Annotated in this window: 830 protein-coding genes, 14 tRNA genes, 1 other RNA gene, 11 pseudogenes and 2 riboswitches (1 of these 858 cut by a window edge); of the genes and pseudogenes, 312 read left to right on the top strand and 544 right to left on the bottom strand. The window is 68.8% G+C overall.

Going from position 1 to position 922746, the window contains the following annotated elements:
* Window positions 1-190: 190 nt before the first annotated feature.
* Together ABLG96_RS09285 and ABLG96_RS09280 are read left to right on the top strand one after the other, a co-directional pair.
* On the top strand, window positions 191-637 hold the full coding sequence (locus ABLG96_RS09285) for an NUDIX domain-containing protein (protein WP_353651051.1): 447 nt from the start codon (window positions 191-193) through the stop codon (window positions 635-637).
* Window positions 638-693: 56 nt separating this feature from the next.
* Window positions 694-1176 (top strand): GNAT family N-acetyltransferase, encoded by a 483-nt coding sequence (locus ABLG96_RS09280; RefSeq protein WP_353651050.1) that lies wholly within the window; start codon window positions 694-696, stop codon window positions 1174-1176.
* A gap of 30 nt (window positions 1177-1206) precedes the next feature.
* Here ABLG96_RS09280 and ABLG96_RS09275 read toward each other — a convergent pair whose 3' ends face one another.
* The 9 genes from ABLG96_RS09275 to ABLG96_RS09235 form a co-directional block, all read right to left on the bottom strand.
* Entirely contained in the window at window positions 1207-2049 is an 843-nt protein-coding gene (locus ABLG96_RS09275; RefSeq protein ID WP_353651049.1) for a hypothetical protein, read from the bottom strand.
* 219 nt (window positions 2050-2268) lie between these two features.
* Entirely contained in the window at window positions 2269-3150 is an 882-nt protein-coding gene (mutM, locus tag ABLG96_RS09270) for a bifunctional DNA-formamidopyrimidine glycosylase/DNA-(apurinic or apyrimidinic site) lyase (protein ID WP_353651448.1), read from the bottom strand.
* Window position 3151: 1 nt separating this feature from the next.
* Window positions 3152-3922 (bottom strand): ribonuclease III, encoded by a 771-nt coding sequence (gene rnc, locus ABLG96_RS09265; protein ID WP_353651048.1) that lies wholly within the window; start codon window positions 3920-3922, stop codon window positions 3152-3154.
* Between the two features lie 17 nt (window positions 3923-3939).
* Complete coding sequence (gene rpmF / locus ABLG96_RS09260) at window positions 3940-4119, bottom strand: 50S ribosomal protein L32 (protein ID WP_353651047.1); 180 nt, start codon at window positions 4117-4119, stop codon at window positions 3940-3942.
* Window positions 4120-4220: 101 nt separating this feature from the next.
* Window positions 4221-4814 carry a YceD family protein gene (locus ABLG96_RS09255; RefSeq protein ID WP_353651046.1) on the bottom strand — a complete coding sequence of 198 codons (594 nt, stop codon included), beginning with the start codon at window positions 4812-4814 and terminating at the stop codon, window positions 4221-4223.
* A 79-nt stretch (window positions 4815-4893) separates the two neighbouring features.
* The gene (locus tag ABLG96_RS09250; protein WP_353651045.1) at window positions 4894-5625 is read right to left on the bottom strand and encodes a DivIVA domain-containing protein; all 732 of its coding nucleotides are present in this window, start codon (window positions 5623-5625) and stop codon (window positions 4894-4896) included.
* A gap of 117 nt (window positions 5626-5742) precedes the next feature.
* Window positions 5743-6222, bottom strand: coding sequence for a pantetheine-phosphate adenylyltransferase (coaD, locus tag ABLG96_RS09245; RefSeq protein WP_353651044.1), 480 nt, complete (start codon window positions 6220-6222; stop codon window positions 5743-5745).
* Complete coding sequence (gene rsmD, locus ABLG96_RS09240; RefSeq protein ID WP_353651043.1) at window positions 6219-6782, bottom strand: 16S rRNA (guanine(966)-N(2))-methyltransferase RsmD; 564 nt, start codon at window positions 6780-6782, stop codon at window positions 6219-6221. Before rsmD ends, coaD begins: the two co-directional genes overlap by 4 nt.
* 43 nt (window positions 6783-6825) lie before the next feature.
* Complete coding sequence (locus ABLG96_RS09235; protein ID WP_353651042.1) at window positions 6826-10212, bottom strand: pyruvate carboxylase; 3387 nt, start codon at window positions 10210-10212, stop codon at window positions 6826-6828.
* A gap of 250 nt (window positions 10213-10462) precedes the next feature.
* Here ABLG96_RS09235 and ABLG96_RS09230 point away from each other — a divergent pair, with 250 nt between their 5' ends.
* Together ABLG96_RS09230 and ABLG96_RS09225 are read left to right on the top strand one after the other, a co-directional pair.
* Window positions 10463-10894, top strand: a complete 432-nt coding sequence (locus tag ABLG96_RS09230; protein ID WP_353651041.1) for an SRPBCC domain-containing protein — start codon at window positions 10463-10465, stop codon at window positions 10892-10894.
* Complete coding sequence (locus ABLG96_RS09225) at window positions 10884-11213, top strand: metalloregulator ArsR/SmtB family transcription factor (protein WP_353651040.1); 330 nt, start codon at window positions 10884-10886, stop codon at window positions 11211-11213. Before ABLG96_RS09230 ends, ABLG96_RS09225 begins: the two co-directional genes overlap by 11 nt.
* A gap of 63 nt (window positions 11214-11276) precedes the next feature.
* Here ABLG96_RS09225 and ABLG96_RS09220 read toward each other — a convergent pair whose 3' ends face one another.
* From ABLG96_RS09220 to ABLG96_RS09195, 6 genes are all read right to left on the bottom strand, one after another.
* Window positions 11277-12761, bottom strand: a complete 1485-nt coding sequence (locus ABLG96_RS09220; RefSeq protein ID WP_353651039.1) for an FGGY-family carbohydrate kinase — start codon at window positions 12759-12761, stop codon at window positions 11277-11279.
* Between the two features lie 365 nt (window positions 12762-13126).
* A complete protein-coding gene (locus ABLG96_RS09215) occupies window positions 13127-14509 on the bottom strand; it encodes a hypothetical protein (RefSeq protein ID WP_353651038.1) in 1383 nt (460 codons plus the stop codon).
* Window positions 14506-15081 carry a sigma-70 family RNA polymerase sigma factor gene (locus ABLG96_RS09210; protein ID WP_353651037.1) on the bottom strand — a complete coding sequence of 192 codons (576 nt, stop codon included), beginning with the start codon at window positions 15079-15081 and terminating at the stop codon, window positions 14506-14508. The genes ABLG96_RS09215 and ABLG96_RS09210 overlap by 4 nt, the downstream gene beginning before the upstream one ends.
* A 447-nt stretch (window positions 15082-15528) precedes the next feature.
* Entirely contained in the window at window positions 15529-17799 is a 2271-nt protein-coding gene (recG, locus tag ABLG96_RS09205; protein ID WP_353651447.1) for an ATP-dependent DNA helicase RecG, read from the bottom strand.
* 26 nt (window positions 17800-17825) lie between these two features.
* Window positions 17826-18740, bottom strand: coding sequence for a hypothetical protein (locus ABLG96_RS09200; protein WP_353651036.1), 915 nt, complete (start codon window positions 18738-18740; stop codon window positions 17826-17828).
* A 278-nt stretch (window positions 18741-19018) separates the two neighbouring features.
* A complete protein-coding gene (locus tag ABLG96_RS09195; RefSeq protein WP_353651035.1) occupies window positions 19019-20371 on the bottom strand; it encodes a family 1 glycosylhydrolase in 1353 nt (450 codons plus the stop codon).
* Between the two features lie 117 nt (window positions 20372-20488).
* On the opposite strand from ABLG96_RS09195, the gene ABLG96_RS09190 reads away from it, so the two are divergent.
* Window positions 20489-23710 carry a BTAD domain-containing putative transcriptional regulator gene (locus ABLG96_RS09190; RefSeq protein WP_353651034.1) on the top strand — a complete coding sequence of 1074 codons (3222 nt, stop codon included), beginning with the start codon at window positions 20489-20491 and terminating at the stop codon, window positions 23708-23710.
* A gap of 11 nt (window positions 23711-23721) precedes the next feature.
* Here the strand turns inward: ABLG96_RS09190 and ABLG96_RS09185 are convergent, their stop codons facing one another.
* Together ABLG96_RS09185 and ABLG96_RS09180 are read right to left on the bottom strand one after the other, a co-directional pair.
* Window positions 23722-24564: an ABC transporter permease gene (locus ABLG96_RS09185; protein WP_353651033.1), complete on the bottom strand. Its 843-nt coding sequence runs from the start codon at window positions 24562-24564 to the stop codon at window positions 23722-23724.
* A 55-nt stretch (window positions 24565-24619) separates the two neighbouring features.
* A complete protein-coding gene (locus ABLG96_RS09180; protein WP_353651446.1) occupies window positions 24620-25609 on the bottom strand; it encodes an ATP-binding cassette domain-containing protein in 990 nt (329 codons plus the stop codon).
* Between the two features lie 208 nt (window positions 25610-25817).
* On the opposite strand from ABLG96_RS09180, the gene ABLG96_RS09175 reads away from it, so the two are divergent.
* The gene (locus ABLG96_RS09175) at window positions 25818-26582 is read left to right on the top strand and encodes an isocitrate lyase/phosphoenolpyruvate mutase family protein (RefSeq protein ID WP_353651032.1); all 765 of its coding nucleotides are present in this window, start codon (window positions 25818-25820) and stop codon (window positions 26580-26582) included.
* Between the two features lie 244 nt (window positions 26583-26826).
* Complete coding sequence (rpmB, locus tag ABLG96_RS09170; RefSeq protein ID WP_353651031.1) at window positions 26827-27018, top strand: 50S ribosomal protein L28; 192 nt, start codon at window positions 26827-26829, stop codon at window positions 27016-27018.
* A 141-nt stretch (window positions 27019-27159) separates the two neighbouring features.
* Here the strand turns inward: rpmB and ABLG96_RS09165 are convergent, their stop codons facing one another.
* The 4 genes from ABLG96_RS09165 to ABLG96_RS09150 all read right to left on the bottom strand — a co-directional run bounded on the left by ABLG96_RS09165 (window position 27160) and on the right by ABLG96_RS09150 (window position 30470).
* On the bottom strand, window positions 27160-27423 hold the full coding sequence (locus tag ABLG96_RS09165; RefSeq protein ID WP_353651030.1) for a hypothetical protein: 264 nt from the start codon (window positions 27421-27423) through the stop codon (window positions 27160-27162).
* Window positions 27424-27583: 160 nt separating this feature from the next.
* A complete protein-coding gene (locus ABLG96_RS09160; RefSeq protein ID WP_353651029.1) occupies window positions 27584-28693 on the bottom strand; it encodes a branched-chain amino acid aminotransferase in 1110 nt (369 codons plus the stop codon).
* Between the two features lie 60 nt (window positions 28694-28753).
* The gene (gene gcvT / locus ABLG96_RS09155) at window positions 28754-29875 is read right to left on the bottom strand and encodes a glycine cleavage system aminomethyltransferase GcvT (RefSeq protein WP_353651028.1); all 1122 of its coding nucleotides are present in this window, start codon (window positions 29873-29875) and stop codon (window positions 28754-28756) included.
* Between the two features lie 85 nt (window positions 29876-29960).
* Window positions 29961-30470: an SRPBCC family protein gene (locus tag ABLG96_RS09150; protein WP_353651027.1), complete on the bottom strand. Its 510-nt coding sequence runs from the start codon at window positions 30468-30470 to the stop codon at window positions 29961-29963.
* A gap of 164 nt (window positions 30471-30634) precedes the next feature.
* Here ABLG96_RS09150 and ABLG96_RS09145 point away from each other — a divergent pair, with 164 nt between their 5' ends.
* Complete coding sequence (locus ABLG96_RS09145) at window positions 30635-32125, top strand: leucyl aminopeptidase (RefSeq protein ID WP_353651026.1); 1491 nt, start codon at window positions 30635-30637, stop codon at window positions 32123-32125.
* 414 nt (window positions 32126-32539) lie between these two features.
* Here the strand turns inward: ABLG96_RS09145 and ABLG96_RS09140 are convergent, their stop codons facing one another.
* From ABLG96_RS09140 to ABLG96_RS09130, 3 genes are all read right to left on the bottom strand, one after another.
* The gene (locus ABLG96_RS09140) at window positions 32540-33970 is read right to left on the bottom strand and encodes a glucose-6-phosphate dehydrogenase (RefSeq protein ID WP_353651025.1); all 1431 of its coding nucleotides are present in this window, start codon (window positions 33968-33970) and stop codon (window positions 32540-32542) included.
* Between the two features lie 109 nt (window positions 33971-34079).
* Window positions 34080-34475, bottom strand: a complete 396-nt coding sequence (locus ABLG96_RS09135; RefSeq protein ID WP_353651024.1) for a DUF2256 and DUF3253 domain-containing protein — start codon at window positions 34473-34475, stop codon at window positions 34080-34082.
* 38 nt (window positions 34476-34513) lie between these two features.
* On the bottom strand, window positions 34514-34858 hold the full coding sequence (locus tag ABLG96_RS09130) for an oxidoreductase (protein WP_353651023.1): 345 nt from the start codon (window positions 34856-34858) through the stop codon (window positions 34514-34516).
* 158 nt (window positions 34859-35016) lie between these two features.
* Between ABLG96_RS09130 and ABLG96_RS09125 the strand changes: the two genes are divergently transcribed.
* From ABLG96_RS09125 to sucB, 3 genes are all read left to right on the top strand, one after another.
* Entirely contained in the window at window positions 35017-35322 is a 306-nt protein-coding gene (locus tag ABLG96_RS09125) for a DUF1905 domain-containing protein (RefSeq protein WP_353651445.1), read from the top strand.
* A gap of 199 nt (window positions 35323-35521) precedes the next feature.
* Window positions 35522-36898, top strand: a complete 1377-nt coding sequence (gene lpdA, locus ABLG96_RS09120; RefSeq protein WP_353651022.1) for a dihydrolipoyl dehydrogenase — start codon at window positions 35522-35524, stop codon at window positions 36896-36898.
* A 145-nt stretch (window positions 36899-37043) separates the two neighbouring features.
* A complete protein-coding gene (gene sucB, locus ABLG96_RS09115) occupies window positions 37044-38975 on the top strand; it encodes a 2-oxoglutarate dehydrogenase, E2 component, dihydrolipoamide succinyltransferase (protein ID WP_353651021.1) in 1932 nt (643 codons plus the stop codon).
* A 142-nt stretch (window positions 38976-39117) separates the two neighbouring features.
* Here the strand turns inward: sucB and ABLG96_RS09110 are convergent, their stop codons facing one another.
* Genes ABLG96_RS09110 through recO form a run of 5 tightly spaced genes read right to left on the bottom strand, consistent with a single transcriptional unit; the run spans window position 39118 to window position 43228 of the window.
* Window positions 39118-39576, bottom strand: coding sequence for a YdeI/OmpD-associated family protein (locus ABLG96_RS09110; protein ID WP_353651020.1), 459 nt, complete (start codon window positions 39574-39576; stop codon window positions 39118-39120).
* Window positions 39577-39617: 41 nt separating this feature from the next.
* A complete protein-coding gene (locus tag ABLG96_RS09105; RefSeq protein ID WP_353651019.1) occupies window positions 39618-40529 on the bottom strand; it encodes a TIGR03943 family protein in 912 nt (303 codons plus the stop codon).
* Window positions 40530-40542: 13 nt separating this feature from the next.
* Window positions 40543-41571, bottom strand: a complete 1029-nt coding sequence (locus ABLG96_RS09100; protein ID WP_353651018.1) for a permease — start codon at window positions 41569-41571, stop codon at window positions 40543-40545.
* Window positions 41568-42404 (bottom strand): isoprenyl transferase, encoded by an 837-nt coding sequence (locus ABLG96_RS09095; RefSeq protein ID WP_353651017.1) that lies wholly within the window; start codon window positions 42402-42404, stop codon window positions 41568-41570. Before ABLG96_RS09095 ends, ABLG96_RS09100 begins: the two co-directional genes overlap by 4 nt.
* Window positions 42401-43228: a DNA repair protein RecO gene (gene recO / locus ABLG96_RS09090; RefSeq protein WP_353651016.1), complete on the bottom strand. Its 828-nt coding sequence runs from the start codon at window positions 43226-43228 to the stop codon at window positions 42401-42403. The genes ABLG96_RS09095 and recO overlap by 4 nt, the downstream gene beginning before the upstream one ends.
* A gap of 223 nt (window positions 43229-43451) precedes the next feature.
* Between recO and ABLG96_RS09085 the strand changes: the two genes are divergently transcribed.
* Window positions 43452-44282: a hypothetical protein gene (locus tag ABLG96_RS09085; RefSeq protein ID WP_353651015.1), complete on the top strand. Its 831-nt coding sequence runs from the start codon at window positions 43452-43454 to the stop codon at window positions 44280-44282.
* Between the two features lie 130 nt (window positions 44283-44412).
* Window positions 44413-44919: a GNAT family N-acetyltransferase gene (locus ABLG96_RS09080; protein ID WP_353651014.1), complete on the top strand. Its 507-nt coding sequence runs from the start codon at window positions 44413-44415 to the stop codon at window positions 44917-44919.
* Here ABLG96_RS09080 and ABLG96_RS09075 read toward each other — a convergent pair.
* The gene (locus ABLG96_RS09075) at window positions 44910-45581 is read right to left on the bottom strand and encodes an adenylyl-sulfate kinase (protein WP_353651013.1); all 672 of its coding nucleotides are present in this window, start codon (window positions 45579-45581) and stop codon (window positions 44910-44912) included. The genes ABLG96_RS09080 and ABLG96_RS09075 overlap by 10 nt on opposite strands.
* Here ABLG96_RS09075 and ABLG96_RS09070 point away from each other — a divergent pair.
* Window positions 45580-46653 (top strand): LLM class flavin-dependent oxidoreductase, encoded by a 1074-nt coding sequence (locus ABLG96_RS09070; RefSeq protein ID WP_353651444.1) that lies wholly within the window; start codon window positions 45580-45582, stop codon window positions 46651-46653. The genes ABLG96_RS09075 and ABLG96_RS09070 overlap by 2 nt on opposite strands.
* 132 nt (window positions 46654-46785) lie before the next feature.
* Window positions 46786-47388 (top strand): hypothetical protein, encoded by a 603-nt coding sequence (locus tag ABLG96_RS09065; RefSeq protein WP_353651012.1) that lies wholly within the window; start codon window positions 46786-46788, stop codon window positions 47386-47388.
* Between the two features lie 92 nt (window positions 47389-47480).
* Here ABLG96_RS09065 and clpX read toward each other — a convergent pair whose 3' ends face one another.
* The 5 genes from clpX to ABLG96_RS09040 form a co-directional block, all read right to left on the bottom strand.
* The gene (clpX, locus tag ABLG96_RS09060; protein ID WP_353651011.1) at window positions 47481-48752 is read right to left on the bottom strand and encodes an ATP-dependent Clp protease ATP-binding subunit ClpX; all 1272 of its coding nucleotides are present in this window, start codon (window positions 48750-48752) and stop codon (window positions 47481-47483) included.
* Window positions 48753-48931: 179 nt separating this feature from the next.
* Window positions 48932-49591, bottom strand: coding sequence for an ATP-dependent Clp protease proteolytic subunit (locus ABLG96_RS09055; RefSeq protein ID WP_353651010.1), 660 nt, complete (start codon window positions 49589-49591; stop codon window positions 48932-48934).
* 33 nt (window positions 49592-49624) lie between these two features.
* On the bottom strand, window positions 49625-50242 hold the full coding sequence (locus ABLG96_RS09050) for an ATP-dependent Clp protease proteolytic subunit (protein ID WP_353651443.1): 618 nt from the start codon (window positions 50240-50242) through the stop codon (window positions 49625-49627).
* A 350-nt stretch (window positions 50243-50592) separates the two neighbouring features.
* Window positions 50593-52056, bottom strand: coding sequence for a trigger factor (gene tig / locus ABLG96_RS09045; protein WP_353651009.1), 1464 nt, complete (start codon window positions 52054-52056; stop codon window positions 50593-50595).
* Between the two features lie 126 nt (window positions 52057-52182).
* Window positions 52183-52253 (bottom strand) — tRNA-Gly (locus tag ABLG96_RS09040).
* Window positions 52254-52410: 157 nt separating this feature from the next.
* Here ABLG96_RS09040 and ABLG96_RS09035 point away from each other — a divergent pair.
* A tRNA-Pro gene (locus tag ABLG96_RS09035) sits at window positions 52411-52484 on the top strand.
* Window positions 52485-52591: 107 nt separating this feature from the next.
* Here ABLG96_RS09035 and ABLG96_RS09030 read toward each other — a convergent pair.
* The 4 genes from ABLG96_RS09030 to ABLG96_RS09015 form a co-directional block, all read right to left on the bottom strand.
* Window positions 52592-53611 (bottom strand): LacI family DNA-binding transcriptional regulator, encoded by a 1020-nt coding sequence (locus tag ABLG96_RS09030; protein ID WP_353651008.1) that lies wholly within the window; start codon window positions 53609-53611, stop codon window positions 52592-52594.
* Between the two features lie 79 nt (window positions 53612-53690).
* Window positions 53691-54620 carry a carbohydrate ABC transporter permease gene (locus ABLG96_RS09025; protein ID WP_353651007.1) on the bottom strand — a complete coding sequence of 310 codons (930 nt, stop codon included), beginning with the start codon at window positions 54618-54620 and terminating at the stop codon, window positions 53691-53693.
* Complete coding sequence (locus ABLG96_RS09020; protein WP_353651006.1) at window positions 54617-55816, bottom strand: sugar ABC transporter permease; 1200 nt, start codon at window positions 55814-55816, stop codon at window positions 54617-54619. The genes ABLG96_RS09025 and ABLG96_RS09020 overlap by 4 nt, the downstream gene beginning before the upstream one ends.
* Window positions 55817-55983: 167 nt before the next feature.
* The gene (locus ABLG96_RS09015) at window positions 55984-57555 is read right to left on the bottom strand and encodes an ABC transporter substrate-binding protein (RefSeq protein ID WP_353651005.1); all 1572 of its coding nucleotides are present in this window, start codon (window positions 57553-57555) and stop codon (window positions 55984-55986) included.
* A gap of 310 nt (window positions 57556-57865) precedes the next feature.
* Between ABLG96_RS09015 and ABLG96_RS09010 the strand changes: the two genes are divergently transcribed.
* The 3 genes from ABLG96_RS09010 to ABLG96_RS09000 all read left to right on the top strand — a co-directional run bounded on the left by ABLG96_RS09010 (window position 57866) and on the right by ABLG96_RS09000 (window position 61086).
* Window positions 57866-59089, top strand: a complete 1224-nt coding sequence (locus ABLG96_RS09010; protein WP_353651004.1) for a benzoate/H(+) symporter BenE family transporter — start codon at window positions 57866-57868, stop codon at window positions 59087-59089.
* Between the two features lie 24 nt (window positions 59090-59113).
* Entirely contained in the window at window positions 59114-60373 is a 1260-nt protein-coding gene (locus ABLG96_RS09005) for a pyrophosphate--fructose-6-phosphate 1-phosphotransferase (protein WP_353651003.1), read from the top strand.
* A gap of 320 nt (window positions 60374-60693) precedes the next feature.
* The gene (locus ABLG96_RS09000; protein WP_353651002.1) at window positions 60694-61086 is read left to right on the top strand and encodes a hypothetical protein; all 393 of its coding nucleotides are present in this window, start codon (window positions 60694-60696) and stop codon (window positions 61084-61086) included.
* Between the two features lie 117 nt (window positions 61087-61203).
* Here ABLG96_RS09000 and ABLG96_RS08995 read toward each other — a convergent pair whose 3' ends face one another.
* The 3 genes from ABLG96_RS08995 to ABLG96_RS08985 all read right to left on the bottom strand — a co-directional run bounded on the left by ABLG96_RS08995 (window position 61204) and on the right by ABLG96_RS08985 (window position 63086).
* On the bottom strand, window positions 61204-61677 hold the full coding sequence (locus tag ABLG96_RS08995) for a ribose-5-phosphate isomerase (RefSeq protein WP_353651001.1): 474 nt from the start codon (window positions 61675-61677) through the stop codon (window positions 61204-61206).
* A 52-nt stretch (window positions 61678-61729) separates the two neighbouring features.
* The gene (locus tag ABLG96_RS08990; protein ID WP_353651000.1) at window positions 61730-62278 is read right to left on the bottom strand and encodes a universal stress protein; all 549 of its coding nucleotides are present in this window, start codon (window positions 62276-62278) and stop codon (window positions 61730-61732) included.
* Between the two features lie 145 nt (window positions 62279-62423).
* Window positions 62424-63086 (bottom strand): disulfide bond formation protein DsbA, encoded by a 663-nt coding sequence (locus tag ABLG96_RS08985; protein WP_353650999.1) that lies wholly within the window; start codon window positions 63084-63086, stop codon window positions 62424-62426.
* A gap of 129 nt (window positions 63087-63215) precedes the next feature.
* Between ABLG96_RS08985 and pepN the strand changes: the two genes are divergently transcribed.
* Window positions 63216-65786: an aminopeptidase N gene (gene pepN / locus ABLG96_RS08980; RefSeq protein ID WP_353650998.1), complete on the top strand. Its 2571-nt coding sequence runs from the start codon at window positions 63216-63218 to the stop codon at window positions 65784-65786.
* A gap of 186 nt (window positions 65787-65972) precedes the next feature.
* On the opposite strand, the gene ABLG96_RS08975 is transcribed toward pepN, so the two are convergent.
* Window positions 65973-66440, bottom strand: a complete 468-nt coding sequence (locus ABLG96_RS08975; RefSeq protein ID WP_353650997.1) for a DUF5130 family protein — start codon at window positions 66438-66440, stop codon at window positions 65973-65975.
* A gap of 410 nt (window positions 66441-66850) precedes the next feature.
* On the opposite strand from ABLG96_RS08975, the gene ABLG96_RS08970 reads away from it, so the two are divergent.
* From ABLG96_RS08970 to ABLG96_RS08960, 3 genes are all read left to right on the top strand, one after another.
* Window positions 66851-67834 (top strand): mechanosensitive ion channel family protein, encoded by a 984-nt coding sequence (locus tag ABLG96_RS08970; RefSeq protein WP_353650996.1) that lies wholly within the window; start codon window positions 66851-66853, stop codon window positions 67832-67834.
* A gap of 59 nt (window positions 67835-67893) precedes the next feature.
* The gene (locus ABLG96_RS08965) at window positions 67894-68319 is read left to right on the top strand and encodes a globin (protein ID WP_353651442.1); all 426 of its coding nucleotides are present in this window, start codon (window positions 67894-67896) and stop codon (window positions 68317-68319) included.
* Window positions 68320-68454: 135 nt separating this feature from the next.
* The gene (locus ABLG96_RS08960; protein WP_353651441.1) at window positions 68455-70149 is read left to right on the top strand and encodes a glycoside hydrolase family 13 protein; all 1695 of its coding nucleotides are present in this window, start codon (window positions 68455-68457) and stop codon (window positions 70147-70149) included.
* A gap of 37 nt (window positions 70150-70186) precedes the next feature.
* Here ABLG96_RS08960 and ABLG96_RS08955 read toward each other — a convergent pair whose 3' ends face one another.
* The 8 genes from ABLG96_RS08955 to ABLG96_RS08920 form a co-directional block, all read right to left on the bottom strand.
* Entirely contained in the window at window positions 70187-70816 is a 630-nt protein-coding gene (locus ABLG96_RS08955; protein ID WP_353650995.1) for a hypothetical protein, read from the bottom strand.
* The gene (locus ABLG96_RS08950; RefSeq protein WP_353650994.1) at window positions 70813-71286 is read right to left on the bottom strand and encodes a thioesterase family protein; all 474 of its coding nucleotides are present in this window, start codon (window positions 71284-71286) and stop codon (window positions 70813-70815) included. The genes ABLG96_RS08955 and ABLG96_RS08950 overlap by 4 nt, the downstream gene beginning before the upstream one ends.
* 65 nt (window positions 71287-71351) lie before the next feature.
* Window positions 71352-76316, bottom strand: a complete 4965-nt coding sequence (locus tag ABLG96_RS08945) for an NAD-glutamate dehydrogenase (protein ID WP_353650993.1) — start codon at window positions 76314-76316, stop codon at window positions 71352-71354.
* A 153-nt stretch (window positions 76317-76469) separates the two neighbouring features.
* Window positions 76470-76934: a hypothetical protein gene (locus ABLG96_RS08940; RefSeq protein ID WP_353650992.1), complete on the bottom strand. Its 465-nt coding sequence runs from the start codon at window positions 76932-76934 to the stop codon at window positions 76470-76472.
* Between the two features lie 58 nt (window positions 76935-76992).
* A complete protein-coding gene (gene ettA / locus ABLG96_RS08935) occupies window positions 76993-78675 on the bottom strand; it encodes an energy-dependent translational throttle protein EttA (protein WP_353650991.1) in 1683 nt (560 codons plus the stop codon).
* 187 nt (window positions 78676-78862) lie between these two features.
* Window positions 78863-79456, bottom strand: a complete 594-nt coding sequence (locus ABLG96_RS08930; RefSeq protein ID WP_353650990.1) for a hypothetical protein — start codon at window positions 79454-79456, stop codon at window positions 78863-78865.
* Window positions 79457-79543: 87 nt separating this feature from the next.
* A complete protein-coding gene (locus ABLG96_RS08925; RefSeq protein WP_353650989.1) occupies window positions 79544-80026 on the bottom strand; it encodes a single-stranded DNA-binding protein in 483 nt (160 codons plus the stop codon).
* Between the two features lie 198 nt (window positions 80027-80224).
* Entirely contained in the window at window positions 80225-82339 is a 2115-nt protein-coding gene (locus ABLG96_RS08920; protein WP_353650988.1) for a cytochrome c oxidase assembly protein, read from the bottom strand.
* 165 nt (window positions 82340-82504) lie between these two features.
* On the opposite strand from ABLG96_RS08920, the gene ABLG96_RS08915 reads away from it, so the two are divergent.
* The 3 genes from ABLG96_RS08915 to ABLG96_RS08905 all read left to right on the top strand — a co-directional run bounded on the left by ABLG96_RS08915 (window position 82505) and on the right by ABLG96_RS08905 (window position 84351).
* Window positions 82505-82578 (top strand) — tRNA-Arg (locus ABLG96_RS08915).
* 221 nt (window positions 82579-82799) lie between these two features.
* On the top strand, window positions 82800-83567 hold the full coding sequence (locus tag ABLG96_RS08910; protein WP_353650987.1) for an SDR family oxidoreductase: 768 nt from the start codon (window positions 82800-82802) through the stop codon (window positions 83565-83567).
* Between the two features lie 43 nt (window positions 83568-83610).
* Complete coding sequence (locus ABLG96_RS08905; protein ID WP_353650986.1) at window positions 83611-84351, top strand: SDR family oxidoreductase; 741 nt, start codon at window positions 83611-83613, stop codon at window positions 84349-84351.
* A gap of 53 nt (window positions 84352-84404) precedes the next feature.
* Here the strand turns inward: ABLG96_RS08905 and ABLG96_RS08900 are convergent, their stop codons facing one another.
* Window positions 84405-85613, bottom strand: coding sequence for an MFS transporter (locus tag ABLG96_RS08900; RefSeq protein WP_353650985.1), 1209 nt, complete (start codon window positions 85611-85613; stop codon window positions 84405-84407).
* Between the two features lie 431 nt (window positions 85614-86044).
* Here ABLG96_RS08900 and ABLG96_RS08895 point away from each other — a divergent pair, with 431 nt between their 5' ends.
* From ABLG96_RS08895 to ABLG96_RS08880, 4 genes are all read left to right on the top strand, one after another.
* Window positions 86045-87247 (top strand): acetyl-CoA C-acyltransferase, encoded by a 1203-nt coding sequence (locus tag ABLG96_RS08895; protein WP_353650984.1) that lies wholly within the window; start codon window positions 86045-86047, stop codon window positions 87245-87247.
* 83 nt (window positions 87248-87330) lie between these two features.
* On the top strand, window positions 87331-88176 hold the full coding sequence (locus ABLG96_RS08890; RefSeq protein ID WP_353651440.1) for a 3-hydroxyacyl-CoA dehydrogenase family protein: 846 nt from the start codon (window positions 87331-87333) through the stop codon (window positions 88174-88176).
* A gap of 59 nt (window positions 88177-88235) precedes the next feature.
* Entirely contained in the window at window positions 88236-90299 is a 2064-nt protein-coding gene (gene paaZ / locus ABLG96_RS08885) for a phenylacetic acid degradation bifunctional protein PaaZ (RefSeq protein WP_353650983.1), read from the top strand.
* Window positions 90300-90705: 406 nt separating this feature from the next.
* Complete coding sequence (locus ABLG96_RS08880) at window positions 90706-91803, top strand: hypothetical protein (RefSeq protein WP_353650982.1); 1098 nt, start codon at window positions 90706-90708, stop codon at window positions 91801-91803.
* A 647-nt stretch (window positions 91804-92450) separates the two neighbouring features.
* Here ABLG96_RS08880 and ABLG96_RS08875 read toward each other — a convergent pair.
* The 3 genes from ABLG96_RS08875 to paaI all read right to left on the bottom strand — a co-directional run bounded on the left by ABLG96_RS08875 (window position 92451) and on the right by paaI (window position 94953).
* Window positions 92451-93116 carry a TetR/AcrR family transcriptional regulator gene (locus tag ABLG96_RS08875; protein ID WP_353650981.1) on the bottom strand — a complete coding sequence of 222 codons (666 nt, stop codon included), beginning with the start codon at window positions 93114-93116 and terminating at the stop codon, window positions 92451-92453.
* Window positions 93117-93121: 5 nt separating this feature from the next.
* Window positions 93122-94465 carry a phenylacetate--CoA ligase PaaK gene (paaK, locus tag ABLG96_RS08870; protein ID WP_353650980.1) on the bottom strand — a complete coding sequence of 448 codons (1344 nt, stop codon included), beginning with the start codon at window positions 94463-94465 and terminating at the stop codon, window positions 93122-93124.
* A gap of 104 nt (window positions 94466-94569) precedes the next feature.
* Window positions 94570-94953: a hydroxyphenylacetyl-CoA thioesterase PaaI gene (gene paaI, locus ABLG96_RS08865; RefSeq protein WP_353651439.1), complete on the bottom strand. Its 384-nt coding sequence runs from the start codon at window positions 94951-94953 to the stop codon at window positions 94570-94572.
* 332 nt (window positions 94954-95285) lie between these two features.
* Between paaI and paaA the strand changes: the two genes are divergently transcribed.
* The 6 genes from paaA (at window position 95286) to ABLG96_RS08835 (ending at window position 100953) form a co-directional block, all read left to right on the top strand.
* The gene (paaA, locus tag ABLG96_RS08860) at window positions 95286-96284 is read left to right on the top strand and encodes a 1,2-phenylacetyl-CoA epoxidase subunit PaaA (protein WP_353651438.1); all 999 of its coding nucleotides are present in this window, start codon (window positions 95286-95288) and stop codon (window positions 96282-96284) included.
* Complete coding sequence (gene paaB / locus ABLG96_RS08855) at window positions 96281-96601, top strand: 1,2-phenylacetyl-CoA epoxidase subunit PaaB (RefSeq protein WP_353650979.1); 321 nt, start codon at window positions 96281-96283, stop codon at window positions 96599-96601. The genes paaA and paaB overlap by 4 nt, the downstream gene beginning before the upstream one ends.
* Window positions 96598-97395: a 1,2-phenylacetyl-CoA epoxidase subunit PaaC gene (paaC, locus tag ABLG96_RS08850; protein ID WP_353650978.1), complete on the top strand. Its 798-nt coding sequence runs from the start codon at window positions 96598-96600 to the stop codon at window positions 97393-97395. The genes paaB and paaC overlap by 4 nt, the downstream gene beginning before the upstream one ends.
* Window positions 97396-97400: 5 nt before the next feature.
* Complete coding sequence (gene paaD, locus ABLG96_RS08845; RefSeq protein ID WP_353650977.1) at window positions 97401-98042, top strand: 1,2-phenylacetyl-CoA epoxidase subunit PaaD; 642 nt, start codon at window positions 97401-97403, stop codon at window positions 98040-98042.
* Window positions 98043-98113: 71 nt separating this feature from the next.
* The gene (gene paaE / locus ABLG96_RS08840; RefSeq protein ID WP_353650976.1) at window positions 98114-99250 is read left to right on the top strand and encodes a 1,2-phenylacetyl-CoA epoxidase subunit PaaE; all 1137 of its coding nucleotides are present in this window, start codon (window positions 98114-98116) and stop codon (window positions 99248-99250) included.
* Window positions 99251-99612: 362 nt separating this feature from the next.
* The gene (locus tag ABLG96_RS08835) at window positions 99613-100953 is read left to right on the top strand and encodes a DUF222 domain-containing protein (protein WP_353650975.1); all 1341 of its coding nucleotides are present in this window, start codon (window positions 99613-99615) and stop codon (window positions 100951-100953) included.
* Window positions 100954-101205: 252 nt separating this feature from the next.
* Here ABLG96_RS08835 and ABLG96_RS08830 read toward each other — a convergent pair whose 3' ends face one another.
* Window positions 101206-102006 carry a hypothetical protein gene (locus ABLG96_RS08830; protein ID WP_353650974.1) on the bottom strand — a complete coding sequence of 267 codons (801 nt, stop codon included), beginning with the start codon at window positions 102004-102006 and terminating at the stop codon, window positions 101206-101208.
* 130 nt (window positions 102007-102136) lie between these two features.
* Window positions 102137-103933 (bottom strand): helicase HerA-like domain-containing protein, encoded by a 1797-nt coding sequence (locus ABLG96_RS08825; protein WP_353650973.1) that lies wholly within the window; start codon window positions 103931-103933, stop codon window positions 102137-102139.
* A 188-nt stretch (window positions 103934-104121) separates the two neighbouring features.
* Between ABLG96_RS08825 and ABLG96_RS08820 the strand changes: the two genes are divergently transcribed.
* On the top strand, window positions 104122-104475 hold the full coding sequence (locus ABLG96_RS08820; RefSeq protein WP_353650972.1) for a hypothetical protein: 354 nt from the start codon (window positions 104122-104124) through the stop codon (window positions 104473-104475).
* A gap of 208 nt (window positions 104476-104683) precedes the next feature.
* Here ABLG96_RS08820 and ABLG96_RS08815 read toward each other — a convergent pair whose 3' ends face one another.
* The 11 genes from ABLG96_RS08815 to trpS (ABLG96_RS08765) all read right to left on the bottom strand — a co-directional run bounded on the left by ABLG96_RS08815 (window position 104684) and on the right by trpS (ABLG96_RS08765) (window position 110721).
* The gene (locus tag ABLG96_RS08815) at window positions 104684-104905 is read right to left on the bottom strand and encodes a hypothetical protein (protein WP_353650971.1); all 222 of its coding nucleotides are present in this window, start codon (window positions 104903-104905) and stop codon (window positions 104684-104686) included.
* Window positions 104902-105099 carry a hypothetical protein gene (locus tag ABLG96_RS08810; RefSeq protein WP_353650970.1) on the bottom strand — a complete coding sequence of 66 codons (198 nt, stop codon included), beginning with the start codon at window positions 105097-105099 and terminating at the stop codon, window positions 104902-104904. Before ABLG96_RS08810 ends, ABLG96_RS08815 begins: the two co-directional genes overlap by 4 nt.
* Entirely contained in the window at window positions 105092-105337 is a 246-nt protein-coding gene (locus ABLG96_RS08805) for a DUF3263 domain-containing protein (protein ID WP_353650969.1), read from the bottom strand. The genes ABLG96_RS08810 and ABLG96_RS08805 overlap by 8 nt, the downstream gene beginning before the upstream one ends.
* On the bottom strand, window positions 105334-105840 hold the full coding sequence (locus tag ABLG96_RS08800; RefSeq protein ID WP_353650968.1) for a hypothetical protein: 507 nt from the start codon (window positions 105838-105840) through the stop codon (window positions 105334-105336). The genes ABLG96_RS08805 and ABLG96_RS08800 overlap by 4 nt, the downstream gene beginning before the upstream one ends.
* A gap of 29 nt (window positions 105841-105869) precedes the next feature.
* Complete coding sequence (locus ABLG96_RS08795; protein ID WP_353650967.1) at window positions 105870-106325, bottom strand: ImmA/IrrE family metallo-endopeptidase; 456 nt, start codon at window positions 106323-106325, stop codon at window positions 105870-105872.
* 200 nt (window positions 106326-106525) lie between these two features.
* Window positions 106526-106753, bottom strand: a complete 228-nt coding sequence (locus tag ABLG96_RS08790) for a hypothetical protein (protein WP_353650966.1) — start codon at window positions 106751-106753, stop codon at window positions 106526-106528.
* Window positions 106754-106789: 36 nt separating this feature from the next.
* Window positions 106790-107308 carry a hypothetical protein gene (locus ABLG96_RS08785; protein WP_353650965.1) on the bottom strand — a complete coding sequence of 173 codons (519 nt, stop codon included), beginning with the start codon at window positions 107306-107308 and terminating at the stop codon, window positions 106790-106792.
* Between the two features lie 124 nt (window positions 107309-107432).
* Window positions 107433-108737, bottom strand: a complete 1305-nt coding sequence (locus tag ABLG96_RS08780) for a site-specific integrase (protein WP_353650964.1) — start codon at window positions 108735-108737, stop codon at window positions 107433-107435.
* A 34-nt stretch (window positions 108738-108771) separates the two neighbouring features.
* A tRNA-His gene (locus ABLG96_RS08775) sits at window positions 108772-108847 on the bottom strand.
* A gap of 65 nt (window positions 108848-108912) precedes the next feature.
* Complete coding sequence (gene orn, locus ABLG96_RS08770) at window positions 108913-109548, bottom strand: oligoribonuclease (RefSeq protein ID WP_353650963.1); 636 nt, start codon at window positions 109546-109548, stop codon at window positions 108913-108915.
* A 72-nt stretch (window positions 109549-109620) separates the two neighbouring features.
* Complete coding sequence (trpS, locus tag ABLG96_RS08765; protein ID WP_353650962.1) at window positions 109621-110721, bottom strand: tryptophan--tRNA ligase; 1101 nt, start codon at window positions 110719-110721, stop codon at window positions 109621-109623.
* A gap of 414 nt (window positions 110722-111135) precedes the next feature.
* Here trpS (ABLG96_RS08765) and ABLG96_RS08760 point away from each other — a divergent pair.
* Window positions 111136-111208, top strand: a tRNA-Lys gene (locus ABLG96_RS08760).
* Between the two features lie 71 nt (window positions 111209-111279).
* On the opposite strand, the gene ABLG96_RS08755 is transcribed toward ABLG96_RS08760, so the two are convergent.
* The 15 genes and pseudogenes from ABLG96_RS08755 to ABLG96_RS08685 form a co-directional block, all read right to left on the bottom strand.
* Complete coding sequence (locus tag ABLG96_RS08755; protein WP_353650961.1) at window positions 111280-112296, bottom strand: alpha-L-glutamate ligase; 1017 nt, start codon at window positions 112294-112296, stop codon at window positions 111280-111282.
* Window positions 112293-112450, bottom strand: a pseudogene (locus tag ABLG96_RS08750) (amidohydrolase); the annotation flags it as partial. The gene ABLG96_RS08755 and the pseudogene ABLG96_RS08750, both read right to left, overlap by 4 nt.
* A gap of 174 nt (window positions 112451-112624) precedes the next feature.
* Window positions 112625-113119, bottom strand: coding sequence for a carbonic anhydrase (locus ABLG96_RS08745; protein ID WP_353650960.1), 495 nt, complete (start codon window positions 113117-113119; stop codon window positions 112625-112627).
* A gap of 67 nt (window positions 113120-113186) precedes the next feature.
* Entirely contained in the window at window positions 113187-113591 is a 405-nt protein-coding gene (locus ABLG96_RS08740; protein WP_353650959.1) for a rhodanese-like domain-containing protein, read from the bottom strand.
* Complete coding sequence (locus tag ABLG96_RS08735; RefSeq protein ID WP_353650958.1) at window positions 113588-114475, bottom strand: DUF1684 domain-containing protein; 888 nt, start codon at window positions 114473-114475, stop codon at window positions 113588-113590. Before ABLG96_RS08735 ends, ABLG96_RS08740 begins: the two co-directional genes overlap by 4 nt.
* Complete coding sequence (locus ABLG96_RS08730) at window positions 114472-116394, bottom strand: FAD/NAD(P)-binding protein (RefSeq protein ID WP_353650957.1); 1923 nt, start codon at window positions 116392-116394, stop codon at window positions 114472-114474. Before ABLG96_RS08730 ends, ABLG96_RS08735 begins: the two co-directional genes overlap by 4 nt.
* A 66-nt stretch (window positions 116395-116460) precedes the next feature.
* Window positions 116461-117792, bottom strand: a complete 1332-nt coding sequence (locus ABLG96_RS08725; RefSeq protein WP_353651437.1) for an NtaA/DmoA family FMN-dependent monooxygenase — start codon at window positions 117790-117792, stop codon at window positions 116461-116463.
* An 86-nt stretch (window positions 117793-117878) separates the two neighbouring features.
* Window positions 117879-119018: an LLM class flavin-dependent oxidoreductase gene (locus ABLG96_RS08720; protein WP_353650956.1), complete on the bottom strand. Its 1140-nt coding sequence runs from the start codon at window positions 119016-119018 to the stop codon at window positions 117879-117881.
* Window positions 119015-120133, bottom strand: a complete 1119-nt coding sequence (gene ssuE / locus ABLG96_RS08715) for an NADPH-dependent FMN reductase (RefSeq protein ID WP_353650955.1) — start codon at window positions 120131-120133, stop codon at window positions 119015-119017. The genes ABLG96_RS08720 and ssuE overlap by 4 nt, the downstream gene beginning before the upstream one ends.
* Before the next feature lie 125 nt (window positions 120134-120258).
* Entirely contained in the window at window positions 120259-121380 is a 1122-nt protein-coding gene (locus ABLG96_RS08710; protein ID WP_353650954.1) for an FAD-dependent oxidoreductase, read from the bottom strand.
* A 6-nt stretch (window positions 121381-121386) separates the two neighbouring features.
* Entirely contained in the window at window positions 121387-122472 is a 1086-nt protein-coding gene (locus ABLG96_RS08705; RefSeq protein ID WP_353650953.1) for a transporter substrate-binding domain-containing protein, read from the bottom strand.
* Entirely contained in the window at window positions 122472-123539 is a 1068-nt protein-coding gene (locus ABLG96_RS08700) for an ABC transporter substrate-binding protein (RefSeq protein ID WP_353650952.1), read from the bottom strand. The genes ABLG96_RS08705 and ABLG96_RS08700 overlap by 1 nt, the downstream gene beginning before the upstream one ends.
* A 134-nt stretch (window positions 123540-123673) precedes the next feature.
* On the bottom strand, window positions 123674-124459 hold the full coding sequence (locus ABLG96_RS08695; protein ID WP_353650951.1) for an amino acid ABC transporter ATP-binding protein: 786 nt from the start codon (window positions 124457-124459) through the stop codon (window positions 123674-123676).
* Entirely contained in the window at window positions 124456-125430 is a 975-nt protein-coding gene (locus ABLG96_RS08690) for an amino acid ABC transporter permease (protein WP_353651436.1), read from the bottom strand. The genes ABLG96_RS08695 and ABLG96_RS08690 overlap by 4 nt, the downstream gene beginning before the upstream one ends.
* Before the next feature lie 290 nt (window positions 125431-125720).
* Entirely contained in the window at window positions 125721-125795 is a 75-nt protein-coding gene (locus ABLG96_RS08685) for a putative leader peptide (RefSeq protein WP_353651435.1), read from the bottom strand.
* Between the two features lie 87 nt (window positions 125796-125882).
* A riboswitch (SAM riboswitch) is annotated at window positions 125883-125997 on the bottom strand.
* A 97-nt stretch (window positions 125998-126094) separates the two neighbouring features.
* On the opposite strand from ABLG96_RS08685, the gene ABLG96_RS08680 reads away from it, so the two are divergent.
* Entirely contained in the window at window positions 126095-127357 is a 1263-nt protein-coding gene (locus ABLG96_RS08680; protein ID WP_353650950.1) for an MBL fold metallo-hydrolase, read from the top strand.
* 184 nt (window positions 127358-127541) lie between these two features.
* On the top strand, window positions 127542-128273 hold the full coding sequence (locus tag ABLG96_RS08675; RefSeq protein WP_353650949.1) for a phospholipase A2: 732 nt from the start codon (window positions 127542-127544) through the stop codon (window positions 128271-128273).
* 20 nt (window positions 128274-128293) lie between these two features.
* On the opposite strand, the gene ABLG96_RS08670 is transcribed toward ABLG96_RS08675, so the two are convergent.
* Window positions 128294-129730: an Ig-like domain-containing protein gene (locus tag ABLG96_RS08670; RefSeq protein WP_353650948.1), complete on the bottom strand. Its 1437-nt coding sequence runs from the start codon at window positions 129728-129730 to the stop codon at window positions 128294-128296.
* 112 nt (window positions 129731-129842) lie between these two features.
* Complete coding sequence (locus tag ABLG96_RS08665; protein ID WP_353650947.1) at window positions 129843-130064, bottom strand: DUF3618 domain-containing protein; 222 nt, start codon at window positions 130062-130064, stop codon at window positions 129843-129845.
* Between the two features lie 61 nt (window positions 130065-130125).
* Between ABLG96_RS08665 and ABLG96_RS08660 the strand changes: the two genes are divergently transcribed.
* The 4 genes from ABLG96_RS08660 to ABLG96_RS08645 all read left to right on the top strand — a co-directional run bounded on the left by ABLG96_RS08660 (window position 130126) and on the right by ABLG96_RS08645 (window position 135393).
* Window positions 130126-130617: a peroxiredoxin gene (locus ABLG96_RS08660; protein WP_353650946.1), complete on the top strand. Its 492-nt coding sequence runs from the start codon at window positions 130126-130128 to the stop codon at window positions 130615-130617.
* Window positions 130618-130654: 37 nt separating this feature from the next.
* Window positions 130655-130731: transfer RNA gene (locus tag ABLG96_RS08655), tRNA-Leu, on the top strand.
* Window positions 130732-131035: 304 nt separating this feature from the next.
* Window positions 131036-132202 carry a hypothetical protein gene (locus ABLG96_RS08650; RefSeq protein WP_353650945.1) on the top strand — a complete coding sequence of 389 codons (1167 nt, stop codon included), beginning with the start codon at window positions 131036-131038 and terminating at the stop codon, window positions 132200-132202.
* Between the two features lie 83 nt (window positions 132203-132285).
* On the top strand, window positions 132286-135393 hold the full coding sequence (locus ABLG96_RS08645) for a glycoside hydrolase family 2 TIM barrel-domain containing protein (protein WP_353650944.1): 3108 nt from the start codon (window positions 132286-132288) through the stop codon (window positions 135391-135393).
* 54 nt (window positions 135394-135447) lie between these two features.
* On the opposite strand, the gene rdgB is transcribed toward ABLG96_RS08645, so the two are convergent.
* The 7 genes from rdgB to clpS all read right to left on the bottom strand — a co-directional run bounded on the left by rdgB (window position 135448) and on the right by clpS (window position 140250).
* On the bottom strand, window positions 135448-136059 hold the full coding sequence (gene rdgB / locus ABLG96_RS08640) for an RdgB/HAM1 family non-canonical purine NTP pyrophosphatase (RefSeq protein ID WP_353650943.1): 612 nt from the start codon (window positions 136057-136059) through the stop codon (window positions 135448-135450).
* The gene (gene rph / locus ABLG96_RS08635) at window positions 136059-136826 is read right to left on the bottom strand and encodes a ribonuclease PH (RefSeq protein WP_353651434.1); all 768 of its coding nucleotides are present in this window, start codon (window positions 136824-136826) and stop codon (window positions 136059-136061) included. Before rph ends, rdgB begins: the two co-directional genes overlap by 1 nt.
* A gap of 29 nt (window positions 136827-136855) precedes the next feature.
* Complete coding sequence (gene murI / locus ABLG96_RS08630; protein WP_353650942.1) at window positions 136856-137680, bottom strand: glutamate racemase; 825 nt, start codon at window positions 137678-137680, stop codon at window positions 136856-136858.
* Complete coding sequence (locus ABLG96_RS08625) at window positions 137681-138433, bottom strand: rhomboid family intramembrane serine protease (RefSeq protein WP_353650941.1); 753 nt, start codon at window positions 138431-138433, stop codon at window positions 137681-137683.
* Window positions 138434-138518: 85 nt separating this feature from the next.
* Window positions 138519-139385: an aminoglycoside phosphotransferase family protein gene (locus ABLG96_RS08620; RefSeq protein WP_353650940.1), complete on the bottom strand. Its 867-nt coding sequence runs from the start codon at window positions 139383-139385 to the stop codon at window positions 138519-138521.
* 34 nt (window positions 139386-139419) lie between these two features.
* Window positions 139420-139959, bottom strand: coding sequence for a DUF2017 domain-containing protein (locus ABLG96_RS08615; protein ID WP_353650939.1), 540 nt, complete (start codon window positions 139957-139959; stop codon window positions 139420-139422).
* 3 nt (window positions 139960-139962) lie between these two features.
* Window positions 139963-140250, bottom strand: coding sequence for an ATP-dependent Clp protease adapter ClpS (gene clpS / locus ABLG96_RS08610; RefSeq protein ID WP_353650938.1), 288 nt, complete (start codon window positions 140248-140250; stop codon window positions 139963-139965).
* Between the two features lie 345 nt (window positions 140251-140595).
* Here clpS and ABLG96_RS08605 point away from each other — a divergent pair, with 345 nt between their 5' ends.
* Both ABLG96_RS08605 and ABLG96_RS08600 read left to right on the top strand, forming a co-directional pair.
* Window positions 140596-141897, top strand: a complete 1302-nt coding sequence (locus tag ABLG96_RS08605; RefSeq protein ID WP_353650937.1) for a nicotinate phosphoribosyltransferase — start codon at window positions 140596-140598, stop codon at window positions 141895-141897.
* A gap of 42 nt (window positions 141898-141939) precedes the next feature.
* Complete coding sequence (locus tag ABLG96_RS08600; protein WP_353650936.1) at window positions 141940-142569, top strand: isochorismatase family protein; 630 nt, start codon at window positions 141940-141942, stop codon at window positions 142567-142569.
* A gap of 12 nt (window positions 142570-142581) precedes the next feature.
* Here ABLG96_RS08600 and ABLG96_RS08595 read toward each other — a convergent pair whose 3' ends face one another.
* The 5 genes from ABLG96_RS08595 to ctaD all read right to left on the bottom strand — a co-directional run bounded on the left by ABLG96_RS08595 (window position 142582) and on the right by ctaD (window position 150215).
* Window positions 142582-144726 carry an alpha/beta fold hydrolase gene (locus ABLG96_RS08595; protein WP_353650935.1) on the bottom strand — a complete coding sequence of 715 codons (2145 nt, stop codon included), beginning with the start codon at window positions 144724-144726 and terminating at the stop codon, window positions 142582-142584.
* Between the two features lie 77 nt (window positions 144727-144803).
* Window positions 144804-145628 (bottom strand): peptidyl-tRNA hydrolase, encoded by an 825-nt coding sequence (locus ABLG96_RS08590; protein ID WP_353650934.1) that lies wholly within the window; start codon window positions 145626-145628, stop codon window positions 144804-144806.
* On the bottom strand, window positions 145625-146884 hold the full coding sequence (locus tag ABLG96_RS08585) for an MFS transporter (RefSeq protein WP_353650933.1): 1260 nt from the start codon (window positions 146882-146884) through the stop codon (window positions 145625-145627). Before ABLG96_RS08585 ends, ABLG96_RS08590 begins: the two co-directional genes overlap by 4 nt.
* Window positions 146885-147157: 273 nt before the next feature.
* Window positions 147158-148369: a phosphoserine phosphatase SerB gene (gene serB / locus ABLG96_RS08580; RefSeq protein ID WP_353650932.1), complete on the bottom strand. Its 1212-nt coding sequence runs from the start codon at window positions 148367-148369 to the stop codon at window positions 147158-147160.
* Between the two features lie 97 nt (window positions 148370-148466).
* Window positions 148467-150215, bottom strand: a complete 1749-nt coding sequence (gene ctaD, locus ABLG96_RS08575; RefSeq protein WP_353650931.1) for a cytochrome c oxidase subunit I — start codon at window positions 150213-150215, stop codon at window positions 148467-148469.
* Window positions 150216-150519: 304 nt separating this feature from the next.
* On the opposite strand from ctaD, the gene ABLG96_RS08570 reads away from it, so the two are divergent.
* A complete protein-coding gene (locus ABLG96_RS08570; RefSeq protein WP_353650930.1) occupies window positions 150520-152181 on the top strand; it encodes an amidase family protein in 1662 nt (553 codons plus the stop codon).
* A 36-nt stretch (window positions 152182-152217) separates the two neighbouring features.
* Here the strand turns inward: ABLG96_RS08570 and ABLG96_RS08565 are convergent, their stop codons facing one another.
* The 3 genes from ABLG96_RS08565 to ABLG96_RS08555 all read right to left on the bottom strand — a co-directional run bounded on the left by ABLG96_RS08565 (window position 152218) and on the right by ABLG96_RS08555 (window position 154877).
* The gene (locus ABLG96_RS08565) at window positions 152218-154029 is read right to left on the bottom strand and encodes a gamma-glutamyltransferase (protein WP_353650929.1); all 1812 of its coding nucleotides are present in this window, start codon (window positions 154027-154029) and stop codon (window positions 152218-152220) included.
* Window positions 154030-154093: 64 nt separating this feature from the next.
* Window positions 154094-154423: a DUF202 domain-containing protein gene (locus ABLG96_RS08560; RefSeq protein WP_353650928.1), complete on the bottom strand. Its 330-nt coding sequence runs from the start codon at window positions 154421-154423 to the stop codon at window positions 154094-154096.
* Window positions 154424-154433: 10 nt separating this feature from the next.
* The gene (locus tag ABLG96_RS08555; protein WP_353650927.1) at window positions 154434-154877 is read right to left on the bottom strand and encodes a DUF202 domain-containing protein; all 444 of its coding nucleotides are present in this window, start codon (window positions 154875-154877) and stop codon (window positions 154434-154436) included.
* A gap of 162 nt (window positions 154878-155039) precedes the next feature.
* On the opposite strand from ABLG96_RS08555, the gene ABLG96_RS08550 reads away from it, so the two are divergent.
* Both ABLG96_RS08550 and ABLG96_RS08545 read left to right on the top strand, forming a co-directional pair.
* A complete protein-coding gene (locus ABLG96_RS08550) occupies window positions 155040-155993 on the top strand; it encodes a hypothetical protein (RefSeq protein WP_353650926.1) in 954 nt (317 codons plus the stop codon).
* 290 nt (window positions 155994-156283) lie between these two features.
* Window positions 156284-157255: an NlpC/P60 family protein gene (locus tag ABLG96_RS08545; protein ID WP_353650925.1), complete on the top strand. Its 972-nt coding sequence runs from the start codon at window positions 156284-156286 to the stop codon at window positions 157253-157255.
* A 72-nt stretch (window positions 157256-157327) separates the two neighbouring features.
* Here ABLG96_RS08545 and ABLG96_RS08540 read toward each other — a convergent pair whose 3' ends face one another.
* The 3 genes from ABLG96_RS08540 to ABLG96_RS08530 all read right to left on the bottom strand — a co-directional run bounded on the left by ABLG96_RS08540 (window position 157328) and on the right by ABLG96_RS08530 (window position 159802).
* Entirely contained in the window at window positions 157328-157810 is a 483-nt protein-coding gene (locus tag ABLG96_RS08540; protein ID WP_353650924.1) for an HNH endonuclease, read from the bottom strand.
* A 256-nt stretch (window positions 157811-158066) separates the two neighbouring features.
* Complete coding sequence (locus tag ABLG96_RS08535) at window positions 158067-158699, bottom strand: FMN-binding negative transcriptional regulator (RefSeq protein ID WP_353650923.1); 633 nt, start codon at window positions 158697-158699, stop codon at window positions 158067-158069.
* Between the two features lie 83 nt (window positions 158700-158782).
* Window positions 158783-159802 carry an LLM class flavin-dependent oxidoreductase gene (locus ABLG96_RS08530; protein WP_353651433.1) on the bottom strand — a complete coding sequence of 340 codons (1020 nt, stop codon included), beginning with the start codon at window positions 159800-159802 and terminating at the stop codon, window positions 158783-158785.
* Between the two features lie 60 nt (window positions 159803-159862).
* Here ABLG96_RS08530 and ABLG96_RS08525 point away from each other — a divergent pair, with 60 nt between their 5' ends.
* Window positions 159863-160648 (top strand): crotonase/enoyl-CoA hydratase family protein, encoded by a 786-nt coding sequence (locus ABLG96_RS08525; RefSeq protein WP_353650922.1) that lies wholly within the window; start codon window positions 159863-159865, stop codon window positions 160646-160648.
* Between the two features lie 220 nt (window positions 160649-160868).
* Window positions 160869-162146: an Nramp family divalent metal transporter gene (locus ABLG96_RS08520; protein WP_353650921.1), complete on the top strand. Its 1278-nt coding sequence runs from the start codon at window positions 160869-160871 to the stop codon at window positions 162144-162146.
* A 25-nt stretch (window positions 162147-162171) separates the two neighbouring features.
* On the opposite strand, the gene ABLG96_RS08515 is transcribed toward ABLG96_RS08520, so the two are convergent.
* Complete coding sequence (locus ABLG96_RS08515) at window positions 162172-162498, bottom strand: AzlD domain-containing protein (protein WP_353650920.1); 327 nt, start codon at window positions 162496-162498, stop codon at window positions 162172-162174.
* Window positions 162495-163202 (bottom strand): AzlC family ABC transporter permease, encoded by a 708-nt coding sequence (locus tag ABLG96_RS08510; protein ID WP_353650919.1) that lies wholly within the window; start codon window positions 163200-163202, stop codon window positions 162495-162497. The genes ABLG96_RS08515 and ABLG96_RS08510 overlap by 4 nt, the downstream gene beginning before the upstream one ends.
* A gap of 89 nt (window positions 163203-163291) precedes the next feature.
* On the opposite strand from ABLG96_RS08510, the gene ABLG96_RS08505 reads away from it, so the two are divergent.
* On the top strand, window positions 163292-163852 hold the full coding sequence (locus ABLG96_RS08505) for an XRE family transcriptional regulator (RefSeq protein WP_353650918.1): 561 nt from the start codon (window positions 163292-163294) through the stop codon (window positions 163850-163852).
* A 42-nt stretch (window positions 163853-163894) separates the two neighbouring features.
* The gene (locus ABLG96_RS08500) at window positions 163895-164758 is read left to right on the top strand and encodes an EamA family transporter (RefSeq protein WP_353650917.1); all 864 of its coding nucleotides are present in this window, start codon (window positions 163895-163897) and stop codon (window positions 164756-164758) included.
* Window positions 164759-164936: 178 nt separating this feature from the next.
* On the opposite strand, the gene ABLG96_RS08495 is transcribed toward ABLG96_RS08500, so the two are convergent.
* The 4 genes from ABLG96_RS08495 to ABLG96_RS08480 form a co-directional block, all read right to left on the bottom strand.
* Window positions 164937-165012, bottom strand: a tRNA-Ala gene (locus ABLG96_RS08495).
* Window positions 165013-165267: 255 nt separating this feature from the next.
* On the bottom strand, window positions 165268-166692 hold the full coding sequence (argG, locus tag ABLG96_RS08490; protein ID WP_353650916.1) for an argininosuccinate synthase: 1425 nt from the start codon (window positions 166690-166692) through the stop codon (window positions 165268-165270).
* A gap of 54 nt (window positions 166693-166746) precedes the next feature.
* Window positions 166747-167667 (bottom strand): thioredoxin domain-containing protein, encoded by a 921-nt coding sequence (locus ABLG96_RS08485; protein ID WP_353650915.1) that lies wholly within the window; start codon window positions 167665-167667, stop codon window positions 166747-166749.
* 77 nt (window positions 167668-167744) lie between these two features.
* On the bottom strand, window positions 167745-168302 hold the full coding sequence (locus ABLG96_RS08480; RefSeq protein ID WP_353650914.1) for a MauE/DoxX family redox-associated membrane protein: 558 nt from the start codon (window positions 168300-168302) through the stop codon (window positions 167745-167747).
* 63 nt (window positions 168303-168365) lie between these two features.
* On the opposite strand from ABLG96_RS08480, the gene ABLG96_RS08475 reads away from it, so the two are divergent.
* On the top strand, window positions 168366-168980 hold the full coding sequence (locus tag ABLG96_RS08475; protein WP_353650913.1) for a hypothetical protein: 615 nt from the start codon (window positions 168366-168368) through the stop codon (window positions 168978-168980).
* Between the two features lie 52 nt (window positions 168981-169032).
* Here ABLG96_RS08475 and ABLG96_RS08470 read toward each other — a convergent pair whose 3' ends face one another.
* A complete protein-coding gene (locus ABLG96_RS08470) occupies window positions 169033-170127 on the bottom strand; it encodes an FKBP-type peptidyl-prolyl cis-trans isomerase (RefSeq protein ID WP_353650912.1) in 1095 nt (364 codons plus the stop codon).
* Window positions 170128-170263: 136 nt separating this feature from the next.
* Here ABLG96_RS08470 and ABLG96_RS08465 point away from each other — a divergent pair, with 136 nt between their 5' ends.
* The 3 genes from ABLG96_RS08465 to ABLG96_RS08455 all read left to right on the top strand — a co-directional run bounded on the left by ABLG96_RS08465 (window position 170264) and on the right by ABLG96_RS08455 (window position 173742).
* The gene (locus tag ABLG96_RS08465; RefSeq protein WP_353650911.1) at window positions 170264-171556 is read left to right on the top strand and encodes a CBS domain-containing protein; all 1293 of its coding nucleotides are present in this window, start codon (window positions 170264-170266) and stop codon (window positions 171554-171556) included.
* A gap of 139 nt (window positions 171557-171695) precedes the next feature.
* Window positions 171696-172307 carry a DUF1003 domain-containing protein gene (locus tag ABLG96_RS08460; protein ID WP_353650910.1) on the top strand — a complete coding sequence of 204 codons (612 nt, stop codon included), beginning with the start codon at window positions 171696-171698 and terminating at the stop codon, window positions 172305-172307.
* 370 nt (window positions 172308-172677) lie between these two features.
* Window positions 172678-173742: a PQQ-dependent sugar dehydrogenase gene (locus ABLG96_RS08455; RefSeq protein WP_353650909.1), complete on the top strand. Its 1065-nt coding sequence runs from the start codon at window positions 172678-172680 to the stop codon at window positions 173740-173742.
* Window positions 173743-173829: 87 nt separating this feature from the next.
* On the opposite strand, the gene ABLG96_RS08450 is transcribed toward ABLG96_RS08455, so the two are convergent.
* Window positions 173830-174723 (bottom strand): hypothetical protein, encoded by an 894-nt coding sequence (locus tag ABLG96_RS08450; protein WP_353650908.1) that lies wholly within the window; start codon window positions 174721-174723, stop codon window positions 173830-173832.
* Between the two features lie 105 nt (window positions 174724-174828).
* Between ABLG96_RS08450 and ABLG96_RS08445 the strand changes: the two genes are divergently transcribed.
* Together ABLG96_RS08445 and ABLG96_RS08440 are read left to right on the top strand one after the other, a co-directional pair.
* Entirely contained in the window at window positions 174829-176265 is a 1437-nt protein-coding gene (locus ABLG96_RS08445) for a hypothetical protein (protein ID WP_353650907.1), read from the top strand.
* A gap of 232 nt (window positions 176266-176497) precedes the next feature.
* Window positions 176498-177070 carry a sigma-70 family RNA polymerase sigma factor gene (locus tag ABLG96_RS08440; RefSeq protein WP_353650906.1) on the top strand — a complete coding sequence of 191 codons (573 nt, stop codon included), beginning with the start codon at window positions 176498-176500 and terminating at the stop codon, window positions 177068-177070.
* 207 nt (window positions 177071-177277) lie between these two features.
* Here the strand turns inward: ABLG96_RS08440 and ABLG96_RS08435 are convergent, their stop codons facing one another.
* Window positions 177278-178183, bottom strand: coding sequence for a zinc-binding dehydrogenase (locus ABLG96_RS08435; protein ID WP_353650905.1), 906 nt, complete (start codon window positions 178181-178183; stop codon window positions 177278-177280).
* Between the two features lie 157 nt (window positions 178184-178340).
* Here ABLG96_RS08435 and ABLG96_RS08430 point away from each other — a divergent pair, with 157 nt between their 5' ends.
* The 5 genes from ABLG96_RS08430 (at window position 178341) to ABLG96_RS08410 (ending at window position 184579) form a co-directional block, all read left to right on the top strand.
* The gene (locus tag ABLG96_RS08430; RefSeq protein ID WP_353650904.1) at window positions 178341-178778 is read left to right on the top strand and encodes a helix-turn-helix domain-containing protein; all 438 of its coding nucleotides are present in this window, start codon (window positions 178341-178343) and stop codon (window positions 178776-178778) included.
* 297 nt (window positions 178779-179075) lie between these two features.
* Window positions 179076-179897 (top strand): arginase family protein, encoded by an 822-nt coding sequence (locus ABLG96_RS08425; protein ID WP_353650903.1) that lies wholly within the window; start codon window positions 179076-179078, stop codon window positions 179895-179897.
* Between the two features lie 249 nt (window positions 179898-180146).
* Window positions 180147-180212: riboswitch (guanidine-III (ykkC-III) riboswitch) on the top strand.
* Between the two features lie 11 nt (window positions 180213-180223).
* Window positions 180224-180538 carry an SMR family transporter gene (locus ABLG96_RS08420; RefSeq protein WP_353650902.1) on the top strand — a complete coding sequence of 105 codons (315 nt, stop codon included), beginning with the start codon at window positions 180224-180226 and terminating at the stop codon, window positions 180536-180538.
* Between the two features lie 89 nt (window positions 180539-180627).
* Window positions 180628-181458, top strand: coding sequence for a DinB family protein (locus ABLG96_RS08415; protein WP_353650901.1), 831 nt, complete (start codon window positions 180628-180630; stop codon window positions 181456-181458).
* Window positions 181459-181591: 133 nt separating this feature from the next.
* The gene (locus tag ABLG96_RS08410; RefSeq protein ID WP_353650900.1) at window positions 181592-184579 is read left to right on the top strand and encodes a PKD domain-containing protein; all 2988 of its coding nucleotides are present in this window, start codon (window positions 181592-181594) and stop codon (window positions 184577-184579) included.
* Here ABLG96_RS08410 and ABLG96_RS08405 read toward each other — a convergent pair.
* A complete protein-coding gene (locus ABLG96_RS08405; RefSeq protein WP_353650899.1) occupies window positions 184500-185795 on the bottom strand; it encodes a sugar phosphate nucleotidyltransferase in 1296 nt (431 codons plus the stop codon). The genes ABLG96_RS08410 and ABLG96_RS08405 overlap by 80 nt on opposite strands.
* A 111-nt stretch (window positions 185796-185906) precedes the next feature.
* Between ABLG96_RS08405 and ABLG96_RS08400 the strand changes: the two genes are divergently transcribed.
* The 4 genes from ABLG96_RS08400 (at window position 185907) to ABLG96_RS08385 (ending at window position 188530) form a co-directional block, all read left to right on the top strand.
* The gene (locus ABLG96_RS08400) at window positions 185907-186671 is read left to right on the top strand and encodes a hypothetical protein (protein WP_353650898.1); all 765 of its coding nucleotides are present in this window, start codon (window positions 185907-185909) and stop codon (window positions 186669-186671) included.
* 152 nt (window positions 186672-186823) lie between these two features.
* Window positions 186824-187543 (top strand): hypothetical protein, encoded by a 720-nt coding sequence (locus tag ABLG96_RS08395; RefSeq protein ID WP_353650897.1) that lies wholly within the window; start codon window positions 186824-186826, stop codon window positions 187541-187543.
* Between the two features lie 211 nt (window positions 187544-187754).
* Complete coding sequence (locus ABLG96_RS08390; protein ID WP_353650896.1) at window positions 187755-188117, top strand: hypothetical protein; 363 nt, start codon at window positions 187755-187757, stop codon at window positions 188115-188117.
* Between the two features lie 284 nt (window positions 188118-188401).
* Complete coding sequence (locus ABLG96_RS08385) at window positions 188402-188530, top strand: hypothetical protein (RefSeq protein ID WP_353650895.1); 129 nt, start codon at window positions 188402-188404, stop codon at window positions 188528-188530.
* An 82-nt stretch (window positions 188531-188612) separates the two neighbouring features.
* On the opposite strand, the gene ABLG96_RS08380 is transcribed toward ABLG96_RS08385, so the two are convergent.
* On the bottom strand, window positions 188613-189344 hold the full coding sequence (locus ABLG96_RS08380; RefSeq protein WP_353650894.1) for a GAF and ANTAR domain-containing protein: 732 nt from the start codon (window positions 189342-189344) through the stop codon (window positions 188613-188615).
* 170 nt (window positions 189345-189514) lie between these two features.
* On the opposite strand from ABLG96_RS08380, the gene ABLG96_RS08375 reads away from it, so the two are divergent.
* Both ABLG96_RS08375 and ABLG96_RS08370 read left to right on the top strand, forming a co-directional pair.
* Window positions 189515-190105: a helix-turn-helix domain-containing protein gene (locus tag ABLG96_RS08375; protein ID WP_353650893.1), complete on the top strand. Its 591-nt coding sequence runs from the start codon at window positions 189515-189517 to the stop codon at window positions 190103-190105.
* The gene (locus tag ABLG96_RS08370; protein ID WP_353650892.1) at window positions 190102-191304 is read left to right on the top strand and encodes an MFS transporter; all 1203 of its coding nucleotides are present in this window, start codon (window positions 190102-190104) and stop codon (window positions 191302-191304) included. The genes ABLG96_RS08375 and ABLG96_RS08370 overlap by 4 nt, the downstream gene beginning before the upstream one ends.
* A gap of 63 nt (window positions 191305-191367) precedes the next feature.
* Here the strand turns inward: ABLG96_RS08370 and ABLG96_RS08365 are convergent, their stop codons facing one another.
* Both ABLG96_RS08365 and ABLG96_RS08360 read right to left on the bottom strand, forming a co-directional pair.
* The gene (locus ABLG96_RS08365) at window positions 191368-192120 is read right to left on the bottom strand and encodes a hypothetical protein (RefSeq protein ID WP_353650891.1); all 753 of its coding nucleotides are present in this window, start codon (window positions 192118-192120) and stop codon (window positions 191368-191370) included.
* Entirely contained in the window at window positions 192117-192617 is a 501-nt protein-coding gene (locus tag ABLG96_RS08360) for a sigma-70 family RNA polymerase sigma factor (RefSeq protein WP_353650890.1), read from the bottom strand. Before ABLG96_RS08360 ends, ABLG96_RS08365 begins: the two co-directional genes overlap by 4 nt.
* A 144-nt stretch (window positions 192618-192761) precedes the next feature.
* Between ABLG96_RS08360 and ABLG96_RS08355 the strand changes: the two genes are divergently transcribed.
* Complete coding sequence (locus ABLG96_RS08355; RefSeq protein WP_353650889.1) at window positions 192762-193373, top strand: hypothetical protein; 612 nt, start codon at window positions 192762-192764, stop codon at window positions 193371-193373.
* A gap of 129 nt (window positions 193374-193502) precedes the next feature.
* Here the strand turns inward: ABLG96_RS08355 and ABLG96_RS08350 are convergent, their stop codons facing one another.
* The 3 genes from ABLG96_RS08350 to ABLG96_RS08340 form a co-directional block, all read right to left on the bottom strand.
* A complete protein-coding gene (locus tag ABLG96_RS08350; protein ID WP_353650888.1) occupies window positions 193503-194030 on the bottom strand; it encodes a 2'-5' RNA ligase family protein in 528 nt (175 codons plus the stop codon).
* Window positions 194031-194321: 291 nt separating this feature from the next.
* Entirely contained in the window at window positions 194322-195149 is an 828-nt protein-coding gene (locus ABLG96_RS08345) for an oxidoreductase (RefSeq protein ID WP_353651432.1), read from the bottom strand.
* Between the two features lie 198 nt (window positions 195150-195347).
* Window positions 195348-195683 (bottom strand): histidine phosphatase family protein, encoded by a 336-nt coding sequence (locus tag ABLG96_RS08340; RefSeq protein WP_353651431.1) that lies wholly within the window; start codon window positions 195681-195683, stop codon window positions 195348-195350.
* A 108-nt stretch (window positions 195684-195791) separates the two neighbouring features.
* On the opposite strand from ABLG96_RS08340, the gene ABLG96_RS08335 reads away from it, so the two are divergent.
* Both ABLG96_RS08335 and ABLG96_RS08330 read left to right on the top strand, forming a co-directional pair.
* Window positions 195792-196292 carry a sigma-70 family RNA polymerase sigma factor gene (locus ABLG96_RS08335; protein WP_353650887.1) on the top strand — a complete coding sequence of 167 codons (501 nt, stop codon included), beginning with the start codon at window positions 195792-195794 and terminating at the stop codon, window positions 196290-196292.
* Window positions 196293-196305: 13 nt separating this feature from the next.
* Complete coding sequence (locus ABLG96_RS08330) at window positions 196306-198324, top strand: hypothetical protein (protein WP_353650886.1); 2019 nt, start codon at window positions 196306-196308, stop codon at window positions 198322-198324.
* Window positions 198325-198551: 227 nt separating this feature from the next.
* Here the strand turns inward: ABLG96_RS08330 and ssrA are convergent.
* The 3 genes from ssrA to smpB form a co-directional block, all read right to left on the bottom strand.
* Window positions 198552-198924: a transfer-messenger RNA gene (gene ssrA / locus ABLG96_RS08325) on the bottom strand.
* A 178-nt stretch (window positions 198925-199102) separates the two neighbouring features.
* Window positions 199103-200032 (bottom strand): hypothetical protein, encoded by a 930-nt coding sequence (locus ABLG96_RS08320; protein ID WP_353650885.1) that lies wholly within the window; start codon window positions 200030-200032, stop codon window positions 199103-199105.
* Between the two features lie 58 nt (window positions 200033-200090).
* Window positions 200091-200642 (bottom strand): SsrA-binding protein SmpB, encoded by a 552-nt coding sequence (smpB, locus tag ABLG96_RS08315; RefSeq protein ID WP_353650884.1) that lies wholly within the window; start codon window positions 200640-200642, stop codon window positions 200091-200093.
* Between the two features lie 146 nt (window positions 200643-200788).
* Between smpB and ABLG96_RS08310 the strand changes: the two genes are divergently transcribed.
* The 3 genes from ABLG96_RS08310 (at window position 200789) to ABLG96_RS08300 (ending at window position 203102) form a co-directional block, all read left to right on the top strand.
* Window positions 200789-201100 (top strand): hypothetical protein, encoded by a 312-nt coding sequence (locus tag ABLG96_RS08310; protein WP_353650883.1) that lies wholly within the window; start codon window positions 200789-200791, stop codon window positions 201098-201100.
* 75 nt (window positions 201101-201175) lie between these two features.
* Window positions 201176-201748 (top strand): CopG family transcriptional regulator, encoded by a 573-nt coding sequence (locus ABLG96_RS08305; protein WP_353650882.1) that lies wholly within the window; start codon window positions 201176-201178, stop codon window positions 201746-201748.
* The gene (locus tag ABLG96_RS08300) at window positions 201738-203102 is read left to right on the top strand and encodes an MFS transporter (protein ID WP_353650881.1); all 1365 of its coding nucleotides are present in this window, start codon (window positions 201738-201740) and stop codon (window positions 203100-203102) included. The genes ABLG96_RS08305 and ABLG96_RS08300 overlap by 11 nt, the downstream gene beginning before the upstream one ends.
* Before the next feature lie 34 nt (window positions 203103-203136).
* Here ABLG96_RS08300 and ftsX read toward each other — a convergent pair whose 3' ends face one another.
* The 11 genes from ftsX to ABLG96_RS08245 form a co-directional block, all read right to left on the bottom strand.
* A complete protein-coding gene (gene ftsX, locus ABLG96_RS08295; protein ID WP_353650880.1) occupies window positions 203137-204036 on the bottom strand; it encodes a permease-like cell division protein FtsX in 900 nt (299 codons plus the stop codon).
* Between the two features lie 105 nt (window positions 204037-204141).
* Window positions 204142-204831, bottom strand: coding sequence for a cell division ATP-binding protein FtsE (gene ftsE / locus ABLG96_RS08290; protein ID WP_353650879.1), 690 nt, complete (start codon window positions 204829-204831; stop codon window positions 204142-204144).
* Between the two features lie 40 nt (window positions 204832-204871).
* Window positions 204872-205675, bottom strand: a complete 804-nt coding sequence (gene hisN, locus ABLG96_RS08285; protein ID WP_353650878.1) for a histidinol-phosphatase — start codon at window positions 205673-205675, stop codon at window positions 204872-204874.
* A gap of 3 nt (window positions 205676-205678) precedes the next feature.
* A complete protein-coding gene (locus ABLG96_RS08280) occupies window positions 205679-206317 on the bottom strand; it encodes a class I SAM-dependent methyltransferase (protein WP_353650877.1) in 639 nt (212 codons plus the stop codon).
* 115 nt (window positions 206318-206432) lie between these two features.
* On the bottom strand, window positions 206433-208313 hold the full coding sequence (locus ABLG96_RS08275) for a hypothetical protein (protein ID WP_353650876.1): 1881 nt from the start codon (window positions 208311-208313) through the stop codon (window positions 206433-206435).
* 52 nt (window positions 208314-208365) lie between these two features.
* On the bottom strand, window positions 208366-209364 hold the full coding sequence (locus ABLG96_RS08270) for an NAD(P)-dependent oxidoreductase (RefSeq protein ID WP_353650875.1): 999 nt from the start codon (window positions 209362-209364) through the stop codon (window positions 208366-208368).
* Complete coding sequence (locus ABLG96_RS08265; protein WP_353650874.1) at window positions 209361-210458, bottom strand: glycosyltransferase; 1098 nt, start codon at window positions 210456-210458, stop codon at window positions 209361-209363. Before ABLG96_RS08265 ends, ABLG96_RS08270 begins: the two co-directional genes overlap by 4 nt.
* A 126-nt stretch (window positions 210459-210584) precedes the next feature.
* Window positions 210585-212663, bottom strand: coding sequence for a hypothetical protein (locus ABLG96_RS08260; RefSeq protein ID WP_353650873.1), 2079 nt, complete (start codon window positions 212661-212663; stop codon window positions 210585-210587).
* Window positions 212660-214636, bottom strand: a complete 1977-nt coding sequence (locus tag ABLG96_RS08255) for a hypothetical protein (RefSeq protein ID WP_353650872.1) — start codon at window positions 214634-214636, stop codon at window positions 212660-212662. Before ABLG96_RS08255 ends, ABLG96_RS08260 begins: the two co-directional genes overlap by 4 nt.
* Entirely contained in the window at window positions 214629-215576 is a 948-nt protein-coding gene (locus ABLG96_RS08250; RefSeq protein WP_353650871.1) for a glycosyltransferase family A protein, read from the bottom strand. Before ABLG96_RS08250 ends, ABLG96_RS08255 begins: the two co-directional genes overlap by 8 nt.
* Window positions 215573-216064, bottom strand: coding sequence for a GtrA family protein (locus ABLG96_RS08245; RefSeq protein ID WP_353650870.1), 492 nt, complete (start codon window positions 216062-216064; stop codon window positions 215573-215575). Before ABLG96_RS08245 ends, ABLG96_RS08250 begins: the two co-directional genes overlap by 4 nt.
* 608 nt (window positions 216065-216672) lie before the next feature.
* Between ABLG96_RS08245 and ABLG96_RS08240 the strand changes: the two genes are divergently transcribed.
* The 6 genes and pseudogenes from ABLG96_RS08240 to ABLG96_RS08215 all read left to right on the top strand — a co-directional run.
* The gene (locus ABLG96_RS08240) at window positions 216673-217935 is read left to right on the top strand and encodes an ATPase, T2SS/T4P/T4SS family (RefSeq protein ID WP_353650869.1); all 1263 of its coding nucleotides are present in this window, start codon (window positions 216673-216675) and stop codon (window positions 217933-217935) included.
* A gap of 345 nt (window positions 217936-218280) precedes the next feature.
* Window positions 218281-218706 (top strand): transposase, encoded by a 426-nt coding sequence (locus ABLG96_RS08235; protein ID WP_353650867.1) that lies wholly within the window; start codon window positions 218281-218283, stop codon window positions 218704-218706.
* On the top strand, window positions 218703-219290 hold the full coding sequence (locus ABLG96_RS08230; protein WP_353650868.1) for a DDE-type integrase/transposase/recombinase: 588 nt from the start codon (window positions 218703-218705) through the stop codon (window positions 219288-219290). Before ABLG96_RS08235 ends, ABLG96_RS08230 begins: the two co-directional genes overlap by 4 nt.
* 56 nt (window positions 219291-219346) lie before the next feature.
* Window positions 219347-219772 carry a transposase gene (locus ABLG96_RS08225; RefSeq protein WP_353650867.1) on the top strand — a complete coding sequence of 142 codons (426 nt, stop codon included), beginning with the start codon at window positions 219347-219349 and terminating at the stop codon, window positions 219770-219772.
* Window positions 219769-220767, top strand: coding sequence for a DDE-type integrase/transposase/recombinase (locus ABLG96_RS08220; protein ID WP_353650866.1), 999 nt, complete (start codon window positions 219769-219771; stop codon window positions 220765-220767). The genes ABLG96_RS08225 and ABLG96_RS08220 overlap by 4 nt, the downstream gene beginning before the upstream one ends.
* Window positions 220768-220817: 50 nt before the next feature.
* Window positions 220818-221243 (top strand): annotated as a pseudogene (locus tag ABLG96_RS08215) (integrase core domain-containing protein); the annotation flags it as partial.
* A gap of 655 nt (window positions 221244-221898) precedes the next feature.
* Here the strand turns inward: ABLG96_RS08215 and ABLG96_RS08210 are convergent.
* From ABLG96_RS08210 to ABLG96_RS08180, 7 genes are all read right to left on the bottom strand, one after another.
* Window positions 221899-223929 carry a PQQ-binding-like beta-propeller repeat protein gene (locus ABLG96_RS08210; protein WP_353650865.1) on the bottom strand — a complete coding sequence of 677 codons (2031 nt, stop codon included), beginning with the start codon at window positions 223927-223929 and terminating at the stop codon, window positions 221899-221901.
* 1022 nt (window positions 223930-224951) lie between these two features.
* Window positions 224952-225707: an SDR family oxidoreductase gene (locus ABLG96_RS08205; RefSeq protein ID WP_353650864.1), complete on the bottom strand. Its 756-nt coding sequence runs from the start codon at window positions 225705-225707 to the stop codon at window positions 224952-224954.
* The gene (locus ABLG96_RS08200; protein WP_353650863.1) at window positions 225704-226402 is read right to left on the bottom strand and encodes a nucleoside/nucleotide kinase family protein; all 699 of its coding nucleotides are present in this window, start codon (window positions 226400-226402) and stop codon (window positions 225704-225706) included. Before ABLG96_RS08200 ends, ABLG96_RS08205 begins: the two co-directional genes overlap by 4 nt.
* An 81-nt stretch (window positions 226403-226483) precedes the next feature.
* Window positions 226484-227212 carry an SDR family oxidoreductase gene (locus tag ABLG96_RS08195; protein WP_353650862.1) on the bottom strand — a complete coding sequence of 243 codons (729 nt, stop codon included), beginning with the start codon at window positions 227210-227212 and terminating at the stop codon, window positions 226484-226486.
* Window positions 227213-227281: 69 nt separating this feature from the next.
* The gene (locus ABLG96_RS08190) at window positions 227282-228292 is read right to left on the bottom strand and encodes a LacI family DNA-binding transcriptional regulator (RefSeq protein ID WP_353650861.1); all 1011 of its coding nucleotides are present in this window, start codon (window positions 228290-228292) and stop codon (window positions 227282-227284) included.
* Between the two features lie 172 nt (window positions 228293-228464).
* Window positions 228465-229349 (bottom strand): tagatose-bisphosphate aldolase, encoded by an 885-nt coding sequence (locus ABLG96_RS08185; RefSeq protein ID WP_353650860.1) that lies wholly within the window; start codon window positions 229347-229349, stop codon window positions 228465-228467.
* 74 nt (window positions 229350-229423) lie between these two features.
* Window positions 229424-230758 carry an FGGY family carbohydrate kinase gene (locus ABLG96_RS08180; RefSeq protein ID WP_353650859.1) on the bottom strand — a complete coding sequence of 445 codons (1335 nt, stop codon included), beginning with the start codon at window positions 230756-230758 and terminating at the stop codon, window positions 229424-229426.
* 847 nt (window positions 230759-231605) lie between these two features.
* Here ABLG96_RS08180 and ABLG96_RS08175 point away from each other — a divergent pair.
* The 4 genes from ABLG96_RS08175 to ABLG96_RS08160 all read left to right on the top strand — a co-directional run bounded on the left by ABLG96_RS08175 (window position 231606) and on the right by ABLG96_RS08160 (window position 236352).
* A complete protein-coding gene (locus tag ABLG96_RS08175; protein WP_353651430.1) occupies window positions 231606-232829 on the top strand; it encodes a sugar ABC transporter substrate-binding protein in 1224 nt (407 codons plus the stop codon).
* Window positions 232830-232976: 147 nt separating this feature from the next.
* Entirely contained in the window at window positions 232977-233936 is a 960-nt protein-coding gene (locus ABLG96_RS08170) for a sugar ABC transporter permease (protein ID WP_353650858.1), read from the top strand.
* Window positions 233933-234832, top strand: coding sequence for a carbohydrate ABC transporter permease (locus ABLG96_RS08165; RefSeq protein WP_353650509.1), 900 nt, complete (start codon window positions 233933-233935; stop codon window positions 234830-234832). The genes ABLG96_RS08170 and ABLG96_RS08165 overlap by 4 nt, the downstream gene beginning before the upstream one ends.
* Window positions 234829-236352 carry a mannitol dehydrogenase family protein gene (locus ABLG96_RS08160; RefSeq protein ID WP_353650857.1) on the top strand — a complete coding sequence of 508 codons (1524 nt, stop codon included), beginning with the start codon at window positions 234829-234831 and terminating at the stop codon, window positions 236350-236352. Before ABLG96_RS08165 ends, ABLG96_RS08160 begins: the two co-directional genes overlap by 4 nt.
* Window positions 236353-237013: 661 nt before the next feature.
* Here the strand turns inward: ABLG96_RS08160 and ABLG96_RS08155 are convergent.
* The 4 genes from ABLG96_RS08155 to ABLG96_RS08140 form a co-directional block, all read right to left on the bottom strand.
* Entirely contained in the window at window positions 237014-237421 is a 408-nt protein-coding gene (locus tag ABLG96_RS08155; protein WP_353650856.1) for a hypothetical protein, read from the bottom strand.
* A gap of 395 nt (window positions 237422-237816) precedes the next feature.
* Complete coding sequence (locus ABLG96_RS08150; protein ID WP_353650855.1) at window positions 237817-238476, bottom strand: hypothetical protein; 660 nt, start codon at window positions 238474-238476, stop codon at window positions 237817-237819.
* 220 nt (window positions 238477-238696) lie between these two features.
* The gene (locus tag ABLG96_RS08145; RefSeq protein WP_353650854.1) at window positions 238697-239407 is read right to left on the bottom strand and encodes a hypothetical protein; all 711 of its coding nucleotides are present in this window, start codon (window positions 239405-239407) and stop codon (window positions 238697-238699) included.
* A 375-nt stretch (window positions 239408-239782) separates the two neighbouring features.
* On the bottom strand, window positions 239783-240346 hold the full coding sequence (locus ABLG96_RS08140; RefSeq protein ID WP_353650853.1) for a hypothetical protein: 564 nt from the start codon (window positions 240344-240346) through the stop codon (window positions 239783-239785).
* Window positions 240347-240661: 315 nt separating this feature from the next.
* Here ABLG96_RS08140 and ABLG96_RS08135 point away from each other — a divergent pair, with 315 nt between their 5' ends.
* On the top strand, window positions 240662-241951 hold the full coding sequence (locus ABLG96_RS08135) for an IS256 family transposase (protein ID WP_353650837.1): 1290 nt from the start codon (window positions 240662-240664) through the stop codon (window positions 241949-241951).
* Here the strand turns inward: ABLG96_RS08135 and ABLG96_RS08130 are convergent.
* A complete protein-coding gene (locus ABLG96_RS08130; RefSeq protein WP_353650852.1) occupies window positions 241925-242563 on the bottom strand; it encodes a DUF4037 domain-containing protein in 639 nt (212 codons plus the stop codon). The two genes, ABLG96_RS08135 and ABLG96_RS08130, sit on opposite strands and share 27 nt — an antisense overlap.
* Before the next feature lie 36 nt (window positions 242564-242599).
* Window positions 242600-243199 carry an HAD family phosphatase gene (locus tag ABLG96_RS08125; protein WP_353650851.1) on the bottom strand — a complete coding sequence of 200 codons (600 nt, stop codon included), beginning with the start codon at window positions 243197-243199 and terminating at the stop codon, window positions 242600-242602.
* 219 nt (window positions 243200-243418) lie between these two features.
* Between ABLG96_RS08125 and ABLG96_RS08120 the strand changes: the two genes are divergently transcribed.
* Window positions 243419-243685, top strand: a complete 267-nt coding sequence (locus ABLG96_RS08120) for a GNAT family N-acetyltransferase (protein WP_353651429.1) — start codon at window positions 243419-243421, stop codon at window positions 243683-243685.
* On the opposite strand, the gene ABLG96_RS08115 is transcribed toward ABLG96_RS08120, so the two are convergent.
* Window positions 243659-244948 carry an IS256 family transposase gene (locus ABLG96_RS08115; RefSeq protein ID WP_353650837.1) on the bottom strand — a complete coding sequence of 430 codons (1290 nt, stop codon included), beginning with the start codon at window positions 244946-244948 and terminating at the stop codon, window positions 243659-243661. The genes ABLG96_RS08120 and ABLG96_RS08115 overlap by 27 nt on opposite strands.
* Window positions 244949-245764: 816 nt before the next feature.
* Between ABLG96_RS08115 and ABLG96_RS08110 the strand changes: the two genes are divergently transcribed.
* Window positions 245765-246064 carry a hypothetical protein gene (locus ABLG96_RS08110; RefSeq protein WP_353650850.1) on the top strand — a complete coding sequence of 100 codons (300 nt, stop codon included), beginning with the start codon at window positions 245765-245767 and terminating at the stop codon, window positions 246062-246064.
* 198 nt (window positions 246065-246262) lie between these two features.
* On the opposite strand, the gene ABLG96_RS08105 is transcribed toward ABLG96_RS08110, so the two are convergent.
* The 3 genes and pseudogenes from ABLG96_RS08105 to ABLG96_RS08095 all read right to left on the bottom strand — a co-directional run bounded on the left by ABLG96_RS08105 (window position 246263) and on the right by ABLG96_RS08095 (window position 247550).
* On the bottom strand, window positions 246263-246556 hold the full coding sequence (locus ABLG96_RS08105) for a DUF1330 domain-containing protein (RefSeq protein ID WP_353650849.1): 294 nt from the start codon (window positions 246554-246556) through the stop codon (window positions 246263-246265).
* Between the two features lie 264 nt (window positions 246557-246820).
* Window positions 246821-247200: pseudogene (locus ABLG96_RS08100) on the bottom strand (DUF1330 domain-containing protein).
* Complete coding sequence (locus ABLG96_RS08095) at window positions 247197-247550, bottom strand: nuclear transport factor 2 family protein (protein WP_353650848.1); 354 nt, start codon at window positions 247548-247550, stop codon at window positions 247197-247199. The pseudogene ABLG96_RS08100 and the gene ABLG96_RS08095 overlap by 4 nt, the downstream one beginning before the upstream one ends.
* Window positions 247551-247673: 123 nt before the next feature.
* On the opposite strand from ABLG96_RS08095, the gene ABLG96_RS08090 reads away from it, so the two are divergent.
* Window positions 247674-248459, top strand: a complete 786-nt coding sequence (locus ABLG96_RS08090; RefSeq protein ID WP_353650847.1) for a helix-turn-helix transcriptional regulator — start codon at window positions 247674-247676, stop codon at window positions 248457-248459.
* Between the two features lie 212 nt (window positions 248460-248671).
* Window positions 248672-249001: an epoxide hydrolase N-terminal domain-containing protein gene (locus ABLG96_RS08085; protein ID WP_353651428.1), complete on the top strand. Its 330-nt coding sequence runs from the start codon at window positions 248672-248674 to the stop codon at window positions 248999-249001.
* 135 nt (window positions 249002-249136) lie between these two features.
* On the opposite strand, the gene ABLG96_RS08080 is transcribed toward ABLG96_RS08085, so the two are convergent.
* On the bottom strand, window positions 249137-250141 hold the full coding sequence (locus tag ABLG96_RS08080; protein WP_353650846.1) for a substrate-binding domain-containing protein: 1005 nt from the start codon (window positions 250139-250141) through the stop codon (window positions 249137-249139).
* Window positions 250142-250274: 133 nt separating this feature from the next.
* Between ABLG96_RS08080 and ABLG96_RS08075 the strand changes: the two genes are divergently transcribed.
* From ABLG96_RS08075 to ABLG96_RS08050, 6 genes are all read left to right on the top strand, one after another.
* Window positions 250275-251657, top strand: coding sequence for an extracellular solute-binding protein (locus tag ABLG96_RS08075; protein ID WP_353650845.1), 1383 nt, complete (start codon window positions 250275-250277; stop codon window positions 251655-251657).
* Between the two features lie 29 nt (window positions 251658-251686).
* The gene (locus tag ABLG96_RS08070) at window positions 251687-252604 is read left to right on the top strand and encodes a sugar ABC transporter permease (protein WP_353650844.1); all 918 of its coding nucleotides are present in this window, start codon (window positions 251687-251689) and stop codon (window positions 252602-252604) included.
* A 6-nt stretch (window positions 252605-252610) separates the two neighbouring features.
* A complete protein-coding gene (locus tag ABLG96_RS08065; protein WP_353650843.1) occupies window positions 252611-253522 on the top strand; it encodes a carbohydrate ABC transporter permease in 912 nt (303 codons plus the stop codon).
* A gap of 36 nt (window positions 253523-253558) precedes the next feature.
* Entirely contained in the window at window positions 253559-255586 is a 2028-nt protein-coding gene (locus ABLG96_RS08060; RefSeq protein WP_353650842.1) for a glycoside hydrolase family 2 TIM barrel-domain containing protein, read from the top strand.
* A gap of 927 nt (window positions 255587-256513) precedes the next feature.
* Window positions 256514-257752 (top strand): MFS transporter, encoded by a 1239-nt coding sequence (locus tag ABLG96_RS08055; RefSeq protein WP_353650841.1) that lies wholly within the window; start codon window positions 256514-256516, stop codon window positions 257750-257752.
* Entirely contained in the window at window positions 257749-258552 is an 804-nt protein-coding gene (locus tag ABLG96_RS08050) for a MerR family transcriptional regulator (RefSeq protein WP_353650840.1), read from the top strand. The genes ABLG96_RS08055 and ABLG96_RS08050 overlap by 4 nt, the downstream gene beginning before the upstream one ends.
* Window positions 258553-258564: 12 nt before the next feature.
* On the opposite strand, the gene ABLG96_RS08045 is transcribed toward ABLG96_RS08050, so the two are convergent.
* Window positions 258565-259344: an IS3 family transposase gene (locus ABLG96_RS08045; protein ID WP_353650839.1), complete on the bottom strand. Its 780-nt coding sequence runs from the start codon at window positions 259342-259344 to the stop codon at window positions 258565-258567.
* Between the two features lie 376 nt (window positions 259345-259720).
* Between ABLG96_RS08045 and ABLG96_RS08040 the strand changes: the two genes are divergently transcribed.
* The gene (locus ABLG96_RS08040; RefSeq protein WP_353649592.1) at window positions 259721-260881 is read left to right on the top strand and encodes an ISAs1 family transposase; all 1161 of its coding nucleotides are present in this window, start codon (window positions 259721-259723) and stop codon (window positions 260879-260881) included.
* A 133-nt stretch (window positions 260882-261014) separates the two neighbouring features.
* Here the strand turns inward: ABLG96_RS08040 and ABLG96_RS08035 are convergent, their stop codons facing one another.
* The 6 genes from ABLG96_RS08035 to ABLG96_RS08010 all read right to left on the bottom strand — a co-directional run bounded on the left by ABLG96_RS08035 (window position 261015) and on the right by ABLG96_RS08010 (window position 267976).
* Window positions 261015-262346, bottom strand: a complete 1332-nt coding sequence (locus tag ABLG96_RS08035; RefSeq protein WP_353650838.1) for an alpha/beta hydrolase — start codon at window positions 262344-262346, stop codon at window positions 261015-261017.
* 429 nt (window positions 262347-262775) lie between these two features.
* Window positions 262776-264065, bottom strand: a complete 1290-nt coding sequence (locus tag ABLG96_RS08030) for an IS256 family transposase (RefSeq protein ID WP_353650837.1) — start codon at window positions 264063-264065, stop codon at window positions 262776-262778.
* Window positions 264066-264754: 689 nt separating this feature from the next.
* Entirely contained in the window at window positions 264755-265327 is a 573-nt protein-coding gene (locus ABLG96_RS08025; RefSeq protein WP_353650836.1) for a hypothetical protein, read from the bottom strand.
* Between the two features lie 209 nt (window positions 265328-265536).
* On the bottom strand, window positions 265537-266028 hold the full coding sequence (locus ABLG96_RS08020) for an FBP domain-containing protein (protein ID WP_353650835.1): 492 nt from the start codon (window positions 266026-266028) through the stop codon (window positions 265537-265539).
* Between the two features lie 197 nt (window positions 266029-266225).
* Complete coding sequence (locus ABLG96_RS08015) at window positions 266226-266828, bottom strand: response regulator transcription factor (protein WP_353650834.1); 603 nt, start codon at window positions 266826-266828, stop codon at window positions 266226-266228.
* Entirely contained in the window at window positions 266825-267976 is a 1152-nt protein-coding gene (locus ABLG96_RS08010; RefSeq protein WP_353650833.1) for a histidine kinase, read from the bottom strand. Before ABLG96_RS08010 ends, ABLG96_RS08015 begins: the two co-directional genes overlap by 4 nt.
* Window positions 267977-268156: 180 nt before the next feature.
* Here ABLG96_RS08010 and ABLG96_RS08005 point away from each other — a divergent pair, with 180 nt between their 5' ends.
* Both ABLG96_RS08005 and ABLG96_RS08000 read left to right on the top strand, forming a co-directional pair.
* Window positions 268157-269041, top strand: a complete 885-nt coding sequence (locus tag ABLG96_RS08005; protein ID WP_353650832.1) for an ABC transporter ATP-binding protein — start codon at window positions 268157-268159, stop codon at window positions 269039-269041.
* 58 nt (window positions 269042-269099) lie between these two features.
* Complete coding sequence (locus tag ABLG96_RS08000) at window positions 269100-269819, top strand: ABC transporter permease (protein ID WP_353650831.1); 720 nt, start codon at window positions 269100-269102, stop codon at window positions 269817-269819.
* 41 nt (window positions 269820-269860) lie between these two features.
* Here the strand turns inward: ABLG96_RS08000 and ABLG96_RS07995 are convergent, their stop codons facing one another.
* Window positions 269861-270115: a hypothetical protein gene (locus ABLG96_RS07995; protein ID WP_353651636.1), complete on the bottom strand. Its 255-nt coding sequence runs from the start codon at window positions 270113-270115 to the stop codon at window positions 269861-269863.
* Between the two features lie 22 nt (window positions 270116-270137).
* Between ABLG96_RS07995 and ABLG96_RS07990 the strand changes: the two genes are divergently transcribed.
* The 7 genes and pseudogenes from ABLG96_RS07990 to ABLG96_RS07960 all read left to right on the top strand — a co-directional run bounded on the left by ABLG96_RS07990 (window position 270138) and on the right by ABLG96_RS07960 (window position 275499).
* A complete protein-coding gene (locus tag ABLG96_RS07990; protein ID WP_353651427.1) occupies window positions 270138-271517 on the top strand; it encodes an alpha/beta hydrolase in 1380 nt (459 codons plus the stop codon).
* A gap of 269 nt (window positions 271518-271786) precedes the next feature.
* Entirely contained in the window at window positions 271787-272710 is a 924-nt protein-coding gene (locus tag ABLG96_RS07985; RefSeq protein WP_353650830.1) for an ATP-binding cassette domain-containing protein, read from the top strand.
* The gene (locus tag ABLG96_RS07980; RefSeq protein ID WP_353650829.1) at window positions 272707-273543 is read left to right on the top strand and encodes an ABC transporter permease; all 837 of its coding nucleotides are present in this window, start codon (window positions 272707-272709) and stop codon (window positions 273541-273543) included. The genes ABLG96_RS07985 and ABLG96_RS07980 overlap by 4 nt, the downstream gene beginning before the upstream one ends.
* A 43-nt stretch (window positions 273544-273586) precedes the next feature.
* Window positions 273587-274033: pseudogene (locus ABLG96_RS07975) on the top strand (NAD(P)H-binding protein); the annotation flags it as partial.
* 38 nt (window positions 274034-274071) lie between these two features.
* Window positions 274072-274392, top strand: a complete 321-nt coding sequence (locus ABLG96_RS07970) for an NAD(P)H-binding protein (RefSeq protein ID WP_353651426.1) — start codon at window positions 274072-274074, stop codon at window positions 274390-274392.
* A 10-nt stretch (window positions 274393-274402) separates the two neighbouring features.
* Window positions 274403-274807, top strand: a complete 405-nt coding sequence (locus ABLG96_RS07965; protein WP_353651425.1) for a RidA family protein — start codon at window positions 274403-274405, stop codon at window positions 274805-274807.
* 80 nt (window positions 274808-274887) lie between these two features.
* Window positions 274888-275499: a GPP34 family phosphoprotein gene (locus tag ABLG96_RS07960; RefSeq protein WP_353650828.1), complete on the top strand. Its 612-nt coding sequence runs from the start codon at window positions 274888-274890 to the stop codon at window positions 275497-275499.
* A gap of 302 nt (window positions 275500-275801) precedes the next feature.
* Here the strand turns inward: ABLG96_RS07960 and ABLG96_RS07955 are convergent, their stop codons facing one another.
* Window positions 275802-276401 carry a TetR/AcrR family transcriptional regulator gene (locus ABLG96_RS07955; protein ID WP_353650827.1) on the bottom strand — a complete coding sequence of 200 codons (600 nt, stop codon included), beginning with the start codon at window positions 276399-276401 and terminating at the stop codon, window positions 275802-275804.
* A gap of 114 nt (window positions 276402-276515) precedes the next feature.
* On the opposite strand from ABLG96_RS07955, the gene ABLG96_RS07950 reads away from it, so the two are divergent.
* Together ABLG96_RS07950 and ABLG96_RS07945 are read left to right on the top strand one after the other, a co-directional pair.
* Window positions 276516-276803 (top strand): hypothetical protein, encoded by a 288-nt coding sequence (locus ABLG96_RS07950; RefSeq protein WP_353650826.1) that lies wholly within the window; start codon window positions 276516-276518, stop codon window positions 276801-276803.
* A 197-nt stretch (window positions 276804-277000) separates the two neighbouring features.
* Window positions 277001-278755, top strand: a complete 1755-nt coding sequence (locus ABLG96_RS07945; protein WP_353650825.1) for a CocE/NonD family hydrolase — start codon at window positions 277001-277003, stop codon at window positions 278753-278755.
* Window positions 278756-278823: 68 nt separating this feature from the next.
* Here ABLG96_RS07945 and ABLG96_RS07940 read toward each other — a convergent pair whose 3' ends face one another.
* Window positions 278824-279408, bottom strand: coding sequence for a TetR/AcrR family transcriptional regulator (locus tag ABLG96_RS07940; protein ID WP_353650824.1), 585 nt, complete (start codon window positions 279406-279408; stop codon window positions 278824-278826).
* Between the two features lie 80 nt (window positions 279409-279488).
* Between ABLG96_RS07940 and ABLG96_RS07935 the strand changes: the two genes are divergently transcribed.
* The 4 genes and pseudogenes from ABLG96_RS07935 to ABLG96_RS07920 all read left to right on the top strand — a co-directional run bounded on the left by ABLG96_RS07935 (window position 279489) and on the right by ABLG96_RS07920 (window position 282232).
* Window positions 279489-280268 (top strand): SDR family oxidoreductase, encoded by a 780-nt coding sequence (locus tag ABLG96_RS07935; RefSeq protein ID WP_353650823.1) that lies wholly within the window; start codon window positions 279489-279491, stop codon window positions 280266-280268.
* 249 nt (window positions 280269-280517) lie between these two features.
* A pseudogene (locus ABLG96_RS07930) lies at window positions 280518-280754 on the top strand (CpaF family protein); the annotation flags it as partial.
* 453 nt (window positions 280755-281207) lie between these two features.
* The gene (locus ABLG96_RS07925; RefSeq protein ID WP_353650822.1) at window positions 281208-281561 is read left to right on the top strand and encodes a zf-HC2 domain-containing protein; all 354 of its coding nucleotides are present in this window, start codon (window positions 281208-281210) and stop codon (window positions 281559-281561) included.
* Window positions 281558-282232: a haloacid dehalogenase type II gene (locus tag ABLG96_RS07920; protein WP_353650821.1), complete on the top strand. Its 675-nt coding sequence runs from the start codon at window positions 281558-281560 to the stop codon at window positions 282230-282232. Before ABLG96_RS07925 ends, ABLG96_RS07920 begins: the two co-directional genes overlap by 4 nt.
* A 377-nt stretch (window positions 282233-282609) precedes the next feature.
* Here ABLG96_RS07920 and ABLG96_RS07915 read toward each other — a convergent pair whose 3' ends face one another.
* Window positions 282610-283269, bottom strand: coding sequence for a helix-turn-helix domain-containing protein (locus ABLG96_RS07915; RefSeq protein WP_353650820.1), 660 nt, complete (start codon window positions 283267-283269; stop codon window positions 282610-282612).
* A 120-nt stretch (window positions 283270-283389) separates the two neighbouring features.
* On the opposite strand from ABLG96_RS07915, the gene ABLG96_RS07910 reads away from it, so the two are divergent.
* From ABLG96_RS07910 to ABLG96_RS07900, 3 genes are all read left to right on the top strand, one after another.
* Complete coding sequence (locus tag ABLG96_RS07910; RefSeq protein WP_353650819.1) at window positions 283390-284208, top strand: alpha/beta hydrolase; 819 nt, start codon at window positions 283390-283392, stop codon at window positions 284206-284208.
* Entirely contained in the window at window positions 284205-284960 is a 756-nt protein-coding gene (locus tag ABLG96_RS07905) for a DUF899 family protein (RefSeq protein WP_353650818.1), read from the top strand. Before ABLG96_RS07910 ends, ABLG96_RS07905 begins: the two co-directional genes overlap by 4 nt.
* Before the next feature lie 191 nt (window positions 284961-285151).
* On the top strand, window positions 285152-285487 hold the full coding sequence (locus ABLG96_RS07900) for a cupin domain-containing protein (protein WP_353650817.1): 336 nt from the start codon (window positions 285152-285154) through the stop codon (window positions 285485-285487).
* A gap of 136 nt (window positions 285488-285623) precedes the next feature.
* On the opposite strand, the gene ABLG96_RS07895 is transcribed toward ABLG96_RS07900, so the two are convergent.
* Window positions 285624-286217 (bottom strand): hypothetical protein, encoded by a 594-nt coding sequence (locus ABLG96_RS07895; protein ID WP_353650816.1) that lies wholly within the window; start codon window positions 286215-286217, stop codon window positions 285624-285626.
* A gap of 464 nt (window positions 286218-286681) precedes the next feature.
* Between ABLG96_RS07895 and ABLG96_RS07890 the strand changes: the two genes are divergently transcribed.
* From ABLG96_RS07890 to ABLG96_RS07880, 3 genes are all read left to right on the top strand, one after another.
* Window positions 286682-287185, top strand: a complete 504-nt coding sequence (locus ABLG96_RS07890; protein ID WP_353650815.1) for a hypothetical protein — start codon at window positions 286682-286684, stop codon at window positions 287183-287185.
* Window positions 287186-287342: 157 nt separating this feature from the next.
* A complete protein-coding gene (locus tag ABLG96_RS07885) occupies window positions 287343-287789 on the top strand; it encodes an RNA polymerase sigma factor (RefSeq protein ID WP_353650814.1) in 447 nt (148 codons plus the stop codon).
* A gap of 1 nt (window position 287790) precedes the next feature.
* Window positions 287791-288885: a hypothetical protein gene (locus ABLG96_RS07880; protein ID WP_353650813.1), complete on the top strand. Its 1095-nt coding sequence runs from the start codon at window positions 287791-287793 to the stop codon at window positions 288883-288885.
* An 820-nt stretch (window positions 288886-289705) separates the two neighbouring features.
* Here the strand turns inward: ABLG96_RS07880 and ABLG96_RS07875 are convergent.
* The gene (locus tag ABLG96_RS07875) at window positions 289706-290971 is read right to left on the bottom strand and encodes an alpha/beta hydrolase (protein ID WP_353650812.1); all 1266 of its coding nucleotides are present in this window, start codon (window positions 290969-290971) and stop codon (window positions 289706-289708) included.
* A gap of 373 nt (window positions 290972-291344) precedes the next feature.
* On the opposite strand from ABLG96_RS07875, the gene ABLG96_RS07870 reads away from it, so the two are divergent.
* From ABLG96_RS07870 to ABLG96_RS07855, 4 genes are all read left to right on the top strand, one after another.
* The gene (locus ABLG96_RS07870) at window positions 291345-292232 is read left to right on the top strand and encodes a class I SAM-dependent methyltransferase (protein WP_353650811.1); all 888 of its coding nucleotides are present in this window, start codon (window positions 291345-291347) and stop codon (window positions 292230-292232) included.
* A gap of 139 nt (window positions 292233-292371) precedes the next feature.
* Entirely contained in the window at window positions 292372-292776 is a 405-nt protein-coding gene (locus ABLG96_RS07865) for a VOC family protein (protein WP_353650810.1), read from the top strand.
* Complete coding sequence (locus tag ABLG96_RS07860; RefSeq protein ID WP_353650809.1) at window positions 292773-293054, top strand: helix-turn-helix domain-containing protein; 282 nt, start codon at window positions 292773-292775, stop codon at window positions 293052-293054. Before ABLG96_RS07865 ends, ABLG96_RS07860 begins: the two co-directional genes overlap by 4 nt.
* Window positions 293055-293377: 323 nt before the next feature.
* Entirely contained in the window at window positions 293378-293599 is a 222-nt protein-coding gene (locus ABLG96_RS07855) for a hypothetical protein (protein WP_353650808.1), read from the top strand.
* Window positions 293600-293788: 189 nt separating this feature from the next.
* Here ABLG96_RS07855 and ABLG96_RS07850 read toward each other — a convergent pair whose 3' ends face one another.
* The 9 genes from ABLG96_RS07850 to nhaA form a co-directional block, all read right to left on the bottom strand.
* Window positions 293789-294406, bottom strand: coding sequence for an MBL fold metallo-hydrolase (locus ABLG96_RS07850; RefSeq protein ID WP_353650807.1), 618 nt, complete (start codon window positions 294404-294406; stop codon window positions 293789-293791).
* A complete protein-coding gene (locus ABLG96_RS07845; protein WP_353650806.1) occupies window positions 294403-295398 on the bottom strand; it encodes an RNA polymerase subunit sigma-70 in 996 nt (331 codons plus the stop codon). The genes ABLG96_RS07850 and ABLG96_RS07845 overlap by 4 nt, the downstream gene beginning before the upstream one ends.
* A gap of 329 nt (window positions 295399-295727) precedes the next feature.
* The gene (locus ABLG96_RS07840) at window positions 295728-296327 is read right to left on the bottom strand and encodes a cysteine hydrolase family protein (protein WP_353650805.1); all 600 of its coding nucleotides are present in this window, start codon (window positions 296325-296327) and stop codon (window positions 295728-295730) included.
* 76 nt (window positions 296328-296403) lie between these two features.
* Window positions 296404-297369 carry a nucleoside hydrolase gene (locus ABLG96_RS07835; RefSeq protein WP_353650804.1) on the bottom strand — a complete coding sequence of 322 codons (966 nt, stop codon included), beginning with the start codon at window positions 297367-297369 and terminating at the stop codon, window positions 296404-296406.
* Entirely contained in the window at window positions 297366-297908 is a 543-nt protein-coding gene (locus tag ABLG96_RS07830; protein ID WP_353650803.1) for a DUF4240 domain-containing protein, read from the bottom strand. The genes ABLG96_RS07835 and ABLG96_RS07830 overlap by 4 nt, the downstream gene beginning before the upstream one ends.
* Window positions 297909-297912: 4 nt before the next feature.
* Complete coding sequence (gene dhaM, locus ABLG96_RS07825) at window positions 297913-300408, bottom strand: dihydroxyacetone kinase phosphoryl donor subunit DhaM (RefSeq protein ID WP_353650802.1); 2496 nt, start codon at window positions 300406-300408, stop codon at window positions 297913-297915.
* 6 nt (window positions 300409-300414) lie between these two features.
* Window positions 300415-301050 carry a dihydroxyacetone kinase subunit DhaL gene (gene dhaL, locus ABLG96_RS07820; RefSeq protein WP_353650801.1) on the bottom strand — a complete coding sequence of 212 codons (636 nt, stop codon included), beginning with the start codon at window positions 301048-301050 and terminating at the stop codon, window positions 300415-300417.
* Between the two features lie 8 nt (window positions 301051-301058).
* On the bottom strand, window positions 301059-302060 hold the full coding sequence (gene dhaK / locus ABLG96_RS07815; protein WP_353650800.1) for a dihydroxyacetone kinase subunit DhaK: 1002 nt from the start codon (window positions 302058-302060) through the stop codon (window positions 301059-301061).
* A gap of 195 nt (window positions 302061-302255) precedes the next feature.
* Window positions 302256-303560 carry a Na+/H+ antiporter NhaA gene (gene nhaA / locus ABLG96_RS07810; RefSeq protein ID WP_353650799.1) on the bottom strand — a complete coding sequence of 435 codons (1305 nt, stop codon included), beginning with the start codon at window positions 303558-303560 and terminating at the stop codon, window positions 302256-302258.
* 419 nt (window positions 303561-303979) lie between these two features.
* Here nhaA and ABLG96_RS07805 point away from each other — a divergent pair, with 419 nt between their 5' ends.
* The 7 genes from ABLG96_RS07805 (at window position 303980) to ABLG96_RS07775 (ending at window position 308500) form a co-directional block, all read left to right on the top strand.
* A complete protein-coding gene (locus tag ABLG96_RS07805; RefSeq protein ID WP_353650798.1) occupies window positions 303980-304861 on the top strand; it encodes a phage tail protein in 882 nt (293 codons plus the stop codon).
* 144 nt (window positions 304862-305005) lie between these two features.
* Window positions 305006-305860: a type II secretion system F family protein gene (locus ABLG96_RS07800; protein ID WP_353650797.1), complete on the top strand. Its 855-nt coding sequence runs from the start codon at window positions 305006-305008 to the stop codon at window positions 305858-305860.
* Window positions 305857-306792, top strand: a complete 936-nt coding sequence (locus ABLG96_RS07795) for a type II secretion system F family protein (RefSeq protein ID WP_353650796.1) — start codon at window positions 305857-305859, stop codon at window positions 306790-306792. The genes ABLG96_RS07800 and ABLG96_RS07795 overlap by 4 nt, the downstream gene beginning before the upstream one ends.
* A gap of 145 nt (window positions 306793-306937) precedes the next feature.
* A complete protein-coding gene (locus ABLG96_RS07790; protein WP_353650795.1) occupies window positions 306938-307189 on the top strand; it encodes a hypothetical protein in 252 nt (83 codons plus the stop codon).
* A gap of 50 nt (window positions 307190-307239) precedes the next feature.
* Window positions 307240-307587 carry a TadE/TadG family type IV pilus assembly protein gene (locus tag ABLG96_RS07785; protein ID WP_353650794.1) on the top strand — a complete coding sequence of 116 codons (348 nt, stop codon included), beginning with the start codon at window positions 307240-307242 and terminating at the stop codon, window positions 307585-307587.
* On the top strand, window positions 307587-308102 hold the full coding sequence (locus ABLG96_RS07780) for a hypothetical protein (RefSeq protein WP_353650793.1): 516 nt from the start codon (window positions 307587-307589) through the stop codon (window positions 308100-308102). Before ABLG96_RS07785 ends, ABLG96_RS07780 begins: the two co-directional genes overlap by 1 nt.
* Window positions 308099-308500, top strand: a complete 402-nt coding sequence (locus tag ABLG96_RS07775) for a pilus assembly protein TadG-related protein (RefSeq protein WP_353650792.1) — start codon at window positions 308099-308101, stop codon at window positions 308498-308500. Before ABLG96_RS07780 ends, ABLG96_RS07775 begins: the two co-directional genes overlap by 4 nt.
* A 155-nt stretch (window positions 308501-308655) precedes the next feature.
* On the opposite strand, the gene ABLG96_RS07770 is transcribed toward ABLG96_RS07775, so the two are convergent.
* Complete coding sequence (locus tag ABLG96_RS07770) at window positions 308656-309579, bottom strand: ribokinase (RefSeq protein WP_353650791.1); 924 nt, start codon at window positions 309577-309579, stop codon at window positions 308656-308658.
* A 132-nt stretch (window positions 309580-309711) separates the two neighbouring features.
* Between ABLG96_RS07770 and prfB the strand changes: the two genes are divergently transcribed.
* On the top strand, window positions 309712-310785 hold the full coding sequence (gene prfB, locus ABLG96_RS07765; RefSeq protein WP_353651424.1) for a peptide chain release factor 2: 1074 nt from the start codon (window positions 309712-309714) through the stop codon (window positions 310783-310785).
* A gap of 133 nt (window positions 310786-310918) precedes the next feature.
* On the opposite strand, the gene ABLG96_RS07760 is transcribed toward prfB, so the two are convergent.
* Window positions 310919-311197, bottom strand: a complete 279-nt coding sequence (locus ABLG96_RS07760; RefSeq protein WP_353650790.1) for a GlsB/YeaQ/YmgE family stress response membrane protein — start codon at window positions 311195-311197, stop codon at window positions 310919-310921.
* 127 nt (window positions 311198-311324) lie between these two features.
* On the opposite strand from ABLG96_RS07760, the gene ABLG96_RS07755 reads away from it, so the two are divergent.
* Complete coding sequence (locus ABLG96_RS07755) at window positions 311325-311990, top strand: response regulator transcription factor (RefSeq protein WP_353650789.1); 666 nt, start codon at window positions 311325-311327, stop codon at window positions 311988-311990.
* 522 nt (window positions 311991-312512) lie between these two features.
* Here the strand turns inward: ABLG96_RS07755 and ABLG96_RS07750 are convergent.
* From ABLG96_RS07750 to ABLG96_RS07705, 10 genes are all read right to left on the bottom strand, one after another.
* The gene (locus tag ABLG96_RS07750) at window positions 312513-313808 is read right to left on the bottom strand and encodes a hypothetical protein (RefSeq protein ID WP_353650788.1); all 1296 of its coding nucleotides are present in this window, start codon (window positions 313806-313808) and stop codon (window positions 312513-312515) included.
* Window positions 313809-313975: 167 nt separating this feature from the next.
* Entirely contained in the window at window positions 313976-314521 is a 546-nt protein-coding gene (locus ABLG96_RS07745; protein WP_353650787.1) for a SigE family RNA polymerase sigma factor, read from the bottom strand.
* A gap of 268 nt (window positions 314522-314789) precedes the next feature.
* A complete protein-coding gene (locus tag ABLG96_RS07740) occupies window positions 314790-315704 on the bottom strand; it encodes a BadF/BadG/BcrA/BcrD ATPase family protein (RefSeq protein WP_353650786.1) in 915 nt (304 codons plus the stop codon).
* A 14-nt stretch (window positions 315705-315718) separates the two neighbouring features.
* A complete protein-coding gene (locus ABLG96_RS07735) occupies window positions 315719-316618 on the bottom strand; it encodes a carbohydrate ABC transporter permease (RefSeq protein WP_353650785.1) in 900 nt (299 codons plus the stop codon).
* On the bottom strand, window positions 316615-317514 hold the full coding sequence (locus ABLG96_RS07730) for a sugar ABC transporter permease (RefSeq protein WP_353650784.1): 900 nt from the start codon (window positions 317512-317514) through the stop codon (window positions 316615-316617). The genes ABLG96_RS07735 and ABLG96_RS07730 overlap by 4 nt, the downstream gene beginning before the upstream one ends.
* Window positions 317515-317615: 101 nt before the next feature.
* Window positions 317616-318929 carry an extracellular solute-binding protein gene (locus tag ABLG96_RS07725; RefSeq protein WP_353650783.1) on the bottom strand — a complete coding sequence of 438 codons (1314 nt, stop codon included), beginning with the start codon at window positions 318927-318929 and terminating at the stop codon, window positions 317616-317618.
* Between the two features lie 103 nt (window positions 318930-319032).
* Window positions 319033-320028, bottom strand: a complete 996-nt coding sequence (gene murQ, locus ABLG96_RS07720; protein ID WP_353650782.1) for an N-acetylmuramic acid 6-phosphate etherase — start codon at window positions 320026-320028, stop codon at window positions 319033-319035.
* Window positions 320029-320139: 111 nt separating this feature from the next.
* Complete coding sequence (locus tag ABLG96_RS07715; RefSeq protein WP_353650781.1) at window positions 320140-321090, bottom strand: MurR/RpiR family transcriptional regulator; 951 nt, start codon at window positions 321088-321090, stop codon at window positions 320140-320142.
* 244 nt (window positions 321091-321334) lie between these two features.
* Window positions 321335-321411 (bottom strand) — tRNA-Met (locus tag ABLG96_RS07710).
* Between the two features lie 59 nt (window positions 321412-321470).
* Window positions 321471-324389 (bottom strand): UPF0182 family protein, encoded by a 2919-nt coding sequence (locus ABLG96_RS07705; protein WP_353650780.1) that lies wholly within the window; start codon window positions 324387-324389, stop codon window positions 321471-321473.
* A gap of 220 nt (window positions 324390-324609) precedes the next feature.
* Here ABLG96_RS07705 and ABLG96_RS07700 point away from each other — a divergent pair, with 220 nt between their 5' ends.
* Entirely contained in the window at window positions 324610-325125 is a 516-nt protein-coding gene (locus ABLG96_RS07700; RefSeq protein WP_353650779.1) for a PPA1309 family protein, read from the top strand.
* Window positions 325126-325140: 15 nt separating this feature from the next.
* Here ABLG96_RS07700 and ABLG96_RS07695 read toward each other — a convergent pair whose 3' ends face one another.
* Complete coding sequence (locus ABLG96_RS07695) at window positions 325141-326223, bottom strand: PDZ domain-containing protein (protein WP_353650778.1); 1083 nt, start codon at window positions 326221-326223, stop codon at window positions 325141-325143.
* A 114-nt stretch (window positions 326224-326337) separates the two neighbouring features.
* On the opposite strand from ABLG96_RS07695, the gene ABLG96_RS07690 reads away from it, so the two are divergent.
* Window positions 326338-327759 carry a zinc-dependent metalloprotease gene (locus tag ABLG96_RS07690; RefSeq protein WP_353650777.1) on the top strand — a complete coding sequence of 474 codons (1422 nt, stop codon included), beginning with the start codon at window positions 326338-326340 and terminating at the stop codon, window positions 327757-327759.
* 64 nt (window positions 327760-327823) lie between these two features.
* Here ABLG96_RS07690 and mgrA read toward each other — a convergent pair whose 3' ends face one another.
* Window positions 327824-328864, bottom strand: coding sequence for an L-glyceraldehyde 3-phosphate reductase (mgrA, locus tag ABLG96_RS07685; protein ID WP_353650776.1), 1041 nt, complete (start codon window positions 328862-328864; stop codon window positions 327824-327826).
* Window positions 328865-329043: 179 nt separating this feature from the next.
* Between mgrA and ABLG96_RS07680 the strand changes: the two genes are divergently transcribed.
* From ABLG96_RS07680 to ABLG96_RS07670, 3 genes are all read left to right on the top strand, one after another.
* On the top strand, window positions 329044-329193 hold the full coding sequence (locus ABLG96_RS07680; RefSeq protein ID WP_187091641.1) for a DUF5679 domain-containing protein: 150 nt from the start codon (window positions 329044-329046) through the stop codon (window positions 329191-329193).
* 249 nt (window positions 329194-329442) lie between these two features.
* Window positions 329443-330516 carry a hypothetical protein gene (locus ABLG96_RS07675; protein ID WP_353650775.1) on the top strand — a complete coding sequence of 358 codons (1074 nt, stop codon included), beginning with the start codon at window positions 329443-329445 and terminating at the stop codon, window positions 330514-330516.
* A 62-nt stretch (window positions 330517-330578) separates the two neighbouring features.
* Window positions 330579-331886 carry an AarF/ABC1/UbiB kinase family protein gene (locus tag ABLG96_RS07670; protein ID WP_353650774.1) on the top strand — a complete coding sequence of 436 codons (1308 nt, stop codon included), beginning with the start codon at window positions 330579-330581 and terminating at the stop codon, window positions 331884-331886.
* Window positions 331887-331926: 40 nt separating this feature from the next.
* Here ABLG96_RS07670 and ABLG96_RS07665 read toward each other — a convergent pair whose 3' ends face one another.
* The 15 genes from ABLG96_RS07665 to ABLG96_RS07595 all read right to left on the bottom strand — a co-directional run bounded on the left by ABLG96_RS07665 (window position 331927) and on the right by ABLG96_RS07595 (window position 346755).
* Window positions 331927-332118: a hypothetical protein gene (locus ABLG96_RS07665; RefSeq protein ID WP_353650773.1), complete on the bottom strand. Its 192-nt coding sequence runs from the start codon at window positions 332116-332118 to the stop codon at window positions 331927-331929.
* Window positions 332119-332233: 115 nt separating this feature from the next.
* Window positions 332234-332368 carry a hypothetical protein gene (locus ABLG96_RS07660; RefSeq protein ID WP_353650772.1) on the bottom strand — a complete coding sequence of 45 codons (135 nt, stop codon included), beginning with the start codon at window positions 332366-332368 and terminating at the stop codon, window positions 332234-332236.
* A gap of 152 nt (window positions 332369-332520) precedes the next feature.
* Window positions 332521-332862 carry a WhiB family transcriptional regulator gene (locus ABLG96_RS07655; protein WP_353650771.1) on the bottom strand — a complete coding sequence of 114 codons (342 nt, stop codon included), beginning with the start codon at window positions 332860-332862 and terminating at the stop codon, window positions 332521-332523.
* 91 nt (window positions 332863-332953) lie between these two features.
* Window positions 332954-333151 carry a hypothetical protein gene (locus ABLG96_RS07650; RefSeq protein ID WP_353650770.1) on the bottom strand — a complete coding sequence of 66 codons (198 nt, stop codon included), beginning with the start codon at window positions 333149-333151 and terminating at the stop codon, window positions 332954-332956.
* Between the two features lie 275 nt (window positions 333152-333426).
* Window positions 333427-335457, bottom strand: coding sequence for an ATP-dependent DNA helicase UvrD2 (locus tag ABLG96_RS07645; protein WP_353650769.1), 2031 nt, complete (start codon window positions 335455-335457; stop codon window positions 333427-333429).
* A gap of 96 nt (window positions 335458-335553) precedes the next feature.
* Window positions 335554-336429, bottom strand: a complete 876-nt coding sequence (gene nudC / locus ABLG96_RS07640) for an NAD(+) diphosphatase (RefSeq protein WP_353650768.1) — start codon at window positions 336427-336429, stop codon at window positions 335554-335556.
* Between the two features lie 77 nt (window positions 336430-336506).
* Window positions 336507-337919 carry a pitrilysin family protein gene (locus ABLG96_RS07635; RefSeq protein ID WP_353650767.1) on the bottom strand — a complete coding sequence of 471 codons (1413 nt, stop codon included), beginning with the start codon at window positions 337917-337919 and terminating at the stop codon, window positions 336507-336509.
* Window positions 337916-339250 carry a pitrilysin family protein gene (locus tag ABLG96_RS07630; RefSeq protein WP_353650766.1) on the bottom strand — a complete coding sequence of 445 codons (1335 nt, stop codon included), beginning with the start codon at window positions 339248-339250 and terminating at the stop codon, window positions 337916-337918. The genes ABLG96_RS07635 and ABLG96_RS07630 overlap by 4 nt, the downstream gene beginning before the upstream one ends.
* 25 nt (window positions 339251-339275) lie before the next feature.
* Window positions 339276-340766, bottom strand: a complete 1491-nt coding sequence (locus ABLG96_RS07625; protein WP_353650765.1) for a M20/M25/M40 family metallo-hydrolase — start codon at window positions 340764-340766, stop codon at window positions 339276-339278.
* Window positions 340767-340833: 67 nt separating this feature from the next.
* Window positions 340834-341895 carry an SIS domain-containing protein gene (locus ABLG96_RS07620; RefSeq protein ID WP_353650764.1) on the bottom strand — a complete coding sequence of 354 codons (1062 nt, stop codon included), beginning with the start codon at window positions 341893-341895 and terminating at the stop codon, window positions 340834-340836.
* 95 nt (window positions 341896-341990) lie between these two features.
* A complete protein-coding gene (gene era, locus ABLG96_RS07615; protein ID WP_353650763.1) occupies window positions 341991-342923 on the bottom strand; it encodes a GTPase Era in 933 nt (310 codons plus the stop codon).
* Window positions 342920-344515, bottom strand: coding sequence for a hemolysin family protein (locus ABLG96_RS07610; RefSeq protein ID WP_353650762.1), 1596 nt, complete (start codon window positions 344513-344515; stop codon window positions 342920-342922). The genes era and ABLG96_RS07610 overlap by 4 nt, the downstream gene beginning before the upstream one ends.
* 9 nt (window positions 344516-344524) lie before the next feature.
* Entirely contained in the window at window positions 344525-345010 is a 486-nt protein-coding gene (gene ybeY, locus ABLG96_RS07605) for an rRNA maturation RNase YbeY (protein WP_353650761.1), read from the bottom strand.
* Complete coding sequence (locus ABLG96_RS07600; RefSeq protein ID WP_353651423.1) at window positions 345007-346011, bottom strand: PhoH family protein; 1005 nt, start codon at window positions 346009-346011, stop codon at window positions 345007-345009. Before ABLG96_RS07600 ends, ybeY begins: the two co-directional genes overlap by 4 nt.
* Before the next feature lie 387 nt (window positions 346012-346398).
* Window positions 346399-346755, bottom strand: coding sequence for an HIT domain-containing protein (locus tag ABLG96_RS07595; protein ID WP_353650760.1), 357 nt, complete (start codon window positions 346753-346755; stop codon window positions 346399-346401).
* A 211-nt stretch (window positions 346756-346966) separates the two neighbouring features.
* Between ABLG96_RS07595 and ABLG96_RS07590 the strand changes: the two genes are divergently transcribed.
* The gene (locus ABLG96_RS07590) at window positions 346967-348535 is read left to right on the top strand and encodes an OFA family MFS transporter (RefSeq protein ID WP_353650759.1); all 1569 of its coding nucleotides are present in this window, start codon (window positions 346967-346969) and stop codon (window positions 348533-348535) included.
* 24 nt (window positions 348536-348559) lie between these two features.
* Here the strand turns inward: ABLG96_RS07590 and ABLG96_RS07585 are convergent, their stop codons facing one another.
* From ABLG96_RS07585 to hrcA, 3 genes are all read right to left on the bottom strand, one after another.
* Window positions 348560-349300: a 16S rRNA (uracil(1498)-N(3))-methyltransferase gene (locus ABLG96_RS07585; RefSeq protein ID WP_353650758.1), complete on the bottom strand. Its 741-nt coding sequence runs from the start codon at window positions 349298-349300 to the stop codon at window positions 348560-348562.
* Between the two features lie 118 nt (window positions 349301-349418).
* Window positions 349419-350576 carry a molecular chaperone DnaJ gene (gene dnaJ / locus ABLG96_RS07580; RefSeq protein WP_353651422.1) on the bottom strand — a complete coding sequence of 386 codons (1158 nt, stop codon included), beginning with the start codon at window positions 350574-350576 and terminating at the stop codon, window positions 349419-349421.
* A gap of 91 nt (window positions 350577-350667) precedes the next feature.
* Entirely contained in the window at window positions 350668-351699 is a 1032-nt protein-coding gene (gene hrcA, locus ABLG96_RS07575) for a heat-inducible transcriptional repressor HrcA (protein WP_353650757.1), read from the bottom strand.
* Window positions 351700-351892: 193 nt separating this feature from the next.
* Between hrcA and ABLG96_RS07570 the strand changes: the two genes are divergently transcribed.
* Window positions 351893-352216 (top strand): type II toxin-antitoxin system VapB family antitoxin, encoded by a 324-nt coding sequence (locus ABLG96_RS07570; protein ID WP_353650756.1) that lies wholly within the window; start codon window positions 351893-351895, stop codon window positions 352214-352216.
* 9 nt (window positions 352217-352225) lie between these two features.
* On the opposite strand, the gene hemW is transcribed toward ABLG96_RS07570, so the two are convergent.
* Genes hemW through ABLG96_RS07555 form a run of 3 tightly spaced genes read right to left on the bottom strand, consistent with a single transcriptional unit; the run spans window position 352226 to window position 356470 of the window.
* The gene (gene hemW / locus ABLG96_RS07565) at window positions 352226-353488 is read right to left on the bottom strand and encodes a radical SAM family heme chaperone HemW (RefSeq protein ID WP_353650755.1); all 1263 of its coding nucleotides are present in this window, start codon (window positions 353486-353488) and stop codon (window positions 352226-352228) included.
* Window positions 353489-353517: 29 nt separating this feature from the next.
* Window positions 353518-355839 (bottom strand): MMPL family transporter, encoded by a 2322-nt coding sequence (locus ABLG96_RS07560; RefSeq protein WP_353650754.1) that lies wholly within the window; start codon window positions 355837-355839, stop codon window positions 353518-353520.
* Between the two features lie 37 nt (window positions 355840-355876).
* Window positions 355877-356470 (bottom strand): TetR/AcrR family transcriptional regulator, encoded by a 594-nt coding sequence (locus tag ABLG96_RS07555; protein WP_353650753.1) that lies wholly within the window; start codon window positions 356468-356470, stop codon window positions 355877-355879.
* Between the two features lie 144 nt (window positions 356471-356614).
* On the opposite strand from ABLG96_RS07555, the gene ABLG96_RS07550 reads away from it, so the two are divergent.
* Window positions 356615-357421: an enoyl-CoA hydratase-related protein gene (locus tag ABLG96_RS07550; RefSeq protein WP_353650752.1), complete on the top strand. Its 807-nt coding sequence runs from the start codon at window positions 356615-356617 to the stop codon at window positions 357419-357421.
* Window positions 357422-357538: 117 nt separating this feature from the next.
* Here ABLG96_RS07550 and ABLG96_RS07545 read toward each other — a convergent pair whose 3' ends face one another.
* Complete coding sequence (locus ABLG96_RS07545; RefSeq protein ID WP_353650751.1) at window positions 357539-357778, bottom strand: hypothetical protein; 240 nt, start codon at window positions 357776-357778, stop codon at window positions 357539-357541.
* 54 nt (window positions 357779-357832) lie between these two features.
* On the opposite strand from ABLG96_RS07545, the gene ABLG96_RS07540 reads away from it, so the two are divergent.
* Both ABLG96_RS07540 and ABLG96_RS07535 read left to right on the top strand, forming a co-directional pair.
* Window positions 357833-358870, top strand: a complete 1038-nt coding sequence (locus tag ABLG96_RS07540; RefSeq protein WP_353650750.1) for a zinc-dependent alcohol dehydrogenase family protein — start codon at window positions 357833-357835, stop codon at window positions 358868-358870.
* 46 nt (window positions 358871-358916) lie between these two features.
* On the top strand, window positions 358917-359447 hold the full coding sequence (locus tag ABLG96_RS07535; RefSeq protein WP_353650749.1) for a DinB family protein: 531 nt from the start codon (window positions 358917-358919) through the stop codon (window positions 359445-359447).
* Between the two features lie 64 nt (window positions 359448-359511).
* Here ABLG96_RS07535 and ABLG96_RS07530 read toward each other — a convergent pair whose 3' ends face one another.
* Window positions 359512-360051 carry a DinB family protein gene (locus ABLG96_RS07530; protein WP_353650748.1) on the bottom strand — a complete coding sequence of 180 codons (540 nt, stop codon included), beginning with the start codon at window positions 360049-360051 and terminating at the stop codon, window positions 359512-359514.
* A 186-nt stretch (window positions 360052-360237) separates the two neighbouring features.
* On the opposite strand from ABLG96_RS07530, the gene ABLG96_RS07525 reads away from it, so the two are divergent.
* Together ABLG96_RS07525 and ABLG96_RS07520 are read left to right on the top strand one after the other, a co-directional pair.
* The gene (locus ABLG96_RS07525) at window positions 360238-360837 is read left to right on the top strand and encodes a maleylpyruvate isomerase family mycothiol-dependent enzyme (protein ID WP_353650747.1); all 600 of its coding nucleotides are present in this window, start codon (window positions 360238-360240) and stop codon (window positions 360835-360837) included.
* A gap of 451 nt (window positions 360838-361288) precedes the next feature.
* Window positions 361289-362794: a DUF222 domain-containing protein gene (locus ABLG96_RS07520; RefSeq protein WP_353650746.1), complete on the top strand. Its 1506-nt coding sequence runs from the start codon at window positions 361289-361291 to the stop codon at window positions 362792-362794.
* On the opposite strand, the gene ABLG96_RS07515 is transcribed toward ABLG96_RS07520, so the two are convergent.
* The 4 genes from ABLG96_RS07515 to ABLG96_RS07500 all read right to left on the bottom strand — a co-directional run bounded on the left by ABLG96_RS07515 (window position 362778) and on the right by ABLG96_RS07500 (window position 368135).
* Window positions 362778-363218, bottom strand: coding sequence for a VOC family protein (locus tag ABLG96_RS07515; RefSeq protein WP_353650745.1), 441 nt, complete (start codon window positions 363216-363218; stop codon window positions 362778-362780). The two genes, ABLG96_RS07520 and ABLG96_RS07515, sit on opposite strands and share 17 nt — an antisense overlap.
* Entirely contained in the window at window positions 363211-364209 is a 999-nt protein-coding gene (locus tag ABLG96_RS07510) for an META domain-containing protein (protein WP_353650744.1), read from the bottom strand. The genes ABLG96_RS07515 and ABLG96_RS07510 overlap by 8 nt, the downstream gene beginning before the upstream one ends.
* A gap of 538 nt (window positions 364210-364747) precedes the next feature.
* Window positions 364748-366628 (bottom strand): translation elongation factor 4, encoded by a 1881-nt coding sequence (gene lepA / locus ABLG96_RS07505; RefSeq protein ID WP_353651421.1) that lies wholly within the window; start codon window positions 366626-366628, stop codon window positions 364748-364750.
* 139 nt (window positions 366629-366767) lie between these two features.
* Window positions 366768-368135, bottom strand: coding sequence for an MFS transporter (locus ABLG96_RS07500; protein ID WP_353650743.1), 1368 nt, complete (start codon window positions 368133-368135; stop codon window positions 366768-366770).
* 157 nt (window positions 368136-368292) lie between these two features.
* Between ABLG96_RS07500 and ABLG96_RS07495 the strand changes: the two genes are divergently transcribed.
* The 5 genes from ABLG96_RS07495 to rpsT all read left to right on the top strand — a co-directional run bounded on the left by ABLG96_RS07495 (window position 368293) and on the right by rpsT (window position 372797).
* Window positions 368293-369144: a LysR substrate-binding domain-containing protein gene (locus tag ABLG96_RS07495; RefSeq protein ID WP_353650742.1), complete on the top strand. Its 852-nt coding sequence runs from the start codon at window positions 368293-368295 to the stop codon at window positions 369142-369144.
* 147 nt (window positions 369145-369291) lie between these two features.
* Window positions 369292-370005, top strand: a complete 714-nt coding sequence (locus ABLG96_RS07490; RefSeq protein WP_353650741.1) for a peptidoglycan-binding domain-containing protein — start codon at window positions 369292-369294, stop codon at window positions 370003-370005.
* Between the two features lie 101 nt (window positions 370006-370106).
* Complete coding sequence (locus ABLG96_RS07485; RefSeq protein ID WP_353650740.1) at window positions 370107-371279, top strand: amidohydrolase; 1173 nt, start codon at window positions 370107-370109, stop codon at window positions 371277-371279.
* A 396-nt stretch (window positions 371280-371675) separates the two neighbouring features.
* Window positions 371676-372374, top strand: a complete 699-nt coding sequence (locus tag ABLG96_RS07480) for a hypothetical protein (protein WP_353650739.1) — start codon at window positions 371676-371678, stop codon at window positions 372372-372374.
* A 162-nt stretch (window positions 372375-372536) separates the two neighbouring features.
* Complete coding sequence (gene rpsT, locus ABLG96_RS07475) at window positions 372537-372797, top strand: 30S ribosomal protein S20 (protein ID WP_353650738.1); 261 nt, start codon at window positions 372537-372539, stop codon at window positions 372795-372797.
* Between the two features lie 90 nt (window positions 372798-372887).
* On the opposite strand, the gene holA is transcribed toward rpsT, so the two are convergent.
* Both holA and ABLG96_RS07465 read right to left on the bottom strand, forming a co-directional pair.
* Window positions 372888-373847, bottom strand: a complete 960-nt coding sequence (gene holA, locus ABLG96_RS07470) for a DNA polymerase III subunit delta (protein WP_353650737.1) — start codon at window positions 373845-373847, stop codon at window positions 372888-372890.
* A 70-nt stretch (window positions 373848-373917) separates the two neighbouring features.
* Window positions 373918-375177: a glutamyl-tRNA reductase gene (locus tag ABLG96_RS07465; protein ID WP_353651420.1), complete on the bottom strand. Its 1260-nt coding sequence runs from the start codon at window positions 375175-375177 to the stop codon at window positions 373918-373920.
* 163 nt (window positions 375178-375340) lie between these two features.
* Between ABLG96_RS07465 and hemE the strand changes: the two genes are divergently transcribed.
* The 8 genes from hemE (at window position 375341) to hemL (ending at window position 384003) form a co-directional block, all read left to right on the top strand.
* Window positions 375341-376384, top strand: coding sequence for a uroporphyrinogen decarboxylase (hemE, locus tag ABLG96_RS07460; protein ID WP_353651419.1), 1044 nt, complete (start codon window positions 375341-375343; stop codon window positions 376382-376384).
* Window positions 376381-377745 carry an FAD-dependent oxidoreductase gene (locus ABLG96_RS07455; protein WP_353650736.1) on the top strand — a complete coding sequence of 455 codons (1365 nt, stop codon included), beginning with the start codon at window positions 376381-376383 and terminating at the stop codon, window positions 377743-377745. The genes hemE and ABLG96_RS07455 overlap by 4 nt, the downstream gene beginning before the upstream one ends.
* A 122-nt stretch (window positions 377746-377867) precedes the next feature.
* Complete coding sequence (gene hemQ, locus ABLG96_RS07450) at window positions 377868-378623, top strand: hydrogen peroxide-dependent heme synthase (RefSeq protein WP_353650735.1); 756 nt, start codon at window positions 377868-377870, stop codon at window positions 378621-378623.
* A complete protein-coding gene (locus tag ABLG96_RS07445; RefSeq protein ID WP_353650734.1) occupies window positions 378620-379819 on the top strand; it encodes a ferrochelatase in 1200 nt (399 codons plus the stop codon). Before hemQ ends, ABLG96_RS07445 begins: the two co-directional genes overlap by 4 nt.
* Entirely contained in the window at window positions 379816-380769 is a 954-nt protein-coding gene (hemC, locus tag ABLG96_RS07440; protein WP_353650733.1) for a hydroxymethylbilane synthase, read from the top strand. The genes ABLG96_RS07445 and hemC overlap by 4 nt, the downstream gene beginning before the upstream one ends.
* On the top strand, window positions 380766-381653 hold the full coding sequence (locus ABLG96_RS07435; protein ID WP_353650732.1) for a uroporphyrinogen-III synthase: 888 nt from the start codon (window positions 380766-380768) through the stop codon (window positions 381651-381653). The genes hemC and ABLG96_RS07435 overlap by 4 nt, the downstream gene beginning before the upstream one ends.
* Window positions 381650-382666 (top strand): porphobilinogen synthase, encoded by a 1017-nt coding sequence (gene hemB / locus ABLG96_RS07430; RefSeq protein ID WP_353650731.1) that lies wholly within the window; start codon window positions 381650-381652, stop codon window positions 382664-382666. Before ABLG96_RS07435 ends, hemB begins: the two co-directional genes overlap by 4 nt.
* A gap of 29 nt (window positions 382667-382695) precedes the next feature.
* Window positions 382696-384003, top strand: coding sequence for a glutamate-1-semialdehyde 2,1-aminomutase (hemL, locus tag ABLG96_RS07425; RefSeq protein ID WP_353650730.1), 1308 nt, complete (start codon window positions 382696-382698; stop codon window positions 384001-384003).
* A 5-nt stretch (window positions 384004-384008) separates the two neighbouring features.
* Here the strand turns inward: hemL and ABLG96_RS07420 are convergent, their stop codons facing one another.
* From ABLG96_RS07420 to ABLG96_RS07365, 12 genes are all read right to left on the bottom strand, one after another.
* A complete protein-coding gene (locus ABLG96_RS07420) occupies window positions 384009-386477 on the bottom strand; it encodes a ComEC/Rec2 family competence protein (RefSeq protein ID WP_353650729.1) in 2469 nt (822 codons plus the stop codon).
* Entirely contained in the window at window positions 386474-387499 is a 1026-nt protein-coding gene (locus ABLG96_RS07415) for a helix-hairpin-helix domain-containing protein (RefSeq protein ID WP_353650728.1), read from the bottom strand. The genes ABLG96_RS07420 and ABLG96_RS07415 overlap by 4 nt, the downstream gene beginning before the upstream one ends.
* A 108-nt stretch (window positions 387500-387607) precedes the next feature.
* Window positions 387608-388261 (bottom strand): histidine phosphatase family protein, encoded by a 654-nt coding sequence (locus tag ABLG96_RS07410; protein WP_353650727.1) that lies wholly within the window; start codon window positions 388259-388261, stop codon window positions 387608-387610.
* On the bottom strand, window positions 388258-388707 hold the full coding sequence (gene rsfS, locus ABLG96_RS07405) for a ribosome silencing factor (RefSeq protein ID WP_353650726.1): 450 nt from the start codon (window positions 388705-388707) through the stop codon (window positions 388258-388260). Before rsfS ends, ABLG96_RS07410 begins: the two co-directional genes overlap by 4 nt.
* A complete protein-coding gene (gene nadD, locus ABLG96_RS07400) occupies window positions 388704-389375 on the bottom strand; it encodes a nicotinate-nucleotide adenylyltransferase (protein ID WP_353650725.1) in 672 nt (223 codons plus the stop codon). The genes rsfS and nadD overlap by 4 nt, the downstream gene beginning before the upstream one ends.
* Window positions 389372-390667 carry a glutamate-5-semialdehyde dehydrogenase gene (locus ABLG96_RS07395; protein WP_353650724.1) on the bottom strand — a complete coding sequence of 432 codons (1296 nt, stop codon included), beginning with the start codon at window positions 390665-390667 and terminating at the stop codon, window positions 389372-389374. The genes nadD and ABLG96_RS07395 overlap by 4 nt, the downstream gene beginning before the upstream one ends.
* Window positions 390664-391863: a glutamate 5-kinase gene (gene proB, locus ABLG96_RS07390; protein WP_353650723.1), complete on the bottom strand. Its 1200-nt coding sequence runs from the start codon at window positions 391861-391863 to the stop codon at window positions 390664-390666. Before proB ends, ABLG96_RS07395 begins: the two co-directional genes overlap by 4 nt.
* Complete coding sequence (gene obgE, locus ABLG96_RS07385) at window positions 391850-393517, bottom strand: GTPase ObgE (protein WP_353651418.1); 1668 nt, start codon at window positions 393515-393517, stop codon at window positions 391850-391852. The genes proB and obgE overlap by 14 nt, the downstream gene beginning before the upstream one ends.
* A 100-nt stretch (window positions 393518-393617) precedes the next feature.
* The gene (rpmA, locus tag ABLG96_RS07380) at window positions 393618-393890 is read right to left on the bottom strand and encodes a 50S ribosomal protein L27 (protein WP_353650722.1); all 273 of its coding nucleotides are present in this window, start codon (window positions 393888-393890) and stop codon (window positions 393618-393620) included.
* A gap of 33 nt (window positions 393891-393923) precedes the next feature.
* Window positions 393924-394235, bottom strand: coding sequence for a 50S ribosomal protein L21 (rplU, locus tag ABLG96_RS07375; protein WP_353650721.1), 312 nt, complete (start codon window positions 394233-394235; stop codon window positions 393924-393926).
* A 269-nt stretch (window positions 394236-394504) separates the two neighbouring features.
* Window positions 394505-397756 carry a translation initiation factor IF-2 N-terminal domain-containing protein gene (locus tag ABLG96_RS07370; RefSeq protein ID WP_353650720.1) on the bottom strand — a complete coding sequence of 1084 codons (3252 nt, stop codon included), beginning with the start codon at window positions 397754-397756 and terminating at the stop codon, window positions 394505-394507.
* Between the two features lie 202 nt (window positions 397757-397958).
* Window positions 397959-398948, bottom strand: a complete 990-nt coding sequence (locus tag ABLG96_RS07365; RefSeq protein ID WP_353650719.1) for an EamA family transporter — start codon at window positions 398946-398948, stop codon at window positions 397959-397961.
* Between the two features lie 72 nt (window positions 398949-399020).
* On the opposite strand from ABLG96_RS07365, the gene ABLG96_RS07360 reads away from it, so the two are divergent.
* Complete coding sequence (locus ABLG96_RS07360) at window positions 399021-399986, top strand: LysR family transcriptional regulator (protein ID WP_353650718.1); 966 nt, start codon at window positions 399021-399023, stop codon at window positions 399984-399986.
* Window positions 399976-400365 (top strand): DUF393 domain-containing protein, encoded by a 390-nt coding sequence (locus ABLG96_RS07355; RefSeq protein WP_353650717.1) that lies wholly within the window; start codon window positions 399976-399978, stop codon window positions 400363-400365. The genes ABLG96_RS07360 and ABLG96_RS07355 overlap by 11 nt, the downstream gene beginning before the upstream one ends.
* Here ABLG96_RS07355 and ABLG96_RS07350 read toward each other — a convergent pair.
* The 6 genes from ABLG96_RS07350 to ABLG96_RS07325 form a co-directional block, all read right to left on the bottom strand.
* Window positions 400329-401732, bottom strand: a complete 1404-nt coding sequence (locus ABLG96_RS07350) for an MFS transporter (RefSeq protein WP_353650716.1) — start codon at window positions 401730-401732, stop codon at window positions 400329-400331. The two genes, ABLG96_RS07355 and ABLG96_RS07350, sit on opposite strands and share 37 nt — an antisense overlap.
* 71 nt (window positions 401733-401803) lie before the next feature.
* Window positions 401804-402646 carry an ABC transporter permease gene (locus ABLG96_RS07345; RefSeq protein WP_353650715.1) on the bottom strand — a complete coding sequence of 281 codons (843 nt, stop codon included), beginning with the start codon at window positions 402644-402646 and terminating at the stop codon, window positions 401804-401806.
* Window positions 402646-403506 carry an ABC transporter permease gene (locus ABLG96_RS07340; protein WP_353650714.1) on the bottom strand — a complete coding sequence of 287 codons (861 nt, stop codon included), beginning with the start codon at window positions 403504-403506 and terminating at the stop codon, window positions 402646-402648. The genes ABLG96_RS07345 and ABLG96_RS07340 overlap by 1 nt, the downstream gene beginning before the upstream one ends.
* A complete protein-coding gene (locus ABLG96_RS07335) occupies window positions 403503-404435 on the bottom strand; it encodes an ABC transporter ATP-binding protein (protein WP_353651417.1) in 933 nt (310 codons plus the stop codon). The genes ABLG96_RS07340 and ABLG96_RS07335 overlap by 4 nt, the downstream gene beginning before the upstream one ends.
* Window positions 404436-404591: 156 nt before the next feature.
* Window positions 404592-405374, bottom strand: coding sequence for a sigma-70 family RNA polymerase sigma factor (locus ABLG96_RS07330; RefSeq protein WP_353650713.1), 783 nt, complete (start codon window positions 405372-405374; stop codon window positions 404592-404594).
* A 161-nt stretch (window positions 405375-405535) separates the two neighbouring features.
* Window positions 405536-406126, bottom strand: coding sequence for a TetR family transcriptional regulator (locus ABLG96_RS07325; RefSeq protein WP_353650712.1), 591 nt, complete (start codon window positions 406124-406126; stop codon window positions 405536-405538).
* A 172-nt stretch (window positions 406127-406298) separates the two neighbouring features.
* On the opposite strand from ABLG96_RS07325, the gene ABLG96_RS07320 reads away from it, so the two are divergent.
* Complete coding sequence (locus ABLG96_RS07320) at window positions 406299-407489, top strand: FAD-dependent monooxygenase (protein WP_353650711.1); 1191 nt, start codon at window positions 406299-406301, stop codon at window positions 407487-407489.
* Between the two features lie 14 nt (window positions 407490-407503).
* Here the strand turns inward: ABLG96_RS07320 and ABLG96_RS07315 are convergent, their stop codons facing one another.
* From ABLG96_RS07315 to ABLG96_RS07280, 8 genes are all read right to left on the bottom strand, one after another.
* Window positions 407504-408442: an RNA polymerase sigma-70 factor gene (locus ABLG96_RS07315; protein ID WP_353650710.1), complete on the bottom strand. Its 939-nt coding sequence runs from the start codon at window positions 408440-408442 to the stop codon at window positions 407504-407506.
* Entirely contained in the window at window positions 408439-409059 is a 621-nt protein-coding gene (locus tag ABLG96_RS07310) for a carboxymuconolactone decarboxylase family protein (RefSeq protein ID WP_353650709.1), read from the bottom strand. The genes ABLG96_RS07315 and ABLG96_RS07310 overlap by 4 nt, the downstream gene beginning before the upstream one ends.
* A gap of 355 nt (window positions 409060-409414) precedes the next feature.
* On the bottom strand, window positions 409415-412276 hold the full coding sequence (locus ABLG96_RS07305; RefSeq protein ID WP_353650708.1) for an AAA family ATPase: 2862 nt from the start codon (window positions 412274-412276) through the stop codon (window positions 409415-409417).
* Window positions 412277-412346: 70 nt separating this feature from the next.
* A complete protein-coding gene (locus ABLG96_RS07300) occupies window positions 412347-412940 on the bottom strand; it encodes a GNAT family N-acetyltransferase (RefSeq protein ID WP_353650707.1) in 594 nt (197 codons plus the stop codon).
* On the bottom strand, window positions 412937-413359 hold the full coding sequence (gene ndk, locus ABLG96_RS07295; protein WP_353650706.1) for a nucleoside-diphosphate kinase: 423 nt from the start codon (window positions 413357-413359) through the stop codon (window positions 412937-412939). The genes ABLG96_RS07300 and ndk overlap by 4 nt, the downstream gene beginning before the upstream one ends.
* A 95-nt stretch (window positions 413360-413454) precedes the next feature.
* Window positions 413455-413916, bottom strand: coding sequence for a DUF4233 domain-containing protein (locus ABLG96_RS07290; RefSeq protein ID WP_353650705.1), 462 nt, complete (start codon window positions 413914-413916; stop codon window positions 413455-413457).
* Window positions 413913-415376, bottom strand: coding sequence for a folylpolyglutamate synthase/dihydrofolate synthase family protein (locus tag ABLG96_RS07285; protein ID WP_353650704.1), 1464 nt, complete (start codon window positions 415374-415376; stop codon window positions 413913-413915). Before ABLG96_RS07285 ends, ABLG96_RS07290 begins: the two co-directional genes overlap by 4 nt.
* The gene (locus ABLG96_RS07280; protein ID WP_353650703.1) at window positions 415373-418048 is read right to left on the bottom strand and encodes a valine--tRNA ligase; all 2676 of its coding nucleotides are present in this window, start codon (window positions 418046-418048) and stop codon (window positions 415373-415375) included. The genes ABLG96_RS07285 and ABLG96_RS07280 overlap by 4 nt, the downstream gene beginning before the upstream one ends.
* A gap of 86 nt (window positions 418049-418134) precedes the next feature.
* Here ABLG96_RS07280 and dut point away from each other — a divergent pair, with 86 nt between their 5' ends.
* Window positions 418135-418674: a dUTP diphosphatase gene (gene dut, locus ABLG96_RS07275; RefSeq protein ID WP_353650702.1), complete on the top strand. Its 540-nt coding sequence runs from the start codon at window positions 418135-418137 to the stop codon at window positions 418672-418674.
* A 140-nt stretch (window positions 418675-418814) separates the two neighbouring features.
* Here dut and ABLG96_RS07270 read toward each other — a convergent pair whose 3' ends face one another.
* Both ABLG96_RS07270 and ABLG96_RS07265 read right to left on the bottom strand, forming a co-directional pair.
* A complete protein-coding gene (locus ABLG96_RS07270) occupies window positions 418815-419402 on the bottom strand; it encodes a WHG domain-containing protein (protein ID WP_353650701.1) in 588 nt (195 codons plus the stop codon).
* Window positions 419395-420231, bottom strand: a complete 837-nt coding sequence (locus ABLG96_RS07265; RefSeq protein ID WP_353650700.1) for an alpha/beta hydrolase — start codon at window positions 420229-420231, stop codon at window positions 419395-419397. Before ABLG96_RS07265 ends, ABLG96_RS07270 begins: the two co-directional genes overlap by 8 nt.
* A gap of 113 nt (window positions 420232-420344) precedes the next feature.
* Here ABLG96_RS07265 and ABLG96_RS07260 point away from each other — a divergent pair, with 113 nt between their 5' ends.
* Both ABLG96_RS07260 and ABLG96_RS07255 read left to right on the top strand, forming a co-directional pair.
* A complete protein-coding gene (locus ABLG96_RS07260) occupies window positions 420345-421967 on the top strand; it encodes an amidohydrolase (protein WP_353650699.1) in 1623 nt (540 codons plus the stop codon).
* Between the two features lie 129 nt (window positions 421968-422096).
* Window positions 422097-422282 carry a CsbD family protein gene (locus ABLG96_RS07255; RefSeq protein WP_353650698.1) on the top strand — a complete coding sequence of 62 codons (186 nt, stop codon included), beginning with the start codon at window positions 422097-422099 and terminating at the stop codon, window positions 422280-422282.
* A gap of 92 nt (window positions 422283-422374) precedes the next feature.
* On the opposite strand, the gene ABLG96_RS07250 is transcribed toward ABLG96_RS07255, so the two are convergent.
* Window positions 422375-423574, bottom strand: a complete 1200-nt coding sequence (locus ABLG96_RS07250) for an acyl-CoA dehydrogenase family protein (RefSeq protein ID WP_353650697.1) — start codon at window positions 423572-423574, stop codon at window positions 422375-422377.
* A gap of 196 nt (window positions 423575-423770) precedes the next feature.
* On the opposite strand from ABLG96_RS07250, the gene ABLG96_RS07245 reads away from it, so the two are divergent.
* Window positions 423771-424838, top strand: coding sequence for a nicotinate-nucleotide--dimethylbenzimidazole phosphoribosyltransferase (locus ABLG96_RS07245; protein WP_353650696.1), 1068 nt, complete (start codon window positions 423771-423773; stop codon window positions 424836-424838).
* Window positions 424839-424850: 12 nt separating this feature from the next.
* On the opposite strand, the gene ABLG96_RS07240 is transcribed toward ABLG96_RS07245, so the two are convergent.
* Entirely contained in the window at window positions 424851-425522 is a 672-nt protein-coding gene (locus tag ABLG96_RS07240; RefSeq protein ID WP_353650695.1) for a uracil-DNA glycosylase, read from the bottom strand.
* A 69-nt stretch (window positions 425523-425591) separates the two neighbouring features.
* Window positions 425592-426599 carry a thiamine-phosphate kinase gene (locus tag ABLG96_RS07235; RefSeq protein WP_353650694.1) on the bottom strand — a complete coding sequence of 336 codons (1008 nt, stop codon included), beginning with the start codon at window positions 426597-426599 and terminating at the stop codon, window positions 425592-425594.
* 230 nt (window positions 426600-426829) lie between these two features.
* On the opposite strand from ABLG96_RS07235, the gene ABLG96_RS07230 reads away from it, so the two are divergent.
* Together ABLG96_RS07230 and ABLG96_RS07225 are read left to right on the top strand one after the other, a co-directional pair.
* Complete coding sequence (locus ABLG96_RS07230) at window positions 426830-427063, top strand: Lrp/AsnC ligand binding domain-containing protein (RefSeq protein ID WP_353650693.1); 234 nt, start codon at window positions 426830-426832, stop codon at window positions 427061-427063.
* 69 nt (window positions 427064-427132) lie between these two features.
* A complete protein-coding gene (locus ABLG96_RS07225; RefSeq protein ID WP_353650692.1) occupies window positions 427133-427786 on the top strand; it encodes a DUF3515 domain-containing protein in 654 nt (217 codons plus the stop codon).
* Between the two features lie 263 nt (window positions 427787-428049).
* Here ABLG96_RS07225 and ABLG96_RS07220 read toward each other — a convergent pair whose 3' ends face one another.
* The 3 genes from ABLG96_RS07220 to ABLG96_RS07210 all read right to left on the bottom strand — a co-directional run bounded on the left by ABLG96_RS07220 (window position 428050) and on the right by ABLG96_RS07210 (window position 431087).
* On the bottom strand, window positions 428050-429198 hold the full coding sequence (locus ABLG96_RS07220; RefSeq protein WP_353650691.1) for a D-alanine--D-alanine ligase family protein: 1149 nt from the start codon (window positions 429196-429198) through the stop codon (window positions 428050-428052).
* Window positions 429199-429273: 75 nt separating this feature from the next.
* Complete coding sequence (locus ABLG96_RS07215; RefSeq protein ID WP_353650690.1) at window positions 429274-430293, bottom strand: NAD(P)H-dependent glycerol-3-phosphate dehydrogenase; 1020 nt, start codon at window positions 430291-430293, stop codon at window positions 429274-429276.
* The gene (locus ABLG96_RS07210; protein ID WP_353650689.1) at window positions 430290-431087 is read right to left on the bottom strand and encodes a lysophospholipid acyltransferase family protein; all 798 of its coding nucleotides are present in this window, start codon (window positions 431085-431087) and stop codon (window positions 430290-430292) included. The genes ABLG96_RS07215 and ABLG96_RS07210 overlap by 4 nt, the downstream gene beginning before the upstream one ends.
* A gap of 153 nt (window positions 431088-431240) precedes the next feature.
* On the opposite strand from ABLG96_RS07210, the gene ABLG96_RS07205 reads away from it, so the two are divergent.
* Together ABLG96_RS07205 and ABLG96_RS07200 are read left to right on the top strand one after the other, a co-directional pair.
* Entirely contained in the window at window positions 431241-433526 is a 2286-nt protein-coding gene (locus tag ABLG96_RS07205; RefSeq protein ID WP_353650688.1) for an RNA degradosome polyphosphate kinase, read from the top strand.
* A 5-nt stretch (window positions 433527-433531) separates the two neighbouring features.
* Window positions 433532-434452, top strand: coding sequence for an NUDIX hydrolase (locus ABLG96_RS07200; RefSeq protein ID WP_353650687.1), 921 nt, complete (start codon window positions 433532-433534; stop codon window positions 434450-434452).
* An 85-nt stretch (window positions 434453-434537) separates the two neighbouring features.
* Here ABLG96_RS07200 and ABLG96_RS07195 read toward each other — a convergent pair whose 3' ends face one another.
* The 3 genes from ABLG96_RS07195 to leuC all read right to left on the bottom strand — a co-directional run bounded on the left by ABLG96_RS07195 (window position 434538) and on the right by leuC (window position 437891).
* Window positions 434538-435422: an HU family DNA-binding protein gene (locus ABLG96_RS07195; RefSeq protein ID WP_353650686.1), complete on the bottom strand. Its 885-nt coding sequence runs from the start codon at window positions 435420-435422 to the stop codon at window positions 434538-434540.
* Between the two features lie 369 nt (window positions 435423-435791).
* On the bottom strand, window positions 435792-436385 hold the full coding sequence (gene leuD, locus ABLG96_RS07190) for a 3-isopropylmalate dehydratase small subunit (protein WP_353650685.1): 594 nt from the start codon (window positions 436383-436385) through the stop codon (window positions 435792-435794).
* 81 nt (window positions 436386-436466) lie between these two features.
* A complete protein-coding gene (leuC, locus tag ABLG96_RS07185) occupies window positions 436467-437891 on the bottom strand; it encodes a 3-isopropylmalate dehydratase large subunit (protein ID WP_353650684.1) in 1425 nt (474 codons plus the stop codon).
* A 174-nt stretch (window positions 437892-438065) separates the two neighbouring features.
* Between leuC and ABLG96_RS07180 the strand changes: the two genes are divergently transcribed.
* Window positions 438066-438767, top strand: coding sequence for an IclR family transcriptional regulator (locus ABLG96_RS07180; RefSeq protein ID WP_353650683.1), 702 nt, complete (start codon window positions 438066-438068; stop codon window positions 438765-438767).
* 191 nt (window positions 438768-438958) lie between these two features.
* Here the strand turns inward: ABLG96_RS07180 and ABLG96_RS07175 are convergent.
* The 7 genes from ABLG96_RS07175 to serA form a co-directional block, all read right to left on the bottom strand.
* A tRNA-Glu gene (locus ABLG96_RS07175) sits at window positions 438959-439034 on the bottom strand.
* Window positions 439035-439105: 71 nt separating this feature from the next.
* Window positions 439106-439177: transfer RNA gene (locus ABLG96_RS07170), tRNA-Gln, on the bottom strand.
* Window positions 439178-439266: 89 nt separating this feature from the next.
* Window positions 439267-440079: a fumarylacetoacetate hydrolase family protein gene (locus ABLG96_RS07165; RefSeq protein ID WP_353650682.1), complete on the bottom strand. Its 813-nt coding sequence runs from the start codon at window positions 440077-440079 to the stop codon at window positions 439267-439269.
* Between the two features lie 34 nt (window positions 440080-440113).
* Window positions 440114-441880, bottom strand: coding sequence for a citramalate synthase (gene cimA, locus ABLG96_RS07160; protein ID WP_353650681.1), 1767 nt, complete (start codon window positions 441878-441880; stop codon window positions 440114-440116).
* 13 nt (window positions 441881-441893) lie between these two features.
* Window positions 441894-442916: a 3-isopropylmalate dehydrogenase gene (locus tag ABLG96_RS07155; protein WP_353650680.1), complete on the bottom strand. Its 1023-nt coding sequence runs from the start codon at window positions 442914-442916 to the stop codon at window positions 441894-441896.
* Between the two features lie 261 nt (window positions 442917-443177).
* The gene (locus ABLG96_RS07150) at window positions 443178-446468 is read right to left on the bottom strand and encodes a S8 family serine peptidase (protein ID WP_353650679.1); all 3291 of its coding nucleotides are present in this window, start codon (window positions 446466-446468) and stop codon (window positions 443178-443180) included.
* Window positions 446469-446952: 484 nt separating this feature from the next.
* A complete protein-coding gene (gene serA, locus ABLG96_RS07145) occupies window positions 446953-448545 on the bottom strand; it encodes a phosphoglycerate dehydrogenase (RefSeq protein ID WP_353650678.1) in 1593 nt (530 codons plus the stop codon).
* A 293-nt stretch (window positions 448546-448838) separates the two neighbouring features.
* Here serA and ABLG96_RS07140 point away from each other — a divergent pair, with 293 nt between their 5' ends.
* Window positions 448839-449429 carry a hypothetical protein gene (locus ABLG96_RS07140; RefSeq protein ID WP_353650677.1) on the top strand — a complete coding sequence of 197 codons (591 nt, stop codon included), beginning with the start codon at window positions 448839-448841 and terminating at the stop codon, window positions 449427-449429.
* 84 nt (window positions 449430-449513) lie between these two features.
* Here the strand turns inward: ABLG96_RS07140 and ilvC are convergent, their stop codons facing one another.
* The 3 genes from ilvC to ABLG96_RS07125 all read right to left on the bottom strand — a co-directional run bounded on the left by ilvC (window position 449514) and on the right by ABLG96_RS07125 (window position 453122).
* On the bottom strand, window positions 449514-450542 hold the full coding sequence (ilvC, locus tag ABLG96_RS07135; RefSeq protein WP_353650676.1) for a ketol-acid reductoisomerase: 1029 nt from the start codon (window positions 450540-450542) through the stop codon (window positions 449514-449516).
* 179 nt (window positions 450543-450721) lie between these two features.
* Window positions 450722-451234: an acetolactate synthase small subunit gene (gene ilvN / locus ABLG96_RS07130; RefSeq protein WP_353650675.1), complete on the bottom strand. Its 513-nt coding sequence runs from the start codon at window positions 451232-451234 to the stop codon at window positions 450722-450724.
* A gap of 10 nt (window positions 451235-451244) precedes the next feature.
* Entirely contained in the window at window positions 451245-453122 is a 1878-nt protein-coding gene (locus tag ABLG96_RS07125) for an acetolactate synthase large subunit (RefSeq protein WP_353650674.1), read from the bottom strand.
* A gap of 411 nt (window positions 453123-453533) precedes the next feature.
* On the opposite strand from ABLG96_RS07125, the gene ABLG96_RS07120 reads away from it, so the two are divergent.
* The 3 genes from ABLG96_RS07120 to ABLG96_RS07110 all read left to right on the top strand — a co-directional run bounded on the left by ABLG96_RS07120 (window position 453534) and on the right by ABLG96_RS07110 (window position 457618).
* The gene (locus ABLG96_RS07120; RefSeq protein WP_353650673.1) at window positions 453534-454031 is read left to right on the top strand and encodes a PH domain-containing protein; all 498 of its coding nucleotides are present in this window, start codon (window positions 453534-453536) and stop codon (window positions 454029-454031) included.
* Window positions 454032-454073: 42 nt separating this feature from the next.
* On the top strand, window positions 454074-455924 hold the full coding sequence (ilvD, locus tag ABLG96_RS07115) for a dihydroxy-acid dehydratase (RefSeq protein WP_353650672.1): 1851 nt from the start codon (window positions 454074-454076) through the stop codon (window positions 455922-455924).
* A 266-nt stretch (window positions 455925-456190) separates the two neighbouring features.
* Window positions 456191-457618, top strand: coding sequence for an FAD-dependent oxidoreductase (locus ABLG96_RS07110; RefSeq protein WP_353650671.1), 1428 nt, complete (start codon window positions 456191-456193; stop codon window positions 457616-457618).
* A 168-nt stretch (window positions 457619-457786) separates the two neighbouring features.
* Here the strand turns inward: ABLG96_RS07110 and ABLG96_RS07105 are convergent, their stop codons facing one another.
* The 8 genes from ABLG96_RS07105 to ABLG96_RS07070 form a co-directional block, all read right to left on the bottom strand.
* Window positions 457787-459337, bottom strand: coding sequence for an RDD family protein (locus ABLG96_RS07105; RefSeq protein ID WP_353650670.1), 1551 nt, complete (start codon window positions 459335-459337; stop codon window positions 457787-457789).
* The gene (locus tag ABLG96_RS07100; protein WP_353650669.1) at window positions 459334-461640 is read right to left on the bottom strand and encodes a transglutaminaseTgpA domain-containing protein; all 2307 of its coding nucleotides are present in this window, start codon (window positions 461638-461640) and stop codon (window positions 459334-459336) included. Before ABLG96_RS07100 ends, ABLG96_RS07105 begins: the two co-directional genes overlap by 4 nt.
* A gap of 245 nt (window positions 461641-461885) precedes the next feature.
* Window positions 461886-463307 carry a DUF58 domain-containing protein gene (locus ABLG96_RS07095; protein WP_353650668.1) on the bottom strand — a complete coding sequence of 474 codons (1422 nt, stop codon included), beginning with the start codon at window positions 463305-463307 and terminating at the stop codon, window positions 461886-461888.
* A gap of 11 nt (window positions 463308-463318) precedes the next feature.
* The gene (locus ABLG96_RS07090; RefSeq protein WP_353650667.1) at window positions 463319-464287 is read right to left on the bottom strand and encodes a MoxR family ATPase; all 969 of its coding nucleotides are present in this window, start codon (window positions 464285-464287) and stop codon (window positions 463319-463321) included.
* A gap of 34 nt (window positions 464288-464321) precedes the next feature.
* Window positions 464322-471113, bottom strand: a complete 6792-nt coding sequence (locus ABLG96_RS07085; protein WP_353650666.1) for a fibronectin type III domain-containing protein — start codon at window positions 471111-471113, stop codon at window positions 464322-464324.
* 174 nt (window positions 471114-471287) lie between these two features.
* Window positions 471288-471968, bottom strand: coding sequence for a hypothetical protein (locus tag ABLG96_RS07080; protein ID WP_353651416.1), 681 nt, complete (start codon window positions 471966-471968; stop codon window positions 471288-471290).
* A gap of 109 nt (window positions 471969-472077) precedes the next feature.
* Complete coding sequence (locus tag ABLG96_RS07075; RefSeq protein ID WP_353650665.1) at window positions 472078-472602, bottom strand: helix-turn-helix transcriptional regulator; 525 nt, start codon at window positions 472600-472602, stop codon at window positions 472078-472080.
* A 122-nt stretch (window positions 472603-472724) separates the two neighbouring features.
* Complete coding sequence (locus ABLG96_RS07070; RefSeq protein WP_353650664.1) at window positions 472725-474206, bottom strand: ice-binding family protein; 1482 nt, start codon at window positions 474204-474206, stop codon at window positions 472725-472727.
* Between the two features lie 933 nt (window positions 474207-475139).
* Here ABLG96_RS07070 and ABLG96_RS07065 point away from each other — a divergent pair.
* The 5 genes and pseudogenes from ABLG96_RS07065 (at window position 475140) to ABLG96_RS07045 (ending at window position 477395) form a co-directional block, all read left to right on the top strand.
* Window positions 475140-475358 carry a hypothetical protein gene (locus tag ABLG96_RS07065; protein ID WP_353650663.1) on the top strand — a complete coding sequence of 73 codons (219 nt, stop codon included), beginning with the start codon at window positions 475140-475142 and terminating at the stop codon, window positions 475356-475358.
* Complete coding sequence (locus tag ABLG96_RS07060; protein ID WP_353650662.1) at window positions 475355-475480, top strand: hypothetical protein; 126 nt, start codon at window positions 475355-475357, stop codon at window positions 475478-475480. The genes ABLG96_RS07065 and ABLG96_RS07060 overlap by 4 nt, the downstream gene beginning before the upstream one ends.
* 73 nt (window positions 475481-475553) lie before the next feature.
* Window positions 475554-476020 (top strand): annotated as a pseudogene (locus tag ABLG96_RS07055) (ice-binding family protein).
* Window positions 476021-476076: 56 nt separating this feature from the next.
* Window positions 476077-476472 (top strand): annotated as a pseudogene (locus ABLG96_RS07050) (GAF domain-containing protein); the annotation flags it as partial.
* Between the two features lie 164 nt (window positions 476473-476636).
* On the top strand, window positions 476637-477395 hold the full coding sequence (locus ABLG96_RS07045; protein ID WP_353650661.1) for an EAL domain-containing protein: 759 nt from the start codon (window positions 476637-476639) through the stop codon (window positions 477393-477395).
* On the opposite strand, the gene ABLG96_RS07040 is transcribed toward ABLG96_RS07045, so the two are convergent.
* The 4 genes from ABLG96_RS07040 to ABLG96_RS07025 form a co-directional block, all read right to left on the bottom strand.
* Window positions 477376-478920 (bottom strand): serine/threonine-protein kinase, encoded by a 1545-nt coding sequence (locus ABLG96_RS07040; RefSeq protein WP_353650660.1) that lies wholly within the window; start codon window positions 478918-478920, stop codon window positions 477376-477378. The two genes, ABLG96_RS07045 and ABLG96_RS07040, sit on opposite strands and share 20 nt — an antisense overlap.
* 37 nt (window positions 478921-478957) lie before the next feature.
* A complete protein-coding gene (locus tag ABLG96_RS07035) occupies window positions 478958-481306 on the bottom strand; it encodes an FHA domain-containing protein (RefSeq protein WP_353650659.1) in 2349 nt (782 codons plus the stop codon).
* Entirely contained in the window at window positions 481303-482121 is an 819-nt protein-coding gene (locus ABLG96_RS07030; protein WP_353650658.1) for a protein phosphatase 2C domain-containing protein, read from the bottom strand. The genes ABLG96_RS07035 and ABLG96_RS07030 overlap by 4 nt, the downstream gene beginning before the upstream one ends.
* Window positions 482122-482420: 299 nt before the next feature.
* Complete coding sequence (locus ABLG96_RS07025) at window positions 482421-482630, bottom strand: DUF5302 domain-containing protein (protein ID WP_353650657.1); 210 nt, start codon at window positions 482628-482630, stop codon at window positions 482421-482423.
* Window positions 482631-482885: 255 nt separating this feature from the next.
* Between ABLG96_RS07025 and ABLG96_RS07020 the strand changes: the two genes are divergently transcribed.
* Window positions 482886-484373 carry a gamma-aminobutyraldehyde dehydrogenase gene (locus ABLG96_RS07020; RefSeq protein ID WP_353650656.1) on the top strand — a complete coding sequence of 496 codons (1488 nt, stop codon included), beginning with the start codon at window positions 482886-482888 and terminating at the stop codon, window positions 484371-484373.
* A 7-nt stretch (window positions 484374-484380) separates the two neighbouring features.
* Here the strand turns inward: ABLG96_RS07020 and ABLG96_RS07015 are convergent, their stop codons facing one another.
* A complete protein-coding gene (locus tag ABLG96_RS07015; protein WP_353650655.1) occupies window positions 484381-486114 on the bottom strand; it encodes a glycosyltransferase family 39 protein in 1734 nt (577 codons plus the stop codon).
* Between the two features lie 160 nt (window positions 486115-486274).
* Between ABLG96_RS07015 and ABLG96_RS07010 the strand changes: the two genes are divergently transcribed.
* Together ABLG96_RS07010 and ABLG96_RS07005 are read left to right on the top strand one after the other, a co-directional pair.
* The gene (locus ABLG96_RS07010) at window positions 486275-487414 is read left to right on the top strand and encodes a DUF4349 domain-containing protein (protein ID WP_353650654.1); all 1140 of its coding nucleotides are present in this window, start codon (window positions 486275-486277) and stop codon (window positions 487412-487414) included.
* Between the two features lie 89 nt (window positions 487415-487503).
* Window positions 487504-488778, top strand: coding sequence for a primosomal protein (locus tag ABLG96_RS07005; protein ID WP_353650653.1), 1275 nt, complete (start codon window positions 487504-487506; stop codon window positions 488776-488778).
* A gap of 226 nt (window positions 488779-489004) precedes the next feature.
* Here ABLG96_RS07005 and ABLG96_RS07000 read toward each other — a convergent pair whose 3' ends face one another.
* The 8 genes from ABLG96_RS07000 to ABLG96_RS06965 all read right to left on the bottom strand — a co-directional run bounded on the left by ABLG96_RS07000 (window position 489005) and on the right by ABLG96_RS06965 (window position 498347).
* Window positions 489005-490087 carry an adenosine deaminase gene (locus ABLG96_RS07000; protein WP_353650652.1) on the bottom strand — a complete coding sequence of 361 codons (1083 nt, stop codon included), beginning with the start codon at window positions 490085-490087 and terminating at the stop codon, window positions 489005-489007.
* A gap of 55 nt (window positions 490088-490142) precedes the next feature.
* Window positions 490143-491204, bottom strand: a complete 1062-nt coding sequence (locus ABLG96_RS06995) for an endonuclease/exonuclease/phosphatase family protein (RefSeq protein WP_353650651.1) — start codon at window positions 491202-491204, stop codon at window positions 490143-490145.
* A 16-nt stretch (window positions 491205-491220) separates the two neighbouring features.
* On the bottom strand, window positions 491221-492543 hold the full coding sequence (locus ABLG96_RS06990) for a thymidine phosphorylase (RefSeq protein WP_353650650.1): 1323 nt from the start codon (window positions 492541-492543) through the stop codon (window positions 491221-491223).
* An 85-nt stretch (window positions 492544-492628) separates the two neighbouring features.
* Window positions 492629-493048: a cytidine deaminase gene (locus ABLG96_RS06985; RefSeq protein WP_353650649.1), complete on the bottom strand. Its 420-nt coding sequence runs from the start codon at window positions 493046-493048 to the stop codon at window positions 492629-492631.
* Window positions 493048-494334 carry an ABC transporter permease gene (locus tag ABLG96_RS06980; protein WP_353650648.1) on the bottom strand — a complete coding sequence of 429 codons (1287 nt, stop codon included), beginning with the start codon at window positions 494332-494334 and terminating at the stop codon, window positions 493048-493050. The genes ABLG96_RS06985 and ABLG96_RS06980 overlap by 1 nt, the downstream gene beginning before the upstream one ends.
* Window positions 494331-495536 carry an ABC transporter permease gene (locus ABLG96_RS06975; protein WP_353650647.1) on the bottom strand — a complete coding sequence of 402 codons (1206 nt, stop codon included), beginning with the start codon at window positions 495534-495536 and terminating at the stop codon, window positions 494331-494333. Before ABLG96_RS06975 ends, ABLG96_RS06980 begins: the two co-directional genes overlap by 4 nt.
* Window positions 495533-497167: an ABC transporter ATP-binding protein gene (locus ABLG96_RS06970; RefSeq protein WP_353650646.1), complete on the bottom strand. Its 1635-nt coding sequence runs from the start codon at window positions 497165-497167 to the stop codon at window positions 495533-495535. The genes ABLG96_RS06975 and ABLG96_RS06970 overlap by 4 nt, the downstream gene beginning before the upstream one ends.
* Window positions 497168-497393: 226 nt before the next feature.
* A complete protein-coding gene (locus ABLG96_RS06965) occupies window positions 497394-498347 on the bottom strand; it encodes a BMP family ABC transporter substrate-binding protein (protein ID WP_353650645.1) in 954 nt (317 codons plus the stop codon).
* A 19-nt stretch (window positions 498348-498366) separates the two neighbouring features.
* Here ABLG96_RS06965 and ABLG96_RS06960 point away from each other — a divergent pair, with 19 nt between their 5' ends.
* From ABLG96_RS06960 to ABLG96_RS06945, 4 genes are all read left to right on the top strand, one after another.
* Window positions 498367-498801, top strand: coding sequence for a hypothetical protein (locus ABLG96_RS06960; protein WP_353650644.1), 435 nt, complete (start codon window positions 498367-498369; stop codon window positions 498799-498801).
* Between the two features lie 165 nt (window positions 498802-498966).
* Window positions 498967-499398 (top strand): hypothetical protein, encoded by a 432-nt coding sequence (locus ABLG96_RS06955; RefSeq protein ID WP_353650643.1) that lies wholly within the window; start codon window positions 498967-498969, stop codon window positions 499396-499398.
* Window positions 499395-499823, top strand: a complete 429-nt coding sequence (locus ABLG96_RS06950; protein ID WP_353650642.1) for a hypothetical protein — start codon at window positions 499395-499397, stop codon at window positions 499821-499823. Before ABLG96_RS06955 ends, ABLG96_RS06950 begins: the two co-directional genes overlap by 4 nt.
* A gap of 76 nt (window positions 499824-499899) precedes the next feature.
* Window positions 499900-501336, top strand: coding sequence for a penicillin-binding protein (locus tag ABLG96_RS06945; RefSeq protein WP_353650641.1), 1437 nt, complete (start codon window positions 499900-499902; stop codon window positions 501334-501336).
* 122 nt (window positions 501337-501458) lie between these two features.
* Here the strand turns inward: ABLG96_RS06945 and ABLG96_RS06940 are convergent, their stop codons facing one another.
* The 3 genes from ABLG96_RS06940 to ABLG96_RS06930 form a co-directional block, all read right to left on the bottom strand.
* Window positions 501459-502586, bottom strand: coding sequence for a YhjD/YihY/BrkB family envelope integrity protein (locus tag ABLG96_RS06940; protein ID WP_353650640.1), 1128 nt, complete (start codon window positions 502584-502586; stop codon window positions 501459-501461).
* A 24-nt stretch (window positions 502587-502610) separates the two neighbouring features.
* The gene (trpS, locus tag ABLG96_RS06935) at window positions 502611-503591 is read right to left on the bottom strand and encodes a tryptophan--tRNA ligase (RefSeq protein ID WP_353651415.1); all 981 of its coding nucleotides are present in this window, start codon (window positions 503589-503591) and stop codon (window positions 502611-502613) included.
* Between the two features lie 133 nt (window positions 503592-503724).
* The gene (locus tag ABLG96_RS06930; RefSeq protein WP_353650639.1) at window positions 503725-504675 is read right to left on the bottom strand and encodes a thioredoxin domain-containing protein; all 951 of its coding nucleotides are present in this window, start codon (window positions 504673-504675) and stop codon (window positions 503725-503727) included.
* A 95-nt stretch (window positions 504676-504770) separates the two neighbouring features.
* On the opposite strand from ABLG96_RS06930, the gene ABLG96_RS06925 reads away from it, so the two are divergent.
* Complete coding sequence (locus ABLG96_RS06925) at window positions 504771-505316, top strand: MerR family transcriptional regulator (RefSeq protein ID WP_353650638.1); 546 nt, start codon at window positions 504771-504773, stop codon at window positions 505314-505316.
* Window positions 505317-505553: 237 nt separating this feature from the next.
* Here the strand turns inward: ABLG96_RS06925 and ABLG96_RS06920 are convergent, their stop codons facing one another.
* Window positions 505554-506771, bottom strand: coding sequence for an NADP-dependent isocitrate dehydrogenase (locus ABLG96_RS06920; protein WP_353650637.1), 1218 nt, complete (start codon window positions 506769-506771; stop codon window positions 505554-505556).
* A 124-nt stretch (window positions 506772-506895) separates the two neighbouring features.
* On the opposite strand from ABLG96_RS06920, the gene ABLG96_RS06915 reads away from it, so the two are divergent.
* Complete coding sequence (locus ABLG96_RS06915; protein WP_353650636.1) at window positions 506896-507669, top strand: maleylpyruvate isomerase N-terminal domain-containing protein; 774 nt, start codon at window positions 506896-506898, stop codon at window positions 507667-507669.
* Window positions 507670-507672: 3 nt separating this feature from the next.
* Here ABLG96_RS06915 and ABLG96_RS06910 read toward each other — a convergent pair whose 3' ends face one another.
* The 10 genes from ABLG96_RS06910 to ABLG96_RS06865 all read right to left on the bottom strand — a co-directional run bounded on the left by ABLG96_RS06910 (window position 507673) and on the right by ABLG96_RS06865 (window position 517751).
* Complete coding sequence (locus ABLG96_RS06910; protein WP_353650635.1) at window positions 507673-507933, bottom strand: DUF3017 domain-containing protein; 261 nt, start codon at window positions 507931-507933, stop codon at window positions 507673-507675.
* Window positions 507934-507949: 16 nt separating this feature from the next.
* Window positions 507950-508795, bottom strand: a complete 846-nt coding sequence (locus ABLG96_RS06905; RefSeq protein ID WP_353650634.1) for a bifunctional methylenetetrahydrofolate dehydrogenase/methenyltetrahydrofolate cyclohydrolase — start codon at window positions 508793-508795, stop codon at window positions 507950-507952.
* Window positions 508796-508845: 50 nt separating this feature from the next.
* Window positions 508846-509466, bottom strand: a complete 621-nt coding sequence (locus ABLG96_RS06900) for a pentapeptide repeat-containing protein (protein WP_353650633.1) — start codon at window positions 509464-509466, stop codon at window positions 508846-508848.
* A 31-nt stretch (window positions 509467-509497) separates the two neighbouring features.
* Window positions 509498-511117, bottom strand: a complete 1620-nt coding sequence (purH, locus tag ABLG96_RS06895; protein WP_353650632.1) for a bifunctional phosphoribosylaminoimidazolecarboxamide formyltransferase/IMP cyclohydrolase — start codon at window positions 511115-511117, stop codon at window positions 509498-509500.
* Window positions 511114-511704: a phosphoribosylglycinamide formyltransferase gene (gene purN / locus ABLG96_RS06890; protein ID WP_353651414.1), complete on the bottom strand. Its 591-nt coding sequence runs from the start codon at window positions 511702-511704 to the stop codon at window positions 511114-511116. Before purN ends, purH begins: the two co-directional genes overlap by 4 nt.
* A 171-nt stretch (window positions 511705-511875) precedes the next feature.
* The gene (locus tag ABLG96_RS06885; protein ID WP_353650631.1) at window positions 511876-513579 is read right to left on the bottom strand and encodes a DUF6350 family protein; all 1704 of its coding nucleotides are present in this window, start codon (window positions 513577-513579) and stop codon (window positions 511876-511878) included.
* Window positions 513580-513671: 92 nt separating this feature from the next.
* On the bottom strand, window positions 513672-514763 hold the full coding sequence (locus ABLG96_RS06880) for a DUF5336 domain-containing protein (protein ID WP_353650630.1): 1092 nt from the start codon (window positions 514761-514763) through the stop codon (window positions 513672-513674).
* A gap of 406 nt (window positions 514764-515169) precedes the next feature.
* Entirely contained in the window at window positions 515170-516072 is a 903-nt protein-coding gene (gene sucD / locus ABLG96_RS06875; RefSeq protein ID WP_353650629.1) for a succinate--CoA ligase subunit alpha, read from the bottom strand.
* A gap of 14 nt (window positions 516073-516086) precedes the next feature.
* Window positions 516087-517253: an ADP-forming succinate--CoA ligase subunit beta gene (sucC, locus tag ABLG96_RS06870; protein ID WP_353650628.1), complete on the bottom strand. Its 1167-nt coding sequence runs from the start codon at window positions 517251-517253 to the stop codon at window positions 516087-516089.
* Between the two features lie 195 nt (window positions 517254-517448).
* Complete coding sequence (locus ABLG96_RS06865) at window positions 517449-517751, bottom strand: WXG100 family type VII secretion target (RefSeq protein ID WP_353650627.1); 303 nt, start codon at window positions 517749-517751, stop codon at window positions 517449-517451.
* Between the two features lie 685 nt (window positions 517752-518436).
* On the opposite strand from ABLG96_RS06865, the gene ABLG96_RS06860 reads away from it, so the two are divergent.
* The 3 genes from ABLG96_RS06860 to ABLG96_RS06850 all read left to right on the top strand — a co-directional run bounded on the left by ABLG96_RS06860 (window position 518437) and on the right by ABLG96_RS06850 (window position 521279).
* Window positions 518437-519462 carry a pentapeptide repeat-containing protein gene (locus tag ABLG96_RS06860; protein ID WP_353651413.1) on the top strand — a complete coding sequence of 342 codons (1026 nt, stop codon included), beginning with the start codon at window positions 518437-518439 and terminating at the stop codon, window positions 519460-519462.
* Window positions 519463-520342: 880 nt separating this feature from the next.
* Window positions 520343-520702: a hypothetical protein gene (locus ABLG96_RS06855; protein ID WP_353650626.1), complete on the top strand. Its 360-nt coding sequence runs from the start codon at window positions 520343-520345 to the stop codon at window positions 520700-520702.
* On the top strand, window positions 520695-521279 hold the full coding sequence (locus tag ABLG96_RS06850) for a hypothetical protein (RefSeq protein ID WP_353650625.1): 585 nt from the start codon (window positions 520695-520697) through the stop codon (window positions 521277-521279). Before ABLG96_RS06855 ends, ABLG96_RS06850 begins: the two co-directional genes overlap by 8 nt.
* Here ABLG96_RS06850 and ABLG96_RS06845 read toward each other — a convergent pair.
* The gene (locus ABLG96_RS06845) at window positions 521236-522585 is read right to left on the bottom strand and encodes an MFS transporter (RefSeq protein ID WP_353651412.1); all 1350 of its coding nucleotides are present in this window, start codon (window positions 522583-522585) and stop codon (window positions 521236-521238) included. The genes ABLG96_RS06850 and ABLG96_RS06845 overlap by 44 nt on opposite strands.
* 160 nt (window positions 522586-522745) lie before the next feature.
* On the opposite strand from ABLG96_RS06845, the gene ABLG96_RS06840 reads away from it, so the two are divergent.
* Window positions 522746-523855, top strand: a complete 1110-nt coding sequence (locus tag ABLG96_RS06840) for a helix-turn-helix domain-containing protein (protein ID WP_353650624.1) — start codon at window positions 522746-522748, stop codon at window positions 523853-523855.
* A 209-nt stretch (window positions 523856-524064) separates the two neighbouring features.
* A complete protein-coding gene (locus tag ABLG96_RS06835) occupies window positions 524065-525366 on the top strand; it encodes a peptidase C39 family protein (RefSeq protein WP_353650623.1) in 1302 nt (433 codons plus the stop codon).
* Window positions 525367-525474: 108 nt separating this feature from the next.
* Here ABLG96_RS06835 and ABLG96_RS06830 read toward each other — a convergent pair whose 3' ends face one another.
* Window positions 525475-528060, bottom strand: coding sequence for a UvrD-helicase domain-containing protein (locus tag ABLG96_RS06830; protein WP_353650622.1), 2586 nt, complete (start codon window positions 528058-528060; stop codon window positions 525475-525477).
* Window positions 528061-528195: 135 nt separating this feature from the next.
* Here ABLG96_RS06830 and ABLG96_RS06825 point away from each other — a divergent pair, with 135 nt between their 5' ends.
* Entirely contained in the window at window positions 528196-528924 is a 729-nt protein-coding gene (locus tag ABLG96_RS06825) for a hypothetical protein (RefSeq protein ID WP_353650621.1), read from the top strand.
* A 325-nt stretch (window positions 528925-529249) separates the two neighbouring features.
* Entirely contained in the window at window positions 529250-529567 is a 318-nt protein-coding gene (locus tag ABLG96_RS06820) for a chorismate mutase (RefSeq protein ID WP_353650620.1), read from the top strand.
* A 40-nt stretch (window positions 529568-529607) separates the two neighbouring features.
* Here ABLG96_RS06820 and ABLG96_RS06815 read toward each other — a convergent pair whose 3' ends face one another.
* On the bottom strand, window positions 529608-530282 hold the full coding sequence (locus ABLG96_RS06815; RefSeq protein ID WP_353651411.1) for a response regulator transcription factor: 675 nt from the start codon (window positions 530280-530282) through the stop codon (window positions 529608-529610).
* A gap of 142 nt (window positions 530283-530424) precedes the next feature.
* Window positions 530425-531837: a PspC domain-containing protein gene (locus tag ABLG96_RS06810; RefSeq protein ID WP_353650619.1), complete on the bottom strand. Its 1413-nt coding sequence runs from the start codon at window positions 531835-531837 to the stop codon at window positions 530425-530427.
* A 112-nt stretch (window positions 531838-531949) separates the two neighbouring features.
* Here ABLG96_RS06810 and ABLG96_RS06805 point away from each other — a divergent pair, with 112 nt between their 5' ends.
* Window positions 531950-533614: a PspC domain-containing protein gene (locus tag ABLG96_RS06805; RefSeq protein WP_353650618.1), complete on the top strand. Its 1665-nt coding sequence runs from the start codon at window positions 531950-531952 to the stop codon at window positions 533612-533614.
* On the opposite strand, the gene ABLG96_RS06800 is transcribed toward ABLG96_RS06805, so the two are convergent.
* Window positions 533601-534308, bottom strand: a complete 708-nt coding sequence (locus ABLG96_RS06800) for an NTP transferase domain-containing protein (RefSeq protein WP_353650617.1) — start codon at window positions 534306-534308, stop codon at window positions 533601-533603. The two genes, ABLG96_RS06805 and ABLG96_RS06800, sit on opposite strands and share 14 nt — an antisense overlap.
* 69 nt (window positions 534309-534377) lie before the next feature.
* On the opposite strand from ABLG96_RS06800, the gene fdhD reads away from it, so the two are divergent.
* The 3 genes from fdhD to ABLG96_RS06785 all read left to right on the top strand — a co-directional run bounded on the left by fdhD (window position 534378) and on the right by ABLG96_RS06785 (window position 537200).
* Window positions 534378-535235: a formate dehydrogenase accessory sulfurtransferase FdhD gene (fdhD, locus tag ABLG96_RS06795; protein WP_353650616.1), complete on the top strand. Its 858-nt coding sequence runs from the start codon at window positions 534378-534380 to the stop codon at window positions 535233-535235.
* A gap of 140 nt (window positions 535236-535375) precedes the next feature.
* Window positions 535376-535804, top strand: a complete 429-nt coding sequence (locus tag ABLG96_RS06790) for a VOC family protein (RefSeq protein WP_353650615.1) — start codon at window positions 535376-535378, stop codon at window positions 535802-535804.
* Window positions 535805-535928: 124 nt separating this feature from the next.
* Complete coding sequence (locus tag ABLG96_RS06785) at window positions 535929-537200, top strand: DUF222 domain-containing protein (protein WP_353650614.1); 1272 nt, start codon at window positions 535929-535931, stop codon at window positions 537198-537200.
* Between the two features lie 93 nt (window positions 537201-537293).
* On the opposite strand, the gene guaA is transcribed toward ABLG96_RS06785, so the two are convergent.
* Complete coding sequence (guaA, locus tag ABLG96_RS06780) at window positions 537294-539003, bottom strand: glutamine-hydrolyzing GMP synthase (protein ID WP_353650613.1); 1710 nt, start codon at window positions 539001-539003, stop codon at window positions 537294-537296.
* A gap of 436 nt (window positions 539004-539439) precedes the next feature.
* Between guaA and ABLG96_RS06775 the strand changes: the two genes are divergently transcribed.
* Genes ABLG96_RS06775 through ABLG96_RS06765 form a run of 3 tightly spaced genes read left to right on the top strand, consistent with a single transcriptional unit; the run spans window position 539440 to window position 540886 of the window.
* On the top strand, window positions 539440-540234 hold the full coding sequence (locus ABLG96_RS06775; RefSeq protein WP_353650612.1) for a hypothetical protein: 795 nt from the start codon (window positions 539440-539442) through the stop codon (window positions 540232-540234).
* Entirely contained in the window at window positions 540231-540617 is a 387-nt protein-coding gene (locus ABLG96_RS06770) for a GntR family transcriptional regulator (protein ID WP_353650611.1), read from the top strand. Before ABLG96_RS06775 ends, ABLG96_RS06770 begins: the two co-directional genes overlap by 4 nt.
* Window positions 540614-540886 carry a DUF4031 domain-containing protein gene (locus ABLG96_RS06765; protein ID WP_353650610.1) on the top strand — a complete coding sequence of 91 codons (273 nt, stop codon included), beginning with the start codon at window positions 540614-540616 and terminating at the stop codon, window positions 540884-540886. The genes ABLG96_RS06770 and ABLG96_RS06765 overlap by 4 nt, the downstream gene beginning before the upstream one ends.
* A gap of 16 nt (window positions 540887-540902) precedes the next feature.
* On the opposite strand, the gene ABLG96_RS06760 is transcribed toward ABLG96_RS06765, so the two are convergent.
* On the bottom strand, window positions 540903-541301 hold the full coding sequence (locus tag ABLG96_RS06760; RefSeq protein ID WP_353650609.1) for a VOC family protein: 399 nt from the start codon (window positions 541299-541301) through the stop codon (window positions 540903-540905).
* A gap of 247 nt (window positions 541302-541548) precedes the next feature.
* On the opposite strand from ABLG96_RS06760, the gene ABLG96_RS06755 reads away from it, so the two are divergent.
* Entirely contained in the window at window positions 541549-542391 is an 843-nt protein-coding gene (locus ABLG96_RS06755; RefSeq protein ID WP_353650608.1) for a C39 family peptidase, read from the top strand.
* Between the two features lie 133 nt (window positions 542392-542524).
* Here the strand turns inward: ABLG96_RS06755 and nagA are convergent, their stop codons facing one another.
* The 7 genes from nagA to ABLG96_RS06720 all read right to left on the bottom strand — a co-directional run bounded on the left by nagA (window position 542525) and on the right by ABLG96_RS06720 (window position 550923).
* Window positions 542525-543736, bottom strand: a complete 1212-nt coding sequence (gene nagA / locus ABLG96_RS06750; protein ID WP_353650607.1) for an N-acetylglucosamine-6-phosphate deacetylase — start codon at window positions 543734-543736, stop codon at window positions 542525-542527.
* The gene (locus tag ABLG96_RS06745) at window positions 543736-544689 is read right to left on the bottom strand and encodes an ROK family protein (protein WP_353650606.1); all 954 of its coding nucleotides are present in this window, start codon (window positions 544687-544689) and stop codon (window positions 543736-543738) included. The genes nagA and ABLG96_RS06745 overlap by 1 nt, the downstream gene beginning before the upstream one ends.
* Before the next feature lie 61 nt (window positions 544690-544750).
* Window positions 544751-545878 carry a GuaB3 family IMP dehydrogenase-related protein gene (locus ABLG96_RS06740; RefSeq protein ID WP_353650605.1) on the bottom strand — a complete coding sequence of 376 codons (1128 nt, stop codon included), beginning with the start codon at window positions 545876-545878 and terminating at the stop codon, window positions 544751-544753.
* A gap of 103 nt (window positions 545879-545981) precedes the next feature.
* Window positions 545982-547673 (bottom strand): IMP dehydrogenase, encoded by a 1692-nt coding sequence (gene guaB, locus ABLG96_RS06735; protein ID WP_353650604.1) that lies wholly within the window; start codon window positions 547671-547673, stop codon window positions 545982-545984.
* A gap of 106 nt (window positions 547674-547779) precedes the next feature.
* The gene (locus ABLG96_RS06730) at window positions 547780-549474 is read right to left on the bottom strand and encodes a hypothetical protein (protein ID WP_353650603.1); all 1695 of its coding nucleotides are present in this window, start codon (window positions 549472-549474) and stop codon (window positions 547780-547782) included.
* Window positions 549471-550229 (bottom strand): RNA polymerase sigma factor ShbA, encoded by a 759-nt coding sequence (gene shbA / locus ABLG96_RS06725; RefSeq protein WP_353650602.1) that lies wholly within the window; start codon window positions 550227-550229, stop codon window positions 549471-549473. The genes ABLG96_RS06730 and shbA overlap by 4 nt, the downstream gene beginning before the upstream one ends.
* Window positions 550230-550323: 94 nt before the next feature.
* Complete coding sequence (locus ABLG96_RS06720; RefSeq protein ID WP_353650601.1) at window positions 550324-550923, bottom strand: response regulator transcription factor; 600 nt, start codon at window positions 550921-550923, stop codon at window positions 550324-550326.
* 468 nt (window positions 550924-551391) lie between these two features.
* Here ABLG96_RS06720 and ABLG96_RS06715 point away from each other — a divergent pair, with 468 nt between their 5' ends.
* Entirely contained in the window at window positions 551392-551670 is a 279-nt protein-coding gene (locus tag ABLG96_RS06715) for a WhiB family transcriptional regulator (RefSeq protein ID WP_353650600.1), read from the top strand.
* Window positions 551671-551802: 132 nt separating this feature from the next.
* On the opposite strand, the gene groL is transcribed toward ABLG96_RS06715, so the two are convergent.
* From groL to tsaB, 6 genes are all read right to left on the bottom strand, one after another.
* Window positions 551803-553416: a chaperonin GroEL gene (gene groL / locus ABLG96_RS06710; protein WP_353650599.1), complete on the bottom strand. Its 1614-nt coding sequence runs from the start codon at window positions 553414-553416 to the stop codon at window positions 551803-551805.
* A gap of 214 nt (window positions 553417-553630) precedes the next feature.
* Complete coding sequence (groES, locus tag ABLG96_RS06705) at window positions 553631-553930, bottom strand: co-chaperone GroES (RefSeq protein ID WP_353650598.1); 300 nt, start codon at window positions 553928-553930, stop codon at window positions 553631-553633.
* 219 nt (window positions 553931-554149) lie between these two features.
* The gene (locus tag ABLG96_RS06700; protein WP_353650597.1) at window positions 554150-554653 is read right to left on the bottom strand and encodes a hypothetical protein; all 504 of its coding nucleotides are present in this window, start codon (window positions 554651-554653) and stop codon (window positions 554150-554152) included.
* On the bottom strand, window positions 554650-555789 hold the full coding sequence (gene tsaD, locus ABLG96_RS06695; protein WP_353650596.1) for a tRNA (adenosine(37)-N6)-threonylcarbamoyltransferase complex transferase subunit TsaD: 1140 nt from the start codon (window positions 555787-555789) through the stop codon (window positions 554650-554652). Before tsaD ends, ABLG96_RS06700 begins: the two co-directional genes overlap by 4 nt.
* Window positions 555786-556304 (bottom strand): ribosomal protein S18-alanine N-acetyltransferase, encoded by a 519-nt coding sequence (gene rimI, locus ABLG96_RS06690; protein WP_353650595.1) that lies wholly within the window; start codon window positions 556302-556304, stop codon window positions 555786-555788. Before rimI ends, tsaD begins: the two co-directional genes overlap by 4 nt.
* On the bottom strand, window positions 556301-557239 hold the full coding sequence (gene tsaB / locus ABLG96_RS06685) for a tRNA (adenosine(37)-N6)-threonylcarbamoyltransferase complex dimerization subunit type 1 TsaB (RefSeq protein WP_353650594.1): 939 nt from the start codon (window positions 557237-557239) through the stop codon (window positions 556301-556303). Before tsaB ends, rimI begins: the two co-directional genes overlap by 4 nt.
* Before the next feature lie 75 nt (window positions 557240-557314).
* On the opposite strand from tsaB, the gene ABLG96_RS06680 reads away from it, so the two are divergent.
* A complete protein-coding gene (locus ABLG96_RS06680; protein ID WP_353651410.1) occupies window positions 557315-558466 on the top strand; it encodes a LacI family DNA-binding transcriptional regulator in 1152 nt (383 codons plus the stop codon).
* Here ABLG96_RS06680 and tsaE read toward each other — a convergent pair.
* The 6 genes from tsaE to ABLG96_RS06650 all read right to left on the bottom strand — a co-directional run bounded on the left by tsaE (window position 558452) and on the right by ABLG96_RS06650 (window position 564003).
* Window positions 558452-558937 (bottom strand): tRNA (adenosine(37)-N6)-threonylcarbamoyltransferase complex ATPase subunit type 1 TsaE, encoded by a 486-nt coding sequence (gene tsaE, locus ABLG96_RS06675; protein WP_353650593.1) that lies wholly within the window; start codon window positions 558935-558937, stop codon window positions 558452-558454. The genes ABLG96_RS06680 and tsaE overlap by 15 nt on opposite strands.
* The gene (locus ABLG96_RS06670) at window positions 558934-560151 is read right to left on the bottom strand and encodes an alpha/beta hydrolase (protein ID WP_353650592.1); all 1218 of its coding nucleotides are present in this window, start codon (window positions 560149-560151) and stop codon (window positions 558934-558936) included. Before ABLG96_RS06670 ends, tsaE begins: the two co-directional genes overlap by 4 nt.
* On the bottom strand, window positions 560148-561341 hold the full coding sequence (gene alr / locus ABLG96_RS06665) for an alanine racemase (RefSeq protein ID WP_353650591.1): 1194 nt from the start codon (window positions 561339-561341) through the stop codon (window positions 560148-560150). The genes ABLG96_RS06670 and alr overlap by 4 nt, the downstream gene beginning before the upstream one ends.
* A 64-nt stretch (window positions 561342-561405) precedes the next feature.
* Window positions 561406-562857, bottom strand: coding sequence for an NAD(P)H-hydrate dehydratase (locus ABLG96_RS06660; RefSeq protein WP_353650590.1), 1452 nt, complete (start codon window positions 562855-562857; stop codon window positions 561406-561408).
* 73 nt (window positions 562858-562930) lie between these two features.
* The gene (locus ABLG96_RS06655) at window positions 562931-563320 is read right to left on the bottom strand and encodes a holo-ACP synthase (protein ID WP_353651409.1); all 390 of its coding nucleotides are present in this window, start codon (window positions 563318-563320) and stop codon (window positions 562931-562933) included.
* Window positions 563321-563469: 149 nt separating this feature from the next.
* A complete protein-coding gene (locus ABLG96_RS06650) occupies window positions 563470-564003 on the bottom strand; it encodes a hypothetical protein (RefSeq protein WP_353650589.1) in 534 nt (177 codons plus the stop codon).
* Between the two features lie 403 nt (window positions 564004-564406).
* Here ABLG96_RS06650 and ABLG96_RS06645 point away from each other — a divergent pair, with 403 nt between their 5' ends.
* Window positions 564407-564535 carry a hypothetical protein gene (locus tag ABLG96_RS06645; RefSeq protein ID WP_353650588.1) on the top strand — a complete coding sequence of 43 codons (129 nt, stop codon included), beginning with the start codon at window positions 564407-564409 and terminating at the stop codon, window positions 564533-564535.
* A 489-nt stretch (window positions 564536-565024) separates the two neighbouring features.
* Window positions 565025-565678 carry a hypothetical protein gene (locus ABLG96_RS06640; RefSeq protein WP_353650587.1) on the top strand — a complete coding sequence of 218 codons (654 nt, stop codon included), beginning with the start codon at window positions 565025-565027 and terminating at the stop codon, window positions 565676-565678.
* Between the two features lie 24 nt (window positions 565679-565702).
* Here ABLG96_RS06640 and ABLG96_RS06635 read toward each other — a convergent pair whose 3' ends face one another.
* From ABLG96_RS06635 to ABLG96_RS06625, 3 genes are all read right to left on the bottom strand, one after another.
* Window positions 565703-566359 carry a hypothetical protein gene (locus ABLG96_RS06635; protein ID WP_353650586.1) on the bottom strand — a complete coding sequence of 219 codons (657 nt, stop codon included), beginning with the start codon at window positions 566357-566359 and terminating at the stop codon, window positions 565703-565705.
* Between the two features lie 213 nt (window positions 566360-566572).
* Window positions 566573-568438: a glutamine--fructose-6-phosphate transaminase (isomerizing) gene (gene glmS, locus ABLG96_RS06630; protein WP_353650585.1), complete on the bottom strand. Its 1866-nt coding sequence runs from the start codon at window positions 568436-568438 to the stop codon at window positions 566573-566575.
* Between the two features lie 192 nt (window positions 568439-568630).
* Complete coding sequence (locus tag ABLG96_RS06625; RefSeq protein ID WP_353650584.1) at window positions 568631-570319, bottom strand: AAA family ATPase; 1689 nt, start codon at window positions 570317-570319, stop codon at window positions 568631-568633.
* Window positions 570320-570450: 131 nt separating this feature from the next.
* On the opposite strand from ABLG96_RS06625, the gene ABLG96_RS06620 reads away from it, so the two are divergent.
* Window positions 570451-571266 (top strand): alpha/beta hydrolase, encoded by an 816-nt coding sequence (locus ABLG96_RS06620; RefSeq protein WP_353650583.1) that lies wholly within the window; start codon window positions 570451-570453, stop codon window positions 571264-571266.
* Window positions 571267-571306: 40 nt separating this feature from the next.
* Here the strand turns inward: ABLG96_RS06620 and glmM are convergent, their stop codons facing one another.
* From glmM to ABLG96_RS06600, 4 genes are all read right to left on the bottom strand, one after another.
* Entirely contained in the window at window positions 571307-572704 is a 1398-nt protein-coding gene (gene glmM / locus ABLG96_RS06615; protein WP_353650582.1) for a phosphoglucosamine mutase, read from the bottom strand.
* A 20-nt stretch (window positions 572705-572724) separates the two neighbouring features.
* Window positions 572725-573393 (bottom strand): 30S ribosomal protein S9, encoded by a 669-nt coding sequence (gene rpsI / locus ABLG96_RS06610; protein WP_353650581.1) that lies wholly within the window; start codon window positions 573391-573393, stop codon window positions 572725-572727.
* Complete coding sequence (gene rplM / locus ABLG96_RS06605) at window positions 573390-573833, bottom strand: 50S ribosomal protein L13 (protein WP_353650580.1); 444 nt, start codon at window positions 573831-573833, stop codon at window positions 573390-573392. Before rplM ends, rpsI begins: the two co-directional genes overlap by 4 nt.
* Before the next feature lie 313 nt (window positions 573834-574146).
* A complete protein-coding gene (locus ABLG96_RS06600; protein ID WP_353650579.1) occupies window positions 574147-575115 on the bottom strand; it encodes a hypothetical protein in 969 nt (322 codons plus the stop codon).
* A 28-nt stretch (window positions 575116-575143) separates the two neighbouring features.
* Between ABLG96_RS06600 and ABLG96_RS06595 the strand changes: the two genes are divergently transcribed.
* Window positions 575144-575566 carry a hypothetical protein gene (locus ABLG96_RS06595; protein WP_353650578.1) on the top strand — a complete coding sequence of 141 codons (423 nt, stop codon included), beginning with the start codon at window positions 575144-575146 and terminating at the stop codon, window positions 575564-575566.
* Window positions 575567-575677: 111 nt separating this feature from the next.
* On the opposite strand, the gene truA is transcribed toward ABLG96_RS06595, so the two are convergent.
* The 9 genes from truA to ABLG96_RS06550 form a co-directional block, all read right to left on the bottom strand.
* On the bottom strand, window positions 575678-576652 hold the full coding sequence (gene truA, locus ABLG96_RS06590; RefSeq protein ID WP_353650577.1) for a tRNA pseudouridine(38-40) synthase TruA: 975 nt from the start codon (window positions 576650-576652) through the stop codon (window positions 575678-575680).
* A gap of 130 nt (window positions 576653-576782) precedes the next feature.
* A complete protein-coding gene (rplQ, locus tag ABLG96_RS06585) occupies window positions 576783-577598 on the bottom strand; it encodes a 50S ribosomal protein L17 (protein ID WP_353650576.1) in 816 nt (271 codons plus the stop codon).
* A gap of 105 nt (window positions 577599-577703) precedes the next feature.
* The gene (locus ABLG96_RS06580) at window positions 577704-578747 is read right to left on the bottom strand and encodes a DNA-directed RNA polymerase subunit alpha (RefSeq protein WP_353650575.1); all 1044 of its coding nucleotides are present in this window, start codon (window positions 578745-578747) and stop codon (window positions 577704-577706) included.
* 169 nt (window positions 578748-578916) lie between these two features.
* Entirely contained in the window at window positions 578917-579522 is a 606-nt protein-coding gene (rpsD, locus tag ABLG96_RS06575) for a 30S ribosomal protein S4 (protein ID WP_353650574.1), read from the bottom strand.
* Between the two features lie 23 nt (window positions 579523-579545).
* Window positions 579546-579950, bottom strand: coding sequence for a 30S ribosomal protein S11 (gene rpsK / locus ABLG96_RS06570; RefSeq protein WP_353650573.1), 405 nt, complete (start codon window positions 579948-579950; stop codon window positions 579546-579548).
* A 6-nt stretch (window positions 579951-579956) separates the two neighbouring features.
* The gene (rpsM, locus tag ABLG96_RS06565; RefSeq protein ID WP_353650572.1) at window positions 579957-580334 is read right to left on the bottom strand and encodes a 30S ribosomal protein S13; all 378 of its coding nucleotides are present in this window, start codon (window positions 580332-580334) and stop codon (window positions 579957-579959) included.
* A gap of 256 nt (window positions 580335-580590) precedes the next feature.
* On the bottom strand, window positions 580591-580704 hold the full coding sequence (gene rpmJ, locus ABLG96_RS06560) for a 50S ribosomal protein L36 (protein ID WP_353650571.1): 114 nt from the start codon (window positions 580702-580704) through the stop codon (window positions 580591-580593).
* 42 nt (window positions 580705-580746) lie between these two features.
* Entirely contained in the window at window positions 580747-580968 is a 222-nt protein-coding gene (gene infA, locus ABLG96_RS06555) for a translation initiation factor IF-1 (protein WP_353650570.1), read from the bottom strand.
* A 486-nt stretch (window positions 580969-581454) separates the two neighbouring features.
* Window positions 581455-582924 carry an NCS2 family permease gene (locus tag ABLG96_RS06550; protein ID WP_353650569.1) on the bottom strand — a complete coding sequence of 490 codons (1470 nt, stop codon included), beginning with the start codon at window positions 582922-582924 and terminating at the stop codon, window positions 581455-581457.
* A 175-nt stretch (window positions 582925-583099) separates the two neighbouring features.
* Between ABLG96_RS06550 and ABLG96_RS06545 the strand changes: the two genes are divergently transcribed.
* Window positions 583100-584032 carry a phosphatase PAP2 family protein gene (locus ABLG96_RS06545; RefSeq protein WP_353650568.1) on the top strand — a complete coding sequence of 311 codons (933 nt, stop codon included), beginning with the start codon at window positions 583100-583102 and terminating at the stop codon, window positions 584030-584032.
* Window positions 584033-584056: 24 nt separating this feature from the next.
* Here ABLG96_RS06545 and ABLG96_RS06540 read toward each other — a convergent pair whose 3' ends face one another.
* The 3 genes from ABLG96_RS06540 to ABLG96_RS06530 all read right to left on the bottom strand — a co-directional run bounded on the left by ABLG96_RS06540 (window position 584057) and on the right by ABLG96_RS06530 (window position 587352).
* Complete coding sequence (locus ABLG96_RS06540; protein WP_353651408.1) at window positions 584057-585214, bottom strand: sugar ABC transporter permease; 1158 nt, start codon at window positions 585212-585214, stop codon at window positions 584057-584059.
* Window positions 585215-585324: 110 nt separating this feature from the next.
* Window positions 585325-586128 (bottom strand): ATP-binding cassette domain-containing protein, encoded by an 804-nt coding sequence (locus ABLG96_RS06535; protein ID WP_353650567.1) that lies wholly within the window; start codon window positions 586126-586128, stop codon window positions 585325-585327.
* Between the two features lie 30 nt (window positions 586129-586158).
* Complete coding sequence (locus tag ABLG96_RS06530) at window positions 586159-587352, bottom strand: substrate-binding domain-containing protein (RefSeq protein ID WP_353650566.1); 1194 nt, start codon at window positions 587350-587352, stop codon at window positions 586159-586161.
* A 137-nt stretch (window positions 587353-587489) separates the two neighbouring features.
* Between ABLG96_RS06530 and ABLG96_RS06525 the strand changes: the two genes are divergently transcribed.
* Window positions 587490-588683, top strand: coding sequence for an ROK family transcriptional regulator (locus tag ABLG96_RS06525; RefSeq protein ID WP_353650565.1), 1194 nt, complete (start codon window positions 587490-587492; stop codon window positions 588681-588683).
* A gap of 85 nt (window positions 588684-588768) precedes the next feature.
* Here the strand turns inward: ABLG96_RS06525 and ABLG96_RS06520 are convergent, their stop codons facing one another.
* The gene (locus tag ABLG96_RS06520) at window positions 588769-589038 is read right to left on the bottom strand and encodes a DUF3072 domain-containing protein (protein ID WP_353650564.1); all 270 of its coding nucleotides are present in this window, start codon (window positions 589036-589038) and stop codon (window positions 588769-588771) included.
* A gap of 173 nt (window positions 589039-589211) precedes the next feature.
* Between ABLG96_RS06520 and ABLG96_RS06515 the strand changes: the two genes are divergently transcribed.
* Together ABLG96_RS06515 and ABLG96_RS06510 are read left to right on the top strand one after the other, a co-directional pair.
* On the top strand, window positions 589212-589658 hold the full coding sequence (locus ABLG96_RS06515) for a PA2169 family four-helix-bundle protein (protein WP_353650563.1): 447 nt from the start codon (window positions 589212-589214) through the stop codon (window positions 589656-589658).
* 137 nt (window positions 589659-589795) lie between these two features.
* Window positions 589796-590401 carry a GNAT family N-acetyltransferase gene (locus ABLG96_RS06510; protein WP_353650562.1) on the top strand — a complete coding sequence of 202 codons (606 nt, stop codon included), beginning with the start codon at window positions 589796-589798 and terminating at the stop codon, window positions 590399-590401.
* Window positions 590402-590405: 4 nt separating this feature from the next.
* Here ABLG96_RS06510 and ABLG96_RS06505 read toward each other — a convergent pair whose 3' ends face one another.
* Both ABLG96_RS06505 and ABLG96_RS06500 read right to left on the bottom strand, forming a co-directional pair.
* Window positions 590406-591989, bottom strand: coding sequence for an SPFH domain-containing protein (locus ABLG96_RS06505; protein ID WP_353650561.1), 1584 nt, complete (start codon window positions 591987-591989; stop codon window positions 590406-590408).
* Between the two features lie 29 nt (window positions 591990-592018).
* Window positions 592019-592552: a hypothetical protein gene (locus ABLG96_RS06500; protein ID WP_353650560.1), complete on the bottom strand. Its 534-nt coding sequence runs from the start codon at window positions 592550-592552 to the stop codon at window positions 592019-592021.
* Between the two features lie 186 nt (window positions 592553-592738).
* Here ABLG96_RS06500 and ABLG96_RS06495 point away from each other — a divergent pair, with 186 nt between their 5' ends.
* From ABLG96_RS06495 to ABLG96_RS06480, 4 genes are all read left to right on the top strand, one after another.
* Window positions 592739-593533 (top strand): serine hydrolase, encoded by a 795-nt coding sequence (locus tag ABLG96_RS06495; RefSeq protein WP_353650559.1) that lies wholly within the window; start codon window positions 592739-592741, stop codon window positions 593531-593533.
* A 69-nt stretch (window positions 593534-593602) separates the two neighbouring features.
* A complete protein-coding gene (gene pta, locus ABLG96_RS06490; RefSeq protein WP_353650558.1) occupies window positions 593603-595693 on the top strand; it encodes a phosphate acetyltransferase in 2091 nt (696 codons plus the stop codon).
* Complete coding sequence (locus ABLG96_RS06485; RefSeq protein ID WP_353650557.1) at window positions 595690-596871, top strand: acetate kinase; 1182 nt, start codon at window positions 595690-595692, stop codon at window positions 596869-596871. Before pta ends, ABLG96_RS06485 begins: the two co-directional genes overlap by 4 nt.
* The gene (locus ABLG96_RS06480; RefSeq protein WP_353650556.1) at window positions 596868-597692 is read left to right on the top strand and encodes a class I SAM-dependent methyltransferase; all 825 of its coding nucleotides are present in this window, start codon (window positions 596868-596870) and stop codon (window positions 597690-597692) included. The genes ABLG96_RS06485 and ABLG96_RS06480 overlap by 4 nt, the downstream gene beginning before the upstream one ends.
* Here ABLG96_RS06480 and ABLG96_RS06475 read toward each other — a convergent pair.
* The 4 genes from ABLG96_RS06475 to ABLG96_RS06460 all read right to left on the bottom strand — a co-directional run bounded on the left by ABLG96_RS06475 (window position 597685) and on the right by ABLG96_RS06460 (window position 600830).
* A complete protein-coding gene (locus ABLG96_RS06475; protein WP_353651407.1) occupies window positions 597685-598542 on the bottom strand; it encodes an aminoglycoside phosphotransferase family protein in 858 nt (285 codons plus the stop codon). The two genes, ABLG96_RS06480 and ABLG96_RS06475, sit on opposite strands and share 8 nt — an antisense overlap.
* Window positions 598543-598686: 144 nt before the next feature.
* Window positions 598687-599157 carry a hemerythrin domain-containing protein gene (locus tag ABLG96_RS06470; RefSeq protein ID WP_353650555.1) on the bottom strand — a complete coding sequence of 157 codons (471 nt, stop codon included), beginning with the start codon at window positions 599155-599157 and terminating at the stop codon, window positions 598687-598689.
* A 32-nt stretch (window positions 599158-599189) separates the two neighbouring features.
* Entirely contained in the window at window positions 599190-600443 is a 1254-nt protein-coding gene (locus tag ABLG96_RS06465) for a globin domain-containing protein (RefSeq protein WP_353650554.1), read from the bottom strand.
* A 198-nt stretch (window positions 600444-600641) separates the two neighbouring features.
* Window positions 600642-600830 (bottom strand): hypothetical protein, encoded by a 189-nt coding sequence (locus ABLG96_RS06460; RefSeq protein ID WP_353651635.1) that lies wholly within the window; start codon window positions 600828-600830, stop codon window positions 600642-600644.
* On the opposite strand from ABLG96_RS06460, the gene ABLG96_RS06455 reads away from it, so the two are divergent.
* From ABLG96_RS06455 to ABLG96_RS06445, 3 genes are all read left to right on the top strand, one after another.
* Window positions 600814-601038, top strand: coding sequence for a hypothetical protein (locus ABLG96_RS06455; protein WP_353650553.1), 225 nt, complete (start codon window positions 600814-600816; stop codon window positions 601036-601038). The two genes, ABLG96_RS06460 and ABLG96_RS06455, sit on opposite strands and share 17 nt — an antisense overlap.
* A 73-nt stretch (window positions 601039-601111) precedes the next feature.
* Window positions 601112-602611, top strand: a complete 1500-nt coding sequence (locus tag ABLG96_RS06450; RefSeq protein ID WP_353650552.1) for a serine hydrolase domain-containing protein — start codon at window positions 601112-601114, stop codon at window positions 602609-602611.
* Between the two features lie 130 nt (window positions 602612-602741).
* Window positions 602742-603641 (top strand): DUF559 domain-containing protein, encoded by a 900-nt coding sequence (locus ABLG96_RS06445; RefSeq protein ID WP_353650551.1) that lies wholly within the window; start codon window positions 602742-602744, stop codon window positions 603639-603641.
* 103 nt (window positions 603642-603744) lie between these two features.
* Here the strand turns inward: ABLG96_RS06445 and map are convergent, their stop codons facing one another.
* The 23 genes from map to ABLG96_RS06330 form a co-directional block, all read right to left on the bottom strand.
* A complete protein-coding gene (gene map / locus ABLG96_RS06440; protein WP_353651406.1) occupies window positions 603745-604587 on the bottom strand; it encodes a type I methionyl aminopeptidase in 843 nt (280 codons plus the stop codon).
* Between the two features lie 13 nt (window positions 604588-604600).
* The gene (locus tag ABLG96_RS06435; protein ID WP_353650550.1) at window positions 604601-605155 is read right to left on the bottom strand and encodes an adenylate kinase; all 555 of its coding nucleotides are present in this window, start codon (window positions 605153-605155) and stop codon (window positions 604601-604603) included.
* Window positions 605152-606489: a preprotein translocase subunit SecY gene (secY, locus tag ABLG96_RS06430; RefSeq protein WP_353650549.1), complete on the bottom strand. Its 1338-nt coding sequence runs from the start codon at window positions 606487-606489 to the stop codon at window positions 605152-605154. The genes ABLG96_RS06435 and secY overlap by 4 nt, the downstream gene beginning before the upstream one ends.
* A gap of 262 nt (window positions 606490-606751) precedes the next feature.
* A complete protein-coding gene (gene rplO / locus ABLG96_RS06425) occupies window positions 606752-607195 on the bottom strand; it encodes a 50S ribosomal protein L15 (RefSeq protein WP_353650548.1) in 444 nt (147 codons plus the stop codon).
* Window positions 607196-607197: 2 nt separating this feature from the next.
* On the bottom strand, window positions 607198-607383 hold the full coding sequence (gene rpmD, locus ABLG96_RS06420; protein ID WP_353650547.1) for a 50S ribosomal protein L30: 186 nt from the start codon (window positions 607381-607383) through the stop codon (window positions 607198-607200).
* 1 nt (window position 607384) lies between these two features.
* Window positions 607385-608026 (bottom strand): 30S ribosomal protein S5, encoded by a 642-nt coding sequence (gene rpsE / locus ABLG96_RS06415; RefSeq protein ID WP_353650546.1) that lies wholly within the window; start codon window positions 608024-608026, stop codon window positions 607385-607387.
* Window positions 608027-608074: 48 nt separating this feature from the next.
* The gene (gene rplR, locus ABLG96_RS06410) at window positions 608075-608443 is read right to left on the bottom strand and encodes a 50S ribosomal protein L18 (protein ID WP_353651405.1); all 369 of its coding nucleotides are present in this window, start codon (window positions 608441-608443) and stop codon (window positions 608075-608077) included.
* A 2-nt stretch (window positions 608444-608445) separates the two neighbouring features.
* Complete coding sequence (gene rplF / locus ABLG96_RS06405) at window positions 608446-608982, bottom strand: 50S ribosomal protein L6 (RefSeq protein WP_353650545.1); 537 nt, start codon at window positions 608980-608982, stop codon at window positions 608446-608448.
* A 30-nt stretch (window positions 608983-609012) separates the two neighbouring features.
* A complete protein-coding gene (rpsH, locus tag ABLG96_RS06400; protein ID WP_353650544.1) occupies window positions 609013-609411 on the bottom strand; it encodes a 30S ribosomal protein S8 in 399 nt (132 codons plus the stop codon).
* Window positions 609412-609534: 123 nt separating this feature from the next.
* A complete protein-coding gene (locus ABLG96_RS06395; protein ID WP_353650543.1) occupies window positions 609535-609720 on the bottom strand; it encodes a type Z 30S ribosomal protein S14 in 186 nt (61 codons plus the stop codon).
* 4 nt (window positions 609721-609724) lie between these two features.
* Window positions 609725-610294, bottom strand: a complete 570-nt coding sequence (rplE, locus tag ABLG96_RS06390; RefSeq protein WP_353650542.1) for a 50S ribosomal protein L5 — start codon at window positions 610292-610294, stop codon at window positions 609725-609727.
* The gene (gene rplX / locus ABLG96_RS06385) at window positions 610294-610608 is read right to left on the bottom strand and encodes a 50S ribosomal protein L24 (protein WP_353651404.1); all 315 of its coding nucleotides are present in this window, start codon (window positions 610606-610608) and stop codon (window positions 610294-610296) included. Before rplX ends, rplE begins: the two co-directional genes overlap by 1 nt.
* A gap of 8 nt (window positions 610609-610616) precedes the next feature.
* Window positions 610617-610985 (bottom strand): 50S ribosomal protein L14, encoded by a 369-nt coding sequence (rplN, locus tag ABLG96_RS06380; RefSeq protein ID WP_353650541.1) that lies wholly within the window; start codon window positions 610983-610985, stop codon window positions 610617-610619.
* Window positions 610986-611339: 354 nt separating this feature from the next.
* Window positions 611340-612275 (bottom strand): pseudouridine synthase, encoded by a 936-nt coding sequence (locus ABLG96_RS06375; RefSeq protein ID WP_353650540.1) that lies wholly within the window; start codon window positions 612273-612275, stop codon window positions 611340-611342.
* 9 nt (window positions 612276-612284) lie between these two features.
* Window positions 612285-613091 carry a CbiX/SirB N-terminal domain-containing protein gene (locus ABLG96_RS06370; RefSeq protein ID WP_353650539.1) on the bottom strand — a complete coding sequence of 269 codons (807 nt, stop codon included), beginning with the start codon at window positions 613089-613091 and terminating at the stop codon, window positions 612285-612287.
* Complete coding sequence (locus ABLG96_RS06365) at window positions 613088-614182, bottom strand: uroporphyrinogen-III synthase (protein WP_353651403.1); 1095 nt, start codon at window positions 614180-614182, stop codon at window positions 613088-613090. The genes ABLG96_RS06370 and ABLG96_RS06365 overlap by 4 nt, the downstream gene beginning before the upstream one ends.
* 29 nt (window positions 614183-614211) lie before the next feature.
* Complete coding sequence (gene cobA, locus ABLG96_RS06360; RefSeq protein ID WP_353650538.1) at window positions 614212-615456, bottom strand: uroporphyrinogen-III C-methyltransferase; 1245 nt, start codon at window positions 615454-615456, stop codon at window positions 614212-614214.
* Entirely contained in the window at window positions 615453-615899 is a 447-nt protein-coding gene (gene nirD / locus ABLG96_RS06355; RefSeq protein ID WP_353650537.1) for a nitrite reductase small subunit NirD, read from the bottom strand. The genes cobA and nirD overlap by 4 nt, the downstream gene beginning before the upstream one ends.
* The gene (gene nirB, locus ABLG96_RS06350) at window positions 615896-618454 is read right to left on the bottom strand and encodes a nitrite reductase large subunit NirB (RefSeq protein ID WP_353651402.1); all 2559 of its coding nucleotides are present in this window, start codon (window positions 618452-618454) and stop codon (window positions 615896-615898) included. The genes nirD and nirB overlap by 4 nt, the downstream gene beginning before the upstream one ends.
* Window positions 618455-618498: 44 nt before the next feature.
* The gene (locus ABLG96_RS06345; RefSeq protein WP_353650536.1) at window positions 618499-620088 is read right to left on the bottom strand and encodes an FAD-dependent oxidoreductase; all 1590 of its coding nucleotides are present in this window, start codon (window positions 620086-620088) and stop codon (window positions 618499-618501) included.
* Window positions 620089-620236: 148 nt separating this feature from the next.
* On the bottom strand, window positions 620237-622468 hold the full coding sequence (locus ABLG96_RS06340) for a molybdopterin oxidoreductase family protein (RefSeq protein ID WP_353650535.1): 2232 nt from the start codon (window positions 622466-622468) through the stop codon (window positions 620237-620239).
* Between the two features lie 8 nt (window positions 622469-622476).
* Window positions 622477-623889, bottom strand: a complete 1413-nt coding sequence (locus ABLG96_RS06335) for a nitrate/nitrite transporter (RefSeq protein WP_353651401.1) — start codon at window positions 623887-623889, stop codon at window positions 622477-622479.
* Between the two features lie 185 nt (window positions 623890-624074).
* Entirely contained in the window at window positions 624075-624560 is a 486-nt protein-coding gene (locus ABLG96_RS06330; protein ID WP_353650534.1) for a glutathione peroxidase, read from the bottom strand.
* 110 nt (window positions 624561-624670) lie between these two features.
* On the opposite strand from ABLG96_RS06330, the gene ABLG96_RS06325 reads away from it, so the two are divergent.
* Complete coding sequence (locus ABLG96_RS06325) at window positions 624671-625279, top strand: hypothetical protein (RefSeq protein WP_353650533.1); 609 nt, start codon at window positions 624671-624673, stop codon at window positions 625277-625279.
* Window positions 625280-625286: 7 nt separating this feature from the next.
* On the opposite strand, the gene ABLG96_RS06320 is transcribed toward ABLG96_RS06325, so the two are convergent.
* Entirely contained in the window at window positions 625287-626186 is a 900-nt protein-coding gene (locus tag ABLG96_RS06320; protein WP_353650532.1) for an oxygenase MpaB family protein, read from the bottom strand.
* 116 nt (window positions 626187-626302) lie between these two features.
* On the opposite strand from ABLG96_RS06320, the gene ABLG96_RS06315 reads away from it, so the two are divergent.
* The gene (locus ABLG96_RS06315) at window positions 626303-627070 is read left to right on the top strand and encodes a DUF998 domain-containing protein (protein WP_353650531.1); all 768 of its coding nucleotides are present in this window, start codon (window positions 626303-626305) and stop codon (window positions 627068-627070) included.
* Between the two features lie 37 nt (window positions 627071-627107).
* Here the strand turns inward: ABLG96_RS06315 and ABLG96_RS06310 are convergent, their stop codons facing one another.
* The 13 genes from ABLG96_RS06310 to ABLG96_RS06250 form a co-directional block, all read right to left on the bottom strand.
* Complete coding sequence (locus tag ABLG96_RS06310; protein WP_353650530.1) at window positions 627108-628127, bottom strand: aldose epimerase family protein; 1020 nt, start codon at window positions 628125-628127, stop codon at window positions 627108-627110.
* 237 nt (window positions 628128-628364) lie between these two features.
* Window positions 628365-628676, bottom strand: coding sequence for a 30S ribosomal protein S17 (gene rpsQ / locus ABLG96_RS06305; RefSeq protein ID WP_353650529.1), 312 nt, complete (start codon window positions 628674-628676; stop codon window positions 628365-628367).
* Window positions 628673-628912 carry a 50S ribosomal protein L29 gene (rpmC, locus tag ABLG96_RS06300; RefSeq protein ID WP_353651400.1) on the bottom strand — a complete coding sequence of 80 codons (240 nt, stop codon included), beginning with the start codon at window positions 628910-628912 and terminating at the stop codon, window positions 628673-628675. Before rpmC ends, rpsQ begins: the two co-directional genes overlap by 4 nt.
* A gap of 143 nt (window positions 628913-629055) precedes the next feature.
* Entirely contained in the window at window positions 629056-629472 is a 417-nt protein-coding gene (gene rplP, locus ABLG96_RS06295) for a 50S ribosomal protein L16 (RefSeq protein ID WP_353650528.1), read from the bottom strand.
* 5 nt (window positions 629473-629477) lie between these two features.
* Window positions 629478-630320 (bottom strand): 30S ribosomal protein S3, encoded by an 843-nt coding sequence (gene rpsC, locus ABLG96_RS06290; RefSeq protein ID WP_353650527.1) that lies wholly within the window; start codon window positions 630318-630320, stop codon window positions 629478-629480.
* Window positions 630320-630763: a 50S ribosomal protein L22 gene (gene rplV / locus ABLG96_RS06285; RefSeq protein WP_353650526.1), complete on the bottom strand. Its 444-nt coding sequence runs from the start codon at window positions 630761-630763 to the stop codon at window positions 630320-630322. The genes rpsC and rplV overlap by 1 nt, the downstream gene beginning before the upstream one ends.
* A 40-nt stretch (window positions 630764-630803) precedes the next feature.
* The gene (rpsS, locus tag ABLG96_RS06280) at window positions 630804-631085 is read right to left on the bottom strand and encodes a 30S ribosomal protein S19 (protein ID WP_353650525.1); all 282 of its coding nucleotides are present in this window, start codon (window positions 631083-631085) and stop codon (window positions 630804-630806) included.
* Window positions 631086-631087: 2 nt separating this feature from the next.
* Window positions 631088-631927 carry a 50S ribosomal protein L2 gene (gene rplB / locus ABLG96_RS06275; protein ID WP_353650524.1) on the bottom strand — a complete coding sequence of 280 codons (840 nt, stop codon included), beginning with the start codon at window positions 631925-631927 and terminating at the stop codon, window positions 631088-631090.
* Between the two features lie 23 nt (window positions 631928-631950).
* Complete coding sequence (rplW, locus tag ABLG96_RS06270; RefSeq protein WP_353650523.1) at window positions 631951-632244, bottom strand: 50S ribosomal protein L23; 294 nt, start codon at window positions 632242-632244, stop codon at window positions 631951-631953.
* The gene (gene rplD / locus ABLG96_RS06265; RefSeq protein WP_353650522.1) at window positions 632241-632924 is read right to left on the bottom strand and encodes a 50S ribosomal protein L4; all 684 of its coding nucleotides are present in this window, start codon (window positions 632922-632924) and stop codon (window positions 632241-632243) included. Before rplD ends, rplW begins: the two co-directional genes overlap by 4 nt.
* On the bottom strand, window positions 632924-633592 hold the full coding sequence (gene rplC / locus ABLG96_RS06260) for a 50S ribosomal protein L3 (protein WP_353650521.1): 669 nt from the start codon (window positions 633590-633592) through the stop codon (window positions 632924-632926). The genes rplD and rplC overlap by 1 nt, the downstream gene beginning before the upstream one ends.
* Before the next feature lie 86 nt (window positions 633593-633678).
* On the bottom strand, window positions 633679-633984 hold the full coding sequence (gene rpsJ, locus ABLG96_RS06255) for a 30S ribosomal protein S10 (protein ID WP_003938093.1): 306 nt from the start codon (window positions 633982-633984) through the stop codon (window positions 633679-633681).
* A gap of 506 nt (window positions 633985-634490) precedes the next feature.
* On the bottom strand, window positions 634491-635804 hold the full coding sequence (locus tag ABLG96_RS06250; protein WP_353650520.1) for a ferredoxin reductase family protein: 1314 nt from the start codon (window positions 635802-635804) through the stop codon (window positions 634491-634493).
* A 255-nt stretch (window positions 635805-636059) separates the two neighbouring features.
* Between ABLG96_RS06250 and ABLG96_RS06245 the strand changes: the two genes are divergently transcribed.
* Both ABLG96_RS06245 and ABLG96_RS06240 read left to right on the top strand, forming a co-directional pair.
* Window positions 636060-636737, top strand: a complete 678-nt coding sequence (locus tag ABLG96_RS06245) for a gluconokinase (protein WP_353651399.1) — start codon at window positions 636060-636062, stop codon at window positions 636735-636737.
* On the top strand, window positions 636734-638242 hold the full coding sequence (locus ABLG96_RS06240) for a gluconate:H+ symporter (RefSeq protein ID WP_353650519.1): 1509 nt from the start codon (window positions 636734-636736) through the stop codon (window positions 638240-638242). Before ABLG96_RS06245 ends, ABLG96_RS06240 begins: the two co-directional genes overlap by 4 nt.
* 94 nt (window positions 638243-638336) lie before the next feature.
* Here ABLG96_RS06240 and ABLG96_RS06235 read toward each other — a convergent pair whose 3' ends face one another.
* The gene (locus ABLG96_RS06235; protein ID WP_353650518.1) at window positions 638337-640403 is read right to left on the bottom strand and encodes a glycosyltransferase; all 2067 of its coding nucleotides are present in this window, start codon (window positions 640401-640403) and stop codon (window positions 638337-638339) included.
* A 262-nt stretch (window positions 640404-640665) separates the two neighbouring features.
* Between ABLG96_RS06235 and ABLG96_RS06230 the strand changes: the two genes are divergently transcribed.
* A complete protein-coding gene (locus tag ABLG96_RS06230) occupies window positions 640666-641646 on the top strand; it encodes a hypothetical protein (protein ID WP_353650517.1) in 981 nt (326 codons plus the stop codon).
* 189 nt (window positions 641647-641835) lie between these two features.
* On the opposite strand, the gene tuf is transcribed toward ABLG96_RS06230, so the two are convergent.
* The 4 genes from tuf to rpsL all read right to left on the bottom strand — a co-directional run bounded on the left by tuf (window position 641836) and on the right by rpsL (window position 646313).
* Window positions 641836-643026 carry an elongation factor Tu gene (gene tuf, locus ABLG96_RS06225; protein ID WP_353650516.1) on the bottom strand — a complete coding sequence of 397 codons (1191 nt, stop codon included), beginning with the start codon at window positions 643024-643026 and terminating at the stop codon, window positions 641836-641838.
* A 277-nt stretch (window positions 643027-643303) separates the two neighbouring features.
* Window positions 643304-645406 (bottom strand): elongation factor G, encoded by a 2103-nt coding sequence (fusA, locus tag ABLG96_RS06220; protein ID WP_353651398.1) that lies wholly within the window; start codon window positions 645404-645406, stop codon window positions 643304-643306.
* Window positions 645407-645466: 60 nt separating this feature from the next.
* A complete protein-coding gene (gene rpsG, locus ABLG96_RS06215; protein ID WP_353650515.1) occupies window positions 645467-645937 on the bottom strand; it encodes a 30S ribosomal protein S7 in 471 nt (156 codons plus the stop codon).
* Between the two features lies 1 nt (window position 645938).
* Window positions 645939-646313 (bottom strand): 30S ribosomal protein S12, encoded by a 375-nt coding sequence (rpsL, locus tag ABLG96_RS06210; RefSeq protein ID WP_353650514.1) that lies wholly within the window; start codon window positions 646311-646313, stop codon window positions 645939-645941.
* A gap of 436 nt (window positions 646314-646749) precedes the next feature.
* On the opposite strand from rpsL, the gene ABLG96_RS06205 reads away from it, so the two are divergent.
* The 6 genes from ABLG96_RS06205 to ABLG96_RS06180 all read left to right on the top strand — a co-directional run bounded on the left by ABLG96_RS06205 (window position 646750) and on the right by ABLG96_RS06180 (window position 654014).
* Window positions 646750-647685, top strand: coding sequence for a peptidase inhibitor family I36 protein (locus ABLG96_RS06205; protein ID WP_353650513.1), 936 nt, complete (start codon window positions 646750-646752; stop codon window positions 647683-647685).
* 317 nt (window positions 647686-648002) lie between these two features.
* On the top strand, window positions 648003-648773 hold the full coding sequence (locus tag ABLG96_RS06200) for a DeoR/GlpR family DNA-binding transcription regulator (protein ID WP_353650512.1): 771 nt from the start codon (window positions 648003-648005) through the stop codon (window positions 648771-648773).
* A 109-nt stretch (window positions 648774-648882) separates the two neighbouring features.
* Window positions 648883-650442, top strand: a complete 1560-nt coding sequence (locus tag ABLG96_RS06195; RefSeq protein WP_353650511.1) for a sugar ABC transporter substrate-binding protein — start codon at window positions 648883-648885, stop codon at window positions 650440-650442.
* A gap of 181 nt (window positions 650443-650623) precedes the next feature.
* A complete protein-coding gene (locus ABLG96_RS06190) occupies window positions 650624-651610 on the top strand; it encodes a sugar ABC transporter permease (RefSeq protein ID WP_353650510.1) in 987 nt (328 codons plus the stop codon).
* Window positions 651607-652506, top strand: coding sequence for a carbohydrate ABC transporter permease (locus ABLG96_RS06185; protein ID WP_353650509.1), 900 nt, complete (start codon window positions 651607-651609; stop codon window positions 652504-652506). Before ABLG96_RS06190 ends, ABLG96_RS06185 begins: the two co-directional genes overlap by 4 nt.
* Window positions 652503-654014, top strand: a complete 1512-nt coding sequence (locus ABLG96_RS06180) for a mannitol dehydrogenase family protein (RefSeq protein WP_353650508.1) — start codon at window positions 652503-652505, stop codon at window positions 654012-654014. Before ABLG96_RS06185 ends, ABLG96_RS06180 begins: the two co-directional genes overlap by 4 nt.
* A 12-nt stretch (window positions 654015-654026) precedes the next feature.
* Here ABLG96_RS06180 and ABLG96_RS06175 read toward each other — a convergent pair whose 3' ends face one another.
* On the bottom strand, window positions 654027-655391 hold the full coding sequence (locus ABLG96_RS06175) for a DUF222 domain-containing protein (RefSeq protein WP_353650507.1): 1365 nt from the start codon (window positions 655389-655391) through the stop codon (window positions 654027-654029).
* A 206-nt stretch (window positions 655392-655597) separates the two neighbouring features.
* Between ABLG96_RS06175 and ABLG96_RS06170 the strand changes: the two genes are divergently transcribed.
* Together ABLG96_RS06170 and ABLG96_RS06165 are read left to right on the top strand one after the other, a co-directional pair.
* The gene (locus ABLG96_RS06170) at window positions 655598-656110 is read left to right on the top strand and encodes a sigma-70 family RNA polymerase sigma factor (protein ID WP_353650506.1); all 513 of its coding nucleotides are present in this window, start codon (window positions 655598-655600) and stop codon (window positions 656108-656110) included.
* Window positions 656107-657183, top strand: coding sequence for a hypothetical protein (locus tag ABLG96_RS06165; RefSeq protein ID WP_353650505.1), 1077 nt, complete (start codon window positions 656107-656109; stop codon window positions 657181-657183). The genes ABLG96_RS06170 and ABLG96_RS06165 overlap by 4 nt, the downstream gene beginning before the upstream one ends.
* Window positions 657184-657267: 84 nt before the next feature.
* Here ABLG96_RS06165 and ABLG96_RS06160 read toward each other — a convergent pair whose 3' ends face one another.
* Window positions 657268-658140: a hypothetical protein gene (locus tag ABLG96_RS06160; RefSeq protein ID WP_353650504.1), complete on the bottom strand. Its 873-nt coding sequence runs from the start codon at window positions 658138-658140 to the stop codon at window positions 657268-657270.
* A gap of 130 nt (window positions 658141-658270) precedes the next feature.
* On the opposite strand from ABLG96_RS06160, the gene ABLG96_RS06155 reads away from it, so the two are divergent.
* Both ABLG96_RS06155 and ABLG96_RS06150 read left to right on the top strand, forming a co-directional pair.
* Window positions 658271-658747, top strand: a complete 477-nt coding sequence (locus ABLG96_RS06155) for a hypothetical protein (RefSeq protein ID WP_353650503.1) — start codon at window positions 658271-658273, stop codon at window positions 658745-658747.
* A 79-nt stretch (window positions 658748-658826) separates the two neighbouring features.
* The gene (locus ABLG96_RS06150) at window positions 658827-660641 is read left to right on the top strand and encodes a lysine--tRNA ligase (protein WP_353650502.1); all 1815 of its coding nucleotides are present in this window, start codon (window positions 658827-658829) and stop codon (window positions 660639-660641) included.
* Here the strand turns inward: ABLG96_RS06150 and ABLG96_RS06145 are convergent.
* Window positions 660619-662298, bottom strand: a complete 1680-nt coding sequence (locus ABLG96_RS06145; RefSeq protein ID WP_353650501.1) for a CocE/NonD family hydrolase — start codon at window positions 662296-662298, stop codon at window positions 660619-660621. The genes ABLG96_RS06150 and ABLG96_RS06145 overlap by 23 nt on opposite strands.
* 117 nt (window positions 662299-662415) lie before the next feature.
* Between ABLG96_RS06145 and ABLG96_RS06140 the strand changes: the two genes are divergently transcribed.
* On the top strand, window positions 662416-662631 hold the full coding sequence (locus ABLG96_RS06140) for a hypothetical protein (protein ID WP_353650500.1): 216 nt from the start codon (window positions 662416-662418) through the stop codon (window positions 662629-662631).
* Here the strand turns inward: ABLG96_RS06140 and ABLG96_RS06135 are convergent.
* From ABLG96_RS06135 to ABLG96_RS06125, 3 genes are all read right to left on the bottom strand, one after another.
* Complete coding sequence (locus ABLG96_RS06135; RefSeq protein ID WP_353650499.1) at window positions 662622-666539, bottom strand: DNA-directed RNA polymerase subunit beta'; 3918 nt, start codon at window positions 666537-666539, stop codon at window positions 662622-662624. The two genes, ABLG96_RS06140 and ABLG96_RS06135, sit on opposite strands and share 10 nt — an antisense overlap.
* A gap of 107 nt (window positions 666540-666646) precedes the next feature.
* Complete coding sequence (locus ABLG96_RS06130) at window positions 666647-670111, bottom strand: DNA-directed RNA polymerase subunit beta (protein WP_353650498.1); 3465 nt, start codon at window positions 670109-670111, stop codon at window positions 666647-666649.
* A 418-nt stretch (window positions 670112-670529) separates the two neighbouring features.
* Window positions 670530-670895, bottom strand: a complete 366-nt coding sequence (locus ABLG96_RS06125) for a VOC family protein (protein WP_353650497.1) — start codon at window positions 670893-670895, stop codon at window positions 670530-670532.
* A gap of 128 nt (window positions 670896-671023) precedes the next feature.
* On the opposite strand from ABLG96_RS06125, the gene ABLG96_RS06120 reads away from it, so the two are divergent.
* Window positions 671024-672400: an FAD-linked oxidase C-terminal domain-containing protein gene (locus ABLG96_RS06120; protein ID WP_353650496.1), complete on the top strand. Its 1377-nt coding sequence runs from the start codon at window positions 671024-671026 to the stop codon at window positions 672398-672400.
* 15 nt (window positions 672401-672415) lie between these two features.
* On the opposite strand, the gene ABLG96_RS06115 is transcribed toward ABLG96_RS06120, so the two are convergent.
* The 19 genes from ABLG96_RS06115 to ABLG96_RS06025 form a co-directional block, all read right to left on the bottom strand.
* On the bottom strand, window positions 672416-672811 hold the full coding sequence (locus tag ABLG96_RS06115) for a hypothetical protein (protein WP_353650495.1): 396 nt from the start codon (window positions 672809-672811) through the stop codon (window positions 672416-672418).
* 22 nt (window positions 672812-672833) lie between these two features.
* Entirely contained in the window at window positions 672834-673223 is a 390-nt protein-coding gene (locus tag ABLG96_RS06110) for a DUF3054 domain-containing protein (protein ID WP_353650494.1), read from the bottom strand.
* 144 nt (window positions 673224-673367) lie between these two features.
* The gene (gene rplL, locus ABLG96_RS06105; protein ID WP_353650493.1) at window positions 673368-673754 is read right to left on the bottom strand and encodes a 50S ribosomal protein L7/L12; all 387 of its coding nucleotides are present in this window, start codon (window positions 673752-673754) and stop codon (window positions 673368-673370) included.
* A 96-nt stretch (window positions 673755-673850) separates the two neighbouring features.
* Complete coding sequence (rplJ, locus tag ABLG96_RS06100) at window positions 673851-674486, bottom strand: 50S ribosomal protein L10 (protein ID WP_353650492.1); 636 nt, start codon at window positions 674484-674486, stop codon at window positions 673851-673853.
* Between the two features lie 354 nt (window positions 674487-674840).
* Window positions 674841-676247: a DUF1501 domain-containing protein gene (locus ABLG96_RS06095; RefSeq protein WP_353650491.1), complete on the bottom strand. Its 1407-nt coding sequence runs from the start codon at window positions 676245-676247 to the stop codon at window positions 674841-674843.
* Window positions 676244-678079 (bottom strand): DUF1800 family protein, encoded by a 1836-nt coding sequence (locus tag ABLG96_RS06090; protein WP_353650490.1) that lies wholly within the window; start codon window positions 678077-678079, stop codon window positions 676244-676246. The genes ABLG96_RS06095 and ABLG96_RS06090 overlap by 4 nt, the downstream gene beginning before the upstream one ends.
* A gap of 340 nt (window positions 678080-678419) precedes the next feature.
* A complete protein-coding gene (locus ABLG96_RS06085; protein ID WP_353650489.1) occupies window positions 678420-679376 on the bottom strand; it encodes a hypothetical protein in 957 nt (318 codons plus the stop codon).
* 169 nt (window positions 679377-679545) lie between these two features.
* A complete protein-coding gene (rplA, locus tag ABLG96_RS06080; protein ID WP_353650488.1) occupies window positions 679546-680274 on the bottom strand; it encodes a 50S ribosomal protein L1 in 729 nt (242 codons plus the stop codon).
* Between the two features lie 94 nt (window positions 680275-680368).
* Window positions 680369-680806 carry a 50S ribosomal protein L11 gene (rplK, locus tag ABLG96_RS06075; protein WP_353650487.1) on the bottom strand — a complete coding sequence of 146 codons (438 nt, stop codon included), beginning with the start codon at window positions 680804-680806 and terminating at the stop codon, window positions 680369-680371.
* A 68-nt stretch (window positions 680807-680874) separates the two neighbouring features.
* Window positions 680875-681726: a transcription termination/antitermination protein NusG gene (gene nusG / locus ABLG96_RS06070; protein WP_353650486.1), complete on the bottom strand. Its 852-nt coding sequence runs from the start codon at window positions 681724-681726 to the stop codon at window positions 680875-680877.
* An 87-nt stretch (window positions 681727-681813) separates the two neighbouring features.
* Window positions 681814-682407, bottom strand: a complete 594-nt coding sequence (gene secE, locus ABLG96_RS06065) for a preprotein translocase subunit SecE (RefSeq protein WP_353650485.1) — start codon at window positions 682405-682407, stop codon at window positions 681814-681816.
* Window positions 682408-682525: 118 nt separating this feature from the next.
* Window positions 682526-682598, bottom strand: a tRNA-Trp gene (locus ABLG96_RS06060).
* A 233-nt stretch (window positions 682599-682831) separates the two neighbouring features.
* Complete coding sequence (locus ABLG96_RS06055) at window positions 682832-684190, bottom strand: MFS transporter (RefSeq protein ID WP_353650484.1); 1359 nt, start codon at window positions 684188-684190, stop codon at window positions 682832-682834.
* 161 nt (window positions 684191-684351) lie between these two features.
* A complete protein-coding gene (locus ABLG96_RS06050) occupies window positions 684352-684774 on the bottom strand; it encodes a MaoC/PaaZ C-terminal domain-containing protein (protein ID WP_353650483.1) in 423 nt (140 codons plus the stop codon).
* Complete coding sequence (locus ABLG96_RS06045; RefSeq protein ID WP_353650482.1) at window positions 684771-685214, bottom strand: MaoC family dehydratase N-terminal domain-containing protein; 444 nt, start codon at window positions 685212-685214, stop codon at window positions 684771-684773. The genes ABLG96_RS06050 and ABLG96_RS06045 overlap by 4 nt, the downstream gene beginning before the upstream one ends.
* Window positions 685215-685230: 16 nt before the next feature.
* A complete protein-coding gene (gene rpmG, locus ABLG96_RS06040; protein WP_353650481.1) occupies window positions 685231-685395 on the bottom strand; it encodes a 50S ribosomal protein L33 in 165 nt (54 codons plus the stop codon).
* A gap of 96 nt (window positions 685396-685491) precedes the next feature.
* Window positions 685492-685567: transfer RNA gene (locus tag ABLG96_RS06035), tRNA-Met, on the bottom strand.
* Between the two features lie 86 nt (window positions 685568-685653).
* Window positions 685654-685726, bottom strand: a tRNA-Thr gene (locus ABLG96_RS06030).
* A 194-nt stretch (window positions 685727-685920) separates the two neighbouring features.
* Window positions 685921-686002, bottom strand: a tRNA-Tyr gene (locus ABLG96_RS06025).
* Between the two features lie 166 nt (window positions 686003-686168).
* On the opposite strand from ABLG96_RS06025, the gene ABLG96_RS06020 reads away from it, so the two are divergent.
* Window positions 686169-686660 carry a YajQ family cyclic di-GMP-binding protein gene (locus ABLG96_RS06020; RefSeq protein WP_353650480.1) on the top strand — a complete coding sequence of 164 codons (492 nt, stop codon included), beginning with the start codon at window positions 686169-686171 and terminating at the stop codon, window positions 686658-686660.
* Between the two features lie 252 nt (window positions 686661-686912).
* Here the strand turns inward: ABLG96_RS06020 and ddaH are convergent, their stop codons facing one another.
* Entirely contained in the window at window positions 686913-687746 is an 834-nt protein-coding gene (ddaH, locus tag ABLG96_RS06015) for a dimethylargininase (RefSeq protein WP_353651397.1), read from the bottom strand.
* A 107-nt stretch (window positions 687747-687853) separates the two neighbouring features.
* Here ddaH and ABLG96_RS06010 point away from each other — a divergent pair, with 107 nt between their 5' ends.
* The gene (locus ABLG96_RS06010) at window positions 687854-688309 is read left to right on the top strand and encodes an Lrp/AsnC family transcriptional regulator (RefSeq protein ID WP_353651396.1); all 456 of its coding nucleotides are present in this window, start codon (window positions 687854-687856) and stop codon (window positions 688307-688309) included.
* Between the two features lie 102 nt (window positions 688310-688411).
* Window positions 688412-688768 (top strand): hypothetical protein, encoded by a 357-nt coding sequence (locus tag ABLG96_RS06005; protein WP_353650479.1) that lies wholly within the window; start codon window positions 688412-688414, stop codon window positions 688766-688768.
* Between the two features lie 194 nt (window positions 688769-688962).
* Here the strand turns inward: ABLG96_RS06005 and ABLG96_RS06000 are convergent, their stop codons facing one another.
* The 3 genes from ABLG96_RS06000 to ABLG96_RS05990 form a co-directional block, all read right to left on the bottom strand.
* Window positions 688963-689769, bottom strand: coding sequence for an ABC transporter permease (locus tag ABLG96_RS06000; protein WP_353650478.1), 807 nt, complete (start codon window positions 689767-689769; stop codon window positions 688963-688965).
* On the bottom strand, window positions 689766-690626 hold the full coding sequence (locus ABLG96_RS05995; RefSeq protein ID WP_353650477.1) for an ABC transporter ATP-binding protein: 861 nt from the start codon (window positions 690624-690626) through the stop codon (window positions 689766-689768). The genes ABLG96_RS06000 and ABLG96_RS05995 overlap by 4 nt, the downstream gene beginning before the upstream one ends.
* An 82-nt stretch (window positions 690627-690708) precedes the next feature.
* Complete coding sequence (locus ABLG96_RS05990; protein WP_353650476.1) at window positions 690709-692130, bottom strand: MFS transporter; 1422 nt, start codon at window positions 692128-692130, stop codon at window positions 690709-690711.
* A gap of 39 nt (window positions 692131-692169) precedes the next feature.
* On the opposite strand from ABLG96_RS05990, the gene ABLG96_RS05985 reads away from it, so the two are divergent.
* Window positions 692170-692802 (top strand): helix-turn-helix domain-containing protein, encoded by a 633-nt coding sequence (locus ABLG96_RS05985; RefSeq protein ID WP_353650475.1) that lies wholly within the window; start codon window positions 692170-692172, stop codon window positions 692800-692802.
* Between the two features lie 40 nt (window positions 692803-692842).
* Here the strand turns inward: ABLG96_RS05985 and ABLG96_RS05980 are convergent, their stop codons facing one another.
* The 3 genes from ABLG96_RS05980 to ABLG96_RS05970 form a co-directional block, all read right to left on the bottom strand.
* Window positions 692843-693232 (bottom strand): DUF1330 domain-containing protein, encoded by a 390-nt coding sequence (locus ABLG96_RS05980; protein WP_353650474.1) that lies wholly within the window; start codon window positions 693230-693232, stop codon window positions 692843-692845.
* Window positions 693229-693657, bottom strand: coding sequence for a hypothetical protein (locus ABLG96_RS05975; protein WP_353650473.1), 429 nt, complete (start codon window positions 693655-693657; stop codon window positions 693229-693231). The genes ABLG96_RS05980 and ABLG96_RS05975 overlap by 4 nt, the downstream gene beginning before the upstream one ends.
* A gap of 104 nt (window positions 693658-693761) precedes the next feature.
* Window positions 693762-694544, bottom strand: coding sequence for a helix-turn-helix transcriptional regulator (locus tag ABLG96_RS05970; RefSeq protein ID WP_353650472.1), 783 nt, complete (start codon window positions 694542-694544; stop codon window positions 693762-693764).
* Window positions 694545-694625: 81 nt separating this feature from the next.
* Between ABLG96_RS05970 and ABLG96_RS05965 the strand changes: the two genes are divergently transcribed.
* A complete protein-coding gene (locus tag ABLG96_RS05965; RefSeq protein ID WP_353650471.1) occupies window positions 694626-695267 on the top strand; it encodes an ATP-binding protein in 642 nt (213 codons plus the stop codon).
* On the opposite strand, the gene efeB is transcribed toward ABLG96_RS05965, so the two are convergent.
* From efeB to ABLG96_RS05940, 5 genes are all read right to left on the bottom strand, one after another.
* The gene (gene efeB, locus ABLG96_RS05960) at window positions 695268-696638 is read right to left on the bottom strand and encodes an iron uptake transporter deferrochelatase/peroxidase subunit (protein ID WP_353650470.1); all 1371 of its coding nucleotides are present in this window, start codon (window positions 696636-696638) and stop codon (window positions 695268-695270) included.
* Window positions 696639-696677: 39 nt separating this feature from the next.
* Window positions 696678-697967, bottom strand: coding sequence for an iron uptake system protein EfeO (efeO, locus tag ABLG96_RS05955; protein ID WP_353650469.1), 1290 nt, complete (start codon window positions 697965-697967; stop codon window positions 696678-696680).
* Entirely contained in the window at window positions 697964-699721 is a 1758-nt protein-coding gene (gene efeU, locus ABLG96_RS05950; RefSeq protein ID WP_353650468.1) for an iron uptake transporter permease EfeU, read from the bottom strand. Before efeU ends, efeO begins: the two co-directional genes overlap by 4 nt.
* A 384-nt stretch (window positions 699722-700105) precedes the next feature.
* Window positions 700106-701308: a GNAT family N-acetyltransferase gene (locus ABLG96_RS05945; protein WP_353650467.1), complete on the bottom strand. Its 1203-nt coding sequence runs from the start codon at window positions 701306-701308 to the stop codon at window positions 700106-700108.
* Window positions 701305-701694 (bottom strand): cupin domain-containing protein, encoded by a 390-nt coding sequence (locus tag ABLG96_RS05940; RefSeq protein WP_353650466.1) that lies wholly within the window; start codon window positions 701692-701694, stop codon window positions 701305-701307. The genes ABLG96_RS05945 and ABLG96_RS05940 overlap by 4 nt, the downstream gene beginning before the upstream one ends.
* 23 nt (window positions 701695-701717) lie before the next feature.
* Between ABLG96_RS05940 and ABLG96_RS05935 the strand changes: the two genes are divergently transcribed.
* On the top strand, window positions 701718-702260 hold the full coding sequence (locus ABLG96_RS05935; protein WP_353650465.1) for a hypothetical protein: 543 nt from the start codon (window positions 701718-701720) through the stop codon (window positions 702258-702260).
* A 28-nt stretch (window positions 702261-702288) separates the two neighbouring features.
* On the opposite strand, the gene ABLG96_RS05930 is transcribed toward ABLG96_RS05935, so the two are convergent.
* From ABLG96_RS05930 to ABLG96_RS05900, 7 genes are all read right to left on the bottom strand, one after another.
* Entirely contained in the window at window positions 702289-702498 is a 210-nt protein-coding gene (locus tag ABLG96_RS05930) for a hypothetical protein (RefSeq protein WP_353650464.1), read from the bottom strand.
* Window positions 702491-703012: a MarR family transcriptional regulator gene (locus ABLG96_RS05925; RefSeq protein ID WP_353650463.1), complete on the bottom strand. Its 522-nt coding sequence runs from the start codon at window positions 703010-703012 to the stop codon at window positions 702491-702493. The genes ABLG96_RS05930 and ABLG96_RS05925 overlap by 8 nt, the downstream gene beginning before the upstream one ends.
* A 60-nt stretch (window positions 703013-703072) precedes the next feature.
* Entirely contained in the window at window positions 703073-703528 is a 456-nt protein-coding gene (locus ABLG96_RS05920; protein ID WP_353650462.1) for a SufE family protein, read from the bottom strand.
* Between the two features lie 13 nt (window positions 703529-703541).
* Complete coding sequence (locus ABLG96_RS05915; RefSeq protein ID WP_353650461.1) at window positions 703542-704459, bottom strand: sulfurtransferase; 918 nt, start codon at window positions 704457-704459, stop codon at window positions 703542-703544.
* Between the two features lie 62 nt (window positions 704460-704521).
* Entirely contained in the window at window positions 704522-705478 is a 957-nt protein-coding gene (gene rarD / locus ABLG96_RS05910; RefSeq protein WP_353650460.1) for an EamA family transporter RarD, read from the bottom strand.
* A 98-nt stretch (window positions 705479-705576) separates the two neighbouring features.
* Window positions 705577-706380, bottom strand: a complete 804-nt coding sequence (locus ABLG96_RS05905) for an SGNH/GDSL hydrolase family protein (RefSeq protein WP_353650459.1) — start codon at window positions 706378-706380, stop codon at window positions 705577-705579.
* 233 nt (window positions 706381-706613) lie between these two features.
* On the bottom strand, window positions 706614-707609 hold the full coding sequence (locus tag ABLG96_RS05900; protein WP_353650458.1) for a polyprenyl synthetase family protein: 996 nt from the start codon (window positions 707607-707609) through the stop codon (window positions 706614-706616).
* A 131-nt stretch (window positions 707610-707740) separates the two neighbouring features.
* Here ABLG96_RS05900 and ABLG96_RS05895 point away from each other — a divergent pair, with 131 nt between their 5' ends.
* A complete protein-coding gene (locus ABLG96_RS05895; protein ID WP_353650457.1) occupies window positions 707741-707944 on the top strand; it encodes a ribbon-helix-helix protein, CopG family in 204 nt (67 codons plus the stop codon).
* On the top strand, window positions 707941-708321 hold the full coding sequence (locus tag ABLG96_RS05890; RefSeq protein ID WP_353650456.1) for a type II toxin-antitoxin system death-on-curing family toxin: 381 nt from the start codon (window positions 707941-707943) through the stop codon (window positions 708319-708321). Before ABLG96_RS05895 ends, ABLG96_RS05890 begins: the two co-directional genes overlap by 4 nt.
* A 21-nt stretch (window positions 708322-708342) precedes the next feature.
* Here ABLG96_RS05890 and nuoN read toward each other — a convergent pair whose 3' ends face one another.
* From nuoN to ABLG96_RS05810, 16 genes are all read right to left on the bottom strand, one after another.
* Entirely contained in the window at window positions 708343-709941 is a 1599-nt protein-coding gene (nuoN, locus tag ABLG96_RS05885) for an NADH-quinone oxidoreductase subunit NuoN (protein WP_353650455.1), read from the bottom strand.
* Window positions 709938-711683, bottom strand: a complete 1746-nt coding sequence (locus tag ABLG96_RS05880; RefSeq protein ID WP_353651395.1) for an NADH-quinone oxidoreductase subunit M — start codon at window positions 711681-711683, stop codon at window positions 709938-709940. Before ABLG96_RS05880 ends, nuoN begins: the two co-directional genes overlap by 4 nt.
* Before the next feature lie 32 nt (window positions 711684-711715).
* On the bottom strand, window positions 711716-713638 hold the full coding sequence (gene nuoL / locus ABLG96_RS05875; protein WP_353650454.1) for an NADH-quinone oxidoreductase subunit L: 1923 nt from the start codon (window positions 713636-713638) through the stop codon (window positions 711716-711718).
* A gap of 13 nt (window positions 713639-713651) precedes the next feature.
* Window positions 713652-713951, bottom strand: a complete 300-nt coding sequence (nuoK, locus tag ABLG96_RS05870) for an NADH-quinone oxidoreductase subunit NuoK (protein WP_353650453.1) — start codon at window positions 713949-713951, stop codon at window positions 713652-713654.
* Window positions 713948-714838, bottom strand: a complete 891-nt coding sequence (locus tag ABLG96_RS05865; protein WP_353650452.1) for an NADH-quinone oxidoreductase subunit J — start codon at window positions 714836-714838, stop codon at window positions 713948-713950. The genes nuoK and ABLG96_RS05865 overlap by 4 nt, the downstream gene beginning before the upstream one ends.
* Complete coding sequence (nuoI, locus tag ABLG96_RS05860) at window positions 714835-715446, bottom strand: NADH-quinone oxidoreductase subunit NuoI (RefSeq protein ID WP_353650451.1); 612 nt, start codon at window positions 715444-715446, stop codon at window positions 714835-714837. The genes ABLG96_RS05865 and nuoI overlap by 4 nt, the downstream gene beginning before the upstream one ends.
* Window position 715447: 1 nt before the next feature.
* Window positions 715448-716893: an NADH-quinone oxidoreductase subunit NuoH gene (gene nuoH / locus ABLG96_RS05855; RefSeq protein WP_353650450.1), complete on the bottom strand. Its 1446-nt coding sequence runs from the start codon at window positions 716891-716893 to the stop codon at window positions 715448-715450.
* Complete coding sequence (locus ABLG96_RS05850) at window positions 716890-719376, bottom strand: NADH-quinone oxidoreductase subunit G (RefSeq protein WP_353650449.1); 2487 nt, start codon at window positions 719374-719376, stop codon at window positions 716890-716892. Before ABLG96_RS05850 ends, nuoH begins: the two co-directional genes overlap by 4 nt.
* The gene (nuoF, locus tag ABLG96_RS05845; RefSeq protein ID WP_353651394.1) at window positions 719376-720659 is read right to left on the bottom strand and encodes an NADH-quinone oxidoreductase subunit NuoF; all 1284 of its coding nucleotides are present in this window, start codon (window positions 720657-720659) and stop codon (window positions 719376-719378) included. The genes ABLG96_RS05850 and nuoF overlap by 1 nt, the downstream gene beginning before the upstream one ends.
* 76 nt (window positions 720660-720735) lie before the next feature.
* On the bottom strand, window positions 720736-721434 hold the full coding sequence (gene nuoE / locus ABLG96_RS05840; RefSeq protein ID WP_353651393.1) for an NADH-quinone oxidoreductase subunit NuoE: 699 nt from the start codon (window positions 721432-721434) through the stop codon (window positions 720736-720738).
* Between the two features lie 113 nt (window positions 721435-721547).
* The gene (locus ABLG96_RS05835; RefSeq protein ID WP_353651392.1) at window positions 721548-722846 is read right to left on the bottom strand and encodes an NADH-quinone oxidoreductase subunit D; all 1299 of its coding nucleotides are present in this window, start codon (window positions 722844-722846) and stop codon (window positions 721548-721550) included.
* Window positions 722847-722920: 74 nt separating this feature from the next.
* On the bottom strand, window positions 722921-723784 hold the full coding sequence (locus ABLG96_RS05830) for an NADH-quinone oxidoreductase subunit C (RefSeq protein ID WP_353650448.1): 864 nt from the start codon (window positions 723782-723784) through the stop codon (window positions 722921-722923).
* Window positions 723781-724383 (bottom strand): NADH-quinone oxidoreductase subunit B family protein, encoded by a 603-nt coding sequence (locus tag ABLG96_RS05825; protein WP_353650447.1) that lies wholly within the window; start codon window positions 724381-724383, stop codon window positions 723781-723783. Before ABLG96_RS05825 ends, ABLG96_RS05830 begins: the two co-directional genes overlap by 4 nt.
* A 128-nt stretch (window positions 724384-724511) precedes the next feature.
* Complete coding sequence (locus ABLG96_RS05820) at window positions 724512-724880, bottom strand: NADH-quinone oxidoreductase subunit A (RefSeq protein WP_353650446.1); 369 nt, start codon at window positions 724878-724880, stop codon at window positions 724512-724514.
* A gap of 14 nt (window positions 724881-724894) precedes the next feature.
* Window positions 724895-726172, bottom strand: a complete 1278-nt coding sequence (locus ABLG96_RS05815; protein WP_353650445.1) for a geranylgeranyl reductase family protein — start codon at window positions 726170-726172, stop codon at window positions 724895-724897.
* Window positions 726173-726406: 234 nt separating this feature from the next.
* A complete protein-coding gene (locus ABLG96_RS05810; protein WP_353650444.1) occupies window positions 726407-727096 on the bottom strand; it encodes a demethylmenaquinone methyltransferase in 690 nt (229 codons plus the stop codon).
* Between ABLG96_RS05810 and ABLG96_RS05805 the strand changes: the two genes are divergently transcribed.
* Window positions 727095-728225 carry an inositol monophosphatase gene (locus tag ABLG96_RS05805; protein WP_353650443.1) on the top strand — a complete coding sequence of 377 codons (1131 nt, stop codon included), beginning with the start codon at window positions 727095-727097 and terminating at the stop codon, window positions 728223-728225. The two genes, ABLG96_RS05810 and ABLG96_RS05805, sit on opposite strands and share 2 nt — an antisense overlap.
* Here the strand turns inward: ABLG96_RS05805 and ABLG96_RS05800 are convergent.
* Window positions 728193-728669 carry a DUF3592 domain-containing protein gene (locus tag ABLG96_RS05800; RefSeq protein WP_353650442.1) on the bottom strand — a complete coding sequence of 159 codons (477 nt, stop codon included), beginning with the start codon at window positions 728667-728669 and terminating at the stop codon, window positions 728193-728195. The genes ABLG96_RS05805 and ABLG96_RS05800 overlap by 33 nt on opposite strands.
* Before the next feature lie 93 nt (window positions 728670-728762).
* On the opposite strand from ABLG96_RS05800, the gene ABLG96_RS05795 reads away from it, so the two are divergent.
* Window positions 728763-729968, top strand: a complete 1206-nt coding sequence (locus ABLG96_RS05795; protein WP_353650441.1) for a chorismate-binding protein — start codon at window positions 728763-728765, stop codon at window positions 729966-729968.
* Between the two features lie 99 nt (window positions 729969-730067).
* On the opposite strand, the gene ABLG96_RS05790 is transcribed toward ABLG96_RS05795, so the two are convergent.
* Both ABLG96_RS05790 and ABLG96_RS05785 read right to left on the bottom strand, forming a co-directional pair.
* Complete coding sequence (locus ABLG96_RS05790) at window positions 730068-730649, bottom strand: dihydrofolate reductase family protein (protein WP_353650440.1); 582 nt, start codon at window positions 730647-730649, stop codon at window positions 730068-730070.
* A gap of 206 nt (window positions 730650-730855) precedes the next feature.
* On the bottom strand, window positions 730856-731500 hold the full coding sequence (locus ABLG96_RS05785; RefSeq protein ID WP_353650439.1) for an isochorismatase family protein: 645 nt from the start codon (window positions 731498-731500) through the stop codon (window positions 730856-730858).
* A 121-nt stretch (window positions 731501-731621) separates the two neighbouring features.
* Here ABLG96_RS05785 and ABLG96_RS05780 point away from each other — a divergent pair, with 121 nt between their 5' ends.
* Window positions 731622-732569, top strand: coding sequence for a helix-turn-helix domain-containing protein (locus ABLG96_RS05780; protein WP_353650438.1), 948 nt, complete (start codon window positions 731622-731624; stop codon window positions 732567-732569).
* 73 nt (window positions 732570-732642) lie between these two features.
* Window positions 732643-733557 carry an aminoglycoside phosphotransferase family protein gene (locus ABLG96_RS05775; RefSeq protein WP_353650437.1) on the top strand — a complete coding sequence of 305 codons (915 nt, stop codon included), beginning with the start codon at window positions 732643-732645 and terminating at the stop codon, window positions 733555-733557.
* Between the two features lie 63 nt (window positions 733558-733620).
* Here ABLG96_RS05775 and menD read toward each other — a convergent pair whose 3' ends face one another.
* The 4 genes from menD to ABLG96_RS05755 form a co-directional block, all read right to left on the bottom strand.
* Window positions 733621-735324 (bottom strand): 2-succinyl-5-enolpyruvyl-6-hydroxy-3-cyclohexene-1-carboxylic-acid synthase, encoded by a 1704-nt coding sequence (gene menD, locus ABLG96_RS05770; protein WP_353650436.1) that lies wholly within the window; start codon window positions 735322-735324, stop codon window positions 733621-733623.
* Window positions 735321-736349: an o-succinylbenzoate synthase gene (locus ABLG96_RS05765; protein WP_353650435.1), complete on the bottom strand. Its 1029-nt coding sequence runs from the start codon at window positions 736347-736349 to the stop codon at window positions 735321-735323. Before ABLG96_RS05765 ends, menD begins: the two co-directional genes overlap by 4 nt.
* Window positions 736346-737470 carry an ATP-binding protein gene (locus ABLG96_RS05760; protein ID WP_353650434.1) on the bottom strand — a complete coding sequence of 375 codons (1125 nt, stop codon included), beginning with the start codon at window positions 737468-737470 and terminating at the stop codon, window positions 736346-736348. The genes ABLG96_RS05765 and ABLG96_RS05760 overlap by 4 nt, the downstream gene beginning before the upstream one ends.
* Window positions 737471-737676: 206 nt before the next feature.
* Window positions 737677-738048, bottom strand: coding sequence for a cupin domain-containing protein (locus ABLG96_RS05755; protein WP_353650433.1), 372 nt, complete (start codon window positions 738046-738048; stop codon window positions 737677-737679).
* Window positions 738049-738126: 78 nt separating this feature from the next.
* Here ABLG96_RS05755 and ABLG96_RS05750 point away from each other — a divergent pair, with 78 nt between their 5' ends.
* Together ABLG96_RS05750 and ABLG96_RS05745 are read left to right on the top strand one after the other, a co-directional pair.
* A complete protein-coding gene (locus ABLG96_RS05750) occupies window positions 738127-738570 on the top strand; it encodes a MarR family winged helix-turn-helix transcriptional regulator (RefSeq protein WP_353650432.1) in 444 nt (147 codons plus the stop codon).
* 182 nt (window positions 738571-738752) lie between these two features.
* Window positions 738753-739736 (top strand): aldo/keto reductase, encoded by a 984-nt coding sequence (locus tag ABLG96_RS05745; RefSeq protein ID WP_353650431.1) that lies wholly within the window; start codon window positions 738753-738755, stop codon window positions 739734-739736.
* A gap of 399 nt (window positions 739737-740135) precedes the next feature.
* Here the strand turns inward: ABLG96_RS05745 and ABLG96_RS05740 are convergent, their stop codons facing one another.
* The gene (locus ABLG96_RS05740; protein ID WP_353650430.1) at window positions 740136-741044 is read right to left on the bottom strand and encodes a MurR/RpiR family transcriptional regulator; all 909 of its coding nucleotides are present in this window, start codon (window positions 741042-741044) and stop codon (window positions 740136-740138) included.
* 115 nt (window positions 741045-741159) lie between these two features.
* Between ABLG96_RS05740 and ABLG96_RS05735 the strand changes: the two genes are divergently transcribed.
* The 3 genes from ABLG96_RS05735 (at window position 741160) to ABLG96_RS05725 (ending at window position 744400) form a co-directional block, all read left to right on the top strand.
* Window positions 741160-742551, top strand: coding sequence for an MFS transporter (locus ABLG96_RS05735; protein ID WP_353650429.1), 1392 nt, complete (start codon window positions 741160-741162; stop codon window positions 742549-742551).
* The gene (locus tag ABLG96_RS05730; protein WP_353650428.1) at window positions 742551-743042 is read left to right on the top strand and encodes a GAF domain-containing protein; all 492 of its coding nucleotides are present in this window, start codon (window positions 742551-742553) and stop codon (window positions 743040-743042) included. Before ABLG96_RS05735 ends, ABLG96_RS05730 begins: the two co-directional genes overlap by 1 nt.
* Window positions 743043-743131: 89 nt before the next feature.
* On the top strand, window positions 743132-744400 hold the full coding sequence (locus ABLG96_RS05725) for an amidohydrolase family protein (protein ID WP_353650427.1): 1269 nt from the start codon (window positions 743132-743134) through the stop codon (window positions 744398-744400).
* A 72-nt stretch (window positions 744401-744472) separates the two neighbouring features.
* Here the strand turns inward: ABLG96_RS05725 and ABLG96_RS05720 are convergent, their stop codons facing one another.
* The 4 genes from ABLG96_RS05720 to recC form a co-directional block, all read right to left on the bottom strand.
* Entirely contained in the window at window positions 744473-745642 is a 1170-nt protein-coding gene (locus tag ABLG96_RS05720; RefSeq protein WP_353650426.1) for an RtcB family protein, read from the bottom strand.
* Window positions 745643-746051: 409 nt separating this feature from the next.
* Window positions 746052-748103, bottom strand: coding sequence for an exodeoxyribonuclease V subunit alpha (gene recD / locus ABLG96_RS05715; protein WP_353650425.1), 2052 nt, complete (start codon window positions 748101-748103; stop codon window positions 746052-746054).
* Window positions 748100-751690, bottom strand: coding sequence for a UvrD-helicase domain-containing protein (locus ABLG96_RS05710; protein ID WP_353650424.1), 3591 nt, complete (start codon window positions 751688-751690; stop codon window positions 748100-748102). Before ABLG96_RS05710 ends, recD begins: the two co-directional genes overlap by 4 nt.
* Complete coding sequence (recC, locus tag ABLG96_RS05705) at window positions 751687-755229, bottom strand: exodeoxyribonuclease V subunit gamma (protein ID WP_353650423.1); 3543 nt, start codon at window positions 755227-755229, stop codon at window positions 751687-751689. Before recC ends, ABLG96_RS05710 begins: the two co-directional genes overlap by 4 nt.
* A gap of 79 nt (window positions 755230-755308) precedes the next feature.
* On the opposite strand from recC, the gene ABLG96_RS05700 reads away from it, so the two are divergent.
* The 4 genes from ABLG96_RS05700 to ABLG96_RS05685 all read left to right on the top strand — a co-directional run bounded on the left by ABLG96_RS05700 (window position 755309) and on the right by ABLG96_RS05685 (window position 760830).
* Entirely contained in the window at window positions 755309-756277 is a 969-nt protein-coding gene (locus tag ABLG96_RS05700) for a 1,4-dihydroxy-2-naphthoyl-CoA synthase (RefSeq protein WP_353650422.1), read from the top strand.
* A 16-nt stretch (window positions 756278-756293) separates the two neighbouring features.
* Entirely contained in the window at window positions 756294-757487 is a 1194-nt protein-coding gene (gene menE, locus ABLG96_RS05695) for an o-succinylbenzoate--CoA ligase (RefSeq protein WP_353650421.1), read from the top strand.
* Between the two features lie 16 nt (window positions 757488-757503).
* Window positions 757504-758385, top strand: a complete 882-nt coding sequence (locus tag ABLG96_RS05690; RefSeq protein ID WP_353650420.1) for a 1,4-dihydroxy-2-naphthoate polyprenyltransferase — start codon at window positions 757504-757506, stop codon at window positions 758383-758385.
* A gap of 228 nt (window positions 758386-758613) precedes the next feature.
* The gene (locus tag ABLG96_RS05685) at window positions 758614-760830 is read left to right on the top strand and encodes a hypothetical protein (RefSeq protein ID WP_353650419.1); all 2217 of its coding nucleotides are present in this window, start codon (window positions 758614-758616) and stop codon (window positions 760828-760830) included.
* A gap of 28 nt (window positions 760831-760858) precedes the next feature.
* On the opposite strand, the gene ABLG96_RS05680 is transcribed toward ABLG96_RS05685, so the two are convergent.
* The gene (locus ABLG96_RS05680; RefSeq protein WP_353650418.1) at window positions 760859-762382 is read right to left on the bottom strand and encodes a pyridoxal-dependent decarboxylase; all 1524 of its coding nucleotides are present in this window, start codon (window positions 762380-762382) and stop codon (window positions 760859-760861) included.
* Between the two features lie 59 nt (window positions 762383-762441).
* The gene (locus ABLG96_RS05675) at window positions 762442-762927 is read right to left on the bottom strand and encodes a methyltransferase (protein WP_353650417.1); all 486 of its coding nucleotides are present in this window, start codon (window positions 762925-762927) and stop codon (window positions 762442-762444) included.
* 84 nt (window positions 762928-763011) lie between these two features.
* Between ABLG96_RS05675 and ABLG96_RS05670 the strand changes: the two genes are divergently transcribed.
* The gene (locus ABLG96_RS05670; RefSeq protein WP_353650416.1) at window positions 763012-765090 is read left to right on the top strand and encodes a prolyl oligopeptidase family serine peptidase; all 2079 of its coding nucleotides are present in this window, start codon (window positions 763012-763014) and stop codon (window positions 765088-765090) included.
* Between the two features lie 22 nt (window positions 765091-765112).
* Here ABLG96_RS05670 and ABLG96_RS05665 read toward each other — a convergent pair whose 3' ends face one another.
* On the bottom strand, window positions 765113-765880 hold the full coding sequence (locus ABLG96_RS05665; protein ID WP_353650415.1) for a class I SAM-dependent methyltransferase: 768 nt from the start codon (window positions 765878-765880) through the stop codon (window positions 765113-765115).
* A 130-nt stretch (window positions 765881-766010) separates the two neighbouring features.
* Window positions 766011-766184 (bottom strand): hypothetical protein, encoded by a 174-nt coding sequence (locus ABLG96_RS05660; protein WP_353650414.1) that lies wholly within the window; start codon window positions 766182-766184, stop codon window positions 766011-766013.
* A 264-nt stretch (window positions 766185-766448) separates the two neighbouring features.
* Here ABLG96_RS05660 and ABLG96_RS05655 point away from each other — a divergent pair, with 264 nt between their 5' ends.
* From ABLG96_RS05655 to ABLG96_RS05645, 3 genes are all read left to right on the top strand, one after another.
* Complete coding sequence (locus ABLG96_RS05655; protein WP_353650413.1) at window positions 766449-767312, top strand: helix-turn-helix domain-containing protein; 864 nt, start codon at window positions 766449-766451, stop codon at window positions 767310-767312.
* Window positions 767309-767740 carry a VOC family protein gene (locus tag ABLG96_RS05650; protein WP_353650412.1) on the top strand — a complete coding sequence of 144 codons (432 nt, stop codon included), beginning with the start codon at window positions 767309-767311 and terminating at the stop codon, window positions 767738-767740. The genes ABLG96_RS05655 and ABLG96_RS05650 overlap by 4 nt, the downstream gene beginning before the upstream one ends.
* 116 nt (window positions 767741-767856) lie before the next feature.
* Complete coding sequence (locus ABLG96_RS05645) at window positions 767857-768567, top strand: class I SAM-dependent methyltransferase (protein WP_353650411.1); 711 nt, start codon at window positions 767857-767859, stop codon at window positions 768565-768567.
* Window positions 768568-769266: 699 nt separating this feature from the next.
* On the opposite strand, the gene ABLG96_RS05640 is transcribed toward ABLG96_RS05645, so the two are convergent.
* From ABLG96_RS05640 to ABLG96_RS05630, 3 genes are read right to left on the bottom strand one after another with little or no spacing between them, the layout of a single operon-like run.
* Window positions 769267-770361, bottom strand: a complete 1095-nt coding sequence (locus ABLG96_RS05640) for a PLP-dependent cysteine synthase family protein (RefSeq protein ID WP_353650410.1) — start codon at window positions 770359-770361, stop codon at window positions 769267-769269.
* Window positions 770358-770879, bottom strand: coding sequence for a DUF4229 domain-containing protein (locus tag ABLG96_RS05635; protein ID WP_353650409.1), 522 nt, complete (start codon window positions 770877-770879; stop codon window positions 770358-770360). Before ABLG96_RS05635 ends, ABLG96_RS05640 begins: the two co-directional genes overlap by 4 nt.
* Before the next feature lie 4 nt (window positions 770880-770883).
* On the bottom strand, window positions 770884-771396 hold the full coding sequence (locus ABLG96_RS05630; RefSeq protein WP_353650408.1) for an Lrp/AsnC family transcriptional regulator: 513 nt from the start codon (window positions 771394-771396) through the stop codon (window positions 770884-770886).
* Window positions 771397-771743: 347 nt separating this feature from the next.
* Here ABLG96_RS05630 and ABLG96_RS05625 point away from each other — a divergent pair, with 347 nt between their 5' ends.
* Together ABLG96_RS05625 and ABLG96_RS05620 are read left to right on the top strand one after the other, a co-directional pair.
* Complete coding sequence (locus tag ABLG96_RS05625; RefSeq protein WP_353650407.1) at window positions 771744-772010, top strand: BldC family transcriptional regulator; 267 nt, start codon at window positions 771744-771746, stop codon at window positions 772008-772010.
* A 134-nt stretch (window positions 772011-772144) separates the two neighbouring features.
* Window positions 772145-772402 carry a hypothetical protein gene (locus tag ABLG96_RS05620; RefSeq protein ID WP_353650406.1) on the top strand — a complete coding sequence of 86 codons (258 nt, stop codon included), beginning with the start codon at window positions 772145-772147 and terminating at the stop codon, window positions 772400-772402.
* A 117-nt stretch (window positions 772403-772519) separates the two neighbouring features.
* On the opposite strand, the gene ccsB is transcribed toward ABLG96_RS05620, so the two are convergent.
* The 10 genes from ccsB to ABLG96_RS05570 all read right to left on the bottom strand — a co-directional run bounded on the left by ccsB (window position 772520) and on the right by ABLG96_RS05570 (window position 781370).
* Entirely contained in the window at window positions 772520-773590 is a 1071-nt protein-coding gene (ccsB, locus tag ABLG96_RS05615) for a c-type cytochrome biogenesis protein CcsB (protein ID WP_353650405.1), read from the bottom strand.
* A complete protein-coding gene (locus ABLG96_RS05610; RefSeq protein ID WP_353650404.1) occupies window positions 773590-775305 on the bottom strand; it encodes a cytochrome c biogenesis protein ResB in 1716 nt (571 codons plus the stop codon). The genes ccsB and ABLG96_RS05610 overlap by 1 nt, the downstream gene beginning before the upstream one ends.
* A 14-nt stretch (window positions 775306-775319) precedes the next feature.
* Window positions 775320-776111 carry a cytochrome c biogenesis CcdA family protein gene (locus tag ABLG96_RS05605; RefSeq protein WP_353650403.1) on the bottom strand — a complete coding sequence of 264 codons (792 nt, stop codon included), beginning with the start codon at window positions 776109-776111 and terminating at the stop codon, window positions 775320-775322.
* Window positions 776108-776713 (bottom strand): TlpA disulfide reductase family protein, encoded by a 606-nt coding sequence (locus ABLG96_RS05600; RefSeq protein ID WP_353650402.1) that lies wholly within the window; start codon window positions 776711-776713, stop codon window positions 776108-776110. Before ABLG96_RS05600 ends, ABLG96_RS05605 begins: the two co-directional genes overlap by 4 nt.
* On the bottom strand, window positions 776710-777408 hold the full coding sequence (locus tag ABLG96_RS05595; protein WP_353650401.1) for a histidine phosphatase family protein: 699 nt from the start codon (window positions 777406-777408) through the stop codon (window positions 776710-776712). The genes ABLG96_RS05600 and ABLG96_RS05595 overlap by 4 nt, the downstream gene beginning before the upstream one ends.
* A 4-nt stretch (window positions 777409-777412) precedes the next feature.
* Window positions 777413-777766: a hypothetical protein gene (locus tag ABLG96_RS05590; protein ID WP_353650400.1), complete on the bottom strand. Its 354-nt coding sequence runs from the start codon at window positions 777764-777766 to the stop codon at window positions 777413-777415.
* Window positions 777767-777768: 2 nt separating this feature from the next.
* Window positions 777769-778431, bottom strand: a complete 663-nt coding sequence (locus ABLG96_RS05585; RefSeq protein ID WP_353650399.1) for a hypothetical protein — start codon at window positions 778429-778431, stop codon at window positions 777769-777771.
* Window positions 778432-778549: 118 nt separating this feature from the next.
* Window positions 778550-780076, bottom strand: coding sequence for a uroporphyrinogen-III synthase (locus ABLG96_RS05580; RefSeq protein WP_353650398.1), 1527 nt, complete (start codon window positions 780074-780076; stop codon window positions 778550-778552).
* A 103-nt stretch (window positions 780077-780179) separates the two neighbouring features.
* Window positions 780180-780890: a redox-sensing transcriptional repressor Rex gene (locus ABLG96_RS05575; RefSeq protein WP_353650397.1), complete on the bottom strand. Its 711-nt coding sequence runs from the start codon at window positions 780888-780890 to the stop codon at window positions 780180-780182.
* A 156-nt stretch (window positions 780891-781046) separates the two neighbouring features.
* On the bottom strand, window positions 781047-781370 hold the full coding sequence (locus tag ABLG96_RS05570) for a glutaredoxin family protein (protein WP_353650396.1): 324 nt from the start codon (window positions 781368-781370) through the stop codon (window positions 781047-781049).
* A gap of 64 nt (window positions 781371-781434) precedes the next feature.
* Here ABLG96_RS05570 and ABLG96_RS05565 point away from each other — a divergent pair, with 64 nt between their 5' ends.
* Both ABLG96_RS05565 and ABLG96_RS05560 read left to right on the top strand, forming a co-directional pair.
* On the top strand, window positions 781435-782691 hold the full coding sequence (locus ABLG96_RS05565) for an MFS transporter (RefSeq protein ID WP_353650395.1): 1257 nt from the start codon (window positions 781435-781437) through the stop codon (window positions 782689-782691).
* Between the two features lie 171 nt (window positions 782692-782862).
* The gene (locus tag ABLG96_RS05560; protein ID WP_353650394.1) at window positions 782863-783894 is read left to right on the top strand and encodes an aldo/keto reductase; all 1032 of its coding nucleotides are present in this window, start codon (window positions 782863-782865) and stop codon (window positions 783892-783894) included.
* Window positions 783895-784012: 118 nt separating this feature from the next.
* Here ABLG96_RS05560 and pdxT read toward each other — a convergent pair whose 3' ends face one another.
* Both pdxT and pdxS read right to left on the bottom strand, forming a co-directional pair.
* Window positions 784013-784654, bottom strand: coding sequence for a pyridoxal 5'-phosphate synthase glutaminase subunit PdxT (gene pdxT, locus ABLG96_RS05555; RefSeq protein ID WP_353650393.1), 642 nt, complete (start codon window positions 784652-784654; stop codon window positions 784013-784015).
* Window positions 784651-785598, bottom strand: a complete 948-nt coding sequence (gene pdxS, locus ABLG96_RS05550; RefSeq protein ID WP_353650392.1) for a pyridoxal 5'-phosphate synthase lyase subunit PdxS — start codon at window positions 785596-785598, stop codon at window positions 784651-784653. Before pdxS ends, pdxT begins: the two co-directional genes overlap by 4 nt.
* Window positions 785599-785687: 89 nt before the next feature.
* Here pdxS and ABLG96_RS05545 point away from each other — a divergent pair, with 89 nt between their 5' ends.
* Complete coding sequence (locus ABLG96_RS05545) at window positions 785688-787205, top strand: PLP-dependent aminotransferase family protein (RefSeq protein ID WP_353650391.1); 1518 nt, start codon at window positions 785688-785690, stop codon at window positions 787203-787205.
* A gap of 10 nt (window positions 787206-787215) precedes the next feature.
* Window positions 787216-788913, top strand: coding sequence for a sodium:proton antiporter (locus tag ABLG96_RS05540; RefSeq protein WP_353650390.1), 1698 nt, complete (start codon window positions 787216-787218; stop codon window positions 788911-788913).
* A 56-nt stretch (window positions 788914-788969) separates the two neighbouring features.
* Here ABLG96_RS05540 and ABLG96_RS05535 read toward each other — a convergent pair whose 3' ends face one another.
* The gene (locus tag ABLG96_RS05535) at window positions 788970-790877 is read right to left on the bottom strand and encodes a class I adenylate-forming enzyme family protein (protein WP_353650389.1); all 1908 of its coding nucleotides are present in this window, start codon (window positions 790875-790877) and stop codon (window positions 788970-788972) included.
* Window positions 790878-791043: 166 nt separating this feature from the next.
* Here ABLG96_RS05535 and ABLG96_RS05530 point away from each other — a divergent pair, with 166 nt between their 5' ends.
* Window positions 791044-791928 (top strand): HAD-IB family hydrolase, encoded by an 885-nt coding sequence (locus tag ABLG96_RS05530; protein WP_353650388.1) that lies wholly within the window; start codon window positions 791044-791046, stop codon window positions 791926-791928.
* Window positions 791929-792050: 122 nt separating this feature from the next.
* Here ABLG96_RS05530 and ABLG96_RS05525 read toward each other — a convergent pair whose 3' ends face one another.
* The 8 genes from ABLG96_RS05525 to proC form a co-directional block, all read right to left on the bottom strand.
* Window positions 792051-792860, bottom strand: coding sequence for an LLM class flavin-dependent oxidoreductase (locus tag ABLG96_RS05525; protein ID WP_353650387.1), 810 nt, complete (start codon window positions 792858-792860; stop codon window positions 792051-792053).
* 22 nt (window positions 792861-792882) lie between these two features.
* Entirely contained in the window at window positions 792883-793752 is an 870-nt protein-coding gene (locus ABLG96_RS05520; protein ID WP_353650386.1) for a methyltransferase domain-containing protein, read from the bottom strand.
* A gap of 182 nt (window positions 793753-793934) precedes the next feature.
* Window positions 793935-794663 carry a DUF2071 domain-containing protein gene (locus tag ABLG96_RS05515; protein ID WP_353650385.1) on the bottom strand — a complete coding sequence of 243 codons (729 nt, stop codon included), beginning with the start codon at window positions 794661-794663 and terminating at the stop codon, window positions 793935-793937.
* Window positions 794663-795556 carry a lysophospholipid acyltransferase family protein gene (locus tag ABLG96_RS05510; RefSeq protein ID WP_353651391.1) on the bottom strand — a complete coding sequence of 298 codons (894 nt, stop codon included), beginning with the start codon at window positions 795554-795556 and terminating at the stop codon, window positions 794663-794665. The genes ABLG96_RS05515 and ABLG96_RS05510 overlap by 1 nt, the downstream gene beginning before the upstream one ends.
* Window positions 795557-795579: 23 nt before the next feature.
* Window positions 795580-796710 (bottom strand): NAD-dependent epimerase/dehydratase family protein, encoded by a 1131-nt coding sequence (locus tag ABLG96_RS05505; RefSeq protein WP_353650384.1) that lies wholly within the window; start codon window positions 796708-796710, stop codon window positions 795580-795582.
* 297 nt (window positions 796711-797007) lie between these two features.
* On the bottom strand, window positions 797008-797109 hold the full coding sequence (locus ABLG96_RS05500) for an AURKAIP1/COX24 domain-containing protein (RefSeq protein WP_353650383.1): 102 nt from the start codon (window positions 797107-797109) through the stop codon (window positions 797008-797010).
* A 172-nt stretch (window positions 797110-797281) separates the two neighbouring features.
* Entirely contained in the window at window positions 797282-797455 is a 174-nt protein-coding gene (locus tag ABLG96_RS05495) for a helix-turn-helix domain-containing protein (protein WP_353650382.1), read from the bottom strand.
* Window positions 797456-797792: 337 nt separating this feature from the next.
* Window positions 797793-798638, bottom strand: a complete 846-nt coding sequence (proC, locus tag ABLG96_RS05490; RefSeq protein ID WP_353650381.1) for a pyrroline-5-carboxylate reductase — start codon at window positions 798636-798638, stop codon at window positions 797793-797795.
* A gap of 28 nt (window positions 798639-798666) precedes the next feature.
* Here proC and ABLG96_RS05485 point away from each other — a divergent pair, with 28 nt between their 5' ends.
* Complete coding sequence (locus ABLG96_RS05485; RefSeq protein ID WP_353650380.1) at window positions 798667-799959, top strand: MFS transporter; 1293 nt, start codon at window positions 798667-798669, stop codon at window positions 799957-799959.
* Between the two features lie 50 nt (window positions 799960-800009).
* Here the strand turns inward: ABLG96_RS05485 and ABLG96_RS05480 are convergent, their stop codons facing one another.
* A complete protein-coding gene (locus ABLG96_RS05480) occupies window positions 800010-801056 on the bottom strand; it encodes a sigma-70 family RNA polymerase sigma factor (RefSeq protein WP_353650379.1) in 1047 nt (348 codons plus the stop codon).
* A gap of 73 nt (window positions 801057-801129) precedes the next feature.
* On the opposite strand from ABLG96_RS05480, the gene ABLG96_RS05475 reads away from it, so the two are divergent.
* The gene (locus tag ABLG96_RS05475) at window positions 801130-801771 is read left to right on the top strand and encodes a DinB family protein (protein WP_353650378.1); all 642 of its coding nucleotides are present in this window, start codon (window positions 801130-801132) and stop codon (window positions 801769-801771) included.
* Window positions 801768-802046, top strand: coding sequence for a DUF1905 domain-containing protein (locus tag ABLG96_RS05470; protein ID WP_353650377.1), 279 nt, complete (start codon window positions 801768-801770; stop codon window positions 802044-802046). The genes ABLG96_RS05475 and ABLG96_RS05470 overlap by 4 nt, the downstream gene beginning before the upstream one ends.
* A gap of 27 nt (window positions 802047-802073) precedes the next feature.
* Here the strand turns inward: ABLG96_RS05470 and ABLG96_RS05465 are convergent, their stop codons facing one another.
* The 3 genes from ABLG96_RS05465 to ABLG96_RS05455 form a co-directional block, all read right to left on the bottom strand.
* Window positions 802074-802562 (bottom strand): hypothetical protein, encoded by a 489-nt coding sequence (locus ABLG96_RS05465; RefSeq protein WP_353650376.1) that lies wholly within the window; start codon window positions 802560-802562, stop codon window positions 802074-802076.
* 104 nt (window positions 802563-802666) lie between these two features.
* On the bottom strand, window positions 802667-803815 hold the full coding sequence (ispD, locus tag ABLG96_RS05460) for a 2-C-methyl-D-erythritol 4-phosphate cytidylyltransferase (protein WP_353650375.1): 1149 nt from the start codon (window positions 803813-803815) through the stop codon (window positions 802667-802669).
* A 32-nt stretch (window positions 803816-803847) separates the two neighbouring features.
* Window positions 803848-804330 (bottom strand): CarD family transcriptional regulator, encoded by a 483-nt coding sequence (locus tag ABLG96_RS05455; RefSeq protein WP_353650374.1) that lies wholly within the window; start codon window positions 804328-804330, stop codon window positions 803848-803850.
* Window positions 804331-804696: 366 nt separating this feature from the next.
* Here ABLG96_RS05455 and ABLG96_RS05450 point away from each other — a divergent pair, with 366 nt between their 5' ends.
* From ABLG96_RS05450 to disA, 5 genes are all read left to right on the top strand, one after another.
* Complete coding sequence (locus tag ABLG96_RS05450) at window positions 804697-805461, top strand: copper chaperone PCu(A)C (RefSeq protein ID WP_353650373.1); 765 nt, start codon at window positions 804697-804699, stop codon at window positions 805459-805461.
* A gap of 343 nt (window positions 805462-805804) precedes the next feature.
* Window positions 805805-812131 carry a GH92 family glycosyl hydrolase gene (locus tag ABLG96_RS05445; protein ID WP_353650372.1) on the top strand — a complete coding sequence of 2109 codons (6327 nt, stop codon included), beginning with the start codon at window positions 805805-805807 and terminating at the stop codon, window positions 812129-812131.
* A gap of 53 nt (window positions 812132-812184) precedes the next feature.
* The gene (locus tag ABLG96_RS05440) at window positions 812185-816312 is read left to right on the top strand and encodes a GH92 family glycosyl hydrolase (RefSeq protein ID WP_353650371.1); all 4128 of its coding nucleotides are present in this window, start codon (window positions 812185-812187) and stop codon (window positions 816310-816312) included.
* A gap of 111 nt (window positions 816313-816423) precedes the next feature.
* Complete coding sequence (radA, locus tag ABLG96_RS05435; protein ID WP_353650370.1) at window positions 816424-817833, top strand: DNA repair protein RadA; 1410 nt, start codon at window positions 816424-816426, stop codon at window positions 817831-817833.
* A 61-nt stretch (window positions 817834-817894) separates the two neighbouring features.
* Complete coding sequence (gene disA / locus ABLG96_RS05430; protein WP_353650369.1) at window positions 817895-818965, top strand: DNA integrity scanning diadenylate cyclase DisA; 1071 nt, start codon at window positions 817895-817897, stop codon at window positions 818963-818965.
* 256 nt (window positions 818966-819221) lie between these two features.
* Here the strand turns inward: disA and fdhA are convergent, their stop codons facing one another.
* Together fdhA and ABLG96_RS05420 are read right to left on the bottom strand one after the other, a co-directional pair.
* Complete coding sequence (gene fdhA / locus ABLG96_RS05425) at window positions 819222-820436, bottom strand: formaldehyde dehydrogenase, glutathione-independent (RefSeq protein ID WP_353650368.1); 1215 nt, start codon at window positions 820434-820436, stop codon at window positions 819222-819224.
* Between the two features lie 252 nt (window positions 820437-820688).
* Entirely contained in the window at window positions 820689-821078 is a 390-nt protein-coding gene (locus ABLG96_RS05420) for a hypothetical protein (RefSeq protein WP_353650367.1), read from the bottom strand.
* Window positions 821079-821115: 37 nt separating this feature from the next.
* Here ABLG96_RS05420 and ABLG96_RS05415 point away from each other — a divergent pair, with 37 nt between their 5' ends.
* From ABLG96_RS05415 to ABLG96_RS05405, 3 genes are all read left to right on the top strand, one after another.
* Complete coding sequence (locus ABLG96_RS05415) at window positions 821116-821688, top strand: hypothetical protein (RefSeq protein ID WP_353650366.1); 573 nt, start codon at window positions 821116-821118, stop codon at window positions 821686-821688.
* A gap of 129 nt (window positions 821689-821817) precedes the next feature.
* Entirely contained in the window at window positions 821818-822696 is an 879-nt protein-coding gene (locus tag ABLG96_RS05410; protein ID WP_353650365.1) for an A/G-specific adenine glycosylase, read from the top strand.
* Between the two features lie 134 nt (window positions 822697-822830).
* Window positions 822831-823628: an SGNH/GDSL hydrolase family protein gene (locus tag ABLG96_RS05405; protein ID WP_353650364.1), complete on the top strand. Its 798-nt coding sequence runs from the start codon at window positions 822831-822833 to the stop codon at window positions 823626-823628.
* Window positions 823629-823987: 359 nt separating this feature from the next.
* Here the strand turns inward: ABLG96_RS05405 and ABLG96_RS05400 are convergent, their stop codons facing one another.
* The 8 genes from ABLG96_RS05400 to ABLG96_RS05365 form a co-directional block, all read right to left on the bottom strand.
* On the bottom strand, window positions 823988-826552 hold the full coding sequence (locus ABLG96_RS05400; protein WP_353650363.1) for an ATP-dependent Clp protease ATP-binding subunit: 2565 nt from the start codon (window positions 826550-826552) through the stop codon (window positions 823988-823990).
* 313 nt (window positions 826553-826865) lie between these two features.
* On the bottom strand, window positions 826866-827159 hold the full coding sequence (locus ABLG96_RS05395; protein ID WP_353650362.1) for a hypothetical protein: 294 nt from the start codon (window positions 827157-827159) through the stop codon (window positions 826866-826868).
* The gene (locus ABLG96_RS05390) at window positions 827156-828718 is read right to left on the bottom strand and encodes a radical SAM protein (RefSeq protein ID WP_353651390.1); all 1563 of its coding nucleotides are present in this window, start codon (window positions 828716-828718) and stop codon (window positions 827156-827158) included. The genes ABLG96_RS05395 and ABLG96_RS05390 overlap by 4 nt, the downstream gene beginning before the upstream one ends.
* A 35-nt stretch (window positions 828719-828753) precedes the next feature.
* Window positions 828754-829017, bottom strand: a complete 264-nt coding sequence (locus ABLG96_RS05385; RefSeq protein ID WP_353650361.1) for a hypothetical protein — start codon at window positions 829015-829017, stop codon at window positions 828754-828756.
* Between the two features lie 26 nt (window positions 829018-829043).
* Complete coding sequence (locus ABLG96_RS05380; RefSeq protein ID WP_353650360.1) at window positions 829044-829286, bottom strand: hypothetical protein; 243 nt, start codon at window positions 829284-829286, stop codon at window positions 829044-829046.
* 188 nt (window positions 829287-829474) lie between these two features.
* Window positions 829475-830275 carry a prolipoprotein diacylglyceryl transferase family protein gene (locus ABLG96_RS05375; RefSeq protein WP_353650359.1) on the bottom strand — a complete coding sequence of 267 codons (801 nt, stop codon included), beginning with the start codon at window positions 830273-830275 and terminating at the stop codon, window positions 829475-829477.
* A gap of 138 nt (window positions 830276-830413) precedes the next feature.
* Window positions 830414-830764 (bottom strand): Lsr2 family protein, encoded by a 351-nt coding sequence (locus ABLG96_RS05370; protein ID WP_353650358.1) that lies wholly within the window; start codon window positions 830762-830764, stop codon window positions 830414-830416.
* A gap of 155 nt (window positions 830765-830919) precedes the next feature.
* A complete protein-coding gene (locus tag ABLG96_RS05365) occupies window positions 830920-832257 on the bottom strand; it encodes an NlpC/P60 family protein (protein WP_353650357.1) in 1338 nt (445 codons plus the stop codon).
* Between the two features lie 28 nt (window positions 832258-832285).
* On the opposite strand from ABLG96_RS05365, the gene ABLG96_RS05360 reads away from it, so the two are divergent.
* The 3 genes from ABLG96_RS05360 to ABLG96_RS05350 all read left to right on the top strand — a co-directional run bounded on the left by ABLG96_RS05360 (window position 832286) and on the right by ABLG96_RS05350 (window position 836263).
* Window positions 832286-833602, top strand: coding sequence for a hypothetical protein (locus tag ABLG96_RS05360; RefSeq protein WP_353650356.1), 1317 nt, complete (start codon window positions 832286-832288; stop codon window positions 833600-833602).
* 967 nt (window positions 833603-834569) lie between these two features.
* Window positions 834570-835349 (top strand): class I SAM-dependent methyltransferase, encoded by a 780-nt coding sequence (locus ABLG96_RS05355; protein WP_353650355.1) that lies wholly within the window; start codon window positions 834570-834572, stop codon window positions 835347-835349.
* A 14-nt stretch (window positions 835350-835363) separates the two neighbouring features.
* Entirely contained in the window at window positions 835364-836263 is a 900-nt protein-coding gene (locus ABLG96_RS05350) for a 3-methyladenine DNA glycosylase (protein WP_353650354.1), read from the top strand.
* 98 nt (window positions 836264-836361) lie between these two features.
* Here ABLG96_RS05350 and ABLG96_RS05345 read toward each other — a convergent pair whose 3' ends face one another.
* The 4 genes from ABLG96_RS05345 to ABLG96_RS05330 form a co-directional block, all read right to left on the bottom strand.
* Window positions 836362-836598 (bottom strand): hypothetical protein, encoded by a 237-nt coding sequence (locus tag ABLG96_RS05345; protein ID WP_353650353.1) that lies wholly within the window; start codon window positions 836596-836598, stop codon window positions 836362-836364.
* 203 nt (window positions 836599-836801) lie between these two features.
* A complete protein-coding gene (locus tag ABLG96_RS05340; RefSeq protein WP_353650352.1) occupies window positions 836802-840152 on the bottom strand; it encodes a Swt1 family HEPN domain-containing protein in 3351 nt (1116 codons plus the stop codon).
* A gap of 1 nt (window position 840153) precedes the next feature.
* Window positions 840154-841989, bottom strand: coding sequence for a DUF262 domain-containing protein (locus tag ABLG96_RS05335; protein WP_353650351.1), 1836 nt, complete (start codon window positions 841987-841989; stop codon window positions 840154-840156).
* Window positions 841990-842000: 11 nt separating this feature from the next.
* The gene (locus ABLG96_RS05330; RefSeq protein ID WP_353650350.1) at window positions 842001-844784 is read right to left on the bottom strand and encodes a DUF1156 domain-containing protein; all 2784 of its coding nucleotides are present in this window, start codon (window positions 844782-844784) and stop codon (window positions 842001-842003) included.
* 413 nt (window positions 844785-845197) lie between these two features.
* Between ABLG96_RS05330 and ABLG96_RS05325 the strand changes: the two genes are divergently transcribed.
* Window positions 845198-847069 (top strand): DUF222 domain-containing protein, encoded by a 1872-nt coding sequence (locus ABLG96_RS05325; RefSeq protein ID WP_353650349.1) that lies wholly within the window; start codon window positions 845198-845200, stop codon window positions 847067-847069.
* A gap of 12 nt (window positions 847070-847081) precedes the next feature.
* On the opposite strand, the gene ABLG96_RS05320 is transcribed toward ABLG96_RS05325, so the two are convergent.
* Entirely contained in the window at window positions 847082-850534 is a 3453-nt protein-coding gene (locus ABLG96_RS05320; RefSeq protein WP_353650348.1) for a helicase-related protein, read from the bottom strand.
* Window positions 850535-850634: 100 nt separating this feature from the next.
* Here ABLG96_RS05320 and ABLG96_RS05315 point away from each other — a divergent pair, with 100 nt between their 5' ends.
* On the top strand, window positions 850635-850919 hold the full coding sequence (locus ABLG96_RS05315; protein WP_353650347.1) for a helix-turn-helix transcriptional regulator: 285 nt from the start codon (window positions 850635-850637) through the stop codon (window positions 850917-850919).
* On the opposite strand, the gene ABLG96_RS05310 is transcribed toward ABLG96_RS05315, so the two are convergent.
* From ABLG96_RS05310 to hpt, 9 genes and pseudogenes are all read right to left on the bottom strand, one after another.
* The gene (locus ABLG96_RS05310) at window positions 850800-851258 is read right to left on the bottom strand and encodes a pentapeptide repeat-containing protein (protein WP_353651389.1); all 459 of its coding nucleotides are present in this window, start codon (window positions 851256-851258) and stop codon (window positions 850800-850802) included. The genes ABLG96_RS05315 and ABLG96_RS05310 overlap by 120 nt on opposite strands.
* A gap of 1189 nt (window positions 851259-852447) precedes the next feature.
* Window positions 852448-852756 (bottom strand): annotated as a pseudogene (locus ABLG96_RS05305) (DUF6779 domain-containing protein); the annotation flags it as partial.
* A 134-nt stretch (window positions 852757-852890) separates the two neighbouring features.
* Entirely contained in the window at window positions 852891-853433 is a 543-nt protein-coding gene (locus tag ABLG96_RS05300; protein ID WP_353650346.1) for a DUF3180 domain-containing protein, read from the bottom strand.
* Window positions 853430-853918 carry a 2-amino-4-hydroxy-6-hydroxymethyldihydropteridine diphosphokinase gene (gene folK, locus ABLG96_RS05295; protein WP_353650345.1) on the bottom strand — a complete coding sequence of 163 codons (489 nt, stop codon included), beginning with the start codon at window positions 853916-853918 and terminating at the stop codon, window positions 853430-853432. Before folK ends, ABLG96_RS05300 begins: the two co-directional genes overlap by 4 nt.
* Complete coding sequence (folB, locus tag ABLG96_RS05290; RefSeq protein ID WP_353650344.1) at window positions 853915-854337, bottom strand: dihydroneopterin aldolase; 423 nt, start codon at window positions 854335-854337, stop codon at window positions 853915-853917. The genes folK and folB overlap by 4 nt, the downstream gene beginning before the upstream one ends.
* Window positions 854330-855274, bottom strand: coding sequence for a dihydropteroate synthase (gene folP / locus ABLG96_RS05285; RefSeq protein ID WP_353650343.1), 945 nt, complete (start codon window positions 855272-855274; stop codon window positions 854330-854332). Before folP ends, folB begins: the two co-directional genes overlap by 8 nt.
* Window positions 855271-855903 carry a GTP cyclohydrolase I FolE gene (folE, locus tag ABLG96_RS05280; RefSeq protein WP_353651388.1) on the bottom strand — a complete coding sequence of 211 codons (633 nt, stop codon included), beginning with the start codon at window positions 855901-855903 and terminating at the stop codon, window positions 855271-855273. Before folE ends, folP begins: the two co-directional genes overlap by 4 nt.
* Before the next feature lie 2 nt (window positions 855904-855905).
* Window positions 855906-858302, bottom strand: a complete 2397-nt coding sequence (gene ftsH / locus ABLG96_RS05275) for an ATP-dependent zinc metalloprotease FtsH (protein ID WP_353650342.1) — start codon at window positions 858300-858302, stop codon at window positions 855906-855908.
* Window positions 858303-858570: 268 nt separating this feature from the next.
* Entirely contained in the window at window positions 858571-859149 is a 579-nt protein-coding gene (gene hpt, locus ABLG96_RS05270; RefSeq protein WP_353651387.1) for a hypoxanthine phosphoribosyltransferase, read from the bottom strand.
* A 285-nt stretch (window positions 859150-859434) separates the two neighbouring features.
* Between hpt and ABLG96_RS05265 the strand changes: the two genes are divergently transcribed.
* The gene (locus ABLG96_RS05265; protein ID WP_353650341.1) at window positions 859435-860271 is read left to right on the top strand and encodes a hypothetical protein; all 837 of its coding nucleotides are present in this window, start codon (window positions 859435-859437) and stop codon (window positions 860269-860271) included.
* Between the two features lie 10 nt (window positions 860272-860281).
* Here the strand turns inward: ABLG96_RS05265 and tilS are convergent, their stop codons facing one another.
* Genes tilS through dacB form a run of 3 tightly spaced genes read right to left on the bottom strand, consistent with a single transcriptional unit; the run spans window position 860282 to window position 863711 of the window.
* Complete coding sequence (tilS, locus tag ABLG96_RS05260; RefSeq protein ID WP_353650340.1) at window positions 860282-861241, bottom strand: tRNA lysidine(34) synthetase TilS; 960 nt, start codon at window positions 861239-861241, stop codon at window positions 860282-860284.
* Window positions 861238-862254: a zinc-dependent metalloprotease gene (locus tag ABLG96_RS05255; RefSeq protein ID WP_353650339.1), complete on the bottom strand. Its 1017-nt coding sequence runs from the start codon at window positions 862252-862254 to the stop codon at window positions 861238-861240. Before ABLG96_RS05255 ends, tilS begins: the two co-directional genes overlap by 4 nt.
* Window positions 862251-863711 carry a D-alanyl-D-alanine carboxypeptidase/D-alanyl-D-alanine-endopeptidase gene (gene dacB, locus ABLG96_RS05250; protein ID WP_353650338.1) on the bottom strand — a complete coding sequence of 487 codons (1461 nt, stop codon included), beginning with the start codon at window positions 863709-863711 and terminating at the stop codon, window positions 862251-862253. The genes ABLG96_RS05255 and dacB overlap by 4 nt, the downstream gene beginning before the upstream one ends.
* A 291-nt stretch (window positions 863712-864002) precedes the next feature.
* On the opposite strand from dacB, the gene ABLG96_RS05245 reads away from it, so the two are divergent.
* Entirely contained in the window at window positions 864003-864593 is a 591-nt protein-coding gene (locus tag ABLG96_RS05245) for an inorganic diphosphatase (protein ID WP_353650337.1), read from the top strand.
* Window positions 864594-864645: 52 nt separating this feature from the next.
* On the opposite strand, the gene ABLG96_RS05240 is transcribed toward ABLG96_RS05245, so the two are convergent.
* Genes ABLG96_RS05240 through ABLG96_RS05230 form a run of 3 tightly spaced genes read right to left on the bottom strand, consistent with a single transcriptional unit; the run spans window position 864646 to window position 866409 of the window.
* Window positions 864646-864963, bottom strand: coding sequence for a DUF2516 family protein (locus ABLG96_RS05240; protein WP_353650336.1), 318 nt, complete (start codon window positions 864961-864963; stop codon window positions 864646-864648).
* A gap of 31 nt (window positions 864964-864994) precedes the next feature.
* The gene (locus ABLG96_RS05235; RefSeq protein WP_353650335.1) at window positions 864995-865930 is read right to left on the bottom strand and encodes a hypothetical protein; all 936 of its coding nucleotides are present in this window, start codon (window positions 865928-865930) and stop codon (window positions 864995-864997) included.
* An 11-nt stretch (window positions 865931-865941) separates the two neighbouring features.
* Window positions 865942-866409: a helix-turn-helix domain-containing protein gene (locus tag ABLG96_RS05230; RefSeq protein WP_353650334.1), complete on the bottom strand. Its 468-nt coding sequence runs from the start codon at window positions 866407-866409 to the stop codon at window positions 865942-865944.
* A 208-nt stretch (window positions 866410-866617) separates the two neighbouring features.
* Here ABLG96_RS05230 and ABLG96_RS05225 point away from each other — a divergent pair, with 208 nt between their 5' ends.
* Window positions 866618-866911: a hypothetical protein gene (locus ABLG96_RS05225; RefSeq protein WP_353650333.1), complete on the top strand. Its 294-nt coding sequence runs from the start codon at window positions 866618-866620 to the stop codon at window positions 866909-866911.
* 74 nt (window positions 866912-866985) lie between these two features.
* Here the strand turns inward: ABLG96_RS05225 and ABLG96_RS05220 are convergent, their stop codons facing one another.
* A complete protein-coding gene (locus ABLG96_RS05220; RefSeq protein ID WP_353650332.1) occupies window positions 866986-867990 on the bottom strand; it encodes an LD-carboxypeptidase in 1005 nt (334 codons plus the stop codon).
* A gap of 222 nt (window positions 867991-868212) precedes the next feature.
* Between ABLG96_RS05220 and ABLG96_RS05215 the strand changes: the two genes are divergently transcribed.
* From ABLG96_RS05215 to ABLG96_RS05200, 4 genes and pseudogenes are all read left to right on the top strand, one after another.
* Window positions 868213-869541, top strand: coding sequence for a M20/M25/M40 family metallo-hydrolase (locus tag ABLG96_RS05215; RefSeq protein WP_353650331.1), 1329 nt, complete (start codon window positions 868213-868215; stop codon window positions 869539-869541).
* Window positions 869542-869609: 68 nt separating this feature from the next.
* On the top strand, window positions 869610-870842 hold the full coding sequence (locus ABLG96_RS05210; RefSeq protein ID WP_353650330.1) for an amidohydrolase family protein: 1233 nt from the start codon (window positions 869610-869612) through the stop codon (window positions 870840-870842).
* A gap of 285 nt (window positions 870843-871127) precedes the next feature.
* Window positions 871128-871535 (top strand): annotated as a pseudogene (locus ABLG96_RS05205) (hypothetical protein); the annotation flags it as partial.
* Window positions 871536-871844: a hypothetical protein gene (locus ABLG96_RS05200; RefSeq protein ID WP_353651634.1), complete on the top strand. Its 309-nt coding sequence runs from the start codon at window positions 871536-871538 to the stop codon at window positions 871842-871844.
* Window positions 871845-871875: 31 nt separating this feature from the next.
* On the opposite strand, the gene ABLG96_RS05195 is transcribed toward ABLG96_RS05200, so the two are convergent.
* From ABLG96_RS05195 to ABLG96_RS05175, 5 genes are all read right to left on the bottom strand, one after another.
* Window positions 871876-872694 (bottom strand): alpha/beta hydrolase, encoded by an 819-nt coding sequence (locus ABLG96_RS05195; protein ID WP_353650329.1) that lies wholly within the window; start codon window positions 872692-872694, stop codon window positions 871876-871878.
* Window positions 872695-872944: 250 nt separating this feature from the next.
* Window positions 872945-873295, bottom strand: coding sequence for a DUF6527 family protein (locus tag ABLG96_RS05190; protein ID WP_353651386.1), 351 nt, complete (start codon window positions 873293-873295; stop codon window positions 872945-872947).
* Window positions 873296-873339: 44 nt separating this feature from the next.
* Window positions 873340-874380 (bottom strand): DUF6791 domain-containing protein, encoded by a 1041-nt coding sequence (locus ABLG96_RS05185; RefSeq protein WP_353651385.1) that lies wholly within the window; start codon window positions 874378-874380, stop codon window positions 873340-873342.
* Between the two features lie 35 nt (window positions 874381-874415).
* Window positions 874416-875489 (bottom strand): IS630 family transposase, encoded by a 1074-nt coding sequence (locus ABLG96_RS05180; protein ID WP_353648229.1) that lies wholly within the window; start codon window positions 875487-875489, stop codon window positions 874416-874418.
* A 112-nt stretch (window positions 875490-875601) separates the two neighbouring features.
* A complete protein-coding gene (locus ABLG96_RS05175; protein ID WP_353650328.1) occupies window positions 875602-875868 on the bottom strand; it encodes a multiubiquitin domain-containing protein in 267 nt (88 codons plus the stop codon).
* 138 nt (window positions 875869-876006) lie between these two features.
* On the opposite strand from ABLG96_RS05175, the gene ABLG96_RS05170 reads away from it, so the two are divergent.
* The 3 genes and pseudogenes from ABLG96_RS05170 to ABLG96_RS05160 all read left to right on the top strand — a co-directional run bounded on the left by ABLG96_RS05170 (window position 876007) and on the right by ABLG96_RS05160 (window position 878506).
* Window positions 876007-876384: a helix-turn-helix domain-containing protein gene (locus ABLG96_RS05170; protein WP_353650327.1), complete on the top strand. Its 378-nt coding sequence runs from the start codon at window positions 876007-876009 to the stop codon at window positions 876382-876384.
* Window positions 876381-876965 (top strand): ImmA/IrrE family metallo-endopeptidase, encoded by a 585-nt coding sequence (locus ABLG96_RS05165; protein ID WP_353650326.1) that lies wholly within the window; start codon window positions 876381-876383, stop codon window positions 876963-876965. Before ABLG96_RS05170 ends, ABLG96_RS05165 begins: the two co-directional genes overlap by 4 nt.
* Window positions 876966-877085: 120 nt before the next feature.
* A pseudogene (locus ABLG96_RS05160) lies at window positions 877086-878506 on the top strand (IS3 family transposase).
* Between the two features lie 331 nt (window positions 878507-878837).
* Here the strand turns inward: ABLG96_RS05160 and ABLG96_RS05155 are convergent.
* From ABLG96_RS05155 to ABLG96_RS05140, 4 genes and pseudogenes are all read right to left on the bottom strand, one after another.
* Window positions 878838-879302 (bottom strand): DUF4304 domain-containing protein, encoded by a 465-nt coding sequence (locus ABLG96_RS05155; protein ID WP_353650325.1) that lies wholly within the window; start codon window positions 879300-879302, stop codon window positions 878838-878840.
* Complete coding sequence (locus tag ABLG96_RS05150; RefSeq protein ID WP_353650324.1) at window positions 879299-887305, bottom strand: RHS repeat-associated core domain-containing protein; 8007 nt, start codon at window positions 887303-887305, stop codon at window positions 879299-879301. Before ABLG96_RS05150 ends, ABLG96_RS05155 begins: the two co-directional genes overlap by 4 nt.
* Before the next feature lie 542 nt (window positions 887306-887847).
* Window positions 887848-888042 (bottom strand): annotated as a pseudogene (locus ABLG96_RS05145) (DUF4913 domain-containing protein); the annotation flags it as partial.
* 890 nt (window positions 888043-888932) lie between these two features.
* Window positions 888933-890234, bottom strand: a complete 1302-nt coding sequence (locus ABLG96_RS05140) for a DUF445 domain-containing protein (protein WP_353650323.1) — start codon at window positions 890232-890234, stop codon at window positions 888933-888935.
* A gap of 30 nt (window positions 890235-890264) precedes the next feature.
* On the opposite strand from ABLG96_RS05140, the gene ABLG96_RS05135 reads away from it, so the two are divergent.
* From ABLG96_RS05135 to ABLG96_RS05120, 4 genes are read left to right on the top strand one after another with little or no spacing between them, the layout of a single operon-like run.
* Window positions 890265-891461, top strand: a complete 1197-nt coding sequence (locus tag ABLG96_RS05135) for a pyridoxal phosphate-dependent aminotransferase (RefSeq protein WP_353650322.1) — start codon at window positions 890265-890267, stop codon at window positions 891459-891461.
* The gene (locus tag ABLG96_RS05130; protein ID WP_353650321.1) at window positions 891458-892642 is read left to right on the top strand and encodes a dipeptidase; all 1185 of its coding nucleotides are present in this window, start codon (window positions 891458-891460) and stop codon (window positions 892640-892642) included. Before ABLG96_RS05135 ends, ABLG96_RS05130 begins: the two co-directional genes overlap by 4 nt.
* A 49-nt stretch (window positions 892643-892691) precedes the next feature.
* Window positions 892692-894140, top strand: a complete 1449-nt coding sequence (locus ABLG96_RS05125) for a hypothetical protein (protein WP_353650320.1) — start codon at window positions 892692-892694, stop codon at window positions 894138-894140.
* On the top strand, window positions 894140-895060 hold the full coding sequence (locus ABLG96_RS05120) for a tetratricopeptide repeat protein (protein WP_353650319.1): 921 nt from the start codon (window positions 894140-894142) through the stop codon (window positions 895058-895060). Before ABLG96_RS05125 ends, ABLG96_RS05120 begins: the two co-directional genes overlap by 1 nt.
* A 9-nt stretch (window positions 895061-895069) precedes the next feature.
* Here the strand turns inward: ABLG96_RS05120 and ABLG96_RS05115 are convergent, their stop codons facing one another.
* The 3 genes from ABLG96_RS05115 to ABLG96_RS05105 form a co-directional block, all read right to left on the bottom strand.
* Window positions 895070-895306: a hypothetical protein gene (locus ABLG96_RS05115; RefSeq protein ID WP_353650318.1), complete on the bottom strand. Its 237-nt coding sequence runs from the start codon at window positions 895304-895306 to the stop codon at window positions 895070-895072.
* Window positions 895307-895443: 137 nt separating this feature from the next.
* On the bottom strand, window positions 895444-896415 hold the full coding sequence (locus ABLG96_RS05110) for a DNA-formamidopyrimidine glycosylase family protein (RefSeq protein WP_353650317.1): 972 nt from the start codon (window positions 896413-896415) through the stop codon (window positions 895444-895446).
* A gap of 99 nt (window positions 896416-896514) precedes the next feature.
* Window positions 896515-901413 carry an ATP-dependent helicase gene (locus tag ABLG96_RS05105; protein ID WP_353650316.1) on the bottom strand — a complete coding sequence of 1633 codons (4899 nt, stop codon included), beginning with the start codon at window positions 901411-901413 and terminating at the stop codon, window positions 896515-896517.
* Window positions 901414-901557: 144 nt separating this feature from the next.
* Between ABLG96_RS05105 and ABLG96_RS05100 the strand changes: the two genes are divergently transcribed.
* A complete protein-coding gene (locus ABLG96_RS05100; RefSeq protein WP_353650315.1) occupies window positions 901558-902445 on the top strand; it encodes a hypothetical protein in 888 nt (295 codons plus the stop codon).
* Window positions 902446-902474: 29 nt separating this feature from the next.
* Here the strand turns inward: ABLG96_RS05100 and ABLG96_RS05095 are convergent, their stop codons facing one another.
* A complete protein-coding gene (locus ABLG96_RS05095; RefSeq protein WP_353650314.1) occupies window positions 902475-903503 on the bottom strand; it encodes a LacI family DNA-binding transcriptional regulator in 1029 nt (342 codons plus the stop codon).
* Between the two features lie 193 nt (window positions 903504-903696).
* On the opposite strand from ABLG96_RS05095, the gene ABLG96_RS05090 reads away from it, so the two are divergent.
* The 6 genes from ABLG96_RS05090 to ABLG96_RS05065 all read left to right on the top strand — a co-directional run bounded on the left by ABLG96_RS05090 (window position 903697) and on the right by ABLG96_RS05065 (window position 911955).
* Window positions 903697-905205 carry an alpha-N-arabinofuranosidase gene (locus ABLG96_RS05090; RefSeq protein WP_353650313.1) on the top strand — a complete coding sequence of 503 codons (1509 nt, stop codon included), beginning with the start codon at window positions 903697-903699 and terminating at the stop codon, window positions 905203-905205.
* 54 nt (window positions 905206-905259) lie between these two features.
* Entirely contained in the window at window positions 905260-906660 is a 1401-nt protein-coding gene (locus tag ABLG96_RS05085) for an ABC transporter substrate-binding protein (protein ID WP_353650312.1), read from the top strand.
* Window positions 906661-906664: 4 nt separating this feature from the next.
* Entirely contained in the window at window positions 906665-907648 is a 984-nt protein-coding gene (locus ABLG96_RS05080; protein WP_353650311.1) for a sugar ABC transporter permease, read from the top strand.
* A complete protein-coding gene (locus tag ABLG96_RS05075) occupies window positions 907645-908571 on the top strand; it encodes a carbohydrate ABC transporter permease (protein WP_353650310.1) in 927 nt (308 codons plus the stop codon). Before ABLG96_RS05080 ends, ABLG96_RS05075 begins: the two co-directional genes overlap by 4 nt.
* Before the next feature lie 205 nt (window positions 908572-908776).
* Window positions 908777-910930 carry a family 43 glycosylhydrolase gene (locus ABLG96_RS05070; protein WP_353650309.1) on the top strand — a complete coding sequence of 718 codons (2154 nt, stop codon included), beginning with the start codon at window positions 908777-908779 and terminating at the stop codon, window positions 910928-910930.
* 134 nt (window positions 910931-911064) lie between these two features.
* Window positions 911065-911955, top strand: coding sequence for a glycoside hydrolase family 43 protein (locus ABLG96_RS05065; RefSeq protein WP_353650308.1), 891 nt, complete (start codon window positions 911065-911067; stop codon window positions 911953-911955).
* 107 nt (window positions 911956-912062) lie between these two features.
* Here the strand turns inward: ABLG96_RS05065 and ABLG96_RS05060 are convergent, their stop codons facing one another.
* The gene (locus ABLG96_RS05060; protein ID WP_353650307.1) at window positions 912063-912572 is read right to left on the bottom strand and encodes a helix-turn-helix domain-containing protein; all 510 of its coding nucleotides are present in this window, start codon (window positions 912570-912572) and stop codon (window positions 912063-912065) included.
* Window positions 912573-912640: 68 nt separating this feature from the next.
* Between ABLG96_RS05060 and ABLG96_RS05055 the strand changes: the two genes are divergently transcribed.
* Window positions 912641-913414, top strand: a complete 774-nt coding sequence (locus ABLG96_RS05055; RefSeq protein ID WP_353650306.1) for a methyltransferase domain-containing protein — start codon at window positions 912641-912643, stop codon at window positions 913412-913414.
* 79 nt (window positions 913415-913493) lie between these two features.
* Here ABLG96_RS05055 and ABLG96_RS05050 read toward each other — a convergent pair whose 3' ends face one another.
* Window positions 913494-914009 (bottom strand): DUF3995 domain-containing protein, encoded by a 516-nt coding sequence (locus tag ABLG96_RS05050; protein ID WP_353650305.1) that lies wholly within the window; start codon window positions 914007-914009, stop codon window positions 913494-913496.
* Window positions 914010-914067: 58 nt separating this feature from the next.
* Here ABLG96_RS05050 and ABLG96_RS05045 point away from each other — a divergent pair, with 58 nt between their 5' ends.
* The 6 genes from ABLG96_RS05045 (at window position 914068) to ABLG96_RS05020 (ending at window position 921862) form a co-directional block, all read left to right on the top strand.
* Entirely contained in the window at window positions 914068-914829 is a 762-nt protein-coding gene (locus tag ABLG96_RS05045; RefSeq protein ID WP_353650304.1) for a GntR family transcriptional regulator, read from the top strand.
* Between the two features lie 45 nt (window positions 914830-914874).
* The gene (gene rfbB / locus ABLG96_RS05040) at window positions 914875-915870 is read left to right on the top strand and encodes a dTDP-glucose 4,6-dehydratase (RefSeq protein WP_353650303.1); all 996 of its coding nucleotides are present in this window, start codon (window positions 914875-914877) and stop codon (window positions 915868-915870) included.
* A gap of 278 nt (window positions 915871-916148) precedes the next feature.
* On the top strand, window positions 916149-917198 hold the full coding sequence (locus tag ABLG96_RS05035) for a hypothetical protein (protein WP_353650302.1): 1050 nt from the start codon (window positions 916149-916151) through the stop codon (window positions 917196-917198).
* A gap of 112 nt (window positions 917199-917310) precedes the next feature.
* The gene (locus ABLG96_RS05030; protein WP_353650301.1) at window positions 917311-917898 is read left to right on the top strand and encodes a TetR/AcrR family transcriptional regulator; all 588 of its coding nucleotides are present in this window, start codon (window positions 917311-917313) and stop codon (window positions 917896-917898) included.
* A gap of 161 nt (window positions 917899-918059) precedes the next feature.
* The gene (locus ABLG96_RS05025; RefSeq protein WP_353650300.1) at window positions 918060-919793 is read left to right on the top strand and encodes an ABC transporter ATP-binding protein; all 1734 of its coding nucleotides are present in this window, start codon (window positions 918060-918062) and stop codon (window positions 919791-919793) included.
* Window positions 919790-921862: an ABC transporter ATP-binding protein gene (locus tag ABLG96_RS05020; protein WP_353650299.1), complete on the top strand. Its 2073-nt coding sequence runs from the start codon at window positions 919790-919792 to the stop codon at window positions 921860-921862. The genes ABLG96_RS05025 and ABLG96_RS05020 overlap by 4 nt, the downstream gene beginning before the upstream one ends.
* On the opposite strand, the gene ABLG96_RS05015 is transcribed toward ABLG96_RS05020, so the two are convergent.
* A complete protein-coding gene (locus ABLG96_RS05015; RefSeq protein WP_353650298.1) occupies window positions 921849-922406 on the bottom strand; it encodes a YetF domain-containing protein in 558 nt (185 codons plus the stop codon). The genes ABLG96_RS05020 and ABLG96_RS05015 overlap by 14 nt on opposite strands.
* A 237-nt stretch (window positions 922407-922643) precedes the next feature.
* A protein-coding gene (locus tag ABLG96_RS05010; RefSeq protein WP_353650297.1) for an enoyl-CoA hydratase/isomerase family protein crosses the window boundary here: on the bottom strand, window positions 922644-922746 show its end. Its footprint extends 914 nt past the window's final position; the window shows 103 of its 1017 coding nt (coding positions 915-1017); the start codon falls outside the window, past its right edge — the gene reads right to left on this strand; its stop codon occupies window positions 922644-922646.

Genomic DNA, 922746 nt, shown 5'->3' with positions numbered 1-922746 from the left:
TCGATGATCGTCGTTGCGGGTTCAGTTGTACGAGAAGGCAAGGCCCCGGCGATGCGGGCATCGCGATCCGTGGAAGCTCCACGGATGCCATCCATTGCGTGGGGTCGCGCCGTGTCGGTGGATCAGAACGGCGGCGCAGATCGGCATGACCCACCTGCCTGTCGCGAACAGGATGCGAGAGACTGGCCGCATGGCTGCCATCCGTCGACGCACCGCGCGCGTCATCCCGGTCAGCCCGGCCGGGCGAGTCCTCATGGTGCTGGGGCACGATCCGCTCTATCCGGACGCTCCGTACTGGTTCACGATCGGCGGCGGGCTCGAACCGGGTGAAAGTGAGAAACAGGCGGCCAGACGCGAACTGTGGGAGGAGACGGGTATCGACCGACCCGCCGCGGACCTGGGTGAGCCGTTCCTTCGAGACGAACACAGCTACGTCTACAACGGGGTGGAGGTGCACGCGAACTCCGTCTTCTTCGCGCTCGCCCTCCACGAAGATGTCGACGTCCGGCCGCCCGCACCCAGTCCGGGCGAGATCATCACCGACGGTCGCTGGTGGTACCCGGAGGCGCTCACCCGAGAGCCCCTGTCGAATCCGGATCTGCCCGAGATCGTTGCCCGCGCAGTCGGTTCGCTGTGACCGGAAGTTCCCGGAACGCGCTCCTCAACAGTTGGATACCCGCCTACTCTCGGCGTGTGTCTGCACCCCCTGAATTCGAAGTCCGTCTCGCGCGTGACGACGAGCTGGATCGGGTCGTGCAGCTGCGGTGGCAGTGGGCACTGGAGGTCGGCGAACCAACGGGTGACGAGGAGGCGTTCGTGCGCCTCGCAGGTCAGTGGGCACGCGAACACCGCTCGACCCATCTGCCCCACATCGCCGTGACCCCCGGTGGTTCGCTGCTGGGCATGGCCTGGTTGGCACTGACCGCGCGGGTCGCCAGTGCCAGCAACATCGACCGGTGCTCGGGCGACCTGCAGTCGTGCTTCATCCTGCCGGAGCTCCGCGGCATCGGCATCGGCGGCGCCCTGGTGCGAGCGGTGCTCGCCACCGCACATGCCCGCGGCGCCGAACACGTCACCGTCCACGCGTCGCCAGATTCGGTGAACCTGTACGCGCGCAATGGTTTTCGAGCGAGTGGTCAGTTCTTGTGGGCGGACACGACCGAGCGAGACCACTGAGCGCTGGGATGCCCGTCGGAGTCGCGACGATCAGTGCCCTGCGGGCCGTTGGGTGTGTGCGGCCGCCTTGCGGTTGGCGGCGGCAAGGTCGTCCTGGGTGATGAGCCGCACCTCGGCCGCGCGACGACCGACGGCGAAGCGGACGTTCTGCGAGCGGCCGACAGTCTGGGTGAACGGATCGTCGGCCGGGCCGAAAGCCAGCCGCGAGATGATCTTGATCGCATCGTCCACCCGCTGGGGCCGCACCAGGTTCCAGGCGTAGCGGTTCCATTCGTTGACCCGCTCGAAGATCTCGCGATTGGACGGCGGTCGCGGGTAGTCGTCCTGACCCACCAGCCACGGCTCGGCCAGTGCCAACGCCACGAACCACTCGCGTCCGAACCGCTCCAGGGTGGGGGCCGCAGTCGTGTGGTCGGAATCCGGGTCCGCAAGCACCGAACCGGTGTCGGGAACGTCCGCCTCGTCGTCGACGGCGACCTGCTGGACGTCCAGGTCCAGATCGAGGTCGGTGAAGCCGCCGCGGGAATCGACCGCTCCGCGCAGCAGCGTCAGCTGGTTCTCGCCCTCGTCCAACAGCGCCGTCATCCCGCGGGACAGCGTCACCCGGCGCGCTCCGGCGGGGGCGTCGAACAACGACGACAGCCGCGCCTCGCCCGCTCCGGCGAACCGCAGCCGGACGACCTCCTGCCCGACGTCGATCAGCAGGGCGGTGCGAGAGGTGTGCTCGGCAGCGCCGTCGAGTCCGACGAACGTGCAGCTCAGGTCGGGACCGGACGGCGGGTCCGACTGCGGTGCGCGCCCGACCACCACCATGTCGCCGGAGCCGGCAACGACCGGTGAGATGGCGCGGCCGGTCAATCTCACCCTCAGCATGGCCTCAGCATAGGAGGCAGGTGCCCGCCCGGCCGGGCGGACCGGTGGGTCGACTCAGAACCGACCGTGCGGTCCGCTGACCTGGGCCGCACCCGACCGTACGGTCCGCGAACGAGGGGCGTAACCGACCGTACGGTCCGCGAACGGGGGGCATAACCGACCGTACGGTCCGCGAACGTGGGCCGTAAACGACCGTACGGTCCGCGAACGGGGTGGCGGTCAGTCGGCGAGGCCGCGCGGCCGGCGCTGGCAGCGCGGGCAGCGGAAGGACGAGCGGTTCATGAAGGCCTCGCGGATGATCGTCGCCCCGCAGCGGCGGCACGGCAGGCCGGCCTGGCCGTAGGCGTCCAGTGATCGATCGAAGTAGCCGGACTCGCCGTTCACGTTGACGTACAACGCATCGAAGCTGGTGCCGCCGACGGCCAGCGCGTCGTCCATCACCGTCGTCGCCGCTTCCAGCACGGCGCGCACCGATGCCACGGTCATCGAACGGGTCGGCCGGCGGAAGTGCACCTTCGCCCGCCAGAGCGACTCATCGGCGTAGATGTTGCCGATCCCGGAGACGACGGTCTGATCGAGCAGCGCACGCTTGATCTCGGTCCGCTTCGCCCGGACCGTGCGGATCGCCGCGCCCAGGTCGAACTCGGGATCCATCGGGTCGCGGGCGATGTGCGCGATCTCGTGCGGCAACTCGGCGCCACCATGCGCGAACGCCAACCCGCCGAACGTCCGCTGGTCCAGGAAGTCGAGCTCGGGGCCGTCGTCGGCGAAGTGGAACCGGACCCGCAGGTGCGGGTGGAACTCAGGGCCGGCAGCAGTCGCCGTCGCGCCCTCGGATCCCGCGCCGACCCGGAACTGGCCGCTCATGCCCAGGTGGGCGAGCACGGCGTCACCCTCATCGAGCACGAACCACAGGTACTTGCCGCGTCGAGAAACACCCTCAATGGTGCGGCCGGCCAGGATGGCCTCGAAATCGGAGCGACCACCGGGGTGCCGCCGCACCGCGCGGTCGGAGAACACTTCGACCTGCGCGATGGTGCGTCCGACGGCGTGCTGGGCCAGACCGCGGCGGACGACCTCGACCTCGGGAAGTTCGGGCACTTCAGTGGCCGGCGACCGGCGTCTGGCCGATGTCACCCGCGATGACGTCCTGCGGCTGCAGATCCTGCAGCGAGGTGTAGGCGATCGAGGCCGCCTGCTGCTCGGCCTCCTTCTTGGTGCGACCGGCGCCCTCACCGACCACCTCGGCGGCGACCAGGACCTCGGCCGCGAAGCTCTTGGCGTGGTCGGGACCGTCATCGGTGACCTGGTAGACGGGAACCCCGAGGCCTCGGGCGGCGGCCAGCTCCTGCAGGGACGTCTTCCAGTCGAGCCCCGCACCGAGCAGTGGAGCTGCGGTGATCAGCCCCTCGAACAGCCGGTGCACCACCTCGCGGCTGGTCTCCAGACCGAACTGCAGGTAGACCGCGCCGAGCGTCGCCTCGACCCCGTCGGCCAGGATCGAGGGTTTGTCGCGACCACCGGTGAGTTCCTCGCCGTTGCCCAGCCGGATCAGCGATCCGAGATCGATCTCGCGGGCGACCCCGGCCAACGCGTGCATGTTCACGATCGACGCCCGCAGCTTGGCAAGCTGACCCTCGGGGAGGGTCGGGTGTTGCAGGTACAGCCGCTCGGTGATGACGATGCCGAGGACCGAATCGCCGAGGAACTCGAGCCGCTCGTTGGTGGGGAGGCCACCGTTCTCGTACGCGTACGAGCGGTGGGTGAGCGCCAACACAGCGAGCTCGACGTCGAGTTCGACGCCGAGCGCGGTGGACAGCTGTGTGGCGGATGCGGTGTCGTCCTGTGGGTTCCGACGTGCCGCACTGCTCATGTGGGTGACAACCCGCGTCAGACCTCGACGACCTGGCGGCCGTCGTACTGACCGCAGGTGGGGCACACCTGGTGCGGCGGCTTCAGCTCACCACAGGCGCGGTTGCCACAGGCAGCCAGCGTCGGGACGGTGGTCTTCCACTGCGACCGGCGGGCACGGGTGTTGCTGCGGGACATCTTCCGCTTCGGAACAGCCACGACTACTTCTCCTTCAGTTGATGAACTGGGCAGCTGAATCGCTCAGCGCCCGGTGAATCCGGATGGTGTGAGGACCGCACGGAACCAGGACGATCGAGATCTCAGGATTCCGCGCTGGGCCCCGGCGAACCGGGTTCCACGGGGCCGTCCGAACCGAACTTCTCGGCCAGCGCAGCCCAGCGCGCGTCCATTATCGCATGCGCATGACCCTGCTCGAGGTCATCGAGCCGCTCACCGCACTCCACGCACAGCCCGGCGCAGTCCGGACGGCACAACGGCACCAGTGGCAACGCCAGGGTGATCTCGTCCCGGATCAGCGGCTCGATGTCGATCAGGTCGTCCTGGACCCGCGGCAGCTCGTCCTCGTCGGTGGTCTCCGCAGTCGCCGAACCCGGGTACGCGTAGAGCTCCCGCAGGTCGACGTCCAGGTCCAGGGAGACCTCACGCAGGCACCGAGCACACTCGCCGTCCGCGACGGCGGAGGCGGTACCGGAGACCAGCACGCCCTCGACCACCGACTCCAGGCGCAGATCGGCATCGATGATCTCGCCCTTGACGACGGCGATCACCTCGGTGCCGACCTTTTCGTCGACGGGGAGTTCGAGCTGCAGTGTCTTCAGCGAACCGGGCCGTCTCCCCACCGACCGGGTGTCGATCACCCACGGTGAACGATGATCCAGCGACGGCGTACGCATCTGCTCCTGCTCCCCACTCGAATGTCTGCTCCCGGCCGGGCCGGGCAACCTCTCCAGGGTAGACGCTGGCAGTCCGTGCTCAGTCGCGGAAGTCGGCCACTGCGCCGGACCGCAGTGAGGTACGGCCGCGACCGACGGTGCGCAAGGTCTTGGTGAGGATCTCCTCCAAAGCTGCCAGCCGGGAGTCGACATAACTGTCGCACTCGGCTCGCATCCGCTCGGCCTCGTCGTTCGCTGCGTCCAGGATGTCCGCGGACTCGAGCCGGGCGGCCTGCACGACATCCGACTGCGACACCAACCTGGCCTGCTCGGCCTGCCCGTCGGCGACGCTCCGTTCGTAGGCGGCGCGGCCGGCGGCAACCAGCCGGTCCTGCTCGAGATGGCCGCGTTCGATCAGCGATGTGTGCTGGTCCTGGCCGGAGGCGATCGCCCGTTCGGCGTCGTCGTGGGCCCGCTTCAGTACCGCCTCGGCGCGCGCCCCAGCCTCGTCGACCATGCGCTGGGCCTGCGACTTGGCACCGGCGACCGTGGCCCCCGCCTCGGCTCGGGCCGCCTCCACCAACCGCTTGGCCTCGGCAGCGGCGCCGCCGACCGTGGACTCCGCCGACTGGCGTGCGCCTTCGAGCATCTGGTCCCGGTGGTCCAGCACGTCCTGCGCATCGTCCATCTCACCCGGCAGTGCGTCGCGGACGTCGTCCAGCAGGTCGAGCACGTCGCCACGAGGCACCACGCACGACGCCGTCATCGGCACGCCGCGGGCTTCCTCCACGATGGTGACCAACTGGTCGAGTGCCTCGAATACCCGGTACACGTCTTGTCCTTCCCTCCGGCGCGCGCCACCCGTCGCACACTTCTGAGGGTCGAGTCTGTCAGGACAGATCCTCCGGACGGGTGAGGCTCACCGCCGGTGCCCAGCCGGAGAGCATGCTCAGTCGGCGAGCTTGGCGCGCAGCGCGCGGTCGACCTCGGCCGGCAGGTACGCGCTCACGTCGCCGCCGTACCGGGCGACCTGCTTCACCAGCGACGAGGAGATGTAGGAGTACTCGGCGCTGGTGGGCAGGAAGAGCGTCTCGATGCCGGTCAGGCCGGAGTTCATCTGCGCCATCTGCAGCTCGTAGTCGAAGTCGGTGACCGCCCGCAGCCCCTTGACGATCGCCGAAATGCCCTTGTCGCGGCAGTAGTCGACGAGCAGACCGCGGAAGGAGTCGAGGGTGACGTTCGGCCATCTGGCGGTGGTCTCGGCCAGCAGCGCCAACCGCTCGGGGACCTCGAACATGCCGTCCTTCGAGGGGTTGACCAGCACTGCGACGGTCACCGCGTCGAAGAGGCCCGCGGCCCGGCCGATCACGTCCAGATGACCGAGCGTCGGCGGGTCGAACGACCCCGGACAGACCACGTGCCTGCTCATGGCAGGCGACCGTAGCAGAGCAGGGTGTCGCCGTAGCGTTTCGTCCGCCGCTCCTGGATGGGTGGCGGCCACACCAGCGCGGCGGACCGACTCCCCCGCTCCACCACCACGTCGGCGCCCGGTGTCGCGAGCGGGACCAGAGCGGCGAGCACCTCGGCGAGGTCGGCGTCGGGCAGACCGTAGGGCGGGTCGGCGACGACGACGTCGAAGCGCGACCCCGTCCCCCGGGCCGCAAGGCGTCGCAACACCACGGCGACGTCTCCCGCAAGCACTTCCACCGAAGAGACCTTCAGCTCGGACACGTTGTGCCGCAACGTCTCCAGGGCAGCTTTGTCACGTTCGACGGCAACCAGGCTCGCGGCGCCGCGGCTCAGCAGTTCCAGACCCAGGGCGCCCGACCCGGCGTACAGATCGAGCACGGCGGCGCCCTCCAACGAGCCGGTGGCCTGCAGTGCATTACCCAGCGCGGCCCTGATCTTCTCCGCCGTCGGCCGGGTCACCGAGCCGGTCGGCGTGCGCAGGGTCCGGCCGCCGAAAGCGCCGCCGACGATCCGGGTCACCGGCGATTCCCGGCCGTGCCACCGGATGCAGCCGTCGCGCGAGTCACGACGGCTCCAGCACCAGCACCAGGTCGCCACCCTCCACCTGCTGGACGGCCGAGATGGCCCTGCGGGTGACGGTGCCGGCCCGCGGAGCGGTGATCGAGGCCTCCATCTTCATCGCCTCGATGGTGGCCACCGTCTGACCGGCGGTCACCGCATCGCCTTCGTCCACCACCAACGTCACCACCCCGGAGAACGGCGCGGCGACGTGCCCGGGATCCGCGGAGTCGGCCCGTTCGGCGGCCGGAATCTCGGAGGTCACGCTGCGATCGCGCACCTGCAGCGGGCGCAGCTGACCGTTGAGCAACGTGACGACCGACCGCATCCCGCGTTCGTCGGCATCCCCGATCGCCTCCAGCCTGACGAGCAACTGCACCCCCTGCTCCAGGGTGATCGTGTGTTCAACGCCGCGCCGGAGGCCGTACAGGTAGTCGGCTGTGGCGAGCACGGAGACGTCGCCGAAGTCCCGACGGATCCCTTCGAACTCGCGGGTCGGCCCGGCGAACAGCAAGCGGTTCAACGTCTTCCGTGGGGCGTCGGCCAGCGCGCTCGCATCCTCCTCGGTCAGCTCTGCGGCGGCCGGCGTGTGCTGCCGACCGGCCAATGCCTTGCTGCGGAATGGTTCCGGCCAGCCACCGGGTGGATCGCCGAGCTCGCCGCTGAGGAATCCGATCACCGAATCGGGGATGTCGAAGGAGCCCGGATCGGCTTCGAACGCCGCCGGGTCCACGCCGGCCCCGACCAGGTGCAGGGCGAGATCACCGACGACCTTGGACGACGGGGTCACCTTGACCAACCGGCCGAGCATCGCGTCCGCCGCTGCGTAGGTGTCCTCGATCGCCTCGAACCGCTGCCCGAGACCGAGCGCGATCGCCTGCTGCCGCAGGTTCGACAGCTGACCACCGGGAATCTCGTGCCGGTACACCCGACCGGTCGGGGCGGCGAGCCCGGACTCGAAGGGCCGGTAGGCGGCGCGCACCGCCTCCCAGTACGGCTCGAGGTCGTTCACCGCCTGCAGCGACAGGCCGGTGGCCCGGTCGGTGTGGTCGGTGGCCGCCACCAGCGCGGACATCGGGGGCTGCGAGGTGGTGCCCGCCATCGGCGCCGATGCCACGTCCACCGCGTCCACCCCGGCGTCGATGGCCGCGAGGTAGGTGGCCAGCTGTCCGCCGGCGGTGTCGTGGCTGTGCAGGTGCACCGGCAGGTCGAACCGCTGCCGCAGCGCGGTGATCAGGGTGCGCGCGGCCGGTGCCCGCAGCAGACCGGCCATGTCCTTGACCGCCAACACGTGTGCTCCGGCCTCGACGATCTGCTCGGCCAGCCGCAGGTAGTAGTCGAGTGTGTACAGCGTCTCGGCCGGGTTCGACAGGTCGCCGGTGTAGCACAGTGCGACCTCGGCGATCGGCGTGCCGGCGGCCCGGACGGCGTCGATCGCGGGGCGCATCTGTTCCACGTCGTTGAGGGCGTCGAAGATCCGGAAGATGTCGATCCCCGACCGGCTCACTTCCGCCACGAACGCATCGGTGACGGCGGTCGGATACGGCGTGTAGCCGACGGTGTTCCGCCCGCGCAGCAACATCTGCAGCGCGATGTTGGGGATGGCAGCCCGCATCCGGTCGAGACGTTCCCACGGATCCTCGGCCAGGAACCGCAGCGCAACGTCGTACGTCGCGCCGCCCCACGCCTCCACGGACAGCAGCTGCGGCGTGATCCTGGCGACCGCCGGGGCGACGGCGATCAGGTCGCGGGTGCGTACCCGGGTGGCCAGCAACGACTGGTGCGCATCACGGAAGGTGGTGTCGGTGACGCCGACCGCGGGGGCCGCGCGCAACTCCGCGGCGAACGCCTCCGGCCCGAGGGCCAGCAGCCGTTGCCGACTGCCGTCCGGCGCCGGGGCGTCGGCATCGAAGCGGGGCAGCTTGTCGCGTGGCTCCGAGATCTGCGTCGGGGGCTTGCCGTAGGGCTGGTTGACGGTGACGTCGGCCAGGAAGTTCAGCAGCCGGGTGCCGCGGTCGGCGGAGGTCCGCGAGGTCAGCAGCTGGGGATGGGTCTCGATGTACGACGTGGTGACGCCGCCGCGGGCGAAGTCCGGATCGTCGAGCAGTGCCTGCAGGAACGGAATGTTGGTGGCCACGCCGCGCACCCGGAACTCGGCCAACGCGCGACGCGCTCTGGTGACTGCCGCGTCCCAGGTGCGGCCCCGACAGGTGAGCTTCACCAGCAGCGAGTCGAAGTGTGCGCTGACCTCGGCGCCGGCGTGCACGGTCCCACCGTCCACCCGCACCCCTGCACCGCCGGGCGAGCGGTAGGTGGTGATGGTTCCGGTGTCGGGGCGGAATCCGTTGGCCGGATCCTCGGTGGTGATCCTGCACTGCAGGGCAGCGCCACGGATCTGCACGGTGTCCTGCGACAGCCCGAGATCCTCCAACGTCTCCCCCGCGGCGATCCGGATCTGCGAGGAGACCAGGTCGACGTCGGTGATCTCCTCGGTGACGGTGTGCTCCACCTGGATCCGCGGGTTCATCTCGATGAACATGTGCCGGCCCTGCTCGTCGAGCAGGAACTCGACGGTGCCGGCGTTGACGTAGCCGATCTGCCGGGCGAAGGTGACGGCGTCAGCACAGATCCGCTGCCTGATCTCCTCGGACAGCCCGACCGCCGGCGCCACCTCGACGACCTTCTGGTGTCGGCGCTGCACCGAGCAGTCCCGCTCGAACAGGTGCATCACGGTGCCGGCGGCGTCGGCCAGGATCTGCACCTCGATGTGCCGGGGTTCGATGACCGCCCGCTCGATGAACACGGTGTCGTCGCCGAAGGCCGACTCCGCCTCCCGCATCGCGGTGGCCAGCGCCTCCGGGAGCTCGCCGCGGGTGTCGACCCGACGCATCCCGCGCCCGCCGCCGCCGGCGACCGCCTTCACGAACACCGGATATCCGACCTCATCGGCGCCGGCGATCAGCGCATCGACGTCCGAGGACGGTGCGGTCGACTCCAGCACCGGCAGGCCCGCAGCCTTGGCGGCAGCCACCGCGCGGGCCTTGTTGCCGGCGAGCTCGAGGACCGCTGCAGGTGGGCCGATGAACGTGATCCCGGCCGCCGCGCAGGCCAGCGCGAGGTCCGGGTTCTCGGACAGGAAGCCGTAGCCCGGGTAGATGGCATCGGCGCCGGCCTCGACGGCGGTGCGCACCACCTCATCGACGTCCAGGTAGGCGCGGACCGGGTGGCCCTCCTTGCCGATCCGGTACGACTCGTCCGCCTTCTGCCGGTGCAGGGAGTTGCGGTCCTCGTTCGGATAGATCGCCACCGTCTGGACGCCCAGCTCGTACGCGGCACGGAAAGCACGGATGGCGATCTCGCCGCGGTTGGCGACCAGGATCTTCGAGAACATCGACACTCCGGGGTTCTGGGGCCGGGCGGCTCGCGTCCCGCGCGGGGACGACAAGCTGCCGGTCTCGCTGCGGATCAGTGCGTTGGGTCAACCTATCGGCAGCCGCCGGTCGCGGCTCGAGCGGTGCACCCACCTCCCGCTGATCGAGCGACGAGGAACGAGGAGTCGAGATCCGAAGATGCCCCTTGTGGCAACCGGTCAGTTGCTATAGCGTTGCAACCGTACAGTTGCTACCAACGAGGAGGACGACATGGCATTCCCTGATCAGATCGAGCGGACGATGGACATCGCACGACCGGTGTCCGATGTCTGGGCAGCGCTCACCACGGCGGACGGGCTCAGCTCCTGGTTCGGCCAGCAGGCGACCATCGACCTGCGGGTCGGCGGCGAGCTCACGATGAGTTGGGACGACGGTCCGACGATCGAGCTGCGCGTCGAGCGGGTGGACGAACCGACCGCTTTCGGATTCACCTGGCCCATCGACGGTCTACCGAACGGCGACCCGCGGCGCACCTACGTCGAGTTCACGCTCGAACCGGTACACACCGGGACCCGGGTGCACCTGCGGGAGAGCGGATTCGCGCAGCTCGACGACGAGCTGTACGCGCAGGCGTTCGAATCCCACTCGGGCGGCTGGACGAGCGAGCTGGGCGAGCTGGTGGCACATCTCGATGCCGCCTGAACCCGAAGTGATTGCGGTGCAGGTCTTCTCCGCACTCGCCGACCCCACCCGCCGGGCGCTGCTCGCCGAACTCACGGCGGGCGGGCCGGCGACCGCGACCGACCTGGCGGAGCGGTTGCCGATCACCCGGCAGGGCATCGCCAAGCACCTCACGCTGCTCGCCGAGGCCGGCCTGGTGGTGCCCGAACCGGGCGAGGCGCGCCGGATCCGCTACCGCCTGAACACGGCGCCGATGCAGGTGGCGCAGCAGTACCTCGCAGCGATGGCCCATGACTGGGACGACCGGCTGGCCGCACTGCGCAGTCACCTGGAGGGCTGAGCATCCCGTCGGGCTCGGCGGCGTCCGGCCGACAACCGGCCCCGCTCCCGCTCGCACTCCGGGTCAGGACTGGCGTGCTGCCAGCGCGTGGGCGATGTCCCTGGTGGATTCGTAGAGGCAGCGGTACAGCTCGAATCCGCTCGCGTAGAGCTCGTGGTGTGCGAGATCTGGCTCGACGGTGCGTGCGACCGGGTTCCAGTCGTCCATCCGGACGTCGGTGACGGCACCGGCGGCGAGGAACGCCATTCCGTAGCTGGCGCCGACGGAGGTCCGTCTGAGTTCCTGCGGGACACCGGTGACGTCGGAGACGATCTGCGTCCACAGCTCGCCCTGGGTGCCGCCGCCGACCGCCACCACCCGGTCGATGCGCCCACCGGCCGCTCGGAAGAACTCGATGTTGTGGCGCACCCCGTACGCGGTCGCCTCCAGGGCAGCCCGGTACACATCACCGCGGGTGTGCGAGACCGTCAGACCGGCGATCACGCCGCGGGCGTCCGGGTCGTTGACCGGAGTCCGCTCGCCGGCGAAGTACGGCAGCATCAGCAGACCGTCTGCCCCGGCGGGTGACTCCGCGGCCTCGGCGAGCAATGTCGGATAGTCGGGCGATCCGTACAGCTCGCGCAGCCACCCGGTGATCGCGCCGCTGGTCGCCATCCCGCCGGCCAGGTTGCGGGTACCGGCGAATGCGCCGACGGTTCCCCACAGGGTCGGATGGCTGGCCGCCTCGGCGACGGTGTTGATCATGAACATGGTGGTGCCGTACATCAGCATCAGGTCGCCCACCCGATGGGCGTCGACGCTGATCGCCTCCGCCCAGGCGTCGATCGTGCCGCAGACGACCGGAATGTCCTGCGGCAGGCCGGTTTCCGCGGCGGCATCGGCCGAGACGCTGCCGACGACCTCGTCGGAGAACGCCAGCTCCGGGCGTTCGATCTGGGGGCAGATCTCGTCCCACCACTGCTCGTTCCAGACCTCGCGGGCGGTGTCGTAGAGCGGGGTCGACTGACTGGCCGACTGGTGATCCAGCACGTAGCGGCCGGTCAGTCTGCGGACCAGGTAGGAGCTGGGCATGTACAGCCGTCGGGCGGCCCCGAACACCTCAGGTTCAACGCCTGCGACCCAGCGGATCTTCGGGCCGACCGCCTGCGAGGAGAGCATGGAGCCGCCCAGCCGGAAGATCTCCTCGGCACCCAGCGCGGCGTCGAGCTGCTCGATCTGGGCGCCGGCCCGGCTGTCGACGCCGTACAGGATCCCGGGCCGCAGCAGCGCATCGTGCTCGTCGGCGAGCAGCAGGCACGGTCCCATCCCGGAGGCGCCGACCGCGACGACCTCGGCGCCGTCGGCCGCTGCCAGCAGTTCCCGGGTGATGGAGACGAACTCCTGCCACCAGATCGTCCCGTCCATCTCGACGTGGCCGGGCCTCGGCCGGTCGACGCGGTGTTCACGGGTGGCGGACGCGATCACGGCACCCGCGAGGTCGACCAGCACCCCCTTGCTGCTCGACGTGCCGATGTCGACACCGACCACGACCTGACGGGGTGCGCTCATGCTGTTTCCTCTCGACGCTGAGACCGATGCGGTTTCTCCTGCAGGTGCCCGCGCGAGAAATCGTTTACTCGGTGGAGTGCATGGAACCAGAGCCGACCCGGGCGATCAAGCCGCCTCATGGACCGGACCTGCCTGGGTCTGGTGACGGAGGACGGCCGCGCGCTCACGATGTGTGCAGGAGCTCCTGCGGAAATGCTCGGCGAGGGGCCATTTTGCGGCAGCCACAGTGTGGATCCATCGATCACCGACCCTGTTCTTGTCACCCAGTTCGCCTGATCAGCGGCTCCATCGCCGACCGGATGAAGTTCGGTGCGACGGGGTCTCACCTCGCTGCGCTCGCTCGACCACCGGAATTTCTGATCGGGTCAGCTGCTGGGCAGCAGCGGGATCGCCGCCCAGTGCACGCCGTCGGTCGACGTGCGCCCTGGCGAGGTCGCGCCGGAGGTGTGCTCGAGGAAACCCCACGACGTCCGCTCCCGAAAACTCCCGGCGGCACAGCCGGCGCCGAGCTCTGTGGCGGTGCCGCCAGCATCGATCCGGTAGGACCGGTCGAGCTCGGTGCACAGCTGCAGGGAGCCCGCGCCGCCGATGGCCGCCCCGATCTGGGTGCGTGGTTCCATGCGGGCGGCCGCGGTCCAGACCGGACGCCAGACCCGACCGCCGTCCGCCGACCGGTGGATCGCCAGCAGGCCGTTCTTGACGTCGTCATCCGGGTGTTGGCCGATGACCTCCAGCCAGACGACTGACGGACCGGCGAACACCAACTGGTACCCGAACACCGGGCGGCTCGGCTTCGTCGCAACCGTGCTCAGCGACCAGCTCCGCCCAGAATCCGGCGTCGGACCGGCCACGATCGAGCTGCCGCGAGTGCCGACCAGCCACCATCGACCATCGGGTCCGGGCACCACGGCGGACGGGGTGACGCCGGCGGGTGCGGCGAGCGTGGTCCAGCTGCCGTCCTGCAGATCGACGACGATGCCGGGGCGCGAGCAGCCCAGATCCTCCGACACTGCCACGCACTCCACCGTCGGACGGCTGCCGGTGGGGATGGACGTGACCGGTCGCCGTGGGGCCGTCTTCGACCAGGTGCGACTGCCGTCGGCGGAGAACCAGGAGGGGTGCTGGCGATCGCCGGTGGCGAAGCGGATCAGCACGCGCTCCGCCGAGAGAGACACGATGTCGGCACCCCAGCCCTTGTCGGTGGTGCTGTCCGGGATGGGGCTGGTCATCGCTGTCCAGGGCTGCGGCGCCGTGGCGTCGAAGCGCCACACGCCGTACCGGCACCGGGCGGCGCTCTTGCTGGGGTCGTCGCACTGCTGGCTGACCGCGAACCCGTGCTGCGAGTCGCTGAGGCTCAGGCCGATTACCACCGGAATCGGCGAGGCCGGAGGGGGCGACGCCGGTGGGATCGAGACCGACGACGCGGCCGCCGGAGACGGCAGGCTGCTGGGCACCGCAGTGGTGCGGATCGGTGTCTGCGGTCCGGCGGGACCTCGGTCATCGGCCCGCAGCGACCCGACCAGCGGCACCACGACAATCGTGGCGCAGACGGCAGCCACCGCCGCGACCGTGGCGACCGCTCGGCGGCGGGTCGTCCTGGCACGCACGAGGATGGTCGCGAGCGGTGGCGGCGAGACGGTCAACTCGCGGCGGGCCCGGTCCCAGCGTTCGCGACCCGCCGGGTCGCCCACCTCGGGTGCACCGTTCTCATCAGCGGCGCCGGGGCGCCGTTCGCCTGGCTCGATCATCGGGGTTCTCCGTCCTGGGATGCGCCGGTGGTGCCGCGGTCATCGAACCGGGACCCTTCGGGAGTGTCGGCGAGCAATGCGGCCAGTGCGGTGCGACCACGCGCGAGTCGCGACTTCACCGTGCCGAGCGGCACACCGAGCCGCGCCGCGATCTCGTCCATCGGCAGATCGGCGAGGTGGAACATCACGAGCACCTGCCGCTGGTCGGCGGGGACCCGTGCCAGCGCGTCGACCAGGTCCAACCGGGACGGGACGAACTCGGCAGGGTTGACCGCGGCCCGAATGCGGCCCTGACGGCTGCGCAGCTCCTCGTCGTGATCGTCCGAAGATCGACTGGTGAACAGCCGACTCCGCCGGAACCGACGACGCGCGGCGTTGAGCGCGACGGTGGTCAGCCAAGCTTCGCGGTTGTCGACCCCGGCGAGCGTGCTCCGCTTCGCGTAGCCGCGGGCGAACGCGTCCTGTACCGCCTCCTCTGCATCGCCGAGGTTTCCGGTGAGGCCGAACACGATGAGCACCAGGCGGCTGTAGGACGTCCGGTACAGCTCGTCGAACCAGCCGCTGTCGGACACCCCACCCACCTTCCCGGACCAGCGTCCACTCTCGGGCCGACCGACGTCGGCGGCGTCGGAGACCACGGTCATCACGGCGCTACGGCCGTCGCGCGTCGAGTCGTCATGCCCCCACGAGTCACGACGCCACCAAAAGGTTCCGACCGACGGGATCTCGACTCGCTCGTTCCTCGCTCGCTCGATCGGCGCAGGAGTGGAAGGTTCTCGATGCGCTCATCGCCATGAGCTCACTGGCGCGACTATCGATGGGGTGACAGGATCTCGTCGCGCTCCTTGGTCGCTCGCTCGATCGCCGAAGATTTGCGGAGCAACCAGGTTTCGGGCCGGGGATGAGGGGCGACGCGGAGCCCTCTGCAGCGTCGGACGCGCCGGCGAGCGTGCGAGCCGGCGCGTCCGCGCGAAGCCTGCGGAGCGGCGCTGCTCATCCCCGGCCCCGCACAGTCCTGCCTACGCCTTATCGAGGTACGCCTGACCCTGCTCGTCGATGACGTCCTGGGCCATGGCCAGCAGTCGGGGGAACTTCGAGAAGCCCGGGTCGCCGGCGACGAGGGCCTGGGCGTCGTCCCGAGCGTCCTCGACCACCTCGCGGTCGGTGCGCAGCGAGAGCAGCTTGAGCGACGAGGTGCGACCGGCCTGCGAGGTGCCGAGGACGTTGCCCTCCTGCCGGAGCTCGAGGTCGCGGTCGGCGAGGGCGAAGCCATCGCTGATCTGCGCCACCGCATCCAGCCGCACCCGGGACGGCGACGCCTCCGGGGCTTCGGTGACCAGCAGGCACACTCCCGGCGCGCTCCCCCGGCCGACCCGGCCGCGCAGTTGGTGCAGCTGCGACAGCCCGAACCGCTCGGCGTCCATCACCACCATCATCGTCGCGTTGGGTACATCGACGCCGACCTCGATCACCGTGGTCGAGACCAGCACGTCGATGTCGCCGGCGGCGAACGACTGCATGACCTCGTCCTTCTCCGCCGGCGGCAACCGGCCGTGCAGCCGGGCGAGCCGAAGGCCTTGCAGCGGCCCGGATTCCAGCAACGTCGCGACCTGGTCGACCGACAGCGGTGGCCGTCGCGCGGTGGTCTCCTCGGGTTCCGAGTCCCAGTCGTCCGGTTCCCCGAGCTCCTCGTCGTCGGCACTGCGCGCCCTGCTCCGGCCGGGTTCATCGTCGCCGATCTTCGGGCACACCACGTAGGCCTGGTGGCCGGCGGCGACCTCCTCCCGGATGCGCAGCCAGGCCCGCTCCAACCACGCGGGCCGCTCGGCAGCCGGGACGACGGTCGTGGAGATCGGCGATCGCCCGCGCGGCAGTTCCGACAGGGTCGAGGTCTCCAGATCGCCGTAGACGGTCATCGCCACGGTGCGCGGGATCGGCGTGGCCGTCATCACCAGGACGTGCGGCGGTGAGCCCTCGGGTCCCTTGCTGCGCAACGCATCGCGCTGCTCGACGCCGAACCGGTGCTGCTCGTCGATCACCACGAGTCCGAGTTCGGCGAAGAACACCCCGTCGCTCAGCAGCGCGTGCGTCCCTACGGTGATGCCGGCCTGTCCGGACGCGATGTCCAGCAGTGCCGACCGGCGGGCCCCGGTCGCCATCGATCCGGTGAGCAGGGTGATCCGGGTGGCGCGTGAGTCGGATCCGAGTTCGCCTCCGGCCCCGAGCGGTCCGAGCACGGACCGCAGGGAGCGGGCATGTTGCGCCGCCAGCACTTCGGTCGGCGCGAGCATCACGGCCTGCCGACCGGAGTCGATCACCTGCAGCATCGCGCGCAGCGCCACCACGGTCTTGCCGGAGCCGACCTCGCCCTGCAGCAACCGGTTCATCGGGTGGATGGTGGCCAGGTCGGTGGCGATCTGTTCACCGACCTCGTGCTGCCCCTGCGTCAACTCGAACGGCAGCGCCGAGTCGAAGGCCGCGAGCAGTCCGTCGTCGATCCGCGGGCACGGTTCGGCCGGGAAACTGCGCGCCTCCTCCCGTCTCCGTGCGAGGACCAACTGGATCGCCAACGCCTCGTCGTACTTCAGCCGCGCGCGGGCGTGATCGAGCTCGGCGCGACTGCCGGGTCGGTGGATGTGTCGCAGAGCAGCGCCGAGACCGACCAGGCCACGGGTGGCGAGGAGCTCGTCAGGGACCGGGTCCTGGATGGGCCCGAGCAGGTCGAGCACCACCCGCACACTGTTCTGGATCACCGACTGGGTCAGCCCCTCCACCAGGGCGTAGATCGGGATGATGCCGCCGGCGAACTGTTCGACCACCTCGATCGCCGTCTTCGCCTCGGCCGGATCGGCGATGGAGTCCAGCGTGTCGGGCGTCGACACAACGGCCCACTGCGGTGACGACAACTGCAGCTCGCCGCGGAAGTCCTTGACCGTCCCGGAGAACATCGCCTCGGTCCCCGGTCTGAGCACCTTCGCGATGTGGAACTGGTTGAAGAAGGCGCAGGTGAGCTGCTTCCGGCCGTCGCCGATCGTCACCGTCGTCACCAACTTGAGGCCGCCGCGGCGCCCGCCGCGCCCGCTGCCGGGTTGCAGGGAGCGGTCGTGGACCTTCACGACCTTGGCCCAGACCGTTGCCTTCTCCCCCACCACCAGAGCACTGAGGTCGGTGAGCTGCCCCCGTTCGGAGTACTTGCGTGGGTAGTACCGCAGCAGGTCGCCGACGGTCTCGACACCGATCTTCTCGACGAGCACCTTGCCCGGCTTCCCGGTGATGCCCGCATCGCGCAGCGGCGAGGCGAGGGTCAGCGGGCCGGTCACGGCATCGTCCCGTCCAACGGCGGCTCGGTGCTGTCGATCGTCAGCCCGAAAGGGGTGGCGATCGCATAGATCTCGCTCACCACCACACCGGGGTGCACCGTGTGCACGTGGTAGTCGCGGACGTCCTCCACCGCGCTGGGCCGGCACTCGACTGCCGTGCCGTGGGCGGCCAGGGTGACGGCGATGCGCTGGTGCACCGCGGCCGGGCCGTCGACGGTGAAGCGCACCTCGGCGAGGAACCTGCGGGGTCGACAAGCGCTCCGCTCGTCCTGGTCGGACGGCACCCTGTCCCACCCGGTGGCCGGCGCGACCACGTCGCGGAGGGCCCCGAGGATGCCCTGGAGGATGCTCCGCAACCGTCGGTCGTCGTCGGCCTCGGTGGTTCCGGCAGAACCGTGGCCGACCACGCGCTCGGGTGTCGGGTCGCTCATGAGCATCGCCTGCACCGTGTCGTCGACCGCCCGGACCACCTGGTCGAGATCGGCTCCCTCGCCGGACATGTCGGCGGCGGCGAGCCCGACCCGGTCGGCGAGGTCCACCGCACCGAAGCGTGCTGCGACAGGCCAACTGAACCGCAGTTGTGCGGCCCCGGTCACCAGCCCGGCCACCAACGAGGTCGGTTCGCGATCGGCGCCGGTCGCGGCGATCCCGGCCGCGATGCCCACCAGATACCCGTACAGGGCGACCGACACCGCGTCCTGCTCCGGCTCGAGCGCACCGTCACCGGCGTCGAGGTCCTGTTCGAAGGTGGTCAGATCCTCCCCCAGCACCGCCGCCCGCACCGCCGAGAAGCCCGTCCCCACGGCGGCCCGCTGCTGCGCGGTCAGCTGACGCAGCAGAACGGTGGGGCGGTCGGGCTCCAGCACCCGGGCAGCCCACTGCGCGATCAGCTCGACATCGACAGCGCTCACGACACCATCCTGCCGTCCCGGACCGACAGCAGTGACGGGGCCGTCCACAACCCGATGGGCCGAACGTCCGGTCGGGGTGTTGCCCGGCCATTGCGCGGTCGCGATCTGCTGGTTGCACCAGCCGGAGTCGCGACGACCACCGGGATGGCCGTCACCGTTGCGACCCCGACGTCACCAGCGGCGGACCGGACGAGCACATGTGCCGCTGCTCGGACGCCGGAGGCGGCCACAGCACGGACGAAGGCCCTGGCCGCCCGGCTCTCAGGTGCGGGCCGGCGTCATCCACCCGGGGCGTCGATATCTCCGGAGGCCCTCTCGTCCACACCCGTCCCCGGGTCGGTGCGGCTGCGGACCAGCTCCCGGTAGTGCTGAAGAACAGGACGCGGCGTGGCCGTCCCGGTCTGCGGATCCACCGCGATCAGGCCGGACGGTCTCGTCATCCCGTCCCCGAACTCCCAGCCGTCCGTGAGATGGCCGTAGGCAAAGCTCTCGACCGGTACCCCTTGCCGGACAGCACTTTCGGTCGCCTCCAGGTGCTCACGAAGGTGACGGGCGCGTCGCTCGTCCTCCCCGGGACCGGTGAAGGAGGCACCGACTTCGACGCGGATCGGCGGCACCAGCGCATGGCGCCGGTGCAGCATCACCAGTGAGCGGTGCAGGTCGTCGGCCCGGACCGGCCAGCCGGCTGCGGTCAGCTCGACGTCGTCCGGCTCGACCATGCTGAACGGCACCGATGAGTTGTCCTGGGCAGCCGCGATCGTCCGGCCGAACTCGAAGCGCACGCCGTAGAAGTCCAGCGGGGCCGAGATCACCGCTGCGTCCTCCGGCGCCGCCGCGTCCAGGGCCGCACCGGGGAGATGGTCGAAGGCCGCCGGGTAGTGGCCGTCGAGCACAGCGCCGGCCACCAGCTCGTTGTGAAAGCTGTCGTACCAGGCCGCGGCGGTCCGATCCGCGTCGGAGGGTGTCGCTGGATCGGCCACCGTGTGGTCGGCCAGCGGCCCCACCCGCACTTCTCGACCGGCGGCGGTACGGATCGCGTCGACGGCGGTGCCGTGACCCAACAGTGCGTGGTGCAGGGCGGTGAAAGCGCCGCCCAGCAAAACGATTCCTGGTGCATCGACCCCGAATCCGTAGCCGTGGAAGGCCGTTCCGAACGGATCGACCATCGTGACCCACCGGCTGACGCGATCACCCAGCCGCCCGGCGACGTCCGCCGCGTACTCCCCGAACAACGCCGAGGTGTCACGCTCCAACCACCCACCGCCCAACATCAACTCCAGCGGCAGGTCACCGTGGTGCAGGGTGAGCACCGGCTCGATCCCGGCGCCCAGCAGCAGATCGACCCACCGCTCGTAGGAGTCCAGGGCGGCCTGTTCGGTGTGCACCCCGTCCGGCCGGACCCTGGCCCAGTTGACGCCGAACCGGAACTCGCGCACGCCGAGCTCCTGCACGGGCGGCAGCAGCGTCTCGATCCGTTGCGCCGGAGCGGATCGGGGGCCGGTCCCGTCCGCGGTCCGTCCCGCTGCAGCAAAGGTGTCCCACACGGTGTCGGCGCGGGGAGCCTCCCCTGCCCCGTCCGCACCGTCCACCGACAGCGCTGTGGAGGCGACACCGAACATGAGACCTGCCATCGGGCGGTACCTCCTGCAGCTCGACCCGTGATGCTTCCACGGACAGCATCCATCATGACCGTCCGCGGCCGCCGCTCACCGCACCCCGGACCCGTGCGAGCTGACTACGCTGCGGGGGTGTCCGTTCGCCTGCAGTTGCTCGGCCGGCCCGCGTTCGACGGGCAGCCACTGCCCCCGGGACGCGGCACCGAGTTGATCGCTGCTCTGGTCGGCGCCGGCGACCGCGGCCTGTCGGACTCCGCGCTGATCGACACGCTGTGGGGTGACGAGCTCCCCGAGCATCCCCGCAAATCGTTGCAGATTCTCGTCTCCCGGGTGCGGTCACAGGTCGGCGACATCGTCGTCCGCAGCGGCCCCGGCTACCGCTGCGGCCTCGCCCCGGACGAGATCGACGTGCCTGCCGCGACCGCCGCAGCGCACTCTGCGACGAGCGCGTTGAGCGCCGGCGACCCGGCGGCCGCGGTGACCCACGCACGGCGGGTCCTGGAGCTCTGGCAGCACGCCGACACCAGCGGTGCAGGCGCGGGCGTGCTGGCCGACCTGATCATCGATCGGGTGATCGATCATCAACGGGCACAACGGATCCTGGGCATCGCGACCGCCCGACTCGGCGATCACGCCGCCGCTGCTCCGGCGCTCGCCGCGGCGGCCGGGACCGATCCGTGGGACCAGGAGGTCCGGGTGGAGATCATCCGCGGGATCGCCGCAGGGGCCGGAACTGCTGCCGCCCTCGATCACCTGGAGGAGTTCCGCAGGAAGCTGCGGGACGAGCTCGGACTGGATCCGGATGCATCCTTGACCCTGCTGCAGACCACTCTGCTGCGCGCCGATCAACCCACCACCCGCACCGGTGTCCGCCACCCGACGTCCGGGCTGCTGGGCCGGGACGACGACGTCCGCGAGCTGCTCTCCCTGCTGGGACGTCGACGGCTCGTGTCGGTGGTCGGCCCCGGCGGATTGGGCAAGACCACCCTGGCCCACCTGGTCGGATCGGCGGTGGACGCTTCCACCGTGGTGTTCGTGCCGCTGGCGGGCATCAGCGGTCCGGCGGCGACGATCACCGAGATCAGCACCGTGCTCGGCGTCTGGGAAGCGCGGCCCGCGCAGCTGGCCAGGCTGCGCGCCGGCCAACAGGGATCGATCCCGGGCGCCGTCGCCGCTCTCGGGCAGGGCGCCGTGCTCATCCTGGACAACTGCGAACACCTGCTCGACGACGCCGCGGCCACCGTGACCGACCTGTTGGCCGCATCGGCCGACCTGCGAATCCTCGTCACCAGTCGAGCACCCCTGCAGCTCCCGGGCGAAGCCGTGCATCTACTGCCCGAACTGGACCGGGCGACCTCGGTCGAGCTGTTCACCCGGCGTGCGGTCGACGCGGGACATCCGGTGCTGGACTGGACCGACCTCGAACACGCTGCAGTCGACCGGTTGTGCGCCCGACTCGACGGTCTCCCGCTCGCCATCGAACTGGCCGCGGCCCGCACCAGGGTGCTGTCGGTCGTGCAGATCGACCGCCGGTTGGACGACCGGTTCGCGTTGCTGCGCGGCGGATCCCGGACGGCGCCGGAACGCCATCGCACCCTCGAGGCGGTCATCGACTGGAGCTGGCAGCTGCTGGACGGCCCGCAGCGGGAGGCACTGCGCATCCTGTCGGGTTTCGCGGACGGTGTCGGTCTGGACGCAGCGGAGTCCGTGCTCGCCGACCTGCTGCCGGAGTCGGACACACTCGACGTGATCGAGCAACTCGTCGCCCAGTCCATGGTCGTCGGGCCGGGCCGGCGGGAGGTGTCCAGGCTGCGCGTCCTGGAGACGGTGCGGGAGTTCGCCCTGGGCCGGATGGACGGTTTGCCGCTCGTCGAAATCCGGGCCGCGATCGTGCGGTGGGCGGCCGCCGGCTGCGACCGGGCGGCCGAGCTCTACGGTCCAGAGCCGTTCGCGATCATCGACTGGGTGCGCGAGGAGCAGGACAATCTGGTCGCGGCGCTGCGCTGGGCCGTCGAGGCCGACGACGTGGCAGCGGTCCAGCGGATCTTCCTGGTGCTGTCCAGCCTCTGGTTGATCGAATCCGCCTACACCCGGGCCGGATCGTTCACCGATCCGGTGTTCGAGGTGGTGCGTCGGGCGCTGCCCGATCTGCGGGACCTCGACGACGAGGACGAGCGGCGACTGCGCGCCGTGCTGATGATGATCGCCCTGTCGTCGATGCTGTCGCCCGGCCGTACCGGTGTCCGGGCGACCGTCGCATTGCGGCGTCGACCCGCACCTGCCGTCGCCGACCAACTGGACGCGTTGACCATCGTGCTGGCGCGATCCGGCGAGTTCCGCCGCTTCGAGGGGACCGAGGCGGATCTGGCGCTGGCCGGCGGTAACCCGTATGTCGTGACCGCCGCCGCTCTGCTCGCCGGTCAGTGGTGGGAGAACCTGGGCGACATCCAGCGCACCCTGCAGGTCACCGAGCTGTCGGTCCGGGTGATCCCCCGGGACGCCAGCCCCTGGCTCGCTGCGATGGCCAGGGCGAGGCTCGGCGAGGTGCTGATGCAGACCGGCAGGTTCCAGGAGGCGAGCCTGCACCTGCGGGATGTGCAACCGATGCTCGCCCGGATCGGCGCCTGGGGTGATGTCTGGCAGGCGAAGTTCGGCATCGCACTGGGACATCTGCATGCCGGCGAGCTGGAACTGGCGCAGGCCGTGATGGCGGGGGAGGCCACGAACCTCACGGACGAGCTGGGGGCGCTGCAGCCGCTGGTGACGGCGACCCGTGCCGAGCTCCTGCTCGCCGGGGGTGACCTCAGCGGCGGGCTCGAGCAGTGGCGGCAGGCCACCCGCGAGGCGCTGGTGCGCGAGGACCAGATGGGCGAGTCCGGGCTGGAACCGTGGACGCTGTCGATGGAGGCCCTGTGTGTCATCGCGCACGTGCGTCACGACGCCCGCTCGGAGATCACGGAGCAGGCTGATCAGCTCTGCCACAAGCTCTTCCGGATCATCGACCAGCCGCCGAAGGTCGGTGCGGCGCCGCTCTTCGGCGGCCTGGACATCCCCGTCACCGGAGCGGTGACCCGCGCAGTCGGGTTGTGGCTGCTGCCACTGGATCCCGATCGCGCCGTGCAGCTGCTCGCACTGGCCGAGCGACTCTCGCCCAGCCGGACCTGGCCGCAGCTCTCACCGGAGCGGGCGGAACAGGACGCACGGGCAACGGCCGGCGCGCTCTTCGACGAGGCCAGGCGCGCTTCGGCGGACTTCTCCCCCGAGCAGGCGGTCCAAGCCGTACGCACGATGCTCCCCGCGCAGTGGAGGCGCGCAGGGAGCATCGCGGAGGCGGCCGAGTCCTCGGGAGGCTGATGGCTCGGGCGTCAGAGCTGACGCCGATAGCTGCGCAGAGCCAGCGGGGCGAAGATCCCCACGACGATGACGCAGCCCAACAGCGCCCAGCCGACCTGACCGGTGATCCGGCCGTCGTTGGCCAGGTCGCGGGTGGCAGAGACGATGTGCGACACCGGGTTCACGTTGACGAACGCCTTGAGCCAGCCGGGCAGCGAGTCGGCCGGCACGAAGGCGTTGGACAGGAAGGTGAGCGGGAACAGGATCATCATCGACACCCCGGACAGTCCTTGGGCCGACTTCATCACGGTGCCGAGAAAAGTGAAGATCCAGGCAAGCGACCAGGCGGAGACGATGATCAGCGCGCACGCGCCGAGGACCCCCCAGAACCCGCCGCCGGGGCGGTACCCCATGGCGAAACCGGTGGCGAAGGTGAGCACCGTCGCGATGACGTAGCGCACCGAGTCCGCCAGCACCGGCCCCGCGAGCGGCGCGATCCTGGACATCGGGAGCGACTTGAACCGGTCGAAGACTCCCTTGTCCATGTCGTCGCGCAGGGTGACGCCGGTGGCCATGCAGGTGGTCAGTGCCGTCTGGACGAGAATGCCGGGGATCAGCAGCGGCAGGTAGGCGCTGACGCCACCCGCGATCGCGCCGCCGAAGATGAAGCCGAACATGGCGGTGAACAGCAGCGGCTGGATCGCGACATCGATGAACTGCTCGGGGTTGCGCCGCATCTTGATCAAGGTTCGGCCGGCCATCAGCCAGGTCTGACGGACGGTCTCCCGCAGGCCGACGTGGCTTGGCAGGTGGGCGGGAGGCTGGGTGGTGCGGGCCGGTGCGGCGTCTGCCGCGCGGGTGTCGGTGATCGTCATGATGACTCCTGGGAAGGCTGCAGGGAGGATGGGTTGTGGTGTGGCGGGATGACGATCAGGCCGCCGGCTGGGCGGCGCCGGCGTCGTCGTCGTGGGTGGGCTCGCCGGTCAGTGCCAGGAAGACCTCGTCCAACGTGGGTTCCTGGACCTTGATCTCGGAGACCTCGATCCCCCTGTCGCGCAAGGCGATCAACGCGGTGACGGTCTCGTCCGACGTCCGCAGCGGGACCACCAACCTGGCGGACTCGGGTGATCTGGTCGCGGCCCGGTCCAACGTGACCGAGACGATGCCGACGGCCTCGTCGATGCGATCGGCATCGGTGATGCCCACCGCGAGCGTTGACGATCCGATGGACGACTTCAGTTCGGACGACGTGCCTTCGGCCACCTTCCGGCCGCGATCGATGACGGCGATCCGGTCGGCCAGCTGATCGGCCTCGTCCAGGTACTGGGTCGTGAGCAGGATCGTGGAGCCCTGACGGACCAGATCCCGGATGGTGTCCCACATCTGCCCGCGGGTCCGCGGGTCCAGACCGGTGGTCGGCTCGTCGAGGAAGATCAGCGGTGGTCGGGAGATCAGGCTCGCCGCCAGGTCGAGCCTGCGACGCATCCCGCCGGAGAACTGCGACAACGGGCGGTCGGCGGCCTCGGTCAACCCGAAGCGCTCGAGAAGATCCAGTGCGGTGACGGACGCCTGCTTGCCGGACTGGCCGTGGATCCGCGCGAACAGCCGCAAGTTCTCCCGGCCACTCAGCTTCTCGTCGACCGACGCGTACTGCCCGGTGACGCCGATCAGCTGCCGCACGATGTGGCCCTCGGTGGCGACGTCGTGCCCGAAGATCGTCGCCGTGCCGGCGTCGATGCGCAGCAGGGTGGCGAGCATCCGGATGGTGGTGGTCTTGCCGGCGCCGTTCGGTCCGAGCACACCGAAGACCTGGCCGGCGGGCACCTGCAGGTCGATCCCGTCGACCGCGCGGACGCCCTTGAACTGCTTGACCAGGCCGTGCGCGTCGACGGCCAGGGCTGACGTGGTCGAGGATTTCATCATGGGACTCCTGAACTGAGGAAGGTGAGCTGCCCGTGACCGGGCGCGTCGGCGTGGCGCTGCCGACTCCCATCAGCTTCATCCGAGGGAGTTTCACCACGGTTTCGTCATGGCGATCGCCGGTTTCACCGCTCCGGCTGGACGCTCCGACGTCCGGAGTTCCGAAGCTGCGCGGAACATCCGGTCGGCAGGCTCGGTTGTGACGGGCATGACCGACCACACCCCCACCGCCCTGGCCGCTTGCGCCGATGTGCTGCTCGCCCTGCACCGTCCCGGGGATCCGGTGGTCCTGCCGACCGTGTGGGATGCCTGGTCCGCAGCGCTGTCCGCGGAGGCCGGATTCGCAGGCCTGACCGTCGGCAGCCATCCGGTCGCCGACTCGATCGGCCGCGCCGACAACGAGGGCATGACGTTCGAGGAGCTGCTCACCCGGCTGCGGCAGATCATCCCGGCCGTCGACATCCCGGTCTCGGTGGACATTGAATCCGGCTACGGACAGGAACCCGCCCGGCTCATCGAGGGCCTGCTGGAGGTGGGCGCCGTCGGGCTGAACCTCGAGGACACCGTCCACTCCCAGGGTGGCCGGCGCCGGGATCCGCAGGAGCACGCCGATCTCGTCGGCGCCCTCCGCGCCGCCGCCGACGCGTCCGGCGTGCACGTGGTGATCAACGCCCGCACCGATGTGCTGCTGCGGGTGGAGACCACCCCGGAGCGGGTCGCCGATGCGATCGACCGACTGGACCGCGCCGCGAAGGCCGGCGCCGATGTGCTCTACCCGGTCGGTGTGCACCCGGACGACATCTGGCAGCAGTTGGTCTCCGCGCTACCCCTGCCGCTCAACGGCATCGCCCACCCCGGTGACGACGACCTGGCGCACTTCAGGGCCATCGGGGTCGGCCGGGTCAGCTTCGGACCGCGGTTGCAGGGCGCACTCGCCGACCACGCCCGGTCTCTGTTAGGCGCCTGGCGCTGAACCGTCGCCTGGCCGCAGCTGGTCACGGCAGTTTGTACTGATCAACGCGCTCCGGGTATCGTGAGGGGGTTGCCCGACATCGACCGGGTCAGCTGGCATGTCAGCTGATGTCACCGTCGGGCTCTTCTGTTGCTCCCGATCCGGTGGAGCTGCAGGTCAGCGGTACCGAAGATCCGAACATTCAATCGACAACGCGATCGCGCGAGCAAGACCCGCGAACGCCTGGAAGTGGGAGTGAGCCGAGATGGCTGCCGTGTGTGACGTGTGTGGCAAGGGCCCGGGCTTCGGGATGAGTGTGTCGCACTCGCACCGGCGGACGCATCGCCGGTGGAACCCGAACATCCAGTCGGTGCGTGCGCTGATCGCCCCCGGCACGGTGCGCAAGGTCAACGCCTGCACCTCGTGCCTCAAGGCCGGCAAGGTCACCCGCGGCTGATCCAGCCGCACACCGGCCCGCCTCTGCCGGCATTTCTTCTCCGGCACCTTCCGCGGCGTAGGAGAGTCGATCAGGCAGTGATCCCGCTGGGATCGCTGCCTTTTCGCATGTCCGGGGCGGGTTCCGGAGAATGCCCAGCAGTCATCGAATGCTGACGACCGCCATCCGCACGTCACCGGCGGCACGACCGTCGGCGTCCACCGCTGCAGACACCGGTGCCAGCACCCGCGGTCCGATCACCGGTTCGGCCAGCATCACCCGATGCAGGTGGAGCAGGCGCCCTGCGATTGCCACCCGAACGGGCAGCACGGTCGCCTCACCCTCGTCGCGTGCCGGGCCACCGATTCGGAGGTCCGCGATCGTCGCCGGTTCCACGGTCACCGCCGCATCGAGCGTGTCGGACACGTTCTGGGCCTGGGGACCGCCGTCCCCGTCAGCAGCGCGCCGGGCTGATCCAGGAAGACCGTGTCGGCAGCCGGCCGGCGAGCGTCTCGAGCTTGCCGGGCGACGTCGTCGTGCGGTGGATGGTGGCCATCGGCAGTTCCCTGGGTGCGGTGTGGCGCGATCAGTCGGCGAGGGTGACGCGCCAGCTGTGCGCGTCGGGAGCGGTGCCGTTCTGGATGCCGACCAGGGCATCACGCAGCCGGGTGGTGACCTCCCCGGTGACGCCGCCGTTGATGGCGAACTGGCCGCCGTCGTACTTGACGCCGCCCACCGGGGTGAGCACGGCGGCGGTCCCGCAGCCGAACACCTCGGTCATCTCGCCGGCGTCGATCGTCTTCTCCCACTCGTCCGTGGAGATCCGCCGCTCGGTGGCGGTGAAGCCGAGATCACGTGCGACCTGCAGCACCGAGTCGCGGGTGATACCGGGCAGCAGGGATCCGTTGAGCTCGGGTGTGACGATCTCGACCTGACCGTCGGGCGTACCGAAGACGAAGCACAAGTTGTTGGTGCCCATCTCCTCGATCCACCTGCGCTCGACGGCATCCAGCCAGACGACCTGGTCGCACCCCTTGGTGGCGGCGTCGGCCTGGGCGATCAGCGAAGCCGCGTAGTTGCCGCCGGTCTTGACGGCCCCGGTTCCGCCGGGGGCCGCCCGGACGTACTCGGTCGACAGCCACACGGTCACGGATTCCTTGCCGCCCTTGAAGTAACTGCCGGCCGGTGAGGCGATCAGGCAGTAGGTGACCTTCGACGACGGCCGCACCCCGAGACCGACCTCGGAGGCGAACATGAAGGGGCGCAGGTACAACGACTGGCCGGGGGCGGAGGGCACCCACCGCTTGTCGGCGGTCACCAGCTCGCGCAGAGACTGCAGGAACAGCTCCTCGGGCAGCTCCGGCATCGCGAGCCGGGTGGCCGAGGAGTTGAGCCGTGCGGAGTTCCGCTCCGGCCGGAAGCCGGCAACGCTGCCGTCGGGCTGGCGGTACGCCTTCAGCCCCTCGAAGATCTCCTGGCCGTAGTGCAGCACCATCATCGCGGGATCGATCGTGAACGGTTGGTACGGAACCAGCCGTGCGTCGTGCCAGCCCTGCTGGGCGTCCCACTCGATGAGCACCATGTGGTCGGTGAAGTGGACACCGAAACCGGGCGCCCGGAAGATCTCCGCGAGCCGCTCGTCGGTGACGGGTGACGGGTTCGCTTCACGACGGAACTGCACGGCCTGATCAGTCATGACGCCACGATATCGCGAATAGTAGGACGTCCTAGCGTCGGGTTCGCCGCACGACGACCGTCAGCGGACGTGCGACTCCACGAAGGGCGGCGCCTGCACCTGCACGCGGAGCGGACGACCGCGGACGTCGACGATCAGCTCGTCGCCGTCCTGGATCCCCGCAGCGGTGTCGATCAATGCCAACGCGATCCCCTTGCCGAGGGTGGGCGAGTGCGTACCGGAGGTGATCTCGCCGAGCGCGCGCCCGTCGGGGCCCTTGACCTGTTGGTGGGCCCGGGGGATGCCGCGGTCCAGGGCGACGAGACCGCGCAGTGTCCTGGTCGGTCCGGCGGTCTTCTCGGCGATCAGGGCGTCCCGGCCGAAGAATGCGTCCTTCTTCCAGCCGACCGCCCAGCCGGCCCGGGCCTGGACCGGGGTGATCTCGGTCGACAGGTCCTGACCGTGCAGCGGGTAGCCCATCTCGGTCCGCAGGGTGTCCCTGGCACCGAGCCCAGCGGCGCGACCACCCAGGGGCGCAGCAGCGACCAGCAGCGCGTCCCACAGCGGCCGGGCGACGTCCCACGCCGGAAGCAACTCATAACCCCGCTCGCCGGTGTAGCCGGTGCGGCAGACGCGCACCGGGAGACCCTCGTAGGTGGCGTCCTGCCACGACATGTAACCCAGCTCGGTCGGCAGCCCGACCGCGGACAGGACCGCCGCCGACTGCGGACCCTGGACGGCGATCACGCCGTACTCACGGTGCCGGTCGAGCACCTCGACATCTTCGGGCGCGACCCCCTGCAGGGCAGCGACGACCTTCGCGGTGTTGGCGGCGTTCGGCACCAGGAAGACCTCGTCATCCGAGACGAGGTAGGCGATGAGATCGTCGGTCACTCCCCCGGTCCCGGTGCAGCACAAGGTGTACTGAGCCTGACCCGGCCCGATCTTCCGCAGATCGGCCGAGAGCGTCGCGTTGACGAACGCGGCAGCACCCGGCCCGGTGACGGTGGCCTTGCCCAGATGCGAGACGTCGAAGATACCGACCGCTTCGCGGACCGCGGTGTGTTCGGCGATGACGCCACCGCCCTGGTACTGGATGGGCATCTCCCAGCCACCGAACGGCGCCATCGTCGCGCCCAGCGCGACGTGGGACGCGTGCAGGGGCGAGTGCAGGAGTGCGAGCGGTTCGGACGCTGGGGACATGGCGCCCACCGTATCGCCCGCGCAGTCCGACATGCACGGTTCAGCCGACCCGCCGCCGCGGCGATCCCGGCACGCCGGATGACGCTCAGCCCTCGAAGACCGCCTTCAACCGCTTCAGCGTCGAGGCGATGTTCCGTCGCTGGAAGTCGGCGAACGAGCTTCCGCCGGTGGCGATCCGGTCGAACACGGCGGCGAGCGCGTCCGGCCAGCGACGGTCGTCCGTCCAGACCTCGACGACCCGGGTGCCGCCGGTGGGGTCCGCGTCGAAGCGGTACTCCCAACTGGCGATCGACGCGTTCAAGCGCGGCGTGCGCAGGCCGATCCGGTGGACCCGGAAGGCGAATCGACGGCCCGGATCCGCGGCGGTCACGGTGCACCGCGTCACCCAGGTCGCCCTGCCGCGCCGATTCGTGCCGACGAACGACGTCCCGACCACCGTGCCGGTCGGCGATCCCGCATCATGACCGTCGACGACGGCGCCCTGGTTCTCCGGGCTCCACGAACCCATCGCCGTCGGATCACTGATCCGGTCGTACAGCTCCTGGGGCTCGGCGGCAATGACGATCGAGTCGGAGACGCTCAGCGTGCGGGGCATCGTTCGAACGTACGCGGCGCGCCGTGGACGGACGGCCGTCCTGTGCGCCGGACGCTGCGCCGGTCGCACCACCACCTGCGGCGGACGGGACTATCGTCGTGCCGGACCACCCGCTCGTCCCAGAGATCGAGCAGCAGCCGACCACCACCCCAGGAGACGCGCCCGTGCCGAGCAGCACCACCACCCTCTCGTTGACCACCTCCGCCCCTGCCGGGATCAAAGCCGATGCCCTGATCGTCGGCGTGCACGCCAGCGCCGAAGGGCCGCTGCTGACCCACGAACCGACCCCCGAGTCGCCGTGGCAGGCGATCACCGATGCCGCCGCCCTGGCCGGACTCACCGGTCGCCCGGGCGACGTCGCGACACTGCCGGGCGGCGACCTGGTCGCTGCGGATCGGCTGGTCCTGGTCGGCCTCGGCGAGGTGGAGAAGCTGACCCCGGAACGAGTTCGACGAGCTGCGGGGGTGGCTGCCAGGGCGGTGGCAGGACTGCGCACGGTGGCAACCACGCTGTCGGCGGTCGACCTGACGGCGACCGCCGAGGGTCTGCTGTTGGGCTCCTACCAGTTCGAGGCCTACAAGGGTGCGAGGAAGGCCGCGGTGCGGACCGTCCGGCTCGTCGTCCCGAGCGCGGCCAAGGCAGCGAAGGACGAGCTGCAGCGCGCGGTCGTCACCGCCGAAAGTGTCCTGCTGGCAAGGGACCTGGTGAACACCGCCCCGAACGATCTGTTCCCCGCGTCGTTCGCAGAGCGGGCCCGTGCCGCCGCCGAGACGGCCGGGCTCAAGGTGCAGGTGCTCGACGAGAAGGCGTTGGCCAAGGGCGGCTACGGCGGCATCCTCGCGGTCGGCTCCGGTTCCGTCCGGCCGCCGCGCCTGGTGCGGATCAGCTATGCGCCGCGCGGGGCCAGGACCTCGGTCGCCTTGGTGGGCAAGGGCATCACCTTCGATTCGGGCGGCATCTCCATCAAGCCGGGGCCCGGTATGCCGGACATGACCTCCGACATGGCCGGCGCCGCCGCCGTGGTGGCCACGGTGATCGGTGCCGCGGCGCTCGGCCTGCCGATCGCGGTGACCGCCACCGTCCCGCTCGCCGAGAACCTGCCCTCCGGGAGCGCCTACCGACCGGGCGACGTCATCACCCACTACGCCCCGCGCGGTCAGCAGGCGACGACCTCGCACATCCTCAACACCGACGCCGAGGGTCGCATCGTGCTGGCCGACGCGATCGTCCGGGCCTGTGAGGACGGGCCGGACTACCTGTTGGAGACCGCCACCCTGACCGGCGCCCAGCTGGTCGCGCTCGGCGACCGCACGATGGGCGTGATGGGAACCGACGAACTCCGTGACCGGGTCGCCGAGCTGGCGCGGGAGTGCGGCGAGGACGGTTGGGCGATGCCGTTGCCGGAACACCTGCGCGAGGGGCTGGACTCCTACCTCGCTGATCTGCAGAACATCTCGAACAACCGCTACGGCGGAATGCTGGTAGCCGGTCACTACCTCGGCCACTTCGTCGCCGACGGCGTGCAGTGGGCTCATCTGGACGTGGCCGGGCCGGCGTTCAACGGCGGCGCGACCTACGGCTACACCACCCAGGGTGGTACCGGGGTTCCGGTCCGCACGCTGCTCGCGACGCTGGCCGATCTCGCCGCACGGTGAGCTGATCCCTCGGGAGTACCCCGAAAACGCACGGAGCCGCCGGACTGATGTCCGGCGGCTCCGTGCATTGTCGACCGCGGCGTTGGTGAACCTGGGTCCACGAACACTCTTGTCGGCGACGGCCCTGCCAGTGCGCCTCTCGGCACGTGGCCGCTCGTAGCGGCGAAAGGGGTGGTACCCGGGGCATGTCCAGGGCCGCCGACCTGATCAACGACCGGATGCCGGAAATGATTCCCGGAGGCGCGGATCCGAGTCGTACCGACCATGACCACCGCGAACGTCGGGTCCCAGCGACCGTCAGGTCCGCGAACGTGGCGACCAAACGACCGACAGGTCCGCGAACGTGGCGACCAAACGACCGTCACGACCGCGAACGTGGCGACCAAACGACCGTCAGGTCCGCGAACTTCGGGGTCAGGTCCAGCTGTCGGGTCCGGCACTGCCGGCCGGGTAGTCGTCCATCGGGACCTCGCCGGCCTGCCACGCCCGCAGCACCGGCTCGATGATCTCCCAGCAGCGGACTGCGGCGTCCTCGCGGACCGAGAACAGCGGATCGTCGTTCAGCACACCTGCCAGCACCGCACCGTACGGGTCGAGCTGTCCGCTGGGGGGCGGGCCGGACATCTCCAGCTTCGCCACCCGCACCGGGTTGTCGGCCGAGGTGATCGGCAGTTCGAGGCTCGCGTCGCCGTCCTTGAGCGGAATGCGCAGCACCGACGGCGCCGTCTGCTCGCCCAGCCCGTCGATGGTCTGCTCCGGCACGCGGAACTCGACCCTGATCTCCTGACGTGGATCTCCGATGGCCTTGCCCGAGCGCAGCAGGATGGGAACGCCGCGCCACCGGTCGGTGTCCACGGCGACCTGGATGACCGCAAGGGTCTCGGTGTCGTTGTCCTTCTCGACGCCGTCCTCCTCGAGATAGCCGGGAACCTGCTTGCCCTCGACCTCGCCGGCGACGTACCGCCCCCGCCGGGTCGAGGCCTGCGGGTCGTCGCCCGCAATCGTCGTGGCAGCCAGCACTTCGCTGATGCGGTCGCGGAACGCGGTCGGCTCCAGCAGATCAGGCCGTTCCATCGTGATCAGGGCGAGCACCTGCAGCAGATGGCTCTGGATCATGTCGACCAGGGCGCCGGCGCCGTCGTAGTACTGCGCCCGACCCTCCAGGGCCAGCGTCTCGTCATAGACGATCTCGACGGAGTTGATGTGCTCGCTGCTCCAGACCGGACCCAGCAGACCGCTGGCGAAGCGCAGTCCGAGCAGGCCACGTACCTGGGAGCGGGTCAGGAAGTGGTCCGTGCGATGCACCCGATCCTCGGGGACCAGTGCATGCACCTTCTCGGTGAGTGCCGCAGCGGATCGGGCGTCGGTACCGAACGGTTTCTCGAAGGCCAGCACGGTGTCCGCCGGGAGATCGACGTCTTCGAGCGCACCCACGATGTCGTCGACCACCGCCGGTGGCAGGGCGAAATACAGCACCGGGGTGCGGCCGTCGGCGGCGTCCAGCAGATCCCGTAGATGCTGCGGTTCGGTGGGGTCGCCCTGGAGGTACCTCGTCGAGCGGAGTACATCGTCGATCGCTGCCGGGTGGGCATCCTGTTCGTCATCAGCCAGCAACGACGCGGAGACCTTGTCCCGCCACTCGTCGTCGGAGACCTCGCTCCGGCCGGTGCCGATCAACCTGACGGACGGGGCCGACTCGGTGCGCAGCAGCGTCCCCAGACCGGGTACCAGCAGACGTTCGAACAGGTCGCCGGACGCGCCGAACACGATCAGCGCCGTTCCACCGTCCTGGCCGGTCCCCTGGGCACTGTCGCGGCGCTCGCGCGGGTGCTGCTCGGCTGCCAATGTTCTCCACTTTCGCTGGTGTGGTTCGCGGACTCGACGGTCCGCGCCGCGCGGGCGGGACCGTCCGTCCCATGCCCAACGGGCCGGCGGGCGACACCCGGCCGGCGGATCAGGACGTGGCCGGGTTGCCCGGATCGTCGGTCGACCGCAACCGGATGGGGCCTCTGGCAGTCGACGGATCGACCACCTTCCCGCGCTGGACGATCTCGATCCGTCCCTGCGCCACCAGTCGACGAGCAGCCTGCCGGCTGGGCTCCATCAGGTCCCGCCAGGCGTCGCCGCCGACCGCGCGCGCCGCCTCGCTCGGGCAGATGGTGGCGTCGTGTTTCCGTTGCGCCAGCAGGTCCAGGATGGACCGCTCGAGGTCGGCATCGACGCTCGTCGGACGGCGGATGCGGCACCTCTGCGAGCAGTACTTGACCTCGTCCCAGCTGTCGGCCCATTTCTTGCGCCAGGTGATCCGGCGACCACAGGTCGCGCACGTCTTCTCTCCTGCGACCGGCACCATTTCGACGGTAGTCCTCGCCGCAGCGAGCACCCGGTTCAGTCGCCGACGGCCTCGCCGCGCTCCTGACGCTGCCGCAGGATGGTCTGTCTGCGCGAGAAGTCGCGCATGCGCTGCGGATAGCCGACCACGGTCGCGTCGTAGATCGGGATGCCGTGTTTCCGCGCGAACTGCTTGGCCGCCTCGGGCGAGGGAGTCCGGCGACGGATGAACTCGCCGTCGTGCGCGATCAGCACGACGGTGTTCTCGGTGAAGGCGGTCTTCGGTTCGACGTAGGCCTCGACCCCGCGGTGCGCGAGCAACCACTCGGTGAGCGCGTCTGTGCTCTGCCGTCGCTCGGACGTCGACTGCGACGACTTCTTCCTGCGTGCAAACCACCCCATGACGGACATCCTGCCGTACGGGCCCGGCGGAACCGGCTGATCGAGGCAATTGCCGCGAGCGCGTCGCAGGGCAGTCGGGTCGCTCACTGGGCCGCAACCGCCGGGGCCGCCGGCCGGTGTCGTGGTGGCCGGTCAGAATGTCGACCATGCACGCATCGCTGAGCGCGACATTCACCGCGCCGCTGTGGAAATGGGATGCCCGCGTCGAGGAGGGCTGGTTCCTGGTTTCCCTCCCGCAGGACCTCTCGGACCACATCCGCGACCTGACCGCCGGCGGGCCGCGCCGTGGGTTCGGGTCGGTGAGGGTGACGGTGCTCGTGGGCAGCAGTCGCTGGCGGACCTCGATCTTCCCCGGCAAGGACGATGCGCCGTACGTGCTGCCGATCAAGAAGGCCGTGTACCTGCGTGAGGGTATCGAACTGGGCGACCCCGTCACCGTGCACCTCGACGTCCTCGACGGCTGAGCAACGGGTGTCGGACGAGACCGTTGCGGGCACCGGATCAGCGTTGCGCGAACGCACCGGAGCCGGACGTGCTGCTCTGCGGCGCCAATGACAAGATGGAGGGTGCTCTCGGCGAACGGACCCACCCGGTCCTCGCCGAGCGCCCTGCCGACACCCACGGCATCACCGCCCCACCACCGCAAGGAGCGCATCGAACACCATGACGGACACGAACGTCGACCTGATCGTCCTGGGCGGTGGCACCGCCGGCTACGCCGCTGCCATCCGCGCCTCGGAACTCGGCTCGAAGGTGGTGCTGATCGAGAAGGACAAGCTCGGCGGGACCTGTCTGCACCGCGGCTGCATCCCCACCAAGACGCTGCTGCACTCGGCCGAGGTCGCCGACGAGGCCAAGCATGCGGCCGGCGTCGGCCTCAAGGTCACCTACGACGGCGTCGACATCGCCGGCCTGCACAAGTACAAGGACGACATCGTCACCCGGCACTGGAAGGGCCTGCAGGGGATCATCAAGTCCCACGGCATCCAGGTCGTCGAGGGCACCGGGACCTTCGTGGGACCCAACTCCGTCAAGGTCGGCGACGACACCTACACCGCGACGAACGTCGTGCTGGCCACCGGCTCCTACTCGCGCAGCCTGCCCGGTCTGGAGATCGAGGGCCGGGTCATCACCAGCGAACAGGCCCTCGGACTGCAGTGGATCCCGGAGAAGGCCATCGTGCTGGGCGGCGGCGTGATCGGCGTCGAGTTCGCCTCCATCTGGGCCTCTCTCGGCGCCGAGGTGACGATCGTCGAGGGTCTCCCCTCGCTCGTCCCGGCCGAGGACCCGTGGATCGCCAAGCAGCTGGAGCGCGCCTTCCGCAAACGCAAGATCGCGTTCAAGACCGGCGCCCGGTTCTCCGGCGTCACCCAGGACGACTCGGGCGTCACCGTCACCCTGGAGAGCGGCGACGAGCTGAAGGCCGATCTGCTGCTGGTGGCCGTCGGTCGTGGCGCGGCCACCGCCGGGTGCGGCTTCGAGGAGGCCGGCATCACGATGGACCGCGGCTTCGTCATCACCGACGAGCGACTGCACACCAACCTGCCGAACGTGTACGCCATCGGCGACATCGTCCCCGGCCTGCAGCTGGCGCATCGCGGCTTCCAGCAGGGCATCTTCGTCGCTGAGGAGATCGCCGGGATGAACCCGGTCGTCATCCCCGACCGCAACGTTCCGAAGATCACCTACTGCGATCCGCAGATCGCCTCCGTCGGATACACCGAGGCCGGTGCCGTCGAGGCCTTCGGCAAGGACGCGGTCGAGACCTATACCTACAACCTGGGCGGCAACGGCAAGTCCGACATCCTGCAGACCGCCGGTGGCATCAAGGTCGTCCGCGAGAAGGACGGCCCCGTGCTCGGCATCCACATGATCGGTGGCCGGATCGGCGAGTTGCTCGGCGAGGCCCAGCTGATCGTCAACTGGGAAGCCCACCCGGAGGACGTCGCACCGCTGCTGCACGGTCACCCCACCCAGTACGAGGCCCTGGGCGAGTCGATGCTCGCGATGGCCGGCAAGCCGTTGCACGCCGGTCACTGAGACCCGGCCGCCTAACCCTCAGCAGCACAGCTCGTCAGCAGCACAGCTCGTCAGCAGCACAGCTCGTCAGCAGCACAGCTCGTCAGCAGCCCAGCTCGTCAGCAGCACAGACTCATCAGCAGCACCGACCAGGGAGAACAGATACATGTCGCAGTCCGTGCAGATGCCGGCCCTCGGCGAGAGCGTCACCGAGGGCACCGTCACCCGTTGGCTCAAGGCGGAGGGGGACACCGTCGAGGTCGACGAGCCCTTGCTGGAGGTCTCGACCGACAAGGTCGACACCGAGATCCCGTCTCCCATCTCGGGCGTCCTGGAGAAGATCCTCGTCGCCGAGGACGAGACCGTAGCCGTCGGCGCCGACCTGGCGATCATCGGTGACGGCAGCGGTTCTGCTGGTGGCGAGACATCGGAAGGGTCGGACGGGGATTCCGCCGACTCAGCGGCGGAGCCGGCACAGACCGACGACGCGGCCGAGCAGGCCGAGCCCGAACCCGAGGCAGCTCCCGCGGAGCAGGCAGCTCCGGCCGAGGCGCCCAGCACGGAGTCCGAGGCTCCTGCCGAGAAGCCGACGGCCGATGTGAAGCCGTCCGGTGGTTCCGGTACCCCGGTGACGCTGCCCGCGATGGGTGAGTCGGTCACCGAGGGCACCGTCACCCGCTGGCTCAAGCAGGTCGGTGACGAGGTCGCGGTCGACGAGCCGCTGCTCGAGGTGTCCACCGACAAGGTCGACACCGAGGTGCCGTCGCCCGTCGCCGGCACCCTGCTGGAGATCACGGTCCAGGAGGACGACACGGTCGAGGTCGGCGGCCAGCTGGCCATCATCGGGTCCGCGGGAGCGGCACCTGCCGAGAAGTCCGAGCCCGAGCCCCAGCCCGAACCCGAACCTGCCCCGGAGCCCGCTCCCGAACTGAAGCCCGAGCCGGCCGCCGCACCCGCACCACCGGCATCGGCGCCGACTGTGGATTCCGGCGGAGCCGGATCGTCCTATGCGGGCCCCGCAGCCGAGGACGAGACCATTCAGGACGTCGAACCCACCGCACCGCCCGCTCCCCCGGCAGCCCCGGTCGCGTCGCCGGCCGCCAGCCCCACCCAGTCGCTGGCGCCCAAGGACACCGGCGGCTCGTACGTGACCCCGGTGATCCGCAAGTTGGCGCACGACAACGACGTCGATCTGTCGAGCATCACCGGCACCGGCGTCGGCGGGCGGATCCGTCGGGAGGACGTCGTCAAGGCGGCCCAGGCGGCGAAGGAGTCCGCGGCAGCACCCGCCGCGGCCGCCCCGGCAGCTCCGGCACCCGCAGCCGACGCGCCGGCCGGGTCGTCCGTCCCGAAGCCCGACGAGGCGGCCAGCGCCTTGATCGGAACCACCCAGAAGACGCCGCGGATCCGACAGGCGATCGCCAAGAACATGGTGGCCGCGCTGCAGACCGCCGCGCAGCTCACCTCGGTGATCGAGGTGGACGTCACGAAGGTGGCCGCGCTGCGTGCCAGGGCGAAGTCGGGCTTCGAGGCACGCGAGGGCGTCAAGCTGACGTTCCTGCCGTTCTTCGTGAAGGCCGGCATCGAGGCCGCCAAGGCCTTCCCGGTGGTGAACTCCAGCCTGTCCGAGGACCTCAAGGAGCTCACGTACCACGGACACGTCAACATGGGCATCGCCGTCGACACCCCGCGTGGGCTGATCGTGCCGGTGATCAAGAACGCCGACGATCTGAACCTGGCCGGGATTGCGCGCAAGATCGGCGATCTGGCCGCGCGCACCCGCAACAACAAGATCGGCCCGGACGAGCTGTCCGGCGGCACGTTCACCGTCACCAACACCGGCAGTGTCGGGACCCTGTTCGACACGGCGATCTTCACCCCGCCGCAGTCGGCGATCCTCATCACCGGAGCCATCGTCAAGCGTCCCGTGGTGATCAAGGACGTCGATGGCAACGACGCGATCGCGATCCGCTCGATGGCCTACCTGGCACTGTCGTACGACCACCGCAACGTGGACGGCGCCGATGCTGCCCGCTTCCTGCAGGCAGTCAAGAAGCGCATCGAGGGCGCCGAGTTCGAGGGCGACCTCGGGCTGTGAGTCGGGCGCCCCGCTGAGCCGACGTCAGTGTCGCGGGTCGAGCGGGCGCCGAGGTTGTCGCTGGTGTTGAGCGCTCGCGCTGGCAACAAGGACGTCCTTGTTGCCAGCGGATGCCCGCATCGCCAGCGGGAACGCGTGCGGGTCAACCGGCGAGATCGGCAGCGATCTTCGCGACACGCCGCTCGCGGGTGGCGGCCGCCTTGGCCGACTCCACCGCCATGACGTGCGCCTTGCGAGCGCTGGGTGCCAGCCTCTCCCAGGCCGCCTGCGCGCTGGGTGCCGCGGCCAGGGCGGCTGCCAGGTCGGCCGGCAGTTGGACGGTCCGCGGCACGGCGTCCAGGGTCAGTTCGACCGTGATCGGATCACCACCGGCCAGTCCGGTGGCCGCCCGCTTCTCGGAGGAGAACGAGATCAGATACTTCCCACCCATCGACGCGACGGTGCTGGAGTAGCTGAAGTCGGTCACCGACGGGCCGGAGACCGTCACGCTGACCGCCGGCCGCTTGCCCCCACCCAACTCCGCCAGCAAGTCGGGCGGCACCTCGATCCCGGTGTTGTTGCCCGAACTCAACAGTTCGGTCTCGTAACGCACTCCGGCCATTCCGGTCTCCCTTCGTCGATGAACGGCGCCGTACTCCAGAGTCAGTGCTCGTACGGGTCGGTCGGCTGCTGGACCTGCTCGATCGATCGCACCTCGACGACCGGTACATAGTTGTTGGCCTCGGTGGCGGTGCCCTCCTGCGCGGTGACGACAGCGGCCACCCACGAGTTCACCGGGAACGGCGCCGAACCGTCGACATGGATCCGGGTCGGGTTCGCGTCGGCTGCGCAGCAGTTGATCGCCATCCGGGCGATCGTGTAGCCAGCGGTGTAGCCGTCGCCGGCCGGCGAGATGAATCCGACGACGGTCACCGGGGTGGTGGCCACCGAGTTGGTGCCGTCGTACAGCGCGCGCATCACGAGGTCCTTGACCCCGATCACCGGGTTCGGCCCGGCGGGCAGCGGATCGAACGGGATGGTCCGGCGACCGACGCTCGATCCGCTGCCGGCACTGCCGCTGCCGTCGTTCGGGGCGTAGCCGTCCGCGGCGGTCTTCTTGATCGGGGTCGGAGCCTGCCCGACCAGACCCTGCGCTCCAGCGCTCCGGGCGACCGCGTCTGCTCCCAACGCGGCCGGTGAGACGACCACCAGCATCAGGATCGGGGCGAGAATCATCCAGGCCGCCCGCGACCTGTCGTGCTGGTGGCCGTGTGCGTCGTGGGCTCCCCGGTCGGCTCTGTCACTGTCGGCTCTGTCACGGTCGGCACTGTCACTGTCGCCGTGATGACCGGCGTCGGCACCGGCCCGACCTGCGGCCGCCCTGTCCCGGCGGACCTCTCCGCGCACCACGGTCACCAGCGAGACGATGCCGATGCCCACCAGGATGATCCCGGCCGCCATCAGCAGCGGCCCGAACCCGGGACGGACGTAGGAGGTGAACTTCCCGGAGACAGTGATACCGATGAGCAGGCCACCCAACAGGCCGACCACCACGGACTGGGCTTCCTTGTTCATCCGACGTGCTCGTTCATACGAGGCTCCCTCCCCAGAAGACCAGGCCGACCCCGAGTCCGACGGTGACGGCGACCAGCATCGTCAGCGGTGCGAACCGGACGGCGAACCGGCGTCCGAACGTGCCTGCCTGCAGGGCGGCGAGCTTGACATCGACCGCGGGTCCGACCGTCAGGAAGACCAGCTTGCCGACCATCGGGATGGTGCTGAAGGAGGCGACGACGAATGCGTCCGCCTCGCTGCACAGCGCCAGCATGAAGGCCAGGACGGCCATCAGCACCACCGACAGCGCCAATGATGAACCCACGTGCTCCATCCAGACGTTCGGCACGAAGACCTTGAACGACGCGGCGACGATGGCACCCAGCACCAGGAATCCGGCCGCTTGGGTGAAGTCGGCCCGAACGGTCGACAGGAAGACCCCGAACCCGCGGGCATCCTGCCCCTCGGGCGCGAGACTGCGGCGGGGAGTCAGCCATTCCGGCTTCCCGATGCGCTCCCAGATCAACCCGACGATCACCGCCGTCGCGAGGCCGGCGATGAGACGCGCCCACACCATCCGTAGGTCGGAACTGAAGGCCACGGCGGTGGCCACCAGCACCACCGGGTTGATGGCGGGCGCGGAAAGCAGGAAGGCGAGCGCCGCCGACGGGCGGACGCCGCGATCCATCAGACGGTTCGCGATCGGGATCGATCCGCACTCGCAGCCGGGCAGCAGTGCCCCGGCGGCTCCGGCCACCGGGACGGCCAGTCCGGCCCGCTCCGGGAGGATCTTCTTGAACAACGACGCCGGCACGAACGCGGCGATCGCCCCGGACACCACCGTCCCCAGCACCAGGAACGGCACCGCCTGGACGCAGATGGAGACGAACGTCGTCGCCCAGGTGCCCATCCCGGGTGCAGCGAACAGGTCAGCGAGCGGGCCGCGGAAGACGATCCCGACGAGCAGCAGCGCGCCGAGGATCTCGACCGAGCCCGGCCGGTAGCGCCGACGGCGGGTGGCGACGGCGGGCTCGGTCACCTTCGTGGAGTGCGTGAGGCTCATCGGGTCCCCCCGTCGGGTTCGTCGCTCGACGCCCAGGCCGGGTCCTGCGCCGGCTGCGAGATCGCCCCGCCGAACCTGCGGTCGCGGGCGGCGTAGATCTCGCAGGCCCGCCACAGCTCGCGCCGGTCGAAGTCGGGGAACAGGGTGTCCAGGAAGACCATCTCGGCGTACGCCGATTCCCAGAGCAGGAAATTGCTGGTGCGCTGCTCGCCGGAGGAGCGGATGAACAGGTCGACGTCCGGCATGTCCGGGGCGTAGAGGTATTTCGCGAACAACTTCTCATCCACCTTCCGGGCGTCGATCAACCCGGCCGCCGCGTCCTGGGCGATCGCCCGCGCCGCGTCGGCGATCTCCGCCCGGCCGCCGTAGTTGACGCACATCGTCAACGTCAGGACGTCGTTGTCGGCCGTGAGTTGCTCGGCGGCCCGCAGTTCGTGCAACACGCTGCGCCACAGCCGCGGCTTGCGGCCTGCCCACCGGACCCGGACGCCCCAGTCGTTCATCTCCACCCGGCGGCGACGGATGGTGTCGCGGTTGAAGCCCATCAGGAAGCGCACCTCGGCTGCCGAGCGCACCCAGTTCTCGGTGGAGAACACGTACGCGGACAGGTGCCGGACCCCCAGCTCGATACAGCCGGCGACGACGTCCATCAGCTGCGCTTCTCCGGCCTGGTGGCCGGCGGTGCGGGGCAGCCCGCGGGCATTCGCCCAACGACCGTTGCCGTCCATCACCAGCGCGACGTGCCGCGGAACCAGGTCCGCGGGAATGGCCGGCGGCCGGACGCCGCTGGGATGCGGTGGTGGTGCCTGGTAGCGCTGCGCCTGGAACGTCATCGGGGGAAGGTCACCTCGAGCTGGGAGGTTTCATCGGGGACGCCAGGTGCGGGCGGAACGGTTGCCGGCGGAAGCAGCACCCTGGTCACCGGCTCGATGCGGTCCACCAGCGGCAGCGATCGCAGCCCGCGTTCCAGGTGGTATTGCACCAGCGCAGCCACCAGCCCGGAGGCCTCCCGGCGGTGAGAAGTGGGGGTGTCGTCCGCGGTCGCCCAATCACCTTCGGCAAGGGCCACCATCAGCGCCATTGACACCGGCGACGGACGCGCCGCCCCGACCGAGCGGCAATCGGGGCACAGCAGACCCCCGGCTGCGATGTGGAACGCCGCATGCGGTCCGGGGGTGCTGCACCGTGCGCATTCCCGCAGCGCAGGCGCCCATCCGGCCAGCGCCATCGCCCGCAGCAGGAACGCATCCAGTGCCAGCGACGGATCCCGGCCGGCCTCGGTCAGCGCTCGGAGCGCGGCGACCAGCAGCAGGTAGAGCCGCAGGCTCGGCTCGCGCTCCTCTGCCGTCAGACGTTCGGCGGTCTCGGCCATCGCCACCGCACTGGTGTAGCGCCGGTAGTCGGCACCGATGGAGCCACCGAAGGCGTCGATCGATTCCGCCTGGGTGACGATGTCGAGATTCCGGCCGGCGTAGAGCTGCAGGTCGACGTGGCTGAACGGTTCCAGCCGCGACCCGAACTTCGACCTCGTCCTGCGGACGCCCTTCGCCACCGCCCGGACCCGCCCGTGGGTACGGGTGAGCACGGTGACGATGCGGTCGGCCTCACCGAGCTTCGTCACCCGCAGCACGACACCCGAGTCGCGGTAGGTGGGCATGAAGACCATCGTGCCACCGTGCACCGACGACGCGGCCGCACCGCACCGCGGCCCCGGGCCGCTCACCCGCAGGTACCGAGGGAACCGCAGGCCCGGTCCGCTGGTCGGACGGACATCGCTGGTCGGCAACGCACCCGCCGACCCGTCGGCCTGATCTGTTCGCACGACAGCCCCGGGCACTACCGTGCAGCAAGCCGACCGCCACGACAGACGGAGACGACCGATGACCGTTCCCCCGCCGCAGGACCGACCCGCGCAGTGGTCCCAGGACCACCCTGAGCAGCAGTGGCCGGCGGGGCCCGCTCCGCAGCAGTGGTCGCAAGGGGCCGCAGGACCGTCCTGGAATGCTGGTGGACAGCAGATATCCCAGGCTCTCCAGCAACCCGCCCCCACCCGGACGTCGCGGACCCGGCACACCCTTTTCGGGGCACTGGTCGGCATGCTCGTGGCTGCTGTGGTCGTCGGCGGTCTCGCGCTGGCCGGCATCGTTCGATTCGGCTCGGACTCCTCGACCACGGCAGCCGACACCCGCGCGGTCGACCTTCCGGAGAGCCTGAGCGCTCTGACCGACGTGGTGAGCGTGACGAAGGCCAGGAACAACGCGGCCGGCGCAGGTGTGGGTGATCGGTACGCACGCAGCTACGCCCGGACAGCGGAGCTCTACCGCACCGCTTTCAGCGGGGCAGGAGCCGGCGTCCGGACCTACACGAACACCGGTCTGGAGTTCTTCCTCACCGTCGTCGCGGTCCGAGCCGAGTCGTCCGGGCTCGTCACCAATCCGCAGGCCGATCCCGCAGATCTGGGAGTGGTGGCGCAACCGAACATCTTCGACCTGGTCGTCGACGGTGACGTGCAGTGTCTGCAGACGGTGACCCAGGTGGTGACGAAGGGCAAACAGGTGCAGGACGACGACTTGTTGACCACCGTGTGCCGCACCACAGCAGCGGGCCTGACCGTCTATGTCTTCGGCGGTGGCGGAAACCCCGGCACCCCGGGCAAGGAGCGGATGGTCGACCTGGCCCGAGCGGTGCGTGGCGCAGTCGTGGGATCGTGACCTGACCGACGTCCGGCACCATCGCGGGTACGACTAGCCTTCAGGGCGGTGACAGCAGCGGGTCGTCCGTCGTCGGGGCGACGACCCTGGTGATGCTGCTCCACTCCCGACCGACACCGACAGGGGTGCCATGGTTTCGCAGGGGACAGTTCGTGCAGCACGTCCGGAGGACGCCGAGGCATTCGCGGCCTGTCATCTGGAGTGCTGGCGCGAGGCGTACGACGGGCTCTGGGGACCGGAGCGTCTGGCCGAGGTCGACGTCGCGGAGATGGCCCAGGAACGTCGCGAACAGATCGAGGCGGGCTCCGCAACGAACGTGCTCGCGGAGCTGAACGGCGAGGTGATCGGCGTCGCCATCTCCGGACCGTCGCGCGACGAGAATCCGCAGGTGCCGGAGGAGGTCTACGCGATCTACATCCGTCAGGAGCACTACGGCAGCGGCCTTGCCGATGATCTGCTGCAGGCCACGATCGGCGACCGCCCCGCCACGCTGTGGGTCTACCGGGACAATCCGCGCGCGGCCGCCTTCTACATGCACCGGGGATTCATCCAGGACGGAGCCGAGCGGCAGGACTCCGAGGGCATCCTGCAGGTGCGGATGATCAGGCGCACCCCGTTCGACGCGTCTCAGGCCTGACGCAGGTACCGCACGAACCGCTCGACCTGGGCGGCAGATGTCAATCGCACGCACCTCGGGCCGGCGACGCCGGAAGCCGCCTCGGCCTCTCGGGCAGCCGCGTGATACTTCCCGCGGTTCGTCCAGGCCCACAGCAGGATGTTCTCCTGAGGGTCGAGGGACAGCAGGTTGCGCCACTGCTCCGTGTTGCCGTTCCAGAGCTCCCGGCCCGACGCCATCCGGACGAAGGTGCGGCGGGTGAGGCGGAGCAGCACCCGCCAGGTCCCCAGGTCCAGGGCGATCCGGAGCTCGCAGTGCTCACCCACCGAGGTGCCGAGCACGGAGTGATAGTTCCCGTCGATGATCCAGCCGTCCTGGGCGAGCTCGTGGTTGACCTGACGGACCATCACGTCCCGGTCGACCGGGGTCCAGTTCGCCTGGTGGTACAGCCCGTCGAGCTCCAGGTGACGGAGTCCGAGCGCACGGGCCAGTCGTGCGGCCAGCGTCGACTTCCCGGCGCCGGAGGACCCGGTGATCCAGATCTTGGTGGGCTTCCCAGGGATGACGGGAACGATGGGCACGAGGATCGAGCGTAGCGCCGTCGACGGAGCCCGCCAGCCGCCGGCCGCCGCTGGGTGCGGGAAGAACCAGCCCGGGTACCCGGTTGCTCCTGGAGTGAGCATCGACCAGCAGTCCCCCGCCGTGCGTGATCAGATCCGAGCCCCCCGAGGGGGTTCAGCGCCCGCGGTCGTCTCGATCCTCGATCTTGCCGGGGTCGGAGCGGGCCAGACTCCCTCCGCGGCGTTGCAGGACACGACCGCCGCCGCGCAGTTGGCCGAGCGTCTCGGCTACCACCGCTTCTGGGTCGCCGAACACCACGGCATGCCGGCGGTCGCCTCTTCCGCGCCCCCCGTGCTGCTGGCGCATCTTGCGGCGAAGACGGAGCGCATCCGGCTCGGTTCGGGAGGCGTCATGCTCCCCAACCACGCGCCGCTGGTGGTCGCCGAACAGTTCGGCACGCTCGCCGCACTGCATCCCGGCCGAATCGATCTCGGCCTCGGACGAGCGCCGGGAACCGATCAGCTGACCACCTTCGCGCTGCGTCGCCGCTCCGACCCGGGTGACGACTTCCCCGACCGACTCGCCGAGCTCCGGCACTTCCTGCGTCAGGATTTCCCGACCGATCATCCGTTCGCCGCGATCAAGGCGACCCCGATGACGGACGTCCCGGTCTGGCTGCTCGGGTCCTCCGACTTCTCGGCCCGGCTGGCGGCGAAACTCGGCCTGCCGTTCGCCTTCGCCCATCACTTCGCCGGAGCCGGCGGCAACACCGAGTACGCCCTGCAGATCTATCGCGATACCTTCCGGCCGTCCGATGTGCTGGACGCACCGTGGTCGATGATCGGCGTCAACGCCCTGGCAGCGGACACCGAGGAGCAGGCGTTCTACGAGGCGCGAGCCGGCGCCCTGTCGATGCTGCTGTTGCGATCGGGTCGGCTGCAGGCGATGCCGACCGCTGAGCAGGCGGCGGAGTACCCGTACTCGCCCGCCGAGCAGGATCTGGTGGACGCCATGTCCGCCACGGACGAGATCGGTACCGCGGAGCAGGTCGCCGGTGGCATCACGGCGCTGGTCGAGCGGTTCGGGGTCGACGAGGTGATGGTGTCGACCCGCGCGCACGGCGCGGCGGTCCGCCGGCACTCGCTCGAGCTCCTGGCGACCACCTGGGGGCTCACGGACAGCGAGCCGCGCTGACTGGTCCCGAGTGCCAGGCCGGTATCGCACCGCAGCGGGGTCCGCGGATGAGATGCTGTGGGCCAGATCGTCCGCGCAGCAGCACGACAACGATCCAGGCCACCGCCGATCGGCCACCAACCGGGAGACCCGATGAAGAACAGATTCGTACTGGCGTCGCTGACCGCGATCGCCCTCACCGCACTCTCCGCCTGCGGGAGTACCGTGCAGGGCTCCGCTGTCGGTGGAGTGGGTGTCGGCCAGACCAGCGCCGGCCCGATCGCGCCGTCCGACATCTCGACGGGTGCGAAACCCACCGCCGCCGACACGAGCGGCACAGAGACCACCCCGGCAGAGACCACCCCGGCCGAGACCACCCCGGCAGAGACCACCCCGGCAGAGACCACCCCGGCAGAGACCACCGGTGAGTCCACGGCCGGAGAGACCACGCGCAGCACCGGCAGCGTCGACCTCGACACGTGCAAGGCCGTGACGGACTTCGCGACGGCGTTCGCCACGATGTTGCAGAAGATCCAGAGCGGTCCGATCACGCAGCAGGACGTCGACGGGGTTTTCACCGACAAGGTCCAGGCGGCACTGCCGGAGTCCGCCCAGGCGAACTACACGAAGCTCAAGGAGCTCTCCGACAAGCTGGTGGGCAAGTCGCTGACGGAGCTCGCGGACGTCGCGACCGAGCTCACGGATGCCGCCAACGACCTGCAGGACATCATCAAGTCGGCCTGCGGCGTCGGCTGACCCCGGCGCTCCGCAACGCCACGCTCCACGAGAACGGCGGCCCGTCCCCGAGGGGATGGGCCGCCGTTCTGCAGTGGTACGGGAACCGAGGCTCAGGCGCTCTTCTCCCGCGGTGTCCGCTTGGGCGGGCGCGGGACGATGGTCGGGAGCACGTTCGACCGGACGGTCTCCTCGGTGACGACCACCCGCTCAACGTCGTCGCGACCGGGCACCTCGTACATCGCCGACATCAGGACCTCTTCCAGGATGGCGCGCAGACCGCGGGCTCCGGTCCCCCGCAGGATCGCCTCATCGGCAACGGCCGCCAGGGATTCGGGCTCGAACTCCAGCTTCACGCCGTCCATCTCGAAGAGCCGCTTGTACTGCTTCGTCAACGCGTCCCGCGGATCGCTGAGGATCGAGACCAGGGACTCCTTGTCCAGGTGGGTCACCGACGCGACCACCGGCAGGCGACCGATGAACTCGGGGATCAGTCCGAACTTGATGAGGTCTTCCGGCATGACGTCGGAGAAGATGTCCGACGCGTCGATGTCGTACTTGCTGCGCACCTCGCCGGTGAAACCGAGTCCACGCCTGCCGACCCGCTCGCCGATGATCTTCTCCAGCCCGGCGAACGCGCCGGCCACGATGAAAAGCACGTTCGTCGTGTCGATCTGGATGAATTCCTGGTGCGGGTGTTTGCGTCCGCCTTGCGGCGGGACGGAGGCCTGGGTGCCCTCGAGGATCTTCAGCAGCGCCTGCTGGACACCCTCGCCCGAGACGTCCCTGGTGATCGACGGGTTCTCCGACTTGCGGGCGATCTTGTCGACCTCGTCGATGTAGATGATGCCCGTCTCGGCCCGCTTGACGTCGTAGTCGGCGGCCTGGATCAACTTCAACAGGATGTTCTCGACGTCCTCGCCGACATAGCCGGCTTCCGTCAGCGCGGTGGCATCGGCGATCGCGAACGGGACGTTGAGCATCTTCGCGAGCGTCTGCGCCAGATACGTCTTTCCGCAGCCGGTCGGGCCGAGCATGAGGATGTTGGACTTCGCGAGTTCCACCGGCTCCGGGCCGCGATCGGGACCGGCCTGGATGCGCTTGTAGTGGTTGTAGACCGCAACGGCGAGCATCTTCTTCGCCGTCTCCTGCCCGATGACGTACTCGTCGAGGTACTCGCGGATGGCGGTCGGCTTCGGGAGCTCGTCGAGCTTCACCTCGCCGGTCTCGGCCAGCTCTTCCTCGATGATCTCGTTGCAGAGATCGATGCACTCGTCGCAGATGTAGACACCAGGTCCCGCAATGAGCTTGCGGACCTGCTTCTGGCTCTTCCCGCAGAACGAACACTTGAGCAGGTCGCCGCCGCTGTCACCGATGCGTGCCATGGGACCTCTCGTTCACTGGTGGTGGATCAACACCCGCCGTGCGCAGGGCTGTCCCTGCGGACGACGGTCGGCCCAGCTTATCCGGCGCGGCCGACGATGTGCAGCGCAAATCCGGCGCGTCCCGCTCCGAGCAGCTCGGATCGTGCGCTGCTGCGGGACGGGAACGCGCCGAAGGTGGTTCAGCTGTCGATCTTGCGGTACGGCAGGACGTCGTCGATGAGGCCGTACTCCTTGGCCTCAGCGGCCGTGAGGATCTTGTCGCGGTCGATGTCGAGCCGGACCTCCTCCGCCGACTTCGAGGAGTGCCGCGCGAGCAGTTCCTCGAGGGTGTTGCGCATCCGCTGGATCTCCTTGGCCTGGATCTCCAGATCGGAGACCTGACCGTAGACACCTTCGGTGGCCGGTTGGTGGATCAGGATCCGCGAGTTCGGCAGTGCCATCCGCTTGCCGGGGCTGCCCGCGGCGAGCAGCACGGCGGCGGCGGAGGCCGCCTGACCGAGGCAGACCGTTCGCACGTGCGGGCGGACGAACTGCATCGTGTCGTAGATCGCGGTCATCGAGGTGAAGGAGCCACCGGGCGAGTTGATGTACATGATGATCTCGCGGTCCGGATCAGTGGACTCCAGCGTGAGCAGCTGGGCCATGACGTCGTTGGCGGAGGCATCGTCGATCTGCACACCGAGGAAGATGATGCGCTCCTCGAAGAGCTTGTTGTACGGGTTGGATTCCTTGACGCCGTAGCTGGTGCGCTCGACGAAGGAGGGCAGGATGTAGCGCGACTGCGGGAGGCCAAGGGCCCGGCCGTGCGCAGCACCCGTGGGATATCCGTTGGTGTTCATGGTGTTCCTCGTGGCTGGAAGGGGCGCTGGCGATCAGTTCTCGGTCGGGGCCTCTGAGGCCCGACTGACCACCCGGTCGATGAAGCCGTACTCCAGTGCCTCGGCCGCGGTGAACCAGCGGTCGCGGTCGGAATCGGCGACGATCCGCTCGACCGGCTGGCCGGTGTGATGGGCGATCAGCTCGGCCATCTCGCGCTTGGACTGGTTGAGCATGTCGGCCTGGATCGCGATGTCGGCGGCGGTACCGCCGACGCCCGCGGACGGCTGGTGCATGAGGATGCGGGCATGCGGCAACGCCGACCGCTTGCCCGGAGTCCCTGCGGTGAGCAGGAACTGACCCATCGACGCCGCCAGGCCCATCGCGGTGGTGGCGACGTCGGGCTGGATGAGCTGCATGGTGTCGTAGATCGCCATGCCGGCGGTGACGCTGCCGCCGGGTGAGTTGATGTAGAAGGTGATGTCCTTCTCGTGGTCCTCGGCGGCCAGCAGGAGCAGCTGGCTGACGATCTCGTTGGCGTTGTTGTCACGCACCTCGGAGCCCAGCAGGATGATCCGCTCGCGCAACAGGCGCTCGGAGACGGAGTCGGACAGATTGAGACCTGGCGTTCCGCGCATCACGGCGGGAAGTACCTCGGGGGCGGCCTGCTCGATGCGGGCCAGAGGATGACGGTTGGTCACTGAGGCTCCTTGCTGATCTCGGGTACTGCATTCGGTGTGCTGGTTCGGTACCGGCTGAGGCTTCGCCGGGACCGTCGTGGACGGCCTTGGCGATGGGTCCTCGTTCCTCACGACAGTAACCACGCCGATGCCCGGGCCATGCCCGAGGGTGGCACTGTTCGCTCACGGCGTGAGTTGCCCCGTCATCCTGGCCCGGCCCTGGTGAGGTCCGAGCACGGCGGTCGATCCCCGGGCCAGCATTGAGACAGATCAGGGCCCGGACAGGGATCCGGCGCCGTGCGGCACCTCGTCCTGCTGTCCGGACCCGGATCCGTCGTACTGCGTCAGCTCTTGTCGAGCGAGGTGTTCTCGTCGGCCTCGCTGTCGGCTGCATCGGCGGTGTCGGTCTCGGTGTCGGCGTCCACCGTCACGATCCCGTCCTCGTCGACCTCGACACCGGACTCGTCGTCGCGCTCGTCCTCGACGTCCTCGACGCCGAACAGCTCGTCGATGTCGAGGGCGTTGCCGGAGGCGTCGGTGATCGTCGCCTGGGACACAGCGACGGCCAGGGCCTTGCCGCGACGCACGTCGGCGAAGATCGAGCCGAGCTGGTTGGCCTCCTGCAGACGCTGGAAGTACTCGTCGGGCGACAGGCCGAAGCGCTGCGCGTTGTACAGGATCCGCTGGGTGAACTCCTCCTGGCTGACACCGACCTCGGTGACCTCGGCCAGTTTGTCGAGCAGCAGCTGCGTCTTGACGGCTTCGACGGAGGCCTCGCGGATCTCCTCGTCGAACTCCTCGCGGGTCTTGCCCTCTGACTCGATGTGCGCCGTGAGCGCTTCCTCGTTGTGGTCGAAGGAGTGCACTGCGTCATGTGCGCGCGCCTCGATCTCGGCTTCGAGCACCATCGAAGGCACCGGGATCTCGGTGATCGCGACGAGGGCCTCGAGAACCTTGTCGCGGGCATCCGCACCCTGGCTCATCTTCCGGACGCGGGTGATGCGTTCGCGCAGGTCGGCGCGCATCTCGTCGACGTTGTCGAACTCGCTGGCCAGCTGGGCGAACTCGTCGTCCACCTCGGGCAGTTCGCGCTCGGAGACCTTCTTGACGGTGACGGTGACATCGGCGTCCTGGCCGTCGTACTCGCCGGCGACCAGCTTGGTGGTGAAGGTCGTGCTGTCCCCCGCCGACAGGCCGGTGACAGCCTCGTCGATCCCCTCGACCAGGTCGCCGGTACCGACCGTGTACGACAGGTCGTCGGCGGACGCGTCGGCGATCTCGGCGCCGTCGACGGCTGCTCGCAGGTCGATGGAGATCAGGTCGCCGTCCGCGGCTGCACGCTCGACCGGACGGTTCGCTGCGAACCGTTCGCGCAGCGCGGTGACCTGCTCTTCGACGTCGTCATCGGTGATCGAGATGTCGTCGACAGTCACGGTGATCTCGTTGATCGCCGGCAGCGTGATCTCCGGCCGCACGTCGACCTCGGCGGTGAACTCGAGCGTCACCTTGTCCTCGAGCTTGGTCACCTCGATGTCCGGCTGACCGAGGGGGGTGAGGTTGTTGGCCTCGACGGCCTCGCCGTACTTGGTCGGGATCGCGTCGTTCACGACCTCGGACAGGATCGCGCCGCGACCGATGCGGGATTCCAGGATCTTCGGCGGGACCTTGCCCTTGCGGAAGCCGGGGATGTTCACCTGCCCGGCCATCGCCTTGTAGGCGGCGTCGAACTGCGGATCGAGCTCCGAGAACGGCACCTCCACGGTCAACTTCACCCTGGTGGGGTTCAGGTGCTCGACGCTGCTCTTCACGCTGATGTCTCCTCGGGGGGATGCGATGTGCCTGTGTCGCCCGCCGTCGTGCGGCAGGCCTGTGGTGCTCGCGCACCGCGACGCCACGCTCGGGTCCGGGCGGGCCGGGCTCGAGATGACGGTCGGAGCGGATGACGGGTATCGAACCCGCGTCATCAGTTTGGAAAACTGAGGCTCTACCATTGAGCTACATCCGCGTTGCTCTCCGCAGCGGGGTGGTCCGCATTGGAAGTGCCCGACCATCTTAGCCCGACTCGGCACGCCACCATGCCGCGCGGGTCGAGCGGGACAGCCCAGCCGGGCGGGCGGTGCAAGCCGACCCGCAGGTCAGTACAGCAACACGCAGTGCGGTATCGGGGTGTGGCGCAGGTTGGTAGCGCGTCCGCTTTGGGAGCGGAAGGTCGCAGGTTCAAATCCTGTCACCCCGACGAAACGATGGGCCCGGGCCGCCAGGTCCGGGGCCCATCGTCGTCCCCACGGTGATCGAGCGACCGAGGGACGAGTAGAGACGAGATTCGTCAGATCGCGACCTGTCTCAGTGGCGGACGCCGGTCCGGTGGGTGCGGTTCGACGCACCGGCAGGGATGGACGGCGGCGCAGTCGTACTACGGACCGCGAGCGTGACGGGCGTCAGGACCGACTCGGTCGCCGCTCCGGCCAGGGCATCCATCAGCAGCCGCACGGCGATCGCACCCTGTTCCCGGACCGGCTGGACGACGGTGGTCAGGCCGAACACCCTCGACATCTCGTGGCCGTCCACACCGACCACCGAAATGTCCTCGGGAACCCGGACGCCGAGCAACCGCAGCCGGTGGATCAGGCCCATCGCGATCTCGTCGCTGACGGCCACCACGGCGGTCGGTCGGTCGGCGCGCGCGCACAGTGCTTCGGCCGACGCCTCACCGCCGGCCACCGACAGTTCACAGCTGATGACGTCGCCGGAGTCCATCGTCAGCCCCGCCTGCCCCATGACCTCCAGCAGACCCCGATGTCGCACCTGGGCGACCGGCAGGATGCGCGGGCTCACCGTCTCCATGCCCACGTACCCGATCCGGCGATGTCCGAGGGCAATCAGGTGCCGCCCGGCGAGCCGGCCGACCTCCCCGTCGTCGATGGCAACGGTCACCAGGTCCGGCGGGGTGGCGCCGACCAGCACCACCTTCGGCGGTTGGGCGAGCGCGGAGGCCTGGTGGGCGAGCTCCGGGAGACAGAGCACCACCAGGCCGTCGACCCGTTTCGTCATGGTGCTGAGTTTGGCGGCGCTCACCTGCTGGTCGGTGTCCGTCCCGAACAGCAACATGTCGAAACCACTCGGCGACACGACCGAGTTCACCCCGTCGATCAGGGCGGTGAAGTACCAGCGGGTCACCCAGGGTGCGATCACGCCGATGGTGTTCGTGCGCCCGCTCGACAGGGAAGAAGCGGCCGGCGACGCGGAATACCCGAGTCGCGCAGCCGCTTCCTGCACCTGTGTCCGGGTCGCGTCGGACACTCCCGGGAGGCCTCTCAGCGCACGGGACACCGTTGCCGGGGAGACCCGCGCGGCTCGTGCCACATCGAGAATCCCTGTCACGACCGGCCTCTCACTTGTTGTCGCTCCGATGCGACTGCCACTGCAGCGTCCAGCGGGTGGCTCAGCCCTTGACGGACCCGGCGAGCAGACCACGGACGAAGAATCTCTGCAGGGAGAGGAACACCGCCAGCGGTACCAGCATGGCCAGGATCGCGGCCGGCGGGAGGATGGTGCTGCCGCCCGAACCGAACTGAGTCGTCAGGCCCTGGATGCCCTGGGTGATCGGCGCCGTGTTCTCCCCGGAGAAGGTGAGCGCGACCAACAGGTCGTTCCACACCCAGAGGAACTGGAAGATCGCGAACGAAGCGATCGCCGGCACCAGCAGCGGGAGCAGCACCTTCAGGAAGATCTTGACGTGCCCGGCGCCGTCGACGCGGGCCGCCTCGATCAGCGACGGTGGGATCTCCTTCATGAAGTTGTGCAGCAGGAAGATCGCCAGCGGGAGACCGAAGATGGTGTGCGACAACCAGATCGACCAGAACGAGTTGGTCAGGCCGACCTTCACGTAGACCGTCAAGAGCGGCAGCAGTGCCACCTGGATCGGCACGACCTGCATCACGAACACGGCGATGAACAGGATGTTCTTGCCGCGGAACGGGATCCAGGCGAACGCGTACGCGGCCAACAGCGCCAGGGTGATCGGGATGAACACCGCGGGCAGCGTGATGACGACCGAGTTGATGATGAAGTCGTACAACGGCGTGCCCCCGTTGCCGCTCCACGCCGTGCCGTAGTTCCCCAGCGTGAAAGAGGTACTGCCGTTCCAGAAGTTCCAGAACCCGGACTGCTGGGGGGCCGGATCCGAGCGGGTGGAGTTGATCAGCAGACCGAAGGTCGGCACCGTCCAGAGGATCGCGATCAGGATCGCGAGCCCGGAAGCCCAGGGGGAGCTGAGCTTGGTCTTGGCGTCGGACGCGCGCTGCTGCGCCTTGAGCTTGCGGGCGCTGAGCTGCAGCTCGGGCGCAGGCACGGGGGCCACGACGGCGGTCATCGGTTCTCCTCGGCTTTCTTCATCTGGCGGACGTTGAAGATGATCACCGGGGTCACGATGATGAAGATGACGACGGCGAACGCCCCGGCCAGACCGTTCTGCCGGACGACCAGCGCGTTGTAGAACGCGTTGGCCAGGATGTTGTTCTTGGGCAGGTTGCCGCCCATCACGTTGACGATGTCGAACGTCTTGAGCGACGCGATGGCCACCGTGGTGAGCACCACCACGACCGTCGGACGGATGCTGGGCAGCATCACCGAGAAGAACAGCCGGGGGCCGGTGGCCCCGTCGATGCGGGCCGCCTCGATGATGTCGTCCGGCACAGCCTTGAGCGCTGCCGACAGCACCGTCATGGCGAACCCGGTCTGGATCCAGACCATCACGATGATCAGCGCGAAGGTACCCAGCGGCGCCTTGGTGATCCAGTTCTGCGGCGTCCCACCGACCAGGTGGACGAGCGCGTTGGCCAGGCCGATCTGATCCTTGCCGGACGGAGCCGGCGCCAGGTACACGTAGCGCCAGATGATGCCGGAGGCGACCATCGAGATGGCGGTCGGCAGGAAGATCAGGCTCTTGGCCACCGCCTCGAAACGGGTTCGATCGACCAGCACCGCATAGAGCAGGCCGAACGCGACCGCGAACAGCGGCACCAGGAAGATCCAGAGCACCGAGTTGATCAGTACCTGGGTGTTCTGGCCGGTGAAGACCTTGGCGTAGTTGTCGAGGCCGACGAAACCATTGGCGGCACCGGCGTCGTCGAACTTCTGGAACGACTGGATGACCGTCTTGATTCCCGACCACAGCAGGCCGATCGACAGGAAGATGACGACCGGGCCGAGGAAGCCGGCCAGCACCACGCCGGTGGGGATCTTGGGCCGGTCGATCAGCCACAGGATGAGGCCCATGATGGCCAGGAACAGCGCGATGGCGACCACCATCACCAGCAGCTTCTGACCCAGGGTGGTCGGCTGGAACAACATCCGAGAGATCCAGCCAGGATTCTTGGCGTTGTCGTACAGGATCGGTGAGGATCCCTGCTTGAGCGGCGACCAACCCAGCCAGATGCCGCCGACGATGACGAGCCCGATGATCCCCCAGATCAGCGGGGCCCCCCAGCTGGTTTCCTTGGTCTTGTTGGCCGGCCGCGGGGCGCGGCCTTGCACCGGGCTCGGGGCCCGGTCCTGAACTTCCGTCACCGCTCACTCTTCTCCACGGCGACCGCCTGTTCGGCGACCGACCGCTAGCCAGGACTCGACGGGGTGGTAGTGGCGGGGTCGGGAGCATGCTCCCGACCCCGCCACCGTCCTACGAACTGCGTGTGGGGCGAGCCCCACCTACTGCACGTACTCCCGGTACTGCTGGATCAGCTCGTCGGCCACGCTCCGTCGATGGCCGCGAGGGTGTCCGCGTCCTCGGTGCCCGTGAGCCATGCCGTCAGGGCCTGCCACTCGGCACCGGAGCCGACAGCTGCCGGCATCAGGTCGGAGGCGTCGAAGCGGGAGACCGCTGCCGGGTCCTGCAGGATGCTGACCGACAGCTTGTTGATCGCGCCCTGGACGTTCGCGACGTCGAGACCCTTGTTGGCCGAGACGCGCGAGGCGATCGCCTTGGACTGGTTGTTGGCCCAGTGGGCGGTCGACAGGTAGTACTGGAATGCCTGCACCTCGGGACGGCTGGCGAAGGCAGCGGTGAACTCGCCGCCGACCTCGACCGGAGTCCCGAACTTGTCGCTCATCGTCGGCAGGTAGAAGGCGTAGATGTCACCGTTCTCCGAGATGTCGGGGTTGTCCTTCCAGTTCGATGCGTAGAAGCTGGCCTGCTGCATCATGTAGCACTGCTGCGACTGGATCGGGAACCCTGCATCGGCGAAGTTGGTGGTCGCGATCGAGGAGACGTCGCCGATACCGGCGTTGACGTACTTCTCGTTCTTCCAGATGGCGCCGACCTTGGCCAGCGAGTCCGCGATCATCGGATCGGCGAACTTCACGTCGTGCTTGACCCACTGGTCGTAGACGTCGGGTCCGTTGTTGCGGAGCACGACCTCCTCGAGCCAGTCGGTGGCGGTCCAGCCGGTGGCGTTCCCGGACTCGACGCCGGCACACCACGGCTTGACACCGTCGGCGTCAGCAGCAATCTTGTCGGAGAGCGCGACCATGTCGTCCCACGTCGTCGGGACGGTGTATCCCTTGGCCGCGAACATCTTCGGCGAGTACCAGACCAGCGACTTGATGTTGGCGCCGAGCGGTGCGGCGTAGAACGTGTCCTTGACCGAGCCGTTGACCTTCCAGCCCGCGTCCCAGTACTTGGTGACGTTGTCGACGACCTGCGACGGCGGAGCAACGACCTTGCCGGTCGCGACCAGCGAGGCGAGCAGGCCCGGCTGCGGTACGAAGGCGATGTCGGAGGGGTTGCCGGCCTGGGCCTTCTGCACGACCTGCTTCTCGAAGTTCTTGTCGCCGGTGTAGGCGACGGTGGCTCCGGTGCAGTCGGTGAAATCGGCCCAGGACTTCTGCAAACCAGTCTGCTCGGCGCCGACGATCGAGGAGTAGACGGAGACCGACTTGCCCTTGATGTCACCGAAGGACTTGGCGGTGTCGCACCAGGTGGCGTCATCGCTCTCGACGGGGGCGGCTCCTGAGCTGGAGCCGCTCTCGCTGCCAGACGGCTTCGAGCTGGAGGGCTCAGAGCCCGAGGTTTCCGAGCTCGAGGTTTCCGAGCTCGAGGTCTCCGAGCCCGAGGTCTCCGAGGTGCTGCTCTCCGACGAGCTGGGCGAGGCGGACGAGCTGCTGTCCGAGGTCGGCGCGGCCGTGGACGGAGCGGGGGTGTTGCTGGCGGCGGGCGGCGTAGTGCTGCTGCCGCAGGCGCTGAGGACGAGCGCGGCGGTGGCAGCGGCCCCCACCAGCGCCAGTGCGCGACGGTGTCGAATCATGGGCATGGAGCCTCTCTGGGACGTCGTTGTTCCGGTCCTGCACAGTTCCGGCACTGCACACCGGGGTGCCTGTGAACCACTTCACAGCGCACCCCTGTACGAAAACGTTTTCAACGCGCTTTTGCAAGCCCTCGGGCCTCGAATGGGGTAACGATTCCGTAACCCTGCCGTCACACGCTTTCGGAGCGTCGCGAAGAGATCGATCTCTGAGTGCGGATCGGACGGGTGCTTGCACGTTCGGGCGCTGCCCGGAACGGCACACATCGGGCAGCGGGGCGGCTGCAGCAGCCGTACGACGTTCTGTCACCCTCTGGGAATGGCCAGCACTCCGCGCCCCGCCGTCGACTCCACGCCAACCGGCTCGGGCCTGACGACCGCGATCACCGCGGGGGTGGTCACCGCTGTCGTCGGCTTCACCAGTTCCTTCGCCGTCGTGCTCGCCGGCCTGCGCGCCGTCGGTGCCACCTCGGCGCAGGCGAGTTCGGGTCTGCTGGCGCTCTCGATCGCGATGGGAATCGGATCGGCGGTCTTCTCCCGGCGGTTCCGGATGCCGATCACGATGGCGTGGTCGACGCCAGGGGCAGCGCTGCTCGCCGGCGCCGCGACCCCGGCGCTGGGCTTCCGCGGAGCAGTGGGCGCGTTCGTGGTCGCCGCCGTACTGGTGATCGCCTGTGGCGCGATCCGGCCGTTGGGAGGGCTGATCGCCCGGATCCCGCTGGCGTTGGCGAACGCGATGCTCGCCGGCGTACTGCTCACACTCTGCGTCGCCCCGTTCCGGGCGGCGGTTGCCTCCCCGGGAGCGATCCTTCCGGTGATCGCCGTCTGGTTGCTGCTGGTCAGGTTCGCGCCCCGCTGGGCAGTTCCCGGAGCGCTCGCGGCGGCTGTCGTGGTGATGGTCGTCTCCGGGGCGTTCGCCCACCTGCCGGCGGGGTCGCTGACCCCGGTGGTCGAGATCGTCACGCCTGCCTGGGATCCGGTGGCGATCCTTGCGCTGGGTGTGCCGCTGTTCCTGGTCACCATGACGAGCCAGAACATCCCTGGGATCGCAGTGCTGAAGTCGTTCGGGTACCAGGCCCCGGTTGCACCCGTGCTGCTCTACACCGGCGCGACGTCGGTCGGAACGGCGTTCCTGGGTGGGCACACGATCAACTTCGCAGCGATCTCCGCGGCGTTGGCTGCGGGTCCGCAGGCTCACCCGGATCCGTCCCGCCGGTGGGTCGCCGGGGTTGCTGCCGGGGTGGTCTACACCGCGTTCGGTCCGTTGGCGGCCGGGATCACTGCCGCCGCCGGCGCGGCGCCGGCGGGGCTGATGGAGACCATCGCGGGCCTGGCGCTGATCGGCGCCTTCGCCGGTGCTGCCCGCTCGGCGCTGGGCGACGTCGACCACCGGGACGCCGCTGCGGTGGCGTTCCTCATCGGCGCCTCCGGTATCACCGTCGCCGGCATCGGCCCGGCTTTCTGGGCCCTGCTCGGGGGCGGCCTGTACCTGGCCGTCACCCGGGGTCGACTCCCCCGCACGCGGTCCGACGGAACCGGGTGATCGCAGCCGTTTAGGCTGGGCCCCATGCCTGATTCGCAGTCCGCTGCCCAGACCTCAGCACGTCCCGTCCGCAGGGTCGCCCTGCTCACCGCCGGTGGCTACGCGCCCTGTCTGTCGTCCGCGGTCGGCGGCCTGATCGAGCGCTACTCCGAGATCGCCCCGGACGTCGAGATCATCGCGTACAAGCACGGCTACCAGGGACTGCTGTCCGGCGACAGTGTCACCGTCACCCCCGAGGTGCGGGCACGGGCCGGTGTGTTGCATTCGTTCGGCGGGTCCCCGCTCGGCAACTCCCGGGTGAAGCTCACCAACGTCAAGGATCTGGTGAAGCGCGGGCTGGTCGCCGAGGGTGACGATCCGCTCGCGGTGGCCGCCGGCCGGCTGACCGAGGACGGTGTCGACGTGCTGCACACCATCGGCGGTGACGACACCAACACCACCGCGGCCGATCTGGCGAAGTTCCTGCACTCGGGCGGCTACGAGCTGACCGTTGTCGGGCTCCCCAAGACGATCGACAACGATGTGATCCCGATCCGGCAGTCGCTCGGCGCCTGGACCGCGGCCGAGGAGGGCGCGAAGTTCTCGCGGAACGTGTTGGCAGAACACAATGTCGGTGGCCGGATGCTCATCGTGCACGAGGTGATGGGCAGGCACTGCGGCTGGCTGACCGCTGCCACTGCGGCCGAGTACCGCACCTGGCTGGACAGCCAGGAATGGTTGCCCGCCATCGGATTGTCCCGCGAAGCGTGGGACGTGCACGCGGTCTACGTGCCCGAGGCCCGATTCGACATCGAGTCCGAAGCCGCCCGCCTGAGTGAGGTGATGGACACCGTCGGCAACGTCACGATCTTCCTGTCCGAGGGTGCGGGCGTTGACACGATCGTCTCCGAGCTCGAGAACTCCGGCGCCGAAGTGCGCCGGGATGCATTCGGGCACGTCCGGCTGGACGAGATCAACCCCGGTGCCTGGTTCGCGAAGCAGTTCGCGGAGAAGTTGGGTGCCGAGAAGGTGTTGGTGCAGAAGTCCGGCTACTACGCGCGCTCGGCGCCGGCGAACACCGAAGACCTGCGGCTCATCAAGTCGATGACCGACCTGGCCGTCGAGTGCGCGCTGCGCGGCGAGTCCGGGGTGATCGGGCACGACGAGGAACAGGGAGATCGCCTGCGCGCCATCGAGTTCGAGCGGATCAAGGGCGGCAAGGCCTTCGACCTGTCGGCGCCGTGGTTCACCGCGATGCTGGACGACATCGGCCAGGGGCCCGCGGTCGCGGCTGCCAGCCACTGAGTGCGGAAGCGACTGTGACCGGCTCCGGTTCGGACGGACCGTCGGGAGACGGACTGCCCGCGGGCCAACTGCCCGCGGGCGACTCCACTCCCGACCAGGGGCACCGGGTTCGTCGGCGCCGCCGGGCCGCCAGTCGACCTGCCGGTCCACCGATCGCCGGCCTGGACCGGCAGGGGCCGACACCCGACCCGGAACACTTGTCGATGACCGCTGCGGCACCCGAGCCGGCAGCAGAGGCAGCCGATCCAACAGCAGCGTCCGACCCAACAGCAGCGTCCGACCCAACAGCAGCGTCCGACTCAACAGCAGCGTCCGACCCGGTGGCGAGGGCGGATCGGCGGCGGGACAAGAAGCGCCGCAACCGTTCCGAGCGACTGGCCGCGGAGTCCGCGGCGAAAGTCGCGGAAACGAAGGTCGCCGGTGCGAAACTTTCCCCCGAGCCGCCGCGGGGACGTCGGCCGTCGAGTGAACGTGGTCTGCACGGGTTGGAGGGCAACCGCTCCACCCAAGTCCCCTCCGCGGAGGCCATGCGCGCCCGCGACTGGGCTGCTCCCGGCCCCGCGGACCTGGCGGCGGCCGAGGCCGAGCTGGTGATCGTGCGCAGGCACTACCGTCCGCCGGAGCCCCTTCCCACGAAAGGCACCACGACTCCCGGTCAGGAGAGTCGGACCAGGTCCCGTCCCGCAGTGGACGGAACCCGGCGGGGCGACTGACATCCCCGGCTCCGAACGACTGCTCCGGCGGCGTGAGGAGATCCGGCAGCGTCCGGCAGCGTCAGGCGACCCAGCAGTGTCGGGCAGCCCAGCAGTGTCGGGCGAGATCCAGCAGCGTCAGGAGATCGGGATGTCCTGGTCCTGCGGGTCTGCCTCGTAGGCGGCAACCAGGCCGATCCGACGCACGTGCCGCGGATCGCCGGAGAACGCGGTACGCACGAACGTCAGCACCAGTTCCGTCGCAGTCTGCTCGTCGTGCATCCGGGCGCCGATCGAGATGACGTTCGCGTCGTTGTGCTCGCGCGCGAGCTGCGCGGTCTCGACCGACCAGGCCAGCGCTGCACGGACTCCGGCGACCTTGTTGGCGGCGATCTGCTCACCGTTGCCGCTGCCGCCGATCACCACGCCGAGGCTGCCGGGGTCGGCGACCACGTCACGGCCGGTCTGCAGGCAGAACGGGGGGTAGTCGTCCTGGGGGTCGTACTGGCGCGGGCCCGTGTCGATCACCTCGTGACCGGCCTCCGCCAGGGCGGCCAGCAGATGGGTCTTCAGTTCGAAGCCGGCATGGTCCGAGCCGATGTGCACGCGCATCCCGCGATTGTTCCATGTCCCCGTTGCTCGATGTCCCGGCGGCCACTGCGGCTCAGGGAACCACCAGCACCGGCCACTGGCCCGCCGACACCATCGCTCGCGACACCGAGCCGGACGCGATGCGGTGCAGCAGTTCGGCAAAACCGGTGTGTCGTTTGCCCACCACCACGCAGGCCGCGTCACGTTCGCGGGCGATCCGCGCCAGCTCACTGCCCGCGTCACCGAGCGTGGTCATCAGCTCCCACCGCACCCCGGACAGATCATGCGAGGCCTGCAGCGCCTTGACCAGCTCGCGCTCCAACTCGTCCTGGATCTGCTCGCCCAGGACCGTCTCCTCGGGCACCGGCAGGTAACCCTCGATCACCGGCAGACTGCGGCGGCGCACGTGCACCAACAGCAGCGGGCGCTCCAGAGCCAAGGAGAGGAACACAGCCGCCCGCAACGGTCGTCCGCAGGTGGTGGCCTCGTCGACCCCGACGATCACCGGACCGCTGGCGAGGTCGGGAGGCACCGGGAGCCCGGCCGACGTGCGCAGACCCTCGGGGAACGGAGGCGGCTGCTCCCCGCCTGCCGTGGCATCGCTGCCTGTGCTCTTCGACATCCGAACTCCTCCCACACCGCTGGACGAGCGAACGATAGCCGTCTTCGCCGGCCGGCGGTGCGCCCGAGTCGACACGGCGCGCGCAGCCGTACCTCCGAGCAGCCCAGCCGTACCTCCGAGCAGCCCAGCCGTACCTCAGAGAAGGTCAGTCGAACTGCGGATCCTCCGTACGGGAGCGCTTGATCTCGAAGAAGTACGGGAACGACGCGATCGCGACCGTACCGTCCCACAGCTTCCCGGCCTCCTCGCCGCGTGGGATCCGGGTGATGACCGGGCCGAAGAAGGCGGTCTCGCCGAAATGGATGGTGGGCGTGCCCACCTCGTCACCGACCGGGTCCATACCGCGGTGGTGGCTGGCCTTGAGCTCCTCGTCGAAGTCCGTGGAGCTCGCAGCGTCGATCAGCTCGGCCGGCAGACCGACTTCGGCGAGCGCCTCCGCGATCAACGGCAGGTAGTTGCGCTCGCCGGTCTCCTCGGTGCGTCCCTCGTCGTGGATCTTCGTCCCGATCGCGGTGTAGAAGGGCAGCAGGTGCTCGGCGCCGTGCTGCTGCTGGATGGCGATGGCGACCCGGACCGGGCCCCAGGCCTTCGTCATCATGTCCCGGTAGCTGTCGGAAAGGTCGCGACCGTCGTTGAGCACGGCCAGGCTCATCACCCGGAAGTCGACGTCCACCGCGCGCACCTTCTGGACCTCCAGGATCCACCGAGAGGTGACCCAGGCGAAGGGACAGATGGGGTCGAAGTAGAAGGTCGCGGTCTGCCGGTCGGTGCCGCTGGTGGGAGCTTCCTGGTCGATCTGGGTGGTCATCCGGTCCTCTTCTGTGGTCGCAGCTCGGGCGGCAGGCGACCGCGATGTCAGCGCGCAGTACCCGCCTCATCCCTGCCAACCCGTACGGAGACTAGGTTTGTTCCCGGATCGTCACGCGAAAGGACATACATGAGCAGCCACACCGGAGTGGGCCACCAGCCTCCGAACCTCACGCGCCGAGAGGCGGCGGATCGCTCCGCCCTCATCGGCGTACAGCACTACCGTCTCGAGATCGACCTCACCGACGGAGCGGGCGCGCCGGGCGAGAAGACGTTCGCCACCCGCAGCACGGTCACGTTCACCTCCACGCCAGGGGCAACGACCCATGTCGACTTCGTCGGTGACGGAATCCGTACCGCGACCCTGAACGGTCGCGCGTTGGACATCTCCGGTTGGAGCAACTCCGCCGGGCTCGCGCTCCCGGACCTGGCCACGGACAACACGCTCGAGATCGATGCCGTCGGGCTCTACACCAACACCGGCGAGGGACTGCACCGCTTCGTCGACCCGGTCGACTCCTCCGCCTATCTGTACTCGCAGTTCGAGACCGCTGACGCGAAGCGGATGTACGCCTGCTTCGATCAGCCCGACCTCAAGGCCACCTTCTCCGTCGGTGTGCTGGCTCCGGTGGGCTGGGAGGTCGTCACCGGCGGTGCGACCGCGTCGATCGAGGACGATCCCACCGGCGGCCGGCGGCACGAGTTCCTCACCACCGAACCGATGAGCACCTACATCACCGCGCTGGTGGCCGGGCCGTACCACGTCGTCCACGACCATCACGACGGCATCGACCTCGGCATCTTCTGTCGGAGCAGCCTCGCGCAGTACCTGGACGCCGACCGGTTGTTCACCGAGACCAAGCAGGGTTTCGACTTCTTCCACTCCGCGTTCGGTGTCCGCTACCCGTTCGGCAAGTACGACCAGCTCTTCGTGCCCGAGTTCAACGCCGGCGCGATGGAGAACGCCGGTGCGGTCACCTTCCGCGAGGAGTACGTCTTCAGGTCCAAGGTGACGCGCTACCACTACGAGCGGCGCTGCGAGACGATCCTGCACGAGATGGCGCACATGTGGTTCGGCGATCTCGTCACCATGAAGTGGTGGGACGACCTGTGGCTCAACGAGTCCTTCGCCACCTGGGCGTCGGTCGTTGCCCAGAACGCGGCCACCGAGTACGACAGCGTCTGGACCACCTTCGCCAACGTCGAGAAGTCGTGGGCGTACGTGCAGGACCAGCTGCCCTCGACGCACCCGATCGCTGCCGACATGGTCGATCTGCAGGCCGTCGAGGTCAACTTCGACGGCATCACCTATGCCAAGGGCGCCTCGGTGCTCAAGCAGCTGGCCGCGTACGTCGGGTACGACGAATTCCTGGCCGGTCTCCGGACATACTTCGCCGCCCATGCCTTCGGCAACGCCACGCTGGCCGATCTGCTGGCAGCGCTGGAGGAGACCTCCGGCCGGGACCTGTCGTCGTGGTCGGACGCCTGGCTGACGACCACCGGGCTGAACACCCTCTCGGCCGATTTCGACGTCGACTCCGCCGGTCGATTCACCCGCTTCGCGATCCGCCAGGAGGGTGCAGCACCCGGCGCCGGTGAGCTTCGGCCGCATCGGTTGGGCGTCGGTGTCTACGCGGATCAGGATGGAAAGTTGGTGCGGCGCAAGGCGATCGAGCTCGACGTTGTGGGTGAGCTCACCGACGTCCCCGAGCTGGTCGGCGAGCACCGCGGCGAGCTGGTGCTCGTCAACGACGAGGACCTCACGTACTGCAAACTGCGTCTGGATCCCGATTCGCTGCGGGTCGCGGTCGAGCGCATCGGCGACTTCCAGGATTCACTCCCCCGCACGCTCATCTGGTCGGCGGTCTGGGAGATGACCCGCGACGCGCTGCTGCCGGCCCGTGATTTCATCCAGCTCGCCCTGCGGGGGCTGCCGTCGGAGACCGAGATCGGTGTCCTGCAACGCGTTCTGCAACAGATCGCCGCAGCGCTGGGTTCCTATGCCGACCCCGCGTGGGCGGAAACCAAGGGATACCCCGACACCGAGGCTGCCCTGCTGGCTCTCACCCGCGATGCGGCTTCCGGCAGCGACGCGCAGCTGGCCCTGGTCAGTGCGCTGGCCTCGACCCGGCTCAGCCCCGACACCCTTGCGGTGATCGCCGGCTGGCGGGACGGCTCCGCACCGTTGCCCGGCCTCGCGGTCGACACCGACATGTCGTGGACCCTGCTGGCCCCTCAGGTCGCCCACGGGCGGGCCGGCGCGGACGAGATCGCCGCTGCCCGGACCGAGGACTCCACCGCGTCCGGTGAGCGGCGGGCGATGGGGCTCACTGCTCTGCTGCCGGACGGCAAGGCGGACGTCTGGGACCGGTTGGTCAACGACGACGGTCTGGCGAATGCCTTGCAGGACGCGGTGATCGGCGGTTTCGTCCATCCTTCGCAGGTCGCCCTGCTGGGGCCGTTCGTCGAGCCGTTCTTCGACCAGATCGCCGACGTCTGGGAGCGACGCTCCTCCGAAGTGGCCCAGAAGGTCGCCAACGGGCTGTTCCCGCGATGGGCGATCTCGCCGGCCACCATCGACCGGGCACTCGCCTGGGAGCAGGGTGAGCACCCCGCGTCCCTGAAACGGCTGGTGTCGGAAGGTCGAGCCGGCCTGCAGCGAGCGTTCGCTGCGCGTCAGGCGGACGCTGCCGCCGGCTGATCGACGCTGGTCGAGCGAACGGAGTGCGTCGATACCCTGTTGATCCACAACGGGGTCTCGACTCCTTCGCCGCTCGACCACCGTACTTTCGGCCAGGACCGGCGCACCCTACCTCGCTCTACCACCGTACTTTTCGCTGATCGAGCAAGCGAGGGACGAGCGCGTCGAGATCCCCTCGACGCCCGACTACCAGCCGGAGCGCTCCGGGAGCGTTCCGGCCTGGTCGGCGAGCGTCCGCACGCCGTTCACCAAAGCACCGATGAGATCACCCTCGGAGGCCGCGGCGATCGTGGAGAGTGCGGCCAGCCGCGCGCTGCGGTCGGAGATCCGACGCGCGGACTCCTCGCCGGTGACGATCTCCACCACCCGTTGTCCGGGCGACACGGCGAGCACCACCGCGACCGGGGACTCGGCACCGAGGGCAGTGATCAGGGAATCGGCGGACGCGCGGGTGTCGACGCCGAGATCTCCCAGATAGACCGAGAAACGCAGGCCGGTCGTCAACTCCGCAGCGTGGATCACCTCGTCCAGCAGGTTGAGCTGTGATGCGTCGAGGCCGGTGGCCGAGGCCCCGACGGGACCGACGGACGGCGCCTTCCAGGGTGCGACAGTCTGGGAGGACTGCTCGGGGACGGCTACCTCACCATGAGCCACGAGCTCCACCTCTCTTCGCGCCTGCCGCGGCAGCTTCACTCGGGATCTGCACCGCGGTCTCTCCTGCCCACCACTGGGGGGCATGGTCCCACGGCTCACCCGGGCGGTACCTGACCCGCTCGGCCGACCGGCCGGGCAGCAAGGTCAGGGCTGCGATCGACCCGTAGATGACCGCGGGGATTCCGACGAAGACCGCAAGAACCTCGAGGACGTTCACAGTGGACAACGGTATCCGACGCGGCGACCGGATCGGGCGAGGGGTCACGCCCGCGTCACCCGATACCGTGGACATCGGCGAGCGCACCGGACGCGCGCGGCGGACCGATGCCATGACGGCGGGTTCGCCGCGACCACACCCGGTCCCGTCGGTACCCCCCAGCTGTGATCCCGTCCACGAGGAAAGGGCCCGTGTGCCTGTGCAGATCGTCCCCGACTGTGCTGCCGATGTCGGCAGCTGGTGCGAGCGCATCTTCTCCGGCACCGGAGTGAGCTGGCTGGCGGAGAATGCTGCCGGGATCGTCCAGGCCGCCGGACGCATCCTGCTGATCATCGTGCTGGCTCTGCTGGCGAGGTGGATCGGCAAGCGCGCCATCGGTCGGGCCACCCGGGCGAAGGAGGAGAGCTCGACGCCGCGATTCCTGCGGCCGCTCAAGGCGCGTGCCGATGTGATGGTGCTCGGCTCGCAGGGGGTGGCGCGGCGCACCCAGCGGGCCGGCTCCATCGGATCGCTGCTGATCTCGATCCTGTCGTTCACCATCTGGACGGTGGCGATCATCCTGATCCTGGCCGAGGTCGGGATCAACGTGGCTCCGCTGCTGGCGAGCGCCGGCATCGCCGGTGTTGCCCTGGGCTTCGGTGCCCAGAACCTGGTCAAGGACTTCCTGTCGGGCATCTCGATGCTGCTGGAGGACCAGTACGGGGTGGGCGACGTCGTCGATCTCGGCCAGGCCAGCGGGACGGTGGTCGCGGTCAATCTCCGGACGACCACCGTCCGCGGGGTCGACGGCACCCTCTGGCACGTCCGCAACGGGGAGGTGCTGCGCGTCGGCAATTCCAGCCAGGGCGAGTCGGTGCTCAACATCGATCTTCCGCTGAGCTACCGGGCCGACGCTGCGAAAGCCGGCGACATCGCCCTCGCCAGGGCGGCCACCGTCGCCCAGGACGAGGAGTTCGCCGACGTCATCATCTCGCCGCCGGAGATGCAGGGCGTGGTGTCGATGACGTCGGGAGCTGTCATCATCCGGCTCACCACCACCGTCCGGGCGGGATCGCAGTGGGCTTTCGGGCGCGCCGTCCGTGGTGCGATCAAGGAAGCGTTCGACTCCGAGGGAATCCAGTCGCCGGCCGCGGACCTCCGCGGATTCCCGGCGGACGATGCAGGAAGCGGGATCTGATGAGCACTCCCGACCAGGCACGACAGCAGGCGGACCAGCTCGCTGCCCCGCCCGGCGCCATGCCGATCTCGTTGACCACCGCGCCGACCGAGGGCGGCCCCGCGAGCAGCGAGCAGACCTTCTGGTCCGAGGTCGGTGGTCACCCGACCTTCGAGCTGTTGGTGCGCCGGTTCTACGAACAGGTCGCCGAGGATCCGATCCTCCGGCCGATGTATCCGGAGGAGGATCTCGGACCGGCGCAGGTTCGTCTGCGGATGTTCCTGGAGCAGTACTGGGGCGGGCCGCGCACGTATTCGCAGTTGCGCGGCCACCCTCGGCTGCGGATGCGGCACGCGCCGTTCGTCATCGGGCCCGCCGAACGCGACGCGTGGTTGCGGGCGATGGGCAGCGCCGTCGAGTCCGTCGAACTGACCACCGAGCAGCGTGACCGGCTGTGGGCGTACCTGGTGATGGCCGCCGACAGCATGGTGAACTCCGCCGGCTGACCGGACGGTCCACCCCGTCCAGCCAGCCCACGCAGCCCACCGGGATTGGCCGGGTTCGTGTGGCCGGTGGCAGGATGACCAGTCGTGACGACTCCCGAGAGCGCCCTGCAGGATGGGCAGACCCCGCAGCAGACCGTGCACCAGGGCAGTGACTCCTGGTGGACGACCGCCGTCGGCTATCAGGTGTACATCCGTTCCTTCGCCGACTCGGACGGCGACGGCGTCGGTGATCTGCGCGGTATCACCGAGCACCTGGGGTACCTGGAGCTGATCGGCATCCAGGTGGTCTGGATCACGCCGTTCTACCGCTCCCCGATGGCCGATGCCGGCTACGACGTGTCCGATCCCCGCGAGGTCGATCCGGCGTTCGGCACCCTCCAGGACTTCGACGAGCTCATCGCCGAGGCCCACGGCCGCGGCCTCAAGGTGATTGTCGACGTCGTGCCCAACCACACCTCCGAGCAACACCGCTGGTTCCGGGACGCGCTGCCGACCGCGCCGGGATCTCCGGAACGTGCCAGGTACCTGTTCCGCGACGGTGCAGGCGACGGCGGGGACGCTCCCCCCAACAACTGGGCCTCGGTCTTCGGCGGACCCGCCTGGCACCGGGTACCGGGACCGGACGGCGCGCCGGGTCAGTGGTACCTGCACATCTTCGCGCCGGAACAGCCGGACCTGGACTGGACGAATGCCGAGGTCGCCGACGACCTGCACGCCACCCTGCGCTTCTGGCTCGATCGTGGGGCGGACGGGTTCCGGATCGATGTCGCCCACGGTATGGCCAAGCCGCCGGGTCTGCCCGACGCTCCCGAGGATTCCGCTGCAGCGTTCGATCAGGTGCAGGCAGCGGCCGACTCCGCTGCTGCCGACTCCGCTGCTGCCGATCACGCGGCCGCCGGTTCCGATGCCGAGCCCGGCCACGGAGTCGTGCCGAGCACTGTCGACGAGGACCCGCGATTCGACGACGACGGCGTGCACGAGATCCACCGCGGTATCCGCAAGGTCGTCGACGAGTACCCGGACGCGGTCACCGTCGGTGAGGTCTGGGTGTCCGAGCCCGAGCGTTTCGCTGCGTACCTGCGTCCCGACGAGCTGCACCAGGCGTTCGACTTCTCGCTGATCGAGTCCGAGTTCACCGCAGCTGCTCTGCAGCAGGCCATCGAGAAGACGCTCACCAGTGCCGCCTCCGTCGGGGCATCCCCCGTCTGGACGCTCTCGAACCATGACGTCGCCCGCCCTGTGACCCGGTTCGGTGGCGGGGAACGTGGGCTGCTGCGGGCCAGGGCACTATTGCTGCTGGAGCTCGCCCTGCCGGGCTCGGTCTATCTGTACAACGGCGAGGAGCTCGGCCTGCCGGACGTCGAGGTGCCGGACGATCGGCTGCAGGATCCGACCTGGGAACGGTCCGGGCACACCGAACGGGGCCGGGACGCCATCCGGTTGCCGATGCCCTGGGAGGGACAGGAACCGCCGTTCGGTTTCTCGAGTGGGCCGTCGACCTGGTTGCCGTCACCGCAGGAGTACGCGCCACTGACCGTCGAACGGCAGCTGGACGACCCGCACTCGACGCTGAACCTGGTGCGGGCAGCGATCGAACTGCGTGCCGAGCATCCGGCGTTCTCCGGCTCGACCGTGTCCTGGTACGGCGCACCCGAAGGCTGCTTCGCATTCCGGCGCGATCCGGGCGGCTTGGCCGGCGTGCTGAACGCCGGTGACGGTCCGGTGCCACTTCCACCGGGTGAGATCCTGCTGACCTCGACCCCGCTGGTCGACGGCCTGCTGCCGGTGGATTCCTCGGCATTGTTCCTCGCCTCGGCGCCGACGGACTGACTTCGGCGCTGCCGGCGCGACGGGATGAGGATGGTGCTCAGAACAGCAGTGGCAGCAACGCGTGCCGCCTCCGCAGCACCGAGCCGAAGCGGGCATCGAGCCGCAGCCAGGCGTCGGTGGCGCTGACCTTCACCGGTTCGTCCGCGACCAGCGGTGCAAATCCCATGCCGGACAACGCGAGCAGGACGCGCATCGGGATGAACACCCGCATCCCGTTGCCGCTCACCGTCATCGCCTCCGAATCCAGCAACGCGGTCGAGGCTCCGCCGGCCGGACCCGGATTGTTCTTCGCCTGCTCGACACCCCGGTCGGCGATCTCCCCCAGGACCATCGCCGGCACGGTGTCGACGGCGATGAAGCCGCCGGGCGGTGGTAGCTGCGCCCGCCACTGGCTGTCGATCACCGTGCCGGGGTCGACCTCGGCGCCGGTCTGCACGGCGAGCGCAGTGAGCAGGTTCCCGGCGTGCACGGTGACGTCGGAGGGTTCGATCCGTCCACGGATCGCGCGCATCACCAGGGTGTCGAAAGGCGTGGTGGCCCACAGCCGTACCAGCTCGTTGTCCAGCCGGATCCGCACCGGCCCGAGCGGATCCCACCGGGCCACCCGGCCGGCGAAGGCGGCGGCATCATCGCGGTCGGCGGTGCTCTCGGGGGCCAGGACGCTCACGGCGTGGCCGATCCCCGGGCTGCGGAGCGGACGCCGACAGCGCCGACCGGCTCGGCGGGGATGAACCGTCCCAGGTAGGCGCGCTCGGTGGCGTCCAGTCGCCGGGGCCGAGCAGTCTGCGGGTCGATCGGCACCAGGGAGGAGGACCCGGTCACGACCAGTTCCGCGCCCTGGTGCACGAGATAGTCGACGGTGAAGGACGCGGCACCGAGCGCTGTCACCCCCATGGACACACTGACCGGTCCCGGGAAGGTGATCGGCCGTCGGTAGTCGATCCGGATGCCGGCCACGACCACCCCTCTGGACAACCCCTCGGTCCCACGGTCCACCGCATCGACGAACATCCAGTCGACCCTCGCCTCCTCGAGGAGGGTCAGCGTCCGGGTGTTGTTGACGTGGCCGAACAGGTCGAGGTCCGACCATCGAACGCCGACCTCGACGACGTACCGCCCGTCCGACTCGCGGCCCATGTCGCTCCCTCGTGATGATCCTGCCGTGTGCTGCAGCTGGTGGTGCCGGCCCGTGCCGGCGTCCGTCAACGAACCATGGAGCGGAACTCCCTGGCCGCCACCGACAGTGCCGCCAGGTCGCCCTGACCCGAACCCGCGATCTCGGTCAGGGTGATCCTGGCGCGGGCCAGTCGGGACGCGTTCTGGAGTTCCCACTGATCGATCTTGGCGGCCGTGTCCTGCGCTGATGTGCTGCCGGCCAACACGTCTGCGGTCAGCAGGCGCATCGAACGGTACAGATCATCCCGCACCGACTGACGGGCCAGGGCATGCCACCGGTCACCGCGCTCCAACTCCGTCACTGCCGTCAGCAGCCGGTCGAAGTCGAGGTGGGCGGACAGCGCGTAGTACACCGCTGCGGCCTCCGCCGGCTCCCGGGCGGTGGCTTCGGCGACGTCGACGATGTCCAACAGGCTGAAGGAGTACAGGCTGTGGGCGACCCGCCCCGCCAGCTCGAGCGGCGCCCCCAGCTCGACGAGCTGCTCGCTGTCCCGGGTGACGTTGTCCGCCTCGACGCCCTGCAACAGCTCGGGCATCCGATTCGCAAGATCCGCGGCTGCCGCCACGTACCGCTGGGTCTCCGCGCGGACGTCCAGCGGCTGCGGGCGGTTCGACAGGAACCACCTGGATGCCCTGTCGAGCAGGCGCCGCGACGACAGCAGCAGCGCGTCCTTGGCCGGTGCCGGTACCCGCGGGGACAGGCCGGAGATCTCCTGCCACAGCGCAGGCAGGCCGAAGACGGTACTGGTGACGGCATAGGCGCGGACGCCATCGGTGATGGCTGCGGCCGTCTCCTCCTGGATCCGGAACAGATAGCTGATGCCGCCGCCGTTGACCACTTCGTTCGCCGCGATGGTGGTGACGATCTCCCGACGCAGCGGATGCTGCTGGATCGCGTCGGACCAGCCGGTGCGCATGGCGGACGGGAAATAGCCGGCGAGCCCCGCGGTGAAGGCGGCATCGTCTGCCAGACCGCCGCCGAGGATCTCGGTGGCGGCCTGCGACTTGACGTACGCGACCAGCACGCTGAGCTCGGGTGAGGTCAGACCGAGCCCCGTGGCGATCCGCTCGTCGATGGTCTCGTCGCTGGGGAGGAACTCGAGCTCCCGGTTCAGCGAACCCGCCGACACCAGCGCACGGATCAACCGCTGGTGCACCGAGAGCATCAGCGAAGCATGGGATCTGGAAACGCCGAGCAGCTCGTTCTGGGCGATGTTGTCGGCCAGCACCAGGGCGGCGACCTCGTCCGTCATCGAGGCCAGCAGCTCGTTCCGCTCCGGCAAGGTGAGCCGCCCGGCCGCCACCTCCGGTGCCAGCGCGATCTTGATGTTGACCTCGTGGTCGGAGGTGTCGACGCCCGCCGAGTTGTCGATGGCATCGGTGTTGATCCGGCCCCCGAGCTGGGCGAACTGGATCCGCCCGAGCTGGGTGATGCCCAGGTTGCCGCCTTCCCCGATCACCCGGGCCCGCACCTGGTCGGCATCCACTCGGACCGGGTCGTTGGCCTTGTCCCCCACCATCGCCTGGGTCTCAGAGGACGCCTTCACGTACGTGCCGATGCCGCCGTTCCACAGCAGATCGACCGGGGCCTGCAGGATGGCCCTGATCAGCGCGACAGGGCTCAATTCGGTCACGGCGTCGTCGAGGCCGAGCGCTGCCCGCACTTCACGGCTCACCGGGATGCTCTTCGCGGTCCGCGGGAACACCCCCCCACCTGCCGAGATCAACTCCGTGTCGTAGTCCGCCCACGAGGACCGGGGCTTCTCGAACAGTCTGCGGCGCTCGGCGAAACCGGTGCCGTGGTCCGGGTCCGGGTCGACGAAGATGTGCCGGTGGTCGAAGGCGGCGACCAGCCGGATGTGGTCGGACAGCAGCATGCCGTTGCCGAAGACGTCACCGGACATGTCGCCGACACCGACGGCCGTGAACTCCTGCGTCTGGGTGTCGAGCCCGAGGTCGGTGAAGTGGTGCTTCACCGATTCCCAGGCCCCCCTGGCGGTGATGCCCATGCCCTTGTGGTCGTAGCCGGCGCTGCCACCGGAGGCGAACGCATCGCCCAACCAGAAGCCGCGCTCCACCGCGAGGGCGTTGGCGATGTCCGAGAAGGTGGCGGTGCCCTTGTCGGCGGCCACCACGAGGTAGGGATCGTCGCCGTCGTGTCGAACGACGCTCTCCGGCGGCACGATCCGGCCCTCGACACGGTTGTCGGTCACGTCGAGCAGGGCACCGATGAACTCCTGGTAGCAGGCGATCCCGGTGGCCTGCTGCGCGTCCCGGTCACGTTGCGGGTCGCCGGTGGCCGGTACCGGTTGGCGCACGACGAACCCGCCCTTGGCCCCGACGGGCACGATCACCGCGTTCTTGACCTCCTGGGCCTTGACCAATCCTAGGATCTCGGTCCGGAAGTCCTCGGGGCGGTCCGACCACCGCAGGCCACCGCGGGCGACGTCCCCGAACCGCAGGTGCACGCCTTCGACGCTCGGTGAGTAGACCCAGACCTCGTGCGCGGGCACGGGTTTCGGTACGTCGGGGATCCTGCTGGGCACCAGCTTGAATGCCAGCGTGCCCTCTGAGCCGGCGCGGTAGGCGTTCGTGCGATCGGTGGCCAGGATGACACTGCGGACGCTGCGCAGGATGCGGTCGGCATCCAGGCTGGCGACCGAGTCGAGTTCGGCGTCGAACCGGGCGGTCAGCTCCTGCTCGCGCTGCGCACGCTCGGAGTCCTCGAGTCCCAGCTCGGGGTCGAACCGGGTGCTGAACAGCTCCGCCAGGTCGGCTGCCAGCGTGCCGTACTGGCTGAGCACCTGCTGGATGTAGGTCTGGGTGTAGGGCGTACCGATCTGCTGCAGGTAGTGCGAGTAGGCCCGCAGTACGGCGATCTGACGCCAGTCGAGACCCGAACCCAGGATGAGCCGGTTGAAGCCATCGGTCTCCGACCACCCCCGCCAGGCCGCCACGAAGGCGTCGATGAACCGACGCCGAGCATGCAGCTGGTCGGCCTCGTCCGGCAGATCGGCGGGGCCGAATGCCAGCCCGAAATCGTAGATGCGGCAGGACGTTCCATCGCTGCGCCGGACCGTGTACGGGTGCTCGTCCACCACTTCGGCACCCATCGACTGCAGCACCGGGAAGACCTGGGACAGACTGATCGCCCGGCCCGCGACGAAGAGCTTGAGTCGCCGATCGACCCGCACCCGTGCATGCAGTGCTCCCCGGGAAGCGCGGCCCTGGCGGTCGGCCGCCGCGTCGGTGCCCCCGGTGCCGTCGCTGCCGTCGGTGCCGTCGGTGTCGTCTTCGGGGCCGGGCACGGAGATGGTCAGCGCCAGATCCTCCGGACCGTCCAGCGCATCCAGGATTCCCAGGTCGGTGACGGCGTCCTGGGCGCGGTAGTTCTCCTTGTAGGCCTCGTCGAACGCCGTGGAGTAGCGGGCGAGAACGTCCGCGGTGTCCAGGACGTCGTCGGTACCGGAGACCGCGGCGAGCAGGTCGTCCTCCCAACTGCGCAGCACGTCCCGGAGCCGCGAAGTCAGCACGTCCAGATCCACCTCCTCGGCGGCCCGGTACTGAACCGGATCGGCCTCGGTCTGGACGACGAACTGGGCGACCGCGAGCTCTGCCTGCCCGACGCGCGCGCCGTATCGGATGTCGGTGCCGTGCAACGTCTCCAGCAACACGTCCTGCATCCGTAGCCGGTTGCCCGTCGTCCACCGGTCCCGCGCGAGGAACACCAGCACGGTGACGAACCGGCCGCGGGGGTCGTGCTGCAGGTACACCCGAAGTCGCCGACGGGAGGAGCCGTGCAGCACGTCGGCGCAGAGCGCGGCGACCTGGTCGGGGTCGGCCCAGAACAGCTCGGCCCGCGGATACCCGGAGAGCAGGTCGATGGCGCGTTGCCCGGTGAACGATTCCGCCGAGGCACCGAGTTCGTGCAGCACGGTCGCCAGCGTCCGGCGCAGCACCGGGACGGACGCGAGATCCGCGGCGACCGCCCGGGGTTGCAGCACGCCCACCACTCGCCAGCGATCGCCGGTCGGGGTCCGCAGCACCAGGCACAACGGGGTCGCCGCGGAGTTCAGGACGGATGCTCTGCCTGCCTGGGTGATGGCGATGGTGGTCGCGTCCGCGCCCGAGTCGGTGACGCTCAGATCAACGACCGCGGACGAGTTCGGCCCGGCGGGGCGCAGCACACCCAGGCTCTCCGCGGCGCTCTCACCGTCGGTGCGGTGTTCCTCCCGGACCCCGAGGAAGACCATGTTGTCGTCTGCGAGCCAGTCCAGCAGGTCGGCCACCTCTGCGGCGTCCAACTGACCACCGACGACCTCGGCGGGGCCGGCGGCGTCGCCCGGGGATGCCGGTCCCGACTCGGATCCGTCGATCGCGCCGGCGCTGACCAGGTCGGCGATCTCGTGCACGGCGGCAGTCATCGCGCCGGAGTCCTGGACGATGGCGCGCACGTCGGCGAGGGCGGCCGCGATCTGCTCCTCGATCGCTTCGGCCCGCTCGGCATCAGCGAGTCGGTCGATCAGTACGTGCATCCATGATTCGCGGACGAACCCCTCGCCGGCGCCGCTCAGACCGCGCGCCCACGGACCGTGCGCACCCCCGATGACGTCCTGCAGGAGACCGTCGTCCGCCCGCCGGACCACCAGGATCGGATGTTGGACACGGAACACCCGGACCCCGGCCGCCGTGAGCGTCCCGACGACTGCTTCGACGAGGTGCGGCATGTCGTCGTTGACGATGTCCACGACGGTGACGTTCTGAGCGTCCTCGGAGCGGGTGCGCGGATTGAACACGCGGACCGCACACTCGCCGGGGCGTCGGTTGCGGGCGAGGCGGATGTGGGTGTCGACGATGGCGCCTGCCTCGTCGGCGGATTCCGGCAGGTCCTCCTGCGGGAGGTGGCGGAAGTACTCCTCGATCAACGCCGCCCGCCCTGGTTCGGCGGCAGCCGCATCGGCGATCGCAGGCGGAAGCGCGGGTGAGATCATTTCACTGCTCCTGAGGTACGGCTCCTGGGTTGCGGTGCGCCGTTGCACCATTCCGTGGCCGCGATCGAGCCTAGTCAACAGCGGGCCCGCACCGAGTGAGCCACTGCTGCGTGCGGCGTCACATCGAGCCTGCCGGACGGGCCCTCCGCGGCATCAGTCGAGGCCGTGGTGTTCCATCACCTCGAGGGCGGATTCCGCGGCGTCTGCCGCCTCCACCCGGACGTCCTCCTCGGCATCACGCTCACAGTGTTCAGCGGTGCTCAGGATCTGCGCCAACAGCGCCCGGCAACCCAGCACGGTGTCCGGGTCGTCGGCGGCGACCACACCGTCGGCGGCCTCGGTGATCTGACCGAGGAAGTAGAGCAGCTCCACCTTGGTGGCGCCGTCCGACACCAGATCGGCCAGCAGCAGATCGCTGACGTACTGCGCGACGTCAGCGCTCACCGGCCAGGCCCGGCCGCCGGGCGCGATCGCCGCGTCCAGGTGCTCGGTCGCGGCCTGACGGGCAGCTGGGGACCGGCCGGAAAGTGCAGCCAGGTGGACTGCGGTGTCGTCCGCAGGCCCCAGCGCATGACAGCGACCGTCGAGAGCGGGGAGCTGCGGTGGGTTCGGCGCCATCAGCCGATCCACTCCTTCCGGCGGCCGTCCACCGCTGTCGTCACCGATCAGTCGCGGTTCAGTCGCGGGTCAGCCGGCGGTGTGTCACCCGGTGCGGCTTGGCCGCGTCGGCGCCCAGCCGGCTGATCTTGTTGGCCTCGTAGTCGGAGAAGTTGCCCTCGAAGAAGAACCACTTCGACGGGTCGTCGTCGGTGCCCTCCCAGGCCAGGATGTGGGTGCAGGTCCGATCCAGGAACCAGCGATCGTGGGAGATCACCACTGCGCAGCCGGGGAACTGCTCGAGTGCGTTCTCCAGCGACGACAGCGTCTCGACGTCGAGGTCGTTGGTCGGCTCGTCGAGCAGGATCAGGTTGCCGCCCTCCTTGAGGGTCAGCGCGAGGTTCAGTCGGTTGCGCTCACCGCCGGACAGGATCCCGGCCATCTTCTGCTGGTCGGGGCCCTTGAAGCCGAACGCCGACACGTAGGCGCGCGAAGGCATCTCGACCTGGCCGACCTTGATGTGGTCGAGTCCGTCGGACACCACTTCCCAGAGGTTCTTCTTCGGGTCGATGCCGCCGCGGTTCTGGTCGACATAGCTGAGCTTCACCGTGTCACCGACCTTCACCGAGCCGGCATCCGGCTGCTCCAGCCCGACGATCGTCTTGAACAGGGTGGTCTTGCCGACCCCGTTCGGACCGATCACGCCGACGATGCCGTTGCGCGGCAAGGTGAACGACAGCCCGTCGATCAGCACCCGGTCGCCGAAGCCCTTCCGCAGCTTGTCGACCTCCACGACGATCGAGCCCAGCCGGGGACCCGCCGGGATCTGGATCTCCTCGAAGTCGAGCTTCCTGGTGCGCTCGGCCTCGACGGCCATCTCCTCGTACCGGGCCAACCGGGACTTCGACTTGGCCTGGCGGGCTTTCGCGCCGGAACGCACCCAGGCCAGCTCGTCGGCAAGCCGCTTGGCCAGCTTCTGGTCCTTGCGACCCTGGACGGCGAGTCGCTCGCCCTTCTTCTCCAGGTAGGTGGAGTAGTTGCCCTCGTAGGGGATCAGGCGGCCGCGGTCGATCTCGGCGATCCACTGCGCGACGTTGTCCAGGAAGTAGCGATCGTGGGTGACGGCAAGGACGGCGCCCGCGTAGCCGGCCAGGAACTGCTCGAGCCACAACACGGATTCGGCATCGAGGTGGTTGGTGGGCTCGTCGAGCAGCAGCAGGTCAGGGGCGGACAACAGCAGCCGGCACAGAGCGACCCGGCGGCGTTCACCACCGGAGAGGATCGCCACCGAGGCGTCCGGCGGCGGACAGCGCAGGGCATCCATGGCCTGGTCGAGCTGGGAGTCGAGGTCCCACGCGTTCGCATGGTCGATCTCCTCCTGCAGCTTGCCCATCTCCTCCATCAGCGCGTCGAAGTCGGCGTCGGGCTCGCCCATCTCCAGACCGATGGCCTCGAACCGCTCCTTCTTGGCATAGATCTCGCCGAAGGCCTCCTGCACGTTCTCCAGCACGGTCTTGTCGTCGTCCAGCACCGGCTCCTGCATGAGGATGCCGACGCTGTATCCGGGGGTGATGTACGCCTCGCCGTTCGACGGCTGGTCCAGACCGGCCATGATCTTCAGGATCGTCGACTTACCGGCACCGTTGGGTCCCACGACACCGATCTTGGCGCCCGGGAAGAACGACATGGTGACGTCATCGAGGATGACCTTGTCGCCCACGGCTTTGCGTGCGCGCTTCATGGTGTAGATGAATTCGGCCACTGGCCTTCGTGCTCCGTCCGGATGTACTGCGTGCTTCGGTCCGACCGACAGTCTGCCTCATCGGGCCGCCCGGTCGCCGCCGCACCGTCCTGGGGGCAGCCGTGCGCAGGCCACCAGCCGCGCACCCGCTAGGGCCGCCGCGACCCGGTCAGCTGTACCGGTCCGCAACCCCGATCAGCCGGTCAGGTCAGCTGAGCACCAGAGACTCGACGATCTGCTGGTAGTTCGATGGCGGGCTCCCCAGCTCCGCGCCCGTCACGACCTGCTGGATCTGGACCAGCCGTTGACCGCTCAGCACCATCCGGAAGTAGACGGCGAGGTTGACCCCGTCCCGGCTGGACCCGATCCGCCCGTCGCGACCCTCGTCAGCGCCGATGGTGATCGGTGCCGACGACAGCACAGTGCCGCCGATGTTGCCGGCCGCCCCGTTCACCGCCCCGTCCAGGTCCACCGGAACGCCGTTCGGATAGGTGGTCACCGCAACGGAGATCGCGGCGTCCTTGCTGACGACCGTGTAGAACACGAGCTGCTGGTCGCCGGCCGCTGTGGAGACCGTCCTGGTGGTCTGGTCGGGCTCGCCGGGCAACAGCACGGAGAAGTCCGGACCGGTGAACGTGGACAGGGTCTTCTCCGCCTGCGGAATGTCCTGGGGCGTGACGGTGCTGGTGCACCCGGTGAGCAGTCCCAGCATGGCGAGCACCAGCGCCACCGCGACGCGCCCGGTCGACCCCGAGGTCCGCACACGATGCGGGCTGGTCTCACGGCGTGCGGCGTCGGTCATGCTCCGCACAGTAGCGACCGGAAGGAGCGACCCGAAGCGGGCCGCACCGCCGTCCGGGCACCGGGCGCAGCGCCGTCACATCCCGGGTCAGAACGGCGCACCCGCGGGAACCGGTTCGGCGCGCGGGTCGAGGATCCCGTCGTGATCGAGGCCGTCGGCGTGCGAGGCCTCCGTATCCAGATCGCCGATCCCGGACCGGGCCACCGCCGCCGCCGACTTGGCGAAAGCGGCGGTCCCCCGGTTCAGGTCGTGAGCGACCAACTCGGCGATCAGCTGGACGCTCTTGCGCTTGGCACCTTCCCGATCGACCCAGCGGTTCTCCTCGAGCCGGCCGTGGACGATCACCGGATCGCCGAGGTGGACACTGCCGGCAACGTTGCGGGCGAGCTCGCCCCAGCACGTGACCTCCGTGCCGGTCGCTTCCCGCTCCACCCAGGTCTGGCTGTTCCGATCGAAGTACCGGCTGTTGATCAGGACGCGGAACTTGGTCCGTTGCGCGTTGCCGTCGCCGTGGGTCTCCACCGGCGTGGCCACATGACCGATCACCCACGCTGTTGCCTGCTGACGCATGGCTTTCTCCTTCTGTTCGAGGTCCGGATCTCGAGCGTCCTGCCCGGTCCGGTTCGCTCCAGCATCGAAGACATCAGGCAGCTCCCGCCGAGCCGACCTGGATCCTGTGGACAGCTTCGACTCTGTGGACAACCGGCACTGCCGCGCTGCTCGTTGTCGGCGGGATGTGCCCGTAGTGCGGCCCGACCGGGAGTCGTCCTACTGGTCGGTGTCCGGATGCGTCCCGGACGGCTGGGTGGCGCCGCTGGATCCGGAGGACCCCGATGGACTGGCCCGCCCCGAGGTGCCCGACGGCCCCGACTGCCGGGCGTGCCCCGACGGTCCGCTGCGTCTCGGGCCCTGCCGGGCATCGACCTCCCGGAAAGCCAGTTCGGCCAGCATCGCGTTGTAGGCGTCCAGGTCCTCGTCTGCTTTCGAGTCGCCCAGCTTGTCGCTGCGCCGCGCCTCGCGGGCATCGCCGGCCGCCCACTGCGACATCAGCGCGATCACCACGATGATGATCGGGATCTCCGTTGCGCCCCAGGCGATCGCGCCGCCGAGCCGCTGGTCGGAGATCAGATCTCCCACCCAGGGCAACGCGAGGTCACGGTAGTAGTCCGGGTCGACGGAGGTGCGGTTGTTCATCATAGCCAGCCCGAAGAACGCGTGGAACGGCAAGGCAGCCAACAACAATCCCAGCTTCGCCATGTACGGCAGCCGTCGCGGTGAGCTGTCCACTCCGATGATCACCCAGTAGTAGAGGTAGCCCACCCCCAGGAAGTGCACCTCCATCACCAGGTGCCCGAAGTGGCCGGCCATCAGGAAGGCGAAGATCCCGGTGAAGTAGACCGCGTAGAACGATCCGATGAACAGCGCCAGCACGATCAGCGGGTGGGTGACGAACCGGGTGACCGGGCTGTGCATCGCCCGCACCACGAGTTCGCGCATCCCGGGTGCGGCAGGTGCCCGGGACGCGGGCAACACCCGCAACAGCAGGGTCACCGGTCCACCGAGCACGAGCAGGATCGGCGCGATCATGCCCAGCGCCATGTGACTGATCATGTGGATGGAGAACTGGGCGACCCCGTACCGGCCGATGCCCGACGACGTGGCGACGAGCACGGTCAGCCAACCGAGCGACCAGCACACCGTCCGGTTGGTGGCCCAGGCGATGCCTCTGCGCCGCAACCGGAACACGCCGTAGAGGTACAGCCCGACTGCCACCAGGGAGAGGGTGCCCAGGATGAGGTCGAACCGCCACGCGCTGACCAGGTTCCAGAACGCCGGCGGGCCGGGCAGCGAGTAGCCGAGCGTCTCGGTCAGGTTGTCCGGGACGGCTCCCGAGGGCGGCGGACTGGCAGTACGTCCGAGCGCGACGGCGACGCCGACGGTGGCAGCCATCACGGCGATCTCGACGGTCGCCAATCGCACGATTGCCGAGCGGCTGCCGGCGACCAACCGTGGGATGGTGCGTCGGCGGTGCCAGTAGCCGGCGGCGCCGAGCAGCACGATCAGCAGGGTCTTGATGACCACGAGCCGGCCGTAGTCAGTGCCGAACACGTCACTGAAGGCACTGAACCGCACCCACGCGTTGAGCAGGCCCGACAGTCCGACGGCGATGAAGGACACCAGCGCGAGCAGCGAGTAGCGCCGGACGATCACGCCGAGATGTTCGACCCGCTGCCGCAGCAGTCCGAGAACGGCGACCAGGCCACCGACCCAGATCGAAATGCCGACCAGGTGGTAGATCATCGAATCACTGGCGAGGTCGTGGTCCCCGGACTGGGCGGCATGCCCGGAGACGGCGATCGGGATCAGGCCCAGCAGCGCCGGCGCGAGCACGAGCGCAGCTCCTCCTGGACGCAGTACCACTCGTGCGAGGATCGCCACCAGGACAGCGGCGAGCGCTGCCCACGCGGGGGCGCGGACGTTCTCCAGCGCCTGCAGCCCGAAGGTGATCTGGTCCGCGCTCAGCGAGGTGCTGAGCGGCTTGCCGGCCGCGTCCGACACCGTGAGTGGCACCAGTGCGAGCGCCGCCGCTGTCCAGACCATCGCGCACAGTGAGGCCGCCCGCACGGCCCGGTAGCCACCCACGTCCAGCACGCCGTCACGGCGCGGCGGCACCAGGAAGACTGCCGCGACGAGCCACCCGATGGTCAGCGCGGCCGACAGGTCGAACACCGACTTCACGAGGGCCAGGCCCCACTCGGTGACGTCACCGGCCGACGGCAGACCGAGGGTGGCGCGCGGGCTGACGATCGTCGTCAGCCCGATGGACACGCACACGGCGATGGTGACGGCAGCGACGACCACCCCGGTGGTCCGCCAACGCACGGGAGCGACCGATGTCGTCCTGGTCCGGGATCGCCTGCCAACCACCTGCTCTGCCACATCCCCAGCGTATCGACCGGAGCGCGGCACCCTCGCGTGCGCGAGCGCAGAGCGGACCCGGTGGATGCGAGATCACACCTCGGCCCAGGATCTAGGATCGACGATCAGGCGCTCGTAGCTCAGCTGGATAGAGCAGGGGACTTCTAATCCTCAGGTCGCAGGTTCGAACCCTGCCGGGCGCACTCCCCGCCGACCGACCGTTGCGGTGCGGTCAAGCGAGTCCGGCCCCGTCGACGAGGGGGCGGAGACGAAGTTCCGGGCATCGAGACATCGACGCATTCGCTGCTGCGCCGGGTGGGTGCTCGCTGCCTCCGTCTCGGCCGTCCTACCCGGAGCTCAGGTGTGGCCGGGCCTGCCGCACACCTGACGGACCAGCGCAGCAACGCCTCTCTACGATGGGCACATGTTCGACGATCTGAACGGCCGGCACGCTGTGGTGACCGGTGGCGCACGAGGTCTCGGTTACCAGATGGCGACTGCGCTGGCCCGGATGGGCTGCTCCGTTTCCTTGCTCGACATCCTCGATGACGTCACCGTCAGTGCCGAGCGGCTGTCCGCCGAGTTCGGTGTGGCGGCCACCGGGATCCACTGCGACGTCACCGACGCCGACTCGGTGGCGAAGGCGATGGACGTAGCCGCGGCGGCCAACGGCACACCAGGGGTCCTCATCAACAGCGCCGGCATCGCCGTGCACGGCGACTCCGTCGACGTCACCCCGCACGACTGGCGGCGGGTGATCGACATCGACCTCAACGGCCTGTTCTTCACCTCGCAGGCATTCGCCCGCGTCGTGTTCGCGGCGGGCGGGCAGGCCTCCGTGATCAACGTCGCCTCGATGTCCGCGTTCGTGGTGAACATCCCGCAACGCCAGGCGTCCTACAACGCGGCCAAGGCGGGCGTCGAACAGCTCACGCGTTCGCTGGCGGTCGAGTGGATCGACCGTGGGATCCGCGTCAACGCCATCTCCCCCGGCTACTTCGCCTCCGACCTGACGAAGCAGTTCCTGGACGTCAACGCAGAGCTGGGCGAGTTCTGGGTGTCGCGGATCCCGGCCGGCCGGATGGGCCGACCGGACGATCTGGACGGGATCGCCGTCTTCCTGGCCTCCGACGCCTCCCGGTACGTTGTCGGCGAGTGCATCGTCATCGACGGCGGCTACAGCATCGTCTGAGCGCAAGTCCCGGACGTCGAGACCCATGCGAGAGCGAGATCCCATGAGCAGCAGTGCTTCTGCACCGTTCTCCGGCAAGGTCGCCGCGATCACCGGCGGCGGATCGGGCATCGGACTCGCGCTGGCACAATCGATCGCCCGGGGCGGCGGCTCCGTGCTGCTGGCCGGTCGCTCTCTCGACAAGCTGCGTACGGCGGCAGCCACGCTCCGCGGTCCCGTCGAGGTGCTCACCCTGGACGTGTCCGACCCGGGTTCTGGAAAGACGCTGGTAGCCACGGCGATCGAGCGGTTCGCTCAGCTCGACATCGTCGTGGCCAATGCGGGTGTCTACCTGCCGGGTGATGTGCGGGAGATCGATCCGGTGGCTGCCGATGCGCTGGTGCGCTCCAACGTGAGCGGGGTGATCGCCACTGTCGCCGCCGCCGCTGCACACCTCGCTGCTCAGGGAACGGGCGACATCCTGGTCACCAGTTCGGTGTCCGGGCATCAGGCGATCCACTGGGAGCCAGTGTATTCGGCGTCGAAGCATGCCGTGCAGGCCTTCGTCCGCGGGGTGCGTCGGCAGCTGGTGGGATCCGGGGTACGGATCGGTGCAGTCGCACCGGGGGTCGTGCTCAACGACCTGTGGAACGCCACCGACGAGCGTCAACGTGAGGCGGATGTGGCTGCCGGGCTGGGGATGTACTCCGAGGACGTGGCCGAGGCGATGGTCTTCATGCTGACCCGTCCGCGGCACGTGCAGATCCGTGACCTGGTGATCCTGCCGGTCAACCAGGAGATCTGAACCCTCCGGGACGCCCGTGCGGAGCGACCACCGCACCGATCGGTGAGCGGAGATCAGGAGGCTCGCTCCGGCCGCGCGCGGGTCTCGTCCTGCGCGGCCAGCCGTGCGACCCGCAGGCCCGGCACCGCGCTCGCAGCGATGAGAGCGATGCACACCAGCACGGCCAGCGGCAGGCTCGCCCAGGCCGCGACCGATCCGACCAACAGCGCGCCGATCGCCGTGCCGAGGTCGAAGGAGGCGTTCCAGACTGCGCTCGCCCTGGCGCGCTGCTCACCCGCGATCGCAAACCCGATGAGCAGGGTGAGGTTCTGCACCGCGCCGTATCCGCACCCGAAGATGAACGCTCCGAGCACCACGAGAACGTCTCCGGTCAGCCCGGCAGAGGTGGCTCCGCAGGCCACCACTGCCAGACCGATCACGTTGCCGACGATCCCCCAGCCCAGCAAGGAGCGGGTACCGCGACGATCGGCCATCAGCCCGACCGCCCATCTCACCAGGGCCGCGGTGATGCCGAAGGCGACCAGCGCCCAGGCAGCCGACGCCCCAGGACGTTGGACGGGCAGGATCGTCAGGATCCCGCCACCGGCCAGCGTCGAGGTGAGCAGCACCGCGGTGACGGATGCCAGACCCGGCACGCCGCGTCCGGTTTGCTGCTGCACGGTGGTCGACGGGACCGCGGTTTCGACCGTGTCACCGATGTCCTCGGCCGACGCGTCCTTCACGGCCGGTGGCCGCGGCCGCCCGGCCAACTGCCGGACGAACGGCAGGGCGAGGAGCGGCGCGATCCCCAACCAGGCCACCCACTCGAATCCGCCGGCCTCGGTCAGCGCCAGACCGACCGGCACCATCACCAGCTGGGGGACGGCGATCGCCAACCCGTACAGGCCGATGGCCGCGCCGTGTCGTTCACGCGGGGAGACCTCGGTCGCCACCAGCGGCAGCGTCACCGTCAGGATCGCGAAACCGAGTCCGCGAACGACCGACACCGCGAGCAACGGGGTGATCCCGGTACCCAACAAAAGAGCCGGGGTGGGCGCGCCCAGAGCGATGAGACCGACGCACATCACCGGGCCGGTCCCGAAGCGTCGCAACAGCATCGGCACCGTCAGTTGACACACCACGGTGGACACGAGCATGACCGAGGTCGCGAGTCCGGCGAGGGCTTCGGACGCACCCCGACCCACGGCATAGACCGGGAGCGAGGAGAGCGTCACGAAGAAGCTCAGGAAGCCGAGCGCCGCCAGAATCACGATGGATCGCATGGCGGGGATGCCGAGCAGGGAACGCGGCGGTCCCGGGAGGGATTCGCCTGTGGAGGCAGGGGTGGAGGGGGGACGTTCCAGGGTCACGCTGAAGCCTTCGATCGGCTCCCGAACGGGAGCATGTGCCCCGGCAGGCTCGGTGGTCCGAGGTATCGGGGCTGGTCGTCGATGCCGGCCGTTCCACTGGAAAGCACGCTGACGGCTGCGTCGACCCCCCCCCAGAGTACCCAACCCCGGACTTCCCGCCGACCCGAACACCGCACTCCCGGTCACCGATGCGGCACCACCGCCTTCCGCGCGTTGACACACTGATCAGTGGATGACAGATTGAATTACCGACCACATGGTCGGTAAATAGCGGTGACCGAGGCCCCTGCGCACCGCCTGGAACAGGTCGACGAGCCGGGCGCCGATGGAGCAGAGGAGCTCGCGTGGCGCAGGCATTCCTGGTGGGCGGGGTCCGCACGCCGATCGGTCGGTACGGCGGAATGCTGTCGACCGTCCGCCCCGACGACCTCTCCGCGCACGTCCTGCGGGCGCTCGTGCAGCGCACGGGGATCGACCCGTCGTGCATCGACGAGGTCGTCTGGGGTGCGGCCAACCAGGCGGGCGAGGACAACCGCAACGTCGCCCGGATGGCCACCCTGCTGGCCGGGCTCCCGGACACCGTCCCCGGCTTCACCGTCAACCGGCTGTGCGCTTCCGGACTCACTGCTGTCTCCACCGCCGCCGCGATGGTCGCCTCCGAGCAGGCCGACGTGGTGATCGCCGGTGGGGTGGAATCGATGACCCGGGCGCCGTGGGTGCTCGCCAAGCCCGAGACCGCGTTCGCCCGGCCCGGCGAGATCGTCGACACCTCGATCGGCTGGCGTTTCACCAACCCGGCGCTCGTTCCACTCGACGGTGGTGAGGCAACGGCCTCCATGCCGGAGACCGCGGAGAAGGTGGCCCGCGTCGAGGGGATCTCCCGGGCCGACTCGGACGCCTTTGCTGCCCGCTCCCACGATCGCGCGCTCGCGGCGATCGCCGGCGGCCGGTTCGCCGACGAGATCGCCCCGCTGACCATCCGCACCCGCAAGGGAGAGACAGTCTTCGACACCGATGAGGGGCCGCGCCCCGGATCCACCGTGGAGGTGCTGGCCGGGTTGCGACCGGTGGTCACCGGCGGCTCGGTGGTGACTGCCGGCAATGCTTCCTCGCTCAACGACGGTGCCGCGGCAGTCCTGGTCGCCAGCGAGCGGGCGATCGAGCGCTTCGGGCTGATGCCGCGAGCCAGGGTTGCCGCATCGGCAGCCGTCGGGGTCGCCCCATCGGTGATGGGCATGGGACCGATCCCCGCCACCCGCAAGGTGTTGGACCGGGTCGGATGGAGCGTGGACGAGCTCGGATCGATCGAGTTGAACGAGGCGTTCGCGCCCCAGGCGCTGGCCTGCGTCCGCGGTCTGGGTCTCGACCCGGAGGTCGTGAACAACGACGGTGGGGCGATCGCGTTGGGGCATCCACTGGGCTGCTCCGGTACGCGCATCCTCGTCACCCTGCTGGGCCGGATGGAGCGCGAGCAGACCCGTCGCGGGTTGGCCACGCTGTGTGTCGGCGTCGGCCAGGGTGCCGCGATGCTGGTGGAGGCGCTGTGAACGACACACCGATCGACCCGGACGCACTCGACCCCGAGGCCCAGGCCTACGAGCTGGTGGAGGCCGCGCGTAGTGAACGGGGCCTGCCCCTGGCGGTGGGTGTTGTCGGCGGCGGCCGGATGGGCAGCGGGATCGCGCACGCGTTCCTGATCGGTGGATCGCTGGTCCGGATCGTCGAGGCCGACGCGGCTGCCGGGGATCGGGCACGCGCCGCGGTCGAGAAGGCAGTGCGCGCCAGTGCTGAGCGGGGAAACTTGGTCGCGGGGGCGAAGGAGGCAATCGGACGCCTCCAGATCGTCCGCACGCCGGCAGATCTCAGAGCCGCCGACCTCGTCGTCGAGGCCGTGCCGGAGGAGCCGGAGATCAAACATGCTGTGCTGACAGCGATCTCGGCTGCGGTCCGGCCGGATGCTGTGGTGGCCACCAACACCTCTTCGCTGTCCGTCACCGATCTGGCCACAGCGATCACCGGCCCTGAGCGCTTCCTGGGAATGCACTTCTTCAATCCGGTGCCCGCCTCGAAGCTGATCGAGGTGGTCGTCGGGCAGCAGACGGATCCGGCTGTCCTCGAGCAGGCCCAGAAGTGGGTGGCAGGCCTGGGCAAGACGGCGGTCACCGTCACCGACTCCCCCGGCTTCGCCTCCTCCCGCCTGGGCGTGGCGATCGGCCTGGAAGCGATCAGGATGCTGCAGGACGGCGTCGGCTCGGCGCAGGACATCGACACAGCGATGACGCTCGGCTACGGGCACCCGATGGGCCCGTTGAAGCTGACCGACCTGGTCGGCCTCGACGTCCGGCTCGGGATCGCCGAGTATCTGCACCGCATGCTCGGAGAGCGTTTTACTCCACCACAGTTGTTGCGGGACAAGGTGGAACGCGGCGAACTCGGCCGCAAGACCGGCCAGGGTTTCTACCGCTGGGACGACTGACCGCCAGCACTCCGCGCCACCCTCGTTCACGGACACCAGCAACTTCAGGAGGATCACCGATGATCACCACCGACACCGCGGAAACAGCACTCGGCAGTTTCGTCGCCGACAGCTGGGTGATCGCCGGCGGCGACCGCACCCCGATCCTCGATGCCGTGACCGGCGATGTCGTCACCTCGATCGCTGCCGGTGAACTCGACACCGCGCTGATGGTCGACCACGCACGCCTCGTCGGCCACCGCGCGTTGGCTCGGATGACGTTCCACCAGCGCGCCCTGGTGCTGAAGGAACTCGCGCTGCACCTGCAATCGATCAAGGACAACTTGTATCCCTTGTCGTACCGGACGGGCGCCACCCACGCCGATTCATGGGTCGACGTGGACGGCGGGATCGGCGTGCTGTTCGCCTACGGCTCCCGCGGGCGGCGGGACATGCCCAACGACACGCTCTACCTCGACGGCCCCGCCGAACCGTTGTCGAAGCACGGATCCTTCGTAGGACAGCACGTGTATTCCTCGTTGCCCGGCGTGGCCGTGCAGATCAACGCATTCAACTTCCCGGTCTGGGGGATGCTCGAGAAGTTCGCTCCGGCGTTCCTGGCCGGAGTACCGACGATCGTGAAACCGGCCAGCCCGACCGCGTACCTGGCAGAAGCGACCGTCCGAGCGATCATTGCCTCGAAGATCCTGCCGCCCGGCACATTGCAGCTGCTCACCGGCGGCGCCCGCGGCATCATGGACCACCTCGACGAACGGGACCTGGTGGCCTTCACCGGTTCCGCGGGCACAGCACGGACGTTGCGTTCGGATCCCGCGGTCCTGCAACGCGGCACCCGGTTGACCTCCGAGGCCGACTCGCTGAACTGCTCTATCCTGGCCCCGGACGCCGGCCCCGACACCCCCGAGTTCGAGCTGTACGTCAAGGCTCTGGTTGCCGAGATGACGTCGAAGGCCGGTCAGAAATGCACCGCCATCCGGCGCGCGCTCGTCCCGCAGGCGTTGGTGGCGCCAGTGATCGACGGGGTCCGTGAGCGGATCGCGGCCAAGGTGCGGATCGGTGCGCCGGGCGCCGAGGGCGTGACGATGGGCGCACTCGTCTCCCGCGCGCAGCGCAGCGAGGTGCTGGCGCGGATCGAAGAACTGCGCGCGGACGGCGCCGAGCTGGTGGTGGGCGATCCGCACTCCTTCGACGTCCTGGGAGCCGACCCGGGAGCCGGGGCATTTCTGCCGCCCATGCTGTTGCACGCCAACGCCTCTGCGCGGGCCCCGCACGACGTCGAGGCCTTCGGTCCGGTCTCGACCTTGATGGCGTACGACGATCTGGACGAGGCGATCGAGCTCGCCTCGCGGGGTCGTGGATCCTTGGTCGCTTCGGTGATCACGCACGATCCGGACACCGCCCGGCAGCTGGTACGGGGGCTCGCACCGTGGCACGGCCGCATCCTTCTGCTGGACCGCGACGACGCGAAGGAGTCCACCGGCCACGGTTCACCGCTGCCGATGTTGGTGCACGGCGGGCCAGGCAGGGCCGGCGGCGGTGAGGAGATGGGCGGCATCCGCGGGGTGCTCCACCACATGCAGCGCTCCGCCCTGCAGGGCTCCCCCGCCCTGTTGACAGCCGTCACCGATCGGTTCGTCGTCGGAGCGCCGCGCTTGGATGCGGATACCGAGGGGTGGGAGCATCCGTTCCGCAAGCCGTTGTCGCGCCTGCGGATCGGCGACACAGTCGTCGGCGGTCCACGGACGGTGACCCTGGCCGACATCGAGGCGTTCGCACACTCGACGGGTGATCTGTTCTACGCCCACATGGACGAGGACGCAGCGGCCGCCAACCCGTTCTTCGGTGGTCGGGTGGCGCACGGCTATCTGTTGCTCAGCTGGGCCGCCGGGTTGTTCGTCCAGCCGGATCCCGGTCCGGTGCTGGCCAACACCGGTCTGGAGGACCTCCGCTTCCGCACTCCGGTGAAGGCGGACGATTCGATCACCGTGACGCTCACCGCCGGCCAGATCACCCCGCGGGAGACCGACAGCTACGGCGAGGTCCGCTGGAACACCACCATCACCAACCAGCGGGACGAGATCGTCGCCACCTACACGGTGCTGACGATGGTCGAGAAGGACTGATCGCCGGGATCAGGCTGACGACCGTCGGCCCCGGACTCATCAACGACGAACGGCGCGCTCTCAAGCTGACGGCGTGTTGACACCAAATGGTGACAAGGCACACACTGGACGGCCAGCACTTCACACCGCTCTGGGAGCACACATGGTCGACAGACGATCACTGTCCGCGGTTCGAGTCATCCGTACGTCGCTGGTCGCGATCCTCCTCACCCTCCCGGCCGGGCTCGCTTCCGCTGGCGGACAACGATTCGGGGTTTCGACCGACGTGCGCGCCCCAGTTGTTCTCGCTCAACGAACTCCGACCACCGCGGGCGTTACTTGTAGGGACGGCTCGATCTTACGATGCCCGCCCCTCCAACCTGCGAACGCTGCACATTCTGCGCCTTCGGTTGCCCTAATTATTCGTGTGACCGGAAGCGTCGATCTGCCCGAACTCACGTCCGCGGAAGCTGAAGATGCAGTTCGCTTTGCTGAGCAGCACCAGCTGGATCCCATCGGTGAGACACTGAGGGCGCGCGGAATGAACCAATTTGCGGCCTTGTCCAGCTCGCTCCAGGACAGGTATCCGGGAATTTATGTGGACGCAGCGTGGGTGCCGAAGCCTGAGCTGAACGAATCAAAAGCCTGGATCTCTTTCACGTCCGCCCCTCCGTCTGCTCTCATTGCAGAAATTGCCGCTACTGGTATCCCGGTAGACCTCCAGGTCCTGGGTGTTCCCAGTCGACTGGAGCGGCTGCGAGCGACGGCACTGGTTCACTTCGAGGCAACGTCGCAGTTGGGCACGACCGACATCTCCACAACGGCAGATTCTGCCACTGGGGTTCTGACGTTGACCACTTCCTCAATCAGTCTACAGCGTTCTGAGGCGTTAGAAATCTCGCTGACAAAGGCGTTGGCGACAAACGGACTGAATGCATTCACAGTGCATGTTGTGATTGTCAATCAACCAGTCGCCATTCTACAGCGCGGGGGACTCAGGATCGGCGGTTGCACCGGAGCATTCAGCGTGAGAAAGGTGTCCGTTTATGGGATTTCAACAGCGGCGCACTGCGGAACACAGGCGTCCACGTACGACAGCCGGCCGATCACCTTCCAGCAAAGCGCAAGCCCCGGCGCCGACGTTGCTTGGTACAAGTTCAACAGCGGCACGGCGACCAGCAAGTTCCAGTATCGGAGGAATCTTTATCGCGACGTAACAGCTGCAATAAATCCGGTCAAGGGTCAGACTGCTTGCGTCTTCGGCTTTGGCACAGCAGACACCGGCAGCCCATCGGGCCTCTGTAGCACTGTGGAGGTTGTCGATTCTTGCACCGCGTCGCAATGCTACGCGATCATTGCGAGGGAGAAGGTCACGAAGGAGGGTGATAGCGGCGGGCCATGGTATTTCGGTACGGAGGCCAAAGGAGTTCATAACGGAGAAACCATCTACTCGGGTGCGTACCGAAGCTTCTTCGCACGAATTAGCACATTGAACGGACTCGGCCTGTACGTCCTTACTCAATGAACAAGTTCAGCGGACGATATCGGTATTATTCAAAGGGCGACCGCACGAGCATTCGGGTTCTGTACGTCGCCGCAATTCTCGTGGTCTGTGCGACGCTGACCGGTTGCGATGAGCCCGCACGACCGAAGGCAGCCAGCACACCACCTCCGACGCAGTCATTACCTGTAGCTGCAACCATGACGTCGGCTCAGACCACCGCGACCACCGCGACCACCGCGACCACCGCGACCACCGCGACCACCGCGACCACCGCGACCACCGCGACCACCGCGACCACCGCGACCACCGCGACCACCGCGACCACCGTAATCCTCCCGACTTTCGTTCGCAGATCTGAGGGATTGACCTTGCAGGCGCTGGCAACCGGTGTTCTCACCAAGGGGTCCGATGGGTGTCTGCGAATTGGGCGTGAGGGGCCGGTCGCGGTCTGGCTGGCAGGCAATTCAGCGATCACCGACGGATCAGGAGTGGTACGGGTGCTGCGCTACGGGTACGAAGTGGCTAGGACCGGCAATTACGTCTTCGCTACTGGGGGTGTGGAGGCGCCGACGCCACCTGGATGTCACACAGCGGCGGGCACCTTCAACGTTTATGAAATCCGGGTGGGTTCGCCAGGTTCCTCAGAAACAGTTGGTTGATTTCGGAGCTCATCGTTCGTCCCCTGGTTGATGATGTTGCGCGCGGATGCCGTCGAACACCAAGTGCGACAGCGTGTCTGCGACCTGCTCGGGACTGATGCCGCGACCTGGCCGGTACCATTCGGTCAGCGAGTTGACGGCGCCGAAGATCAGCCGGGTGAGCACCTGCGGATCCAGGTCCGCATCGAGCTGCCCGTCGTCCTGGGCGGCGTGCACGATCTCGGAGAACCGGGTGTCGATCCGCCGGCGGCGCAGCAGCGCCGACCGCTCGACGTCGGAGTTCCCGCGCACCCGTAGCAGCAGGGTGACGAACGGGAGGTCTTCGACCAGAACTTCCACCGACCGCCGCACCGCACTCTCGAGCCGGTCGATCGGCGCCTGCTCCTTGCTCAGGGCAGCATCCTCGACCACCGACTCCAACTTCTCGAGCGCCCGGTCCAGGGCTCGCCCGAGCAGTTGCTTCTTCCCCGAGACGTGGTGGTAGATCGAGCTCTTGGACAGTCCGAGCGCGCCGGCCAGGTCGTCCATGGTGGTGCCCTCGTACCCGCGCTGGGTGAACACGGTGACCGCCACCGCCAGCAGTTGTTCGGCGTCGTACCCGGGCCGTCCCCGGCGTCGCGCCCCACCCGGCGCAGCAGGGGGCGACGATGCTGCGGAGGATGCCGAAGGAGTCACGGGATTCAGCTTCGCAGATCGTAGATGCGGCGCAGCTTCCCGGCCGAGCGTTCCAGGCTGGCGTGGTCGACCACCTGCACCGCGGCGGTCACCCCGATCCGCTCCTTGATCTCGTGCGCCACCGCGCGGGCCGCGCTGTCCCGGTCGGTGTGGCCCGCCTCCGCCTCCACCTTGACCGTCATCTCGTCCATCCGGCCGCTCCGGCTGAGCTCGAGCTGGAAGTGCGGGCTCAGCCCGGGCTGAGCGAGCACGATCTCCTCGATCTGCGTCGGGAACACGTTCACGCCCCGCAGGATGATCATGTCGTCAGTACGCCCGCTGATCCGGTCGATCCTGCGCATCGGTCGCGCGACACCCGGCAGCAATCTGGTCAGATCCTTGGTGCGGTAGCGGATCACCGGCATCGCCTGCTTGGTGAGCGAGGTGAACACCAACTCCCCCAGCTCCCCGTCGGGCAGCGGAACTCCGGTGATCGGATCGAGGATCTCCGGATAGAAGTGGTCCTCCCAGATCGTCGGGCCGTCCTTGGTCTCGATGCATTCGCAGCCCACCCCCGGCCCGATCACCTCCGACAGCCCGTAGATGTCCAGGGCATGGATACCGGCGCTGGTCTCCAGCTCCTGACGCATCGCCTCCGTCCACGGTTCGGCGCCGAAGACACCGATCCGCATCGAGCTCTCCCGCGGGTCGAGCCCGGCGTCCCGCATCGCGTCGATGATCGTGAGCATGTAGGTCGGGGTGCAAAGGATCACGTCGGGACGGAAGTCACCGATCAGCTGCACCTGCCGGGCGGTCATCCCGCCGGAGATCGGGATGACGGTGCAGCCCAGGGTCTCTGCCGCCGCGTGCGCGCCCAGTCCCCCGGTGAACAGCCCGTAGCCGTAGGCGTTGTGCACCAGGTCTGCCGGACGCACGCCCGCGGCCCGCAACGACCTGGCACCGACGGCGGCCCACATCTCCAGATCCTGCCGGGTGTACCCGACCACGGTGGGCCGTCCGGTCGTCCCTGAGGAGGCGTGGATCCTGGAAACCTGCTCCCGGGGCACGGCGAACATCCCGAACGGATAGTTCTGCCGCAGGTCCTCTTTGCTCGTCATCGGCAGCCCGGCGAGATCCGCGAGCTCCGTGACATCCGACGGATCGATCCCGGCATCGTCGAAGGCTGCGCGGTAGTGCGCCACCCCGGTGTAGGCGTGACGAACGGTCTGCGCGAGCCGCTCCGTCTGCAGCGCGGTCAGCTCGTCCCGACTCATCCGCTCGGCCGCGTCCAGGGTTGCCGGATCGGGTGCCAGGGTGGGGTCGACCACCGGTGTACGTGCGGCCGGGGCGCTCTGCGCGTCGGTGCTCATGGACGTCCTTGTCTGAGGAGGCGGGTCGGCACGGTCATCGGGGCGGCACGGTCATCGGGGCGGCACGGTCATCGGGACTGTAGGGGTCATCGGGACTGCAGGGGTCATCGGGACGGCAGCGTGCGCGAGCGGCCGCGGAACTCGGCGACCACCTGCTCGCCGTCGGGATCGCGGCGGGTGACGGTCACGTCGTAGATGCCCGATCTACCGCGTTCGGAGCGCCGGGTCGCCCGGGCGATGAGTACGTCCCCCGGCCGGTTCGCGGCCAGGAAGGTGATGTCGGCACCGGCAGCCACCGTGACGCCGCAAGAATCGTTGCAGGCACAGGCGAATGCGGTGTCGGCGAGCAGGAAGACGAAGCCGCCGTGGGTGATCCCGTGGCCGTTGGCCATGTCGTCGCGCACGGTCATGGTGACTTCCGCGGTGCCGTCGCCGATCGCGGTCACCCGGACCCCTGCCGATGCGCTCGCCAGATCACGATCCATCATCGCGGCGGCGACGGTGTGGTCGGACCCACTGCTCGGAGCCGGGCCGGCGGTCCCGGGAACCACCTGGGGCTGCTGCTCGACGGAGCTCACCTGCTCACACCCTTCGTCCTGGACCCACCGGGCCACCTCGACCGGGTCGGCATGGGATTACCGACGGTTCGATCGGTAATCGAGGCCCCATCGGACCAGTCGAACCGACCCAGGTCAACCCCCGATTGCTTGACCGGGCTGGACCACCCCCGGTACATTACCGAACAAATAGTCGGTAATTCCGCAGGTCGCCTCCGGCGACGCCGGGACCGACCAGACGAGGAGGATCGATGACGCAGGTCATGGCTCCCGACAACACGTCACCCGCACCGGACGACACGCTGGCGACGTTCCAACGCGTCCTCGACGAGGACGGGCGCATCGAGCCCCGCGACGCGATGCCCGAGGACTACCGCCGCTCGCTGATCCGGCAGATCTCGCAGCACGCGCACTCGGAGATCATCGGCATGCAGCCGGAGGGCAACTGGATCTCCAGGGCGCCCTCGCTGGCCCGCAAGGCGATCTTGATGGCCAAGGTCCAGGACGAGGCCGGCCACGGGCTGTACCTGTACTCGGCCGCCGAGACCCTCGGCGCTTCCCGCAAGGAGATGACGGAAGCTCTGATTGCGGGCCGGGCGCGCTACTCCTCGATCTTCAACTACCCCACCGTGAGCTGGGCCGACATGGGCGCCATCGGCTGGTTGGTGGACGGTGCCGCGATCTGCAATCAGGTCCCGCTGTGTCGCGCGTCGTACGGGCCGTATGCCCGCGCGATGATCCGCATCTGCAAGGAGGAATCGTTCCACCAGCGGCAGGGTTTCGAGATCCTGTTGACGCTGTCGCGGGGAACCCCCGAGCAGCATCGGATGGCGCAGGACGCCGTCGATCGCTGGTACGCCCCCTCGTTGATGATGTTCGGCCCGCCTGACACCGATTCGCCGAACTCGGCGAAGTCAATGGCGTGGAACATCAAGCGCTTCTCCAACGACGACCTGCGGCAGCGCTTCGTGGACATGCTCGTCCCACAGGTGGCAGCGCTCGGGTTGACGCTGCCCGATCCGGATCTGCGCTGGAACGAAGAGCGGGGTCACCACGACTTCGGTGATCTCGACTGGTCGGAGTTCCAGGCGGTGCTCCGCGGCGAGGGCCAGTGCAACGCCCAGCGGGTCGAGCACCGCAAGGCTGCCCACGAGGAAGGCTCGTGGGTCCGTGAGGCCGCTGTCGTGCACGCGGCCAAGAAGGCTGCGGGAACCACTGTCGCGCAACGCCGTACGGCCGAGGCATTCCGGGCGAGCGCGTGAGCGAGCCCGCCGCCGACGTCGGTGCGAACCGCACCGAACGCGAGTGGCCGCTGTGGGAGGTCTTCGTGAGGCCGAATCGCGGCCTCTCCCATGTGCACGCGGGATCGTTGCACGCGCCGGACACCGAGATCGCCCTGCAGAATGCGCGCGACCTCTACACCCGACGCGGTGAGGGCGTCTCGATCTGGGTGGTGGCCTCCACCGACATCCACGCCTCCTCACCGGACGAGAAGGACTCGCTGTTCACCCCGGCGAACGACAAGGTCTACCGGCACCCGACGTTCTACACCGCCAGTGACGGGGTGCCGCACCTGTGACCGGGACCGCCGCATTCCACACCGACGCCGCATCGGTCGCCACCGCCGACCGTGGCGCGGTCGCGGAGTATGCGCTCCGACTCGGTGACGACGCGCTGATCGCCGCGCAGCGGTGGGGTGAATGGATCTCCCGCGCACCCGAGCTGGAAGAGGATGTCGCCCTCGGCAACATCGGGTTGGACGAACTGGGCCAGGCTCGTTCTCTCCTGAGCTTCGCCGGTTCGATCCTGGGGCGGACCGAGGACGAGCTCGCCTACTTCCGCAGCGACCAGGAGTTCCGATGCTGTCATCTGGTGGCCCTGGCCCGCGGCGACTTCGCCGATGCCATCGCCCGGCTGACCGTCTTCGCGGCCTACCAGCTCGAGCTGTACTCGGCACTCCTGTCGTCCTCCGAGCCCACCATCGCAGCGATCGCCGCCAAGGCGGTCAAGGAAGTCCGCTACCACCTCGACCACGGCGCCAGCTGGACAGTGCGACTCGGTGACGGGACCCAGGAGTCCAGGATCCGGATGACAGCAGCCCTCGACCGGCTGTGGCCGTACGTCGCTGAACTGTTCGACACCGACGACCTCGAACAGCAACTCGTCGCTGCCGGCGTGGCCGTCGACAGCTCCACCCTGCAAGACCCGGCGGTCGGGCGCATCACCGCGATCCTCGCCGAGGCCGGTCTACAGCTGCCGTCTGCCCCGCGGGTGCGTGGGGGTGGTCGGCTCGGTCGCCCGAGCGAGCACCTGGGGTTCCTGCTCGCCGAGATGCAGGTGCTCGCCCGACAACATCCCGGCGCGACCTGGTGATGTCGGTGCCCACCACATCATCCGAACCACACCGTGACACCGAGCTGCCCGATGTCACCGCACTGGCAAAGCTCGGCATCGGATCTGCTGCGCTGCACGGTTTGTCGGACGTACATGCGCCGGCAGTAGGTCGCGACCATCCCTGGATCGTGCGGGCCTCGGACGAGCGTAGCCGCGACGCCGCCGTGATCGCCGGGTCGATCGTGGATCCGGAGATCCCGGTGCTGACGGTGGCCGATCTCGGGGTGCTGCGCCGGGTCCGGGTCGAGGACGACAACAGCGTGGACGTCGACATCACCCCGACCTACTCCGGCTGCCCCGCGGTGGCCGCGATGACCACCGACATCAGGCGCGCGCTGGTCGTGCACGGGTATTCCGTGGTGCGCGTGCACACCGTCCTGTCGCCGGCGTGGAGCACCGACGACATGACCGATGTCGCCCGGGACATGCTGCAGCGCTTCGGGATCGCCCCTCCGGGACCGGCGATGCATGCGGGTCCTGTCGGACTCACGCTGGCGGTCCGCTGCCCGCACTGCGGATCCACCCGGACCACGGAGAGCGGCCGTTTTGGCTCCACCTCGTGCAAGTCGATGTGGACCTGCACCGAGTGCCGGGAGCCGTTCGACCACTTCAAGACCCTGCACTGATCTGACGCTGCACCACACCGAACCCGACCGAACGCCTGCCGAGCGGGCCCGCACCGACCGAGAGACAACACATGACGAGCAGCACCGGAGGGAACGCCGGAGCCGAGGGCGCCACGTTGCAGGTGCCGCGTCGCCGGCTGCGCTTCCACCCCCTCACCGTGGGTGTGGTCAACCGGCTGACCGCCGAGGCCGTCGAGGTCGTCTTCTCGGTTCCGGCGGAGCTGACGGACGAGTACGACTTCCTTCCCGGGCAGCACGTCGCCGTTCGCCACCAGCACGACGGAGTCGAGATCCGGCGGAGCTACTCCCTGTGCGCCGCACCGGGAAACGGCGAACTACACATCGCTGTCAAGACCGAGCCCGGCGGTGTCTACTCAACGTACGCCAACAGCCTTCTGAAGGTGGGTGACGTAGTCGAGGTGATGACGCCGCAGGGCTCCTTCACCTCCCGACTCGCCGCAGGGTCGCACGCCCACGTGGCCGCCGTCGCCGCCGGATCGGGGATCACACCGGTGATGGCGCTCGCGGCCGGTGTGCTGGCCGGATCGACGCAGAGCACGTTCACGCTCGTCTACTCCAGTCGCAGCGCTGAGCAGGTGATGTTCGTCGATGCCCTGGCTGATCTGAAGGACCGGTATCCGTCCCGCTTCGTCGTGCACCACGTGTTGTCGCGTGAGCTGCGGCAGTCGCCCGTCCACTCCGGTCGACTGGACGCTGAGCGGCTGGACGTCGTGCTCGACAGGCTGCTGCCGCCCTCGACGGTCGACGAGTGGTTCCTCTGCGGGCCGGTCGATCTGGTGCAGGCGGTCCGCGCTGCCCTGATGTCCCGCGGGACGGACCCGTCGCTCATCCACGTGGAACTGTTCGCGACCGGCGACGAGGTCCGCGGACCGCGGACGCCGATCGAGACCAGGGCGTCGGGGCCGCAGGTGGAGATCACCGTGACCCTCGATGGGCGGACGTCCAGCATCACCACCCCCCAGGGCGGTGGGGAGTGCATCCTGGACGCCGCACTGCGCTCTCGCTCGGACGTGCCCTTCGCCTGCGCCGGCGGAGTGTGCGGCACCTGCCGCGCCAAGCTGCGCAGCGGCACCGTGGAGATGGCCACCAACTACGCACTGGAGCCGGAGGAGCTGGCAGCCGGATACATCCTGACCTGCCAGGCGGAGCCGACGTCCGCAGCCGTGACGGTCGACTACGACGGCTGACGTACGAGTGTCGGCGCGCCCTGGGGTGGTGCCTGACCGGCCTCACGACGGTCCCTTCTGCCCCTCGTCGCGCGACCAACGGATCCCGCCGGTGATCGAGCAAGCGACAAAGGAGCGCGACGAGATCCCGTTGCTGCACCGAAGTTCTCGACTCGTCCGTCGCTCGACCACCGCACCCTTCGGTGATCGAACAAGCGACGAAGGAGCGCGACGAGATCCCGTCACGCCACGCCCGGGTAGGCATCGACCTCGGCGACCGCTATCGGTTCAGGCGAAATCGTGACCGGATCGTGACCACAACTGTTGCCCCACAACCATTTCAGAAACCTCGACTGTCGGACCCCCTGAGTAACGTATCCCCTATGAACAGCACTGGTGGAGCGAGCGTCGCGGACATCCGCGAACACGCCGCTGCGCTGAGCGCCGGGCTGAAAACACTGCACACCAACATCTTCCAATGCCCCACCGGCGAACTAGGTGACTTCCTGAGTGAGCTCGCCAAACTCCGCGCGCTGGCCGGCGCTGCCAGTGTGATCGTCACCGCAGACGCCGAGGGTCGCGGGGTCATCGAAGCGTCCCAGTCGGCCTCGACCCGCGGCTGGATTGCCGAACACGGCTGGCACTCCCGCCGGGAGGCGACCACCATCGCCAAAGCCACCCACATCCTGCGCCGCCCCGAACTCGCCGAAATCACCGACTCGATCCGCACCGCCGACCTCGACCTGTCGACCGCCGTCGTCGTGCAGGGCGAGTACGACAAACTTGCACCCGAGCTGCTGCTCGGCGCCCACCCCATCGTGCTGAAGCAGCTCGTGAACCACGGCGCCGAGTACGGACCCCGCGGCGTCAGAGAACTCCGGCAGTGGATCCTCGCGCACCACGGGAAGCCCGACGAGTTCGCCGACTTCCAGGACCACTGCCGCCGCCACATCTCCCTGTCATCGCCCACCGAGACGTCGACCGGGCTGCACGAATACCGACTTGTCGTCGACAACGAAGGCCTCAGTGTTCTCGAAGCCGCCATCCAGACCCTGTCCGCGCCGCGACCCGACCGAGATACCCGGGAGCGGGACAGCCGGCCCACCGACCGACGCCGCGGCGAAGCCCTCATCGAAGCCCTCCGCCGATCCGTCCTCGCCCAAGGCCAAGGAGTCACCGCAGCGGCGACCGCAACCGTCAACGTCACGATGCACTTGGATGATCTGCAGCAACGCACCGGCGCCGCCACCTGCACCGGAACCATCGCTGACGGCACCCTCCTCGCCCCCGACACCGCCCGCAAACTCGCCTGCGACGCCGGGATCATCCCCACAGTCCTCGGCGCCGACGGAGCGATCCTGGACTGCGGCACCCAACAGCGGCTGTTCACCCTCGCTCAGAAACGGGTGCTGTGGGCCCGTGATCGGCACTGCACCTTCCCCGGCTGCGACATCCCCGCACAGTGGTGCGACGCCCACCACCTCGTTCACTGGGTCGACGGCGGGCCCACCGACCTCGACAACGGTGCACTGCTCTGCCCGGCCCACCACACCATCGTCCACCGCGACGAACTGAACGGCGAAGTCACTGCAGGACAGGTCGTCTGGGACCGCAGACCAGGCTCCTACCGACCGACCCGACGATCCGAGCCACCCCGCAGGTCGGGCCCGAGCGCGGAGCGACCATCACGACAACGCGGAGCGCCCGTGCCCCTACGAACGTGAGTCCCGGAACGATGATGTCGACGGCGGGAATGCGACAGCCCTCCGTCGGGTGACGGGATCTCGACTCGCTCGTTCCTCGCTCGCTCGATCAGCGGCCGGAGGGTACGCGCCCGTGCACGCGCGCGATCTCGTCTCGTTGGTCGCTCGATCACTGCACACACCGGTCGAGCAAGGGAGGAACGACCGCGTCGAGGACCCCGTCATGAACCGATCGAGATCTCGACTCACTCCGTTCGCTCGATCACCTCAACGTCAGAAGTCGCCGCCGAAATCGCCACCGAAATCGGCGCTCCCGCCGCCATCGCCGAAGTCGCTACCGCCGTCGCCCCAGCCGTCCCCACCATCACCGGCGCTATCGCCGTACTCACCACCGCCGTCGCCGCCGTCGGCTGCGACCCCGTCCTGATACCCGTCGCCGTAGCTGCCATCACTCCAGCCGCCGCCGATTCCCGCCATGCCGGCGAACAGCGTGGTCGCGACCAGGTAGGTTCCGACGCCCCAGGCCCCTGCGACCAGGGCCGGCTTCCACCACGGTTCGGAGTACCAGCCGCGAGGCACCGGGCGTCCGGCGACCATGCCGCCCGGGTAGTAGTGCCGGGTCCGGTCGCTCGCGGCGGGCGATGCCTCGAAGTCGCGGCCCTCGACGTCGACCCTGCGATCCTCGGTGACCGCACCGGCCTGGGCCTGACCGGGGATCGGCGGAATCTCGGGGCCGGGATCGAGACCGAGTGTCGAACGGGCCGCTCGGACGTAATACAGACCCTCGTTGGCAGTCTGCTGCGCGAGCTGCGCCTGACGGGCGGTGCTCGCCTGCTCGATCTGTGCTCCGGCCGCGTTGAACCGCTCGGAGGCATCGCTCAGCGCCTGGCGCGCAGCCTCGTTGTCCTTGGCGTCCAGGCTCAGCACCTGCCCACCCAGCCGATCGATCCACCGACGCGCCTCGGCCTTGGCGTCCTCGAGCGATGCGGCCTTGGCCTTGCCACCGGTTCGCGAGAAATAGATCCCGACGATCACCAGTACGGCGATCAGCGCCACGATCAACAGCGTGTCCATCAGACCTCCCAGGGTCTTGCGTGCTCTTGTCCGTCCCAACGAACTTCGTTGGAGCGGTGTTCCGGAAACCGCGTGTTCAACAAGGGTGAGGGCGGTGCCGATCTGCCCGGAGGATCACCCGCCCGCCACCTCAGCGGCGGCGTCTCCGCGTTCCGAACACGTTGCGGCCCAACGTTCCTCCGATGGCGGTGCCCAACGACCGCAGGAACGACTTGCCAGCGGTGGATCCGATCAATCCGCCCAGCATTCCGCCGAGACCGCCGCCCTCCGACTGCGGCTCTGCGCGCGGCACCGTACGTGGCGTCGGAGCCGGCTCCGACGGGACCGGCGCGCTGGTCGGCGTGAACTCGGATGCCGGCCCCTGCGGCTGGAACTGGGACGGATCGCTGGGCAGGGTCGGCCAGTCCGGGTTGGGCGGTGCGATCGGCGTACCCGATCCCGGCATCGTCTGCGCGCTGTCCGACAGCCGCTGGGTGAGTTTCTCGTACGCCGATTCGCGGTCGAGGGCCTGGGCGTACTTCGGTTGCAGCGTCGACGCGCTGATGACGCCGGCAACCACGTTCGCAGCAGAGGGCGCCATCAGGGAGCGCGGCGCCCGGACCCGGGTCCAGGCGACGGGCGTTGGCGCACCCTTCTCGCTGAGGACCGTCACGATGGCCTCACCGGTACCCAGCGAGGTGAGCGCAGTCTCCAGGTCGTAGTCCTCGCTGCGCGGGTAGGTCCGCACCGTCCTGGACAGTGCCTGCTGATCGTTCGGGGTGAATGCCCGCAGCGCGTGCTGGATCCGTGCGCCCAACTGCGAGAGCACCGACTCCGGGATGTCGGTCGGTAGCTGGCTGCAGAAGAAGACGCCGACGCCCTTCGACCGGATCAGTTTGACGGTCTGCTCGACCGCCTGCAGGAAAGCCTTGGAGGCATCGGCGAACAACAGGTGCGACTCGTCGAACATGAAGACGAGCTTCGGACGGTCGATGTCACCGACCTCGTCGAGGTGCTCGAACAACTCCGACAGCAGCCACATGATGAACGTCGAGTACAGCGCCGGCTTGCTCTGCAGCTCCGTGACCTCGAGCAGCGAGATGATGCCGCGACCCTGCGGATCCGTGCGCAACAGGTCGCCGACCTCGAACTCGGGTTCGCCGAAGAACTGGTCGCCGCCCTGGGCCTCGAGGTTGGTGATGGCGCGCAGGATGACGCCTGCGGTGGCGGACGAGACGCCACCGAGTTCCTTGAGGTCGGCCTTGCCCTCAGCGCTGGTGAGGTGGGCGATGACCGCGCGCAGATCCTTGATGTCCAGCAGCGGCAGGTCCTTCGTGTCGGCCCAGTGGAAGATCAGACCGAGGGTGGATTCCTGGGTGTCGTTGAGGTCCAACACCTTCGACAGCAGGATGGGGCCGAACGAATCGATCGTGGCGCGCACCGGCACGCCGTTCCCCTGACCCGCCAGGGTCAGGAACTCCGTCGGGAAGCTGGACGCCTGCCACGTGTCGCCGGTGTCCAGGGCCCGGGCGACGATGCGGTCATCGGGCGCGCCGGCGGTCGCCAGGCCGGACAGGTCACCCTTGATGTCCGGCATCATCACCGGTACTCCGGCGGCCGAGAGCTGTTCGGCGATCAACTGCAGGCTCTTGGTCTTTCCGGTCCCGGTGGCGCCGGCCACCAGGCCGTGCCGATTGAACATCGCCAGTGGGATCCGCACCAGTGCCGTCGGATCGCACACCTCACCGACAACCACCGAGCCGAGCGTGACGCAGGGCGACGTCGTGTCGTAGCCGTGGGCGATCCTCTGAGTGGCCTCGGACGTGCGGGCCGGCGGAGCCCCCGCATCCGCACCCGCGGGGTGCGCTGCCGGGGCGTCCCGAGCAACCGGCGCTGCGGCGGCACCGGCAGACGGATCAGCGGACGTGCTGGGCTGCTCGTCGACCATGCCTGCAGCGTAGTCAACCCGCGCCGAGCGGTCGCGGTGAGTCCGGAGCAGCCCGTCGCACCGCCCGGACCGATTCCTCCGATGTTTCCCGGCGTTGCGTGCAGCCGGTCAAGTGACGTATCAGGTACTTTCTTCCCACGGGGACAGCAGCCGCATCATTCATGATCCGGCCCATCACAAGCATCGTCATGGCGAATCGCAAGTACTCGGCCTCGCAGCGCGCTCAAGCAACCGAGCTGATACTCACCCATCACCGGCCCGCCACCCTGGTCGCCCGCGACATGAGCGTTGGCGTCTCCACTGTTCACCGATGGGTCAGCGACGCGTTGGCAGCCGGCTCAGAATGGGAGACGGGCGCTGCCCCGACACGTCCAGCGGGACCGTCCCGTGAGTTCCTCGAACTCCAGATCCGGGATGCCCACCTTCGACTCGGACAGCTGGAGGCGCAGCTCGAGCGGCTTCGTCTCGGGCGCGAGCGGGTCGCCGACGCTGCGCCGGTGACGGCGCGAACCCACCTGCCGGGTCAGAACATCGGCTGCTGAGGACCAGAACGAGAAGAGCCCCGACGCACGCAGCGTCGGGGCTCTCCTTCTGGGGTGGATGACGGGACTTGAACCCGTACAAGTGAGCGCGTCTAGGTCTCTGACCAGGCGTTATTGTCCGTGATCACTCGGATTCGAACGTCTCCGAACGTGCTCGATCTGGGTTCTTGTTGACAGTATCAACAGACCCTCGCGCCCATCTCGGGCCTCAGAACCGGTTCCGGCGCTGCCGCTCACCGTGGGCGTCGTTGGCCATCCCAGCGATCGACGCGATGACGAGCACCATGAACACCCCGGCAATGACCCAGCCGCCCGTCCCCGGGAACAGGGCGGGCGACACAGCAACCATGGCCGCGCTCGCCGAGGCCAGCAATATGTACGCCCACCGCGGCAGTGGAATCGGCCGACGCCACCACGGCGCACGGTTCATGAGCTTTCACCAGCTCGAGTGGCTGCAGCACGGCGCGTGGTCGCGACCAGCCCGACGACGTTGACCACGAAGAGGAGTGAACCCAGAACAATCCCGAGGGTGTCACCGACGAAGATGATGAACGCGAGGCCGCAGAGCGCCCCAGCCAGCTGACTCACCTGCTGGACACGAATCCAGAAACCCGTTTCACCCACGGCGCGACACCGCCGAACGCTCAGTCAACCGGCTACGCTGCTGCTCCAAGATCCGCCGCATCCGGGCCGCTGTGGCCGGGTGTGACGCCACCGCTGTCGGGTCCAGCAGCGCCTCACGGAGCAGCTGGTAGTACCGCGTCGCCGACAGACCCAGCTCGTCCGCGATCGGCTGCTCCTTCGCCCCTGCGTGCACCCACGCCCGAGACTCGAACTCCAGGACCTCGACGGGCGCAGTCATCCCGAGGTCACCACCGCGCGGTTCGCGATCTGCGACTTCCATTGCTGCACCCACGGGTGATCAGGGCACAGTTTCATCGTCACCTGCAGGTCGACGACGTGTTGCGCCCAGGTAGCTTCTGGAGTTGTCGCCCAGTCCTTCGCGGGGTCAGATCGCGACCCAGCTTTGGTCTCGCCGCAGCTCGGATAGGTGTATCCCAGGATGCTTCCGCCGGATTCGTTGGCGCCGCTCTGGCCGGTGCGGGCCAAGGCAATTGCCGCAATCTGATCATCGGTGAAGGGTTCCGAGACCTCGTAGTCGAACGACTTTCCATCACCTGATGAGCACTCGTCAGATGTTCCCTTGGTCCAGATCTCGTGGTAGTCGGTCGTTGTCACGTCTGCGCCATCCACCTTGCACGTGATCTGGTAGTTGCTGGCTGCAGCGGTCGCGCTTGCCGTCGGCTGCGATGCCGTGGGTTCGGTGCTGCCACCGCAGCCAACCAGGGCCAGGGCAGCGGCCACCATTCCGACCAGAGACTTCCTGACGTGCTTCATGCAATCCCCATCTCGTCGTTGAAATACCGGTCCCACTGCTGCTCCGACTCCCGGTGGCGCTCCACCGCGCGGCGCAGCAACCCTCGCTCGGCTGGGTGCAGGTGCTCCAGACGCACCTGCAGCACCGGCTCGGTGACCCACAGAATGTCAGCCTGCTCGGCTGGCTGCTGGGACCATCGGAAAACTGACTCCAGATCCGTGATCCGGATGAGCCGGCGGGACGCGAGCTTGGCCGCGGCGAGCTCGAGCATTGGGTCGTCGCCGCACTCGTGGCCGAGGTCGATGTGTGCAAGCTCGTGGCAGATCGCGCACCGTCGCTCCACCTGGCTGAGTGTGGTGTCCATCCAGATCTGTTCTCGACCGTCGGTCACCGCGGCCAGCTGCTCCGGCAGTGGTGTCCAGGTCAGGATGATGTGCGGTCGTCGGCGTAGGTCCCCCCATGGGTGATGCATGTCCCGCACCCTGCCAGCGGCCACCGACACCGAACGTCAGGCCAGGTCAGGTGACTGCGGGGGCCTCGAATGGCTCGCCCGAGAGCTCGTCGAGGAGGGCGTCCAGATCGTTCTCGAAAGCGAACCGCCCGGTCTTCTTCAACCCGGCAAGCTGATCGAATCTGTCATGGCGGCACGCTAACACCGCGCTCGGACCCCCGTCAGTGGTTCCGGCGTCGTCCTGTTCTTCGTCGGCTGCAGATGCACTCCGCGGTGCCGTCGGCGAGCATGGCCAGTGCACGCCGAGCTATGGCATCCGCTGGGTCATGGGTGTGTTGACCGCGGGAGGCTTCACCGAGCGCGGCCGCCCAGCACACACCGGTGTGCCCGGGTGGCGTGGTCGCATAGGCCCCGTCGTTCTGGCCGAACTTCGGCGGGCGGTTCTCCATTCACGCACCATAGGTAAGCACAACGACAATGCCTCGCTACGTGCGCGCTACATCTGCCATCAGGCTCGGTATGAAGTTGGCCAGTGCTCTGTGCTCTGATGACGTGACGCCAGGGCGACCCGGGATTGTCACGATGCTCGGGGTACCTGCGTAGTGCAGTCGAACGGTCACTCGAGCAGCTTCCGGAGCCGTATCAATGAGGTCCATACCGCCATCGATGTCCACTCGATCGAGAGAAGATCTCGACACCACCTGGACGCCGACCTCGGGATGCCGACCGTCCCCTTGGCTCACACCGGCATGAACCAGCAGACCTGTGTTGGTGAACACGGCGACGAAACCTGACAGCGGAGCCGTGTAGACGTCCAGACCGTTCACCACGTACTCGATATCGCCGACGTCGGCGATCGCTACGGAGACGTTGGAGAGCAAACTGTCAACCCACGGAGGAACATCGAACCCCCTGCCCCACCACCGAGTTTCCGTGCCTTGCAACCGTTTCGTGATCGCGAAGCCGACTGTCGCGATCGACGCACCGCGATCTTCCTCACTCATCGCTGCCTCGGCGTCGTGACGATCGTCGGGTCGGTCATGTGGAGATCCTCCTGGTGGGACGTTGCGTGTGGTGCCGGACTGTAGTCGTAATGAGGGCCGAACGCCTGGTGTGCGCGGCGCGACATCAGCCGGAGAGAGCAGCTGCGATCGCTGCGGATGCTGCGCGCTGCTGGCCGGGCAACAGGTGGCTGTAACGGTCGGCGGTGGTGGTGATGCTCTCGTGTCCGAGGCGGCGCTGCACGGTGAGCAGGTCGACGCCGGCGGCGATGAGCCATGACGCATGGGAGTGCCGGAGGTCGTGGATCCGCGGGGTCACCTGCACGGCGCGGTCGCCGTACTTCTCGACGTCCTGGGCGCGGCGCACGGCCGGCAGCCACACGCGGGTCCGCTCGTGCGAGGGGTTCAGCATCGAACCCGTACGCGTGGTGAACAGCAGATCCTCTGCACCCTTCCCTACGGTGAGCTCACGCAGCTGCTCGGCCAGGTCGACGGGGATGCTGATGGTCCGCCGGAACCGGCGGGTCTTCGTCGGGCCGATGTACGAGCGGCTGTTCTCGTCCCGCTTGAGCGCTCGCATGATCGAGATCGACGGGTCGTCCGACCGGAGGTTCAGGTCACGCGGCCGCATCGCCCCAACCTCACCCCATCGCATACCGGTGTTGATCAGCGTCCGGAACAGCGGTCGGTAGAACGAATACACCCCGACGCCGAGCTCGCCGTCGATGATCTGCCACTCCGTCGGGGTCAGGAACACCATCTCCTGCGACTCGTGCTCGGAGCGGCGCGGCAGACGGACGCCCTTGCAGGGGTTCGCGGCCAGGTGCCTGCGGTCGACGGCTGCGGCGATCGCCGACGACAGCAGCCCGTGGACGTTGGCGATCGTCTTGACAGACAGCAACAGCGGCCCCTCGTTGCGCTCGTCGGGCGCCGGGCCGCGCTTGCTGGCCAGCTTCGCCAGCCACTCCCCGACGCGGTCCTTCGTGATTGCCGAGACCGGCACATGCCCGAGGTACGGGGTGATGTGATTCAACGCGTCGCGGCGGCAGTCCGCCTTCGTTCGAGCCGACACCGAGGGCAGCGTAGCGATGTGCTTCTCGACGACGGTGCTCACGGCGGGCGACCGCTTGTCGATCGCGCGGAGCATCTCGCCGGCCACCGCGGCGTCGCCGTCGTTGGCCTCGAGCATCCGCTTGAAGTTCAGCGCTGCCTGTTTGTCACCGGGGAACGCCATCGAGGTCTGCTTGCCGTCCTCGCGCCACAGGACCGCGTAAACGGCGACCCCGTCGCGCGTGCGGATTCGCTCTCGGATGGATGGCATTTCGACCCCGGATCCGGCTACTGTCGAGGGTCTGGGATCACCCTCTGACCTGCCTGTATGTGTTGTCAGGAAGGCGACTTGTATCAATAGAATCGCCGTTCCTGACAACACTTCCGCTGGTCATAACCTCTGACCAGCCACTACGTGGGGTGGATGACGGGACTTGAACCCGCGACCACCGGCACCACAAGCCGGGGCTCTACCAACTGAGCTACACCCACCATGCCCGGTCTGCAGATCTCCGGGACCCGACAATCCTAACCGATCGATCCACCGCCTCCGAACGTCACGCGGGACGGTGCTCCTCGTGCAGGTCCGGAGCACCGACCACCTGCACACCCGCAGCGATCTGCGTCGCCTGTTCGACGGACGGGCCAGGTGCAGCCGCGAACGCGGTCGCCCGGTAGTAGGCCAGCTCCCGGATCGACTCGATGATGTCCGCCAACGCCCGGTGCGCCATCCCCTTGGGCGGCTGGGAGGCATAGACCGCCGGGAACCAGCGGCGGCACAGTTCCTTGATGGTCGACACGTCCACCATCCGGTAGTGCAGGTACTCGTCGAGTTCCGGCATGTCCCGGGTCAGGAAACCACGGTCGGTGGCGATCGAGTTTCCGGCCAGCAGCGCAGACTTCGGTTGCGGCACATACTCTTTGATGTAGTCCAACACCTGCTGCTGAGCCTGCTCGATGGTCACCGTCGATGCCCGCACCGCGTCGGTGAGGCGGGACTTGGCGTGCATCTCCACGACGACCGGCGGCATGTTCGCCAGCTGTTCCTCCTCGGCATGGATCACCAGATCGACACCCTCGCCGAGGACATTGAGGTCCTCGTCGGTGACGAGCGCAGCGATCTCGATGAGGGCGTCGGCCCGCAGGTCGAGGCCAGTCATCTCACAGTCGATCCAGACCAGTCGGTTGTTCACGCTCGTGACCCTATCCGGCGCGCCGGATACCGGGATCCTGCGCCGGCATCGGGATCCGGCGGGCGCTGCACCTCAGTAGTCCATCTGCATCACCGTGCGCACGGTCGCCAGCCGCTCGTCTGCCGTCAGCCGGGCAGCGCCGGCACCCACGCGCAACACGGCGCTCAGCTGCCCGGGGTCGGCGATGAGGTCCGCACGGCGCGTGCGGAGCGGCCTGAGCAGCTCGTTGATCCCCTCAGCGGTGCGCTGCTTCAGCGCCGCCGCTCCCCCGTTGCCGATCTCCTCTGCGATCAGCCGCGGATCAGACCCCTCACAGGCCGCGGCCAGGTCCAGCAGCGACGACACTCCGGGTCTGCGCAGTGGTGCGTAGGTGATGTACCGCTCGGAATCGGTCGCCGCACGGCGCACCGACGCGAGGGTCTCGTCGTCGCTCGCGCCGAGCGGGATCGTGTTGCCCCGCGACTTGGACATCTTGTGGCCATCGGTCCCCAGCAGCCGCGGGGTGGGCGACAGCAACGCCCGCGGCTCGGTGAACACCTCGCCGTAGCGATCGTTGAAGCGCCGGGCGATCGTCCTGGCCAGCTCGAGGTGGGGCACCTGGTCGCCCCCGACCGGGACCAGATCGGTGCCGCAGAACAGGATGTCCGCCGCCTGGTGCACCGGATACGTCAGCAGCAGGCCGGACAGTGGCCGCGACGACTGTGCCAGCTCCTCCTTGACGGTCGGGTTCCGGCGCAGCTCGGCGTCCGACACCAGCGACAGGAACGGCAGCATCAGCTGGTGCAGGGCGGCGACGGCACTGTGCGCGAAGATGGTGGACTTCGTCGGGTCGACCCCGCACGCCAGATAGTCGGCGACCAGGCCGAGGACTCGCTCGCGCAGCGGACCGACGCCGTCCCGATCGGTGATCACCTGGTAGTCGGCGATGACGATGATCAGCTCCGCACCGGCGTCCTGCAGCGCGACCCGGTTGCGCAGCGTGCCGAAGTAGTGGCCCAGGTGCAGCTCGCCGGTCGGCCGGTCGCCGGTGAGCACCCGGGCAGCGCGGCCGTGGACGGAAGCGATCGCCGCGTCGAGTTCGTCGGCCTGCGGACGGCCGACACCTCCGTCCGGGCGGCGCCGCTGGGCGGCGGAGGGTCGGTGGTCGAGCGTGATGCTGGAGGGAATGGTCATGGGTGGCTCCTGGGTTCGGAGCCGCTGCCTCACGACCATCGTCATCCCGCTCGGTGTGCAGGAACGACGAAACCCGGCCGCGAGGAGCGGCCGGGTCGTGGGGGTACGACTGCACGGACCGCCGTCAGGCGGTCCACCACTAGCACGGCTGGACGGTCGTGTGCATGCCGATCACCCTAGCGCCCCATCCGGAGACTGGACCCCGGGGCAGGGGACCCAGCCGCTCACGCCGCCGCCGAGGTGCGTCCGGGGTGTGTCCGGGGAGTGCGACCCCCTCGACCCGACCAGGTGCCCTGAAGGCCGCATCCAGGATGTCGGCGCGTCGGCGACGTCAGTGGCGAGATGTTCAGCGACACCCGCGGTGAGCTGAGGATTTTCAACCCGGGCCCACTGCCGTGTAGTCTTGTTCGGTACGCGCTTCTAGCTCAACTGGCAGAGCAGCTGACTCTTAATCAGCGGGTTCGGGGTTCGAGTCCCTGGAGGCGCACGCACAGAACGGCCCCCGATCCTCACGGATCAGGGGCCGTTTCTCGTCCCCGGTCGGAGTTGGGCTCGGGCTCAGCGGGAATCGGCCAGCAGGCCGCCGAGGTACCGAGCGATCGCTGCCGGCCCGGACGCCTGGATAGTCGACTCGACCGCCGCGTTGTAATTGGTGTTCGTGTTCACGTCGTAGGTGACGATCCGACCGTCCGCCGCCTGGATCAATTCGATGCCGGCGATCTCGATGCTTGCGGCCCGCAGGAACGAGCGGTAGGCCGCTAGCGGCAGGTCATCGATGTCGGACCGGGCCAGGAAGATCTGCTCCCCCGGCTCGGGAGCGCGCTGCGCCCCGGGCGGTATCACCGGGCGGCCGTCGGGTCCGATCGCGCAGGCGTCCGCCGGACACAACTGGAAACCGCCGGCGACAGTATCGGCGCGGATCGCATAGACGAACTCCCCACCGACGAACTCGCACCGGGTGATCGTGCCGTCCGCCGGCGGTACGTACTCCTGGATCAGCGTGATGCCGTCGACCGGTTCCTCGAAATCCGCGGACGCCAGATGGTCGCGTAACCCGTCGAGGTCGTCGAACCGGTTGACCCCCAGCCCCTTCCCACCCTGGTTGTGCTTGATCAGGAACGGGGCCGCCGGGTCGTCGGCAGCACTGATGAACCGCTCGGCGGCGGCCGCCAGCCGATCGCTGCCGATCACCGCAACGGTGCGCGGGGTGTCGATGCCGTGCGCCTGGAGGGCAGCGAGTTGGGCGATCTTGCTGACCTCCAGCTCGATGACCGCCCGACCGTTCACGGTGCGACGACCCGCCGCCTCCAGCCACGACAGCACCGACCGGGTGTGGTCCTTCGCGAGTGCGTTGCCCCGGGTGTGGCTGGACGCGGAGAACCGGGACCAGAACACTCCCTCCGGCGGGGCCTGCGCCAGGTCGATGACGCCGCCGGCAAGCCGCCATTCGATGAGGGGGACACCGGCAGCGGCGAAGGCAGCTGCAAACGGCGGGATCCACTCCGGGTTCTCGTGCAGCACGTACACCGCGGGCCGGTCGGACACCGGCAGCTCGTCAGGAGGGAAGGTGGTCATCCGAAGTAGCCTTCCACCTCGAGCGGCCCACCCTGGGCAGCGAGTCGTCGTGGACTGCCTGCCGTAGATCCGGATCGACCAGGTAGTCCAGTGCTGTGCGCGCCAGCCCGAGTGCGCCGTCCCGTACCGCGGCATCGCCGGCCGGACCGCCGGCCACGCCGGAGTCGACCAGCGTGACGAATCCGGCAACCAGACATCCGACCCGTGTGCCGCCCTGCGCCCGCCCTCCGGCCGTCCGGGGAGCGGTCGACCTCGGGTTCCCGGTGCCGGCCGACGCCGTGATCGTGTTCGAGTCCACGAGCTGATCGGGCCGCCCGGCCCGTGCTGCTCAGGCCGCGTCGACTTCGGCCAACCGACCGGTGGCGACGTCGAAGACGAATCCGCGGATGGAATCGGTGTGCGGGACGAACGGGCTGTTCTTGATCCGGGCGATCGACTGGCGCACATCGGCATCCAGATCGCTGAAGGCCTCGGCCGACCAGGCCGGCTTGACCCCGACCTCGTCCGCGATGCCTGCCTTGAACGCGTCGTCGGTGAAGGTGAGCATCCCGCAGTCGGTGTGGTGCACCAAGATGATCTCGCGGGTGCCGAGCAGCCGTTGGCTGATGGCCAAGGAGCGGATCTCGTCCTCGGTGATCACCCCGCCCGCGTTGCGGATCACGTGAGCCTCACCCTCCTGGATGCCCAGGACGCGCGCAACGTCCAACCGTGCATCCATGCAGGCCACCACGGCCACGCCCTTGGACGGCGGCAACGGCAGCGGTCCGCTGAAGTTCTCGGCATAGGTGCTGTTGTTCGCCAGGTACTCGTCGGTGATGGTCATGACTCGCCTTTCTGGAGCGGACACCGGGCCGATCGGCCCGATGAGGAGGAACCGGGTGCTGTTCTGGTCAGGATGCGGCCGGCGCGATGACCGGGAGTCCGGCGTCACGCCACCCGGGGAAGCCGCCATCGACATGGACCACGTTGCTGAACCCGCGGCGGATCAGTTCCGCGGCAACAGGTCCGGAGCCGCGCACCGAACCGCAGATCACCACGACAGGATGATCGGTACCGGTCACCAACGAATCCGGGGAGGCGGGATCGAAGGAACCGTCGAGCGCGTAGCGATCGACGATCGACGCGCCCGGCAGGAGGCCGTCCTTCGTCCGGCCGGCATCGCTGCGGACATCGATCACCGCCGCACCCTGCTCGATCCGGCGCGCCGCCTCCTGTGGGGTGACCAGCGGAGCGAGCGCGCCGGCCTCCGCCAGGTCGAGGTCTGTCGCTGGGGCGGTTGTCCGCGGATCTGTCATCGGGATGTCCTGACCGGTGCGAGCTCCCCGGCGGTCACGGCGACCGGGATGACATTTCCCGGGACCGGCGCCGGACACGTCCCGAAATCGCTGAAGGAGAACGGCATGTTGAGGGCGCGGTTGAAGTCGATGGTGACCTGCCCTGCCGTGTCCGGAGCGGAGGCGAACACCACCCGCCAGCGTGCCGTGTCGACACCGTTGGTCGTGTCGTGGAACAGGATCGACCAGCCACCATCCGCGCCGGCCGTGGCCGCCAGCTGGACGTCGGAACCGTCGGGCAGCTCGACGATCACATCGGCATCGAGCCGGGCCTGTTGGCGCAGATCGCTCCTGGCGGTGTCGACGTCGACCACCTCGGGCTCGCTGCGGGGCTTGACGGTGGCCGGTCGCCTCCACACCGGGTCGAGCGGGTAGGTGGGGACCCCGGGGAACTCCGTCCGGGCGCTCGCGTGCGGGTCGCGGATCCGGATCGCGTACCGCCCGCCGCGGCGCGCCAGCTCGATCTGCCGCTCGCCCCACCGCAGCCAGCGCAACGAGCCCTGCTCGTCGACGACCGCTTCGTGAACACCTGCCTCGTGGACGCCTGACTCGTGAGCACCCGTCTCGTGGATACCGTCCGACGAGCTGTCGGAGCCCTCCCAGAGCTGTAGCCCGTCCCCGGCGGCGAAGCTCCCCCGGGCACCGGTCGGGTCGGCCTGCCAGCGACCGGGAAGCCCCTCCAGCGCAGCGGGAGTGGCGGGCAGCCAGTGGAATCCGGTGAGCGAGAGCCAACCGTGCTGCTCCTGCAGGACACGTTCCCGGTCGGCGTGCCACTGGGCCCACTCCGACACGGGGTAGGCCGGACCGGCGGCAGTTCCGCGGTGCAGGTCGGAATCGATGCTCATGCTGTTCTCCTGAGGTCGGTGGCGGTGCGCTGCCGACCTTCGGCCGCGCACAGATCGGTGAGGATGGTCCGAGCGACGGCGTCGTTCTGCCGGAGGCCCGGTGCGTTGAAGTGGGGCCGGGAGAAGCCGGACGAACCGGCTGAGCCGGAAACCGACGGACCGAGCAGGAACCGCCGGGAGTGCACGGACCCGTCCGCGCGGATGGCACGGGAACGTGTGTCCGCCAACAATTGGCCGCCACCGAGTGCAGCACCGTCGTCGGACACCAGATCCTCCGCGGCGAGCTCGCCGTCGGCCAGCAGTCCGACGATCACCGGATCGGTGGCGGCCCTGATGTCGGGCTTCGGCACCCACGCATCGATGAGGACCGATCCGCGGACCTCCGCCTCCGACGCGCTGCCGCGCCCCACGAACGCGCCGTCACGTATCTCGACGGTCCAGTCGGGACCGGCCGGCCGGACGATCCCGGCAGCCATCAACGCGCGCAGCTCACGAAGCCGGCGGGGCGGTGGCCCGCTGGCCAGGAACGAGAACAGGCCGTGGAACTCACCTTCGATCGCCGTGATCCGGTCCACGGCCGAGACCCGGCCACTCGTGATGGCCCAGGCGAGCACGCCGTACACCCCCAGCAGCGCATCGAAGACAGCGCGATCAGCAGAGAACTGCGGGTCGGCCCGCCGGGCCAGATCGTCAGCGATGTACGCATCGATCACCCCCGTCAGCTCGTCCGGAGACCGGAGGTGCAGCCCGGCCAACGGACGATCGACCCGGTCGATCTCGAACCGGTCGGCCGGTGCGGGCACCGCACGGCGGGCAAGCGCGATGAAGTCGTCAGTGAGCACGTCCGCACCGTCCAGCACGCGCTCGAAAACGTCCCAGGGCAGCGTCACCCGGTCTGGATGCGCCGCGAACAGCCGCCGGTAGTGGGCACCGGTGAGCTCCTTCACGATCAGCGGGCGCAGCACGGTGCGGAAGTCGAAAGGACCGTCGCCGAGTTCCGTCAACAGCCGGACCGTGAAGTACACCGGTGGGGTGGGTACTGCGTCGGCGATCGAGTAGCCGAGCTTGGAGTGATAGGGGACGCCTCTTCGGGATCCGATGTGCAGCACCGGTTCCCGCCCCGACGGGAGGTACGCCAGGGCGCCGTCCGGCCGCTCGGTGAACACCCCACCACGCCCTTCACCGAGCAGGGCCATCAGGTCGATGAATGCCAGGCCCATTCCCCTGACCAGCACGGCCGCACCGGGTTTGACACCACTGAGATCCAGATCCGCGGTGTAGGCGGGCGGGTGGTACTGCAGTCCGGCGGCCTCGGCCGCGACGATGGTCGTCGCCTCCGTGGGACCGGGCCGGCGGTCGAAGTAGCCCTGTGCCAGCACGACGCTCCGCGCGGCGATGGCCGATCCGTCATCCAGGATCACCACCTGGCGAGCACCTGGCTCGGTGATCGAGATCGCCTGTGCCGCATGGACGACGACCTGCACCCTGGACGGCAGCGAGGCGAGCACCTCATCGAAGACCCAACCGAGGTAGCAGCCCTGGATCTCCCGCGGCACGAAATCCTGCGGTCCGAAACGATCCACGTGATGCCCCAGCCCGCTCTCGCGAAGCGCGGCCCGCCCCGGACCTCTCAGCCAGGCGTCCAGCGCAGGTCCCGGCACGATCGGGCCGACGCACTCGACGGACGCGTCGGTGAAGATGGTGACGTCCGCGGCGGTCGAGTTCATCCACAGCAGAGCCGATTGCGCCGTTCGCCAGATGCGACCGCCGCCCGGCGGATGCGGGTCCACCACATGGATGCTCAGCGAGCTGCCCTCCGGCACGAGTTCGTCGGCATTCGCGGCGATCCGTTCCAACAGCGACGTGGTGCGCGGCCCTCCACCGACGAACACCAGGTCAGCGGGCAGCCGCTGCGTCATCGGATCTCCCTCCGGGGAACTGGATTCGGGCTCGGTCACCGCTGCCCGGCGGACGGCCACGGCGGGTCAGGCCGCACCGCTGGCCGAGACCGACGGCCGGTCGAGACCCAGGTGGTCCCGCAGGGTGGTCCCGGGGTACTCGGTGCGGAACACCCCCCGCTCGCGCAGGATCGGTACGACGCGATCGACGACGTCGTCCAGACCGCCCGGAGTCAGGTGGGGGACGAGGATGTAGCCGTCAGCTGCATCGGCCTGGACGAACTCGTCGAGCTGCGTCGCAACCGTCTCGGGCGAGCCGATGAACGACTGCCGTCCTTGCTGGGCGACGACCGTCTCACGCAGGCTCCAGCCGTTCTCAGCGGCAGCAGCACGCCACTGTGCCGCGGTGGCAACAGGATCGGTGAAACCGACCCGACCGCGCACCACGCCACTGCCGACCACCGGATCCTCGTCCGGCAGCGGTCCGTCCGGGTCGCGATCGGTCAGGTCGATTCCCCACAGCAACTCCGACAACGCGATGGCGGTGGCTCCGGAGACCTGCTGTGATCGGATGAAGGCCGCCTTCTCCTCCGCCTCCGCATCTGTGTCGGCGACCACCACGGTCACGCCCGGCATGATCTTCAGCGAGTCGGGGGTGCGGCCGTGAGCGGCGAGCCGTCCCTTGACGTCCGCGTAGAAGGCCTGGCCCGCTTCCAGGGTGCCGTGCCGGGTGAAGATGACATCTGCTGCTGCGGCCGCGAAGTCGCGCCCCTCGGCAGAATCGCCTGCCTGGATGACGACGGGTTGGCCCTGCGGCGAGCGCGGGATCCCGAAAGCCCCGGTGATGTCGAACTGCGGTCCGTGGTGGGCGAATGATCCGGCGCCGGCTCGGGAGAAGTGTCCCGTCCGCTGGTCCGCGATGACGTCCCCGTCGGTCCAGGAGTCCCACAGTTCTCGGCTGGTGGACACGAACTCCTGCGCTCGCCGGTAGCGGTCGGCGTGGTCGAGATATCCGCCCCGTCGGAAGTTCTCGCCGGTGAACGCATCGGAGGAGGTGACGACGTTCCAGGCAGCCCGACCACCCGAGAGGTGATCGAGGCTGGCGAACCGCCTGGCCAGCTCGTAGGGCTCGTTGAAGGTGGCATTGACGGTCGCCGCCAGCCCGAGATGGGTGGTGACCCCGGCCAGCGCGCTGAGGACCGTGATCGACTCGGGTCGACCGACGACGTCCAGGTCGTGGATGAGCCCCTTCACCTCGCGCAGCCGCAGACCCTCGGCCAGGAAGAAGAAGTCGAAGGTGCCCCGCTCGGCGGTCTCGGCGAGCGCCCGGAACGAGGCGAAGTCGATCTGCGACGCCGACCGCGGGTCGGCCCAGACGGTGGTGTTGTTGACACCGGGGAAGTGCGCAGCGAGGTGGATCTGCTTGCGCGGCTTGCCATGTGTGCTCACAGGGAGAGTGCTCACAGGGACAGTGCTCACATGGACAGTGCTCACAGGGACAGTGCTCACAGGGACAGTGCTCCTTCTCGCCCGGCGGCGAAGACATTGACGGGTCGCGTCAGACCCAGACGGTCGCGGAAGGTGGTCGGGCCGGTCGGCGCCGGCGGCAGGAGACCGCCGGCGCGGAGTGCTGGGATGAGCTGGGCGGTGATCTGCGGCAGGTCCGCGGCGATCACCCACGGTCGCAGGTGGATCCCGTCGACGCCGCCGGCCCACCCGGCGATGCGCTCGGTGATCGCCTCGAGCGAGCCCACTAGGTCGGGTGGGCCCGACCGCGTGCGACCCTGCAGTCGGTCGATCCGGGTGGCAGCGGTCTCCTCGGGCAGGTCGAACACCACGCTCGCGTCGATGAGCACCCGCACCTGGTCGAAGTCGCGACCGAGTTCCGCAACGGCGGCAGCCAGCGCGACCCGGCGGGCGGCAAAATCTGCGCCCGCCGGGACGAGCACCACGTCTGCCCGGGCGGCAACGCGGAGCACGACGGGGTCGGTCAAGACGGTGTCGGACAAGGACACCACGGTGACCGGATGTCCTTGCGGTGAACGGGGAACGATCGACGGACCCTTGACCGAGAAGGTGCTGCCGACGTGGTCGACGTAGTGCAGCTTGTCGCGGTCGATGAACCGGCCGGTGGCGACGTCCCGGATCTCGGCGTCGTCCTCCCAGGAGTCCCACAGCAGGCGGGCGACGTCGATCACCTCGCCCGCTTCCTGCCACAGCGCCTCGGGCGCGGCAGTGCCGCGCCGTCCGATGGCAGCGGCCTCCCCCGCGCCGAGGGACACGGTGGGTTGCCACCCGGCCCGACCGAGCGAGGCGAAGTCGACGCTCGCGACGGCAGCCTGGAGGTGGAACGGCTCGGTGTGGGTGGTGGTGACGGTCGGGACCAGCCCGATCCGGTCGGTGACCGGAGCGACGGCCGCGAGCTGGGTGACGGCGTCCAGCAGCGGCACCGACGACCCGGAGGCGTCGACTGCCAGCGAGTCCGGCACCGTCACGAAGTCGACACCGGCGGCTTCGACGGTCTGCACCTCGAGACGGAGCCGCTGCGGATCCAGCAGCGACCGGGGGTCGACGGCGCTCTCCCGCCACGCCGCAGGGTGGTCCCCCGCGCGATCGAGCGCGACGGCGGTGATCAAGGTACTCATCGCACGACTCCGGTCAGGACGGTGTCGACGGAATCGACTGCTGGGACAGGGTTCGGCAGGGTTCCGCCGATCTGAAGGGCCTTCACGAACGGCAACGGTCCGATGCTCTCTGGGTCGGCCTGTACGTCGAACTGGGGTGCGTAGCCGGACGCCAGGTACAGGTCACGAGCCTCCGGCTGGCGTGGGCCCGTGGTGAGGTAGATCCGGCCGTATCCGAGGTCCACGGCCAGCAGTTCGAGCTCGGCCATCACCCGGCGGGCCAGACCCTGACGGCGATGCCGGTTCGAGGTCCAGACCCGCTTCACTTCTGCGGTCTCGTCGTCCTTGCGCCGGATGGCGCCGCCGGCGACCGGCTGACCGTCGATCGTCAGGACCACGAAGCCACCCCGGTTCGCCGGGTCGAAGTCGCTCTGCGGGACTTCGACGAGCAGGGTGTTGGGGTTGTCCATGCCGTACCGGGTGCCGTACTCCACCTTGAGGTCGGCCAGCAGCGGGTCCAGCAGCGGATCGGGGTGCGAGACCCTGCTCACCTCCAGCCGGTCGTGATCGATGACAGTCGGAGCGACCGGCGCCGGTACCCCCGTCGACCGCGCCAGGTGACCGAGGAATGCATCGGTCACCTCGAACAGTGGGGCGGATGCCTTGGCGTCCAACAGCACTCCCCCGCCCGGGAACAGTTGGACGTGCTCACTCAGTACGAACCAGCCCTGCCCGATGTGCTCCGGCCCCATGCTGGCCAGCACCGGACGCAACGCGTAATCGACCGCCAGCACGTGCGCCGGGGACCCGCCGGTGACGATCGGCAGCACACTCTTACCGCGGAAGGCGAACTGCGGCAACAGGTCGAGGAACGACTTGAGCAATCCGCTGTAGGCCGCCTTGAACACCGGCGAGCCGATGACGATCGCATCGGCGGCGTCCACCGCGCGGACAGCTGCGGCGATCTCGGGTCGGGTGACGTCGGCCGCGAGCAGCGGACCGGCCGGCAGATCCCGTAGCCGGACCTGCTGCACCTCGTGCCCACCGACCTGGAAGCGGCGCACCAGATGGCTCAACACGCCATCGGTGCGGGAGACGGCCGACGGGCTTCCGGAGATCACCAGGATTCGACTCATGTTCTTGATCACTGTCCTTGCAGGGTGTGCGGGATTGGTGCTCGGGCTTGCATGGCGCATCGCGGGGCTGAGCGCCTGGCCGCGACGGTGCGGCGGGTGAGGGACGTCCTCCGGGTCAGCAACGGTCATCGGCGTGTTGTTCCCCGGGCGGGGACCCGGAACCGGTTCAGCGCGAACAGCGGGTTTGCGGGTTTCGAATCGAGCACGAGCTCGGCGACCAGGTCACCCAGAGCAGGCCCGAACTTGAACCCGTGACCGGAGAACCCGCCCGCGACCGTGACCTGCCCGACCCGGTCGATCACGAAATCGTGGTCGGGAGTCGTCGAGTACAAACAGCTGACGGGTCTGGCTGTTCTGGAATCGACACCCGGGATCCAATGCCGCACATGGTCGACCAGCCGGTCGAGCAGCGCCGGGTCGGCAGCGGTCCTGACATCCGGGTCGATCTCAGGACCTGTGCCGTGCTCGCCCACCTTGACACCGTCCGGTGAATCAAGACCGTAGATCCCCGGACCCCTGTAGCCGGCGCCCGGGTGGTGGATGAAACTGGGCCACTCGGTGCCCCGTCCGCGGTCCACCCTGGCGAAATGCGCCGGTTGTTCCTGGGTGGTCCGGATCGGCGGATAGTCGAGATGGGGACCGACGAGCGCGCTCGTCCAGGCCCCTGCTGCGACCACCACCTGGTCGGCCTCCAGCAGGCCGCCATCCGTCCGGACCCGCACCCCGGTCGGATCCGTCTCGATCGACAGCACCCGGCGCTCACGCTGCACCTGCGCGCCGCGGTTGGTGGCGGCGGCCTGCAGGGTGGCGACCGCACGGTCGGCGTGCACCCGACCGGCCGCGGCGTGCCACAGCACCTGGGTGTCGAACCGCAGCCCCGGCCAGCGCTTACCGGCCTCGGCCGGATCGAGGAAGTGGGACGGAACGGACTCGGAATCCAGCGCATCTGCCAGCGGCTGCAGCGCATCCGGATCACCGTGGTCGACAGCCCCGGTCAACTCCAACACGCGCTCGCCGCCCAGATCCTGCAGGGTCTCCCACCCCCGCAGGGCCTGGGCCGCCAGGCGCACGTAGTGCACATTTGAGTAGGCATGACGGTAGATGCGCGAGGAACCGTGCGACGCACCCTTGTCATGGCCCGCGCCGAACCGATCGACGAGCACGACCTCCGCGCCCCGTTCGGCCAGCCGCCAGGCGGCAGCCGAACCGGCCACGCCGGCTCCGACCACCACTACCCGCGTCCTCATCTCAGCTCACCCGGTCGTCTTCGGCTTGGGAAGCCCTGGCGGGTTGATCTCGGCCTTGCTCACAGCCTCGGCACCGAGTCCCCAGCGGTTCAGCACCTCGGTGTAGGAGCCATCGGCGATCGCCGAATCGATCGCCGCGGCAAGGGCTTTCACCAGACCGTTGTCCTTCTTCGTCATCACCGCGACCTTGCCGTCGATCGGGAACGAGGACGAGACGGTGCCGACGATCTCGGTCTGTCCGACCGTGGCGACGTGGTAGGTCGCGGTCGGGTTGGGTCCGAGGTACAGGTCGATCCGCCCGGAGGACAGTGCCAGGTAGTAGTCGGTGGCCGATTGGTAGTACTTGATCTCGACCGGCGCCAGCCCTGCCTTGCGATTCTCTTCGTCCCAGTTCAGGACGATGCCCTCCTGCAACGTTCCGGAGCCGACGGCCACCTTCTTGCCGGCGATGTCGGCGGCACCGTTGACCGTCAGCCCCGATCCCTTCTTCGCCTCGAACGCGTGCAGTCCCAGGCGGTAGGTGTCGAAGTCATACTTCTCCTTGCGCTCCTGCGACACCCCGACGTTGGACACCGCGACCTGATACTCGCCGGAGTCGGTGCCGAGCAAGATGTTCTCCCACGAGGTGACCTGCAGATCCGTTGTCAGACCGAGCTTGTCACCGATCAGGTGAGCGATGTCCACCTCGACCCCGATCGGGGTCGTGTTGTCGTCGGCGGTGAAACCCAGCGGCGGCAGGCCACCTCCTGCGAAACCGCCTGCGACGACGAGCTTCCCGCTCTTGCGAACGTCTTCCGGCAGCAGTGCGACGGCAGCCGGGTCGGCCGCCGCGCTGACCCGGTGTTGGTCCGGTGAGGTGTTGAAGCTCGCCGGAATGCTGACCGCCGCAACGCCGCTGCGGGACGGCTGCGACACCGCAGCCGCGACCGGCGAGACGGCGGAGTTCCCGCTCGGATCGGCGCACCCGGTCAGGATGACGGCCGACGCGACTGCGCCGGCGATCAGCGTACGGCGTCGACGAGCGACGCCACCGAAAACGCTGTGGGAGAGAGTGCTCCCGCGGGCAGGCCTGGACAGGGCGTGGCGACTCATCAGGACTCCGTCTTGGGCAGGCCCGGCGGGTTGATCTCGGACTTCGCCACGGATTCGTTGGTGAGGTTCCAGCGCGCGAGAACTTCGCCGTAGCTACCGTTCTTGATCGTCTCATTGATGGCAGCAGCAAAGGCCGCGGCCAGACCGTTGCCCTCCTTGGTGAGCACGGCGATCTCGCCCTGCAGGCCCGCGCCGGCGCCGGAGAAGGTCCCGGCGATCTCGGTCTCACCGGTCGAGGCGACGTGGAACGCTGCGCTCGGGTTGGGACCGAAGTAGGCGTCCAGCCGACCGGAGGCGATGGCCAGGTAGTAGTCGGAGGCGTTCTGGTAGTACTTGATCGCGATCGGCTCGAGCCCCGCAGCTGTGTTCTCTGCGCTCCAGTCGACCAGGATCTTCTCCTGGTTCGTGCCCGAGCCCACACCCACCGACTTACCGGCGAGATCCTTGGCGCCGGTGACCTTCAGGCCGGATCCGGCCTTCACCTCGACAGCCAGGTTGTCGTTGCGATAGGTGGCGAAGTCGTACTTCTCCTTGCGCTCCTGCGTCACGGTCACGTTGCCGATGAACGCGTCGGCGTTGCCGGCGTCGATGGCCACGAAGTTCTGGGCCCAATCGGCCGACTTGAGCTCCACCTCGAGGCCGAGCACGTCCGCGAACAGGTAAGCGAGATCCACCTCGGAACCGATCACCGTGGCGTCGTCGTCGGCATAGAACCGCAACGGCGGCGTGCTGCCGGCGAATCCGGTGATGACGATGGTGCCTTTCTCGCGGATCGACGCGGGGACGAGTGCGGCGATCGCCGCAACCTCGGGAGTGGTGATCCGGTTCTGGTCAGGGCCCAGGTTGATGGACGGCGCCGCGCCTTCCGCACCCGTCGAGGCTCCGGCAGAGGACGATCCTGCTGCCGAGGTGCCGATCGAGGATACGGGGGCGGACGATCCGGCGGCGGCCGGCTCCGGCTGGGCGGCGGGTTCGACGGCGGTCGAGGTGCCGCAGGCGCCGAGGGTGAACGCGGTCAGCGCGAGGGCGGCGGCGAAACTCTTGCGGTGGCGGGTGAGCCGGAACATGGGGTGTCCTTGGAATGTCGGGGGTCGGGATGTCTGAGTTCCGGAAGTCTGTGGTCGAGAAGTCTGTGGTCGAGAAGTCACTGGTCGAGAAGTCAAGGGATGGAAGGGGATTCGGGAGGTGAGGGGGGAACGCATCACAGCACCTTGGAGATGAAGGCCCGGGTGCGCTCGTGCTGCGGGTTGTCGATCACGGCGGACGGAGTGCCGGACTCGATGATCCGGCCCTCGTCGATGAACACGACGGTGTCGGCCACCTGGCGGGCGAATCCGATCTCGTGGGTGACCACCACGAGGGTCGTACCGCTCCTGGCGAGATCGACGATCACGTCGAGCACCTCGCCGACCAGCTCCGGGTCGAGTGCACTCGTCGGCTCGTCGAAGAGGATCAACTTCGGTTGCAGCGCCAGTGCTCTGGCGATCGCCACCCGCTGCTGCTGACCACCGGACAGGCGGCGCGGATAGTCGTGCGCCTTCTCGCGCACACCGACCCGCTCGAGCAGCTCGAGCGCCAGTGCCTCCACCTCGGAACGTTTGCGCCTTTGGGCGGAGATCGGCGCTTCTACCACGTTCTCCAGGACCGTCAGATGCCCGAAGAGATTGAAGTTCTGGAAGACGAACCCGATCTCCGAACGCTGCTCGAGAATCTCCTTCTCCCGCAGCTCGTACAGCCGGCCACGGCGTGGTTTGTACCCGATGAGCGAACCGTCGACGCTGATCGATCCCGAGTCGAGCTTCTCGAGATGGTTGATCGAACGCAGCAGGGTCGACTTGCCCGACCCCGACGGCCCGAGGATGACCGTCACGGACCCGGCGGGGATGTCCAGGTCGATGCCGCGCAACACTTCCAGATCGCCGAAAGCCTTGTGCACGCTGCGAATCTCGACCATGGGCCTGGTCGACGAGTCGACGGCGGCGGTCATCGGGCATCGCCCGCGGGTGCGACCGGACGGGTACCGGTGCGACTCGGCGGATGGGCGGCTGCTCGCCGTACCCGAGCCCAACCGCGGGTGATCCGCTGCAACGGTGTGGGCGGCAGGGTGCGACTTGCACCCTTGGCATAGTGCCGCTCGACGTAGTACTGCACCACCGACAGGATGGTCGTCAGGATGATGTACCAGACCGTGGCCACCATCAACAGCGGGACGACACGACCGTTGCGGCCGTAGATCACCTGGGCCTGGTAGAACAGCTCGGGGATCGCCATCACCGACACGATGGAGGTGCCCTTGAACAACGAGATCACCTCGTTGGCGGCGTTCGGCAGGATCGAGCGCATCGCCTGCGGCAGTACGATGCGGCGGAACTGCCGTAGACGCGGGATACCCAGTGCTGCAGCGGCTTCCAACTGTCCGGCATCGACAGACACGATCCCGCCGCGGATGATCTCCGCCGCGTACGCGGCCTGGTGCAGCGCCAATCCGAGGACCGCAGCACCGAGCGGGCCGAACAGGTCGTTGGTGTTCACACTGAAGAAGCCCGGCCCGAAGGGCACTCCGAACTGCAGGGTCTGGTACAGGTACGCGATGTTGAACCAGAACAGCAGCTGCACGATCAGTGGGATCGACCGGAACGCCCAGACGTACCCCCACGAGATGACCTGCAGGAAGGGTGATTTCGACAGTCGCATGGCAGCGATCACCACGCCGAGCCCGAATCCGAGGAGCGTGCCGTAGACGGTCAGCTTGATGGTGGTCCACAGCGCGGCCAGGATGGATTCGGCAGCGAAGTACTTGGCGAAGGTCTCCCAGTCCCAGCCGGGATTCGTGGCCAGGCCGTGCACGAACTGGGCGAGCAGCACCAGCACGACGGCCACCCCCACCCACCGCCAGGGATGACGGACCGGCACGACTCGAGGCTCGTCCAGCGACGTGCTCGCTGTCGGGGGGACCACCGCCTTGCTCAAGGACACTGCTGGTGGAGCGGGGGGTGGAGCAGGTGGAGCGGACTCGGCGCCCGGCCGGAGCGCGGGTGGCAGGGTGGGAGAAGTGGTCACGAGGATCCTCGGAAGTGTTGTCTAAAGGACGATCTCCGCTCGATGCGGGTCAATCGTTCTGGCGCGCAGCGCATCTCGATTTGCCTGGAAGGACAGGTCCATCCGACGGTCGGTGCGGCGCTGCGGTGATGGAGATCAGAGGGCGGAGCCTCTACCGGCTGATGGCCCCTGTTCGGTCGGGGGAAACGTCAGCGGGCGGCGAAGGTGCTGCGACACAGTGCGCTGGACAGACGACCGAGATCGACGTGTCGACGCGAGACCATCGGGGTGCGCGGCTGTACCGAGCACACACGTGTCTCGCGGTTCACTCCACTCATTGCTGACCCATCGTCAGAAGCAGCCGGAAAGGCCGCTCGCGCTTGCGGAAACCTTGATCGGGTGCCGCCAGGTCTTCATCCGGAGCACCCCACCGCGGAGGAGGGTTGCCGTCCAGCTAGCCGGAGCTGATCGCTGGAACTCATGACCTGACCGAAGACTAGGACACACGGCCCTGGGGGGCAAGCAGATCGGCACCATCGACACAGTGGCGCACGCCACTTTCCCGCGAAGGCACACTGGATGGATGAGCTCCTCCCCCCGATCCCGGCAGGTCCTGGCTGTCGCCCTCGCCTCCGTCGTGGCGGTCCCCGTCGCCGTCCTGCTCCCCCGTGCCAGGGCCGCCTTCAGAGGGCTGCCGCAGGCGCTCGGCGCATCCACCCGGGCCGTGCTGAGTTCTCTTCCGTCCGACAGCGCCGCCCCGGCTGACGAACGACGCTACGAGTCCGATCACCACAGCGGTCGCAGCTTCCACAACCGGCAGCGCAGCCACACGCTGACCCCTGCCGACGTCCCGCGGCTCCTGCGATCGTTCCGTGGGCGTGGGCCCGTCGGGTCGCCGATCGGTCCGGTCCAGGTCGTCACCCCCGAGATCCGCGACCGCACCCAAGGTCTTGCCGTCACCTGGCTCGGCCACGCGAGTGCGCTGGTGGAGATCGACGGGACCAGGATCCTGTTCGACCCGGTGGTGGAATCACGGGTCTCGCCCTCAGCGCAGATCGGTCCACGGCGACTGCATCGCGCGCCGCTCACCGCGGCCGAGCTCCCAGCCGTCGACGCCGTCGTCATTTCGCACGATCACTACGACCACCTGGAGAGCAGCACGATCCGTGACCTGGCCCAGCGGACCGCGTGCCGGTTCATCGTCCCGCTGGGAATCGGCTCCCACCTCCGCCGGTGGGGCGTTCCCGCCGACCGGATCGACGAGTTGGACTGGGATGCAGCAGTCCGCGTCGGCGGGGTGACGCTCACCTGCACCGAGGCCAGGCATTTCTCGGGCCGCTTCGTGCGCCGCGATGCCACCCTGTGGTCGTCGTGGGCAGTCGCCGGTCCCCGGCACCGGGTGTTCTTCGGAGGCGACACCGGCTACACGCCGTCGTTCGGTCGGACCGGGGCCCTGTTCGGCCCGTTCGACCTGACCATCCTGCCGATCGGCGCGTACCACCCCGCCTGGCAGGACATCCACATGAACCCGGAAGAGGCGCTCCGCGCCCACGGTGACCTCGGAGGCACTGCTCTGCTGCCGATCCACTGGGCGACGTTCGACCTGGCGCTGCACTCCTGGGACGAGCCGATCGAGCGTCTCCTCCGGGGCGCGGCAGAGTCTCCCGAGGCGACAGGCCGTGGACCGGTGGTGATCGGCACCCCGCGTCCAGGTCAACGTTGGGACCTGACCGACGACGTGCCCCGGGACGACTGGTGGCGTGCCGTCGCTCCGGCCGGCGGAGCGCACTCCCGGCCGTCCACGATCGCTGATCCGGCTGACGACACCGCACGACCCGGACGCTGAACGGTCGTTGCGCCTCTGGCGAGAGGGTCCTGACCCACATCCAGACCGCGATCCTCCGGCCATGACGACCGCCGGGACCGCGAACCCTCGGCTGAGGCGACCGTCAGGACCGCGAACCCTCGACTGAGGCGACCGTCAGGACCGCGAACCCCGGGATCGGCCTCTCGTCTGGCAATCTGGAGCAGTGAGGCGAGTCGGGGTCGGTCTGTTGGCGTTGCTGGCCGCCTTCTGGTGGTGCGGCATGGACAGCTCCGTCGATAGTGCGCCGGGTGATGTCGGGGCGACGGTCATGCTGACCGCGATCACCACCGGTGATTTCGACCGTGCCCGCCCGGCCACGGTGGTCCCGACCGCCTGGTCCGCCACGATGGGGTACCGGCCGATCCTGCTGCCGGGTCCGCGGGGCGAGACGATGCTGGCCAAACCGACCGGCGACTGCTCCTCCTTCACCGGCCAGACCGGCTACGACTTCACCCCGGTCTGCAAGGAGCACGACCTCGCCTACGACGTGGTCCGCTATGCAGCGCGGGTCGGCAACCCGCTGCCTGCGAACGGGCGGCAGGCGGCGGACGACATGTTCGACCGCGATCTGCACGCGCGCTGCGACGAGCTGGGCGTCACCGGCTGGAGCAAGATCATGTGCAACACCTACGCGTCCGGGTTCGCCCTGGGTGTCCGGATGAACTCCTGGCGGCAGGGATATCGCTCGCCCGACCCGGAGAGCACGACCCGTTGGTGGGCGATGCTGTTGATGGCACTGACGCTGATGTACCTGCCGCGGGCGGTCAGGTCCGTGCGCGCCCCCGAACGGATGCTCCCGTCCGATCCCTTCGGCCTGACTCGGAAAGGCACCGGCGCGCTGCCGACCACGGTCCCTCGGGAACCGTTGACCGTGGGTGGAGCCGGGCCGCGCTGAAGAGCTCCTGGGCGGACCGGTCAGTCGAGCGCTGACAACGTCTTCCAGGTCTCCCAGGAGATCGCATAGTCGAAGATGTCTCCGTCACTGGGACCGAGTTTGATGGCGGTACCGGTGATCTCCACCGGATCGCCCAGCATTGCCGTCCGGTAGTACGCCCCGGCATTCGCCAGCGACAGATTGATGCAGCCGTGGGTGACGTTCGTGTTTCCCTGCGCCGAGGTGCTGTCCGGGTTCGCGTGGATGAACTCCCCGTTGTTGGAGATCCGCACCGCCCAGCGCTCGAGCAGGTTCACGTAGCCGTACTTCGGGTTCGACATCCGCACGGATGCCTTCATGTCGTTGATGACGTGGATTCCGGAGCGGGTCGTCAGGTCGGGATTGCCGTTGCCCTGGCCGTAGGAAGCCGGGTAGGTCGCGACCGTCTTGCCGTCCTGCTGCACGATCATCTGGTGCGAGCCGACGTCGGCCTTCACGACCTGGTTGCGGCCGATGGTGAAATCACTCGTGAGGTCGGACTTGCCGTACGACCCGTCGGCGAACTCCAGGCCGTAGACGTTCGCCTCGACGTGCACCTTCGTCCCCTCCGGCCAATACCCCTCCGGCCGGTAGTCCAGGCCCCAGGTACCGCCGTCGTGCTGGATCCAGCCCCACCGTCCGTCCACCTCGGGCGTGGTGGTGATCTTGATGTTCTTCTCGACCAGTGCCCGGTCTTCGGGTTCGACCGCGAACTTCACCACCACCGGCATGGCAACGCCGACCTCAGCCCCGTCGGTCGGCGAGATCGTGGTGCGCACCTCCGTCTTCGGGGTGACGACGGTGTAGGTGGAGTTGACCTCCACGGCCTTGCCGTCGGTACCGGTCGCCTCGCCGGTGAGCGTGTACGACTCGCCGTAGCCCAGCACCTCGTCGGTCTTCCAGGTGATCCGGTCCGTCGAGAACGTTGCCTTGACCTCGTAACCGGTCTGCGCGTTCTTCAGGGACAACGTCGTCAGGGTGCCCTTGTCGACGGACACCATGATCGGGTCGGACGGTGAGATGCTCTTGGACCCGACTGCCGGGGACGACGTCACCTCGGCGACCGGTGGGGTGGCGGTCGGCGTCGTGGGAGTGGTCGGCACGGCAGAGGAAGACTGCTGGGGCTGCGACGAGGAGGGGGCGTCGGAGGACGCTGCCGGCCCCGAGGGATCCGGGACACCCGAGCCGGCGGCGGTCGTCTGCGCAGCGGTGGTGGCGGTCGAGCCACCCGTCGGTCCGGCGGTCGTCTGCGCAGTGGTGGTGGCGGTCGAGCCACCCGTCGGTCCGGCGGTCGTCTGCGCAGCGGTGGTGGCGGTCGAGCCACCCGTCGGTCCGGCGGTACTTCCGCTCTCGGCTGCTCCGGTCACCGAAGTGCATCCGGACAGCACGATCAGCACCCCGGCCAGCGGGATCAGGACACGTCGAAGACGGCGACTCATGCAGCGAACTCCCTCGGCCCCGTCGGGGGCAGTCAGTCACGCGCCGGCAAAAGCTTCACGGCGCTCGGACAGTGGCCTCGCACGGAGACCTCTTCCTGCGAGGGTACGCAGCTCAGCGGAAGATGCGCCGCACGACGAGTGCGACGACCAGCACACCGACCCCGATCAGCGGGAACTTGACCTTCGGATCGGCCAACGTGGCCCGCAGGGTCTGCTTGGTGCGCTCGGCGACGTTCTTCGGGTTCGTGCGATCGGTGATCTCGTCGACGGCCACGCCCAGAGCATCACGGGCGCGCTCGATCTCTGCCTGGATCGTCTTGACGTCGCGTGCCATTCGCTCTCCTCAGTCATCGTGGTCCGCACCTCACCGGCGTTCCGCTCGCTAGCCTAGACGCATGTCCGCAGACTCCCCCGCCGCCGGTCAGGTACCCGCTGTCGGCGATCTCGCACCCGCCTTCTCGCTGACGAACAGCCTCGGCGAGCAGGTGTCGCTCGCCGATTTCGCCGGTCGGTCCGTGATCGTGTTCTGCTACCCGGCGGCCGGAACCCCTGGTTGTACGACCGAGGCCTGCGAGTTCTCCGCCGCCGGCCCGACCCTGGACACCGCCGGGTACACGGTGATCGGCATCTCCCCCGACTCGCCCGCGAAGCTCGCCGGTTTCGCTGCGGACTCGTCGCTCGACCTGATCCTGCTGTCCGACCCGGACAAGGCGGTGCTGCGCTCCTTCGGCGCCTACGGCGAGAAGAAGAACTACGGGAAACTCGTCCAGGGCGTCATTCGCTCGACCTTCGTCATCGGCCCGGACGGCCGGATCGAACAGGCCCTGCGCAACGTCAAGGCCACCGGTCACGTCGCCAGGGTGCTCGCCGGCCTCGGCCTCGGCTGATCCTCCCCTGGCAGTGCCCGGCCAGTAGGATCGCTGCGGGGCCGTAGCCCAATTGGCAGAGGCACACGGTTTAGGTCCGTGCCAGCGCGGGTTCGACTCCCGTCGGCCCCACCACCGCCATCTGGCGCCGGTCGCCGCAGATCCGGGACAACACGCCGTCCCGAAGGGCCCGAATGGAGGGTCAGGGCCCTCCGCTCCTCGTTAGCCTGATCATGCGCTGCATCCCCATCAGTGGATCCCGGCCAGTTGGCCTTCGAACACCGCAGACCGTGCCCGCCCCAGACCCACGACCGCCCGAGGTGACCAGATGTCCGGACCCGACCAACCAGCACCGCCGTACCAACCAGCACAGCCGCACCAACCAGCACAGCCGCACCAGCCAGCACAGCCGCACCAGCCCAACCGCCAGCAGGACGGCGTGGAAGCCGACGAGTCGGAGACCACCGTCGTCGACGCGCGGTCGTTGGGCGCCGACGAGTCCGGTCAGCCGCCTGCCGGCGACGTCCCACAGGCGTGGTCCAGCTCTGCCGACGAGAGCGTGCCGACCACCGCGACCCCGTATCCCCGCGCGTATCGCCAGGTCGACGAGGACGATCCCACCGACGCGCCGCTCGATGACACCCCGGGCACCTTCGGCGGGGCCTCTGCTCCGGAGTCCGCCGGCGAGCGCGGTTCCTCGCCGTACGACGCCAGGTCCACAGCAGCCATCCCGGCCGTCCCCCCGGCCGCACCGCAGGCCCCGTCGGCCCCCGACGACCAGACGTCGGCCACGCCCGCGGCCGACGACGATCAGCACCAGGACCTCCTCCCCTCTTCCGGTCCCGCACAGCATTCGAGCGCCCAGGAGCCAGCCTCCACGGGGGGCCCGGAAGCCACCGCCGCGTACCAGCCGTTCCAGTCGACTGCACAACCGGCGGTGGCGCCGTTCCCGGCCCCCACAGCCGACAGCGCAGCGGACGACGCGACCAGAGCCCTCCCGAAGAGCGACCTCGGAAAGGACCCGTTCGCTCGGCCCTACCCGCCCGCCGCGGAACCGCTGGCGCAGCCCGAATACATCCCACCACCGCCCCAGCCCGCGGCCCCGGACGAACGGGACACGTTCATCGGGCAGCCTGCCCGGCCCGACGAGCCCGATCTGCTGCCGGAGAAGCGTCGGGTCTGGCAGAACCTGCTCGGGGCGCTGATCGGCCTGGTGCTGGTGCTCGGTCCGATCGTCGGATTCGCGCTGCTGGCCGGGACTCCGGACTCGTTGTTCGACGCGGCCGTCGCGCGCCGTTTCCTGCTGCTCGGAATCATCGCGGTGGCCGCTGTCCCGGCCCTGCTGGCCGGCTGGGCGCCGGCGACCGCCTGGCTGCCCGGCGGGATCCTTGCCGTCGTCGGAGCGATCGCATTCCTGAGCAACTCCTTCACCGTCCGGTTGCGCAGCTGGTCGAAGAGCCTGCTCGACACGGAGGTGGCCGGCTCCTTCCTGGCCCAGTACGCCGTCGTGATCGGGCTGGTCCTGCTGTTCGCCGGGCTCGGCGCTGCCTGGGCGCGGAGCTCCGGCGCGGACTCGATGATCAGGCGCATCCCCACCCGCGGTTGAGCTGAGCCGTCCCCCGGTCCGACGCACACCTCCGGGCCGGGGTGCGGGAGTGAGGCCGCACGCGGTCGTGGCATCCTCTGGAGGTGTTCCAGAGCCCCGGCTACCTCACTGATCCCACCCCCGGCCACGGGCGGCAGTTGCCGCCGCGATCCTGGTTGTCCTCGGACGCCCCTCGACTGTCCTTGAACGGTGACTGGGCGTTCCGGTTGTCGCCCACCGCCGCGGGGACGGACCATCCCGCTGTCTCGCCGGCGGACAGCTCGACGGACGGCGCGACGGACGGCGCGTTCGCGGCTCCGGGCTTCGACGACAGCGACTGGGACTCACTTCCGGTGCCCTCGCACTGGGTGCTGCACGGCGAGGGCAGCTACGGCCGGCCCTGGTACACCAACGTGCAGTACCCCTTCCCGATTGATCCGCCGTTCGTCCCCGACGCCAACCCGACCGGTGATCACCGGCGGTCGATCGACGTGCCGCAGGAGTGGGCGGACGCCGGTCGGATCGTGCTGCGGTTCGACGGCGCCGAATCGATGATCCGGGTGTGGGTCAACGGATCCGAGGTCGGTGTCGCGACCGGGAGCAGGCTGGCCACCGAGTTCGATGTGACGGAGCAGATCCGGTGCGGCGACAGCAATGTGGTCGCCGTGCGGGTGCACCAGTGGTCTGCAGCGAGCTATCTGGAGGACCAGGACCAGTGGTGGATGCCCGGCATCTTCCGCGACGTCACGCTCCTGGCGCGGCCGACCTCGGGCATCGATGACGTCTGGCTCCGCACCACGTACGCGACTGACGGCAGCGGCACCATCGATCCCGAGATCACTGCTGCGGCAACGGCATTCCCCGTCACGGTGTCGGTCCCCGAGCTCGGAGTGGACGTCACCTTCGGTGAACCCGCTGCGGTGACGACGATCCCGATCGCCGCCGTCGGACCCTGGTCGGCCGAGGTGCCGCGACGCTACGCGGCGACGGTGTCCAACGCGGCCGAGACGATCTCGCTCCAGCTGGGCTTCCGGACCGTGGAGATCGTCGGTGACCAGTTGCTCGCGAACGGTCGCCGGCTGGTGTTCCACGGCGTCAACCGGCACGAGACGCACCCGGAGCGTGGCCGGGTGTTCGACGAGGTGTGGGCCAGGCAGGATCTGGCTCAGATGAAGCGGCACAACGTGAACGCCATCCGGACCAGCCACTACCCGCCGCATCCCCGGCTGCTGGATCTCGCCGACGAGCTCGGACTGTGGGTCGTGCTGGAGTGCGACTACGAGACCCACGGATTCGAGCACATCGGTGCGGAGACGTCCGCGGACGTCCGGCCGGGATGGATCGGCAACCCGAGCGATGACCCGCAGTGGCGCGCTGCCCTGCTCGACCGGATCCGACGTACCGTCGAGCGCGACAAGAACCACCCGAGCATCGCCATCTGGTCGTTGGGCAACGAGGCCGGAACAGGGTCGAACCTGGCCGCGATGGCTGCCTGGGTCCACGATCGCGATCCGTCGCGCCCGGTGCACTACGAGGGTGACTACACCGGCGAGTACACCGACATCTATTCGCGGATGTACGCCACCGTGCTCGAGGTGCAGTCGATCGGCGGTGACGACCCGGCTGCGGCGACCCCGCTGATGGGGTGCAACGCTGCGCAGGCCGTCCGGCAGCGGAGCAAGCCGTTCCTGCTGTGCGAGTACGTCCATGCGATGGGCAACGGCCCGGGAGCCATCGACGACTACGAGGATCTCGTCCACCGTTTCCCCCGACTGCACGGCGGATTCGTCTGGGAGTGGCGCGACCACGGCATCCTGACCACCACCGCCGACGGGACGCCGTTCTACGCGTACGGAGGTGACTTCGACGAGCCGGTCCACGACGGCAACTTCGTGATGGACGGTCTGGTGCTCAGCGACGACACCCCCAGTCCCGGTCTGCACGAATGGGCCGCGGTCGTCCAGCCGCTGCAGTTCTCGCTCGACGCCGGCCGGCTGACCGTCCGGAATCTCAGACACACCGCGGACACCGGCGATCTGACGCTGCGGTGGCGGCGGGAGGTCGACGGACGCGCGGGGCAGGACGCCGTCGGTGAGCTCACGCTGCTCGTCGAGGCCGGGGTCGACGGTTCGGTCGACCTGCCGGCAGAGGCGTTGCTCGTCGGCGATGCCGGCGAGACCTGGTTGTCCGTCGAAGCGGCCACCGCTGCGGAAAGTGCCTGGGCCGAGGCCGGGCACGTCGTCGCGCGAGCGCAGTTCGACCTCTCACCCGCCCGCAGCGCACTCTCCCGGCAGGCTGCGGCAAGCCTGCTCACCTCGGCCGTTCCGCAGAGTCTGGTGATCGGTACCGCGACCTTCACCTCCGGGGAGCTGGTCTCGCTGGGCGGGCTGCCGGTCAGCGGACCGCTGCTGGAGCTCTGGCGTGCGCCCACCGACAACGACGAGGGCGATGACCGCGGCAGCCTGGAACTCGGCCCGCCGGGACCGCTCGGGCTCGGAGTGCCTGGCCCGTCCAGCGCCACCCGCTGGCGCGCAGTCGGTCTCGACCGGATCACCCACCGGTGCGAGAGCATCGAGCATGCGGACGGAGTGCTGCGGATCGTCAGCCGGTCGGCGGCCGCCGACCGCGCTGAGTGGGTCAGGACCACCGCGACCTGGTCGAAGCAGGACGGCGCCACTCGACTGGACCTGAACATCGAACCGTCGGCCGACTGGCGGGTCACCTGGCCACGGGTCGGCGTCAGCTGGCAGTTGCCGTCGGAGATCTCAGCGGCTCACTGGTTCGGCCTCGGGCCCGGCGAGTGGTACCCGGACAGCGTCCGTGCCACTCGGGTCGGTCGCTTCGACGCCACCCTGCAGGAGCTGGCGACCGAGTACGCCAGGCCGCAGGAGACGGGTCATCGCGCCGGATTGCGTGAACTCGTGCTGCTCGCAGGCGACACGCCGACCCTGACGATCACTGCGCTCCCGGGGGGCTGCGGGAGCAGGCCGGGATTCACCCTCAGCCGGTGGACGGCCGAAGAGCTGACTGCGGCAGCGCACCCGCACGAGCTGCCGACGCCGAGCTCGACCTGGCTGACCATCGACGCCGCAGTGCACGGTCTGGGCTCCCGCGCCTGCGGGCCGGATGTCTGGCCGACCGCCCAGCTGCACCCGCAATCACATCGGCTGTCGCTGCTGTTCTCCGCGGTCGAGGCGGCCGCGGACCGGTGACGTGGTGCGCCGGCCGCCGCGTCGGGGACCTGCACAGCGAGCGGGTGGCGCAGGTCAGCTGCTGAGCAGCTCCAGCAGCGCGGGCAGGATCGCAGCGGTGGCCAGCCCGCGATGGGACAGTGCATCCTTCTCCGAGGCGGCGAGCTGCGCGCTGCTGCGGCCGTCGGCATCGTCCGGGCGGAACAGCGGGTCGTAACCGAACCCGTTGTCGCCCAACTGTTCCCGCAGAATCACCCCGCGCCAGCGACCGAGCTCGACGATGGTCGACCCGCCCGGTACGGCCAGCGCGAGCGCACACACGAACTCCGCGCCGCGGCGCTCGTCGGGTGTGTCCCGGAGCTGCGCGAGCAGCAGTGCGTTGTTGGCCTCGTCGTCGCCGTGGGTGCCGGCCCAGCGAGCCGAGAGCACCCCTGGCATCCCGCTCAGCGCGTCGACCGCGAGCCCGGAATCATCGGCGAGGGACATCTCCCCGGTCTCCCGCGCAGCCTGCTCGGCCTTGGCGACGGCGTTCTCGGCGAACGTCGCACCGGTCTCCGGCTCCTCCGGGAACGCGGGGACGTCGGCGAGACCGACAACGGTGGCCCGGTCGCCCAGGATGCGCTGCAGCTCAGCGAGTTTCTTGGTGTTGCGAGTGGCCAGCACGACCCGGCGCGGGCGGCGGCCCATCAGAGCGCGTCCGGCCCGGCGAACTCGACGGTCTCACCGACCGGGGTGGCCAGCGCCCGCGTCTGCCAGCGCGTCAGGCGATCGATCCCCGCCAGCGCCGAGTCCAGCATCGCATCCAGGGTGCGGCGGGAGAAGGTCGCGTTCTCGGCGGTGCCCTGGACCTCGACGAGCGTGCCGGTCTCGGTGGCAACGATGTTCATGTCGACCTCGGCGCGCGAATCCTCCTCGTACGGCAGATCGAGGCGCACCTTCCCGCCGACGACGCCGACGCTCACGGCGGCGATCTGACAGGAGAGCGGCCGCGGATCCGACAACGCGTTGCGACTTCGCAGGAACTCGACGGCATCGGCCAGCGCGACATACGCGCCGGTGATCGCCGCAGTGCGGGTGCCGCCGTCCGCCTGCAGCACGTCGCAGTCGAGGGCGATGGTGTTCTCTCCCAGCGCCGACAGATCGACGCAGGCGCGCAGTGAGCGGCCGATCAGCCGGGAGATCTCGTGGGTCCGGCCCCCGACCCTGCCCTTCACCGATTCGCGGTCATTGCGGTCGTGGGTGGCGGACGGCAGCATCGCGTACTCGGCAGTCAGCCAGCCCTGGCCGGAACCCTTGCGCCAGCGCGGCACCCCCTGGGTGACCGATGCGGCGCAGAGCACCTTGGTCCCGCCGAACTCGACCAACACCGAACCGGCCGGGTGCTGCTGGAATCCTCGGGTGAACCGGATCGGGCGCAACTCGTCGTCGGCGCGGCCGTCGGCGCGGGAGGCGATCGGCGCGGTGTCTGCTGGATGCTGGGTCGTCATGGCTGGGAGCCTATGGGCACCACGTCGGACCCGAGGAATCGGCGGGCCAGTGCCGTGAACGGTCCCGGTGCGCCGGTCGCCAGGAACTCGTGCTCCGGGACGGCGTCCGGCGGCGACAGCAGGTCGAGATCGCTCAACGCTGCCGCGAGGTCGATCGCCGTCTCCAGCGCGCTGGAGACCAGGGTGACCTGCGGCCCGAGCACCTGCTGCAGGACGTCGACGAGCAACGGATAGTGGGTGCAGCCCAGGATCAGGGTGTCGATCTCCGCCCGTTGCAACGGGTCGAGGTAGGCCTGCGCAAGCCCGGTGACCTGCCGGCCGCTGGTCAACCCGCGCTCGACGAAGTCGACGAAGCTGGGGCAGGCCTGCTGGACGACGTGCAGCTCGTCGCCGCCGGGGAGGGCGGCGACCGTACGCGGATAGGCACCGGAGTCGACGGTGGCGACGGTGGCGATCACCCCGATCCGTCCCGAGCGGGTGACCCGGGCAGCGGTGCGGGCGGCCGGTGTGATCACCTCGAGCACCGGAACCCGATACTGCGCCACCGCCTGGGCGTGGGCGCCGGCAGCAGCCGCGGTGTTGCAGGCGATCACGATCGCCTTGCATCCCGCCAGCACCAACGACTCGATCACGGAGCCGGTGAGCCGGCGGATCTGCTCGTCCGGCAACGGACCGTAGGGGGCGTTCGCGGTGTCGCCGACGTACCGGATGCTCTCCTGCGGCAAAAGATCCATCACCGCACGCACCACCGTCAGGCCACCCACCCCGGAGTCGAGGATGCCGATCGGCGCACGCCGGTCTGGTCGCTGCGAGGCGTCCACTCAGGCGCTGACGGCGGCGCGGCGCGGGCCGTCCGCCCTGGCCACCAGGAAGGCGGCGAGCACGCCGCCGATCGCCCCGAACAGGTGTGCCTGCCAGGAGATCCCGGAGTAGCCCAGGAAGTCCTTGACGCCGGCGCCGATGATGCCGCTCCACAGCGTGCCGCCCCAGAGCACCAGCAGCACCAGACCGACCAGGATCTGACCGATGTTGCGGGTGAAGATGCCGCGGGCCACCAGGTACGCGAGCCAGCCGAAGACGACCCCGGAGGCGCCGATCGTCAGCGAGTTCGTCGCCCCGATGACCCAGACACCGATCCCGGAGACCAGCCAGACCAGCACCGTGACGACGACGAACTGCCGCACCCCGCCGGCGAACAGCAGCAGACCGAAGATGACCAGCGGAACGGCGTTGCCCAACAGGTGCGCCCAGTTGGCGTGCAACAGCGGAGCGAACAGGATGCCGTCCAGCCCGCCGACGGAGCGCGGGATGATGCCGAACTTGTCGTTGAGGTGCCAGCCGGCGGCGAGCGAGTTGAAGATCTGCACCACGATCATCAGCCCGAGCAGCACCCCGATCGTGACGAGCGCGGGCCGCAGCTTGACGGGTGCGAGCGACCGCTTCTTCGCCGGGGCGTTCGAGGTGCCGCGGCCGCCGTCGGTGATGCCGGGGATGTTCGGGACGGCGAGCTGCGGGATGCCGTAGTCCGCCGGGACGTCACGGCCGGCGGTGGACGGGCCAGTGGGCTCTGTCATGACCCCAGAGTACGGAGCAGAGGGCTGTCGGCGACCGTTTCGCACCCTGATTCGACCCTGATTGCGAGGGTGCGGCGCCGGACCGTCAGCCCTGCATCGCCTTGACGATGCCGATCGCGGTGGTCACCTCGTCGGTGGACGCCGCTCCGCGGGCGGCGGCCGCGGCAATCCGGGCGCTGGTGCGGACCACGGTGAAGGCGCGAGCCCGCGCTGCGTCGAGCCCGGCGACGTCGCAGATCACCTCGATCCGCAGTCGCAGGTGTGCCCGGAGCCGGTACGCCCTGGCCGCTTCTGCGTCGCGGTCCCAGACTGCGGCGGCGACTGCGTAAGCCGGATCGCCGGCAAGAGCGAGGCCGGAGGTGGCGAGGTGCGGCTCACGGTGGGCTGCGACCACCGTACGGAAGTCGAGCGCAGTGGGTACCACCCGGTCCGGGGTGTCGTCATCGGCCAACGAACGGGCGTGGGCGACCGCCTCCTCGAGGAGTCGCCGCGGCAGCACGTCGGAGGCTCGGTGCAGCTCTGCCTGCATCGGTTCCAGCAGCGACGCGACGGTCCGGAGCTGGGCGGGCGCCGGCACCGCGAGCCTGCAGAGCAACCCGCCGAGCACCTCGCAGCCCTCGATCAGATCCACCGAGCTCAGGTCGGTGCCGGGGACGGGGTCCTCCACCAGCACAGCGACCCTGGCCGGGTCGGCGGCGAGCAACCGCACAGCTCCGGCGCCGGCCCAGCGACGCAGCACGATGTGCTCGGTGGAGTCGGGGGCAGCAGCCGATGGGTCTGCGTGCCGCAGCACTGCGGCGCCGGCCTGACCCGTCACCCCGCGGCGTTGGACCCGCAGCGCCACCGCACTCCCGTCGTGGGCGATGCGGCTGCGAGGGCTCAACTCCCAGTCGTGAAGCAGGGACCGGGTCACCTCGTCGAGCTCGTCGGTGTTCAGGTGGTCGGTGCTCATCCACGTGTATTCGCGGGAGTCGCTGCGGCGCAGGTCATTCCATCGAGGCGACGACCAGCGAGTCGAGCACCATGGTGAGCCACTGGTAGGTGTTCCACATCGTGTGGATCGCATCGTCCCCGTCAGCCAGCGCCGCGGGTTCCTCGTCGTCGTTCAGCCCGATCCGCTCGGCGATCGCCAGCCTCACGTCGTTGAGCGCGGTCATCCAGGCCACCGTCTGTTGCTCGTCCAGCCGAACGGTTCCGCCCCCGCGAGGGAGCGAATCCAGCAGCGTCACCGCCGCGGAGTCCTTGGCGGCGATCAGCGCCGGCTCGTGCAGCTGCCGGAGACCCGCGGCCAGCTCGGCGTCGGAGGCGTGGAAATCGGGCAGCAGCCGTCGGACCGCGGCATCCTGGGGTGCCTCTGCGGTGCCCATGGCCATTCCGGTCAGATCGGCCAGCGGATCGACGGAGTGCTCCGCGCGGCGTTCGGCCAGCAGTGAGCGCACCTGGTCGACGAGATCGCCGAGCACCGACGCCTCCACCGAGCTCAGCTGGCCGGTGAGGCGACCGAACCTCTTCCTGAACCGGTGCACGCGTCAGACGTCCTGTTGCATCGTCGCCCACAGGCCGGCGGCCTGCAGCGTTGCCACGGTGGTCTCCATCTTCTCGCGGGTTCCGGTGGAGACGGAGGCACGCCCGACGGTGTGCACGTCCATCATCAGCTTCTCCGCGACCGCTCGGGGATGACCGAGGTCGCGCATGAAGACCAAGGTCACGTAGGACATCAGGTTGACCGGGTCGTTCCACACGATCGTGACCCAGGGATGGTCGGCGTCGACCGCCTCTTGCTGGTCGCGCTCGAGGATCGGGCTCGCGCTGGACACCCGTCCAGTCTCTCATGAGCTCGGGTGGCCGCCAGCGGGACCCGATCCAGCTCGGCGCATTCCAGTCTGTCGTCCGGTGCCCGATTCGGGCGTTTCGGCGACAATCCGGAATGCGGCTGGGGGTGGCCTGCACCAGTTGCCGTCAGCGGGGCCCGATCCAGCTCGGCGCATTCCAGTCTGTCGTCCGGTGCCCGATTCGGGCGTTTCGGCGACACTCTGGAATGCGGCTGAGAGGTGGCCTGAACCGGTTGCCGTCAGCGGGACCTGGACCGGCTCGGCGCATTCCAGTCTGTCGTCAGTGACCGCAGTCCTCGGCCTGATCTGGCGGCCCCCTATCGTGAACGGATGACTCAGTTCCCGGGATCCTCCGGCTCGACGGCGTTGTTCACCGATCACTACGAGCTGACGATGCTGCAGGCGGCGATCGCCGACGGCACCGCGACGAGGCACTGCACCTTCGAGGTGTTCGCCCGGCGGCTCCCCCAGGGCCGCCGGTACGGGATCGTCGCCGGCACCGGACGGTTGCTCGACGCGATCGAGCACTTCCGGTTCAACGACATCGAACTCGAGCGACTGGTGCCGATCCTGGACGAGGCGACGGTGCAGTTCCTGGCCGACTACTCCTTCGACGGCGACATCGACGGCTACCCCGAGGGCGAGTTCTACTTCCCGGCCAGTCCGATCCTCAGCGTCACCGGGTCGTTCGCGTCCGCAGTGATCCTGGAGACGTTGGCCCTGTCGATCCTCAACCACGACAGCGCGATCGCCTCGGCGGCCGCCCGGATGTCCTCCGCCGCAGGCGACCGCACGCTCATCGAGATGGGATCCCGTCGTACGCACGAGGAATCGGCGGTGGCTGCCGCCCGGGCTGCCTACCTTGCCGGGTTCCACGCCAGCTCCAACCTGGAAGCCGGCCGCCGACACGGCATCCCCACCGGCGGTACGGCTGCGCACGCCTTCACCCTCCTGCACGACACCGAGGCCCAGGCGTTCGCCTCGCAGGTGGCCGCGCTGGGTGTCGGCACCACGTTGTTGGTCGACACCTACGACATCACCCGCGGGATCGAGACAGCCATCGAGGTGGCCGGCACCTCGTTGGGCGCCGTCCGCATCGACTCCGGCGATCTCGGCGTGCTGGCGCGCGCAGCCCGCGACCAGCTCGATGCGCTCGGCGCAACGCAGACCAGGATCGTGCTGTCCGGGGATCTCGACGAGTACGCCATCGCGGCGCTCCGGGCCGAACCGGTGGACACCTACGGGGTGGGGACGTCCCTCGTGACCGGCTCCGGTGCGCCCACCGCCGGGATGGTCTACAAGCTGGTCGAGGTCGACGGGCGCCCGGTGGAGAAGCGCAGCGAGAACAAGGCATCGCACGGCGGGCGCAAGTCGGCGTTCCGACGGCATCGCTCCACCGGCACCGCGACCGAGGAGGTCGTCCACCTCGCGGTCGACGCCCAGGAACTGGGCGACCACGATCGCGTGCTCCCCGTTCCGCTGGTCAGGGGCGGCGAACGGGTGCCGGGGCTGCCCGAGCTGGCCGCGTCCCGCGCCGATCTGCTCGCCCGTCGGGTCAGCCTGCCGTGGGAGGGCCTGAAGCTCTCGATCGGCGAGCCGGCCATCCCGACGACCCTGCTGCTGTCGAGCTGACGACAGCCGTGCGTACCCGCCACCGACCCGGAAGGCCTTGAGGTGACCGATCAGTACCAGCCGTCCACCGCCCTGATCGTCGTCGACCTGCAGCGCGATTTCGCCGACCCGTCCGGATCGCTGTACGTCCGCGGCGGTGCCGAACTTGCAGCGCCGATCGCCCAGGAGATCGCCGCCGCCCAGGAGGCCGGCGCGCTCGTCGTCTTCACCCAGGACTGGCATCCCGAGCACACCCCACACTTCGAGCAGGACGGCGGGATCTGGCCGGTGCACTGCGTCCACGACACTCGGGGCGCCGAGCTGGTAGGAGGCCTGCTCCCAGATGGCACCGAACCGACCGATCATCCGGAAACGCTGGTGCGCAAGGGGTCCGGCTCCGAGGACGGCTACTCGGCGTTCTCAGTGATCGATCTCGATACCCAGCAGACCAGGGGCACCGAGCTGTCGGTGATGCTGGACGAGAACGGCATCATGGACGTCGTGGTCGTCGGACTGGCCGGCGACTGGTGTGTGGCGGCGACCGCCGTCGACGGCGTCCGGCTCGGCTACTCGGTGACGGTCCCGCTGGTGCTGACCCGATTCGTGGAACTCGAGAACGGCGACACCGACGCCGCGATCGAGCGGATGCGGACGGCCGGCGTCACCCTGGTGGGCGACGCGGTCCGCGCCTGACCGCGATCCGCGTCAGCGCGCCAGCTCGCGCCGCAGGAAGTCGATCTGCAGCCGCAGCAGGTTCTCCGCGACGATCTCCTGCGGCGTCATGTGGGTCACGCCGGTCAGCGGCAACACCGCATGCGGGCGGCCGGCGGCGAGCAGCGCGCTGGAGAGCCGAAGCGTGTGCGCCACCACGACGTTGTCGTCCACCATGCCGTGCAGGATCAGCAGCGCGGGGGGTCGCTCCCCCGCTGCCGGCGGCCGGGAGGCCAACTCCAGCAGGGAGTTCCGCCGGTAGACCTCCGGTTGCTGCGCCGGGTGTCCCAGGTAGCGCTCCGTGTAGAAGGTGTCGTAGAGCTCCCAGTCGGTGACCGGCGCACCGGCGACCGCCGCCCGGAACCGGTCCGGTCGCTTCAGCACCGCCAGCGCCGACAGGTACCCGCCGTACGACCATCCGAGGATCCCCACCCGGGCCGGGTCGACGTCGTCCGGGAAATGCTCGATCACCCCGTCCAGGGCATCGACCTGGTCCTGCAGCGTGACGGCAGCGAACTCGTCCCGCACCGCCTTCTCCCAGCGAGGCCCGCGACCGGGAGTCCCCCGACCGTCCGCCACCACCACACAGAACCCCTGATCGGCCAGGTACTGCGCCTGCAGGAACCCGCGGCGCGAGCGGACCGCGAGCTGACCGTGTGGGCCGCCGTAGGGCGCCATCAGCACCGGCAGCGGTTCCGATCCGGCCTGGTGACCGGTCGGGAACAGCACTGCGGTGACGATCTCCCGCTCGCCGGTCCGCAGCCAGTGCGGGTTCGGCAGGACGTCGACACTCGCCCCTCGACGCGCCAGGGCACCGACCTGCACACCGTCGTCCAGCACGGTGGCGGTCACCCCGTCGGCCTCCAACGATCCGCCGGCCACCACCACGGTGTTCCCGCCCCGAACACCTGACGCCGCAGTGCCTTCGGAGAAGGCCGTGACGCTGCCGTCCCACCCGATCTCCAGCACCTCGACCGCCGACGGATCGGCGCCGCTCGCTGCGACCAGCACGCCGCTGTCCGCGACGTCGAGCACCGCACGCACCTGTATCCCCGCGGGGCCGAAACCGACGCCGTCCAGCGCAAGGGTGCGGGTGTCGGTCTCCGCGTCGTCGCTCACCGTCAGTAGTCCGCGGGCAGTGGCGGTCGGCACTCCGCCCACCAGCTCGATCCACCGGCCGTCCGCCGGTTCGGCCACTACCCGGACGGTGCGGGAGGGGAGGTCCACCGCCAGGATCCTGGCGCTGCGTTGGTCGCGGCTCATCACCTGCAGCACTGCACCCGCAGACGCCCAGGACACCGTGGTGAGGTACGGCAGAAGCGTTGTGTCCCAGGGGATCTCCCACTTCTCGCCGTCCAGCCCCAGATACCAGAGGGTGACCAGCGCGTCGTCGCTGCCGGCCACCGGGTAGCGGTGCGGACGCGGCGCCGCCGCGGGATCTGCTGGGTCGGCCAGTTGCCAGACGGGGACCGGCGACTCGTCGTACCGTTCCACCAGCAGGCCGGTGCCGTCCGGCGCCCACCAGAATCCGCGGCTGCGGTCCATCTCCTCGGCGGCCACGAACTCTGCCTGACCCCAGACGGTGTCCTCTGGATGTTCGCCGTCGGGCTCGGCCAGCGCGCGGTCGCCGGCGCCGTCGACGCCGACGACGCGCAGCGCACCGCCGGCCGCGTAGGCGACGAACCGTCCGGTGGGGTCGATCCTGGGATCGATCGCCGCGCCGACCTGCTCCGGTCGCGGCAGCTCCCGCGTGATCCCGGTGGCCAGGTCGCACGCCCAGATCGCCCCGGACAGTCCGAACACCACCTGGGCCCCGAGCTCGTCGACCGTGTACGCGGTGATGCCGCCGCCGGTCTCCCGGGATCGTTCGCGACGGGCGCGTTCCTCCGCGGAGAGCTCCTCCGGACCGTCGGCCAGCTGGGCGGGATCCACCAGCACGCTCTCGGTCCGGGCGGCCACGTCGAACCGGTGCAGCTTGCCGAGGCCGTCGTAGGGCCCGTCGGTGCGGACGAACAGCACGCTCGAGCCGTCGGCGGTCACACTGATCGTCCGCGGCTCACCGAGGGTGAACCTCCGGGTCCTGGCGTACTGACGAGGGAAGGACAGGGACTCCTGGACGCTGGGGTGCGGTTCGCTCACACCAGCGATGGTGCCAGGGATCGCACGACGACCGCGACCGCGGTGCCCGCCCAGCAGGACCATCGGGAAAGGAACGATCAGCGCGGGGCGCGGGCGATCACGGTGACGGTACCGGCCGGGATCTCGGTGAACCCGGCATCCCGCACTCCCAGCAGCCGCTCCGTGCGCCACGCCGCGGCCGGGTCGTCCAGTGCCGCAGACAGTGTCGCCCACTCGGCGGGAGTCGCCGACGTCACCGCGCTGGGGCACCCGGCTGCCGCCCAGTCGGCGAGCGTTGCGTCATCGTCCGCGGCCATCAGCGCGGCCTCGATCATGCCGGCGTGGCCCGTCTGCGCCATCTGTTTGCCGGCGGTCATCGGCGGTTGCTCGGGCACCCACAGCCGCAGGACAGGCTCGTTCCCGGACCGGGCAGGAGGTGGATCCCACGGCAGATCCGTTCCTCCGACCTGCAACTTCGAGACCCGCTTGTCGAGCTCGGAGGCCGGTCCGGGCAGCAGTACCCGCACCTCGGTCACGCAGCCCGCATCCTCCGCTCCCTGGTCCGACAGCGTCAGCCCTGGCAACGCGGCGGTCGCCTCCCACTGCGCGCCGCGGGCTCGACGGGTGACCTTGCGGATGTGGGCGACGCAGTACTGCCGGACCGGTTCGAACCACTCACCGCCGGGTTCGCTGCGCTCGTCCAGACAGAGCAGGGCGGCACCGGCGGCCGCCAACTCGAGAGCCCGGTGCCGGCTCACGGTTGCGTCGCGTTCCAAGCGCAGGACCAGCTGGAGGGCCCTGATGTCGTGAGCGGCCTCGTCGCGGTCGACGAGAACTTCCTGCTCCGACATCCCCCACCACGCCGCGTACCGCGCGGCGACCGGCCGCAGAGCCTCAGCAGTCGGCTCGGCGGGTGGCGTCACGGCCGCTGCACCGGCATGACCGGCGAGTCCGTGGGATCCGGGGCGGCATCGAGGGCGGTCCGCTCCCGTGCGGCGGGTGCGACCACTGCGGCAACAGCGATCAGCACGAGCACGAGCACGAGCGCACCGAGCAGCCCGACGTGTTCGCCGAGCAGCCCGATCCCGGGCGGCCCGACCAGGAAGGCGAGGTAGCCGATGGTGGCAACGGCGCTCACCCTGGCCGCGGCCTGTCGCGGATCGTCCGCGGCCGCCGACATGCCGACCGGGAAGCCGAGCGAGGCGCCGAGTCCCCAGAGCATGGTACCGACGATCGCGACCGGGACGCTGTCGATGAAGATCACCATGCTGAGTCCGATGACGCCCATCAGGGCCGAGACCCGGAGCACCGGGACCCGGCCGAACCGATCCAGGACCTTGACCCCGGCGATCCGGCCGACGGTCATCGCCGTCACGAAGATGCCGAACACCACGGCGCCGGTGGCGTTGGTGGTCCCGCGCTCGTCGACCATCGCCAGCGCCAGCCAGTCGCCGGCGCTGCCCTCGGCGAATGCCATCCCGAGCACGATCAGCCCGATCAGCAGGGTGGTGGGCTGCTTCCACACCGACAGCCGCTCACGCCAGCCCTGCTCCGGCTCGGCACCCTCGGTCGCATCCAGCGTGCCCCGCTCGTCCAGGATCCTCGGCAGCGCCCACACCAGCGCGCCGAACCCGACCAGCACGATCAATCCCAGATGCCACGCGACCGGCAGATGGATGCGTTCCATCAGCGCGCCGATGCCGGCGCCTGCCATGGTCCCGAAGGAGAAGAACGCATGGAACAACGGCATGATCGTCCGGCCGGCACGACGCTCGTTCGCCGCTCCGGAGAGGTTCATCGCCACGTCGCTGCTGCTCATGCCGACCCCGAAGACGATGAGTCCCAACAGGATCAGCCAGTAGGCGGGCACCAGTGTCCCGAGACCGGCGACCAGCATGCCGAGCAGCATCACCGTGCCACCGGTCGCCATCGTCCGCCGGGCGCCGAGCGCCGCGATCACGTGGCTGGACAGCAGCAGGCCGGCGATGGAGCCGATGGACAGCCCGCCGATCAGCAACCCCATCTGCAGCGTGGTCGCTCCCAACAGGTCGCGCACCCTGGGCAGCCTGGCCATCCAGCTGGCAACGGTGATCCCGCACACGAAGAAGATGGCGAACACGCCGAGGGTCCAGCGACGCACGCCGGGGTCGGTGGACGGTGCGGTCCGGGTGGTGGTCATGAACATCCCCTCACGGTGGTGCTTGTGCGGTGATCGAGCGAACCGTCTGCTTCGACGACGATCGCGCGAACGCGCCCTCACGGTGATCGAGCGAACGCAGCGGTCTTACGGTGATCGAACGTACAGCGGTCTTACGGTGATCGAACGAACACAACGGTCTTGCGGTGATCGAGCGCACGCAGCGGTCTTGCGGTGATCGAGCGAGCGCAGTGAGTCGAGATCCACTATATCGGTCAAGAAGGCCCGTCGGACCACCCGTCCACCGGACCCGCGTCAGCCGAGCGGGATCCGCGCTGCCATCGTCCCATCGGCAGTGTCGGCCGCCTCGATGTCGGCCCGGCTGATCCCGAGGATGAACAACACCGGGTCCAGGAACGGTTGGTTGACCGCGGTGTCCGCATGCTCGGCGACGACAGGCTTGGCGTTGAAGGCGATCCCCAGGCCCGCGGTGGAGAGCATGTCGATGTCGTTCGCCCCGTCCCCCACCGCGACCGTCTGGTCCAGCGGGATGCCGAACTCCTCGGCGAACCGGCGCAGGGCCACGGCCTTGCCGGCCCGGTCGACGATCTCCCCGACCAGCTGACCGGTGAGCCGGCCGCCCACCACCTCGAGGGTGTTGGCGGCGATGAAGTCCAGCCCCAGCTCGTCCACCAGCCCTCCGGCGACCTGGGTGAATCCACCGGAAACGATCCCACAGCGGTATCCCAGTCGCTTGAGCGTGCGGATCGTGGTGCGGGCTCCGGGGGTGAGCTCCAGCGACGCCGCGACCTCGGCCAGCACCGATTCCGGCAGCCCGGCCAGCATCGCCACCCTGGCCCGCAACGATGCGGCGAAGTCCAGTTCGCCGCGCATCGCCGCCGCGGTGATCGCCTCCACCTCGCCGCGGGCACCGGTGTGCTCGGCGAGCATCTCGATCACCTCGCCGGTGATCAGGGTGGAGTCGACGTCGAAGACGATGAGCCGTTTCGAGCGCCGCTCCAGGCCACTGGCCTGCACGGCGATGTCTGCGCCGACGTCCCGACCGACCGAGGCGACCGCAGCCCGTAGGTCCGAGTCGGCCGGCGCGCTGACGCTGAGTTCCAGGCCGGTCACCGGATAGTCGGCGACCCGCGTGATGGTGTCGATGTTGACGCCGAGCTCGCCGAAGCGTCGGGCCAGCTCGCCGATGGCCGACGCCTGCAGCGGTCGTCCCATCACCAGCACCGTGTGGGTCGCCGGCACCCGACCGCCGGGTTCGGGAGTCTCCTGGGACCGCCGGACGCGTACCTGCATGCCGATCTCGTCCATCGTGTCCTCGACCTGTTCGGTGAGCTCACGTGCGTCTGCGTCGGCCACCGACAGCTGGACCCCGAGGGTCAACCAGCCACGGATCACCACCTGCTCGACGTCCAGCAGCTCCACCGGACGCTGGGACAGAACCGCGAACAGCGCGCCCGTGACGCCCGGCTTGTCCGGTCCGGTGACGGTGATGAGCACGGCTGTCATGGGGCAGGCAGTCCTGTTCGGGGAGGGTCGCAGGCATCCGACCGGCAACGAGACCGCGACAGCACATCGACGTGCGATGTTCTGCCGCGGATCCGAATCAGCCGGACTTCGGTTGTTCCGGAATCTTCAGGTGGTCGCTCGACTCGAGGTCGTTGAGCGCCTTCCAGTTGCGGTGCGGGTGCGCCTCGGTCCGCATCCGCTCCATCATGTGCGGATGGTGCAGCTCGAAGGCGGGACGCTCGGACCGGATACGGGGCAGCGAGGTGAAGTTGTGCCGCGGCGGCGGGGAGCTGGTCGCCCACTCCAGGGAGTTGCCGTAGCCCCACGGATCGTCCGCCGTGGTGATCTCGCCGTGCCGCCATGACTTGATGACGTTCCAGATGAAGGGCAACGTCGAGAACCCGAGGATGAACGCGCCGATCGAGGAGATCATGTTGAGCGTGGTGAAACCGTCGGTCGGTTGGTAGTCCGCGTACCGACGCGGCATGCCCATGTTGCCCAGCCAGTGCTGCACGAGGAACGTCAGGTGGAACCCGACGAACGTCGTCCAGAAGTGCAGCTTGCCCAGCCGCTCGTCCAGGAACCTGCCGGTCATCTTCGGGAACCAGAAATAGATACCCGAGAATGTCGCGAACACGATGGTGCCGAACAGCACGTAGTGGAAGTGCGCGACGACGAAGTACGAGTCGGAGACGTGGAAGTCCAGCGACGGAGCGGCCAGGATGACGCCGGTCAGGCCGCCGAACAGGAACGTCACCAGGAAGCCGCACGCCCAGAGCATGGGTGTTTCGAACGACAGTTGGCCGCGCCAGAGCGTGCCGATCCAGTTGATGAACTTGAGGCCGGTCGGCACCGCGATCAGGAACGTCATGAAGCTGAAGAACGGCAGCAGCACCGCACCGGTGGCGAACATGTGGTGCGCCCACACCGCGACGGACAGGGCGGCGATGGACAGCGTCGCGTAGACCAGCCCGCGGTAGCCGAAGATCGGCTTCCTGGCGAACACCGGGAACACCTCGGAGACGATCCCGAAGAACGGCAACGCGATGATGTAGACCTCGGGATGTCCGAAGAACCAGAACAGGTGTTGCCACAGGATGGCTCCGCCGTTGGCCGGATCGAAGACGTGCGCCCCGAAGTGTCTGTCCGCCGCGAGACCCAACAGGCCGGCGGTGAGGATCGGAAAGGCGATGAGCACCAGGATCGACGTCACCAGGATGTTCCAGGTGAAGATCGGCAGCCGCCACATCGTCATGCCGGGACAGCGCAGGCAGATGACGGTGGTGATCATGTTGACGGCACCCAGGATGGTGCCGAGCCCGGACACGGCCAGGCCCATGATCCACAGATCGCCGCCGACCTGCGGTGAGTTCTGGATGCCGGACAGCGGCGGATAGGCGGTCCAGCCGAACGCTGCCGCACCACCGGGGGTGAGGAAGCCCATCATCGCGATGATGCCGCCGAACAGGAACAGCCAGTACGAGAAGGCATTCAGTCGGGGGAACGCGACGTCGGGAGCGCCGATCTGCAGAGGCAGCACGAAGTTGGCGAAGCCGAAGACGATCGGGGTCGCGTAGAACAGCAGCATGATCGTGCCGTGCATGGTGAACAGCTGGTTGTACTGCTCGGGCGAGAGGAACTGCATGCCCGGCCTGGCCAGTTCGGCGCGCATGATCAGCGCCATCACGCCGCCGATCATGAAGAACGTGAACGCCGTCGCGATGTACATGACGCCGAGGACCTTGGGGTCCGTCGTCTGGAAGAACTTGAGGAACTTCGACCCCCGGGCCGGGCGTAGCACCGGGTAGGCACGTGCCACCGTGGGACGAGGGGCGACGGCTGTCACGAAATGCCTCCAGCTGGGGGTTCGACCGCGCTGCCGATCCGTCGGCTCACGCCGGGGACCGCCGGACCGGTACCTGTCGCACCGAGCCGCCGCCGCGCAGTTCCTGTCGGGGAGCTGTGTGGACCACCCCAGCGTAGTCCGACATGCCGTAGAACTCCGCCCCCGGGGCGGTGTTTCCACCTCACCTGTGGTCGGTGCGCGGCCGTCCGATCGTGCTGCGGCGGTGGCCCTGCCGGTGTGCGAGCGGCCGCCGATGCCCTGAACAGCGGATGCGCTCCCGAGGCCACCTCCCTACGCTCGGGCCATGGAACAGACTCCCCTGACCCGCCGGACCGACGACGCCAACGCAGACTCCGTTGACCGCCGGATCGATCGCCGCACGGTGCTGGGCGCCGGGGTGACCGCCACGATCGCCGCCGCCGGGATGCTGGTCCCCGGCGGGGAAGCCGCCGCGGCTCCGGACGCGGCCGATCACTCGCGCCGCCCGCAGCCGATCCCGCCGGGCGAGCTGGATGCACTGACCATCCCGGAGATCCAGCGACGGTTCCGGTCGCGGAGGCTGACCGCTGTCGCTCTCACCCACGCCTACCTGCAGCGGATCGAGAGCGTGGACCCGCTGGTGGGAGCGGTGATCCTGGTGAATCCCGCGGCACCGCACCAGGCGGCAGAGAGCGACCGTCGCCGGGCCTGCGGCCGGTCACTGGGTGCCCTCGACGGGATCCCGGTGCTGCTCAAGGACAACATCGACACGGCATTCCTGCAGACCACGGCCGGGTCTCGGGCCCTGCTGGGGATGCCGCCGGTGCACGATGCGTTCATCGTGACGCAGTTGCGCCGGGCCGGAGCGGTGATCCTCGGGAAGGCGAACCTGTCGGAATGGGCGAACTTCCGGGCCGACTTCGCGACCGGCGGCTGGTCGGGGGTCGGGGGCCAGACCAACAATCCGTACGTTCTGGACCGGAACCCGTCCGGTTCATCGTCCGGTCCGGCCGCCGGCGTCGCTGCCGCACTGGCCCAGGTGGCCGTCGGCACCGAGACCAACGGCTCCATCGTCTCGCCGTCCGGACAGTGCGGCGTGGTGGGCATGAAGCCGACGCTCGGCATCGCCTCCCGCACCGGCATCGTCCCGATCAGCGTGGAGCAGGACACCGCAGGTCCGATCGCGCGGCACGTGGTCGATGCGGCCATCGTGCTGGCCGCCCTCCGCGGCGCCGACCGGCGGGACACCCCCACCCTGCACGTCCCACGTTCACTGCCGCGCGACCTCGCCGGGGCGCTTGACGGCGCCTCGTTGCGCGACCGCCGGATCGGCGTCTGGCGACAGGCCGGGATCGACGCGGGCACCGACCGGGTGGTGCAGCACGCCGTCGACGTGTTGACGAGCTCCGGTGCGACGGTGATCGAGGTGGAGGTGGATGCCGGCGAGTCCGGGAACCTGTCGTTCACCGCGCTCAAGAGCGAGTTCGTCCGCGACCTGGAGGCCTACCTGCGCACCCGCCCGCGCCAGGAGCGGACCCTGCAGCAGCTGGTCGACTTCAACGCGGCCGACCCGGTCGAGCTCAGCAGATTCGACCAGAACCTGTTCCTCACCTGCCTGGCGGCGCCCCCGGCGGGCGCGAAGTCGATCGTCGCCGCCCGCAAGCAGGCCAAGGCGCTCGCCCGCGCGGCGTTGGACGGGTTGCTGCACACCCACCGCCTGGACGCGGTGATGGCGCCCAGCAACTCGCCCGCCTGGCGGACCACCTACGGCACCGGTGACGACTTCAAGATCGGCAGTTCCGGGGCCGCAGCAGTGGCCGGTTACCCGGACCTGTCAGTCCCGGCCGGGTATGTGGGCGCGCTGCCGGTGGGCGTCAACTTCATCGGTGGACGGTGGCAGGACGCGAAGATCTTGCAGATCGGCGCAGCCTTCGAGGCCGCCGCCCGGGCCAGGACGGCACCCCGGTTCCTGCCGAGCATCGGCTGAGCCTTGGCTCGCCTCCTGGTCACCCGCCGGGGCCGGTCAGCGCCCGGCGGCGTAGCCCTGCATTCCGCGCGGGTTGGCGGCGGCCCGTAGCACCCGGCCGTCCGCCGACCTCGACACCGCACTCATCCGGCCGAGCGACCACGGCCCGGATCGGACGACGTCGTGCCCCCGGCTCTCCAGGTCCTGCAGCACGTCCTCGCCGACCCTGTCCTCGATCACGATCTGGCCGGGGAAAGCCTCCCGTGGGTGGAACGAGCTCGGGAAGTGCGTCGAGTGGAACGCGGGAGCGTCGATCGCTTCCTGCAGGTTCATCCCGCCCAGCACGTGGTTCAGCAGGAACCCGACCTGCCACTGGTCCTGCTGATCGCCGCCAGGGGTGCCGAAGGCGAGTCGCCGCCCGTCCCGGTGTGCGGCGAGGCTGGGGCTGAGCGTGCTGCGCGGGCGCCGACCGGGGGTCAGGGTGGTCGGCAGATCCGGCTCGAGGGTCGTCATCTGCAGGCGGGTACCGAGCGGGAAGCCGAGCGCCGGGATGAGCGGGGACGACTGCAGCCAACCTCCGCTGGGAGTGCCAGCGACCATGGTGCCGAAGGAGTCGACGACGCTCACGTGGCAGGTGTCGCCGCGGTTCTCGCCGGTCCGCGAGACGGTCGGGTCTCCCCCGGTGCCCGCAGCAGCGCCGGCGTTCCCCGGACCACCGCGAGCCCGCTCCCAGTCGGGGAGCCTCGCCACCCGACCGTCGGGCGAGCCCGGACGCAGCTCGCGGGATGCCTGCGCGGAGATCAACGCGCGGCGCTGGGCGGAGTAGTCCTCCGACAACAGTGTCGTCAGCGGTGTCGCTGCCGGATCGCCCGGTGCACTGTCGCCGTACCAGGCATCACGATCGGCGAAGGCGAGCTTGGCTGCCTCGGTGATCAGATGGATCCAGTCGGCGCCGCCGGGCGGGCAGGCGCCGGCCCCGAGGCCGAGACCGTCGACGAGTCGGAGCTGTTGCAGCAGCACCGGTCCCTGCGACCACGGACCGGCCTTGGCCACGGTCCAGCCCTCGAAGCCGACGGAGACGGCATCCTCGTACGGGACCTGCAGAGCGGCCAGGTCATCGGCGGTGAGCAGTCCGCTGTAGCGTCCGCCGGAGCCGTCCGCCTGCTCCGTCCGGCAGAACGCGTCGAGCGCCTCCGCCACGAATCCCGTTGTCCAGCAGTCGATCGCAGCGTCGATGGCCGCCTCGCGGGACTTCCCCGCTGCCGCCTCCAGCATCCGCCGGTAGGTCTGCGCCTGCTGCTCGTTCGTCAGCATCGCACCGACCGGTGGCGGTGCGCCCTCGCGGAGATACTGCGCCGCGGAGCCGCTCCAGGACTCCTCGAACAGGGTGGCGACCGTACCGATCGTGCGGCGGATCGCCGGCAGTACCGGGAAACCCGTTGACGCATAGTGGATCGCCGGGGCCAGGACGTCCTCGACGGTGCGAGTTCCGTGATCACGCAGCAGGGTGAGCCAGGCGACGGTCGCAGCGGGCACGGCAGCGGCCGCGACCCCGGCGCCGGGCACCAGACTCAACCCGCGGTCGAGCATCGCCCGCACGGTGGCCGCGGCGGGGGCCGCACCCTGTCCGGCCAACACCCTGGGCAGCGCGTCGGCGGCGGCGAACAGCAGCGTCATGTCGCCGCCGGGTCCGTTCAGGTGCGGCTCGACGACCTGAAGGGTGAATCCGGCCGCAACGGCAGCGTCGATGGCGGTCCCGCCCGTTTCGAGCATCGACATGCCCACCGCAGAGGCGAGGTAGTGGGTCGAGGCGACCATGCCGAAGCTGCCGGTGAGCTCGGGCCTGGTGGTGAATCCGGGAGACGTCATTCCCCCAGTCCTACCGCATCGGGCGTTCCGGCTCCCTCCGGAGCTCGCCCGGTCCGAGATTTGATCAGGTCCAGACGGCCCAGAGCGCAGTGGCTGCGGGGAGCACCACCAGGGCCCCCAGCACGAGGGTCGAATGGCGGGGGACGATCGGCCGGCCGGCGGCCAGGGCGGCGCGCACCCGCAGGTAGCGACGTCCGCCGTAGACCCAGTAGGCCACCGCGAGCAGCAGCGTGAGCAGCGCCGGGATGCGCAGCAGCAGCGACAGCTCCGGCCTCGTCGGGTGGAGTTCGAGTACGCCCACGACAGCAAGCGACAGGGCTGTCCGCGACCACGCCAGCCGGGTCCGCTCGGCCTGCAGACCGGGGTCCTGGACCGCTGCAGTGGACTCGGTCACCGTCGGCCCGTCATCGCGAGGGTGCACCGATGATGAGCACCACCAGCACCGCGAGCGCGACCAGGGTGATCCCGATCGCGAGGATCGCCGTCATCGGCGTCGGGCGCAGCGCGGTCCCGAGCCGCATCGCCTTCTCGTTGAGGAACCAGCGACGGTGACTCAGGCCGGCCAGCGCAACGGCGAGCAGCACCAGCACGGTGCCCAGGGTGATCCGCACCCAGCGATCCCCGAGGGTCGCGGTCAGCTGGACGACGGCGACCCCACCGGCGACCAGGGCCAGCGAGGTCCTGATCCACGCCAGGAAGGTGCGCTCGTTGGCGAGGGTGAAGCGATAGTCGGGGTCGGTGCCGATCTCGGACAACCGTGGACGTCGACCGTCCGCCACGTCAGGCGACGGGCTTCCCGGTGCCTGGCCGGGATCGGGCGGCCGGTCCTCTCTGGGCGTCTGGCTCACCGGCCAACGGTAGCCCGCGGCCCCATCCCAGCGGCGGCCCAGGCGCCACCCGAGCGGTCCGGCGCTGATCCGCGCAGACTCGGGCGGCGGGAGCCGGGGAAAGGGGAACGTTCCGGCACCGCACCCATTGCCCGGTCGCACCAGGGTGTCGACAGTGGATCCATGACAGCACCCGCCCGTCCCGGATTCCTCGGGTCCGACGTCGAAGCCCAGCAGCGGTTCGACAGCTGTCTGACCACAGCTGCGCAGTCGTTCACCTCGGTCCGGACCCGGATCAGCAAGCAACTCGCGGGCCTGGAGTGGTACGGCACCGACGGTACGAGCTTCCGTCAGCTGTGGGAGAGCTCCTGTGCCCCTGCGCTGCAACGGATCTCGGAGGCCATGACGACGGCTGCGGGCGCTGTCTCGCGGCAGCGCGAGCAGCAGGAGAAGGCGAGCCGGGCGTCGGGTGACATCGTAGTGCTCGGTGCGAGCAGTCCGGTCGGCGCCGCCGACGCTCCGGCATCCGCAGGCGGCGGGGGCACGGCGGCGGCGCCCCCCGCAGATCCAGCGACATTGGCCACTCCTGCGTCGTCGACCACGGGTGGGCCGGTGGCGCTGCAGGTGCCGTTCTACAGCCAATTGGTCGCCGGGAACGGCTTCACCCCGGGCAACACAGCCTGCTTCAAGGCCTCGAAGGCGATGGCCGCCCAACTCGGCGCCGAAGTGCTCGGACCCGACCAGCGGATCCAGGTCGCTGCCGGGGAGCACAGCGACGGATCGGTCCGACCCGACGCCGCCCAGGCCGCGGCCGGCCGCAGCTATCTCGACCAGCAGCTCGACTCCGGCAGGCCGGTGGTGGTCGGGGTCAGCCACAAGGGTGCCTACAACGGCAACGTCGACGGCATCACCGATCACTTCGTGATCGTCACCGGCCGCGGCACGGATGTCGACGGTGGGACCTACTACACCTTCAACGACCCCGCGACCAGCCATGCCTCGAAGGGGTCCGACGCGAACGTGGCCAACCGCTTCCAGGTCGGCGAGAACGGGGTGCTGGTCTCCACGGGAGCCACGGCCCGCGGATCCGTGGTGGATCGGCACATCGAGGTCTCGATGGTCCGGCGAAATCGCTGAGCCTGCCGGGTTGCTCCAGACCGGGCGATCACGCGGAGTGGCCGCCAGCCTCAGTACCCTCCCGGAAGATGAAACGGGATCGGCGTGCCGCGCACGACACGATGACGCAGCGCGACTGCCGCCACCACCGGTGGACCTTGCTTGACGTATCACTCGTACCACCGGTCACAATCGTCACGTTCGGTACCGCATCCGGCGTGTCACCGTGACTTGAGGAGTGCGCTGTGCGTATGGCAATCAACAGCAGGACGCGTATCCGGCGCGGCAGTTCCCGGACGCGCATCCATGTCTTGGGCAGCGCTTTCCTTGTCGTGCTGCTGGGGCTCTCGGTGCCGGGAACGGCTGCCGCTGCGCCGACAGTGCCGGCGGGTCCCGCCGCGCCGGGGCCCGGCATCCCCGGCAACGCACGGGTGCTGGATGACGCGCCGGTCGACGGCGACGCCTCGCTGCGCACCCGACTGCTCACCGGGGGCGCCAGGACCGCGGCCCTCAACCCGACGGTCGTGTACACGCCCCTGGCGGCAGTCGCGACGAAGGCGATCTGGGGCACCACCCAGTACGTCAGCTACCTGTGGGGTGGTGGACACGGCGGTACACCGCCCACCAGCCCGGATCGCACCGACTGCTCGGGCTTCACCCGGTGGGCCTACTGGACCACCCTCGGATACGACATCAGTGGCGACTCCAGCGAGGGTATGCGCACGTCGGGGCAGTTCACCAGGACGACCACCCCGCAACCCGGCGACGTGGTGTTCTTCGGCAACGGCGGCCAGCCGCCGTCGTACCACATCGCGATCTACATCGGTCGGGATGCCCAGGGCAACCGGATGATCGCCGAGAACTCCAGCAGCAAGGTGGAGGCCCACGTCAGTTCCCTGGAGACGCCCTACAGGTTGCAGAACACTCTCGGTTTCTACCATCTGACCGCGGTGAAGTTCGTGAGTCCGCTGACCCCGACCCGGATCAACGGAGCGTCCTTTCCTGCCGCCGCTGCGGCCGGACAGAGGACCACGATCGGCGGCCTGCTGTGGTCGGCGAAGGATCAGAAGCCGATTCCCGGCGCCGAGGTGCTGCTCAACGAGCAACAGGCGAACGGCAGCTGGAAGACGCTGCAGCGCAGCACCACTGCCGCCACCGGCAGGTACGCCTTCACGCTGCTGGGCACCGGAGTCCTGCGCCGACTCCAGGTGCACTACACCGGTAACAAGTACCCGTTCCAGTCGATGCGGTCGGCGGTGTTCTACCAGCGCGGGACGAGCTGAGCCGGCAGGAGCCTCACCGGCGACCCGCACCAACCGGATCCGTCGGGACCCGCGAACGTGCAGGTGGCAGCCTCAGGCAACGCCCAGCGCGCGCCAGACCCGCTGCTGGTCCGAGTCGTCCGGGACCAACGGCCGCGGGATCCACAGCAGCCGCATCCCGGCTTCGACCGGTGTCCGGTCGGCCTTGCGGTTGTTGCACGGCCGGCAAGCGGTGATCAGGTTGTCCCAGGTGTTCTGACCTCCACGGCACTGCGGCATGATGTGGTCGATCGTGTCACCGAACCCCCCGCAGTACCCGCAGGTCCGGCCGTCCCGCAGCTTGACCTGGGGGAACGTCGGACGCCGCTCACGGGTGGTGCGGTGGTCGACGTGCCGGTAGGTGCGCAACCTGATGATGGTGGGGAACGGGATCACCAGGTGCTGCGAGTGGATGAGCTGGGTCGGGTGCGACTCGACCGCTTCCGCCTCGTCGGTGACGACGAGCACCACCGCGCGCTGCCAGTCGATCCGGGACAGCACTTGGTAGGACGCATTCACGAGCAGGACGTCGTTCAAGATCAGACACTCCTTCCGCTGGTGGCGGCACCGCTGACCACAGCATTACCGATGACGGACCTCCTTGTCCGCAAACACGGCTCAGGGAACTCCGAGATTTCTCCGCGCCGACATTCTGCGGTCACCCATCGGCGCCGCCGCACGGCCGGTCGACGCTACTCGGGCCGCCCGGTCCGGGTCGCCGGGATTTCCCGTGGTCGCGATCGCCGCCGCGTCGACGGGTCGCCGGGATCGGTTGCCGCGCAGTAAATCCGGGTCAGATGTCGCGGTGCAACGCAGCCCTCATCAGCTGCCCGACCGAGGCGTCGACCGGACCGGTCGATGCCTCGAGACCGCGGACGACACCTTCGCGATCGGCGGCCGACCGGTTCTGGCTCAGCTTCGCCTTGGCCTCGATCTTCTCGACGTGGATCTCGACGCCGACGATTCCGCGCAGCTGACCCGCCACGAACGGCTCAGGTGCGTCGGTCACCGACCAGGGATCGGATCGCCCGGTCTCGTGCTGTTCGGTGAGTCGGGTGACCGCGGTGCGCAGCCAGTCGGGGTCGTGGTGCACGATTGCGGTACCGCTCAGGTGGACGGCCGAGTAGTTCCAGGTCGGCACCACCTTGCCGTGCTCGGCCTTGGTGGCGTACCAGGACGGCGAGACGTAGGCCTGCGAACCGCCGCAGATCAGCAGGGCCGGCGCACCGGCGGTGATGCCGCGCCAGTGTGGGTTGGCCTTCGCCAGGTGGGCGATCACCGTGTCACCGTGCCAGATGATCGGCAGCAGGGTGGCCACCGGGCGGCCGTCGGGATCGACGGTGACGAGTTCGGCAGTGCCCCACGCACGCACCAGCGCGCGGATCTCGTGCTCGTCGTCGACCCGGTTGAACGGTGGGCTGTACACGCTCCGAGCGTAACGCCAAGTGCCCCCGGCGCCGAAGAGCGACGGGGGCACGTCGGTGGTCGTCCTGCGGGAGGACCGGGTGATCAGCGCCAGCCGAGCGCCGGGGCCACGTGGGTCAGCAACGACTCCAACAGGTGTGCGTTGTAGTCGACGCCGAGCTGGTTCGGGACGGTCAGCAGGAGCGTGTCGGCCGCGGCGATGGCCTCGTCCTGCGCGAGCTCGCGAATCAGTTGGTCCGGTTCACCCGCGTAGGTCTTGCCGAAGCGGGCGCTGCCGCCGTCGAGGTGGCCGACCTGGTCCTGGCTCCGCGTCTCGGCGCCGAAATAAGCCCGGTCCTGGTCGTTCACGATCGGGAAGATGCTGCGGCTCACCGACACCCGAGGTTCGCGAGGATGTCCGGCCGCAGCCCAGGCCTTGCGGAAGCGCAGGATCTGCTCGGCCTGCAGCTCGTGGAAAGGCACGCCGGTGTCTTCCGTGAGCAGGGTGCTGCTCATCAGGTTCATCCCCTGCTGGGCAGTCCACTCGGCCGTCGCCCTGGACCCCGCGCCCCACCAGATCCGGTCGCGCAGGCCCTCGGAGTGCGGCTCGATGCGCAGCAGACCCGGCGGGTTCGGGAACATCGGGCGCGGACTGGGTTCGGCGAAGCCGCCGCCCTGCAACACCTTCAAGAAGACTTCGGTGTGGTTCCTGGCCATCTCTGCCTGATCGCTGCCCTGAGCGGGCTCGTAGCCGAAGTACCGGAAACCATCGATCACCTGCTCCGGTGATCCTCGGCTGATCCCGAGCTGGAGCCTGCCGCCGGAGATCAGGTCAGCCGCACCGGCGTCCTCCGCCATGTACATCGGGTTCTCGTAGCGCATGTCGATGACGCCGGTACCGATCTCGATCTTCTTCGTCCGAGCGCCGATCGCCGCGAGCAGCGGGAACGGGCTGGCCAGCTGACGAGCGAAGTGGTGCACCCGGTAGTAGGCGCCGTCGACGCCGAGCTCCTCCGCAGCCACCGCCAGCTCGATCGACTGCAGCAGCGAATCGGACGCAGTGCGCACCTGCGAGTGCGGTGACGGCGTCCAGTGTCCGAAGTTCAGGAATCCGATGTTCTTCACAAATGCTTCAACGTTCATCCATTCGCTTTGTTCCCCCGCGAAGTCGGGGATGATCGGCTCATGAGCGACGAAGTGTTGTACGAGACCCGTGATCACACAGCGATCCTGACCCTCAACCGTCCGCAGGCGTTGAACTCGGTCAACCAGGCCCTGGCGACGGCCGTGGGCGAGGCGGTCGAACGCGCCGCCTCCGACGAGCAGGTCCGGGTCGTGGTGTTGACCGGCTCGGGTGACCGGGCGTTCTGCGCCGGGATGGACCTCAAGGCGTTTGCCGCCGGCGAGAACGCAGCACCCGATGGGCACCCCGAGTGGGGATTCGGCGGATTCACCCGACACCGCATCGACAAACCGACGATCGCGGCGGTCAACGGGGCGGCCTTCGGCGGCGGCGCCGAGTTGGTATTGGCCTGCGACCTGGCCATCGCTGGACGGTCGGCCCGGATCGCCTTTCCGGAGGTGACCCGCGGCCTCGTCGCCGGGGCCGGCGGGGTGGTCCGGCTGCAGCGACAGATCCCGCGCAAACTGGCTCTGGAAGCGCTCCTCACCGGGGCGCCGATGACCGCGGACAGGGCGCTGGACCTGGGTCTGCTGAACCGGGTCGTCGACGACGACGCAGTGCTCACCGAAGCCCTCGCGCTCGCTGCTGTCATCGCCGCGAACGCACCGCTCGCCGTGCAGGCGACCAAGGCGTTCGTCCGCGACTCCGACCGCTTCGGCTCCGACTGGGACGACGACGTCTGGCAGCAGAACGAGGCAACGGTGATGCCGATCTTCACCACCGAGGACGCCCGCGAGGGTGCCGTCGCGTTCGCCGAGAAGCGCCGGCCGGTGTGGCGCGGCCGCTGACTCCCGCCGCAGACCGAGCAGCGCCGACGCCGATCGAGCGACTCCCGACGCTGATCGAGCGAACGAAGTGAGTCGAGATCCCGACCCCTCACGTCGCTGCCATCACCGCCGTTTGAGACCCTCGGGCAGATTTCCACCGTCCAGCAGCCATCCCCTCGCCCGTCGGCGACGTATCTTCTCCTGAGGCTTATTTTCGGCGCACCGAACTTCGGGAGGCAGCGTGTCCGCGAGTGATCTCCCGACGACCACCACCGAGCAGCCGAGCGCCCTGGCCGTCCTGCGGGCCAGCGGGCGCCGGCGCACCCTCGCCAAGCTGCTGGGTCCGGCGTTCGTCGCCGCTGTCGCGTACATCGATCCCGGCAACTTCGCCACGAACTTCACCGCCGGAGCGCGCTACGGCTACCTGCTGGTCTGGGTCATCGTCGCGGCGAACGTGATCGCGATGTTGGTGCAGTACCTGTCGGCGAAGATCGGTATCGCCACCGGCAAGGATCTGCCCGAGTTGTGCCGTGAACACTTCCGCCGGCCGGTGACCATCGGCCTGTGGTTCCAGGCCGAACTCGTCGCGATGGCCACCGATCTCGCCGAGTTCGTCGGCGCCGCAGTAGGTCTCAACCTGTTGTTCGGCATCCCACTGCTGCCCGCCGGGTTGATCACTGCGGTCGTCGCCTTCGGCATCCTTGCGCTCCAGGAGCGGGGCCACCGACGGTTCGAGCTGGCGATCATCGCGCTGCTCGCAATCGTGACCTTCGGCTTCCTCTACGACCTGATCCTGGTCGGCACCTCGCCGGCGGGTGCGGTGGCCGGTCTCGTGCCGCGCCTCGCGGGTCCGGACAGCGTGCTGCTCGCTGCGGGCATCGTCGGCGCCACAGTGATGCCGCACGTCGTCTACCTGCACTCCGCACTCACCAAGAGCCGGATACCCGCTCGCGACACCGGCGAACGACGAAGCCTGCTGCGCTACGCCGGGGTGGACGTGACCCTGGCGCTGGGCGTCGCGGGTCTGATCAACCTGAGCATGGTGCTGATCGCTGCACATCTGTTCCATCGCAACGGCCGCACCGACACCGACACGATCGAGGCGGTCCACGCCGGCCTCGGCCAGTACATCGGTGGCGGCGCCGCGCTGGCGTTCGCCGTCGCGCTGCTCGCGTCCGGCTTGTCGTCCTCGAGCGTCGGCACCTATGCCGGGCAGGTGGTGATGCAGGGATTCCTCCGCAGACGGGTTCCGCTGTTCCTGCGCCGGGCGGTCACCATGCTCCCGGCACTGGTCGTCCTCGCCGCTGGAGTGGAGACGACGACCGCACTGGTCGTCTCGCAGGTGATCCTCTCCTTCGGCATCCCGTTCGCCCTGACCCCGCTGGTGCTGCTCACCCGGAGACGGGATGTGATGGGGCCCTTCGTGAACAGGCATCTCACGACCGTCGTCGCGAGCGTGGTGGTCGCCCTGATCATCGGCCTCAACATCTACCTGCTGGCCGTCACGTTCTTCCCCTGATCTGCGGTTCCCTGATCGGCCGGGCTCACGCAACCCCGCACCAGCGCAGCCCGGCCGTCACCCCCGCCGCCGCCAGCACGACGACCACGAACGGCGCTCGCCGCCAGGCCAACACCCCTCCGACCGCGACCCCGGTCACCCTGGAGGCACCGGAGAACGCCTGGCCATCGAAGATCGTGGCGGTGGCCACCAGTGCCATCAGCAGGATCACCGAAGCAGCCGTGAGGCCCTGCAGCACCTGCGGCGACAGGGTGATCCTGGACCGCAACGTCACCCCGGCGAACCGGAATCCGAACGTTCCGAGCGCCAGCACGGCGATCGAGATCCACAGCGCAGTCGGTGCGAGCGTCATCCGTGCGCTCGTTCCGGTCGGGTTCGCAGGGCCAGCGGCAGCGCAGCCAGCGACAGCAGCACGGGTAGTCCGGCGGGCAGCACGAGCGCGGTGGCCAGAGCGATCAGCCCGCCGACCACGGCCGCGGTGCGGGTGGCCGCCTGCCGCAGCGACGGCAGCAGGATCGCCAGCAGCACCGCTGGGAAGGCCGCGTCCAGGCCGAGGGTGTCCGTGTCCGGAACGTACGACCCGCCGAACGCGCCGGCCAGCACACCGATGTTCCAGCACACGAAGATTCCCACCCCGGACCCCCAGAACGCCCGCCTGCGCTGTGCCGGATCAGCCTGTGCCAGCGCGAAGGCGGTGGATTCGTCGGTGAGCACGTGGCTGCCGATCACCCGTCGGATCAGGCTGTTCCCGATGACGTCGCCCACCGCCAGCCCGAACGGGAAGTGCCGGACATTGATCAACAAACCCGCCAGCACCGCGGCGATCGGGTTGCTCATCGCCAACGCGACGAACAGGAACTGGGACGCTCCTGCGAAGACCACCAGCGAGAGCACGACCGGCACCCAGATGCCGAACCCGTTCCCGACGCTGATCGCGCCGAACGAGGCTCCGACGAGGGCGTCGGCGAGGCAGATCAACGCAATGTTCCTGCCCAGACCGTCGGCCGGGCCTACGGGCCCCGTCGAGTCGTGCCGGGTTCGCCATATCGAACGCATGTTTTGTATGATGAACGCCTCGGCGGCCGCTCGTCAAGGCGAACGGTCGTACGACCCCTCGACCACGCTGCTCACCCCCGGAGGCCTGGATGTCCGGACCGACCAAGGCGCCGCTCGCCGCGATCGCTGCCTCCCTGCGCCGGGAACGGGAGCGGGCCGGACTGTCGCTGGGCGAACTGGGGCGTCGAGCCGGAATCGCGAAATCGACTGTCTCGCAGCTGGAATCGGGGTCAGGCAACCCCAGCATCGAAACGCTGTGGGCATTGTGCACCGCGATCGGGATCCCGTTCTCCCGGATCGTCGAGCCACCCCGCGCCAGCGTCCGGCTGATCCGGTCCGGGGACGGGCCCAGTGTCGCTTCGGCGACCGCCGCGTATGCCGCCACGCTGTTGTCGGCCTCTCCCCCGAACGCCCGACGCGATGTGTACCTGGTCGCTGCGGAGCCCGGTCCCGGACGACATTCCGCGCCGCACGAGCCGGGGGTGGTGGAACACGTCATCCTCAGTCGTGGTCGTGCGCTCGTCGGCCCCGCTGACGACCCGGTCGAGATCGGTCCCGGCGACTACCTGTCCTACCCCGGCGACGAGCCGCACGTCTTCACCGCACTGCGGGCACACACTTTCGCGGTGCTGGTGTCCGAGCATGTCTGACCCCGTGCTCGTCTCCAGGCCCACCAGGCGGCTCGGGTCGCTGTGACCGGTTCAGCACTCGTCCTGATCCTCATCGCAGCGCTCTTCCACGCAGTCTGGAACATCGCCGCGAAGCGCGTGCAGGGCGACGGGTACAGCTTCGTCTGGTGGTACAACGCGTTCTCCGCGGTGATCTGGCTGCCCATCGGGCTCGTCGTGCTCGCCCAGGCGGGCTGGCCGTGGTCATGGGGGCTGTTGGTCGGGCCCCTGGTCTCGGCGGTCCTGCACATCGGCTATGCCCTGACGCTGCAGACCGGCTACGACCGGGCTGATCTGTCCGTCGTCTATCCGGTCGCGCGCGGTACCGGTCCGCTGCTGACCATGGCCTACGCACTGCTCGTGCTCGGCGAGCGACCGGGCTGGATCGCGGCGCTGGGCGGCCTGACCGTGATCGCCGGCGTGGCCGTGGTCGCCACCGGACGAAGCGCGGGACACCGCAGTCGTGCCGTCGCCGGACTGAGGTACGGAGCCGCCACCGGACTGATGATCGCGGCGTACACGTTGTGGGACAACCATTCGGTGACGTCGCTCGCGCTCGCGCCGATCACCTACTTCTCCCTCGGATCGGCGTGGCAGACGCTGATCCTCAGCCCCGGTCTGCACCGCCAGGCCGTGCGTCCGCTGCAGGTGCTGCGTCGCTGGTGGCGTGAGGTGGCGGTGGTTGCCGTGCTCTCGCCCGCCGCCTACATCCTGGTGCTGCAGGCGATGCGGACCACCCCGGTCGCGCTCGTTGCGCCCGTCCGCGAGTCCAGCATCGTGATCGGATCACTGTTGGCGTGGTGGCTGTTCCACGAGCCGCGACCGCTCCGCAAGCTGGTGGGAGCCGTGATCGTGCTGGCGGGGATCGCACTGATCGCGACGTCCTGACGTCTCGGGATACGCATCAGGACGGGGACACTACTGCTGTCCCGGTCCTGATGCGTTGGTGGAGCTGAGGGGATCCCTTTCGGCTCGCTGGCGCTCACCGAATGGGGCCGCCTTCAAGTCGCTGTGCCCGATAACGAATCAGGACCGGGACGATACTGCCGTCCCGGTCCTGGTTCGTTGGTGGAGCTGAGGGGACTCGAACCCCTGACCCTCACACTGCCAGTGTGATGCGCTACCAGCTGCGCCACAGCCCCATGCTCAACTGCTGGACAAGGTTATCAAGGACCCGTCGCCGGTTCCTAATCGGCCGGGGTCGATGCTGTCTGCGCAGGTCAGCGTCACGAAAGCCAGTCACTGCCGGTCGCTGGCCGAAAGGGCAACTGCTGGCAAGAAGGACGTCCTCAATGCCAGCGACAGCACCTGTGACCAGCAACAACAAGAATCCAGACCGGTCGTGACCTGACGGGATCTCGACGCGCTCGTTCCTCGTTTGCGCGATCACCGGAAGATCAGTCGGCGCCGAACTCCATCGCGGCCCGCTCGGTGGCCCCGTCAACGCCCTCGTCGGGCTGCGAGGAGGAGTTGAGCTCGGCGATGGCTGCCGAGGCGCCCTGCTCGAGGCGGCCCACCAGGGTCTGCTCGGCGTCCAGCTGACCGAGCGATGCGTAGTACTCGAGCTTGGCGCGCGAATCAGCGATGTCGAGGTTGCGCATCGTCAGCTGACCGATCCGGTCGGTCGGCCCGAAGGCGGCGTCCTCGACACGTTCCATCGAGAGCTTCTCCGGGTGGTAGCTCAGCATCGGACCCTGGGTGTCGAGGATCGAGTAGTCCCAGCCGCGCCGCAGGCGGAGCGTCACCGAGCCGGTGACCGCCGAACCCACCCAGCGCTGCAGCGACTCCCGGAGCATCAGCGACTGCGGATCCAGCCACCGTCCCTCGTACAACAACCGGCCGAGCCGGCGCCCCTCGGAGTGGTACGTGGCCAGGGTGTCCTCGTTGTGGATCGCGTTGACCAGGCGCTCGTAGGCGGTGTGCAGCAGGGCAAGTGCCGGGGCCTCGTAGATCCCGCGGGACTTCGCCTCGATGATGCGGTTCTCGATCTGGTCGGTCATCCCCAGGCCGTGCCGGCCGCCGATCTTGTTGGCCTCGTCCACCAGATCGACCGGGCTGCCAAAGGTCTCGCCGTTGATGCTCACCGGCCGGCCGCGCTCGAATCCGATCGTCACCACCTCGGGCTCGATCTCGACCGACGGATCCCAGTGCGCGACTCCCATGATGGGCTGGACGATCTCGATCGACTCGTTCAGGAACTCGAGCGTCTTGGCCTCGTGGGTGGCACCCCAGATGTTGGCGTCCGTCGAGTAGGCCTTCTCCTGCGAGGCGCGGTAGGGCAGGTCGCGGGCCGTCAGCCACTGCGACATCTCGGTCCGCCCGCCGAGCTCGGCGACGAATGCCTCGTCCAGCCACGGTTTGTAGATCCGCAGCCGCGGGTTGGCGAGCAGCCCGTAGCGGTAGAACCGCTCGATGTCGTTGCCCTTGTACGTAGACCCGTCGCCCCAGATCGCCACGTCGTCGTCCAGCATCGCTCGCACCAGCAACGTGCCGGTGACGGCCCGTCCCAGCGGTGTGGTGTTGAAGTACGGGAGACCACCGGAGCGGATGTGGAATGCGCCGCAGGCGAGGGCGACCAGGCCCTCCTCCACCAGGGCAGCGCGACAGTCGACGATCCGGGCGATGCCGGCGCCGTACTGCTCGGCGCGGCCCGGCACGCCGGCCAGATCGGGTTCGTCGTACTGGCCGAGGTCTGCGGTGTACGCGCAAGGCACGGCACCGTGTTCCCTCATCCAGGCGACGGCCACCGAAGTGTCCAGTCCACCGGAGAACGCGATGCCGACCTTCTCGCCGGCGGGCAGGGATGTGAGTACTTTCGACACGACCAGCAGCCTATCGGCCGGGAGACAGCCGTTCGGCGGCCCCCGGTGACACGGTCAGGCCGTCAGCGTGGTCAGCCAGTCCGGGGAGTTCAGGGCCAGCGGCTTGTTGTCGTGCAGCACGGTCGGTGTTGCCCACTGTTCGCCGACCGCAGCCTGGATCGCTGTCTGGCTGGTCTTCGCGTTGGCAGCGGCAGCCTCGACGTACTTGCCCGCAGCGATGGAGGCGACCACGGCGTCCGGTACGCCTGCGGTCTTCGCCACCTCGCCGAGCTGGGCATTGCTCAGGTCGGAGCCGCTGTTCTCCTTCGGCTGGGTCCCCTCCGCGAACAGCGCGGTGTGGAACTTGAGGAACAGTCCCGGCTGGCTGCCGGCCTCGGTGGCCACCGCCAGCAGCGCAGCAGCGCCGCGGGTCGAGTAGTCACCGGAGGACGAGGCGCGGTTGAGGAAGTTCAGCATGTGTAAGCGGACGCCCAGCTTTCCCTCGTCGGCGAGCTGGGCCATCTGCTGCCCGAACTGGTGCTCGAACGATCCGCAGGCCGGGCACATCGCGTCCTCGAAGACGTCGATGCTCGTCTGGGGAGTTCCGGCGGAGATGGTGATGACGCCATCGGCGACGGTGGCGATCGAGGCCTTCGAGTCGCCGTAGCCGTCGGCCGGAACGGCAGTGTTTTTCTTGTTCAGGACGAGGCCGACGATGATCACCGCGACGATCACCACGATCGCGACGCCGCCGATCATCAGCTGCGTGCGATTCGATCCACCGGAGTTGCGGGCGGCGGCCACCGACTGCCGGCCGGCCTTCGACTGCGGCGCCCGGGGCCCGCTCGACGTCGCTGAGGACGGTCGGGACCCTGTCGAGCCGGCGGCGCCGGACGGCCGTTTCTGCGCCGGCGTCCTGCTCGGATTCGGCCTGGGTGCCCGGCTCTTCGCCACGTGCTCGTCCTCCTGGTGCGGGGTGCGATGCCGGAGCGGCATCCCCTCCACTATGCCTGGGCGTTTCGCCGCAGCGCGCTCGGCGGACTGCGGGCCAGGGTGACGACGCGCACGAACTGTCAGCGGCCGGACCGCCGGACACCGTGGCTGAAGCTGGTGTCGTCCACGTCCTGCTCGTCTTCGACGTCATCGAAGTCCTGGTTCCGGCGGGCCAGCGCGTCGATCGACAGCCAGGTTCGTGGCCGGATCACGAGCCAGACAGCGAGCACCAGGAAACCGGTGTCGCGCAAGATCTCTGCGGTGTAAGCAGTGGCACCAGCGGATACCTGGCCGCCACCACCGAAGCACCCGCAGTCGATGCTCAGCCCGCGGGCCGCGGCCGAGATCACCCCAGCGATGAACACCAGCAGCAGCAGACCACTGGCCAGCGCGGCATACCGGGTCACCATCCCGAGCAGCAGCAACAGCCCGAGCGCGATCTCGAGGTACGGCAGTACCGCGGCGACCGACCGCGCCAGGCCGTCCGGCAGCACCTGGTATCCCTGCACAGCGACCAACGTCTGACGCGGGTCTGCGGCCTTCGCGAAACCGGAGAGGAACCAGACGGCCGTCAGGCCGAGCCTGGCTGCAGTGCCGATCAGGTCGAACAGCAACCGGGAACGGACAGGGTGTTGCATGCTCCAACGGTAACGAATCCACCCGGACTCCCCCGCGACACCACCAGAGAGGCCGGATCACCCGTGACCGACCAGACCCCACCCCCACCAGAATCCGAGGCGACCAGCGACGGACCAGGATCGAATGATCTCGTCGCACTGCGTCAGCAGCTGGCGTCGGACCGTAAGGAGATCCGCCGACTGGAAGCGCGGGTGAACGCCCAGGGCGACGTCCGGGGCGCCGGGATCGAGCTGATGCTGGGTGCTGGAGCCACACTCGCTGCCCTGCTGATGTTCATCGGCCTCTTGATGAAGGTGTTCATCCCGGTGTCGGGGGACGACAGGTCGCTGACGTTGTTCCAGGTGCTGGACCCGGAGTACGAACCCGATCTACTGGACTCCGATGGTTCCTGGGACACCGGTCCCGGCTGGTACATCCCCATCGTCATGGTGCTGATCTGCGTCGTGTTGATCCTCTCCGTCTCCCTTGCCGGCGGCTCCGCTCCGCAGTCACGGCCGCGGGCGCTCGTCACCGTCACCGAGGTGTTCTGCTGGTGTTTGGCGATCGGGTGCTTGCTCGGCTTCGCCACGCTCGCCAACAGCCGGAAGATAGTCGCGGTACCCGGTGGGCTGGTGACGATCCTCATCGGAGCGGTGCTGGCCGTCCTCACGTGTCGGCTGGCACGGGCCCGGGCATGACCGTGCCCCCGCCGCGATGCTGACGGGGGCACGGCACGTGACGGACGGTTGATCAGCCCTTGGCGACGATGTCGACGACCGCGGCCAGCGCGGGGGTCCCGCCTCCGCTGCCGGTGGAGTCGGCGGTCGCCGGGACCAGCAGCAGAACGCGGCTACCGATGTTCAAGCCAACCAGCTTCTCGAACGGGCTGCCCGCCTGCAGCGGGATCGACTGCAGCCCGGTGCGGGACTCCTCGTCGGGCGTGGTGGCGTTGGCGACCGGCCAGGTGCCCTGCTTCTGGGTGCCGTCCCAGGTCACCAGCTCGTACTGGGCCAGCATGTTCTCGCCGGCGATCAGCTTCGGGCCGGTACCGGTGGCCAACACGATGGCCCTGGCCGTGGTCGGTGCCGCCTGGCCCTTCGGGATGGTGATGGTCGGCCGCTCGCCGAGCTTGCCCGCCACCTGCGGAATCCCCGTCGGAAGGGTCGGCACGGGCTTGGCGTCGACCTCCCCTCCGCGGTCGGACGGGATGGTGTCGACGATGTCGACGACGAAGACGATGGTGTCGGTGCCCTTGATCCCGGCGCCGCTGTTGCCGGTCGAGCCGTAGCCATCAGCAGGCGGCAGGCTGATCAGCACGCGGCTGCCGATCTTCAGCCCGACCAGGGTGGTGTCCCAACCGGGCACGACCTTCCCGGCGCCGATCTGGAAGGTGCTGGGGGCCTTGCGGTCGTAGGAGTTGTCGAAGGCCTTGTCCGCACCCCACACCACACCGAGGTAGCTGGCGGACAGGAAATCGCCGGACTTGACGACGGCGCCGGTGCCCTCGGTGAGGATCTCCCGCTGCAAGGAGTTGGGCGCAGGAGTCTTCGGGAAGGTGATCACGGGCTTGTCACCGAACCCACCGGTGGCGGTCGGCATCAGGTCCTTCGCGACCGCCGGCGCGATCGTGGTCGCGGGGGGAACCTCGGGACCTGGGTTCGGGGCCGCTGCCGAGGACGACGGCGACGAGGACCCGTCTGATGAGGAGGCCGAACCCGAGGTGGACGAACCGGAGCTGGTGGCGTCGCCGCTGGTGGCCGGAGACCCGGAGTCGCCGCCCCCACATCCGGCGAGCAGAACGGCAAGGGCAACGGAGCCGGCGAGTGCGGCGGCGCGGACGCGCATGAGCAGTTCAATCCTCCGGGACGGACGGTCAGGTCGGGCCGGGACAGCCGAGTGCGAACCATCGCGGTCCCCACCGGCTCCCAGCCCACGCCACCCTACGCATTTTTCCTGAGCCCGCTGGTCATACGCTGGTCGTATGGCCCCCACCCCCCGCGTCTTCGTCGCGCGCCTCACCGGGCTACCGGTGCTCGGTCCCGGTGGCGAGTCGATCGGCCGGATGCGCGACGTGGTGGTCGCACTGCGGGTCGACCGGCAGCCGCCACGAGTACTGGGGATCGTGGTGGAGCTACCCACTCGCCGGCGGATCTTCGTCCCGATGGGCCGGGTCTCGACCATCGAGACGCATGCCATCACCCTGTCGACGGCCCAGGTCAGCATCCGTGCCTTCGAGCAACGCCCCATCGAGCTGCTGGTCCAGGGCCAGTTGGTGGGAGCGAAGGTGCGGGTCGCCACCACCCAGGACGCAGTGATGATCGTCGACGCGGCGATGGAACAGAGCCGCACCCGCGATTGGGGCATCACCCGACTCGCCCTGCGCGAACGAGGGCGCCTCGCCCGCCGGGCCGCTGTGCAGGTCGTCGGGTGGGCGGACGTCCGCGGCAACGAGGTCACCACCCTGCTCGCCGGCGGCAACATCGGAACCCAGGAGATGCTGCTCAACTTCGAGGGCCTGCGGGCGGCGGACGCCGCGACGGCGTTGCGCGAGATGCCCCCGGCCCGGCGGTACGAGCTGGCCGATGCCCTTCCGGACGAGCGGCTCGCCGACGTCCTGGAGGAGCTGCCCGAGGACGACCAGAAGGACCTGTTGACCCATCTCGACGAGGATCGCGCCGCCGACATCCTGGAGGCGATGAACCCGGATGACGCCGCCGACCTGCTCTTCGAGCTGGCACCCCGGGTGCAGGCTCGGTTGCTGGAGCTGATGGAGCCGGAGGAATCGGCGCCCGTCCGCCGCCTGATGCAGTACTCCTCGCACACGGCCGGCGGTCTGATGACGCCGGAGCCGATCATCCTGACTCCCGATGCCACCGTCGCAGAAGCGTTGGCGCGCATCAGGTCTCCCGAACACACTCCCGCTCTGTCCTCGATGGTGTTCGTGGTGCGAGCACCCCAGTCGACACCCACCGGACGGTATTTGGGGTGCGTGCACACCCAGCGGCTGCTCCGCGAACCCCCGTTCGAACTGGTGGCCGGCGTGCTGGACACCGACATGGCCCGACTCTCGGCCGAAGCGTCGCTCGCCGAGATCACCCGGTTCTTCGCCACCTACAACCTCGTCTGCGCACCCGTCCTGGACGATGCGGACCACCTGCTCGGCGCCGTCACTGTCGACGACGTGCTCGACCACCTGCTCCCGGACAACTGGCGCGAACAGGGGCTGAACGACATGCTCAGCGAGGACGACGCATCGCTGACCGAGCAACACTGACCCGCTTCTCCTGCATCACTGCCACGTCGCGCAGTACCGGATCACGCTGCACGCCCACTCGCCCCGCATCCCCGCCCGCATCTCCTGCCCGCCCAGCCGCCCGCGTCTCCTACCCGCCCAGCCGCCCCGAGGGGGAATCATGACCAAGCCGACATCGCGCAACTCGCTGAGCGACCCGTACGTCAAGACGTCGTTCGTTCCCAGACTCGGCATCAACGGCGACAGTTTCGGTCGATTCTCCGAGAGCACGGCCCGGTACATGGGCACGTCGAAGTTCATCCTGCAGATGTCGGTCTTCGTCATCGCGTGGTTCGTCTGGAACATCAGCGTGCCCACCGACCTGCGCTTCGATCCGTACCCGTTCCAGTTCATGACCCTGGCGCTGAGCCTGCAGGCCTCCTACGCTGCGCCACTGATCCTGCTGGCACAGAACCGACAGGACCACCGCGACCGGATCTCGATGGACGAGGACCGGGCGCGCGCCGCCCAGACGAAAGCGGACACCGAGTACCTGGCCCGCGAACTGGCGGCGCTGCGGATGAAGGTCGGCGACGTCACCACCCGCGACTACCTGCGCAGCGAGATGGACCGGCTCCGTGGCGATCTGGCTGAACTGACCGAGGCTCTGCGCACCGCGCAGGTCATCGCGCCCGCAGCCGACAAGGGACGTTCAGGCGATCGTTCGAAGCCCAAGAAGAAACGACCGGCGGAATCGACGTCGAGCCGGCGCACCCCGACCGAGGGTCAGTAGTTCCACTGCCACCCGGAGCCGGAGCCGGGCGGGTTGTCGAGGTACAGCGTCCCGTGCAGGTCCTCGGTGTCCAGCACGATCCAGTGTCGGCGCACGCCGAGCCCGACAGCACGATCCCGCTCGCTACCAGCGCGTGTCCGGCCGGACCGATCCCCCGCCGGGCCGCCCGGCGTCCGGTCGACAGTGGTCGAATCCTCACGATCCCCCCTGCTGTTGCGGATCGGGTCAGTGGATCACGGGCCGGACGCGGAGGGTCGCAACGGTTCGTCCCGCGTGCCGGGATCCGGTTGCACAAGCCGCCTCGAGCCCGTAGACCGATCACCGCGCGATGACGTAGCGTCACCAGGACCGAACCTGCTGGAGGTCAACGATGCCGTCACTCCCCCGTCTTGCAGCCGTCGCCGCCGCCGTCCTGATGAGCACCACGGTGACCGTCGGATCGTCTGCTGCGGCAACTGATCCGGCCCGTGCCACCAGCGCGGTGCTCGCCGCAGCTTCGTCGGACGTAGCGACCGGTCTCCAGGTGCCCTGGGCCATGGTCCCGCTCGCCGACGGAGCCGCTCTGGTCACCGAGCGGAACACCGGGCGGATCTACCGCGTGAAGCCCGGAACACCCAAACAGCTCTACACAACGGTACCGGGCGTGGTCGCCTCCGGCGAGGGTGGCCTGCTCGGAATCGCTCTCTCCCAAGGGTTTCCGAAGGACCGGCGGTACTTCGTCTACTACACGACGGCACACGACAACCGGGTCGCCATGATGCTCGCCGGCAGCACTGCTGCACCCCGGCCGATCGTCACCACCATCCGCAAAGCCGGCAACCACAACGGCGGCGGACTGTTGGTGATGGGCAACGACCTCTACATCGGCACCGGTGACGCCGGCGACACGACCCTGCCGCAGTACTCCTCGTCGCTCAACGGAAAAGTGCTCCGGGTGCGGTACGACGGCACGCCTTCGGCCGGAAACCGTTGGGGGAAGGTCTTCACGATGGGCCACCGCAACGTCCAGGGCCTCACTCCGGCGCCCGACGGCAGGACGGTCTACGCGACCGAGCTGGGTCAGAACGACCAGGACGAGGTGAACTGGATCCGGTCGGGTGGCCTGAACTACGGCTGGCCGAGCTGCGAGGGTCGCTGCACCGACCCCAGGTACACCAACCCGATCCAGACCTGGCTGACGTCGGAGGCCTCGCCGTCCGGCATCAGCTCGGTCGGATCCGGCAGCGCGAGGACGTACTACGTCGGCGCCCTGCGCGGCACGCGGCTGTGGAAGATGAAGATCGTCGACAACCGGGTCGTCAGCCGGCAGAGCATCGTGCAGGGAACCTTCGGTCGGATCCGCGCCGTGATGGGCCGCACCGACGGATCGCTCTGGATCACCACCAGCAACAACGACGGCGCGGACCGCGTGATTCGGTTCGCTCCTGCCCCCTGAGTCGGGTTCCCTGAACCGGGTTCTGCCCGCGCGGGTGTTCCACTCGATCGCCGGGGTACGCAGCCTGGTGCAGTGACCGGCCCGACTTCACCGGTCCTCGGATGCCTCGACCTGCCGGTGGGCCTGCTCAGCGCGCGACACCTCCGCCTCGGCAGCGTGCAGATCGTCCCGAGCGCCGGTGAGTCGACGCTCGAGGTCCTCCAGCGCGCGACCGAGCCGGTCACGCTCGTCCTGCAGATCACTCACCGAGTCCGCCGACCGGGCGCGAGCACGTTCCGCGGTCCGGACGGCGGCGCTCGCGTCCCGCACCGCACGCAAGTGACGCTTCCGTTCCGTCGCCGGTGCCGATGCAGGTGCGGGAGCCGCGGACGCGCGGTCCGGCGCTGAACGGGTGTTCTTCCGCGGCGCAGCCGGTGCCCCCTGCTGCTGGGGCGAGTGGGAACGGATAGCCAGTTCGGGGAGGCTTTCGGCATCGTCCGGATCGGGAAGCTCGACCAGCACCCCGGTGAACAGCTGCTCGGCTGTCGAGGGGTCGGTCAGGACTCCTCGCACGGCTGCCTCCACGACTTCTGCGGCGGCGGGCGGGATCGTCGTCCCGGACGCAGCCGCGAGCTCGGCCGCGCGTTCCAGCACGTCGATCACCAGGATCCGCTGCGCCGCAGCGAGTGTGCGCAGCTCCGCACGCTCCCCTGCGGTCACCGCGGCGGCGATCTCGGCGGCGAGCTCCAGCAGCTCCGGAGCCGTCCGGCCGTCCTCGGCCAGCAGGTTGACGACCCAGGCGGGGGTGGTCGGTTTGCGCAGCGCCGCAACAGCTCGCGCCGCCTCCTTGTCTCCCGCGGCGCGCACGGCTGCCACGAGATTCTTCCGGCGGACGACGAACTCAGCGGGTGGGCCGGTGTACAGCTCACCCAACTGAGCCCGGGTGAGGACGCCGGACAGGGTCCCGGCCTGCCCGGCCGACTCCTCGTGGGTGCCGTCCATCTCGCCCTCCCTGCTGCGCATCGACGCGCCGCCGTGCGGCCTCCAGTGCATCACGGAAGGTGCGGCGCCCGCTGCCCGACACCGACCGTGGTGCACCATGATCGGATGAGCAGCAACGAAGCATCGGTCGAACTGGATGCGGAGCTGCTGAGCAGATGGCACCGGTTCCGCGGAACTCACCACCCGTTCACCATCCCCGGCCACCAGGGCCTGGCCGGCCGATTGGATGCGACGCTCGGCGCGCTGCTCGACTCCGATGTTCCGCTGTACGGCGGTCTCGATTCGGTCAAGCTCTCCGCGGATCGACTGGCTGCTGCCGAACGACGCGCCGCCGACGCCTGGGGCGCCGACTGGGCGCGCTTCTCCACCGGCGGCTCAACCCATGGCAACCAGGCGATGACGCTCGCCGTCGGCAAGCCGGGCGACACGGTCCTCGTCGCCCGCACCGCGCACCGTTCGACGCTGCTCGGCCTGGTCCTGGCCGGGCTGACGCCGGTGTGGTTGCCGGTGAGCACCGACGCGCGCTGGGGTACCCCCGCCGGCGTCGAAGCCGGTGCCCTGCAGGATGCTCTCGAGGTGCACTCGCCGGTAGCGGTGTTCCTCACCGAGCCGGCCTATCTGGGAGTGACCTCCGATCTGCCCACCTTGATCGCCCTGTCGCACCGGAGCGAGGTGCCGGTGATCGTCGATCAGGCCCGGGGCGCCCATTTCGGTTGGGCCGCAGGCTATCCGGAGCAGGCCGTCAAGCTCGGCGCCGATGCCGTGGTGATGAGCGCCCACAAGACCCTGCCCGCCTACAGTCAGGCCTGCCTCATCGTCGCCCGGACCACCCGACTGGACCGCGATCGGCTGGACCGCGCTGTCGATGCGTGCCACACCACCAGCCCTGCGGGTTCCATCCTGGCGTCGATCGATGCGTCTCGAGCGCTGCTGGAGTCCCGTGGGGCAATGCTCCTGGGGCAGCTTGCCGAGCGCGTCCGTGCGGCTCGGACCCGGCTCCGGGCGCTGTCGGGGGTGCAGGTTCCCGGTCCGGAGGATTTCCCGGTCGGACGATTCGATCCCGCGAAGCTGGTGGTGATCGTTGCGGGCGCCGGAGTGGACGGCATCGCGGTCGAGCAGGATCTGCTGCGCGACGGGATCCCGGTCGAGCTGGCCGATCGCGACATGCTCGTGCCGATCGTGACGATGGTGGACACCGCAGCCGATCTGGAACCCCTGCTCGGTGCCCTGGAGCGGTCGATCCGCGCGCACACGACCGGCGCCGCTCGGCCCGTTCGTGCCGCTCCGCTGCCGGACACCGATCAGGCGCTCACGCCCAGGGAGGCATTCTTCGCCGATCAGATCGCGGTGCCGGCGGCAGCGGCGGCGGGCCGGGTGTGTGCCGAGGTGGTTGCGCCCTATCCACCCGGCGTGCCGGTCCTGATGCCCGGCGAGGTGATCACGACGGAGATCGTGCACTGGTTGCAGACGCTGGCGCGGCGCGGCACCCGTGTCGCCTATGCAGCCGACCCGATACTGCAGACCTTTCGCATCGTGAAGTAGGAAACAACCGAGAGTGACCCGATGTCTGGTGTGTCCGTCTTTCGATGGCATCCGTCCGCATTTTCCGGTACTCGAACACCTACGGTGAACATCGACCCGTTGATGACGCGGCGACGTCATTTTGTGGAGACGAATGTCCACCCCCAATGGCGTGCCGCGGCCGCATCGCCCTCTAGGCTCTACACATGACGAGGCGCGGGCGCAGTCGAGGGAACCCCTAGTGCACAACGAGATGACGGTCGTTCGCATCGACGCGAAAGACGTCCGGCGCCTGGACGATCTGCTGGTGGCGGTGGGCAAACACGATCGCGCCGCTTTCGTCGAGCTCTACCGCATCAGCATCACCAGAATCCGCGGGAGAATCCGACGGACCGTCATCGATTGGGTGCAGACCGAGGACATCGCCCAGGATTTCTACTTCGAGATCTGGCAGACCGCGTACCGATTCGACCCCGCACAGTCCCCGGCCATCGCCTGGATGTTGCGCCTGGCCCATGCACGAGCCGTCGATCGGGTCCGACGACTGGAGACCTCCAAGCGACGCGAGAGCGGACCAGCGGACAGATCAGGTGAAGCCGCACGGGACCTGTTCGCCGAGAGCGACGACCGCGACGATGCGGCGCAACGGATCCATGCCGGGCTGCCCCAGCTGTCGGTGTTGCAGCGCCAGGCGCTGCGCCTGGTCTATCTCGAGGGGAACACCAACGCTACAGCGGCGCAGACCCTCGGAATCACCTCGGCAGCGTTCAAATCCCGGCTGCGGGACGGGGTCGTCGCACTGCGGCACCTGCTCACCGCCGTCTGAGAACGGGCCCGCCTCGACGCCATCCGCTGCGGCGCAGGGAACTACCGCGCACGGGATCTGCAGCGTCGGGACGGCCGCCGGTTGCACCAGGTGGCCGGCGGGGGCGTCCCGCACCGAGAACGGATGGTCGCCGGCGAAGGGCGCTGTGAGCAACAGCAGGTCTTCCGCGGCGCAGCGGGCCGGTCAGGCCGGACCGGGGCGCCCGGATCAGGGCCGCAACACGATCCGGCCCCGGACCGCTCCCTGTTCGAGCAGTCGATGGGCGTCGGCGGCATCCCGCAGCGGGAACTCCCGGGCGATGCGCGCCGGGAGCACGCCGTCCGCGGTGCGCCGCAACGCAGCGGCGAGACCGTCCGCGTCCGCGGTCACGAACACGTCGGAGCTGGTGATCCCGCGAACGGCCTCGACCGGCGCAGCCGGTGAGAGACCCACGTAGCGTCCGCGGTCAGCCACCACCGCGAGCGCCGCCTCCCGCAGGCCGGCGGCGTCCACCACGGCGGCGACCTGCTCGGACAGCGCGGACAGGTCGGTGACCAGCCGGGCTCCCGCACCCTCGACAAAGGCGCTGTCCGACTCCCGGGCCAGCCCGATGACGGACCATCCTCGGTCCGCAGCTGAGCTGAGCGCGTAGCCGCCGACTCCCCCAGCGGCCCCGGTCACCACCAGCGTCCCGCCGGCCTCTCCCAAGCTCTCGACGGCCTGGTCGGCGGTGAGCGCATTCAACGGAACAGTCGCCGCCGCTACGAGTTCCAGCGTTTCCGGAACCCCGGCAACAGCGGTGACCGGCACCACCACCGACTCGGCGTAGGCACCCAGGGCCCGATCGACCCCGGCGGCCAGAGCGGCCACCCTCCGCCCGACCCATGCTGGGTCGACGTCGGCGCCTACCGCGGTGACGATGCCGGCAACATCCCAGCCGAGCCCGGTGTGCTCGGGCTGATGCACCCAGCCGAAGTCGTGGTAGATCCCGCCACGGGTCTGCAGGTCGACCGGATTGACGGCTGCGGCCGCGACCTGGATCAGCACCTCTCCGGCACCGGGGACGGGCACATCCACCTCGATGAGCTCGATCTGTTCGGGGCCACCAGGAGTGGTGAACACTGCTGCGATCATGGTGGGACTCTCCTGTTGTTCGCGCCACCCTCTTGTCGGGCGGTCTGTCAGGGTCCACACTGGGCCGACACCCTCTCCGATGGGAAGTAGGCACCTTGAAGTGCGTAGGGCACCCGAAGGAGAGTGGCCTGATCAGCTCATTCTCGAGGAGGAGATCGTGACCAGCACCCCCACAGCGGCAGTCAGCGTCACCGGTCGACGGACGACAGGCGCCGCCGCGCGGCGACGCGCCGAACGGGTTGCCTACGACGCCTATCTCGCCCAGTGCGCGAGTCGACAACTGCTCGATCGCATCTCGGACAAGTGGGTCACCCTCGTGCTGTGCGCGCTCGACGAGGACGGACCTTCGCGGTACTCCGCGCTGGCGCGGCGGATCGCCGGTGTCAGCCAGAAGATGCTGACCCAGACGCTGCGCTCGCTGGAGCGGGACGGTCTCGTCGACCGCGCCGTTGAGCCGACCGTCCCGGTGACCGTCGAGTACACCCTGACCACGCTCGGGGCGTCCCTGGTCGACGTCGTGCACTCGTTCAAGCAGTGGGCGGAGCACCACGTCCCGCAGATCGTCGAAGCCCGCGCTGTCTACGACCTGAGGTGACGCCCGGTCGGCTCGGCGCACACCGATCGGCGGCGGGACCCGCGAGCCCCGAACCTGGCGTGGACTCCAGCATCACCGGTGTGAACGCGGAACAGATCCGGGTGCGGAGCGATGCGTTCACCCATCGCACGGACACCGATCGATCAGATCGCTGATCGGGCCCCGATCCACACCGGTGATGGGGCCTGCAGGAGCTGAGCTGGAGCGGTGAGCAGATCGCCGCGGGCGCCGCCAAGTTCCCACGGGGTCCACCCTCGCTCTGCAGGACGTCCGGGCCGAGTGTGCGAACATCTCCCGATGGGGACCACCACCTTCGCCGTGACCGTGTTCCGGGGCCGGGTCGGAGACCACAATGACCGCGCGATGGCCGGGTCGGAGGTGGTCGGCGCGGCAGTCGCAGAGCACCTCGGACTCGTGCCGGTGACCGTCGGCGTACCGGCACCGGCACTCGGTACGGGTTGGCAGGACGAGCTCGACGCCGCTCGAGCCGACCTCACCGCCATGGCCGCCCGGTACGAGGAAGTCCTTGGTGCCCACCACGTTCCGGTCACCGCGCTGACCCGGTGCGCGGTCGCGTTGGCCACCCTCCCCCGGGTTGCCGCGCACCGGCCGGATGCTGTCGTGGTCTGGTTCGACGCCCATGCCGACATCAACACCCCCGACGACACCACCACCGGCTATCTGGGTGGACTCGCCCTGTCCGGCCCGATGGGCTGGTGGGACACCGGTCTGGGCGGCGGCCTCGGGTCCGATCAGGTCATCCTCGTCGGCACCCGTGACCTGGACCCGGCCGAGCAGCGACGGGTCGACGACGGGACCGTCGCTCTGGTCGCGCCGGGCGCCGATCTTCCCGACCGCCTCCGAGCAGCGGTGGCCGGCCGGCCGGTGTACGTACACCTCGACTGCGATGTCCTGGAACCGGGCACGGTCCCGACCGACTACCACGTCCCCGACGGTCTCACCCTCGATGATCTGCACCCAGCCGTCCTCGTGCTCGCCGAGTCGGAGCTCGTCGGGCTCGAGATCGCCGAGTTCGAGACGGCCCAGCAGCCGGGGGAAGAGGCCGTCGCCGCGGCCGCGCTGCTCCAGGCGCTGCGACCCCTGCTCATCCCCGTCTGAGCGAGATGCGGGCCATCGGCCCGCTTCCTGAGGAGACGAGCAACGAGGCTCACCGCGCCGGCATCACCTGCGGCACGAAGCTCCTGCGGAACGGCATCTGGTTCAGCCACACCGTCTGCACGATGCCCGGCGACTCGGGGCCGCCATCGTCGCCGGTAACACCCTGGTCGGCAACGGGAGTCGGTGGTGGCGTTGATCACCACCGGGCGTCAGGGGTTGGGTTCGTGCACGAACCTTGCGAGCATGGGGGCAGAGCCGCCAGGGCGGCTCCCGGACGAGGGTGCCGTACCCGGTGTGCGACAAGACGGCCACGACGGAGCGTTGTGATGTCCTGGATCATTCTCGTCATCTCCGGTGTGCTGGAAGCTGTCTGGGCCACGGCCCTGGGCAGATCGGCTGGGTTCTCGCGGCTCACACCGACGGTCGTCTTCGGGGTGGCGCTCGTACTCAGCATGGTCGGGCTGGCTGTGGCCATGAAGCAATTACCGGTGGGCACCGCCTACGCCGTATGGGTGGGGATCGGCGCGGCGCTCACCGTCACCTACGCGATGATCACCGGCACCGAGTCCGCGTCGCTGCTCAAGGTCGTGTTGCTGGTCGTCATCGTGGGCGCGGTCGTCGGCCTCAAACTCGCACACTGAAACCCCCGGGGTTCGGTGTATCCCGGACGCAGGTCATCCGGGATGGGTCCTACTGTCGTCCTCGTCCGCCGACGATCCAGGGAGTACCGATGACCCCACCCGAGTTCATCCACACCGATCTGACCGGGGCTCGTTTCGAGCGTGTTCCGTTACGGCAGACCAGATTCCGGGCGGTTGACTTCTCCGGCTCCGTGATGCGAGCAGTGAGCCTGGAGGGTGTCGACATCGACGGCGACATCGGAGGATTGAAGATCAACGGCGTGCCCATCGCGCCGCTCGTCGACGCGGAGCTACGGCGACGCCAGCCGGCGCGGGCGTACTGGAATGCCACCGATCCCGTGGACCTGCGTGCGGCCTGGGGTTCGCTGCAGGGCACCTGGGAGGAGCTGGACCGGCGGGTGCTGGGGATGCCGGCAGGCACGGCGGACGTCTCGGTCGACGACGAGTGGTCCTACACCCAGACCCTGCGTCATCTCGTGTGCGCCACCGACACCTGGTTCACCGCCCCGTTGCGCGGACCGGCGGGCTTCCACCCGTGGGGTCTTCCGTTCACCGACATGGCGCAATTCGTTCCCGAGGGCACTGATTTCGGGCTCGACCCGGCCGCGACACCCAGCTGGGCCGAGGTGCTCGAGGTCCGCGCAGAGCGGGTCGGACTCGTCGGTGCGTTCCTCGCCGAGGCCGATGCCGAGCAGTTGGCCCGGGAGGTACCTGCACCTCCGTGGGCGGACAGCGGGCAGATCACGCTGCTGCAGGGGATCCAGGTGATCATCGAGGAGGAGTGCGAACACCAGCGATTCGCTGAACGGGATCTGAACCGCATCGAGGACGGTGCGAGCCCGACACCGTCGCCGCCGCACGCCGTCACCTCGCAGTGGACCGGTAGCGCTGGGTACGCGCCTGAACGTCCGAACGGCTGATACCCGACGGAAACTTCCTTCCAGAGGTCGCTCCCGGTACAAGGTTCCGCGCCTCTGCGCTGGTCAGGACCCTATTCGGGTGTCACACTCTGCTGGCCAACTGGTGTGAGCCCGATCCGGCAGAAGAGGTCCCATGAGCGCACCCATCCGCCGTCGACGCGCCCCGGCCGCGCTGTTGGCCGCGATCACCACTGCGGCGACCGTCCTGCTCGGTGGACCGGTTGCTGCCGCCCCACCGTTGACGCCCGTCCTGGTCGGCCCGACCGACGGAGGCACGACCTCGAGCACCGCACCGACCCTGTCGGTCACCGCCACCGACCCGGACGGCGGCGCTGTGCCCGTGCGCTTCGAGGGACGCAAGCTGGGCGCGACCACGCCGGCACCCGGTACCGGGGACCCGTTCACCCTCGTCGCGTTGCCCGACACCCAGAACTACACCTACGGAGACCGGCAGGCGACGATTCCGCAGCAGACCGAGTGGATCGCGAGCACCCGTACGGCCCTGAAAACCGCGTTCGTGGTGCAACTCGGCGACCTGGTCAGCGACTGGTTCAATCCCCAACAGTGGCAGTACATCTCGGACGGTCTGCGGGTGCTCGACAACGCCGGGATCCCGAACTCCGTCGTGCCAGGCAACCACGATTTCGACAACGTCGCGCAGGACGTCGGTCCGTACGACACCTGGTTCCCGGTGTCCCGCTACGCGAATGCGAGCTGGAACGGTCCCGCGGCCCGCTACGGCGGGTTCCTGGGGCAGAACCAGTTCGGCGCGGACGCAGTCGACCGGCGCAACATGGACAACTACTCGTTGTTCACCGCCGGTGGCCGCGACTTCCTGGTGCTGAACCTGGAGTGGGAGGCCCCGCAGTACGCGCTCGACTGGGCACACCGGGTGCTGACCGCCTACCCGGACCGGCTCGCCATCATGGTGACCCACAGCTTCGTGACGGTCGCCGGTGGTCGGCGGACCACGGCCGAGCGGACCGGAGGGACCCCCACCGCAACGCTCTGGAGCGATTTCGTCGCCCAACACTGCTCGATCCGAGTTGTCCTCAGCGGGCACGAGCACAGCGGTGACGCCGGCGAGGCCCGTCGCACGGACACGAACTCCTGCGGCAATCCGGTGCCCCAGATCCTCACCGACTACCAGTCGAGGGCCAACGGGGGCGACGGCTGGCTGCGGTACTACACCTTCGACCCGGCCGCCAACACCATGCAGGCGACCACCTATTCACCGAAGCTCGGGACGTACGAGACCGACGCCGACTCAGCCTTCACCCTGCCGCTGGACCTCGGCACCAGCACCCCAGCACCGTTCACCACCATCGGGACGACGAGCGTCACCAGCGAACAGACCGCTTCGGTGCGCTGGACGGGTCTGGACCCGGACACCCGGTACGAGTGGCGGGCGGTCGCGGGCGCCACGGGCGAGACGGCCACCTCGCCGGTCTGGACCCTGCGAACCCCCGCCGCCGTCGGCGGGGTGAACGACACCTTCACCCGAGCCCTCACCGGCGGCTGGGGCAGCGCCGACACCGGGCAGCGGTGGTCGACGGTCACCGCCTCCGCGTTCTCCGTGGACGGCACCCGCGGGCGGTTCAGCGTGCCGGCCGGCAACTCCCGGCGGGCCCAGCTCGACGAGGTGTCGCTACGGGACGTGCTCGTCAGCACCGACGTCGCCGTCACCCCCGCGCCCACCGGCTCCGGCGTGTACTTCAGCCTGCAGGGACGATCGGTGAGCGGCGGGCAGTACCGGGCCAAACTCCGCTTCGTGGCCGGTGGCGCCGTAACGATCGGCCTCATCAAGGTGATCGGCGGGGTCGAGACCGCGCTCTCACCGGAACGGCCGGTCGGCACCGTGTCAGCCGGCGCACCGGTCAACGTCCAGCTGGAACTCACCGGGAGTGCCCCCACGGCCCTGCGGGCAAAGGCGTGGCCCTCGACCACGTCCGAGCCGACCGGGTGGACGGCCACGGGTACCGACAGCACGGCGGCACTGCAGGGTCCGGGAGCGGTCGGACTCGAAACCTACGTCTCGAGCAGCGCGACTGCACCGGTCACCGTCGCGATGGACCGGTTCTTCGCGACCGACACCGCCACCCCACCCCCCGTCAACCAACGACCCACCGCAGTGATCCGCACCCCCACCATCACCGAACGCACCGTCACCCTCACCGCAGCCGACTCCACCGACCCCGACGGCACCATCACCGGCTGGGCCTGGAACTTCGGCGACGGAACCACCGCCACCGGCCAGAACACCAACCACACCTACACCGCCGACGGCAACTACCCGATCACCCTCACCGTCACCGACAACCAAGGCGCCACCGACACCGCCACCCGCACCGTCACCGTCGCCGCCACCCCACCCCCCATGACGGATCTCGCCGCAGACACCTTTTCCCGCACTGTGTCCCGTGCCTGGGGAACCGCGACGACCGGTGGCAGCTGGAAACGCCATCGGCTCACCCGACCGGTTCTCCGTCACCGCAGGGGTCGGCCGTCAGACCACCCCGGCCGGGCAGGGCGCCGACGCCACCCTGCCTGCCGTGCAGACGAAGTCGGCAGAGCTGCGGGTCGCGATCAGCTGGGATCGACCGGCTTCCGAGGCACGCCTCTACAGCACGGTGGTCGTCCGTGGAGCGGCGTCGGGCAGCTACCGGGCGACGCTGAACATCGAGCCGACGGGAGTGCCGCGGATCTCGTTGGTCCGTCGGGTCGGTTCGACAGACACCACTCTGAAGGTCGCCGACGTGCCGGGCACCACGATGAAACCCGGTGCCTGGTACCAGCTCTCGGTGCGAGCCACCCCTGGTGCCGGAGGTACCACCGTGCTCAGCGCGAAGGCCTGGCCGCGCGGCGGCACGGAACCGGCTGCCGCCCAGGTCAGCGCCACCGACGGGACCGCAGGCCTGCAGCCAGCAGGATGGGTCGGCGTGGGCAGCTACCGCTCCTCCGGTGCGAGTGTCGCGGTGACGACGTCGTTCGACGACCTGCGGGTGACGCCCGTCGCCTGACAGGCCCCGGCCGGAGTGTGGTCAGGCGGTGGTGCCCGGTTCCAGGCGGGCACCGGGACCGATGGCGACGCCGCGGCCGACGGTGCTGTCACGACCGATGAGGACGATGTCGTCGTCGCGCGGGGTCCGACGCCCACTGGGACCTCCGACGCTCGCGCGGCCCAGCACCTGCACGCGCTCGTCGAGGATCGCGGTGTCGATGCTCGCACCGGGGTGCACCTCGACCCCGTCGAACAACACGGCGTTCCGCACGGTCGCGCCGCGGTGCACGATCACGTCCGATCCGAGGACGCTGTTCACGACCTCGCCGGAGATCCGGCAGCCGGCACCGATCTGGGTGTCGACCACGGTCGCCCCTGCTGTGATGCGGGCCGGCAGCCGGTGCGGTGCGCTGGTGAGGACCGGCCGGTCCGGATGGTCGAAGACATCGATCCGGCCGGCGATCAGATCGCGGTGGGCAGCCAGGTAGGCCTCCGGCCGGCCGACGTCCTGCCAGTACCCGCCGATGTCGAGGGCGAACACCTTGCCGCGTCGCACGAATGCCGGCAGCAGGTGCTCGCCGAAGTCGCCCAGACCGGAATCGGCTTCGGACTCGACGTCGTCGCCACCGTCGGCGGCTGCCGCGCTCAACCCGACGCGCAGCTCCCCGAGCACCTGCAGCAGCACTGCCGTGTCGTAGACGAAGATCTCGGTGGCCACGGTGGTGCCCTGCGGCTTGGCCGGCTTGTAGTCGAAGCCCGTGACGCGACCCCGGTTGTCGACGGTCACCACGGCGTTCTGGGCGGCCTCCCGCTTGGACACCTTCGCGGTCACCAGGGTGCACTCGGCACCGTGCTCCCGGTGTCGGTCCAGGACCGCCGCCAGGTCGGCGGAGAAGACGTGGTCGGCGCTCATCACCACCAGTTGGTCGGGACCGAACTGCTCGATCTGGTCGGCCAGCCGCAACAGGTTGTCCGCATTTCCGCGGGAGAAGCCTGTCTCGGTCGAGGAGCCGGCGCCCTGCTCCGGTACCACCCGCCGAAAGCCACCGCGGGTGCGATCCAGATCCCAGGGCCGCCCACCGGCCAGGTACGGGTCGAGCGAGCCGGCCTGGTACTGCACCCCGACCCAGACATCTGCGATGTCGGCTGCTGCCAGGCTGGACAGCGCGAAGTCGATCAGATGGAACCCACCGGCGAACGGCAGCGCTGGCTTGGCCCGCTCCCGGGTCAGCACGTCCATCCGACTGCCCTGGCCGCCGGCCTGCACCAGGGCGAGTACGCGATCCGCTCGGCGGGAGCGGGCGGGCGTGCTGCGGGACCGATCACGATGCGTCATGGCCGTCCAGTGCCCAGGAGCGACCGGCACGAGACATTGCGGGAGCTGCGGGGTCTCACGCCTCGCGCGGTCTGTGGTCACCCCACGCGGCCGGTACCGCATCATGGGCGCATGCACGATCCGCTGGAAGGCCTGACCGACGACGGCTTCATCCGCACTGGCGTGAGCCTGGACCGCATTCCGCGTGCGTTCTCGCCGATCCTGGCTGACCTGCTCCGCGAGTTCGAGGATCACCAGGAACCGTCCTGGGAGCTACACCTGTACGGGTCGGTGGCCACCGGCGTTGCCCGGGTCGGTCTCGCGGACGTGGATCTGGTGCTGATCAACGGTCCCCGGACCTGGGCCGACGAGGTGAGCGCTCGACTGTCCCGCCGCCATGCGCAGCTCTGTCGCGGCGTCGAGATCGGGGTGGCTCAGACCTCCGACTACGTCGGGGCGAGTGACATGTCCTACGGCAACAGGGTCTTCCTGCAGCACTACTGCGTCTCACTGGCCGGTCCCGATGCCGTCCGGGCACGGCGGCCGTTCGCCGGTGACCGGCGGGCCGCACGCGGGTTCAACGGCGACATCGCCGCGGAGTTGGCCCGGTGGCGGAGCGGCGATGCGACCGCGCGCCGCATCTCGCGCAAGACGTTGCTGGCAGCGTCCGGCATCACCAGCGTCCGTACCGGCACCTGGACCACCGATCGGACCATCGCGGCGCACGCGTGGATCGACCAACAGCCGGCAGATCGGGACGGCGTCGAGCAGCTGCAGTGGCACGCCGACCACAGCGAGGACGTGCCGGCCGAGCGGATCCGCGCAATGTTGGCCCCCGATGGTGTGGTGGCAGCCATCGTGGACAGCTTCACCGCCGAGATCGGGATCTGGGTCTGATCGCAACACTGGTCCGTGCACCGGAGGCGGTCTCGGGTCCTGTAACTGGGCACTCCTGATTGGTTAACGGCGAAGTCTTGACGGGTTGAACAAAGCAGGTCTAGCGTCTGTGTCACTGGCGTCTGCGACGTATATTTCACAGGGTTGTCGCCATGAAGCTGCTCGTTTTCACTAAGACCTGCGTCGTGATCGCTGTGATGTGCGCCGCGGGATTCTCGGCGTTAGTGGAGGCGGGGCCGCCACCGGTTGGCCTGCCTCTATCGGTAAGTGCCACGGATGAATGCCCGGACCCGCTCGCAATATTCAAGGAAGACTACTTGAACGGTGAAACGGGAGAATATTCGGACAAACCGACAACCGGATCTGCCAAAATTTCTCATTTTCGAGCACAAGAGGGTGACGACTTCCAATATATTTCGCTACCGGAAGGTTTTGATGCTTCCTCGGCCTCGAACAAGACGCTGGAGAACTTCGCAATTCCTGCCAGGCCGGTCGAGGAGCAGGACCTGAATATTACCCCAAGTCGCGCCGAGTTCCGATGGCAGTCAACAGCAAACAATATCGCGATGCTCGTGACGATTCCCTCTGCGGGCGGCCAACCTGCATCCGCTTTCTATCACGGTGTGACCGCCGAATGGATTCATGAGAGGCCGACGTCAGCGCTTGGCGGCTTGTTCCAACTGCAACACTACGGAGTCGCGGGCTGGGCAGATGCGCGAGCGTACCGGGCTGGGCAACCCGCGGCCTGTGCGAATCAGTTGCCACCTAACTTCGTCTCGATGGTCAGCGCGAATGGCACGCTTGCCGAAGTAGACGGTCACTGGCTGAGCACTACGGGAGACTTCCGCTCACGGTGGCGATCATGTACGTGAGCATTGCTCGGGCCGTCAGAAGGCGTTCCAGTTCGTCGCGGAAGAATGAACTCACGCGTATCGGGACACGTGCGATCCTGGCTTCCGTCACAGTGATTGGGTTTGCTACTTCAGGGGCATCCTGCAGTCCGCACACGCAGCCAGCAATTATTGTCTCCAGCTCGTCGAGCAGCACATGAGAATCCGAGCGCGACATGGAGTCGCTGTCGGAATGCTTGCATTCGTCGCGTTTTTGTACAGCGGCGGACTCTCCGGAGCGCCATCATCTCCCGACGCAAATGGCTGCGCATCAGTGGTGACTGTCAAATACATCGACGGCACCGGCAAATCCGTGCCGGGTCCGGGGCCAGCCATCGGACAGATCCGCTACTACGGCGCACCCTACGAAGGGACGTCCTCGATCGTTGCACCTGTCGATTTCGTGCCGACGCTCGCTACTGACGGTGAGTTAGCAAGCTTTGGCTACCCGCCGCGTCCCAGGAGCGGTGACGGCAAAGCAGTCTGGGAGAAGACCTGGGGCCGCAGCCGTTATATTGATCCTGGGGAGATGTGTTCGACCGGGAGGCACAACTGAGTTCGACTGGCCGCTACCGGCGGATCAAATGGACCGCCGCGCCGCCCGCCCCTCCCCACCGGGGTCGTGCGCGCGGGAGCACTGGATCGGCCCGTCAAATCGCCTTGCCCCCGTCTGGGAAAACGCCCAAACGCACACGGTTGGTCGTCATGCCGACCACATGCGCGGGAGGTACGACACGGATCCGCGCCTCAACCCGCGATCGGGGCAGGCACGCTGCGCTGTCATGGATCGATGAACACCACCCGCTGCAGCGTCGGCGAGCGATGGGACCGAGTGACCCGATGACCGGCAACCGCAACGTCAACGTCAACGTCGCGATCTTCCTGGTCATCACCGGCTGCCGCAGTGCAGGCGCCCCACGTGTCCTCGGCGCATTCACCCGCGGCGCACGGCTAGGCGGAGCATCATGAGGGAACACGCTCCCGAGCCGCGGACCGCCGAGCGTGCAGGCCCCCGTCGTCGAACAAGGTGCGACGGGGGCCGCACCCCACCTCACTCCTCGGGTGCGGCCAGTTTTCTGGGCAGCTCGCCCGCCGCGATGATCCGGTCTGCGATCACGAACAGCTTCGTGTTGCCCTGCTGCGAGAGCCGCAGCAGCAGCGCCCAGGCCTCGTCGCTGCCGAACCTGAACTGGTGCATGAGGATTCCCTGCGCCTGACCGACCCGATGCCGGGCGTCGACCGCCTTCCACAGATGCGCATCGTGACGGGAGCGGGCCAGCTCGATCGAGACGATCGTGGCGACGGCTCTCGCCTTCTCCACGTCGTCGCTGGAGAAGTTCTGCGGCTCGGTGCTGAACAGGTTCAGCGCACCCAGGGTGGTGCCGCTGGCATACAGCTGCACGCTGATCAGCCCGCGCAGTCCGATCTGTGCGACCAGCGGACCCCAGTGCGGCCAGCGCGGATCGTCTCGCAAATCGTTGGCGGCCAGGATGCCCTGCTGGAACACCTCGTCGATGTACGGACCTTCGCGCATCTCGAACTGTGACGCGTCCGCAGCCGCTGCGCGTTCGTCCGTCGCGGCCCTGGTGCGGAACTGCGTGGCGTCCACCCGTTCGGTGATGCTCACGGCGTCGGCAAGGCCCAGTTCCACCAGGGTGGCTGCCGCTGCCTGCACCCGGTCGTCCGCATCCTGCACATCACGCGATCTGGCCATCAGCTCTGCCGACAGCTCTGCTGGGTTCAACTCCACCTGCACGTACCCCCGTTCGCTCCAGGTGCCCACCGGCCGTTTCTGACCGACGTCGGTCGTCGACGAGCCTAGGGCAGAATGCCGCGACCGCCTGACGGCGCACTCCTGTCACTGCCGAGTGTTCGCCCGTTTCTGAAGCGTTGACTTGACAATTGGGCCGACGGGACAGATCGTGAAGGCCTCCCTTCAGACAGGACGCCGTCGTGATCGCTGGAGCACCCCCTCCCCGGGCCGTAGTCGGCACGGCGGCGCTGGCGGCGTTGGCCGTGCCCGCCAGGTTCGCCCTGTTGAGTCATCTGCTGGCCGGCGGTCCGCGGACCGCCAGCCAGTGCGCGGACGTGGTGGGCGAATCCGCCTCCAACTGTTCGTGGCATCTGCGCGCGCTGGCCACCGTCGGGCTGGTCGAACGCGCGACGCCGCCGGCGGGAACGGACGCCCGCACCCGGCTGTGGCAAGCCGCCGCGGTCGGCTTCGAGTTCGGCGACGAGTCCGGACCGGCCGCTGCAGTCGCGCGTCGGGTGATCGAAGGGCTCAGCACGGAGCACGAGGACCACCTGCATCGGCGCTATCTGTCCCGGGAAGCGGATCTCCCGACGCCATGGGTCGACGTCGCCGCGAGCAACAGCTATGCGTTGCGAGTGACTCCGGGGGAGCTCACGGCACTCATCGCCGAGATCGACGCACTGATCCGGCCGTTCGTGACACCGATCCGGACGGACCTGCCTGCTGGGAGCGAGGTCGCGCACCTGACCCTCAGAGCGTTCCTGCACCCCGACCTCGCGCCCGAACGGTGAGCCGACCGGGAGTGCTGGGTCGGCCTGGTGTCACCCGGCTGCTGTCGGAGACCGGCGACTGGATGTTGTTCATCGCGCTGCCGGTGTTCGTGCTGCAGCTGACAGGATCAACGCTGGTGACCGCCACCGTGTTCGTCCTGGAACTGGTGCCGACCGTGCTGCTCGGACCGCTCGCCGGCGCGCTCGTTGACCGTTGGCACCCGTGGCGTCTGATGACGTCCGTCGTGGTAGCCCAGGCGATGATGCTGCTGCCCCTGCTGCTGGTCCGATCTGCGGAGCAGCTGTGGATCGTCTACCTGGTGGTGCTCGTCGAGTCGGTGCTCGGCACCGTCGTGGAGCCTGCGCGATCGACGACCGCGGCGCGCCTGGTGACGTCCGACGACCTACCAAGCGTCAACCAACTCTTCGGCGTGCTCTCGAGCGCGGCGCGATTGGTCGGCGGCCCGATCGGCGGGTTGCTGCTCGGACTGACCGGGCTGCCCGGAGTGCTGATCGGTGATGCCGCAACGTTTCTCGGCGCAGCGGCGCTCCTGGTGACCGGCTGGCGTTCGCGCACCGGAGCTCCGGCCACGCTTCCGCCGACCTCCCTCGTGCGCGACTGGGCAGAGGGTCTGAGGATCGTGGCGCGCTCCCGGGTGTTGCGACGCAGCCTGGTCGTGACCGGACTGATGGGCCTGGCCCAGGGGTGCTTCGTGGTGTTGTTCGTGTTCTTCGTCGTCCGGGACCTCGGAGGCGATGCCGCCGATGTCGGTGTGCTGCGCGGAGTGCAGGCGATCGGCGCCATCGTCGGAGGGATCCTGCTCGGGCGGGTGGTGCGCCGGATATCCGCAGAACGCTTGGTGGGCCACGCGCTGCTGTTCTTCGGGGTGCTGTCGCTCGCCACCTGGAACGCCCCGTTGGTGACGACGGCGTTCGGTGTCTACGTCGGGCTGTTCATCACCGCGGGCGCGCCGGCGATCGCCGGCCTGACCGGACTGTTGACCGTGCTGCAGCGTTCCGCACCCGAGCATGCCACGGGGCGGGTACTCAGCGCGTTCTTCGCCGTGTCCGGTGGTTTCCAGGCCGCGGGGATGCTGATCGCCGGCCTGGTCGGCACCGGCGTAGGGCTGACGATCGCGCTGCAGGTCCAGGGCTGCCTGTACCTGACCGCGGGGCTGCTGGCTTTTCGGCTGCGGGGACTCGTCGGTGCGCACTCCTGATCGGAGCGATCGCCGGCGCGAGTGGGCCGACGGAATCCTGGTGCGGCAGACAGCACAGGGGCATCAGGGACCGACCAAGATCTGCACGAGCTTGCTCACAGCCTCCAGGCCGCCGGCCACCCACACGATCAGCGTCGCAGTGTACGTGCCGATCCCGTTTGGTTCGAACTGCTTGCTTCCGCACTGCCCCACCGGCGGTACACCTTCGGCCCGGGTCGAGCCACCCGAAACGACCTCCACGACGGGATCCACGGTCGACTTTGGGCCGGACAGGATCGCGACGATCTCGCCCGACCCGTCCTCGAGTACCACCGTCGACGTCAGCACGCCTTCGAGCTGCGTCCGGGAGTGATTCTGCAGCGTGATGCCGAGCATCGAATTCCGGTCGGAGTACATCGTTTGCGGCCACGTCACGGATGTCTCGATCGGGGTGTCGATGGCGACGGGGGTCCAATGCCCACCGCAGATGTTGGACGAGCTGCCAGGCAGCCTCGAATCGGTCTGCGGCTCCGTCAGGCTTGACGCTTCGCCCGAGTAGGCGGCGCTGGACGGCCCCGAGCTGTGCCCGGACGTCACGACGGTGGGCGCGGCGACGTCGGCCCGGTCGCCGCGGAACAAAACCGTGGACGCGACCGCCAGCGCCACCACCGACGCAGCGATCCCGATCGCGGCAGCCCACCGGCTGCGCCGCCGCCGATTCCGCCGCGGTGCGGGCGCCTGCAGCTCCCGCAGCCGCGCCTCGAGATCCGCCGAGAGCGCGCCCGAGTCACGGCGCGCGCGCACTTCGTCGATCACAGTCCGGTCGTCGGTGGTCATGACGCGGTCCCTTCGCTGGCGGGTTCGATGATGTCGGAGAGAGCACGCAGACCGTCGTGGGCGACGCGGCGCACGGACCCCGCGGGCATGCCGAGGATGACCGCAAGGTCAGCTGCCGACAGGTCGAGTTGGTACCTCAGGACGAGTACCTGCCTGGTGCGCTCGGGCAGCAGGTGCAGCACCGCGCTCAGGTCCAACCGCGAAGCCACCCGGTCGTTCGCCGGCTCTTCGCGGTCCGGGGTGACGAAGGTGTGCCTGTGCGCGGCCTCGACGCGCAGATGGCGGCCCTGGTCGCGGAACCGGTTGACCATGGACCGCCGGGCATAAGCGACCTTGTCGCCGGTGATGCGGTCCCACCGCGGCAGCAGGGTGGACATGGTGTCGAACACCAGATCGTCCGCCGCGTGCGCACCGACGAGATCCCGCGCGGATCCCATCAGCCGGCGCGCCACCTCCAGATAGCTCGGATCGGCCTGCCCGGCGGGATCCTCCCCCACGTCAACCACGGTGATCCCCATATCTCTCTACACGTCCTGCGGCCGGGGAACGTTCGCGAATGCCGACGTGCCTGGGCTTCTCTGCACGGATCCGGACCACCGTCGACAGCTGGAACGACAGCCCGCCGAACTACCCTGGGCACTGTGGATCACGAGGAGAGCAGCCGCCTCTACGGTCCATGGACGCCACGAACCCCTGCCGACGTTGCAGCCCTGCTGAGCGGTTACCCGGGCAGCTGGTGGATCGCCGGCGGTTGGGCGATCGAGGAGTTCACCGGCGTCCCACGCCCGCACGGTGACATCGATCCCAGCATCCCGAGGTCCGAGACACCGTTGCTGCGCGATCACGTCAGAGGTCGCATCGATGTCTGGGCCGCGGACAGCGGCACTCTCCGACCCCTCGTCGGCGACGACGACACGATCCCGGAGATGTGCGGGAACCTGTGGCTGCGTCCCGGCGGCGCCGATCCGTGGGAGTACGACGTGATCCTGATGGGCACCGTCTCCGGCCGCTGGGAGTACAAGCGGCACCACCAGATCACCCTCCCGCTGACCGACATCCTCTGGCGGCGCGATGGCATCGACTATCTGCGCCCTGAGATCCAACTGCTGCACAAGGCTCCAGGGCTGCGTCCGAAGGATCAGCAGGACTTCGACGCGTGCCTACCGCTGCTGGACTCCGATGCCAGGACTTGGCTGCGCAGCGCACTGGAGACCGCCCATCCTGGGCACCCGTGGGCGAAGCAGCTGTGCTGACATCAACCCTCGACGGCGGCAGGTCGCCCCGGAGGAGGGCCGCTCAGGCTAGCGCTGGCCTTCGCCGGACACGATCCGGCAGCGGCAGTTCCAGCGCTGCGCTGAACCGAACGGAGCCGAGTCTCCGGCCTACAGCTCCCAGGTGATCCTGGCGTTGCTGTCCCAGCGTCGACAGGCGGTGAACGTGCCCGTGCGCTCCGCTGCGATGTCTTCCATCTCGGCGAGTGCGGCGATCACCTGTGGCAGCTGCTCGGTGCGCACCCCACGAGCCAACGTGAGGTGCGGCGTCCACGCCCCGGGCGCCATCCGGGCGCCCTGCCCTTCGAGTCCCGCCAAGCACCGGGAGACACCGCTGTGCAGACCCAGCAGCGCATCGCTCGCGATCACCGCCCTGGCCACCACATGTCGGCGGCCCGGGAACCAGATCACTCCGCCCACCTGCATCTGCATCGGCAGTGCCTGCGCGACCCGAGCGCTCACCGCGTCGTCCACGGCGGTGGAAATGGAGTCGGCGACGGCGAGCGTCACATGCGGCCAGTTCGTCAGCGACCCGTGCTTGACCTGACTCGGCAGGCCGGCTTGCTCCAGCGCGCGCCACTGCGTCCAGATCCAGTCGTCGATCGACTCGTCAGCCAGCAGTTCGATCGACTGGACCATGTCGTGATCCTCCTTTCTGCAGGTGTTTCTCGTACAGGCAGTAGAGGCCGTCCTGGCCCACGGGTAGGAAGCCGTGCTCCAGGTACCGGCGTTCTGCACCCGGATTCCCCGGCACCGTCCTCATCGGTGATCACACCACTCGTGGGCAGACAATCGATCCACAGCTGCAGGTTCCGGTCGATGGCGGCGGTCCAGGCTGCGAGGCTGTCCGGCTCGATCGTCTGGATGTACGACCGTTCGAAGCGCAGGAGCTGCGGCAGGTCGCCGGTGCGCATGCTGCGGAGCGCCATGTCAGTCGAAATCGGTGCTACGGCTGACGGTTTCCCAGGTGTCGAGGTCTCCGCGGAGAGCATCGAGCGCGGTTCGGACGGCGTCGGACGCGTCGTTGCCGAGCATCAGAAGATAGGGGGCAGCGGCGGATTCCACGACATCGACGAGCGCTACCGCAGCTCTGGTCGGATCTCCGGGCTGGGTGCCGTGCGCGGTGTCGTTCTCCTTGCGGCGCTTGCCGGCGGTGTCTGCGTAGTCGGCGATGGGCGTCGCAGCCTGGGTGAGGGACCGGCCGGCGAAGTCCGTCCGGAAGCCGCCGGGCTCCACCGTCATGGCGGTGATGCCCAGGGGCGCAAGCTCTTTGCGCAAGGACAGCGTCAACGCTTCGACCGCGGCCTTGGCTGCCGCGTAGTACCCGGAGCCCTCCGGGCAGATGCGGGCACCGATGGATGACAGGTTCACGACCGTGCCCGACCGCTGGGCCCGCATGCCGGGCAGTACAGCCTTCACCATGCTGACGGTGCCGAAGACGTGGGTGTCGAACAACTGCCGCACGGCTCCGTCCTCACCTTCTTCCACCGCCGCGCGATACCCGTAGCCGGCGTTGTTGACCAGGACGTCGATGGAGCCGAAGTGCTCCGTCGCGGCGGACACCGCCGCGGCGACCTGTCCCTCGTCGGTGACGTCCAGGCTCAGTGGCAGCGCGGAGTCCGGGTAGGAGTCGGCGAGATCCTGCACCGTCGTCAGATCCCGCGCCGTGACGGCGACCTGATGGCCGCGCTGCAGGGCCTCCAGCGCGAACGCGCGGCCGAGTCCGGTCGAACAGCCGGTGATGAACCACGTGCCCATGCTCATGTCTCCTGACGGTCGAGTGCCCGGGGCCCAATACCTGCCCCACAGCTGCCTGTCATCCACCGTAGGCGGTTCCGCTGCTGGCGAGCAGATGCTCCCGCTCGCCCGAACGACAGGACCTGTCCTGCACCGCCTGCCGGCGGGCATGGCCGTGCAGACTCTCCCGTCGGGCGGCACCCCGACCGGTGCCGGTGGTCAAGGCTGCATACCGCTGCTCTGACACCCAAGACCGTCACATGGATGGCATGGCGACCGCTGCCGACCGGCGGTATCCGCGCCGCACGACTTCTCCCGTAGGTCGCTGTCCGAGCGGACCTCCACCCCGAGACGTCCGGCGATGATGTCAGCAGTTGTCCGCGCCCGCACCAGGGCGGACGAGCGGACCTCAACGGACGCACCGGTGGGGATACGAGCGGCCAGGCTCCGTGCAATGGCGTCCGCCTGCGTCCCGCCGCGAGCAGTCAACTCGGAGTCGAACCAGCCCCCGACGACGCGATCGACGTGGTGTGTCGCCTCCGGATGGGTGACCACGTAGATGTTCTGCACCCGTAGAGAATCGCGAACTCAGGCCTCCGCCGGCGACCCGATGCAACAGATGGGACGGATACTGCGTCCTTGGCCGATGAGGGGGTGTGCATCGTGATCGATCAGGTGGTGGCCATGTTGGTCAGTCGTGGCACCGCGCTGACCGCGTTCGGGCACCAGCTCACCCACAGCTCCACGGAAGCACAGGATCTGCTCCAGGAGGCCGTCACCCGGATCCTGTCCAGCCGACGCCGCTCGAACGCGCACGTCGATGACATCGAGGCCTACACCCGGACGGTGATGGTGCGGACCCTGATCGACGCGCACCGACGCGATCACGGCCTCGACAAGCGCACCGACCGGCTGGACGAGACCCCGGACCTCCCGGATCGCATCACCGGATTCGACGACAGCATCGTCGATCGCGACGAGCTGTGGGAGGCGATCGGGCAGCTCCCCGCCCGACAACGCACTGTCCTGGTGCTGCGCTACTACCAGGGCGCCAGCGACGTCCAGATCGCTGCGGACCTCGACTGCCCCGCCGGCACGGTCCGCAGTCTCGCCAGCCGCGCCCTCGCCACCCTGCGCGAGCGCCTGTCCAGCACAGCCTTGTGATCCGGGAGCCACCATGACCGACGAGAAGTTCTCCACCGGAGAAGACCACCAGCTGGGCGTCGAGATCGCTGCAGCGATGCGCGATCACGAGCAGTCCGCAGCGGTCGACGGGATCATCGCCGCTGTGACGTCCGGGACGGATCGCTCGCGTCGCCGGGGCTCGATCAAGGCACATCGTCAGGGGTCCGCGGTGTGGCTCGCAGCGGCCGCGGTCGTGCTGCTGGCCGGCGTGACGGGGCTGGTCGTGGCAGGGACCTCCCACCGCGCAACGGTTCCGCCAGTGACACCTCCGTCTCCCCCCGTGGCCACCGCACTCACGGCTTCGGTGGTGCAGCCCGGGGACCGGGTGGTCGCCGAGGGTCTCGGCGGAATCGTCACCGCCGGGGAGGACGCCTTCGAGCTGTGCAGCCTGTTCACCGGCGCCGCCACCTCACAGTCGCCGAACCCGTCCGACTCCGGGGACCGACCGGGCTTCGGCTGCGAAGCGTTGGGAGCGATCAAGATCGCGACCGTGAAGCCCTACCGTCCGTTCGGGTTCGCAGCCGACCAGCATCGGTCCGTCCGGGTGACGGGGACCTACAACGCCGACGGCAGCATCACCGTGGACCAGGTCGTCACGGCACCGGGCGGACCGCGTCCCGAGGACTCGTCCATGACGACGCCCTGCCCGACGCCCGACGGGGGCTGGCGGCTGCGGGACGGCGATGTCGGGGCGCTCAACACGTTTCTGAACCAGCACACCGACGAGTACCTCTCCCGCGGCACCTCACCCGAGGACAAGGACTACAACGTCATCACGGTCGGGACCGTGAGTACGGACCTCGTCGCGACGCGAACCGAACTGGAGACGATCTACGGCGCGCCCGTGTGTGTCTACCGCGCAACGCATTCCAAGAAGCAGCTCGAGGCCGCCACCAGCACCGCCGAATCGGTGCTCAGATCGCACCAGGAGGACCTGTACACGGGGCCGACGAACTCCGTCGACTCGTCGCTGCCGCTGGCGGGAGACTCGGACACCTCGGTCGGCTACACCCGGATCATCACCCCGGCACTCGCGGAGCAGTTGGCACCGCTCAGCGAGTTCATCACGTTCGTTCCCTTCATCAGGCCGTTACACGATCAGCCGCAGTCCGAGCCCACCAGCTCGGACATGACACCCACCCCCACCACTGCTCAGATTTCGGAGGGTGCGCCTGCGACCGGAGCGGTGGAATCCGTGAAGGGTGGCTTCGCCGACCCCGACGAGGTCGCAACACCGATGATCACCGATTGGAGCGGGGGTCCCGTCACCCAACCCACCGTGTCCGCGGCCTGGTTGCGGACGAGGGATCGGCTCGTCGTGACGACGTTCGGGAGCGGATCGTGTCCCCGACAGATCCAGCAGGTGCGGCTGATCGGCCCGCAGGAGATCGATCTGACGATCATCGACACCCAGAATGAGCCGCTCGTCTCCGCGACGCCGGGACAGTCGTCGGACTCTGGGACGTACAGCTACCCGCGGACGTGCACCCGGGACATCAGTCCGCACACGATGATCGTCCGGCCTCCGGCGGGAACGAGTCCTGACAAGGTGCTGGTGATCCACTGCCTCGGCTCACCCATCACCCTCCCGGCGCGCACCGGCACCACCGCTGCCGGCACGTCGACCTCCGCGCCGCCCACCTCTGCCGCACACACCTCTACCACGCCCTCCTCTGCTCCATCCGCCTCCGCTTTGCCAACCTTCGTTCTACCGACCTTCGTTCATCAACCTGGCGCAATGACGCCCGAGGCACGGTCGATCGGCATTCTGACGAGGGGCTCGGACGGGTGCTTGTACCTCGGAGTCGACGGGCCGGTAGCCATCTGGCCTCAGGGGTACTCGGGCGCCGTCGAGCGATCTGGGGTCGTCCGTGTGCTGGACCGAGGGTCCGAGGTCGTCCGCACCGGACAGACGGTGGATGCGATTGGAGGGTCCTTCGACCCGGTCCCCGACGGGTGCTCATCCTGGGCCGGCACCTTCCGGGTGTACCTCGCGACGGTGACGGGCTAGCCCGGGAAGCCTGCTCCCGGTGAGCCGTGTGCGCTGCGACGGCAAGTCGGAAGAAGGGGACTCGTTGTGGACCTGCCTCGGCAGGAGACCGAGCCGAGGCTGCGCCCCTGACGCCGGCGGGAGCCCACCGGTGATGCGCAGCGTCAGCCCGGCCGTGGGTCTCGATCACGATGCATGCAGACACGAAAGAGCGGGACCCCGGTACCGCTGGGGCCCCGCTCTTTCGTCCGTGGAGGCGGCGGGAATCGAACCCGCGTCCAACGGTGTGTTGTGAGTCCTTCTCCGGGCGCAGTCCGCTACGTCTCTACTCGACCCCACCGATCGCGCGAACAAGTCGGTGTGACGGGCCCAGTCACTGTTTGATGTCCTACTTCAGTCCGTGACCGGCTGGAGCAGTGATCCTCCTTGTCGGCGCCAGCATCCGGGACGGAGGAACTCCCGGGCTGACGGAGTCGCTACTCGCTCAGGCGGCGAGGGCGAACTCGCGCTGACTGTTGTCGGCGCTTGATTTTTTTGCAACGGATGGTTAACGAGATCATCGTTGCCTTCCTCGGCCCGCTTCTCCTCACTCGACAGCCGCTGTCGAGACCAATCGCCCCCGAGGGGGTACTGCTTTCACACAACGTCCCCACTCTACCCAAGGATGCCGACAGCGTCAGCCGAGTTGCGGTCCACCGAGGATCTGGGCGCTCACCGACCCGGAGCACAGGTCATTGCGGGCGAGGAAAGCATCGCGTCCAGCTCCCGTTCGCCACCCGCGCCGCCACTCGCATCTGCCTCACGGAATGTCCAGCGGCAGGCAGGCGACCGCGGGCGGGAACACCATGAGGTCGAGCTTCGACTTCCTGGTCGGGAAACGGAACCAGGCGGAGTAGGACATCCCGGGACCGGCGTGCCAGCCGGGTTTCGCGGCCGACTTCTGGACGGCGGCCTTCGCCGCCTCGGCGGCGGTCCCGGTCAGGATCGTGCAGTTGTTCGTCAACTTCGCGGTCGGCGGCCAGACGGGCGGGGCGAGGTCCTCGGGAATCCCCGAGTTCAGGCCGTAGTTCCCCGTCACACCGATCCGATCCAGCCCCAACGGCACACCGTGACGGAGGTGGGTGAGTGCGTCGAACCATTCGGTGACGGCAGTGCGGGCCCGTTGCTGATCAGCGGGCAAACCCTGGGTGCCGTCATCGATGCCGAATCCGTTCACGTGCAGGGCCCAGGTCCGCGCACCGCTGCTGTCGAACCGCTCGATCAACCCTTCGGTTGCGTCGTACACCCCGGCCTCACCCACCTCGGCGCGCTCGAAGGTCGCGAACTGTAGCTCGAGGCGCCGCAGAGCACACGGGCTGAACTTCGCGCCGGTGAAGGGCAACAACTTCTCAGGTCCGCTGCGGCGGGACTCGGCGGCGACCGCGACGGCCCCGTCCCGGTAGAGCACGGTGACCGGCGACAGGATCTGGCCCCAGGTGGAGAAGAACCGGACTGTCACCATCGGTTCGGACCGCGCGGTCGGCACTCCGGCGGACCCGTCAGCAACCAGGTCGCAGGGCATCACGGTCGCTGGAGTGGTGACCGCGTTCGAACCCGACACGGATTCAGGAACGGTGGTGGCCGGGGGTGCCGACTTGGTCGATGACGCTGGAACGTCCGCCAGTGTCGGCGCGGTCGACGCGCAGCCGGACACCAGCAACGCACTCACCAGCACGACCGACCCGGACATCGCCGCACGTCTCATACCGTGAAGACGGAGTCGATCCCTCCGATGGTTGTCCGCCGGATCACTCCGAGCGAATGGCCATTCCCTTGGCGCGACGGCCGGAATAGCGCTCCAGCTCCCGGTCGGCGTCCCGGGCGGCGAGGGTGTGCCGCTTGTCGTACTCCTTCTTGCCGCGGGCCAGCGCGATCTGGACCTTCACCTTGCCGTCGAGGAAGTACAGCTGCAGCGGGATCAAGGCGATACCGCCGCTGGCTTCGCGCAGCTTGTTGGCGAGCTTGGTGATCTCCAGCCGGTGCAGCAGCAGCTTGCGGGCGCGGCGCGGGACGTGGTTCGTCCAGGATCCTTCGGCGTACTCGGCGATGTGCACGCCGCGCAGCCACACCTCGTCCTCGGAGATGGTGGCGTACCCGTCGATGAGGGACGCGCGGCCGGCTCGCAGCGACTTGACCTCGGTGCCGGTGAGCGAGATGCCCGCCTCGTAGACGTCCATGATCTCGTAGTCGTGCCGCGCCTTCTTGTTGGAGGCGATCAACGACTTGCCGGTCGGGGGGATGACGGGTTTCTTGCCGGGCTTCTTCCCGGTGGGGACGGTGACTGCGGTGTTCTTGACCATGACCGGTCAAGGTTACCGTCCGTCCGCACCGCCGATCGAGCGAGCGAGGAGACGAAGGGATTGCCGCCCGAATCGGGTGACGGGATCTCGACTCCTGCGTCGCTCGATCACCGGGAGATGTCGGCACCGGCCAGCATGATGACCACATGACCGATGAGCCGGAGCACACGTCGGACGGTCACTTCGTGATCATCAAGGGCCGACGGTGGCGAGCGACGGACCCCGAGCTGCCCACGGATGTCGATGAGGTGCTGCGCCACGAGTTGATGAGGGCCCGTCGGGCGGTGGGCACCGCGTTGAAGGCCGATGACGCCGCAGCCGAGAAGGCTGCCCGAGCCCGGGTGCAGCGGACCAAGGTGGCGCTCGGCGAGCGCGGGACACCGTGGTGGGAGCAGTCCACGGACGAGCGCCGGGAGCGGTGGACGGGCCTGGTCCAGGAGCTGCGGCGCGAGGCGTGACGGGATCTTTACTCCTGCGTCCCTCGACCACCGAAAAGGGTGGTCCCGGCGAGGGCGTTGAGATAGATTGCTAGCATGCAAGCACCTGAGCCGAAGTCGCAGTTCAACATCTACCTCCCGGCCGAGCTGGTGCGGGCGATCAAACACCGGGCGATCGACCAGGGTTCGTCGCTGTCCGCGCTGGTGGAGGACGTCATGCGCCGCCACCTGGACGGCCCCGCCGAAACGCTGCCGGCCGAGTCTGCACAGGTCGCGGCGAGCGGAGAGCTCGTCGTCATGCCTGTCTGGTACCCGCGCGACATGCAGGCCGCCGAGCATCTCCTCCGCACCCTCGGGCTGCAGCAGCGGATCGCCTCCGAATCCGGGAACTGGCGCGACTTCACCGCTGCCGGCGGCGGCCTGGTGGCTCTGCACGCCGATTCCGACGCCGACTCGAGCGCCGCCCCAGCGCGTCCCCGTACCGAGCTGTCGTTCGAGTACCGCGGCGACCTTGACGCCCTCGCCGAGCGGCTCGAGCTCGCCGGGTTCGAGGGCGTGATCATCGACGAGGCCTACAACCGGACGTTGCGCGTCACCACCCCCGACGGCTGGACGCTCTGGATCAACGCCGCCCAGCAGGACCTGCATGGATTTCGCCGTGCCGACTGAGAGGGTGCCCGTCGGGAAACCGACATTGCGGTCGGTGTTGCAGGGACGTCGCGGCGCATTCCTGGGCGCTCTGCTGCTGGCGGAGTTCGCCGCCGCGATGCAGGGCATCGCCTACAGCACCGTGCTCCCTGTCATCGCCGCCGAGCTGGACGGCTTCGCGCTGTTCGGGGCAACTCTCGCCGCAGGGGCCGTCGCCGCGGTGCTGATGCTGTCGTTCGCTCCGGGGATCCTGCGACGGATCCGCCCGCAGCGAGTACTGCTCACAGCGACCGTGCTCTACCTGGCCGGCGCACTGACCGCCGCGCTCGCCCCGTCGATGATGTGGGTGCTGCTGGGCACCGTCATCCGCGGCACCGCCGCTGGACTCTTCGGTGGGTTCGGGATGGGCGCGATCGGCGCCCTCTTCGACGAGCGCGAGCGGCCACGGGTCTTCGGCCTCTTCGCGCTGATCTGGTTGCTGCCCTCAGTCGTCGGTCCCCCGCTCAACGCCCTGATCGCGGAGTCGCTCGGCTGGCGCTGGGCCGTTGGATGGCCCGCCGTACTCGTCGTCGTCGCCCGACTGCTGATGGGGTTGACCATCTCTACCGTCCCGTGGGAGCGCGGGTCGGGACATCGGGTGGCAGTGGGCTTCGGGCTCGCGGTCGCTGCTTCGTTGGCGGTCGGCGCATGGGGATCGACGGTCGCCGGGGTGGCCGGATCGATCGCGCTGGTGGTCGGCGTCGTCTGCGGAGGTATCGCGATCGCGGGCTACCTCGTGCGCGGGCTGCCGGCCGCGCGTCGGACGGTCATCGCCTTCGCGCTGCTGTGCGCCACCTATTTCGGCGCCACCGAATTGCTGTCGCTGACCATCGTGCAGGGACTGGGATCCTCGGTGCTGGTGGCCTCCGTCGCGGTCACCGGCGGGTTGCTCGCCTGGTCGCTGGTCGGGCTGCGGCCACGACCCGATGCCCGCCCCGACCCGGCCGTGGTGGGACCGGTACTCGTGCTCGCCGGGGTCGGCGCGGTGATCGGTGGCCTGGCCGCCGGCGGTGGGTTCGGGGTCGTGCTGGTGATCGTGGGGGCGGTATTCGCCGGAGCGGGGATGGGCGCGGCCTATCCCCTGCTGAGCTCCGAGCCGTTCACGACGAGCGCCCCGACCAGCACGGCCGGCAGCATGATCGCCTTCGCCGAGACCTCGGCGACCGCGTGGTCGGCGCTGGTCGCCGGCGGCTCCTACTCGGCGCTGCACGGCGGCGGCTGGCGGCCGGCCGCGGCCCTGCAGATCGGGTACGGCGTGCTGGCGCTGCTCGGGATCGCGACGGTGATCGTGTCGGCGCGGCGGCGGGACGCGACAATCGGAACCGTCGAGTCCTGACGGTGGTCTCGACTCCTTCGTCGCTCGACCAGCGTCAGGTGCGGACGTAGGCGCGCAGCGTGACGTAGGCGGAGATCGCGGCCAGCACGACACTGGAGCCCACCAGGATCGGGATGACGAACGCGAAGTCCTCACCCGTCAGCTGCGGGAGCACACCGCTGGCGAAGACGGCGCCGAGCGACTTCTTGAGGAAGAACGTGTCGAAGGCGAACAGTCCGCCGACAGCCAGGGCCGCGCCCACCAGCGCTGCGACCACCGCCTCGATGACGAAGGGCAGCTGGGTTCTCCATCGGCTCGCACCGACCAAGCGCATGATCGCGGTCTCGGTGCGTCTGGTGAAGGCGGCGATCTGCACCATGTTGCTGATCAGCAACAGCGCGGCGATCGCCTGCACCAGGGCGATCCAGAGCGCGAACGACCGGATCGTGTCCAGGAAGGTGAAGACCCGGTTGAGGAAGTCGCGTTGGTCGCTGACCGACTTGACCCCTGGGGCCTTGGAATAGCTGTCGATCACGGCGCCGAAGTTGGCCGGGTCCTTCACCCGAACCCGCAGGTAGGCGGACAGCGCGTCCTTGCGGACGATCTGCAGCATCTCCTGCTGTCCGGCGAACAGTTCTTGGTACTCCTGGAACGAGTCCGCCTGGCTGTGGAACTCCACCGATTCGACGAGCGGGTTCTCCTGGATCTGGGTACGCAGGGTGGCGCAGCCGGCCGCACAGTTGATGTCCTTGGCCGACAGCGCGTCGTCCAGGTAGATGTTCAACTGCAGCTTGTCGCCGTAGAGCTCCTGGGCGTGGCCCGTCATCCGCGCCACCAACAGGCCGCCGCCGAGCAGACCCAACGAGATCGCGGTGGTGAGGATCATCGCGATCGTCATGGTGATGTTGCGCCGCAGGCCTGTCATGGCCTCGCTGAGCACGAATCCGGCTCGCATGTGTTCCTCTCGGACAGCCGGCTCGCGGGGAACCGGTGGTGCTGTGGGGCGGATGCTGCTCTGGTCGGTGGTGCGGTGGTGCGGGTGCTCGGTCTGCGGTCGGGGTCAGCGGCCGACGCCGTAGACGCCCCGGTCCTCGTCGCGGACGATCTTGCCCAACTGCAGCTCGATCACCCGGCGGCGCATCGAGTCGACGATGGTGTTGTCGTGGGTGGCCATCAGCACGGTGGTGCCGGTGCGGTTGATCCGCTCCAGCAGCAACATGATGTCGGCGCTGGTGTCGGGGTCGAGGTTGCCGGTGGGTTCGTCGGCCAACAGCAACAGCGGCCGGTTGACGAACGCTCTGGCGATCGCGACCCGCTGCTGCTCGCCGCCGGACAGTTCGTTCGGCATCCGGTTCGCCTTGCCCTCCAGACCGACCAGCTCCAGCACCTCGGGAACGGTGCGGCGGATCATCGCCCGGGGACGGCCGAGCACCTCGAGCGCGAACCCGACGTTCTGGGCGACGGTCTTGTTGCTGAGCAACCGGAAGTCCTGGAACACGCATCCCAGCCGGCGGCGATGGGAGGCGACCTTCGCCCGCCGCAGCGAACGGAGGTCGCTGCCGGCCACGGTGATGTCCCCCCGGTCGATGCCCTCCTCGCGCAGCAGCAGACGCAGCAGCGTCGACTTGCCGGAACCGGACGGGCCGATGACGAAGGCGAACTCACCCTTGTCGATGTCGACCGTGACGTCGTCGAGAGCGGGGCGGGTCGAGGTCTTGTAGCTCTTGGAGACGTGCGACAGGTGGATCACGAGAGCCGACTGTACCGGCGCCTCCGTTGTCTCCGGGTGATCAGCGGTCGGTGTCGGGACAGAGCGTCCGCAGCACTTCGGGGTGCAGCAGGCCGTTGGTGGCCACCGCGCTGGCGATCGTGAGGTCTGCCGCGCGACCGTCGACACCGGTGAACGAGCCGCCCGCCTCGGTGACGATCGGCACCAGCGCGGCGAGATCCCACAGGCTCAGTTCGGGCTCGGCCGCGATGTCGGCGGCGCCCTCGGCGACGAGCAGATAGGAATAGAAATCGCCGTAGCCGCGGCTGCGCCAGCACCGTTCGAGCAGCTCGCCGAAGCCCGCCCCGCGCCCCGCGGCCTGCCATTCCGGCAGGTCCGAGTAGGCCAGGGAGGCATCCGGGACCGCAGCGATCGCCGAGACCCGCAGCGGCCGCGGCGGCTGCTCCCGGAAGGAGCCGAACGCGCCACCGCCACGTTGTGCCCACCACCGGCGGGCCAGCGCCGGTGCGCTCACCACCCCGACGACGAACTCACCGTCGTCGACGAGGGCGATGAGGGTGGCCCAGATCGGTACGCCGCGGACGAAGTTCTTCGTGCCGTCGATCGGATCGACGATCCACCGCCGGCGCGCGTCGGGTCGGGAGTCGCCGAACTCCTCACCCAGCACGCTGTCGGCGGGGTAGGCCTGCGCCAACCGCGCGCGCACCGCCCGCTCGACGGCCAGGTCGGCGTCGCTGACCGGAGTCAGATCGGGCTTGCTCTCCACCCGCAGATCGACGGCCAGGAACCGGTCGAGGCTGATGGCATCGGCGAGGTCCGCGAGTTCCAGCGCCACTGCGAGCTCCGTCGCATACCGACCGGGCACTGTTCAGCCCCCTGCGGCCGGCGGCACCTGGGCGATGTGGTTGAACTCGTTGTAGATGAACAACTTTCCGGTCCACCGGGGGAACGGGAAGGAGTACTGCCGCAGCGGGTTCAGCCCCAGATCTCGATCGAGTTCGGTGAGCGCCCGCTGGTCGGTGAACACCAGGTGCGTCGGATCGGAGGCGTAGCCGCGCTCCTGCGGAGTGATGAAGACGACGCGGCCGCCCGGTCGCACCAGCGGCAGGTACTGCTGCATCACCTCCCGCGCCTGCGACGTCGTCAGGTGCTCGATGAGGTGCGCGGCAAGGATCGCGTCGAAGGAGGCGGGTGCGCTCAGCTCCGGATCGGCGAAGAACTCCTCGGTCGTGTACGCCCGGCAGCCGCGCTCGCGGGCCGCGGCGATCAGGTGCGGGTTGTGGTCGACACCCACCGCCCCCGCCGGCAGGTGCTCGAGGTTGCGGCCGTTCCCGCAGCCGACGTCCAGCACCCGACCCAGACCCATCCGGCGGATGTTCCAGCGGTAGGGCCGTTGGACGTCCAGGACCTTCTTCCACCGCTTGTTCTGCAGGCGGTTCAACCGGTCCGCGTAGTTCTCGCCGGAAGTGGTGACGTCGGTCTCGGGGGCGTGCTGATCGTCGGACATGAGTGCTCATCCTGCCAGCCGTCGCCGCCGATCCGGCATCCGACCGAAGGGCGCGGCTGACCAATCCGGTATGCCGCCGGCCGAGCACCCGGCGAGCACCAGCGATCCAGCGATCTCAGCCCGCGCCCTGGGTGATCTCGAGCGATCGCGCGTGACGCTGCTCCGGTGACGTCGACAGTGCTACCTTCGCCAGCTCGTTGGACATCGGGAACCAGGCCCAGCGGCCGTCGTTGCTGATCCGTTCCGGGGCCCCCAGGCTCGGGGTCAGCCGGGCGATCCAGCCGTCTCCGGAATCCTGGAAGGCGAGCCGGTCGACGATGATGCCGGAGAATCCGACGGTGGCCAGATCAGACAGGAAGTTGGCGGTGGGGAGCTCCTCCACCGTCGCCGGCCATTCCGTCTGCGGTCGGCCTTTGATCCCGCCGCCGGAGAACCGCAGGGTCTTCGTGTGCATGATCGCGCGGAGCTGGTCGCTCTCGGTCGTGCCGTTGATGTACCAGCCCTCGGGATAGCCGCGGAAGGGCAGCTGGTACACCGCAGCACCGGCCGGTAGGGACGCCTCCACTCCTGCATAGAACTGCTCGTCGGAGGCGAACGAGGCGGCGATGCTCGGGTCTGGCACCGCACGGTCAAGGGACTGGTCGGCAACGCCGACGACCAACGTCACCCCCGCCAGGACGAACACGATCTGCCGCACGCTCGGTCGCGGCAACGCGGACAGCGATCGCCGCCAGCGCACCGCGACGTTCTCCATCGCGAGCCCGAACGCGGCCAGGGCGAGCAGCGCGATGACGATCGACATCCGGTTCCAGCCGCGCATGGCGTCGCTGGCCATCGACACCAGCAACCCGAAGCCACCGGCAGTGGCGATCAACGTCGCCAGGATCGTCAGGCCCGCCAGCTGGCCAAGGGTGTCGCGGCGCGAACCCACGCGCACCGAACTCCCCCGGGCGCGCATCATCCGGCCGAGTCCGACGCCGAGCAGCAGGACGAACCCGACGGTCGCGATGAACCCGAGCGTCGGGTACTCGGCCTGGGGCGGGTAGCGGCCGGTGAACCAGTTGCGCAGCTCCGCGAACTCCGGGATCGGGTGGTCGGTCGCCGGCAGCATCATCGCCAGGATCCGCAGCGCGTAGTACTGCGCGTCGTCGACCCCACGCGGAAAGGCTGCCGCATTCGAGCCGTACGTCCTGGCGTACAGGATGTCCGGCAGCAGGGCGAGCGCGAACCACACCACGCTGACGATCCCGGCGACGACGGCGCCGCCGAACCGGGACCACGACCGGTGGCCGGCGAGTGCGACGAGCGCTGCGACGGCGAGCAGCAGGACGACGAAGACCGCGTAGTAGACGCCGCTGTAGATCAGCAGCGCCAGGATGAGCACCGTTCCGGCGCCGCGGCCGGTGAGTGCGGACCGCACCCGTGCGAGTACCCCGGCGCCGGTCGGAATCCGTCGACCCCACAGCGGCTGCCCACGGACCACCCGCAGCACCAGCACCATCGCGGCCGGGATCATGTAGTAGCCGGACAGGAACAGGTGGGTCTCGTTGCGCTCCCAGTGGTACGGGCTCACGGAGTACAGCACCGCGATGATCACGGCCATCACGCCGCTGAGGCCGCAGACCCGCAGGAACCACAGTGCGGTCAGCGACACCAGCAGGAACGTCAGCAGGTAGTAGAGGTTGAACGCCGACACCCAGTCACCGCCGGTCACCCAACCCAGGATCTTCGCCGACACCAGGTGCAGATCGTCGGAGAACGGGAAGTCGTGGTAGTGCTGGCCGTAGGGGAAGCCGAGCCGCGGCTGGTTCTCGTACCACCCGGTCTCGATGGTCGTGACGAAGTGCGCCATCGACCCCTGGGCGTCGTAGGAGTAGTAGAACGGCGCCGACCAGTTCGCCCGCCAGAGGCGCATCATCACGCTGACGCAGACGGCGGTGAGCGCGCTGACCGCGACGTACAACCGCAGGTCCGTCGTCCGCCACCAGCGCCGCATCCTGTTCCCCCGGTGTTCCGTTCGTGGTGCTCCTGCGCTGAGCCGTCTGCCGTCAGTCGGCATGCTGTACCGACCGCAGCAGGTCCTCGGCGGTGGCGGCGACGCCGGCCGGGAGGGACGTCATGGGCCGCGCATCCAATTCGATCCACACGATCGAGCGCACCCGCAGATCGCTCGCCTGCCCCTTGGCCGCATCGGCGGAGCCCAGCACCACCCTCGGTGACCGCTTGAAGACCCGGCGGAACTCCCCGATCAACGCTCCGATGGTGGTGGCCTGCTGGGAGCCGAAGATCTTCACCACCGGGTTCCCGGCGATGCCCACCGCACCGGCCGCCCCGTCCAGAGCGGCGCGGACCATGTCGGCGCAGTCCTCGACGAACAGGTAGTCGCGGATGGTGTCCAGCGGCGCCCACATGGTGATGGCGGTGCGGTTCAGATGCGCAAGCGCGAGGTGCGAGATCAGGCCCTGGGGTTTGGCCAGGTTCTGACCCGGCCCGTACAGGTTGGTGATGCGGCCGACGACGGTCGGGACGCCGGTGCGGTCGGCGAACCCCCTGGCACACTCCTCGGCCGCGAGCTTCGCGCGTCCGTAGTCCGACCGGGGGGCCACCGGATGGGTCTCGGTGAAGGGCGGCGATTCCGAACCGGCGTAGACCCCGCCGGCCGAGGACGCCACGAACGCGGCTCCGGTCGCAGCATCGACACCGCGGGCGTCGATCTCGTCGGCGAGCGTGTCCAGGATGACCTGCAGTTGCGCGACCTCCTGCAGCAGCGCATCGGCGCTGGTGCCGGTGACCCCGGCCCCGGCACACCAGACGAACCGCCAGCGCAGTCCCCCGGCGGCCGCCCGACCGATCAGCTCACCGGCAGCCCGCCGGAGCACCTGCCCGGCGCTCGCCGGGTCGGACCACGGAGTGTGCACGGTGAAGACGTCGCCGCCGTGCGCGGTCAGGCAGCGGACCAGGGAGCTACCGAGCAGGCCATGGGCCCCGACCACCCAGGTGATCATCGGGGAGGTACCGGCGTCCCGGTCGAGGGGGCGGTCCGTCACCGGCCGATCCTGTGCAGGTCCGGCTGGACGTCGGACGTCGTGACGCCGGAGTTCGTGTCACCGGGGTCCCGCATGACGGGCGGCGGCCCGATCGGCCGCGGTCGTCGGCCCAACGGGCCGTGCGCCGGGTCGGAGACGATCAGGTACAGCGGACGACCCATCGCCATGTTGACGCTGACGCCGATGTACTCCGCGATCACCCCGAGGGAGAACAGGATCGCCCCACTGGACAGCAGCAGCGCGACCATCAGCGACGGCCAGCCGCTGGGCAGGTCGACGGAGAAGAAGACCTTCGCGACGAAGAGATACACCGCCAGTCCGACGCCCAGGACGGCGAAGAAGGCCCCCGTGAGGCTGACCATGCGCAGCGCCCTGGTCCCGCTGGAGACGGCCATACGCCAGAAGTGGGAGAACAGCGAGCGGTAGTTGTAACCGGACGGTCGGGCACTGTCCGGTCGGAGTTCCACCGGACAGGTGGTGATGCGACCGGCCACCCACGTCATCGCCACGTCGAGGTAGGCGCCGGCGCCGGCATAGGCGGCCACGCTGCGTCCGACCTCGCCGAGCACCAACCGGAAGCTGTTGAACTCCCTGGCGGTCTTGGACCCTGCCGACATCGCAATGATCCGCTTGGCGATCCGGGACGAGAGGTTGCGGGTGAAGGAATGCGGCAGCGCCGTCAGCGGCCGGGCGTAGACCAGATCCGCCTGCTCGGCCATCGCTACGTCCAGCATGCGCGGGATCGCGGCGGGGTCGTGCTGGCCGTCCTCGTCCATGGTGACGATCCAGTCGCCGCCGGTGGAGGCCATCCCGGCCAACGTGGTGGGGTGCTGGCCGAAGTTCCTGCTCAGCCACACGTTCTTGATGAACGAGAACTCCTGTGCCAGCGTGCGCATGACCTGCGCGGAGTCGTCAGGACCGCGGTCGTACACGAGTACCACCTCGGCGATCCTGGCCTCGTGCCCGTCCGAGGTGGTGAAGCCTTCGGTGAACGGCAGGATCTCGCCGATCACGCCGCGCAGGGTTTCAGCGCCCTGGTACACGGGGATCACCACGGACAGCGCATGAGGCCGGGATTTGCGCGGCTCCGTCATGCGGCGATCCTATCCGGGCGCCGGTCGCCGCGGATCGTGGATGATGCAGCAGCGCCCGGCGAGCCGTCGGACTCCGGATGATCCCGCGAGCACCGAGGGACGAGATCCCGTCCCTCGGGGATCTGCTCATCCGGCGCCGTGGGTGATCCGTAGCGAGCGGGCGTGCCGCTGCTCGGGGGTCATCCGGGCGGCCGCCTCGGACCCGACCGCGCCGAGCGGGAAGAAGACGAACCGGCCGTCGTCGCTGACCACGGTCGGCTGCCCGAGCGGCCCCACCAGTGGTGCCGTCAGCGAGGCTCCGTCGTCAAGAGTGGCCCTACGGTCGACGATCACCCCGCTGAAGCCGACGACCGCGATGTCGCCGAGGAACTCGCCGGTCGGCAGGGCGACCACCTCGGCGAGCCAGTCGGTCTGCGGACGCCCCTTGATGCCTGCCCCGGAGAACCGCAGCTGCCGGGTGTGCAGCAGGCCCCGGAGCTGATCGCTCTCGGTGGTGTCGTTGATGGCACTGCTCTCCGGATACGGCCGGTACGGGAGCTGGAACACTGCAGCCCCGGCCGGCAGCGAACCCTCGACCCTGGCGAAGAAGGCCGCATCGCTCCGGAAGGACGCCACCGTCCCGGGGGTCTGGACAGCCAACCGCAGCGACTGGTCCGCGACGCCGATCAGCAGGGTGAGGGTCGACAGCAGGAGCACGCAGCTGCGCACCGAGCTGCTGCCGAAGGAACCGCCGCGCACGGAACGGCCGCGCGGCGGTGGACTGTCCCGCACCCGCCGCCGGGCCGCCGTCCTCCTGCGGAGCTTCGCCGCCCACGATTCCAGCGCCAGTCCGAATCCGGCCTGCGCCAGCAGCGTGATGACGATGATCATCCGGTACCAGGCCCGCATCGCCGGGGTGACGATCGAGATCGCGAGTCCCAGGCCCCCGGTGGTGGCGATCAGGGTGGCGACCAGCGCGAGCCCGGCCAGTGCGCCGAGGGTGTCTGCTCGCGATCCCGGCCTGACCGGGCGCTGGGATGCGCGCATCATCCGCGCGAGTCCGATACCCAGCAGGACGAGGAAACCGATCGCGCCGATGAGCCCGAGCGAGGCGTAACCCCCGGACGGTGGGTACCGGTCGGTGAACCACACCCGTAGTTGACCCAGCACCGGGATCGGATGGTCCTGTGCGGGCAGCAGCATGCCGAGGATGTGCAGTGCATAGCGCTGCGCGTCGCCGGTACCGCGGGCCAGCGCAGCGCCGTTGGAGCCGTGCGTCCTGGCGTACAGCAGGTCCGGTAACTGGGCCGCCGCGAACCAGATGAGACCCACCACCCCGACCGACACCGCGCCACCGAAGCGCGACCACGAACGGTGGCCGGCGAGGGAGACCGGGGCGGCCACAGCCAGCAGGATCAGTACGAAGACGGCGTAGTACACGCCGCTGGAGACCAAGAGCCCAAGGATGACGACCGTCCCGGCGCCGCGCCCGGTCAGCACGGACCGGACCCGCGCCACCGTGCCGTCTGTGGTGCGCGTCCGGCGTCCCCAGAGCGGCTCACCGCGCACCACCCGCAGCACGAGCACCATCGCCACCGGCAGCAGGTAGATGCCGGACAGGAACAGGTGACCCTCGTTGCGCTGCAGGTGATACGGCGCGGCCGCGAACAGGACGGCCATCACGACTGCGGTGGGCCCGCTGAGTCGGCACTGCCGCAGGAACCACACGGCGCCGGCCGCCGCGAGCGGAAAGGTCAGCACGAAGTAGCCGTTGAACGCCACCGCCCAGTTGCCGCCGGTGACCCACCCCATGACCTTCGCCATCACCAGGTGCAGATCGTCCGAGAACGGGAAGTCGTGGTAGTGCTGGCCGTACGGAAAACCGAGCCGCGGTTGGAACTCGTACCAGCCGGTCTCGATGGTGGTGACGAAGTGCGCAGCCGAGCCCTGCGCGTCGGACGCGTACTGGAACGGCACGCCCCAGTCCGCGCGCCACAGCCGCAGCATCACGAACGCGCTCGCACAGCTCAGCAGCACCGCGTACCCGTACAGCCGGGCTTCGGAAGCGAACCGGCCGCGATGTACACCGGACCCGACAGGGCGGGCGGGCACGGCGGGGCGGTCGACGGGCGCGGGGCGGTCGACGGGCGCGGGGCGGTCGACGGGCGCGGGGCGGTCGACGAGCACGGGGCGATGCGGGCGCTGGACGCCGTCGGCCGCGGTCACGACGTTGCCCCGTGGGTGATCTCGGCCGTGTGCCTCGCGCGCTGCTGCGGTGTCATCGAGCTCTCGACGCCGGCCAGCACCGTGTCGAGCGACAGGTACGCGAAGCGGCCGTCGACGCTGGTAACCGTCGGTTGCCGGAGGGTGGGCTCCAGTCGTCGGAGCAGCGAAGCGCCCCGATCGGGCACGGCCAGCCGATCGATGACGATGCCGCTGTAGCCGACGATCGCGATGTCGGTGAGAAAATCAGCGGTCGGGAGAGCAACCACTTCGGCGGGCCAGTCGGTCTGCGGCCGTCCCTTGATCCCGCCGGCGGAGAACCGCAGCGACCTGGTGTGCAACAGCCCGCGCAGTTGATCACTCTCGGTCGTGCCGTCGATCAGCTCGCCCTCCGGGTACGCCCGGAACGGCAACTGGAACACCGCGGCACCGGCCGGCAGCGACGCCTCGACCTCGACGAAGAACGACTCGTCGCTCTCGAACGACGCGACCGTCGAGGGTTGCTGGACGGCCGAGGGCAGCGACTGGTCCGCGCCCCCCACCAACAGCGTCAGCACCGACAGCACCAACACGATCCGCTGCACCGGCATCGGGGGTCGTCCGGGAGCGTGTCGACGTCCGGGCTCCGCCCACCGCCGCCGGAGCCGCACCGCGACTGCCTCGAGCGTCAGCCCGAACCCCGCCAGCGCGAGCAGGGCGATCACGATCACCATCCGATTCCAGGCACGCATCGCCGGGGTGATCATCGAGACCACCAGGCCCAGGCCGCCGGTGGTCGCGACCAGGGTGGCGATCAGCGACAGACCCGCCAGCGCGCCGAAGGCCTCGAGCCTCGATCCCGGCCGGACCGGCCCCGCCGACGTGCGCATCATCCGGCCGAGGCCGACGCCCAGCAGGAGGAGGAATCCGATCGTCCCGACGAGTCCGAGGGCCGGCCATTCCGCGTCCGGCGGGTACCGCGCCACGAACCATTTTCGCAGCGCGGCCAGCTCCGGGATCGGGTGGTCCGGGGAGGGCATCAGCATGCCGAAGATGCGCAGCCCGAGGAACTGTGGGCCGTCCCCGCCGCGAGAGAAGGCGTCGCCGTCGGAGCCGTACTTCCAGGCATGGAGGAGGTCGGGCAACAGCGCCATCCCGAACCATCCGACACCGACGATCCCGGCCATCACGGCACCGCGGAACCTGGACCACGAGCGATGGCCGGCCACGGCGACCAACGCGGCGACGGCCAGCAGCAGCAGGACGAAGACGGCGTAGTAGACGCCGCTGGTGACCAGCAGTCCCAGGATGACGACGGTGCCGGCGCCCCGCCCGGTGAGCACGGACCGCACACGAGCGACCGCGCCGGTATCGGGACGGGGGCGGGGGCGTGTCCCCCACAGCGGCTGGCCGCGGACCACCCGCAGCACCAGCACCATGGCGACCGGGATCAGGTAGTAGCCGGACAGGAACAGATGGGCCTCGTTGCGCTGCAGGTGATACGGGGCGACGGAGTACAGCACCGCGAGGACGACGGTGGTGGGTCCGGTGAGCCTGCACTGCCGCAGGAACCACACCGCCCCGGCGGCAGCCAACGGAAACGTCAGCAGGTAGTAGCCGTTGAATGCGGCGACCCAGTGCCCGCCGGTGACCCACCCGAGGACCTTGGCGAACACCAGGTGCAGATCGTCCGAGAAGGGGAAGTCGTGGTAGTGCTGGCCGTAGGGGAAACCCAGCCGCGGCTGGCTCTCGTACCAGCCGGTCTCCAGGGTGGTGACGAAATGCGCCGCCGAACCCAGCGCATCGCCCTGGTAGACGAACGGCACCCGCCAGTCGACCCGCCACAGTCGCATCATCACAGCAACACCCGCGCCGCTCACGACCACCGCCAACAGGTACAACCGGACGTCGGTTGCGGCTCGTCGGCCGCGCGCTCGGAGGGTCGTGCCGATGGCCGGAGATCGCTCCGGCGCGGGGGCGACTGCGGACTCAGCCACCCGTGGGTTCTGTCGAACGGTTGCTCCGAGCGCCATCGGGCGGATCGGGGCGAGTCCCCGTGGGCGGCGCAGCCTGGGTGTGGGCATCGGGGGCGATCCTCACTACGCCGGGACGCCGCCGCAGTCGCAGCGCCTGGTAGACCGCGCGGCGGGCGACGGCCATCCCGGTCGCTCTGACGTCGCCGACCCACCGGTCGCGGCGGGAGAGCAGACCCGGTTGCTCGGCCCCGATGGATCGGTGGAATCCTCGCGCGTGGGCCGCCTGCTCCTTCGCCAGCGCAACGCTCCACTGGCCGTGGCTGATCCGGAAGGTGGCCAACGTCCTGCGCAGAGCCACCAGGTCCCCGAAGCGGAGCACCGCCGAGAACGTCGCCTGATCGAGCAGGTACGGGGAGCGATCGTCCCAGCTGCCGGCCAGCCGCAGCGCCTCCGTCCGCACCAGCGAGCACGCGGGTTCGCCGAACACGTTGGACCCGACCACCACGGTGCGCCTGCGTGCGACGTCACCGGGGACCAACCCGTCCATGCCCTGCAGACCTCTGCCCCGCACCACGATCCGGTCGTCGGCGTCGACGATGTTGCGCAGCGAGCTGACCAGCACGGCGCTGGGATGGGCGTCCATCGCCGCCACCTGCTCCTGCAGCGCCGTTGGCGCGAGCAGGTCGTCTGCGCAGACCAGCTTCAGCAATTCGCCGGACGCCAGCGCGGTCACCGCCCGCCAGTTCGCCGGGGCGCCGCCTCCCTGCGGCACCTGCGACAGTCGCACCCGCGGGTCGGACGTGAACTGCTGCAGCAGATCCCAGGTGCCGTCGGTGGAGGAGTGGTCGGAGATCAACAGTTCGAAGTCGTCGTACGTCTGCTCGATCACCGACCGGACGGTTGCCTCCACGTAGTCGGCGTTGTTGTACGACGGGATCACCACGGACACACGGGGTGTCACGCGACCTCCTCGGGGGTGGGTTCGACAGCGGGCCGGCGGAAGGAGAAGTCACGGTGACCGAACCAGCTGAACACGACCGTCACGGCGGCGATGATCAGTTGGGAGGCCAGCACGGGGAGCCCTGCGACCTCGACCAGTAGCGGCAGCATCGCCGCGTTGAAGGCCAACGCACCGAGGTTGATCAGTTCGAACCGACCCAGGTCCCGCCAGAGGTGCCCGCGGACCCGGAAGACGAAGGTCCGGTAGAGCACGAAGGCGCACAGCACCGAGGCCACGTGGGCGCAGGCCAGGACGGCCATGTACCCGAACCGTGCCTCGACTAGATGCTGGAACAGGATGAACCACAGCGCGCCGACCACCGTGTTGGTGCCGCCCACCAGCAGGAACGCGATCCGTTGGTCGCGGACGAGGCGGAACAGCGGGCCGAGGCCACCGCGCATTCCGGCAGGGGGCGCAGGTGTGCCCGCCACCGGCTCCTGCGATGCCATTCCTGTCCTCACCGTCCCGCCGGGGCTGTCACCCCGTCGGAGCTGTTGCCGTTCGCTGCTGTCGTCATCCTGAAGGATCCGATCCCCACCCCGGTACCGGCACTGCAGACGGACCGCCGGCCCCACAATATCCCGCAGCCGGTGGGGACCGGTCCGGACGACACCCCCCCGACGTTCGCGGTCCCCACGGTCGCTTGCCACCGACGTTCGCGGTCGCCACGGTCGCTTGCCACCGACGTTCGCGGTCCCCACGGTCGCTCACCACCGACGTTCGCAGTCCCACGGTCGCTCACCACCGACGTTCGCAGTCCCCACGGTCGCTCACCACCGGCTTTCACGGTCCCCACGGCACCGTCATCCCCGACTCCTTCCCACCGCCGCGCTGTACGGCTCGCGCCCGTCCTGCGCGACTGACGTGGGAACGGCCGCGCGTCACCGGAACCCGCAGGACGTGCTGCAGGAATGCTCGACGAACGGCCGCTCTCCGACACCCGCTCGTCAGCCACACCCCGGTCGCTCATGCGGGCTGTCCACACCTTCGTCGATCAGCGCGCCGAGGTCGTCGCCGTCGGCTACCGTTCCGGCAGACGGATGACGGGGGGACCGGAATGGCGGGGGCGAAGACTGCGCTGGAGCACATCCTGGACGAGGTCCGGGAGCTGATCCGGCGACGCGGGATGGACCCGGTCGCCGACCGACGGGCAGCGCGACTGCTGGTCGACGAGGTGATCAACCACTACGAGGAACGGGTGGCGACCAGTTCAATCCCGCCGCTGTTGGACCGGACGGGTGTCGCTCGGTACGTCTTCGACCTGCTGGCCGGTTTCGGTGCGCTGCAACGGTTCCTGGACGATCCGACGATCGAGGAGATCTGGGTCAACGAACCGGGCCGGGTGTTCGTCGCGCGGGACGGTGTCTCCGAGCTGACGACCGTGGTGCTGACCGCAGGAGAGATCCGCGACCTGGTGGAGCGGATGCTGAAGCCGTCCGGTCGCCGGCTGGACCTGTCGATGCCGTTCGTCGATGCACTGATGCCGGACGGCAGTCGGTTGCATGCCGTCATCCCGGACATCACCCGCGAACACCTCTCGCTCAACATCCGCAAGTTCGTGGTGGCGGCCAACGGCCTCGAGGATCTGGTCTCCCGCGGTTCGCTGACCCCGCACGCCGCGCACTTCCTCGAAGCGGCCGTCGCGGCCGGGTTGAACATCATCGTGGCCGGCGGCACCCAGGCCGGCAAGACGACCCTGCTCAACACGCTGATCAACTCGATTCCGGCACGCGAGCGGGTGGTGACCTGCGAGGAGGTCTTCGAGCTCCGCCCGCACCTGCCGGACGTGGTCGCGATGCAGACCCGGCAACCCAACCTGGAGGGGCACGGCGAGATCCGGCTGCGGAGGCTGGTGAAGGAAGCGTTGCGGATGCGGCCGAGCCGGATCATCGTCGGCGAGGTGCGTCAGGAAGAAGCGTTGGACTTGTTGGTGGCTCTGAACTCCGGGTTACCGGGAATGTGTTCGGTACACGCCAACTCAGCCCGCGAGGCCGTCGTCAAGCTCTGCACGTTGCCGTTGCTCGCGGGCGAGAACGTGACCGCCGCGTTCGTCGTGCCGACCGTCGCAGCATCGATCGACCTGGTGGTGCAGATCGGGATGGAGCACGACGGATCCCGACGCATCCGCGAGATCGTCGCACTGCCCGGGCGGGTCGAATCAGGTGTCGTCGAGACCGCGGACATATTCACCAGCGTCGACGGGAAACTTGTTCGGGCCCAGGGCTATCCCCCGCACCCAGACCGGTTCGAGCGCGCCGGCTACGACCTACCCGGTCTGCTCGCGGGCACCAAGACCGGAACCGGTCGGCACCAGGGCTGAGCCACCCGGTCCGCATCCGGCTCGAGCCGCGATCGTGCCTGGCTCGAGCGAAAGCCGCGTTCGCGCTGCATCTCGCGAAACGCGAGCGTTTCCCCTGCGGGTCCGAGTCAGTGGCGATGCCGTGCCCGGCATGATCCTGGCCGGCAGGGTGTGGGCGAGTCGGCAGACGCGCAGAGGCGAGGACTTGACCGCCCGCAGACCTGCTGCCCTGCCTGCAATTTCGTGGAAGACGGGTCACCGCAGTGATCGACAAGGCAATGCCGGAGCCCTACCTGCCAGGCTTGAGTGAGACATCCGGAAGTCCCCCGGGGTGCAACGCTGTAGGGCGTGACAGGAGACAAACAAGTGACCAACAGTGTGCAGGACCCCACCGGCCTTGACGGGGCGGTGGAGGAGGTGTCGAACCCGGCGGCGAAACCGCTCCGACGGTCGTTCACAGCAGAGTTCCGGGCCCGAGTGGTCGCCGAGTACGAGTCGGCCCCGCACGGTGAGAAAGCCGCGGTGCTCAGGCGTGAGGGTTTGTACCAATCGCAGGTCCGGGAGTGGCGCGCCGAGCGTGACGCCGGCGCGGCCGGCTTGATCCCGAAACGCAGTTCCCACCGGTCGCCGCAGAAATCGTCGGAAGCGGATCGGCTGCGCTCCGAGAATGTTCGATTGACCAGAGAATTGGCGAAGTCTCAGGCGGTGGTGGAAATAATGGGAAAACTGCAAGGGCTCTTGGAAACCATCTCCGAGAGCACGGACACGCCGCCGCCACCGACGACGCGATGAGCGCGACGTTCACCGAGCTCCACGCCGCGCAGGTCACCACGAAGGCGGCGTGCGCTTTGATCGGTCGACCGCGGGCCAGCCACTACCGGCAGCGGGCCGACCCGATCCTCGGGCCGAAACAGGCCCGCCGGGTGCCCGACAACGGTCAGGTACTGACCGCCCAGGAGCGGGCAGCGGTGCTCACCCTGATCAACACGAAGCCGTACGCGGATCTAGCGATCGGGCAGATCTGGGCCCGGGAACTGGACGAAGGCCGGTACCTGTGCTCGATGTCCAGCATGTACCGGATCGCCCGCAACGCCGGCCAGACCCGTGAACGGCGCAGGCAGGCAACACATCCACCGAAAGTGAAACCGGAGCTCATGGCCGATGCGCCGTCACAGGTGTGGTCGTGGGACATCACGAAACTCCGCGGACCGGCTAAAGGAACCTTCTACCACTTGTACGTGCTGATCGATATCTACTCCCGCTACAACCCGGGCTGGTTGGTGTCGACCTGCGAGGAATCGAATCTGGCCGCCGATTTCATCGCCGACGCGATCGGCCGCAACGGCACCGCCCCCCTACCTGCCAGGCTTGAGTGAGACATCCGGAAGTCCCCCGGGGTGCAACGCTGTAGGGCGTGACAGGAGACAAACAAGTGACCAACAGTGTGCAGGACCCCACCGGCCTTGACGGGGCGGTGGAGGAGGTGTCGAACCCGGCGGCGAAACCGCTCCGACGGTCGTTCACAGCAGAGTTCCGGGCCCGAGTGGTCGCCGAGTACGAGTCGGCCCCGCACGGTGAGAAAGCCGCGGTGCTCAGGCGTGAGGGTTTGTACCAATCGCAGGTCCGGGAGTGGCGCGCCGAGCGTGACGCCGGCGCGGCCGGCTTGATCCCGAAACGCAGTTCCCACCGGTCGCCGCAGAAATCGTCGGAAGCGGATCGGCTGCGCTCCGAGAATGTTCGATTGACCAGAGAATTGGCGAAGTCTCAGGCGGTGGTGGAAATAATGGGAAAACTGCAAGGGCTCTTGGAAACCATCTCCGAGAGCACGGACACGCCGCCGCCACCGACGACGCGATGAGCGCGACGTTCACCGAGCTCCACGCCGCGCAGGTCACCACGAAGGCGGCGTGCGCTTTGATCGGTCGACCGCGGGCCAGCCACTACCGGCAGCGGGCCGACCCGATCCTCGGGCCGAAACAGGCCCGCCGGGTGCCCGACAACGGTCAGGTACTGACCGCCCAGGAGCGGGCAGCGGTGCTCACCCTGATCAACACGAAGCCGTACGCGGATCTAGCGATCGGGCAGATCTGGGCCCGGGAACTGGACGAAGGCCGGTACCTGTGCTCGATGTCCAGCATGTACCGGATCGCCCGCAACGCCGGCCAGACCCGTGAACGGCGCAGGCAGGCAACACATCCACCGGAAGTGAAACCGGAGCTCATGGCCGATGCGCCGTCACAGGTGTGGTCGTGGGACATCACGAAACTCCGCGGACCGGCTAAAGGAACCTTCTACCACTTGTACGTGCTGATCGATATCTACTCCCGCTACAACCCGGGCTGGTTGGTGTCGACCTGCGAGGAATCGAATCTGGCCGCCGATTTCATCGCCGACGCGATCGGCCGCAACGGCACCGCCCCGCACAGCGTCCACGCCGACCGAGGCACCTCCATGACATCCAAGCCGGTGTCGATGCTGCTCACCGACCTCGGGGTCACCCGATCCCATTCCCGCCCACACGTGTCCAACGACAACCCGTACTCCGAAGCGCAGTACCGAACCCTGAAATACTTGCCCGACTTTCCCGACCACTTCGAATCGTTGGAACACGCCAAGCAGTTCTGCACCGAGTTCTTTCACCAATACAACTACATCCACCGGCATTCCGGTATCGGCTGGCACACCCCATCATCGGTGCACTTCGGCACCGCCGACGCGATCGACGACGCCCGTCAAACCACCCTCACCACCGCCTACCACGCCACCCCCGCACGGTTCGGCCGACGACCCCACCCACCCCGACGACCGGAGAAGTCCTGGATCAACCAGCCCCCACCAGAACCACCGAAATGAACTCACACCCCCGTGTCTCACTTGACTTGACAGACAGCGCCCCGCACAGCGTCCACGCCGACCGAGGCACCTCCATGACATCCAAGCCGGTGTCGATGCTGCTCACCGACCTCGGGGTCACCCGATCCCATTCCCGCCCACACGTGTCCAACGACAACCCGTACTCCGAAGCGCAGTACCGAACCCTGAAATACTTGCCCGACTTTCCCGACCACTTCGAATCGTTGGAACACGCCAAGCAGTTCTGCACCGAGTTCTTTCACCAATACAACTACATCCACCGGCATTCCGGTATCGGCTGGCACACCCCATCATCGGTGCACTTCGGCACCGCCGACGCGATCGACGACGCCCGTCAAACCACCCTCACCACCGCCTACCACGCCACCCCCGCACGGTTCGGCCGACGACCCCACCCACCCCGACGACCGGAGAAGTCCTGGATCAACCAGCCCCCACCAGAACCACCGAAATGAACTCACACCCCCGTGTCTCACTTGACTTGACAGACAGCGGAGCGACCACTCGTCGGCGCGTTCTCCGATCTGGCAGCCTTCTTGCGATCGGACTCTGGGGATCAACTCATTCGATCACCCCAGATCGACGAACACGGGCACCTGTTCCCGCAACGAACCGACGAGCAGGTTCAGTCGCTCCTCAGCGGGATCGGTCACCTGATCACCTTCCAGACCAGGGGTTGATTCGACAGCGGAAATCACTATCAGTGGGCGGCCATCGAGATCGGCTGACCTCGATGCGCGATCGCCGACGATCTGCCGGCATCGTGCCGACGGCCTACCCGGTCAGGCGGACGCCTCGTCGGTCGGCGAAGGGGAGAGTGGTTGCATGGAAGCACCGATGATCCGCGGCGCGGCACACCCAGACGCCGCATCGGCAGTACTGCACTCACTGGACCAGTTGCAGTTCCCGCAAGGAGACGACGAAGAACAACTCGTCCAAGAGGTACACGACCGCATTCGTACGCTTTCCCGGAGCTCATTTTACTGACAGTCACCGTCGGATGGCAGCTAGGCGCATCCCCGGAACCCGCCTCTGGTGGGCTCTCCCGGCACGACTCGGGACATTTCTGCCACTGCTGAGTCCGCTCGTCGGTTTCCGACAAACAGGTTGTTAGGAGATCCGTCGGATAGTGGTGAGCTCCGTCGTTCCGTCGCCGGCGAAGTCACCTGCGACTGCGACATCTGCCGGCAGTCCGGCTGCGACGGTGTAGGCGACGGTCTTGTTGTCGTTCGAGAGCAGGTAGGTGTTGCCGTGCTTGAGGCCGATAGTGTCTGTTCCGTCGCCGTTCCAGTCGCCGATCACGGGTGTGTCGGTGGGTGAGCCGAAACGGAAGCTTCCCAGATATCGGAGGTAGTAGACGTTGCCGCGTTTGTAGCCCATGTCGGTTCGGCCGTCCCCGTTCCAGTCGCCGACGAACGGCAGGTCTCCGGTCCGTCCGTATTGGATGGTGGTGTCGCGCGCTCCGCTGTTGGTGAGAGTGTCGCGCAGCTGGAACACGCCGGCCTTCCAGAGTCCCACCGTGGAACGACCATCGCCGTTCCAGTCTCCGACCACAGGCGTGGCTCCAGGACTCGACCAGGTCACGATCGTGTCCGGCGTCCCTGACTGGTTCTGCGCGAAGAACTTTCCGCCGCGATAGCCGCCCGGAGTATCGCGACCGTCGCCGTTCCAGTCGCCGGTCCAGGGTCTGTCTGTCGGAGTGCCATAGCGGAACGGAGTGCCGCCACTGGGTGTCCAGATAGGTGGGCTCAACGTGGGTGCAGACGGCGGTGCAGCTGACGGAAGGGACACGGTCACCATCTTGTTGTCCCATCTCAGATGGAGACGACCGTTACCGACGATGATGCCTGTGGGCCTGTCCGATCCATCTGCGCCCGCTGACGGGATGATCGCGCCCGTCAGCGGTACGCAGTCCGTGCAGACCGCTGTCGCATACACCGTCACGACCTCTGCGCGGGGGACCTCTTCATTGCCTACTGAGGACTCAGCCAGCAGCTGCGTGCCCGACAAGACCAGCTCGCTCTGGCGGGGAATCCACCCGGACCACCTCAGGGCTCCCGTGAACAAATCCCAGCCGTACACACGGTCTTTGTACAGCTCGGGTTCCCCGCGTGCGAAGAACGTCGTAGCGTTCGTTCCCACCGCGAAGAGCTCAATCGGACCTGTTGCATTCTGTCCAGGGCTGTACATGATCGGTTCGCTCACCCACTCGGGCTGGCAGATCCGTGGAGCATCAGGTCCGAGACAAGCCTTGGTGTTCCAGCGGTACACGTACCTACCGGCAATCGCCCAAATGGAACCTGACCGGGCAGTCAAACCACGCAAGAACCCTCCGCCGCTCCCCTGCCACAGGACCTTGCCCGTCCGCAGGGAGAGAACAACAGGGGTTCGCAGACCGATGTCCCTCGAGAGAGCGGCACCGACCACCACGGTCGATCCATCGATCGTTGCTTGGCCGAGGAACAGGCCGGCGGTTCTCCACATCAGGCGGCCATCCGACAGCCGAAAGGCCCGGACACTGCCATCGAAGTAGGTCCCCAACAGTAGACCTCCTGCGGTGACAAGATTGGTTCCGTACGGCGAACCATTGACATCTGTGGGTGTGCTCCACCTGGTGCGACCGGAGGTGAGGTCGAGCGCCATCACGCCGGTCGTGCTGCCAACTCCCGTGCGGTAGCCCCGGATGTACAGCGACGACCCCACGGCAGTCATCGACTGGACGCCGCCGCTGAACTCCCATCGACGCTGCCCGGTGGCCGCATCGACTGCGACCATCCCGTCACCACCGCGAAAGATCAGCAACTCGCCGGCCGCCAACCACTCCTCCTGCGACTGAATGAACCCGTCGTCAGATCGCCACAACTCGCTGACCGCTGCAACGTTCCCTACCGTGATCGGCCGCTCGACCGCGTTCCATCTCGACCCGTCCGACCGACCGTTCGGTGTCGCCCAATCGCCCGAGCCAACGAATCGCACGCCCGGCACTGGAGAAGCAGCCGAGCCGCTCGTCGCCGCAACAACCGTCGGGGCCACAACCCGTTGCTGCGGTGAGAACGCGGCGCCGACCGGAGCTGATGCCCCGGAAACGAGCGACGCAGCTGACACCGTCAAAGCAAGCGCTAGGACCGCGCTGCCGACCAAGTGCCTGCTGGACAGAAACCGCCGGTTGATGAGATGCACAACGCCCCCTGAATGCGCCGTCCTGGTCAGGCGCCTGGACCGGCAACCGCCGGATACATGATTCATACCCGATCGATAAGCTCGGATGAGTAGATCAACAACGACAACCTGCTTGAGCTCGGGCAAGTGCACCCCTACGAGTGAACACGCGGCGTCACAGCCGGGGCTATCCACGCACACTAAGTGAGCCGCCCTGGCCCGTCCGGAGGTTCCGGCCGCTGGGGACCAGAGAGCCCGACTAAGACGCGGTACCTGCCAGGGATCACGCGAGCGCGGAGCGGCGATCGTGGCATCACCCCGCCGCGATCATCGGCGGTAGTCGACGGCACGACGCCGCGTGAGGAGTCGGCCACACAGCCCGCTTCCCCCGAGTGGGCCTCATGTCGCGTACTGCAAACCAGGACCATCGAACTACCCAAGACGTCCCTTCGTGGTTGCAAAACCACCGTCTCCCTACCTGACCTGCGGCGGAGGCCCCGGTCCGGTGCCCGCTTCCCGTCAGCCAGGCGCTCGTTGCAAGCTTTCATTCCGCGAATCTCCCTCACTGCCGGGTGGTCACCTCGATCGCTACGCGGCGCCGTCTCGATTGACGTGCGGGCGGCGATCATCCCGCTCCTCAAACTGTCACACGAGAGCGACAGATCATCGGTTGAGACCCCGCGGACACTGCCGCAGTGTGGGCCGAGACATCGCTGCGCGTAACGCCGCCGTTGTCAGACGGCCTCCTGAACGCGCCAGCACAGCAGTCACCAATCCGAGCAGCAGACCCAACTCAAGACAATGCGTGGACGGCCCCGGTCTTCGCCGCTGACACCATGGCGAGGACCGAGGACATGGTGTTCAAAGAGAGCGGGTTCATCTCTGGATACCACAACGGGCACCGTCCCGATCCAGATCCCGACAAGCCTCGCGATGGTGTGCGGCGTTCCGTCCCTGGCTCTGAGAACCAGTCAGCTCGTGCAGATCGACGCATCACGCGCAGATCACCATGCGAGATAGCCTCCGTCGACGGCCAGGTCGGTGGCGGTGATGTAAGCGGCGGCGTCACTGAGCAGGAACATGATCGGTGCGGCAATTTCGCCAACCTCGGCCATCCGGCCGAGCGGGGTGTGCGCGGCGAATTCCGCGTTCATCTCTGGCGGGTTGTTCGCGGTGAGAGCGGTGCGGACATAGCCGGGGCTGATGGAGTTCACGCGAACTCGATCTTCCACCCACTCGACACCCAATGCTTTGGATACTTGGATGACGCCGGCTTTGGCTGCGGAGTACGCGGCGTGCGCGGGTGCGCCGCGGTTGATGATGTGACCGGACATCGAGGCAACATTGACGATCGAGCCACCCTGCTCGCGCATGGCCAGGTGTTCGGCCTGACAGCAGTAGAAAAGTCCCGTCAGGTCAATGTCCAGAACCCGGGACCAGTCCTGCGTCGAGACCTGCTCCGATGGACCTACGCTGTCGACGCCTGCGCAGTTGACTGCGTATCGAACGCGACCGATCGTGGCGGCCTTGTCCAGAGCGGTGAACACATCATCGCGGCGGCGCACGTCCACAGGGAGGAAGTAACCAGGCACGCCTGCGTCCTGTGTGATCGACAGGAACTCGGAACCGTCGGCCTCGCTCGTGTCGATACACACCACGCCCACTCGCTCTCGCGTGAGCATGCGAATCACGGCCAACCCGATTCCGCGGGCGCCCCCCGTTACGACGGCCAGCGTGCCGGTTTCCAGTTCCGCGATCATCCGATGACCCTTTCATTCGATGCCAATACCGGGACGCGGACGATTCGTGTTGCGCGGTGGCGTGTTCCGCTGACGATCGCCGCGTTGGCGCCATCCGAGCCCTGCGACCGTTCGGCGGCCTCCTCGACGCTGCGGCCATGGCTGATGTGCCTGGCGACGAGACGCTGGATGCGGGTGTCTTCGTCCGGGTCGACATACCAGCATTGATCCAACAACGCTCGGACGGGCCGCCAATCCGGCTGATCAGCGAGTAGATAATTGCCTTCGGTGATGACCAGGGGTGTATTGCTGAACACAGGTACCGCCGATCCGATCGATTTCTCCGCCGCCCGCTCGAACCGTGGTGCATAGACGATGGGCTCGAGCTGATCCTGCAGGCGTCGGAGCAGCGTTACGTATCCGGCAGCGTCGAAGGTGTCGGATGCTCCTTTGCGTGCGTACCGGCCCATTCTGATGAGCTCGGGATCATCCAGATGAAACCCATCCATGCTGACCAGAACAGCATCCTGACCGAGCGCGATCACCAGGAAGTCGGCCAGGGTTGATTTCCCTGACCCGGGAGGCCCGGTGATGCCCAGGATGCGTCGTTCGCCGGGCACGACAAGGGCCCGGGCCGCATCGACAAGATCTGCCAGCTCGTCGAAGTCCGCTCTTGGGACAACAGGGTTCGATGGGACAGGGTGTTCGCTGGTCATGGAGCTGTCTCCCGGTGGCGGTCGTACTTCGTGTGGTCGGAAGCGGGTCGCTCGGATACCGCCTCGGGGCGCGAAGCGGCATCAGCGGCTGGTGTAACCGCCGTCGATGGGAAGGCTGACGCCGGTGATCATCGAGGCGGCGTCGCTGAGCAGGAAAACGATCGGTCCGGCGATATCGTCCTCGGTGGCCCAGCGGTGCAGCGGCATGGCATCCAGGAACGGCTTCTCGATCTCGGGTCGACCCCAGTAGGACGCCGACATCTGGGTCATGACGACCGTCGGGTTCACGCTGTTGACCCGGATGTCATGCGGACCGAGTTCAAGGGCGCTGACCCTGGTGATGCTGTCGAGCGCCGCTTTCGATGCTGCGTAGGAGACGTGCCCGGGGAGGGCGACGAGTGCTGCCTGGCTGGACACGTTGACGATCGATCCGCCGTTGCCGGCAGCGATCAGCGTCCGGGAGGCGTACTTGATGACCAGCAGCGCGCCGCGGGTGTTCACGGTCACCGCCTCGTCGAAGACTGAGATGTCGGTGTCCTGGGGGCCGGCGATCTCGCCGCCGAAACCGGCACAGTTGACCACGCCCCACAGGTCCACGCCATCGAGGGCGTCGCGGATGCTGTCCTCGCTCGTCAGGTCGAACGCCAGCGCTGCGGTGCCGGTGGATGCGACGATGTCCTCCAGCGATTCCGCGGTGCGGCCGCCGGCGATCACCGTGGCCCCCTTGTCCTTCAGCTGTCGGACGACGGCGCCACCGATGCCGCCTCCGGCGCCGGTGACCAAGATCGTGCGACCTTCAAACTCGCTCATTTGACTCAGGCCTTTCCAGGAATCGATCCGGCCCAGTTGGGACGCGGAGGGTGCGGCACGGTGTCCGCTTCAGGTGCAGGGCTCGCCCGCGGGGTTCTGTGGGGTGGCACAGCATGAGCGCCGGCGTCTCAGTCCGACCGGCAGCACAGTCCGTCGCCGGAAGCGGCGGGCGGGGTGGTCCAGTCGATCGAAGACCCGTTCGGCTGCCAGTCGGCCGATCTTGTGCGGGTCCTGGTCGATGACGGTCACTGATGGGGTGACGACATCAGCCATCGGGAAGTCGCCGAAGCCGACCACCGCGAGGCCGAGGTTCTCGATGGCCGGCAGCAGGACCATCGTGCATCGTGCGTTCGAGGAGAAGATCGCCGTCGGCGGGTCAGGCAGGGCGAGCAACCTGGTGACAGCCTCACGGGCTTCGGCGCGGTCGTTGACGCCCGGGACGATCAGATCCTCATCGGGTTCGATCCCGGAGCGGCCAAGTTCAGCGCAATAGCCCTCGACTCGTTTGATGGTCGTCAAGAACACCGGGTGATCCCCCAAGAATGCGATCCGGCGATGTCCGTGCTCGAGCAGATGCCGCGTGGCCAGAACGGCGCCGCCCTCGTCATCGTCGGAGATGCTGTCAGCCGCCAACTGACTTGGCTGTCGGTCGACGAACACCAGGGGGACCTTGCCCGACCATGCCCGCAGGTAGGATTGGTCCGGGCCGATCGGGGTCATGATCAACCCGCTTAGCCCACGCTTCAGCAGACCTTCGACCATCGACGGTTCGGCAGAGACGTCACCGCCGAGACTGGTGACCAGGGTCTGCATGCCGCGTTCATTGGCCGAGATCTGAACCGCCTGGGTGATCGCGGCGAAGAACGGGTCGATGATGTCCGGGATGGCGACCCCGATGACGGATGCGCGTCCTGCGCGCAGCGCGGCCGGCAGATCACTTGGCACGTAATTCATTTCACGCAGGATCGCCTGGACGCGTTCACGAGTGGGTCGCAGCACGTGCGGATCACCGTTGAACACCCGGGAGACGGTCTTGACGCTGACCCCGGCGGCCGCCGCTACCTCGCGCATCGTGCTCATCGTTGACGGTCCTAGTGACAGTGATCGTTCGAGCGGACGCTCGAGCTGTGCGTGTATGACTTCCCGGAGGTTACCGCGCACCGGGTGACCAGGGCTCCGGGGCGGGACACCCGTGTCACCGGATCTGCGGTGCGCAAAGACGCCGTGGGCGGTGCAATCCACGGCCCGGGTGTCAGGAGTTGACAGCGTCGTTGAGTTCGCGAAGGCGTGGACGTGCCCGGTTGGTGAGGAGGTCCCGGCGGGTGCTGGCTGACGTCGAGAGGCTGTCCTTCCACAGGGAGCGCCCGGCCATGGCGCCGGCGGCTCCGTGAGCGATGGCTGTCCGGACCTGCTGGATGAAGGTCGCGTGGTCGACACCGGCTGACAGAACAGCCCACGGCACGCCTGCGGCGGCTTCGGTTACCGCGGCGCAGAGCTCGGCGGAGCCCGGGTACTGCAGCTTCAGCAGTTTGGCGCCGCAGGCCACGGCCAGGCGGGCCCCTTCGACGACCAGACCCCCGAAGGCTGCTTGGTAGTGCTCATCCGTCTCGCCCTCAAGCTCGTAGGTGAGCAGCTCGACGATTAGCAGAATGCCTTCGGCCTCGCAGGCCTCGACCAGGTCGCGGATGTCCTGTGCGACTCGGGAGTCCTCGTCCTGACGGTCCGGTCGGGTGTACCACAGCATCTTGGCAACGTCGCCACCGAGATCGCGAACGGTGCGCGGGGTGACCCCATCGACGAACTTGGTGTACTGCAACCCGTCTTGGGTTTCGAAGCCGGAAGCGTCCAATCCGACGACCAGCGCAGTGTCTCGGCTCAGGACGCCGTCATCCACGATCGCGGGGAGTGCGACTTCGGGGTCAAGAAGGATCGCTGGGGCGTTGTTGGCCAAGTATTCCACCAGGTCCGCCTTGGCCGCTGCGAGCTGCGTGACATCGATGTCCTTGGGGTCTTCTTCCGGCCCGGCCATGGCGGCCCTCATGCCGTTTCGCTGATCGGCCGCGACGATCAGGATGCGGCCTTGCTCGTTCGAGATTGCTTGCAAGGCACGACGTTCCAACGTGTTGAGAGCGTTCATGGGTGCTCCTTCGGTAGAGGCCGGATGGCCAGATGGGTCGGACTGACGCCGGGCGGCGGTCTGATGACAGCTGCTCAGACCAGGGGTTGATCGGTCAGGAGACGCGCGGCGATCTGCGCGGCCCCGAAAGCTGTTTCCTGCTGGCGCTGCGAGATCGACAGAGATGGCAGCACCCGGCTACGAGCACGCTGGACGCTCTTCATGTCCGCCCAGCCGCCGGTGAGGGTGGACGAGTTCGCAGCCGGCAGTTCTTGGTCTATCGCCGAGATGAGCCTGGTGATCTCGGCGTTGCTGTGCCGCAGCACCGCACCGAACAGTTCTGCCGGATTGACGTCATCTGTCTGCAGCTCGAGTTTCAGCACCCCATCGTCGTTGCGGGCGCCGCTTACCGCGATTCCGCCCTCGGGGAGCGTTCCCTCCAACGGCAACGCCATCACCTCATCGTCCAACGTGCCGCGGCTGGCGCGGTCACGGACACCGGTCAGCTGCAGCGCTCGCCTCAGCAGCAGACCGCTCTTGCATCCGGCCACCAGGACGCGCTTGCCGGGGACGATGTGCCGCACCTCGTTGATGAGCATCGACGCCAGGCGCGCGCGGGCCTCGTAGCCAAGCGGTCTGTCCAACACTCGTAGCAGAACCTCGGCTGTGCCGAGAGAGACGTAGTAGTGGTCATCGGGTATCGGACCTGAGGATTCAGCGGCGACGAGATGGTCGTGGCCGGCCACCGTGATCGCAGCGCCAGCGAACCGCTCGGGAAGCCACACCCCGGCCGTGCCCAGGTGCTCTCCGGAAGCGACCAGTGGCGGCAGGAAGTCATCATCGACGCCGAGATGGTCTGCCATTGCGCGCCATGCCAGGCCGGTGTCCTGATCCAGAAGTCCGGTTCGAGAAGCCAGCGAATACTCACTGACGGCACGAGCGCCCAGGGCTGTGGCGACGAACTCCGGCAGGTTGAGCCATCGCAGGCCGGCCAGGTCGACACCGCCGTCGCGCAGGAGCGCGATTTTCGCCACCGTAACCTGGGTGCCCAGCGGAAGCCCGGTCCGGCCAGCGAACTGTGTGCGAACCGGGGCCGGAAAAGCTGCCACCTGAGCCGCACCTCGCGGATCGAACCACGCAAAGGCCGGAGCGACGGGCTGCCCCTGAGGATCGACCAAGAAACCGCTCTCCCCCATACCGGAGATGCCGATCGCACCCACCGGTGGGCTGTGCAGGGCGTCCAGCCTGTGCGCCGCAGCTGTCATGAGAGTGTTCACCGAACTCAGCAACCGGTCCACCGGCAAATCAGCTGCCCCATGCGCGCCCAGCAGCCAAGGCGTGGCCACCTGCTCTGAAACCAGCTCTGTGCCGCCCTCATCGGTGATCAGGAGCTTGAAGGCAGTACTGCCCAGGTCGATGCCGGCACGCAACGGAGCAGAGGTCGACACCGCTCCCCCTCTCAACGTTGATCCGAAGAACCCGATACGTCCGGCAAGGAACGATCACCCCGACATGACACGCGTGTCTTACAGCTGCATCATTGGGTCGACGTACCGCGATTGTCAACTGCGACAACGAGGCACCGCCCGAAACGCTCTGGCCGCGTCTCCGCGCGGCCCGCCCGTCTGCTGCCGTCATGACCAGTGACGGGCGTTGCGAGTTCGTTACGATGACACCCGTGACATGGTCGGCCCGGATGCTTTACAGTCAGCCACGAAGTCACTGGGAAGTTGCACGACCGGGTATGACAGCGACTCAACTGGCTCTGGTATCGCCGTCTCGCGGCCGGCGACCGTGAGTCGACGAGGCAAGTTCGGACTGCTCCGAGGTCGATGTCATCTGGCGTACCACGTCAACGACAGCCTCACCGCAGCAACCATCGCGCCACATCCGCGATGAGCGTCCCGTGCCGCGTCGGTCCGCTCTCGCGGAGCTGACCGACAACCACCTCAATCGTCACCCCCACCACCCTCGAAGGGAAACGCAACGATGCGTTCAACACGCAAGACCCTGGCCGTCGGTCTGACCGCTCTGGTCGCCGTCGGCTTGTCCGCCTGCGGAAGCGACTCGGGCGACGCAGCAGGAACCACCTCCGCTACCGCGGCCGCCGCCAGCAGCACCGGCAATGGTTTCGCAGTCTCCACTCCTGCGTCTACCTCCGCAGCCACCGGTTCCGCTACCGGTGGTTCCAGCTCGACCCCGAGCAGCTCCAGCGGCTCCACCGATGCAGGCCCCACCAAGAACCCGGCGACCGACGGCAAGACCATCAATGTGCTGATGGTCGCCAACCCGCAGATGACCGACCTGCAGAAGCTGACCGAGGCGAACTTCACCGCCAAGACCGGCATCAAGGTGAACTACACGGTGCTGCCGGAGAACGACATGCGCGCCAAGGCAGACATCGAGTTCAAGAACCAGGCCGGCCAGTACGACGTCGCGACCTTGTCGAACTTCGAGATTCCGATCTGGTCGAAGAACGGCTGGCTGGCCGATCTGACCGACTACTCCAAGAACGACACCGCGTTCAACCAGAGCGACATCTTCCCCGCGTTCAACCAGTCGCTGTCCAACGACGGCAAACTGTACGGCGAGCCGTTCTACGGCGAGTCGTCGTTCCTGATGTACCGCAAGGATGTCTTCGCGGACAAGGGCGTCAAGCTGTCGGACAACCCGACCTGGGATGAGGTCGCTGCAGCGGCTGCGAAGGTCGACGGTGCGCAGTCCGGCATGAAGGGCATCTGCCTGCGCGGTCTGCCCGGCTGGGGTCAGCTCGGCGGACCGCTGACCACCGTGATCAACACCTTCGGTGGCGCGTGGTTCGACAAGGACTGGAACGCATTGCTGACCGATCCGAAGACCGTGGCGGCCGTCAACTTCTACGTCAAGCTCCTCAAGGAACACGGCCAGGTCAGCCCGTCCCAGGCCGGTTTCACCGAGTGCCTCAACGACTTCGTCCAGTCCAAGGTAGCCATGTGGTACGACGCGACGTCGGCTGCCGGCTCGGTGGAGTCCGCGGACTCGCCGGTCGCCGGGAAGGTCGGCTACGTGCAGGCTCCCGTCAAGGAGACCAAGTCCTCGGGATGGCTGTACACCTGGTCGTGGGGCATGGAGCAGGCTTCCAAGAACAAGGACGCTGCCTGGCAGTTCATCTCGTGGGCGTCCTCCGCCCAGTACGAGCAGCTCGTCGGCGAGGATTTGGGATGGCCCCGGGTTCCGTCGGGCAAGCGCATCTCCACGTACAGCAACCCTGACTACGTCAAGGCCGCGGGCGCGTTCTCGGGTCCGACCCTGACGGCGCTGCAGAACGCCGACCCGGCCAACCCGGGCGTGCAGGCGCGTCCCACTGTCGGTATTCAGTTCGTCGACATTCCCGAGTTCACTGCACTCGGCGACGACGTGACCGCCTCACTGGCGCAAGTCATCGCTGGGAACGGCACTGTGGAGCAGGCTCTTGCTGCTGCGCAGAAGAAGGCTCAGGACGTCGGCGACGAGTACAAGTAGCTAGCTGACGCTTGCTATTTGTTTGTCCACCAACGAATCGCGAACACTCCATTAACCTCGCTGACACGAGTTGCAGCGGCGGGGCCCGAAACCCTGGGCTCCGCCGCTGCTGTCTTTCCGAGCATCAGAATCCGGAGCCAACCCGTCATGACCACAACCCTGCAGCGTCCTGCCGAGACGTCGAAGAAGGTGGCCGCCGAGGTCAATCGCCGCGCCAAGCGCGAGGGTTGGGTCCGCCGGGCGCCGCTGTTGCCCGGCCTGCTGTTCACCGTGATCGTCACCCAGCTGCCGTTCATCGTGACGATCCTGCTGTCGTTCCGCCGCTGGGACGGTGACCGGCCCAGGATCTCCGGCTGGACATTGCGCAACTACGAGCAGGTGTTCAAGGACGAGGCGATCCTCTCTGCGTTGTGGCACACGGTGGTGCTGACGGTGTCGGTGGTGTTGATCTCGCTCGTGTTCGGACTCTGCATCGCGCTGTTGCTGAATCGGAAGTTCCGTGGCAGGGGCGCCGTCCGGACGATGATGATCGCCCCGTTCCTCATCGTGCCGGTCGCCGCCGCGACGTTCTTCCGCTACGGCGTCTTCGACGCCAGCAACGGCCTGCTCGCCGGGATCCTCACCTCGGTGAAACGTCTGTTCAACCCGGATGCGGCCGCTGCCACCATCTCGATCGCCTCGTCGCACCCGATGCTGACGGTGATCATCACGCTGGTGTGGCAGTGGACGCCGTTCATGACGCTGATCCTGCTGGCCGGACTGCAGTCCCGTCCCGGCGACATCCTGGAGGCCGCCGCCGTCGACGGCGCGACGCCGTGGCAGGTGTTCCGCAATCTGACGCTGCCGCACATGCAGCAGTACTTGGAGCTCGCCGGTCTGCTCGGCGCGATCTACATCATCCAGAACTTCGACGCGGTGTTCACCCTGACACCACTCAACCCGCAGACCCAGAACCTGCCGTACCTGATCTTCCGGACCATCCAGGCCGACAGCGACTACGGCCTCGCCTCAGCGCAGGGAGTCGTCGTCGTGGTCCTGACCATCATCGTGGCGACCTTCGCCCTGCGCACCGTGTCCAGCCTGTTCAAGGAGGAGAACGCGCGATGACCACCACCGTTCCTGCTGCCGGCAGCGCCACCGCCGCCCACCGCCCTACCCCTGCCGGGGCGCCGCGCAGCACCAAGGTGGGCGCGTCCCTGCTCACCGTCCTCACCTGGGTGATCGGGCTGATCTTCGTCGCCCCGCTGTTCTTCATGCTGCTGGTGAGCTTCCACAAGAACCAGACGGCCACCCTCAACACCCCCGGCCTGTTCGAGCCGCTGTCGCTTGAGGGCTACCAGGCGTTCTTCGGCTCCAAGACCGGCCAGAGCACCTGGCCGTACATCATCAACTCGGTGATGGCCTCGGTGATCTCGACCGCGATCGTGGTGATCGTCGCGATCCCCACCGCCTATGCGCTGTCGGTGAAGCCTGTCCGCAAATGGACCGACGTGATGTTCTTCTTCCTGTCGACCAAGTTCCTGCCGATCGCCGCGGCGCTGGTGCCGCTGTTCGTCATCGCCAAGAGCATCGGCATGCTGAACAACATCTGGTTCCTGGTGATCCTGTACGCCGGGATGAACCTGCCCATCGCGGTCTGGATGATGCGCTCGTTCCTGGCCGACATCCCGCCTGCCCTGTTCGAGGCAGCCTCGCTCGACGGCGCCGGCCTGATGAAGACCCTGACCAGGGTGGTCGCGCCGATCGCGGCACCCGGCATCGCCGCGACGTCCCTGATCTGCTTCATCTTCTCCTGGAACGAACTGCTGCTGGCACAGCTGCTCACCTCCAGCATCGACGCCCAGACCCTGCCGACATTCCTGCCGAGCCTGTTCGATCCGCGGAACCCGTTCCTGGCCACCATGTCGGCGGCCTCGATCTGCATCTCGCTGCCGGTGCTGATCGCCGGGTTCGCCGCCCAGGACAAGCTCGTCCAAGGGCTGTCACTCGGAGCCGTCAAGTGACGACATCGACTGCTCTCGCCCTGGGATCGGCAGCGCTGCAGCAGATCTCCGGGTCCGTCCGTACTCCTACCTACGACCGCACCGCCGTGACCGTCGGCATCGTGCACTTCGGGGTCGGCGGGTTCCACCGCGCCCACCAGGCCATGTACACCGACGCCCTGCTCGCCGCCGGTGAGCGTGACTGGGGGATCTGCGGGGTCGGTGTGATGCCCGCAGACCGCCGGATGCAGCAGGCGCTGGATGCCCAGGACGGTCTCTACACGCTGGTGACGAAGTCGCCCGATGGCGCCCTGGACGCCCAGGTGATCGGGTCGATCGTGCAGTACCTGTACGCGCCGGACGACCCGGAGGCGGTCCTGGAGCTGCTGGCCGCACCCAGCACCAGGATTGTCTCGCTCACCGTCACCGAGGGCGGCTACTCCATCAACCAGGTCACCGGCGACTTCGACCCGGCACCACCGGCGATCGCCGCCGATCTGCAGCCGGAAGCCGTGCCCGGCACCGTGTTCGGCCTGATCACCGAGGGGCTGCGGCGACGACGCGAGCGCGGGATCGAACCGTTCACCGTGCTTTCGTGCGACAACCTGCAGGGCAACGGCGACCTGGCTGCGCGGGCATTCACCGAGTTCGCGACCTTGAAGGACGCCGAGCTCGGCAGGTGGGTCGGCAACTGTGTCAGCTTCCCGAACTGCATGGTCGACCGCATCACCCCGGTGACGACCGACGAGGACCGCGCGATGGTCGCCGAGAAGTTCGGCATCACCGACGCCTGGCCCGTCGTGTGCGAACCGTTCACCCAGTGGGTGCTGCAGGACGACTTCCCCGCCGGCCGGCCGGCGTGGGACACCGTCGGCGCCCAGGTCGTCGACCACGTCGAACCGTACGAGCTGATGAAGCTCCGCCTGCTCAACGCCTCCCACCAGGGCATCGCCTACCTGGGTCACCTAGCCGGGTACCGCCTGGTGCACGACGCCGCCCAGGATCCGGCGATGCGGCGGTTCCTGTTGGCGTACATGCAGGACGAGGCGACGCCCACCCTGGCGCCGGTGCCCGGGATCGACCTGGATGCCTACCGCCACGAGCTGATCGAACGGTTCTCCAACGCCCACGTGCGGGACACCGTCGCCCGGCTGGCCGCCGAGTCCAGCGACCGGATCCCCAAATGGCTCGTGCCGGTCATCCGCGAGAACATCGCGGCCGCACGGCCCGTCCCGCTGTCCGCCGCGATCTGTGCGGCCTGGGCACGCTACGCCGAAGGCACCGACGAACAGGGCACACCGATCGAGATCGTCGACCGGATCGCCGACGAACGTCACGCCGCCGCCCTCGCCCAGCTCCAGGACGGTGGGGATCAGCTGGCCTTCGTCCGCAACCGGGACCTGTTCGGTGATCTCGCCGAACAACCCCTGTTCACCGAGCCCTACCTCGCCGCGCTCGACCTCCTTCACAGCCGGGGCGCGGCTGCGCTCCTGCTGGAGCTCATCAACACCGTCGGACCGCAGGGTCACCAGTCTGTCTAGTTGTTGAGATGAGCTTGCGCTGACTCCCGGATGCTGTTCCGGCGCGTCCTGTCGTCGCCCGAGAGGTCACCACCATTCGCGCCGTCTCCACGGGGGCCATCGGGTGTCAACTACCCAAGACGTCTCTTGGTGGCTGCAAATCTGCCTTCTCCCTAGCGGACCTGCGGCAGAACCATCCAACAAGTCGCCCGAACCCCGCCCGCAACCCCCTCGAGTCGTCCATCGCTCGAGTGTCCACCAACGACCGATTCAAGCCTGTACCGCGGTCTGCCCACCCACCCCGCTCCCCGTCTCAAGTAAGACACCCTCGATGAGACAAGCCCCCGACCACTTTGTTGAGACTGCGCTGGTCGGGGGTTCGCCGGCGCGAAAGCGAGCTGGGTGAGGTCTCGGCGAAGGAACGTCAGATGAGACCGCCAGATGCGGTGAACGTCAGTAGTGGACGGCGATCCTGGTGGCCTAGATCCCGTCGTAGTCGTGACCTGCGATAAAGGTGGCCCACCGGCCAGATAGACGTACAAAACCCAGAGCAGGCGGCGATGGCCGAAATGGCGGGCCACCCTGGTGCTCGAGCAGGCGTTGTGGCGGTCGAACCTTCAAATGCGACGAAGGCTGGCTTTGGGTCACCGCAGACTGTGCCGGACCGAACAGCGTGATGAGCTCAGTTGATCGGTGCCAGTTCGATCGGCCGACCGAGTCCCCGAACGGTCAGGGTTTTGTCCGCGCTCGCGCTTGCCGGCGGTATGACCACCATCGTGTACGGCCGCAAATCGCGAGTGCACGCCCGCGGATACGTGACGGAGTTGGCCGCCGCGCCAGACGTTGCAGGCGTCAATGGCTCAACGCCGGTGTCGACGACTGTCAGGTAGATCTCTTGGGGACCGGTGAGTTCGACGCGCTGTATCGCTCGCGGGCACGACCCGCTGCCGAATGTGGTCACGACGAGTCGGTCAGCCGTTCTACTCCACGCAGCAGACGCCGTCGTGCCGTTGATGTCGCCGCTCCAATCAGTGATCACCGGCGAAGCCACCTCATTCGCTTTCGCGAACCCACCCGACACCGACGCCACCGAACCAATGTCTGGACCTGTTGATGCTCGGACCGTCGCAGCAGTCGAGATGCGAGTCGCAGAGACTGCAGCAGAGCCCGCACCAGCGGGAGATGTGCCGGCGGCTGCCCGCTCCCCCGTACTGGTGCCGACGCAGCCCGCAACGACAATCGCGACCGTCGTCAGTGACGCCAAGAGCACGCTGCGGGCAAGCCCGACATGGCGCCTTCCGACCTGCTGATTCATTTGCTTCCGCTCCGCGGTTGGGTGGGCTGGACCGTTTGTGTACTGGACGTAATCAGTGCGGCACTCGGTTGCACTTCACGTCGGCCGACGTCACCCATATCGATCCAGCGCTGCTCCCTGCTGATCCCTTCACCGTTCTAGTTTGGTTGCTGCGCTGCGGAACCAAATCTTCATCCCCTCAAGCTTTGCTCGATGTAAGCCCTGATGGCGTCTGTTCCGCGTAGCCCGCCGGTGTCTGTCCACATGTCGCGCAGCTCGGACGGGTCCGAACCCAGAACCCGCGTGGCGCCCCTCGGGGCGGCAGCCCCGACAACGCAGGCCATGTCGAAACAGCTGGCCGTTGCTCCTGGCGGCTGTCGCCCGGCAGGCGTGGCGAACAGGAAAAAATACGTCTGATCCGGCAGCGCAACCTGCGAGAGGATGCAATCAGCGGAAGGGGCTCGAGCCAGCCCAAACTTGTACTGCCGCCCGTTTGCGCTGGCCACCGTGACAAGTGTCCGCGCACCGCCTCGGATCCGCGTCGGATCCGCTCCGCGCGGCTCTACAACTTCAGCAGCGATGATCTTGCCCTCGACGACGAACTCGGCACGCCCGACGGCTTCGCGCAAAGACGTTGGAGGATCGGCCTCGTCGACAGCGACCGTTCCTGCGCCGTGCACTCGCCAGAAGGGGTTCCCGATCGAGTCCGGCTTGCCGTCGTCATCGGAGGTGCCGAGCCCCTCGGATGCGGGCCACGACGGGCAAGCCGGCGAGGAGGCAGTCGACGAAGTGACTGACGTCTGCGTCGACGCACTGCTTGCATTCGACGCCGCGGACGTCGCAGTGGCCATCTGGGGCGTTGCAGTACGGGCCGGGGAGGGGCTGCAGCCTGCGCTGACGACGAGCAGCGCCACCAACAGGGTCAGCGACGACAGCCTGCAGAGACAGGATGCAGTAGCTCGCATCATTGCCTGGTCTCGTTCTCTGGTCACGGCGGGGCGGGGACGGTTTACGGTTGCGAACCCGGTGCTGCGAAGCCTTCTTCACCATTCAGACGTAGGTCAACTAGCTTCATCTCGTCGACCGCGTCGTGACTTCACGCTGCGTGTTGTTGTCCAGATTGATGTATCTCGAATCGACAATCTTGCCAGCCGAGTTCTTCGCAGTGACGGTGAGGCCAGCATTTTGAGGTCCACGGGTGTTACGGCTAGAAGGTGCGTAGTACCCGGGGCCCGGCGAGTACAGGAATGCGAAACCCTTCCATCCATGGACCAGCGGCACCAGCGTCACGGTGACCGGCAGAGGGTTCTCAGAGAGCGAGAGGACGACCGTCGCGGCGGAGCTGTCGACGGCGCCTGCGAGCCAGTAATAGCTGCCTCCGGTACTCACCAATCTGTCCTGCACCAGGCTGAACAGGTACGCCAAGGAGCCGGTTGTGGAACCGCCCGACCCGCTCTGCGACCCGCCTACGCTCTTGACCCCGAAGGATCCGCAGAGGCGGGCGGTGGGCGGCGCTCCGCCTACAAAGTGCAGCTTGGCGGAAGCGCCGTCGCCGTAAGTTGCCAGCGGCGCATCCACACCTGCGTCAGAGCTGTCCTGACATCTGTCTGCTGAGCGTGCCGATGACGCAGTGGTTGCAGTTGAAGACGGCACGGTTCCAGTCTGAGCTGTGGAGTCGGCCGGCGTGGTGACGCCAGGAAGGGGTGAACCGGTCGGTTCCGCCGTCCCGGGTGTGCACGAGCTGACACTGAATACGACGACCGCCGAGATGAGCACGGTCATCAGACCCCGGGTACGGCCAGGTCTTGAAGTGACGTTCACATTCTCCACCTTGCGCTTGAGTCCATTGCCCGCGCTAGGGAGACGGGATCACCAGGGGCAAGCGTTGCCTGATGCATCGAGAAATTCGTAGGAGTCACCCTCAAGACCAGTACCGGTTGAGGATCGCCTGTTGAGACCCCCGATGCGGGACATTTCAGCGGTCTGAGGCACACCTCGTTGCGACGGACGAGAGCCCCGCGTCTGACGTTGTCGGTCAGTCCACCTGGGAGCAGCCCGTCACCAGATCTAGTGGCGGGATCGGATCGGCGCCTGCCGACGAATGCGGGTCCCGCGGTCATCAACGCAGCCACGGGCTCGGACTCCAGCGAGAGTGGTTCAGATGCAACTGCACGTCTCGGGATGCGGCCAGCGGAGCAACCGCTCCGGGGGAGCCATGTCGGTCGTCGGCCACAGCTGGATCCGGTACTGGTCGGAGAATGCCTTTTCGTCCAGTTCCTCGTCCCAGGGTGGACGAAGCAAGCCGCGTCCACTGATCCGGGCTCGATACCGTCCGGCCGGCACGGGGATGTCGACGCCCTCGACCGTCGGCGAGACCCAGGTGACGCCGCGCTCTCCTGCGATCAGGGAAGCCTCGAACGCTTCATCCCAGCCGCCGAGATCCTTAGGGGGCTCCGAGTCCCACAACTGTGCCTGAAGCGGGACACCGAACGCGTCCCGGTGTGGAAGGACAAATACCGTCGAATCCTTGCCCGAGGCGATTCCCGGATCGAACGCGTGGCCGAGCAGATCGACCATGTCGTCCATCTCTTCGCCGGGCGAGTCGCTGTCTCCCCAAGCCGGCATCAGGTACACCTGCCCGTACTCCAGGTAGACGGAGAAATTCCATGCAGTTGTGGAAGGCACGATTGTCAGTGTCCGCTCGGTGTGCGAACGCGTCAAAGGGCAGGTGCGCGCCGTAGGCGCCGCCAACTTCCGCGGTGGCATCGGACTGAGCGTCACTCTCGGGAGCCAAGGAACCGATCACAGCCTTCATCCTGCGAGTGCTCACCACCAGTTCTCTCGTTCCACCGCAAGGGCTCTGCAGCTGCTCGCACGGAGCTTGCAGCGCACGAGCATCTGATGAGCAATGATCGGAACCTGTGGATGGCCCTCGGCGGGGTGACGCGAAGGAGCGCACCTTCCCGAGGATGATCTGAAGCCCAAACAAGTCTGATCAGAGCCGGCGTTGGCGCGCTGGTTCGGGAAGGTACGCCCATGCTCAAGGTAGTCCACGAGGAGAACGAGACCAACGCTCATGGCCCGGTCGGTGTTGGCGGGTCGCTGCTGGATGAGGTGGTCCGGGACGGGGCGCGGGCGATGCTCGCGGCCGCGTTGCAGGCCGAGGTCGCCGCCTACATCGACGCGTTCGCCGATCAGCTCGACCAGGACGGCCACCGGCTGGTGGTCCGCAACGGGTACCACGCCGCTCGGGAGGTGACCACGGCGGCGGGCGCGGTGCCGGTACGGGCGCCGCGGGTCAACGACAAGCGCACCGATGCAGCCACCGGTGAGCGGGCCCGGTTCTCCTCAGCGATCCTGCCGGCCTGGGCGCGGAAGTCTCCGAAGGTGGCCGAGGTGCTGCCGCTGCTGTACCTGCACGGGCTCTCGAGCAGCGACTTCGGGCCCGCGTTGGAGCAGTTCCTCGGCTCGGGTGCGGGGCTCTCGGCCCCGACGATCACCCGGCTGACGACGCAGTGGCAAGACGAGGCACGCTCGTTCAGCCAGCGGTCGCTGGCGGGCACCGACTACGTGTACATGTGGGTCGACGGGATCCACCTGAAGGTCCGCCTGACCCAGGACAAGGTGTGCCTGCTGGTGATGATCGGGGTCCGCGCCGACGGCACCAAGGAGCTCATCGCCCTCGCCGATGGTCACCGCGAGTCATCCGAGTCGTGGGCCGATCTGCTGCGCGACTGCAAACGCCGCGGGATGAGCCCGCCGGTGCTTGCCGCTGGTGACGGGGCGCTCGGGTTCTGGAAAGCCGTCCGGGAGGTGTTCCCCGCAACCCGGGAGCAGCGTTGCTGGTTCCACAAGATCGCCAACGTGCTCAACTGCCTACCGAAGTCGGCCCAGCCCGGCGCGAAGGCCGCCCTGGCGCAGATCTGGCAGGCCGAAGACAAAGACCACGCCGCCAAGGCCGCCAAGGCGTTCGCGGCCGAGTACGGCACGAAGTGGCCCAAGGCGGCCACGAAGATCACCGAGGACCTGGACGTGCTGCTCGCGTTCTTCGACTACCCGGCCGAGCACTGGATCCACCTACGCACCACGAACCCGATCGAGTCGACCTTCGCCACCGTCAGGTTGCGTCAACGCGTCACCAAGGGCCCCGGCTCGCGGGCTGCCGGCATCGCGATGGCGTTCAAGCTGATCGAGTCAGCCCAAGCCCGGTGGCGCGCCGTGAACGCACCTCACCTGGTCGCGCTCGTCCGGGCCGGTGCCACATTCGAGAAAGGCAAACTCGTCGAACGACCCGACGACTCAAACGACGAACGCCTCGTCTCGTGACACACCAATCCACAGGTCTTGACTATTCCTCAGCCACTTGCTGTACGGGGCCCAGGGTCGCTCCAGCAGGAACGTCAGCCGGATCAGATCTCGCACCAGGCGGCCTGCCAGGACTTGGCTCCCCAGCTCGTCGCCCCTCGACCCGGTTCGCCCGATGAAGGCCTCTTCCTGGGAGATCCGTAGCCAGGATGCCGCCAATACGTAGCGCCAGACGTCGTCCGGGTACCAGGCCAGGGCGCCCCGACGTTGGGTCAGCAGAGCATCCGGATCGTGGAACACCTCTCCCGCAACCAGGGTCGCCAGCCGCTGGGTTGGGGTGGTGAGCCAGTCACGCAACGTTCCTGGCAGCGCCGGATCCCAGCCGAGACGTTTCCGAAAGAACTGAGGCGCCGTGGCGACCTCGATCTGGTGCTGCGGCTCCCCGGAACGATCAGCGTCGAAGTAGTGGACTCGAGACCCGCCGAACATCTCAGGGAGCGCCGCAGCTGCCAACAGGTGGACCACCTTCGGGACATCGGTCTCCGAGCTCACGAGCACCTGCACACGTGGCCCGTAGTCGTGGTCGGTCGACACCTGATCGTCGAACCCCAATATCTCCGATCCGTCGCCCAATCGCCGGACGATCGTTCAGAGGTGAGGTGTTGCCGATCAGAGAACGCCTCGCGTTACTCCAGCAGCGAGGAGGGCACGACGCAGTCCCGGAAGATCTCGGTAGTGGTGGGTGTGCATGCCTAACGACTGCGCGGCAACGAGATTGCGCGGCGAGTCATCGGTGAAGAAGACCTCGGAAGGCGGGAGTCCCAGGTCGGCGATGACATGCTCGAACACCCGCTGATCCGGCTTGATGAACCCGATCGACGCCGAATTGAACACCCGATCGACGCGCTCACTCACACCGAGGCTTGCCAATTCCTGCGGGATCGTATCGGTGCCGTTGGTCAACACAGCGCACAGAAGACCCGCCGCTCGCAGGTCGCCGACAAGATCGAGCAACTCCCAGTCGACTCGAGCCTGCTGAGAGCCCCAGTCGTCCGCTGCCGCGGGATTCCCGATCCGCCGACCGATGCGCCGGATCCATTCGGCCCTGGTGATGCGACCGGTCGTCGCCTCCGCCAGGTCAGGCTCGGCGAACGCCTCGCGACCCAACAGTCCAAGGTCCAGGGTGTGACGCCGCTCGATCTCGCCGCCGATCTCAGTGTCGAAGCGTCGGATGACTCCGTCGAGGTCGAGCACGACAGCCCTGATCATGCACGCCATCCTCTCCGCCACCTACCGACGGAGCAACTCACCACCCAGCGGTCGATCCGCCAGCCGGCGGACTGACAGGCGACCGCTGACCGCTACGCGTATGTCCCACAGCGCCTTGGTCGCGCACAGAGACCGTCTCAGATGCCGATCTTCGGTTGAGACGACCCAGATGGTCTGACGGGCATTTGCTGCGATGATTTCGGTGTGCCTTCACTCGTCATGCCGACTGTCGCGCCGGGGTCCCTGTCGAGCACGGACCAGCCGACCCTCGTCACCGGGGCGGTCCTGTTGCGTCCTTGGGTCAGGGACGACGTTCCCGCTCTGGTCTCGGCGTACCAGGAGCCTGAGATCCAGCGGTGGCACGCACGGTCGATGACCTACCAGGAGGCAGAACACTGGGTAGCTGACGCCCGGGCAGCGTGGTCCACGAGGAATAGTCAAGACCTGTGGATTGGTGTGTCACGAGACGAGGCGTTCGTCGTTTGAGTCGTCGGGTCGTTCGACGAGTTTGCCTTTCTCGAATGTGGCACCGGCCCGGACGAGCGCGACCAGGTGAGGTGCGTTCACGGCGCGCCACCGGGCTTGGGCTGACTCGATCAGCTTGAACGCCATCGCGATGCCGGCAGCCCGCGAGCCGGGGCCCTTGGTGACGCGTTGACGCAACCTGACGGTGGCGAAGGTCGACTCGATCGGGTTCGTGGTGCGTAGGTGGATCCAGTGCTCGGCCGGGTAGTCGAAGAACGCGAGCAGCACGTCCAGGTCCTCGGTGATCTTCGTGGCCGCCTTGGGCCACTTCGTGCCGTACTCGGCCGCGAACGCCTTGGCGGCCTTGGCGGCGTGGTCTTTGTCTTCGGCCTGCCAGATCTGCGCCAGGGCGGCCTTCGCGCCGGGCTGGGCCGACTTCGGTAGGCAGTTGAGCACGTTGGCGATCTTGTGGAACCAGCAACGCTGCTCCCGGGTTGCGGGGAACACCTCCCGGACGGCTTTCCAGAACCCGAGCGCCCCGTCACCAGCGGCAAGCACCGGCGGGCTCATCCCGCGGCGTTTGCAGTCGCGCAGCAGATCGGCCCACGACTCGGATGACTCGCGGTGACCATCGGCGAGGGCGATGAGCTCCTTGGTGCCGTCGGCGCGGACCCCGATCATCACCAGCAGGCACACCTTGTCCTGGGTCAGGCGGACCTTCAGGTGGATCCCGTCGACCCACATGTACACGTAGTCGGTGCCCGCCAGCGACCGCTGGCTGAACGAGCGTGCCTCGTCTTGCCACTGCGTCGTCAGCCGGGTGATCGTCGGGGCCGAGAGCCCCGCACCCGAGCCGAGGAACTGCTCCAACGCGGGCCCGAAGTCGCTGCTCGAGAGCCCGTGCAGGTACAGCAGCGGCAGCACCTCGGCCACCTTCGGAGACTTCCGCGCCCAGGCCGGCAGGATCGCTGAGGAGAACCGGGCCCGCTCACCGGTGGCTGCATCGGTGCGCTTGTCGTTGACCCGCGGCGCCCGTACCGGCACCGCGCCCGCCGCCGTGGTCACCTCCCGAGCGGCGTGGTACCCGTTGCGGACCACCAGCCGGTGGCCGTCCTGGTCGAGCTGATCGGCGAACGCGTCGATGTAGGCGGCGACCTCGGCCTGCAACGCGGCCGCGAGCATCGCCCGCGCCCCGTCCCGGACCACCTCATCCAGCAGCGACCCGCCAACACCGACCGGGCCATGAGCGTTGGTCTCGTTCTCCTCGTGGACTACCTTGAGCATGGGCGTACCTTCCCGAACCAGCGCGCCAACGCCGGCTCTGATCAGACTTGTTTGGGCTTCAGATCATCCTCGGGAAGGTGCGCTCCTTCGCGTCACCCCGCCGAGGGCCATCCACAGGTTCCGATCATTGCTCCAAGTGGCTCGGCACAGCGTTCAAACAACTTGCGTTGGCCAACGCCGTGGGCCCGCATCTTGACGAGGCCCTGCGCGCCGGCTCGTGGCGCAGGCGAGAACAGGCACTGTGCTCCGCGCAAAGAGAGCTCGGGATCGCCACCAATGGTCTCGGTCTCGCCAGATCAGTAAATCCGGAGCCGAGGCAGTTTCATGACCGGGACATCAGAGTCTTCGGAGGAGATCGCTTCACTGAGGCCCTCCTCGAAGTCGTCGCCGATCCGGATGTGTGTGGCCTCATCGAGCGAGTGGGCTCACGGTCGAGTGACATCAACGCTCCGGCTGCACTACCTGGAGCCATCGATCAGACTGTCGACTCGGTGGACGTTCTCACCACTCCGGATCGGTGCCGCAGCGCGGCGGCCGTTCTCGGGTTTCCGAACTGACAGCCCATGGCGGAACGGCCCAGCACTGCGCACCGCACGCTGCGACCCCCACATCGCCACCGGGACCACGAACGGGAAGACGGCGCCGAGCGCGCCACCCGCTGCAAGCCCCCACCGTCTCTGGTAGGGATCCTCAGATGAGACGGGAAGCCGCCAACGATGACGGCATGGCTCCTTCTTATCTTGCAGGCCCCTCCCCACGCCTGGTGCCGTCGCAGCACAGGAGCGCCGCCCCTAGCTGCGCGTGTGGACCGAGCTGATGGTCGTCAACTACCCAAGACGTCTCTTCGTCGTGCCGACCGTCGCAGCATCGATCGACCTGGTGGTGCAGATCGGGATGGAGCACGACGGATCCCGACGCATCCGCGAGATCGTCGCACTGCCCGGGCGGGTCGAATCAGGTGTCGTCGAGGCCGCGGACATATTCACCAGCGTCGACGGGAAACTCGTTCGGGCCCAGGGCTATCCCCCGCACCCAGACCGGTTCGAGCGCGCCGGCTACGACCTACCCGGCCTGCTCGCGGGCACCCGGACCGGAACCGGTCGGCACCAGGGCTGACCCACCCGGTTCGCATCCGGCTCGAGCTCCGATCGTGCTTGGGTCGGGCGAAGGCCCGTTCTCGCTCCAGCTTGCGACACGCGTCGGCTCCCGTGCAGGTCCGAGTCAGTGGCAATGTTGAGGCAATCGTCGCGGACCCGTCCCCGGAGAGCGCTCGACGCCGACCAGCTGAACCAACCAGGGGGTCGCGGCGCTCGGTCAGTCAGTGCCTTCGACGATGCGGAAATCGCGCTCGACGCCGTCGGAGAGGATGCTCAGCGCCTCTTGGTAGGTCGCACTCTCGCGCGCCGCGACGGCCTGCTCGATGCTGTCGAACTCGATCAGGACGGTGCGCTCGGCGATTCCGGCGTCATGCGCCACGACCCGACCGCCACGGACCAAGGTTTGACCGCCCCCGGCCTTGACGGCGGGAGCAGCCAGTTTGTTGTAAGCAGCGAGCTTCTCAGGGTCTGAAATGGTGCGATAGGCGCTGATCCAATAGCCCTTGGGCACGGAACCTCCAGTGTGGGATGACAGTGCATGTCGTCGTCGATGAGGAATGCCGGCCGGAGACCAGTGCCAGGCAAGTCCGGGACAGAACGCGGCGCAGCGGTCAGATCGGCCGCAGGGGACCGTGCGCGCTGCCGCGGCCTGACACCTTGGAGCAACGACGCACATTCGACTTCGGGGTGCTCAGATCGGCACTGTCCATGTCGCGCATCATCAGGAAAGAGCGCAGTCGGTATACCTTTGCCTCGATCTGGGTGTCCGGTTCCATCACCGGGCTGCGCGTCCGGAGCGCGGGCCGGGCTGTACCAAGCACTCCTGGCCCAGGATGTCGGTGGCCCGGTGGCTTGCGTCCACCCCGACGAACAGTGCGATGGTGCTGATGCTGTGCCGGGACCGCAGCGGCGCAATCCGGCAGTAGCCGTCTGATTCGTACCAGAGCCGCGCACCGTCAGGATCGGGAAGGAAATCACCACGAGATCAGACGACCATGATCCTTCCCGAACATCCGGCCGTGCACCGTGAATGAGGAACCGGGCGCCGAACGGGGCCAGGGTGCTGTCGATGGCCTCCAGGTACGCGGTGATCTCCGGGCCGGGATCCACCTCGCTCAGCACGCCGACGGCGTAGCTGTGGGTCGGCGCCGTCACTGGGCCGGAACCCGGTCGAGGAAGCCCAGCACCGATTCGACCCGGCCGTCGTCCGCGGTGGTCACCACGTCGAACCCCTCGATGACGGGCTCCCCACCGGCCGGCCCGAGGCCCCATGCGAAGCGGGTCAGGTGGTGGTGGTGATCGGACTGCCCGATCTGGTGGAAGGCGAGGTCCGGAAACTGTTGTCGCACAGCGCTGATCGTCGCTGACAGACCGTCGTGGCCGGCCACGTCGGCCATCGGGTCGACGTACCGGACGGTCGGGGTGAATGTCTCCTCGACGAGTCGGCTGCGTTCGGCCGGCTCGGCGTTCCAGCAGGCGAGGTAGCGGGTGGCGATGTCAGTCATGGTGGGTACTCCGATGATCGGTGAGTTCGGTGAACACCTCCGAGCTTCGGCGAGCACCCGGCTGCGTGTCGATGACCTGTGGGGTCATGGAGCGGCGACCCGACGGTGGCTAAGGTCGGCGTCGTGACCCAGACGATGAGGGATCAGCCCATTGGTCAGCTGTTGCGGGACTGGCGGGTCCGGCGGCGACTGAGTCAGCTGGAGTTGTCGGTGCGGGTGGAAGTGTCCACCAGACATCTGTCGTACATCGAGACGGGGCGGTCGCGTCCGTCGCCGGAGATGATCAGCAGGCTCACCGAGCAACTGGACCTGCCGTTGCGGGAACGCAACGCAGCATTGTTGGCGGGCGGCTACGCCCCGGCGCACGACGAGCGGGATCTCGATCATCCCGATCTGGTACGGGTGGCTGATGCCCTCCGCGGCGTGCTGGATGCCCATCGACCCTTCCCGGCTGTCCTGCTCGACAGGTGGTGGGACATCGTCGATGCGAACGACGCCGTCGACGTCCTCACAGCGGGCTGCGACCCCGCGCTGCTGCAGCCCCCCGTCAATGCCCTCCGACTTTCGCTGCACCCGGCCGGGCTGACACGTCGGATGATCGATCCCGGCCCGTGGCGTGCACACTTGCTCGAGCAGCTGGCCAGCCGCGTGGAGAGCACCGGCGACCCCCGCCTGGTGCAGCTGCAGGACGAAGTCCTGTCCTGGCCGGGAACACGCGATCTCGCCTCGCCTCCCGCGCACCAGGTCGTCGTGCCGCTGCGGCTACGGCACGGCGACCACGAACTCTCACTGTTCAGCCTCACCTCACGGGTCTCGACAGCCGAGGACGTCACCGTCGACGAGCTGACCGTGGAGACGTTCCACCCCGCGGATGCGCGGACCGCCCAGGTGCTGACCCAGGGGACCTGAACGGGCTCTGCACCGTGCGCCGGATCAGCTGTCCTGCAGCACTTCTGTCGGATTCGGACGCAGGTGCCAGACATCTTCCCCGTCGCCGTGCGTGACCCCGGACGGCACGAACCCTTGCTTGTACCACCGGGTGGTGTTCCCACTACCGGTCGAGCGCAGTGACGCGCGTCGCTTGGTGCGTGACGTGTTGAAGATGGTGCGCTGACAATGGCATCAGTGGGATCCGCATTGTCGATGGATCCGGACGCCGTGTCAGAGGACCTCACCGCTCGCATCCACGACGTGCACCGCATCGGTCTACCTCGGGCGGACGAGTGGACGCTGTCGAAATGGGTTATTTCGACGGCCTGATCCGGACCTGGGCGCAGACCTATGACTGGCGGAGTGTCGAGGCGCGCATCAGAGCGCTGCCCTGGGTTCACACGGCCGGGCACGACGTCCCATCAGCAGTCCAGCCGCCGGCGAACCAACGGGCGCTCGATCTGACACTAGGTCTCTCCTCCTCAAACGGGACGAAGAGGACCAGGCTGAATGAGTGCTGACCTGCCGGTCGCTGCATGCCGTCGATCCTGCCAAACAGAACCAGCGGCTGCTCTCATGAGGCTGAGGTGAGGCCAGCGGTTCAGAGCAAGTCCGCCTGCCGCAGGGCGAGCGCAAGGGTTAGCCGACTTGGAGTTTCAAGAGCTCTCCCGCGCCAGCACGCGGTGCGGGGCGATGACTTCCTGGGCAGCAGTGTCGGGATCGTCGATCCGGGCGGCGATGCGCCGGACCGCCTGCTCGGCGATGAACGCGGTGTCCAGAGACACCGTGCTGAGGGCAGGCCGGGCGAAGCGGCCTTCTTCGATGTCGTCGACGCCGATCACGGCGATGTCGTCCGGAACGGAGCGGCCCGCATCAAAGATCGCTCTGATCGCGCCGATCGCGAGCAAGTCGGAGTAGCAGAAGATCGCGTCGAGCTCGGGGTGAGCAGCGAGCAGTTCTCCAGCAGCGGTGTAGCCGTCAGCACGGCCGTAGCGGGGGGCTGATCTGATCAGGTCGGCGGTCGCGCCCAGATCTGCTTCTTGCATCGCACGGACGAATCCCTCGGTGCGCTGCAACGGAGTGGTGTAGCCCAGCTTGGGCTGGGCACCGATGGCGGCGATCCTGGTCCTGCCGGAATCCAGCAGATGTCGGGTGGCGTCGAATGCTGCTTGAACGTTGTCGACGGCGACGTGGTCGAAGCGGCCATCGAAGCTGTGTTCCCCGAGCAGCACCAGCGGATGCGTCGATGCGGATCTGATTCCGTCCAGCTCCTCCTGGGTCGCCAGCGGTGCGAACAGCATGCCGTCGACCAGCATGCTCGGGTCACCCGCTCGCAGCAGTGCCCGTTCCCGGTCGTGATCGTGGCCGGTCTGGTCGATCATCACCCGGTACCCCTGCTCCCCCGCGGCCACGATCACATCCCGGGCGAGTTGGCTGAAGTAGGGCACGTCGATCTCGGGGACCACGAGCATCAACAGGCCGGTACGACCGGTGCGTAGGGTCCGTGCTACGGGGTTCGGGCGGTAGTCCAGCTCGGCGATGGCCTTCTCGACCCGCTCCCGCATGCGCGGGCTCACATGCTGGAAGCCGGTCACCACATTGGACACCGATCGCACGGACACCCGTGCGCGATCGGCAACGTCGCGGAGCGTCGTAGCCATCGAGTCTCCCCTGGTCGAAATTCCTCCCAGTCTAGCCTTTGCAACGTCGGCAAGCTGAGCTATGGTTTGCCTACGTTGCAAACGCGTTGGTAGGTCGTCCCCGATCCGACGAGCGCACACACAAAGGAGTGTCATGCACCTGAATTCACGGCGACGGCGCCACGCGTCCCGCCTTCTGAGCCTGGGTCTTGCCGGCATGGTGGCGATTGCCGTGACTGCCTGCGCGCCAGGTGGCGACACCGGTTCATCCTCTGGTTCTGCTGGGGCGGCGCCCACCGCACTGCAAGCGCCGGACAAGACGTCGCCGAAGGGCGAGATCACCATCTGGGACCGCTCCGGAGACCTGTACAAGGTGTTCGATTCGGTGATCGCGGACTTCAACAAGAAGTACCCGGACATCAAGGTCAACCACCAGGCCGTCGACATCGACGCCAAGCTGCAGAACACGCTCATCACCGGCACCGACGTCCCGGACGGGGTGTTCCTCGACGACGCCAAGGTCGGCGGCTACGCCGACTATCTCTGGAACCTCAGTGATGTGCTGAAGCCCTACCAGGCGGACATCGCTCCCCAGAAGGTGGCGGTCAACACCGTCAACGGCGGGATCTACGGCGTCCCGTTCGATCTCGATCCGGGTCTGCTTTTCTACAACGCCACCGCCCTCAAGGCCGCCGGCATCGACCCGGGACAGATCAAGACTTACGACGACTTGACCGCAGCGGCCAAGAAGTACCAGCAGTACAAGCCCGGCTCCAAGCCCATCCACCTCGAACAGAGTGCGTTCCTCGGCCAGCTGCAACTGGAGATGTTCGCCAGTCAGCTCGGCACCAGCCTGGCCGACGACAAGGGTGAGCTGCGGCTGAATTCGCCCGAGTACACCCAGATCCTCACCTGGCTCGACACTGTGCAGAAGCAGGGCCTGGGCACCCGCGCGGAATACCTGAGTCCCTCCGACATCGGCGCACTCGATTCCGGTGAACAGGTCTTCTACCCCTGGGCGATCTGGTTCGACTTCGCCCCGCAGCAGCAGCTCACCAAGACCAAGGGCGACTGGCGCGCGATGCCCCTGCCCGCCTGGAAGGACGGCGGCGCTCGCAGCGGTGCGATGGGCGGATCATCCTTCGTGCTGCCGAAGGCCGGCAAGAACTCTCAGCTGGCGTGGCTGTTCTACGAGTTCATGATGTTCGACGAGGCCGGCTACACCGCCGTCTACGGGCCCAACGACGTCTACCCCGGCGGCCTCAACACCTCCATCCCGGCCTACCAGCCGGCAGCGAACCCGGACAAGGCGCTGTTCAAGCCGATCAAGGAGATGGGCAACCAGGACCTGTGGGCCACGGCTGTCGAGGCGGGTGAGCAGATTCCCGCGGGAGCTCCCATTCCGTCGTGGTGGGCCGGGGCCGTCGACTACCTCGGCAACAACATCCAGAAGATGCTGGACGGAACGATGACACCGCAGCAGGTCATCGACACATCCGCCAAGGACATCCAGGCCAACCTCATCGACCGCAAGTAGCAGCGGCAGCTGCGGAATCCTCAAGACTCATGAGCTCCCTGACTGCCCCCCGGGTCCGCGTCGCCACCACACGGACCCGGGGTGGCCACCACACCCGAAAAGCACTGGCCCCGTATCTGTTCACGGCGCCGTTCGTGCTGGTCTTCCTCGGCTTCAGCGTCTACCCGCTGCTGTTCACGCTCCAGCTGAGCTTCACCAACTGGCACGGAGTGGGGGCCGCTGAGTTCATCGGCCTGGACAACTACACCTACCTGCTCGGCAACGCCGCGTTCTGGGCGTCATTGGGCAACTCCGGTGTTCTGTGGCTCCTCATCGTGCCAGTGCAGATCGCGTTGGCCGTCGTCATCGCCGTCCTGCTGAACAACGCCAAGCTTCGCCTCCGCAGCTTCTACCGCATAGCGTTCATCGTGCCGTTCGTGACACCCCTGGTCGCCGTGGCGCAGATCTGGATCGTGCTGTTCGACCAGAACTACGGCGCCGTCAACGATCTGCTCGGGCTGCTCGGGCTGCCGAACATCGGCTGGTTGGTCAGCACCGGCTGGGCCAAACCGACCCTCGCGCTGCTGTTCCTGTGGAAGACCACTGGTTTCATCGTCATCATCACGTTGTCCGGGTTGCAGGCCATTGACACGAACGTCTACGAGGCCGCGGACATCGACGGGGCAAGTCGCAGCCGGCAACTGTGGAGCATCACCGTGCCGCTGCTGCGCCGCACCCTGATGTTCGCGGTCGTGCTGCAGACGCTGGCGGTGTTCCAGATGTTCGCCGAACCGTTCGTCGTCACCAAGGGCGGCCCTTACGGATCGACCACCACGGCAGGTCTGTACCTGTACAACCACATCACCCGAGCCGACCTCGGCACCGGCGCCGCCAACTCGTTCCTGCTCGTCGTCCTGGTGATGATCCTGTCGCTGGGATTCGTACGGCTGCTCCGGGCGAAGGACTGACCCGCCATGACCTCCACCGTCCCCACGGCCACCAAGGCAGCGGCCCCCGCAACCGCCCCCTGCGCCACCGGACCCCGGTCGAAACCGCTCATCGTCCAGAACGTCTTCCTGCTGCTGATGACGGTCGGATTCCTGTTCCCCGTCGTCTGGGCGCTGCTGTCGGCGTTCAAGCCGGCGGCCGACATCATTCGTGACCCTCTGGGTTTCAACCCCGGCACGTTCACCCTGGACAACTTCACCGGCATGCTGCGCGACGTCCCCATCGGTACCGGGTTCCTGAACACCGGCATCGTGCTGCTCATCAAGGGCAGCCTCACACTGTTCTTCGCGCCGCTGGCCGGATACGCCTTTGCCAAGTACCGATTCCGTGGCAAGAACCTGATCTTCGGGGCCGTGCTGTTGACCCTGATGCTCCCGACCATCGTGCTGATCATCCCGCTGCTGCTGGAGATGAAGCAGCTCGGCTGGATCAACACCTACCAGGCGCTGATACTGCCCGGATCCGTGGATGCGTTCGCGATCTTCTGGATGCGTCAGGTCATCTCCTCCGTGCCCGACGAACTGCTGGACGCCTCCAGGGTCGACGGCTGCGGTGAGTTCGCCATCTTTTGGCGCGTGGTGCTGCCCATCATCAGACCCGGCCTGGCCGGCCTCGCCGTCCTGACGATCATGAACATCTACAACGACTTCGTCTGGCCCGTCGTCGCCGCCAGTTCCAGCAAGATGGCCACCTTGCAGGTCGTGCTGTCGACACTGGCGCAGAACATCAGTGGCAACAAGGTCGGCGCTGATTACGCCACTGTCACCGGCGAGCTCCTCGCCGCCAGTTCGCTGGCCCTCGTCCCTCTCCTCATCCTGTTCATCGCCCTGCAGAAGCAGTTCATCGCCGGCATCCTCGCCGGCAGCGTCAAGGGCTGAATCCCTGTGCATCGTCTTCCGAAAGGACCACCTGCCGTGCCCATTCCCAGGCCGGAATACCCCCGCCCCGACTTCGACCGCTCCTACCGGTGGCTGTCTCTGAACGGCACCTGGGAGTTCAGCCCCACCGGCGGCGAACCGACCAGCATCGTCGTCCCCTTCGCGTGGGAGACGGCAGCCTCCACCGTCCGCCGCACCTGGCTTGAGCAGGCCGCCTACCATCGCGTCGTCGTCGCACCGTCGGAATGGCGAGACAGGCGCATCCTGCTTCACTTCGGTGCCGTCCACCACCGCGCCACCGTCTATCTCGACGGGGAGCTCGTCGGCACTCACACCGGCGGCTACACCTCCTTCTCCTTCGACGTCACCGACGTGCTCCGGCTGGGCGCCCCGGCTGAGTTGACCGTGGAGGTCGACGCACCCGCAGACAAACGCTTCATCCCCCACGGCAAGCAAAGGTCCATCCCCCGCAACGACTTCGACGGGTGCTCCTTCACCCCCAGCTCCGGCATCTGGCAGAGCGTCTGGCTCGAAAGCCCTGGACGCACCTACATCCGATCCGCATCCATTCGCGGTGACTCGCTCACCGGATTCGACATCACCGGCGTACTCACCGGTGACGCGCCCGCGGAAGCTGTGGTGTTCGCCCAAGTCGATGGGCACATCATCGCCTTGACCGCTGACCGGGCAGGACACTTCGCCGGCCGCATCGAACTGGATCAGCCGCGCCTGTGGTCACCCGACGATCCGCACCTCTACACCGTGCAATTCACCGTCGGCGAAGGCGCAGCAGCTGATCGTGTCCTGGCCACCGCGGGGCTGCGGCACATCGAGACCCGCGGTGAGCAGCTGTACCTGAACGGGCAGCGGCTCTACATCCGCGGCGTGCTCGACCAGGGCTACTGGCCCGAAACCGGCATCACCGCACCCGATGAGCAAGCTCTCGTCCGGGACCTCGAACTCGCCCGGGAATTCGGATTCAACCTCTCGCGCAAGCACATCAAGTTCGAGGAACCCCGCTGGCTGCACCACGCCGACCGGCTCGGCATGCTCGTCTGGGCCGAACCACCAGGCCCCAGCCGCTACACCCCGGCATCCGCCGCCGCAGTGGAAGCCATGATCCCCGAGATGGTCGAACGCGACGGCAACCATCCCAGCATCATCGTATGGGGCCTGTACAACGAGGAATGGGGTCTCGATTGGGACATCCCCGGCAGCCACGAACGCGCCGCAGCAGCCGCCCACGCCTACGACACCCTCCACCAACTCGATGACACCCGACCCATCGTGGAGAACTCCGGCTGGGCACACATCAAGACGGATCTTGTCGACTGGCACTACTACGACGTCGACCCCCAGAAATGGGCCAACAACCTGACCGCTCTCGCCTCCGGCGAAGCCGAGAGCTTCGAGGTGCTCCTGGGACCCGACTTCGCCGTCGACAAATCCCTCTACGGCAACGACACCTTCCCCCGCAGCGGCGTTCCCATCCTCAACAGCGAGTTCGGTGCCGGGTTCACCAGCCTGGAACGGGCGTGGCACATCCGTTGGCAGACACAGGAAATGCGCCGACACGACCGGTTCGCGGGCTACGTCTACACCGAACTGACCGACGTCGAACACGAGATGGCCGGCATCGTCGATGCGGATCGCCGCCCCAAGGACCTGGGCGGTCTCGATCCGGCCACCACCAACGCCGACACCGTCATCATCATGGATGTCATCCCCGCAGCGGCCGGAGCCGACATCCCTGTTCCCACCGGACCCCTTGAGCTGGACATCAGGATCTCCCACCACGGGCCCACCCCACTGAGCGGTGTGTTGTGCGCGGCGTGGGGGCCAGCTGGCTCACCACTGCCACCTCGCGAAGCCGACAAGAGCGCGCCGCTACCGCACCCGGTGCGGCCATTCCAGGTCAGTGGGCCCATCCAGGTCGTCGTGCCTGCTCCGAGTGGCCCCGCCCGTCTGCACATCTGGCTCCAGGACAGCAACACCCGGACGTTCCTGGACGCAGGCGTGATCGAGCCACCCAACCGGCGCGGCGGGAGACCTACCCCTAGGTGAGTATGAGATCTTCGGTCTCGAAAGTCATTGGCCCACTTGTCGTCTGCCGTCGTAACCGGTGCCGGACGGCTCAACATTCGCATGCCGTGCCGAGCGCCATCTCTCTGCACATGCCACGAGACCGTGGTAGGGCGATGGGGCAGTCGACAGAACCGCGGCACGACTTTGTGTTGGACGGTCGCGAGGTGCTCGTCATCCAGAACAACCGCGAAGGGAGGCCGGGACGGAGATAGCTGACAGCGTGAGTGACCGGTCCAACAACTTCGCCACACCGCATTGCGAGCTGGGCTCGCTTCGCCACGGACGGAGGCAGCTCGTTCCAGCGGGCGAGTCGCTGCGCCAGGTGTGCCGTCACTCCCCGCTCCACGAAGCGGCCAGCCACCTACCATCAGTTCGTGGACCAGACCCATCTAGTGAAGACCCGCCAGTCGTCAACTATCCAATACGTCTGTTTCTGGTTGAAAACCTGCCTTCACCCCTAGCTGACGTGCCGTGATGGGCCCGGTCGGGCGCCCTTTACATGCTGCTGGGTTCCCGGTGCCGGCGCTCATGCCGCAAGTGTCCACCAGTCCCGACGCCCTGCGCCGCGTCGGCTTACTGCACGGCTGATTCCTCAACCAGCGACCAACACCGGCTCCACCCGAGCCTCACTTCGATACCCAGGTCCGGGTCAGCGAGATGCCGTCAGCTGCCGCGACGGGGACAGATTCGTAGTGGCCCGCGCATGCTGCACCCGGCGTGCCGTCGATTGCGGCACGGGAACCAGCCACCTCAGATGTCACCCGTCCGTGCAGCAGACCCAATCATCGTTCTGACCGCTTCGAGGACGTGAAGTACGCGGCTGGGCCAATCGCGGATGGTTCAATCGCGGCTCAGTGCTGACCGTGGGCTTGAGCCCGACGCAGCGTCATAGTTTCTGCTGTACACATGGCCAAAAAAATCACCACCTCCACAGTCTTCCTCACCTCGTACGGGCTCTCAATGCTCGGTAACTCCATAGCAGCGGTGGTGCTGCCGCTCGTGGTGCTCCTGACTACCGGCAGTGCGCTCGACGCGGGCCTGGTGGCCGCAGCTACGGTGCTGCCGGCTGTTCTGGCGGGGGTGTTCATGGGCGGGGTGGTCGACCGGGTTCATCGACGCTCCGTCTCGATCGCGGCCGATCTGATCTCTGCCGCCGCCATCGCAGCGCTGCCGTTGGTCGATCAGATCTGCGGGCTGTCGCTCGGATGGTTCGTGCTGTTCGGGATCATCGGGTCGTTCGGCGACGTTCCCGGTCTGACAGCGCGCGAGGCGCTGCTGCCCGACGTGGCACGGCACGAGGGCAGGAACGTCGGCCGGTTGGTCGCGTTGAGGGAGAGTACCGGCGCGCTGGTGATGCTGGTCGGCCCAGCCATGGCTGCGGGGTTGGTGGTCATTGTGGGCGGGTCCGGCGCCCTGTGGGTCACGGCCGGCACGTCCTGCCTGGCTGCCTCGGTGACGCTTCTACTGCCGCGGGAGGTCGGCAAGATCTCGGGCGAACAACGGGGCGGCTCGCCACGTGAGGCGTTGGCGCACTTGCGTGAGGGCTGGTCGCTGTTGTTCCGCCGCAGTCCATTCCTGTTGAGCACCACCATCCTCAACCTGGCGCTGGTCACGGTTCTCACCGCGATCCAGGGGTTGCTGCTCCCGGTGTACTTCACCGAGCAGGGCCAGGAGGCCCGGCTCGGGTTGGTCCTGAGCGCGCTGGCTGCCGGCTTGCTCGTCGGGTCGGCTCTCTACGCGGCGGTAGGCGCGTCGATCAGTCGTCGCACCTGGCTGGTCACTGGGCTTCTGGTCTCTGTAGCCGGGATCACGACGATCTGCCTGCTACCGCCGCTGTGGTGGATTCTGGGCGGCGCCGTCGTACTGGGTCTGACCGGCGGAGTGGTGAGCACCGTGATCGGTGTGCTGATGACGGAGCGGATCCCCGATCAGCTGCGCGGGCGTGTCACCGGCACGCAGAACGCCATCGTGACCGCTGCACCGTCCCTCGGTGTGCTCGGCGCCGCGCTGGCCGTCGAACACGCCTCGCTCGGCACAGCCGGCATCCTGATACTGGCAGTCTGGGTCGTGACCGTCGTGGCTGCCGTCCTCGTGCCGTCCCTGCGCGACCTCGAACCGCAGGAGCTGGAGACAGTGGTGAAATGAACGCCATGCGCAGCAAGGAGATTGCCGAGCTCGCGGGGGTCTCGGTACGGACCCTGCGGCACTATCACCAGATCGGGATCCTGCCCGAGCCCCACCGGGGCTCGAACAACTACCGCCACTACACCCTCGCGAACGTAGGAACCCTGCTTCGGATCAGGCGACTGGTTGCGCTCGGCGTGACCCTCGACCAGGTCCCGGCATTCCTCGACGACGAGGTCGAGCGCAGCGATGTCCTGCTCGACGAATTGGATCGCGGACTCGCGGCCCGGATCGCCGAGCTGCGGGACCAGCGCGCAGTCATCGCACAGCTGCGTGCGCAGCAACACCGGCCCGACCTCCCGCGCGGTCTCGACACGCTCGCCGCCCTCGTCGGCGCTGCCGGGAGCAACCTCGCCGATCTCGAACGCGATGCGTTCCTCGTCGTCGCGGGCCTCACCGGTGACACCCATGAATCCGACCTGTTGTCACTCAGCGCGGCACTGCAGAGGGCCGACCGGGCCGGCGCACTGAGCTCCGTTGCCCATCGCTACAAGGATCTGGAACCGGATACGTCCGCTGCCGAGGTCGTCTCGGTCGTCGATGAACTCCTGACACTGCTCGGGAACCACCTGGTCGACTTCCTCACCAGCAGCAGCGGCCAGAAGATTCGACGGGCCGCCGCCCGGAAGGTGCTGGAGATCCACAGCGACCCGCGCCTCAGCACCGCTCAAGCTGCGGTGCTGCGAGTTTTCGGGGACCGCCTCCAGGCGCTCATCGATGACGACCCGGATGCCGGACGAGCCACCGAACCCGGCCGCTGACAACGGAAGTCATCAGCGCCGGGCTCCACCGCCGCGCGAGTTCACCTGTGGGTCGATCAGTGCTTCGGCTGCGCTGCTTTCCGGGGGCAGCAGCGGATCTGGGGTTGACCCCGTTTCGTGGACATCGATCCATGCGGCTTTGACGGCCGCGTTGATGTGACGGGTTTCGAACTCTACGGGGCTGATCTGGCCGAGCGCTGAGTGCCGCCGGCGACGGTTGTAGATGTCCTCGATCCAGGTGGTCACAGCCCAGATCGCATCCCGGCGGGTCGTGAACTGGTGCCTTCGGTACAACTCCGTCTTCAGCGACGACCAGACTGATTCCTGCTGCGCGTTGTCCCAGCAGACCCCTGTCCGTCCGACGGACAACCGAACATCCACTTCCTTCGCCACCCGATGCAGCTGATCGGATGTGCACTGGCAGCCGCGGTCGGCGTGGAAGGTCGTCCTGAACGTCGACCCGGTCGCCGGATCCCGGAACATCACCACACGACGCATCGCCGACTCCACGACATCGGTGTGCAAGCGATCGGCGAAGGCGTACCTCAGCACCCGGCGTGAGCAGCCGTCGCGGACCGCGCACAGATACAACCAGCCCTCACTCGTGGCCAGATACGTGATGTCCGAGGTCCACACCCTGTTCGGCTCACCGCGGTCGAAGTGGCGCTCCACGAGGTCTGGGATGGTGTGCGGCACCTCATCGGCGATCGCGGTCACCGGCACCCACGGCCCCGGGCTGATACGCCGAATCCCGTTGCTGCGCGCCAACTTCGAAACCGTCCTGCGTGACACGGTCTCACTACCCAGCAGCTGTTGACGGAACCGATCTCCCGGGCCACCTCCGCATTCCGGCGGCCCGAATCGATCACCAGATGAGCAGCTTCCGTGCGGTACTGCGGGTGGCGACGACGTCCCACCGAGCACCGAGACCAGTACGACTTCCTCTTGGCACCCCGACACGCATCCTCCCAGGCCAGAGTTACCTGACCATCAGGATGTCCACCGAACGGGGTCAACCCCAGGGCCCCGGCAAAGTCGTTCTGTGATTTCTTGACCTGCGGTTATGGGTCCGCGACACGCCGGTCGGGTGGTTGTGGCGGGTGGGCGTGGCCTTCGTGGTGACCTGAAGGTCTCTAGCCGCCCAGTTCACCGCGAAGGACCACGCCCGATGCCATCATCACCCATGTTCGCTGCCGTCGATCCCTTCGACGAGTACGAGTTGTTGGATGTTCCCGCGGCACCTGCGGCGTTGATGGCGGTGTTCGACTCGGTTCCTGACCCGCGCAGTGCACGCGGGATACGGCACCGGCTGTCAGTGATCCTGGCGGTCGCTGCGTGCGCTGTCGTGACGGGTGCCCGCTCGTTCGCCGCGGTCGCGGAATGGGTGGCGGCAACATCGCCCGGGCTGCTCGCCAGGGTCGGTGTCAGTGATGGGCCGCCGTCGGAATCGACGATCCGCCGCACGCTGCAACAGCTGCACGGTGACGGTCTGGATCGGCTGCTCGGGGCATGGGCGCAGCTGCGGGAACCAGCTAGCCGGGGACGGCGGGTGATCGCGATCGACGGTAAATCGGTGCGCGGCTCAGCGACCCCCGACCGGCGTTGCCGACATCTGCTCGCGGCGCTGGGACACGGATCCAGGATGGTGTTGGGACAACTCGATGTGGCAGTGAAGACCAATGAGATCCCCTTGTTCGCAACGCTTCTGGACAGCATCGATCTGCTCGGTGTGTTGGTCACCGCGGATGCGTTGCACTGCCAGGCCGAGCACGCCCGCTACCTGATCGAGCAGCGCGGCGCGCACTACCTGTTCACCGTGAAAGGCAACCAGCCGAAGCTGCGGGCGCAGCTCGCCGCGCTGCCCTGGACAGGCGTGAACATCGGAGCGACCCAACACGACCGAGGCCACGGACGGATCGAGAAACGATCCATCAAAGTCGTCACGGTGAAGGCCGGGATCCTGTTCCCACACGCCGCGCAAGCCATCCAGATCATCCGCCGGCGTCGCTTGATCAACAGCAAGAAGTGGCGCAGCGAAACTGTGTACGCGGTCACGTCGCTGCCCGCCGAACAAGCCCAGCCCACCCAACTTGCCGGATGGTTGAAAGGTCACTGGGGCATCGAGAACAGCCTGCACTGGGTACGGGATGTCACCTTCAGCGAAGACCACTCCCAGACCCGCACCGCAGCCGGTCCTCAGGTCATGGCCACCCTGCGGAACCTGGCCATCAACCTGCTCCGCCTCGCCGGTGCCACCAACATCGCAGCCGCACTCAGACACCAAGCACGACAACCGATCCGACCCCTCAAACTACTCCTGACCAGCTGAAACACGACTTTGCCGGAGCCCTGGGGTCAACCCCACTACATCGCCAGATCATTGCCGGAGTCCGGCGGGCGCAGACCCCGACTCCACCATGGATTGTGATTAGCCGAATTATGGACCTTTCGATAACTATGGCTCAGAGTGCACAGCGGGTAGCTAAGTCTGGCAGTTTGAGGTTTACCAAATAATTCGCAACGATGTCATCAATGCACGGGTTGCCCGCGATCGTTGCGCCGTGCTGCTCGCCGTCGACGGTGAGCAAACGCGCGCCCAGTGTGTCCGCAAGGGCGATACCGCCCTCGTGGGGAGTGAGCCCGTCACCCGTCACGGAGACGACGAGCGTCTCGGGCAGGCCATCGATATTGGTGGCGTATGGAAAATCGAGAGTCGAGGCCGTAGACCACCCTTCGCAACCGTAGTGTGTCTTGACGTCGATTCCCGGATCCAAGAAGGGAGCCACCTCATTGGTCTCGTTCACCAAGTTTGTTGCCTCGTCAACTGTCAGCTGTCGTTCATCCAGGCAGTTGATCGCCAGCGTTGCCTCGGCCGCGTTGGTATAGGCGCCCGCGGCTGAGCGCGTATTGTAGGCATCTCGCAATGCCAGGAGCATGTCGACGTTTCCCTTCTTGAAGGCGGCCAAAGATGCGATGACAGCTGGCCAGGCCTCCTGGGCATAGAGCCCGACGATGACACCTTGAATGGCTGTGTAGAACGTCACCGTCCTTCCATCGGAGGCTCGCATCGGCGTCTTGACGAGCGGCCGGAGTAACTTCTGCAAGGCTGGCGTAGCCTGAGCGGGGTTGTCGCCGAGAGGACATTCGGGTTCATGCGCACAGAACTTGGCGAGTTGCTCGAATGAACGCTGCAGGCCCCCGAACAGCTGCAATTGCCGTTGCTTGAGGTCTTTGCGTGGGTCTTCCGCGCCGTCAAGCACCAAAGCCCTTACCCTGCCCGGGAACATTTCTGCGTAGATGGCGCCGAGCCGCGTGCCGTAGCTCACCCCGAGGAACGAAAGCTTGTCGTCGCCGAGCGCGGCACGCAGAACATCAAGGTCACGAGCAGCATCCTTGGTGCCGAAGTGCGCGAGCGCCTCGGCGCCTCCCGAACCGGCTGCACACTGCTGCAGCATCGTCCGCGCGGTTTCTGCCGTCCAGGTGAGTGCGCCCGCCGGGATTCCCGAGACGATTGGGTCATCGTCGCGTTGTTTGTCGGTATAGCAATCGATGGTGGGCCGGGACTCGCCGACGCCTCTCGGATCCAGCCCGATCAGGTCGAATCGCTCACGTGCTGAATTGTTCCCCCAAGCCTGAGCGACCTGAACAGCAAACTCAGTTCCGGCTCCACCGGGCCCTCCAGGATTGACCACGAGTGAACCAATGGGGTCGCTCCCCGTTGCCACTACACGAAGCACACCGAGCTCGATCACTGTGCCGGCGGGGTTCGCGTAGTCGAGCGGGACTTTCAGCATCGCGCATTCAGACGCAACCTTCGTCGGGTCCGCGACGCCCGGTTCGCAACCTGTGAAGTCGAGTGTCTGCGCTGTGAATTTCGCGAGCTCCGCATCTGCGCCGGCAGAAGCTGCCCCATGGCTTGATTGGGTACCAGCAGTATGGCCGGTCGCGCTGGTGGCCTCGGCTGCTGGTGTCGCTCCGCTGCACCCTGCCAGCAACACTGTCAGACTCACCAGGGGCGCGATTCCGCGAAGTATGCGTTTCCGTTGGATTTCATTTGGCATGCTGACCAGTTCACTTGTTTCTGCCTTCGACCGGCAGTGCCGCTGTGTCACACGGACGCATGACACTGCGTCACTCCCGCCCGGCCGTGGTTGACGGCTCTTCCGGCTTGGCAGCGGCATGGCTGCCGCCGGAGGAATAGTCAAGACCTGTGGATTGGTGTGTCACGAGACGAGGCGTTCGTCGTTTGAGTCGTCGGGTCGTTCGACGAGTTTGCCTTTCTCGAATGTGGCACCGGCCCGGACGAGCGCGACCAGGTGAGGTGCGTTCACGGCGCGCCACCGGGCTTGGGCTGACTCGATCAGCTTGAACGCCATCGCGATGCCGGCAGCCCGCGAGCCGGGGCCCTTGGTGACGCGTTGACGCAACCTGACGGTGGCGAAGGTCGACTCGATCGGGTTCGTGGTGCGTAGGTGGATCCAGTGCTCGGCCGGGTAGTCGAAGAACGCGAGCAGCACGTCCAGGTCCTCGGTGATCTTCGTGGCCGCCTTGGGCCACTTCGTGCCGTACTCGGCCGCGAACGCCTTGGCGGCCTTGGCGGCGTGGTCTTTGTCTTCGGCCTGCCAGATCTGCGCCAGGGCGGCCTTCGCGCCGGGCTGGGCCGACTTCGGTAGGCAGTTGAGCACGTTGGCGATCTTGTGGAACCAGCAACGCTGCTCCCGGGTTGCGGGGAACACCTCCCGGACGGCTTTCCAGAACCCGAGCGCCCCGTCACCAGCGGCAAGCACCGGCGGGCTCATCCCGCGGCGTTTGCAGTCGCGCAGCAGATCGGCCCACGACTCGGATGACTCGCGGTGACCATCGGCGAGGGCGATGAGCTCCTTGGTGCCGTCGGCGCGGACCCCGATCATCACCAGCAGGCACACCTTGTCCTGGGTCAGGCGGACCTTCAGGTGGATCCCGTCGACCCACATGTACACGTAGTCGGTGCCCGCCAGCGACCGCTGGCTGAACGAGCGTGCCTCGTCTTGCCACTGCGTCGTCAGCCGGGTGATCGTCGGGGCCGAGAGCCCCGCACCCGAGCCGAGGAACTGCTCCAACGCGGGCCCGAAGTCGCTGCTCGAGAGCCCGTGCAGGTACAGCAGCGGCAGCACCTCGGCCACCTTCGGAGACTTCCGCGCCCAGGCCGGCAGGATCGCTGAGGAGAACCGGGCCCGCTCACCGGTGGCTGCATCGGTGCGCTTGTCGTTGACCCGCGGCGCCCGTACCGGCACCGCGCCCGCCGCCGTGGTCACCTCCCGAGCGGCGTGGTACCCGTTGCGGACCACCAGCCGGTGGCCGTCCTGGTCGAGCTGATCGGCGAACGCGTCGATGTAGGCGGCGACCTCGGCCTGCAACGCGGCCGCGAGCATCGCCCGCGCCCCGTCCCGGACCACCTCATCCAGCAGCGACCCGCCAACACCGACCGGGCCATGAGCGTTGGTCTCGTTCTCCTCGTGGACTACCTTGAGCATGGGCGTACCTTCCCGAACCAGCGCGCCAACGCCGGCTCTGATCAGACTTGTTTGGGCTTCAGATCATCCTCGGGAAGGTGCGCTCCTTCGCGTCACCCCGCCGAGGGCCATCCACAGGTTCCGATCATTGCTCCTGCCGCCGCCGTGATGCGTGTCGGTGACTGCTTCTTGCCTCGCTCTTGAGGACTGCGGGTTCGTGACGTATCCAGAGCACAGACGCGAACCACGTCTGATCACAGTTCACCTTGGCCTCGGTGGACTCGTCGTGGGCGATTTCCAGGCCGGGTCCGGTGGCAGGCGTCAGGTGCGCTTATTCACCGCTGTGGGGTGGGCGGTTCGGTGGTCGGCATGCCGGGTTCGCTCACGTCGGACGAAAAGTTGGTGGTCACCCGACCTCGGGGACGTGGGGGACGTCCCGGCCATCTTGAAACTATCGTGCTCCAGGCAAACTTGGACGTGCACGAATCGGTTCTCAGAGCGGCGGAGCCGATGAATGAGATGGGCCTGCGCCCGCCGAGGCCTTTCGCTCAAGCCGAGGGATCAGGAGTGGCTCGTTCCGACGCGCGTCCGTCCAGTAGAAGAAGGAGGACCCAGCCTCCCGCCGCCAACGAACCTACCCTTGAGATAATATTCACTGCCGTCATTCCCTTTATCTGATGCCCACGCGAAGTGCTCTCGAGTCCCGGAGATCAGGTTCCGGCGCTGTCGAGCCAGCTGTGGCGCAGCCTGAGCCCCCGTTCCAGAGCACCGGCAGCAGCCCCCAGGCCGAGGGCGAAGTTGAGCCACCAGGGAAGATGAACAGGCGACTCAATGGTCCCGATCTTTTCGGCGACCAGCGGTATCGCGGAGAGCGGCCCGACGAGCTGGAAGATCAGCAGGATCACACCGATGATGAGCAGGGTCATCGACAACATCCCGATCATCCGGCTCAGGCCAGGGTGCTCACGACCGAAGTGGGATCGCTTGCCCTCGGCAGATCTGGGGTCCGGAGTGAGTTGTAGTTCTCGGCCGCCGATTTCTACATAGTGGCACCGTTTCAAGCCGTAGCGGCTGGTCGCAACTTCGATGGTGCCGCCATGAACGGGAAACCTGGCCGGGAGTTTGGACTGCGCCACGTGCGTGCCACCGAGATACACATGGGCGATCATGGCGCGGCCTGTGCCCGGATCACGCTTGCGCTTGCGCGGAATATCGACTGCGTAGTCCGCCCATCCGGTGTTGTCGTCCGGCATCCTGAGATGGAACAGCGCGCGGGTCGGCATCTGCCACCAGCGGAATCCTCTGAGGGCGCGACCATCCCCAGGCTTGATGCGCTTCGTTACCTGACTCTCCCGCCATCTCTTGAACAAGTTCTTGCCTCCTCCGGGGAACGGATAGCTTCTTGCTCGGTCCAAAAAACTCTGCCGACGCCTACGACGACAGCGGCACCGCGTGTAGGGTCGCGCAGCACATCCACAGCTGTGCATTCTGCTCAGGAATTACCGATCCTCATCACAAACCGGTTCAGCCGCTCCTGTAGTCGGAGGATCTGTTCGACCGGGTCCTGAGTGTCTTTGACTCGTGTCGCAAGCGGTGGCTTCTTCAACCCTCGCAAATAGAGTGAGCACTGCAGATCGGTGCACAAGAATATGCCGGCGGTATTCCCCAGACGCCCGGCAGCGCCAGCAAGTGGCGCCACCATCAAGGTGACATTACCGCCTGGATGCGTTGTCAAACATACGTTGCACATTGAGGCCTTACGGGTCGCCGACGAACCTGATCGCAGCACGATCCCGACGGGAGCTCCATCGATCGCGGTCACGATGTAGTGACGATGAGACGATTGTGGATCTGCCCAACCCAGGAAATCGAGATCGTCCCAAGGTGTGGATTCCAGATCGGCCGGCAGCCTGAGGCGTTTCGATTCGCCCTTCGAGCAATTGACGAACGACGAGCGAATCTGCTCAACGGTCAAAGAATTCATGTCTCTTGTCCCAGTCTTCCATCACGTCGGCTTGCACCGGTGTGCATCGATTAAATTGCCCGAGCAAAGGTGGATGATGATGACCCGAATGCACTGTCCTCGGTGTGCGGCGCAGTCGGTGTTCTGGACGGCATGCGACCCCAGATCGGTGAGCCCTGACCACTGAGTCCCACGACGGCGAACTGTGAGCCGCCGACTCAGAGCCAGTCGTGTTCACGTGCATAACGCGCGGCCTCGTGCCGGGTCCGGGTCTGTGTCTTCTGCATCGCGGTGGACAGGTAGTTGCGGACGGTCCCCTCTGCCAGGTGCAGCTGGATGGCAATGTCGCTCGCCGAGAACCCTTCGCCGGTCACCCTGAGCACGTCGAGCTCCCGGTCGGTGAGCGGGCAGTCGTCGACGAGCGCCAGGGCGGAAACGTCGGGATCGATCCAGCGTCTTCCACTGTGCAGAGTCCGGATGACGTGGGTGATGTGAGCGGGGTCGGCAGACTTGCTGACGAACCCCTGCACTCCGAGCTTCAGCGCCTTACGCAGCACACCGGGCTTGGCGTGGCGGGTGAGCATCAGAATCACCTGGTCCGGCAGGTCACGTCGGATCGCGGCTACGGCACCGAGCCCGTCGACACCGGGCATCTCCAGGTCGATGACGAGCACATCGGGCCGGCACCGCATGGTGGCCTCGACGGCCCCCGCGCCTTCCGCTGCTTCGGCGAGCACGGTGATTTCTCCCTCCAGGGGGAGCAACGCTGCCAGCGCCGTCCGCAGCAGTGCCTCGTCGTCGGCCAGCACGACGGTGATCACCGGGCCCGTCCGCTGCTCGGGACGGTGTCCGCGGGCGCGCGGGGGAAGGACGCTGCGGTGCGGAACTTCCCGTGCCCCTGCGTCACCGTCATCTCGCCGCAGTTGCCGGCCACTCGTTCACGGAGCGCAGCGAGCCCACGCAACTCGGGCAGCTGAGTTTCTTGGGCTCCGTCGTTGACGATGATGATCCCCGACTCCGACAGGCTGATCCGCACGTGGGTGGCCTGTGCGTGCCGCAGGATGTTGGTGGTCGTCTCTCGGAGCACCTGACCGAGCCACTCCCCCGCCCGCGCATCGATCTCGACGGATTCGCGGTCGACATCCACGCGAATGCCGGCGGCCTCGAAGAGGTTCTTCGCATTCTCCAGCTCAGCGGAGAGGTTGAGTCGCCGTTGGGCGTGGGCGAGGTCCTTGGTCTGGTTGATCGTGTCGCCGACCAGGGTGTAGACCTCGCGCAGTTCGCTCTCCACCCGCCCGATGTCGCTGTGCAGAAGTTTCTGCGCCAGCGCGATCTTGAGCTTCACCACGTGCAGGGTGTGGCCCTGGATATCGTGCAGGTCACTGGCAAAGCGGATGCGCTCCCTGGCCACGGCGAGCTCTGCCTCGCGGGCCCTGGCAACCTCGAGATCGGCGACGACGTCGTAGAACCGCTTGTTGGGAAACATCAATCCGGCCACGACAGCGACGATTCCCGCCGGGAGGACCACATAGGGAAGCAGCACATCGGACAGGGCGTCCGGTGTCACCATCGCCCGCGCCAGTCCTGTCGCGGCGACGAAGGCGACCAGTCCTGTCGCGGCCAGCGCCCGATGGCGCGGCAACTCGGGGACCATCAGGGTTCCCACCATCATGATGCCGAAGAACGCCGTGGTGCTGCCTGCCATCAGCGCGCCGTACACCCACACCGCTGCGGCGACGAGCAGACAAGCGGGCGCGACCCGCTGCAATTGTCCCGCTGTCCAGCGTTCGAAGGCGACCACTCCTGCCACGACGCCCAGCCCGAGAATGGCGCCCTGCCCCCAGGAGTGGGCATCGACAGCCACCGCCACCAGACCACCGATGACCACGGCAGGCAGCATCATGACGAGATTGAGCCTGCGCAACCGCGCCTGCGGCTGCACCTCGGAGTGATCGGAAATCTCGGGCATGGCGTGTCACTCTCCTGAGGATCGGATCTGCATCGGACGGGGCGGTCAGAGCCTCAGTATCCGGGGGGTGCTCCTGCGGCACCAGTGACACTGCGTCATACACCCGTCGCAGGAATGTCACGGTGGAGTGCTGACGTAGCCCCACTGCCGGGAACCGGTCCGCGCCGATGGGATTGGTCGATGACCACCACACCCGTGATTGACGTCGAACGTCTCAACATCCGGTACGGCGAATTCCATGCCGTCAAGGATCTGTCCCTCCAGGTGCAGCCCGGCGAACTCTACGCACTGCTCGGTACCAACGGTGCGGGCAAGACCTCGACCCTGGAGACCATCGAGGGACACCGCGTCGCCACCTCAGGCACGGTGCGGGTCTTCGGACAGGATCCCACCGACCGCAGAGCTGTCCGTCGAAAGATGGGAATCATGCTGCAGGAGAGTGGATTCGCGCCGGATCTCACTGTGAAGGAATCGATCGGTCTCATCGGCAGCCTCAGCGGCCGGACGGACACCGTCGGCCGCGTTCTGGGCATCATCGACCTGACCCGCAAAGCCGGCACGAAGGTCGCGCAGCTCTCCGGTGGCGAGAAGCGAAGGCTGGATTTCGCCACCGCCGTGTACGGCACCCCGGAGCTGGTGTTCCTGGACGAGCCGACTACCGGCCTGGACATCCAGGCCCGTGACGACCTGTGGAGAGCAGTGGAGAAGCTGCGCGAGCGCGGATCCACGATCGTCCTCACCACGCACTACCTCGAGGAAGCGCAACAGCGGGCCGATCGCATCGGACTGATGCACGACGGTGTGTTCCACCGGGAGGGGACCGTCAACGAGTTGACGCAGACCCTGCCCGCCGCCATCCATTTCACCCTGCCGCCCACGGCGCCGACCCCGCCCCTGCAGGCCACCCGCGGTCCCGACGGAAAGACCCTCGTCGAGACCTTCGATCTGCAACGGGACCTGTACACGTTGCTCTGCTGGGCGCAGGAGCACACCGTGGACCTGCCCGACCTCAGCGCGGGTCCCACCGGACTCGATGACGTGTTCCGAGCCATCGGCACCCACTGACACATCCCGGGACATCCCGGCCCCACCCCACGGAACCGTCCGAGAAAGGGACTTTCCCATGCTGTCCATCGCTCGCAGTGAACTGATCCAGCTCTTCCGCAATCGCGCGGTGTTCCTCACCGGCCTCGTGATGCCCCTGGCCATCAGTGCCTTCTTCCTCTACCAGCACGAGCTGTTCACCAAGATCGGCAGCCTCGGGTACATCGCTGCCGTCGTCATGTTCACCATCGCTGCGTTCGGGCTCTACTCGACCGCAGTCACCACGCTCGCCTCCCGTCGCCAGAACCTGTTCCTCAAACGGCTGCGCTCCACCGCTGCGAGCGACAGCGGAATCCTGGCCGGACTGGTCCTGCCGCTCTCGGTCATCGCGCTGGTCCAGATCGGTGTGATCCTCACCGTGCTGGGCGTGGTGACCGGTGGACCGGCCAACATCCCGCTGCTGGTCGTGGGAGTCATCGCCACGGTCGCGATGATGCTCGCCCTCGCGCTGGCCACAGCCGGCCTCACGAATTCGCCTGAGCACGCCCAGGTGACGACCCTGCCCATCACCCTGGGCGTGATCGCCGTGGCGAGCTACGTGGGGATCGCGGGCACCGAGGACCTGGCGCTGCTCAAGCGTCTGCTGCCGGGTGGCGCGGCGACCGAACTGGTCTCCAAAGCCTGGAACGGTGGCGCGCCGCTCGGCGAATCGCTGCTGTTGCTCCTGCCAACCCTGGCGTGGGTCCTGGTGGCGGTCGCCTTGGCGGGTCGGATGTTCCGTTGGGAACCACGTCGCTGAGCTCCGTCGAGAAATTCACCACCCGCACACACTCCAATAGATCAACTCCTAAGGCCCATCATGAACAAGAAGATTTTCGCCACCATTCCCGTTGCTCTCTCGCTGGCGATACTGGCCTCGTGCACCTCAACAGGCGCGTCGACGCCGGAATCCGTGGCCACCTCGCCGTCGTCGACCGCGCCAGAATCCGTGGCCACCTCGTCGTCGCCTGCCCCGGACTCCGTGGCCACCTCGTCGCCGCCTGCCCCGGAATCCGCGTCCCCGCCGGAATCCACCCCCAGCTCGGACACCGCCACCGCGACGACGGCAGCACCGAGCCTGAAGTGGGAGAAGTGTCCTGCAGACGTGAAGGACAAAAGTCTGCAGTGCTCGACTCTCGATGTTCCGTTGGACTACCGCAATCCTGGCGGCCGGACGATCAAGATCGCCATCTCGAAGTTGGCCAGCACGAATCCGGACCAGCGTCACGGCGTGCTGCTCACCAACTCCGGGGGTCCGGGTGGCGCGGGGTTGGCTTTCCCTGCCGGGCTGCGGAAATTGGGGCTTCCGAAGAGCGTGCTGGACACCTACGACGTCATCGGGATCGACCCGCGGGGCGTCGGTCACAGCACGCCGGTCACCTGTGACCTGGACCCGGCGCAGACATTCAGCAACATCCCGCCCTATGCGCGCAACGCCGCCGATGTCGCCAGCGACGCCAAGGCCGCAGCTGAAATCGCCAAGGCGTGCGGATCCTCGTCGTCGGCGTCGGTGCTGCCATACATCACCACCGCGAACACGGCGCGCGACCTGGACCGCGTTCGGGAAGCATTGGGCGAGAACAAAGTGTCCTACTTCGGACACTCCTACGGTAGCTATCTCGGAGCGGTGTTCACGACCATGTTCCCGGATCGCAGCGACCGGATCCTGATCGACAGCGTCACCGGGCCGCACGGGTGGGACGCTGAATTCTCGCGGATGGTCGGCCAGGGTTTCCAGGACAGGTTTCCCGACTTCGCAGCGTTCGCCGCCGCACACCCCGAATACGGCCTCGGCCGGACACCGGAACAGGTCAGGGCGACGTACCTCGACATCGCGGCGAAACTGGACGCGAAGCCGAGCTTGCAGGGCGTAGACGGCAGGTTGTTCCGCCAGCTCTCGTTCGCCAAGATTTACTACGACAGCGAGTTCCCGGCGCTGGCCGATATCTGGCAGGCACTCGACGCAGGGAAGAAGCTGCCGGTGCCGCCCGCTGCCGACGCACCAACCGCAACCACCGACGTGCCGGCGGACAACTACCTCGCCAGCCAGATGCACGTGATCTGCAACGACTCCGCCTGGCCGGAGTCGGTGGCCGGCTACCAGCGCAACGTCGCCGCCGACCGGAAGCGCTACCCGCTGTTCGGCGCGGCCGCGGCCAACATCACGCCGTGTGCGTTCTGGCCGTCCGAACCGATCGAGCCACAGGTGACCATCACCGATGAAGGTCCGTCGAACGTACTCATGGTGCAGAACCTCCGCGACCCGGCCACGCCGCTCGCCGGGGCTCTGAACATGCGGAAAGCCCTCGGCGACCGAGCCAGGATGGTGACCGCCGATCAGGGCGGACACCTGGGTTACCTGATCCTGGACAACCAATGCGCCAACAGCATCGCCACGAAGTTCCTCCTCACCGGGCAGCGTCCGGCCAACGACGTCGCCTGTGGGAAGGGCAAGTAGGCATCCTCCCGTGCCGCCTCGGCCCCCGTAGGCAGCGCCTGCTCGCGGGGACCCGATGTGGCACAAGAACTCACCACGCATTCCGCTGACCAACCGCAGTGCTGCTGATCACTCCGGCCAGGTTTGCGTGTACCGCGACGGCCGAGTGTCTCCTCAACCGCAGCACCGTTCACCGTCACGGAGGGGTTACCCACTCCCCTCCCCGCGACGGAGATCAGTTAAACCAGTGGGCCTCAGGGGCCCGAATCCATTCCCCCAAGGAGCAGTTGATGATCGAAGTCGAGAATTTGAAGAAGCAGTACGGCGACACCCTCGCGGTGGACGATCTGACGTTCACCGTGCCCAGCGGGACGGTGACCGGGTTCCTGGGCCCGAACGGTTCCGGCAAGTCCACCACGATGCGGATGATCGCCGGACTGGACGCCCCCACCGCCGGCTCCATCCGGGTCAACGGCAGCACCTTCCGGTCGGCACAGGCACCGATGGCCGAGTTGGGGATCCTGCTCGAGGCCACCGCCGTCCACCGGGGCCGGTCGGCCCGCAACCACCTGATCGCACTGGCGCAGACCAACGGCATCGGCCGCCGGCGGGTCGACGACGTCATCGACATCGTCGGCCTGACCGGGGTCGCCGCCCAGCGCGTCGGCGGGTTCTCCCTCGGCATGGGTCAACGACTGGGCGTCGCCGTCGCCCTACTGGGTGACCCGAAGGTCGTCATGCTGGACGAACCCGTCAACGGGCTCGACCCTGAGGGTGTGCTGTGGATCCGCACCATGCTCAAATCCCTAGCCGCCGAGGGACGCACCGTCTTCGTCTCGTCGCACCTGATGAGCGAGATGGCCCTGACGGCAACACGTCTGGTCATCATCGGCCGGGGCAGGCTGATCGCCGACACCAGCGTCACCGAGTTCGTCGCCCGCTCCTCCCACCAGTCGGTCATCGTCCGAACTCCGGAGGCCACCCAACTACGTGAGCACCTGCTCGGCCCGCACATCACAGTGACCAGCGCAGAACCGAACCTCCTGCAGGTGCAGGGCCTCACCGCAGAACAGATCGGCACGATCGCCTGGCGGTCGCACCTGCCGATCTTCGAACTGACCGCCCAACAGGCATCCCTGGAAGAAGCATTCATGGAACTCACCCACGACTCTGTCGAGTACCGCGCCACCGACGTGGCTCAGGTGTCGGCATGAGCACCCACACCCCCACCCGACCGGACCGGCCGAGGACCCCGCCGACGGGCCAGCGGACCTCCCAGCTTCGGGTCATCGCCTCGGAATGGACAAAGTTCCGCAGCCTCAGATCCACGATCTGGACCCTGTTGATCGCGGCCGTCCTGACGATCGGCGCCGGAGTGCTCTTCTCCGCGGCCGTCCCTGGCCAATACAAGTCCGTGAGCGAAGCCGAACGGTACGGCTTCGACGCCACCGACACGAGCCTCTACGGGATCCTGTTCTGCCAACTGGCCCTGGGAATCCTCGGGGTGATGCTGATGTCCGCCGAATACAGCAGCGGCATGATCCGCTCCACGCTCGCCGTCATCCCCGCGCGGCTGCCCGTGCTGTGGGCCAAACTGGCCGTCTTCGCCGGCGTGACGTTCCTGCTGACCCTGATCGCCGGCCTCGTCGCTTTCCTCGCCGGTCAGGCAATGATGAGCAGCGACAACCTGGGTGTCAGCCTGTCCGCACCCGGCGCAGTGGGCAAGATCGTCGGCGCAGCGCTGTACGTCACCCTGGCCGGGCTGATCGGCGTCGCGCTGGGATCGCTACTGCGCAACACCGCCGCCGGCATCTCCACCTACGTCGCCGTGTTCGTCATGGTCCCCCTCGTCGCCCAGGCCCTGCCCGCGTCCATCGGTGACCATTTCCTGCAGTACCTGCCTTCCAACGCCGGCGGCGCGATGTTCGGCGGAGCCGACGGTGTCACCAACGCGCTGTCCCCGTTGACCGGGTTCCTGGTCCTGACCGCGTTCACGGCCGTCCTCGTCGGGGGTGCGGCATGGCGGCTCAAGGCCCGCGACGCGTGAGCGGGACGGGGGGTGACCGTTCCGATCCAGCAGTGCCGCCCGCGTGCGAAACGCACTGGTGGGGATCCGCATCCGGCGGGGTCGCAGCCAGCCGGTTGCTCATCCCGCGAGAATCGGCGCCGCTCGCACGCAGAGTGCTCACCAGGCGTCGCCGACTGGACGCACGGCGGGGAACGCGTTCGATGGAACCGGGCACACGGTGAACGTCTTCATCATCGGGATCAGCGGCCAGATCGGCGACCTCCTGGCGCAGAAGTTGAGAGCCAAGGGTGCGACCGTCCGGGGCCTCGTTCGCCAAGTCGACCAACAGATTCGGCTCTCCCTGCGGGGCATCCACACCGAGCTCGGTGATCTCGCGCGCCTGACCGCCACGGAGCTCGCATCGATGCTCAAGGATGTCGACGCGATCGTCTTCACCGCAGGCTCGAACGGCGGCGATGAGGAAACCACCAGAAGCATCGACCGAGACGGTCTCGCGACAGCGATCGCGGCGGCGAAGCGTTCCGGTGTCAAGCGTTTCACCCTGGTATCGGTCTTTCCCGAGTCCTGGCGGGAGCGGAACCTCGATGCGGCGGTCGAGTACTACTTCGCCCTGAAAAGAAAGCGGACGTCGCGCTCAGCCGCAGCGGTCTGGACTGGGTCATCCTGCGTCCGTCCCTGCTGGTCGACGGTCCACCGGCGGGTACAGTATCCCTGGGACCCGCTGAACTGCACAGCCAGATCACCCGCGACGACGTCGCGCAGACCCTGCTCGGCCTACTCCACGAACCCCGCATCGGCAGGCAGATCCTCGAGCTCACCACCGGCTCGACCCCCATTCAAGAGTCCATCCGAGCGAACGTCCGTTGAAGGAGAGAGCATGACAGTACGACTGATCAATCCCGACCCGCAGGTGATCGTCGCGTTCGGCCACCATGTTGCCGTCGCGACCGGGAGTCGCCAGGTGCACATCGGCGGCCAGGTCGCCTGGGACCCCAATGGACAGCTCGTTGCCCCAGGAGATCTCGCAGGGCAGGTGGCACAGGTGTACCGCAACATTGCATCATCGCTCGAGGCCGCCGGAGCCACGTTCTCCGACGTCGTGCGGATCACCTGGTACGCAGCGGGATGGCAACCGGAGATGTTCGACGCCTTCAACGCCGGAGTCGGACAAGCAGCACAGGAGTTCGACATCACGACTCCCCCGGCATCGCTCATCGGCGTCCAGATGCTCTTCCAACCCGAGATCCTCATCGAGGCTGAGGTGACCGCAGTCCTGCCTTGACGCACCGAACCCATTGCCCACCAGAGAACTTCGCTCCGTAACGACCCCGAGCGACACGCAGTACGAAGACGAAAAGCACAATGAACGAGCCGAACCTGTTGATCGTCGAGGACCTCCTGCTACTCCTGCTCGACGACGAGACCGGGACGATCGCCGGCGAGGGAACGCTGCACTACGCGCTGGGCGGAGCAGTGATCGCCGAACTGGCACTGGCAGGCCATGTCCGGACAGCGGAGCAAACGGTGTTCCACGGCCTGAAGGTCAGTGCGGTCAGCGAAGCACACGTCAGCGACCCGCTGCTGCGCAGAGCTTACGAGAAGATTGCCGAACGACCGCGCGGCATACAAACGCTCCTACTCGAGATCGGTGCTGACTTGCGGTCGATCGTGCTCGACCGGCTCTTGCACCGCGGAGTGCTCCGCCGCGAGACCAGGAAGTGGTTGAAGATCTTCACCACCAGCCGCCTGCCGACGAACGCCCCGCTCCACGAAGCTGCAATGTTGGAAGCGGTTCGCGCCGTCCTCGAGGACGGCGCGGAACCGGAGAACGCCCGGGAAGCAACGCTGGTCGCGCTCCTGTCCGCGACCGGCACGCTCCCGCAGTTCCACCCGGGCAATCTCCTGGTCCGGCAGAGTCTTCGTCCGTGGCAAGGAACTCGAGAGTGCCTGTTGGGCAGCCCGAGCCGTCGGTGACGCCCTGACGCGTACCGACGCGGCCAATTCCCTGGCAGGTTCCAGCGCTGTAGCGGCCGCACTGAAAGCAGAACGCTGACCGTGCAGTCCCAGGCGGACGCGCCGACGGCGGCTTCGGATCCACCGTCGGATGAAAGAGGTCAGCGACTCATCCAGCAGGTGGCCACGTCACCTCGGCTCTACCTCGCCAGGCTTGTACTTGCTACCGCCGGCGACCCCTTGCCACCGGTGCGAGCAAGGCGATACTTGTTGCAGCAGCGGCTGTCGCAGGCTCCGAGACTTTCGCGGAACGGGTCGGCTTCCTATGGCTGCGGCACGGTGCGGATTCCTCGGAATGCTATGTCCAGGGCATCGTCGACCTGCCCGGGTTCGGACGGTCGGGTGTGCAGCAGCAGGCGGAAGTACATGGCGCCGAAGAGCATGTCGATGAGCGCGTCGGGGTCGGCGTCCGCGCGCAGTTCGCCGTTGCGCTGTGCGCGAGTGATCCGTTCGTGCCAAGCGGTGTGGGCCGGTTCGATGACCTTCGCAAGGTGCGCGCGGGAGAGGTCGGGATCGGATTGGGCCGCGGAGAGCAACCCTTGGATGACCGGACCGATCTGGGTTGAGCTGATCATTCGCGTGACTCCGCCCATGTGGTGGCGCAGATCCTCCACTATGTCACCCGTGTCCTGGTAATCGACCACTGTGGCGAGGCTTTCATCCAATGCCTCGAGCGCAACGGCACCCTTGGATGACCACCAACGGTAGATCGTCTGTTTCCCGACACCGGCGCGTTTGGCGATCGCCTCGATCGAGACGTGGTCGTAGCCGAGCTCGCTGATCAGCGAGGTCGCTGCGTCAAGAATGGCGCGACGACAGCGTTCGTTACGCCGAGTGGGGTCGGGCGGCGCGGGAGTTGACATGACCCCATCGTACAACGCCACGAGACGAGACGAGCCGTCTTGACGGGAGACGAGACGGCTCGTATCGTCAGAGGTGCGTACCGGACCGGGTTCGTATCCGACAGGAGCCCCACGATGGCCACGATCGCCCGCGGTGACCCCCTCACACGCTTGCCGGGGAAAGTGCCCGCCGCCGCGCGATTCTCGATCCGTCGGACTGCGAGCCTGATCCGCAGGAACGCACTCCTGCTCTCCCGGAACAGACTCGCGATCCTTTGTGTGGTGCTGATGCCTGTCCTGCCGCTCGCCCTGCTTTTCACCGGTGAACGTGGCTCACCGGCCGTCGGCGCCGTTGTCATCATCATCATGTTCCAGGTCATCGCACTGATTCCGATCCAGTACACAGGATCCGGGACGGAGTGAGTGTCGAACCGGGGGCGCCCTGCTAGTGCCTGCGGCGGTGGAGGTCCCGCCTTCCCCGCGGTCCCCGCGGTCCCCTGCGCGACATGACCCCACTCACGCGGTGCGGGGTCGAGAGTGCCCGTACGGCCGGGTGCCGTCTGACATCCACATCGATCTTCGCCGATCCTCGGCGTCCCCCACACCCTCAGGAGAACCACATGAACCGATCGAGAACGGCACTCTGGGCCGCACCAGTCCTAATGGCCACCTGCGCACTGACGGGCGCCGCTGCCGCAGGCGCTGCAGGACCAGCGGTACCGACGTCGGGAGCCGTCGCCAGTGACGTCATCGCAGTCACCCACGCACAGAACGACCGGGTTCCCGAAGGCGCCTCCTGGACCCAGCACTACTTCCCGTCTTCGGATGGTTCCGACACCGAACTGCATGCCGACGTGCTGCTGCCGGAGGGACTGGTGAAGGGCGAGAAGGTTCCCGTCATCCTGTCCGTCGGCTCGTACTACGGCCACGCCGGCCAGAACTATCCGGAGGGGTTCACCCACACCGGTCCCTCCGACCGTTTCTCCGACCTGATCGAGGATGCAGACCTGTTCGCCCGCGGGTACGCCCTCGTCATGGTCGATTCGCGCGGCTTCGGCGGGTCCAGTGGATGTCTGGAGCTCGCCGGTCGCGGACAGCAGGCCGACGTCCGGGCGGCGATCGACTGGTCCGCCGACCAGCGGTGGTCCACCGGCTCAGTGGGGATGTACGGAAAATCCTACGACGCCATCACCGGCCTGGTCGGCAACAATCTGGACCAGGACGCGCTCAAAGCCGTCGTCGCCCAGGAACCCATCTGGGACGTGTCCCGGAACTTCCGATCGAACGGCGTGCCCCGCACGACCATCGTCGAGGTTCCCAACGTCTACAACGCCAGCGCCGCGAGCCCGCAGATGCCGGACGACGAACCTCGATACCTGGCCAACGCCGGCTACGAGCTCACACACCCGGAATGTCTGCAGAAGAACTCGGTGGATGCCAGGACAAGTGATCCGCAGTCCGAGTACTGGCGCAGTCAGGACCTCTCTCGGCAGGCGAAGGGCAGCGACACTCCGCTCTTCGTGACCCAAGGATTCATCGAGTGGAACACCGAAGCCGAAGGGATGCAGGAATTCCTCGCTAATCACCAAGGCCCGGAGCGCGGGTGGCTCGGGCAGTGGGACCACGTGCGGGGCAACGACCGCACCCCGGACGGGCAGCTCGAGATGGGCCGCGAGGGCTGGTTCGCCGAGGTCATGTCCTTCTACGACCAGTACCTCAAGGGCATCGCACCGACGAGCGAGTATCCGGCGTACTCCATCCAGGACAGCACCGGAACCTGGCGGGCCCAGGACACCTGGCCGGCAGCGGATTCCCGGGTCACCCTTCCCGTCGGCCGTGGCTCCTACCTCGACGACGGCCGCGAGAGCGGGACCGACTCCAAGAACAGCTTCATCACACGTTCCGAGCCGCTGGACAAGGCAACTCGGATCACCGGCACCCCGCGGATCTCGCTGAACGCCGTCGGTCAGGGCAACGTGATGGTCAAGCTGCACGACGTCGCCCCGGACGGCACCGCCGTCATCTTCGACGAGCAGGTTTCCCTGCTGAGCTCGGGCCGGACCAACTTCGATCTCAGGTCGACCGACTGGACCCTGGCCGCCGGGCACTCCCTCGCCGTGGAGATCGGCACCATCACTCCGGACCCCTTCCCGCTGTCGGCCGAATTCGGGCCGGGTAACGGCTGGCTGGGCACGCCGTCACAGAAGCGGATCACCGTCACCCGTGCACAGCTCCGCGTCGCACTGGACAACCCCGCAGACGACACCCCCACCGCCGGCGGACGCTCCCCGTACCTGGACGTCTACCTGGCGCAGAAGACGGGAGAACTGCCCACCGGCACCGCCACCGTCACCATCCCGGCCAGCACCGGGTGATCCGTGGCGCCTCGGCCACCAAGGCCGAGGCGCCACCATCACCACCAACCGACGGCATCGTGTCGAGGTCAGGCAACGGGCACCGGCAGGCTATCGATCGCAGCGTCGGCGATGCGATTTCTCATCTCGACGCTGACCCCTGCTTTCGCGAGCGCCTCAAGTCCGCGATGTGTACTCACGATCAGCCCGCCCAGCAGCTCAGCGTCGGCGGCTGGGTCGAGGCGTCCAGCACGCTGAGCCTGCTCGACCACCTGTCGGCAGCTGTCGATCAGGCTTTCGAACGCCGCGAGCGACCGGGTCACAATGGTGTCGTTCTCCCAGGCCAGTTCAGCCGTGCCCTTGGCCAGCAGACAGCCAAGTCGATCCGTGTCGTCCTGAGAAGGCTGCAGCCAGGTGCGAAGGCGATCGAGTGCGAGGGTTTCAGGGCCTTCGAGTAGGTCGGCGACGCTCCTCTCAGCTGTCGTGCAGTAGGCGTCGAACACTCGCTCGAACAGGGCCTCCTTGTCGCCGAACGCACCGTAGAGGCTGCCCTTGCTGAGCCCTGTAGCAGTAGACAGATCGTCGACTGAGGTCCCGTGGAAGCCGGTCTCGTTGAACCGCCGGTAGACGGAAACGAGGACATCTTGTTCCTTGAACTTGCGTGGTCGCGCCATGCTGACAAAGCTACCTCGTTCTGAACCGCCGGTCCATAATTTCTGGACGTCCGGTCCAAAACTGCGTTATGCTGGACCGTATGTTCAGAACCCTAGCTCCAGCAGACAGAACCGAATTCGCCGGAAAACGCGCAATCGTCACGGGAGGCTCTCGCGGAATCGGGGCCGCCGTCGTACAACGGCTGCTCGACGGCGGCGCCAACGTCGTCGCGACGGCACGGACCGCCACCGACGAGACGCCAAAGAGTGCCACCTTCATCGCAGGAGACATCAGCACGCTGGCGGGCGCGCAGGAGTTCGCCTCGGCAGCGCTCGCCGAACTCGGCGGCGCCGACATCGTGATCAACAACGCTGGCGCGGCCCGCACCCATCTCGGTGGCATCACGTCCATCCCCGACGAGGAATGGCTCGACGCCCTCGCCCTGAACTTCATGTCCGCGGTGCGGGTGACCAACGCGCTGCTGCCTGCGCTCCATGAGGCCGGGGCGGGCAGCGCGATCGTCAACATCTCATCCATGACGGCGCTCACTCCTACGCCGCCGATGGCCCACTACGGCGCTGCGAAGGCCGCCCTCAACGCCTACAGCAAAGCGCTCGCATTCGAACTCGCCCCCGCCGGGATTCGCGTCACCACGGTCTCTCCCGGCAACGTGCTGACTCCGGGCGCGGACGCTATCCGCCAGGATTTCGCCGACGCAGCAGGCGTCCCGTTGGCCGAGATCACCGCCAACATTCCGCTCGGTCGGCCCGGAGACCCGCGGGACATCGCCGAGGCAGTTGCGTTCCTCGCATCGGACCGAGCTCAGTGGGTCAGCGGGGTGAATTTGAGCATCGACGGCGGCGAACTCCCCGTCGTCTAACCGCAAACCAAGACGCATAGCGGTTGAGAGCCAACTGAGGGCGATGACCTCGTCTTCCGACTCGCCGGGCGCAGGCAGGCAATCGCGTCCCTTGATCGCCGACTCCAATCGTTCTGCGAGCGGCCGTCTCCCAACGACTACGCACGCAGATCAGGGCGCTCGCCCCCTGCCCCGCCCTGATCTGCGCAGCGACATCACCGCGCGGTACGCTGGAAATGCGCCTCCGTCGCTATCTACCCAAGACGTCTGTTCGTCGTGCCTACCGTCGCAGCATCGATCGACCTGGTGGTGCAGATCGGGATGGAGCACGACGGATCCCGACGCATCCGCGAGATCGTGGCGCTGCCCGGCCGCGTCGAGGCCGGCGTCGTCGAGACGGCCGACATCTTCACCACGATCGACGGTCGACTCGTTCGGGCCCAGGGCTATCCCCCGCACCCCGACCGATTCGAGCGCGCCGGCTACGACCTACCCGGCCTGCTCGCGGGCACCCGGACCGGAACCGGTCGGCACCAGGGCAGATCCACCCCGTCCGCAACCGGCTCGAGCTGCGCCCGGACACGGCACCCGGATCGAAACGAAGGCCGCGTTCGCACTCCACCCCGCGACCCGCGAGGGTTCCCTGCAAGTCCGGGAGTCAGTGGCCATGTCGTGTCCGGCATGATCCTGGGCTGCCGGGTGTGGGCGCTGGGCGAGCCGGCAGACGTCGCACAGAGGCTAGTGACCATGACCGCCCGCAACCTTGCGACCCTGCCCGGGTTCCACCCTCGGTCCAGGATCGATTGATGCCGATGACTCAGCTAGCTGATGCGGACCTAGAGTGTCGTCGAGCACTGCTGGCGGCGGATCGAGTCGCCACCGGTTCCCTACCCCAAGGGAGGGCGATGTGAAAATGTTGACGTCCGGCTGACCCGGTCTGAGCGCTATCGGGCCGCCAGAGTGCTGCAGAGCTACCTGGACGGGGAGGTCGACGACCGGACCGCGGCGATCGTGAACTCCCACTTGGAATTCTGCCGGCGTTGCGGCCTTGAGGCCAGCACCCACCGGGCGATCAAGACGGTCATCGCCTCCATCGGACCGGGCGAGGTCGACGCGGCCGCCGTCAGCCTACTGCGGGCGTTCGTCTCCGACCTGGAGGCTCCGGAGGACGGCCGTGACCGGCGAGCGGCGTCCCGAGACACGTCGGTCCGCAACCCGAACGTCCGTACCCACTCGCCGAAACGGGTGAGGGCCCGACAGATGTCCGCCCCGCCTCGGCTCGGCTCTGCAACCGAAAGGATTGATCCCCAATGACCGTTCGACCGTTGGTTGTGGTGTTCGATGTCAACGAGACCCTGTCGGACCTGGGCCCGATGGGTGGCCGCTTCACCGAGGTGGGCGCGCCGCCGGAGCTGTCGCGGGTGTGGTTCGCCGGGGTGTTGCGGGACGGGTTCGCACTGACCGCCGTCGGAGCGTGTGAGCCATTCGCGATGCTGGCCGCCGATAGTCTCCGGACGGTGCTGCACGGGGTCCCGCTGAACCGGGATGTGGACGCCGCCGTCGACCACGTCATGGGTGGGTTCGCCGAGCTGCGTGTACATCCGGACGTGCCGGACGGGATCCGCGCACTCCGCGCCGCGGGCCACCGGCTGGTCACGTTGACCAACGGCGCCGTTCAGGTCGCCGACCGGTTGTTGACCGGTGCCGGAGTGCGGGACGAGTTCGAAAGGCTGCTCTCGGTGGACGATGCCGGCGTGTGGAAGCCGGCCGAAGGGGCGTACGCATACGCGGCGCGGACGTGCGGGGTGGAGCCCGCGGAGATGCTGCTCGTCGCGGTGCACCCGTGGGACATCGATGGTGCTCGGCGCGCCGGGTTGCAGGCGGCCTGGGTCAACCGCACGGGGACGCCGTACCCGAGCTGTTTCACCGCTCCGACGATGACCGTGTCGGGGCTGGACGACCTCGCCCGCCGGATCAGGACCTGAGGTCCCTCGGGCCGGGGAATGCAGCTACCGGGTACCGGGTCGAACAGCAACCCTTCATCGATCTGCCTGGCCCCGATCCACGATCGGCACTGTTCGTTGTCGATCTCGAGTGACTCGCCTCACCTGAGTGGGCCGTACCGGTCGGCGCAGGCTGCAACCGGCACGTACCTGACGGGTCCAAGGCTCAACACGGTGCGGCAGCGACCCGACAGGGAGGAGGGGTGCTGCGCGCGACCGGATTGGGGCCCACGTCAGCTCAGGCGGGCTGATCCGCTGGCGGATCGCTGCACGGTGTGCGACGAGATCCGTTGTTCGGTCGGTGAGGCAAGCAGCGATCTCGGTGCTGACTTCGGTCATCCTGATCACCCGAGGCCTGCTCAACCCAACCGCGTGTCTCGGGCGTGACGGGAGTCTTCAGCGGTAGCGGCAATGCGGGTGCGGAAAGTGTCGATGAGGACCGCAATCGTGGCCTCGTCGCCGCTCGTGACAGCCCCGCTCGCGCTGAGAGGTAGCCCGGCAAACAGCACCTGAGCCCAGGTGCTGGAGTCACAGCGCACCACGGCCGGCGCGTCAGCGAGCGGCCCGCGCTCACCCCTGAAGGCGGACCTGCTCCACTCGATCCCATACGTGTGCTCACCGCCGGACGCAACCCGGTCGTCAGTCAGACGCAGTTCGAGCCGCACGGGCGCGCTCGGGGCGGTGCCGGCGGCCAGGGTGATCATCGCCTGTACGGCGGCGTCGGGGGTGAGGCCGCCTTCGGTGCTGCGCACGGGTGAGGACTGAGCCCACCTGCCGAGCTCACGCAGGATCGGCGCGAGTGTGAGCGCCCAGTCCGTCAGCGCGTAGGCGTGCAACGCGGCGGGGTCCAACTCGTCCTTCTGACAGATCAGTCCGGACTGCGACAACTCGCGCAGGCGGCTGGTCAATACGGCAGGCGTGATACCACGCACTGACTCGAGCAGGGCGCCGAACCTCTTGGGGCCCAACATCAGCTCACGCAGGATCGGGTAGGACCACCGCCCGCCGATCAGTTCCATCGCGTGGGCAGTGGCGCAGGCGTCACCCAGCTCCGCATAAGTGGCCCTGGCCATCAGCACGTCTCCTCAGGTACGGTCTCCGTTGAACTATGAAAACCATACTACCGAGAGGAGGGTGGCATGAGTGGTGAAGTGTCCCGGACATCGGTGTCGGCCGATGGCTCCCGGATCGCATGGACGCAGCAAGGTGAGGGCCCCGCGATCGTCATGGTCGGCGGTGTTATGTCGTCGCGGTCACGCCCGCAACAGCCTGGGCTGGCCAGCGCCCTGTCGAGTCACTACCGCGTCCTGTCCTACGACCGCCGGGGCACCGGCGAATCCCGAACCGAGCAGCCCTACTCGGTGGAGCGGGAATTCGAGGATCTGAACTGCATGCTCGGTCTCGTCGGCCCGGGCGCCTCGGTCTACGGGTTCTCCTCAGGCGCCACGCTTGCACTCCTGGCCGCGGACGCGGGTGTGGGTGGCTCACAGCTGCTGCTGATCGAGCCACCGCTGGTATCCGATCCCGACCTGGGACCGCTGGAGGAGGCCGAACGCAGGCTGCACACAGATCGAGCCACGGCCCGCGAGTGGTTCGACGTGGAGATCACCGGCATCCCCGCGGAGATCCGAGCCCAGTTCTCGCCCCTCACCGACGAGGACATCGAGAACGCGTCCACGATGCTGCATGAGCTGAGGTTCTTGCCGGGCACCACGGCACGACAATTCGCTGCGCTACGGACGCCTGCCCTGCTCATGGCCAGCGATCACACCGCGCCCAATCTGCTCGACTGGGCTCGCGAGCTCGGCGACGCCCTGCCCGACGTCGACCTGCGCATCCTTCCGGGCCAATGGCACGGCATCGCCGACGACGTGATCGTCGAGACGATCGATGACTTCCTGGAGTCCCGCACGACGAGCAGGACAGCGGGACGAACGACACCGCAGGCAACGCGATGACCTCCCGCCGGCTGCCGCTCGAACCCGTGCTCGCGCGCGTGCTGCCACCGATCGCTGACCGCGGTACATGGCAGAGCGAGCTGGATACGCTGCTGATCCGCGAAAAGGCGCACACCCGTGAGGGTGACGCGATCGCCGCTGCACGTCGCCGACTCCCCATGGTCGCAGTACCCGCGACCACGACAGTCGTCGGCGCCGCCGGAGAGATCCCCATCCTCGACGCGTTCGAAGGACGCCGGATGCTCATCGCGTACTTCCACATGTGGCACGACGGCCAACCCTGGCCGGACCAGTGCGAAGGATGCACATTCTGTGCCTCACAGATGCAGCGACCCGAATACCTGCACTCGCGCGACATCACGCTCGCCATCTTCAGCGAGGGAACCTACGAGGAGAGCAGTCCTTACGCCGAATTCCTCGGCCACATCACACCCTGGTACTCCGCCCGCGAATCCCCTGAACTCATCGCCGGCCGCCACTTCGGATTCCATGCCTGTTACCTACGCGACGACGACGGCGGAGTCTACGAGACGTATTGGACGACAGGACGAGGCGCAGAAACCCAGCTGTGGAGCTACGGGCTGATGGATCTCACCGCGTTCGGCCGACAGGAACCCTGGGAGGACAGCCCTGACGGCTGGCCGCGTCTACCCCGGGGCCAACACCAGTGGCGGACCGACGGAAGGCCAACGGCGCACTGGGCCGTCATCGACGCCGGCTCTGTCTCGCCCGAGGCGCCTGGGCGCCCCTGAGACCTCCGGTGGGCAGACCCACGGCAGGACGGGTCGCTCAATGGGTGCAGCGACGGATCACGAGGTGGTCCATCTCGATGACCAGATCCAGGTGGCTCGTCGCAGTGAGCGGTGAACGTCCCAATGGAGCCTGGTGGACGATCTAAGCTCAGCTGCTGACATTCTGGCCGCCGGATCTTGACGGAGACAACATGCTGAAGATGTCCCTCACCGCGCTGGCGCGTCACCAGCTGGAGCTTGCCCACCGCGCGTCCAGTGGCCGTAGCGCATCCACGGTGTTCGGCGGGCACGAGCATCAACTCCGACAGACCCTGATTGCGTTGGCCGCGGGTCAAGCGATGAGTGAGCACGAGAATCCCGGCGAAGCCACGCTGCAGGTTCTCGTCGGCCGAGTACGCCTCATGGCCGGCAAGGACTCCTGGGTCGGTTTGCCCGGGGATCTGCTGATCATTCCGGATTCTCGTCACAGCTTGGAAGCATTGGATGCCGCCGCTGTACTGCTGACGGTGGTGAAGCGGACGTCGTAATCCCCCGGCCCGGATCCTTCAGGCGAGGATGACCCGGTGTCCGACATCCCGGTTTCTCGAACGAAGAGCTGTGCCGGATGCGGCTGCTCGAAGCGGTAGCTGTTCTCATCTGGCTTCGGAGGACTTTCGACGAGCATCACGACCGGCCGGCGCAGCTGGCCGGCTCGTCGTCGGATTCCGACACGGCCCGGATGATCGGAGTCGTAGTCACCTCGACGATCCGAGGGGTGCCGTCGACGAGGGTGTTGACCCGGAAGTCGGAGAGCTGCAGACCGGCGCCCTTGCCCATGGCGAGGCACATCTGCTCGACCGTCCACTCGGCTCGCAGGTAGTGCCAGCGGCCGGGCGCGATCGTGACATCAGGGGCGAACGTGCGCTCCTGCCAATTCACGGCGCCACCACGGGCGTCCTCGGGCTCGGTCGCTGTCGTCACGATCAGACGACCGGGATCGCTCGAGCCACGCACCGTCACCGGGTACTCACTCTCGTTGGTGACGATCATCAGGATCGTCATCGGCTCACCCTTGCGCATCGGGACGGTACGGCTGTACTCCTCGAAGTCGTCGGCAGTCACCCGGACGGCCGCCTCGTCCCGCGGGTCGGGGAAGAAGATCCCGGACAACGAGCCATTCGGATCCAGGACGTTCGCGGCGGCGATCGCACGGGAACGGTTGTGCGCCAACACATACCAGGTGGTCGCACCCGCCAGCAGGATCACGACGACAATCACCGCAGCCCACACGCGACGCCGGCTCCGCCTCGGGGGCGCGGCCGATGCCGGCGCGCCAGTGTCTTGCTCGATGGCCGTGGTCATCTGAACCCCCTGTGCGATGGTGCAGACATGCTCGCATGAGTGGATCAACAAGGATGCCGTTCAGGAAGATGTGTTCCTCGGCAGATCCAACGCGGCGGCAGCCGGCCGGGCGACGGAATGAGCGCCATCTGGCCAGGTCCGCTGACCGCCGGTCGGGAGAACTGCTCGCGGCCAACACTTCTGGGACCTCACTCAGAGCTCCATCGAGATGTTCCTCAAGCAACCCCCGGAACGTCGAATCGACGACCGCCTACCTCCGCAGATCGATTCTCAACGCTCACCTCCGACAGCGTGGCAGGAACAGCGCCCTGGCTGCAGCGCACCGGCTCATCCGACCCGCCCAGCGCATCGCACCCGAACCCACGCCCTCCCCCGAACTCGTGCTCGATCCACCGACCGCAGTCATCTACTCGGAAGGTGAGCACGGCACCCCCTCGGACGAGTTCCGTGCCCTCGGTCTGAACGTGGCGAACGCCCTGCAGAAGAACGAGCTCCCAGCGCCTTCCGCATTACAGGATCCGTCGTCACAGCAGCCCAACCTCATGGCCGGTCTCATGGAGATCTACGGCGGAAAACCCGTCAGGGTGGCCGAGTACATGGAGTCATCCATCAGGGAGTTCCCCTTCGCCGCAGTCGATTACACCGTCGGCTGCGCCTCAGGTGAAGACGTGCGCTGCAGTCTTCGATTCAATTACGTCGACGGGGAGCTGGTCCTGTTTCCCCTCCAGCAGGAAGACATGTCGATTTCTGCCTCGGAACTCACCGACGGCGCAACCCCTGGCTCCACCGTCACCGCAGCCCCCGACATCCCCTCCCCGGCTGCGGCTCCATCGACTGAAGTGGCCCCGCCTGAAATGATGCGTTACCCGAGCTGCCTTCGCTGAGCGCGGCTCGATCGACGTGACGGGCTTGCTGTCTGTGGTGGACCGGCACGACGATCCTGGCGGTCGTGAACATTCGGGGACGCCGGCGCGTCTGAGTTGTGTGAGCGAAACGGGGCAGGTGGTGGATCCACACGCACTGGTCGCTGCGGTCCCGCAAATGTACCGCCTCGCCCTGGCCATGACCGGTAACAGCCACGTCGCTGAGGACATCAGCCACGACCTGCTCCTCAAGCTGTGGAGCGCGCAACCCGCGACCGAGCTGACGTGGCCCTACATTCGTGCCGCCGTCGCGAACGCCGTGTACGACCAGCACCGCCGTTCCACCGACCGGCTCCGAATCCTGCGCACGAACGCCGACGAACTCGGATCGGCCAGTGACCCCACCACGGACCGCGACATCGAAGCGAGCATCGATGTGCAACGCGCACTCGCTCGGCTGCCCGGCACCCACCGACTGGTGATCGTGCTGCACTACCTCGAGGATCTGCCGTTCCATGAAGTGGCCGCGATCCTGCAGCGGCCGCCTGGGACGATCCGGCGCATCGGACGCGAAGCAGTCGGGCAACTCACCCGCGACCTCACCCCCACGGAACGGGAGAACTGAGATGACCAGTCAGCACGATCTGCAGCTGGCCGTCCGAGAGGCCTACGACCACTCCCCCATCCCCGAAAGCCTCACCGCCGCCGCCCGGGCACTCCTGAACAGCGACGGAACGAGCACCCAGACCAGCGCAGCCGAGCCCAAGCCCATCGTCGTTCGTGCACCGACACTGCGGGCGTCCAGGAAGCGAGCGGTGCTTGCTGCCTCGCTGATCGCCGCAGCGGTCGCCGCGGTCGCGATCCTGACCACCAACGTGACCGGATCGCGCAGCGACCGGGACGCCGCGCCCACCGGGGTCACACAGCCACCGGCTACGAGTGCACCACCCACCAGCACCCGTACCAGCAATCCCTCGGCCGGCGACACCCAGCCAGCGAACACCCTGGCGTCGGACATGGATCTGTTGCGCGCCATTGCCACCGGTGTGATCGTCCAACCCGATGCGGGGCCACCCACGGACAGCTCCACAGTGGTCGGCGCACTGAATTGGTCCTACACCCGCAGCCGCTCGGTCCCCGCCCCCATCACGGACGTCATCGCCTGGTACCAGACCAACGTGCCGACGGCCAGCGCCCCGCAACCACTCACGCTGATCGATTCCACGCTGTACCCAGCCGGAACAACCCCGGAACTCGCCGCCGCCCGGGACACCTTCGTGCAACCCCAGGTCGCCATCCGGTTCAGCGAGGTGAACATCGACACCACCAGAGTTGACGTGATTGCCACCGGCTACCACCGAGACGTACATCCGAAGGAAGCCTTCATCCCCGCCGCGCAGATCACCCGCACCGAGCTGAACTGGAAGCCCAACGACCCCAGGGAGGCGAAGACCCGCACCATCGACAAGGCCGCTGCGGACGAGCTCATCGACTACCTCAACCGGGCCCCGCTGAAGCCTGCACTGACCTACTCCGGCACCACCGGCGGCGCGACCTTCAACATCACCTTCACCGCCACAGACGGGCACACCTACACCGCCCATTGGGACTCAGACTTCGGCGGCGCAGGCGTCGCCCTCGACCTCGGCGCCGCCGGATCGCAACTCGTCGACCCCGACAAGGGCTTCTACGATCTCCTGCGCGAACTGTCCAGGGGCTGATCCCACCGCAAAAGCCCAGTGCGCCAGTGCTATCCGCCCTGAAACGGCGGTTGCCCCAGCTGGACGAGCACTCGAAGCCGCCCGGCGTCAAGGGGTCAGTAGTGGCGCAGCATCGACAGCGACGATGCACCATCGGTCAGGTGCAATCCGGGTCTGCTGCACGCTTCGCAGGCACCGCCGTGCTCGGTGACCCCGGTATTCGTCATGGCAGGTGAGGCACGCTGGCGGCATGAGCAGGAAGGGCAAGCACACGTCGTTCGCCGACATGGTGCGAGACGTCGAGTCCTCGCCTCGCACTGCGATGCAACCCCGACCGGGTTCTACGGGGACGTCATTGTCGACACCGATGGGTGCGTGTTCGAACTCGGGCGGGCAGACATCACTGCCGACCAGGGGTGCCGGCGACCACCGCTTCATTCCGGTCTTGGATGACTACGGCACTTTGAATGTCGACATAGTTGCAGCACTCCGAAGTGGCGCCGCCGACCAGATCGCCGCCGGTGAGCTGGACGGCGCCGCCCCGCCTCTTGCGGCGCCTGTCCGGCTGGAGTGCGGTAACGCGTTCGGTACCGGGCCGGGCTGCCGACGTGGTCGCGGCTGCGCATGAGCGTGGCGTCAACCTGGGCCCGACCACCAGGTGGCCCATTGCAGCGGCGACCGCTGGCGCACCTGAATTCGGATTCAGGTGCATCAGCGGTCGCCTCCGGCTAGGACGAACCCGGGGACGCACACGCCGTGACAGTCGCCCGATCAGGCGCGTCGTGGGCGTCCGCCAAGTCCTGCGAGTTCGAGACCGGGAATACGGGTAGGTGAAGATCGCTCACCGGTGTGCGCGGCGCCGGAACAGCACGGCCGCAGCCGCAAGGATCGACAACATACCGGTGGTCAGCAGGACGGCCCGCCCGGTGTCACCGGCAGGGCCCTGCGCGGCGGTACTGCCGCCTCCGGTGTTCGGGGCGCCGACGGGCATCGCCCAGCCACCGAAGTCGTGCTTGGCGAGCCATCCCGCGACGTCGGAAGAGAACAGATCCGCAGTGCGATGCAGCGCCACAGCGTGGCCGGTCAACGGGATGGTGACAGCAGTGACGTCGGTGCTGCCGGTCAGCAGCCCAGCCTGTTTGTCGGCGGTGACGGGATAGATCGCGTCGGCGCCACCGATCAACACGAGAGTCGGAACGCTGATCTTCGACAGGTTCTTCAGGTTGGTGGCTGCGGCCGTCTTGTACGACAGCACGTCGCCGCAGGGGTCGCGGCTCCGCAGGCCGGCGGTCGCGTCGACGACGGACGGATCCGCGTTGTTGACGTAGAAGTGCGCTTCGATGAATTTCTCCGGGGTCTGCGCGCCGAAGTAGACGTAACCCTCAGGGCCGGTGGTGCCGTCCTGTTTCTGGCCGCCCGCTTGGCACTCCTGGGTGGCTACGGCCAGTGCGCCCTTGGCTGCGGGACTCACGTCGGTGTCGGAGTACGACAACACCATCAACCCATCGATGTCGCCGAAGCTGTACGCCTCAGCCTGCGCGATCAGGCCGCCGACCGAGTGTCCTGCCAGCACGACCTGCCGGAACTTCGGGCTCTGGATCCCGTCGACGGTGTAGGAACCGGCCCGCAGCTGCTGCACGATCTGGTGGGCGATGTCCGCCCGGGACCCGAAACAGATGTCCTTGCCGGCAGGTTTGCCGCTGCTGCCGTAGCCGAGACGGTCGATGGTGACGGTGGTGTGACCTGACATCGCCTGGCTCTCGGCGAAGTTGTAGCCGGGCACCGCGTCGAAATTCCCGAAGAACTCCCCGTAACTCAGACCGTGCAGCAACACGGTGACAGCCTGCGGATCGGTGAACGACTGGACCGGCGCGGTGATGTGACCCCGCACCGTGTACGTCTTGCCGTCCGCCGCGCACTCGATGGCGGAACGGTTGACGTTCTGCACGGTGAACGACACCCCGAACTGGCGAACGGTGTCGTTGCTCGAGACGGTGTCTCCCGGAGAGGCCGACGCGGAGACACTGGTGGCCAGGATGGTCAGGGGCACCGCTGCCGCAACGAGCGCGGACCGGGCCAATCGACGGATGGATGGGCGAGTGATCATGAGTCCTCCGACGCGGCGCGTGAGCACAAGCCGCGATTGGTTCGGAAAGGGCCGTTGGCTGGACCCTCCGCATGCAGCCACGTCTTGCAACGCTGCCACTCCGGAAGTTCGAAACTGAACCCATCACGGATGGGCCTGTCGAGCAACACATCGACCCGGCCCAGGATCTGCACACCCTCGGGGTCGACCTGGTCGTACCACACCAAGGAATCGACGGCCTTGAAGAGCCCGAGTTCCACCGGTCCAACTCCCCGAAGTGGCGGAGGAGCTTTCGGCGGATGGCCCAATCCGTTGCGAATGTCCGTCGGCACCTTGAGAAAGTGCGAGCCATGATCTCGGCGCTCTGCATCGCGACCTATGGGACAGTGAGCGGATGCCGGCGGCCGAACAGGAGCGTTTCGAAAGCTTCGTGCGCTCCTCCGACCAGTCGATGTGGTCGACAGCGGCGCTGATCATGGGGATCCGCGGCTTCGGCTCCCCCGAGGCGCGGGCGGCGGCCGCGGAGGTGCTTCGGATCCTGGACCTCGAGACGTCCTCCGATCTCGGGCCCCTGGATCCCGACGTCGTGGCCTCACAAGCGACCGCATCCATGATTCAGGTCGCTGCACTCCTCGGGGGCGAGGAGCAGCTGTGGGCGAGCCAGTCCGACGAGGCCCTGCTCGCGCAGGGGAGAGCCAGCGCCCAAGGAGCCGCACAGTTGGCACGGCAAGGCCTGATGCTGCCGGGGTTGGCGGAAGCCTTGGGCATCGTTGACCATCCGCGGGTGCTCGATGTCGGCACCGGCGTCGGGGCGATGGCGGTGTTCTGGGCTGAGCAGTACCCGCACATCGCGGTGGTAGGCATCGACGTCCTCCCCCGAGTGCTCGCGCTGGCTGCGGCCAACGTGAGCGCGAGCACGGCCGGGGGCCGAGTCATCCTTCGGGAGCAGGACGTCAGCACGTTGGATGAAACGGACACGTACGCGTTCGCTTGGATGCCCGCACCGTTCATCCCCGAGCAAGCCCTTCGCGAGGGCGTCCGGAGAGTCGTCGACGCGTTGGTCCCCGGCGGCTGGTTGACGCTGGGGCACGGCAAGTTCTCGGGTGACCCCCTTGAGGACGCACTGAACCGCTTCAAGACCATCTCCTACGGGGGAACGGCCCTGGACAACGACCAGGCAAGTCAGCTTCTACTCAACGGCGGACTCAGCGAGATCACTTCCGCCCCGACTCCGCCGGGCTTCCCTGCCTTCACCATTGGACGAAAGGCCGTCAAGGGCTGACCTCGGATGATGCTCACAGGCGTTGGCCTCTCTGCGTCTCGGGACCTGCCCGGAAACGCAAGCTCTCCGACGACACGGTCTGGCCGGAGGAAGGGCCGGAAACTTGACGATCCGCTTGTATTTTGCAAGTGTTGACCGCATGAGCCTCTTCATCACCTGTCCGGTCGAGAGCGTCGAGCGTGCGACCGCCTTCTACAACGCTCTCGGCTGGACCCTCAACACCGAGATGTCAGATCACAACGTGTCGTGCTTCGCGATCGGACCCGAGCAGCACGTCATGCTCGGCAGCCGCGAGATGTACGCGAGCGTCGGCGGAGTCGAGGAGCTGGTCGGCGGACCCCACACCCCCTCGAAGGTCACGGTCTCCTTCGATCTCGGCAGCCGTGAGGCGGTCGACGAGCTCGTCGAGCAAGCCGGCGCCGCCGGCGGCCGGATCGGTGACACCGACGACTACCCCTTCATGTACCAGCGTCAGTTCGATGACCCCGACGGATACCACTACTCGCCGTTCTGGATGAAGCCGGACGCCGATCCGACCACGTGAGTGACCTCGCCGCGGCCCTGGACGTCGTGGGAGCACGGTGGGCTCTGCTCATCGTGGAGCGGCTGCTCGACGGGCCGCAGCGCTACGGCGATCTGCAGCGCAATCTCCGAGTGCCGACGAACATGCTCGCAACGCGCCTGCGTGAGCTCGAGGCGGCCGGCGTGCTGTCCCGGCTGCCCTTGCGGCACAACACCCGGGCCTACGCGCTGACCGATCGCGGTTTCGCTCTGCGTGAGGCGATCGTCGCGCTCGGACGATGGGGCGAGGAGAACGAGTAGGTGCGCCGTGCTCGCGCGGCGCGCGAAGCCTGTGCTGACAGGGCGTCTCAACAACCCAACGCCTACTGACGACAAGGGTCGGTCCAGCGCATCCAGGTCGCAGCCGGCAGTATCACGTCCGCGACGCTCGCAGGTGGTAGCCGATGTCGTCGATCATCGTGGCTCCCTTGCTGAATGAGCACCCGACTGGGACTCGGAACGATTCAGACAGCTACGCGCTCTCCCCGCGGCAAGAGACATCCGAGTACGTGATCGGTCGCTACTCCCTGTTGTTGGGGGCAGCAGCTGCAGTTTCCCTCGTCGTCGAAAGGGCGCGTGGAATCATGCCTTGGACGTCTGTCATCGTCGCGGTCCTCGCGTGGGTCGGGGTCGTCCTCGGCAAGTTCGTGGGGGCGGGCGCGGGGACGTACCCGTGGCTGATCCCGGCGGCTGCTGTGGTCGCTCTGGTAGCCGTCGCTGTGCCGGGGGCGCACCGAAACGCTTCCGCCTGCACCGCCAGCGTCCTGGCCCTCGTGACCGGGATCGGACTGCTGGGACTCGCCTGACAACCCGACCCCCGCCAGCGCTGAGAGGGATCCTTGCCCGTAGCGGTCGACTCGTTCGGGCCCAGTCGAGCTCGAATCCGATGCCGTTGTACCGGTGGGCCCGCTGCTGCAGCTGGGTCGATGGACCGTCCCGATCGGGTTGTTCCTCCTCGACCTGGCAGCGGCAGGAGGCCCATCACCTTCCACCGGCTACTCACGGTCGGTGCGCGGACGCCACGGGTCGTGTGTGTGCGTGAGCCAGACCGATTCGGGCTGCAGCGCCACGATCAGGCGCTGCCCGTCGGTGCGTGGCTCGTCGAGTTCGCCGAACCAGACCGTCGCATCGCCGCCGATGACGATCGGTGGGCCGCCGGTGTTGATGACAACGATCTGAGTGCCGGGCGTGTGACCGGGCGCAGGCAGAAGCTGCACCCCGGGCAGCAGTTCGAACTCGCCGTCGACCGGTATGTACTGCGCGCCGGGAGCGTCGACCCAATCGCGGATCGTGTAGTCGTCCAGGGTCAGGGCGTCGTCGAGCTCCCGGCGCTGCACATAGATCGGCGTGCCGGCGAACAGATGGTTGTTGCCGCAGTGGTCGAAGTGCAGATGGGTGTTGACCACGAGGTCGATGCTGCCGAGATCGATGCCCCAGTCGTGGGGCGGACGAGGTCGCGGGTCGAGGTCGACGGTCAACGGATGCAGCTCCCTGATGCCCGTGTCGATGAGCACCCGCGCATCGGGATGGTCGATGACATGGGCGTACACCGGCATGCGCTCGCCCCCGATGCCGAGATCCGCGACGAGCACGGGTGTGACGGTGATGCTCATGACGTCTCCACTGTCCCTACTGACTGCACCGTGTCGAGGGTCATCGGCAGGCCGAAGTGCGGGAGAACGGAGCGGTCGAAGTTGACGACGTCGGCGACCGCGCCGTCCCGGAACCGCAGACTTTCGAGCGTCAGGGCGGCGTAGTCGGAACCACCCGGAAGACGCACGTAGACGGCCACGGCGGGCTGACCGTTCGCGCGGGTCTTGACGCAGCGCACGCTGCCGAACGCGTCGGAACCGAAGCCGCCCTCGGCCCAGCACGTCACGACAGCCTCCTTCCCGACCCACATACCCGGCTCGGGCGGCATCGAGAACCGCGCGTCCTCGTGCAGCAGCGCGGCCAACCCCTCGAGATCGACACGTTCGGTGCAGTCGACGTACCGCGCCAGGAGGGCCTGCTCGACCGCGGTCGCGTCGGCGCGCCAGTCCCCGCGGTCCTCCGGCAGCGCGTGCCGCAACCCCCCGCGAGCGCGCTGCAGAGCGGAATTGACCGACGCCACCGTCGTCTCGAGCAGGACCGCAGTGTCCCTCGCGGAACACCCCAACACCTCGCGCAGGACCAGCACGGCACGAGGAAGCGGCGCAAGGTGTTGGATCGCGGCGATGAATGCGAGCTCGACCGTCTCGCGGCTCAACGCGACGTCCTCCGGTCCCTCCCGATGATCGGGCAGCTGCGCGAGCAGGTCGTCCGGATAGGGCTGCAGCCACGCGACCTCCCCGTCCGCAGACGGACGCCGGGGTCGCTTGTCCAGTGCGTCCAGGCACGCATTGGTCGCGATGCGGTACAGCCAGGCGCGGACGGACGCCCGCCCCGCATAGGTCTCGCGGCGGCGCCACGCGCGCAGGAACGCCTCCTGCACCAGGTCCTCCGCGTCGTCGAACGATCCGAGCAGGCGGTAGCAGTGCACGTGCAGTTCGCGGCGGTGCGGCTCGACGCGGGCGCCGAAGCTGCGCTCGTCGAGTGTGGTCAGGTCGTCGGTATCGATGTTCATGTCCTATATGACGGCACACACATGGGGAACTCATCATCGCGCGTCGAGCAGGCAGCATCACTCGAGTCGTGCGTCCGATCGCGGACGAGCCCGCGCCGGCGGGAACCGAACGTCCATGCTGGTGCAGGTGCACGTTCGCTGCGGCCCCGGCTGGATCGGACGCACTTCTTCGGACTGGGATCCTAGGTCTCTCCCGGTGATGGACCAAGACCGCTTGCAGAGCATCCTCGCCTTCGGCCTCGCCGTGGTGGTGCATCTCGCGGTGGTGATTGTTCGGCTCAAGGCAGCCGAATCCAGCTTCCCGGCCCGCGTGACCGATCAACACTTCCTCAGCCGGTGCCGTCCGAGCGGGGCCGGACGAGCTCCGCAGACGTGGCAATGGTCGCGAACCCACCGGCCGCCAGGTTGAGCGCGGTGGTGAGCATGAGTTCGGTCGCGGTCCGGGTGATCCGCTCGCCGTCCGGCAACGTGGTCGTCATGTCGAAGGTGCGGGTGGCGTCCAGCGCGACGGTGACGAGATAGCCGAGGTTCCCGGCCATCCGAGCAGTGGTCTCGACGCACATGTTCGTCTGGATCCCGCAGAGCACCAGCTCGGCGATCTCGCGCTCCTGCAGCCAGGCATGCAGATCCGGATCACCGTAGAACGCCGAGTTCACCGACTTGGTGACGAACAGCTCGGCCGCACCCTCGTCCAGGAACGACTGCAACCTGTTGCCCTCGGAGCCGGTGAACAACGGCGAATCCACGTGGACGGAGTCGTGGCGTACCAGCACCACAGGACCGCGGTCCTGGGCGCGCCAGCAGCTCACCAGGGCCTCGATGTTCGACTCGGCCTGCGGGTTCACGCTCGGCCCCCAGAACCGGGTGTCGGAGAATCCGTCCTGGACGTCGATGACGATGAGGGCGCACGGCGCCGCGGGGAGTGTCATGGTTCCATCACAGTCGGCCACTGCGGTGGCCACCAGCGTGCCGACCGACAGCAACCGACAAGATCCGGCCGCACCCTCATTCGCAGCGCGCGAGGGCGGCGATCACCAGATCCCAGAACCGATCTGCGTCCACCGATTGCGCGACGGCGGTGCGCAGCTCGGCGCCGCCGCGGCCGTAGAAGTCGCAGACCGTCATGCCCGTGGTGTGGGTGCCGGCGAGCTCGACCTCGACATGCGCGGGACGGGTGGTGAGCAGGTCCGGATCGATCACTGCGGCGACCGTCACGGGGTCGTGCACCGGCGGTGCGGTGAAGCGGTACTCGTGGGCGTACGCAGCGGTGTAGAACTCCAACATCGCCTCCACCATCCGCGCCGACGTCGTGTCCACCGCGCGGATCCGTTGCCGCACAGCAGGAGTGGCCGGCACCTGGTGCGTGGTGTCGATGCCGACCATCGTCACCGACCACGGAGCGGCGAAGACCGCCTGGGCCGCTTCGGGGTCGACGGCGATGTTGAACTCGGCGGCGGCCGTGATGTTGCCGAATCCGTCGCCACCACCCATCAGCACCACCTCTCGCACCCGCTCGACGATGGCCGGTTGCTTGCGGATCGCCAGCGCGATGTTGGTGAGCGGTGCCGTCGGCACCAGCGTGATGGAGCCGGGCTCGTGTGCCATCACCAGGTCGATGATCAGGTCGACCGCATGCCGATCATCAAGCGGCACAGTGGGTTCCGGCAGCACCGGCCCGTCGAGGCCGCTCTCGCCGTGGATGTGTGCGGCGACGAACGGCTGCCGGACCAGCGGTCCGCCGCAGCCGGCGGCGATCGGGACCCCGGATATTCCGGCGAAGGTGGCGATGATCCGCGCGTTGCGGGTGACCTTCTCGATCGTCTGGTTGCCGGCGACCGTGGTGATCGCCAGCAGCTCGATGTTCGGGTCGCCGTGCGCCAACAGGATGGCGATCGCGTCGTCATGCCCGGGATCGCAGTCGATGATGATCTTCCGCGGCGCCGGGTGCGCCACTGTCCCGACCGCGGTCATGCCCACCCGTCGGCGTTGCTGCCGGTGGTGTGATCGAGCTCGGTCCGGTGGGTCCAGTCGGACCCGGTCCGCTGGGCGAAGGCTGCGGGCGCGACGTACAACAGCTCCTCGGCGCCGAGATCCCAGGTCCCGGCCATCGCCGACGGATCGTCGGCGACCCGCTGCCAGGTCTCGCGCCCGGCCACCACCACCGCGAGACGGGCGTAGAGGAAGACCTCCTTGGACAGCGGGAACGCGGGACTGTCGGGACCGTCCGCGGTGTCGCGGATCGGCTGCGCCATCCGGTCCCGCGAGTCGAGTGCGTACAGCGCCGTCGCGAGGTGGTCGGCGAAAGAACAGATGGCGGCGCTGCGGAGTTGGGCCAGCGTCTCGATCAGCGCGGCGAAGCCCTCGGGCTCGGCGCGGCCGCCCAGCTCGGCGACATACTGCCAGAACTGTTCCGGAGTGAGTCGGGTGGCCGGATCGGTGGCACCGAGTTCGTCCCCGGAGCCGGCAGCAGAGTCGTCGGCGGGCTTCTCGGACGGGACGGTCGCTGTCATGGCGTCATTCTTCCGCATCCGGGGCCTCGCCCGCAGCCACCCCCGCGGGCCCACCCAAGGTCTCCCGGAGCAATGCCTTGATCTGCGGGATCCGGGCTGGGGCCATCGACAGCTCGCCGACCCCGAGCCGCACCAGGTCGACCGCGAATGCGTCCATGCCGGCCATCTCGCCGCAGACCGCCACCGGAATGTGAGCCGCTGCCGCTGCCGCGCACAGCTGCTCGAGCAGTCGGCGGATGGCGATCGATCCCGGGTCGAGCAGATCGGCCACCCCTGGTTCGGTCCGGTCGGCCGCCATCGTGTAGCTGGTCAGGTCGTTGGAGCCGACCGAGAAGAAGTCCACCAGGCCCGCGAATCCGTCCGCGGCCAGCGCCGCCGCCGGGACCTCGACCATGATCCCGACCTGTTCCGGCACGGCGAACTCCAGACGGTCCGCGCGCAGCGAATCGACCGCCGACGCGACCGCTTCCCGCCACTGCTTGGCCTCGTGCGGCACGGTGACCATCGGCGCCATCACCGAGACGTGGTGTCCGAAGGACGCCCGACAGATCGCCCGCAGCTGGGTGCGCAGGATCTCCGGGTTCTCCAGCAGGAAACGCAGACCCCTGACCCCGAGGAAGCCGTTGCGTCTGGCATCGACGTCCAGCGTGGCCAGCGGTTTGTCGCCGCCCACGTCGAGGGCCCGGATCACGACGGGCCGGTCACCCATCGGATGCAGGATCTCGACGAGGTTCGCCGTCTGCAGGTCCTCGTCGGGATACTCGTCCCGATCGAGCACCAGCAGCTCGGTCCGCAGCAGCCCGATACCGTCAGCACCGTTGTCGACCGCCGCGATCGCATCCGCCACCGATCCCACGTTGGCGGCCACCAGGACCTCGCGACCCCCGGCCAGCACGACCGGTCGACGGGCCTCACCGCGCAGCCGCTCGGCGACCGCTGCCTGCTCGGCGATGGATGAAACTATCTCCTCCCGCTGCTCGCGCGGCGGATCCACCAGCACCGTCCCGGTGTCGCCGTCGACGACGAGGGTGGTTCCGGTGGCCACCGACTGCAGGACGTCGCCGGAGCGGATCACCATGGGCAGACCGAGGCCGCGAGCGACGATCACGGCATGGGCGGTCGTCGAGCCGGTGGCCAGCACCGCGGCGACGGCGCCCCGCCCGACGAGCTCCGGGATCTCGGCCGGCCCCAACTCGCCGGCCAGCACCACTGCTCCGCGGAGGTCGTCGGGGATCCGGTCCAGGTGCACACCGAGCTCGCCCAGGACGGCGACGCCCGCCTCCCGCAGATCGATCCCCCTGGACGCGATCAGCTCGTCGTCACTGGCCTCCAACTCGCGGGAGATCTGGACGACGGTGTCCCACCAGGCGGCGGGAGCGCCGCGTTCCAGCTTCTGTTCGGTGAGCGCCCGGAGTTTCGGATCGGCCACCAGCGCCGCGTGTGCTTGGCCGAACTCACCTTGTCCGGCAAGGGTTTTGGCCGCCGCTGCGATCGCTGAGTCGAGCCGGTGCTCCTCGATGTCCCGGTCCCTGCCGGTCCGCGGCGCAGGATCGGCCGTGGCCGGGAGCGTCTCCGGCAGTGCATCCAGCCGCGCGAGCGGGCCGATCGCCCGGCCCGGTGATCCCGCCGTCGCGGTCACCACTCCGTCCACCATCCGAGCGGACGGTTCGGGTCGGGTCACCACCGTGGCCGCACGATGATGGGCGATCTCGCCGAACCCGCCGCGGACCAGCTTCACCAGCCGGCCCAGCACCAGGATCGCGTCCGGCCCCCAGACGTTGATCCTGACGTCGTCGCCGCCCCGTACAGCCAGGCCCACCACCCCGAGCACCGAGCGCAGATCCACGGCGGGGCCACCGGGACGCCCGATCCGGACCGTTGCGGAGGTACCGGCGAGCGACCTGGCCAGTTCCGCGGCCGGGCGGGCGTGCAGTCCCAGCGGGTTGACGACTTCGACGTCTGCCGAGTCCGGGATCCCGGCGGGAATGTCCGCGTCGTCCTGGTCCGCACCGAACCCGCCGGACGGAACACTTGAGCCCCCGGCAACTTCCTCTCCGGCACCCTCGTCACCGGCAGCGACCTGCTCCACCGCCGCGGCGCCGTCGGGTCCTGCGCCGAAGGATCCGATCGCCGAGCGGGCCGAAGCCGCGACCGCCGCCCGGTCGCCCGCACCCTCGGCGGTCACTGCAGCAGCGATGGTTCCCTCGACGAGCGGAGCGTCGATCACGGTGATCCGGTCGGCATCCTGCGGGTCGAGGAACTCCACCGCCGTCTCGGTCGTCAGCACGGCCGACCCGAGGTCGTACAGCACCACCGTTCCGTCCGGATTGTCGGCGCGCTGCAAGGCATCCGAGATCAGCTCGAACGATGTCCCCAGACCGCCGTCGTCGCCACCGCCGGCCGCCAGGATCGTGACCGACGGCGCCATCTGCGCAGCCAGCTCAGCGACCCCACGCGCCAACGCCGCACTGTGCGAGACCAGGACGAGGGCGACGGTCATCTCGTCTCAGCTGCCGTTGGCTGCCGCTGCCAGTGCCCGCAAGAGATAGGCGACGCTCTGCGCGCCGGGGTCGACATGCCCGATGGACCGTTCGCCCAGATAGGAAGCACGGCCCTTGCGAGCCTGCAGCGGCTTGGTGTCCAGGGCGCCCTGTTCGGCAGCTGCCGCTGCGGCGGCGAGCACCGCAGACACGTCCTGGCCGTCGGCGGCGGCCGCGGCGGCCGCCTCGACCGCTGGGCTCAGTGCGTCGACCATGGTCTTGTCCTGGGCCTCGGCCTTGCCCCTGGCCACCACACCGCCGCGGGCGGCCGCAAGCACCGAGGCGATGGTGGCGGAGTCGAGCTCGGCCGCGTCTCCGGCGGCCGTCGCGGCCCGCAGGAACCCGGTCCCGAACAGCGGGCCCGAGGCACCCCCGACGGTGGAGATCAACGACGTGGCCACCAGCTTGAGCACCTCTCCCGGGGTACCCGGGTGCTCGCTGTCCAGCTTCGCCGAGACGGCTGCGAAGCCTCTGGCCAGGTTCTCCCCGTGATCACCGTCGCCGATCTCCCGGTCCAGCGCTGTCAGCTCCGCGCGCCGCTCCGCGATCACCGCAGCGGCCGCCCGCACGGCGGCGATGGTTGATTCGGTCGTACAGCTCATCGGTCTCCTCACACTCCCCAACGCAGTGCAGCGGTCTGCACCGGCGCGTCCCACAGCTCGGTCATCTCATCGTCCAACTGCAACAGCGTGATCGACATGCCCTGCATCTCGAGCGACGTGATGTAGTTGCCCACCAGTGACCTGTCCACCTCGATCCCCCTGCCCGCCAAGAACTTCCGTGCCGAATTGTAGGCGAGGTAGAGCTCGATCTGCGGGGTGCCGCCCAACCCGTTGACGAACAACAGTGTGCTGCTGCCCGCGGTGAACGGCAGGTCGTCGACGATCGCGGTGAGCATGATCGACACCAGATCGTCGGCGGGGGCCAGCTTCATCTTCTCCCGACCTGGTTCGCCGTGGATGCCCACCCCCATCTCGATCTCGTCGTCGCCCAGGCTGAAGGACGGTTCACCGGAGTGCGGGACGGTGCACGGTGCCAGCGCGAGACCCATCGACCGCACACCGTCACTGACCCGTTGGGCGATGGCCGCCACTGCAGCCAGGTCGTCGCCCCTGGCCGCCGCGGCTCCCGCGATCTTCTCCACCAGCACCGTTCCGCCGACCCCGCGACGTCCGGCTGTCCAGGTCGAGTCCTTGACCGCGACGTCGTCGGCGACCAGCACGGTCTGCACCGCGATCCCCTCCGCGTCGGCGAGCTCGGCCGCGGTCTCGAAGTTCAGTACGTCGCCGGTGTAGTTCTTGACGATCAGCAGTACTCCCGCGCCGCCGTCGACCGCCCGGGCAGCGGCAGTCACCTGGTCGGGTGTCGGCGAGGTGAAGACCGGGCCGGGCACCGCGGCGTCGAGCATGCCGGCACCGACGAACCCGCCGTGCAGGGGCTCGTGGCCGGACCCGCCGCCGGAGACGAGGGCCACCTTGTCGGCCACCGGGGCGTCGGCGCGGGTGATGAAGTCGGGCGCGTACGACACCGAGATCAGCTCAGGGTGCGCAGCTGCCATCCCCTGCAGGGCCTCGGTGACGACGGTGGACGGATCGTTGATGATCTTCTTCACGCTGACTGTCCTGTTCCGAGAGCTCCGGCTGGGAGCACCTCTGAGGGGTACCGCACGACGGTGGACGGCCGGCCCGCGGGTCGCCTGAGGATGATCTTGCCCGGATCCCGTCCCGACGACCAGAGGAGGGTCCCGGTAGCTCACCGGATCCACTGGATCGCACCGTTCGCCCTTGCACCGGCTCGCGACGAGTCGTCAGGATCGCTGCTGGTAGACGTCGGGAATCCCGTCGCCGTCGTCGTCCCGCTGCTCCTGCTCGGCCAGCAGCCGGTACCGCCGGCTCCGGCGGAACAGCACGACCGAGGCCACGAGCGCGGACAGCACCGTTCCCACGAGCACGGCGGTCTTCACCGCCTCGCCGGCAACGGGGTCGCCCACGAAGGCGAGCTCGCCGATCAGCAGGGACACCGTGAAGCCGATCCCGCCGAGCATCGACATGCCCAGCACGTCCCACCAGGACAGGTATCCGGGGAGCCGGCTGCGCGTCAGCTTCCCGACCAGGTAGGTGGTGAGCATGATGCCGATCGGCTTGCCGAGCACCAGTCCGAGGACCACCCCGATGGCGATCGGATCGGACAGGGTGCGTCCGAGTTGCTCGGCGCCGCCGATCGGAACGCCTGCCGCGAAGAAGGCGAACACCGGCACCGCGAGCCCGGCAGACAACGGGCGCAGCCGGTGTTCGAAGTGCTCGGCGAGCCCGGGTCCGGCGTCCGGCCCACCGGCAGCCTCGCTGCGCAGCACCGGCACGGTGAAGGCCAACAGGACCCCCGCGACCGTGGCATGCACCCCGGACGCGTGGACCAACGCCCAGGCGGTGACCGCGAGTGGGATCAGCAGGTACCAACTGCGGACCCGCCGTTGCACGAGAACGCCGAAGGCCGCGATCGGCAGCATCGCCATGGCCAGGTACGCCAGGTGCAGTTCTGCGGTGAAGAAGACCGCGATGATGGTGATCGCCAACAGGTCGTCCACCACCGCCAGCGTGAGCAGGAAGGTACGCAGCGCGGTGGGCAGCTGCCTGCCGACGACCGCCAGCACGGCCAGGGCGAAGGCGATGTCGGTCGCCGTGGCGATCGCCCAACCCTGCGGGCGACCACCCGGCAGGACCGCGTTGACGACGAGGTAGGTCGCGATGGGCAGCAGCATGCCGCCGATCGCGGCAGCGACCGGTGTGAGCGCACGACGGACGGTGCGGAGATCTCCCGCGACGAACTCACGCTTGAGCTCCAGCCCGGCGACGAAGAAGAACAACGCCAGCAGGCCGTCCGCCGCCCAGGTGCCCAGCGACAGGTCGAGGTGCAGGGCGGAGGGGCCGATCACCGTGTCCCGCAGCGCGGCGTAGCTCGCGGCCAGCGGGGAGTTGATCCAGACCAGCGCGATCACCGCACCGAGCAGCAGCAGGACGCCTCCGACCGTCTCGCTCCGGAGAAGCGTGGCGATACGGCCGGCCTCCGGCCAGCTCCCGCGGTCGAACAGGGTGAAGCCGGATCGCTCCTGCATGCTGGGTCCCCACTGGGTCGACGGGCCGGACGGACACTCGGTGTCCATCGTCGCCGATCAGGATCCGAGCGGAGCGCTCGCCTCGATCGACGCGGTCCCGTGCCGACCAGTCTTCCCGGCACACCCTGTTGATCATAGCAACTCACCGTAACGACAATCCACTGGACCGCACGAGTGAACACAGGCCCAGAAACTACTCGAATCGGACTGGAGGCCCTCTCCATCATGCGGGGATCGCGCTAGCCTGATGCATCGCCACCAGCACCGTTGCTGGTGGCGTGCTGGATCCGGAGGTCGGCCGACCGACGATCCTGCAAGAAGTGAATACTCGCTCGTCGGAGCGACGGCTTGACACCCACAGTGATCGATGATGCCCTTCGGGCACTTCCACGTTCCCTCGGACGAGTGAGGACCAGCACATGAGAGCCGAGCCGACTGCGCTGCCGTTCCTGCGTCGTCGCGAGCGGAACCTGGCTTCCCACCACCTTCCCTGGCCCAGGGGCGCGGCCACCGGAACTCCGACGCCACCCCTGGACATCGGCGCCGGCCTGCAGGTCCGCGCGGCCAGCGTGTACGACCGCTCCGTGTTGCGCACCATCTCGATCGAAGGGCGTGCGGTCGAGTTCAACGGTCTGCCGCCCGAGCTCGCCAGCACACTGCTCGGCATGCAGTACGTCGCCGCCGTACGACACCGGGCCCTCTGCTGGCCGCGGGCGACCGATCATGTGATCGACCACCACCACGTTCCGGCGGGTGTCGTCACCACGCTGGTGACGAGGTCCGAGTTCCGACTCATCGACATCGGTCTGCTCCCCGGGTTCCGCGGCCAGGGACATGCGGTGGCCGTCATCCGGGCGATCGCCCAGAGCGCCGCTGAGCGCGGTCTCCCTCTGCACTACCGCGCACGGACGTCGTTCATGACGGCGTCGCTGATCCGCCGGCTCGGTGCCGAGATCGTCGCCGAGGGCGCCAGCTACCTGGAGTTGCGGCACCCGCTGACCGGAGTTGCCGAGCGCAGCCCGCTCCCGTCGCCGGCCAGATCCCCCGAGGACGCCGACGTCTCGCCCTTCCTCGGTGAGATCCGCCAGTGGCACCAGGGGGACCCGCCACCGGGTTGGCAGTGGTGCGACGGCAGTCGGCTCTCCGTCACCGATCATCGCGAGCTGTTCGACCTGCTGGGTAACGCGTTCGGCGGGAACGGTGTCGACACCTTCCGCATCCCGTCGCTGTCCGGCACCCATCCGCTGCACGGCGCATTCGTCATCGCCGTCGATCCCGAGCGTGACCGCGCCCTGTCCTGACCACTCGTTCGAGGGGTTGTCCACACCGGAGGTGCGCACACCGGGCCGGACCCGCCGGGATGCGCTAGTTTTCCCTGCAAGGGACCTCACTGCGCCGCGGAAGGGTGCCCGGAGTCCTGTCAGCGCCGGGCGTGGGGGTTGGTCGTGGGGGCATTCATCGGGCTGTGTGCCGGGATCGGGCTGTTGCTCGTCTGGCACGGATTCGCCGTGCCCACCCTCCCCCGGTCGTCGAAACCCTTCGCCGCGCGGACCAAGGACCAGCTCGACGAGGCCGGGTTGACCGGAGTCTCTCCGCTGCAGCTGTACGTGGGACAAATTCTCGCCGCCCTGGTCGTCGCGACGCTCACCCTCGTCGTCACCAGGTCCATCGCGGTGTCGGTGGTGTTCGCCATCTTCGGTGCGACCGTTCCCCGGCTGCTGGTGAACCGGCTCCGGCGGCGCCGCCAGGCCGATCTGCGCGAGCTGTGGCCCGAGGTGGTCGACAACCTGACCTCTGGCGTGCGGGCGGGTCTGTCCCTCCCGGAGGCGTTGAGCGCCATCGGTTCCCGAGGCCCCGAGGGCATCCGCGAGCCGTTCCGACGGTTCGGCAGCGACTACCGCACGACCGGTCGCTTCAACGACGCCCTCGATCGGCTCAAGAGCGCGCTCGCCGATCCGATCGGCGATCGGGTGTGCGAATCGCTGCGGGTGGCCCGCGAGGTCGGTGGCACCGATCTGGGCCGGCTGCTGGTGACGCTCTCTGCGTTCCTGCGGGAGGAGCAACGCACCAGGGCGGAGCTGCTGGCCAGGCAGAGCTGGTCCGTCAACGCTGCCAGGCTCGCCGTCTGCGCACCGTGGCTGGTGCTGGTCCTGTTGGCCACCCAGAGCACCACCCTGCGCGCCTACGACAGCGCTGTCGGCGGCATCCTGCTCGCCGGCGCCGCCGTCCTCACCGTCGTGGCCTATCGGTTGATGTTGCGGATCGGGCGATTGCCGGAAGAGCGGCGGGTGATGCGATGAATACGCCCATGGTGATCGGCGGCCTGCTCGGCGCGCTTGCCGCCACCGCACTCCTGACGCTGGTGTTCTCGCTCCCGCCGCTGCGCCGACGAGCGCTCGCGGATCGGGTAGCTCCGTTCCTGCAGGATGCGGAGATGCCGTCGAAACTGTTGCAGCGCAACATTTCCGGCGGATCACTGTTCACCCGGCTCGGCGGGCCCCTGTTGCGGGACCTGGTCGGTTTCCTGGACCGTTTGCTGGGTGGCCAGGCGTCGGTCCGACGACGCCTCGAGTCGCTGAACCGGCACGCCACTGTCGAGCAGTTCCGGATCGAGCAGGTGCTCTGGGGCGCAGGGGCGGCCGCGCTCGGACTCGGCCTGGGCGCAGTGGGCCTGCTGATCGGCAAGGTGAACCTGCTGATGGTGCTGGTCTTCGTGATCGGATTCGCGATCGCCGGGGTGCTCGGCCGCGACTGGTGGCTGACCCAGGCGGTTGCCAAGCGCGATGCCGCGGTGTTGGCCGAGTTCCCGGTGATCGCCGAGATGCTGGCCCTGGCGGTGACCGCGGGCGAGGGTCCGATCGGCGCAATCGATCGGATCACCCGGTTGGCCAAGGGTCCGTTGATCGAACAGCTGGCCGCACTGCTGGCCGAGACCCGTTCCGGCACACCCTTCCTCGAGGCCGTCACCGCGCTCCGGGACCGCACCGACCTACCGCCGCTGGCCCGATTCCTGGACGGCATGGCGGTGGCGATCGAACGCGGAACCCCGCTGGCCGACGTCCTGCGGGCGCAGGCGGCAGACGTCCGGGCACTCGGCAAACGCCAGCTGATGGAGACCGGCGGCAAGAAGGAGATCGCGATGATGGTGCCGGTGGTGTTCCTGGTCCTGCCGCTGACGATCGTGCTGGCCTTCTACCCGGGCCTGGTCGCCATCACGGAAGTGGCGCGGTGAGGAATGGACACTTCGCCCGGAAGTGCCGCCTCGCACCGTCATTCGGCCTGTGCGCGCACGCACCCCGCTACCTCGAATCCCACCACCACGAAACCCACCACCACGAAACCCACCACCACGAAACCCACCACGAGAGAGGAATCCGATGATGGAGAAATGGGCCACCCACGGGTTGGCATTCACCCTGACGATGCTGACTGCCCTGACCAGGCAGTTCGGCGAGCCGGAGCCGGAGGGACGGGAGGGCAGCGATCGCGGCGACGTCCCCGGGTGGGTGATGATCACCGTGATGACAGCAATCGTCGTCGTCGCGCTCGTCAGCATCTTCGGCAAGGAGGTGCAGGACGCGATCACCAAGGCGTTCAGCAGCGTCGGAGACTCCAAGATCGGCAAGTAGGCGGCGCCGAGCGTACGCAGCGGATCCCGGACCGGGACAGCGGCTCAGCGGTGGCCGAGTTCGCGATGGTCATCGTGCTGCTGATGATCCTGTTCCTGTCCCTGGTGTCGGTGGGGTTGTGGATGTACACCCGCACCGTTGCCACCGCAGCAGCCGCCGACGCTGCCCGCTACGTCGCCAACGCCGACATTCCGCCGGCCTCCGCCGCGGCCAAGGTGCGGGAGCTGCTGGGTGACGGGATCGTCGGCTCCACCGGCGAGCAGCTGAGCTGCACCGCCGTCGCCGACGGCGACCTGGTCGGGGTCACCTGCACGCTGCCCGCGCCGGGGATCGTCTCCCTGCTGGACGGTGTGCTGCCCACCATCACGGTCACCGGCCACAGCGTCCGGGAGCGCTGATGGACCGGCTGAGGTCCGTGTTCGGCCCGCCCGACGACGATCGCTGCGCCCCTCCGGCCGATCGCGCTCGGAGGGACAGCGGGCGGGCCATCCTGGAAGTCATCTTCGGCGCTGTTCTGCTGCTGATCCCGACCGTTTACATCCTGATCACCGTGTTCAAGTTCCAGGCCGCCACGTTCGCAGTCACCCAGGCCGCCAGGGACGTGGGCCGGGTCATCAGCATCAACTTCCCCTCCGGCAGCCTGTCGCAGGCACAGCAGGTGGCCGAGGTGGCCCTGGCGGACCAACAGCTGTCGGCGCGCAACGTGGTCATCCGGTTCACCGAGCCGGGTGCGTCGTGCGACGCCGGGTCGACCACCCTGCCGCCGCTGCGGGCCGGCTCCCGCTTCGATGTCTGCGTGACGACGGTCGTCGACCTGCCCGGTCTCCCCAGCGTCATCGGAGGCAGCAGAAACACCGTCACCGGGGTCTACTCGCTCGCCATCAACGAGTTCGTCGAAGGCGCCCAGGGATGACGGCCCGACCCCGGGTGACTGGCGATCGCGGTTCGATCACCCCGCTCATCATCGGCATGGTGCTGTGCCTGTTGCTGCTGGGATTTGGCGTCATCGCCATGGGGTCGGTGGTGCTGGCCAAGCGAAGCCTGCAGAACGCCTGCGACTCGACCGCCGACTACGTGACCGGCTCGACGACGCAGACCGACATCACTTCCGCTGCCGACGGATACTTCGACCAGCAGGCCAGTGCGGAGTTGCAGCGCCGGGTCCCCGCCGCCACCGTGTCGACAGGGACGCAGAACGCCTCCCTGATCGCCGTCTGCGCCGTGCAGGCACCGATCGCACTGGGCGGGCTGTTCGGCTCGCCGACGGTGTCGCTGCAGGTCCGCTCGGTCAGCCAGCTCCGCCGCGACTGATTGCCGCGCTCGCGGACCCCACGGTCGCCAACCACCCATGTTCGCGGACCCCACGGTCGCCAACCACCCATGTTCGCGGACCCCACGGTCGCCAACCACCCATGTTCGCGGACCCCACGGTCGCCAACCACCCACCTCCGCGGACCCCACGGTCGTCAGGACGCTCCCGCGACCGCAGCGTCGATGTCCGACCTGCGCGGCATGCCCTCTGCGGCGCCCTCCCGGGAAGCGGCCAGCGAGGCCGCCCGCACAGCGATCCGAGCGGCGTCCTGCACCGAGGTCCCCTCGGCGATCGCCCCTGCCAACACCCCGCAGAAGCAGTCGCCGGCGCCCGTCGTGTCGGCCACCGTGATCTTCGGGGCCGGGATGTAGAGGACGTCGTCGTCGGTGATCACCATCGCTCCGGCGGCGCCGCGGGTGACGATCACCGTCCTGGTCCCGGTGATCGACCTGGCGGCACGGACGATCTGGTCGGGCTCGGCGACGTCGTCGGCGCCCGCGAGGTGGGCCAGCATCGCGAGCTCGATCTCGTTGGCCACCAACACATCCGTGGCGCCCAGCAGGGTCTCCGGCAGCGATCGGGCCGGGGCGCTGTTGAGGATGCGGGTACCGCCGGCGAGTTCGAAGGTGGCCGCGACCGTCTCCAGCGGGATCTCCAACTGGCACAGCACGACGGCCGCAGACCGAACTGCCTCTGCTGCCGCGTCGATGTCGGCAGGCGTCACCTGCAAGTTCGCCCCGGAGCTCACGATGATCCGGTTCTCGCCGGAGGGTTCCAGCACGATCAGCGCCAGCCCCGTCCCCGCGTCGTCGCTGGTGCCGAGCAGTTCCGTGTCGATGCCCTCGTCGGCGAACACGCGGCGGATCTTCGCACCACCGGCGTCGTCCCCGAGTCTGCCCAGCATTCCCACGTCCGCCCCGAAGCGGGCGGCGGCGATGGCCTGGTTGGAGCCCTTTCCGCCCAGGCCCCAGTCGTGCGGACCGCCGAGCACCGTTTCGCCCGCTGCCGGGACCGTGGGAGTGCGCAGGCGCAGATCCTCATTGAGACTGCCGACGACCAGGACGCGGGATGAATTCACACCTGGGGTCTAACACATCGGGGGCGCGGGTCGGGGCAGGCCTCGGGACCCGTCCCTCGCATCGTCCCTGGCGAACGTCGTGGACCGCGCCGGGTAGCCTGGGATGTTGTGAATCCCGACGTTGCAGTGCAGATGGATCAGCTGGCCGCCACGATGACAACCATCGAGGCGGTGGTCGACGTCGGATCGCTGAAGGTGAAGATCACAGACCTCTCCGAGCAGGCGAGTTCGCCCGACCTGTGGAACGACCAGGAGAAGGCCCAGGCGGTGACGTCCGCGCTCTCCTACGCCCAGACCGAGGTCCGGCGGATCGAGGAACTGCGCCAGCGGATCGAGGACCTACCGGTGCTCTTCGAGCTGGCGGAGGACGACGCCGACACGCTCGTGGAGGCCGAGGCCGAGCTGAAGTCGGTGCACGCCGCGGTGGAGGCGATGGAGGTCCGCACGCTGCTGTCGGGTGAGTACGACCAGCGCGAGGCACTCGTGACGATCCGCTCCGAGGCCGGCGGGATCGACGCCGCGGACTTCGCCGAGATGCTGCTCCGGATGTACAGCCGGTGGGCCGAGCGCCACCACTACCCGACCGAGATCTACGACACCTCGTACGCGGAGGAGGCCGGCATCAAGTCGGCCACCTTCCAGGTGAAGGTGCCCTACGCCTACGGAACGCTGTCCGTGGAGCAGGGCACCCACCGCCTGGTGCGCATCTCCCCCTTCGACAACCAGGGCAGGCGGCAGACGTCGTTCGCCGGTGTCGAGGTGGTCCCGGTGGTGGAGACGAGCGACCACGTCGAGATCGACGACAAGGACCTGCGGGTCGACGTCTACCGCTCCTCCGGGCCCGGTGGCCAGGGCGTCAACACCACCGACTCGGCCGTGCGACTCACCCACCTGCCGACCGGCATCGTCGTGTCCTGCCAGAACGAGCGCAGCCAGCTGCAGAACAAGGCCTCGGCGATGACTGTCCTGCAGGCGAAGATCCTGGAGCGCCGCCGCCAGGAGGAGAAGGCGACGATGGATGCGCTCAAGGACACCGGCAACTCCTGGGGCAACCAGATGCGCTCCTACGTGCTGCACCCGTACCAGATGGTCAAGGACCTGCGCACCGAGTTCGAGGTCGGCAACCCCTCCGCCGTGTTCGACGGCGACATCGACGGTTTCATCGAGGCCGGCATCCGCTGGCGGCGCTCGGCGGACACCGAGTAGCCCTTCCGCACGACGCGAAACGGCCCCTCGTCCCACGTTCCCGCCGGACTGCTGCGGGGAATGCGGATCGAGGGGCCGTTCCAAGTCACGGGACGCTGGCCTTGGACGGCGGCCAGCGGACCTGGAAGGACGGTCAGCGGCTGACGCGGCTCCGGTTGCCCACGCGGGTGTAGATCAGCAGCGCGATGACAGCGCCGATGATCGAACCGATGAGGCCGGCGGGCTGGAAGAAGCCGTCCTGGGCGTCCTTGTGGAAGATCAGGTAGCCCAGGAATCCGCCGATGAACGAGCCGACGATTCCGAGCACGATGGTCATCGCGATGCTGATGTTCTGCTTGCCGGGGACGAGCAGGCGAGCGAGAGCGCCCGCGATGAGTCCGACGACGATGAGGGTGACGATGAGTCCGAGCATGAGTGCTCCTTGGTTCGAGGCACCGGTCCGGTGCGTGACGGTGGCTGACAGCTCGTCGGCCCTATCCATGAACAATGGCACCCCTAGGGCTGGTGCAGTACACCCCTAAGGGGGTTAACGTGGAACCATGACCTCCGCGAAGCTGCCGATCCTCATCGCACTGATCGACGACTACGACGTGGTGCTCACCGGGGTCGCGAGCATGCTCGACCGCTACCGCGACCGGGTGCTGGTGTCCGAGATCGACGCGAACAAGCCCCTCGAGGACACTGTCGACATCGCGTTGTACGACTCGTTCGCCCAGCCCGAGGCCGATCACGAAGAGATCGAGGTCCTGGTCCGCAGTGAGCGGGCGCGGAAGGTCGTGGTCTACACCTGGAACTTCGCACCCGGTCTCATCGAGACCGCACGGGACAAGGGTGCCGACGGCTATCTGTCCAAGACTCTGCCCGCCGCAGCCCTGGTGGCGGCGCTCGAGGCGGTGCATGCAGGCGAGACGGTGTTCAACGATCCGCCGGGACGCGCCCGTTCCTCACCCGCCCTCGACTGGCCCGGTCGGCTGCACGGCATCACCGACCGCGAGGCAGAGATCCTCGCCCTCATCACCCAGGGCAAGAGCAACGCCGAGGTGGCGAAGCTGACCTACCTGAGCCCGAACACGGTGAAGTCCTACATCCGCAGCGTCTACCGCAAGATCGAGGTGGAGAGCCGGACGCAGGCCGTGCTCTGGGGCGTTGAACACGGCTTCTCCCCCGACCACCACCGCATCGACCACTGGCGCGGCGGCCCCTGATCCCTCACTGATCGAGCGACGCAGGAGACGAGATCCCGCGGCCACACAGTGCTTGAGCGAGCGACGGAGGAGCCAGTCGAGATCCCGTCACTGGTTCAGACCCGGTGACGAGAATATGGACCTCGACCGCCGAAACCGCAGGCGCCCCTGCGCAAATGCCGCTCGAGGGCCACATCCTGGTCACTCAGCATCTCGCCCCCAGTTCACCGCGGATCGCGGGAATCACAAAAAACGGACCAGGTCGTCGGCGTGCGCCCATCCTCGGCGATCGAGCGAGCGACGAAGGAGCGAGTCGAGATCCCGTCACTGGTTCAGACCCGGTGACGAGAAAATGGACCTCGACCGCCGAAACCCCAGGCGCCCCTGCGCAAATGCCGCTCGAGGGCCACATCCTGGTCACTCGCACCGCGCCCGTGATCGAGTGAGCACCGGCGAGCCGAGATCCCGTCGCTCGACCAGCCGCTGCCCAGTTCTCCGGTTGTCGAGCAGCGAGGCACGAGCGTGACGAGACCGCGGAACGGCTCAGCCCGTGCTGCTGGTTGCAGCGCTCGGCGGCAGCGCGGAAGCGTTGAAGGTGATCTCGTAGCCGGCCGCCTGCAGCACGACCCCACCCCGATTGACAAACCACCACTTGTCCCGCGCCTGCAGGGCGACCATGAACTCCTTCTGCCCCGCCGGTGTCGGCTCGCACAATCGGCCATTCTGACTGAGCGCTACGGTCGTTGGAGCTCCACTCGACATCAAGGCTGCACTCGTACCGATCCAATTGCATCCGTCGTAGCCCTGCATGCCGGTCCGTGAGAGTTGCAGACGCATCGCCTGCTCCGGGTCCACCGGCCGAGAGATGGCGATCGGCTCACTGTTCGTGAGAATCTTGGTGACGTACCAGGTCTTCGAGCCGAGCAGCCGCGCCACATCCTGCCGGGACGGCGCAGCGACGATGAGCTGCGTCGATGGTGTCGAGTCGAAGGTCACCTCGTATATGCCCGCTCGAAGCACCAGATCGCCACCCATCATTGACCATGATTTCGACCCCTCCTGCAGAGCCGCATAGAACTCCGACTGACCTCCTGGGGGTGGTGAGCATTCCGTGCCGGCGTAACTCAATTGTGCGGGGACGGACGAGTTGCTGGTGACAATGGAAACGTCAGCGCCGATCCAGCCGCACCCGTCGTACGCCTCGATGCTGTTTCCTACGATTCGCAGCCGCATGGCTTGCTCGGCTGAAAGTGGTTTCGCGAGGTCCACTGCTTGACCATTCGTGAAGATCGCTGCCGCGTACCAGGTCGAGGTTCCGATGAAATCGACAACGTCCTGCTCGGACGACAACACAGTCGCGCTCGACGGGGGTCGGGCTGTCCGATCCTTGCTGAAGCTGATCTCGATGCTCCCGGAGGTCAGCACCAGCAGACCCCGGTCAAGGACCCAGGATTTGGGCCCGGACTTCAGCGCATCGTAGAACTCCTTGGACCCGACCGGATCCGGCCCGCAGGAATTGGCCGTCACGGTCAGGGCAACGGTGTTGGAGGGTGCACTCTCTAGCAGGGCTCTTGCGGCGTTGAACCAGTGACACCCGTCGTAGCCGCTCAGGCCATTGCCATCGAGCTTGATGCGCATGGAATCCTCGGCAGGCTGCGGCGCGCTCAAAGCCAAGCTCTTCCCCTGCGCGACGATGGCGACCCCGTACCAGGTGTCGCCCCCCAGGACGTCCTCCACATCGTCGACCGGCGTGACACCGGTTGATGCCGTAACAACCCCGTTCCCAGGCCCCGGCGGAGCGGACTCAGGGGCACGGATCAGCGGTACCGCGAGCAACACGGCAGCAGCAGCCAGACCCGCACCACCGACCGCGATCCAGCCGCGGACCGTCGTGCGACGGCGCACACGCATTCCCTCGACAGCTGCGGACACCCTGGCGCGCAACGTGTCCGACGCCTCTGCGCCGTCGACCGAGTCGCTCATCAGCTCGCGCAGCCGTTGCTCATTCATGGCCTCGACTCCTCGTCGCCGGAGATCTGCAGATATTCGCCGAGGGTCTGCGGCGCCGCCGCGCGCAGCGCCGCCAGTCCGTCGTGCAGCTGCGATCGCACCGTGCCCACCGAGATGCCCAGCACCTCGGCGATCTGCGCTCCGGTCAGGTCCTCGAAGAACCGGAGCACCACCACCGCGCGTTGCCGCGGCGGGAGCGCCTCGAGCGCCGAGAACAGGTCAGCCCGCAGCATCGCGCGCTCGTGCGAATCGGCAGTGGCACTCTCCGGCACCCGGTCGGTGGGTCGTTCGTCCACGACGGATCGGCGGCGAACGGTCGACAGGAACTCCCGCAGCACCGCCTGCCGCACGTACGGCAGCGGCGCGCCGCGGATCGACGACCACCGAGGCAGACACTTCGAGACGGCCGTCATCACCAGATCTTCGGCACTTGCGCTGTTGCCCGTCAACAGCAAGGCGACGCGGACCAGCCGGTCGAGGGAGGCAGCGAAGAACTCTGCGGGCTCGACGGGATCGTCGACCGGCATCACGTGCTCTGCCACTTCCTGCACCCCCGCCCGTCGGCCCATACCCACTCTGACGCATGGCGGCCCGGAAACGTTGGTAACCGGCCGCTCATCGAGCGAACGGCCTCAGTGCAGGCCACAAGGATTGGCATGTCGCGTAGAGAGCCCCGTGATGATCCGGACCGGTCTCGACTCCTTCGTCGCTCGACCGCCGAGACAGCCGCCCGACCACCGAACAGCCGCCCGACCGGCGCAGGTGAAGACGCTCCGGTCTCGTCTCCTGCGTCGCTCGAACAGCGTGCGATCAGCCCAGCATCAGATAGGGCGCGAACGCCGCCGGCGACTCCCCCACCGCCACCGCCTCCGCGAGCAGCACGGCGCCGTCGAGCGAACCGCCCACCGGCGGAGTCAACCGGCGCCCGGCCGCGGCCACAGCAGCCTCGAAGGGCTCACGCACTGCGGCCGACGACAACAGCCCGCCAGTCCAGCTGAGCACCGCGTCATCCGGCAGCGGCTCGGACGCGGCCAGCAGCGTCGCAGCCAGCAGACCACCCGCCTCGGCGCACAGCGTTGCCGCGAGCGGATCCTCATCGACCAGCGCAGTCACTCGTGGAGCGAACGCACCCAGCAGGGCTGGGGCGTCATCACGGGTCATCACCTGACGGGACCAGGCCATCACCGGACCGAAGTGCTCCTGCGCTGCCGACAGCAACGCACCGGTCGGGTGCCCCAGATCGACCGCGACCAACAGTCGTCGCAGGGTCTCGCAACCGAGCCAGGCGGCAGAGCCCCTGTCCCCCAACACATGTCCCCAGCCGTCCACCCGCCGATGCGCGCCGGCGAAGTCGGTGCCGAAACCGATCGCGCCGGTGCCGACCGCGATCACCGCACCCGGCCGTACCGCGCCCAGCGCCCCGACCAGGGACGAGACCGCGTCAGCACAGAGCACCGAACGCGCAGCGCCGAGGCCGACCACCGCGGCCAGCATCTCGTCGGGGTCGGCGAGCGTGGTGAACGACCGCGCAGCAAAGGTCAGCGCGTCGATCCGCTCATCAGCAGGCAGGAATCCGCGCACCGTCTCCACCAACGCGGGCAAGGAGACCCCACCGCTGCCGATTCGGATGCCGGGAGCGGACCGCACCCCGTCGCGGACATCGTCGCGGACCACGACGCAGCGCAGCCCCGAACCGCCAACGTCCACCCCGACAACGATGCTCATCGCACGTCAGCGGATCACTTGCTCATCCCCGCAGTCAAGCCGGCGACGATCTGCTTGGTGGCCAGCAGGAACAGCACGATCAGCGGGAGAGTGGTGATCACCAGACCGGCGAAGATGGCGGAGTAGTTCGCGGAGTTCTCCGCGAAGAAGCTCGTCAGCCCGACCGGCAGCGGGTACTTGTCCGAGTCTCGCAGCAGCACCAGCGGGAACAGGAAGTCGTTCCAGATCGGCACGAAGCGGAACACTGCCACCGTCACCACCGCCGGACGCACCAGCGGCAGCATGATCTTCACGAACGTCTGCCAGGCGTTGGCCCCGTCGATCTGCGCGGCTTCCTCCAGCTCCGCCGGCAGCTGGCGGAAGAACGTCGAGAGCACGAAGATCGAGAACGGTACCCCCGACGCCCCGTAGAGCAGCACCAGGCCGAACAGGCTGTTGATCAGACCGAGCGAGTCGAACAGGTAGAAGATCGGCAGGATCGCCAGATGGATCGGCATCATCAGGCCGGACAGGAACAGGCCCTCGATCACCCGGATCACCTTGGATCTGCTGCGGGCCAACGCATACGAGGCCATCGTTGCGACAACGGTCGACAACAGCACCGCACCGACCGTGATGATCACCGAATTGACGAAGTACTGTGCCATGCTGCCGTCGGTCCAGGCGGTCCGATAGCTCGAGGCGTTCGGCGGGAAGGGTGCGCCGAGCGGGTTCGTCACCAGATCCCGGTTGGTGCGGAAGGAGTTCCACACCATCAGCAGCAGCGGGATCAACGCGATGATCGCGTAGGTCCAGAGCGCCGTGCTGCCGATCCGGCCGCCGACCGGCGGGGTGATCGACCGTCGGTGCCGCGACTGCCGGGGATCCGGCGGGGTCGGTGCCGACGGGGTCGGACGGTCGAGGGTCGCGGTCATGACATCACCCTCCGCTCCACCCTGCGCAGCGCCCAGGTCGCCAGCAGCGCACCCCCGAAGATCAGCACGAACAACAGCGCAGCCATCGCCGATGAGGTGCCGATCCGGTTCGGATCACCCGACTCGAAGGCGGTGCGGTAGAACACCAGGGAGATGAAATCGGTGGCTCCGGCCGGACTTCCGGTGGATCCACCAACCGCGTACGGCAGCGCGAAGGCCTCCATCGCGAAGATGAACGTCAACACGCTGACGGTGCCGATCGCTGGGGTGAGCAGGGGCAGCAGGATGCGCCGGAAGGTCATCCAGTTGCTCGCTCCGTCCATCCGGGCCGCCTCCGACAGCTCTTCGGGGATGCCACCGAGTGCTGCGCCGTAGAGCAGCACCGGGAACCCGATCCACTGCCAGACGCTGATCGCGATCACCGCCCAGATCGCGAGGTCCGGATCGCCCAGCCACGGCAGTGCCAGCCCGTCGAGTCCGATCCCCTTCAGAGCAGCATTGACGGGTCCGAACGCCGGCGACAGCAGCAACGTCCACAGATAGCCGATGACGATCGGGCTGACCAGGTAGGGGATCGCGTACAGCACCTGCAGCGCACGTCGGGTGCTGCTGCGTCTGAACAACAGGAACGCGATCCCGAGGCCGACGGTGTTCTGGATGAGCATCGTGCCCAGGAAGAACAAGACGTTGTGCAGCAGGGCGATCGGGACCGTGGAGACGAACGGCTCAGCGGTGAACAACGTGCTGAAGTTGCCGAGTCCGACGAAGCCGCCACGCTTCGTGCCGCCCCACTCGAAGAGCGAGTACGACAACGCGGTGAACATCGGATACAGGATGAACACGCCGAACAGCGCCAGTGCGGGCAGCACGAACAACAACGCCGTACGCAGCGGCATCCCGGATCCCGCGCGGCCCCGGCGTCCCCCGGTGGCTCCGACGGCAGCGCGGCGGACGGACAGCGTCGGAGGCTCCGCGTCCGTCCGGGTCAGACCCGCGGTCACTTGGTCGGCTTGAACCAGGCCGAGATACCGGTCTGCAGATCAGCGGACACCGTCGCGGCGTCCTTCTCGCCGAGCAACAGACTCTGCATGCCCTTGCCGAACACCTCACCGCCGCTGGGCGTGCCGTACCGGAAGTCGGCCAGCAGCAGGTACGGGGTGGGCGCCGCCTGGTAGTTGTCGGCCATCTGCTTGAGCAGCGGATCCGTGTAGGTGACGCCAGGAACCGCGGACAGCTGCTTGATCTCGTCGGCCACCATCTGGCCGAACTCCGGGGTCGCCATCCACTTCACCAACCCGAGCGAGGCGTCCTGTTTCGACGACTTGGTGTTCACGCCGAACGCGCCGTCGGCGTACCCGGGGGTGACGGCGCCGGCGGTCGGTGAGCCGTCCGGTGCCGGGACCTCGAACACACCCATCTTGAGGTCGGGGTTCTGCTTCTGGAAGTAGCCCAGCTCGAACGATCCGCCGGGGAACATCGCAGCGGTGCCGCCGGTGAACATCGCCTGGGCATCGGTGTACGCGACAGCAGTCGGGCTCTCCGGCATGTACTGCTCGAGCTTCTTGACGTCGTCGACCGACGCGACCCAGTCGGGGTCCCCGAAGGTCTTCGCGCCGCTCAGCACCGCCATCTGGAACGCGCTGCCACCGAACCGCGGGGTGGCCAACACCTGGTGCAGGATCGGCAGCGTCCAGTCGTCCTTGGCGCCCACCGCCAGCGGGGTCACGTCGGCCGCCTTCAACTTGTCCAGATCTGCGGTGAACTCGGCCCAGGTGGTGGGCGGAGCGCTGATCCCAGCCTTCGTGAACAGCTCCTGGTTGTAGTACATCTGCAGTGTCTGCACGGCCAGTGGGACGGCATAGATCTTGCCGTCGTCCTTGCCCTGCACGCTCTTGACGACGTTCGCGTCGAACTTCGACAGGTCCACCTTGCCGTCGAGATCGACGAGCGAGCCCGAGGCCACCGTCGGCTGCAGCTGACCGTAGCTGCGCACCTGGGCGACATCCGGGCCGTCGGCGCCCGCCAGACCGGTGGCCAGGATGGTGTTGTACTCGGTGCTCTTGAACGGCTTGAAGTCGACGGTGACGCCCGGATGCGCCTTCTCGTACACGTCGAAGATCTTCTGGTAGGCGTCCTTGTCCTCCACCCGCCACGACCACACCGTGATGGTGGCCGGGTCGGACGAGGAGCCGGCAGCGGCGGTCGAGCCCGAACCGGCGGTGTCGGGATCGCTGGACGGCGCACACCCGGCCACCAGCACTGCACTCGCGCCGACGGCCACCAGGCCGACGACACCTCGGGTCATCTTCATCGGGTGTCCTTCGCTCGTCGTTCGGCTGGCTCTCATGGTGCGGCTGGCTCTCATGGTGCGGCGGTGTCTCATCGTGCGCGGTGTCTCATCGTCGGGCGGTGTCTCATCGTGCAGGGGTGCCTGACGGTGCGGCGGGTCTGATCATCGTGCGGGCCGGTCCCCCTGCTCGGTCGCTCGACCGGCGGCCGGTTCGGGGCCTGGCTGCTTCCGCCAACGCGGCGGCAACCACCCCGTCGTGCCGCGCCAGCAGGTCGCGGGCGGTCTGGACGTCGATTCCGGCCAGCAGGTGCACCAGCGCCGGTTTGAGCTCGCCATCGGACATCGCCAGGGCGTCCCGGGCGACCTCGTCCGAGACTCCGGTGGCCTGCTGCAGGATGCGGACGACCCGACCTCGCAGCTTCGCGTTCGTCGCGAGCATGTCGACCATCAGGTTCGACCACGTCCGACCGAGCTTGATCATCAATGCGGTCGAGAAGGCGTTCAGCAGCAGCTTCTGCGCCGTCCCCGCCTTCATCCGGGTGGACCCGGTGATCACTTCGGGGCCGGTGTCCGCGGCCAGCAGGTAGTCGGCCGACGAAGCGAGCTCGGCCTGCGGATGGGAGGTGATCAGGGCCGTCAGAGCGCCGACCTCACGCGCCACCGCGAGGGCGCCACCGACGAACGGGGTCCGGCCGGAGGCGGTCAGGCCGATGGCGATGTCCTGCTCACGCAGGGCGGAGGCCTCGCTGCGGCCCAATTCGACGCTGTCCTCGACGTTCTCGGCCGCGGTGATCAGCGCACTGGCGCCACCGGCGTGGTGGGCGATCACCAGACCCGGCGGAACATTGAAGGTCGGGAGCAGTTCGGCGGCGTCGATGACGGCCAGTCGTCCGGAGGTACCGGCCCCGAAGTAGTGCACCCGGCCTCCGGCGCGCATTCGCTGCACGGCTTCGTCGACGAGCCCGGCCAGCTGCGGCAGGGCAGCTGCGACGGCACCGGCAACCTGGGCATCCTGGTCGTTGATCAGCTGGACGACCTCGAGTGTCGACATCTTGTCGATCTCCAGGGAGGCAGGGAGTCGTTCCTCCGTCGGCGCGCTCACCGAGACGTCATCTGGCATAGGGAGAAGTTACTTTCCAACGACGCTCAGGTCAACGCGGTGAAGAAATTACCGAGGAGTATGCACCGAGCTGGTACCACTCGGCTGCTGGACCGGCACCGTCGTGCGGACTCAGGACTGGTGGTGGGATGCCACCGACTCCCTGGTCTCGGCGATGGCCTCCAGGACCCGATCGATGTCCTGCTGGGCAACTGCGATGTACAGACAGTCGACCACGGTCAGCGCGGCAATCCGGCTCGCGGTCGCACCCGACCGGAGCTTGGTCTCGCGGGCCGCGGTGGTGAGCGTGATGTCGACCGCCTTGGCGAGCGCGGACATCGGGAAGTTGGTGATCGCGATCGTGGTGGCCCCGCGCTGCCGGGCGGCTCGCATCACCTCGACCGTCTCGGTGGTCGTTCCGCTGTGCGAGATCCCGATCGCCACGTCTCCGGTACCGAGCAGGGTGACGCCGGTCAGGGCGACGTGGGGGTCCGCGGTGGCCGAGACGTGGATGCCGATGCGGTAGAGCTTCTGCTGCAGGTCGCCGCCCACCAGGTTGCTCGCCGCGATGCCGTAGATCTCCACCCGACCGGCTGCGGCGACCGCCTGCGCCGCCGCGGTCAGCGCACCGCGATCCAGTTGACCTGCTGTCTCCTCCACCGCCGAGGAGTCGATGTAGGCGATCTTGGCGATGATGTCGTCGATCGAGTCGTCGGCACTGATGTCGGACGCCGGGGCCTTGCGGATCCGCTGGGGCGCCGACTCCTCGGCCAGCGCCAGCCGGAGCGACGGGTAGCCCGGCAGACCGAGCCGACGACAGAAGCGCAGGACGGTGGTCTCCGACGTGCTGGCCGCGGTAGCGAGTTCACTGATGGTCAGATTCGCCGCCGCCCGCGGGTTGTGCAGCACCTTCTCGGCCACCCGGTCCTCGGCCGGCGAGAGCGTCGGCCGGAGCCCCCGCAGTCGCACGAGCAACGAGTGCTCCATGCCATCCGCTGGCTCGGCCGGCGCGGACTTGGCCACCTTGCGCGACCGGGCAGCACTGCCGGCGGGATTCTTCTGCGTGGATCGCGTGCGCACCATGGTCATACCGTAGTCATCCAGCGGATACTTTTCGCAGAGAACCGGCACCGCGGCACGGAATGTCGCCAGCTCAGGGCAGGTCCGGCTCGATCGACACCGGAGTTCCGGCCCGAACGGTCACCGCGTCCCCGAACCCGTCCCGAGGGGCCGACGACGGAAGTGGCGGCGGTCACCGGTCGGGAGTGCCAAACCCGGGAACGACAGAACCGCCACCCGATCCGGGCGGCGGTTCTGTCACTTCACATGGTAGCGGGGACAGGATTCGAACCTGCGACCTCTGGGTTATGAGCCCAGCGAGCTACCGAGCTGCTCCACCCCGCGTCGTATCTCCACTGTATCAAGTCCTTGCAGCAGAACCCAAATCGTGGAGACACCCGGCATCAGCCGGTGCTGCTGCTCGGCGCCGAGGTGATCGGTGTCGAGGACGGAAGACCGCTGGAGGTGACTCCGAGGTAGGCCGTCACTGCGGCCTCGAGCCGCTTGTTGGCGGCGCCGATCAGTTCCTGGTCCCCGGTCTTCTTGGCCAGTTCGAGGTTCAGATAGGCGGCCTGCAGCGCAGCGCGGGCACCCGCTTCGTTCGACGGCGGTACGACGGATCCGCTCGTGACCGACGGCTGACCACCCGACTGCGTGCTCGATGGCGCGCCGCTCGACGGCGACCCGTCCGGGTTCGTCCCCGAGGTGTCCGGCGGCTGGGCCTTCACCAGTGCCTCGGCCAGTGTCGAGCCGACACCGACCAGACCGCGGTACCAGACAAGCACCCTGTTCAGCTGGGGGAACTGCGCCGTGGAAGCGCCGCCCTGGATGTAGAACGGCTCCACGTACAGCAGACCGTTGTTCACCGGAAGCGTGAGCAGATTTCCGAACAGCACCTTGGTGCCACCTGGCTGTTGGGACAGGGTGACCAACTGACTGATCTCCTGAGTGGTCCGGAAGTAGTTCTGGACCTGAGCAGGGCCGGGCGTCTGGGTGTTCGTGGGTAGCTGCAGCACGGTGATCTTGCCGTAGGTCTCCGGGTCCGAGGACGCAGCCATGTAGGAAGCCATGAACTCCCGGGCAAAGCCGGTCATGACGCTCGTGAGCGCAAACCCCGACGACCCTTCGCCGGGCAGCTTGACCTGCAAGTAGTAGGGCGGCTGCGCCAGGGTCGTGTCGCTGGTCGGATCGCCCGGCACCTTCCAGAAGCCCGAGTTGTTGAAGAAACTCACGGGATCACTCACGTTGTACTTGGTGATCAATCCACGCTGGACTTCGAAGAGGTCCTCCGGATACCGGAAGTGCGCTCGCAGATCTGGCGAGATGTCGCTCTGCGGTTTGACGATCCCCGGGAAGACCCCTTTCCACGCCTCGAGCAGCGGGTCCGCGTCGTCCACCTGGTAGAGGGTGACCGTTCCGTCGTAGGCGTCGACCGTCGCCTTCACCGAGTTGCGGATGTAGGAGATCGGCTTGTTCACCTGCGCCTCGGCGCCTCGACTCTGCGACGAGTTCGTGGTCGCGTCGCCGAGCAGGACGTTCTGCGAGTACGGATAGTTCTCGGCCGTGGTGTAGGCATCGACGATCCAGACGATCCGTCCGTCCACGACCGCCGGGTACGGCTTGGTGTCGGTGGTCAGGAACGGTGCGGCCTTCTCCACCCGGGTGCGGGGGTCCCGGTTGTACAGGATCTTCGAATTGTCGTTGATGCCGGAGGAGAACAGGAAGTTCATCTCGCTGTAGTTGGTGGCGAAGACCAAACGCTGGAACAGGTTTCCGAGCGAGACACCACCAGAGCCCTGGTATGTGTAGGTGCTGCTGTCCGTCTCGAGTTCCCTGGCGGGATCGCCGGCCGCCGAGCCCACGATGGAGTAGTCGGTGGTCAACTGGCCGTAGTAGATCCGGGGTTCGGAGATCGGCACGAAGCCAGCCGGCTTGGAGACCTCGGAGATCCTGTAGTTCGGTACACCGTTCACGACCTCGTTGGCGGGCGCCGCGACGAACCCGTCACCGTGGGTGTACACCAGGTGTCGCTGGATCCAGTCCTGCTGGTTGGCAGACAGACCGGCGGTGTTGAGCTCGCGCAGAGCCACCAGGAAGTCGCCGGTCTTGCCGCCGATCGTGTAGCGATCGACGGACAGCTGCGAAGCGAAGCCGTACCAGTTCTTGAGTTGCTGGTTCTGGGTGAAGGTCGGGGACAGGATGTTCGGATCGAGCAGCCGGGCGTTCGGCACCGTGTCGGTGTCTTTGACGATGTCGGTCTTGTCGCCCGCAGTCTCGCCCTGGTAGGGGACGTAGGTCACCTTGTCGTCACCGATCCCGAACGCCGTCCGGGTGGCATCGAGGTTCTTGCTGATGTACGCGGGCTCGCGGGTGTTGGCGTTGGGCTTGACGACGACCTGCTGCAGGATCAGCGGCCACAGGCCACCGATCAGCACGCTGGAGAGCACCAGCAACGCGACCGCGAGGGCCGGCAGCTTCACCGAACGCAGGATCGCGCCGACGATGAAGCCGACCGCGCAGATGGCCGCGATCACCATCAGGATGATCTTGGCCGGCAGCACCGCATTGACGTCCGTGTAGCTTGCGCCGGTGAAGATGGCGCTGCGGTCGGAGAACAGCAGGTTGTACCGATCGAACCAGTACTGCACCGCCTTGATCAGCACGAAGAAACCGACCAGCAGCGACAGCTGCAGCGTGGCCGCCGAGGTCACCTTGCGACCGGCGCCCTGGGTGCGCAGCCCGCCGAAGAGGTACTGCACGACGGCGACGATCACCGCACAGATCGCGGTGATGACGAACAGCCAGCCCAGCACCATCTGGATCAGCGGTAGCCGGAAGACGTAGAAACCGATGTCGTGCCCGAACTGCGGGTCCGCCTTGCCGAAGTTCCCGCCGTGCAGGAACAGCTGCACGGTCTGCCAGTTGCCCTGCGCCGAGATTCCGCTGATCAGCCCGATCAGTACCGCTGCGACGATCGCGATCAGCCGGGGACGGGAGGAGATGATGATGCGGTACGGAGCCAGCGGATCCTGCTCGTTCGTCGACGGCACGAAGACCGGACGCGAACGGTAGGCGACCACCATCGCCCCCAGCACCAGGCCGGCCGCGACAGCGCCGACGACGAGGAACAGCACGATCCTCGTCAGCGCCTGGGTGGTGAAGACCTCTCGGAAGCCGACCTCACCGAACCACAGGAAGTCGACGTAGACGCTCACGAACTGGAACCACAGAATGGCCAACACGACCAAGGCGACGATTGCTGTCAAGACCCGCTTCGCACGTCTGGACATCGTCGGGATACCCATACCTGGACGCATGCCCACGCTGAAAGCTCCTCATGTCGCACTCCGGTCCGCCACCGCCACCGGGCGCGGATCGACCGGCGCGGCCACAGCCGGTCATGCTGACAACTCTACGGACGCCGCCGAGGTTCCCCGACCGGGCGCCGGAGGTTCCACGACCGTGAGCCAGCGGTTCCACGACCGTGCGCCCCGGTCGTGACACCACCCCGGCAGTGGGCGGAGACGTGCGACGATCTCCGGGATGAACGACTCCCCCGCAGCCGCCGATTTCCTCGAGAATCCCGACCTCGCCGCCGCCGTCGCCGAGGTCGAGGCCTTTGCCGGTGAGGCCGGCTGGGACCAACCGCCGCGGCTGTTCGCGTTGGTCCCCACCGGTGAGCTGCTCGCGGCCGACCCGAGCCTGGCCGGCCAGCTGGATCCGGCGTCCAGGTTCACCCCGATCGCCCAGGACGAGTTCCTGGCCGGCGACCTGCAGGAGTCGCTGGCCGGCATCGGCTGGCCGGAGGCGGTGGCCGGCTGCGTGCTCGTCCGCGAGATCCTCGTCCTGCCGCCGGACGCGGCGGCGTCGGTCGGCGACGACCCCGATGCCGCAGCGGTGCACCCGGACCGGGTCGAGGCACGCCTCGCGGCCGGTGTGCTGCGGGGTGCGAGCGGCGGCGCCTGTCTGATGCGGCTGCGGACCGAGTCTGCCGAGCTGCTGCGGGGTGCCGACCTGGCGCCCGGCCTGGTGCAGGCGCTGGCCGGGACATTCGACTGACGGCCCCGCCGCGGCTCAGCAGCCGGTGGTCGGCCCGCCGGCGGCGATCTGCTGCAGGGCGGTCATCGCGTCATCGACGGTGGACACCTTCACCAGGGTGAGACCGGCGGGGATGTCCGTCACGGCCTCGGAACAGTTCGCCGCGGGCACCAGGAAGAACTGGGCGCCCTGGTCGCGGGCTGCGATCAGCTTGAGGGTGATCCCGCCGATCGGCCCGACCGCGCTGGGCTTCGTCGGATCGGTGGTGTCCGGGTTGATGGTGCCGGTGCCCGCGATGAAATGGCCGGAGGCGAGATCGCCGGCGGTCAGCTTGTCGATGATGCCGAGGGTGAACATCAGTCCTGCGCTGGGTCCACCGATCCGGTCCAGTGAGATGGAGATGGTGAAGTCGGCGATCGGGCGATCCGTCGGCACCGTCCCCAGGTAGCCCTGCTTCCCGGAGTCTGGTCGGGTTCCCAACGTCACCTGCACGGTCGTCGGTTTCCCGTCCCGCACCACGGCGACCTCGACCTGCTGGCCGGGCTTCGTCGGCAGGATGGCCTTCAGCAACGAGGCGCGATCCGTAACGGCCGTTCCGCCGAAGCTGGTGATCCGGTCGTTGGGCTGCAGCTTGCCGACGCTCGGCGAATCCGTGGGGATGTCCCCGACGTAGACGACCTCGGGATACTTGAGGTAGCGCAGTGCGGAGATCTCCGCGGCCGACTGGGATTCCTGGAACAGCTCGGCGTTCTGCTGGTTGACCTGCTCCACGGACTTGTCGGGCGGGAACTGGTCCTCCCGGGGGACCAGAGCCGAGTCGCCGTTCGCCCACAGGCCGAGTGCTGCGAACAGTGGGAGCCCGTCGGTCACCGAGATGGTGGTCATGTTGAGGTGGGAGGCGCCAGGGATCTCCTCGGCGGCCGAGCTCGGGACTCCCTTGCCGGAGAAGGAGATCACCTCGGTGCCGCCGACCGCCCCCAGGGTGTTGTAGGTGACGCCGGGTCCCAGCGCCACGTAGGGCACCGGGATCGCTGCGGCGGCCACGACGAGCACGCCACCGAGCACGCCGCCGGTCAGCAGGACCTTTCCGCGCTGCGAGAGCCGGGAGTACCAAGTCACCTACATGACTGTAGGTGCTTCCCGATCCCGGCCCGCTGTTCACCCTGCGCGATCACAGCGGATTCCTGCGATCTCCACCGCCGGGGAGCCGCCGCGACTGCGTACCGTGGAAGCATGACGAACCCTCCTTTCGGCTTCGGCTTCGGCAACGGGAACGATCCTGACGACGAGTCGCAGCGTGACTCCGCGGGCGGTTCCGGCGGCCAGGTACCCGGTTTCGGGTTCGGCGCCGGTGGCGATTTCGACCTGAGCCAGATGGGCAACATGCTCGCGCAGCTCGGTCAGATGATGTCCGAGGCGGGCAAGAGCACCGGACCGGTGAACTACGACATCGCCCGCAAGCTCGCCCAGCAGGCGCTGCCGGCCGAGCACCCGGCGAGTTCGGTCGACCTGCAGAAGATCCGCGAGTCGATGAAGCTCGCCGAGCTGTGGCTGGACGATGCGACCGTGTTCGGCATCGGGGTCACCACCGTCACCGCCTGGAACTCCCGTGAATGGGTCGACAAGACCCTGCCCACCTGGGAGCTGCTCTGCACGCCGATCGCCCAGCGGGTGACGAGCGCCTGGACCGACGCGCTGCCCGAGGAGGTGCGCGGTCAGGTGGGTCCGCTGCTGGGGATGCTGTCGTCGATGGGCGGCATGTCGTTCGGTACGCAACTCGGCCAGGGACTCGCCCAGCTCGCCGCCGAGGTGCTGACCTCCACCGACGTCGGACTGCCGCTCGGACCGGCCGGCACCGCGGCGCTGCTGCCACGGGCCATCGCCGAGTTCAGCCAGGACCTCGCCGTCGACGACGACCAGGTGCTGCTGTACCTGTCTGCACGGGAAGCGGCCCATCATCGGCTGTTCGCCGGGGTTCCGTGGCTGCGCGAGCGCATCCTGCAGCTGGTGGACACCTACGCCCGGGGCATCACCGTCGACTTCGGCGAAATGGAGAACCTGGCGGAGAAGTTCGACCCGTCGGACCCCGCGAAGATGCAGGAACTGCTGAGCGGGCAGGGCATCGGGGCCGGCATGTTCGAGCCGAAGATGTCCTCGGGTCAGCAGTCGGCCCTGCAGGACCTGGAGACGTTGTTGGCCCTCGTGGAGGGTTGGGTCGACGCGACCGTCGAGCATGCGGTCGGCGAGCGGTTGCCGGGTGCGGCCGCGCTGCAGGAGACGATGCGCCGACGGCGGGCGTCCGGTGGACCGAGCGAGCAGACCTTCGCCAACCTGATCGGACTCGAGCTGCGACCTCGTCGGCTGCGCGCCGCCAGTGAACTGTGGCGGGCCGTCGCGGCGGTCCGCGGCACTGAAGGCCGGGACGCACTCTGGGCCAGCGCCGATCTGTTGCCCACCGCGAGCGACCTGGATGATCCCGACGGCTTCGTCGAGCGGGACCGACAGTTCTCCGAACTGCTGGCCGGCCTGGACGACATCGGCGACCTGGGCGACCTGGGCTTCGAGGAGAAGAACGCCGCTCCGGACGACGAGATCTCCCACCCGGACGCGAAGCCTGACGCCCCCGACGACGACAACCCACCCCGCCCGGTCTGACCGGTCCGCAGGGTCTGACCGGTCCGCAGGGTCTGACCGGTCGCAGGGTCGCGGCCCGGCCTGCTCAGACGGAGCTGGACGGACGCCAGAGATCGATGCCGGTGTCGACGGCGTGCTGCTCGATGACAGTGAGCTCGTCGGCGTCGAAGGTGAGATTGTCGAGCGCGCCGAGGTTGTCCACCAGTTGATCGACCGAGCTCGCCCCGACGAGCACGCTGGTGACCCGTGTGTCGCGCAGAGCCCACGCCAACGCCAGCTGCGCCAGGCTCTGGCCACGGTCGGCAGCGATGGCGTTCAGCGCCCTGATGTGGCCGAGGGCGTCCTCGGTCAGCAGGTCTGTCGACAGGGAGCCCTGGCGCGCGGCGCGGGATCCTTCCGGGACACCGTCGAGATAGCGGTCGGTCAGCATGCCCTGCGCGAGGGGCGAGAACGCGATGCAGCCGATCCCGTTGTCCCCCAACACATCCAGCAGCCCCCCTTCGATCCAGCGGTTGAGCATCGAGTACGACGGCTGGTGGATCAGCAGCGGCGTACCCAGCTCGGCGAGGATCTGTGCCGCCTCGACGGTGCGCTCCGGGGAGTAGGAGGAGATGCCCGCGTACAACGCCCGACCGGACTGGACGGCGGTGTGCAAGGCCCCCATCGTCTCCTCGAGCGGCGTCTCGGGGTCGGCTCGGTGGTGATAGAAGATGTCGACGTGGTCGAGGCGCATCCGGCGCAGCGAATCGTCCAGCGAGTTGAGCAGGTACTTACGGGATCCCCAGTTGCCGTACGGGCCCGGCCACATGTCGTAGCCGGCCTTGGTCGAGATCACCAGCTCGTTGCGGTAGGGAGCGAAGTCCTCGACGAAGATGCGCCCGAAGTTGGTCTCCGCGGTGCCGTAGGGCGGGCCGTAGTTGTTGGCCAGATCGAAGTGGGTGACCCCGCGATCGAACGCGGCGCGCAGGATCGCCCGCTGGTCCTCGAGCGGGTTGACGTCGCCGAAGTTCTGCCACAGTCCCAGGGACACGGCGGGCAGCAGGAGCCCGCTGCGGCCCGTCCGGCGGTAGCTCATCGGCGGGTGCTCGGTGGGTTCGTAACGGGCGGTGTCGGCCAGGAAGGTCATGCCAGCATCGTGCCACCCGCATGTGACAGGCCGTACCGGACCGTGGCTCCGATCGAACCGCCGGGCGCGGGTTGCGGCGTGCAGCCGTGCTCAGCCTGTAGCGTGAGCGGCGATTCCGGGCGGCAACCCAGAACCGACCCGAATCCCCACGTCGTGGGGATCAGACGAAAGGAAGATCCATGGCCGAGACCTACAACGGCTACTGCGTGAAGTGCAAGGAGAAGCGCGATTTCGACGGCGAGGTCCACGAGACCAACGGCCGTCGGATGGCGAAGGGCATCTGTCCCGTCTGCGGCACGAAGATGAACCGCATCCTGGGCAAGGCCTGATCCTCGCGGCGCGCTGAACATCCGGCGCACGCGCAGCGAACAACCCCCACGGCGCCGTCTCCCCTCGCGGGAGGCGGTGCCGTGTGTCGTCTCCCGGACCAGCAGTGCCCCGGTCGGGACGCGACGGAGGACGACCGGTCCGGTGGACAACTGCCTTGTGGACGATCGCTGTGTGGACAACTGATGGTCCCCGCCGGCCTGGGCTGCCACCCTCGTGGCAGAACACCGTGACGGCCCCGGGAGGCAATGATGACGGATCCCGGCGAGCGCCCGCCCGCGCCGGCGAAGTGGAGATCGCCGAAAGGTGCGGTCATCGCGCCGGTCGCAGCGGGCACGCTCCCTCGCTACCGCCTCGGCACCGGAATCCGGCTCATCCCCCGCGGTGCCGACCTGCAGATCGGCACCGCCGCCGGCCGACGGTTGCTGCTCGCCGACGCGCCGCCGCGCGCGGCCCGGATCCTGCAGGAGCTGGACGGGACACACTCGGCCGATCATCTGCTCACCGGCGCCGATGACCGCCGGTGGTGGTACAGCACCTTCCGACAGCTGTACCTGGCCGGGATCCTGCACGGCGACGACCGGGCACCGCAGGTGGGTCCCGGGCTGGTCGACGAACGCATCGATCTCACCCACCGGCACGGTGCCGACGCCGCAGACCTGGCTCTCGGACGGCGCTGCGATGCGATCGTCGAGATCCGCGGTGCCGGTCGGATCGCCGGCCTGGTCGCCGGACTGCTGGTCGCCGCAGGGATCGGCCAGGTGCAGCTCACCAAGAACCGTCCCGCGCGGGCGTCCGACACACTCGTGGCGGTCGAACCCGGCCGCGCCTCGGAGCCGGCGGGGAATCCACCCTCGACGGACGGCGCGGGTCTGCTGACCACCTCCGCGTCCTCCCCCGCCCAGCTGCGGCCGACGGTCGTGGTGCTGGCCGGCGACGCGGCGGCCGAGTACACCGATGCCCGGGACCTCATGACGGCCCGCGTCCCCCACCTGGCGCTCGGGGCCGCGGACGGCCGCGCGGTGGTCGGTCCACTGGTGCTCCCCGGTCGATCCAGCTGCCTGTGGTGTCTCGACCTGTGGCGGGCCGATCGCGATCCCGACTGGGCGACGCTGCGCCTGGCGACGTCGAGTGCACCCGGTGTCCCGTCTGCGGTGCTCGCCGCGGGTGCTGCCGCGCTGGGCACCGCCGAGGTGCTGCACGTGGTGGAGGGGATCCGTCACCCGCTGACCGTCGACGGCACGCTCGAGTGGGATGCCGCAACGCTGCCGCGACGTCGGACCTGGCAACCACATCCGGAGTGCGGCTGCACCGATCGTCCCTGATGGAGGAGGGTGGGCTCGAGCAGCTCCCCCTGTCCGTCGGACCGACCTGACACAATGAGCTCGTGTCGGACATCCCCAAAGGCGCTTTCGGACGGACGGCCAAGCTGGCCGGTCTGCCGATCTCTGCTGCGGGCAGGATGACGCTCGGCTGGGGGCAGAAGTTGTTCGGCGCCGACCGCGACGAGGTCAGCGCCGGAGTGCAGCGCCGGACCGCTGAGCAGCTGTTCGAGGTTCTCGGGTCGCTCAAGGGCGGCGCGATGAAGTTCGGGCAGGCACTGTCGGTCTACGAGGCCGCCATTCCCGACGAGTACGCCGAGCCGTACCGGGAAGCCCTCACCAAGCTGCAGAAGGACGCACCGCCGATGCCGACGGCGCAGGTCCACCGGGTGCTCGACGAGCAGCTCGGCACCACCTGGCGCTCCCGGTTCGCCGAGTTCGACGACACCGCCACCGCAGCGGCCAGCGTCGGGCAGGTGCACCGCGCGGTCTGGAAGGACGGTCGCGAGGTCGCCGTCAAGATCCAGTACCCGCGCGCGGAGGCCGCGCTCCGCGCCGATCTCGGCCAGCTCGCCAGGATCGCGCCGCTGTTCGGGATGCTCCTTCCGGGGATCGCGATCAAGCCGCTCATCGCCGAACTGCGCGAGCGCATCTTGGAGGAGCTGGACTACCCGGCCGAGGCGGACAACCAGCGCGCCTTCGCGGCCGGCTACGCGGACGACCCGCGGTTCCGGATCCCGCGGGTGGTGGCCAGCGCTCCGAAGGTGTTGGTGTCCGAGTGGATCGACGGGGTGCCGATGAGCGCCGTGATCGCCTCCGGCACCACCGAGCAGCGTGATCTGTGTGGCGAGTTGTTGACCGAACTGCACTTCAGCTCCCCCGAGATGGTCGGTCTGCTGCACGCCGACCCACATCCGGGCAACTACCTGCTCACGGCCGACGACCGGCTGGGCGTCATCGACTTCGGCTCGGTCGCTCGCCTTCCGGACGGCTCTCCGCCGATCATCGGGGAGATCTCCCGGCTCGCCATCGACGAGCGCGCCGAGGACGTCGAGCGGTTGTTGCGGCTCGAGGGGTTCATCCCAGCGGCCTACCAACCCGATCCGGTGATGTTGATGAACTACGTCGCGCCGTTCATCGAGCCGCTGCGGCACGAACGCTTCCACTTCACCCGCGGCTGGATGCAGGAGCGGTTCGCGGTGATGTCCGACATCTCGAGTGCCGAGTCCAAGATGGCCCGGAACCTCAACCTGCCCCCGCACTACCTCATGGTGTACCGGGTGACGTTCGGGTCGATCGGGGTCCTCTGTCAGCTGGACGCGACTGCTCCGTTCAAGACCATCGTGGAGCACTGGCAGCCGGGCTTCGCCTGACCGGTCGGTGGCCGGCCGAGGGTCCCGCGGGTCGGCACGGTCACCACCAGTCGTGCGGCAGCTTCGCCTCGACAGCACGCAGGTTGTCCCGGGAACACCGATCGCAGTAGTGCAGCGTCCCCGTGCCGGCGTCGAACTCGGTCGACCACGTCATCGGCACCGGGTCCGCGTGCGTTCCGCAGAGCGCGCACGAAACCTGGGGCGTTGGACCGCCCACCTCCGGATCGATCATGCGAGCCACCGTAGCGCCGCTGCACGCGCACAGCCCCGACCGGATCACCGGTCGGGGCTGTGCGGATGATGCGGGAAGGTCAGTGCTGCTCCGGGTGTCCGGTGCAGCCGGCCCTTCAATGGCGGACGGTTCGCCGACGATCGCGCAGCTTGCGAGCGGTGCGCAGTCGGCCGGCCAGCCTGATGGCCTCCATGTCCCGCTGCGCCTGGCGCATTCGGTCACGGGACAGTTCTTGGACGAGCAGATGCATGTCGATACTCCTGTGCTGTGGATGGGTGTCGGTTGCTGTGGGTCCGGTCGGACCGGAACCACCGGATGGTGCTGATGTGCTGGATCCCTTGCGACAGTTCGGATCCGGGACCTCGGTCACCGGACCGGGGCCGCAGATGACGAGGCGCGGGGTCATGCCGCAACCTTGCGGGGACGACCACGCGGACGCTTACGGGCGATGACGATCCCACGATCGAGGATCTCGCCGCCCCACACTCCCCAGGGCTCACCGCGATCGAGTGCACCGGACAGGCACAGGGCCTTCGCCGGGCAGTCGCCGCAGAGAACCTTGGCACGCTCCAGATCGTCGGGTCGCTCCGCGAACCACAGATCCGGGTCGCCTGCGTGGCATGGCAGGTTGTCGGTGAAGATCGGGTCGATCTCGTCGGGGAACAGGTTTTCGATCACTGCTGGCTCACCTCCGATGGTGATGTATTCGTCTCTGATGACGCGGGACCGGGCGGAACCGCGCATGATCTGCGGGTTCTGGGTCGGTGCGGAGACACGTCGACCGCGGAACCCAACATCTTGGGGGGCCGCGGTCGGAGGGGAGGGAGCTGGTGACCTACACCAGTTGATCCCCGGTCCGACCCAGGCATGCATCAGCGCTACCGGCGTATTCGCCGGCCGATCCCATGACGGGACCGGTGACCATCACCGAAGACGGCCGCTGACGCACCAGCACGGCGGACGCCGTCCGATTCGCCTCGATCGAGACGAGGGCGCGGCTGTGTCCACCGAAGTTGAACTTGGTGATCTCCACGGGGCGCCTCCTTTCGTCTCGATCCTGCTCGGGTCGATACCGGGCAGAATTCCGGCAACTCGCCGGACCTGACAAACAGTACGACCCCCTACATCGACGGGGCAACCGAATAAGAGAACTTTCTGGAAGATTCTTCCCGGCGGCCGTTCAGCGACCGTCGGCGAAACCGCGAGCGACCGGAACGGCGGCAAACAGAGGTGCGCAACTCGTTGTGCAGCAACACTTCTGGAAACCCGGAGCGCCGGACGCGCCGTGCACGTCGTCGGGCTGCGAGTTCAGCGGGTCCGGCCGACGACGGCCAGGACTTCGCATCCGTAGCTGTCGAGCTTGGTCGGACCGATTCCCGGGATCGCCAGCAGCGCCGCGTCGTCCGTGGGTCGACGCTCGGCGATCGCGAGCAGCGTGGCATCGCTGAAGACGACGAACGCGGGCACCGAATCGTCAGCCGACCGCTGCCGACGCCAGGTCTTGAGCGCTTCGACCAACTGAGGATCCGCCGACGACGGGCAGTTGTGGCACCGTCCGGTCTTGATCTCACCCGGAGTGATCAACGGCCCCGCACACACCCGACACCGCCCGGTCCCGGCCCGCGCCGGTGCGTCCGGCGCGATCCCGGTCAGGAACCGCGACCGCCGGCGCGACCGGCGGCCGCCCGCCGTCCGCGACAGCGCCCAGGACACGTGCAGATGCGTCCTGGCTCTGGTGACGCCGACGTAGAGCAGGCGCCGCTCCTCCTCGACCTGCTCGGGAGTCTCCGCATATTGGATCGGGAGCGTCCCGTCGGTCAGACCGACCAGGTGCACGGCGTCCCACTCCAGGCCCTTCGCCGCATGCAACGAGGCGAGCGTGACGCCCTCGATGGTCGGGGCGTGCTGCGCTTCCGAGCGTTGTTCCAGCTCGGCCGCCAGTTCGCGCAGCCCGGGCTCGTTGCCCGCGTCCGCCAGCTCCTCCGCGATGCTGACGACTCCCAGCAGCGAGTCCCAGCGGTCACGGAGCGCACCCGGCGGGGGCGGGTCGTCGGAGAGGCCGATCGGGCCGAGCAACTCACGGACCTGGTCGATCAGCACCGGACCGCCTCGCTCGTGGGTCTCCGGTGCCGACTCGGCGGCCCGCCGGACGAGCGTCATCGCCTGCCGCACCTCGGCTCGGGCGAAGAACCGCTGACCGCCCTTGACGACGTACGGAACCCCCGCCTCGGTGAGCGCCTTCTCGTAGACCTCCGACTGGGCGTTGATGCGGTAGAGGATCGCGATGGACGAAGCAGGCATCCCCGCCTCGATCCTGGCGGCGATCTTGGCGGACACCTCGGAAGCCTCGGTCGGCTCGTCCGGGTGCTCGGAGAAGACCGCCTGCGGACCGTCGGGTAGCACGGCCCGCAGCTTCAGCCGGAACCGATGTCCGGCACCGGCTCCGGCGATCACCCGGTTGGCCAGGGTGACCACCTGCGGGGTCGAGCGGTAGTCGTTCTCCAGCCGGATGACGGACGCCTCGGGGTAGGTCTTGTCGAACTCGAGCAGGTGTTTCGGTGACGCTCCGGCGAAGGAGTAGATCGTCTGGTTGGCGTCGCCGACGACCGTCAGCTGGTTCCGTCCGCCGAGCCAGGCCTGCAGAGTGCGCTGCTGCAGGGGGGTGACGTCCTGGTACTCGTCGACCACGAAGCACCGGTACCGCGCGCGGAACTCCCGCGCCACCGTCTCGTTGTCCTCGAGGATCGCACTGGTGTGCAGCAGCAGGTCGTCGAAGTCGAGCTGCTCGGCGTCCCGTTTGACGGATTCGTAGACCTCGAACACCTTGGCCACCGTCTCCGGCGCCACCGACGGATCGCGCAGAGCCTTCGCCGCCGCCGCCTGGTAGGTGCTGGGAGCGGCCAGCGTCGCCTTGGCCCACTCGATCTCGCCGGCCAGGTCGCGCAGCGTGGCGGCATCGGTGCCGGAACCGACCCGACGCGACGCCATCGCCACCAGCCGCAGTTTGTTCTCCAGCAACGGCCACAGCTGACCGCCCACAGCTGTCGGCCAGAAGTACCGCAGTTGTTTGAGGGCGGCGGAGTGGAAGGTGCGGGCCTGCACGCCTGGGGCACCCAGTGCCCGCAGCCGGACCCGCATCTCGCCGGCGGCCCTGGTGGTGAAGGTGACCGCCATGATCTCCGACACCGGATGGGCGTCGGTGGCGATCAGGTGCGCAATCCGGTGGGTGATGGTGCGGGTCTTGCCGGTGCCGGCACCGGCCAGCACACAGACCGGCCCGGAGGGTGCGAGGACCGCCGTGCGTTGTTCGTCGTCAAGTCCATCCAGCAGATCCCTCACCCGCCCATGTTCGCACAGGTGTACGACGCCGACGGGCTCTGTCCACAGCGCGTCACCCGACTCCGGGGAGACGTCGGTCGCACGGGCCCCGCCCGCTCAGCCGCCGACGGCGGCCCAGCCCTCGATCATCCGGCGGGCGATGGAGATCGAGCTGGGCAGCTCGATCCGGTCGGTGGCGACCGGGGCGTCGGGCCGGCTGCCGTTCGGGGTCGCTGCAGGTTCGGCGCCGGCGCCCCAGCCGGACCTGGCGAGGATCTCCCGGACCTCGGCGCGGGTGACCCAGCGGGCGTCCTCGATCTCCCCGTCCTGCGGTCGGAGCGGGAACGACGGGTCCGCCCGGGCAACGAATCCGATCATCAGCGAGCGGGGGAATGGCCAGGGCTGCGAGCCGAGGTACCGGATGTGGTCGACCCGCGCACCCACCTCCTCGAACATCTCCCGGCGCACGGTGTTCTCCATCGACTCGCCGGCCTCGACGAACCCGGCCAGCACCGAGTAGCGGCCGGGTGCCCACACCGGTTGCCTGGCCAGCACCATCCGGTCGGCGCCGTCGTGCACCAGCACGATCACCGCAGGGTCGGTCCGCGGGAACTCCTGGTGGTCGTCGGCGCACCGCCGTGACCAGCCACCGGGATCGGGGGCGGTCGGCCTGCCGCACCGTGAGCAGTAGCCGGCCCGCCCATGCCAGAGAGTCAGCGCCACCGCGGTGGTCAGCAGGCCGGCGTCGTCGTCGCCCACCAGGGCGCCCAGTTCGCGCAGCGATCTGCCGTCGGCGAGATCAGCTGACGGAACGGCGAAGTGATCGACCCCGTCCACCGCACCGAGCAGCACGGCACCTGCGGGAGGCGTGTCCGTTGACGACGACTCCCAGGCCGGACGGTCCGGATCGTCGGCGGCCACGGCGACCTGTTCGCCGGACACCCGCAGCACCCTGGCCGACGACCACGACGCCATGATCCGCTCGTCGCTCAAACCATGTTCCGTGCTGAGCGAGGCCCTGCCACGAGAGAGGGCAGGAACTTCGATCCCCCAACTGCCCGGTTCGCTCCTCACGGCACACTCACCCCGCCGAGGCGCTGCAGTTGGTCGCCGATCCGGTCGAGGTCGCCCACGACAACTCCGGTGAAGGCGGTCGGTCCGAACCACCGCGCAGCGGCGTCGGCGACCTCGTCCCGGGTGACGGCGGCCAGTCGGGCCGGGTGCTCCCTGAGCCAATCGGCGTCCGATCCGGCGCCGAGCAGCCGGGACAGCGTCGAGGCATATCCCGCCTGGGTCGAGAGCGACAGCGCCAGCGTGCCGAGCGCGTAGTTGCGGGCTGATTCGACCTCCGTCTCGCTGGGGGCGAGCAGCGCCAGCTTCGCGAGCTCGTACCGGGTCTCCAGCAGCGCGGGCGCGGTCGTCTCGGTGTTGGTGTCGAATGCCACCGACACCAGCGACCTGCCCGGCCAGAACTCGGCCGATGAGCCGGCGCTGTAGGTGTAGCCCTTGTCCTCACGGATGTTCTCCACGAGACGCGAGGAGAAGTAGCCGGCGAAGATCAAGTTCGCCAACTGGAAGGCCGGATACTCCGGGTCGCTGCGCAGCGGCGCCGGGCCCGACAATCGGACCTGCGACTGGACAGCACCGGGGCGATGGACCGCCTGGAGCGCGCCACCGAGGCCTGCCGGCGGCGTTGCCATCGTCCGCGCCGGGTGCTCTCCCGTCCAGATCGACAGTGCCTGCGCCACCGACTCCGCCGCCGACTTGACCGACAGGTCCCCGACCAGCACGAGGGTGGACCCCTGCGGCACGACGGCGCGCCGGTGCAGGCCGCGGACCGCGGCAGCTCCCACCGCCGCGACATCCGGTCCCGACGGCATCTCATGCACCGCGGGATGATCGCCGAACCGCTTGCGCAGCAACGCCTGCCGGGCGATCACCCCGGGCTGGGTGGTGCTGATCAGCAGGTGCTCGACCAGCCGTTCGCGTTCACCGGCCACGTCGCCGGCCCGGTACGCCGCCCCCGTGAGGCTGAGGGCAAGGATCCGTGCCAGGACCCCGAGCCCGGTGGCCAGCACGGAGCCGGCCAACGACAGCCGCTGGGGATCGACCGCGGCATGCAGACCCCCGCCGACGGCACCCAGCGTGGTGTCGATCCGCCTGCGGTCGATGTCCGCGGTGCCGAGCAGGATGGTCTCCGCCAACACCTCGGCGCGCGCGGCGTGCGCGGCGGCCTGGTGCCCCGACCGGGCGGCGAACGGGATCCGGAGCCGCACCTCGATGATCGGGGCTCCCGGCTTGCGGATCGCGATCACCCGCAGCCCGGCCGGAGTCGTGACCTCGGTCTGGGCGAGTTGACGCGTCTTGCCCTGTTTCATCAGCGGCGGGAGTGGCCGCGGTCCGATGTCGGTGCGGGCCAACTGTTCCGCGGTCCTGGTCGGCGCAGACCGCTGGGCCCGCGCCGACTTCTTCGACCCGCTCATCGCTGTCCCCCGGCCGGTTCCTGGCTGCTCTGGGCGGGTCCGCTGTCCTGGTCGGCCGTTTCGGCCGGGACCACTTCCAGCACCGCACTGTTGTCGATGCCCAGCCGCGCGGCGGCAGCGGCGATGTCCTCGGCGCTCAGTGCGGCGATCCTGGCCGGGATCTCGTTGATCAGCTCGGCCCTGCCGTGCAGCAGCTCCAGGGAGCCGATCGTCCTGGTCCGGCCGGCGATCGCGTCGTTCTCCCGGAACAGGTCTGCGCTGAAGCGGATCACGGCCCGGCGCAACTCCTCCGGCTCGACGCCGTCGTCGGCGACGGCGCGGATCTGCTCGAGCGCGGCCTCGATCACGTCGTCAGCCGTGCGGCCGGAGGTGTGCAACGCGCCGAGCACGAAAGCATCGGGATGACGGGCATCGAGCGCGCCGCCGACCAGTCCGGGGGACGCCCACATCTCGGTGGCGATCCCAGGGGTGACGACGGCCGACTGCAGTCGGGAGGCCTCGCCGTCCGACAGGATGCTGCCGAGCAGGACGTAGGCCAGGTATCCGGACAGGTCGGCCACCGGATCCGGCATCCGCCAGCCGACGGCGAGCGCCGGCGAGGGTGCCAGCGGATCGGTCTGCACGGCACGCCGCTGGGTCGTGGGTGCCGGTTCGTCGAACGAGGGTCGCTGGGGCGCTGGCCGGAACGGGATGTCGCCGAAGTGCGAGGAGGCCAGATCGCTGGCCATCCCGGCATCGACGTCGCCGCAGATCGTCAGCACCGCGTTGGCGGGTGCGTAGTACGTCCAGAAGAAGTCGACACAGTCTTCGACGGTGGCCGCCTGCAGATCGACGAAGTCGCCATAACCGTTGTGCGCGTTGGGGAACGTCTCGTACAGCACCGGGGGAAGCCAGATCCACGGGAACCCGCCGTATGGCTGGTTGAGCACGTTGAGCCGGATCTCCTCGCTCACCACGTCGACCTGGTTGGCCAGGTTCTCCGCCGTGATGGTCGGTGCCCGCATCCGGTCGGCCTCCAGGAACAGCCCGCGTTCCAGGCCGGCTGAAGGGAGCACCTCGAAGTAGTCGGTGTAGTCGAGGTGGGTCGAGCCGTTGAACACCCCGCCGGAGGACTGCACGACCCGGAAGTGCTCGAGCTTCGGCAGCGACTCGCTGCCCTGGAACATCAGGTGCTCGAACAGGTGCGCGAACCCCGTGCGGCCCTGGGGTTCGGAGCGGAATCCCACGTCGTAGTGCACGCTGACGCCGACCACACCGCTACCGGACTGGGGCGCGACCACCACCCGCAGACCATTGTCGAGGGTGAACCGCTGCACTGCGAAATCGGGCATCGGCAGCTTCGCCGTCCGTCTGCGGTCAGCCACCGTTCGCCACCGCCTTGCGGTCTGCGTCGCTGCTCAGGCCGCCCCGTCCGAGTGCTGCCAGCTCCGACCACAGGTGCGCGACGGCTTCGGCGCCGCGCTGGAGCAGGACGAGCGGAGCCCGCTCGTTCGGCGCGTGGATCTGGTCCTCGGATGTCATCACCCCGAGGAAGACCATCGGAGCTCGCAACGCCGCGACCAGATCGGCCTCCGGGCCGGACCCGCCCTCACGCGTCAACAGGACCCGATCGGTGTCGAACGCGGCGCCGAGCGCGCGCTGCGCCGCCCTGGTGGCCGGGTGGTCCAACTGCGTGGTGAGCGGCGCGACTCCTCCACCTTCCCACCGCATCTCGACCTGCACGCCATTTCTGGCCAGCTCGGTGAAGAACTCCGAGACCCGCCGCTGGACGGCGGCCGGGTCCTGCCGTCCGACCAGCCGGAAGCTCAGCTTGGCGTGCCCGTCGGTCGGGATGATCGTCTTGCCTCCGGGACCGGTGTAGCCGCCGATGATGCCGTTGACCTCCGCGGTCGGCCGCGCACCGATCCGCTCCAATGTGCTGTACCCGGCTTCACCCCAGGTTTCCCGGGAGGCCGCGGGACCGGCCAGCCAACCGGCCTCGTCGAAGCTGAGCGCGGCGGTTGCCGCTCGCTCCTGGGCTGTCGGTTCGTCGACGCCGTCGTAGAAACCGGGAACGGTGACGTGGCCGTGCTCGTCGTGCAAGGCGGCGACGAGCCGGGCGAGCTCGGCGAGCGGGTTGGGAACGGCGCCGCCGAAGGAACCGGAGTGCAGGTCGACGGTCGGGCCACTGACGTGCAGCTCACCGGAGACCAGTCCGCGCATGCCGATGCACAACGAAGGGGTGTCCGCGGCGAAGATCCCGGTGTCGCTGACGACGATCACATCGGCGTCGAGCCGCGGGGCGAGCAGCGCGAGCAACTCGTCGATGTGCGGGCTGCCTGACTCCTCCTCGCCCTCCACCAGGAGGGTGAGATCGACGGCCGGCGCGGTGCGCCCGGTGGCTGCCAGATGCGCCTGCAGTCCGATCAGGTGCAGGGCGATGTTGCCCTTGTCGTCGCTGACACCCCTGCCGTGCAGGACCCCGTCGACCACCACCGGGTCGAACGGCGGGTGCGTCCAACGGTCCTCGCCGTCGGCCGGCTGGACGTCGTGGTGGCCGTAGACGACCACCCGCACTGCGTCCGGGTCGCCGGACGGCCACCGGGCGAGCACTGCGGGCAGGTACGGTCCCTGACCGAGCACCTCGACCTCGGGAAACCCGATGCTGCGCAGGGCGTCTGCAAAGAACTCCGCGCTGGCTGCGACATCGCCGTGGTGGGCCGGATCGGCACTCACCGACGGGATGCGGGCCCATTCGACCAACGTCCGCACCCAACTGTCGAAGCGGAGAGCGACCTCGGCGCGTTCAAGGCCGGCGGCGCGTCCGGTGCTCTCGGCGGGCTGGGCCTGGGTCGTCACGTCCGTCATGCAACCGACTCTATGCGCTGGCGGCGGGCCCTCCGGACCGGGGCACGGCGCGCGTCCACTGCCGCCCTCAGTGCGTCGCGGTCACCTTGTTGAGGCCCTGCGGTGCGTCCGGGTCGGAACCCAGCGCGAGCGTCGTCCTGATGGCCAGCTGCTGTCCCCTGACCACCAGCGGGATCACGGCGAGGGCCTCACCCAGACCCTGCGGGGTCGGGACGCCGATGGCGCCGTCGATGCCGGCAGCGACATCGGGATGCCCCACTCCGATCACCGGCGACCCGAGAGCAACTGCGGCGCGGGCGGTCTCGGCGACGTCCACCAGCACCGGACCGGTGGCACCGTAGGCGACCACCACGACCTCGGGCGACGCCACGGTGAGCGGGCCGTGCAGGAAGTCGGCGCTGGAGAAACCCTCGTGGATGCCGCGGGTGGTCTCCTTCGCCTTCAGCGCCCCCTCGAGTGCCGCCGCGTAGGTGAGTCCGCGCGCGAGGTGGATGCCCGATCCTTTCGAGGCGAGCAGCGCGACCGCAGCATCGAGCGGGTCGGTGTCGGCCAGTGTCTGCGCGACCGCATCCACCAGCTGCCCCCAGGCCGCCGGACCACCGGTGAAGGCGTCGAGGGCGCCGTCGGCGCCGGCCGCTTCTGCCAGCAGCGTCACCAGGGCGAGTTGACCGGTGACTGTCTTGGTCGCAGGGACGGCCAGCTCCCGTGAGGTGCCGACCGACAACGTCACCGCGGCCACGTCCGCCAGCGGCGAATCGGCCTCGTTGGTGACGGCAACGACACAGGCCCCGCCGTCGGCGAAACGCCCTGCCACGTCGACGATCTCCGGGGTCCGCCCGCTCTGGGAGAGTGCGACCACCAGATGGTCACGCATGTCGGTGACGAAGCCGTAGCGGGTGACCAGCGACGGGGCGACGAGGCTGACCGGGAGACCGGTGGCGAGTTCCAACAGATAGCGCGCGTGGACGGCGACGTTGTCGCTGGAACCACGGGCGATCAGCGCTACGCCTCGCAGGGTCTGCGGGAGCGCGGCGCGCACCTCGGCGTGGATCGCCGCACGCCTGGCGATGATCGCCGCCAGCACCGCCGGCTGCTCCGCCATCTCTGCCACGACCTGTGTGCCGGCCATCGTGCTCCCGTCTGCGTACCTGCTCGAACCCTGCCGGGTCAATGCAAGCATATGCGCGTTACTGCGCGCAACCGTGCAGGATCAAGCACACACTGTCAGCGGTCGAATCCCAGCTTGCGCAGCTGCTTGGGGTCCCGCTGCCAGTCCTTGGCGACGGTCACGTGCACCGCGAGATAGACCTGGCAGCCGATCAGCGGTTCGATCCCCACTCTGGCCCGCCGGCCGATTCCTGCCAGCCGAGATCCCTTGGGACCCAGGATGATCGGCTTCTGCGAGTCCCGCTCGACGAACAACGTGACGTAGATGTCAACGAGGTCGTCACGCCCCTCCCGCGGGATGATCTCGTCGACGGCGGCGGCGATCGAGTGCGGCAGCTCGTCACGCACACCCTCCAACGCGGCCTCCCGCACCAGCTCGGCAACCCTGATCTCGATCGGCTCGTCCGTCACCTCGCCGTCCACGTAGAGCCGCGGACCGGTGGGCAGGTGTGCGAGCAGCACGTCGGTCAGCTGGTCGACCTGGAATCCCGACGTGGCGGACACCGGGATGAGGTCGGCGAAGTCCCGTACCTGCGACAACGCCAACAACTGGGCTGCCACCTGGTCGGGGCTGACCTTGTCGGTCTTGGTGACGATCCCGACGACAGGGGTACGAGGTGCCAGGTCCGCCAGCTCGGACACGATGTGCCGATCGCCCGGCCCGATCCGCTCGTCCGCCGGGATGCACAGACCGATCACGTCCACGTCGCTGAACGTCGAGCGGACGATGTCGCCCAGCCGCTCGCCAAGCAGCGTCCTGGGCTTGTGCAGCCCGGGGGTGTCGACCACCACCAGCTGACCGGACTCCTGGGTGACGATGCCGCGGATGGCGCGACGAGTGGTCTGCGGCTTGTCCGAGGTGATGGCGATCTTGGTGCCCACCATGGCATTCATCAGGGTGGACTTGCCGGCATTGGGGCGCCCGACGAAGCAGGCGAAGCCCGACCGGTGCGGCCCCGGTGTGGATCGGGTGGTGTCGTCGGTGCTCATCGCTCTGCTCTCCGCGTCGGGTGCTGCTCGGCCTGTGGCGGCTCGGTGTGCTGCGGCTCGACCGCGGTCGAATTCGCACCATCGGAGTCGGTGTCGCTCTCGGCGATCAGTTCGGCCTTGGGCGCCTTGCCGTTCTTGGTCTTGTTCTTGGGCTTGTTCTTACCCTTGGGCCGCTCGGGCTTGTCCGCCTTCGCGGACTTCTCCGCGCCGGTGCTGCCGCCGTCGTCCCGGCTGGACCCGCCGTCGTCGGCGCTGTCGTCGAGCGGCACCGCGGTGGCTGACGGATGCCCGTCGTCCCGGTCGCTGCGCATGGCGGGATCCTGGATGCGGCTGATGATCAACGTCATCACCCTGGGTCGGCCGCGCCGATCGACACCGGGTTCTCCGAGCAGGTGCAGACCGTTGATCTCCGCCTCCGACATCGGCAACGGAACGCGACCGAGCAGCTGGGCGAACAGGCCACCCACCGTCTCGACGTCCTCCGCGGGCAGCGACACGTCGAACAACTCTCCGAGATCCTCCACCAGCACGCGTGTCGAGACCCGGAACCGCCCGTCGCCCAGCACTTCGATCAATTCCGGTGACTCGACGTCGTACTCGTCGGTGATCTCCCCGACGATCTCCTCGAGGATGTCCTCGATGGTCACGATGCCCGCGGTGCCGCCGTACTCGTCGACGACCACCGCGAAGTGTGTCCGGGTGCGCTGCATCTCGGCGAGCAGATCGGGGATCGGCTTCGAATCGGGGACGAAGAAGGGAGCTCGGACCAGCTCACCCACCTCGGGGCCGGCGCTGCCCGGTTCGACGACGAGCGTCCTGGCGACCAGGTCCTTGATGTAGATGACGCCGGTGATGTCGTCCACGTCGTCACCGACGACCGGGATCCGTGACAGGCCCGACCTGGACGCGAGCTGCAGTGCCTGCCGCATGGACTTCTGGCGCTCGATCCAGACCACCTCGGTCCGCGGCACCATCACTTCGCGGGCGATCGTGTCACCTAGCTGGAACACGGAGTGCAGCATCTCCCGCTCGGATTCCTCCACCACGCCGTGCACCTGGGCCATGTCGACGAGTTCCCGGAGCTCGATCTCGGAGGAGAACGGGCCCTCGCGGAAGCCTCGGCCGGGGGTGATGGCGTTGCCGATCAGGATCAGCAACGAGGCGATCGGCGACAGGAAACGTCCCAGTCCCGCCACGGTTCCGGCCATGAAGAAGCCGACGCCGGACGGGTGCTGCCGGCCGATCGTCCTGGGCAGCACGCCGATCACCACGTAGGTGACGACGATCATCACCCCGACCACCATCAGCAGCACCCAGAACCGGAATCCCCAGGTGGACAGGGCGACTGCGGCCACCAGGACGGTCGCGGCGCACTCGCTGCCGACCCGGAGCAGCAGCAACAGGTTGGTGTAGCGGGGTTTGTCGGCGACGATCCGGCGCAGTGACGCCGCGCCGCGCCGGCCTTCCCGCATGGCTTCCTCGACCCGCGCCGGTGAGACCATGATGATGGCCGCGTCCGCCGCGGCCATCAGGCCGGCGAACGGGACGAGCAGACCGGCGATGACCAGCAAGACGATGTCGAGTGCGTCCACGGGGCGCAGTTACCCCTCGGAGACGGTTCGGGCGGACGGAGCCAACTCGCGCCAGGCGTCCAGCAGTTCGTTCTGCAGCCGGAACATCTCGCGTTCCTCGTCCGGTTCGACGTGGTCGTATCCCAGCAGGTGCAGCACGCCGTGCACGGTCAGCAGGTGCAGCTCGTCGTCCAGCGCGTGGCCGGCTTGCTCCGCCTGCTCGGCAGCCACCGCGGGGCACAGCACGACATCCCCGAGCAGGGCCGGGCCGGGCGCCTCGGGATCGGGGGTCCTGGCGGTGTCGAGCTCGTCCATCGGGAAGCTCATGACGTCGGTCGGACCCGGCTCGTCCATCCACTGGATGTGCAGCTCCGTCATCGCCTCGACGTCGACCAGCAGCAAGCTCAGTTCGGCTTGCGGGTGGATGTCCATCCGGTCCAGGGCGAAGCGGGCCACCGAGATCAGCGCCAGCTCGTCGACACCGATTCCGGATTCGTTGGCCACCTCGATGCTCATCCGCCACCGCGATCGCTGCGGGTGCGGCCACCGGCGAACCGTCCGCGGTCCTGGTGGTCGGCGGCCGGGTCGTCGTGTTCGTCCCCCCACCGCTCGTAGGCTTCCACGATCGCGCCGACCAGTCGGTGACGGACCACGTCGGCGCTGGTCAGGAGAGGAAAGGCGACGTCGTCGAGGTCGGCGAGGATGTTGCGGACCACCCGCAGACCGGACAGCTGCCCGCCGGGCAGGTCGATCTGGGTGACGTCCCCGGTGACGACCATCTTGGACCCGAACCCGAGGCGGGTGAGGAACATCTTCATCTGCTCGGGCGTGGTGTTCTGCGCCTCGTCGAGGATGATGAAGGCCTCGTTGAGCGTCCGCCCGCGCATGTACGCCAGCGGCGCGACCTCGATCGTTCCGGCCGCCATCAACCGCGGGATGGAGTCCGGGTCGAGCATGTCGTGCAGCGCGTCGTACAGCGGCCGCAGGTAGGGGTCGATCTTCTCGTTGAGCGTGCCGGGCAGATAGCCGAGCCGCTCCCCCGCCTCGACGGCGGGGCGGGTGAGGATGATCCGGCTGACCTGCTTGGCCTGCAGAGCCTGCACCGCCTTGGCCATCGCCAGATATGTCTTGCCGGTACCGGCGGGGCCGATCCCGAAGACCACGGTGTGCTCGTCGATCGCGTCGACATATCGCTTCTGGTTCAACGTCTTCGGGCGGATCACCCGGCCGCGTCGGGAGACGATGTTGAAGCCGAGCACCTCGCTCGGGCTCTCACCCTCCTTGCGGTCGAGCGCCGGTGCGCCGAGCATCGCGATCGTGCTGTCGACCGCGTCGTCGGAGACCTGGGAACCGGAAGCCTGCAGGGTCATCAGCTCGCGCACCACCTGTTCGGCGAAGGTGACGTCGCTCTGGCTGCCGGTGAGGGTGAACCGGTTGCCGCGGACGTGCACGTCCGCGGTCAGTCGGTCCTCGAGGGTGCGCAGGACGTGGTCACCGACCCCGAGCAGGCCGACCATCGAGGTACCGTCCGGCACCACCACCGAGCTGCGGGCGATCGGATCGCCGGGCTGAGCGGCGACGCCCTGGGTCACTGCCTGCACGAACGGGTCCTGACCGCCGGACCCACGGCGCTGCCGGGTCGGTGCCGGATCTGACTGCTGACGCGACCGCTCGCGGCCCTGACCGCGACCTGCCGCCGTCGATGGGGTGTCCGGCACCGGGACTTCACGCCTGCTCTCCGCCCATCTGTCAGGGCATCGCTGCGGCCTGGACCGACGAGTCCTGCTCGTCCGGGAGATCGTGGGCCGCGAACCTCCAGTCTACCGACGGCGCCCAAGTGCGATCCGCCCGCAATCGTCGGGCAGGATCTACGAGCCGATCGCGCCGATCGACCTCGGGACCGCTCAGCCGATCGGCCAGCCCTGCGGCTCGCCCCCGAGCAGATGCAGATGGGTGTGGAACACCGTCTGGCCGGCATCCGCTCCGGTGTTCAGGACCAGCCGGTATCCCGAGTCGGCGATGCCCTCACCCGCAGCGACCTCGGCGGCAGCGAGGACCAGCGCACCGACCAGCGTGGGGTCGGCGGCGGCCGTCGCCGCGGCGTTCTCGGTGTGCTCGATCGGGACCACCAGGATGTGCGTCGGTGCCTTCGGGGTGACGTCGCGGAACGCCACGGTCCGATCATCGCGCCGGACGACGTCGGCCGGGACCTCCCCTGCGACGATCCGGCAGAACAGGCACGAGGTGGTGGCATCACTCATGACAGCCGAGTCTATGGGGACCGCTGCCGGCGCGCGGTCCGGACAAACCCGCCATCTCGGAACAGGTCTTCCTCACCCGGCTCTGCAGTGTGCCAAGCTTGCGCGATTCGTTCCCCGTCCTTGCGGAGAACCGTTGCGGAGAACCGTTGCCGAGAACCGTTGCGGACGACCGTCGCGGAGAATTCGTCGCCGACAGCACCAGGAGATCCCGATGGCGTCATGGGCAGTGCTCGATCGCAACAACACCATCGCTCCGCCGGGATACAACCGGTGGCTGATCCCCCCCGCGGCGCTGGCCGTCCATCTCTGTATCGGGCAGGTCTACGCCACCAGCGTCTACAAGACCTCGCTGATCAAGGACTTCGGTACCACCCAGACCGCCATCGGCATCATCTTCTCCATCGCGATCGTCATGCTCGGGCTCTCTGCCGCAATCGGCGGCACCTGGGTGGAGCGCAGCGGGCCGCGCAAGGCGATGTTCGCCAGCGCCTGCTTCTGGGCGGTCGGATTCGGAGTGGCAGCCCTCGGCATTGCCACCACCCAACTGTGGCTGGTGTACCTGGGTTACGGGGTGATCGGCGGCATCGGTCTGGGCATCGGCTACATCTCACCGGTCTCGACGCTGATCAAGTGGTTCCCGGACCGGCCGGGCCTTGCCACCGGCATGGCCATCATGGGCTTCGGTGGCGGCGCACTGTTCGCCAGCCCAGCGCAACGGCAACTGCTGTCGTTCTTCGACTCGAGCTACCACTCGGCCGACTCGACCTCGACTGCCGATGGCGGCGCCCTGACCAGCCTGTTCATCACCCTCGGCATCATCTACTTCCTCATCATGATGGTCGGTGTCTGGAACATCCGGGTCCCGGCGGACGACTGGAAGCCGGCAGGGTTCGACCCGGCGACGGTGAAGACCAAGGCGCTCGTGACGACGGACAACGTGTCGGCGGCGAACGCCATTCGCACCCCGCAGTTCTGGCTGTTGTGGGTGGTGCTGTTCTGCAACGTGACCGCCGGGATCGGCATCCTGGAGCAGGCGAGCCCGATGATCCAGGACTTCTTCCGCTCCGGGATCGGCAGCACCTCCAGCGTGGCGGCGGCCGCCGCCGGTGGCTTCGTGGGAGTCCTGTCGCTGTTCAACATGGCCGGTCGGTTCCTCTGGTCCAGCGCGTCCGACCGGATCGGCCGCAAGCCGATCTACCTGCTGTACCTGGGTGGCGGCATCGTGCTCTATGTGCTGCTCGCGCTGGCCGGCAACACGGCGACGGCCCTGTTCGTGCTGATCGCGGCTCTCATCCTGTCGTTCTACGGTGGCGGCTTCGCGACTGCTCCGGCGTACCTGCGCGACCTCTTCGGCGTCTTCCAGGTCGGCGCCATCCACGGTCGGCTGCTCACCGCGTGGTCCCTGGCGGGGGTGGCCGGTCCGCTGATCATCAACAGCTTCCTGGACGCGCAGGGCAAGCCGGGAACGCTGACGGCGGCGGCCTACCGCCCCGCGCTGTTCACGATGATCGGGATTCTTGCGGTCGGCTTCGTCGCCAACCTGCTGATCCGCCCCGTGGCAGCTAGATTCCACGAGGCGACCGCGGCCGCCCCGAAGAACGCCGACAGGCAGCCGAAGCGTGCGCCTGCGGCTGGTTCCGATTCCGTTGCCGCGACGGACACGCCGTCCGGCGGCTCGGCCTCCTCGGCGCGGGTGATCTTCTCTTGGGGCCTGGTGATCGCGATGCTCGTCTACGGGGTAGTCCAGACGGCGATCACGGCTGCCAAGCTGTTCGGCTGAGCGGACGCGATGCACCCGGGTGCATCACCAGCGCCGGGCCAGCACTCCCAGTGCACCCAGCGCGACCGCTCCTGCCGTCGACGTGCGCAACACCTGCGGACCGAGCCGGACGGTACGCGCACCGGCAGCGGTGAACCGTTCGATCTCCTGCGGCGCAACGCCTCCCTCCGGCCCGACGACCAGCACCACCTCCGCTGCGACGGGCCAGTCGACGTCGGTGAGGGCCGCACCGGGCGCGTCTGCGGCTTCGTGCAGCACCAGCGCGAGATCCGCGGCGGCGATCAGCCGCACCACCTCGGCGGTGTCCGCCAGCTCGGCCACCGCCGGAATCCACGGCCGCCTGGCCTGTTTCGCCGACTCGCGGGCGATGGTCCGCCACTTGGCGACCCCCTTGGCGGCTTTGGGACCTTCCCACCGGGCCACGCAGCGCGCTGCCTGCCAGGGCACCACGGCATCGACGCCGGCCTCGGTGAGCAACTCGACCACCAGATCACTGCGCTCCCCCTTCGGCAGCGCCTGCACGACGGTGACCGTGACCGCCGGCCGGGGTTCGGCACGAACCTCGTCCACCCGGGCCACCAGCGACGACTTCTCGACCGACAGCACCACGCCGGATCCCACCGCGCCGGCACCGTCCGTCAGCACGATCCGCTCGCCCACCCTGGTCCGCCGGACGGTCGCGGCGTGCCGTCCTTCCGCGCCGTCCAACAGCAGCTCCCCGACCACCGGCGGCTGCTCCAGCAGGTACCAGGCCTCGCCGGCCATCAGGCCTCGCCAGCCATCAGGCGTTGCCCGCCATCAGTGTCCGACCGCCATCAGTGTCCGACCACCATCAGTGTCCGACCACCATCAGTGTTCGACCACCATCAGTGTCCGACCACCATCAGCGACCCACGAAGGAGTCCCGGAGCCGGGAGAACAGGCTGCTGGACCCGCGGCTGGCCAGCTCCGGCTGTTCCTCACCCCGGAGTTTGGCCAGTTCCCGCAGCAGTTCGGTCTGACGCTGATCGGGCCTGGTCGGCGTGACCACGTCGATGTGCACCATCAGGTTGCCGTTGCCAGAACCACGCAGGCGCGGCATGCCGAGTCCCCGCAGGGTGGTCACGGTCCCGGACTGGGTGCCCGGCTGGATGTCCAGATCGTGCTCGGAATCCAGGGTGTGCAGCTTCATCGAGCTGCCGAGCGCCGCGGTCGTCATCGGCACGTGCACCGTGCAGTGCAGGTCGATGCCGTCCCGGGTGAACAGTTCGTGGGCGATCTCGTGGATCTCGACGTACAGGTCGCCGGGAGCGCCGCCGCCGGGGCCGACCTCGCCCTGACCGGCCATCCGGACCCGCACCCCGTCGCCGACGCCGGCGGGGATGACGGTCCGCACCGTCCGGCGGGAGCGCACCCGACCATCGCCCTGGCACTGCCGGCACGGTTCCGGGATGACCTCACCGAACCCGCGACAGACCGGGCACGGACGGGAGGTGACGACCTGGCCGAGCAGTGAACGCTGTATCTGCTGGATCTCACCGGCCCCATCGCAGGTGTCGCAGGTGACGGGCTGGGTGCCCTCCGCGCAGCCGGTACCCCGGCAGGTGGTGCACAGCGTCGCAGTGTCGACCACCAGATCCTTGGCGACCCCCGCGGCGCACTCCTCCAGGGTGAGCTCGACCCCGATCAGCGCGTCGTCGCCCTGCCGGGTCCTGGATCGCGGTCCACGACCACGACCTGGTCCGGCGCCACCGCCGAAGAAGGCGTCCATGATGTCGCCGAGACCGACACCACCCATGCCGCCCATCCCGCCGAAGGGATCCTGCTGACCCCCGCCCCCGCCGGGCGACAACGGGTCGCCGCCGAGATCGACGATCTGTCGCTTGGCCGGGTCGGAGAGCACCTCGTAGGCGTCCTTGACGTCCTTGAACCGTTGCTGCGCAGCAGCATCAGGGTTCACGTCCGGGTGGAGCTCCCGAGCCAGCTTGCGGTAGTTCCGCTTGATCTCGTCCGCTCCGGCGCCCTTCTGGACGCCGAGCAGCGCGTAGTAGTCCCGTGCCACCTGCTGCACCGATTACCTTCCTGGATTCGTCACGATCGAAAATTACTGCTGTATCCGCACCCGGGACCCGACCGACGCGCCGGGCATCCGGTCATCGCCCGGCGAGGATCTCGCCGACGTACTGGGCCACCGCCCGAACGGTGGCCATGGTTCCTGGGTAGTCCATCCGGGTCGGCCCGACGACAGCGAGTCCACCCATCAGGAACTCCCCGCTGCCGTACCCACCGGCCACCAGCGACGACGAGACCAGGTTGGCATCCCGGTTCTCCTCCCCGATGGAAACGCGCATCGCATCCGGATGTTCCAGCACGGCCAGCAACTGGAGCAACGTCACCTGCTCGTCCAGTGCCTCGAGCACCCCGCGGATGGAGGGCTGGTCGAGGAACGATCGGGTGACGTTGGGGGTTCCGGAGAGCACCAGGCGCTCTTCCGGATGCACCACCAGAGCGGTGAGCAGATCGGCGATCACCTCGCGGCGGAGCACCGAGGATGCGAGCTCCGGGTGTGCGTCCTCCTCCTCGTGCGCTGCGCGCAGTGCTGCTGCCGCTTCGCCGACCTTCTTGCCCGCGACCAGCGCGACCACCCCGGCGGCCAACTCCCGCAGCTCCTCTGCTGTGGCCTCGACACTGCTCTCCAGAATCCGCTGTTCGACGCGACCCGTGTCGGTGATGACGACGGTCAGCACCCGACGGGGAGCCAGCGCCACCAGCTCGACGTGCCGGACGACTGCGCGGGTCAGGGTGGGGTACTGGATCACCGCCACCTGCTGCGTCAGCTGGGCGAGCAGCCTGGCCGACCGGCGGAGCACGTCGTCGAGATCGAGCGCCTCGGACAGGAACGACTGGATCGCACGGCGCTCGCCCGCCGACAGCGGCTTCACCTGGGTGAGCCGGTCGACGAAGAGCCGGTACCCCTTGTCTGTCGGGATGCGACCGGCGGAGGTGTGCGGCTGCGCGATGTAGCCCTCGTCCTCCAGCACTGCCATGTCGCTGCGCACGGTCGCGGAGGAGACTCCGAGCTGGTGACGTTCGACGATGTTCTTGGAACCCACCGGTTCCTGGGTGGCGACGTAGTCGGAGACGATCGCCCGCAGCACCTGGAAGCGGCGATCCTCGGCACTCATCGCTGCACCTCCTGCGCTCGTCTGCGTGTCGTCTGCTCGTCATCCCGCGGATTGCCGGCAGTCCCTCCGGACGGCTGGCACTCTCGGTGTCCGTGTGCCAAGTGTAGTCCGCGTCCGACGCGGCAACCTCGATCCGTCACCCGCGCCCGCTACCCTGCTGGAGCCGATACCTGATGCGAGAGGCTTTTCGAAGATGATCTTCAAGGACGTCCGTGACGGACGCCCCTACCCGGACCACGGGTTGAGCCTGCGGGACTGGGCGAAGATCCCGCCGCGCCAGATCCGCCTCGACGAGCTGATCGCGACCAAACGAGAGCTCCGGTTGGACACTCTCCTCGACGAGGACTCCACGTTCTACGGCGACCTCTTCCCGCATGCCGTGATGTTCCAGGAGAAGGTGTACCTGGAGGACGGCCTGCACCGGGCGCTGCGGGCGGCGCTGCAACAGCGCAACGTCATCCACGTCCGGCTGCTCGATCTCGACGGATTCCGTCCCGGTTCGGGTACCTCCGGCTGACCAGCCGGTTCAGCCGAGCAGTCGCACCGCGAGACCGTCGGCCATCAACCGGCCGCGGAGCGTGAGCCGGAGGGCGCCGGAGCCGAGGGAGGATGGATCGAGCAGACCGTCTTCCACTTCCCGCTGCAGTGCGTCGTCGGTCACGGCGACGGCCGACCTCGGCAGCCCGTCCACCAGCCGCAATCGCAACAGCACGTCCTCGACCTGGCGGGACTCCGCCGAGAGCACCTCCCTGGCGTGCGCGGGGCTCTCACCGCCGACCAGCCGGCCTGCATAGGCGGCCGGGAACTTCACGTTCCACCACCGCACCCCGCCGACGTGGGAGTGGGCACCGGGGCCGATCCCCCACCAGTCGTCACCCTGCCAGTAGGCCAGGTTGTGCCGACAACGTGCCGCGTCGGCAGTGGCCCAGTTCGACACCTCGTACCACCGGAATCCCGCCTGCGACAACTCCTCGTCGACGATCAGGTACCGATCGGCGAGCACGTCGTCATCCGGCATCGGCAGTTCACCGGAACGCACCTGCCGGGCCAACCGGGTCCCGGCCTCGACGATCAGCGCGTAGGCCGACACATGATCCACCCCGGCGTCGATCGCAGTCCGGACGGAGTCGCGGAGGTCGTCGTCACTCTCCCCCGGGGTGCCGTAGATGAGGTCGAGGTTGACGTGCTGCAGGCCGGCGCGCTCCGCCCAGCGCACCACCTGCGCGGGGCGACCTGGTGTGTGCACCCGATCCAGCACTCGCAGCACATGCGGCGCAGCGCTCTGCATGCCCAGCGACAGTCGCGTGAAGCCGCCGGCCGCAATGCCCGCCAGGAACTCCTCGTCGGTGCTCTCGGGATTGGCCTCGGTACTGATCTCGGCGTCGTCGGTGAGCCCGAACTCCTGCCGCACCCGCTCGAGCAGCTCGACCAATGGCGCAGCGCCGATCAGCGACGGCGTGCCGCCGCCGACGAAGACCGTCGACACCTGTCGGGTGTCGCCCAGGGCCCGCAGGGTCGCCCCGGCCAAGGAGATCTCCGCGAGGGCGGCGTGCAGCCAGGCGTCGTACGGTTCGGTGCGACGGATCGGAGCGGGGCCGGGCAGCGCCGGCGTCGGGACGCCGAGCTCGGGCAACGTGTAGGTGTTGAAATCGCAGTAGCCGCAACGGGTCCGACAGAACGGGACGTGCAGATAGATCGACAGGGAGCGCCCCGCCATGCCGACGGCTGCCGAGGACGGCAGGGAGCCGTCCTGCGGGGCAGGATCTCCATCGGGCAGAGCGGAAGGCACCCTGTCAGTCTGTCATCTGTCGGACGGTGTCATCTCCCGGAATGCGCTTCGTGCCGCCCGTGCCGGGTGGCCGTGCCGGCAGCCTCGTCGATGGCCGCGGCCACCTCCGGATCGATCTGCCCGTGACCGGCAGCAGCCGTGCTCACGGACATCGCAGGGGCCGGGGAGCCCTTCTCGATGGTGCTGCCCTCGACGTCGAGGTGCGGGAGCACCCTGGCCAGCCACTTCGGCAGCCACCAGGCAGCCTTGCCCAACACGGACAGCACCGAGGGGATGATGATCATCCGGACGATGAAGGCGTCGGCGAGCACACCGACCGTCAGGGCGAACGCGATCGGTTTGATGATCTCGTTGTTGCTGAACACGAACCCGCCGAACACCGCGGCCATGATGGTCGCCGCAGCGATCACCACCGGAGCAGAACGGCGGAACCCGGCCCGGATCGCCTCGACCGGTTCGGCGCCGTGCGTGTGGGCCTCGTGGATCCGGGACACCAGGAACACCTGGTAGTCCATCGCGAGGCCGAACAGGATGCCGACCACCAGGATCGGCATCAGCGACAGCAACGGCGCGGACTGGGTGACGCCGAACAGCGAACCGAGCCACCCCCACTGGAACACCGCGACAGTGGCGCCGAGGGCGGTGCCGAAGGAGAGCAGGAAGCCGATGGTCGCCGTGACCGGCACCAGGATCGAGCGGAACACCAGCAGCAGCAGGATCAGCGCGAGGCCGACGACGATCGCGAGATATCGGGGCAGGGCCCCGTTGAGGGTGGTCTGCACATCGATGCCGACCGCGGTGGTACCGGTGACCTTGACCTCCACCCCGCTGCCGAAGTCGGTGTCCCGCAACCGGTTCACCAGTTCCGATGTGGCATCGTCGTGAGGTCCCGAGCTGGGGACAACCGCCACCAAGGCAGCCGAGCCGTCCTTGCTGACCGCCTGCGGCTGGGCCTGCAGGACGTCCTGGGAGTTGGTGAGCTGCTGCACCACCGCGCCGGCCGCTGCTTGGGCGTTGCCGGGAGACGTCTGGATCAGCAGCACCAGCGGTGCGCTGATGCCCGGGCCGAACTTCGAGGTCAACACGTCGTACGCCTGACGCTGCTGGCTCGCCGGATCGGAGGTCGAGGAGTCGGGCAGCGCGGTGGTCATGGAGAACAGCGGGACAGAAATGACAGCGGTGACGATGATGCCGATCAGCCCGGTCAGCTTGCCGTGCCGGGTGACCAGGTTGGCCCAACCGGCCTGGAAGCCCCGTTTCTCCCCGTCCTCGACGGTTGCTTCGGCGGGGGCCGGGATGGCCTCCCCCGCCTGCACAGCGGCTCGGTACTTCTTGCGGATCAGCTTGTCGCCGAAGGCCGCGATCACGGCCGGCAGCAGTGTCAGCGCCACCAGCACGGCCAGCACGACGGTGCCGGCAGCGGCCAGGCCCATCTCGCCCATGAACGGGATCCCGACCACTGTCAGGCCGACCAGCGCGATGACGACGGTGAGACCGGCCACCACCACGGCGGAGCCCGCGGTGCCGACGGCGATGCCCACCGCATTGTGCACCGACCGCCCGGCCATCCGTTCGGTGCGGAATCTCGCCATGATGAACAGCGCGTAGTCGATGCCCACTGCCAGGCCGAGCATGACGGCGAGGATGGGCGTGCTGGTCTGCAGGTCCATCACGCCGGTCAGCGCGGTGATGCCGGCGGCACCGATACCGACCCCGATGGCGGCAGTCAGCAGGTTCGCACCGGCGGCCGCGAGAGCGCCGTAGGTCAACATCAGCACCAGGAAGGCGACGACCACACCGCCGACCTCGCCGACACCGAGTACCTCGGGAACCCCCTGGAAGGCGTTGCCGCCGATCTTCACGTCGATGCCGGCGGCCTTGGCCGCGTCGACAGCCTGCTGGACGGCGTCCAGCGACGTCTGCTCGACGTTGCCCTGGGTGGCGGCGAAGGTGACCGTGACGAAGGTGGTGCTCAGGTCCGGCGAGAGGATCGGCAGCTTCGGGTTGGCCAGCGGGTCCTGCACGCTCGCCACGCCGGCAACAGTCTTCAGCGCAGCCACCGTCTTCGCCACCACCCCGGCGTTCACCGGTTCGCGGAACGTGCTGCCGGCGGGCGCCGACATGACGACCTGCGCGGAAGCGCCGGAGATGTTGGCCTGGGGAAACTTTTCACTGACGGTGGTGAGCGCCTGGGAGGACTCGGCCGAGGGGATCGAGAACGACTGCACCGTCGGTCCGGACAGGGTGACCGCGGCCGTGCCGACGCCCACCAGGACGAGCAGCCAGACAATGATGACGCCCGTCTTGTGGCGAGCGACGCCGAGTCCCAGCCGCTGCAGGAGCTGTGCCATCTGTGAATCCTTCCGAGGGAACTGCTGGGGAGAGTGGTCAGTTCCGGTGGTCGAGCGACCCGGCCACGACCTGCGTCGCCAGGTCGGTGAGGAGCGGCGCGAGCTGGTTGCCGAGACCGAGGAACCGTGACTCGGCACCGATCACGGCGCCGCCGGCCACCAGCTGCAGTGCGAGCAACAGCCGCAGCTCCGCCTCCGGTGTCGCGTCCGCACCGGCGATCGCCTCGAGCACCCGTCCGGCGACGGCGCCGGCGCCACCAGTGGCGGCATCGCGATGGTCCAGGTGCTCGACGCTCTTGATCGTGCCCAGCAGATACTGGACGGCGCCCGGGATCCGAATGGCGACGGCGGCGATCTCGCCGAGCAGGACGCTCGTCCGTTGCGGACCGACCGGCGCCTGCTGCATGCGGTGGAGCAGTTCGTCCGCGTGCGTCTCGATCATCGCATCGACGCCGTCGACGATTGCCTGCTTGCTCGCAAAGCGATGCAACAGACCAGTTTTCGAGTATCCGACCGCATCGGCGATCTGCTGGACGGTGGTCCGTTCGATGCCGTGGACGGCGAACAACCCGGCCGAGGTGTCGAGGATGGCGATGTCGATCTCCTCGGGAGTCGACCTGACCTGTGCCACCGCGATCTCCCGTCCGTCGAACGTCCGGCCACAAGTCGGACCAGATTGGTCCCCACCGGACCAGAATGGTCCGCTGCAGTGCGTCCTTCAAGCCGGCGCCGGAGAATGTGAGCCAGATCGCGCCCGCCAGGTATCGTCCGCACGATGCAGCCATCGCCGACCGACCAGGTCGCCACCGCCCTGGTCCGCACCGAGATCGCCGGCGGCGTGGCCACGGTGACACTCGATTCGCCGCGCAACCGCAACGCGCTGTCCAGGTCGATGCGAGCCCAGCTTCTCGCTGCGCTGCAGCAGGTCTCGCACGATGACGCGGTGCGGGTCGTCGTCCTCACCCACGCCGGACCGGCGTTCTGCGCCGGGATGGACCTCAAGGAAACTGCCGTCGAACGGCCGGGGCACGAAGGCGTCCGCGAGGTACCGGCGATCCTGCAGGCGATCAGCGCCTGCCGTACACCGGTGATCGCCGCGCTCGCCGGTCCGGCCAGAGCCGGCGGGGTCGGAATCATGGCGGCAGCCGACATCGTGCTCTGTTCTCCGAACGTCAGCTTCTCCTTCTCGGAGGTGCGGATCGGCGTCATCCCTGCGGTCATCACCGTTCCGGTGCTCGACCGGATGAACGTCGTGGCGGCCCGCGAATACCTGCTCACCGGCGCCGTCTTCGACGCGGATCGGGCTCGCGACACCGGCCTGGTGAACGCCGTCGCCGAGAACGGGACACCCGAGGCGCTGCAGGATCTCGTCGATTCCTACACGGCCGCCCTGTTGCTCGGCGGGCCCACTGCCGTCTCGGGTACCAAACGGATCGTGCGCGCAGGGTACGACGACAGCGATGCCCGGTTCGCCCCGCTGCTGGAGCTGTCCGCCCGTCAGTTCTCCTCCGCCGAGGGACGGGAGGGTGCCAGGGCCTTCGCCGAGAAGCGCCCGGCGTCCTGGGTCGCAGCAGGCAACTGAGCACCGGACCTTGTCGGGCGCCGGGTCAGCGCAGCAGGGCGAAGACGATCGCCAGCACGACCAGCAGTGCCAACGCGATGCTCATCCAGCGCCGGGTGACGGCCGGGAGCGGTTTGCTCACCTAGGAACCTGTGGCTGGACGCCGGGATTCCGGGCGGCCGCGACCAGTGCCGCGTCGGTGGCGGCGTCCCGAGCGGAGTGCCGACGCAGAGCCAGCTCCACCAGTTTGTCGACCCCGCCGGCGACCAGCCAGCACAGCGGCACCAGCACGGCCAGCACGATCGGCACCTGGATCCAGAAGGACTGTCCGGCCAACCACGACTCGACTGCGTCGATGATCGCGCTCGGGAAGGCCACCCGGTCAGCGTAGCCGGGGGCGGCATCGTGGCCAGGCTGCCGCACACTGGAGCGATGCTGGCCGCAGTCTTCGACACCATCCATCAACCGCCCGTCGTCCGCGATGTCCCCGCCCCGATCTGCCCCGCCGACGGCGCGGTGGTCAGGGTCGAGGCCACCGGGGTCTGCCGCTCCGACTGGCACGCCTGGCGCGGACACGATCCCGTTGCGCTGCCGCACATTCCCGGGCACGAGTTCGCCGGCACGATCGCCGAGGTCGGCGCTGGGGTCCGGCACTTCAGGGTCGGGCAGCGGGTGACCGCTCCGTTCGTCTGCGGCTGCGGGCGGTGTCGTTGGTGCCTGGCCGGTGACACCCAGGTGTGTCCCGATCAACGACAACCCGGCTTCACCGACCCCGGATCGTTCGCCGAGTTGGTCCAGATCGTCGCGGCCGACCACAACCTGGTCGCCCTGCCGGACGGGATCTCCGCGGTGGCCGCAGCGAGCCTGGGATGCCGGTTCGCGACCTCGTTCCGGGCCGTCACCGCCCACGGCAGGCTCCGACCCGGCGACTGGCTCGCGGTCCACGGCTGCGGCGGAGCCGGACTTTCGGCGGTGATGATCGCGCGGGCGCTCGGTGCTCGGGTGATCGCGATCGACGTGTCAGCGGGTGCGCTGCAGCGAGCGGGTGCGCTGGGTGCGGAGGCGTTGCTGCACAACGAGTTCGCCACCCCCGAGGAACTGGCGGCCGCAGTGGTGGTAGTGACCGGCGGAGTGGCCGTGTCGATCGACGCGATCGGCCTGCCCGCGGTGGTCATCGCCTCGGTGCTGTCGCTGCAGCGGCGAGGTCGCCACGTACAGGTGGGCCTGCTGCTCGGCGAGCATGCGCGACCGGCCATCCCGATGGACCGGGTGATCAGCTGGGAACTCGAGCTGCTCGGCTCGCACGGCATGGCGGCTCGGGACTACCCGGCCATGCTGGCGATGATCCAGGACGGCAGGCTCGATCCACTGCAACTCGTCGGCCGGACGGCTCCGCTGTCCGGGGCCGGTGCCGCGTTGGCCGCCATGGACGGTCCCGGCCTGCCCGGGATGACGGTGCTACTGCCCTGACCTGGTCCGGGTGCAGGTTGTCGGAGGCCCGGAGCAGACTCGGAGGATGACCACCACTGAGGACGAGATGATCCGTTCGCTGCTGCTCGACGGATTCGCCCGCATCGAGGACCAGGTGGCCTCGGCCACGGACGGACTGGACCCCGACGACGCCCGATGGCGCCCTGACGCCGCTGCGAATCCGATTGGCTGGCTGCTCTGGCACCTCACCCGGGTGATGGACGATCACGTCGCAGAGCTGGCCGGGGTCGAGCAGGCGTGGACCGCCCAGGGGTTCGCCGCCACCCTGGCGCTGCCCTACCCGGTGGCCACGGTGGGATACGGACAGAGCAGCGACGAGGTCGGCGCCTTCCGCGCGGATCCGGCGGAGATCCTCGCCTATCACCGGGCGACCCAGGAGCTGGTCCGCGCACACCTGTCGGACCTCACGGCGTCCGGGCTAGGCCGGATCGTCGACGAGAACTGGGATCCTCCGGTGACCGAAGCGGTGCGCATCATGAGCGTGCTGGGTGACGTGACCGCGCACATCGGTCAGGCCGAATACGTCCTCGGTCTCCTCGAGCGCCGGGCCGGCTGACCGACCGGATCAGCCGTCCCGCAACCGATCCCGACGATCGGACTCGCTGCCGACCCACCGGTCGTCAGCGGCCGGTGACGCCGTCGATCGTCTCGCGCAGCAGGTCCGCATGCCCGGTGTGCCGGGCGTACTCTCCGATCAGGTGGGTGTAGACGGCCTGCAGCGACATCTGCTCGCCGTCCGGACCACCGACCAGGATGCGGTGGTCGTCCGGCAGTGAGGATGCCGCTGCGTCGCCGGCACGCTGCTCCGCGTGCAGCGCCTCCCATGCGTGTGCCGCAGTTGCTGGGGTGCCGCCCTCGAAGTCGTGGTCCTTGCCCAGCGCGCGGTCGTACAACGGTGGGGCGCCGTCCTCGGCGAGTCGCTGCCTGAGCCAGATCCGCTCGACCTTCGCAAGATGCCGCACGATCCCCAGCAGCGAGAGCGTGGTCGACGGTATCGGGCGCAGGGCCAGCTGTTCAGCGGTCAGCCCGGCGCAGATGTTGTCGAGCACCTGGCGGTACCAGCCGAGATAGCCGACCAGGATCCCTCTCGCAGCGCCTACCAGGGGCCCGTCGACAGGTGCCGGAATCGGCGCGGTCCAGTCGGTCCGTTCGTCGCTCATCGATCCACTCTGGCACGCCCGGTGCCGACCGGGCCCACCCGACGGTGATCGAGCGACGGTGTTCGAGCGAAGGTGTTCGAGCGACGGTGTTCGAGCGACGGAGGAGTCGAGAACCCGTCCGCCGCCGGCAACGCCTGCGCACGAGCCGATCGGCACCGCCCGGGGTGCGGTGGGTACGGTTTCGGCATGACCGTTCCCACCGAAGAGATCACCGGCTGCCGCATCGCGCACGATCGTCTGCACGTCACCGTGGGCACGCTGGATCCGGATCGGCTCCAGGCTCCGAGCCTGTTGCCCGACTGGACGATCGGCCACCTGCTGGCTCATCTCGTCGGCAACGGCGAGAGCGTGATCCGTCGCCTGAACGGGGCCATCGACGGCGAGCAGGTGGAGATGTACGTCGGCGGGAGGGAGGGGCGCAACGCCTTCATCGCGGAGTTCTCCGGTGCTCCTCTGGAGGAGTTGACGGATCGACTGCGGCACGTCGACGAGACGATCGACACGCTGCTCGACGGGCTGGATCCGGACATCTGGGACGTCGCCGTACTCTCCCGCGACGACGTCCCCGTCCTGGCCGGCGACCTGCCCTTCCAGCGTTGGCGCGAGGTGGAGATCCACCTCGTCGACCTGGGATTGGGGCACACGCCGGCCGACTGGTCACCCGAGCTCGTCGAGCGGATGCTCCCCGGCCTGATCGGTGACCTGCGTTCCCGGGCCGAGCCGGCTGCCCTTGCCGGCTGGCTCGTGGGTCGCGCGCCGGCCCCCGAGCTCGGCGCCTGGCTCTAGCACCACGAGACACGGGCCGACGGAGACCAAGGACCCAGATCCCGGCGGCACGGTGATCGAGCGACGCGGAACGCGAGATCGCCTGCCCCCAGGTCGCTGATCGAGCGACGCAGCAGTCGAGATCCCGGCGGCACGGTGATCGAGCGACGCAGGAATCGAGATCCCCTGCCCTCAGGTCGCCGATCGAGCGACGCAGCAGTCGAGATCCCGACCGAGCACACCCACCGCTGATCGAGCGACCCAGGAGTCCAGATCCCCTGCCCCAGGTCGCCGATCGAGCGACGCAGGAGTCCAGCTCCCGACCGAGCACACCCGCCCGCTGATCGAGTGAGGCAGCAGTCAAGATCCCGATCGGACCAATCCCGTGCTGCATCCGTCGGCATTGGTCACCTGATCAGAGTATTGATCGCGAACGTGCGTTCGACTACATTGAGAGAACGGGGGTGAGGACATGAACACACAGCAGATGGATCGGCCGGCGAGTGCACTCGAGCGCGAACTGGAGCACATCCTCGGCAGGCCCGTGTGGACCCGGATCGAGTCCTGGGTGCCGTTGCCGCGGGTTCCGCAGAGCGATCCGGCTCCGGACGCGGTGAACGCCTTCCGCCCCTGCACCCCGCGCGCATCGTCCCCCTCGGTCCCGGCCATGCCGGAGGTGCCCGAGGAGCCGGCCCCGCCCTTGCTGGCTGTCCTCGACGACCTCATCACCCGGTTCGAGCAGCTCGCTCCGGCCGAGGGCGCGGCGGAGTCCATCGACCGCATCGCTGCCCTCGAGACGCTGATCCGCTCGGCATCCGGTGCACTTGCCGCCGAGGAGGTCGCCTTCGCCGCACGCCAACGCGCAGATCAACTCGCCGCCGGCGTGAAGGCGCGCGACCTCGGCCGCGGGATCGCCGAGCAGATCGCATTCGCCCGCAAGATCTCGCCCACCTCCGGTGCCCGACATCTGGCCGCCGCCCAGGCGTTGCAAACCCGCCTCCCGCTGACGTGGGCCGAGTTGCGGGCAGGCCGGATCTCGGAGACCCAGGCCAGGATTGCCGTGACCCGCACGAGTCATCTTTCCGACACCGATGCGAACATCGTCGACGCGGCCCTCGCTCCCCGGATGTCCGGCTGGAACGCCGGCGCCACCGAGAAGGCCGTCGACCACGCTGCCTACGCCATCGACCCCCGCGGGAGCGTCGACCGGAAGGCCGCTGCCGAGCAGGATCGACGGGTCTGGGTCCGACCCGCCCCCGACTCGATGGCGATCGTCTCCGCGTTGCTACCGATGGCCCAGGGTGTGGCGGTCTTCGCCAACCTGCGCACGGCTGCCCAGACGATGCACGGCACCGGCGCGGCCGAGGGGCGCGGTCTCGGGCAGGTGATGGCCGACCTGCTGGTCACCAGGTGCACGGGCCAGTCCCGCGCGAGCGCCGTGCCGATGGAGATTCGCGTGACGATGCCGCTGGACTCGTTGCTGGGCAACGGGAATCAACCCGCCTGGGTCGACGACTTCGGACCGGTCGCCGCTCCCCTGGTTCGCGAAGCGTGCGGTGGACCCGGCAGTGAGGCTGGGTGCGGGACGACCGCCCCCGAGGACCCTCGACTGTGGATCCGGCGGCTGTTCACCGATCCGGTGGACGGCACCACGGTGGCGGTCGATCCTCGACGTCGACTGTTCCCTAAGTCGATGGCTCGCCACATCACCGTCCGCGACCGGACCTGCCGGCAGCCCTACTGCGACTCGCCGATCCGGGAGGTCGACCACGTCGTTCCTTTCGCGGACGGCGGACCCACCACCATCGAGAACGGTCAGGGGGTGTGCTTGCGCGGCAACAAGCTGAAGGAGTTGCCGGGCTGGTCGACGAGTCGGCGCAAGGACGGGTCGACCGTCGTCGTCACTCCGACCGGGCACCGCTACATCCGTGAACCGCAAGCCGCTGCGGGTCTTCCCGCGGTCACGCGCCGGGAGTGAGTGCTGTGGCCTGATCCCGCGGGACCACGATCTCCACCTCGAAACCCTGGGCGTTCTCAAGGAAGAGCGCGGTGTGCTGCCTCCCGCCGGCATGTGGGTACCTGTCGGCGAACAGCTCGGACCAACCGTGTGGGACGGCGTCGACCCGGAGGGCATCGAGTTCGTCATGCGATGCGCAGGTGACAGCCAGATGGTTGAGGCCGGCCCGCATGCGGTCATGCCCTCCGGGTTGCACTGCGGATGACTGTTCGAGCACCAGATAGGGGCCTGCTGCGTGCCGCCAGCTGACGCCGCCGGTCCAGCGATCGCCCACCGTCCACCCGAGCGCTCCGAGCAGCCAGCCCCAGCTCACCTCACCGGCCGCGAGATCATCGGTCCACAACTCGATGTGGTGAATCGGGTTGGAGACGGGTCGATCAGCCATTCTGGTAGCCGCTGTGCGCGGTCACCTGCAGGCCGTCCCGGCCGGTGAAGGTGATGAATGCGCCGTCCCGATCGATGGTCACCGGCCCGCTCAGGATCAAGCGCAGCGCGGCCGCGAGTGCGGATCGATTCGGCGGGCAGTCGTGCAGGATCGTGCCATCGGCGACGGGCAACGTGATGCTCGGGAACGAACCAGAGAAGTCGGCGATGTACTGACCGCACCCCACGTCGAACACGAGCCGCTTGCTGCTCAGCGTGAACGACGGCGCGTACCAGAAGGTCCCCTGCTCCAACTCAGGAAGGGGGTGGCTGCCCGCGCCGTCGACGATCTCGTCGATCGTGGTGATTGCCAGGTAGTTGGAGGGCTCCGGATCGGCACCCGCGCTGCTGCCCGGAACCTCGGACAACACCATCGCTGTGCCTCCTTTCGAAATCGTCAGACGGGAGCCGTCCAATGCGAACTTCGTTGCGCCCGAGGCGAATTCACCCAGCCACGCCTCCTGCTGCATCACGCCCTCGGGCATGCACGCCATCGCCGTCCAGGATCCAGAGGTGAAGGTCATCTCGTCGCCGACAATGGTGTACCCGGCTCCGCCCCCGTTGCAGCCGGCGTTCAGCCCGACCTGGTCCAGGCCGAACTGCATCGTCACGCCCTTCCCTGCGAGAGTGCGACCGGTGATCGATTCGACCCGGAAAGTTTTGTCGCGAAACGGGTTCGCGTCCAGTACTTTGCGCACCGTCCGGGCGTCGGGCGCAGGCAGGAACGAGAGATCGGGCGCGGTGACGGTGGGAGCGACGGGGACGTCTGCGCTGAACAGCAGGGTTGATTGGTTGGGGCCCTGGTCCAGGTGGACGGACAGGGTCCGCCCCTGCAGATCCAGGGATGCCGTCTCGGTGCCATAGGACAGGAATCGGGTTCCGCATTCGCTTCGGGACTGGAGGTCGTCGAGTTCCGACTTGAGCAACCGCACCTCGTCGGGCAGCACCGTCACCCCGGCATTCCACGTCTCGCACGGCAGATCGGAACCCCCGGCTGAACGCTCGACGGTGCCGTTGAAGGTCACCGAATCGGTGCCGAACCGGATCCATGCGTCGGGGTCCGCCGGCTGATCGATCCGCAGGTCGTTGTTGATCCGCGCGACAAAATACCACTTCGTACCCCGCAGTGGCGCATCCGTAGCCTGAGCACTCGACTCTGGACTCGATTGCTGCGAGCTCGACGACTGCAAGCTCGACGGAGACCGTGGCCCGGAGGTGGACGTGGACGTGCGGGACGCGGACGGAGCAGTGCTGGACGCGGACGGAGCAGTGCTGGACGCCGGCGGACTCGAGACCGATGGCGACGCGTCCCCTCCTGCGGGTCGTGCGCATCCGGCCAACACCAGCACCGCCACAGCGGCACCCACCGACGTCCTGACCCGAAGTGCTGACCGCATCGCCGTCATCCCCATCTGTGCTCGCCGTGGATGGAACACACCCACCCCGCGGACGAAGCATGGCACCGAATCGGTTGCACGACCTTGGCTGCAGCTACTTCTTGGCTTCTTTGGGGGCAGCGTCGGACGAGAGCGCGACGATGAAGGCCTCCTGGGGTACTTCCACCCGGCCGACCATCTTCATGCGCTTCTTGCCCTCCTTCTGCTTCTCCAGGAGCTTGCGCTTGCGGGTGATGTCGCCGCCGTAGCACTTCGCGAGCACGTCCTTGCGCATCGCACGGATGTTCTCCCGGGCGATCACCCGCGAGCCCACCGCCGCCTGGATCGGCACCTCGAACTGCTGCCGCGGGATGAGCTCACGCAGCTTGACCGTCATCGACGTCCCGTACCCGTAGGCGGAATCGCGGTGCACGATCGCGGAGAACGCATCCACCGGTTCGCCCTGCAGCAAGATGTCGACCTTGACGAGGTCCGCGGCCTGCGTGCCGGACTCCTCGTAGTCGAGCGAGGCATAGCCACGGGTCCGCGACTTGAGCGAGTCGAAGAAGTCGAAGATGATCTCCGCCAACGGCATCGAGTACCGCAGCTCCACCCGACTCTCGGACAGGTAGTCCATCCCGCCGAGGATGCCGCGCCGGCCCTGGCACAGCTCCATGATGACGCCGATGTACTCGCTCGGGCTGATGATGGAGACCTTCACCTTGGGCTCCCGCACCTCGGAGATCTTGCCGCCCGGCCAGTCGCTGGGGTTCGTCACGCTGGTCTCCGAGCCGTCCTCCATCTTCACGTCGTACACGACGGTCGGCGCGGTGGAGATCAGATCGAGCCCGAACTCCCGCTCGAGTCGGTCGCGGGTGATCTCCAGGTGCAGCAGTCCCAGATAGCCGCAGCGATACCCGAAGCCGAGCGCGGTGGAGTTCTCCGGCTCGTAGGTGAGCGCAGCGTCGTTGAGGCGCAGCTTGTCCAGTGCGTCCCGCAGCAGCGGGTAGTCGCTGCCGTCGATCGGGAACAGGCCGGAGTAGACCATCGGCCGCGGATCGCGGTAGCCGCCGAGGCTCTCGGTGGCGGGCTTCACCTGCGAGGTGACGGTGTCGCCGACCTTGGACTGCCGGACGTCCTTGACCCCGGTGATCAGGTAGCCGACCTCGCCGACACCCAATCCCCTGGTGGGCACCGGTTCCGGGGAGATGATGCCGACCTCGAGCAGCTCGTGGGTGGCCCGCGTCGACATCATCTGGATCCGCTCGCGCGGGGTGATGCGGCCATCGACGACGCGGATGTAGGTGATCACGCCGCGATAGATGTCGTACACCGAATCGAAGATCATCGCCCTGGCCGGCGCGTTCGGATCGCCGACCGGCGGCGGGACGTCCCGCACCACCCGGTCCAGCAGCGCGCCGACGCCCGCGCCGGTCTTGCCCGACACCCGCAGCACGTCGTCCGGGGAGCCGCCCAGGATGTGCGCGATCTCCTCTGCATACCGCTCCGGCTGCGCCGCCGGCAGGTCGATCTTGTTCAGCACCGGGATGATCGCGAGGTCGTTCTCCATCGCCAGGTACAGGTTCGCCAGCGTCTGCGCCTCGATACCCTGGGCTGCGTCGACCAGCAGCACCGCACCTTCGCAGGCGGCGAGGGAGCGCGAGACCTCGTAGGTGAAGTCGACGTGCCCGGGGGTGTCGATCAGATGCAGGACGTATTCGCCGGAGATCTGGTCGGTCGGCTCGGCCACCGTGTAGGGCAGCCGCACGTTCTGACTCTTGATGGTGATCCCGCGCTCACGCTCGATGTCCATCCGGTCGAGGTACTGAGCACGCATCGCGCGGCCGTCGACGACACCGGTGAGCTGCAGCATGCGGTCGGCCAGGGTGGACTTGCCGTGATCGATGTGCGCGATGATGCAGAAGTTCCGGATGCGCTCGGGAGGCGTGAAGGTGGTCCGGTGGGCGAGCGACGGGACGCTCGGTCCGGACGACACAGTCGGCTTGGTCAAGATCCTCGGTTCCGTGCTCTGGAGATGGCTCTGGGTGCGGACGGCGACCGATCAGCAGCAGGTCGACCACCCCAGTGTCCCACGGCGCGCCGCTGGCTCCCTCCGACCGGATCCGCCCCCCGTTTCACCTGGCCAGGTCGAGCCGATCCCTCGCGGTGCGTACGAGCCTGGTCGGCGAGGCCGCGGTGACGACCCGGTCGCGGGCGGCGATCCGCCGCTCAGGCGAGGTCCGGCCGATCAGCTTGACGGTCACGACCACGAGCGCGATCGCCGAAATGCACGCACCGACGGCGAGCGAGCCCCGCGGGCCGATCAGCTCGTTCAGTCCGCCGACCAGCGGTCCGCCGACGCATCCACCACCGAGCGAGCCCAGCAGGTAGATGCTCATCACCTTGCCTCGGAGCCCGTCTTCCACGGCCATCTGCACCGTCGAGTTGGCGCTGACGCCGAAACAGATCGCGCAGATCCCCACCGCGACCAACATGATGCTGAACGGCACCAGCCCCGGCACGGCCGCTGCCACCCCCTCGACCACGACGACCAGAGCAGCCAACAACAACAACGACCGCAACCGCAGGGACGAGCGGCGCGCGGCCAGCACGGAGCCGATCACCGACCCGATCGCCATCAGCGAGGTCAGCAGCGCGAGCCCGGTGGCGCCGGAATGGAACTCGTCAGCGGCGAACGAGGTGAGCAACACCGGGAAGTTCACGGTGTAGAGCGCGAACACTGCGGCCAGCACCATCGGCCACCACAGGTGCGGATCGGCCCGCACGATCCGCCAGGCCGTACCCAGCGTCGCGCTCCGGCCTGCCGAACGCACGGTGGGGATGAGCCGGCGTCCGTCCAGCGAGGCCAGGGCAGTGAGGGACACGGCGAAGGTCGCGGCGTTGGCCGCGAAGGACCAGCCGATGCCGACCAATCCGATCAGCACACCGCTCACCGCGGGACCCACCAGCGCGCCGAGTTGGAAGGAGGCCGAGTTGATGCTGATCGCGCTGCGCAGGTACGGCTTGCCAACCACCTCGGTGACGAACGACTGCCGGGTCGGGTTGTCAATGGCGATGGCAGCGCCGAGGACGAGCCCGACGGCGAAGATGTGCCAGGTCCGGATGGTGTCGGTGAGCACCAACAGCGCCAGGGTCACCGCACAGGCCGCCAGCACCGACTGGGTGATCAGCAGGATGCGGCGCTTCGGATAGCGGTCGGCGAGCACACCGCCGTACGGCCCGAGGATCAGCGTCGGCAGGAACTGCAGGGCCGTCACCAGCCCGACAGCGGTGGCACTGCCGGTGAGGGTGAGCACCAGCCAGTCCTGGGCGATGCGCTGGGTCCAGCCACCGATGTTGGCTGTCAACTGACCGATGGTCAGGACGCGGAAGTTGCGGATCCGCAGGGTGTCGGTGAGCGTGATGGGCTTGTCGGTGCTCGCTGGAGCTGTACTCGTTGGAGCTGTGGTCGCAGCGGCGTCGGCTGCGGTGTTGCTGGTCACGGTGGATCATCCCGGTGTCGTGGCTGGAGGAGTGCGTCGATGCAGATCTGTCCCTCCATGATCGCGCACGCTGGCGTCATGTCATGCGACAATCGCCCACATCGCTGCTATTGCGATTCGCAATGAGTGGCCCGGCCTCGAGGAAGCGGATGTCACGATGTACGAACCCGACCAGCTCCAGTCGTTCCTGGCAGTGGCGTCCACCCTCAGCTTCACCCGCGCAGCGGAACAGCTTGCGCTGCAACAGCCGACGATCTCCGGTCACATCCGCAAACTCGAGAAGACAGTCGGGAGAACACTTTTCGTCCGGGATTCCAGGTCGGTACTGCTCACCGCCGACGGTGAGGCGATGATCGGATTCGCCCGCACCATCCTGGCGGCGCAACAGGATGCGGTCGCCTACTTCTCCGGCCCGACCCTGTCGGGTCGGCTCCGGTTCGCCGTCTCGGACGATCTGGCGCTCACCGCGCTGCCGCGCATCCTGCGCGAGTTCCAGCGGCACTATCCGAGGATCCACCTGGAGCTGACCGTCGGTCAGAGCCCACAGATCCACCGCCGGCTGGAGGCAGGTCACCTCGACGTCGCCTTCGTGAAGCACCAGCCGGGTGATCCGGGTGCGGCCATCGTCCGCCGTGATCGCCTGGTCTGGGCCGCAGCGCAGGGCACCCGCCTGGAACCGCAGGCGATCGTGCCGTTGGTGAGCTACCCCGCCCCGTCGATGTCCAGGACCATGGCGATCCGGGCGCTGGAGGCCGAGAGCCGGCCGTACCGCATCACCTGTACCGTGCGGGGTGTCAACGGCGTGCTCGCTGCGGTCAGGGCAGGTCTGGGCGTCGCCGTGTTCGCCAGCTCCCTCGCGCCGGCCGACCTGATCGAGCTGCGCACCGACAGCGGACTGCCCGACCTGCCGGACGTCGACTTCGTCCTGCTGACCGGACCGCGTGCACCCGACGAAGCCGCCAGGGCGTTGTGCACCGCGATCCTGTCGAACGTCCGGTCGATGGCCTGAGTCCTGCCGCCGGCTGGAGGTCACCCGGCACCGGTCGACGATGCGGATCCGTGATGTGACGGACGCAACCTCGGTGGGCTCCGTCCGTCTTTCCGGCATGTCAGAGCGCCCGGATCCGGGCGCCGCATTCTCACCACGGGGGTAGTCATGTACAAGCTCGGAACCAAACTCACGATCATCGCGATCGGCAGCACGCTGCTGACCGGCGCAGCCGTCACATCTGCTGCAGCGCAAGTACTTCCGGCTGGAGTAGCGGCCACCGCGACCTCGCCGATGCCGTCCGCGATGTCGCCCGCATCGATCCCGGACGACCATTCCGACGCAGCCCGCGCAGCATTGCTGCGGACGCTGCCCACCGTCCGGAAAGGCAGCAGCGGCGGGGAGGTCCTCGCGCTGCAGATCGGGCTGCGCAACCAGGGCGCGACCTACCTGCAGGGCACCGGCTACTTCGGTGTGCTGACCACGAAGGCGGTCCGGGAGTTCCAGCAGTCCCGCGGCCTGACCGTCGACGGCGTCGCCGGTCCCCGCACCTGGGACGCCCTGATCCGCCGCGCGACCGGGGCGCCGTACGCGTTGGCGAACCCCCAGCTGCGGCCGGGGCAGGCGTGGGCGCAGGCTTCCCCCGGAGACTGTGTCGACCGCGAACACGGTTACCTGCGCTTCGGGCTCCAGCGGCTCCACGAGCTCACGCAATGGGCACCGGCCCAGGTCGGCAATCCCGTCGTCTACGAGGGCTCCGAGGTCGTCGCGGTCCGCGAGCTGCAGCGGCGGGCCGGCCTCACCCCGTCCGGGATCCTGGGTGCTCGCACCACCAGGGTGATCCTGCTGGTCAGCGCAGTCATCGGCGGCTTCGGCGGTTGATCGGACCGGCGGTTGGGTGGGCGGCCGCCGAGCGGCCGCCCACCCCTGTGCGGCTGCTCCCCCGGCCGCAGCGGCTTGGTCGCGGGTGGCAGGGTGGAGGGATGGCATCCACACTCGCATTCACCGGCGCCCACATCGTCCCGATCGAGGGCGAACCGTTCGACGGAAACCTGGTGGTGACCGACGGCAGGATCAGCGCGCTGGGTCCCGACGTCGCCGTTCCGGACGGCGCCGAGGTGATCGACGCGGCCGGAAAGTGGCTGCTGCCCGGGTTCGTCGACGCCCACACCCACCTCGGCGTGCATGAGGAGGCCGGCGGCTGGGCCGGCCAGGACACCAACGAGATGACGGATCCCAACACGGCCCAGGTGCGGGCACTGGATGCGATCAATCCCGGCGACATCGGCTTCACCGATGCGCTGTCCGGTGGCGTCACCTCCGTCTGCGTGAATCCCGGCTCCGGCAACGTCATCGGCGGCCTGTGCGTCGCCATCCACACGTACGGCCGGACCGTCGACGAGATGGTGCTGCGCTCCCCCGCCGGTCTCAAGTCCGCGTTGGGCGAGAACCCCAAGCGGGTCTACGGCGATCGCAAGCAGATGCCCTCGACCCGCCTCGGTACCGCGGCAGTGCTGCGCAAGGCGTTCGTCGATGCACAGAACTACGCCGCGAAGAAGGCCGCGGCCGAGGAGGCCGGAAAGCCCTTCGAGGCACGGGATCTGCAGCACGAAGCGATCCTGTCGGTGCTCAACGGGGAGATCCCGTGGCGGCAGCACAGCCACCGCGCCGACGACATCGCCACCGCATTGCGGGTGGCCGACGAGTTCGGCTACCAGCTGGTGCTCGATCACGGCACCGAGGCACACCTGCTCGCCGACGTCATCGCCGAGAAGAAGATTCCGGTGCTGATCGGGCCGCTGTTCACCACTCGCTCGAAGTACGAGCTGATCAACCGTTCGATCCGCAACCCCGGGCTGCTCGCCGCCGCCGGGGTGGAGATCTCGATCATCACCGATCACCCGGTGATCCCGATCCACTTCCTGGTGCACCAGGCGACCCTCGCGATCAAGGAGGGCCTCGACCCGGTGATCGCCCTGCGGTCGATCACCATCAACCCGGCCGTCGTGATGGGCGTTGCCGACCAGGTCGGTTCGCTCGAGGTCGGCAAGCTCGGTGACGTGGTGCTGTGGTCCGGCGATCCGTTGGACGTGATGCAGCGCGCCGAGAAGGTCTGGATCAAGGGCAACGAGGTGTTCAGCCACTCCAGCGTCTGAGTTGCGATGCGCTCACTGACGCGGTCGATCGCGGCGTGCTTCCTGCTCGCCCTCGCTGCCTGCTCGTCGACCACCGGCGGAGCTGTCGCACCGAGCTCTGGAGCCGCATCCCCGCCGACGTCGTTGCCCACGTCCCTGTCGGCGACCTTGACCACGTCCCTGTCGGCGACCTTGACCACGTCCCTGTCGGCGACCTTGACCACATCCGTGTCGGCGACCTTGACCACATCCCCGTCCACGTCATCGCCGCCATCGCCGTTCGCGTCTGCAGGTCCGACCTCATCCAGCTCGTCGCCCACCACCACCACGACGTCAACGTCGACGTCAACGTCGGCCCCGGCGGTCCCCACCTCCTCAGCCGGCCAGGTCGCGCTCCCCGAGGTCGGACTCGAGGGGGTGAACGACCCGGCCTGTCGGTCCGCCGAGCCGCCCGTTGTCCTGCTGCACGGCACGTTCGCGACGCCGGCCGGCGACTTCGGCCGTCTGGCGCCCGCTCTGCGCGCGTCGGGGCGGTGCGTCTACGCCGTCCTCTACGGGGCGGCCTTCGGCTACGGCGGAGTCGGCTCGATCACCGACTCGGCGCAGGCGGTCGGGGCGTTCATCGAGCAGGTGCAGACGACGAGCGGGGCCGCCGACGTCGACGTGGTCGCCTTCTCGCAAGGGGCATTGGTGCTGCGGGCCGCTCTGCAAGGCTTCGTACCGACCGGAACCGTGCGGCTGGCACTGCTGCTGGCGCCCGACTACCACGGGACCTCGGTGCCGATCGTCACGAAGGTGCCGGCGGCGCTCTGTCCGTCGTGCGCGGAGCAGGTGCGCGGATCCGCGCTGCTGCGGTCGTTGGATGCCGGGGGCGAACTGGCACCGGGGGTGCGCTACGCGAGCCTGCTGCTCGACGACGACGCCTGGGTCCAGCCCTTGGCCGACCAGAGTCCTCGTGGGCCGGCCGACCGGGTGCGGGCCCAGCTGCTGCAGGACGTCTGTCCCGACGTGCAGGTCCAACACAGCGTGTTGCCCTCCGCACCCGCCGCGGTGGCGTGGACGATGGCGGCGCTGGAGAGCGACGGGCGACCGACAGGCCGGTTCGCCTGCCGGTGAGGTCACGAGTTGGGCACAGCCGCCGACGCTGCTAAAGTCGGAGGTCGTTGTGCATGTGTACGCCCACCCACTGTGGTGGCGTCACCGCCGGACTCGTTCCAGGATCCGGTCAGCACGCAGTACGACCAGATCACTCCACTGAAGAAATGAAGGCAATCGCCCGTGGCCAACATCAAGTCGCAGATCAAGCGGATCCGCACCAACGAGCTCGCCCGTCAGCGCAACAAGGCTGTCCGGAGCGGCCTGAAGACGTCGGTCCGCAAGGTCCGCACCGCCATCGAGTCCGGTGACAAGGACGTGGCCGCCACCGCGCTGGCCGTCGCCAACCGTGACCTCGACAAGGCCGCCTCCCGGGGCGTCATCCACGCCAACCAGGCTGCGAACCGCAAGTCGTCGTTGGCCTCGCAGGTCGCCGCACTCTGATTCCAGTGCCATCCGGCGGTATCACCCTCACCGGTGGTACCGCCTTTCGGCGTTCCCGGGGTCGGCCCGGGTGTCAACCCTCCGGACCGATCAGCGCATCGCCCGTGCCTCGACCAGCTGCGTGACGGCGCGTTCCAGTGCGTACTCCACGTCGACTGCCACGCCCTTGACGTCAGCGTTCAGTGCGGACACCGCGGCGACCGCCTTCACCATCCCCGGCGCGCTCCAGCCACGCACGGCACGCTGGGCCTTCTCGATCTTCCACGGCGGCATGCCCAGTTCGCCGGCCAGCGTGTAGCTGCTGCCGCGAGCCCCGGCGACCTTTGCCAAAGTGCGGATGCCGTCGGCCAGCGCGTCTGCGATCAGCACTGCTGGGACTCCGGTGATGAACGCCCAGCGCAACGATTCCAGCGCCTCCGGCAGCTCACCGGCGATCGTCCGGTCGGCGATCGCGAAACCGCTCACCTCGGCCTTCCCCCGGTAGTAGCGGGCCACCGCAGACTCGTCGACCAGCCCACCGGTGTCCGCCACCAACTGGTTGGCCGCCGAGGCCAACTCGCGCAGATCGGCGCCGACCGCCTCCACCAGGGCGGCGGCGGCCTCGGCGGTGGTGGTGCCCCCGGCCGATTTGATCTCGCGCCGCACGAATCCGACCCGATCTCCCGGTTTGACCTTCTCGCACTCGAACACCGCGGCCTTCGCTGCTCGCAAGGCATCGACCAGGTTCTTGTTGCGCGCTCCCCCGCCGTGCTGCACGACCAGGGTCACCCCCTCCACCGGGTCGCGCAGGTAGCCGATGAGCTCCGTGACGAGATCCTTGACGGCTTCGTGCGCGCCGCGGACCACCACCGCACGGGGCTCGGCGAAGAGGCTGGGCGCGACCATGTCGGCGAAGTCGGCAGTCGTCAGCCCGGCTGCCGACGCCTCACGTCGCTCGACGTCGGGATTCTGCTTGCGCAGCGCGGTCAGCGTGCGGGAGACAGCGCGATCGACGAGCAGTGCCTCGTCCCCGGAGATCAGGACGAACGGCGGGACAGTCGGGTCGGGCATCCGCCCATCGTGCCAGGCAGCACCGACGGTCCGCTCCCCTGCGCCGACGGACCCAGCCCCCGGACCGGACTCAGTGCCCGCCCAACTCGATTCCGAACAGGGTGTGCAGCGCCTTCACGTAGTCCTCGCCGGAACCATCCTTGGCCAGTTCCTTGGCGCGGACCGTCGGGGTGTGCAGCAGTGCGTTGGTGACGCGCAGCATCGCCCGCTCCATGTCGTCTGCGACATCACTGGAGTACTTGCGCCGCAAGCGTTTCACTTCGCTGTCGACGGCGGCGTAGACGTGGCTGCGCAACGCGACGACGGCGGGGTCGAGGGTACGTTCGGTGAGCTCGTCATCGAACCGGGCGGCGGCCGCCAGCACGATCTCCTGGGCTGTGCGGAGCTCCGTCCCGTGGGCAGGGCCGGCCGCATCCGCCACCGAGTGCAGGTCGATCACCCGCACCGTCTTCAGGTCCCGCACGACTGCGGATACGTCCCGCTGCAGGGCCAGATCGACGACAGGGACGACGTCGGTACGACCGGCCAGCGTCTCGACGACTCTGGGGTGGACCAGGCTGCCGGTGGAGGCGCTGGTCCCCGAGGCAGCCACCACGAGATCGACCGTTGCCAGGGCCGCGACGAGTTCGTCGGTGTCCAGCGGCCGCGCCCGATGGGTCCGGGCGAACGCCTCGGCCCGCCCGCTGGGCGAGAACACCGAGAGTTCGACGCAGCCCTGCTCCTGCAGTGCGGTCGCGACCACCCTGGCCAGTGCTCCGGTCCCGACGATCAGGGCCGATCGGCCCGCCAGCCCCTCGGGCCCGGCGTCCTGCGCGGCGATCTGCAGCGCGACGGACGCGACGGACCGCCCTTCGGCACCGAGTGAGGTGTTGGTGGCGACGGCCTTGGCTGTTCTCGCGGCAGACCGGAACAGACTGTGCAGCGCCGGGCTGACCGTCCCTGCCCGGTCCGCCTCGCGATAGGCGCGCGAGACCTGGCCGGAGATCTCCGCCTCGCCGACGACCATGGCGTCGAGACCGGCGGCCACCCCGAAGAGATGCGCCCCCACCGGGCTGCCGACCCGGACCCGGAGCGTCGACTCGGCGAGGTCCGCCGGCCATCCGGTGGCCTCGGCGAGCAGGTCGGTCACCAGCTCGACGGCATCGTGGAACCGGACGGCGTCGAGGTAGATCTCGAGCCGGTTGCACGTCGACAGGACCACGACACCCTGTACGACCGGTTCGGGGCCGCGCACAGCACCGGCGAGTCCGGCACGCAACTGCGCCGCGGAGTCGCTGAACATCTCCAGCTGAGCCAGGTCCACCTCGTGGTGACCGGCGCCGAGAACCATGAGCACCCGCGAATTCTACCGCTTGTCGAAGGTCGGCCTCGCGCGGTGGCACGATGGGTCGGTGAGCACTTCGGCAGTCCGACCCCTGATCGGCGACCCGGTACCGGCCGCCCCGTCCGCAGGTGTCCCTGCCGCCCCCGGACTCCCCGCCGACCACCCCCTGATGGACGGTCGAACCGCCGGGTCGTCCCTGGTCAGGGCCTTCCGGGGGGAGCGAACCCGTGAGCGGGCCGTGTGGTTCATGCGGCAGGCAGGCAGGTCCCTTCCCGAATACCGCTCGCTGCGGGCCGGTACGGCCATGCTCGACGCCTGTCTGGACCCGGAGATGGCGTCCGAGATCACACTGCAGCCGGTCCGTCGACACGGTGTCGACGCCGCCGTGTTCTTCTCCGACATCGTCGTCCCGCTGAAACTGGCAGGCATCGACGTCGAGATCGTCCCGGGCACCGGCCCGGTGGTGGCCGAGCCGCTGCGCAGCCGCGCCCAGATCGAGGCGCTGCCGACGCTGGATCCCGCGGCACTGACCCCGATCAGCGAGGCCGTCGCCCGGTGCGTCGCCGTGCTGGGATCCACGCCGCTCGTCGGGTTTGCCGGAGCTCCGTTCACCGTCGCGTCGTACCTGGTGGAGGGCGGTCCGAGCAAGGAGCACCTGATCACCAAGGCGATGATGCTGGGCGACCCGGAGACGTGGACGCTGCTCACCGACTGGGTGGCCTCGGTGACCGGGGCATTCCTCCGGGCGCAGGCGATCGCCGGGGCCTCCGCACTGCAGCTGTTCGACTCCTGGGCCGGGCATCTGTCGGAGCAGCAGTACCGCGCCGGCGCGCAGGGCCCGTCGGCGCAGGTCCTCGATCTGGTGTCCGACCTCCCGCAGCCGAAGGTGCACTTCGGGGTCGGCACCTCGGAGTTGCTGATCGCGATGCGCGAGGCCGGGGCCGACGTCATCGGAGTCGACCACCGGCTCCCGCTGGACGAGGCCTCGCGCAGGCTCGGCGGCAGCACTCCGCTGCAGGGCAACATCGATCCGGCGGCGCTGTTCACCGATCCCGACACCCGTGCCCGGCACGTCCGCCAGGTGCTGGATGCCGGAGCATCCGCGCCGGGGCACGTCGTCAACCTCGGTCACGGCGTTCCACCGTCGACCGACCCCGAGGTGCTGACCCGGCTGGTCGAGCTGGTGCATTCGCTGCCGGATCCGGCAGCGTGACGGTCGTCGCCACCCGCCCTGTGGTGATCGGCGGTGGGATCGCCGGTCTGGTGGCCGCCTGGGAACTCGCCATGGCCGGCCGCCGCCCCCTGTTGCTGGAGCGGTCGCAGGCGGTCGGGGGTCCGGTCGCCCGACACATCCTCGCCGGGATCGAACTCGACGCCGGCGCCGAGTCCTTCGCCACCGGCCGTCCGGCCGTCACCGACCTGCTGGTCGACCTGGGGATGGCGGACGCCATCGTGCCACCGGCCCCGATGGCCGCCTGGGTCCGTCACGAGGGCGGGAGCGCCGCGCTGCCGGCCGGCGCGTTGTTGGGCATCCCCGCCGACCCGCTCGCCGACGATGTGGTCGCCGCGATCGGTGTCGAGGCCGCAGCGCAGGCAGCAGCCCTGGATGCCCGCCCGGTCGGTGCGCTGCCGGATTCTCTGGGCGCCCTGGTGGAGGCTCGGATGGGTCGTCAGGTGCTGCGGCGACTCGTCGATCCGGTGGTGGGTGGGGTGCACGCCGCGGATCCGTGGCTGCTCGAGATCGATGCCGTGGCACCGGGTCTGAGCAGTGCCGTCACCACCACCGGCTCGCTCGCCGCTGCCGTCCGGACGTTGCGGGGTGCTGCGGCCCCCGGCTCGGCGGTGGCCGGGATCGACGGCGGGATGGCGGAGCTGCCGCGAGTGCTGGCGGAACGGATCATCCGTCACGGTGGTGAGATCCGTTGCAACGCGCACGTTCTCGGCGTCCGGACCACACCGTCCGGCCAGCGGGTGGTGCTGGCCGACACCGACGGGCAACGCTCGCTGGACGCCGATCTGGTCGTGATCGCCTGCGCTGCGGCAGATCTGCTGGATCCGGACGTGCTCGGCCCGGCAGTCCCGACGATCTCCATGACCACCCCGGTGACCCTGGTGACGTTGGTGCTGGACGATCCGCGGCTGGACGCGGCACCGCGCGGTACGGGAGTCCTGGTCTCCCGACGGGTGACGCAGATCAGCGCCAAGGCCCTCACCCATGCCAGCGTGAAATGGCCGTGGTTGGCCGACCGGCTGCCCAGTGGACGGCACGTCCTGCGGCTGTCCTACGGCCGGGGCGGCAGCATCGCCACTCCCGACCCCGCGACGGTGCTCGCCGATGCCTCCGCGCTGTTGGACATCGACCTGCGGCCGCAGGACCTGATCGATTCTGCCGTCGTCCGGTGGCCGTCGGCGCTTCCCCAGGCCCGCCCCGGTCACCTCGCCGAGGTACGGGCGCTGCGTGCGGCGCTCCCGCCGGGGCTGGTGCTGATCGGCGGGGCGGTGGCCGGCAACGGGTTGTCCTCCATCGTCGCCGACGCCCGGACCCAGTTGAGGGCACCGTGCGCTCCGAGCTGAATCCCCAGGTCGTGACCCGCGACGCGATCGACACGCGACGACACTGCCGACAGGGTGTCGGTGCAACGAACGACACAGGCCCGCAGTCACGCAGGAGTCCCGACATGGGTGAGGATGGAAACATGAGCAGTGAGCAGTCGGTACCCCAGCACGATCACCCGCACCACGACATCGCCGCCGGCACGGATGAACCAACCGGCGCCGGAACTGCTACGGGCGATTCGATCACCTACACCCTGTACTCGGTCTATTCGCGCGCCGAACAGCCCGGGGCGAACGCGGCAGACTGCACCGCCGAGTTGGACGAGCTGATCGGTCAGCTGACCGATCAGGGTGTCGTCATCCGCGGGTTCTACGACGTCTCCGGCCTGCGCACCGATGCCGACCTGATGATCTGGTGGCACGCACCGTCGGCCGAGGTGCTCCAGGCGGCTGCGCGACGGTTCCGGCGGACCGCCCTCGGCCGGGCGCTCGAAGGCACCTGGTCCGCCATGGGCGTGCACCGCACCGCCGAGTTCAACAGGTCGCACATCCCGGCCTTCCTGGCCGGCCTGCCCGCCCAGCGGTGGTTGAGCGTCTACCCCTTCGTCCGCAGCTACGAGTGGTACCTGCTGCCCGACGCGGAGCGTCGCGACCTGCTCCGCGAGCACGGAATGCTCGGACGGGAGTACGACCAGGTGCTCGCCAACACCACCGCAGCGTTCTCGCTGGGCGACTACGAATGGTTGTTGGCACTCGAGTCTGCCGACCTGCACGACATCGTCGACCTGATGCGGCATCTGCGAAGCTCCGAGACGCGGCGGCACGTCCGCGAAGAGGTCCCGTTCTTCACCGGCCGCCGGATCGAGATCGACGAGATCCACGAGGTGCTGTTGTGACCGCCTCCCCATCCGCCGCCACCGCCCCGGAGCCCGGGTACGACGCCATCCTGCTCGCCGGGTTCGGCGGACCAGAAGGCCAGGACGACGTGCTGCCGTTCCTGCGCAACGTCACCCGCGGTCGCGGCATCCCTGATGAGCGGCTCGAGGAGGTGGCCACCCACTACCGGGCGATGGGCGGCATCTCACCGATCAACGACCAGAACCGGGTGCTGCTCGACGCGCTGCGCGCTGAACTGGCCGACCGATCCATTGCGCTGCCGGTCTTCTGGGGCAACCGCAATTGGGATCCGTACCTGGCCGACGCGGTGACCGAGGCGAAGCAGCAGGGACGGGTCCGGCTGCTGGCGATCGCGACCTCCGCCTATTCCTCGTACTCCTCGTGTCGGCAGTACCGGGAGAACTTCGCCCAGGCCCTCATCGACACCGACTCCGTCGGCACAGTCACCATCGACAAGATCCAGCCCTACTTCGACCAGCCGGGATTCCTGGACCCCTTCGTCGACGCCACCGCGAAAGCGGTGCGGCAGGCCATCGACGCCGGGTTCACCCCCGACGAGATCGAGGTGGTGTTCAGCACCCACTCGATCCCCGATCCGATGGCCGACACCTCCGGTTCCGCGACACTGGGCGATCACCGGCGCGGTGGCGCCTACGTCACCCAGCACCTGGCCGCCGGGCAGTACGTGATCGACCGGGTCGTGGCGGATTCCGCCTTCCTGCAGGGCATCCGCTGGCAGCTCGCCTACCAGTCACGGTCGGGCGCTCCGTCGGCACCGTGGCTGGAGCCCGACATCAACGACGTCCTGAAGGGCCTCGCAGCGGATGGTCGACGAGCCATCGTCTGCGTTCCCATCGGGTTCGTCTCCGACCACATGGAGGTGATCTGGGATCTCGACACCGAGGCCGCCCAGACCGCCGCGAATCTGGATCTGGCGTTCTGGCGGATTCCGACACCGGGTGTCGATCCACGTTTCGTCACCGGACTGATCGACCTGGTCGCCGAGCGCCTGGGGCGCGGGCTGCCCCGGGAGTCGGTGCTGTCGGTACCGACCCGACCCAACTTCTGCGCTCCGGGATGCTGCGTGAACGCCCGTGGCGTGCGACCCACCACCGGCGCCCAGGACTCCGCCGACGACTGGGCCGCGGCTCGCGAGAGCGCCTCGACGGCCACCGTAGGTGGCCCGAGATCGTGACGCCCCGCGTGCTGCGGGTCGGTACCAGGGGGAGCGCGCTCGCCCTGGCGCAGTCGAACGCGGTGGCGACCGCCGTTGCAGCGGCAGCACAGTGTGAGTACACCCTGGTGCCCATCCGCACCGAGGGTGACGTGAACCGTGCCCCGCTGGCGACGATCGGCGGAACCGGGGTCTTCGTGGCCGCGGTCCGCGACGCGCTCGTCGCCGACCGGGTCGACCTCGTCGTGCACTCCTTCAAGGATCTGCCGGTTGATCCCGCGCCAGGTCTGCGTCTGGGCGCCGTCCCACGGCGCGAGAACACCTCGGACGCCCTGTGCTCCCACGGGATCGAGCTGGATCAGCTGCGCGTCGGTGCCCGGGTGGGTACCGGTTCGCCGCGTCGGGCAGGGCAGCTGCTCCGACTGCGGCCGGACATCTCTGTGGTGCCGATCCGCGGCAACGTCGACACCCGCCTGGCGCGGGTCGCGCCGGATGATCTGGATGCCGTCCTGCTGGCGACCGCCGGGCTCAGGCGTCTGGGCAAGGAAGCGTCGATCACCCAGCAGCTGACCGCGCCGCAGTTCCTGCCGGCTCCCGCCCAGGGGGCCCTGTCGGTGGAGTGCCGGGCAGACGTCGACGACGCGCTGGCCTCCGCGCTCGGCACGCTGGACGATCCGGCCGCCCGCCGGACTGCGCTGGCCGAACGGGCGGTGCTGCGCGAGCTGGAAGCGGGCTGCTCCGCGCCGGTCTCCGCGCTGGGCCTGCTCGACCCCGAGACCGGAATTCTCACCCTCGTCGCGCGGATCACCACCCCTGACGGCACCGGCGAGATCACCGTGCAGGCAACAGGTCCGGCGGATGACGACCGCACCGCCGAGGCGATCGGGACCGCTGCCGCACGCGACCTGCTGGTCCGCGGTGCGGGCCGGCTGGTCGACGGACTGGGCTCGAGCGCCGGGAGCAGTCGGTGATCAGCAGGGAGGAAGGGCTGCGTGCGATGCGGGAGCGTCGCGAGCAAGCGCGGGCAGCGCGCGGGCCCGGAGTCCTGGCCGGCTGGCGCATCCTGCTCGGCCGGCCGCATGGCCGCGCCAAGGCGTTGATCTCGCTGCTCGATGAGATGGGCGCGACCGCGCAGGCGATCCAGTTCATCGAGGTCGGTCCGGTGGACGACTCCGCCGAGATGGATTCGTTGGTGCTGGCGCTGTCGGAGGGCAACGCCGAGTGGGTGGTGTTCAGCTCGGTGAACGCGGTCGACGCAGTGATCTCGCGAGCCCGGCGCCTGCGCCTTTCGCAACCGGTGTCGGCGTCGGTCAAGGTCGCCGCCGTCGGCCCGGTCACCGCAGATCACCTGCGGTCGAAGAAGATCCCGGTGGATCTGATGCCGCCCAGCGGCGGCTCGGCCCGCGAACTCGTCGACATCTTCCCGACGGCCGGTGGACGTCAACTGGTGCTTGTGCCCCGCTCGGCCCTGGCCGATGATGTGCTGCCGAACGGTCTGCGTGCCAAGGGGTACGACGTGGAGACCGCCGATGCCTACCTCACCACCCCGCGGCTGATTCCCCCGTCGATCACCGATGACCTCAGGGCCGGCAACTACGAGGCGGTGCTGGTGACGTCCACCAGCGCGGTCCCGGTGATCGCCGCCGCGGAGCCGGCTCCCAGCACCCTGATGATCGCGATCGGACGGTCGACGGCGACCGCTCTCGTCGACGCCGGCTTCCAGAAGATCATCGTCACCCCCTCCCCGAACGATCTCGGCGTGATCAACGCGCTGGTCATCCATGTGCAGCCCCCCACGGACGAGTCCGGTCCGACACGGGTGGAGTGGCTGCCCGAAGAACGTGAGGAACCATGACCGAACACACCACGGGACCTGTCGTCACCGCGGGCGCGCTGCGTCCCCGACGGCTGCGCCGGACGCCGGCGCTGCGGCGTCTGGTGGCCGAGAACCGCGTCACCGCAAGTGATCTCGTACTTCCGCTGTTCGTGAAGGAGAGTCTGGACGCCCCGTCGCCGCTCACCTCGATGCCGGGGGTCGACCAGCACACCCTGGACTCCGTGCGGCGGGCTGCGGCAGCGGCGGTCGAAGCCGGCGTCGGTGGGCTGATGCTGTTCGGCATCCCCGCCGTCCGCGATGCGAGGGGTTCCGCCGCCGACGATCCGGACGGCATCCTCAACCGGACGCTGGCCGTGCTGCGCGCCGATCTCGGCGCCGGCACCGTGCTGATGGCCGATCTGTGCCTCGACGAGTTCACCGACCACGGTCATTGCGGTGTGCTCACCACCGACGGCACCGTCGACAACGACGCGACGCTGCTGCGGTATCAGCAGATGGCGCTCGCCCAGGCGGCCGCCGGCGCCGACCTGCTCGGCACCTCCGGGATGATGGACGGCCAGGTCGGCGCCGTCCGCGCGGCGCTGGACGATTCCGGCGACGTCGACACCGGCATCTTCGCCTATGCGGCCAAGTACGCCTCCAGCTTCTACGGTCCGTTCCGCGAGGCCGTCGACTCAGCGCTGCAGGGCGATCGCCGGACGTACCAACAGAATCCGGCCAACCGCACGGAGGCGATGCGCGAGATAGCGCTCGACATCGCGGAGGGCGCCGACCTGATCATGGTCAAGCCGGCGATGAGCTACCTGGACATCGTCGCCGATGCGGCCGCCGTCGCGGACGTCCCGGTCGCCGCCTACCAGGTGTCCGGCGAGTACTCGATGATCGAGGCCGCCGGCGCGCACGGCTGGATCGACCGTGACCGGGCGATCGTCGAGACGGTGACCTCGATCAAACGGGCCGGCGCGCAGATCATCCTGACCTACTGGGCCACCGAGCTGGCCACCCGACTGCTGCCTGGAACGAGCCACTGATGTCCCTACCCAGCACGCCCCGCAGACCGATGACCACGTCCGCTTCGGCGGCGCTCTTCGAGCGCGCCTCCGTGGTGACCCCGGGCGGCGTCAACTCCCCCGTCCGCGCATTCCGTTCGGTCGGCGGCACTCCCCGCTTCATGTCATCCGGCTCCGGCGCCAGGATCGTCGACGCCGACGGCAACTCCTATGTCGACCTGGTCGGCTCGTGGGGACCGATGATCCTGGGTCATGGGCACCCCGATGTGATTGCGGCCGTACACGAGGCCGCCGATCGCGGGCTGTCCTTCGGTACCCCCGGCGCCGGCGAAGTGGCACTGGCCGAGGAGATCGTGGCCAGGATCGACCCCGTCGAGCAGCTGCGCCTGGTGTCGTCCGGGACCGAGGCGACCATGTCGGCCATCAGGCTGGCCCGCGGTTTCACCGGCCGCGACAAGATCGTCAAGTTCGCCGGGTGCTACCACGGCCACGTCGATGCGCTGCTGGCCTCGGCCGGCTCGGGAGTGGCCACCTTTGCGCTCCCTGATTCGGCAGGGGTGACGGCGGCGACCACCGCCGAGGTGATCGTGTTGCCCTACAACGACATCGCGGCGGTGCGTAGCGCGTTCGCGGAGAACCCCGGCCGGATCGCGGCGATCATCACCGAGGCCGCTGCCGCCAACATGGGTGTCGTCCCTCCGCTGCCGGGCTTCAACCGGGCGCTCGCGGAGATCGCCCACTCAGGCGGTGCGTTGCTGATCACCGACGAGGTGATGACCGGATTCCGTGCCTCCCGCACCGGCATGTTCGGTCTCGACGGCGCGGTCGAAGGATGGCAGCCCGACCTGATGACGTTCGGCAAGGTGATCGGCGGCGGCCTGCCGGTCGGCGCGTTCGGCGGTCGCGCCGACGTCATGGCGCTGCTGGCACCTGATGGCCCGGTCTACCAAGCAGGCACCTTGTCCGGGAATCCGGTCGCCACCGCCGCTGGTCTCGCCACCCTGCGCGGGTGCACCGAGACGGTCTATGCGCGGCTCGATGAGACGGCTCGCACCGTCAGCGATCTGGCCTCGGCCGCCCTGTCGAGAGCCGGGGTGCCGCACCGGGTCCAGCGGGCCGGCACCCTCTTCTCGATATTCTTCACCGAGGTCGAGGTGACCGACTACGACCTGGCGCGAACCCAGGACACGGCCGCCTTTGCGGCCTTCTTCCACGCGATGCTCGATGCCGGGGTCTACCTGCCGCCGTCGGCGTACGAGGCATGGTTCGTCTCGGCGGCGCACGATGTCGCCGCGCTCGAGGTCATCGAGGCGGCCCTTCCGGCGGCGGCGCGTGCGGCGGCTGCCGCTGCTGGCTGAACCGGTCACCTCCGGCTCGGTTCTCGGGCCGCGAGCGATCCCCTGCGCACCGCCGACAGCGTGCCGGCATCCAGCAGCACGGCGATGTCGCCATCCTGGTCGGTGCGCAGCACGCTGCCGGTACCCACTTCGGTGAGAGCCGCCAACAGGCTCGGCGCCGGGTGGCCGTAGTCGTTGTCGCGTCCGACCCCGATCATCGCGACCTGCGGAGAGACCGCGGCGAGGAACTGCGGCAGGTCCTTCGCCGAACCGTGGTGCGGGACCTTGAGCACATCGACGTCCAGATCGACTCCGGCCGCCAGCAACGCCCGCTGCGCTTCCGGTTCGATGTCACCGGTGGCCAGCATGCTCACACCGTTGCGCTGCGCCCTGAACACCAGTGAGTCGTTGTTCTCGTCGGACGTGGTCCCCGCGAAACCACCGCTGGGTCCGAGCGCCGTCAGCTCGAGATCGCCTGCGCTGAAACGGTTCCCGGGTCCCGCCGCGATCACCGGGATGCCCCGCCGCGCCGCCACCGCGAGCAGTGCGCTCCACGCGGGTTCGGTGCGATCGGGGCCGACGAGGATGGTGCCGACCGACCGATCGTCCAGCACGCCGGCGATCCCGCCCACATGATCGGCATGCAGGTGGGTGATGATCAGCAGGATGACGGTGCCGATCCGCAGGTCACGCAGACAGCCGGCGACCGGGGCCGGTTCGGGCCCGGCGTCGAACACCACGGCGGTGTCGGCGACATCGGTGGACATCACGAAAGCATCGCCCTGGCCGACCTCGCAGCCGACCATCAGCCAGCCGGGTGGCGGCCATCCCAGCGGCGGCAGCACCTGCACCGGGACCAGCACGACCCCAGCGCCGCAGCCGGCAGCGAAGATGATCGCCCGCGGCCCGGGGAACCGCAACACCAGTCCGACGGCCAGCGTCCCGCCGGCGAGCGCCACGGCCCACAGCACCCCCGGTGGCCACCCGAGAGTTGCCTGCGGAAGCGCCGCCCACCCGTGGGCGAGCCCGGCGATCCCGGACAGGAACGGTGCGGCCGCATCAGCGCAGACCTCTGCGCCCGCCGGCCACCACGGCCCGCAGAGGGCCGACAGCAGGCCGAACACCAGTGCGGGAGCGACCAGCGGCGCAGCCATCAGGTTTGCCGGGATCGACACGACCGAGATCGCGCCGGACAGCAGCACGATGATCGGCGCAGTGACGATCGACGCCGCGACCGGGACAGCCACCAGCACCGCCCAGCCACGGGACCAGCCGCGCGCCACCAACGCCGCCGTCCACGGCGGCACCAACAGCACCAGCCCGGCGGTGGCCACCACCGACAGGCCGAAGCCGGCCGAGACGGCCAGCGCGGGATCGGCGATCAGCAGCACCACCACGGCGCTCGCCAGCGCCGGGATCGCCGACCGGGTTCGCCCGACGAGCATCGCGACGATGGTCACAGCCCCCATCACCGCGGCCCGGAGGACCGACGGCTGCGGTCCGACCAGCACCACCAGACCGAGCAGTACGGTGGCCGCGCAGCCGGCGGCGATGCGTGGACCGAGGCGTCTGGTCAGCAGCACCACGAAGCCGCAAACCAGAGCGAAGTGGGACCCGGACACCGCGAGCAGGTGGGTCAGTCCGGCCGCTTTCGCATCCGCCGTCAGCCGGTCGTCGATCGCCGCGGTGTCCCCCACCACCAGGCCGGGCAGCAGCGCGCCGGCATCCCCACCGAGGCGTTCCCCCTGCGCCCGCAGCCCGGCACGGAGGCGGGCAGCGGCGACGTCCACCGCAGGCGCTGGAGCCAGCTGTACGGGTGCGCTGCGCAACCGGATCGACACGCCGGGGACCGCCGGGAAGGCGTCGACGGCCAGGGTCCCGGCCACCCGGACCAGGCTGCCGGGAACGAGCTCAGCGACGGCGGGTCCGACTCCGATCATCGACACCTGGGCCGCTGAGGCCACGACCGTGCCGTCGAGGGTGAGCTGCTGCGCCGCTGTGCGCACCCGATACTGTTGCGGCGCAGTCACTGTCCCGTCCTCCGCGGCGAACCCCGGCAACGCCACCGGAGCTGCCGCGATCTCGACCTGCAGCACCGCGTACCGGTGCTGCTCAGCAGCTCGGAACGCCGGATCCTGCTGCGCCAGCTGGACGGCCGACGATCCGATCGCGATCCCGGCCGCCAATGCCACGCCGAGCACCGCCCAGCCCCGCCAGCGGCGCACGACCGCCAGGCCGAGCACAGCACTGGCCGAACCGACGACGACCAGCGCAGCCCCAGCACCACCCGATGCCGGGAGCAACAGCGTCGCCGCAGTGCCGATCCACAGCCCCAGCGCGAGCGGCACCACCCGCAGGTCCTGCACCGGGGGTGGGTCGTCCTCCACCCACCGCCGCCGCCGCCGGGCCGGCGTGCCGGTCGGCGCTGTCGGAGCCGGCGCCGAAGCCGGAGCAGGAACAGCAGCGGCAGGCACCGAAGCCGCCGACGGGTTCATCCGACGACCACGAGTGGGGCCAGCTGGGCGTAGCGGGCCGGTCCGATCCCGGTGATCTCCTGCAGCTGGTCGACGGAGGTGAACGGCCCGTTCGCATCCCGCCAGGCGATGATGTTGCCGGCCATCACCGGACCCACCCCCGGAAGTTCCTGCAGCGCAGCGTCGTCGGCGCTGTTGAGGTCCAGCGGTCCGCTCACTCCCGCAGCGGTCGAACCGGCCGGCGGCCCCGCTCCACCGACGCTTCCCGATCCCGGCGGCGTACCCGCGGTGCCGACCACGACGGAGTCGCCGTCGGCGAGCACCGTCGCCACGTTGAGGCCGGTGATGTCGGCCTCCGCGGTGATCCCACCCGCCGCGGCGATCGCATCGGCGACCCGGCTACCGGCGCGCACCCTGACCAGGCCCGGGTGCTGCACCGCTCCGGTGACCGAGACGGCCAGCACGGCCGGCACGGCCGGCACGGCCGACATGGCCTCTCCCTTCGCGGACGCGGACGCGGGCGAACCAGCGGACGGACCGGGCGACCCGGTTGGCCCGCCATCCCCGGAGCGCGGTCCTGACCTCGGCACGTCGATACGTGACGGACCGCCCGACGTGTGGTCTCCATCCGCCGCCGGCTGCGAGATCGATTGCACCGGACGGGGTTCCGGTCGGTCGCGCCACACCCCGACGGCCGCTGCGACCGCAGCCAGCGCGGCCACCAGACCCAGGACCAGGGCAGCTCGTCGCCCCGGATCGACGCGGGCGTCCCGCAGGGACACCGGGACCCAGGTTTCGACGAACCGTCCGCCGCGGCCGAACCGCCGCCACCACGACGGCCGACGATGCTCGACGCGGTGCTCGCGCTGCTCCCCCGGATCATCGACGAGTTCGTCCGGGTCGTCAGGAAGGTCGTCCGGGTCGTCAGGAAGTTCGTCCGAGGCGTCACGTGGGTCGTCCGCGCGGCGGTCGGGGCGGCGGTCGGCGCGGTCGGGCGCATCCGGGATCCAGCCACGCGCGGCGAGCCGAGGTTCCGGAGTCATGCAGCCACGCTAGGAAGTCGCACCCCAGCCCGGCCCCGGGCGATCGACGCCTGTGGACAGCTCCGGAGTCTGTGGACAACCGGCCGCGCCCTCGCCGCCGACCAGGCCTCAGACGCCTGCGACCTCGTCGTCGGCAGCGGGCATGACGATCGCGCTCAGGCCGGCGTTGTAGGACCGCAGCCGCCAGTGCCGCTCCTGCAGCTCCAACTCCACCCAGTGGCAGTTGGAGACACCGGTCAGGGCGTGCCAGTGCGCACGCGGAAGGTCCAGCAGCAGCGCGGTCAGGCCGACGATCAGTCCGCCGTGGCTGACCAGCAGCGCCGACTCGGGGCCGTCCGGCGAGGTGATGAGTTCGTCGACCACCTCACGGGCCCGGTCGGCCACCTCTGCCCTGGTCTCACCGTCCGGTGGGGCGACGTCGGCGATCGAGGACCGCCAGTGATCCCAGGCGTCCGGCCAGCCGTCGTCGACGTCGGCGCGGGTCAGCCCCTCCCACTGACCCATCGACGTCTCGCGGAGCCGGACGTCGGGCGTCGGTTCGGTTCCGAGCAACCCGGCCACCGGCGCAGCGGTCTGCCGGGCGCGCTGCAGGTCCGAGACCATCATCAGATCCGGGTCGAACCCGGCCACCGACGGGGCCGCGGCCTGCGCCTGCGCCAGCCCGCGCTCGTTCAGCGGGATGTCGCGGTGCCCCTGCAGTCGCATCTCGGCGTTCCAGTCGGTCTCGCCGTGCCGCAGCAGGACGAGGCGGTGCAGGCTCACGCCTCGTCGGGCCGATCGGCGTTCTCGGCCGGGACGTCCTCGTTCGCACCCGGCGCCGCGGCACGCAGCTCGGCGCTGCGGTCGGAGTCCTGGTCGTCGAAGGGGATGGACGGGCAGTCCTTCCAGAGCCGGTCGAGGCCGTAGAAGACCCGCTCCTCGGCGTGCTGGACGTGCACCACGATCTCGACGAAGTCGATCAGCACCCACCGTCCGTCGCGCTCGCCCTCGCGGCGCACCGGCTTGTGGCCGGCAGCTCTCAGCTTGTCCTCGACGGCGTCGACGATCGCACTGATCTGCCGTTCGTTGGAGCCGGTCGCCAGCACGAAACAGTCGGTGATGGCGAGCTTGTCGGACACATCGACGATGGCGATGTCGGTGGCGAGCTTGTCGGAGGCCGCGGTCGCGGCGGTCCTGGCAAGTTCGATGGCGAGGTCGGTGGCAGTCACTGCACTCCCTGTACTGGGGTTGACCGCACGTCGGGGCGCGCGGTCGATGGGTGGTGGTCGGAGACCGGCGTGCTGAGATACAGCCGGTGTTTGTTGATGTACTGGACGACACCGTCCGGGACGAGGTACCAGACCGGTTTGCCCTCGCTCACCCGGTCACGGCAGGCGGAGGACGAGATGGTCATCGCGGGCACCTCCACCAGCGTGACGGCACCCTCGGGGAGGTTGCCGTCCTCCAGCACGTACCCGGGACGGGTGACACCGACCAGGTGCGCCAGCGACAGGATCTCCTCGACATCCTTCCAGCTCATGATCCTGGAGAGGGCATCGGCGCCGGTGATGAAGAACAGCTGGGCCTCGGGATCGGCGGCGTGCAGATCTGTGAGGGTGTCGCGGGTGTAGGTCGCACCGGGCCGGTCGATGTCGACCCTGGACACCGTGAAGCGGGGGTTCGCGGCGGTCGCGATCACCGCCATCAGGTAGCGGTGCTCGGCCGACAGCACGTCGTCGTCGGCCTTCTGCCACGGGCGACCCGTCGGCACGAACACCACCTCGTCGAGGTCGAACAGGTCGGACACCTCGGAGGCTGCCACCAGGTGACCGTGGTGGATGGGGTCGAAGGTGCCGCCCATCACCCCGACCCGGCGGCGTCTCGTCGGATCGATCATGACGTCCCCCTGATCTGGCCGCTGCCCTCGACGATGTACTTGGTGCTCGTCAGCTCGGCGAGCCCCATCGGCCCGCGGGCATGCAGCTTCTGGGTGGAGATACCGATCTCGGCGCCGAAGCCGAACTCGCCGCCGTCGGTGAACGCGGTGGAGGCGTTGACCACGACCGCCGCGGAATCCACCTCGGCGGTGAAACGCGTTGCTGCCGCGATGTTCTCGGTGACGATCGCATCGGTGTGGCCGGTGGAGTGTGCGGCGATGTGCGCGAGCGCACCGTCCAGCGAATCGACGACGGCCACCGCGATGTCCAGTGACAGAAATTCTCCGTCGAAGTCCTCGCGGGCTGCCGGAACCGTCCGTGCGTCGGTCGGGAGCAGCTGCAGCGCAAGGGGATCGGCGTGCACCGTCACCCCCGCAGCGTGCAGCGCATCGACCACGGCCGGCAGCAGGTCGCCGATCCGGTCGCGATGGATCAGCACGGTCTCCGCGGCGTTGCAGACCGACGGCCGACGTGCCTTGCTGTTGACGACGATCGGCAGCGCCTTCGCCGCGTCGGCAGCGGTGTCGAGGTACACGTGACAGTTGCCGGTCCCGGTCTCGATCACCGGGACCGTCGCGCCGATGACCACCGATTCGATCAGACCCGCTCCGCCGCGCGGGATGATCACGTCGACCAGGCCACGCGCCGTGATCAGGTGGGTCACCGAGCTGCGGTCGGTGCCGGGCACCAGCTGGACGAAGTCTGCCGGCAACCCGGCAGCGGTCCCTGCCTCGTGCAAAATCTCCACCAGGACGACGTTCGACGCATGGGCGGACGCGGATCCGCGCAGCAGCACCGCATTCCCGCTCATCACGGCGATCCCGGTGGCATCGACGGTGACGTTCGGACGCGCCTCGTAGATCATCGCGACCACGCCGAGCGGTACCCGGATCTGGGTGAGCCGCACACCGTTCGGCAACACCGAGCCGCGCACCACCTGACCGATCGGATCCGGCAGATCAGCGACTGCGACCAGGGCATCGGCGATCGCGGTCACCCGCTGCGGCGTGAGCCGGAGCCGATCGAGCAGCGACTCGCTCATCCCGGCTGCGGCGCCGGCCTCCAGATCCTGGGCGTTCGCGGCGAGCACCTCCGGCGAGCGGGCCAGCAGCGCGGCGGCCATCTGCCGCAACGCATCCGACTTCTGCGCCGCCGTCAACCGGGCCAGCGCACGGGCGGCGGGACGGGACAGCGCGGCACAGGCCAGCACGTCCTGGGCCGTGACCACGCCGGACTCCGTCACCACGCTCATTGCATTTCCTCCTGCGTCGCGCCGCCGGCGCCGGCGGAGACCGCCACCAGGTCGTCAGCATGGACCACCGGCCGTCGGTGGTCCTCGGCCAGCTCACGCAACTGCCGTCCCAGCATCGCGGGTAGTTCAGCAGCGTCGTAGGAGACGAACCCGCGGGCGACCACCCGGCCGTGCGGGTCGGTCAGATCAACGACGTCACCGGATTCGAATTCGCCACTGGCCGCGGTGATCCCGGCCGGCAGCAACGACTTCCGGCGGCCGATGACAGCTGCGACGGCGCCCGCGTCGAGGGCGATGCTGCCCTGGGCGAGCGCCGCGTACCTGAGCCACAGCAGTCGGGTGCCGGTACGACGTCCGGAGGTGGCGAACGCGGTCCCCACGGACGGGGGCGCACCACCGCGCAGAGCGCGCGCGGCGTCGGCCGCACCGGCCAGCAGCACGGGGATGCCGGCGTGGGTCGCCGTCATCGCGGCGCCCAGCTTGGAGCTCATCCCGCCGGTGCCGACCCCGCTGCGGGAGTCGACCAGATCGACCCCGGTGAGGTCGACGGGTGCGTCCACCTGGCGGATCACAGCGGACGACGGGTCTGCGGGGTCGCCGGTGTACAGCGCGTCGACGTCGGACAACAGGATCAGCGCGTCGGCGCGGACGAGGTGGGCGACCAGCGCGGCCAACCGATCGTTGTCGCCGAACTTGATCTCGGCGGTGGCGACCGTGTCGTTCTCGTTGACCACCGGCACGACGCCGTAGGTCAACAGCTTGTCGAAGGTCCGCTGCGCGTTGCGGTAGTGGGAGCGCCGAACGACGTCGTCGCTGGTCAACAGCACCTGCCCGACGGTCAACGCATGACGCCGGAACGAGTCCGCATAGTGGGCCGCCAACTGCTGCTGGCCCACCGAGGCTGCAGCCTGCTGGGTGGCCAGGTCGCGCGGCCTACAGGAGAGCCCCAGCGGGGCCAGACCGGCGGCGATGGCGCCGGAGGAGACCAGCACCACCTGGGTGCCGGATGCGGTCCGGCCGGCCACCGCGTCGACCAGGGCATCGAGCCTGGCCGGATCGAGCCCACCGGCGGCAGTGGTCAACGACGAGGATCCGACCTTGACGACGAGCCGGCGTGCGGCGCCCACCGCCGTCCGGGCATCGGAATGCGCAGCGACGTGCCCGGTGGCTGCGGGGGCGGTGTCAGCCGCGATCATCCGACCTGCCCGCAGCAACTCCCCCGACATGCGACCCGGTACCCGGGGTCCCGGCAGCGTCGTCGATCTCGGCGTCGAGCTCCTCGTCGTCGTCGACCCCGATGTCGAGGTCGATTCCGCGGGTCCACGACTTTTCGCCGGCGCGCACCGCGCGATCGGCGGCCCGCAGGTCTGCCATCCGCGACTCGGAGATGTACTCGGTGGCCAGATCGGACCACTCGAGCTCCTCGACCGGGAGACCACGGCGTAGGCGGTGCAGCACCTTGCGTTCCGCGGCGCCCACCCGATGGTTGGGGACCACCCGTTCGTCGAGGCCGCGACCGGACAGCGGGACGACCGCCGTGGCGGCCATCGGTTCGAAGTCGAAGGTGATGCCCGCGACGGTGACCGGACAGCCCGCCTGCGCGCCCTGGCGCGCCAGCTCGTCCTCGATGCCGATCTTGGCGAGGCGGTCGGCGAGGAAGCCGATGGCTTCCTCGTTGTTGAAGTCGGTCTGGCGGATCCACCGCTCGGGACGCACGCCGGTGACGATGAATCCACCGGGGGTGGCCGGGTCCGGAGCAACGACGAACTGTTCCTCGTTGACGGCCTTCGGGCGCACGACCACTCGTGCGGTCGGCTGGATGACGCGGTACGCGCGGTCCTCGGCGACGACCTCGGCGAGCGCGTACCGCAGCTCCTTGAGTCCCTCGTGAGTGGCGGTGGAGATCAGGAAGACGCGATGTCCGGCCGCCTCGAGATCGGCCCGGACGAACTCCGCCAGCTCGCGGGCCTCCGGGACGTCGATCTTGTTGAGCACGACGACCCTGGGCTTGTCGGCGAACTCGGTGGGCAGCGACGGGATGTATTGCGACAGTTCGGATTCCAGCGCCGCAATGTCGGAGGCGGGATCGCGGTCGGCTTCAAAGGTGGCGCAGTCGACGACGTGCGCGAGCACCGAGCAGCGCTCGATGTGTCGGAGGAACTCCAGGCCGAGGCCCTTGCCCTGACTCGCACCCGGAATCAGGCCGGGCACGTCCGCGATGGTGTAAGTGCTGCCGCCGGCCTCGACGACGCCGAGGTTCGGCTCCAGGGTGGTGAACGGGTAGTCGGCGATCTTGGGTCGGGCCTTGGAGAGCACCGAGACCAGGGACGACTTGCCGGCGCTGGGGAAGCCCAGCAGCCCGACGTCGGCCATGGACTTGAGTTCGAGGGTGACGTCGGCGATCTCGCCGGGCTCACCGAGCAGCGCGAAGCCGGGTGCCTTGCGGGACTTGGACGACAGCGCGGCGTTGCCGAGGCCGCCGCGACCACCCTGGGCAGCGATGTAGCGGGTTCCGATGCCGGTGAGGTCGGCCAACATCCTGCCGGTGGCGTCCAGCACGACGGTCCCTTCGGGGACCTTCATCACGAGGTCGTCGCCGTAGGCGCCGTCCTTGTTGTCGCCCTGGCCGAACTTGCCGCTGCCGGCCTTCGCATGCGGGCGGAAGTGGAAGTCCAGCAGCGTGTGCACTCCGGCGTCGACGACCAGTACGACGTCGCCGCCGTTGCCGCCGTTGCCGCCGTCCGGACCGCCCAGCGGCTTGAACTTCTCACGGTGCACCGATGCGCAACCCTTGCCACCGTCACCGGCCTGCAGGTGCAGTACAGCTCGGTCGACGAAGCGGGCCATCAGGTGCCTTTCAAGGGAAACGCCAAGGGCGGGGCCGGTGTGAGCCGGTCCCGCCCCTGTAGCGAAATGTTCACTTCTCGCCGCTCGGGGCGGCTGCGCTGGATCAGGCGTCCGCGAGTGCGGGCGCCTCCTGGACGATGTTGACGGTCTTGCGTCCACGCTTGCTGCCGAACTCCACCGCGCCGGGGACCAGGGCGAACAGGGTGTCGTCCTTGCCGCGACCCACGCCGTCGCCCGGGTGGAACTTGGTGCCACGCTGGCGGATCAGGATCTCGCCGGCCTTGACCACCTGGCCGCCGTAGCGCTTGACGCCCAGGTACTGGGCATTGGAGTCGCGGCCGTTGCGGGAGCTGGATGCGCCCTTCTTGTGTGCCATGTCGTATCGCCTCTCAGCTCGTCAGGTTCCGCGTCACTTGCCGGACTTGATACCGGTGACGCGCAGCTTGGTCAGCTTCTGACGATGACCCTGCCGCTTGTGGTAACCGGTCTTGTTCTTGAACTTGTGGATCACGATCTTCGGGCCCTTGGTGTGCTCGAGGATCTCGCCGGACACCGTGACCTTGTCCAGGGCAGCGCCGGTGGTGAGGTCGGTACCGTCGACGACCAGCAGAGCGGGGAGGGTGACGGCGTCGCCGGTGGCCAGCTCCAGCTTCTCGACCTGGATGACGTCACCTTCGGCGACCTTGTACTGCTTGCCGCCGGTGTGGATGATCGCGTACATCGCGGGGTGGCCTTCCGTTTCCTCGTTCGTGCCGGACGGATCTCCGCACAGCACACTGCTCGTCACTGGTCACTACGGGTTCTCACTCGGCGTGCACTGCCGGACGATCGAGGTGATCGTCCACAGGCGCCAGAAGACCGCCGCTGACGGCGGACCGACTCCCCACGATACGCGGTGCGGGCCTGCCGGACAAACCGCGCCATCGAGGTCTGCCACCCACCCGGTCCCGGGGCCGGCGGACCGGCAGCAGCCGGTCCGTCAGCGGCCCGTCAGGAGTCGATCGCCGGCGTCTCTGATGGCCGGTCTGCTCCACCGGCCGGACCGGCCGGCCGCCGCGCCGCTCGACGACGTGGTCGGGCCACCGGGGCTTCCGAGGTCACCGAACCCTTCGACACCGCGGCACCGTCGACGGCTGCGGCCCCGGCACCGGCGGCGACACCGACGAGGGCCGGCTCCGGCGCAGAGCCATGGCCCCCGTTGGCGGAACCGTCGATGGTGAGGACCACGGCCGTTCCGGCGGTGACCGTCGACTTCGAGACGGCCCGTCGACGTCGCGGACGGGCCGCGGGCGGCTCCTCGACGACCGGCGCGGGCGCAGCATCCGCTGCGGATCCGGCGTCCGCGTCCGAAGTGCGGCTCGCGTCCGTGGCGTTTGCGAGGATCTCGACACCCCCGTCGTCGGCCGCCGGACTGGAGGCAACCGACGCGACGGCTTCCGCCACCTCGATCGAGAGCTGCGAGTCCGTGCCGGCGGCGTCACCGTCGGCGGCATCAGCCGACGGCTTCGGTGTCATCCGCGGGCCGCGCGGGTCGGCCTTGAGCGTGACGATCCGGGCGATCGGTTCCGGCGTCTCCTCCGGTTCCGTCGGCCGCTGACGCTCCCGACGCTTGCGCGGTGAGGAGGATGAGGACCGACCGGAGTCACGGCCGTCATCAACGCCCGAGGATACGCTGCCGGTGTCGATGGGCGCGTCCTGCAGCACGATGCCGCGGCCGTGGCAGTGCTCGCAGTTGTGCGAGAACGCCTCGAGCAGACCGGTGCCCATCCGCTTGCGGGTCATCTGGACCAGCCCGAGCGAGGTGACCTCGGCGACCTGGTGCCTGGTTCGGTCGCGACCCAGGCACTCCGTCAGCCGACGGAGTACCAGCTCACGGTTGGACTCCAGCACCATGTCGATGAAGTCGACGACGATGATCCCGCCGATGTCGCGCAGCCGGAGCTGCCGGACGATCTCCTCGGCGGCCTCCAGGTTGTTCTTGGTGACCGTCTCCTCGAGGTTCCCGCCAGACCCGGTGTACTTGCCCGTGTTGACGTCGACGACGGTCATCGCCTCGGTGCGATCGATCACCAGCGAACCACCCGACGGCAGGTGCACCTTGCGCTCCAGCGCCTTGGCGATCTGCTCGTCGATGCGGTAGCGGCTGAAGACGTCACCCTTGCCCTCGTAGCGGGAGACCCGCTCGGACAGCTCGGGCGCGACCTGGTCGACGTAGGCCGACACCGAGGCGTATGCCCCGTCGGACCCGCCCTCGTCGTCGATGACCAGCGAGGTGATGTCGGAGTTGAACAGATCGCGGACGACCTTGGTCAACGTGTCGGGCTCGGCCGACAGCTGCGACGGCGACGACGACTGGTTCGACTTCGCTGCCTCGGCAGCCTCCTGGATGGTCTCCCACTGCGACTTCAGCCGTTCGACGTCCGCAGCCAGATCGTCCTCGGAGACGCCCTCGGCGGCGGTCCGGATGATGACGCCGGCGCCGTCCGGGACGATCCGGTCGAGGATCTGCTTGAGCCGCTTGCGCTCGGTGTCCGGCAGCTTCCGGGAGATCCCGGTGGCACCGCCACCCGGGACGTAGACCAGGAACCGTCCCGGTAGCGAGATCTGGGTGGTCAGCCGGGCGCCCTTGTGACCGATGGGGTCCTTGGACACCTGGGCCAGCACGACGTCGCCGCTGGACAGCGCGGTCTCGATCCTGCGGGCCTTGCCGACCAGACCGGTCATGTCCCAGTTGACCTCGCCCGCGTAGAGCACGGCGTTGCGGCCGCGACCGATGTCGACGAACGCAGCCTCCATCGACGGCAGCACGTTCTGCACCCGGCCGAGGTAGATGTTGCCGATCATCGAGGCAGCACCGGCGCGGGAGACGAAGTGCTCGACGAGGACGTCGTCCTCCAGCAGCGCGACCTGGGCCAGATCGCCGCGCTCGCGCACGACCATCACCCTGCTGACGGCCTCACGGCGGGCCAGGAACTCGGCCTCGGTGAGGATCTGCGGTCGCTGGCGGGACTCGCGGGAGTCCCGACGGCGCTGCCGCTTGGCCTCGAGTCGGGTCGAGCCCCTGATGCCCTGGACCTCGGCGGCGACGTCGCGAGCCTCACGCACGTGCACCACGGTGTTGTCGGGATCGTCGCCCCGGCCGGACTCGCCGTCGCCGGACCCGCCGCGCCGACGTCGACGCCTGCGCCGGCCGGAGCCTGCAGCCGAATCGTCGTCGTCGGAGCCGGCTTCGTCGGTGCCGTCGGAGGTGGTGCCGTCTGCCGACGTGCCGTCGGACCCGTCATCCGAGCTCGCGGCGTCCTCGCCGGCTGAGGCCTTCGAGGAGCGACGACGACGACGCGGCCGCGGCGCACTCTCGGCGTCGGCTTCCAGGTCACCACTCCCGGCGTCCGTGCGGTCGGCCGCGGTCCCGTCGATTCGAGTGGTGTCGCTGTCGGTCGAGTCGCCGTCGGTCGTGTCGCCGTCGGTCGAGTCGCCGTCGGTCGAGTCGCCGTCGGTCGAGTCGCTGTCGGTCGTGTCGCCGTCGGTGTCGCTGTCGGCGCGACCACGGCCACGGCGGCCACGGCGGCGGCGACGACGGCCACCGTCCGCGGTGTCGCCGTGCTCCTCATCGGCCGAGGCGTCCTGCTCGGGCTGGGTCGCAGTGCTGTCGTCGCCGGCAGTGACGGACCCTTCGGTCGACGCCGGCTGATCGGTGGCTTCGTCGTCGGCGGCCTGCGAGCGACCACGGCCACGACGGGAGCGCGACCGCGAGCGGGTGGGGGTGGGTTCCGCACCGTCGTCGAACGTCGGCTCGGCGGTGGCGTCCGAAGGCGTCGCCGGATCAGCCTCGGTGGTGCTCGGGTCGGGAACGTCGGCCGGCTCGGCCGGCTTGGTACGCGCCCGGCTCGCCCGCTTGCGGGGTGGTGCCGCCTCCGGCTCGGGCGCCAGGAACAGCGGCACGCCGCCGAACGGCGTGGCGTCGGACCCGGAGTCGTCGGGGACGGCGGGGGTGGAGGTGCCGGGGGCAGGTGTGCCTGGGGTGTCGCCGGTCAGTAGCTGGGTGAGCACCTCGACGGCCACCGCATGGTCGACGGACGACGATGCAGCCTTGACGACGACCCCGCGCTCGACGAGCGCGGCGATGATCTCCTTGCTGGACAGGCCGGTGCGTTTGGCCAGCTCGTGCACCCTCGGCTTGGCGGGGAGTGCTGCGAGCGCCTGCTCCAGCGCACTGTCGACGATGTTCTCGGTGTCTGACACGAGGTTCCTCTCACCGACCCCCGGGCGCGTACTGGACGCGTCCGCGCAGGGGCGGTCATGTGTTCGGTTGCTGTCCCCCGCAACGTTGAGCCGCAGGGACCAGAAGTCTTCGGGTGGGCGGACACCGCGGCGCACATCCGAGCCAGGCCCCGCTCGACGTCTTTCACCCGTCGGAGACCGGCACCGATACGCGAACCAACGGCTACCTGCTGCCAGTATCCCACACGGGTGCGTCGCTGCTGCGCCTGACGGCGCCGACCGGGGCGGTTCCGTCGGGTTCGATGGCTGCGTTCGCGGCCCCGGTCGACGATCGTTCCGAGCGTGCTGACCGGCGGGAATGTCGGCGTCCCAGCACCACCGTTGCCGCGACACCGATGAGAAGGATCACCGCGCCGATCGCCTCGGTGGGAGTGGGCAGCTCGTCCAGCGCGATCCAGGCGGCGAGCACGCCGACCACCGGCACCAGCATGGCGAACGGCCCAACGGACGCCGTCGGGTACTTCGACAGCAGGGTGTTCCAGATCCCGTATCCGACGAGCGATGCCCCGAGCACCGTGTAGGCCAGCGCGAGGATGCCGCCGACGCTGATTCCGGCGACGGCATCCACCATCGCGGTCGGCCCTTCGAAGATCACCGACATCAACGTCAGCGGAACAGGAACCACCAGGCCCGACCAGATCGTCAGCGAGAGCCCGGAGGCCTTGACGCCGCGGGTCAGGGTGTTGCCGACGGCCCAGGATGCGGCTGCACCGACGACGATCAGCAGCGGCAACACCGGCGCGACGGCTGCCCGTCCGACCGCGACGACCGCCAGCCCGGCCGCGCCGACCAACACGCCGACGAGTTGCCCACCGGTCGGCCGTTCGCGCAGGAACAGCGCGGAGAGCACGACCGTGAACAGCACCTGGGCCTGCAGCACGATCGGGGCGAGACCGGTGGGTGCACCCAGGTGCATGCCCAGGAACAGCAGCGCGAACTGACCGGCCGAGATGGTCGCCCCGATCGCCACCACCCGCCAGAAGCCGATCCGGGGTCGGGGAACGAAGAAGACTGCCGGCAGTGCCACGAAGACGAACCGGACGGCGACGAAGGCGAACGGCGGAAGGTCCTGCAGACCGCGATCGACGGCGAGGAAGTTGATCCCCCAGATGACGGCGACCAGGGTGGCCAGGGCGGTGTCTCGAGGTCTCACCCGGCCATCGTCACCCGCGCACGGCCGAAGGTCCAGTGAATGAATTCGGGCCTCAATCGGTAGCATCGCTTCATGATTGATCCGATCGCGCTGCGCTCGCTCGTCGCCCTCGCCCGCAACGGCACGGTGAACGGCGCGGCCGAGATGCTCGGCTACACCCCGAGTGCCGTGTCCCAGCAGCTCAAGAAGTTGGAGGTGAGCACCGGCGTCACGTTGGTCGAACGGTTCGGCCGGGGGGTCGTGCTCACCGCCCAGGGTCGGCAGCTGGTGGACGCAGCCGAGGATCTGCTGGCGCAGATGGAGCATCTGGAGTCCGCCCTGCTCGCCTCCGCCGGCACCCCCAGCGGGCAGGTCCGGCTGGGCTCGTTCTCCACCGCGGTCCGCGGAGTGGTGGCGCCGGCCCTCGCACGGTTGGCCGGCGAGCAGCCCGGCGTGCGGGTGCGGCTGTCAGAGGTCGAACCCTGGTCGGCTGTCACCGAGGTCGCGGACGGGCGGATCGACCTCGCGATCGTGCACAACTGGGAGCCGGTGCCGCTCAGCATCCCGGCGAACCTGCAGACCCGCCGTCTTGGTCAGGACCGGGCCGACATCCTGGTCCGCGCCGACGACCCGTTGGCTGCCCGCGCCAGTACCCACGCGGCGGAGTTGATCGGCCGCGATTTCGTCAGCGTCGCTCCCGGATCGATCTGTCACGCCTGGCTCAGCTGGATGTTCTCCTCGGTCGGGGCGATCCCGCGGATCGTGCACACCAGTGCGGAGTTCGGCTCACACATCGCCCTGGTCGCCGCCGGACAGGCCAGCGCGCTGGTACCCCGGCTGGGGCGCGGCCCGCTCCCGCCGTCGGTGGTGGCGGTGCCGTTGACGAATCCGGCACCCCTGCGGACGGTGACCGCGGTCTGGAGGCGCACCATGGAGACCAACCCTGGTATCACCGCGGTGCTGACGGTGCTGACGGATGCGGCGAGGGCAGTCCTGGACCAGAGCCCCGGGCCGGAACCCGACGGCTCGCCGGTCGAGGAGGTGGGCAGTGCCCCGTGAACGACAGCTGGTCGACCCGCCGGTGTTGGTGTTCGACGGCGATTGCGGTTTCTGCACGTCCGCCACTAACTTCCTGCAGCGGTTCGTCGACCGCCGTGCACGGTTCGCCGTCGTCCCACTGCAGTTCACCGCGCTCGAGCCGCTGGGCCTGACGCAGGAGCAGGCACTGGCGGCGCTCCGCTTCGTCGACGAGCACCATCGGGCGAGCGCCGGGGCAGCCGCCGTCTCCCAGGTCCTGCGCCGCTCCGGGTGGGGATGGCGACCGTTCGGCTTGCTGCTCGCCGCCCCGGGGGTCCGCGCGGTGGCCGAGCGGTTGTACCGCGTCATCGCCACCCACCGTCATCAGCTGCCGGGCGGGACACCGGCCTGCAGGCTCTGATCGGTCGACCGGTCGGCTCCCTGCTGGTGCTCACCAGCGGCCTTGGCTCGGCGGGACCGTCGCAGTGAGATGGTGGCCCAGCCGGCGACGCCGACCAGCACACCGATCGCCCCGGCAGTGACGAAGCCGCCGTGCCAACTCGCCCGGTCGAGGACGAACCCGACCGCCGGGGCCCCCACCGCTGATCCGATCGTCATCGCCGAGCCGTGCCAGCCCATCGCTTCACCGCGTACCGAGGTCGGGACGACCCGGCTCAGGGTGTCGATGGTGGCGGTGATCGTCGGAGCGCAGAACAATCCGGCGACGAACAGCAGGATGCTGATGGTGAGCCGGTCGTGGGCGAACGCGACCGCAGCCGTGCTCGCGCCCAGCCCGCCGACCAGCAGGAACGGGGAGATCGGCCGGGACAACGCGCCGTAGGCGAGGCCGCCGATTGCGGACCCGGCCCCCCAGATCGCCAGGATCCAGCCGATCGAGGTCTGCTGTCCCCACTCCCGCAATCCGGCCACCACCGAGACGTCTGTACCGGTCAACACCACGGTCGCCGTCACCGACGCCGCCAGCACCACCAGCACCGTCGGCGTCATCCAGGTGGGCAGGACGCTCCTGGTCGCGGGGGTCTTCTCCGTCGCCACGGTCTGCTCCGTCGACACGGTCTGCTCCGTCGACACGGTCTGCTCCGTCGACACGGTCTGCTCCGTCGACCCGGCCAGGGTCTTCACCGTCGGCGGGGACGCAGGCGGTGCGACGTCGAGGTTCGATCCCCCGCGGGCCGGCCGTGTCCCGGCGGCCGGCAGCGGTGGGTCCAGGATCCACAGCGCCAGGCCACCGATGATGCTCGCGAACTCGCACGCCAGCAGTGCGATCGGGGTGTCGATCGTGGTCGCGAGCCACACCCCGAGCGCCGGCCCGGCCATGAAGGAGATCTCCACCGCTACCGAGTCCAGCACCAGCGCAGTGGTGCGACGGTCGTCGTCGACGGCGCCGATGAGCACCTGCCGGATGATCGAGAAGGTCGGCACGACGAACAGCCCGGCGATCCCGGCCAGCGGGACCAGCAGCCAGTAGCCCAGGAACGGGGCGATCGACCAGCAGGCGGTCAGCACCAACAGCGACGGCAGGACGGTCGAGCGCAGCCCCCTGCGGTCCAACAGTCGGCCGCGCCACGGCCCACTGACCGCGGCCGCGATGGTGGCCACCGCGACGACCAGTCCGGCATCCGTGTAGGACCGACCGAGGTGACCCACGACGTGCAGGGTGAGCACGATCGCCGACGCCCACATCGGGATCCGGATCAACAGCCCCAACGCCAGCGTGCGCCGTACGACGGGCAATCCCAACACGGTCCGATATCGCTGAGCACCCACCCCAGCAGTGGATCATGCGGTACCGACGGCGCGCTCGTCGATTCCCCCCGGCACCCGCAGGTGACTGCCGATCAGGTCAGCAGCAGCCGTTCCAGGCGTCGAGCGGCGACCAGGATGCCGACCACGGCCATCGCCACGAAGTAGCTCGCGTGGCCCAGCAGGGCCGGGCCCACCTGACCCAGGCTGAGCCCCCGGATCAGCTCGATGCCGTGGTAGAGCGGGAGGCACTCGACGAGGATCTGGATCGCCCGCGGGTAGACCGAGAGCGGGAAGAACGTGGTGGAGAACAGGAACATCGGCAGCAGCGCGGTGGTGACCCACTCGAGGTGCTGGAACGTCTTGAGGAACGTCGTCACCGCCATCCCGACGGCGGCGAAACCCAGGGCGATCAGGATCGCGGCCGGCACTGCCAGCAGCGCCCACCAGGAGTGCAGCAGACCCATCACGAGCATCACCAGTTGGAAGGTGGTGGCGTAGATCGCACCGCGGCTGAGGGAGTACAGGACCTCACCGATCGCGACGTCCAGCGGGCCGAGGCTGGTGGCCAACATCCCGTCGTACAGCTTGGCGTACTTCAGTTTGAAGAAGACATTGTTGGTGGCGTCGAACACCGCGCCGTTCATCGCCGAGGTGGCCATCAGGGCAGGCGCGATGTAGGCGGCGTACTCGATCGGGCCGGTGGAGGTCTCGATGGCACCGACCAGCGAGCCGATCCCGACCCCCATCGCCAACAGGTAGAACACCGGCTCGAAGAACCCGGAGACGATCGTCCAGCGGGCGCTGCGAGCTCCCCGCACCGAGCGTTCCATCACGACCCCGGCACGCCGCGAGTACAGGTGCAGCGGGACGATCCGCAGCAGCAACGCCGGCCTCGAGGCGGGCAACGCTGCCTCGGTCTCCGACGGCGCGGCCATCAGACCACCAGCCGGACGTCGAAGCGGCGGCGCATGACCACGAATCCGGTGATCGACAACGCCACCAGGAACGCCAGGTGCCCGGCCGCCTGCCAACCGGGGAGCCCGCCGATGGCCGCTCCTCTGGCCAACTCGTTGCCGTGCCACAGCGGTGACAGGAACGCGACCCACCGCACCGCCCAGGGCAGCTGGGTGATCGGGAAGAACGAGGCGGAGAACAACGTCATCGGGATGATGCCGAAGCGCAGCGCCAGGTTGAACGCGGCCGGCCCGTCGTCGTCGATGGTGGCCGACAGCGCCATCACCCACACGGCGCAGGACAGTGCCGTCAGCACCGCGACCGGCAACATCAGCACCCCGGCGCCACCGCCCGCCGCTCCGAACGCCAGCAGCACCAGGTAGTAGAGCACCGAGGAGACTGCGACCCTGGTGGCGATGAACAGCACGTGCCCCTCGGCGGCCTGGGCCGGCGTGATCGGGGTCGAGGTGATGCCCCACAACGTCCGGTGCCACTTGAACCGGCCGAACAGCGCCCAGCTGGACTCACCGAAAGAAGTCTGCAGGGCCGCCGCGCACAGCAGCGCCGGCCCGATGAACTCGACGTAGCGCACCCCACCGAGGGCGCCGGTCCCCCTGGCCTCGATCAGTGATCCCATCCCGAATCCCAGGGCCAGCAGGTACAGCAGTGGCGCGATGACGGCGGAGGCCAGACCCGAGAGGAAGTACGGCCGCCAGGTGAGCACGAGGTACTCCCAGACGGTGGCCCTGGCCCTCCAGCCGGACGGTACCGTCGCGCGCACGACAGCCGGAACCGCCTGCGGCACTGCGTGTTCCGCGGATCTCCCGGTCGGCGTGCTCATCCGTCCACCAGACTCCGGCCGGTGAGATGCAGGAACACGTCCTCCAGCGTCGAGCGGCGCACGAGCGCCGAGACCGGCCGGACCCCGGCAGCGACCACCGACTCCAAAGTCTGCTCACCGGTGTCGGTGTAGAGCAGCAGCCGGTCGGGCAGCACCTCGATGCGCTCGACGATCCGCTCCACCACGGGCAGCACGGACCGCTGGGTCCCCGGCACGAAGCGCAGCTCGACAACTTCCCTGGTGGAGTACTGCGCGATCAGCGCAGCGGGCGAACCCTCGGCGGCGATCACCCCGCCGTCCATCACGACGAGCCGGTCGCACAACTGCTCGGCCTCGTCCATGTAGTGGGTGGTCAGGACCAACGTCACGCCCGCCTGTTTCAGACGGAAGAGCCTGTCCCACAACACATGACGCGCCTGTGGGTCCAGGCCGGTGGTGGGCTCGTCGAGCAGCAGCAGGTCCGGATCGTTGACCAGCGACCGCGCGATCGTCAGCCGGCGCTTCATCCCACCCGAGAGCGCGGCGACCTTCGCCTTCGCCTTCTCGGTGAGCTGCGCGAACTCGAGGAGCTCGTCGGCCTTGGACCAACACTGCTTGCGGGACAGACCGAAGTACCGTCCGTAGATGTAGAGGTTCTCCCGGACCGTCAGGTCCTCGTCCAGGTTGTCCTGTTGGGGAACGACTCCCAACCGGGACCGGATCGCGACGCCGTCGATCGACGGGTCCTGGCCGAGGATCGACAGCGAGCCGCTGGTGCGGGGCGAGACGCAGGCGATCATCCGCATCGTCGTCGACTTGCCTGCCCCGTTGGGCCCGAGGAAACCGAAGGCCTCGCCGGCCGGCACCACCAGGTTGATCCCCTTGACCGCGACGAAGTCGTCCCCGTCGTCGGACGGGAACGACTTGGTCAGCCCGGCAGCGGCGATCATCGGGGTGCGGGACGTCGGGGCATCCGTCGGTTGGCTCATCGGAGCGGATCCAGGCACCGGGCGGACCTTACCCGTCGACCACGACAGGGCCGGCGTTGATTCGGGCCGCCGTTCATTCCGGCTGTCGTTGATTCCGCCGTGGTGCGGCCCGGTCGCTCACCCCTCCCAGTCGCGCAGCAGGGACCGCAGCGTCACCAACGCCCTGGCTCGCATCGGTCCGATGCTGCCCCGCGGGATGCCGAGCGAGGTGCTGAGCTCGTCGTAGGACATCCGGTCGGTGAGCAGCGCGGTCACCAGTCGTCGCTGCCGTTCCGGCAACTTCTGGACGGCTGCGCGCAGTGCACGTACCTGCTGCTGCTGTTCCACCAGCGCGCCGGAATCCTGCGAGCTGCGGGTGGTCGCCTCGCTCCACAGCTGATGGCCGTGCTGTTCCCGCGCCTGGGCTCCGGAGTCGAACAGTGCGACGTCGCCGACGAGTACCTCACGGCGCCGCCGCAGGATGCCCAGGGCCTCGCGCCGGGCGGTGACGCCGAGCCAACCGGCCAACCGGTCGAGGTCACGGACCGCATCGGCGTGCCGCCACAGCGCAGTCCAGGTCCGTTGTGCCACCTCATCGACGTCGGCCGTCGTGGAGACGATGCGTCGAGCGGTCGCGCAGACCAGGCCCTGGTAGCGGTCGACGATGAACCGCCAGCTCCCGGGGTCCCCGGCCTGGAGTTTCGTGACCAGATCCCGATCGAGCGGAACATTCGTGCCGGTTCGAGCCGGTGCTGCGGCTCGCGAGGGCGCGGCGTGCCGGGCGATGGGGAACACCGCAACGCTCGCCACTGCGGGGGTGGCCGATGCGGTCGGAGTGGGTGCAGGCACCTTGACCACCAGCCGGCGTGACCCGCGGTGGAGCAGGGCCGATGAGTCGATCGGTGCGGCGAGGACGGTCATGTGAGCTCCCTGGACGGACGGGTGGTCCGATGTCTGAGGACTGGGCTGATACCAGGAAGTCTGTCGAGCGAGCTCGCAGCGCGGATCCGTAGAACTACCTAATTCGGCCACCTACGCAGCGGGCGGATCAGCGGGGCGCTGGGGTCTTCACGGCGGAGGCTTCACTGCAGGTGCAGGGCGATGCTCGGCCCGAGATGGGTCGCGGCCTGCTGTGGGCTCATCGCCGCCAACGCGGGGATCTCGATGACGTAGCGGCACAGGGCGAACCCGAGCACCGCACTGGCCACCAGGGCCGCGCGCAGCCGAGCGGTCTCGCCGCCGTGCGTCTCGCCGCCGTCGGTCTCGCCGCCGTCGGTATCACCGCCGCGGGCCGGGAGACGAGCGACCCACGGGGCCACCTGATCGGCGAACACCGCTCGCATCCGCTCCGCACCGAGCGGATGGGTGGCGGCGGTCCGCAACAGGATCTGCAACGCCGGCGTGGAGTCCCACAGTCGGACGAAGTGCTCGGCCAGCCGCTCGGCCACCTCTGCGATCGGCAGTTCGGCCGGCGGCGGGAGTTCGAGCGAGATCTCGATCGCGGCTGCGAAAAGGCCCTCCTTGGTCCCGAAGTGTCGCATCACCAGCGCCGGGTCGATGCCGGCTGCCTTGGCCACCGAACGGATCGTGGTGCGCTCGAAACCGGTGGCGCCGAACTGCGCGCGGGCATGTCCGAGGATGCGTTCCCGGGTGACGTCGGCAGAACCTCTCATCGGATCAGCATAGGTCAACAGCTGTTGACTCCAGGAGCGAACAGGGCCACCATGGTCAACGAGCGTTGACCAGCCGCTGGGCCGTCACCGAACACAGCGGGTCACCGAACACAGCGCGTCACCGAACACAGCCCGTCGCGAACACAGCCCGTCACCGAACACCGGAGGACCCATGAGCACCACTGCCACCGACATCCCCACCGAGGTCGACGTGTTGGTCGTCGGCGCCGGACCCGTCGGGTTGAGCGCTGCCTGCGCCCTGCTGCAGTCGGGACTGCGGCTGCTCGTCGTCGACGAGCAGATGAGCGTCCACCACACCTCGCGGGCAGCCGTCGTGCATCCACGCACGTTGGAGGCGCTGGCGACGATCGACGTCGCCGAAGCGGTGGTGGGGCGCGCCCACTGCATCAACACGTTCGAGGTCCGTGATCGCGACCGCACACTTTTCCAGCTGGTGTTCGACGATCTACCGAGCCCGTACAGCTTCATCGCGATGATCCCGCAGGACGTCACCGAGCAGATCCTCGCGGAACGGTTGGAAGCGTTGGGCGGCAGGGTGTTCCGTGGTGTGGCGGTGCGATCGCTCACCGACGGACCCGATGCCGCCTCGGTGCTGGTCGAACCCGTCGGAACCCCGGGGGCCGTCGTCGAGGTCCGGGCGCGGTACGTCATCGGCGCTGACGGGGCGCACAGCACTGTGCGTTCCTGCGCCGGAATCGATGCCGGAACCGCCGACGCGGCCGCCGAGAGCTTCCTGCTGGCCGACGTGACGGTGTCCGAGCAGGCCCGCACGGCCTTGCCCGACGATCGGGTGCTGCTGTTCCTCGACCGCGCAGGCATTCTCGTCTCGGCGCCGCTACCGGACGGCAGCCATCGCATCGTGGCCGCCACCGACCGCGCACCCGCCGCCCCGGATGCGGACGACGTGTCCCGGTTTCTCACAGATCGAGTCCCCGGCATCAGCGCAGATCCGGTCCGCGCGGTGCGCTGGGGGTCGAGATTCCGGGTCCACCACGGCGTTGCGGCTTCGCTGCACCGGGGACACGTGCTGCTCGCCGGTGACGCCGCGCACGTACACAGCCCGGCCGGTGGTCAGGGGATGAACCTGGGTATCCGGGATGCGATCGGCGCGGCTGCCGCAATCCAGGACGCCCTGGCGGGAAACCCTGGCGCACTGGATGTCTGGGCCCAGACGCACCGCCGGCTCGCCGTCCACGTGGTCGGTCTGGCCACCCGACTCACCAGGGTGGCGACCCTCCGCCGCGGACGGGGCTTGCGCACCGTCCTGCTGACGCTCATCGGACGCAGCGCGCGCTTCCGCCGACGGCTGGCCCTCGACCTCGCCGGGCTTGCGGACCGCTGAGCAGCACGCGGGAACTACCGGGTCAGCGGCCGCTGCACCAGCGTGCGGAGCTTGTCCGGGTTGCGCACCAGGTGGATCGCGGCGATCCGGCCGTCGACGACGGCGACGGACCCCACCGTGTCGGTGACATCACCGATCCGGACCACCGACCCGGGCTCACCGTTCACCCGCACCGACTCGATCAGCACCTCGGCGCCCCCGAGACCCGACATCACCCCGATCAGGAAACGGGCGGTCTTGTCGGCGCCCAGGATGGGCCGCAGCGCAGCCTGGCGGATCCCGCCGCCATCGGTGATCAGCACGACATCGGGGGCCAGCAGGTCCATCAGGCCCTGCAGGTCACCGGTGCTGGTCGCGGTGAGGAACTGGTGCAGGATCGCCTCCCCCGTCTCCGGCGACGCGGCCGCACCGGCCACCGGTCGCCGGGCGCGCACGTGGGATCGCGCGCGGTGGGCGATCTGCCGGACGGCTGGGGCGTTCCGGCCGATCGCCGCAGCGATCTCGTCGTGGGAGAACCCGAACACCTCCCGGAGCACGAACACCGCACGCTCGTCCGGGGTCAGGGTTTCCAGCACCACCATCATGGCCATCGACACCGACTCCGCGAGCACCACGTCGTCGGCCACGTCCGGTGCCGTCAGCAGCGGTTCGGGCAGCCATGGACCCACGTACTCCTCCCGGCGGCGGGCAGCCGACCGCAGTCGGTTGAGCGCCTGCCGGGTGACGATCTGCGCCAGGTAGGCCCGCGGCGACCGGACCGCGCCCGGGTCCACCTCGGCCCAGCGCAGCCAGCTGTCCTGAACCACGTCCTCGGCGTCGGCAGCCGACCCGGTGATCTCGTAGGCAATGGTGAACAACAGGGGGCGATGCGCCGCGAAGACGAGTGCCGGGTCGGGTGCGCTCGCCGGCCCGCCACCCGGCTCCGGCTCGAGCTCCGGCTCGCGACCGATCACCGAGGTACCCGGCAGGACTCCGAGAAGCCCTGCGACACCAGGCCGAGGGCCGCGTTGATCCTGGATCGCTGGTTCTCCACGGCCACCATCATCGTCAGTTCGACGAACGCGGCGTCACCGAGGTCGGTGCGCAGGGCGACCGCCTGCTCGTCGGTGACGACCGGCGGGGTCGCCGTCATCGCCACGGCATAGCCCAGCACCCGCCGTTCGACCGGGGTGTACACCTCCGACTCCTGCCAGACCGGCAGGTCACGCAACTTGGCGGGGTCGACGAGACGGTGGTGGGCCTCCAGGTAGCCGAAGTCCAGGCACCAACTGCACTCGATGTCCACCGCGACGGACAACGTGGCCAGCGCCGAGAGCCCGGGATCCAACGACCGGCACCGCTGCAGCAGAGATTCGAATGCCAGGTCGGCCAGCAGTGCGCGTGGCTGATGGGCCAGGGCGAGCGCAGGCTCCATCACCTGACCGAACCGGCGTCGGCTGTACCAGGCAGCGAGACGCGCCACCAGGCCACGCGGCGGGTCGAGCGGGACCCGTGCCCTGCTCAGCCGGTCGGCGGATGGGACGCCGGTGGACGGCGTCAGCGAGGTCGGGCGGGAAGTGGCGGCGGTCATGGCGATCCTTCGGCAGGTGCCGCGACCCTCTGCCGCGGCGGGCGCTCATGGGACACCGCTGCCGGGGAGGATGTGACAGGACGCCGGGTGTGTTGCGTCACTGCTCTGGATGGTCGATCGAGTTCACTCGACCGGCGCGTGCTTCACTTCGGCGGCGGAACCTCACCCTCGATGTGCATGTCGCGGTCCGTCTTGTCCCCGCTGTCGGGGGGTGTCGGCGTCGGCTTCTGCGGGCCGGGCTTCGTCATCGGAACTCCTTCGACTGGGCGGACCCGGCGGCACCGGGTCCTGGATCCACCTGATCAGAGTCGGTCAGGGGTGCTGCGGATACCCGTAACCCTGTCATTCGTCGCCTTCATCCGGTACCGCCGAGGGGGTCACCGTCCGCGCTGTCCGACCCGCTCCCGTGACGCGTGGTGGCCAACAGTGAGGCGGCCTCGACCCTGGTCCGTACCCCGAGCTTCATCAACACGTTGGCGACGTGCACGTCGACGGTGCGCGGGCTCAGGTACAGCCGAGCGGCGATCTGCTTGTTGGTCAGGCCGGTCGCCAGCTCCATCAGCACCTCGGTCTCCCGCCTGGTCAGCTGGAACCGACTCGTCACGTCACCGTCGACGGCTCCGGCGGAGCGACGGACCCTGGCCCGGCGCAACACGTCGTCGACGCTGTCCCGCAGCGGTTGTGCCCCCAGCCGCCCGGCGACCTCCAGGGCGGTGGTCAGCTCGATGACCGCCTGCGCCCGGTCGGGTCCGAGCAATGATTCGCCCAACCGGAACCGCGCATAGGCCTCCTCGTGGATCCGGCCGATCCGCCCCCACGCCGTGACTGCCTCCGACCAGGCGGCAGCCTGCCCGTCACCCCGCACCCGGCTGTTCTCCGCCATCGCCGTCGCCAGATAGGCGCGCACCTCCGGCGTCGGACGCCCCTCCCCGATCTCGACCGCCGCAGCCAGGAACCGGTCACGCCGCCGGTCCGGACCCGCCCGCCGTCCGCCGCGGGCCTCGGCGCACCAGCGGAGCGCCAGCGCACAGGTCCTGGCCATCTCCCGCCACTCCGACGTACCCTGCAGCGCTGCCCAGGCCGCGTCGACCTCGGCGAAGGCCCGCTCCCGGTCGCCGGATGTCCAGGCCCACCGCGACCGGGCGAGCGCGAGATCGGCGGAGATCGACGCGGTACCGCCGTGCGCCACCAGCTCCCCCGCAGCTTCCAGATGGCGGCTGGCGTCGGCCAGCTCGCCCCGCTCGAGGTCGAGCTCTGCCCTGGCCAACCGCACCAGCAGTGCCTGTCCCTCATCCACCCCCTCGGCGATCGCCTCGTCGCTCAACTCGATCGCCTCCGGCCACCGGCCGGTCATCGACAGCAGCACGACAGTGTTGCTCACGAGCGCGGCTCCGGTGCCGCTGATGGGGTTCTGCCTCCGGGCCTCGGCGAGCCCTCGCACTGCCGTTTCGCAGGCTGCCCTGGCATCGCCGGCCAGCAGCTGACAGAAGGCCAGATTGCCGGCCAGGCGGCGTTTGTCCTCGTCATCGCCCCACCGGGCGGTGGCCACCTGCGCCCGACGCAACTCGGCCAGGCCCTCCTCGATCTCGCCGGTGAGCACCTCGCACATCCCCAGCACGGCCCGCGCCCTGGCGTCCTCTGCCGGCGCAGATCCCTTGGCCGCCAACGTGATCGCCAGCTCAGCCGCCTGGATCGCCTCGGTGTACCGGCCGCCCTGGATGGCCAGCCGCGCGCGCGATGCGGTGATCCGGGCGCGCAGTGCCGGCTCGTCCACCTCCCGTGCCAACTGGTCGGCGCGCTCGTAGGCGGACGCTGCTTCCTGCGGGGATCCGTTGTCCCACAACGCCCGTCCCAGCCGTTCGTACAGATGGGCCCGGTCGGTCGGGTCGTCCAGCAGCGATGCGGCCCGTCGACCCAGCTCGACCGCATGACCGGGCTGGCCGGCCCAGCGGGCGGCCTCGGCCGCCTCTGCGAGCAGCCTGCCCCTGGCTGCCTGCTCGGCGGGGCCGTAGCCATCGGCCAGCAGTTCGACGAGGAACCGGTACTGCCGCCACCGTCCGCTGTGGGCGAACGCGGCCCCGGCCGCCTTGGCCGCTTCCGCGGTGACCTCGAATGCCCTGACCTGATCGCCGCTGGCACGCCAGTGCGCCGACCATTCCGCCGCGGCAGAAGCGCTGTGCCTGATCCGCGGATCGTCATCCAGGGCCAGGGCGATCCTGCGATGGATGCGTTGCCGCTCACCGGGCAGCATCCAGCCGATCAACGCCTCCTGCATGAGAGCATGGCGGAAGGTGTAGCCGTCACCGGTGCGGTCCACGACCAGCACGCCGGCGTCGATCGCCTCCCGGACGGCGGTCAAAGCCTCGGACTCCTGCATCCCGGTGAACAGGGGTAGCTCGTGCTGCAACAGCGACCGGCCGGCGACGGCGACCGTCCTGGTCACCTCCAGACCGGCAGCGTTCAGTTGCGCGGCCCGCAGGGTGAGCACCTCGGAGAGTCGATCCGGCAACTCGTAGAGGGACCCGGCCTCGATCAGTTCCAGTGCCATGTAGGGGTTTCCACCGGTACGGCCGCACAGCGCCCGGAGCTCCTCCAACGCCGGCGGCCGACCGGTGGACTGCCGGAACAGCTCCCGCAACTCGTCCTCGGTGAGTCGCTGCAGGTCGATCCGGAGCGCATCACGGGTGCTGAAGACGGTGTCGAGCACCCGGTGCGCCGCAGGGTCGAGCGCGATCTCATCGGTACGACGGGTCAGCGTCACCAGGTGGTGTGCCGGCAGGTTGCGCACGAGGAAGGCGATGAGATCGATGGTGGAGGCGTCCACCCACTGCAGGTCCTCCAACACCAACACCTGCCGGCGACCCTCGGGTCGCAACCGCACCAGGGTCGCCAGGATGTTCTCGAACAGGTCGGAGCGCCGGGCCGCCGGCACACCGCTGGGCGTGGCCCCGCCGGATCGCAGTGCAGCAACGATGGCCGCATAGGGCAGCGGCTCGGCCGACACGACCGTGCACTCCCCCCTGAGCACCTGGTCACCGTCGGCCAGGGCCTGGGTCGTGAGCACCTCGAGCAGCAGCGATTTGCCGATCCCCGCCTCGCCGGTGACGACCGCCAGCCGGCAGCTCGTGCCGGTGTCGTGCAGGGTCGCGACCAACGCAGCGCTCTCCGCGTCACGACCGACGGGTCGAGCGGCGGGTTGACGACCGGAAGTGGTCACGCCGGTCATTGTCCGACATGTTCGGGCCCGCGTCACTCCCCCAGGGGAGGGCCGCACTGCGGGGGGACGCTCAGAGGGTGACGGACAAGAAGATCTCGTCCCGATCGTCCGGCCCGCCGGGTGCCTCGGCGCCGGCGACCCGCACCCATCCCGGCCGACGGCCCCACTCGACGAACCCGAACCGACGGTAGAACTCGGGCAGACGGTGCCCGTCCCGCGCCGACAGCGACAACCGCTCGAGTCCGCGCACCCGGGCCAGCCGAAGGACGGCATCCATGAGCACTGCCCCCAGACCCGAACCCTGCAGGCCGGGGTCGACCATCACCGGGCCGACCTCGCCGGTGTGGGCGATCACCCCGGTCCCTGCGCGGAGAACGGCGACGCCGACCAACGTTCGGTCGGAGGTCACCGCGATGGCGTCGATGCTCCCCCGTCGGATCCCGTCGAGCAGTGCGGCGGATCGTCGGGCGACGTCGGGTCGCGCAGTGCCGGGAGCGAAGCCGACCGCCCCGCCTGCCTCGGACACGGTGTGCCACAGGCTGGTCAGGGCAAGACCGAACTGCGCGTCCGAGGCCATCGAACCGTTCGGGCCGACCTGGTGCAGGAGAAACCCGGCGCCGGTGTCCGGATCACCACCCGTACCCACCGGGACGGCGCGAGTCACAGGTGCGGGAACCAGAGCGCGATCTCGCGGGCCGCCGACTCGGCGGAGTCGCTGCCGTGCACCAGGTTGAACTGGGTCTCCAGGCCGAAGTCGCCACGGATCGTGCCAGGCGTGGCCTTCTCGACGGGGTCGGTGCCGCCGGCGAGCTGCCGGAACGCCGGGATCGCCCTGGTGCCCTCGACGACCAGCGCCGCCAGTGGCGCTGAGGTGATGAACTCTACAAGGTCGCCGAAGAACGGACGCTGGGCATGCTCGGCGTAGTGCTGCTCCGCGACGGCCCGGTCTGCGGTGCGCAGTTCGAGGGCGGCCAAGCTCAGGCCCTTGCGCTCGATCCGCGCAATGATCTCACCGACGAGCCCGCGCCGGACACCGTCCGGTTTGACGAGGACGAGCGTGCGTTCGGTGGTGGGGGTGGACATCGGTGTCGTGCTCCTCGGGTCGGCGCCACGGGTCTGCGGCTGTCGATGGATGGTGCTGGAGTCGTGCGGACAGGGCTCGCTACTCCGGCGCGAGACTACCGGTCGCCGTCCGCCGCGCTCGTTCCCGGCCGATCGACCGGGGTCTGACCGGGCAGCAGTCCGAGGCGCGCCCGCCGCCGGTACTCGTAGCCGAACCAGAAGATGAACGCGAACACCACGCCGAAGACGATCCCGACGACACCCAACGGAGCGCTGATCGCCCAGCCGGCGATGGTGAAAACCTGTAGGCCCGCCACCGCCCAGGGGTGCCAGGGCTTCCTGACGTACCCGCAGGCCGCGATCATCAGCAGGGCCAGCACGACGATCGCGATCACGCCGAGCGTGCCGGTTCCGGCACCGGTGTTCTTCGCCACCGGGATCGCGAGCAGGACCGTCAGCGCTTCCAGCACCAGGGTGGCCGAGATCGAACCCCGCAGCCCCTTCTCCGGGTCCGGCGGCCGATACTGCGGTTGCCCCTGCGGTGCGGCACTCGATGCGGTCGGCGGCTCGTCGGTCATGCCGGGGCCAGCCCGGCCAGGGTGCGGGCGTCGCCGGCGGACACGACCGAACCTGTGACGATCACTCCCGCGCCGTAGGGCCCGGTCTGCTCGTCCGTCTCCGCGAGGTCGACGGCCAACGCAAGGGCGCTGTCCATCCGCGGGGCGCTCTGCACCCGGTGGGAGCCGAAGACGTCCTCGGCGAGCTCGGTGAGCTCATCCAGCGGCATCGACCTGGCCGAGGAGTTGACGGTCACCACCACCTCGTCCAGGACGTCCTCGAGCGCGGTCAGGATGCCTTCGGCGTCCTTCTCGGCCATCACCGCAACGACCCCGACGAGCCGCGCGAAGTGGTACTCGTCGCGCAGCGCTGCAGCGAGAGCCGTTGCACCGTGCGGGTTGTGGGCGGCATCGATGAGGATCACCGGCGAGGACCGGATGCGCTCCAGCCGCCCGGGCGAAGCCACCGCGGCGAACCCGTCGACCACGGCATCCGCGTTGAGCTCACGCTGCCGGCCGGCACCCAGGAACGCCTCGACGGCCGCCAGCGCGAGGGAGGCATTCGCGGCCTGGTGCTCGCCGGCGAGCGGCAGGAAGACCTCCTCGTAGACGGCCGAAAGTCCTTGCAGCTGCAGCAGTTGTCCGCCGACGGCGACCACCCGCTCGAGCACCCGGAACTCGCTGTCCTGCCGCGCAACGGTCGCGTCCGTCTCGGCGACCCGAGCCATCAGCACGTCCATCGCCTCCGGCTCCTGCAGACCGATCATCACGACGCCGCCGGGCTTGATGATTCCGGCCTTGTTGGCGGCGATCTCGCCCAGCGTGGTGCCCAGGTAGTCGATGTGATCCCGGCCGATCGGGGTGATCACCGAGACCGCGGGGTCCATCACGTTGGTCGAGTCCCAGGTGCCACCGAGCCCGACCTCGACGACGGCGACGTCGACCGGCGCGTCGGCGAACGCCGCATAGGCCATCGCCGTGAGGATCTCGAACTTCGACAGTGGGACGCCGCCGTCCCGTGCGCTCGCCGCGTCGACGAGGTCGATGTACGGGGCGATGTCCGCATAGGCCTGGACGTAGGCATCCGGGCTGATCGGGACCGCGTCCAGCGAGATCCGCTCGGTCGCGAGCTGCAGGTGCGGTGAGGTGAACCGCCCGGTGCGCAGGCCCAGGGAGGTGAGCAGGGCGTCGACCATCCTGGTGACGGATGTCTTGCCGTTGGTGCCGGCGATGTGGATCACCGGGTAGGCCCGCTGCGGGTTGCCGAGCAGATCGAGCAGCGCGGTGATCCGGTCGAGGGTCGGTTCGATCCTCGTCTCCGGCCAGCGCTGATCGAGGATGGCCTCCACCGTGCGCAGGTCCAGCGGCGGAGAATCGGGGACCGCATCGAGGTCCTGGGTCTCGTCGTCCAGCCCTGGCAGGGCGTCCTCGTCGGCCGGCTCGGGATCGGGCCCGAACGGACCGAAGTTGATGCCGCTCATGCGTTCTCCCCCGGCAGTGCCGCGAGCCGCTCGGACAGGCGGGTGTGCTCGGCGACAGCGGTCTCGTTGCGGGAACGGATCTTCGCCACCACTGCGTCCGGCGCCTTGCCCATGAACTGCTCGTTGCCGAGCTTCCGCTCCGTGTCGACGATCTCCTTCTCGCTGGCGGCAAGGTCCTTGAGCAGCCGCGCGCGTTCGGCCGCGACGTCAACGGTGCCGCGGGTGTCCACCTGGATCGTCACCAGACCGGCCTGCAACGAGACCTCGATCGACGCGGAGGCTGCGAAGTCGTCCTCCGGATCCACCAGCCTGGTCAGGGCAGCGGCCGGCGCGGTGAGACCCGGTGTGCCACCGGTGATCCGCGCCGGAACACCCTTGGCCGGCGGCAGTCCCTGATCGGCCCGGAACCGGCGGATCTCGGTCACCAACTTGTCCAGGTCGCCGATGAAAGTTCTGGCACCGGCCCGCGGGAGGCGATCCGAAGGCCGCGGCCAGGCGGCAACCACCAGCGACTCGCCGCCGGTGAGGGAGGTCCACAGGCTCTCGGTGACGAACGGCACGAACGGGTGCAGCAGCCGCAGCAGGGCGTCCAGCACGGTGCCGAGCACCGCCCGGGTGGTCACTGCCCGCGCCTCACTCTCCCGGGTCTGGACCTTGGCCAGTTCCACGTACCAGTCGCAGAACTCGTCCCACGCGTAGTGGTAGAGCCCCTCGGCAGCCTTGGCGAACTGGAAGTCGGCGAGCTGCTCGGTGGTGCGGGCGATCACCTCGTCGAGGCGGTCGAGGATCCAGGCATCGGCGTCGGTGAGCTCCGGTGCCTGCAACGGAGTCTGCGGCACGGCAGCGCCGTTGATCAGCGCGAACCTGGTGGCGTTGAACAGCTTCGAGCAGAAGTTGCGGGAGCCGCCCACCCAGTCCCGGGCGAAGGCCAGGTCGGCACCCGGGTTCGCCCCCCTGGCGAGCGTGAAGCGCAAGGCATCAGCGCCGTAGAGATCGATCATCTCGAGCGGGTCGATGCCGTTGCCCTTGGACTTGCTCATCTTCTTGCCGAACTGGTCGCGGACCAGCCCGTGCAGGGAGACCACGTCGAAGGGCTGGTTGCCCTTGCCGTTACCGGCCGCGTCGCCGCCCATCGCATAGAGGCCGAACATCATCATCCTGGCGACCCAGAAGAACAGGATGTCGTACCCGGTCACCAGCACCGAGGTCGGATAGAACGCCTTCAGCGTGTCGGTCTGCTCCGGCCAGCCCATGGTGGAGAACGGCCACAGCGCGGAGGAGAACCAGGTGTCCAGGACATCGGGATCCTGCGTCCAACCCTCGCCGGGCGGCTGCTCGTTCGGTCCGACGCATCGGATCTCGCCGTCGGACGAATACCAGACCGGGATCCGGTGTCCCCACCACAGCTGCCGCGAGATCGTCCAGTCGTGCATGTTGTCGACCCAGGCGAAGTAGCGAGCTTCGAGCTCCGGCGGGTGGATCGTCACGGCGCCGGTGCGCACCGCGTCCCCGGCCGCTGCCGCCAGCGGCTCCACCTTGACGAACCACTGCTTGCTCAGCCGCGGTTCCACGACGTCGTCCGAACGGGAGCAGTGGCCGACGGCGTGCAGGTAGGGCTTCTTCTCCCCCACCACGTGTCCGGCCTCCGCCAGCTTCTGCTTGATCACCGCGCGGGCCTCGAACCGGTCGAGACCGTCGAAGATCGTTGCGGTGTCGGTGATGTGCGCATCCGGGGTCAGGACGGTGATCATCGGCAGTCCGTGCCGCTTGCCGATCTCGAAGTCGTTCGGGTCGTGGGCGGGCGTCACCTTGACCGCGCCGGTACCGAAGGCGGGATCGACGTGCTCGTCGGCGATGATCGGGATGTCCCGCTCGACGAAGGGCACCCGCACGGTTCGGCCGATGAGGGCTGCGTACCGCTCGTCGTCCGGATGCACCGCGACCGCGGTGTCGCCGAGCATCGTCTCGACCCGGGTGGTGGCCACCACCACCGAGAATGCGGCTCCGTCCTGGGCCTCACCGTCATAGCGGATCGAGACCAGCTCGCCCTCGTCGTCGGAGTGGTCGACCTCGATGTCGGAGATCGCCGTCAGGCAGCCGGGGCACCAGTTGGTGATCCGCTCGGCCCGGTAGATCAGACCGTCGTCGAAGAGCCGTTTGAAGATCGTCTGGACAGCGGCGGACAGACCCTCGTCGAGGGTGAAGCGCTCCCGGTCCCAGTCGACCGAGTCACCGAGTCGCTTCATCTGGCCGAGGATCGCGCCGCCGCTCTCGTGCTTCCAATCCCACACCTTCTGCACGAACAGCTCGCGCCCGAAATCGTGGCGGGTCTTGCCGTCGACGGCGAGCTTCTGCTCCACCAAGTTCTGGGTGGCGATGCCCGCATGGTCCATTCCCGGCAGCCAGAGCACCTCGTCGCCGGACATCCGATGCCAGCGCGCCAGCACGTCCATCAGGGTGTGGTCGAGCGCGTGGCCGATGTGCAGATCACCGGTGACGTTCGGCGGCGGCAGCACGATCGAGAACGGCTTCCGCTCGCCCGAGAGCACCCGCTGCTCGTCGGCCCGGAAGTACCCCGCCTGCATCCACCGCTGGTACAGCACTACCTCGACGGCCGCCGGGTCGTAGTTCTTCGGCAGGTCGTCGGGCAGCGCAGCGGCGGTCTCGGTCACCTGTCCAGTTTAGGTGTGCTGCCGAACCGCTTCTGCTCGCCGTCAGCCGTTGCCCGTCCGGGTGGCTGGACGCCTACGCTGATCCGATGACGACGGGTCCGACCACTGCCGCAGACCCCACCACTGCCGACCCCGCTCCGCCGCCGCTCCCGGTCCGGGTCCGCCGGCTCGACCCGGACGTCCCGCTGCCGCGCTACGCGATGCCCGGCGACGCCGGCGCGGACCTGGTGACGACCGTCGACTGCCGGCTCGAGCCGGGCCAGCGGGCCGTGGTGCCGACCGGGATCGCGATCGCCCTGCCGTTCGGGTACGCCGCCTTCGTGCATCCGCGCTCGGGGCTCGCCGCCAGGGTGGGGCTGTCGATCGTCAACACCCCCGGCACGATCGACGCCGGCTACCGCGGCGAGCTCAAGCTGGTGCTGATCAACCACGACCCACGCTCGGCGATCGAGCTGCGCCGCTACGAGCGGGTGGCCCAACTGGTGATCCAGAAGGTCGAGTACGCGACCTTCGTCGAGGTCGACGACCTGGACGCGACCGACCGCGGTCACGGCGGCTACGGCTCCACCGGCGGCTCGGATGCGCTGCGGCTGCAGCGTTCGGAGAGCTTGGGACATCTCGGCTGAGTCGCGCTGCGCCGGGTGACCGGCAGATCTCGACCGGCCGTCCCCGTCGGTGCAGTGGAACCTCCCGGGGGCGTCGGACCCGACCGATGTCGACCACGACACCGTCGCCCGGCCGCGGTGAACGGAGCCGTCGGAACGAGTCAGTCGGCCTGGAGCAGGCCGGGCACTTCCGCTGCCAGCCCCTGATCCACGAAGCCGAGCATCCAGTCGAAACTGTCATCGACGTCGGTGTCGATCTGGAAACTGCCGGACGCTTGCAGGACCGCGAATCCGTGCAGCATGCTGCGTAGCATCCGCAACGCGTGGATCTCCTGGTCGGCGTCCAGCCGGTAGCCGTGCAGCATGGCCGCCCAGGAGGCGAGTACGCGTTCGACGGCCGGGACCAGTGGATCATCCGGCCCGGTGACGATGGCGGCGTTGCCGGCGGCATATCGGCCGGGGCGATCCAGCACGTATGTCCGCATCGCGTGCGCACCGGCGACGAGAGCCTCCTTGCCGGAGCGCCCCTGGATGGCGTCGCGGATGGCGTCCGCGACCTCGTTCATGGCCAGGACGGCGATCCGGTGGGTGAGGTCGGCCTGGCCGGTGATGTGTTTGTACAGCGAGGGCGTCTTGACCCCGAGCCGTTCGGCCACCACTGCCATGGTGAGCCGCTCCAAGCCGACCTCGTCGGCCAGGGCAGCCCCTGCCTCGGTGACCGAGGCCGGACCCAGCCCGGCCCTAGGCATTGGTCAGGGTCCTGGCCAGGAACGGCAAGGTCAGTGCAACGACCTGGTCGGGGGTCTGGGCGTGCGGGTAGTGACCGGCACCATCGATGATCACCAGTTCCCCGAGCCCGTCGGCCAGGTCGGCGACGATCTTCTCGCCCTCGGCCCGCGGATCGGCCCAGTCCGGATCAAGAGCGCCCTGGATGATCAGCACCGGGCAGCGGACGTTCACCAGCTGGGCACCGGCGTCGGTCGGCGCGGTCCTGCACATGGCCTGCAGAACCCGCATCCGGCCGGGCTCGCTCATCCTGGTCTCGATCCGGCCCAGCTCGCGGGCCCAATCGGCCGGTTTCGTCGGGTACGCCAGATCCAGGTACTTCTTCCACGCCGACAGGCTGCCCAGGGTCATGGTCATGCCCAGCTGAAGGGAACCGGCCCGGTAGCGCTTCACCCGCAGCAGGCCACCGATGGCAACCGACTGTTTGCGGGTGAACGGAGCCAGCTCGACGACGCCGGTGATCACATCGGGGGCAGTCGCGGCCGCGATGGTCGCAGCGCCGCCGCTGATCGACTGCCCCATGATCACGGCCGGGCCGCCGAGGTGGCGTACGAGCGCGACCAGGTCACCGGCGATGTCCGCGCGGCTGTAGCCGTCCCAGCCGAGGCTGGACTCACCGCACCCGCGGATGTCGACGTTCGCGACCCGGTACCCGGCCGCAACCAGAGCCGGGGCGACGAAACGATACGAGTGCCTGCTGTCACCCATGCCGTGCGCCAGGACGACGAGAGGGCCCTCGCCGCTCAGGTCGTAGGCGATGGTGTTGCCGGCGATGTCCAGAGCTTCGGGCATGACGTCCTCCAAGTGGCTAAGTGTGGTAGCCACAAGCTAAATCAATTAGCCCCTGGGTGTCAACCGGAGACCGAGCGTGCCTCGCTCCCTGGCGCGTACCGCCTGCTCCTACGATGCTCAGCGTGCGCCCGACCCTGTTCCGTCATCCCCGCATCCATCTCGGCTCCGTCGGCAGCCCGCCGGTCACCGGCCTGCTGGTTCTCGACGGGCAGGTGATCGCCGCCGGTGACGCGGCCGGACTGGCCTCCAGCAGCCCGACATCACTCGTCGTCGATCTTCCAGGAGCCGCCGTCGTGCCGGGGTTGATCGATGCCCACATCCACTCGCTCAGCTACGCCCGTGGCCTGGGTGAGGTCGACCTGCGCTCCAGCGCCACGCTCGCCGAGTGCCTGCAGCGGGTCGCCGATCACGCCGCACGCCTCGCCCCGGACGACTGGTTCACCGGTGGCCATTGGGATTCCAACCGCTGGGATGTCGCCGTCCAACCCGACCGGCACGCTCTCGACACGGTGACCGGATCGCGCCCGGCGATCCTGGACAGCCTCGACGGCCACACCATCTGGGCCAACACCGCAGCGTTGGCGGCTGCCGGGATCGATGCGGACACACCGGATCCGGTGGGTGGCGAGATCGTCCGGGATGCCGGCGGCAGCCCCACCGGCATCCTGCGGGAGACCGCGTGCGGGCTGATCACCACGGTCGCGCCGGCTGCCACAGCCGAGCGGACCGTCGCCGATCTAGCGGCCGCCCAGCGCCGCCTGCTGGCTTTCGGGGTGACCGCGATCCACGACATCGACGGTGAGGACGCCCTCGCCGGCTATCGAACGCTGCACGCCCGTGGCGCGCTCGTCGTGCGGGTGGCGAAGGCGATCCCCTACCGCGCACTCCAGGCGGCGATCGACGAGGGTCGGCGCACCGGATCGGGTGACGAGCGGTTGCGCACCGGCCCGGTGAAGCTGTTCAGCGACGGCGCACTCGGTTCGCGGACCTGCCACATGTGCCGCCCGTTCACCGACACCGGCACCACCGGCATCGCGGTGATGTCGGAGGAGACCCTGTGGGAGGCAACAGCTCTCGCGCTCCGCAACGGGATCGGCGTGGCTACCCACGCGATCGGCGACCGAGCCAACCAGATCGTCCTGGACGTGTACGAGCGAGCAAGGCATGAGGGCCTGCTGACCGACGGACTGCGGGTGAGCATCGAGCATGCCCAGTACCTGCGCCCCACGGATGCCCACCGGCTCGCCCGGCTGGGCGTCATCGCCTCCATGCAACCCACGCACTGCACCACGGACTGGGACCTGGCCGATCGGGTATTGGTGGGGCACGACCTGCTGCCCTACGCCTGGCGCAGCGTGCTGGCCGCCGGTGGCACCCTGGCGTTCGGCTCGGACGCGCCGATCGAGAGCCCGAACCCGTTCCTGGCGCTGCACGCGGCCGTCACCCGGACCCGGCTCGACGGAACACCACCCGGTGGCTGGCGCACGCAAGAGGCGGTGTCACCCGCCGAGGCCCTCGCCGCCCACACCGTGGGTGGTGCGCGAGCGATCGGGCGCGCGGACGATCTGGGCTCCCTGACTCCAGGTCACCTGGCAGACCTGGTCTGTGTGGACACCGACCCGGTGCCCGAGGCCACGGGAGACCCCGCCGCCGACCGCGCTGCGATCGACGCGATCGCCTGTACCGCGGTACTGGGCACCTGGTCGGCCGGCGAGTTGGCGTTCGGCTCCGTCTGAACGGGCGATTCACGCGTTTTCCACATCTTCGTGCAGGTTTGATCGCACCCGCAGCGGGCACTTTGATGGTGTCGCGGCACCACCGCGACGTCCGTGGAATCGGACACCACCTGCACCAGGAGGTTCAAGATGTCGCTCGGAGACAAGATCAAGAACACCGCCGAGGATGTGTCCGGCAAGGCGAAGGAAGCCACCGGCAAGGCGACCGACAACGAGTCGCTCGAGGCCGAGGGCCAGGGCGATCAGGCCAAAGCCGAGGCCAAGAAGGCCGGCGAGAACGTCAAGGACGCTGCCAAGGACACCTTCGGCAGGTGAAGCTTCGCGCGCTCGACCCGAGCGCGCCACCACCGCGAAGGGCCCCGGTCAGCGACCGGGGCCCTTCGTGTGTCAGTGGTGCGGGGTGCCGCTCAGTACGAACGGGGTAGGCCCAGCGAGGTGTGCGAGACGTAGTTGAGGATCATTTCCTTGCTCACCGGCGCGATCCGCAGCAGCCGGGCCATGCCGTACAACGACATCAGGCCGTACTCCTGCGACATGCCGTTGCCGCCGTGGGTCTGCATCGCCGCGTCGACAGCCGCGACTGCGGCATCGGCAGCAGCAGCCTTCGCCATGTTCGAGGCCTCACCGGCCGGCATTCCGTTGTCGTGCAACCAGGCGGCCTTGGCCAACATCAGCGCAGCCATCTCGACGTCGATCTTGGCCTGCGCCAACGGATGTGCGACGCCCTGGTGGGTGCCGATCGGCTTGCCCCAGACCTCGCGGGTACGCGCGTACTCGGCGGCCGCGTCCAGCGCGCACCGGCCGACGCCGACGCACAGCGCGGCAGTGGCGATCCGTTCCGGGTTGAGCCCGTCGAACAGCGCCTGCAAACCGGAGCCGATCTCGCCGACCACAGCGGTCGCCAGGACGCGCACGTCGTCCAGGAAGAGGGTGTACTGCCGGTCCGTGATCTGTGCGGCGACCGGCAGTGGGGTGGCGGTCAGGCCCGCGGCGCCGGTGGGAACCAGGAACATCGAGAGCTGCCCACGGCCGCGCTCGTCCGTACCGGTGCGGGCGACCAGCAGGATCGCCTCGGACTCCTCGACACCGGAGATGTAGTACTTCTGGCCGGAGATCGTCCACTCACCGTCCGACTGCGCCGGATCGACCGGCTTGGCCGTGGTGGACAGGTTGTGCGAGTTGCTCCCCGCGTCCGGTTCGGTGATGGCGAAGGCCACCTTCGTCCGCCCGCCGGCGAGCTTGGTCAGCCACTCCTGTTGCTGCGCAACGGAACCGTGACGGCGCAACACTTCCACGGCGATCGCACTGGAGACCAGGGTGAGCAACAGCGGACAGCCGACGGATGCGCTGGCCTCGATCACCACCGCGAGCTCGCTCATCCCGGCACCCCCGCCGTCGAACTCCTCGGGGACGTTGATCCCGATGAATCCCGCGTCGCCGAGTTCGTTCCAGAGCTCGGTCTGCGGCTCGTTGCGTCGGCCACGCTCGGCGTACTCCCGCAGCCCGCGCTTCCCGGCGATCTGCCGGACCGCCTCCCGGATCTCGTCGTACTCCGCGGGAGTTGCGAAGCCGAACTGGGAGGCGGTACTGCTGGCGAGGAGGGTCATCAGGGCTGCTTTCTGCCGAACGGGTTGCCGCAGTGCCGTCCGGCAGGGTCGCCGGCGACAGAGCCCATGTTAACCGCCGTTAACTGCCGGCACCAGGGTGCCGGAACCTCTCGTGCGTCTCTGGTCGCTGCGCACCCCGCCTGCAGGTCGCCGGTCGCGGGGTCCCACCTGCGGCGCGCGCGGGTAGGTTGCAGCCGTGAGCGATTCCCTGCAGGTACCTGCCCCAGATCTCGGCGCTGCGGCGGTCAGCGCCCAACGCCGTGCCACCCTGACCCCCGGTTCGCTGGGCCAGACCGCGGCCTGGGTCGAGGCGCTCGCAGCGCTGCGACGCTCTCCCGGTTCGCCGGTGACCCCGACCGCACCCACCTTGGTGGTCTTCGCTGCCGACCACGGCATCACCCTGCGCCAGGTCACGGCCGAGTCGCCGGCCGAGAGTGCCCGGCTCGCCGGGCAGCTCGCGGCCTCGGAAGGCACCACCGGACGACTGGCCGCCAGGGCCGGCGTCCGGATCGACGTCACGGACGTCGGCCTCACGGCGGACGAGACCCCGCCCGACGTCCGCGCCGACCGGGTGCGCGCGGGCAGCGAGCCGATCGACATCGCCGACGCGCTGACCCTGGACGAGGTGGCCAGGGCGATCCAGATCGGGCGCGACACCGCCGACCGGCTGATCTCAGGCGGCGCCGATCTGTTCCTCACCGGGTTGTGCGGGGTCGGCGTCGACGTGAGCGCTGCGGCTCTTGCCTCGCACCTGACGGGTATGGAACCGATCGAGGTCAGCGGGCGGGGCACCGGGGTCGACGATGCCGGCTGGTGTCGTCGCGCCGCTGCAGTGCGTGATGCCCGCTACCGCCTCAGCACCGGCAGTGGTGATGCCGCGACCCTGCTGCGGGTGGCCGGCGGTACCGACCTCGCCGCACTGACCGGTTTCATCCTGCAGGCGGCACTCAGTGGCGTGCCGACCATGGTGGACGACGTGCCGACCGTCGTCGCCGCCGTCCTGGCGCACCGGTTCGCGCCGGGCGCCGAGCGGTACACCCTCGTACCGGGGCCACGGGCGGAGATCGTCCACGGCCGGTTGCTCGGCCTGCTGGGGATCGACACCCTCAGCTCGCTCGACCTGGGCACCGGCCTGGCCTTGCCGTCGCTGTTGTTGCTGCCGCTGCTCCTGGCCGCCACCACCGCAGTGGACACCGCACCGGACGAGCCGGGCCCGAACCGGCTCGCGACCGCCATCGACGACTGGGACCGGGCACTGTTCTGAGGGGCTCCCGCCTCAGAGGCGCCAGTCGACGGGCTCGGCGCCCTGCCCCGTGAGCAACGCATCAGCCCGGGAGAACGGCTTCGAGCCGAAGAAACCCCGGTCGGCCGACATCGGTGACGGGTGCGCCGAGGCGATCACCGGCACCGCACCGAGCGCCGGCCGCAGGCTCTGCGCGTCCTTGCCCCACAGGATCGCGACCAGCGCTCCACCCCGCGCCGCGAGTACCTCGATCGCGCGATCGGTGACGCGCTCCCAGCCACGTCCGCGATGCGATGCAGGGGAACCGGGGGCGACCGTCAGCACCCGGTTCAACAGCATCACCCCGGCATCGGCCCACGCCGACAGATCACCGTGCTGCGGCGGGCTGATCCCGAGGTCGGACTCCAGTTCGCGATAGATGTTCTTGAGCGATCGTGGGATCGGCCGCACGTCGCGCTCGACGGCGAAGGACAACCCGATCGCATGACCGGGGGTCGGGTAGGGATCCTGCCCGACGATCAACACCCGGACGTCCTGCAGTGGACGGGTGAAGGCGCGCAACACATTCGAGCCGGCGGGTAGGTAGCTTCGCCCGGCCGCCACCTCCTCCCGCAGGAACGCGCCCATCGCGGTGATCGTGTCGGCCACCGGTTCCAGTGCCGTCGCCCAGCCCGGATCGATCTGCTCGGCCAGTGGCTTCGTCATCGGGGCCTCCTCATCGCATCCTCACCGTCACGCATCCTCACCGTTTCGCATCCTCACGGGCACGCATCCTCACCGTCCGGACCGGAAGTGGTCCCAGCCCGCGTCGCCCTCGTAGGTCGCGCCGTCCACGGTCACGCCGGCGCCGGCGCTCACCCGGCCGATCACCGTCCAGCCCTCCGGTACGGATGCGGTATCGGGGAAGGTCGCGGCGAGCGGGTGGTCGTCCCCGCCCGTCAGCAGCCACGTCATCGGGTCCTTGCCCAGCGCCGATCCCACCTCGAGGAGTCTGGCCGGCACGGTCAGGGCCCGGGATCGCAGATCGATCGCCACCCCGGAGGCGTCGGCGATGTGCCCCAGATCGGCCAGCAGCCCGTCTGACACGTCGATCATCGCGGTGGCCCCGGTGACGGCAGCGACCGGGCCCTGCGCCAACGGCGGTTCCGGCACCCGGTAGGCCCCGACTGCGGCGGCCGGTGATCGGAAGCCGCGCGTCAGTACCGCCAGTCCCGCTGCGGCCCAACCGATCCGGCCCGTCAGGGCCACCACGTCTCCGACCCCCGCCCCGCTGCGCAGTACCGGGGCGACGCCGCCCAGGGTGCCGATCACGGTGACCGAGATCATCAGCACCGGAGCACTGGTCACATCACCGCCGACCACATCGGCGCCGACCTCGGCAGCCGCGGCGGACAGCCCGGCACCGATCTGCTGGAGCAGGCCCGCGTCCGTCGTCCCGGGTGCAGCGAGCCCGACCAGCAGCGCAGTCGGCACGGCACCCATCGCGGCGACATCCGACATGGCGGCCAGCGCCGCGCGGCGCCCGATCTGCTCACCCGTGGCCCAGTCCGACCGGAAGTGCACCCCGTCCACCAGCACGTCGACGCTGGTGACGACGCGACCGTCGGGTGCCGCGAGCACCGCGCAGTCGTCACCGGGGCCCAGCAGGGTGGTCGCTGCAGGCTGCGGCAGTGCCGCCACCACCCGAGCGATCACCCCGAACTCGCCGACCTCCTCGACCGTTGTCGCGACGCCTGCGGGCGGCGCTGATCGACCTGCGGATGACGATGGCACTGAAGGCACGGCTGGTCCACTCTCCTCGGGTTCTGGCGGTGGGTCCATGGTGCAGCAGGGTCCGCCCACCCACGGACCGGCGCGCCGCCGCCGACCTCTCCCCGGTCGCACGCCACCCGATCGGCGGCGGGCCGAGCGCGTCCGGGGCGCCGACGCAATGTCCGGCGCAGCGGCCGGAACGGCTACCCTGCGAAGCAGACAGACAGGGCACGTCAGTTCGCCAGCGAAAGGGGCACATCGTGGTGCACGCGTTCATCCTCATCCAGACCGAGGTCGGCCAGGCCGCGTCGGTGGCATCCGCCATCGCCGAGCTTCCCGGCGTCACCAGCGCCGAGGACGTCACCGGACCGTACGACGTGATCGTCCGCGCCGAGGCGAACTCCGTCGACGAGCTCGGCAAGCTGGTCGTGGCCAGGGTGCAGGGCGTCAAGGGCATCACCCGGACCCTCACCTGCCCCGTCGTCAACCTCTGACCACACACCGGCCGTCTCACCGTGCATCGGTGACTCCCGGCCACTGATCGCACGGAGCACCAGCCGCAGATGCCTTCCCGTCGTCCCGAGAGCCCCGACCCGACCGCCGGGAGTCCCGACGGCACCGACCCGGCTCCGGGCGCGCAGGTGCTGCCCGCGGACGAACCCCGGCGCGGCATGCTGCTGATGGTCCTGGCGCTACCGGTGATCCTGGTGATCGCGGTCGTCGTCGGCGGGATCATCTGGTCGAACGTGAACTCCTCCTCGACCGAGCCGCTGGGGCTGGCCGCCGTGCCGTCCCCCGGCGGGACGGGCAGGTACTGCACCGACCTGGCCACCGCGCTCCCCGCAACTCTCGGCGGTGCGGCGAAGCGCACGCTGATCGGCGAGCCCGACGGTTCAGCGGCGTGGGGTGATCCGGCGATCATCCTGCGCTGCGGGCTGCCCACACCGGCCGAGCTGACCTGCAGCTCGCAGCTGACGCAGATCAGCGGCCCGAACTCACTGCAGGGTGTGTTGTGGCTGCAGCGCAGCGAGGGTGGGCAGACCACCTACCTCGCCGCCGACCGGCCGGTACGGATCGCACTCACCCTCCCCGACGGCGCCGGCAGCGGTGCCATCCAGGAGCTCTCCGCGGTGATCTCCGGCGTGATGCCGTCCACCGCCCAGGCGGACGGCACCCTTTGCAAGGGCGGGGTACTGCCCACCACCACCGACAACTGACCGGTTCCAGCTCCGACGGGATCTCGACGCCCTCCTTGGTCGTACGCCCGATCACCGTCGGGGTGACCCTGTTCCACATCAGCATCCGGCCGGGGCACACGTTTCTCCCGCCTCATCGACGACGGCGACCGGACGCGGCTGTGCCCCCGGGTCAGGGAGAGGCTCGGGCATGGGCGGGTATCCGCCGGGTCAGCCTGCGAACCCGTGGATCCCGCCGGGCGGGACCCGGGGCACAGCCGCGGCCGGCCGCACGAGGAGCTCCCTCAGCGCAGGCCGGTGCCTCTGGCCACGGCAGTGCGGACGAGGGTCGTCAGCAGCGTCGGGTAGTCGACGCCACCGGCGGCGAACATCCTGGGGTACATGGAGATCGAGGTGAAACCCGGCATGGTGTTGATCTCGTTCACCAGGATCCGGCCATCTTCGGAGACGAAGAAGTCGACCCGGGCCAGGCCCTGGCAGTCCAGCGCCCGGAACGCGCTGACCGCCTGCTCGCGCACCCGGTCCTCGATGCCTGGCGGGAGCTGGGCCGGGATGTCGAAGGTGGACGCGTCGTCGAGGTACTTGGCCTCGAAGTCGTAGAAGGCATGCTCGCCGGCGACGTGGATCTCGGCGGTCGGCGACGCAACGACGCTGCCGTCCGGGCGCTCCAGGACACCGCACTCGATCTCCCGGCCGACCACGGCCGCCTCCACCAGCACCTTCGGATCGGCGCGGCGGGCGAGCGCGATGGCCGCGTCCAGGTCGGCCCAGTCGTCGACCTTCGACACACCCAGCGACGATCCGGCCCGCGCGGGTTTGACGAACACCGGCAACCCGAGGTCGTCCTTCTGCTGCTGGGTGAGGGTGGCGACGCCCGGCCGCAGCACCGCCCAGTCACACACCTGCAGTCCCTCTGCCACCAGCAGCTTGCGGGTGAACTCCTTGTCCATGCCGGTGGCGGAGGCCAGCACCCCCGCACCGACGTACGGGATTCCGGCCAGCTCGAGCAGACCCTGGATGGTGCCGTCCTCCCCCATCGGGCCGTGCAGCACCGGGAACACCACGTCGACCTTGATCCCGGTGACATCGATGCCTGCAGCGCCCGCCCGATCACCGACCGCGACCAGCGCGCCCGAGGTCGCGTCGGGCAGCAGCGTGATCTCGCTCGACCCGCTGACCTGGGGCAGCGGCGCGCCGTCGATCGGCACCAGGCTCGCCGGATCCACCTGCCGCCAGGCCCCCTGCGGGGTGATGCCGACCGCGATGACGTCGAAGAGATCGGGGTCCAGCCGGCTGGTGACGCTGGCAGCCGACAGGCACGACACGGGGTGCTCACCACTGGTCCCGCCGAACACGACGGCCACCCGCAGCCGATCAGCAGCAGGAGGCGCATCGCGAAGGGAGGCGGCGGGCGGATCGGTGGAGCTCGTCATGCCGCCCACCCTAAGCGCCCGGCGCGCCTCCCTCGGTGCGCCGCACGGAACGGCCACATCGGCCGTTCGCGGTTTCTATTCAGGGGTCGGAGGCCGGTCCATCAGCGCGCGGATCATCTGCTCCGGCGGTGCGTGCCGGTGGCAGACCTGGAACACGGCTTCGGTGATGGGCATGTCGATGCCGTGGCGCAGGGCGAGGTCGCGGGTGGAGCGACAGCTCACGACGCCCTCGGCGAGGGTGCCGGTGAGCTCCTGCGCCTCGTCGACGGATCGACCCTGTCCGAGCAGCACGCCCAGCGATCGGTTGCGGGACAGCGGTGATGAACAGGTGGCGACCAGATCGCCGAGGCCGGCCAGGCCGGCGAACGTCTCCGGGCGGGCTCCGAGCCTCATCCCCAGCCGCGTCATCTCGTTGAGTCCCCGGGTGATCAGTGAGGCCGAGGTGTTCAGTCCCAGCCCCAGCCCCTCGGCGATGCCGGTGGCCAGCGCGATGACGTTCTTGGTGGTGCCGGCGATCTCGGTGCCGATGACATCGGTGATCGTGTACGGCCGGAAGTAGCCACTGACGCAGGCCTGCTGGACGCGCACCGCCGTGACGTGGTCGACGCACGAGAGCACCGTGGCGGTCGGCTGACCGGCGGCGATCTCGCGGGCCAGGTTCGGACCGCTGAGCACCACCACCCGCTCTCCGGAGATCCGGCCGACCGAGCTGATCACTTCGCTCATCCGCAGACCGGTGCCGATCTCGACCCCCTTGGCCAGCGAGATCACCGGTCCCGCAGGGGGAATCAGGTCTCGGAAGACCGAGAGGTTCTCCCGCATCGACTGGCTGGGGATCGCCAGCACCACCGCGTCCGCACCGTCAAGTGCATGCTCCAGATCCCCGGTGGCCGTGATGGTGTCCGGCAGCACCACGCCCGGCAGGTACCCCGAATTGCAGTGGTCGGCAGTGATCTCCGCGACGACCGAATCCCGCCGCCCCCACAGCACCACCTCGCGGCCGGCGTCCGCGAGCACCTTGGCGAACGTCGTCCCCCACGCTCCGGCACCCACCACCGCGAAATGGTGCAGCGCAGTCGATCCGGGGTACGTCAAGAACCGTCCCCGTCGGTCGCCGCGGCGGCAGGACGCTCGGTGGTGCCGGTGGACCCCTGCAGCCGAGCGGCCTTCTTCGGATCGAACAGTTGCGCCGGCGCCTGTTCGCCGCGGATCTCGGCCAGCATCGAGGCCAACTCCCCCATCACCTTGAGCGAGACGTCGCGGATCGCCCTGGCGTCGACTTCTCGGCCCCGGAACTCGGAGAGGTCGATGTCGTCACCGACCACCACCTTCACGTCCTGCCGCGGGAACAGCTTCAGCTTGCGGGTGCCTTCCGTTGCATAGGAGTTGTAGACCTTCTGGGTGCCCCAGTGCACGATCGGGACCACCCGGAAGTCGCCGGCCAGGGCGAGCGCCGCCACCCCCGGTCGGGGCCGCATCGGCCAGAAGTTCGGCTCCCGGGTCACGGTTCCCTCCGGGTAGATGAGCACCACCCCGCCGTCGGCGAGCACCTGCTTCGCCGGATCCAGCGCGGCCTGACCGGCGCCGCTACCGCGTTCGACCGGGATCTGGCCGGTGCCGTACAACGCCTTGCCGACGAACGGGATCCGGAACAACCCCGCCTTGGCCAGCACGTGTGGGATCCGGCCGGCCTGGTGGATCATCACGACGTCGTACATCGGGTCGAGGTGGCTGATGTGGTTGCCGACGAGGAGCATCGCCCCCGGCCGGTTCAGCTTCTCCATCCCGACGTACTGCCGCTTGCCCAGCAACCTGGTCAGCGGGTACAGGATCATGGCGCAGAAGCGGTGCCAGAGGTTGCTCGGTTCCAGAGCCTTGAAGCGCGCCATCGCAGTCCTTCGCGTCGGGGCCGTCAGGGGCCGAGTAACTCACGGATCACCACCGGGCCGACCCGCGGGTGACGTCCCGTCAACAGTAGTCACCGCACAAATGTCACGGTGCGTTGGTGGCACGGAAGCCCTGACAACCGGGAGACTGGGTGCGTGACTGACATCGACACCCCAGCAGCGGAGACCACCGCACCCGACAGTGCACCCGCCCAGACTGATCCCGCGGCCGGTTGGGTCGTCGACGCCGCGTCCAGCGACGGCACTGCGCTCGCCGCACCGAACGGCAGCGGACCGGGATCGGATCCCCGCACGGACAGTGACGGACAGCCGGCGGTCTTCGAGCCCTTCCACAGCGAACGGGTCCGGCGCGAGGAACCTGCCACCGCCGACCCGGCCCACGCCGCGCCGCTCCCGGACAACCGCTACCTCAACCGGGAGGCGTCCTGGTTGGACTTCAACGAGCGGGTGCTCGCGCTGGCCGAGGATCCCGAGCAGCCGTTGCTGGAGCGGGCCAAGTTCCTGGCGATCTTCTCCTCCAACCTCGACGAGTTCTACATGGTGCGGGTGGCCGGGCTGAAGCGCCGCAAGCAGATGGGGCTCTCGGTCACCAGTGGCGACGGCCGCACGGCCGGCGAGCAGCTCAGGATGATTTCCGAGCGGACCCAGGAGCTCGTCGACCGGCAGGGTCGGTGCTTCGTCGACGACATCCTGCCGGCGCTGGCCGCCGCCGGGATCCGGGTCGTGCACTGGGAATCGATCGAGCACCAGGACAAGAAGCGACTCGCGGAGTACTTCACTGCGCGGATCTTCCCCGTGCTCACCCCGCTGGCCGTCGATCCTGCCCACCCGTTCCCGTACATCTCAGGGTTGAGCCTCTCGATGGCCGTGCTGGTCCGCGATCCCGGCTCGACCACAGAGAGGTTCGCGCGCGTCAAGGTTCCGGACAACGTCGACCGGTTCGTCAGGGTCCGACCCGATGCCGACGACTTCCTGCCGCTCGAAGACCTGCTGGCCGCCCATCTCGCCGAGCTGTTCCCCGGTATGGAGGTCGTGGAGCACCAGACGTTCCGCGTGACCCGCAACGCCGATCTCGATGTCGAGGAGGACCGTGACGAGGACCTGCTCAAGACGCTCGAGCGGGAGCTCGCGCGGCGGAAGTTCGGCCCTCCGGTGCGTCTGGAGATCACCGACACGACGAGCAGCCGCATCCTCGACCTGCTGATCGCCGAGCTCGACGTCGATCCCGGTGACGCGATGGAGGTCCGCGGTCTGTTGGATCTGTCCAGCCTGTGGCAGCTCAACGGACTGGACCGTCCGGAGCTCAAGGACACGCCCTTCGTCCCTGCCACCAACCCCGCGTTCGTGGAGGGCGAGACCCCCAAGAGCGTTTTCGCAACACTCCGCGAAGGCGATGTGCTGCTGCACCATCCGTACGAGTCGTTCGCAACCACGGTGCAGCGCTTCATCGAACAGGCGGCGGAGGATCCGCACGTGCTGGCCATCAAGCAGACGCTGTACCGCACGTCGGGTGATTCGCCGATCGTCGATGCGCTGATCGCCGCGGCCGCTGCCGGCAAGCAGGTGGTGGCCCTGGTGGAGATCAAGGCCCGCTTCGACGAGCAGGCGAACATCTCCTGGGCCAAGGCGCTGGAGCGCGCGGGCGTGCACGTCGTCTACGGCCTGGTGGGCCTCAAGACGCACTGCAAGACGGCCCTGGTCGTCCGCCAGGAGGGCTCGACCATCCGCCGGTACTGCCACATCGGCACCGGCAACTACAACCCGAAGACCGCGCGCATCTATGAGGACCTCGGCCTGTTGACGGCGGATCCGAAGATCGGCGCCGACCTCACAGACCTGTTCAACGTGCTGACCGGGTACTCGCGGCAGACGGAGTTCCGCAACCTGTTGGTGGCACCGCACTCCCTCCGTTCGGGCATCGTCGAGCGGATCGAGGCCGAGATCGGCCACCAGCGCGCTGGGCGACGTGGACGGGTGATCCTCAAGATGAACTCGATCGTCGACGAGGGCGTCATCGATGCGCTGTACCGCGCCTCCAACGCCGGGGTCGAGATCGATCTGACCGTACGGGGGATCTGTGCCATCAAGCCCGGTGTCCCCGGGCTCAGCGAGAACATCAGGGTGCGCTCGGTCGTCGGCCGGTTCCTGGAGCATTCCCGGGTCTTCTACTTCGGTGGCGGCGGCGAACCGGAGTACTGGATCGGCAGCGCGGACATGATGCACCGCAACCTCGATCGACGGGTCGAGGCCCTGGTGAAGCTCACCGATCCGAAGACCACCGCCCGGCTCGACGCGATGCTGAAGTTGTTGAACCGGGACGACATCGACCGCTGGGACCTGACCACCGACGGGTGGACCCACCATCCCGGCAAGAACACCCAGCGCATCCTGCTCCGCGGTGGGACCGCAGGTGGCGAATAACCCAGGTGGCGAAAAAGGAGCAGGACCTTCCGGCGGTCACCGGAGCCGGTGGCGTGCTGTGGCGTCACACAGAGCGGCACGGCATCCGCATCGCCGTCGTACACCGACCGCGCTACAGCGACTGGAGCCTGCCCAAGGGCAAGGTGAAACACCGGGAGTCAGTGCAGCAGACGGCGCTTCGTGAGATCACCGAGGAGACCGGATTCGCCGGCGTGCTCGGTCGGGTGGTCGGGCGGGCTCGCTACGAAGTCGCCGCCGGCCCCAAGGAGGTCACGTACTTCTCGGTCAGGGCGGGGCGCGGCCGATTCCATCCCAACGCTGAGGTCGACCGGCTGGAGTGGGTGACCCCGGAGCAGGCGATCGACCGGCTGGACTACCCCGATGAGATCGGCGCGGTGGGCGACTTCGCCTCGGTTCCGGTGGATCTCAGCACGATGGTCGTCGTGCGGCACGCCCGGGCGGGAAAACGTGAAACGTTCGACGGCGACGACGTGAGCCGTCCGCTGGACGCCAAGGGCCGCGCCCAGGCAGATTCCTTGCAGCACATCCTGGACGCCTACGCACCCGAGCGACTCGTCAGTGCTCCGGCCGTTCGCTGCGTCCAGACTCTCAAGCCGACAGCGACCCGGTGCGCGCTGTCGATCGAGATCGACGGCGGACTCGGCGAGGAACGGTACCGGGACGAACCCGCCGCTGCTCGGCGGCTGATCCGCACCCTGCTCGCGGGAAATCCGACCACCCGGTTCGTGATGTGCAGCCAGGGCGGAGTGATCCCCGGAGCGTTGCGGTCCCTGGCGACCAGCGCGGAGCTGCACCTGCCCGATGTCAGCACACCCAAAGCGGCGCACTGGGTCCTCACCTTCGACGGCGAGCGGCTGATCCAGGCCGACCGACATCCAGCACCGATCGTCACCCCGCTCGACTGATCGGTCCCGGATGCGGGCCAGGCCCGGAACGCATGCGTTCCGGGCCTGGATCATGCAGCTGGGCCCCGGGTTCCGGGGCGCCGGATCACTTCTTCTTCGCGGGCTTCTTCGCGGCCGGCTTGGCAGCGGCCTTGGCCGGAGCCTTCTTGGCTGCAGCCTTCGCCGTGGACTTCTTGGCAGCAGCCGGCTTGGCGGCAGCCTTGGCCGGAGCCTTCTTGGCAGCGGCAGCCTTCGGAGCAGCCTTGGTAGCGGCCGACTTCGCGGTAGCGGGCTTGGCAGTGGCCGGCTTCGCGGCAGCCCGGGTGGCGGCAGCGGTGGTGGCCGGCTTGGCCGCAGCCGCACGGGTCCGGGTCGCAGCCGGCTTCGCGGCAGCGGTGGTGGCCGGCTTGGCCGCAGCCGCACGGGTCCGGGTCGCAGCCGGCTTCGCAGCGGCCGCAGTCGAAACGGCGGCGCGGGTCCGAGTGGCAGCGGGCTTCGCGGCCGTGGTGGCCGGCTTGGCCGCCGCCGCACGGGTCCGGGTCGTCGCCGGCTTCGCCGCAGCGGTGGTGGCCGGCTTGGCCGCAGCCGCACGGGTGCGGGTCGCGGCAGGCTTCGCTGCGGCCGTCGTCGTTGCGGTGGCACGGGTCCGGGTGGTGGCAGCCGGCTTCACAGCCGCCGTGCGGGTGGTCACCGCGGTGACCCTGGGCAGCTTGACCGCACCGGACACGACATCCTTGAAGCGCAGGCCGGGGCGGAACGCAGGCACGGTCGTCTTCTTGACCTTCACGACCTCACCGGTGCGCGGGTTGCGGGCGGTGCGTGCTGCACGGTCCCGCTTCTCGAACACACCGAATCCGGACAGCGAGACGCTGCTTCCGCGCTGGACCTCACGCACCACCAGGTCGATGATCGCCTCGACCGCTGCGGAAGCTGTGGTCTTGTTCCCGTCCAAGCGCTCTGCGAGCTTGTCGACGAGTTCTGTCTTGTTCACTGTCCCTCCAGGACGTTCGGTACCAGCTCACCTTTTCGGAGCCGACTCGCCGAAAGAGTAGGCGCCCATCTGCGAAGATGCCAATACGCCACGCGGACAGCGCAGCGCGAACCCCGCTGTGAGCCAACCGATCTCGACGGCCCGAGGCCTGATCCGCCGGTCCGGGAGCGGGGCCGCCGGACCTCAGCGGCACCGGTTGGAAGCCCGCATGGGCCCCGTCGCGGATGCAGCTGACCGGCACCTCCCGGCCTCGTTCCCGGTCACCTCCGATGCGGCCGACGCCTTCGGGCAGCCGGCGCAGCACAACCTGGCGGGTCAGAATCTGAGCAGGAGAGCCGTTGCGCTGCAACGACTGTCGACCGATGAACGTCAGGCGACGTCGGTGCGCGGCAGGAACGCCGGGCGGGAGTTCTCGAACTCCGTGATGTCGGCCTCGTGACGCAGCGAGAGCGAGATGTCGTCCAGCCCTTCCATCAATCGCCACCGGGTGTAGGAGTCGATCCCGAAGGGCACGACCAGCGCGCCGACGGTCGCGGTCATCGATTCGAGGTCGACGGTGATCTCAGAACCCGGCGCGTTCTCCAAGGCTTTCCAGATCAGTTCCACATCGTCCTGGGCGACCTCGGCGGCCACCAGACCGCCCTTTCCGGCGTTGCCGCGGAAGATGTCGGCGAAGCGCGAGGAGATCACCACCCTGATCCCGAAGTCGTTCAGCGCCCACACCGCGTGCTCGCGGGACGAGCCTGTCCCGAAGTCCGGCCCTGCCACCAGGACCGAGCCGGCCGCGAACACCGGCTGGTTGAGGACGAAGTTCTCATCCGAGCGCCAGGCCGCAAACAACCCGTCCTCGAACCCCGTGCGGGTGATCCGCTTCAGGTACACCGCGGGGATGATCTGGTCGGTGTCGACGTTGCTGCGGCGCAACGGGATCCCGACGCCGGTGTGGGTGGTGACGGCCTGCATGTGAGGGCTCCAGCTCTGCTGAGTGATGACGGTGGCCGGTGAGGGGCCGTGACGGACGCCGGTGGACGACGGGACGAGCGCTCAGGCGCCGGTGGTCACCGGGCTCCCCGCAAGGTCGGCCGGGGAGGCCAGAGTGCCCAGGATCGCTGTCGCGGCAGCGACTTCGGGGGAGACCAGGTGGGTCCGGCCTCCCTTTCCCTGGCGACCCTCGAAGTTGCGGTTGGAGGTCGAGGCGGAGCGCTCGCCGGGGGCGAGCTGATCCGGGTTCATACCCAGGCACATCGAGCAGCCGGCGTGCCGCCATTCAGCGCCTGCGGCGAGGAAGATCTTGTCCAGGCCCTCGGTCTCGGCCTGCAACTTGACCCGCATCGAACCCGGAACGACGAGCATCCGCACGCCCGCAGCGACCGTGTGACCCTCGATCAACGCGGCGGCGGTGCGCAGGTCCTCGATCCGGCCGTTGGTGCAGGAGCCCAGGAACACCGTGTCGACGGCGATCTCCTTGAGCGGAGTGCCCGCGGTCAACCCCATGTACTGAAGGGCCCGCTCGGCGGCCGTCCGCTCCCCCTCGTCGGTCATCAGTTCGGGGTCGGGAACCGATGCGGACAGCGGAAGTCCCTGTCCCGGATTGGTTCCCCAGGTGACGAACGGGGACAGCGTGGCAGCGTCGAGCACGACCTCGGTGTCGAACTGTGCGTCCTCGTCGGTGGCCAGCGACCGCCAGTACTCGACAGCGGCGTCCCAGTCGGCACCCTTCGGTGCGTGTTCCCGACCCTCGAGGTAGGCGAAGGTGGTCTCGTCCGGTGCGATCATGCCGGCCCGGGCGCCGGCCTCGATGGACATGTTGGCGATGGTCATCCTGGCTTCCATCGACAGCGCACGGATCGCGGAGCCCCGGTACTCCAGCACATATCCCTGACCCCCGCCGGTCCCGATCTTCGCGATCACGGCCAGGATGATGTCCTTGGCGGTGACCCCGTCCGGCAGATCGCCGTCCACCGTGATCGCCATCGTCCGGAAAGGCTTGAGCGGCAACGTCTGGGTTGCCAGCACGTGCTCGACCTCGCTGGTACCGATGCCGAACGCCAGCGCGCCGAACGCGCCGTGGGTGGAGGTGTGCGAATCACCGCAGACGATCGTCATCCCAGGCTGGGTGAGGCCACGCTGCGGGCCGACGACGTGCACGATGCCCTGTTCCGCATCGCCCATCGGAAAGAGTCGGACCCCGAACTCGGCGCAGTTCTTGCGCAACGTGTCGACCTGGGTTCGCGACACCTCGTCCGCGATCGGCAGGTGGATACCGATCGTCGGTACGTTGTGGTCCTCGGTCGCCAGCGTGAGATCCGTTCTGCGGACACCCCTTCTGGTCTGACGCAGTCCCTCGAAGGCCTGCGGGCTGGTGACCTCGTGGATCAGGTGCAGGTCGATGTACAACAGATCCGGCTCGCCCTCGGCGCGGTGCACGACGTGTGCTTCCCAGACCTTCTCGGCCAGTGTGCGACCCATCGGTCATCGCCTTCTCTCTTCACAGGTCCGGTTCGGCGTGTCGGCGTCGACCGGGGTGGGCTCTTCGCGGGTGCTGGATTTCCCAGTACCTGGACTTCTCGCTACCTGGACTTCTCGGTACCCGGACTTCTTGGCGCCTGGACTTCTCAGCATTCGGGAAACTAGTATCGCTCTATGGGACATAGTAGCGGGATCGGCGTGCTCGACAAAGCCGTCCAGGTACTCAGGGCGACGGCGGCAGCGCCGATCGGACTTGCCGATCTCTGTGCAGCGACCGGCCTTCCCCGCGCCACCGCACACCGTCTCGCCGTCGGCCTGGAGGTGCACGGTCTGCTGGGTCGGGACGAGTTGGGACGGTGGCATCCCGGTTCGATGCTGGCCGTGCTCGCTGCCAGCGCCCCCGACCCGTTGCTGTCCGCCTCCACCGAGGTACTCCCCAGACTCCGGGATCGCACCGGCGAGAGCGTCCAGGTCTACCGTCCCGACGGGATGATGCGGACCTGCATCGCGGTCTCCGAGCCCGCATCCGGTCTGCGCGACACCGTTCCGCTCGGCGCGCGGCTGCCGATGACGGCCGGTTCCGCAGCGAAGGTGCTCGCTGCGTGGGGTGACACCGCCACCCAGCGGACCGCTCTCGCCGACGGCACGATCACCGATCGGATGCTGGCCGAGGTCCGCAGACGCGGCTGGGCACAGTCGGCCGGCGAGCGCGAGTCGGGGGTCGCCTCGGTGTCGGCCCCGATCCGGGATCGCGCCGGCGCGGTGATCGCCGCCGTGTCGGTGTCCGGTCCGATCGAACGGATCGGCCGCCGCCCCGGCGCCCGGTGGGCGGGCGATCTGATCCAGGCGTCCGACGCGCTGACTGCCCGACTCTGACGTTCCGCCCACGCTGATCGAGCGGACGGAGTGAGCCGAGATCCCGACGATGCCCGGCCCGGTCTCGATGTTCCGGAATCTCGACTCCTTCGTTCTGCTCCCTGTCCTGAGCGACGAGGGAGACGAAGGGGACCACCGAAGCACCGGGTACACGAAAGCCCCGGTTCCTGGAGGAACCGGGGCTCAGGCGTTGGTACCCCCGAAGGGATTCGAACCCTCGCTACCGCCGTGAGAGGGCGGCGTCCTGGGCCGCTAGACGACGGGGGCCTGGGAACTTCCGTGATGCTACCGGAGATCCGGAAGACATCCGATGCGAGGATCGGAGCCTGCCGGACTCGCTGGGGTACAAGGACTCGAACCTTGAATGGCTGAACCAGAATCAGCTGTGTTGCCAATTACACCATACCCCACAGGCTCGTCCGGATCCGGTGTGAAAAGAACCGTCCGAGCACCGCAGATGATCGTACAGGCTGCCTACTGCACGAGACCAATCCGCAGTTCAGCGACGTGCGGAGACCGGATTGACCAGCGTTCCGATGCCCTCGATCTCGATGCTCACGATGTTTCCCTCGGACAGCAGGCCGACTCCTTCGGGCGTCCCGGTCAACACCACGTCGCCGGGCAGCAACGTCATCGCCGAGGAGATCCACTCGATCAGCTCACCGATGGTGAACACCATGTCGGAGGTCGTTCCGTCCTGTTTCACCTCACCGTCCACCTCGGTGCGGATGTTCAACCCTGCCGGGTCCAGATCGGTCTCGATCCACGGGCCGAGCGGGCAGAAGGTGTCGAACCCCTTGGCCCTGGCCCACTGACCGTCCGTCTTCTGCAGATCCCGGGCGGTGACGTCGTTGGCGATCGTGTACCCCAGGATCACCGACGAGACGTCCTCGGCAGCCACGTCGCGACAAGGCCGGCCGATCACCACCGCCAACTCGCCCTCGAAGCTGACCTCGCGGCTCTGCGCGGGCAGGGCGATCGCGGCTCCCGGCCCGACCACCGACGTGGACGGCTTCAGGAAGCACAGCGGCTCGTCCGGCACGTGGTTGCCGAGCTCGGCGGCGTGCTCGGCATAGGTGCGACCGAAGGCGACGATCTTGGGCGGCAGGATCGGCGCCAGCAGCCGGCACTGGGCGAGGTCGAACACCCGACCCGAGTACTCGGGCGTGCCGAACGGATGCGCCAGGATCTCCCGGGCCGACGTCCCGACGGCCGGAATCGGCCGCCCCTGGGCGTCATAGCCGTCGAAATCGCCGTCCACCGTCACGAAGGCCACGCCGTGTTCCGGATGTGCCACACGGGCCAGTCTCATCGATGTGCTCCCACTTGTCGGTACTAAGGACTCTTCACGCGGAACGGTGCGCGGTCGGGCTCGGCGCCGATCGGGTCAAGGCGTACCGCAGCGAATCCACCAGAGCCTGCCAGGAGGCCTCGACGACGTTCGGGTGGACCCCGACGGTCGTCCACTCGCGGTGGCTGTCGGTGGAGGACACCAGCACCCTGGTGACCGAATCGGTGCCGGCGTCCCCGTCGAGGATCCGCACCTTGTAGTCGATCAGTTCGACGTCCCGCAGTTCGGCCAGGCCGTCCAGCGCCGTCCGCAAAGCGGTGTCCAGGGCGTTGACCGGACCGTTGCCCTCCGCGGTGGCGATCACCCGGCGCCCGGCCACGTGCACCTTGACCGTCGCCTCGCTGGAGACCTCCTCGCGTTCGGTGTGCAACGGGTTCTCCACGATCACCCGGTACGACTCGACCGTGAACAGGTCCGTCATGGGCTCGTCCGGTCCGACACCGTCGCGCGCGAGCTCCTCCCGGAGCAGCAGCTCGAAGGAGGCATCGGCCGCCTCGTAGGAGAACCCGCGCGCCTCGCGCTGCTTGACGGTCTGCACGACGCGCTCGACCACCTGCGGGTGGTCCGCCAGGTCGATGCCCAGTTCCCTTGCCTTGAGCTCGACCGAGGCCCGTCCGGCCATCTCGGTGATGAGGATGTGCATGTCGTTGCCGACCGCACCGGGATCCAGATGGTTGTACAGCTCCGGATCGACCTTGATGGCGCTGGCATGCAGCCCAGCCTTGTGCGAGAACGCGGACGCGCCGACGTACGCCTGGTGGGTGTCCGGCGCGATGTTGGCGATCTCGGCGATCGCGTGCGAGACCCGCACCAGCTCCGATTGGCGGCCCTCGGGAAGGACCGGCAGCTCCAGCTTCATGATCAGGTTGCCCAGCACCGCGAACAGGTCGGCGTTGCCGGCCCGCTCGCCGTAGCCGTTGGCCGTGCACTGCACGTGGGTGGCGCCGGCCTCGACCGCGGCGACCGAGTTGGCGACGGCGCACCCGGTGTCGTCCTGGCAGTGGATGCCGATCCGGAACCCGGTGCGCTGCACCACTTCTGCGACGGTCCGGCCCAGCGACACCGGCAGTTGACCACCGTTGGTGTCGCACAACACCATCACGTCGGCGCCGGCGGAGACCGCCGCCTCACCGACCCGCAGGCCGTAGTCACGGTCGACGGAGAAACCGTCGAAGAAGTGCTCGCAGTCCAGGAACACCCGGCGACCGTGTTCGACGAGGAAGGCGACGGTGTCGCGCACCATCGCCAGGTTCTCCTCGTTCGTGGTCCGCAGGGCGCGCGCGACGTGCCGGACGTCGGACTTCGCCACCAGCGTCACCACCGGGGCGCCCGAATCGAGCAGCGCCCGGACCTGCAGGTCGTCCTGGACCCGGACACCGGCCTTGCGGGTGGCACCGAAGGCGACCAGCTGCGCCGACCTCAGCTCGAGCTCGCCGGCGGCCGCGCGGGCGAAGAACTCGGTGTCCTTAGGCATCGCACCGGGCCAGCCACCCTCGATGAAGCCGACCCCGAGTTCGTCGAGCAGCCGGGCGACCGCCAGCTTGTCCGGAACCGAGTAGGTGATGCCCTCACGCTGGGCGCCGTCGCGCAGGGTCGTGTCGAAGACGTGGAAGGTGTCCCCCAGCGACGAGAGCACCCGCTCGCCGGCGGCGGTCCGCGGCAACGACTTCTCGGGCGACGACTTCTGGGGCGACGACTTCTGGGGCGACGACTTCTGGGGCACGGAGGAGGTCAACGGGACGCCGGTGTCCGGGAGGGACATGCTGCGCCGCCCGTCAGCTCGACGCCAGCGCCGCGAGCCGGTCGCCGATCGCGGACGTGCGCCCGGGCGAGCCCGGCTGCCGGGTGGCCAGATCGAAGGCAACGGCCGCCTCGACCCGACGCGCGGCATCCGTCAGACCCAGGTGGTCCAGCAGCAGAGCCACGCTGAGCACCGCTGCGGTGGGGTCGGCCTGTCCGGTACCGGCGATGTCCGGAGCGGATCCGTGCACCGGCTCGAACATGCTCGGGTTCTCTCGCGACACGTCCAGGTTGCCGGAAGCGGCCAGCCCGATCCCACCGGAGACGGCCGCGGCGAGGTCGGTGAAGATGTCGCCGAACAGGTTGTCGGTGACCACCACGTCGAACCGCGCCGGGTCGGTGACCAGGTGGATCATGGCGGCATCGACGTGCGAGTAGGCGACGGTCACGTCGGGGTACTCCAGGGAGATCTCCTCGACGACGCGGCTCCACAACTGGCCGGCATGGACCAGGACGTTGGTCTTGTGGATCAGCGTGAGGTGCCGGCGGGGTCGACGGGCGGCGCGCTCGAAGGCGTCCCTGACCACGCGTTCGACGCCGAAGTAGGTGTTGAGGGAGACCTCGGTGGCGATCTCGTGCGGGGTGTCCTTGCGCAGCAGACCACCGTTACCGGCGTACGGGCCTTCGGTGCCTTCCCGGAGCACCACCAGATCCACCGACTTGTCGCCGGACAGCGGCCCGGGAACTCCCGGATAGAGCCTGGCCGGCCGCAGGTTGACGTGGTGGTCGAGCTCGAAGCGCAGCCGCAGCAGCAGGCCACGCTCCAGGATGCCGGACGGTACCGTCGGATCGCCGACAGCGCCGAGCAGGATCGCGTCGTGCTCGCGTACCTCCCGCAGCACCGAATCGGGCAGCAGCTCGCCCGTGCGATGCCAACGACTGGCGCCGAGGTCGTAGGTGGTCGTCTCCACGTCGGGGACGACGCCGCCGAGGACCTTGAGTCCCTCGGCGATGACTTCCGGTCCGATTCCGTCGCCGGGGATCACAACCAGCTTCATCGACGCTCACTTCTCTCCGCCGCCCGGGAAGGAGCGGCACCGCTGCAGGGAACCTCTGGGGTTGGTACCGAAGGGTGATCCGGGACGACTCGACCAGCAGCACTCCCGGTGACGACACCCGATCGACCGACCGGAGCCGTGCTCAGCGTAGTCGTATCAGCCACTGGGACGCCTTCGGCCCGGCGGTGCACCCTTCCGGGTGCGGCCGCCGGGCCGAAGGTGGTGTCGGTGGCCGGTCACCCGACCGGCCACCGCTGGTGACTACTTGACGGTGACGATGTCCACCTTGCGGGTGGGCTGACCGTGCAGGTGCACGACCATCGCCTGCTGACCGGCCTTGGCATACCGGCCGAGGACGATCGGGATCGCCGTTCCACCCTGGTCGGAGTAGATCGGAGCACCGGTCGAGACCAGCGGCTGGGTGACGTTGAACGTCGGGACGTAGATCTCGTCGAACGTCAGGCCGGTGAAGTTGCTGTAGATACCGACCTTGTAGCTGATCCCGAAGTTCACCGTGCTCTTGGTGATGCCCAGCGCGGCCGGATCGGTCGGCAGCAGCAGCGTGTTGGTGTCGAACACATTGGTGTCGACGTCGCCGTAGCTGTAGTTGAACGGCATGACGCTGACCAGATCACCGGTCCGGTTGTCCTGGGTGGCGGCCATCATGACGTCGTTCTGGCCGCTGGCGCCCTCCGGCGAGGCCAGGCCGTAGATGGTGTAGCTGCCCACACCGTTGCGGTTGTCGCCCGCCAGGTAGATGTTCACGTAGGGAACCGTCGAGTGACCGATGGTCGCCCACGGCAACCTGGTCTGCAGACCGAACCAGAGGTAACCGTCCTCGTAGGTGCCGGACGGGCCCTTGGCGGAGCCGATACCGACGTTCTGCAGATCTGCGGCTCGCTCGGAGGTGATGCCGACACAGCCACCCTGGGAGGTCTCGGTGCAGCGCGGCAGGATGCCGTTGCTGCCGCCGTAGGCCAACACCGAGACCAGCGTCTTGTCCGGACCGTTGTTGCCCTTGCCGGTCAGGGTGATCGCCGGCTTGCCGGCGAGCGTGCCCTTGGCTGCCTTGGTCGTCGAGGTGGCCTCGGCGGTGCCGTAGACCGGGACCCGCAGGCTGGCGCCGGTGGTGGAGTCCTTGACGATCAGGCGACCCGAGGCGTCCGCGACGAACTGCCGCGGCTCGGTCAGACCCGTGTACGCGTTGAGCTGGGTGACGTCCATGGTCGGATCGATCTTGTGGCGCAACAGCGCCGGCTTCACGGTCATGGTGACGGTGACCTCGGCCGTCGCCCTGGCGCCGACGTAGAGCGTGGACGGCGACACCGTGTAGGCGATACCCGGGTTGGTGTTGCCGGCCAGGTAGCTGGCGGTCACGTTGCGACCGACGGAGGCCGTGTTCTGGATCTTGACCTTCTGACTGGTCACCGAGGAGGCCTCGGAGATCGCCGGCAGACGGAGACCGAACGACACCGAGACTCCGCCGGTACGGCTGGCCGAGTAGACCAGCAGATCGTTGTTGACGGCGTTGAGCGCATCGACTCGACCGCTGCCGACCCGGTTCGGGGCGTACTTGAGGCCGGTCTTGTTCGGACCGGTGTAGACGTCGTTACCGGCCGTGTTCATGATCGAGGCCTTGATCTGCTCCGTCGTCCAGGTCGGGTGGACCTGCTTGACGAGAGCGGCGATGCCCGCGACGTGCGGGGTGGCCATCGAGGTGCCCGAGATGGTCAGCGGCTGTGCACCGGTGCCCATGCCTGCCGAGGTGATCGAGGTACCCGGCGCGGCGACGTCAGGCTTGACGATGCCGCCGCGGACGCCACGGGGTCCGCGGCTGCTCGAGCTGTTGAGCGTGTCGGTGGCCGCGTTGTCGAAGAACTTGACGGTGCCGACGAGCGACCCGTCGAAGGTCAGCTCCAGGGTGCCGGCGGTCGCCGAAGCGCGCAGCGCGTCGGTTGTGTCGCGGGTCATCTGGAAGACCGGGATGGTCTTGTCACCGGTGATACCGGCGGCGAAGGTGTTCAGCGTCGAGGTGAAGACGGCGCCGATGGCGCCGGCGGCCTTGACGTTCCCCGACCGCGCAACGGAGCCACAGCGACGGGTGGAATCGTTGTCGTCCCACTCGAGCCAGGCGATCTTTCCGGCGACCTTGGCGGCATCACCTGCAGAGAGCGCAGTACAACCGTCCGCGTTGCTGCCGGGGATGGTGGCAACCGTGCCGGAGACCGGGGGAGCTGTGGCCCACGGGTAGGCGACCGACACCTGGCCGGCGTAGGTGCCGACGACGGACGCGGGCGCGGTGGCCTTGATCCCGTCGAGCAGGCTGAACGCGTCGACCGAGTTGGCGACACTCAGCGCGCGGACGGCGTTACCGGGAGCGCCGCCGACGTCGGTGGTGTCGCCGCCGTTGCCCATGGCGATGACCGGCAGCACGCCGGTCGCCGCGAGGGTGTCGACGAGCTCGTTGTCGGGATCGTCCTCGGTGGCGAAGTCGGAGCCCAGCGAGAGGTTGACGATGTCGAGGTGATCGCTGAAGTTGCCGTCACCGTTCGGGTCGAGTGCCCAGTTGAGCGCCTCACCGGTCAGGTTCGTGGAGCCCTCGCAGCCGAAGACCTTGAGGCCGTAGAGCGAGGCGTTCGGCGCCATACCCGGGCCGATCCGCAGGGCCTCGAGCGAGGTCTTGGTCAGCTTGGTGTAGTCACCGACGAAGGTGCTTCCGTCAGCGGCGACACCGCGGCCGGCGACGGTGCCGGAGACGTGGGTGCCGTGCGAGTTGCAATCGAGCGGGTTGGGATCCGGTGCCGGGGTGGCAGTGGCCGCCTCGTTGGCGTTGTAGTCGTCGCCGGCGAAGTCGTACCCACCGACCACGTTGGTGTCGGGGTCCGGGGTCCAGGCGCCGTCCGAGGTCTGCTCGGCAGCGGTGTAGGCAGCGACCGTTCCGGGTCCGCCGAAGTCGGCGTGGGTGTAGTCGATGCCGGTGTCGATGATGCCGACCTTGACGTCATCACCGAGCGCCTTGGTGGACTGCCAGGTGTTGAGCACCCGCGTCAGCTGGGCTGCACCGGCGTTGGAGACGGTCTTGGGGACCAGTCGCGCGATGTTCACCACGTCGCGCCGGTTCACCAGGGCCTTGAGTGCCTTGCCGCTGGCGCGGATGGCCACGCCCGGGACGAGGTTGGTGGAGGTGTAGATGACCTTGGCCTGCGGATCGACGGCGCGGGCGGCGCCGAGCACCGACTTCGCCGTGCCCTTGATCGCGGCACGCTTGGCCAGCGACGCATTCCTGGCCGCCTCGTCGCCACGAGCTTTCTGCCCGGTCCATGCCGAGTAGCTGCTGAGCCCGGTGAACTTGACGAACACATCGACGTCCGCAGCCTCGTCGGCCTTCTTCACCTCGAACTTCAGCTTGCCGTCGGAGACCGCATGCCCGACCTTGTAGGGGCCGGGCTCAGCGGGGGTGTAGCCACTCCCGCTCGGCCCGGACGATCCTGCCGGAGCAGCCTGCGCCGCGGGGGCGACCGCCATGGCCACCACCACCGAAGCAGCGATCACCGCCGCTCCCCATCTCCTGGACCTGCTGGGCACCGCCATGGACACCTTCCCCTTTCAAAGGACGTCGTGCCGCTTCCGCCGCGTAGGACGGGGCCGGGCCGACGATGCGCAGCACACCGGATCCGGCGGGCCACAGTGGATTCACAGCCGTCACATGCGCTACGGCCATCTTGAACCTAAGGGGAAGTACGGCCGCTGACCAGCCCTGGACGGAAAGATCTTCCCGACCTGTGATGGTTGTGGTGCGAAACGTCCCGCTCGCCGCAATCGTCCGGCGCTGGTTCACCCGACCGGCGCAATCCTGCACGGGCGCGGGCTCACGATCGGGTGCTCGGGGCGCGCGGCGAACGCCGGTGGTGGAGCCTGAGCCTCCACGAGCAGCGCCACTCCACGCCGGGTCGGCCCGATCCTGCGGCCATGCCTCCACGCGGCCATGCGGCCTGCGGCCTGCGGCCTGCGGCCATGATGGATCGACAGGGCGACCTCAGTCGGCCGGGATGGCGCGGATCGACCGCGCCTGGACCGCTGCGGCGAGCCGTTCGAGGACGTCACCGGAGGGCAACCCGTCGACGCGCAACACCATGATCGCCGCTCTGCCGGAGACCTCCTGGGACAGTTGGGCCGCCAGGATGTTGACCCCCGCCTCACCGAGGATCGTGCCGACGGACCCCATCACGCCCGGCCGATCCGAGTACGCGAGAAGGATCAGGTCGCCCGAGGCCCGCAGATCGAAGTGGCGGCCGTTGATCTCGACCAGCTTCGCCACCTGGTTCTCGCCGGACAGCGTCCCGGAAACAGTGCGCAGCGCACCGTCGGCCATCGCCCCGCGGACCGTCACGATCGAGCGGTAGTCACCGATCTCCTCGGTGGAGATCGACTCCAGCTGGACCCCGTGCTCTGCCGCGAGCGTCGGGGCGTTGACGAACGAGACGCCCTCGGAGACCACCGGTCCCAGGATTCCGCGCACTGCTGCCAGTTCGAGGATGGAGGTGTCGGAGCCGGCCAGATCACCCCGGACCTCGACGGTGACGTGGCTCGGCAGCCCCCCGGCCACGCCGGTGAGGATGGTGCCCAGCCGGGAGACGAGTGGGATCCACGGTTGCACCGTCTCGGGCACCGGCCCGGAGGCCTGAACGTTGACCGCGTCCGCGACGAAGTCGCCGCGCAGCGCGGCCCGGACCGAGCGGGCGACCGAGATGCCTGCCTTGTCCTGCGCCTCCTCGGTCGAGGCTCCCAGGTGCGGGGTCAGCACGACGTTGGGTGCCGTCCGGAGCGGATGATCCGCACCGGCCGGCTCCGTCGCGTAGACATCGATGCCCGCCCCTGCGATGGTGCCGTCGCGCAGCGCAGCAACGAGGGCGTCCTCGTCGATCAGTCCCCCACGGGCGGCATTGACGACGATCAGGTTCGGCTTGGCCGTGGCGAGCTCGGCTGCGCCGATCAGGCCTACCGTCTCGGGCGTCTTCGGCAGGTGGATCGACAAGATGTCCGCCTCGCGCACCAGCGTCGGCAGATCGACCAAGGTGACCCCGAGCGAGGCCGCCCTGGCCGGCTGCAGGTACGGGTCGTACGCGATGACGGTGGTGTCGAAGGCGGCGACCCTGGCTGCGAACAGCTGTCCGATGCGACCCAACCCGACGACGCCGACCGTCTTGCCGGCCAGCTCGATCCCGGTGAACGCGCTGCGCTTCCACTCCCCCGCGATCATCGAGGCGTGCGCCTGCGGCGTCTTGCGGGCGACGGCCATCAGCAGGGCGAACGCCTGCTCGGCTGCCGAGATGATGTTGGACCGGGGTGCGTTGACCACCAGCACTCCCCGGGCGGTGGCGGCCGGGACGTCGACGTTGTCGAGTCCTACCCCGGCTCTGGCGATCACCCGCAGTCGCGGGGCCGCGGCCAGCGCATCGGCGTCCATCTTCGTCGCCGACCGGATCAGCACCGCGTCCGCGTCGGCGAGGGCGGGCAGCAAGGCGGCCCGGTCCGCTCCGTCGACGTACCGGATCTGCACCTCGTCACCGAGCACGGAGACGGCGGAGGGGGCGAGCTCCTCGGCGATCAGGACGACAGGCTTGGACACGATGGATCCTCCGGACGAGCAGCGGTGGGCTGCTCAGGCAGATGACGGGCGGGCTGGGTGAGCACACGGGCGATCGGCCCACGGGCTCGGCAGCGAGCCTCGTTGCTCGAACGCCGGGTCCATCGTAGGAGGTGATCGCCGGGGCCCGTCCGTCGGCTGTCCAGCGGACCGTTCCCATCACGATCGACCTGCCTGCGTGGATCGTCATCCGGAAGTGGCGAAGATTGCTCCGTTCGGGTCGCGGTCGTGGTCTGATGAGCGCGCACATTTCCGGTCGACGAGAGCGAGCCGCCATGACCACTCCGTACCCCGCGCAGGACCCGAACCAGCCGCAAGATCCGTACTCGGCACCGCAGCCGTACGGCGGCGCGCAGCAGCCCTACGGTGCCCAGCAGCCCTACGGTGCCCAGCAGCCCTACGGTGCCCAGCAGCCCAACGGCGGCCAGCAGCCCTACGGTGCCCAGCAGCCCAACGGCGGCCAGCAGTACGGCGCGCCGGTTGCAACGAAGCGGCCCGGCATCCTGACGGCCGCTGCCGTGCTCGGCTTCATCGTCGGCGGATTCGGCATCATCGCCGGCATCAGCTACCTGGGTCTGTCCGGCCTGGGCTACAACACAACCCTGCTGACCGTGCTCGGCATCGTGCAGCTGGTGCTGTCTGCGCTCTACATCTGGGGCGGCATCGTGGCCCTGGGAGGCAAGAACTCCCAGCTCCTGGTGATCGCGTCCGGCCTGTCGATCATCCTCAGCGTGCTCAGCTGGCTCATCTACACGTTCCAACCCCGGTCGCTGGTCTCGTTGATCATCCCGATCCTGATCATCGCGTTCGCCCTGAACGCCCAGTCCCGCGGCTGGGTGCGCAGCAAGGGTGGCGCCACCTTCTGAGCGATCCGCTCCCACCGGCAACGCCTCGGCCCCGGTCCCCGCTGTTCGCGGGGACCGGGGCCGAGGTGTTGCCGGGGCCGGTTGTCAGCTGCGTGCTGCAGTGCCCGCGTAGTCGTCGTCGGCGGCGACCCAGCTCATCAGCTTCCGCAGGCCACGCCCGGTCTGCTCGATCGGGTGCTGCTCCTGCTGGGTGCGGAACTCCTTGAACTCCGGAGCGCCGGCGTCCTGGTCGGCGATGAAGCGTGCGGCGAAGGTGCCGTCCTTGATGTCGGCCAGCACTGCCTGCATGTTCTGCTTGACGTGCTCGTCGATGACCCGCGGACCTGACACGTAGTCGCCGTACTCGGCGGTGTCGGAGACCGACCAGCGCTGCTTGGCGATCCCACCCTCGTACATCAGATCGACGATCAGCTTCAGCTCGTGCAGGCACTCGAAGTACGCGATCTCCGGCTGGTAACCGGCTTCGACGAGAACCTCGAACCCGGCCTGGACCAGCCGGGACATCCCGCCGCAGAGCACTGCCTGCTCACCGAACAGGTCGGTCTCGGTCTCCTCCGTGAAGGTGGTCTCCAGCACGCCGGCCTTCGTCCCGCCGATGGCAGCCGCATAGGACAGCGCCAGGTCGCGCGCTCCGCCGGTGGCGTCCTGCTCGACGGCGATCAGATCCGGGACGCCCTTGCCGTCGACGAACTCGCGGCGGACCAGGTGGCCGGGTCCCTTGGGCGCGATCATGATGACGTCGACGTCGGCCGGCGGCTTGATGTAGCCGAAGCGGATGTTGAAGCCGTGGCCGAAGGCGAGCGCCTTGCCCGCGGTCAGGTTGGGCTCGATCGCCTCGGCATAGACGTGTCGCTGCACGTGGTCCGGGGTGAGGATCATGATGACGTCCGCCTCGGCTGCGGCTTCGGCCGGCGTGACGACCCGCAGGCCCTGGTCGGTGGCCTTGACCCGGGAGGCCGACGTCTCCGGCAGGCCGACCCGCACGTCGACACCCGAATCGCGCAGCGACAGCGCATGCGCATGCCCCTGCGATCCGTAGCCGATCACGGCGACCTTGCGGCCGGTGATGATCGACAGGTCGGCGTCCTCGTCGTAGAAGATCTTCGCGGTCATCTGCTCTGCTGCTCCTGATCTGGTGTGCTGCTCGGAAAGGTCCGTACTGCTGGTGTTCGAGAACTGCTGGTCTTCGAGAACTGCTGGTCTTCGAGAACTGCTGGTCTTCGAGAACTGCTGGTGAGAACCGCTGTGCTGCAGCCGGAGCGGACCGGGGTTCCCGGTCCGTCACCGTGCACTCAATCCTGCCGGGCACCCGTCTGGGTGATCGACCTGGGTCCGCGGCCGAGTGCGACCATGCCGGACTGGACGAGTTCGCGGACGCCGAAGGTCTCCAGCATCCGCACCAGGGCCTCGAGTTTGTCGGGGTTCCCGGCGGCTTCGATGGTCATCGAATCCGGGGTCACATCGATGATGTGCGCCCGGAACATCTCGACGACGGTGGCGATCTGTGCCCGGCTCGCGGCATCGGAGCGGACCTTGATCAACAGCAGTTCGCGCTGCACGGAGGCAGTGGGATTGAGCTCGACGATCTTCAACACGTTGATCAGTTTGTTGAGCTGCTTCGTCACCTGCTCGAGCGGTAGTCCTTCCACCGCAACGACGATCGTCATCCGCGAGACGTCGGGATTCTCCGTCGGTCCGACCGCGAGCGAGTGGATGTTGAAGCTGCGGCGGGAGAACAGCGCCGAGACCCGTGCCAGCACACCGGGTTTGTTCTCCACCAGCACCGAGAGCGTATGGCGTGTCATGCGTTTCCCCTCACGCCTCGTCGAACAACGGTCGGATGTCGAGCGCGGCCATGATCTGGTCGTTCCCGGTGCCGGCAGCGACCATCGGCCACACCTGGGCGTCCTTGCCAACGGTGAAGTCGACGACGACGGGCCGGTCGTTGATGGCCATCGCCTGCCGGATGGTGGCGTCCACGTCCTCCTTGGACTCGCAGCGCAACCCGACGCAGCCCATCGCCTCGGCGAGCAGCTTGAAGTCCGGGATGCGCAGCTTGTGGGTGCCCAGCTCGGTGTTCGAGTAGCGCTCGCCGTAGAAGAGCGTCTGCCACTGCCGGACCATGCCGAGGTTGCCGTTGTTGATGACGGCCACCTTGATCGGGATGCCCTCGATGGCGCAGGTGGCGAGTTCCTGGTTGGTCATCTGGAAGCACCCGTCGCCGTCGATCGACCAGACCGTCGCGTCCGGCCTGCCGACCTTGGCACCCATCGCGGCGGGCACCGAGTAGCCCATCGTGCCAAGGCCACCGGAGTTGAGCCAGGTGCGCGGGTGCTCGTAGGAGATGAACTGCGCCGCCCACATCTGGTGCTGACCGACACCGGAGGTGAAGATCGTCTCCGGTCCGCTGATCTCGCCCAGCCGCTGGATGACGTACTGCGGTGACAGCGTGCCGTCCGGCAGCTCGTCGTAGCCCAGCGGATAGGTCTGCCGCAGCTCGTCGAGCTCGGCCCACCAGGCGAACAGATCGCTGACGGCGCCCCGCTCCTGCTGCTCCCGAACTGCGACGATCAGCTGGTCGATGACCTCACGGGCATCACCGACGATCGGCACGTCGACGGCGCGGTTCTTGCCGATCTCCGCAGGATCGACATCGGCGTGCACGATCGTCGCGTGCTGTGCGAACGACGAGAGCTGACCGGTGACCCGGTCGTCGAAACGTGCGCCCAGTGCGACGATCAGGTCAGCCTTCTGCATCGCACCGACCGCTGCCACCGTGCCGTGCATGCCGGGCATGCCCAGGTGTTGCTCGTGCGAGTCGGGGAAGGCGCCGCGGGCCATCAGGGTGGTGACGACCGGGATGCCGGTGAGCTCGGCGAGCACCCTCAGCTCCGCGCACGCCTCTGCCTTGATCACGCCGCCGCCGACGTACAGCACCGGACGTCGAGCGCCGACCATCAGCTTCGCGGCCGCACTGATCTGGCCGGAGTGCGGTCGGGGAGCCGGCCGATATCCCGGCAGGTTGATCTCCGGCGGCCAACGGAAGATGGTGTCGGCCTGCAGGATGTCCTTCGGGATGTCCACCAGCACCGGACCGGGTCGGCCCGTCGATGCGAGGTGGAAAGCGGCGGCGATGACGGACGGGATCTCCGCCGGATCGCTCACCAGGAAGTTGTGCTTGGTGATCGGCATGGTGATGCCGCAGATGTCGGCCTCCTGGAAGCCGTCGGTGCCGATCAGCGCTCGGCCGACCTGACCGGTGATGGCGACCAGTGGAACGGAGTCCATGTGGGCGTCGGCGATCGGTGTCACCAGATTGGTCGCGCCCGGCCCCGAGGTGGCCAGGCAGACGCCTACCCTGCCGGTGGCCTGCGCGTAACCGGTGGCGGCGTGGCCGGCACCCTGTTCGTGCCGGACCAGGATGTGGCGGACCTTGGTCGAGTCGAGCAGCGGGTCGTAGACCGGCAGGACTGCGCCACCGGGAATGCCGAAGACGATCTCGACGCCGGCCTCCTCGAGGCTCCGGACGACGGACTTCGCCCCCGTCACCTGCTCGACGATCTGCGCCGGATGCACACTGCCGTGATCAGCGCCCGGTTGTGCTCCACTCACTGCCACACCACTGACCGCTCCACCGGCCGGGCGATCCCCGGCCTGCGGCGGCACCACGGTGGGCCGCACCTGTGACGTCATGACACGTCGATCCTGTCTGTCGGTACTGCTCCCGGTCTGTCCTGCTCCGTGCTGCGGTACTGGTGTTCACTGCGGTACCGAGCGCTGCCGCGATGCCGCTGGTGGTGGCGAAAGCGACTGCAGAGCAACAAAAAACCCCTCGTCACCGTCACCGGGTGGCCAAGGGGTTGCGCGCCGCTGCGGGGATCCCGCGTTCGGCGCGCTACTGGAGTACGAGAATCTGCGGCTGCATGGTCCCGATGGTAGGCGCGGGATTTCGAGAGTGTCAACTCTGCGGGATCGTCGTCCCAGCCAGTGGGACGATGCAGAGCACGCCGACGGGTCCGTCGGCACGTCCGGTGACACCCGGAGGAGCACGTCGCAGGCGGAGCGCGGAGGAGCGCACACCGTCCCGCATGACACCATGGAACCGTGAGCAGCGGTGAAGAACAGAACGGCCGGGAGCAGGTCGGACGCGCGCAGGCCGGTCGCGCGCAGGCCGGCCCGCCGGCGACATCGACCACCCCTGGAGCGGGGCGCGTGGTGTTCCGGCTTCCGCCGTCGTCACTGATCTTCGCCGTGGTGCTGCTGTTCTGCGTCATCCCCCTCGCCGGTGTGGGTGGCTGGTGGAGCCTGATGTACGTGGTGCCGGTTGCCGCCGTGGCCTGGACCCTGCTGACCCGGACGGTCGTGGATCCGCGCGGGATCACGGTCCGCACCTGGCTGGGCAGCAAGAAGCTGGCCTGGCAGGAAGTCGTCAACCTCGAACTGACCGAGGCGCGGTGGACCGTCGCCCTGGACGTGCGCGGTGGACGCACCAGGCTGCCCATGGTGCTGCCCCGGGATCTGCCCGCGTTGGCCGCGGCATCCGGTGGAGCGATCAGATTCGAGATGCCGCCGGCAGAATCCGACAGTACGGCCGAAGCGTAACCTGAGGCCCAGCTCATCTGCCGATCGACCGGGAGTTCCGTCATGCCGGTACTGCGTTCCAAGACCTCCACCCACGGCCGCAACATGGCTGGCGCCCGTTCTCTCTGGCGCGCAACGGGTATGACGGACGGCGACTTCGGCAAACCGATCATCGCGATCGCCAACTCGTACACCCAGTTCGTCCCGGGACACGTGCACCTCAAGGACATGGGCGACCTGGTGGCCGGTGCCATCAAGGAAGCCGGGGCCGTCTCCAAGGAGTTCAACACCATCGCCGTCGACGACGGCATCGCCATGGGCCACGCCGGCATGCTCTACTCGCTGCCCAGCCGCGAGCTGATCGCCGACTCCGTCGAGTACATGGTCAACGCGCACACCGCGGACGCCCTGGTCTGCATCAGCAACTGCGACAAGATCACGCCCGGCATGCTGATGGCCGCGATGCGCCTGAACATCCCCGCCGTGTTCGTCTCGGGTGGTCCGATGGAGGCGGGCAAGGCCGTGATCGTCGACGGCGTGGCCAGCACCCCGACCAACCTGATCACCGCCATCAACGCCTCGGCCACCGAGGCCGTCACCGATGACGGACTGACCGAGGTCGAGCGGTCCGCGTGCCCGACCTGCGGCTCGTGTTCCGGGATGTTCACCGCGAACTCGATGAACTGCCTCACCGAGGCGCTCGGGTTGTCGCTGCCCGGCAACGGATCGACGCTGGCGACCCACATCGCCCGCAAGGACCTGTTCCTGCGCGCCGGGGAGATCATCGTCGAGCTGGCGAAGCGCTACTACGACGGCGACGACGAGTCGGTGCTCCCGCGCTCGATCGCCACCCGGGCGGCCTTCAGCAACGCGATGGCGCTGGACGTGGCGATGGGCGGCTCCACCAACACCGTGCTGCACATCCTCGCCGCTGCGCAGGAAGGCGAGATCGACTTCACCCTCGCCGACATCGATGCCCTGTCCCGGCGGGTCCCGTGCCTGTCGAAGGTCGCACCGAACCATCCCCTCTTCCACATGGAGGACGTCCACCGGGCGGGCGGTATCCCGGCGTTGCTCGGCGAGCTCGATCGCGCCGGGCTGCTCGAACGGGAGGTGCACACCGTGCACTCCCCGAACCTGTCCAGCTGGCTCGCCGAGTGGGACGTGCGAGCCGAGCAGCCGTCCGACCGGGCGCTCGAGCTCTTCCACGCAGCCCCCGGTGGGGTCCGCACGATCAAGGCCTTCTCGACCGACAACCGTTGGGACACCCTGGATCTGGACCAGGCGGAGGGCTGCATCCGGGACATCGAGCATGCCTACACCGTCGACGGTGGACTCGCGGTGCTCTACGGCAACATCGCCGAGGAGGGCGCCGTGATCAAGACCGCCGGCATCGACGAGGAGCTCTTCCACTTCACCGGCACCGCGCTGGTCGTCGAGTCGCAGGACGCCGCAGTGGAAGCCATCCTCTCCAAGCGCGTGCAGCCGGGCCACGTCGTCGTGGTCCGCTACGAGGGTCCGGCCGGCGGCCCCGGCATGCAGGAGATGCTGCACCCGACGTCGTTCATGAAGGGCCTCGGACTGGGCAAGGTCTGCGCGCTCATCACCGACGGTCGATTCTCCGGCGGTTCGTCCGGGATCTCCGTCGGCCACATGTCGCCGGAGGCGGCCTCGGGCGGCACCATCGGGCTCATCCAGGACGGTGACGAGATCGAGATCGACGTGCACGAGCGGCTGATCCGGGTCGACGTCGGAGCCGACGTGCTCGCCGAACGGCGCGCCAAGATGGAGGCCTCGGAGAACCCGTGGAAGCCGCTGGACCGCGATCGGGTGGTCAGCAAGGCGCTGCAGGCCTACGCGTCGATGGCCACCTCTGCCTCCACCGGCGCGGTCCGGCAGGTCCGGCCCTACTGACCCACAGAGATCGAGCACGCGAATCAGTGGCCGTTGACCGTCCCTCTCACGGGGTCTCGTCTCCTCCGTCGCTCGACTGCCGCCGACCGTCCATCTCACGGGGTCTCGTCTCCTTCGTCGCTCGACCGCCGTGGCTCGGTGAGCGTTCGGCCACACATGACGGCTGTCTGCGCAGGTCGGAGGCCTGAGCGAGGCCGGTCGCCGATCGAGGAAGGGGACCCTTCCCTTAGGCTGGAGCCGTCCACCAGCAAGGAGAGCCACCCCCCATGTCCGTGTCACCCGCCACTTCGTCCTCCGCCGGCGCAACACCGGGCGGTGAGTCACCGGTCGACGGGGCGACCGCCGGTCTGCGTGTCGCCGTCGTCGGCGCCGGTCCCGCCGGGATCTACGCCTCCGACATCCTGACGAAGTCGGACGACACGGTGACCGTCGACATCTTCGATCGGCTGCCCACCCCGTACGGGCTGATCCGCTACGGCGTCGCCCCGGACCATCCGCGGATCAAGCAGATCATCGTGGCGCTGCACCGGGTGATGGAGAACCCGAGGATCATCTTCCGCGGCAACGTGCACGTCGGGGTCGACGTCAAGGTCGACGAGCTGCGCGAGCACTACGACGCGATCATCTTCGCCACCGGCGCCGAGCGGGACCGCGACCTGTCGATCCCCGGTTCCGACCTGAGGCGGTCCTACGGCGGTGCCGACTTCGTGGCCTTCTACGACTCGCACCCCGACCGCGAGCAGACGTGGGACCTCAGCGACGCCACGTCGGTGGCAGTGATCGGGGTCGGCAACGTCGGGCTGGACGTGGCCCGGATCCTGGCCCGCACCGGCGACGAACTGCTGTACACCGACATTCCGCCGCACGTGCACGCGGTGCTGGCGAAGTCCGTCGTCACCGACGTGCACATGTTCGCCCGCCGCGGCCCGGCGCAGGCCAAGTTCACGCCGGTGGAACTGCGGGAGCTCGACCACTCCCCCAACGTGCAGGTCGTCGTGTCCCCCGAGGGGATGGAGTTCGACCAGGGCTCGATGGACGCGATCAACTCTGCCAAGGCGCAGCGGATGGTTGTCGACGTGCTGTCCGACTGGGCGGTCCGCGACATCGATCCGGCGCCGCGGGCGCGGATCCACATCCACTTCCTGCAGAACCCCGTCGAGATCCTGGGCGAGGACGGCGCGGTGGTCGGACTGCGTACCGAGCAGATGGAGCTGACCGGCGACGCCGGCGTCCGCGGGACCGGCAACTTCACCGACTGGGAGGTGCAGGCTGTCTACCGCGCGGTCGGTTATCGCAGCGAGGCGATCGAGGATCTGCCGTTCGACACCGCGAAGCTGGTACTGCCCAACGTCGCCGGCCGGGTGACGGATCTCGACGGTTCGCCGCTGACCGGCATCTACGCCACCGGCTGGGTGAAGCGCGGCCCGGTGGGTCTGATCGGCCACACCAAGTCCGATGCCGCCGAGACCGTGGCCCATCTGCTGGCCGATGCGCCGCAGCTGCCGCGTGCGACCCAGCGGGATTCCGCCTCCGTCGACCGGCTGCTGGCCGACAAGGGCCTGTCCGCAACGGATTTCGCCGGCTGGGACCGTCTGGACGCCCACGAGCGATCGCTGGGTGATGCTGACGTGTATGACCGCGAGCGGGTGAAGGTCACCTCCCGTGCGGAGATGACCGACATCGCCGCTCGCTGAGCTGGTCCGGTCGAGCTGGTCAGCGGCCGGTCCACCACTGGTCGCTGGTGACAAGTACTTTCGGAGTCCGGTCCGCTCCTTGTCGCTGGTGACACGGGCTTTCGCTGGCGCGAGGGACGTCCTTCCCGCCAGCAACAGCGCGTGACGCCAGCGACATCGGGTGGCGGATCAGTCCGCCGACAACGTGATGCTGCGGCCGCCGAATCGGATGACGTCGCCGCTGCGAACGGTGGTGGCCAGGTCGGCGCGGCACTTCTCCGATGTTCCGTCCTCGTGCTCCAGCCGGACTCCGTTGGTGGAGTGTCGATCGGTGACTGTCACCCCGGCCGTGGTGATCGACAGCAGCAGATGCGTCTTGGACACCCCGACCGAGTCCCGCCCGACGGCCAGTCGCCGGTCCACCTTCTCGCCGTCGTCGGCCACCGGATCGCGGCCGATCAAGACGGTGCCGCCGACCACGACCCGCGCGCCGGTGTCCCACTGCAGGGTCGCGGTGGTCGGCCGGCCGGGGACACGGGCCGGCACCGATCCGAGCTCCTCCCGGCTGTGCACCCGAGTGGGTTCCTGCAGTCCCGCGGAGGTCACGGTCTCGGCCGCAGGGTCGTCGACCACGCCCGGCGGACCGGGCGGGATCCCGGGATGCCCCCAGCCGAGCAGAGCCGGCGCGGACTCGACCCGACTCGGTTGGACCGGTCCCGGTCCCCCGGTCGAGGGCGCGGCATCCGGCGCCGCGTGGCGCGGTCGACGCGAATCTTCTACGCCGACCCCGGTCGGCGCGGGCACTGATGCCCGTTGCGGTGCACCAGCTTCCCGGGGTTCGCCAGGTCGGTCCGGCGCTCGGTATGACGGTGCCGTCGATGGTGCGGACGACGGTGCGAACAACGGTGCGGGCCACGGCGCGGACGACGGTGCGGACGATGGTGGCGTCGACACACGCTGCCCGGGACCGTCGTGGCGTGCGATCGGTGCAGCGAGGGAGGGAGCGGGTCGCGCAGCGGGGGACGCAGCGGGTCGGGCAGCGCCGGTGACCGGGACGGCAGGCACGCCGGTCACCAGCGAGGCCGGTTCGCCGGCCGGGGCCCAGCGCGCCGCGACGGCGTCGACGGTGCCTGCAGCAACGCCGGGGAAACGTCTGGTACCACCGGGGATCTGCACGCTCGCATCGATCACCCGGCTGCGTGCAGCGCGGTCCCACCAGGTCCGCTCCTGCCCGTCCGGATCCCAGCGGTAGGAGAAGGCGGCGATCGCCAGCGTGCCGACGCCTGCCACCACCTTGGCCGGCGTACGGATCGCTGCCGGACCGAAGCCGATCACCCGTCCGGATCGCACGTCGACCGATCGCAGGCGCAGCAGGGACTTCCCGGGGGTCCGCCCCGTCACACCCTCGGTCACCACCAGCACCCCGATCCAGGCGATCAGTACGGCCCACAACGACCAGCGCACCGCCGACGTCGGCGCGGGCAGCAGGATCTGCGTGGTGATCACGACCAGCGGCAGCAGTCCGTCGATCGCGGTGGCGAGCAACCGACGCCGCGGTGCAGCGGGATCGGTCCCTTCCAGGAACTCGGAGCGCAACCCCACAGCTCCACCGCACACCGGGCAGGTCACCGTCGTCCGGGCCACCGGTGTCCCGCAGTTGCGGCACCTCGAGCCACCCGCATCGGGCAGGCCCGGCACGGGCGCCGGGACCACTCCGGACTGCAGGGTCGAGCTGCTCATTGCACGTCCTTGCGCAGTGATCGCGCCGAGAACCGTGCCCGCCACCGACGCCAGGGCGACAGGCTGCGGTCGATCTCGGCCAGTTCCTTCTCCAGATGCTGCCAGTACCGGGCCGCAGACCCGGGATCGACCGGCTCGGGGGCGAAGATCCCCGCATCGGCGGTCCTGGCCAGCACTGCGACTCCGCCGGCGGCCGGCGGCTGCGGGAGCTCACCGGGGCGGTTCGGCCGCGGCGCAGCAGCCCGCGCTGCGAAGTCCGCCTGCAGTTGGCGGGCTGCCTCGGTCCGGGTGGTCCCCCGTGGTGGGGTGATGCCCAGGTCGACGGCCCGCCCGAGGAGATATCGCCACCCGCCGGCGATCCGTTGATCGGGCGTCCCGGTACCGGACAGTGCACGGCGACGACGCCGCTTCAACAGCAGGATCACCAGGAACGGCACCAGCAGCAGCACCGGGATCCCGACCCCGAGCGCCAGCCAGCCCCAGACCGCACCTCCACCGTCGGGCGGGGGCGGCGCATCCTGCTGCCGATCGTCCTGCTGGGGGTCGTCGGGCGAGTCGGTGTCGTCCTGCGCATCGGCCTGCGCCTGCTTCGGCGGTACCGGTGGTGGTGGCGGCTGGGCCTGCTGTGGGTCCGCCTGCGACTGGTTCTCGTCCGGCCGCTGGGTGGGTGGCGGCTTCTGCTCGTCCGGCAACGGATCGAAGGCGACCCAGCCGTGTCCCACGAACGGCACCTCGACCCACGCGGTCAGGCGTGACCCGTCGATCACCTGGCTGCCGGTATCGGCGGTGGGGCCGCGGAACCCCAGCACCACCCGCGCCGGATACCCCTTGGCGCGGACCAGCAACGCCAAGGCGGCCGCGTACTGCTCGGAGTCGCCGCGCATGATCTTGGACGTCAGCAGCTGGCGGATGCGGTCCGCACCGTGGCCACCGGGTACACCGCTCTCGGTCTCGCCGTGCGAGACGTACCCGGTGTCGTGCAACGCCTTCCGCAGGTTCTCCACCACCTGCGCCGGACTGCCGGAGCCGCCCCACTCGCCTGCCTTGCTGACGACCTCGGGGATCGACTTGTCCAGTGGATCCTGCGCGACGGTGTCGATCGGAGTGTCGCCGAGCTGCTGAGGAGTCGGCTGCGCGGGGACCGATGCGGTGAGCTCGAGCCGGTCGCCGGTGCGCAACCCGCTGGTGACCACGGCTGCCCCGGTCTCGCGGTTGTAGCGGAAGTCCTCCCGCAGTCGCACCGCATCCGGTCCGCCGAACCCCACTGCGGCCAGGTAGCCGACATCCGGGACCCAGACGTCCGCGTATTCGTCGACCGTGATGTCAACGGTCACCGGGGTTCCGCTGGGCACCTGGGCCAATCGTCCACCGACCCGGGCGAAGGTGCCGACGTCCGCCGACGTCGAGAAGTACTGACCCGAGTAGTCGTCCAGGACCGCCAGCCGCAGCGGCATCCCGGCGGGCAGACCGGTGACGGTGAGCTGCGGCTTCTCCCGGTTCGTGACGACGTATCTGCGATAGGAGCTCAGCGGGCTGGCCAGTGTCGACGGGTCGAACGGCGGTCGGACGAGCTCGCGGGCGATGGTGCGTGGCGTGGTCTGCGACGTCACCAGCGGTCCGAGCAGTACACCGGCCGCCACCGTCGGCGCGATCACCAGCAGCAGGGCGAAGGGACGACGCACATCGAGGCCGGGCAGTCCGGTCGCCGTGCGTCGCCACGAGGCCCAGAGCACCGCGAGCACCATCCAGCCCGTCCCGATGATCGCCGGCTCGAAAGCGCTGCTGGAGGCCAACACCGCGGCTCCGACGGCCATTGCTGCGGCCGGGATCAGTGCGGTGAGACCGCGGGTCGTCCGCACCGCGAGCAGCACCGCGGCCAGCGACAGCGCGGTGGCCAACAGGTACACCGGCACCAGCAGCACGCCACCGTCACCGACCGGGACGGCGACGGTCAGCATCTGCTTCCACGACGTGATGACGCCGGACGTCAGCAGCCGGATCGATCCACCCGTCGGCAGCACCGACCCGATCGCCGACTCGGGGACGGCAGCGGCGGCGCCGAAGGCCAGGTACCCCATGGCGGCCACCACGAACGAGGTGATCGCCGGCCACCTCAGGAGTCTCGGCACCAACGCACTCAGCGCGCCCACCGCTGCGCCGATGGCCAACGCCCGCAGGAACGCCAACCCGCCGTAAGCGGGCGCGAAGACGAGCCCGGCAGCGATCACGAGCACGGTCAGCACCACCGTGTCGACGAGCATCCGGCGCCACGGCAGCGGTTCGCGAGCACCGGCGAACACCACCGGTGCGCTGCCGCCCCAGTGCGGTTCGGCCGGTCCCGGCGGATACGGTCCCGGACCGTACGGTGCCGCTCCGGGCTGTCGACCGGGCTGCGGTCCGGTGGGACGCTGCCACGGCTGAGGTCCGGCGCCGGACGGTGGTCCGGCGGGCCCCGAGGGTGGCGTCCGCTGCCAGGGTGGCGGGGCGGCTGGACTACCACCGGGGACCGGACCGTTGGGCGGACCGGGAAGCGGTGGGCGGGGGCCGGTCATGATGCCCGCATCCGGCGCAGGGCGGCGGGCAGGTCGTCGAGCGCGCCGACGGTTGCGATGTCGACACCACCGATGGCGCCCAGTTTGATGCCCCTGCCGGTGCCGACGCGGATGCCGATCACCCGCACGCCGGCGGCGAAACCGGTGGCTGCGCGCCGGATCTGCGCCGCGTCCGGCACCGACCCGGTGATCAGCACGCCGACAGAAGCATTGGGAACGGCGGTACCAGCAGCCCGTCCGGCGGTCAGCACCCCGGAACCGGGTTCCGGCAGCAGCCCGGCCACCGCGTCGAGCATCCGGCGGGCCGACGTGGCCAGCAGCGCGGACCGACCGCCGTACAACGTCACCGGACGCTCCTCGCGGAATGCCTGGACTCCCAGCGAGGCCGCCATCCCGACGGCCACCTCGAACTGCTCGAGCGACAGGTACTCCTGCGGATCGACGGAGAGGGCGACGGCCAGGTGCGTCCGACGCGTTTCCTCGAACTGCCGCACCATCAGCTTCTGGTTCTGCATCCACGTGCGTGCTGACGTCTTCCAGTGCACGTAGCGACGGTCGTCCCCCGGCACGTACTCCCGCAGCGCATGGAAGGAGACATCGTTGCTGGACAGTTCGGTGGTCGGGCTGCCCTCGAGGTCCTTGACGGAGCCGGTGCTCGCCCCGTGCAGCGGTGTCGTCCGTGGGTGCACGAACAGCTGATCGACGGTCGTCCAGCGCACCTGCCGCCGGACCAGACCCACCGGATCACCGCGCACCGACAGTGCCGGACCGACGTCGATCACGGCGCGCCGTGCGGTGGGGATCACGAACAGCTCTTCATGGACGGCGTTCGGCGCGAGCGACGGCACCCGGAAGGAGCTGGTGGTCGGGCCGACCGGCAGCTCCAGCCGTACCGGCAGCAGCCGCCGGGATCCGCTGTTGCGCACGACGATCGCGCCGGTGGCACGGACGCCGGCGACGACCCGCGCATCGTGCAGGTCGATGCTCACCGCGTACGACGATCGGCCGACCAGGAAGATCGCGCTGACCGCGACCAACACTGCAGCGGCCACGCCGGCGATGGTGAACTCCGACCATCCGGTGAGCCACCCGATTCCCAGCGCCGCGACCGCGATGACGACCACGACCACTCCTAGCGCCGTCACCGGCGGGGTGGCTCTCGTGCGTGCCGGAGCGCTTGCGGCCTGCAGGCTCTGCGACCAATCCAGGGAGTGCTCGGCGAACGGCTCGGCGGGCTTCGACCCGTGGTCGGTCAGTTGGTGACGCCGCCAGACCGAACCCGTCTCGCCGCGGGGCGCCGAGCCGGTGTCGCCGATTCCGACGACGCTGCCGCCGGCGCCGGTCCGGGCACGCGTCGTCCCGGGTGCCGGGGATCCGGCTCCCGGGCGCGGTCCTGGTGGGGGTCCTGACATGGTCATCGAGCTGCGCCTCAGGCGCCGCGTTGCTGCGGCGGGGTGATGTCGCCCAGGATGCGGTGGACCACCGAGGCCACCGTCGTCCCGGCGAACTCCGCCTCCGCGTCCAACATGATCCGGTGCGCCAGCACGGGTTCCGCCAGATCCTTCACGTCGTCCGGGATCACGTAGTGCCGCCCGTGCGCCGCCGCCCAGGTCCGCGACGCCCGTACCAGTGCCAGACAGCCGCGAACCGACACTCCCACGGTCGTCTCCGGAGCCTGCCGGGACGCCTCCGCGATCCGCACCACGTAATCGAGCACGGCGGGATCGGTGTGTACCGTCGCCGCCAACTCCGCCATGTCCACCACGGCAGCCGGGGTGATCTTCGGCGCCACCGTCCGTTGGTGCGCCTTCGTTCCCGCACCCGCCAGGATCTCCACCGTCGCAGCATGATCCGGGTACCCCAGCGACGTCTTCATCAGGAACCGGTCCAGCTGCGCTTCCGGCAACCGGTACGTGCCCGCCTGCTCGATCGGGTTCTGCGTCGCGATCACCATGAACGGGTTGCCCACCGCGTGCGACACCCCGTCGACGGTGACCTTGGATTCCTCCATCACCTCCAGCAGCGCGGACTGCGTCTTCGGTGAGGCCCGGTTGATCTCGTCCGCCAACACGATCTGCGCGAAGATCGGGCCCTGGTGGAACTCGAACTCATTTCTCTTCTGGTCCCAGATCGTCACCCCGGTCACATCCGAGGGCAGCAGATCCGGGGTGAACTGGATCCGCGACGACTTGCCCTGCACCGTGCCCGCCAAGGCTTTTGCCAGCGACGTCTTGCCGGTGCCCGGGAAGTCCTCCAGCAGCAGGTGTCCCTCCGACAGCAGGCAGGTCACCGCCAACGAGATCGTCCGCGGCTTGCCGAGCACCACCTGGCCGACGTTGCCCACCAACGAGGAGAACGTCTGCGCGAACCACTGCGCGTGGTCGGGGGTCATGGTCATGAGTTCGGATTCCTTCTGTAGAGGGAAAGCACCTTCACCAGGTGATGGTCTCGCTCTTCCCGTTGCACGTCACCGTCACCTTCCTGCCCGGATAGCCGTAGTACCACTGGGTGTTGATGCGACCGCTGCCCGTGCGGCTGTAGTCCTCGGAGCTCCCGCCGTTCCAGCTGCAGGTGATCTTGTTGTCAGGCCAGTCGGTGAGCTGCACATCGATGAACCGGCACGACGGGGCAGTGCACTTCACCGAGCCGGGGGAGCCGCCCGTGTGTCCCACCGCGCTGCGATCGCGCACGATCTTCACCTGCCGCGTCGGTTCGGGGGGTGGCGGAGGCGGCGGCGGCGGCGGTGGCGGTGGCGGTGGCGGAGGCGGCGGCGGCGGCGGAGGCGGAGGCGGAGGCGGTGGCGGAGGCGGAGGCGGTGGCGGTGGCGGTGGCGGTGGGCAGGCATCGGCCGATGCCTGCCCGGTCTGCGGCTGTCCAGGGTGCTGCTGCCCATCGACCGGTGTGACCGTGATTGTCTGCGGATCCCCACAGCCGGACGGCATCGTGAAGGTCGTCGCGGCCTGCGGGGCACCGTTGTTGACGCTGTACGTCCAGCCGTCGATCCCGTTGCTGGGCGGCGGATCCCAGGCGAAGTCCACGGTGTTCTGGGAGCCGCCGGCCCGGCGGATGTTCTGCACCTGCCCCACCGGCCCCCAGGAGTGGGCCCCGACATCGTTGGAGTTCCCGCCAGGTCCCCGCTCATTCACGGCCCGCACCCGATAGAGATGGTCCGCCGTGTGGTCGGGTGTCGCGATGTTCTGGCCGTGGGTGATCGGCGCCCAGCCGCCCTGGTCGATCTGCACCTCCCAGCTGGAGATGTCCCGGCCGCCGTTCGCCCCGTCGTTCCAGGTCAACGTCACGCTGTCCGGGCTCGGGGTGGCAGCTGACAGACCCGTCGGAGCGCCCGGCACGTCGTAGGGAATTGCCTGGACCGACGCCTCGGCGCCGGTCTGGCCTGCCTCGTTCTTGGCGCGCACGGTGAACGTGTGGTTCTGACCGTTGCTCAGCGCTTCGACGGTCTTCGTGCGCGCCGCACCGTTGTCGGTCCACGCCCCGCCGTCGACCCGGTAGTCGTAGCCGGAGATCGATTGGCCGCCGGTGTCCGTCGGGCGTTGCCAGGACAGGGTGACCTTGCCCGGTCCGGGTTCCTTCGGGTGGGCGGCCAATGCGGTCACCGCCCGCGGCGGCCCGTAGGGCCGCGCTCCGCGCCCCTCGGAGTCCGCGCTGCAGGTGACCCCCTGGCCGGTGTCCGAGCAGGCCCGCACCTGAAAGGTGTAGTTCGTGCCATTGGTCAGCCCGGGCGGGTTGAACGTGGTGCCGGCCCCCGGGGTGTCCCGCCAGTTCGCTCCCCCGCCCTGCGGCGTGGCGGTGTACTGGTACTTCACGATCGCCCGGCCGTTGTCCGCGGGCGCCGACCAGGTCAGCTTCACCTCGTTGTCGGCGCCGGTGGCGGTGGCGGCCAGGTCGGTCACCCGGGTCGGTGGGGTGTAGGGGACGACTGTCCTCGGGTCGGAGAGTGCGGAGCGCCCGACCTTGTTCACCGCATAGACCTGGATCGAGTACTCCTGCCCCAGCACGACCCCGGGGATCGCGGCCGCGGTCGCGCCGACCGGACGTTCCATCGTCTTCGTGTCGCCGCCGGCCCGCCAGCTGACGATGTAGGACGGGTCGTCGCCGTTGCCCGCCGCCTGCCGCCAGGTGACGTCGATCTGCCCGCGGTCACCCGAGGCCCTGGCGGCGGTGATCTGCAGATCGCGCGGCACCCCTGGCTTGCCGGCCGGCGTCTCGGAGGCCTGCGGCGAGAAGTCACTGGGGCTGCCGGAATTGTTGAGAGCCCGGACCCGCACGGTGTAGGTGGTGCCGTTCTGCAGCCCGTCGAAGCGGTGCGAGCGGGTGTCGGCCCCGACCGTGACGCTCCTGCCCGGCGAGATCTGCACCTCGTACTTCGTGATCGGCGATCCCGAGCTGGAGGAAGCGGGCCAGCTGGCGACCATGGTCGAGTCGCCGTAGGCGAGCTTCGGCGTCCCCGGCGCGCTGGGCGCGGTGTCGGGCCGCACCGGCGCCGATCCGGCGGACGCTGCGGACTCACCGACGTCGTTGCGCGCGACGATCGTGAAGACGTAGGAGACGTTGTTGCGCAACCTTTCCAGGCGACACGGCGACCGCGGACACTCCTGCTGGAACCCACCGGATCCGCGCACCAGGTACGAGGTGACGGCCGATCCGTTGTCGTCCGGGACCCCCCACTGGATCACTGCGGTGCCGTCGTCGACGGACAGCTGGGCCGGGGCCCCCGGCGCGTCCGGCTTACCCCGCACGACGACGGTCAACGTCCCGGCGACCTGGCGGTCCGGGTCGGCGGTGACGTCCTGCACCGTCAGCGGGATCGCCAACGTGCCGGAGAAGTCCGCCGCCGGGGTGATCCGCACGACGCCGTTCGCGTCGAAGCTCGTTGCGTAGTTGTCGCCGTCACCGACGGCGGTGAGTGTGAGCGGCTCGGGGAACGGGTTCGAGGCGCCGCCGAGCACGTTGGTCTGCACCTGCTGTCCGGCGGCCGCGTCGAGCCGCTTCGCTGCGAGGGTGGCCAACGGTTTGTCGGAGCCGGTGACGGTGACCGGGAACCTGGCGGCGGCCTGCGGGTTGATCCCGTCCGTGACGGTCATCGAGAACGTCGTGGTGGTGCCCTTGGGGGTGTCGACAGCAGCGGACACCACCAGTGCCCCGTCCCGGACGACAGCGGTGATGCCGTTGGCGCCGCCGTTGACCGAGGAGAAGGTCAGCTGGTTCTTCTTGTCGGGGTCGTACGTGACCAGCGGCAGCAGCTTCACCGGTGGCGCGGAGGCGCCCGCCTCGACCTCGATGCTGGTGCCCTGGAAGACCGGCGGATCCGGGTTCTTCGGACGGATGGTGGCGCGGATCGACACCTGCGCGGCCAGCGTCACGCCGTCACTCACAGACAGCGTCAACGATGCCCCACCGCCGGCGTCCTCGGGCACCACCCATCTGAGCGTGTTCGCATCGAGCCGGCTGAGCGTGCCGACCGAGGCGCGCACCGCGCCGTCCTCGGTGACCTGCACGGTCCGTCCGGCCGCGGCGCCGCCGATGTGGTCGGCGACTTCGACGCTGTACGTCTGCCCGGCATCGACGACGAGTGGCTTCAGCACCCGCGGGACGAACTTCTTGCGCTCCTGCGGCTTCGGCTCCGGCCGTGGTGTGTTCGGCGACGGGACGTCGACGATCCCCAGCTCGCTGCGGGACGGCACGATGAGGAACGCCTCAGCCGTGAGCTGCTGCGGGGTCGAGACCTGGTAGGCGATCACCTGGCGCACCGTCGTCACCGCGACCGTCACCTGCCGCGCGCCCAGCACCGTCAGGCGTCCCTTGGACAGCGCCGGCACACCGGCGACGAGTTCCTCCGGCAGGCCACCCGGATTCGCGACCGCCGGGGACAGATCGATCGTCGCCGTGTCCTGGGCGTCGTTGACCATGTCGGTGGTGACCAGGACGTCGTCGGCCGTCGGCGGGATGGCCGGCGCCTGCGGGTCGACGGTGACGGTGAGCGTCCCGGATCCGGTGCGCTGCTGGGCGTTCTGGACGGTGACCTGGATCGGGACGGTCACCGGCTGGCTGCCTGCGGTGATCAGCACCGTGTCGTCGCGGGTCCTGACGGTGATCCCCGGGCTGCCCGCGGGCAGCTGCAGGGCGTTCTCCGCCGGGAAGCTGACGGCCAACCCGCCGGGGTCGGTGACCTCGCCGAGCACGTTGACCGCGATCGACCTACCCGGCGCCACCGTCACCGCGAGGTCGGGCACGATCGGCGGATCGGCGGAGTCCGGGAGCGGCACGACGAGCACCTGCACGGTGCCGATGACGGTGCCCCCGAAGGGGTCGGAAGCGGTGTAGCGCAGGGTGTCGGTCCCCGCTTCGTCGAAAGCCGTGTACTGGATCGTCGAGGCGCCGGCCACCGAGGCCGCACCGCGTTGCGGCTGCTCGTCGATACCGCCGAGGATCGCCCAGTCACCGTCGGGATCGACCCCCGTCAGCGGGACCGGGATGTCGACGCTGCCACCGACGAAGACCCTGGCCTGCACCGTCGGAGGAGTGCGCGGCGGCCGGTTCTCCCCGCGCGGTACTACGGTGATCGTCAGGTTCGCGGAGGCAGACTTCCCGAACGTGTTGCGCACGGTGTACTGGGTCCGCAGGGTGCGGCCCTCGGCGACCGCGCCGGTGCTCGGTGCCTGGTACCGCAGCGACTCGTCGGTGACGAACAGCAGACCCTCACCCGCGCCGATCGCGTCCTCGGGGAAGGCGACCGGCACGATCGCGTCGCCACCCGGATCCACGGCGTGCGCATGGATCGGGACGGTGACGGCGTCGCCTGCCCGTACCGACACAGCGATGGAATCAGCGGTGGGCGACAGCGGTTCTGCGGGCCGCGGCACGGGGACCACGTGCAGCCATCCGGTGGCCGGACCACCGCCGGCCGACGCCGCATACGAGATCCACACCCCGGTGGCGGGCAATGCTCGACGGGCGGAGAGCTGCACCAGGTGCATGTCGGTGAGTCGAGCCACTATCCCGCTCCCCGCTGGGACTGAGATGTCTTGCACCGCAACGATTCCGCCGGAAGACGCGAGATCGTTCGCGGTCAGGTCGACCAGCGACTGGCCGCCCTGTGGCAGGTACGTCACGTCGGTCATGGCGATCGGCGCCCGCTGCGCGTCGGCAGCGGCGACATCGATCCGGATCACCCCGGTGGAGCTCTTGTCGCCCACGGCGACCTGGTAGTCGAGGTAGTAGGACCCCGGCCGGGCGCCGACAACGGTGACCGTGCCGTTCGTGGTGTCCGGGGTGACGGCCAGACCGCTGGTGCCCTTCTTCGGGGTCACCTTGGCCAGCCCGAGCTCGTCCTGGCCCGGCCACAGCACCGATCGCAGCGGGTCGACGACGAGCTGCTCGCCGACCGCACCGGATGCGTGCACCGGGCCGGCGACCGGGGAGGCATCCGCCTCGTCGACCACCTCGACGCTCAGCGTCCCCTCCACGGTGTTGACCCCGTCGGAGACCTGGTAGGTGACGGCCTTCTTGCTCGCCCCCGTCGCCCCCGAGTCGACCAGGGTGATGGTGCCGTCCGCCGAGTAGGACACCCGATCGGACGGCACGCTGCTGCGGGCGCCGACCAGGAACAGCGGATCGCCGCTGGGCGAGTCCCAGTCGCCGAGCACCCGATGGGCGATCGTCCCGCGGACGGTCATCGCCGCGGTCGACTCACGCACCTTCGTCGGCTTGGCCGGACGCACCGCCGTGACCGGTGTGATGGTGACGGCGGCATCCGACGAGCCGGACAGCCCGTCCGAGATGGTGTAGCCCACCGTCACCGGGGTGGTTCGGGTGGCGGGCAAGATCACCTGGATCGCCGATCCACCGTCGACCACCTGAGCCTGCACCCCATCGACATCAGGCTGTCGGATCGAGGTGATGAGGGGAACCGAACAGGTGGACGTCTGGTCGTTGTCCAGCACCTGCAGGACGCGTGGGTGGCCGGGTCGCGCGCCGTACTTGTCGTCCTTGGCGGCCGGGGCGATGGGTTTGTCGGTGCACGGCTGTTGGGCGGCGGTCAGCTTGTTGGCGCTGCCCTGGGTGCCGGTCTCGGAATCGGCCAGATCGGCAGGGCTGGAACGGATCTGGTCCCAGTTGTTGACCAGCGTCATGGTGTCGTCGAGCACCCACGAGTTGCCGCTGGTGACGTCGTTGAGCACCACGGTCTCCCGGTTCACCCGGAACACCAACGCGCTGTCGGCGCCGAGCGAGCTGATCGGCCGGCTGCTCGGTGGTCCGCCGTCGCAGCGCGTGAGATAGGTCGGGGTGGCGCCCGCCCAGGCGGCATGGACGCAGTTGCCCACCCGCACCGGATCAGCGGCCGAGGTGGTTCCGGTGACCTGCTGGGTGTCGATCGCCCCCGACGACAGCGCGACCGACAGCAGGGCGGTGCCGGTGGCGACCAGCGCGGTCGAGGCGGCCGGACCCGGCTGCTGCAGCCGGGCATTCCCGGTGTCGGCGCCGAGGTCGATCGACCGGGCGCCATCGGCGGCGAGCACGACGAGTCGGTGTGCCGTCCGGTCCAGGATGACCGGGACGCCGCCCACGGAGCTGAGCTGGATCGGCGACGTCTGCAACGCTTCCACCCCGGTGCCGAGGGCGGACAGCGGGCCGCCGGGCACCTGCACGGTCGAGGTGCGGGGGGCGCCGGAGTCGGTGTCGATCACGGTGACGGTCGGCGAGCCCGGCGCGGCGGCGATGACGCGGGTCCCGATGACGGTCACCAGCGCATCCGGCGCTGCGGTCGCCGCCGCGTCGCCGTCGGCCAGATCACCGCCGTCGAAGCCGTCCTGCGGGATGGTCCAGATCCGGCCGGTGGCCAGGTCGCTGATGGCGATGGTCGTGGTGGAGATCGCCACGTCCGCCTGGGCCGGGATCGTGAGCTTCGCCGAGAACACCACGTCCGTCGGGTCGAGCTTGCGCAACGAGTGTTGCTGGTGATCGACCACGACGACTGCATCGTCCTGCTGGAGCAGCTCTCCGCCGGCGGTGTCGAGGTAGGCGGGCGACTGCACCTGATCCGTCTGGCGGTTGAGCAGCCCGACCATCAGATCGCGATCGCTGGAGACCCAGGCGGCGCGTTGGGTGGTCTGCACGGCCGCAGTGGCATATCCGGGGCTGCGGACCGCGAACCAGGTCACCACGCCGACCGCCAGCACGAGGGCCACGGTGGCGGCGACCGTCACGGTCAATCGTGAGGCGCGACCGGACACCGTGCTGACCCTCGATCCTGGAGCTCTGGCACCGCCGCGAGCAGCGGTGGCGGCAATGATTTCCGACGCTGCAACCATCCCACAAACGCCCTGCTCAGGCTCCGGAATCGGGGTATCCAGCGGCGCAGCTCACGCTTCCGGGCGAGGTCAGAGCGAGAGCTCCAGCAGGCTCAGATCCTCCGGGGTCACCAACCGGGAGGCGATCGCGTGCTCGACCAGGCGGGCCCGCCGGTTCGTCGCCAGCTGCCCAGGCCCGCCGCGCAGGCCGCGGATGCCGCGTCGGTCGAGCTTGTCGCAGACGTTGTCGAGCTTGCGGTTGAACCTGGTCATCTCCCAGCCCAGCCGGGCCGCCGCAACCTTGGACGAAGGGATGGCGCTCGTGCCGGTGCCGTCGCGGCGCAGCAATGGTTCGGCGAGCGCGACGATCACCGCCTTCTGCGAATCGGTCAGCAGCACCGGGCCGATGGTGGTGTCGCCGCCCGAGGTGCCCGTCGGGTCGCTGTTCTCGAAGGTGGGCTCGGATCCGACCAGTGTCAGCTCGTAGGTGGTCGGGCCGGCGGTGAACAGCACCGTGGTCCCGGCGAACACCAGCGGCAGCCGCGCTCCGGGTGCCAGGAAGGCCTGCACCGAACCGGCTGTGTCGGACACCGTCGCCGACAGCTGGGATCCGGTGTTGGACAGCCACCACAGTCCGTCGTGGAAGCCGATCTGCAGGAAATGTCGGTGCAGGTAAGGGTTGTCGTCGATCTGCAGATCGCCGCCGCGGCCGATGGTGAACGAGTTCTCCTCCTCGAGCTGGGTCCACTCGCCGCAGAACTCCACGTGCATGCTCACCGGCCCAGTGTGGCGCATGATCCCGTGGTCCGCTCGCGGTTCGGCGAGATGCCTGTCGACCGTCCCGACCCGACCGGAATCGCCTCCGGCCGGGTCCGGATCATCACGCCGAGTTGCGGACGGTCCCCTCCGCGGACGGCGGAGAATCACCGCGGATGTACGGCTGCAATCGTTCGCGGCATTCCCCCACAGTGATCTGCATGCGTGTCGCCAGCGCTTGGACGGCTTGTTCGGTCAGGGACAGCCGGATCGCCGCAGCCACGTCGCGCGGGTACCGGGTGTGCAACCAGGTACGGACCACGGCGATCTTCTGGTCGGTCGAGTTCAGGACGCGGCGCACGTGCAACCGGACCACCGGCTCCTGGGCCCGGATGGACACCTCGGCCCGGGAGATCAGCGCGGAGAGTTTCTCCCCGAGCGCTTGAGCCAGGATCCAGGCCACCGGCATCCGAAGGGTTCGCTGGCCCAACTCGTACCCCGCCAGCGCAGACTTCGACACCAGACCATTCGTGTTGCCGGCCAGGTCGCGCTGGGTCCATCCACGGCACCTCCGGGCGGCGCGCAGCTGGTCCAATAACGCCGCATCGAAGCGATCGGCGTGTTGAGTCGTGGGCGGTCCGTCCGCCACCGCTGTGCTCGGCCGACCCCCGAACTTCTGAGTCGTCTGCTCAACAGCGGGAGGTGCAGATGGAGTGTCGCCATCCGGTCGATCCCGGTCCTGCACGACCGTGGTGTGGCGCGCGCCGCGCGTCACAGTCGTCGACCGCCGCGCAGCGTGCGGGCCAGGAGCACGGCAGAGCCCAGCAGAGCAGCGAGGCCCAGGGCAACCATTGCGGCCGGGCTCCCGGTGGCAGTACCGCCACCGCCGGTGCTGACCCCACCTACGGGCTTGATCGGGATCTGCTCGCTGTAGGTCGTGCCGATGCCCAGCGTGCTGATAGCGGTGGTGGTCCCCATGCCCATCGTGCCGGTTGCCGAGGTCGTGGTCGTGGTCTCGAGCGTCAGGGTCGGGGTGGGCCCCACGGGGGTCGGGACGACGGAGGTGGATCGCGTCGAGGTCACGCTGGTCGGCGATCCGGTCGTCACTGTCGGCACCGGAGGCGCCGTCCGTCCCGACGGTACGAAGATCGGCGCCGTGCTGGTAGTCGGTGTCGTGGGGGTGGTGGGGGTCGTGGGGGTCGTGGGGGTCGTCGGTGTCGTGAGGGTCGTCGGTGTCGTGAGGGTCGTCGGTGTCGTGAGGGTCGTCGGTGTCGTGAGGGTTGTCGGTGTCGTGGGGGTCGTCGGTGTCGTCGGTGTCGTGGGGGTCGTCGGTGTCGTGGGGGTCGTCGGTGTCGTGGGGGTCGTCGGTGTCGTCGGTGTCGTGGGGGTCGTCGGTGTCGTGGGGGTCGTCGGTGTCGTGGGGGTCGTCGGTGTCGTGGGGGTCGTGGGGGTCGTGGGGGTCGTCGGGGTGGTGGTCGTGACGGGTGCATCGACGCATTCGCCATCGGAGATGACATTGGAGTCGAGGGTGACCGCACCGTTCAGCGCGATGGCCCGGCCCTGCAGGGAAGTGCCCGTGTTCAGGGCGATCGACGTCAAGGCCAGGATCGTGCCGGCGAACGCACTGTTGGTACCGATCGTGGCGGACTCGTCCACCTGCCAGTACACATGACAGGCCTGGGCGCCCCCGATCAGCAGGACCTGGCTTCCCGACCCGACGATCAATGACGAGGAACTCTGGAAGATGAACACGGCAGCGGGGTTGCCCTGGGCGTCGAGGGTGACGGTGCCGTTCAGCGACAGCGGCCCGGCCGCGGTGTAGAGGCCCGGGAGAACCGTCGCACCGGCCAGATCATCGGGCACCTCCTCCGGTGGGATCCGTCCGTCGGCGTCGCCGTACGCCGTCAGCGCGTCCGCCTGCGCCTGCGCCGCGGCGGGATTCGCCGCATTGATCGTTCCCGGAGGGAGCACCACTCCGGGAGGAAACCCGGTGACTGCCGATCCCGGGCTGACGCCTGCACTCTGCGAGAGAACACTGGGTCCGGTGTTGGTGACGGTTTGACCTGCCAGCACCGAGTACGAGCCGGCGGTACCCAGTCCGACATCCTCGACGTCCGCGGCGGCCAGAGCCGTCGGCGACAGGGTCATCGGCACACACACCGCCAACGCGAGCGCGCTCACACCGATGAGGTGGACCCAAGAACTGATGAGGGGTGGGCGCCCGAAGTGGGTGGAAACAGAGGACTGATTCATGCCGGAGCCTCCAAAGGCTCGCCCTGTGAAACGGCGCGCGTCATTGCGGCCGCGGAGTGAAGCTGCACGCGGGGGCGGCGCACAGCATCTGTTTCCGACGATAGTCGCTGGAATCCGATTCGGAAACGACCGAACGGTTAGTCTCTGGCCCGCCCCGTGGACCCGGAAATGTGACCGATGGTCAACTTGTGATCTCGTTGGGGAGATATAGATGCTGCGGGCACCGATGACGAACAGTGACCGTCGGTCACTTTCGAGGAGAATTGAGATGCCTGGGAACCGAAATTTACTCAGCGCAACCGTCGTGCCCACACCATGCGAATTTGTCGTGGGCGCGCAGCGACGTCATCCGACCCCGACCGACACGCAAAGCATTTGCTCTGGAGCGGCACTCGGGTGGACGGCGACGCGACCGGTGGTCGAGGTCCGTCCTCACGAACTCCAGGGTCACAGGCTGCCCATCTCGCGATGCCCCGGCCGTGATTGCTATCAGACTGCTCTTTTTCTGGGCCCGCCGGGCCCGCATTCTTGCGACCGTTTTCTCGCTCTCCGCATTCATCGCAGTCGACACCACCGACCGTCTTTGCCCCACCGGGGAGCACCTGTCGGTGACTCGTTCGAGTTTTCTCCCGGATCGATGGCACGTGACGCGTCAAGTAACGGACAGTTTTCGGAGGAGAAGTGAACGCAGACGCTCTGACCCCGCCGAATCGACGGCGAATGCGCGGCCTGTCGGAATGTGACGCGTGGGGTAAATCGGCGAGGTAGCTTTCGCAGCGTCAGTCCATTCAGGGCGGTTCTGGCGGTGAAATGCACTCGCGTCGCCGGTGGACGTCACTGGCCCCGAGCGGCCCACCTCCGATGTCGCCATCACCTGGTCGCCGGGCGGTGTGCTGCCCGGACGGCTACCACGTGACGAGGACGGACGGGACAGTGACAGATCCGGGGTGCGCCAGCGGCCCGACCGTCCTGATGACGACCACGGCGTGCACCGACATCGACATGCCGGACGGCGATTTCCCCTACTCGGTCACCGCCGTCCACCGGTCGTGGACGGCGATGAGCAGATCGCGTGCGGTTGTTCGTGCCGCCGGTGCCACCGGGCTGGCGTTCATCGTCCCGCCGACCGGCACCTCGCCGACACGTCGATGACCCCCGCCGTGTCCATCACCGTGACGGGGCGCGACGGCAGCACTGTCGCCCAGCCCGGCGTCCCGATCACCCTGGCCATCGGCACCAACCCGAGCGACTGGCCGCATCCGGCGTTGGACTGACCCCGGGCCGACAGCGAACGCTTCACGATGAGCCCGTCTCCCCACCCGGAGCGGCAGGCGGTTTCGGCCCTGGCTGCCACCGCAATGCCCAGCACCGGATCTACCACGGTCAGCGGAGACACCCTCCACGTGGGCGACCTGGCCGCGTCCAGAGCCCGGGTCCGACCTCCTGGCAGCCGATGACTCCTCGACGAGGACGACGCACACCGAGTCCACCGGCGATCTCAACGGTCACACCTTCCGCATCGGCGTCCACCACTCGACCGCAGCTCATGCCCTGACCGGCACCCTCACCCTCGATGCCGAGGGCGATCCCGACGCGGTGTTCATCTTCCTGACCTACTCCGCTCTCAACAAGGCTGCGGCAGCGCCGTGGAACTTGTCGACGCCGCCCGGGCCACCAACGTGCTCTGGATGGTCGCCGATGCCGCAGGAACAGGCGCTGGTTACACCTTTGTCGGCATGGTCCTCGCCCGAGGGGCCCCTCGTACGGCCGCGACACCGCCCAAACACGTGCCGAATTTCTCTGACCTGGCGTAAGACATTGCTTTCATGTGCGCGGTAGGGTCCTGCCCAGGTCACCGAGCGGCTCGGAGATGGCGATCTTGGTCCAGGATCACGAAGCGCAGCGCCACCGATCGGCGCGCCACTATCTGACAGATGGCCCTGCCCTCACCCGGTTGCAATCCACGGTTGCCCTTGCGGCTCGCGCCGTGGGATTTCCAGCGGCAATGGTGAACATCCTGGATGAGGGTGCGCAGTACACGATCAGTTCTCTGCATCTCGCGGATGTGCCACCCACTCCGCGGGCCGAGGGACTGTGCGACGTGGTGGTGCGGGCCGGCCAACCTCTGGTGGTGCAGGACGCGGATGCCGACATCCGGTTCCGAGATTTCCCCGCGGTCGTCGGCCGGCACATTCGTTCGTACGCCGGTGTGCCTCTCGTGGGTCGTGAGTCCTTGGTCATCGGGGCGTTGTGCGTCGTCGACTCGCAGGTTCGGGACTTCGATCCGGAGCAACTGGCGAGGCTGCTCGAATTCGGCAAGATCGTCGAAGATCAGCTGGATCTGTTGAGGCGCCTCAGCGAATTCCGCTACCACGGAGCCGTGGCCAACCAACGGTTGGCGAAAGCGATCACCGAAGCGGAGATCGTCCCGTGGTACCACCGATCATCGACCTGGACACCGGTCGAACCGTCGGTCTCGAAGCGCTCGCTCGCTGGCAGCACCCGAACGGTGAGATCACCTACCCGGGAGGCTTCGTCCCTCTGGCCGAGGACAGCGACCTCATCATCGACCTGGACAAGTCGGTGATGCGGCGAGCGTTCATGGATCTTCGGCGGTGGCAGAGAAAGCAGCCGGATCTGCGGATGAGCGTCAACCTCTCCGGCCGACATTTCGACCAGAAGGACTACTCGAGTTCCATCGTCGAGTCGCTCGTCGCGGCTGACGTGTCCGCGGAGTCGATCGATCTGGAGCTGACCGAGTCCTCCCGACTCAACCCGCAGTCCAGCGGCCTGCAGATCAGCCTGCTCCGAGATGTCGGTTTCAGGATCTGGCTCGATGATGTCGGTACAGGTTGGTCAGCCCTGGACTACCTCCTGAGACTGCCCGTCAACGGCATCAAGATCGACCGGGCAGTTTCGGTGGCACTGGGGACCCACGTCGGGAATGCGATGACCCGGGCGGTGACCGGATTGGCCGTGGAGCTCGATCTGTCGACGATCATCGAAGGGATCGAAACCGTCGCCCAGGCCGAACTGGCCCGCACGTTGGGCTGCACCCTCGCCCAGGGCCACCTCTGGTCCGCCGCCATTCCGGCGTCGGTCCTCGACGAAGCCATGGACAGCCTGCCGGACCACCAGGGCATGCCCAGCTGGCCTCTCAGCTGTGCGCTCAGCCGTCCACACAGCTGACGCTGGCATCGGAGGCCTGGCCGTCGGCGGCGATGACCTTGACCGAGATGCAGGCCGAGGCCGCGTTCTGGAAGATCCGCACCGGCGGCGCGGCGACCAACGTCGCCTTCGCATCGTCGACGCCGGTCTGTTTCCACTGGTAGCGGTCGCCGGGGCGGGCATCGGGGGCTGTCCAGGTGAACTCGGCGACGCCGCCCTTGACGGTCCCCTTCAGGCCGACGACGGCGGCCGGACCGACCGGGATCGGCGCCTCGGTCGACTGCTGGAAGGTGTCGACCGGCGGCCCCTGCACCGGCGCAGCGCCCCCGCCGGAGGTCAGCACCACCGCGACCACGCCGGCCACCAGCAGCCCGGCGACTCCCACCGCGATCAGCGGCGTCCTGGACCGACGCACCCGCGCAGGCACCGCGGGCATCTCCCCGCCGGCCTGCCGGCCGCGCATCCTGGTCTGCTCGTCCACGCCAGGGGTGCCGCCGGTGCTGTCGTCCGGGGTACCGACCCCTGCGGCGAACCGCGGCGCGATCGGCCCGGCGCTGCCGGGAACGGGCGTGGGGAACACCGGTGGGTGCTCGGGTTGGGCCTCGATGACCGTGAGCGCGCGGACCCTGGTCGCCGGGGAATCGCCGATCTCCTGCTGCGTCCTGATCGGATCGCGGTCGCGGATGTCGATCTCGGTGGGCGTCAACCGCATCTCGATCTCGACCTGCTGCAGGGCCCGCGCGAGGTCGAGCGCGGTGGCGTACCGGGCGGCAGGATTCTTGTCCATCGCCCTGGCCAGCACCCGCTCCAGCGACGGGGGGACGTCGCTGCGACTCAGGACCGGCAGCGGGGCCGACCGGATGCGCGAGATCAGGTCGGCCGAACCGTTCGGTCCACCGGGGCGGTCGTACGGCGAGCGCAACGCCAGCACGGTGTAGAGAGTGGCCGCCAGTGAGTACAGGTCGGCCCGCTCGTCGAGCGGGACGCGGGCGTCGAACGCCTCCGGTGGGGACCAGGGGATGCTCAGTCCGACTGCGTCCGCGGTCTGGCTGCCCAGCGCCGATCGGTGCACCGAGATCCCGAAGTCGGACAGCACCGGGCGGTGAAAATCCGTCGTCAACACGTTGGAGGGCTTGATGTCCCGGTGCAGGATGCCGGCCCGGTGGGTCGTCTCCACGGCGCCGCACAACTGGACCCCGATCCGCAGGACCTCACCCGTCGGCATCCGTTCGGCGCGGTACCGCGCGGACAGGTTTGGCTGCGAACAGAACTCCATCACGATGTAGGGCCGACCGTCCGGCGAGATTCCCGCCTCGTGGATGGTGACGATCGCCGGATGGGTGGACAGGGTGGCCATCAGATCAGCCTCGGCGTCGAAGCGCGCCAGGGTCTGCGCGTTCACCGCGTCGGGCCGGAGCACCTTCACCGCCACCGCCCGGTTCGGCCGCTGCTGCTGGTAGACGAACACGTCGGAGAACCCGCCCGAGCCCAGGAACCGCACCGGGCTGTAGCCGTACAACTCCGGGGCTGGGGCCGGGGCTCTCATCGGCATCCGTCAGTCCCCCACTGCTCGCCCCGACCGGTCACAGGTGGTCCACCAGGAACCCGGCGCCGTCACCCAGATCGATCTGCCAGCCGATCTCGACGACCACCCCGGCGCCGGCCCGCAGCATCTGCACGGGGCGAGCGGGGGCGTGGATCTCGGTGCCGTTGGTGGAGTTCAGGTCGGTGACCACGATGTGCCAGTCGTCGACGCGCACCTCCACGTGCGACCGCGAGACGTCGCCGTGCGGGCTGGCGACGGTCACCAGGTGCGGGACATCGGCGGAGGCCACCCGCGACACCGACGGCGCCCGGCCGACGATCACCCGGCGATCCAGCTCGATCACCGCTCCCGAGGACATCCGCAGCACCGCCAGTGTCGGTCGATCGACCAGAACCGGGTCACCTGACGGGATCGGCGTTCCGCACACCCGGCAGTCGCCTGCGTAGGGAGCGTTCGGATGGCCGGCCGGACAGCGCGAGGCGTACACCTGCCCGGGACCCGGCTCCGGCGGCATCGCCGGCGGCCGGTGGTTCTCCGGCAGCGACTCGGCGAGCACCGTGTGCCCGTCGTGATCGCCGGCCCGGGACTCCGCAGCCCCGCCGTCCGCGCCGATCGAGCTGCCGTCGGAGTCGCCAGCCGTCGCGTTGCCGGGACCGGGCACCGGCGGAACGCCGGTGGCGACCGCATCCGGATCCACGGATCTCGATGGCATCGGGGGGATCTGCGCCAGTTGACCGGGCACCGCGGAGATCGGCGGCAGCGTGGTCGAGGCCGGCACGAACGGCGGCGGCGCACTGGCCCGCGGGACGTCCCGGATGGTCGAGGCCCCGACCGGACCGTCCTGGTCCCGCGACCGGGCGGCAATCGGGTACGGCGGCGGAGCGAACGGAGCACGCGTCGGTGCCCCCGGGGTCGCGGAAGTGACGAATCCCGGCGCCGACGGCGGCACGAAGGGTGGCAGGCTCATCCGCGGAAAAGGGTTGACGGGCAACAAGTCACTGCCCGCAGCACCGGCAGGGCCGGCGAGCGACTCGGCGCTCCGGTCGCCATCGCTGCCGTCGGAGCCGTCCGGAACCTCCTGGGACGAGTCGGCATCATCACGGTGGCCAGCGCCGTCGTTGTCGACATCGTCGTCAGCACCGTCGTCGTCAGCACCGTCAGCATCGTCGGCGTCGTCGTCATCAGCATCGGCATCGAGCCGGGCGTCTGGCGGTGCGTCGTCTCCCTCGGTGTCGCTGCGGTCGGCGAGATCCTCGGGCGGAACGGTCTGCGTCACCTCGCCGGGGAGTTCGACGACAGGCGGATCCTGCTCCGCAGCAGCGTCCTGCGCATCCTCGTCGTGGGAGATGGTCTCCTCCAACGGGTGCAGATCCTCCAGGGCAGCGGGGACGTCAGCACCGTCCGGCACCTGTTCGGTCGCTTCCACCAGCTCGTGCTCGGCTTCTGCCGCCTCCTGGTGCTCGTCCGCGATGTCGACACCGACCGCGGCGTCGGCCGCGGCGTCGACATCGGCGTCGACATCGACCTCCGCCGCAGCCTCGGGCGCCGCCTCTGGCGTTGCCTCGGGCGCATCGTCGACCGGGTCGGCGGTGACGACGGTCTGCTCGAGCTCAGCCGAGCCGTCCAGCCCGCTCGCCGCGGAACCACCTGGATCCTGACCGGGGACGATGTACTGCGGCACAGCGGCATCGGCGCGGTCCGGTGCGTCCAACTCGACCCCGGCCTCCGGAACCACCCCGATCAGGGTGATGGCGTCGTCACCCACCACGTCGTCAAGATTGCTGTCCGGGACACCGTGGTCGAGGACAGCGTCGCCCGACACGTCGGCGGGGACACCCACCAGGATGACCTCGGGCCTCGGGTGCTCGAACGGGTCCTCATCGATCGGAACCGCGGGCGGCGGGATGTCGCCCGCGCCCACCCGGTCACCCCCGCGATGATCAGCACGGTCCGCCCCCACGGCCCACCGCACCGCGTCCGCTCGAACGACGCCCGCCGGCATCGGCAACAGTTCGCCCGCCGCAGGCAGCGTCGAGCAGTTGACGTACACCACCGCGGCGTCCGGGACCACCCGCTCGCACCAGGTCATCAGGTCAGCTCCGGTGACCGAGATCTGATGTCCCGCAGCATCTTCGACCAACACGACGGTGTCGCCGCCCACGATCACCCGCACCGCGTCGGTTTCCACCGCGATCATCGCGAACGGGGTCGCAGACTGCAGCACCCCTTCGTCGTACAGCATCGCGACCAGGTCGCGGGCGGTGACGCCGTCGCGGATCCGGGGCCACCACCGCAGCGCGGCCGCGGTCTCGCCGGCCAGGTGTATCGCAGCGGTCGGCCCGGACACCAACCAACGCTCCCCCGGGAGGTACTCGACGGCGCTCATCCCGTGCCGCCCAAGGCTTCTCGGGGAACGGTCCATTCACCGATCGCTGGATCGGATCCCGACTCGAACACCCCGTCGGGCGCCGGCCGTGCATCCTCGGACCGGACGTCGACGATCAGGGCCGTCGCGTTGTCCCGACCACCGGCGGCCAAGGCCTCGGCGATCAGCGCGTCTGCAGCCTGCTGCGGATCGTCGTTGGCCGCGAGCAGCGCGGCGATCTGCGGATCCCTGAGCTCACCGGTGATGCCGTCGCTGCACACCAGCAGCCGCTCGCCGGCGCGGACGGGCAGCAGCCAGCAGTCGATGTCGTCGTCGCCGACCATGCCGACGGCCCGGGTGATCACGTTGCGCTGGGGATGGGTGCGCATCCCGGCTGGATCGAGGTCACCGGCGTCCACCAGTTCCTGGACGTAGGAATGGTCGACGCTGATCTGCTCCAGCAGACCGTCGGCCCAGCGGTAGACCCGGGAGTCACCGATGTTGAAGGCCAGCCAGTAGGCGGCGCCGTCCTGCTCGGTGACGGCCACCCCGCACACGGTGGCGCCGCCGCCTTCCCCGTCGCGGATCCGCAGACCGGCGCTGACCACCCGCTGCCGCACCCAGCCGGCGCCGAGCGCGGCCGGGGATTCCGGCAGCAGTCCGCCGAACTCCTCCACCACGATCGCCGAGGCACGGTCGCCCGCGGCATGGCCGCCCATGCCGTCGGACACCACGAACACCGGCGGCGCGGCGAGCATGGAGTCCTCGTTCAGCAGCCGCACCCTGCCGGTGTCGGTGGCGGCACCCCAGATCAGCTGCACGGGCGGGACCACCACTTCCTGGACTCGTCGGACGGCGTCGGCGCACCCGTCGGTGCCGCGCGGGAGCTACCGCGGACCGGGGGCCTCGTCGCTCCAGCGCGCGCTCAACTGCGTGAGCAAAGCGAACCCGACCAGCGTGGGTGTCACCGTACCCAGCACAGCAGGTCCGGAGCACCGGGTGTCACCGGTCCGCAGACTCTAGCGGCGACCGCTGGGCCGACGCGATGGGCACCGCTCACCATGCCGGGCCTCGGACAGCCGAGGCCGGCCGCGGCGCGACACCCTTCCCCCCGGCCGGAGCGGGCGGAGGGGACTCAGACCGACTTGCGGCGGAAGGTCCTGGTCGTCTTGTGGTTCTCGGTGGCCCCGCCCACCTTGGCGTTCCCGTCGAGGTGCGCACCGGCACTCGGGGCGCCCCTCTTGCGAGCGAGCGCGGCAGCCATCGCCGACTTGGTGGACTCCGAGACCGGCGAGCCACCGTCCTGCTGTGCGTCCGTGCTGGCTTCGTGATCGCTGGTGGCCATGGGGTCCTCCTTGCTGATCGTCATCCGGACGTACCGGGTGGCGATCGGATCTCGCCGGCATCACTGCCGCTGGACGGTGATCGACGGGCATGCTGCTCGACGACCTCGGGTCCGATCATGCCGGGACCGCCGATCGCTCTGCCAGCCGATTACCCCCGACCCTAACTGCCGCGGCTCCCACCCGCGGGACTCACGCCCCGCAGGCGCCGGCAGTCGATCTGGTGGACCGGCGAGGCAGATGGCAGGCTGACGCCCATGAGCACTCCCCCGTCCGCCACGGACCAACTGACCGCGCAGAACCCAGTGATCGTGCAGAACTTCATCGGCGGCGCATCGGTCGACGCCGTCGACGGCGCCACGGCCCCGATCGTCGACCCGTCGACGGGCGAGTCGTACGGCACCGCCCCGGTCTCCGGGCCCGCCGACTTGGACGCCGCGTACAGAGCTGCCGAGCAGGCCTTCGAAGGCTGGGGCTCCACCACCCCGACAGAGCGTCAGCGGGCGCTGCTGAAGATCGCCGACGCGCTCGAGGCCCGCGCCGACGAGTTCGTCGCGGTCGAGTCCCGCAACACCGGCAAGCCGATCGCGATGACCGCCTCGGAGGAGCTGCCGCCGGCGGTCGACCAGCTGCGCTTCTTCGCCGGTGCCGCGCGGATCCTGGAGGGCCGCTCGGCCGGGGAGTACCTGGCCGGGCACACGTCATGGATCCGCCGGGAGCCGATCGGTGTCGTCGGACAGGTGACGCCCTGGAACTACCCGCTGATGATGGCCATCTGGAAGCTCGGTCCGGCGCTCGCGGCGGGCAACACCGTCGTCCTCAAACCGTCGGACACCACGCCCGCGTCGACCGTGCTGCTCGCCGAGCTGGCGGCCGAGTTCCTGCCCGCCGGGGTGCTGAACGTGGTCACCGGCGACCGCGGGACCGGCGCGGCCCTCGTCGCGCATCCCACCCCGCGGATGGTGGCCATCACCGGTTCGGTTCGCGCCGGGATGCAGGTCGCGGAGGCAGCCAGCCACGACGTCAAGCGGGTGCACCTGGAGCTCGGCGGCAAGGCTCCCGTCATCGTGTTCGACGATGCCGACATCGCTGCCGCAGCCGAGGCCATCGCCGTCGCCGGTTACTTCAACGCCGGCCAGGACTGCACCGCCGCGACCCGGGTGATCGCCTCCCCCGGCATCCACGACGAGCTCGTCGCCGCGCTCGCGGAACAGGCCCGCGGCACCGTCACCGGTGCGCCGAACAACGCCGATGCGCTCTACGGACCGCTCAACAACGCCGAACAGCTGACCAGGGTCGCCGGGATGCTCGACCGGTTGCCCGACCACGCCTCGGTCGAGGCCGGCGGCAGCCCGCTCGGCGGACCCGGCTTCTTCTACCCGCCGACCGTGGTGTCGCAGCTGCGGCGGGACGACGAGCTCGCCACCGAGGAGGTCTTCGGTCCGGTGATCACCGTCCAACTGCTGCAGGGTGACACCCAGGACGCCGTGGAGGCCGACGCGCTGCGGCTGGGCAATGCCACCCGCTACGGCCTGGCCTCGTCGGTGTGGACCAAGGACCACGCGCGAGCGCTGCGGGTCTCCAACAAGCTGAACTTCGGCTGCGTCTGGATCAACACGCACATCCCGCTCGTCGCGGAGATGCCGCACGGCGGCTTCGGACACTCCGGGTACGGCAAGGACCTCTCGATGTACGGCCTGGAGGACTACACACGGATCAAGCACGTGATGAGCGCCTGGGGCTGAGCCGACCTCACCCGGCCGGCAAGGTCGGCAGTGCGTACACCTTGATCGTCGGTCCGGTCATCGCTCCCGCTGTGAACCGAGCGATCAGCTGGATCGATCTCCAGGGAGCGAGGGGTGCAAGCCCCTGGAAATCCGAGCCGCCGGCCGGAACCCATTCCGCCACCAGCGGCAGCTTCTCGACAGCGCGGTAGTAGGGCTCGAGTTGCGGATCGGGATCTCCGTAGACCCGGTCGTACAGGTAGCTGCTGATGACCACGTACTTCCGCTCCGGATCGAGCGGGACCAGCGCACCGTCCCGGATTTCCAGCTGCGCCGGGAGCCGACCGATGCCGGCGTTCCGGAACGGGTTGTAGCCGTCGTACACCGAGTTCTCGCGCACGATCCCGTGTGCCGTCAGCCAGGGGAGCGCGACGATGCGGGTGTCCGCGGTCGCGAAGATCGTTGCGGTGACAGCAGTCCCGCAGAGTTGGGACACCCCGGACAGTACGATCGCCGCCGTCCCGATCGTCGCCAGCGACCTGACGTGCGGCCGTCCGGACGACCGGAACGCCATCAACCTGTCGAGCGCAGTGCTCACACCGATGGCCGCCAGCAGCAGCACCGTGATGGCCATCGGCAGGCTCCACCGGAACCACTGCAGGCCCAGTGCGCTGACACCGAGCCAGAACGGGACGCCGACGAAGAGTGGGATCGCCTGTGCGGCGCGGGCCTTGACTGTCAGGTACAGGCCGAACAGCGTTGCCGCGATCAGGACGATCCCCAGCCAGCCACCCAGGTACTCGACGTAGTACCAGGCACGCCCCGGGTAGGTGAGGCCGCTCGCGCCGAGGTGACCCGAACCGCTCTGCCCCACCAACTGCGCACGCACCGCCGCGAAGTTCGTCACCAGGGTCGGTGAGATCACCAACAGGGCGAGCACGAAGGCGAACGGTGCCGTCACCAGATGGCGGACCGCCCGGGCACGATCACCGCTGCGGACGAGCACCGCAACGATGACCGCGACGATCGGGAGGGCGCCCAGCGCGCCGGGATACTTGGTGGCCACGGCAAGCGCGGTCAGGACACATCCGACGGTCAGGCTCCGCCAGCTCGGCCGTTCCAGGTAGCGCAGACAACTCCACACGACGGCGGTGAGCAGACAGGTCAGCCAGATGTCCGGGGTGGCCAGGGACGAGTTGGCGACGAAGGGCGGGTAGAAAGCGAACAGGAACGCAGCGATCGGGCCCGTCCACCGGCCGAAGCGGGAACCGACGAGGTGAGCAAGCGCGACGGCACCGAGCGAGAACAGCACGGTGACCGTGCGGGCGAGCGCGTAGAAGACCGTCCCGTCCTGCCGGAACATCACATCGGCCCTCCCGCCCGCGAAGAAGCCGTACAGGCGGAACACCAGCGAGTCGAGCTTGATCTCCAGGTGGTCAGGGCGGTAGAAGATCGACGGTTCGAACGTGTGCCGGGTGATCATTCCGATCGCATCCACGACCACCACCCGCTCGTCGGGGTGCAGGAGCGCCGGCAGCCCCCAGAGGATCCCCGGAATGCGGACCACCGCGGCAGCGATCAGTATCGTCAGCAGGATCGTCCGCGGCGCCCGCGGCGAGGTCGAGGTCCGAGCGACCGCATGGAGAGGCTGGGTCGTCAGTTCGCAATCGTTCCCCCCGTCCGAGACCGCCCCTGGTTCCACCTCGGCGCTGGGCTCAACGGTCGAACCCCCGCCCGACCCCACTCCCCCTGTACTGGTCACCGACGCGATGCTAGGCGACATCCGAGGTGGATCGATCTCGGCGAGCGGGGATCCGTGTCCCGATCGTGACCGTTCCCAGTGCAGCCCGCCCGACGACGAGCGCCGTCCCTCCGAACAGAACGGTGGGCATCGGGCCCATCGCTGACAGGTGGAGCAGCAGATGCGACAGGTCACGAAGAGCGCAGCCCGGGTGCGGCCGACCCGGTTCGACGGCATCCGGCAGGGCCGGGCACGGCAGTCTCGGGAGCAGCAGAACCGTACCCGGCAGGGCGGCACCTGGATCGTCGGCACCCTGACCGGGCTGGTGCTGCTGGCCGGGTGCACGAGCGCCAGCGACACGATGAGTGCCGGCCAGATGAATGACGGGGTGGCCGCCGGCTCGACCGCGGCGGCCGCAGCGCCCTCGGGAGCTGCCGGTTACGAGAGCGCGGGCGACAGCGGAGGCGGTTCCAGTGGCTCTGCCGCCGACAAGAAAGCCGGCGGGACCGCTACCCGGGGCGTCACCGGGGTCGCCGAGATCGCGGATGCCCCGGACGGCCGACAGGTGATCCGCACAGCTTCGGTGACCGTCGAGATCGGCCGAGCCCGCACCGAGGACCGGGCCGCGGACGACACCGGACTCGCCGCCGCGGTCGCCGAGGCCGCCGTGAAGGTCCGTGCGCTCGCTGGAGCGGAAGGCTATGTCGCTTCCTCGGAGAGCTCCGGTTCGGTGGCGAGCATCAGCCTGCGGGTCCCGGCGTCCTCCTACGAGTCGGTGATGAAGGCGTTGCGCGGCGTGGGCACCGTCACCTCCAGCGAGGAGAAGGCACAGGACGTCTCGGCAAAGCTGGTGGACGTCGGCAGCCGGATCGAGACGATGAAGGCCAGCGTCACCCGGGTCCGGGCATTGCTGGCCCGCGCCGAGAAGATCTCCGACGTGGTGGCCCTGGAGAGCGAGCTGGAACAGCGCGAGAGCGACCTCGATTCGCTGCTGCGTCAGCAGTCGGCGCTGTCCGGCCAGGTGGCGTTGTCGACGATCACCGTCGTCGTCCAGGGCCGCCTCACCGGGGTCCTCGTCGCCGGTGACACCGAACCCGAGCAGCGCAGCGGCTTCCTCGCGGGGTTGCATCAGGGCTGGAACGCCTTCACCGATTTCCTCGGTGGCGCCGGCCAGGTGATCGGCGCGCTGCTGCCGTTCCTGCCGCTGATCGCGATCCTCGGACTCGCGGCGTACTGGCTGATCCGTCGGGGTCGGCGCCGGGGGCAGCTCGGCGCGGAGCGCACCCCGCCCACCGGGCCGAACGCGCCATCGGCCGCCTGATCCCACTCATGGTCCTCACACAGGCATCGCTCCCGACAGGCAGATAGGCTCGCCGCGACGCACCAGCCGACGACGAGAGGACGCCATCCGTGGCCGCCGACATCACGCCCATCCAGCTCGGGTTGACGGAGGGCAATGTCCTGACCCTCTGGGCCCCCCGATGGGTCGAGGACGGCGAGGACTGGGAGGCCTTCCTCGGCCACGAGGAGCACCTGTACGTCTTCGCGGACGCCGCGCACCTGGCGGCTTTCATCCGCGCCAGCGACGAACACGACCTCGTCGACCATCCCGAGTGGGAGACCGCCGTGACGGCGCTGGCGGACGAGTTGGTGCCCGACGAGGACCACCGCTTCGACATCGTCGGCGTCCCGGAGCTGGTGGCCGAGCCCGCCGATCTGTGGACGCTCGCCGAGCTCGCCGACACCGTGGCGATCCTCAGATCGCTCGCGGAGGTGTGCGACCTGCCGGCCATCGAGGAGGTGCTCGACGCCTCCGACGGGTTCTCGATGCTCGGCATGGGTGAGCGGGCCTTCATGGGTCGCACCGGGGAGAAGCTGTGGGACGAGATCGGCGCTGTCGTGTCGGAGAAGTGGGACCAGGTCGTCGAGGCGCTCGACGGCGTCGTCGCCACCCCCGAGGTCGACGCCGAGGAGCTGGACATCGCCCAGCGCGAGCTGGCCGCCGTGCAGGTGGTGGCCAGACCGGATGACGCGGTCGACGACGAGGACGAGGACGAGGCGGACCGCGATCCGGCCCTGGCATTCTGGGACCAGATCGGCATCGATCCGATCCGGCTGACGGTCGGCCAGCGCACCGGTTGGACCCTGCGCTGCTACCTCGACGACGAGCCGGTGCTGCTCTCGCACGTCGGCCGGGTGCTCGTTTTCAGCTCCCCCGAGGAGCTCGCCGGGTACGTACAGGACCGTTCGCAGAACAACTCGATGGTCGAGCTGGGCGTGTACGCCGAGATCCAGGACGCGCTCGACGAGGGCACGGCCACCGTGGTCGCCGGGCTGGAGAACACCTACGAGCTCGACGAGGTCGCGGACGGGTTGCTGACCGGTCCAGGCGGCATCGCACCGAAGAAGCTGGCCCTGGCCGTCGAGCTGCTCGACGACGCTGCGGCCGCCCGCGGGGACGAGGAGACCACCGAAGCGCTGGGGTCGTCGTCACCGCTGGGCGCGCTCATCTCGGTGATCCTGCGACCCGATCCCGACCGGATGCCGCCGTCGCCGCCGTTCGAGGACGAGTCGGCCGCGTTCACCGTGCTCGTCGACCGGTTCAGCGGAACCCTCGACTGGGACAACAAGGACGACAGCGAGTCCTTCCCCGAGGCCAGGGCGCTGACCGAGGACGATCTGTAGAGGTCCGTCTCTGATCGTCCGGGATCTCGACGCGCTCCTTCGTCGCTTGCTCGATCACCGGAACCGGCGGTCGAGCGACGACGGAGTCGAGTTGGTCAGGTGGTCGAGCGACGAAGGAGTCGAGTTGGTCAGGTGGTCGAGCGACGAAGGAGTCGAGACCCCGTCACCCTTCGAGACCGGCTGCGCCACAACGGGATCTCGTCGCGCTCCTTCGTCGCTTGCTCGATCACCGGGAGAGTGCGGCGTACCCCGGCTTGATGACGTCGTTGATCAGCGCGAGGCGCTCGTCGAAGGGAAGGAAGGCTGATTTCATCGCGTTGACCGTGAACCACGAGAGGGTGTCCCAGCCGTAGTCGAATGCCTCGACCAGGGCGAGCATCTCGCTCGTCATGCTGCAGCCGGACATCAGGCGGTTGTCGGTGTTGACGGTGACCCGGAACCGCAGATCGGTGAGCCGTTTGATCGGGTGCTCGGCGATCGACGCCGCCGCACCGGTCTGCACGTTCGACGACGGGCACATCTCCAACGGGATGCGCTTGTCACGCACGTACTGGGCGAGGAGCCCGGCGGGAGCGTCCGGGTCGGTCGGGATGTCGTCGATGATCCGGACGCCGTGCCCGAGCCGGTCGGCGCCGCACCACTGCAGGGCCTCCCAGATCGACTTCAGGCCGAAGGCCTCCCCAGCGTGGATCGTGAAGTGCGCATTCTCCCGGCGCAGGTACTCGAAGGCGTCCAGGTGACGGCTGGGCGGGAATCCCGCCTCGGCGCCGGCGATGTCGAACCCGGCGACCTCCTCGTCGCGGTGGGCGATCACCAGCTCGGCGATCTCCCGCGACTTGGCGGCATGCCGCATGGCGGTGAGCAGTGCCCGCACCCGGATCTGTTTGCCCCGCTCCGCTGCGATCCGGCTCCCCTCGGCGAACCCGTCGAGCACTGCCCGGACGACCTCCTCCAGCGTCAGGTCCTGCTCGGTGTGCAGCTCGGGGGCGAACCGCACCTCGGCGTACACGACACCGTCGTCGGCCAGATCCTGGGCGCATTCGGATGCCGTGCGCAGCAACGCATCCCGGGTCTGCATCACACCGACGGTGTGGGCGAAGGTCTCCAGATAGCGAACCAGCGAACCGGAATCGGCTGCCGAGGTGAACCACCGTCCGAGCTCGGTCGCGTCGGTGGTCGGCAGTTCGTCGTAGCCGAACTCCGCGGCGAGATCGATGATCGTGGCCGGCCGCAAACCCCCGTCCAGGTGGTCGTGCAGCAGCACTTTGGGCGCGGCGCGGATGGTTTCGGAGCTGAGGGCAACGGACATCAGAGCAACCTACCTGCCGCAGGTGGCCGGCAGAGCTCGCGGAGAAGTACCGGCCTCAGGCGCGTCGCAACTGCACGACCAGCGCCCGATGATCGCTCCCGCCGGTGCGGACGGTCCAGGCGGCAACGGCGCGATAAGCACCAGGGTCGACGATCACGTGGTCGATCGGGGCGGCCAGTGCGGACGGCAACCACGACGGCCAGGTGCCGGCCGAACCGGTGCCGGCCTGGGTGGCGGCGTCCACGCACGGCAGGTCGGCGAACGCCGGATGGTCGACGGTGGAGTTGAAATCGCCGGCGACGATCGTGTTCGACCCCGGAACACACTGCCGGGCCGCTCTGGCGGTCTCTGATCGCCAATCGGAGAGCGAGGATCGAAGCCCCGGGTTCGTCGGGTGCACGGCGATGATGCGGGGCGAACCGACGGTGGTCGGCTCGAGCAGCAGCGAGCCGTAGCGCAGCTGCGGGCCGGGCAGCTGCCGGTAGTCACCCAGGCTGCGACGGACCAGCGCCGACAGCGGCAGCGGATACGGGCCGGCGGTGGTCATTGTGAACACCCGGAAGTCGAGGCCGCCGGCGGCGAGCAGCGCAGCAGCCTCCGAGGTCGTCTGCTCGCTCGCCTCGGGCAGCGTCACGATGTCAGCGTCGGTCGATCGCACCAGCGCGGCCAGCTGCGCTGCCGTGGTGGCGGTGTCGAAGGTGTTGAACTCCACCACTGTGAGATCGGCGTCGGCCACCGACTCGGCGGCGCCGCCGCGCGCCAGGACGGTGCCGACATGGACCGCACCGGTGACGAGCAGGGCGGCGCAGACGCTGAGCACCAGCGGCGATCGGAGCCGGCCACGCAGCTGAGCGATGCCGGCCGCCACCAGTGCCAGCACGACGAAGCCCAGGCCCAGCAACACCTTCAGGCTGATCAGCTGGGCGACGAGCGGCCAGCCCGAGATCCCGAGCGGCCGAGCGATCAGGCTCAGCAGGCATACCAGGACGAGCAGGGCCAGCAGGATCCATCTGACGGGATCTCGACTCCTGCGTCGCTCGATGGCCGTGGGGCCCGGCTCGATCACCGTGGGGCCCGGCTTCGCTCGATCGCCGTCGGACCGCTCATCGACTCGCACTCCCGCTCGAGTTCCGTCACCGGATGACGTCCAGCACGATCGACGCCCGGGGGACCACAGTCTCCCCGGGCGCGGCGAACAGCAGCGCGGACGAAAGGGTCTCCAGCGCAGCAGGAAAGCGCTCCTGGGTGTCGGTGTGCAACTCGAACAGCACCTCCCCCGCGCGAACGGCAGTCCCGGGCGCGACGTGGCACAGCAGACCGGCCGCGTACTGCACCGGATCCTCCTTGCGCGCCCGTCCGGCACCCAACCGCCAGGCCGCGGTGCCGACGGCGAGCGCGTCGACGTCGCACACCACCCCGTCCGCCTCGGCGAGCACCTGGTGGGTGTGCTGAGGTACCGGCAGCGGGGCGGCCGGGTCGCCGCCCTGGGCGGCGACCATCGCCTTCCACACATCCATCGCAGCACCGGAATCGAGCACCCGCTCGGGATCGACGTCCAGGCCCGCCAGCGACACCATCTCCCGCGCGAGGGCCAGCGTCAGCTCCCGCACGTCGGCCGGTCCCCCACCGGCCAGGATCTCCAGCGACTCGGCGACCTCCACCGCATTCCCGACCGCCCGGCCCAGCGGAGTCGACATGTCGGTGATCAACGCGGAGGTCCGAACCCCGTGCGCCGCACCGAGTCCCACCATCGTGCGGGCCAGCTCGGCGGCTCGGTCGCGGTTCTTCATGAACGCCCCGGCGCCGACCTTGACGTCGAGCACCAGGGCGCCGGTGCCCTCGGCGATCTTCTTGCTCATGATCGATGCGGAGATCATCGGGATCGACTCGACGGTCGAGGTGACGTCGCGCAGGGCGTAGAGCTTCCGGTCGGCAGGGGCCAGCTCAGCGGAGGCCGCGCAGATCACCGCGCCGACGGAGGCGAGCTGGGCGATCATCTCGTCGGGTTCCAACGTCGCCCGCCAACCGCTGATCGATTCCATCTTGTCGAGGGTGCCGCCGGTGTGGCCCAACCCGCGGCCGGAGAGCTGCGGCACGGCTGCCCCGCAGGCGGCGACCAGCGGAGCCAGCGGCAACGAGATCTTGTCCCCGACGCCGCCGGTGGAGTGCTTGTCGACCGTGGGCCGGCCGACCGACGACAGGTCGAGCCGAATCCCGGAGGCGATCATCGCCGCGGTCCAGGACGCGATCTCCCGCGGCTGCATGCCGTTCAGGAAGATCGCCATCAGCAGCGCCGACATCTGTTCCTCGGCGACGTCGCCGCGGGTGTAGGCATCGATCACCCAGTCGATCTGGGCGTCGCTCAACTCGCCGCCGTCCCGCTTGGATCGGATCACGTCGACGGCCGCGAAACCGGGCGCCGCAACGCTCTGGGGTGGATCGGGCGGTGCAGACATCTGCGGTCACTTCCTCACCGCGCCGGACAGCGACGCGATCTCGGTCGAATTCTCGGTCGAATTCTCGGTCGAATTCTCGGGTGGGTCAGGGCGGCAGGTGTTCGGGGCCGAAGGCCGCGGGCAGCACCCACCGCATGTCGTGGATGCCGTCCGGGGTGTCGACCAGCAGGTCAGGACCGCCGAACTCGTAGATCACCTGGCGGCAGCGACCGCAGGGCATCAGCAGCTCACCGGTACCGGACCGGCACGCCAGCGCCACCAGCCGGCCGCCACCGGTCAACCGCAGCTGACCCGCCAGCGTCACCTCGGCGCACGCGCCGAGACCGTAGGAGGCGTTCTCGACGTTGCAGCCGGTGATCCGCCGCAGCGTGCCGTCCTGCGCCGCGACGATCGCTGCGGCCCCCACCTGCAGCCGGGAGTACGGGCAGTACGCGAGCGTGGCCACCTCGATCGCGCTCGCCCGCAACGACTCCCAGTCGAGAAGCTGATCGAGATCTGCGAGCACTAGTGTTCGCCCTTGCGATAGATCAGCCCGTCGGCCTTGGGCATCCGGAGGTTCTGCGAGGCCAGGCCCATCACCAGCAACGTGATCGCATACGGAGCTGCCTTGACCAACGCGCCGGGCACCTGGTCGTTGGTGAAGAACCAGATCGCACACGCCGCCGCGATCGCCACCGCGACGGTCGCGATCACGAAGTGTCGTCGGTAGGCCTGGTACAGGCCGACCGCCAGCAGTGCGACCGCCAGGATGATCAGCAAAGCATGCACGGCATCGCCGGAGTCGTACAGCTGCAGGCCGTCGGTGTACCCGAACAGCGCGGCACCGGCCGTCATGCCGCCGGGTCGCCAGTTGCCGAAGATCATCGCGGCGAGGCCGATGTAACCGCGGTTGGCGGTCTGGCCGTCCTGGTACTTCAGCCCGATCACCAGAAAGGCGCCGGCGAGTCCGGCGATCCCGCCGGAGATCGTCATCGCCGCCCACTTGTAGCTGTAGACGTTGACGCCCAACGATTCTGCGGCGTACGGCGCCTCGCCGACCGAGCGCAGCCGCAGCCCGAACCGGGTGCGCCACAACACGTACGCGCTGAGCACGATGATGACCACGGCGATCACCGTGAACAGGCTCAGCCCGGTGACGAACCCGCCCAGCACGCCGGCCAGGTCGGAGACCGCGAAGATCTGCTTCCTCTCCACACTCGCCAACGCGTCCGACAACCAGGGAACTGTGATCCGCGGCAGGTCGGTGACCGGCGGCGACTGTTTCTGCCCACCGCCGGGGGCATCGGTGAACAACAGTCGCGCGAGGAACAGCGTGACGCCGGGGGCGATGATGTTGATCGCGACGCCGGAGATGATGTGGTCGACGCCGAAGGTGACCGTCGCCAGCGCGTGCAGCAGACCACCGAGCGCACCGCAGACGACAGCGAAGAACATGCCCGCCCACGGACCCCACTGGTATCCGGCCCAGCCCGCACCGAAGGTGCCGAGGATCATCATTCCTTCGATCCCGATGTTGACAACGCCTGCGCGTTCGGCCCACAACCCCGACAGACCGGCGAGAGCGATCGGCATCGCGGCACCGATCGCGGCGGCGATCAGTCCGGAGGACGTCAGGTTGTTCGCGTCGGTGAAGCTCCGCACGGCGGAGAACAGCAGCAGGCCGGCCAACCCGACGACGAACCAGACGACCGGATGCACCTTGCTGGACCGGGTCGCTGTGGGTCGTCCGACCGGGGTACCGACGTCGCCGGCCCCGGCCGCTGACGTACCGAGGTTCACGGGGGTGCTCATGAGGTGACCGCCTTCTGCAGGTCGGGAGTACCTGGCCCGGAGGGAACCGGATCCTCAGGATCGCCGCGCCCCGCACTCCTGGGGCCCGCGTCGCCGGGGCCCCCGCCGCCGGGCGGCGGGGTGGCCGCCAGTGTCCTGGCCACCGTGCGCTGCTCCAGCCGGCGTCGGGCCCGACGGACGATCTCGTAGGCGATGACGACGGCGAACAGCAGTACGCCCTGCATGATCGTGACGAGTTCCTTGGGGATGTCGGCACCCTGCAGGGAGTTGGACGAGGCGTCCAACGCCGACCACAGCAGTGACGCCAGGATCATCCCGACGGGATGGTTGCGGCCGAGCAGGGCCACTGCGATGCCGATGAAACCGATCCCGGTGGGGAAGTTCAGCGAGAACGCACCCTCGCGACCGTTCAGCAGCTCGGGCATCCCGACCAGCCCGGCCACCGCTCCGGAGAGCAACATGGCCGCGAAGATCATCTTCTTGACGTTGATCCCGCTGGCGACCGCGGCCGACTCGCTCATCCCGGTGGCCTTGATCGAGAACCCGAAGACGGTGCGCGACAACAGGAACGCGTAGATCAGACCGACCAGCAGAGCGAGCCCGATCATCGGGTACAGCGGCGTGGAGGAGCCTCCGATCGCGATCGTGGGAATCGTGCCGCCGTCGGTGATCGGCTGGGTGGAGACGTTGTTGCCCACCGCGACAGCGAGGTGGTCCTTCGACAACAGCCAGGCCCCGAGAGCAAGCCCGATCGCGTTCAGCATGATCGTGCTGATCACCTCGCTGACTCCGCGGGTGACCTTCAGCAGCGCTGCGATGGACGCCCAGCCAGCTCCGACGATCATCGCGACGAGAATGGTGACGACGATCCGCAGCACGCTCGGCAGGCCGTTCATGAACGACAGCCCGGCGACCCAGGCGGCCAGCAGCGCCGCCAACCGGTACTGGCCGTCGACACCGATGTTGAACAGGTTCATCTTGAACCCGATCGCCACCGCCACTGCCGCGAGGTAGTAGTTGGCAGCCACGTTGAGGGTGTTGATCAGGGTGCGGTTCTGCTCGAACGCCCCGACGACCGCGTCCAGTGCATCTCCCGGACTGTGACCGGTCGCCAGCAGCACCAGGCTGGTGACGAGGACGGCAATGAGCGCTGCCCCGACCGGCGCGGCCAGCGCGAGCAGCAACTTGGTGGAGGTCTTCACCGGGTCCCTCCCGCGACGCTGTCGGACGGTCCGCTCGAGGTGCCGGGGGCGACGGTCTGTCTCGTCGTACCGCCGGCAATCTCTCCACCGGTCATCGCGATCCCCAGCTGCTCGGGGGTCACGGTGCGCGGGTCGAACTCCCCCACGAACCGGCCACGCAGGATCACCGACAGAGTGTCCGACATACCGATCAGTTCCTCCAGATCCGCCGAGATCAGCAGCACGGCGAGCCCGGCCTCCCTGGCTCGGCGCAGGTGTTCCCAGATGGCGGCCTGGGCGCCGACGTCGACACCACGGGTGGGATGCGAGGCGATCAGCAGGACAGGTTCGCCGCTCATCTCCCGGCCGACGATCAGCTTCTGCTGGTTGCCGCCGGACAACGACGCAGCGGTGACCTCGATGCCCGGTGTGCGGACGTCGAAGTCGTCGACGATCCGCTGGGTGTCCTTGCGAGCGGCGGCCCGGTTGATCATCATCCCGGACGCCAGCGGCCGCCGGGTCTGGTGACCCAGGATCCGGTTCTCCCAGAGTTTTCCCTCCAGGATCAGCCCCTGTCGGTGTCGGTCCTCCGGGATGAACCCGATGCCGGCCTCCCGGCGGGTCCTGGTCGGGGCGCGGGTGATGTCCACCGACTCCAGGGTCACCGTGCCGTGCACCAGGGGTCGCAGGCCCATGATCGCGTCGACCAGCTCTGCCTGACCGTTGCCCTCGACGCCGGCGATGCCGCGCACCTCGCCTGCATGGATGGTCAACGTCAGGTCGCTGAGCACAGCCCGCCCGTTCTCGTCCTGGACGGTGACGGAGGCCAGATCGAGCACCGGATGCGTGGTGACGGTGGAGTCCCGCAGCTCGGGGATCGGCAGCGCCGACCCGACCATCAACTCGGCCAACTGCCGATTCGTCACGCTCTTGGGGTCCGCGGTGCCGACGGTCGTCCCGCGTCGGATGACGGTGATCTCGTCCGCGATGCTGCGCACCTCGTCGAGCTTGTGCGAGATGAACACGATCGTCAGGCCCTCCCGCTTGAGTTCGCGCAGGTTGCCGAACAACTCGTCGACCTCCTGCGGGACCAGCACAGCGGTGGGCTCGTCGAGGATCAGGATCTTGGCCCCGCGGTAGAGCACCTTGAGGATCTCCACCCGCTGACGGTCGCCGACCCCGAGCGACTCGACCAACCGGGTGGGATCGACGTACAGGCCGTACTTCGCCCCGATCTCGGAGATCAGCTCGATCGCGGCCTTCGGCCGGAACCCGCCGGTGATGTACTCGGCGCCCAGGACGATGTTCTCCCAGACGGTGAGGTTGTCGGCCAGCATGAAGTGCTGGTGGACCATCCCGATGCCGACCTTGATCGCGTCGGCAGGCGAGGTGAAGGTGACCGGGGTTCCGTCGATCTCGATGGTTCCCTCGTCGGGCCGGTGCATCCCGTACAGGGTCTTCATCAGCGTCGACTTGCCGGCGCCGTTCTCACCCACCAGGGCGTGCACCGTCCCACGTTTCACCGCGAACGAGATGTCGAAGTTGGCGACCACGCCGGGGAACCGTTTGGTGATCCCGGACAGTCGGACCGCATCGGGACCACTGACGCCGACGGTCGATCTGCTGTCGGCGGGAAGCTCAGGGGAAGGCAACGGTGCGGCCCTTCGGTTCGGGGACGGTCGCGGGCCCGGAGATCCCCGGTGCACAGTCCGTTCAGGTGCGGTCCTACCAGAATCGGCCCGGTTCCGACAGACGACGTCCGCCGGGACCGGGCCGAGCTGGGTGCTTCCGTACTGCGGTGTGATGCGAGGGCTGCAGGGTGATGCGAGGCGATCCGGTCTGGAAGGCGCCTGGGACGCCCTCCCGACCGATGTCAGCTCAGCTTCCGGGAGTGGTCGGAACCTTGATCTCGCCGGAGACGATCTTGGCCTCCGCCTCCTTCAGCTGCGGCTCGATGTCGGTGACGAAGCCACCGGAGGTCGAGTAGCTGATGCCACCGGTCTTGAGGTCGTAGACCTTCTGACCCGTCAGCGGCTTGCCATTGACTGCAGCGACGATGTCTGCGTAGACCGCGACGTCGACGTTCTTGACCATCGAGGTCATGATGACGTCCTTGACGTCCGCGAGGGCCGGGACGTTGTACTGGTCGGAGTCGACGCCGATCCCGAGGGTGCCCGCAGCCTTGGCTGCCTTGAAGACACCGGCGCCCGAGCCACCGGCGGCGGCATAGATGATGTCCGCGCCGCCGGAGTACATGCCCTTGGCGATGGTCTCGCCCTTGTCGGGGGCGTTGAAGCCACCGAAGTCCGGGGGCTCGGTGATGTACTTGGACTCGACCTTGGCATCAGCCTTGGTGGCCTTGACGCCGGCCTCGAACCCAGCCTGGAACTTCTGCAGCAGCGGGGTGTTGACGCCGCCGATGAAGCCGACCTTGCCGGTCTTGGACTTCAGCGCTGCGGCGACGCCGACGAGGTAGGAACCCTCCTGCTCGGAGAAGGTCAGGCACGCGACATTGCTGAAGTCACCCTTGATGGTGCCGTCGCACAGCTGGGAGTCGTCGATGATCGCGAAGTGCACCTTCGGATAGTCGGGTGCGACGGCGCTGAGCGGGGTGGCGTAGGCGAATCCGACCGCGATGATGACGGTCGCACCCTTGTCGCCGAGCTGCCGCAGCCGGTCTTCCTTGTTGGTGTCCGTCTCACCGTTGCTGGCCTCGAGCTCACCGGTGATCTCGACGCCAGCGGCCTTGGCCTTGTCCAGGCCGGCGGCGGCGGAGTCGTTGAACGACTGGTCGCCACGGCCACCGACGTCGTAGGCCAGACCGACCTTCACCGAGGCGGGGTCGCCGGTGATGGCGGGCTCGGCAGCTCCGGAGGACGAAGGTGCCGACGACACATCGGTCGACCCGGTGCTGGACTCCGTGCTCGACCCGGTGCTGGACTCCGTGCCCGACCCGGTGCTGGACTCCGTGCCCGACCCGGTGCTGGACTCCGTGCCCGACCCGGTGCTGGACTCCGTGCCCGACCCGGTGCTGGACTCCGTGCCCGACCCGGTGCTGGACTCCGTGCTCGAGGGAGCCATGCCGCTGGACATGTCGCTCGTGCTGGTCATCGCGGCTGTCGACGGGGCACTGGAGGCTGCGGGGGTGTCGCTCCCACACGCGCTCAGCACCAGGGCCATCGCGGCTGTACCCGCCAGAGCTGCAACACGCAGCCGACGGAAGCCATTGCGCTCAAGGCGCACGGTCATCACCATCCTGTTCGATTCTGTACACCCGCTGCGGTGAGCGGCTGCGACGCTGCAGGCGACTCTCCCACAGCAGCCAGGACCAGGCCCGGCGCGGTGAGGGACGAGTCACCGTAACCTTTCCGGTGCCTGCGAGGAACACCTGCAGGCCTTGGTGCGATGCAACCGTTACACAGTGCGTTCGTGCTCCCGTTACCCTGACGACGTGCCGCCCGGACCCGCCTCCCGCTCCGCGCGACCGGCCCGACGGCGCTTCCTGCCGCGCACCGGACCAGGTGTCCGGTGGCCGTCGAGAGCCAGGACCGCCGGCCACCTCGCGCTCGGCGTCGTCGCCGTCGTGTCGGTGCTGTCGTGGCTGCTGGCTCGCCTCTCCCCCGAGCGCTACCTGCGGCTGGTCGAGGTCTACCGCTCGCTGCCGGTGGTCGTCGTCGTCATCGCCGTGCTGTCCGGGGTCGCCTGGTTCGCGGTCGACACCGTCCGCAGCCTCGTCTGCGCCATCGTGACCGCGCCGGATCCCGACCGGCTGCGCCGCCTGCTGCTGGACTCCTCGGTGATCGCCTGGCTGGTGCTGACCGTCGCGCTCGCCGTGGCGTTGCTGGTGCCTGCGGCCACCGAGACGTTCGGGACGCTCCGATGAGCGACCGGCGGAGCAGGCCCTCCGCGGTACGGTCCACGGACGTCGGCGCCCGTGCGCGGGCGGCCTCTGCACGCTCGCCGTTGACGCCGGGCAGCGAGCCGGCCAGGGCGGATCGCCCGCGAGCGATCACCGCCGCGGTGCTGATGGTCCTGGTGATCGGCCACGTCCTACCCGGACTGTTCGCCGGTGACCTGCTGTTCGGCAGCGACTGGAATTCGCTCGCCGCCCGCTGGGCGAACCTCGGGTGGCGGCTGTGGGATCTGGTCACCGTGCTGGTCGGTGCGGGGTACGTCGGGCTGCTGGTGCGCGCCCGGTGGAACACCGGCGGCTCCCGTTTTCGCAGCGTCATCGCGCTGGTGCTGACGCTCGTGGTGGCCGGCGCAGCAGTGTTCTGCATCCTCACCCTGGGGTCCGACTTCCGCTGACGTCGCTGCAGCGGAAGGTACCGGTGAGGTCGCAGCAGGCCCGGTCGCCGGCCGTCCCGCAGTACCCTGCAGGGCGATGAAGATCCCCGCTCCGTCCTCGTCGCCCCGTCCGTCGTTCCCTCCCTCGTCGGCCCGACTCCGCCACCCCGCCGCACGCCGGTGGACCCTGCTCGGCGCGGCAATCACGGTCCTGTTCGGTTCGGTGCTGCCCCCGGCGTCGATCGCCTTCGCCGATGACGAAGGCACCCCGCTGCCCCCGACGGTGACGGTCAGCACCCCTGCGACCGCCGACTGCGCCCAGCGGGTCTCGCCCGCCCCGGCCGCCGACACCCCCGAGGACGTCGCCACCGGCAGCACTGCTCCCGCACCGTTGTCGGTGCCGACGTCACCGGTCGGCGGCAAGGCGCTCGGTCAGTGCGGGATCGTCGTTCCCCGCGGGACCTCGGCGTTGCCGCCTGACATCAGTGCTGCGGCCTGGATGGTCGCCGACCTGGACACCGGAGATGTGTTGGCGGCCAAGGATCCTCATGGTCGGTACCGCCCGGCGAGCACCCTCAAGCTGCTGACGATGAACGTTCTGCTGCGCTCGCTCACCGACGTCGACCGGGTGGTCGTCGGCACCGATGCCGACACCGAACAGCAGGGCTCGAGGGTCGGGATCGGTCCTGGCGGCCGCTACACCGTCCGCCAGCTGATGCTGTTCCTGATGATGGGTTCCGGCAACGACGTTGCCCATGCGCTCGCCGTCGCCAACGGGGGCGTGGAACGCACGCTCACCCAGATGAACTCCCGCGCCCGCGCGCTGGGCGCCTTCGACACCCGGGCCGCGACGGTGTCCGGGTTGGACGGTGCCGGTCAGTCGACGTCCGTGTACGACCTGGCGCTGATCGCGCGCTCCGACATGAAGCTGCCGCCGTTTCCCGAGTTGGTGGCGACCAAGTACTCGGAGGTACCCGGCTTCGGCGAGTACCCCGCGTTCGGGATCGCCAACGACAACGCCCTGCTGTGGGGGTACGCGGGGGCGCTCGGCGGGAAGAACGGCTACACCGACGGGGCCGGCAACACCTACGTCGGGATGGCCGAGCGGGGCGGCCGACGGCTGGTCGTCACGATGCTCGGCGGCACCCAGCAGCCGCGCCGTCAGTGGATGCAGGGCGCTTCCCTGCTGGACTGGGGCTTCGCGCAGGATCCCGGGGTGACCCCGATCGGCTTCCTGGTCGCCTCCGGTGCGCAGGCCACCGCGTCCGCCGCACCCGACGGTTCGTCGGAGATCCCGGTGACCGGGCCCTCCGGCACGCTCACCTTCGGCGCGACCGGGGGCGGGTCGGGAACCGGTGCGAGCGCGGCTCCGATCGACACCCCGTCGGAAGCAGCAGTGCCTGCGGCAGCGTCCGGTGAATCCTCCGGGATCGCGATCGTGGTGTGGATCGTGCTCGCGGTACTCGCGGCGCTGGCAGTGTTGGTGGTGGTGGCCGGACTGCGCGGCTCCGGCCGCCGCGGCGACCACGGCTGACGGTGGTCGGGCGCCCTGCTCGACGGTGATCGAGCGACACAGGAATCGAGATCCCGCCCCCCCCGATCACCCATGATCGAGCGACGCAGGAGTCGAGATCCCGGCGGTCCCATCAGCAGGTGTCAGCGGCGGCGCCGACGCATCCCTGCGAGGAAGCCAGCGAGCGCGCCCGCGCCCACCATGCCGGCCGTGCGGACGGGCCCGTCGTTGTGCACGACCACGACCGGGCCGGGGATCTCCGGCAGGTCGTTCGTACGCTCGTCGGCCGCGCCCGGGGCCGTCGCGATCCAGGCGGCGACGAACAGCACCACCTGGGCGACGAGGTTGAAGAAGAACAGCAGCAGGAGGATGGGCCCGAAGATCGTGAACGCGGCCGACCCCGTCATGAGCGGGAAGACGAACGTCATCGCCAGCTTGAGCACCTCGAAGACCACGGCGACGATCACTGCGCCCTTGAACACCGCCCCCGGCGCGGGGGTGAAGTCGTCGATCTCCATCCGCCGGTAGAACCACATGAAGATGAGCACGTCGGCGGCGATCACGATGGCGAAGGTGACCACCGCGACGAGCGGCTTCAACCAGCTGATGTTGTCCAGACCGAGCAGCCCGAGTACGAAGCTCTGCGCGGCACCGCCGACCGTGGTCAGCACCAGGGACACCAGCAGTGCGCCGGCGAGGCTGAACATGGTCACCAGGTTCTGCAGGATGAAGCTGACGATGCTCTGCGCCTTCTCCTCCTCGTTCTTCTCAAACGTCGGGCGCCACTGGGCCTGCACGGCCTCCCGTACATTGCCCATCCAGCTGACACCGGAGTAGATCGCGATCACCAGCCCGACGATCCCGATCGCTTTCCCACTGTCGAGCGCCCCGTCGATGATCGTTGTCGTCAGGTCACCGGGGATCTGTTCGGCAGCCTTCTCCCTGATGGTGTCCAGCGCACCCTGGTTGCCGCGCAGCACGATCGCGGTGATGCCGAAGGCGACCATCAGGATCGGCACGAGCGCGAGGAAGGAGAAGTAGGTGATGGCGCCGGCGAACTGCGGTGCCAGCCGGTCGTTGAACCGGCTGAACGCGGCAATCACGTGCTTGAGCCACGGCTTGGCGAGCAACCGCTGGATGCGGGTGGGGTCCTTCTTGACCTCCGGCTCGTCCTTCCCCACGCCGACCTTCGCCGATTCGAATGGGTCACGACCGTCGGGCCCGGGGATCATCGGCTGCTGCTCCAGCGACGTCGGTGCGGGGGATGCCATCACGGAGCCTTCCGATCGGTGGGATCAGCCTGCGAGGAAGCCGACTCTTTCATAGACGGCGGCGACCGTGGCATCGGCGACCGTTCTGGCCTTGACCGCGCCTGCCGCGAGGAGGCGATCGAGCTCGGCACGGTCGTCGAGCAGCTCGGCCACCCGCGACTGCAAGGGAGTGACGAACTCGGTGAAGACCTCGGCCAGTCGCCCCTTGAGATCCCCGTACCCCTTGCCGTCGAACTCACGCTCCAGATCGGCGATCGACGTCCCGCCGAGCACCGACACCAGGCTGAGCAGGTTCGACACACCCGGTTTGTGTTCCGGGTCGAACCGGACCTCCCGCTCGGTGTCCGTCACCGCGCTCTTGATCTGCTTGACCGAGGTCTTGATCGGCGCCAGCAGATCGAGTGAGCCACCGGGCGAGGACTTGCTCATCTTGGCCGTCGGCTCGGTGAGGTCGTAGACCTTCGCGGTCTCCTTCACGATGTAGGGCTCCGGTACGACGAAGGTCTGGCCGAACCGGGAGTTGAAGCGCTGGGCCAGGTTCCGGGTGAGTTCCAGGTGCTGGCGCTGGTCCTCACCGACGGGCACCTGATCGGCCTGGTACGCCAGGATGTCCGAGGCCATCAGCACCGGATAGGTGAACAGCCCGACGCTGGAGCGGTCGGCACCGTTGCGGGCCGACTTGTCCTTGAACTGCGTCATCCGGCCGGCCTCGCCGAAGCCGGTCTGACATTCCAGGACCCAGCTCAACTGGGTGTGAGCAGGCACGTGCGACTGCACGAACAGGGTGGAGCGCTGCGGATCGATGCCGAGGGCGAGCAGCTGGGCCGCCGCGATCCTGGTGCGATCGCGGAGCAGCGTCGGGTCGGTCTCCACCGTGATGGCGTGCAGATCGACGACGCAGTAGAACGCGTCGTGGGTCTGCTGCATCGACACCCACTGCCGCAGCGCGCCGAGATAGTTGCCGACGTGGAAGGAGTCGGACGTCGGCTGGATTCCGGACAACACCCGGGGGCGGACCGCCGGTGTCCCGGCGGGAGCTCCCGCAGCGGGTGCTCGCTCGGCGGACCTGGTGTTGATCGTGTTCTCGGTGCTCACGGTGGTCCATGTTCTCATCCCGCGCGCTGCCGGTCCGACCGCGTCAGCCGGTCAGTGCCTTCGAGAGCCACTGCGGGTCGTCGAGGTCGACCGCGCGGCCGTCCACCTGGACCCACGGCACACCGCTGACCTTCTGTGCGGTCATGTACGACCGGGTGAGCCGGGCGGTGGCCGCGGCCGTCTTCCGGACCAGCCCTGTGCGGATGGCCGCCACGGATTCCGTACCGGCACCGTGCTGCTGTGCGAGCGTGGCCAGTTGGGCGTCGGAGAGATCGGCGTCCGAGCCCTCGATCGGCTGGTTCCGGTCGTCGAAGATCGCGTCCTGCACGGCCAGCAGCGTCCGGGCGTCGCGGTCGTAGGCCAGCACGGTGAGCAGCGCGGCGATGGCCCGGGTCGAGTAGTTCTTCGAGTGCGACTGCTTGTCGAGGAAGTTGGCGATCCGGAACCGCACTCTGGCCTTGCCCGACAGCGCAGCGGCCGCAATGTCCGGGCCGTAACGCGCAGCGAAGGTGGCGCACGGCGGACACATCGGCTCCTCGTACACGTCCAGGACGATCTTCGCGGACGGTGATCCGACCTCGATGGCGCCGCTGTCGCCCAGGGTGGCCGTGACCGCCGCCGAGGTCGTCGCCCGGCTCGTGGGCTCTGCACCCGAGCGCGTGGTCTCCGGTGGCGTGGTCCTGGTCTCGGGTGGCGTGGTCTCCGGGGGCGTGGTCCCTGGCCCCGTCGGGGCGGGTCGGCTGCTGGTCGTCGGCAGGCTGGTCGTGGCCGGGGTGCCGGCCGATCCGGTGTCGCTGGGCAGAGACGGCCTCTCCACCGAGGCCGCAGTGCGGGCCCCGCGGGCAGCGACTCCGGCAACCTCGCCCCCGCACCCGGCCACCAGTACGGCAACCAACGCCACAGACGTCGCGGCCCGCCGTCCGCGACGGGCCTGCCGCCATCGACGGTTCCCGCCGAGCCCGCCCCTGACCTGCATCCACCCCGTTGTCGTCATGCACGTCATCGTAGGGATGCGGACGTCGGATCCGTGTCGGACGAGCCGGTCACCCGGTCGACTTCGAGCGCGCTCGAAGGCCTACCGTCACAGTCATGACAGCCACCACGTCGATCTCGCTGCCCGGATCGGATCCCATCGATCCCACCTCTCGCGGCACCGAGGTGCTCCGCAGCGCGCTCGCCAGCACACCGGCAACCGAACTACCGGAGCTGACCGTTGCGCTGGCCGGCCTGGCGCCGCTGCCGGCAACGCTGGATCACCCGCTGACCGTCGCGGAGGCGGCCGAACTGCTCGCACTGAGCCCACACACACTGCGCTACTACGAGCGCATCGGCCTGGTCGAGGTCCCACGCGATGCCGGCGGCCATCGTGCCTACGACCTGCCGTCTCTGTCCCGGCTGGTCTTCATCACCCGGCTGCGGCTGACCGGCATGCCGGTCCGGGTGATCGCCTCCTACTTCGAGCTGACCCGGGAGGGCATCGGCACCGAGCCGCAGCGGCTGGCGCTGCTCACCGAGCACCGCGCGGCCCTGCGCCGGCATCTGCACGAGCTGCAGTTCGCGCTGGCCGTCATCGACTACAAGATCGCGACCTACGGCGGCAGCAGCGACTGCGTGGTCGCCTCGGCTGACGACTGACAGTGGTTGCGGGGCACTGAGAGCGAGACCCCGTCGATGATCTGACAGGGTCTCGACGCGCTTCGTCGTTTGCTCCACCACCGAAGGATGGACGCAACCGCTCTACCCGGGGCCGCGGATGAGGGTGGTGCGCAGCCCTCTGCAGCGCCAGACGCGCGGGTGAGCCTGCGAACCCGCGCGTCCAGCGAAGCCTGCACAGCAGCGCCCTCATCCGCGGCACCGAGCCGAAGAGGGCGTTCAGCCGAGGCGGGCCTTGAGGTTCTCATCCAGCGTCGACAGGAAGTCCTCGGTGGTCTGCCACTGCTGGTCGGGACCGACCAGCAGGGCGAGGTCCTTGGTCATCGCGCCGCTCTCGACAGTCTTGATGACGACGTCCTCGAGGGTCTCGGCGAAGGCCGTCACCTCGGGGGTGCCGTCAAGCTTGCCGCGGTGCCTCAGGCCACCGGTCCACGCATAGATCGAGGCGATCGGGTTGGTGGAGGTCGGCTTGCCCTGCTGGTGCTGGCGGTAGTGCCGGGTGACGGTGCCGTGGGCGGCCTCCGCCTCGACGGTCTGGCCGTCGGGGGTCATCAGCACGGAGGTCATCAGGCCGAGCGAGCCGAAGCCCTGCGCCACGGTGTCGGACTGCACGTCACCGTCGTAGTTCTTGCACGCCCAGACGTAGCCACCCTCCCACTTCATCGCGGAGGCGACCATGTCGTCGATCAGCCGGTGCTCGTAAGTGAGTCCCTTGGCATCGAAATCAGCCTTGAACTCCGACTCGAAGATCTGCTGGAAGATGTCCTTGAAGGCGCCGTCGTAGGCCTTGAGGATGGTGTTCTTCGTCGACAGGTAGACCGGGTACTCGCGCTGCAGGCCGTAGTTGAACGAGGCGCGGGCGAAATCGATGATCGAGTTGGTGAAGTTGTACATGCCCATCGCGACGCCGCCGTCGGGGCCGAAGTCGGCGACCTTGAACTCCATCGGCTTGCTGCCGTCCTTCGGGGTGAAGGCGATGGTCAGGGTGCCGGCGCCCGGAACCTTGAAGTTCTGGGTCTTGTACTGGTCACCGTGCGCGTGGCGGCCGATGATGATCGGCTTCGTCCAGCCCGGCACCAGCCGCGGGATGTTCGAGATGATGATCGGCTCGCGGAAGATCACGCCGCCGAGGATGTTGCGGATGGTGCCGTTGGGCGACTTCCACATCTCCTTGAGGCCGAACTCCTCGACGCGGGCCTCGTCGGGAGTGATCGTGGCGCACTTGACTCCGACGCCGTGCTTCTTGATGGCGTTCGCCGAGTCGATGGTCACCTGGTCGTCGGTGGCGTCGCGGTGCTCGATACCCAGGTCGTAGTACTCCAGGTCGACGTCCAGGTAGGGCAGGATCAGCTTGTCCTTGATGAACTGCCAGATGATGCGTGTCATCTCGTCACCGTCGAGTTCGACGACGGTTCCGGTGACCTTGATCTTCGCCATGGTTCTTGGGCCCTTCTCTGCGCCTGGAGTTTGCAGTACGAGCGTACTGCAAGGGGTCTCCGCGCCGACAGTCGGAGGGCTCGTGCGGGCACGCCCGGCACCGCCGGTGCGGGATACTCACCCGATGACCAGCACGACGCGATCCGGCGCGGCCCCGACTGCGGAGCTCTCCCCCACCGGTGCGGCCGGCCCGTTCACCGCGCTGCTGCACGCCGCCCAATGGGGTGCCATCCGCGCCTGGGTCGACGCGGTCCCGCCGTCGATCCTCGCCAGGCCGAGCACCCTGCGTGGGTGGTCGATCGACGAGCTGTTGTCCCATCTGGCAACCAGCGTCGAGACCATCGGCGATCTCCGTCCGGCCGACGAGCGTGACACCGAACCGCCGCTTTCGGTGCTGGCCTACCTGACCGGCTATCAGCAGCGTTCCGCGCTCATCCGGCAGCGATCGACCCGGAAGGCCGCCGCACGCACCGATCGAGGCGGCGAGCTGGATGAGGCCTGGGCGACGGCTGGGCGGACGTTGATCTCGTTGGGGCCTGACGACAGCCCGGTCCGCGCGCCCGGCGGGATCATCCGGCTCTCGGACTTCCTGCTCACCCGGCTCATCGAACTGGTGGTGCACGGCCTGGACCTGCGGTTGTCCGTGCGGGCGTTGGAGAATGCGGGACCGGTGGTCGAACCCCTGGTGCTGCCGCTGGCACTGCGCCGGGTCGCCGCAGCGCTGCGCGCACTGTGCGCCCGAAAGGCCGGTGCGCGGGGCGGGTTCGAGGACGTCTTCGATGTCGGATCCGGCTCGGACGACCTGCACGACGTGCGGCTGGTACTGCTGGCCACCGGTCGTGATGCTGATCGCGCCGAGGTCAGCTCGACCCTGCGGGCCGTGCTGCCGCTGTTCTGAGGCTCAGTTCGCGAACACGGCGAGGCCGATGAACACCGCAGCGATGGTGACCAGGAAGCCGATGTCGAACTGCTTGCTGCGGACGGCGAGCACACCGACATCACGCTCCGCGATGCCGACCCGCAGACCGGATCCGACCAGTGCCGCCACCCCGATCACCACCGATCCGCGCCGCCAGTGTCCGAGGAAGATCAGCCCCAGCCCGACGAGCACGATCACCAGCACGATGATGATCGGCAGCCGACGTCGCAGCAGTGGGTTCACGACGGTGCCCGGGTGCTCAGCCGGCGAGACGTTCGGCGGCAGCGACCACGTTGCCGAGCAACATGGCCCGGGTCATCGGTCCGACACCACCCGGGTTCGGGGCCACGAACCCGGCGACCTCGGCCACGTCAGCAGCGACATCACCGGCGATCCTGCCGTCGATCTTGCTGACGCCGACATCGAGCACGGCAGCGCCCGGCTTGACCATTGCTGCCGTGATGATGCCGGGGACGCCGGCCGCGGCCACCACGATGTCCGCCTGACGGACGTGGACAGCGAGATCGCGGGTGCCGGTGTGGCAGAGGGTGACGGTGGCGTTCTCGGTGCGTCGGGACATCAGCAGCCCGAGCGGGCGGCCGACGGTGGTCCCCCGCCCGACGATCACGGTGTGCGATCCGGAGATCGGCACGTCGAAGCGCCGCAGCAGCTCGATGATCCCGGCCGGGGTGCACGGCTCGGGCGCTGGTTCGCCGAGCACGATCGAGCCCAGATTGAACGGGTGCAGTCCGTCGACGTCCTTGGCCGGGTCGACCCGCGCGAGGATCGCGAACTCGTCCAAACCGGTGGGCTGTTGGACCAGGAAGGCGGTGCAGGCCGGGTCGGCGTTCAGTTCGTCGACGACGGCGTGCACATCGTCCTGCGTCGCCGTCGCCGGCAGCGTGCGCATGATCGAGTTGATCCCGATCTCCGCGCAGTCCTTGTGCTTGAGCCCGACATAGATGGCGCTACCGGGATCGTCACCGACGATCACCGTGCCCAGCCCGGGGACGATGCCCCGCTCCGCCAGCGCGGCCACCCGGGAAGCCAGCTCGCTCTTGACCGCCCGCAGGGTGGCCTTGCCGTCGAGGATCGTTGCTGTCACGGGATCTGATCCTGCCATGTCGACGTGTGGGCCCCGTCCGGGTGCGCCACTCAGCGCTCCGCCGACGGCTCCTGCAGCACCAGTCCGTGCGCTGCGGCGTAGAGCAGCGCCTGGTCGATGTCGACCTTCGCGCCCACCACCTTCGCCGCGACCCAGAACGGTGTGTCGATCCTCGCGCCCCGCAGGTCCGCATCCTTCAGGATCGCCCCGCCGGCGCGGGCCCCGGTCAGGTCAGCACCCGCGAAGGTGCACCTGCTCAGATCGGCGCCGGTGAGGTTCGCCTCCCGCAGCCGGACGCCCGAGAAATCGGTTCCCATCAACCGTTCCCCGGCCAGCGAGCAGAGCGACAGATCGCAGTCGGTCAGGGTGATCGGACGCAGTCTGCAGCTGGTGAAGGTGGATCCCAGCAGTCGACAGCCGGTGAGGGTCGCGCCGTGCCAGGAGGTCCGGTCGAAGGTGCAGTTCACGAAGCTCGAGAAACGGTGCTGCGAGCCGTGCAGCTCGGCGCCGACGAACGAGCAGTCGGTGAAGGTGACCTTTTCGGTGCGGACCTCCGACAGCCCGGCTCCGGCGAAGTCGCAGCTGGTGAAGGTGATGTCGGACAACGACTTCCCCCAGAGATCGACCTCGATGAAGTCCTCGCTCTCGTACGAGGATCCGGTCAGTTCCATCGTCGCTCCCCCGCAGTGTCCGGCCAGTACGTCAGTGGAAGAAGTGCCGGGTACCGGTGAGGTACATGGTCACCCCGGCCGCCTGTGCGGCATCGATGGTGAGGTGGTCACGGACCGAACCTCCAGGCTGCACGACAGCGCGGACGCCCGCATCGAACAGCACCCGAGGACCGTCGTCGAACGGGAAGAACGCATCGCTGGCGGCCACCGAACCGGCCGCCCGCGACCCCGCTCGCTCGACGGCGAGTTTGCACGAGTCGACCCGGTTCACCTGGCCCATGCCGATCCCGACGGAGGCGGCGTCCTTGGCCAGCAGGATGGCGTTCGACTTGACGCTGCGGCACGCGCGCCAGGCGAAGACCAGATCAGCCAGCGTCGCCTCGTCAGCAGGTTCACCCGACGCCAGCGTCCAACTCTGCGGATCATCACCCGGTGCATCGATGCCATCGCGGATCTGCGCGAGGATGCCGCCGGAGATGGCACGGAACTCCCAGGGCTCCGCGACAGCCGAGCGGGGCATCTCGAGGAGCCGGATGTTCTTGCTGCGCGCCAACACATCCACCGCGCCCTGCTCGTATCCGGGCGCGAGCAGGACCTCGGTGAAGACGTCGGCGATCTGTTCCGCGAGCCGTACCGTCACCGGCCGGTTGACCGCGATCACCCCACCGAAGGCCGAGGTCGGATCGCAGGCCAGCGCGCGCTCGTGGGCGAGCGCGATGGCAGCATCGTCCCCGTCCGGGACCGTCGCGATCCCGCAGGGGTTGGCGTGTTTGATGATCGCCACGGACGGTCCGTCGAAGTCGTTGGCCGCCCGCCAGGCCGCGTCGATGTCGACGTAGTTGTTGTAGCTCATCTCCTTGCCGTGCAACTGCGCTGCGGTCGCCAGGCCACCGCGCCAGTGCCGGTACAACGCAGCGGGCTGATGCGGATTCTCGCCGTACCGCAGCGCCTGCTGACGTTCCCACGTGACGCCGGTCCAGGCCGGGAAGGCCGCGTCCTGCTCCGGACTCAACACCGTCCCCATCCACGAGGCGACGCTCACGTCGTAGCTGGCGGTGTGCCGAAAAGCTCTGGCCGCCAGTGCTTTTCGCTCCGCCAGGGTGAACCCGCCCGCGGTCAGCGCGGTTGCCAGCGCCGGGTAGTCGGCCGGATCGGTGACCACGGCGACGCTGGGATGGTTCTTCGCCGCAGCCCGCACCATGGCCGGCCCGCCGATGTCGATCTGTTCGACACACTCGTCGACACTCGCGCCGGAGGCGACGGTCTCGCGGAAGGGATACAGGTTGCTCACCAGCAACTCGAACGGCGCGATACCCGATGCCGCAATGGTTTCCAGGTGTTCGGGGATGCGGGTGTCGGCAAGCAGACCACCGTGCACCTTCGGATGCAGCGTCTTCACCCGTCCGTCGAGGATCTCGGCGAACCCGGTGACGTCCTCCACCTGGGTCACCGGGATCCCGGCACCGGCGATCGTTGCACCGGTCGATCCGGTGGAGACGATCTCGACCCCCGCAGCGTGCAGTTGCTGCGCCAGCTCGAGCACACCCGTCTTGTCGTAGACGGAGACGAGTGCGCGCCGGATCCGGCGACGTCCGTCGGGCGCGGCATCGGTGTCGGTGCGGGCGGTGTCGGTGCTGGGGGTGTCGCTCATGGGGTGGTGACCTTCCTGCCGTCGATGGTCCAACCGTCGCGCGCCAACCGGCCGATGTACTCGACCAGCTGGGCACGCTCGGCGATCTTGATGCGTTCGGTGAGGGTGTCGACGTCGTCGTCCGGCAGGACCGGAACTGCCACCTGCGCGACGATCGGTCCGGTGTCGATGCCGCCGTCGACGAAGAACAATGTCGCCCCGGCGATCCGGACGCCGTACGCCAGCGCGTCGGCCGGGCCGTGCATGCCCGGGAACGCCGGCAGCAGGGCGTTGTGGGTGTTCAGGTACCGGTCGCCGAAGGCCGCCAGGAACTGATCGCCCACCAGCTTGAGAAAGCCTGCGGAGACGATCAGATCAGGACGCTGCTCAGCGACCGCATCGGTCAGGGCGGCGTCCCAGGCGGCGCGTTCGTCGAAGTCACGGACGCTGGTGACGAAGGTGGGGACACCGGCGTCGGCCGCCAATTGCAGCCCACCGGCGCTGCGCCGGTCGGCGCCGACGGCAACGACCCGTGCGCCGTAGCCGGGATCGCTCTGCGCCAGCAGCAGCGCGGCCAAGTTGGATCCGCCGCCGGAGATCAGCACCACGACCCGACGGACGGAGTCAGTCGGCGCATCGCTGTCGCCGTCGGCCGCGGTGCGCGGATCGGCGGGAACCGGTTCGGTCACACGGGAATCCTGGGTCACACGGGTCTTCCGGTCGCGGCGGGCAGGTGGGTGCGGCTGTTCGGGTGATGGCCGAACCCGGTCCGGACCAGCCTAATGAGCGGTGTCGAGGGGGTGCGGCCGGGTCCCCGCCCCGGTTGTCCGCTCCTCTGATCCGACCTCGTCGGGCAGGGCCTTGTCGGGCAGGGCCTCGTCGGGCAGGGTCTCGTCGGGCAGGGTCTCGTCGGCCCTGAGCTCTGCCGTCCGGGTCTCGGCAGGTAGATCCCTCTCACCGGGTGCGGCATCGTTCGGTGCTGCTTCCACCGAGTGCGCCACACTGTCGGCTGCTTCAGGCCCCGGCTCCGGTTCCAGCTCGGTCTCGGACTCCGGCTCCGGCCTGGACTTGGACTCCGGCTCGAGCGCCGGCTCGGGCTCGGGCTCGGGCGGCGGCGCATCGGTGTCGGCGGCCGGTGCGGCGTCGGCGTCCGGGTCAGTGTCGGTGTCCGGTTCGGTATCCGGTTCGGTGTCGGTGTCGGTGTCGGTGTCGGTGTCGGTGTCGGTGTCGGTGTCGGTGTCGGTGTCGGTGTCCGGGTCAGTGTCCGGGTCCGTGTCCGGGTCCGTGTCCGTGTCCGTGGCCGGCTCTGTGTCGGTGTCCGGATCGATGTCGGTATCCGGTTCGGTCGTAGCGGTGTCGGGGGCCGGGTCCGCCGTCTGCGCACGTTCCGCGCGCACTGCCGCTCGCGCCGACCGTCCGCCGCTGTCCGGAAGGACGCAGAGCGCGCCGGCGACCAGTGCCACCAGCACTGCGACCACCGCGGCGAGCGGGCCCACCGGGACGGTCAACACCAGCGCTTGGCGGCCGACCAGTCCTCCGCCGGCGATCGCCGCCAGGGCAGCCGTCCCGATCCCGGCAGCCGCAGCCGCAACCGCGACCGCCAGAGCCCGATCGGCGGTGTCCGCCAGCTGCCGCCGGATCCGCACACCGGCGGCCACTGCGGCGGCCAGCGGGAGCAGGAGCCAGCCGAGGGCGATCGGGTCGAGAGCGTGCGCTCCCGGCATCGCGGCGAACAGCGGCATCGCGGGTAGCTCGGTCGCGGTGGTGTCCAACGGCGAATAGCTGCCGCTGGCGAACCGGAAGCCCACCAGACCGGCATAACCGGCCCCGGCGACTGCGGCATTTGGCAGCAACGCAAAGCCAAGCACCATCATCCCCAGCCCGCCGCCGAAGGTCGGGGCGATCTGTCTGGAGAGCTCGATGGCCGTGGGGAGATCGAGCAGCAGACCCACCCCGACGGCGAGCGCCCCGGCCGTGAGGAGGGCCGCGACGACTCCGACGGCCCCGCGGACTCCTGCACGCAGCGCCGGTGGCGCGGTGCGCAGCAGCCGCCGCCATGCCTTGCCACGCAGCATCGCGGCGCCCAACCCGATGACGGCGCCGAACACGATGGGCGCCAGCGCCTCTGCCGGATCAGTCGGTCCCGACGGAGCCAGCGCCGAGACCGTCGCAACGATCACCACGCTGTACACCAATCCGGCGACCAGCGCGCCGACCGCCTCGTCGGCCGCGGTCAGGCTGTCGTCGGCGCGGACCGCGGCCGACGCGACCAGCGCCGCGCAGCCGAGCGTGAGCAGCAACGGGGCGAGGGTGACGGTGATCCCGCCGATGGTCGGGGTGATGAAGTTGGCAGCCCCCAGTGCGGCGAGCGCCCCCTGGGCAACCGACCAGGCCGACCCGCTGGCGGGGGTCACGGCCCAGATCAGCAGACCGAGCCCGAATGCCAGAACGACAGCAGCACCGGCGGCGACCGCCCCACGCACCACACAGAGTGGTACGTGACGGACGAGCGCCGCCGGTGCTGTGCGTCGGTTCAAGACCGGTTGCGGTCCGTCGGTTCGAGAGGTGCGTCGGTTCAGAAACGAACCTGCTGGGTCGCGTCGGGGTTGTCGTCGTCCCCGTCGCGCTTGTTCAGATCCGGAGCCCCGGCGGCTTCTGACGGGGTGTCGGACGGCGCGGAGGTTCCCGGGTCGGTGCCGGTCTCGCTGCCGCGGTAGATCGCGGTCTGCTCCTCGGGTGCGCCGGCGGCGGGGTACCCGCCATAGCCGGTCGGACCGGTCGTCGGAGCTGCGCCGGGGTAGGAGGAGGCCGGAGCGCCGTAGGACGGCTGCGAGGCGGACTGTCCCTGCGACGACGGCTGCCCTGAGTAGCCGCCGAAGGACTCGGACGAGGAGCTGCCCGACGGGCTGCCCGACGACGAAGGCCCGCTGAAACCGGACTGCTGGCTGGGACCCTGACCGGACGGGGCGCCCGGACCGTAGCCACCCTGGCCCATCTGGGCACCGAACTGCTGGGTGCTCACGGCCACCGAGCCGTCGGCGGTGGCCTTGACCACGCCGGCGTCGAAGAGCCACAACGCGACCGCGGCCGCGGCCTGGAAGAACCCGACGATCAGCGTCAGGATGAAACCGATCTTGACGCCCGTGACGGCGATCAGGGTGAACAACGTCACCAGCCACGTGACCACCGAGATGACAGCAGCCGCATAGCCGGCCTTGGGGGCCTTCGGCAGGATCGGCCCGATGGCCAACAGGCCGCCGATCAGGAACAGGGCCGGAATCCAGGCGAGGCCGCTCTCGTATGAGTTGGAGCTGACGCTGCTGTACTCGGAGTCGCTCCCGACGAACGGCAGGAAGCCCCAGATGAAGTTCAGCAGGCCGAGACCACCCACTGCGAGCGGCAGGATCCTGCCGAGGTCGAGCGGCTTCTTCGGGGTCTGCGGTGCGAACTGCGGCTGGCCGTAGCCACCGGGACCCTGGGGGCCACCCTGACCCTGGGGGCCACCGGGACCGAACGAACCGGGGCCACTCTGGCCGGGACCCTGGGGGCCACCCTGACCGGGGCCGGGACCCCACTGACCGGGAGGCGGACCATAGGGGCCGGGACCCTGGGGGCCCTGCGGACCCTGGGGTGCACCGCCCTGCGGGGGACCGTACGGAGAGCTCATGGGAGTACCTACCTCACTGGGATCGAAATCTCGTCGTGGTCAACCTACCCGCCGCGCCTGAACGGCGGAGCGGACTCGCGGAACCCGCAACTCCCGGATGTACACGGGGCGGATCGACGATCCGGTGCACCACCGCGCGCCGCCTGACACCGCGCACCACCGGATCGCCCAGCCGAAGCACCCGGCCACCTGCGCGTCCGCCAGTCGTATGCCGGACAGTCGTTCCGGGGCCTTCGGACGCCCGTTTCTGACCATCGGGAATGCGGCCGGGGTCGGCCGCAGCGTTCACCGACAACCGTCACCACTGACGACAGTCATCACGAACGAACGACAGAACCCGCCGACCGCAGCGAAGCGGTGCGACGGGCTCGTCGAAAGCGTTCGGATCAGCGCCGAACCGGGCTGATCAGGAGGACGCCAGCAGCTCGCGCATCAGGTTGGCGGTCTCGGTGGGGGTCTTGCCGACGCGAACACCGGCGGCCTCGAGGGCCTCCTTCTTCGCCTGGGCGGTTCCGGCGGAGCCGGAGACGATGGCGCCGGCGTGGCCCATGGTCTTGCCCTCGGGGGCGGTGAAGCCGGCGACGTAGCCGACGACCGGCTTCGTCACGTGCTCCTTGATGTAGGCAGCTGCCCGCTCCTCGGCGTCACCACCGATCTCGCCGATCATCACGATGGCCTTGGTGTCGGGGTCGGCCTCGAACGCGGCGAGCGCGTCGATGTGCGTGGTGCCGACGATCGGGTCGCCGCCGATGCCGATGGCGGTGGAGAAGCCGAGATCACGCAGCTCGTACATCATCTGGTAGGTCAGCGTGCCCGACTTCGAGACCAGGCCGACCGGACCGGAACCGGTGATGGTGTGCGGTGTGATGCCTGCGAGCGACTCGCCCGGGGTGATGATGCCGGGGCAGTTCGGCCCGATGATCCGGGTCTTGTTGCCCTTGTTCTGGCAGTACTGCCAGAACCACGCGGAGTCCTGCACCGGGATGCCTTCGGTGATGATCACCAGCAGCGGAATCTCGGCGTCGATGGCCTCGACGACAGCGTCCTTGGAGAAGGCCGGCGGAACGAAGGCGACGGAGACGTTCGCCCCGGTCTTCTCGATGGCCTCGGCGACTCCTGCGAACACCGGCAGTTCGACGTCGGTGCCCTCGGCGTTCTTGTGGGTGACCGTGGTGCCGGCCTTGCGGGCGTTGACGCCTCCCACGATGTTGGCACCGGAGTCCATCATCAGCGCGGTGTGCTTGGCACCCATCCCGCCGGTGATGCCCTGGACGATGATCCGGGAGTCCTTGTTCAGAAAGATCGACATGTTCTTGAGATCCCTTACTTACCAGCAGCTTTGGCTGCAGCGAGATCGGCACCGGCGTCCATCGTGTCGGCCAGGGTGACGAGCGGGTGGTTGCGGTCGTTCAGGATCTGGCGACCCTTCTCGACGTTGTTGCCGTCGAGCCGGACGACCAGCGGCTTGGTCGCAGCATCGCCCAGCAGCTCGAGCGCACCGACGATGCCCTGGGCGACCTCGTCGCACGCGGTGATGCCGCCGAAGACGTTGACGAACACCGCCTTGACCTGGTCGTCGGACAGGATGATGTCGAGTCCGTTGGCCATCACCTGGGCGTTGGCGCCGCCGCCGATGTCGAGGAAGTTGGCGGGCTTGACGCCGCCATGGTGCTCACCGGCGTACGCGACGACATCGAGGGTCGACATGACGAGCCCGGCACCGTTGCCGATGATGCCGACCTCGCCGTCGAGCTTGACGTAGTTGAGGTCGAGCGACTTGGCCCTGTTCTCCAGCGGGTCACCGGCGGCATCGTCGGCGAGCGCGGCGTGATCGGGATGACGGAAGCCGGCGTTGTCGTCCAGGCTGACCTTGCCGTCGAGCGCGACGACCTTGCCGTCGCCGTCCTTGACGAGCGGGTTGACCTCGACGAGCGTTGCGTCCTCGGCGACGAACGTCTTCCACAGGCCCTGCAGGACCTCGATGACCTGGTCGCGGACCTCGGCGGGGAACTTGCCGGCATCGGCGATCTCGGCGGCCTTGGCCGCGTCGACGCCGGTGATGGCGTCGACCGGGATCCTGGCGAGCGCGTCGGGGCGCTCCTCGGCGAGCTGCTCGATCTCCATGCCGCCCTCGTGCGTGGCCATCGCCAGGTACGTGCGGTTGGACCGGTCGAGCAGGAACGAGACGTAGTACTCCGCCTCGATGTCGCTGGCGGGGGTGATCAGGATCTGGCGGGTGATGTGGCCCTTGATGTCCAGGCCCAGGATCGCTTCGGCGTTCTGCCGGGCGGCGTCGATGCTCGGCGAGAACTTCACGCCGCCGGCCTTGCCGCGGCCACCGATCTTGACCTGCGACTTCACCATCACCGGCGGGCCGTACTTCTCGGCTGCGGCGACAGCATCTTCGACGGTGGTTGCGACGGTGCCGGCGGGTGCCGGAACGCCGTGCGCGGTGAACATTTCCTTGGCCTGGTACTCGTACAGGTCCACATGTGCTCCCGAGGGTTCGATGAACGCGTCAGCGGTCAGCGCGACGTCGATTCACATCGATCCCTGCGGGCGATGACTTCACGCCGGAGCAGGCCGGTCGCGCCGTGGACCGCCGCGACAAACCCTACTGACGCGGACTGCGCTGGACGAATCCGCGTGCGGTGAGCTTTCCCACCCCGACCGTCGGCCGGAGCGTCAGCCCTCTTCCTTGAGCGAGGAGCGCACGCTCTCCCGCATCTCGTGGACACCCTCGTTCACCGAGCCGATGGCCTGTCCGACCCCGTCCAGGATCTCCTTCACCTGATCGGCATTGGTCTTCCAGCCGGTGTAGGTGGTGTTGTACGTCTCCATCTCGTCGCCGTCCCAGTCGGCCTTGACCTTGACCACGAAGTTGTCGAGATCGGACAACGTGGAGGTCAGGTCGGTCATCAGGGTGCCGATGTTGCTCTTGACGGTCTTGCCGCTGTCCTCGTTGAACGCGAAAACGCCTGCAGTCATGGTCGTTCCTCCCAGCCTCATGGACGTGACACGCCCGCAGCCACTCATTTGATCGGTGCGTACCCGGGACGGCCGTATCGGCCGCTCCCTGTCTGCTCCGACGCTAGCGCTCCCGGATCGGTTTCGGCCGGTTGTCCACATGGGGAGCGCTCCCCATGGCGGCTTCCCGAGCGAGGGTGCCGACCCACCCGGCGGTGAGGATGCCGATGGCGAGGATGGCCAGCACCGCGAGGCACCCCAGGTACCAGCCCCAGGGGCGGACGAATCCCGGCGCGCCGACGATGCCCGACGGAACGATCAGCCGGGAGGCCAGCAGGATCGCCGCTCCGACCACAGCACCGAGGACGACTGCCGCCGACCGCGCGACCGCTATCAGCACCGCGGCCACCGTGGCTCCGAGGACGAGCAACCAGCACGTCCAGGCGGCGTCACCGGAGAAGAATGTGGATGCAGCGCCCAGCGGCAGCTCCCACCCGGTGAAGGAGGTACCCAGCAACGCCAGTGCGATCACCGCTGCGGCCATCGACCAGCGGCGGCGACGCTCGGCGTCCGCAGCATCGTCGTCCGGGCCCCAGGTCAGCTCCTCGCTGCGTCGAGAGAGAGCGGTGCTCGAACAGGTTGCAGCAACGAGCCCGAGCGCCAGGGCCGCGACCAACAACCAGACCCCGTGGCCTGAAGTCCAGACATCGACCTCGAATCCTGCGGGCGCGTTGCCCGACAGCGCCTGGGCGGCCTGGGCCTGACCCGTCGACAAAACCGCGAGGCTGGAGAGCGGCCCGGCGACTGCGACCAACGGCAGGACCACCACCAGCACCGATGCCGTCCTGGCAGCAGCTACCACCGACTCCCGCCGCAGCACCCGCCCGAGCACCACCACGAGCGCGCAGCCGATCAACGAGACCCCCGCGACGATCGCCGGGACGGCAAGCACGCTGTCGACACCGGACCCGACCACCGGGCCGGTGCGCAAGAAGTTCTTCTGCTCGGATCCCGGCGTGCGACCGTTGATCAGCAGCATCCCGGAGGCCGGCGCCAGGAGCGCCGCAACGCCGGCGAGCGCTGCCAACCCCGCGCCGATCAGACCGATCGGCTCACTGGGGCGCGCCGCGTACGGGGCTGTCGTGCCAGCATCCGGGCCGGCGAGGGCAGCAGCAGGACCGGACCGTGTCGATCCGCGAGAATTCGCGGCGGCAGATTTTGCGGCGGCAGACTTCCCGGCGCCAGACTTCCCGGCGCCAGACTTCCCGGCGCCAGACTTCCCGGCGCCAGACTTCGGAGCAGCAGACTTCCCGGCGCCAGACTTCCCGGCGCCAGACTTCGGAGCAGCAGATTTGCCGGCGGCAGACTTCGGAGCAGCAGACTTCGGAACGGCAGACGTGCCGGCAGCGGCTGCCCGCGAGCGGCCCGGGGCGGCGTCCAGCTGGGTGCGTCGCGTCGACGCCGCGGGGACTGGGACTGGGTCTGCCCACCGCACCGCACTGAGCACGCCGGCGCCGATCATCACGAGCAGACCGATCGGCAGCAACAGCGGCGCCGTGGCGAGCGCGGTCCGCGCCCCACCGGAGACCGCCAGCACCGCAGTCAGCATCGGCACCAGGAACATCGCCGCCGCGCCGGCGAGCAGTGCGGTCGCCATCGCGCGGGGGAACCCGGCGGCCCGGATCACCACACCCGCCGACAAGAGCGCCAACAGGAACGGCCCGAGCGTTGATCCGAGATCCGATGGGATGGCATAGAAATCGTCGAGGTAGCCGCCCACGTACGGGACCTGCACGGTGAGCACGACCGCGATCGCCACCCCCAACAGTCCGACCGCCACCATCCGGACATTCACCGACGCCACCGGCGATCCGGTCTCGGCGGGAACCGGGTCAGGTCGGGAACCGAACGAGAACGCCGTGTCCGACGAAGACCTGGACTGGGTCCCGGATCCGTCCGGGGCCTGCCCTACCGGGGCCAGCCGGCCGCGCACGCTCCGATCGGCGGCGCGCAGTCCCAGCACGCCGCCGGCCACCAGCAGCAGATCCCCGACGATCAACAATGCCGCGCCGAAGAAGGACGCGCCCATCGGATGCACCTGGGTGCTGCTCGGGAAGTAGAACTCGGGCCTGACCACCTGGGCCGGCACGACGAGCACGAAGAGATCCGTGAGCAACCGCACCACCGCCAACGCCCCCGCTCCCGCCGCGAAGGCAGCACCGAGACGGGGCCGGACGATGGTCACCACGGCCGCGAGGATCCCCGGCAGCGCCACCACCCAGACTGCGGCAGGGACGGACGTCGCACCGGTCGCGCCGCTGGTCTGGATCACCCCGACCGCGCCGGCACCGCCGATCAGCAGAGCGCCCAGCAGCAGTGCCGCGGGGGCGAGCAGCCGGTGCACGACGGGGGGCTCCGCGGACGGCTGCCCGTCGACGGTGGGATCGTCGGACGGGAGGGAAGCCACACCGCGACGGTAGCAATCCCGACGCCTGCCGCTGGTCCCGCCGGACCGACAGGCGGTCAGCCGGTCAGCCGGTCAGCCGGTCAGCCGGTCAGCCGGTCAGGCCCGAGGATCAGGGCCGGCGACCGGGACGGATACCGTTCGGTCTGTGTTCACGTCCGCTTCCATGACGGTGCTCGGCTTCGGGCTGCTTCTTGCTGCCGTCACCGGAGGGTGGGCGTACCTGCGCCGCCCGTCGGCCCGGTGGCAGATCGTGGCGGCCGGCGTGCTGCAGGTGGCGGTGCTCGCCCAGTCGGTGATCGCCTGGTTCCGGGCACCCGGCGCCGGGCTCGGCGAAAGCGTCACCTTCATCGCCTACTCGATCGGTATCCTCGTCCCGCTACCCGCGGGCATCTGGGCCGCGAGGGTGGAGCGAACCCGGTGGGGCTCGACCGCACTTGCCTTCACCTGCCTGGTCGTCGCCGTGATGACCCTGCGGTTGTACCAACTCTGGAGGGTTCGTGGTTGAGCCAGCACCGTCCGAACCAGCACCGTCCGAACCAGCACCGTCCGAACCAGCACACTCGGAGCGCGCCGCCGGCTCTCCCGACCTGGGCAGCACCGAGCTGGAGAGCACCGAGCTGGAGAGCACCGAGCTGAGGACCCCCGATGGGACCGGCACCGCGATCGATCCGGCACCCGCCAGCGACGGTCCGCGGCGGTTGTTGTCCGTGGTCTACGGAATCTTCGCGCTCGCGGCGACAGCGCGGGCCGGCGTCCAGCTCGCGACCCAGTTCGACGACGCGCCGCTGGCCTACTCACTGTCGTTGTTCTCGGGTCTGGTCTACATCGCCGCAACGGTGGGTCTCGGCAGCCGGCAACCGTGGTCGAGGCGGTTGACCTGGGTGGCCGTCGTCATCGAGCTGGTGGGTGTGCTGACGATCGGCGCGGCCTCACTCATCGATCCCGGCGCCTTCCCGCACGACACCGTCTGGTCGAAGTTCGGCTACGGCTACGTCTTCATCCCGGTGATCCTGCCGCTCGCCGGGCTGTGGTGGCTGTTCAGCTCGCGCGATCAGCATCGGCATTCGTCCCGGATCCGTTGACCTGCATCAGTTTCTGCAGGGACACCACGCTCGCCGGGGACACGGCGGGTTCCGGATCCTGGGTCACCCGTCGAACGGCCAGGCACATCGCAGCTGCGAACAGACACAGGGCCGACGCCACGTACCACGCGAGGTCGTAGTTGCCCAACTTGTCCCGCACCAGGCCGGTCAACCCGGCTGCGATGGCTGCGCCGATCTGGTGGGAGGCGAACACCCAGCCGAAGACCACTGGCCCCTGATCACCGAATGCCATGCGACACAGGGCGATCGTCGGTGGAACGGTGGCGACCCAGTCCAATCCGTAGAACAGGATGAAGACGAACATGCTGGGGTGCACCGAGTTCGCGAACAGGCTCGGTAGCACCAGCAAGGACGCGCCGCGGCCCAGGTAGTAGATGCCCAACAACCACCGGGGATCGAAACGATCGGTCAGCCAGCCGGAGAAGATGGTGCCCACCACGTCGAAGATGCCCACGAGTGCCAACAGACCGGCAGCCGCCGTCTGGGCCATCCCGTGGTCGTGGGCGGCGGGGATGAAGTGGGTGCCGACGAGACCGTTGGTGGTCATCCCGCAGATCGCGAAACTGCCGACCAGCAGCCAGAAGACGCCGCGTTTCGACGCCATCCGCAGGGTGCGCAGTGCGACCACGGCGGGATTCCCGCCCGAGCGCCGCGGGACCGTCACTACCGCAGCAGGGTCAGCGGCACCGGAGATGGCCTCGCCGTAGGCCCGGACGCCGATCGACGCCGGCGAGTCGTGCAGCTTCCACACCACCACCGGGATCACCAGCAACGCTGCAGCGGTGGTGACGGTGGCCGCCGTGCGCCAGCCGTGCTCGGTGGACAGCGAAGCCAGCAACGGCAGGAACACCAGTTGCCCGGCGGCGGCCGCCGCCGTGAGCACTCCCGAGACCAGGCCCCGCTGGGCGACGAACCACCGGCCGGTGACCACGGCCACGAACGACATCGCCATCGCACCGGTGCCCAACCCGATGACCACCCCCCAGCAGAGCAGTAGCTGCCAGGGCTGCGTCATCCAGATCGGTAGCACCGATCCGACGGCGATCAGCAGCAGCGCAGCGACGACGACGCGCTTGATGCCGACCCGGTCCATCAGGGCCGCGGAGAACGGCGCCGCCAACCCGTACAGCACGAGGTTGATCGAGACGGCCGAACTGATGGTGCCCATGGACCAGCCGAACTCCATGTGCAGCGGTTCCATCAGCACGCCGGGTACCGAACGGAACCCCGCCGCCCCGACTGCGGCGAGGAATGCGGCAGCGGCAACCCACCAGGCAGGGTGGATCCGGGGGTCGCGCGTCGGTGCGAAAGCGGCTCCGGCAACTGACGGCGAATGGACTGCGGCGTCAGCCGCTGGCAGGCGTTCGGTGGTCACCGATTCACAGTGGACCTCGCGAGCCGGCGGAACCAGTGGCCCGAAAGCCATACTGTGCAAGAATCAAGCCATGATGGTCCTCGATGCTCCGGCACCTCCCTGGACGGGCCCGGCGCCGACCCTGCCGAGCGGTCGACCGCAGCACCGGGTCGCAGTACTGGCCCTCGAGGGCGCCGTCGCCTTCGAGATCGGTCTCCCCCACCGGTTCCTGACCACCGCACCCTCGCTGCCCGGCTGGCCGGGAGCGGTCGAAGGACTGTCCGGCTACGACACCGTCGTGTGCACCGTCGGCGACCGGCCGGTGCTGACCTCGGCCGGCTACGCCATCTCGCCGACGGCGTCCAGCGCAGCGGTCGCGGCCGCGGACACCGTCATCATCCCGGGGTTCACCCACTCGAACACTGCCCGCACCACCGGGCAGCTCGAGCCCGAGGTGCGGGCGCTGCTGGCCACCGCGCGTCCTGACGTCCGGTGGATGTCGATCTGCACCGGCGCTTTCGCGCTGGCAGCGGCCGGTCTGCTGGACGGGCGCCGGGCCACCACACACTGGGCGCACGCCGACGACCTGATCCGACTGTTCCCCGCTGTGGACGTCGACCCCTCCGTGCTCTTCGTCGACGACGTGTTCGACGGAGACGTGTTCGACGGAGACGGAGCCACCGGGAGGCTGCCGCGGGTGGTCACTGCCGCCGGCAACGCCGCGGGCATCGACGCTCTGCTCCACCTGGTGCGCTCGGACCACGGCAGCGCGATGGCGAACAAGGTGGCCAGGAGCGCCGTGGTCGCGCCGTGGCGGGACGGTGGTCAGGCGCAGTTCATCGAACGAGTGCTGCCGACCGGACGCGCCGAAGCGACGCTCGAACCCACCCGCCGGTGGGCGCTGGGCCGACTGGAGACGGGGGTCGACCTACCGGCGCTGGCCGAACACGCGGGTGTTTCCGTGCGCACCCTCACCCGCCGCTTCCGTGAGGAGACCGGCGAGACGGCAGGACGCTGGCTGACCAGGGCCCGGACCGATCTGGCGCGGAACCTGCTGGAGGGCAGCGATCTCCCGGTCGAGCGGGTGGCCGCACGAGCCGGGTTCGGCACCACCGCCGCCCTCCGGTTGAACCTGGGTGCCGAGACCGGGCTGTCCCCGATCGCGTACCGCCGACGGTTCCGGGTGGGCGCCGGCCGCTGACGCGCAGCTCAGTGGCATCGGTACCACCAGCAACTGTGCCGTACCGGCGCCCGAATGCTGGGACTCCTCTTGTGCTCGGGCCTCGACAGGTGAAAACTTCCGGTGAACCAGCCGCTGGAGGAACAATGTTTCGACACCAGACCACTGCGCGCCGCGCTCTGCCCGCAGCCGCTCTCGCACTCGCGTTCACATTCTCAGGAGGCCTGCTCGTGAGCACCCCGGGACACTCCGCATCCGCGGCCGAGCCGCGAGCTGCGGCGAGCCTCGCCGGCGCTGCCGCAGCTCCCGCCGGCGGACCGCAGATCACCACCCAGCACTGGCGCGGCCTGCTGTCCTATGCCAGGGGCAGCTGGAGCGGCGTGGTGCCGAACCTGCACGGCTCCTTGCAGTTGCGACCCTTCGGACCGCTTCCCACCCGGGAGTACACCGACCCGTTCGGGGCCGGTGCGGCCAAGAAGTACAGCTACGGCAGCTGGACGTCACCGATCGTCCGCACCGGGTACCCGATCGACGAGGCCGTCGCATCGTGGAACGCCACCACACCCACCGGCACCTTCGTGGAGACGACCTTCCGCGGCAAGCTCGCCGACGGCAGTTGGACGAAGTGGTACGTGCTGGGTCGATGGGCGAGCGGCGACGATTTCGCTGCCGGAGACATCCACCGCACCTCCCTCGACGGTCAGGGCGACGACGACGCCACCGTCTACACCGACACGTTCTCCGCCAGGACCGGCAAGGAGCCGGTGGCCTACCAGAGCAGGGTGACCCTGCTGAAACCGCTGGGCAGCAAGACATCTCCGACCCTGGACGGTCTGTCCACGATGACCAGCGAGCTGTTGTCCAAGACGGCACCGCCGACGAGCACCTTCACCCTCGGCCGCTCGGTCGAGCTGGACGTCCCGCCGTACGCGCAGAACATCCACCGGGGCGAGTACCCGGAGTTCGGTGGCGGCGGTGAGGTCTGGTGCTCCCCCACGTCGTCGTCCATGGTGCTGGGCTACTGGGCGAAGAAAAACCCGAAGTACGGCGTCCCCGCGTCCGAGCTCGTCGGTATCGACGCACCGAACGGCGACCCGGTGGTGCCGTACGCGGCGATCAACACCTGGGACTACACCTACGAGGGCAGCGGCAACTGGCCGTTCAACACCGCCTACACCCACCGGTTCGGGATGAACTCCTTCGTCACCAGGCTTCGCTCGCTCGCCGAGGCGGAGAAGTTCATCGCCGCCGGCATCCCGGTGATCACGTCGCAGTCGTGGAAGCTCGCGGACATGCCCGAGGCGGGCTACGCCAGCAACGGTCACCTGATGGTTCTGATCGGCTTCACCGCCGCCGGCGACCCGATCATGAACGACCCGGCCGCCAACTCCGACGCGGACGTGCGCAGCGTCTACACCCGGCACAACTTCGAGAAGATCTGGCAGCAGTCGACCGGCGGGGTCGTGTACGTCAACGTGCCGCCGGGAACGAAGCTGCCCGCGAACTCACCCGGTCTGACGCGCAACTGGTGAGCGACGGGGCTCGGTGATCGAGCGACGAAGGAGTCGAGATCCCGCTCGACTGAGCCCGCCCGACTGACCCCGGCCGGCTGGGGCGCGTATTCGAAACCGGCTGTGCCGCTAGAGCTTCACCATCGGCACGCCGCCGATCAGCATGAGCCGGATGGTGCCGGCGCCGCCGAAGTCGATGGTCGCGGTGGCTCGGACCCCGATCCCCTCGACCGTCTTCACTGTGCCGAGCCCGTACTTGTCGTGGGACACCCGGTCGCCGACCCGCAGTTCGAGCGCGGGCTTGGAACCGCGCAGTCCGGCGCCGCGGGAGGGCACCCGATCGCCGAAACCCCTGCTGTCGCCGGCGAACCGACTCGCGGTGACCGGTGACGAACGGCGCGAACCGTCGCCCCAGCCGCCACCGAAACCGCCGTCGGCGAACGGGTCGTCCCGGTCGATGAACCGCTTGGTGGTGACGATCCGGCGCCAGTCCAGGAGCTCCTCGGGGATGGCGTCCAGGAACCGCGACGGCGGGTTGGAGGACGGGTTCCCCCATGCCGACCTGGTGACCGCCCGGCTGAGGTAGAGCCGGAGACGGGCCCGGGTGATGCCGACGTAGGCGAGCCGTCGTTCCTCGCTGAGCTCACGGTCGTCACCGAGTGCGCGCAGGTGCGGGAACATGCCGTCCTCCATGCCGGTGAGGAACACCACCGGGAACTCCAGCCCCTTCGCGGTGTGCAGCGTCATCAGGGTGACGACCCCGTCCTCCGAATCGGGCACCGAATCCGCGTCGGCCACCAAAGAGAGCTGCTCCATCACTCCGGACAGCATCGCGGGACCGTCGAGCGCCGTGATCAGATCCTCGTTCGCAGCGATCAGTGCACCGACCTCCTCCTCGGTCGCGCCCTCTTCGGCAGCCGCCGCTTCTGCGGCGCTCTGGCGGGCGGCGAGCAGGTTCTCCACCTGCTCGCGCAGCACCGTCACCAACTGTTCGACGTTCTCCAGCCGGGAACCGTCCTGCGGGTCGTCGCTGGCCTCCAGCTCGGCACGGTAGCCGGTGCGGTCGAGCACCGCAGCCGCCAGATCAGCGGGGTCGCCGCCCTCGCCGACCACTGCGGTGAGACCGGCCATCAATTCGTTGAACCCGGTGATGGCCGACCGGGAACGTGTTGCCAGGGAGGGAATCTCGTCCACCCGACGGAGCGCGTCGGCGAACGGGATGCGCTCCTGCTCGGCGAACACCGACACCTGGGCCTCGGCGCGATCACCGATCCCCCGCTTGGGGGTGTTGAGCACCCGACGCAGCGACACCTCGTCGTCCGGGTTCGACACGGCACGCAGGTACGCCAGGATGTCCTTCACCTCCTTGCGCTCGTAGAAGCGCAACCCGCCGACGATGCGATACGGCAGACCCGTGCGGACGAAGATGTCCTCCACCGCTCGTGAGGCGGCGTTGGTGCGATAGAACACCGCGACGTCGCCGTACCGGCAGGCTCCGGCGTCGACCAGCTTGTCGATCTCCTGGGCGATGAAGCGGGCCTCGTCGTGCTCGTTGTCGCCGACATAACCGACGATCTTCTCCCCGTCGCCCTCCGCGGTCCACAGGCTCTTCGCCCTGCGGTCGGCGTTCTGCGAGATCACCGCGTTGGCGGCGGACAGGATGTTCTGCGTGGAGCGGTAGTTCTGCTCCAGCAGAATCGTTGCGGCGTCGGGAAAGTCACGCTCGAACTCGACGATGTTGCGGATCGTCGCGCCGCGGAAGGCGTAGATCGACTGGTCGGCATCGCCGACCACCACCAGCTCGGCGATCGGAACGCTGCCGGGTGTCGGGACGACCTCACCGCGGTCGACCGCGGATGCATCCGGCGGGACCGTGGGGACCCCGACCAGTTCGCGGATCAGCGTGTACTGGGCGTGGTTCGTGTCCTGGTACTCGTCGACCAGCACGTGCCGGAACCGGCGGTGGTAGTGCTCGGCCACGGCCGGAAAGGCCTGCAGCAGTGAGACCGTCTCCATGATCAGGTCGTCGAAGTCGAAGGCGGTGGCGGCTCGCAGCCGGGACTGATAGCCGGCGTAGACCTCCGCCGTGACCTTCTCGATGTCGCTCTCGGCCCGCTCGGCAGCGGTCGCCGGATCGATCAGTTCGTTCTTCAGATTCGAGATGGCCGCCGCCAACGAGCGGGCGGTGGTCTTCTTCGTGTCCAGGTCGAGATCATTGGCCACGAGCTGCACCAGCCGCAGCGAGTCGGCGGAGTCGTAGATGGTGAAGCTCGACTTGATCCCGAGGTGCGTCGATTCCGAGCGCAGGATCCGCACGCACATCGAGTGGAAGGTGGACACCCACATCGCCCTGGCCCGCCCGCCGATGAGGTCGGCGACCCGCTCGCGCATCTCTGCGGCGGCCTTGTTGGTGAAGGTGATCGCCAGGATCTCGCCCGGCTGGGCTCCCCCGGCTGCCAGCAGGTAGGCGATCCGGCGGGTGAGCACCCTGGTCTTGCCCGAGCCGGCACCGGCCACCACGAGCAGCGGTGCGCCACGGTGCTCGACGGCGGCGCGCTGCTGACCGTTGAGACCCGCCAACAGGGCCTCACCCTCCGCTGTCCGATGGCCGGCTGGATCGGCTGGGTCGGCAGCGCTACGCCGGGTGCCGCGCACGGAACGACCCGTGGCCGGTGCGGCAGGGGTGGACGGGGGAATCTCGAACAGACCAGTCATGAGGACTCCACGCTAGCGTCCAGGACCGACGGTCGCGGACGCGAGGGACGGCTGACGGCACCGAATCGGCACCGTTTCTGCACCGGGTCGGGATCGTGGCGGGACGGTGCCCCGCGAAGTCGGCATGATGGCGCCATGAACCTGCTGGACGCCCACCGGCTGCTCGCCCAGCTCGGCGTCCCGGACCTCGATGCATGGCTGCGGGACGGCTGGCAGCGCATGGAGACCGGTCCGCACTGGGCCCTGGAGCAGGATCTGGTCAAGCTGCCTCCGCAGCGGACGGAGTTCCCCGACGAGGACACTCTGGCCCGCTATCTGGTGCACCAACGACTGTGGGTCACGGGGCCGCAGGTCCCGACCGCGCCGGCGCCTGCGCGGCCGTGGTCGGTGGTGCGCGAGGACCCCGACGACGGGCCGCTCGGAGGGCCGGGCCTGCGGTGGAGTAGTTGGCTCGTCACCGGATCCACCTGCGCCGCAGCGGATCCGGAGGTTCTGCTGGTCCGGGATGTGTCGTCGTGGTGGGACCACCTCCTGGCCGGTGCTGCGGTGATCAGGACCATCGCCCTGGCGACCGGCGAGCAGCTCGAGGCACGCGTCGACAACGACCGCTTCGCGCTGGGCAGGGGTCCGACTCCCGAGCTCGGCAGGCGACCGCTGCCACCGACCCCGCTGCCCCGGTGGGCACGCGGGGTGGTGCCGGACGCACGGAGCGCCAACCCGCACCAGGACCTGTCGGTGGTCGTCCGGCCGGTGCGCCCGCCGACCGGCGACAGTGAGGCCCGGTTCATCGTGGTGCTTCAGCAGAACATCCGGCGACCGACGGACGGTGTCCTGTTGCAGATCTGGAGCGCCGGCGCTCGCTGACCGGGCACGGCCCCACCCGCGGTGATCGAGCGACTCCGGAGTCGAGATCCTCCGCGGTACCGGGGACACGGCCCCACCCGAGGTGATCGAGCGACGCAGGAGTCGAGATCCTCCGCTGTAGCGGGGACGAGGCCCCCGTGTGGTCTACTGGTGTCGTGTCCAGCAACTGCCGCCGATTTTTCTATGGGTACCGCATCCCGGTGCCCGTAGTCGGTGTGTCAGCGGTCTGAACCGCACCCCACTACGAAGCCCCGGAGATCACGAGATCCCGGGGCTTCTCGCTTCTCCGGGCTCGGGATGCCAGATGAGAAGGAGACCCGCGAGAATGAGGACCACCATGGACACCGTGCCCGAACAGCCGATCGACCTGCCGACGATCGCCGTGCCGATCGACCAGGACGGGATCGACGTCCTGCGCATCGAGATCGACCAGATCGATGCCGAGTTGCTGACCCTGGTCAAGCGCCGCACCGCCATCTCGCACGCCATCGGCGACGCGCGCGCGTCCATCGGCGGTCCCCGTGTCGTCTACTCGCGGGAGATGGCCATCCTGGATCGCTTCCGCGACCTCGGACAGGCCGGCACCGACCTGGGCATGCTGTTGCTCTCCCTGGGCCGCGGAAAACTTGGTCGCTCTCGCTGAGACTGGTTGCGCCGCAAGACTTCTGGTTCGGGCGGTCGGGTCAGACCAGTCGTCGGTCGGTGGCCCACCTGCTGAGCTCGTACCGGTTGGACTTCTGCGTCTTGCGGAGCACCGACGACACGTGCGTCTCCACGGTCTTGATCGAGATGAACAGCTGGGCCGCGATCTCCTTGTAGGCGTACCCGCGCGCCAGCAGCTTCAGCACCTCCCGTTCGCGCGGCGACAGCAGATCCAGTTCCGGATCGCTCACCGGGGTGGCACCGGGACGTTGCGAGAAAGCATCGAGCACGAACCCGGCCAGCCGGGGTGAGAACACGGCGTCGTCCGCGGCGACCCGCACGATCGCGTCGGCCAGTTCCGGAGCCGAGATCGTCTTGGTGACGTAGCCGCGCGCACCACCGCGGATGACGTTGATGACGTCCTCAGCCGCGTCGGACACCGACAGCGCCAGGAACATCACCCGCGGCTCGGTTCCGGAGATCCGGTCGAGCACGGCGCGGCCGCCGCCGTCGGGCATGTGCACGTCGAGCAGCACGACGTCCGGTCGTTCACGATCGATGCGGACCACAGCCTCGTCGACGGATCCGGCCTCGCCGACGATCTCGATCCGGTCGTCGTTCAAGGCCGCGAGCTCGGCCTTCACCCCGCTGCGGAACAGTGCGTGGTCGTCGACCAGGAACACCCGCACCGGTCTGCGCCGCGCCGTGTCACCCACTGCGTGACCCACTGCATCGCCCACTGCATCGCCCACTGTGTCTCCCGCTGCGTCCGGGACGCTGCCCGCGGACTCGGATACTGCGTCCTGGTCGGTTCCCGGTGATGTCAAGTCAGTTCCCCTCACGTTGTATCGATCCCGCTCATCGTTCGCTCCCGGACTTGCGCAGATCCACCCGCGGCGCCTCGATCGACACCCGCAGCTCGACCTCCGCTCCGGCACCGGGGGACGACCGGATCGTCGCTGTTCCTCCGTTGCGCTCCATCCTGCCCCGGATCGACTCGGCCAGCCCGTGTCGGTCGTCGCCGATCTCCTGCGGGTCGAAGCCACGACCACGGTCCCGGACGAAGACGGTGGCCGTGCCGTCCTCCACTTCGGCGAACACGCTGATCTCCTGCTCACCGGAGTGCTTGGCGGCATTCACCATCGCCTCCCTGGCCGCGGCCACCAACGCCGTCAGCGCAGGTGTCAGCACGGCTTCGCCGACGATCACCGGAGCCACCTTGATCGCATAGGTGTCCTCGACATCGCCGGCAGCGGTGGTGATGGCGGAGGACAGGAGCTGCTCCACGCCGTCCTCGGCATCCCCCGCCATCCCTGCGGCAGCCGCGCCGGCGGCGTAGCCCGCCGGTCCGTACAACCACGTGCGCAGTTCTCGTTCCTGTCCGCGGGCCAGCCGGGCGACCTCGCGGGGGTCTGCGGCCTGACGCTGGATGAGGGCGAGGGTCTGCAGCACGGAATCGTGCAGGTGCGCAGCGATCTCGGCGCGTTCGGCTTCGGCGGCCCGCTCCGAGCGTTCGTCACCGAGCGCCCGGATCAACCGCAGCCACCAGGGCACGGTGATGACCCCGACCCCGACCAACGTCAGCAGCACAGCGATCAGCGCCGAGCGGATCGCGGAGAACTCGAACTGGCCGAGGGCGAAGAACGTCAGACCGCCGACGACGAGCACGACCCCGCCGGCCAACCGCCACCAGGTTCCCGATCGGGGGGTGACGATGCCGGCCGCCGACCGACGCCACCGCGCGCGCCGGGAGTCATCGGCCTCCTTCCAGATGAAGGCGGCGCCGATGGCCACGACGCCCATCGGGCCGAGGATCCAGCCGAGGGTCGAGGCGATTCCCAGAGCCCCGCCGACGATCACCAGGGCGACGCCGATCGCCGCCACCCCGATGGCTTGGCGTCGATCCCGGGCGCTGCCCCTGGTGACACCCTCGGCGTTGGGGCTGAGTGGGACGAAGATCCACAACAAGGCGTAGAACACGACACCGGCGCCACCCAGCAGGCCCAGCACCGCGAAGGCGATGCGGACCCACAGCGCCGGGATGCGCAGGTGCGTCGACAGTCCACCGGCGACGCCCCCGAGCACACCCGACCGACTCCGGAACAACCGTTCGATGCCGTCGGGGGTGTGGGAGGTGTCGCGTCGCCCCGCTGGTCGCGGGATCGCGGGGATCCGCTGCGGTGCCGACGGGTCCAGGTCCCAGCCCTGCCGGCCGGGCGGGTCGACGAACTGCCGATCAGCCGGTTCCGGGGCAGGGGGCGTCGCACTCACTCGTCCACTCTCACACGCAGGGGCCCGCCATGGGATCGGGGACGTCCCTGGTTCGGCGAACCAGGGTCATCCCCGATACCGGTGGGCGGGCCGGTGCGGGAAGGTCAGAAGCATGGACCCCAGCATGGACACCAGCTTCGACACCGCAGCGCCGGACGGCAGCTCCGACCACCTCGGGTTCGGCGCGCCTCACCGTCGCTTCCGTCGCTCCTCCCGCGACCGGAAGATGGCCGGCGTCGCCGGCGGCATCGGCCGCGCGCTGGGGGTGGATCCGGTGCTCATCCGCATCGCCTTCGCGGTACTCACCATCTTCGGTGGAGCCGGGATCGCGTTGTATGCGCTGGGCTGGTCGCTGATGCCGGCCGAGAGTGACGAGGTGTCCGGGGTGGAGAGCCTGCTCGGACGCGGTCGTTCCTCGATGTCGCCCGTCCTGGCCGTGATCCTCGGGGTCGTCGTGATCGCCTCAGTGACCTCGAGTTTCACCTGGGGACGGTCCCTGGTCCCGTACGCGGCGATCGCCGTCCTGGTGGTGCTGGTCATCGGTCGCAAGCGGAGCCACTTGCAGCAGTGGGCCGCCGACAGACACGGTGTCGACTGGTCGGACCGGTCCTCGCGCAAGGCTTTCGGGGACCGGACAGCCCAGGACGCCCAGGCCTGGAGCGACGACATCGGCCGGCGCGCCGAAGCATGGGGCACCGACTTCGGGCGCCGAGCGCAGGCGTGGGGTGAGGACTTCGGGCACCGCGCCCAGCAGTGGGGCGAGCACGTCTCCGGCCGAACCGGCCACGGAGGCTGCACGAAGGGCAGTCGCGGCGCGGTCCGGCACGATGCCCAGCCCGGTGACCACGCGGCTCCCCACGGGGACGCAGTGCGGCCGTTCGACACACCACCGTCGTGGGAGACGACCGGTGCGGGACCTGGTGGGCAGCCCATCGATCTGCACAAGACCGATCTGCACACGACTGATCTGCACACGACTGATCTGCACACGACGATGAGGCCGGAACCGGCGTCCCCCGGCGGGAGTTCCGCTCGCTCCGACCTTCCGTTCGGTGCCGCATCCCAGTCGCCGCCCCGCTGGGATCCGTTGGGAGCAGCTCCCTTTGCCTGGGATCTGCCCGAACCGGGCCCGACTCCACCGTCGCCGGAAACTCTGCGGCAGCGGCGACGCACCGCGGTCGTGTCCGCGGTGGCGGGCACGATCGCACTAGCAGTGGCGGCCGTCGGCGGGGTCGGTGTCTGGCTGGGCTGGTGGCACGTCCCGCTCGCGGTGGTGAGCGGTGCCGCGCTGGCCGTCGTCGCACTGTTCGTCCTCGGTTCGGCACTGCGTGGACGCCGCTCGCCGCTCATCGGGTTCGGGGTGATGCTCGCGCTGGCCACCGGGTTCCTCACGCTCACCGGGGCGACGGGGACCGCGGGGGTCGGCGACACCACCTGGGCGCCGACAACCACAGCGCTGGCATCCCAGTCATCACACGAGTACCGCCTCGATGCCGGGCACGGCATCCTCGACCTGAGTTCGGTCACGGTGCAGCCGGGCACCACCGTTGTCGTATCCGCCTCCGTCGGCGCCGGCAACCTGGACGTGATGCTGCCCGCGGGCGTCGCGGCGCAGGTCGCCTGCACCGCCAACCTGGGCTCGGCGAAGTGCCTGGACCAGAAGGACGACGGGATCGGCGTCCGCGCCGACATCGCAGCCGCGGGTGACGCACAGCACGGAACGATCGTCCTGACCGCGCACGTCGGCACCGGCGAGGTCGCCGTCACCCGTGGCTGACGCCCGGCGAGGGAGGGCGTGTCGGGTCGGAGCCGGCGGGCCCCTCCAACCCCGGTGAGGTCTCGCCCAGCCGGACGCCGAAGTGACGCGCATCCTCCGCGGTGTCGACGTCCAGCCAGTCACCGAGAAACACCTCGGCGAGGGACAGCGCTGCTGCGAGGTCCATCAGTCGGAGCGGAGAGCTGTTGCCGGTCAACAGGTCTCGGACCGCTTCCGTGCGGTAGAGCGCTGCCAACGGCTGTCGTCGGCCGGTTCCGTCGAGACCGATCACCCCATCCGGTGCCCGCTCGGCCTCGAGCAGGATGCGCACCGAGTCCCTGACCGTCGGCTGGTCCGCGGCGAGGGCGAACAGCCATTCGGTCGCCGATGACGCGGCCGGAGACGGGGCCGACGACACGGCCGGTGGCGGGGCCGACGACAGGGCCGCTACCCCCGCGGCCAACGCCGCGACCGGACCGCCGAACGGCGGGTCCTCGCGGACGAGCAGCACCCCGGCCGGCACCCGCAGCTCGGGCGGCCCGACGACCACGATCTGGCTCCCGGTGGGTACTGCGGCGATCGCCAGGTCGAGCAACGTCGTGCCGCCGATCGTGGCCAGCGGCTTGGCGATCCCACCGAGCCTGCCGGCTCGCCCACCCGCCAGGATCACCGCGGCCGGCCGGCCGGCCGGGTGATCATCGAGAGGGCGCGCCATGGCGTCAGTATCGTCCGTTGTGGGATCGTCGTCTTCCATGAGCGGCATCGGCAGCGGGAACACCAGCAGATGGTGAGGCGAGCGCCCAGACGTCCGGTGCTGCGGCTGCGGCTGGATGGCGACGAGGTCAGGTCGGAGACGCGCGCCGACACCATCGCCGGCGAGGAACCGTTGGAGATCAGGGTCAACGGCAGCGCCTTCTCGGTCACGATGCGAACGCCGGGTGACGATTTCGACCTGGCCGTCGGCTTCCTGGTGGGTGAGGGCATCGTCTCCGGAGCCGCCGACATCACCCAGATCAGCTACGGGCCTGGGGTCGACGCCTCCGGCCGGGCGAGCTACAACATCGTCGACGTGCAACTCGCGTCCGGCGTGAGTCCCCCGGCGCCCGAGGATGCCCGCCGGGTCTACACCTCCAGTTCCTGTGGGATCTGCGGCACGTCGTCGATCGAGGGAGTACAGAAGGCCTCCCGCCACCCGGTCATGGACGATCCGGCCCGCATCGGTCTCGCTGCGCTGTTGGCCCTGCCCGATCGGCTGCGAGCCCAGCAGGACCTGTTCCGCCGCACCGGGGGTGTGCATGCGGCGGCCCTGTTCGACGTCTCCGATCCGACCGCCGAGCCCGCACTCGTCGTCCTGCGGGAGGACGTCGGCCGCCACAACGCTGTCGACAAGGTGATCGGTCACTGCCAGCGGCAGGGCTCACTTCCGCTGCAGCACAGCGTGTTACAGGTGTCCGGCCGGGCTTCCTTCGAGTTGGTCCAGAAGGCCTCGATGGCTGGTATCCCCGTCTTGGCAGCCGTCAGCGCCCCTTCCGACCTGGCCGTGGCACTGGCCGCCGAGACCGGACTGACGCTGGCCGGTTTCTCCCGCGGCGACTCGGTGAACGTCTACTCCGCAACGCAGCGCATCATCACCGCGCGGTGACATCCACGAGCGGTGACATCGACGAGCGGTGACATCGACGAGCGGTGACATCGACGAGCGGTGACATCCCGGGGCGGCGAAATCCACGGGCGGTGACATCCCGACGCGGTGACACGCAGAAGGGGTGACATCCTGCATGAGTGAACTCACCCGCACCGCCTGCCCTGGTACCGGAACTGCTCGTCTCCGACCTGACGGCCAGTCTTGAGTTCTGGTGCGGGCTCTGCGGTTTCGTCGTCGACTACCGACGCAACGAAGATCGCTTCGCCTACCTTTCGTCCGGAAGTGCACACGTGATGCTGGAGCAGCAGGGAATCGGTCGCAACTTCGTCACCGGACCGCTGGAGCCACCGCTGGGCCGCGGCATCAACTTCCAGATCGCCGTGCCGGAGCTGGCGCCCTTGCTGGCTGCACTCGATCGGGCGGGTCATTCCCTGTTCATGGCACAGGAGACCCGGTGGTACCGCGTCGGCGACGAGGAGGCCGGGGTCGAGCAGTTCCTGGTGAACGATCCCGACGGCTACCTGCTCCGATTCCAGGCCTCGCTCGGCCGACGTACGGCGGGCTGATCGAGCCGGTGCAGCTCCGCATGGTCAACCCCTGGTTGTCCACACCGCGCACGATCACTCCGAGTTGTCCACAACCACTTCCCCGTCCCTGGCGTCCGTCGTACCTGCGCTCCATCATCGATCCATGACCGGCCCGCCTCCCTCGTTCCTCGAACGACTCGCAGTGATTCGAGCTGCGCTGCCATCGTTGGACGGGTTCGGAGCGCAGGCGGACGAGGTGTCCCCTGACGACCTGGGGCCGATCATCGGCGAGCTCGCCGAGTTCCAGGCGCAGGCCGTGGCACAGATGGCGCTCCTGATCGCCGCCGCCGAATCGGCCGGGGTGGTAGAACGCTCGCAGTGCGCCAACACCCGCGCCTGGGTCGCCCAGAACGCCTGGCACGCCCGATCGCAGGCCGGCACCCTGGCCAGAGCAGCAGCAGTGCTGCGCCGGGAGGATCTCGAACCGGTAGCCCGAGCAGTCCTCGACCTCGATGTGACACCCGCGGTGGCTGCGACGATCGCCGACACCTACGACAAGACAAAGGGCACGCTGGAAGACGGTTGCGAGGCAAAGGTGTTGGAGTGGTTCATCCACACCGGTGCCGAACACGGCACCGGAACTGTGCGGAGCCTGCGCGAGCACGTCATCGCGACGTTCGGCAAACACGGTTCGCTGCAGGAGGAGCAGGACCGCTGCACACGTCAGATCGACCTCTCACCAGGTCGGGAGACCAGGGACGGGGTGTACCAGTACGAGCTCACCCTGGACGCCGAGAGCCGGGCGCTGATGGAAGCGGCGATCGGGCCCGGATCAGCGCCCGCCACCGAACCTGACGGCCGGCCCGACCCCAGATCCGTAGGACGACGACGGGGCGACGCGCTGGTGGGGACGCTGCGCCGATCGGTCAGCCTCGCCGCGTCCGCGAAGTCCGGCGGGCCGCCGACCACCGTCGTGGTCACCATGGAACTCGACAAGCTGGTCGGTCGGATCGGGGCGGGTACGGTTCTGGGCACCCGCGCGCAGGACACGTTGCTCGCGCCCGACACCGTCCGACGGATGGCCTGCGATGCGGACATCATCCCCGCCGTCCTCGGATCCGACTCCGAGATCGTCGACCTGGGACGGAGAGTCCGACTGTTCAACGCCGCCCAGAACAGAGCCCTGTGGCTGCGAGACAGGCACTGCACTTTCGACGGCTGCACGGCACCCGCCGCGTGGTGTCGCACTCACCATCTGATCCACTGGCTCGACGGCGGCCTCACCGATCTCGCCAACGCGGCGCTGCTCTGCAGTAGACACCACTCCATCGTCCACCGCGATCAGCTCGCCGCCCGCCCGATTGCCGGTCGGATCGTGTGGGATCGCACGCCCGGCTCCTACCATCGACTGCTCACCGAAGTCAGGCGGACCTGAAGCAGCACAGCATGTATCACTGCCCGATCCCACCCAGGCGCACTGCGATGTGGCACAGCTCCGCCGTCGTCGGCCCGGCGAGCAGGTTCATGCTCACTCCCACTCGATGGTGCCCGGCGGCTTGGAGGTGATGTCCAGGACAACCCGGTTGACCTCGGCCACCTCGCCGGTGATGCGATGCGAGATCCTGGCCAGCAGCTCGTACGGGAGCCGGCTCCAGTCAGCGGTCATCGCGTCCTCGCTGGACACCGGTCGCAACACGATGGGGTGGCCGTACGTGCGTCCGTCACCTTGCACGCCCACCGATCTGACGTCCGCGAGCAGCACGACCGGGCACTGCCAGATCTCTCCGTCTACGCCCGCGGCAGTCATCTCCTCACGGACGATCGCGTCGGCGGCGCGCAGCGTCTCCAGACGCTCGTGGTCCACCGCTCCGATGATGCGGATTCCCAGGCCGGGCCCGGGGAACGGATGTCGCGCGACCATCGCCTCGGGCAGTCCCAATTCCCGGCCGAGAGCTCGGACCTCGTCCTTGAACAGCGCACGCAGCGGCTCGACCAGCGAGAACTGGAGGTCGTCGGGAAGGCCACCGACGTTGTGGTGCGACTTGATCGTCGCGGCCCCGGTGCCGCCACCGGATTCCACGACATCCGGATAGAGGGTGCCCTGCACCAGGAACTTGATGCCACCCTCGGCGGCCGCGATCTCCGCGGCCGAGCGCTCGAACACCCGGATGAACTCACGGCCGATGATCTTCCGCTTGGTCTCCGGATCGGTGACGCCCGCCAGTTCCCGCAGAAACACCTCGGAGGCATCGACCGTCACCAATCGAATGCCGGTGGCTGCGACGTAGTCGCGTTCCACCTGCTCGCGCTCCCCTGCGCGCAGCAGGCCGTGGTCGACGAACACACACGTCAACTGATCTCCGACAGCTTCGTGCACCAATGCGGCAGCGACCGCCGAGTCCACCCCGCCGGACAGCGCGCACAGCACTTTCGCATCACCGACTGCCTCACGAACAGCGGCAACGAGCTCGGAGCGGATCTCCCCCGGCGTCCAGTCGGCCGACAGGCCGGCGACGTCGAACAGGAAGCGCCGCAACACATTCTGGCCGAACTCGGAGTGCACCACCTCGGGGTGGTACTGCACTCCGGCAAGTCGGCGCTCCAGGTTCTCGTACGCCGCGATCGGAGTGTCCTGGGTGGATGCGACCACCGAGAAACCCTGCGGTGCTTCGGCAACGGCGTCACCGTGGCTCATCCAGACCTGCGCGGTGTCCGGCAGGTCCTGCAGCAGTACCCCGCCGTGGTCGGCGACCCGCAGGGTGGTCGATCCGTACTCGCGTCGACCGGTGCGATCCACCCGACCGCCCAGAGCCGTCGACATCGCCTGGAATCCGTAACAGATGCCGAACACCGGGACCCCGGCGTCGAACAGTGCCGGGTCGACCTGCGGCGCACCCTCCGCGTACACCGACGAGGGACCACCCGACAGCACCACCGCAGCGGGATTCTTCGACAGCATCTCGGCGATCGGCATGCTGGACGGCACGATCTCTGAGTACACCCCGGCCTCCCGCACCCGACGGGCGATCAGCTGCGCGTACTGGGCACCGAAGTCGACAACCAACACCGGCGGGTGCTCCACCTCGATGACGTTCTCTGTGGGTGGGCGGCCTGCTGGATCCGGGGCGGGATCCCGGGCGAGGAGCTCATCGGTACCGGGCTGCTCGACGGTGGGGTGCTCGGCGGCCTGCTCGTCCAGGCTGCCCAGGGTCGGACCGGGTGCATCGGTGGCAGACATCGATCCCTCTCGGGTCGGGTGACGCCCACCGGGTCGCGCCGAGACGGTCGTCCGTTCGGCACCGACACCGGCGCGCGGCACGGTCGGCACCGACCGGTCCCTCCCTGGGTTTTTCTCCCGGAGGTGCCCGTCGACCGCCTGTGCGGACCACGGGTGTGGCGCTCGGACCTGCCGCTCCTGCGGAGCGCGGAACCCTAGCCACCGTCATCGGTCAGTTCGTCTCGAGTCTACGTCCGGCGTCGTTCAGATCCAGCCTCACCCGGCCGCGTCGCAAGCGGCGCTCACGACCGTGTCGGGTGGACAGCTGTCCCTGTCCCCTGTATCAATGACTTGACACATTGATCGTATGCGGCAGCGACACGGTATGCGGCAGCGACACTGCGGGGCATTGCTCCTGCGGGGAAACTCGGTTCCGTCACAGACCAGGAGGCATCGGATGGCATGGATTCTCGGATCATTCGCCCTTCTCGTCACGGGATGGTGGATCACCGTCACCGTGCTGGCTGCGCGCCGCGCACTGCGTACCCCGCAGGCCGAGCTGCCTGCCTACCTCGCCCATGCCGAGGGGATCGGGACTGTGGCGCGCGTGGTCGGCGTGGTCCTCACGCTGGTGGTCCTACTCGCCAGCCCTGCCGACAGTCCGACCCGCAGCACATCGTCGTCGGTGGCCGCCTTGATCGCCGCGCCGATCGTCATCGCAGTCCTCGTTCTCGGCGATCGTCGGTGGCCGGCGCCCACCGGTACCGTCCGGACCGCTTCCCTGGCGACACGCCGTGTGCGCGACGCTGTCCCGGCCGCTGAGCTCGTGGTCACCATCACTGCGACGATGATCCTGTGGGTGACCCCGACACTGAGCGGCAGCACTGCAGGACCGAACACATCGGTCAGCACGCGCATCACGACCGACGCACTCAGCCTGGTGGCGATCGGCCTAGCAGTCGTCACCATCCGGCGGGTGACCACTCGTGCAGCGCTGCTCGGCATCGACCGCGACACCGACCTGGCATTTCGGCGGATGACCGATGGCCGGGTACTCCGAACGTTGGCCGCGGCTTTGCTCGTCTCGACCGCGGGGTCCGTCGCATCTCTGATCAACACCAGCCCGAGCGCGCCGGGGATCAGCGGCACCTGTCTGTTGGTAGCGGTAGTGCTGTCTCTCCTCGGCCTACAGGGCAAGGTCCCCCGCGCCACCGAGCACGCCACCAGTGCGGCGGCGGAGCCGATCTCATGACGGCAGCGGTGACGGTCGACCTGCGCAGTGCCGTCCCGGTGTACGAGCAGATCCGCTCCCGGATCGCCGGGGCCATCGGATCCGGAGTGCTCGCACCCACAGATCGGCTGCCCAGTGTCCGCGCCCTCGCCGCCGATCTGGGCGTCGCGGTCAACACGGTCGCCCGGGCGTACACCGAACTGGAGGCCGCCGGCCTGGTGCACACCCGACGCCGGACGGGCACCGTGGTCGCCGAGCTCACCTCACCACGCGTGCCGGCCGAGATCCAGGACGCCGCCCGCAGGTACGTCGGGATCAGTCGAGCTGCGGGCCTGGACGAGGACGTGGTACTGGAGATCGTGCGTTCTGCGTTCCGACAGTTCGCACCCGAGCCCATTGCATGACGATCCTCATCGATCCACCCCGCTGGCCAGCTCACGGACGCTTGTGGTCGCACCTGGTCAGCGACGAGAACCTGGCCGAACTACACGCGTTCGCCCGCGCTGCCGGCATCCCGGAGCGCGGCTTCGATGCCGATCACTACGACGTCCCCGATGAGCGCTACACCTCGCTGATCGCAGCCGGCGCGGTGCCGGTCGAATCACGAGAGTTGTTGGCACGACTCATCTCTGCCGGACTCCGTCGTCGTAGACAGCACCGACGACCCGGCTGAGCACTGACGACGACGGTTACCGGACAGCGTGGTCGGCTTCGATCTCTGTCCGCGACCGGACGATGCAGAACTCATTGCCCTCGGGGTCCGCGAACACCACCCACCCGCGCCCATCGGGGGTCCTGCGATCATCGACGACCGTGGCACCGAGCGCGCGGACCCGCTCCGCCTCGCTGTCCCGATTGCCGTCTGCCGCCACCAGGCAGAGGTGGATCCGGTTCTTGACCGTCTTGGTCTCCGGGACCTGTTGGAACAGCACGAGAGTGCCGTCCGCCGCTGCCAGCGCACACTCCGGATCACCCGGCTCGTCCGCACCTTCCTCCAGATCGAAGTCGTGCAGGACCTGGTCCCACCACTTCATCTGGGAGTAGGAATCGAGGGCGTCGAAGCTGATGTTGGCAATCTGTGCAGTCATCCCAGGATCGTTGCAGTCCCGGCCTCCGATCGACAGCGGATCGGACGCGGTTCCGACGACGACGTCCCGAACCGGCCTGAGCCCATGAGCAGAGCACGGCGATCACGCGCGATCACTGATGCCGAGGACGGTGGTCCGATCGGGTGCATTCGCAGCCGTTCTGCACTTTCAAATCGCGGACCACCGGCAGGCGATCTACCTTCCCCCTCAAGACCGACATCAATTCCTGACGACTCGAGGAGCTCGCATGAAATCGATTCACCGCTCGAGAACTGTTCTGGTGGCCGCCGCGCTGGCGACAGCCGCAGTGACCGCCTCGCCAGCGCTCGCGGCCCCGCCCGACGGTGCTGACAGCGCTGCCGGCAGTGTCGGAGCGGCGACTCCCACGCTCGCCGCCGGCCCGACAGCGGGCAGCTGGGTGGAACCGACCGTGGCCACTCCAGCACGGCAGCAAGCGTCGTACTCGGTCGCCACCGCCGCCGAAGTGGCCTCGGCTCGTCAGGTCGCGCCGAACATCCAGCACCGTCAGAACAACGAGCAGGTCGCCGACGCCGTCCGGCAGCAGATCGAGGGCGCGCAGGCGATGGGCGTCAAGACGCTGAACATCGACTTCCAGTACCAGCAGACCGGTTACTGGTGCGGGCCGGCGTCCGTGCACAACGCCCTGTCGGCCCGCGGCGTCTCGATCTCCCAGCAGCAGGCGGCCAACGAGCTGCCGACCGACGTCGACGGAACCGACTGGATCGGTCAGGTGACCAGCGTGCTGTCCAGCCACGTGGGTTGGTACGAGACGAAGGAGATGCCGAGCGACCCGCCGACACAGGCGCAGCGCGATCTGCTCTGGTACGACATCACCTTCGACATCGATCGTGGCTACGCACTCGTCGCCAACATCGTCGCACCGGCGAGCAACCACCCGCCGGGCTACCCGAACTACACGATCTACCACTACTTCACGGTGATCGGCTACAACTCCGACAATCAGCAGGTGCTCATCGCCGATTCGGCCGGATTCGCACCCACGGGAACCTACTGGCTGTCGTTCGACAAGCTCGCCACGCTGATCCCGCCGAAGGGGTACAGCGCCTGACAGCCTTCTCCGACCAGCACCGGCCCCAGATTTGTTGTCCGTCAACGGATCCGGGGCCGGTGCGTTCAGTTGGGAACTGCCAGTGCAGGGAAGTACGTCTCCACCCGACTCACCTCCACCGGACGAGTGGCGCTCACGGCCTGCGCTCGTCCGACCAGTCCCCCGCCACCAGCACGGCTTCGACGGCACCGTGTCGATCGGCCACCAGCAGGTCGGCGACCTTACCGGAGACGATCGAGCCGAACCGGTCGTCGACCTCCAGCACCTGCGCGGGGACCAGTGAAGCAGCGTTCACCGCGTCGACCAGATCCATCCCGACCTGCTCGACGGCACGGCGCACGGCGACGTCGAGCGTCAGTGTCGACCCGGCGATGGATCCCTCGCTGCCGTCCTCGGTGGCGATCCGTGCGACGCCGCCGCTGACCTGGACTCCGAAGCCCGCAAGCTCGTAGCGCCCGTCCCCGTGACAGGCTGCCGCCATCGCATCGGTGACGAGGGCGACCCGCCCGGGAGCCACTGCACGCAGCAGGCGCACGGTCGCCGGATGCAGATGGACGCCGTCGTTGATCGCTTCCAGCACCACTCCCTGCGCATCCATGGCTGCTCCGATGACGGCCGGGTCGCGATGGTGCAGCGGCCGCATGCCGTTGAATGCATGTGTCACGAGTGACGCTCCCAGCCCGAAAGCCGCTGCGGCACAGTCGTACCCGGCATCGGAGTGTCCGACGGCGGCGATGCTGCCCGCCGCGACGACCTGTTCGACCGCAGCCAGGCCGCCGTCCAGTTCCGGGGCCACCGTGACGATGCGCACCGCCCCGCCCCCGGCGTCGAGCAACCGATCGATCAGCGCACGGCTCGGAGCGATCAACGCTGCGGGATCGTGTACACCGCGACGCAACTCGGACAGGAACGGGCCTTCGAGGTGCAGGCCCAGCACCCGCGGATCATCGGCGACATGTGCTGCGGCGGAATGGATCCGCTCGGCCATGATGTCGATCGGCGCCGTCACCAGCGAGACGATCGAGCGGGTCGTGCCATGCCTTCGATGAGCCTGCAACCCGATGTCGATCCCATCGGCGCCGCCGTCGAAGCTGCCGCCGGCAGCGCCGTGCACATGCAGATCGATGAACCCGGGCAGCAGCCGGCGGCCGTGCAGGTCGATGACCTCGGCGCCGTCGGCAAGGTGCCCGCTCGGTGCGCCGGTGGCCGCGTCCACCCCGACAGCGCCGGCACCTGGCACTCCGACGGCCGCGATCAGGCCGTCCTCGACGAGGACCCAGCCTCCGGGCAGGACCACCGTCGGGGTGACGACCTCGCCTCCGGTGAACAGGATCTTGCGCGACATCAGCTCTCCTGACGGGGACGGGCAGCGGGGGCAACAGCATGCGCGACAGCCGGATCCGCTCGGGCGACGGCATCCCACCCCAGGAGCGCAGCTCCCGCCAGACCTGCCCGGTCGCCCAGCGCGGCCACGACAATCGGGGGTGCGGGGCGGAAGGTGAGGCGTCGCTCGAGTTCACGAGCCAGCGGAGTGACGAGGGCCGGCCCGGCCAGCGACAGCCCACCGCCGATGACGATCAGGCCCGGATCCTCCAGCACACACACGGCGGCGAGCGCATCGGCCATCGCAGCCACTGCGTCGTCCCAGATGGCCTGCGCGACAGCATCACCGGCACCGACAGCCAGGAACAGATCCTTCGCAGACACCTCCCGACCGGTGGCGAGTGCAAATGCCTTACCGAGCCGGGACGCGGACGCGATCGCCTCCAGACAGCCGCGGTTGCCGCATCCGCACAGCGGCCCGCCCGGCCGGACGACGAGGTGCCCCACCTCGCCCGCCTGACCCGACGACCCGTTGTAGACCTCACCCGAAGTGACCAGGCCCGCCGCGATACCGGTACCCACGGCCATGAAGTACACCGACGCCGCGCCTTGACCAGCTCCTCGACGCGCCTCCGCCAGGGCACCGGAGCGCACGTCGTGACCCAGCGCCACCGGCACGCCCAGCCGGTCCTCGAGCAGCTCGACGAACGGCACATCGGTCCAGCCGAGGTTGGCCGCGTACCGGGCGACGCCGACGGCGGAATCGACCACCCCCGGCACACACAACCCGATCCCCCGCACCGGAGCCTGCTCGGTGAGGTCGGCGGCAAAGGTGGCGATCCGCTCGACAACTGCCTCCGGGCCCAGCTCGACCCCGGTCGGGCGGCGTGATTCCAGAGCCACCGTGCCGTCCTCGGTGATCAGACCCGCCTTGATGGAGGTACCGCCCACGTCGAGCGCGGCAACCACTGGCATCGGGGCACGACGGTCTGCGGAGACCACCGGCCGCACCGAGGGAATCGGGGGTCCGTTCACGTCAGGAGACGACCGACAGGCCGACCTTCTGGAAGGCCTTGAGGTCGGAGTAGCCCGTCTTGGCCATCGCTCGGCGGAGCGCGCCGAAGAGGTTGGACCGTCCGGCGGCGTCGACGGCCGGGCCGTTGAGCAGCTGCGCGAGCGGGATCTCACCAGTGCCCGTCGGGACGGCGTTGCCACGCGGCAACGCGGGGTGCGCCGCAGTGGCGGGCCAGTACCACCCGGCACCTGGTGCGGTCTCGGACTCGGCGAGCACCTCACCGAGCATCACCGCGTCCGCACCGCAGGCGATCGCCTTCGCGATGTCGCCGCTGGAGTTCATGTCGCCGGCCGCGATGACGTGCACGTACCGACCGCCGGTCTCGTCCAGGTAGGACCGGCGAGCAGCGGCAGCGTCGGCGATCGCGGTGGCCATCGGGACGTCGATCCCCAGCACCGCATCGGTGGTCGACGCGGCTCCCGAACCGGTGCCGACGATCACTCCCGCCGCTCCGGTCCGCATCAGGTGCGTCGCGGTCTGGTAATTGGTGCAGCCGCCGGCGATCACCGGGACGTCGAGGTCGGAGATGAAGCTCTTGAGGTTGAGCGGCTCGCTACCCTGCTGCACGTGCTCTGCCGAGACGATGGTGCCCTGGATGACGAGGAGCTCGACACCCGCCGCGATCGCCGCAGGCGCCAAGGTCGCCGCGTTCTGCGGGGACAACCGAACCGCGACGGTGCTCCCGCCGGCGGCCAGCGTCCGGATGGCCTCGGTGAGCAGATCCACCTGGACCGGCGAGCGGTAGGCACGCTGCAGCGCAACGGTCACGGTCGCATCGTCCTGCGCTTCGAGGGCGACCTCGATCAGCTCGGCGATCACCGCGGCCGGATCCCCGTGCCGGGCCCACAGCCCCTCACCGTCGAGCACGCCGAGCCCGCCCAGCTGCCCGACGGCCACCGCGGTCGCCGGATCGACGATCGCATCGGACGGTTGGGTCAGGAACGGGATCTCGAACCGGTAGGCATCGATCTGCCACGCCGTGGAGACGTCGGCGGAGGAGCGGGTCCGGCGGGACGGGACGATGCTGATCTCTTCGAGCGCGTAGCTGCGCCGGGCCGTGCGGCCCATCCCGATCTCGACGTCGGTCATACGACACCCACGCGGGTGCTCGGCCGAAGCATGGAAGAAGGCTCCTCGCGGTTGGGGACAAGCGGTTGGGCACCAGCACCACGCGGTGCCGACGGGCGGACCACTAGCGGTCGAAGTAGTTCGGGGCTTCCTGGGTGATGGTGATGTCGTGCGGGTGCGACTCCTTCAGCCCTGCCGAGGTGATCCGGACCAGGCTCGCCCGTTGCAGACGCGGCACGGTGCGTGATCCGGTGTAGCCCATCGCCGCGCGCAAACCACCGATCAGCTGGTGGACGACCCCACCCAGTGGACCTCGATAGGGCACCCGTCCCTCGATGCCCTCCGGGACCAGCTTGTCGTCCGAGAGCACATCGTCCTGGCCGTAGCGGCCACGGGAGTTACCGGTGCCGCCGGCGGCCCCCCGGCGTTCCATTGCGCCCAGCGACCCCATGCCGCGGTAGACCTTGTACTGCTTGCCGGCGATGAAGATCGTGTCGCCCGGCGACTCCTCAACGCCGGCCAACAGCGAACCGAGCATCACGGTGTCGGCGCCGACAGCGAGAGCCTTGGCGATGTCACCGGAGAACTGCAGACCACCGTCACCGATCAGCGGCACCCGCGCAGGACGGCAGGCCTTGGCCGCTTCGTGGATGGCGGTCACCTGCGGCACACCGATGCCGGTCACCACCCGGGTGGTGCAGATCGATCCCGGTCCGACCCCGACCTTGATCGCGTCCGCTCCTGCATCGATCAGCGCCTGGGCGCCGGCCCTGGTCGCGACGTTGCCGCCGACGATGTCCACCTTCGACCCGACCGCCTGCTGCAACCGGGCCACCATGTCGGCGACTGCGCGGGAGTGTCCGTGGGCGGTGTCGACGATGAGCACGTCGACGCCGGCGTCCACCAGGCCCATCGCCCGGGCGAAGGCGCTGTCCCCCACGCTGACTGCTGCTGCAGCGACCAGTCGACCGTCCGCATCCTTCGTCGCGAGCGGGTACTTCTCGGTCTTGACGAAGTCCTTGACGGTGATCAGCCCGCGCAGCCGACCGTCCGCATCCACCAGTGGCAGCTTCTCGATCTTGTGCTTGCGGAGCAGCCCGAGCGCAGCATCACCGGAGACCCCCACCGGAGCGGTCACCAGCGGCATCACCGTCATCACCTCGCGGACGGGCCGCGTCATGTCGGTCTCGAAGCGCATGTCGCGGTTGGTGATGATGCCGAGCAGGTGGCCCTGGGGACCGACCACCGGAACCCCGGAGATCCGGAACTTCGCGCACAACGCGTCGGCCTGGGCCAACGTCGCGTCGGGTGGACAGGTGACCGGGTCGGTCACCATCCCGGCCTCAGAACGCTTGACGATCTCGATCTGGGCGGCCTGTGCCTCGGGCGGCATGTTGTAGTGCAGGACCCCGATGCCTCCCTGCCGCGCCATCGCGATCGCCATCCGCGATTCGGTGACCGTGTCCATCGCACTGGAGACGAGCGGGATGCGCAGCGAGACGTTGCGGGTCAACCGCGCGCTGGTGTCGGCCTCGCTCGGGATCAGATCGGATGCGGCGGGCAGCAGCAGCACGTCGTCATAGGTGAGACCGACCAGAGTGAACCGGTCGTCGGACGCCAGCCGCTCCAGCTCCTCCGCGTCGAAGGAGTCGGTGACCGCAGCCTCCAGTTCGGCAGCCGACGGGGCGACCGTCGGCGCAGGCGCGCCACCCGAGGTGAGGTCAGGGAGCCGACTGACGTCGAGCTCGGGGACGTCGAGCTCAGAACTGCCGAGCGGAGAGCCGGGAAGCTGGGTATCAGGAACTGATCGGGTCATCGGTACCTTCCTGGTGCACCACGGGCACCGCGGGGCGGACGCGGGTCGTCGGCGGTGACGTGTCTCCAGTCTAGAACTCGAGCAGGCGGTGCCGGGACACGGTCGGTCAGCGCGCGACCGTGGCCGCGGTGGTCTCCGTGACCGGCGTGTCCGTGCCTGGCGTCTCCGTGGCCGGCGTGCCCGTGGCCGGCGCGTTCGTGCCTGGCGTCTTCGTGCCTGGCGTCTCCGTGCGTGGCGTCTCTGCGGCTGACGTTGCGGCGAGTGACGTCCCCGCGGCTGAGGTCTCCGGGGTAGTCATCCCCGCAGTTGACGTCGCCGGCGTGGTCAACCCCTCGGCCGACGTCCGGGAGGCAGGGGGGGTGGGCGGCGGGGCGAAGCCGGGTGGGGGTCGCGTCGTGCGGCGGGCCGGGGTGGCGGCGGTCGGGACGGCCTCGGCGCTGACGGACTCCGCGCTGCTGGTGGTCGGCGCCGCGGTGTCCCCCGGGCCTTTCGTCGCTGTCGAGGATGCTGTCGGAGCCACTGGCGCAGACGCTGTTGAGTGCGCTGTCGAAGGCACAGGGGAAGGCACCGGGGACGACACCGTCGAAGGCGCCGTAGCAGGCACCGGGGACGACACCGTAGAAGGCACCGTGGACGACACCGTCGACGGTGCTGTGGTGCTCGGGGTGGACGTGGCGTCCTTGCTGGTCGACGGTTTCGATGTGGGCCCGGTGCTGTCCGACGGGGGCGACGCGGCCGCCGTCGCGCTCCCCGCGGACGTCCGTCCTGGCGAGCCCGTTGTGGGCGGAGCGCTGACCGACGATCCGGTGGTCCGAGCCGACCCGGTTCTTGCAGGCGATCCCGGACCCGCCGCCCGGGCTTGCGTCGCCTCCGGTTCCGTTGCCACCGGTGGCGTCGGCCTTTGCCCCGGCAGCCGCGGCGACGACTGGGAGGGGTCCGCCTCCTGGTCGCTGGGCGCACCGATGCCGGACGCCTGTGTGCTCGCCGGCGTGGTCGGGCCCCCGTCCGTGGACGATGCCGCCACCGGGCCGACTGGGAACCCTGGCCGAGCCGGCGGTCCGGGAACTGCCTGCGGTGTGCCTGCGGGCCCGGCCGCCTGCGCTGCGGGTGCGGGCGAAGCACCCACCCCGGCGTCGACCTGCTGCATTCGGAGCTGGATCACACCCCGGGCGTCCACCGGAATCCGCGGCAGGGCAGCAGCAGCAGCCAACAGCGCTTGGTCCGCACCCTCCCGGTCGCCGGCCGCCAGGGCAGCCGCCGCACGCCCCAGTGCCGCGTCGATGTCGTGTCGGGCCATCGTCGCCTCGGCGCGATCAGCCCAGAACGTCCTGGTCACCGGCCACAGGACGTCGCCGGGTCTTGCCGATCGCGCACCCGCGATCGCGGTGCCGCTGAGCAGGAACGCCACCGAAGCGACGATCCCGACGGCGGCCCGGAACGAGTTGCTGCGGGCGGGGGCCGACAGTCCGGCCGCCCGAGCGGCCCGCCGGATCGCCTTCGCCGACGGTGGCGGCGGGAGTTCCGGCGATACAGTCCGTTCGCGCCAGTCGGCCAGCAACGACTCGACGGTCAGGTCGGCGGGGTCGTCCGGGGGTGCTGGAAGGTCGCCCGGCGGAAGACCCGGCTGCTGCTCGTGTGCGAGCCCGGTCAGCAGCGCCTCGTCCTGCACGAGGCGATACACGTCGACCCTGTGCACGTCGTCCCTGTGCGTCTCGACCCTGTGCACGTCGACCCTGTGCACGTCGTCCCGGTGCCCCACGACCCGATCGCCGGACGACCCCGGGGTCCGACGGCGTGTCATCCGACCACCTCGGCCCAGCCTCCGGCGCCGACACTTCCTTCACCGGCGGCCGTGAGCAGGGCGCGCAGCCGCCCGAGCGCACGGTGTTGGGCGACCCGCACCGCTCCCGCGGTGGTGGACAGCACCATGGCTGTCTGATCGGCGGTCAGTCCGACGACCACCCGCAGCCGCAGGATCTCGCGCTGCTGGTGCGGCAGGGTCGCCAGGATCTCCTCGATCCGATCGGCGGTGGCGCTGCGCAGTGCCTGCTGTTCGGGGGTCACCTGGTCGTCCGGCTGTTCGGGCAGCTCGGGCACCGGGACGCTGTGGGTCCGAGCCGAGGCACGGTGCGCGTCGGCCACTTTGTGCGCTGCGATCCCGTAGACGAAAGCGAGGAAGGGCGTCGATCGCCGGTGATAGCCGGGCAGCGCCGACACCACCGCGAGGCAGACCTCCTGGGTGACGTCGTCGGCGCCCGAGAGTCCTCGATGGTCGGGCGTCACCCTCGCCCGGCAGTAGCGCACGACGTGCGGGTGGATCAGGCTGATCAGCCGTTGCAACGCAGCGCGATCACCGCAGCGGGCGGCGTCGACCAGCTCGTTGGGAATGACCCCGGGAGACACCGGGGCCGACTCGGGGACGGCCGCCGGCACTTCGGTATCACCGCGTTCAGGGCTCGAGCGCTGGACCCGTGCGGGGCGGGGAGGGCGGGCCGGGTCGGGAAGGCGGGCCGGGCTGGGAACTGGGGCGGCGAAGCGCCGGAAAGGGCCGCTCATTCCACCACCTCGACCGATTGCCCCGTGTGTGCAGTGCACCTGATCGCGCATCGGCACCTGCCCCCGGACGCGACGCTACACCGGAGGCCGAGGCTCAGGCCACCAGTCCGCGGCGGAACCCGATGGCGACGGCCTGGGCCCGATCGCGGGCTCCGAGCTTGCGGAAGAGCCGTCGGGCGTGGGTCTTGACGGTGTCCTCGGACAGGAACAGCTCTTTGCCGATCTCTGCGTTGGACTGCCCCTGGCTCATCCCACGCAGCACCTGGAGCTCCCGCTCGGTGAGCGGCACCTCCGGTTCGCCGGAGTCCTGCCGGGCCGGCTGGACGCGTGAGTCGGTCAGGGCGTCGGCCAGGGCAGCGACGATCTCGGGGCGGGTGGCGTCCCACCGCAGGAACCCCCGGGCGCCGCAGGCGATGGCGGCGGCGATGGAGGCGGTGTCGTCCGGTGAGCCGAAGACGATCACCACCGCACCCGGATGTAGTGCCAGCAGTCGCCTGGTGGCCTCGATCCCGCTCGTCAGTGCGCGCTGCGTACCGATCAGCACCAGATCGGCGGAGTCGCGGCCGTACCGGGAGAGCAGTTCGTCGCCCGAACTCACACAGTCGACGTCCTCGACCGAGGCGAGAGTGGACATCGCCTTCGTCAGGCTGTCGCGAGCCGTGCGGCGCTCGTCGCAGATGAGCACACTCGTCATGTTGACCCCTCAGGAGCAGATGTCTCAGGCGACCTGGGCGGTCGGCCACCGATCCGTGACGACGGTTCCTCCGAACGGTCCATCTTCGCCCGGCAGTGCACCCGTGAGGTCCCCTCGCCACCTGTTTTCTATCATATGAATCCCCCGATCGCACTACTGCGAGGGGCCCGAAAGTGACGTTTTGTCGCCCCGAACGGGTAGCAGATCTACATACCGCACACTCTCCGCACAGTCCCCAGGGCGGAAAATGACGTTGAAGTTGCATGCAACGGAGAAAGTTCACGCAGAACCATTGTTCTCGTCACCCTTCCGCCCTAGCTTCAGATCAACCACTCACCGTGCCGCACCGAGTCGGGTCGGAGCGGGGTGACGTGGGGAGTACGAGGCGCCGGTGCCGGCGCCGGGTCTGCTCCCCCGTCGCCTCCCTGCTGATCCGAGTCCGAGCGGGACCCGGCGAAAGAGACACCGATGGCGGACACGAAGCGACTCCCCGGCCCGAATGCCGATCTCTGGGACTGGCAGATCCAGGGGTCCTGCCGCGGCATGGCGAGCTCGTACTTCTTCCACCCCGAGGGTGAGCGCGGACCGGCACGGGCCCGCCGTGAGGCCAAGGCCAAGGCCATCTGTCTGGAGTGCCCGGTGCTGGCCGACTGCCGGGCCCACGCGCTGGTCGTCCACGAGCCGTACGGCATCTGGGGTGGATTGTCCGAGTCCGAGCGCGCCGACATGCTCGAGGGCCGCTCTTGACGAGTTCGGACCGGCGGACATCCTCGCTCCCGACCCCCAAGCAGACACAAACCGCCGCCGACCCTCTCGGGTCGGCGGCGGTCGTGTGTCCGGCGGCGTCGTGCCGTGGACCGGTGGGTCAGTGCCGGCGAGTCAGTGCTGGTGCCCGGCGTGTCCGCCGGCGGCCGGTGCGCCTGCCGGGATGTCGGTCACCGCGGCCTCCGTGGTGAGCAGCATCGCGGCGATCGAGGCGGCGTTCTCCACTGCGGAGCGGGTCACCTTGACCGGATCGATGATGCCTGCGGTGAGCAGGTTGACGTACTCACCGGTCGAGGCATCGAAGCCCTCGTCCTCGGGCAGCTCGGCGATCATGTTGACGACGACCGAACCGTCTTCACCGGCGTTGCTGGCGATCCAGAAGGCGGGCGCCCGGAGGGCTCGCTTGACGGCCTCGAGGCCGACGAGGGCATCCCCGGTGAGACCGAGGTCGCCCAGTTCCGCGGCGACCTTGACCAGGGTGGCGCCACCGCCGGGGATGATCCCTTCGGCGATCGCGGCCTTGGTGGCGGCGACCGCGTCCTCGACACGGTGCTTGCGCTCCTTGGCCTCGGTCTCGGTGGCTGCACCGACCTTGACGACGGCGACACCGCCGCCGAGCTTGGCGAGCCGCTCCTGCAGCTTCTCGCGGTCCCAGTCGGAGTCGGTGTCCTCGATCTCCGCCTTGATCTGGGCGACACGACCGGCCACGGCCGACGGCTCTCCCGCCCCGTCGACGATGGTGGTCGTGTCCTTGTCCACCACCACCCGCCGCGCGGTGCCCAGGACGTCGAGACCGACCTCGGACAGCTTGAGCCCGACCTCGGCCGACACCACCTCGGCGCCGGTCGCGATGGCCAGGTCCTGCAGGAATGCCTTGCGACGATCACCGAAGAACGGCGCCTTCACCGCGACGACCGGCAGCGTCTTGCGCAGCGCATTCACCGCCAGCGTCGACAACGCTTCGCCGTCCACGTCCTCGGCCAGGATCACCAGCGGCGTCTTGGCCTCGAGCACCTTCTCCAGCAACGGCAGCAGGTCGGCAAGTGCAGAGATCTTCTCCCGCACCAGCAGGATCCGCGCGTTCTCGAAGACCGCCTGACCCTCCTCGGGATCGGTGATGAAGTGCGGCGAGATGAAGCCCTTGTCGAACTGCATGCCGTCGGTGAACTCGAGCTCGATCGTGGTGCCGTTCGACTCCTCGACCGTGATGACGCCCTCACCCCCGACCTTGTCGACCGCCTCACCGAGCAGCGCGCCGATCGCGGCGTCCCGGCTGGCGATGGTGCCGATCTGGGTGATCCGGTCGCGGTTGCCCGCGACCTCGATGGCGCGAGCGGTGAGTGCAGCGCTGATCGCGGTGGCCGCAGCCTGGATGCCCGCACGCAGCGCCATCGGATCGGCGCCCGCGGTCACGTTGCGCAGACCCTCGGCGACGATCGCGCGGGTCAGCACGGTCGCGGTGGTGGTGCCGTCGCCGGCGACGTCGTTCGTCTTGGTGGCCGCGGTCTTGACCAACTGGGCGCCGAGGTTCTCCGTCGGGTCCTCCAGGTCGATCTCGCGGGCGATGGTGACGCCGTCGTTGGTGACGGTGGGGCCACCGAACTGCTTGGCCAGCACCACGTTCCGGCCGCGGGGGCCGAGCGTGACCTTGACCGCGTCGGTCAGGGTGTCAACGCCGCGGAGCATGGCAGCTCGCGCGGCGACATCGAAGCTGATCTGCTTCGCCATGGGTATCAGAGTCCTCGTTCCGGCTCGAGAACCTCGAGCGCTGAAGTGGTGGGTGCGGGTGGGGATGCGAGCCGTAGGCACGCAGATGCGTGCGCAGGCATCCCCCACCGACGACTCACGCCCCGTGGTGGCCGGGAACCGGCCGCCCCGGGGCGTGAGGTCTGGTCGCTGCGAACGGGTGCGTCCGCGGCGAGCCGGTGCTACTGGAAGATCGTCACTTCGAGATCTTGGCCAGCACGTCGCGTGCCGACAGGATCAGGTACTCGGTTCCCGCGTACTTGACCTCGGTGCCGCCGTACTTCGAGTAGATGACGACGTCGCCCTCGGCAACGTCGAGCGGTACGCGGTTGCCGTTGTCGTCGACACGGCCGGGACCGACAGCGAGGACGGTGCCCTCCTGCGGCTTCTCCTTGGCGGTGTCGGGGATGACCAGACCGGATGCGGTGGTGGTCTCGGCCTCGTTGGCCTGAACGAGGATCTTGTCCTCGAGCGGCTGGATGTTCACGCTCGCCACTGTTCTTGACCTCCCTTTCGGGGGTTGTTCGTGTCGGATGAGGTTCGATTCGCCCACGCGGTTCCGGCGAGGGAACCGTGCGAGGAGTGGAGTGGATCTGCATCGTCGTCGCGGGTGCCGATGCGGGTCCGTCGCCTCTCGATTGGCACTCTACCCATACGAGTGCCAATGCTCAACCGACGGCCGGGTGCACACCGGACGAACGATCGGATGGCGGCTTCAGGAATCAGCGAGGATTCCTTCGAGGGGGGTCAGCAGCGCGGCGGGGCCGCCCTCGCCGGCCTGTCGGGTGACGGCCGCGAACCATTCGTTCTCGGCTTGCAGCCCGAGCCGGCGCAGCACCGCGGAACACAGGGTCCGCCGGGCCGGGGTCAGTTCGGTGTCCCACCGGGCCAGGTACCGACGCAGCTCGTCGGACCGGGGTGCGCCGTCCAGCAGGCGCGGGGCGGCTTCGCCCAACAGCAGGGCGACGGCGGCGATGCCGCGCCAGCCCTCGCCGGCGTCCAGCACGTCGGCGGTCTCGTTCACAGCGCGCAGTGCCGCGGTCAACACCTCCGAGGCCGTGGTGCCCGTGCCACCCCCGGTCACCGGGTCCTGCAACAGCTCGTCGATCAGCTCACCGGCCGGGGAACCGCTGAACGCACCGGCCGCGGAGCGCGGTCCGTCCTGGTTCGCGGAGCCTTGCGGTGCATCCTGGTCCGGGGCACGTCCGTCATCGCTCACACCTTCACGGTACCCACCGGCAGGCCCGGATACCCGGACAAGCCGGGCGCCGAAGGGGTCGTTCCGGCGACGGCCACGTGGGCGCCCAGCGCCGCGATCATCGCGCCGTTGTCGGTGCACAGCCCGATCCGCGGGATCCGCAGCTGCAGACCCGCTGCGTCGCAACGTTCCTGGGCGAGCGTCCGGAGCCGACCGTTCGCAGCGACACCGCCGGCAACCACCACGGTGCCGATGCCCAGATCGGTGGCGGCAGCGACGGTCTTGGCCGTCAGCACATCGGCAACCGCCTCCTGGAACGCGGCGCAGATGTCCTGCACCGGTACCGGCCGGCCGGCGGCCCGCAACTGTTCGACGTGCCGGGCCACCGCCGTCTTCAGACCCGAGAAGGAGAAGTCGTAGCGCGCGTCCCGGGGGCCGGTGAGCCCGCGGGGGAACCGGACTGCGGCCGGATCGCCCTGCGCAGCAAGGCGATCGATCACCGGTCCGCCCGGGTAGCCCAGCCCGAGCAGCCGAGCCACCTTGTCGTAGGCCTCGCCCGCAGCGTCGTCGACAGTGGTGCCGATTTCGGTGATGTCGCCGGCCAGGTCGTCGACCCGTAGCAGTTGGGTGTGCCCACCGGACACCAGCAGTGCCAGCACCGGACTCGGCAGCGGACCGTGCTCGAGGGTGTCGGCGGCGACATGCCCGGCCAGGTGGTTGACGCCGATCAGCGGCACTCCCCACGCGGCCGCGTAGGCCTTGGCGGCAGCGACCCCGACCAGCAGCGCACCGGCCAATCCCGGGCCACAGGTCACCGCCACGGCCGCGACGTCGGACGGCCGCACCCCGGACGCGGAGAAGGCCCGGTGCATGGTGGGCACCATGGCCTCCAGGTGGGCGCGGGAGGCGATCTCGGGGATGACGCCACCGAACCTGGCGTGCTGGTCGGACGAGGAGGCGAGGTGATGACCGAGCAGGTTCAGCACCGGACGTTCCCGGCGCTCACCGCCTGGACCTTCCCACTCCTTCACGTCGTCGATCCGGACGAGACCGACACCGGTCTCGTCGCACGAGGACTCGAGCCCGAGCACGACCGCACCGGAGGTCAACCGGAACTCAGCCGATCCGGACGGTGCCACGAAAGCCGCTGCGCTCATGACCCCACCCGCTGCATCACCAGGGCGTCGGCGTTGCTCGGACGGTAGTACCCACGGCGCAGGCCGATCCGGGCGAAGCCCCTGCGCTCGTACAACCGCCGCGCCGGATCGTTGTCGACCCTGACCTCCAGCAGCACCCGACGTCGACCGGCCACCGCCAGCAGGTCGTCCAGCAGTCGGGCACCGAGCCCCTGCCCCTGCAGATCCGGGTGCACGCCGATGGTCTGCACCTCGGCTTCCTCGTCAGGATGGTCCAGGCCGTGCACGGCCAGACCCGCGTACCCGACCACGCGAGGACGGTCCGGGTGGGGACGGTCTGGGTGGGGAGGGGGGCCGCTGTCCCTGACCACCACGTAGTGATGACCCATCGCCAGCTCCGACCAGAACATCCCGGCGGTCCACGGTGAGTCCCCGGGGAAGAGCACGGTCTCCAGATCTGCGACTGCTTCGATGTCCCACCAGCGCAACGGCTCCAGCGGACGCCATGGGGGCCGGAGCACCGATGCGCTGGTCAACTCCGGCCGCCGACCTGGGAGTTCGAGGTGGCTGCGGCGTTCAGGGTGGATTTCGGCGCCGACGGTTCGGCGACGTCGGGCCGTCGCAGATAGAGCGGCACCAACGGGCCCGGGATCGCTCCGGTGACCAGCTCGCGGCCGGCGGCGAGCACCAGGCCACGGCTGAGACTGCCGGGATCGGCCAGCGGTTGCTGTTCGAGAACCGGCACCAGCCCGACACCTGCACCGACCGCCAGGAACCCGTCCAGGGCTGCCGATCCGAGGATCGCCGACGGGTCCACCGCGGCCGGAGCCAGCACCGCGGGGCCGAAAACCCGCCGGCCGCCGGGGGCGTAGCCGGAGAGGTACACCTCGCGGCGCCGGGCGTCGGTGACGACCAGCAGTGCGGGCGTGCCGTCAGCGGATGGGGCTGCAGTGGATCGTTCGGGCAAGGAGCGTTCGGGCAAGGATCGCGCAGCGGTGGATCGGGCAGGAATGGATCGCGCAGCGGCGGAGCGGGCAGGAATGGATCGGGCGAGACCGTCGTGACTCGGAACGCCGTGCACCGGCACGCCGAGAGCGTCGCCCAACGAGGCAGCGGTGGCGATTCCCACCCGCAGACCGGTGAACGGTCCGGGCCCCAGACCCACCACAACGGCGTCGAGCTCGTCGAGGCTGCGCCCGACCGACGTCAGCGCCGCCGTGATCAGAGGCAGCAGCTTCTCGGCGTGGCCGAAGGGATCCACCGCGACGTCCTCGGCGAGCAGCCGCACCGGATCCTGCTGGCCGTGATCGGAATCCCGCTGAATCCCCGGGTGCGGTGTCAGCTGATGGGGCGGTGTTGCTTGCTGGGGCGGTGTCACTTGATGGGGCGGTGTCACTTGATGAGGCAGCAGCAGTTCGACCACCCCGGCGGTGATCGCCGGCGTGGAGGTGTCCATCGCCAACACGAGCATGATCGGAGATTCTACGAGTCGTCGACCACCGCTACGACCACAGTGCCGACCACGGTGCGGGAGGATGAGCCGGTGATGCTGCCCCCGTCGTCCGCTGCCGGGCGACGCGCCGACCGGAGTGATGCGACCCTGGCCGACGTCGCAGCCCTGGCCGGGGTGTCCCTGGCCACCGCGTCCCGCGCGCTGCACGCGACCGGCGGGCGCACGGTCCGGGCGGTGGCGGCGGCGCGGGTCAGGGCGGCTGCCGTCGAGCTGAGGTACGTCCCCAATGCGGCCGCCCGCGCCACCGCGCGCGGACGGACGGACACGGTGGCGCTGATCGTCCACGACATCGCCGACCCGTTCACTGCTGCGCTCACCGGGGCCGTGATGGATGCGGCGTCGGCGCACGACCTGATCGTCACCATCGCCGCGACCGGCGGCGATCCGGAGATCGAACTGCGTCACCTCGAGCAGTTCCGCCGCCAACACGCCCGCGCCGTGATCCTCGCCGGATCCCGCTTCACCGACGCCGACAGTGAGGTCCTGCTGGCCGCGGAGATCGACGCCTTCAGCCACAGCGGCGGCCAGGTGGTGGTGATCGGCGGTCCCGTCCCCGGTCTCGCGCACGTACCCGTGGTGCCGATCGACGAGGTCGACGGGGCCGCCAGGCTGGGCGCCGTGCTGTGCACCTTGGGGTACCGCAGGTTCGCCGTGCTGGCCGGTCCGGAGAGCCTGGTCAGCAGCGAGCAGCGGTTGGCGGGATTCCGGCGCGGCGTGACCGAGCACGGCGGGACCGTGCCGGACGAGTGGGTGCTGTCCGTCCAGTGGTCACGGGACGGCGGGTACGTCGGGATGCGCGAGCTGCTCGACCAGGGGCTGGACGTCACCGAGGTGGACGCGGTGTTCGCCGTGAACGATGTGATGGCGATCGGCGCGATGGCCGCGTTGGCCGAACACGGCTACCGAGTTCCCGAGGACGTCGCCCTGGCCGGGTTCGAGGACGTCCCGATGCTCAGGGACATCCGACCGTCGCTGACCACCGTGACGCTGCCGGCCGGTGAGATCGCCCGTGCCGCGGCCCACCGTGCGCTGCAGGAACCGGTGGCCACGGACGGATCCACGCCCATCGAGTTCTCGGTGTCTGCCAACACCAGGTCCGAGCCTGCGGTGCGGCTGGAGGTCGTGGTGCGCAGCTCGACCCCGGATCGGCGACCTGGCACGGAGCCCGGGTCAGGCTCGCGATGAGATCCCCTGCAGCGCGGCGATCAGGGACGACCAGCGGGCCGGATCACCGCTGACGGTGCAGTCCCGGACGTCGTCACTGCGACGACGCAGCGCCACAGCCAACGGGAACTCGGCGAACTGCTCGGCGAGTCCGGTCCCCCATTCGACGACGACAGCAGCCTGCGCCAGGTCGGTGTCCAGATCCAGGTCCTCCAGCTCGAGGGCTCCGCCGAGGCGGTACGCATCGACGTGCACCAAACTCACCCCCGGGCCTGGATGCACCCGTGAGATCACGAAGGTCGGCGAGGTGATGGTCTCGGTGATCCCCAACCCGAGCGCGATCGACTTGGTCAGCGCCGTCTTGCCGGCGCCCAGGTCGCCCGCGAGCACCACGACGTCCCCGGCGCGGAGCTCGGCGCCGATCGCCCGACCGAGCCGATCCGTGGCCGCCAGGTCCTCGAGCTGCAGCTGCACTTCCCGGGCGCGTGTCATCGTCCACCCCGCAACCGCGCGGTCGAAGTTGCCGTCGTAGCTGCGTCCGCTGCTCGGACCCGCTGCAGCACATCAGCCAACAGCCCGCTCAGCGCGTCGTTCACCGCGACCGGCTGCTCCAGCATCAGGTTGTGGCCACCGTGGGGGACCAGCACCAGCTCGGTCGACGGCATCGCGGCCACCAGCGCTCTGGACTGTGCAGGCGGTGTCATCCGATCCTGCTCCCCGCAGATCACCCGACCCGGAAGGTGGTGCAGCGCAGCAAATCCCGCGCGCACATCGAGGGTCAGGATCGCGGGCAGGAACTGGGCGATCACATCGACAGGCACCTCCGAGATCATCAGATCCAGGTAGTCGACCAGATCCACGTTGACGGCAGGATCGGCGAATCCGTAGGAGCGGGTGAGCAGCCAGACAGCGTCCCTGGCCAGCGGTCGACCACGTTCCAGGGCTCGCGGGAAGCGACTCGCCGTCGCGGTGACCGCGCGCATCAACGGCAGGTTGCCGGTCAGTCCGGCGCGAGACCCCTTGGCCCGCAGATAAAATGCCGAACTGTCGATGAGCGCGAACCCGGCCAGGCGTTCCCGCACCAGATCCGGCTCGGCGGCAGCCAGTCCCATCAGCGCCATCCCGCCCATCGAGTGCCCGACCACCACAACCGGTCCGTGCGGGGCCGCGGTGGCGATCACTGCATGCAGGTCCTCGGCCACCGCATCCAGCGTCGATCGACCCGGATCGGCTCGACCCGACCGGCCGTGCGAGCGCTGGTCGTAGAACACCAGCCGGGCCTCGGCACCCGGATCGGCCACCAGATCTGCGACGGTGGCAGCCGGGTCGGTGGCAGCCGTGTCGGTGGCAGCCGCTGCGTCCCTGCGGTCGGCAGCAGCGACCTCAGCTCCGAAACCAGGTCCGGCAAGCCCCAGCCGCTGGAAGTGCCAAGCACCCATCCGCAGCGTCCAGCCGTGCGAGAAGATCACCGTCAGCGGCGCGTCGACCGGACCGACCTCCTCGACGTAGATCCCCAGACCGTCCGCGGAGGTCACGGTGTAGGAGCGTTCGGCCGGCAGCGAATCGAAGCCCCGACCATCGGCAGCAACGTGCGCACGATAACGGCGCATCACCCGCCGCTGGGCCGTCCAGCCGCCGAGCGTGAGAGCCCCGACCGCGCCGGTCACGCCGGCAGCAGCACCGAGCACCTTACCCAGACCACTCATCCGATACCCTCCGCCGGCTGGGCAGTTCGATCTGTCTGCCGACCGACCCACCGTCGAGGAACGCGGGCCCCGATCCTGGTGACGATCTCGTAGTCGATGGTGCCGCAGGCCGTGGCCCACTCGGTGGCCGTCGGTTCGCCGTGACCGCCGGGTCCGAACAGCAGCACTTCGTCACCGACCGCCACCGGGTCGTCACCGCAGTCGACGACGAACTGGTCCATGGCCACCCGACCGGCGATCCGCCTGCGCCGACCCGCGACGAGCACTTCGGCCCGACCGGACGCCGCCCGCGGGATGCCATCGGCATAGCCGAGCGGGATCAGGGCGAGCGTCGTCTCCTGCCCGGTCCGGTAGGTGAGCCCGTAGGAGACTCCGTGCCCCGCGGGCACCCGTTTCGTCAACGCGACGCTCGCACGCAGCGTCATCGCCGGCCGGAGCGCGGGGGCAGCCGGCGGCCCGGCGCCTCCCAGCGGGTCGAACCCGTACAGGCCGATACCGATGCGGACCATGTCGTGGTGCAACTCCGGGTGGCTGATGGTCCCCGCGGTGTTGGCGAGGTGGCGATCGGCGGAGATGCCGAGCTGTGCGAGCTCGCGGACGGCCGCCTCGAACGTGCGCTGCTGTTCGCCGACGGAGTCGTCGCCGGGTACGTCGGCGGAGGCGAGGTGACTCATCACGCCGACCACCCGGATCTCCCCCGCTCGTTGGGCCTCCAGGACGGCGGCGGCAAACGCCGAGAACTCCGCGGGTCCGACGCCGTTGCGACCGAGTCCGCTGTCGAGCTTGAGATGAACGGCCACGCCCCCGCCCCTCGACGATGGTCGGAGCGCGGCGACCCGACGCACCGCGGCCAGGTGCTCACGGGAGCTGATCCCGATCTCCACCCCGGCGGCGACCGTGGCAGCCAGATCCGTGTCCGCCGGCACCCAGAGCCAACAGGCGATCCGGCCGCCGATCCCGGCCCGGTGCAGGTCCAGAGCCTCGCCCAGGGTCGCCACCCCCAGCATGTCGGCGCCGGCGTGCTGGGCCGCTTCGGCGACGGCCACGGCGCCGTGTCCGTAGCCGTCGGCCTTGACGACCGCCATCACCCGCACCCGAGCTGGCACGAGCCCACGGACGGCCCGCAGGTTGTGGCGGATCGCGGCCAGGTCGACCACGGCCTCGCACCGGACGGTGGGCACAGCGCTCATGACGCCAACTCTGCCATCCGGCGCCCCTCGACCGCGCGACACCCGGCTGCTGCGCCCAGACCGCTCACAGGTGATCGAGCAGGGCCTGCGCCCCGGCGATCCCGGCGCGCTCGGCCGCCTCGCCGGCCAGTCCGTGGCGGAGGGCACCCAACGCGGCCGCCTCGAACGGGTCCCGGCCGGTGGCCAGGATCGAGCCGATCAGACCGGACAGCACGTCACCCGATCCCGCCGAGGCCAGCCATGGGCTGCCGGTCCGGTTGACCGCCGTCCGGCCGTCGGGCGCGGCGATGACCGTTCGGTGGCCCTTGAGCAGCACGACCGCGCCGCTGCGCGCCGCAGCGGTGCGCGCCGCCGTCAACCGATCGGGCCCGCCGTCCGCCTGGACGTCGAGATCCGGGAACAACCGGGCGAACTCGCGCTGGTGCGGGGTGAGGACCACTGGCGCACCCCCCGCGCGCACCCGCCGGGCCAGCAGGTGCGGGTGGGTGGCGAGCACCGTGAGCGCATCAGCATCGACCAGCGCGGGCACCGGCTTCGACAGCACCCGGTCGAGACCGGCGAGGGCGGCGCCACCCGTACCGACACCCGGCCCGATCACCCATGCCTGGACCTGTCCGGCATCCTCGACGGTGGCTGCTGCCACCACTTCGGGCCAGCGGGCGAGCACGGCCGGGGCCTGCTCACCGGCAAATCGCACCAGGCAAGGCCGGGCGCGCACCGCGGCTCCGGTGCAGAGCACGGCAGCACCCGGATATCCGGGCGAGCCGGCGTGGATCCCGACCACGCCCGAGGAGAACTTGTCATCACCGATCTCGGGTACGACGGACGGCAGATCCTCGGGTTCGTAGCTCACTGCGTCGGGTGGGGTGGACGGCTCGAGCCCGAGGTCCACCACCCACACCGTCCCGCCCTGCGGAGCGACGAGCAGCCCGGTCGACGCAGCACCGAAGGTGACGGTGAGGTCGGCGCGGATCGTGAGATCGCCGGTGCCGGTATCCGGGTCCACACCGGTTGGCACGTCGACCGCAAGGACCATGGGGCCGAGCGGGCCCGTGCCACCTTCGCTGCGCAACCGGTCCATCAACGCGACCACTTCCCGGATCCCACCACGCAGTGGTGGCGCCGCTCCGATGCCGAGCAGCCCGTCGACCACCAGGTCCGCGCTCTGCAGAAGGGGCGCAAGCTGCGCGATCGGGCGGATTCGACCCCCCTCACGGCCCACTGCCGCCAGTGCCTCGGGATGGGTCCGCTCCGGAGCCGTCAGCACGGCGTCGACGCGCGCACCGCGGCGCCGCAACCGGGCCCCGGCGAACAGTGCGTCCGCCCCGTTGTTGCCGGGCCCGACGAGCAGCACGACCCGCGCCCCGACCACGGGAGTACCGCGCGATCCGAGCAGTCGCAGCGCGCCTGTTGCGACCGCACCGGCCGCGCGGTGCATCAGCGACCCAGGTGGGGTGCGGGCCAGAGCGTGCTGCTCGGCCTCGCGCAGCGCGAGCACGGAATGGGCGCGGATCACTCCCCGAGCCTGCCAGTGGGGCGCACCGGCGAGTGCAGCGACACCCTGCAACCTCGACAGGACCCGCGGCACATCAGCCCAACCCGAGCACCACCGCCGCGGCAATGCCGGCATCGTGCGACAGCGAGAGCTCCCAGCTGACGATGCCGAGCGCAGCAGCGACCGCGGCCACGGAGTCCACGATGAGGAGCTCCGGACGACCGGACGGGTCGGCGATCACCCGGCAGTGGTGCCAGTGCATGCCGGCCGGGGCACCGAGTGCCTTGGCCACCGCTTCCTTGGCGGCGAACCTGGCAGCCAGCGAAGACGGCCGCCGGGGATGACCACCCGCCGTCAGCTGCTCTCCGGGGCCGAACAGTCGCGCGGCCAAAGCGGGGGTCCGCTGGAGGGTGGCGGCGAAACGCTCGACGCCGACCACGTCCACGCCGACCCGGATGACGGACCGACCAGCGGGAGGTTGCAGAGGAATCACCCGGCCATCGTGTCATCCGGGTACGAGTGAGGCCGGAGACGTCCGATCCCCGAGCCCTCAGGCTCAGGTTCCGTCGATCTCCGGCCTCGTATCCCGACCGTCCGCCGCCGCACGCCACCCCGCAGGCGCCGGCGCGGCCATCACTCTCCGGGCAGTGCCCGCAGCAGTCCGGTACCGAACTCGATCAGCTTGACGCCACTCTCGGTACCCATCCGGGTCACCTCGAGCCCTGCACGCTCGGCGGCCATCACGATCACCATCGCGTCTTCCTCGGGAACGCACGCCAGCGCGCGTCCTCGCGGCAGACAGGCCCGGGAGACGGAGACGAACAGCCGCTGCAGTCGACCGGCGCCGAGGGCCTCGAGGCCATCCGGCAGCAGGTAGTAATCGGCGCCGTGCTGCAGCTCGTCGAGGACATCCGCGTTGCGCGTGGTCACTCGATCCCGGAACTTCTCGAGCCGGTCGGCGGATTCGCGAGCGGTGCCGTTGAGATCAAGGACGGAGACGGACAGCTGATCGAAGTCCTCCATCAGCTCTTCCGCGAGGAGAGCACCGTCCGTCGACAGCTCGACGACGGTGGACATCCGGTGCCACTGCACGTGCACGGCAAAGAGTTCGCGGCGAACGGCACGGAGATCGGTGAGAACGCCGGCCAGCGAGTTCGGGGAGGTCATGGCTGATTCCTGTCTTTCATCTTCGGGACTGCTGGGACATCCACTGCAAAGCTGCGATCAGCAACTCCGTACGGACGTCCTGAGCCGCTGGCGGCCGATTCGAATCTCCCGACCGGGGTCGGGAGCACGAATTTCACCCGTACAGCCCCTTGCCCCCGGTGGCGACGTCGAGCCGGTCGATGGATGCTGGGACGACCGAACGGATCGCTCACGGGAGAGTGAGGCAAACCTGCCCCTGAGGGGCCGATACGAAGACGATGCGGCCGGCGACTACTCCCCGGCGTCAAAATGGCAACTTCCTGCCATCCACCCACTCGGAAGGTGCGCGGGCGGCCACTGTTGTCACAGCCAGCAACCGGAGTGACGGAAACAGCCCCGTCACCTGACGTGATCGGAACCCATCATGCGCAAGTTCATCGCCGCCGCCAGCACCCTCGTCGCCGCCGCTGTCTTCCTCGTCGTCCCCGCCACCAGCTCGCAGGCAGCGCCGGCCAGCTCGGCCCGTTGCAGCGGCTGCGCCGTCGGTTTCTGATCCGCTCAGTCCGCCGCAGGCTGGCGGACCTTCTCCCCCATCGGTGAGCTCATGAACGATCCGCAGAGTCACGACACCGGGTCCCCCTCCGGGTGGGATCCGTGGTCTGTCGTGGGCTCCTTGGCGCGGGATCCGCATCGAGCACCGTCCGGGGGCGGCCTCCCCACACAGGGGGGTGGTGCAGGCGTCCCGCTGCCCGCTTCTGGTCAACCGGCCGCACTCAGCCCGTTCGAGCACGACGTCGTCGGCCTGCTTCTCAGTGGCTATCTCGACACCGAGATCCGGTCACGGGCCGACTCGGAACCGAGTGAGCACTACCGCTGGTCGTTCGGCCCTGGTGTCGAACGTCGGCAGGATCTCCGTTGGGTTCCCTTGGAGCTGCGCGCTCCACTGGACGTATTGTCGGATTCTCTCGCCGAGTCGGGTGCGGGTCGACTTTCACAGGGTTGGGTCGATGGCGAGCGTCGCCATCACTACGCTCCCGGCCGGATGACACTCTCGGCGTTGCTCAACTCCGCACACCCGTCGCTGACGCGCATCGCTGCCACCGGCCGGGCTGTCGGTGCGTCCCTCCGGGGCCTGCGCAGTATCGACATCAGCCACCTCGACCTGGCCCCGCCTGCCGGTCCCGCGCGACTCAAGCGCTGGTTGACCACAGGCGACGGGCCGTTCGCCGCCGCGGTGATGCACGAGTTCCTGATCAACAAGCTGGGTCCGGCGCGGATCGACGAGGTCATCTCGTGGACGGACAGCCTGCAGTGCGACCATCTCGCGGTGGGACGCAGCGGCCTGGAAACCGCAGTCGTCTCCGAGTCGGCCGATCCGAGCGCCATCCTGATCGGCGACGAGATCTGTGCAGCTCCGCGCGATTTCGACCTGTCCTGGACGCTGGGTGGTCTGTTCATCCTCGAGCTCGAGGCCGGCGCGCTCCCCCACGACCTGGCCACCGAACGTCGCGACGCCATCACGGCCTGTCGGGATGCGGTTCTGGTGTCCTACGGTCCGAGCGACGACCTGATCACCACCGGTCGGATGACGGCGCTAAGGGTGCTCCTCCAGTTGCACGACGCCGCGGCTTTCGACGACCGGCAACTGGACACGCTGGCCACGGAGGCTGCCGCCCTCGTGGACGACGCGCGCTGACCCGTTCGTCAGGCCCACCGGAACCTAGATCCAGCCCTGTGTACGCGCGAGCGCTCCCGCCTCGAACCGACTGGTGGTGCCGAGCAGGCTCAGCACCGCCGCGATCCGGCGACGATACGTGCGCACCGACCAGCCGAACTGTCGCGCTGCCGCGTCGTCCGTGAGACCGGTCTGGAGCGCACTCAATGTGTCGCGCACGAGGTCCACATCGAGCCCGCCGGTCGAGAACCCGACCGGCATCGAGGCCCGCCACATCTCCACGAACTGGGTGTAGATCGCGCGGACCAGAGGGCGACCGGTGATGAACAGCGCCTTCGGACCGGGTCCCTCGCCGGTGTCCGGCACGACAGCGCGCACCCGATCGGAGACCAGGATGCGGTTGGGCACGGAGGCCAGCACCCTGACCTTCGCCCCACGGGCCGCGAACTGCGTCAGGTATTCCAGGATTTCCGGATCGCGCGCCGCCTTGGCCGGGTAGATCCACCGGGTGTCGACCCCACGTTCGAGGCTGGCGATGTCGCCGTCCCAATTCGACCGCAGCGCGGTGACATCGAAGGACATCTGGTCTGGCAGCGCACTGAGGATCTCGTACTTGGTCTCGGAGACCAGCGCGCCCAGAGCTTCCAGTAGTTCAGCGCCCCGAAGGGTGAGAACAGCAGGCTTTGCGGTCGGTGCCGTCATGCCTTGCCCCTGTCCCATTCGTGCTCGACGACTCGAGCCGCCGCCTGTGTGTCCCACCGAGCAGGTGTCCGCGAGCAGGCCCGTCGAGACTACGGTACGACGACACTCTCCCTCAGGAAAACACGTACTGCAACATTTCCTGGAGTCAGTATGCCCCCTCCGGGGGACTCTGCCGAACAATCCTCCGAATGAATCACACTGAGTGTGGGAACGTCACTCGACAGTGACGGACTTGGCCAGATTCCGCGGTTTGTCGATGTCGTAACCACGCGTTCGGGCTATCTCGGCGGCCAGAACCTGCAACGGAACAGTCGCAACGAGCGGCTGCAGGAGCGACGGCAGGGCCGGGAGTTCGACGAAGAAGTCGGCGAACGGCGCGATGGTCTTGTCCCCCTCCTCGCCGATCACGATCGTGCGCGCCCCCCGGGCCTGGATCTCCCTGATGTTGGACAGGATCTTGGAGTGCAGCAGCGGTTGCGCACTCGGTGACGGCGTGACGACGACAACGGGCAGGCCTTTCTCGATCAGTGCGATCGGACCGTGTTTGAGTTCGCCGGCCGCAAACCCCTCCGCATGCATGTACGCCAGCTCCTTGAGCTTGAGCGCCCCCTCGAGCGCCACCGGATACCCGACGTGCCGGCCCAGGAACAGCACCGCCTTCGAATCGGCGATCTCCTGGCCGAGTGCCCGCACGGCGTCCATCCTCGTCAGCGTCTCCGCCACGGCGGCAGGAACCCGCTCGAGTGCTTCGAATTCCCGGGCGACCTCGTCGGAGAACTTCGTCCCCCTGGCCTGCGCCAAGGCGAGACCGACCAGCAGGTTGGCTGCGATCTGCGCGAGGAACGCCTTCGTCGAGGCGACGCCGATCTCCGGACCGGCATGGGTGTAGAGGACGGCGTCGGATTCCCGGGGGATCTGCGAACCGTTGGTGTTGCACACCGCGAGCACCCTGGCTCGCTGCCGGCGCGCGTGCCGCACCGCCTCGAGAGTGTCGGCCGTCTCTCCCGACTGGCTGACTGCGACCACCAGGGTGTCGCGGTCCAGGACCGGATCGCGGTAGCGGAACTCGCTGGCCAACTCGACCTCGACCGGCAGTCGGGTCCAGTGTTCGATGGCGTACTTCGCGACCAGACCTGAGTGGTAGGCGCTGCCGCAGGCCACCACGAACACCTTGTCGATGGTGCGCAACTCGTCCTCGCCGAGGCGTTGCTCGTCGAGCACGACGCGGGTGCCGTCGAAGTGGCCCCGCAGCGTGTCCGCCAACGCTGTCGGCTGCTCGGCGATCTCCTTGTCCATGAACGTCAGGTGACCGCCCTTCTCCGCGGCCGCCAGGTTCCAGGTGACGGTGAACGGCCGGGCATCGGCTTCACCGCCACTGAAGCCGGACACCCGGTAGCCGTCCGGCGTGATGACCACCAGCTGGTCCTGACCCAGTTCCACCGCTTCGCGGGTGAACTCGATGAACGCGGAGACGTCGCTGGCCAGGAACATCTCTCCGTCACCGACGCCGATCACCAACGGCGAGTTGCGCCGGGCGGCGACCAGCAGATCCGGCTCGGACGCATGGGCAGCGACGAGCGTGAAAGCGCCTTCGAGTCGCCGTGCGACCGCAGCCATGGACGCTTCGAGATCGCCGGCCGTCTCACCGGTCTCGCCGCGGTAGGCGCGGCCGAGCAGGTGCGAGACCACTTCGGTGTCGGTCTCACTGACCAGTTCGATGCCGGCGTGCTCCAGCTCCGCACGCAGCTCGGCGAAGTTCTCGATGATGCCGTTGTGGATGACGGCGAGCGTGCCGGTCGCGTCCAGGTGCGGATGGGCATTGCGGTCGGTCGGGCCACCGTGCGTGGCCCAGCGGGTGTGACCGATGCCGGTGGTGCCGACGAGGTGGTGGTTGCCGACCTTGATCTCCTGCTCGAGGTTGGCGAGGCGTCCTGCCTTCTTCGCCACCCGCAGCGCGCCATCACGGCTGACGACGGAAACACCCGCCGAGTCGTAGCCTCGATATTCCATCCTGCGCAGGCCCTCGACCAGTAGGCCGAGAGCGTCACGAGGTCCGACGTAACCGATGATTCCGCACACGCTGATCAGGCTAGGCGAGCCGGGACCGTGCGCGTGCGCACCCTGCGGGTGAATCACGCAGCTAATCTGCGCGACCGGTGCTCTGACGCCCTGGACCGCTCGACCATGATCGAAACAGCGGCTGAGAGCGCAGTTCCGACCAAACCCCGGCGGCGCTCGTGTGTGCGATCTCGCATCCGCCGGGGCGCGAGATCACGCTTCGAGGGGTCGCCCGCCCCGTTCCGCAACGGTCTGCGGGTCGACCGGCGCGGGGACGGACACCGCAGGGACCGCGTATCCGACCCGGTCCTGCGATGCGGAGGCGGCGACCGCACGCACGTCCGCCCAGCGTCGCAGGGCGGTGATCTCCTCGGACTGGGTGACCGACAGCGGCACGGTGTTCGCGATCTCCCGGTGCAGATCGTCGGGCTGCAGTGGCCGCCGACCCGCGAAGGCATCGAAACACGCCGAGATGGCGACCTGCTCGATCTCGGCCCCGGAGAACCCCTCCGTCTCGGCGGCCAGCGCACCGAGCAGTTCCTCGCTGATCGGGAGTTCGCCGAGAGCCGGGCCTGCCGCGAGCCGGGCCCGGAGGTGGAGGCCGAAGATGTCGCGCCGCTCCGAGGCAGTCGGCAGGTCGACGAAGAAGATCTCGTCGAAGCGGCCCTTGCGGAGGAACTCCGGTGGCAGCAACGAGATGTTGTTGGCGGTCGCCATCACGAACACCGCGGCCTTCTTCTCCTGCATCCATGACAGGAACGTGCCGAACACCCGCGCCGAGGTGCCGGAATCACCGCTGCCCGATGCACCGGAGGCAAACCCCTTCTCGATCTCGTCGATCCACAGCACACACGGCGCGACCGCCTCGGCGGTGCGGATCGCCGTTCGCATGTTCTGCTCGCTCGCACCCACCAACCCGCCGAACACCCGGCCGATGTCCAGCCTGATCAGCGGCAGGCCCCACGCGGACGACATCGCCTTGGCCGTCAGCGATTTGCCGCATCCCGGCACCCCGGTCATCAGCACGCCCTTCGGCGCGGGCAGGCCGTACGAGCGCGCCTCGGCCAACCACGATCCGTTGCGCTTGGTGAGCCAGGTCTTCAGGTTGCCCAGGCCGCCGATGTCCTCGAGCTTGACGGTCGAGGAGACCAGCTCCAGAACTCCCGACTTGCGGATGATCTGACCCTTTTCCTCCGCGACCACGCTGACGTCAGCGGCGGTGAGCGTGCCGTCGACCACCATGGCCCTGGCGAAGGCGTTCTCCGCCTCGAACGCGGTCAACCCGACCGCTGCGGCGGCCAACCGTTCGGCGTCCTCGTCCGTGAGCTCGCTGCGCACCGAGCCGCTCTCGGTGTTGCGGGTGATCATCCGCTGCAGCAGGCCGCGCAGGAACGGCTCGTCGGGCAGCGGATAGTCGAGATGGGTCACCAGTGCTTCGAGCTCGGCCGGGATGTTCGGCACGCTGCTGACGAGCACGAGGGTCCGCGGAACGGTGCCGTCCTGGTAGAGCCGCGCGGTGTCCTTGAGGGCACGCACCAGTTGGGTGTCCGGCGGCAGCTGTCCCCCACCGAGCCACGGATGGACGTCGATCATCACCACCACGCTCGGCGTGCTGAGCGTCGCTGCGGCCGCCAGCGCCGCATGCGGTGTGCGGGTGTCCGCCGCCGGCGGTCGACCGAGCTCGGCGAACCCACTGGAGGTGGTCCAGATGAAGACCCGCCGCGGCGGCACCACCTGCTTCCGGTTGCCGACGACCGCCGCGATGTCGGCCAGCACTCGCGCTTCCTCCGCGGTGGTGATGGACAGCACGGGGAACCTGGCCCGGATGAAGCGGCGCAGATCGTCGGCGAACGCGGCCGAGGGTCCTGCAGTCCACGGATCCGGGACGGACGGACCTGCCACGGAAGAATTGGCACCGGAAGGATTTGCACCGGACGGATTCGCACCTGACAGACCAGCGGTCGATGTACCGGAGGGAGCGCTCATCCGTACAGTATCGACGACAGGGAAGTACCAACCGAGAGGTCAGGCAAGTGGCGCGCACCAGCCCTTCCATCCAGCGACCGACCCTGGACTACACCGCCCATCTCGGACCGCACCGGGTGGCGTCCGGTCCACTGGACCCCAGCGGCATCCCCGGTCAGGTGATCGCTCCGGTTTCCGGGCGCGATCTGCCGGTGGTGGCGTTCGGTCACGGTTGGCTGCAGCCGGTCACCCGGTACACCAGGCTCATGCGTCACCTCGCGTCGTGGGGCTTCATCGTCGTGGCGCCGGCCACCGAGCGTGGGCCGGTCCCCTCGCACTCAGGGCTCGGCGCTGATCTCTCGCGCGCGCTGCGGGCGGTGGTCACCGGGCGGGTTGCCGGCGGCGTCATCACCGGATCCGCCGCGAAGCTCGGTGTGCTGGGCCATTCGGTCGGCGGCGGCGCTGCCGTGCTGGCCGCTGCGAGCGACAGCACGATCAAGGCAGTGGTGACAGTCACACCGGTGGCGACGAAGACCGCCCGCGCGGCTGCCGGTCGGATCCATGTCCCGGCGCTGCACCTGGTCGGCCAGGTCGATGCGATGAGCGACCATGCCGGGGCGGACTTCGCCAGGTCCTGGGGCGGGCCTGTCCAGCTCCGCGAGGTCAAGGGTGCCAAGCACCTGGGTCTGGGTGAGGGCAAGCACTGGACGACGGCGATCGTCGGCGACGGCGCGGAGAAGCGGATCCACCAGGTCACCGCGACTTTGGCCACGGCGTTCCTGTTGCGACACCTCACCGGTCAGGACCAGCTCGCCGACGAGTTGGACGGCTCGCTGTCGGGTACCGGCATCATCGATCTGGCTGATCCGAAGGACGAGCACTGATCGTCCGGCTCTGACGCACGTCCGAGCCCGGGACGACGCGTCAGCCGGAGCGGACGACCTGCGCCACCCGTTCGGCCACCGCCTGGGCGGTCTCGGCCGTCGCGGCCTCCACCATCACCCTGACCAGCGGCTCCGTCCCGGACGGCCGCAGCAGCACCCGCCCGGAGGAACCCAGCTCGGCAACCGCGTCCTGCACGGCGCTGAGCACCGGCGCCGACTCGGCGACGGACTTGTCGCTGACCCGTACGTTGATCAGCACCTGCGGGAACCGCGTCACCACCCTGGCCAGGTTCGCCAGCGAGATCCCGCTCGAGGCCACCCGGCCCATCAGGAACAGTGCCGTCAGCAGCCCGTCCCCGGTGGTCGCGTGGTCGCTCATCACGAAGTGGCCGGACTGCTCGCCGCCCAGCGAGAACCCGCCCTGGCGCATTTCCTTCAGGATGTAGCGATCGCCGACGGCGGTGGTCCGCACGGCGATACCCGCCTTGCTCATCGCCTCGTGGAATCCCAGGTTGGCCATCACCGTCGTGACGACGGTGCCGAACTCCAGCTCGCCCCGTTCCTGCAGGTAGAGCGCCAACAGGGCCAGGATCGCGTCCCCGTCGACGACACTGCCGTCGGCGGCGATGGCCAGGCACCGGTCGGCATCGCCGTCGTGGGCGATCCCCAGATCGGCGCCGTGCTCCAGCACCGCGACCCGGAGCCCATCGAGATGCTGGGATCCGACACCCTCGTTGATGTTGAGACCGTCCGGCTCGCCGGCGATGACGACGACCCTGGCACCGGCCCGCCGGTACACCTCCGGAGCGACGGATGACGATGCTCCGTGAGCGCAGTCGACCACCACGGTCAGCCCGGCCAGCGAGTGCGGGGTGGAGACCAGCAGGTGGTCCGTGTAGCGGGAGACTGCCGCATGATCGGCGGTGATCCGCCCGACCCCGTCACCGATCGGCAGCACGTGCTCCGCCGCCATGTCGGCCTCGATCGCGTCCTCGACGGCGTCCTCGAGTTTGTGCCCGCCCGGCCCGAAGATCTTGATTCCGTTGTCCGGCATCGCGTTGTGCGACGCGGAGATGACGACACCCAGGTCGGCGCCGACGTCGGCGGTCAGGTGGGCGACCCCCGGTGTGGGCAGGACACCGAGCAGCACGACATCCATGCCGGCCGAGGCCAGCCCGGCAGCGACCGCGGATTCGAGCATCTCGCCACTGGCGCGCGGATCCCGGCCGATGACCGCGAGCGGACGCCGACGTCGGACCGGAGCGGAAGGAACAGAACCGAGCTGCGCTGCCGGATCGGGAGACGACTCGACCGCCCGGCCTCCCGACAGTGCGGTGAGGACACGGGCGGCCGAGGTGGCCAGGCGCAGGGCGAGAGCGGGGGTGAGGTCGACGTTGGCCAACCCACGAACCCCGTCGGTGCCGAAGAGTCGGCCCATGGTGCCGCTCGCCCGGGCGATCAGCGCTTGGAGTACTGGGGAGCCTTACGGGCCTTCTTCAGACCGTACTTCTTGCGCTCCTTGACCCGCGGGTCGCGCTTGAGGAAGCCTGCCTTCTTCAACGGTGGCCGGTCGGAGATGTCGAGTTCGATCAGGGCGCGGGCGATGCCGAGCCGCAACGCACCGGCCTGGCCGGTGACGCCGCCGCCGACGAGCGAGGCGTGGACGTCGTAGATGCCTTCCTTCTCCAGGGTGACCAGCGGCTCCTTGATGAGCTGCTGGTGGACCTTGTTCGGGAAGTAGTTGTCCATGGTGCGGCCGTTGAGGGTGAACACCCCGGTGCCGGGCATGAGGCGGACGCGGACGACGGCCTCCTTGCGGCGGCCGACGGTCTGCACGGGGCGGTCGACGGCGACCGGGGCGGCTGCGGCGGGAACGATCGACGGTGCCTCGTCATCGGCCGGAGCCGCAGTGGCCTCGTCGCCGGCCGGAGCCTCGGTGGACTCGGTGGCCTCGACGACCTCTGCGGTTTCCTCGGCCGCGGGGGCGTCAGCAACCGGGGCGTCGGTGGTGACGTCCTCGGCAGTGTCAGTCTCGACGGGCGCGGCCTCGACGGGCGCGGTGGTCTCGGGAGTCTCGCTCACAGTGGTTTCTGCCTCGCTGGTGGTGGGGTCGGTCGGAGAGGTCACTGCGCGACCTGGATGATCTCGAAGGGCTGCGGCTGCTGAGCCGTGTGCGGGTGCTCGGAACCTGCATAGACCTTGAGCTTCCGGGCCATGGAACGACCGAGGGAGTTGTGCGGCAGCATCCCGATGACGGCCTTCTCGACGAGCTTGTCGGGACGCGAGTCGAGCAGTTGGCCGACGGTCTGCGCGCGCAGGCCACCCGGGTAGCCGGAGTGCCGGTACAGGATCTTGCCGTCGCGCTTGTTGCCGGAGATGGCGACCTTGTCGGCGTTGATGATGACGACGAAGTCACCGGTGTCGGCGTGCGGTGCGTAGATCGGCTTGTGCTTGCCACGCAGCAGCTGAGCGGTCTGGCTGGCGAGCCGACCGAGCACGACGTCGGTCGCGTCGATCACGTGCCAGGCGCGGGTGACATCGCCGGGCTTGGGGCTGTACGTGCGCACAGATCTGCCTCTTCGTCTCTTCTGCGTGGGTGAACATTCATCGATGGAACCTGCAGCGCCCGCGGTCCGCTGACGCGGTCGGAAGGCTGTGCCGGATCCGGATGCCGGGCCTGGATGGCCCGCCGCGTGCACCGCCGAACATCCCCGGACCCGGTCGGAACGCGGACCGGAGGGCCGAGCTCACTGCGGGTCGAGAACTGCGCGTGGAGAACTCCGAACGGAGATCCGCGCGGCGCACGAAGCTCGACGATACCGCGAGGAGCATCCCCCGGTCAAAATCGCCGGCGTCGCTCTCGACCAGGGGCGACGCAGGTCACTGCTGCAGCAGCGCTACCTGGGTCTCCAACGACCGTTTGAGATCGGTCTCCGACAGCGACGAGTACTCGATGGTGACCCTGTCGACCGTGGCGTAGCAGACGTACTGCGACTGCACGGAGTCCTGCAGACACCGCGGCGAGCCGGCGGTGGTCCCCGGATCGAAATCGCGGTAGCGACTGTTCATGGCCACCTCCTGGGCGTAGAACGCGTCGCGCACTGCGGTCGCCCCCGCCGCATCCTTGGCCCGGTACAGCACCGATCGGCCCTTGGCCACCACGTCGACCCCGGTACTGGAGAAGAGCTTGGCCGTGGCGAGGGCATCGGCCTGGCTGTGCAGCGCCCCCTGCCCGGAGTACATCCCGAACTGTACGTAATTCTTCGCCGGCGGCAGGGTCCGCGCATACAGCCCGGTCGGGTCGAACTCCTGTTTCATCAAGGCGTTCTTCGGAGTCGGGGAGTACGCCTTCAGCGCTGCCAGCTGCCTGGTCAGCGCCGTCTTCATCCGCCCTGGCACGGTCGCCTTCTGCGAGATCCCACCGTTGACGTAGACGTAGACGACGGACTGGCCGCTGGCGATGAACACCTGACCGCTGAACGCAGTGGTGCCGGCAGCTCCCTGATTGCCGATCGCACCCGGCAGATCGGGGTACTTCAGCACGGTGTCCGACACGTCCTTGCTCGAGTTCGCCATCCCGGTCGCAGCCTTCTGGGCGGCTCCCGCGCTGGGGAAGACGAACACCGCCAACACCATCGACGCCTTGCTCGACGGATCGGAGCGGGTCGCGGAGTAGCCCGCGTACATACCCTGCCGACGGGCGATCAGCTGGGTGCTCTGGTCAGGGAAGATGACCGAGAGTGCGTCCGAATCCCGCAGCGGGAACGTCGGGTAGGGCACGAACCGGGTCAGCTTCGGATCGATTTGGCCGGGGTCCAGCACATAACCGGCCAGCCGCCGACCCTCCATCAGGGACGCGATGCCAACGGTGTTCGGGGTGACGTTGTACGGGATGGGCTTCGTCGGGTACAGCTTCGCGTCGTCCGGCCCGCCGGATGTGCTCGCCTCGCTGCTGCTCGACGGGTCACTGCTGCTCGACGGGTCACTACTGCTCGACCGGTCACTGCTGCTCGACGGTGTGGCGGAGCTGGAACCCGCATCGGTTGAACCTGCCGGAGGCTTTGTGCTCCCAGGTGTGCTGCTGGTCATCAAGGGCGACGGACTGGAATCGGACGTCGAACTCGAGGCGGTGGCGGGAGTGGCAACGGACCCGTTCGCGGACACCCCGGCGACCGTGCTGCCGCAGGCGGCCGTCACCGTCGCCAGGACGCCGATGGCGACCGTCAGCCGGATCCGGCCGGGGGTACCCACCGTCCTGGACGGCCGGCTTGCTGCGGTGCGGGCGCGCTGGCCGCGATGATCTGACACGTCTGGGGGTCCTCTCGGCGGGCTCATCGACACCATCGGCGCGCGCGGGACGGGCCCTCACACCCCGCAGGCGGATCGCCGGGGCGATCTGTTCGCCAGTATGTCAACCCAGCTCGGCGGCGGAGACCTGTTCGGCCAACCCGAGCTCGGGCAGCGCATCACGGAGCGCCCTGGTGGTGACCGCCCTGGCGGACAGTTCGGCATCGGGGGGATAGTCGACATTGACCAACGTCAGACCGCAGGGAGGGGCCGTCGACACCCGGGAGTCCCGGACGCGGCCGGCGAGCAGCTGTGCGGGCCCGGAGACCGGCTCCCGGCCCTCGCCCACCCTGATCAACATTCCGACCAGAGCGCGGACCATCGAATGACAGAACGCGTCGGCGCTCACCTCGAGGGTGACGGCGTCGTCGTCACCGCAGACCCTGAGCTGCTGCAGCTCCCGCACCGTGGACGCCGGGCGGCCGAACACGTCCGCGCGCGGGCGACAGTAGGCCGCGAAGTCGTGCAGCCCGAGCAACGACTCCGCGGCACACTGCATCAGGGCCACGTCGAGCGGCCTGCCGTAGGGCAACACCCCGACGGAGTCCAGTGGATCCAGACCCCAGTCGGTCAACGCGATCCGGTAGCGGTAGTGCCGGCGGAGTGCTGAGAACCGGGCGTCGAAACCGTCGGGGGCGACCCGGACCGAGCTGACCCGCAGATCACGGGGCAGCAGGCCGGCCAGTCGCCGGCGCAGCCCCGTACAACCGGCCTGGTGCTCCCCCTGACCGTCCCCGGTGCTCGGGAACCCGGCGGACCGGGGACGCAGTGCCAGCCCGTCCAGCGCTGTCGGATCGATCTCGAGATGGGCCACCTGACCGCCGGCGTGGACGCCGGAATCCGTTCGACCGGCCACCACCAGCGGGACGTGCACCTTGAACAGGGTCGCCAGTGCTCGCTGGAGTTCTCCGGCGACCGTCCGCAGGCCGGGCTGGATCGCCCAGCCGGCAAAGTCCGTGCCGTTGTAGGAGATGTCCAGTCGGAGCCGGATTCCGGAGGAGATCCTGGTTGCCGCTCCGAATTCTGGGATCGCACTCACGTCGGCCACCGTACTAGTCGGCCGGGCCTCACCACATCGCCGTCGTTCGCGCGACCCGGAACGGCGAACGGGCCCGATCCCCATTGGGGATCGGGCCCGCAGGCTCGGTGCTGGGTGAGGCAGGAGGCGATCAGGCCTGCTCATCCTCAGGGGCCGCGTCGGCGGCCTTCTGCTGCGACTTCGGCAGGGCGAATCCTGCCGCCTCTGCTGCTTCGGGGGTGGCGAACCACACCTCGGCGACGGTCGTGGAGAAGAAGCGGGAATCCGGCACGTGGTACAGCTTCGAGTCGGCGTTGCCCTTGATCGGGAAACCTTCCGGCGCTTCGTTCACGTCAGCGAGCACCGCATGGCTGCCCTCGCCGTAGGTCGTGCTGTCGTCGGTGCTCAGCTCGGCGCCCTCGGCCGGAGCCTCGGTGGCCGCAGCCTGGGTCTGGGCCGATGCACCGTCGGAATCGCCAGCACTCTCGGAAGCCGTGCTCTCCGTGGACGGGGTCTCATCGACCGGCGTGGTGTCCGCGGCGGCAGCCGGCTTGGCGGCCTTCGGCGTGGCAGCGCGACGGGTCGCGCGGGACGCCTGGGCGGTGACGGTCTCCTCGGTGATCAGCTCGATGATCGCCATCGGAGCGTTGTCGCCCTTGCGCGGAGCCGTCTTGACGATCCGCGTGTAGCCGCCCTCACGGGCGGCGAAGGACGGGGCGATGTCGGCGAAGAGCTTGTGCACGACATCCTTGTCGCGCACGGTCTTCATCACCTGGCGGCGGGAGTGCAGGTCGCCGCGCTTGGCCGTGGTGATCAGCTTCTCCGCGACCGGACGCAGGCGCTTGGCCTTGGTCTCGGTGGTGGTGATGCGACCGTGGTCCAGCAGCTGGGTGGCGAGGTTGGCCAGGATCAGCCGCTCGTGCTGCGGCGAACCGCCGAGCCGCGGACCCTTGTTGGGGGTGGGCATGTCGTGCTCCTGTCGATGTCCCGCCTCCCGGCGGGGGTCGATACGGCTCAGCCTGTGACAACTGAGTGGGCCCCCGCCCGTCCGAGGACGAGCGGGGGCCGGGGATCAGATCTGTTCGGTCTCGGCGTAGTCGTCGTCAGCTGCGGTCTCGGCGGCGCCGGTACCCCAGTCGTTGCCGTAGGCCAGGGCAGCGGCGGTCGGGTCGAACCCGGCCGGCGAGTCCTTGAGAGCCAGGCCCATCTGGTGCAGCTTGACCTTGACCTCGTCGATCGACTTCTGCCCGAAGTTGCGGATGTCGAGCAGGTCCGCCTCGGTCCGTCCGACAAGCTCACCCACGGTGTGGATGCCCTCGCGCTTGAGGCAGTTGTAGGAGCGGACGGTGAGGTCCATCTCCTCGATCGGCAACGCAAAGGCGGCGATGTGGTCGGCCTCGGCGGGCGAGGGTCCGATCTCGATGCCCTCTGCGTTGATGTTCAGCTCCCGGGCCAGGCCGAACAGCTCCACCAGGGTGGTGCCGGCCGAGGCGAGTGCGTCCCGCGGGGCGATGGACGACTTGGTCTCGACGTCGAGCACCAGGCGGTCGAAGTCCGTGCGCTGCTCGACCCGGGTGGCCTCGACGCGGTAGGTGACCTTGAGGACCGGCGAGTAGATCGAGTCGACCGGGATCCGGCCGATCTCGGCGCCGACGACCTTGTTCGGGGCGGCCGGGACGTAGCCGCGGCCCCGCTCCACGACGAGCTCGATCTCGAGCTTGCCCTTCTTGGTCAGGGTCGCCAGGTGCAGGTCGGAGTTGTGCACGGTGACACCGGCCGGCGGTGCGATGTCGGCCGCGGTCACGTCACCGGGGCCCTGCTTGCGCAGGTACATGGTGACGGGCTCGTCGTCCTCGGAGGACACGACCAGATCCTTGATGTTCAGGATCAGTTCGGTGACGTCCTCCTTGACGCCCGGGACGGTGGTGAACTCGTGCAGCACACCGTCGACGCGGATGCTCGTGACCGAGGCACCGGGGATGGAGGACAGCAGGGTGCGGCGGAGCGAGTTGCCCAGGGTGTACCCGAAGCCGGGCTCGAGTGGCTCGATGACGAAACGCGACCGGTTGTCGGCCAACGTCTCCTCGGTGAGGGTGGGGCGCTGGGAAATCAGCACAGGGGATCCTCTCCCAATGATGGAGGTGACGTCCGCTATATGACGTCACACGGGGGTGGTGCACCGATCGCACGGCGATCGGAGGCTGGAACTTCTCCGGGACGCACCGGTACCCGGCCGGCGCAAGTTGCCTCGCGATCCGGCCGGGCCAGGTGTCAGTCCTGCGGACTCACTTGCTGTAGTACTCGACGATCAGCTGTTCGTTGATCTGGGTGTCGATCTGCGCACGGACCGGCACCGAGTGGATCAGGATCTGCAGCGTGTCGGGCACGAGCTGGATCCAGGCCGGGATCGGTCGCTCGCCCTGGGTCTGGCGAGCCAGCTCGAGGGGGAACTTGGAGACCGACTGCTTGCGCACGGTGATGATGTCGTACTGCTCGACGCGGTAGCTCGGCACGTCGACCCGCTGACCGTTGACCTCGAAGTGGCCGTGGGTCACCATCTGGCGGGCACCACGGCGGGTGCGGGCCAGGCCGGCGCGGTAGATGACGCTGTCGAGGCGCGTCTCGAGGATGACCAGCAGAGCTTCACCGGTCTTGCCCTGCGAGCGGCTCGACTCCTTGTAGTAGCGGGAGAACTGCTTCTCCATGACGCCGTAGGTGAAGCGGGCCTTCTGCTTCTCCTGCAGCTGCGTCAGGTATTCCTTCTCCTTGGTGCGCGCACGACCGTGCTGCCCCGGAGGGAAGGGACGACGCTCGAAAGCCTGGTCCCCACCGACGAGGTCGGTCTTCAGGCGACGGGAGATCTTGGTGACGGGTCCTGTGTAGCGGGCCATTGTTCAGTTCCTTCTTTCCCCGGTCAGACCCGGCGCCGCTTGGGCGGCCGGGTTCCGTTGTGGGCCTGGGGGGTGACGTCGTTGATGGTGCCGACCTCGAGGCCGGTCGCCTGCAGCGAACGGATCGCGGTTTCACGGCCCGAACCCGGACCCTTGACGAAGACGTCGACCTTGCGCATGCCGTGCTCCATGGCCTTGCGCGCAGCGCTCTCGGCAGCCATCTGGGCGGCGTACGGGGTGGACTTGCGGGAGCCCTTGAAGCCGACGTGGCCGGCGGACGCCCAGGAGATCACCGCACCGGTGGGATCGGTGATCGAGACGATGGTGTTGTTGAAGGTGCTCTTGATGTGCGCCTGGCCGTGGGAGACGTTCTTCTTCTCCTTGCGGCGCACCTTCTTCGGAGCACCTGCGCGTGTCTTGGGAGGCATTGGCGATTACCTGGCCTTCTTCTTGCCGGCGATGGTCTTCTTCGGGCCCTTGCGGGTGCGGGCATTGGTCTTCGTGCGCTGGCCGCGGACCGGGAGGTGGCGGCGGTGGCGAAGACCCTGGTAGGAACCGATCTCCATCTTGCGACGGATGTCGGCCTGTACCTCGCGGCGCAGGTCACCCTCGACCTTGAAGCCCTCGGCATCGATGGCATCGCGAAGAGAAAGGACCTGCTCGTCGGAGAGGTCCTTGGACCGCAGGTCCGGGCTGATGCCCGAGGCCTTCAGCAGCCCCACGGATCGGGTGTGCCCGATGCCGTAGATGTACGTGAGTGCGATCTCCATACGCTTGTCGCGTGGGAGGTCGACGCCCATGAGACGTGCCATGTGGCAACGCTCCTTCTGTGCGTTCCTACAGGTGTCGGTCGCGTCCCGTCCCGGACATCTGATCCGGGCCCCGGCCTGTAGTCCGGGGGTGACTCGGGTGGCGTGCGGCCCGGCTGGGCCGCGCACCACCGAGGTGGTGACGCGATGGTGGCGTCCTCACGGATGAGGACTGACCCCCGCCACGAGGACAGGGGAATTCTCGATGTGCAGTGGTACCGGAGTCACGCGCTGCCGTACCGGTGGTACGGCGCAGCGATCAGCCCTGACGCTGCTTATGACGCGGGTTCTCGCAGATCACCATGACGCGGTTGTGCCGGCGGATGACCTTGCACTTCTCGCAGATCGGCTTGACGCTCGGCTGCACCTTCATAGTTCTTGTCCTTTTGGATCCGGTGATGCTGGTGGCGGGTCTTTACTTGTAGCGGTAGACGATGCGTCCGCGGCTCAGGTCGTAGGGCGAGAGCTCCACGACCACCCGGTCCTCGGGGAGGATCCTGATGTAGTTCTGCCGCATCTTGCCGCTGATGTGGGCCAGCACCCGGTGTCCGTTCTCCAGCTCCACGCGGAACATCGCGTTCGGCAAGGGCTCGACCACACGGCCTTCGACCTCGATGGCTCCGTCTTTCTTCGCCATGTCCTCCACAATCTGTTGCTGCGCTCGTTGTTACCTGCACAGTGTCTTGCCTGCCCACTGTCTTGCTTGCACACTGTCTTACTTGCACACTGTGCGGCGACGCGCTCGCGCGCGGTCCGCTCGACTACCCGGTGTCCTGCTCAGCAGGTGACATCGCCGCCGGTCCACTCCGTGCGGAGCGGTCGCGGCGGGTGAGCCACCTGTCTGCCCGGCAGAAGCTGCCGGAGATGCATGCACGCTGACATCAAGTGCCAGGCACAGCGCACTGTGACATTCCCGCTGAGAAATCCACTACGAGGGATCGATCGGTTCGCGGCCACAGCGAAACCGACACGACACGCGCGCCGAGTGTCAACTGTACGCGGTGTGGATGCGTCCCTCCAACTCGCACGCACCCCCACGGGTGCTGCCCCGGCTGCAACCTCGCCCGGCACAGGATTGTTCCTGCCGTCGGGCCGCCGGTGGGTCCGCTCGACACCGTGCCGATCAGCCCAGCAGGACGGTGATCGGATGGATCGCGAAGTAGACGACGAACAGCACGGCAACCACCCACAGCAAGGGATGCACCTGCTTCGCCTTGCCGCGGATCGCCTTGATGAGCACGTAGGCGATGAAGCCCGCACCGATGCCGACGCTGATCGAGTAGGTGAACGGCATCAGGATGATCGTCAGGAACGCCGGCAGGGCGATCTCGACGTCCTTCCAGTCGATCTCGCCGACCTGCTGCATCATCAGGAACCCGACCAGGACGAGCGCCGGGACGGCCGCCTCCGAGGGGATCACCGCCACCAGCGGCGCGAGGAACATCGTCAGCAGGAACAGCACGCCGGTGACGATCGACGCGAGGCCGGTGCGGGCCCCGTCGCCGACGCCGGACGCCGACTCGATGTAGGAGGTGTTGGACGAGACGCCGGCGGCGCCGCCCGCGATCGCGGCCACCGAGTCGACGATCAGGATCTGCTGGGCCTTGGGCGGCGTTCCCTCGGCGTCGAGCAGACCGGCCTCTGATCCGACTGCCGTCATCGTGCCGACGGTGTCGAAGAAGTCCGCCAGCATCAGCGAAAACACCAGCAGCACGACGGCGACGACGCTGACCCGGTCGAACGAGCCGAACAGGTTGAACTGACCGAGGGTGCCGAAGTCCGGCTTGTCCACGATGGACGAGGGGAGCTTGGGGACGGTCAGCGCCCAGCCCGTCGGGCTGTCCTGCGCACCGCCGGCCTTCGCGATCGCCTCGATGATCACCGCCAGCACCGTGGTGGCCAGGATCGCGATCAGGATGGCGCCCTTGACCCGCAACACGAACAGCGCGATCACCAGGATCAGGCCGACGACGAAGACGAACACGGGCCAGCCGGCCAGCTGCCCGGTCTGGCCGAGCTGGACCGGCACGGTGGTCTGCGCGACGTCCGGGATGCGGCGGACGAAGCCCGCATCGACGAAGCCGATGAATGCGATGAACAAGCCGATGCCCACCGAGATCGCCGTCTTGAGCGGGGCCGGGACCGCTCGGAAGACTGCCTTGCGGACCCCGGTGAGGACCAGCACCAGGATGACGATGCCCTCCAGCACCACCAGCCCCATGGCGTCGGCCCATGTCATCTTCGACGCGATCGCCACCGCGACGAAGGCGTTCAGCCCGAGCCCGGTCGCCAGCGCGAGCGGGAAGTTCGCCACCGCGCCCATCAGGATCGTCAGCACCCCGGCGACCAGCGCAGTGCCCGCGGCGATCGCCGGCAGGTTCGGTGCGGCGCCGCCGCCGAGGTACTGACCGTCGGCGTCCTTCGCGAACCCGAGGATCAGCGGGTTGAGCACCACGATGTAGGCCATCGTGAAGAAGGTGACGAGCCCGCCGCGGATCTCCCGGACCACGCTCGACCCCCGCTCGGTGATCTTGAAGTAGTTGTCGAACGGCGAACGCCCGGCGCTGCCCGGCTTCTCGATGCGTGTCGTCACGGAGGAGATCTTGCCCGGCCCGTGTTACGGCCGCGTCACCGAGGTCCGTCCGATGGCACGGTGATCGCACGACGCAGGAGTCGAGATCCCCCCGCGGCACGGTGATCGCGCCACGCAGGAGTCGAGATCCCGCGGCTCGTCCGGTCGACGGGCGGTCGCCACGCACAATGGTCCGATGCGCGTCACCCCGACTTCCGGTTCCGACAGCCTGTTCCTGGCATCCCCGACGAGCGAGACCCTGAGCACCATGCTCGAGCAGCTGTGGTCGGTGTGGCTGCCGTACCTGGTCGCCGCTGTGCTGCTGATCGTGCTCGGCGGCTGGTCGGCCGCCACCCGGGGCCGACGGCGTTCCGCCCGCGCCGGCGAGCTGAGCGGTCCCCGCTGGATCGCTCCCCCGCCCGCATTCCTGGTGCCGGGCATCAGCCTCGCCGTGCTGGGGTGGTTCGCCGTCTCCCTGACCGACGCGGTGTCCGAGGGCGACGGGCTGGCGACGTTCGACCTCCCGGTCTGGCAATGGATGGTCGATCACCGCGATCCCTTCCGGACCGCGGTCGCGAAGGTCGTCACCGAGATCGGCTCCACCGCCGCGATGACGATCGTCGCCGCCTTGTGCGTCGCCTGGCTGCTGTACAGGCGGCGGCGCGGTGATGCGGCCATGGTCGCAGTGGTCGGCATCGGCGCAGCGGCGCTGGTCTTCTTCGCCAAGAAACTCCTCGGCCGCACCCGTCCGCCGGAGGAGTTCCGGTTGGTGGTGGAGACCAACAACTCCTTCCCGTCCGGTCATGCGCTCGCGTCCACCGCGATCCTCGGGATCGTGCTGGTGCTGCTGGTCCGCGGCGGCGCCTGGGGTCCGCTGTGGGTGCGGATCGTCGTGCCCGTGGTGATCGTGGTGTTCTGGTTCTCGATCGGCATCTCCCGGCTGTACCTCGGGGTGCACTGGTCGACGGACGTGCTGGCCGGCTGGGTCAGCGGCAGCGCCTGGCTGATCCTCTGTGTGACGGTGCGCCGGCTCTACCGCTCGTGGAGTGACAACCGGGACGCGGGCGGCCCAGCCGCCGTCCAGCCCGGGGTCACCGACACCGATCCCGACGCCGGCCGGCCCGCCTGAGCGGGCGTGCCGAGCGGGCGGGCGTCAAGCACGGCCGTGTGCGGACCTGCTGCGGCGGCTGAGTGAATCGATGATGACGGCCAGCAGGAGTACCCCTCCGGTGACCATGTACTGCACCGGCGAGTCGAGGTTGAGCAGCCCGAGGCCGTTGGTGATCGACTGGATCACCAGGATCCCGAGCAGCGCCGAGTAGGCAGACCCACGCCCACCGAACAGGCTCGTGCCGCCGATGACCGCTGCAGCGATCGCGTTCAGGTTGACGTCAACGGCGCCCGTCGACTGGTTCGCCGCAGCCAATCGCGCCGCGGCGAAGATGCCACCGAGGGCCGCGAGCGTCGAACAGACGGCAAAGACGCTCAGGTAGACCCGCTTGACCTTGATCCCCGCCCGGCGAGCCGCCTCGACGTTGCCGCCGACGGCCATGATGGAGCGCCCCCACCGGGTGCGGCGAACGGCCAGGTCCACGATGACCACGAGCAACAGGAAGACCAGGAACATCACCGACACACCGCGGTCCTCGTTGAGGATGTAGACCGCGATGAGCAGGAGCACGGCCAGCACACCGGCGCGAACCGTCTGGATCGCCACCGGCGTCGTGGACAGGCCTGCAGCGGACCGCTGCTTGTTGGTGGCGAACCTCGAGGCCAGGAACAACCCGACGACCAGGACCACCAACACGTAGGCGACCGGCTCCGGCAAGAACGTCTGTTGGGCGAACTTGACGATCTTCGAGTCGAACGGGAATGCGATCGATCCGGCATCTCCGAGGATGAACAACTGCAGTCCCATGAAGGCGAGCAGACCGGCAAGCGTGATCACGAAGCTGGGGACCCCGAACCGGATGAACATCGCCCCGTAGACCAGACCGATGACCAACCCGGTGACCAGGGCGGCCGGCACCGCGAGGTACCAGGGCCACTCCAGCTGGATGTAGGTCACGGCAAGAACCGCTGCAGAAACACCGCTCACCGAACCGACCGACAGATCGATCTCGCCCAGCAGCAGCACCAGCACGATGCCCAGCGCGATGGTGCCGGTGGCTGCGCTCTGCAGGGTGAGGTTGACGAGGTTGGCGCTGGAGAGGAACAGCGGATCGAGGCTTGCGAACACGGCCCAGATCACCACCAGCCCGATGACGACAGGAAGCGAACCGAGATCACCCGTGCGCATCCGGGACACCATCACCGAGGCCCACCCGCTGAGTCCCTTGCTGGCGATGAGTCTCTCGTCCTGCAGGTCGGCGGGAAGCCCGGGGAGTTTACCGCCGCCGGCCGTGTCGTCGAAGGATGTGCTCACGCGTCGTGCTCCTTGATGTCCTTGCGGGCCGCCCGGGCTGATGCGGCGTTGTTCGTCGCGCCGGTGATGGCGGCGATGATCTCCTGGCTGTTGGTGTCGGCCACGGTGAACGTGCCGTTGTTCCGGCCGAGTCGCAGCACCGTGACCCGGTCGGCGACCGCCATCACGTCGGACATGTTGTGGCTGATCAGGATCACCCCGTGACCGTTCTCCCTGAGCCGTTCGACGAGGTTGAGCACCTCTGCGGTCTGGGCGACCCCGAGTGCTGCGGTCGGCTCGTCCAACATCACCACCTTCGGATCGCCCAGCAGCGATCGTGCGATCGCCACCGTCTGCCGCTGGCCACCGGACAGGCTGGCGACCGGAATGCGTACAGAGGGGATCTTCGCGCTCAGTTGGCGCAGCAGCCGCCAGGATTCCCTTTCCATCGTCACCTCGTCGAGCGTCGACCCGCGCAGTCGCTCCTGACCGAGGAACAGGTTCGCCACGACATCCAGGTTGTCGCACAGGGCGAGGTCCTGGAAAACGGTGGCAATCCCGAGGGCCTGGGCGTCGACCGGGCTGGCGACGTCGACGGCTGCACCGTCGAACTCGAACAGTCCCTCGTCCGGGCTGTAGACCCCGGCGACGGTCTTGACCAGGGTGGACTTGCCGGCACCGTTGTCACCGACGAGCGCCACCACCTCTCCGGGGCGGACGTCGAAATCGACGTGGTGCAGGGCTTGGACCGCCCCGAATCGTTTGGAGACTCCCTGCAGGCGCAGGACAGGTTCTCCCGGTGGAGAGATGGTGACGCTCATCGGTGTCCTCTGGTCGTGACGGAGTGGAGCTCAGCCGATGCCGGCGGCCGTGCAGGCGGCAGCGGCTGCACCGGTGCAGATCTGGGCCGCGGTGTAGAAGCCGTCCTTCACCACGGTGTCCTTGATCTTGTCCTTGGTCACCGCGATCGGGTCAAGGATCGTCGACGGAACACCCTCGGTGTCGGTCGTGGACGTCGGCTTCGAATCGCCGGCCAGCGCGAGCGCCGCATCGGCGGCCGCCGCGGCCTCGGGCTTGATCGGCTTGTAGACGGTCATTGCCTGGTCCCCGGTGAGGATCCGCTGGATCGCTGGTAGTTCGGCGTCCTGACCGGTGACTGGCGGCACCGGATTGACGCCGCCGGCCCGCAGGGAGGCGATGACGCCGCTCGCAGTGCCGTCGTTCGCCGCGTAGACGCCGACGAGGTCCGCCTTGACCTTGATCACCTGGCCGTCCATCCACGTCTGCGCCTTGTCCGGGCTCCAGTCAGGGGTGTCGTACTCGGCCGCGATCGTGTAGCCGCTGCCGTCGAGCACGCCGTGCGCGCCCTTCTTGAACGACGCCGCGTTCGGATCGGTCGGCGATCCGTTGACCATCACGATGCTGCCGGCGGTCTTGCCACCCGCTTTGAGCAGATCGACCAGGGTCTGCGCCTGCAGCTTTCCGACAGTCTCGTTGTCGAACGACACGTAGAAGTCGGCTCCGGCGATGAAGCGGTCGTAGGCCACGACCGGCACACCCTTCGCCTTCGACGCAGCAACCACCGACGCGGCTGCGGTTCCGTCGACGGGGTCGAGCACCAGCACGTCGGCGCCCTGGGTGAGCGCTGCTTCGGCCTGCTGCTGTTGCTTGGCGGCATCCTGATCGGCGTTGGAGTACAGCACCTCGCAGTCGCCGCACTTGGCCTTGATGTCGGCTTCGAACAGCGGACGGTCGAAGGCCTCGTAGCGGGCCGTCTTGGACTCCGGCAGCAGCAGTGCGATCTTCTTGCCGCTGACGGCGCCGCCGCCACTGGAGTTGGTGGGCGCGTCACTGGAACCGGTCGCCGGAGCACTGGAACCGGTCGCCGGAGCACTGGAACCGGTCGCCGGAGCACTGGAACCGGTCACTGCCGACCCGGTGCCGGCCGGTGAGGTCGTATTGGTGTCGCTGCCGCAGCCGGCCAGACCGACGAGGCCCAGACCGATGGCGACGGCCGCCGTCAGTCGAACGAAACGGATGGACATGTGAGCTCCTTTGGTCAACGCCCGAACGGGGCTATCCAGAGATACAACATGCCTCCAACCCTTGAAGTCAAGGATTGAACTCAATACGGATTCGATGCCTGCCGCGTATGCGGCAGGTTACGCGGTATATTCGAGAAGTGAACTCATCGGCCTCGGCCCCGGGGTCGCAGTCCGGGCTGCGCGAGTCGAACCGCCTCCGGGTTGTGCAGGCTCTGCAGACCCACGGCGCCATGACCCAGGTCGAGATCGCCGGCACCACGGGGCTCAGCCCCGCGACCGTCTCCAACCTGGTCAAGGACCTAGACGCCGCCGACGCGGTCGTGCTCGAGCCCAGCATCCGCAACGGGCGTCGTGCAGTGCTGGTGAGCCTCCCCCGCGCCCGGGAACTGCTCGCGGGGATCGCCTTCGGCGATCGGGACGTCCGGGTGGCCATCGGCACCGGTCCCCGCGAGCTGACCGGAAGTCACCGGATGCCGCTGCCTCCGGAACATCGTGCAGACGAGGGCATGGAGCGAGCCGCCGAGCTCCTGCTGGATCTCATCGACACCGCTGGCATGACCCGAGCAGACATCAGCGCCCTGACCATCGGTGTCCCGGCGCCGATCAACTCCGCTACCGGCCGAGTAGGTGCCGACGACATCCTCCCCGGATGGTCGGGGGTCGACGTCGGCCGGGAGATGCGCACCCTGCTCGGCGCACCGGTGTTGGTCGAGAACACGGCAAACCTCGCGGCCGTCGGCGAACTCAAGCTCGGCGCGCTGCAGGGGGTGGAGACCGGCGTCTACCTGAAGATCTCGCACGGGGTGGGAGCGGGCCTGATCATCGGCGGCGAGCTGTTCCGCGGGAGCGCTGGAACGGCCGGCGAGATCGGGCATCTGACGATCGACGAGCGCGGACCTGTCTGTCGCTGCGGCAATCGGGGATGCCTGGAGACCTACGTCGGCTCTCGCGCATTCCAGGACGCACTGGTGCGTACCCACGGAACTCTGACCCTGCGGGACGTCGTCACCAGGGTTGGCAGGGGCGACGCCGCCTGTCATCGGGTCATCGAGGATGCCGGCCGCTACCTGGGGATGGCGGTTGCGGGCCTGGTCAACCTCATCAACCCCGAGGTGGTCGTGCTCGGCGGTCAGCTCTCCCGGGTCGCCGACGTGGTTCTCGGACCGATGCGGGCAGCGCTGGACCGCTGTGCCGTACCGAGCGCAGCCGCAGCCGTCGACCTGCGCGCCAGCACGCTGGAGGCGAACGCCGACATCATCGGTGCTCTGGCGCTCAGCGAGATCGCCTCGTCGTCGGCTGCATCAGCGCCGGCCAGAACCTCCGACCGATGATCCCCTCCCCGATTCGATCCTGCCGGCCGCGGAGCTCAGACCATGCTCGTCCGCAGGCCCTGTCCGCGCGATGCTCGGCGATCAGTCACTGCTTTCCGGTCGCTGCCCGCAGCCTCTCGATGTGCTGCGACGCCTCTGCCTTCGTCAGGTCGGCAGGCAGTTCCTCGCCGGCCTGGCGGGCGAGGGTGTCGAGGTAGCTCTTCTGCGCCTCGGTGATGGGGTCGTCACCGCTCACCCAGTCGGACGGGTCCTTCTCCAGGGCCGCGTCCTCGGTGGGCTCGGCGGCACCGAGCATCTCGGGCTCAGTACCGCTGTTGTCGTTCTCGTCGGCTGCGGGGTGGTTCTGTTCTGTCATGCCGTCACCATGCCCTTCGACACCGACGGACAACCCCGGTGCGGCAGGTCCACCGCTCTCCCGGCCGGTGAGCCTGCGCACGTGCACCCATCGGTTGGGCGAGCGGGTCCGCGGGTACCGAACCCCCGCATGCGGACCGCACTCCGGCGGTCGGCGTAGAGGAGGAACACCCCGTGAGTTCTGATGCCAAGGTCGCCAAGGACCTCGTCGAGACCCTGAAGGACGGTCAGAAGGGCTTCGCCGCTTCCGCCGAGAAGTTGGCCGACAGCGACCGTCCCGAATGGGCTGCCACCATGACGCGCCTGCAGCGGCAGCGAACGCAGTTCACCCAGGAGATCGTCGGCCTGGGCCACGAGTACGGCGATGACGTGGACGAGAGCGGTTCGGTGCTCGGCACCCTGCACCGCGGTTGGCTCTCCCTCAAGGACGCGCTCACCGGCGACGACCCCTCGGGCGTACTCGGTGCAGCCGTCACGGGTGAGGACCACACCGTCTCGGAGTACGAGAAGGCACTGGCCGACACCGATCTGTCCGACGGATTCCGTACCGTGCTGCAGCGTCAGCACAGCGAGATCGTCGACGCGCGCGCCGAGGTCAAGGCGCTGCAGTCCGCGAGCTGACCCGACCAGCGCGACCCGGCACGACCGACAGCTCCTCGAGGTCTCGACCTCGGGGAGCTGTTCGATGTCCAGTACCGGGGGCACACCGGACCCGGACCCGGACGACATTCGTCCGTGATCGGCCGTACGGTTCGCCGATGACGACACTGCGGGTGGACGACTACCGGATCGAACCGCTGGGCCCGGACACCTGGGACGCGTTCGCGGCGCTCGCCGAGCGGCACAACGGGGTCTGGGGTGGCTGCTGGTGCACCTGGTTCCACCAGTACCCCGATCCCCCGGAACGCAGGGTGCTCGGCAATCGGGAGTTCAAGCACGCTCTCGTGCTCGCCGGCCGGGCACACGCAGCGCTGGTGTTCGACGACGCCGAGCCGGGCACAGCGATCGCCTGGGCCGAGTTCGGCCCGGTCGAGGAGCTCCGGAACATCCACCACCGCAAGGAGTGGGAGAAGACCACGCAGCAGCAACCGGATTTCCGGATCACCTGTCTGTTCGTGGACAGGGATCACCGCCGCCGCGGTGTCGCTGCGGCGGCGGTTCGGGGTGCCATGGCCCTGATCGCCGCGCAGGGCGGCGGACTGGTCGAGTCGTACCCGCACGACGTCCCTGACGGCAAGAAGACGTCGTCCTCGTTCCTCTACAACGCGACCCGCTCCATGTACGAGCGCCTCGGCTTCGACTACCTGCGCCCCAAGGGAAAGGGCAACTGCGTCATGAGCAGGACGATCGAGCCGGCCGGCTAGCGGGTCAGACCTTCTCCGAGGTGCCCGCGTCGGCGATGGCGATCCCGGCCCGCTCCTGCTTCTGGGCACCGGGCTGCTTCGAGCCGTCCTTCACGTCACCGTCCTTCATGTCACCGTCCCTCTTGTCGCCGCCGCCGAGTCGACCCAGCAACGCCGTGATGTCCAGGCCGGTCAGGTCCTTCGACAACTGCAGACCCTGGGCGACGTTGGAAGCCACCGACTTGCCGAGTGCGGCAGGACCGTCGGCCGAGATGACCGTCATCCTCTCCACCGCGGCCAACGGGGCCGAAGCGGATGCTACGACGTCGGGGAGCACCCGGACCAGCAGGTCGAGGATTGCTGCCTCGCCGTAGCCGGCGAACGCCTGCGAGCGCTTCTCCATCGCCTCGGCCTCTGCCTGACCCTTCGCCAGGATGGCGCTCGCTTCGGCGTGACCCTCGCGTTCGACGGCGTCGGCGATGGCGGATCGTCGGAGCTTCTCGGCCTCACCGCGCTTGGCACCCTCGATCGCCTCGGCCTCGGCCAGCGCCTGACGACGGGAGCGCTCGCCCTCACCGGAGAGCCTGGCCTGCTCGGCCTGGGCGCCGGCGTTCGCGACCGTCGCCTGCCGGTCGGCCTCGGCCTTGAAGATCGCCGCGTTCTTGCTGGCCTCTGCCTGCTGCTCGATGCGGTAGCGCTCGGCGTCGGCGGGCTTGCGCACCTCGGTGTCCAACTGACGTTCCTTCAGGGTTGCTGTGCGCTGGGCGACCTTCTCCTGCTGCTCGAGGATGAGCTGGTCCTGCGAAGCCTGCGACAGCGGTCCGGCGGCGGCCGCTTCCGCCTTCGCCGCATCGATCTGGGCGCTGATCTCCGCCTGCCGCAACTCGAACTGCCGCTGCGAGATGGCGATCGCCTCCTCGGCGAGCAGCCGCTCCTGCTCCGCGCTCTGCCGGGCCTTGGCCTCGGCGATCGCCGCGTCCCGGATCACCCTGGCGGCCTCCGGCCGACCGAGGTCCTGCAGGTAGCTGCCCTCCGCCTGGATGTCCTGCAACTGGAAGGTGTCCAGCACGAGACCCTGGCCGGTCAACGCGCTCTCGGCCTCCTCCGCCACCGCAGAGGCGAAAGCTGTTCTGTCCCTGATGATCTCCTCGATCGTCAGCCGGCCGACGATCGAGCGGAGCGCACCGCTGAGGACTTCCGAGGTGAAGACGTCGATGCCCTGCTGCTGGTTCAGGAAACGTTGGGCCGCAGCGCGAATGGACGACTCACTGCCACCGACCTTCACGATCGCCACCCCCTCCAGGTCGCACTTGACGCCCTGTTTGGAGATGGCGCCGCGGATGCCGACCGGGATCCGCCGGCTCGACAGGTCGATCGTGTGCAGCTTCTGCACGATGGGCAGCACGAACACACTCGCTCCCAGCACCACCTTCTGGCCCGAGGAGTCGGTGGAGATGCTGCCGTCCTGCGCGGTCACCGACCGACCGCGTCGGCCGGTCACCAGGAACGCCTGGTTCGGGCCTGCGACCTTGATCCGGGACAGGATGAGCAGGACCACCAGGACGATCAGGACGACCGCCCCGATGATGGAGTACAGGATGGGCGACATCGGTTTCCGCTTTCGGTGAGCTATCGGTGTCAGACCTCGGGCGCCGTGGAGACGACCTCGACCGACGTGGGTGACAGGGCAGTGGTGACGAACACCGGGGTTCCGGCGACGAGGGCCTGGGCAGCCCGGGCGGAGTACTTGAGATCCTGACCGTGGATGCGGAGCCTGACCTCGCCGAACCCCGTTGCCGGGATGGACGAGATCACCACGCCGAGGGTTCCCTCGAGGTCGCGCTCGGTGAGGGTCGGATCGGTACGCATCCGCATCAGTCCGGCGGTCAGACGCACGGCACCGAAGGCCACCGGGAGCGCGCACACGACTCCGACCGCGGTCGAAACGGCAACGATGACTCCGCTGGAGACATGGCCCGCCATCAGCGATGCCGGGATCGCCCCGAAAAATCCGGCGCTGCCGAAGAAGGCGGCGATCGCCGGCAGCGAGAACGGTCCGTCCGCGTCCGCGTGCAGTGCCAGATGCAGGACGTCACCCACGACGAGGGCCAGGGCGAGCAGGGCGATGCCGATCGCGCCGACGACCAGGAAGGTGAGGGTGATCGGGTCCATCACCCCTCCGCATCTGCCGTTCAGCTCTCGCCGCGTCCCGGTGCGTCAGGCGATCCGCTCCGGCTGATCGTCACGGTGCGTCTCGCCCGGTGGGACGCGATCGCTCCGTGCCTCCAACCTATCCCGGTTGCCCCCTCGGCGTGGGCGATCGAGGCCAGGAGTCCGCTGCTCATTAGGCTGATCGCCGTGGCCCAGATCAGTGTGTGTGTCCTCGACGCCGATTCCGGTGCCGTACTCGAGTTCGACGGCGGCGAACGCGTCCACTCGACCGCGTCCGTCGGCAAGGTGTTGCTGTTGATCGAGGTCGCGATCCGGCTCAAGGACGGTCGTCTGCGCGACAGCCAGGTGCTTGCGCCGGTGCCGGACGACGAGGTCGCCGATTCGGGGCTGCTGCAGTTCCTGCACACCCGCACCCTCCCGCCCGGTGACCTGGCCACGCTGGTCGGCGCGGTGAGTGACAACTTCGCCACGAACGTATTGCTGCGCACCGTCGGTCTGCCGTCGGTGCTCGAGCGGGCCCGCACACTGGAGCTGACCCACACCGCCCTGCACGACCGGGTGCGCAGCAGTCGCAAGCCGTCCGATCCACCGCGGCTGTCCTCCGGTACAGCTGCCGAACTGGCCGATCTCTTCGCCCGGCTGCACCGTGGGGAGGTGCGCTCACGCGCCATCTCCCGGCAGGTGCTCAGCTGGCTCACCCACGACGCCGACACCTCGATGACGGCCGGCGCCTTCGGTCTCGACCCACTGGCTCACGTGGATCCCGACCGCGGCCTCACCCTCGCCCACAAGACCGGCACCGACACCGGCGTCCGGTGCGACGTCGGGGTACTGACCGGCCCCGCACGCTCGGTGGCCTACGCCGTGCTGGCGTCCTTCACCGAGACGGAGCAGCAGACCGAGCGCGACGTCGTGCTCGGCGAGATGTTCGCGATCGGCGAGCGGATCAGGTCCTTGGTGGAGACCCGGCAGCAGAGCTGAACGGATGACGACCGGTCCCGAGTCGCTGCGGGCTGCCGGTCCCAGGACCACGTGAGGCAGGCTGGACAGGTGAACACGACACGGATCACCCGGGTGATGATCGCCTCGGTGGAGGGTGAATCGGGCAAGTCGACGGTCGCGCTCGGGCTCCTCGACGCGCTCGCCGTGACCGCCGGTCGGGTGGGTGTCTACCGCCCGGTGGTCCGCGATGGGGTCGATCACGTGCTGCAGCTGCTGTTGGCGCAACTACCGGGTGGCGGCAATGCCGGAACCGCCGAGGGCGTCCACTACTCCGACGTGCACCGCGATCCGCAGCAGGCCCTGCAGCGCATCGTCGACGGTTTTCGGGCGGCCTGCGAGGGGCACGACGCGATGGTGATCGTCGGTTCCGACTTCTCCGGCGTCCCGACGCCCACCGAGTTCGGCTTCAACGCCGTCATCGCCGCGAACCTGGATGCCCCGATCGTGTTGGTGCTCAGCGGGTCCGGCCGATCGGCCGCCGATCTGGCCACCGCGGCGGAGGTGTCGATCGGCGAGGCCCGCGGACAACATGTCCGGGTGCTGTCGGTGGTCGCCAACCGGGTGACCGACGATCCGGGTGTCGTGCGCGATCTACTGACCGCAGCGACGTCGCTGCCGTGTTCGGCCATCCCCGAGATCCCCCTGCTGCAGGCACCGACCGTTCGCGAGCTGGTGGCCGCGGTCGAGGGCACCGTCATCACCGGCGACGAGGTGTCGCTCGATGCCGAGTCGATCGGCGTGATGGTCGCCGCGATGACGATGCCGCACGTGCTCGACCGGCTGACCGAATCCATCGGGGTCGTCTGTCCGGCCGACCGGGACGACGTGTTGCTCGGCCTGCTGGTGGCCTCGGCCTCGCGGACGTTCCCCTCCCCCTCTGCGGTGTTCCTCAACGGCGACCTGCCGATCAGTCCCCAGGTCCGCAGGCTGATCGACGGCCTGCACGTCCCGCTGCCCTTGATCAGCTGCAGCGGTGGGTCGATGGCGACGGCCTCGGCGCTCGCGGAGGTTCGCGGTCGGTTGACCGCGGAGGCGACCGGCAAGATTGCCGCAGCCCGGGCGGTCTTCGCCGAACACGTCGACGTGGACATCCTGCGGACGATGCTCGGCGACCGCACCACCGGCGCGGTCACACCGTTGATGTTCGAACAGCAACTCGTGGAGCGGGCCAGGGAGCACCCGGCACACATCGTGTTGCCGGAGGGTGATGACGACCGGGTCCTGCGGGCAGCCCACGAAGTGTTGGCACGCCGGATCGCTGAACTGACGATCCTCGGCGAGCCCCCGGCGATCACCGCCCGGGCCGCAGCCCTGGGCCTGGATCTTGCTGCAGCGCACCTCGTCTCGCCGACCGATCCGGAACGGGTCGAACAGTTCGCGACCCGCTACGCGGAGCTGCGCGCGCACAAGGGGGTGACGGTGCTGCAGGCCAGGGGCACCGTCACCGACGTCTCCTACTTCGGCACGATGATGGTGCTGCTCGGGCAGGCCGACGGGATGGTCTCCGGGGCCAGGCACACCACCGCCAACACCATCCGGCCGGCGCTGGAGGTGGTCAAGACGGTCCCCGGTGTCTCGGTGGTGTCCAGCGTGTTCTTCATGTGCCTCGCCGATCGGGTGCTGGTGTACGGCGACTGCGCCGTCAACCCGGAACCGGACAGCGACCAACTGGCCGACATCGCGCTGTCGTCCGCAGAAACGGCCGCCACCTTCGGGATCGAGCCCCGGGTGGCGATGCTGTCGTACGCGACGGGCTCGTCCGGTAGCGGCGCGGAGGTCGACAAGGTCCGCGTAGCAACGGATCTCGTGCGCGCCCGCCGCCCCGGCCTGCTGGTCGAGGGACCGATCCAGTACGACGCCGCTGTCGACCCCGAGATCGGAGCATCGAAGGTCGGGGCCGACAATCCGGTCGCCGGCCGGGCCACCGTGCTGATCTTCCCAGACCTGAACACCGGCAACAACACCTACAAAGCCGTCCAGCGCAGTGCCGGCGCGGTCGCGATCGGGCCGGTGCTGCAGGGGCTGCGTCGACCGATCAACGACCTGTCGCGAGGTGCAACGGTGCGGGACATCGTCAACACGGTGGCCATCACCGCGGTCCAGGGTGCGGCCGGGAAGATCGCGGAGACTTCACGATGACAGATGATTTCGCAGCGGTGCTGGTGATCAATGCCGGCTCATCGTCGCTCAAATACCAACTGGTGCAACCGGTCTCGGGAATCGTCCGCGGGTCGGGACTGATCGAGCGGATCGGCGGGCCAGTCTCGGAGCTACGACACACCGGACCCGGCGGCACCACCCGTAGCGAATCGCGGATTCCGGACGCGACCGCCGCGTTCGCCGCGATGGTGGACGGCTTCGCGGCGCACGGCCCTGATCTGGCGAAGCAGCCGCCGATCGCGGTCGGCCACCGGGTGGTGCACGGCGGCACCCGCTTCTCGGCGGCCACCCTCGTCGACGCCGGCGTCCGCACGGAGATCGAGCAGTTGGTTCCGCTCGCACCCCTGCACCAGCCGGCGAACCTGGCCGGGATCGATGCCGCCGCAGCATTGTTCCCTGATCTGCCCCAGGTCGCCGTCTTCGACACCGCGTTCCACGGTACGATCCCGCCTGCCGCCCACACCTACGCCGTGCCGCAGCAGTGGCGGGAGGAGTATGCGGTGCGGCGCTACGGTTTCCACGGCACCTCCCACCGCTGGGCCTCGGGACGGGCGGCTGCGCTGCTCGGCCGGGCGGATGCCCGGATGGTGGTGCTGCACCTGGGCAACGGCGCGAGCGCCTGCGCCGTCGACTCCGGACGCAGCGTCGAGACGTCGATGGGTCTCACGCCGCTGGAGGGACTGGTGATGGGTAGTCGATCCGGCGACATCGATCCGGCAATCGCCGGCCATCTCGCCCGGGTCGCCGGCCTGTCCGCCGAGCAGATCGACACCGCCCTCAATCAGCAGTCCGGCCTTCGAGGGCTGGTGGGGGACAACGACTTCCGCGAGTTGCAGGACCGCGTCGACGCCGGTGATCCGGTGGCGCAGCTCGCCTTCGACGTGGTGGTGCACCGGCTGGTGAAGTATGTGGGTGCCTACGCAGCGACGCTGGGCAGGCTCGATGCGGTGGTCTTCACCGGCGGGATCGGCGAGAACAGCGCGGCGCTGCGCACGGCGGTCGTCGAGAAGCTCGCACTCTTCGGCGCTGTGCTTGATCCGACCCGTGACGCCGGCCGTGGTGAGAGGATCGTCAGCAGCCCGACATCCCGGCTCACGGTGCTGGTGGTGCCGACCGACGAGGAGCGTCAGATCGCCATGGAGTGTGTGCAGCTGTGAACGGACCCCTTGACCCCGAGCCGACGGACGCCGAGCCGACCGACACAGCGCCGACCGGCACAGCGCTGATGGACAACGCGCCGACCGCGGCCGCCGATTTCTACACCGGCATTGTCGCCGAGGTCTACGACGCGCTGCGCAGCACCAGCTTCGGCGCCGAGCGCTATCTCGACTTCGTCCGCCGGGTCGGGGAGCCGGCGCTTGAGCTCGGCTGCGGTGACGAGGGGCCGTTCCTGGAGCTCGCAGCCCAGGGCATCGACATCGAGGGCGTCGACTCCTCGCAGGACATGCTCGATCGCTGCGCGGTCCACGCTGCGGCCAGGGGGTTCACCGTCATCACCCACTGCCAGCCGATGGAATCGCTCGCGCTGCAGCGGCGGTACCGCTCCATCTACCTGGCTGGTCCGACCTTCAACCTGGTACCCGACGACGAACTGGCAGGCCGCGCCCTGGGGCGGATCGCCGCGCACCTCGAACCGGGCGGAGAAGTGTTGGTGCCCTTGTGGATTCCCGCCGCCACTCCGTCCGAGCAATTCGGGCAGACTCGGACGGCAACGACATCGGATGGCGCGACGGCTCGGTACATCGTCGACTCGGAGTGCTACGACACTGCGGCGCGGACCCGCAGCACCTCCACCACGTACGAACTCGATGACGGGGTCCGCACCACCCGGGTCGATCGGGAGTGGATCATCCACTGGCACACGCCCGAGGGCTTCGACGCCCTGAGCAGGTCAGCAGGACTCGCCGCCGAGATCAGCCCCGTCGAGAACGGTGAGTTCACCGCATTGCTGCGACACGCCGGAGCCGGCTTCAGCTGAAGAGTTCGAGCAGCCGCCGGCACTTCGGCGGGTCCAGCGTCAGACCCCGCTCCAGCCCCCACAGCAGGTAGGACATCGAGCGCACGAGCACCCAGGCCTGCGCCCGGCCCGCGGGAACGTCCGCAGCGGCGACGAACATCGAGAAGGCCTGCTGCACATCGCCATCGCGGGTCAGCTCGTCCAACCGGCTCCACAGCACCCGCCCGAGGTCGTACTCCGGGTCGCCCCGCAGCAGCACCGGATCCACCACCGTCCACGGATGCCGTCCGCCGGCCAGCACCTGCTCGAAATGCAGATCGCCGTTGACCGACGAGTGCGCGGCGATGTCGCGCACAGCCAGCACGGCGCCGGCCGCGAGCGCAGCGTCCAGGTGGTTCCGCGGGGTCGGCCCGCCCAGTCGCTGCCAGCGGCCCACGAACGACTGTCCCTCCTCCGCAGCGATGTCAGCCGTGGTCCGGGCCCACGCGGGTGCCGGGATCGCGAGCTCCCTCGTCAGTGCGCCGAGCGTCCCGATCGCGACGAGGATCGGCTCGGACGCCAGGGACTGGTCGGCATCGAGCCGCTCCAGCAGGCTCGCGCCCGCCCCGATGTCGACCTCGAACAGTCCCACCACGGGCCCGGCGCGCCAGTGCCCCAGGGCGGCAGCCTCCGCAGCGACGTCATCGCCCGGGGGCGCCATCCGTAGGACCGCTGCTTGCTCGCCCCGACGAACCGGCACCACGAGAGCATTCGACCCGTGCAGCACCGGTCCGTCCACCTCGAGATCCCACCGTGCGCAGCGCTCGGCGACAACCCCCGGAAGACGGTCGAGCCACGTGCGTCCGGTGTCGTCATGCCACCACCGCGGCATCTCCCGGAACGTCCGAGGCACCTCGATCACGGCGGCGAGCCGGGTGCCGCCGCACTCCCGGAGTCGGACTCACGCTTCTCCATGAGAAAACCACCCTCGCTCACCTACGCGTGAAAGCGCGACGTGAGGCGCTTGTCCCTTCGGTCACAGCTGGGCGTGTTGGTGCCCGACACCGTGTGGGTGGCTGTGGCCATGTGCCGCCGCCACGGCGCCGGCATCGGGCGTTTCCGGCTCGTGCAGGCGGTCCCAGTGCACGTCGTCCAGGTACACCAGTGCGGCCGGGAACAGCCCGTTCTCCTCGCGGTCGATGTGGTTGGCCAGCAGGTTGAGCAGCGGGTCCACCCGCGACAGATCACCGCCGCAGATCGCTGCCAACTCGGCGTCGATCACCTCATGCTCGGCGCACAGCGAGTCGATGTGCTCGGTGAACATCTCGTCGGTCCGCATCTCGGCGAACAGGCCCCGCTCCTCGAGACGGGTGTGCGGGTGCAGCAACTCCCCGAGGACCGCTGCCGCGGCCGCCGCCGCGGCGCGGTCGTCTTTGCGGCCGGCGGCTCGCAGCGCCGTCGTGTGGTTGGTGATGTTCTCGTGCTGCATCGTGAGTTTGCCGATCAACGGGATGTTCCGGCAACCGCAGTAGCTGCACATCAGCGTTGCGGTTTGTCTTCAGCGGGGATCTGCGCGGCCCACAGGTCGGGTCCGAACACCTCGTAGCGGATCCTGTCCGCCGGCACGCCGCGGGCGAGCAGGGTGGACCTGACGTGCCGCATGAAGGGCAGCGGCCCGCAGGTGAACACCTGGATGTCGTCTGGCAGAGGAATTTCGGACAGGTCCATGAAGCCTTGCCGGGACCGGTCGTTGTCGGGGTCAACGGTCTCGTACCAGGTGTGGGCCGTGAAGTCGTCCAGTTCCCGCGCGACATGAAGAACGGTTTCCCGAAGGGCGTGGTCCTGCGCTGTGCGGTCCGCGTGAGCGACGATGACTTTCCGCTTCGGCTGCGTGCGGGCGATGTGCTCGACGATCGGCAGGACCGTGGTGATGCCCGCGCCCGCGCTGGCCAGCAGCAACGGTCCCTCCGACGGCTGCACCACGAAGTCGCCGGCAGGAGCGCTGACATCGAGCAGGTCACCGGGCTTGACCCCGTCGTGCAGGTGGCTGGAGACCTGCCCGTCCGGCGCGCCGTTGGCACCTTTCACCCGCCGGACAGTGATCTGCAGTCGCGGCCCGAGCGCGGTGGAGGACACGGTGTACTGCCGTGGCTGACGTCCACCGTCGGGTAGGTCGACGAACAACGACACGTACTGTCCCGGACTGATCGCCGGGAGCTCGCCGCCGTCCGCGGGTTCCAGAATCAACGAGATCACGTCCTGCGTCTCGTCGATACGCCGGACCACCCGGTAGGGCCGGAGCGGGTGTGCTGCGTCGATGCCGGCCTGCTGGTACAGCCTGGCCTCTTCGGCGATCAACTGGGTTGCGAACAGCCAATACACCTCGTTCCAGGCCTCGGCGATCTGCGGAGTCACCGCCTCACCGAGAACTTCGCCGACCGCGGCCAACAAGTGATGCCCGACGATGGTGTACTGCTCCGGCCTGATCCCCAGCGAAATGTGCTTGTAGGCGATCCGCTGCATCACGTGGGAGAACGACGGGGCGTCTGGGTTGATGAGCTGCACGGCGTACGCGACCACCGACGCCGCCAACGCCCGCGACTGCTCACCGGTGGCCTGGTTGCCCTTGTTGAACAACCTCAGCAGATCCGGGTTTGCGGCGAGCATCCGTGGATAGAACAGGGCAGTGATCTGGTCGGCGTGCTCGGCGACCACCTCGGCCGTCGCCCTGATCACTTCCGCGGAACTGTCCGACAACAACGAAGATCGGTCCTGTACCACCGATGACGACATGAAACCTCCGACTTACTCGATCACCACGGGCGCTGCTGCTCTGCACAACCCGGTCGGAAACACGCCGACGCGTCATCGTCTGGCGGCCGCCGCACAGTAGCCAGGGCCGAAGGTCCTTCCCGTGCCGTGGCCCGCATCCCATCCGGACGGCCAGGCGGGCGAAAGGTCAATCACTGCAGCCGATCCCCCGAGCAATAGTCAAAACTTGTGGACGAAGATCTTTTGGGCGACCTGCGTCTCGGCGGTGTCGTCGGGTCGTTCGACGAGTTGGCCGTGGTGGAACGTCGCTCCCACCCGGACGAGGGCGACCAGCTGCGGTGGCCTGACCGCCCGCCACCGGACTTGCGCCGCCCTGGTGGTGGCCGCCATCATGGTCGGCGGCCTCATCGTCGCGGAGTCGACCCAGACCTTCCTGGGGGTGGGCCTGCAGGCACCGTCGGTGAGTTGGGGGCTGCAGTTGGCCTCCGCGCAGAGTCAGTTCCAGGAGCACCCGCACATGCTGCTGTTCCCCGGTCTGTTCCTGAGCGTCACGGTGATCAGCGTGATCGCGCTCGGGGACCTGCTGCGGGACACCCTCGATCCCCGCAACCGATGACCGGCCGTCCACGACCCGCCCGCACAGCATCCCGTACCGCACCCCGTACAGCACCGAAGAAGAAGGAACACCGATGACCGACACCGCCCAGAAGTCCTCTGCCGCAACGACTGCGGACACGGATCGCACCGAGATCGCCGCTGCCACCAGGGAGATCAGCGGGCTCATCGCCGAATGGGTGGAGCTCCGCCGTCGGATGCTCCGCACCCCTGGCGTGCAGTACGCGGTGCGGGTCGACGGTGAGCTGATCGCCTCCGGGGCACTGGGTCTGGCGGACGCGGACGAGGGCATCCCGCTCCGTGCGGACCATCTGTTCCGCATCGCCTCGCACTCCAAGACCTTCGCCGCCACCGCGGTGATGATCCTGCGCGATCGCGGTCTGTTGCGGCTGGACGACACCGTCGCCACCCACGTGCCGGCGCTGGCCGACACCCCCCTCGCCGACCGGACAGTCCGCGAGCTGATCGGACACCAGGGCGGGGTCATCCGGGACGGCGACGACTGCGACTACTGGCAGTTGATGCGCGACTTCCCCGACGCCGCAACGCTTCTGGAGGATCTGCACCGTGACGGCGTGAGTTTCGGCGCCAACGAGCACTTCAAGTACTCCAACTACGGCTACTCGGTGGTCGGTCAGATCATCGAGTCCGTGAGCGGTCGCAGCTTCCGCGATTTCGTCGCCGAGGCGATCACCGGCCCGCTGGGCCTGCCGCGCCTCACCGCCGACCTGGCCACCGGCGCCGACGGCAGTCATCCCGACCTGGCAGCCGGGCACTCGCTGCTACTGGACGGGGACGACGAACTGTTCTCGCTGCGCAACCCGTCGACCGGTTCGATGGCCGCGGCCACCGGGTTCGTGGCGTGCGCGGAGGATCTGTCCGCCTATGCGAGCGCGCACGTGACCGGCGACGAGCGCCTGCTCGCCGACAGCACCAAGCGACTCATGCAGCGCACGGAGTCGATCGTCTCGGCCGATGACGAGGAGATCGGTCGGTACGCGCTCGGCCTCGAACTGCACACGATCGGCAAGCACTCCTTCGTCGGCCACAGCGGTGGGTTCCCAGGTTTCGTCACCCGGACGTTCGTCGATCCGAAATCGTCGCTCGTCGTGTCGGTGCTGACGAACGCCAGCCGCGGACCGGCCCACCAGCTGGCCGTCGGCATCGTCAAGCTCATCGACCTGGCGGTGAAGACGCGAGCCCGAGGCGCGGATGACGAGGCCGAACCGGACATCGACCTCGACACGTTCGCCACCACCGTCGTGGCCGGCTTCGGCCGGACCACGATCGCACGGATGGGTGCACGCCTGCTCCTGCTGCACCCGGAGCAGGACGATCCGACCGTCGAGGCCACCGAGCTGACGGTCCGCGGACCGGACCGGCTGGAGATCGCCAGCCGCCCCGGGTACGGATCGGCGGGCGAGCCGGTGATCTACCAGCGCACGGACGGCGCGATCGAGGTGGTGCGGCTGGGCGGCATGTCCTGCTGGCCGGAGGCGGCGTTCCGCGCCCGTCGCCGGCAGCAGATGGCACGATCGGAGCGGGTCAACACGCCGCCTGCACCCGCACCCTGATCGCGGCGGCCCCCGCATCCGTTCGGCGCTTTTACGCCGAACCGACGATCCCAGCACGCATTCCTGCCGACCGGATGGCGGTTGTGGACAGGTTCCTGGCCACCCCGCTCGGGTGACGCATTCTGCACCGATGACATCCCCGAACCAGGTGCCACCCGAACTGCGCTCGGCACCGTTCCCCATCGCCGCCGGCGGCGCGCTCGGACTCGGGCGCCAGCGCCTGGCAGGTCCCTCGTTCCAACGCCCCTTCGCCGGGGTGCGGATCGCGACGGGTCTCGAGGTCGAGCACTGGCGCGGCTACGTCCCGCTGCTACGCCCGGGCCAACGGTTCAGCCACGTCACCGCAGTCGTCATCCGCGGTGGACCGGTCCCGAGCACTCTGGCCGGCGAGGTACACATCTCCACCCAGGGCCGCGTCCGGGTGCGACGGCCAGGCGTCATCGGACACAACCACCTGCGGCCCGACGAAGCTCGGTACGACGACCTGCCGATCTCGGGTCCGGTGGCGACGTTCGCGGAGTGCGCCCGTCAGTTGACGCTGCCCGACCTGGTGGCCGTCGGTGACTTCCTGGTCCAGACACCCAGGTTCGTGCGGGAGGCCGAACACCGGCCGTTCGCCTCGATCGAAGACCTGGTCTCCGGCCTGCAGCAGCTACGTGGGCCGAGCGTGAGGCTCGCGCAGCGGGCAGCGCGTCTGGTCCGACCCGGCGTCGAATCGGCACCGGAGACGCATCTGCGGTTGCTGGTGATCGGTGACGGCCTGCCCGAACCCGAGACGGGCATCGAGGTGCACCGCGAGGACGGCCGATGGATCGGCTGGTTCGATCTCGGCTGGCGGGCGCGGCGGGTCCTGCTCGAGTACGACGGCGACCAGCACCGCACCTCGAAGCAGCAGTACGAGCGGGACATCAGGCGCTTCGACGAGGCAACAGCCGCAGGATGGACCGTGGTGCGCGTCCGGTCGACCGGGCTCTACCAACAGCCCCGCGAGACGCTGACCCGGGTCCGCCGGGCCCTGTACGCACGGTGAACCCGGCCGGCGTCATCGGATCGGCAGAAACACGTGCTGGAAGCGCCGGTTCGGCGTAATAACGCCGAACGGATGGGCGGGGTGGCGGGACTGGCGTCAGAACTCAGGAGTCCAGGTCCACCGGGGTGATGCCGAAGGGCGCGAGCTCAGCGCGACCGCGGTCGGGTGCGGTGAGTACCGAGATCCCGTCCTCGCAGATGGCGATCGAGTGCTCGACGTGGGCGGCGCGGGTGCCGTCCTTGGTGACGACGGTCCAGTCGTCGGCCAGGATCCGGGTGGACGACTTGCCCAGCGTGAGCATCGGCTCGATGCAGAGGGCCATGCCGGCGGCCAGCTTGATCCCCTTGCCCTTCTTGCCGACGTTGGCCAGGAACGGGTCCATGTGCATCTCGGTGCCGATGCCGTGCCCGCCGTAGCCGTCGACGTTGCCGTAGCGCCGGCCGTCGGCGCGGGACGACTCGGCGATGGAGCCTTCGATGGCCGCGGAGATGTCACCGAGCCGGGTGGCGCCGGCCGCAGCCGCGACCCCGGCCCACAGCGAGCGCCAGGCAGCGTTGATGAGGTCGACCTCGGCGAGCGCCTGGTCCTCATCACGCGGTGGTTCGCCGACGTGCAGGCTGATCGCCGCATCGGCGTGCCAACGGTCCTTGACGCAGCCACCGTCGATGCTGACCAGGTCCCCCGGCTCCAGCACGCGGCCGCCGGGGATGCCGTGCACCACCTCGTCGTTCACCGAGATGCACAGCGTCGCGGGGAAGCCGTGGTAGCCGAGGAAGTTGGAGGTCGCGCCGGCATCGGAGATCACCTGGGCGGCGACGGCGTCGAGCTCCGCGGTGGTGATGCCCGGCCGCACGGCGGTGGCCGTTGACTCCAGCGCACGGGCCAGGATCAACCCCGCCTGACGCATCGCCTGCAGCTCACCGCGGGTCTTGTACTCGATCGACATGCTCACGTGCCCGTCAGCGGGTCGCGAGGCCCAGCCCGGACACGATCCGGTCGGTCACCTCGTCGACTCCGCCGACCCCGTCGATGGGCACCACGATCTCGCCGTAGTGCTCCACCAGTGGTTCGGTCTCCGCGTGGTACAGATCGAGCCGACGCTGGATCGCCTCGACGGTGTCGTCCTGGCGACCACGCGCGGTCATCCGCTCGATCAGCACCTCGTCGGGTGCCGTCAGCAGGATGACCTTCTCCAGCGCGGTGCCGCGCTCCTGCAGCAACCCGGCCAACCAGGTCGCCTGCGGCAGGTTGCGCGGGAAGCCGTCGAGCAGGAAGCCGGGTTCGGTGTCGGGCTGGGCCAGTCGATCGGCCAGCATCGACTGGGTGACCTCATCCGGTACCAGGTTGCCGGCGTTCATGTACTGCTGCGCCAGCGTGCCGAGGTCGGTGCCGCGTCCGATGTTGTCGCGGAACAGGTCGCCGGTCGAGATGTGCGGGATGCCGAGTTCCGCAGCGAGCCGCTCCGCCTGGGTGCCTTTGCCCGCACCCTGGGGCCCGATGATCAGCAGCCTCACTTCAGGAAGCCCTCGTAGTTCCGCTGCATCAGCTGCGACTCGATCTGCTTCACGGTGTCGAGCCCGACACCGACCATGATGAGCACTGCTGTACCGCCGAACGGGAAGTTCTGGTTGTTGCCCTGGTCGGTCAGCTCGAGGAACAGGTTGGGCAGGATCGCCACGATGCCGAGGTAGATCGAGCCGGGGAAGGTGATCCGGCTGAGCACGAACTGCAGGTACTCCGCCGTGGGGCGTCCAGGACGGATGCCGGGGATGAAGCCGCCGTACTTCTTCAGGTCGTCGGCCCGCTCGGTGGGGTTGAACGTGATCCCGACATAGAAGTAGGTGAAGAAGATGATCATCGCGAAGTACAGCAGGATGTGCACCCAGCTGCTCGGGCTGATGACGTAGAAACTCACCCACTGCTTCCAGCCGCCACCGGTGGCCTGGTTGGTCTGCGGGTCGTAGGTGACGCCCATCAGGTTGATCAGCAGGGTGGGGATGTAGAGCAGCGAGGTCGCGAAGATGACGGGGATGACGCCGGCCTGGTTGACCTTCAGTGGCAGGTACGTCGAGGTGCCGCCGTACATCTTCCGACCGACCATCCGCTTCGCGTACTGCACCGGGATGCGCCGCTGCGCCTGCTCGACGTAGACGACCACCGCAATGATGCCCAGCGCGATCACACAGACCACGCCGAAGACGAGACCGCCCTGGTTGGCCAGGATGTTCTGGCCCTCGGCCGGGATGCGCGCGGCGATCGAGGTGAAGATGAGGATCGACATGCCGTTGCCGATGCCGCGATCGGTGATCAGCTCGCCCATCCACATGATCATCGCGGTGCCGGCCGTCATCGTCAGCACCATCACGATGAGGGTGAACGAGCCGCCGTTGATGATCTCGTCCGCACGGTCGCAGCCGTTGAACAGGCTGCCGTTGCGGGCCAGGGCGATGTAGGCGGTCGACTGCAGGATGCCCAGACCGATGGTCAGGTACCGGGTGTACTGCGTCAGCTTGGCCTGGCCGGGCTGGCCCTGCTTCTTGAGCTCCTCGAACCGCGGGATCACCACGCCCAGCAGCTGGACGATGATCGACGCGGTGATGTACGGCATGATGCCGAGCGCGAAGACCGAGAGCTGCAGCAGCGCCCCACCGGAGAACAGGTTGAGCAGCGTGAAGACGTCGTTGGTCTTGTTGTCCAGGATCCCGCGGCAGTAGTCCACCGCCGTGAAGTCGACACCGGGCGCCGGGATGGTGGCGCCCAGACGATAGATCGCGACCAGGCCCAGCGTGAAGAGGATCTTCTTCCGAAGATCGGGCGTCTTCAGCGCCGAGACGAATGCCTTGAGCAACGTTCCTCCTGGTCGAGCTGCCGCACTGCGGGCACCATCCTCCCGGCCGTGCGGCCGGGCGATGATGGCGAGTCGGCAAGGATTGCCTGACGTGGACGGCGGATGGCGCCCCCTGGGCGTACCACTGTCGAGTGAGCCTAACGCACACGCTCCGCCGGGACCGTGCAACCGAGGTCGCCGGCCTGGCGGAGCGTGTGGATGCGGGTCCGGAAGAACATCTGGACCTGCGAAAACAGCCGCTGCCGAGTACTTCCGGCAGTACTTACAGGGTGGTGGCAGTTCCGCCGGCAGCGGACAGCTTCTCCGCCGCGGAGGCGGAGAAGGCGTGCGCGGTGATGTTCAGCGTGACGCCGGCGAGGTCGCCGTCGCCGAGCACCTTGACCAGCTGGTTGTCGCGAACGGCACCGGCTGCCACGAGCTCGTCGACACCGAACGTGCCGCCCTGCGGGAAGAGCTTCGCGAGCTGGCCCAGGTTCACGACCTGGTAGCTGACCCGGAAACGGTTCTTGAAGCCCTTGAGCTTCGGCAGCCGCATGTGCAGCGGCAGCTGGCCACCCTCGAACCCGGCACGCACGTTCTTGCGAGCACCGGTGCCCTTGGTACCGCGGCCGGCGGTCTTGCCCTTGGAACCCTCACCACGGCCGACCCGGGTCTTGGCGGTCTTGGCTCCGGGAGCAGGGCGCAGGTGATGCACCTTGATCGTCATGGTCAGTCCTTCACTTCTTCGACCGTCACCAGGTGCGGTGCGGTCTTGAGGTAACCCCGGACGATCGGCGAGTCCTCGACGACCACACTGTGGTGCAGTCGCTTGAGGCCCAACGAGCGGACGGATTCACGGGCATTGGGCTTGGCGCCGATCGTCGACTTGGTCAGCGTCACCTTGATCTGGGGCATGTCAGACTCCTTGGCCGGCGCGAGCCCGCAGCATGGCTGCCGGCGCGACGTCCTCGATCGGGAGACCACGGCGGGCCGCGACCTCTTCCGGCCGCTGCAGCATCTTCAGCGCAGCGACGGTGGCGTGCACGATGTTGATCGGGTTGTCCGAACCGAGCGACTTGCTCAGGATGTCGTGGATGCCGGCGGCTTCCAGGACGGCGCGGACGGGACCACCGGCGATCACACCGGTACCGGGGCTGGCCGGACGCAGCAGGACGACGCCGGCTGCAGCCTCTCCCTGGACACGGTGCGGAATCGTGCCGGCGATCCGGGGAACCCGGAACATGGATTTCTTGGCTTCCTCGACACCCTTGGAGATGGCGGCGGGGATCTCCTTGGCCTTGCCGTAGCCGACGCCGACCTGTCCGTCGCCGTCGCCGACGACCACCAGAGCGGTGAAGGAGAAGCGGCGTCCACCCTGGACGACCTTGGAGACGCGGTTCGTCACGACGATCCGCTCGATGAAGGGGCTCTTCTCCGGCGGGGCATCACGACGGTTGTCGCGGCCACCGCGACGGTTGTCGCGACGATCCGACGAACCGCCGGCGGCAGCGGCGTCGGTGGTGCCGCCGCGAGCGTCGCGACGTGCGGGTCCGGGCATCAGATGTCCCTCTCGATGTCAGTGGCAGAAATGCTGTGCACGGTCATCTCAGAACTCCAGCCCGGCGCCACGGGCGCCATCAGCCAGAGCCGCGATGCGGCCGTGGTACTTGTCGCCGGAGCGGTCGAACACGACCGCGTCGACACCGGCAGCCTTGGCGCGCTCGGCGATCAGCTCGCCGACCTTGCGGGCCTTGGCCGTCTTGTCGCCGTCGTGGCCGCGCAGGTCGGCCTCGAGGGTCGACGCCGCAGCCAGGGTACGGCCGAGCGTATCGTCCACCACCTGCACGCCGATGTGGCGCGCAGAGCGGGTGACGACCAGGCGCGGCCGTGCGGCGCTGCCGACGACCTTCTTGCGCAGTCGGAAATGCCGTCGCGTACGGGACTGGGCCCGCTGCTGGGAGATGTTCTTCGTCATGGTCACTTACCCGTCTTTCCGACCTTGCGGCGGATCTGCTCGCCCGAGTACCGGACGCCCTTGCCCTTGTACGGATCAGGGCGACGCAGCTTGCGGATGTTTGCGGCGACCTCTCCGACCAGCTGCTTGTCGATGCCCTCGACGCGGAACTTGATCGGGGACTCGACGACGAAAGAGATCCCGGCCGGAGCGGGGACCGGCACCGGGTGCGAGTAACCGAGGGCGAACTCGAGGTCGCTGCCCCTGGCCTGCACGCGGTAGCCGACGCCGACGATCTCGAGGGTCTTGGAGTACCCCTCGGTGACGCCGACGACCATGTTGTTGACGAGGCTGCGGGTCAGGCCGTGGCGGGCCCGCGCTTCACGCTCGTCGTTGGGACGGGTCACCAGGACCACGCCGTCCTCGTTCGCCACCTGGATCGGCTCGACAACGGTGTGCTCGAGGGTGCCCTTGGGCCCCTTGACCGTGACGCGCGAGCCGTGGATGGTCACGTCGACCCCGGTGGGTACCGAGATCGGCTGTTTTCCGATTCGCGACATTTTCTTCGATGCCTTTCTTCGTCTTACCCGTTACCAGACGTAGGCGAGGACTTCCCCGCCCACCTTCTGTCGGGCAGCCTGACGGTCGGTCAGCAGGCCGGTGGAGGTGGAGATGATGGCGATACCCAGGCCACCGAGGACCTTGGGCAGCTCGGTCGACTTCGCGTAGATACGCAGACCGGGCTTGCTGACGCGCGTGACGCCCGCGATGGAGCGCTCGCGGCTGGGGCCGTACTTGAGGTCGATCACCAGGGACTTGCCCACGGTGGCGTCGACGGTGGTCCAGGAGGCGATGTAGCCCTCCTTGACGAGGATGTCGGCGATGTTCCCCTTGAGCTTGGAGAACGGCATCGCCACCTGCTCGTGGAAGGCGGAGTTCGCGTTCCGGATGCGGGTCAGGAAGTCCGCGATCGGATCGGTCATCGTCATGTCGTGTGGTGCCTTTCTCGGCCGGTTCCCTGACATCGCTCCGCGAGGGCATCGGAAAGAGCAAGCTCTTGCCGTCCTTCGCAGGTCACTGTGCGGGCCTGGCCGAATAGTGGAAGAAGCGAGTTACCAGGAGGACTTGGTGACGCCCGGCAGTTCGCCGTTGTGCGCCATCTCGCGCAGGCAGATCCGGCACAGGCCGAACTTGCGGTACACCGAGTGCGGCCGGCCGCAGCGGTTGCAGCGGGTGTAGCCGCGCACCGCGAACTTCGGCTTGCGCTTGGCCTTGTTGATCAGAGCAGTCTTCGCCATGGGATCAGTTCTCCTTGAAGGGGAAGCCCAGGTGCCGCAGGAGCGCCCGACCCTCGTCGTCGTTGTTGGCCGTGGTCACGACGGTGATGTCCATACCGCGCGGACGATCGATCCGGTCGATGTCGATCTCGTGGAACATCGACTGCTCGTTGAGACCGAAGGTGTAGTTGCCGTTGCCGTCGAACTGACGGTCGGACAGGCCGCGGAAGTCGCGGATACGGGGCAGCGCGATCGACACCAGCCGATCGAGGAACTCCCACATCCGGTCGTTGCGCAGGGTGACCTTGGCGCCGATCGGCATGCCCTCGCGCAGCTTGAACTGGGCGATCGACTTGCGGGCCTTCTTGACCTCGGGCTTCTGGCCGGTGATCGTCGCGAGGTCGCGCACGGCGCCCTCGATCAGCTTCGCGTCGCGGGCTGCCTCGCCGACACCCATGTTGACGACGACCTTGACCAGGCCGGGGATCAGCATGACGTTGGAGAAGGAGAACTCGCTCTGCAGCGCAGGCTTGATCTCGTCCAGGTAGCGGGTCTTGAGCCGGGGGACGACCCGGTCCTCGGTTGCACTGGTCATCAGATGTCCTTGCCGGAACGACGCGACACGCGGACGCGGCGTCCTTCGGAGTCGGTGCGCTTACCGATGCGCGTCGGCTTGTTGTCGCCGTCGACCACCATCACGTTGGAGGCCTGGATCGCGGCTTCCTGGGTGACGATGCCGCCGGACTTGGCACCACGCTCGGTCGTGGAGACCTTGGTGTGCTTCTTGATCCGGTTGACACCCTCGACGAGGACCTTGCCGGTCTCGGGGTAGGCCTGGATGACCTTGCCCTTCGCACCCTTGTCCTTGCCGGCGATGATGAGGACGGTGTCGCCCTTGCGTACCTTCATGCTCATCGTCACAACACCTCGTTCGCGAGAGAGATGATCTTCATGTAGCGGGCGTCGCGCAGCTCGCGGCCGACCGGCCCGAAGATGCGGGTCCCGCGGGGATCGCCGTCACCCTTGATGAGCACGGCGGCGTTCTCGTCGAACTTGATGTAGCTGCCGTCCGGACGACGCTTCTCCTTGACGGTGCGGACGATGACGGCGGTGACGACGTCGCCCTTCTTGACGGCGGCACCGGGCTGCGCGTCCTTGACGGTGGCGATGATCTTGTCGCCGATGCCCGCGTAGCGGCGGCCGGAGCCGCCCAGTACGCGGATGCACAGGAGCTCCTTGGCGCCGCTGTTGTCGGCAACCCGGAGACGCGACTCTTGCTGAATCACAGCAGTCGTTCCTCATTCGATCCTGCGGCGCCCGAGGGCGCCGACGGTGTGTGGTTCCGTAGCCGTATCCCTGTCCCTGGGATGGACACTGGTACACACCGCCGAACACACGCGAAAAGACAAGAGGAAGTACGGGAAGCTCGATCGCTGGGCGATCGGACCCGCCTTTTCACTCTTGCCTGTTGGCCTGGGCCAGGATGAACCGGTCCCGCGCGAGCGCGGGAGTTCACATCAGGGACGAGAAGGAAGAACGGAGCCTCGGCAGGATTTCCGACCCCACCGAGCCAATCAGCAGCTGCTGCCTGCCGTCGTGCTCTCGCACAGACCTGCGCACACAGCTACCTGGTCCGAAGACTACCCGTCATCCCCCGGCCGCCCAAATCGGGGAGCACCCACCAGCTCCCGCTCGCTGAGGAACTCCCGGTCCGCTCCGGTGATCGGGTCGCGGAAGGCGAGTCGCTGGGCGAGCAGTTGCAGCGGCGCGGAGAAGTCGTCGGGAGCCACCTCGAGCAGTTCGGGATACAGCGCGTCCCCGACGATCGGGATGCCCAGCGACGCGAGGTGCACCCGCAACTGGTGGGTGCGGCCGGTGGTGGGTTCGAGCCGGTAGAGCGCCTGCGCACCCTGGCGGTCCAGCAGCTCGATCCGGGTGACGGCATTGGGCTCGGCGCCCTGCACCTCGTACGCCTGGATCGTGCCGCGGTCCTTGGCGATGTGGCTGCGCACCTCGCGCGGCAGCTCCAGGTCGTCCCGGAAGCCGGCGATCGCGTGATAGTTCTTGCGCGCCAACCGATCGCGGAAGATGTTCTGATATGGCCCACGCCACTGCTGCTCGGTGGTCAGCAGCAGCACCCCCGCGGTGGCGCGGTCCAGGCGGTGCACCGGCGACAGCTCGGGAAGGTCGAGCTCACGACGGAGCCGCACGACGACGGTCTGGCGGATGTGCTGACCGCGCGGGATGGTGGCCAGGAAGTGCGGCTTGTCCACCACCACGATCCGCTCGTCCCGGTACAGCACCGGAATGTCGAACGGGACGTCCACCTCGACCGGCAGCTCCCGGTGGAACCAGATGCGCTGCTCTGGCACGAATGCGGTGTCCTGCGTGAGCGGCCGACCGTCGTCGTCGACGTACTCCCCCGCGGCCAGCGCCGCATCGACGTCCTCGTCCGGTACCCGGGTCAGCTTCCAGTGCAGCCATTCCCGCACGGTGGCCCAGTGACCCTGCTGCGGCGTGCGGATCCGAGCAGCGTCCAACCCGAACCGGGGTGGCAGCGGGGATCGTGAGGGCACCGCCAGAGTCTAGGAGCGGCGGCCGCGCAGCACCGCTGCCGCGTAGCGGTCGAGCACGATCTCGGCCAGCAACGGGTGCGGCGCCAGCGGCCGGGTCACGACGGCGGCTCCCGCTGCCCGGACGCGGCCGTGGAAGTGCCCCGGCGCCAACAGGTAGCTGGCCGCGGCAGCGAGAGGTCCTGCAGCGTCGACGGCCTCGTCGACGGTCGGGGGGGCCATTGCGCCGTACCCGACGCTGACCGGGCCCGATCTCTGCTGCGCGAGCGCGGCTGCGACCGCCTCGACGTCCCGTCCGGCGCGCGGATCGGACGATCCGGCGGCCGCGATCACCACCGCCCTCGCTTCGTCGACACCGGCCTCCTTGATGCGTTCGAGCAGGATCTGGACGAGCCGCGGGTCGGGGCCGAGCGGCCGGGAGGCCACGGCACGCATCCCGGTGCCACCAACCGCCGCGGCGATGTCGACGTGGACGTGGAAGCCACCCGACAGCAGCAACGGCACCACCACGGCGCCGGCGGCCGCCGTGTGCAGGACGCTCGCAACGACCTCGCCGATCTGCGGGTGCTGCACGTCGACGAAGGACTCGACGACGTCGATCTCAGCGCACCCCAGCGTCGCCGCGGCGAGCCTCACCTGCTGCAACAGAGCGCGGATCGCGGCCCGTCCCTCGGGATCAGCGGTCCCGTGCGAGCAGCCGATGAGCACGGGCAACGGTCCGCGCGTGCGACCGAGCCGGAAACGGCCGTCCAGCTCTGCACCGCCCGGCTGCGCCCCGGCCGGTGCGCGCGCGTCGACCCGGCTGACGCCCGCCGTCATTCCGCCAGCACCAGTCGATAGCCCCGTTTGACCACCGTCCGCACCAGCCCACGCTCGCCTGCGGCCTCACGGAGCCGAGCGATGGCCACTTCGGCGGCGTGCGGGTCCTGCGAGTCACCGGGCAGCGCCTGCAGGATGTCGGCCCGCGGCACCACGTCCCCCTGCGCCTGGGCCAGCAACCTGAGTACCAGCAGACCGCTCGGTGACAGCGCCAGGACCCGCCCGTCGAGCACGGCCATCCTGGCTCGCAGCTGCAGCGCACCCGCTGCGGTCCGCAGGGCGACGGCGCCCGCCTGTTCGTAGTGCGCGATCATCACCCTGACCAGCGCACCGAGCCGGCTCCGCTCGGGCTGCAGCGGGTCGATACCGCGGCGCTGCAACGGTTTCGCCGTCACCGGTCCGACCGCGGCGGTCACCAGCAGACCACGCTGGGCCCGGTCGACGAGTAGGTCCGCCACCCCGGCACACTCCGCGGCCGACAGCCACGCCTCCGCCCCGGGGGCGGAGGTGAACACGACGGCGTCGATCCGACCGTCCGCCGCGTCCAGGACCGACTCCTGCAGCAACGCGGGATCGGGCGGTGGGCCCCACCGGTAGACCTCCAGTGCCATCACCTCGGCGCCGGCGGCCCGGAACACCTCGTCCAACCCGTCCGCGCCGGCACCGTGGTGCTGCAGTGCGATCCTGCTGCCGTCGACGCCCTCCGACAGCAACACCTCGGCGACCTCGGCGGACGTCTCGGACTCGGCCACCCAGTCGGCATGCAGACCCGCGGCCTGCAGCGCACCGCGGGCCTTCGGTCCGCGCGCGATGAGCCGGACTCCGCCGAGCGCGACGATGAGGCGTTCCGCGAGCCCGTGGACGTCGGCCGCCTCCACCCAGGCGCGGAAGCCGATACCGGTCGAGACCACCAGGACGTCGGGCGGCGCGGCGATCAGCTCCCGGGTGCGCGCGATCAGGGCCTCGTCGTCGGGCGACGGGATCATCGTCAGCGCAGGCGCATGACGGATGTTCGCCCCGCGCCTGGACAGCGCAGCAGCCAGCTCGGACGCCCGCCGCTCCCCCGTGAGCAGGACGGTGCAGCCGGCCATCACCTGGCCGAGTGCGGCGCCGAGCTCGCTCACCCGGCCGCCGTTTCCGGTGACGGACCGAGCACGTCCGGCGCGGCGACCGCACCGATGACGATGACCGCCGGGGCAGCGATCGCCCGCTGTCGCGCGATCGCCCGGATGGTGCCCAGGGTGCCGCGGACGATCCGCTGCTGCGGTGTCGACCCGTTCTCCACCACCGCGATCGGGGTGTCGGCGGGCGCACCGGCAGCGGCCGCCTGCTCGGCGATCAGACCCAGCGCGGACACTCCCATCAGCACGACCAACACCGATCCCGGCAGGCCGACGACGGCCGTGGCCGCCGGGTCGAGGCCGCCGTGTCCGGTCGTGACGTGGAACGAGGTCGACAGACCCCGCTGGGTGATCGGGATGCCGGCCAGTGCCGGAGCAGCGAGCGCGCTGCTGATCCCGGGGACCACCGAGACCTCGACCCCGGCCTCCCGGCACGCGATGACCTCCTCGCCGCCGCGGCCGAAGACGAACGGGTCACCGCCCTTCAGCCGCACCACCACCCGACCGCGTCGGGCGTGTTCGACGAGGATCTCGTTGATCCGCTGCTGCGGGACCGGATGGTGGTCCGGGGCCTTCCCCACGTCGATCACCTCGACCCCAGGACGCAGTCGCTGCACCAGCGAGGACGGCCCGAGTCGGTCGGTGACCACCACATCGGCCTCGGCAAGGGCACGGCGACCGCGCACCGTCATCAGGTCCTCGGCCCCGGGACCGCCGCCGACCAGCACCACCCGACCGGCTCCCGGACGATGACGTCGCAGGTCGAGTTCGCCCTCGGCGAGCAGGTCGGCGATCCGGTCGCGCAGCACGGTGGCCCGACGCGGATCGGCGTGCGAGGAACCTGCCGTGTCGCCGCCCGACACCACCCCGATGACCACCTCCCCCGACCGGGTGACGGCAGGCGTCCTGGCCGTACCGCGGTCAGCCGCTCCACCATTGGTGCAGAACACCCGGCGCTCGGTCGCCCAGCCGGCCAGCTGCAGGTTGGTCGCCGGGTCACCGGTGGCGCCGTGCACCAACCAGACGTCATCCACATCGGACTCGGCGACCTCGCGGTGGTGCAACTGCACGGCGTCGGGATGTTCCGCATGCAGGTCGAGGATGTCCTCACACATCCACGGCGAGACCACCCTGACCAGTGCCCCGGCCCGGACCATCGCCGTGACGCGCCTGGCCGCCACCGGTCCACCGCCGGTGACGAGCACCGGGCGTCCGCGCAGGTCGATGCCGAGCAGGGTGGTCACGTCAGGACCACCACCTGGTCGTCCGCCGGCAGACCGCTCGCCGCAGGACCGCTCGCCTCAGGACCGCTCACCGCAGGACCGCTCACCGCGGGACCGACGTGCACGGCGCCGTGCCGCACCTGCACCGCATGGACGACGAGGTTCCCGTCGTCACCCGGCACCGGCTCCCGGCCGGCCCGGTCCAGACACCGACCCGTCCGTAACGAGAAGACCTGCTTGTACATCGGCGAGGCCACCGTCGGTTCCCCCTGCCGACTGCCGACGATGCCGCGGGCCAGCACGTTCGCTCCGCTGAACGGGTCGCGGTGCTGGACGGCATGGACGTTCCCGTCCGCCAGCCGGAAGAGGGCGATCTGGATACCGTCGACGAGCGCCGCCGCTCCGCGTTCCATGGTCAGGGCGTCCACCGGACACACTCGCACCCAGCTGCCGGCGGCGGTCATCGGCGCATCGCCAGATCGACGCCGGCAATGAGCACCGGTCCCCCGGATCGGCGCTCGTCCGGGGTGGCCGGCCGTACCTGGCCACGGGTCGGCAGGTACTGCAGGTCGGGGTCGGCCTCGTCGGGTGCGTTGACGAACGAGGAGAAGCGCCGCAGCTGGTCCGGATCGGCGAGCACCGCAGCCCACTCGTCGGCGTAGGACTCCACGTGTCCGAGCATCGCGGCGTCCAGGTCGGCGCAGATCCCGAGCGAATCCTCCAGCACGACGGAACGCACGGCGTCCATGCCGCCGTCGACCTCCTGGATCCAGTGGGCCGTGCGCTGCAGGCGATCTGCCGTCCTGATGTAGTACTGCAGGAACCGGTCGATGGTGCGGATCAGGGCTTCGTCGTCGAGATCCTCGGCGAACAGCTGCGCATGACGTGGGGTGAATCCGCCGTTGCCGCCGACGTAGAGATTCCAGCCACGGTCGGTGGCGATCACCCCGACGTCCTTGCCTCTGGCTTCCGCACACTCCCGGGCGCACCCGGACACGCCCATCTTGAGCTTGTGCGGCGATCGCAGCCCGCGGTAGCGCAGCTCCAACCTGACTGCCATCTCCACGGAGTCCTGCACGCCGTAGCGGCACCACGTCGATCCCACGCACGATTTCACCGTCCGCAGCGACTTGCCGTAGGCATGGCCGGACTCGAAACCGGCGTCCACCAACCGTTTCCAGATCAACGGCAGCTGCTCGATGCGCGCTCCGAACATGTCGATCCGCTGGCCACCGGTGATCTTCGTGTAGAGCCCGAAGTCCCTGGCCACCTCACCGATCACGATCAGCCCCTCGGGTGTCACCTCCCCGCCGGCGATCCGCGGGACCACCGAGTAGCTGCCGTCCTTCTGCAGGTTCGCCATCACGTGGTCGTTGGTGTCCTGCAGGGTCGCCTGCTCGCCGTCGAGGATGTGGCCGCCCAACTGCGACGCCAGGACGGAGGCGATCACCGGCTTGCAGATGTCGCACCCGCGACCAGGATCCAGACCCTCGCCGGTCCGCACCCCGAACCGGTCGATGATGGCGCTGAACGTGCGCAGACCGGCGACCCGCACCATGTCGAAGAGCTGCGCCCGCGACACCGCGAAGTGCTCGCACAGGGCCGTCGACATCGAGACACCGGATTTCTCCAGCTCGGCACCGACCAGCTTCTTGACCAGCGGCAGGCACGACCCACAGCTGGTGCCCGCCCTGGTGCACGTCTTGACGGCGGCCAGATCGCTGCAGCCGCCGTCGGTGACGGCGCTCCGGACGGCGCCGGCGGAGACGTTGTTGCAGGAGCAGACCGCGATGTCGTCCGGCAGCTCACCCGATACCGACGCGCCGGCGCCCGCCGGCGACAGGTAGGTCGCCGGATCGCCGGGCAACGCCCGACCGAGCATCGGCCGCAGCGAGGCGTAGGCGGATGCGTCGCCGACCAGCACGCCGCCGAGCAACGTCCGCGCATCGTCGGACATCACCAACTTCTGGTACACCCCAGCGACCGGATCGGCCCAGACCACCTCCAGCGCACCGGGTGTCGTTCCCAGCGCGTCGCCGAAGCTCGCGACGTCGACGCCGGACAGCTTCAACTTGGCCGCGGTGTCCGCGCCGGGGAACTCGCCGTCACCGCCGAGCAGCCGATCGACGACGATCTCGGCCATCGCATAGCCGGGGGCGATCAGCCCGAGGCACCGGCCGTCGATGGCGGCGACGTCCCCGGCCGCGTAGACAGCGGGATCGGAGGTCACGCAGCCTGCGTCGACGACGATCCCGCCGGTGTCGTGCACCGCCAGGCCGGCGGCCCTGGCCAGCGCATCGGCAGGACGGACGCCGGTGGCCATCACCACCAGCTCGACCGGCAACCGACCGCCGTCGGCGAACTCCACCCGGCCGACCCGACCCGACCTGCCGCGAACCACGCGCGTCGTCCGGGTGCCGACCCGGACGGCGATGCCGGACCGGTTGATGAGTCGCCGCAACGCTTCTCCGCCACCCAGATCGAGCTGGGCGTTCATCAGGTGGCCCGCCGACTGGACGATGGTGACGCCCACACCGAGCCTCGCCAGTGCGCCGGCGGCCTCCAGGCCCAGCAGGCCCCCGCCGATCACGGCACCCTGCACCGCGCGGCCGCCCACCTGCCTGTCGTGCACCCATCCGCGGAGGGCCGCGACGTCGTCGATGGACCGGTAGACGAACACTCCGGGCAGCTCGCTGCCCGGAACCGGCGGCACCACCGCGTCGGCGCCCGTCGCCAGGACGAGCCGGTCGTAGCGGTGCGTGCGACCGAGTGAATCGGTGACCGTCCGTGCTGCCCGGTCGATGTCCACGACGGCGACCGAGCGATGCAGGTGCACCAGCGGGTCGGTCCACAGTGCGCGGTCTCCCAGCGACAGCGCCTCGGGATCGACGGCCTCGAAGTAGGAGGTGAGCGCCACCCGGTCGTAGGGCAGCCGCGGCTCGCGCGCGAACACCGACACCCGCCAGCTGCCGTCGCCGTCGCGGGCGCGCATCGCTTCGACGATGCGGTGGGCGACCATACCGCCACCGATCACCACCAACTCTCGTGGTGCAGCTGCCTGTGTCACGTCGACCCCTGGAATTGGTGGGAGGGAACTCCGTGCGTCATCGGGCGGAACCCCGACGACGCTACGAGCGGTGGATTGCCGGCGGGTGCAGACGGTGTTTCCGGCAGGTAACCCGGCGCTGCGTCGTCCGGATCCGATTCCTGCAGCCAGTCGAGCAGGCCGCAGACGACTGCGGTGCAGCTGCCGCAGCCGGTCGTCGCCCGGGTGGTGGCGGCGACCTCCGCCACACTGCGCCCGCCACCGACCCAGCAGGCGACGATCTCGCCCTTGCTCACCGCGTTGCAGGTGCACACCGTCGTGTGGTCGGGCATCCGGGTCGGGTTGACCACCTCGGGTGCGGCGACGACGGACCGGACCAACAGCTGTGCAGGGTCTGTCGGGACCGGGGTCCTGCGCAGGTAGGCGCTGACCAGGTCGGCGGTCACCTGGCCACCACCGATGCAGGTCCCCCCGATCACCCGGTCACCCGCCAGCACCACCTCGAGGTGCCGACCGCCCTCCGGGTCGCTCAACGTCACGCTGCGCGTGGAGCCGGCCGCGCCGCCGCCGGGCGCACCTGTCGGGCCGCCGCCCCCCGGCGCGGAGACACCGAAGGCGACCAGATCGAGCCCGTCGCCCTTGACCTTCACCACGTCCGTGGGCGACGCGGGCCAGGCACTCGGCGTCGCCCCGGACGGGGCAGCAGCAGACGTGGTGGCCGTGGATCCGGTTGCGGCACCGACGATCTCGGCGGACGGAGCCGCAGCATCGGCGTCGAGTTCGGTCACGATCCGGACGGCGAGCCGCCGGCTCTGCTCCCACCCCTGCGCGATCAGTCCGGAGCTGCCCTCCAGGGGCTGGGCGCAGTCGCCGATGGCGCAGACACTGCTGTCCGTCGGGGAGGCGAGGTCCGCGTCCACCAGCACCCCGTGTTCGACCGGGAGGCCGGCGGCGACGGCCAGGCCCACCTCCGGGGTCGTGCCGCAGGCCAGCACCAGCAGACCGGCAGCCAGGTCGATCGGCGGCCCGGCGGCAGATCCGGTCGGTCGCAGTCGGATCCCGCACATCGCGCCGTCCGCCAGCAGGACCTGCTCGGTCGACACCTCCGTCAGCACGGTGACCTCGGCCACCCGCAGCCGCCGGGCGGCCACCGCAGCGGCCGCCGGAGCGAACTGTCGGTCCATCACCCCGCCGTGGGCAGCCAGCGTCACCGCCAGCCCGCGGACCGCCAGCCCGGCGGCGACCTCCACTCCGAGGACACCGGCCCCGACGACCACGGCCGCAGCGACGTGATCACTCCTGGCGATGATCTCCGCGACGTCGTCGAGGGTCCGGAGGGCATGGGCGCCGACGGGCAACGCCGGTTCACCGTCCGCGTGCTCGAGCGCCAGTCCCGGGACCGAGGGGATCCGCGCCGCGGCACCGGTGGCGAGCACCAGCAGGTCGAACGGATGCTCGTCCCCGGCTGCATCGTGCACCAGCCGCGCCCGACGGTCGATGCTCATCGCAGCGCGACCGGTGAGCAGCCGGTGACGCAGGTCCGACCTGGTCGGCAGGGTCAGCGACCCGAGTGCTGTGCGGCCCGCCAGCACGTCACTGAGCAGCACGCGGTGTACGCGGGGTGCAGTTCCGCGCCCAGCTGGGTCACCCGGGTCCGGCAGTCGAGGTCCCTGCTCAGCAGATCGTCGACGAATCGGCTGCCGACCATCCCGTCGCCGATCACCACGATCTGCATCGGGTGCGATCTGGTCCACCTCATGCGGGGACCGGCGCCGGTGAACCGGTCCGCAAAGCGCCCGCGTCCTGGTCCGAAGAAGCCGCGGCCTCGACCGACACCGCGCAGACCTTGAACTCCGGCATCCCGGAGATCGGGTCGGTGGCGTCATTGGTGATCCGGTTGACGCTGCCGGCGCCGGCGAAGTGGAACGGCATGAAGACGGTGTCGGGCCTGATCCGCTCGGTGAACCTGGCGGGTGCGACCACGGTCCCCCTTGCCGATCTCAGGCGTACCCGGTCGCCGTCCTCGATGCCGAACCGGTCGGCCAGCAGTGGATGGATCTCGACGAACGCGCCGTCGGCCGAGCGGTTCAGCTCGGGGACCCTTCGGGTCTGGGCGCCCGACTGGTAGTGCTGCAGGATGCGCCCGGTCACCAGGTACACCGGAGCGTCGGGTCGCAGGTCGTCCGCCGGTCCGCGGTGCTCGACCGCCACCAACCTGGCCCTGCCGTCGGGGGTGGGGAAGGAGTTCGCGAACAGTCGTGGGGAGCCAGGGTGCCGGTCGGCACCGACGGCCGGACACGGCCAGAACAGCCCGTCACCACCGGAGTGCTCGTCCTCGTCGAGGCGGGCGTGGCTCAGCCCGCTGTAGTCGGCGCGGCCGCCGGCACTGGCTCTGGCCAGGTCGTCGAACACCGCTGCCGGATCGGTGTCCAGGACGGGGCCACCCAGTCGACGCGACAGCTCGGCCAGGATCCACAGCTCCGACCGCACCTCGGGCGGCGGGTCGACGGCTCGTCGGCGGCGCAGCACCCGCCCCTCCAGCGACGTCATCGTCCCCTCCTCCTCGGCCCACTGGGTGACCGGCAGGACGACGTCCGCGAGCAGCGCCGTCTCGGACGGCACGACGTCACAGACGACCAACAGATCCAGCGAACGGAGTCGCTCGACGACCCGATCCGCGTCGGGCGCGCTGACCACCGGGTTGCTGCCGTGCACCAGCAGCGCCCGCGGTCCACCGGGACGCCCGAGCGCGGACAACAGTTGCACCGCAGGCAGTCCCGGCCCCGGCAGGGACTCCTCCGGTACTCCCCAGACCCCGGCGACGAACCGCCGGGCGGCCGGGTCGGAGATCGACCGGTAGCCGGGCAACTGGTCGGCCTTCTGGCCGTGCTCGCGGCCGCCCTGCCCGTTGCCCTGCCCGGTGATCGCTCCGTACCCGCTCCCCCTGCGGCCGGGCAGGCCGAGGGCCAGCGCCAGCGAGATCGCAGCGGTGACGGTGTCGGTGCCCTGGCTCGACTGCTCGACGCCGCGACCGGACAGCACGAAGACGCCGGCGCCGCCCCGGGAGGGCGAGGCGGCCGCCAACCGACGTGCCGTTCCGCGCAGCACCGAAGCGGCGACGCCGCACACACTCTCGGCCCGCTCGGGCCACCACGCGGACACCGACCGCAGCACCTCGTCGGCGCCGGTGGTCCTGGCCGCCAGGTACTCGTGGTCCACCAGTCCCTCGGCGAACAACACGTGCAGCAGTGCCGAAAGCACCACCAGATCGGTCCCCGGCACCGGCTGCAGGTGCAGTCCCTGGCCGGCGGATCCCAGCGCGGCAGTGGCGCTGCGGCGTGGGTCGACGACGATCAGTCCGCCCCGGTCGCGAACCCCGGCCAGATGGGCGACGGCCGGTGGCATCGTCTCGGCGATGTTGCTGCCCAGCAACAGGATCGCGTCCGCAGTCCCGAGATCCGCCAGCGGGAACGGCAGGCCGCGGTCGATCCCGAGGGAGCGGTTGGCCGCCGCTGCCGCGCTCGACATGCAGAACCGACCGTTGTAGTCGATGTTCGGTGTGCGCAGCACGATCCGGGCGAACTTGCCGAGCTGGTAGGCCTTCTCGTTGGTCAGGCCCCCGCCGCCGAACACCGCCACCGACTGCGGCCCGGATTCCGTGATGAGGGCCTGCAGGCGTTCGGCGATGTGGTCGAGGGCGACCGGCCAGGACACCGCGCCGAGTGCACCGTCGGGACCGCGGAGCAGCGGTCTGGTCAGCCGGTCGGGGACGCCGAGCACCGTCGCGCTGGTCCAGCCCTTGCGGCACAGACCGCCGCGGTTCGTCGGGAACGCGCGACCGGCCACGATCGGCAGGGATCTGTTCGGCTCCCCGTCACCGGCCGGCCCGTCACCGGACTGCCCGCCGGGAGCCCGGTCGGCGACCGGGGTCAAAGCCATCCCGCACTGCAGCGCGCAGTAGGGGCAGTGCGTGGCGACGGAGGTCATCAGCGCGGTCAGATGGCGTCGGCGCCGAGCGGAGTGGTGCGTCGCACATACACCGCCCAGGTCACCACCGCCATCACGAGGTAGACGCCGACGAAGATCCACAGCGCCGGGACCAGCGAGCCGGCCACCGACTTCGAGATGGCGAAGCCACGGGGAATGAGGAATCCACCGAACGCTCCGATCGCACCTGCGATGCCGATGCACCCCGCCGCTGCCCGTCTGGCGGCTGTCCTGGCGGCAAGGGTCACGGTGCCCGTCGCGTCCGGCTCGGCCGTCGCCTGGAACACGGCGGGGATCATCCGGTAGAGCGAGCCGTTGCCCAGGCCACTGGCTACGAAGAGCACCAGGAACGACGAGAGGAACAGTCCGAAGCCACCTCCGCGGAGCGCCGTGATGACGCCGATGGCAGCGAGCGCCATCACGCAGTACGACACGACGGTGACCCGGCCCCCACCGAGGCGGTCGGCAACGAAGCCACCCAGCGGACGGGCGATCGATCCGACCAGCGCGCCGAGGAAGGCGATCGACAGCGTGACCGTCGGGTACTGGCTCTTGATCAGGGTGGGGAACGCCCCCGAGTACCCGATGAAGGAGCCGAAGGTTCCGATGTAGAGGAAGGAGATGATCCAGGTGTGACGCGACCGGGTCGCGGCAGCGAACGCCTTCGGATCTGATCGGGTGGCGGCGAGGTTGTCCATCCACTTCCATGCCAGCACCGCGGCCAGCAGGATCAGTGGGATGAACATGAGTCCCGCGCGCTCCAGGTGGATCCCGGCGGCGCCGACGATCACCAGCGGAACGGCGAACTGCACGGCCGCGGTACCCAGATTGCCGCCGGCGGCGTTGAGCCCGAGGGCCTTGCCTTTCTCCGCTTCCGGATAGAAGAACGAGATGTTCGCCATCGACGAGGCGAAGTTGCCGCCGCCCACCCCGGCCAGGGCCGCTACCAGCATCAGTACCGCAAAAGGCACCCCAGGATGCTGGACCACGATCGCCAGCGCTGCGGTCGGCAGCAGCAACAACAGGGCGGACACGACCGTCCAGTTGCGGCCACCGAACCTCGGGACCGCGAAGGTGTACGGGATGCGCAGCGTCGCCCCGACCAGACTCGGGATCGCGATCAGCCAGAACTGCTGGTCGACGCTGAGCGCGAAGCCGGCAGCCGACAGTTGCGGCACCACGATCGACCACAGCGCCCAGACGGCGAAGCCGAGGAACTCCGCGAAGATCGAGATCTGCAGGTTCCTGGTGGCGACCCGACGACCGCCGCCGCGCCAGAAGGTCTCGTCCTCCGGTTCCCACACCTCGATCCGGCGGCCGGCCGGGCGCCGACGCTCGAGGTTGGGCGACGGGGCAGCCGAAACATCGACAAGGTCGACGGGTGGTTCGGGTGCGGATGAGGTGATGGATCCGACGGGCACGGCCACGATGCGCTCCTGGGGTCAGAGTGTGATGGCGCACCCCCCGTCATTGCGGGGCAACTGACGACAACGCTAGGCAGCGTGTGTTTCGCCGAGCGCCGTCGCCCGTGAACTCCCCGTGTCCGGCTACGCACAGAGCCCGCGGGGGATCTGAGAGCTTCTCGGGGGCCCCGGTGGCAACCGCCTCAGGAGCCCAGTGCCCGCTCGATGTCGCCGGCCAGGTCGTCGGGCTTGGTGGTCGAACCGAACCGCTTGATCACGGCGCCGTCCCGCCCGATGAGGAACTTGGTGAAGTTCCACTTGATCTTGGAGGTCCCCAGCGCTCCCTTGGCCTCCGCGCGCAGCCAGGCGAACAGCGGATGGGACTCGCCGCCGTTGACGTCGACCTTGGCGAACATCGGAAAGCTCACCCCGTGGTTGACCTGGCAGAACTCGCCGATGGCCTCGGCGTCACCCGGCTCCTGCCCACCGAACTGGTTGCACGGGAACCCCAGCACGACGAGCCCCTGGTCGCGGTAGGTCTGCCACAGCCGCTCCAGCGCCGTGTACTGCGGGGTGAAACCGCAGTTCGACGCGGTGTTGACGACCAGCACGACCTTGCCCGCGTACTCGCTCAGCGGGGTCGTCGTGCCGGTGAGCGCATCAGCAGTGAAGTCGGACAGAACGGTCATGGACAGCTCCAAACGGGGTGACGGGACGTGCGGTGGCAGCACTGCCGGGTGGTTCGCGCCGGGCCCGACCTCGGATGGCCTCCGGCGACCATGCTCCCTACGCTGGCAGCATGAGCACCCGTCCGCCGGTCCGCAGGTTCCACGGCCGGATCGCCGGTGCCGGCAGTTCCAGCGGGGTCCGGCTGGTGATCGGCCGCTGGCACCGTTCGCCGCTGGGCAGCTTCTCCGACGTCATGCTGCAGCAGCCCGACGGCCGGCGCATCCTGCTCGCCCCGACGCAGAGCGTTGCCGCCTTCGTCTCCGAGACCTACACCTTCGACGAGGTGCGCATCGCCCCGGTGACCGTCACCGGCACCGGGATCTGGCGGGTCGACGCCGGCGCACTCCGGGTCAGCCTGACCATCGGTCCGGTGTCGGGGCTGGGCCGGCTGCTCGCTCTGGTGCCGACGGTGCTGGCCGCCCGCCCGTGGTGGAACACTGCGATCGACCCGCTGGCCCGCCGGATCCTGCCCGGAGTCAGCACCCGTGGGACGGCCGGCGGCGGCCGGCGCGAGTACTACGGAGCCACCGGACAACGCACCATCGCCGCGCTCACCGGCCGCTGGGAACGGACCGATCTGGGCATCCTCACCGACGTCACGCCATCGGTCGGGTTCGGCTTCTCCTCGACCCCCGCGACCCCGTCCGTGACCACCCTGGTGACGACGATCGTCGGCTGAGCCGCAGTCAGGCGGCGGTGCCAGGTTCCCGGCGGTTCGCCACCGACGGATCGCTCATCGCCCAGCGCACGACGCCGGCACCGACCCTGCCCAGCAGTCGACCGGGCGCGTCCCACAGCACCATCGGAGGCGGCAGCCGCAGCTCGCGACGCGCCCAGCCGGGCAGCGTGGCGATGGCGCCGGCGGCCAACAGTCCGTAACCGGGTCGCGAGGCGACCGGCAGCGGCGGATCCAGCAGCAGGAACTTGGCTGCGTCCCGACAGGCGGCGGTGGCCCGGAGCTCCGGCCGGTAGGCCGCCATCCGCGCGTGCAGCTGGGCCACCGTCGTCGGCGGGTTCCGCACGCCGAGCTTGCCGGCAACGATCGCGCTCTGCTCGACGTACCGGTCGGCTTCTGCCGCCGTCAGAGCCGTCCCGCCGAACTGCTGGTAGGTGCACAGGAACGAATCCACCTCGGCGATGTGCACCCATTCCAGCAGGTGCGGATCGTTCGCTGAGTAGGGACGACCGTCGTCGGCCCGGCCCACCACCGCGCGATGGACTCCGGTCACCTTGGCGATCTCGGCCTCGGCATGCGCGATGATGCCGAACGTGGTGGTGGCCAGGAAGCGGCTCGTGCGCTCCAGCCGTCCCCACGGATCACCGCGGAATCCCGAGTGCCCGGCCACCCCGGCCATCGCCAACGGATGCAACGACTGCAGCAACAGTGCGCGCACTCCCCCGACGAACATCGACGCGTCGGCGTGCACCCGCCAGATCGGATCCTCGGGAGTGAACCACCGCGGGCCCGCGGATCCCCAGATCGTCCGAGCGCGCTCTTCGGCGTCCGCGCCGGCGACGCGATCACGCAAGGACTTCGCCAGCGCACGGCGCAGCGGGGCGAGCGGGGCCAGGATGTCGGGGGTCACCCCACCACAGTGCCCTTCGCGCGCCGATCGATGCATCCGTCAGGACCTCGTCGGCGTTCATCCCGGTCCGCTGCCGTTCTCAGCAGGCTCCCAGGGAGCGGCTCTAATCTGGGGCGATGTCCGACACCATCCCCGCTGCGGCACTCGGCCGCGTCGCGACCGCCGGCTCCGGGTCCCGGCCCGATCCGCGCCTCGACGACGCCCGGGTCGGATCGATCGGTGAACCGGTCTGGGGGGCACTCGCGATCCTCGGCGCCGTCATCGCCGCGGTCGGCATCCTCGGGCTGGATGCCACGATCGGCAGCGACACGGTGCGGGGCCGCGAGCTCCGCGCGTCCACGATCTCCGAGTACGTCTACAGCTCCGGTTCGTGGGTGTTCAACCTCGCGGTGCTCGGGCTCGCTGTCGGCTCGGCGGCGCTGGTCGTCGGGCTGGTCCGCTCCGGCCTGCTGCGCCGGCGATCCGCCGGTGCGGTGCTGCTGGCTGCCTGGGTCGTCGGCCTCCTCGGCGTGGTGGCGTTCCCCAAGCACAACTGGGCCGTCGGCCCGTCGTCGTCGGGATCGATCCACCGGTTGGCCAGTATGGTGGCCTTCCTGTCGATCCCGCTGGCCGTGCTGTTCGTCGTCCGGCGCCGCGAACGGCGCGCATCCCGCGCTGCGGGCGCTGCCTGGTGGCTCAACATCGGCACTCTGGCGTTCCTGACGATGCTGGTCGGCGCGATCCTCTACGGCGCTGTGGCGGATGCATCCTGGTGGCGCGTGATCCCGCTGGGTCTCGTGGAGCGCGGAATCGTCGGCTTCGAGGTGGCCTCGGTGGTGGCCCTGGGCGTCTGGGCGATCCGTGGTCGCCGGCGGTCGGCATCGAACGCCATGCTCACCGCCTGATCAACCCACCGGCCGGAGCTGTCGTCGTCCGCCACGATCAGCCCTCGACGCCGAACTCGATGCGCGTCCACCAGCGGTAGGTGTTCCCCGGTCGCAGGATTCCCCTGGCCGCATCGTCCGCACCGCCGTTTACCGCATTCGGATGCGCCTGTGGCTCCAGACAGAACGCTCCGCCCTGCCGGGCCGTCACCCCGTCGCGCAGCGGCTTGCTGCCGTCCAGGAAGTTGCCCGTGTAGACCTGCAGGCTGTCCTGGTCTGTGCACATCGTCATCGTCCGGCCGCTGACCGGCTCGACCACCCGGGCGACCGGCGTGCTGCGACGATCGGTGCGGTCCCGCAGCAGGTAGTCGTGGTCGATGCCACGGGTGATGCCAGTCTGGGCCGACCGGGTGTGCAGCTGTTCGCCGATCCTCACCGGCTCCCGCAGGTCGAACGGTGTGCCTTCGACCCGGTCGATCCCACCCGTGGGGATCAGGTCCGCACGGACCGGTAGAACACTGTCGGCGTCGACCCGGAACACATGCTCCTCGATCGAGCAGGGCCGGCCGGCCAGATTCCAGTAGGTGTGGTTCGTCAGCGACACCGGCGTCGGCGCATCGGTGACGGCGCTCATCTCGATCGTGAGGGCGCTGGCGACAACCGTGTAGGTGACGGTCACATCGAGGTTGCCGGGGAAGCCCATCTCGCCGTCCGGATTGCGCCGGGTCGCCGTCAGGCTCTGCGCACCGTCCTCCGACGTCTCGACGGCCGAGAGAGCAAACGTCTGCTTGTCGAATCCCTGCGGTCCGCCGTGCAGCGCGTGCTCGCCCTCGTTCGGGGTGATCCGGTACTCGCGGCCGTCGACGGTGAACCGGGCACCGTCGACGCGGTTGGCGATCCGGCCGATAGTGGCCCCGAGGAAGTCACCGTCCTCGAGCCAGCCCTGCTCGTCGTCGAACCCGAGCGTCACCTCGCCGGAATTCCCGTTCCGGTCAGGGGTGTGCACGGAGGCGATGCGCGCGCCGTGGTCGATGATCGTGACGGCCAGGGACCCGCTGACGAGCTCGACGCTGTGCATCCGTCCGAGTGTGCCAGCAGCCCCTGGACGTGTCCGCCCGCGGGTGGCGACCGCCAGCACCGCGATCGTGAGTGGCAAACGACCATCAGGACCGCGAACGTGAGTGGCAAACGACCGCCACTACCGCGAACATAGGGGGCAAACGACCGCCAGTACCGCGACCGTGGGGGACGACGAACGCCCCGTCCGGCGGACCGGGACGGGGCGTTCGGGTGGAGCGATGAGGGCGAAGCAGGCCTACTTGGCCTTCTCCAGCACCTCGACGAGCCGCCAGCGCTTGGTGGCGGACAGCGGCCGGGTCTCGGCCAGCAGCACGCGGTCGCCGACACCTGCGGTGCCCTGCTCGTCGTGCGCCTTGACCTTGCTGGTGCGACGGATGACCTTGGAGTAGCGCGGGTGCTTCACCCGGTCCTCCAACTCGACGACGATGGTCTTCTCCATCTTGTCCGAGACGACGTAACCCTCACGGGTCTTGCGCTCGCCGCGGGCAGCAGCCGCAGCCTGCGGGTCAGTCTCTTCGGCTGCCGGAGCAGCGGTGGGCTCGCTCATGCGGCGCCTTCCTCGGAGTCCGGGCCGACCGACAGGCCGAGCTCGCGCTCACGCATGACGGTGTACACCCGGGCGATGTCGTGCCGGATCGTACGGAGCCGGCGGTTGTTGTCCATCTGGCCGGTGGCCAGCTGGAAGCGGAGGTTGAACAGCTCCTCCTTGGCTTCGAGCAGACGAGAAAGCATTTCGTCACCGGACAGCTCACGGAGCTGGTCGGCGGCGGACTCGCGGACCACCACGGTGGTCTCGGCGGGTTTGGCGTCGGCCTTCTTGTCAGCCTTGGAAGCCTTGGGGGCCTTCGCCGCCTTGGCAGCCTTCTTCTCGTCGACGGTCACCGCAACGGTGTCGTCGGCGGTCTTGTCAGCGGTCTTGTCTGCCATCACTCACTGCCTTCACGGGTAACGATGCGACACTTCATCGGCAACTTGTGGATTGCACGACGCAGCGCCTCACGGGCGATCGCCTCGGTCGGGTAGCTCATCTCGAAGATGACCCGGCCTGGCTTGACGTTGGCGACCCACCACTCCGGGGATCCCTTACCGGAACCCATCCGGACCTCGGCGGGCTTCTTGGTGAGCGGACGGTCCGGGAAGACGTTGATCCAGACCTTGCCGCCACGCTTGATGTGCCGGTTGATGGCGATACGAGCGGACTCGATCTGCCGGTTGGTGACGTAGGCGGGCTCCAGGGCCTGGATGCCGTACTCGCCGAAGGTCACTGCGGTGCCACCGGTCGCGAACCCCGTCCGGTGCGGACGGTGCTGCTTACGGTGCTTGACCCTGCGGGGGATCAACATGGTGCTCAGGCCTCCGATCCGGCGGTTGCCGGGACTGCAGGTGCGGCCTCGTCGGCCGCGGGAGCGGAATCGGCTGCACGCGAGGCGTCGGTGGAGGTCGGGGTGGTACCGGCGGAGCCGCCGCGACGACGCGGGCGATCCGCCGCCGGTGCTCCGGTACGCGGGCCGGAGCCCGGTCGCTGGGCAGCAGCCGCTTCAGCGGCCTTCTGCTCGGCGAGAGAACCGGTCTTGTCACCCTTGTAGATCCACACCTTGACGCCGATGCGGCCGAAGGTGGTCTTGGCCTCGAAGAAGCCGTAGTCGATGTCGGCACGCAGCGTGTGCAGCGGGACGCGACCCTCGCGGTAGAACTCGGACCGGCTCATCTCGGCGCCACCGAGGCGACCCGCACACTGGATCCGGATGCCCTTGACGGACCCGGAGCGCTGCGCGGACTGCATCGACTTGCGCATGGCGCGACGGAACGACACGCGGTTCGACAGCTGCTCGGCCACACCCTGGGCAACGAGCTGGGCATTGCTCTCGGGGTTGCGCACCTCGAGGATGTTCAGCTGCACCTGCTTGCCGGTGAGCTTCTCCAGCTGGCCACGCAGACGATCGGCCTCGGCGCCGCGGCGGCCGATGACGATGCCCGGACGCGCGGTGTGGATGTCGACGCGGACCCGGTCACGGGTGCGCTCGATCTCCACCTTCGCGATGCCGGCGCGTTCCATGCCCTTGTCCATGAGCTTGCGGATGGCGACATCCTCAGCCACGTACTCGGCATAGGCCTTGTCCGCATACCAACGGGACGTCCAGTCGGTCGTGATGCCCAATCGGAACCCGTGCGGGTTGACTTTCTGGCCCACTAGGACGCACTCCCCTTCGTGCTGGTGCGGCTGCCGGCGGTGCGACGCGAGCGGCCGGATTCCCGGCCCGCCTCGGTCTTGACCTCGACGACCTCGATGGTGATGTGGCAGGTGCGCTTGCGGATGCGGAACGCACGACCCTGGGCGCGGGGCTGGAAACGCTTGAGCGTCGGCCCCTCGTCCGCGTAGGCGGTCTCGATGACCAGTGCCTCGCGGTCGAGTCCCAGGTTGTTCTCGGCGTTGGCCACCGCGGAGGCGACGACCTTGGCCACGATCTCGGCAGCAGCCTGCGGGGCGTACCTCAGGATCGCCAGCGCGTCGGTCGTCGACCGACCACGGACCAGGTCGATGACCCGCCGGGCCTTCATCGGCGTCGTCCGCACGAAGCGTGCCTGAGCCCGGGCGCGCGGCAACTGCGTTGCCTGTGCAGCCTTCGGATTCATTCTCGATTCCTTCTCTGTAGAAGTCTTGTGCTGTGCGGGATCAGCCGCGGCGGGCGCGACGGTCGTCCTTGACGTGACCCCGGAAGGTACGCGTCGGGGCGAACTCGCCGAGCTTGTGACCGACCATCGACTCGGTGACGAACACCGGGACGTGCTTGCGGCCGTCGTGGACAGCGATCGTGTGCCCGAGCATGTCGGGGATGATCGTGCTGCGGCGCGACCAGGTCTTGATGACTGCCTTGGAGCCCTTGTCGTTGGCGACATCCACCTTCTTGAGGAGGTGGTCGTCGATGAACGGGCCCTTCTTCAGTGAACGGGGCATGATCAGCGCTTCTTTCCGGACTTGCGGCGGCGGCGGACGATGAGCTTGTCGCTCGCCTTGTTCGGGCGACGGGTGCGGCCCTCGGGCTTGCCACCCGGGTTGACCGGGTGACGGCCACCGGAGGTCTTGCCCTCGCCACCACCGTGCGGGTGGTCGACCGGGTTCATGGCGACACCTCGGACGGACGGGCGCTTGCCCTTCCACCGCATCCGGCCGGCCTTGCCCCAGTTGATGTTGGAGTGCTCGGCGTTGCCGACCTCACCGATCGAGGCGCGGCACCGGACGTCCACGTTGCGGATCTCGCCCGAGGGCAACCGCAGCTGGGCGTAGGGGCCGTCCTTGGCGACGAGCTGCACCTTGCTGCCGGCAGACCGGGCGATCTTGGCGCCGCCACCGGGGCGGAGCTCGATCGCGTGGATCACGGTGCCGACCGGGATGTTGCGCAGCGGCAGGTTGTTGCCCGGCTTGATGTCGGCCTGCGGGCCGGTCTCGACGGTCGCACCCTGCACGAGACGGTTCGGCGCCACGATGTAGCGCTTGTCGCCGTCGGCGAAGTGCAGCAACGCGATGCGCGCGGTGCGGTTGGGGTCGTACTCGATGTGAGCGACCTTGGCCGGCACGCCGTCCTTGTCCGCCCGCCGGAAATCGATCAGCCGATATGCCCGCTTGTGACCGCCGCCCTGGTGGCGGGCGGTAACCCGTCCGTGGACGTTGCGGCCACCCTTGCTGTGCAGCGGCGCGATGAGCGACTTCTCCGGCGTGTCGCGGGTGATCTCGGTGAAATCACTCACCGAGGCTCCGCGACGACCCGGGGTCGTCGGCTTGTACTTACGGATACCCATGTCTGTTCAGTCCTTGTCCGCGCTCAGGCGCCCGAGAAGATCTCGATCGGCTTGCTGTCCGAGGACAGCGTGACGATCGCGCGCTTGGTCGACTTCCGCTTGCCGAATCCGGCCCGGGTGCGCTTGCGCTTGCCCTGGCGGTTCAGTGTGTTCACCGAGACGACGGTGACCTCGAAGATCTGCTCGATGGCGATCTTGATCTGCGTCTTGTTCGCATCCGGGTGCACCTCGAAGGTGTACCGGCCGGTCTCGAGCAGGCCGTAGCTCTTCTCGGAGACCACCGGCCGCAGGATGACGTCGCGGGGATTGGCGATCACTTGCCGGACTCCTTCTCGACTGAAACAGCGTCGGTGCTCTGCGCCGGCCGCGTCTTCTGGGCGAACGCCAGGAACTCGTCCAGCGCGGCCTTGGTGAAGACCACGTCGTCGGAGATCAGGACGTCGTAGGTGTTGAGCTGGTCGGCGCTGATCAAGTGCACGGTGTGTGCGTTGCGCAGCGACTTCCAGGCAGCCTCGTCGGTCCGCTCGATGACAACCAGCACGTTGCGGCTGGTGGCGACCGCAGCCAACGCCGCGAGGGCGGTGCTGGTGGACGGGGCAGTGCCCTCGACGAGCGAGGACAGCACGTGGATGTTTCCGGAGCGAGCCCGGTCGGAGAGGGCGCCGCGCAGGGCAGCGGCCTTCATCTTCTTGGGGGTGCGCTGCAGGTAGAGGTGCGGCCGCGGGCCGTGCACAACGCCACCGCCGACGAACTGCGGCGCGCGGGTCGAGCCCTGGCGGGCGCGACCGGTGCCCTTCTGGCGGTGCGGCTTGGCGCCACCACCGCGGACCTCGGCGCGGGTCTTGGTCGAGTGCGTTCCCTGGCGGGCAGCAGCCAGCTGGGCGACGACGACCTGGTGCATCAGCGGCACGTTGGCCTGCACATCGAAGATCTCGGCGGGCAGTTCGACCGAGCCGTCGGCCTTGCCGGCCGGACTGGTGATCTGGACGGTGGTCATCAGGCAACGACCTTTCCGGCAGCAGCGGACTTCACTGCGCTCTTGATCATCAGGACGCCACCCTTGGCACCGGGGACTGCGCCCTTGATGAGCAGCAGACCCTTCTCGGCGTCGATGGCGTGGATGGTCAGGTTCTGGGTGGTGATGGTGACGGCGCCCATGCGACCGGCCATCCGCATCCCCTTGAAGACGCGGCCGGGGGTGGAGCAGCCGCCGATGGAGCCGGGGGCGCGGTGCTTGCGGTGCACGCCGTGGCCGCTGGAGAGGCCCTTGAAGCCATGCCGCTTCATGACACCCGCGGTGCCCTTGCCCTTGGTCGTGCCGGTCACGTCGATCTCTGCGCCCGCCTCGAACACCTGCTCGATGGTCAGCTCCTGGCCGACCTCGTAGCCGGCGACGTCGGTGGTGCGCAGCTCGACCAGGTGGCGACGCGGCGTGACGCCGACCTTCGCGTAGTGGCCGGCGACCGGCTTGGTGACCTTGCGGGGGTCGATCGCGCCGAACGCGAACTGCACCCCGGTGTAGCCGTCCTTCTCGGACGTCCGCACGGCGGTGACGACGACCGGTCCCGCGGCGACGACGGTCACCGGGACGACCCGGTTCGACTCGTCGAACACCTGCGTCATCCCGAGCTTGTGACCCAGGATGCCCTTCAGATTGTTGGCCATGATGTTTTCGAACCCATCTCCTCGAACGCTGTCATCCGAGGTTTCACGAGAAGTGCTGATCAGGGGCGTGAACCGCTGGTCAGTGCCTACTGGATGTTGACGTCGACCGATGCCGGCAGATCGATGCGCATCAGCGCGTCGACCGTCTTCGGGGTCGGATCGAGGATGTCGATGAGCCGCTTGTGCGTACGCATCTCGAAGTGCTCGCGCGAGTCCTTGTACTTGTGCGGCGAGCGGATGACGCAGTACACGTTCTTCTCGGTGGGCAGCGGCACGGGGCCGACCACGCGGGCACCCGTTCGGGTCACCGTCTCGACGATCTTGCGCGCTGAGGCGTCGATCGCTTCGTGGTCATAGGCCTTGAGCCTGATGCGGATCTTCTGTCCGGCCACGCTTGCCGTCCTTCTCATCGTCGGGGGCACTGACCTCGAGGCCGGTGCCGTCCTGCTGCTGTCGTGCTGTCGGTCGTGCTGAACTGCCGTGGCGGGAGGCGCCGGGCACGTAGAAACACCCGACTCTGTCCGGATCTCAGGTCACAGTCCGCCCTCGGGCGGACCGGGACGCACGCATGCGCCGCCTGACTCCATCGCTGCCGCTGTTCTCGTGTCCAGGACGTCCGAACCGCACGAGTCACCGTTCCGCTCGCGCGGTGGTGTCCGTCTTGTTCGGCGGCCGCATCGGTGTTGACCCGATCAGCCCGCCTGCATCGCCCGGAGCCGGCCCGCCCCGCCTGCGAGAGGCGGTTCGAATCCCGTCGGGTGTGTCGATGATCGAGACCGGCAGTGGAGACTGCGTCGGGCGCGAATCAGTGCACACCCCGTCCGGGGCAACCATGCAAGTATGCCCCACGGCTGCTGCCCGGCCAAATCGATCTCGTCCCCTGCGGGTGCGAGGTCCATCACCAGCCGAACTCCTCGATCTGGACGTCCCGGCGGGCCACCCCGGCGGCGAGCGTGGCAGCGCGGACGGCCGTGGTCCACTCCGGTGGTCCGCAGATCAGCACATCGCGATCGGCCACGTCGGGCACCAGTCGCTGCAGTTCCGGTGCGTCGTCCGCCACGTGGCCCGCGGGAAGCCAGGATCCGTCCGCGCGGCGCGCGCCGGTCAGGACGATCAGTTCGACGTTCCGCCGCCGGGCGAGCTCCGTCATCTCCGCGAGCAGTACCGCCGTCGTGCTGTCGTGCACCCGATGGATCAGCACAGCCTCCCCCGGCCGCAGCGGCAACCTCTCCAACAGTGACCTGAACGGCGTGATCCCGATGCCGGCGCTCAGCAGCAGCAGTCGCGGGTGGCGTCGACGGTCGCCGACGACCGAGCCGTATGGACCTTCGACGACGACCCTGACGCCGATCTGAAGTCCGGCAGCACGTCGGCCGGCGTCGCCGGTACGGCCGACGGTGATCCGCAGCCGGTCGGCGGTCGGCGCGGCAGACAGCGAGTACGGATGCCCGCGCGTTCGGCCGGACGACCCGAGGAAGCGCCAGATGAAGAACTGGCCGGCACTCACGCGCAGCCGATCGAGACAGCGGCCGGTCATCGTGATCGTGGTGGCGCCGCCCGACTCGGGCCGCACGTCCACCACCCGCAGACGGTGCCGGGCGGATCTGACGATCGGCACCCCGACCCGGAACCACAGCACGGCGCCGAGCGCTGCGAGGTAGAGCCCCCACCAGTAGGGCACCGTCCAACCGGTGGCGAAATCGCGGCTGACGAGTTGGTGCGGCAGGGCCAGTGCGATCCCGACGTAGGCCCACAGATGGATCAGGTGCCACGACTCGTAGCGGATCCGCCGCCGGGCTCGCGTCGCCGACGTCACCACGACCAGCACCAGCACCAGGGTGCCGATCGTCGCGATCAGCATCCACGGGTCGAGGAGGAACACCCGCAGCAGCGCCGCACCGGGTCTGGCCCGATCCTGCAACTGTCGCTGCACCGCGAACAGCAGTACGTGAGCCACCATCAACCCGAACGACCACTGTCCGAGTCGGCGGTGTCGCCGCATCAGCACCGTGCGTCCCCAGGCCCGTTCCAACCAGGGCAGTCTGGCCAGGAAGATCACCTGCAGCACCAGCAGGTTCGCCGACAGCAGGCCCGTCAGCAGTGCGTGAACCTCCTGCACCTGCAGCGGGTGGCGCAGGAAGTACAGCGCAGCACCTGGGGTCCGGAACGCGATCCAGGTGGTGACGAGGATCGACGTGACAGATCCGATCATGACGACAGCGGCGACGGTCCTGTCGACGCGCCGTTGCCGTCCCGGCGGTGTCCGCCTCGCCGGATCCATCCCGCCAAACTACTGACCGCGAGGGCGTCGTCGGTGCAGACTGCCGCGGAGCCGGAACGGGCCGGACGATGCACCGGGCCCTCCCGGCTCCGACGGCACCTCCCGTGACAGCAGCGTGCAGCGCAGTTCTAGGGTCGGAGGATGACCGCCGACCCGGCAGGAAACCAGCTCGACGACACCCGCCAGATGCCGCCCGGCGGTACCGCCCGCGCGGTCCCCGCCGGTTCGCAGCAACCGGTGCTGGTGGTGATGGGGGTGTCCGGATCCGGCAAGTCCACGGTGGCCGCGCTGCTCGCTGGTCAGCTGGGCTGGGATCTCGGCGAGGGCGATGATCTGCACCCGGACGAGAACGTACAGAAGATGGCCGCCGGACATCCGCTGACGGACGAGGACCGCTGGCCGTGGCTCGAGACGGTCGCGTCCTGGATCGCGGAGCACACGATGGCGGGGGTGCCCGGCATCATCACCTGCTCGGCGCTGAAGCACTCCTATCGCAACGTGCTGCGCGGGAGTTCCTCCGCCGCCAACCGGGTCGTGTTCGTCTTCCTGCACGCGGGCCGGGACCGGCTGGCCCGTCGGATGGCCACCCGCACCGACCACTTCATGCCGGCGGCCCTGCTCGATTCGCAGCTCAGCTCGCTGCAGCTGCCGACGCCCGACGAGGACGTGCTGATCGTCGAGGCGGCCGGACCGCCCGGTGGACCCGACCGCCGGCCGGCCGAGCTGGCCGCCGAGGTGATCGGGCGGCTCGGTCTGCGCCCGGAAGCCGGCTCGTCCGCATTGGGCGCGCCCTCCCCCGGGACCTCCACCGCAGCAGCACACACAGCCTCCGCACCATCCGACGAGACCGGGGACCCCACATGAGCATCAGCACGGCAGCGCATTCAATCGGCGCGCAGCTCGCGACGCCCGTCGTCCTGCGCCAGGACGACCTGACGCCGGCCGAGAAAGCGGCGCAGCCGTGGACCGGTCAGGACACCCGGCTGATCCTGGTCGCGGTCGCCGCGATTGCGCTCATCGTGGTGCTGATCGCCTGGCTGAAGCTGCACCCGTTCCTGGCGCTGATCCTGGGATCCGCGTTCCTGTCCATCGCCGGGGGCGTCCCGGTGCTGGACGCGATCAAGAACTTCGAGGACGGGGTCGGCGGCACCCTCAAGGAGGTCGGCCTGCTGATCGCGCTCGGCGCGATGCTCGGCAAGCTGCTGGCCGATTCCGGCGGCGCCGACCGGGTGGTCGACACGATCCTGCGCGGGCGGTCGGCTGCGGCGATCCCGTGGCTGATGGCGCTGGTCGCAGCGATCATCGGCCTGCCGATGTTCTTCGAGATCGGGTTGGTGCTGCTGCTGCCCGTCATCGTGCTGGTGGCGGCGAAGTCGCGGTTGCCGCTGATGCGGGTCGGCATCCCCGCTCTGGCCGGGCTGTCCGTGCTGCACGGGCTGATCCCCCCGCACCCGGGTCCGCTGATCGCCATCGGCGCCCTGGGCGCACCGCTCGGCACGACCCTGGCCTTCGGTCTGCTGGCCGCGATCCCGACGGTGATCATCTGCGGCCCGGTGTTCAGCGTGCTCGCGGCGAAGTGGGTTCCCGTCGGTGCAGATTCCGCCCCGCTGTTCCGGGCGGACATGCAGCGGGCGTCCGACGGCCGCACCGGCAGCGTCACCGACGGCGCCGGGGTCGGCGACCCCGAAGCGAAACGTCCGCCGTCCTTCGCCGTCACGCTCGGCACGATCCTGTTCCCGATCGTGCTGATGCTGCTCAAGGCCCTGGCCGACATCATCTGGCGGTCGGAGGAGGCCAACCAGGTCCGGGTCGTCCTGGACTTCCTCGGCGAGCCGCTGGTCGCCATGGTGCTGGCGGTGCTGCTCGCCGTGATCACCTTCGGCCGCGCGGTCGGGTTCTCCGGGGGCAGCATTTCCGGCAAGTTGACGGCCAGCGTCGGCCCGATCGCCTCCGTCTTCCTCATCGTCGGCGCGGGCGGCGGATTCAAGCAGAGCCTCATCAACGCCGGCGTCGGCGACTCGGTTGCGAAGGCCGCCGTCGCGCTCGGCGTCTCGACCCTGCTGCTGGGCTTCCTGCTCGCCGTGGTCATCCGGGTCGCCACCGGGTCCGCAACGGTCGCGACGACCACTGCTGCCGGCATCATGGCCGGCCTGGCCACCGGGTTGACGCCGACCCAGGCCGCCTTGGTCGCCCTCGCGATCGGCGCCGGATCGCTGTTCCTCTCGCACGTCAACGATGCGGGCTTCTGGCTGGTCAAGGAGTCGTTCGGGCTGACCGTCGCGCAGACCTTCCGGACCTGGACGCTGATGGAGTGCCTGATCTCGGTGGTCGCCTTCGGGTCGGTGTCGATCATCTGGGCCTTCGTCTGAGTCCATCCGCCCGGGCCATCCGGCCGGGTCCGTCCGCCTGACGGCGCGCTTCCGGGTGCGTGCTGTCCAGCGTCGCCGGTCGCAGCTGCCCGGGTCACCGGATGCGGAAGTACTCCACCGACGGCAGCTGCTGCCGCTGCCCGCCCACGTGCACGATGTGGTCGTCGGCCACCTCGATCAGCTGGCTGCGGTACCAGCGCAACGCCCGGACCACCTGCGCGCGGTGCGCCCGGACATCCACCGCGACCACCTCACCGGCGGTGCCGTCTGACGGGTCTTCGACCGTGCCGTCCCGATGCTCCGGCGGCCCGGGCAGGCACTCCGCGAATCCGACCCCGGCCAGTGCGGCGGCCGCCCGCCCGGCCCGGTGCAGGCTCACGTGGTCCGGGTGGCCGTAGCCACCGCGCGCGTCGTAGCTCACCACCAGCTCCGGTCCGATCGCCCGGATCAACGCCAGCACGTCGGCGGTGATCTCGTCGGGGTCGGCCAGACTCAGCGCGGTGTCGGGGACGTCCGGTGCCGGCACCGCCCATCCGTCGGGGGCCCACTGCATCCCGGAATCGCTGTACCGACGCTCGCCGCCGTCGGGATCATTGCCGGCCCGCGCCGGCCGCGTGCCGAGCCAGAAGTGCTGCTGCACACCGAGCTCCGCCAGTGCCCCGGCCAGTTCACGCAGCCGCAGGACGACCAGTGCGTCGGCACCGGCGTTCTCCGGCGCCGCTCCCGGCGCGCTCTCCCCGCACTCGCCGCGGGTCGCGGTCAGCACGCTGACGGTCGTTCCGGCCGCCAGCAGTCGGGCAATGGTCCCGCCGGTGGCGATCGTCTCGTCGTCCGGATGCGCGTGCAGGAACAGCACGTGGCGGCCGACCAGACCGAAGGTCGGGTCAGGAGCCGGACCGCGGGTCGGGTCGGGCTGCGCCCCGTCACGAGCAACTGTCAGGGGGTGACGCGCGATGACGGACTGATAGACCTCGGCCGTCGCGGCGGCCACCCGGTCCCAGCCGAAACCATGGGCGTACTCCCGCGCGGACTCCCCGAGTGCGCGCAGCCGCGAGGGGTCCGACAGCAACCCGTCGATGTGCCCCGCCCAGTCGGCCGGCGCGAACCCGTCGACGAGTTCACCCGAGCGGCCCTCGGCCACTGCTTCGGCGAGGCCGTCGACCCGGGACGCGATCACCGGTGTCCCGCTCGCTGCCGCCTCCAGGGTGATCAGGCCGAACGTCTCCGACCGTGACGGCGCCAGTAACACCGCTGCGCCGGCCAACAGATCAGCAGCGGAGCGCCTGGACACGGCCGGCAGGAAGTGCACCAGATCCTCGAGTCCGAGCTCGATCACCCACGCCTGCAACCGATCCCGGAAGTCCTGGTGTCCCGGGCTGGTGTCCCCCGCCAGCACCAGCGGCGGTCGCCGCTCCGGTGCGATCGCGGCGAGAGCCCGGATTGCGATGTCGTGTCCCTTGAGCGGCTGGACCCGAGCGATCATGACGAGCTGGCCACCGCGTCGCAGCACGTCGATGGTGGCGGCCGGAATCGAGGGATCCGCGGCCAGTTCCGTCACCACTGCCCCTGAGCGCTGCGGCGAGAAGGCCCGCAGATCGACGCCGGGTGGTATCACCCGCACCCGCTCCGGTTCTGCTCCGTACGCGGATTCGATGGTCCTGCGTTCCGCGCGGGTGCCCGTGACGGTCACCGCGGAGGCCCGCACCAGATCGGCCTCCCACCGCAGCCTCTCCGGGCGCTCGGGAGCGTCACCGGGGGCGAGGGCGGCGTTCTTCATCGCGGCGACGGTGTGCAGGTTGAGCACGTGGGGCGCGTCGGCCGCGCGGGCGATCGCAAGACCGGCGACGCCGGAGAGCCAGTAGTGGGAGTGCACGACGTCGTAGCTCCGCCGCCGAGCGAGATCGCCTGCAGCACTGGCGAACTCACCGACCAGCGTGGCGAGTTCGGTCTTGGCGACCGGATCTGCGGGGCCGGCCGGGATCGCGATCAACCGGGCGCCGCCGGCGAGCTCGCGGATCTCCTGCTGTTCCGCTGCCACCCGACGGGTGAGGACGTCGACCTCCCAGCCCAGCGCGACCAGCGCCGCCGAGAGCTCCTGGAGGTGGACGTTCATCCCACCGGCATCACCCCGACCGGGCGGGTCCGCCGGGGAGGTGTGCATGGAGACCAACGCGACCCGACCACGACCCGACACCCCTGCAGTGTGTCACGCCGCTCCGGACACGTTGCCCGGCCGGTGCGGGACGGTTCCGCGCGCTGCAGAACAGTTCCCGTGGTCCGCTAGTCCCGGGCAGGTAGCGCACCGCGAGAACTGTTCTGCAGACGGACATTCCGGGCGAACGCGTTGTCCACACCCGCCCGGGTTGTCCACACCGGCCTTGAGCGCTGGTGCGCAGCAGCGCCGGTGGCGTCACCCTGGTCCGATGTCGAAGACCTTGCCGCAGGCGTCCGCACGTGCAGCACTGCTCGCAGCCGGCGTCACGGACGCCGAGATCCGGGCCGATCTGCATGCCGGCCGGCGCATCCGGATGGCGCGTGGTGTGTACCTCGACGCCGATCGCCTCGTCGACCTGGACCAGAACGCGCGCGAAGTCGTCCGCGTCCGCGCTGCCGCCCTGCAATCTCCTGGGCTGGTGCTCAGCCACCGCTCTGCCGCAGCCGCGCACGGGCTCCCGCTGTTGGCCACCGCAGCGCACGCTGTGCACTTCACCCGGCCGGGGTCGGGCGGCAGTCGCACAACGACCGCGAAGAAGGTCCACGTTTCCCGACTGCCCGATCACGACCGGATGACGATCGGCGGGCTGCAACTGACCACCGTCGCCAGGACCCTGTTCGACATGGGACGCACCGACAGCCTGCAGGCGACGGTGGTGGCTGCCGACGCCGCGCTGCAGCGCGGTCTCATCGACGGTCCCTCCATGCGGCGTGTGCTGGCTGAGCACCCCTCGACCGCCGGCCGACCGAGCGCGATCAGGGCCCTCAGGCTGGCGGACGGCAGATCCGAGAGTCCGGGAGAGACGTTGACCCGTCTGGCGCTTGCGCACCCCGAGATCCCGCATCTCGAGCTGCAGCCCGAGATCCACGACGAGCGCGGGACATTCGTCGGCAGGACCGACGGTGCGATCCCCGAGTGCGGGGTGCTGCTCGAGTTCGACGGCCGCAGCAAGTACACATCGCTGCTCCGTCCGGGACAGAGCGTCAGCGACGTCGTCCTCGCCGAGAAGGGCAGGGAGGAACGACTCTCCGAGCGCGGCTGGCTGGTGATCCGGGTCATCTGGGCTGATCTGGCGCGGCCGCAGGCCTTCGCCGATCGCGTCCTGCGAGCGTGTGGGAACCGGCGGCGACCGGTGGCCGCCTTCGGCCTCCGCGGCTCGATCCGCACGACGCCGCCGGTGCGGTTCTGAGGCCCGTTCCAGACCCCCGAACCCCCGCTGCAGAACAGTTCTCGTGGTTCGCCACGACCGGGAAGGTGGCGCACCACTGGAACTGATCTGCACAGCGCGTACCGAGGCCATGGCCACCCCGCGAGATGCCGGAAGGCCCCCGCCGACAGTGTCGACGGGGGCCTTCGGGTGGTTCAGGCGAAGCTCAGGTCACTTGAGGATCTTGGTGACCGAGCCGGCGCCGACGGTACGACCGCCCTCGCGGATCGCGAAGCGCAGGCCTTCCTCGATGGCGACGGGCTGGATCAGCTCGACGACCATCTCGGTGGTGTCTCCGGGCATCACCATCTCGGTGCCCTCCGGCAGCTTCACGACACCGGTGACGTCGGTGGTGCGGAAGAAGAACTGCGGCCGGTAGTTGTTGAAGAACGGCGTGTGACGGCCGCCTTCGTCCTTGCCGAGGATGTAGGCCTGGGCCTCGAACTCGGTGTGCGGGGTGATGGAACCCGGCTTGCAGACGACCTGGCCACGCTCGACCTCGTCGCGCTTGGTGCCACGCAGCAGCAGACCGGCGTTGTCGCCCGCCCGCGCCGAGTCGAGCAGCTTGCGGAACATCTCGATGCCGGTGACAGTGGTCTTGAAGGACTTCGGCTTGATGCCGACGACCTCGACCTCCTCGTTGACATTGAGGATGCCGCGCTCGATCTTGCCGGTGACGACGGTGCCACGACCGGTGATCGTGAAGACGTCCTCGATCGGCATCAGGAATGCCTTCTCGATGTCGCGCTCCGGCTCCGGGATCGACTCGTCGACCGCGTCCATCAGCTGTTCGATGGTCTTGGTCCACTCCGGGTCGCCCTCGAGGGCCTTCAGGCCTGAGGTGCGGATGACCGGGGCGTCCTCGTCGAAGTCCTGGCTGGCCAGCAGTTCGCGGACCTCGAGCTCGACGAGCTCCAGGATCTCCTCGTCGTCGACCATGTCGGCCTTGTTCAGGGCGACGAGGATGTACGGCACGCCGACCTGACGGGCGAGCAGCACGTGCTCCTTGGTCTGCGGCATCGGGCCGTCGGTGGCGGCGACCACGAGGATGGCACCGTCCATCTGGGCCGCGCCGGTGATCATGTTCTTGATGTAGTCAGCGTGACCGGGGGCGTCCACGTGCGCGTAGTGCCGCTTCGCGGTCGTGTACTCCTGGTGCGAGATGTTGATGGTGATACCGCGCTGACGCTCTTCGGGCGCCTTGTCGATCTCGTCGAACGCGGCCGCCTTGTTGACGTCCGGGAACTTCTCCGCGAGCACCTTCGAGATGGCTGCGGTCAGGGTGGTCTTGCCGTGGTCGACGTGACCGATGGTGCCGATGTTGACGTGCGGCTTGCTGCGATCGAACTTGGCCTTGCCCACTGCGGTCCTCCTCAGGACTGGGAACGCCCCGCGGTCTCAACCTCTACCGGGTGACGTCCTTGGGTGGATCTGGACCGGTCCTGGTGGACCGGACCCGATGGCCGCCGGAATGGTGTCCCGGCCGCCAAAGTCTGTGGATACTGCTGCCGAGCGAGGTGCGGTGCCCGGCAGTGAACTGCCGGGCACCGCGAACGTCACTCGCCCGTTGCCTTCGCCGAGCGTACTGCTCGGCTCCCGACGAGCTCCGCTGCTCGCTCGCCGGCGCTCACTACGATGCTCACTCGCCGGTCGCCTTCGCGATGATCTCCTTGGCCACGTTGGCCGGGACCTCCGCGTAGCTGTCGAACACCATGGAGTAGCTCGCGCGACCCTGGGTCTTGGACCGCAGGTCGCCCACGTAGCCGAACATCTCGCTCAACGGAACCAGTGCCTTGACGATGCGGGCGCCTGCCCGCTCGTCCATGGCCTGGATCTGCCCACGGCGGGAGTTCAGGTCGCCGATGACGTCGCCCATGTTGTCCTCGGGCGTGACGACCTCGACGGCCATCAGCGGCTCGAGGATGACGGGCTTGGCCTTGCGGGCCGCTTCCTTCATCGCGATGGAGCCGGCGATCTTGAACGCCATCTCGGAGGAGTCGACGTCGTGGTAGCCGCCGTCCATCAGGGTGAGCTTGACACCCAGCATGGGGAAGCCGGCCAGGATGCCGTACTGCAGGGCGTCCTGTGCACCGGCGTCGACCGACGGGATGTACTCCCGCGGGATGCGACCACCGGTGACCGCGTTGACGAACTCGTAGGTGGCGCCATCGGCCTCCTTCGGGTCCAACGGCTCGACCTTGATCTGGATCTTGGCGTACTGCCCGGATCCACCGGTCTGCTTCTTGTGCACGTAGTCCAGCCGCTCGACCGTGCCGCGGATCGTCTCGCGGTAGGCCACCTGCGGCTTGCCGATGTTGGCCTCGACGCGGAACTCGCGACGCATGCGGTCCACCAGGATGTCCAGGTGCAGCTCGCCCATGCCGGAGATGACCGTCTGGCCGGTCTCCTCGTCGTTCTGGACCTTGAACGTCGGGTCCTCCTCGGCGAGCTTCTGGATCGCGGTACCCAGCTTCTCCTGGTCGGCCTTGGTCTTCGGCTCGATGGCGACCGAGATGACCGGATCCGGGAACGACATCGACTCCAACACAATCGGGTTGTTGGGATCGCACAAGGTCTCGCCGGTGGTGGTCTGCTTGAGACCCATCACGGCGCAGATGTCGCCGGCCGAGACGCTGCCGATCTCTTCACGCTTGTTGGCGTGCATCTGGTAGATCTTGCCGATCCGCTCCTTGCGGTCCTTGACGGAGTTGAGCACCGAGGTGCCCGTCTCCAGGGTTCCGGAGTAGATGCGGACGAAGGTCAGCTTGCCCAGGTGCGGATCGGTGGCGATCTTGAACGCCAGGCCCGAGAACGGGGCGGAAGCCTCCGGCGCACGCTCGGCCGGGGTCTCCTCGTCCTGCAGGGTGCCGTGCACGTTGCCGACGTCCAGGGGCGACGGCAGGTAGTCCACGACCGCGTCCAGCATCGGCTGGACGCCCTTGTTCTTGAACGCCGAACCACAGACGACAGGGTTCACCTTGGACGCCAGCGTGCTGCGACGCAGTGCTGCCTTGAGGTCCGCCACCGAGAGCTCGTCACCCTCGAGGTAGCTCATCATGGCCTCGTCGTCGTTCTCGCTGATGACCTCGACGAGCTTCGTGCGGTACTCGTCCGCCTGCTCCTGGAGGTCCGCGGGGATCTCCTCGATCGTGTAGTCCTCACCGATCGCGGTCTCGCCGCGCCAGGTGAAGGCCTTCATCGTCATCAGGTCGACCACACCGATGAAGTCGCCCTCGGCACCGATCGGCAGCTGCAGCACGGCCGGGGTTGCGCCGAGACGCTCCACCATCATGTCGACGCAGCGGAAGAAGTTGGCTCCGGTGCGGTCGAGCTTGTTGACGAAGCACATCCGCGGGACGTGGTACTTCTCGGCCTGCCGCCAGACCTGCTCGGTCTGCGGCTCGACACCGGCGACACCGTCGTACACCGCGACCGCGCCGTCGAGGACGCGGAGGCTGCGCTCCACCTCGACGGTGAAGTCGACGTGACCCGGGGTGTCGATGATGTTGATCGTGTGCCCCTTCCACTGCGTCTTCGTCGCAGCGGAGGTGATGGTGATACCGCGCTCCTGCTCCTGCTCCATCCAGTCCATCGTCGCGGCGCCGTCGTGCACCTCGCCGATCTTGTAGGTGATGCCGGTGTAGAAGAGGATGCGCTCGGTGGTGGTCGTCTTGCCGGCATCGATGTGCGCCATGATGCCGATGTTGCGCGTCTTGTCGAGGGCCTTGTCAGCCACTGCGATTTCCTCGATTTCTCATGTGTGTTCGGGTGGCGCTCCGGATCCGGAGCGCCACCCGGGCGATTACCAGCGGTAGTGCGCGAAGGCCTTGTTGGAGTCGGCCATCTTGTGCGTGTCCTCGCGACGCTTCACCGAAGCGCCGAGGCCGTTGCTGGCGTCGAGCAGTTCGTTCATCAGGCGCTCGGTCATCGTCTTCTCGCGACGAGCCTTCGAGTACCCGATCAGCCAGCGCAGCGCCAGGGTGGTCTGCCGAGGTCCCTTGACCTCGATCGGCACCTGGTAGGTGGCGCCACCGACGCGGCGGGACTTCACCTCGAGCGCGGGCTTGACGTTGTCCAGAGCGCGCTTGAGCGTGACGACCGGATCGGTACCGGTCTTCTCGCGGCAGCCCTCGAGAGCGCCGTACACGATGGACTGCGCAATGCTGCGCTTGCCGTCGAGCAGAACCTTGTTCACCAGCTGGGTGACCAGCGGGGAGTTGTAGACCGGATCGGCGACGAGCGGCCGCTTCGGTGCAGGACCCTTACGGGGCATGTCAGCTCTTCTCCTTCTTCGCGCCGTACCGGCTACGAGCCTGCTTGCGGCCCTTGACACCCTGGGTGTCGAGGGATCCGCGGATGATCTTGTAACGGACGCCGGGGAGGTCCTTCACCCGACCGCCACGCACGAGCACGATCGAGTGCTCCTGGAGGTTGTGGCCCTCACCGGGGATGTAGGCGGTGACTTCGATCTGGCTGGTCAGCTTGACGCGTGCGACCTTGCGCAGAGCCGAGTTCGGCTTCTTCGGGGTGGTCGTGTACACGCGGGTGCAGACGCCACGGCGCTGGGGCGAACCCTTGAGCGCCGGGGTCTTGGTCTTGGTGACCTTGTCGGTGCGGCCCTTGCGGACCAACTGCTGAATCGTGGGCATGTGCCGGCTTCTTCTTCCTCGTCTTCCGGGCGGATGTGCTTTCCGGTGGTGCGGTACTGGGGCGTGCGGGGTGCTGCTCGCGCCGCCGCACAGAAACCTGCGCACGCGACAATGACCCAGCGTGTGCAGGTCGCGTCGGAAGGTACTCGACCCTCCCCCTACGGGGCGAATCGGCGAACCTTCCTGATGACGAACTACGAGCTGGACGGCCCTGGTGGAGCTGGACCGCCGATCCGATCCCCGCACCCCGGACGACGAGCAATACTCGTTCCGGCGGCAGATCGGATCACAGCGCTGGGTACTCGCGTTCCAGCATACGCCCCCGATGCCGATGGGCAGTTCTCCCCTGATGGGCCATCCACCGCGCGCGGATCGTGTGAACAACTTACGTTCTGTGCAGCCAGTCGGTGATTCACCTACAGGAAGGCTCCGCACCATGACCGAGACCCTCGCTCCGACCTCCCGTTCCCGATCTCGCCGCCGGGTGGCCGGACTGCTCGGCGCCCTCGCTGCCGGCCTGTTGATGCCGGTGATCACCGCTGCTCCCGCCCAGGCGGCCACCGCTCGCAACGGGGTCTGCGAGTCGGGTGAGTTCTGCTACTACTACAACTCCGACAACGCAGGTTCGGTGTCCGACTTCAGCAGCTCCGTCCCGGACCTCGGCGCGACCCAGCCCTCCTGCTACGACTTCAAGTCGAGCGGCGCCGGTCAGGGCGTCTGCGTCAAGAACCATGCCGCCTCGGTGCGCAACCGCACCGGCGGGAAGGTGACCGTCTACTTCAACAGTGGCTACGGCGGCCAGAGTCAGACGATCGCATCCGGCGCCGACGCCAACCTGGTGACCGGACTCAAGAACGAGAACGCCTCGCACCTGTTCGCGGCCGACGACGGCACCTGGACGCAGGCGTTCATCGTCCGTGAGGAGAACCGGTCCGGCTTCTCCGCGGGGAGCGTGACGGCCTACCAGGCGGCAAACATCAAGTTCATCATCGCCGTCGGCAAGGGCTACGGGATCAGCGCAAAGGGCATCCAGACCGCGATCGCCACCACCATCGTGGAGTCGTGGGCCTACAACCGCTACGTCATCACCGATGCCGACTCCGGTGGCCTGTTCCAGCAGCGCCCGGCCAGCGGCTGGGGAACCTACTCGCAGGTGCGCAACAAGTTCCTGGCGACCAAGGCCTTCTACGGCGTGGCCAGCCACACCAGCAACCCTGGCCTGAAGGACTTCGACTACAACAGCTACTCCATCGGCGCCGCCGCGCAGAAGGTGCAGCGCTCTGCCTACCCCGATCGCTACCAGGCCCAGGCCTCCACGGCGATCTCGCTCTACAACCAGTACCAGGCGTCGGTGCAGCCCTACACGGGCTGATCCACCTCACGCCCCCCCTCCCCACCACGAGGCCCGGACGCCTGTCGACGACCCACATCGGTCGCCGACGGGCGTCCGGGTCTCGTCCGCTTCGGGCACTCCGGGCAGCGAATCCACACGCTTCTGGTGGCAAACGGGCAGTCTGGCGGCGGTCTCCACGCAGAGATCACGATTACTCGGGACCCACAACGGGCAGAACTCGGGCAATCCAGGTACCCGGATCGCACTCGACCGGGTGACGCCGGAGTGGTTTGGTTCACAGGACGCCCCGGAAGTCGGGGCACATGAGATGAATTACCTCAGCGAGGAGGGATCGCGTGCCGTCCACCAGCGAACTGCGTCGTCGCGCGATCCTCGATCGGGCCAGGACCGAGGGCAGGGTCGACGTCACCGACCTGGCCGACGATCTCGGGGTGGCCAGCGAGACGATCCGCCGTGATCTGTCCCGGTTGGAGAACCACGGGCTGATCCGCCGGGTGCACGGGGGCGCCCAACCCGTGGAGAGCGCCGGCTACGAGACTTCGATCCTGCTGCGGGCGGAGTCCCGGCCGCAGGAGAAACGGCGTATTGCGGTCGCGGCTGCCGAGCACCTGGGCGATGCCGAGACCGTCTTCATCGACGAGGGCTTCACTCCGCAGCTGGTCGCCGAGGAGCTCGTCGCCTCGGACCGACCGCTCACCTTCGTCACCTCGTCGCTCACCTCGGCCGCCATCCTGGCGGCCAATCCTGCACACACCACGATCATGCTGGGCGGCCGCATCCGTGGTCGCACGCTCGGCACGGTCGACCACTGGGCCACCGCGATGCTGGCCGATCTCCGGGTCGACATCGCCTACCTCGGGGCCAACGGGGTGTCCCGAACGCACGGCCTCACCACCCCCGATCCGGCGGTCGCGGCCGTGAAACGTGCGGCGGTCGCTGCTGCTCGCCGGCGCATCTTCGTCGGCATCAACACCAAGTTCTCGGTCAGCAGCTTCATTCGGTTCGCCGACCTGGCGGATTTCGAACTGCTGATCACCGACGCCGGCCTGAACGCGCACGAGGCCCAGCGCTATGCGGCGGCCGGCACCCAGGTGCTGCGTACCTGATGCCCGGTCCAGCTGGAAGTCACTGTCCCCCAGGCAGTCCGACCGGTCCACCACACACCCACCCACCCACCGCTTCACCCCACCACCCTTTCTGGAAGGAACGGACTCGATGAAGAGCACCCGCACCACCCGCAGGACGAGCTCCATGCTCGTCGCCGCCGGTTGCGCCGGCATGTTGCTGCTGGCCGCCTGCGGCAGCGACACGACCACCGCCGATCCGGCAGCGACCACCGGCGGCGCAGCCCCCAGCAGCACCAGCAACGGTTTCGCGGTCTCCACGCCCGCCTCGACCCCCTCCGAGACCGGATCCGCAACCGGATCCGCAACCGGTTCCGCAACCGGTTCGGCAACCGGCTCCAGCTCGGCGCCCACCAGCTCCGGCGGTGGCACCGACGCCGGACCCACCAAGAACCCGGCGACCGACGGCAAGACGATCAACGTGCTGATGGTCGCCAACCCGCAGATGACCGACCTGCAGAAGCTGACCGCCGACAACTTCACCGCCAAGACCGGCATCACGGTCAACTACACCGTGCTGCCGGAGAACGACATGCGCGCCAAGGCCGCCATCGAGTTCAAGAACCAGGCCGGTCAGTACGACGTCGCGACGCTGTCGAACTTCGAGATCCCGATCTGGTCGCAGAACGACTGGCTGGCAGATCTGACCGACTTCTCCAAGAACGACGCCTCGTTCAACCAGGCGGACGTGTTCCCCGCCATGACGACCTCCCTGTCGACCGACGGAAAGATCTACGGCGAGCCGTTCTACGGTGAGTCGTCGTTCCTGATGTACCGCAAGGATGTCTTCGCGGACAAGGGGGTCAAGCTGTCGGACAACCCGACCTGGGACGAGGTGGCTGACGCCGCCGCCAAGGTCGACGGCGCGCAGTCCGGCATGAAGGGCATCTGCCTGCGCGGCCTGCCCGGCTGGGGTCAGCTCGGCGCTCCGCTCACCACCGTGATCAACACCTTCGGTGGCGCCTGGTTCGACAAGGACTGGAACGTGCTGATCAACAGTCCGGAGAGCAAGGAAGCCGTCAACTTCTACGTGAAGCTGGTCAAGGAGCACGGCGAGGTCAGCCCGTCGCAGGCCGGCTTCACCGAGTGCCTCAACAACATGCTGCAGAGCAAGGTCGCCATGTGGTACGACGCAACCTCCGCAGCGGGCTCGCTCGAGGCGAAGGACTCACCGGTCGCCGGCAAGATCGGCTACGTGCAGGCTCCCGTGAAGAAGACCAAGTCGGCCGGCTGGCTGTACACCTGGGCGTGGGGCATGGAGAAGGCGTCCAAGAACCAGGATGCTGCGTGGCAGTTCATCTCGTGGGCCAGCTCGTCGCAGTACGAGAACCTCGTCGGTGAGAAGCTCGGCTGGGCCAAGGCTCCGTCGGGCAAGCGCGCCTCGCTCTACAGCAACCCGGACTACACCAAGGCTGCCGCGGCGTTCTCGCCGGCGACCCTGACCGCGCTGCAGGCAGCCAACCCGGCCAGCCCCGGCCTGCAGGAGCGCCCGACGCTCGGCATCCAGTTCGTCGACATCCCGGAGTTCACCTCGCTGGGTGACGACGTCACCTCGGTGCTGTCGCAGGTGCTCGCCGGCAGCGGCACCGTCGACTCCGCACTGGCCACGGCGGAGCAGAAGGCGCAGGACGTCGCCGGCGGCTACAAGTGACAGCCGTCCACCAGTGATCTCCAGCTGTCCGTGACATCCGTCCGGGTGCGGTGGTGAACGCACCGCCGCACCCGGAACGCACCACAGTGCTTGTCCCCCATCAGGTTCGGGCGGGGGCGTCGCCCCATCGCGACGTCCCCCGCCCTCCTGGTCCCGCTCCGAGAAGAAGAACAGGTCGATCATGACGACTGCGACTTCGCCGACCGACCGGCAGTCGGAGGTGCACGGCCACGAGCAGACCTCGCAGAAGGTCGCCGCCGAGGTCAATCGCCGCGCCAAGCGCGAGGGCTGGGTCCGCCGGGCGCCGCTGTTGCCCGGCCTGCTGTTCACCGTGATCGTCACCCAGCTGCCGTTCATCGTGACGATCGTGCTGTCGTTCCGCCGCTGGGACGGTGACCGGCCCAGGATCTCCGGCTGGACATTGCGCAACTACGAGCAGGTGTTCAAGGACGAGGCGATCCTCTCTGCGTTGTGGCACACGGTGGTGCTGACGGTGTCGGTGGTGTTGATCTCGCTCGTGTTCGGACTCTGCATCGCGCTGTTGCTGAATCGGAAGTTCCGTGGCAGGGGCGCCGTCCGGACGATGATGATCGCCCCGTTCCTCATCGTGCCGGTCGCCGCCGCGACGTTCTTCCGCTACGGCGTCTTCGACGCCAGCAACGGCCTGCTCGCCGGGATCCTCACCTCGGTGAAACGTCTGTTCAACCCGGATGCGGCCGCTGCCACCATCTCGATCGCCTCGTCGCACCCGATGCTGACGGTGATCATCACGCTGGTGTGGCAGTGGACGCCGTTCATGACGCTGATCCTGCTGGCCGGACTGCAGTCCCGTCCCGGCGACATCCTGGAGGCCGCCGCCGTCGACGGCGCGACGCCGTGGCAGGTGTTCCGCAATCTGACGCTGCCGCACATGCAGCAGTACTTGGAGCTCGCCGGTCTGCTCGGCGCGATCTACATCATCCAGAACTTCGACGCGGTGTTCACCCTGACACCACTCAACCCGCAGACCCAGAACCTGCCGTACCTGATCTTCCGGACCATCCAGGCCGACAGCGACTACGGCCTCGCCTCAGCGCAGGGAGTCGTCGTCGTGGTCCTGACCATCATCGTGGCGACCTTCGCCCTGCGCACCGTGTCCAGCCTGTTCAAGGAGGAGAACGCGCGATGACCACCACCGTTCCTGCTGCCGGCAGCGCCACCGCCGCCCACCGCCCTACCCCTGCCGGGGCGCCGCGCAGCACCAAGGTGGGCGCGTCCCTGCTCACCGTCCTCACCTGGGTGATCGGGCTGATCTTCGTCGCCCCGCTGTTCTTCATGCTGCTGGTGAGCTTCCACAAGAACCAGACGGCCACCCTCAACACCCCCGGCCTGTTCGAGCCGCTGTCGCTTGAGGGCTACCAGGCGTTCTTCGGCTCCAAGACCGGCCAGAGCACCTGGCCGTACATCATCAACTCGGTGATGGCCTCGGTGATCTCGACCGCGATCGTGGTGATCGTCGCGATCCCCACCGCCTATGCGCTGTCGGTGAAGCCTGTCCGCAAATGGACCGACGTGATGTTCTTCTTCCTGTCGACCAAGTTCCTGCCGATCGCCGCGGCGCTGGTGCCGCTGTTCGTCATCGCCAAGAGCATCGGCATGCTGAACAACATCTGGTTCCTGGTGATCCTGTACGCCGGGATGAACCTGCCCATCGCGGTCTGGATGATGCGCTCGTTCCTGGCCGACATCCCGCCTGCCCTGTTCGAGGCAGCCTCGCTCGACGGCGCCGGCCTGATGAAGACCCTGACCAGGGTGGTCGCTCCGATCGCGGCACCCGGCATCGCCGCGACGTCCCTGATCTGCTTCATCTTCTCCTGGAACGAACTGCTGCTGGCACAGCTGCTCACCTCCAGCATCGACGCCCAGACCCTGCCGACATTCCTGCCGAGCCTGTTCGATCCGCGGAACCCGTTCCTGGCCACCATGTCGGCGGCCTCGATCTGCATCTCGCTGCCGGTGCTGATCGCCGGGTTCGCCGCCCAGGACAAGCTCGTCCAAGGGCTGTCACTCGGCGCTGTCAAGTGACGCACCCCGACGTTCTTCCGCTCACCGGTGCTGCGCTGCAACAGATCTCGGGCTCTGTTCGAATCCCGACCTACGACCGCGCAGCGGTGTCGGTGGGGATCGTGCACTTCGGGGTCGGCGGGTTCCATCGCGCCCACCAGGCCATGTACACCGACGCCCTGCTCGCCGCCGGTGAGCGTGACTGGGGGATCTGCGGGGTCGGTGTGATGCCCGGCGACCGCCGGATGCAGCAGGCGCTGGATGCCCAGGACGGTCTCTACACGCTGGTGACGAAGTCGCCCGATGGCGCCCTGGACGCCCAGGTGATCGGGTCGATCGTGCAGTACCTGTACGCGCCGGACGACCCGGAGGCGGTCCTCGAGCTGCTGGCCGCACCCAGCACCAGGATTGTCTCGCTCACCGTCACCGAGGGCGGCTACTCCATCAACCAGGTCACCGGCGACTTCGACCCGGCACCACCGGCGATCGCCGCCGATCTGCAGCCGGAAGCCGTGCCCGGCACCGTGTTCGGCCTGATCACCGAGGGGCTGCGGCGACGACGCGAGCGCGGGATCGAACCGTTCACCGTGCTTTCGTGCGACAACCTGCAGGGCAACGGCGACCTGGCTGCGCGGGCATTCACCGAGTTCGCGACCTTGAAGGACGCCGAGCTCGGCAGGTGGGTCGGCAACTGTGTCAGCTTCCCGAACTGCATGGTCGACCGCATCACCCCGGTGACGACCGACGAGGACCGCGCGATGGTCGCCGAGAAGTTCGGCATCACCGACGCCTGGCCCGTCGTGTGCGAACCGTTCACCCAGTGGGTGCTGCAGGACGACTTCCCCGCCGGCCGGCCGGCGTGGGACACCGTCGGCGCCCAGGTCGTCGACCACGTCGAACCGTACGAGCTGATGAAGCTCCGCCTGCTCAACGCCTCCCACCAGGGCATCGCCTACCTGGGCCATCTGGCCGGGTACCGCCTGGTGCACGATGCCGCCCAGGATCCGGCGATGCGGCGGTTCCTGTTGGCGTACATGCAGGACGAGGCGACGCCCACCCTGGCGCCGGTGCCCGGGATCGACCTGGATGCCTACCGCCACGAGCTGATCGAACGGTTCTCCAACGCCCACGTGCGGGACACCGTCGCCCGGCTGGCCGCCGAGTCCAGCGACCGGATCCCCAAATGGCTCGTGCCGGTCATCCGCGAGAACATCGCGGCCGCACGGCCCGTCCCGCTGTCCGCCGCGATCTGTGCGGCCTGGGCGCGGTACGCCGAAGGCACCGACGAACAGGGCGCACCGATCGAGATCGTCGACCGGATCGCCGACGAACGTCACGCCGCCGCCCTCGCCCAGCTCCAGGACGGTGGGGATCCGCTCGCCTTCGTCCGGAACCAGGACCTGTTCGGTGATCTCGCCGACCAGCCCCTGTTCACCGAGCCCTACCTCGCCGCGCTCGAGCTGCTGCACACCCGCGGAGCTGCAGCAACGCTGCGGGCGCTGACCGGAATCGCTACCGCCGCACAGTGATGGCGGTCAGGTCTACTCCCGCAGGGTGACTGCGGGCAGCCCCAGCGCTTGCGGTGGTGTGGTGGTGTAGCAGTGGCCGGTGGGGGTGGTGATGGTGACGGCGCCGCTCTTGCTGCGGTGGTGGTGCCAGCCGGGGACGTCCTTCGACAGATTGCCGCGGGCGCACAGGCCTTGGCCGTTGGCGTAGGTGGTCGAGCCGCCGCGGGACCAGGGTGTGATGTGGTCGGTGTGCCGGATCGGGGCTGAGCAGTAGGGCTGGCGGCAGTGCCGGTCGCGGGCGGCGATCACGGTCTTCAGATGGTCCGGGAAGTCCCGGCGGCGTTCGTCCAGCTCGACGGGTGATCTCGAGACGGGTTCGGTGAACAGCCTGCGCACCCACGACTCCGCTTCCGGGTTGCCGGCGATGGCGCGGGCGACGCCGGCGGGGATGGGGCCGTGGCCGTCGAGTTGGGCTGGGGTGGATCCGTCGCCCAGCAACGTGTCCAGGCCGATGGTGATGCGGATCTCGACGGGAACCGCCGCTGCAGTGACCTGTCCGGTGCAGCGGGTCACGAGCAGGTCCGCCATGGTCTGGCCCAACGTTTTCGGCTTCTCCGTCACTGGGTCGAGACCCGATTCACCGGTGCCGATCAGTGTTTCGGCGGCCCTGCGCAGGTTCGCGTAGACGGCGACCCCTTCAGCGACGGGGAGCAGCGCGGACACGATGCACATCGAGTCGGATGCCGGCCGCACCCACACGCGGCGCTCCGTCGAAGCGTGCCGGGCGCGGTCGACGAACCCGTGTGGATCCAGTTCGTAACAGGCGTGGTCGATGGCCTTCTCGGTGGCGGCGAGGTTCCATCCCGACATCCGGGGCGCGATCCCCGCATCCACCAGCACCGCATCGGTGTCGGACAGGTGCGAGGTGCGGGTCACCGCGATCCTGGCTTGCGCCTCGGAGATGTCTCCACCCCGGAACTGGTTCGCGATCTGCGGCAGCCGCTCGTGCAGGGCGACAGCAAAACCCAGATGGCGGGCAGCCGCGGCCGGCGACATGCGGCGCGCGAAGCCGAGCTGTTCCGCGGTCCCGCGACCCAGATCCCGCGGTTTCACCCCGGCGTCGAGTTGACGCTGCTTCTCGGCGGAGGCGAACGCGACCTCTTCCGCGGCCAGGACGGAGGATGCGGTCGCGATCAGTCGCTGCAGGGAGGCGATCCGGTCGATGCTCTCAGCCTGGGTGGACGCCGGCCCCAGGTCGAGAAGTTGGCCTTGCAGATCGTCGGTGACGAGACGGATCCACCGGTCCTCCAAAAACTCATCGACCTGCTGCAGCTCGTCCATGTCTGCGGCGTCGACGAGGTTCTCGTCGAGCCACAGAGGCGGAATCGTTGCTGGCATGGGTCTATTATCGAACAGGTGTTCCAGTGATCCACACCGCCGGTCGGGTGAAGAACGAAGGGGTGTGAACAACCGATCGAGTGAGCTCGGTGCCGAACGGAGGGGCTCTGGGGCACGGCCGACACTGCGCGGATTTCCATCACGATTCGGTCTCACCCTGAACCGGATCGGGATCTGCGTGCAATGAACTACGTATGGAGACCGGGGTGCACGACGAGCCATCGACCGTCGCGGCTCCTGCTCCGCCCGAGTGGATTCGCGACGGTTGGCCGCTCGTCGCTCGCTGCGTCCGGAGATTGATCCGTGATGACGCCTGGCACGACGTCGCCCAGGACGCACTGCTGGAGGCCTGGCGGCGCCGCGCCACGTTCGACCCCGCCCGCGGTCGCGCCGACAGCTGGATGGTGGCGATCGCGGTCACCCATGTGCGACGTTTCCACCAACGGCACCGCGATCAGCGACTCGCCGAGATCTCGGAGCCCGACGCCGCACCGGCGCAGGCTGATCGCAGCACCAGCATTGCGGGCCGTCACGACCTGCTCCGGGCGATCGAACAGCTGCCGGAACGGCAGCAGCTCGCAGTGACCCTGTCGTACTTCCTCGACCTGCCGGAGTCCGAGGTCGCAGCGGTGATGGGCTGCCGGCCCGGCACGGTCAAGTCCACCCTCTCCGCGGCCCGCGCCGCCCTGCTCAACCTTCTGGGAGCTGAGTACCGATGACCCGCACACCCGCACCTACCGGCGATGCAGAGCTGGACGAGGCCCTCCGCGAGGCGGCGCTGCAGTGGCGTCTCGACTTCGAGGTGCCCCCGATGCCGTTGCTGGACAGCGGGTCTCAGCCGCTGGAGGTTCACCCTTCGGCACGCCTGCGCTGGACGAGGCCGGTGCTGGTGGCTGCGTCGATCATCGCGCTCGGCGCCGTGGCTGCCGTCGTGATCAGCGCTGCGCGCCCGACGGGCCAGGTCGCCGGGCCCTCCGTCTCCGCAGGGCCCTCCCTCTCGGCTCGGACTTCCCTCTCGAGCGGGCCCGTCACCTCTCAGGCACCAGCCCCGGATCCGGTGTGGCCGGTCCCGGGCCTGCAGACGCTCGACATCCTGGACGGCACCCCGCCGCCGTCGATCACGATCGGCGGCTCCGTTTACCGCATGGCGTCGGCGACTCCACCGGTCGACGTGGTTACCGACTCCGACCACCCGAACTTCCTCGGCGTCACCCCGCAGAGCAATGCGAGCCCGTGCTTCGGGATCGCCACCCGCATCTATCTCGACCGAACGTCCTCCGGCACCATCACCCTCAGCGAGGCGTCCTACCAACGGGAGGGCATCTCCGGGCCTTGTCCTGAAATGGCAGTGCTCTCAGGGCCGAAGTACGGACTCGCTCCGTATGCGATCGCAGGCCAGAAACTGGTCGCAGCCGGATCCGATGCAGCACTCCAGCACGTCGATCTCGCTGACTACCACGCTCCGCGCTACCTCCCGGACGGGTACGAGCTGAGTTCGTCGTTAGGTTTGGCCTCGGCCTGGGGCAGCGGCAAGCCCCCTGGATCACGAGTGGATCGTGTTCTCACCCTGCACCGACAACCGTCCACGAAGGACATCACGCTGACCTGGCAGGACCCCGCGGTGGGCAACGCCGCCGCTCCCCGGCCGTCCACGGCGTCCCGGGTGATCGCCTGTGCCACCCGGATACTCACGGCGGATCTCGCGGTCACCGCGTGCGGCAACACCATCGACCCCCAACGGCCGGTCACCGTCGCAGAGCTGCAGCGTGTGGTGGACAGCATTCCCGACTGACGCGCGATTCGCCGCCCGACCGCGCGACTCGCCTGGTCGTCGACAAGCAACGCAGCCGAGCTGCAGGCGACATCGGGTCGACGATCAGACCGCAGTGATGGTACTGGCGGCGGACGTCGTGGCCGGGTGATCCGCCACGATGAAAGCCTCTTCGATCACGGTGTGGTCCAGGGTGTCGATCACGGCGCTGACGTCGGTCATCCAGTCGTCGAGCTCGACGCGGATCGGGATTCCGGGTTGCCGGCGCTGAGCGGCGACCAGCAGGGTCGCGGCGATTTCTGGATCGCGGTGAAGGGCGCCTCCGACGAACCACTGGACGCCATTATCGGTGTAGGTGTGGCCGATTCCGACGATCCCGCTTTCGTCGGCGACAGCAATGACATGCTCGGTATCGGTGGACATCTCAGTCCAGAACTGGTCGGGCTGCGGGGCCGGCGGATCCCAGTGGTGACCCTCGATGTACCAGGTTCGCCAGGCGGCGATCGCGCCCGGATCTGCCGGGTCCAGATCTCGTACCGTTCCGGTGACGATCAGGTCGGCGGGGACCTGGATGTGCACTTCGCGGGTGCGCTGGATCGGCGTCATCTGCTGGCTCGCAGCCATGGCTGCTGCTGGCGAGTCGGCTAGAACTTTGGCCCGCAATGGCCCCGCGTGGTCGGGAACAGCAGCCCTCAGCGCCTTGACAGCTTCTGTGCCCCAGCCCTTCAGACGTTGTGCTGGTGCAACCTCGACGTACAACCATTCCCTGGCTGGATGCAGGCGGGGATGGAACGCGGAAGCAACCGCGACGGGTGCGGTGGTGTCGAAGAGAATCAAGCAGCGGGACCAGAACTCGCCGTCGGACGGCGGCTGCCAACCGCCGCGGCCCTGCTCGACAGTCCAGTGCTTGGCGGGACCGAACTCGGACTCCACCAATTCACGGACCGCTTCGTTCCACGGCTCGACCCGAACTGCCATGACCGCGGACACTACCGAATGCGGGATGTGCAGCCGCTGAGCAGCGATCCGCCTGACGACCGCAACCGGCGTCGACCCCCTGTGTGGACAACTGCCGCGCGCTCGAGCGGAGATCTGCGACAGTCCGAGCATGGGGATCCGTTACTACGCCTGGGCCATCGACGACGAGGACCTCGATTGGATGGCCGAGTTTCCGTGCGCTTGTGAATGCCGCGAACCGCGGCCGGAACGGCGGGAGGCCCTGCGCCGCCTCGACGTACTCGTGCTGGACAAGGCGTGGTGGTACTTCCAGGAGTTGTTCGACGCGATGGGCACGGTGGCCGGACGACCAGCCGGGCGATTGGTGCTCTCCCACGACATGATGCACACCGTCGAGTACGAGCCCTCCTACGGCAGCGTCCAGGCAGCCCACGTCGCCGAGGCCGCCGACGATCTGGCCCGGGTGACGCTCGACGAGGTCCGCGAGCTCACCGCGCGCCGCGATCGCTCCGAACAACGTCAGTTCGGCGGCCTGCAGAACTTCCTCATCGAGCAACTGGAGTCGGCCCGGCGGTACACCGAACGCCTCGCCGAGCGAGGACTGGCGCTGCGGTACCGGATCGGCTGACAGCTGGACCCGGCCAGGTTCCGCACGCCGCACCTCCCGAGGTCTCAGCGAGCGCCGCACTTCGATAACCTCGACGATCATGACCACTGCCTCCCCCACCACCCTGGACGACTGGGTCTCGCGCACCGCCGACGAGGTGATCGCCGAGGCCGAGCGCCGGGGCACGAAGGTGGTCTGCGCGTCGGGTCTGTCGCCGTCCGGACCGATCCATCTGGGCAACCTGCGTGAGGTGATGACGCCGCACCTGATCGCCGACGAGGTCAAGCGGCGCGGGATCGAGTGCGAACACATCATCAGCTGGGACGATTTCGACCGGTTCCGCAGGGTGCCACTGGGCATCCCCGGCGTCGACGAGAGCTGGACCGAGCACATCGGCAAGCCGCTCACCGATGTCCCGGCGCCGCCCGGATCCGCACACGACTCCTGGGCTGCGCACTTCCGCGCCCAGTGCGAGCAGGGGCTCGCCGATCTCGGCATCATCTACCGCGGGATCAGCCAGACGCAGCAGTACACCTCGGGCGCCTACACCGGGCAGATCCTGCAGGCGATGGGCCTGCGCAAGCAGATCGACGATGTGCTGGATCGCTACCGCACCCTGGAGCGCGAAGCCGAGGCGCAGCAGGCTGCCACCGCCAGCGCGGGTTCACAGGGAGCCGAGAAGAAGCGCGGCCAGAAGCAGCAGGCTGCACCCACGGACGACGAACTCGCGGCAGCCGCAGCAGCTGCCGAGGGATCGGGCGCTGCCGAGGAGGACGACGGCGCCACCGGCGCCGGCTACTTCCCGTACAAGCCGTACTGCACGGTCTGCGGCACCGATTTCACCACCGTCACCGCCTACGACGACGACACCACCGAGCTGAACTACACCTGCCGGTGCGGACACTCCGAAACCGTGCTGCTCAAGGACTTCCGCCGCGGCAAGCTGGTGTGGAAGGTCGACTGGCCGATGCGCTGGGCGTACGAGAAGGTGGTGTTCGAGCCGTCCGGGGTCGACCACCAGTCCCCCGGTTCGTCGTTCGTCGTCGGTCTCGACCTGGCGCCGCTGTTCGGCTGGCAGCGGCCGATCGGTCCGATGTACGCCTTCGTCGGATTCGGCGGCATGGCGAAGATGTCGTCCTCCCGCGGCGGCGTCCCGACGCCGAGTGAGGCGCTCACCCTGATGGAGCCGCAGCTGCTGCGTTGGCAGTACGCGCGCCGGCGGCTCAACCAGTCGTTCTCGATCTCCTTCGACGGCGAACTCGGCCGCCTCTACGACGAGTGGGATGCGCTGACCAGGCGGGTCGAGGCCGGCACCGCCCAGCCCGCAGAGACCGCCGCCCACTCCCGCGCGGCCGCCACCGCTGAGCAGGTGCTGCCGACCACCGCCCATCCGGTCGGCTTCCGCACCCTCGCCTCGATCGTCGACATCACCACCGGCGACGACGACCAGCTGTTGCGCATCGTGGCCGCCCTGGATCCGCAGAATCCACCCCCCGACGTCGCGCAGCTACGACCGCGGCTGGAAAAGGTCGAGCACTGGGTGACCACCCAGATGACGGCCGAGGAGCGCACGCTCGTCCGGAGCGTCCCCGACGGCGAGCTGTGGAGCTCGCTGGAGGAGCCGCAGCGGGCGGCTGTCGACCTGCTGCTGGACGGCAACGGCGCCGATCTGCCGCCACTCGCCGACGCCTGGTCGCTGGATGGTCTGACACACCAGGTGTACGGCGTTCCCAAGGTGCTGCGCGGCTTCTCCGCCGACCAGATCATCAAGGGCGACAAGGAACTCGGCGCCGCCCAGCGCGAGTTCTTCAAGCTGCTCTACCGCCTGCTGGTGTCCTCCGACACCGGACCTCGGCTGCCGACACTCCTGCTGGCCGTCGGCGCCGATCAGGTCAGGACACTGCTCGGCCGCTGATGGCGTGCACCGGCAGGCTCAGCCATGCGGTACGGCCGCCGCCGAGACGGATGGACAGCTCGTTGGGTACCAGCGTGATGAAGTCGTGCAACGGATCCGCGTTCCCCGGATTCCGCAGGTGCAGCGGGTGCGCCCCGCCGGAGACCTGCAGGCGGATCTGGTGTCCGGCCCGGAACACGTGCCCGGTGGGCGCGAGCGCCAACTCGACTTCGTGGTCACCCACCCGGTCGACGAAACGCCGGTAGCCCTCGGTCACCGAAGTGGACTTCCCGCCGGCGTCCACATCGCACAGCCGGACGAACAGGTCGTAGGACGCTGCCGTTCCCGAGATCGTCAGCCGGACAACGGGATCGCCGATCACGGTGAGGTCCTGCGCCAGGGCAGCGGCGGTGAACAGCAGCACGTCGCCGCGGGATTCCCTGGCCTTCTGCGACTTCGGACCGGCCGTGATCGGATTGAGCGATCGGCCCCCGGCCGCCGGGGTCGGGTCGGTCGGATCGTAGGTCAGGGTGGGCGATCCCGACGCGCTGTCCGGCGTCCGCGCCAGCGCACCGGCGGCGGTGAGATGCATGATGCCGCCCGGTGCCTCGGCCCCCGGCCAACCGGCCAACTCCACCGTCTGCTCGTCGCCGGTGGTCAGCAGGTGCACGCCGTCGGTCGCGCGTATCTCGCCCGCGGGCGCCAGCATCCGGAGTGCCGCCAGCACCGCGGCGTCGGCGGATCCGGCGTCGGTGTGACGCCACGGGCCGATGAACAGTTGCGCGCTGACCCCGGCTTCCTGCAGCGCCCGGTGGTCGGCCACCTGATCGAGCAGGAACAGGTCGTGCCACCCGGCCGTCATGACCACCGGCGGCAGACCTGCCGGGTCCCGCGCGAAGTCGATCGGCTCCCAGAACCGATCACCGGGTTCGTTGTGCACCAGCCAGTCCCGGTAGGAGTCGACGTCGTGGCCGACGGCCGCACGGATCGCGTCGGCAGGCGGGAGTGCCGTCGCGGCCCGCAGGCGCAGCGGCGAGCGCACCAACGCGGCCAACCGCCCGAGCGTGCCCTTGGTCTGCGCATCGAGCGCAATGTTCCAGGTGAGCGCGGTCTCGAAGGCGAATCCCTCACCCGGGTAGACGACGGCCTCACGGAAGTTCCGCGCCGAGATGACGACGACCATCCCGACCAGGTCCGTCGGACGGTCCTCGGCGACGGACCACTGGGTCAGCCCCAGGTAACTCGGGCCGAAGGTGATGAAGCGCCCCCCGTACCACGGCTGCCCGCGCAGCCAGGCCACGGTGTCGCTGCCGTCAGCCCGTTCGTTGAAGAAGGGATTCCAGTCGCCGCCCGCCTCCCCGGTGCCCCGACAGTCCTGCACCACCACGTGGTGCCCGGCCTCGGCGAACATGCACGCCCACACCTCGGCCATGTCCCGGCCGTAGGGGTTGCGGACCAGCACGGTGTGCCCGCTGGACGCACCAGCGGGCGCCCAGTGGTCGGCCGGCAGCACCACCCCGTCCGACATCGTCACCGGCAGGTCACGCTGCACCAGCGCGGTGGTGACCGGTTGCGGGAAGTTCTTCCGGCGGCGCGCCTGCCGTCGACCGAACGCTTGCAGCGGCCCGAGCCTGGCCGGCCGGAGAGCACCGTGCTTCGCACCATCGTGTCCAGGCATGGTCCCACCGTAGCGCCGGCCACACCCGGCTGCGGCCAACCGACTTCTCATCGCCCAGCGCGCAGCCGTTCACACCACCGTCACGAATCTCCAACACGAACTCCCCTGCGCCGGCCGATGTCCGACCCGTTCGAGGGATACCGGTTCGGCCCGGCGTGGGACCAGGCGTTCAGCGGACCCGGCACACCGCGATCGAGCCATCTGGACGTCCACCGATCGCTGCAGGCGATCACCGCCCCGCGCGCCCGCCCGTACAACGCCGGAAGGCCGGCTCCCCTGGGGGAACCGGCCTTCTGGATGGTGGCTGTACTGCTACGTCCTGATCAGCGGTAGTCGCGGCCCAGGTCGTAGTCGTCCAGCGGCACTGCGGCACCGGTGTTGGCGCCGAAGTCACCCGAGTAGTAGGTGTCGTCGGCGAAACTCGGCAGCGCGTACGCAGCGGCACGCGCCTCCTCGGTCGGGTTGACCTGGATGTCGCGGTAGCGGGCGATGCCCGTACCGGCCGGGATCAGCTTGCCGATGATGACGTTCTCCTTGAGGCCCACCAGCTTGTCGCTCTTGGCGTTGATGGCCGCATCGGTGAGCACCCGGGTGGTCTCCTGGAAGGAGGCCGCCGAGAGCCACGAATCGGTCGCCAGCGATGCCTTGGTGATGCCCATCAGGACCGGACGTCCGGCAGCAGCCTCGCCGCCCTCTGCCATGATCCGACGGTTCACGGTCTCGAACTCACCGCGCTCGATCACCGCACCCGGCAGGAACTCGGCGGAGCCCGAATCGATGACGGTCACCCGACGCAGCATCTGACGGACGATCACCTCGATGTGCTTGTCGTGGATCGACACACCCTGTGCGCGGTACACACTCTGCACCTCGCGAGCCAGGTGCAGCTGCACCTGACGGGGGCCCATCACGCGGAGCACCTCGTGCGGATCGGCGTTGCCCTCCAGCAGCTGCTGTCCGACCTCGACGTGATCGCCGTCGGTCAGCAGACGCTCGGAGCCGTCGACCGCGATCGTCGCGAGCCGCTGCGTCTTCGGCAGCTTCTCGTAGACGACCTCTTCGCTGCCGTCGTCCGGGATGATCGTGATCTTCAGGAACTTGTCGGCGTCGTCGATCTGCACCCGACCGGCCGCGTCCGCGATCGGCGCACGACCCTTCGGGACGCGCGCCTCGAAGAGCTCCTGCACACGGGGCAGACCCTGGGTGATGTCCGAGGAACCCGACGCCGCACCGGTGTGGAAGGTACGCATGGTCAGCTGGGTACCCGGCTCACCGATGGACTGTGCCGCAACGATGCCCACCGCCTCGCCGACGTCGACCAGCTCGCCGGTGGCGAGGCTGCGTCCGTAGCAGACGGCACAGGTGCCGACGCCGGCCTCACAGGTGAGGACGGAGCGGACCTTGACGCTGGTGATCCCGGCCTCGACCGCCGCGATGATGTGCTCACCACGGACGTCGGTGCCGGCAGCGATCAGTACCTTGCCCTTGGCGTCGACCGCGTCGACCGCGAGCACCCTGGCCTCGATGGAGGTCTCGGCGTGCTCGTGGACGTGCACGCTGCCGTCGGAGTAGACCTCCGAGATCGGCAGCTCGACGCCACGCTCGGTCCCGCAGTCGTTCTGCCGGACGATGACGTCCTGGCTGACGTCCACCAGACGACGGGTCAGGTAACCCGACTCCGCCGTCCGCAGCGCGGTGTCGGCCAGACCCTTACGTGCCGAGTGGGTGTTGATGAAGTACTCGAGCACCGACAGACCCTCGCGGAAGGAGGACCGGATCGGCCGCGGGATCTGCTCGCCGCGCGAGTTGGTCACCACGCCCTTCATGCCGGCCAGCGACCGCACCTGGATCCAGTTACCGGCGGCACCGGCGACAACGAGGGTCGAGATCGGGTTGCCCGCCGGGTAGGCCGCCGGCAGCTCGTTCTCGATCTGCTTGGTGGCGTCCTCCCAGATCCGCACCAGCTCGGCGGTCCGCTCGTTGTACGAGAGGTTGCCGCGCTGGTAGGACTTCTCGACCTTGGTCGCCTGCTCCTCGTGCTCGTCGAGGATCTGCTGCTTCTTCGCCGGGATGATGACGTCGTTGATCGCGACGGTCATGCCGGACCTGGTCGCCCAGTAGAAGCCGGCTTCCTTGAGCTTGTCGAGGGTCTGCGCGACCAGCGACATCGGGTAGTACTCGGCCAGGTGGTTGACGATCGCCGCCTGGACCTTCTTCGGCATCTCCTGGTTGACGAACGGGTAGGCGCTCGGCAGCAGCTCGTTGAACAGCACCCGTCCCAGGGTGGTGTCCGCGACCCACGGCTGACCGGCCTCGTAGCCCTCGGGGAGCTCCGCGTCCGGGCCGGGGATGATGTCCGTCAGTCGCACCTTGATCGGCGCGCGCAGGTCGATCAGACCGACGTCGCGGGCCATGATCGCCTCGGCGGGCGAGGAGAAGGCGTGACCGGCTCCGGTCGCGTCCTCGTCCTTGCCGCAGAGGTAGAACAGACCCGTCACGAGGTCCAGCGACGGCATCGCGAGCGGCTTGCCGGACGCCGGCGACAGGATGTTGTTGCTCGAGAGCATCAGCACCCGGGCCTCGGCCTGGGCCTCGGCGGACAGCGGCAGGTGGACTGCCATCTGGTCACCGTCGAAGTCGGCGTTGAACGCGGCACAGACCAGCGGGTGGAGCTGGATGGCCTTGCCCTCGACCAGCTGCGGCTCGAAGGCCTGGATGCCGAGCCGGTGCAGGGTGGGTGCCCGGTTGAGCATCACCGGGTGCTGCCCGATGACCTCTTCGAGGACGTCCCACACCTGCGGGCGCTGACGCTCCACCATCCGCTTGGCGGACTTGATGTTCTGCGCGTGGTTCAGGTCGACCAGCCGCTTCATGACGAACGGCTTGAACAGCTCGAGCGCCATCAGCTTGGGCAGACCACACTGGTGCAGCTTGAGCTGCGGGCCGACGACGATGACCGAACGGCCGGAGTAGTCGACGCGCTTGCCGAGCAGGTTCTGGCGGAACCGGCCCTGCTTGCCCTTGAGCAGATCGGACAGCGACTTGAGCGGGCGGTTGCCCGGGCCTGTCACCGGCCGGCCACGACGACCGTTGTCGAACAGTGCGTCGACGGCCTCCTGCAGCATCCGCTTCTCGTTGTTGACGATGATCTCGGGTGCGCCGAGGTCCATCAGCCGCTTGAGGCGGTTGTTGCGGTTGATCACCCTGCGGTACAGATCGTTGAGGTCGGAGGTCGCGAAGCGGCCACCGTCCAACTGCACCATCGGGCGCAGCTCCGGCGGGATCACCGGCACACAGTCGAGCACCATGCCGAGCGGCGAGTTCTGGGTCTGCTGGAACGCCGCCACGACCTTCAGTCGCTTGATGGCGCGCAGCTTGCGCTGGCCCTTGCCGCTGCGGATGGTCTCGCGCAGCCGCTCGACCTCCGCGTCGATGTCGAACTCCGAGATGATCTTCTTGAGCGCCTCGGCGCCCATGCCACCCTCGAAGTAGTCGCCGAAGCGGTCCTCGAGCTCGCGGTACAGCAGCTCGTCGATGATCAGGTCGCTGACCTTGAGCTTCTTGAACAGGTCGAGGACCTCGTCGAGACGATCGATCTTGCGCTGCGCGGCGTCCCGGATCTGACGCTGTTCGCGCTCGCCACCGTCGCGCACCTTGCGGCGCACATCGGACTTGGCACCCTCGGCCTCCAGCTCGGCCAGGTCGGTCTCGAGCTTCTTGGCGCGGGTGTCCAGGTCGGCATCGCGGGTGGACTCGAGGTTCTTCCGCTCGACCGCCATCTCGGCCTCGATGGTGGGCAGGTCGTTGTGACGCAGTTCGTCGTTGACACCCGTGATCAGGTACGCGGCGAAGTAGATGATCTTCTCGAGATCCTTCGGGGCGAGGTCGAGCAGGTAGCCCAGCCGCGACGGCACGCCCTTGAAGTACCAGATGTGGGTGACCGGAGCGGCCAACTCGATGTGGCCCATCCGCTCACGACGCACCTTGGCGCGCGTGACCTCGACGCCGCAGCGTTCACAGATGATGCCCTTGAAGCGGACGCGCTTGTACTTGCCGCAGGCGCACTCCCAGTCGCGGGTCGGGCCGAAGATCTTCTCGCAGAAGAGTCCGTCCTTCTCGGGCTTGAGGGTGCGGTAGTTGATGGTCTCGGGCTTCTTGACCTCACCGTGCGACCAGGCGCGGATGTCATCCGCGGCCGCGAGGCCGATACGCAACTCGTCGAAGAAGTTGACGTCGAGCACTTGTGACTTCCCTTGTTCTTGAAAGCGATGTCCCCGTGGGGGGACGGGGTGGGAGGAACCAGCGGCCGGCCCGCGGCGCCCGAGTGGGGCGCCGCGGACCGGACCGGTCAGTTCACCAGGTCGTCGACCGAGGCCGACTCGTTGCGCGAGAGGTTGATGCCCAGGTTCGCGGCGGCGCGCTCGAGATCGTCGTCGTCGGAGTCACGCATCTCGATCTTGGCTCCGTCGCTGGCGAGCACCTCGACGTTCAGGCACAGGGCCTGGAGCTCCTTGAGGAGCACCTTGAACGATTCCGGGATGCCCGGCTCGGGGATGTTGTCGCCCTTGACGATGGCCTCGTACACCTTCACCCGGCCGACGATGTCGTCCGACTTGATGGTGAGCAGCTCCTGCAGGGTGTAGGCAGCGCCGTACGCCTGCATCGCCCAACACTCCATCTCGCCGAACCGCTGACCACCGAACTGCGCCTTACCGCCCAGCGGTTGCTGGGTGATCATCGAGTACGGGCCGGTGGAGCGTGCGTGGATCTTGTCGTCCACCAGGTGCGACAGCTTCAGGATGTACATGTAGCCGACGGCCACCGGGTACGGGAAAGGCTCACCGGAGCGACCGTCGTACAACGGCGCCTTGCCGTCAACGCCCACGAGACGATCGCCGTCCCGGGTCGGGATGGTCGAGTCGAGCAGACCGGTGATCTCGTCCTCGGTGGCACCGTCGAAGACCGGCGACGCGGTCCGGGTGAACGGACCCGCTTCGCGGGCCTCGATCCGCTCGGCCCACTCGGGCTCGCCCTCGATCTTCCAGCCCCTGGCCGCGACCCACCCGAGGTGGGTCTCCAGGATCTGTCCGATGTTCATCCGTCGCGGCACACCGTGCGGGTTCAGGATGATGTCGACCGGGGTTCCGTCGGCGAGGAACGGCATGTCCTCGACCGGCAGGATCTTGCCGATGACGCCCTTGTTCCCGTGCCGGCCGGCGAGCTTGTCGCCGTCCTGGATCTTCCGCTTCTGGGCCACGTAGACGCGGACCAGCTCGTTGACGCCCGCGGACAGCTCGGCGTCGTCGTCGTCCCTGGTGAACACTTGGACACCGATGACCTTGCCGGTCTCGCCGTGGGGCACCTTGAGCGACGTGTCGCGGACCTCGCGCGCCTTCTCACCGAAGATCGCCCGCAGCAGCCGTTCCTCCGGGGTCAGCTCGGTCTCGCCCTTGGGCGTGACCTTGCCGACCAGGATGTCGCCGTCCTGGACCTCGGCGCCGATGCGGATGATGCCGCGCTCGTCGAGATCGGCCAGCACCTCGTCGGAGACGTTCGGGATGTCCCGGGTGATCTCCTCCGGCCCCAGCTTCGTGTCGCGCGCATCGATCTCGTGCTCCTCGATGTGGATCGAGGTCAGCACGTCGTCCTGGACGATGCGCTGGGACAGGATGATGGCGTCCTCGTAGTTGTGGCCCTCCCACGGCATGAACGCGACCAACAGGTTCTTGCCGAGCGCCATCTCGCCGTCCTGCGTGCAGGGACCGTCGGCAATGACCTGGTTGGCCTCCACCCGCTGACCCTCGACGACGATCGGGCGCTGGTTGAAGCTGGTGCCCTGGTTCGAGCGACGGAACTTCCGCAGACGGAAGGTCTTGTGCTGACCACCGTCGGTCATGATCGAGACGTAGTCGGCGGTCGCCTCCTCGACGACACCCGCCTCGTCCGCGAGCACCACGTCGCCGGCGTCGACAGCGGCGCGGTACTCCATGCCGGTGCCGACCAGCGGCGATTCGCTGCGCAGCAGGGGCACGGACTGACGCTGCATGTTGGCGCCCATCAGCGCACGGTTGGCCTCGTCGTGCTCCAGGAACGGGATCATCGCGGTCGCGACCGACACCGTCTGACGCGGCGAGACGTCCATGTACTGGACCTCGGACGGATCGACCTGGTCGACCTCACCGGAGGCGCGCTGCGACTTGCGCCGCACGAACACCCGCTCCTCGGTCAACTTGCCGTTGTCGTCGAGCTTGGCGGACGCCTGCGCGATGATGAAGCGGTCCTCCTCGTCGGCGGTGAGGTAGACGATCTCCTCGGACGCGATGCCGTCGGTGACCTTGCGGTACGGGGTCTCGATGAAGCCGAACGGGTTGACCCGCGCGAACGTCGCGAGCGAACCGATCAGGCCGATGTTCGGGCCCTCAGGGGTCTCGATCGGGCACATCCGGCCGTAGTGGCTGGGGTGCACGTCGCGGACCTCGAGCGAAGCACGATCACGGGACAGACCGCCCGGCCCGAGCGCCGACATACGACGTTTGTGGGTCAGCCCGGCCAGCGGGTTGACCTGGTCCATGAACTGCGAGAGCTGGCTGGTGCCGAAGAACTCGCGGATCGAGGCGACCACCGGACGGATGTTGATCAGGGTCTGCGGCGTGATGGCCTCGACGTCCTGGGTCGTCATCCGCTCGCGGACCACCCGCTCCATCCTGGACAGGCCGACACGGACCTGGTTCTGGATGAGCTCGCCGACGGTGCGCAGGCGACGGTTTCCGAAGTGGTCGATGTCGTCGGTCTCGACCGGCAGGCTCTGACCACGGACGTCCCAGGTCTCCTGGCCGTCGTGCAGACGCAACAGGTACTCGATGACGCTGACCAGGTCGGCCTCGGTGAGCACGCCGACGCTCGTCGGCTCCGCCAGGCCCAGCTTCTTGTTCAGCTTGTAGCGGCCGACCTTCGCGAGGTCGTAGCGCTTGTCGCGGAAGAAGAGGTTCTGCAGCAGGTTCTCTGCCGACTCGCGGGTCGGCGGCTCGCCCGGGCGCAGCTTGCGGTAGATGTCCAGCAGCGCCTCGTCCTGCCCCGGGATGTGATCCTTCTCCAGGGTGGAGAGCAGCACCTCGGACCAGGCGAACTTCTCGCGGATCTGCGACTCGTCCCAGCCCAGCGCCTTCAGCAGTACGGTGACCGGCTGACGACGCTTGCGGTCGATGCGCACACCGATGGTGTCGCGCTTGTCGATGTCGAACTCGAGCCACGCTCCACGCGACGGGATGACCTTGACGGAGAAGACGTCCTTGCCGGCGGTCTTGTCCAGGTTCTTGTCGAAGTAGACGCCAGGGGAACGCACCAGCTGCGACACCACGACACGCTCGGTGCCGTTGATGATGAAGGTGCCCTTCTTCGTCATGATCGGGAAGTCGCCCATGAAGACCGTCTGCGACTTGATCTCGCCGGTCTCGGCGTTCATGAACTCCGCGGTGACGAACAGCGGGGCCCCGTAGGTGGTGTCCTTCTCGCGGCAGTCGTCCTCGCTCGCCTTGACCTCGTCGAACCACGGGTCCGAGAAGGTGAGGGAGAGGTTGCCGGAGAAGTCCTCGATCGGCGAGATCTCGGTGAGGATCTCGTCGAGACCGGACGGGGTGGGCTCGGTCTGGCGATCACGCCAGGCCTGTGCTCCGACCAACCAGTCGAAGGACTCTGTCTGCAATGCCAGAAGGTTCGGGACCTCCAACGGCTCCCGAAGCTTGGCGAAGGAGACCCGCTGGGCGGATCCCCCGGGGTTCTGACGGGGGGTCTGGGCTGACGTGCTGACTGCCAAGATGCGTCCTTCCGAGGACCGATGCTGCCGGCTGCCGGTAACGGCACTGCTCGCGCTCCCCTGTTCCGGGACGTCCGGCTGCGCGACTCGCACCACGACGCCGAACCGGCTGGCGCCCTCTGGGCGTTCGGTTCTGCGGCAGATGGTGCGAACGCGCTGGGACGATGGCGGAAAGAGAGCAGCGCAACGTCGGACGTTACCAGCACGAAGGCGCGCCTGTCCAGACGTGCCCGACGCCAAGGGCCGCAGAGTCCTCAGAAGTGATCGAGATCACCTCTGGCTCAGCGCGAACACTTGGAACACGGGACGCGGCCCGCCATATGGCCGACGTCGTGCACCCATGCTCGCCCCGCCGGGGCGATTCGTCAAGCGCCCGCGCTGATCTTGGGGACAACTCGGGTCACCGCAGGTCCCGACGTCAGTCGTGGGCGATCACCGAGAGGATGTTGCCACCGGGATCGGTGAACCAGGCGATCAGTGGACCTCCCTGCCGGTTGACTCCCTTCTCGTCCACGAAGTCGTACTTCTCGAACGACACTCCCCGATCGGTGAGCTCATCCACGGCGGCCTCCACATCGTCGACGACGAAGTTGAGGACCGTGAAGGTGGCCGGGACATGGCCCTGCTTCGGGTAGATCAGGGTGTCGCGGCCGCCGGCCGTGTGCAGCGTCAGCATCCCGTTCGCCTCGGTCACCGAGAGCCCCAGCGTCTCCGCGTAGAACGCACGAGCGGCGGGGATGTCGTCGGTGGAGAACCCGCTGAAGGCCCTGCAGTTCTCGAGCATGTGAGTCTCCTGTCGTCAGCGGCCGCGCGGCCGCCGTTCGTCCCCGGATCATCCATCGCATCTCCGACGGACACCACCTCCGCCGGTTGCGCTCTCGCCCCCTGACACGCGGGCGTAGGTTCGCACCCATGACGGCAACGATGCCCGTACCGCTCGACAGCCTGCTGGCGGCCCTGGGCCCGGAGGTGGTGAGCGTCCATCCCGGCACCCTGGAAGCGCACCGCCACGACTGGACCAACGACCCGGGTGCCGGCGTTCCGATCGCGGTCGTGAAGGCCCGGACGGTGCTCGACGTCCAGCAGGCGGTTCGCTGGGCAGCGGCCGCGGGGGTCCCGATCGTGCCGCGCGGGACCGGGACCGGGCTCTCCGGCGGCGCGCAAGCTGTCGACGGCTGCCTGGTGATCTCGCTGGCCGCGATGACGAAGATCGAGATCGACCCGGCCACCCGGACCGCGATCGTCGAACCGGGCGCCATCAACGCCGACATCAAACGTGCGTCCGCCGCGCACGGACTCTGGTACCCGCCGGACCCGTCCAGTTTCGAGATGTGCTCGATCGGCGGCAACCTCGCCACCAACGCCGGCGGGCTGTGCTGCGTCAAGTACGGCGTCACCTCCGACTACGTGCTGGGGATGGATGTCGTACTCGCCGACGGCACGCTCATCGAGCTCGGCGGTCACCGGATCAAGGACACTGCGGGCTTCTCGCTCACCAAGCTGTTCGTCGGCAGCGAGGGGCTGCTCGGCATCACCACCAGGGCGATCCTGCGGCTGCTCCCTGCGCAACCGCCGGCCGCGACCTTCGTGGCGAGCTTCCCGGACGTCCGCAGTGCTGCCGAGGCCGTCGTCGCGATCGGCGGCATCTGTCGCCCGTCGATGCTCGAGCTGATGGACAACTACTCGATCAACGCCGTGGAGGACCTGATCCGGATGGGCCTCGACCGGGAGGCCGGAGCATTGCTGATCGGCCAGTCCGACGCGCCGGGACCGGCTCGCACCCTGGAGATCGAGCAGATGCAGCAGGCCTGCGACCGCGCCGGCGCGAAGGAGTGCGTGGTGACCGACGACCCGGAGGAGGGGCAGATGTTCCTGCATGCCCGTCGCAACGCCTTCCAGGCCCTGGAGCCCCGCGGCACCCTGCTCTTCGAGGACGTCGGGGTGCCGATCCCGCTGCTTCCGGAGCTGTGCACGGGGATCGAGGCGATCGCGGCCAGGTGGGAGACGGAGATCGCGGTGGTCGCCCATGCCGGTGACGGCAACACCCACCCGCTCATCGTGCACGACGGCAGCGATCCGGACTCGGTGCGCAGGGCCCGCGGCGCCTTCGACGACGTGATGGCCCTGGCTCTCTCGCTCGGCGGGACGATCACCGGCGAGCACGGGGTCGGCCGGCTCAAGAAGGCGGCTCTACCGGCGCAGCTCGGACCGGACGTGATGGCGCTGACGCGCAGGATCAAGGACGCCCTCGACCCGCAGGGGATCCTCAACCCGGGCGCGATGCTCTGATCGACGTGCTGCAGGTCAGCGGCCGCGGCCGGCGCGGTCGGACATCTTCTGGTCGGCACCGGCAACCAGGGCGCCCAACCCCAACGCCTTGACGATCTTCGGCAACGGCAACAGCGCGGCGGCGTGCGCGACCAGTGCCTGGATCCCGACCCACGATGCGGCACCGAGAGCCAGGTTGCCGTACTTCTCGACCGGGGCAGGGACGTTGTCCTTCTCGTCGAAGGACAGCACCCGGTACTCGGCACGGTCCTTCTCCCCCAGCTGCGAGGACGCCAGATAGCCGCCCGCGACCACGGCGCTGCGGACGAAGCGGGACACCTTCCCCTTGCCCGGCACGAGCATCGCCGCCGCGGTCGAGCCTCCCCGTACCAGGGCGGTGGTACCGATCTTGGGCTGCTGTGGGTTCGTCATCCGCTGATCCTCTGCATCGTCATCACCGCGTGGACGTTCTGGCGCCGCCGTGTGCGGACGACCATCTCCTGACCCCGAGTGTCACCAACGATCGCCACCCGAGCAACAGCACCGCCAGCGCGATGCCGCTGACCAGCACGAACGACCAGGCGAGCTGATGGCTGGTGAGTGAGACCCTGACCGCCTGGCCGCCGATCCAGGCGCAGGCCCAGATCAACCAACCGGACGGGAACACGGCAGGTGCCCGCCAGATCCTGGCCAGGATCCAACCCACCGCTGCCGCCAGCACGAAGGGCCAGGCGACCGCGAACACCCCGAGGAACGACCAGCCCTCCTCATGACTCCCCCGCCCGACGGCAGCGAACACCAGCAGGCAGACCAGGTCGACGACAACCACCACGGCAGGGCGCACACCCGTCACGCTACCCACCCGTGCTGGATACGCCGCGAGGGCGGGCTCCCGTGGGAACCCGCCCTCGCAGGGTGCTGCTCATGCTGGTGACACCTGTCCGACCGGCGGACGGATCGCTCCGTCAGGTGCCGGTGGACAGCCGCATCACTTGACCGAAGCGGTGGCGCCGGCGTCGACGAGCTTCTGCTTGCCGGCCTCGGCGGCCTCCTTGGTGACCTTCTCCAGGATCGCCTTCGGAGCACCGTCGACGAGGTCCTTGGCTTCCTTCAGGCCGAGGCCCGAAACGAGCTCGCGGACGGCCTTGATGACCTGGACCTTCTTCTCGCCGGCAGCCTCGAGGATGACGTCGAACTCGTCCTGCTCCTCAGCGGCCTCGACCGGGGCGCCGGGGCCTGCGGGGCCGGCAGCGGCAACGGGAGCCGCGGCGGTGACGCCGAAGGTCTCCTCGAACTGCTTCACGAACTCCGAGAGCTCGATGAGGGTGAGCTCCTTGAAGGCCTCGAGCAACTCTTCGCTGGTCAACTTCGCCATGATGGTGTTCCTTTCGCGTACTACTTGCCCCGCTCACGCCGGGCAGGTCTGGTGGGTGGATTCCGGTCTGATCACAGGCCGGGTGGTACCGGGGGATCAGGCCTCGACAGGAGTCTCGGTCTGCTCGCCGGCGTCCGCTGATGCCTCGACGGGCGCATCGGCAGTGACATCGGCGGATGCCTCGGCGGGAGCGTCGGCAGCTGCCTCGGCACCGCCTTCGGCGGCCTTCTTCTCCTGCAGGGCGGCGGCAAGCCGCGCAACCTGCGAGGGAAGCTGGTTGAACATGACGGCGGCCTTCGTCAGCGTCGCCTTCATCGCGCCGGCCAGCTTGGCCAGCAGGACGTCGCGGGACTCGAGATCAGCCAGCTTGGTGACGTCGGAGGTGTTGAGGACCTTTCCGTCCATCAACCCACCCTTGATCACCAGCAGGTTGTTCGTCTTCGCGAAGTCCCGCAGTGCCTTGGCGGCGTCGACCGGTTCACCGTTGATGAACGCAATCGCAGTCGGTCCGATGAACAGCTCTTCCAGACCTTCGACGCCGGCTTCGGCGGCTGCCCGGCGGACCAGGGTGTTCTTGGCGACGGTGTACGTGACATCCGCGCCCAGATCGCGTCGGAGCTTCGTCATCTCGGCCATCTTGAGACCGCGGTACTCGGTGACGACCGTGGCCGTCGAGTTGCGGAACTTCTCCGTGATCTCGGCGACGGTGTTGACCTTGGCGGTAGTTGCCATCTGCACGCCTCCTCTCTTGAACGACTCGGGGTGATGACGGTGGATCCGGGCCCGAGAAGCCCTGGATCACCGACCACCGATTCGCCTCGAGTGAGGTCCGGACAGACAAGACGCCCCGGCGCAGGGCGCACGGGGCGTGGAGATCGAGCCGCGAACGGCCCTCGTCCTACCTCGTCCTCCTGCGTGGGCCACTCGCTGTGCGAGCCTTCGCCGTGTCGTGGGGAACGGGGCCGGGTCGCCCGGGGGCGATCAGATCCGATTCCGCGCAGCACGGAGCCGACGGTCTTCGGTGGAACAAGACCAACGGTACCCACGCGCGGTCGGTTCACCAAATCGCGGCCGGTCGGGGGGCGCTCAGCGCATGACGCCCAGCCGCAGGCCGCCGATCGGGAAGCCCGGGAACACCTGCCCGACCTGCGAGGCCGTCAGCCCCAGCCGCTTGCCCACGACCTCACCCAGCACCGTGCGGTAGTCGTTGGTGCCGGGTACGTCGCCGTGGTCGAGCACCGACGGACCCAGCCCTGCCCAGCGACCTCGGACGCCTCCCCGGACACCGCCACCCATCACCAGCGCCACGCCGCCGTGACCGTGGTCGGCGCCCGCATTGTCGTTCTGCTCCATCCGTCGACCGAACTCGCTCATCACGACGACCGTGGTGGTGTCGGCCTTGGCTCCCAGGTCGCGGAAGAACACCGAGAGGCCGTCGGCGACGGACTTCAGCAACGTGGGCATGTCCCCGATCAGGTCGGTGTGCATGTCCCACCCACCGACGTCGATGGATCCGACCCGGACACCGATGTTCGCGCTGATCATGGTGGCCAGCGTCCGCAGGTCACCTGCAAAGGAGTTCGCCGGATAGACCGGCCGGCGATTCGCCTCGATGTCGGCCTTCTCCCTGGCGGCCAGCGCGCTCGCCGTGACGGAGGCACCCAGGGCGATGGATGCCTGCAGCCCGGTGGGGCCGCCCACCCCGGTGTAGAGCGACCGCAGCGCCGCGATCGTGGCTGCCGGCTGGTCGGTGTCCAGCGACATCTCCGACAGGTCGGGCACCACCACAGCGTTGTTCGAGCCGACCAGCGATCGCGGAAGTCGCGACGAGCTCGCGACCGCACGGAACGTCGTCCCCGCTCCGGACTGCTGCAGCACCCTGTCCAGCCAGCCGGTGCCGGTACCGGTCTCGCCGCTGCCGCCGCGCTCGAGGCAGTCCTGGGCCTGGAAGTGACTGCGGGAGACGTCCGGTGTCGAGACGGCGGGGATCGCGGCGAACCGGCCGGCCGCGATCAGCGGCTTCAGCGCGGCCAGCGACGGATGCAGGCCGAATCCGGCCAGCCCGCCGGTCAGCGTCAGCAGCTTCGAGGTAGGGGACAGCAGCCGACTGCGCTTGCCCGCCAACACGTTCAGGCCGGTCGCGGCCGAGGCCGGCTGCAGCACGGACAGTCCATCCATGCCGCCGCGCAGGAACACCACGATCAGCGTGCCGGGGATGGCCGCCGCGTTCGCCGCGAACGAGACCCTGGAGGTGACGAGCTGGGAAGCGATCGACGCGACGCCGACCGCCGCTCCGCCCTGGATCAACCGACGCCGGGTGAAACCCTTGGACCACTGTTGATCTCGGTTCTGGGCGTCGATCTCGACCGCGGCGCCGAGCGCCCGCACGGCCGCATCCCGCGGGGTCGGCCCCAGCCGTCGCCAGTCCGGGCAGTCGGGATGCAGGCTGGCCAGCACGCCGTCCGGCGCCGCCGGTGCGATCGGATCGGTCATCGGATCATCCATTCGGGTCCGTCGAGGACGAAGGCGGCCATCGTCCCGGAGAGCCAGTTGGCCCACTCCGGCATCGTCGAGCTGAGGGTGATGGTGTCGTCCAGTTCGAGGACGGTTCGCAGGTACCGGAACAACGCCATCCGGTGGGTGCCGGTGAGCCGCCGTCCCAGGACACCGAGCGCGATGTCGTCCAACCAGACCGCGTAGCGACGACCGGCGGTCGGGTACTTCGCGGACAGCGCCTGGCTGGGCTTCAGTTGCCACCAGCCGTTGGCCAACGCCCGGTGCAGGTTCCACCGCGAGATCATGCCGCTGGCGGACTGCCAGGCCGCGGTCACGTCGGGGTAGCCGTTCGGTGGCTGCCAGGACAGCGGCTGATGGTTGAGCTGGCTCAACCACCAACTGAGGGTCCCCAGCCCGTCCCGCAGGGTGGCGAGGTCGGTACCGGCCGGCAGGTCCAGCGCGCGTGCCGAGCCGATGACGTCCTCCAGCGGGCGGCGGGGCTTCTGCCGCCGCGAGCTCCAGAACTCGGTCGAGGAGAAGATCGCCCGCAGCACCGCAGTGATGCTGGTGCCGGAGGTGCGGTAGACGTTCGCCAGTCGTTCGACGAAGGCGGCGGACGGGTTGTCGGTGACGAACCGGACAGCCAGCGCCCTGGACACCCGCTTCGCGGTGCCCAGGTGCCGGGCCAGGTAGTTCAGGTAGGCATCCCCCGCCTCCAGGCCACCGGCCGCGGTGCTGTTCGCGTGCCGGAAGCTCATGATCTTGATCGGACCGGTCCAGTGCCACTCGGGGCGGTACCGGAACGTCCCGGGCAGCGGGTCGCCGCCCCAGTCGAAGTTCATGCTCCGCCCGGACATCACGTAGGCGCTGTGTCGGACGTCGGCCTCGGTGTAGCCGCTGCCGACACCCACCGTGTGCAGCTCGAGCAGCTCACGGCCGTAGTTCTCGTTGACGCTCTCCTTGTTCGACCAGACGTTGTCCAGGTAGGAGAGCATCGCCGGGTGTCGCCCGGCGGCGACCAGCATGTCGCTGTACCGGCCGAACGCATGTCGGCGGATCACCGTGGTCTGGAAGTCGCCCGCGGAGTCCCAGGCCTTCTCCCCCGGGGTGGTGACGTTGAGCAGGTTCGACATGACGTCGACGACGATCTCGTAGAGCTGGCGGTTGCTGAACAGCTGCAGCCCTGCCGTCGCGGCGCTGGTCTGCCAGGCGGCATCCCACGAGTACTGGTCGATCGCCGCCCGGGTCGCCGTGATCGGCAGCCATGCCAACGGCATCGCCTGGCCGACCTTCACCGCATCGGCGCCGGCCGGTGTCGCCGGGTTCAACTGGTGATCGATCCAGCCGTTGAAACCCAGCCTGTCGACCAGCGCGAAATCGGCGGGTCGCGGTCCGAACGTGGTGCGGTACAGCAGGTGCCTGGTCCACTCCGGGCTCTTCGCCGGGACTGCGGAGGCAGTGGTTCCGGTGCCGTTCAGACCAGGCTGAAGACCCCGGGCCGGCGATCGCAGGACGGTCGCCAGCGCGGCTTCCGGCGAAGCTGCAGTCACGCCGGGCGCGAGCACCGGTTCGTCGGCCGCGAAGCTCGCATCGCCATCGGGGTAGGGCGCGACGACCTGCGGGCGGACGGCCGCAAGACGTCCGGTGAGTGCGGTCCGCACGGCGTCGGACGCTGCAGAGGACGTCCCAGCGGACTCGGCCACCGCGGTGCGGAGCGTCTCGCTCCTCCGCCGGGCGGCAGCGGTGTCGACGACCGGTACTCGGGCGACGGGCGGCGCCGGATCCGGCGCGGTCGGCGATTGCGGGCCGCGCACGCGGGAGTTCGTCATCGTTCCACCTGACCTGCGGATCGGTGCCGACGATCGGGCCGCTGTAGGGACCCGCCGCTGTCACACCTTCGGGTGATGCAGATGACGTATCTGACCACAGTCGGGGGAAGCCGTCCACGCTCATCGGGGCGGCAGCGCCGACGCTGCCCCACACCGGCTGCGGCCGGCAACACGAACGGTGGCAGCGGAGGCGGACACGCTCGACCGAACGGGTTGGGGGCGGCGATCACCCATCAATCACCCGGCGTGATGACGGCGCCGGGATCTACGCGCAGCAATGACAGCGCCGGCCGGTGCCCCGGAGGCATGGAAATCACGCCGTCCCGAGCGGCCGTACCCATCAGCCGGTGTAGACGGTGCTCGCAGCGGGTGCCTCGATCTGCACGTCGGTGTTGTAGTCGGTCATGTCCATCGTGAGCTCGACGGTCGTTCCCATCGCTCCCACCTCGACCACTGCGCGGCGCATCAGGGAGTCGCCGTCGACGAAGAACGTCGCTTCCGTGGAGTCGGCGGTCATCCCGCCGGTGCCGGTGTCGGTGATCTTCTTCGGGTCAAGGACCACCCGGTACTGCGTGGTCTGCACGCCGTCGATCTCCTTCGACCCACCCTTCTCGACGGACTTCGCGGCCGAGGCGAACCGGATCATGCTCGAGATGTTGTTGGTGGAGACACTGCCCATCGAGGTCGACAGCTGCTTGATGGTTGCGTTCGACGAGTTCGGATCCGCGTAGATCCAGGCCTTGCCCTTCGCCTCCGGCACCGCCTGGAGCAGGGTGCTGCCGCCGATGTAGACCTTGGTTCCGATCATCAGCACCTTCACCTCGATCGACTGCGAACCAGCCTCGACCTTGATGTTCGCCTCGGAGTTGACCGCCTGTCCGTTCGAGACGGTGCCCTGCATCGTGCCGGCCATGCTGCCGGCCGAGCCCATGTCCATCGAGATCGTGCCGCGGTAGGACGACACGCCCCCCATGCCACGGGCGATCATCGCAATGAACTCCTCGACCGCGGAATCGCCGTTCGGATCCTGCCCATCCGTCGTCGGTCCGGTGGAACTCGGGGCCGGGTCGCTGCGCGACGGGTCAGGGCCCGGCGCGCTCGACGGATCAGGTGCCGGCGGCACCTCGGATCCGGACGTCTGCACCACCGACGGAGCCGACGGTACGAGGCCAGTGCTCGAGGTGGCGCCGGCGGGAGCACCGCCTGCCGGAGCTCCCGCGATCTGTGATCCGCAGCCGGTCAACACGAGAGCAGCAGCGATGCCGGCGGCGATCAACGGGCGTGAGGTCCTGATCATCGGGGAAATCCCTTCGGGCGGAGCTGGCTGGCGGAGGTCTCGACCATCGGACGGGAGCCATGACCCACCGGTTCCGTGGACCCACCCGCACCCCGGGACGCGCCTCGCCCCGGACCGCTGGGCGGTCCGGGGCGAGAAGGATCGTACAGGTGCGCTCTTCGTCGGAGCGTCAGCTCTCAGCGAGCTCGCTGGTGGCCGTCAGCAGGTTGCGGGTGACCGACGGATCGACCGGGATGCCGGGACCCATCGTGGTGGAGAAGAAGATCTTCTTCACGTACCGACCCTTGGACGAGGCCGGCTTGCCCCGCAGGATCTCGTCCAGCACGGCCCCGTAGTTCTCGATCAGCTTCTCGGTGTCGAAGGACGCCTTGCCGATCACCAGGTGCAGGTTCGCTGCCTTGTCGACACGGAAGTTGATCTTTCCGCCCTTGATGTCGCTGACCGCCTTGGTGACATCGGCGGTGACCGTTCCGGTCTTCGGGTTCGGCATCAGGCCGCGCGGCCCCAGAACGCGCGCGATCCGGCCGACCTTGGCCATCTGGTCAGGGGTCGCGATGGCGGCATCGAAGTCGAGCCAGCCACCCTGGATCTTCGCGATCAGGTCGTCGCTGCCGACGACGTCAGCGCCGGCCGCCTCGGCCTCGGTGGCCTTGTCGCCGACGGCGAAGACGATGACGCGGGCGGTCTTGCCGGTGCCGTGCGGCAGGTTGACCGTGCCGCGGACCATCTGGTCCGCCTTGCGCGGATCGACGCCGAGCACCATGGCCACCTCGACGGTGCCGTCGAGCTTGCTGCTGGTCGATGTCTTCTTGGCCAGGCCGGCGGCCTCGAGCGGGGTGTACAGGTGGTCGCGGTCGACCTGCTCGGCCGCGGCCCGGTAGGCCTTGCTGTGCTTCATGGAGAGCTCCTTGATCGTGATGCTGTGGAGGTTGTGGTGCGGGCGAAGCTGCCCTCCCACGGTGCTGCGCGGCAGGTGCCGGCAGCGGGATCGATCACCTGCCGCTGACGGTGATCCCCATCGAACGCGCGGTACCGGCGATGATCTTCGCGGCGGCGTCGACGTCGTTGGCGTTCAGGTCGACCTGCTTGAGGGTGGCGATCTCGCGCACCTGGTCCATGGTCACGTTGGCGACCTTGGTGGTGTGCGGGGTGCCCGAACCCTTCTCGACACCAGCGGCCTTGAGCAGCAGGCGGGCGGCCGGCGGCGTCTTCAGCTTGAAGTCGAACGAGCGGTCTTCGTACACGGAGATCTCGACAGGCACGACGTCGCCGCGCTGGGCTTCGGTCGCCGCGTTGTAGGCCTTGCAGAACTCCATGATGTTGACGCCGTGCTGACCCAGCGCGGGGCCGACCGGCGGTGCCGGGTTGGCCATTCCGGCCTTGATCTGCAGCTTGATGATCGCTGAGAGCTTCTTCTTCTTCGGGGGCATGACTTTCTTTCTGGGGCTAGTGCTCCGGCCATCTGTCGGAGCGCGGATGAAACGGGTCGGCGAACCGCTCAGATCTTGGCGACCTGCGCGAACGAGAGCTCGACGGGAGTCTCGCGACCGAAGATCGACACCAGCACCTTCAGCTTCTGACCGTGCGCGTCGACCTCGTTGATGGTCGCCGGCAGCGTTGCGAACGGACCGTCCATGACGGTGACCGACTCGCCCACCGAGTAGTCCACCTCGGTGCGGGACGACTCACCGGTGGAGCCCGGCGCATTCGTCTCGGAGGACTTCTTGGGTGCGGCCGGGGCGAGGATCTTGACGACCTCGTCAACGCTCAACGGCGAGGGCCGCTGGGCGGTGGCACCGACGAAGCCGGTGACCCCCGGGGTGTTGCGGACGGCGCTCCAGGAAGCGTCCGTCAGTTCCATCCGGACCAGGATGTAGCCCGGGTAGACCTTGCGCTGGACCAGCTTCTTCTGGCCGTTCTTGATCTCGGTGACCTCTTCGGTCGGGACCTCGATCTGGAAGATGAACTCCTCCATGTCCAGCGAGCGGATCCGGGTCTCGAGGTTGGCCTTGACCTTGTTCTCGTACCCGGCGTAGCTGTGCACGACGTACCAGTGGCCGTCGGCGGCGCGCAGGCTCTCCCGCAGCGCGACTATCGGATCGACGTCCTGTTCCGGCTCGGCCTCACCGGCGGCTTCGGCCGCCGCGAGGTCCGTGCTCGCAACGTCGGCGCCGGAATCCCCGGTCGACGCGTCGACGGTCGCGGTTTCGTCAGCGGTCTCGTCGGTGTCCTCGGCGACCGTCTCGACGGCCTCGACTGCCTGCTCGTCGGTGAGCGCTGCGCCGGTGAACTCGGTCGCGGCATCCTCAGCGGTGCTCAGGGTCGCATTGTTCTCGGCTGGGCTCGACACGTGTGCTCTCTCTTCTCTGTGTTCAGGGGACCGGGGTCTGTCAGACCGTCGGTCGGCGATCGCCCGCTGGTGCAGGCCTGCCTGGGATCAGCCGCCGCCGAAGACGGCGAGCACCCCGCGGGCGAACAGCGCGTCCAGACCGAAGACGAGCGCCGTCATGAAGACCACGAACACCAGCACGACGGTCGTGTAGGTGATGAGCTGCTTGCGGTGCGGCCAGATGACCTTGCGCAGTTCCGCGACGACCTCTCGCAGGAAGCGGCCCAGACGCTGGAAGACATTGGCCTGCTTCTCGCCCCGATCGCTGTCACGCGCGAGGGTGGCCCGACCCTTCTTGTCCGTGACACCGGAGCGCACCGCGGAGCGCCGTGCGGCCGCGCGTGCCGAACCGGCCGCTGCGCCGACCGCGACGAGTTCGCCGTCCGCGTCAACAGTGAGCTCCTCGTCATCGGTGAGCTCCTCGTCAACGGTGAGCTCCTCGTCGGCCGTGGCGTCCGCGTCGACGGAATCGTCGACCGGGAGGTCTGCGTCGACGGGGTCGCCCTCCGCGTCTACCTCCATGGGATGGGAGCCGGCAGTGGTGCCGACGGTCTCGGACGAGGGGGTCGCGTCGGCGCCGGCATCCCTGGTGGACAGGTCGTCCTCGGGGGTGCCGCCGACGTCGTCGTGCTCGTTGCTCACGCCTACCTCGTCCTCACCGTTCATCTCACTCGCCGGCCCACTGCGGGAACCCGACGTCTGCTGCGACCGCTTCGATCCGGGCACCCGCGACGTGTTCGGCACGTCCGGGCCCGCGGAGCAGGGGCGACAGGACTTGAACCTGCAACCTGCGGTTTTGGAGACCGCTGCTCTGCCAGTTGAGCTACGCCCCTCTGACCTGCCGTGATCCGGGGCGAGTCGTTGCCGCTGCGCCGGAAGCCGATCATGAGACCGGGATGTGCGACAGCCATCGGGCTGACCTACCGACACACGCTCGCACGCGGGTTCGGACGATCGGCGGGCAGGCTCCAGCACACCCCAGATGAGTCAAGTGTAGGCCACCCGAGCCGGTGGCACCCAATCGAGCGCAGGGCCGCCCGGGAATTTAACTGCCGGTCGAACGACCTCACCGTGGGAGCGGTGCGGACTCCGCGCTCACCGGTTGCGCGGTGAGCTCCGCACCTCGCGTCTCGCGCACCATCGACACCCCGATGAACGAGATCACCGCCAACACCATGATGTACAACGCGATCGAGCCGGACCAGCCGGTGCCGCCCAACAGCGCTTCGGAGATGAGCGGCGCGAATGCTCCGCCGAGGATGGCGCCGAGGGCGTACCCGATGGAGACCCCCGAGTAGCGCACCTGCACGGGGAACATCTCCGCGTAGAGCGCTGACATCGGTCCGTAGGAGAGCCCGAGTCCGATAGTCAGCAGGAAGATCGCCACCCCGTAGAGCACGATGTTGCGGGTGTCGATCAGCAGGAACAGCGGGATCATCCAGACGAAGATCAGCGCATAGCCGATCTGGAAGGTGCGGATCCGGCCGATCCGGTCGGACAGCGCTCCCCCGTACAGCGTGAAGATCAGCCAGCCGACCGCGGCGACGGCGGTCGTCAGCAGGACCGGGGACGCAGGCATGCCCAATGTCTTGATGGCGTAGGTGGAGAAGAAGGCGATCACCAGGTAGCCGGCGGCGTTGTTGCCGATGAAGATGACGGCGGTCAGCACGACCTGGCGGGTGTGGCCGCGGAACAGCTCGCGCAGCGGCGCACTGGATTCCCGCCGGCGCTCGGCGAGCTCCTCGAACAGCGGACTCTCGGCCACCGAGCGCCGGATCAGGTAGCCGACGGCGATGAGCAGCACGGAGACCAGGAACGGCACCCGCCAGCCCCAACTGATCCACTGCGCGGGGGTGAGGTTGGTCCGCAGCAGGAAGATCATCAGGGTGGCCAGGATCATCCCGACCGGCACGCCGATCTGCGGGTACGCGCCCCACAGTCCGCGCTTGCTGCGAGGTGCGTGCTCCACTGCGAGCAGTGCTGCGCCGCCCCATTCGCCACCGGCCGAGAACCCCTGCAGGACGCGCAGCAGCACCAGCAGGATCGGCGCCCACACCCCGATCACCGCGTAGGTGGGCAGCACCCCGATCAGGAACGTCGCGGTGCCCATCATGAGGAGCGTCAGCACGAGCATCTTCTTGCGGCCGAGCCGGTCGCCGAGGTGGCCCGCGATGATCGCGCCGAGCGGACGGAACAGGAAGCTGATGCCGATGGTCGCCCACGAGGCCAGCTGACCGAAGCCGGCCGGCTTGAAGAACAGATCGGCGAAGATCAGGCCGGCTGCCTGGGCGAAGATGAAGAAGTCGTACCACTCGATGGTCGTACCGACCATCGTCCCCATCAGCACCCGGCGGTCCTGCCGGCTGAGCGGCGTCTCAGGTTCGGTGTGTGGCGGGCGCGGCGGCGTTCCGGGTCGAGCTGACATGTGGTCTCCCAGGTCTGTGCACGGTCGTCGTTGAGCTGCAGCAGAACGGCATTACCGACGGTTCGGTCGGTTATTGCTGATTGCGGACGCTACCCGAGATCGACGGGTTCGTCATTCCTGGTTGCCTGCAGCAATCGATCGACAGGCGGCAGACCGGCAGGTCAGCGGCAACGGACGACGGCGCGGGCCTTGCCCAGCACCGTCTTTCCGTCGAAGGTCGCGGTGATGTCGATCCGTGCGGTTCGCGCGTCGGCATCCAGCGCTCCGACCATGGCGGAGATCTCGAGCTCGGCGCCATCGGGGTCGGCGACGACGACGGGCCGGGTGAACCGGACGCCGTACTCCAGCACGTCAGCGGGATCGCCCGTCCACCGGGTGACGACCGTGACGGCCTGCGCCATGGTCAGCATGCCGTGGGCGATGACGTCCGGAAGACCCACCGCGGTGGCGACGCGGGCGTTCCAGTGGATCGGGTTGAAATCGCCGGACGCGCCGGCGTACCTGACCAGGGCTGCTCGGTCGAGATGGACGGAGACCGCAGGCAGGACCTCACCGATCGTCAGCTGGCCCAGGACGATGCTCATGCTGGCCGGCTCACGAGGGTGGAGAAGGCTGTCGAGACTTCGGCGCCGTCGGCGGCGGTGACCTCGGTGCGCAGCGAGATGATGTCGTTGCCGGCGGCGACCCGGATCGCGTCGATGTGCACGGTCCGCAGCAGCGTGTCGCCTGCGACGATCGGCCGGTGGTGCACGAATCGCTGTTCGCCGTGCACGACGCGGGAGAAATCAAGACCCAGCGCCGGGTCGAACAGCACCGCATCCTGGGCAGCGGCGATCACAGCGATGGTGAAGGTGACCGGAGCGACGAGGTCGGAGTGGCCGGCAGCGCGCGCAGCATCCACGTCGTGGCAGACGAGCGCGTGCTCGCCGACCGCTGCGGCGAACTCACGCAGCTTCTCCCGACCCACCAGGTACGGCTCATCGAGCGGGAACGCCCGCCCGATGAACGCGGCATCCATCGCCATCTCGATCAGAGCGAGATCAGCGGGTTTCCTTGTGCGTCTTGTGGGTTCCGCAGTTGCTGCAGAACTTCTTGATCTCGAGACGATCGGGATCGTTGCGACGGTTCTTGCGGGTGATGTAGTTGCGGTGCTTGCAGTCCTCGCACGCGAGCGTGATCTTCGGACGGACGTCGGTGGCGGCCACGGTGTGGAGCCTCTTTCTTCTGCGACGGGCCGCGCGGTGAGGCGCAGCCCTGGGGGTGGAACCGAGGGTGTTACCGGACACCGCCCGAAGGCGGCGTGGTAGCGGTGGCCGGACTTGAACCGGCGACACAGCGATTATGAGCCGCTTGCTCTACCAACTGAGCTACACCGCCCCGGCCGGGTCGGGTGCTGCCATCCGCTCCCGACACAGAACAACGGCCGCGTGCCTGCACTGGGCTGGCACGCGGCCGGTCGTCCGAGCCCCTTTACGGAATCGAACCGTAGACCTTCTCCTTACCATGGAGATGCTCTACCGACTGAGCTAAAGGGGCGTTCCCCAGCACTTGCCTGGGGCCTCGGCAACAATACAGGACACTCATCGACGAGTTGAAATCCGCTGATCCGCCGGGGTGCTGGGCCGATCGGCCGCTCCTGGGGCCGGAGCCGAGCAGCACAACCGGACAGCGCGCCCCGACGACAACGGCGGACCTCCACCGAAGTGGAGATCCGCCGTTGTCGGTACACGTGGCAGGTGAGAGATTCGAACTCCCGTAGGCAATGCCGGCTGATTTACAGTCAGCTCCCTTTGGCCACTCGGGCAACCTGCCGTGCGCGGACAGCCTACAACGTGCCGGGCTCCGGCTCCCAATCCTCGCAACCCGCTGCGGCCGGACCTGCCGACGGGGTGGGGACAGCGGCGCCGGACCCGGCAAGATGGGCAACGGCAAGATCAACGGCGAACACTCGAGTACCAGCAGAGAGGGAGTGAGCACTGTGGCTGATCCGTCATTCGACGTGGTGTCCAAGGTCGACCACCAGGAGGCCGACAACGCCCTGAACCAGGCGGCCAAGGAGCTGTCCCAGCGCTTCGACTTCCGTGGCACGGATTCGACCATCGTGTGGGCCGGCGAGAGCGGCGTCGTGATCCAGGCATCGACCGAAGAGCGGTGCAAGGCGGCGATCGACGTCTTCAAGGAGAAGCTGATCAAGCGCGGCATCTCGATGAAGTCACTCGAGATCGGCGAGCCGCTGCCGTCCGGGAAGATCCACAAGGTCTCCGGGACCCTGGTCGACGGGATCTCCAGCGAGAACGCGAAGAAGATCGCCAAGCTGATCCGGGACGAGGGCCCCAAGGGTGTGCAGGCCCAGATCCAGGGCGATCAGCTCCGCGTCTCCGGCAAGAAGAAGGACGACCTGCAGGCGGTCATGACGCTGCTGCGCGGCGCCGATCTGGACGTGGCTCTGCAGTTCACCAACTACCGCTGAACTGCCGCTCAGGAGGTCTCGTTCGGCTCGAGCCGGGCCGGACAGTGCCTCGCTGACCGACGTTCCGGAGACCGACTGTGCCCGGCCGCACCGCCATCGCTGCGGCGCCGGCAATCCTGGACCACTGCTTCACGGTGGACCCCCCTCGACGAGTCGCGTCGGCGCTGCGGGCCGACGTCCGCCCCATCGTGGGTCAACCGCGCGGACGCCGCCACCCGAGCGGCGCGGCATCACGCGCCTCCCGCGCTCCGCTCAGGAGCGCAGTTCCAAGGTGCAGCACTTGATCCCGCCGCCGGCCTTGCGGAACTCAGAGACGTCGACCGGTACCGGGATGTATCCGACGGCCGCAAGATCCTGTTGGAAGGTGACCGCCTGCTCGGCGACCACGACGTGCAGACCGTCGCTGGTGGCGTTCAACCCGAACCACTGTGCGTCCGCCAGGGTCGCGATCACGGCATCGGGATACATCCGCCGCAGCACCGCCTGCGACGCGTCGCTGAAGGCCTCCGGCAGGTAGGCGATCCGGTCGTCGGCCAGCACGGCCAGCGCGGTGTCGAGGTGGTAGAAGTACGGGCTGGTCAGCTCGAGCGCCACGACCTCGACGCCGAGAGCGGTCGCGAGCTCGTCGTGCGCCCGCGGATCGGTGCGGAACCCACTGGCGGCCAACAACTTCGAGCCGGTCCAGAGGTAGTCACCCTCCCCCTCGTTGACGAACTCGGGGACGACGACCGACTGGAACTGGCTGCGGAACCACTCCGTGTAGGGAGCTTCCTCCCCCTGACGCTCCGGCCGCAGGAAGCGAGCGGCGACGGCCACGCCCCCGATCACCGTGCCGGCGTTGGCCGCGAACACCATGTCGGGCAGGCCCGGTTCGCCTTCGATGACGTCCACCCGGTGACCCAGCGAGAGGTAGGCCTGCCGCAGGTTCTCCCACTGCCGCAACGCGAGCTCCCGATCAACGCCGACGTCGGAGTGCATCCAGGCGTTGATCTCGTAGGTGACGTCGAACTGGCTGGGACGGCACATCAGGTACCGCCGGGGCCGGGCGATCCGCTGCTGGGTACCGCTGTCGGAGGTCTCGGTCATGGCGGGGGTCTGCGAGTGCACGGCGGTCGTCATGAGAGCAACGATAGGATCGAGCTCGGTGGAACGACAAGCCGGTCATCGCCAGCATGGAGGGCAGTTCGTTGCGTATCGACTCGATCGACAGTCATATCATTTCGTGCTTGGTGGATGATGCCCGCAGTTCCTTCCGCGAGATCGGTGTCACCGTCGGCCTGTCCGCCCCGGCCGTCAAGCGACGGGTGGACAGGCTGCGCGCCGAAGGGGTCATCACCGGGTTCACCACCCAGGTCGATCCCGCCATGCTGGGCTGGAACGCGCAGGCCTTCGTCGAGGTCACCTACCGCGGCAACGTCAGCCCTGCACGGATCAACCAACTGCTGACGCCGATCCCCGAAGTCGTTGCGGCCTATACGGTCTCCGGATCGTCTGACGTGATGGTCCACCTGCGCGCGGCCTCCATGGAACATTTCGAACACGCCCTCGAACGGCTGCGCGCCGCGGCCGGCGTGGAACGCACCGAATCGACCATCGTGCTGTCGACCCTGCTCGACCGCCCGGCATCGACGCTCGCGTCGACCGACTGACACCTCGCCGGGATCGGCTCTGCCGACCTGCTGCACGGCTAGGCTGGTCAGCAGAGTCGATGGCGCACCCAGCCGCGCCGACGGCAGTCGAGGAGGAGTCCGATGGGACTGTTCGACGCGCTCCGCGGACGCGACCGCGAGGTGGCCGCCGATCCGCGCGGCGCCGAGGCCGGCGCCGAGCAGATCGATTTCCGCCCGCGCAGTGACGGAAGCTACCGCAGCACCTCCGGTGCGCTGCAGTTCGCCGGTCGGACCGTCCGGGAGACCGACACCGACGGGCTGACCAGGAGCGGCGAGTTCACCCCGGCCGGGCGGTTCCTGCTCTCGGCGCCCCTGGAACCGTCGGTGGTCGTCACGGTCGTGAGCATCGGCGACGACTCGTTCACCGCGCGCCGCACCGCGGTCGCCGACCGCAGGGTCGAGACGCTCGACTACCGCTTCGCACCGTCCGGGTCCTGACCGACCGCTGTCGGCGGGGCCGCGCCGGCAATCGGCGGGTGCGCTTCGAGGAACCGCAGCAAGTCGAGACCTGCGGGGTGCTGCCGGCCTCCCTACCAGCGATCTCAGCGTTTCTCTCCGAGTCGCTCGTTGGCCTTCCTGCGATGTGCTGACAACAACTTCCCACTCGACTTTTCGAGGCCCGGCGTCGTCACTCAGACGTATCGCCATCTGGCGCTGCGCATGGCCAGGAGCCCCCCTGCAACTGCCCACGCTGCCAGGATCAGCATCGTCAGCGGGAACTCCCACGACCCGCCCCGCTCGGCCGCGGCCAGTGGTTCCGGAAGGAATGCGGCTCGCATCCCACGTGCCAGCCAGGTCAGGGGCAGTGTCTGGGCGAGGAGCTGTAGCCACGTGGGCAGTGCGCTGAAAATGAAGAACACTCCGCAGATGAACTGCATTGCCAGCGTGAGGGCGGGCACGACCGTCGTTGCGCCCTTCGGGTTCGGCAGGGCCCAACCGATCGCCACCCCACATGTCGTCCCAGCCGAACACCCCAGGAAGTAGATCGCCGCGAAGCGTCCCCACGACAGGGGACCGGCGACGTCGAAGAAGATGCGCGCCGTGAGCAGTAGCAGGACGATCTGTGCCAGGGAAGAGACGAGAACGAGTGCGACCTTGCCCGCCACGAAGGCCGATGCGGGCATCGGCGTGGTCTGCAACCGCTTGAGCCCTCCGGTGGCCCGGTCGGCCGCTACGGACAAAGTTGTGGCCTGGAAGCTCGTCAGTAGGATTGCAGCAGCCGCGAGTCCGGGCAGCATGTAGGTGTCGTGGTCGACGGTTTGGCCGCCGAGGGTGAGCGTTCCGGTCATGGTGACGCCGTAGAGCGCATAGATGAGGATGGGCAGCCCGAACGTGAAGATCACGGCGTCGCGCTGCCGGAAGAACTGCTTCACCTCCAAGCGGGCGCGGCCTGCGTACGGAGCCAACCTGCTGGATGCTGTTTGTTGCGCGGCGGTCATGGCGACACCTTCGTTTCGATGAGGGAGAGATACACGTCCTCGAGCGTGGGGCGTGTGATGGTGAGCCCGGCGACCTGTCGTCCGCGGGATTGGAGGGCTGCGACGTGCTGCTCCGGCTGGGGGGTTCGGACCGAGTGGGCACCGTCGCCGTCGGTCCAGCTGACCGCGCTCTCTCGTCCGAACCGCTCCCCCAGCTCGTGCGTCGTCCCCTGTGCGATCAGGCGCCCTCTGAGCAGGACGCCCACGCGGTCGCTGAGTCGTTCTGCCTCCTCCATGTAGTGCGTGGTCAGAAGCACCGTCGTCCCCTGGTCTCGCATCTCGAGCACCAGGCTCCAGAAGTCCCGTCGAGCGGCGGGATCGAACCCGGTGGTGGGCTCGTCCAAGAAGACCAGATCAGGCGATCCCACGAGCGCCAGCGCCACGTCCAACCTCCTGCGCTGGCCACCGGACAGGACGCCCACTCGCGAGCGACTGGCTTCTGCCAGGCCGACCGAGGCCAGCACGTCGTCAACCGCGCGGGGTCTGCTGTAGTAGATGCGGTGGTGGGCGACGGCCTCGTACACCGAGAGATCTGATGCGTCGGACGACTCCTGCAGAACCACCCCGATGCGATCGCGCCAGCTGGCGTGCGCACCCCAGGGGATGTCGCCCAGCACTGACACCTGGCCTGAGTCCGGGCGGCGAAGACCTTCGAGGATCTCGACGGTGGTTGTCTTCCCCGCCCCGTTGGGTCCGAGCAGCGCGTAGACCTCCCCGCGCTTCACTTCGAGGTCGAGCTCGTGGAGGACAGGTCGGCCGTCGTACGACTTGGAGACCCCCCTCATCGAGATCGCGGCCGTGGGTTCTTTCGATGCCATCTTCCTCAACTCCTTCGTTGTGTGCAGCTACCTGATCGGTCGTGTTCCGTCTTGCGTCCGAATTCACCCGCCATCGCGCGAGTCAGACCGTCACCGCATCTCGTGAGGCGACGGGCTCGGGGGCCATGGCCCTCCAGGCGATCGCCGCTCCCAGCACTCCGAGCAGCGCGATCCCCAGGAGCACCGAGAGCCAGGCGCTACCGCCCTCGTCCAACACGATGCTGGAGTCGTACAGCGCAGGAGTCCGCGCCGTTGCGACGAGCGCACAGGTGACGGCCACCGCCGCACCCATCCGCTGAGCAGTGTTGAGGACGCCGGAGACAGCTCCACGCAGGTGAGCAGGAGCCGCAGCCAACGCCGTCATCGTGGCGCCGGCGAAGACTGCTGGCAGGCCGAGGCCGAAGACGATCGACGGCACGAACAGCCAAGCGAAGTGGATACGCCCGGAGGCGATCATCAGGGCCAGCGCTGCCAGTCCGACCGACATGAGCACGAGTCCGCCCGTGAAACACACCCGAGGACCCCACGCGCGAAGTGCTCGCACCAACAGCGTCCGGGCAGTTACGGCGTTGACGGCCGCGATAGGTAGCAGCAGGAGTCCGGTCGCCATCGGCGAGTACCCGGCTCCGTTCTGCAGCACTAGGGCCAGGACCACGAAAGCGGGGACGTGCGTGGCTCCGACGATGAGACTCCCCACCACGCCGGCCGCGACGCGTCGATCGCGCAACGCCTCGAGCGGCAGAACGGGGTGAGGATGTGACATCTGGTTTCGCCTCAGGACCGCTCCTCCCAGCAGCCCGAGGCAGACGCATTCCAGCGTCACGACCGCGGTGCCCTCGAAAGCCGCGGACGCTGCCAGGACGACCGAGCAGACCACGCTCGACGCCGCGACCATGCCTGGCACATTGAGGGAGGCCAGGGTGGCCTGGCCCGTGCGCTCAGGGTCTGCGGGCAACCACCGGCGCGTCAGCGACAGAGCCACCGCGACGATGGGCACGTTGATCCAGAAGACCCAGGGCCATCCGAGTTGATCGGTCAGCACACCACCGAGGGTGGTCCCGAGACCCGCGCCCAGGGCGGCCATGGTGCTCCACACCGAGATGGCGTGTCGGTACTCCTCCTCCGTGGTGAAGAGGCGGGCTATCAGGGCCATCTCCGCCGGCAGCAGCATCGCGGCTCCGACACCTTGCAGCACCCTCGCGGCGACGATCGTCGTGCTGTCGCCGGCAAACCCGGCCATCGCACTGCCGGCACCGAAGACGACGAGTCCGAACTCGAACATCCGGCGCGCCCCCAGTGCGTCGACCATCCGTCCTGTTGCCAGCTGAAGGCCCCCGAATGAGACCTGGTATCCGTTCACGACCCAGGCCAGCGCCACCGGCCCCAGAGCCAACGCAGCACCAAGGGAGGGCAGCGTCACGTTGAGTATCGACACCTCGAGGAAGACCAGGAGCTCGACCGTGACCAGCAGCCACAACGTTCGGTTCCTACTATCGAAAGTCATAGTCAGACTTTAGATGCTTTGTGGAGTAGCGTCAATGCCATGGACACCACCGTTTCCTCGGATGGTCGGCACAAGCGCGGTCGCAGGAGTCGATCCCTGATCACCGCTGCCGCCTCAAAGCTCTTCCTGGAGCGAGGCTTCGCCGCCACCACGGTGTCCGCGATCGCGGAGGAGGCTGGTCTCAGCGAGCCCACCGTCTACTACGCCTTCGGCTCGAAGGAGGCGGTGCTGGTCCGAGCTCTCGACATCGCCATCGCTGGCGACGAGGAGGAGGTCGCGACGTTGGATCGCGAGTGGACGTCTGTCGTGATCTCAGAACCGGACGCCGCTCATCAGGTCCAGCTCATGGTGGCGGGCGCGGGCGACATCCTGATCCGCGCCGCACCGCTGCTGCGCGTTCTGCAGAACTCCTCGGGTCTCAGCCAAGAACTCGCCGCGACGTGGAGTGAGAACGGGCATCAGCGCCGAGAGGTCCAATCGCGATTCGTAACAGCCCTCGCTGAGAAGGGCCCACTCGCCTCGGGCACATCGTCCGAGCAGGCCACTGACCTCTGCACCATGTACCTCGGTCCGGAGGTCTACTCAGCTCTCGTGCACGACCTGGGCTGGAGCCACGACGCCTGGGCCACCTTCGTGACATCTGCGCTGCAGCGGTGCCTGCTGCCCGATTGATGGCCCGACCCTCTCGCGGAAGTGGGTGCATGAGTCGTACCTAGCCGACGCTGGTGGCGTCGCGCTCCTCGACGGCCGCGCTGCCGTGGCCCGACTGGCGAAGGAGTGCGGCAGTGTGGGCAGCGTCGTAGTCCGCAGCTACGCCGTCCGCGAGGATGGCGTGGCTCGGGATGTTCCGAGTTCGTAGGGCCTTGATGGCGGAGTAGGCCGCGGACTCGTACCACGCGCTTGCGGTGGCGATGTCGGGGAACTCGATGAGCACCAGGACTCCAGGCCATGTGCCCTCGAGGATCTCGATCAGGCCGCCGTGCACCAGGAAGCGTCCGCCGAACGGGTCGAGAGTGGCTTGGACGCGATCCATGTAGAGCAGGATCTCGTCGGGCATGTTCGCCGGCGGGTGGGTGAGGTGCGCGACGGCGTAGGCGGTCATGACCGGGTCCGCTGTGTCAGGGCGGCGGCCTGCCAGGCGGCGAAGCCCGCGACAAGCACTCCCTGCCCGATGATCCACGCCGTTCCGACAGCGCTCGGGGACCCCCAACCGAGGACGCCCATCAGCACGCTGTCCATGGCCCAGGCCGCATTAATGCCGATGACGATCCACACGGCGGCTCGGGAAGGTAGGGGCCGTCGAACCAGAGCAGCGACCACCAGCCCGAAGGCCATGAGGAATGTGCCGGCCCAGCGCAGGAGCACGGTGTTCAGATTGAGCAGTTCATCCAGCACATCGGCGCCGACCAAGTAGGCGATACCATTCAGGGCAGTGATGGTGGCGTCGACGGCGAGTGCGAGTCGCACAGAGCGCCACGGGGCCGTGGTGAGATTCCTGTCGGAGGCTGCGATGTTGGAGGTTGTCATGACCTGAACCCTCCGACAGGGCGGGCGGGTTGTCGATGACCTCCCAGGTCATCAACGAGCAGTCAGCTGGGAGCCCATCGCCGTGGCACAGGTGACGAGCCCGCTCAGGAACCTGCGCGAGCCAACCAGCGTCGAGTCGCAGTGTCGGCTGGGAGGAACGTCTCGATGGCGAGCTCGCTGGCTGCGACGTCCAGCGGGGTGCCGAACGTGGCCACTGTGCTGAAGAAGCTGAGGGTCTCCTCTTCCACGCGCAGTTGCATCGGCAACGCGAACGTACCGCTGTCCGGGCCGACATGACTTGGGTGCGGGAACGCCTCCACCTCGTCGAGCAGCCCGTCCAAGGACGCACTCGACGAAACCGCAGCATGCTGGCGCACCTGCCGGATCAGGTGCGAGCGCCACGGCCCCAGATTCCCCAGATGACGAGCCAGGCCCCGGGGGTGCAACGTCACGCGGACCACGTTGACCGGAGGATCCAACAAGTCAGGATCGACCAGTGCGGCCAAGATACGATCGACCGCGGCATTGGTGGCAACCACGTCGAACTCCGCGTCCAACACCAGCGCCGGGTTCGGCAAGTGTCCCTCCAGTATCCCGTCGAGCAGATCCAACAGTGCGGCTCGGGCCTGGTGATCGATGCGGGCATCGGGATAGGCGGGTGCAAGGCCTGCACCGAGCAGCATCTGGTTGGTCTCACGCAACGGAACCTCCATCGCACCGGCCAGCCGCAGCACCATCTCCCGGCTCGGGGTGGACCGACCGGTCTCGATGTAGGAGAGATGTCGCGTCGAGGTGCCCGTCAATTCGGACAGTTCGAGCTGGGACAGGCGGCGCCGCTGGCGCCACTGACGGATGAGCGGGCCGGAGAGCTCGACAGTTGTGGTCACTGCATCACGCTAGGACCGAACCAGTCACCTTGACGATGACCTGCCACGTCATGGACACCCCGCGTGGAAGAATGAGTGCCCGTGGACCGACCAGCTTCCCCCGGCGACGAGGGTGCCGCACCCTCTGCTCGGGTGGTGCTGGTCGGCGGGCCGTCAGGGAGCGGCAAGTCCCGGTTGGCCGCCCTGTCCGGCCTGCCCGTCCTGAAGTTGGACGACTTCTACCGCAGCGGCGACTCGGGCGGACTCCCCCGACTGCCCGGCGGACAGGTCGACTGGGATGACCCGGACAGTTGGCACCGCGAGGCAGCGATGACGGCGATCGAGTCGTTGTGCGCCACCGGCAGCGCCGAGGTGCCGATCTACGATCTCGCGGCGAACGGTCCGCGCGGGACCGCGACGGTGGAACTCCGTGGCGCGTCGGCCTTCGTGGCCGAAGGAATCTTCGTGGCTACGTTGATCGGGCCGACGCGGGCGGGCGGCATGTTGGAACGCGCGATCTGCATCCGACGCTCCCGCTGGGTCACCTTCGTGCTGCGGTTGGCGCGCGACCTGCGGGAAAGACGCAAGCCACCGATGTTCCTGCTCCGGCGCGGGCTCGGACTGGCCCGGTCGGAGCCGGCGGCCGTGCGGGCCCTGGTGTCAGCCGGCTGCGACCCACTGTCCCTGGACGCCGCTGCGGCATCTCTGCGCACCCTGCACCGGCGGCCCCCACCCGGGTCCTGATCACCCCTGGAACAGCTGCTTGCCGAACCAGTCGCCGGCCGCACCGATCCCCGGTGGGCACGCCCAGGTGCCGCCGCCGCGGTGCACGATGTACTCGTTGAGCAGATCGTGTTGTCCGAGCTTGGTCTGCAGGGCGACGAAGTGCGCCGGATCGCGCTGGAAGCTGACGAAGAACAGCCCGGCGTCGAGGCGTCCGGTCGCGTCCAGTCCGTCCGTGTAGTTGTAGCCGCGACGCAGGATCCGCACGCCGTCGTTGCTCTCCGGGGCAGCGAGCCTGACGTGGGCATCGACATCGATCACCGGGGTCCCGTCCGCGGCCTTCGCCGCGAGGTCCGGTGCGGTGAACTCGGTCCCGCCGGTCAGCGGCGCTCCTGATGCCTTGGCGCGACCGAAGATCCGCTCCTGCTCGCCGAGCACCGTCGCATCCCAGGATTCGATGATCATGCCGATCTTGCGGGCCACCAGGTAACTGCCGCCCCGCATCCAGTCCTGATCCTCGTCCTGGCCCACCCAGACATCGGTGGCGATCGCGGCGGTCTCGTCGGCATGGATGTTGCGGGTCCCGTCCTTGAACCCGAACAGGTTCCGCGGCGTCGTCTGGCCGGTACCGGTCGCCGAAGCCCGACCGAAGCCCAGCTGCGACCAGCGCAGCACCGCCGTACCACGGGCGATCCTGGTGAAGTTGCGGATGGCGTGGAAGACGACCTGGGGATCGTCCGCGCAGGCCTGCACGCACAGGTCGCCGCCGCTGAGCGCCGCATCCATGTCGCCCTCACCCGGCAGCGCGGCGACCGGTCGGAGCGCCGCGGGCATCTTGCCTGCCAGGCCGAACCTGTCATCGAACAGTGACGCCCCGAAGCCGACCGTGATGGTCAGCGAGTGCGCTCCGAGGTCCACGCCCTCACCGGTGTCGTCCGGCGGACGATCGGCCGCCGGGGTGGCACCACTGGCGGTGTTGCCGGCGGCGAAGCGGGAGGCAACCGCCGCCCAGCGACCCAGGAGTTGTTGCAGCGCCAGCGGATCGACGGCGGTGACGTCGAACGCGGCGAACATCATCTGTTCCTGCTGCCGGGTGGTGATCCCGGACTGGTGTTCGCCGTAGAACGGCACCACACCGGCGTCCGGGCCGGCGGTGTTGACCGGGTCGGCACCGGCGGTCGGTGCGACTTGGGAACCGGCAGCGACGTCACCGGAGCCGGCCGTGGGCGGCTGCGCCCGCGCCGATCCGATCGAATACCCGCCGACGCCGCCCGCAAGCAACCCCGCAGCTCCCGCCGCCGCCCCACCCAGGAATCGACGCCGCTGCAACGCCTTCGGCGCATCCGGGACGCGGTCGGGTTCGCCGGGAAGCCCGTCGTACGGCTGGTTCACGCTCGTTCCACCTTCGTCGCTCGAGATCCGTCTGGTCCGTCAGCCGGCCGCGGCGACCTTCGCGGAGAGCTGGGACAGCGGCTCCTGCACCGCGAGCAGCGCCGCGGCGAGCTTCCTGATCTCGTCCTTGGTCAGATCCCCGTACAGCGTGTAGCCACCGAGCGCCGCGGCGTCCTGATGGGTGTCGAGCAGCGTGATCAACGCGGTGAACTTCGCCGCGATCGGGTCGGCGATGCTCGGATCGATCTCGTCCAGCGCCGGCTGCAAGGCCGCGAAGGCCTGCTGCGATCCTTCGACGTTGGCGGCGAAATCGACCAGATCGATGTGCGAGTAGCGCTCCTCCTCGCCGGTGATCTTGGTCTTCTGCACCTCCTCGAGCAGCGACGCAGCACCGTTGGCGACCTCGTCCGGCTGATACCCGTTGCCCTTGCCTGCCTTGGTCCCGGTCTCCAGATCGGACGTCAACTGCTGCAGCTTGGCGACGTTGGCGACCAGGTCGGCGACGTACGGCTGAGCCTTCGCGACCGACTTCTGGGTGAACAGCGCCTGCTCGATCGGGTGGAAGCCCTTCCAGTCCTTCGCCGGAACGTCGCCCTCGCGCGCGTCGATGTCCGGGTCGAGATCACCGAAGGACTCGGCGACCGGCTCGATGCGCTCGAAGAACGGGCGGACCTTCGCGTAGGCCTGCTGGGACTTCGCCAGATCGCCCGACTTGACGGCGGCGGCCAGGGCACCGGTGCCCTCGACCAGGAAGCCCGCCTGCGCCGACACGTACTCGCTGTAGTCGACGGTCGCCGCCTGCAGCAGATCGCCGACGTCACCACCAACTTCTGCTGCCTTGCCGGTGACGGTGAACGGCTGGATCTCGGCGGGAGTTCCGGGGCAGTAGACCTCGTACGAGCCCCCGTCGAGGGTCATCGAGAAGGTGTTCTCGAAGCCAGGTGCCAGGTTCTCGCGCTCGCCGCGGATCCGGTCACCCTGCATCAGGTGCACCTCGGTGACGGCAGTGGCGTCGACGTTGGTGATGTCGAAGGTCACCGGACCGGCAGCCACGCTGCTGGGGGTGACTGCGCAGCCTGCGGCGTCGGTGATCTGGACCTTGACCGTGGTCGCTCCCCCGGCGCCTGCCGACCTGGAGGGTGCGGCTCCCGAGGAGGAATCGGCGGCTGACGAGGCACTCGACCCGGCGGACGGGGCGGCGGACGAGCCGGTCACGGCTGCTGATCCGGCCGGGACCGCGGCGTTGTCGGCGGTGCCGCAGGAAGCGGCCAACAGTGCGGCGGCGACGAGCGGCAGGAGGGCCAGTCGCACGGAGGAGGTACATCTCATCGGTGGGGATCTCCAGATCGGGAGGCGGACGAAGAGGCAAGGGAGCGTGGGGGTGTCGTCTCGGCGACGAGACCGGGGGCGGGATCGATGACCGGGCCGGAGCCCGGAAGGGTTTCGGGGGTGGCCTCGCGGGCGGCGGCTGGTGCAGGCCGCGCGCGGCGGCGGCGGGCCGCGAGCAGGATCAGCGCCGCGCTCCCCAGCAGCAGCCCGGACCAGACGACGAGCATCCAGGGAAGCAGCGCGCCGAAGGTCGTCGCGCGCAGCTGGGCGTTCGACAACGCTGCCGCAGCGGTCAGCCCGGTACCGGTCGATCCGGAGGCAGTCGATCCAGCGGGGGTGGCGAGCTCCGTCGAGGTGAGCTGGACGCTGCCGAGTTCCACCCGATGGGTGCGTCCGCTCTCGGCGGTGGCGATGACGGCTGCTTCGGCAGTGCCGGCGACGCCGACCGGGAGCCCGGTGGCCACGTCGACGGTGACGATCAGCTCGACTCCGACCGGCTCGGTCGTCCGCAGCGCCTGATCGGCGTCAGCAGCGCGCAGGCCCACCGGGTACCGGCCGCCGTTGAGCTTCGCGAGCTCGGCCCCGGTCATCGTGGTCGGGGAGTCCGCCGCCGGGACGACGATCCGGCCGGAGGCGTAGTCGGCCACCGACCGGCCGCCGAGCGTGCGCGTGCCGACGAGATCCAGGGTGCGCCGCTCCGCGGGCAGGTCCACCCGGACGTCGTCCGGGGCTCCCTGGAGGACGACGGTGCCGCCCACTACTGCGGTCATCCCGGCGCCGGACCGGACGGCCGCGGAGAGCGAGACGGAGGCGGTGCCGCCGTCGCCGGCAGCGGTGTGGGCGGCGGAGCTCGGCACCGTCGCCGCTGGGACCAGCAGCATCAACAGAGCGGCCGCGACCAAACCGGCGGAACCGACCGCCAGCAGCAGGCGGGCGGCGATCCGCGCGGTGAGCAGGCGCCCCGCCGGCCAGAGCACGACGGCCAGCATCGGCACGATGTACAGCAGCCAGGCGATCACCGCGACCGCCGACAGCTGGGCCTGGATCCCGAGCACCCCGCCCAGCAACGACTCCTGGACGGATCCGGGGGTGATCACCGCAGACAGGTCGATCCAGGTCTGGGTGCCGACGTTGAGCCAGTCGGCCTCGTGCGCGTGCCTCAGGCTGGACATCAACACGCCGCCGGCCACCAGCACCAGGACCCCGCCGGTGATCCGGAAGAACTTGGACAGGTTGATGCGTACACCACCGCGATAGATCAACCAGCCCAACACGATCGCCACGGCGATGCCGAGGCCGGCGCCGACGAAGGTGATCGCACCGCCCTTGGTCTGGGAGGCGGCGACCAGGAACACCGCGGTCTCGACGCCCTCCCTGATCACCGCCAGGAAGGCCATCGCGACGAGTGCGAACGTCGAACCGGCGGCCAGCGCCCCCTGCACCGCCGCGCCGAGCTCGGACTTGAGGTCCCGTGAATGCTTGCGCATCCACAGCACCATCCAGGTGACCATCACCACGGCGACGAGCCCGATGACCGTCTCCAGCAGCTCCTGCTGTCGCTGCGGCAACGACCCGGACAACAGGGTCAACGCGAGGCCGATGCCGAGGCAGATGACGACGGCGATGCCGACGCCGATCCACATCGGGCGCAGCGCCCTGCTCTTGCCGTCCTGCGTCAGGAAGGCAGCGATGATGCCGACGATGAGAGCGGCTTCGAGGCCTTCGCGCAGGCCGATGACGAACGTGGCGAGCACGACGGCTCCTTCCTGCGGCCCGTTGATTCCGGCCGAGGGGTGCTCGGTCGTGATGATCGGTCGTTCCGCGGCGGACTTCTACAACCCGTCGAGGATCAGGCTTAGGTTAGCCTCACCTGTCCATCAACACCAGAGCGGGCCTGTGTGGGGTGATCGGGAACACCCCCGAGGATCGCGACCCCACCGACGTTCGCGGACGTGACGGTCGTTTCCGCCTCACCTTCGCGGTCCCGACGGTCGCTTCCGCCTCACGTTCGCGGTCCTGACGGTCGTTTCCGCCTCACATTCGCGGTCCTGACGGTCGTTTCCGCCTCTCGTTCGCGGTCCTGGATTCGTCTGCTGGTGATCCTGTGGCCTCTGGACAGCCCAGCCGCCCGTCCCCGATCAGAAGTAGTCGCGGACGTGGAACTGTCGGCCGCCGAACACCGCATCCCAGGCCGCATCGTCGGCTGCGTCCCCGCCATGAAGATGCCCACTCATCCGCAGGTTCGCGCTGGACTGGGTGCCGGCGAAGGTGAGCGCGAGCCCCTGCGGGGTGCAGGTACGAACGCCTGGACCGCCGATGTCGGTGCGCTGACAGTCGAGCTCTCCTGCGCCGACGCGGAGCGAGTAGCTGCCGTCCTGGTCGGCCAGGAAGTGTCCGGCCACTGCGAACTCGAGGGTGGTGGTGACCACCGCGGGCGCGACACGGGCCGAGAACGCTGCCGCCACGTCGAGCACCGTCAGCATGTACGGCGTGCTCGAGACGAGCGTCCACGCCGCCACCGGCAGCACCAGACGCACGGTGTCGTCACCGGAGGTCTGCAGACGAATCTGCCCCGTGACGGAGGAGAAGCTGCCGACCACTGCCCAGAGTGCTTGCGCAGCAGCAGGTGTCAGCGCGATCAGGTCCCAGACCGCCAGCGTTGCGGTCTGGTCGTAGCCCTCACCCCGGTCCCAGGAGGCGTACCCGACGATCGCGCCATGTGCGTCTCGCACCAGGGTGATGCCGGTGAACTCCGCGGCGAGTTCCGCGTCGGTGGTGGTGAAGGAAGGTCCCGTCCTGGTCAGTGGCCCGTGCTGGCGGGACGCCCACCGCGCGTAGCAGGCGCGCACCTCGGGAATGTCGGCGGCGGTGGCCCGGTGGACCGAGATGCCCGGTGGCACCGTCATCCCGGCCACCGTCGCGGTGGGCAGTTCGATGTGGTCGAACGCGCCGACGAGCTCGTAGCCGAACTTGCGATAGATCCTCGGCGCGGTCGGGAAGAGCGTGGAGATGGCGGCTCCGCACCCGCGGGCAGCGGCGAACGTAGCCTCGAAGAGCCCGGTCAACGCACCCCGACCGCGGTCCTCGGCGCGCACGGTCACGCCGGCGATCCCCCAGGTCTTCACCTCCACCTCGGCGAAGTGGGTGGCATAGTCGCGGCCGACCACCTTGCCGATCAGTTCGTTCCCCACGAAGGCGCCGACCACGTGATCGCCCGCATCGGGCCAGTTCTCGGGCACCGGCGGAACGTCGCCGGAATGTCCGAACGCTTCGCGACCCAATTGCTTGGACGCAGCGGCGTCGTGCGGCCCCAGCTCGCGGACCTGCAGCGCGTCGCTCATGCCCTCGGCTCCACCAGCGAGTGGTCGGGCGTCGCGGTGAGCGCGCCCGAACCGGCGGAGCCGGTGTTCACCACCCCGGCCGGTTCGATCAGCAACGCACGCACCTCACCCTCGGCCCGCGGACAGTGCTGGACACCGCGAGGGACGACGAACAGCTGCCCTGCGCCGACTCGCACGTCGCCGCCGTCCTGCTCGTGCAGCTGGATCAGCAAGCTGCCCTCCAGCACCAGGAACAGCTCGTCGGTGTCCGGGTGGTCGTGCCAGACGAACTCGCCGGAGAGGCGGACCGCTTTGATCTCGTAGTCGTTGAGCCGGGCGATGAGCTTGGGGCTCCACGGCTCGTCGAACTGCCCGAACCGCTCGTCCAGGTCCACCGGAGTCTGCATCCGACCACGCTAGCGTGGAGTACATGGAGTCCGTCGAACCGCAGCACGATGCAGTCCCGAGCGCCGCCGCCGGCGATCCCACGGATCAGCACGCGGAGCGGGTCAGGGCTGCGGAGAACGCAGTGGCGCCGTGGTGGCCGCGGGCCGGTGCGGCCGGCTCCGTCCTGCTGCTGGCCACCCTGGGACTGCTCGGGGTGTTCCTGGTGGCGGCGGGGTCCGCCGGCACGCTTTCCGGGTCGTTCGTGCTGACGTCCTCGGGGACGGTCACCCTGATCGCGCTCGCCGTGGCCGCTCTCGTCCTGGTGGTGGCGACGCTGCTGATCGCGCGTCGCCGCCGGATCGGGACGACGATGGGCCTGCTTGCCGGCATCCTGCTCACCGCCGTGCTGGGCTGGGTGGCCACGTCGATCGTCTCGTTCTCGCTGCCCGACAGTACGGCCATGGTGGTGGGACTGTCAGTGGCAGCCCTCGCAGCCGCGGCTGCCACCGTGGTGCTCGCGTTGACCCAGGGACGGCTGCTGGCGTTGGGCCGGATCCGGGACGAGATCGGCGTCCGGACGTTCTGAGCCAGCTCTGCCGCCTACCCGGCGGCGCTCAGGCGCTGGGCGCCAACCGGATCCACAGGAACAGCGACATCAGCAGGGTGACGTAGAGCGGCGCAGCCAGCAGCCAGAACCACTGAACCGGTGAGCCCAGCACGGCATTGACCGTGATACAGCCGATCGCGGTGGCCACCCCGCAGGCGAGCGTGATGATCACCGAGAACCTGCGTCGGCGTCTGCGCTGCACCAGGGTCTCAGGCATGACGGGTCACGCCATCGGTCCCGGTCCCCACCCCGGCCCGACCGTCGGCGCCGGCGATCACCCTGTGCAGCAGACTCCGGAGCTCCGCCAGCGCGTCCGGGTCCAGGTCGAGACCGTCCATGACGGCCCCCGGAACCTCGAGCGCACGCTCACGCAGGGCGAGCCCCTGATCGGTGAGAGTCACCGCCAGCTGCCGGTCGTCAGCCGGATCGCGGCGCCGCTCGAGCAGGCCGGCCTGCTCGAGGCGCTTGAGCAGCGGCGAGAGGGTCGGCGGATCCAGGAAGAGCTGGTCGGACAGGGTGCGTACGGACACCGGCCCGTACTGCCAGAGCGCCAACATCACCAGGTACTGCGGGTGGGTCAGACCCAGCGGCACCAGGATCGGGCGGTAGACCCCGAGCAGTGCCCGGGACGCCACGACCATGGCGAAGCACACCTGCTCGTCGAGGGTGAGGGGGTCCGTCGCGACCGGGTCGACGGCCGGGCCAGAGGAACGGTTCGGCGCAGTGTGCATGATTCATGATTGCACGAACAGTTCGTGCTACAACTACCTGATGCCGGAGTCACCCGGAGCTCAGAGCTGCGCGCGCTGGTGCACCTGACGCTGGATGCGCGACAGCATGCCGCTCATCCCCCGCAGCCGGAGCGGGCTGACGGCATCGGTCAACGAGAGCCGCAGCGGGAAGTCGGCCGGGACAGCCACGATCTCGGATGCCGGGCGACCGTCGAGACCCTCGTGCAGGATGCCGGCGAAGCCGCGCGTCGTGGGCGCCTCCGGAGGCGCCGAGAAGAACAGCGACACGGTGGCGGTCGGCCCGGTGCCGTCCACCTCGGTGGCCAGGAAGATCGGCGACTGGCATTCCGGCACCGGCTCCAACAGCTCGGGGTGCTCCGCCAGGGCCGCCGGCAGTGCCGGCAGGCCGTCGGAGAACTCGAGCAGCATCAGCAACCTGTCGGACGGGGCGAGCTCAGCGAACTCCTCCGCGATCTGGGCGAGACCGGCGGGAAGCGGCAGCTGGTCGGCGGTCACAGCAACTCCGTCCTCATGCGGATGACGCTCCTCGCTCGCTGCCGACGGCGATCGGCACCCGTACCGCGTTGCCCCACTCGGTCCAGGAGCCGTCGTAGTTGCGCACCCGGTCGAATCCGAGCAGGTGTACCAGCACGAACCAGGTGTGGCTGGACCGTTCACCGATCCGGCAGTAGACGATCACGTCGTCGCCCGGGGCGAGTCCCTGCTCCTGTTCGTACAGCACCCGCAGTTCGTCCGCCGAGCGGAACGTGCCGTCGGCGTTCGCAGCCTTGGCCCACGGGACGGACGCCGCGCCGGGGATGTGTCCACCGCGCAGGGCACCCTCCTCCGGATAGTCGGGCATGTGGGTGCGCTCGCCTGAGTACTCCGCAGGGCTGCGCACGTCGATCAGCGGCCGACCCTTCCGGTCGGCACCGAGGTGCTCGCGCACCTCCGGCAGGAAAGCCCGGATCGGCGCGTCCTCGCGGGCCACCACCGGGTATGCGCCGGGGGCCGGCTTCGGCGCCTCGCGAGTGATCTCCCGCTCCTCGGCCAGCCACTTCGCCCGCCCACCGTCGAGCAGGCGGACGTCTGCGTGGCCGAACAGGGTGAACACCCACAGCGCGTACGCAGCCCACCAGTTCGACTTGTCGCCGTAGATGACGACGGTGTCGTCGCGGTTGATCCCCTTGCGGGACAACAGTTCCGCAAAGCCCGCGCCGTCCACGTAGTCGCGGGTCACCGGATCGTTGAGCTCGGTGTGCCAGTCGACCTTCACCGCGCCGGGGATGTGCCCGGTCTCGTACAGCAGCACGTCCTCGTCGCTCTCCACCACCACCAGACCGGGCTCACCGAGGTGCTCGGCCAGCCACTGCGTGGAGACGAGTCGTTCGGGATGCGCGTACTGCGCGAACTTCTGGTCGGGGTCGGTGCCGATCGCCGTGCTCATCTGAAGAGAACCTCCGGTGCTGATGTCTGGTGCCTGGCGGGTGTGGACGCCTGTCCAGCGTTTCATCGGTGCAACCCGGCAGGCCCGGCGGGTGTTCCTCGTCCGCCGCGGCCTCGACGGCGATGGACGAGCTGGTCGAGCGTGAAGCCGATCAGGGCGACCCACACCAGCACGAAGCCCACCCAACGAGCCGTCGACAGCTGCTCGTGCAGCACCACCGCGCCGATCACGAACTGGGTGATCGGGGTCAGGTACTGCAGGAGACCCAGCACGGTCAGCGGCAACCGGGTCGCGGCAGCACCGAAGGCGATCAACGGCAGCGAGGTGGCCAGGCCGGTGGAGATGAGCAACAGCAGGTGTCCGGTTCCCTGGGAGGTGAACGTCGACTGCCCGGAGACGGTCAGCACCACCAGGAAGCCCAGCGCCAGCGGCGTCAGCACCGTGGTCTCGACGGCCAGCGACTCCAGCGCACCGGCGTTCGCGTGTTTCTTCACCAGGCCGTAGCTGCCGAAGGAGAACGCGAGCGCCAGCGCGATCCAGGGCGGGGTCCCGGCCCCGACGGCGATCACCAGCACCGCAACCGCGGCGGTCCCGACCGCTGCCCACTGCAGCGGGCGGAGCCGCTCCTTCAGGACCACCACCCCCAGCAGGACCGTCACCAGCGGGTTGATGAAGTAGCCCAACGACGCTTCCAGGACGTGGTCGTTGTTGACCGCCCAGATGTAGACCACCCAGTTGATGCTCACCAGTACTGCGGCCAGCGCCAGCGTGCGCAGCGACCGCGCTGTGGTGAACAGGGTGCGCACACCCGGCCACTTCCGGACGACCGTGACCATCAGCGCGACCGTGAGGCACGACCACAGCACCCGATGCGCCAGGATCTCGAACGCTCCGGCCGATCGGACCAGGCGGAAGTAGAGCGGGAAGAAACCCCAGGACGCATACGCGGCCAGCCCAGCGAGCAGACCGATCCGGGCCTCGGCCTCCGCGGGAGTCCGTTCACGCGGTGCAGCGGACACGGTCAGGGCTCCTGCAAGGGTGGGCTGGCGGGATGGCGGGGGTGTGGGCAAGGAAGGCGAGGGACACGAGAGGCACTGCGCACCCTACGAGCCGCGGGTCAGGCCGCCGGCGTCAGGTCGGTCGAGGATCCGGAAACCCGGGCGAGAACAGGACGTTTCGCCGCGAAGCCGTCGCCCGGCGTCCGGCCGACCACCACGTTGCGGATCCGCGACGTGACGGTGGGCACCACCTGCCTCCGGATCCAGCCGAGGTGCGAGCGCCAGTCCGGCACCACCGGCGCGCCGTCCAGCGGTGCGCTCCAGCGCGGATCCGGCTCGACGCCGATCGCTCGCAATACCTCGGCAGCCACCCTGCGGTGGCCGGCAGCGGACAGGTGGAACCGATCGGCGCCGAAGTACCGCAGATCGTTCATCCCGACCAGGTGTTCCAGCTCGACGACCAGCGCGCCGTGCGCGGCGGCTGCCCGGCGGACCGCGGCGTTCAGGGCGGCGAGCCGCGGGCGCAGTGCGCGCAACATCGGGGTCTGCCGGGAGACGTCCCCCACGGTGAACACCACCACCAGTGGGCAGCCGGCGGTGAGTCGCGCGACCGCGTCGTCGACGCGAGCCTCGATGACGACCGGCTGATGGCCGCGTTGCAGCAGGTCGTTCACGCCTCCGAACAGGGCGATCATGTCGGGCCGGGCTGCCAGCGCACGGTGGAACTGCTCGTCGACGATCTGGTCGAGGCGCTTGCCCCGCACTGCGAGGTTGGCGTACTCCAGCTCGGGCTGGTCCTGCGCGAGGCGGCCTGCGACGAGGTCCGCCCAGCCGCGGTAGACCTCAGAGTCGGGCCAGCGGTCGTCAAGACCCTCGGCGATGCTGTCGCCGACGACGATCAATCGGGAGATGGTGGAGTGCACCGTGCGTTTCCTGTTCTGTCACCTGCTGTTCACTTCTGGTTGTAGCAGGCGAAGGTGAACGAGGAAGATCACGTCTTGACCGGCCGCCGGCCCATCGCGGCTTCGCCGCATCCAGGTGGCGGGACCGTCGGTGTCACGGGGGGACCGTGATTGTCGCGGGACCGTCAGCGTCGCGGTACCGTCAGCGTCGCGGGACCGTCAGTGTCGCGGGACCGTCAGTGTCGCGGGGACCGTCAGTGCGTGCGGTCGACCACGAACGGGAGCAGCGAGCCCAGCGCGTCCACCGAACTCGACGGCGGCAGGTCGGCAAGCGCAGCGCGGGCGGCGTAGGCGTAGTCGCCCAGCACGTCCTTGGCGCGCCGCATGCCGGTCGACTCACGCAACAACTCACGGGCCTCGGCGATCCCGGCATCGTCGGCGATCGGTCCGGAGACGAGCTGCGTCAGGCGCGGGTCCGCGTCGGGGTCGGCGAGGGTGAACAGCACCGGCAGGGTCGGCACCCCTTCCCGCAGATCGGTCCCCGGCGTCTTGCCGGAGTCGGTCGAGGTGAGGTCGAGGATGTCGTCGGAGATCTGGAAGGCGACGCCGATCGCCCGCGAGTAGCGGCGCAGCGCCCCGATCTGCTGCTCGGTGGCCCCGGAGAAGATGCCGGCGTACCGACCGCAGGTGTCGATCAGTGCTGCTGTCTTCTCATCCAGCACTCGCAGGTGGTGGGCGATCGGGTCCTGGCCGACGGACGGGCCGACGGTCTCCCTGGTCTGGCCGGTCACCAGTTCGGCGAACGTCTCGGCGATGATCCGGACCGCGTCCGGCCCCAGTCCGGCGACCAGTCGGGAGGCGTGGGCGAACAGGAAGTCGCCCGTCAGGATTGCGATCGAGTTGTCCCAGCGGGCGTTGGCGGACTTCGCCCCGCGCCGCAGGTCTGCCTCGTCCATGACGTCGTCGTGGTAGAGCGTCGCCAGGTGGATCAGCTCGGTGACCGCTGCGGCGACGATCACGTCCTCGTTGTCGGGCTGTGGGCCCACCCCGGCGGCGACCAGGGTGAACAGCGGGCGGAACCGCTTGCCGCCCGCATCCATCAGGTGCGACGCGGCCTCGGTGACGAAGGAGAACTCACTCGCGAGCTCACGGTGCAGCAGCGATTCGACCCTGGCGAGCCCGTCCGCGACGCGCGTCGACAGGTCGGGGTCGGTCAGTTCGATACCGGCCAGGGCGACGGAGGCGTTCACGCTGTCAACTTTATGTCAGTGCTGGCTGGACCCAGGTGCGACAATGGCGACACCGGGCCGTCCCGATCGACAGCTGACGAGGATCGTCCCCGGAAAGGAACTGACTGGTATCATACTGGTATCATACTGGGATGGCCATGACGATTCGACTCGACCCCGAACTGGATGCTGCGGTGCGTGAGGTGGCAGCGGCACAGAACCTCAGCAAGCAGCAGCTGATGGAGCGTGCGGCGCTCGAGTACGTCAACCGAAGTCGCCGTATCGATCGAACCATCGCCATCGCAAACCGGATCGTGGGTGACCACGAAGGTCTGCTCGATCGCCTCTCACGGTGACGGACCCCGAGCCGGAGTTCCTGACCGACGACGAGGCGTTCGCGATCGTCGACAAGCTGGGGTTCCACATCCGCGATGTGGGACTGCTGCAATCAGCGCTCGCCCGTCCCCGCACCACAGTGTTCGGGGACGATGCCTACCCGGACCTGGCGACGAAAGCGGCCGCGATGTTCGAGTCGCTCGTTCGCAACCATCCTCTGCTGGACGGCAACAAACGACTGGCCGTTGTCCTGACGTGGACCTTCCTGGCGATCAACGGGGCGGAACTCGCCCACACGGAGGATGAAGCCTACGACTTCGTCATCGCCGCCGCTTCCGGTGAGCTTTCGTTGCAAGACATGAGGTCCTGGTTCGACGAGCACCTCCGGCGCGCTTGACCTCGGGACAGCAGCCGACGCTCAGTAGATCAGCTGCCCCACCGTCATCAGGTCGAGGCCCCACGACGGGACGATGCCGAGCACCACCGTCGCCAACGCGCACACCACCAGCACGACGGTCGTCGGCACACCCGGGACGACGACGTGCGCGGCGCCCGCACCGGTCTGCGGCTCGGAGAAGTACATGAGCACGACGATCCGCAGGTAGAAGAACGCGGTGATCGCGGTCGCCACCATCGCCACCACCACCAGTGGGCCCATGCCCTGCTGCGAGGCGGCGGTGAACACGCTGAGCTTGCCGATGAACCCACTGGTCAACGGGATCCCGGCGAACGACAACAGGAACAGGCTCATCGCAGCGGCGAGCGCGGGTGATCGTTTGGCCAGCCCCGCCCAGTCGCTGACCTGGTTCGCCTCACCGTCGCCCTTGCGGACCAGGGTCAGGATGGCCAGCGCACCGATGGTGGCCAGGCCGTAGGTCAGCAGGTAGAACATCATCCCGGACGCACCGCGCTGGGTCAGCGCCATCACGCCGAGGATCAGGAATCCGGCGTGCGCGACCGACGAGTACGCCAGCATGCGCTTGATGTCGTTCTGGGTGATGCCCAGGACGGCGCCGATCACCATCGAGGCGATCGCCACCACCCACAGCACCGGCCGCCAGGTGCTGACCATCGGCTCCAGTGCCGACCACATCACCCGCAGCATCGCGGCGAAAGCCGCGAGCTTGGTGCCGGCCGCCATGAATGCGGTGATGGGCGTTGGCGCACCCTGGTAGACGTCGGGGGTCCACAGGTGGAACGGCCCGACCGAGGCCTTGAACAGCAGCCCGACCAGCAGCAGCGCGATGCCCAGCAGCAGCAGGATGTCCGAGCCGGTGCCGGCCGCAGCCGCAGCCCGGATCCCCGCGAAGGTCAGCGAACCTGCGTAGCCGTAGAGCAGCGCGATGCCGTAGAGCAGGATCGCGGACGTGAAGGCGCCCAACAGGAAGTACTTGACGGCGGCTTCCTGGCTGATCAACCGGCGGCGGCGAGCGAGGCCGCACAACAGGTACAGCGGCAGGCTGAGCACCTCGAGCGCGATGAACAGCGTCAGCATGTCCGAGGCAGCCGGGAAGACGAGCATCCCGGAGACCGCCAACAGGGTCAGCGGGAACACCTCCGTCTGCATCGGGGCGGCGAGCGCGGTGGCCTCCCGGTCCTTGACCGATCCGACCCGGATCGCCGCCTGCGCCACGAAGGCGCCGCCCGGCTCCGACACCCGGTCGGCGATCAGCAGCACCGACACCAGGGCCAGCACCAGCAGCACGCCCCACATCACGTAGGTCCCACTGTCCACGGCGATCGCACCCGAGAAGGTGAGCGCGTACCGGTGCTGGGTGCCGCCGATGACGGTGAACACACCAGCCCCGACGATCGAGGCCACGGTGACGAGAACCTGCGCGCCGTAACGGTTCCGACGCCCGACGACGGCCTCCACCAGCACACCGACCACGGCGCCGCCGAGCACGATGAGCAGCGGCAGGACCGCCCGCAGATCGACGACCGGGGCGACGATCGGGTCGACGGCCGCTCGGGCGAGCGGGGTGGCCAACTGCTGGAACGACTGCGTGGCGGTCACCGACCGGCCTCCTGTCCGATCAGGTACTGCTGGCTGCTGGCGTCGACCGGGCTCCCGGAGTCCACGACTGTGCGGGCGGCCACCGGGTCGATCACTTCCAGCACCGGCTTCGGGTACACCCCGAGGAACACGATCAGTACCACCAGCGGGGTCAGCACGGCGATCTCCCGCTTCGAGAGATCACCCCAGAGCGCCTTCGGCTGCGGAGCCGCGTGCGCCTCGGTGTGCGCATCGGTGTGCGGCTCGGCGACGGCGACCCGGCGCGGGTCCGACGGCGCCGAGGCCCGCTGCGAGGTCTGCATCGCCGGAACGGCTCCGCCACCGGCGATGTCGGACGCTGCCGGAATGCCGAGCACGGCACTGCCGCGGACCGGCCCGGTGAACACCCGCTGGAAGATCCACAGCATGTAGACGGCGGCCAACACGATGCCGATGGTCGCCAGGACAGCCCAGACCGGCTGCGTGCGGAAGGAGCCGATGAGCACCAGGAACTCGGAGATGAAGGAGTTGGTCCCCGGCACGGCGATGGTGGCCAGCGAGCCGATCAGGAACAACCCACCCATGATCGGCGCCACCTTCCAGACGCCGCCGTAGTCGGCCAACTGACGGCTGCCACCGCGCGCTGTGAGCATGCCGACGAGCAGGAACAGCAGACCCGTGGCCAGACCGTGGTTGACCATGTACAGCACGGCACCGGAGACGGCCTGCGTCGTGAAGACGAAGCAGCCCATGGCGATGAAGCCGAAGTGTGCGATGGAGGTGTAGGTGACGAACCGTTTGATGTCGGTCTGCCCGGCGGCGACGATCGCGCCGTAGAGAATGCCGATGACGGCCAGCAGCAGGAACAACCAGGCGAGCTTGTGGGAAGCAGCCGGCAGCAACGGCAGACAGATCCGCAGGAAGCCGAAGGTGCCCACCTTGTCCAGCACACCGACGAGCAGCGTTCCGGCCCCGGTGGGTGCTTCGGCACCGGCATCGGGCAGCCAGGTGTGGAACGGGATCAGCGGCGCCTTGATCGCGAACGCCAGGGCAAAGCCGGCGAAGATCCACAGTTGGGTCGACAACGGGATCTGCGAGGCGATGGCCCGCAGTTCGGCGAAGTCGAGGGTGCCGCCCTCCGGTCTGATGTCGGCGCTGGCCACGTAGAGCCCGATCAGGCTGGCCAGCATCATCAGGCCGCCTAGCAGCGAGTAGAGGAAGAACTTGGTGGCGGCGTAGGTGCGCCGGACCCCGCCGTAGGCGCCGATGAGGAAGTACATCGGGATCAGCATGACCTCGAACATCACGTAGAACAGGAAGACATCGGTGGCGGCGAAGACACCGATCATCGCGCCCTCGAGGGCCAGCAGCAGGCCGAAGTAGCCGTTGATCGACCGGCCGGCGGGCAGCTTCTCCTCCCACGACGCGCCGAGCACGATCGGCACCAGCAAGGCGATCAGCGCGATCATCACCAGCGAGATGCCGTCCACCCCGAGCGAGAACCGGACCCCGAACGCCGGGATCCAGTTGACCGAGAAGGTGCTGGAGAACAACGACAACGTGCCGGGTGGCGTGGCTGTCGGCGGGTTCGCGGTCCACGCGGACGCCAGCACCGGCAGGCTGTTGCGGTGTGCGATCCACAGCGGCACGGCCAGCACGAGCGGCTGCAGGGAGAACCCCAACGCGATGAACTTCGCGGTGCGCACGGGCAGGTTCTTGCTGAACATCATCACCAGCGCACCCACCAACGGCAGGCCGATCATCAACGGCAGCAACGGATTCAATGCAGAGCCACTCACGAGTACCTCACCACGATCAGGGCCAGCACGAGAACGACGGCGCCGGCCATCATCGAGAGTGCATAGGAGCGGACGAAGCCGTTCTGCCAGCGTTTCCAGCCGTTCGACAGCGCACCGAGTCCGGCGGCCAGCCCACCGACCGCACCGTCGATGCCCTTGGCGTCGGTGTAGACCGACATCCTGGTCAGCCAGATGCCGGGCCGGGCCACCAGGGTCTCGTTGACGGCGTTGCCCCCGACGTCGGCGCGCGCCCACCGCACGAGCGGCGAGACGTGTGCGGGCGCCGTCACCGGCACGCTGCGGCGGCCGAACAGCAGGAACGCCGCGACGACGCCGATCGCGACGAGCACCAGGGTGAGCACCGTGATGGCGAGCGCCGAGAGCGGACCATGCTCCTCGGTGAACGCGCCGACGACCGGGGCGACGTATTCGACGTACCGGTGGCCGATGGCCAGGAACGCGCCGGCCCCCAGCGCACCGACGGCCAGCAGGATCATCGGGATCGTCATCACCGGCGGCGACTCGTGCGGGTGGTACTCACGACCGTCGGCCGAGCGCAGTTCCTTCCACCGGGCATCGCCGAAGAAGGTCATGATCATCATCCGGCTCATGTAGAACGCCGTCAGCCCGGCAGCGAGCAGCGCTGCCCCACCGAGCACCCAGCCCTTCGTCCCACCGGCGGCGAACGCGGCTTCGATGATCGGGTCCTTGGAGTAGAAGCCCGACAGGAACGGGAACCCGATGATCGCCAGGTAGCCGCACATCATCACGCCGAAGGTGATCGGCAGCCGGCGGGCCAGGCCGCCCATCCGGCGCATGTCGACGTCGTCGTTCATCGCGTGCATCACCGAGCCGGCGCCGAGGAACAGCGCCGCCTTGAAGAAGCCGTGCGTCAGCAGGTGCACGATCGCGAGCCCGTAGACACCGCTGCCGAGGCCGACGGCCAGGAACATGTAGCCGATCTGGCTGACCGTCGAGTAGGCCAGCACCTTCTTGATGTCGTCCTTCGCGCAGCCGGCGATCGACCCGAGCATCAACGTCACCGCACCGACGATGCAGACCACCAGCTGTCCATCGGGGGTCAGGTCGTACAGCGGTGCGCTGCGCGCGATCAGATAGACGCCGGCGGTCACCATCGTCGCGGCGTGGATGAGCGCCGAAACCGGGGTCGGGCCCTCCATCGCGTCCGGCAACCAGGCCTGCAACGGCACCTGACCGGACTTACCGCAGGCACCCAGCAGCAACAGCAGCGCGAGCGTCGTGATGGTGCCGGAGGAGGCGTCACCGAGCTGGGAGAAGACCCCCGCGTAGCTGGTGGTGCCGAACTCGCGGAACATCAGGAAGATCGCCAGCGCCAAGCCGACGTCGCCGACCCGGTTCATCACGAACGCCTTCTTGGCGGCGGTGGCCGCGGACGGACGGTCCGACCAGAACCCGATCAGCAGGTACGACGCCAGGCCGACACCCTCCCAGCCGGCGTACAGCGTCACGAAGCCGTCGCCGAGCACCAGCAGCAGCATCGCGGCGACGAAGAGGTTGAGGTAGGCGAAGAACTTGCGACGCTCCGGGTCGTGCGCCATGTAGCCGATCGAATAGACATGGATCAGCGCACCGACCCCGGTGATCAGCAGCACGAAGGTCAGCGAGAGCGGGTCGAGCTGCAGCCCGAAGCCGATGTCCAGATCGCCGGAGGGGATCCAGTCGAACAGCTGCAGGTGCGTCCCCCGTGCGTCGAGCTGGAAGAACAGCGCCAGCCCGATCCCGAACGCGATGACGACCATCAGTGTCGCGAGCAGGTGGCCGATCCTGTCCAGCGCACTGCCGCCGATCAGCAGGATCGCCGCGCCCGCCAACGGCAGGGCGAGCAGCAGCCAGGCGACCGAGGAGAGACCGGTGGCATTCACGTAATCGGATGTCATCCGGTGGAGCCCCCTAGAACTTCAGCAGGTTGGCGTCGTCGACCGATGCACTGCGTCGACTCCGGAAGATGGACATGATGATCGCCAGCCCGACGACGACCTCGGCGGCGGCGACGACCATCACAAAGAACGCCATCACCATCCCGTCGAGGTTGCCGTGCATGCGGGAGAACGTGACGAGCGAGAGGTTCGTGGCATTGAGCATCAGCTCGACGCACATGAACACCACGATCGCGTTGCGGCGCACCAGGAAGCCAACGGCACCGATGCCGAACAACAGGGCCGAGAGCACCAGGTAGTGGGTGGCCGTCATCGCCGGGCCCCCCGGTCGGCGGCACCGTCGGCGCCGTCTGCCTCGACGAAATCGTCGGTGACGACCGGCATCTCGGACATGTCGACCACCGTCGGATCGGCGCTCCCGGCGTCCGGCCGGCGCGGATGTCCACCCGACTCCAGCTCTGCGAGCATCGCGCCGGTGGCGTAGCGGCGCACGACGCCCTGTGCGACCGACTGCTCGACGAGCGGCGAGAGTGATTCCGGCGCAATGGATCCGTCGGGCAGCAGCGCCGGGGTGGCGTTGGACGACGAGGTGGCGAAGACGCCGGGGCCGGGCAGCGGCGACATCCGGTCGGAGCGCATCCGCTCCAACACCCGCTGCCGCTGGGTCCGACGCTCGGACGGTTTGCGTTCGATGTGTGCCAGCACCATCGCGCCGAGCGCGGCGGTGATCAGCAGGGCGCTGGTGAGCTCGAACGGGAACAGGTAGTCGGTGAAGATGGCCGCGGCGATCGATCCGATCGGACCGCGGTCGGCGAGCGAGGCGTTCAGCCCGAGGCTGGGCGCGCCCTGGAGTGACCGCAGCAGCCCCGTGACGAGCAGCGCCACGAGACCGATCCCCAGGATCGTCGCCGCCATTCGTTGTCCGCGCAGCAGTTCGATCACCGAGTCGCCGGCGTCCCGCCCGGTCAACATCAGCACGAACAGGAACAGCATCATGATCGCGCCGGTGTAGACGATCATCTGGGCGAAGCCGAGGAACTCCGACTGGTTCAGGATGTAGATGCCGCCGAGGCTGAGCATCGTCATCACCAGCCACAGCGCGGAGTGCACAGCAACCCTGGCGAAGACCATCCCGACCGCGCCGAGCAGCGCGAGGGGGCCGAGGATCCAGAACATCACCTGCTCAGCGCCTGTGTTCATCTCATACCACCGTCGGAGTTCGCGCCGGAAGCCTGCTGCGGCAACGGTTCCGGGCCTGCCGGGATCGTCGCCGGGTGGCTGCCCTGCGGCCGGAAGGTCGGATCGGCAAGGAACTGCGGTCCGAAGGCGTAGTAGTCCTCGGCGTCGCCGAGTCGCATCGGGTGCGGCGGCTGTTCCATCCCCGGCTCCAGCGGCGCGAGCAGCATGTCCTTGGTGTAGATCAGCCGCTGCCGGTCGTCGTCGGCCAGTTCGTACTCGTTCGTCATCGACAGCGCGCGGGTCGGGCACGCCTCGATGCAGAGTCCGCAACCGATGCAGCGCAGGTAGTTGATCTGGTAGTCCTTCCCGTACCGCTCACCGGGTGAGTACCGCTCGTCGTCGGTGTTGTCGCCGCCCTCGACGAAGATCGCGTCCGCCGGGCATGCCCAGGCGCACAGCTCGCAACCGACGCACTTCTCCAGACCGTCCGGATGGCGGTTCAGCTGGTGACGTCCGTGCCAGCGCGCCGCAGGCTGCTCGGGCTTGCGCGGGTAGTCGTCGGTGACCACCTTCTTGAACATCGTCGCGAAGGTGACACCGAACCCCTTGACCGGGTCGAGGAACGACATTTCACGAGCCTCCTGCTGTGTCGTGGGCGGTGTCGTGGGACTGGGTGGGAGCGATGGCATCCCCGTCGCTGCTGACCGGGACGGCTCTGCGCCCGCCACCCGGGGGTCGGGGGACGACGAGGTCGAGCGGCGGGATCGGGTACCTGCCCAGCGCGGGCGCGACCGCGGCGCCGCGTTCGATACCGTGCCCGACTGGTTGGATCTTGCCCTCCGCCTCGAGCCTGGCGTCGATCTCGTCGTCGGTCAGGTCGTCGTCGGTCTTCCGTGCAGGCCAGACCGCCACGACGATCAGCACGATCGCGAGCGGGATGCCCATCCACAACATGACCTCGCGGGTGGTCAGGTCGGTCGAGTTGTTGAGCACCCTGGCGGTGGCGACCAGCATGATCCAGCCGAGCGAGACCGGGACGAGCACCTTCCAGCCCAGATGCATCAGCTGGTCGTAGCGCACCCGGGGCAGTGACCCGCGCAGCCAGACGAAGACGAACAGGAAGATGAGCACCTTCACCAGGAACCACAGCAGCGACCACCAGCCGGTGTTCGCACCTGACCAGATCGAAATGGGCCACGGTGCCCGCCAGCCGCCGAGGAACAGGGTGGTGGCGATCGCCGAGACGTTGATCATGTTGATGTACTCGGCCAGGAAGAACAGGCCGAAGCGCATCGAGGTGTACTCGGTGTTGTAGCCACCTACCAGCTCGCCCTCGGCCTCGGGGAGGTCGAAGGGGGCCCGGTTGGTCTCACCGACCATCGCGATGCAGTAGATGATGAATGACACCGGCAGCAGCCAGATGTACCAGCCGCCCGCCTGCTGCTCGACGATCCCGGCCATCGACAGCGTGCCGGAATAGATGAACACGGCGACGAACGACAGGCCCATCGCGATCTCGTAGCTGACCACCTGGGCCGCCGAGCGCAGACCACCGAGCAGCGGATAGGTGGAGCCGGAGGCCCAGCCGCCGAGCACCAGGCCGTAGACGCCGATCGAGGCGAAGGCCAGGGCCGCCAGTACACCGACGGGCAGGTCGACCAGCTGCAGTGCGGTCTGGTGGCCGAACATCGACACCTGGCCGCCCATCGGGATGATGGAGAACACCAGGAAGGCCGGGATCGCACACATCACCGGCGCGGCGATGTAGACGAACTTGTCCGCGTTCTTCGGGATGATGCCTTCCTTGAAGTGCAGCTTGAGCGCATCCGCGAGCGACTGCAGCAACCCGAACGGGCCGTTCCAGTTCGGTCCTGGACGGTGCTGCATGCGACCGACGACGCGGCGCTCGAACCAGATCGCGAACAGCGTGAGCAGCAGCAGGACGACGAAGATCGCGACGCTCTTGAAGAGCATCAGCCACCAGGGATCACCGGCCAGCAGCGCGGTCACCGACCCGTCCGGCGCAGGACCGACCTCGGCTGCGGCGGCCAGTCCGACGGTCATCGCTGCGATCATGAGCTCTCCCCGATGGTGTGTGGTGCCACGAGTACCCGCGCCCCCGGTCGCGCGCCGGCGGTCAGTGCAGCGTCCAGACCCGGGATGCGCGCGGGCACCCAGACCGTGTCCGGGGTCATCGAGTCGTCGGCGACCGTGCGCAGCGGCAGTACCAGCGAACCACCGGCCCCGGTGATGCTGACGAACAGCACCCCGGCCAGACCCTGCGCGACGGCCGTCGAGGTCACCATCAGGGCGACGGGCTCCCTGGCGGTGCCGGCCAGGTGCGGCTCGCCGACCAGCAGGCTGCCACCGTCGATCGCGGTGCGATGGGTGGCCAGCAGCAGACCACCCGAGAACTGATCGGGCGCCGAACCGGTCGTCGGGCCAGCGGGCACGGCGCCGGTCGGTGCTGCGAGGGCTGCGCCGCTCCACAGTCCGAGCCGATCGATCTCAGCGGCTGCGGCGGCCGGTGACTGGGTGAACAGGTCGACGTCCATCTCGACTCCGAGGGTGTCCAGGATCCGTCCGTCGTCGAGCATGCCGGCCTTGCGGGTGGCCACCCCGAAGGAGCGGACCCGGCCTTCCCAGTTGAGGAAGGCACCGGACTTCTCCGCCGTCGCGGCGACCGGGAAGACGACGTCCGCCCGCACCGTCACCGCGGTGTGTCGCTGTTCCAGGCTGACGACGAACTCGGCCCGATCCAGGGCGGCGAGCGCCAGTTCACGATCCGGCAGGTCGGCCGGGTCGACCCCGCCGACCAGCAGCCCGCCGAGCTGCCCGGCGGCCGCGGCAGCCAGGATCGCTGCGCCGTCCCGGCCGGGAGCTGACGGGAGGTCGGTCTCCCACAGGGATTCCAGCTCGGCGCGGGCAGCCGGGTCGGACACCGGACGACCACCGGGCAGCAGTGACGGCAGCGCGCCGGCGGCGAGGGCGCCGCGCTCCCCTGCTCGCCGGGGAACCCAGGACAGCGTCGCGCCAGTGGCGTCGGCCAGTGCCGCCACCGCGGTGAGCAGGCCGGGGGTGGCCGCTGCGCGCTCACCGACCAGGATGACGGATCCCGCTCCGGTCAGCCGCTCGTCGCCGGAGAGCTGCTGCAGCACAGCGCTTTCCGCACCGGGGGCGGCCGGCAGCAGCGCGCCGAACAGTTTGTGCAGGCCGCGGGTGGCCAGCGGCGCGACGGCCGAGATCTTGAGGCCCTTGCGCGCAGCTTTGCGGAGCCGCAGGAACAGGATCGGGCTCTCCTCCTCGGGCTCCAGCGCCACCAGCAGGACGTGCTTCGCCTGCTCCAGGCCCAGCAGCGTGGCTCCGCTCTCGGGCGAGACGCCGACGACCCTGGTGCCGAGGAAGAACTCCTCCTCGGTTGAACCGATCCGGGCTCGGAAGTCGATGTCGTTGGTGCGCAACGCGAGTCGCGCGAACTTGGCATAGGCATAGGCGTCGGTCACGGTGAGCCGGCCGCCGGTGAGGACGCCGACCCCAGCGCGGTCGCGGGCGGCGCTCAGGCCGACAGCGGCCGCCGTCATCGCCTCGGTCCAGGAGACCTCGTGCAGCTCACCGTCGGCGCCGCGCACCAGCGGCGCGGTGATCCGGTCGGTGCCGACGTAGGTGAAGGCGAAGCGCCCCTTGTCGCAGTTCCACTCCTCGTTGACCGCAGGATCGTTGCCCGCGAGCCGCCTGGTGACCTCACCCTTGCGGTGGTCGATGCGCAGGCTGCAGCCGTCGGCGCAGTGCTCGCAGATGCCGTCGGTGCTGACCAGGTCGAACGGCCGGGACCGGAACCGGTATGCGGCCGAGGTGAGCGCACCCACCGGGCAGATCTGGATGGTGTTGCCGGAGAAGTAGCTCTGGAACGGCTCGTCACCCGAGGAACCGGTGCCGATGCCGATCTGCTGTTTGTTCCCGCGCTCGAGCAGATCGATGAACTGGTCGCCGGCGATCTGGTCGGAGAAGCGGGTGCACCGCTGACACAGCACACAGCGTTCGCGGTCGAGCAGGATCTCGGTCGAGATCGGGATGGGCTTCTCGAACACCCGCTTGACGTCGACGTTCCTGGTCTCGACGTTGCCGTTGCTCATCGTCTGGTTCTGCAGCGGGCACTCACCGCCCTTGTCGCAGACCGGGCAGTCCAACGGATGGTTCAGCAGCAGGAACTCGAGGTTCCCGCGCTGCGCCTTGTCCGCCACCGGGGAGGTGAGCTGGGTCTTGACGACCATCCCGTCGCCGACGGCCTGGGTGCAGGCAGCCTGCGGCTTGGGCATCGGCCGGCCACCCATCTCCACCTCGACCAGGCACTGCCGGCAGGCACCCACCGGGTCCAGCAGCGGGTGGTCGCAGAAGCGTGGGATGGCGATGCCGATGCGTTCCGCGGTGCGGATCACCAGCTCACCCTTGGGGGCGTCGAGCTCGACGCCGTCGATCACCAACCGGACGTGACCCTCCGGCACCGGCGGCTTCTCCGGCTGTTCGCCGGTCGCACCCGGCTTCTGTGCTGCGAGTGTCATCAGTGGGCCCCCACCAGTTGCTCGGTCCGGACGACCGGCGGCATGCGGCCGGTGACCAGATCCTCGAATTCGTGCCGGAAGTACTTGAAGCTGCTCAGGATCGGGGTGGCTGCGGCATCACCCAGCGCACAGAACGAGCGGCCCTGGATGTTGGACGCCGCATCGGTGAGCACGTCGAGATCCTGCAGCGTGCCGCGGCCGCTCACCACCCGACGCAGGATCTGCACCAACCAGCCGGTGCCCTCCCGACACGGGGTGCACTTGCCGCACGATTCGTGCTTGTAGAACTCCAGCCACTTCCAGACCGCCCACGGCACCGACACCGTCTCGTTGAAGCACATCAACGCGGTGGTGCCGAGCATCGAGCCGGCCGCGGCGACGTCGTCGAAGCTCAGCGGCACGTCGAGGTGCTCGGGGGTGAAGATCGGGGTCGAGCTTCCACCGGGGGTGAAGAACTTCAGCGGGATGCCGTCCTTCATGCCGCCCGCGGCCTCCAGCAGCTGCCGCAGCGTCGTGCCCATCGCCGCCTCGTACTGACCCGGCCTGGTGACGTGTCCGGAGAGCGAATAGATCTTGGGCCCCGGCGACTTCTCGGTGCCCATCTTGCGGTACCAGTCCGAGCCGCCGGACACGATGGCCGGCACCGACGCGATGGTCTCGACGTTGTTGACGACGGTGGGACGGGCATACAGCCCGGCGACGGCAGGGAACGGGGGCTTGAGTCGCGGCTGTCCGCGCCGGCCCTCCAGTGAGTCGAGCAGCGCGGTTTCCTCGCCGCAGATGTAGGCACCCGCACCGGCGTGCACGACGATGTCGCAGTCGAATCCGGTGCCCAGGATGTTCGTGCCGAGGAAGCCGGCCGCCCTGGCCTCCCGGACCGCCTGGGTGACGCGGCGCAGCGCCTGGACCGCCTCGCCGCGGATGTAGATCGCCGCCAACGATGAGCCGATGGCGTAGCAGGTGATGATGCAGCCCTCGATCAGCGAGTGCGGGTCGGCCATCATCAGCGGGATGTCCTTGCAGGTCCCCGGTTCTCCTTCGTCTGCGTTGATCACGAGGTAGCGGGGGCCGCCGTCCGGAGCGGGCAGGAACGACCACTTCAGACCGGTCGGGAAGCCGGCCCCGCCGCGACCGCGCAGCCCGGAGTTCTTCATCAGCTCGACCAGCCGGCCCGGTTCGGTCTTGAGCGCATCGGTCAGCGCGCTGTAGCCGTCGAGCTTGCGGTAGGTCGAGATCGCCCACGAACGCGGCGAGGACCACCGGCGGGTGAGCACCGGCGTCATCACCGCCGGCCCGGTCGGAGCCGGCGGTGCCGCCTTGTCCTGGGGGGCCCTGTCAGGAGTCGTCATGGCTGCGTCCTCACTTCTTCTCCGGCAGGGGTGGCATCTCGTAGCTCTCCGGCATGGCGGGGGCGGTCTGCCGCAGGTCCTCGGCGATCACGTTGCCCCGCAACGTCTCCGGGCTCGCCGTCGGGGTGTCGACGGTGCCCGCGAGATCTCCGTAGATGCCGGCGATCTCCCGGGACGTGGTGCGGAAGTCGGTGAGCAGAGCACCGCGGGTCGGCTCCGGCCGGCGACCGGCCTGCAGCTCGTCGACGATTTCCTCAGCGGAGTCGAGGGTCTGCTGGTCGTAGAACTCGTAGTTCACCGTCACCACCGGCGCGTGGTCGCAGGCAGCCAGACACTCGGCGGATTCCAGGGTGATCGATCCGGGCTGCCCCGGGGTCCCTGCCGTTCCCTCGTGTCCGATGCCGAGCTTGGCCGAGAGTCGGGCGAAGATGTCGTCGCCGCCGAGCGCCGCGCACAGCGCGTTCGTGCAGACGCTCACCAGGTGCTCGCCGCAGGGCGTGCGCTTGTACATCGTGTAGAACGTCGCGACGGCCTCGACCTCGGCTCCGGTGAGACCGAGAGTCGTGGCACAGAAGGAGATCCCATCGGCGGTGACGCATCCCTCGACCGCCTGCACCAGGTGCAGCAGCGGCAGCAGCGCCGACCGTTGCTGCGGGTAGCGTCCGACGATCTCGGCCGCCTGCTCGTGGGTGGCGGCATCGAAGATCATCCCGGTCCGCAGGAAGTGCGGTGCGGAGATCCGGTCGTGGCCGCGGCGGGAGGCGAACTGCTGCTCCCCCACTTCGGTTGCGTTCTCGTCGAAGCCCAGTCCGTTCGTCACACTCACCGGTCCACTCCTCCCATCACCGGGTCGATCGAGGCGACCGCCGCCACGACATCGGCGATCATCGATCCCTCGCTCATCGCCGGCATCGCCTGGAGGTTCACGAATCCGGGGTCCCGCAGGTGCACCCGAACCGGTCTGGTACCGCCGTCGGAGATCAGATGGCAACCGAGTTCGCCGCGCGGGTTCTCGATGCCGACGTAGGCCTGACCGACCGGCACCGAGAAGCCCTCCGTGACCAGCTTGAAGTGGTGGATCAGCGCTTCCATCGACTGACCCATGATCCGCCGGATGTGCTCCAGCGAGTTACCCATCCCGTCCGCGCCGAGCGCGAGCTGGGCGGGCCAGGCGATCTTGCGATCGGCGACCATCACCGGGCCGGGCTCGGCCAGCCGGGACACGCACTGCCGCATGATCTTCAGCGATTCGTGCATCTCGGCAACCCGCAGCCGGAACCGCGCGAAGCAGTCGGCCTCGGTGGCGGTCGGTACCTCGAAGTCGTAGGTCTCGTAGCCGCAGTACGGCATGGTCTTGCGCAGGTCCCACGCCAACCCGGCCGACCGCAGGATCGGCCCGGTGATGCCGAGCTGCAGGCATGCCTCCAGCGGGAGGATGCCGACGCCCTCCATCCGGCCCTTCCAGATCGGTTGCCCGGTCAGCAGTTTGTCGTACTCGGGGAGTCGCTGGTCCATGATCTCGATGAACGCACCGATCCGCTCGATCGAGCCCTCGGGGATGTCCTGGGCGATCCCGCCCGGTCGGATGAAGGCCATGTTCATCCGCAGACCGGTCAGGTACTCCATCAGATGCAGAGCTTCCTCGCGTTCCCGGAACGCGGCGGTCATGCCGGTCAGCGCGCCGAGTTCCATGCCGCCGGTACCGAGGGCGACCAGGTGCGAGGAGATCCGGGTGAGCTCCATCAGCAGCACCCGGATCAACTCGGCCCGTCGCGGCACCTCGATGTCCAGCAGCTTCTCGATGGCCATGCAGTAGACGGCCTCGTTGAACGCGGGCGAGAGATAATCCGCCCTGGTCACGAAGGTGACACCCTGGGTCCAGGTCCGGTACTCGCAGCTCTTCTCGATCCCGGTGTGCAGGTAGCCGATCACCGAACGCGCCTGGGTGACCGTCTCGCCCTCGAGTTCGAGGATCAGCCGCAGCACCCCGTGCGTCGACGGGTGCTGCGGTCCCATGTTGACGATGATCCGCTCGTCGCTGAAATCACCGGTACCGTCCGCCGGCCCGGCCGCCACATCGGCGACCAGGTCATCCCAGTCGCCGCCGGTGACGGTGAACATCCGCCCCTCGGTGGTCCTGGTCTCGCGGGCTCTGCGCACATCGTCCGCCGGTGTGCCGGTGTTCGTCCTGGTGGTCATGAGTAGACCCTCCGCTCGTCCGGTGGCGGTACCTCGGCACCCTTGTACTCGACGGCGATCCCGCCCAGCGGATAGCTCTTGCGCTGCGGATGTCCGTCCCAGTCGTCCGGCATGAGGATCCTGGTCAGCGCCGGGTGGCCGGAGAAGATGACGCCGAACATGTCGTACGCCTCGCGCTCGTGCCAGTCCGCGGTCGGATACACCGGGACGGCCGACGGCACGTAGGGATCGTCGATGTCGACGGCCACCTCGAGTCGTATCCGACGGCGATAGGTCATCGAGAGCATCTCGTAGACGACGTGCAGCTGACGCGGAACTGTTGCCCCGGCACGGGTTCCGTAGTCGGCACCGGACAGCGACGCGAGCATCTCGAAGCGCAGGGCGGGTTCGTCCCGGACCGCCCAGAGAATGCCCTGCAGGTGTTCGCGGTGCAGGTAGAAGGTGATCTCGCCGTGCGCGACCGTGACCTGCTCGATCGCCGTCAGCGGGATCCCCCGTTGCTGCAGTGCCAGCTCGAGTGCATCCGCGACCTCGTCGAACCAGCTGCCGTAGGGCCGCTCCGTCGGCTTCGGCCCGAGCTCGGCCCGCACCAGCAGGCCGTAGCCCGAGGTGTCGCCGGGGCCGTGGGCGCCGAACATGCCGTGCCGCTGCACCCCGGTGACCAGAGGCGTTGCGGCAGGGGCGTTCGTGACGATCGCCGGGGACCCGGCCGGCGCGGCGTCGGTGGGGCTCCCGGTGTGCAGGGCAGCGGGTGAATCGACCGAGCTGTCCTTCTCCGGGATGTCGGCGGGGGTGGTCTGCTGGCCCGCCGGTCGCTGCGTGGGCTTCTCGCCTGGCTTCCCCTCGGTCGGCCCGGTCATTTCTTGACCCCTGAGCTGACACCGGGCTCGGCGCCCGGTCGTCCGACGGGCAACCTGCGACCCTTGCCGTACTTCACCGACGAGGCGACGAGCTCGGTGCGCTTGCCGACGAACTCGGCCGCACGAGCCGGCCCCAGCGGGTCGTCCATGATCTTGGCGTGCAGCTTGAGGATCGCGTCGATGAGCATCTCCGGACGCGGCGGACAGCCGGGCAGGTACATGTCGACCGGAACGATGTGGTCGACGCCCTGGACGATCGCATAGTTGTTGAACATGCCGCCGGAGGAGGCGCACACGCCCATCGCCAGCACCCACTTCGGTTCCGGCATCTGGTCGTAGATCTGTCGCAGCACGGGCGCCATCTTCTGGGACACCCGACCGGCGACGATCATCAGATCGGCCTGCCGCGGTGAGGCGCGGAAGACCTCCATGCCGAAGCGTCCGAGGTCGTACCGCGGGGCACCGGTGGTCATCATCTCGATCGCACAGCAGGCCAGTCCGAAGGTCGCCGGGAACATCGAGGCCTTGCGCGTCCAGTTGACCAGTTTCTCGACGCTGGTCAGCAGGACCCCGTTCGGGAGCTTCTCTTCCAGTCCCATGGCGTCAGTCCTCTTCCGCTCTTCCGTGCTGGTGGACCTGTGGGGCCGGCTCGCTACCGGCCGTGCACTGCGCTGTGCCCGTCACTGTCATCGATCAGTCACTGTCATCGATCAGTCCCAGTCATCGATCAGTCCCAGTCCAGCCCGCCGCGGCGCCATACGTAGCCGTAGGCGACGAAGACGGTCAGGATGAACAGCCCCATCTCCACCAGCCCGAAGACGCCGAGCGCATCCGCGGACTGCGCCCACGGGTACAGGAAGATGATCTCGATGTCGAAGATGATGAACAGCATCGCCGTCAGGTAGAACTTGATCGGGAAGCGGCCTGCGGTGCCAGGCGGCAGCGGGGTCGGCTCGATCCCGCATTCGTAGGCATCCAGCTTGGCCCGGTTGAACCGCTTGGGCCCCAACTTGTCCGAGACGACCGTCGCCATCGTCACCGCGAAACCGCCGGCGATGACGATCAGGATGACGATCGGCAGATACGAGTCGAGCATGTCTTCAGATCCCTTCACACACGGGGAGCCGCCCGGTTCAACGTCCGGATCACCTTGTCGGCCCAGTCGCCGCCGGACTCGTCGTACAGACCGGCCAGCAGCTTGAGGACCAGATACATGAGCCGTTTGCGGGGCAGCCCCAGGCTGGTGGCGGCCCGCATCACCCGCGGGTTGCCGATCAACGTGGAGAAGATGCCGCCCAGTCGGTAGTAGCTGCCCAGATGACGGCCCATCGCATCGACGTAGCCGTGCAGTGCCGCCTCGCGCGCAGCACCGGTGCGACCGTGCGCCTGCAGGACGGATTCGGCCGCGATCGCCGCCGACTCCATGGCATAGGCGATGCCCTCACCGTTGAACGGGTTCACCACGCCACCTGCATCGCCGATGAGCAACAGGCCACGGTCGTAGTGCGGGGTGCGGTTGAAGCCCATCGGCAGACCGGCGCCGCCGATCTCGCTGCTGGCGTTCTCCTCGCGCAGTCCCCACTCCTCCGGGGTGCCGTCCAACCAGGTGCGCAGCAGTTGCCGATAATTGGTGCGCCCGAACGCCTTCGACGAGTTCAACATACCGAGGCCGACGTTGACCTGGCCGCCGCCGAGACCGAAGATCCAGCCATAGCCGGGCAGCAGCTTGGCCTTGTCAGGATCCGTGCGGTCCCACAGCTCGAGGTGTGATTCCAGGTGGTCGTCGTCAGCACGGGGGCTGGTGTAATACCGACGGACGGCGACACCCAACGGCCGGTCGTCCCGCTTGCCGACACCCATCCCGAGCGCCACCCGGGCGGACACCCCGTCGGCCGCGATCACCAGCGGCGCGGCGAACCGTCGGACGCCGTTCTCGGTCTTCGCCTCCACGCCGGTGATCCGGCCGGTCTTCTCGTCGATCACCGGTCCGGTGACGTTGGTGGCCAGCCGCAGCTGGGCGCCGGCCTTCACCGCGAGGGTGGCCAGCATGTCGTCGAAATCGCGGCGCGGGCGCACGACGCCGAAGTCCGGGAAGTCTGCCAGCGTCGGCCATGGCAGCTCCAGGGTGACTCCGCCGCCGACGACCCGCAGACCCTTGTTCTTGATCCAGTCGTCCGAGGAGGTGTCGATGCCCAGCACGTGCAGCTGCTTGACGCCGCGCGGAGTGAGGCCGTCGCCGCAGACCTTGTCCCGCGGGAACGTCGATTTCTCCAGCAGCAGCACGTCCATCCCGGCCCGCGCCAGGTGCACGGCCGCGGAAGATCCCGCCGGTCCGGCGCCGACGATGATGACGTCAGCGCTCTCCACCGGATCACTGTGTCCGCTCACGTCCACCTCCTCGTACTGGCCCGTCGCCGGGCCGATTTCGTGCTCACCCGGACTCTGCGACGCGCTTGTGAAGCAGTTCACGAAGTCCTGGGAGCAAGTGTAAGTCCGCTCACACGAGGCTGCGGGCTAAGGCTCACCTAACCTCCCGGCCGTCCCGACTCCCGCGTCGCTCGACCACCGACCGATCCGCCGATCGAGCGAACGAAGTGAGTCGAGATCCCGTCAGATGATCGATCAGTCGCGGATGGCGTGGTGCAGGGCCACGACGCCGAAGGTCAGGTTCTTCCAGGCGACCTCGCCCCAGCCGGCCTGCGCGATGGTGGTTGCGAGGGTCGGCTGGTCGGGCCAGCTGCCGATGGATTCGGCGAGGTAGCTGTAGGCCTCGGGGTTGGAGGAGAACCGCCCGGCGATGAGCGGCATGATCCGCTTGAGGTGGAACCGGTAGAACGGGCGCACGATTGCCGCCGGTCGGGAGAACTCGCACACCAGCAGCTGGCCACCAGGCTTGGTGACGCGCGCGAACTCCCGCAGCGCGGCCGGCGGGTCGACCACGTTGCGCAGACCGAAGGAGATGGTCACCGCGTCGAACGAGGCGTCCGCGAACGGCAACTGCAGGGCATCGGCCGCGGCCTTCGGCAGGGCCGGTCGGCGCAGCGCCCCGGCGCGCAGCATCCCGAGGGAGAAGTCGGCCGCCACCGCCCAGGCGCCGGTGCGGGCCAACTCTGCGGTCGAGACGGCGGTCCCGGCGGCGATGTCGGCCACCTTCATACCGGGACGCAGCGAGAGGGCGCCCACCATGTGCCGCCGCCAGCGGCGATCCTGAAAACCCGACAACACCGAATTGGCCACGTCATAGCGCTGGGCGACGTCGTCGAACATCGCCGCCACCTGCCGGGGCTGCTTGTCGAGATCTGCGCGCGCCATGACCGCAACGGTACCGAGTGAGCGGTCACCGTCCGACGACCTGCCCGGACACCCGCGACGATCCGGACACCTGACGATCACCGATCCGTCACCCTCCGTCCCCTCGGTGACGGGAGTCACGTTCATCCCCACCCTGCAGGCTGACTTCATGATCCTGGCGTCGCGGCATGCGGAGCCGGCGCACCCCGCTCTGTCGCTCGCCGAATCCGCCGTGCTGATCTCCCGCGCCCTCGAGGTGGCCGGCCGGTTGGCCAACGACGCTGCCGAGGTGATCACGGCGACGGCCGGACGGGAGAACGGGTCCGGGCCCGACCCGTCGTACGACTGGGTCACCGACACCGACCGCACCCTGGAGCGCCACACCCGCAGGGTCCTCACCGCGGAGTTCGCCGGCGTGCCCGTGCTGGGTGAGGAGTACGGCGGGCCCGGCGGCTTCGACACGGCACTGCCGGGGTCGCTCGGCGCCGACGAGCTGCTGTGGATCGTCGACCCGCTGGACGGCAGTGCCAATTTCCGGAACGGGCTGCCCTGGTGCGGCTACTCGCTCGCGCTGGTCGACAGCCGCGGCCCGCTCGTCGGCGTGGTCGCAGACCCCTACCGGGCGCAGCTGTACGCCGCTGCGCGCGGGCGGGGCCTGCGGGCGAACGGCCGCCCGGTCGAGCAGGCTGCCGCGGTGGGCGGGTCGGACTCGCTGGCCGGCAGGTTGGTCTTCATCGAGGACAGCCCTGGCCGCCCCCGAGACCAACCGGAGGGTGATCCTGTCCTCGTTCCGCAGCCCACGGAGTCCGTCGGCGCTGCGCCGTGGGTGTCCGACTGGGCCGATGCCTGCCGCAAAGCCGGGGCGGGGGTGCGGATGCTGGGCTCGCCGGCCCTGGCAATCGCACAGGTGGCACTCGGTCGGGCTGCGGCTGCGGTGATCCGCGGGCACCGGGTGTGGGACGTCGCCGGTGCGCTCGCCCTCGCGGACCAGGCCGGATGCCGGATCACCGATCTCGCCGGTCAGCAGATCCCGCTGCCGTTGGACGGTCTGCTCGTCGCCGATCCGTGGGTGGCCGACGCGGTCCTGGCGGTCAACGCCGCCATCATGTCCGGCGGGTCAGCCGACGATCCTGGTCCCACCGCTTCCTGACCGACGTGCCGACCGGCCGACCGACGGGCGCCACCGAGATGCGCAGGTGATCAGCAGCGCGGCGACCAGCCAGGTGATCATCAGCATCAGCGCGACGCTCACCAGCACGTTCTCCGCCGACCGACCTGCGACCCGGACGATGCTCGGATCATTCGCCGCGTACTCGACCTTGAACTGCTGCCCTACCTGCAGGTTCCCCGGGTAGAGGACTCCGCCGGTCGGCCTGATGGTGATGCCGGTGGCGTCGACGAACTCGATCCCGGTCCGCAGCGGCGAGACGGCGAGCACCGTCGCGACCGTCTCGACCCGGGCACCCTCGATGGACGCGTCGTCGACGAACATCGCCACCGTGAGGGCCACGGTCAGCACCGTCAGCACGACGGCCACCGCGACCACGGTGCGCCGGAGCACTCGAGGCAGACGAGGAGCTCGGACTGGACTCACGGGCGTCATTCTCGCAGTGCAAGAGGAAGGGTGGGCCGGAACTCACACTCGACCCGACCGAGCCGGGGGCGGGACGCCGATACGCTCGGATTCGTGACCACCGTCCACGACCTGCGCACCGACGAGCTGGGCGCTGCTGCGCCGCTGCTCGATCGACTGCCGCACGCACGTGGCGCCCTGGCTTTCGTGCGGCACGGCCGCGGTATCGCGGCCTGGGGTGAAGCACATCGGCTCGACGTCCGTGGCGCCGACGCGGCGGCCAGGATCCAGGTCTGGTTCGAGGACCTCGTCCGGTCGGCTGCTGCCGCCGGGGACGCCGAACCGGTGGTGTTCGTCTCGCTCGGCTTCTCCCCCGAGGACCCATCGGTGGCCGTCGTGCCCCGGGTCGCCTGGCGATCCGGGCCGGACGGCCTGCAGCAGATCCTGGGCGACCGCGGGGCAGGCTCGCAGCCGAGGCCGACCCGCCTCACGCGGCCGGGGACGATCCGCTGGTCGGACCCGGAGCAGTCGGCGCTCGGATACCGGGCAGCTGTCGCCTCCGCAGTGCAGGCGATCCGGGCGGGCGAGCTCGGCAAGGTGGTGCTCTCGCACGATCTCACGGCGGTGACGGAGTCCGACGTGGACGAGCGGTTCCTGCTCGGCGCTCTCGCGGACCGTTATCCGAGCTGTTGGGCCTACGCCGTCGATCAGCTGGTCGGTGCGAGCCCGGAGATGCTCGTCGAGCGACACCGGGAGAACGGCCGGCTGGTGGTGACCTCCCGGGTGCTGGCCGGCACCGGCTGGGCCGAGCACGTGGGCGATCCGGTGGTCGCGGATCTGCTGGCCAGCGCCAAGAACCGTTCCGAGCACCGATACGCCGTCGATTCGGTCGCGTCCGTCCTGAGGGGCGTCAGCACCAGCCTCGACGTGCCACCCGAGCCGCAGGCCCTGGTGCTGGCGAACCTCGTCCATCTGGCCACTGACGTCGTCGGCGAGCTGGCGGATCCGGCCCCGTCGGCCCTGCAGCTGGCGGCGGCGTTGCACCCGACGGGGGCTGTCGGCGGGTACCCCCGGGACGCGGCCCTTGAGCTGATCCGTCGACTCGAGGGCCGACCGCGCGGCCGCTATGCCGCTCCCATCGGCTGGATGGATGCCCGCGGTGACGGAGAGTTCGCCCTCGCCCTGCGCGGCGCCTTGGTGGACGGGCGCTGCGTGCGGTTGACCGCAGGCGGTGGGCTGGTGGCCGACTCCGATCCGGACAGTGAGGTCCGCGAGGCCCAGGTCAAGATGATCCCGATGCGCGACGCGCTGGAGTCCTGACGTCCCACACGGGCAGTGACCTCGGTCAGCAGGTGAGCCGAGCAGCTGTGGGCTGTCCGGCTCAGCGCCTCCCCAGCCGACCTCGCTCCCCCCGCGAGGTCAGGCGGTGCTCGGGAAACTGGCGGGTCGTATCGCGTGGTGCACGTAGATCACACCGTTGCCGAACCTTCGATGGTCCAGTAGTTCGAGGTCGAGTCGTACGCCCCGGGGCAGCGCCGGCTTGCCGCCACCCACGAGCACCGGGCACAGCAGCAGCACGCACTCGTCGACCAACCCGTGCCGGAACGCCTGCGCCGCAAGGTCAGCACCGCCGATGCTCAGGTCCGAGCTGGACATCTCCTTGAGCCGGCGGACCGTCTCGGGCTCGAACTGTCGCTCGATCCTGGTACGCGCCGTCGACACCCCTGCGAGCGTCGAGGAGTACACGATCTTGTCGGCGTCGCGCCAGACCTCGGCGTACTCGCGGACGACCGCCGGCTCGGTCGTCAACCAGTCGTCGTCCTCCCAGACGCGCATCGTCTCGTACATGCGGCGGCCGTAGAGCGATGTGCCGATGCGCCGCTCGTGCTCGTTCCAGAACGCGTGCACTTCTTCGTCCGGCACCGACCAGTCGAACGAGCCGCTCTCGTCCTCGAGGTAGCCGTCGAGCGAGGTGTTGGTCGCGTAGATCAGCTTGCCCATGGGTGTCTCCACTCGGACGGGTGGCCGCTGCCTGCAGCGTCAGGCGGCACCAACCAGAGCGTTCACGGGATTCGGGTGGGCGAGCCTGTTCCGACAGTCTTGCCGAGCACTTCGACACCTCGCAAGATCCGTTGCTCGACTGTCCGGCAAGCGCGTAACCCTGGCCCGGCTGCCGCCGACGCGTGCCGCTGCCAGCACCTCCCGGACTAGGCCGTCACCCCCTGGAAATGCTGGGCGCCGGACATCGCCGAGCTCAGGAGGTTGTCCTTCGGGAGCGCCTGCCCGAGGCGCAGGGCAGTCATCCAGGCCTCGGTGGGTCCGACCGCTGCGAAGTTGGAGTTCAGCACTGCCATCAGGGTCGTGTGGACGGTCTTGGCGTCGACGTGACCGGCGTCGTTGCTGATGCTGATCGCACCCGTCGCGTCGGAGAGCACCTCGGCCGCAATGCCGTGGGTCTCGGCCTCGGCGGCGGAGGTGATGATGCAGTTGTTGGTCATGTACCCGACGAGGGTGATGGTCTCGATCGCATGCTCCTGCAGCCAAGCGAGCAGATCTGTACCCGCGAACACCGATCCGAACTGCTTCGTGATCATCTTCCACTCCGGGGTACGGCGCTGTTCGATGTCCGGGTGCAAGGCGAAACCGGGCGTCGTCGGGTTGAAGATCGGCGCTTCGTCACCGGCCGTGTGCTGGACAGCGACCACCGGAACGCTCGCAGCGGTCGCGGCATCGATGACTGCGGCGATCTTCTGGACCGAATCCGTCGGTGCGGGGTACTGAATCTCCAGCGGTCCGCTGAAGTACTCCTGCTGGATGTCGACAAGGACAAGTGCGCGGGTCGGGTTGGTCAAGGGATGCTCCTGGGTCTGGGACAAGTGGGATCTACCCCTCAGTGTTGCCCGGTCGGACGCTCGGCACCACTGGCACGAGTGCGGCCTTACGATGGAATCAGGCCAAACCCAGGAGGGCTTCGTGAAGATCGCGGTGTACGCGTTCGACGGCGTGACGATGTTTCATCTCGCCGTCCCGCAGATGGTTTTCGGCGAGGTGACCCGTCAGGGCCTGGCGCCGTGGGCGACCGTGCTCTTCTCGGATCGCCCGGGGTCGATCCGCACTGAAGAGGGGTACAGCCTCGGCCGGGTCGGCGGTGTCGACGTCACAGCAGATGCCGACATCGTGATCGTTCCCTCCTGGATCCCGGACGGTCGCGAACCCCGGCCAGGGCTACGGCGGACACTCCTGGCCGCCCACGAACGCGGAGCGACGATCGTCGGATTGTGCCTCGGAGCGACCGCGATCGCAGACATCGGCCTGCTCGACGGGCGCACCGCCGTCACCCACTGGCACGCGGCCGAGGCCCTCAGAGAGAAGCACCGGCGCATCACCGTCGACGCCGACGTTCTCTACCTGGACCATGGCGACGTCATGACGTCCGCCGGCACCGCAGCGGGCATCGACGCGTGCCTGCACATCGTGCGGACCCGACTCGGTGCCGAGGCGGCCAACACGGTGGCGCGAAGCCTCGTCGTTGCACCACACCGCGAAGGCGGGCAGGCGCAGTACATCGAACGCCCCGTGTCCCCGCAGACAACCGCCGACCCGATAGGGCAGGCCACGACCTGGGCCTTGCAGAACCTCGACGCCGACCTCAGCATCGAACGGCTCGCAGCAGTAGCCCACCTGAGTCGCCGGACGTTCGTCCGAGCATTCCGAGACCGGATGGGGTCGACACCCGCTGCTTGGGTGCGGTCCCGTCGTCTCGACGAAGCGCGGCTCCTGCTCGAGAACTCGAACCTCTCGATCGATCAGATCGCCGCGGCATGTGGATTCGGCAACCCGGTCACCCTGCGGCAGAACTTCGCGTCTGCGATCGGCAGCACGCCGTCGAGCTACCGACGCCGCTTCGACACGACGACCTGAGCGGCGATCCTTCGCGGCGGTCGTCGGAGAACACAGTCGTGCGCCAGCGGGCTGTTCTGTTGTAGTTGCCGGTGTGCACAAGAACCAGATCACGATCGAGCTGATCACCCAGCTGCTGGAGGAGCAGTTTCCCCAGTGGGCGGACCTGCCGATCAGACCGGTGGAGAAGGACGGCTGGGACAACCTCACCATGCGCCTGGGCGACTCCCTGTCGGTGCGGTTTCCCAGTGCGGACATGTACACGCCCCAGGTGGAGAAGGAGCACCGTTGGCTGCCGCTGCTGCGGCCGCAACTGCCGTTCCCGATCCCGATCCCGCTCGGTAGAGGTGTGCCGAGTGATCGGTTCCCCCGACCGTGGTCGGTCTACCACTGGCTCCCCGGCCAACAGGCCACACCGCAGCGGGTGTCGGATCCGGTGCGAATGGCCGAGGACGTCAGCGGGTTCCTCAACGCGCTGCGCCGGATCGACGCGACCAGCGGCCCCCGGGCAGGCTTGCACAGCTTCCACCGCGGCGACAGCCCAGCTCACTGGGACGACTCGGCCCGGACCGCGATCACGGCGCTCGCCGATCTGATCGACACGTCGGCCGCGCTCGCCATCTGGGACACCGCGCTGAACAGCGCCTGGAACGCACCACCTGTGTGGTTCCACGGGGACATGAGCGGCGGCAACCTACTCGTGCGGGACGGCGGGCTCAGCGCCGTCATCGACTTCGGCACCTGCGGCGTCGGAGATCCAGCCTGTGATCTGGTCATCGCGTGGTCGTTCTTCCGCGGCGCCGGTCGGGACGCGTTCCGGCGGGGCGTTGCGCTGGACGAAGACACCTGGGCACGAGCGCGGGGGTGGATGCTGTGGAAGGCGGCCATCACCCTGCAGGACGCGCGCGAGGAGGCGCCGGACCGGATCGAACAAGCCGGCGTGCAGTTCGGGTGGCGAACCGGTGCACTGGAACTGATCGAAGACGTCCTGAGCGACGTTGACTGCTGATCCGGGCGCAGCCGCAGGTTCATCCCGGCGAGGACACGATCGATGACGCGGGACCACAGGAGTTCAGCGTCGCAGCGCCCTGTCCACAGAACCACGCACCGTGGCACTGAACTCCCGCAGTGATGACCGGTCGGTGGGCACTTCGATCACCCGGATCCCCGTTCCCTGGAGCGCTTCCGCGGTGAGTTCGGCCGCCAGTTCCTCCGGGTCGGTGACCATCAGGTGCTCATATCCCAGCGACTCGACGACCTGCCCGAGCTGCACCCCGAGCGGGGTGGCGAAGACCCGCTCGAACGGACGGACGTACTGCGCCGCACCGGGTTCGAGCGTGCCGAAGATGGCGCCGCCGTCGTTGTTGGAGACCACGAAGGTCAGATCGGGCACCGGCTCGTGCGGCCCGATCAGCAGTCCGTTCAGCTCGTGCAGGAACGTCAGGTCGCCCAGCAATGCCACCGTGGGGCGCTCGGGGTCGGCCAGCGCTGCACCGATCGCCGTGGAGACGGTGCCGTCGATGCCGGCCACCCCGCGGTTGGCCAGTACCCGTACCCCGGCGCGACAACAGGAGAAGCGACCGACGTCGCGCGGCGTCTGGGAGGAGCCCAGCACCAGCATGGCCGATGTCGGTAGCGAGGCCACCACGGTGCGCGCCAGCAACGGACCGAGGCCCAGGTCGTGCCCGGCCACCGCTTCCGCGAGAACGTCCCGGACGGCACTGTCGGCGTCCAGCCAGGCTTCGCGGAACTCCGTCGGCGCCGGCCCGAGGATGGCGGCCAGTGCGCCGGAGACCGTGCGAGCGCGGCCTGTCGGGTCGGCGACCGGTCCGGTCGGTCCGACCACGTCGATCACCGGCGCGGATCCGAGCAGCGCGCTGACCGCCCGGTAGAGCGTCGGTCGTCCGAGCACGACGACCCGGTCGGGGGTGGCTCCGGCGAACAGGTCTCCTGCGAAATCCGCTTCCAGCAGCGGGATCCCGGCCTCCAGTACCCGCGGGCCCGCGGCGCCGCCGGCCTCCGAGACCACCAACTGGCCGGCTGCGGCCACTCCTGCGGCGGCCGGGTGCGTCAGGTCCGCGACGAACAACACCCGCTCGCCCGGTTCCGGGGCGGCGACGGGTTCCGCATCCGTCGCCGGGTGGGCCTCGAAGCCTCCCGGTCGCACCTGGCTCAGCCAGCGGTCGGGGTCCTCGGACTCCGCAGCCTCCGGCAGCAGCGGGACGTCGAACGGCAGGTTCAGCTGGACCGGTCCTGGCAGCGCGCCGACGGATGCCCGCAGAGCGTGCTGGAACATCGCGCGCCACTGCTCCGGATCACTGTGCGGCGCAGGGGGTTCCGGCTCCTCGAACCACCGGAGTGCGCCACTGAACACCTGTCGCTGGTCGATCACCTGGTTCGCGCCGAGCGCTCGCAACGCGGGTGGCCGGTCGGCAGACAGCACGATCATCGGCACGCCGCCGTGGTGGGCTTCGAGGACTGCTGGGTGCAGGTTGGCCACCGCAGTCCCCGAGGTCGTACTCACCAGTGCTGGACGGCCGCTGGCTCGGCCGAGGCCGAGGGCCAGGAAGCCTGCGCTGCGTTCGTCGACCCGGACGTGCAGCCGGAGCAGCCCGGCGGCGTCCGCGGCGTGCAGGGCCAGCGAGAGCGGAGCGTTGCGGGAACCGGGCGACAGCACCGCATCCGTCAGGCCGTGCCCGATCGCGGCCAGCACGAGGGTGCGGGCGAGCAGCACCGCGGGCGGAACCGCCGGCCCGGACGGCGACTGGGCAGTCATGGACACCTCATTCCGGTCGAGAGTTGCTGCGCGGCAAGCAGTTCCGCAACCCGTCGCAACCGCGCGCGCCAGTACTGGGCGGTGTCCTCGTCTGCCGGCCACGCGTCGATCAGATCGGGTTCCGGCGCTCGCGGTGCCACCGGCAGCCTGCCGTCCTGCGGCAGTGGTCGCTCGGTGCTGACATCGCCGACCAGCAGCGAGCTGGTCCCCAACCCGCAGGCCCTGGGGGTCCCCGGCAGGCACGCGGCGGCGGCGACCCCGGCAGCAAGCCCGACCGCCGAGTCGACGGCCGAGGAGATCACCACGTCCATCGCGGCCTCGGCGCGGATCTGCTCGGCGATCCGCAGCGTGGCGTGCACGCCGCCGAGCGGTGCGACCTTGAGCACCGCGACGTCGGCAGCGCCGGCCCTCGCCACCGCCAGCGGATCGGACGCCAACCGGATCGACTCGTCGGCGGCGATGGGCACGGCGACCCGGGCCCGCACCGTCACCAGTTCCTGAATGGTGCGGCAGGGCTGCTCCACATACTCCAACCCACCCGCGGCCTCGGCATGACCGGGGATCAGCGCCAGAGCGGTGGCCGTGTCCCACAGTGCGTTGGCGTCGATACGGATGTGGCCGTCTCGTCCGAGCGCGTCCCGCACCGCGCGCAACCGGTCGCGATCAGCTCCCGGGTCGGTGCCGGGTCCACCGACCTTCACCTTTGCGGTGCGGCAGCCGGAGGCGAGCACGAGTGCGTGCGCCCGCTCCGGGTCGACGATCGGCACCGTCGTGTTGACCTCGACGGTGTTCCTGACCGCGGCGGGCCATGGGTGCAGCGCGGTGTCGAGCGCCGCGGCCAACCAGCCGGTGGCGGTCTGGTCGTCGTAGTCGCGGAACGGCGCGAACTCCGCCCATCCGGCCGGCCCGCGCATCAGGATGCCCTCGCGGATGTCGACGCCCCGGAACCGGTCGACCATCGGGATCGCGAACACGACGGCGCTGCGCAAGATGTCCTCGACCTCCGCGGTCCCGCCACTCCTCACGTGAGTTCCCGGACCGGACGGGAGCGCAGGTGTTCCCTCAGGTACGGGATGGCGACGTCGACCTTCCCGTACCCGGCGGGAGCCACCAGGCCTGCGGCGATCAGCCGACGGCGGTACTGGCCGGCGTAGCTGGCGTCGACCCCGAGCCGTCGGGCGATGTCCTGCATCCGGCTGGGCCCGTCGTCCTGGGCGACCGCGAGCAGGAACCGCAGATCCACCTCGGACAACGAGTTCAGGGCCGGCTCGTGGACCAGCCGTCCGAGCCGGCGGGTGGCCGCCTTCACTCCTTGCCGGGCGTGGGCAGCGGTGATCTCGGCGGCCGACTCGTCCGCCCGCCAGGTGTGGTAGCCGACCAGCTGGATCAGGAACGGGTAGCGCCGGGTCCCCGCGGCGGCGATGTCCAGCGCTTCAGCGGAGATGGTCCGCTCGTTGTCCTCGATGGGCACCTGCAGCGCTTCGCGCACCTCCTCGTCGGTGACGGCCATCAGGGCGTAGTGCTCGGCCCGGCGCAGGAACGTCGTGCCGGGGTGATCGAGCAGCGCGGCGACGTCATGCGGCAGACCTGCTGCCAGGAAAGCGATCTCGCGTTCCTCGCGGAACAGGTGCTGGACGGTCTGGGTGATGACGGTGAGGTCGCGGCGGGCGCCGGAGTGCAGTTCGTCGATGGTGATCAACACGCCGGTGTCGTGCTCGGCGAGCGCATCAGTGAGGATTTCCAGCCGCGACCGCAGCGAGGCGACCTCGGGATGGTCGTCAACGCGCAGTCGGGTGACGCCGAGTCCACCGACCGGCGAGGTGACCGTCAGGCCGGAGAGCTGGTTGCGCACGATGCCGCTGACGTGGCGGTGCAGCAGGTCCGGGATCTGGGTGTCGCGCATCTCGGCGGCGATGCCCGAACGCGCCGTCTGTGAGATGACCAGCCAACCCCGGAGCCGGGCTGCATCCTCGAGAGCGTTGAGCATCACGGTCTTGCCGGTGCCGCGGGCGCCGGAGAACAGCATCGCCCGGCCGGGGGCGCCGGGGCCGTCGTCGAGCGCCTCGGTGAACGCTTCGATCTGCTCGTCGCGACCGACCAACACCGGCGGAGTGACGCCGAAGGTGGGCCGGAACGGATTGCCCATGCCCTGCCCACCTCCTGTGTCGAACCCGCCACCGTGCGCGGACGAGCTCCTGTCGCCGATCGATCCGACGGAGCCTTTACAGGCTTTTCCATCTTTTCAATCTTTCACACTCTAGCGACGGAGTCCTCGGCTTGCAGGACACCCGACGGCCGAGCGATCAGCAGACTACGAGCGCGCACCGACAGCGGGATGCACCCGCGGGGACGTCACTGCGTCCAGGGCGGAGCGATCACGCTGCCGTCCCCCGTGGTGGCGGTGAGCCCGACGGAGGTGGTGACCCAGGCACGCGCTCCGCCGGGCCCGCCGGCGACGGCGAGCTGCGAGCCGGCGGGGACGAAAACAGTCTGGCCGGGGTGTGCCCGCAGTGCCACACCGTCGAGATCCACCAGGAGTTCACCGCCCAGGACGAGCAGCACCTCCTCGTGCGACACGCGGTGCGGCACTCCGGGGGTGCCGGCAACCACGTCGAGGCGCCAGGCGCACAGCTGGGTGCTGCCGCCTGCCGGGGCGACGAACGAGGTGAACGTACTTCCGTGCATCTGGAAGCTGCGGCTGTCGGACTCGGCGATCACGGTCATGGTCGGCTCCTCGGTGAATGGTCAACGTGATTGACCATAATGGTCAACCAGGCTGACCGTTTCTGTCAACATGGAGCGATGGCACCGAACAGGGGTGACGTCGCGATGCTCGTCCTCGCCGCTGCGGGTGATGCGGTCGCCGGCATCCAGGACGAGCTGCAGCGCAGCGGCTTCCGTGACGTCCGTCCGGCCCACGGATTCGCCTTCGTCCGGATCGCCCGGGGAGATGCGACCTCACTGGATGTCGCCGAGCACCTCGGCGTCAGCAAGCAGGCGGCCGGCAAGCTCGTCGACCAGCTCGTCGACCGCGGTTATGTGGTGCGGACCCACGATCCCTCGGACAGGCGCCGCCGCCCGCTGCAGCTGACGCAGCGCGGCCGAGCCTGCACCGATGGCGCTGAGGCGGCCGCGCAGCAGGTGGTGAACTCCTGGCAGGACCGGCTGGGCGCCGATGGGGTCGCGGCCCTGCGCATGCTGTTGCAGCAGCTGGACCTGTCCGGACCGATCCGGCCGGCCTGGTGAATGTGTCGTAGTGGGACGCGCTGCACCGGAACCGAGCGGCCCTGGTGCGCTGGACACGGGACGAGATCGAGGTCGAGACTCCTGCAGCGGCCTGATCATGGTCTGCGCGGTGCCGAACGGTCGGATCCGATTCGTCGCGCAAGTACCACGTCGCTGTCGGTCCCAGATGTTTGGCTGTCAGCATGAACGTGCGCGAGCAGGAAGCCCTGAACATGAGTCCGGCGTCGGACAGGTTGGTCGAGCCCATCGGCGACCGTCCCTGGCCGCGGCCGGAGCTGCCGATCGGCCTGGGCACCAACACCTTCGGCCGCACGATGGACGAAGGTCAGTCCTGCCAGGTCCTCGACTTCTTCGTCGAGGCGGGCGGAACGTTGGTCGACACCGCGGACACCTACTCGAACGGCGAGTCCGAGGTGATCATCGGCAGATGGATGCGTGAGCGGGGCACCCGAGAGCAGGTGACCCTCGTGAGCAAGGTCGGCAACCACGCGGACTTCGACGGCCTGTCAGCCAAGAGCGTGGCCGGTGGTCTCGAGTCATCGCTCCGCCGGCTGAGCACCGACAGCATCGACATCTACTTCGCGCACTACGAGGACCGCACCGTCCCGGTCGCGGAGAGCGCTGCCGCCTTCGACGCCGCGTTCCGTGCCGGCAAGATACGGGCTGTCGGTCTCTCGAACTTCGCTGCGGCGACGATCGACGAATGGCTGGACGTAGCTCGCAGTGGCGGCCTGGAAGCCCCGGTGGTTCTGCAACCGCACTACAGCCTCTCGCAGCGACAGCCCTACGAGTCGGAGGTGGCCGGAATCGCGGCTGCGGAAGGGTTGATGGTCCTTCCGTATCGGGCGCTCGGCGGAGGATTCCTGACGGGCAAGTACCGCACCACGGCCGACACCCAAGGCCGTGCCCGAGGCGCCGGGGTGCTGCCTCTGCTCACCCCGGCTGGGCTGCGACTGCTCGACACACTCGACGCGATCGCTCGCACCCACGACGTCCGGCCCGCCGCGATCGCCTTGGCCTGGTTGCTACAGCAACCCACCGTGACCGCACCGCTGGCATCGGCAACGTCAACCACCCAGCTCGCCGAACTGCTTGCGGCACCGACGGTCCGCATGGACGACTCGGACCTGGACCGTCTCACCGCAGCAGCCGACTCGCTGGTCTGAGCACGGACCTGCGGATGCATCCTGGTCCGTCGAGAGCACTGGCTTGCCGTCCGCTACCGGCCTCTGGATCAGTGGAGGGGCTTCGATCAGCCAATGGAGCAGGCGCCCCGACTTGTCCATGCGACGGGCGACGGTGGCCACGATCGGCTCGGCAGCGATCGCTTCATGGATCTCGACGCGCTCCTGAGTCGCTCGCTCGATCAACGTGGGGGCGTCGCCCGGAAGCCAGGAGCAGCTGTGTGGCGCGAAAACGCCGAACGGAGGGCCGGGAACCAGCAATCGTGCCGAACTGGTGCGGCGGGAGCACAGGAACGCGTACAACGCCGAACGCGGCGGGTTCGTCCGCGGGCCAACGTCTCTGCCTGATGCGGTTCACCTGGGAGCTGTGAGCGCACACCATCACTTCCTGGAGCGCGGTTCCGTCGGCCGAGAAGGCTCGTGGTGCAACAACTTGAAGTCCTGCCACGACCGTTCGGCTGCAGTCATGGCCGTCCGGGTCCTGGCGGGATCCAAGCTGGCGAGGGTTGCCACGATCCCTTGCTGCACAGCGGTTGCGGCTGTCAGCGACGGGAAGAACGAGGTGCCCTCGGCCGGGGCGATCACCACCTCGTCAGCCACAGCGCGCAGCGCCTGCGGGAGGCTGTCTGCCAGCAGCACCACTGCGGCTCCTCGCCGATGGGCCGATCGGGCCGCGATCACTGCCACGTCGTAGATACGCCAGTAGGAGCAGACGATCAGCAGGTCCGCCGGTCCCATCCGGGACACTGCGTTGCTCAGGGCGGCCGGTTCGTTCAACAGCTCCCTGACCGGATAGCCGGCGATCCCCATGTTGTGCGCCAGCGCGAGGCCGACCGCCGCAAAACTGCCCTGCGACGTCACATAGATGTTGTCCGCCTTGATGATCCGCCGCGCGATTCGCAGGATCTGGGCCTCGTCGATGGACCGCGACGCCGCCGCGAGCGCACGCTGGTCGTTGCGTAGCGCATCACCGAACGGCATCTGCGAATCCGCATGCGATGCGGCGATGTCCACCAGCGACAGCCGGGCCAGGTACCGGGACCGAAGCTCCGCCTGCAACCGCGGCCAGCCGGGAAAGCCCAGCCGTTGCGCGGTTCGCGTGACCGACGAAACCGAGGCACCGGCCAGTTCGGCGATCTCGGCGGCGGGGGCATGGCTGGCATGTCCGGGATCAGCGTGCAACTGCTGGAAGACCGCCTGACCCTGGGCACCGAGGCCGCCGGGCGGGAGCAGTGAGCGCAACCATTCGTCGAGCGATTCGGGTGTCGGTTCGACCGGTCGGGACGCCACGGCCAGAGCCTACGGCCCGCCAGCAGATGTGCAAGTCGAATTGCATTGACCTATTGACTGCAATTTTTGTTGCGCCTAGGTTGACTGCAATCCACCCAGCCCCCTGGAGGTCCCGGTGTCCCTCACCGCCCGGCTCGACCGACTCCCACTGTCCCGACCGCACTACGGCCTGCTGCTGATCGGCGGCCTCGGCTACACCTTCGACGGTATGGACGCAGCCATTGTCGCCTTCCTGCTGCCGGACGTGAAGGCGGTCTTCGGCCTGAGCGGTGGTCAGCTCGGACTGGTGGCGTCCGCAGCGCCGTTCGGGTTCCTGTTCGGCGCGATGACGGCCGGCTACCTGGGCGACAAGATCGGGCGCAAGCGGGTGATGTGCTGGTCACTCGCGTTGTACGCGGTCGCCTCACTGATCGCCGCGGCGTCGTGGAGCTTCCCGATGTTCCTGGCCGCCAGGGTCATCGCCGGAGCGGGTGCCGGAGCCGAGAGCGCGATCATCGCGCCATTCCTGTCCGAGTTCGTGCCGAGCAAACGCCGCGGCTGGTTCGTCGGCGCGCTGGCCGGGTTCTTCTCGTTCGGATTCGTCGGCGCCGCGCTGATCGGCAGGTTCGTCGTCCCGGTGTTCGACAACGGCTGGCGCTGGGCGCAGGTCATCACCTTCCTGCCGATCCTGCTGCTGCTCTGGTGGCGACGCGCCCTTCCGGAATCCCCCCGATTCCTGCAGAACGTCGGGCGGGTGGCAGAAGCCGAGGCCGTGGTGAGCACCCTCGAGGAACGGGTCCGACGCAGCACCGGGGAACCGCTCCCCCCGGTGGATCCGAACCATGCCGAAGAACCTGCACCGGAGAAGTTCACCCTGCGCCGAGCATTGGTGCACCTGTGGAGCCCGCAGATGTGGCGGATCACGGCCGTCACCTGGCTGATCTGGTTCGTGATCACCTTCTCCTACTACGGGTTCTTCTCCTGGATCCCGACCCTGTTGGTGGACAAGGGCTTGACCATCACCAAGTCGTTCAACTTCTCTCTGCTGATCTACCTGGCGCAGATTCCCGGCTACTTCAGCGCCGCCTGGTTCAACGAGCGGTTCGACCGGAAGTTCACCATCGCGAGCTACCTCGCCGGCTCCGCGGTGAGCGCCTACTGGCTGAGCCAGATGACGTCACCCGGCTGGATCACCGCTGCCGGCATCTCCTTGTCGTTCTTCCTCAACGGCACCTACTCGGGCGTATACGCCTACACCCCCGAGGTGTTCCCCACCTGGCTGCGCGCGACCGGGGTCGGGCTCAGCTCGTCGTTCGGGCGGATCGGATCGATCACCGCCCCGCTGATCATCGGGGTCTTCGCCACCCAGTGGGGCTTCACCGGGGTCTTCGGGATGACGACGGCGGTGCTCGTGGTGGGCATCGTGTGCACCCTGCTGTTCGCCGTCCGGACGAAGGGCCGGTCGCTCGAGAGCATCCAGGCGGGCGAACCGCGACGGAAGACCCTTCTGGCTGAGGGAAAGTCGTGATGTCGTCGGAGATCTCGACCGACGACGTCCGGCCCCCCGCCGACCGGGATCGTCGACCCGACGAGTTCACCTCACTCGCCGTGGTGGAGCGTCTGATCGCCGCCGTGATGCCCAGCCTGCTGTTCACCGTCCTGCGACTGGACGACGACGGCACGCTGAGCCGGATCCATTCGTCCCGACCGGAGGACTATCCGGTCGGTGGACGCAAGAGCACCGCGGCAGATCTGACACCGCAGTGGCACGAGCTGTGCGTGCAGCACCAGCTGCCCTACGTCGGCAACACCGCGGCGGACGTCCAGCGGGCGTTCTCCGATCACGCGCTGATCGAGCGGCTGGGCTGCGGCGCGTTTGTCAATGCTCCGGTGGTGGACGACGGCAGCACGATCGCCACGCTGTGCATTCTGGCGGGACCGGGTTCGTTCGGTGACGACGACGTGGCCGCCGCCCAGCTGATCGCGCGCGGGTCGGCGTACGCGGTGCTGACTGCCTGACCCCGACCGCCTTGCGGACCGGGCAGTCCGCCGCACTCCCCCGACCCGATACTTCTGATCGCACACCGCTTCTGCAGGAAGGCACTCCGATGACGCAACCCACCACCTCCGCCCACGAGCTCGACGGTCCGCCCGCCGACCGGATCCTCACCGGGGCCCGCTACCTCGACGTCGCCGCCGGAACCTGGCGCACCGCTGACATCAGGCTGGCCGGCGGCCGGATCGTGCAGATCAGCGAACCGGGCCCCCGGGACGACGACGAGTCGGCAGAGCGGATCGACCTGACCGGCAAGTTCGTGCTGCCGGGCCTGATCGACTGTCACGTGCACGTGCTGGCCGTCGACGCCGACCTGTCGCAACTGGTGGACTCCCCGTCGTCGTACGTCATGTTCGGAGCCGCCGTGTTGATGGGCCGGATGCTGGATCGCGGCTTCACCACCGTGCGGGACATGGCCGGTGCGGATTTCGGGATCCACCGAGCCCAACGTGAGGGGCTGCTGCGTGCGCCGAAGATCTTCTTCGGCGGAAAGGCGTTGTCCCAGACCGGAGGTCACGGTGACGACCGCGGTCCGGGCCGCACGGGGAATGTCGATCACCTGTGTTGTCCGTCGCTGAGTCGGATCGCCGACGGGGTGGACGCGGTGCGTCTCGCCGCCCGCGACGAGCTCCGCAAGGGTGCCCACCACCTGAAGATCATGGTCAGTGGCGGGGTGGCCTCGCCGACCGATCGCATCGACTCCACCCAGTACTCGCTCGACGAGATCCGGGCCGTCGTCGAGGAGGCCGAGGCAGCCAACCGCTACGTCGCCGCCCATGCCTACACACCCCGGGCGATCCGGCGCGCGGTGGAATCCGGGGTCCGCACCATCGAGCACGGCAACCTGATCGACCAGGAGACTGCTGAGCTCATCAAGCACCATCAGGCGTTCGTCGCGATGAACCTGGTGACGTACCGGGCACTGTCCGACGAGGGCGTCGAGCAGGGAGTGCCGGCCGCCTCGGTGGCCAAGGTCGACGCGGTGCTCGAGGGTGGGATCCGGGCCCTGCAACTGCTGCACGCCGCCGGGGTGAACCCGGCGTACGGCTCGGACCTGCTGGGCGGCATGCAACGCCACCAGGCTCGCGAGTTCGCCATCCGCGCCGAGCACCAGCCGGCGATCGACGTCATCAGGGCGGCGACGACGGTGGCCGCGACCGTGCTGCAGCGGGACGGCGAGCTGGGCCAGATCATCCCGGGTGCCGCTGCCGATCTTGTCGTCCTGGACGAGGACCCGCTGGATGACATCTCAGCACTCGCCGACTCCCGCCTGTCCGCGGTCGTGCAGGACGGTCGATTGGTTGCCGGCCGTTTCAGCTGATCACGACGACAGCCCGGCCGACGTCCACCGAAGTGGACATCGACCGGGCTGTCTTCGTGACGCGGGACTCTCCTAGTCCCCTTTCACGTTCACCAACTGGTGCAAGGTGTGCCGGACCTCGACCAGATCTGCGGCATCGGCCATCACCTGGTCGATGTCCTTGTACGCACCGGGGATCTCGTCGACGAAGGCATCGGTGTCGCGGTACTCGATCCCCACCATCGCTGCTCGCAGATCCTCGACGGAGAAGGTTTTGCGGGCCTTGGTCCGCGAGTACGCCCGGCCCGCACCGTGCGGTGCGCTGCAGAGGGACTGCGCATTCCCCTTGCCGGACACCACGTACGAGGCCGTGCCCATCGATCCGGGGATCAGCCCTGGCATGCCGACCTCGGCGTTGATGGCGCCCTTGCGGGACACCCACAGCAGCTCGCCGTGGTGCGTCTCCCGGGCGGTGTAGTTGTGGTGGCAGCCGAGATCCTCGGACACCTCCACCTCGCTACCGATCCAGTACGACAGCGCTCGCACGACCCGTTCCATCATCTCGTCCCGGTTGAGCGCGGCGAACCGCTGGGCCCAGGTGAGCTCGGCCAGATAGGCGTCGAACTCCTCGGTCCCCGCGACCAGGTAGGCAAGATCACGGTCCGGCAGCTCGATCCGGTTGTCCGCCATGGACTTCCGAGCGACCCCGATGTGGTGCTGGGCGATCCGGTTGCCGACGCCACGCGACCCCGAGTGCAGGAACAACCAGATCCGTCCGGTCTCGTCGGCCGTCACCTCGATGAAATGATTGCCGGAGCCGAGCGATCCCAGCTGATGCCGCCAGTTCTTGCTCCGCGACTGGATGGTGTCGAGCAGATCGCCGGCCAGCGCCTCGAGCTCAGCGATCCGGGGCTCCGCCGTCGACTCGATGCGGTGGTTGTGCCGTCCGGCGGACAGCGGGATGCTGCGCTCGATCGAGTGCCGCAGCGCCGCGAGATCGCGTCCGGCCAGGTCAGCGACGCTGAACTGGGTCCGGACCGCCCGCATCCCGCAGCCGATGTCGACGCCGACCGCGGCCGGGATGATCGCCTCGCGGGTGGGAATCACCGAACCGACGGTGGCGCCCTTGCCCAGGTGGGCATCGGGCATCAGCGCGAGGTACGGCGACACGATGTCGAGCTGCGCCGTCTGCTTCGCCTGCTCGAGGGTGAGGTCGTCGATGATCGACGCCCAGCTCAGCAGCTTGTCGTTCAGGTACTGCATGGTGTTCCTTCCGTGACAGTGGTGCGGCAATGATGTGCTTCGGACAGAGGATGGCGACCGCTGAGTCCGCGAACGTCGGGGCCGAGCGACCATCAGGACCGCGAACGTGAGGCCTAAGCGACCGTCAGGACCGCGAACGTCAGGCCTGAGCGACCGTCAGGACCGCGAACGTCGGGCCTAAGCGACCGTCAGGACCGCGAACGTCAGGCCTTCGCGACCATCAGGACCGCGAACGTCAGGCCTAAGCGACCGTCAGGACCGCGAACGTCAGGCCTTCGCGACCGCTGAGCCCGCGAACGTGGGGGACAGCCTCCCCGGGGCGGGACGACACTCCCGCCGGTTGCCGGAGCCGGGTGCGACCCTACGGACCGAACTGCCCGGGCGACATCGGGTTTCCGCCGGCGTCCGCTCAGCCGCGCAGGCCGGAGGCCCGCGAGACCGGACGGGCGATGGCGGTGCGGACCGCGTGCGCGCTGCCGATGATGCGGACGCGCTCGGAGGCTCTGGTGGCTGCGGTGTACAGCAGCTCCCTGGTCAGCAACGGCGACTGCGCGGGCGGCAGGATCACCGTCACCGCCTTGAACTGACTGCCCTGGCTCTTGTGGATGGTCATCGCATAGACGCTCTGCACTCCGCTGAGCCGGCCGGGCCGGACCGTCACCGGGTCGCGTGCATCGCCGAACGCCGCGACCAAGCCCTGCTGCCCGTCCTTGATCACCACTCCGGTGTCGCCGTTGAACAGGCCGAGCTCGTAGTCGTTGTCGGTGATCAGCAGCGGACGCCCCGGCTCCCACCAGGAATCGGCACCGGTCCGGCGATCCGTCGCGGTCAGAGGTTCACCGCGGACCGCCCGGTCGGCGGCGATCCAGCGCTGGATGACCCGGGCCCACCAGGCAGCGCCGAACGGCCCGGACCGGTGCGCGCACAGCAGCCGGTGCTCGTCCATCGCCCGGAGCGCCTGCACGACGTCGCCGTCCAGGGCAGCGGCGGTCAGCGTGCGCGCCGCGCGGACGACGTCGTCCCGCAGTTCCGCCATCGCCGGATCGCGCTCGTCCGCCTCCCGGTCGACCCAGTCGATCCTGCTGCCGCCGGCGCCCAGGACGGCGATCGCCTGGTCCGCGTCGCCGCGGCGGATGGCATCGGCCAGCCTGCCGATCTCCTCCCCGAAACGGAACCGGTGGGTGAGCCGGGTCACCCCGGCAGCGGCAGCACGTCGATCGACATCGTCCAGCGTCGGCTCGTCGACCGGACACAGTCGGCCGAGCAGGTCATCGGCGCCGGGCACGCCGGCACGACCCCCGCCGGAGTCTCCGGCACGGTCCAACGCCTCGGCCCGCGCGACGATGTCGCCCAGCACCGCCCCGGCCTCGACGGAGGCGAGCTGATCGGGATCCCCCACCAACAGCAGCCGCGCCTCTGGCCGCAGCGCCTCCAGCAGCCGGGCCATCATGGTGAGCGGGACCATCGACGACTCGTCGACCACCACCACATCGTGCGGAAGATGCTGCCGTGCATCGTGTTTGAACCTTGAGCGCGATCCCGGCCGCCACCCGAGCAAGCGGTGCAGGGTGGAGGCCTGGACGTCGCCGATGCGTGCGCGGTCGCCGACCGAGAAGGTGGCGATCTCGTCGCGGACCGCCTGACCCAGCCGGGCAGCAGCCTTGCCGGTGGGCGCTGCCAACGCGATCCGGGGAGCCGGGCCTTCCCGGTCGGCCAGCACGGCGATCATCCTGGCCACGGCGGTGGTCTTGCCGGTGCCAGGACCTCCGGCCAGCACGGCGAGCCGCCGGGACGCGCTGACCGCGGCTCCGATCCGCTGACGACTCTCGTTCTCCGGTTCGGGGAACAGCCGCTGGATCGCTGCGGTCCGCCGGATGATGGTCTGCTCGTCCAGCGCGTCGTCCGGGACGGACATCCTGGTGACGAGCTCGGCGGCGACGGCACGTTCCTGCCGCCAGTAGCGATCGAGGTAGAGGCGGCCACCGAACCAGCGCAGCGGTCGGCCGGGCCCGCCGTCGGCCGGCGGTACGGCGTCATCGGGGCAGACCTCGACCAGTGCACTGGCTGTGACCAGGGCACGCCACCGCTCCGCATCCGGCCAGTCCAGCGCGTACTGGCGGGCCAACTGCCGGGCCAGCTCGGGATCCCCGACCTCGTGGTCGTCTGCGCCGGCGACCGGGAGGTCGGCCACGTCGGCGCTCTCGCCCAGGACGGCGTCCCGAACGGTGAACAGGTCGACACAGACCGACCCCTGCCGGACGGCGCGCACCGCGAGCGCGACGGCCAACAGCACGTCGTCGTCGGTCTCCCCGGCGAGCAGGCCCAGCTGTCGTGCGACATGTACGTCCGCCGCGATCAGCACCTCTGCGTCGTTGAACGCGGCCAGCGTGTCTGCCATCGGCGCTCGGACCCGATCGACGGCGAACTCGTCGCGGATCCTGGCAGCGGTCGGACGGGTCATCGTCGATCTCCCGCGAGCAGATCCGAGACGGCGAGCACGATGCGGGACGACGGTCGCCAGGCGAACACGCCGCAGGGCATCCCGTCGACGACGGGGGTCTGCGGTCCACTCATCCCGCGGACGAACAGGTACAGCGAGCCACCGAGGTGGACGTCCGGGTCGTAGCCCGGCTGACGCCAGGTCAGGTAGCGGTGCAGGGCGACCGTGTAGAGTATCGCCTGCAGCGGATAGTGCACGACCGACATCGCCTCGGCCATCGCCTCTGGGCGGTAGTCCCACGCGGTCAACGCTTCTCCGGGCGTCCCGAGACGGTTGGTCTTGTAATCGGCCACCAGGTATCGGGGGGTGCCCGCGCCGTCACGCACCCGCAGCACGGCATCGATGCTGCCGGTCAGATACCCCCGCAGCTCATCACCGGACAACAACCGGTCCTCGAGCAACCGCGGATAGTCGGCGAGCGGATCACCGTCCTCGACGGCCTCCTGCCAGACCTGGGCCATCTCGGCCAGCGTCGCACCGGCACCGACCGCACCGGCACCGACCGCACCGGCACGGACCGGCGCGTCGCCGCCGGCCAACGGCAGCTCGAACGACATCTCCGCCAGCCGGTCGGCAGGCGTGAAGTCGGCGAGGGTGCGCTGCTCGGCCAGCGCTCCGAGCGGCGTGGCGAAAACCGGCTCGAGCGCTGCGGCCAGCAGTTCCGGGTCCAGACCCTCTCCGCTGCGCGGTCCGAGCACTCTGCTGCAGTGCGCCCGCAGTTCGGCGGGGAGATCGGCGGCGGTGGTGTCCAGGTACTCGAGCACCTCGTGCACGACGGTGCCGAAGGCGGTACCACCGGGGAAGGCTTCCAGCGGTGAGCCGATGGCCCGCAGCTCCGCCTCCCGCGCGTCACCGGGTGCTGCGGCACCGCCGTCCGCACCGCCGGCAACCGTCCGAGTGCTGCCGCCGACCGTCTCGGAGCCGATCTCGGGTTCGTCGTCGACACCGATCTCGGCAGGCTCGCTGCCGGTCTCTGCAGTGTCGAGCGCGGCGGTCGGATCGTCACCCTCCTGCTGGTCGCGCAGTGCCGGATCACCCTGCCCTGCAACGGTATCCGCGTGCGGGTCGGCACCGTCGTAGTGCGCGCTGTGCGCTGCAGCAGTGAGACCGGAGTACGACGTACGCCGCCAGGTGGTGTCGACGGCGCGGTCGAAGCTGCGGGCAGAGAGCGCCACCGGCTCGATCTCGCGGACCGTCAGCATCGGTCGGCGCACCGGGTCTGCGGTCTCGATCTCGATCAGACCTCCAGCCGCCGTGGCGATCTCGGCGAACCTGCGCTGGGCATCGGCGTCGGACGGCACCGGCACCTGGGACGGCAGAGTGCCCTGGGTCAGCTCGCCGAACAACAGCCGGTGCAGCGGGGACTGCTTGGCGTTCCAGCCGGGCGCCCACCAGGTGACCAGCAGCGAACGTGCCCGGGTGAAGGTCACGTACAGCAGACGCAACTCCTCCCCCAGAGCCTCCTGCTGACCGCGAGCAAGTCGGGCCGCATGCCCGGCACCCGAGGTGCCGCCGACGTCCAGCAGTTGGTTCCCCTCGTCGTCGTGCAGTCGGAGCGGGTCGGGCTCGTCGGGCAACCACAGCGTCCAGGCGAACGGAGCGAAGACCGCTCCGAACTCCAGACCCTTGCTCCGGTGCACGGTCAGCACCTGGACTGCCTGGGCCTCGGTCGACAGCCGGCGACTGAGCTCGTCGCTCGCGTCCCGCTCGGCCGTCTCGCGCCGCCGCCGCAACCACTCGAGCAGCGCGGCCGGCCCGAGGTGTTCGTCCCTGGCGGCCCCGTTCATCACCTGGGCCAGATGACGGATGTCGGTCAGCAGTCGGTCGCCGTCGGCACTGGCCAACACCCGCGTCGCGAGACCGGCGGCACCGACTGCTTCGAGCAGGGCAGCAACCCCACCGTCGGCGAAGACCGCTGCCCAGCCACGGATCCGGTCGATCAGGTCCTCGATCTGCTGCTGGTCGGCAGCAGCGGTCTGCGGCGCCGTCCATCCCACGAAGGGCGTCAGCGCCACCCGCCGCGCACGATCGGCCCTGTTGGGTGCCTGCAGGCAGTGCAGCAGGGTGTCCCAGGCCTCGGCGGCGACCGAGCTGAAGACACTGGTGTTGCCGGTCAGTACCGCCGGGATCCTGGCACGCTGCAACGCATTCCGCGCTGCTTCACCCTCCTTGTTGGTGCGCACCAGCACTGCGATGTCGGACGGCGAGATGGGTCTCGGCGGGGCGTCGGGTCCGGCTGCCGGGTCGATCACGGTGGCACCCGACTCGAGCAGGGTGACGATCTCGGACGCCAGGTCGCGCACGATCGCCGTCATCGCCGCCGTGGAGGTGAGGTAGCCCGTCGTCGTCATCGTGCCGCTGGAGCGGGGTACCCGACGGATCCGCAGCGGCGCGCTGCGGCCCGGGACGATCAGCCTGCTCGTCGGACGAGCGGCCTCGATGGCCCTGACCGTGATGTCCGGGTGGCCGAGGTTGACGGCGTTCCACAGGCTGTCGAGCGCACGGACCAGCGGTGCATCGCTGCGCCAGTTGGTCCCCAGCGTGAACTGCCGGCTCGCGAGTCGTGCCGCCCGCAGGTAGGTGTGTACGTCGGCGCCCCGGAAGGCGTAGATCGCCTGTTTCGGATCGCCGATCAACACCAACGTCGAATGCCCGTGGAAGGCCGTCCGGAGGATCTCCCACTGCACCGGATCGGTGTCCTGGAACTCATCGACCAGCACCACGTGGAAGTTGGCGCGCACCAGGTCCCGGGCGGCGCCACCCCGCACCGGGTGTACGAGCGCTTCGGCGAGACGCACCTGCAGGTCGTCGAAGTCCAGGGCGTGCAGTTCCCGTTTGCGAACGTCGAAGAGCTCCCGGATACCCTCGGCGAACTCGACCCTCGGGCGCGATCGTGGATCGACGGCCATCGCCGGCTCGAGCCGAGCCATGCTCATTCCCGTTGCCGCCCTGGCGATCTGCCGGGCGGTACTCGCGTCGAACGGGCGGTCGTCGAACGGCGCGAACCGCCGGAGGTAGTCGTCCCCGACCACCTGCGCGAGCACGTCGTCGGAGTTCTCCAGCAGCACCGCACCCGGATCGTGGTCGGCCGCGATCCCCAGCCCGTCCAGCATCCGTTGGCAGAACGAGTGGGTGGTGGCGATGGTGGCCTCGTCGAAGGAGGCGAGCGCGGTGGCGAGATTGCGCTGCCGCTGGGCGAGTTCCTCGGGCGTGCCCTGCCGGAGCAGGGTGGCCACTTCATCCGCGCTGGGGACCTTCGGCAGTCGCAGCGCCTGTTCCAGCTCCGTCAACCGACCCCTGACCCGGTCCCGCAACTCCTGGGTCGCCGAACGACCGAAGGTCACCAACATCAGGTGTTCGAGCCGGACCCGCCCCTCGGCCAGATAACGCGCAGCCAGGGAAGCGATGGTGTGGGTCTTGCCCGTGCCGGCGCTGGCCTCCAGGACGACGGTCTCCTGCCAGGGCAGATCGCCGGTCACGTCGAAGTCGCCGAGTGCGTTCATCGGCATCGTCCGCCCCACCCGCGGATCCTGCTGCCGCGCGGTCACCGGTCCACCTCGTCGCGGACCACCGACGACCAGATCTGCATCGCGAGGTTGCCCAGCATCGTCCGTTCCGCCCCGGGGTTCGGCAGAGCGGCGATGCCGGGCAGGTCCGCGATATCGGCGAGTTCCGCTGCCTGCCAACACATCCGGTGCGCGGCTTCGGTGCGCTCCGGCCGGTACTTGTCACGGGACCACAGGGTGTCGGCGATCTGCCAGGCGGTGTCCTGGTCGACCCCGAACCGGATCCGCTTCTCTGCATAGGCCCACCCCAACCTCGGCGTCACCGGCAGCGGGACCCGCATCCCCAGATCGCGGATGGCGAGCAGGTCGACGAGCTGTCCGCGGGCTCCCGCCGGGTCGGGCGCGACCACGACCGTCTCGGCCTGCTGTCCACGTCTGCCCTGACCGATCCAGACGGCGCCACCCGGGGCGCCGTCGTCCTGGGCGCCGGCGGCGGCCAGTACCAGCCCGGAGATCCAGTTGCGCAGCCGCTGCTTCGGGCCCGGACGCGAGTAGCCGACCGTGACCAGCCGACCGCCGTGCACGGGGCCCAGGGTGCCGACCAGCGCGCGCCCGTCCTCCAGCCCGATCGAGACGTCGACCATGCTGCGGCTGCCCGCCCGGTGACGGAGTCCGGCCGCCACCACCGGATCAGCGAGCTCGGCCACCTCGCGCATCACCTCGGCCGCCCGTGCGCCCACCGGGAGGACACCGCGTCGGTTCTCCGCTGCGATCGACTCCTGCCGTCCGATGCCGTCCAGCTGCAGCCGGACCAGCCGATCGCCGATCGCCCACTTCTGCAGGCCGTCCAGATCCGTCTCGAGCTCGTCGACGGGTGGGTCCTCGCGCCAGTTCGAGTCGAGTCCGAGACGCTCCGCCAGGAAGCGGGCAGCCGGCTGCTCGAAGAACCGGATCAGCTGGTCCACCTCGACCACGTCGCCCGGTCGGTGTTCGCGCGGGGGCAGTGCTGTCGGCACCAACAGTCCGGCGATGCTCGGCAGGTGCAGCGCCGACGCCCTGAGAGCCGTCGCTCCCTCGAGCGCTGAGGCGTCGAAGCTGAACGGTCGGGCATCTGCGCCGGCCCGGGGAGCGACCAGTTCCGAGTCGGGCAGGAAGTTGCGGTCATCGAAGGGCTGCAACGGATGTCGGACGTGGATCAGATCCCGCACGCTGCCCCCTGCGCCGTCCTGCAGCGTGGCGTCCAGGACGTCGAGAATTTCCCCCAGCGCGGCAGCGGGCGGGCGCTCGGCGCCGGTGCGGTGGTCGGCTCCCGAGTACAGGAACACCAGGTGCTCGGAGGCCGCATCGACGGCGTCCAGCAACAGCTGACGGTCCTCGCTGGTCCTGTCGCGCTCCCCCACGACCGGATCGACGGCGAGCACGTCGTCCCCGTCCACCCGTCCCGCCCGCGGGAACTCGCCGTCGTCCAACCCGAGCAGGCAGATCACCCGGTGCGGCACCGAACGCATCGGCACCATCGAGCAGATCGTGAGTTCACCGGTACGAAAGTTGCTGCGCGTCGGACGCCCCTGCAGGGCATCAGCGAGTACCGCACGGATGTCCTGCAGGCGCAGCGGACGACGCGCACCGTCGCCGGCCAGGTCGAGCTCGGACAGGAGCATCCTGTGCGCCTGTTCCTGTTGCCACGCATCACTTCCGCTGACGGCGGTCAGCGTGTCGACCGCGGTCGAGAGGGCTCCGACCCAGGCGGAGAACGACTGCTCCCCGGTGAGCGCACCGGCGGTCAGCGCCAACCGGTCGATGAGCTCGGCGAACCTGCCGGCGAGGGAGATCCTCGAGGAGTCGACGTCGTCGAGCGGCAGGGTCTGGCCGACGAACTGTGGGACGTCCTCCGACATCGCGACACCCAGCAGCACCCGCATCAATCCCCGGCGCCAGGTGTTCTGCCAGACGCCCGGGAGAGCGAACCTGGCCCGCCCGGGTTCGTTGATGCCCCAACGGATCCCGGCATCAGCAACCCAGGTGCGCAGCTGCAGCAGATCGTCGTCGTCAAAGGAGAATCGTCGCCGCACCGGCTGCAACGCGGCGAAGTCGAGCACCTCGGACGCCGTCATCCGGGAATCCGCGAGCTCGAGCATCCTGGCCAGCACGTCGAGCACCGGATTCGTCCTGCGCAGCGCACGATCGGCCAGCCGCACCCGGATCCCGGTCCCCGGGTGCGAGGACGGTTGGACGGCGGCATCGCCGACGCCGAAGGCAGCGAGCACCAGCGGTGCGTACAGCTCGATGTCCGGGCACATCACCAGGATGTCCCGCGGCTGCAGGGTCTCGTCGTCAGCGAGCAGGCCTACCAGGACGTCGCGGAGCACCTCGATCTGACGGTCGCGGCCGTGGCAGGCGTGGATCCGGATCGACGCATCTCCGGGGTCGAGCACCGCCCGCTCGTCGCGCGCGCCGTCCGGCCCCGGTGGCCGGCGGTCGTCGGCCAGGTCGAGATGCAGCCGCTGCAGCGCGGTCAGCCCGGTAGGGGGCGCCGAGCCGGCGGCCACGGCCGGGTCGAGGTGCAGGTGGTGGTCGATCATCGGCGCCGACCCCGCGGAGAGTCGCAACTGCAGCTCGCGGGAGTCGCGACCCAGCGACCGCAACAGTGGATGCTCCGGCAGACCGCTGGTGGGGTCGGAACGCCGCCGCGTCAGGCCGCGCTCGGTGCGCTGCTGTGCCAGCTTGGTCCACAGTCGGGGCGAGGGCTGCGGGATGTACAGATGGACGTCCCGGTGCAGCGCCAACGCGTCGATGACGACGAGTTCGGTCGCACTGAGCCTGGTCGCCCCGAAAACGGCGACCCGCGCCGGCAGCGGGCTGACCCCCGGGTCGTCGGCGAGCCGCGCGACGACCTGCGTCAACCGCTGTGCCGGACTGGGCAGCGCCAGCGCCTCCGACACCGCCCGGAACAAGACCGGTTGCCAGCTGCGGGCCGCTGCCAGCAGCACGCCGTCCGGTCCTGCGGTGGGCACGCCGGTGTCGGTACAGCCATCGGTGTCGTACCCGGCAGCCCACGCCTGCAGCACGCTCGGTCGGAACCGGCTGTAGGAGTCGAACAGCCCGGCCAGGCGACGGGCGACCCCTAGCCGTCGACCGCGACGCACAGCGGTTGCCCGCGCGATCGGATCGAACGTCGCGTCCTGATCCAGCACGGATCCCACCCCGCCGAGGTGATCGGTCAACGCCTCGAACCCCGGTGCGCCCAGGTGGTCGTCGATCGCGGCCAGCACCGTCCAGACCAGACGCTCAGGGTTCCACTCGTCGTCCTGCGGTGCGACTCCGGACGCGAGGCTGATGGTGCTCGCCACCAGCCGGGCCGGCGAGGGGAACTCGATGTTCGCACTCACGCCGTCGGCGTGCTCCGGACCGGACGCGCCGAGGATCGCGGACAGCCGTTGCGAGATCCAGCGTTCGATCCCCTGCGCCGGTACCGCGACCACCTCGGCCGTCATCGGATCCGGCAGCGGATCGGACAGCACCTCCGCCAACGCACGGACCAAGGCATCGCTGCGCTGTGCGCGATGCAGCTGCAGCGACATGCCGTCCCCCGTCCGTTCCGGTCCTGTCCACTCCTGCACCGCACCGTAGGTGCCGGGTCCGACAGCCTAGTCTGGCCGGGTGGCCGACCATCATCAGCAGACCTCCGAGCATCCGGCCGCTGCGGAGCGGCAACCGTTCCGGCCGGAGCGGTGGCGACCGGTCGCGGGCTTCACCTTCTCGGACATCACCTATCACCGTCAGGTCGGCGAGCGCACCGACGGCAGCCACGGCGATCTGCCGACGGTCCGGATCGCCTTCGACCGACCCGAGGTGCGCAACGCCTTCCGGCCGGGGACGGTCGACGAGCTGTACGCCGCACTGGAGGACGCCCGCCTGGACCCCGGCGTCGGCTGCGTCCTGCTGACGGGCAACGGCCCGAGCCCGAAGGACGGCGGCTGGGCGTTCTGCTCCGGGGGTGACCAGCGCATCCGCGGCCGCGACGGCTACCGGTACGCCGACGGGGAGACTGCGGAGACGGTGCAGCAGGGTCGAGCCGGACGGCTGCACATCCTGGAGGTGCAGCGGCTGATCCGGTTCATGCCGAAGGTCGTCATCTGCGTGGTCCCCGGCTGGGCGGCCGGTGGCGGCCACTCGCTGCACGTGACGTGCGATCTGACCATCGCCAGCCGCGAACACGCGCAGTTCAAGCAGACCGATGCCGACGTCGGCTCCTTCGACGGCGGCTACGGCTCGGCCTACCTCGCCAAGATGGTCGGACAGAAGTTCGCCAGGGAGATCTTCTTCCTCGGTGACACCTACAGCGCCGAGCAGATGCACGCGATGGGCGCGGTCAACGCCGTCGTCCCCCATGCGGACCTCGAGGAGGTCGCCGTGCAGTGGGCGGCGAAGATCACCGCCAAGTCCCCGACCGCGCAGAAGATGCTCAAGTACTCGTTCAACCTGCTCGACGACGGGCTCGTGGGCCAGCAGCTGTTCGCCGGCGAGGCGACCAGGATGGCGTACGGCAGGGACGAGGCAGTGGAGGGCCGAGATGCCTTCCTGCAGAAGCGGTCTCCCGATTTCACCGATGAACCGTGGACGTCCTGAACGCCGGAGCCCGGCAATGACGCGAGCCCTGATCGAGCTGCCGATCCCACCCGACGGGACCGCCGGTACCGCATTGCCTGCCCTGCTCGCAGCGTTCGAAGGTGGGCCCGCCGTGGCACCGACCGGCCCGCAGAACCCCGCTGCTGCACAGGTTCTCGACGACCGTGACGACGCGGCCGACGATCCGACCGTCGTTGTGCTGGGCACCTCGGGATCCACCGGGACCGCCAAACAGGTGCTGCTGCAGGCATCGGCACTCCGCGCGTCCGCGGCTGCCACCGAACGACAGCTCGGCGGACCGGGAAGCTGGCTGCTGACCCTGCCTGGCTGGCACGTCGCCGGCCTGCAGGTGATGCTGCGATCCCGACTCGCCGGCTCCGCGCTCGTGGCCATGGACACCCGAACCTCCTTCACCGCAGAGGGTTTCATCGCATCGGCACGGAGACTGGACGGCAGCAGACGGTACGTCTCGCTGGTGCCGACCCAGCTTCACCGGATCCTCGGGCATCCGGCGGCCACCGACGCGTTGGCCGGGTTCGACGGCGTCCTCGTCGGTGGCGCAGCCACCGCACCGGACCTGTTGTCCCGGGCCCGGTCCCGCGGTGTCGCGGTCGTCACCACCTACGGCATGAGCGAGACCTGCGGTGGCTGTGTCTACGACGGCCGACCGCTGGACATCACCACCGTCGGGCTGACCGAGGACGGCAGGGTCACCCTGACGGGCCCGATGGTGGCCCGTGGCTACCGCGGTCAACCGACGTCTGCCGCCTTCGCCGTGCCCGGAACATTCGTCACCGACGACCTGGGCGAGCTCTCCTCTGCTCGTCTGACGGTGCTGGGCAGGGCCGACGACACGATCATCACCGGTGGCGTCAACGTGCCGCCGGCGGCGGTCGAGCACCGGCTGGCGGGGATCGCCGGGATCGGGGAGGTCATCGTCGTCGGTGTTCCTGATCCGGAGTGGGGGCGACGGATCGTCGCTCTCGTCACCGGCGCGGTGCCGGACCCGCAGCAGATCACCGAAGCTCTGCGTGGTGCGCCTCCCGCGCACCGTCCGCGGACGTTCCGCACCGTCCCAGCGTTGCCCACCCGAGGTCCCGGAAAACCGGACCGCCGTGCCGCGTCGGCTCTCGCCGGCGAGCTGCTCGGGTTGCCCTCCGCTTCCGGCCACCCACCCTCTGCGGCCGGACGCCCGGTCGACCGGGGGTGATCGTTAGGGTCGACGGGTGGCTACTGCGTCCGATTGGCTCTCCGCGGCGCGCCCGCGCACCCTCCCAGCGGCCGTCGCTCCGGTGCTCGCCGGCAGTGGCGTCGCCGCCGCACTCCGGGAGTTCCTCTGGTGGAAGGCGCTGCTCGCACTGGTGGTGAGCCTGGCCCTGCAGGTAGCCGTGAACTACGCCAACGACTACTCCGACGGCATCCGCGGTACCGATGCCGACCGGGTCGGTCCGATGCGACTGGTCGGTTCCGGCCGCGCAGCGCCCGCCGTCGTCAAGCGCGCCGCCTTCCTCGCCTTCGCCGTGGCCGCGATCGCCGGTATCGCACTGGCGGCGACGTCCGGCTGGTGGCTGCTGATCCCCGGCGCGGCCTCGGTGCTGGCCGCCTGGTTCTACACCGGCGGTCCCCGCCCGTACGGCTACCTCGGCCTCGGCGAGATCTTCGTGTTCGTCTTCTTCGGCCTGCTCGCCGTCAACGGCACCACGTACGTCCAGGCCGGCCGGATCTCCTTCGGATCCGTCGCGCTGTCGGTGGGTATCGGCCTGCTCGCCTGCGCCCTGCTGATGGCGAACAACCTCCGCGACATCCCCACCGACACCGTCGCCGGCAAACGCACGCTCGCCGTGCTCGCCGGCGATCGCCTCGGCCGGATCCTCTACGCGCTGATGGTGACGGGAGCCGCTGTCGCCGTCACCGTGGTGGGCTTCCGGCGACCCTGGGTGCTGATCGCCCTGCTGGTGGTGCCGCTGATGCTCACGCAGATCCGCCGGGTGCTGCGGGGGGCGCGCGGACCGGAGCTGATCGGCGTGCTGGGAGCCACCGGGCGCATCGAGTTCCTCTACGCCGCGCTGGCCGCCGCCGGATTCGTGATCACCGGAGCCGTTGGCTGACGGACGGTCACCTCTAATCGGCCGTACGGGTGAACTATTTGACGCTACTGCGGCGAAGCGGACAGAACAGCCGTACTGGGAGTGACAGTTTCGTGCCTGCGTCAGCCTGGTGGGCTACGTTTTTGCGGTGCAGGTCACTCAGCATCATCATTGGAACCGCTGACCTGCCGTGACGCGACGGACGGGCCGGCTCGCTCGCCACTCGTTCGCACCGGGAGGCAGATCATCATGACCGACGGTTCCCGTTCGGACAGCGCTCGTTCCAGCACCCGCTCCACCGCCGGCGACCCGGAACTGATCGTCGCTGCCCGGGCCGGCGACGGATCCGCCTTCGCTGTCCTGCGTCGACGCCACGAGGGCGCCGCGCTCCGGTTGGCCACGCTGCTGACCGGATCGGTCGAGACGGCTGCCATCGTGACCGAGCGCGCCTTCGACAACACGCGCCGCATGCTGGAGAGCGGGGGCGGGCCCGACTGCGCCTTCCGGCTGCAGATCCTGCGCGCCGTCCTGACCGCTGCACCGGCTGCTATCGCCGCCGAGCTCGACGAGGCTGCGGGCGACGCAGCGGTGTCGACGACCCGAACCGAGGCCGACCCCATCGTCCGGCGGTCGTTCCTGGCCCTCCCCGAGCGGTGGGGCAGCGTGCTGTGGCACACCGCCGTCGAAGGGCAGACCGACGCGGGGGTGGCCTCGCTGCTCGGCATGCGGACCGCCACCGTCACCGGCCTTGCCGCCCGTTCCCGCGAGGGTCTGGTGCGCGGCTATCTGGCCGGTCAGGTCCACCAGCTCGACGATCCGGCCTGCTCCCAGATTCTGGACCGGCTGCAACTCGCGATCAGCAGCCCCTCGGTCGGCGCTGAGGATGCGGCCGGCAGAGATGCGTCCGTGCACGAACACCTCGCCGGCTGCGACGGTTGCCGTACGGCGGCGCGCATGCTCACGACCCTCACCCACGATCCGGCCCCCGCCCTCGCCGTGGTCGTCCTGGGCGAGCAGGGCATCCCTTACCTCGAGGCCGCCCGGGGGGCCAACGATGACGGCGAGCTCGTCGCGACGCGAGTACCGGCTCGGCCCCGGTCGATGCGGCTGGTGCTGGTCGCGGTCGCGCTGATCGCCGTCACCGCATCGGTACCCGCGCTCCGAGCCGGAGCAGGGTCCGACGAATCGGCCGCCGCTGGGTTCGACCCGTCCCTCGACCGGATGGCCGCGACCACCGACCCTGCAGCGGGCGCGGTCTCCACGGCCGACGAAGTGACCGCCTCCACCGCGACCGACCGCTCCCTCGCGACCACCGCACCCGCGGGCAGCACCACCGGCCGGGCGACGATCACCACCACCGGCGTCAACGGGTTGCCGACCCGGGTCAGCGTGAGCACCTCGACCAGCATCGGTCTCGACGGGATGCCCACCACCGTTGCGGTGATCCCTGGCGTGGCCGGCGGCCCCGCGACCACGGTCACCGGCTCGTTCCCCTCCGACAGCTTTCCCGTGTTCGGGCGCTGGACAGCCGGCTCCACGACTGGAGCCGACACCGGGACGACCGGGCAGGGCGCCACCCCGACCTGGAGTGGCGGGCCGACCCCGGCCCCGGGTCAGTACACGCCGCCGCTGTTCGCCTCGGTGGCGCCGACGCAGCACTCGGGTCCTGCCGGCCCGGGGAGGACGGTGCCGGGGACCACCATGCCGGGGACCACCGTGCCGGGGACCACCGTGCCCGGAACGACGGCTCCCTGGACCACCGTGCCGGCAAGCACCGTGCCGGCAACCACGGTGCCGGGGACGACCCGGCCCGGAACCACGGCGCCCGGAACGTCGACCTCGGCGGCCACCTTTCCCGCAACCACGGCGATGGCAGCACCCACCAACCCACCTGCACCGACCACGGCTGACGCCTCGACCACCAGCGCACCCGATCCGACGACCGACTCGACGCCCGATCCCACCACCACCACGACGACCACGACGACAAGCGACGAGCCGACCACCACGACGACAAGCGACGAGCCGACCACCACGACGACCACGACGACCACGACGACCACGACGACCACGACGACCAGCGACGAGCCGACCACCAGCGCCCCGCCGGCTCCGGAACCGGACGTCGAGGTGAGGGGACCTGCGCCGTGGGTCGTCACCCTGGTCGGCGCCCTTCCTGTCGATTCTTCGTTCACCCTCGTCAACCGCACCGGCGTCAAGATCCCGGCGCAGCAGCTCAGGGTCACGCTCCCCGCAGGCATCGAGGTCGAAGCGGAGGGCGCGGCAAGTGGCTGTGCCCCGCAGGACGTGACGACCTGGACCTGCACGGTCGACGCTCTTGCGGCATCCGACGGCGAGCATTCGATGACCTTGAAGCTGACCGGCGGAGGCGGTTCCGGGAATGGACCGATCACGATGTCGGTGACGGGCAACGAGGTCTCCGGGGAGGTCGTCAGCGTGCTGTGACCGGCCCCTGCAGCGCGGGCACCTACTGCTACAGCGCAGACCGGATCTGCGCTGCCAGCGCCTGCCAGGCGATCTCCACGTCGTCGACGGTCGTCCGCCAGCCGCCGACCGCCCATCGGATCACCGCCCGGCCGTCCACCTGGGCATGGCTGAAGTAGGCGATCCCCGAGGCATTGACCGCATGCATCGCGGCCAACAGCAGCCGGTCGGCCTCGGCGGGCGCCAGCTCCGGCCGATCGGCGAGTCGGAACGTCACCAACCCGAGGACCGGCGGCGCCGCGAACACCAGCTGCTCGTCCTGCAGGACCAGATCGGCGACCCGCCTGGCCTGCTGCACACCGGCCCGGATGTGCTGCTGGAGACCAGCGACACCGTAGCTGCGCAACACGGTCCACAACTTGAGGGCGCGGAACCGCCGGCCGAGCTGGGGGTGCCAATCGCGGTAGTCGACCACCGCCCCGGACTCGCTGGCCGGGTTCCGGAGGTATTCGGGCAGGATCGACAGCGCCCCGATCAGCGCCGACCGGTCGCGTACCCAGAAGGTGCTGCAGTCGAAGGTGGTGAGCAACCACTTGTGCGGGTTGGTCACGAACGAGTCGGCGAACTCACCGACGCCGTCGATCACCCAGCGCAACTCCGGGCAGACCGCTGCGACACCCGCCCAGGCCGCGTCCACGTGCAGCCAGATGCCGAACTCCTGTGCCAGGGAACCCATCGCGCGCACTGGATCAACCGCGCCGGTCCCGGTGGTGCCGACGGCTGCCTGGATCATCACCGGGGTGATGCCGGCCGCCAGATCCGCCCGGATCGCGGCGTCCAGCGCGGCCACGTCGAGCTGCTGGGTGAATGGCTCCACCGGCAAGCTGCGGAGGGATCGCTCGCCGAGCCCGGCCATCATCGCCGCCTTGAGCAGCGAGGAGTGCGCCTGCGACGAGCCGTAGACCGCGTACCGACCTGCTCCGAGGCCGTCCGCCCGTGCGGCGCCCCCGCTGACCCGGTGCAGGGCCGCCAGCAGTGCGGTGAAGGTGGAGGTGGAGGCGGTGTCCTGGATGACGCCACCGCCCGCCCCGGATGACGAGAAAGCCTGCGGCAGACCGAGAACCGCTGCGAACGAGTCGAGCACCTGCTGTTCGAGCTCGGTGACCGCCGGGCTGGTCGCCCAGAGCATGCCCTGGGCGCCGATCCCGCTCGACAGCAGATCGCCGAGCACCGAAGCCGGCGTCGAGTTGGCCGGGAAGTAGGCGAAGAACCGAGGATGCTGCCAGTGGGTGATCCCTGGCAACAGGATCTCGTCCAGGTCCGCGATCACGTTCTCCAGCGACTCGCCCTGCTCCGGCAGACCGTCGGGCAGCGCCGACCGGACCTGTCCGGGGCCGACCTGCGACAACACCGGACGCTCCGCCACCGATTCCCAGTACTCGGCGATCCAGTCGATCACCTGGTGGCCCTGCCGCCGGAACTCCTCGGCGGTCAGGTGACCGGACGGAGCAGGTCCGTCCTGTGGGCCCGGCCCGGCACCCGCGGCATGGTCGGCGTCAGCGGCGAAGGACATGCGACCACGCTAGAGGAGCGCGTCGTCGTCGTGACCGCAGGTCCTGCTGCTGGGTGCCGTCACGAACGGCGCCGGGCGGTCACGAGCCAGGCGCTCGAGTCGAACCACACTCCGTTGAGGTCACGGGCATCGAGCAGGCTACGCAGTCGGTCGAGGGCGCGGTCCGCCGACGAGTCGTCCTGGTCGCGAAGCATCCGGTCCGTCATCCCCAACGATCGGAGGGCCTGTAGTGCGGTCGCGACATCCGGGCCGTAGCAGACCCCCTCCCGTACCTCGGTGAGTCGCACGTCGATGAATCCGGCCCCGGACAGGAGAGCATTGACTTCGGCCGGGTCGGCCATCGAGAAAGCGCTGCCTGCAAAGGGTTTCGAGGGTGCATTCGGCTCGCCGGTCAATGCGTGTCGAATTGCGGTGTGCCATTCCTGACGGCTGCTGTCCTGCCAGACCAACTGGGTGAGAACTGTGCCGGGGCGCATCGCTGCGGCGATGTTGGCGAATGCGGCAGAGTGAGCCTGCGAACTCGCGCGTCCAGCGTGTCTCGTCACGCTCGTTCCTCGCTGCTCGACAACCGGGCAAGCAGCGCCCTCATCCGCGGTCACGGGACCTCAACGCGACTAGGGTCGGACATCATGAGCCACGAGCAGGACCAGCAGGCCGCCACCGATGTCTACGCCGACTTCACCGACCTCGACGGACTGTTCGAGGTTCCGCGGGTGGTGGCGCTCGCGGTGTCGCTGGACGGAACCCGACTGGTGGCGCAGGTGCAGCAGCCGGATGCGAAAGGCGCCAGGTACACCAGCGCGCTGTGGGAGCTCGATCCGGCCGGAACCGCCGCGCCGCAACGACTCACCTTCTCCGCCGACGGTGAGGCCGGCCCCCGTTTTGCGCCGGACGGCTCGCTGCTGTTCACCTCCAAGCGTGCCGACCCGCTCGACGACGCAGCGAAGGGCACCCAACTGTGGCGGCTGCCGACACACGGTGAAGCCAGGGTCGAGGCCGACGCTCCGGGCGGTCTGGCCATCGCCGGCGTCACCGCGGACGGCCGGATCCTGGCGACCACGGCCCTACTGTGTGACCCGGACGGTGCGACCGACGGACCAGTGCAGGGCACTTTGGAGAGCGACGCCGAGCGACGCTCGGCTCGCAAGGATGGTGGGGTCACCGGCATCCTGCACACCGGAATGCCGATCCGGTACTGGGATCACGAGGTCGGCGACACCTCGACCCGCCTGGTACTCGTCGGCCCGGACGGTCCGTTGACCGATCTGACACCCGACGCCGACTCCTTGAACCTGATGAACGCCGACGCCGACATCAGCAGCGACGGCACCCTGGTGATGACGACCTGGACGCGCCGACTGCCGCGCGGTCGAACCAGTACCTCGATCGCCCGGATCATCCCTCCGAGCGGTGCACGCCGCCCGTCCCGACGCCGGATCGTGTTGCAGGGCAACGCCTCACGCGGCTACGGCGCACCGCGGCTGTCACCCACCGGCGATCTGCTGGCCGTCACCAGGTACACCACCGGGACGCCCACCGACACGAACTACGACTTCTTGGAGATCCACCGGATCAGCGGCTCCGGGCTCACCGGAGATCCGGTGACGGCCGCGGTCGGTGATCTCACGGTCGGTGAGTACTGCTGGTCCGCCGACGGCGAGACCCTCTACGTCGCAGGCGATCTGCATTCGCGCGGCGCTGTGCTCGCGATCGACTCCCGGACCGGCCGGGCCCGCACCGTCGCCGATGACGCGTCCTACTCCCAGCTGCGAGCGGGGCCGGACGGGCGCGCTGTGTTCGCCCTGCGCAGTGCGATCGACTCCCCCGCCAGACCGGTCCGGCTCACTGCCCGCCGCCGCAGCGAGCCGGTCGAACTCGCCGCACCCGGGGCCATCACGAATCTCCCGGGGCGGCTGGAATGGGTGCGGACACAGGTGCAGCACCCGGACGGCGAGCCGATCACCGTCGGTGGCTGGTTGTGCACACCCAGCGGCGCGTCCCGGAAGAAGCCGGCGCCGCTGATGGTGTGGATCCACGGCGGGCCGCACGGCTCCTACAACGCCTGGAGTTGGCGGTGGTGTCCGTGGCTGGCGGTCGCCCGCGGCTATGCGGTGCTGATGCCCGATCCGGCGATGTCCACCGGCTACGGACACACCGGCCTGAACCGCGGCTGGCCGCGGCTGGCCGACGTCGTGTGGCGTGAGGTCGAGGCCCTCACCGATCACGTACTCGAGCGGTCCACACTGGACCGCAGCCGAACCGCGTTGCTGGGGGCCAGTTTCGGTGGGTTCATGACGAACTGGATCGCCGGTCACAGCACCCGGTTCCGGGCGATCGTCACGCATGCGGGCCTGTGGGCGCTGGACCAGCAGCATCCAACGACGGACGCGGCCGCGCAGAAGGTCGCGGTGCACGGGCTCCCCGACCAGCACGAGCGTTGGTACCGCACCTACTCACCACATCATCACGTTGACCGGATCAGCACGCCGATGCTGATCACCCACGGCACCAAGGACTATCGCGTTCCGATCAGCGAAGCGCTCCGCCTGTGGTGGGACCTGGTGTCCCGGTGGGACGGACCGCCGGAGACGATGCCGCACCGGTTGCTGCAGTTCACCGGGGAGAATCACTGGATCCTCGGGGTCGGCAACTCGAAACTGTGGACACGTTCCGTGTACGACTTCTGCGATCGACACGTGCTGGGCTGAGACCCGTCCTGGGTCCGGTGCCTCAGACGGGCTTGTGCGCCCGCATCACGAACCGACTCTCGGTGAACGCGATCGGCAGCCCCTGCGCCGGCCCACCCTCGTGCAGATTCATCAGGGTGTCCGCGTAGCGGGAGACGCTGAAGTCGTCGGGCACATCCCACGGCACCATCATGAAGTACTGGACCAACGCTCCGACGTCGTCGAACGTGGTCGGCCCGCGCCATTCCTGGCCCATGTCCAGCACCAGGCCGGCTGCCTGCAGTTCTCCGACGCAGGCGCTCAGCAGGTGGTCGGGGTACATCACCGGGGCGCCGAACAGCTGGTGTGCTTCCGCGAAGTCGTCGCCACCGACCTGCTTCGTCAGGTAGACGCCGCCAGGCTCCAGCACCCTGGCCACCTCCGTGGCGATGTAGTCCTCGTGCCGGTTGATCACCAGATCGAAACGCTCGTCCTGGAACGGCAGCTCGTCGTCGTGCTGCGCGTCGAAGACGACGAGGTCGATGCCGTGCGGCTCCAGGGCCTGCGCAGCCACGTCGATGTTCGGGGGCCAGCCCTCGGTCGCGGTCGTGTCCGGCGGGAGCACATCGAGGAAGCCCAGCAGGAATTCACCGCCGCCGGTTCCCAGATCCAGCACCCTGCGCGCTGCGGCGATCTCGGTGCGACACAGCCCCGGGTAGTTCCACGGAGTGGGCGAGTCGTGCACCCGACCGCCCAGGTGATCAAAGGTCCAACCGGACCTCGGCAGGACTTCCTCCTCGTGCCAACGGTCGAGCAACTGGTCGCGGGTCATCGAGGGACCGCCGGGACAGGCTGTGCGGTACCGGCTCTCCGGGAGGGGGCTCGGCGTCGCAGCGTGCAGGAGACCATGTGGTGACCAGTTCCCCGTCGCACGCTTCTCAACCATCCTGCTGGTGCGCGGTTCAGCCCCGCTGCTGGACGGGCGCCTCCCCCAGCACCTCGGGGTTCGGCCCTTCGTCGTCGAACGGGTGCGGAATGGCCTCCAGCAGGGCCGCGGAGCTTCTGTCGTCGTCGCTGTTCCCCGGAGCCGCTGCCACGCTGGGCGTCCGGCCGGGATTGCGGCTGTCGACGAGCATTCCGGGCGTTGTCGGTACCACCACTCGCGCACCGGACGGGCAGCGGTTGGTGCACGCTCAACCCGACCGGATTCGCTGCAGCGCTGGACGTTCCGGCGCCGGTGATGATCCGGGCGGTATTGATCCGGCCGGACACCGCATCGTGCTGCAGACCACGGCAGAGGTGCGCGTCGATCCCGGCATGGCGACGATCGAACGTACCGACGGCACCGCGATCGTGAGGTGCACCGACCCCGGCCGTCCGGTGGGTGTCATACTCGGCTGATGGGGCCCGCCTGGGACTTCGCCGTGGCACCGCAGCGTCCGGTGCCCGGGGTCTCCTCGATGGTCGGCTACCGGGCCGTCGACGTGCCGGACTCGGTGCACGCCGGACTTCCCTCTGCGCAGCTCACCTTCATCGTCAGCCTGGACGACGGCATCCGCGCGAGTTTCGAACGGTCGGACCTCGCCACCACCGCCCGCAAACGGGTGCTGCTGGCCGGCCTGCACACCCGGCCGAGCCACGTCGAGCAGAGCACCGGGCAGGCAGGCGTCCAGTTGGCGGTACACCCGCTCGCGGCGCGCGCCCTGTTCGGGTGCCCGGCGGCGGAACTGGCCGAGCTCGACATCGACGGGGCAGGGCTGCTCGGGGGTCTCGCCACCGAGCTCGCAGATCGGCTGGCAGCACCCAACCTGCGATGGCGCAACGCTTTCGAGGAAGTGGCGGCGATGCTGCGCGATCGGTGGTCGAGCTCCGACGCGGTACGGCCGCGTCCGGAACTCTGCCGCGCCTGGGATGCGTTGACACGCTCCGCCGGCCGGGCACCGATCGGCGCGGTGGCCGACGCCGCCGGAGTGAGCACCCGTCATCTCGGAACCCTGTTCCGCGCCGAGGTGGGACTCGCTCCGAAGACGGTCGCCCGGCTGATCAGGTTCGAAGCGGTGATCGGGATGCTCGGTCGGTCGGTACGCGCGGGTCGCTGCATCGAGCTCGCGGAGATCGCCGACGCGCACGGCTACGCCGACCAGGCCCATCTGACCAGGGAGTTCAGCCGGCTCGCCGGCACCTCACCCGGCCGGTGGGCACAGCAGGAGTTCCGAAATCTTCAAGACGGCGGGCATGGCGGGCAACCAGACTCGACCCCATGAGCACATCCCCCGAGCAGCAGACACCGGGTAGCCGGCCGAACCCAACCGTGTTCGCCACCCTGCAGGCCCGCGACGCCCCTGCGCTGATCGACTTCTACGTGCGGGCCTTCGGGTTCGAACTCACCGCCCGCTACGACGACGGCGACCTCGTCGCCCACGCCCAGCTGAACTGGCCGGAGGGCCACGGCGCGGTGATGCTGGGCAGCCACTCGCCCGACAAGGAGTGGAGTCCCGAACCGGGAACCTCCAGCGGGTACGTCGTGACGGCGCACCCTGAACTGGTCGCGGAGCGGATCGCTGCGGCGATCCCCGAGCTGGGCGGCGAGATCGTGCGACCGCTCGCCGACACCGACTACGGTGGCCGCGAGATCATGGTGCGCGACCCGGAGGGCAATCTCTGGTCGTTCGGCGACTATCCGGGCGCCTGAGGTGTGCCCTGACCGGACGGGATCCCGACTCGCGCGTCCCTCTCTCGCTCGAACAGTGTGAGCTGTGGTGGCGCCGTTCCCGCTGACTGTCGGAGGCCGGCCGTACCGTCCCCTGCATGAATCGTCCGAGCCTCGCCGTCGCCCCGCAGCAGCAGCCCGTGTACGCCGAGCGCGCACTGTCGTGGCCGACCACCGGCCCGCAGGTCACTGCGGAGGTGAGCAGCGCGTACGACCGGGTCGCAGCCGACTACGCCGACCTGGTCGAGCCGATGCTCGACGACCTGGCCTTGGATCGCGCGCTGCTCACGGCGTTCACCGAGGAGCTCCCGACCGGCCGGCCGGTCGTCGACCTGGGCTGCGGTCCCGGCCACATCGCGGGATTCGTCCACGCGCTCGGCGCCACCGTCCTCGGTTTCGACCTCTCCGGCGAGATGGTGCGGCAGGCCCGGTCCCGGCATCCCGAGGTGCAGTTCGGCGTGGGTTCGCTGCTCGCACTGCCGCTGGAGGACGCTTCGGTCGGCGGCGTGATCGCCTGGTACTCGATCATCCACACGCCCACCGATCTGCTTCCCGAGGTGTTCGAGGAGTTCCGACGGGTGCTCGCCCCCGGTGGTGGGGTGATCCTCGCCTTCCAGGTCGGCGACGAGGTGCGTCATCTGCAACGCGGGTACGGCCACGACATCTCGCTGCACAGTTGGCGGCGACCGGTGCAGGTGGTCGCGGAGTTGCTGCAGCGCAGCGGTTTCGAGGTGACGACCCGGATCGAGCGGGAGCCGACAGGCCAGCAGAAGGTGCCGCAGGGGTATCTCATGGCTCGCCGTCCGTGAGCTCCCCCATGCCGTGACGGGCACCGGCAGCTCAGCCGGCCCAGGCTGACCGACCCAGGCCCCCCCTGACTCCGGCACCAGACCACCAGCCGCATGCCACGAGTGTCAGAAAACCGCCCGAAACGGACACCGGGCAACCATCCGGAATGCGGCTGCCCGGCCCGGGACGCTCTCCAGCGGCGACGGTAGGTCGCGCATTCCACAGTGTCAGCAATCCGCCCGAAACGGACACCAGGCGACCATCCAGAATGCGGCTCTCCGAGCGGGACGCTCGGTGCCTGCCACCGACCACCAGCCGCATCCCAAAGCGTCAGCAATCCGCCCGAAACGGACACCAGGCGACCATCCGGAATGCGGCTCCCCGAGCGGGACGCTCGGTGTCTGCCACCAACCACCAGCCGCATCCCAAAGCGTCAGCAATCCGCCCGAAACGGACACCAGGCGACCATCCAGAATGCGGCTCCCCGAGCGGGACGCTCGGTGCCTGCCACCAACCACCAGCCGCATCCCAAAGTCTCAGCAATCCGCCCGAAACGGACACCAGGCGACCATTCAGAATGCGGCTCCCCGAGCGGGACGCTCGGTGTCTGCCACCAACCACCAGCCGCACCCCAAAGCGTCAGCAATCCGCCCGAAACGGACACCACACGACCATCCAGAATGCGGCTCTCCGGCCCGGGGAGCGCTCCAGCGCCAGGCTCAGCCGGCCCAGGTCCCTGATGCGAGGAACTCGCTGACGACGGCTGCCGGCTCGCCGAGCTGCCAGCCCTGGGCGGCGACCCAGTCGTCGTCGTAGTAGGTCTGCGTGTACCGCTCACCGGAGTCACAGAGCAACGCGACGATCGAGCCCCGGGTACCGGACGCGGCCATCTCGGCGGCGAGCCCGAACGCGGCCCACAGGTTCGTACCGGTCGAGGGTCCGACCTTCTTCCCCAGCACCTGCTCGACCTGACGCATCGTCGCCACGCTCGCCGCGTCGGGCACCACCTGCATCCGGTCGATCACCTGGCCGACGAAGCTCGGCTCCACCCGTGGCCGACCGATGCCCTCGATCTTCGAGCCGACACCGCAGATGGTCGGGTCGTCCGCGCTCCAGGCATCGAAGAATGCCGAGTTCTCCGGGTCGGGAACGCACAACCGGGTGTGGTGCCCGCGATAGCGCAGGTACCGACCGATGGTGGCGCTGGTGCCGCCGGTACCGGCGGCGATCACGATCCACTCCGGGATCGGATGCTCCTCCAGCGACAACTGCTGGAACATCGATTCGGCGATGTTGTTGTTCCCGCGCCAGTCGGTGGCGCGTTCGGCGTGCGTGAACTGGTCCATGTAGTGGCCACCGCACTCGGCGGCCAGCCGCACCGATTCCGGATAGATCTGCGATGCGTCGTCCACCAGATGGCAGCTGCCGCCCTGACCCTCGATCAGCGCGATCTTCTGCGGCGACGTCCGGCGCGGCATGACGGCCACGAACGGCACGCCGACCATCCGGGCGAAGTATGCCTCCGACACCGCTGTCGAGCCGGAGGACGACTCGATGACGGTCGTTGACTCCGTCAGCCAGCCATTGCACAACGCGTACAGGAACAGCGACCGCGCGAGCCGGTGCTTGAGCGAACCGGTGATGTGGGTGGACTCGTCCTTGAGGTACAGATCGACCCCGAGCTGGGCGGGTAGCGGGAAGCGGAGCAGGTGGGTGTCCGCGCTGCGTTGCGCGTCGGCCTCGATCCTGCGGACGGCCTCGGCGACCCAGTCCCTGCGCTGTCGGTCGGACCGGTCGAGCACCTGCCCGGTCACAGGCGGGTGGCCTGGTTCGGCGTGGGGCCCACAGACTCATCGGACGGCATCGGATCGGCCGACCCCTCCGGATCCGACGCTGCTTGTTCCGCCGACGCTGTCGGTTTCGACGTTGCCTGTTCCGAGGACTCAGCCTGATCCGGCATTGCCTGATCCGAGGACGCAGCCCGTTCCGAGGACGCAGCCTGTTCCCCGGCGGCGGCCTGTTCCCCGGCCGCGGCCTGTTTCTCAGATGACGTCCGCTCTCCCGAGAGCGCCGCCTGGAGCTCGCCGCGCAACCGCCGACGCTCACCCGCGGACGCGGCCAGCTGCGCGGTCAGTCGGCGGCGCATGCCGCCCAGCATCAGCCAGGCCAGCGGCAGCTGGACGATCACGGCGAGCATCGCGGCAACCAGTACCGGCATGTCCAGCCCGGCCAGCCGGGCCAGCAACACCACCAGCGCAGCGATCACGACCGTCAGCAGGATGCGCAGCGCGACGTAACCCACCGCGAGCGGCCAGAAGGAGCGAGCTTTCACCTGCTCAGGTTACTGCGCTGCCCTGGTCGGCAGCGGCGTCCGCGATCTGAACCGGCTGCTCCGGCGCCGCCGGTTCCAACAGGTGGGGGCGCATCTCGTAGCGGGTCGCCAGCACGACGGTCGTCCGGGTCCTGGCAACCCCTCGGATGGAGCGCAGCCGCCCCAGACACCTGTGCAACGCATCGATGTCTGCGACCCGCACCTTCACGATGAACGCCTGGTCGCCGGCCACCGAGTAGCTGCTCTCCACTTCCGGCATGGCATCGAGTCCGGCCGCGATCACCTCGTCGTCACCCGTCTCACCCGGCTCGATCCCGACCAGCGCGGTCACGCCGAACCCGACCTTGATCGGGTCGACCACCGCTCGGTAGCCCTGGATGACGCCGGAAGCCTCGAGCTTCGCGACCCGCTCGTGCACCGACGAGGAGGAGAGTCCCACGATGCGCGACAGCTCGGCATAGCTCGCCCGGCCGTCCGCCCGGAGAGCATCGATGAGCCGCCTGTCGACTGAGTCCATCCGGCCAACCTACTGGCCTTCGCGCCGACCGAGGACGGTGGTCACGACGCGGTTCAGCGAGGCTGCAGCATGCGGTTCGGCAGCGACGATCGGTACAGATCCGCGGCTTCCGGACCAATCCGGCACCGGGCCGGTGCCGAATCCCGGGCGACAGTGAGTTGTTTGACACCACCGGTTCACGGGCATCGAAACCTGCGATGCGCATGCTGGTCGTGCTCCGTCGGCGAAGGCGATCAAGGATCGGTCACGACCGATGGGTCGCCTGCACGGGGACAGCTTGCATCACACAGAACCCGCCGACACCCGCGGACACCATGGATCCGCGGTGCCGACACGGAGAGGACATCATGTCGGAGAACCACGTGCCGCAGCAGTCACGCACCAGTCCGTTCACAGCTCCGGCCTCGGCTCCGCGGACATCGAACGGGCACGAACGTCTGCTGACGCCCGGCGAGGTGGCGCAGATGTTCCGGGTCGATCCCAAGACCGTCACCCGTTGGGCGTCCGCGGGTCGGATCGGATCCATCCGTACCCCCGGCGGGCACCGCCGCTTCCGCGAGACCGAGGTCGTCGCCCTGCTCCAGGAGCTGACGATGGAGGCCCGCGGGTACTGAGCCGTCGCTCGCGTCGGCCACCCCGCACCCCAGGGATCCGTGACCCCCGGATGTGGATCGGGTGAGTGCGCAGCGCATCTTGGCCGTCCCCCGCGGGCGGCGCGTAGGCTGGTGAAAAGTACTAGGAGGCCCAGATGTATCTGTTCGTCGCAGTCGTGGTGACAGTCATCGTCATCGCACTGGCTTGGCGTGGACTGGGCGCGCGGATCGAGGCCGAAGAACGCGGGTCCGACAGTCTCGGTGGTGGACCACCGCCACGTACCACCCCGCCCCGCCGGCCCACGCGAACCGTTGCCCCCGATGACGATCCGGATTTTCTCCGCGAGATCGACCGCAAGCTCAAGGACGGTCGCGAGTCCGATCCTGGCAACAGCGGAGCGACTCCCGTCTGATCCACCGCAGCAGGCCCGCAGTCGAACAGGTCCGCCGGATTCGATTCCGACGCGCCTACGGGAAAACCCCTGATCCCTTGCGGGATCAGGGGTTTCGTCGTCGATGAGGAAGGCTCGTCAGCCGACGCCCGCGTAGCTGTGCAGGCCGGTGATGACCATGTTCACGAAGAACAGGTTGAAGATGATCGCGGCGAACCCGACGACGTTGATCCAGGCTGCCCGCGCACCCCGCCATCCGCTGGTCGCCCGCGCATGCAGATAGCCGGCGTAGAAGACCCAACTCACGAACGCAACAGTCTCCTTCGGATCCCAGCCCCAGTAGCGTCCCCACGCGACCTCGGCCCAGAGTGCGCCGGCGATGACGGCGAAGGTGTAGACGGGAAAGGCGACGATCGCGGTGCGATAGGCGATCTTGTCGAGCGCCGCGAGTGACGGCAACCGGGCCAGCGATGACGCCTGCACCCGGGCGGTGGCCGTCGCATCGGTCCGGGCGGCGAGCAGCTTGGAGTCGAAGCGGTGCCGCAGCAGATACATCGCCGAAGCTGCACCGCTCACCAACAGCACCGACCCCGACGCCGAGATGGTCGTGACGTGGATCCACTTCCAGTACGAGTTGAGCGACGGTTGGACGGGACCGGCCTGGATCCACAGCACGGTTCCGGCTACGAACGCCAGGATCGCGACCGGGATCATCACGAAGAAGCCCAGCGCACGCTCCTTGAACTTCGCCAGCACGATCAGCCAGCAGGTCGTGGCGGCCAGGCAGATGAACGAGGTGAACTCGTACATGTTGCCCAGCGGGAGCCGCCCGGCGGCGATCCCCCGCGTCACGACGGAAGTCGCGTTGACGAGCGCTCCGATGACGGTGAGCACCACTGCGGCGCGACCGAACAACGGGCCCCACTGGGTGCGCGGGCCTTCGTCGAGCTCGTCGTCATCGAGCTCGTCGTCGATGTCGCGCTCGTCGATGTCGCGCTCGTCGATGTGTCGGTCGTCGATGTGCCGGTCCGCGTACAGCGATTCGGGCGCACCCACGCCCGCCTTGACCAACCTGTGCTCGCGACTTGCCACCTCGAGTTGGGTGGGATCCATCGCCCGCCTCGCGGCGAACTCGATCCCGTAACAGATCAACGCCACCACATAGGCCGCCATGGCCGCCTGGAAGGCGAGATCGGAGAATCCGGCCACTACCGCTCCTCACCATCGTCGTCGTGCTCGGAACTGCTGGACTGCAGGTGGAGGTCGTCATCCTCCGCGACGACCGCCCCGGGCGGGTACGCCAGCGCGGCGATCCCGGAGAACTCCGAGCCGTAACCGGCCTGATCGGTGCGGGCCAGCCCGCCGACCTCCACCCTGGTGCCGCCACCGGACGACGATTGCCCGTCCGAACTACTACTAACTGTAGAAGATGGCTGCACCCGGAACCAGACCCGGCGGCGTTTGATCGTCAGAGACATCATCAGACCACCCAGCAGAGTGATCGCGAACACCAGCGCCGCGGTCTGACCGGGGTCGTAGCTGGTCTGCAACGACACCCACTCGCGGTAGCCGGTGAAGGTGATCTTGGTGCCGTCGTCGAGAGTGGTCGAGTCGCCGATGTACAGGTTGACCCGCTCCAGCTCCTTGAGCCTCCCACTGTCCTCCTGGGCCTTGTCGATCGCGTAGATCGACTGCGGCCGGCCGGTCTCCAGGCCGAGGTCGCCGCGGTAGATCGCGACCGCCAGCCCTGGCTTGGTCGCCGCCGGGTAACTGCTGGTCATGATCTTCCCGTGCTCGAACGCGGTCGGCGCGAAGAGGCCGACGATGGCGAGCTGCCGCTGGGTGAGGTTCTCCAGGGTCGCACCGGGCGGATCCGTCACCTTGATGGCGCCACTGGACAACAGGGTCGGATCGCTGGAGATGAAGTTCGCCGAGACGGTGCGCGTCTGCCCGTCGGGGAAGGTGATCCGAACCTCCGGGGCGTAGCCGTGGCCGAGCAGGTACAGCCGCTCGCCGTCCATCCGGAGCGGTTCGTTGACCCGCAGCAGGTACGGGTCGAAGTGATCGGTGTTCACCCCGGTCGCCGGATCCCGGCCGAATTGGTAGCTGAGTCCCACCGAGTAGTCGAGGGGTTGCCCGGCGTCGGAGTACTTCGCCTCGAAGGTCTTCAGATCGACGCAGAACGGCTGCATCTCGGTGCCGTCCACCGTGAGACCCGGGCGGAAGTTGTCGTACTGGACGGGAGTGGAGGAACAGAACTGGTCGCCGACCCGCCAGATCACGCTGCCCTCGTAGCCGAACAGCTTGCCGATCGCCACCGCGACCAGCAGACCGAGCAGCGAGAAGTGGAAGACCAGGTTGCCGACCTCGCGCAGGTAGCCCTTCTCAGCCGAGACGGTGTGCACCCCGCCCGCCGCGGAACGCCGCAACACCCGCCAGTGCTTGCGGCGCAAGGCCTTCGCGACCCGATCGGCCACCACCTCCGGCTCGTCGTCCACCGCATGCACCGTGTGCAGCGGCATCCGGGCGAGATTGCGCGGGGTGCGCACCGGTTCGGCGCGCAGTTGTTTCGCGAAGTCCCAGCAGCGCGGCAGCAGGCAGCCCACCAGCGACAGGAAGAGTGACAGGTAGATGGCCGCATACCAGGGTGAGGCGAACACCTCGAAGAGTCCCAGCGCGTTGGCGATCGGCCCCCAGGTCGGGTTCGCCTCGATGTACTCCCGGGTGCGGGTCTGGTTGAGCGACCACTGCGGCAGCAGCGCCCCCGGCATGCTGGCCAGGGCCAATAGGAACAGCAGGATCAGCGCGGTGCGCATGCTGGTGAGGCCGCGCCAGGTGTTGCGCAGGAACTGCAGCACGGACCGGCCGCGGCCGGGCGGCGCGGGGTGCGGGGCCCGGTCGAGGTCGTCGGTCAGAGTGCTCATCATTGCGCTCCCACCTACAGCACCGACCGGGAGTCGTTGACGTACCGCTGCTGCAACCAGCCGATGAAGTCGCCCCACAAGCCGACCACCATCAGCAGCCCGAGCACGATCATCGCCGTCGCCCCGACCACCTGGATCACCCGTGCATGTCGGCGCAGGAAGCCCACGGCGCCGCTCGCCCAACCGAACCCGAAGGCGAGCAACAGGAACGGGATACCCAGGCCGGCGCAGTAGAGCACCACCAGGTACAGCCCGCGCCAGGCGTTGCCGTTCCAGTCGCTGGAGATCGCCAGCGAGGTGACCCCGGCCAGCACCGGTCCCAGGCAGGCCGTCCAGCCCAGCGAGAAGATCGCACCGAGCGCCAGCGCTCCGAAGATCCGCCCCCGCGGTTTTGCATGGATGCGCGCCTCGCGCTGCAGTGGCCGGACCCACCCCATCAGGGCCAGACCCATCACGACCATCACCACGCCACCGATGCGGGTCAACCAGTCCTGGTTGTCGGACAGCAGGCGGGAGAAGCCGATCACGATCATCGACTGCAGCACGAACACCACGGTGAAGCCGGCGATGAACAGCAGCGTCGCCTGCACGACACGGGAACGCACCGCGGTGGCGGTGGCCGTGGCACGACCACCGCGCGACTGCTCGGAGTTCTCCGCACCCACCAGCCCGGTCAGGTACGAGAGGTAGCCGGGCACCAGCGGCAGCACGCAGGGCGAGGCGAACGAGACGAAGCCGGCCGCGACAGCGAGCCCGCCGGCCACCAGGAACGGCCCGGAGGCCACGGTGTCGGTGAGGCCGCTCATTTCTCGGCCGCGATCTGGCTGACCACGGCGACGAGGTCGGCCGGCGAGTCGAACGGGACGAGCCAGAGATGGGCGACCCGGTGTTGCCGGTCGAGCACGATCGTCGACGGCACGATGTTGATCGGGTACCCGGGGATCGAGGCGAGCACCCTGGCCTGCTGGTCGTAGATCGAGGGGTAGGGCGTTCCGCGGACGGCGTCGAAGTCGGCGCCGTTTTCCCGGTTCGCCTCACGGACGTTGATCCCGAGGAACTGCACACCCTTGCTCTTGAGGTCGGTGGCCGCGATCGTCAGGTACGGCGACTCCGCCCGGCACGGTCCGCACCAGGATCCCCAGAAGTTGAGCACCACCACGGTGTCCGGGTAGTCGGCCACCGTGACCCTGCTGTCACCGGTGAGCGCCGGTCCGGAGATCTCACCCAGCGGCTTGCGGTCGGCAACCGGGTAGTCGAACGTGTTCTTGCCGCCGGGGGTCACCAACTCGAAGCCGCCGCCCTGCGGCGCACTCACCTGGCTGGCCTCACCGGTGCACGCCGACAGCGCCAGAACGGCCGCCGCCAGCATGGCCAACATCGGGCTCCTGCGCACGAGCCGGGTCATCATGTGGTCCTCCCGGGGCCCGGGGTCACCGGATCGTCGACGGCGGCGATGTGTTTCACCGGTTCGGTGTAGCCGATGCGCACCAGCACACCGCTGGAGAAATACAAGGAAGTGATCGAGGCGAGCGCGCACTCGCGGACGGCGGGGTTGTGCCAGAGCCGCTGCCCGGACAGGAACCGGCGGACCGTCCAGATCGGCAACTGGTGCGAGACGAGCACTGCGGCATGGCCGTGGGCGGCCGTCTCGGCCGCCGTCACCGCAGCCAGCATCCGGCGGGCGATGTCGAGGTAGGGCTCACCCCACGACGGTCTGGTCGGATTGACCATCCGGCTCCAGGTGACGGGCCGCAACAACGACGTCGGCGTGAAGCGGGTCCCGGCGAAGGAGTTGCCCGCCTCGATCAGCCGGTCGTCGGTGATCACCGGCACGTCTGCCAGGGCTGCGAGCGGGGCGACGGTCTGCTGGGCGCGCTCGAGGGATGACGCGGCCAGGTAGCGGATGTCACTGCCGCGCAAGTGTTCTGCGACACCGCGGGCCATCGCCTGTCCCGATCGGGCCAACCGGTATCCGGGCAGCGTGCCGTACAGGATGCCCTCAGGGTTCTGCACCTTGCCGTGGCGCAGCAGGTGGACGACCGTGTCGCCGTCCGCGCTCCGGGCGTTGGGCGGGGTGTCCCCAGAACTGTCTCGGTACGGCATCTGTTCAGTGTGCCGAACGACGGACCCGGCGCAGGCGCACCAGGTCCGTGACCACGAACACCAGGAGCAACCCGGCAAGCAGCAACGCACCGGCAGCCGCCACCACCCACGGCGAGGAATAGCGGCGGATCGTCACAGCCGGATCGCCGGCGATGAACGGCCCCCACACGCTGGTGCTGATCGAGGCCCGGAACAGCGGGATCGAGGCCCCGGCGGCCGCCAGCGCGAGAACCGTTCCGATGACGATCCGCAGCGTGAGGATCGGCGCCAGGCCGGGTGCGCCGCGGTCGGTGGTCCGCCGCTCCGGGGCGCCCGGAGCGTTGGAGAGCGGCAGGGCTGCTGCCGGGTCCACCGTCACGCTCAGCGGGCCGCCTTCTGCCGCAGCAGAGCTTTCGCGAAGAAGACCCCGCCCTTACCCAGGTACGACATCAACACCGAGACCACGATGAACAACGTGGCGATCAGGGTGAACACGTTCGAGATCTGCAGCAACATGGTGACCAGCATCGTGATGATGACCAGCCCGACCAGCAGTCGCCGCGCCCACGGCACCCCGCGGAACAGGAAGAAGCCGGCGGCCGCCGCGATCAGGCCCATCACGGTCACCACGAGGCTCGGGGTGCGCTGTGACGACCGGAAGTTGTCCCGCATCTCGTTGGTCACGCTCGGCTGGACCTGCTGACAGCTCTGCACCGTCTTCACCACGTCGTCGGCAGCGCCCTGCGGGGCGGTCGCAGCGGCGCCGATGCCACCGTAGGGGGCGCACTGCTTCTGGATCTCGATCAGCTGAGTCGGGTAGGCCTGCTCCGCCTTCGCCAGGTTCGACTCGATGGTCACCAGCGTGCCGACGCCGTTGAACAGGAACATCACTGCGGCGATGCCGACGAGGATCGCGGCGATCAGGATGGCGCGCGGCCGCACCAGCGGCACGCTCGGATCGTCGTCCTCGATGATCGGCGGCGCCATCGCCTTGGAGAGGTTGGCGAGGAATCCGCGTCGGGGCGTGTTCCCGGGTGTCGTCATGGGGTCGAACCTATCTGCTGTCGGGGGAAATCACTCATGTGGGCAGGTCAGGGCAGGCGAATCGGTCCACGTCCCAGGCCCGAAAAGAAGCCTGGAAGGGGACTCGGGTGACGTCGAGTCAGCGTCGCCGCGGAGTTTTCCGCGGCGGCGGAAGGGCGCCCTCGGACCGCAGCCGGGCGGCGTGCGAGGCGAGTGCCTGGACCATCCGCTCGATGTCCGGCGTCTCGGGCTGGACGTCCACCCGGAGTCCGAACTCGCGTGCGGTCTCGGCGGTCTTCGGGCCGAGGCATGCGACGATCGTCCGGGCGTGCGGCTTGCCGGCGATCCCGACCAGGTTGCGGACGGTGGAGGACGAGGTGAAACAGACGGCCTCGAACCCTCCCGTCTTGATCGCTTCCCGGATCGGCGCGGGCGGCGGCGCGGCCCGCACGGTGCGGTAGGCGGTGACGTCGTCCACCTCCCAGCCGCGCTCCCGCAGGCCGGCGGCCAGCGTCTCGGTGGCGATGTCGGCCCGGGGCAGCAGGACCCGGTCGACCGGGTCGAGCAGGTCGTCGTGGTCGGGGAAGTCCTCCAACAACGCGGCGGTGCCGGCCCCGCCCTCGTCCGCGATCAGGTCGGGGACGATGCCCAGCGCCCGGACCGCGTCCGCGGTGCGCTCGTCCACGCAGGCAATACGCATGCCGGAGAACGCTCGTGCGTCCAGACCGAACTCGGTGAACTTCTCCCAGACGGCCCGCACGGAGTTCTCCGAGGTGAACACCACCCACTGGTACCGGCCGTCCACCAGTCCCTTGACGGCCCGTTCCATCTGGGCAGGCGTGCGGGGCGGCTCGACGGCGATGGTCGGCACCCGCTCGCTGGTGGCACCGTGGCTGCGCAGCAACTCGACCATGGCCTCCGAGGAGTCCTTGGTCTGCGGGATCAGCACCCGCCAGCCGTACAGCGCCCTGGACTCCCACCACGACAGCTGCGCCCGGCGACCGACGGAGGAGCCGATGGTCACCACCAGCGAACCGGACAGCGAGCGTCCGACACTGTCCAGGGTGGCCAGCGTGCCATCGACCGTCCGCTGGTCGGCCAGGGTGGCCGAGGAGGTGATCGACGCCGGCGTCGCCGAGTCGAAACCGTTCTCCGCGAGCGCCGCGGCGGTGTCGGCGAGGTGGTGCGCGGAAGCGTGCAGCAGCAGAGTGCCCGGCGAGCCGGCGAGCCGGGCCCAGTCATCCGTGCGGCGCACGTCGGCAACGGTGTGCACCGAGCCGACCGGGATCCCCGCATAGCTGGCGGCGGCAGAGGCGGCGGAGAGACCGGGCACGATCTCGAACGGCACCGACGACGCGGCGACCGCGGTGATCTCCTCGATCACGGCGTCGGCCGTCAGCACGTCGCCGGCGATCAGCCGGACGACGATCCGGCCCTCGCCCACCGCCGCGCCGAGCGCGGCTGCGACCGCTGCGGGGTCCCCCACTGCCGGCTGCACCTCGGCGCCCGCGGCCAGTGCGGTGATGCCCGTCGGAACGTCGGGATCGGTCAGCACCAACTCCGCGGACCGCAGCAACTGGTGGGCACGCACGGTCAACAGGCCGGGGTCCCCGGGGCCTGCCCCGATGAACGCCATCCGCCCTGTTACACGCGGCGAGCTCGTCATGTACTGCTCCTCGTCTCTCGTACTGCTCGGTACTGCGCCGGCCGATCGGCCGACCTGGGTGACGCGACTGCTGCTGCGGTGTTCATCGAGCTGTTGACCCCGTTCAGGACGGCACCTGCGCCGTCGGCCCGTGCGGTTCCTCCAACACCCGCCTCGACTCGTGGAACGCGAGCATCTGCAACTCCAGAGCCAGGTCCACCTGTCGCAGGTGGACGTGCTCCGGAAGATCGAGGACGAGTGGGGCGAAGTTGAGCACAGATCCGATGCCGGCGGCGACCAGCACATCGGCAACCTGCTGGGCTGCCGCGACGGGGGTGGTGATGATGCCGATGGTGGCGCCGACCGATCGCAACACCGCCGGGGCTTCGTCGATGTCGAGCACCGTCAGCCCGTTGACGGTGCCGCCGACCACCGACGGATCGTGGTCGAAGAGGGCGACGACCTGGAATCCCTGCCCGGCGAGGCCCGCGTACCCGGCCAGTGCGCGACCCAGGTGCCCCACGCCGAACAGCGCGACCCGGTGCGCGGTGTGCGCCCCGAGGGCCAGGGTGATGAGCGTGGCGAGGGTGGCGGTGTCGTACCCGACCCCGCGGACCCCGTTGGTACCGAGGAAGGACAGGTCGCGTCGCAGCAGCGCAGCATCGACGCCGGCAGCGCCGGCCAGATCGGCCGAGCGCACGCTCGAGCGACCGACGAAGGAGGGGTGTTCGGTGAGCACCCGGTGGTACCGGGAGAGGCGTGCGGCGGTCGCGTCCGGGATGTCCCGGGATCGGTCCGTTCCAGGACCGACCTGTGCACCCGAAGGGCTTGACACGTAGCTGCCGCCTGCCGAAGTAGTGTGCGGGCGCCCCCGCTGACAGAGCGACGACCGAGCTGTGGTAGGTCGCCGTCGGGCTCAGCCTATCCACTCCGGGCGTGGGAAACCAAACCGCGTTTGGGACGCTCATCCCAGCTTGTGGGACGAGCCTCGTCAGCGTCCCCTGGCCCGGTCGATCGCGTCGGTCACCGCAGCTCGGGTGATCCGGAAGTGACCGACCTCGGTGGCGCCGTCGAGCAGCGCGTCCGCGGATCCGCCATCGGGATGGTCGGACGCGACCAGCACCACCGGTACCCGATCGCCGAATTCCGCCCGTAGCTCCGGATCGGCGTCGACGTCGTGCCCGGACCAGCTGACCGCTGCCGCGTCAGCCGCCTGGACGACCACCACCGTGGCCTCGTCGCAGAGGTGACATGCGGCGCGCGTCATCAGCAGGATGTGTGGGGTGGGTGTCCGTTCGACCTGCTGCTCGACCATGCACCCAGGGTAGGACGGGGCGCCGCACTCAGTCACCACACCGTCGGGGAGAGTGGGTCTCCTCATGTCCTCACCGCCACCCGCGGACCCGCCACCGGCAGCGTCGCCGAGCGATCTCCCGCTTCCCAGGATCGTCTACGTGCTCTCTGCGATCGCCCTGTGCGTGGCTGTCGGGTTCGGCATCCTGGCCCCGGCGGTACCGGTGTTCGCCCGCGACTTCGGCGTGGGCCGCACCGCAGCGGCCCTGGTCGTCTCGATGTTCGCCGCCGCCCGGATGGCCTCGGCGCTGGGCGTCGGGAAGTTGATCGATGTGATCGGCCCGCGCCAGGTGCTCGGCGCCGGCCTGGTGATCGTCGCGGTCTCCAGCGGGGTGGCCGGGTTGTCGCAGACGTACGTGCAGCTGCTGGTGCTGCGCGGAGCCGGCGGAGTGGGGTCCGCGATGTTCACCGTCGCCGCGAGTTCCCTGCTGGCACAGGCGATTCCGTCCGCCGTCCGCGGTCGGGCGATGAGCCTGTGGTCGGGTGCGTTCCTGTTCGGCAGCGTGCTCGGACCCGTGATCGGCGCGCCGTTGCTGGCGATCGGGTTGCGGGCCCCGTTCTTCTTCTACGCAGCCACCCTGTCGGTCGCAGCGCTCGTCGCCTATGTCGCACTCCCCCGCTCGCCGCGGCGAGCTCGGCGCGATACAGATCTCGGGACGGGCATCACCGCGGACGACGACGAGCCGCGCGAGGGGATCAGGGAAGCCTGGCGGCTGCCGCAGTTCCGGGTGGCGCTGGTCGCCGACCTCGCGGGCAGCTGGACGATGTCGGTGCGGCTCGCCATCGTGCCGTTGTTCGTGACCGAGATGCTGCTGCTGGGCGACGCCTGGAGCGGGTACGGCCTGGCGATCGCTGCAGCCGCCAACGCTGCCCTGCTGATCCCGTTCGGTCGCTGGTCCGACTCCCGCGGACGATTGGGCATCGTGGCGATCGGTGGCGTGGCGAGCGCGCTCGCGATGGGCCTGCTGGCCGCCCCGGCGGCGCTGTGGATCTTCGTCCTGGCGATGGCGATCTCCGGCATCGGGTCGGCGGCGCAGGCCGTCGGCCCCGGCGCGATCCTGGGCGATGTGGCCAACGGCCGCCGCGGCTCGGTGATCGCGACGTACCAGATGATCGGTGACGTCGGCTCATTGGTCGGCCCGCTGACCGCCGGGCTGCTGGTCGATCTGGGCGGCTACGGCTGGGGCTTCGGAGTCACCGCGGCGCTGTCCGCGGTGTCGGCGGCGATCGCGGTCACCGCCACCCGACGAGCGCGCAGCGGCCCCCGACCTTCGACCGGCTGAACGGTTCACGGGCCCCCACTCCCGCACGAAACTCGACCCCGCCCCACCTCGTGACGGGGCCCGGAGTCGAAGTCCGTGGGTGGGTCAGTGACTCCTCAGCCAACGGCCGGCGACCCTCCCCGAAATCGCTGTGACTCGCACTCCGATGGGTTTACCGGTAAAGTCTGCGGCATGGACTTCACCACGCTCGGCAACACCGGCACCGCCGTCTCGACCCTCGCGCTCGGCACCATGACTTTCGGCGCAGAGAGTGACGAGGCCGAATCCCATGCGGTACTTGACGCCTTCGTCGCCGCCGGCGGCACCCTCGTCGACACCGCCGACGTCTACTCCGCCGGGACCTCGGAGCGCATCATCGGTCGCTGGTTGGCCGCGCACCCGACCGAAGCCGCCCAGGTGGTGCTGGCGACCAAGGGACGGTTCCCGATGGGCGAGGGCCCCAACGACGTCGGCCTGTCCCGCCGGCACCTCTCCCGGGCACTCGATGCCTCGCTGGAGCGGCTCGGGGTCGAGGCCATCGACCTGTACCAGATGCACGCCTGGGACGCCGTCACGCCGATCGACGAGACCCTGCGCTTCCTGGACGACGCCGTGCGCGCCGGGAAGATCCACCATTACGGCTTCTCGAACTACCTGGGCTGGCAGCTGACCAAAGCGGTCGCCAGGGCGCAGGCACTCGGCTTCACTCCGCCCGCCACCCTGCAACCGCAGTACAGCCTGCTGGTGCGCGACATCGAGCATGAGATCGTGCCCGCCTGCCTGGACGCCGGGATCGGCCTGCTGCCGTGGTCACCGCTGGCCGGCGGTTGGCTGACCGGTAAGTACGTGCGCGACGAGAACCCCACCGGCGCAACGCGTCTCGGTGAGGACCCGGAGCGCGGGATGGAGGCCTGGGAAGCGCGCAACGCGGACGAGCGCACCTGGACCGTGATCGAAGCGGTGACTCAGGTCGCCGCCGACCACGGCGTCGGCGCCGCACAGGTGTCCTTGGCGTGGTTGCTGTCCCGGCCGGCGATGACGTCGGTGATCCTGGGCGCCCGCACCGTCGCGCAGCTGGAGTCCAACCTCGCCGCTGCCGACCTCGAGCTGTCGGCAGCGGAACTGCAGCGTCTCACCGAGGCCAGCGCACCACGTCCGGACGACTATCCCTACGGCGCCGCTGGGGTGGCCCAGCGCCACCGGGGAATCACCGGCGGTCGTTGAGCCGGTCCGCACCATCACCGGCGGGCCGATACCTTCCTCGCCGACCCGCAGCACCATCCACAAGAACAGTCCGTTCCTGGTCCGGCGCAACGGGTTCCGCATCACTGGGAGCAGCTGCTCACCGGCGATCGCTGACCGCCACAACCGGCGCTGCTACGTCGTCCCGGGTCCGACACCGCGACACCAGCTGCGCATGCAGGGTGGGGTCACCGGTGAGCTCCGGGTGGAAGGAGATCGCGGTGACGTCTGCGCGACGGACGCCGACGATCCGGCCGCGGTGGCGTGCCGTCACCTCGACGTCCCGGCCCACCTCGATGACGATCGGCGCCCGGATGAAAGCCGCCCGCACCGGCCCGTCCACCGTCTCGACCAGCGCCTCCTCCGACACGACCTGCGCCCCGAAGGCATTGCGCTGCACGGTGATCGGCAGGATCCCGAGCGACTGCTGATCGGGGGCGGGATCCTGGATCGCCTCCGCCAGCAACACCATCCCGGCGCAGGTGGCCAGCGTCGGCAGCCCACCGGTGATCAGCGCACGCAGCGGGTCGGCCAGACCGAACAGGCGAAGCAGACGGTCGATCGTCGACGACTCTCCACCCGGCAGCACGATGCCGTCCAGGTCCGTCAGATGGGCCGGACGCCGGACGAGAACCGCCTGCGCACCAGCGGATTCGAGCATCCGGACGTGTTCGGCAACCCCACCCTGCAGCGCCAGGACACCGACCCGCGGCCGGCGCCCGACGGAATGCTGCAGGTTCACCAGCCGCGCTCGGCGAGCCGATGCGGGGCCGGCAGGTCGGAAACATTGATGCCGACCATGGCCTCGCCGAGTCCGCGGGAGGCCGCGGCGATCTCGGCCGGGTCGTCGAAGGCAGCGGTGGCGCGGACGACAGCTGCCGCACGGGCCTCCGGGTTGCCGGACTTGAAGATGCCGGAGCCGACGAACACACCGTCCGCCCCGAGCTGCATCATCATCGCGGCGTCGGCCGGCGTGGCCACCCCGCCGGCGGTGAACAGCACCACCGGCAGGGCGCCGCGGCGAGCCACATCGACCACCAGGTCGTACGGGGCCTGCAGGTCCTTGGCCGCGAGATACAGCTCGTCGGGGGTCTTGGCAGCCAACGCGCGAATCTCGCCCTTGATGGTGCGGATGTGCTTGGTGGCCTCGGAGACGTCGCCGGTGCCGGCCTCGCCCTTGGAGCGGATCATCGCCGCGCCCTCGGTGATCCGGCGCAGCGCCTCACCCAGATTTGTTGCGCCGCAGACGAACGGGACGGTGAAGCGGTGCTTGTCGATGTGGTGCAGATAGTCCGCGGGGCTGAGTACCTCGGACTCGTCGATGTAGTCGACCTCCAGGTGCTGCAACACCTGGGCCTCGACGAAGTGGCCGATGCGCGCCTTGGCCATCACCGGGATGGACACCTCTGCCCTGATGGCCTCGATCAGGTCCGGATCGCTCATCCGGGCGACGCCGCCCTGCGCGCGGATGTCGGCGGGCACCCGCTCCAGGGCCATCACCGCGACCGCGCCGGCGTCCTCGGCGATCCTGGCCTGCTCGGCGGTGACGACGTCCATGATGACGCCGCCCTTGAGCATCTCCGCCAACCCACGCTTGACGACGGCGCCCCCTGCTGTCGGCGGCACGTCGGGGTCCAGCAGGGTGCTCGTCACGGTGGTCGGGGTTCGGGAGTCCAGGTCGGTCATGAGCACCACTGTGCCCGCCGAAGTGGCACAGGGCCAGATCCACTCCGCGCCACTTGCGTTGGACCACTTGGCGGGTCCACGCTGACTACGTGACCCGAACCAGCAGCACCGCGGCGGTTGACGTGCCGATCGTCGTCGACCCGGCGCTCGGCCGACTGCCCGGACAGATCGTCGACGGGTTCCGCGACCTGGTGACCCGCGGGGCGCTCCGGCCCGGCGACCGGTTGCCCTCCAGCCGCCGGCTGGCGGCCGGCTGGAACATCTCCCGAGGAACGGTGTTGACCGCCTGGGACCAGCTCGCCGCCGAGGGGTATCTGGCGGCCGCGCACGGTTCCGGGACCGTCGTCAATCCCGACCTGTCGCTGGTGCACCCGGCCCCGCGCCCGCATCCGCCGGCTCCGACCGGCCAGCCATCCTCCATCGCCGGTCCGGCAGCCACGGCCGGTGTCGATCTGCGCCCGGGCCGGCCGGGCGTCACCGGGTTGGCCGACGCCAGCTGGCGGCAGGCATGGCGGCGGGCTGCTGCCCACCCGTCCCCGTCCTCCGTCCCGGCGCCCGGTCTGCCTGCGCTACGCGCCGAGATCGCCGCGCATCTGCGGCAGATGCGCGGACTGGTGGTCGAACCCGACGAGATCGTGGTGACCGGCGGCGCGCGGGACGCGCTCGCCGCCCTGCTGCAGATCATCACCGTCCGGCTCGGCCATCCGCCGCGGGTGGCCGTCGAGGACCCCGGCTATCCGTCGCTGCGAAGGGTCCTGCACCGGTACGGCGCAGCCGTCGTCGAGATCCCCGTCGACGACGACGGACTTTCGGTGACTGCCCTGGAAGAGCTGTCCCACCCGGCACACCTGGTGCTGGTGACACCCAGCCACCAGTACCCGCTCGGGGCATCGCTGCCGGTCGGCCGACGGTTGCGGCTGCTCGACTGGGCACGCCGGACGGATGCCCTGGTGATCGAGGACGACTACGACTCCGAGCTGCGCTACGTCGGCGCGCCGCTGCCCGCCCTCGCTGCGCTGGACCGCGGTCCCCGCAGTCCGCGAGGAGAACGGGTGGTGACGCTGGGCTCGTTCGCCAAGACCATGACCCCCGATCTGGGGAGCGGCTTTGCGGTGCTCCCAGCGACCCTGCTGCCGGAGATGGTCGCGCTGCGCTCCGACCTCGGCCCGGCCCCGGCGCCCATCGTCCAGCGGGCGCTGGCCGACTACCTCGCCGCCGGCGGGCTGCGTCGGCATGCGCAGCGGATGCGGCGCGAGTACCGACGTCGACGCTCTCTTCTCTCCGACGCCTTCACCGAGGTCACAGCGGTGCGGGTGCTGGCGATGGACGGCGGCCTGCACGCTGTGCTCGAGCTGGTGCGGACCGCCGACGCGGTGAGCGCAACTGCGGTGGAATCCGCTGTGCAACAACAACTGCTGGCGGTCGATGTGCAGCTCGGCGCGCTCGGCGACTACTGGGCGAGCTCCCGACCCCGTGACCGGTTCGGCTGGGTGCTCGGCTACTCCGGCATCTCCGACGACGACCTGCGACGCGGACTCGAGCTGGTCCGCAGCACGGTGGACCACGTCGTCGCCCAGGCGGCACCGAGCGGGCCGGTGCCCCTCTAGCATCGCTTCCGTGGAATACCTGCTGATCGCCGTGGCCGCGCTCGCCGTCGTCATCGTCTCCACGGTGCTCTCCCGCCGGACCGGAGTCGCCGTCCCGCTGTTGCTGCTCGTCGTCGGGATCGCCGCGAGCTTCCTGCCGGCGATCCCGGACTTCGTGCTGGCTCCGGAATGGATCCTCGCCGGCGTGCTGCCGCCGCTGCTGTACTCGAGCGCCGTGCGATTCCCGGTCACCGATCTGCGCCGCAACCTCGGCCAGATCAGTTGGCTCTCGGTGATCATGGTGGTGGCCTCCGCGCTGGTCATCGGTGTCGTCGTGCACGCCGTGTTCCCGCAGATCCCGATTGCGCTGGGAGTGGCGCTGGGCGCGGTGGTCAGCCCGACGGACGCCGTCGCTGCCACCGCCATCGGTCGGCGACTCGGGCTACCGCCGAGGCTGATGAGCGTGCTGGAGGGCGAGAGCCTGATGAACGACGCCACCGCGCTGGTGTTGCTGCGCACGGCACTGGCCGCGGTCATGGGGACCTTCAGCTTCTGGCAGTCGCTGCGCGACTTCGCCGTCGCGGTGCTCGTCGCGCTGGTGGTCGGCGGGCTGATCGCCGGCATCACGATCATGGTGCGGGCCAGGATCAGCGATCCGGTGCTGACCAGCACCATCTCGTTCTTCGTGCCGTTCCTCGCGTACTTCCCCACTGAGGAGCTGCACGGGTCAGGAGTGCTGGCGACCGTGGTCGCCGGGGTCATCACCGGACACCGCTCCGCGCACAGGTTCTCCGCCGCGGCCCGCGGCACCGAGGCCGCGAACTGGGCGACTATCAGCTTCGTCCTGGAGAGCGCGGTCTTCCTGGTGATGGGCCTCGAGCTGCCCGGTCTGGTCACGGACGCTCGCACCGAGTCGAGCATGTCGACGGTTGCCGCCATCGCCGCGGTGGTCTTCGTGCTGCTGCTGGCACTGCGGGCGGCGGGTGTGCTGGTGGCGATCCGGTTCGGGTCCCGGCACAACAGCACCCGGCGGAGCAGACGCAGGATCGAGGACGCCGAGTCCGAGCTCGAGACGATCGAACCGGAGACCCACCAGCAGGAGCGGCGGGCCCAGAACATCCGGCGGTGGATCGACCGCGGGCGCGCCGATCTGGCCTTCGAGGAGGACCAGCCCATCGGCCGCAAGGGGGCCCTGGTGCTCAGCTGGGCCGGCATGCGCGGTGTGGTGACTCTCGCTGCCGCGCAGACGATCCCGGAGGGCACCGACCACCGGGCGGTCGTGGTGCTCGTCGCGTTCGTCGTCTCGGTCGCCACCCTGATCGGGTTCGGCAGCACTCTGCCGCTCGTCATCCGTCGCATGCACTTCCGCGAGCGCAGCGTGCAGGACAAGCGCGAGGAGATCCGCTCCCTGGTGTCCGAGATGGTCGACACGGTGTCGGAACGACTCGGGCCGTTGGAGGACCAACAGATCGAGGGGGAGCCCATCGCGCCGGCTGTCGTCGAGCGGATGAGCAAGCTGTTCGCTCCGCTGCTCACCGGCGCCCTGCCGGAGGGTCAGGCGAAGATCGACCACCGGGATCAGCTGATCGAACTGACCGAGCGGTACGTCGCTGCCCTGCGGGAGACGCTGCTGGACGAACGATCGATCGGCAACTACCGCGCCGACACCTATCTCAAGGTGCAGGGTCTACTGGACGCGCTCGAGCGACGGGGCGAAACAACGCACTGACATCCCGGGTGGCCGGCGCAGTGCTTCAGCGATCAGGCAGCCGTCCGATCGGGGGACTACGAGTACTCGCTACCGAACAGGTCGTCGTCATCATCCGACAGGCTGCGGGCCCGACGGTTCCCCGCACCAGGAAGACGTCCGCCCAGGCTGTCCAGGTCGGCGGCCTGCTCGGGTCCGCGTTCCGGCGCCGTCGGTTCGAACGGTTCGGCGTCGGCGCGGCCGTCTGCATCGTGCGGCGTCGGGTCCGCGGTGGCGTCCTGATCGTCCGGTGACGGCACAGCACTGTCGACACCCGGAGCGGCTGCTGCGGATTCGGGCTGCGCGGCCCTGACTGCGGTCGGTCGCACACTGCCGAGCACCGCCACCGACCGACCACCGGCGACGAAGCCGGCCAGACCCAGCGCCGCGACGCGGTCCTGCCGTCCCAGCTCGGTGAGCGGGATGGCGTCGACGAACGCGAACTCGGTGGGGCGCTTGAAGATCGGCAGCCGTGCCGCCACGTATCCCTGCAACTGCTGCACACCCGGCCGTTCGACACCGGCCCTGGCACTGAGGACTGCGACCACCCGCGCCGGCTTCGAACCAGTTCCAGGAACGGCCCCGACCACAGCGGCGGCGATGTCCGGATGGGCCGCCAACACCTGCTCGATCTCCTTGGGGTACACCGTGAATCCTGAGACGGTGAACGTCTCGTCCGCACGGTCGACCAGGTGCAGCTCCCCCAGATCGTCGAGATAGCCGACATCCTCGGTGCAGTACCAACCGTCCTCACCGGGACCGTCGGCGCCGTCCGGCCAGTACCCGCTGAAGAGCGTCGCACCCCGCAGGCTGATCCGGCCGACGTCACCCATCCCGGTCACGTCGGCGAGATTCCCGTCCAGCGCATCGACGCCGCCGTCGGTCCCCACCCTGCTGCCCGGATCCTGCGGGACCCCAGGAGGTTCGTCACCGGCCGCGTCGCCGGTTCCGGAGTCGATCCTGATCTCGAGCCCGCCCAGCGCGCAGCCGACGGATCCGGCACGGGAACGGGCGGTGACCAGGGATGAGGCGACCACGGACGTCGACTCCGAGATGCCGTAGCCCTCCCACACGTGCTGTCCGGTCACTGCGCGGATCGCCGAGAAATCCGATGACGGGAGCGGCGCTGCACCGGACGTCATCAGGTGGACGCTGGCCAGCGCCCGCTCCACTCCTTCGGTGGCCAGCAGCGCGCGGTACACCCCGGGCGACCCGGGGATGATCGTCACCTTCGCGCTGCGGATCAGCGACGGGAGTCCGCTCAGATCGCCGCCGGCCGGATCGACCTCGGGGAACACCGCCGCGGCGCCGACCGCGGCCAGCGGCAGGAACGCCGTCACCAGGCCGGCGAGATGGTGCACGGGCAACGCCATCACGGCGCGGTCGTCGGCGCGCAGCCGGGAGCCGGGAGCCCCCGTCGCCGCGGCCACGGCCGCGAGCACCGCGTGGTGGGAGATCATCACGGCCCGGTAGCTGCGCGAGGCACGCGCCAGCACGGCGAGGTCCTCGCCGCCCCCGACGGCCGACACCGGCGCCCGGTGAGCCGTCCACCATCGGCGCAGGTCGGCGGCTGCGAACACGGTCGACACGCCCGCGACCTCGGGGGATCCGTCGGCGACCAGGAGCAGCCTGGCCCCGACCCGCGCGGCCACCGTCGCGAGGTCTGCTCGGTGCGGATCCACCGGAACGGCCACCAGACCGGCCCGGGCGGTGGCCACCAGGGTGAGGACCAGGTCGGCCGAGCTGGGCAGCGCCACGAGGGCCCGATCTCCGCGGTGCGAACCGGACTCCAACAGGTCAGCAGCGCCGGCATCCGCTGCCGCGTCGAGCTCACCCCAGCTGATGGACCGACCGGAGTCGATGATGGCGATCCGCGCAGCATGCCGCTGCCCGGCCGTGCGGATCAGCTCCGCCCAGTTGACCATCGGTTCGCTCGCGTTCGTCACCGCGTCCTGCTCCTCTCGCCTGTGCGACGGTGGGGATCGAAGAGACGTCCCGCCCCGGATCCGGACCCGCGCACGGATCCGGACACCACCGTCAGGGTAGTGCGATCGGTGGCTCGATACCCTGGGGGCACCGGCAAGGCGCGCGACGAGTGGACGGAGGTGCGGGGTGCGACTCACCAGACCGTCCGCGCGCGAACGCGCCGCCAGAGCCCAGCTCGCCGGCCAGGCGTCTGCCGAGGCCGCATCGGCCGCTGCGCACGCCGAACCGCTGGCCCCCGGTACCGACCTCACCGCAGCCGCATTCTTCGACGTCGACAACACCGTGCTGGCGGGTGCCTCGATCTACCACTTCGTCCGCGGACTCGCGTCCCGCAAGTTCTTCACCACCGGTGATCTGGTGCGATTCGCCGTCCGGCAGGTCCGGTTCCGGTTCGCCGGCGAGGACTCCGGAGACATCCGGGACTCCCGCGAGGAAGCGCTGTCGTTCGTCGCCGGCCGCACCGTCGCCGAGATCGTCCGGCTGGGCGAGGAGATCTACGACGAGGAGATGGCCGATCGGCTCTATGCCGGATCGATCGAGCTCATCAAGCGGCACCTGGATGCCGGTCAACGCGTGTGGTTGGTGACCGCAACCCCGGTCGAGCTCGCCCAGATCATCGCGCGCCGGCTCGGCCTGTCCGGAGCGCTGGGCACCGTGGCCGAGGCCGTCGACGGCGTCTACACCGGACGGTTGGTCGGTGAGATGTTGCACGGCCCCGCGAAAGCTTCGGCGGTGCGCGCACTGGCCGCGGCGGAGGGCCTGGACCTGCGCAGATGCACCGCGTACTCCGACTCGATCAACGACGTCCCGATGCTGAGCGTCGTCGGAACCGCGGTGGCGGTGAATCCCGATGGGGCGCTGCGGGACGCCGCCCGGAAGCACGGCTGGCAGATCCGCGACTTCCGCACCGCCCGCAAGGCGGCCAGGATCGGCGTGCCCTCGGTGCTGGGCGCCGGCGCGATCACCGGCGCGGTGTTCGGTGGGCTCGCGGTCCGGCGGCGCCTCCGTTAGGCATCGATCACCCGGTCGACCGCGCGGTGCTGCAGAACAGTTCCAGTGGTGCGCCGCCGCCCGGCAGATGGCGAAGCACCAAAACTGTTCTGCAGGCGCGGTGCTCGTCCGGCGCCACCCGTTCAGCGTCGCGGGCCGTCGCGGAGCACACCGCGCACGGCGTCCAGCGACAGGTCGTACGGCCCGAAAGCCTCCATCCACCAGGTCGCCCCCGCGGCGGCGTAGGGCGCGGGGTCGGTGCCGGGGGTACCGCCGATCGCCACGTCGTACGGACCCGTCTGCTCGCCCGCGGCACGCAATTCGGTGACGGCCCCGACGATCTCGGCCAGCACCTCCGGATGATCGACGCCGACCGGGAACACCCCCTGGAACCGGGCAGCCCGGCGCAGCGGACGGGGGTTGCCGGCGCGCACCGCCACCCAGACCGGGATGGCCGGCTCCTGCACCGGGCGCGGGCGGAATGCGATGCCCTGCACCGTGTAGTGCTCGCCGTGATGGTCGACGTTCTCGCCCGTCCAGGCAGCCTGCAGGATCTCGAGCGCCTCGTCGAGCATCGCACCCCGGCGGCGCGCGTCGAGCTCCTCCCCGGCACCCGACAGCTCGCCGGCGGAGTCGTCGGCGATCCCGACACCGAGGGTCAGCCGACCGTCGCTGAGCCGATCGAGGGTGGCTGTCTGCCGGGCGATGACCGTGGGCCGTCGCCGCGGCAGCGGGGTCACCATCGGACCGATGCGGATGTGCTCCGTCGCAGATGCCATGGCGGACAATGTGATCCACGGATCAGCGATCTGCGCGACCGGCGCCCGGTAGGACATGTGGTCCCAGACGAAGGTGCCGTCCCAGCCTGCCTCCTCGGCCTCCGCAGCGATCCGCGCGACCTCGCGCGGATCCGCCAGCACGTCGAAGACGGGAAGGAACAGGGCGTGGCGCATCACCAGAGGGTACGGGCGGCCATCAGGCCCCGGTTGCCGTCACCAGCAGGTACTCCCACTCCATCAGGTACGGATCCTCGGAGACGGCGAACTCGTCGGCCAGTGCCAGGAGCCCGTCGTCCAGGATCCGGACGGCCGCCGTATCCTCTGCGATCCGCGCGTAGGTGGCGATGGTCGGCCCGTAGCGGGCCTTGAAGAAGTCGCGGAAGTGTTCCGCGCCGCTGAAGGTGCCGACCTCCAGTGTCCGCCGCTGCATGACCAGGTCGGTGACGCGGTCACCGAGCAGTTCCCGGACGTGGTCGGGATCGCCCCACAGCGGCGGCGGCTGGGCGCCCGGGGCCGGCGGCGCGGCATGGGGCCGCATCACCCCGAACATCCGCCCGATGAAGCCGGCGGGTGTCCAGCTGATCAGCCCGATCCGGCCGCCCGGCCGGCAGACCCTGACCAGCTCGTCCGCTGTCTGCTGGTGGTGCGGCGCGAACATCACCCCGACGCAGGACGTGACCACGTCGAACGACGCATCCGCGAACGGCAGCGCCTCCGCGTCCGCCTCCTGCCAACGGAGTGTCGCGCCCTGCTCGGCTGCCAGCCGTTCACCGTCGGCGAGCAGTTCGGGACACAGGTCCGAGGCGATGACGTCCGCGCCGGCCAGCGCCGCGGGGATCGCAACGTTGCCCGCCCCGGCCGCCACGTCGAGGACCCGATCACCGGGGCCGACCTGAGTGGCGGCGACCAGGGTGGGGCCGAGCAGGGCGATCACGTCGGTGGCGACCGAGGTGTAGTCGCCGAGCGCCCACAGAGCCCGATGTCTGGCCTTCAGTTCCCGATCGGCGTCATCCGCCGTTCTCGCGTCAGCCAGGGCAGTGTCTGTGGTGGTGTCGGCGTTGCTCATGATCGGCCTCCGGGTGGTGGTGCGGTGTGACCGGAGTCTGCGAGCACCCGCCCGCCCGTTCCAGTCTGTACCTGTAGTGACGCCCCATACACCTGCAGGGATACCGATCCTCTCCAGGAAAGGGCGCTCATGACCACCTACCCGCAGTTCTGCCCTTGCCAGGGCGATGGCGGTAGGAGGTCTCAGACCCGCCGGGGGAAGCCGAACTCGGTCCGCAGACCGACGGAGTGCACAACCGAATCCGGCGTCCGGTCGGTGATTCCGGGCAGCCCGGCAGCGGCGACCAGCCCGTCGTCGAGATGCTCCAGCGTCGCCTGTCGGAGCGACCACGGCGGGTGCGCGTTCGGGATCCACAACGGTCGGGAAAGCCACGAGGTGTGCAGACCGAACCGTGCGGTCAGGAACACCTCCAGCGGTGACGGTTCGTCGATCGGCGCGCCGACCCGCACCCGCATGGTGCCGCCGACGCTGCGCGGACCCGGCAGCCGCCGCCGGGTCGAGTAGGTGATCACGTCGCCCTTGATGTCGATCGACATCCTGGCCCACATGTACGGCGTCCCGAACAGCCCTCGCGCGCCGAGCACCACCGCGAGCCTGGTGGTCTCGAGCGATCGGAACACCACGCCGTGCCGACCATGGTCGTCGACCGAGTAGAGCCGCACGTTGGTCTCGGCGAAGGTCCCCAGGTACGGCACCCCCGGGCCGCGGCCAGGGCCCGCGTCGTGCATCCGGAACGGGATCAACCCCACGTAGGTCGCGCCGTCGAGGGTGTCCGGACGCACGCCGCGCGGCATCATGTCGGCCACCATGGCTGGGTCGATCGCCCAGTGCACGAACGTCAGGTGTTGCCAGTCCTGCTGCATGAGCCAGGGCCGACGAAGCTCGGGGGCCCGCGGTGAGAGGCTTGCCATCAGCCGAAGAACGGGTGCCCGCGCTGCGCCAGCAGCCGGTACAGGGTCTGCTGGATGCTCTCCCGGATCCGGTCGGTCAGGTTGAACACCACCATCGGGTCCTCGGCCGCGTCCTGCGGGTAGGTGTCGGTCGGGATCGGCTCACCGAACTCGATGATCCACTTCGACGGCAGCGGGACCGCCCCGAGCGGACCCAGCAGCGGGAACGTCGGGGTGATCGGGAAGTACGGCAGGCCGAACAGTCGGGCCAGCTGCGGCACGGACGCGATCAGCGGGTAGGTCTCCTCGGCGCCGACGATCGACACCGGGATGATCGGTACCCGCTGTTGCAGGGCAGCCGAGACGAAACCGCCGCGGCCGAAACGCTGCAGGCGATACCGCTGCTGGTACGGCTTGCCGATGCCCTTGAAGCCCTCCGGGAAGACGGCCACCAACTCGCCGCGGCCGAGCAGTCGTTCCGCATCCGGATGGCAGGCGAGGGTGGCGCCGGACTTGCGGGCAAGCGGCCCGAACACCGGCAGGTCGAAGACCAGGTTCGCCGCCAACGTCCGGAGCACCCGCTGCTGCGGATGGTGATCGCGCATGGCGACGGTGAGCATGGCGGCGTCCATCGGCACGGTGCCCGAGTGGTTGGCCACCACCAGCGCACCACCCTCGGCCGGCAGGTTCTCGATGCCCTGGACCTGGACCCGGAACCACCGCTCGAACAGCAACCGCAGCGGTGGGAGGACGAAGTTCTCGTGGAAGTCGGGGTCGTAGCCGAAGTCGTCGACCTCGTAGTCGCCGGTCAGCCGACGGCGGGTCGCCGCCAACAGGCCGGCCAGGGTGTCCTGCCAGCCACCGGCAGGCTGCTCCTGGGACGGGGTCCCGGTGCCGACCCCGAAATCGGGCACGGCCGCGCCGGCCTGATGATCGCTCACGTCAGTCCCCCGTCGATGCTGACCAGCTTCGGCCGGTCGGGACGAGGAACGGTCGGTACGGAAGGCTCGCCGGGCACGACGGCAGCGGCGGGCAGCGGGTACTCATTCGGTTGCCGCGCCCCCCACCGCGGGATGCCGAGCAGGCTGCTGAGCGCCCGCACCGGGTGGTCGAGGCGGTCGGCGAAATCCGCGAACGCCTCCTCGGTGGTGAAGTCGAGCCGCACTCCGACCTGCTCGCGCAGTCGGGTGGTGTCCAGCGTCCGGCCATGGCTGAGCAGCTCCACCTGCTCCGGCGAGAAGCCGCTCAGCTTCAGACGCCGCAGCCCGCTGCCGAGCAGGCCCATCACGTTCGGTAGCACCGGCACCGGCACGCGCCCGGCCCGGTGGATCGCCTGGGTGACGGTCAGCACGCCGTCGCCGGCGACGTTGACCGTGCCCGCGAAGTCACCGGTGACCAGCGCTGCCAGCACGGCGACGGCATCGCTCTCGTGGACCAACTGGAGCCGTGCGTCCCGCCCGAGCGTCACCGGCACGACGGGGCTGAGCGAGAAGTACCGCGTCAGCGGGGTCTGCACGGTCGGCCCGATGATCTCGGCGAACCGCGGCACGGCCACCCGGACGTCCGGGCGGCGGCGGATGAAACCCCGCAGGTAACCCTCGATGTCGACCGCATCCCGGGCGGGTCCCGAGGTGGGCAGCGCCCGCGGCTCGCTGTCCTCGGTGAACACTGCAGGGTCTCGCGGGGATCCGCCGTACACCGCGGCGGTGGACCGGACGATCAGGTTCTCCACCCGGTCGGAGCGTTGACACGCAGCCAGCAGCTGCATCGTGCCCAGGACGTTCATCTCCTTCGCCAGCGTGCGCTGCGACCCGGCGACCGGGGTGACGGAGGTGGAGGCGTGCACGACGGTGTCGACCCGCGCCTCGTCGATCACCCGGGCGATCAGTGGGCTGCGGATGTCCGCCCTGATGAACTCCGCTGCGCCCATCCGCTCCCGCGCACGGGCGTCGGGCAGCGCAGCGTCGACACCGATGACCCGCGGACCGTTGCCGCCGCCGGCCAGCAGCCCGACCAGCGACGACCCGAGGAACCGGGTCACCCCGGTGACGAGCACCGTCGAGGCCATCGGACTCCTTCACCAGTGGCAGGGAATTGGCATGAGTCTATGTCCGCCGGACGGTCCGCCGGAGCGGCGATCGGTACCGGTGGCCGCACCGGCGGGCACGTCACACGAAGGTGACCAGATCGCGTACCGATGCGACCAGCCGGCTGCTCTGCAGTGTCATTGCGACATCCTGCCCGCAGGCTCGTCGCGGCACCGGACACACAGAACCCCTGGGACCGGAGGTCCCAGGGGTTCAGCGAAAGTTCGGAACGCGACGAGATCAGCAGGACGCTGCGACGACGCGAGCGATCGCGTCGGTCACTTACCGGCCTTGCGACGCTGCACGCGCGTCTTGCGGAGCAGTTTGCGGTGCTTCTTCTTGGCCATCCGCTTGCGTCGCTTCTTGATCACAGAGCCCATGTGTTCCAACCATCCTGTCGAATCTGATGGCGCCGCTGGGGCGCCGGGGAAACCCGGTACGACGGCGAACCACCCCGGAACCGGAGGGGACGCGCGACGCTACCGAAGCCTGAGCGCAAGTCTAGCCGCACCGACGGACCGGCCCGACCGAGCGGACCGGCACCGTGCCGCGTCAGCCGACGTCGTTGAACGCCTGCTCGAGATAGGTGTGCACGGCGCGCTCCGGAACTCGGAACGAGCGACCGACCCGCACCGCGGGGAGCTCGCCGGAATGCACCAGGCGGTAGACGGTCATCCGGGACACCCGCATCACCGTCGCCACCTCTGCGACCGTCAGAAAACGCATCTCGGACAAGGGGGCTGCACCGGCAGGGGACTTCGCCTGCTCGGGTTCGCCAGCTGTACGACCATCGGGGCCAGTGGCCATCGTGCACCGTCTCTCGGCACGCATCACGCCGCCTGGCTTCCCCACCTGGCGGACACAGTCGCGCTCGTGCTCCACGCACTGTAGCGGTACCAGTGGGACAGAAGCGACAGGATCCCCTACCTGATTCAGATGATTATTTCCGTAATCCATACCGGCGTGTCGCAGACCGAGCGATTTCACATCCGGTCACCGCCCCGCTGGACCATCCGTGGCGCTGCGATCGAGCCGCGCCCGCTCACGCAACGACACCCGGTCGTCACGCGTGCGCGGCGCCGAGTTCCACCGAGCGCAGCGCTGCAGCCTCGATCGCCGACAGCAGCGCCGCCCGGACGCCGTGGTTCTCCAGCTCCCGGATGGCCGCGATCGTGGTGCCGCCGGGTGAGGTGACGGCCTCGCGCAGGGACACCGGGTGCTCACCGGAATCACGGAGCATCAGCGCGGCTCCGACCGCCGACTGGATGATCAGGTCGCTCGCGACCGCTCGCGGCAGTCCGAGCAGGATGCCGGCATCGATCATCGCCTCGACCAGGAAGAAGAAGTAGGCCGGACCCGAGCCGGACAACGCCGTCACCGCGTCCTGCTGCGACTCCGGCACCCGCACCACCTTGCCGACGCTGGTCAGCATCTCCTCCACCAGCGCCAGGTGCTCGTCCGTGGCGGCCGCCCCGCCGGAGATCGCCGACATCGCCTCCCCGACGAGCAGCGCCGTGTTCGGCATCACCCTGACCACCGGGGTGCCGGTCGGCAGACTCCGTTCGTACAGCGAGGTGGGGATGCCGGCTGCCAGCGAGACGACCAGCGTGCCGGGCGTGATGCTGGTGGCCAGCGCCTCGATCAGTACCTCGATGTCCTGCGGCTTGACCGCCACCACGAGCACGTCTGCGTCCCGGGCTGCCTCCTCCGTCGTGACAGCGGGGACGCCGTAGTGCTCCGTCAGTTCTCCGCAGCGCGCTGCGTAGCGCTCGGTGAACATCAGGGAATCCGCTGTGCGTCCCGCGTGCAGCAGGCCGGAGAGCAGGGCCTCCCCGATCTTGCCGGCGCCCAGGATCGCCACAGCGGGGACAGCGGGGACGCTCGAGGGCGCCGAAGGCTGGTCGGTCATGCCCTGAGCATCCCATTAGGCTCGTCCGGTGAGTGAGCTGCACGGTGACACCGGTGAACGCCCCGACCCCGGCGCCGTGCGAGGCCCCGCACCCGCACCCGGCGCCGCCCCGGCGTTGCCGTACAGCGATCGGCCGGCCTGGTTCCGCCCGGTGGTTCTCGCGGCCCTGCTGCTGCTGGCCATCAACCTCCGTCCGGCCGTCAACGCGCTCGGCGCCGTCATCCCGGCGCTGCGCGGCGACACCGGCCTGACCGGCGCTTCCGCCGGGGTCCTGCTCGCGTTGCCGACGCTGTCCTTCGCCCTGCTGGGCGTCGGCGCACCGGCCGTCGCTGCCCGGATCGGATCCCATCGCACCGTGCTGCTGGCAGTGCTGGCGATGATCGCCGGCCAGCTGCTCCGCGCGGTGGTGCCCGGTGTGCCGATGCTGTTCATCGGTTCGGTCCTGACGCTCGCCGGGATCGCCGCCGGGAACGTGCTGCTGCCCGGCCTCGTCCGGCTGCACTTCCCGGACCGGATCACCGTCGTGACCGCTTGCTACACGGTGCTGCTGACGGCCGGCGGGTCGATCGCCGCCGCCCTGACCATCCCGCTGCAGACGTCCCTGGGCGGGGACTGGCGGCTGGGGATCGGATTGTGGTCGGCGCTGGCTGCGGTGGCCCTGATCCCGTGGATCACGACGGTGGTGAGCGTCGGGCGTCCGCTCCCCCGCGCCAGCCAGGCCCGCGCCATCCCCGTCACGTCGCTGCGACGCTCCCGGCTGGCGTGGGCGATGGCGGGGTACTTCGGCCTGCAGTCGATGCAGGCCTACGTCGCCTTCGGCTGGTTGCCCGAGATCTACGTCGACGCCGGCCTGAGCGATCAGGCGGCAGCGTTCCAGGTCTCGCTGCTGACGGCGATCGGCATTCCCATCGCCGCGATCGTGCCCTGGCTGTTGGGGCGCATCCACACGCCCAGGGTGTTGATCGTGGCGATGATCGGCTGCTACTCCCTGGGCTATCTCGGATTGATCCTCTCGCCGGGCTCCGCACCGTCGCTGTGGTCGATCCTGCTGGGCCTGGGTGGCGGTTCGTTCCCGACTGCGTTGACGCTGATCGCCCTGCGCACCCGGACACCCCAGGGAACGTTGGCGCTCTCCGCATTCGCGCAGTCCGCCGGCTACCTGATCGCCTCCGTCGGACCTGTGCTGTTCGGCATCATCCACGACTGGACGGGTGGCTGGACGTGGTCGCTGATCGCGATCTGCGGGGTGCTGGTGGTGCATCTGTTCTGCGGCCTGGGGGTCTCCCGACGCAGGTTCCTCGAGGACGAGCTCACCGCCTGACGTCGCGGGGCCGGCGTCGCCGAACCGGGCCACCGCGGGCGGATCTGCGGTCAGGAGTCCGGCGGCACCTCGATGGGCAACCCGAAGGCAGCGAAGTGTTCGGCTCCCAGGAACGAGGTGATCTCCCGGATCCGGCCGTCGCCGTCCACCGACAGCAGGTTGATCGACCATGCAGTGAACGGACCGTCGCCGGCGGCCCGCAGGTAGAGCGCGACCGCGGGTTGTCCGTTCGCCGACACCGGCCGGGAGCGCCATTGTCCGCAGGAGCCCAGCGGTACCCGGACGGCGAAGTCGGTCACCGAGGCGATTCCCGAGTACCAGCCCGGTAGCGGCGGCATCGACCAGCTGACGTCCTGGGACAGCAGCGCAACCAGCCGTGCAGCATCGCCGTCCTGCAGCGCCGAGGTGAATTCGTCCACCACCTCCCGCAGCCGTTCGTCGCCGAGCATCCGCAGTGTCTGCAGTTGACTCACGGCAGGGACCTCGTCCGCCACGATCTTCCGGGCCCGTTGCAGGGCACTGTTGATCGAGGCACGGGAGGTTCGCATGGTGTCGGCAATTTCTGCCGCAGAGAATCCCAACACCTCGAACAGCACCAGAGCGGCCCGCTGGTTCGGTGGAAGATGTTGCAGCGCAGCGACGAAGGCCAGTTCGACAGCCTCCTGCTGTTCCAGCGTCGCACCCGGGTCGAGCGGACCTGCCGCCATCCCTGCCGTCGGGAAGGGCTGCAGCCACGCGACATCCGTCAACGGGCCCTCCTGCAGCACCACCGTCTCGCTGGCCGGTCCAAGGTCCATCGGCAGCGCCCTGCGCGTCCGCGACACGAGCGCATCCAGACAGGCCCTGGTCGCGATCGCGTACAGCCACGAACGCAGCGAACCCGTCCCGGAGAATCCCTCGAGTCCGCGCCAGGCCCGCAGCAGGGTCTCCTGCACGGCGTCGTCCGCATCGTGCGTGGAGGCGAGCATCCGATAGCAGTGAGCGCGCAGCTGCGGAGTCAACGGCCCGACGGCCTCGGCGAACGTGGCCTCGTCCTCGGCGCGACGGGCGGCATCGAGGGTCACACCGGACACCACGTCCGCACTGGATGCGCTCATACCGATGATTGTGCCGCAGCCGCGCAGTCGTACTCAGTGACAGCCGATGTCGCCACCACCGAGGAGAACTCCGATGAGCGTGCCCACCACCGATCGAACCGCCACCCGCGTCCAACTCGACGAGCTGCACCGCTATCTCGTCGAGGCACGCGGATCGCTGCTCTGGAAGATCGACGGACTCGACGAGTACGACGTGCGCCGTCCGCTGACCCCGTCGGGTACCAACCTGCTGGGACTGATCAAGCATCTGACCGGTGTCGAGCTGCTCTATCTCGGCGCCTGTTTCGGGCGTATCTCCGCGCACGCACCCGGCTGGTTCGGGCAGCAGTCGGCAGTGCGCAGTGATTTCCTTGCCACCACCGACGAATCCCGCGATCAGCTGATCCAGGACTATCGGCACGCCTGTGCGCATGCCGATGCGACGCTGGCCGCACTCCCGGACGACGCCGTCACCCACGCCCCCTGGCTCTCCCCCGAACCGCTTGGCCTGCACCGCATCCTGGTGCATCTGGTGACCGAGACCGAACACCACGTCGGGCACGCCGACATCGTGCGCGAGCTCATCGACGGCTCGCTGGGACGTTCCGAGGCTGAGTCCGAGCTGGACAACACCGGCGGCGGGGACGTCCCCGATGCGGAGGGCTGGCGACACCGCTACGAGATGGTGGAGGCCACCGCTCGCGCGGCATCCGGCTTCACGGCGGGCGTGCGATGAGCGCCGGCCCGCTGGACCATCGGCTCACGGCGCCGATCCGCAAGGACGGCGCATTCGCCACCTATCTGGAAGTACCGGGATCCGTCGAGCTGCTGGGGACGGGCCGAGCGGTGAAGGTCGCCGGCACCCTGGACGGCCATCCGTTCGAGGCCACCCTGATGCCCTCGGGCGCCGGCCTGCACTGGCTGCCGATCCGAGCGGCGCTGACGAAGACGATCGGCAAGGCGACCGCCGGCGACCTCGTCGACGTCCTCCTCACCCACCGGAACAGCTGAGCAGGCGCCCAGTGATCCGGGCCGCGGTCAGCAGCCGCAGCTGTAGAACGTCACGTCCCAGTGGTTGCTCTCGCTGTAGTAGATGTTGCCGGAGCCGGCCTTCCATTTGCTGCCACCGATGGAGGTGAAATTGCCGGTGATGTAGTTCGTCAGGCAGCTGGTGATGGCGAAGTCGAGCTTGTAGCCGTTGTAGTGGCTGTAGGTACCGCTGGCGTGGCCGACCTCCGTCCCGCCGGTGACGGTGAGCGCGCAGCCACTGGCGTTCTTGAGGGTGACGGCGCCCTGGATGGTGGCCGCATTGACCTGGCTCAAGGAGGTGCAACTGGAGTTGCTCCTGGTGGTGCAGCCGCCGCTCGAGGTGACTCGGATACCGGCGGCGCCGAGCTGGGAACTGGCCTGGCTCTGTGACAGCTTGGCCGGTGCGGCGGAGGCCGAACCTGCAGTGACGACCACCGAACCGGTGGCGATGATGAGCGCGGAGATCGCGCCGAACAGGGCTCGCGGGACGATTCTCATGGGATTTTCCTCCGTCGATGGATCATCCGACGGTAAGCCCTGACGTGCGCGGCCGCATGTCGAGGTCGGACGACGACATGATCGGCAGATGGCCGGCGCGGAACTCAGACCTGGCGCACCAGAGCGGTGGCCTGCGCGGCGCGACCCTCTCCGCGACCGGTGAGCCCCAGCCCGTCGGTGGTGGTCGCCGAGACCGAGACCGGCGCACCGATCGCGGCGGTGAGCACCTGTTCGGCCTCGACGCGGCGGGCTGCGATCCGCGGGGTGTTGGCGATGATCTGCACGGTGGCGTTGACCACCTCGAACCGGGCTGCCCGGAGCCGATTCATCACCTCGCCGAGCAGATCGAGGCCGGACGCACCGTCCCAGCGCGGGTCGTCGGTACCGAACACCGACCCGAGGTCGCCGAGACCGGCTGCGCTCAGCAACGCATCGCACAGCGCGTGGGCCGCGACGTCGCCGTCGGAGTGGCCCGCGCAGCCGTCGTCGTCCGGGAACTCCAGACCGGCGAGACGGCAGGCGCGGCCCGGCTCGATGGGGTGCACGTCGAGGCCGCTGCCGATCCGCATGGTGGGAGATTCGTGCAACGCACGGGCGATCGTCAAATCGTCGGAGTGGGTGATCTTGCCGGCCTCGGGGGCACCGGCCACGAAGCTGACCACCGTGCCGAGCGCCTCGGCCAGCGCGGCGTCATCGGTGGCGCCTGCCGGACCTGCTGCGGCGTGCGCCTGACGCAACACCTCGGCGCGGAATCCTTGGGGGGTCTGTACTGCGCGCAGGGTGTCGCGATCAACGATCCCGCCGCTGGACCCGCCGACGAACTCGGTGTCCAACGGTGCCAGGTGACGGCGGATCGTGTCGGTGACCGGGAGGACCGGTACCACGGCGTCGGCGCCGTTGCGAACGGCATCGATCACCCGGCGCACCAACTCAGGTGGGGTGAACGCCCGCGCAGCGTCGTGCACCAGGATGATCCGGGCGTCGTCACCGGCGTGGCTCAGCGCAGCGGCGACGGACGAGGTCCGGTCGCTGCCACCGAGCACCACCATGCAGTGGTCGCCCAGCACCTCATGGGCGAGGTCCCAGTCGCTCGCTGCGACGGCGACGACCACCCGGTCGACTCCACCGGCGAACAACGCGGCTGCCGCGTGCGCGACCAGCGGACGGCCGGCAACCTCGACGAACGCCTTGGACACGCCGAGACCGAGGCGTTCACCCCGGCCTGCGGCCGGAACAAGTGCGACGACCGTCATCGGTGGTCAGATCTACCCGGGACGAAGTCGACTCAGGAAGCCAGGACCTCGTCGAGGATGATCTCGGCGTTGGGCTCGTCGGTGTGCTCGGCCAGTGCGAGCTCGGAGACCAGGATCTGACGGGCCTTGGCGAGCATGCGCTTCTCACCGGCCGACAGACCACGTTCCTTGTCGCGACGCCACAGGTCACGGACGACCTCGGCGACCTTGTTGACGTCACCGGACGCGAGCTTCTCCAGGTTGGCCTTGTAGCGACGCGACCAGTTGGTGGGCTCCTCGGTGTGCGGTGCACGCAGCACCTCGAACACCTTGTCGAGTCCGATCTGGTCGACGACGTCACGAACACCGACGATCTCGGCATTCTCTGCGGGAACCTTCACGGTCAGGTCGCCCTGGGCGACCTTCAGGACCAGGTACAGCTTCTCCTCGCCCTTGACCACGCGGGTCTCGGTGGCCTGGATCAGCGCGGCCCCGTGATGGGGGTAGACAACAGTCTCTCCGACCTTGAAAACCATGTGCTCACATGCCCCTTTCGCTGCACCCATCCTACCACGTCCAGCAGGCCGCGCCCACTCGTTGTCGCAGGTCAGGGGGCATACGACCGTTGTCCCAGGTCTCGCCGAACACTTGACAAACCCGTGCCGACCGTGCATCGAGCGCTCCTCCGGGGCTCTGCGACACCCGGATCGCGGGTGCTGACGAGGGCTGTCCGCGGCCTCCGGACGACCCTCCGAGCGCCGTGGGCGCCCGACTCACCACCGGCGTCCGGGGACGGCTAATCTCTGGGGTGGGAGTTCCGGCTTCCGCGCGTCGCACCACGACCGCGCCGCTGTGGAGCACGGCCATCGCCCCGCAGCACCTGATCGACGAAAGGGATCGCCGTGTCGCGCACCATCCAGGCCCCTCGCCACGCCTCCCGTCGCTCTGCGCCGGTGATCGCCGCGGCCGCACTCGGCCTGGCGCTTGCGGTCTCCGGCTGCGCCGCCGGTCAGGTCTCCCAGACCGCCCAGCAGGTGGCAGCGATCGACGGCGGCAACGCCTCGGTCGGCCAGCTGAGCGTCCTGAACGTCATCTTCGAGACCCCTGCGGCAGCCAACTACGGTCCGGGCAGCACCGTCCCGGTCTCCCTGGTGATCAGCAACCACGGCACCCAGGGCGACACCCTGACCGGTGTCAGCTCGCCGGACGCGGCCAAGGTGACGATCAGCGCCGGCAAGATCGCTCTGCCCCAACAGTTCAACGTCCAGGTGAACAGCGCCGCCGAGCACACCATCTCACTCGAGGGCCTCAGCCGGCCGCTGTGCTTCGGGCAGTCGATCCCGGTGACGTTCACGTTCGCGCAGGCCGGAACCGTCACCGTCCGGGTGCCGATCGCGAACCCGGTCGAGCGTCGCGGCACCCGCGACACCATCGACATCCAGCCGCCCCACCCGACTCCGGTCTGGCTGACCGGCGCCGAGGGGCACGGCGCCGGGGAGGTAGCGGGCGGCGAGTCCCATGCCGGGGCGACCGGCAGCGGGGCCGAGGGTTCGATGACGACCGTCGCCGAGAGCTCCGGCGTCGCGGGTGGATCGGGCCAGGCCGGGTCGTCGATGTCCGGTGCGTCGGCAACCGCAGCCCCGGCCTCTGCTTGCAACGGCTTCTGACCCCGTCGAAGAACTCGTGCGGCACGGCGCGACGGTCTTCGGGAGTTGCAACTTTCGTTCCCGTCACTCGCGTCCGCAATCGCACGGATGATTCCTGGTGACCCGCCAGCGAATTCTCGAAAGCCGGTGCAGGACGGTAGTAATCCGCAGACTGCCCCGTCCCGTGCGTGACTGACGGGTTCCGCCGGGCCCATTCTTTAATGATCGAGCTCGGAACAATTCCGTCGCCCGAAAGAATTTTTCAAGTTTGTTTGACGGACGAAATTCCGCCAGTTACATTCCTCCTGCGTGACCGGCACCACAGTCGGTTTTGTGCGCACTTCCCTCCAGCGCAGGAGTCCTGATGACCGACCCGATGACGAGCCGATCAGCCACCCGGAGCGGTTCCCCCGCTGTCTCCGGGACCGCGCGCCGGGCGGGACGCGGCAGGCCGGGTGTCCGCGCAACGCTGGCGGTCGTCACGGCCGCCGCCCTGGCCTTCAGCACCTCCCCCGCGCACGCCACCACCACCTCACCCGCGCCGGCGATCGCATCGACAGCCGTACGGCCGGCTGAACCGGCTCGAACCGTCACTGCCGCAGCGGGTTCCGAGTTCGAGAGCTCCTTCGAGACCGGCGATCCCGTCCCCGAGGTCTCGATGCCGCTGACCGAGCCGGTCAACTTCACCGGCCGCAGCTTCGGGCCGGGGAGTCTGCTGGGAGCGGTCGCCGAGGTCACCGCCTCCGCCGAGAACGCCCCCGGTGAGCCGGCGGCGAGCCTCGCAGACGCCAACAGCTCGACGAAGTGGCTCGCCTTCCAGCGCACCGGTTGGGCCCAGTACCGGCTGACGTCCGCCCAGACGGTCGCCGCGTACTCGCTGACCTCCGCCAACGACTCGGACGACCGCGACCCGAAATCGTGGACGATCCAGGGCTCGCCGGACGGGACCACCTGGACGACCGTCGACAGCCGGACCGACCAGGCCTTCCCGGATCGTTTCGCGACGAAGCAGTACACGGTCGCCACCCCGGCTGCCTACCTGTACTACCGACTCGACATCACGGCCAACAACGGCGGCGCGATCCTGCAGCTGGCCGATTGGGAGATCCTGGACGGCAGCACCGGCGTACCGGCTCCGTCGCCGATGGTGAGCGCGGTCGGTGCCGGGCCGGTGAGCGGACCGACCGTCAAGTCGGGTGTCGGCTTCTCCGGCCTCAAGGCGCTGCGCTATGCGGGCAGCCCGGTCGCCGACGGGCCGGCGAGCGCGACCGATGTGTTGTTCCAAAACCTCGACCTCACCGTCGGCGCCGACACCGAACTGGCCTACAAGATCTTCCCGGTGCTCGAGGGCGGCGATCTGACCTGGGCAGCGACCTTCACCGCAGTGGACCTGCAGCTGGACGACGGCACTCTGGTGTCGGCCGATGCCCTCGTCGACCAGTACGGCTTCCCGGCCTCTGCGCAGGGCCAGGGCACCTCCAAGGTGCTGTACGGCAACCAGTGGAACGCCGTGCGGGTCGACCTCGGATCCCTTGCCGGTAAGCACATCTCGAAGATCCTGCTCAGCTACGACTTCCCCGACGCGAAGGCCGGCAGGTCGACCTCCGGCTGGATCGACGACCTCGCGATCGCCGCGGCCGACCAGCTCACCACCCCGGACGGACTCGTCGACCACGTCGACACCCGCCGCGGCACCAACGCGAACTCGAACTTCTCCCGTGGCAACAACATCCCGGCCGCCGCCGTCCCGAACGGCTTCAACTTCTACACCCCGATGACGGACGCCGGCTCGCAGAGTTGGCTGTACAAGTACGCGGAGCAGAACAACGCGGCCAACCGGCCGATGCTGAACGCCCTGGGCATCTCGCACGAGCCCAGCCCGTGGATGGGCGACCGCAACCAGCTCGCGTTCATGCCGTCCCTCAGCACCGAAGCCGCGCCCAGTGGTGATCTGAACGCCCGCAAGCTCGCGTTCACACACGACAGCGAGATCGCTCGCCCCGATCTGTACCAGGTTGCCTTCGACAACGGCCTGCTGGCGAAGATCGCCCCGGCCGACCACGCAGCCGTCTACTCCTTCACCGCACCTGCGACGGCGGACAGCCAGAGCGTCATCATCGACCGCGTCGACGGCAGCTCGAAGTTCACCCGCGACGGCACAGGGGTCAGCGGATGGGTGGAGAACGGCAGCGGCCTGTCCGCCGGCCGGACCAGGATGTACTTCGTGGCCGACTTCGACGCCACCCCGGTCTCCTCCGCTGTCACCTCCGCGCGGACCTCCGGTCTCGCTGTCCGGTTCGACACCAGCACCGACAAGACCGTCGAGATGCGCGTCGCGACGTCTTTCCTGTCGACCGCACAGGCGCGGCACAACCTGGATCTCGAGGTCGCCGGCCGGAGCTTCGAGGAGGTCCGGCACGCCGCGACCGATGCCTGGAACTCCCGGCTAGGGGCGATCGAGGCCCCGCAGGCGACCCCGGCGCAGGAAGCGACCTTGTACTCGAACCTGTACCGGCTCAACCTGTATCCGAACTCGCAGTCCGAGAACACCGGTACCCAGACCGCGCCCGAGTGGATGTACGCCAGCCCGGTGACCGGCCCGGTCGGTGACGCCGGGGACACCGTCAGCAACGCGACCGTCGTCCCCGGTCAGATCTACGTCAACAACGGGTTCTGGGACACCTACCGCACGGTGTGGCCGCTGTACTCGTTCCTGTACCCCGATTTCGCCGCGAAGCTGGTGAACGGTTTCGTCCAGCAGTACCGCGACGGTGGCTGGATCGCCCGGTGGTCCTCCCCCGGTTACGCCGACCTGATGACCGGCACCAGCTCGGACGCCTCCTTCGCCGAGGCCTACGTCTCCGGAGCGCTGCCGACCCCGATCGCGCTCGAGGCCTACGACGCGGCGCTGAAGAACGCGACCGTGCTGCCCACCAGCAATGCAGTGGGGCGCAAGGGTCTGGACACCTCACCGTTCCTCGGCTACACCTCGACCGCCACCGGCGAGAGCGTCTCCTGGGGCCTGGAGGGCTACATCAACGACTACGCCGTCGGACAGATGGGCGCCGCCCTTGCGGCGGATCCGGCGACCCCGCAAGCCCGGCGGTCGGAGATCAAGGAGTCCGCTGCCTACCTGACCAAGCGCGCCCAGGACTACGTCAACATGTTCGACCCGGAGATCGACTTCTTCCAGGGCCGCACCGCCTCCGGCGGGTTCGCCAAGTCGCCGGAACAGTTCGACCCGACGTCCTGGGGCGGCGACTACACCGAGACCAACGGCTGGAACTTCGCCTTCCACACCCCGTACGACGTGGCCGGCCTGGAAGCGTTGTACGGCAGCCGGACAGGGTTGCTGGACAAGCTGGACGCGTTCTTCGCCCTCCAGGAGACCGGTTCCTACGGCATCCACGAGGCCAAGGAAGCCAGAGATGTCCGGCTTGGACAGTTCGGCATGAGCAACCAGGTCAGCCACCACATCCCGTGGATGTACGCGGCGGCCGGCGCGCCGAGCGGCACCCAGCGGATCACCCGCGAGATCGTCGACCGGCTCTTCGTCGGCAGCGAGATCGGCCAGGGCTACCCCGGCGACGAGGACAACGGCGAGATGTCGTCGTGGTACCTGTTCGCCGCCATGGGCTTCTACCCGCTGTCGCTGGCCTCCGGCGAGTACGTCGTCGGCTCGCCGCTGTTCGACAAGACCGTCGTGCACCGGCAGAGCAAGGGCACGCTGACCATCGACGCGCCGCAGAACACCCGTACGACGCCCTACGTGAAGTCGTTGTCGCTCAACGGGACTCCGGTGACCGAGGCGGTGCTGCAGCAGTCGGCGTTGACCGATGGGGCGAACCTGACCTTCGGCATGTCGGCCGAGCCGTCGAACTGGGGTGCGCAGGACACCGCGGCAGCGCCGCGTACCCCGCTGATCGACGTCAGTGGGCCCGCGACCGGAGAGCTGACCGTCAGTGACGGCACGGCCGCACGCCTCATCGACACCGCAGCGGTCGATGCTGACGGGCTCACCGACGACAACTCGCGCAGCGGCGTCACCTTCGACACCGCCGCCCCGACGCTGGACTGGGCCAGCAGCCAGGGCCCGGTTGCCGTCACCACCTACACCCTGACCGGCGCCGCCACGGGCGACGCTCCGTCCGCCTGGACACTCGAAGGCTCCAACGACGGTGATTCCTGGACGGCGCTCGACAACCGCAGCGACCAGGACTTCCGGTGGGCCACCCAGACCCGGGCGTTCAGCATCGCGGATCCGACACTGTTCACCCGCTACCGCCTGCACGTCACCGCCACCGGCGGCGCCGGCAGCCCGTCCCTCGCCGAGTTCGAACTGCTGGCCGACCCGAACCGGCAGACCGACGAGCTGACGCTGTTCCCCGCCACCGTGCGCACCACCTCGACCGACTCCTCGAGCAGGGCGTGGGCGGTCGTCAAGGGCGGTTCGAACGATCCGGCCGACTACACGGCCACCGTCGACTTCCAGGACGGCGCGGGCCCGCAGCCGGCCACCGTCAGTCGGGCGAGGGTCGGCGGCGTGAGCATCTCCGCGAGCCACCGGTTCCCGTCCGCCGGCACCTACTCGGTGCGCATCGCGGTCAGCACCCGACAGGGCGACCAGGTGGTCGACGTCGGCGGGGTCGCGACCGCGATCGTCAGCCTCGACATGACGCTCCTGGGGAATTTCGACCTGGCATGCATGACGGTGCCGGGTGTCGCCGTCGACTGCGACGGCAACGGCTGGGGCCTCAACCGGAATGCGCTGCGGGACAAGGGCTTCATCCCCGGCGAGAGCATCCCGCTCGGTGACACCGGGCTCACCGCTGACATCCCGCTGACCGCTGCCGGCGAGCCGGACAACCTCAGCGCGGGTGGCCAGACCGTCGGGGTCGACCTCGGCAAGGGCGCCACCCGCCTGTCGCTGCTCGGCTTCGCCAACGAGGGCGCGCAGAGTGGCGGAGCGACCATCACCTACACCGACGGCACCACGCAGAGCTTCACCCTCGGCTTCGGTGATTGGGTGGGGGCGGCGAATGCGCCGATCACCGGCAGCCAGGTGCTGCTGACCACCACCGGCAGGCTCAGGGGAACCGACGGCTCCGACACCCTCACCACCGGGATCTACTACCTCGACCCGATCACCCTCGAGGCCGGCAAGACGGTCAGCACGCTGACCATGCCGAACCTGGACCACTCGGTGAACGAGGGTCAGCTGCACATCCTCGCGGTGGCTTCGGACGGTGTCCGATCACCGAGCAGCCGCGTGCTGACCACCGCGCGCGAGGTTGCCGAGCAGATCGTCGGGGACACCTTCAGCGCCGAATTGGCCACCGTCTCCGGTGGTCGTCCGACCGGCGGCTACGTCGCGACCGTCAACTGGGGTGACGACGGTCCGGTCGACGTCAGCACCACCGGGGCGGACGGCGTGGTGACCGGCAGCCATCAGTATCGGCAACCTGGTCGCTACGCGGTGCGCATCGCCGCGACAGACGGCCTCACGAGCAGCGCCGCCCAGACCACCATCACGGTGTCGCAGAACGATCCGTCCCCCGCGATCACCCTCACCCCCGGCAGCCGCAAGCCCGGTGAGACGTTCACGGTCACCGGGACCGGTTTCACCGCGGGTGAGCGGGTGGACGTCAAGCTGGACACCACGAGGCCGGTGGTGCGCACGGTGACCAGCACCGCCGGCGGCACCTTCTCGCTGCCGCTGACGGTGCCGGCGACGGCCATGGCCGGCAGCTATCCGGTGAAGGCGTTCGGCAGTCGGTCGCAGACCGTGGCCACCGCCGAGCTGACCGTGGTCATCCCACGGGTCTCGCCGAGGCTGGCCCTGTCCGTCACCCCGACCACGGCGCCGCTGGGTGCGACGGTGTCGCTCACCGCCACCGCGGACAAGGGCGTGATCGGCGGCGTCGAGTTCCTCGACGGAACCCGGACGTTGGGCGTCGTCACCCTGTCGGCGAGCCGGGCAACACTGCGGGTGTCCACCCTGGGCGTCGGCACGCACCGCATCACCGCCAGGTTCCTCGGCGACGAGCGCTACCTGCCGCAGACCACGCCGGCCAAGTCGGTGACCGTCACCAAGAAGAAGGTCACCCTGTCGGCGCCGACCACCAGTCGCACGCAGCAGGTCTGGGGATCGTCGTCGGTGGCGACGCTCAGCACCGTGGTCACCGGCCAGACCCATGGCCGGGTGACGTTCCGCAGTGGGTCCACCGTGCTGGGCCAGGGCATCATCACCGCGCGTCAGGGCGGCGGCTCCGTCGCCACCCTGGCCCTCAGCCGGACCACGCCGGTCGGCCGGTATACGTCGATCACCGCGACATTGGCCGCCGGCGCGACGACCGCGATGGGGACCTCACGTCCCGGGGCGACGGTGACGGTCGTGAAGGCCACGCCGCAGAGCATCCGGGTCACCGGGTCGACGTTCCGCACGGGCACCCGACCGGTGGTCGACGTGAGCGTGGGCACGCTCACCAACGGCTCCCGACCGAGCGGTCGGGTGGAGATCTTCGAGTCGGGCCGGCGGGTCGCCGTGGTGACGCTCACCGCGCGCGGCACCGCGAGGGCCACGCTGCCCGTGTCGTCCCGGCCGGTCCGGGTCCAGGCCACCTTCACCCCGACGGACAGCACCCACGTTGCGGGGAAGACGTCGGCGGTGGTCGTGATCCGTTCCCGCTAGGTACGACCCGACGAACTCGTCCAGCCAGCAGCAGTTCCCGGAGAGGAAACACCATGGCGGTGCACCGCAGCAGGGCCGACCGATCGCTCACCCACCCGCGACGAATGGCCTCGACCCTGTCGATTGCCATGCTGGTGGTCGGCACGGCCATCGCGGTCCCGACCGCTGCTGCTGCCGCGGCGCCGGGTACTGCCGCGGCCGCGCCGGCGGTGGCTGCAAGGTCGTCGGTCGGCGCGGTGAACCCGTTCATCGGCACCCAGGACGAGGGCAACACCTTCCCCGGGGCGGCAGTGCCGTTCGGCATGGTGCAGCTGTCCCCGGACACCGGTCACAACACGGGGTACGACTACACCCAGAGCAAGATCCGTGGCTTCTCGATGACCCATCTCTCCGGGGTCGGCTGCGGGCTCGCCGGGGTGGTGCCCGTGCTCCCGGCGACCAGCATCCCGACGAACACCGACTACGCCGCGTACGCGGCCGGCTTCGACCACGCGAGCGAGGACGCGTCCCCCGGCGCCTACGACGTCACCCTGCAGACCACCGGCGGGGGCGACGTCAGGGCCGAGCTCGGGGCGACGGAACACACCGGCGTCCAGCAGTACACCTTCCCGGCCACCGGCACGGCGGCGGTGCTGATCAACGCCGGGCAGTCGTTGTCGACCGTCAGCGCCTCCAGCGTCGCCATTGTCGACGACCGCACCGTCCGCACCAGCTCGACCGTCCGCGGGTTCTGCCGGGACACCGAACCGTTCACCGTCTTCTCCACCACCCGGTTCGACCGACCGTTCTCCCGCTCGGCCAGCGGGACCTGGACGGGCAACACCGTCACCGCCGGATCCACCGAGGCCGACACCGGGCGCACCGGGGCCGTGTTGGTGTTCGATCCGTCGACCGATCGCACGGTGCAGGCGCAGACCGCGATCAGCTACGTCGATGCCGCAGGCGCCGACGCCAACCTGGCCGCCGAGGCCACCACCCTGGACGCTGCCCGATCGGCGGCAGGCGACCTGTGGGCAGAACGGCTCGGCACGATCGACATCACCGGCGGCAGCGCCGAACAGCGCACCACCTTCTACTCCTCGCTCTACCGCAGCTTCCTGGCCCCGACCGTCGGCTCCGACGTCGACGGCCGCTACCGCGGCTGGGGAACCGGCGCCGACCAGCTGCACGGGGTCGAGCCCGGCCGGAAGTACTACCAGAACTTCTCCCTCTGGGACACCTACCGCACCCAGGAACAACTGCTCGCGCTGCTGGCGCCGAAGGAGGCCGGCGATCAGGCGGTTTCCCTTCTCCTGCAAGCGGAACAGGGTGGTTGGGCACCGCGGTGGAGCTACGGCCCCGTCGAGACGAACATCATGACCGGCGACCCGGTGACCCCGTTCCTGGTGACCGCCTGGTCCCAGGGGCTGCTCGCCGGCCACGAGGAACGCACCTACGCGGTGCTGAAGCAGAACGCCGACGGCGTCCCGCCCGCCGACTCGCCCTACAACGGCCGGGCCGGCAACGAGAGCTACCTCGCCGACGGTTTCGTGCCCTATGCCGAAGGAGCGACCGGCAAGGAGGGCGACTTCGACCTGCAGCACGGCGGTTCCGCCACGCTCGAGTACGCACTCGCCGACGGCACTCTCTCGACAATGGCCAGGGCGCTCGGCCATGGTGCGGACGCCGATCGGTACGCGACCAGGGCGGCGAACGCGAGCACCCTGTGGGACCGGGACACGAAGACGTTCAGAGCCAGAACGCCAGGCGGGGCCTTCGATCCGCAGGACGATCCCGCCTACGCGCCCGGCTTCCACGAGGGCACCACGCTGCAGTACACCTGGTTGCACCAGCAGAACTTCCCGCAGCTGGTACAGCTGTTGGGCGGCAAGGGGTTGACGCAACAGCGGCTGGACGAGTTCTTCGCGTACGACGCGCTGCTGACGGATCGCGACGACACCGTCCACAACGTCTGGGTCACCGGTTCGTACGACTACTACGGCCGCACGACGTACAACCCGAACAACGAACCCGACCTGCACGCGCCCTACGCGTACCTGTGGGCAGGGCAGCCGTGGAAGACCAGCGACGTGGTCCGGGCCGCGCTGACGCTGTTCACCGACGGACCGACCGGCGTCACCGGCAACGACGACCTGGGCACGATGTCCGCCTGGCACGTCCTGTCGTCCATCGGTCTCTACCCGGCCGTGCCAGGCACCGACCAGTGGGCTCTGACCACTCCGGCCTTCGAACGGGTCGCGGTGCATCCCGGCGGCGCTCCCGACAGGATCGTCACCCTCACCGCCCCCGGGGTCTCCGACGCCTCGCACTACATCCAGTCGGTGAACGTCGACGGACTGGCACTGGACCGCGGGTACCTCAGCGGTACCGAACTCGCCGCGGCCGACAGCATCGCGTTCAGCCTCGGCTCGACGCCCTCTGCCTGGGCGACCGGGCCGGACGCCGCTCCGGCGCCGCTGACCACTGCCGTACCAGTGGACCGGTTGACCGCCTCGGGTGCAGCAGCGGCGACGACCATCGCAGCCGGCCGCAGCGCCCCGGTCGCGCTGACCGTGGTGGCCCAGACCGGTACCCCCGTCACGCCCGTCATCGGACTCGACGGAGCCCTGCCTGCCGGTCTCAGGGTCGAACTGCCGACAGCAGCAGCGATCTCGGGCGATCGACTGCCGACCCAGCTCACCCCGGACGTCACCGTGCGGGTGGACGCCGGGACGGCGCCCGGGCCCTACTCGATCCCGCTGCGGGTCACCGCAGGATCGCTGTCGCGCACCACACAGCTGCAGATCGTCGTGCCGACCGAGCCCTTCCTGGCCGCCGGCCTGACCCAGCGCGCGATCGGCACCCGCGGCGGCGCAGACGCGGATTTCGACGGCGACACCGCGTACTACCTCGCCGACGCGCTCGCCACATCCGGTGTGGCACAGGGCATCCCGCAGCTGGTGCCGGGCTCCGCCGACCTGCGGTTCGTGCTGGCGCCGCCCGGTAGCGCTGCCGACAACCTCGTCGCGACAGGCAGGCCGATCGACGTCAGCCACGGGCTCGCCGGGTCGAGCCGCATCGCGATCGTCGGAGCAGCGGCGAACGGACCGATCACCACCACGATGACGCTCACCTACGCCGACGGCACCAGCACCCGGCAGGACGTCACCCTGCCCGACTGGTGCGGCGGTACGCCACCCGCGGGCATCACCACGGTGTCCTCGATGCCGGTCCGCGGCAGGGGCACCGACGTGCAGTCGGTCGGTTGCGGGCTCTTCGCCTCGGCGCCGATCCCAGTGAAGTCCGGAATCACCCTGCGCTCCATCACCTTCGGCGCGAATCCGAAGTTCCACGTGTTCGCCATCGCCGCCGACGGTGAACCGCAGGCACCCACTCCCACGGTGACCCCGGTCGTCGTCGGAACCCCCGCCGTCGGCCGCACCGTCGCGGTGGACCCGCCGGTGTGGGAGGTGTCCTCGTCCACGACGGTGGCCACGAGCTACCAGTGGAACGTGGACGGCCAGGCGGTTGCCGGTGCGACCGGACGGCTGCTGCCCCTCCGGCCCGCCGACCTCGGGAAGTCGTTGACCGTCACGGTGACGGGCACAGCGGCCGGTTGGGCGCCCGCAGTTGTCACCTCGGCGCCGGTGATCGTGACACCGGGCACCTTCACCGCGACCCGACCGACCCGCATCAGCGGGGCTCCCACGGTCGGCGAGCAGGTCAGCGCGGTCGCGCCCAGCTGGTCGGTTGCCGGCGTCAGCGTCGAGTACACCTGGGTGACCGGTAGCCGCCAGCTCGGCTCCGGACCGACGCTGCGGATTCCGCCGGGCGCCGTCGGCCAGAAATTGGTGCTGATCACCACCGCCCGGCTCGCCGGCTACACCCCGGTGGTGCTCAGGACCGCGCCGGTGATCATCCGGGCCGGCGTGCTCTTCCTCGCCGCGGCACCTCGCATCACCGGTACGGCCCGGGTCGGGGCGCGGCTGACCGCGGTGGCCGCGCAGTTCCAGGTGCCGGTGCGCTCGACCTACCGCTGGCTGGCCGGCGGCACCCCGATCGTGGGGGCCACCGCCTCGACGCTGATCGTTCCCCGGAACGCCGTCGGGCGCCGGATCACCGTGCAGGTGACCGCCACCGCCGCCGGGTACCAGCAGCGGACGACCACAACGGGGCCGACGGCGGTGGTTCCTGCCCCGTGACGGCAGCCCGACCGGTGCCGCCGGGCGGGGCAGCGCTGCGGAGAGCTTTCCGAGCGCCACGCACGGCACCGTCACGCCCCGTTGTCGGACAGGTGTTCTAGTGTTCCAGCCATGACATCCCGACCTGCCGCCCGCATCCGGACTGCCTATGCGTGCACCGAGTGCGGGCATCAGGCTGCGAAGTGGGTGGGCCGGTGCCCGGAGTGCCAGGCCTGGGGATCACTGTCCGAGACGGCGGTGGGGCCGGCCCGCGGCAGCATGCGGGCGGTCGTCGCAGGTCCCGTCTCCTCCCCGGCCCAGCCGATCGCCTCGGTCGATGCGACCATCGCCCGGCCGCGCCCCAGCGGGGTCACGGAGCTCGACCGGGTGCTCGGCGGCGGGCTGGTTCCGGGCAGCGTCGTGCTGCTGGCCGGCGAGCCCGGCGTCGGAAAGTCCACCCTGCTGCTGTCGGCGGCGCAGACCTGGGCGACGTCCGGCCAGGGCCGGGTCTTGATCGTGACCGGCGAGGAGTCGGCCGGTCAGGTGCGGCTGCGCGCGGGACGGATGGGCGCCCTGCACGAGAACCTGTTCCTGGCCGCGGAGACCGAGCTCTCCGCCCTGCTCGGCCACATCGACGCCGTCGCCCCCGAGCTGCTGATCGTCGACTCGGTGCAGACGATCGCCTCGGCCGAGGTCGATTCCTCCCCCGGTTCCGTCACCCAGGTCCGGGCAGTGGCCGGAGCGCTGACCGCGATCGCCAAACAGCGCGGGATGGCCTGCGTGCTGGTCGGCCACGTCACCAAGGACGGTGCCATCGCCGGCCCGCGGACCCTGGAACACCTGGTCGACGTGGTGCTGCACTTCGAGGGCGACCGGCACTCCAGCGTTCGCTTGGTCCGCGGCGTCAAGAACCGGTTCGGCGCTTCCGACGAGGTGGGCTGTTTCCGGATGACCGCAAGCGGCATCGAAGAAGTCCTGGAGCCGTCGGAGGTGTTCGTCTCCGGCGACCGCCCGGTGGTTCCCGGCAGCGCCGTCTCCATCGCCCTGCAGGGCAGGCGCCCGCTGCCGGTGGAGGTGCAGGCGCTGGTGTGCAAGTCCGGCGGCGAGAGCGGCCGGCGCACCGTGTCCGGGCTGGACACCAGCCGGGTCAACATGACACTCGCTGTGCTGCAACGCTTCGGCGGGGTCGCGCTGGGCGGCTGCGATGTGATCGCCGCGACCACCGGAGGCGTCAAGGTGAGCGAGCCGGCGGTAGACCTGGGGCTGGCGATGGCCGTCTGGTCGTCGGTGCGCGACATCGCCCTGCCCCAGCGCACCGTGTTCATCGGCGAGGTCGGATTGTCGGCCGACATCCGGAGCGTCCCCGCGCTCGGCCGACGGCTGGCGGAAGCGGCTCGGCTCGGTTTCACCCGCGCAATCGTGCCGGCGGGCACGGACACGGCGGCCCCGGCCGGCCTGGCGGTCGTCCCGGTCCGCGATCTCGGGGCGGCGTTGCGAACGGTGGGGTCGGACGAAGGGGTGGTGCGGTGGCTGCAGCGCTGAGCGCGGTCGAGCGTCGGCGATCGGTCCGCGCGCCCCGGACCACGACTCCTAGACTGACCCGGTGAACGACCGACCCGATCAGAGCGATCATTTCAGCATCCTGGCCCAGCTGGCCCCGGGCACGGCGCTGCGTGACGGGCTGGAACGGATCCTGCACGGCCGCACCGGTGCACTCATCGTGCTGGGTATGACTCCGGCGGTCGAAGCGATCTGCGACGGCGGGTTCGTCATCGACGTGGAGTTCTCTCCGACCCGGCTGCGCGAGCTCTGCAAGATGGACGGCGCCGTCGTGCTCGACCAGAACGCCACCCGCATCCTGCGCGCCAACGTGCAGCTGATGCCGGACGCGTCGTTGCCGACCGTCGAATCCGGCACCAGGCACCGCACCGCCGAGCGGGTCGGCGGTCAGGTCGGCCAGCCGGTGCTGGCTGTCAGCCACTCGATGTCGATCATCTCCCTATACTACCGCGGCACCCGGCACGAGGTACCCGACCCGTCCACCATCATCGGCCGGGCCAACCAGGCCCTGTCGACGTTGGAGCGGTATCGCTCGCGGTTCGACCAGGTGGCACAGTCGCTGTCGAAGCTGGAGATCGAGGACCAGGTCACACTGCGCGAGGCCGTCACCGCGATCCAGCGGGTGCTGATGGTGCACCGCATCGCCGACGAGCTGATCGGCGACGTCATCGAGCTCGGCACCGACGGACGGCTGATCGGCCTTCAGCTCGACGAACTGCTCGCCGGCACCGAGGGGGTCGCCGAACTCCTGATCCGCGACTACTGCGCGGTCGATGACGCCGAGCAGGTGGCGATCGCGGTCGAGGTGCTGTCCGGCTTCACCGGGACGGCGTTGCTGGACCTGGGAGCGATCACCGCAGCGCTCGGACGCAGTGGCGAATCCCCGGACCACCAGGTCAGCGCTCGCGGATATCGGCAGCTGACGGGCTTGCACCGGCTGCCACCGCTGGTGCTGGAGCGGTTGATCAGCGAGTTCAGCACGTTCCAGGCGCTGCTCGGCGCCACCGCCGCCGATCTGCAAACCGTCGACGGCATCGGTGAGGCCCGAGCCCGCGGGGTCCGTGAAGGACTGTCCCGACTGGCCGACCTGGCCATCAGCGACCGGTTCAGCTGAAACGACGCCGTCGGGCGACGACGCGAGGCCGGTCCACCCGCCGTCGCCCCCTCACGCGTTTGTCGACGGCCGGGTCGAGCGGACCAGCTCCGAGTCGGTCGACATCCGGATCCGCGGCAAGTGGGCTGCCGCGGTCCGGTCGGCGTCGATGGACGCCGGCCGGCCGCCGGCACACAGCGGAGTCAGCTGATCCGCAGCGCGATCACGCTACCCGGAGCGCTCGGCGACCAGAGATCAGCAGCATCCGTCAACCCAGTCAGGCCACCAGGCCGTGCGGGGCGATGACGTATTTCCTGGCCGCGCCCTTGTCGAAATCGGCGTAGCCCTCTGGGGCGTCGTCGAGCGAGATGACGGTGGCGTTGACAGCCTTGGCGATCTGCACCTTGTCGTTCAGGATCGCCTTCATCAGACCCAGGTTGTAGCGCATGACCGGGCACTGGCCGGTGGTGAACGAGATCGACTTAGCCCACCCGGTGCCCAGGCTGAGCGACAGCGAACCGACCTTGGCCGCTTCGTCGATACCGCCCGGATCGCCGGTGACGTACAGCCCCGGTATGCCGATGGCGCCACCGGCGGCGGTCACGTCCATCAGTGAGTTGAGCACGGTCGCCGGCGCTTCCTTGCCGGCGTCGCCGCCGTGACCGCGGGCTTCGAAGCCGACCGCATCCACTGCGGCATCGACCTCCGGAACACCGAGGATCTGCTCGATCTGGTCCTGCGGCGACCCTTTCGACACGTCAACGGTCTCGCAGCCGAAACTGCGCGCCTGCGCCAGCCGATCCTGGTTCAGGTCGGCGACGATGACCACCGAGGCACCGAGCAGTTGCGCGCCGACCGCGGCGGCCAGCCCGACCGGGCCGGCCCCGGCGATGTAGACGGTGGAACCGGGCTTGACCCCGGCCGTGACAGCTCCGTGGAAGCCGGTCGGGAAGATGTCGGACAGCATCGTCAGGTCCAGGACCTTGGCCAGCGCCTGGTCGCGGTCAGGGAAGCGCAGCAGGTTCCAGTCGGCGTAGGGCACGGTGACGTACTCGGCCTGTCCGCCGACCCAGCCGCCCATGTCGACGTAACCGTAGGCCGCACCCGGTCGGGCCGGATTGACGTTGAGACAGATGCCCGTCTTGCCCTCCTTGCAATTCCGGCACCGGCCGCAGGCGATGTTGAACGGGACCGAGCACACATCACCGACCTTGATGAACTCGACGTCGGGACCGGCCTCGACGACCTCGCCAAGGATTTCGTGGCCGAGTACCAGGTTCGGAGGAGCTGTGGTCCGCCCGCGCACCATGTGCTGGTCACTGCCACAGATGTTGGTGGTGACCACCTTGAGAATGACGCCGTGATTCAGCTTGCGGCCGACGTTGGCGGGGTTCACCCCCGGCCCGTCCAGCAGTTCCAGCTTCGGGTAGTCGATCGACTGCACCTCGACCTTGCCTGGCTCGACGTACGCAACGCCTCTGTTGCCTGCCATGTGTTGACCTCCGGGTCCGGGTGAATGACCACGACTGGGCTGGAATGCCTCGACAACGCCCATCCCGCGAATGCAGATGCGTGGTGAGCTGGGTCACTCTCGTCCGGCCAAACTACTCCCCCGCGGCGGACGTCGTCGGGTCGGCCTCTGCCGGCTTCCGGCCGTCGTCCGATCGTTGCAGCCAGCCACCGCGGACATCCCCGCCTGACCTCGACCCCATCTCCGCCAACGCGACAGGGCGACCGTCGCGGGTCAGCCGAAGGTGATCCGCACCGGGGTCGCCGACAGGGAGCCCAGCACGGCCCGTACCTGGTAGACCCCGGCAGGCACCGTGGTTCGCTCGCCCGCGCAGCCCGGTCGCGAGGTGGTGCCGGCCCAGCGGATGTTGTACTGCACGGTCTCGGCCGGCTGCAGCGTCCGGACCTCGGTGCCGGTGCCGGGGAAGCAATCGGCCGTCGACCAGGCCCTCGCCCCGGACGCTGAGTAGACCGAGAACACCTGTTTGCTGCCTGAGACGTCCTGGGTGCATGCCTGGGAACCCGAGTTGGTGACGCTCAGGCCCAGCACCGGCTGGGCGCCGGTCGGATAGGTGGCACTCCGCGAGGTGACCGTCAGCTGCAGCGTCGACGGCGTGCACAGCAATCGGCCCTGAGCATCGGTCGACGGTGCGACCGGCTTGGTGGTCGTCGGCTTGGTGGTCGTCGGCCTGGTGGTCGTCGGCCTGGTGGTCGTGGGCTTCGTGGTCGTCGGCTTCGTGGTCGTCGGCTCGGTGGTCGTCGGCTCGGTGGTGGTCGTCGACTTCGGGGTGGTCGTCGGCGTCGTGGCCGCGGGCTTCGCGGTGGACGAGGGTTTGGAGGTCGTCGGCTTGGTGGTGGGCGGCCCCGTGGTCGACGGCTTCGCGATGGACGAGGGTGCGGTGGTGGACGCTTTCGCGGTGGTCGACGGCTTCGCGGACGACGAGCCGACACTCGACTGCCCGGTGGTGCTCGGGGCCGGACTGCTTCCGCTGGAGCCCGATCCGCTCGCCCCGGAGGAGGCCCCGCTCCGAGCCGAGCTCGGCCCGCCGGCGCTTGCGCCGCCGCTCGATGCGAGCACCCCGGTGAGTGCGGTGGCGGGAGCCGTCGAACTGCCGGTACCAGCGGTCGGCGATGGCTGCGCTCCGGATCCGCTGGCTTTGGCCACGACGAACCAGATCAGACCGACCAGCACCAGCACGGCCACCACGATCACCAGTGCGCGGCGCCGCCAGTAGACGGTGGTGGGCAGGGGTCCGACCGGATTGATCACCACTGGACGGTAGCTTCGGACGCGCGCTGAACAGCGGAGCAACGCCGGGTGACCAGCGCGGCGACCGTGTCCGACCGAGCGCTAGCGTGGGTGGGTGCCGACCGATGCCCCCGCGCTCCCGGTGGGGCTGCTGGCGCAGTTCTACCGCGAACAGGCTCGCGATCTTCCGTGGCGGAATGCGGACGCAGGCCCCTGGGGGGTGCTGGTCAGTGAGTTCATGTTGCAGCAGACGCCGGTCAGCCGAGTACTGCCGGTCTTCCGGGCGTGGCTGGAGCGCTGGCCCTTCCCCGCCGCGCTCGCCGCGGATGCGCCGGGCGATGCGATCCGCGTCTGGGGCCGACTGGGCTATCCGCGCCGAGCCCTCCGGCTGCACGCAGCCGCCACGCAGATCGTCGTCCAGCACGACGGTGTGGTGCCGTGGGATGTCGATGCGCTGCTCGCGCTGCCGGGTGTCGGCGACTACACCGCTCGCGCCGTCGCCGCGTTCGCCCATCGACAGCGGGTACCGGTGGTCGACACCAACGTCCGGCGGGTGCTCAACCGGATCGTGCGGGGCAACGACGATGCCGGTCCGGCCACCGCCGCGGATCGCGCACTGCTGGAACCACTGCTCCCCGCCGAAGGAGTTGCGGCAGCGGAACTGTCCGCCGCGCTGATGGAACTCGGCGCCATGGTCTGCACGTCGGTCCGACCGCGGTGTGACGAGTGCCCGGTGCGCGAGCACTGCCGGTGGCTCGCCGTCGGGCGACCGACCCGCACCGTGCATGCCGCGAAGCAGACCTGGCACGGAACCGACCGTCAGGTGCGCGGCCGGATCCTGGCCCTGCTGCGGGCGGCACCGGGCGCGGTCGCCGCTGACGACGTCGGCGCGCTCTGGCCCGACGACGCCCAGCGCGAGCGTTGCGTCAGCTCGCTGCTGCACGACGGGCTGCTCGCGCGAACGCCGGAGGGCACTTTCGTCCTTCCCGGCTGAACCCCCGGTGACGGTGCGCCGAATTCGGAAGGATCCGCACGATTTCCGTGCGCTCGGACTTGCCGGCCACCCCGACCGGGGCCAGGGTTTGGGAGAAAGGTCCGCGCCTCGTCCTGATCACGGGAGTTTCCGCCATGCGATTCCTGTTCACCCGCAGCCTCGCCGCCCTGGCCGTGGCGGCCACTGCTGCCGTCGGTATCACCCTGCCCGCGGCAGCTGCCGGCGTGAACTACGTCGCGCTCGGCGACTCGTACTCCTCCGGGGTGGGCGCGGGCGACTACCTCGATTCCAGCGGCGACTGCCTGCGGTCGGAGAACGCGTACTCCGCGGCCTGGGCCGCGCAGAACGCTCCGGCCTCCTACCGCTCCGTCGCGTGCTCGGGCGCCCGGACCGGTGACGTGCTGGCCAATCAGATCTCGGCGCTCAGCAGCTCCACGACGTTGGTCTCGATCACCGTCGGGGGCAACGATGCCGGCTTCAGCGACATCATCAAGACCTGCGTCCTGGAAGGTGAGGGTGCCTGCATCGGCGCAGTCCAGGCCGCAGAGGACACGGGTCGCGCCGAACTGCCCGGGAAGCTCGACACCACCTATGGCGCGATCAGGTCGGCGGCGCCGAGCGCCCAGGTGGTCGTGCTGAGCTATCCCGAGTTCTACGAGCTGGGCCACACGTTCTGCGTCGGCCTGAGTGAGAAGTCGCGCACCAAGATCAACGAGGGCATCAACGTGATCGACGGCGTCATCAACGCGGCCGCTGCGCGGGCCGGGTTCGTCTTCGGCGATGTCCGCGGCACCTTCGACGGGCACCAATTGTGCTCCGGCAGCAAGTGGCTGCACGCGCTGAACGTCTCCGACCTGACGGTCAGCTACCACCCGTTCGAGAGCGGTCAGCGCGGCGGCTACCTGCCGGTGTTCACCGCGGCGGCCGGCTGATTCGATCCGGCGGTCCACAACCACAGCCGTCGAGCTGACGCGGGACGGGGCCGCCGTTCACCCGGCGCATCCTGGTCGTCCACCTCGCCGCCCCGGCCGCCGATCTGACCGACATTCCGGGTACCTGGCACCTCGCGTCCGAGGCCGGCGACCTCCGCCAGCGGCTGGCCTTCGATTCGGGCGGCACGACCGTGCCGGCAGTGCTGCAGTCGATCGCAGCGCCGGCGGAGGTGCGTGACCTCTCGATCGAGGAGCCCGACGTCGAGGACGTCGTCAGGCGGATCTACGCGAGATGACGCAGGGCCCGCATCCCCTCAAGGGATGCGGGCCCTGCGTACCACAGCGTCAACCGACCGAGGTCACTCGGTACCGGTCGGCTCGATCGGCGGCTTGACCTCCGACGCCGCGGATGCGGCGTGCTTGGCCATCCCCACGGCGACCGGCTCCGGCTCCTTCACCATGGTGGCCGACCTCGGCTCACCGACGAAGGAGAACGTCGCGTCGGCGCCGAGACCACTGGCATCGATCTTGATGACCTGACCGGGCTTGATCTCGTCGAACAGGATCTTCTCCGAGAGCGCGTCCTCGATCTCGCGCTGGATCGTGCGACGCAGCGGGCGCGCACCCAGCACCGGGTCGAAGCCGCGCTGCGCGAGCAGGGCCTTGCCCGCGGGGCTGACCGCGAGATCCATGTCCTTGTTCTTCAGCGCCTTCTCGACGCGCTTGAGCATCAGGTCGACCATCAGCTCGATCTCGCTGGGGGTGAGCTGGTGGAAGACCACCACGTCGTCGATGCGGTTGAGGAACTCCGGGCGGAAATGCTTCTTCAGCTCGTCGTTGACCTTCGTCTTCATCCGCTCGTAGTTGGACTCCGAATCGTTCCCGGAGGCGAAGCCCATCGAAACGGACTTCGAGATGTCCGCGGTGCCGAGGTTGGAGGTGAAGACGATGACGGTGTTCTTGAAGTCGACCGTCCGACCCTGACCGTCGGTGAGCCGACCGTCCTCCAACACCTGCAGCAGCGTGTTGTAGATGTCCGGGTGCGCCTTCTCGATCTCGTCGAACAGCACCACCGAGAACGGCTTGCGCCGCACCTTCTCGGTGAGCTGACCGCCCTCCTCGTAGCCGACGTACCCGGGAGGGGCACCGAAGAGCCGCGAGGCGGTGTAACGGTCGTGGAACTCGCCCATGTCGACCTGGATCAGCGCATTCTCGTCACCGAAGAGGAACTCGGCCAGCGCCTTGGTCAGCTCCGTCTTACCCACTCCGGACGGGCCGGCGAAGATGAACGAGCCCGACGGACGCTTGGGATCCTTGAGGCCCGCGCGGGTGCGCCGGATGGCCTTGGAGACTGCCTTGACCGCCTCGTGCTGGCCGATGATCCGCTTGTGCAGAGCATCTTCCATCTTGAGCAGCCGGGTGGTCTCCTCCTCGGTGAGCTTGAAGACGGGGATGCCGGTCCAGTTGGCCAGCACCTCCGCGATCTGCTCGTCAGAGACCTCGGAGACGACGTCGAGGTCGCCGTCCTTCCACGCCTTCTCCCGCTCCGACTTCTTCTGCAGGAGCTGCTTCTCCGAGTCCCGCAGCGACGCTGCCTTCTCGAAGTCCTGCGAATCGATCGCGGATTCCTTGTCCCGACGCACGTTCGCCAGCTTGTCGTCGAAGTCGCGCAGGTCCGGCGGTGCCGTCATCCGACGGATCCGCATCCGGGCGCCGGCCTCGTCGATCAGATCGATGGCCTTGTCCGGCAGGAAGCGGTCGTTGATGTAGCGGTCGGCCAGCGTGGCCGCCGCCACCAAAGCGTCGTCGGTGATCGTGATGCGGTGGTGCGACTCGTACCGGTCGCGCAGACCCTTGAGGATCTCGATGGTATGCGCGACCGTCGGTTCGCCGACCTGGATCGGCTGGAAACGCCGCTCAAGGGCCGCGTCCTTCTCGACGTACTTGCGGTACTCGTCGAGCGTGGTCGCGCCGATGGTCTGCAGCTCGCCGCGAGCCAGCATCGGCTTCAGGATGCTGGCGGCGTCGATCGCGCCCTCGGCGGCACCCGCACCCACCAGGGTGTGGATCTCGTCGATGAACAGGATGATGTCGCCGCGGGTGCGGATCTCCTTGAGCACCTTCTTGAGGCGCTCCTCGAAGTCGCCGCGGTACCGGCTGCCGGCCACCAGCGACCCGAGGTCGAGAGTGTAGAGCTGCTTGTCCTTGAGGGTCTGCGGGACGTCGCCACGGACGATGGCCTGGGCCAGGCCCTCGACGACGGCGGTCTTGCCGACGCCGGGCTCGCCGATCAGTACCGGGTTGTTCTTGGTACGACGGGAGAGCACCTGCATCACCCGCTCGATCTCCTTCTCCCGGTTGATGACCGGGTCCAGCTTGCCCTCGCGGGCCGACTGGGTGAGGTTGCGACCGAACTGGTCGAGCACCAGCGAGGTGGACGGGGTGCCTTCGGCGCGCCCGCCCTCGGCCGCTGCCGTCTCCTTGCCCTGGTAGCCGGACAGCAGCTGCAGGACCTGCTGGCGGACCCGGTTGAGGTCGGCGCCGAGCTTGCCCAGCACCTGGGCTGCGACGCCCTCGCCCTCACGGATCAGCCCGAGCAGGATGTGCTCGGTGCCGATGTAGTTGTGGCCGAGCTGCAGCGCCTCGCGCAGGCTGAGCTCCAGGACCTTCTTGGCACGCGGGGTGAAGGGGATGTGACCGGAGGGCGCCTGGGCACCCTGACCGATGATCTCCTCGACCTGGGCACGGACGCCCTCCAGGGCGATCCCCAACGACTCGAGGGCCTTCGCAGCGACGCCCTCACCCTCGTGGATGAGCCCCAACAGGATGTGTTCCGTGCCGATGTAATTGTGGTTGAGCATCCTGGCTTCTTCCTGCGCCAGGACGACCACGCGACGGGCTCGGTCGGTGAACCTTTCGAACATGTGCACTCCTTTGCGGGGATACCCCACTGTAGTGCGGCCGGTGCCGCCGGGAGATGGTCGGTGGGATCCGCGCACGGGTCCTGTACCCACCATCGAACGACGTCACCATTGCAGCGTTGTTACGAGGGGATTCGGGTGTCGACCGGATCGGGACTGGTGATCACCGCGATGACCTGCCGGTTCTCGTCCCGACGGCCTGCGGTCGACCCCCTGGTCCGAAGAGGTTGACATCCGCTTCCAACGCTCCCGGTCGGCGGGACGTTCCGCCAGCGAACGACCTACGCCGAGGGCGAACAGCAGGACGGGGTCCGCCTCAGCGCACCCAGTCGGCGACCACGAACCCGATCCCGACCAGTGCGGTGGCTGCCAGCACCGCCAGGTAGCCGATCACCAACCGGGTGTCCCGCAACACGCACGTGCTGCGGGTGAGTCCCACTCTCCGGGCCCGCAGATACCCGGCCAGACCGAGCGCGGCGAAGGCCAACAGCGCGAACGGGCCCAGCCACCAGGCCAGCGCCGCGATGGTCGCGTACACACACAGCCGCAGCGGGTCCGGGGACGATGCCGTCGTCGGACCACCCGCACCATCCCTGGGAGCGCTGCTCATCGCACCTCCAGCGGGATCGACCGGCCCGGCCTCGCCGGCCCCGACGCGACCGCGGACAGCCGGGACGCACCCAGCGGCGCCCAGGCCTGGACGGCGCAGAACGGCGCACACTGGTCCTGCTCGGCGCTGCGGGTCCCCACGTGCACGCAGCACTGGGTCAGCCGCTCCTCGATCATCGTGTGGACGTCCATGAACGGTTTGACGGTGATCCGCTTGACCCGCTCGCCCAGCAGCGTGCGGAGTCGCCGGCGACGCCCCGGCAGCACACCGGAGGCCAGGGTCAGCAGGGTGGACATGCCCAGGTCGCAGTTCTCGCAGATGTCCCGCCACAGGTCGCCGATGTCCGGGTGCGACAGGCTGCTCTGTTCGCTGAGCAGGTCCATCAGCGACGCCTTGACGGCCGCGGCCAGCTGCCGGGGCAGCGCGTCGTCGGCGATCCGGTTGGCGACCAGCCCGAGACGCTGCTTCATTCGGTCGTGGCCGATCAGGCCGACCAACGACCGCCACCGTCCGGCGTCGTCCTTGATGAGATAGCCGACGCTGCAGCAGTGCGGGTGCGAGCACGGCAGCGCGGTCAGGTCCCGCCAGGTCACCAGCCCGTCGGTCTGCGGGCCGAGCCGGGAGAGCACTCCGGTGTGGGTCAGCCGGCGCAGCGGGTCGATCTCGCCCGACCGGCCCGAGGTGAACTGCGGCTGGATCGACACGCCCCCCACGTACGGGGTGTCCAGGGCCACCTGGATGACGTCACCGATCTCGGAGTCGTTGACGTCGAGCGCGGCCGTCATCACCAGGGTGGTGAAGATCCGCTTCTCGGACAACCGCCGGACGGCGTCCGCCTTGATCCGGCGCAGGTCGGCGCCCCGGTGGTGCCGGGACGCCTCGGCCGTGAGGCCGTCGAACTGCAGGTAGACCTCGACCCGCTCGCGGTGCCGGGCCAACTTCTCGAGCAGTGCGTCGTCGCGGGCGATCAGCAGTCCGTTCGTGTTGACCAGGATCCGGACGATCGGGCGGGCCACGAGGGCATCGAGCAGGCGACCCAGTTCCGGGTGCAGCGTTGGTTCGCCGCCGCTGAGCATCAGCACGTCGAGCTTGCCGTTCTCCCGCGCCAGCCGTTGGTCGACGTTCTTGAGCACTTCCTCGACGGGGACGGCGCCGCGCAGGTCGGGGGCGGAGTCGGCGAAACAGGTGGGGCAGCGCAGGTTGCAGGCCTCGACGATGTCCTCGAGCAGGATGCAGGTGTGCTGGGTCTGCATCTCGCCCAGACCGCGTGCGTACGCCGACGGGACCGGCGCGTAGTTGCCGACGCTGTCCGGCGTGTGCTGTTTGGTCGGCGCCGTCCACTCCTCCAGGTAGCAGAGGATCTCCGGATCCTCGTCGTACAGCGTTCGCACCAGACCGTGGTCGGGGCAGCCGCGCTCGAGCCAGACCGCCCCGTCCCGCTCCGTGAGGACGCCGGAGAGCCGGCGGACGTCGGCCAGCGACGACTCGGGGGACTCGTCGTGACACTGCGGGCAGAACGCGTTGACATACCGATGGATGCGGTCGCCGCGCAGGCCCATCCCGGCGGTCGGCGGCGTCGCCTGGTGTCCGGGCGTCATACCAGGAACCTCGTGAAGCCGGTACTCACGCCGGCGCTGACGATCGACAGGATGGCCCAGCCGGTCATCAGACCGACGGCGAGCCCGCGGTACCGCGGCGTCGGGATGAAGCACTGGCCGCCGCCGACCACGAACAGCAGCACGCTGACAACGATGCCGACGCCGGGGGTCGGCAGGCGCAGGTGGTCGAAGGAGATGAGCAGCACGACGCTGATCGGGATCGTCAACAGGATTCCCTGCAGGACGAACCGGATCGACACCGCAGGAGACTGCCGGCCCGGCGGCGTCACAGGATGAACTTCTGCAGGCCGGTGCAGACTCCGGCGGTGGTGATCGACAGCAGCGCCCAGCCGGTCATCAGTCCGATACCGAAACCCCGCGCCCCTGGCGACCGGACGAAGCACAACCCGCCACCGCCGAGGAACACCAGGCCGGCGAAGATCCCGGCCCGCACCGCGAGCTCGGACCGACCGTCCAGGACGAACACGAACACGAAACTCAGGGGTATCACCGCCAGGACTCCGAGCACGGCAAGCACCACCGAGACGGCCGGCGGCCTCCGCTGCGGGTCGGATCCTGCCGGGAAGCCAGGCGGCTCTCCAGGCGGAGGCGGCGGTCCGGTCGGGGGCGGCGGTCCGGTCGGGGGCGGCGGTCCGGTCGGGGGCGGCGGTCCGGTCGGGGGCGGCGGTCCGGTCGGGGGCGGCGGTGGCGACACGGTCATGGGTGCACCTCCCGGCGCGAAGATCGACGGGTGACGACGTCGGCGAAAGCACCGGAGCGGAACCGGACGACCAACCGCCAGATGACCAGGGGCATCAGGATCAGCACGAACCACTGCGGCCGGGTCAGGCCGAGCCAGACGGTCGGATTGGCCCGGGTGAACTCGACGAGGAAGCGGAACGCCGCATACGCAGCCAGATAGACGGTGAGCAGCAGGCCGGGGTACGTCACCCGGCCCCGGAGCCACAGCAGGCCGACGAAGGCGACCAGCTGGAAGATGATCTCGTACAGGAACGAGGGGTGCATCCCCACTCCGGCGAGACAGCCGGGACATTGAGCGACGCTGCTCGGAGCGTGCACCGCCCAGGGCAAGGCGGTGGGTCGGCCGGGCGCCTCGGTCAGCAGGCAGCCGATCCGACCGACGGCCATTCCGATGGCCACGGCAGGGGCGAACAGATCGCCGGTACTGACGCGATAGCCGATGACCCGCTTGGCGATCAGCACGCCGACATAGGCGCCGGTGAGTCCGCCCAGAATGCTCCGGACGCCGTATTCCCACGCCTCGAGCAGGGTGGGATTTGCCGCGGGGCTCAGGTGCGGCAGCAGCCCGGACAATCGCATGCCGACAGCTCCGCCGATCAATGCGCCACACACCGCGATCACGGTGCTCGAGTTCCACTGTCCTCGCGCCCGTGCTTCGAGGACGAACACCACCAGAGCGATTGCGACCCCCGCCCCGACGAAGAACTCGTGGGTTCCGACGTCCACCCCGCCCCACGAGAACAGCACCGGCCTCATCGCGCAGACCCTAATGCACCACCGAAGGCCACGTGCCTCGTTCGGCGGACTTCGACCGTTCGGAGAGCAGAAGGGTCTCTCGACACCGCACGCCCCGCCGGATGAGCAGGCGGGGCGTGCGGTGTGGGAGTCGGTGGATCAGTGCGCTTCTGCGTACTCGTCCAGCAGCGTCCTGGACACCCGACCACGGTCCGACACAGGCTTGTTGTTGTCCCGAGCCCAGGCGCGCACGGCCTGCAGGTGCTCGCGGTCACCACGGGCACCGCCGACGCGGCCACGGCCGCTCCCGGACGCCGGGCGGGGGGGACGCCCGGAGCTCTCTCGGCGGGCATGGGCGACGAACGTCGCGACCGCGTCGCGCAGCTTCTTCGCATTCTTGTCGTTCAGGTCGATGACGTACGAGGCGCCGTCGATCCCGAAGGTGATGGTCTCGGCTGCTGCCGAACCGTCGATGTCGTCGATGAGGGTGACGATCGTCTGCTTAGCCATGAATGGCCTTCCTGCTGGGTCGTGTCTGTGAGAATTGCAGTTGCCGACAATTGTGGGCTGCCATTCCTGTTGTCGCGGACACTGTAATACAACAGACCGAGCAGACACGACCCCGCGCCGCACCATCAGCGACGCGGACGTTACCGGGCAGGTGTTCAGGCCCAGTAACGATGGACGTTCGGATCCATTCCGGCGTAGTAGACCGCCCGCACCTGGACCTGTTTGCCGACCTGCGGGGCCTGCAGCATGTATGCGGTTCCCTCGAACCAGCCCAGGAACACCGACACGTGCCCCGGATAGCCGATGATGTCGCCGGGCAGCGCCTGGGCGAACGGGATCGAGCGGCCACCGGAGCGTTGCGCTGACGAGTCGCCACCGATGACGAAGCCCGCCTGGCGCAGGACGAACGCGGTGAGGCCCGAGCAGTCGAATCCGGTGCTTCCGCTGCAGGAGTTCTTCGAACCACCACCGCGGCTGCAGCCCTGGTCGGGGCCGCTGCCTGCGGTGCCGCCGCCCCAGACGTAGGGCAGACCGACCGCGGCGAGACCGGCCGCGATGCCCCGCGCCACTCCGGCGGTCGGCGCCATCACGCGACGACCGGCGACGTGCGGATCGATGTCCTGTGCTGCCGGGATGGTGACAGCCACCCCCGAGATCGACACCGGAGTGGTGGCCCGAGTGCCGGTACCCCCGAAATACTTGCCGAACAGCACGAAGAAGTTGCGATTCCCGTACGCGGAACAGGCATCACCGGTGCCCGGGTAGGCGGTGAGCGAAGCGGCGTTGGGCTGGTAGGGGGTGTAGTTGTACAGCGCCGCGGTGGCTGCATTCCTGATCTGCACCGACGACGATCCGCAACCCGTTTCCTGGACGTTCCAACGGATGTCCGCGCGCTGGCCTGCTCGGTAGGAATAGTTCTGCGGATCGAGGCGATAACGGGCCCATTGCTGCGCCATCCCGTAGAGCTGGTTCCAGAATCCAGAATGGGCGGGATCGCAGTTGGCGCTGCCGCCGGGGCCGGTGTCGGGGCAGTGCCAGCCCCAAGCCGACGCCCAGCTCGACGAGGTGGCGTCGCTGCGGGTGAGCAGGCCGGATTCCTTCTGCAGCGTGACGATCATGACCTGCGGGTTGATACCGCAGGCGACCGAGACGGCAGCGATGGCGGCAGCGGCGGTCCAACGACGCGCCGGGAGAGCCGCGCAGTACTTGTTCGCCGGCTCGGCGGGGGCGTCGACGGCCAGCGAGCGCAGACACTGCGCACTCGTACATCCTGCGCCGCGCACATCGGCGAACGCCTGGACTGCCGCTGCGTCCATGGCCCCGCTGTCGTAGAACACCGCGTCGGAGATGATCTCGCCCGGGTCGAAGGCGGCCAGGCTGCTACCGGCAGGCACGCAGTCGGTGGCGTCACGCGCGATGACTCCGGCCGGTACGGGGGTGGCTCCGGCGTCGACCGGGTCAGGGGTGACGTGCTCGGGGCCGTCCGTCCCCACCGGCTCGTTCGGATCGGGCCGAGCGGGGGTGTCGCCGCTGTCGACCGGCGGCGGGGCGGGCGCAGCCGGGGTCGGAGTGCTGGGCGCCGAGGGCGCGGGGGCCGACGGATCGGGCACCACGGACGGTCGAGCGACTGTGGTTGCCGGCGGAGCGCTGGTGGTGGCCGGCGGCGCGGTGGTGGTGGGCCGACTGGTCGGGGTGGACGGCACCGTGGTGGACGGCGGCTTCGAGGTGGTCGGCACCGTGGTGGACGGCGGCTTCGAGGTGGTCGGCACCGTGGTGGACGGCGGCTTCGAGGTGGTCGGCACCGTGGTGGCCGGCGGCTTCGAGGTGGTCGGCACCGTGGTGGACGGCGGCTTCGAGGTGGTCGGCACCGTGGTGGACGGCGGCTTCGAGGTGGTCGGCACCGTGGTGGACGGCGGCTTCGAGGTGGTCGGCACCGTGGTGGACGGCGGCTTCGAGGTGGTCGGCACCGAGGTGGACGGCGGCTTCGAGGTGGTCGGCACCGTGGTGGACGGCGGCTTCGAGGTGGTCGGCACCGAGGTGGACGGCGGCTTCGAGGTGGTCGGCACCGAGGTGGACGGCGGCTTCGAGGTGGTCGGCACCGAGGTGGACGGCGGCTTCGAGGTGGTCGGCACCGAGGTGGACGGCGGCTTCGAGGTGGTCGGCACCGAGGTGGACGGCGGCTTCGAGGTGGTCGGCACCGAGGTGGACGGCGGCTTCGAGGTGGTCGGCACCGAGGTGGACGGCGGCTTCGAGGTGGTCGGCACCGTGGTAGCCGGCGGCTTCGAGGTGGTCGGCACCGAGGTGGACGGCGGCTTCGAGGTGGTCGGCACCGTGGTAGCCGGCGGCTTCGAGGTGGTCGGCACCGAGGTGGACGGCGGCTTCGAGGTGGTCGGCACCGAGGTGGACGGCGGCTTCGAGGTGGTCGGCACCGAGGTGGACGGCGGCTTCGAGGTGGTCGGCACCGAGGTGGACGGCGGCTTCGAGGTGGTCGGCACCGTGGTGGCCGGCGGCTTCGAGGTGGTCGGCACCGTGGTCGGCGGCACCGTGGTGGTCGGCGGCTTCGAGGTGCTCGGCGGCGTATTGGTCGGGGACGAACTCGACGGCACTGTCGAGGTGGGCCCGGTGGACGTCGTCGACGGTGCGCCGCTCGACGGCACGGCAGTCGCCCCGGCGGACGCGACGATGGAGGGAACGGCGGGCACGGGGGCTGCGGGGAGGGCAGCGGCCGGAGCGGATTCCGGGCGAGCAGCGGCCGGCGCGGAGGCCGGGCGAGCAGCGGAGATGTCGGCAGCGGGGTCGCCCGTGCCGTCGGGGGCGACGTTCGCGCGCAACTGGTAGCCGCCGGGGTTCACGCCGGTGGTCGCTGCGTCGTTCACCCGCGTCTTGGCGGTGAGGGTCTCGCCCGCCGCTCGCAGCAGACGACGATCGGCGGACCTCGACAGGGACAGCGATCCGGCGTCGGCGACGACCAGGGTCGGGGTGGGGTTCGTGCCGATCAACCTCAGTCGCAGCAGCGCGGCGATGCGGTGGCCGAGCTGGTCCCGATCGGTCTCCAGCAGGTGCCGGGTGAGTGCCGAGGCAACCGGTCCGCGCGCTGCGATTCCAGCGGCGATGACTCTGCTGGTCAATGATTCCGCCAGCACTGCATCGGACCGCCGGTCGGACACGTAGCCGGGGGTACGTACCGCGAGGGTGGCGAAGAAAGTGTCGGTGGCCTCGATCAGCGAGCGAGTCGGACCTGATCCGGCACTGGGTCCGGCACTGAACAGGCCCGATCCGGTCACTCCGCGGTAGGTCGGATCCAGGTTCGATGCCTGGAGCGCGGCGGAGATGGCGATCCGGATACCCCGCTCGCCCAGGCCACGTGAACGACCGAGATCGGCAATCGCCTGCGCGGTGGCGATCTGCGGATCGGACAGTCGCACACCGGCGAAGACGTTCGGATCGACCGTCGTCCGGTCTGGTGTCCAACACCAGGAAGCCGCGGTGGCAGTGCCGGGTGGGGGGACGCTCGACCCGGCTGCCGGGGCAGCAGCAGCAGGCCCCACCGCCCATCCGGATGCGATCACACCCAGCGCGAGAGCCGAGGCCAGCGCCCTCCGGGGGCTTCTCGACACCGACCGACTGCGCATCGAACCCCGCCCACTCGTCCACCTGGGTGACGTGCAGCTCACATCACCCCCTCATTCAACGCTGGAATACGGGTTCGTGCACCACATCGCGATGATCTCCAGCCGAACGATGAACAAGATGTCCGAAAGTGGGCGATTCAGTGGCGGCAAGCGGAGCACGGCAGGATGGAGGGATGACGTCTTCCGCCGTATCGGACCCTGCTGCCCGGCGGCGACGGCTCGCGAACGCGTTCGGGCAGGCGGCCGATTCCTACGACCGGTTCCGGCCCGACTACCCGGCGGACGCTGTCGCCGCAGCCGTCGACGGTGCGCATCGGGTGCTCGATCTGGGAGCCGGAACCGGCAAGCTGACCAGGCTGCTCTCGGCAGCCGGGGCCAGGCAGGTGTGGGCCGTCGAACCGGATCGGCAGATGCTCGCGGTGCTCGCGGCCGCGACACCGGACGCGATCGTCCTGGGGGGTTCCGCCGAACAGATCCCACTGCCGGATGCGGCCGTCGAGGTGGTGGTCGTCGGGCAGGCCCTGCACTGGTTCGATCTCGACACTGCGATGGCCGAGATCGCCCGGGTGCTGCTGCCGGGGGGCCGGCTGGCCTGTCTGTGGAACAACGCCGACACCCGGGACGAGTTCACCCGGCGCTGGGTGCAGACGCTGAACAGCACGGTGCGGCCGGACGGCAAGGCGACCGGGCAGACGGCTGCAGCGGAGTCGGTTCCGGAAGCCCCCTTCGTCGGCAACGCTTACTTCGCCGATCCCGCACTGCAACTCGTCGACTGGAGTCACCGGATGAGCGCTGACGAACTGCACGGCCTCGCGGACACGTACTCCTGGGCGCTGACCGCCGAGGCGTCGGCGCGGGAGGCGCTCCATCGACAGCTGGCCGAGCTGATCGGCATGCGGCCGGACGTGGCGATTGCCGAACGGTGCCAGGTCTGGACGGCGGTACGGCTGTGACCGCGGGTGAGGCTGTGACTGGACACGCCGTCCGAACCGGATCGGTCGCCCCGACGGCCGTTCTCGAGCGCACCGACTGGGAGCGGCGGAAAGCGGAGCATGCCACAGCGGTGGATGAGCTCACGGCCGGCCATCGCGCGCGCGCCTCGACCGGGCGGCGGCATCCGGTGGAGGACTTCCTGCACACCTACTACTCGCTGCGACCTTCGCAGCTGAGGCGCTGGCATCCGGGACTCGGGGTCGGCCTACTGGATGCGGGCGAGCGCGCCGAGTGGCGGTTCCACCGCACCGAGGCGAGGGTGACGACGGTCGATGCGGCTGCGATGGTGCAGGCGCACGACGATCAGATCCGTTTCGTGGCTCAGCTTCTCCGTGCCTCCGGAGAGCGGCCGGCGCAGTTCGGCTGTTTCGGTCTGCACGAGTGGGCGATGGTCTACCGGGCCGATCCGGACGACATCCGGCACGGCGGGATCCCGTTGCGGCTGGGCAGCGCCGGAACCGATGCGGTGGTCGAGCAACATCCGGTGAAGTGCTCGCACTACGACGCGTTCCGCTTCTTCACGCCGGCCGCGCGCGGCCGGAACCTGTTGCAGCTCAGCCTGTCCGAGCGGGTGGCGACCGAGCAGCCGGGGTGTCTGCACGTCGGGATGGACCTCTACAAGTGGGCCTACAAGCTGCTGCCCGCGGTGTCCGGTGAGCTGCTCCTGGACTGCTATCGCTTGGCCAGGCGAATCCGCGAGGTCGACATGCGGGCGTCGCCGTACGACCTGAGCGCCCTCGACCTCGTCCCGATCGCCATCGAGACCCCGGAGGGTAAAGCGGAGTACGTGGCACGACAACGTGAGTTCGCGGCCGAGGGCGCGCCGCTGCGGGATCGGGTGCGTGCGGTGGCGGAGCAGTTGCTCGCGACATGAGATCGAGGGAACCGCGACGTCGCCCTCGACAGCCCTGCCGCATTCCCAACGACAACGGGCCAGTGTGCCTCGTGATGGGCGGGCCCGTTGTCATCGCTTCACTGGCCCGTGAGGATCGCGTGTCTCGCCTGTGCGTGCTCGGCGTCGGTGATGACACCCTGCGCCCGCAGATCGTCCAGGCTGGCAAGCCGCTGCTGCGGCGTCTGCGCAGCCGGTGCGGCCGGTGCGGCTGCCGGACCCTGAGCGGCGATCTGAGCGAGGAGGTCCGTCTGCTTGGCGGCCTCCTTCGCAGTGTGACGGGTCGATCGGGCGATGCGCTCTTTGTCAGATCGCATGTCCACGAGTCCGAGCGTCGACACTGACGTGAGCTTTCGGAACACTCCCATTGCTGCTGTCCTCTCGATGGTGCTGCGCGGGCGCAGGAATTCCCCCCTGCCAGCTTCCCATATGGACGACCGCCCGGTGTCGGAGCGAAGAATCCCGAGCCTGTCACCCCGCTGCGCCGCGGAGATCAGGTGTTCGATGAATGAACTCGGTCTCAGCTCTCGTCGAAACCATTGATGTCGAACTTCAGCACCGTGGCGTTCTCGCTGACCACGCGCCGCTTGGCGTCGTCGAATCCGGCATCGGACTCTGCTTCGATTTCCAGCGACAGCGTCAGTTTCACACCGGGGTTCGACGCCAAGTGCTTCAGCACTTCCTCGTGGACCTTATTCAGCTCCAGCAAGTAGCGCGTCGAATCGAGCGTGACCGCCCCGAAGTAGCGGGTGTGGGTCGGTCGCGACGGTTTTGGCGGTTGCGGCGGGCCGGTCGGTCCCGTCGGTCCCGGATCATGGGGAAACTTCGGCCTCTTGCGCGCCTCCTCCTCTTCTTTCCGGCGACGCTCAGCCTCATCGATGGCCCGCTGGGCGACCGCGTTCGCGGGGGTCACCAGCAGGGTGCTGAGGGTGATCTGTGCTCGCTCGGGCGGGATGGCGAGGCCCTGGTACCGACTCGTCGTTTCGTCGAAGCTGTCCGCAGTGGCGAACCCCTCGTTCTCCCAGTACATCGGCTGGCTGCCGATGCCCTCCAGCAGCACGGAGTCGTCGCGCAGCCGTGGCAGGTACGGATAGAGGGCATAGGCGTTCCAGAGATCGCCGGCCGCGAGGTGACCCGATGTCCACATCGGTGCCAGCGGACCGTCCAACTTCAGCCGGATGTTCTGCGCCGCATGCATCGTGGCCAACGTGCCGTCGTTGCGCATCCGCTTGCTGACCCGCTCGGCGAGCGACGCCTGCTGCTGACCATCGACCTTGCTCACGTCGAGGGTGAAGGGCTGTCCCGGCTGCGCCGTCGGAGCGATCACCCACTGATAGGCCAATGCCAGTCGATCGGCCGCCGTGGTGTCGGCCTGTGCGCGCCGAGCTGCGGCCTGCTGCTTCTGGTTGTCGGTCAGATCCAGGTCGGCGGCGCCCTCGACGATGTAGCTCCAGCCGAGGAAGTCACGGACCGCGGATTCGACCTCGCCGAGTCGTGCCGCGTCGGCGGCGATCAGCACGATCATGTTGCGGTGCTGGCGATTGGCTGTGCCGCGCCGCTCGACCGCGGTCTTGGCGAACGACAGCGCCGGCGAGTCAGCACCCTTGGTGTGGGCCCACTGAGGGTGCACCACCACCAGCTTCACCGAGTCGGTGTCCGGGATGTCCGCGGGGTCTGCCGGGCAGACATGCACGGTGACGAAGTCCCCGCGCGACTTCGCCTGCGCCGCGAGCCGTCGCTCGATCTCGGCCCACACATCCTCGATGTGCAGCCGCTCAGCCTGGTCCTTGGCCCGCCGGGTGACGTTGACCTGCAGGTCGTACCAGTACTTACCGGATGCGGAGTAGAAGTAGGTTGCGCGATCGGCAAGCCGGTTGAGAGCCGAGTGGAAGTTTCCCGGGACATCGTCCGGCACTGCGGTGCCGAGGAAGATGCGTTGCGTCTCCAGGCCCCGGGCTGCCGCACCGAGGGTCGGAGCCGTGCCGAAGAAGACCGTCCGGGCCAGCCGTCGGGTGATGGAGCGCTGGCCGAAGGTGGTGTTCTGCAGATCGATCTTCGCCGGCTCGGAACCGGGGCCGTCGACGTCGGCGTCGATCACCGGTTTCCAGCCGTCCGAGAGGTACTGGGTCAGCTCCGAGTTCACCGCAGACGTCGCGAGCGGGATCGACGACGGCATGATCAGCGGCCCGGCGTCCTCCCCCACCCACAGCGCGTGGATGACGGTGTTCATCAGCCGCAGCACACCGCGGGTTCGCTGGAACCGCTCCAGCGTCGACCAGTCCTCGTAGAGCCGGTCGAACAGTTCGGGGTGGATCGGGTACGTCTGTCGGATCCGGTCCTCGTACGCGCTGTCGCGCACCTCGGACGGGAAGTCGGTGGAGTTCTTGCGGTAGAACTCGACGAACGCCTGGGCAGTCGCCTTCATCCCGGCCAAGGCCTGCGCGTCGGGAGTGACGAACAGCCGCTGCCGGACGATCTGGTAGGCCTCCACGCTGGAGGCCGGTCGCCACTGATCGGCCACCCGTCGGACAACGTTCTGCAAGCGGCGCAGCGCTTCTCGTCCGTGGCCGCCGCCGACCTCCTCCTCGTTGCCGATCGCCGGTTCCCCAGAATCGCCTGTCTCGGAGGCGGGGATAGAGACTGCGAGCAGCACCCCTGGTGTGCCCTTCACTGCCTCGGTCAGCGACTGGGCGAAGGTGAACTGGTCGTCGAAGGTGCCGGCCGGCAGGTCGGTCCGGTCCACGAGGCTGCGGGCGTAGGCGACCCACTCGTCGATCAGGATGACAGCGGGTGCGTACTGCGCGAGCAGGGTGTGCAGCGCTTCGCCCGGCGGCGTGCGCGCGGCATCCGCGCCGGCGACCAGGTCGAACGCCGATCGGCCGCCCAGCTGCCAGGCGAGCTCGCCCCAGATGGTGTTCACCTGGGTACCATCCGGCTTGATGCTGCCGGTGGTGGACAGATGGTTGCCGACCAGCGCGACCCGCTGGACCTGCCCGGGGATCGCGTCGTAGTGGTTGGCCTCCAACAGCTCCTGGACCTCCTGCGGGAAGTCGCCCAGCGGTCGACCCGCGGCCACGTGCCACAGCGACAGCATCGAGTGAGTTTTGCCGCCACCGAAGTTGGTCTGCAGGTTGATCACCGGCGAGGCGTTGAGATCGCCGGCCAGTCTGCGGGTTGCCCGCCCGATCAGGTCGCGCAAACCGTCTGTCAGATAGGTGCGGGTGAAGAACTGCCCAGCGTCGCCGTAGTCGGCAGCGGCCTGTCCTTGCGAGACTTTGAACAGGTCGGCGGCGAACTCGGCAGCCTGGAAGTTGCCGCTGGCCACGTCGTCGTGGGGTCGCAGGACCGTCCGCCACGGCTGCAGTCCGCCTGATTGCGGAGTGTCGACCGCGGCCTTGAGGACCTTGCGGTCGTCCTTCTCCGAGGTGACCCGACGCAGGCTGGTGCGCATCTGAGCGACCTCGGTGGCGGCCGTCGCTGCGCCGATGGCCATCAGGAAGCGTTCGCCGGTGTCGAGGGACCGATAGGCGTCGTCGTCGGTGAACGGCTTGTTGTGGGCCCAGGCGTTGCGGGTGTCGCGCAGCTCGGTGGCGTAGCTCTGCTGGGTACGCGAGAGATGGTCTTTGAACGGTCGCCAGCCGGGCTTCGCCCGATGGGTGAGGTCGTCGGTGATGACGCGCAGCTGGAGCAACGGATCCAGCTGGTTGTATTCCTTGGTGCCGTGCCCGGCCTTCTGGTCGACGACGGCCACCAGCGTGATCCACGGCGTACCGCCCAGCTCAGGAGCCAGCACCGAGGTGAGGAAGGCGTCGAGTTCCGGAGCCAGCAGATCCATCATCTTGCCGATGCGATCGCGATTGGACAGTGCCATCTCAGTCCTCCGGTGTCATTTCTTCGGCAGGCTCGGGTTCTTCGCTCGAGGCGTCGACAGAGGTTTCGGCAGTTCCCTGTTCGTCGACGTCCCGCGACACCGGCTTGCTCATCGCTGCAGCGATCAGCTCGCACAGCGCCGCCCGTCGTGCCGCGAAGAACGCCTCGAAGTCGTCGGCTCTCAATGCATCCGTGTCGATGCAGTGAGCCGCGATCACCTCGTCGAGTTCGTCGTCGGAGATCCTTGCCTTCGCGCGCAGCCGGGGCAGATAGACCGACGGCGCATCACCTTGCAGCATCCGGTTCGTACTCGCGCCGATGGGAGTCTTGTTGATGATCGAGTCACGATCGCCCCAGAAGACGTCATGGTCGTCGCACCACTTCTGCGGAAAGATGTGATGGATGTCGATGGCCAGCTCGAGATAGTGCGCCCGGCTGATCTGTTGATGGTCCTGCCAATCGGTCGCGCCACCGGCCATCAGGAGTGCCTGCACTCCCTTGTAGGCAGCCGAGTTCCTGGTGCGCATCGTCGACAGTCGGGACTCTTGGAAATAGGCGCCCGAGACGGTGACCGGCGGCTCACCTGCCCCGTCGTTACGCACCCACGTCGGCACCTCTTCGACATCCCGGACGAACCTCGTGCCGATGGCCCCGCCGTACAATTCGCCGAGCACGCCGCACCAGTACCACTGGCGGAGCAGTCGCCTAGCACCATGCGTGAGCGCAGTCTTTCCGAGCAGTGCGATGACCGCCGCCAATGGGACAGTCTGCTTGGGGTAGGGCACATCACCGGCTGCGTGGATGCTCTGCTCCTCCAAGAAGTGGGAGGCCTTCACCACCGCATCAGCGGCGACCTCGGACCATTGCTGGTACTCCTCGAGGCTGAGCTTGAGCACGTCCTCCTTGCGGGCTGTCGTCGCGGTCGACCTGCTGTGGCTCGCCAGCAATGTGACGACCTGCAGGAGGTCGTCCCGCTCGAATGACTTGAGTACCGGATGTTCGGCGAACCGATCGCTGAGCCTGTTCCAGTCGTCCCGCAGTCGGAATGCGTGCCCATGTGCTGCGTGGTACTTGCGATCGCCGGCGAACTTGGCGGTCAACAGTTCGAAGACCGTCAACTTCACCCCGCCCTGGTTGACCTTCTCGAACACCGTGGTGACGGCGTCCATGGTCGTCTGCTTGTCGAGCTCGATGGCAGGGATCGTGTAGCTCTTCATCGGGGAAAGCACAGCGTTGAGGAAGGTCTTGGCCGCCGCGGAGTCGGGGTAGTCGAAGAGCCAGTTCGTCGCTTCGTCGGTGAAGACGAGATTGAGCGGGAACCAGCCGTGTTCCTGCTGCAGTGTCGTGGTCGAGACGTCCAGCACGATGTCCCGGTTGAAGTTGGTCCGGCGCACGCCGTCTGCAGGAAAGGACTCGATCGCTCCCGACAGGTCTAGCTCCTCTTCGCCGCGCTCCTGCACCACAGCGACGGCCTGCTGCACGTCGATGAAGTAGCGACGGGGTCGAGCCCCGCTGATCTGCACGATTCCCTCACCGGTCAACGCCTGCGTCAGCGAGGTGAGCCGTTGCTGGCCGTCGAGAACAAGGTTGTCCGGCTGAACTTCTGGCCCGACCTTCACCCCCTCGAGCGGCTTGGACTCGAAGTGGATCTTCTCGTTGCCCGTCTCCAACAGGAGCAGCACCCCGAGCGGGTGGCCCTGGGCGATGCTCACCAGGAGCTGACGCACCCTCTCGTCGTCCCACACGTAGCTGCGCTGGAAGTCGGGGAGCTGGATCCGACCGTCCATCGTTCTGGCCAGCAGCTCGGACAGCTTGTGTGACAACGTCTGGAATCCCATGTGTCCCCCTACTAGTCGGACTCGGTGTCGAACTCGAAGGCGCCCTGGGAGATTGGTGCCGCAGTTTCTCGAGAGGCGGCCAGGATCTCCGACCAGGCGGTGGCGACGCCGTTGAACGCCAGTGCATCGGCACTGCGGCCGGCTTTCTCGGCGATGGAGAACAGCAGGAAGGCCAGCTCCTTGACCAGGTCGCCGTCGACGGCGCCGTCGGGGCGCTGCTCGGCGAGCGCCAGGAACGCACCGGCAGCGGGTATGCCGCCAGTGTTCAGCAGCCGGATCATGTGGTGCAGCGCTTCCCACGACCCGGTGCGATCATCGGCAACCACGTCGTAGTCGGCGGGGTAGGTGTCCGCGCGCAGCAGCGCCACTTTGCCGGCCCGGCCGGTGAGAATGCCGGCCTGCTCGAGCCCGGCGACGGCGGTGTTCCGTGCGCGGGCCAGGTTGTCGGCATCGCCGTAGGCGCCGGTGCCGTAGCCGTTCTGCCGGTACCAGGCGATCGCGAACCGGGTGTCGACGTCGAAGTCGCCCTCCTGCTCGCTGAGCACCTGGTCGAGGATCTCGTTGATCCGCTGCAGCGCTGACCGAACGCTCATCGGTGAACCGTCGGCCTCGACGACCTTCGCGTACCGCGAAAACACCGCCATCCCCGGTCCGATCGCTGCCTGCGGAAGATCGACGGGAGCGATGGCGCCCTGCTGCAGCGTGCGCAGCGCGTCCGGCAGCTCGGCCATCAGCGCCCCGATGAACCCACGCCGGTCGGTGGTCGGAGCGTCGTCCGCGCGGGGTCGCAGCGACAGCACGATGGACGAGGCCAATGCGTTCGTACCGCTGGCGATCATCCGGTTGGACAACTCACTGCGCATCGGCCAGGTGGACGTGATCGACCAGCCGGAGCGGATCATGCCGTCCAGCAACGTTTCCCAACCGGACGACGATGTCCCATCTATCGAGGCTTCGGACTGTTTGAACGCGTAGTACACCGTGATCGGGAAATCGGGAAGTGCGTGCTCACGAGCACGAGCGAACACCTGCCGGAAGCCGTCCTCGAAGAACTGCTTTGCGCCGTCCTTCCCGTTGTGCCGGTAAGGGTTCGCCACCAGCTCCTCGGCTTTCGGCACGAGCATCGTGCTCAGCAGCTCAGGATGCACATCGCGCAGCGAGCGCCGGAGCCACACGTAGAAGAAGTCGGACAGGTCCGAGTAGCCAATGTTGTCGTAGTAGGGAGGGTCGGTGGAGATGAGCATATCTGCGCCCCCGACCGACGATGCGTCCGCCTGTCTCGCGAAACCCACAGCTGCCTCTGGCAACTTCTCGAGGGACTTTGCAACCCAGACCCACTGGTCGAGCATGTTTCCGGACGACTGAGAAAGCGGGTTCGCTTCACAGAAGTCCCAGATCATGGGGATCGCCTGGCGTGCGAAGAGGTGGCCGATGCCTTCGTTTTTCACATCAGAACGCCAAGAACAGAGCGCGTTTTGATAGTCGGTCGACTTCGATACTCCGAAGCCCAGGTACGTCGCCACAGCATCGGCGTAGGCAGACGACCCGCCGTCGGCGATCACCCGCTCCCGCGCCTCCATCACGAGGTCGGAGAAGGTGGTCAGCGCCGTCAGCTGCCGCGGGGTGAAGAGATCCGCCCACGACGAGAGCCCGTACTGCGGGGTCCACAGGTTTCGCGGATCGAACCCCAGCTTCTGGTCAGGAACGTCCAACGGCCTTGGAACGCGAGCTGCCTCGACGTGGCCAGCCGAGGGCGCCAAGTACAAGCGCTGACGCTTTCCCTCAGCAACCACAGCCAAGAGGACAGCCCCCATCCTCCCAGCGATTCCTTCGTACTTGATGTGGTCCTTCGGCACCAGTGATTCACAGGCCAAGCACACAGCGCCCTGGCGGCCGGACATGGTTGCCTCGAGACTTGGTCCGCCAGCTTCGTGCCCGATGCTGAACTCCACCCGCCGCCCCGCCGGCACCGAATGGTCCTCGACCACCGTGGGGACGACGTACGCCTCCTTGCCCCTCTTCTTGCCGAGCCACCAGGAGCGCACCAGCGGCATCTCGATGGCGCAGCCGGGGTTGGGGCAGGTGACAGTCCGCGCCCAGATCCAGGCGATCACCGTGGCCTCGGAACCGTCGTCCAGGGTCGCCTTCGGGTACAGATGCCCGATCCGCCTCTCGGCTTCCTCACGCATCCAACCGCCGTAGGCACGCACATCGGCAGCGAGTCCGGCAGCGCCAGTCCAGTTGTTCAGCTGGGAGTCGGCCAGGCCGGGGAACACCGGGCGCTGCCCGGCGAACTTCGGTGGGATCTCGATCAGGGCCTTGTTGATGAGCACGGCCACCGGGTTGAGGTCGGAAGCATGCGCCTCAAGCCCCAGACGCTGGGCTTCCAGCGGGATGGTGCCGCCGCCGGCGAACGGGTCGAGGATCGGCGGCGGGTTCCCGTTGGTGGACTTGAGGATCTCCTGGTGCGCCTGCTCGAAAAGCTCGGTGTTGCGCACGTTCTCCCAGACGACGAGCTTCTCGATCAGCTGGTGCAGCCGTTCGCGTTCGGCGCGCTGGGCTTCCTCGGTCGGGAACTCCTCGGGATTCGACGAAGGGTCGTCGACGAGCTGCGCGAACAGGACAGCGCGGGCGGCCGCGAGCGGACGTCGGGCCCACCACAGGTGCAGGGTCGAGGGGTGGCCGTGCCGGATCGACTTCTCCCGCGCCGACTCCCGGTTGATCGCCTCGAGCGGGAGCGCGACCTCGATCAGCTTCCTGCGCGGTGCTGACGTCCCCGCTGACTCCCCCGACATCGCAGCCACTCCCTCGTTCGGGGGCCCAACTCATTGGGCCACACCCGGTTGGACTATGCCACACGGCTCTCCGCCAGTGATCGCAGTCTCTCCGTGCGACCGACCGAGGCTGGGGCCGCATCTCGGGAGTCGGGCGGGTTTCGGCAGGCCTTGCTTGCTCCACCAACGCGTGGCGGCCTGGCGACCGCTGCCGCCGATCCTTGGGGCTCGGTTTCAACTCGCCGCGCTCGCTCCTCCGCCGGTCAGTTCTCAACTCGGCACGCTCTCGCAGCGGCATCCGGTCCATGCCGGAATCGCCCGGACAATACTCCAAATGGTTGATTACACCCGCAGTTCTTGCCCTATAAATCAGACGTCTGTACGATGGCGTCAAGGGGGTGAAAATGATCTACGACGAACGTCTGAGAACGACAATGCAATTCGCTGCCGACGGTCGGCGGCCGTTCCTCGTCGAGTTCGCTCGGATGGGGTCGTTGGCCCAGCGCACTGCCCATCTGGCGCGGCTCGACGTGGACGAGACCTGGCTCGGACTCCTCGCTTCGCTCACCAGCGAGCTGCCACTGCACGATTCGGATTCTGCAACGGGTCTGGGACCTGATCTGCTGGCAGCGGCCGCAGCGCCCCCGAGCGCATTCCCAGGCTTGGCCCACGAACCGGCTGCGATCGGCTCGGAGGAGCAGCGCCGCGAGACCGCACTGGGACTTGCCCAGCTGATCGGACAGCTGGATCGGGTGGCCGCCTGGGCCGGCGCACGGCAGGCAGCAGCGATGGCGGCCTTGGCCCGACCAGGGGTTGCCGTACCCGTCGGCGATCTGCTGGACGCTGTCACCCAGGGCAGGTCAGGAGGGCCGCTAGGTACTGACAGCGCTGATGCGCTCCGCAGCAGCGACTTCGAGGCCGAGACCTGGCAGGAAGTCTCCGTCAGCGGTGATCCGGTCTGGGACGACGCTGTGCAGGAGCAAGCCGCCCGCATCGCCGCCGCCGAAGTCGGCGCACAGCTCGCCTGGGCGCCGTCCACTGCCCGATCGCGGATGGCCGAGTCGACCGACGTCGTCGATGCACTGCCGCGCGCCCACCAGCTGTGGTCCCTGGGACGGCTCGACAGATCTCGGGTCATGGTGCTCGCCGATCGGACCCGCGATCTCGATCCTGCCGCTCGCGAACTGGTCGAGGAGCAGCTGTTGGACGACGGCGGGGCCGTAGTGCGCGCGAAGACGCCCGCACGGGTCCGCGCACTCGTCGATCGCTGCGCCGCAGCGCTCGACCCCGAGGCGATCCGGCGGCGACAGGAACGCGCACGACAGGACCGAGATGTGTTCGTCAGTCCTCGCGATGACGGAATGAGCAGATTCTCTGCCGACGTCGCCACACCGGTCGCTGTGCTCGCGCGAGCCGTGATCGACTGTGTCGCCAAGGATCTGCCGTCGGAGCGATCCATCGGTCAGCGTCGCGCCGACGTGTTCGCCGACATCTTCACTCGCCTCGCCGCAGACGGGCATGTGGATCTGCGGCGCGACCCCGACCCCTCGACCAGCAACTGCCCGGCCGCCGGCCAGCAACAGCCGACTGACAGACCCGACATCCCCACCAACGACTCCACGACGGTCGGCACATCCAGTCTCGACGCACCGAACGCTGACACCCGTTCAGAAGACACCCCGGTCCTGCCGCCGGACTGGGAGCGGATCGACTCCGGGGTCACCGTCGTCGTCGATGCCTCGACGCTCGCCGGAGTGGATCTGGCCGACACCGCCAGCGTCGAGGGCGCACTGCTCGGCAGCCATCCCGCACTGCCCGAGGAACTGGTCACGGCACTCGCACGGTCCGCCCGCCGGGTGCGCATTGCCGTGAAGGGAGCGACCATGGACGCCGGCTCCGACGCGTGCGCCTCCGGCTGCGCGTCGGCGGCGACCAACCTCGCCCTCGGTGCCGACGTCTACCGGCCCTCCGCCAAGCTGGCCGAGCAGCTTTTGCTACGGGACAGGGTCTGCCGCTTCCCCGGCTGTCGCCACCCCGCGCGGGCGTGCGACCTGGACCACCGGGTGCCCTTCGCCGAGGGCGGCCCGACAACGGCCGAGAACATGGACGCACTCTGTCGTTTCCACCATCGGCTGAAGACCTTCACCGGCTGGCGCGCAGTTCGTGCACCCGGAAACTGCCTGACTTGGACTACCCCGCTCGGCGCCGTGATCGCTGACGACCCCGAACTGGTGTCTGCGCCAGGGATGACGCCACCGCGCCCACCCGGACCATCGAGCCCGCTCGACGATCCGCCGCCGTTCTGATCCCCGCCGCACTCAGAACGGCAGCCCGCCACGCTCCCAGGTCTTCTTCCAGTCCAGCACGTGCTTCTCGTAGGCGGACTGCGCGCCGAAGTCGCTTCCCGCGAACGGCCGTTCCAGGTAGTGCACCTCGTCATGATCGGGTCCACGCGGATCCACCCGCACCAGTGCCAGTCGGTAGTCATCGCCCATGTTCAGCGAATGGATCACCTGGGTGTGGGAGATCGAGAAGTCGGTGCTGCCCGCGATCCGCGATTTCACCTCGATGTGGATCGGCCGGCCGTTCCGGAACGACAGCACGTCGTAGCCCTTGTTGTGGTGCGCCTGCTCCTCCGGGACTGCGCCGAGCGCCCGCTCCGCTGCCAGCACCGCGTCAACCCCACGCCGATCCACCGCCTCGCGGTCGGCCACCGACACCGCATTCGGCTGCGGCGCAGCGTTTTCCCACGAGGCGGGAACCACCAGGGCAGCCGCCACCACCCGCGGGCTCCTCGCTGTCAGCTTCTCCTGGGCGCTGATCTGCACACTCCGCCGCCGCAGTCGCTCATCCAGATCGTTCCCTTTGCGCTGCAACGATTCCGGAGTCTCGCGCACCGCCAGCCCGCGGGAGGCCCGATCCGCTGCTTCCCACGATGCAGCCGTCAGCCGGTTGACCTCCGACGACAGACGAGCAGTCACCGCCTCCCGGGTGCGCTGCAGCTGCGGCAGCCGACGACTCCGAATCTCGGCCAGGAACTCCGGGAGAGCACCACCGATCACAGCGTCCACCACAGCACGTTCCACGCCTGTCCACCGGCCGTCGGACCGCGCTGCTCGCACCGGCTCCGAATCCGCCGCCTCCTCGAGATCCAGATAGGGCGCATCCCCCAACGGCTCCACCCGACCGTCTGCATCGGCCCACAGATAGCCGAACCGCACCGCCGGCACCGAACCTGCCTGGTCGACGACCTCCAAGCGGACCCCGACCAACAGACGCGGCTCCTGCAGCGCCTCGGACACCAGCACGGTCCCGCGCTCCAGCACCGACCCCCACGATCGGATCGCCGTGTCGAGCACCTCGTCGTGCAGAGGATGCCCAGGTGCCAGCAGCTCTGCTCGGGCCCCCGAAGCCGGGGCCACCTGCTGCTGGTCGAAAGTCACCCGCTCAAAGCGACTGGCGATGGCACGGCCCGGCTGCGCCCGCAGCGCTGCCGGCACGTGGGTGATCTCGAAGCGACCGCTCTCCCGCCGGACCAGCCGGCCACCCAGCCGCCCGAAGATCCCCCGGAACGCCTGCGCGATGTAGAACGGTTCGAGCTTGCGGCCCTTCGCCTCCGCCATCTCGCGCCGCATCCGCTCCAGCTCCTCTGCCGACATCGGCGGCGCGGCGATCGACCGTTCCCGCACGAGTTCCGCGAGCCCCGCCGCGACCGAGGCATCGATCTGCTGATGCATCCGGGCGCGGACCTCGGGCCGATCGCCGTACTGGATCGCGTCGAGCAGCAGCTCGCGCAGCGGACGCTCGGCGAACGCGGCCCCGAGTACGTCGAAAACTTTGCTGCCGTAGGCGATCCGCTGCTCGTCGATCTTCTCGAGCAACCGGTCGAAGACCTCACCCTCCCGGGTGTTCACCGCGACGAGGTTCCACAGCCGACACACCTCGCGCTGACCGATCCGGTGGATCCGCCCGAACCGCTGCTCCAACCGGTTCGGGTTCCACGGCAGGTCGTAGTTCACCATCAGGTGCGCCACCTGCAGGTTCAGACCTTCACCCGCCGCATCCGTGGCGACCAGCACCCGGCACTCGGGGTTGTGGGTGAACTCGGCCGTCACCCGTCGACGCTCCGGCCTGCTGACGCCGCCGTGGATCACTTCCACCGCAACCGGATCGCCCAGCAGTTGGACGATCCGTCGGCGCAGATACTCCAGGGTGTCCCGGTGTTCGGTGAACACGATGATCTTGCGTGCGTGGCTGGAACCCTCGTCGGCCCCTCCGGCCGTGCGCTGAGCGAGGATCTCGGCATCGAGGATCGTCCGCAGCTCCCCCCACTTGCGATCCGTTCCGACATCGCGCACCCGGCGGGATTCGGCGGCGAGGTCACGCAGGACCATGAGTTCGGCCTCGACCTCCTGGGCCGTCCGGGCCGCGGTCGCGGCGTCGACCACAGCGTCCTCGGCTTCCTCGACCTCGGCCGCGGTGAAGCCATCAGCATCACCGTCGAAGGCAGATCTCGCTGCGCCGAACTCGCCCGCGCTCATGGGTTCCCGGACGACTCCCGCCAGCAGATCGGCCCGGAGCCTCTCGAGGCGCCCGACCCTGCGTTCCAGGGACCGCATGATCGCCTCCGGGCTGGAGGCCAACCGCCGCTGCAGAACCGTCAGGGCGAACCCGACGGTGCGGGCACGTCCGTCGTCGAGACGTTGGGCACGGTTCATCTCGGTGCGCACGTAGGTGGTGACCGATTCGTAGAGCTCCGCCTCCGCGTCGGTGAGCTCGTACCGCACGGTCTGGGCGATGCGTTCGGGAAACAGCGGAGTGCCCTCGAAGGTGAGCAGGTCTTCCTTGATCATCCGGCGCATCAGACCGTCGGTGCTGCGGTCGTGCACGCCGGGGACGTACGCACCTGCGAATCGATCGGGGTCCAGCAGCGTGAGGAACAGCTGGAAGTCCTCCTCCTTGCCGGCGTGTGGGGTCGCCGTCATCAGCAGCAGGTGACGGGTGCGCTCGGCCAGCCGCTCACCCAGCTCGAACCGTTTGGTCCGCGTCACCTCACCGCCGTAGTAGTGCGCTGCCATCCGGTGGGCTTCGTCGACCACCACCAGATCCCACGCAGCCTCGTCCAGATCGGCGTTGATCCGCTCGTTGCGGACCAGCTGGTCCATGCGCGCGATCACCAGCGGATGTTCTTCGAACACCGATCCGGATGCTTCGGCGGCCATGGTGGCCGAGAGGATCTCGAACCGGAGGCCGAACTTCTCCCGCAGCTCGTCCTGCCACTGCTCCACCAATCCACCGGGAGCGACGATCAGGCACCTGCGGACGTCGTCGCGCAGGATCAACTCCTTGATGTACAGCCCCGCCATGATGGTCTTCCCGGCTCCGGGATCGTCCGCCAGCAGGAATCGCAACGGCGCACCCTCGATGAGCGGGCCGTAGACCGCGCGGATCTGGTGCGGAAGCGGCTCGACCTCACTGGAGGTGACGGCACCCATCCCTCGGGTGCTGGCCGCCGATCGGATCCGCCAGGCCTCCGCTACCAGCCGGAACTCCTCGGCGCTGGCATCGAAGCCGCGGGTCGGTCGCTCGACGACCTCCCAGCCCTGGACGTCGGCGCCGAAGGCGATCAGTTCGCCGATCGCCCCCGCCGGCGTCGCGTAGGTCAGGCGGACGGCATCCGAGCTGATCCGCTCGACGGCACGCACCACGATCTCGGTGTCGACCAACACCGAACGCAGCACCTGGTGCGGGCGCAGCTCCTCGAGTTCCATGCTCCCCCGATCAGCGCAGATCTCGCGCCGGCACGCGATGTCGCGACAATACCCAACCTGTTGGGCGGACTCCTCGGACGCTGCTCGACAGGCTGGAACGATGCCCACCCGCCGCGCCGTCGAGCAGGCGGCACGGGCGGCAGAGCACCTCGGCAACCGGGTGCGTGAGTACCGCGAAGCTCATGGCCTGACCCAGGAGCAACTGGCCGAGCGAGCCGGCATCAGCCGCAATCAGGTCCAGAACATCGAACACTCTCGCAACAACTCACGTGATGCCGATGGCCGCCAGGGCTCGGGCAACCCGCGACTCGACACGGTGTTCGCTCTCGCAGATGCACTCAACATCGAGGTGTCCGAACTGCTCGGCGACGTGGCCCGGCACTGACCGCTCCGATCCGTTCCCACGAGCGAGCCAGACCCGCTCGAGCTCAGTCCTCGGCGCGCCGTCGCCGCCGCGGCTCTCCAGTGTTGGCTCCCAGGGAGGCGAGCAGATCGGCCACCGACGTCCTGGTGCCGTCGTTCTCGTGTCCACCCGCGGCAGCAGTCTCGTCCGGCGCAGTCTCGTCCGGCGCAGTCTCGTCCGGCGCAGTCTCGTCCGGCGCAGTCTCGTCCGGCGCAGTCTCGTCCGGCGCAGTCTCGTCCGGCGCAGTCTCGTCCGGCGCAGTCTCGTCCGGCGCAGTCTCGTCCGGCGCAGTCTCGTCCGGCGCAGTCTCGTCCGGCGCAGTCTCGTCCGGCGCAGTCTCCTCCGACGCAGTCTCGTCCGGCGCAGTCTCGTCCGACGCAGAGTCGCTCAGCTCAGCGACCGGCCGGGCAACCGGTTCCGGCTGACCGACCAGTTCGGCAGCAACCGGCAAGGCCGCACCGGGTGGCCACGGCATCGGTTCCGGACCGCGGGCGACCACTGAGAACGCGCCGCGCAACACCGGAGCCTGCCGCTCGCTCTCGCCGCGCTGCCGCCCGAATCGCTGGGCATCCTCCTGCGCGCGACGCTCCCGCTCCTGTTCACGCCGTTCCCGCTCGACCCGCTCCTGCTCAGCTCGCTCCTGGGCCAGCTGCTGCTGCAGAGCCGCTGCCTCGGCATCCCGACGTCCCCGGTCCTGCCGATCGGTCTCCGTCTGCCGCGCCGCCGCAGCGGCGCGGGCGTTCTGCTCGGCCCTGGCGATCGACGCCGCCCTGGCCGCCTCGGAGTCCCGTTCGCTCGTGACCTTGCGCAGTTGCTCCTCGCGCTGGGTCACCAGCATCTGCGCAGCCTCCTCTGCCGGTTCCCTGGCACGACGCTCGCTCTCGGCCTCTGCCACAGCGGCCCGCGCTGCTTCCTCCGCCGTCGCTCTGGCCGTGCGCTCGGCCTCGGCCGTCGTGATAGCTTCCTGACGTTCACGGGTCAACCGCTCAGCAGTCTCCCGCGCGGTCTTCTCCGCCGCCTCGCGCTCGTGCTGTTCGCGAGCCGCGCGGGCGTCCCTGTCCTGCTCGGCCTGCTGCTGCTCCTGCCGCGCCTTCACGTGCGCCTGTTCCTGCTCGCGTGCCCGCTCAGCAGCCCGCCGCCGCGCATCGGCATCCGCCGCCACCGCGGCCGCGGCCTGCTGCACGTCATGGCGGTGACGGCTCGCCCAGGCCGCGGCCGGCGCCTCGCTGCGGACGACCGGGTGCACGCCACCGCCACCCCCGCCACCGACAACCCCGCCACCGATGCGCGCAGGCTCGGGCCTCCGGGCCGGCACGCCGGCCGACTCGGTTGCGGCCCGGGCATGCGCGTCGTCGACCAGCTCGGCCTCGATCGTCTCGTCATCGGGCGCTGTGTCCTCGGGTGCTGTGTCCACGTGCGCTGAGTCCTGCGCGCGTTGCAGAGCAGCACGCTGCACGCCGGTGAGCCGGCCGCGCTGACCGTCACCCAGCCCACGCACCCTGGTGGACTCGGCCGACAGGGTCAACCGCTCCACCAGCAGGTCGCCACCGAGCAGGGAACTGAGCGTCTCGGTCAGCCGATCCAGCTGCTCGCGCAGTCCCTTGATCTCCTGGGTGTGCTGCGTCTCGACCTCGCTGCGCACCTGCTGGCTCAACGACAGCTCGAACTCACGTCGCGCCGTCACCTCGCGGTGCAGCTCCAGCTCGTAGGTGCGGGTGATCTCGGCTTCCCGCTGTACAACGGCCTTCGTCTCGCTCCGCGCCTTGGCCACCGCGAAGGCCGTCATGAGCGCCGCCCACACCGCCAGCAGCACACCCATCCGCAGCCAGCGGTCGTCGTCCGGATACAGGAACACCATCACCACCGCGACGGCGGCGAACAGAAATCCGGAGATGAGCAGCAGCCGCAACGACAGAGGGCTCGACCCGCGACGGCGCGGTGTCGCTGACGTGGTCATGTCTCGGGAGAATACCGGCCGTGCGGGTCGCCAACGGGTTCCCCCGGCGCCCGGCAGCTGCGTTCCAGGAACAACCCTCCCCCGGTCAGCACCAGTGCGCACACCACACCGATCACCGCAGCAGTCCGGTCCTGACCTGCTGCGGCCACCAACGCCGCAGATGGCACCACGTGCACCAGGATGCCGACGAACAACCCGACCACGGCGGCTCCGGCCAGCGCTGTGGCCTTGGCCACTGCCAGCACCCGGGCAACCATCAGCGGCTCCAGCGGACGCCGTCGAACGGCCGCCGGATCCAGCGTGCCCCCGGTCCGCTCGGCTGCCCGCTCGGCGATCCGACGACGCAACCCGATCCCGAAGGCGAGCTCGCCGATACCGATCAACGCAGCCGGTACGCCGGCGGCGGCGGGCAGCGCCGGGATGCGTTGGTAGTTCCACACCAGCAGCAGTTTCACCGCCACCGCTGCGATCACGGCCACGATCGCCAGGTCACGCCAGCGGGTCAGACCCAGCCCGGAGCCTGCGGGAGCCCCGCTCATCGCAGCTGGCCAACCCGTTCGATGTCGGAGACATCGAGCCCGACGATCAGTTGCTCGATCGGTCCGTGACCGGGCAGCTCTGCGGCCGGATCGATCTCCGCCCACGGCACCAGGACGAATGCCCGCTCGTGCGCGAGCGGGTGCGGGATCGTCAGCGTCGCGTCCGAGAACTCCAGCTCGCCGACGACCACCACGTCTGCATCGAGGGTGCGCGGCCCCCAACGCACCTCGCGGGTCCGTCCGGCGGTCTCCTCCAGCTCGTGGCAGCGCCGCAACCAGAAATGTGGGTCGTCAGCAGCGTCCTGCGAGCTGGTGCAGAGCACTGCGATGTTCAGGAAGTCGTCCTGGTCGACACCTCCCCACGGTGGCGTCCGGTACAGCGACGACACCGCACGCACCTCGACGCCGAGCTGCTCTACGGCATCGGCCAGGAAATGCCGACTGTCGCCGATGTTCGACCCCAACGACAGCACCGCGTCGCTCATCCGGCCTCGCTCCCTGCTGTGCTGCCGGTCGCCCAGCCACGACCACCGCGAACAGACCGACGGGCCGTCACCGCGACATCGGCGAAGTCCATCGGGATCGGCGCCCCGGGTTTGTGCACGGTCACCTCGACCGCGTGCAGGCCGTGGCTCGGTCCGAACCTGTCCAGCACGCCGTCCGCGATCTCGGCCGCGACCGTCTCGATGAGATCCCGCGGCTCCCCGGCGACCACCGCGCCGGCCAGCTCGGCCAGCTCGGCGTAGTTCACCGTCCGCGTCAGGTCGTCCGTCTCTGCGGCCGGGGCGAGGTCCAGCCACACGGTGACGTCGACGACGAAGTCCTGGCCGTCCCGCTTCTCGTGCTCGAAGACGCCGTGATGGCCACGGACCTTCAGCCCCGTCAACATGATCCGGTCAGCCATGGGTCACTCTCCCGAACAGGTAGGGGCCGTCGCCGACCAACGGTGCCGGCGGGGTGTCTCGGGTCAGCGTGCGCAGCAGTCCCGGTCCCCGAACGGCAGCAGCGACGGCGAGCGCGTCCCTGGTCGGTCGTGGGGCGTGCACGCGTACCCCCCAGACTCCGGCCTCGCCCACGAGGGCCGAGGAGACGGCGGTGGCAACGTCACGCTCTGCGGGCGGCCGGGGTACCGCATCCGCATCGGCCAACAGTTCCCCCAGGAAGCGCTTGCGGGATGTCCCGACGAGCACCGGCAGTCCGAGCTCGACGAGCACCTCCAGGTGGGTCAACAGCGTCCAGTTGTGGCCACCGGACTTGGCGAAGCCCAACCCGGGATCCAGCACCAGCGCGCGCTCGTCGACGCCGGCCTGCAGTGCCCGCTCCACCTGCCGCAGCAACTCGTCCCGAACCTCGGTCACGACGTTCCGGTAGTCGGCCATTCCAGCCATCTGCGCACTGCGGCCACGCCAGTGCATGAGCACCCACGGCACCCCGGCGGCTGCGACGACGGCGGCCATCCGCGGATCGGCGAGGCCGCCCGAGACGTCGTTCACCAGCGCCGCACCGGCTTCGATCGCCGCTTCCGCCACCGTGGACCGGGTCGTGTCGACGGAGCAGATGATGCCCTCGCCCGCGAGCTCGGCGATCACCGGCAGCACCCTGGCCAGCTCCTGCTCGACCGGCACCCGATGGGCGCCGGGTCTGGTCGACTCACCGCCGACGTCGACCAGGTCGGCGCCCTCGGTCACCAGCTGTCGGCCGTGTTCCAGCGCACTCGCTGTGGTGGCGAACTGACCGCCGTCGGAGAAGGAGTCGGGGGTGACGTTGAGGATTCCCATCACCCACGGCCGCGGTGCGAAAGCCACGAACGGGCGAGCCGGCGACGATGCGCCGTCGGTCATCGCCCGGTGATGAGGCTCATGGCCTCGGCTCTCGTGCTGGCCTGCGATTGCAGGATCCCCCGCACCGCGGAAGTGGTGGTCACCGCTCCGGGCTTGCGGATCCCCCGCATGGCCATGCACAGGTGCTCTGCCTCGACCACCACGATCACTCCGGCCGGCTGCAACCTGCGCACCATGGCATCTGCGATCTCGGTGGTGAGCCGCTCCTGCACCTGCGGACGCTTCGCGTACCCGTCCACCAGTCGCGCCAATTTCGACAGGCCCGTCACCCGGCCGTTGCGCCCGGGGATGTACCCGACGTGGGCCTTGCCGAAGAACGGCACCAGGTGGTGTTCGCAGGTGGAGTACATGTCGATGTCGCGCATCAGCACGAGCTCCGAGTGCCGCTCCTCGAACTGCGTGAGCAGCACCTCGTCCGGCTCGCTGTACAGCCCGGAGAACTGCTCGGCGTAAGCATTCGCAACCCGGCGGGGGGTGTCGAGCAGGCCGGCGCGTTCCGGGTCCTCGCCGACAGCGAGGAGCAGTTCCCGGACCGCCGCCTCAGCGCGCTCGTGGTCGAAGACGCGCTCTGCCGTCCCCGGACGGGAGTCGGGCGCTCGCCCGTCCGAGTTCTCGCGGACTCCGGACACCGTCACCGCTCGTCTCCAGGCGCCGCCCAGGGGTCGGCCGGGGGATCGGCGGGCGGCTGCGGCTGCGGCTGGCCGTGCTGACCGGACCCGTGCTGACCGTTCTGACCCTGCCCGTTCTGACCCTGACCGTTCTGACCCTGACCGTTCTGACCGTTGCTCTGGTACGGAGCGCCGTTCTGTGGCGGCCGAGGCTGACCGTTGCCCTGGTGCAGACTACCCTGGTGACCCGACGACGGCTGGCCGGGCGCACTGTTCGGACCTCGCTGCCCGCCCTGCCACGGCGGCGGACCCAGCGGGCCCGAGACGACGCCACCGTTCCAGTTCGGCGGCGGCTGGTAGCCGGGCCCCGGGGGCGGCGGAGCACCGTACGGGCGATAGGGCTGCTGCCCGGTCGGCGGACCGTACTGGCCCGGCTGGCCCTGCTGCTGCGGCGCCGATGCCACCGGAACCTTCTGCAGCACAGGCGGTTCGGGCAACGGCTCACCGCGTTCGATGGCCAGCTCGCGCGGCGTCTTGATCGGCGGCCGATCGCTCGGCAGCCGCTCGCCCCACTCGTCGAAGGCGGTGATGCGCGGCCGCTTCTCGACGCCGCGGAAGATTTCCTCGAGGTCCTTGCGGTCCAGCGTCTCCTTCTCGAGCAGCTTGCCGGCCAACACGTCGAGGATGTCGCGGTAGGTGTTGAGCACCTCGTAGGCCTCGGTGTGCGCAGCCTCGATCAGTGCCCGCACCGCATGGTCGATCTCCGAGCCGACCTCGGTGGAGTAGTCGGGGCCGTGCCCGTAGGTGCGACCCAGGAATGGCTCGTCATCACCCGTCCCGTACTTGACGGCCCCGAGCTTGGCGCTCATCCCGTACTCGGTGACCATGGCGCGGGCGATCTTTGTCGCCTGGGCGATGTCCGAGGACGCGCCCGTGGTCGGCTCGGCGAAGACCAGCTCCTCCGCGGCGCGGCCACCCATGGCCATCACCAGGCGGTTGATCATCTCGGACCGCGTCATCAGCTGCTTGTCGTCCTCGGGGACGACGAGGGCATGGCCACCGGTCCGTCCACGCGGCAGAATCGTGACCTTGTAGACCGGCTCGAGACCGGGCATCGCCCACGCCGCCAACGCGTGACCACCCTCGTGGTAGGCGGTGATCTTGCGTTCGTGCTCGGAGATCACCCGACCCTTGCGGGCCGGCCCACCGACGACACGGTCGACGGATTCTTCAAGGGCCTCGTTGGTGATCTGCGTGCCGTGGGTGCGCGCGGTGAGCAGCGCGGCCTCGTTGATCACGTTCGCGAGATCGGCGCCGGACATCCCGACGGTGCGCTTGGCCAGTGAGGTGAAGTCGACGCCGGCGGCGAACGGCTTGCCGCGCGAGTGCACCGCCAGCACGGCCTCGCGGCCGCGCAGGTCGGGTGCGGAGACGGGGACCTGGCGGTCGAAGCGACCGGGCCGCAGCAGCGCGGGGTCCAGGATGTCGGGCCGGTTGGTGGCCGCGATCAGGATGACGCCGCCCTTGGTGTCGAAGCCGTCCATCTCCACCAGCAGCTGGTTGAGCGTCTGTTCGCGTTCGTCGTGGCCGCCGCCCATGCCGGCGCCGCGGTGCCGGCCGACGGCGTCGATCTCGTCGATGAACACGATCGACGGCGCGTTGGCCTTGGCCTGCTCGAACAGATCGCGCACCCGGGAAGCGCCGACACCGACGAACATCTCGACGAAGTCCGAGCCGGAGATCGTGTAGAACGGCACCCCTGCCTCGCCGGCGACCGCGCGGGCGAGCAGCGTCTTACCCGTTCCGGGTGGGCCGTAGAGCAGCACGCCCTTCGGGATCTTGGCGCCCAGGGCCTGGTAGCGCCCCGGGTTCTGCAGGAAGTCCCGGATCTCGTCGAGCTCCTCCACGGCCTCGTCCGCGCCGGCGACGTCGGCGAACTTGGTGGCCGGCATGTCCTTGGTCAACAACTTCGCCTTGGACTTGCCGAACGACATCACCTTGTTGCCGCCACCCTGCGCGTTGTTCATCATCCACAGGAAGAACACCAGGATGAGCGCAACCGGGATCAGGTACAGCAGGATCGAGAACAGCGCGGACTCGCTGGTCACCTCGGTGTCGTACTTGTCGGCGCCGGAGACCTTCACGGCGTCGAAGACCTGGTCGACGGACCCGGCGGGGTACTGGGCGATGATCTTGGTCGCGCCGTCGACAGGCGTCTTCAGCGTCAGCCGCAGGCGCTGTTCCTTGTCGTCGACGGTCACCTCGCTGACGTTCTTGTTCGTCAGCTGGGTGAGGGCGACAGAGGTGCTCTCCTGCTTGAACCCGCGTGTCTCGTCCGAGAGGAAGCTGTACAGCAGGTAGACGAACAGCAGCACGAGGATCCACAGCAGTGGCGACTTGAGTAGTTTCTTACGGTCCATCGGTGAGCGGCCGGCGGGCGGCCTCGACCCTCCCTGATATCGGAACCCCGGGAGTGAGGTCCCGGATCGACGCTGGATCTTTCGATCGTCGGATCAACGATTTCTTGACCAGCGGTCGGTGGATCAACTCAGACTATCGTCCCACGGTTCCCGCGGGTCCTCGCTGAGTTCGCGCAGAGCACAGCCAAGGATGGCCGGACCCACCGGGACGGCCTGTCCCGCCGTGCCCTGTGCCGGATTTCTCTTCGATGCGGATGCGCTGATCGACTCAGCTGTACATGTGCTCGGCGAGCAGACCCACGAACGGCAGATCGCGGTACCGCTCGGCGAAGTCGAGGCCGTACCCGACGACGAACTCCGTGGGGATGTCGAAGCCGATGTAGCGGACGTCGACGTCCACCTTGAGCGCCGCCGGCTTGCGCAGCAACGTGCAGACCTCGATCGACGCCGGTCCCCTGGATTCCAGGTTGCGGACCAACCACGACAGGGTGAGACCGGAGTCGATGATGTCCTCGACGATCACGACACGCCGGCCGGCGATGTCGGAGTCGAGGTCCTTCAGGATCCGCACGACGCCGGAGCTGGTGGTGGACGATCCGTAGGACGAGACCGCCATGAACTCCATGTGGGACGGGATGGGGAGTGCCCTGGCGAAGTCGGTGGTGAACATCACTGCGCCCTTGAGGACGCAGACCAGCAATGGAGGTTCACTCCCCTGCTGCGCCGCGCCGACGGCCTGCGCCAGCTCGATGATCTTGGCCTGCAACGTCTCGGAGTCGATCAGTACCGCGGCGAGTTCCCCGGGATACCCGTGCGCGGCACCGGGGTCGGCTCCGTCCGGGGTGATGCGGACGGCATCTTCGGAGGTCAGGACGGTGGTGAGACCAGCGGTCGCGTCGGACACGGCGTCATCCTCACGGCAGGGGGCACAGCGGACGGGGAACGCAGCAGTTCGTTCGGCTACGACACGCTCCCTGCACAGCCTGCCATCCCCGGACCGGGCCGGTGTCCACGGGTCGGCGAGCTCCTGCTGACGCACCGGGAACCGGGCTGGGCGTAGGACCGTCGCACCCGGGTACCGCACCGGTGCAGGTGAGGGCCCCGCCGCCCGCCAGGGAGAGGACAGCACGCCATGACGCAGCCACCCGATCAGTGGGGCGGGCAGTGGGGCGCCCAGCCCGGGGGACCGCCGGATCCGTACCAGCAGGGCGGCTACCAGCAGAACCCCGGCCAGCAGGGCGGCTTTCCGCCGGATCCGTACCAGCAGAGCCCCGGCCAGCAGAACCCGTATCAGCAGAACCCATATCAGCAGGGTGGATATCAGCAGAACCCGTACCTGCCCGGCGGCCCCTACCCGCTGCCCGGAGGACGACGCCGGGGTCTCGTCATCGGCCTGAGCGCCGCACTCGTCGTGTTGATCGTGGGCGCTGTCGTCACGATCCTGCTGGTGAACAAGGACGACCCGAAGAACGCGGGCGGCCCACAGGTCCCGACCACCGCCGCGCCCTACCCGAGCCCCATTCCCCCGAGCAACCCGACCTCCGTGAATCCGTCCACCGACCAACCCACCACCGACCAAACCACCACCGACCAAACCACCACCACCACCACCGGAACTTCCACCGGAACCTCCACCGACGAACCCACCACCACCGGAACCTCCACTGCAGTGGGCGACCAGAAAGCCGTGATCGCGGCGAACCAGTCGTTCTGGGCAGCGGTGAAGGCCGCCGACTACGACAAGGTCGCCGACCTGACCTGTCGGCAGTACCGGTCGAAGCTTCCGGACGCGCTGGAGCGCTACCTGAACGGCCGGGAGAAGGACTTGAAGGTCACGATCAAGGGCGCAACCATCACCGGCACGTCGGCACGGGTGCAGGAGACGGTCGCCTTCCCGGGCGAGAAGACCGACACCGCCCCCTGGGACATGAAGTTCGAGAGCGGCGGCTGGCTGGTGTGCGACAACTGAGCCGGCGCCATCACCGCACCACGGGTACCAACTGCAGCACTCCGTCCGTCACCGTCAGGTCGATCCCACCCGGCAACCGGACCTGCGCTCCCGGCACCGACCGCTGGATCAGAACGCTGTCGATCCGCTCGTAGTGATCGGCGGTCAACTCGCCGATCTTGTTGTGCTGCAACCACCTCCGGAGCACCCGCCGCCGGAGTGCGGCGGCCAGCGGCACCAGTCCGCCCACCGTCGGGGCCGGGTTGCACAGTCCGGCATGCAGCGAGGCCGCCAGCTCGTCGAGGGCGACGAGGTCGTCGTCGATGAGTGCTGCGGTCCTGGCCAGTGCTGCAGTGACCCCGCCGCCCAGCACCTGCTCGAGCAGCGGCATCACCTCGTGGCGCAGCCGGACGCGGGTGTAACGCGGATCCGCATTGTGCGGGTCGATCCAGAACTCGAGTCCTGCTGCGCGGCAGCTCGCCTCGGTGTCCCTGCGCAGCACGTCCAGCAGGGGTCGCCCGAACGGCGCCCGCCATGCCCGCATACCGGCGATCGATCGGGGGCCGGAGCCTCGCCCGAGACCCAGCAGCACGGTCTCCGCCTGATCGTCCATGGTGTGCGCCAACAGGATCGGGGCCGCGGGGCCGCACTCGTCGGCGACGGAGCGCAGAGCGGCCAGCCGGGCAGTCCTGGCCGCCGCCTCCGGGCCACCCGCGGCACCCACGTCGACCGTTCGCAGCAGCACCGTCCCGAAACCCCTGTGCCGCAACAGCTCAGCTGTCCGATCGGCCCTTTCGGCGGAACCGGATTGCAGGCCGTGATCCACCGTGACGGCGACGGCGCGATCGCCGGCACGCTGCTGGACAGCGAGCGCCAGCGCCAGCGAGTCGGCTCCGCCGGACACCCCGACGACCACCGGGCCGGTCGGGGCGTACCGCGCGAGCCAGTCGGTCACGGCCACGTCGACCGGATCCCGGGCTGTGCCGCTCACGAGAGGACGCGCTGCGCCCACGCCTCCGGATCGGCGATCTCGTCCCGGGTCGGCAGCGTCTCCGGCGACGTCCAGACCTGGTTGAACGCTGCCATCCCGTGGGCGCCGACGACGGCCGAGACGAACTTCTCGCCCTTGACGTACTGCGACATCTTGACGTCCATGCCCAGCAGGGAACGCAGCAGTCGGTCCATCGGCGAAGACCCCTTGCGGCGACGCTCGGTGAACGAGCGCCGGATCGCACCGACCGACGGGATCACCCGCGGGCCGACGGCATCCATCACGTGATCGGCGTGACCCTCCAGCAGCGTCATCAGCGCCATCACCTCATCGAAGATCTCGCGCTGCGCAGGCGTCTGGACCCGTTCGATCCAGCTCTCCCCGGTCGCCGCGTTCCGACCGAGCGCCGACCGCAGACGCCGGACCAGCTCACCGGCGTCCAGATCGGCAGCCTCGCCGAACTGCCGAGTGAGGTCGCGGAAGTACTCGCGCAGCCACGGCACTGCGGTGAACTGCAGCCGGTGGGTGCTCTCGTGCAGGCAGACCCACATCCGGAAGTCGGTCGGGTCGGCCTGCAACTCTCGCTCGACCTTGACGATGTTGGGGGCGACCAGCAGGAGCCGGCCCTCTCCGACCACCGGGTCGAACTGGCCGAGCACCTTGCCGGAGAGGAATCCGAGAACCGCGCCGACCTGGGAACCGCCCACACTCGAGACTTTCTGCGGCCGGTCCGACCCACGCTGGAGTCGACGCTCGAGCGGCTCGGTGAGCAGCGCCATCCCCTCTGCGGTCGCCGCCACCCAGCCGGGACGGTCCACGACGTGGGCCTGCGCCACCGGCAAACCGGCACCCAAACCCGTCACCTCGCGCACCGTGAGTTCGGCGACGGCCGACAGCGTGCGGAGTTCGTCGACGACCTGGCCGGCCTCGGCCGGCGTCAGGCGGGGCCCGAGCGGCGCCAACCGGGCGCCGGTGCGCACGGCGCCGGCCCAGTCGACCACCGAAGCGCTCACCGGCATCCGCACTGGCGCAGCGTGGCGGCGAACCAGTCCTGCGCCGCGCGGGTCCCACCGACGTCATTGCCGGAGATCGAGGCGTTGGTGATCAACGAGAACACCAACAACCGGCCGTCCTTGTCCGGTACGTAGCCGGCGATGGCCAGTGTCGAGTTCAGCGAGCCGGTCTTGGCCCGCACCCAGCCGCGACCGGCAGCCGAACGGTCGTCGTCGAAGCGCTGGTGACTGGGGTCCGACCCGAGCGTCCCGGTCAGGCCGGCCACCGGCAGACCGCTGAGCAGATACCGCAGGGCGGGCACCTTGCCGGACACCGCAACCGCCAGGATTCGCGCGAGCGCGTCGGGACTGACCCGGTCCTTGTCGCTCATCCCGCTGCCGTCGTAGTTGGTGATGCCGTCCAACGGGATGCCCATGTCCTGCAGGGCGACACGTGTCGCGGCGGTCGCGCCGACGAACGAGCGCGCCGTCCCCTTGGCAGCCGCGACCTCCCGTAGCAAGGCCTCGGCGAGCACGTTGTCGGAGTTGATCAGCGCCTGCGAGACCAGGATCGACAGCGGCTGCGACTGCACCTGCGCGAGCACCTTCGCATCGGCCGGAGCTGTGCCCTCCACGATCGTCAGTCCGGCGTTGCCCAGGGCCCTGGCGAGCGCCTGGCCGGCAGTCTGCGCGGGAGTACCGGACCTCGGTGAGTTCTCGGCGGACGGATCCTCCCGATCACCGTCGACCATCAGGGCCGACATGTGGGTGATGTAGCCGCCCTTGATGTCGGCCATCTTCCACCCGTCGGCCATGTCCGGGCCGGCCCAGAACGACGTGTCCAACACGATGCGCTTGACGTCGACGCCCGACGCCTTGATCTGGTCGGCCAGGTCGAGGATCGTCGGCGCACCGTCGTACACGCTCTGCACACCGGCGGACGCGGCGGAGAGGGTCACGTCGCCACCGCCGACGAACACGATGTCGCCCGCTTGTGCGCCCTGCACGATGCTAGTGCTCAGCCGTGCGTTCGGATCCTTGACCGACGACAGGAGCGCGGCAGCGGTGAGCAACTTCTGCGTCGAACCCGGGAGCTCCGGGGCGGTCGAGTTGTTGCCGAACAGCGCTTTTCCCGTCGTGGCGTCCAACACCTGCCAGGAAGAATCGGCCATCCCCGGATCGGCCAGGGTCTGGGCGAGCGCAGTCTGCAGCCCTGCCTCGTCCGGGACAACTGCGGACTGCCGCAGCGGCGCGATGGCCGGCTTCGGCTTGATCGGCGGCGGATCGGCGACGCCGGGGGCCGAGGTCTGCACGGTCTGGGTGGTCTCCCCACCATCGGCCGCACCGCTGCTCCGATCGGCCGTCAGGAACCAGTAAGTGCCCAGGCCGAGCGCAGCCACCACCGCGAGTACGACCACGGAGACGACCATCGTCCTGATCCGACCGCCGCCGCCCGGTGCCCGTCGATTTCCGCTCACGTCGTCCTCTCGTCCTGCCGCCCTGGCCTGTCCACCGGTGGGTGCCGGCAGCGTCGGTGCCGGCGGGTTCCCCCGCGGATGTGACCCCTGCCTCCTCGACAGTCGACGAGGAGGGGACCAGACCTCCCGACAGACTAGAGTCTGGTCAGCGGTGACGGTCTCCCGAGCGTGGGAGCCGCCCGTGGCGGGGACCGACCCGACGGGTCGCGATCGGTGACGTTCGCCCCCGGATCCATGATGAGTTCGCAGCGTCGCGAGGCACATGCCCAGTGACAGAAGGGCAGGTACCCGGTGGACTTCGACGTCCTGATCGAGATTCCCAAGGGGTCTCGCAACAAGTACGAGGTCGATCATCACACCGGCCGTCTGCGCCTGGACCGCACGCTGTTCACCGCCACCCAGTACCCGGCCGACTACGGCTACATCGAGAACACCCTCGGCCAGGACGGCGATCCGCTGGACGCACTGGTCCTGCTGACGGAACCCACCTTCCCCGGATGCCTGGTGATGGCAAGGGCGATCGGGATGTTCCGGATGACCGACGAGAAGGGCCCGGACGACAAGGTCATCTGCGTCGCGTCCAACGATCCCCGTCGCGACTACCTGCAGGACATCGGCGATCTGCCGATCTACGAGCGCCTGGAGATCCAGCACTTCTTCGAGGTCTACAAGGACCTCGAGCCCGGCAAGAGTGTCGAGGGTGCCAACTGGGTCGGTCGCGGCGACGCGGAGACCGAGATCCGCATCTCCTTCGGTCGCGAGGTCAAGCGACTGGCCGCTGAATCCGCGGGAGCCAGCCCGCACGACGCGATCGTCGCCGCAGGCGGGATGGGTCAGCCCACCGTCCAGGACAACGAGCCGACGCCACGTCTGGAACTGTGAGTTCTCGCACCATCAACTGTGCCGCCCGCTCAGCTCGAGCGGGCCGGGCGACTCACCAGTTCGAGCTGCCGCCGGTGACCTCGCGCAGCCGTGGCCGGACGTCGACCAGGTAGATCAGGGTGCCGACGATCCCCGCGATCCAGAGGATCGACGACGGTGCGAAGACCGCGAACGGGTAGCTGCCGAAGACCAGCACCACCGCGCAGACTCCGGTGATCGCCATCCAGGCGACCTTCGTCTGCTTGTCCGCAGCGGGGTACGCATCGGGACGCCGCAGCGCAGCGTCGACGAACGCCACCACGCCCGCGAGCAGCCCCGCGAGGCCGATGACGACCTCGACCCAGTACATGATGTCGAGCGAGAAGGTCACGCCGCCAGACTACGTCGAGCCCCTGTCCTGCTCAGCTGCCGGCAGGCGGGGTGGGACGACGGCGCGGCGGACGGGGCGTTCCGGCGGCCGGCGGGACCACATGTTCCGGCAGGGTCGCGGGATCGACCGGCTCGGCGAGCGAGGTCTTTCCAGCCGCAGGCTTACGAGCAACGGCAGGCTTCTTCGGGGCGGCGGGCTTCGGGGCGGCAGCAGGCTTCGCGGCGGCAGCAGGCTTCGCGGCTGCAGGCTTCGTGGCAGCAGGCTTCCTCGCGGCGGCGGGCTCGGGCGTGGTCGCCGCATTCGGAGTCGGGCGCTCGGACTTCGGGAACGGCGCCTTCGCGGCGGCCGCACGTTCGCGCGAGACCTTCTCCGGATCCAGCTTCTCCCCCTCGATCACGGTGCCGGACTCCGGGCCACCGGAGCGCACCTCGGACCAGGCCTTCTCACCACGGTCCACCAGCGAGGCGAAGATGCTGCCGGCCAGCTGCCCGTAGGCCTCGGCGGTCTGCCGCAGGTGCTCCGGCTGCAACTGCTCGCCCACCTCGCTGAACCTGCCCGGCAACTCGTCGGTGAACCGCTGCGCCCTGCCGGGGATGCGCGTCGCCATGCCCTCGAGCTGGTCGGCGAACTCCTTGGCCCGGGCGGGCAGCTCCTGGACCATCTCGGAGACCTTGGCCGGCAGGTCCTCTGCCGCACCGCGCACATCGCCGAGCGCGCCCGAGACGGATCCGCCGACGGTGTCGCCCACCCTGTCCCCGATCGCGCCGGGCGAGCGCGGGAGATCGGCGATCCCCGTCCGCTCGCCGAACTTCTCCAGCAGCTCGACCAGCTGACGTCCGGCGAGATCGGCCGCGCCGATCGCAGCCAGCACGGGTTTGGGCAGGTCGGGCAGTCGATCGGCGAGCCGGGCGGCGAACTGCTCGGCGGCAGCCTGTGCCTTGGCGGTCAGATCGGTGGCGGTGGCCATGGTGTGTCTCCTCATGCTCCGGTGGTGCTCGGTTCGGTGGTTGCAGGTTCGGTGGTTGCAGGTTCGGTGGTAGCTGGTTCGGTGGTTGCTGGTTCGGTGCTTGCTGGTCCGGGTGCTGGGGCGGGTGTTTCCGCGGAGTCGACGAGCGCCCGATAGGTGTCGATCAGGATGCTCTTGTGGCGGTCCGTGAGCAGCGGATCCGCACGGATCGAGTCCTCGACCGGCGAGCCCGGGACCCGCGGTGGGATGACGCCGGCCCGGGTGAGCAGCAGCTCGGCGGAGATCGAGAGGCCGTCGGCGATCTGGGTGATGATCGCGGCGCTCGGACGACGCAGCCCCCGCTCCACCTGGGACAGGTACGGATTGCTGATCCCGGACCGCTGGGCCAGACCACGCAGCGAGAGCTCGGCTGCCTGACGCTGCTCGCGGATGTACCCACCCAGATCGCGGACCTGGTCGAGCACGGGCGTCAGGTCCATCGATGCTCCCCTCCTGCGTTCGATCGGTGATAACTGCTCACCCCACGGTAGGAGCGACTGCTTGCAACTGCAAGCGGCTGTCGGGAACGCCTCCATCACATTCCGGGGAACCGAACGACGACCCAGCGGCGTCGCACCCGCAGACCACGACACCCTGACTGCGGTGTCGACCCGAACGGCCACGAGCAGGGACACGAGGACGATCGAGATGAATCCGTACGCACCGCCGGGACGCAGCGTCCCGCCCCAGCGCGCTCCACAGTTTCCGGCCCGGCAGATTCCGGTCCAGCCGTTCCCGGCCCAACAGTTCCCAACCCAGCAGTGGCCGGCCCAACAGTTCCCCGTCCGACAGGCCTCGGTGCCGTACTGCCCACTGCCCTTCACGGAGGCCCTACGACCTGTGCAGCGGGCTCCGCACCCTGCGCTGATCATCGCCTTCGGCGTGCTGGTCGCCGCCCTGCTGATCACCACCGTTCTGCTGGTGCGCGGCACCTCCGGGTAGGGAGCCGGATGTGGGTGCGAGCTCACCCCAGTAGGGCGTTCGGCCGGTAGCGCGGATGTCGCTCCCGTCGTCAGCTACGGCAGCTCCTCGGGCGGGCCTCCCACTGTCAGGCTGGGCGGGCCGTCCTGCGGGGCAGTCATCGTGGCCTGCACCCCGAGCGCGATCGTGGGTGACCCAGGCCCGTGGCCGAAGCCCAGCTCGCCGATCACCGGGATCCCCAGTGGACCGAGTGCCTCCACCGCCAGGGCCTCGATCTCCGCGACCGGGCTGCACTCGGCCCAGCTTCCCAGCACGACCCCCTGCACCCCGTCGAACCAGCCGGCGCGCAACAGGCTCTGCAGGTAGCCGTCGATCTTGTACGTCTCCTCGGTGACGTCCTCCAGCAGCACGATCGTGTCCGAGTTGTCGACCGGGGGGCGGCTGCGGGCTCCGATCGTCATGGCCAGCAACGACAGGTTGCCGCCGATCGTCATCCCCTGCGCGCTGCCGGCGATCAACGTCCTGGCCGTCGACGCACCGACCGTCCTGGACGGCGACGGATCGAACACCGCCTGCCGCAACTTGCCGTCGGCGGCGGGATCCTCGAGCACTGCCTGGGTGCTGGGCATCGGGGCGAACCAGGTCGGCGCTCCCAGCATCTCCCGGATCCACTCGTGCAACGCGGTGATGTCGGAGCTTCCGAACAGCGGGGTCACGCCGGCCGATCGCATCCGTTCGACGTCCAACCGCTCGAGCGTGCGGATCGAGCCGTACCCTCCGCGCAGACAGAAGATCCCCTCGATCTCCGGGTCGCACCAGGCGTCCTGGATGTCTCGGGCCCGCACCTCGTCCGGCCCCGACAGGTAGTCGGCGCGTGGATGCCGAGCGGTCGCCGACGGCATCACCACCGGCCCCAGACCCCAGTCCCGCAGCATCGCCACCGCAGCCTCCAGCCGCTCCTGCGGAGCGGCACCCGCCGGCGCGATGAGCGCGACCCGCGCACCGGGGCGCAGCGGACCGGGAGCGCGGCGCGCACCGCGGGGCGCCGACGGGCGCGCACCAACGGGTTGTTCGGATCGGACGGGGGTCTCGGTGGCCACCTGGTCATTGTGCGCTCGTCGTCGAGCCATCCTGCGGTGACCCGAGCCTGCGGACGACTCCCGAGATGCGTTCCACATCCTGGGCGCCGCTCGTACGAGATCTGGCCTGCTGCTGACAGATCCCAGCCAGCGGGATCAGCGCTGCTCGGGTATTTGTATCGTAAGCACGCCCCGGCTCGTTCCCACGGGACGGGCACGGGCACCAATGAGAGGGAGCGCGACGTGGACGAGATCCAACAGGGGGAGGTCGTCGAGTTCCTGCGCACCCTGATCCGGTTCGACACCACGAACTGGGGTGACGGGCGGTCGGCGGGCGAGCGCGATGCCGCCGAGTGGATGGCAGCGCAGCTCACCGCTGTCGGATTCGAACCCGAAGTGCTGGCCAGGGCCGACGCCCCCGAACGGGCGAACCTCGTCCTGCGGGTGCCGGGCGCCGACCGCTCGCTGCCGGCGCTGCTGGTGCATGCCCATCTCGACGTGGTTCCCGCAGAACCGGAGCAGTGGACCCGGGATCCGTTCAGCGCGGACATCAGTGACGGCAGGATCTGGGGCCGCGGCGCCCTGGACATGAAGGACATGTGCGCATCGGTCCTGTCGACCCTGCTGCACTGGGGACGCACCGGCGAGCGCCCCACCCGCGACGTGGTGGTGGCCTTCGTGGCCGACGAGGAGGACCGCGGCGAGTTCGGTGCAGCATGGTTGGTGGCGGAGCACCCTGCGCTGTTCGCCGGTGTCGAGGCGGCCGTCGGCGAGAGCGGCGGCAGCCACCGGGCGTTGCCCACTCCGGGTGGAACCGTCGACCTGTTCGCGATCGCCGCGGCCGAACGGGGCACCATGCACATCGTGCTGACTGCGCGCGGACGCTCCGGTCATGCGTCCCGCCCCACCGGTGACGATGCGGTCCGGCGGCTGCTGGATGCCCTGCACCGGATCGCCACCCACGCCTGGCCGATCCACCTGTCCCCCGCCGTCCGCGCATACCTGGACGGCGTCGCGACAGCGCTGGGAATCCCCGCAGACCTGGACAGCGACACCGGCGTGCAGGCATGCGTCGATGCACTCGGCGAGCATGCCGACGTCGCGAAGTTCACCGTGCGCGCCTCCAGCACACCGACCATGGTGACCGCCGGCTATAAGGTCAACGTGATCCCCGGGATCGCCACTGCCGCGGTCGATGTGCGCTGCCCGCCGGGTTTCGAGGAAGCTCTGCCCCCGGCGCTCGCCGCACTCGTCGGGGACGACGTCAGCTTCGAGTTCACCCATTTCGAATCACCGGTCCAGGCCCCGGTCGACAGCCCGTGGTTCGCGGCGATGAGCGCCGCTGTCCGGCGCGCACTGCCTGACGCCCTGGTCGTCCCGTTCTGCATGGGCGGCGGCACCGACGCCAAAGCGTTCTCCCGGTTGGGGATCGCCTGCTACGGCTTCGCGCCGCACGGCCCGGCAGCCCGGGGCAGCTACGGCGACGGGGTGCACGGGGTCGACGAGAACATCAGCATCGACTCGCTACGGTGGGGAGCGACGGTACTGCAGGACTTCCTCACCACGGTCTGAGAGCCGGATCCTGGCCGCCGTGCGATCGGTCGGTGCCCCGCGCATCGTCCGGAACGGAGAACGAACCCATGCGCATCCTGCTCAGCGGAGCACGCGTCTTCGACGGCACCGGCAGCGATCCCGAGCGCGCCGACCTCGTCCTGGACGGCGGGGTGATCACCGAAGTCCTCGCCGACGGCGCGCCGCCCTCCGCGCCGGTCGAGCAGACCCATCACCTCACCGGCCACACGATCCTGCCGGGCCTGATCGACTGCCACGTGCACGCCACCATGTCCGGAGCCGATTCGCTGCGCTTGATGCAGGAGCCGTTCTCCTACCAGTTCTATGCAGCGCAACGGAATCTGGCGAGAACTCTCGATCTGGGCATCACCACGGTGCGGGACGCCGGGGGCGCGGATCTGGGCATGCAGGTTGCCACCACCGAGGGGCTCATCGACGGGCCCGATCTGCGGTTGGCCGTCAGCATCCTCGGCCAGACCGGCGGCCACACCGACGGCTGGAACGTGCACGGCGACGTCGCGCACATCTTCGTGCCGCACCCGGGACGACCCGGCGGCATCGTGGACGGACCGGACGAGATGCGCCGTCGGGTCCGGGAACTGGTGCGGGCCGGCGCGAACGTGATCAAGATCTGCACCACCGGCGGTGTGCTGTCGCCGCGCGACGACCCCCGGCATCCGCAGTTCGCGATGGACGAGCTGGACGTCTGCGTCAGCGAGGCGCGGGCCGCGGGCATCTCGGTGATGGCACATGCGCAGGGCACCCAGGGCATCCTCAACGCGGTCCGGGCCGGGGTGCGCTCGATCGAGCACGGCATCTACGCCGACGATCGCTGCCGCGCCGAGATGCTGGAGCGAGGTACCTGGCTGGTGCCGACCCTGCTGGCGCCGGTGGCCCTGATCCGCTCCATCGATGCTGGGGCCGCTGTCCCGAAAGCCGTGGAGGACAAGGCAAGAGCGGTGGTCGACATCCACCGCGAGGCGGTCGCCGCGGCCATCTCCGACGGTGTCCGGATCGCGATGGGCACCGATGCCGGTGTGTTCGAGCACGGCCTGAACGCCGAGGAACTCGTCCTGATGGTCGACGCCGGGATGACGCCCGCCCAGGCGCTCACCGCAGCCACCTCGAGCGCTGCCGAGCTGCTGGAGCTGCCCGACCGCGGCCGGATCGCGGTCGGCCTGCGCGCCGACCTGGTGGTCGTCGACGGCGATCCGTACGCCGTCGCGACCCACGCCGAACGTGTCCGGATGGTGCTGCAACAGGGGCGCGTGGTGCGCAACAGCCTGCAGGAGTCGCACTGAGCGGATCCGGCCGCACTCCCGGGCGTGCAGGTCCACCGGACCGACTGTCGGCGGAGACACCTACGGTTGCCTCGTGTCAGCCCCGCAGAACCACAACCCTGCCGCGGTGGGGCCTGAGATCGAGCGTCTGGCCCATTCACTCGACGTCACCGTTGTGCCGGAACCACTGATCGGTTCCCGGTCCGGCGCCCACGTCCACCGCGTCGTTCGACGGAACGGCACGCCGGCGGTCCTCAAGATCACCCTGGCTGCGGACGGTGAGGACCGCGCGGCCGCCGAACGGGAGTGTGCGTTCTACCGCGACGTCGCCCCGATGGTGTCACTCCTGACCCCGACCTTGCTCGACTCCCATCGGGATGCGATCAGCATTGCGATGCTGCTGACCGCGCACCACCGGCTGCTGCCTGCGGTGCACTGGGCGCGCGGCGTGTGGCTGACGCTCGCCGCGGATCTCGCTGCCCTGCACGACATTCCGTTCCCGTCCGGCAGCCAGTGGCGGCGGAACGTGGATCCGTCGGCGGGAATCGATCGATCGGCCGCGCGGTCGTACTGGAGCGGCGTCGCTACCGCCGAACTGCTGGTGAGCATCATCGACGACCCCGCCGCGCTCCTGGCCGAGACCGACCGTCAGGAGAGAGCTGTTTCGGTCATGGTGACTGCCACACCGAGAACCTGCTGGTCGACGGCAGCTCGTTGATCTGGATCGACTGGCAACAGGCCGGAACCGTCCAGCCGGCGCACGAGCTCGCGTTCCCGTCGGTGCGAGCCACTCCGGAAGGAGCGGTGCTTCCGCTCACCGAGATGGTCGAGCTCTACGCAGCCCGTCGCCAACTCGATCCGGTCGCACTCGCCCGCTCGGTGCTGGCTGCTGAGCTCATGATCTTCCTCTTCGCCTGGCCGAGCTACGCAGGATCCATCACCGCCGAAGGCCGGGAGCTGGTCCATCGACGAGTCACGAGCCTGGCTGCAGGCTGGCTCGACCTCCGTCCCCGCGCACGGTGAGCCAGTCGTCGTGCTTGCGGCCGGGGTGGCCTCAGCCCAGGAACGACTGGACAGCCGCGGCGAACAGCGGTGAGTCGCTGAGTGAGTAGTGCGTCAGCCCCGGCAGGATCGCCAGGGCGTGACCGCCCTCCGGCCGGCCCTCGTTCATCCAGCCGCCGTCCCGCTGTCCGCCGTCGAGCAGCGCGAACACCTCGACGAAGTGGGACGGCGGGCACAGGTCGGCGTCCGCGGCGACGATCAGGGTCGGCATCGTCAGGGACCGGATCTGCTCGGTGAAGTCGAAGTCCTGCATCATCCAGGCGCCGAGCTTGTCGAGCAGCCCTGGAAAATCCTCCGGACGCGGTGCGTCCCGTTGGTAGCTCTGGTACATCGGGGTCTCCGTCATGAACGCCGCGGCCGCGCCGTTCACCTGCTCCTGCTGCGCGAGGATCTCCGGGTAGGTCGCGGAGCGGCGGATACCGGCGGAGGCAAGGACGAGCTTGCCGACCGCCTGCGGATGCCGCGCGGCGAGCTGCAGCGCGACGCCGCCGCCGATGGAGAAGCCGACCACGTCCGGGTGCCGAAGACCGAGGTGCTCGATCAAGGCGGCGATGTCGTCGGCCATCGCCCCCAGATCCATCGGCCGGTCGATGTCCGCGGTCCGGCCGTGACCCTGCAGGTCGGGCAGGATCACCCGGTGGTGCTCGGCCAGGGCCGTCAGCACCGGTCCGAACATCTCGCCGGAACCGAGCCCGCCGTGCAACAGCACCAGGGGGCGGCCTTCACCGTGCTCCTCGACGTACAGCTCGATGCCGTTCACCGCCATGTAGCTGCCGGATCCGGTGGTGCTGCGGGTGCGTGGTGCGCTCATGACGTGCTCCTCGATCAAGTGGGAACGTGTTGACACCGTGTGGACGACGCGACGAAGCAGAACTGATCGGTCCCGGCGGTTGATCACTGCTGGATCAACTTGTGCTGGCCCGAGTCCATCGGCAGCACGAGTGCTCTGAGCCAGGGATTCCGGTGCCGGGCGGTGCACAACCTGACAAAATTTCTATTATCGGCGATGTCTACGGTGCACTTATGGTGATGCTCTGATGGTGAGCGGGTGCAGGGACCCGCTAGTGCGAGGATCGGCGGAGCTTTCGCACAAGCCGAGCGAACCATCCTGCTGGCGCAACGTCGCGCTCTTCCTTGACGGCACGACGGTCAGCGGTGCGTGCACGCGCTGCCTGACGAGGATCGAGCTGGGCGTGCCAATCCACTTCGCCGCGCGCGATGAAGTAGTGCGAGTTGCAAGGCAGCCCAGTTGCGGCGACCGATGGAAGCAACGAGATTTCCCCGTCGAAGATCACCTTGTACCTTGCTGGTGAAAGTTTGGTGACCACTTCCCTGCCACAGCCACATGGACAGATGTGCCCTGCTGTCGAGAACCTGCTCGAGATATACAGGAAGCCAGGTGCCAGCGGCATCGGAAACGATTCGACGAACTCAGCGACGTAGCGCTTCGTCGGGTTCACTCGGCATCCCCGTTCCGCATCTCGTTGAGGAACAGCTTGTAGACAACCTCGGTCGCTGAGGTGTGGGTGGCATAGAACCCCAGCCAGCGTTTCCACTGAATTACGGCGAGCAAGGCGTTGAGCGCATTCAGATCGGCGACCTGGATGTTGGTGCTGTAGTCGTCCTCGCCGGGCGCAACGGCTGCCTTTGTTGGCAGTTTGATGGTGCTGTCCGGTAGGTGCATTGTCAGCTTGACGAGCCCAGTCAGGCCGGCGTCGCCTTGGCTGATACCCATCCCGACGTCGATGAACGGGATGCGGTGATCGCGCAGCCACGCCATGATGCTGGGGCGCTCGCTGGCATCGGCTGCCGCAAGGAAGACGAACGTTGCACCCTCGAGGAGGTGCAGGTTGTCCATCGTCAGTGGCTCGGGATACGCCTTGATGCCGGTGTGCATGCGCGAGTACTCCTCGGCGAAGTACTCTGCCTTGTTTCTTTGGGCTTGCAGGGTCGCCAGTGCGGCAGCACCGGGTGCGCGAAAGGCGTTGTGATTCTCAAATTCGTCACCGTCGATCAGGATGATGCGGTCGACCCACGTCTTGGCGACCTGATCGAGGATGTAGCTGCCGGTGCCGCCCAGGCCGACGATGCCGACCGTATGGCTGCGAAAGAGGTTGTTCAGGGTGGTCAGGCCTGCTCGTGTGGTGTTCGTGTCGCGGTAGACCAGTGGCAACTCGTCCTCGACGATCTGGAACGCCGCTCCTGGCGTGGCGGTCGCGGCTGAGTCGACGTGCCGCGCGGCGTCGCGGAGGATGTGGGCGTAGTGCCGAACCTTCTCGTACAGGCCGGGGTAGGTGCCACTGGCTGGCTTGAACGACAGCATGAAGTCGACGGTCAGGCCGTCTCCGACGTCACGCGGCTGGGGGGTGCCAAGGGACATGCCGCGTTCGTCGCGCGGCTCCTGGCCCGCGAACCAGATGGTGTGATCGCCGATCGCGTCGGTCACCGTCCCTGTGCTGTCGTTGATCGGCAGGACGAGTTGGCCGTCGTGTTGCAGACCGCTCGGTGCGAGGTACGGAACGCGGCGGACGACTAGTGTCGCGTTTCTGAAGTTGCTTGATGGTTGGCCTTTCGGAGGATCTGCTCGGTGGTCTTGGTCCAGACGAAGGGGTGTTTGCGGTCGTTCCAGCCGGTGATGAACTGCCGGATCTTCGCGTTGAGGTCCTTCACGCTGGTGAAGATCCCGCGGCGGATGGCCTGCTTGTCGATGATCCCGAACCACACCTCGACAAGGTTCAGCCACGACCCGGACGTCGGGGTGAAGTGCAGGTGGAATCGTGGGTGCTTTTCCAGCCATGTCTTCACCTCCGGGGTCTTGTGAGTTGCGTAGTTGTCCATCACGAGGTGCAGTTCCTGCTCGGGGTAGGCGCGGTCGAGCTGGCGCAGGAACGCCAGGAACTCCTGCCGGCGGTGCTTCGGCTTCACCGCCCCGGTGATCTGCCCGGTCGCGACTTCCAGCGCCGCGAACAGGGTTGTCGTGCCATGGCGTTTGTAGTCGTGCGTGCGCTTCTCCGCATCGCCCACCCGGACCGGAAGCATCGGTGCGGTCCGGTCCAACGCCTGGATCTGGGACTTCTCATCCACACACAACACGACAGCGTTTTCCGGCGGCGCCAGGTAGAGACCAACGACGTCGGTGACCTTGCCGACAAGCTCCGGATCGGTGGAGAACTTGAACGTCTCAGATCGCCAGGGTTGCACCCCGAAAGTCCGCCAGGCCCGCGCGACCGTCGCGTTCCCGATGTTCAGGTGTCCCGCCAACAGCCGGGACGACCAATGGGTCACCCCGTACTTCTTCGGCGGCGGCGTCAACGTCGCTGCGATGATCCGCTGATTATCGACCTGCTTGGGTCGCCCCGCACGAGGAGCATCCAGCAGACCAGTCAGACCGGTTGCGGCATAACGGCTGCGCCACTTCCACACCGTCGTCGTCGTTGATCCGACCTCGATCGCGATCCGCGCATTCGCGACCCCGTCCGCCGCAAGCAACACGATCCGGGCCCGCAACACCAACCCCGCACGCATCGCCGTCGAACGCGTCCACGACACCAACTTGTCCCGATCGCCGTCCCAGAGCACCAACGGCGGGGCTGGAGAATTTGCCATACCCGATTCTCTCAGCCCAGCAACCATTTAGGAACTAACGACACGCGACACTAGATGTCCATTACGGAGCACCAGGTCGTAGCCGTCCGCGTAGAGCCGAGCGATCGGGTCGTCAGGACCGGTTGGCAGGTTCGACATCGAAGACCATCCCGTCCTTGACGTGGACACTCCCGCCAGGACGGAGCGACTTGTCACTGCCATGACCACGGCTGTACTCGACTGTGGTGCCCGCCGGGTCGTAGGGCTGGCCGGGGAAGGCAAGCTCCACAACCTGTTCGAAGGTGATGTCCTTGTCCGCCCACTCGTGCGAGCGCGTGTTGACGATGAACGTCTCGTACTTCGTCTTGCCCTTGTCCCGTGATGTCTCGACTGCAGTCATCTCATACTCCGATCCCCCGGCCGGGCCGGGACTTGGTGACTCACTTTTGGTTCACTGCGTCGAGTTTAAGACATTGCGCGTCGACTTTCAAGCAGTGCGCCGAAGGTGCAACACTGGCACGCACGGTAGAGGAGACCTATGACAAGAACGAAGGTTGACGTCGGCAGCCTGTACGCAACGCTCGACGCCGAACGCACAGCACGCGGGCTGTCCTGGCGGCAGCTGGCCAAGGAGATCGGCGTCAGCCCGTCGCTGCTCTCACGGCTCGGCAATGACTTGCGCCCAGACGCGGATGGGTTCGCAACGTTGGTCCGCTGGCTGAACATCCCGGCCGAGCAATTTATGACCGACGCGAGCGGTGCGCGAGCGGAGCAAGCTGAGCCCGATCTGCTCACGCAGCTCGCGCCGCTTCTTAGAGCGCGCCACGACCTCGACAAACGAGATATCGCGTACCTGGAGGATGTCATCCGCGCGACGGTTCGACACGCTCAAGCAACGCGTGAGGCCTCTGAGTGAGTAACAAGCGCGGCTACAACAAGGCCGCATGCAAGCGGCTTGCTGCTGAGCTGCGTACCGAGATCAACCTCCATCCGATGGAAGCTCTCGACCCGTGGCAGCTCGCTGAGCTGTACGGCATCCGTGTCTTCGCCCTCGGTTCGCTGCCAATTGATAGTGCGGTCCGCGAGCACTTCATCGTCAGCCGGCCCGAGGTGTTCTCGGGCGCACTCGTGCCGTTCGGTACCGGCGCCGTGATCGTCGAGAATGACGGGCACGAGTTGGTCCGGCGGCGATCGACGATGGGTCATGAACTGGCGCATGTCTTTGGCGAGCACAAGTTCGGCACCAGCCTCGTGAACGAACGCGGGTGCCGGCTTGCCGACCAGGTCCAAGAGGGGGAGGCATCTGAGATTGCCAGCGAGCTGCTCCTCCCGTTCGAGGCAGCAAAGCTACTTGCGCGACGGAGCGCAACCGACAACGAGGTCGCGATGCAGTTCGGCGTCAGTGTCGAGCTCGCCCGGTGGCGCATGCACGCGACCGGCGCGCGGTTGATCGCAGAGCGCAGAGCCTCCTCTTACCGGCGCGCCTCCGGCTCTTAATCCCAGTCACCCTGCGTGTCAGGCTGAGGTGAGGCCAGTGGTTCATTGCAAGTCCGCCTGACGCAGGGCGAGATCTAGAGGTTCGAAGTGACGGAAACATCGATGGTCCAGGATGAAACGATGTCTACTCCTGGTCCGCGTGAGGGTGGTCCTCGACGTCGTCGGGCGTTCACCCCCGCCGAGAAACTGCAGCACCTGGCCGGCTATGAGCAAGCCCGTGAGGGCGGTGAGGGCGGCGGTGGGGCGTATCTGCGGGAGCAGGGCATCTACTCCTCTCAGATCACCGCGTGGCGGCAGCTGCGCGACTCAGGGGTGCTGGCCGGTAAGCAGGCCGGCGAGAAAGTTGCCCGACCTACGGCTGATCAGCTCGAGATCGCGAGGTTGACGCGGGATCTGGAGGCCGCCCGGCGGCGGTTGGCGACCACGGATGCGGCGCTGAGCATCATGGGAAAAGCACACGCGCTCTTGGAGCAGATCTCCGAGAGCGCGGACATCGCCGATCAGCAACGCAAACGTTGAGATCGACCCATCAGGACCTGATCGGGGCCGGTGTGTCCACCCGGCGGGCAGCAGCTTTGACCGGGCTGCCCCGCTCCACTCAGGACCGCCTGACCCGCCTGACGCGACTGGAAGTGGTTGCGGCACCGAGCGATCCGGCCGGGGCGGGTCGCCGTCCGGTGAACCGGCTGACCGACGCGGAGCAGCTCCAGGTCCTCGGGGTCCTCAACAGCGACCGGTTCGCCGACAAGCCGCCCACACAGGTGTACGCGATCTTGCTGGCGGAGGGCACGTATCTGTGTTCGATCGCCACGATGTACCGGATCCTGAACCGGAACGCGCAGGTCAAGGACCGGCGCCGACAAGCGACCCACCCGGCACGGAAGGTCCCGGAACTGCTCGCGACGGGACCGCAGCAGGTGTACTCCTGGGACATCACGAAACTGAAAGGCCCGGTGCGGGGCAAGTATTTCGACTGTTACGTGATGATCGACATCTACGCCCGGATGATCGTCGGGGCGCACGTGCACCACACCGAAACCGCTGAGCTGGCTAAGGATCTGATGGACGAGGTGTTCGGCATCCAAGGTGTTCCGCACGTCGTACACGCCGATCGGGGCACGTCGATGACCAGCAAGAGCGTAGCGGCGCTGCTGGATGATCTGGAAGTCACCAGGTCCCATTCCCGGCCCAGGGTGTCCAACGACAACCCCTACTCGGAGGCCTGGAACAAGACACTGAAGTACGCGCCGGTGTTCCCGGAACAGTTCACCTCACCGCACGCCGCGCGGGAGTTCATCGCTGAGTTCGTCGACTACTACAACCACGACCACCGCCACAGCGGGATCGGACTGCACACCCCCGCCGACGTCCACTACGGCCTCGCCCCAGCCGCGGCCCGACAACGATCCGAAACGCTCACCGCGGCCCGCGGTCGGCACCCCAGCCGCTTCGCGACCGACCGAGACCCGAAGATCCTCGACCTGCCCGCGGCCGCCTGGATCAACGAACCCAAGAAACCCGAGGAGACCACCGCAGCCTGAAACTCAACACCCGCTGGCCTCACCCGGCTTGACAACTTCCGCATCCCGGTCGTGACCTGACGTAGCGATCATTATCGGCTATTGACTGAAGTGTGAGTATGAGTCGCTGCTGTGCGCCACCGACGTCGCTTCTGCGATGAGATGTGGGACCCGAATTGCCGGGCCCGTCGACACGGCCGATGGCGGCCGGCCGCCGCAGCAGCCGTTAAGAACGGGTGCTGCTGTTCCGGCGGCCGCTCGGCGGGAAACGCTCGTGACTGGCCCCATGGCCCGGCCGTTGGTGGTGGCGAGAACATCGCATTGAAGATCCCGGAAACCGCACGGCAATGTCCTACGAGACACTAGCGAGCAGGTGTTGAGCTGGCCCGCCGATTCTCGCGGCCTTGAAAACCCCTTCGTCCAGCAACGACCTGAGCCCGAACAGTGACGAGCCTTGTTCAATCACCGGCAGAAGCTGGTTGGTTAGAATCGCAGCCAACGCTACGACACGATCAATGTCAGGGACCGCGCAGTCCAGGTCCAAGAGCTGATCAAGCCGCTCCGCATCCGCGCCCAGCAAGGACCCTAGCCGTAGCCGGATGTGACACTTGTTCTCCTTGGGGTAGCGTTCGTCGCCGAGCCCACGCAGCCAAAATGCTTGATTAAAGTAGTAACTGGGGCCGTACTGGGACTTCTGAAGGTTTGACACCGAGATGACCTCGTCATTAGTTCGGTACCAGGACCCGGACCGCTTCTCGAGCCCCGAAACCTTGCCCCAGTTGTCAACCGCTTGCTGGACAACGTTGCGTACGCTCATGGCCCATCATAGGTAACTACGCGCCCGCTGAACGGCGTCCCAGGGGACTCCTTGTTGAGTTGATCGACGTACCTTTGCACCTGCCGGGTGCCCGTACGGATAGCCCGAGGGTTGTTCGGCTTGAGTTCCAACACTTCCCGTGTCTCGAAGTTCACGGCGTCGGCTCGCAGCCCATTCTGTAGGGTAACCTCGCGCTCGAACCCGGGACCGTAGTCGTACGCCTTGTGCATCATCCGCCCATACGCGGTCGCCGACGTTTCGCCATTGGTAGCAATATCGGGCGGGGTTTCTGCGACTGCATCCTCGCCGACACACGGCACAGAACTTTCGGCCCCTGCTTCCTCGCCGGCGGCTAGCTCTCCGCCAACTTCTGCGCCTGCCTCGACCCCTGCTTCGATCCCGGCCTCGACGCCCGCGGTGTCGACCGCTGCGCCCGCTATCGCGACGCCGCCGGCGACCTCTTCGGGTATTGCGGCGCCGAAGGTGATCACTGCGACAGCTACGCCTCCGACAGCGATTCCAGCCCAGCACCAGAATCCGCAGAGTCCTTGGGTGTCGGTGTCGTTGAGGGGATTCCCGCGCACGTAGGCGTAGGGGGTGCCGGTCATCGCGAGCGCGGGGTCGCGGGTCAGGAACTGTGCCGTCGAGGGGTCGTAGTAGCGGGCGTGCAGGAACAGCAGGCCGGTCTCGTCGTCGAGGTACTGGCCCGTGTACTGCAGCGGCGTGTTCGCTGTCCCCGTGTGGGTGGCGACGCCGTATGGGGTGTAGGCGTAGGTGCCCGCGATCGCACCGGTGCCCGTGGGAGGGTTGGTGAGCAGCGCTCGGGTGGAGCCGACCTGGTCGTGGACGTAGTAGTAGGTGCCCGCGGTGGTGCCGTCGGTCTGCTCGAACGGCAGACCGTCTGGCCCGTAGATCCACGCGGTACCGAGGGCGAAGTTGTTGCTGGCAGGGTTGGTGAACGCTTGCAGGAGTTGCTGGCCGGAGTTGATGAAGACCGTTGTCGTCGAGCCGACGGTCTTGCTCGTCCGAGTCCCATCACCGGCGTAGGTGTAGCCACCGCTCCCGGCGGGGGTCGCTGCAGTTGTGAGGCGCCCGACCTGGTCGTAGCTGTAGGTGGAGCCTGCACCGGTCGAGGGAGTGGACGCGGTGCGCTGCCCGACACCATCGAATGTGTAGCTGGTGGCGCCGGCGGGTGGTGCGTTGCAGGTTGGATTTGCCGTTGGCGAGGCGGCCGACCAGCATTCCTGTCCTGCGGCGTCAAAGGTCTGCGTCAGAGTTCCGACGGTCGCCGGCTGGTCAGCCGCGTCCATTGCGAAGGCAGCCGTTCCACCGGAGCCCGCGACACCGCCGGAGGTCCCGGAGAGTTGCTGGCGTGGGCTGTAGGTGAACGTCTGCGCCGAGCCGTTGACGGTCTGCGACGCGAGCTGGCCGGTGTTGTCCCGGCTGTAGCCGAGTGTGTACAGCGCTGGTCCGCCGGCGGTGGGTGCCGCGGTAGTGCCGGTGTTCTGGCTGGCGGCGTTGAAGGTGTTGGTGACCTTGACCCCATCGGGATAGGTAGTGCTGGTCAGGCTGCCGTTGGGGTCGTAGCCGAAGGTGGTGTTCTTGCCGAACAGATCGCTGATCGCAGTGATGCGTCCGGCTCCGTCGATGGTGCGGGTGACGGGGTTTGTCCAAGTGGCGTACTTGATCTTGGTGAGCTGACCGCTGTCGTCGTAGGTGTAGTAAGTGCTGGCGCCGACGCTGGCTGCCTCGGAGATGACGTTGCCATAAATATTGTAGGAGTCGCTGGTGGTGCCGGTGCCGTCGGTCATGGTGAGCCGTCGGCCGTCGGCATCGTAGGTGTAGCTCGCCCCTTGGGTCGTTCCGTCGCTATGGGAGACGGCGGTGAGCTGTCCTGCAGCGTCTCGGGTCATGGTGGTGTCGCGACCTGCAGGGTCGGTGAGCTTGGTCAGCATGCCGGCGGGGTCGATGGTGGCTGTGGTGGTGCGTCCGAGCGGGTCAGTGGAGGTGACTGCTCGACCTTGCCCGTCGTAGCTGTAGGACGAGACGGCGCCGAGTCCGTTGACCGTGTCCTTGATGGTCGAGTCAGGGTTGAAGTGGATGGTGGTGGCGGTGTTGTCGGCTGCGGTACTTGTGGTGGGACGGTCGCCGGCGTCGTAAGCGATGGTGGTCGTGTGCTGATTGCCGTCCGTGGTGGTGATCTGGTTGCCGTTGGCGTCGTAGGTGGCAGACGCAGTGTGGCCCAGCGCGTCGATGATCGAGAGGACCTGCCCGTATTTGTTGTACGTGTAGGTGGTGCATCCGTTCTTGGGTGGGACGCAGCCCGGGCTGGTGCCGGCAGCGGTGCCATTGGGATCCACGGCTGAGGTCAGTTGGCCGATGGTGTTGTATCCGGCTTGGGCCTTGTTGCCGTCCGGGTCGGTCGCGCTTGTTTGGTCGCCGTATGCGTCGTAGGTGTAGGTGGTTGTGTTAGCGAGCGGATCGGTGCTCGCGGTGAGATCCGCCGGGTGTGCCGGATCTGTGTAGGAGTAGGTGGCGGTGCGGGCGGCGTTGTCGCTGGCGGTGTCTGGGTCTGTGCCAGCGGTGGTGACGGTGGTGGAGGTGAGCTGGTACGCCGGCGCGGCAGACTGAGGTTGATCGGTGATGTAGCCGGCGACGTCGATGGCGATGTTGGTGCCGTTGGCGCCGGTGTTGCGGATCTGGATCTTGCCGTCGCTGCCCAGCGGGACGATCACCAGCGTCGACATGCCGACACCAGTGGTGTAGTTCAGCGCTGCGACGCCGGGCTCGGTGGCGCCGTTGGCCCACGCTCGCAGTGTGCCGCTGCCCTGCGGTGCGATGGCCGACATCGTCACCGCGACCGCGGAGGCCCCGTCGGTGGGGATGCCGCCGCGACCGGCGACCTGCAACGTAATGGCGGCGCCTCCGGCCACCACTCCTTGGTTGCCGCCGTTGCTGTTACGGGTATCCAACACACGCGTCGGATCAACCGCCTCGTATGTTCCTGCGGCGGTGGGGTCACCGGCGCGGATGTAGCCGGCGACGTCGATGGCGATGTTGGTGCCGTTGGCGCCGGTGTTGCGGATCTGGATCTTGCCGTCGCTGCCCAGCGGGACGATCACCAGCGTCGACATGCCGACACCAGTGGTGTAGTTCAGCGCTGCGACGCCGGGCTCGGTGGCGCCGTTGGCCCACGCTCGCAGTGTGCCGCTGCCCTGCGGTGCGATGGCCGACATCGTCACCGCGACCGCGGAGGCCCCGTCGGTGGGGATGCCGCCGCGACCGGCGACCTGCAACGTAATGGCGGCGCCTCCGGCCACCACTCCTTGGTTGCCGCCGTTGCTGTTACGGGTATCCAACACACGCGTCGGATCAACCGCCTCGTATGTTCCTGCGGCGGTGGGGTCACCGGCGCGGATGTAGCCGGCGACGTCGATGGCGATGTTGGTGCCGTTGGCGCCGGTGTTGCGGATCTGGATCTTGCCGTCGCTGCCCAGCGGGACGATCACCAGCGTCGACATGCCGACACCAGTGGTGTAGTTCAGCGCTGCGACGCCGGGCTCGGTGGCGCCGTTGGCCCACGCTCGCAGTGTGCCGCTGCCCTGCGGTGCGATGGCCGACATCGTCACCGCGACCGCGGAGGCCCCGTCGGTGGGGATGCCGCCGCGACCGGCGACCTGCAACGTAATGGCGGCGCCTCCGGCCACCACTCCTTGGTTGCCGCCGTTGCTGTTACGGGTATCCAACACACGCGTGGGATCAACCGCCTGATACGTGCCTGGGCCTTCTGGATCTGCGTAAGTGTGCCGTGTTTCGGTGCCGGTGGCGTCGACAGTGGACAGCAGGTTGTGTTGGTCGTCGTAGGTCCAGGAGGTCACGTAGCCGAGCGCGTTGGACGCTGAGGTGCGGTTGCCGTGGTCGTCGTAGGTGAAGGTCTGGGTGTGACCGTCGGGGTCGGACATCGTCGAGATGCCGAGGCTGAGTGGGTCGTAGGTGTAGGTCCAGGTGCCGGCGTCGGGGGTGTTGTAGCCCTTGATCTCGGTGGTCAGCAGCCCGTTGGCGTAGGTGTCGAGGGTCTTGTGACCGGCAGAGTCCGTAACGAGGGTTTGACCGGCCTGCAGCGATGGGCTGGTGGACGGACCGTACGCGAAGGTCGTCGTGCCGGCGTTGGGGTCAGTTTGGGTCAGGACCCGGTCACCGCTGTCGTAAGTCATCGACATGGCACCGGAACCCGCTCCGCCACCGGCGGTGTAGTTCTTCGGGGTGCGCATCCAGGAGATCTCGTGCCCGGCTGTGTACCCGTACGTTTCGCGGTCGTTGCTAGCCGCTGTCGGGGTTCGGGTGGTGGCGACGCCGTAGACGTCGGTGAGATCGGCTGCGGCGCTGTAGGTGTAGGAGACCTCGCGTCCGCCGGAGTCCTTGACGTCGGTGATGTGTCCGCCGCTCCAGGTGAACGTCTCGGTGCGACCCGCCGGGTCGGTGACAGTGATGAGCTGGCCAGAAGCGTTGTAGGCCATCGTGGTCCAGTACGCAGGCGTAGCGGACACACCAGCGCGGGTAGTTTCGGCAGTCAACCTGCCGGTGGTGGCGTCGAAGGTGAAGAACGCTTGACCGGATCGCGTGAAGGTGTAGGTGCTGCCCGTCTTGGTCAGGGTGGCATCGAATCGAGGGGCGGTCGGCGTGTAGTTGCCTGCGGAAAGGGCGAAGGTGACCTGGGAGTGGTCTTCCTGGGTGATGGTCACCGCACCGGAGGAGGCGTTGGTCCTGGCGCTCATGTCGTAGTTGAACGTCCAGCCGTAGCCGAATGGACCGTTCGCTGCGAGGGTTTTGTTGGGTCCGTTGGGATCTGCGATGGACCCCGCGTAGGAGCGGGTCACACTCAGCGGCATACCGCGGCCGGGGGTCGCCAAGTCGGTGAAGGAGTCACTGTAGAAGCCGGTGGACGTGTCGACGGGGTCGCCGGCGGTGCGCTTCGCGCATCCACACTGCAGCCAGGCAGGATTGGAACCCTTAGGTTCGTCCTGAACGGTTGGCGGACCACCGATGGGCACCCCGGGGGTACCACCTTGCGGGACGAACGCGACCGCATCCCACGCGACGTCATAGTCGAAGGCGTCGTGCTGATCGGCAGGTTCGGTGACAGCGGATTGGTTGGTCAGCACCACCGATCCGCCGTTCTGCATCGCGAACGTGCCGATCGTTGCCCAAGTATCGGCGCCGAAGCGCTGGTTCACACGAATCTTCCAGGGTGCCGCACCGCCACCGGGATTGATCGTGTAGATCACGTCGGTGGCGGTGGCGCCGATGGACGGGAAATGCACCTTGATCTTGTAGTACTGCAAGGAGGGCAAGGTGGGGGTCCAGGTGCCGGTGTTGATCAGTGCCTGGTTGGCGCCGGATTCGGTGTGGGAGAACCAGATGTGCCCGCCCAGTCCAACACCGACCTGGTGGGTGTCGATCACGCCGACCGGGTCGCCGGCCGCGTTGGTGCCGGGTGTCAACGCGAAGGTGCCGCCTTGGGACCAGTTCGGGTTGGTGCAGCCCTGGAGATTGCGGGGTGGCGAGGTTTCGTCGTCAACGACGATGGCGGTGGTGTCGACCTTGGAATGGTCGACGGTGCAAGCGATCGGATTCTTGTTGGGGTTAGGCGGTTCCGTGGAACCTGCTCCGTACTCATAGGGGCTGGTGGCGCAGGTGGTGGCGCAGGTGCTGATCCACGTGACGGGCTTGTGCCACCAGCACTCGAAGTCGTCGAACATGCAATGGGTCGCGCCAGGGTTTGAGGTGTTGGTGGCGTTCGGATCGCAGTTGTCGTCAGCGAGCGTGCAGAACGTGTAGAAGGACGGGATCTGCAGCCAGTCCTGCCCGGACGCATACGTCGGTTTCGAGTAGGACTTCGCGCCGTACTTCACGATCGGGGTGCCCATCCATCCCATGACCCGTTCCTGGTATGGCCAGTTGCCGGGGTGTGCTGCGTCCGCGTAGGTGTAGGCCAGGTACAGGCCGCGGCTGGGCGGATAGTCCGCGTTCGCTGGGTTGTTCGTCCACCCCAGACCCCAGTTGTTGTGATCGCCAACACAGGTTGGTCCCGGTGTGCATCCGGTGGGGTTGTACTTCCCTCCGGGCTGGACGCCGGCGTTGTAGGCCCAGGCGGAGTAGTACCAGTTCTCCAGCTTTGACGGGTCGCCGTTGTTGGCGATGATGCCGGCCGAGTACAGCTGGTTCCATTTGCCCTCGAGGATCTGAAGACCTGCTGCGATGTCTTCTTGGTAGTCCACCGCGATCTTCACCTGCGCGGCCGAGGACAGTGTGGTGTCCCCCGCGTGCATGCCATCGGTGACTTGACCGATGCCGTAACCGCAGTCGGCGGTCGCGTAGTCGATGGACACGATGTCGCCGTGCGCGCCGTAGTAGTCGGCGATCAGCGGATCACCCGCGTTGCCGGCGGGGGCGTGCGAGGAAGCCTGAGAGTAGTTGGACTCCTGCGCCATGATCGCGTTGTAGACACTCCGCGGCACCGTCGATGCTGACACCGCTGCGGGATGTAACAAAGCGATCGCGGGGAAGTCGGTGTTGGGCGAGTAGGCGGCCAGTCCGTAGCCGTTCCAGTTCGCCGGCCGGGTCGAGGTTGACCCCTTCAGTAGGTTCTGCTCGGCCATCTGGGATGCCCAGTTCACCTGAGCTGGGTTGGGCTGCATCACCTGTCGGTTCACATCACCTCGTGGCACCGCGCACCGCGGCGTCTGAGACGAGGCTGCAGCCGTAGCGCTCGTGCCATCCGACGTGGTTGAGTCCGACGAGCTCGTCCGCCCTGCGGGACTCGGCGATGAGGATCCCTTCGCTGAACCGGCGGGTTGCAGCAGCGATCCAGTCGCAGCCGTCAACGCGGCGGCTTCGGCCTTCGCGTCCGCCGCAACACCCGGCGGAACCTGCGCGGCGACCGCCGTGGTGGCCGCAATCGAACCGCTCGACGTGGTCGCCGCCGACACCCCGGACGCAGCGGGGGATGGTGCCGCGGATGTCTGGGGCACCGCCGCAAGGTGACCAGAGGCAACTGCCAACGACTGCTGCGAACCGGCCACGGCATCACCCGCCGACGGAGCGGACCCACCCGTCGAGGGCGCGTCGCCCACCGCGAGGGTGCCCGCTGTGGACATGGCCGACACTCCGGCCGGCAGCTTGGTGGTGTCAACCACCTTCACGCCGGCGGCTGAGACAGCCGTCTTGTCAGAGGACGTGAGACCGGCCGCGGTGACGTGACCCGAACGGCCCGCGAACAGCCGCAGGCGGGTCCTTGGACCGGACCCGACCTTCGAGACCTTCCCGCCACGCGCCGACCATGCCGACGCAGAATCACCGCCCTCAGTCGACAGGAACGCCACCGATCCAGCATCTGCAGGCACCAGCCCGTAGACCTGCCCCGTCGCCTTGGCTGCGATCTTGAGCTTCCCAGCGGCTGAAACACTCACCACATCCGAGCCCGCTGCACCCATCAAACCCACCGACGTGGCGACGGCCGAGGTCACTTGGCCGGCGACGGTCACTGAGCTCGTCACCTTCGCCGAGGCCAGATCGACAGACGACAACACGGTCCGGGCGGACGGCGTTCCCTGCACACCTGTGTCAGAGGTGAACACGGCAACATCGCCGGTGCCGCAAGAGGGTGAGAAGTACTTGTAGCCAACACCGGTCAGCAGCGGCGTCACCTTTCCCGACGCCACCGATACCTCGAAGGCAAAGGCTCCATGGTTGCGTCCCGCGTCGAGATTCACCGATGAGGCCGGCAGCACCGCGGCAGCCACGTACTTTCCATCGGCCGACACGCACTGGTAGCCCACCCACGACTGCGCATCCAGGCCGGCCGGACGTAGCACCGCGATCTCACGCCAGCCCGCGACCGAGCCCAGCTGCAAGTGGTAGCCGGCTGCATCACCCCACCCGTCGACCAACACATCCGACAGATCGGGCGCACCGTTGTCAGCAACAGCTGAAGTGGCTGCCACCTCCGGCACCGGAGAGCCAGCCACGGGCACCGCGGGACTCTGCGCGTCTGCGACCGGCTGAACCAGCGCAACCACGAGCGTCGCCGCGCAGGTCGCAGCGACCACGCCACGCACTCGACCACTCACACGACGACGCCACCCGCGCATAATGCTCTCCCACCGATCACCGCCTCAGGTGAAGCCAACCATCGACTCCCCTCCTGGCGTACAGGACGTTTGAGTCAACTCGCGCGGATGACAACGACCCCCGAGACCGACCACCCGGAAAGTTACCAGCAGCAACCATTGAGCGATGGGACTGTTCAGGTGAAGGTTTGTCGCACTTTCAGTGACTGACAGCCACCGGGGCACGACACTCCGCGCACCGGGGGCCGACATTTCAAGTGCAGGGTCGATGGGAAGCGGGCTGCGGGCACTGTCGAGCTGGCCTTGTTGCAGGCCGGCGAAAGTTTCACGGTTCCGGCACTCGGTCTCTGCTCGTTGTAGTGAGCCGAGAAACGCGATCACAGTGCGGAAGCTCACCCAGGACCGCAGGAATCACGTCAGCCTGGTCGCTGCTGGTGGGGAAGCCGTTCTTGCAGGTGGTGCCTGGCGGGTGTTCGGGTGTCGCCTTCCTGGCAGCCTTTGAAGGTGCCGTCCGGGTGGGCGAGGACGGCCATGTGGGTGTCGGCGTGTTCGCGCCACCACAGGGACATGCCCAGGGCCGGGTCTAGGCGTAAGTGTTCCCAGGTTCGCCACCGGACATAACGTCCATTATCGGCAAACCATCGCGGACACGTCTTTCGCCAGCTCCGCCTTCTCTTGATTGCGCGCGGCCTCGCCCTGGGGTGCTGTGAGAGGCAACGTGGTCTTCCAGCCGAGTGCCATGGGGTCTTGGTTGAAGCAAGCTCCAGCATCCGCTCGACGATGCCTTGGTAGTGACCGTTGATCTGGACTGGCATCGTGGTATCTTAGAGACGTAAACGGACACCATCGCTCGGTCCTCGCGTCCTTGCCATGAAGTCCGTTCTTTCGACCGGTGGGCGTCTCAGCGGGCAACCGCAGAGGCGCCCACTGTGCTTTGTCGACGCCCTCAGCGCTACCGGAGCCGCGTCACGCCACCGCTCGTCAAGCTGGATCGCGGCAGGTCAGATGCCGTTGGTCCACTCGTGGTCCGGCTTGTTGCCTACGACAAAATGCTCGTCACCGCAGACGGCACAGGCGTCGTCATCCGATTGAAAGTGGCCGTGAGGATCCAACTCGTCGGCATCTGCTTCCTCGCCGCAGATTGAACAAGATTCGCTTGCCATCTTTCCCCTCCGAGGTTGCTACACCTGCTCCGCTTGCGCGAGATGGATGCACGGGTGCGCTCGCCTCGCAGGAGTCTGTACTACTCGAACGCCGCAGCGGCGCCAATCGTTCCGACCGGTTCGAGCCGGATGCCAGCGACCTACTACCTGTACTGCAAACGATCGTTCGCGTTACAACCTTCGTCGCCACCCGTCGACGCAGGTCGCAATGTCAAGCAACCCGTGTAGACGCCAATGTCACGCACTCGGGGGTTTGCGTTGCAGTCCAGGCATGCGCATCGGCTGCGGCAAAATCTTCACGGGCGGCCGACACCCCGAAGCACGGCAGACCCAGATGCTCAGCCCAGCAGCAGGTTCGCCAGGGTGTAGATCACCAGGCCGGCCAGCGAACCGACCACCGTGCCGTTGATCCGGATGAACTGCAGGTCCCGCCCGATCTGCAGCTCTATCTTGCGGCTGGTGGCCACTCCGTCCCAGCGGGCGATCGTCTCGTCGATGATGCCGGTGATGGAGCGCGCGTGGTTGGCCGCGACCCATCCAGCAGCGTCGCTGACGTAGCCGTCGAGCCGCTGGGCCGTGCTGCCACCCTCCTCGAGGGTGCGACCGAACCGGACCACCGAGTCCACCGCGGAGTGGCGCAACGGGGACTGCGGATTCTGAACCTGTTGCAGCAGAGCATCTTTCGCTCCGGCCCACAGCTGCGCGGCCAGGCCACGGAGCTGCTCGTTGTCCAGCACGCGTTCCTTGATCGCGTCGGCCCTGTCCATCGTCCTGGGATCGTGCTGCAGATCATCCGAGAACTCGATCAGGAAGCGGTCGATCGCCTTCCGCAGGTCGTGGTCCTTGTCGTCCCGCACCGCCCGGGCGAAACCTTCCACCTCGTCGTAGATGCGATCCGCCACCACCTTGTCCAGGAACTTGGGCGTCCAGCCGGGCGATCGCTCGGTGACCACCCTGGACACCATGGAGTAGTTGTCCTGCACCCAGCCGTGACACCGGTCGACGAGGAAGTCCACCAGCGGGTGGTGTTCGCCGCGGGCGAAGACGTCGCCGGTGATCCTGCCGAGCACCGGTCCGATCCGGGTCTCGGTGATCTTGTCACGGGCGATCCCGGCGAGCAGGTCGATGATCCGGTCGTCGGCCAGCACGGTGGAGAGGGATCCGAGCGCTTTCGCCGCCTCGGCGACCAGTCGCTCCGCCGATTCCGGCCGGGCCAGCCACCCGCCCGCGCGTCCGGCGACGCCGAAGCCGGCCAGCTTCTCCCGCACCACCGTCTCGGACAGGAAGTTCGTCGCCACGAACTCGCTGAGCGACGATCCGATGGCGTCCTTGCCCTTCGGGATGATCGCGGTGTGCGGGATCTTCAGCCCGAGCGGATGCCGGAACAGCGCGGTGACGGCGAACCAGTCGGCCAGTGCACCGACCATGCCGGCCTCCGCGGCCGCCCGCACGTAGCCCCAGGCCGGATGGTGGTCCTGCAGCAACCAGGCGACGACGAAGATCACGGCCATCACCCCGAGCAGGCCGGTGGCGAACAGCTTCATCTTCACCAGCGCGGTGCGCCGGATCTCGTCGGCCGGGCTGAGATCGGTCAGAGCGCCGGGCGATGGGAGGGCGGTACCGGCCCGTTGAATGGTCACTCGTGCATTGTGCCCAGCAGAATGGATCTCATGAGCTCTCCGCTGGTACAGCGTCTCCGCCCGTTCACCGAGACGATCTTCGCCGAGATGTCCGCGCTGGCCTCCAGGACCGGCGCGATCAACCTCGGCCAGGGCTTCCCGGACACCGACGGGCCCGCCGCGATGCTGGACATCGCCCGGATGAGCATCGCGACCGGCGTGAACCAGTACCCGCCCGGGCCGGGCATTCCGGCGCTGCGTCAGGCCATCAGCGCGAGCCGGGCGGCCGACCACGGGCAGCAGTTCGACCCGGACACCGACGTGCTCGTCACCACCGGCGCCACCGAGGCGATCGCGGCGGCGATGCTCGCGTTCGTCGAACCCGGCGACGAGGTGATCGCCCTGGAGCCGTTCTACGACTCCTACCAGGCCTGCATCGCGATGGCCCAGGGCGTGCTCCGGCCGGTGCGGCTGCGGCAGGCGGAGCCGGGTGGCCGGTTCGCCCTCGACCCCGCCGAACTCGCCGCGGCCGTCGGGCCGAGGACGAAGCTGCTGCTGATCAACTCGCCGCACAACCCCACCGGCACCGTCCTGGAGGCAGCCGAACTGCAGGCAATCGCGACGCTTGCGATCGAGCGCGACCTGATCGTCGTCACCGACGAGGTGTACGAGCACCTCACCTACTCGGGCGCCGTGCACACCCCGCTGGGCACCCTGCCGGGGATGGCCGAACGCACCGTGACGATCTCCAGCGCCGGCAAGTCGTTCAACGTCACCGGCTGGAAGATCGGTTGGGCCTGCGGTCCGGCTCCGCTGGTCGCGGCCGTGCGGGCTGCCAAACAATTCCTGACGTACGTCTCCGGCGCCCCTTTCCAGCCGGCGGTCGCGCACGCGCTGATGCACGAACAGCAGTGGGTGGCGAACCTGCGCAGCGAGCTCGAATCCCGCCGCGACCTGCTGTGTGCTGGCCTTTCGCGGGCGGGGTTCGTCGTCACCCGCCCCCAGGGCACCTACTTCGTGGTCGCCGATTTCCGCCCGCTGCTCGCACCGGGCGAACAGCTGGACGGCACTGCCTTCTGCTGGTCGTTGCCCGATCGATGCGGCGTCGTCGCGGTCCCCCAGCAGGTCTTCTACGCCGACCAGAGCGCCGGCGCCCATCTGATCAGGTTCGCCTTCTGCAAGCAGGTGGCCGTGATCGACGCCGCGGTCGCGAACCTCTCACGGCCGGTGGAAGGATCGCAGGCATGACTGCTGCCACCCCGGACACCGCACACCCCGACGTCTCAGCCCGGATCTCCGCCCTGCTGGCCGACTCCCCCGTCTTCGATGGTCACAACGATCTGCCCTGGGCGCTGCGGAAGACCGGCTACGACCTCGAGGCCACCGACATCTCGATCTCCCAGCCGCAGCTGCACACCGACATCCCACGGTTGCGGGCCGGCGGCGTCGGTGCACAGTTCTGGTCGGTCTTCGTCCCCGGCACCCTGTCCGGTCCGGAGTCGGTGAGCGCCACCCTCGAGCAGATCGACTGCGTCCAGCGTTTCATCGCGCGGTACCCGGAGACGTTCGCGTTCGCCAGGACCGCGACCGATGTGCGCGCCGCCTGGGCGAGCGGCCGGATCGCCTCGTTGATGGGCGCCGAGGGCGGTCACTCGATCGACGAGTCGCTCGCCGTGCTGCGGGTGCTCCGCAGGCTCGGCGTCGCGTACATGACTCTCACCCACAACCAGAACGTGCCGTGGGCCGACAGCGCCACCGATGTCGAGACGGTGGGCGGGCTCAACGATTTCGGCCGCGAGGTCGTCGCCGAGATGAACCGCGTCGGGATGCTCGTGGACATCTCCCACGTGGCCCCGGTGACGATGCGAGCCGCGCTGGCCGCCTCCCGGACGCCGGTGATCTTCTCCCACTCCTCCTGCCGCGCCCTCTGCGATCACGTCCGCGACGCACCTGACGACGTGCTGGAGACGTTGGCGGCGAACAACGGCGTCATCATGCTGACCTTCGTGCCCGGTTTCGTCAGTCAGGAATGCGCGGACCACGGTGCGCTGGCCAAGGAGCAACGGGCCCGGCTGGGACTGCCCGCGCCGTGGGACGAGGTCGAGTCCGATCCCGTCGCCCAGGCCGAGTTCGACACCTGGCAGGCGGCGCACCCAGAGCCGAGAGCCACCCTCGTCCAGGTCGCAGATCACGTCGAGCACGCCAGGGAGGTCGCCGGCGCTGCCCACCTGGGTCTCGGCGGTGACTACGACGGTGTCGACGTCCTTCCGGAGGGCCTGCAGGACGTCTCGTGCTATCCGGCGCTGCTGACCGAGCTGGCCGACCGCGGCTGGTCGGACACCGAGCTGGCCGGGCTCACCAGTGGCAACATCCTGCGGGTCCTGCAGGACGCCGAGGACGCCGCCGAGCCCGGTTTCGGCAGCCGCTGAGCACCGGTTCCCTGACGCGGGCAGCCCGGCGACCGGTAGCTTTCGGATCATGACTTCTCTGCACGCCGCGCGCGGTCGTCGACATGTGCGCACCGCGTCGATCGCTGCGCTGCTGCTGCTGGTCGCGGGGTGCGGATCGGTGGTGTCCGGGGTGGCCGTCCAGGACAGCTCGGTGGCCCCCGTCGAGGGCGGCACCGAAGCCCCGTCCGGCCTCAAGGAAGGCGCACCGAAGCCGACCATCGAGGCGAACGACTCCTCGCCCTCGAACAAGTACGACGTGCTGGCGCTCTCGACGATCGAGGATCTGTACACCTTCTACTCAACCGAGATGCCGAAGGCATTCGACAAGAAGTTCACCCCGGCGAAGGTGCTGCAGTCCTACGACTCGACGGCGTCGTCCGCCAAGTTCTGTGGGCGCAGCGTCAAGGGTCAGGTCAACGCGTTCTACTCCTCGCAGTGCGACGGCATCGCCTGGGACCGCGGCGAGCTGATGCCGACGCTGGAGAAGGATGTCGGCATCCTCAGCGTGCCCACCGTGCTGGCACACGAGATGGGCCACCTGGTCCAGAACCGACTGGGGGTTCCCCGCACCTCGGTGATCCTGCTCGAGCAGCAGGCCGACTGCTACGCCGGTGCCTACTGGCGGTGGGTGTCGGAGGGCAACTCGAAGTACTTCACCTTCTCCCCGACGTCGGGAATGCGCGGCATGTTGGCTGCGCTGCAGTACGTCGCCGACCCGGCGGGGGTGACCAAGGAGACCGCAGGTGCGCACGGTTCGGCCTTCGACCGGGTCTTCGCCGCCACCCTGGGTTTCACCGACGGAGCCAAGCGGTGCAACACCATCACCCAGGAGGAGATCGACCAGCGCATCAAGCAGAGCGGCTTCTCCCAGATCCCGAAGAAGAACGGGAACCTGGACGTCTCCGACGAGCTGATCGCCGATGTGGGGAAGACCCTCGACATCTACTTCGGCCAGACCGTGCCCGGGTACCAGGCGCCGGCGCTGACGAAGTTCGACGGCGAGAGCGCACCGGCATGCTCCGGCGTCGCGCAGGCCGGACCGGTGGTCTTCTGCCCGGCCACCAGGACCATCTCCTACAACCTCACGCAGTTGCAGGAGATCGGGAAGCCGTCGGGAAGCTGGTCCGTGGCCAAGGGCGACTTCAGCGCCATGATCCTGCTCGCGTCCCGGTACGCGATCGCAGCGCTCTCCGGCAGCGGTGTCCGTGTCGACGCACCCGCCGGCGGGCTGGAGGCACTCTGCTACGCAGGCACCTGGGCCAACTGGCTCCGCGAGCCGCAGGGACCCAAGAACCTGGCGCTGACCCCGAACGACCTCGACAAGGCGGTGCTGCAGGTGATCACTTCGCCGTTGGCCGCCAGTGACGTCAGCGGCACGTCGTCGGGCAGCGTGCTGGCCCAGATCCAGTCGTTCAACATCGGGGTCGTCTACGACATCCGCGCCTGCTTCGACTTCTACAGCAACCAGGACGGGTGATGTCCCACCCGCCGCAGGGCCCGTGGAACCCCACCGACCGGCCGGAGGGCCATCGGGTGAAAGGCGGCCGGCAGGGCGGATCCGACAAACATCGCACCGTCCAGCGCCCCTGGTCGCAGGACCACTCGGTGACCGAGCAGGCCAGGGCACTGGCGGTCGCCGACAAGTTCGACGATGCGGCGGCCATGCTGCGGCCGTATCTGCGCTCGGAGCCGACCGACGTCGAGGCCCGGCTGGTGCTCGCCTGGTCGCTGATCGGCGGCAAGGACTACGAGTCGGCGCTCGCGGAGCTGGAGACCGTGCGCCCGCTGGCACCTGGGCACCCGCAGCGCCTGCACCTGCTCGCCGTCGCGTCCTCGCTCTCCGGACGACACGACGAGGCCGTCGCCGCGGCGGGGACCCTGCACGAACTCCGGCCGCACGATCCCGAGCTGGACATCCTGCTGCGCTCCGTCACCGCCGATGCCGCCCGCGCGCACCGCAGGCCCGACCACGAGGTCGGCGACCGCAATTGGACGCGCCTGGCGCGGGTGAGCATCGCATTGTGGGCCGTGCTGTTCGTGACCGCGCGGGTACGTCTGTTGCTGTCGGGCGATGTGCCGACCTGGGGCCGCGCCACTGGTCTGATCGGGGTACTCGTCACGGTCGTCGTCTGGGTCGTCCAGCTGCGCGGCGCGCCCCGCGGTGTGCTGCGGGAGCTCGGTTCCGGCCTCCGTCGACCGATGTTCGCGTTCGGGACACTGACCCACGTTGCGGCGTTGATCCTGTTGGGCTGCACCGCGTTCAGCTCGACGCACGAGTATCCGGGGATGATCACCGCCGCCATCATCGCGGCCGGGCTGTCGGCGCTGGCGATCCTGGGGCACTTCGTCCTGGTGTTCCGGCGTGCAGCAGCGCAGGAGTCCGGACTCGGTTCCTGACTGCTCGGCTCACGGACCTGGGATGCGCCAACTCATCACGGTCTGCCCGCTGTCGTCGACCGGGGTCAGGGCGCCGGCCGTGGGCGCGGAGTCGAAGCCGATCAGCCCACCCACGCTCGTCTCCTTCGGCAGCACCTCGAGGTCGCGCCCGATCGGCCTGCCGTCCGCGGCGGTCCCGGTCAGGCCGTCGGCGCGACCGGCGCGCGGCGTGAACCGCCACTGGGGCGGCGCGCACCCGGATACCACCGCTGTCCGGATGCAGCTTCGCCCACGCCGAACCGGACGACCATGCCGGTGCAACGTCCAGCATCACCAGACCCCCGTTGACCATCGCGTTGCCGACCGCCGGATCGTCGGCGCCGAACCAGGTCACCTTTGCCCGTTCAGCCCAGCCAACCGCTGGTCGGCGGCCGCAGTCCCTGGTTGCGGGTGGAGCCCAGCCGGTGCGGGGCCGACCCCAGGGGTCTCATCTGCCCGCCGGTGTCCGTGGGAGTCGGTCCCGGCTGGCACTGCGGACAGTAGAACGCCGGCCGTTGGGTGGGCGGCGTACCCACCGGCGCGACCCGCACGATGGTGCCGCAGCGACGGCACGGCCGACCCGATCGCGCATGCACGAACGAGGTCTCCCGCGGACGGGTGTCTCCCGTCGTGTTGGGGATCATCTGTTCAGCGCCCCGCAGGAGCTGCCGCCGCGCGGTGTCCATCACGAGTCCCGCGTCGACCTCGCCGGCCGGCACCCAGGGCGAGAGGTGTTGCACGAACAGGGCTTCGGCCATGTAGAACGTCCCGATGCCGGCGGTGATGCGCTGGTCGAGCAGCGCCTCACCGATCGGGATGTCCGGCGCCGCGGCCAGCCGGGCCGCTGCCTCTTCGCGGCCCGTCCGGCCGGACCGGCGCCAGGTCCCCTCGGTCCAGTCGTCGGCCATCACGTCCGGACCGAGACGCCCCAGCCAGTCGTGCTCCCGGTCGGTGGGCAGCACGTCGAGCATGCCGAGCAGATTGCCCAGCGCTGTCCAGTTCTCGGTGCCGAGCACCGCACGAATCCGATGCGCACCGTGGCCGGGGACCCGCTCGGTGGCCGGTCGGATCCGCCAACTGCCGTCCATCCGCAGATGGGAGTGCACGGTGGCGGGGCCCTGCGGTCCGGTCGGAAACCGCACCTCTGGACGGTCGGGAGCGGGTCCGAGCCTGGTCAGGACGTGTTTGCCGTACGACCGACTGCCCAGCACCTCACGTCCGGTGAGATGGATCTCCCCGAGCCGCCCCCAGCGCAGTTCCGCCACCGTCAACACGTCACCGGTGAGCGCACGGTCGAGCCCGCGTGCGGTCCGCAGCACCGTGTCACCCTCGGGCACGGCCGCCTCCTCTGCGGCCACGGTCCCGCATCGCGCGCCGGTCCCGCATCGCGCGCCGGTCCCACATCGCGCGCCAGTCCCACATCGAGCGCCAGTCCCTCATCGCGCGCCCGCCCGCAGCCGCAGACCGCGTGGCGTCATCGAGAAGCCGGCGCCGGTCAGCGCCGCGACCACCGGCCCGGATGCCTGCGGACCGATCGCGTCGACCCCGTCGATCTTCGTGACGGTCATGCCGGCGAGCCGGCCGCTGCGGATCACCGCGGTGAGCGCGTCGGCGGCCCGTCGCAGCAGCTCGGGATCGTTGGTGAAGGACAGCACCGACCGACCACCGCGTTCGGCGAACAACGCGAGCGTGCCGTCGATCAGCGCCACCACCGCACCGGCCCGCCGGGTGGGGCGGTGCTTGTCGGTGACGTTCGCGACGCTGGTGGTGGTGCCGTCCACCGGAAGCGGGCCCTCGACAGGGCCTGCGATTGGTTCGGATTCACCCCCGCTGCGGGGCCTACCCGGCCAGGCCAGTGCGGCGCCGTAGGGATTGGCGGGGTCGGCAGCGGCCAGCACGATGGAGGTCTGCTGCTCCCCCGGTTCGCGCAGCCGGTCGACCGCGCCCGCGGTCGCGAACTGTGAGGCACCGAGTCCGTCGACGAAGTAGCCGCGCCGAACCCTGCCCGCTTCCTCGAAAGCGGCCAGCACCCGGTAGACAGCAGCGAACCCGCCCGGCGTCTGCTCTGCCTGCACGGCACCGCGGGTCACGATGCCGTGCCGGTCGAGCAGGATCTCCGCAGCCGCATGGGCCCGGACGGTCGGATCGATCTCCGGGGTAGGCACCAGCGCCCAGCGGCCGCTGACCACCGGCGGGGTGCGATGCACGCGGTGGGTCGTGACGCCGCCGGCCAGCGCCGCCCGTCCCATCCGCAGGCGCGGTGCTCTGGTCGGCTGCCGGGTCGTCGTCCGCCCGCCGGAGAGCTTGGCGCGGACCGGAGCGAACGTGTCGCCGGTGACCAGACCGGCGAACACCAGATCCCACAACGCTTCCGTCAGTACGGAATCGCCGCCGGATCCCGCTGACACCCGCTCTCCGGCAGCATCGGCCAACGCCCGGAAGAAGAAGGCGCCGCCCTGACCGAGTACTTCGAGCAGTGCCTGGTGCACCTCGCCGCGACCGTTGCCGGCAACCTCGCCCTCCGGGATCGGGATCGTGAGGGCGGCCGAGTCGGTCAGGTGCAAGCTCACCCAGCCGTCGTCACCGGCCAGCGAACCGTGCCCGGTCCAGATCACCTCTCCGGCGGCGGTCAGCTCGTCCAGCATGGCCGGGCTGTAGTCGGAAACCCTGGCGGGCAGCACGAGCGATTCGACCGAGGATGCCGGCAACACCGCGCCGGCGAGTTGCTCCACCGCCCGCAGTACCCCGTCGACACCGCGCAGCCGCCCGGATCCCTTGGTCACGCCGATCCCGTTCCACTGCGGCAGGAACGTCGAGAGTGCTTCAGGGGCAACGGGTTCGACATCGGCCCGGAGCGCGGTGAGTGAGCGGCGCCGCAGCAGTCGGAGCACCTCGGCGTCGATGAACTCGCTGGCCTGGGTCGGCGGCGTGTGGGCGGCATCGAACGGATCGACAGGCAGCGCCCCGACCGGCCGGAGCTCACCCTCGGCGATCCGTCCCGAGCCGGACAGCCGACGTAGGGCATCGAGGACGACGGCGACGCCGATGCCGTACCGGGCGGCCGGGGCGGCGGGGACGAACGGACCACGCGTGCGCGCGTAGCGCCCGATCAACCTGCCGATCGGGTCCTCGACCGTTTCCAGGAACGTCTCGGCGACACCCGTCGGGAGCGGGGTGCCGAGCCCGTCACGCAGCATCGCGGCGTCCACCGGATCCGCCAGCATCTCGCGGCCGCCGATGCGGACGTCGATGGCACGTCTGGCGGCCCGGAGGGCAGCGACCGACTCGTCGTGGTCGAGGTCGGGGACGGTGCGGGCGGCGATCTCCTCGAGGGTCAGTGGGCCGAGCACACGCAGCAGATCGGCGACCTCGTCGGTCGTCCTGGCCCGCCGGTTCTCGCTGAGTCGCTGCAGGTCTGCCTCGGCGGCGACCACGGCCGCGGGGTCGAGCAGATCGCGCAGACCGGGTGCATCAGCCCCGCAGAGCAGCTCTGCCAAGAGGTTGGGGTCCAGGGTGAGCGCAGCAGCGCGGCGCTCGGCCAGCGGCGAGTCACCGTCGTAGATGAACTGGGCGACGTACCCGAACAACAACGAGGAGGCGAATGGGCTGGGTTGCGCCGTCTCCACCTCGATGATGCGAACCTGCCGGTTGGCGATGCTGCGGTGGAGCTCGGCGAGGGCAGGGACGTCGAACACGTCCTGCAGACACTCGCGGACGGCCTCGGCGATGATCGGGAACGACGGGTAGCGGCTCGCCACCTCGAGCAGCTGTCCGGCACGCAACCGCTGCTGCCACAACGGTTGCCGGGCGCCGATCTGCCGGCGCGGCAGCAACAGCGCGCGGGCGGCGCACTCCCGGAAGCGGGAGGCGAAGACGGCCGAGCCACCGATCTGGTCGGTCACCTCGGCCTGCAACAGATCGGGGTCGAGGGAGATCAGGTCGAGCAGATCGGGGAAGCCGCCCTCGAACTCGATGTCCGGCAGCCGCAGCACGATGCCGTCGTCGGCGTGCATGGCGGCGACGTCGACGCCGAAGCGCTCCCGCATCCGGGCCGCGACCACCAGTGCCCAGGGCGCGTGCACCGCGGCGCCGTAGGGCGAGTGGATCACCAGCCGCCAGTCGCCGAGCTCGTCGCGGAACCGCTCCAGGACCAGCGTTTTCTCATCCGGCACGATCCTGGTCGCTGCCTGCTGGTCGTTCAGGTAGGTGAGCAGGTTGTTGGTGGCGTTGGCATCGAGACCGATCGCGGTCAGTCGCGCGTGGGCGGCCTCCGGCGCGCCGACGATCTCCCGGACGAACGCACCGTGCGCCATCCCCAACTCGGCCGGTCGGCCCAGGCTGTCCCCTCGCCAGAACGGCAGCTTGCCGGGCTGACCGGAGGCCGGCACCACCAGCACCCGGTCGTGGGTGATGTCGACGATCCGCCAGCTGCTGGAACCCAGCGCGAACACGTCACCGACCCGCGACTCGTAGACCATCTCCTCGTCGAGCTCGCCGACGCGGCGGCCAGGACCCTCCCCCGAGGCGAGGAACACGCCGAACAGTCCCCGGTCCGGGATGGTCCCGCCCGAGGTGATCGCCAGCATCTGGGCACCCGGCCGCGGGGTGAGCAGACCGGACACCCTGTCCCACACGATCCGCGGCCGGAGCTCGGCGAACTCTTCGCTGGGATAGCGACCCGACAGCATGTCCAGCACCGCGTCGAGGGCTCCGCGACCCAGTCCCGCGAACGGGGCCGATCTGCGCAGCAGCGCCTGCAGATCGTCGACGGTGATCGGGTCCATCGCGACGATCGCGACGATCTGCTGGGCGGCGACGTCCAGCGGCAGCGACGTCACCGACAGCGATTCGATGGCACCGGTCTGCATCCCGGCGGCCACCACTGTGGAGGACAGCAGGTCACCGCGGAACTTCGGGAAGATGACGCCGTGGCTCGGCGCTCCCACCTGGTGCCCGGCCCGGCCGATCCGTTGCAGCCCACCGGCAACGCTGGGTGGCGACTCCACCTGGATGACCAGGTCGACGGCGCCCATGTCGATCCCCAGCTCGAGACTGGAGGTCGCCACAACGGCCGGCAGCCGGCCGGACTTCAGCTCGTTCTCGATGATCGAGCGCTGTTCGGCCGAGACGCTCCCGTGGTGCGCCCTGGCGAGCACCGGCGGTGCCCCTTCGGACGTGCCGGACTGGGCCATCACCTCGGCGGGCGACGACGTCCCGGGATCCAGCCCCGCTCCGGTGCGTTCGGCGTGGATCTCGTTGATCCGAGCCGTCAGCCGTTCCGCCAACCGGCGGGAGTTGGCGAACACGATCGTCGAGTGGTGCTGCTCGATCAGGTCGACGACCCGCTCCTCGACGTGCGGCCAGATGGACGTCCGGCGCGGCTCACCGGCGCTGGCGCCGGACAGGTCCTCGGTGGGGACGCCCAGCTGAGTCATGTCCTCGACCGGGACGATCAGGTCGACGTCGATCACCTTGGTGGAGGGCGGCGCGACCACCGTGACAGCTCGTCCACCGGCGAGGAACCGCGACGCCTCCTCGACCGGGCGCACCGTTGCCGACAGTCCGACCCGCTGCGCCGGTCGCTCGAGCAACGCGTCGAGTCGATCGAGCGAAACCGCGAGGTGCGCACCACGTTTGGAGCCGGCGATCGAGTGGACCTCGTCCAGGATGACGGTCTCGACACCCGCCAGCATCTCCCGGGCCCGACTGGTCAGGATCAGGAACAACGACTCGGGGGTCGTGATGAGGATGTCGGCCCCGTCCCGGGCGAATGAACGTCGGTCGGCAGCTGAGGTGTCTCCGGACCGCACCGCCACCGAGATGTCGGGTACGGGCAGTCCCTGCGCTCGGGCGAGGCCGGCGATCCCGGCCAGCGGCGAGCGGAGGTTGCGCTCCACGTCGACCGCCAACGCCTTGATGGGCGACAGGTACAGCACCTTGCACCGACCGGCCGCCTGCGCGGCCGTCGCAGCCTTCGTCGCGGCAGACGCCCTCGGCCTGGTCAATCTCGTCGCGGTGGAAGCTCCGAGCCTCGTGGCCGTGGGTGCGGTGGACTCCGCCGTGGCCGAGCCGCCACCGACCATGACGGGTGCCGGTGTTCCGCCGGCGCGTACTAGTGCGTCGATCGACGACAGGAAGGCCGACAGGGTCTTGCCTGATCCGGTGGGAGCGACCACCAGCGTGTTGTCGCCGCGGCCGATGGCCTCCCACGCACCGATCTGGGCGGGGGTGGGAGCGGCGAAGGAAGAGTCGAACCAAGCGCGGACCAGCGGGGAGAAACGCGCCGTCGGCCCAGCCTGCTCCGAGGATCGCGGTCGTTCCGCCCGGGGTGTCACGCACTCCATTGTTCCCACCGGGTCCGACACTCATGCCGGTGAGCGCAGCCACAGGTGCTCGATCTGCACACCCCCGGTGCAGATCGAGCCACGCTGCTGCACCGACTGTAGATAAGTTTCGTCGATATGGGAACATGAAACATCATGTCCCAAACTGAGCACCCTGCGGCAGTCCCGTTCCGGGGTCGGCAGCCCCGGCTCACCCAGGCGCACGTGCAGGAACGGCTGCTCGACACGGGCAGTCGGATGGTCGCCGGCGCAGGCCTCACCGTCGGACTGGATCACCTCCGCTACGAGGAGGTGATCGTCCATGCCGGAGTGTCCCGCAGCGCCGCCTACCGCTGCTTCCCGAACAAGGACGCCTTCCACGCCCGGTTGCTCTGCACCCTCGCCGACTCGAGTTGGGCAGGGGTGGCGGCCTTCGATGCACAGACGATCAGCGTCGCAGTCCGAACGGTGGTGCGGCGCCGGGCCGAACTCGGGACTCCCGACGGCCGGGCCGCGGTGATGATGGACGCCTGCCGACTGGCAGGGGAACGCAATTTCCGCTCCCTCGTCACCACTCCCGGCTGGCGGACCTACATCGCGCTCAACGCAGCGCTGCTCTCGATGCCGGACGGTCAGGTGAAGACCGACCTCGCCGCTGCGCTCAGCAGGGCGGAGACCAAGTTCATCGACCTGATGGCCTCGTTCTACCGCGCGATGGGCAAGGTGATCGGGATGCGCCTGCGACCCGAGTTCGGGGACGACTACCGCTCGATGGCTGCGCTCAGCGCGGCCGTGTTGGAAGGTCTGGGGCTGCGGCACGCGCTCAACCCTGGGGTGACCTCCGCCCGCTTCGCCACGGCCCCGTTCGACATCCACGGACCGGACTCCGCAGCAGCGGACACCGAGGACGCGGACACCGACTGGAGCCTGGGCGCGATCGGGTACGCAGCGATCATCAGCTCGATGTCGGAACCGGACCCCGACTGGGAGCCCTCGTTCCTGGATCCCCTGGACGAGATGGCTGCAAACTTCCTGCTGGACTGAACAAGTCCTCCTGCATCACGGGTGAACGCTCAACGGTCAGAGACGGGACCCGGTTCGGTCGCCCGGGCGGTCGACTCCCGGGGCAGCAGCTCCCACGGCACCTCGATCCGGCGGGCGTCGGAGGAGTCACCGTCGATCCGAGCCTCCAACACCTCCAACACCCGCTGCGCCAGCAGTTGCAGATCAGGTCGGATGGTGGTGATGGTCGGTGTGCTGTATCGGGTTTCGTCGATGTCGTCGAATCCGGCGAGCGCGATCTCCCCCGGGACGTCGACCCCGGCCTCGCGGCACGCCCGCAGCGCACCGATCGCCATCAGATCGTTGAAGCAGAACACTGCGTCCGGGCGTTCCGGCAGCGCCAGGAGTTGGTGCATCGCAGCGTATCCGCTCTCCCTGTCCCACCGGTCCGGCTCGACCTCGTGCTCGGCCGAACGCTCGAAACCGTGGTGCGCCAATGCTTGTGCGAAACCGATGGTCCGGGCAGTGGAGGTTCCCGAGTGGGCTCCGGCGCCGATCGAGGCGATCCTCCGCCGACCCAGGGCGATGAGATGCTCGGTCATCGCACGGGCCGCCGCCACCGAGTCGATGGCCACGTGGTCGTACCCGACCGGCACCTCGCGCTCACCGAGCAGGACCATCGGCACGTCGTCGGTCCTGGCCGCGATGCGCTCGCCGGCGATCGCCAGCGGCGAGAAGATGACGCCGTCGATCATGTGGGAACGCATCCCGTCCAGCACCAGCTGCTCGTTCTGTTCGGTGCCGTCCGTCGGGTCCAAGAGCAGGATGTACCCGCGGCGGGTCGCCTCCGCCGCCAGCACCGCGGCCACCTCGGCGAAGTAGGGCTCGGTGATCCGGGGCAGCGCAAAGGCCAGGAAGCCCGCCTTTCCGTGCTTCAGACGCCGGGCGGACAGGTTGGGGCGGTACCGGAGTTCGTCGATCGCCGCCTGTACCTTGGCCCGGGTCTGCGGTGTGATGTGCGGGTAGTCGTTGATCACGTTGGACGCGGTCTTGACGGACACCCCAGCGCGGGCGGCGACGTCCTTCAACCGGACCGCCATCTGCTGCTCCCTTGCTCACCGACGCCCCCGCCAGGGAGCAGTCTCCCCGCAGGACGGACGAAAAGTTTCCCGACCCCTGTTTACAAGCCAGGTGAACCGTTGTAAAACTGTCCTACAGCTTCAGGTTAACCGTTGTAAACCGGTATCCGTCCCCCGGGATCCGCCCACTGCCCCCCACTGACGAGGAGCACGCGTGAGCAACGCGACGATCAGGATCGACCCCGCCTTCATCATCGGTGCGCTCAACCGCCGGATCTTCGGGACCTTCGTCGAGCACATGGGGCGGTGCGTCTACACCGGCATCTACGAGCCCGAGCACGCCACGGCGGACGAGTTCGGCTTCCGCGGAGACGTTGCGGATCTGGTACGCGAACTGGGCCCCACCCTCGTTCGCTATCCGGGCGGCAACTTCGTGTCGAACTACCGCTGGGAAGACGGGGTCGGTGCCAAGGCCGACCGTCCGACAGTGCTCGACCTGGCCTGGAGATCGATCGAGACGAACCAGGTCGGTACCGACGATTTCCTCGCCTGGTGCGCCCGGATGGAGATCGAGCCGATGATGGCCGTCAACCTCGGCACCCGTGGTCTGGCCGCGGCGATCGAGCTGGTGCAGTACGTCAACTCCCCGACCGGCACAGCGGTGGCGGATCGTCGCGCCGCCAACGGCTTCGAGAAGCCGCACGACGTGCGGCTGTGGTGTCTCGGCAACGAGATGGACGGCCCGTGGCAGATCGGTCACCAGACGGCGACGGAATACGCGCGCCTGGCCGAGGAGACGGCAAAGGCCATGCACCGCATCGATCCCGGTCTGGAGCTGGTCGCCTGCGGCTCGAGCAACAGGGCCATGCCCACCTTCGGTGAGTGGGAACGGGTCGTGCTGGAGCGGTGCTTCGAGCACGTCGACCACATCTCGGCGCATGCCTACTACGAACCCCATGACGGCGACCTGCAGTCGTTCCTGGCCAGCGGCGAGGACATGCAGCGCTTCATCTCCTCCGTGGTGGCCACGGCCGACCACGTCGCGGCGCTACAGCGTTCGGAGAAGCGGATCACCGTCTCCTTCGACGAGTGGAACGTCTGGTACCAGCAGCGATTCAACGGCGAGAACTCGATCGAGGTCCAGCACGCCCCACGGCTCATCGAGGACGTCTACACCGTGCTCGATGCGGTGGTGGTGGGTGATCTGCTGATCACCCTGATCAACAACACCGACCGGGTCGCGGTCGCCTGCCAGGCCCAACTCGCCAACATCATCGCGCCGATCATGACCGAACCGGACGGCCCCGCCTGGCGCCAGACGATCTTCCATCCGTTTGCGCTCGCGGCCCGTCACGCCTCCGGCACGGTACTGCGACCGGCTGTCTCCACACCGTCGGTGGACACCGCGGCGCTCGGGCGGGTGCCGGCCCTGACCACGGCCGTGACCGTCGATCTGGCAACCGGCCGCGGCACCGTCCTGCTGGCCAACCGCCACCTCACCGACGAACTGGAGGTGGTGGTCGATCTCAGCGCGCTGGGAGTCATCGAACTCCTCGAGCACGTGTACCTCGCTGACGACGATCCGCACGCGAGCAACACGGCTGCCGATCCCGAACGCGTCGTTCCGCAGCCGGGATCGGCCCGGATCTCCGGCGGCCTGCTCGAGTTCACCGCGCCGGCAGTCTCCTGGCACTGCATCAGATTCACCATCCCGGCTACCTGATCCGCATCCAGCCCCACACCCCGCACTTCCCGCTTCGCATCAAAGGAGATGCCCATGAACCATCAAGAGCACAGTTCGCTCGCCCAGGCCGAGGCGCGGAAGTCGTTGTCCCGCCGTGGTTTCCTGACCGGCAGCCTCGGAGCCGCTGCGAGCTTCGGCCTCGCAGCCTGCGGCAAGGGGTCCAGCGCGGTTCCCGGCCAGAACACGGCACCCACTCTCAGCGGCAGCGCCGCGGTGAGCGCGGGCGGCGGCGCCGGGTACACCGGGCCGAAGGTGGCCCTGCAGTTCTGGAACGGCTTCACCGGCGGTGACGGCCCGGTGATGAAGAAACTCATGGAGCAGTTCAACACCGAGCACCCGAACATCGCCGTCTCGATGAACACCCAGCAATGGGCCGATTACTACAAGAAGCTGCCCGCCGCGGTCAGCGCGGGCAAGGGTCCGGACATCGGCATCATGCACGTCGATTCGGTGGCCACGAACGCCGCGCGCAGCGTCATCCAGCCGCTCGACGACGTCGCAGCGGCGCTCGGGCTGACCGAGGACGATTTCGCTCCGGTGCCGTGGAAGGCCGGTATCTTCCGCGACCGCCGGTACTCGATCCCGCTGGACGTGCACCCGCTGGGCTTCTTCTACAACAAGGACGTGATGGAGAAGGGCGGTCTGGATCCGGAGAAGCCGCCGACCACCGGTGACGAGTACAGCGCGGCTCTGGAGACGCTCAAGGCTAAGGGCATCCAGGGTCACTGGATCACCCCGTTCCCGTTCACCGCCACCCAGACCGTGCAATCGGTCCTCTGGCAGTACGGCGGCGACATGATCTCGCCGGACGCATCCCAGGTCATGTGGGCCGAGGACGCCGGCGTGAAGGCGCTCACCTGGTACGCATCGCTCGTGACGGACGGGTACTCCCCCGCCAAGCAGGCCCAGGACGCCGACTTCGTCGCTCTCGAGAACGGCCGCAGCGCTTTCAACTGGAACGGCATCTGGCAGGTCAACACGATGAAGACCCTCGAGACCGAGAAGAAGGTCAAGTGGGGTGTCGCTGCGTTGCCGACCATCGGTGAGAAGCCCGCCGCCTGGGCCGGATCCCACCAGTTCGTACTGCCGACCCAGAAGACCCCGGACGAGAACAAGGCGTTGGCCTCCAGAGTGTTCATCAACTGGATCAGCCAGCAGTCGGTCGCCTGGGCTGCCGGCGGCCAGGTCCCGGCCCGCAACTCGGTCCGCGAATCGGCCGAGTTCAAGGCCATGAAGGAGCAGTCGGCCCTGGCGGCCCAGATCGACAACCTGCACTTCCCGCCGGCCGTCGCCGGCATCGGCGACGCCTACGTCGAGTGGGAGAAGGCGATCTCCGAGGTGGTATCCGGTGGCAAGGACGTGAAGACCGCGCTCTCGGACGCCGCGGGACGCGCGACGAAGGTCCTCGAGGCCAACAAGAAGAAGTACGGCTGATCCGATGAGCCAGCTGACGGTTCCTTCCCGGCCGACCGGCGCCGAGGCGTCGGCCGGGTCGGGCGCGGCCCGGTCCGGGACCAACGAGATCAAGCGCAGCGGCGGCATCCGCGGTTCCCGCTGGACCGGATATCTGTTCCTGGCACCGTTCCTGGTGCTGTTCGGCGTCTTTGTGGCCTATCCGGCCGTCTACGGGATCTGGATCTCCCTGCACGACTGGGACTTCCTGCTGCCCGGTAAGCCGTTCGTCGGGTTGGACAACTACGCAGCGCTGTTCGATCCCGAATCCGTGTACTCCGCCGGCTTCTGGGAGTCCATGGGCCACACGGCGATCTTCACCGTCATCAGCGTGCCGTTCCTGGTCGTCATCCCCCTCTGGCTCGCGGTGTTGTTGAACCGGAAGTTCCCGGGCCGCACCTTCTTCCGCGCAGTCTTCTTCGCCCCGTACGTGCTGGGTGTCGCAGTCGTCGGGTTGATGTGGCGCTACCTGCTGGACCCCGAGTTCGGGTTCGTCAACCAGCTGGCGGGCAGCGTCGGGCTCCCCGGGAACCTGCCGTGGACCACCGGCCAGCCCTACGCCTGGATCTCGCTGGTCGTGGTCACGGTGTGGTGGACGGTCGGGTTCAACGCGGTCATCTACCTGGCTGGGCTCGCGAACATCGGCAAGGAGCAGTACGAGGCCGCCGAGTTGGACGGTGCTTCGTCCGCCCAGCAGTTCCGGTTCATCACCGTGCCCGGTCTCCGGCCGGTGCTGATCTTCGTCTCGGTGACCACGATCCTGGCCTCTGCCAACATGTTCGGGCAGTCGTACCTGATCACCCAGGGCGGTCCGGACGAGTCGACCAGGACGGCGATCATGGAGATCACGGACCTGGGACTGTCCCAGTTCAAGATGGGTCAGGCCTCCGCGATGAGCTACGTGCTCGCGGTGTTCCTGTGCCTCGTCGCCCTCGGCAACTTCGCCATCCTCAGGGAGCGCAAGTCATGAGCGTGCAGAGCCCTGCCGGTCCACCCGTGGTGCCGCCGGAAGTCGCGTCGGGCGCGGTGCGCAGTGCCGCCGAGGAGGAGCAGACCTCCCGGTCCGGTGTCGTCCGCAAGAACGGCCCGCTGTTCTGGCTCACCATTGCGCTGCTGACCGTCATCTTCATCGGGCCGCTGCTCTGGATGCTGGGGACGGCATTCAAGTCGGAGAACGAGGCGCGCTCGGTCCCGCTCACCTGGCTCCCGTCGTCGCTGAACACCACGTCCTTCTCGACCCTGTTCGACTCCGACGACAGCCCGATCCTGCTGTGGCTGGGCAATTCGCTGCTCGCAGCGAGCCTGCATGCACTGCTCGTCATCGTCGTCTGCTCGTTGGCGGGCTATGCACTGGCACGCCTCGACTTCCCGGGCAAGCGGATCATGTTCGGGCTGATCATCGGCACGCTGTTCCTGCCGGGCTTCATCTTCCTGATGCCGAACTTCTTGACGCTCAACGAGATCGGCTGGCTGGACACAGTCTGGGCGCTCGTCGTCCCCGGCGCGGCCGGTGCGTTCGGAGTGTTCTTCATGCGCCAGTTCTTCCTGGGCATCCCGGTGGAGTTCGAGGAGAGCGCCCGCATCGACGGCGCCGGTCCGTTCCGGACCTTCTTCTCCATCATCCTGCCCAACGCGCGGCCCGCGGTAGCCACCCTGGCGGTGCTCAGTTTCCTGGCCAACTGGAACGACTTCATCTGGCCCATCTACGTGCTGTTCTCGCCGGAACGGCTCACGCTGCCGGTCGGCCTGTCCAAGCTCCAGGGGGCCTACACGATCAACTATCCGGTGATCATGGCCGGCGCCTGCCTGGCTGCGTTCCCGGTGCTCATCGTCTACTCACTGTCCCAGCGCTACATCATCGAGGGTGTGGCCAGCAGCGGCATCAAGGGCTGATCCGGGCTCTCCCTCCAGGAAAGGCGTACCAGTGTCCTCTCGTCGCACTCTCCCCCGCCATGCTCTCGGGCTGGCTCTCGCCGCGCTGGTGACGGTCGGACTCGCTCCGGCAGTTCCCGTCTCAGCACATCCTGTTTCAGCACTTCCAGTTGCGGCACAACCGGGTGCCGCTGTCCGGGCAGTGCCGGCGAGCACGGACAACGCCGTGTCGGACAGCTTCTCCGACACATTCGCCGACCCGTCGGTGATCCTCGCCAAGGACGGTTGGTGGTACACGTACTCGACCGCTGATCCACTGCGAGCCGGTGATCCCAGCGGAATCATGCACATCGCCCGTACCCACGACTTCGCATCCTGGGAGTACCTGGGCACCGTGTTCGACGAGACGAACAGGCCGGCCTGGGCAGCACCGACCGCCGGTCTCTGGGCGCCGGACATCCGCTACCTGAACGGACAGTACGTCCTCTACTACACGGTCACGGACACCTCGCTGAACGCCGGCGAGGACTCCGCCATCGGGGCTGCGACGGCACCGTCACCCGTCGGTCCCTGGACCCCCGCGACCGCACCGGTGGTCGCGCCCCGCGCGAACGGCGACAACTGGTTCTTCACCATCGATCCGGCCGGTCTCACCGACGTCGACGGCCGCCGGTATCTGTACTGGGGCAGCTTCGGCGGCGGCGGGTTCGTCACCCGACTCTCCGACGACGGTCTGCGCGCGGTCGGCACCCCGGTACCGACCACCACCGACAGCCGCTACGAGGGGCCCTACGTGGTTCGCCACGACGGCTGGTACTACCTGATGGCGTCCACGGCGAACTGCTGCGCCGGCCCGGCGACCGGCTATTCGGTCTACGCGGGACGCTCTCGATCACCGCTCGGCCCGTTCGTCGACAAGGACGGGACCTCCCTGCTCGACCCCCAGGTCGGCGGCACACCGGTGATGCACCAGAACGGCAACCGCTTCATCGGAGTGGGCCACCACGCCCTCACCACCGACACCACCGGGCGGACGTTCATCGTCTATCACGGCATCGACCGGAACCGCCCGTGGCTGGATGTCCCCTTCGGGATCAACCGGCGCCCCATGTTGATCGACCGGGTGGACTGGATCGACGGCTGGCCCGCGGTGCGGGCAGGGGCCGGACCCAGCGACACCCCGCAGCCGGCGCCGATCGCCGGATCGCTGCTCGGCATCACGCCGGCCGATCCGGCTGCCGGGTCGGCCATCCGGGGCCTGCGTGACGGCCCGAACGACCCGCAGGCCGGTCGTACCGGCCGCCTCGACGGGGTCGCCGTCACCTCCATGCTTCCGAACGGCGACCTCACGATCGGTGTTGACGTCCGCGTCGACTCCCTCGCCCGTTCTCCGCTCGTCCTGACCCGACCGGGTGTGACGGTGGTCCTGGACCCCGCTCACCGCACCTTGACGACCCGGCTGGGTACCAGCCTCACCCGCGCCCCGGTCGCGGCCCGGACAGGGTGGGTTCGGCTGAGCATCAGCACGACCGAAGGCGGCCGGAAGGTGCTCGCCACCGTCTCGGAGAGTGGGCTCGCAGATCCGTATGCCGAGAGTTCGGTAAAGACCCGCAATCCCGCGATTCGCCGCGGGCCGCTGCTGTTGCTGGGCCGCGGCGCACTGGTCGACAACGTCAGCGTGCAGCTGAGGGCCACCTCGGCCCGCCAGCGGGTGGCCGTCCCACAACCACGACAGCTGCTGTGGCGCAACGATTTCGGCGTCGACACTCGCGGACTCGAATGGATCCGTCGGAACGACGCGGCCACCGTCGCCGGCGGCGCGTTGCGCTGGCCGGTCGAGGCGAGTGACCTGGTCGGCACCTCCAACACTGCCGGGCTGCTGGTCCGCGGTGCCCCGGCCGGCGATTGGATCGCCGAGACGAAGCTGACGCTGCCGCTCGGCGGTGGTCCCGGCGGGTACGAGCAGGTCCGCAACTACCAGCAGGCCGGCATGATCGTGCGCTCGAGCGACGACGACTTCGCCCGCCTGGGCATGGTCGCGATCGCGAAGACCCGGCAGACCGAGTGGGCCAGGGAGCTTCCCGACGCCGCCAGCGGTCGACTCGCGTTCGGCGGCGCGATCGTCGGGACTGCCGCCGACACCCTGTGGATGCGGATTGCCCATCACCGCAACGCCGGCGGCGAACATCTGTATCGCTCGGCAACCTCGCGGGACGGCGTGCACTGGACGTGGGGCGCGGTGTGGACCTTCCCGGCCGGATCGCGGCAGCAGGTCGGGCTCTACACCCACGGCGGCGACACTCCAGCGGCTGTGGCGTCCTTCGACTACCTGACGTTCAGCACCGCCGCCTGGCCGGCGGATCCGGGCGCGGGCGGATGAGCAGGCAGCACGTCCCCCGCCTGCTCGGAATCGCTGCCGCGGCCATGGTTCTGGCCGGCTGTGCGTCGGCGCCGGACAACGGACCCGCATCCTCCAGCCCGCCCGCGGCATCAGTGACGACCACCGGAGAAGCCATGAACGCCCCCGTCTACGACACCGACTTCCCAGACCCGGATGTGGTGGCGCTGGAGGGTGGCAGAGACTTTCTGGCGTTCGCCACCAACGGCAACGGCCGCAACGTGCAGGTCGCCGGGAGCGCCGATCTGCAGACCTGGGAGCAGCTCGACGACGCGCTGCCGGTGCTGCCGGGTTGGACCACCGAGGGAAAGGTGTGGGCACCCGAAGTCATCGCACTCGCCGACGGCCGGTGGGCGATGTACTACACGACGATGGCGCCCGACCCGGCGATCCAGTGCATCGGCGTCGCTCTCGCCGACGAGCCCGCCGGCCCGTACCGCGACACCCGCTCCGGTCCGCTGGTCTGCGAGACGAAGACAGGCGGGTCGATCGATGCGCACCCGTTCCGGGCGGCGAACGGTGCGTTGTACCTGTTCTGGAAGAACGACGGGAATGCAGTCGGTGTCGACACCTGGATCTCCGGCCAACGTCTGGCTGCCGACGGTGTCACCCTGCAGGGCTCACCGAAACAGCTGTTCCGGCAGGATCTTCCGTGGGAGGGCGAGCTCGTCGAGGCCCCGTTCCTGTGGGAGCACGACGGAAAGTTCTTCATGTTCTACTCGGCGAACAGCTATGCCTCGGCCGATTACGCCGTGGGGTACGCCGTGGCTGATCAGCCACTGGGCACGTACACGAAGAACCCGGAGCCGATCCTGGTTTCCGACGACGCCGCGGCCGGTCCTGGCCACTGCTCGCTGTTCACCGATGAGCACGGCCAGGTCTGGATGGCTTACCACGCCTGGCCGGGGGACGCACCCGGCGACGACGCATTCGGACGCTCGATGTGGCTCAGCAAGGTCAGCTTCGATGCGGCGGGGCTCCCGCTGGTCGTCCCGCCGGGAGGTTGACGGTGTCCGGCGCGCGTCACTGACCACTGAGCGGCTCCCCGACAGCGGTGATCGAGGACCCTGGAGATCGACGCCGACGATCCACGAGCGCCTGCGGCCCTACGGATTCAGCCGCCGGGAGCGGGTCCGTTCCCACCGAAGGCCTGAGCGATGAGGGCTGTCCCTGGTCCCGTCCGACCTCCTGGCCCGGGGTGCAGATCGATGTCGCCTGCGGTGACCGGCTCGCCGCACCCAAAGCATGCGAGCGCGAGTCCCGGCCGGCCGCAGGCGTGGTGGGTGAAGATCATCGGGGGTCCGTCCGGGGACATCCAGGTATCGCCCCACTGGGTCAGCGACACCAGGATCGGCATCAGTGCGCGGCCCCTGTCGGTGAGCGAGTACTCGTGCCTCGGCGGCCTGGACTGGTACTCGGTCCGCTCGATGATGCCGTGCTGCTGCAGATTCGCAAGCCTGTCGGTGAGGATCTGCTTGGAGATCCCCAGATCCTTCCGCAGGTCCTCGAACCGGCCGAGGCCGATGGTGAGATCCCTGACGATGAGCCACGACCACGCATCACCCAGCACGTCGACGGTCCGGGCGATCGAGCAGGCAACGGCAGCGAGATCGACTCTGGTCATCTCGTCATGATAGACAGTCTTGTAACAAGACTTATCACCCATCGAAGCGGGGGCCAACAGATCCCATGGTGACGATCAGGCCGAACGACCCGGACCCGGCAGTGCTCGACGGCCGCAACATCCGTGCGAGCGCCTTCGAGCCCGCCCAACGACAGCTCGCCGCCCAGCTCCAGGGACTGTTCGATCCCCGGCCGACCACCCGCAGGACGCTCACCGTCAACGCCGGCTACAGCCCGCTGCCAACCGTGCTGACCGATCACGGTTTTGCCGTCGAGGGCGCCGATCTCTGCGCCGCGGCGATCGAGGAGGCTCAGACGCGCTACCCGTCGATCGAACAGCAGCTGATCGACCGTCCGGAGCACCTGCCCTACTCCGACAACAGCTTCGACCTGGTGTGGTGCATCGACACCGTCGAGCACGCCGACCACCCGGAAGCCCTCATCTCCGAGCTGGCCAGGGTGACGTCGACCGGGGGCCGCATCGTGTTGGACACCCTGAACAACACGTTCCTGTCCCGGCTGGTGTATCTGCGCCTGTTCCAACAAGTACCAGGCACGAAGATCATGCCCGCGCACCGCTACCGCGCCGACCGATTTCGCACACCCGATCAACTCTCCGGACTGTGCCGCGCCGCCGGGTTGGACGTCGAACGCATCGTCGGGTACGAGCCGGCCTCGGCCGGCACCCTGATCACTTCGCTGCTGGCCCGTCGCCGCGGTCGCATCACCGATCGCGAGCTGGCCGCCAACGCGGGGTTTCGGCTCTCCGGATCCGGCCATCCGCCGCCCGTCACCTACTACGTGGTCTCCCGCAAGCACGGGGAGCGCTCCGGCGCCGGGTGAACGCCCCCGCCGCATTGATTGTTGGCGAACTCATCGCTCGATGGCGCCGCACTCGGGACCGGCCGTGTCGACCTCGAGCTCAGGCGGGCTCGGGTCGGGACACGGTGCGCTGCTGGAGCGCCCGCACGACGACTCCGAGCGCGATGCCCCAGAGCAGGAACAGCGGATCCCAGAACGCGAGATGCCAACCGAGCGCATGGCGATCGGCGTCCGCCGGAATCTCGATGACGCCGGTGAGGGCCAGCGCCCCGACCACCGTCAGCAGTCCGCCGTAGACGGTGAGCACCGCCGCGGCTCCCCATCCCGCCACGAGCAGCAGCAGCCGCGGGATGCGGGTGGGCCGGCGCGCCGTGAGTACCAGCAGCAACACGACTCCACAGGCCTTCAGCACGGTCGCACTCCAGGCGAGCCAGGACGCTCTGGCATCACCCGAGCGGGCCAGATCCTCGATCGCACCGCCGACGGTGTCGATCGCCCACAGACCTCCGACGGCCCAGTAGGCACTGATCAGGGTCTGCCCGAGGCTGATGACCAGTGCCGCGACCATGGCCACCAACTCGACCCGACGGCGCCCCGAGTTCCGGTTCGCCGCCATGCCGCCATCAGATCACGACGTACGCGGCACCGCCCGCCGACCTGTACTGTACAGATCTATGACAGGTCCATTGTTCCGGCAGATCGCCGCCGAGCTGCGGGAACGCATCGCGCTCGGTGACGTCGGCCCGGACGGCGCGCTGGAGAGCGAAGCCGCCCTCGGGGAGCGCTTCGGCGCCAGTCGGATGACGATCCGCAAGTCCCTGGAGCTCCTGCGGGACGAAGGACTGGTGGCGGCGCGACGCGGTGCGGGCTGGTTCGCGGCCGGCCGGGCATTCCACCAGCGCCTCGCCCTCGGCACCTTCCACCATGCGGCCTCGGCAGTCGCCGCCACCGGTCAGCAGCTCGTCCGCGAGGTCGTCTCGTTCGGCTTCGTGCCGGCACCGGAGCACATCGCCGGACTGCTCGCGGTTCCCAGCGCGACGCAGGTGTTGCTCTGCCGCAGCGTCCGTTCCGCAGCGGGTTCACCACTGGACCGTTCGACCGAGTGGCTGGCCGGCGACGCCGCCGCCGGCCTCTCCCGCTCTGCCGCAACGGATCCTGGGATCTGGCAGAGCCTGCGGCGGGCCGGAGTCACGATCGACAGCGTGCGTCAGAGCATCACCGCCGGGATCGCCGGGCCGACCGACGTCGAACTCCTCGGCGTACCGGCCGGGGCGCCGCTGCTGCTGGTGCGGCGACTGGCCGTCGACGCGGCGGGCGCGGTGGTCGCGCTGTCCGACCATCGCTACCTGGCGCACCGGTTCTCCCTCGAGGTCGAGTTCCACGGCTGGTCCGGGATCCAGGACCAGCCACCCGGCCTGCACGACACCGCCAACTGATCCCACCCTGCCCCACAATCCCGCCCCCATCACCAGGAGAGACTCATGCGCGTACTCGTCACCGGCGGCGCCGGCTTCATCGGCTCCAACTTCGTCCTGCGGATCCGTCAGACCCGCCCCGACTGGCAGATCACCGTCCTCGACTCGCTGACCTATGCAGCCAACGCCGACTCGTTGGCCCCGGTCGCCGACGAGATCGAGTTCGTGCAGGGCTCGATCGCCGACGAGGTACTGATCGACCGCCTCGTCGCGGCCAACGACCTGGTGATCCATTTCGCCGCCGAGTCCCACAACGACAACTCGCTCGACAACCCGTACCCGTTCGTCGAGACCAACGTCATCGGCACGTTCCGGATCCTGGAGGCGGTGCGCAAGCACGGCAAACGGCTGCACCACATCTCGACCGACGAGGTCTACGGCGATCTGGAACTCGATGATCCCGGGCGCTTCTCCGAGACGACGCCGCTCAACCCGTCCTCCCCCTACAGCTCCACCAAGGCGAGCGCAGACCTGTTGGTGCGCGCCTGGATCCGTTCGTTCGACATCACCGCGACGCTGTCCAACTGCTCCAACAACTACGGCCCGCGGCAGCACGTGGAGAAGTTCATCCCGCGGCAGATCACCGGCGTCCTGCAGGGCGTCAAGCCGAAGCTGTACGGCTCGGGCGAGAACGTCCGCGACTGGATCCACGTCGATGACCACAACGATGCGGTGGTGTCGATCATCGAGGACGGTCGGCCGGGCGAGACGTATCTGATCGGGGCAGACGGCGAGCAGAACAACCGGGAGATCATCGCCCTGCTGCTCGAGCTCATGGGCAAGCCGGCCGACTGGTTCGAGCACGTGAACGACCGGCCGGGTCACGACCTGCGATACGCGATCGATTCCAGCAAGCTGCGCGCCGAGACCGGCTGGCTCCCCCGCTACTCCGACATCCGTTCCGGGCTGCAGGCGACCATCGACTGGTACGCCGCCAACCCGACCTGGTGGACCTCATCGAAGGAGGCAGCCGAGCAGGTCTACACCCGTCTCGGCCGCTGACCCAGGCGGACCACCAGGCGCACCCCCGCCCCGTTCGCTGTCCTCACGGTCGTTTACCCGCCACGTTCGCGGACCTCACGGTCGTTTACCCGCCACGTTCGCGGACCTCACGGTCGTTTACCCGCCACGTTCGCGGACCACACGGTCGTTTGGCCGCCACGTTCGCGGATCACACGGTCGTCAGCGCTGAACAGACCCAGTTGTCCACACGCGTCGTTGTATCCACACTGCTGACCATTCCGGCGATCCGACCCCGAATCAGCTGCACCATTCCCTGGATGCGAACAACGACAGAGCTGCCAGAACTCCGCGGAGTCTTGAGCCGCAGCCGACTCATCGAGCTCGGCGTGACCGAGCGGAGACTCCGCACCGCAGTGGATCGCGCCGAGATCCTCAGACTTTCTGAAGGGCGCTACGTATCGGGCGACGAATGGGACTCGCTCGACGCGTGGGGCCGACTCCTCGCCCGCACGCGCGCGTTCGCGGCATCATCCTCGTCGGCCTACATCGTCTCCGGATGGTCTGCGCTCGCCCTGCACGGGGTCCCGGACATCGTTGCGCCGGCACCTACTCCGTCGCTGATCAGGCGGAAGTGGGGTACGAGCGGGTCTGACCGCACCACCTACGGCTACATCCGCAATTGTGTGCCTCCGGACGAGGCGATCACTGAGGTGGACGGTCTGCTCGTGCTGGAGAAGGGCTTCGCGATGGCGGATCTGGTCCGATCGACAGGCCGCCTCACCTCGCTGATCCTGGCCGACGCAGTGGCGGCGGATTCCCTTGCCGCCGAAGGGATGGCGCGCTCGCTGGTGACCTTGCGCAGGTGGCCACGGTTCCCCCGGAGTGAGTGGCTGGTCCGGCACACCGATCCTCTCTCGGAGTCGCCGCTGGAGTCCGCGGGCCGATTCCGCGCACTGCAGGCCGGACTTCCGGCTCCGATCTCGAACGCTTGGCTGGGCCCCGGCTACCCCGAGCGCCGGGTGGATCTGTGGTGGGAGCAGTACGCACTGGCCGGCGAGGCGGACGGAGCAGTCAAGTTCCTCGTCGATCCCGCACGAGCCGTGGCGTTGCAACACGCACGGCAGAGCTCGCTCGAAGGCCTTGGAGTTCGCTTCGTCCGCTACGACTGGTTCGGAGCATTCCGTCAATCGGAGGTTCTCGCTTCCCGCTTCAGCGCTGCGCTGGAAGCGCCACGACCACCACTGTCGAGATCGTTGCGATGGTGGCCCTGCCAGGAGGGCTGGGCAATCCGTCGGGGAGATGTCACGGTTGACGACTGCCCCGGCCGGGTCGTGGCGACCTCCTCCGATCGCACCATTCTCGGGTGACCGTCGATCACCTTTCCAGAACACCGACCGTCAGCACCGCGAACCACCCGGACAACCGACCGTCACGACCGCGACGTTGTGAGTGAGTGCTCACTCATTTACAGTCGGACCCGTGAGTCCACGAGCCGCAGCCCTGGCACCCGATGCGCGTCGCGCTCAGATCGTGGCGGCGGCGACCCCGCTGGTCCGCGAGCACGGGACGTCGGTGACGACGAAGCAGATCGCCGCAGCCGCCGGCATCGCCGAGGGCACCGTGTTCCGGGCATTCGCGGACAAGGAGACGTTGCTGCATGCCGTCGTCGAGGACGTGTTGCGGCCGGAGCCTGCCCTGCGGCAGATCGCGACCATCGACCTGGATCGACCGCTCGCTGCTGTGGTGCGCGACATCGCAGTCACCATGCAGGAACGCGTTCGGAGCGTCTTCGACATCATCATGGCGGTGCACTGGATGCCGGAGGCCGCGCGCAGGCCGGACCCGCAGCCGGATCCGATCACGCAGCGCGTCATCGAGATCCTGGAGCGCTTCCGCGACACCCTGTCCGTGGAGCCGGCCAAGGCCGCTGACGTGTTGCGCATCCTCATCTTCGCCGGCACTCATCCGATGATCAACGAGGGTCGCCCGCTGCTGGCGCAGGACATCACTGACGTACTGCTGCACGGCATCAGTCGGCGGGACGGCCCGTCAGCCGCTCCGCCCTGAGCGAGATCCACCCGTCCACCCGCTCACCGCGCTCGCTCTGGGCGAAATGATCTTGACCTCACCGCGACGTCAGGTCGCATCCTGATCACCGACCCGTACCGAACCGTCCGCCCCGCACCGACCCGTGTCAATCCGAACCCGTGCCCACTGGAGGAGATGTCATGCTGCTGCGTCTGTATCGCGAGAAACTGCGGCCGTACTCCGGCCAGATCGCGGTGATCATGCTGCTCCAGCTGATCGGCACCATCGCCTCGCTCTACCTGCCGAGCCTCAACGCCGACATCATCGACAAGGGTGTCGCGCAGGGCGACGTCGGCACGATCTGGGGCCTTGGTGTGATCATGCTGGGCGTCAGCCTCGTGCAGGTCGCATGCAGCATCGCGGCCGTGTACTTCGGCGCGCGGGTGGCGATGGCGTTCGGTCGGGACGTCCGTCAGGCGATGTTCGATCGGGTCAACACCTTCTCCGACCGCGAGGTCCAGCACTTCACCCCGGCATCGCTGATCACTCGCAACACCAACGATGTGACGCAGGTGCAGACCCTGGTGGTGATGACGTTCACGCTGCTCGTGATGGCCCCGATCATGTGCATCGGCGGCATCATCATGGCGCTGCGGGAAGACATCGGCCTGTCCTGGCTGCTGCTGGTCGCCGTTCCGCTGCTGCTGGTCTCGATCGGCAGCATCGTGATCAGGATGGTGCCGGGATTCCGCGCCATGCAGACCAAGATCGACACCGTCAATCGTGTGCTGCGCGAGCAGATCAGCGGTATCCGGGTGATCAGGGCGTTCGTCCGTGAACCGCAGGAGACCCGGCGATTCGCCGTCGCCAACGACGATCTGACGGCCACCTCGCTGCGGGTCGGACGGTTGATGGCACTCACCTTCCCGACCGTCATGCTGATCCTGAACGCCTCCAGCGTCGCGGTGCTGTGGTTCGGCGGCTACCGGGTCGACGACGGCTCGATGCAGGTGGGATCGCTGATGGCGTTCCTCAACTACCTGATCCAGATCCTCATGTCGGTGATGATGGCGACCTTCATGTCGGTGATGATCCCGCGAGCCGCCGTCAGCGGCGAGCGCATCGTCGAAGTGCTCGAGACGGAGTCGAGCGTGCGCCCTCCGGCCAGGCCGACACCCGCTCCGCCACGGCGCGGGGTCGTGGAGTTCACCGGCGTCAGCTTCCACTACCCCGGCGCCGACACCCCGGTGCTCAGCGATGTCACGTTGCGCGCCGAGCCGGGACGCACCACGGCGATCATCGGATCGACGGGCTCCGGCAAGAGCACCCTGATCTCCTTGATCCCCCGACTGTTCGACGTCAGCGCGGGGTCGGTGACCATCGACGGTGTGGACGTACGCAACTACGAGCCGGACGAGCTGTGGGGAAGGATCGGCATGGTTCCGCAGAAGGCTTATCTGTTCACCGGGACGGTCGGGAGCAACCTGCGGTACGGGAATCCCCGGGCGACGGACGACGAGCTCTGGGACGCCCTTCGCATCGCCCAGGCCGATGATTTCGTCCGGGCGCTGCCCGAGGGTCTGGACGCGCCGATCGCCCAGGGCGGCACGAACGTCTCCGGCGGGCAGCGCCAGCGGCTGGCCATCGCCAGGGCGCTGGTCCGCAAGCCGGTCGTGTACGTCTTCGACGACTCGTTCTCGGCACTGGACGTGGCGACCGATGCCCGACTGCGCGCGGCGCTCGTCCCGAGCGTCGCCGCGGCTGCGGTGATCGTGGTGGCGCAACGGGTCTCGACGATCCGGGACGCCGATCAGATCATCGTGCTGGACGACGGAGCGGTGGTCGGCCGAGGCCGGCACGCGGAACTTCTGGAGACATGTCCGACCTACGTGGAGATCGTCGAGTCCCAGATGACCCTGGAGGAAGCGGCATGAGCAAGCGGCTCGATCTGCAGAAGCTCTCCGCCGCAGAAACCACCAAAGATGGCACATCGCACGAGGACGCCAAGACGGTCCGGGACGTCGCCCGCAAGGGCGGCAACCGTTCCGGCGGTCCGTGGGGCAACGCGATGCCGACCGAGAAGTCACTGGACTTCGGACCATCTGCCAAGCGTCTCGTCGGACATCTTGCGCCGCAACGACTCCGGTTGATCGTGATTCTCGCCGCCACCGTCACCAGCGTGGTGCTGTCGGTGATCGGGCCGAAGATCCTCGGCCATGCCACCGACCTCATCTTCGACGGCTTCACCGGTCGGACCATCGGTGCCGGCGTGCCCGCAGGCACCTCGCTGCAGCAGGTCGTCGACGACCTGCGGGCATCGGGTGACGATCAGCGGGCCGACATGCTGGCCTCCATGAACGTCGTTCCCGGAGTCGGTGTCGACTTCTCGGCGCTCGGACACATCCTGCTGATCGTCCTGGCGCTGTACATCGGCGCCTCCGTGGTGATGTACGCCCAGGGCTTCATGGTCGCGACCGCCGTCAACCGTGCGATGCGGGAGCTGCGCGCGGAGGCCGAGGCCAAGCTGGGCAAGCTGCCATTGGCCTACTTCGACCGACAGCCGCGCGGCGAGGTGCTCAGCCGCGTCACCAACGACGTCGACAACATCTCACAGTCGTTGCAGCAGACGCTCTCCCAGCTGCTGACCAGTGTGCTGACGCTGATCGGCGTGCTGGTGATGATGCTGACGATCTCCCCGTTGCTGACCCTCATCGCCATGTTCGCGATTCCGCTGAGCTTCGTCCTCACTGCCAAGATCGCCAAGCGGTCGCAGAAGCAGTTCATCACCCAGTGGCGGGCCACCGGCGAGCTCAACGGCCAGGTGGAGGAGTTCTACACCGGGCACGCGCTGGTCAAGGTGTTCGGACGGCAGAAGGAGGCGGCACAGTCGTTCTCGGCCAAGAACTCCGAGCTGTACGAGGCAGGGTTCCGGGCCCAGTTCATCTCGGGCATCATCATGCCGATGATGATGTTCATCGGGAACATCAGCTACGTCCTGGTCGCGGTCGTCGGTGGCCTGCGGGTGGCCTCCGGAGCCGTTTCGCTCGGCGACGTCCAGGCCTTCATCCAGTACTCCCGCCAGTTCACCCAGCCGTTGTCGCAGGTCGCCTCGATGGCCAACGTGTTGCAGTCGGGGGTGGCATCGGCCGAGCGAGTGTTCGAGCTGCTCGACGAGCCGGAGCAGACTGCAGATCCTGTTGCGCCGCACACCATCCCGGCGCGTTCACGCGGACGCGTGGCGTTCGAGGACGTCGCCTTCTCCTACTCGCCGGACACCCCCCTGATCCACGACCTGTCGCTGGTCGCCGACCCGGGGAGCACGGTCGCGATCGTCGGCCCGACCGGTGCCGGCAAGACGACGTTGGTGAACCTGATCCTGCGCTTCTACGAGCTGGCCGGTGGCCGCATCACGCTGGACGGGATCGACATCGCATCACTGCGGCGGGACGATCTGCGGTCCCGGATCGGCATGGTGCTGCAGGACACCTGGCTGTTCGGCGGGACCATCAGGGACAACATCGCCTATGGGCGGCCAGGGGCCTCCGAAGGGGAGATCGTCGCCGCCGCGACCGCAACCTACGTCGACCGGTTCGTGCACTCACTCCCGGACGGTTACGACACCGTCATCGACTCCGAGGGCAGCAACGTCTCGGCGGGCGAGAAGCAGCTGATCACCATCGCCAGAGCCTTCCTGGCGGATCCGTCGCTGCTGATCCTGGACGAGGCAACCAGCTCGGTGGACACCCGCACCGAAGCGCTCGTCCAGCGGGCCATGGCGGCGCTCCGCACCGATCGCACGAGCTTCGTGATCGCCCATCGGCTCTCCACCATCCGGGACGCCGACCTGATTCTCGTGATGGAGGACGGCGCCATCGTCGAACAGGGCACGCACGACGAACTGATCGCGGGCGAGGGGGCGTACTACCGGCTGTACCGCTCACAGTTCGCCGCGGCAACGGACCCGGAATCGGCCCCGGTCCCCGCTGGGGTCAGCGAGGGCTGAGCAGCTTCTCGATCCGGTCGAGTTTGTCGTTCAGAGCTGCAACATCTGCGTGCGTCGCCGACTGGCTGCGCTTTCGCAACGAGATGATGAGGCGTCCGTCGTTGTCCATCTCGCCGTGGCTGACGTCGCTGATGTCGTTGCCGTTCTGCAGCCGGATCGCGTGGTCGAGGTCTGCTGGGTGCAGCCGCAGCCTGCGCAGTCCGCGGGCGACGGGTTTGCCGTCCCGGACCAGGGTCAGGTTCTTGCCCTCGACCCAGCGGGACAGCATCGGGAACCGGTATGCGAGGTAGTCGACGCCCTCGTTGGCCACCATCAGCGTCACCGCCCCGAGCGCGCCGCCGATGAACGAGTTGTCGTCGCCGATGACGGCGTTCTGCACGACATTCGACAGCAGGAGCATGACCGTGAAGTCCAACATGTTCATCTGTGCCATGGACCGTCGTCCGCCGACCCGGAAGATGATCAGGATCAGCAGGTACACGGCGACCGTGCGAATGATCTTCTCCGCCGCGGGGATCTGGAAGTCGAACAGGCTCTGCCACATGGGGTGCTCCTGGGTGCTGAAGAGGTGTCAGCAGCGACGGTAGGCGCGCGCGACCACCAGCACCGCGAACCCGGCCACGAAACGACCGTCAGATCCGCGAACCCGGTGCCGAAACGACCGTCAGCACCGCGAACCCGGCCACGAAACGACCGTCACTACCGCGAACCCGGCCACGAAACGACCGTCACTACCGCGAACCCGGCCACGAAACGACCGTCACTACCGCGATCCCCGGGGTCAGGCGAAGAACGCGGCCACTGTGTCGGGGTCGACGTCGGCCAGGGTCGGCGGATCCCAGCGCGGGGTGCGGTCCTTGTCGATGAGCTGCGCGCGGATGCCC

It is taken from the genome of Nakamurella sp. A5-74 (genome assembly GCF_040438885.1).
Classification (GTDB): Bacteria; Actinomycetota; Actinomycetes; order Mycobacteriales; family Nakamurellaceae; genus Nakamurella.
The sequence above is the reverse complement of the archived record's forward strand: the minus strand, read 5'-3'. Positions and strand labels throughout refer to the sequence as shown.

Excerpts from the sequence above, each read along its gene's own strand:
- ABLG96_RS09285 (WP_353651051.1), top strand. The coding sequence starts at position 191 with ATGGCTGCCATCCGTCGACGCACCGCGCGCGTCATCCCGGTCAGCCCG.
- ABLG96_RS09275 (WP_353651049.1), bottom strand. The coding sequence starts at position 2,049 with ATGCTGAGGGTGAGATTGACCGGCCGCGCCATCTCACCGGTCGTTGCC.
- rnc (WP_353651048.1), bottom strand. The coding sequence starts at position 3,922 with ATGAGCAGTGCGGCACGTCGGAACCCACAGGACGACACCGCATCCGCC.
- ABLG96_RS09255 (WP_353651046.1), bottom strand. The coding sequence starts at position 4,814 with ATGCGTACGCCGTCGCTGGATCATCGTTCACCGTGGGTGATCGACACC.
- coaD (WP_353651044.1), bottom strand. The coding sequence starts at position 6,222 with ATGAGCAGGCACGTGGTCTGTCCGGGGTCGTTCGACCCGCCGACGCTC.
- ABLG96_RS09235 (WP_353651042.1), bottom strand. The coding sequence starts at position 10,212 with ATGTTCTCGAAGATCCTGGTCGCCAACCGCGGCGAGATCGCCATCCGT.
- ABLG96_RS09230 (WP_353651041.1), top strand. The coding sequence starts at position 10,463 with ATGGCATTCCCTGATCAGATCGAGCGGACGATGGACATCGCACGACCG.
- ABLG96_RS09225 (WP_353651040.1), top strand. The coding sequence starts at position 10,884 with ATGCCGCCTGAACCCGAAGTGATTGCGGTGCAGGTCTTCTCCGCACTC.
- ABLG96_RS09220 (WP_353651039.1), bottom strand. The coding sequence starts at position 12,761 with ATGAGCGCACCCCGTCAGGTCGTGGTCGGTGTCGACATCGGCACGTCG.
- ABLG96_RS09215 (WP_353651038.1), bottom strand. The coding sequence starts at position 14,509 with ATGATCGAGCCAGGCGAACGGCGCCCCGGCGCCGCTGATGAGAACGGT.
- ABLG96_RS09195 (WP_353651035.1), bottom strand. The coding sequence starts at position 20,371 with ATGGCAGGTCTCATGTTCGGTGTCGCCTCCACAGCGCTGTCGGTGGAC.
- ABLG96_RS09185 (WP_353651033.1), bottom strand. The coding sequence starts at position 24,564 with ATGACGATCACCGACACCCGCGCGGCAGACGCCGCACCGGCCCGCACC.
- ABLG96_RS09180 (WP_353651446.1), bottom strand. The coding sequence starts at position 25,609 with ATGAAATCCTCGACCACGTCAGCCCTGGCCGTCGACGCGCACGGCCTG.
- ABLG96_RS09175 (WP_353651032.1), top strand. The coding sequence starts at position 25,818 with ATGACCGACCACACCCCCACCGCCCTGGCCGCTTGCGCCGATGTGCTG.
- rpmB (WP_353651031.1), top strand. The coding sequence starts at position 26,827 with ATGGCTGCCGTGTGTGACGTGTGTGGCAAGGGCCCGGGCTTCGGGATG.
- ABLG96_RS09160 (WP_353651029.1), bottom strand. The coding sequence starts at position 28,693 with ATGACTGATCAGGCCGTGCAGTTCCGTCGTGAAGCGAACCCGTCACCC.
- gcvT (WP_353651028.1), bottom strand. The coding sequence starts at position 29,875 with ATGTCCCCAGCGTCCGAACCGCTCGCACTCCTGCACTCGCCCCTGCAC.
- ABLG96_RS09150 (WP_353651027.1), bottom strand. The coding sequence starts at position 30,470 with ATGCCCCGCACGCTGAGCGTCTCCGACTCGATCGTCATTGCCGCCGAG.
- ABLG96_RS09130 (WP_353651023.1), bottom strand. The coding sequence starts at position 34,858 with ATGGGGTGGTTTGCACGCAGGAAGAAGTCGTCGCAGTCGACGTCCGAG.
- lpdA (WP_353651022.1), top strand. The coding sequence starts at position 35,522 with ATGACGGACACGAACGTCGACCTGATCGTCCTGGGCGGTGGCACCGCC.
- sucB (WP_353651021.1), top strand. The coding sequence starts at position 37,044 with ATGTCGCAGTCCGTGCAGATGCCGGCCCTCGGCGAGAGCGTCACCGAG.
- ABLG96_RS09110 (WP_353651020.1), bottom strand. The coding sequence starts at position 39,576 with ATGGCCGGAGTGCGTTACGAGACCGAACTGTTGAGTTCGGGCAACAAC.
- ABLG96_RS09105 (WP_353651019.1), bottom strand. The coding sequence starts at position 40,529 with ATGAACAAGGAAGCCCAGTCCGTGGTGGTCGGCCTGTTGGGTGGCCTG.
- ABLG96_RS09100 (WP_353651018.1), bottom strand. The coding sequence starts at position 41,571 with ATGAGCCTCACGCACTCCACGAAGGTGACCGAGCCCGCCGTCGCCACC.
- ABLG96_RS09095 (WP_353651017.1), bottom strand. The coding sequence starts at position 42,404 with ATGACGTTCCAGGCGCAGCGCTACCAGGCACCACCACCGCATCCCAGC.
- recO (WP_353651016.1), bottom strand. The coding sequence starts at position 43,228 with ATGCCCACCTACCGCGACTCGGGTGTCGTGCTGCGGGTGACGAAGCTC.
- ABLG96_RS09085 (WP_353651015.1), top strand. The coding sequence starts at position 43,452 with ATGACCGTTCCCCCGCCGCAGGACCGACCCGCGCAGTGGTCCCAGGAC.
- ABLG96_RS09080 (WP_353651014.1), top strand. The coding sequence starts at position 44,413 with ATGGTTTCGCAGGGGACAGTTCGTGCAGCACGTCCGGAGGACGCCGAG.
- ABLG96_RS09075 (WP_353651013.1), bottom strand. The coding sequence starts at position 45,581 with ATGCTCACTCCAGGAGCAACCGGGTACCCGGGCTGGTTCTTCCCGCAC.
- ABLG96_RS09065 (WP_353651012.1), top strand. The coding sequence starts at position 46,786 with ATGAAGAACAGATTCGTACTGGCGTCGCTGACCGCGATCGCCCTCACC.
- clpX (WP_353651011.1), bottom strand. The coding sequence starts at position 48,752 with ATGGCACGCATCGGTGACAGCGGCGGCGACCTGCTCAAGTGTTCGTTC.
- ABLG96_RS09055 (WP_353651010.1), bottom strand. The coding sequence starts at position 49,591 with ATGAACACCAACGGATATCCCACGGGTGCTGCGCACGGCCGGGCCCTT.
- ABLG96_RS09025 (WP_353651007.1), bottom strand. The coding sequence starts at position 54,620 with ATGACCGCCGTCGTGGCCCCCGTGCCTGCGCCCGAGCTGCAGCTCAGC.
- ABLG96_RS09015 (WP_353651005.1), bottom strand. The coding sequence starts at position 57,555 with ATGCCCATGATTCGACACCGTCGCGCACTGGCGCTGGTGGGGGCCGCT.
- ABLG96_RS09010 (WP_353651004.1), top strand. The coding sequence starts at position 57,866 with ATGGCCAGCACTCCGCGCCCCGCCGTCGACTCCACGCCAACCGGCTCG.
- ABLG96_RS09005 (WP_353651003.1), top strand. The coding sequence starts at position 59,114 with ATGCCTGATTCGCAGTCCGCTGCCCAGACCTCAGCACGTCCCGTCCGC.
- ABLG96_RS08995 (WP_353651001.1), bottom strand. The coding sequence starts at position 61,677 with ATGCGCGTGCACATCGGCTCGGACCATGCCGGCTTCGAACTGAAGACC.
- ABLG96_RS08990 (WP_353651000.1), bottom strand. The coding sequence starts at position 62,278 with ATGTCGAAGAGCACAGGCAGCGATGCCACGGCAGGCGGGGAGCAGCCG.
- ABLG96_RS08985 (WP_353650999.1), bottom strand. The coding sequence starts at position 63,086 with ATGACCACCCAGATCGACCAGGAAGCTCCCACCAGCGGCACCGACCGG.
- pepN (WP_353650998.1), top strand. The coding sequence starts at position 63,216 with ATGAGCAGCCACACCGGAGTGGGCCACCAGCCTCCGAACCTCACGCGC.
- ABLG96_RS08965 (WP_353651442.1), top strand. The coding sequence starts at position 67,894 with ATGCCGATCTCGTTGACCACCGCGCCGACCGAGGGCGGCCCCGCGAGC.
- ABLG96_RS08950 (WP_353650994.1), bottom strand. The coding sequence starts at position 71,286 with ATGGGCCGCGAGTCGGACGGGCGGTACGTCGTCGAGGTCGGCGTTCGA.
- ABLG96_RS08945 (WP_353650993.1), bottom strand. The coding sequence starts at position 76,316 with ATGATCTCACCCGCGCTTCCGCCTGCGATCGCCGATGCGGCTGCCGCC.
- ABLG96_RS08940 (WP_353650992.1), bottom strand. The coding sequence starts at position 76,934 with ATGGCGCCGAACCCACCGCAGCTCCCCGCTCTCGACGGTCGCTGTCAT.
- ABLG96_RS08930 (WP_353650990.1), bottom strand. The coding sequence starts at position 79,456 with ATGACCGACGCCGCACGCCGTGAGACCAGCCCGCATCGTGTGCGGACC.
- ABLG96_RS08925 (WP_353650989.1), bottom strand. The coding sequence starts at position 80,026 with ATGCGTCAGCAGGCAACAGCGTGGGTGATCGGTCATGTGGCCACGCCG.
- ABLG96_RS08910 (WP_353650987.1), top strand. The coding sequence starts at position 82,800 with ATGTTCGACGATCTGAACGGCCGGCACGCTGTGGTGACCGGTGGCGCA.
- ABLG96_RS08905 (WP_353650986.1), top strand. The coding sequence starts at position 83,611 with ATGAGCAGCAGTGCTTCTGCACCGTTCTCCGGCAAGGTCGCCGCGATC.
- ABLG96_RS08900 (WP_353650985.1), bottom strand. The coding sequence starts at position 85,613 with ATGCGATCCATCGTGATTCTGGCGGCGCTCGGCTTCCTGAGCTTCTTC.
- paaZ (WP_353650983.1), top strand. The coding sequence starts at position 88,236 with ATGATCACCACCGACACCGCGGAAACAGCACTCGGCAGTTTCGTCGCC.
- paaK (WP_353650980.1), bottom strand. The coding sequence starts at position 94,465 with ATGAGCACCGACGCGCAGAGCGCCCCGGCCGCACGTACACCGGTGGTC.
- paaI (WP_353651439.1), bottom strand. The coding sequence starts at position 94,953 with ATGATGGATCGTGATCTGGCGAGCGCATCGGCAGGGGTCCGGGTGACC.
- paaA (WP_353651438.1), top strand. The coding sequence starts at position 95,286 with ATGGCTCCCGACAACACGTCACCCGCACCGGACGACACGCTGGCGACG.
- paaE (WP_353650976.1), top strand. The coding sequence starts at position 98,114 with ATGACGAGCAGCACCGGAGGGAACGCCGGAGCCGAGGGCGCCACGTTG.
- ABLG96_RS08835 (WP_353650975.1), top strand. The coding sequence starts at position 99,613 with ATGAACAGCACTGGTGGAGCGAGCGTCGCGGACATCCGCGAACACGCC.
- ABLG96_RS08830 (WP_353650974.1), bottom strand. The coding sequence starts at position 102,006 with ATGGACACGCTGTTGATCGTGGCGCTGATCGCCGTACTGGTGATCGTC.
- ABLG96_RS08825 (WP_353650973.1), bottom strand. The coding sequence starts at position 103,933 with ATGGTCGACGAGCAGCCCAGCACGTCCGCTGATCCGTCTGCCGGTGCC.
- ABLG96_RS08820 (WP_353650972.1), top strand. The coding sequence starts at position 104,122 with ATGGCGAATCGCAAGTACTCGGCCTCGCAGCGCGCTCAAGCAACCGAG.
- ABLG96_RS08815 (WP_353650971.1), bottom strand. The coding sequence starts at position 104,905 with ATGAACCGTGCGCCGTGGTGGCGTCGGCCGATTCCACTGCCGCGGTGG.
- ABLG96_RS08805 (WP_353650969.1), bottom strand. The coding sequence starts at position 105,337 with ATGACTGCGCCCGTCGAGGTCCTGGAGTTCGAGTCTCGGGCGTGGGTG.
- ABLG96_RS08795 (WP_353650967.1), bottom strand. The coding sequence starts at position 106,325 with ATGCATCACCCATGGGGGGACCTACGCCGACGACCGCACATCATCCTG.
- ABLG96_RS08790 (WP_353650966.1), bottom strand. The coding sequence starts at position 106,753 with ATGGAGAACCGCCCGCCGAAGTTCGGCCAGAACGACGGGGCCTATGCG.
- ABLG96_RS08785 (WP_353650965.1), bottom strand. The coding sequence starts at position 107,308 with ATGAGTGAGGAAGATCGCGGTGCGTCGATCGCGACAGTCGGCTTCGCG.
- trpS (WP_353650962.1), bottom strand. The coding sequence starts at position 110,721 with ATGACCATTCCCTCCAGCATCACGCTCGACCACCGACCCTCCGCCGCC.
- ABLG96_RS08755 (WP_353650961.1), bottom strand. The coding sequence starts at position 112,296 with ATGACCACCTTCCCTCCTGACGAGCTGCCGGTGTCCGACCGGCCCGCG.
- ABLG96_RS08745 (WP_353650960.1), bottom strand. The coding sequence starts at position 113,119 with ATGACCATCACCGACGAGTACCTGGCGAACAACAGCACCTATGCCGAG.
- ABLG96_RS08740 (WP_353650959.1), bottom strand. The coding sequence starts at position 113,591 with ATGACAGATCCGCGGACAACCGCCCCAGCGACAGACCTCGACCTGGCG.
- ABLG96_RS08735 (WP_353650958.1), bottom strand. The coding sequence starts at position 114,475 with ATGAGCATCGATTCCGACCTGCACCGCGGAACTGCCGCCGGTCCGGCC.
- ABLG96_RS08730 (WP_353650957.1), bottom strand. The coding sequence starts at position 116,394 with ATGACGCAGCGGCTGCCCGCTGACCTGGTGTTCGTCGGTGGAGGGCCG.
- ABLG96_RS08720 (WP_353650956.1), bottom strand. The coding sequence starts at position 119,018 with ATGAGTACCTTGATCACCGCCGTCGCGCTCGATCGCGCGGGGGACCAC.
- ssuE (WP_353650955.1), bottom strand. The coding sequence starts at position 120,133 with ATGAGTCGAATCCTGGTGATCTCCGGAAGCCCGTCGGCCGTCTCCCGC.
- ABLG96_RS08710 (WP_353650954.1), bottom strand. The coding sequence starts at position 121,380 with ATGAGGACGCGGGTAGTGGTGGTCGGAGCCGGCGTGGCCGGTTCGGCT.
- ABLG96_RS08705 (WP_353650953.1), bottom strand. The coding sequence starts at position 122,472 with ATGAGTCGCCACGCCCTGTCCAGGCCTGCCCGCGGGAGCACTCTCTCC.
- ABLG96_RS08700 (WP_353650952.1), bottom strand. The coding sequence starts at position 123,539 with ATGTTCCGGCTCACCCGCCACCGCAAGAGTTTCGCCGCCGCCCTCGCG.
- ABLG96_RS08695 (WP_353650951.1), bottom strand. The coding sequence starts at position 124,459 with ATGACCGCCGCCGTCGACTCGTCGACCAGGCCCATGGTCGAGATTCGC.
- ABLG96_RS08680 (WP_353650950.1), top strand. The coding sequence starts at position 126,095 with ATGAGCTCCTCCCCCCGATCCCGGCAGGTCCTGGCTGTCGCCCTCGCC.
- ABLG96_RS08670 (WP_353650948.1), bottom strand. The coding sequence starts at position 129,730 with ATGAGTCGCCGTCTTCGACGTGTCCTGATCCCGCTGGCCGGGGTGCTG.
- ABLG96_RS08665 (WP_353650947.1), bottom strand. The coding sequence starts at position 130,064 with ATGGCACGCGACGTCAAGACGATCCAGGCAGAGATCGAGCGCGCCCGT.
- ABLG96_RS08660 (WP_353650946.1), top strand. The coding sequence starts at position 130,126 with ATGTCCGCAGACTCCCCCGCCGCCGGTCAGGTACCCGCTGTCGGCGAT.
- rdgB (WP_353650943.1), bottom strand. The coding sequence starts at position 136,059 with ATGGGCCGCCGCCCGCGCCGGGTCGTGCTGGCCACTCGCAACACCAAG.
- ABLG96_RS08625 (WP_353650941.1), bottom strand. The coding sequence starts at position 138,433 with ATGACAGAGCCCACTGGCCCGTCCACCGCCGGCCGTGACGTCCCGGCG.
- ABLG96_RS08620 (WP_353650940.1), bottom strand. The coding sequence starts at position 139,385 with ATGAGCACCGACCACCTGAACACCGACGAGCTCGACGAGGTGACCCGG.
- ABLG96_RS08605 (WP_353650937.1), top strand. The coding sequence starts at position 140,596 with ATGACTCAGTTCCCGGGATCCTCCGGCTCGACGGCGTTGTTCACCGAT.
- ABLG96_RS08585 (WP_353650933.1), bottom strand. The coding sequence starts at position 146,884 with ATGACCACCACCCGGACCGCACCGTCCACCGACCCCGGCGTGCGTCGC.
- serB (WP_353650932.1), bottom strand. The coding sequence starts at position 148,369 with ATGACAGCCGTGCTCATCACCGTCACCGGACCGGACAAGCCGGGCGTC.
- ABLG96_RS08570 (WP_353650930.1), top strand. The coding sequence starts at position 150,520 with ATGGAACAGACTCCCCTGACCCGCCGGACCGACGACGCCAACGCAGAC.
- ABLG96_RS08565 (WP_353650929.1), bottom strand. The coding sequence starts at position 154,029 with ATGACGTCTCCCGGATTCACCACCAGGCCCGAGCTCACCGGCAGCTTC.
- ABLG96_RS08550 (WP_353650926.1), top strand. The coding sequence starts at position 155,040 with ATGACAGCACCCGCCCGTCCCGGATTCCTCGGGTCCGACGTCGAAGCC.
- ABLG96_RS08525 (WP_353650922.1), top strand. The coding sequence starts at position 159,863 with ATGAGCGACGAAGTGTTGTACGAGACCCGTGATCACACAGCGATCCTG.
- ABLG96_RS08515 (WP_353650920.1), bottom strand. The coding sequence starts at position 162,498 with ATGACGCTCGCACCGACTGCGCTGTGGATCTCGATCGCCGTGCTGGCG.
- ABLG96_RS08510 (WP_353650919.1), bottom strand. The coding sequence starts at position 163,202 with ATGCGTTCGATATGGCGAACCCGGCACGACTCGACGGGGCCCGTAGGC.
- ABLG96_RS08505 (WP_353650918.1), top strand. The coding sequence starts at position 163,292 with ATGTCCGGACCGACCAAGGCGCCGCTCGCCGCGATCGCTGCCTCCCTG.
- ABLG96_RS08485 (WP_353650915.1), bottom strand. The coding sequence starts at position 167,667 with ATGCCGCTCCGGCATCGCACCCCGCACCAGGAGGACGAGCACGTGGCG.
- ABLG96_RS08480 (WP_353650914.1), bottom strand. The coding sequence starts at position 168,302 with ATGCAACACCCTGTCCGTTCCCGGTTGCTGTTCGACCTGATCGGCACT.
- ABLG96_RS08470 (WP_353650912.1), bottom strand. The coding sequence starts at position 170,127 with ATGCGCGTCCGCGCCGCCGCACTCGCCGGCTCCGTTGCCCTTGCCGTT.
- ABLG96_RS08465 (WP_353650911.1), top strand. The coding sequence starts at position 170,264 with ATGGCCCCCACCCCCCGCGTCTTCGTCGCGCGCCTCACCGGGCTACCG.
- ABLG96_RS08460 (WP_353650910.1), top strand. The coding sequence starts at position 171,696 with ATGACCAAGCCGACATCGCGCAACTCGCTGAGCGACCCGTACGTCAAG.
- ABLG96_RS08455 (WP_353650909.1), top strand. The coding sequence starts at position 172,678 with ATGCCGTCACTCCCCCGTCTTGCAGCCGTCGCCGCCGCCGTCCTGATG.
- ABLG96_RS08450 (WP_353650908.1), bottom strand. The coding sequence starts at position 174,723 with ATGGACGGCACCCACGAGGAGTCGGCCGGGCAGGCCGGGACCCTGTCC.
- ABLG96_RS08445 (WP_353650907.1), top strand. The coding sequence starts at position 174,829 with ATGAGCAGCAACGAAGCATCGGTCGAACTGGATGCGGAGCTGCTGAGC.
- ABLG96_RS08440 (WP_353650906.1), top strand. The coding sequence starts at position 176,498 with ATGACGGTCGTTCGCATCGACGCGAAAGACGTCCGGCGCCTGGACGAT.
- ABLG96_RS08435 (WP_353650905.1), bottom strand. The coding sequence starts at position 178,183 with ATGATCGCAGCAGTGTTCACCACTCCTGGTGGCCCCGAACAGATCGAG.
- ABLG96_RS08425 (WP_353650903.1), top strand. The coding sequence starts at position 179,076 with ATGGGGACCACCACCTTCGCCGTGACCGTGTTCCGGGGCCGGGTCGGA.
- ABLG96_RS08420 (WP_353650902.1), top strand. The coding sequence starts at position 180,224 with ATGTCCTGGATCATTCTCGTCATCTCCGGTGTGCTGGAAGCTGTCTGG.
- ABLG96_RS08415 (WP_353650901.1), top strand. The coding sequence starts at position 180,628 with ATGACCCCACCCGAGTTCATCCACACCGATCTGACCGGGGCTCGTTTC.
- ABLG96_RS08410 (WP_353650900.1), top strand. The coding sequence starts at position 181,592 with ATGAGCGCACCCATCCGCCGTCGACGCGCCCCGGCCGCGCTGTTGGCC.
- ABLG96_RS08405 (WP_353650899.1), bottom strand. The coding sequence starts at position 185,795 with ATGACGCATCGTGATCGGTCCCGCAGCACGCCCGCCCGCTCCCGCCGA.
- ABLG96_RS08400 (WP_353650898.1), top strand. The coding sequence starts at position 185,907 with ATGCACGATCCGCTGGAAGGCCTGACCGACGACGGCTTCATCCGCACT.
- ABLG96_RS08395 (WP_353650897.1), top strand. The coding sequence starts at position 186,824 with ATGAAGCTGCTCGTTTTCACTAAGACCTGCGTCGTGATCGCTGTGATG.
- ABLG96_RS08390 (WP_353650896.1), top strand. The coding sequence starts at position 187,755 with ATGCTTGCATTCGTCGCGTTTTTGTACAGCGGCGGACTCTCCGGAGCG.
- ABLG96_RS08385 (WP_353650895.1), top strand. The coding sequence starts at position 188,402 with ATGACCGGCAACCGCAACGTCAACGTCAACGTCGCGATCTTCCTGGTC.
- ABLG96_RS08365 (WP_353650891.1), bottom strand. The coding sequence starts at position 192,120 with ATGACCACCGACGACCGGACTGTGATCGACGAAGTGCGCGCGCGCCGT.
- ABLG96_RS08350 (WP_353650888.1), bottom strand. The coding sequence starts at position 194,030 with ATGGTCCAGTCGATCGAACTGCTGGCTGACGAGTCGATCGACGACTGG.
- ABLG96_RS08345 (WP_353651432.1), bottom strand. The coding sequence starts at position 195,149 with ATGGGCACGTGGTTCATCACCGGCTGTTCGACCGGACTCGGCCGCGCG.
- ABLG96_RS08330 (WP_353650886.1), top strand. The coding sequence starts at position 196,306 with ATGACCGACGAGAAGTTCTCCACCGGAGAAGACCACCAGCTGGGCGTC.
- ABLG96_RS08320 (WP_353650885.1), bottom strand. The coding sequence starts at position 200,032 with ATGTCCGGGTCGGTCGTGCTGGTGAGTGCGTTGCTGGTGTCCGGCTGC.
- smpB (WP_353650884.1), bottom strand. The coding sequence starts at position 200,642 with ATGGTCAAGAACACCGCAGTCACCGTCCCCACCGGGAAGAAGCCCGGC.
- ABLG96_RS08310 (WP_353650883.1), top strand. The coding sequence starts at position 200,789 with ATGACCGATGAGCCGGAGCACACGTCGGACGGTCACTTCGTGATCATC.
- ABLG96_RS08305 (WP_353650882.1), top strand. The coding sequence starts at position 201,176 with ATGCAAGCACCTGAGCCGAAGTCGCAGTTCAACATCTACCTCCCGGCC.
- ftsX (WP_353650880.1), bottom strand. The coding sequence starts at position 204,036 with ATGCGAGCCGGATTCGTGCTCAGCGAGGCCATGACAGGCCTGCGGCGC.
- ABLG96_RS08280 (WP_353650877.1), bottom strand. The coding sequence starts at position 206,317 with ATGTCCGACGATCAGCACGCCCCCGAGACCGACGTCACCACTTCCGGC.
- ABLG96_RS08275 (WP_353650876.1), bottom strand. The coding sequence starts at position 208,313 with ATGCGGCGCTGGTGGCGGACGACGGACCTGCGGTTGTACGTCGCGGTC.
- ABLG96_RS08265 (WP_353650874.1), bottom strand. The coding sequence starts at position 210,458 with ATGACGGAGCCGCGCAAATCCCGGCCTCATGCGCTGTCCGTGGTGATC.
- ABLG96_RS08245 (WP_353650870.1), bottom strand. The coding sequence starts at position 216,064 with ATGGCATCGCAGGAGCCGGTGGCGGGCACACCTGCGCCCCCTGCCGGA.
- ABLG96_RS08240 (WP_353650869.1), top strand. The coding sequence starts at position 216,673 with ATGGCGGGGGCGAAGACTGCGCTGGAGCACATCCTGGACGAGGTCCGG.
- ABLG96_RS08230 (WP_353650868.1), top strand. The coding sequence starts at position 218,703 with ATGAGCGCGACGTTCACCGAGCTCCACGCCGCGCAGGTCACCACGAAG.
- ABLG96_RS08220 (WP_353650866.1), top strand. The coding sequence starts at position 219,769 with ATGAGCGCGACGTTCACCGAGCTCCACGCCGCGCAGGTCACCACGAAG.
- ABLG96_RS08205 (WP_353650864.1), bottom strand. The coding sequence starts at position 225,707 with ATGATCGCGGAACTGGAAACCGGCACGCTGGCCGTCGTAACGGGGGGC.
- ABLG96_RS08200 (WP_353650863.1), bottom strand. The coding sequence starts at position 226,402 with ATGACCAGCGAACACCCTGTCCCATCGAACCCTGTTGTCCCAAGAGCG.
- ABLG96_RS08195 (WP_353650862.1), bottom strand. The coding sequence starts at position 227,212 with ATGAGCGAGTTTGAAGGTCGCACGATCTTGGTCACCGGCGCCGGAGGC.
- ABLG96_RS08190 (WP_353650861.1), bottom strand. The coding sequence starts at position 228,292 with ATGAGCACGATGCGCGAGGTAGCGGCGGCCGCCGGGGTCAGCGTCAAG.
- ABLG96_RS08185 (WP_353650860.1), bottom strand. The coding sequence starts at position 229,349 with ATGAACGCTCTCAACACGTTGGAACGTCGTGCCTTGCAAGCAATCTCG.
- ABLG96_RS08175 (WP_353651430.1), top strand. The coding sequence starts at position 231,606 with ATGGTCGCCAACCCGCAGATGACCGACCTGCAGAAGCTGACCGAGGCG.
- ABLG96_RS08170 (WP_353650858.1), top strand. The coding sequence starts at position 232,977 with ATGACCACAACCCTGCAGCGTCCTGCCGAGACGTCGAAGAAGGTGGCC.
- ABLG96_RS08165 (WP_353650509.1), top strand. The coding sequence starts at position 233,933 with ATGACCACCACCGTTCCTGCTGCCGGCAGCGCCACCGCCGCCCACCGC.
- ABLG96_RS08150 (WP_353650855.1), bottom strand. The coding sequence starts at position 238,476 with ATGGCCACTGCGACGTCCGCGGCGTCGAATGCAAGCAGTGCGTCGACG.
- ABLG96_RS08145 (WP_353650854.1), bottom strand. The coding sequence starts at position 239,407 with ATGACCGTGCTCATCTCGGCGGTCGTCGTATTCAGTGTCAGCTCGTGC.
- ABLG96_RS08135 (WP_353650837.1), top strand. The coding sequence starts at position 240,662 with ATGCTCAAGGTAGTCCACGAGGAGAACGAGACCAACGCTCATGGCCCG.
- ABLG96_RS08125 (WP_353650851.1), bottom strand. The coding sequence starts at position 243,199 with ATGATCAGGGCTGTCGTGCTCGACCTCGACGGAGTCATCCGACGCTTC.
- ABLG96_RS08120 (WP_353651429.1), top strand. The coding sequence starts at position 243,419 with ATGCCGACTGTCGCGCCGGGGTCCCTGTCGAGCACGGACCAGCCGACC.
- ABLG96_RS08115 (WP_353650837.1), bottom strand. The coding sequence starts at position 244,948 with ATGCTCAAGGTAGTCCACGAGGAGAACGAGACCAACGCTCATGGCCCG.
- ABLG96_RS08110 (WP_353650850.1), top strand. The coding sequence starts at position 245,765 with ATGGTCGTCAACTACCCAAGACGTCTCTTCGTCGTGCCGACCGTCGCA.
- ABLG96_RS08095 (WP_353650848.1), bottom strand. The coding sequence starts at position 247,550 with ATGACTGACATCGCCACCCGCTACCTCGCCTGCTGGAACGCCGAGCCG.
- ABLG96_RS08080 (WP_353650846.1), bottom strand. The coding sequence starts at position 250,141 with ATGGCTACGACGCTCCGCGACGTTGCCGATCGCGCACGGGTGTCCGTG.
- ABLG96_RS08075 (WP_353650845.1), top strand. The coding sequence starts at position 250,275 with ATGCACCTGAATTCACGGCGACGGCGCCACGCGTCCCGCCTTCTGAGC.
- ABLG96_RS08070 (WP_353650844.1), top strand. The coding sequence starts at position 251,687 with ATGAGCTCCCTGACTGCCCCCCGGGTCCGCGTCGCCACCACACGGACC.
- ABLG96_RS08065 (WP_353650843.1), top strand. The coding sequence starts at position 252,611 with ATGACCTCCACCGTCCCCACGGCCACCAAGGCAGCGGCCCCCGCAACC.
- ABLG96_RS08055 (WP_353650841.1), top strand. The coding sequence starts at position 256,514 with ATGGCCAAAAAAATCACCACCTCCACAGTCTTCCTCACCTCGTACGGG.
- ABLG96_RS08050 (WP_353650840.1), top strand. The coding sequence starts at position 257,749 with ATGAACGCCATGCGCAGCAAGGAGATTGCCGAGCTCGCGGGGGTCTCG.
- ABLG96_RS08040 (WP_353649592.1), top strand. The coding sequence starts at position 259,721 with ATGCCATCATCACCCATGTTCGCTGCCGTCGATCCCTTCGACGAGTAC.
- ABLG96_RS08035 (WP_353650838.1), bottom strand. The coding sequence starts at position 262,346 with ATGCTGAAAGTCCCGCTCGACTACGCGAACCCCGCCGGCACAGTGATC.
- ABLG96_RS08030 (WP_353650837.1), bottom strand. The coding sequence starts at position 264,065 with ATGCTCAAGGTAGTCCACGAGGAGAACGAGACCAACGCTCATGGCCCG.
- ABLG96_RS08025 (WP_353650836.1), bottom strand. The coding sequence starts at position 265,327 with ATGCCGACCCGCGCGCTGTTCCATCTCAGGATGCCGGACGACAACACC.
- ABLG96_RS08020 (WP_353650835.1), bottom strand. The coding sequence starts at position 266,028 with ATGAATTCTTTGACCGTTGAGCAGATTCGCTCGTCGTTCGTCAATTGC.
- ABLG96_RS08010 (WP_353650833.1), bottom strand. The coding sequence starts at position 267,976 with ATGCCCGAGATTTCCGATCACTCCGAGGTGCAGCCGCAGGCGCGGTTG.
- ABLG96_RS08005 (WP_353650832.1), top strand. The coding sequence starts at position 268,157 with ATGACCACCACACCCGTGATTGACGTCGAACGTCTCAACATCCGGTAC.
- ABLG96_RS08000 (WP_353650831.1), top strand. The coding sequence starts at position 269,100 with ATGCTGTCCATCGCTCGCAGTGAACTGATCCAGCTCTTCCGCAATCGC.
- ABLG96_RS07985 (WP_353650830.1), top strand. The coding sequence starts at position 271,787 with ATGATCGAAGTCGAGAATTTGAAGAAGCAGTACGGCGACACCCTCGCG.
- ABLG96_RS07980 (WP_353650829.1), top strand. The coding sequence starts at position 272,707 with ATGAGCACCCACACCCCCACCCGACCGGACCGGCCGAGGACCCCGCCG.
- ABLG96_RS07965 (WP_353651425.1), top strand. The coding sequence starts at position 274,403 with ATGACAGTACGACTGATCAATCCCGACCCGCAGGTGATCGTCGCGTTC.
- ABLG96_RS07960 (WP_353650828.1), top strand. The coding sequence starts at position 274,888 with ATGAACGAGCCGAACCTGTTGATCGTCGAGGACCTCCTGCTACTCCTG.
- ABLG96_RS07955 (WP_353650827.1), bottom strand. The coding sequence starts at position 276,401 with ATGTCAACTCCCGCGCCGCCCGACCCCACTCGGCGTAACGAACGCTGT.
- ABLG96_RS07950 (WP_353650826.1), top strand. The coding sequence starts at position 276,516 with ATGGCCACGATCGCCCGCGGTGACCCCCTCACACGCTTGCCGGGGAAA.
- ABLG96_RS07945 (WP_353650825.1), top strand. The coding sequence starts at position 277,001 with ATGAACCGATCGAGAACGGCACTCTGGGCCGCACCAGTCCTAATGGCC.
- ABLG96_RS07940 (WP_353650824.1), bottom strand. The coding sequence starts at position 279,408 with ATGGCGCGACCACGCAAGTTCAAGGAACAAGATGTCCTCGTTTCCGTC.
- ABLG96_RS07935 (WP_353650823.1), top strand. The coding sequence starts at position 279,489 with ATGTTCAGAACCCTAGCTCCAGCAGACAGAACCGAATTCGCCGGAAAA.
- ABLG96_RS07920 (WP_353650821.1), top strand. The coding sequence starts at position 281,558 with ATGACCGTTCGACCGTTGGTTGTGGTGTTCGATGTCAACGAGACCCTG.
- ABLG96_RS07915 (WP_353650820.1), bottom strand. The coding sequence starts at position 283,269 with ATGGAACTGATCGGCGGGCGGTGGTCCTACCCGATCCTGCGTGAGCTG.
- ABLG96_RS07910 (WP_353650819.1), top strand. The coding sequence starts at position 283,390 with ATGAGTGGTGAAGTGTCCCGGACATCGGTGTCGGCCGATGGCTCCCGG.
- ABLG96_RS07905 (WP_353650818.1), top strand. The coding sequence starts at position 284,205 with ATGACCTCCCGCCGGCTGCCGCTCGAACCCGTGCTCGCGCGCGTGCTG.
- ABLG96_RS07900 (WP_353650817.1), top strand. The coding sequence starts at position 285,152 with ATGCTGAAGATGTCCCTCACCGCGCTGGCGCGTCACCAGCTGGAGCTT.
- ABLG96_RS07885 (WP_353650814.1), top strand. The coding sequence starts at position 287,343 with ATGTACCGCCTCGCCCTGGCCATGACCGGTAACAGCCACGTCGCTGAG.
- ABLG96_RS07880 (WP_353650813.1), top strand. The coding sequence starts at position 287,791 with ATGACCAGTCAGCACGATCTGCAGCTGGCCGTCCGAGAGGCCTACGAC.
- ABLG96_RS07875 (WP_353650812.1), bottom strand. The coding sequence starts at position 290,971 with ATGATCACTCGCCCATCCATCCGTCGATTGGCCCGGTCCGCGCTCGTT.
- ABLG96_RS07870 (WP_353650811.1), top strand. The coding sequence starts at position 291,345 with ATGCCGGCGGCCGAACAGGAGCGTTTCGAAAGCTTCGTGCGCTCCTCC.
- ABLG96_RS07865 (WP_353650810.1), top strand. The coding sequence starts at position 292,372 with ATGAGCCTCTTCATCACCTGTCCGGTCGAGAGCGTCGAGCGTGCGACC.
- ABLG96_RS07855 (WP_353650808.1), top strand. The coding sequence starts at position 293,378 with ATGCCTTGGACGTCTGTCATCGTCGCGGTCCTCGCGTGGGTCGGGGTC.
- ABLG96_RS07850 (WP_353650807.1), bottom strand. The coding sequence starts at position 294,406 with ATGAGCATCACCGTCACACCCGTGCTCGTCGCGGATCTCGGCATCGGG.
- ABLG96_RS07845 (WP_353650806.1), bottom strand. The coding sequence starts at position 295,398 with ATGAACATCGATACCGACGACCTGACCACACTCGACGAGCGCAGCTTC.
- ABLG96_RS07840 (WP_353650805.1), bottom strand. The coding sequence starts at position 296,327 with ATGACACTCCCCGCGGCGCCGTGCGCCCTCATCGTCATCGACGTCCAG.
- ABLG96_RS07835 (WP_353650804.1), bottom strand. The coding sequence starts at position 297,369 with ATGACCGCGGTCGGGACAGTGGCGCACCCGGCGCCGCGGAAGATCATC.
- ABLG96_RS07830 (WP_353650803.1), bottom strand. The coding sequence starts at position 297,908 with ATGACAGCGACCGTCCCGTCCGAGAAGCCCGCCGACGACTCTGCTGCC.
- dhaM (WP_353650802.1), bottom strand. The coding sequence starts at position 300,408 with ATGACCGTCGCCCTCGTCCTGGTCTCGCACAGTGCGGCGTTGGCGCGT.
- dhaL (WP_353650801.1), bottom strand. The coding sequence starts at position 301,050 with ATGAGCTGTACGACCGAATCAACCATCGCCGCCGTGCGGGCGGCCGCT.
- nhaA (WP_353650799.1), bottom strand. The coding sequence starts at position 303,560 with ATGCAGGAGCGATCCGGCTTCACCCTGTTCGACCGCGGGAGCTGGCCG.
- ABLG96_RS07805 (WP_353650798.1), top strand. The coding sequence starts at position 303,980 with ATGAGAGCCGAGCCGACTGCGCTGCCGTTCCTGCGTCGTCGCGAGCGG.
- ABLG96_RS07795 (WP_353650796.1), top strand. The coding sequence starts at position 305,857 with ATGAATACGCCCATGGTGATCGGCGGCCTGCTCGGCGCGCTTGCCGCC.
- ABLG96_RS07790 (WP_353650795.1), top strand. The coding sequence starts at position 306,938 with ATGATGGAGAAATGGGCCACCCACGGGTTGGCATTCACCCTGACGATG.
- ABLG96_RS07780 (WP_353650793.1), top strand. The coding sequence starts at position 307,587 with ATGGACCGGCTGAGGTCCGTGTTCGGCCCGCCCGACGACGATCGCTGC.
- ABLG96_RS07775 (WP_353650792.1), top strand. The coding sequence starts at position 308,099 with ATGACGGCCCGACCCCGGGTGACTGGCGATCGCGGTTCGATCACCCCG.
- prfB (WP_353651424.1), top strand. The coding sequence starts at position 309,712 with ATGGATCAGCTGGCCGCCACGATGACAACCATCGAGGCGGTGGTCGAC.
- ABLG96_RS07760 (WP_353650790.1), bottom strand. The coding sequence starts at position 311,197 with ATGCTCGGACTCATCGTCACCCTCATCGTCGTCGGACTCATCGCGGGC.
- ABLG96_RS07755 (WP_353650789.1), top strand. The coding sequence starts at position 311,325 with ATGACCTCCGCGAAGCTGCCGATCCTCATCGCACTGATCGACGACTAC.
- ABLG96_RS07740 (WP_353650786.1), bottom strand. The coding sequence starts at position 315,704 with ATGAGCATCGTTGTCGGGGTGGACGTTGGCGGTTCGGGGCTGCGCTGC.
- ABLG96_RS07735 (WP_353650785.1), bottom strand. The coding sequence starts at position 316,618 with ATGACCGCGACCCTCGACCGTCCGACCCCGTCGGCACCGACCCCGCCG.
- ABLG96_RS07730 (WP_353650784.1), bottom strand. The coding sequence starts at position 317,514 with ATGCCGCTGCGTACGGCGTTGTTGTTCGTGCTGCCCGCACTGGCGCTG.
- ABLG96_RS07725 (WP_353650783.1), bottom strand. The coding sequence starts at position 318,929 with ATGAAGATGACCCGAGGTGTCGTCGGCCTGGTGGCCGTCGGCGCGAGT.
- murQ (WP_353650782.1), bottom strand. The coding sequence starts at position 320,028 with ATGCCAGATGACGTCTCGGTGAGCGCGCCGACGGAGGAACGACTCCCT.
- ABLG96_RS07715 (WP_353650781.1), bottom strand. The coding sequence starts at position 321,090 with ATGGTGCGCACGCGATCCACGCAGAAGAATCCCGCCGGCAGTGCTGCC.
- ABLG96_RS07700 (WP_353650779.1), top strand. The coding sequence starts at position 324,610 with ATGAACGACTCCCCCGCAGCCGCCGATTTCCTCGAGAATCCCGACCTC.
- ABLG96_RS07690 (WP_353650777.1), top strand. The coding sequence starts at position 326,338 with ATGACGAACCCTCCTTTCGGCTTCGGCTTCGGCAACGGGAACGATCCT.
- mgrA (WP_353650776.1), bottom strand. The coding sequence starts at position 328,864 with ATGACCTTCCTGGCCGACACCGCCCGTTACGAACCCACCGAGCACCCG.
- ABLG96_RS07680 (WP_187091641.1), top strand. The coding sequence starts at position 329,044 with ATGGCCGAGACCTACAACGGCTACTGCGTGAAGTGCAAGGAGAAGCGC.
- ABLG96_RS07675 (WP_353650775.1), top strand. The coding sequence starts at position 329,443 with ATGACGGATCCCGGCGAGCGCCCGCCCGCGCCGGCGAAGTGGAGATCG.
- ABLG96_RS07665 (WP_353650773.1), bottom strand. The coding sequence starts at position 332,118 with ATGATCGATCCGGAGGTGGGCGGTCCAACGCCCCAGGTTTCGTGCGCG.
- ABLG96_RS07660 (WP_353650772.1), bottom strand. The coding sequence starts at position 332,368 with ATGCATCTGCTCGTCCAAGAACTGTCCCGTGACCGAATGCGCCAGGCG.
- ABLG96_RS07655 (WP_353650771.1), bottom strand. The coding sequence starts at position 332,862 with ATGCGCGGTTCCGCCCGGTCCCGCGTCATCAGAGACGAATACATCACC.
- ABLG96_RS07635 (WP_353650767.1), bottom strand. The coding sequence starts at position 337,919 with ATGAGCGGGTCGAAGAAGTCGGCGCGGGCCCAGCGGTCTGCGCCGACC.
- ABLG96_RS07630 (WP_353650766.1), bottom strand. The coding sequence starts at position 339,250 with ATGCCCGATTTCGCAGTGCAGCGGTTCACCCTCGACAATGGTCTGCGG.
- ABLG96_RS07625 (WP_353650765.1), bottom strand. The coding sequence starts at position 340,766 with ATGACGGACGTGACGACCCAGGCCCAGCCCGCCGAGAGCACCGGACGC.
- ABLG96_RS07620 (WP_353650764.1), bottom strand. The coding sequence starts at position 341,895 with ATGGCCGGCACACAGGTCGTGGCAGAGATGGCGGAGCAGCCGGCGGTG.
- era (WP_353650763.1), bottom strand. The coding sequence starts at position 342,923 with ATGAGCACCGACGACACCACCCGATCCACACCGGGGCCGCACCGGTCG.
- ybeY (WP_353650761.1), bottom strand. The coding sequence starts at position 345,010 with ATGAGCATCGAGGTGGCCAACGAATCCGGAATCGGTGTCGACGAGCTG.
- ABLG96_RS07600 (WP_353651423.1), bottom strand. The coding sequence starts at position 346,011 with ATGGTCGGCCTGCTCGGGGTCGGTGACCACGTCCTGCGCACCCTCGAG.
- ABLG96_RS07595 (WP_353650760.1), bottom strand. The coding sequence starts at position 346,755 with ATGAGTGATGCCACCACCTCGTGCCTGTTCTGCCGGATCGTCGCAGGG.
- ABLG96_RS07590 (WP_353650759.1), top strand. The coding sequence starts at position 346,967 with ATGGCGTCATGGGCAGTGCTCGATCGCAACAACACCATCGCTCCGCCG.
- ABLG96_RS07585 (WP_353650758.1), bottom strand. The coding sequence starts at position 349,300 with ATGGCCGGCGAGGCCTGGTACCTGCTGGAGCAGCCGCCGGTGGTCGGG.
- hrcA (WP_353650757.1), bottom strand. The coding sequence starts at position 351,699 with ATGAGTGCCGAGGATCGCCGCTTCCAGGTGCTGCGGGCGATCGTCTCC.
- ABLG96_RS07570 (WP_353650756.1), top strand. The coding sequence starts at position 351,893 with ATGATCTTCAAGGACGTCCGTGACGGACGCCCCTACCCGGACCACGGG.
- ABLG96_RS07560 (WP_353650754.1), bottom strand. The coding sequence starts at position 355,839 with ATGGCACAGCTCCTGCAGCGGCTGGGACTCGGCGTCGCTCGCCACAAG.
- ABLG96_RS07550 (WP_353650752.1), top strand. The coding sequence starts at position 356,615 with ATGCAGCCATCGCCGACCGACCAGGTCGCCACCGCCCTGGTCCGCACC.
- ABLG96_RS07540 (WP_353650750.1), top strand. The coding sequence starts at position 357,833 with ATGCTGGCCGCAGTCTTCGACACCATCCATCAACCGCCCGTCGTCCGC.
- ABLG96_RS07535 (WP_353650749.1), top strand. The coding sequence starts at position 358,917 with ATGACCACCACTGAGGACGAGATGATCCGTTCGCTGCTGCTCGACGGA.
- ABLG96_RS07530 (WP_353650748.1), bottom strand. The coding sequence starts at position 360,051 with ATGAGCGACGAACGGACCGACTGGACCGCGCCGATTCCGGCACCTGTC.
- ABLG96_RS07525 (WP_353650747.1), top strand. The coding sequence starts at position 360,238 with ATGACCGTTCCCACCGAAGAGATCACCGGCTGCCGCATCGCGCACGAT.
- ABLG96_RS07520 (WP_353650746.1), top strand. The coding sequence starts at position 361,289 with ATGAACACACAGCAGATGGATCGGCCGGCGAGTGCACTCGAGCGCGAA.
- ABLG96_RS07515 (WP_353650745.1), bottom strand. The coding sequence starts at position 363,218 with ATGGCTGATCGACCCGTCTCCAACCCGATTCACCACATCGAGTTGTGG.
- ABLG96_RS07495 (WP_353650742.1), top strand. The coding sequence starts at position 368,293 with ATGTACGAACCCGACCAGCTCCAGTCGTTCCTGGCAGTGGCGTCCACC.
- ABLG96_RS07490 (WP_353650741.1), top strand. The coding sequence starts at position 369,292 with ATGTACAAGCTCGGAACCAAACTCACGATCATCGCGATCGGCAGCACG.
- ABLG96_RS07485 (WP_353650740.1), top strand. The coding sequence starts at position 370,107 with ATGGCATCCACACTCGCATTCACCGGCGCCCACATCGTCCCGATCGAG.
- holA (WP_353650737.1), bottom strand. The coding sequence starts at position 373,847 with ATGCCCGACCCGACTGTCCCGCCGTTCGTCCTGATCTCCGGGGACGAG.
- ABLG96_RS07465 (WP_353651420.1), bottom strand. The coding sequence starts at position 375,177 with ATGGTTCTCGGCGCCGGTCACCACGAGGTGGACCTGGCTCAGCTGGAG.
- hemE (WP_353651419.1), top strand. The coding sequence starts at position 375,341 with ATGGACGGTCGAACCGCCGGGTCGTCCCTGGTCAGGGCCTTCCGGGGG.
- hemQ (WP_353650735.1), top strand. The coding sequence starts at position 377,868 with ATGAGCAGTGAGCAGTCGGTACCCCAGCACGATCACCCGCACCACGAC.
- hemB (WP_353650731.1), top strand. The coding sequence starts at position 381,650 with ATGACCGAACACACCACGGGACCTGTCGTCACCGCGGGCGCGCTGCGT.
- hemL (WP_353650730.1), top strand. The coding sequence starts at position 382,696 with ATGACCACGTCCGCTTCGGCGGCGCTCTTCGAGCGCGCCTCCGTGGTG.
- ABLG96_RS07420 (WP_353650729.1), bottom strand. The coding sequence starts at position 386,477 with ATGAACCCGTCGGCGGCTTCGGTGCCTGCCGCTGCTGTTCCTGCTCCG.
- ABLG96_RS07415 (WP_353650728.1), bottom strand. The coding sequence starts at position 387,499 with ATGACTCCGGAACCTCGGCTCGCCGCGCGTGGCTGGATCCCGGATGCG.
- nadD (WP_353650725.1), bottom strand. The coding sequence starts at position 389,375 with ATGATCGATCCGACGAGACGCCGCCGGGTCGGGGTGATGGGCGGCACC.
- ABLG96_RS07395 (WP_353650724.1), bottom strand. The coding sequence starts at position 390,667 with ATGAGCGTGGTGACGGAGTCCGGCGTGGTCACGGCCCAGGACGTGCTG.
- proB (WP_353650723.1), bottom strand. The coding sequence starts at position 391,863 with ATGATCGCGGCTGACACCGCCCCCGCAGCCACCGGGCACGTCGCTGCG.
- rpmA (WP_353650722.1), bottom strand. The coding sequence starts at position 393,890 with ATGGCACACAAGAAGGGCGCATCCAGCTCCCGCAACGGCCGCGACTCC.
- rplU (WP_353650721.1), bottom strand. The coding sequence starts at position 394,235 with ATGTACGCGATCATCCACACCGGCGGCAAGCAGTACAAGGTCGCCGAA.
- ABLG96_RS07360 (WP_353650718.1), top strand. The coding sequence starts at position 399,021 with ATGATTGATCCGATCGCGCTGCGCTCGCTCGTCGCCCTCGCCCGCAAC.
- ABLG96_RS07345 (WP_353650715.1), bottom strand. The coding sequence starts at position 402,646 with ATGGCCGCGCCGTCGGAGACCGAGGCAGCGTTGCCCGCCTCGAGGCCG.
- ABLG96_RS07340 (WP_353650714.1), bottom strand. The coding sequence starts at position 403,506 with ATGAGCACGCCGACCGGGAGATCCGCGGAACACGCAGTGCCGCAGGCG.
- ABLG96_RS07335 (WP_353651417.1), bottom strand. The coding sequence starts at position 404,435 with ATGATCGCCGCTGCCGGGCTGACCAAGTCGTTCCCGTCCGACGACGGG.
- ABLG96_RS07330 (WP_353650713.1), bottom strand. The coding sequence starts at position 405,374 with ATGACCGTCCTCGCCGCACCGATCGACTCATCGGCCCTGCTCCACCGC.
- ABLG96_RS07325 (WP_353650712.1), bottom strand. The coding sequence starts at position 406,126 with ATGAGAGGTTCTGCCGACGTCACCCGGGAACGCATCCTCGGACATGCC.
- ABLG96_RS07320 (WP_353650711.1), top strand. The coding sequence starts at position 406,299 with ATGAGCACCACTGCCACCGACATCCCCACCGAGGTCGACGTGTTGGTC.
- ABLG96_RS07310 (WP_353650709.1), bottom strand. The coding sequence starts at position 409,059 with ATGACCGCCGCCACTTCCCGCCCGACCTCGCTGACGCCGTCCACCGGC.
- ndk (WP_353650706.1), bottom strand. The coding sequence starts at position 413,359 with ATGTCCACCCCCACCACCGAACGCACGCTCGTCCTCGTCAAACCGGAC.
- ABLG96_RS07290 (WP_353650705.1), bottom strand. The coding sequence starts at position 413,916 with ATGACCGACGAGCCGCCGACCGCATCGAGTGCCGCACCGCAGGGGCAA.
- ABLG96_RS07285 (WP_353650704.1), bottom strand. The coding sequence starts at position 415,376 with ATGAGCGGCATCAACTTCGGTCCGTTCGGGCCCGATCCCGAGCCGGCC.
- dut (WP_353650702.1), top strand. The coding sequence starts at position 418,135 with ATGACGACGGGTCCGACCACTGCCGCAGACCCCACCACTGCCGACCCC.
- ABLG96_RS07270 (WP_353650701.1), bottom strand. The coding sequence starts at position 419,402 with ATGCCTAGGGCCGGGCTGGGTCCGGCCTCGGTCACCGAGGCAGGGGCT.
- ABLG96_RS07265 (WP_353650700.1), bottom strand. The coding sequence starts at position 420,231 with ATGCCCGAAGCTCTGGACATCGCCGGCAACACCATCGCCTACGACCTG.
- ABLG96_RS07260 (WP_353650699.1), top strand. The coding sequence starts at position 420,345 with ATGCTCAGCGTGCGCCCGACCCTGTTCCGTCATCCCCGCATCCATCTC.
- ABLG96_RS07255 (WP_353650698.1), top strand. The coding sequence starts at position 422,097 with ATGTCGCTCGGAGACAAGATCAAGAACACCGCCGAGGATGTGTCCGGC.
- ABLG96_RS07250 (WP_353650697.1), bottom strand. The coding sequence starts at position 423,574 with ATGACCCTCCTCGCCAGCAGTACCGCCTCCCAGTTCGGCTTCGCAACT.
- ABLG96_RS07240 (WP_353650695.1), bottom strand. The coding sequence starts at position 425,522 with ATGACGAAGCCACTGGCCGAGCAGATCGATCCGGGCTGGGCGACGGCA.
- ABLG96_RS07225 (WP_353650692.1), top strand. The coding sequence starts at position 427,133 with ATGCCTTCCCGTCGTCCCGAGAGCCCCGACCCGACCGCCGGGAGTCCC.
- ABLG96_RS07220 (WP_353650691.1), bottom strand. The coding sequence starts at position 429,198 with ATGACGAGCTCCACCGATCCGCCCGCCGCCTCCCTTCGCGATGCGCCT.
- ABLG96_RS07210 (WP_353650689.1), bottom strand. The coding sequence starts at position 431,087 with ATGGCGCGCTTCAAGGCTCTGGAACCGAGCAACCTCTGGCACCGCTTC.
- leuD (WP_353650685.1), bottom strand. The coding sequence starts at position 436,385 with ATGCAGGCCGTCACCACCCACACCGGCGTCGGGATCCCGTTGCGCCGC.
- leuC (WP_353650684.1), bottom strand. The coding sequence starts at position 437,891 with ATGGGTCGCACACTGGCCGAGAAGGTCTGGGAAGCACACGTCGTGCAC.
- ABLG96_RS07180 (WP_353650683.1), top strand. The coding sequence starts at position 438,066 with ATGGGACATAGTAGCGGGATCGGCGTGCTCGACAAAGCCGTCCAGGTA.
- ABLG96_RS07165 (WP_353650682.1), bottom strand. The coding sequence starts at position 440,079 with ATGAGACTGGCCCGTGTGGCACATCCGGAACACGGCGTGGCCTTCGTG.
- cimA (WP_353650681.1), bottom strand. The coding sequence starts at position 441,880 with ATGTCCCTCCCGGACACCGGCGTCCCGTTGACCTCCTCCGTGCCCCAG.
- ABLG96_RS07155 (WP_353650680.1), bottom strand. The coding sequence starts at position 442,916 with ATGAAGCTGGTTGTGATCCCCGGCGACGGAATCGGACCGGAAGTCATC.
- ABLG96_RS07140 (WP_353650677.1), top strand. The coding sequence starts at position 448,839 with ATGACCACTCCGTACCCCGCGCAGGACCCGAACCAGCCGCAAGATCCG.
- ilvC (WP_353650676.1), bottom strand. The coding sequence starts at position 450,542 with ATGACCGCGAAGATCTTCTACGACGAGGACGCCGACCTGTCGATCATC.
- ilvN (WP_353650675.1), bottom strand. The coding sequence starts at position 451,234 with ATGACACGCCATACGCTCTCGGTGCTGGTGGAGAACAAACCCGGTGTG.
- ABLG96_RS07125 (WP_353650674.1), bottom strand. The coding sequence starts at position 453,122 with ATGACGTCACAGGTGCGGCCCACCGTGGTGCCGCCGCAGGCCGGGGAT.
- ilvD (WP_353650672.1), top strand. The coding sequence starts at position 454,074 with ATGCCGGTACTGCGTTCCAAGACCTCCACCCACGGCCGCAACATGGCT.
- ABLG96_RS07110 (WP_353650671.1), top strand. The coding sequence starts at position 456,191 with ATGTCCGTGTCACCCGCCACTTCGTCCTCCGCCGGCGCAACACCGGGC.
- ABLG96_RS07105 (WP_353650670.1), bottom strand. The coding sequence starts at position 459,337 with ATGAGCAGCTCGACCCTGCAGTCCGGAGTGGTCCCGGCGCCCGTGCCG.
- ABLG96_RS07095 (WP_353650668.1), bottom strand. The coding sequence starts at position 463,307 with ATGACCATGTCAGGACCCCCACCAGGACCGCGCCCGGGAGCCGGATCC.
- ABLG96_RS07090 (WP_353650667.1), bottom strand. The coding sequence starts at position 464,287 with ATGACCATGACCCCCGACCACGCGCAGTGGTTCGCGCAGACGTTCTCC.
- ABLG96_RS07080 (WP_353651416.1), bottom strand. The coding sequence starts at position 471,968 with ATGCACGTGGAGTTCTGCGGCGAGTGGACCCAGCTCGAGGAGGAGAAC.
- ABLG96_RS07070 (WP_353650664.1), bottom strand. The coding sequence starts at position 474,206 with ATGAATCAGTCCTCTGTTTCCACCCACTTCGGGCGCCCACCCCTCATC.
- ABLG96_RS07060 (WP_353650662.1), top strand. The coding sequence starts at position 475,355 with ATGACCCCCGCCGTGTCCATCACCGTGACGGGGCGCGACGGCAGCACT.
- ABLG96_RS07040 (WP_353650660.1), bottom strand. The coding sequence starts at position 478,920 with ATGAGAGCCCCGGCCCCAGCCCCGGAGTTGTACGGCTACAGCCCGGTG.
- ABLG96_RS07035 (WP_353650659.1), bottom strand. The coding sequence starts at position 481,306 with ATGAGCGCCGTCGAGTACCTCCCGGGGGAGCGTTGGTTGGTGTCCGGG.
- ABLG96_RS07025 (WP_353650657.1), bottom strand. The coding sequence starts at position 482,630 with ATGGCCACCAGCGATCACGAAGCCAGCACGGACGCACAGCAGGACGGT.
- ABLG96_RS07020 (WP_353650656.1), top strand. The coding sequence starts at position 482,886 with ATGAGCACTCCCCCGTCCGCCACGGACCAACTGACCGCGCAGAACCCA.
- ABLG96_RS07010 (WP_353650654.1), top strand. The coding sequence starts at position 486,275 with ATGCGACAGGTCACGAAGAGCGCAGCCCGGGTGCGGCCGACCCGGTTC.
- ABLG96_RS07000 (WP_353650652.1), bottom strand. The coding sequence starts at position 490,087 with ATGTCCGTTGCCCTCAGCTCCGAAACCATCCGCGCCGCGCCCAAAGTG.
- ABLG96_RS06990 (WP_353650650.1), bottom strand. The coding sequence starts at position 492,543 with ATGTCTGCACCGCCCGATCCACCCCAGAGCGTTGCGGCGCCCGGTTTC.
- ABLG96_RS06980 (WP_353650648.1), bottom strand. The coding sequence starts at position 494,334 with ATGAGCACCCCCGTGAACCTCGGTACGTCAGCGGCCGGGGCCGGCGAC.
- ABLG96_RS06960 (WP_353650644.1), top strand. The coding sequence starts at position 498,367 with ATGGCGGGCTCGGCAGCTCCGGAGGACGAAGGTGCCGACGACACATCG.
- ABLG96_RS06950 (WP_353650642.1), top strand. The coding sequence starts at position 499,395 with ATGAGCGACCGGCGGAGCAGGCCCTCCGCGGTACGGTCCACGGACGTC.
- ABLG96_RS06945 (WP_353650641.1), top strand. The coding sequence starts at position 499,900 with ATGAAGATCCCCGCTCCGTCCTCGTCGCCCCGTCCGTCGTTCCCTCCC.
- ABLG96_RS06940 (WP_353650640.1), bottom strand. The coding sequence starts at position 502,586 with ATGGCATCCCCCGCACCGACGTCGCTGGAGCAGCAGCCGATGATCCCC.
- ABLG96_RS06930 (WP_353650639.1), bottom strand. The coding sequence starts at position 504,675 with ATGACGACAACGGGGTGGATGCAGGTCAGGGGCGGGCTCGGCGGGAAC.
- ABLG96_RS06925 (WP_353650638.1), top strand. The coding sequence starts at position 504,771 with ATGACAGCCACCACGTCGATCTCGCTGCCCGGATCGGATCCCATCGAT.
- ABLG96_RS06920 (WP_353650637.1), bottom strand. The coding sequence starts at position 506,771 with ATGGCGAAGATCAAGGTCACCGGAACCGTCGTCGAACTCGACGGTGAC.
- ABLG96_RS06915 (WP_353650636.1), top strand. The coding sequence starts at position 506,896 with ATGACCAGCACGACGCGATCCGGCGCGGCCCCGACTGCGGAGCTCTCC.
- ABLG96_RS06900 (WP_353650633.1), bottom strand. The coding sequence starts at position 509,466 with ATGGAACTGACCGGATCCTCGTACGAGAGCGAGGACTTCATCGAGGTC.
- purH (WP_353650632.1), bottom strand. The coding sequence starts at position 511,117 with ATGAGCGACACCCCCAGCACCGACACCGCCCGCACCGACACCGATGCC.
- ABLG96_RS06880 (WP_353650630.1), bottom strand. The coding sequence starts at position 514,763 with ATGAGCTCTCCGTACGGTCCCCCGCAGGGCGGTGCACCCCAGGGTCCG.
- sucD (WP_353650629.1), bottom strand. The coding sequence starts at position 516,072 with ATGTCGATCTTTCTGAACAAGGACTCCCGGATCATCGTCCAGGGCATC.
- ABLG96_RS06865 (WP_353650627.1), bottom strand. The coding sequence starts at position 517,751 with ATGACTGCAGGCGTTTTCGCGTTCAACGAGGACAGCGGCAAGACCGTC.
- ABLG96_RS06840 (WP_353650624.1), top strand. The coding sequence starts at position 522,746 with ATGATGGTCCTCGATGCTCCGGCACCTCCCTGGACGGGCCCGGCGCCG.
- ABLG96_RS06830 (WP_353650622.1), bottom strand. The coding sequence starts at position 528,060 with ATGACTGGTCTGTTCGAGATTCCCCCGTCCACCCCTGCCGCACCGGCC.
- ABLG96_RS06825 (WP_353650621.1), top strand. The coding sequence starts at position 528,196 with ATGAACCTGCTGGACGCCCACCGGCTGCTCGCCCAGCTCGGCGTCCCG.
- ABLG96_RS06820 (WP_353650620.1), top strand. The coding sequence starts at position 529,250 with ATGAGGACCACCATGGACACCGTGCCCGAACAGCCGATCGACCTGCCG.
- ABLG96_RS06805 (WP_353650618.1), top strand. The coding sequence starts at position 531,950 with ATGGACCCCAGCATGGACACCAGCTTCGACACCGCAGCGCCGGACGGC.
- ABLG96_RS06800 (WP_353650617.1), bottom strand. The coding sequence starts at position 534,308 with ATGGCGCGCCCTCTCGATGATCACCCGGCCGGCCGGCCGGCCGCGGTG.
- fdhD (WP_353650616.1), top strand. The coding sequence starts at position 534,378 with ATGGTGAGGCGAGCGCCCAGACGTCCGGTGCTGCGGCTGCGGCTGGAT.
- ABLG96_RS06785 (WP_353650614.1), top strand. The coding sequence starts at position 535,929 with ATGACCGGCCCGCCTCCCTCGTTCCTCGAACGACTCGCAGTGATTCGA.
- guaA (WP_353650613.1), bottom strand. The coding sequence starts at position 539,003 with ATGTCTGCCACCGATGCACCCGGTCCGACCCTGGGCAGCCTGGACGAG.
- ABLG96_RS06775 (WP_353650612.1), top strand. The coding sequence starts at position 539,440 with ATGGCATGGATTCTCGGATCATTCGCCCTTCTCGTCACGGGATGGTGG.
- ABLG96_RS06770 (WP_353650611.1), top strand. The coding sequence starts at position 540,231 with ATGACGGCAGCGGTGACGGTCGACCTGCGCAGTGCCGTCCCGGTGTAC.
- ABLG96_RS06765 (WP_353650610.1), top strand. The coding sequence starts at position 540,614 with ATGACGATCCTCATCGATCCACCCCGCTGGCCAGCTCACGGACGCTTG.
- ABLG96_RS06760 (WP_353650609.1), bottom strand. The coding sequence starts at position 541,301 with ATGACTGCACAGATTGCCAACATCAGCTTCGACGCCCTCGATTCCTAC.
- ABLG96_RS06755 (WP_353650608.1), top strand. The coding sequence starts at position 541,549 with ATGAAATCGATTCACCGCTCGAGAACTGTTCTGGTGGCCGCCGCGCTG.
- nagA (WP_353650607.1), bottom strand. The coding sequence starts at position 543,736 with ATGTCGCGCAAGATCCTGTTCACCGGAGGCGAGGTCGTCACCCCGACG.
- ABLG96_RS06745 (WP_353650606.1), bottom strand. The coding sequence starts at position 544,689 with ATGCCAGTGGTTGCCGCGCTCGACGTGGGCGGTACCTCCATCAAGGCG.
- ABLG96_RS06740 (WP_353650605.1), bottom strand. The coding sequence starts at position 545,878 with ATGACCGACGTCGAGATCGGGATGGGCCGCACGGCCCGGCGCAGCTAC.
- guaB (WP_353650604.1), bottom strand. The coding sequence starts at position 547,673 with ATGACCCGATCAGTTCCTGATACCCAGCTTCCCGGCTCTCCGCTCGGC.
- ABLG96_RS06730 (WP_353650603.1), bottom strand. The coding sequence starts at position 549,474 with ATGACACGCCGTCGGACCCCGGGGTCGTCCGGCGATCGGGTCGTGGGG.
- shbA (WP_353650602.1), bottom strand. The coding sequence starts at position 550,229 with ATGAGCGGCCCTTTCCGGCGCTTCGCCGCCCCAGTTCCCAGCCCGGCC.
- ABLG96_RS06720 (WP_353650601.1), bottom strand. The coding sequence starts at position 550,923 with ATGACGAGTGTGCTCATCTGCGACGAGCGCCGCACGGCTCGCGACAGC.
- ABLG96_RS06715 (WP_353650600.1), top strand. The coding sequence starts at position 551,392 with ATGGCGGACACGAAGCGACTCCCCGGCCCGAATGCCGATCTCTGGGAC.
- groL (WP_353650599.1), bottom strand. The coding sequence starts at position 553,416 with ATGGCGAAGCAGATCAGCTTCGATGTCGCCGCGCGAGCTGCCATGCTC.
- tsaD (WP_353650596.1), bottom strand. The coding sequence starts at position 555,789 with ATGAGCGCAGCGGCTTTCGTGGCACCGTCCGGATCGGCTGAGTTCCGG.
- tsaB (WP_353650594.1), bottom strand. The coding sequence starts at position 557,239 with ATGCTCGTGTTGGCGATGGACACCTCCACGCCGGCGATCACCGCCGGG.
- ABLG96_RS06680 (WP_353651410.1), top strand. The coding sequence starts at position 557,315 with ATGCTGCCCCCGTCGTCCGCTGCCGGGCGACGCGCCGACCGGAGTGAT.
- tsaE (WP_353650593.1), bottom strand. The coding sequence starts at position 558,937 with ATGACACGCGCCCGGGAAGTGCAGCTGCAGCTCGAGGACCTGGCGGCC.
- ABLG96_RS06670 (WP_353650592.1), bottom strand. The coding sequence starts at position 560,151 with ATGAGTGGTCTGGGTAAGGTGCTCGGTGCTGCTGCCGGCGTGACCGGC.
- alr (WP_353650591.1), bottom strand. The coding sequence starts at position 561,341 with ATGAGCGCTGTGCCCACCGTCCGGTGCGAGGCCGTGGTCGACCTGGCC.
- ABLG96_RS06650 (WP_353650589.1), bottom strand. The coding sequence starts at position 564,003 with ATGACCTCCCCGAACTCGCTGGCCGGCGTTCTCACCGATCTCCGTGCC.
- ABLG96_RS06645 (WP_353650588.1), top strand. The coding sequence starts at position 564,407 with ATGCGCAAGTTCATCGCCGCCGCCAGCACCCTCGTCGCCGCCGCTGTC.
- ABLG96_RS06640 (WP_353650587.1), top strand. The coding sequence starts at position 565,025 with ATGACACTCTCGGCGTTGCTCAACTCCGCACACCCGTCGCTGACGCGC.
- ABLG96_RS06635 (WP_353650586.1), bottom strand. The coding sequence starts at position 566,359 with ATGACGGCACCGACCGCAAAGCCTGCTGTTCTCACCCTTCGGGGCGCT.
- glmM (WP_353650582.1), bottom strand. The coding sequence starts at position 572,704 with ATGGGCCGACTCTTCGGCACCGACGGGGTTCGTGGGTTGGCCAACGTC.
- ABLG96_RS06600 (WP_353650579.1), bottom strand. The coding sequence starts at position 575,115 with ATGGAGGGTCGGCGGCTGGCCGGTTATGTGCTGGACCCCGGCCAAATC.
- rplQ (WP_353650576.1), bottom strand. The coding sequence starts at position 577,598 with ATGCCCACCCCCAACAAGGGTCCGCGGCTCGGCGGTTCGCCGCAGCAC.
- rpsD (WP_353650574.1), bottom strand. The coding sequence starts at position 579,522 with ATGGCCCGCTACACAGGACCCGTCACCAAGATCTCCCGTCGCCTGAAG.
- rpsK (WP_353650573.1), bottom strand. The coding sequence starts at position 579,950 with ATGCCTCCCAAGACACGCGCAGGTGCTCCGAAGAAGGTGCGCCGCAAG.
- rpsM (WP_353650572.1), bottom strand. The coding sequence starts at position 580,334 with ATGGCACGTCTCATGGGCGTCGACCTCCCACGCGACAAGCGTATGGAG.
- rpmJ (WP_353650571.1), bottom strand. The coding sequence starts at position 580,704 with ATGAAGGTGCAGCCGAGCGTCAAGCCGATCTGCGAGAAGTGCAAGGTC.
- infA (WP_353650570.1), bottom strand. The coding sequence starts at position 580,968 with ATGGCGAAGAAAGACGGAGCCATCGAGGTCGAAGGCCGTGTGGTCGAG.
- ABLG96_RS06545 (WP_353650568.1), top strand. The coding sequence starts at position 583,100 with ATGCGCGTCACCCCGACTTCCGGTTCCGACAGCCTGTTCCTGGCATCC.
- ABLG96_RS06540 (WP_353651408.1), bottom strand. The coding sequence starts at position 585,214 with ATGGTGTCCCGGATGCGCACGGGTGATCTCGGTTCGCTTCCTGTCGTC.
- ABLG96_RS06535 (WP_353650567.1), bottom strand. The coding sequence starts at position 586,128 with ATGAGCGTCACCATCTCTCCACCGGGAGAACCTGTCCTGCGCCTGCAG.
- ABLG96_RS06530 (WP_353650566.1), bottom strand. The coding sequence starts at position 587,352 with ATGTCCATCCGTTTCGTTCGACTGACGGCGGCCGTCGCCATCGGTCTG.
- ABLG96_RS06520 (WP_353650564.1), bottom strand. The coding sequence starts at position 589,038 with ATGACAGAACAGAACCACCCCGCAGCCGACGAGAACGACAACAGCGGT.
- ABLG96_RS06510 (WP_353650562.1), top strand. The coding sequence starts at position 589,796 with ATGACGACACTGCGGGTGGACGACTACCGGATCGAACCGCTGGGCCCG.
- ABLG96_RS06505 (WP_353650561.1), bottom strand. The coding sequence starts at position 591,989 with ATGTCGCCCATCCTGTACTCCATCATCGGGGCGGTCGTCCTGATCGTC.
- ABLG96_RS06500 (WP_353650560.1), bottom strand. The coding sequence starts at position 592,552 with ATGGACCCGATCACCCTCACCTTCCTGGTCGTCGGCGCGATCGGCATC.
- ABLG96_RS06485 (WP_353650557.1), top strand. The coding sequence starts at position 595,690 with ATGACAGATGATTTCGCAGCGGTGCTGGTGATCAATGCCGGCTCATCG.
- ABLG96_RS06475 (WP_353651407.1), bottom strand. The coding sequence starts at position 598,542 with ATGCCGCGGTGGTGGCATGACGACACCGGACGCACGTGGCTCGACCGT.
- ABLG96_RS06465 (WP_353650554.1), bottom strand. The coding sequence starts at position 600,443 with ATGTCGTCATCGGTGGTACAGGACCGATCTTCGTTGTTGTCGGACAGT.
- ABLG96_RS06455 (WP_353650553.1), top strand. The coding sequence starts at position 600,814 with ATGGTCGGCGGCCTCATCGTCGCGGAGTCGACCCAGACCTTCCTGGGG.
- ABLG96_RS06460 (WP_353651635.1), bottom strand. The coding sequence starts at position 600,830 with ATGAGGCCGCCGACCATGATGGCGGCCACCACCAGGGCGGCGCAAGTC.
- ABLG96_RS06450 (WP_353650552.1), top strand. The coding sequence starts at position 601,112 with ATGACCGACACCGCCCAGAAGTCCTCTGCCGCAACGACTGCGGACACG.
- ABLG96_RS06445 (WP_353650551.1), top strand. The coding sequence starts at position 602,742 with ATGACATCCCCGAACCAGGTGCCACCCGAACTGCGCTCGGCACCGTTC.
- map (WP_353651406.1), bottom strand. The coding sequence starts at position 604,587 with ATGTCGATCGAGTACAAGACCCGCGGTGAGCTGCAGGCGATGCGTCAG.
- rplO (WP_353650548.1), bottom strand. The coding sequence starts at position 607,195 with ATGACGATCAAGGTGCATCACCTGCGCCCTGCTCCCGGAGCCAAGACC.
- rpmD (WP_353650547.1), bottom strand. The coding sequence starts at position 607,383 with ATGCCCCAGATCAAGGTGACGCTGACCAAGTCGACGATCGGCGCCAAG.
- rpsE (WP_353650546.1), bottom strand. The coding sequence starts at position 608,026 with ATGCCCGGACCCGCACGTCGCGACGCTCGCGGCGGCACCACCGACGCC.
- rplR (WP_353651405.1), bottom strand. The coding sequence starts at position 608,443 with ATGACGAAGAACATCTCCCAGCAGCGGGCCCAGTCCCGTACGCGACGG.
- rplF (WP_353650545.1), bottom strand. The coding sequence starts at position 608,982 with ATGTCGCGAATCGGAAAACAGCCGATCTCGGTACCCACCGGGGTCGAC.
- rpsH (WP_353650544.1), bottom strand. The coding sequence starts at position 609,411 with ATGACGATGACCGATCCGATCGCGGACTTCCTGACCCGCATCCGGAAC.
- ABLG96_RS06395 (WP_353650543.1), bottom strand. The coding sequence starts at position 609,720 with ATGGCGAAGACTGCTCTGATCAACAAGGCCAAGCGCAAGCCGAAGTTC.
- rplE (WP_353650542.1), bottom strand. The coding sequence starts at position 610,294 with ATGACCAGTGCAACCGAGGACCGGGTCGTCCCCCGGCTCAAGACCCGC.
- rplX (WP_353651404.1), bottom strand. The coding sequence starts at position 610,608 with ATGAAGGTACGCAAGGGCGACACCGTCCTCATCATCGCCGGCAAGGAC.
- ABLG96_RS06370 (WP_353650539.1), bottom strand. The coding sequence starts at position 613,091 with ATGACGGCGGGCGTCAGCCGGGTCGACGCGCGCGCACCGGCCGGGGCG.
- ABLG96_RS06365 (WP_353651403.1), bottom strand. The coding sequence starts at position 614,182 with ATGGCCGGCTGCACCGTCCTGCTCACGGGGGAGCGGCGGGCGTCCGAG.
- nirD (WP_353650537.1), bottom strand. The coding sequence starts at position 615,899 with ATGACCGCCGCCGGCAGCTGGGTGCGAGTGTGTCCGGTGGACGCCCTG.
- nirB (WP_353651402.1), bottom strand. The coding sequence starts at position 618,454 with ATGGTCGCCCACCGCATCGTCGAAGCGATGCGCGCCCGCGACGGCGAC.
- ABLG96_RS06340 (WP_353650535.1), bottom strand. The coding sequence starts at position 622,468 with ATGACCTCCGTCGCCACGCACTGCCCCTACTGCGCGCTGCAGTGCGGG.
- ABLG96_RS06330 (WP_353650534.1), bottom strand. The coding sequence starts at position 624,560 with ATGACCGTTCTGTCCGACTTCACTGCTGATGCGCTCACCGGCACGACG.
- ABLG96_RS06325 (WP_353650533.1), top strand. The coding sequence starts at position 624,671 with ATGAGCACCCGTCCGCCGGTCCGCAGGTTCCACGGCCGGATCGCCGGT.
- ABLG96_RS06315 (WP_353650531.1), top strand. The coding sequence starts at position 626,303 with ATGTCCGACACCATCCCCGCTGCGGCACTCGGCCGCGTCGCGACCGCC.
- ABLG96_RS06310 (WP_353650530.1), bottom strand. The coding sequence starts at position 628,127 with ATGCACAGCGTCGAGCTCGTCAGCGGGTCCCTGGCCGTCACGATCATC.
- rpsQ (WP_353650529.1), bottom strand. The coding sequence starts at position 628,676 with ATGAGCGAGCCCACCGCTGCTCCGGCAGCCGAAGAGACTGACCCGCAG.
- rplP (WP_353650528.1), bottom strand. The coding sequence starts at position 629,472 with ATGTTGATCCCCCGCAGGGTCAAGCACCGTAAGCAGCACCGTCCGCAC.
- rplV (WP_353650526.1), bottom strand. The coding sequence starts at position 630,763 with ATGAATCCGAAGGCTGCACAGGCAACGCAGTTGCCGCGCGCCCGGGCT.
- rpsS (WP_353650525.1), bottom strand. The coding sequence starts at position 631,085 with ATGCCCCGTTCACTGAAGAAGGGCCCGTTCATCGACGACCACCTCCTC.
- rplB (WP_353650524.1), bottom strand. The coding sequence starts at position 631,927 with ATGGGTATCCGTAAGTACAAGCCGACGACCCCGGGTCGTCGCGGAGCC.
- rplD (WP_353650522.1), bottom strand. The coding sequence starts at position 632,924 with ATGACCACCGTCCAGATCACCAGTCCGGCCGGCAAGGCCGACGGCTCG.
- rplC (WP_353650521.1), bottom strand. The coding sequence starts at position 633,592 with ATGGCCAACAATCTGAAGGGCATCCTGGGTCACAAGCTCGGGATGACG.
- ABLG96_RS06250 (WP_353650520.1), bottom strand. The coding sequence starts at position 635,804 with ATGATCGGATCTGTCACGTCGATCCTCGTCACCACCTGGATCGCGTTC.
- ABLG96_RS06245 (WP_353651399.1), top strand. The coding sequence starts at position 636,060 with ATGCCGCCCGGCGGTACCGCCCGCGCGGTCCCCGCCGGTTCGCAGCAA.
- ABLG96_RS06240 (WP_353650519.1), top strand. The coding sequence starts at position 636,734 with ATGAGCATCAGCACGGCAGCGCATTCAATCGGCGCGCAGCTCGCGACG.
- ABLG96_RS06235 (WP_353650518.1), bottom strand. The coding sequence starts at position 640,403 with ATGCACACCTCCCCGGCGGACCCGCCCGGTCGGGGTGATGCCGGTGGG.
- ABLG96_RS06230 (WP_353650517.1), top strand. The coding sequence starts at position 640,666 with ATGTCGAAGACCTTGCCGCAGGCGTCCGCACGTGCAGCACTGCTCGCA.
- rpsG (WP_353650515.1), bottom strand. The coding sequence starts at position 645,937 with ATGCCCCGTAAGGGTCCTGCACCGAAGCGGCCGCTCGTCGCCGATCCG.
- rpsL (WP_353650514.1), bottom strand. The coding sequence starts at position 646,313 with ATGCCCACGATTCAGCAGTTGGTCCGCAAGGGCCGCACCGACAAGGTC.
- ABLG96_RS06205 (WP_353650513.1), top strand. The coding sequence starts at position 646,750 with ATGACCGAGACCCTCGCTCCGACCTCCCGTTCCCGATCTCGCCGCCGG.
- ABLG96_RS06195 (WP_353650511.1), top strand. The coding sequence starts at position 648,883 with ATGAAGAGCACCCGCACCACCCGCAGGACGAGCTCCATGCTCGTCGCC.
- ABLG96_RS06190 (WP_353650510.1), top strand. The coding sequence starts at position 650,624 with ATGACGACTGCGACTTCGCCGACCGACCGGCAGTCGGAGGTGCACGGC.
- ABLG96_RS06185 (WP_353650509.1), top strand. The coding sequence starts at position 651,607 with ATGACCACCACCGTTCCTGCTGCCGGCAGCGCCACCGCCGCCCACCGC.
- ABLG96_RS06175 (WP_353650507.1), bottom strand. The coding sequence starts at position 655,391 with ATGCCAGCAACGATTCCGCCTCTGTGGCTCGACGAGAACCTCGTCGAC.
- ABLG96_RS06165 (WP_353650505.1), top strand. The coding sequence starts at position 656,107 with ATGACCCGCACACCCGCACCTACCGGCGATGCAGAGCTGGACGAGGCC.
- ABLG96_RS06160 (WP_353650504.1), bottom strand. The coding sequence starts at position 658,140 with ATGGCAGTTCGGGTCGAGCCGTGGAACGAAGCGGTCCGTGAATTGGTG.
- ABLG96_RS06155 (WP_353650503.1), top strand. The coding sequence starts at position 658,271 with ATGGGGATCCGTTACTACGCCTGGGCCATCGACGACGAGGACCTCGAT.
- ABLG96_RS06150 (WP_353650502.1), top strand. The coding sequence starts at position 658,827 with ATGACCACTGCCTCCCCCACCACCCTGGACGACTGGGTCTCGCGCACC.
- ABLG96_RS06145 (WP_353650501.1), bottom strand. The coding sequence starts at position 662,298 with ATGCCTGGACACGATGGTGCGAAGCACGGTGCTCTCCGGCCGGCCAGG.
- ABLG96_RS06140 (WP_353650500.1), top strand. The coding sequence starts at position 662,416 with ATGTCCGACCCGTTCGAGGGATACCGGTTCGGCCCGGCGTGGGACCAG.
- ABLG96_RS06125 (WP_353650497.1), bottom strand. The coding sequence starts at position 670,895 with ATGCTCGAGAACTGCAGGGCCTTCAGCGGGTTCTCCACCGACGACATC.
- ABLG96_RS06120 (WP_353650496.1), top strand. The coding sequence starts at position 671,024 with ATGACGGCAACGATGCCCGTACCGCTCGACAGCCTGCTGGCGGCCCTG.
- ABLG96_RS06115 (WP_353650495.1), bottom strand. The coding sequence starts at position 672,811 with ATGACGAACCCACAGCAGCCCAAGATCGGTACCACCGCCCTGGTACGG.
- rplL (WP_353650493.1), bottom strand. The coding sequence starts at position 673,754 with ATGGCGAAGTTGACCAGCGAAGAGTTGCTCGAGGCCTTCAAGGAGCTC.
- rplJ (WP_353650492.1), bottom strand. The coding sequence starts at position 674,486 with ATGGCAACTACCGCCAAGGTCAACACCGTCGCCGAGATCACGGAGAAG.
- ABLG96_RS06095 (WP_353650491.1), bottom strand. The coding sequence starts at position 676,247 with ATGACCGATCCGATCGCACCGGCGGCGCCGGACGGCGTGCTGGCCAGC.
- ABLG96_RS06090 (WP_353650490.1), bottom strand. The coding sequence starts at position 678,079 with ATGACGAACTCCCGCGTGCGCGGCCCGCAATCGCCGACCGCGCCGGAT.
- ABLG96_RS06085 (WP_353650489.1), bottom strand. The coding sequence starts at position 679,376 with ATGATCAGGACCTCACGCCCGTTGATCGCCGCCGGCATCGCTGCTGCT.
- rplA (WP_353650488.1), bottom strand. The coding sequence starts at position 680,274 with ATGAAGCACAGCAAGGCCTACCGGGCCGCGGCCGAGCAGGTCGACCGC.
- rplK (WP_353650487.1), bottom strand. The coding sequence starts at position 680,806 with ATGCCCCCGAAGAAGAAGAAGCTCTCAGCGATCATCAAGCTGCAGATC.
- ABLG96_RS06055 (WP_353650484.1), bottom strand. The coding sequence starts at position 684,190 with ATGTCAGCTCGACCCGGAACGCCGCCGCGCCCGCCACACACCGAACCT.
- ABLG96_RS06050 (WP_353650483.1), bottom strand. The coding sequence starts at position 684,774 with ATGAGCATCGTCCTGGGCCAGCTGACGATCGGTGAGGTCCTGCCTGCG.
- ABLG96_RS06045 (WP_353650482.1), bottom strand. The coding sequence starts at position 685,214 with ATGGCGATGGATGCCGCGTTCATCGGGCGGGCGTTCCCGCTCGATGAG.
- ddaH (WP_353651397.1), bottom strand. The coding sequence starts at position 687,746 with ATGACCGAGACCTCCGACAGCGGTACCCAGCAGCGGATCGCCCGGCCC.
- ABLG96_RS06005 (WP_353650479.1), top strand. The coding sequence starts at position 688,412 with ATGGGACTGTTCGACGCGCTCCGCGGACGCGACCGCGAGGTGGCCGCC.
- ABLG96_RS06000 (WP_353650478.1), bottom strand. The coding sequence starts at position 689,769 with ATGACCGCCGCGCAACAAACAGCATCCAGCAGGTTGGCTCCGTACGCA.
- ABLG96_RS05995 (WP_353650477.1), bottom strand. The coding sequence starts at position 690,626 with ATGGCATCGAAAGAACCCACGGCCGCGATCTCGATGAGGGGGGTCTCC.
- ABLG96_RS05990 (WP_353650476.1), bottom strand. The coding sequence starts at position 692,130 with ATGACTTTCGATAGTAGGAACCGAACGTTGTGGCTGCTGGTCACGGTC.
- ABLG96_RS05985 (WP_353650475.1), top strand. The coding sequence starts at position 692,170 with ATGGACACCACCGTTTCCTCGGATGGTCGGCACAAGCGCGGTCGCAGG.
- ABLG96_RS05980 (WP_353650474.1), bottom strand. The coding sequence starts at position 693,232 with ATGACCGCCTACGCCGTCGCGCACCTCACCCACCCGCCGGCGAACATG.
- ABLG96_RS05975 (WP_353650473.1), bottom strand. The coding sequence starts at position 693,657 with ATGACAACCTCCAACATCGCAGCCTCCGACAGGAATCTCACCACGGCC.
- efeO (WP_353650469.1), bottom strand. The coding sequence starts at position 697,967 with ATGAGATGTACCTCCTCCGTGCGACTGGCCCTCCTGCCGCTCGTCGCC.
- ABLG96_RS05945 (WP_353650467.1), bottom strand. The coding sequence starts at position 701,308 with ATGAGCGACGCGCTGCAGGTCCGCGAGCTGGGGCCGCACGACGCCGCT.
- ABLG96_RS05940 (WP_353650466.1), bottom strand. The coding sequence starts at position 701,694 with ATGCAGACTCCGGTGGACCTGGACGAGCGGTTCGGGCAGTTCGACGAG.
- ABLG96_RS05935 (WP_353650465.1), top strand. The coding sequence starts at position 701,718 with ATGGAGTCCGTCGAACCGCAGCACGATGCAGTCCCGAGCGCCGCCGCC.
- ABLG96_RS05930 (WP_353650464.1), bottom strand. The coding sequence starts at position 702,498 with ATGCCTGAGACCCTGGTGCAGCGCAGACGCCGACGCAGGTTCTCGGTG.
- ABLG96_RS05925 (WP_353650463.1), bottom strand. The coding sequence starts at position 703,012 with ATGCACACTGCGCCGAACCGTTCCTCTGGCCCGGCCGTCGACCCGGTC.
- ABLG96_RS05915 (WP_353650461.1), bottom strand. The coding sequence starts at position 704,459 with ATGAGCACGGCGATCGGCACCGACCCCGACCAGAAGTTCGCGCAGTAC.
- ABLG96_RS05895 (WP_353650457.1), top strand. The coding sequence starts at position 707,741 with ATGGCCATGACGATTCGACTCGACCCCGAACTGGATGCTGCGGTGCGT.
- ABLG96_RS05880 (WP_353651395.1), bottom strand. The coding sequence starts at position 711,683 with ATGATCGGCCTGCCGTTGGTGGGTGCGCTGGTGATGATGTTCAGCAAG.
- nuoL (WP_353650454.1), bottom strand. The coding sequence starts at position 713,638 with ATGACATCCGATTACGTGAATGCCACCGGTCTCTCCTCGGTCGCCTGG.
- nuoK (WP_353650453.1), bottom strand. The coding sequence starts at position 713,951 with ATGACGGCCACCCACTACCTGGTGCTCTCGGCCCTGTTGTTCGGCATC.
- ABLG96_RS05865 (WP_353650452.1), bottom strand. The coding sequence starts at position 714,838 with ATGAACACAGGCGCTGAGCAGGTGATGTTCTGGATCCTCGGCCCCCTC.
- nuoI (WP_353650451.1), bottom strand. The coding sequence starts at position 715,446 with ATGTCGTTCCTCGACCCGGTCAAGGGGTTCGGTGTCACCTTCGCGACG.
- nuoH (WP_353650450.1), bottom strand. The coding sequence starts at position 716,893 with ATGATCGCAGCGATGACCGTCGGACTGGCCGCCGCAGCCGAGGTCGGT.
- ABLG96_RS05850 (WP_353650449.1), bottom strand. The coding sequence starts at position 719,376 with ATGACACTCGCAGCACAGAAGCCGGGTGCGACCGGCGAACAGCCGGAG.
- nuoF (WP_353651394.1), bottom strand. The coding sequence starts at position 720,659 with ATGACGCCGGTGCTCACCCGCCGGTGGTCCTCGCCGCGTTCGTGGGCG.
- nuoE (WP_353651393.1), bottom strand. The coding sequence starts at position 721,434 with ATGATCTTCGATGCCGCCACCCACGAGCAGGCGGCCGAGATCGTCGGA.
- ABLG96_RS05835 (WP_353651392.1), bottom strand. The coding sequence starts at position 722,846 with ATGTTCACCGTCACCGGCGGCGACTGGGATGACCTGGTCGCCGATGTG.
- ABLG96_RS05830 (WP_353650448.1), bottom strand. The coding sequence starts at position 723,784 with ATGACCGGGCCGACCGAGGGGAAGCCAGGCGAGAAGCCCACGCAGCGA.
- ABLG96_RS05825 (WP_353650447.1), bottom strand. The coding sequence starts at position 724,383 with ATGGGACTGGAAGAGAAGCTCCCGAACGGGGTCCTGCTGACCAGCGTC.
- ABLG96_RS05820 (WP_353650446.1), bottom strand. The coding sequence starts at position 724,880 with ATGCTCGACTCGTATCTGCCGATCGTCATCCTGATCGTCATCGCCGGC.
- ABLG96_RS05805 (WP_353650443.1), top strand. The coding sequence starts at position 727,095 with ATGACCGCAACGGTACCGAGTGAGCGGTCACCGTCCGACGACCTGCCC.
- ABLG96_RS05810 (WP_353650444.1), bottom strand. The coding sequence starts at position 727,096 with ATGGCGCGCGCAGATCTCGACAAGCAGCCCCGGCAGGTGGCGGCGATG.
- ABLG96_RS05790 (WP_353650440.1), bottom strand. The coding sequence starts at position 730,649 with ATGGGCAAGCTGATCTACGCGACCAACACCTCGCTCGACGGCTACCTC.
- menD (WP_353650436.1), bottom strand. The coding sequence starts at position 735,324 with ATGACTGCCCAGTCGCCGTCCGGGCCGGCGGTTCCGCCCGCGGTGCTG.
- ABLG96_RS05760 (WP_353650434.1), bottom strand. The coding sequence starts at position 737,470 with ATGGGCAATCCGTTCCGGCCCACCTTCGGCGTCACTCCGCCGGTGTTG.
- ABLG96_RS05755 (WP_353650433.1), bottom strand. The coding sequence starts at position 738,048 with ATGACCGTGATCGCCGAGTCCGACAGCCGCAGCTTCCAGATGCACGGA.
- ABLG96_RS05750 (WP_353650432.1), top strand. The coding sequence starts at position 738,127 with ATGGCACCGAACAGGGGTGACGTCGCGATGCTCGTCCTCGCCGCTGCG.
- ABLG96_RS05745 (WP_353650431.1), top strand. The coding sequence starts at position 738,753 with ATGAACGTGCGCGAGCAGGAAGCCCTGAACATGAGTCCGGCGTCGGAC.
- ABLG96_RS05730 (WP_353650428.1), top strand. The coding sequence starts at position 742,551 with ATGTCGTCGGAGATCTCGACCGACGACGTCCGGCCCCCCGCCGACCGG.
- ABLG96_RS05725 (WP_353650427.1), top strand. The coding sequence starts at position 743,132 with ATGACGCAACCCACCACCTCCGCCCACGAGCTCGACGGTCCGCCCGCC.
- ABLG96_RS05720 (WP_353650426.1), bottom strand. The coding sequence starts at position 745,642 with ATGCAGTACCTGAACGACAAGCTGCTGAGCTGGGCGTCGATCATCGAC.
- recD (WP_353650425.1), bottom strand. The coding sequence starts at position 748,103 with ATGACCCGTCCGACCGCTGCCAGGATCCGCGACGAGTTCGCCGTCGAT.
- recC (WP_353650423.1), bottom strand. The coding sequence starts at position 755,229 with ATGTCGCTGCAGCTGCATCGCGCACAGCGCAGCGATGCCTTGGTCCGT.
- menE (WP_353650421.1), top strand. The coding sequence starts at position 756,294 with ATGACGCGAGCCCTGATCGAGCTGCCGATCCCACCCGACGGGACCGCC.
- ABLG96_RS05685 (WP_353650419.1), top strand. The coding sequence starts at position 758,614 with ATGACCGACGGTTCCCGTTCGGACAGCGCTCGTTCCAGCACCCGCTCC.
- ABLG96_RS05680 (WP_353650418.1), bottom strand. The coding sequence starts at position 762,382 with ATGTCCTTCGCCGCTGACGCCGACCATGCCGCGGGTGCCGGGCCGGGC.
- ABLG96_RS05670 (WP_353650416.1), top strand. The coding sequence starts at position 763,012 with ATGAGCCACGAGCAGGACCAGCAGGCCGCCACCGATGTCTACGCCGAC.
- ABLG96_RS05665 (WP_353650415.1), bottom strand. The coding sequence starts at position 765,880 with ATGACCCGCGACCAGTTGCTCGACCGTTGGCACGAGGAGGAAGTCCTG.
- ABLG96_RS05660 (WP_353650414.1), bottom strand. The coding sequence starts at position 766,184 with ATGCTCGTCGACAGCCGCAATCCCGGCCGGACGCCCAGCGTGGCAGCG.
- ABLG96_RS05655 (WP_353650413.1), top strand. The coding sequence starts at position 766,449 with ATGGGGCCCGCCTGGGACTTCGCCGTGGCACCGCAGCGTCCGGTGCCC.
- ABLG96_RS05650 (WP_353650412.1), top strand. The coding sequence starts at position 767,309 with ATGAGCACATCCCCCGAGCAGCAGACACCGGGTAGCCGGCCGAACCCA.
- ABLG96_RS05645 (WP_353650411.1), top strand. The coding sequence starts at position 767,857 with ATGAATCGTCCGAGCCTCGCCGTCGCCCCGCAGCAGCAGCCCGTGTAC.
- ABLG96_RS05630 (WP_353650408.1), bottom strand. The coding sequence starts at position 771,396 with ATGGACTCAGTCGACAGGCGGCTCATCGATGCTCTCCGGGCGGACGGC.
- ABLG96_RS05625 (WP_353650407.1), top strand. The coding sequence starts at position 771,744 with ATGTCGGAGAACCACGTGCCGCAGCAGTCACGCACCAGTCCGTTCACA.
- ABLG96_RS05620 (WP_353650406.1), top strand. The coding sequence starts at position 772,145 with ATGTATCTGTTCGTCGCAGTCGTGGTGACAGTCATCGTCATCGCACTG.
- ABLG96_RS05610 (WP_353650404.1), bottom strand. The coding sequence starts at position 775,305 with ATGAGCACTCTGACCGACGACCTCGACCGGGCCCCGCACCCCGCGCCG.
- ABLG96_RS05605 (WP_353650403.1), bottom strand. The coding sequence starts at position 776,111 with ATGAGCGGCCTCACCGACACCGTGGCCTCCGGGCCGTTCCTGGTGGCC.
- ABLG96_RS05600 (WP_353650402.1), bottom strand. The coding sequence starts at position 776,713 with ATGATGACCCGGCTCGTGCGCAGGAGCCCGATGTTGGCCATGCTGGCG.
- ABLG96_RS05595 (WP_353650401.1), bottom strand. The coding sequence starts at position 777,408 with ATGCCGTACCGAGACAGTTCTGGGGACACCCCGCCCAACGCCCGGAGC.
- ABLG96_RS05585 (WP_353650399.1), bottom strand. The coding sequence starts at position 778,431 with ATGACGACACCCGGGAACACGCCCCGACGCGGATTCCTCGCCAACCTC.
- ABLG96_RS05580 (WP_353650398.1), bottom strand. The coding sequence starts at position 780,076 with ATGACGAGCTCGCCGCGTGTAACAGGGCGGATGGCGTTCATCGGGGCA.
- ABLG96_RS05570 (WP_353650396.1), bottom strand. The coding sequence starts at position 781,370 with ATGGTCGAGCAGCAGGTCGAACGGACACCCACCCCACACATCCTGCTG.
- ABLG96_RS05565 (WP_353650395.1), top strand. The coding sequence starts at position 781,435 with ATGTCCTCACCGCCACCCGCGGACCCGCCACCGGCAGCGTCGCCGAGC.
- ABLG96_RS05560 (WP_353650394.1), top strand. The coding sequence starts at position 782,863 with ATGGACTTCACCACGCTCGGCAACACCGGCACCGCCGTCTCGACCCTC.
- pdxS (WP_353650392.1), bottom strand. The coding sequence starts at position 785,598 with ATGACCGACCTGGACTCCCGAACCCCGACCACCGTGACGAGCACCCTG.
- ABLG96_RS05525 (WP_353650387.1), bottom strand. The coding sequence starts at position 792,860 with ATGCGCCACGCCCTGTTCCTTCCCGTCTTCGACGTGCTGGCGGATCCG.
- ABLG96_RS05520 (WP_353650386.1), bottom strand. The coding sequence starts at position 793,752 with ATGAGCAACGCCGACACCACCACAGACACTGCCCTGGCTGACGCGAGA.
- ABLG96_RS05515 (WP_353650385.1), bottom strand. The coding sequence starts at position 794,663 with ATGGCAAGCCTCTCACCGCGGGCCCCCGAGCTTCGTCGGCCCTGGCTC.
- ABLG96_RS05505 (WP_353650384.1), bottom strand. The coding sequence starts at position 796,710 with ATGGCCTCGACGGTGCTCGTCACCGGGGTGACCCGGTTCCTCGGGTCG.
- ABLG96_RS05500 (WP_353650383.1), bottom strand. The coding sequence starts at position 797,109 with ATGGGCTCTGTGATCAAGAAGCGACGCAAGCGGATGGCCAAGAAGAAG.
- ABLG96_RS05495 (WP_353650382.1), bottom strand. The coding sequence starts at position 797,455 with ATGCGTTTTCTGACGGTCGCAGAGGTGGCGACGGTGATGCGGGTGTCC.
- proC (WP_353650381.1), bottom strand. The coding sequence starts at position 798,638 with ATGACCGACCAGCCTTCGGCGCCCTCGAGCGTCCCCGCTGTCCCCGCT.
- ABLG96_RS05480 (WP_353650379.1), bottom strand. The coding sequence starts at position 801,056 with ATGAGCGCATCCAGTGCGGACGTGGTGTCCGGTGTGACCCTCGATGCC.
- ABLG96_RS05475 (WP_353650378.1), top strand. The coding sequence starts at position 801,130 with ATGAGCGTGCCCACCACCGATCGAACCGCCACCCGCGTCCAACTCGAC.
- ABLG96_RS05470 (WP_353650377.1), top strand. The coding sequence starts at position 801,768 with ATGAGCGCCGGCCCGCTGGACCATCGGCTCACGGCGCCGATCCGCAAG.
- ABLG96_RS05465 (WP_353650376.1), bottom strand. The coding sequence starts at position 802,562 with ATGAGAATCGTCCCGCGAGCCCTGTTCGGCGCGATCTCCGCGCTCATC.
- ispD (WP_353650375.1), bottom strand. The coding sequence starts at position 803,815 with ATGACGGTCGTCGCACTTGTTCCGGCCGCAGGCCGGGGTGAACGCCTC.
- ABLG96_RS05455 (WP_353650374.1), bottom strand. The coding sequence starts at position 804,330 with ATGGTTTTCAAGGTCGGAGAGACTGTTGTCTACCCCCATCACGGGGCC.
- ABLG96_RS05445 (WP_353650372.1), top strand. The coding sequence starts at position 805,805 with ATGACCGACCCGATGACGAGCCGATCAGCCACCCGGAGCGGTTCCCCC.
- ABLG96_RS05440 (WP_353650371.1), top strand. The coding sequence starts at position 812,185 with ATGGCGGTGCACCGCAGCAGGGCCGACCGATCGCTCACCCACCCGCGA.
- radA (WP_353650370.1), top strand. The coding sequence starts at position 816,424 with ATGACATCCCGACCTGCCGCCCGCATCCGGACTGCCTATGCGTGCACC.
- fdhA (WP_353650368.1), bottom strand. The coding sequence starts at position 820,436 with ATGGCAGGCAACAGAGGCGTTGCGTACGTCGAGCCAGGCAAGGTCGAG.
- ABLG96_RS05405 (WP_353650364.1), top strand. The coding sequence starts at position 822,831 with ATGCGATTCCTGTTCACCCGCAGCCTCGCCGCCCTGGCCGTGGCGGCC.
- ABLG96_RS05400 (WP_353650363.1), bottom strand. The coding sequence starts at position 826,552 with ATGTTCGAAAGGTTCACCGACCGAGCCCGTCGCGTGGTCGTCCTGGCG.
- ABLG96_RS05395 (WP_353650362.1), bottom strand. The coding sequence starts at position 827,159 with ATGAGCAGCGCTCCCAGGGATGGTGCGGGTGGTCCGACGACGGCATCG.
- ABLG96_RS05390 (WP_353651390.1), bottom strand. The coding sequence starts at position 828,718 with ATGGGCCTGCGCGGCGACCGCATCCATCGGTATGTCAACGCGTTCTGC.
- ABLG96_RS05375 (WP_353650359.1), bottom strand. The coding sequence starts at position 830,275 with ATGAGGCCGGTGCTGTTCTCGTGGGGCGGGGTGGACGTCGGAACCCAC.
- ABLG96_RS05370 (WP_353650358.1), bottom strand. The coding sequence starts at position 830,764 with ATGGCTAAGCAGACGATCGTCACCCTCATCGACGACATCGACGGTTCG.
- ABLG96_RS05355 (WP_353650355.1), top strand. The coding sequence starts at position 834,570 with ATGACGTCTTCCGCCGTATCGGACCCTGCTGCCCGGCGGCGACGGCTC.
- ABLG96_RS05345 (WP_353650353.1), bottom strand. The coding sequence starts at position 836,598 with ATGCGATCTGACAAAGAGCGCATCGCCCGATCGACCCGTCACACTGCG.
- ABLG96_RS05340 (WP_353650352.1), bottom strand. The coding sequence starts at position 840,152 with ATGGCACTGTCCAATCGCGATCGCATCGGCAAGATGATGGATCTGCTG.
- ABLG96_RS05335 (WP_353650351.1), bottom strand. The coding sequence starts at position 841,989 with ATGGGATTCCAGACGTTGTCACACAAGCTGTCCGAGCTGCTGGCCAGA.
- ABLG96_RS05330 (WP_353650350.1), bottom strand. The coding sequence starts at position 844,784 with ATGTCGGGGGAGTCAGCGGGGACGTCAGCACCGCGCAGGAAGCTGATC.
- ABLG96_RS05325 (WP_353650349.1), top strand. The coding sequence starts at position 845,198 with ATGCAATTCGCTGCCGACGGTCGGCGGCCGTTCCTCGTCGAGTTCGCT.
- ABLG96_RS05320 (WP_353650348.1), bottom strand. The coding sequence starts at position 850,534 with ATGGAACTCGAGGAGCTGCGCCCGCACCAGGTGCTGCGTTCGGTGTTG.
- ABLG96_RS05315 (WP_353650347.1), top strand. The coding sequence starts at position 850,635 with ATGCCCACCCGCCGCGCCGTCGAGCAGGCGGCACGGGCGGCAGAGCAC.
- ABLG96_RS05300 (WP_353650346.1), bottom strand. The coding sequence starts at position 853,433 with ATGAGCGGGGCTCCCGCAGGCTCCGGGCTGGGTCTGACCCGCTGGCGT.
- folK (WP_353650345.1), bottom strand. The coding sequence starts at position 853,918 with ATGAGCGACGCGGTGCTGTCGTTGGGGTCGAACATCGGCGACAGTCGG.
- folB (WP_353650344.1), bottom strand. The coding sequence starts at position 854,337 with ATGGCTGACCGGATCATGTTGACGGGGCTGAAGGTCCGTGGCCATCAC.
- folP (WP_353650343.1), bottom strand. The coding sequence starts at position 855,274 with ATGACCGACGGCGCATCGTCGCCGGCTCGCCCGTTCGTGGCTTTCGCA.
- ftsH (WP_353650342.1), bottom strand. The coding sequence starts at position 858,302 with ATGGACCGTAAGAAACTACTCAAGTCGCCACTGCTGTGGATCCTCGTG.
- ABLG96_RS05265 (WP_353650341.1), top strand. The coding sequence starts at position 859,435 with ATGACGCAGCCACCCGATCAGTGGGGCGGGCAGTGGGGCGCCCAGCCC.
- ABLG96_RS05235 (WP_353650335.1), bottom strand. The coding sequence starts at position 865,930 with ATGGCCACCGCCACCGATCTGACCGCCAAGGCACAGGCTGCCGCCGAG.
- ABLG96_RS05230 (WP_353650334.1), bottom strand. The coding sequence starts at position 866,409 with ATGGACCTGACGCCCGTGCTCGACCAGGTCCGCGATCTGGGTGGGTAC.
- ABLG96_RS05225 (WP_353650333.1), top strand. The coding sequence starts at position 866,618 with ATGAATCCGTACGCACCGCCGGGACGCAGCGTCCCGCCCCAGCGCGCT.
- ABLG96_RS05210 (WP_353650330.1), top strand. The coding sequence starts at position 869,610 with ATGCGCATCCTGCTCAGCGGAGCACGCGTCTTCGACGGCACCGGCAGC.
- ABLG96_RS05195 (WP_353650329.1), bottom strand. The coding sequence starts at position 872,694 with ATGAGCGCACCACGCACCCGCAGCACCACCGGATCCGGCAGCTACATG.
- ABLG96_RS05190 (WP_353651386.1), bottom strand. The coding sequence starts at position 873,295 with ATGCCGCTGGCACCTGGCTTCCTGTATATCTCGAGCAGGTTCTCGACA.
- ABLG96_RS05180 (WP_353648229.1), bottom strand. The coding sequence starts at position 875,489 with ATGGCAAATTCTCCAGCCCCGCCGTTGGTGCTCTGGGACGGCGATCGG.
- ABLG96_RS05175 (WP_353650328.1), bottom strand. The coding sequence starts at position 875,868 with ATGACTGCAGTCGAGACATCACGGGACAAGGGCAAGACGAAGTACGAG.
- ABLG96_RS05170 (WP_353650327.1), top strand. The coding sequence starts at position 876,007 with ATGACAAGAACGAAGGTTGACGTCGGCAGCCTGTACGCAACGCTCGAC.
- ABLG96_RS05155 (WP_353650325.1), bottom strand. The coding sequence starts at position 879,302 with ATGAGCGTACGCAACGTTGTCCAGCAAGCGGTTGACAACTGGGGCAAG.
- ABLG96_RS05135 (WP_353650322.1), top strand. The coding sequence starts at position 890,265 with ATGAGCTCTCCGCTGGTACAGCGTCTCCGCCCGTTCACCGAGACGATC.
- ABLG96_RS05130 (WP_353650321.1), top strand. The coding sequence starts at position 891,458 with ATGACTGCTGCCACCCCGGACACCGCACACCCCGACGTCTCAGCCCGG.
- ABLG96_RS05125 (WP_353650320.1), top strand. The coding sequence starts at position 892,692 with ATGACTTCTCTGCACGCCGCGCGCGGTCGTCGACATGTGCGCACCGCG.
- ABLG96_RS05120 (WP_353650319.1), top strand. The coding sequence starts at position 894,140 with ATGTCCCACCCGCCGCAGGGCCCGTGGAACCCCACCGACCGGCCGGAG.
- ABLG96_RS05100 (WP_353650315.1), top strand. The coding sequence starts at position 901,558 with ATGTCCCAAACTGAGCACCCTGCGGCAGTCCCGTTCCGGGGTCGGCAG.
- ABLG96_RS05095 (WP_353650314.1), bottom strand. The coding sequence starts at position 903,503 with ATGGCGGTCCGGTTGAAGGACGTCGCCGCCCGCGCTGGGGTGTCCGTC.
- ABLG96_RS05085 (WP_353650312.1), top strand. The coding sequence starts at position 905,260 with ATGAACCATCAAGAGCACAGTTCGCTCGCCCAGGCCGAGGCGCGGAAG.
- ABLG96_RS05080 (WP_353650311.1), top strand. The coding sequence starts at position 906,665 with ATGAGCCAGCTGACGGTTCCTTCCCGGCCGACCGGCGCCGAGGCGTCG.
- ABLG96_RS05075 (WP_353650310.1), top strand. The coding sequence starts at position 907,645 with ATGAGCGTGCAGAGCCCTGCCGGTCCACCCGTGGTGCCGCCGGAAGTC.
- ABLG96_RS05065 (WP_353650308.1), top strand. The coding sequence starts at position 911,065 with ATGAACGCCCCCGTCTACGACACCGACTTCCCAGACCCGGATGTGGTG.
- ABLG96_RS05060 (WP_353650307.1), bottom strand. The coding sequence starts at position 912,572 with ATGACCAGAGTCGATCTCGCTGCCGTTGCCTGCTCGATCGCCCGGACC.
- ABLG96_RS05050 (WP_353650305.1), bottom strand. The coding sequence starts at position 914,009 with ATGGCGGCGAACCGGAACTCGGGGCGCCGTCGGGTCGAGTTGGTGGCC.
- ABLG96_RS05045 (WP_353650304.1), top strand. The coding sequence starts at position 914,068 with ATGACAGGTCCATTGTTCCGGCAGATCGCCGCCGAGCTGCGGGAACGC.
- rfbB (WP_353650303.1), top strand. The coding sequence starts at position 914,875 with ATGCGCGTACTCGTCACCGGCGGCGCCGGCTTCATCGGCTCCAACTTC.
- ABLG96_RS05035 (WP_353650302.1), top strand. The coding sequence starts at position 916,149 with ATGCGAACAACGACAGAGCTGCCAGAACTCCGCGGAGTCTTGAGCCGC.
- ABLG96_RS05025 (WP_353650300.1), top strand. The coding sequence starts at position 918,060 with ATGCTGCTGCGTCTGTATCGCGAGAAACTGCGGCCGTACTCCGGCCAG.
- ABLG96_RS05020 (WP_353650299.1), top strand. The coding sequence starts at position 919,790 with ATGAGCAAGCGGCTCGATCTGCAGAAGCTCTCCGCCGCAGAAACCACC.
- ABLG96_RS05015 (WP_353650298.1), bottom strand. The coding sequence starts at position 922,406 with ATGTGGCAGAGCCTGTTCGACTTCCAGATCCCCGCGGCGGAGAAGATC.